The organism is Anoxybacillus sp. B2M1 (assembly GCF_001634265.1).
GTDB classification, from domain to species: Bacteria; Bacillota; Bacilli; order Bacillales; family Anoxybacillaceae; genus Anoxybacteroides; species Anoxybacteroides rupiense.
Genome location: NZ_CP015435.1, coordinates 1,094,040 through 2,016,785 on the forward strand (window position 1 = coordinate 1,094,040; position 922,746 = coordinate 2,016,785).

Annotated in this window: 883 protein-coding genes, 1 tRNA gene, 31 pseudogenes, 9 riboswitches and 3 other annotated features (2 of these 927 running past the window's edge); of the genes and pseudogenes, 180 read left to right on the forward strand and 735 right to left on the reverse strand. The window is 41.8% G+C overall.

Annotated features, from left to right (window positions below; genetic code table 11):
* Window positions 1–105 carry the 5' end (the start) of a hypothetical protein gene (locus GFC28_RS05220; protein ID WP_044745266.1) on the reverse strand. It extends 156 nt beyond the left edge of the window, so the window shows 105 of its 261 coding nt (coding positions 1–105); it begins with the start codon at window positions 103–105; the stop codon falls past the left edge of the window.
* 116 nt (window positions 106–221) lie between these two features.
* On the opposite strand from GFC28_RS05220, the gene GFC28_RS05225 reads away from it, so the two are divergent.
* Window positions 222–353: a small acid-soluble spore protein P gene (locus GFC28_RS05225; RefSeq protein ID WP_063504932.1), complete on the forward strand. Its 132-nt coding sequence runs from the start codon at window positions 222–224 to the stop codon at window positions 351–353.
* A 415-nt stretch (window positions 354–768) separates the two neighbouring features.
* Here GFC28_RS05225 and GFC28_RS05230 read toward each other — a convergent pair whose 3' ends face one another.
* The gene (locus GFC28_RS05230; protein ID WP_044745267.1) at window positions 769–1,425 is read right to left on the reverse strand and encodes a cell wall hydrolase; all 657 of its coding nucleotides are present in this window, start codon (window positions 1,423–1,425) and stop codon (window positions 769–771) included.
* 258 nt (window positions 1,426–1,683) lie between these two features.
* Between GFC28_RS05230 and GFC28_RS05235 the strand changes: the two genes are divergently transcribed.
* Window positions 1,684–2,112 carry a DUF2621 domain-containing protein gene (locus GFC28_RS05235; RefSeq protein WP_044745268.1) on the forward strand — a complete coding sequence of 143 codons (429 nt, stop codon included), beginning with the start codon at window positions 1,684–1,686 and terminating at the stop codon, window positions 2,110–2,112.
* A gap of 39 nt (window positions 2,113–2,151) precedes the next feature.
* On the opposite strand, the gene GFC28_RS05240 is transcribed toward GFC28_RS05235, so the two are convergent.
* The 3 genes from GFC28_RS05240 to GFC28_RS05250 form a co-directional block, all read right to left on the reverse strand.
* Window positions 2,152–2,646, reverse strand: coding sequence for a CcdC family protein (locus tag GFC28_RS05240; RefSeq protein WP_369815497.1), 495 nt, complete (start codon window positions 2,644–2,646; stop codon window positions 2,152–2,154).
* Between the two features lie 233 nt (window positions 2,647–2,879).
* On the reverse strand, window positions 2,880–3,239 hold the full coding sequence (locus GFC28_RS05245; protein WP_044745270.1) for a response regulator: 360 nt from the start codon (window positions 3,237–3,239) through the stop codon (window positions 2,880–2,882).
* A gap of 188 nt (window positions 3,240–3,427) precedes the next feature.
* Window positions 3,428–4,135, reverse strand: a complete 708-nt coding sequence (locus tag GFC28_RS05250; protein WP_044745271.1) for a cytochrome c biogenesis CcdA family protein — start codon at window positions 4,133–4,135, stop codon at window positions 3,428–3,430.
* 166 nt (window positions 4,136–4,301) lie between these two features.
* On the opposite strand from GFC28_RS05250, the gene GFC28_RS05255 reads away from it, so the two are divergent.
* Complete coding sequence (locus GFC28_RS05255; RefSeq protein ID WP_044745272.1) at window positions 4,302–4,481, forward strand: aspartyl-phosphate phosphatase Spo0E family protein; 180 nt, start codon at window positions 4,302–4,304, stop codon at window positions 4,479–4,481.
* 212 nt (window positions 4,482–4,693) lie between these two features.
* Here GFC28_RS05255 and GFC28_RS05260 read toward each other — a convergent pair whose 3' ends face one another.
* From GFC28_RS05260 to yneA, 6 genes are all read right to left on the reverse strand, one after another.
* Window positions 4,694–4,906 (reverse strand): YneF family protein, encoded by a 213-nt coding sequence (locus tag GFC28_RS05260; RefSeq protein ID WP_044745273.1) that lies wholly within the window; start codon window positions 4,904–4,906, stop codon window positions 4,694–4,696.
* A 512-nt stretch (window positions 4,907–5,418) separates the two neighbouring features.
* Window positions 5,419–5,853: a sporulation inhibitor of replication protein SirA gene (gene sirA / locus GFC28_RS05265; protein WP_044745274.1), complete on the reverse strand. Its 435-nt coding sequence runs from the start codon at window positions 5,851–5,853 to the stop codon at window positions 5,419–5,421.
* Window positions 5,854–6,007: 154 nt separating this feature from the next.
* Window positions 6,008–8,014, reverse strand: coding sequence for a transketolase (tkt, locus tag GFC28_RS05270; protein ID WP_044745275.1), 2,007 nt, complete (start codon window positions 8,012–8,014; stop codon window positions 6,008–6,010).
* A 123-nt stretch (window positions 8,015–8,137) separates the two neighbouring features.
* Window positions 8,138–8,368, reverse strand: a complete 231-nt coding sequence (locus tag GFC28_RS05275) for a DUF896 domain-containing protein (RefSeq protein WP_044745276.1) — start codon at window positions 8,366–8,368, stop codon at window positions 8,138–8,140.
* 67 nt (window positions 8,369–8,435) lie between these two features.
* Window positions 8,436–9,086 carry a YneB family resolvase-like protein gene (locus tag GFC28_RS05280; protein ID WP_044745277.1) on the reverse strand — a complete coding sequence of 217 codons (651 nt, stop codon included), beginning with the start codon at window positions 9,084–9,086 and terminating at the stop codon, window positions 8,436–8,438.
* Between the two features lie 16 nt (window positions 9,087–9,102).
* Complete coding sequence (gene yneA / locus GFC28_RS05285) at window positions 9,103–9,402, reverse strand: cell division suppressor protein YneA (protein ID WP_044745278.1); 300 nt, start codon at window positions 9,400–9,402, stop codon at window positions 9,103–9,105.
* Between the two features lie 148 nt (window positions 9,403–9,550).
* On the opposite strand from yneA, the gene lexA reads away from it, so the two are divergent.
* On the forward strand, window positions 9,551–10,174 hold the full coding sequence (gene lexA, locus GFC28_RS05290) for a transcriptional repressor LexA (protein WP_044745279.1): 624 nt from the start codon (window positions 9,551–9,553) through the stop codon (window positions 10,172–10,174).
* A gap of 1,038 nt (window positions 10,175–11,212) precedes the next feature.
* On the opposite strand, the gene GFC28_RS05295 is transcribed toward lexA, so the two are convergent.
* The 9 genes from GFC28_RS05295 to GFC28_RS20230 form a co-directional block, all read right to left on the reverse strand.
* The gene (locus GFC28_RS05295; protein ID WP_044745280.1) at window positions 11,213–11,575 is read right to left on the reverse strand and encodes an NAD(P)/FAD-dependent oxidoreductase; all 363 of its coding nucleotides are present in this window, start codon (window positions 11,573–11,575) and stop codon (window positions 11,213–11,215) included.
* A 449-nt stretch (window positions 11,576–12,024) separates the two neighbouring features.
* Window positions 12,025–12,603: a DUF6944 family repetitive protein gene (locus tag GFC28_RS05300; RefSeq protein ID WP_044745281.1), complete on the reverse strand. Its 579-nt coding sequence runs from the start codon at window positions 12,601–12,603 to the stop codon at window positions 12,025–12,027.
* Window positions 12,604–14,634: 2,031 nt separating this feature from the next.
* The gene (locus GFC28_RS05310) at window positions 14,635–15,012 is read right to left on the reverse strand and encodes a hypothetical protein (RefSeq protein ID WP_044745282.1); all 378 of its coding nucleotides are present in this window, start codon (window positions 15,010–15,012) and stop codon (window positions 14,635–14,637) included.
* Between the two features lie 249 nt (window positions 15,013–15,261).
* Complete coding sequence (locus tag GFC28_RS05315; RefSeq protein WP_044745283.1) at window positions 15,262–15,633, reverse strand: hypothetical protein; 372 nt, start codon at window positions 15,631–15,633, stop codon at window positions 15,262–15,264.
* Window positions 15,634–16,490: 857 nt separating this feature from the next.
* Window positions 16,491–16,769, reverse strand: a complete 279-nt coding sequence (locus tag GFC28_RS05325; RefSeq protein ID WP_044745285.1) for a glucosaminidase domain-containing protein — start codon at window positions 16,767–16,769, stop codon at window positions 16,491–16,493.
* 71 nt (window positions 16,770–16,840) lie between these two features.
* Window positions 16,841–17,332 (reverse strand): hypothetical protein, encoded by a 492-nt coding sequence (locus GFC28_RS05330; protein WP_066329397.1) that lies wholly within the window; start codon window positions 17,330–17,332, stop codon window positions 16,841–16,843.
* A 182-nt stretch (window positions 17,333–17,514) separates the two neighbouring features.
* The gene (locus GFC28_RS05335) at window positions 17,515–17,943 is read right to left on the reverse strand and encodes a DUF6173 family protein (protein WP_221211951.1); all 429 of its coding nucleotides are present in this window, start codon (window positions 17,941–17,943) and stop codon (window positions 17,515–17,517) included.
* A 120-nt stretch (window positions 17,944–18,063) separates the two neighbouring features.
* Window positions 18,064–18,507 carry an ASCH domain-containing protein gene (locus GFC28_RS05340; protein WP_044745287.1) on the reverse strand — a complete coding sequence of 148 codons (444 nt, stop codon included), beginning with the start codon at window positions 18,505–18,507 and terminating at the stop codon, window positions 18,064–18,066.
* A 441-nt stretch (window positions 18,508–18,948) separates the two neighbouring features.
* Window positions 18,949–19,737, reverse strand: coding sequence for a M23 family metallopeptidase (locus GFC28_RS20230; RefSeq protein ID WP_052661011.1), 789 nt, complete (start codon window positions 19,735–19,737; stop codon window positions 18,949–18,951).
* A gap of 285 nt (window positions 19,738–20,022) precedes the next feature.
* Here GFC28_RS20230 and GFC28_RS18725 point away from each other — a divergent pair.
* Both GFC28_RS18725 and GFC28_RS05355 read left to right on the forward strand, forming a co-directional pair.
* A pseudogene (locus tag GFC28_RS18725) lies at window positions 20,023–20,596 on the forward strand (transposase).
* A gap of 134 nt (window positions 20,597–20,730) precedes the next feature.
* On the forward strand, window positions 20,731–21,165 hold the full coding sequence (locus GFC28_RS05355; RefSeq protein WP_044745289.1) for an HIT family protein: 435 nt from the start codon (window positions 20,731–20,733) through the stop codon (window positions 21,163–21,165).
* Between the two features lie 172 nt (window positions 21,166–21,337).
* On the opposite strand, the gene glnA is transcribed toward GFC28_RS05355, so the two are convergent.
* From glnA to hflX, 5 genes are all read right to left on the reverse strand, one after another.
* Window positions 21,338–22,672 (reverse strand): type I glutamate--ammonia ligase, encoded by a 1,335-nt coding sequence (gene glnA / locus GFC28_RS05360; protein ID WP_044745290.1) that lies wholly within the window; start codon window positions 22,670–22,672, stop codon window positions 21,338–21,340.
* Between the two features lie 48 nt (window positions 22,673–22,720).
* Window positions 22,721–23,128 (reverse strand): MerR family transcriptional regulator, encoded by a 408-nt coding sequence (locus tag GFC28_RS05365; protein WP_044745291.1) that lies wholly within the window; start codon window positions 23,126–23,128, stop codon window positions 22,721–22,723.
* Between the two features lie 77 nt (window positions 23,129–23,205).
* Complete coding sequence (locus GFC28_RS05370) at window positions 23,206–24,474, reverse strand: methionine gamma-lyase family protein (RefSeq protein ID WP_044745292.1); 1,269 nt, start codon at window positions 24,472–24,474, stop codon at window positions 23,206–23,208.
* A gap of 28 nt (window positions 24,475–24,502) precedes the next feature.
* Window positions 24,503–24,631 carry a hypothetical protein gene (locus GFC28_RS19955; RefSeq protein WP_255357495.1) on the reverse strand — a complete coding sequence of 43 codons (129 nt, stop codon included), beginning with the start codon at window positions 24,629–24,631 and terminating at the stop codon, window positions 24,503–24,505.
* 107 nt (window positions 24,632–24,738) lie between these two features.
* Entirely contained in the window at window positions 24,739–26,004 is a 1,266-nt protein-coding gene (gene hflX, locus GFC28_RS05375) for a GTPase HflX (protein ID WP_221211952.1), read from the reverse strand.
* A 747-nt stretch (window positions 26,005–26,751) separates the two neighbouring features.
* Between hflX and GFC28_RS05380 the strand changes: the two genes are divergently transcribed.
* Window positions 26,752–27,363 (forward strand): trimeric intracellular cation channel family protein, encoded by a 612-nt coding sequence (locus tag GFC28_RS05380; RefSeq protein WP_044745293.1) that lies wholly within the window; start codon window positions 26,752–26,754, stop codon window positions 27,361–27,363.
* Window positions 27,364–27,407: 44 nt separating this feature from the next.
* Here the strand turns inward: GFC28_RS05380 and GFC28_RS05385 are convergent, their stop codons facing one another.
* The 15 genes from GFC28_RS05385 to GFC28_RS05455 all read right to left on the reverse strand — a co-directional run bounded on the left by GFC28_RS05385 (window position 27,408) and on the right by GFC28_RS05455 (window position 45,669).
* Entirely contained in the window at window positions 27,408–28,562 is a 1,155-nt protein-coding gene (locus GFC28_RS05385; RefSeq protein ID WP_044745294.1) for a thiolase family protein, read from the reverse strand.
* A gap of 16 nt (window positions 28,563–28,578) precedes the next feature.
* On the reverse strand, window positions 28,579–29,430 hold the full coding sequence (locus GFC28_RS05390) for a 3-hydroxyacyl-CoA dehydrogenase family protein (RefSeq protein WP_044745295.1): 852 nt from the start codon (window positions 29,428–29,430) through the stop codon (window positions 28,579–28,581).
* Between the two features lie 11 nt (window positions 29,431–29,441).
* The gene (locus GFC28_RS05395) at window positions 29,442–31,052 is read right to left on the reverse strand and encodes a long-chain fatty acid--CoA ligase (protein ID WP_044745296.1); all 1,611 of its coding nucleotides are present in this window, start codon (window positions 31,050–31,052) and stop codon (window positions 29,442–29,444) included.
* A 6-nt stretch (window positions 31,053–31,058) separates the two neighbouring features.
* Window positions 31,059–32,141, reverse strand: coding sequence for a CaiB/BaiF CoA transferase family protein (locus GFC28_RS05400; protein ID WP_044745297.1), 1,083 nt, complete (start codon window positions 32,139–32,141; stop codon window positions 31,059–31,061).
* An 18-nt stretch (window positions 32,142–32,159) separates the two neighbouring features.
* Entirely contained in the window at window positions 32,160–33,308 is a 1,149-nt protein-coding gene (locus GFC28_RS05405) for an acyl-CoA dehydrogenase family protein (RefSeq protein ID WP_044745298.1), read from the reverse strand.
* 12 nt (window positions 33,309–33,320) lie between these two features.
* Window positions 33,321–34,880, reverse strand: coding sequence for a fatty acid--CoA ligase (locus GFC28_RS05410; RefSeq protein WP_044745299.1), 1,560 nt, complete (start codon window positions 34,878–34,880; stop codon window positions 33,321–33,323).
* A 117-nt stretch (window positions 34,881–34,997) separates the two neighbouring features.
* Window positions 34,998–35,930, reverse strand: coding sequence for a stage V sporulation protein K (spoVK, locus tag GFC28_RS05415; RefSeq protein WP_044745300.1), 933 nt, complete (start codon window positions 35,928–35,930; stop codon window positions 34,998–35,000).
* A gap of 585 nt (window positions 35,931–36,515) precedes the next feature.
* Window positions 36,516–36,740, reverse strand: coding sequence for an RNA chaperone Hfq (hfq, locus tag GFC28_RS05420; protein WP_044745301.1), 225 nt, complete (start codon window positions 36,738–36,740; stop codon window positions 36,516–36,518).
* 33 nt (window positions 36,741–36,773) lie between these two features.
* Window positions 36,774–37,721: a tRNA (adenosine(37)-N6)-dimethylallyltransferase MiaA gene (miaA, locus tag GFC28_RS05425; protein ID WP_044745316.1), complete on the reverse strand. Its 948-nt coding sequence runs from the start codon at window positions 37,719–37,721 to the stop codon at window positions 36,774–36,776.
* Window positions 37,722–37,995: 274 nt separating this feature from the next.
* Window positions 37,996–39,684 carry a methyl-accepting chemotaxis protein gene (locus tag GFC28_RS05430; RefSeq protein WP_172798678.1) on the reverse strand — a complete coding sequence of 563 codons (1,689 nt, stop codon included), beginning with the start codon at window positions 39,682–39,684 and terminating at the stop codon, window positions 37,996–37,998.
* A gap of 127 nt (window positions 39,685–39,811) precedes the next feature.
* Window positions 39,812–41,164: an MDR family MFS transporter gene (locus GFC28_RS05435; protein WP_044745303.1), complete on the reverse strand. Its 1,353-nt coding sequence runs from the start codon at window positions 41,162–41,164 to the stop codon at window positions 39,812–39,814.
* 896 nt (window positions 41,165–42,060) lie between these two features.
* Complete coding sequence (locus GFC28_RS05440) at window positions 42,061–43,590, reverse strand: MDR family MFS transporter (protein WP_044745304.1); 1,530 nt, start codon at window positions 43,588–43,590, stop codon at window positions 42,061–42,063.
* Window positions 43,591–43,604: 14 nt separating this feature from the next.
* Window positions 43,605–44,318, reverse strand: a complete 714-nt coding sequence (locus tag GFC28_RS05445) for a polymer-forming cytoskeletal protein (protein ID WP_231883434.1) — start codon at window positions 44,316–44,318, stop codon at window positions 43,605–43,607.
* A gap of 11 nt (window positions 44,319–44,329) precedes the next feature.
* On the reverse strand, window positions 44,330–45,034 hold the full coding sequence (locus GFC28_RS05450) for a polymer-forming cytoskeletal protein (RefSeq protein WP_044745306.1): 705 nt from the start codon (window positions 45,032–45,034) through the stop codon (window positions 44,330–44,332).
* Window positions 45,016–45,669, reverse strand: coding sequence for a YhbD family protein (locus GFC28_RS05455; RefSeq protein WP_044745307.1), 654 nt, complete (start codon window positions 45,667–45,669; stop codon window positions 45,016–45,018). Before GFC28_RS05455 ends, GFC28_RS05450 begins: the two co-directional genes overlap by 19 nt.
* A gap of 414 nt (window positions 45,670–46,083) precedes the next feature.
* Here GFC28_RS05455 and GFC28_RS05460 point away from each other — a divergent pair, with 414 nt between their 5' ends.
* Window positions 46,084–46,797: a polysaccharide deacetylase family protein gene (locus GFC28_RS05460; protein WP_044745308.1), complete on the forward strand. Its 714-nt coding sequence runs from the start codon at window positions 46,084–46,086 to the stop codon at window positions 46,795–46,797.
* Window positions 46,798–46,899: 102 nt separating this feature from the next.
* Here GFC28_RS05460 and GFC28_RS05465 read toward each other — a convergent pair whose 3' ends face one another.
* The 4 genes from GFC28_RS05465 to GFC28_RS05480 form a co-directional block, all read right to left on the reverse strand.
* Window positions 46,900–47,535: an FMN-dependent NADH-azoreductase gene (locus GFC28_RS05465; RefSeq protein WP_044745309.1), complete on the reverse strand. Its 636-nt coding sequence runs from the start codon at window positions 47,533–47,535 to the stop codon at window positions 46,900–46,902.
* Between the two features lie 297 nt (window positions 47,536–47,832).
* The gene (locus tag GFC28_RS05470; protein WP_052661012.1) at window positions 47,833–48,156 is read right to left on the reverse strand and encodes a hypothetical protein; all 324 of its coding nucleotides are present in this window, start codon (window positions 48,154–48,156) and stop codon (window positions 47,833–47,835) included.
* A gap of 51 nt (window positions 48,157–48,207) precedes the next feature.
* The gene (locus GFC28_RS05475; RefSeq protein WP_044745310.1) at window positions 48,208–48,423 is read right to left on the reverse strand and encodes a copper resistance CopC family protein; all 216 of its coding nucleotides are present in this window, start codon (window positions 48,421–48,423) and stop codon (window positions 48,208–48,210) included.
* A gap of 353 nt (window positions 48,424–48,776) precedes the next feature.
* Window positions 48,777–49,673, reverse strand: coding sequence for a YitT family protein (locus tag GFC28_RS05480; protein WP_221211955.1), 897 nt, complete (start codon window positions 49,671–49,673; stop codon window positions 48,777–48,779).
* A gap of 630 nt (window positions 49,674–50,303) precedes the next feature.
* On the opposite strand from GFC28_RS05480, the gene GFC28_RS18730 reads away from it, so the two are divergent.
* Entirely contained in the window at window positions 50,304–50,402 is a 99-nt protein-coding gene (locus GFC28_RS18730; protein ID WP_231734597.1) for a YjcZ family sporulation protein, read from the forward strand.
* Between the two features lie 398 nt (window positions 50,403–50,800).
* Here GFC28_RS18730 and GFC28_RS05485 read toward each other — a convergent pair whose 3' ends face one another.
* Window positions 50,801–51,136: a L,D-transpeptidase gene (locus tag GFC28_RS05485; RefSeq protein WP_044745311.1), complete on the reverse strand. Its 336-nt coding sequence runs from the start codon at window positions 51,134–51,136 to the stop codon at window positions 50,801–50,803.
* A gap of 710 nt (window positions 51,137–51,846) precedes the next feature.
* On the opposite strand from GFC28_RS05485, the gene GFC28_RS05490 reads away from it, so the two are divergent.
* Window positions 51,847–52,371, forward strand: a complete 525-nt coding sequence (locus GFC28_RS05490; protein WP_044745312.1) for a tropomyosin — start codon at window positions 51,847–51,849, stop codon at window positions 52,369–52,371.
* A gap of 523 nt (window positions 52,372–52,894) precedes the next feature.
* Here GFC28_RS05490 and GFC28_RS05495 read toward each other — a convergent pair.
* From GFC28_RS05495 to GFC28_RS05515, 5 genes are all read right to left on the reverse strand, one after another.
* Window positions 52,895–53,266 carry a hypothetical protein gene (locus GFC28_RS05495; RefSeq protein WP_052661013.1) on the reverse strand — a complete coding sequence of 124 codons (372 nt, stop codon included), beginning with the start codon at window positions 53,264–53,266 and terminating at the stop codon, window positions 52,895–52,897.
* A gap of 421 nt (window positions 53,267–53,687) precedes the next feature.
* On the reverse strand, window positions 53,688–53,918 hold the full coding sequence (locus GFC28_RS05500; protein WP_442854561.1) for a TetR/AcrR family transcriptional regulator: 231 nt from the start codon (window positions 53,916–53,918) through the stop codon (window positions 53,688–53,690).
* Between the two features lie 12 nt (window positions 53,919–53,930).
* On the reverse strand, window positions 53,931–54,728 hold the full coding sequence (locus tag GFC28_RS05505) for an ABC transporter permease subunit (RefSeq protein WP_044742054.1): 798 nt from the start codon (window positions 54,726–54,728) through the stop codon (window positions 53,931–53,933).
* A 13-nt stretch (window positions 54,729–54,741) separates the two neighbouring features.
* A complete protein-coding gene (locus GFC28_RS05510) occupies window positions 54,742–55,617 on the reverse strand; it encodes an ABC transporter ATP-binding protein (RefSeq protein WP_044742053.1) in 876 nt (291 codons plus the stop codon).
* Between the two features lie 419 nt (window positions 55,618–56,036).
* A complete protein-coding gene (locus tag GFC28_RS05515) occupies window positions 56,037–56,759 on the reverse strand; it encodes a CAP domain-containing protein (RefSeq protein ID WP_044742052.1) in 723 nt (240 codons plus the stop codon).
* A gap of 1,122 nt (window positions 56,760–57,881) precedes the next feature.
* Between GFC28_RS05515 and GFC28_RS05520 the strand changes: the two are divergent.
* Both GFC28_RS05520 and GFC28_RS05525 read left to right on the forward strand, forming a co-directional pair.
* Window positions 57,882–58,460 (forward strand): annotated as a pseudogene (locus GFC28_RS05520) (cupin domain-containing protein); the annotation flags it as partial.
* Window positions 58,461–58,472: 12 nt separating this feature from the next.
* Window positions 58,473–59,150 carry a cupin domain-containing protein gene (locus GFC28_RS05525; RefSeq protein ID WP_044746056.1) on the forward strand — a complete coding sequence of 226 codons (678 nt, stop codon included), beginning with the start codon at window positions 58,473–58,475 and terminating at the stop codon, window positions 59,148–59,150.
* A 24-nt stretch (window positions 59,151–59,174) separates the two neighbouring features.
* On the opposite strand, the gene GFC28_RS19960 is transcribed toward GFC28_RS05525, so the two are convergent.
* From GFC28_RS19960 to GFC28_RS06185, 133 genes and pseudogenes are all read right to left on the reverse strand, one after another.
* Window positions 59,175–59,309 carry a hypothetical protein gene (locus tag GFC28_RS19960; protein WP_255357494.1) on the reverse strand — a complete coding sequence of 45 codons (135 nt, stop codon included), beginning with the start codon at window positions 59,307–59,309 and terminating at the stop codon, window positions 59,175–59,177.
* A gap of 108 nt (window positions 59,310–59,417) precedes the next feature.
* Window positions 59,418–60,317, reverse strand: a complete 900-nt coding sequence (murQ, locus tag GFC28_RS05530) for an N-acetylmuramic acid 6-phosphate etherase (protein WP_044746057.1) — start codon at window positions 60,315–60,317, stop codon at window positions 59,418–59,420.
* Between the two features lie 62 nt (window positions 60,318–60,379).
* Complete coding sequence (locus GFC28_RS05535) at window positions 60,380–61,453, reverse strand: DUF871 domain-containing protein (protein ID WP_044746058.1); 1,074 nt, start codon at window positions 61,451–61,453, stop codon at window positions 60,380–60,382.
* A 157-nt stretch (window positions 61,454–61,610) separates the two neighbouring features.
* Window positions 61,611–63,008 carry a PTS transporter subunit EIIC gene (locus GFC28_RS05540; RefSeq protein ID WP_044746059.1) on the reverse strand — a complete coding sequence of 466 codons (1,398 nt, stop codon included), beginning with the start codon at window positions 63,006–63,008 and terminating at the stop codon, window positions 61,611–61,613.
* A gap of 78 nt (window positions 63,009–63,086) precedes the next feature.
* Window positions 63,087–63,923 carry a MurR/RpiR family transcriptional regulator gene (locus GFC28_RS05545; RefSeq protein WP_082063814.1) on the reverse strand — a complete coding sequence of 279 codons (837 nt, stop codon included), beginning with the start codon at window positions 63,921–63,923 and terminating at the stop codon, window positions 63,087–63,089.
* 210 nt (window positions 63,924–64,133) lie between these two features.
* Entirely contained in the window at window positions 64,134–65,981 is a 1,848-nt protein-coding gene (gene mutL, locus GFC28_RS05550; protein ID WP_044746061.1) for a DNA mismatch repair endonuclease MutL, read from the reverse strand.
* A 14-nt stretch (window positions 65,982–65,995) separates the two neighbouring features.
* Window positions 65,996–68,560, reverse strand: coding sequence for a DNA mismatch repair protein MutS (gene mutS, locus GFC28_RS05555; RefSeq protein WP_044746062.1), 2,565 nt, complete (start codon window positions 68,558–68,560; stop codon window positions 65,996–65,998).
* 83 nt (window positions 68,561–68,643) lie between these two features.
* A complete protein-coding gene (locus tag GFC28_RS05560) occupies window positions 68,644–69,186 on the reverse strand; it encodes an outer spore coat protein CotE (protein ID WP_044746063.1) in 543 nt (180 codons plus the stop codon).
* Window positions 69,187–69,526: 340 nt separating this feature from the next.
* Complete coding sequence (locus GFC28_RS05565; RefSeq protein WP_044746064.1) at window positions 69,527–69,955, reverse strand: YlbF/YmcA family competence regulator; 429 nt, start codon at window positions 69,953–69,955, stop codon at window positions 69,527–69,529.
* Window position 69,956: 1 nt separating this feature from the next.
* The gene (gene miaB, locus GFC28_RS05570; RefSeq protein WP_044746065.1) at window positions 69,957–71,528 is read right to left on the reverse strand and encodes a tRNA (N6-isopentenyl adenosine(37)-C2)-methylthiotransferase MiaB; all 1,572 of its coding nucleotides are present in this window, start codon (window positions 71,526–71,528) and stop codon (window positions 69,957–69,959) included.
* 183 nt (window positions 71,529–71,711) lie between these two features.
* Window positions 71,712–72,578: a 2-oxoacid:ferredoxin oxidoreductase subunit beta gene (locus GFC28_RS05575; RefSeq protein WP_044746066.1), complete on the reverse strand. Its 867-nt coding sequence runs from the start codon at window positions 72,576–72,578 to the stop codon at window positions 71,712–71,714.
* Between the two features lie 2 nt (window positions 72,579–72,580).
* Window positions 72,581–74,317 (reverse strand): 2-oxoacid:acceptor oxidoreductase subunit alpha, encoded by a 1,737-nt coding sequence (locus GFC28_RS05580; RefSeq protein WP_044746067.1) that lies wholly within the window; start codon window positions 74,315–74,317, stop codon window positions 72,581–72,583.
* Window positions 74,318–74,923: 606 nt separating this feature from the next.
* Window positions 74,924–75,847 (reverse strand): dipeptidase, encoded by a 924-nt coding sequence (locus tag GFC28_RS05585; RefSeq protein WP_044746068.1) that lies wholly within the window; start codon window positions 75,845–75,847, stop codon window positions 74,924–74,926.
* Between the two features lie 72 nt (window positions 75,848–75,919).
* Window positions 75,920–76,180 carry a stage V sporulation protein SpoVS gene (gene spoVS, locus GFC28_RS05590; protein ID WP_027408762.1) on the reverse strand — a complete coding sequence of 87 codons (261 nt, stop codon included), beginning with the start codon at window positions 76,178–76,180 and terminating at the stop codon, window positions 75,920–75,922.
* A gap of 131 nt (window positions 76,181–76,311) precedes the next feature.
* Window positions 76,312–77,106, reverse strand: a complete 795-nt coding sequence (locus tag GFC28_RS05595) for a TIGR00282 family metallophosphoesterase (protein WP_044746069.1) — start codon at window positions 77,104–77,106, stop codon at window positions 76,312–76,314.
* Between the two features lie 85 nt (window positions 77,107–77,191).
* Window positions 77,192–78,751: a ribonuclease Y gene (rny, locus tag GFC28_RS05600; RefSeq protein ID WP_044746070.1), complete on the reverse strand. Its 1,560-nt coding sequence runs from the start codon at window positions 78,749–78,751 to the stop codon at window positions 77,192–77,194.
* Window positions 78,752–79,597: 846 nt separating this feature from the next.
* Entirely contained in the window at window positions 79,598–80,041 is a 444-nt protein-coding gene (locus GFC28_RS05605) for a recombinase RecA family protein (RefSeq protein WP_369815494.1), read from the reverse strand.
* Window positions 80,042–80,381: 340 nt separating this feature from the next.
* Window positions 80,382–81,002: pseudogene (recA, locus tag GFC28_RS05610) on the reverse strand (recombinase RecA); the annotation flags it as partial.
* Window positions 81,003–81,220: 218 nt separating this feature from the next.
* Entirely contained in the window at window positions 81,221–82,465 is a 1,245-nt protein-coding gene (locus tag GFC28_RS05615) for a competence/damage-inducible protein A (RefSeq protein WP_044746071.1), read from the reverse strand.
* 24 nt (window positions 82,466–82,489) lie between these two features.
* Window positions 82,490–83,068 carry a CDP-diacylglycerol--glycerol-3-phosphate 3-phosphatidyltransferase gene (gene pgsA / locus GFC28_RS05620; protein ID WP_044746072.1) on the reverse strand — a complete coding sequence of 193 codons (579 nt, stop codon included), beginning with the start codon at window positions 83,066–83,068 and terminating at the stop codon, window positions 82,490–82,492.
* Between the two features lie 36 nt (window positions 83,069–83,104).
* Complete coding sequence (locus tag GFC28_RS05625; RefSeq protein ID WP_044746200.1) at window positions 83,105–84,004, reverse strand: helix-turn-helix domain-containing protein; 900 nt, start codon at window positions 84,002–84,004, stop codon at window positions 83,105–83,107.
* Window positions 84,005–84,027: 23 nt separating this feature from the next.
* Complete coding sequence (locus GFC28_RS05630) at window positions 84,028–84,819, reverse strand: DUF3388 domain-containing protein (protein WP_044746073.1); 792 nt, start codon at window positions 84,817–84,819, stop codon at window positions 84,028–84,030.
* 145 nt (window positions 84,820–84,964) lie between these two features.
* On the reverse strand, window positions 84,965–85,213 hold the full coding sequence (locus GFC28_RS05635) for a DUF3243 domain-containing protein (RefSeq protein ID WP_044746074.1): 249 nt from the start codon (window positions 85,211–85,213) through the stop codon (window positions 84,965–84,967).
* A 68-nt stretch (window positions 85,214–85,281) separates the two neighbouring features.
* A complete protein-coding gene (ymfI, locus tag GFC28_RS05640; RefSeq protein WP_044746075.1) occupies window positions 85,282–85,998 on the reverse strand; it encodes an elongation factor P 5-aminopentanone reductase in 717 nt (238 codons plus the stop codon).
* 51 nt (window positions 85,999–86,049) lie between these two features.
* Window positions 86,050–87,336 carry an EF-P 5-aminopentanol modification-associated protein YfmH gene (yfmH, locus tag GFC28_RS05645; RefSeq protein ID WP_044746076.1) on the reverse strand — a complete coding sequence of 429 codons (1,287 nt, stop codon included), beginning with the start codon at window positions 87,334–87,336 and terminating at the stop codon, window positions 86,050–86,052.
* Window positions 87,336–88,616 carry an EF-P 5-aminopentanol modification-associated protein YfmF gene (yfmF, locus tag GFC28_RS05650; protein ID WP_044746077.1) on the reverse strand — a complete coding sequence of 427 codons (1,281 nt, stop codon included), beginning with the start codon at window positions 88,614–88,616 and terminating at the stop codon, window positions 87,336–87,338. The genes yfmH and yfmF overlap by 1 nt, the downstream gene beginning before the upstream one ends.
* 146 nt (window positions 88,617–88,762) lie before the next feature.
* Window positions 88,763–89,722 (reverse strand): ABC transporter permease, encoded by a 960-nt coding sequence (locus GFC28_RS05655; RefSeq protein ID WP_044746078.1) that lies wholly within the window; start codon window positions 89,720–89,722, stop codon window positions 88,763–88,765.
* Entirely contained in the window at window positions 89,723–90,769 is a 1,047-nt protein-coding gene (locus GFC28_RS05660) for an ABC transporter permease (protein ID WP_044746079.1), read from the reverse strand.
* Window positions 90,766–92,295 carry an ABC transporter ATP-binding protein gene (locus tag GFC28_RS05665; protein ID WP_044746080.1) on the reverse strand — a complete coding sequence of 510 codons (1,530 nt, stop codon included), beginning with the start codon at window positions 92,293–92,295 and terminating at the stop codon, window positions 90,766–90,768. The genes GFC28_RS05660 and GFC28_RS05665 overlap by 4 nt, the downstream gene beginning before the upstream one ends.
* A gap of 139 nt (window positions 92,296–92,434) precedes the next feature.
* The gene (locus GFC28_RS05670; RefSeq protein ID WP_044746081.1) at window positions 92,435–93,520 is read right to left on the reverse strand and encodes a BMP family lipoprotein; all 1,086 of its coding nucleotides are present in this window, start codon (window positions 93,518–93,520) and stop codon (window positions 92,435–92,437) included.
* Between the two features lie 88 nt (window positions 93,521–93,608).
* Window positions 93,609–94,340: a GntR family transcriptional regulator gene (locus GFC28_RS05675; protein WP_044746082.1), complete on the reverse strand. Its 732-nt coding sequence runs from the start codon at window positions 94,338–94,340 to the stop codon at window positions 93,609–93,611.
* Between the two features lie 212 nt (window positions 94,341–94,552).
* On the reverse strand, window positions 94,553–96,865 hold the full coding sequence (locus GFC28_RS05680) for a DNA translocase FtsK (RefSeq protein ID WP_044746083.1): 2,313 nt from the start codon (window positions 96,863–96,865) through the stop codon (window positions 94,553–94,555).
* A 103-nt stretch (window positions 96,866–96,968) separates the two neighbouring features.
* Entirely contained in the window at window positions 96,969–97,190 is a 222-nt protein-coding gene (locus GFC28_RS05685; RefSeq protein WP_044746084.1) for a YlzJ-like family protein, read from the reverse strand.
* Window positions 97,187–97,924 (reverse strand): ClpP family protease, encoded by a 738-nt coding sequence (locus GFC28_RS05690; protein ID WP_044746085.1) that lies wholly within the window; start codon window positions 97,922–97,924, stop codon window positions 97,187–97,189. Before GFC28_RS05690 ends, GFC28_RS05685 begins: the two co-directional genes overlap by 4 nt.
* 116 nt (window positions 97,925–98,040) lie before the next feature.
* Window positions 98,041–99,705 carry a ribonuclease J gene (locus GFC28_RS05695; RefSeq protein WP_369818738.1) on the reverse strand — a complete coding sequence of 555 codons (1,665 nt, stop codon included), beginning with the start codon at window positions 99,703–99,705 and terminating at the stop codon, window positions 98,041–98,043.
* A 208-nt stretch (window positions 99,706–99,913) separates the two neighbouring features.
* Window positions 99,914–100,786, reverse strand: coding sequence for a 4-hydroxy-tetrahydrodipicolinate synthase (dapA, locus tag GFC28_RS05700; protein ID WP_044746087.1), 873 nt, complete (start codon window positions 100,784–100,786; stop codon window positions 99,914–99,916).
* Between the two features lie 5 nt (window positions 100,787–100,791).
* Window positions 100,792–102,036, reverse strand: coding sequence for an aspartate kinase (dapG, locus tag GFC28_RS05705; RefSeq protein WP_044746088.1), 1,245 nt, complete (start codon window positions 102,034–102,036; stop codon window positions 100,792–100,794).
* Between the two features lie 27 nt (window positions 102,037–102,063).
* The gene (asd, locus tag GFC28_RS05710; RefSeq protein WP_044746089.1) at window positions 102,064–103,110 is read right to left on the reverse strand and encodes an aspartate-semialdehyde dehydrogenase; all 1,047 of its coding nucleotides are present in this window, start codon (window positions 103,108–103,110) and stop codon (window positions 102,064–102,066) included.
* A gap of 129 nt (window positions 103,111–103,239) precedes the next feature.
* A complete protein-coding gene (locus GFC28_RS05715) occupies window positions 103,240–103,839 on the reverse strand; it encodes a dipicolinate synthase subunit B (protein WP_044746090.1) in 600 nt (199 codons plus the stop codon).
* Window positions 103,840–104,742: a dipicolinic acid synthetase subunit A gene (dpaA, locus tag GFC28_RS05720; protein ID WP_044746091.1), complete on the reverse strand. Its 903-nt coding sequence runs from the start codon at window positions 104,740–104,742 to the stop codon at window positions 103,840–103,842. It abuts the gene before it with no gap.
* A gap of 467 nt (window positions 104,743–105,209) precedes the next feature.
* Window positions 105,210–105,452 (reverse strand): YlmC/YmxH family sporulation protein, encoded by a 243-nt coding sequence (locus tag GFC28_RS05725; protein WP_044746092.1) that lies wholly within the window; start codon window positions 105,450–105,452, stop codon window positions 105,210–105,212.
* A gap of 90 nt (window positions 105,453–105,542) precedes the next feature.
* A complete protein-coding gene (locus tag GFC28_RS05730; protein WP_044746093.1) occupies window positions 105,543–106,784 on the reverse strand; it encodes a M16 family metallopeptidase in 1,242 nt (413 codons plus the stop codon).
* A 13-nt stretch (window positions 106,785–106,797) separates the two neighbouring features.
* A complete protein-coding gene (locus GFC28_RS05735) occupies window positions 106,798–107,667 on the reverse strand; it encodes a polysaccharide deacetylase family protein (RefSeq protein WP_156487513.1) in 870 nt (289 codons plus the stop codon).
* A gap of 186 nt (window positions 107,668–107,853) precedes the next feature.
* A complete protein-coding gene (gene pnp, locus GFC28_RS05740) occupies window positions 107,854–109,965 on the reverse strand; it encodes a polyribonucleotide nucleotidyltransferase (protein ID WP_044746095.1) in 2,112 nt (703 codons plus the stop codon).
* A 132-nt stretch (window positions 109,966–110,097) separates the two neighbouring features.
* Window positions 110,098–110,367, reverse strand: coding sequence for a 30S ribosomal protein S15 (gene rpsO / locus GFC28_RS05745; protein ID WP_044746096.1), 270 nt, complete (start codon window positions 110,365–110,367; stop codon window positions 110,098–110,100).
* A gap of 90 nt (window positions 110,368–110,457) precedes the next feature.
* A complete protein-coding gene (ribF, locus tag GFC28_RS05750) occupies window positions 110,458–111,441 on the reverse strand; it encodes a bifunctional riboflavin kinase/FAD synthetase (protein ID WP_044746097.1) in 984 nt (327 codons plus the stop codon).
* Between the two features lie 35 nt (window positions 111,442–111,476).
* Window positions 111,477–112,385: a tRNA pseudouridine(55) synthase TruB gene (gene truB, locus GFC28_RS05755; protein WP_044746098.1), complete on the reverse strand. Its 909-nt coding sequence runs from the start codon at window positions 112,383–112,385 to the stop codon at window positions 111,477–111,479.
* A gap of 55 nt (window positions 112,386–112,440) precedes the next feature.
* The gene (rbfA, locus tag GFC28_RS05760; protein ID WP_044746099.1) at window positions 112,441–112,797 is read right to left on the reverse strand and encodes a 30S ribosome-binding factor RbfA; all 357 of its coding nucleotides are present in this window, start codon (window positions 112,795–112,797) and stop codon (window positions 112,441–112,443) included.
* 14 nt (window positions 112,798–112,811) lie between these two features.
* Entirely contained in the window at window positions 112,812–113,090 is a 279-nt protein-coding gene (locus GFC28_RS05765; RefSeq protein ID WP_044746100.1) for a DUF503 domain-containing protein, read from the reverse strand.
* A complete protein-coding gene (gene infB, locus GFC28_RS05770) occupies window positions 113,087–115,261 on the reverse strand; it encodes a translation initiation factor IF-2 (protein WP_044746101.1) in 2,175 nt (724 codons plus the stop codon). Before infB ends, GFC28_RS05765 begins: the two co-directional genes overlap by 4 nt.
* A gap of 4 nt (window positions 115,262–115,265) precedes the next feature.
* On the reverse strand, window positions 115,266–115,583 hold the full coding sequence (locus GFC28_RS05775; protein WP_044746102.1) for a YlxQ family RNA-binding protein: 318 nt from the start codon (window positions 115,581–115,583) through the stop codon (window positions 115,266–115,268).
* A complete protein-coding gene (rnpM, locus tag GFC28_RS05780; protein ID WP_044746103.1) occupies window positions 115,573–115,863 on the reverse strand; it encodes an RNase P modulator RnpM in 291 nt (96 codons plus the stop codon). Before rnpM ends, GFC28_RS05775 begins: the two co-directional genes overlap by 11 nt.
* Window positions 115,864–115,876: 13 nt before the next feature.
* A complete protein-coding gene (nusA, locus tag GFC28_RS05785) occupies window positions 115,877–117,022 on the reverse strand; it encodes a transcription termination factor NusA (protein ID WP_044746104.1) in 1,146 nt (381 codons plus the stop codon).
* Window positions 117,023–117,056: 34 nt separating this feature from the next.
* Window positions 117,057–117,530, reverse strand: a complete 474-nt coding sequence (gene rimP / locus GFC28_RS05790) for a ribosome maturation factor RimP (RefSeq protein WP_044746105.1) — start codon at window positions 117,528–117,530, stop codon at window positions 117,057–117,059.
* Between the two features lie 177 nt (window positions 117,531–117,707).
* On the reverse strand, window positions 117,708–122,015 hold the full coding sequence (locus tag GFC28_RS05795; protein ID WP_044746106.1) for a PolC-type DNA polymerase III: 4,308 nt from the start codon (window positions 122,013–122,015) through the stop codon (window positions 117,708–117,710).
* A gap of 98 nt (window positions 122,016–122,113) precedes the next feature.
* Window positions 122,114–123,814, reverse strand: a complete 1,701-nt coding sequence (locus tag GFC28_RS05800; RefSeq protein WP_044746107.1) for a proline--tRNA ligase — start codon at window positions 123,812–123,814, stop codon at window positions 122,114–122,116.
* A gap of 24 nt (window positions 123,815–123,838) precedes the next feature.
* On the reverse strand, window positions 123,839–125,107 hold the full coding sequence (gene rseP / locus GFC28_RS05805) for an RIP metalloprotease RseP (protein WP_044746108.1): 1,269 nt from the start codon (window positions 125,105–125,107) through the stop codon (window positions 123,839–123,841).
* 15 nt (window positions 125,108–125,122) lie between these two features.
* Entirely contained in the window at window positions 125,123–126,271 is a 1,149-nt protein-coding gene (dxr, locus tag GFC28_RS05810) for a 1-deoxy-D-xylulose-5-phosphate reductoisomerase (protein ID WP_044746201.1), read from the reverse strand.
* Window positions 126,272–126,290: 19 nt separating this feature from the next.
* Window positions 126,291–127,076, reverse strand: coding sequence for a phosphatidate cytidylyltransferase (locus tag GFC28_RS05815; RefSeq protein ID WP_044746109.1), 786 nt, complete (start codon window positions 127,074–127,076; stop codon window positions 126,291–126,293).
* A 5-nt stretch (window positions 127,077–127,081) separates the two neighbouring features.
* Complete coding sequence (locus GFC28_RS05820; RefSeq protein ID WP_044746110.1) at window positions 127,082–127,855, reverse strand: undecaprenyl pyrophosphate synthase; 774 nt, start codon at window positions 127,853–127,855, stop codon at window positions 127,082–127,084.
* A 158-nt stretch (window positions 127,856–128,013) separates the two neighbouring features.
* On the reverse strand, window positions 128,014–128,571 hold the full coding sequence (frr, locus tag GFC28_RS05825; protein WP_044746111.1) for a ribosome recycling factor: 558 nt from the start codon (window positions 128,569–128,571) through the stop codon (window positions 128,014–128,016).
* Between the two features lie 2 nt (window positions 128,572–128,573).
* Window positions 128,574–129,296, reverse strand: coding sequence for a UMP kinase (pyrH, locus tag GFC28_RS05830; protein ID WP_044746112.1), 723 nt, complete (start codon window positions 129,294–129,296; stop codon window positions 128,574–128,576).
* A gap of 71 nt (window positions 129,297–129,367) precedes the next feature.
* Complete coding sequence (gene tsf, locus GFC28_RS05835) at window positions 129,368–130,249, reverse strand: translation elongation factor Ts (protein WP_044746113.1); 882 nt, start codon at window positions 130,247–130,249, stop codon at window positions 129,368–129,370.
* A gap of 177 nt (window positions 130,250–130,426) precedes the next feature.
* Entirely contained in the window at window positions 130,427–131,134 is a 708-nt protein-coding gene (rpsB, locus tag GFC28_RS05840) for a 30S ribosomal protein S2 (RefSeq protein WP_044746114.1), read from the reverse strand.
* Window positions 131,135–131,289: 155 nt separating this feature from the next.
* Window positions 131,290–131,790 carry a hypothetical protein gene (locus GFC28_RS05845; RefSeq protein ID WP_044746115.1) on the reverse strand — a complete coding sequence of 167 codons (501 nt, stop codon included), beginning with the start codon at window positions 131,788–131,790 and terminating at the stop codon, window positions 131,290–131,292.
* A 9-nt stretch (window positions 131,791–131,799) separates the two neighbouring features.
* Complete coding sequence (locus GFC28_RS05850) at window positions 131,800–132,060, reverse strand: hypothetical protein (RefSeq protein ID WP_044746116.1); 261 nt, start codon at window positions 132,058–132,060, stop codon at window positions 131,800–131,802.
* Window positions 132,061–132,426: 366 nt separating this feature from the next.
* Window positions 132,427–133,191 (reverse strand): FliA/WhiG family RNA polymerase sigma factor, encoded by a 765-nt coding sequence (locus tag GFC28_RS05855; protein ID WP_044746117.1) that lies wholly within the window; start codon window positions 133,189–133,191, stop codon window positions 132,427–132,429.
* Window positions 133,192–133,238: 47 nt separating this feature from the next.
* Window positions 133,239–133,559: a hypothetical protein gene (locus tag GFC28_RS05860; protein ID WP_044746118.1), complete on the reverse strand. Its 321-nt coding sequence runs from the start codon at window positions 133,557–133,559 to the stop codon at window positions 133,239–133,241.
* A complete protein-coding gene (locus GFC28_RS05865; RefSeq protein ID WP_044746119.1) occupies window positions 133,560–134,060 on the reverse strand; it encodes a chemotaxis protein CheD in 501 nt (166 codons plus the stop codon).
* Complete coding sequence (locus GFC28_RS05870) at window positions 134,057–134,689, reverse strand: chemotaxis protein CheC (protein ID WP_044746120.1); 633 nt, start codon at window positions 134,687–134,689, stop codon at window positions 134,057–134,059. Before GFC28_RS05870 ends, GFC28_RS05865 begins: the two co-directional genes overlap by 4 nt.
* Window positions 134,690–134,712: 23 nt before the next feature.
* Window positions 134,713–135,168 carry a chemotaxis protein CheW gene (locus GFC28_RS05875; RefSeq protein ID WP_044746121.1) on the reverse strand — a complete coding sequence of 152 codons (456 nt, stop codon included), beginning with the start codon at window positions 135,166–135,168 and terminating at the stop codon, window positions 134,713–134,715.
* Window positions 135,169–135,213: 45 nt separating this feature from the next.
* Window positions 135,214–137,250 carry a chemotaxis protein CheA gene (locus GFC28_RS05880; RefSeq protein WP_044746122.1) on the reverse strand — a complete coding sequence of 679 codons (2,037 nt, stop codon included), beginning with the start codon at window positions 137,248–137,250 and terminating at the stop codon, window positions 135,214–135,216.
* A 4-nt stretch (window positions 137,251–137,254) separates the two neighbouring features.
* A complete protein-coding gene (locus GFC28_RS05885; RefSeq protein WP_044746123.1) occupies window positions 137,255–138,340 on the reverse strand; it encodes a protein-glutamate methylesterase/protein-glutamine glutaminase in 1,086 nt (361 codons plus the stop codon).
* 7 nt (window positions 138,341–138,347) lie between these two features.
* Window positions 138,348–139,217, reverse strand: a complete 870-nt coding sequence (locus GFC28_RS05890; RefSeq protein ID WP_044746124.1) for a MinD/ParA family protein — start codon at window positions 139,215–139,217, stop codon at window positions 138,348–138,350.
* Window positions 139,214–140,350, reverse strand: coding sequence for a flagellar biosynthesis GTPase FlhF (gene flhF, locus GFC28_RS05895; protein ID WP_044746125.1), 1,137 nt, complete (start codon window positions 140,348–140,350; stop codon window positions 139,214–139,216). Before flhF ends, GFC28_RS05890 begins: the two co-directional genes overlap by 4 nt.
* On the reverse strand, window positions 140,347–142,386 hold the full coding sequence (gene flhA, locus GFC28_RS05900) for a flagellar biosynthesis protein FlhA (RefSeq protein WP_044746126.1): 2,040 nt from the start codon (window positions 142,384–142,386) through the stop codon (window positions 140,347–140,349). Before flhA ends, flhF begins: the two co-directional genes overlap by 4 nt.
* Before the next feature lie 36 nt (window positions 142,387–142,422).
* Window positions 142,423–143,505: a flagellar biosynthesis protein FlhB gene (flhB, locus tag GFC28_RS19220; RefSeq protein WP_044746127.1), complete on the reverse strand. Its 1,083-nt coding sequence runs from the start codon at window positions 143,503–143,505 to the stop codon at window positions 142,423–142,425.
* Window positions 143,506–144,279 (reverse strand): flagellar biosynthetic protein FliR, encoded by a 774-nt coding sequence (fliR, locus tag GFC28_RS19225; protein WP_044746128.1) that lies wholly within the window; start codon window positions 144,277–144,279, stop codon window positions 143,506–143,508.
* 5 nt (window positions 144,280–144,284) lie between these two features.
* Complete coding sequence (gene fliQ / locus GFC28_RS05915; RefSeq protein ID WP_044746129.1) at window positions 144,285–144,554, reverse strand: flagellar biosynthesis protein FliQ; 270 nt, start codon at window positions 144,552–144,554, stop codon at window positions 144,285–144,287.
* Between the two features lie 21 nt (window positions 144,555–144,575).
* On the reverse strand, window positions 144,576–145,241 hold the full coding sequence (gene fliP, locus GFC28_RS05920; protein WP_044746130.1) for a flagellar type III secretion system pore protein FliP: 666 nt from the start codon (window positions 145,239–145,241) through the stop codon (window positions 144,576–144,578).
* Entirely contained in the window at window positions 145,234–145,911 is a 678-nt protein-coding gene (gene fliZ, locus GFC28_RS05925; protein WP_044746131.1) for a flagella biosynthesis regulatory protein FliZ, read from the reverse strand. Before fliZ ends, fliP begins: the two co-directional genes overlap by 8 nt.
* Before the next feature lie 20 nt (window positions 145,912–145,931).
* Window positions 145,932–146,291: a chemotaxis protein CheY gene (locus GFC28_RS05930; RefSeq protein ID WP_044746132.1), complete on the reverse strand. Its 360-nt coding sequence runs from the start codon at window positions 146,289–146,291 to the stop codon at window positions 145,932–145,934.
* Window positions 146,292–146,312: 21 nt separating this feature from the next.
* The gene (gene fliY, locus GFC28_RS05935; RefSeq protein WP_044746133.1) at window positions 146,313–147,524 is read right to left on the reverse strand and encodes a flagellar motor switch phosphatase FliY; all 1,212 of its coding nucleotides are present in this window, start codon (window positions 147,522–147,524) and stop codon (window positions 146,313–146,315) included.
* Entirely contained in the window at window positions 147,514–148,515 is a 1,002-nt protein-coding gene (gene fliM / locus GFC28_RS05940) for a flagellar motor switch protein FliM (RefSeq protein ID WP_044746134.1), read from the reverse strand. The genes fliY and fliM overlap by 11 nt, the downstream gene beginning before the upstream one ends.
* A gap of 22 nt (window positions 148,516–148,537) precedes the next feature.
* Window positions 148,538–148,960 (reverse strand): flagellar basal body-associated protein FliL, encoded by a 423-nt coding sequence (gene fliL / locus GFC28_RS05945; RefSeq protein WP_044746135.1) that lies wholly within the window; start codon window positions 148,958–148,960, stop codon window positions 148,538–148,540.
* Window positions 148,953–149,174, reverse strand: a complete 222-nt coding sequence (locus tag GFC28_RS05950; RefSeq protein ID WP_044746136.1) for a flagellar FlbD family protein — start codon at window positions 149,172–149,174, stop codon at window positions 148,953–148,955. Before GFC28_RS05950 ends, fliL begins: the two co-directional genes overlap by 8 nt.
* Window positions 149,175–149,218: 44 nt before the next feature.
* Complete coding sequence (gene flgG / locus GFC28_RS05955; protein ID WP_044746137.1) at window positions 149,219–150,016, reverse strand: flagellar basal body rod protein FlgG; 798 nt, start codon at window positions 150,014–150,016, stop codon at window positions 149,219–149,221.
* A gap of 31 nt (window positions 150,017–150,047) precedes the next feature.
* On the reverse strand, window positions 150,048–150,491 hold the full coding sequence (flgD, locus tag GFC28_RS05960; protein WP_044746138.1) for a flagellar hook assembly protein FlgD: 444 nt from the start codon (window positions 150,489–150,491) through the stop codon (window positions 150,048–150,050).
* A 12-nt stretch (window positions 150,492–150,503) separates the two neighbouring features.
* Entirely contained in the window at window positions 150,504–151,763 is a 1,260-nt protein-coding gene (locus tag GFC28_RS05965; protein WP_044746139.1) for a flagellar hook-length control protein FliK, read from the reverse strand.
* Window positions 151,764–151,779: 16 nt separating this feature from the next.
* Window positions 151,780–152,397, reverse strand: a complete 618-nt coding sequence (locus GFC28_RS05970) for a MotE family protein (protein ID WP_044746140.1) — start codon at window positions 152,395–152,397, stop codon at window positions 151,780–151,782.
* Between the two features lie 8 nt (window positions 152,398–152,405).
* Window positions 152,406–152,849, reverse strand: a complete 444-nt coding sequence (gene fliJ / locus GFC28_RS05975; RefSeq protein ID WP_044746141.1) for a flagellar export protein FliJ — start codon at window positions 152,847–152,849, stop codon at window positions 152,406–152,408.
* A gap of 7 nt (window positions 152,850–152,856) precedes the next feature.
* Window positions 152,857–154,173, reverse strand: coding sequence for a flagellar protein export ATPase FliI (gene fliI, locus GFC28_RS05980; RefSeq protein ID WP_044746142.1), 1,317 nt, complete (start codon window positions 154,171–154,173; stop codon window positions 152,857–152,859).
* A 4-nt stretch (window positions 154,174–154,177) separates the two neighbouring features.
* Complete coding sequence (gene fliH / locus GFC28_RS05985; RefSeq protein WP_044746143.1) at window positions 154,178–154,948, reverse strand: flagellar assembly protein FliH; 771 nt, start codon at window positions 154,946–154,948, stop codon at window positions 154,178–154,180.
* Entirely contained in the window at window positions 154,932–155,951 is a 1,020-nt protein-coding gene (gene fliG / locus GFC28_RS05990; RefSeq protein ID WP_044746144.1) for a flagellar motor switch protein FliG, read from the reverse strand. The genes fliH and fliG overlap by 17 nt, the downstream gene beginning before the upstream one ends.
* Before the next feature lie 11 nt (window positions 155,952–155,962).
* Window positions 155,963–157,549, reverse strand: coding sequence for a flagellar basal-body MS-ring/collar protein FliF (fliF, locus tag GFC28_RS05995; protein ID WP_044746145.1), 1,587 nt, complete (start codon window positions 157,547–157,549; stop codon window positions 155,963–155,965).
* Between the two features lie 56 nt (window positions 157,550–157,605).
* On the reverse strand, window positions 157,606–157,899 hold the full coding sequence (gene fliE / locus GFC28_RS06000; protein WP_044746146.1) for a flagellar hook-basal body complex protein FliE: 294 nt from the start codon (window positions 157,897–157,899) through the stop codon (window positions 157,606–157,608).
* A gap of 13 nt (window positions 157,900–157,912) precedes the next feature.
* Window positions 157,913–158,365, reverse strand: coding sequence for a flagellar basal body rod protein FlgC (gene flgC / locus GFC28_RS06005; protein WP_044746147.1), 453 nt, complete (start codon window positions 158,363–158,365; stop codon window positions 157,913–157,915).
* A gap of 3 nt (window positions 158,366–158,368) precedes the next feature.
* Complete coding sequence (gene flgB / locus GFC28_RS06010) at window positions 158,369–158,761, reverse strand: flagellar basal body rod protein FlgB (RefSeq protein ID WP_044746148.1); 393 nt, start codon at window positions 158,759–158,761, stop codon at window positions 158,369–158,371.
* A 385-nt stretch (window positions 158,762–159,146) separates the two neighbouring features.
* Window positions 159,147–159,926, reverse strand: coding sequence for a GTP-sensing pleiotropic transcriptional regulator CodY (gene codY / locus GFC28_RS06015; RefSeq protein ID WP_044746149.1), 780 nt, complete (start codon window positions 159,924–159,926; stop codon window positions 159,147–159,149).
* 27 nt (window positions 159,927–159,953) lie between these two features.
* A complete protein-coding gene (gene hslU / locus GFC28_RS06020) occupies window positions 159,954–161,345 on the reverse strand; it encodes an ATP-dependent protease ATPase subunit HslU (RefSeq protein ID WP_369815491.1) in 1,392 nt (463 codons plus the stop codon).
* A 15-nt stretch (window positions 161,346–161,360) separates the two neighbouring features.
* Window positions 161,361–161,903: an ATP-dependent protease subunit HslV gene (gene hslV, locus GFC28_RS06025; protein WP_044746151.1), complete on the reverse strand. Its 543-nt coding sequence runs from the start codon at window positions 161,901–161,903 to the stop codon at window positions 161,361–161,363.
* 22 nt (window positions 161,904–161,925) lie between these two features.
* Complete coding sequence (xerC, locus tag GFC28_RS06030) at window positions 161,926–162,828, reverse strand: tyrosine recombinase XerC (RefSeq protein WP_044746152.1); 903 nt, start codon at window positions 162,826–162,828, stop codon at window positions 161,926–161,928.
* A gap of 56 nt (window positions 162,829–162,884) precedes the next feature.
* Window positions 162,885–164,180 carry an FADH(2)-oxidizing methylenetetrahydrofolate--tRNA-(uracil(54)-C(5))-methyltransferase TrmFO gene (gene trmFO / locus GFC28_RS06035; RefSeq protein ID WP_044746153.1) on the reverse strand — a complete coding sequence of 432 codons (1,296 nt, stop codon included), beginning with the start codon at window positions 164,178–164,180 and terminating at the stop codon, window positions 162,885–162,887.
* Window positions 164,181–164,238: 58 nt separating this feature from the next.
* Window positions 164,239–166,314 carry a type I DNA topoisomerase gene (gene topA, locus GFC28_RS06040; RefSeq protein ID WP_044746154.1) on the reverse strand — a complete coding sequence of 692 codons (2,076 nt, stop codon included), beginning with the start codon at window positions 166,312–166,314 and terminating at the stop codon, window positions 164,239–164,241.
* 90 nt (window positions 166,315–166,404) lie between these two features.
* A complete protein-coding gene (dprA, locus tag GFC28_RS06045) occupies window positions 166,405–167,298 on the reverse strand; it encodes a DNA-processing protein DprA (RefSeq protein WP_044746155.1) in 894 nt (297 codons plus the stop codon).
* 742 nt (window positions 167,299–168,040) lie between these two features.
* Window positions 168,041–168,943: a succinate--CoA ligase subunit alpha gene (sucD, locus tag GFC28_RS06050; RefSeq protein WP_044746156.1), complete on the reverse strand. Its 903-nt coding sequence runs from the start codon at window positions 168,941–168,943 to the stop codon at window positions 168,041–168,043.
* A 17-nt stretch (window positions 168,944–168,960) separates the two neighbouring features.
* Window positions 168,961–170,121: an ADP-forming succinate--CoA ligase subunit beta gene (gene sucC, locus GFC28_RS06055; RefSeq protein ID WP_044746157.1), complete on the reverse strand. Its 1,161-nt coding sequence runs from the start codon at window positions 170,119–170,121 to the stop codon at window positions 168,961–168,963.
* Window positions 170,122–170,263: 142 nt separating this feature from the next.
* The gene (locus GFC28_RS06060) at window positions 170,264–170,542 is read right to left on the reverse strand and encodes an EscU/YscU/HrcU family type III secretion system export apparatus switch protein (RefSeq protein ID WP_044746158.1); all 279 of its coding nucleotides are present in this window, start codon (window positions 170,540–170,542) and stop codon (window positions 170,264–170,266) included.
* Window positions 170,539–172,206 (reverse strand): flagellar hook-length control protein FliK, encoded by a 1,668-nt coding sequence (gene fliK / locus GFC28_RS06065; RefSeq protein WP_044746159.1) that lies wholly within the window; start codon window positions 172,204–172,206, stop codon window positions 170,539–170,541. Before fliK ends, GFC28_RS06060 begins: the two co-directional genes overlap by 4 nt.
* 37 nt (window positions 172,207–172,243) lie before the next feature.
* A complete protein-coding gene (locus GFC28_RS06070; RefSeq protein ID WP_044746160.1) occupies window positions 172,244–173,017 on the reverse strand; it encodes a ribonuclease HII in 774 nt (257 codons plus the stop codon).
* 250 nt (window positions 173,018–173,267) lie between these two features.
* Window positions 173,268–174,122 carry a ribosome biogenesis GTPase YlqF gene (gene ylqF, locus GFC28_RS06075; protein WP_172798641.1) on the reverse strand — a complete coding sequence of 285 codons (855 nt, stop codon included), beginning with the start codon at window positions 174,120–174,122 and terminating at the stop codon, window positions 173,268–173,270.
* Window positions 174,123–174,126: 4 nt separating this feature from the next.
* Window positions 174,127–174,681, reverse strand: coding sequence for a signal peptidase I (gene lepB, locus GFC28_RS06080; protein ID WP_044746162.1), 555 nt, complete (start codon window positions 174,679–174,681; stop codon window positions 174,127–174,129).
* Between the two features lie 132 nt (window positions 174,682–174,813).
* Window positions 174,814–175,158, reverse strand: coding sequence for a 50S ribosomal protein L19 (gene rplS / locus GFC28_RS06085; protein WP_044746163.1), 345 nt, complete (start codon window positions 175,156–175,158; stop codon window positions 174,814–174,816).
* Between the two features lie 133 nt (window positions 175,159–175,291).
* On the reverse strand, window positions 175,292–176,026 hold the full coding sequence (gene trmD / locus GFC28_RS06090) for a tRNA (guanosine(37)-N1)-methyltransferase TrmD (protein ID WP_044746164.1): 735 nt from the start codon (window positions 176,024–176,026) through the stop codon (window positions 175,292–175,294).
* Entirely contained in the window at window positions 176,026–176,544 is a 519-nt protein-coding gene (rimM, locus tag GFC28_RS06095; protein WP_044746165.1) for a ribosome maturation factor RimM, read from the reverse strand. Before rimM ends, trmD begins: the two co-directional genes overlap by 1 nt.
* A gap of 19 nt (window positions 176,545–176,563) precedes the next feature.
* Window positions 176,564–176,950, reverse strand: a complete 387-nt coding sequence (locus GFC28_RS06100; RefSeq protein ID WP_044746166.1) for a YlqD family protein — start codon at window positions 176,948–176,950, stop codon at window positions 176,564–176,566.
* Window positions 176,951–177,111: 161 nt separating this feature from the next.
* Window positions 177,112–177,348: a KH domain-containing protein gene (locus GFC28_RS06105; RefSeq protein ID WP_044746167.1), complete on the reverse strand. Its 237-nt coding sequence runs from the start codon at window positions 177,346–177,348 to the stop codon at window positions 177,112–177,114.
* 15 nt (window positions 177,349–177,363) lie between these two features.
* Window positions 177,364–177,636: a 30S ribosomal protein S16 gene (rpsP, locus tag GFC28_RS06110; protein ID WP_044746168.1), complete on the reverse strand. Its 273-nt coding sequence runs from the start codon at window positions 177,634–177,636 to the stop codon at window positions 177,364–177,366.
* Between the two features lie 92 nt (window positions 177,637–177,728).
* Window positions 177,729–179,069 (reverse strand): signal recognition particle protein, encoded by a 1,341-nt coding sequence (ffh, locus tag GFC28_RS06115; RefSeq protein ID WP_044746169.1) that lies wholly within the window; start codon window positions 179,067–179,069, stop codon window positions 177,729–177,731.
* 13 nt (window positions 179,070–179,082) lie between these two features.
* A complete protein-coding gene (locus GFC28_RS06120; protein WP_044746170.1) occupies window positions 179,083–179,415 on the reverse strand; it encodes a putative DNA-binding protein in 333 nt (110 codons plus the stop codon).
* Between the two features lie 354 nt (window positions 179,416–179,769).
* Window positions 179,770–180,750, reverse strand: a complete 981-nt coding sequence (gene ftsY / locus GFC28_RS06125) for a signal recognition particle-docking protein FtsY (protein ID WP_044746171.1) — start codon at window positions 180,748–180,750, stop codon at window positions 179,770–179,772.
* Between the two features lie 22 nt (window positions 180,751–180,772).
* Entirely contained in the window at window positions 180,773–184,336 is a 3,564-nt protein-coding gene (gene smc, locus GFC28_RS06130; RefSeq protein ID WP_044746172.1) for a chromosome segregation protein SMC, read from the reverse strand.
* 270 nt (window positions 184,337–184,606) lie between these two features.
* Window positions 184,607–185,350, reverse strand: a complete 744-nt coding sequence (gene rnc / locus GFC28_RS06135) for a ribonuclease III (RefSeq protein WP_044746173.1) — start codon at window positions 185,348–185,350, stop codon at window positions 184,607–184,609.
* A gap of 106 nt (window positions 185,351–185,456) precedes the next feature.
* Window positions 185,457–185,690, reverse strand: a complete 234-nt coding sequence (acpP, locus tag GFC28_RS06140; RefSeq protein WP_027408166.1) for an acyl carrier protein — start codon at window positions 185,688–185,690, stop codon at window positions 185,457–185,459.
* A gap of 68 nt (window positions 185,691–185,758) precedes the next feature.
* Entirely contained in the window at window positions 185,759–186,499 is a 741-nt protein-coding gene (gene fabG, locus GFC28_RS06145) for a 3-oxoacyl-[acyl-carrier-protein] reductase (RefSeq protein WP_044746174.1), read from the reverse strand.
* A 2-nt stretch (window positions 186,500–186,501) separates the two neighbouring features.
* Complete coding sequence (fabD, locus tag GFC28_RS06150) at window positions 186,502–187,443, reverse strand: ACP S-malonyltransferase (RefSeq protein ID WP_044746175.1); 942 nt, start codon at window positions 187,441–187,443, stop codon at window positions 186,502–186,504.
* 15 nt (window positions 187,444–187,458) lie between these two features.
* On the reverse strand, window positions 187,459–188,448 hold the full coding sequence (plsX, locus tag GFC28_RS06155; protein ID WP_044746176.1) for a phosphate acyltransferase PlsX: 990 nt from the start codon (window positions 188,446–188,448) through the stop codon (window positions 187,459–187,461).
* Window positions 188,432–189,028 (reverse strand): transcription factor FapR, encoded by a 597-nt coding sequence (gene fapR / locus GFC28_RS06160; protein ID WP_044746177.1) that lies wholly within the window; start codon window positions 189,026–189,028, stop codon window positions 188,432–188,434. The genes plsX and fapR overlap by 17 nt, the downstream gene beginning before the upstream one ends.
* 92 nt (window positions 189,029–189,120) lie before the next feature.
* The gene (recG, locus tag GFC28_RS06165; RefSeq protein WP_044746178.1) at window positions 189,121–191,169 is read right to left on the reverse strand and encodes an ATP-dependent DNA helicase RecG; all 2,049 of its coding nucleotides are present in this window, start codon (window positions 191,167–191,169) and stop codon (window positions 189,121–189,123) included.
* Window positions 191,162–192,049: an L-serine ammonia-lyase, iron-sulfur-dependent, subunit alpha gene (gene sdaAA / locus GFC28_RS06170; protein ID WP_044746179.1), complete on the reverse strand. Its 888-nt coding sequence runs from the start codon at window positions 192,047–192,049 to the stop codon at window positions 191,162–191,164. Before sdaAA ends, recG begins: the two co-directional genes overlap by 8 nt.
* A gap of 38 nt (window positions 192,050–192,087) precedes the next feature.
* Window positions 192,088–192,750: an L-serine ammonia-lyase, iron-sulfur-dependent subunit beta gene (gene sdaAB / locus GFC28_RS06175; protein ID WP_044746180.1), complete on the reverse strand. Its 663-nt coding sequence runs from the start codon at window positions 192,748–192,750 to the stop codon at window positions 192,088–192,090.
* A gap of 66 nt (window positions 192,751–192,816) precedes the next feature.
* On the reverse strand, window positions 192,817–194,487 hold the full coding sequence (locus GFC28_RS06180) for a DAK2 domain-containing protein (RefSeq protein ID WP_044746181.1): 1,671 nt from the start codon (window positions 194,485–194,487) through the stop codon (window positions 192,817–192,819).
* A gap of 22 nt (window positions 194,488–194,509) precedes the next feature.
* Complete coding sequence (locus GFC28_RS06185; RefSeq protein ID WP_044746182.1) at window positions 194,510–194,872, reverse strand: Asp23/Gls24 family envelope stress response protein; 363 nt, start codon at window positions 194,870–194,872, stop codon at window positions 194,510–194,512.
* A gap of 243 nt (window positions 194,873–195,115) precedes the next feature.
* Between GFC28_RS06185 and rpmB the strand changes: the two genes are divergently transcribed.
* A complete protein-coding gene (gene rpmB, locus GFC28_RS06190) occupies window positions 195,116–195,301 on the forward strand; it encodes a 50S ribosomal protein L28 (RefSeq protein ID WP_044746183.1) in 186 nt (61 codons plus the stop codon).
* Between the two features lie 74 nt (window positions 195,302–195,375).
* Here the strand turns inward: rpmB and spoVM are convergent, their stop codons facing one another.
* From spoVM to GFC28_RS06275, 17 genes are all read right to left on the reverse strand, one after another.
* Entirely contained in the window at window positions 195,376–195,456 is an 81-nt protein-coding gene (spoVM, locus tag GFC28_RS06195) for a stage V sporulation protein SpoVM (protein WP_003394991.1), read from the reverse strand.
* Between the two features lie 78 nt (window positions 195,457–195,534).
* Window positions 195,535–196,182, reverse strand: coding sequence for a thiamine diphosphokinase (locus GFC28_RS06200; RefSeq protein WP_044746184.1), 648 nt, complete (start codon window positions 196,180–196,182; stop codon window positions 195,535–195,537).
* A gap of 62 nt (window positions 196,183–196,244) precedes the next feature.
* Window positions 196,245–196,892, reverse strand: coding sequence for a ribulose-phosphate 3-epimerase (gene rpe, locus GFC28_RS06205; RefSeq protein ID WP_044746185.1), 648 nt, complete (start codon window positions 196,890–196,892; stop codon window positions 196,245–196,247).
* Window positions 196,892–197,776 (reverse strand): ribosome small subunit-dependent GTPase A, encoded by an 885-nt coding sequence (gene rsgA, locus GFC28_RS06210; protein ID WP_044746186.1) that lies wholly within the window; start codon window positions 197,774–197,776, stop codon window positions 196,892–196,894. The genes rpe and rsgA overlap by 1 nt, the downstream gene beginning before the upstream one ends.
* A 4-nt stretch (window positions 197,777–197,780) precedes the next feature.
* Entirely contained in the window at window positions 197,781–199,736 is a 1,956-nt protein-coding gene (pknB, locus tag GFC28_RS06215) for a Stk1 family PASTA domain-containing Ser/Thr kinase (RefSeq protein ID WP_044746187.1), read from the reverse strand.
* Between the two features lie 6 nt (window positions 199,737–199,742).
* Entirely contained in the window at window positions 199,743–200,492 is a 750-nt protein-coding gene (locus GFC28_RS06220) for a Stp1/IreP family PP2C-type Ser/Thr phosphatase (RefSeq protein WP_044746188.1), read from the reverse strand.
* Window positions 200,493–200,496: 4 nt separating this feature from the next.
* Window positions 200,497–201,591, reverse strand: coding sequence for a dual-specificity RNA methyltransferase RlmN (gene rlmN / locus GFC28_RS06225; protein ID WP_044746189.1), 1,095 nt, complete (start codon window positions 201,589–201,591; stop codon window positions 200,497–200,499).
* A 5-nt stretch (window positions 201,592–201,596) separates the two neighbouring features.
* Entirely contained in the window at window positions 201,597–202,940 is a 1,344-nt protein-coding gene (gene rsmB / locus GFC28_RS06230; protein WP_044746190.1) for a 16S rRNA (cytosine(967)-C(5))-methyltransferase RsmB, read from the reverse strand.
* A complete protein-coding gene (gene fmt, locus GFC28_RS06235; protein WP_044746202.1) occupies window positions 202,930–203,886 on the reverse strand; it encodes a methionyl-tRNA formyltransferase in 957 nt (318 codons plus the stop codon). Before fmt ends, rsmB begins: the two co-directional genes overlap by 11 nt.
* 12 nt (window positions 203,887–203,898) lie before the next feature.
* The gene (gene def / locus GFC28_RS06240) at window positions 203,899–204,372 is read right to left on the reverse strand and encodes a peptide deformylase (protein WP_044746203.1); all 474 of its coding nucleotides are present in this window, start codon (window positions 204,370–204,372) and stop codon (window positions 203,899–203,901) included.
* Window positions 204,373–204,388: 16 nt separating this feature from the next.
* Window positions 204,389–206,800, reverse strand: a complete 2,412-nt coding sequence (gene priA / locus GFC28_RS06245; protein ID WP_044746191.1) for a primosomal protein N' — start codon at window positions 206,798–206,800, stop codon at window positions 204,389–204,391.
* On the reverse strand, window positions 206,797–207,999 hold the full coding sequence (gene coaBC, locus GFC28_RS06250; protein ID WP_044746192.1) for a bifunctional phosphopantothenoylcysteine decarboxylase/phosphopantothenate--cysteine ligase CoaBC: 1,203 nt from the start codon (window positions 207,997–207,999) through the stop codon (window positions 206,797–206,799). The genes priA and coaBC overlap by 4 nt, the downstream gene beginning before the upstream one ends.
* A 62-nt stretch (window positions 208,000–208,061) precedes the next feature.
* Window positions 208,062–208,259 (reverse strand): DNA-directed RNA polymerase subunit omega, encoded by a 198-nt coding sequence (rpoZ, locus tag GFC28_RS06255; protein WP_044746193.1) that lies wholly within the window; start codon window positions 208,257–208,259, stop codon window positions 208,062–208,064.
* A 3-nt stretch (window positions 208,260–208,262) separates the two neighbouring features.
* The gene (gene gmk / locus GFC28_RS06260) at window positions 208,263–208,877 is read right to left on the reverse strand and encodes a guanylate kinase (protein WP_044746194.1); all 615 of its coding nucleotides are present in this window, start codon (window positions 208,875–208,877) and stop codon (window positions 208,263–208,265) included.
* A gap of 14 nt (window positions 208,878–208,891) precedes the next feature.
* Window positions 208,892–209,155, reverse strand: a complete 264-nt coding sequence (remA, locus tag GFC28_RS06265; RefSeq protein ID WP_044746195.1) for an extracellular matrix/biofilm regulator RemA — start codon at window positions 209,153–209,155, stop codon at window positions 208,892–208,894.
* 55 nt (window positions 209,156–209,210) lie between these two features.
* Window positions 209,211–210,086 carry a YicC/YloC family endoribonuclease gene (locus GFC28_RS06270; protein ID WP_044746196.1) on the reverse strand — a complete coding sequence of 292 codons (876 nt, stop codon included), beginning with the start codon at window positions 210,084–210,086 and terminating at the stop codon, window positions 209,211–209,213.
* 70 nt (window positions 210,087–210,156) lie between these two features.
* Window positions 210,157–212,847 (reverse strand): calcium-translocating P-type ATPase, SERCA-type, encoded by a 2,691-nt coding sequence (locus GFC28_RS06275; RefSeq protein ID WP_044746197.1) that lies wholly within the window; start codon window positions 212,845–212,847, stop codon window positions 210,157–210,159.
* Window positions 212,848–212,951: 104 nt separating this feature from the next.
* Here GFC28_RS06275 and GFC28_RS06280 point away from each other — a divergent pair, with 104 nt between their 5' ends.
* A complete protein-coding gene (locus GFC28_RS06280) occupies window positions 212,952–214,664 on the forward strand; it encodes an Rqc2 family fibronectin-binding protein (RefSeq protein WP_044746198.1) in 1,713 nt (570 codons plus the stop codon).
* 652 nt (window positions 214,665–215,316) lie between these two features.
* Window positions 215,317–216,390: a hypothetical protein gene (locus GFC28_RS06285; protein WP_066329394.1), complete on the forward strand. Its 1,074-nt coding sequence runs from the start codon at window positions 215,317–215,319 to the stop codon at window positions 216,388–216,390.
* Window positions 216,391–216,479: 89 nt separating this feature from the next.
* Here GFC28_RS06285 and GFC28_RS18740 read toward each other — a convergent pair.
* From GFC28_RS18740 to GFC28_RS06515, 47 genes and pseudogenes are all read right to left on the reverse strand, one after another.
* Window positions 216,480–216,641 (reverse strand): annotated as a pseudogene (locus GFC28_RS18740) (Uma2 family endonuclease); the annotation flags it as partial.
* A gap of 50 nt (window positions 216,642–216,691) precedes the next feature.
* Entirely contained in the window at window positions 216,692–217,315 is a 624-nt protein-coding gene (pyrE, locus tag GFC28_RS06290; protein WP_044746564.1) for an orotate phosphoribosyltransferase, read from the reverse strand.
* Window positions 217,312–218,031, reverse strand: a complete 720-nt coding sequence (gene pyrF, locus GFC28_RS06295; RefSeq protein WP_044746565.1) for an orotidine-5'-phosphate decarboxylase — start codon at window positions 218,029–218,031, stop codon at window positions 217,312–217,314. The genes pyrE and pyrF overlap by 4 nt, the downstream gene beginning before the upstream one ends.
* Complete coding sequence (locus GFC28_RS06300) at window positions 218,003–218,944, reverse strand: dihydroorotate dehydrogenase (protein ID WP_044746566.1); 942 nt, start codon at window positions 218,942–218,944, stop codon at window positions 218,003–218,005. The genes pyrF and GFC28_RS06300 overlap by 29 nt, the downstream gene beginning before the upstream one ends.
* On the reverse strand, window positions 218,941–219,711 hold the full coding sequence (locus GFC28_RS06305) for a dihydroorotate dehydrogenase electron transfer subunit (RefSeq protein ID WP_044746567.1): 771 nt from the start codon (window positions 219,709–219,711) through the stop codon (window positions 218,941–218,943). Before GFC28_RS06305 ends, GFC28_RS06300 begins: the two co-directional genes overlap by 4 nt.
* Complete coding sequence (carB, locus tag GFC28_RS06310) at window positions 219,708–222,905, reverse strand: carbamoyl-phosphate synthase large subunit (protein ID WP_044746568.1); 3,198 nt, start codon at window positions 222,903–222,905, stop codon at window positions 219,708–219,710. The genes GFC28_RS06305 and carB overlap by 4 nt, the downstream gene beginning before the upstream one ends.
* Entirely contained in the window at window positions 222,898–223,992 is a 1,095-nt protein-coding gene (locus GFC28_RS06315) for a carbamoyl phosphate synthase small subunit (protein ID WP_044746569.1), read from the reverse strand. Before GFC28_RS06315 ends, carB begins: the two co-directional genes overlap by 8 nt.
* Complete coding sequence (locus GFC28_RS06320) at window positions 223,989–225,275, reverse strand: dihydroorotase (protein WP_044746570.1); 1,287 nt, start codon at window positions 225,273–225,275, stop codon at window positions 223,989–223,991. The genes GFC28_RS06315 and GFC28_RS06320 overlap by 4 nt, the downstream gene beginning before the upstream one ends.
* Window positions 225,241–226,173, reverse strand: coding sequence for an aspartate carbamoyltransferase catalytic subunit (locus GFC28_RS06325; protein ID WP_044746571.1), 933 nt, complete (start codon window positions 226,171–226,173; stop codon window positions 225,241–225,243). The genes GFC28_RS06320 and GFC28_RS06325 overlap by 35 nt, the downstream gene beginning before the upstream one ends.
* Before the next feature lie 171 nt (window positions 226,174–226,344).
* Window positions 226,345–227,646 (reverse strand): solute carrier family 23 protein, encoded by a 1,302-nt coding sequence (locus GFC28_RS06330; protein WP_044746572.1) that lies wholly within the window; start codon window positions 227,644–227,646, stop codon window positions 226,345–226,347.
* Window positions 227,647–227,795: 149 nt separating this feature from the next.
* Window positions 227,796–228,338 (reverse strand): bifunctional pyr operon transcriptional regulator/uracil phosphoribosyltransferase PyrR, encoded by a 543-nt coding sequence (pyrR, locus tag GFC28_RS06335; RefSeq protein WP_044746573.1) that lies wholly within the window; start codon window positions 228,336–228,338, stop codon window positions 227,796–227,798.
* A 158-nt stretch (window positions 228,339–228,496) separates the two neighbouring features.
* Window positions 228,497–229,408, reverse strand: a complete 912-nt coding sequence (locus tag GFC28_RS06340; RefSeq protein WP_044746574.1) for an RluA family pseudouridine synthase — start codon at window positions 229,406–229,408, stop codon at window positions 228,497–228,499.
* The gene (lspA, locus tag GFC28_RS06345; protein ID WP_156487514.1) at window positions 229,408–229,872 is read right to left on the reverse strand and encodes a signal peptidase II; all 465 of its coding nucleotides are present in this window, start codon (window positions 229,870–229,872) and stop codon (window positions 229,408–229,410) included. Before lspA ends, GFC28_RS06340 begins: the two co-directional genes overlap by 1 nt.
* A 441-nt stretch (window positions 229,873–230,313) precedes the next feature.
* Window positions 230,314–233,088: an isoleucine--tRNA ligase gene (ileS, locus tag GFC28_RS06350; protein WP_044746575.1), complete on the reverse strand. Its 2,775-nt coding sequence runs from the start codon at window positions 233,086–233,088 to the stop codon at window positions 230,314–230,316.
* 50 nt (window positions 233,089–233,138) lie between these two features.
* Window positions 233,139–233,356, reverse strand: a binding site (T-box leader).
* Window positions 233,357–233,829: 473 nt separating this feature from the next.
* Window positions 233,830–234,342 carry a DivIVA domain-containing protein gene (locus tag GFC28_RS06355; protein WP_139788078.1) on the reverse strand — a complete coding sequence of 171 codons (513 nt, stop codon included), beginning with the start codon at window positions 234,340–234,342 and terminating at the stop codon, window positions 233,830–233,832.
* Window positions 234,343–234,659: 317 nt separating this feature from the next.
* Window positions 234,660–235,433 carry a YlmH family RNA-binding protein gene (locus GFC28_RS06360; protein WP_044746762.1) on the reverse strand — a complete coding sequence of 258 codons (774 nt, stop codon included), beginning with the start codon at window positions 235,431–235,433 and terminating at the stop codon, window positions 234,660–234,662.
* 47 nt (window positions 235,434–235,480) lie between these two features.
* Window positions 235,481–235,750, reverse strand: coding sequence for a YggT family protein (locus GFC28_RS06365; RefSeq protein ID WP_044746577.1), 270 nt, complete (start codon window positions 235,748–235,750; stop codon window positions 235,481–235,483).
* Between the two features lie 3 nt (window positions 235,751–235,753).
* Window positions 235,754–236,185, reverse strand: coding sequence for a cell division protein SepF (locus GFC28_RS06370; protein ID WP_044746578.1), 432 nt, complete (start codon window positions 236,183–236,185; stop codon window positions 235,754–235,756).
* Window positions 236,186–236,199: 14 nt separating this feature from the next.
* On the reverse strand, window positions 236,200–236,880 hold the full coding sequence (locus GFC28_RS06375; RefSeq protein ID WP_044746579.1) for a YggS family pyridoxal phosphate-dependent enzyme: 681 nt from the start codon (window positions 236,878–236,880) through the stop codon (window positions 236,200–236,202).
* 3 nt (window positions 236,881–236,883) lie between these two features.
* Window positions 236,884–237,696 carry a peptidoglycan editing factor PgeF gene (gene pgeF, locus GFC28_RS06380; protein WP_044746580.1) on the reverse strand — a complete coding sequence of 271 codons (813 nt, stop codon included), beginning with the start codon at window positions 237,694–237,696 and terminating at the stop codon, window positions 236,884–236,886.
* 77 nt (window positions 237,697–237,773) lie between these two features.
* A complete protein-coding gene (locus GFC28_RS06385; protein ID WP_044746581.1) occupies window positions 237,774–238,016 on the reverse strand; it encodes a YlmC/YmxH family sporulation protein in 243 nt (80 codons plus the stop codon).
* Window positions 238,017–238,600: 584 nt separating this feature from the next.
* Complete coding sequence (gene sigG / locus GFC28_RS06390) at window positions 238,601–239,380, reverse strand: RNA polymerase sporulation sigma factor SigG (protein ID WP_044746582.1); 780 nt, start codon at window positions 239,378–239,380, stop codon at window positions 238,601–238,603.
* Between the two features lie 103 nt (window positions 239,381–239,483).
* Window positions 239,484–240,203 (reverse strand): RNA polymerase sporulation sigma factor SigE, encoded by a 720-nt coding sequence (gene sigE, locus GFC28_RS06395; RefSeq protein ID WP_044746583.1) that lies wholly within the window; start codon window positions 240,201–240,203, stop codon window positions 239,484–239,486.
* 52 nt (window positions 240,204–240,255) lie between these two features.
* Window positions 240,256–241,182, reverse strand: a complete 927-nt coding sequence (gene spoIIGA / locus GFC28_RS06400) for a sigma-E processing peptidase SpoIIGA (protein WP_044746584.1) — start codon at window positions 241,180–241,182, stop codon at window positions 240,256–240,258.
* Between the two features lie 380 nt (window positions 241,183–241,562).
* Window positions 241,563–242,699, reverse strand: coding sequence for a cell division protein FtsZ (gene ftsZ, locus GFC28_RS06405; protein ID WP_044746585.1), 1,137 nt, complete (start codon window positions 242,697–242,699; stop codon window positions 241,563–241,565).
* Window positions 242,700–242,725: 26 nt separating this feature from the next.
* Window positions 242,726–244,003: a cell division protein FtsA gene (gene ftsA / locus GFC28_RS06410; protein ID WP_044746586.1), complete on the reverse strand. Its 1,278-nt coding sequence runs from the start codon at window positions 244,001–244,003 to the stop codon at window positions 242,726–242,728.
* Between the two features lie 114 nt (window positions 244,004–244,117).
* Window positions 244,118–244,471 carry a small basic family protein gene (locus GFC28_RS06415; protein ID WP_044746587.1) on the reverse strand — a complete coding sequence of 118 codons (354 nt, stop codon included), beginning with the start codon at window positions 244,469–244,471 and terminating at the stop codon, window positions 244,118–244,120.
* A 1-nt stretch (window position 244,472) separates the two neighbouring features.
* Window positions 244,473–245,192, reverse strand: a complete 720-nt coding sequence (locus GFC28_RS06420) for a DUF881 domain-containing protein (protein WP_044746588.1) — start codon at window positions 245,190–245,192, stop codon at window positions 244,473–244,475.
* 24 nt (window positions 245,193–245,216) lie between these two features.
* Window positions 245,217–245,924, reverse strand: coding sequence for a DUF881 domain-containing protein (locus GFC28_RS06425; RefSeq protein WP_044746763.1), 708 nt, complete (start codon window positions 245,922–245,924; stop codon window positions 245,217–245,219).
* Complete coding sequence (locus GFC28_RS06430; RefSeq protein WP_044746589.1) at window positions 245,905–246,744, reverse strand: cell division protein FtsQ/DivIB; 840 nt, start codon at window positions 246,742–246,744, stop codon at window positions 245,905–245,907. The genes GFC28_RS06425 and GFC28_RS06430 overlap by 20 nt, the downstream gene beginning before the upstream one ends.
* A 77-nt stretch (window positions 246,745–246,821) precedes the next feature.
* A complete protein-coding gene (gene murB, locus GFC28_RS06435) occupies window positions 246,822–247,733 on the reverse strand; it encodes a UDP-N-acetylmuramate dehydrogenase (RefSeq protein WP_044746590.1) in 912 nt (303 codons plus the stop codon).
* Between the two features lie 146 nt (window positions 247,734–247,879).
* Complete coding sequence (gene spoVE, locus GFC28_RS06440) at window positions 247,880–248,980, reverse strand: stage V sporulation protein E (RefSeq protein WP_044746591.1); 1,101 nt, start codon at window positions 248,978–248,980, stop codon at window positions 247,880–247,882.
* A 38-nt stretch (window positions 248,981–249,018) separates the two neighbouring features.
* On the reverse strand, window positions 249,019–250,374 hold the full coding sequence (gene murD / locus GFC28_RS06445; RefSeq protein WP_044746592.1) for a UDP-N-acetylmuramoyl-L-alanine--D-glutamate ligase: 1,356 nt from the start codon (window positions 250,372–250,374) through the stop codon (window positions 249,019–249,021).
* Window positions 250,375–251,349, reverse strand: coding sequence for a phospho-N-acetylmuramoyl-pentapeptide-transferase (gene mraY / locus GFC28_RS06450; RefSeq protein WP_044746593.1), 975 nt, complete (start codon window positions 251,347–251,349; stop codon window positions 250,375–250,377). It lies immediately after the preceding gene.
* A complete protein-coding gene (locus GFC28_RS06455; RefSeq protein ID WP_044746594.1) occupies window positions 251,343–251,807 on the reverse strand; it encodes a hypothetical protein in 465 nt (154 codons plus the stop codon). Before GFC28_RS06455 ends, mraY begins: the two co-directional genes overlap by 7 nt.
* Window positions 251,807–253,273, reverse strand: coding sequence for a UDP-N-acetylmuramoyl-L-alanyl-D-glutamate--2,6-diaminopimelate ligase (locus GFC28_RS06460; RefSeq protein WP_044746595.1), 1,467 nt, complete (start codon window positions 253,271–253,273; stop codon window positions 251,807–251,809). Before GFC28_RS06460 ends, GFC28_RS06455 begins: the two co-directional genes overlap by 1 nt.
* A 261-nt stretch (window positions 253,274–253,534) precedes the next feature.
* Window positions 253,535–255,463, reverse strand: a complete 1,929-nt coding sequence (locus GFC28_RS06465; RefSeq protein WP_044746596.1) for a stage V sporulation protein D — start codon at window positions 255,461–255,463, stop codon at window positions 253,535–253,537.
* Between the two features lie 149 nt (window positions 255,464–255,612).
* Window positions 255,613–257,826, reverse strand: a complete 2,214-nt coding sequence (locus tag GFC28_RS06470; protein WP_044746597.1) for a penicillin-binding protein — start codon at window positions 257,824–257,826, stop codon at window positions 255,613–255,615.
* 6 nt (window positions 257,827–257,832) lie between these two features.
* Window positions 257,833–258,192 carry a cell division protein FtsL gene (gene ftsL, locus GFC28_RS06475; RefSeq protein ID WP_044746598.1) on the reverse strand — a complete coding sequence of 120 codons (360 nt, stop codon included), beginning with the start codon at window positions 258,190–258,192 and terminating at the stop codon, window positions 257,833–257,835.
* Between the two features lie 29 nt (window positions 258,193–258,221).
* On the reverse strand, window positions 258,222–259,154 hold the full coding sequence (gene rsmH, locus GFC28_RS06480; protein WP_044746599.1) for a 16S rRNA (cytosine(1402)-N(4))-methyltransferase RsmH: 933 nt from the start codon (window positions 259,152–259,154) through the stop codon (window positions 258,222–258,224).
* A gap of 263 nt (window positions 259,155–259,417) precedes the next feature.
* Window positions 259,418–261,046, reverse strand: coding sequence for a bacillithiol biosynthesis cysteine-adding enzyme BshC (bshC, locus tag GFC28_RS06485; protein ID WP_044746600.1), 1,629 nt, complete (start codon window positions 261,044–261,046; stop codon window positions 259,418–259,420).
* Between the two features lie 157 nt (window positions 261,047–261,203).
* Window positions 261,204–261,590: a DUF3397 domain-containing protein gene (locus tag GFC28_RS06490; protein ID WP_044746601.1), complete on the reverse strand. Its 387-nt coding sequence runs from the start codon at window positions 261,588–261,590 to the stop codon at window positions 261,204–261,206.
* Window positions 261,583–262,479, reverse strand: a complete 897-nt coding sequence (locus GFC28_RS06495; RefSeq protein WP_044746602.1) for a 2-dehydropantoate 2-reductase — start codon at window positions 262,477–262,479, stop codon at window positions 261,583–261,585. The genes GFC28_RS06490 and GFC28_RS06495 overlap by 8 nt, the downstream gene beginning before the upstream one ends.
* Before the next feature lie 106 nt (window positions 262,480–262,585).
* Window positions 262,586–263,179 (reverse strand): RsfA family transcriptional regulator, encoded by a 594-nt coding sequence (locus GFC28_RS06500; RefSeq protein ID WP_044746603.1) that lies wholly within the window; start codon window positions 263,177–263,179, stop codon window positions 262,586–262,588.
* A gap of 68 nt (window positions 263,180–263,247) precedes the next feature.
* Window positions 263,248–264,015 (reverse strand): enoyl-CoA hydratase/isomerase family protein, encoded by a 768-nt coding sequence (locus GFC28_RS06505; protein WP_139788079.1) that lies wholly within the window; start codon window positions 264,013–264,015, stop codon window positions 263,248–263,250.
* Window positions 264,016–264,272: 257 nt separating this feature from the next.
* Complete coding sequence (gene rpmF, locus GFC28_RS06510; RefSeq protein WP_044746604.1) at window positions 264,273–264,446, reverse strand: 50S ribosomal protein L32; 174 nt, start codon at window positions 264,444–264,446, stop codon at window positions 264,273–264,275.
* Between the two features lie 65 nt (window positions 264,447–264,511).
* Window positions 264,512–265,027, reverse strand: coding sequence for a YceD family protein (locus GFC28_RS06515; RefSeq protein ID WP_044746605.1), 516 nt, complete (start codon window positions 265,025–265,027; stop codon window positions 264,512–264,514).
* A gap of 147 nt (window positions 265,028–265,174) precedes the next feature.
* Between GFC28_RS06515 and GFC28_RS06520 the strand changes: the two genes are divergently transcribed.
* Window positions 265,175–266,392, forward strand: coding sequence for a nucleotidyltransferase (locus GFC28_RS06520; protein WP_044746606.1), 1,218 nt, complete (start codon window positions 265,175–265,177; stop codon window positions 266,390–266,392).
* Here the strand turns inward: GFC28_RS06520 and GFC28_RS06525 are convergent.
* The 5 genes from GFC28_RS06525 to GFC28_RS06545 form a co-directional block, all read right to left on the reverse strand.
* On the reverse strand, window positions 266,371–267,390 hold the full coding sequence (locus GFC28_RS06525) for a SepM family pheromone-processing serine protease (RefSeq protein WP_044746607.1): 1,020 nt from the start codon (window positions 267,388–267,390) through the stop codon (window positions 266,371–266,373). The two genes, GFC28_RS06520 and GFC28_RS06525, sit on opposite strands and share 22 nt — an antisense overlap.
* Window positions 267,387–268,175, reverse strand: a complete 789-nt coding sequence (locus GFC28_RS06530; protein WP_044746608.1) for a patatin-like phospholipase family protein — start codon at window positions 268,173–268,175, stop codon at window positions 267,387–267,389. The genes GFC28_RS06525 and GFC28_RS06530 overlap by 4 nt, the downstream gene beginning before the upstream one ends.
* A gap of 811 nt (window positions 268,176–268,986) precedes the next feature.
* Entirely contained in the window at window positions 268,987–269,484 is a 498-nt protein-coding gene (gene coaD / locus GFC28_RS06535) for a pantetheine-phosphate adenylyltransferase (protein WP_044746609.1), read from the reverse strand.
* A gap of 5 nt (window positions 269,485–269,489) precedes the next feature.
* Window positions 269,490–270,053 (reverse strand): 16S rRNA (guanine(966)-N(2))-methyltransferase RsmD, encoded by a 564-nt coding sequence (gene rsmD / locus GFC28_RS06540; RefSeq protein WP_044746610.1) that lies wholly within the window; start codon window positions 270,051–270,053, stop codon window positions 269,490–269,492.
* Window positions 270,054–270,429: 376 nt separating this feature from the next.
* A complete protein-coding gene (locus GFC28_RS06545; protein WP_044746611.1) occupies window positions 270,430–271,827 on the reverse strand; it encodes a stalk domain-containing protein in 1,398 nt (465 codons plus the stop codon).
* A gap of 162 nt (window positions 271,828–271,989) precedes the next feature.
* Here GFC28_RS06545 and GFC28_RS06550 point away from each other — a divergent pair, with 162 nt between their 5' ends.
* A complete protein-coding gene (locus tag GFC28_RS06550; RefSeq protein WP_044746612.1) occupies window positions 271,990–272,379 on the forward strand; it encodes a DUF7147 family protein in 390 nt (129 codons plus the stop codon).
* A 51-nt stretch (window positions 272,380–272,430) separates the two neighbouring features.
* Here the strand turns inward: GFC28_RS06550 and GFC28_RS06555 are convergent, their stop codons facing one another.
* The 8 genes from GFC28_RS06555 to GFC28_RS06590 all read right to left on the reverse strand — a co-directional run bounded on the left by GFC28_RS06555 (window position 272,431) and on the right by GFC28_RS06590 (window position 277,097).
* Complete coding sequence (locus tag GFC28_RS06555; RefSeq protein WP_044746613.1) at window positions 272,431–272,718, reverse strand: YlbG family protein; 288 nt, start codon at window positions 272,716–272,718, stop codon at window positions 272,431–272,433.
* Between the two features lie 23 nt (window positions 272,719–272,741).
* Entirely contained in the window at window positions 272,742–273,191 is a 450-nt protein-coding gene (locus GFC28_RS06560; RefSeq protein ID WP_044746614.1) for a YlbF/YmcA family competence regulator, read from the reverse strand.
* Between the two features lie 104 nt (window positions 273,192–273,295).
* Entirely contained in the window at window positions 273,296–273,697 is a 402-nt protein-coding gene (locus GFC28_RS06565; RefSeq protein ID WP_052661048.1) for a hypothetical protein, read from the reverse strand.
* 37 nt (window positions 273,698–273,734) lie between these two features.
* Window positions 273,735–273,968, reverse strand: a complete 234-nt coding sequence (locus tag GFC28_RS06570; protein WP_044746615.1) for a YlbE-like family protein — start codon at window positions 273,966–273,968, stop codon at window positions 273,735–273,737.
* Between the two features lie 12 nt (window positions 273,969–273,980).
* Window positions 273,981–274,370, reverse strand: a complete 390-nt coding sequence (locus tag GFC28_RS06575) for a YlbD family protein (RefSeq protein WP_044746616.1) — start codon at window positions 274,368–274,370, stop codon at window positions 273,981–273,983.
* Window positions 274,371–274,952: 582 nt separating this feature from the next.
* Window positions 274,953–275,978 carry a CAP domain-containing protein gene (locus tag GFC28_RS06580; protein ID WP_044746617.1) on the reverse strand — a complete coding sequence of 342 codons (1,026 nt, stop codon included), beginning with the start codon at window positions 275,976–275,978 and terminating at the stop codon, window positions 274,953–274,955.
* Between the two features lie 94 nt (window positions 275,979–276,072).
* Window positions 276,073–276,498, reverse strand: coding sequence for a CBS domain-containing protein (locus GFC28_RS06585; protein ID WP_044746618.1), 426 nt, complete (start codon window positions 276,496–276,498; stop codon window positions 276,073–276,075).
* A 128-nt stretch (window positions 276,499–276,626) separates the two neighbouring features.
* Window positions 276,627–277,097, reverse strand: coding sequence for a LysM peptidoglycan-binding domain-containing protein (locus GFC28_RS06590; RefSeq protein ID WP_052661049.1), 471 nt, complete (start codon window positions 277,095–277,097; stop codon window positions 276,627–276,629).
* 210 nt (window positions 277,098–277,307) lie between these two features.
* Between GFC28_RS06590 and GFC28_RS06595 the strand changes: the two genes are divergently transcribed.
* Window positions 277,308–277,667 carry a YugN family protein gene (locus GFC28_RS06595; RefSeq protein WP_044746619.1) on the forward strand — a complete coding sequence of 120 codons (360 nt, stop codon included), beginning with the start codon at window positions 277,308–277,310 and terminating at the stop codon, window positions 277,665–277,667.
* Window positions 277,668–277,677: 10 nt separating this feature from the next.
* Here GFC28_RS06595 and GFC28_RS06600 read toward each other — a convergent pair whose 3' ends face one another.
* The 8 genes from GFC28_RS06600 to cyoE all read right to left on the reverse strand — a co-directional run bounded on the left by GFC28_RS06600 (window position 277,678) and on the right by cyoE (window position 285,115).
* Window positions 277,678–277,989, reverse strand: a complete 312-nt coding sequence (locus GFC28_RS06600) for a hypothetical protein (protein WP_044746620.1) — start codon at window positions 277,987–277,989, stop codon at window positions 277,678–277,680.
* Between the two features lie 696 nt (window positions 277,990–278,685).
* Window positions 278,686–279,153, reverse strand: coding sequence for a DUF420 domain-containing protein (locus GFC28_RS06605; RefSeq protein WP_044746621.1), 468 nt, complete (start codon window positions 279,151–279,153; stop codon window positions 278,686–278,688).
* Window positions 279,154–279,177: 24 nt separating this feature from the next.
* Window positions 279,178–280,083, reverse strand: a complete 906-nt coding sequence (ctaG, locus tag GFC28_RS06610; protein ID WP_044746622.1) for a cytochrome c oxidase assembly factor CtaG — start codon at window positions 280,081–280,083, stop codon at window positions 279,178–279,180.
* Window positions 280,084–280,193: 110 nt separating this feature from the next.
* On the reverse strand, window positions 280,194–280,526 hold the full coding sequence (ctaF, locus tag GFC28_RS06615) for a cytochrome c oxidase subunit IVB (protein WP_044746623.1): 333 nt from the start codon (window positions 280,524–280,526) through the stop codon (window positions 280,194–280,196).
* A 4-nt stretch (window positions 280,527–280,530) separates the two neighbouring features.
* Complete coding sequence (gene ctaE, locus GFC28_RS06620; RefSeq protein WP_044746624.1) at window positions 280,531–281,151, reverse strand: cytochrome c oxidase subunit III; 621 nt, start codon at window positions 281,149–281,151, stop codon at window positions 280,531–280,533.
* On the reverse strand, window positions 281,151–283,007 hold the full coding sequence (ctaD, locus tag GFC28_RS06625; RefSeq protein ID WP_044746625.1) for a cytochrome c oxidase subunit I: 1,857 nt from the start codon (window positions 283,005–283,007) through the stop codon (window positions 281,151–281,153). The genes ctaE and ctaD overlap by 1 nt, the downstream gene beginning before the upstream one ends.
* Before the next feature lie 37 nt (window positions 283,008–283,044).
* Entirely contained in the window at window positions 283,045–284,112 is a 1,068-nt protein-coding gene (gene coxB, locus GFC28_RS06630; RefSeq protein ID WP_044746626.1) for a cytochrome c oxidase subunit II, read from the reverse strand.
* A gap of 85 nt (window positions 284,113–284,197) precedes the next feature.
* The gene (cyoE, locus tag GFC28_RS06635; RefSeq protein ID WP_044746627.1) at window positions 284,198–285,115 is read right to left on the reverse strand and encodes a heme o synthase; all 918 of its coding nucleotides are present in this window, start codon (window positions 285,113–285,115) and stop codon (window positions 284,198–284,200) included.
* 427 nt (window positions 285,116–285,542) lie between these two features.
* Here cyoE and GFC28_RS06640 point away from each other — a divergent pair, with 427 nt between their 5' ends.
* Entirely contained in the window at window positions 285,543–286,508 is a 966-nt protein-coding gene (locus GFC28_RS06640; protein WP_044746628.1) for a COX15/CtaA family protein, read from the forward strand.
* A 12-nt stretch (window positions 286,509–286,520) separates the two neighbouring features.
* Here GFC28_RS06640 and pyc read toward each other — a convergent pair whose 3' ends face one another.
* From pyc to GFC28_RS06655, 3 genes are all read right to left on the reverse strand, one after another.
* Entirely contained in the window at window positions 286,521–289,964 is a 3,444-nt protein-coding gene (pyc, locus tag GFC28_RS06645; protein WP_044746629.1) for a pyruvate carboxylase, read from the reverse strand.
* A gap of 65 nt (window positions 289,965–290,029) precedes the next feature.
* On the reverse strand, window positions 290,030–291,250 hold the full coding sequence (locus GFC28_RS06650) for an FtsW/RodA/SpoVE family cell cycle protein (RefSeq protein WP_044746630.1): 1,221 nt from the start codon (window positions 291,248–291,250) through the stop codon (window positions 290,030–290,032).
* Window positions 291,251–291,378: 128 nt separating this feature from the next.
* Window positions 291,379–291,666 carry an Fpa/YlaN family protein gene (locus GFC28_RS06655; protein ID WP_044746631.1) on the reverse strand — a complete coding sequence of 96 codons (288 nt, stop codon included), beginning with the start codon at window positions 291,664–291,666 and terminating at the stop codon, window positions 291,379–291,381.
* 157 nt (window positions 291,667–291,823) lie between these two features.
* Between GFC28_RS06655 and GFC28_RS06660 the strand changes: the two genes are divergently transcribed.
* On the forward strand, window positions 291,824–292,318 hold the full coding sequence (locus GFC28_RS06660; protein ID WP_044746632.1) for a hypothetical protein: 495 nt from the start codon (window positions 291,824–291,826) through the stop codon (window positions 292,316–292,318).
* A gap of 351 nt (window positions 292,319–292,669) precedes the next feature.
* On the opposite strand, the gene GFC28_RS06665 is transcribed toward GFC28_RS06660, so the two are convergent.
* On the reverse strand, window positions 292,670–294,001 hold the full coding sequence (locus GFC28_RS06665) for a PhoH family protein (RefSeq protein ID WP_139788082.1): 1,332 nt from the start codon (window positions 293,999–294,001) through the stop codon (window positions 292,670–292,672).
* 133 nt (window positions 294,002–294,134) lie between these two features.
* On the opposite strand from GFC28_RS06665, the gene GFC28_RS06670 reads away from it, so the two are divergent.
* On the forward strand, window positions 294,135–294,731 hold the full coding sequence (locus GFC28_RS06670) for a YhcN/YlaJ family sporulation lipoprotein (protein ID WP_044746767.1): 597 nt from the start codon (window positions 294,135–294,137) through the stop codon (window positions 294,729–294,731).
* A 29-nt stretch (window positions 294,732–294,760) separates the two neighbouring features.
* On the opposite strand, the gene GFC28_RS06675 is transcribed toward GFC28_RS06670, so the two are convergent.
* Entirely contained in the window at window positions 294,761–295,216 is a 456-nt protein-coding gene (locus tag GFC28_RS06675) for a pyridoxamine 5'-phosphate oxidase family protein (RefSeq protein ID WP_044746633.1), read from the reverse strand.
* Between the two features lie 200 nt (window positions 295,217–295,416).
* Here GFC28_RS06675 and GFC28_RS06680 point away from each other — a divergent pair, with 200 nt between their 5' ends.
* A complete protein-coding gene (locus tag GFC28_RS06680; protein WP_066401576.1) occupies window positions 295,417–295,617 on the forward strand; it encodes a YlaI family protein in 201 nt (66 codons plus the stop codon).
* Window positions 295,618–295,861: 244 nt separating this feature from the next.
* On the opposite strand, the gene GFC28_RS06685 is transcribed toward GFC28_RS06680, so the two are convergent.
* The 3 genes from GFC28_RS06685 to typA are packed head-to-tail and all read right to left on the reverse strand — an operon-like array spanning window position 295,862 to window position 298,344.
* The gene (locus tag GFC28_RS06685) at window positions 295,862–296,155 is read right to left on the reverse strand and encodes a hypothetical protein (RefSeq protein ID WP_044746635.1); all 294 of its coding nucleotides are present in this window, start codon (window positions 296,153–296,155) and stop codon (window positions 295,862–295,864) included.
* A gap of 13 nt (window positions 296,156–296,168) precedes the next feature.
* Window positions 296,169–296,486 (reverse strand): YlaH-like family protein, encoded by a 318-nt coding sequence (locus GFC28_RS06690; RefSeq protein WP_044746636.1) that lies wholly within the window; start codon window positions 296,484–296,486, stop codon window positions 296,169–296,171.
* Between the two features lie 16 nt (window positions 296,487–296,502).
* Window positions 296,503–298,344 (reverse strand): translational GTPase TypA, encoded by a 1,842-nt coding sequence (gene typA / locus GFC28_RS06695; protein ID WP_044746637.1) that lies wholly within the window; start codon window positions 298,342–298,344, stop codon window positions 296,503–296,505.
* Between the two features lie 119 nt (window positions 298,345–298,463).
* Here typA and GFC28_RS06700 point away from each other — a divergent pair, with 119 nt between their 5' ends.
* On the forward strand, window positions 298,464–298,649 hold the full coding sequence (locus tag GFC28_RS06700; RefSeq protein WP_044746638.1) for a DUF5325 family protein: 186 nt from the start codon (window positions 298,464–298,466) through the stop codon (window positions 298,647–298,649).
* Between the two features lie 29 nt (window positions 298,650–298,678).
* On the opposite strand, the gene GFC28_RS06705 is transcribed toward GFC28_RS06700, so the two are convergent.
* From GFC28_RS06705 to GFC28_RS06720, 4 genes are all read right to left on the reverse strand, one after another.
* Complete coding sequence (locus GFC28_RS06705) at window positions 298,679–299,473, reverse strand: inositol monophosphatase family protein (protein WP_044746639.1); 795 nt, start codon at window positions 299,471–299,473, stop codon at window positions 298,679–298,681.
* 130 nt (window positions 299,474–299,603) lie between these two features.
* Window positions 299,604–299,792, reverse strand: coding sequence for a hypothetical protein (locus tag GFC28_RS06710; protein WP_044746640.1), 189 nt, complete (start codon window positions 299,790–299,792; stop codon window positions 299,604–299,606).
* A gap of 124 nt (window positions 299,793–299,916) precedes the next feature.
* Window positions 299,917–300,195, reverse strand: a complete 279-nt coding sequence (locus GFC28_RS06715; RefSeq protein WP_044746768.1) for a UPF0223 family protein — start codon at window positions 300,193–300,195, stop codon at window positions 299,917–299,919.
* Between the two features lie 20 nt (window positions 300,196–300,215).
* Window positions 300,216–301,175: an NAD(P)H-dependent flavin oxidoreductase gene (locus tag GFC28_RS06720; RefSeq protein ID WP_044746641.1), complete on the reverse strand. Its 960-nt coding sequence runs from the start codon at window positions 301,173–301,175 to the stop codon at window positions 300,216–300,218.
* A gap of 476 nt (window positions 301,176–301,651) precedes the next feature.
* Between GFC28_RS06720 and GFC28_RS06725 the strand changes: the two genes are divergently transcribed.
* A complete protein-coding gene (locus GFC28_RS06725; RefSeq protein ID WP_044746769.1) occupies window positions 301,652–303,121 on the forward strand; it encodes an aminotransferase class I/II-fold pyridoxal phosphate-dependent enzyme in 1,470 nt (489 codons plus the stop codon).
* 259 nt (window positions 303,122–303,380) lie between these two features.
* Here GFC28_RS06725 and GFC28_RS06730 read toward each other — a convergent pair whose 3' ends face one another.
* Together GFC28_RS06730 and GFC28_RS06735 are read right to left on the reverse strand one after the other, a co-directional pair.
* Window positions 303,381–303,503 carry a GapA-binding peptide SR1P gene (locus GFC28_RS06730; RefSeq protein WP_044746642.1) on the reverse strand — a complete coding sequence of 41 codons (123 nt, stop codon included), beginning with the start codon at window positions 303,501–303,503 and terminating at the stop codon, window positions 303,381–303,383.
* Between the two features lie 150 nt (window positions 303,504–303,653).
* Window positions 303,654–303,956, reverse strand: coding sequence for a DUF3055 domain-containing protein (locus tag GFC28_RS06735; RefSeq protein ID WP_044746643.1), 303 nt, complete (start codon window positions 303,954–303,956; stop codon window positions 303,654–303,656).
* Window positions 303,957–304,068: 112 nt separating this feature from the next.
* Here GFC28_RS06735 and GFC28_RS06740 point away from each other — a divergent pair, with 112 nt between their 5' ends.
* The gene (locus tag GFC28_RS06740; protein ID WP_044746644.1) at window positions 304,069–304,488 is read left to right on the forward strand and encodes a DUF1885 family protein; all 420 of its coding nucleotides are present in this window, start codon (window positions 304,069–304,071) and stop codon (window positions 304,486–304,488) included.
* A gap of 578 nt (window positions 304,489–305,066) precedes the next feature.
* Here GFC28_RS06740 and GFC28_RS06745 read toward each other — a convergent pair.
* From GFC28_RS06745 to GFC28_RS06770, 6 genes are all read right to left on the reverse strand, one after another.
* Window positions 305,067–305,303: a hypothetical protein gene (locus tag GFC28_RS06745; RefSeq protein ID WP_044746645.1), complete on the reverse strand. Its 237-nt coding sequence runs from the start codon at window positions 305,301–305,303 to the stop codon at window positions 305,067–305,069.
* Window positions 305,304–305,417: 114 nt separating this feature from the next.
* Window positions 305,418–306,827, reverse strand: coding sequence for a dihydrolipoyl dehydrogenase (gene lpdA, locus GFC28_RS06750; protein ID WP_044746646.1), 1,410 nt, complete (start codon window positions 306,825–306,827; stop codon window positions 305,418–305,420).
* 4 nt (window positions 306,828–306,831) lie between these two features.
* On the reverse strand, window positions 306,832–308,130 hold the full coding sequence (locus GFC28_RS06755) for a dihydrolipoamide acetyltransferase family protein (RefSeq protein WP_044746647.1): 1,299 nt from the start codon (window positions 308,128–308,130) through the stop codon (window positions 306,832–306,834).
* A gap of 61 nt (window positions 308,131–308,191) precedes the next feature.
* Window positions 308,192–309,169, reverse strand: coding sequence for a pyruvate dehydrogenase complex E1 component subunit beta (gene pdhB / locus GFC28_RS06760; RefSeq protein ID WP_044746648.1), 978 nt, complete (start codon window positions 309,167–309,169; stop codon window positions 308,192–308,194).
* Window positions 309,170–309,172: 3 nt separating this feature from the next.
* On the reverse strand, window positions 309,173–310,282 hold the full coding sequence (gene pdhA, locus GFC28_RS06765; protein WP_044746649.1) for a pyruvate dehydrogenase (acetyl-transferring) E1 component subunit alpha: 1,110 nt from the start codon (window positions 310,280–310,282) through the stop codon (window positions 309,173–309,175).
* Window positions 310,283–310,656: 374 nt separating this feature from the next.
* A complete protein-coding gene (locus tag GFC28_RS06770; protein ID WP_044746650.1) occupies window positions 310,657–311,292 on the reverse strand; it encodes a YkyA family protein in 636 nt (211 codons plus the stop codon).
* A 447-nt stretch (window positions 311,293–311,739) separates the two neighbouring features.
* On the opposite strand from GFC28_RS06770, the gene def (GFC28_RS06775) reads away from it, so the two are divergent.
* Window positions 311,740–312,294: a peptide deformylase gene (def, locus tag GFC28_RS06775; protein WP_044746651.1), complete on the forward strand. Its 555-nt coding sequence runs from the start codon at window positions 311,740–311,742 to the stop codon at window positions 312,292–312,294.
* A 32-nt stretch (window positions 312,295–312,326) separates the two neighbouring features.
* Here the strand turns inward: def (GFC28_RS06775) and GFC28_RS06780 are convergent, their stop codons facing one another.
* The gene (locus tag GFC28_RS06780; RefSeq protein WP_044746770.1) at window positions 312,327–313,100 is read right to left on the reverse strand and encodes a Cof-type HAD-IIB family hydrolase; all 774 of its coding nucleotides are present in this window, start codon (window positions 313,098–313,100) and stop codon (window positions 312,327–312,329) included.
* A 478-nt stretch (window positions 313,101–313,578) separates the two neighbouring features.
* Here GFC28_RS06780 and GFC28_RS06785 point away from each other — a divergent pair, with 478 nt between their 5' ends.
* Together GFC28_RS06785 and rnjA are read left to right on the forward strand one after the other, a co-directional pair.
* Window positions 313,579–313,788: a DNA-dependent RNA polymerase subunit epsilon gene (locus GFC28_RS06785; protein WP_044746652.1), complete on the forward strand. Its 210-nt coding sequence runs from the start codon at window positions 313,579–313,581 to the stop codon at window positions 313,786–313,788.
* A 3-nt stretch (window positions 313,789–313,791) separates the two neighbouring features.
* Window positions 313,792–315,459, forward strand: a complete 1,668-nt coding sequence (rnjA, locus tag GFC28_RS06790; RefSeq protein WP_044746771.1) for a ribonuclease J1 — start codon at window positions 313,792–313,794, stop codon at window positions 315,457–315,459.
* A 242-nt stretch (window positions 315,460–315,701) separates the two neighbouring features.
* Here the strand turns inward: rnjA and GFC28_RS06795 are convergent, their stop codons facing one another.
* From GFC28_RS06795 to GFC28_RS06825, 7 genes and pseudogenes are all read right to left on the reverse strand, one after another.
* Entirely contained in the window at window positions 315,702–316,367 is a 666-nt protein-coding gene (locus GFC28_RS06795; protein WP_236631808.1) for a potassium channel family protein, read from the reverse strand.
* 111 nt (window positions 316,368–316,478) lie between these two features.
* Window positions 316,479–316,922 (reverse strand): annotated as a pseudogene (locus tag GFC28_RS06800) (TlpA family protein disulfide reductase).
* 54 nt (window positions 316,923–316,976) lie between these two features.
* Entirely contained in the window at window positions 316,977–317,519 is a 543-nt protein-coding gene (locus GFC28_RS06805) for a peroxiredoxin (protein ID WP_044746654.1), read from the reverse strand.
* A 598-nt stretch (window positions 317,520–318,117) separates the two neighbouring features.
* Window positions 318,118–318,360: a YkuS family protein gene (locus GFC28_RS06810; protein WP_044746772.1), complete on the reverse strand. Its 243-nt coding sequence runs from the start codon at window positions 318,358–318,360 to the stop codon at window positions 318,118–318,120.
* 58 nt (window positions 318,361–318,418) lie between these two features.
* Window positions 318,419–319,543, reverse strand: coding sequence for an N-acetyldiaminopimelate deacetylase (locus GFC28_RS06815; protein WP_044746655.1), 1,125 nt, complete (start codon window positions 319,541–319,543; stop codon window positions 318,419–318,421).
* Between the two features lie 121 nt (window positions 319,544–319,664).
* On the reverse strand, window positions 319,665–320,375 hold the full coding sequence (gene dapD / locus GFC28_RS06820; protein WP_044746656.1) for a 2,3,4,5-tetrahydropyridine-2,6-dicarboxylate N-acetyltransferase: 711 nt from the start codon (window positions 320,373–320,375) through the stop codon (window positions 319,665–319,667).
* Window positions 320,376–320,446: 71 nt separating this feature from the next.
* The gene (locus GFC28_RS06825; RefSeq protein WP_044746657.1) at window positions 320,447–321,310 is read right to left on the reverse strand and encodes a transcriptional regulator CcpC; all 864 of its coding nucleotides are present in this window, start codon (window positions 321,308–321,310) and stop codon (window positions 320,447–320,449) included.
* A gap of 127 nt (window positions 321,311–321,437) precedes the next feature.
* On the opposite strand from GFC28_RS06825, the gene GFC28_RS06830 reads away from it, so the two are divergent.
* Entirely contained in the window at window positions 321,438–322,169 is a 732-nt protein-coding gene (locus GFC28_RS06830) for a sulfite exporter TauE/SafE family protein (protein WP_044746658.1), read from the forward strand.
* Between the two features lie 14 nt (window positions 322,170–322,183).
* Here GFC28_RS06830 and cbpB read toward each other — a convergent pair whose 3' ends face one another.
* From cbpB to GFC28_RS06855, 6 genes are all read right to left on the reverse strand, one after another.
* On the reverse strand, window positions 322,184–322,636 hold the full coding sequence (gene cbpB, locus GFC28_RS06835; RefSeq protein ID WP_044746773.1) for a cyclic-di-AMP-binding protein CbpB: 453 nt from the start codon (window positions 322,634–322,636) through the stop codon (window positions 322,184–322,186).
* An 84-nt stretch (window positions 322,637–322,720) separates the two neighbouring features.
* On the reverse strand, window positions 322,721–322,921 hold the full coding sequence (gene abbA, locus GFC28_RS06840) for an antirepressor AbbA (protein WP_044746659.1): 201 nt from the start codon (window positions 322,919–322,921) through the stop codon (window positions 322,721–322,723).
* 96 nt (window positions 322,922–323,017) lie between these two features.
* The gene (locus tag GFC28_RS19475) at window positions 323,018–323,167 is read right to left on the reverse strand and encodes a hypothetical protein (RefSeq protein ID WP_172798642.1); all 150 of its coding nucleotides are present in this window, start codon (window positions 323,165–323,167) and stop codon (window positions 323,018–323,020) included.
* Window positions 323,168–323,176: 9 nt separating this feature from the next.
* Window positions 323,177–323,425, reverse strand: a complete 249-nt coding sequence (locus GFC28_RS06845; RefSeq protein WP_044746660.1) for a YkuJ family protein — start codon at window positions 323,423–323,425, stop codon at window positions 323,177–323,179.
* A gap of 184 nt (window positions 323,426–323,609) precedes the next feature.
* Window positions 323,610–323,843, reverse strand: a complete 234-nt coding sequence (locus tag GFC28_RS06850; protein ID WP_044746661.1) for a hypothetical protein — start codon at window positions 323,841–323,843, stop codon at window positions 323,610–323,612.
* 54 nt (window positions 323,844–323,897) lie between these two features.
* Window positions 323,898–325,115, reverse strand: coding sequence for an EAL domain-containing protein (locus tag GFC28_RS06855; RefSeq protein ID WP_044746662.1), 1,218 nt, complete (start codon window positions 325,113–325,115; stop codon window positions 323,898–323,900).
* A 512-nt stretch (window positions 325,116–325,627) separates the two neighbouring features.
* Here GFC28_RS06855 and GFC28_RS06860 point away from each other — a divergent pair.
* Window positions 325,628–326,368 carry a C39 family peptidase gene (locus GFC28_RS06860; RefSeq protein ID WP_044746663.1) on the forward strand — a complete coding sequence of 247 codons (741 nt, stop codon included), beginning with the start codon at window positions 325,628–325,630 and terminating at the stop codon, window positions 326,366–326,368.
* 19 nt (window positions 326,369–326,387) lie between these two features.
* Here GFC28_RS06860 and fadH read toward each other — a convergent pair whose 3' ends face one another.
* Complete coding sequence (gene fadH, locus GFC28_RS06865; protein WP_044746664.1) at window positions 326,388–327,152, reverse strand: 2,4-dienoyl-CoA reductase; 765 nt, start codon at window positions 327,150–327,152, stop codon at window positions 326,388–326,390.
* A 290-nt stretch (window positions 327,153–327,442) separates the two neighbouring features.
* On the opposite strand from fadH, the gene GFC28_RS06870 reads away from it, so the two are divergent.
* Window positions 327,443–328,330 (forward strand): metallophosphoesterase, encoded by an 888-nt coding sequence (locus tag GFC28_RS06870; RefSeq protein ID WP_044746665.1) that lies wholly within the window; start codon window positions 327,443–327,445, stop codon window positions 328,328–328,330.
* 93 nt (window positions 328,331–328,423) lie between these two features.
* Here GFC28_RS06870 and GFC28_RS06875 read toward each other — a convergent pair whose 3' ends face one another.
* Both GFC28_RS06875 and GFC28_RS06880 read right to left on the reverse strand, forming a co-directional pair.
* Entirely contained in the window at window positions 328,424–330,505 is a 2,082-nt protein-coding gene (locus tag GFC28_RS06875; RefSeq protein ID WP_044746666.1) for an RNA degradosome polyphosphate kinase, read from the reverse strand.
* Window positions 330,506–330,519: 14 nt separating this feature from the next.
* Window positions 330,520–332,049 carry a Ppx/GppA family phosphatase gene (locus GFC28_RS06880; protein WP_044746667.1) on the reverse strand — a complete coding sequence of 510 codons (1,530 nt, stop codon included), beginning with the start codon at window positions 332,047–332,049 and terminating at the stop codon, window positions 330,520–330,522.
* A 110-nt stretch (window positions 332,050–332,159) separates the two neighbouring features.
* Here GFC28_RS06880 and GFC28_RS06885 point away from each other — a divergent pair, with 110 nt between their 5' ends.
* Complete coding sequence (locus GFC28_RS06885) at window positions 332,160–332,597, forward strand: YkyB family protein (RefSeq protein ID WP_044746668.1); 438 nt, start codon at window positions 332,160–332,162, stop codon at window positions 332,595–332,597.
* 539 nt (window positions 332,598–333,136) lie between these two features.
* Here GFC28_RS06885 and GFC28_RS06890 read toward each other — a convergent pair.
* From GFC28_RS06890 to corA, 6 genes are all read right to left on the reverse strand, one after another.
* Window positions 333,137–334,042 carry a chemotaxis protein gene (locus tag GFC28_RS06890; RefSeq protein ID WP_044746669.1) on the reverse strand — a complete coding sequence of 302 codons (906 nt, stop codon included), beginning with the start codon at window positions 334,040–334,042 and terminating at the stop codon, window positions 333,137–333,139.
* Between the two features lie 126 nt (window positions 334,043–334,168).
* Entirely contained in the window at window positions 334,169–334,819 is a 651-nt protein-coding gene (locus tag GFC28_RS06895) for a glycoside hydrolase domain-containing protein (RefSeq protein WP_044746670.1), read from the reverse strand.
* A gap of 264 nt (window positions 334,820–335,083) precedes the next feature.
* Window positions 335,084–336,334, reverse strand: a complete 1,251-nt coding sequence (locus GFC28_RS06900; RefSeq protein WP_044746671.1) for an ATP-binding protein — start codon at window positions 336,332–336,334, stop codon at window positions 335,084–335,086.
* A 125-nt stretch (window positions 336,335–336,459) separates the two neighbouring features.
* Window positions 336,460–337,686 (reverse strand): PLL family lectin, encoded by a 1,227-nt coding sequence (locus GFC28_RS06905; RefSeq protein WP_044746672.1) that lies wholly within the window; start codon window positions 337,684–337,686, stop codon window positions 336,460–336,462.
* A 240-nt stretch (window positions 337,687–337,926) separates the two neighbouring features.
* A complete protein-coding gene (locus GFC28_RS06910; RefSeq protein WP_044746673.1) occupies window positions 337,927–338,481 on the reverse strand; it encodes a TIGR00725 family protein in 555 nt (184 codons plus the stop codon).
* Between the two features lie 17 nt (window positions 338,482–338,498).
* Entirely contained in the window at window positions 338,499–339,464 is a 966-nt protein-coding gene (corA, locus tag GFC28_RS06915; protein ID WP_044746674.1) for a magnesium/cobalt transporter CorA, read from the reverse strand.
* Window positions 339,465–340,151: 687 nt separating this feature from the next.
* Between corA and GFC28_RS06920 the strand changes: the two genes are divergently transcribed.
* Together GFC28_RS06920 and GFC28_RS06925 are read left to right on the forward strand one after the other, a co-directional pair.
* Window positions 340,152–340,379, forward strand: coding sequence for an IDEAL domain-containing protein (locus tag GFC28_RS06920; RefSeq protein ID WP_044746675.1), 228 nt, complete (start codon window positions 340,152–340,154; stop codon window positions 340,377–340,379).
* Window positions 340,380–340,547: 168 nt separating this feature from the next.
* Window positions 340,548–341,699 (forward strand): aminotransferase A, encoded by a 1,152-nt coding sequence (locus GFC28_RS06925; RefSeq protein ID WP_044746676.1) that lies wholly within the window; start codon window positions 340,548–340,550, stop codon window positions 341,697–341,699.
* 153 nt (window positions 341,700–341,852) lie between these two features.
* Here the strand turns inward: GFC28_RS06925 and GFC28_RS06930 are convergent, their stop codons facing one another.
* The 4 genes from GFC28_RS06930 to GFC28_RS06945 form a co-directional block, all read right to left on the reverse strand.
* On the reverse strand, window positions 341,853–342,719 hold the full coding sequence (locus GFC28_RS06930) for an NAD(P)-dependent oxidoreductase (RefSeq protein ID WP_044746677.1): 867 nt from the start codon (window positions 342,717–342,719) through the stop codon (window positions 341,853–341,855).
* Window positions 342,720–342,764: 45 nt separating this feature from the next.
* Entirely contained in the window at window positions 342,765–342,980 is a 216-nt protein-coding gene (locus tag GFC28_RS06935; protein WP_369818737.1) for a TM2 domain-containing protein, read from the reverse strand.
* 74 nt (window positions 342,981–343,054) lie between these two features.
* Window positions 343,055–343,840, reverse strand: coding sequence for an SDR family oxidoreductase (locus tag GFC28_RS06940; protein WP_044746679.1), 786 nt, complete (start codon window positions 343,838–343,840; stop codon window positions 343,055–343,057).
* Window positions 343,841–343,945: 105 nt separating this feature from the next.
* Window positions 343,946–345,919, reverse strand: a complete 1,974-nt coding sequence (locus GFC28_RS06945) for a methyl-accepting chemotaxis protein (RefSeq protein ID WP_044746680.1) — start codon at window positions 345,917–345,919, stop codon at window positions 343,946–343,948.
* Between the two features lie 416 nt (window positions 345,920–346,335).
* Between GFC28_RS06945 and GFC28_RS06950 the strand changes: the two genes are divergently transcribed.
* Window positions 346,336–346,533, forward strand: a complete 198-nt coding sequence (locus tag GFC28_RS06950) for a hypothetical protein (RefSeq protein ID WP_044746681.1) — start codon at window positions 346,336–346,338, stop codon at window positions 346,531–346,533.
* A gap of 19 nt (window positions 346,534–346,552) precedes the next feature.
* Here the strand turns inward: GFC28_RS06950 and ptsP are convergent, their stop codons facing one another.
* From ptsP to glcT, 4 genes are all read right to left on the reverse strand, one after another.
* Window positions 346,553–348,274: a phosphoenolpyruvate--protein phosphotransferase gene (gene ptsP, locus GFC28_RS06955; RefSeq protein ID WP_044746682.1), complete on the reverse strand. Its 1,722-nt coding sequence runs from the start codon at window positions 348,272–348,274 to the stop codon at window positions 346,553–346,555.
* Window positions 348,274–348,540, reverse strand: a complete 267-nt coding sequence (locus tag GFC28_RS06960; protein WP_044746683.1) for a phosphocarrier protein HPr — start codon at window positions 348,538–348,540, stop codon at window positions 348,274–348,276. Before GFC28_RS06960 ends, ptsP begins: the two co-directional genes overlap by 1 nt.
* A 104-nt stretch (window positions 348,541–348,644) precedes the next feature.
* Window positions 348,645–350,669, reverse strand: a complete 2,025-nt coding sequence (gene ptsG, locus GFC28_RS06965) for a glucose-specific PTS transporter subunit IIBC (protein WP_044746684.1) — start codon at window positions 350,667–350,669, stop codon at window positions 348,645–348,647.
* A gap of 245 nt (window positions 350,670–350,914) precedes the next feature.
* Window positions 350,915–351,760 carry a glucose PTS transporter transcription antiterminator GlcT gene (gene glcT / locus GFC28_RS06970; protein ID WP_044746685.1) on the reverse strand — a complete coding sequence of 282 codons (846 nt, stop codon included), beginning with the start codon at window positions 351,758–351,760 and terminating at the stop codon, window positions 350,915–350,917.
* Between the two features lie 274 nt (window positions 351,761–352,034).
* Between glcT and GFC28_RS06975 the strand changes: the two genes are divergently transcribed.
* Window positions 352,035–352,484 carry a staygreen family protein gene (locus GFC28_RS06975; protein WP_044746686.1) on the forward strand — a complete coding sequence of 150 codons (450 nt, stop codon included), beginning with the start codon at window positions 352,035–352,037 and terminating at the stop codon, window positions 352,482–352,484.
* A 463-nt stretch (window positions 352,485–352,947) separates the two neighbouring features.
* The gene (locus GFC28_RS06980; protein WP_044746687.1) at window positions 352,948–353,712 is read left to right on the forward strand and encodes an alpha/beta fold hydrolase; all 765 of its coding nucleotides are present in this window, start codon (window positions 352,948–352,950) and stop codon (window positions 353,710–353,712) included.
* Window positions 353,713–354,105: 393 nt separating this feature from the next.
* Here the strand turns inward: GFC28_RS06980 and GFC28_RS06985 are convergent, their stop codons facing one another.
* The 6 genes from GFC28_RS06985 to GFC28_RS07010 form a co-directional block, all read right to left on the reverse strand.
* Window positions 354,106–355,251 (reverse strand): cation:proton antiporter, encoded by a 1,146-nt coding sequence (locus tag GFC28_RS06985; RefSeq protein ID WP_044746688.1) that lies wholly within the window; start codon window positions 355,249–355,251, stop codon window positions 354,106–354,108.
* A gap of 369 nt (window positions 355,252–355,620) precedes the next feature.
* Entirely contained in the window at window positions 355,621–355,890 is a 270-nt protein-coding gene (locus GFC28_RS06990; protein ID WP_044746689.1) for a hypothetical protein, read from the reverse strand.
* A gap of 109 nt (window positions 355,891–355,999) precedes the next feature.
* Window positions 356,000–358,411, reverse strand: coding sequence for a bifunctional diguanylate cyclase/phosphodiesterase (locus GFC28_RS06995; RefSeq protein WP_044746774.1), 2,412 nt, complete (start codon window positions 358,409–358,411; stop codon window positions 356,000–356,002).
* A gap of 136 nt (window positions 358,412–358,547) precedes the next feature.
* A complete protein-coding gene (locus tag GFC28_RS07000) occupies window positions 358,548–358,685 on the reverse strand; it encodes a YvrJ family protein (RefSeq protein ID WP_369818760.1) in 138 nt (45 codons plus the stop codon).
* Window positions 358,686–358,871: 186 nt separating this feature from the next.
* Window positions 358,872–359,090 carry a DUF2922 domain-containing protein gene (locus tag GFC28_RS07005; RefSeq protein WP_044746691.1) on the reverse strand — a complete coding sequence of 73 codons (219 nt, stop codon included), beginning with the start codon at window positions 359,088–359,090 and terminating at the stop codon, window positions 358,872–358,874.
* Window positions 359,059–359,322, reverse strand: a complete 264-nt coding sequence (locus GFC28_RS07010; protein ID WP_044746692.1) for a DUF1659 domain-containing protein — start codon at window positions 359,320–359,322, stop codon at window positions 359,059–359,061. The genes GFC28_RS07005 and GFC28_RS07010 overlap by 32 nt, the downstream gene beginning before the upstream one ends.
* Before the next feature lie 559 nt (window positions 359,323–359,881).
* Between GFC28_RS07010 and GFC28_RS07015 the strand changes: the two are divergent.
* Window positions 359,882–360,517 (forward strand): annotated as a pseudogene (locus GFC28_RS07015) (nitroreductase family protein).
* A gap of 111 nt (window positions 360,518–360,628) precedes the next feature.
* Here GFC28_RS07015 and GFC28_RS07020 read toward each other — a convergent pair.
* Both GFC28_RS07020 and GFC28_RS07025 read right to left on the reverse strand, forming a co-directional pair.
* Entirely contained in the window at window positions 360,629–361,906 is a 1,278-nt protein-coding gene (locus GFC28_RS07020) for an ATP-binding protein (protein WP_156487515.1), read from the reverse strand.
* Window positions 361,907–362,002: 96 nt separating this feature from the next.
* Window positions 362,003–362,248: a YueH family protein gene (locus GFC28_RS07025; RefSeq protein ID WP_044746693.1), complete on the reverse strand. Its 246-nt coding sequence runs from the start codon at window positions 362,246–362,248 to the stop codon at window positions 362,003–362,005.
* Between the two features lie 167 nt (window positions 362,249–362,415).
* Between GFC28_RS07025 and GFC28_RS19480 the strand changes: the two genes are divergently transcribed.
* Window positions 362,416–362,556: a hypothetical protein gene (locus GFC28_RS19480; RefSeq protein ID WP_172798643.1), complete on the forward strand. Its 141-nt coding sequence runs from the start codon at window positions 362,416–362,418 to the stop codon at window positions 362,554–362,556.
* Between the two features lie 44 nt (window positions 362,557–362,600).
* On the opposite strand, the gene GFC28_RS07030 is transcribed toward GFC28_RS19480, so the two are convergent.
* Window positions 362,601–363,071, reverse strand: coding sequence for a hypothetical protein (locus GFC28_RS07030; protein WP_044746694.1), 471 nt, complete (start codon window positions 363,069–363,071; stop codon window positions 362,601–362,603).
* Between the two features lie 166 nt (window positions 363,072–363,237).
* Here GFC28_RS07030 and GFC28_RS07035 point away from each other — a divergent pair, with 166 nt between their 5' ends.
* Window positions 363,238–363,432 carry a hypothetical protein gene (locus GFC28_RS07035; RefSeq protein ID WP_044746695.1) on the forward strand — a complete coding sequence of 65 codons (195 nt, stop codon included), beginning with the start codon at window positions 363,238–363,240 and terminating at the stop codon, window positions 363,430–363,432.
* Window positions 363,433–363,467: 35 nt separating this feature from the next.
* Here GFC28_RS07035 and GFC28_RS07040 read toward each other — a convergent pair whose 3' ends face one another.
* Entirely contained in the window at window positions 363,468–363,944 is a 477-nt protein-coding gene (locus GFC28_RS07040) for a sigma-70 family RNA polymerase sigma factor (protein ID WP_044746696.1), read from the reverse strand.
* A gap of 615 nt (window positions 363,945–364,559) precedes the next feature.
* Here GFC28_RS07040 and GFC28_RS07045 point away from each other — a divergent pair.
* Window positions 364,560–365,147: a cell wall hydrolase gene (locus GFC28_RS07045; protein ID WP_044746697.1), complete on the forward strand. Its 588-nt coding sequence runs from the start codon at window positions 364,560–364,562 to the stop codon at window positions 365,145–365,147.
* Window positions 365,148–365,250: 103 nt separating this feature from the next.
* Window positions 365,251–365,430, forward strand: a complete 180-nt coding sequence (locus tag GFC28_RS07050; RefSeq protein WP_044746698.1) for a YkvS family protein — start codon at window positions 365,251–365,253, stop codon at window positions 365,428–365,430.
* Between the two features lie 27 nt (window positions 365,431–365,457).
* Here GFC28_RS07050 and GFC28_RS07055 read toward each other — a convergent pair whose 3' ends face one another.
* The 9 genes and pseudogenes from GFC28_RS07055 to GFC28_RS07090 form a co-directional block, all read right to left on the reverse strand.
* Window positions 365,458–366,117 (reverse strand): oxidoreductase, encoded by a 660-nt coding sequence (locus GFC28_RS07055; protein ID WP_139788169.1) that lies wholly within the window; start codon window positions 366,115–366,117, stop codon window positions 365,458–365,460.
* Window positions 366,118–366,494: 377 nt separating this feature from the next.
* Window positions 366,495–366,824, reverse strand: a pseudogene (gene queF / locus GFC28_RS07060) (preQ(1) synthase); the annotation flags it as partial.
* 597 nt (window positions 366,825–367,421) lie between these two features.
* Window positions 367,422–367,589, reverse strand: a pseudogene (locus GFC28_RS18745) (preQ(1) synthase); the annotation flags it as partial.
* 25 nt (window positions 367,590–367,614) lie between these two features.
* Window positions 367,615–368,346 (reverse strand): 7-carboxy-7-deazaguanine synthase QueE, encoded by a 732-nt coding sequence (gene queE / locus GFC28_RS07065; protein WP_044746700.1) that lies wholly within the window; start codon window positions 368,344–368,346, stop codon window positions 367,615–367,617.
* Complete coding sequence (gene queD / locus GFC28_RS07070; RefSeq protein WP_044746701.1) at window positions 368,346–368,783, reverse strand: 6-carboxytetrahydropterin synthase QueD; 438 nt, start codon at window positions 368,781–368,783, stop codon at window positions 368,346–368,348. The genes queE and queD overlap by 1 nt, the downstream gene beginning before the upstream one ends.
* Entirely contained in the window at window positions 368,780–369,445 is a 666-nt protein-coding gene (gene queC, locus GFC28_RS07075; RefSeq protein ID WP_044746776.1) for a 7-cyano-7-deazaguanine synthase QueC, read from the reverse strand. Before queC ends, queD begins: the two co-directional genes overlap by 4 nt.
* A gap of 80 nt (window positions 369,446–369,525) precedes the next feature.
* Window positions 369,526–369,570: riboswitch (PreQ1 riboswitch) on the reverse strand.
* 68 nt (window positions 369,571–369,638) lie between these two features.
* Window positions 369,639–370,748: a GerAB/ArcD/ProY family transporter gene (locus GFC28_RS07080; RefSeq protein ID WP_044746702.1), complete on the reverse strand. Its 1,110-nt coding sequence runs from the start codon at window positions 370,746–370,748 to the stop codon at window positions 369,639–369,641.
* Between the two features lie 23 nt (window positions 370,749–370,771).
* Complete coding sequence (locus tag GFC28_RS07085; protein WP_044746703.1) at window positions 370,772–371,851, reverse strand: Ger(x)C family spore germination protein; 1,080 nt, start codon at window positions 371,849–371,851, stop codon at window positions 370,772–370,774.
* 14 nt (window positions 371,852–371,865) lie between these two features.
* Entirely contained in the window at window positions 371,866–373,380 is a 1,515-nt protein-coding gene (locus GFC28_RS07090; RefSeq protein WP_044746704.1) for a spore germination protein, read from the reverse strand.
* Between the two features lie 152 nt (window positions 373,381–373,532).
* Between GFC28_RS07090 and GFC28_RS07095 the strand changes: the two genes are divergently transcribed.
* A complete protein-coding gene (locus tag GFC28_RS07095) occupies window positions 373,533–375,149 on the forward strand; it encodes a methyl-accepting chemotaxis protein (RefSeq protein ID WP_044746705.1) in 1,617 nt (538 codons plus the stop codon).
* A gap of 155 nt (window positions 375,150–375,304) precedes the next feature.
* Here the strand turns inward: GFC28_RS07095 and GFC28_RS07100 are convergent, their stop codons facing one another.
* The gene (locus GFC28_RS07100; protein ID WP_044746706.1) at window positions 375,305–376,333 is read right to left on the reverse strand and encodes a YkvI family membrane protein; all 1,029 of its coding nucleotides are present in this window, start codon (window positions 376,331–376,333) and stop codon (window positions 375,305–375,307) included.
* Between the two features lie 322 nt (window positions 376,334–376,655).
* Entirely contained in the window at window positions 376,656–377,390 is a 735-nt protein-coding gene (locus tag GFC28_RS07105; protein ID WP_044746707.1) for a FixH family protein, read from the reverse strand.
* Between the two features lie 202 nt (window positions 377,391–377,592).
* Here GFC28_RS07105 and GFC28_RS07110 point away from each other — a divergent pair, with 202 nt between their 5' ends.
* Window positions 377,593–379,737 (forward strand): ATP-dependent Clp protease ATP-binding subunit, encoded by a 2,145-nt coding sequence (locus GFC28_RS07110; protein WP_044746708.1) that lies wholly within the window; start codon window positions 377,593–377,595, stop codon window positions 379,735–379,737.
* Window positions 379,738–379,831: 94 nt separating this feature from the next.
* On the opposite strand, the gene GFC28_RS07115 is transcribed toward GFC28_RS07110, so the two are convergent.
* The 10 genes from GFC28_RS07115 to GFC28_RS07160 all read right to left on the reverse strand — a co-directional run bounded on the left by GFC28_RS07115 (window position 379,832) and on the right by GFC28_RS07160 (window position 390,888).
* Window positions 379,832–380,248, reverse strand: a complete 417-nt coding sequence (locus tag GFC28_RS07115) for a PaaI family thioesterase (protein WP_231734594.1) — start codon at window positions 380,246–380,248, stop codon at window positions 379,832–379,834.
* 407 nt (window positions 380,249–380,655) lie between these two features.
* Window positions 380,656–381,840: an ABC transporter substrate-binding protein gene (locus GFC28_RS07120; protein WP_231883432.1), complete on the reverse strand. Its 1,185-nt coding sequence runs from the start codon at window positions 381,838–381,840 to the stop codon at window positions 380,656–380,658.
* 22 nt (window positions 381,841–381,862) lie between these two features.
* Complete coding sequence (locus GFC28_RS07125) at window positions 381,863–382,603, reverse strand: ABC transporter ATP-binding protein (protein ID WP_044746709.1); 741 nt, start codon at window positions 382,601–382,603, stop codon at window positions 381,863–381,865.
* Entirely contained in the window at window positions 382,603–383,385 is a 783-nt protein-coding gene (locus GFC28_RS07130; RefSeq protein ID WP_044746710.1) for an ABC transporter ATP-binding protein, read from the reverse strand. Before GFC28_RS07130 ends, GFC28_RS07125 begins: the two co-directional genes overlap by 1 nt.
* A 14-nt stretch (window positions 383,386–383,399) precedes the next feature.
* Window positions 383,400–384,425 (reverse strand): branched-chain amino acid ABC transporter permease, encoded by a 1,026-nt coding sequence (locus GFC28_RS07135; protein ID WP_052661054.1) that lies wholly within the window; start codon window positions 384,423–384,425, stop codon window positions 383,400–383,402.
* Between the two features lie 4 nt (window positions 384,426–384,429).
* Window positions 384,430–385,308, reverse strand: coding sequence for a branched-chain amino acid ABC transporter permease (locus tag GFC28_RS07140; RefSeq protein WP_044746711.1), 879 nt, complete (start codon window positions 385,306–385,308; stop codon window positions 384,430–384,432).
* A gap of 1,016 nt (window positions 385,309–386,324) precedes the next feature.
* Window positions 386,325–386,984 carry a TetR/AcrR family transcriptional regulator gene (locus GFC28_RS07145; RefSeq protein ID WP_044746712.1) on the reverse strand — a complete coding sequence of 220 codons (660 nt, stop codon included), beginning with the start codon at window positions 386,982–386,984 and terminating at the stop codon, window positions 386,325–386,327.
* Window positions 386,985–386,997: 13 nt separating this feature from the next.
* Window positions 386,998–388,026: an ABC transporter permease gene (locus tag GFC28_RS07150; protein WP_044746713.1), complete on the reverse strand. Its 1,029-nt coding sequence runs from the start codon at window positions 388,024–388,026 to the stop codon at window positions 386,998–387,000.
* Complete coding sequence (locus GFC28_RS07155) at window positions 388,023–388,751, reverse strand: ABC transporter ATP-binding protein (RefSeq protein WP_044746714.1); 729 nt, start codon at window positions 388,749–388,751, stop codon at window positions 388,023–388,025. Before GFC28_RS07155 ends, GFC28_RS07150 begins: the two co-directional genes overlap by 4 nt.
* A 442-nt stretch (window positions 388,752–389,193) precedes the next feature.
* Window positions 389,194–390,888, reverse strand: a complete 1,695-nt coding sequence (locus GFC28_RS07160; protein ID WP_044746780.1) for a M3 family oligoendopeptidase — start codon at window positions 390,886–390,888, stop codon at window positions 389,194–389,196.
* A gap of 160 nt (window positions 390,889–391,048) precedes the next feature.
* Window positions 391,049–391,232, forward strand: a riboswitch (Lysine riboswitch).
* 92 nt (window positions 391,233–391,324) lie between these two features.
* On the opposite strand from GFC28_RS07160, the gene GFC28_RS07165 reads away from it, so the two are divergent.
* Entirely contained in the window at window positions 391,325–392,752 is a 1,428-nt protein-coding gene (locus GFC28_RS07165) for an amino acid permease (protein ID WP_044746715.1), read from the forward strand.
* 143 nt (window positions 392,753–392,895) lie between these two features.
* On the opposite strand, the gene GFC28_RS07170 is transcribed toward GFC28_RS07165, so the two are convergent.
* From GFC28_RS07170 to GFC28_RS07195, 6 genes are all read right to left on the reverse strand, one after another.
* Window positions 392,896–393,339 (reverse strand): MarR family winged helix-turn-helix transcriptional regulator, encoded by a 444-nt coding sequence (locus tag GFC28_RS07170; RefSeq protein WP_044746716.1) that lies wholly within the window; start codon window positions 393,337–393,339, stop codon window positions 392,896–392,898.
* Window positions 393,340–393,542: 203 nt separating this feature from the next.
* On the reverse strand, window positions 393,543–394,085 hold the full coding sequence (locus GFC28_RS07175; protein ID WP_044746717.1) for a 1,2-dihydroxy-3-keto-5-methylthiopentene dioxygenase: 543 nt from the start codon (window positions 394,083–394,085) through the stop codon (window positions 393,543–393,545).
* 29 nt (window positions 394,086–394,114) lie between these two features.
* Window positions 394,115–394,747 (reverse strand): methylthioribulose 1-phosphate dehydratase, encoded by a 633-nt coding sequence (locus GFC28_RS07180; protein ID WP_044746718.1) that lies wholly within the window; start codon window positions 394,745–394,747, stop codon window positions 394,115–394,117.
* Window positions 394,744–395,403, reverse strand: coding sequence for a 2-hydroxy-3-keto-5-methylthiopentenyl-1-phosphate phosphatase (locus tag GFC28_RS07185; protein ID WP_044746719.1), 660 nt, complete (start codon window positions 395,401–395,403; stop codon window positions 394,744–394,746). The genes GFC28_RS07180 and GFC28_RS07185 overlap by 4 nt, the downstream gene beginning before the upstream one ends.
* Window positions 395,400–396,638 (reverse strand): 2,3-diketo-5-methylthiopentyl-1-phosphate enolase, encoded by a 1,239-nt coding sequence (mtnW, locus tag GFC28_RS07190; RefSeq protein ID WP_044746720.1) that lies wholly within the window; start codon window positions 396,636–396,638, stop codon window positions 395,400–395,402. Before mtnW ends, GFC28_RS07185 begins: the two co-directional genes overlap by 4 nt.
* 61 nt (window positions 396,639–396,699) lie before the next feature.
* A riboswitch (SAM riboswitch) is annotated at window positions 396,700–396,807 on the reverse strand.
* Between the two features lie 81 nt (window positions 396,808–396,888).
* Window positions 396,889–398,079 carry a pyridoxal phosphate-dependent aminotransferase gene (locus GFC28_RS07195; protein ID WP_044746721.1) on the reverse strand — a complete coding sequence of 397 codons (1,191 nt, stop codon included), beginning with the start codon at window positions 398,077–398,079 and terminating at the stop codon, window positions 396,889–396,891.
* Window positions 398,080–398,174: 95 nt separating this feature from the next.
* On the opposite strand from GFC28_RS07195, the gene GFC28_RS07200 reads away from it, so the two are divergent.
* From GFC28_RS07200 to GFC28_RS07230, 7 genes are all read left to right on the forward strand, one after another.
* Entirely contained in the window at window positions 398,175–398,990 is an 816-nt protein-coding gene (locus GFC28_RS07200; protein ID WP_044746722.1) for a carbon-nitrogen family hydrolase, read from the forward strand.
* 89 nt (window positions 398,991–399,079) lie between these two features.
* A riboswitch (SAM riboswitch) is annotated at window positions 399,080–399,187 on the forward strand.
* Window positions 399,188–399,279: 92 nt separating this feature from the next.
* The gene (gene mtnK / locus GFC28_RS07205) at window positions 399,280–400,473 is read left to right on the forward strand and encodes an S-methyl-5-thioribose kinase (RefSeq protein ID WP_044746781.1); all 1,194 of its coding nucleotides are present in this window, start codon (window positions 399,280–399,282) and stop codon (window positions 400,471–400,473) included.
* A gap of 17 nt (window positions 400,474–400,490) precedes the next feature.
* On the forward strand, window positions 400,491–401,552 hold the full coding sequence (mtnA, locus tag GFC28_RS07210; protein ID WP_044746723.1) for an S-methyl-5-thioribose-1-phosphate isomerase: 1,062 nt from the start codon (window positions 400,491–400,493) through the stop codon (window positions 401,550–401,552).
* Complete coding sequence (locus tag GFC28_RS07215; RefSeq protein WP_044746724.1) at window positions 401,549–402,700, forward strand: sugar ABC transporter substrate-binding protein; 1,152 nt, start codon at window positions 401,549–401,551, stop codon at window positions 402,698–402,700. Before mtnA ends, GFC28_RS07215 begins: the two co-directional genes overlap by 4 nt.
* Window positions 402,697–404,244, forward strand: a complete 1,548-nt coding sequence (locus tag GFC28_RS07220) for a sugar ABC transporter ATP-binding protein (protein WP_044746725.1) — start codon at window positions 402,697–402,699, stop codon at window positions 404,242–404,244. Before GFC28_RS07215 ends, GFC28_RS07220 begins: the two co-directional genes overlap by 4 nt.
* On the forward strand, window positions 404,192–405,199 hold the full coding sequence (locus tag GFC28_RS07225; RefSeq protein WP_044746726.1) for an ABC transporter permease: 1,008 nt from the start codon (window positions 404,192–404,194) through the stop codon (window positions 405,197–405,199). Before GFC28_RS07220 ends, GFC28_RS07225 begins: the two co-directional genes overlap by 53 nt.
* A gap of 85 nt (window positions 405,200–405,284) precedes the next feature.
* Window positions 405,285–405,740, forward strand: coding sequence for a chemotaxis protein CheX (locus GFC28_RS07230; protein ID WP_044746727.1), 456 nt, complete (start codon window positions 405,285–405,287; stop codon window positions 405,738–405,740).
* Between the two features lie 34 nt (window positions 405,741–405,774).
* Here the strand turns inward: GFC28_RS07230 and GFC28_RS07235 are convergent, their stop codons facing one another.
* Complete coding sequence (locus GFC28_RS07235; RefSeq protein ID WP_044746728.1) at window positions 405,775–406,272, reverse strand: methylated-DNA--[protein]-cysteine S-methyltransferase; 498 nt, start codon at window positions 406,270–406,272, stop codon at window positions 405,775–405,777.
* Window positions 406,247–408,487 carry a PAS domain S-box protein gene (locus tag GFC28_RS07240; RefSeq protein ID WP_044746729.1) on the reverse strand — a complete coding sequence of 747 codons (2,241 nt, stop codon included), beginning with the start codon at window positions 408,485–408,487 and terminating at the stop codon, window positions 406,247–406,249. The genes GFC28_RS07235 and GFC28_RS07240 overlap by 26 nt, the downstream gene beginning before the upstream one ends.
* 342 nt (window positions 408,488–408,829) lie before the next feature.
* On the opposite strand from GFC28_RS07240, the gene GFC28_RS07245 reads away from it, so the two are divergent.
* On the forward strand, window positions 408,830–410,599 hold the full coding sequence (locus GFC28_RS07245) for a B12-binding domain-containing radical SAM protein (RefSeq protein WP_044746730.1): 1,770 nt from the start codon (window positions 408,830–408,832) through the stop codon (window positions 410,597–410,599).
* A 10-nt stretch (window positions 410,600–410,609) separates the two neighbouring features.
* Here the strand turns inward: GFC28_RS07245 and GFC28_RS19485 are convergent, their stop codons facing one another.
* Window positions 410,610–410,747 (reverse strand): hypothetical protein, encoded by a 138-nt coding sequence (locus GFC28_RS19485; RefSeq protein WP_172798644.1) that lies wholly within the window; start codon window positions 410,745–410,747, stop codon window positions 410,610–410,612.
* A 165-nt stretch (window positions 410,748–410,912) separates the two neighbouring features.
* Window positions 410,913–411,047, reverse strand: coding sequence for a hypothetical protein (locus GFC28_RS19965; protein ID WP_255357493.1), 135 nt, complete (start codon window positions 411,045–411,047; stop codon window positions 410,913–410,915).
* A 94-nt stretch (window positions 411,048–411,141) separates the two neighbouring features.
* On the opposite strand from GFC28_RS19965, the gene GFC28_RS07250 reads away from it, so the two are divergent.
* Complete coding sequence (locus tag GFC28_RS07250; protein WP_044746731.1) at window positions 411,142–411,486, forward strand: DUF3905 domain-containing protein; 345 nt, start codon at window positions 411,142–411,144, stop codon at window positions 411,484–411,486.
* Window positions 411,487–411,758: 272 nt separating this feature from the next.
* On the opposite strand, the gene GFC28_RS07255 is transcribed toward GFC28_RS07250, so the two are convergent.
* From GFC28_RS07255 to GFC28_RS07290, 7 genes are all read right to left on the reverse strand, one after another.
* Window positions 411,759–412,895 (reverse strand): zinc-dependent alcohol dehydrogenase, encoded by a 1,137-nt coding sequence (locus tag GFC28_RS07255; protein WP_044746782.1) that lies wholly within the window; start codon window positions 412,893–412,895, stop codon window positions 411,759–411,761.
* Window positions 412,895–414,157: a bacillibactin exporter BcbE gene (locus GFC28_RS07260; RefSeq protein WP_044746732.1), complete on the reverse strand. Its 1,263-nt coding sequence runs from the start codon at window positions 414,155–414,157 to the stop codon at window positions 412,895–412,897. Before GFC28_RS07260 ends, GFC28_RS07255 begins: the two co-directional genes overlap by 1 nt.
* 835 nt (window positions 414,158–414,992) lie before the next feature.
* On the reverse strand, window positions 414,993–415,820 hold the full coding sequence (locus tag GFC28_RS07270) for a carbohydrate ABC transporter permease (protein WP_044746734.1): 828 nt from the start codon (window positions 415,818–415,820) through the stop codon (window positions 414,993–414,995).
* Between the two features lie 14 nt (window positions 415,821–415,834).
* Window positions 415,835–416,722: a carbohydrate ABC transporter permease gene (locus GFC28_RS07275; RefSeq protein ID WP_231883431.1), complete on the reverse strand. Its 888-nt coding sequence runs from the start codon at window positions 416,720–416,722 to the stop codon at window positions 415,835–415,837.
* Window positions 416,723–416,846: 124 nt separating this feature from the next.
* Window positions 416,847–418,118: an ABC transporter substrate-binding protein gene (locus tag GFC28_RS07280; RefSeq protein ID WP_044746736.1), complete on the reverse strand. Its 1,272-nt coding sequence runs from the start codon at window positions 418,116–418,118 to the stop codon at window positions 416,847–416,849.
* Between the two features lie 60 nt (window positions 418,119–418,178).
* On the reverse strand, window positions 418,179–420,281 hold the full coding sequence (locus GFC28_RS07285; protein WP_044746737.1) for an amylo-alpha-1,6-glucosidase: 2,103 nt from the start codon (window positions 420,279–420,281) through the stop codon (window positions 418,179–418,181).
* A gap of 155 nt (window positions 420,282–420,436) precedes the next feature.
* The gene (locus GFC28_RS07290) at window positions 420,437–421,453 is read right to left on the reverse strand and encodes a LacI family DNA-binding transcriptional regulator (protein WP_044746783.1); all 1,017 of its coding nucleotides are present in this window, start codon (window positions 421,451–421,453) and stop codon (window positions 420,437–420,439) included.
* A gap of 305 nt (window positions 421,454–421,758) precedes the next feature.
* Between GFC28_RS07290 and GFC28_RS07295 the strand changes: the two genes are divergently transcribed.
* Window positions 421,759–421,965, forward strand: a complete 207-nt coding sequence (locus GFC28_RS07295) for an alpha/beta-type small acid-soluble spore protein (protein ID WP_044746738.1) — start codon at window positions 421,759–421,761, stop codon at window positions 421,963–421,965.
* Window positions 421,966–422,203: 238 nt separating this feature from the next.
* Here the strand turns inward: GFC28_RS07295 and GFC28_RS07300 are convergent, their stop codons facing one another.
* Complete coding sequence (locus tag GFC28_RS07300) at window positions 422,204–422,710, reverse strand: ferritin (protein ID WP_044746739.1); 507 nt, start codon at window positions 422,708–422,710, stop codon at window positions 422,204–422,206.
* Window positions 422,711–422,830: 120 nt separating this feature from the next.
* On the reverse strand, window positions 422,831–424,246 hold the full coding sequence (locus GFC28_RS07305) for a branched-chain amino acid transporter BcaP (protein ID WP_044746740.1): 1,416 nt from the start codon (window positions 424,244–424,246) through the stop codon (window positions 422,831–422,833).
* Between the two features lie 391 nt (window positions 424,247–424,637).
* On the opposite strand from GFC28_RS07305, the gene GFC28_RS07310 reads away from it, so the two are divergent.
* Both GFC28_RS07310 and GFC28_RS07315 read left to right on the forward strand, forming a co-directional pair.
* Complete coding sequence (locus GFC28_RS07310; protein ID WP_369818758.1) at window positions 424,638–424,979, forward strand: DUF485 domain-containing protein; 342 nt, start codon at window positions 424,638–424,640, stop codon at window positions 424,977–424,979.
* Window positions 424,976–426,514: a solute symporter family protein gene (locus GFC28_RS07315; protein WP_044746742.1), complete on the forward strand. Its 1,539-nt coding sequence runs from the start codon at window positions 424,976–424,978 to the stop codon at window positions 426,512–426,514. Before GFC28_RS07310 ends, GFC28_RS07315 begins: the two co-directional genes overlap by 4 nt.
* A 54-nt stretch (window positions 426,515–426,568) precedes the next feature.
* Here the strand turns inward: GFC28_RS07315 and GFC28_RS07320 are convergent, their stop codons facing one another.
* The 6 genes from GFC28_RS07320 to GFC28_RS07345 all read right to left on the reverse strand — a co-directional run bounded on the left by GFC28_RS07320 (window position 426,569) and on the right by GFC28_RS07345 (window position 431,507).
* Window positions 426,569–427,048 carry a hypothetical protein gene (locus tag GFC28_RS07320; RefSeq protein WP_156487516.1) on the reverse strand — a complete coding sequence of 160 codons (480 nt, stop codon included), beginning with the start codon at window positions 427,046–427,048 and terminating at the stop codon, window positions 426,569–426,571.
* 80 nt (window positions 427,049–427,128) lie between these two features.
* Complete coding sequence (menC, locus tag GFC28_RS07325; RefSeq protein ID WP_044746744.1) at window positions 427,129–428,238, reverse strand: o-succinylbenzoate synthase; 1,110 nt, start codon at window positions 428,236–428,238, stop codon at window positions 427,129–427,131.
* Entirely contained in the window at window positions 428,235–429,086 is an 852-nt protein-coding gene (locus GFC28_RS07330) for a GNAT family N-acetyltransferase (protein ID WP_044746745.1), read from the reverse strand. Before GFC28_RS07330 ends, menC begins: the two co-directional genes overlap by 4 nt.
* Window positions 429,061–430,227, reverse strand: a complete 1,167-nt coding sequence (locus GFC28_RS07335) for a M20 peptidase aminoacylase family protein (protein WP_044746746.1) — start codon at window positions 430,225–430,227, stop codon at window positions 429,061–429,063. The genes GFC28_RS07330 and GFC28_RS07335 overlap by 26 nt, the downstream gene beginning before the upstream one ends.
* 93 nt (window positions 430,228–430,320) lie before the next feature.
* Window positions 430,321–430,752, reverse strand: a complete 432-nt coding sequence (locus GFC28_RS07340; protein ID WP_044746747.1) for a threonine/serine exporter family protein — start codon at window positions 430,750–430,752, stop codon at window positions 430,321–430,323.
* Window positions 430,753–430,763: 11 nt separating this feature from the next.
* Window positions 430,764–431,507, reverse strand: coding sequence for a threonine/serine exporter family protein (locus GFC28_RS07345; protein ID WP_044746748.1), 744 nt, complete (start codon window positions 431,505–431,507; stop codon window positions 430,764–430,766).
* A gap of 1,605 nt (window positions 431,508–433,112) precedes the next feature.
* Here GFC28_RS07345 and GFC28_RS07350 point away from each other — a divergent pair.
* Window positions 433,113–433,613: a cation:proton antiporter regulatory subunit gene (locus tag GFC28_RS07350; protein ID WP_044746749.1), complete on the forward strand. Its 501-nt coding sequence runs from the start codon at window positions 433,113–433,115 to the stop codon at window positions 433,611–433,613.
* Between the two features lie 9 nt (window positions 433,614–433,622).
* The gene (locus tag GFC28_RS07355; protein WP_044746750.1) at window positions 433,623–434,849 is read left to right on the forward strand and encodes a cation:proton antiporter; all 1,227 of its coding nucleotides are present in this window, start codon (window positions 433,623–433,625) and stop codon (window positions 434,847–434,849) included.
* Between the two features lie 564 nt (window positions 434,850–435,413).
* Here the strand turns inward: GFC28_RS07355 and GFC28_RS07360 are convergent.
* From GFC28_RS07360 to GFC28_RS07495, 27 genes are all read right to left on the reverse strand, one after another.
* A complete protein-coding gene (locus GFC28_RS07360; RefSeq protein WP_044746751.1) occupies window positions 435,414–436,178 on the reverse strand; it encodes an IclR family transcriptional regulator in 765 nt (254 codons plus the stop codon).
* A 66-nt stretch (window positions 436,179–436,244) separates the two neighbouring features.
* Window positions 436,245–437,027: a fumarylacetoacetate hydrolase family protein gene (locus tag GFC28_RS07365; protein WP_044746752.1), complete on the reverse strand. Its 783-nt coding sequence runs from the start codon at window positions 437,025–437,027 to the stop codon at window positions 436,245–436,247.
* 366 nt (window positions 437,028–437,393) lie between these two features.
* On the reverse strand, window positions 437,394–439,574 hold the full coding sequence (locus GFC28_RS07370; RefSeq protein ID WP_044746753.1) for a malate synthase G: 2,181 nt from the start codon (window positions 439,572–439,574) through the stop codon (window positions 437,394–437,396).
* 154 nt (window positions 439,575–439,728) lie between these two features.
* Entirely contained in the window at window positions 439,729–441,174 is a 1,446-nt protein-coding gene (locus GFC28_RS07375) for an FAD-binding oxidoreductase (RefSeq protein WP_044746754.1), read from the reverse strand.
* Window positions 441,165–442,532, reverse strand: coding sequence for a (Fe-S)-binding protein (locus GFC28_RS07380; protein ID WP_044746755.1), 1,368 nt, complete (start codon window positions 442,530–442,532; stop codon window positions 441,165–441,167). The genes GFC28_RS07375 and GFC28_RS07380 overlap by 10 nt, the downstream gene beginning before the upstream one ends.
* 1 nt (window position 442,533) lies before the next feature.
* Window positions 442,534–443,859: an FAD-binding oxidoreductase gene (locus GFC28_RS07385; protein WP_044746756.1), complete on the reverse strand. Its 1,326-nt coding sequence runs from the start codon at window positions 443,857–443,859 to the stop codon at window positions 442,534–442,536.
* A gap of 323 nt (window positions 443,860–444,182) precedes the next feature.
* The gene (locus GFC28_RS07390; RefSeq protein ID WP_335340436.1) at window positions 444,183–445,070 is read right to left on the reverse strand and encodes a diacylglycerol/lipid kinase family protein; all 888 of its coding nucleotides are present in this window, start codon (window positions 445,068–445,070) and stop codon (window positions 444,183–444,185) included.
* Between the two features lie 220 nt (window positions 445,071–445,290).
* Window positions 445,291–445,443, reverse strand: a complete 153-nt coding sequence (locus GFC28_RS19230; RefSeq protein WP_156487517.1) for a hypothetical protein — start codon at window positions 445,441–445,443, stop codon at window positions 445,291–445,293.
* 31 nt (window positions 445,444–445,474) lie between these two features.
* Window positions 445,475–445,771, reverse strand: coding sequence for a hypothetical protein (locus GFC28_RS07395; protein WP_044746785.1), 297 nt, complete (start codon window positions 445,769–445,771; stop codon window positions 445,475–445,477).
* A gap of 97 nt (window positions 445,772–445,868) precedes the next feature.
* Window positions 445,869–445,974: riboswitch (SAM riboswitch) on the reverse strand.
* Between the two features lie 142 nt (window positions 445,975–446,116).
* Window positions 446,117–447,040, reverse strand: coding sequence for an AraC family transcriptional regulator (locus GFC28_RS18750; protein ID WP_082063873.1), 924 nt, complete (start codon window positions 447,038–447,040; stop codon window positions 446,117–446,119).
* 39 nt (window positions 447,041–447,079) lie between these two features.
* Window positions 447,080–447,307: a hypothetical protein gene (locus GFC28_RS07405; RefSeq protein WP_044746757.1), complete on the reverse strand. Its 228-nt coding sequence runs from the start codon at window positions 447,305–447,307 to the stop codon at window positions 447,080–447,082.
* A 429-nt stretch (window positions 447,308–447,736) separates the two neighbouring features.
* Complete coding sequence (locus tag GFC28_RS07410; RefSeq protein ID WP_044746758.1) at window positions 447,737–448,201, reverse strand: hypothetical protein; 465 nt, start codon at window positions 448,199–448,201, stop codon at window positions 447,737–447,739.
* Between the two features lie 126 nt (window positions 448,202–448,327).
* Window positions 448,328–448,861, reverse strand: a complete 534-nt coding sequence (locus GFC28_RS07415; protein ID WP_052661050.1) for an RHS repeat-associated core domain-containing protein — start codon at window positions 448,859–448,861, stop codon at window positions 448,328–448,330.
* A gap of 675 nt (window positions 448,862–449,536) precedes the next feature.
* Window positions 449,537–450,748: an RHS repeat domain-containing protein gene (locus GFC28_RS19585; protein WP_066329390.1), complete on the reverse strand. Its 1,212-nt coding sequence runs from the start codon at window positions 450,746–450,748 to the stop codon at window positions 449,537–449,539.
* A 294-nt stretch (window positions 450,749–451,042) separates the two neighbouring features.
* Complete coding sequence (locus tag GFC28_RS07430; protein ID WP_044741992.1) at window positions 451,043–451,501, reverse strand: hypothetical protein; 459 nt, start codon at window positions 451,499–451,501, stop codon at window positions 451,043–451,045.
* A 28-nt stretch (window positions 451,502–451,529) separates the two neighbouring features.
* Complete coding sequence (locus GFC28_RS07435) at window positions 451,530–452,282, reverse strand: RHS repeat-associated core domain-containing protein (RefSeq protein ID WP_066329386.1); 753 nt, start codon at window positions 452,280–452,282, stop codon at window positions 451,530–451,532.
* 104 nt (window positions 452,283–452,386) lie between these two features.
* Window positions 452,387–452,779, reverse strand: a complete 393-nt coding sequence (locus tag GFC28_RS07440; protein ID WP_044741807.1) for a hypothetical protein — start codon at window positions 452,777–452,779, stop codon at window positions 452,387–452,389.
* Window positions 452,780–452,795: 16 nt separating this feature from the next.
* Window positions 452,796–453,569, reverse strand: a complete 774-nt coding sequence (locus GFC28_RS19590; protein ID WP_231883429.1) for an RHS repeat-associated core domain-containing protein — start codon at window positions 453,567–453,569, stop codon at window positions 452,796–452,798.
* Between the two features lie 184 nt (window positions 453,570–453,753).
* The gene (locus GFC28_RS07450) at window positions 453,754–454,038 is read right to left on the reverse strand and encodes a hypothetical protein (protein WP_066329382.1); all 285 of its coding nucleotides are present in this window, start codon (window positions 454,036–454,038) and stop codon (window positions 453,754–453,756) included.
* A 646-nt stretch (window positions 454,039–454,684) separates the two neighbouring features.
* Complete coding sequence (locus GFC28_RS07455; RefSeq protein ID WP_044741995.1) at window positions 454,685–454,978, reverse strand: hypothetical protein; 294 nt, start codon at window positions 454,976–454,978, stop codon at window positions 454,685–454,687.
* 284 nt (window positions 454,979–455,262) lie between these two features.
* On the reverse strand, window positions 455,263–455,877 hold the full coding sequence (locus tag GFC28_RS07460) for a hypothetical protein (RefSeq protein ID WP_044741994.1): 615 nt from the start codon (window positions 455,875–455,877) through the stop codon (window positions 455,263–455,265).
* A gap of 6 nt (window positions 455,878–455,883) precedes the next feature.
* Window positions 455,884–456,570, reverse strand: coding sequence for an RHS repeat-associated core domain-containing protein (locus GFC28_RS07465; protein WP_066329378.1), 687 nt, complete (start codon window positions 456,568–456,570; stop codon window positions 455,884–455,886).
* A 695-nt stretch (window positions 456,571–457,265) separates the two neighbouring features.
* A complete protein-coding gene (locus GFC28_RS07475) occupies window positions 457,266–457,454 on the reverse strand; it encodes a hypothetical protein (protein WP_156487518.1) in 189 nt (62 codons plus the stop codon).
* 278 nt (window positions 457,455–457,732) lie between these two features.
* Window positions 457,733–458,179, reverse strand: coding sequence for a hypothetical protein (locus GFC28_RS07480; RefSeq protein ID WP_044743687.1), 447 nt, complete (start codon window positions 458,177–458,179; stop codon window positions 457,733–457,735).
* Window positions 458,180–458,228: 49 nt separating this feature from the next.
* Complete coding sequence (locus tag GFC28_RS07485; RefSeq protein ID WP_066329376.1) at window positions 458,229–464,069, reverse strand: DNRLRE domain-containing protein; 5,841 nt, start codon at window positions 464,067–464,069, stop codon at window positions 458,229–458,231.
* A 427-nt stretch (window positions 464,070–464,496) separates the two neighbouring features.
* Window positions 464,497–466,239 carry a methyl-accepting chemotaxis protein gene (locus GFC28_RS07490; protein WP_044742117.1) on the reverse strand — a complete coding sequence of 581 codons (1,743 nt, stop codon included), beginning with the start codon at window positions 466,237–466,239 and terminating at the stop codon, window positions 464,497–464,499.
* 276 nt (window positions 466,240–466,515) lie between these two features.
* Complete coding sequence (locus GFC28_RS07495) at window positions 466,516–468,414, reverse strand: protoglobin domain-containing protein (protein WP_044742116.1); 1,899 nt, start codon at window positions 468,412–468,414, stop codon at window positions 466,516–466,518.
* Window positions 468,415–468,658: 244 nt separating this feature from the next.
* On the opposite strand from GFC28_RS07495, the gene GFC28_RS07500 reads away from it, so the two are divergent.
* The 5 genes from GFC28_RS07500 to GFC28_RS07520 all read left to right on the forward strand — a co-directional run bounded on the left by GFC28_RS07500 (window position 468,659) and on the right by GFC28_RS07520 (window position 472,324).
* The gene (locus GFC28_RS07500) at window positions 468,659–469,009 is read left to right on the forward strand and encodes a lmo0954 family membrane protein (RefSeq protein WP_044742115.1); all 351 of its coding nucleotides are present in this window, start codon (window positions 468,659–468,661) and stop codon (window positions 469,007–469,009) included.
* A gap of 18 nt (window positions 469,010–469,027) precedes the next feature.
* On the forward strand, window positions 469,028–469,663 hold the full coding sequence (locus tag GFC28_RS07505) for a PspA/IM30 family protein (RefSeq protein ID WP_044742114.1): 636 nt from the start codon (window positions 469,028–469,030) through the stop codon (window positions 469,661–469,663).
* A gap of 252 nt (window positions 469,664–469,915) precedes the next feature.
* Window positions 469,916–470,650: a cell wall-active antibiotics response protein LiaF gene (liaF, locus tag GFC28_RS07510; protein WP_044742113.1), complete on the forward strand. Its 735-nt coding sequence runs from the start codon at window positions 469,916–469,918 to the stop codon at window positions 470,648–470,650.
* Window positions 470,647–471,699, forward strand: a complete 1,053-nt coding sequence (locus tag GFC28_RS07515; RefSeq protein WP_156487519.1) for a sensor histidine kinase — start codon at window positions 470,647–470,649, stop codon at window positions 471,697–471,699. The genes liaF and GFC28_RS07515 overlap by 4 nt, the downstream gene beginning before the upstream one ends.
* On the forward strand, window positions 471,692–472,324 hold the full coding sequence (locus tag GFC28_RS07520; RefSeq protein WP_044742112.1) for a response regulator: 633 nt from the start codon (window positions 471,692–471,694) through the stop codon (window positions 472,322–472,324). Before GFC28_RS07515 ends, GFC28_RS07520 begins: the two co-directional genes overlap by 8 nt.
* A 164-nt stretch (window positions 472,325–472,488) precedes the next feature.
* On the opposite strand, the gene GFC28_RS07525 is transcribed toward GFC28_RS07520, so the two are convergent.
* The 3 genes from GFC28_RS07525 to GFC28_RS07535 form a co-directional block, all read right to left on the reverse strand.
* Window positions 472,489–473,127, reverse strand: coding sequence for an SGNH/GDSL hydrolase family protein (locus tag GFC28_RS07525; protein ID WP_044742111.1), 639 nt, complete (start codon window positions 473,125–473,127; stop codon window positions 472,489–472,491).
* Between the two features lie 112 nt (window positions 473,128–473,239).
* Window positions 473,240–474,085 (reverse strand): aldo/keto reductase, encoded by an 846-nt coding sequence (locus GFC28_RS07530; RefSeq protein WP_044742110.1) that lies wholly within the window; start codon window positions 474,083–474,085, stop codon window positions 473,240–473,242.
* Window positions 474,086–474,132: 47 nt separating this feature from the next.
* A complete protein-coding gene (locus GFC28_RS07535; protein WP_044742109.1) occupies window positions 474,133–475,365 on the reverse strand; it encodes an MFS transporter in 1,233 nt (410 codons plus the stop codon).
* 166 nt (window positions 475,366–475,531) lie between these two features.
* Here GFC28_RS07535 and GFC28_RS07540 point away from each other — a divergent pair, with 166 nt between their 5' ends.
* Window positions 475,532–475,903: a winged helix-turn-helix transcriptional regulator gene (locus tag GFC28_RS07540; protein ID WP_044742108.1), complete on the forward strand. Its 372-nt coding sequence runs from the start codon at window positions 475,532–475,534 to the stop codon at window positions 475,901–475,903.
* Window positions 475,904–475,965: 62 nt separating this feature from the next.
* Here the strand turns inward: GFC28_RS07540 and GFC28_RS07545 are convergent, their stop codons facing one another.
* From GFC28_RS07545 to GFC28_RS07555, 3 genes are read right to left on the reverse strand one after another with little or no spacing between them, the layout of a single operon-like run.
* Window positions 475,966–477,393, reverse strand: coding sequence for an NAD-dependent malic enzyme (locus GFC28_RS07545; RefSeq protein WP_044742107.1), 1,428 nt, complete (start codon window positions 477,391–477,393; stop codon window positions 475,966–475,968).
* Window positions 477,394–477,419: 26 nt separating this feature from the next.
* Window positions 477,420–478,838, reverse strand: a complete 1,419-nt coding sequence (aspA, locus tag GFC28_RS07550) for an aspartate ammonia-lyase (RefSeq protein ID WP_044742123.1) — start codon at window positions 478,836–478,838, stop codon at window positions 477,420–477,422.
* A 1-nt stretch (window position 478,839) separates the two neighbouring features.
* A complete protein-coding gene (locus tag GFC28_RS07555; RefSeq protein WP_044742106.1) occupies window positions 478,840–479,853 on the reverse strand; it encodes an asparaginase in 1,014 nt (337 codons plus the stop codon).
* Window positions 479,854–480,073: 220 nt separating this feature from the next.
* Here GFC28_RS07555 and GFC28_RS07560 point away from each other — a divergent pair, with 220 nt between their 5' ends.
* A complete protein-coding gene (locus tag GFC28_RS07560; protein WP_044742105.1) occupies window positions 480,074–480,439 on the forward strand; it encodes a helix-turn-helix domain-containing protein in 366 nt (121 codons plus the stop codon).
* 335 nt (window positions 480,440–480,774) lie between these two features.
* Here GFC28_RS07560 and GFC28_RS07565 read toward each other — a convergent pair whose 3' ends face one another.
* The 3 genes from GFC28_RS07565 to fosB form a co-directional block, all read right to left on the reverse strand.
* Window positions 480,775–481,710: an LCP family protein gene (locus tag GFC28_RS07565; protein WP_044742122.1), complete on the reverse strand. Its 936-nt coding sequence runs from the start codon at window positions 481,708–481,710 to the stop codon at window positions 480,775–480,777.
* 455 nt (window positions 481,711–482,165) lie between these two features.
* Complete coding sequence (locus GFC28_RS07570; RefSeq protein WP_080859957.1) at window positions 482,166–483,425, reverse strand: MFS transporter; 1,260 nt, start codon at window positions 483,423–483,425, stop codon at window positions 482,166–482,168.
* A gap of 60 nt (window positions 483,426–483,485) precedes the next feature.
* Window positions 483,486–483,727 (reverse strand) — a binding site (T-box leader).
* A gap of 3 nt (window positions 483,728–483,730) precedes the next feature.
* Complete coding sequence (fosB, locus tag GFC28_RS07575; protein WP_044742103.1) at window positions 483,731–484,153, reverse strand: metallothiol transferase FosB; 423 nt, start codon at window positions 484,151–484,153, stop codon at window positions 483,731–483,733.
* Window positions 484,154–484,863: 710 nt separating this feature from the next.
* On the opposite strand from fosB, the gene GFC28_RS07580 reads away from it, so the two are divergent.
* The gene (locus tag GFC28_RS07580; protein WP_044742102.1) at window positions 484,864–485,817 is read left to right on the forward strand and encodes a carbon-nitrogen hydrolase family protein; all 954 of its coding nucleotides are present in this window, start codon (window positions 484,864–484,866) and stop codon (window positions 485,815–485,817) included.
* A gap of 334 nt (window positions 485,818–486,151) precedes the next feature.
* Here the strand turns inward: GFC28_RS07580 and pdxR are convergent, their stop codons facing one another.
* From pdxR to hpaI, 16 genes are all read right to left on the reverse strand, one after another.
* Window positions 486,152–487,597, reverse strand: a complete 1,446-nt coding sequence (gene pdxR, locus GFC28_RS07585) for a MocR-like pyridoxine biosynthesis transcription factor PdxR (protein WP_044742101.1) — start codon at window positions 487,595–487,597, stop codon at window positions 486,152–486,154.
* Between the two features lie 144 nt (window positions 487,598–487,741).
* Window positions 487,742–487,936 carry a hypothetical protein gene (locus GFC28_RS07590; protein ID WP_044742100.1) on the reverse strand — a complete coding sequence of 65 codons (195 nt, stop codon included), beginning with the start codon at window positions 487,934–487,936 and terminating at the stop codon, window positions 487,742–487,744.
* Window positions 487,937–488,280: 344 nt separating this feature from the next.
* The gene (locus GFC28_RS07600) at window positions 488,281–488,766 is read right to left on the reverse strand and encodes a YfmQ family protein (RefSeq protein WP_044742098.1); all 486 of its coding nucleotides are present in this window, start codon (window positions 488,764–488,766) and stop codon (window positions 488,281–488,283) included.
* Window positions 488,767–489,224: 458 nt separating this feature from the next.
* Entirely contained in the window at window positions 489,225–490,730 is a 1,506-nt protein-coding gene (locus tag GFC28_RS07605; protein ID WP_044742097.1) for a malate:quinone oxidoreductase, read from the reverse strand.
* Window positions 490,731–491,329: 599 nt separating this feature from the next.
* Window positions 491,330–491,716 (reverse strand): 5-carboxymethyl-2-hydroxymuconate Delta-isomerase, encoded by a 387-nt coding sequence (locus GFC28_RS07610; protein ID WP_044742096.1) that lies wholly within the window; start codon window positions 491,714–491,716, stop codon window positions 491,330–491,332.
* A gap of 240 nt (window positions 491,717–491,956) precedes the next feature.
* On the reverse strand, window positions 491,957–492,700 hold the full coding sequence (locus GFC28_RS07615) for a fumarylacetoacetate hydrolase family protein (protein WP_044742094.1): 744 nt from the start codon (window positions 492,698–492,700) through the stop codon (window positions 491,957–491,959).
* Window positions 492,697–493,494, reverse strand: coding sequence for a fumarylacetoacetate hydrolase family protein (locus tag GFC28_RS07620; protein WP_044742093.1), 798 nt, complete (start codon window positions 493,492–493,494; stop codon window positions 492,697–492,699). Before GFC28_RS07620 ends, GFC28_RS07615 begins: the two co-directional genes overlap by 4 nt.
* Before the next feature lie 317 nt (window positions 493,495–493,811).
* Window positions 493,812–495,368: a solute symporter family protein gene (locus tag GFC28_RS07625; RefSeq protein WP_044742092.1), complete on the reverse strand. Its 1,557-nt coding sequence runs from the start codon at window positions 495,366–495,368 to the stop codon at window positions 493,812–493,814.
* Between the two features lie 2 nt (window positions 495,369–495,370).
* Window positions 495,371–495,715: a DUF485 domain-containing protein gene (locus GFC28_RS07630; protein WP_231734655.1), complete on the reverse strand. Its 345-nt coding sequence runs from the start codon at window positions 495,713–495,715 to the stop codon at window positions 495,371–495,373.
* 27 nt (window positions 495,716–495,742) lie between these two features.
* Entirely contained in the window at window positions 495,743–495,901 is a 159-nt protein-coding gene (locus tag GFC28_RS19235) for a hypothetical protein (RefSeq protein ID WP_156450541.1), read from the reverse strand.
* A gap of 102 nt (window positions 495,902–496,003) precedes the next feature.
* Window positions 496,004–496,900 carry a cytidyltransferase gene (locus GFC28_RS07635; protein WP_044742091.1) on the reverse strand — a complete coding sequence of 299 codons (897 nt, stop codon included), beginning with the start codon at window positions 496,898–496,900 and terminating at the stop codon, window positions 496,004–496,006.
* Between the two features lie 154 nt (window positions 496,901–497,054).
* Window positions 497,055–497,519, reverse strand: coding sequence for a flavin reductase family protein (locus tag GFC28_RS07640; RefSeq protein WP_044742090.1), 465 nt, complete (start codon window positions 497,517–497,519; stop codon window positions 497,055–497,057).
* Between the two features lie 43 nt (window positions 497,520–497,562).
* On the reverse strand, window positions 497,563–498,546 hold the full coding sequence (gene hpaD, locus GFC28_RS07645; protein ID WP_044742089.1) for a 3,4-dihydroxyphenylacetate 2,3-dioxygenase: 984 nt from the start codon (window positions 498,544–498,546) through the stop codon (window positions 497,563–497,565).
* Between the two features lie 316 nt (window positions 498,547–498,862).
* On the reverse strand, window positions 498,863–500,335 hold the full coding sequence (gene hpaB, locus GFC28_RS07650; protein ID WP_044742088.1) for a 4-hydroxyphenylacetate 3-monooxygenase, oxygenase component: 1,473 nt from the start codon (window positions 500,333–500,335) through the stop codon (window positions 498,863–498,865).
* 68 nt (window positions 500,336–500,403) lie between these two features.
* Complete coding sequence (gene hpaE, locus GFC28_RS07655; protein WP_044742087.1) at window positions 500,404–501,924, reverse strand: 5-carboxymethyl-2-hydroxymuconate semialdehyde dehydrogenase; 1,521 nt, start codon at window positions 501,922–501,924, stop codon at window positions 500,404–500,406.
* A 54-nt stretch (window positions 501,925–501,978) separates the two neighbouring features.
* Window positions 501,979–502,908, reverse strand: a complete 930-nt coding sequence (gene hpaI / locus GFC28_RS07660) for a 2,4-dihydroxyhept-2-ene-1,7-dioic acid aldolase (protein ID WP_044742086.1) — start codon at window positions 502,906–502,908, stop codon at window positions 501,979–501,981.
* 158 nt (window positions 502,909–503,066) lie between these two features.
* On the opposite strand from hpaI, the gene GFC28_RS07665 reads away from it, so the two are divergent.
* Window positions 503,067–503,960 (forward strand): LysR family transcriptional regulator, encoded by an 894-nt coding sequence (locus GFC28_RS07665; protein WP_044742085.1) that lies wholly within the window; start codon window positions 503,067–503,069, stop codon window positions 503,958–503,960.
* A gap of 345 nt (window positions 503,961–504,305) precedes the next feature.
* On the opposite strand, the gene GFC28_RS07670 is transcribed toward GFC28_RS07665, so the two are convergent.
* A complete protein-coding gene (locus GFC28_RS07670; RefSeq protein ID WP_044742084.1) occupies window positions 504,306–505,355 on the reverse strand; it encodes a hypothetical protein in 1,050 nt (349 codons plus the stop codon).
* 369 nt (window positions 505,356–505,724) lie between these two features.
* On the opposite strand from GFC28_RS07670, the gene GFC28_RS07675 reads away from it, so the two are divergent.
* Complete coding sequence (locus tag GFC28_RS07675) at window positions 505,725–506,129, forward strand: (deoxy)nucleoside triphosphate pyrophosphohydrolase (protein WP_044742083.1); 405 nt, start codon at window positions 505,725–505,727, stop codon at window positions 506,127–506,129.
* Between the two features lie 121 nt (window positions 506,130–506,250).
* Here the strand turns inward: GFC28_RS07675 and GFC28_RS07680 are convergent, their stop codons facing one another.
* From GFC28_RS07680 to GFC28_RS19240, 5 genes are all read right to left on the reverse strand, one after another.
* Window positions 506,251–506,661 carry a hypothetical protein gene (locus GFC28_RS07680; RefSeq protein ID WP_044742082.1) on the reverse strand — a complete coding sequence of 137 codons (411 nt, stop codon included), beginning with the start codon at window positions 506,659–506,661 and terminating at the stop codon, window positions 506,251–506,253.
* A 12-nt stretch (window positions 506,662–506,673) separates the two neighbouring features.
* Window positions 506,674–507,603, reverse strand: a complete 930-nt coding sequence (gene glsA / locus GFC28_RS07685) for a glutaminase A (protein WP_044742120.1) — start codon at window positions 507,601–507,603, stop codon at window positions 506,674–506,676.
* A 207-nt stretch (window positions 507,604–507,810) separates the two neighbouring features.
* Window positions 507,811–508,125 (reverse strand): hypothetical protein, encoded by a 315-nt coding sequence (locus GFC28_RS19725; RefSeq protein ID WP_231883427.1) that lies wholly within the window; start codon window positions 508,123–508,125, stop codon window positions 507,811–507,813.
* Window positions 508,067–508,318: a hypothetical protein gene (locus tag GFC28_RS19730; RefSeq protein ID WP_231883426.1), complete on the reverse strand. Its 252-nt coding sequence runs from the start codon at window positions 508,316–508,318 to the stop codon at window positions 508,067–508,069. The genes GFC28_RS19725 and GFC28_RS19730 overlap by 59 nt, the downstream gene beginning before the upstream one ends.
* An 826-nt stretch (window positions 508,319–509,144) precedes the next feature.
* On the reverse strand, window positions 509,145–509,327 hold the full coding sequence (locus GFC28_RS19240; RefSeq protein ID WP_156487520.1) for a hypothetical protein: 183 nt from the start codon (window positions 509,325–509,327) through the stop codon (window positions 509,145–509,147).
* 213 nt (window positions 509,328–509,540) lie between these two features.
* Between GFC28_RS19240 and GFC28_RS07695 the strand changes: the two genes are divergently transcribed.
* From GFC28_RS07695 to GFC28_RS07715, 5 genes are all read left to right on the forward strand, one after another.
* On the forward strand, window positions 509,541–510,737 hold the full coding sequence (locus tag GFC28_RS07695) for an iron-containing alcohol dehydrogenase (RefSeq protein WP_044742081.1): 1,197 nt from the start codon (window positions 509,541–509,543) through the stop codon (window positions 510,735–510,737).
* A gap of 394 nt (window positions 510,738–511,131) precedes the next feature.
* A complete protein-coding gene (locus GFC28_RS07700) occupies window positions 511,132–512,145 on the forward strand; it encodes an iron-siderophore ABC transporter substrate-binding protein (protein WP_080860822.1) in 1,014 nt (337 codons plus the stop codon).
* Window positions 512,138–513,178: a FecCD family ABC transporter permease gene (locus GFC28_RS07705; protein ID WP_044742079.1), complete on the forward strand. Its 1,041-nt coding sequence runs from the start codon at window positions 512,138–512,140 to the stop codon at window positions 513,176–513,178. Before GFC28_RS07700 ends, GFC28_RS07705 begins: the two co-directional genes overlap by 8 nt.
* Before the next feature lie 23 nt (window positions 513,179–513,201).
* Complete coding sequence (locus tag GFC28_RS07710; RefSeq protein WP_369824142.1) at window positions 513,202–514,206, forward strand: FecCD family ABC transporter permease; 1,005 nt, start codon at window positions 513,202–513,204, stop codon at window positions 514,204–514,206.
* A complete protein-coding gene (locus GFC28_RS07715; RefSeq protein WP_044742077.1) occupies window positions 514,207–515,013 on the forward strand; it encodes an ABC transporter ATP-binding protein in 807 nt (268 codons plus the stop codon).
* A 560-nt stretch (window positions 515,014–515,573) separates the two neighbouring features.
* Here GFC28_RS07715 and GFC28_RS07720 read toward each other — a convergent pair.
* The 5 genes from GFC28_RS07720 to GFC28_RS07740 all read right to left on the reverse strand — a co-directional run bounded on the left by GFC28_RS07720 (window position 515,574) and on the right by GFC28_RS07740 (window position 520,201).
* Window positions 515,574–516,344 (reverse strand): DUF817 domain-containing protein, encoded by a 771-nt coding sequence (locus tag GFC28_RS07720; RefSeq protein ID WP_044742119.1) that lies wholly within the window; start codon window positions 516,342–516,344, stop codon window positions 515,574–515,576.
* 133 nt (window positions 516,345–516,477) lie between these two features.
* A complete protein-coding gene (locus tag GFC28_RS07725) occupies window positions 516,478–516,699 on the reverse strand; it encodes a helix-turn-helix domain-containing protein (RefSeq protein ID WP_044742076.1) in 222 nt (73 codons plus the stop codon).
* A 10-nt stretch (window positions 516,700–516,709) separates the two neighbouring features.
* The gene (locus tag GFC28_RS07730; RefSeq protein ID WP_044742075.1) at window positions 516,710–517,189 is read right to left on the reverse strand and encodes a DUF2975 domain-containing protein; all 480 of its coding nucleotides are present in this window, start codon (window positions 517,187–517,189) and stop codon (window positions 516,710–516,712) included.
* 268 nt (window positions 517,190–517,457) lie between these two features.
* Window positions 517,458–519,095, reverse strand: a complete 1,638-nt coding sequence (locus GFC28_RS07735) for a nucleoside recognition domain-containing protein (protein WP_044742074.1) — start codon at window positions 519,093–519,095, stop codon at window positions 517,458–517,460.
* The gene (locus tag GFC28_RS07740; protein ID WP_044742073.1) at window positions 519,089–520,201 is read right to left on the reverse strand and encodes an NAD(P)/FAD-dependent oxidoreductase; all 1,113 of its coding nucleotides are present in this window, start codon (window positions 520,199–520,201) and stop codon (window positions 519,089–519,091) included. Before GFC28_RS07740 ends, GFC28_RS07735 begins: the two co-directional genes overlap by 7 nt.
* 515 nt (window positions 520,202–520,716) lie before the next feature.
* Here GFC28_RS07740 and GFC28_RS07745 point away from each other — a divergent pair.
* A pseudogene (locus tag GFC28_RS07745) lies at window positions 520,717–521,337 on the forward strand (IS256 family transposase); the annotation flags it as partial.
* A 343-nt stretch (window positions 521,338–521,680) separates the two neighbouring features.
* On the opposite strand, the gene GFC28_RS07750 reads toward GFC28_RS07745, so the two are convergent.
* Complete coding sequence (locus GFC28_RS07750; RefSeq protein ID WP_044741682.1) at window positions 521,681–522,157, reverse strand: GNAT family N-acetyltransferase; 477 nt, start codon at window positions 522,155–522,157, stop codon at window positions 521,681–521,683.
* Between the two features lie 403 nt (window positions 522,158–522,560).
* Between GFC28_RS07750 and GFC28_RS19735 the strand changes: the two genes are divergently transcribed.
* The 5 genes from GFC28_RS19735 to GFC28_RS18760 all read left to right on the forward strand — a co-directional run bounded on the left by GFC28_RS19735 (window position 522,561) and on the right by GFC28_RS18760 (window position 525,973).
* Entirely contained in the window at window positions 522,561–523,163 is a 603-nt protein-coding gene (locus tag GFC28_RS19735; protein ID WP_231734653.1) for a hypothetical protein, read from the forward strand.
* A 56-nt stretch (window positions 523,164–523,219) separates the two neighbouring features.
* Window positions 523,220–523,723 (forward strand): SagB/ThcOx family dehydrogenase, encoded by a 504-nt coding sequence (locus GFC28_RS19740; RefSeq protein WP_052660899.1) that lies wholly within the window; start codon window positions 523,220–523,222, stop codon window positions 523,721–523,723.
* Window positions 523,724–523,735: 12 nt separating this feature from the next.
* Complete coding sequence (locus tag GFC28_RS07765; protein WP_044741680.1) at window positions 523,736–525,007, forward strand: MFS transporter; 1,272 nt, start codon at window positions 523,736–523,738, stop codon at window positions 525,005–525,007.
* A 152-nt stretch (window positions 525,008–525,159) separates the two neighbouring features.
* Window positions 525,160–525,552, forward strand: coding sequence for a DCC1-like thiol-disulfide oxidoreductase family protein (locus tag GFC28_RS07770; protein ID WP_044741679.1), 393 nt, complete (start codon window positions 525,160–525,162; stop codon window positions 525,550–525,552).
* A complete protein-coding gene (locus tag GFC28_RS18760; RefSeq protein ID WP_082063418.1) occupies window positions 525,521–525,973 on the forward strand; it encodes a VanZ family protein in 453 nt (150 codons plus the stop codon). Before GFC28_RS07770 ends, GFC28_RS18760 begins: the two co-directional genes overlap by 32 nt.
* A 300-nt stretch (window positions 525,974–526,273) precedes the next feature.
* On the opposite strand, the gene fumC is transcribed toward GFC28_RS18760, so the two are convergent.
* Window positions 526,274–527,662: a class II fumarate hydratase gene (gene fumC, locus GFC28_RS07780; protein ID WP_044741677.1), complete on the reverse strand. Its 1,389-nt coding sequence runs from the start codon at window positions 527,660–527,662 to the stop codon at window positions 526,274–526,276.
* Window positions 527,663–527,814: 152 nt separating this feature from the next.
* Between fumC and GFC28_RS07785 the strand changes: the two are divergent.
* Window positions 527,815–528,323, forward strand: a pseudogene (locus GFC28_RS07785) (alpha/beta hydrolase); the annotation flags it as partial.
* Window positions 528,324–528,393: 70 nt separating this feature from the next.
* Here GFC28_RS07785 and GFC28_RS07790 read toward each other — a convergent pair.
* From GFC28_RS07790 to GFC28_RS07875, 16 genes are all read right to left on the reverse strand, one after another.
* Complete coding sequence (locus GFC28_RS07790; RefSeq protein WP_369815560.1) at window positions 528,394–529,254, reverse strand: fructosamine kinase family protein; 861 nt, start codon at window positions 529,252–529,254, stop codon at window positions 528,394–528,396.
* A gap of 28 nt (window positions 529,255–529,282) precedes the next feature.
* Entirely contained in the window at window positions 529,283–529,828 is a 546-nt protein-coding gene (locus GFC28_RS07795; RefSeq protein ID WP_044741675.1) for a hypothetical protein, read from the reverse strand.
* Between the two features lie 725 nt (window positions 529,829–530,553).
* Entirely contained in the window at window positions 530,554–531,885 is a 1,332-nt protein-coding gene (locus GFC28_RS07805) for a PTS galactitol transporter subunit IIC (protein ID WP_044741674.1), read from the reverse strand.
* 21 nt (window positions 531,886–531,906) lie between these two features.
* Window positions 531,907–532,182: a PTS sugar transporter subunit IIB gene (locus GFC28_RS07810; RefSeq protein WP_044741673.1), complete on the reverse strand. Its 276-nt coding sequence runs from the start codon at window positions 532,180–532,182 to the stop codon at window positions 531,907–531,909.
* 36 nt (window positions 532,183–532,218) lie between these two features.
* Entirely contained in the window at window positions 532,219–532,686 is a 468-nt protein-coding gene (locus GFC28_RS07815; protein ID WP_044741672.1) for a PTS sugar transporter subunit IIA, read from the reverse strand.
* 952 nt (window positions 532,687–533,638) lie between these two features.
* Complete coding sequence (locus GFC28_RS07825) at window positions 533,639–534,586, reverse strand: sugar-binding transcriptional regulator (RefSeq protein ID WP_044741671.1); 948 nt, start codon at window positions 534,584–534,586, stop codon at window positions 533,639–533,641.
* A gap of 302 nt (window positions 534,587–534,888) precedes the next feature.
* The gene (lpdA, locus tag GFC28_RS07830) at window positions 534,889–536,271 is read right to left on the reverse strand and encodes a dihydrolipoyl dehydrogenase (protein WP_044741670.1); all 1,383 of its coding nucleotides are present in this window, start codon (window positions 536,269–536,271) and stop codon (window positions 534,889–534,891) included.
* 14 nt (window positions 536,272–536,285) lie between these two features.
* Window positions 536,286–537,623, reverse strand: a complete 1,338-nt coding sequence (locus GFC28_RS07835; protein ID WP_044741669.1) for a dihydrolipoamide acetyltransferase family protein — start codon at window positions 537,621–537,623, stop codon at window positions 536,286–536,288.
* 17 nt (window positions 537,624–537,640) lie between these two features.
* Entirely contained in the window at window positions 537,641–538,624 is a 984-nt protein-coding gene (locus tag GFC28_RS07840; RefSeq protein ID WP_044741668.1) for an alpha-ketoacid dehydrogenase subunit beta, read from the reverse strand.
* Window positions 538,625–538,639: 15 nt separating this feature from the next.
* The gene (pdhA, locus tag GFC28_RS07845; RefSeq protein ID WP_044741667.1) at window positions 538,640–539,620 is read right to left on the reverse strand and encodes a pyruvate dehydrogenase (acetyl-transferring) E1 component subunit alpha; all 981 of its coding nucleotides are present in this window, start codon (window positions 539,618–539,620) and stop codon (window positions 538,640–538,642) included.
* Between the two features lie 298 nt (window positions 539,621–539,918).
* Window positions 539,919–540,848, reverse strand: a complete 930-nt coding sequence (locus tag GFC28_RS07850) for a sugar-binding transcriptional regulator (RefSeq protein ID WP_231883425.1) — start codon at window positions 540,846–540,848, stop codon at window positions 539,919–539,921.
* A 62-nt stretch (window positions 540,849–540,910) separates the two neighbouring features.
* The gene (locus tag GFC28_RS07855) at window positions 540,911–541,270 is read right to left on the reverse strand and encodes a PTS glucitol/sorbitol transporter subunit IIA (protein WP_044741666.1); all 360 of its coding nucleotides are present in this window, start codon (window positions 541,268–541,270) and stop codon (window positions 540,911–540,913) included.
* A gap of 20 nt (window positions 541,271–541,290) precedes the next feature.
* Window positions 541,291–542,322 (reverse strand): PTS glucitol/sorbitol transporter subunit IIB, encoded by a 1,032-nt coding sequence (srlE, locus tag GFC28_RS07860; RefSeq protein WP_044741665.1) that lies wholly within the window; start codon window positions 542,320–542,322, stop codon window positions 541,291–541,293.
* Window positions 542,323–542,372: 50 nt separating this feature from the next.
* Entirely contained in the window at window positions 542,373–542,900 is a 528-nt protein-coding gene (gene srlA, locus GFC28_RS07865) for a PTS glucitol/sorbitol transporter subunit IIC (RefSeq protein ID WP_044741664.1), read from the reverse strand.
* Between the two features lie 25 nt (window positions 542,901–542,925).
* On the reverse strand, window positions 542,926–543,351 hold the full coding sequence (locus GFC28_RS07870) for a transcriptional regulator GutM (protein WP_231883424.1): 426 nt from the start codon (window positions 543,349–543,351) through the stop codon (window positions 542,926–542,928).
* A 36-nt stretch (window positions 543,352–543,387) separates the two neighbouring features.
* Window positions 543,388–544,635 carry an NAD(P)H-dependent oxidoreductase gene (locus GFC28_RS07875; protein WP_044741663.1) on the reverse strand — a complete coding sequence of 416 codons (1,248 nt, stop codon included), beginning with the start codon at window positions 544,633–544,635 and terminating at the stop codon, window positions 543,388–543,390.
* 320 nt (window positions 544,636–544,955) lie between these two features.
* On the opposite strand from GFC28_RS07875, the gene GFC28_RS07880 reads away from it, so the two are divergent.
* The gene (locus GFC28_RS07880; RefSeq protein ID WP_044741662.1) at window positions 544,956–545,303 is read left to right on the forward strand and encodes a hypothetical protein; all 348 of its coding nucleotides are present in this window, start codon (window positions 544,956–544,958) and stop codon (window positions 545,301–545,303) included.
* A 593-nt stretch (window positions 545,304–545,896) separates the two neighbouring features.
* Here GFC28_RS07880 and GFC28_RS07890 read toward each other — a convergent pair.
* From GFC28_RS07890 to GFC28_RS19745, 16 genes and pseudogenes are all read right to left on the reverse strand, one after another.
* On the reverse strand, window positions 545,897–546,646 hold the full coding sequence (locus GFC28_RS07890) for an HNH endonuclease (RefSeq protein ID WP_044741660.1): 750 nt from the start codon (window positions 546,644–546,646) through the stop codon (window positions 545,897–545,899).
* Window positions 546,647–546,733: 87 nt separating this feature from the next.
* A complete protein-coding gene (locus tag GFC28_RS19245) occupies window positions 546,734–546,883 on the reverse strand; it encodes a hypothetical protein (protein ID WP_156450539.1) in 150 nt (49 codons plus the stop codon).
* A gap of 279 nt (window positions 546,884–547,162) precedes the next feature.
* Window positions 547,163–547,285, reverse strand: a complete 123-nt coding sequence (locus GFC28_RS07895; protein WP_159719482.1) for a transposase — start codon at window positions 547,283–547,285, stop codon at window positions 547,163–547,165.
* A gap of 458 nt (window positions 547,286–547,743) precedes the next feature.
* Complete coding sequence (locus GFC28_RS07900) at window positions 547,744–548,490, reverse strand: SIS domain-containing protein (RefSeq protein WP_044746811.1); 747 nt, start codon at window positions 548,488–548,490, stop codon at window positions 547,744–547,746.
* Complete coding sequence (locus GFC28_RS07905) at window positions 548,487–549,212, reverse strand: KDGP aldolase (protein ID WP_044746812.1); 726 nt, start codon at window positions 549,210–549,212, stop codon at window positions 548,487–548,489. The genes GFC28_RS07900 and GFC28_RS07905 overlap by 4 nt, the downstream gene beginning before the upstream one ends.
* Entirely contained in the window at window positions 549,199–549,930 is a 732-nt protein-coding gene (locus GFC28_RS07910; RefSeq protein ID WP_044746813.1) for a creatininase family protein, read from the reverse strand. Before GFC28_RS07910 ends, GFC28_RS07905 begins: the two co-directional genes overlap by 14 nt.
* A gap of 20 nt (window positions 549,931–549,950) precedes the next feature.
* Window positions 549,951–550,334, reverse strand: a pseudogene (locus GFC28_RS07915) (phosphotriesterase family protein); the annotation flags it as partial.
* A 389-nt stretch (window positions 550,335–550,723) separates the two neighbouring features.
* Entirely contained in the window at window positions 550,724–552,010 is a 1,287-nt protein-coding gene (locus tag GFC28_RS07920; protein WP_066329493.1) for an IS110 family RNA-guided transposase, read from the reverse strand.
* A 105-nt stretch (window positions 552,011–552,115) separates the two neighbouring features.
* Window positions 552,116–552,730, reverse strand: a pseudogene (locus tag GFC28_RS07925) (phosphotriesterase family protein); the annotation flags it as partial.
* A gap of 134 nt (window positions 552,731–552,864) precedes the next feature.
* On the reverse strand, window positions 552,865–554,163 hold the full coding sequence (locus GFC28_RS07930) for a PTS ascorbate transporter subunit IIC (RefSeq protein WP_044741698.1): 1,299 nt from the start codon (window positions 554,161–554,163) through the stop codon (window positions 552,865–552,867).
* A gap of 27 nt (window positions 554,164–554,190) precedes the next feature.
* A complete protein-coding gene (locus tag GFC28_RS07935; RefSeq protein ID WP_044741702.1) occupies window positions 554,191–554,454 on the reverse strand; it encodes a PTS sugar transporter subunit IIB in 264 nt (87 codons plus the stop codon).
* A gap of 26 nt (window positions 554,455–554,480) precedes the next feature.
* Window positions 554,481–554,912 (reverse strand): PTS sugar transporter subunit IIA, encoded by a 432-nt coding sequence (locus GFC28_RS07940; RefSeq protein ID WP_044741697.1) that lies wholly within the window; start codon window positions 554,910–554,912, stop codon window positions 554,481–554,483.
* 26 nt (window positions 554,913–554,938) lie between these two features.
* A complete protein-coding gene (locus tag GFC28_RS07945) occupies window positions 554,939–557,044 on the reverse strand; it encodes a BglG family transcription antiterminator (RefSeq protein WP_044741696.1) in 2,106 nt (701 codons plus the stop codon).
* A 187-nt stretch (window positions 557,045–557,231) separates the two neighbouring features.
* Window positions 557,232–557,453 carry a hypothetical protein gene (locus GFC28_RS07950; protein ID WP_044741701.1) on the reverse strand — a complete coding sequence of 74 codons (222 nt, stop codon included), beginning with the start codon at window positions 557,451–557,453 and terminating at the stop codon, window positions 557,232–557,234.
* A 106-nt stretch (window positions 557,454–557,559) separates the two neighbouring features.
* A pseudogene (locus tag GFC28_RS07955) lies at window positions 557,560–557,892 on the reverse strand (pre-toxin TG domain-containing protein); the annotation flags it as partial.
* 602 nt (window positions 557,893–558,494) lie between these two features.
* A pseudogene (locus tag GFC28_RS19745) lies at window positions 558,495–558,839 on the reverse strand (MerR family transcriptional regulator).
* Window positions 558,840–558,947: 108 nt separating this feature from the next.
* On the opposite strand from GFC28_RS19745, the gene GFC28_RS07965 reads away from it, so the two are divergent.
* The gene (locus tag GFC28_RS07965) at window positions 558,948–559,847 is read left to right on the forward strand and encodes an aldo/keto reductase (RefSeq protein ID WP_044741695.1); all 900 of its coding nucleotides are present in this window, start codon (window positions 558,948–558,950) and stop codon (window positions 559,845–559,847) included.
* Between the two features lie 262 nt (window positions 559,848–560,109).
* Window positions 560,110–560,514, forward strand: coding sequence for a (deoxy)nucleoside triphosphate pyrophosphohydrolase (locus GFC28_RS07970; protein WP_044741694.1), 405 nt, complete (start codon window positions 560,110–560,112; stop codon window positions 560,512–560,514).
* Here GFC28_RS07970 and GFC28_RS07975 read toward each other — a convergent pair.
* The 3 genes from GFC28_RS07975 to GFC28_RS07985 form a co-directional block, all read right to left on the reverse strand.
* Window positions 560,491–563,646, reverse strand: a complete 3,156-nt coding sequence (locus tag GFC28_RS07975) for a DUF3427 domain-containing protein (RefSeq protein WP_044741693.1) — start codon at window positions 563,644–563,646, stop codon at window positions 560,491–560,493. The two genes, GFC28_RS07970 and GFC28_RS07975, sit on opposite strands and share 24 nt — an antisense overlap.
* 202 nt (window positions 563,647–563,848) lie before the next feature.
* Complete coding sequence (locus GFC28_RS07980) at window positions 563,849–565,795, reverse strand: DUF2075 domain-containing protein (RefSeq protein WP_044741692.1); 1,947 nt, start codon at window positions 565,793–565,795, stop codon at window positions 563,849–563,851.
* A 61-nt stretch (window positions 565,796–565,856) separates the two neighbouring features.
* Window positions 565,857–566,189 carry a nucleotide pyrophosphohydrolase gene (locus tag GFC28_RS07985; protein WP_044741691.1) on the reverse strand — a complete coding sequence of 111 codons (333 nt, stop codon included), beginning with the start codon at window positions 566,187–566,189 and terminating at the stop codon, window positions 565,857–565,859.
* 292 nt (window positions 566,190–566,481) lie between these two features.
* On the opposite strand from GFC28_RS07985, the pseudogene GFC28_RS20235 reads away from it, so the two are divergent.
* The 4 genes and pseudogenes from GFC28_RS20235 to GFC28_RS19970 all read left to right on the forward strand — a co-directional run bounded on the left by GFC28_RS20235 (window position 566,482) and on the right by GFC28_RS19970 (window position 568,779).
* Window positions 566,482–567,375: pseudogene (locus GFC28_RS20235) on the forward strand (transposase).
* A gap of 226 nt (window positions 567,376–567,601) precedes the next feature.
* Window positions 567,602–568,093, forward strand: a complete 492-nt coding sequence (locus GFC28_RS07995) for a hypothetical protein (protein WP_052660901.1) — start codon at window positions 567,602–567,604, stop codon at window positions 568,091–568,093.
* A 98-nt stretch (window positions 568,094–568,191) separates the two neighbouring features.
* Window positions 568,192–568,410 (forward strand): tyrosine-type recombinase/integrase, encoded by a 219-nt coding sequence (locus GFC28_RS20240; protein ID WP_066329647.1) that lies wholly within the window; start codon window positions 568,192–568,194, stop codon window positions 568,408–568,410.
* A gap of 153 nt (window positions 568,411–568,563) precedes the next feature.
* The gene (locus GFC28_RS19970; RefSeq protein WP_172798645.1) at window positions 568,564–568,779 is read left to right on the forward strand and encodes a tyrosine-type recombinase/integrase; all 216 of its coding nucleotides are present in this window, start codon (window positions 568,564–568,566) and stop codon (window positions 568,777–568,779) included.
* A gap of 361 nt (window positions 568,780–569,140) precedes the next feature.
* On the opposite strand, the gene GFC28_RS08005 is transcribed toward GFC28_RS19970, so the two are convergent.
* The 7 genes from GFC28_RS08005 to asnB (GFC28_RS08040) all read right to left on the reverse strand — a co-directional run bounded on the left by GFC28_RS08005 (window position 569,141) and on the right by asnB (GFC28_RS08040) (window position 577,796).
* A complete protein-coding gene (locus tag GFC28_RS08005; RefSeq protein WP_042407523.1) occupies window positions 569,141–569,335 on the reverse strand; it encodes a helix-turn-helix domain-containing protein in 195 nt (64 codons plus the stop codon).
* Between the two features lie 372 nt (window positions 569,336–569,707).
* Window positions 569,708–570,097 carry a hypothetical protein gene (locus GFC28_RS08010; RefSeq protein ID WP_042407524.1) on the reverse strand — a complete coding sequence of 130 codons (390 nt, stop codon included), beginning with the start codon at window positions 570,095–570,097 and terminating at the stop codon, window positions 569,708–569,710.
* Between the two features lie 162 nt (window positions 570,098–570,259).
* Window positions 570,260–572,140 carry a hypothetical protein gene (locus tag GFC28_RS08015; RefSeq protein ID WP_044741690.1) on the reverse strand — a complete coding sequence of 627 codons (1,881 nt, stop codon included), beginning with the start codon at window positions 572,138–572,140 and terminating at the stop codon, window positions 570,260–570,262.
* A gap of 266 nt (window positions 572,141–572,406) precedes the next feature.
* Window positions 572,407–573,942, reverse strand: a complete 1,536-nt coding sequence (locus GFC28_RS08020; RefSeq protein WP_042411600.1) for a serine/threonine-protein kinase — start codon at window positions 573,940–573,942, stop codon at window positions 572,407–572,409.
* A 383-nt stretch (window positions 573,943–574,325) separates the two neighbouring features.
* Entirely contained in the window at window positions 574,326–574,691 is a 366-nt protein-coding gene (locus GFC28_RS08025; RefSeq protein ID WP_042411602.1) for a hypothetical protein, read from the reverse strand.
* 273 nt (window positions 574,692–574,964) lie between these two features.
* Entirely contained in the window at window positions 574,965–575,189 is a 225-nt protein-coding gene (locus GFC28_RS08030; protein WP_042411605.1) for a hypothetical protein, read from the reverse strand.
* Window positions 575,190–575,897: 708 nt separating this feature from the next.
* Window positions 575,898–577,796: an asparagine synthase (glutamine-hydrolyzing) gene (asnB, locus tag GFC28_RS08040; protein ID WP_042411608.1), complete on the reverse strand. Its 1,899-nt coding sequence runs from the start codon at window positions 577,794–577,796 to the stop codon at window positions 575,898–575,900.
* 400 nt (window positions 577,797–578,196) lie between these two features.
* Between asnB (GFC28_RS08040) and GFC28_RS08045 the strand changes: the two genes are divergently transcribed.
* From GFC28_RS08045 to istB, 4 genes are all read left to right on the forward strand, one after another.
* The gene (locus GFC28_RS08045) at window positions 578,197–579,069 is read left to right on the forward strand and encodes a C39 family peptidase (RefSeq protein ID WP_042411611.1); all 873 of its coding nucleotides are present in this window, start codon (window positions 578,197–578,199) and stop codon (window positions 579,067–579,069) included.
* A 192-nt stretch (window positions 579,070–579,261) separates the two neighbouring features.
* The gene (locus tag GFC28_RS08050) at window positions 579,262–580,845 is read left to right on the forward strand and encodes a multicopper oxidase family protein (RefSeq protein ID WP_044741689.1); all 1,584 of its coding nucleotides are present in this window, start codon (window positions 579,262–579,264) and stop codon (window positions 580,843–580,845) included.
* A gap of 969 nt (window positions 580,846–581,814) precedes the next feature.
* Window positions 581,815–583,077, forward strand: coding sequence for an IS21 family transposase (gene istA / locus GFC28_RS08060; protein WP_066329642.1), 1,263 nt, complete (start codon window positions 581,815–581,817; stop codon window positions 583,075–583,077).
* Complete coding sequence (gene istB / locus GFC28_RS08065; RefSeq protein WP_066329639.1) at window positions 583,074–583,838, forward strand: IS21-like element helper ATPase IstB; 765 nt, start codon at window positions 583,074–583,076, stop codon at window positions 583,836–583,838. Before istA ends, istB begins: the two co-directional genes overlap by 4 nt.
* A 641-nt stretch (window positions 583,839–584,479) precedes the next feature.
* On the opposite strand, the gene GFC28_RS08070 is transcribed toward istB, so the two are convergent.
* From GFC28_RS08070 to GFC28_RS08200, 27 genes and pseudogenes are all read right to left on the reverse strand, one after another.
* Complete coding sequence (locus tag GFC28_RS08070; RefSeq protein WP_042411620.1) at window positions 584,480–585,193, reverse strand: cytochrome c biogenesis CcdA family protein; 714 nt, start codon at window positions 585,191–585,193, stop codon at window positions 584,480–584,482.
* 42 nt (window positions 585,194–585,235) lie between these two features.
* Entirely contained in the window at window positions 585,236–585,763 is a 528-nt protein-coding gene (gene resA, locus GFC28_RS08075) for a thiol-disulfide oxidoreductase ResA (protein WP_231883423.1), read from the reverse strand.
* Window positions 585,764–585,791: 28 nt separating this feature from the next.
* A complete protein-coding gene (gene ccsB / locus GFC28_RS08080; protein ID WP_042411624.1) occupies window positions 585,792–586,985 on the reverse strand; it encodes a c-type cytochrome biogenesis protein CcsB in 1,194 nt (397 codons plus the stop codon).
* Window positions 586,982–588,601: a cytochrome c biogenesis protein ResB gene (gene resB, locus GFC28_RS08085; RefSeq protein ID WP_042411627.1), complete on the reverse strand. Its 1,620-nt coding sequence runs from the start codon at window positions 588,599–588,601 to the stop codon at window positions 586,982–586,984. The genes ccsB and resB overlap by 4 nt, the downstream gene beginning before the upstream one ends.
* Window positions 588,602–588,752: 151 nt before the next feature.
* Window positions 588,753–589,001 (reverse strand): DUF2933 domain-containing protein, encoded by a 249-nt coding sequence (locus GFC28_RS08090; RefSeq protein WP_042411630.1) that lies wholly within the window; start codon window positions 588,999–589,001, stop codon window positions 588,753–588,755.
* Window positions 589,002–589,214: 213 nt separating this feature from the next.
* Entirely contained in the window at window positions 589,215–589,427 is a 213-nt protein-coding gene (locus GFC28_RS08095) for a hypothetical protein (protein WP_042411632.1), read from the reverse strand.
* Between the two features lie 150 nt (window positions 589,428–589,577).
* Window positions 589,578–589,769: an SHOCT domain-containing protein gene (locus GFC28_RS08100; protein ID WP_042411636.1), complete on the reverse strand. Its 192-nt coding sequence runs from the start codon at window positions 589,767–589,769 to the stop codon at window positions 589,578–589,580.
* Window positions 589,769–590,965 (reverse strand): F510_1955 family glycosylhydrolase, encoded by a 1,197-nt coding sequence (locus tag GFC28_RS08105; protein WP_052510056.1) that lies wholly within the window; start codon window positions 590,963–590,965, stop codon window positions 589,769–589,771. The genes GFC28_RS08100 and GFC28_RS08105 overlap by 1 nt, the downstream gene beginning before the upstream one ends.
* A 2-nt stretch (window positions 590,966–590,967) precedes the next feature.
* Window positions 590,968–591,168: a hypothetical protein gene (locus tag GFC28_RS08110; RefSeq protein ID WP_042411639.1), complete on the reverse strand. Its 201-nt coding sequence runs from the start codon at window positions 591,166–591,168 to the stop codon at window positions 590,968–590,970.
* Entirely contained in the window at window positions 591,165–592,571 is a 1,407-nt protein-coding gene (locus tag GFC28_RS08115; RefSeq protein WP_042411641.1) for a sensor histidine kinase, read from the reverse strand. The genes GFC28_RS08110 and GFC28_RS08115 overlap by 4 nt, the downstream gene beginning before the upstream one ends.
* A complete protein-coding gene (locus GFC28_RS08120) occupies window positions 592,568–593,272 on the reverse strand; it encodes a response regulator transcription factor (RefSeq protein WP_042411642.1) in 705 nt (234 codons plus the stop codon). Before GFC28_RS08120 ends, GFC28_RS08115 begins: the two co-directional genes overlap by 4 nt.
* Window positions 593,273–593,732: 460 nt before the next feature.
* Window positions 593,733–595,019 (reverse strand): IS110 family RNA-guided transposase, encoded by a 1,287-nt coding sequence (locus GFC28_RS08125; RefSeq protein WP_066329493.1) that lies wholly within the window; start codon window positions 595,017–595,019, stop codon window positions 593,733–593,735.
* Window positions 595,020–595,136: 117 nt separating this feature from the next.
* A pseudogene (locus GFC28_RS20245) lies at window positions 595,137–595,666 on the reverse strand (cytochrome c oxidase assembly protein).
* 611 nt (window positions 595,667–596,277) lie between these two features.
* Entirely contained in the window at window positions 596,278–596,481 is a 204-nt protein-coding gene (gene copZ, locus GFC28_RS08135; RefSeq protein ID WP_042411645.1) for a copper chaperone CopZ, read from the reverse strand.
* Window positions 596,482–596,512: 31 nt separating this feature from the next.
* Window positions 596,513–598,909 carry a heavy metal translocating P-type ATPase gene (locus tag GFC28_RS08140; protein ID WP_042411647.1) on the reverse strand — a complete coding sequence of 799 codons (2,397 nt, stop codon included), beginning with the start codon at window positions 598,907–598,909 and terminating at the stop codon, window positions 596,513–596,515.
* Between the two features lie 16 nt (window positions 598,910–598,925).
* A complete protein-coding gene (locus GFC28_RS08145; protein ID WP_042411649.1) occupies window positions 598,926–599,237 on the reverse strand; it encodes a metal-sensing transcriptional repressor in 312 nt (103 codons plus the stop codon).
* A 468-nt stretch (window positions 599,238–599,705) separates the two neighbouring features.
* On the reverse strand, window positions 599,706–600,623 hold the full coding sequence (locus GFC28_RS08150) for a hypothetical protein (RefSeq protein ID WP_044741956.1): 918 nt from the start codon (window positions 600,621–600,623) through the stop codon (window positions 599,706–599,708).
* 320 nt (window positions 600,624–600,943) lie between these two features.
* A complete protein-coding gene (gene merA / locus GFC28_RS08160) occupies window positions 600,944–602,593 on the reverse strand; it encodes a mercury(II) reductase (protein ID WP_044741957.1) in 1,650 nt (549 codons plus the stop codon).
* A gap of 349 nt (window positions 602,594–602,942) precedes the next feature.
* Window positions 602,943–603,341, reverse strand: a complete 399-nt coding sequence (merR, locus tag GFC28_RS08165; RefSeq protein WP_035067772.1) for a mercury resistance transcriptional regulator MerR — start codon at window positions 603,339–603,341, stop codon at window positions 602,943–602,945.
* A gap of 448 nt (window positions 603,342–603,789) precedes the next feature.
* Window positions 603,790–604,029 (reverse strand): annotated as a pseudogene (locus GFC28_RS08170) (arsenical pump-driving ATPase); the annotation flags it as partial.
* A gap of 27 nt (window positions 604,030–604,056) precedes the next feature.
* Entirely contained in the window at window positions 604,057–604,929 is an 873-nt protein-coding gene (locus GFC28_RS08175; RefSeq protein ID WP_042411721.1) for a MerR family transcriptional regulator, read from the reverse strand.
* 289 nt (window positions 604,930–605,218) lie between these two features.
* Window positions 605,219–607,357 (reverse strand): heavy metal translocating P-type ATPase, encoded by a 2,139-nt coding sequence (locus tag GFC28_RS08180; protein ID WP_066329636.1) that lies wholly within the window; start codon window positions 607,355–607,357, stop codon window positions 605,219–605,221.
* Window positions 607,350–607,718, reverse strand: coding sequence for an ArsR/SmtB family transcription factor (locus GFC28_RS08185; RefSeq protein ID WP_063193539.1), 369 nt, complete (start codon window positions 607,716–607,718; stop codon window positions 607,350–607,352). The genes GFC28_RS08180 and GFC28_RS08185 overlap by 8 nt, the downstream gene beginning before the upstream one ends.
* A gap of 224 nt (window positions 607,719–607,942) precedes the next feature.
* A complete protein-coding gene (locus GFC28_RS08190; protein WP_172798646.1) occupies window positions 607,943–609,295 on the reverse strand; it encodes an Nramp family divalent metal transporter in 1,353 nt (450 codons plus the stop codon).
* A 236-nt stretch (window positions 609,296–609,531) separates the two neighbouring features.
* Window positions 609,532–610,478: pseudogene (locus GFC28_RS08195) on the reverse strand (cation diffusion facilitator family transporter).
* A gap of 14 nt (window positions 610,479–610,492) precedes the next feature.
* Window positions 610,493–610,647 (reverse strand): annotated as a pseudogene (locus GFC28_RS18790) (ArsR/SmtB family transcription factor); the annotation flags it as partial.
* A 113-nt stretch (window positions 610,648–610,760) separates the two neighbouring features.
* On the reverse strand, window positions 610,761–611,612 hold the full coding sequence (locus tag GFC28_RS08200; RefSeq protein ID WP_042411712.1) for a hypothetical protein: 852 nt from the start codon (window positions 611,610–611,612) through the stop codon (window positions 610,761–610,763).
* 1,772 nt (window positions 611,613–613,384) lie between these two features.
* Here GFC28_RS08200 and GFC28_RS08205 point away from each other — a divergent pair.
* Window positions 613,385–614,671 carry an IS110 family RNA-guided transposase gene (locus GFC28_RS08205; protein WP_066329493.1) on the forward strand — a complete coding sequence of 429 codons (1,287 nt, stop codon included), beginning with the start codon at window positions 613,385–613,387 and terminating at the stop codon, window positions 614,669–614,671.
* 402 nt (window positions 614,672–615,073) lie between these two features.
* Window positions 615,074–615,745, forward strand: coding sequence for a class I SAM-dependent methyltransferase (locus GFC28_RS08210; protein WP_042411710.1), 672 nt, complete (start codon window positions 615,074–615,076; stop codon window positions 615,743–615,745).
* A gap of 144 nt (window positions 615,746–615,889) precedes the next feature.
* Here the strand turns inward: GFC28_RS08210 and lgt are convergent, their stop codons facing one another.
* Together lgt and GFC28_RS20250 are read right to left on the reverse strand one after the other, a co-directional pair.
* Window positions 615,890–616,696, reverse strand: a complete 807-nt coding sequence (lgt, locus tag GFC28_RS08215; RefSeq protein ID WP_042411707.1) for a prolipoprotein diacylglyceryl transferase — start codon at window positions 616,694–616,696, stop codon at window positions 615,890–615,892.
* Window positions 616,675–616,845 carry an Lmo0850 family protein gene (locus tag GFC28_RS20250; protein ID WP_369492354.1) on the reverse strand — a complete coding sequence of 57 codons (171 nt, stop codon included), beginning with the start codon at window positions 616,843–616,845 and terminating at the stop codon, window positions 616,675–616,677. The genes lgt and GFC28_RS20250 overlap by 22 nt, the downstream gene beginning before the upstream one ends.
* A gap of 465 nt (window positions 616,846–617,310) precedes the next feature.
* Here GFC28_RS20250 and GFC28_RS08220 point away from each other — a divergent pair.
* Window positions 617,311–617,736 (forward strand): annotated as a pseudogene (locus tag GFC28_RS08220) (urease accessory protein UreH domain-containing protein); the annotation flags it as partial.
* A gap of 158 nt (window positions 617,737–617,894) precedes the next feature.
* On the opposite strand, the gene GFC28_RS19975 reads toward GFC28_RS08220, so the two are convergent.
* The 4 genes and pseudogenes from GFC28_RS19975 to GFC28_RS20255 all read right to left on the reverse strand — a co-directional run.
* On the reverse strand, window positions 617,895–618,029 hold the full coding sequence (locus tag GFC28_RS19975) for a hypothetical protein (RefSeq protein WP_255212297.1): 135 nt from the start codon (window positions 618,027–618,029) through the stop codon (window positions 617,895–617,897).
* Between the two features lie 108 nt (window positions 618,030–618,137).
* Entirely contained in the window at window positions 618,138–619,379 is a 1,242-nt protein-coding gene (locus GFC28_RS18800) for a peroxiredoxin family protein (protein WP_081804214.1), read from the reverse strand.
* 168 nt (window positions 619,380–619,547) lie between these two features.
* Window positions 619,548–619,883, reverse strand: a complete 336-nt coding sequence (gene spoIIP / locus GFC28_RS18805) for a stage II sporulation protein P (protein ID WP_081804213.1) — start codon at window positions 619,881–619,883, stop codon at window positions 619,548–619,550.
* 9 nt (window positions 619,884–619,892) lie between these two features.
* Window positions 619,893–620,036: pseudogene (locus GFC28_RS20255) on the reverse strand (stage II sporulation protein P); the annotation flags it as partial.
* 89 nt (window positions 620,037–620,125) lie between these two features.
* Here GFC28_RS20255 and GFC28_RS08240 point away from each other — a divergent pair.
* Window positions 620,126–621,309 (forward strand): IS3 family transposase gene (locus GFC28_RS08240; protein WP_197478853.1). Its coding sequence is split into 2 segments (ribosomal slippage): window positions 620,126–620,381 and window positions 620,381–621,309, totalling 1,185 coding nucleotides; the frame shifts between segments, so codons are not numbered across the junction.
* Window positions 621,310–621,425: 116 nt separating this feature from the next.
* Here the strand turns inward: GFC28_RS08240 and GFC28_RS08245 are convergent.
* The 10 genes and pseudogenes from GFC28_RS08245 to GFC28_RS19760 all read right to left on the reverse strand — a co-directional run.
* Window positions 621,426–621,953 carry a stage II sporulation protein P gene (locus tag GFC28_RS08245; protein ID WP_052660984.1) on the reverse strand — a complete coding sequence of 176 codons (528 nt, stop codon included), beginning with the start codon at window positions 621,951–621,953 and terminating at the stop codon, window positions 621,426–621,428.
* 533 nt (window positions 621,954–622,486) lie between these two features.
* On the reverse strand, window positions 622,487–622,681 hold the full coding sequence (locus GFC28_RS08250; RefSeq protein WP_141103885.1) for an SHOCT domain-containing protein: 195 nt from the start codon (window positions 622,679–622,681) through the stop codon (window positions 622,487–622,489).
* Between the two features lie 29 nt (window positions 622,682–622,710).
* Window positions 622,711–623,442 (reverse strand): urease accessory protein UreH domain-containing protein, encoded by a 732-nt coding sequence (locus GFC28_RS08255; protein ID WP_042411700.1) that lies wholly within the window; start codon window positions 623,440–623,442, stop codon window positions 622,711–622,713.
* Window positions 623,443–623,558: 116 nt separating this feature from the next.
* On the reverse strand, window positions 623,559–624,536 hold the full coding sequence (locus GFC28_RS08260) for a F510_1955 family glycosylhydrolase (RefSeq protein ID WP_042411697.1): 978 nt from the start codon (window positions 624,534–624,536) through the stop codon (window positions 623,559–623,561).
* 106 nt (window positions 624,537–624,642) lie between these two features.
* Complete coding sequence (locus tag GFC28_RS08265; RefSeq protein ID WP_042411695.1) at window positions 624,643–625,224, reverse strand: TVP38/TMEM64 family protein; 582 nt, start codon at window positions 625,222–625,224, stop codon at window positions 624,643–624,645.
* Between the two features lie 376 nt (window positions 625,225–625,600).
* Window positions 625,601–626,296 carry a C40 family peptidase gene (locus GFC28_RS08270; protein ID WP_042411693.1) on the reverse strand — a complete coding sequence of 232 codons (696 nt, stop codon included), beginning with the start codon at window positions 626,294–626,296 and terminating at the stop codon, window positions 625,601–625,603.
* A gap of 416 nt (window positions 626,297–626,712) precedes the next feature.
* Window positions 626,713–627,204, reverse strand: coding sequence for a hypothetical protein (locus GFC28_RS19755; protein ID WP_231883421.1), 492 nt, complete (start codon window positions 627,202–627,204; stop codon window positions 626,713–626,715).
* 12 nt (window positions 627,205–627,216) lie between these two features.
* Window positions 627,217–627,888 carry a response regulator transcription factor gene (locus GFC28_RS08280; RefSeq protein ID WP_042411692.1) on the reverse strand — a complete coding sequence of 224 codons (672 nt, stop codon included), beginning with the start codon at window positions 627,886–627,888 and terminating at the stop codon, window positions 627,217–627,219.
* A 7-nt stretch (window positions 627,889–627,895) separates the two neighbouring features.
* Complete coding sequence (locus tag GFC28_RS08285; protein ID WP_042411690.1) at window positions 627,896–629,266, reverse strand: sensor histidine kinase; 1,371 nt, start codon at window positions 629,264–629,266, stop codon at window positions 627,896–627,898.
* Between the two features lie 481 nt (window positions 629,267–629,747).
* Window positions 629,748–629,879 (reverse strand): annotated as a pseudogene (locus GFC28_RS19760) (ArsR family transcriptional regulator); the annotation flags it as partial.
* 166 nt (window positions 629,880–630,045) lie between these two features.
* Between GFC28_RS19760 and GFC28_RS08290 the strand changes: the two are divergent.
* The 3 genes and pseudogenes from GFC28_RS08290 to GFC28_RS20260 all read left to right on the forward strand — a co-directional run bounded on the left by GFC28_RS08290 (window position 630,046) and on the right by GFC28_RS20260 (window position 633,207).
* A complete protein-coding gene (locus GFC28_RS08290; RefSeq protein WP_231883488.1) occupies window positions 630,046–631,452 on the forward strand; it encodes an amino acid permease in 1,407 nt (468 codons plus the stop codon).
* Window positions 631,453–631,521: 69 nt separating this feature from the next.
* Window positions 631,522–631,641, forward strand: a pseudogene (locus GFC28_RS19765) (DDE-type integrase/transposase/recombinase); the annotation flags it as partial.
* Window positions 631,642–632,129: 488 nt separating this feature from the next.
* Window positions 632,130–633,207, forward strand: a pseudogene (locus GFC28_RS20260) (YVTN family beta-propeller repeat protein).
* Between the two features lie 124 nt (window positions 633,208–633,331).
* Here GFC28_RS20260 and GFC28_RS08300 read toward each other — a convergent pair.
* From GFC28_RS08300 to GFC28_RS08340, 9 genes and pseudogenes are all read right to left on the reverse strand, one after another.
* Window positions 633,332–633,844, reverse strand: a complete 513-nt coding sequence (locus tag GFC28_RS08300) for a QcrA and Rieske domain-containing protein (RefSeq protein ID WP_042412420.1) — start codon at window positions 633,842–633,844, stop codon at window positions 633,332–633,334.
* A 788-nt stretch (window positions 633,845–634,632) separates the two neighbouring features.
* A complete protein-coding gene (locus tag GFC28_RS08305) occupies window positions 634,633–635,931 on the reverse strand; it encodes a cell wall-binding repeat-containing protein (RefSeq protein WP_369818787.1) in 1,299 nt (432 codons plus the stop codon).
* Between the two features lie 147 nt (window positions 635,932–636,078).
* A pseudogene (locus tag GFC28_RS08310) lies at window positions 636,079–636,468 on the reverse strand (DUF302 domain-containing protein).
* Between the two features lie 117 nt (window positions 636,469–636,585).
* Window positions 636,586–637,530 carry a plastocyanin/azurin family copper-binding protein gene (locus tag GFC28_RS08315; protein WP_042412237.1) on the reverse strand — a complete coding sequence of 315 codons (945 nt, stop codon included), beginning with the start codon at window positions 637,528–637,530 and terminating at the stop codon, window positions 636,586–636,588.
* Between the two features lie 358 nt (window positions 637,531–637,888).
* A complete protein-coding gene (locus GFC28_RS08320; protein ID WP_043968591.1) occupies window positions 637,889–638,230 on the reverse strand; it encodes a hypothetical protein in 342 nt (113 codons plus the stop codon).
* A gap of 727 nt (window positions 638,231–638,957) precedes the next feature.
* Window positions 638,958–639,143, reverse strand: a pseudogene (locus GFC28_RS19780) (ArsR/SmtB family transcription factor); the annotation flags it as partial.
* 490 nt (window positions 639,144–639,633) lie between these two features.
* Window positions 639,634–640,380 (reverse strand): amino acid ABC transporter ATP-binding protein, encoded by a 747-nt coding sequence (locus tag GFC28_RS08330; protein WP_042412228.1) that lies wholly within the window; start codon window positions 640,378–640,380, stop codon window positions 639,634–639,636.
* A 15-nt stretch (window positions 640,381–640,395) separates the two neighbouring features.
* Window positions 640,396–641,055, reverse strand: a complete 660-nt coding sequence (locus GFC28_RS08335) for an amino acid ABC transporter permease (RefSeq protein WP_042412226.1) — start codon at window positions 641,053–641,055, stop codon at window positions 640,396–640,398.
* A gap of 73 nt (window positions 641,056–641,128) precedes the next feature.
* The gene (locus GFC28_RS08340) at window positions 641,129–641,905 is read right to left on the reverse strand and encodes an amino acid ABC transporter substrate-binding protein (protein ID WP_042412223.1); all 777 of its coding nucleotides are present in this window, start codon (window positions 641,903–641,905) and stop codon (window positions 641,129–641,131) included.
* A gap of 537 nt (window positions 641,906–642,442) precedes the next feature.
* On the opposite strand from GFC28_RS08340, the gene GFC28_RS08345 reads away from it, so the two are divergent.
* The 4 genes and pseudogenes from GFC28_RS08345 to GFC28_RS19260 form a co-directional block, all read left to right on the forward strand.
* Complete coding sequence (locus tag GFC28_RS08345) at window positions 642,443–643,141, forward strand: transposase (RefSeq protein WP_231883418.1); 699 nt, start codon at window positions 642,443–642,445, stop codon at window positions 643,139–643,141.
* A 25-nt stretch (window positions 643,142–643,166) separates the two neighbouring features.
* Window positions 643,167–644,187 (forward strand): annotated as a pseudogene (locus GFC28_RS08350) (IS1595 family transposase).
* A 288-nt stretch (window positions 644,188–644,475) separates the two neighbouring features.
* Window positions 644,476–644,721 (forward strand): annotated as a pseudogene (locus tag GFC28_RS18820) (ISNCY family transposase); the annotation flags it as partial.
* Window positions 644,722–644,740: 19 nt separating this feature from the next.
* Window positions 644,741–644,836 (forward strand): annotated as a pseudogene (locus tag GFC28_RS19260) (IS6 family transposase); the annotation flags it as partial.
* Between the two features lie 249 nt (window positions 644,837–645,085).
* On the opposite strand, the gene GFC28_RS08360 reads toward GFC28_RS19260, so the two are convergent.
* The 9 genes from GFC28_RS08360 to GFC28_RS08405 form a co-directional block, all read right to left on the reverse strand.
* Window positions 645,086–645,520 carry a hypothetical protein gene (locus tag GFC28_RS08360; protein ID WP_042412221.1) on the reverse strand — a complete coding sequence of 145 codons (435 nt, stop codon included), beginning with the start codon at window positions 645,518–645,520 and terminating at the stop codon, window positions 645,086–645,088.
* 180 nt (window positions 645,521–645,700) lie between these two features.
* A complete protein-coding gene (locus GFC28_RS08365; RefSeq protein WP_066329618.1) occupies window positions 645,701–646,162 on the reverse strand; it encodes a putative iron-sulfur cluster-binding metallochaperone in 462 nt (153 codons plus the stop codon).
* A gap of 213 nt (window positions 646,163–646,375) precedes the next feature.
* On the reverse strand, window positions 646,376–646,822 hold the full coding sequence (locus GFC28_RS08370) for a hypothetical protein (protein WP_042412194.1): 447 nt from the start codon (window positions 646,820–646,822) through the stop codon (window positions 646,376–646,378).
* Between the two features lie 664 nt (window positions 646,823–647,486).
* Window positions 647,487–647,753 carry a hypothetical protein gene (locus tag GFC28_RS08380; RefSeq protein ID WP_042412198.1) on the reverse strand — a complete coding sequence of 89 codons (267 nt, stop codon included), beginning with the start codon at window positions 647,751–647,753 and terminating at the stop codon, window positions 647,487–647,489.
* 81 nt (window positions 647,754–647,834) lie between these two features.
* The gene (locus tag GFC28_RS08385) at window positions 647,835–648,878 is read right to left on the reverse strand and encodes a ParA family protein (RefSeq protein WP_042412200.1); all 1,044 of its coding nucleotides are present in this window, start codon (window positions 648,876–648,878) and stop codon (window positions 647,835–647,837) included.
* A 785-nt stretch (window positions 648,879–649,663) separates the two neighbouring features.
* On the reverse strand, window positions 649,664–649,894 hold the full coding sequence (locus GFC28_RS08390; protein ID WP_042412202.1) for a hypothetical protein: 231 nt from the start codon (window positions 649,892–649,894) through the stop codon (window positions 649,664–649,666).
* A gap of 12 nt (window positions 649,895–649,906) precedes the next feature.
* A complete protein-coding gene (locus GFC28_RS08395) occupies window positions 649,907–650,122 on the reverse strand; it encodes a hypothetical protein (protein ID WP_042412206.1) in 216 nt (71 codons plus the stop codon).
* Between the two features lie 225 nt (window positions 650,123–650,347).
* Window positions 650,348–650,659, reverse strand: a complete 312-nt coding sequence (locus tag GFC28_RS08400; protein ID WP_042412217.1) for a hypothetical protein — start codon at window positions 650,657–650,659, stop codon at window positions 650,348–650,350.
* Window positions 650,660–651,399: 740 nt separating this feature from the next.
* The gene (locus tag GFC28_RS08405; protein WP_042412208.1) at window positions 651,400–654,075 is read right to left on the reverse strand and encodes a hypothetical protein; all 2,676 of its coding nucleotides are present in this window, start codon (window positions 654,073–654,075) and stop codon (window positions 651,400–651,402) included.
* Between the two features lie 445 nt (window positions 654,076–654,520).
* Between GFC28_RS08405 and GFC28_RS08410 the strand changes: the two genes are divergently transcribed.
* Window positions 654,521–655,342: a tyrosine-type recombinase/integrase gene (locus tag GFC28_RS08410; RefSeq protein WP_042412212.1), complete on the forward strand. Its 822-nt coding sequence runs from the start codon at window positions 654,521–654,523 to the stop codon at window positions 655,340–655,342.
* Between the two features lie 85 nt (window positions 655,343–655,427).
* On the opposite strand, the gene GFC28_RS08415 is transcribed toward GFC28_RS08410, so the two are convergent.
* The 5 genes and pseudogenes from GFC28_RS08415 to GFC28_RS08430 all read right to left on the reverse strand — a co-directional run bounded on the left by GFC28_RS08415 (window position 655,428) and on the right by GFC28_RS08430 (window position 659,224).
* The gene (locus tag GFC28_RS08415; RefSeq protein ID WP_044744197.1) at window positions 655,428–656,543 is read right to left on the reverse strand and encodes an SH3 domain-containing protein; all 1,116 of its coding nucleotides are present in this window, start codon (window positions 656,541–656,543) and stop codon (window positions 655,428–655,430) included.
* 71 nt (window positions 656,544–656,614) lie between these two features.
* Window positions 656,615–656,833 (reverse strand): annotated as a pseudogene (locus GFC28_RS18825) (type I restriction enzyme endonuclease domain-containing protein); the annotation flags it as partial.
* A gap of 167 nt (window positions 656,834–657,000) precedes the next feature.
* A complete protein-coding gene (locus GFC28_RS08420; RefSeq protein WP_042412333.1) occupies window positions 657,001–657,681 on the reverse strand; it encodes a hypothetical protein in 681 nt (226 codons plus the stop codon).
* A 277-nt stretch (window positions 657,682–657,958) separates the two neighbouring features.
* On the reverse strand, window positions 657,959–658,924 hold the full coding sequence (locus GFC28_RS08425) for a hypothetical protein (RefSeq protein ID WP_052510073.1): 966 nt from the start codon (window positions 658,922–658,924) through the stop codon (window positions 657,959–657,961).
* Between the two features lie 39 nt (window positions 658,925–658,963).
* Window positions 658,964–659,224, reverse strand: a complete 261-nt coding sequence (locus GFC28_RS08430) for a hypothetical protein (protein ID WP_042412337.1) — start codon at window positions 659,222–659,224, stop codon at window positions 658,964–658,966.
* A gap of 205 nt (window positions 659,225–659,429) precedes the next feature.
* Between GFC28_RS08430 and GFC28_RS08435 the strand changes: the two genes are divergently transcribed.
* Complete coding sequence (locus GFC28_RS08435) at window positions 659,430–660,530, forward strand: tyrosine-type recombinase/integrase (protein WP_042412340.1); 1,101 nt, start codon at window positions 659,430–659,432, stop codon at window positions 660,528–660,530.
* A gap of 117 nt (window positions 660,531–660,647) precedes the next feature.
* Here GFC28_RS08435 and GFC28_RS08440 read toward each other — a convergent pair.
* Window positions 660,648–660,720: transfer RNA gene (locus GFC28_RS08440), tRNA-Val, on the reverse strand.
* Window positions 660,721–660,939: 219 nt separating this feature from the next.
* On the opposite strand from GFC28_RS08440, the gene GFC28_RS08445 reads away from it, so the two are divergent.
* Window positions 660,940–661,476 carry an HD domain-containing protein gene (locus GFC28_RS08445; RefSeq protein WP_044744196.1) on the forward strand — a complete coding sequence of 179 codons (537 nt, stop codon included), beginning with the start codon at window positions 660,940–660,942 and terminating at the stop codon, window positions 661,474–661,476.
* 137 nt (window positions 661,477–661,613) lie between these two features.
* Here the strand turns inward: GFC28_RS08445 and GFC28_RS08450 are convergent, their stop codons facing one another.
* Window positions 661,614–662,669 carry a polysaccharide pyruvyl transferase family protein gene (locus GFC28_RS08450; RefSeq protein WP_044744195.1) on the reverse strand — a complete coding sequence of 352 codons (1,056 nt, stop codon included), beginning with the start codon at window positions 662,667–662,669 and terminating at the stop codon, window positions 661,614–661,616.
* Between the two features lie 324 nt (window positions 662,670–662,993).
* On the opposite strand from GFC28_RS08450, the gene GFC28_RS08455 reads away from it, so the two are divergent.
* Entirely contained in the window at window positions 662,994–663,896 is a 903-nt protein-coding gene (locus GFC28_RS08455; RefSeq protein ID WP_044744194.1) for a LysR family transcriptional regulator, read from the forward strand.
* Between the two features lie 100 nt (window positions 663,897–663,996).
* Here the strand turns inward: GFC28_RS08455 and GFC28_RS08460 are convergent, their stop codons facing one another.
* From GFC28_RS08460 to GFC28_RS08490, 6 genes are all read right to left on the reverse strand, one after another.
* The gene (locus GFC28_RS08460) at window positions 663,997–665,004 is read right to left on the reverse strand and encodes a YeiH family protein (protein ID WP_044744202.1); all 1,008 of its coding nucleotides are present in this window, start codon (window positions 665,002–665,004) and stop codon (window positions 663,997–663,999) included.
* Between the two features lie 332 nt (window positions 665,005–665,336).
* Window positions 665,337–666,518, reverse strand: coding sequence for a cystathionine beta-lyase (gene metC / locus GFC28_RS08465; RefSeq protein WP_044744192.1), 1,182 nt, complete (start codon window positions 666,516–666,518; stop codon window positions 665,337–665,339).
* 4 nt (window positions 666,519–666,522) lie between these two features.
* Entirely contained in the window at window positions 666,523–667,626 is a 1,104-nt protein-coding gene (locus GFC28_RS08470; RefSeq protein WP_044744191.1) for a methionine biosynthesis PLP-dependent protein, read from the reverse strand.
* Between the two features lie 79 nt (window positions 667,627–667,705).
* Window positions 667,706–667,813, reverse strand: a riboswitch (SAM riboswitch).
* A gap of 71 nt (window positions 667,814–667,884) precedes the next feature.
* Window positions 667,885–668,661 carry a 3-hydroxybutyrate dehydrogenase gene (locus GFC28_RS08475; protein WP_044744190.1) on the reverse strand — a complete coding sequence of 259 codons (777 nt, stop codon included), beginning with the start codon at window positions 668,659–668,661 and terminating at the stop codon, window positions 667,885–667,887.
* 17 nt (window positions 668,662–668,678) lie between these two features.
* Window positions 668,679–669,998, reverse strand: coding sequence for a GntP family permease (locus GFC28_RS08480; RefSeq protein WP_044744189.1), 1,320 nt, complete (start codon window positions 669,996–669,998; stop codon window positions 668,679–668,681).
* 453 nt (window positions 669,999–670,451) lie between these two features.
* The gene (locus GFC28_RS08490) at window positions 670,452–671,804 is read right to left on the reverse strand and encodes a sigma-54 interaction domain-containing protein (RefSeq protein WP_082063703.1); all 1,353 of its coding nucleotides are present in this window, start codon (window positions 671,802–671,804) and stop codon (window positions 670,452–670,454) included.
* A gap of 350 nt (window positions 671,805–672,154) precedes the next feature.
* Between GFC28_RS08490 and GFC28_RS08495 the strand changes: the two genes are divergently transcribed.
* From GFC28_RS08495 to GFC28_RS08505, 3 genes are all read left to right on the forward strand, one after another.
* The gene (locus GFC28_RS08495; protein WP_044744186.1) at window positions 672,155–672,883 is read left to right on the forward strand and encodes an alpha/beta hydrolase; all 729 of its coding nucleotides are present in this window, start codon (window positions 672,155–672,157) and stop codon (window positions 672,881–672,883) included.
* Window positions 672,884–672,957: 74 nt separating this feature from the next.
* Window positions 672,958–673,476 carry a YjcG family protein gene (locus GFC28_RS08500; RefSeq protein WP_044744185.1) on the forward strand — a complete coding sequence of 173 codons (519 nt, stop codon included), beginning with the start codon at window positions 672,958–672,960 and terminating at the stop codon, window positions 673,474–673,476.
* Window position 673,477: 1 nt separating this feature from the next.
* The gene (locus tag GFC28_RS08505; RefSeq protein WP_044744184.1) at window positions 673,478–673,909 is read left to right on the forward strand and encodes a GNAT family N-acetyltransferase; all 432 of its coding nucleotides are present in this window, start codon (window positions 673,478–673,480) and stop codon (window positions 673,907–673,909) included.
* A gap of 207 nt (window positions 673,910–674,116) precedes the next feature.
* On the opposite strand, the gene GFC28_RS08510 is transcribed toward GFC28_RS08505, so the two are convergent.
* Both GFC28_RS08510 and GFC28_RS08515 read right to left on the reverse strand, forming a co-directional pair.
* Window positions 674,117–675,028, reverse strand: coding sequence for an MBL fold metallo-hydrolase (locus tag GFC28_RS08510; RefSeq protein ID WP_044744183.1), 912 nt, complete (start codon window positions 675,026–675,028; stop codon window positions 674,117–674,119).
* Between the two features lie 14 nt (window positions 675,029–675,042).
* A complete protein-coding gene (locus GFC28_RS08515) occupies window positions 675,043–675,285 on the reverse strand; it encodes a hypothetical protein (RefSeq protein WP_044744182.1) in 243 nt (80 codons plus the stop codon).
* A 119-nt stretch (window positions 675,286–675,404) separates the two neighbouring features.
* Between GFC28_RS08515 and GFC28_RS08520 the strand changes: the two genes are divergently transcribed.
* Complete coding sequence (locus tag GFC28_RS08520; protein WP_044744181.1) at window positions 675,405–677,612, forward strand: UvrD-helicase domain-containing protein; 2,208 nt, start codon at window positions 675,405–675,407, stop codon at window positions 677,610–677,612.
* Window positions 677,613–677,626: 14 nt separating this feature from the next.
* On the opposite strand, the gene GFC28_RS08525 is transcribed toward GFC28_RS08520, so the two are convergent.
* From GFC28_RS08525 to GFC28_RS08530, 3 genes are all read right to left on the reverse strand, one after another.
* Window positions 677,627–677,887 (reverse strand): sporulation-specific transcription regulator SpoVIF, encoded by a 261-nt coding sequence (locus GFC28_RS08525; RefSeq protein ID WP_044744180.1) that lies wholly within the window; start codon window positions 677,885–677,887, stop codon window positions 677,627–677,629.
* Window positions 677,888–678,001: 114 nt separating this feature from the next.
* Window positions 678,002–678,139 carry a YjcZ family sporulation protein gene (locus GFC28_RS18830; RefSeq protein WP_080860649.1) on the reverse strand — a complete coding sequence of 46 codons (138 nt, stop codon included), beginning with the start codon at window positions 678,137–678,139 and terminating at the stop codon, window positions 678,002–678,004.
* A gap of 67 nt (window positions 678,140–678,206) precedes the next feature.
* Window positions 678,207–678,446 carry a hypothetical protein gene (locus tag GFC28_RS08530; protein ID WP_044744179.1) on the reverse strand — a complete coding sequence of 80 codons (240 nt, stop codon included), beginning with the start codon at window positions 678,444–678,446 and terminating at the stop codon, window positions 678,207–678,209.
* 408 nt (window positions 678,447–678,854) lie between these two features.
* Between GFC28_RS08530 and GFC28_RS08535 the strand changes: the two genes are divergently transcribed.
* Window positions 678,855–679,199: a thioredoxin family protein gene (locus GFC28_RS08535; RefSeq protein ID WP_304440073.1), complete on the forward strand. Its 345-nt coding sequence runs from the start codon at window positions 678,855–678,857 to the stop codon at window positions 679,197–679,199.
* Window positions 679,200–679,351: 152 nt separating this feature from the next.
* On the opposite strand, the gene GFC28_RS19505 is transcribed toward GFC28_RS08535, so the two are convergent.
* The 11 genes from GFC28_RS19505 to GFC28_RS08585 all read right to left on the reverse strand — a co-directional run bounded on the left by GFC28_RS19505 (window position 679,352) and on the right by GFC28_RS08585 (window position 684,626).
* The gene (locus tag GFC28_RS19505; protein WP_172798647.1) at window positions 679,352–679,519 is read right to left on the reverse strand and encodes a hypothetical protein; all 168 of its coding nucleotides are present in this window, start codon (window positions 679,517–679,519) and stop codon (window positions 679,352–679,354) included.
* Window positions 679,520–679,534: 15 nt separating this feature from the next.
* Complete coding sequence (locus tag GFC28_RS08540) at window positions 679,535–680,395, reverse strand: DUF421 domain-containing protein (protein WP_044744177.1); 861 nt, start codon at window positions 680,393–680,395, stop codon at window positions 679,535–679,537.
* 12 nt (window positions 680,396–680,407) lie between these two features.
* Window positions 680,408–680,614: a DUF1657 domain-containing protein gene (locus GFC28_RS08545; RefSeq protein ID WP_044744176.1), complete on the reverse strand. Its 207-nt coding sequence runs from the start codon at window positions 680,612–680,614 to the stop codon at window positions 680,408–680,410.
* An 11-nt stretch (window positions 680,615–680,625) separates the two neighbouring features.
* Window positions 680,626–680,982, reverse strand: coding sequence for a stage V sporulation protein AE (gene spoVAE / locus GFC28_RS08550; RefSeq protein WP_044744175.1), 357 nt, complete (start codon window positions 680,980–680,982; stop codon window positions 680,626–680,628).
* Window positions 680,979–681,998 (reverse strand): stage V sporulation protein AD, encoded by a 1,020-nt coding sequence (gene spoVAD / locus GFC28_RS08555; protein WP_044744174.1) that lies wholly within the window; start codon window positions 681,996–681,998, stop codon window positions 680,979–680,981. The genes spoVAE and spoVAD overlap by 4 nt, the downstream gene beginning before the upstream one ends.
* Window positions 681,995–682,477 (reverse strand): stage V sporulation protein AC, encoded by a 483-nt coding sequence (gene spoVAC / locus GFC28_RS08560; protein WP_044744173.1) that lies wholly within the window; start codon window positions 682,475–682,477, stop codon window positions 681,995–681,997. Before spoVAC ends, spoVAD begins: the two co-directional genes overlap by 4 nt.
* Before the next feature lie 18 nt (window positions 682,478–682,495).
* Window positions 682,496–682,966 (reverse strand): YhcN/YlaJ family sporulation lipoprotein, encoded by a 471-nt coding sequence (locus GFC28_RS08565; RefSeq protein WP_082063701.1) that lies wholly within the window; start codon window positions 682,964–682,966, stop codon window positions 682,496–682,498.
* 120 nt (window positions 682,967–683,086) lie between these two features.
* Window positions 683,087–683,290, reverse strand: coding sequence for a DUF1657 domain-containing protein (locus GFC28_RS08570; protein ID WP_044744172.1), 204 nt, complete (start codon window positions 683,288–683,290; stop codon window positions 683,087–683,089).
* A 120-nt stretch (window positions 683,291–683,410) separates the two neighbouring features.
* Window positions 683,411–683,614 (reverse strand): phage holin family protein, encoded by a 204-nt coding sequence (locus GFC28_RS08575; protein WP_044744171.1) that lies wholly within the window; start codon window positions 683,612–683,614, stop codon window positions 683,411–683,413.
* A 30-nt stretch (window positions 683,615–683,644) separates the two neighbouring features.
* Window positions 683,645–683,863 carry a hypothetical protein gene (locus GFC28_RS08580; protein ID WP_044744170.1) on the reverse strand — a complete coding sequence of 73 codons (219 nt, stop codon included), beginning with the start codon at window positions 683,861–683,863 and terminating at the stop codon, window positions 683,645–683,647.
* A gap of 310 nt (window positions 683,864–684,173) precedes the next feature.
* On the reverse strand, window positions 684,174–684,626 hold the full coding sequence (locus GFC28_RS08585) for a GAS domain-containing protein (RefSeq protein ID WP_052660983.1): 453 nt from the start codon (window positions 684,624–684,626) through the stop codon (window positions 684,174–684,176).
* A 202-nt stretch (window positions 684,627–684,828) separates the two neighbouring features.
* Here GFC28_RS08585 and GFC28_RS08590 point away from each other — a divergent pair, with 202 nt between their 5' ends.
* The 6 genes from GFC28_RS08590 to GFC28_RS08615 all read left to right on the forward strand — a co-directional run bounded on the left by GFC28_RS08590 (window position 684,829) and on the right by GFC28_RS08615 (window position 691,035).
* Window positions 684,829–685,545 (forward strand): BMQ_0737 family morphogenetic spore coat protein, encoded by a 717-nt coding sequence (locus tag GFC28_RS08590; protein ID WP_044744169.1) that lies wholly within the window; start codon window positions 684,829–684,831, stop codon window positions 685,543–685,545.
* Window positions 685,546–685,863: 318 nt separating this feature from the next.
* Window positions 685,864–686,649, forward strand: coding sequence for a hypothetical protein (locus GFC28_RS08595; protein WP_044744168.1), 786 nt, complete (start codon window positions 685,864–685,866; stop codon window positions 686,647–686,649).
* A 163-nt stretch (window positions 686,650–686,812) separates the two neighbouring features.
* On the forward strand, window positions 686,813–687,136 hold the full coding sequence (locus GFC28_RS08600) for a hypothetical protein (protein ID WP_052660982.1): 324 nt from the start codon (window positions 686,813–686,815) through the stop codon (window positions 687,134–687,136).
* A 517-nt stretch (window positions 687,137–687,653) separates the two neighbouring features.
* Window positions 687,654–688,943, forward strand: a complete 1,290-nt coding sequence (locus GFC28_RS08605) for a UDP-glucose dehydrogenase family protein (protein WP_044744167.1) — start codon at window positions 687,654–687,656, stop codon at window positions 688,941–688,943.
* Window positions 688,940–689,896, forward strand: coding sequence for an NAD-dependent epimerase/dehydratase family protein (locus tag GFC28_RS08610; protein WP_044744166.1), 957 nt, complete (start codon window positions 688,940–688,942; stop codon window positions 689,894–689,896). Before GFC28_RS08605 ends, GFC28_RS08610 begins: the two co-directional genes overlap by 4 nt.
* Entirely contained in the window at window positions 689,893–691,035 is a 1,143-nt protein-coding gene (locus GFC28_RS08615) for a glycosyltransferase family 4 protein (protein WP_044744165.1), read from the forward strand. The genes GFC28_RS08610 and GFC28_RS08615 overlap by 4 nt, the downstream gene beginning before the upstream one ends.
* A gap of 497 nt (window positions 691,036–691,532) precedes the next feature.
* On the opposite strand, the gene GFC28_RS08620 is transcribed toward GFC28_RS08615, so the two are convergent.
* From GFC28_RS08620 to fabI, 4 genes are all read right to left on the reverse strand, one after another.
* On the reverse strand, window positions 691,533–693,062 hold the full coding sequence (locus GFC28_RS08620) for a glycosyltransferase family 4 protein (RefSeq protein ID WP_082063792.1): 1,530 nt from the start codon (window positions 693,060–693,062) through the stop codon (window positions 691,533–691,535).
* Complete coding sequence (locus tag GFC28_RS08625) at window positions 693,059–694,159, reverse strand: CotS family spore coat protein (protein ID WP_044745757.1); 1,101 nt, start codon at window positions 694,157–694,159, stop codon at window positions 693,059–693,061. The genes GFC28_RS08620 and GFC28_RS08625 overlap by 4 nt, the downstream gene beginning before the upstream one ends.
* Window positions 694,160–694,863: 704 nt before the next feature.
* Window positions 694,864–695,262 carry a CotO family spore coat protein gene (locus GFC28_RS08630; protein WP_044745756.1) on the reverse strand — a complete coding sequence of 133 codons (399 nt, stop codon included), beginning with the start codon at window positions 695,260–695,262 and terminating at the stop codon, window positions 694,864–694,866.
* Window positions 695,263–695,876: 614 nt separating this feature from the next.
* Complete coding sequence (gene fabI, locus GFC28_RS08640; protein ID WP_044745754.1) at window positions 695,877–696,653, reverse strand: enoyl-ACP reductase FabI; 777 nt, start codon at window positions 696,651–696,653, stop codon at window positions 695,877–695,879.
* Window positions 696,654–696,876: 223 nt separating this feature from the next.
* On the opposite strand from fabI, the gene GFC28_RS08645 reads away from it, so the two are divergent.
* A complete protein-coding gene (locus GFC28_RS08645) occupies window positions 696,877–698,052 on the forward strand; it encodes an FtsW/RodA/SpoVE family cell cycle protein (protein WP_044745753.1) in 1,176 nt (391 codons plus the stop codon).
* A 442-nt stretch (window positions 698,053–698,494) separates the two neighbouring features.
* Window positions 698,495–699,232, forward strand: a complete 738-nt coding sequence (prpE, locus tag GFC28_RS08650) for a bis(5'-nucleosyl)-tetraphosphatase PrpE (protein WP_044745752.1) — start codon at window positions 698,495–698,497, stop codon at window positions 699,230–699,232.
* Between the two features lie 9 nt (window positions 699,233–699,241).
* On the opposite strand, the gene GFC28_RS08655 is transcribed toward prpE, so the two are convergent.
* From GFC28_RS08655 to GFC28_RS08670, 4 genes are read right to left on the reverse strand one after another with little or no spacing between them, the layout of a single operon-like run.
* A complete protein-coding gene (locus GFC28_RS08655) occupies window positions 699,242–700,147 on the reverse strand; it encodes an RluA family pseudouridine synthase (protein ID WP_044745751.1) in 906 nt (301 codons plus the stop codon).
* Window positions 700,148–700,173: 26 nt separating this feature from the next.
* Window positions 700,174–700,968, reverse strand: a complete 795-nt coding sequence (locus tag GFC28_RS08660; RefSeq protein ID WP_156487572.1) for an NAD kinase — start codon at window positions 700,966–700,968, stop codon at window positions 700,174–700,176.
* A 17-nt stretch (window positions 700,969–700,985) separates the two neighbouring features.
* Window positions 700,986–701,624 carry a GTP diphosphokinase gene (locus GFC28_RS08665; protein WP_044745749.1) on the reverse strand — a complete coding sequence of 213 codons (639 nt, stop codon included), beginning with the start codon at window positions 701,622–701,624 and terminating at the stop codon, window positions 700,986–700,988.
* Between the two features lie 17 nt (window positions 701,625–701,641).
* The gene (locus GFC28_RS08670; protein WP_044745748.1) at window positions 701,642–702,016 is read right to left on the reverse strand and encodes a UPF0738 family protein; all 375 of its coding nucleotides are present in this window, start codon (window positions 702,014–702,016) and stop codon (window positions 701,642–701,644) included.
* Window positions 702,017–702,150: 134 nt separating this feature from the next.
* Here GFC28_RS08670 and GFC28_RS08675 point away from each other — a divergent pair, with 134 nt between their 5' ends.
* From GFC28_RS08675 to GFC28_RS08695, 5 genes are all read left to right on the forward strand, one after another.
* On the forward strand, window positions 702,151–702,741 hold the full coding sequence (locus GFC28_RS08675; RefSeq protein ID WP_044745747.1) for a CYTH domain-containing protein: 591 nt from the start codon (window positions 702,151–702,153) through the stop codon (window positions 702,739–702,741).
* Entirely contained in the window at window positions 702,738–703,358 is a 621-nt protein-coding gene (locus GFC28_RS08680) for a lytic transglycosylase domain-containing protein (protein ID WP_044745746.1), read from the forward strand. The genes GFC28_RS08675 and GFC28_RS08680 overlap by 4 nt, the downstream gene beginning before the upstream one ends.
* Window positions 703,359–703,459: 101 nt before the next feature.
* Window positions 703,460–703,870: a globin domain-containing protein gene (locus GFC28_RS08685; protein ID WP_044745745.1), complete on the forward strand. Its 411-nt coding sequence runs from the start codon at window positions 703,460–703,462 to the stop codon at window positions 703,868–703,870.
* The gene (locus GFC28_RS08690; RefSeq protein ID WP_044745744.1) at window positions 703,863–704,750 is read left to right on the forward strand and encodes a ClpXP adapter SpxH family protein; all 888 of its coding nucleotides are present in this window, start codon (window positions 703,863–703,865) and stop codon (window positions 704,748–704,750) included. The genes GFC28_RS08685 and GFC28_RS08690 overlap by 8 nt, the downstream gene beginning before the upstream one ends.
* 286 nt (window positions 704,751–705,036) lie before the next feature.
* Window positions 705,037–705,228: a hypothetical protein gene (locus GFC28_RS08695; protein ID WP_044745743.1), complete on the forward strand. Its 192-nt coding sequence runs from the start codon at window positions 705,037–705,039 to the stop codon at window positions 705,226–705,228.
* Between the two features lie 20 nt (window positions 705,229–705,248).
* Here GFC28_RS08695 and pepF read toward each other — a convergent pair whose 3' ends face one another.
* The 4 genes from pepF to mecA all read right to left on the reverse strand — a co-directional run bounded on the left by pepF (window position 705,249) and on the right by mecA (window position 710,861).
* Window positions 705,249–707,063 carry an oligoendopeptidase F gene (gene pepF / locus GFC28_RS08700; RefSeq protein WP_044745742.1) on the reverse strand — a complete coding sequence of 605 codons (1,815 nt, stop codon included), beginning with the start codon at window positions 707,061–707,063 and terminating at the stop codon, window positions 705,249–705,251.
* A 55-nt stretch (window positions 707,064–707,118) separates the two neighbouring features.
* Window positions 707,119–708,333, reverse strand: coding sequence for a competence protein CoiA (locus GFC28_RS08705; RefSeq protein WP_044745768.1), 1,215 nt, complete (start codon window positions 708,331–708,333; stop codon window positions 707,119–707,121).
* A gap of 278 nt (window positions 708,334–708,611) precedes the next feature.
* Window positions 708,612–710,123, reverse strand: a complete 1,512-nt coding sequence (gene cls / locus GFC28_RS08710; RefSeq protein ID WP_044745741.1) for a cardiolipin synthase — start codon at window positions 710,121–710,123, stop codon at window positions 708,612–708,614.
* A 66-nt stretch (window positions 710,124–710,189) separates the two neighbouring features.
* Complete coding sequence (mecA, locus tag GFC28_RS08715; RefSeq protein WP_044745740.1) at window positions 710,190–710,861, reverse strand: adaptor protein MecA; 672 nt, start codon at window positions 710,859–710,861, stop codon at window positions 710,190–710,192.
* Window positions 710,862–711,056: 195 nt separating this feature from the next.
* On the opposite strand from mecA, the gene GFC28_RS08720 reads away from it, so the two are divergent.
* Window positions 711,057–711,725, forward strand: a complete 669-nt coding sequence (locus GFC28_RS08720) for a TerC family protein (protein ID WP_044745739.1) — start codon at window positions 711,057–711,059, stop codon at window positions 711,723–711,725.
* A 49-nt stretch (window positions 711,726–711,774) separates the two neighbouring features.
* Here GFC28_RS08720 and spxA read toward each other — a convergent pair whose 3' ends face one another.
* Window positions 711,775–712,173: a transcriptional regulator SpxA gene (spxA, locus tag GFC28_RS08725; RefSeq protein WP_044745738.1), complete on the reverse strand. Its 399-nt coding sequence runs from the start codon at window positions 712,171–712,173 to the stop codon at window positions 711,775–711,777.
* Window positions 712,174–712,568: 395 nt separating this feature from the next.
* Here spxA and GFC28_RS08730 point away from each other — a divergent pair, with 395 nt between their 5' ends.
* Window positions 712,569–712,760: a hypothetical protein gene (locus GFC28_RS08730; RefSeq protein ID WP_044745737.1), complete on the forward strand. Its 192-nt coding sequence runs from the start codon at window positions 712,569–712,571 to the stop codon at window positions 712,758–712,760.
* 285 nt (window positions 712,761–713,045) lie between these two features.
* On the opposite strand, the gene GFC28_RS08735 is transcribed toward GFC28_RS08730, so the two are convergent.
* The 5 genes from GFC28_RS08735 to GFC28_RS08755 form a co-directional block, all read right to left on the reverse strand.
* A complete protein-coding gene (locus tag GFC28_RS08735) occupies window positions 713,046–713,984 on the reverse strand; it encodes an ABC transporter ATP-binding protein (RefSeq protein WP_044745736.1) in 939 nt (312 codons plus the stop codon).
* A 1-nt stretch (window position 713,985) separates the two neighbouring features.
* Window positions 713,986–715,053, reverse strand: coding sequence for an ABC transporter ATP-binding protein (locus GFC28_RS08740; protein WP_044745735.1), 1,068 nt, complete (start codon window positions 715,051–715,053; stop codon window positions 713,986–713,988).
* An 11-nt stretch (window positions 715,054–715,064) separates the two neighbouring features.
* Window positions 715,065–715,982, reverse strand: coding sequence for an ABC transporter permease (locus GFC28_RS08745; RefSeq protein ID WP_044745734.1), 918 nt, complete (start codon window positions 715,980–715,982; stop codon window positions 715,065–715,067).
* 2 nt (window positions 715,983–715,984) lie between these two features.
* Window positions 715,985–716,920 (reverse strand): ABC transporter permease, encoded by a 936-nt coding sequence (locus tag GFC28_RS08750; protein WP_044745733.1) that lies wholly within the window; start codon window positions 716,918–716,920, stop codon window positions 715,985–715,987.
* 90 nt (window positions 716,921–717,010) lie between these two features.
* Window positions 717,011–718,651 (reverse strand): peptide ABC transporter substrate-binding protein, encoded by a 1,641-nt coding sequence (locus tag GFC28_RS08755; RefSeq protein ID WP_044745732.1) that lies wholly within the window; start codon window positions 718,649–718,651, stop codon window positions 717,011–717,013.
* Window positions 718,652–719,176: 525 nt separating this feature from the next.
* Window positions 719,177–719,413: a binding site (T-box leader), on the forward strand.
* Window positions 719,414–719,477: 64 nt separating this feature from the next.
* Here GFC28_RS08755 and trpS point away from each other — a divergent pair.
* Window positions 719,478–720,467, forward strand: coding sequence for a tryptophan--tRNA ligase (trpS, locus tag GFC28_RS08760; RefSeq protein ID WP_044745731.1), 990 nt, complete (start codon window positions 719,478–719,480; stop codon window positions 720,465–720,467).
* 55 nt (window positions 720,468–720,522) lie between these two features.
* On the opposite strand, the gene GFC28_RS08765 is transcribed toward trpS, so the two are convergent.
* From GFC28_RS08765 to GFC28_RS08785, 5 genes are all read right to left on the reverse strand, one after another.
* On the reverse strand, window positions 720,523–721,263 hold the full coding sequence (locus GFC28_RS08765) for a YjbA family protein (protein ID WP_044745730.1): 741 nt from the start codon (window positions 721,261–721,263) through the stop codon (window positions 720,523–720,525).
* 85 nt (window positions 721,264–721,348) lie between these two features.
* A complete protein-coding gene (locus GFC28_RS08770) occupies window positions 721,349–721,549 on the reverse strand; it encodes a YuzI family membrane protein (RefSeq protein ID WP_044745729.1) in 201 nt (66 codons plus the stop codon).
* An 84-nt stretch (window positions 721,550–721,633) separates the two neighbouring features.
* Window positions 721,634–722,401: a DUF2268 domain-containing putative Zn-dependent protease gene (locus tag GFC28_RS08775; protein ID WP_044745728.1), complete on the reverse strand. Its 768-nt coding sequence runs from the start codon at window positions 722,399–722,401 to the stop codon at window positions 721,634–721,636.
* A gap of 102 nt (window positions 722,402–722,503) precedes the next feature.
* Window positions 722,504–723,745 (reverse strand): beta-ketoacyl-ACP synthase II, encoded by a 1,242-nt coding sequence (gene fabF / locus GFC28_RS08780; protein WP_044745727.1) that lies wholly within the window; start codon window positions 723,743–723,745, stop codon window positions 722,504–722,506.
* 49 nt (window positions 723,746–723,794) lie between these two features.
* Window positions 723,795–724,727 carry a beta-ketoacyl-ACP synthase III gene (locus GFC28_RS08785; RefSeq protein WP_044745726.1) on the reverse strand — a complete coding sequence of 311 codons (933 nt, stop codon included), beginning with the start codon at window positions 724,725–724,727 and terminating at the stop codon, window positions 723,795–723,797.
* 165 nt (window positions 724,728–724,892) lie between these two features.
* Here GFC28_RS08785 and GFC28_RS08790 point away from each other — a divergent pair, with 165 nt between their 5' ends.
* Window positions 724,893–725,129, forward strand: coding sequence for a hypothetical protein (locus tag GFC28_RS08790; protein ID WP_044745725.1), 237 nt, complete (start codon window positions 724,893–724,895; stop codon window positions 725,127–725,129).
* Window positions 725,130–725,199: 70 nt separating this feature from the next.
* Here the strand turns inward: GFC28_RS08790 and GFC28_RS08795 are convergent, their stop codons facing one another.
* Window positions 725,200–725,478, reverse strand: a complete 279-nt coding sequence (locus GFC28_RS08795) for a hypothetical protein (protein ID WP_044745724.1) — start codon at window positions 725,476–725,478, stop codon at window positions 725,200–725,202.
* Window positions 725,479–725,517: 39 nt separating this feature from the next.
* Window positions 725,518–726,246: an alpha/beta fold hydrolase gene (locus GFC28_RS08800; protein ID WP_044745723.1), complete on the reverse strand. Its 729-nt coding sequence runs from the start codon at window positions 726,244–726,246 to the stop codon at window positions 725,518–725,520.
* A gap of 318 nt (window positions 726,247–726,564) precedes the next feature.
* Between GFC28_RS08800 and GFC28_RS08805 the strand changes: the two genes are divergently transcribed.
* The gene (locus tag GFC28_RS08805) at window positions 726,565–726,756 is read left to right on the forward strand and encodes a YjzD family protein (protein ID WP_044745722.1); all 192 of its coding nucleotides are present in this window, start codon (window positions 726,565–726,567) and stop codon (window positions 726,754–726,756) included.
* A gap of 241 nt (window positions 726,757–726,997) precedes the next feature.
* On the opposite strand, the gene clpB is transcribed toward GFC28_RS08805, so the two are convergent.
* The 16 genes from clpB to yjfP form a co-directional block, all read right to left on the reverse strand.
* Window positions 726,998–729,604: an ATP-dependent chaperone ClpB gene (gene clpB / locus GFC28_RS08810; protein ID WP_044745721.1), complete on the reverse strand. Its 2,607-nt coding sequence runs from the start codon at window positions 729,602–729,604 to the stop codon at window positions 726,998–727,000.
* A gap of 281 nt (window positions 729,605–729,885) precedes the next feature.
* Window positions 729,886–730,065, reverse strand: coding sequence for a YjzC family protein (locus tag GFC28_RS08815; RefSeq protein ID WP_044745720.1), 180 nt, complete (start codon window positions 730,063–730,065; stop codon window positions 729,886–729,888).
* Between the two features lie 116 nt (window positions 730,066–730,181).
* Window positions 730,182–731,129: an ornithine carbamoyltransferase gene (gene argF, locus GFC28_RS08820; RefSeq protein WP_044745719.1), complete on the reverse strand. Its 948-nt coding sequence runs from the start codon at window positions 731,127–731,129 to the stop codon at window positions 730,182–730,184.
* Entirely contained in the window at window positions 731,126–734,251 is a 3,126-nt protein-coding gene (locus GFC28_RS08825; protein WP_044745718.1) for a carbamoyl-phosphate synthase (glutamine-hydrolyzing) large subunit, read from the reverse strand. The genes argF and GFC28_RS08825 overlap by 4 nt, the downstream gene beginning before the upstream one ends.
* Window positions 734,244–735,311, reverse strand: coding sequence for a carbamoyl phosphate synthase small subunit (locus tag GFC28_RS08830; RefSeq protein ID WP_044745717.1), 1,068 nt, complete (start codon window positions 735,309–735,311; stop codon window positions 734,244–734,246). Before GFC28_RS08830 ends, GFC28_RS08825 begins: the two co-directional genes overlap by 8 nt.
* Window positions 735,312–735,386: 75 nt before the next feature.
* Window positions 735,387–736,544 (reverse strand): acetylornithine transaminase, encoded by a 1,158-nt coding sequence (locus GFC28_RS08835; RefSeq protein ID WP_044745716.1) that lies wholly within the window; start codon window positions 736,542–736,544, stop codon window positions 735,387–735,389.
* Window positions 736,544–737,317 (reverse strand): acetylglutamate kinase, encoded by a 774-nt coding sequence (gene argB, locus GFC28_RS08840; protein ID WP_044745715.1) that lies wholly within the window; start codon window positions 737,315–737,317, stop codon window positions 736,544–736,546. The genes GFC28_RS08835 and argB overlap by 1 nt, the downstream gene beginning before the upstream one ends.
* A gap of 19 nt (window positions 737,318–737,336) precedes the next feature.
* Entirely contained in the window at window positions 737,337–738,566 is a 1,230-nt protein-coding gene (gene argJ, locus GFC28_RS08845) for a bifunctional ornithine acetyltransferase/N-acetylglutamate synthase (RefSeq protein ID WP_044745714.1), read from the reverse strand.
* A 17-nt stretch (window positions 738,567–738,583) separates the two neighbouring features.
* Complete coding sequence (argC, locus tag GFC28_RS08850) at window positions 738,584–739,621, reverse strand: N-acetyl-gamma-glutamyl-phosphate reductase (protein WP_044745713.1); 1,038 nt, start codon at window positions 739,619–739,621, stop codon at window positions 738,584–738,586.
* Window positions 739,622–739,877: 256 nt separating this feature from the next.
* A complete protein-coding gene (gene moaD, locus GFC28_RS08855) occupies window positions 739,878–740,108 on the reverse strand; it encodes a molybdopterin converting factor subunit 1 (RefSeq protein ID WP_044745712.1) in 231 nt (76 codons plus the stop codon).
* On the reverse strand, window positions 740,105–740,575 hold the full coding sequence (locus GFC28_RS08860; RefSeq protein ID WP_044745711.1) for a molybdenum cofactor biosynthesis protein MoaE: 471 nt from the start codon (window positions 740,573–740,575) through the stop codon (window positions 740,105–740,107). The genes moaD and GFC28_RS08860 overlap by 4 nt, the downstream gene beginning before the upstream one ends.
* A complete protein-coding gene (gene mobB / locus GFC28_RS08865; RefSeq protein ID WP_044745710.1) occupies window positions 740,572–741,081 on the reverse strand; it encodes a molybdopterin-guanine dinucleotide biosynthesis protein B in 510 nt (169 codons plus the stop codon). Before mobB ends, GFC28_RS08860 begins: the two co-directional genes overlap by 4 nt.
* Window positions 741,078–742,337, reverse strand: a complete 1,260-nt coding sequence (locus tag GFC28_RS08870) for a molybdopterin molybdotransferase MoeA (RefSeq protein ID WP_044745709.1) — start codon at window positions 742,335–742,337, stop codon at window positions 741,078–741,080. The genes mobB and GFC28_RS08870 overlap by 4 nt, the downstream gene beginning before the upstream one ends.
* A gap of 481 nt (window positions 742,338–742,818) precedes the next feature.
* On the reverse strand, window positions 742,819–743,841 hold the full coding sequence (gene moaA / locus GFC28_RS08875; protein ID WP_044745767.1) for a GTP 3',8-cyclase MoaA: 1,023 nt from the start codon (window positions 743,839–743,841) through the stop codon (window positions 742,819–742,821).
* A 375-nt stretch (window positions 743,842–744,216) separates the two neighbouring features.
* Complete coding sequence (gene mobA / locus GFC28_RS08880) at window positions 744,217–744,810, reverse strand: molybdenum cofactor guanylyltransferase (protein WP_231883416.1); 594 nt, start codon at window positions 744,808–744,810, stop codon at window positions 744,217–744,219.
* 719 nt (window positions 744,811–745,529) lie between these two features.
* Entirely contained in the window at window positions 745,530–746,291 is a 762-nt protein-coding gene (yjfP, locus tag GFC28_RS08890) for an esterase (protein WP_044745707.1), read from the reverse strand.
* 139 nt (window positions 746,292–746,430) lie between these two features.
* Between yjfP and GFC28_RS08895 the strand changes: the two genes are divergently transcribed.
* The 3 genes from GFC28_RS08895 to GFC28_RS18835 all read left to right on the forward strand — a co-directional run bounded on the left by GFC28_RS08895 (window position 746,431) and on the right by GFC28_RS18835 (window position 747,651).
* Window positions 746,431–747,237, forward strand: coding sequence for a Cof-type HAD-IIB family hydrolase (locus GFC28_RS08895; protein WP_044745706.1), 807 nt, complete (start codon window positions 746,431–746,433; stop codon window positions 747,235–747,237).
* A gap of 85 nt (window positions 747,238–747,322) precedes the next feature.
* Window positions 747,323–747,475 (forward strand): hypothetical protein, encoded by a 153-nt coding sequence (locus tag GFC28_RS19510; RefSeq protein WP_172798648.1) that lies wholly within the window; start codon window positions 747,323–747,325, stop codon window positions 747,473–747,475.
* Window positions 747,476–747,477: 2 nt separating this feature from the next.
* Window positions 747,478–747,651 carry a DUF3813 domain-containing protein gene (locus tag GFC28_RS18835; RefSeq protein ID WP_082063790.1) on the forward strand — a complete coding sequence of 58 codons (174 nt, stop codon included), beginning with the start codon at window positions 747,478–747,480 and terminating at the stop codon, window positions 747,649–747,651.
* Between the two features lie 227 nt (window positions 747,652–747,878).
* Here the strand turns inward: GFC28_RS18835 and GFC28_RS19980 are convergent, their stop codons facing one another.
* Entirely contained in the window at window positions 747,879–748,004 is a 126-nt protein-coding gene (locus GFC28_RS19980) for a hypothetical protein (RefSeq protein WP_255363051.1), read from the reverse strand.
* Between the two features lie 104 nt (window positions 748,005–748,108).
* Here GFC28_RS19980 and GFC28_RS08900 point away from each other — a divergent pair, with 104 nt between their 5' ends.
* The 7 genes from GFC28_RS08900 to GFC28_RS08925 all read left to right on the forward strand — a co-directional run bounded on the left by GFC28_RS08900 (window position 748,109) and on the right by GFC28_RS08925 (window position 754,994).
* Window positions 748,109–748,972: a DegV family protein gene (locus tag GFC28_RS08900; RefSeq protein ID WP_044745705.1), complete on the forward strand. Its 864-nt coding sequence runs from the start codon at window positions 748,109–748,111 to the stop codon at window positions 748,970–748,972.
* A gap of 62 nt (window positions 748,973–749,034) precedes the next feature.
* Window positions 749,035–749,166 carry a DUF3941 domain-containing protein gene (locus GFC28_RS18840; RefSeq protein WP_082063788.1) on the forward strand — a complete coding sequence of 44 codons (132 nt, stop codon included), beginning with the start codon at window positions 749,035–749,037 and terminating at the stop codon, window positions 749,164–749,166.
* A 701-nt stretch (window positions 749,167–749,867) separates the two neighbouring features.
* On the forward strand, window positions 749,868–750,533 hold the full coding sequence (locus tag GFC28_RS08905) for a response regulator transcription factor (protein ID WP_044745704.1): 666 nt from the start codon (window positions 749,868–749,870) through the stop codon (window positions 750,531–750,533).
* Between the two features lie 9 nt (window positions 750,534–750,542).
* Complete coding sequence (locus GFC28_RS08910; RefSeq protein ID WP_044745703.1) at window positions 750,543–751,667, forward strand: sensor histidine kinase; 1,125 nt, start codon at window positions 750,543–750,545, stop codon at window positions 751,665–751,667.
* Window positions 751,668–751,767: 100 nt separating this feature from the next.
* Complete coding sequence (locus tag GFC28_RS08915) at window positions 751,768–752,706, forward strand: ABC transporter ATP-binding protein (RefSeq protein WP_044745702.1); 939 nt, start codon at window positions 751,768–751,770, stop codon at window positions 752,704–752,706.
* 19 nt (window positions 752,707–752,725) lie between these two features.
* Window positions 752,726–753,847 (forward strand): ABC transporter permease, encoded by a 1,122-nt coding sequence (locus tag GFC28_RS08920; RefSeq protein ID WP_044745701.1) that lies wholly within the window; start codon window positions 752,726–752,728, stop codon window positions 753,845–753,847.
* A 1-nt stretch (window position 753,848) separates the two neighbouring features.
* A complete protein-coding gene (locus GFC28_RS08925; protein WP_044745700.1) occupies window positions 753,849–754,994 on the forward strand; it encodes an ABC transporter permease in 1,146 nt (381 codons plus the stop codon).
* Between the two features lie 93 nt (window positions 754,995–755,087).
* Here the strand turns inward: GFC28_RS08925 and GFC28_RS08930 are convergent, their stop codons facing one another.
* The 3 genes from GFC28_RS08930 to GFC28_RS08940 all read right to left on the reverse strand — a co-directional run bounded on the left by GFC28_RS08930 (window position 755,088) and on the right by GFC28_RS08940 (window position 758,701).
* Window positions 755,088–756,740, reverse strand: a complete 1,653-nt coding sequence (locus GFC28_RS08930) for a methyl-accepting chemotaxis protein (protein ID WP_044745699.1) — start codon at window positions 756,738–756,740, stop codon at window positions 755,088–755,090.
* A gap of 14 nt (window positions 756,741–756,754) precedes the next feature.
* A complete protein-coding gene (locus tag GFC28_RS08935) occupies window positions 756,755–757,732 on the reverse strand; it encodes a BMP family lipoprotein (protein ID WP_044745698.1) in 978 nt (325 codons plus the stop codon).
* 102 nt (window positions 757,733–757,834) lie between these two features.
* Window positions 757,835–758,701: a CvfB family protein gene (locus GFC28_RS08940; RefSeq protein WP_156450514.1), complete on the reverse strand. Its 867-nt coding sequence runs from the start codon at window positions 758,699–758,701 to the stop codon at window positions 757,835–757,837.
* A gap of 84 nt (window positions 758,702–758,785) precedes the next feature.
* Between GFC28_RS08940 and GFC28_RS08945 the strand changes: the two genes are divergently transcribed.
* The 4 genes from GFC28_RS08945 to GFC28_RS08960 all read left to right on the forward strand — a co-directional run bounded on the left by GFC28_RS08945 (window position 758,786) and on the right by GFC28_RS08960 (window position 766,030).
* Entirely contained in the window at window positions 758,786–759,277 is a 492-nt protein-coding gene (locus GFC28_RS08945) for a YajQ family cyclic di-GMP-binding protein (protein WP_044745697.1), read from the forward strand.
* 228 nt (window positions 759,278–759,505) lie between these two features.
* A riboswitch (SAM riboswitch) is annotated at window positions 759,506–759,609 on the forward strand.
* Between the two features lie 74 nt (window positions 759,610–759,683).
* Window positions 759,684–761,537, forward strand: coding sequence for a bifunctional homocysteine S-methyltransferase/methylenetetrahydrofolate reductase (locus tag GFC28_RS08950; protein ID WP_044745696.1), 1,854 nt, complete (start codon window positions 759,684–759,686; stop codon window positions 761,535–761,537).
* Window positions 761,530–764,937, forward strand: coding sequence for a methionine synthase (metH, locus tag GFC28_RS08955; protein ID WP_044745695.1), 3,408 nt, complete (start codon window positions 761,530–761,532; stop codon window positions 764,935–764,937). Before GFC28_RS08950 ends, metH begins: the two co-directional genes overlap by 8 nt.
* 229 nt (window positions 764,938–765,166) lie before the next feature.
* Complete coding sequence (locus GFC28_RS08960; protein ID WP_044745694.1) at window positions 765,167–766,030, forward strand: SDR family oxidoreductase; 864 nt, start codon at window positions 765,167–765,169, stop codon at window positions 766,028–766,030.
* Window positions 766,031–766,276: 246 nt separating this feature from the next.
* Here the strand turns inward: GFC28_RS08960 and GFC28_RS19265 are convergent, their stop codons facing one another.
* From GFC28_RS19265 to GFC28_RS08990, 7 genes are all read right to left on the reverse strand, one after another.
* The gene (locus tag GFC28_RS19265) at window positions 766,277–766,414 is read right to left on the reverse strand and encodes a hypothetical protein (RefSeq protein ID WP_156487522.1); all 138 of its coding nucleotides are present in this window, start codon (window positions 766,412–766,414) and stop codon (window positions 766,277–766,279) included.
* Window positions 766,411–767,439: a LacI family DNA-binding transcriptional regulator gene (locus GFC28_RS08965; RefSeq protein WP_044745693.1), complete on the reverse strand. Its 1,029-nt coding sequence runs from the start codon at window positions 767,437–767,439 to the stop codon at window positions 766,411–766,413. Before GFC28_RS08965 ends, GFC28_RS19265 begins: the two co-directional genes overlap by 4 nt.
* 24 nt (window positions 767,440–767,463) lie before the next feature.
* On the reverse strand, window positions 767,464–769,827 hold the full coding sequence (locus tag GFC28_RS08970) for a glycoside hydrolase family 31 protein (RefSeq protein WP_156487523.1): 2,364 nt from the start codon (window positions 769,825–769,827) through the stop codon (window positions 767,464–767,466).
* A 12-nt stretch (window positions 769,828–769,839) separates the two neighbouring features.
* Window positions 769,840–771,372: an alpha-amylase family glycosyl hydrolase gene (locus GFC28_RS08975; RefSeq protein ID WP_044745692.1), complete on the reverse strand. Its 1,533-nt coding sequence runs from the start codon at window positions 771,370–771,372 to the stop codon at window positions 769,840–769,842.
* Window positions 771,373–771,471: 99 nt separating this feature from the next.
* Window positions 771,472–772,314, reverse strand: a complete 843-nt coding sequence (locus GFC28_RS08980; protein ID WP_044745691.1) for a sugar ABC transporter permease — start codon at window positions 772,312–772,314, stop codon at window positions 771,472–771,474.
* A gap of 1 nt (window position 772,315) precedes the next feature.
* Complete coding sequence (locus GFC28_RS08985; RefSeq protein ID WP_044745690.1) at window positions 772,316–773,599, reverse strand: carbohydrate ABC transporter permease; 1,284 nt, start codon at window positions 773,597–773,599, stop codon at window positions 772,316–772,318.
* 514 nt (window positions 773,600–774,113) lie between these two features.
* On the reverse strand, window positions 774,114–775,409 hold the full coding sequence (locus GFC28_RS08990) for an extracellular solute-binding protein (protein ID WP_044745689.1): 1,296 nt from the start codon (window positions 775,407–775,409) through the stop codon (window positions 774,114–774,116).
* A gap of 318 nt (window positions 775,410–775,727) precedes the next feature.
* On the opposite strand from GFC28_RS08990, the gene GFC28_RS08995 reads away from it, so the two are divergent.
* Window positions 775,728–777,500: an alpha-glycosidase gene (locus GFC28_RS08995; RefSeq protein ID WP_044745688.1), complete on the forward strand. Its 1,773-nt coding sequence runs from the start codon at window positions 775,728–775,730 to the stop codon at window positions 777,498–777,500.
* 24 nt (window positions 777,501–777,524) lie between these two features.
* Here GFC28_RS08995 and GFC28_RS09000 read toward each other — a convergent pair whose 3' ends face one another.
* Window positions 777,525–778,388 (reverse strand): AraC family transcriptional regulator, encoded by an 864-nt coding sequence (locus tag GFC28_RS09000; protein WP_044745687.1) that lies wholly within the window; start codon window positions 778,386–778,388, stop codon window positions 777,525–777,527.
* 301 nt (window positions 778,389–778,689) lie between these two features.
* On the opposite strand from GFC28_RS09000, the gene GFC28_RS09005 reads away from it, so the two are divergent.
* Entirely contained in the window at window positions 778,690–780,045 is a 1,356-nt protein-coding gene (locus tag GFC28_RS09005; protein ID WP_369818786.1) for an MATE family efflux transporter, read from the forward strand.
* Window positions 780,046–780,095: 50 nt separating this feature from the next.
* Here the strand turns inward: GFC28_RS09005 and asnB (GFC28_RS09010) are convergent, their stop codons facing one another.
* The gene (gene asnB, locus GFC28_RS09010) at window positions 780,096–781,943 is read right to left on the reverse strand and encodes an asparagine synthase (glutamine-hydrolyzing) (protein WP_044745685.1); all 1,848 of its coding nucleotides are present in this window, start codon (window positions 781,941–781,943) and stop codon (window positions 780,096–780,098) included.
* Between the two features lie 322 nt (window positions 781,944–782,265).
* Here asnB (GFC28_RS09010) and GFC28_RS09015 point away from each other — a divergent pair, with 322 nt between their 5' ends.
* Complete coding sequence (locus tag GFC28_RS09015) at window positions 782,266–782,814, forward strand: DUF2777 family protein (RefSeq protein ID WP_044745684.1); 549 nt, start codon at window positions 782,266–782,268, stop codon at window positions 782,812–782,814.
* 59 nt (window positions 782,815–782,873) lie between these two features.
* On the opposite strand, the gene GFC28_RS09020 is transcribed toward GFC28_RS09015, so the two are convergent.
* Window positions 782,874–783,230, reverse strand: coding sequence for a YisL family protein (locus GFC28_RS09020; protein WP_044745683.1), 357 nt, complete (start codon window positions 783,228–783,230; stop codon window positions 782,874–782,876).
* A 390-nt stretch (window positions 783,231–783,620) separates the two neighbouring features.
* Between GFC28_RS09020 and GFC28_RS09025 the strand changes: the two genes are divergently transcribed.
* A complete protein-coding gene (locus tag GFC28_RS09025) occupies window positions 783,621–784,814 on the forward strand; it encodes an ornithine--oxo-acid transaminase (RefSeq protein ID WP_044745682.1) in 1,194 nt (397 codons plus the stop codon).
* A gap of 309 nt (window positions 784,815–785,123) precedes the next feature.
* On the opposite strand, the gene GFC28_RS09035 is transcribed toward GFC28_RS09025, so the two are convergent.
* Window positions 785,124–786,026 (reverse strand): fumarylacetoacetate hydrolase family protein, encoded by a 903-nt coding sequence (locus GFC28_RS09035; RefSeq protein WP_044745680.1) that lies wholly within the window; start codon window positions 786,024–786,026, stop codon window positions 785,124–785,126.
* A 198-nt stretch (window positions 786,027–786,224) separates the two neighbouring features.
* On the opposite strand from GFC28_RS09035, the gene GFC28_RS09040 reads away from it, so the two are divergent.
* Window positions 786,225–786,416 (forward strand): aspartyl-phosphate phosphatase Spo0E family protein, encoded by a 192-nt coding sequence (locus GFC28_RS09040; protein ID WP_044745679.1) that lies wholly within the window; start codon window positions 786,225–786,227, stop codon window positions 786,414–786,416.
* 53 nt (window positions 786,417–786,469) lie between these two features.
* Here the strand turns inward: GFC28_RS09040 and GFC28_RS09045 are convergent, their stop codons facing one another.
* The 3 genes from GFC28_RS09045 to GFC28_RS09055 form a co-directional block, all read right to left on the reverse strand.
* On the reverse strand, window positions 786,470–787,651 hold the full coding sequence (locus GFC28_RS09045; RefSeq protein WP_044745678.1) for a DUF418 domain-containing protein: 1,182 nt from the start codon (window positions 787,649–787,651) through the stop codon (window positions 786,470–786,472).
* 108 nt (window positions 787,652–787,759) lie between these two features.
* Window positions 787,760–789,352 (reverse strand): long-chain-fatty-acid--CoA ligase, encoded by a 1,593-nt coding sequence (locus tag GFC28_RS09050; RefSeq protein WP_044745677.1) that lies wholly within the window; start codon window positions 789,350–789,352, stop codon window positions 787,760–787,762.
* 233 nt (window positions 789,353–789,585) lie between these two features.
* Complete coding sequence (locus GFC28_RS09055) at window positions 789,586–789,810, reverse strand: spore germination protein (RefSeq protein ID WP_044745676.1); 225 nt, start codon at window positions 789,808–789,810, stop codon at window positions 789,586–789,588.
* A 145-nt stretch (window positions 789,811–789,955) separates the two neighbouring features.
* On the opposite strand from GFC28_RS09055, the gene GFC28_RS09060 reads away from it, so the two are divergent.
* The 7 genes from GFC28_RS09060 (at window position 789,956) to GFC28_RS09090 (ending at window position 792,250) form a co-directional block, all read left to right on the forward strand.
* On the forward strand, window positions 789,956–790,180 hold the full coding sequence (locus GFC28_RS09060) for a spore germination protein (RefSeq protein WP_044745675.1): 225 nt from the start codon (window positions 789,956–789,958) through the stop codon (window positions 790,178–790,180).
* 65 nt (window positions 790,181–790,245) lie between these two features.
* A complete protein-coding gene (locus GFC28_RS09065; RefSeq protein ID WP_044745674.1) occupies window positions 790,246–790,467 on the forward strand; it encodes a spore germination protein in 222 nt (73 codons plus the stop codon).
* A gap of 12 nt (window positions 790,468–790,479) precedes the next feature.
* Window positions 790,480–790,737: a spore germination protein GerPB gene (locus GFC28_RS09070; RefSeq protein WP_044745673.1), complete on the forward strand. Its 258-nt coding sequence runs from the start codon at window positions 790,480–790,482 to the stop codon at window positions 790,735–790,737.
* A gap of 48 nt (window positions 790,738–790,785) precedes the next feature.
* A complete protein-coding gene (locus GFC28_RS09075; protein ID WP_044745672.1) occupies window positions 790,786–791,394 on the forward strand; it encodes a spore germination protein GerPC in 609 nt (202 codons plus the stop codon).
* Entirely contained in the window at window positions 791,391–791,573 is a 183-nt protein-coding gene (locus tag GFC28_RS09080; RefSeq protein ID WP_044745671.1) for a hypothetical protein, read from the forward strand. Before GFC28_RS09075 ends, GFC28_RS09080 begins: the two co-directional genes overlap by 4 nt.
* A 33-nt stretch (window positions 791,574–791,606) precedes the next feature.
* Complete coding sequence (locus GFC28_RS09085) at window positions 791,607–792,026, forward strand: spore germination protein GerPE (protein ID WP_044745670.1); 420 nt, start codon at window positions 791,607–791,609, stop codon at window positions 792,024–792,026.
* A 2-nt stretch (window positions 792,027–792,028) separates the two neighbouring features.
* Entirely contained in the window at window positions 792,029–792,250 is a 222-nt protein-coding gene (locus GFC28_RS09090) for a spore germination protein (protein ID WP_044745669.1), read from the forward strand.
* A gap of 314 nt (window positions 792,251–792,564) precedes the next feature.
* Here the strand turns inward: GFC28_RS09090 and GFC28_RS09095 are convergent, their stop codons facing one another.
* The 10 genes from GFC28_RS09095 to GFC28_RS09140 form a co-directional block, all read right to left on the reverse strand.
* Window positions 792,565–795,945: an SbcC/MukB-like Walker B domain-containing protein gene (locus GFC28_RS09095; protein ID WP_044745668.1), complete on the reverse strand. Its 3,381-nt coding sequence runs from the start codon at window positions 795,943–795,945 to the stop codon at window positions 792,565–792,567.
* Complete coding sequence (locus GFC28_RS09100) at window positions 795,942–797,117, reverse strand: exonuclease SbcCD subunit D (RefSeq protein ID WP_044745667.1); 1,176 nt, start codon at window positions 797,115–797,117, stop codon at window positions 795,942–795,944. The genes GFC28_RS09095 and GFC28_RS09100 overlap by 4 nt, the downstream gene beginning before the upstream one ends.
* 11 nt (window positions 797,118–797,128) lie before the next feature.
* Complete coding sequence (gene addA / locus GFC28_RS09105) at window positions 797,129–800,863, reverse strand: helicase-exonuclease AddAB subunit AddA (protein ID WP_044745666.1); 3,735 nt, start codon at window positions 800,861–800,863, stop codon at window positions 797,129–797,131.
* A 12-nt stretch (window positions 800,864–800,875) separates the two neighbouring features.
* A complete protein-coding gene (addB, locus tag GFC28_RS09110; RefSeq protein WP_044745665.1) occupies window positions 800,876–804,349 on the reverse strand; it encodes a helicase-exonuclease AddAB subunit AddB in 3,474 nt (1,157 codons plus the stop codon).
* A 139-nt stretch (window positions 804,350–804,488) separates the two neighbouring features.
* Window positions 804,489–805,025 (reverse strand): signal peptidase I, encoded by a 537-nt coding sequence (lepB, locus tag GFC28_RS09115; RefSeq protein WP_044745664.1) that lies wholly within the window; start codon window positions 805,023–805,025, stop codon window positions 804,489–804,491.
* A 17-nt stretch (window positions 805,026–805,042) separates the two neighbouring features.
* Window positions 805,043–805,660: a TVP38/TMEM64 family protein gene (locus GFC28_RS09120; RefSeq protein WP_044745663.1), complete on the reverse strand. Its 618-nt coding sequence runs from the start codon at window positions 805,658–805,660 to the stop codon at window positions 805,043–805,045.
* A gap of 420 nt (window positions 805,661–806,080) precedes the next feature.
* Complete coding sequence (locus GFC28_RS09125) at window positions 806,081–806,620, reverse strand: competence protein ComK (protein WP_044745662.1); 540 nt, start codon at window positions 806,618–806,620, stop codon at window positions 806,081–806,083.
* Window positions 806,621–806,732: 112 nt separating this feature from the next.
* A complete protein-coding gene (locus GFC28_RS09130) occupies window positions 806,733–806,933 on the reverse strand; it encodes a hypothetical protein (RefSeq protein ID WP_044745661.1) in 201 nt (66 codons plus the stop codon).
* A 341-nt stretch (window positions 806,934–807,274) separates the two neighbouring features.
* Complete coding sequence (gene aceA / locus GFC28_RS09135) at window positions 807,275–808,558, reverse strand: isocitrate lyase (RefSeq protein WP_044745660.1); 1,284 nt, start codon at window positions 808,556–808,558, stop codon at window positions 807,275–807,277.
* 874 nt (window positions 808,559–809,432) lie between these two features.
* Entirely contained in the window at window positions 809,433–810,701 is a 1,269-nt protein-coding gene (locus GFC28_RS09140) for a M48 family metallopeptidase (RefSeq protein WP_044745659.1), read from the reverse strand.
* Between the two features lie 145 nt (window positions 810,702–810,846).
* Between GFC28_RS09140 and GFC28_RS09145 the strand changes: the two genes are divergently transcribed.
* The gene (locus GFC28_RS09145) at window positions 810,847–811,437 is read left to right on the forward strand and encodes an SCO family protein (RefSeq protein ID WP_044745658.1); all 591 of its coding nucleotides are present in this window, start codon (window positions 810,847–810,849) and stop codon (window positions 811,435–811,437) included.
* Window positions 811,438–811,466: 29 nt separating this feature from the next.
* On the opposite strand, the gene GFC28_RS09150 is transcribed toward GFC28_RS09145, so the two are convergent.
* The 4 genes from GFC28_RS09150 to GFC28_RS09165 all read right to left on the reverse strand — a co-directional run bounded on the left by GFC28_RS09150 (window position 811,467) and on the right by GFC28_RS09165 (window position 815,296).
* Window positions 811,467–811,769, reverse strand: a complete 303-nt coding sequence (locus GFC28_RS09150; RefSeq protein WP_044745657.1) for an AzlD domain-containing protein — start codon at window positions 811,767–811,769, stop codon at window positions 811,467–811,469.
* Complete coding sequence (locus GFC28_RS09155; protein ID WP_044745656.1) at window positions 811,759–812,481, reverse strand: AzlC family ABC transporter permease; 723 nt, start codon at window positions 812,479–812,481, stop codon at window positions 811,759–811,761. Before GFC28_RS09155 ends, GFC28_RS09150 begins: the two co-directional genes overlap by 11 nt.
* 150 nt (window positions 812,482–812,631) lie before the next feature.
* On the reverse strand, window positions 812,632–814,170 hold the full coding sequence (locus tag GFC28_RS09160) for a fatty acid--CoA ligase family protein (protein ID WP_044745655.1): 1,539 nt from the start codon (window positions 814,168–814,170) through the stop codon (window positions 812,632–812,634).
* Window positions 814,171–814,561: 391 nt separating this feature from the next.
* Window positions 814,562–815,296 (reverse strand): MBL fold metallo-hydrolase, encoded by a 735-nt coding sequence (locus tag GFC28_RS09165; protein ID WP_044745654.1) that lies wholly within the window; start codon window positions 815,294–815,296, stop codon window positions 814,562–814,564.
* Window positions 815,297–815,448: 152 nt separating this feature from the next.
* Between GFC28_RS09165 and yhfH the strand changes: the two genes are divergently transcribed.
* A complete protein-coding gene (gene yhfH / locus GFC28_RS18845) occupies window positions 815,449–815,586 on the forward strand; it encodes a protein YhfH (RefSeq protein WP_080860509.1) in 138 nt (45 codons plus the stop codon).
* Between the two features lie 38 nt (window positions 815,587–815,624).
* Here the strand turns inward: yhfH and GFC28_RS09170 are convergent, their stop codons facing one another.
* The 14 genes from GFC28_RS09170 to GFC28_RS09235 form a co-directional block, all read right to left on the reverse strand.
* Window positions 815,625–816,452, reverse strand: a complete 828-nt coding sequence (locus tag GFC28_RS09170; protein ID WP_044745653.1) for a carbohydrate ABC transporter permease — start codon at window positions 816,450–816,452, stop codon at window positions 815,625–815,627.
* Window positions 816,453–816,467: 15 nt separating this feature from the next.
* Window positions 816,468–817,769, reverse strand: coding sequence for an ABC transporter permease subunit (locus tag GFC28_RS09175; protein ID WP_044745652.1), 1,302 nt, complete (start codon window positions 817,767–817,769; stop codon window positions 816,468–816,470).
* Window positions 817,770–817,858: 89 nt separating this feature from the next.
* Window positions 817,859–819,166: an ABC transporter substrate-binding protein gene (locus GFC28_RS09180; protein ID WP_044745651.1), complete on the reverse strand. Its 1,308-nt coding sequence runs from the start codon at window positions 819,164–819,166 to the stop codon at window positions 817,859–817,861.
* Between the two features lie 60 nt (window positions 819,167–819,226).
* Window positions 819,227–820,243: a LacI family DNA-binding transcriptional regulator gene (locus tag GFC28_RS09185; protein ID WP_044745650.1), complete on the reverse strand. Its 1,017-nt coding sequence runs from the start codon at window positions 820,241–820,243 to the stop codon at window positions 819,227–819,229.
* 136 nt (window positions 820,244–820,379) lie between these two features.
* Complete coding sequence (locus tag GFC28_RS09190) at window positions 820,380–822,782, reverse strand: YhgE/Pip domain-containing protein (protein ID WP_044745649.1); 2,403 nt, start codon at window positions 822,780–822,782, stop codon at window positions 820,380–820,382.
* Window positions 822,783–822,853: 71 nt separating this feature from the next.
* Window positions 822,854–823,426, reverse strand: a complete 573-nt coding sequence (locus tag GFC28_RS09195) for a TetR/AcrR family transcriptional regulator (RefSeq protein ID WP_044745648.1) — start codon at window positions 823,424–823,426, stop codon at window positions 822,854–822,856.
* Between the two features lie 97 nt (window positions 823,427–823,523).
* Window positions 823,524–824,954, reverse strand: coding sequence for a protoporphyrinogen oxidase (gene hemY / locus GFC28_RS09200; protein ID WP_044745647.1), 1,431 nt, complete (start codon window positions 824,952–824,954; stop codon window positions 823,524–823,526).
* Window positions 824,955–824,971: 17 nt separating this feature from the next.
* Window positions 824,972–825,907 carry a ferrochelatase gene (gene hemH, locus GFC28_RS09205; RefSeq protein WP_044745646.1) on the reverse strand — a complete coding sequence of 312 codons (936 nt, stop codon included), beginning with the start codon at window positions 825,905–825,907 and terminating at the stop codon, window positions 824,972–824,974.
* Window positions 825,908–825,917: 10 nt separating this feature from the next.
* The gene (gene hemE, locus GFC28_RS09210) at window positions 825,918–826,967 is read right to left on the reverse strand and encodes a uroporphyrinogen decarboxylase (RefSeq protein WP_044745763.1); all 1,050 of its coding nucleotides are present in this window, start codon (window positions 826,965–826,967) and stop codon (window positions 825,918–825,920) included.
* A 140-nt stretch (window positions 826,968–827,107) separates the two neighbouring features.
* The gene (locus tag GFC28_RS09215) at window positions 827,108–828,283 is read right to left on the reverse strand and encodes a M20 family metallopeptidase (protein WP_044745645.1); all 1,176 of its coding nucleotides are present in this window, start codon (window positions 828,281–828,283) and stop codon (window positions 827,108–827,110) included.
* Window positions 828,284–828,429: 146 nt separating this feature from the next.
* On the reverse strand, window positions 828,430–829,824 hold the full coding sequence (locus tag GFC28_RS09220; RefSeq protein ID WP_044745644.1) for a hypothetical protein: 1,395 nt from the start codon (window positions 829,822–829,824) through the stop codon (window positions 828,430–828,432).
* Window positions 829,825–829,987: 163 nt separating this feature from the next.
* The gene (locus GFC28_RS09225; RefSeq protein WP_044745643.1) at window positions 829,988–830,491 is read right to left on the reverse strand and encodes an antibiotic biosynthesis monooxygenase family protein; all 504 of its coding nucleotides are present in this window, start codon (window positions 830,489–830,491) and stop codon (window positions 829,988–829,990) included.
* Complete coding sequence (locus GFC28_RS09230) at window positions 830,488–831,696, reverse strand: ABC transporter permease (protein ID WP_044745642.1); 1,209 nt, start codon at window positions 831,694–831,696, stop codon at window positions 830,488–830,490. The genes GFC28_RS09225 and GFC28_RS09230 overlap by 4 nt, the downstream gene beginning before the upstream one ends.
* Window positions 831,689–832,432: an ABC transporter ATP-binding protein gene (locus GFC28_RS09235; RefSeq protein WP_304439438.1), complete on the reverse strand. Its 744-nt coding sequence runs from the start codon at window positions 832,430–832,432 to the stop codon at window positions 831,689–831,691. The genes GFC28_RS09230 and GFC28_RS09235 overlap by 8 nt, the downstream gene beginning before the upstream one ends.
* Window positions 832,433–832,921: 489 nt before the next feature.
* On the opposite strand from GFC28_RS09235, the gene GFC28_RS09240 reads away from it, so the two are divergent.
* Entirely contained in the window at window positions 832,922–833,344 is a 423-nt protein-coding gene (locus GFC28_RS09240; RefSeq protein ID WP_044745640.1) for an HIT family protein, read from the forward strand.
* A 33-nt stretch (window positions 833,345–833,377) separates the two neighbouring features.
* On the opposite strand, the gene GFC28_RS09245 is transcribed toward GFC28_RS09240, so the two are convergent.
* A complete protein-coding gene (locus tag GFC28_RS09245) occupies window positions 833,378–834,211 on the reverse strand; it encodes a peptidylprolyl isomerase (protein WP_044745639.1) in 834 nt (277 codons plus the stop codon).
* Window positions 834,212–834,592: 381 nt separating this feature from the next.
* Between GFC28_RS09245 and GFC28_RS19270 the strand changes: the two genes are divergently transcribed.
* A complete protein-coding gene (locus GFC28_RS19270) occupies window positions 834,593–834,685 on the forward strand; it encodes a YjcZ family sporulation protein (RefSeq protein WP_063504933.1) in 93 nt (30 codons plus the stop codon).
* 42 nt (window positions 834,686–834,727) lie between these two features.
* On the opposite strand, the gene GFC28_RS09255 is transcribed toward GFC28_RS19270, so the two are convergent.
* Window positions 834,728–834,907, reverse strand: coding sequence for a hypothetical protein (locus tag GFC28_RS09255; RefSeq protein ID WP_044745638.1), 180 nt, complete (start codon window positions 834,905–834,907; stop codon window positions 834,728–834,730).
* 537 nt (window positions 834,908–835,444) lie between these two features.
* On the opposite strand from GFC28_RS09255, the gene GFC28_RS09265 reads away from it, so the two are divergent.
* Window positions 835,445–835,783: a YhaI family protein gene (locus GFC28_RS09265; protein WP_044745637.1), complete on the forward strand. Its 339-nt coding sequence runs from the start codon at window positions 835,445–835,447 to the stop codon at window positions 835,781–835,783.
* On the opposite strand, the gene GFC28_RS09270 is transcribed toward GFC28_RS09265, so the two are convergent.
* The 7 genes from GFC28_RS09270 to GFC28_RS09305 all read right to left on the reverse strand — a co-directional run bounded on the left by GFC28_RS09270 (window position 835,778) and on the right by GFC28_RS09305 (window position 842,431).
* On the reverse strand, window positions 835,778–836,374 hold the full coding sequence (locus GFC28_RS09270) for an HTH-type transcriptional regulator Hpr (protein WP_172798649.1): 597 nt from the start codon (window positions 836,372–836,374) through the stop codon (window positions 835,778–835,780). The two genes, GFC28_RS09265 and GFC28_RS09270, sit on opposite strands and share 6 nt — an antisense overlap.
* Window positions 836,375–836,767: 393 nt before the next feature.
* Window positions 836,768–837,292, reverse strand: coding sequence for a tryptophan transporter (locus GFC28_RS09280; RefSeq protein WP_044745634.1), 525 nt, complete (start codon window positions 837,290–837,292; stop codon window positions 836,768–836,770).
* Window positions 837,293–837,406: 114 nt separating this feature from the next.
* A complete protein-coding gene (serC, locus tag GFC28_RS09285; protein ID WP_044745633.1) occupies window positions 837,407–838,489 on the reverse strand; it encodes a 3-phosphoserine/phosphohydroxythreonine transaminase in 1,083 nt (360 codons plus the stop codon).
* Between the two features lie 496 nt (window positions 838,490–838,985).
* A complete protein-coding gene (locus GFC28_RS09290; RefSeq protein ID WP_044745632.1) occupies window positions 838,986–839,168 on the reverse strand; it encodes a sporulation YhaL family protein in 183 nt (60 codons plus the stop codon).
* Window positions 839,169–839,266: 98 nt separating this feature from the next.
* Window positions 839,267–840,211 carry a 3'-5' exoribonuclease YhaM gene (yhaM, locus tag GFC28_RS09295; protein ID WP_044745631.1) on the reverse strand — a complete coding sequence of 315 codons (945 nt, stop codon included), beginning with the start codon at window positions 840,209–840,211 and terminating at the stop codon, window positions 839,267–839,269.
* A gap of 89 nt (window positions 840,212–840,300) precedes the next feature.
* Complete coding sequence (locus tag GFC28_RS09300) at window positions 840,301–841,539, reverse strand: ABC transporter permease (RefSeq protein ID WP_044745630.1); 1,239 nt, start codon at window positions 841,537–841,539, stop codon at window positions 840,301–840,303.
* Window positions 841,532–842,431 (reverse strand): ABC transporter ATP-binding protein, encoded by a 900-nt coding sequence (locus GFC28_RS09305; RefSeq protein ID WP_044745629.1) that lies wholly within the window; start codon window positions 842,429–842,431, stop codon window positions 841,532–841,534. Before GFC28_RS09305 ends, GFC28_RS09300 begins: the two co-directional genes overlap by 8 nt.
* A 153-nt stretch (window positions 842,432–842,584) precedes the next feature.
* Here GFC28_RS09305 and GFC28_RS09310 point away from each other — a divergent pair, with 153 nt between their 5' ends.
* Window positions 842,585–842,770 (forward strand): YhzD family protein, encoded by a 186-nt coding sequence (locus GFC28_RS09310; RefSeq protein ID WP_044745628.1) that lies wholly within the window; start codon window positions 842,585–842,587, stop codon window positions 842,768–842,770.
* Between the two features lie 293 nt (window positions 842,771–843,063).
* Here the strand turns inward: GFC28_RS09310 and GFC28_RS09315 are convergent, their stop codons facing one another.
* From GFC28_RS09315 to GFC28_RS09335, 5 genes are all read right to left on the reverse strand, one after another.
* Window positions 843,064–844,575, reverse strand: a complete 1,512-nt coding sequence (locus GFC28_RS09315) for a coproporphyrinogen III oxidase (RefSeq protein WP_231883415.1) — start codon at window positions 844,573–844,575, stop codon at window positions 843,064–843,066.
* A 106-nt stretch (window positions 844,576–844,681) separates the two neighbouring features.
* Window positions 844,682–845,548: a Cof-type HAD-IIB family hydrolase gene (locus GFC28_RS09320; protein ID WP_044745627.1), complete on the reverse strand. Its 867-nt coding sequence runs from the start codon at window positions 845,546–845,548 to the stop codon at window positions 844,682–844,684.
* A gap of 92 nt (window positions 845,549–845,640) precedes the next feature.
* Window positions 845,641–845,994, reverse strand: coding sequence for a YlbF/YmcA family competence regulator (locus GFC28_RS09325; protein ID WP_044745626.1), 354 nt, complete (start codon window positions 845,992–845,994; stop codon window positions 845,641–845,643).
* Between the two features lie 262 nt (window positions 845,995–846,256).
* On the reverse strand, window positions 846,257–847,390 hold the full coding sequence (locus tag GFC28_RS09330) for a DUF445 domain-containing protein (protein ID WP_044745625.1): 1,134 nt from the start codon (window positions 847,388–847,390) through the stop codon (window positions 846,257–846,259).
* 121 nt (window positions 847,391–847,511) lie between these two features.
* Window positions 847,512–847,922: a hypothetical protein gene (locus GFC28_RS09335; protein WP_044745624.1), complete on the reverse strand. Its 411-nt coding sequence runs from the start codon at window positions 847,920–847,922 to the stop codon at window positions 847,512–847,514.
* A 100-nt stretch (window positions 847,923–848,022) separates the two neighbouring features.
* Here GFC28_RS09335 and GFC28_RS09340 point away from each other — a divergent pair, with 100 nt between their 5' ends.
* The 3 genes from GFC28_RS09340 (at window position 848,023) to GFC28_RS09350 (ending at window position 850,687) form a co-directional block, all read left to right on the forward strand.
* The gene (locus GFC28_RS09340) at window positions 848,023–848,202 is read left to right on the forward strand and encodes a hypothetical protein (protein ID WP_044745623.1); all 180 of its coding nucleotides are present in this window, start codon (window positions 848,023–848,025) and stop codon (window positions 848,200–848,202) included.
* Between the two features lie 355 nt (window positions 848,203–848,557).
* Entirely contained in the window at window positions 848,558–849,463 is a 906-nt protein-coding gene (locus tag GFC28_RS09345; RefSeq protein WP_044745622.1) for a PucR family transcriptional regulator, read from the forward strand.
* A 114-nt stretch (window positions 849,464–849,577) separates the two neighbouring features.
* Window positions 849,578–850,687, forward strand: a complete 1,110-nt coding sequence (locus tag GFC28_RS09350; RefSeq protein ID WP_044745621.1) for an ABC transporter ATP-binding protein — start codon at window positions 849,578–849,580, stop codon at window positions 850,685–850,687.
* A 320-nt stretch (window positions 850,688–851,007) separates the two neighbouring features.
* Here GFC28_RS09350 and GFC28_RS09355 read toward each other — a convergent pair whose 3' ends face one another.
* On the reverse strand, window positions 851,008–851,250 hold the full coding sequence (locus tag GFC28_RS09355) for a hypothetical protein (RefSeq protein WP_044745620.1): 243 nt from the start codon (window positions 851,248–851,250) through the stop codon (window positions 851,008–851,010).
* A gap of 526 nt (window positions 851,251–851,776) precedes the next feature.
* On the opposite strand from GFC28_RS09355, the gene GFC28_RS09360 reads away from it, so the two are divergent.
* Entirely contained in the window at window positions 851,777–851,983 is a 207-nt protein-coding gene (locus tag GFC28_RS09360) for an alpha/beta-type small acid-soluble spore protein (protein WP_044745619.1), read from the forward strand.
* A gap of 55 nt (window positions 851,984–852,038) precedes the next feature.
* Here GFC28_RS09360 and GFC28_RS09365 read toward each other — a convergent pair whose 3' ends face one another.
* The 13 genes from GFC28_RS09365 to tenA all read right to left on the reverse strand — a co-directional run bounded on the left by GFC28_RS09365 (window position 852,039) and on the right by tenA (window position 863,821).
* Window positions 852,039–852,773, reverse strand: a complete 735-nt coding sequence (locus GFC28_RS09365) for an amino acid ABC transporter ATP-binding protein (protein ID WP_044745761.1) — start codon at window positions 852,771–852,773, stop codon at window positions 852,039–852,041.
* A gap of 14 nt (window positions 852,774–852,787) precedes the next feature.
* Entirely contained in the window at window positions 852,788–853,498 is a 711-nt protein-coding gene (locus tag GFC28_RS09370; RefSeq protein ID WP_044745618.1) for an amino acid ABC transporter permease, read from the reverse strand.
* Window positions 853,476–854,306: an amino acid ABC transporter substrate-binding protein gene (locus tag GFC28_RS09375; protein WP_044745617.1), complete on the reverse strand. Its 831-nt coding sequence runs from the start codon at window positions 854,304–854,306 to the stop codon at window positions 853,476–853,478. Before GFC28_RS09375 ends, GFC28_RS09370 begins: the two co-directional genes overlap by 23 nt.
* 341 nt (window positions 854,307–854,647) lie before the next feature.
* Window positions 854,648–855,913 (reverse strand): hemolysin family protein, encoded by a 1,266-nt coding sequence (locus tag GFC28_RS09380; protein ID WP_044745616.1) that lies wholly within the window; start codon window positions 855,911–855,913, stop codon window positions 854,648–854,650.
* A gap of 573 nt (window positions 855,914–856,486) precedes the next feature.
* Window positions 856,487–857,512, reverse strand: a complete 1,026-nt coding sequence (locus tag GFC28_RS09385; protein ID WP_044745615.1) for a thiazole biosynthesis adenylyltransferase ThiF — start codon at window positions 857,510–857,512, stop codon at window positions 856,487–856,489.
* Window positions 857,509–858,276, reverse strand: coding sequence for a thiazole synthase (locus GFC28_RS09390; RefSeq protein WP_044745760.1), 768 nt, complete (start codon window positions 858,274–858,276; stop codon window positions 857,509–857,511). The genes GFC28_RS09385 and GFC28_RS09390 overlap by 4 nt, the downstream gene beginning before the upstream one ends.
* 2 nt (window positions 858,277–858,278) lie before the next feature.
* Window positions 858,279–858,482 (reverse strand): sulfur carrier protein ThiS, encoded by a 204-nt coding sequence (gene thiS, locus GFC28_RS09395; RefSeq protein ID WP_044745614.1) that lies wholly within the window; start codon window positions 858,480–858,482, stop codon window positions 858,279–858,281.
* 12 nt (window positions 858,483–858,494) lie between these two features.
* Window positions 858,495–859,631 carry a glycine oxidase ThiO gene (thiO, locus tag GFC28_RS09400; RefSeq protein WP_044745613.1) on the reverse strand — a complete coding sequence of 379 codons (1,137 nt, stop codon included), beginning with the start codon at window positions 859,629–859,631 and terminating at the stop codon, window positions 858,495–858,497.
* 15 nt (window positions 859,632–859,646) lie between these two features.
* Window positions 859,647–860,276 carry a thiazole tautomerase TenI gene (tenI, locus tag GFC28_RS09405; protein WP_044745612.1) on the reverse strand — a complete coding sequence of 210 codons (630 nt, stop codon included), beginning with the start codon at window positions 860,274–860,276 and terminating at the stop codon, window positions 859,647–859,649.
* Window positions 860,277–860,288: 12 nt separating this feature from the next.
* The gene (locus GFC28_RS09410) at window positions 860,289–861,074 is read right to left on the reverse strand and encodes an energy-coupling factor transporter transmembrane component T family protein (RefSeq protein ID WP_044745611.1); all 786 of its coding nucleotides are present in this window, start codon (window positions 861,072–861,074) and stop codon (window positions 860,289–860,291) included.
* Complete coding sequence (locus tag GFC28_RS09415) at window positions 861,049–862,539, reverse strand: ABC transporter ATP-binding protein (RefSeq protein WP_044745610.1); 1,491 nt, start codon at window positions 862,537–862,539, stop codon at window positions 861,049–861,051. Before GFC28_RS09415 ends, GFC28_RS09410 begins: the two co-directional genes overlap by 26 nt.
* Window positions 862,540–862,551: 12 nt before the next feature.
* Window positions 862,552–863,139: an ECF transporter S component gene (locus GFC28_RS09420; protein WP_044745759.1), complete on the reverse strand. Its 588-nt coding sequence runs from the start codon at window positions 863,137–863,139 to the stop codon at window positions 862,552–862,554.
* Window positions 863,108–863,821, reverse strand: coding sequence for a thiaminase II (tenA, locus tag GFC28_RS09425; protein ID WP_044745609.1), 714 nt, complete (start codon window positions 863,819–863,821; stop codon window positions 863,108–863,110). Before tenA ends, GFC28_RS09420 begins: the two co-directional genes overlap by 32 nt.
* Window positions 863,822–863,924: 103 nt before the next feature.
* Window positions 863,925–864,032: riboswitch (TPP riboswitch) on the reverse strand.
* Window positions 864,033–864,174: 142 nt separating this feature from the next.
* On the opposite strand from tenA, the gene GFC28_RS09430 reads away from it, so the two are divergent.
* Window positions 864,175–865,359 (forward strand): class I SAM-dependent rRNA methyltransferase, encoded by a 1,185-nt coding sequence (locus tag GFC28_RS09430; RefSeq protein ID WP_044745608.1) that lies wholly within the window; start codon window positions 864,175–864,177, stop codon window positions 865,357–865,359.
* Window positions 865,360–865,386: 27 nt separating this feature from the next.
* Here the strand turns inward: GFC28_RS09430 and GFC28_RS09435 are convergent, their stop codons facing one another.
* The 5 genes from GFC28_RS09435 to GFC28_RS09455 form a co-directional block, all read right to left on the reverse strand.
* Window positions 865,387–865,914 (reverse strand): YfiT family bacillithiol transferase, encoded by a 528-nt coding sequence (locus GFC28_RS09435; protein WP_044745607.1) that lies wholly within the window; start codon window positions 865,912–865,914, stop codon window positions 865,387–865,389.
* A gap of 338 nt (window positions 865,915–866,252) precedes the next feature.
* On the reverse strand, window positions 866,253–867,920 hold the full coding sequence (locus GFC28_RS09440; protein WP_044745606.1) for a glycoside hydrolase family 13 protein: 1,668 nt from the start codon (window positions 867,918–867,920) through the stop codon (window positions 866,253–866,255).
* 519 nt (window positions 867,921–868,439) lie between these two features.
* On the reverse strand, window positions 868,440–869,357 hold the full coding sequence (locus GFC28_RS09445; protein ID WP_044745605.1) for a ketopantoate reductase family protein: 918 nt from the start codon (window positions 869,355–869,357) through the stop codon (window positions 868,440–868,442).
* A 157-nt stretch (window positions 869,358–869,514) separates the two neighbouring features.
* Window positions 869,515–869,718 carry a YbdD/YjiX family protein gene (locus GFC28_RS09450; protein WP_044745604.1) on the reverse strand — a complete coding sequence of 68 codons (204 nt, stop codon included), beginning with the start codon at window positions 869,716–869,718 and terminating at the stop codon, window positions 869,515–869,517.
* Window positions 869,711–871,789 carry a carbon starvation CstA family protein gene (locus GFC28_RS09455; protein ID WP_044745603.1) on the reverse strand — a complete coding sequence of 693 codons (2,079 nt, stop codon included), beginning with the start codon at window positions 871,787–871,789 and terminating at the stop codon, window positions 869,711–869,713. The genes GFC28_RS09450 and GFC28_RS09455 overlap by 8 nt, the downstream gene beginning before the upstream one ends.
* Window positions 871,790–872,108: 319 nt before the next feature.
* Here GFC28_RS09455 and GFC28_RS09460 point away from each other — a divergent pair, with 319 nt between their 5' ends.
* From GFC28_RS09460 to GFC28_RS09475, 4 genes are all read left to right on the forward strand, one after another.
* Window positions 872,109–872,570, forward strand: a complete 462-nt coding sequence (locus GFC28_RS09460; protein WP_044745602.1) for a hypothetical protein — start codon at window positions 872,109–872,111, stop codon at window positions 872,568–872,570.
* Between the two features lie 145 nt (window positions 872,571–872,715).
* Window positions 872,716–872,912, forward strand: a riboswitch (cobalamin riboswitch).
* A gap of 125 nt (window positions 872,913–873,037) precedes the next feature.
* Entirely contained in the window at window positions 873,038–875,278 is a 2,241-nt protein-coding gene (locus GFC28_RS09465) for a ribonucleoside-diphosphate reductase subunit alpha (protein WP_044745601.1), read from the forward strand.
* Between the two features lie 17 nt (window positions 875,279–875,295).
* The gene (locus tag GFC28_RS09470; protein ID WP_044745600.1) at window positions 875,296–876,336 is read left to right on the forward strand and encodes a ribonucleotide-diphosphate reductase subunit beta; all 1,041 of its coding nucleotides are present in this window, start codon (window positions 875,296–875,298) and stop codon (window positions 876,334–876,336) included.
* Entirely contained in the window at window positions 876,317–876,541 is a 225-nt protein-coding gene (locus tag GFC28_RS09475; RefSeq protein WP_044745599.1) for a hypothetical protein, read from the forward strand. Before GFC28_RS09470 ends, GFC28_RS09475 begins: the two co-directional genes overlap by 20 nt.
* A gap of 9 nt (window positions 876,542–876,550) precedes the next feature.
* On the opposite strand, the gene GFC28_RS09480 is transcribed toward GFC28_RS09475, so the two are convergent.
* From GFC28_RS09480 to GFC28_RS09560, 17 genes are all read right to left on the reverse strand, one after another.
* On the reverse strand, window positions 876,551–877,240 hold the full coding sequence (locus GFC28_RS09480) for a TerC family protein (RefSeq protein WP_044745598.1): 690 nt from the start codon (window positions 877,238–877,240) through the stop codon (window positions 876,551–876,553).
* Window positions 877,241–877,258: 18 nt separating this feature from the next.
* On the reverse strand, window positions 877,259–877,531 hold the full coding sequence (locus tag GFC28_RS09485; RefSeq protein ID WP_044745597.1) for a YkvA family protein: 273 nt from the start codon (window positions 877,529–877,531) through the stop codon (window positions 877,259–877,261).
* Between the two features lie 240 nt (window positions 877,532–877,771).
* Window positions 877,772–878,233, reverse strand: coding sequence for a flavodoxin (locus GFC28_RS09490; RefSeq protein WP_044745596.1), 462 nt, complete (start codon window positions 878,231–878,233; stop codon window positions 877,772–877,774).
* Window positions 878,234–878,518: 285 nt separating this feature from the next.
* The gene (locus GFC28_RS09495; RefSeq protein ID WP_044745595.1) at window positions 878,519–879,382 is read right to left on the reverse strand and encodes a VOC family protein; all 864 of its coding nucleotides are present in this window, start codon (window positions 879,380–879,382) and stop codon (window positions 878,519–878,521) included.
* 284 nt (window positions 879,383–879,666) lie between these two features.
* Window positions 879,667–880,449, reverse strand: a complete 783-nt coding sequence (locus GFC28_RS09500) for a sulfite exporter TauE/SafE family protein (RefSeq protein WP_044745594.1) — start codon at window positions 880,447–880,449, stop codon at window positions 879,667–879,669.
* A 67-nt stretch (window positions 880,450–880,516) separates the two neighbouring features.
* The gene (locus tag GFC28_RS09505) at window positions 880,517–881,647 is read right to left on the reverse strand and encodes an MBL fold metallo-hydrolase (protein WP_082063786.1); all 1,131 of its coding nucleotides are present in this window, start codon (window positions 881,645–881,647) and stop codon (window positions 880,517–880,519) included.
* Between the two features lie 50 nt (window positions 881,648–881,697).
* On the reverse strand, window positions 881,698–882,267 hold the full coding sequence (locus tag GFC28_RS09510) for a sulfurtransferase TusA family protein (RefSeq protein ID WP_044745592.1): 570 nt from the start codon (window positions 882,265–882,267) through the stop codon (window positions 881,698–881,700).
* Between the two features lie 17 nt (window positions 882,268–882,284).
* Entirely contained in the window at window positions 882,285–882,581 is a 297-nt protein-coding gene (locus GFC28_RS09515; protein WP_044745758.1) for a rhodanese-like domain-containing protein, read from the reverse strand.
* Between the two features lie 19 nt (window positions 882,582–882,600).
* The gene (locus tag GFC28_RS09520; RefSeq protein ID WP_044745591.1) at window positions 882,601–882,966 is read right to left on the reverse strand and encodes a rhodanese-like domain-containing protein; all 366 of its coding nucleotides are present in this window, start codon (window positions 882,964–882,966) and stop codon (window positions 882,601–882,603) included.
* Window positions 882,967–882,976: 10 nt separating this feature from the next.
* Window positions 882,977–883,459 carry a DsrE/DsrF/DrsH-like family protein gene (locus tag GFC28_RS09525; RefSeq protein ID WP_044745590.1) on the reverse strand — a complete coding sequence of 161 codons (483 nt, stop codon included), beginning with the start codon at window positions 883,457–883,459 and terminating at the stop codon, window positions 882,977–882,979.
* Between the two features lie 57 nt (window positions 883,460–883,516).
* Complete coding sequence (locus GFC28_RS09530; RefSeq protein ID WP_044745589.1) at window positions 883,517–883,744, reverse strand: sulfurtransferase TusA family protein; 228 nt, start codon at window positions 883,742–883,744, stop codon at window positions 883,517–883,519.
* A gap of 104 nt (window positions 883,745–883,848) precedes the next feature.
* The gene (locus GFC28_RS09535; protein WP_044745588.1) at window positions 883,849–884,109 is read right to left on the reverse strand and encodes a metal-sensitive transcriptional regulator; all 261 of its coding nucleotides are present in this window, start codon (window positions 884,107–884,109) and stop codon (window positions 883,849–883,851) included.
* A gap of 201 nt (window positions 884,110–884,310) precedes the next feature.
* Window positions 884,311–884,547, reverse strand: a complete 237-nt coding sequence (locus GFC28_RS09540; protein ID WP_044745587.1) for a glutaredoxin family protein — start codon at window positions 884,545–884,547, stop codon at window positions 884,311–884,313.
* A gap of 535 nt (window positions 884,548–885,082) precedes the next feature.
* Window positions 885,083–885,457, reverse strand: a complete 375-nt coding sequence (locus tag GFC28_RS09545) for a YidH family protein (RefSeq protein WP_044745586.1) — start codon at window positions 885,455–885,457, stop codon at window positions 885,083–885,085.
* 427 nt (window positions 885,458–885,884) lie between these two features.
* Window positions 885,885–887,303: a SpoVR family protein gene (locus GFC28_RS09550; protein ID WP_044745585.1), complete on the reverse strand. Its 1,419-nt coding sequence runs from the start codon at window positions 887,301–887,303 to the stop codon at window positions 885,885–885,887.
* A gap of 121 nt (window positions 887,304–887,424) precedes the next feature.
* Window positions 887,425–888,249 carry a hypothetical protein gene (locus tag GFC28_RS09555; protein ID WP_044745584.1) on the reverse strand — a complete coding sequence of 275 codons (825 nt, stop codon included), beginning with the start codon at window positions 888,247–888,249 and terminating at the stop codon, window positions 887,425–887,427.
* A 205-nt stretch (window positions 888,250–888,454) separates the two neighbouring features.
* Window positions 888,455–888,634 carry a small acid-soluble spore protein H gene (locus tag GFC28_RS09560; protein ID WP_044745583.1) on the reverse strand — a complete coding sequence of 60 codons (180 nt, stop codon included), beginning with the start codon at window positions 888,632–888,634 and terminating at the stop codon, window positions 888,455–888,457.
* 246 nt (window positions 888,635–888,880) lie between these two features.
* On the opposite strand from GFC28_RS09560, the gene GFC28_RS09565 reads away from it, so the two are divergent.
* Together GFC28_RS09565 and GFC28_RS09570 are read left to right on the forward strand one after the other, a co-directional pair.
* Window positions 888,881–889,342, forward strand: coding sequence for a ferritin-like domain-containing protein (locus GFC28_RS09565; RefSeq protein WP_044745582.1), 462 nt, complete (start codon window positions 888,881–888,883; stop codon window positions 889,340–889,342).
* Window positions 889,343–889,797: 455 nt separating this feature from the next.
* Window positions 889,798–890,406: a DedA family protein gene (locus tag GFC28_RS09570; protein WP_044745581.1), complete on the forward strand. Its 609-nt coding sequence runs from the start codon at window positions 889,798–889,800 to the stop codon at window positions 890,404–890,406.
* An 81-nt stretch (window positions 890,407–890,487) separates the two neighbouring features.
* Here GFC28_RS09570 and GFC28_RS09575 read toward each other — a convergent pair whose 3' ends face one another.
* A complete protein-coding gene (locus GFC28_RS09575) occupies window positions 890,488–890,727 on the reverse strand; it encodes a hypothetical protein (protein ID WP_044745580.1) in 240 nt (79 codons plus the stop codon).
* Between the two features lie 182 nt (window positions 890,728–890,909).
* On the opposite strand from GFC28_RS09575, the gene GFC28_RS09580 reads away from it, so the two are divergent.
* Window positions 890,910–891,173 carry a YhdB family protein gene (locus tag GFC28_RS09580; protein ID WP_044745579.1) on the forward strand — a complete coding sequence of 88 codons (264 nt, stop codon included), beginning with the start codon at window positions 890,910–890,912 and terminating at the stop codon, window positions 891,171–891,173.
* A 202-nt stretch (window positions 891,174–891,375) separates the two neighbouring features.
* Here the strand turns inward: GFC28_RS09580 and GFC28_RS09585 are convergent, their stop codons facing one another.
* The 8 genes from GFC28_RS09585 to GFC28_RS09620 form a co-directional block, all read right to left on the reverse strand.
* Complete coding sequence (locus GFC28_RS09585) at window positions 891,376–892,590, reverse strand: MFS transporter (RefSeq protein ID WP_044745578.1); 1,215 nt, start codon at window positions 892,588–892,590, stop codon at window positions 891,376–891,378.
* Window positions 892,583–893,113 (reverse strand): NADPH-dependent FMN reductase, encoded by a 531-nt coding sequence (locus GFC28_RS09590; protein ID WP_044745577.1) that lies wholly within the window; start codon window positions 893,111–893,113, stop codon window positions 892,583–892,585. The genes GFC28_RS09585 and GFC28_RS09590 overlap by 8 nt, the downstream gene beginning before the upstream one ends.
* 113 nt (window positions 893,114–893,226) lie before the next feature.
* A complete protein-coding gene (locus tag GFC28_RS09595; RefSeq protein WP_044745576.1) occupies window positions 893,227–893,865 on the reverse strand; it encodes a response regulator in 639 nt (212 codons plus the stop codon).
* Window positions 893,862–894,998 carry a GAF domain-containing sensor histidine kinase gene (locus GFC28_RS09600; protein WP_044745575.1) on the reverse strand — a complete coding sequence of 379 codons (1,137 nt, stop codon included), beginning with the start codon at window positions 894,996–894,998 and terminating at the stop codon, window positions 893,862–893,864. The genes GFC28_RS09595 and GFC28_RS09600 overlap by 4 nt, the downstream gene beginning before the upstream one ends.
* 448 nt (window positions 894,999–895,446) lie before the next feature.
* Window positions 895,447–896,169, reverse strand: coding sequence for an SDR family oxidoreductase (locus tag GFC28_RS09605; RefSeq protein WP_044745574.1), 723 nt, complete (start codon window positions 896,167–896,169; stop codon window positions 895,447–895,449).
* Window positions 896,170–896,225: 56 nt separating this feature from the next.
* Entirely contained in the window at window positions 896,226–897,974 is a 1,749-nt protein-coding gene (locus GFC28_RS09610; protein ID WP_044745573.1) for a phospho-sugar mutase, read from the reverse strand.
* Between the two features lie 131 nt (window positions 897,975–898,105).
* Entirely contained in the window at window positions 898,106–898,546 is a 441-nt protein-coding gene (locus GFC28_RS09615; RefSeq protein WP_044745572.1) for a CBS domain-containing protein, read from the reverse strand.
* A 349-nt stretch (window positions 898,547–898,895) separates the two neighbouring features.
* Window positions 898,896–900,578, reverse strand: coding sequence for a glycoside hydrolase family 13 protein (locus GFC28_RS09620; RefSeq protein WP_044745571.1), 1,683 nt, complete (start codon window positions 900,576–900,578; stop codon window positions 898,896–898,898).
* Window positions 900,579–900,979: 401 nt separating this feature from the next.
* Between GFC28_RS09620 and GFC28_RS09625 the strand changes: the two genes are divergently transcribed.
* Both GFC28_RS09625 and GFC28_RS09630 read left to right on the forward strand, forming a co-directional pair.
* A complete protein-coding gene (locus GFC28_RS09625; RefSeq protein WP_044745569.1) occupies window positions 900,980–901,420 on the forward strand; it encodes a disulfide formation protein C in 441 nt (146 codons plus the stop codon).
* Window positions 901,417–901,881, forward strand: coding sequence for a thioredoxin family protein (locus GFC28_RS09630; protein ID WP_044745568.1), 465 nt, complete (start codon window positions 901,417–901,419; stop codon window positions 901,879–901,881). Before GFC28_RS09625 ends, GFC28_RS09630 begins: the two co-directional genes overlap by 4 nt.
* A 28-nt stretch (window positions 901,882–901,909) precedes the next feature.
* Here the strand turns inward: GFC28_RS09630 and GFC28_RS09635 are convergent, their stop codons facing one another.
* On the reverse strand, window positions 901,910–902,293 hold the full coding sequence (locus GFC28_RS09635) for a DUF5365 family protein (RefSeq protein ID WP_335340439.1): 384 nt from the start codon (window positions 902,291–902,293) through the stop codon (window positions 901,910–901,912).
* Between the two features lie 393 nt (window positions 902,294–902,686).
* Between GFC28_RS09635 and GFC28_RS09640 the strand changes: the two genes are divergently transcribed.
* Window positions 902,687–903,610, forward strand: a complete 924-nt coding sequence (locus tag GFC28_RS09640) for an RluA family pseudouridine synthase (protein ID WP_044745566.1) — start codon at window positions 902,687–902,689, stop codon at window positions 903,608–903,610.
* 164 nt (window positions 903,611–903,774) lie between these two features.
* Here GFC28_RS09640 and GFC28_RS09645 read toward each other — a convergent pair whose 3' ends face one another.
* From GFC28_RS09645 to GFC28_RS09685, 10 genes are all read right to left on the reverse strand, one after another.
* Window positions 903,775–905,121, reverse strand: coding sequence for a hemolysin family protein (locus tag GFC28_RS09645; RefSeq protein ID WP_044745565.1), 1,347 nt, complete (start codon window positions 905,119–905,121; stop codon window positions 903,775–903,777).
* 59 nt (window positions 905,122–905,180) lie between these two features.
* Complete coding sequence (locus tag GFC28_RS09650) at window positions 905,181–905,870, reverse strand: zinc metallopeptidase (RefSeq protein WP_044745564.1); 690 nt, start codon at window positions 905,868–905,870, stop codon at window positions 905,181–905,183.
* A 438-nt stretch (window positions 905,871–906,308) separates the two neighbouring features.
* On the reverse strand, window positions 906,309–906,452 hold the full coding sequence (locus tag GFC28_RS19275; RefSeq protein ID WP_156487525.1) for a hypothetical protein: 144 nt from the start codon (window positions 906,450–906,452) through the stop codon (window positions 906,309–906,311).
* Between the two features lie 107 nt (window positions 906,453–906,559).
* Complete coding sequence (locus tag GFC28_RS09655; RefSeq protein WP_044745563.1) at window positions 906,560–907,678, reverse strand: RNA-guided endonuclease TnpB family protein; 1,119 nt, start codon at window positions 907,676–907,678, stop codon at window positions 906,560–906,562.
* Window positions 907,679–907,689: 11 nt separating this feature from the next.
* Window positions 907,690–908,088: an IS200/IS605 family transposase gene (gene tnpA / locus GFC28_RS09660; protein WP_044745562.1), complete on the reverse strand. Its 399-nt coding sequence runs from the start codon at window positions 908,086–908,088 to the stop codon at window positions 907,690–907,692.
* A gap of 320 nt (window positions 908,089–908,408) precedes the next feature.
* Window positions 908,409–909,236: an aldo/keto reductase gene (locus GFC28_RS09665; protein ID WP_044745561.1), complete on the reverse strand. Its 828-nt coding sequence runs from the start codon at window positions 909,234–909,236 to the stop codon at window positions 908,409–908,411.
* A 144-nt stretch (window positions 909,237–909,380) separates the two neighbouring features.
* The gene (gene wrbA, locus GFC28_RS09670; protein ID WP_044745560.1) at window positions 909,381–909,995 is read right to left on the reverse strand and encodes an NAD(P)H:quinone oxidoreductase; all 615 of its coding nucleotides are present in this window, start codon (window positions 909,993–909,995) and stop codon (window positions 909,381–909,383) included.
* 400 nt (window positions 909,996–910,395) lie between these two features.
* Complete coding sequence (locus GFC28_RS09675; protein WP_044745223.1) at window positions 910,396–911,100, reverse strand: pirin family protein; 705 nt, start codon at window positions 911,098–911,100, stop codon at window positions 910,396–910,398.
* 355 nt (window positions 911,101–911,455) lie between these two features.
* On the reverse strand, window positions 911,456–912,718 hold the full coding sequence (locus GFC28_RS09680; protein ID WP_044745222.1) for a dicarboxylate/amino acid:cation symporter: 1,263 nt from the start codon (window positions 912,716–912,718) through the stop codon (window positions 911,456–911,458).
* Window positions 912,719–912,870: 152 nt separating this feature from the next.
* The gene (locus tag GFC28_RS09685) at window positions 912,871–913,902 is read right to left on the reverse strand and encodes a TRAP transporter substrate-binding protein (RefSeq protein WP_044745221.1); all 1,032 of its coding nucleotides are present in this window, start codon (window positions 913,900–913,902) and stop codon (window positions 912,871–912,873) included.
* Between the two features lie 242 nt (window positions 913,903–914,144).
* Between GFC28_RS09685 and GFC28_RS09690 the strand changes: the two genes are divergently transcribed.
* The 3 genes from GFC28_RS09690 to GFC28_RS09700 all read left to right on the forward strand — a co-directional run bounded on the left by GFC28_RS09690 (window position 914,145) and on the right by GFC28_RS09700 (window position 917,791).
* On the forward strand, window positions 914,145–915,722 hold the full coding sequence (locus GFC28_RS09690) for an ATP-binding protein (protein WP_044745220.1): 1,578 nt from the start codon (window positions 914,145–914,147) through the stop codon (window positions 915,720–915,722).
* A 19-nt stretch (window positions 915,723–915,741) separates the two neighbouring features.
* On the forward strand, window positions 915,742–916,413 hold the full coding sequence (locus GFC28_RS09695) for a response regulator (RefSeq protein WP_044745219.1): 672 nt from the start codon (window positions 915,742–915,744) through the stop codon (window positions 916,411–916,413).
* 652 nt (window positions 916,414–917,065) lie between these two features.
* Entirely contained in the window at window positions 917,066–917,791 is a 726-nt protein-coding gene (locus GFC28_RS09700) for a hypothetical protein (RefSeq protein WP_044745218.1), read from the forward strand.
* Window positions 917,792–917,839: 48 nt separating this feature from the next.
* Here the strand turns inward: GFC28_RS09700 and GFC28_RS09705 are convergent.
* The 6 genes and pseudogenes from GFC28_RS09705 to yhbH form a co-directional block, all read right to left on the reverse strand.
* Window positions 917,840–918,190: pseudogene (locus GFC28_RS09705) on the reverse strand (sensor histidine kinase); the annotation flags it as partial.
* Window positions 918,177–919,283, reverse strand: a complete 1,107-nt coding sequence (locus tag GFC28_RS09710; protein WP_304439426.1) for an ABC transporter permease — start codon at window positions 919,281–919,283, stop codon at window positions 918,177–918,179. The pseudogene GFC28_RS09705 and the gene GFC28_RS09710, both read right to left, overlap by 14 nt.
* On the reverse strand, window positions 919,261–919,971 hold the full coding sequence (locus GFC28_RS09715) for an ABC transporter ATP-binding protein (protein ID WP_044745215.1): 711 nt from the start codon (window positions 919,969–919,971) through the stop codon (window positions 919,261–919,263). The genes GFC28_RS09710 and GFC28_RS09715 overlap by 23 nt, the downstream gene beginning before the upstream one ends.
* 4 nt (window positions 919,972–919,975) lie before the next feature.
* Window positions 919,976–920,857, reverse strand: coding sequence for an efflux RND transporter periplasmic adaptor subunit (locus GFC28_RS09720; RefSeq protein ID WP_052661010.1), 882 nt, complete (start codon window positions 920,855–920,857; stop codon window positions 919,976–919,978).
* Window positions 920,858–921,292: 435 nt separating this feature from the next.
* Window positions 921,293–921,847 (reverse strand): signal peptidase I, encoded by a 555-nt coding sequence (gene lepB / locus GFC28_RS09725; RefSeq protein ID WP_044745214.1) that lies wholly within the window; start codon window positions 921,845–921,847, stop codon window positions 921,293–921,295.
* Between the two features lie 453 nt (window positions 921,848–922,300).
* Window positions 922,301–922,746 carry the end of a sporulation protein YhbH gene (gene yhbH / locus GFC28_RS09730; protein ID WP_044745213.1) on the reverse strand. 715 nt of this gene lie beyond the right edge of the window, so the window shows 446 of its 1,161 coding nt (coding positions 716–1,161); the start codon falls outside the window, past its right edge; it ends in the stop codon at window positions 922,301–922,303.

A 922,746-nucleotide genomic window follows, 5' to 3' on the forward strand; every position in this document is an offset into this window, starting at 1 on the left:
GTAATCGGCCTGATCGCGAACTAAATGGTCATACCATTCCTTCGCTTCCATCGTCCCTTGTTCAGCGGCTTGAAACGCTTGTTGTTTATCTTTATGATACGGCATGTTCTTCCTCCTTCCACTGCATTGCACATTTATATCGTGTCAAATATTCAAAAATTTATACGGTGAATAAATAAAAAAAACCCTGTTATCCTAATCAATAAAAGGAGGTTATTTTTATGAGCAAAGACACAGCAAAAAACGGCCGCAATAACGAACAGTCGGGACAACCCAAACCGCTGGACGGCTCCAAAAAAGTCAAAAACCGCAATCATACGCGGCAAAAGCATAACGCTGGACATGATATGTAATGCAACAAAATAGACAGAAAAAAGGGGCAACTGCCCAAGGCTTCCCCTCCCAAAAATCTAAAAGCTATCGTTTTTAATAGCTTTTAGATTTTTTTATTTATTTGGTTTACAAATAATAATCGCCATTCACTTTGTTAAAATGTGTGTGAACATATAAAAGAAAATATGATTGTTAGTCAGTTCTACTTCTGGGAATCTATCTTTTTGGAGCGCATTGCGGATAGATTTAAAAAAGCCCCTAACGTATCGCACAAGTTCATATGTCGAAAGTTGAAATGGGATTTATATAGGTTCATTTATTACTTTGATATCGATAAAGCTGAAAGCATGTTTGCATCATGAACAAAGGCCTCTTTTCAGCCTGTTAACAAACTCAACCAGCTGAAAGAGGCCTTCTTCTATCAATATTTTTGGCTTATCTTGCAAATACGTGATGACCGATCCGGATGGTAACAGGCCTTGAAAGCATCCAGCGGTCTTTTGTAATAGCCGGATTATAAAAATACAACGAATGGCGCCGATCGCTTGGGAATAATGCTACCGCGCGATCCACCGCATCGTAGTCTTGTTTTGTTGGACGGATTTTTGTCAGCTTTCCTGTTTTGACAGGAACAAACGCATAGCCTGTTTTCGTTTTTTGATAAATCACGCCCTTTATCGTGTTAGGAAACGCCGGATCTTTGACCCGGTTCAGAATCACAAGCGCAACCTCTACTTTTCCTGCGAACGGTTCACTAGATCCTGTTTCCGCTTGAACAAGTTGCGCTAAAAGCGTTCTTTCCTCTGCGGTAATTTTCCATTTCGCTGCTGACGAAGCGGTTGTCGTTTTTTTCGCTGTTGCTATGACAGGCACTTTCAATGTTTCTCCGACCAAAATGCGGTCTGTTGTTTTTTTATTTAGCGTCTTTAACGTTGAAACACTCGTTTTGTATTTTTGAGCGATTTTATAAAACGAATCTCCTTTTTGCACTTTATAGTATGTATATGTGGTTGCTGCACTACTTTTATGTGGCGTAAACGCTACAACCATACAGCCAACTACTGCGAGTATTGCTAAAATCCTTTTAATCATGATGGCCTCCTCATAGTCGCTTTTTGGTTTTCCCGTTCGCATTTACTAGATTAGCATGTTTCAAGTGTGCTGACACTGGGCGACGTTTCCATTCCAGCTCATGAAATGTTCTCCATCTGTTGATATATAAAGGACGAGCTTATTTTTTTACAGTTGTATTACAGTTTCGTAACAGCGCTTATAACAGCGTTCTTGCCAAATATTCTTCTTTTAGAGATAATGTTTGATAGATCATGAAGGCTGTATTGAGGTGAAAACATGCTAACAGGCTGGTTTCTTTGGTTTATTTTATTCTGGGTGGTCTTTTTGCTTACGATGATGTCGATTGGCGGCTTTTTTATGTTCCGTAAATTTTTAAAGCGCCTGCCAAAAGCAGACGGAAAATCAGAGCTCGATTGGCAGGAATACTACATTGAGCAGACCCGGCATTTGTGGGGAGAGGAAGAAAAAGCGCTGCTTGAGGACTTAGTGAAGCCCGTTCCCGAGTTATTTCGCGATGTCGCTCGCCAGAAAATCGCAGGTAAAATCGGCGAATTAGCACTTCAAGAGCAAGCTTCACGCATTACAAAAGATCTTGTTATCCGCGGTTACATTATCGCTACACCAAAACGTGATCATAAATTTTTAGTCAAAGCTTTAAACGAAAAGCAAATCGATTTGGCGCCATATGCTCATTTACTTGAGTAAATCCGACACAACAAAAAAGATGGGGAGTCCCCATCTTTTTTATTGTGTCGACCAAAGAGTCGGATTATTGTTTAATTGCTTCTCTAGACGTTTATAAGAAACATACATCGCCGCTCGCCACGGAACGATCATCGCAAATGCCAATAAATAAAACATGCCGCTCAGCTGATGATAATCAATCGTTCTGCCTAAATAGACCTTTAAACCAAGACGAATGATAATAAGACCAACTAAAATCCAAACAAATGACTTGGACCGCTTTAAGTAAATATGGTGATCGCGAATTTCGAACTTGGATGTTTTAATTAAAAAAACCGAGAAACAGGCACCTAAAACAATGGCTTCCATCAGTTCCCCTTTTGTCACGCGAAACAGTGGATCTAAAAACATGAGCGAGCCGGTGCTCATAAAAAGCGGCGGTAGAATAATTTTTTTGGCATTTGTCGGTTTTTTCGATGCCTTCATACGAACAAACAAAATGAGTAGCGCCATTATAATCGCGATAATTGTGCTTAAAATTGCCAAGCAAATCATCCTTTGCTATAAGATTTTACTGCTTTCCTTTATTTCATTATAGACTTCTATAAGCAAGAAGATTCAGCAGCAACAAAAACACGCAAATAGAGCATGCCCAGAAGCCGCTCTAAAATTAGTGTCACCGTCATCACTACTGAACACGCAGCAATATGCTTTAAATCAACACACAGCCTACGTTCCATTATTTAGGTGTCTATTTACACACTTTAAATTTCCAAAATCCACCTATTTTACATTAAAGCACGGGCAATCGCTTCCATCACACGGCTTTCATCAAACGGCTTCACAATAAAATCGATCGCTCCTGCCTCGATTGCTTCAACCACCATTTTTTGCTGTCCCATCGCCGAACACATAATAACTTTCGCTTTCGGGTCTATTTGTTTGATCGTTTTGATCGCTTCAATGCCATTCATTACAGGCATTGTAATATCTAACGTTACGATGTCTGGCTTTAATGCTTGATACAGCTCGATCGCTTCTTTTCCGTTTTCTCCTTCTCCTACTACTTCACAATTCGCTTTTTTTAAAATATTTGACAATGTCATTCTCATAAATTTCGCATCATCGACAATCAACACTTTTGCCATAATAATCCCCCTATTAGCCAGAAAAATAATATGCGCGATCATGGGTCGACAATAATCCTATGCAACAATGTAACGAATTTGCGGAAGAATTTCAACTTAAATATAGTGACAATCTATGATTCCTTTTGACAGAAAACATCCCATCACCTACGCTTTGTTTAGAAATGGGAGACTCCTTTTCGATAGCGCTAAAATCCCGTAAAACCTCCAAAAATACTGGTCGTGTAGATAATGATTTTCGTCATCCAGTCAAAAAACAGCAAAATCCCCATTATAATCATCACATATCCGCCTGCTTTCATAATTTTCATATGATAGCGGCGAATCCATTGCATTTTCCCAATAAAAAACGATAAAAGAAAAAACGGAACGGCAAAGCCTAGAGAATAAGCTGTCATATAAACCACTCCTGATCCTGGATTTGTCGCTGCTAAAGCAATCACTGACATTAAAATCGGGCCTGTGCACGGCGACCACCCTGCTGCGAAAGCCATGCCAATCAATATCGATCCCGCATACCCTGACGGACGATTGCGAAAGGAAATGCGATGATCTCTCATCAAAAAGCCTGGCTTAAATACACCGATGATCACAAATCCAAAGAAAATAATTAAAATGGCGCCGACTTGCCGAATAAAATCTTGATATTGTTTAAACAGTTCGCCAATTAGTGAAGTGCCAAATCCAATGGAAACAAAAATAAGAGAAAAACCAAGCAAAAAAAACAGCGTATGCAACAAGCTCCTCTTTTGCAGCATCGCATTCTCCGCTTGCAGTTCCGCGACCGAAATGCCGGTAATATAAGATAAAAATGCCGGATATAACGGCAGACAGCATGGAGAAATGAACGATAAAAATCCTGCTCCAAACGCTAAAAAAAGATTTACGTCTGTCATCAATTTCAACCCCACAAGTTCTATTTTTTCTTTAATTTTACCAAAAAATAAATCTTAATGGTGATGTATGAATTTAAAAAAAACCGACTTTTTTCTTTTGAATTAATTGCCAGAATAGTATACAATACCTATATAACTTTGTACAACAGAAAGGACTTGTTCTCCCGTGTCAAAACAAGAGATGCTTCGGCTCATTGAAAAGAAAAGAAATGAACTGATTGAAATGGTTGCCAAAAGTGGATTAAACGCAGCGATTACCATTCAAATCAGCCAAGAATTGGACTTGCTTTTGAACCAATATAATGAATACGTATACAAGAAACAGAAACGCCTCTCTTCTCAGTAAAAAAAACGATGAGGCGTTTTCTCACTATGAAACATTCCGTTTGTTGCAGAGTAACGGACCACTTGTATAGACAAGCTTTCGTTCGCTGCGCTACTAACGACGTTCAGGCGTCTCCCCTTCTTAAAAGCTCATTCGATCTAACTCCTGCTTTGTTAGCTTTTACACCGTTTAGCGCAAATAAAAAGACACTCCGCGGAGTGCCTGTCCCATGTTTATTTAAGCTGGTTGTTCATCGCTTTCATCATTTGGTTGATTTTCTTTTGCGACGGTGTCATTCCCATCTGCATCATCATCATTCGAATCATTTGCTCATTAATTGGCGGGTTTTTCTTTAAATAGTTCATCATCGTTTTACGGGCAATGAAAAATCCTAGCGCTGTTCCAGCGATAAGCGCTAGAATGCCAACGAGAATCGTTGTCCACATACTGCTTTTTCCTCCTTCATGTTGTCTATCTAACAGTGTACTAAACAATGAGCTATTATACAATATTTTCCCTTAAAAATCTTTTATTCACGCACAATTCCGTCGATCAGAAAGAACAATAAATACAGTTTGCTACAGAAGAGCAGATCAAGAAGACGATCTTGATCGAACTGAGTGAATCTTCCAATTTTTTCACGCTGGAGCGTGATCGATATAAGTCACCAACTTATCTCCTACCGTCGAAAAAATGGGAATCTGCTTTTGACTATATATGTTCCATCTTTTCACTGAATCTCTATCATTGGTAAATGGATCGAAGGCTAAATGAATCACTGCTGGTGCATCAACATTGGTCCACAAGTGGACGACGCTCGATCACGCGAATACGAACGAAAAGCAAGTCCAAAGACTTGCCTTCCTATTGCCAGTCCATGTGATTTTTTCTCCCAAGATCCAACGCCCTTTTTTCACATAGACACGCTATCCCAAATCATTATTTTTATTTCCATCTTTTAGGCAAATTTTCTGTTTTCTAATTCTGCTTTGAGCCATTGATAGTGGCTAAACTCGCTGTCAATCGCTAGAAAAGCGGATGATATCATAGCTAATGACTGGAAAATACGATTGGTTAAATCATAGCAATCGCTAATGAGGAGTAAGCGGCGCTTTTGGACAATGACAAGTGCCTCTTCATTCGTTTGATCATGTTTAAACATTAGCATATTTCGTTCCAAGTTTCTCTCAACTTGTCCAGAAAAATGCTCTTTTATTCCTAACTCTACACGTGAAAACGAAATGCGTTCTGTAATAAATTCAACTTGTTTATGGCAAACACTTTTAAAAGGGGCCTTTTGATATTCCCGAAGCAGCTCGACGATTTTTTCTGGACGATGATAGTAATCTTTCACTACATCGTCTCGAAACAAATAAATCCAATAGCGCGTCACATTTCGTCCTCCATTCTTTTCTTCTTTTTACCTATTATAGAAAAACAGAAGAGAGAAACGTGTCTATTGGCGCAAAAATTCTTCACTATTTTTGTCGAAACAAAAGAAAAAGCTACCTTTCGCTAATAAAAGGCAGCTTTTTCACCTTACTTCATTATGGATGCAAAAGCTTCTTCACGCGCTCGATTACATGCTCCACTGTGAACCCATACTCTTTCATAATCTGTTCGCCTGGAGCAGAAGCGCCGAAGCGATCGATTGCTAAAATGTCTCCTTCATCTCCCGTATAGCGCTCCCACCCGAATGAAGCCGCCATTTCAATCGCTAGACGCTTTTTCAAAGCAGACGGCAAAACTTGCTCTTTATATTCTTCCGGCTGCTGTTCAAAACGATCCCAAGATGGCATGCTAATAACCGAAACATAAATACCCTCAGAAGCCAACGCTTTTTGCGCTTCAACAGCTAAACTCACTTCTGAACCGGAAGCAAGCAACAAGGCCTGCGGTTCTCCATTCGTTGCTTCTGATACGACATATGCACCTTTTTTCACCCCTTCATATGCGCGCTCTGCCGTGGTTGCAAGCGTCGGGAGGTTTTGTCTTGTCAACACAAGCGCTGTTGGGCGATCCGTTGATTCCAGTGCTAAGCGCCAGGCGGCCGCGGTTTCGTTCGCATCTGCTGGGCGAATTAACGATAAATTCGGCATTGCCCGCAATGAAGGAAGCTGCTCAATCGGCTCATGAGTCGGTCCGTCTTCACCGACCGCAATACTGTCGTGCGTAAACACATAGGTGACTGGTAAGCCCATTAATGCAGCAAGACGGATAGCTGGACGCAAATAATCAGAAAACACAAAGAATGTACCGCCAAATACTTTTACTCCCCCATGAAGCGCCATTCCATTCAATGCCGCTCCCATGGCAAATTCACGAACCCCGAACCAAATGTTTCGCCCTTCATAGCTTTCCGGCATAAAGTTGCCTGTTCCTTTAATCAGCGTTTTATTCGATCCCGCAAGATCCGCAGAACCGCCAATAAACTGTGGAACAGCTTTCGCAATCGCATTTAACACCTCTCCTGAGGATGCGCGTGTAGCTATGTTCTTGCCTTCTGGGTAAACAGGCAGCTGCTCTTCCCATCCTTCAGGGAGCTGCTCATCGATCGCCAGCTTCAATTGGTTCGCTAAATCTGGATACGCTTTTTGGTAAGCGGCAAGCAATTCATTCCACTCCGCTTCTTTTTGTGCTCCCGCTTCTTGAACAACTTGACGGAAGTGGGCATATACTTCTTCCGGTACATAAAAATCTTCGGCAAACGTCCATTTATAAGCCTCTTTTGTTAGTTTTAGCTCATCTGCGCCAAGCGGAGCGCCGTGAACATCAGAAGTGCCCGCCTTATTTGGCGATCCATAGCCGATTGTCGTTTTCACTTCAATGAGCGTTGGGCGATTGACATCTGCTCTTGCTGCTTCAAGTGCTTTCGCCACTTCCTCGATATCGTTTCCATCCTCAACGCGCAAATATTGCCATCCATATGCCTCAAAGCGCTGTGCGACATTTTCCGAGAAGGAAAGCTGCAGCTCTCCATCGAGCGAAATGTCATTCGAATCATAAAGAACGATGAGACGGCCAAGTTTCAAATGACCAGCTAATGAAGCTGCTTCAGAGGCAACCCCTTCCATCAAGTCTCCATCGCCGCAAATGGCATATGTGTAATGGTTAATAATCTCAAAATGATCTCGATTGTATGTAGTCGCTAAATGACGTTCTGCCATTGCCATACCGACAGCCATCGCAATCCCTTGACCAAGCGGACCTGTTGTTGCTTCTACTCCAGGTGTATGACCGTACTCTGGATGTCCGGGTGTTTTGCTCCCCCATTGGCGAAACTGTTTGATATCTTCCATTGATACGTCATAGCCACTTAAATGAAGCAAGCTATATAAAAGCATAGAGCCATGACCCGCAGATAGCACAAAACGGTCGCGGTTAAACCATTTTGGATTGCTTGGATTATGATTCATGAATTTGGTCCAAAGCGTATAGGCCATCGGCGCAGCGCCCATCGGCATGCCTGGATGCCCGGAATTCGCTTTTTCAATTGCATCAATCGACAACGTTCGGATTGTCGTGATGGCCAATTGATCAATCGTTTGTGCCATTTTTTGCTCATCCTTTCGTTTCGTAGCGTTTTATCCATTTCTATCATATAGAAAGTAAGAAAAAATGTACAACGTTTCTTCAAAAAATCAAGAATCTTTGACTGATGAGAATGCTTCCTTCTCTTAATGCAACCGATTTTTTTGACTTTCCTTCAATTTTTTGGGCGTCACATCTTTTCCATTTGGATCAATAATTTTTACAGAATGCAGAGTATCCGTTACCGCTTGGCGAAATGCTTGAAGATACTCCTTGCGAAGCTGCTCTTGCTCTTTTTTCTCCGCTTCTGTCAACCCGCTTGTCTTTGCCTTTTTCGCTAATTCATTAATGCGAGCGATTTTTTGTTTTGAGATCATCGTTTCATTCCACCTATTTCGAAAAATATTATGCCCCCATCTTACTAGAGAAATGGATCCTTGACAACTATGTTGACTGACTTTTCCGCTCATATTCCTGATAGCGGCGATGGACAGTCGCTTTCGACACATCATATCCAAATCCGCGCAAAGTCGCCGCAATTTCAGCAAAGGTCAGTCCGTTCCTGCGCAGACGGATAATCTCTTCAATTGGTAGCTCAAGGCGATCTCTTCCGGCATGTTCACCTATATTTTTCAAATTTCGTTCTGGCCGATATCCACGTTCAACGGCTTTTTGCATCCCGCGCTTGATTTTTAAGTTATGTATTTTGCGCTGATACTCCTCTACGATGCTGAGGATACTTAGTACCATGGAATCAGCTTCTGATAGCTGTAGTTCTCCATGATGGCACACCGTATACAGCTTGGCTCCTTCTTTTTGAATACAATGCAATAAGGCAATTCTTGCATTTCCTCGTCCAAGCCTCGTTTCATCTTGGATGAGAACGGCTTCGATTTTATCCTCTTTCAGCGCTTCTAAAAGCTCCAGTATCCCGTCTCGCTCAATCTCATAACCGCTTGCCCGCTCTTCAATGACCTTAACGACTTGAAAACGATATGTTTCGGCGAGCTGCTCAAGCTCCTCCTTCTGCCGTTGCAGTGATGTTTCTTGTTCCTCTTTGTTTGTGCTCACCCGACAATAAATAATCGCTTTCATTCCATCATCTCCATTATTATTTACTGACGACTAGCTTCTTTTCTGCCTTTGATTTTAACACGGGAATCACTAGCTTTTCACCCGCAGCAATTTTTTCATTTGGCAAATGGTTTACATTCATTACCCATTCAATAAATTCTTTCGTTGAAAGCTGATGTGAAGATCTGTATTCATTGGCTATTCCCCAAAGCGTATCTCCGGATTCTACCGTAATTTTTAAATATTTCTCCTTTTGAATCGGATGGCTCGCATACACGAAACCCGATAGTAGCATAAACACCAAGCATGAAAACACGAGATAATGAGTAACTTTCATCTTCTCCCACCTCTTAGAATGTTTGTTCGCTTTTTTACCTATTATATTAAGAACATTCGTTTGCGTCAACCATTTTCTCGAACTTATGTTTGTTTTTTTGTTCTCCTCGTGTTATAATAAAAAAAACGATGGGTAAGAGGTGTGAAACATGACCAAACTGTCGAAACGCCAACAGCAAATTCTCGATTTCATCAAAAAAGAAGTAAAAACTAAAGGGTATCCTCCTTCCGTTCGTGAGATTGGCGAAGCGGTTGGACTTGCCTCTAGCTCAACGGTGCATGGACATTTAGCTCGGCTTGAAAGCAAAGGATACATCCGCCGTGATCCAACTAAACCTCGCGCGATTGAAATATTAGATCCGGATTTTGCCTCATTCATGCGGCCGAGCAATGTGATCAATGTTCCGGTCATCGGAAAGGTAACGGCAGGGCAACCAATAACCGCTATCGAAAATGTGGAGGACTATTTTCCGCTCCCAGAACGCTTCGTTTCTGCAGAGGACCATGTTTTTATGCTTGAAATAATGGGCGATAGTATGATTGAGGCAGGCATTTTAGACGGAGATTTTGTCATTGTTCGTCAGCAGCAGTCAGCTAATAACGGAGATATTGTCGTTGCTATGACGGAAGAAAACGAAGCAACCGTCAAGCGCTTTTTTAAAGAACAAGGCCACATTCGCCTACAGCCAGAAAACCCTCATATGGAGCCTATTATCGTCAACGATGTTACGATTCTCGGGAAAGTGATCGGCGTATATCGCATGATTCAATAACAAACAAGGGTAGATAAAGTGAAATTCACCTTATCTACCCTTGTTTTAAGTAGCGATCATTATTCGATCATTGTTAAAATCCGCTAGGTTCTCTTATTTGTCTATATGGATGGAAGCGACATCATTTTGTGCAATTCATTTGAGCGGTACATTTTTGCCCATTTTAAGACGGATGCTGCATAAAGACAGGAACGAACAGCAAATCATTTCTCTACATCATAATCCGTATCGTTCTTGACAGATAAAATGATAGTGACTAACGTTGTAACTGTAGAGACTACAGCTGCTATGACCGAGGCAAGTCACGGACTTGTCTCGAACCGGCGAAAAACAAATTCTGCTTTTGAATGGGGCGTCTATTCCATCTTTTCGTTGGATTTCGATCATTCGCAAATGGACCCAATGCCGAAACCATTCAGCACTTATATACAGGATGAATCGTAATTCCTTTAAACCTCATCGAACTTCTTTCCTAGTTTTTCTCTTTAAATGAGACTATTCCCTTAGGGTATATGGCTAATAATCTAAATTCAAGGAAAGCATTTCTTTTTCTTGTTCTTTTTTGATTCCTCATCACCATAATCATGCGAATCCATATCTCTGCATATCATTTACATAACATCAAAAAAGGAGGGCATCAGGCCATGTTATCTATTGAATTTTTCGCATGGACACTATCTGCTATCTTAGGAATCGGATTTATTATTTCTCTTATAGCTGTATCCAGAAAACCGAAAAACATGACTGAGATGGAGCGACAAAGGCCTGAACCCAAGAACACAGAACCATAAAATAGAGTTTGTTCAGACCTTCATCGCGCGGATACATGACGAGAAGAAAGAGAAGGCAAGCCTGTGGACTTGCCTTCTAACCGTGGTACAGATACTATTGGTTCAATCGTTAAGTTTTATTTATATCGTGCTTTGCCGACAGGATGAAAACTACAGACCGAAATCAAGTCTATGAATCATCATCGCTTTTTTTCAGTAGAATGTCCTATTATTATTCTATTGTTTTGTTTCATTTCTTATTTTACCATCATTGATTTTTAAGTAATTGATCAATGTAGTTTTTTATCTCTTCTATCTTCTGATCGGTAACTTTTTTAATTTCTTCTGTTTTTTGATTTAAAGACTGTTGATAATCTTGATTGAGCTTTTCATTTAAGTATTTTTTAGTTTCATCTTGCAATCGCTGGATTTCAGACTGTGTTACATTGGATAGATCATTTTTTATTTTCATGTCTTTTTCTGACAAGTATTGATTGATTTCTTGCTGGTACTCTTTTTTCGCTGCTTCCGCTGCATCGCTCATATGGTAGACTACCGCACCACTAAGTCCACCACTAACAAAAAACAAAACGATTGTTATAAACAAAACTCTAAGAGGTATCTTTTTCATATAAATCAACCTCCTTTTTTTTATTATCTCATATTCCGCGCTCATTTTTTAGTGTTTTATCCGAATATTCATTATTTTTTATGATCGTACTATCTGTGTAATTTTCTTCCTATGATGTTTTGCTGTGCATTAAGAAAAGCACCTTCTTCTCCAAAGCTGAATCTCATGGAGTGTCTTTGGAAATGGTGAAAAGCACCGTCAGCCGTTGCCAATCATTTTCACAATGACGTACACAAAGCTATTGATTAGCCAGTCGATAGCTTCATTCTTAAAGTATATTGAATGTCGCAATGACGATGTTTTACAGCTGTATCGCTTGAGAAATCGAATGATAAGTTCATTTGATTTCGTAAACAATCATCAAACTTCATAGTCATCACCCCAATGAATAAAATAAAAAGCATCCAATTATTTGGATGCCTAACATATAAAATTACAACTAAAAAATCTTATTCATTAATGTTAAGATGTATTTCCTCAGATTCCTCCTGGATTTGTCCAATAAGGGATAGAACAGAACCTGTAGCTTGTATCCAACTTCCTGCAACTCCAATCAGGTCTGACTCTGAGTTATTTTCATTCAATGACTGAATGCCACTTATGGCCTGCAAGGAATTCCCGATGCCTTGCAACAGACTTCCAGAGATATTCTCTAATCTCCCGTCTTCTGTACGATCAAAAAATTCATCAGAAAGACCTACGAAACTCCCTAATGCTTGCATCCACAGCCCAGTAATCATAAGCTTTTGTTCGATTTTTTCACCCCAAGCGTCACCCACCAGCATTCCTGTAATAACGGTTGAGTTCCCTGTGGCTTGGATTTCATTCCCCATTTTTTCAAACGAAGCCGTACCTTGTCCGTCAGCAGATAATGCACTTCCTAAAGCCTGTAACACATTACCTACTAGCCGCAATTGATAACCTAGATTTTTGTTCAAATGAAATTGAGGAGTATTGCCGATGGCTGCTTGTATAGTCCCGATTGCCGAAAGAGAATATCCGACTATTTCCTTCCACTGCTTATTCATTTGCTATCTAATCCAACTCCTATTGATACAATTATTGTATTCTGATTCTGCTATTTGGTTCATTTAGTAAAAGAAAAAACGCCCCCCAAACGGGTGACGCAATTCAGACAACCTACTCACTGATTAGGTAGCACTTACACGACAAAAAACAACGAAAAAGCATTTATATGTATCATCAATTTTTGTGGGCGCTCTTTATCAATGATTAAATTGATTGCTTTTATCCACAATATAAAAACCCCTCAACGCGTAGAGGATCGAGGGATTGGAGGGATTAATAAAGGATCATGTATTGATCGCGTTCCCACGGATGGACCTCTGTGCGGAATATAAGTTATAGCAGTAAAGCAAATTCAAATTAGAGTGATAATCGCATTATATCAACGATTTTAAAAAATAACACTTCAAAATGAATCGACATTTATTAACTAAAATCGGACAATTATCGGGCGGATTGGGGCTATGCCCCTTTCTTCCCTCACACCCTCTGGTTCAACTATATACCCTATACACTTTTTGCCTATGCTTTTCTCCCTTCTTCCTCACAGCGTCATTGAACTCGAAAATTTTTTATTACGTATGTTATAATCCAAAAAACACACGGAGTATACACAAACAAAAATAAATTATAGACGATTTCTGAATCCCTCATATCCATTATTTTATCTACCCCAAACCTGATTCCCCAATATATGATTACGATAATAAAATAGACGATGGCATGGAGGACAAATGATATAGCAAGCTTGATTTGTTCTTTGTAATGCATAGTCTATAAATAAAGAGAGCGGTATACCGAATAAAACAACTAACGGAAGTATGTACACTATAGAATAGAGCAGGGAACTGACAAGAACTTTTAATAGTCCTTCTAAAATATTTAATTCCTTTGATACCGTTACACCTTTGGACTCAATTACATAATATAAAGAGCCTGAATTAATTGAAGTTAGTATACCTGATACCACTTTTATCTTTATATCCCTAAACAATGAAATCCTCCTTATCTTACAGTTTAGTAGTGATATTTTACCATTAAAATTTGACTAATTCGCATGAAGAAGGATATAAATTCAGGAAACTACTTTGGGCCGTTCTCCATAGCTTAAAGAATCAGCGGCCATGCCAGAAAAACAAAGTCTAAATCCTCTTTCTCTAAGGTGTCTGATTGCTGCAAGCGTTATGTGATGACTTTTAAAGTTGTTTTACCTCTCATTTGTTTGAACGCTTCCGAAATTCTGCTTTCAATTTCTTTGGGATCGATATTTACTTTTGAAATGACCTTCCTCATTACTAACCCCCTCTCATCTCTTTTTACCTACACATTACCTTATATAGAACACTTGATTAAAAAATAACCCCCACACCAAGCAGGGAAGGCAGATTCAACAAACTACTTAATTATAGGGGCGGTATTTTTTCCGAAGTTCTTTCAATTCCTTTTCAAGTTGTCCAATATCACTCCGAAAAATAACTTATCTTCTTCGGAACGATTCTTCCTGATTCTATAAGTTGGCTTAAACGTTGATAAGTCACACCCAATATTTCCAAAGTTTCAGCAACTCCGAGGACTTCACTTTTTATGAAGCCCTCGACTTCTTTTCGATTTTTGAACATTCCATCATTTATCTCCCTTGAAATTCATCTTGTATTTGATTGGAATTAAGATAAGCCAGAGCGCTATAATCACCAATATGATCCATCTCAAAACGGTCATTTCTTCAAAAAAAAGATTATCTTTATCAACAATAGAGAACAAGAAGTGAACAAAATAACAGAGAAAGCCCCCTTCCAACGAGGACGAGAGGATTGATAGTAGCATTTCTGATGGATGACGGTGTTGATGATGTCGAGAAATACTTTTTCGTCAGGCTGAACCGGATTGGAACACAAGGGACAACGCAGTCGGCCGACACGAACATGGAATCACCTCCTCGATAGGTAAGATACAACCCCTGATTATTGAAAAAACAATAAAAAAAGAAGGCGTTCATGCATGACGAAATGAACGCCTTTTCCAGTTTTTCTTGATTATAATCCGTAAGCTTTATATCCTAAACTTTGATTGATGTTTCGATTAATTCGTTGTACAACAGGTGATTTTTGATGCCCATTTGGATCTAGTATTCCTAATTCACCAGCTCTTTTTAATGCTTGAATAAGAAGTTCACTGTTTCCGTTACTGCGAAGTCGACGTTCTTCTTCTGCTGACATGTGTATCACATTATCTGGATTAATGGGTTCCGTTGCATTTTCCATCATATCTCTAAAACCTTTGCCATCTAAAATAATCAAATTATCTTTTTCCTCTAATACATGTCCCTTATATCCATAAAGAGATCGAAGCATCCAAAGTTGACGATTAGAATTAAAATTTGCCATCTGTTCTTGGTTTAATCCACTCAACATTATTCTCACTCCTTTTCTATTTTATTGATGTGGAATGTTAATAAAAGCGGTCATAGTATTCCAAGGATAATTCATTGAAGTAGATTGACAACGATATTCAACAGAAGAAGCACTAGGGATTTTCACATTAGAATCAAAATATACAACATGGTAAAAACCATCTACAATCGTATCACCTTCAAAATCAATAGTTGATGTTTCTATAAGATAAGTTGGATCGTTATAAGTTATTTGTTCTGCACCTAACCATTAGAAACAATGCCCATATCCTATTTCTACAACTCCAACTCCAGTGATTCCTCTAACAGGTGCAGAGGTTAATTCATTATTAATATATTGGATTTGTGGCGTTGTAGTTTCAAGATCCCATCCTACTTGATCAATATATAATGCTGTAACCGGTGGCGCAGATCCTGTTATTGAATTTGTTGTAGCCATCTCTTTACGAATTTCAGAGACTTCTTCTTGGGTTACAGGATTTATTACCCAATCAGGATGTTCTTTTTTGAGATTTTCAATAAAAATAGAAGAGTTTTCTCCAATTGGAGTTGCTGCTTCAGTAGTATTAACAACTACCAAGCTCAAACATAAAGTAAAGAATGCCAGTATAAATTTTTTCATCTTTTACTCTTCCTTCTTTTTTAAGAAATAAAGTGGAATAAACTCCTATACTATTTATCGACTTCATTATGAAAATTTTTATAATTTTAACCAAAAAATTCCCCGATTGCAGAATATAAAAACAAGAACAAATGTACGGTTCTATACAAAAAAACTGTCAAACAGCAAGGAACGGCTTCAATCCCTCATAGGTAAGATAAAAACATCCGAGTGATCGGGTGCTTTTTTATTTGGAGGAGGAAGCTTCAATCCCTCATAGGTAAGATAAAAACAGTGTTTGGTTTGTTGCCATACGTGTAGACCCCCTGCTTCAATCCCTCATAGGTAAGATAAAAACGCGAATACGCCGCCAAATTCCTTCATCATCGCCTTTGAGCTTCAATCCCTCATAGGTAAGATAAAAACGAAATCAAAGCGGAAAGTACCGTATATCCCGAAGACGCGCTTCAATCCCTCATAGGTAAGATAAAAACCCCAACATCCATGATTCAATCAGCATTTGGAAAATGGATACAATGCTATTATAAACTTATCTAAAAACTCTAGCAACCTCTTCTTTCCTTTACCATTGCAGGATTGTTGACTAATAAGAAAATGTCGTCGATCCCCCGGGATTTTTGCACGATTGGAGGTCGACGACATTTTACACGTAACTTTTGGCCGATCAAAATCAGATCAGGATTTTTAACTTTATTTAATTGTACCAACTGTTGCACGGTTGTTCCGTACTTCTTTGCAATTTTAGTCAGGGTGTCGTCCTTCTTGACGACGTAATACTCAGCTTTTTCTGTTTTAACAGGCATTTTTAAAATTTGTCCGGCTAGAATTAAGTTAGTCGATTTATATTTATTCCGATCCTAAAAAACACTATATTGTATAGAGCTTCGCCAAGTCTTCTTCCAGAATGCTGCGTCTGTCTGATATGCTTTGCCTCCTTGATACTCCGCTGTTTTCATCGTGATCGATTGTCCATTATATGTGCCCTTTATCCCGAACAAATTCTTTCCCTTTTGAGCTAGTCCACTTTGGCCAAACTTGCTTTCTAAACAGGCTTGCGCGATCACGAGCGATGCAAGGATGTTGTATTTTTCTTGAATTCTTTGTGCATACGACGCGATTTCCTGAATGAACTCCATTCGATCATCTCCTTTTGCAAAAATAAAAAACGCATTTTAAAAATGCGTTTTTAAAGAAAGGTATTTACAGATCATTCATCGACAAAGTGCGTCGTGTTAAAATAGACGTCCAGATCATGTATCGTTTGATGAATTTCATTAAAAATCGGATCGCCTTTTTTCGCCTTACTTTGAATGGCTTGATCCACTAATTTAATTGCTCTATCTAATTCAGCTTTCTTTTCTCCATTGTTATCGTATTTAATTTCACTTAAATTCTTTTTCATTTCGTTTAAAATAGACTTATAATCCTCAGCACTAAGAGGCTTTCCGCCGTTGTTGACTTTGGATTTGTCTACAAAAATAGACGCATTCAGATGAGCAAAATAAAGATTGAAATTAGACTCATATTTAGGATAAGTATTGGGATCCACGCCCCGTTGTAATACTTCTGGCTTTATAGCTTCCATTTGACTTTTAGGTTCAGATTCCGTATTTTTAGCAGGTGTCTTATTGAGTACGAAAAATCCGCTTCCTAAGACCACAATCAGCAGTAATCCAAAAACCACAAAAAGTTTTCTCAACGGCAGACCCCTCTTTATAATATGAATTTTATTAGTTTTACATACTATAGCAAATTTCATATTTTACCTCAATGAAAAATAAAGGACACCAAAAAACGGCGCACTCTATATCTTCCCGCTGTCTTTCCACTCAAGTAGAATTTTTTTACAGGTGTTTGATGTTTGAAATCCCCTGATATATGTTACTCATTTTCATCTAAGTTAAATCCAATGCGTCTTGGTGGACCACTTTCATCCATTTTTGGCAATGCCATTAACAAAAAGTTTATTTGTGATACATGCTGTATTAGCTCTACACGCGCGCCATTCTGTAATCTGCCTTGAAACGTGATTAGACTAGGATTACAATAACCTATACTTTCAATATGAAATTGCAATGTTTGCCCAAATGAAACCAGTCTTATCCCAACTTCATGTTCTTCGTCTAAATCTCCTTCAAAATCATTAATCATTTCGATTAATCTTTTATAGAACTCACTTGCTAAATTAGGGTTAGTAAGTGCAACGTCGGAAAAATTCAGCTTTGGTGGTTCAATAACGTTTTTCGAAAAACCAGCAGCCCGCGTTGAAAATCCGATTGATTTTGAGGATTCAAAAGCATCTTTTCTCATGCGTAATCCCCCCTTTGCCTACTTAATTCGACAAAGAGAGAGAGCTTCCTTCACACTCTAAATAAAAAGCACCCGATTATTCGGCTGCTTTAAATCAATTCCTTTTTTAAATTAACTTCTTTATTTTGGATACACTTTTTCAAACCGTTCACATACAACTAACATAGTTGGTGAAAATTCCATATCGTATTCTTTTAATGATTTGGTAAAAAACTTTTCGTGTGCATTCCACCAAGAACGATAATCACCTTCGCCTTCCGCTAAAGCAAATTCCTCTGTCACCTCATTCATCGGAACAACTTCAACGGATTGAATTTGAATGACTGCGACTGGCTCTTCCTGACCATTTAAAACAATATAATATTCACCAACTTTAGGTATAGCTTCTTTTTCTAACTCATAAAACACGAAACCGGAAGTTGTCGCAGTTTTCTTTCCTCTAACAACTAAATCGGCTAACCAATCAGCAGAAGCTCCAAATTGAAAGGCATCTTTATATTCAATCCCCTCCTGATGAGTTGCTATACAAAAATCATTCCAGAATTGTTGTACTCTATTATTCATCCATGATCCATCCTTTAACATAAAATTCTTTCTTTGATTTCACTCCTCCACGAAAGTTTAATTTGATGTTTTCGCAAAATAAAAAGCACCACAAGAGTTCTTTTTAAATTTATGATGACATGATATTCTCAATCTTCCCAAACACTCCATAAATATATCCGCATAGCAGGCAGTATACTTCATTCAGCCTTTTATCGCCTTTTTTATCTCTTCTCACACTATTGCTTGATACAATATTTTCAATCCCACCTGTACCACAACTAGGACATGCAGGTCGATCATTCCCATCCTCTCCATTTAGAATCATTCGATAACAAAAGATACATTCCTACATGATTGGATGATTAATTGTCGGCAAAAAACAACTTTTTATACCATTTATCTCAATTAGGTACCCATTTTTTATCAAATAAAAAAGCACCCCGAAGGATGCTTTATCGATTATGGATAAATACGTTTTAGTTCATCTAATCTCCATTTACTTGGAGTTTCATATTTGATATAACCATCCATTTTTGTAATCCAATGATCAGAGCCAACATTATATTGTCCACCATACAGATCATCATATCCATAAACTCGATAAACTTCTCCAGGATTTAAGACGCGAACAAAAGTCAGCTTATCATTAGCATCGCGTTTCCAAAGATTAATAGGTTTTAAGACTGTAATTCTACCAATCTGACCTTTTTTCATTAAGTCCCCATCCCAACATATAGGGGAAGTAGTTTCATCTGGTAATAAAGGAATTGGATCTGTTGAATTTGATTTTGAGCTATTCCATTCTGGATTGTGGATTTCAAAATGCAAGTGTTGGCCATCTGCATCTCCTGTGTCACCCATATATCCAATTTGCTGTCCAGGGGAAACCACATCTCCAGCTTTTACACTAAAACTTTTTAGATGAGCATAAACCGTTTCAGCTGTTCCACCACGATGTTTAATAAAGACAACATTTCCATAAGAACTAGAATAATAGGCCCTTGATACAATACCAGCATATGCGGCGTAAACAGGTACATCTCCTGATTTAGCAATATCTATACCATGGTGGAAACTACCATTTCTCCAGCCATAATATGATGATATTGTACCTTGGGTGGGCATTTTATAAGGTTGGCAAGTAAAATCATCAGCTTTTGCAGGCCTTTCATAAGGTGAGAAAAGAGTTAGTCCCAAAATACTGACTAAAGATAATGCTAAAATTTTTTTAAAAAAAGCTTTTTTCATATTATCCTCCTAATAAGTTTATTCATGTATACATTACTAAAACTATCAAATTTCTATAATTTTTGTCAACATATTACTATATTTTCCCTATTAAAATTTTATTTTGATCAACCACATAAAAAGAAAATACTTTCTATAATGTTGAATATTTCTAATAAATCTGATTAAAAAACGCCATCCAAGGGACTATAAAATATTTTGTGTAAATAGATAAATAGAAAAGGAAGACCTTTTCTTGTAGAATTGAGTTACCACACAACCACTCACAGAAAAGAGTCCTTCCCTATGAATCATTTTACAACAGATTTAGTTCAAGCTCTAGATCACGAAGCAAGACACAACAGAAATTTTCCGTATCCATCTGGAAAAAGCAATAAATCAGCTGCTGGAAACGGAGTTAACGGCCTTCCTCGATTACGAAAAGTATGATCGTGCAGGATTCCATTCAGGTAATTCTCGTAATGGGAACGATACATGTACACTCCATACGGAATACGGCGATTTACACCTCCACATTTCTCGCGATCGTAATGGAGATTTTAAGCAGCAGGCCGTATCTCCCTACAAACGATCTAACGACACGTTAGAATCTTTTGTTATTCACATATTCCAAAAAGGCGTAACCATGGCTGAAATCGCTGATCTGATCGAGAAAAACTCTACTAATCTTATTGAATCCTTTAACAAGCAGATCAAGAAATACACCAAGCGGAAAGAGCAATTTCCTCACGAAGAAGCACTAGAAAAGTTCTTAGTTTCACAGTTTGAAGACTACAACCAGCGCTTTGCCACACGCTGTCACATTGGCTTTGATCAAGCCCGCACAGAACTGCAAGCCATGTTTAAAAGCAACACGTAAGTTAATTTCTACAAGCAAAGGATATTCTTATTTACATAAAATTCTTAACGCTAGCAACGTTTTGTATAGGAGTGTTATTTTTTGTGAGTTGTGAAAAAATTGTTAGAAAGAGAGGAACACTTGGTAAAGTGTAAATGAGTAAAATGAAAAAATGTGTATTCTGCGAAATCGTTAATGGTACGTCTCCCTGCTATGAGGTTTATAAAGATGATTATGTAACAGCATTTCTTGATATCAATCCGGTAAGTATTGGTCATACCTTAATCGTCACCAATAAACATATCGAGAGGCTTGATGATATAAAAGACAATCAAATCGCTAATGCTTTAATGAATTCCTTGATAATAGTGTCAAAAAAATTAATTAAATCGAGTATTTGCGAAGACTTTACAGTACTTCAAGATAACGGATATTGGGCGCAGCAAGATATTAAACATATTCATTTTCATATTATACCTAGACACAAAGATGAGAAGATTGTCTTGAAATTAGAGACTGATTTTGTTGCAGCGGAGAATAAAAACCTACTCAAGACGTGGGAGAAAATCAAATTGCATGAGAGGTTATGAGATTAAAATTAGAGCGATAACCGCATTATATCAACGATTTTAAAAAACAACACTTCAAAGTGAATCGACATTTATTAACTAAAATCGGGCAGCTGATAAAACGCATATTCACAATCGAAAAATGCCCGATATAAAAACCCCTCAACACCTAGAGGGTCAAGGGGTTTTACGATTAATAAAGGGCCATGTATTGATCGCGTTCCCACGGATGGACTTGTGTGCGGAACATATCCCATTCAATTTCCTTCGCTTCGACGAAATGTTCAAATAAATGCTTTCCTAGCGCATAAATCATCACTTCATCGGATTTTAAATTTTGCAGTGCTTCAGCTAATGTGGACGGCAAATCAACGATTCCTTCTTCAAGGCGCTCCTCTTTTGTCATGATGTAAATATTGCGATCAACTGGATCTGGAGGAGTTAATTTGTTTTTAATTCCGTCTAAGCCAGCCGCAAGCAGCACAGCCATTGCTAAATATGGGTTAGCTGCAGGGTCGACACTGCGAACCTCAATCCGTGTGCTCATGCCGCGGGAAGCAGGGATGCGGATCAGCGGGCTGCGATTGCGCGCAGACCAAGCCACATAGCATGGCGCTTCATATCCAGGCACAAGACGTTTATAAGAATTCACCGTCGGATTTGTCACAGCTGTAAAATTCGGTGCATGCTTTAATACACCAGCGATAAACTGACGGGCAACCTCACTCAATTGTAAATCGCCATTTGGGTCAAAAAACGCATTCTCATTGTGTTTGAACAATGACAAGTTGCAATGCATTCCTGATCCGTTCACGCCAAAGAGCGGTTTTGGCATAAATGTCGCATGCAAGCCATGCTTGCGAGCCACTGTTTTCACCACAAGTTTAAATGTTTGGATATCGTCGCACGCCTTTACCGCGTTAGCATATTTAAAATCAATTTCATGCTGACCAGGTGCTACTTCATGGTGGGAGGCTTCGATTTCAAATCCCATTTCTTCAAGCTCAAGCACAATATCGCGGCGACAATTCTCCCCTAAGTCTGTCGGCGCCAAGTCAAAGTAGCCACCATTATCGTTTAATTCAAGTGTCGGATTTCCTTTGTTATCAAGCTTAAATAGGAAGAATTCTGGCTCGGGACCAAGGTTAAAAGCCGTAAAGCCTAACGCTTCCATTTCCTTTAACATGCGTTTTAAATTATAACGAGGGCATCCTTCAAACGGCGTACCATCTGGATTGTAAATATCACAAATGAAACGAGCCACTTTCCCTTTTTCTGCTGTCCATGGGAAAATCACAAATGTATCCAAGTCCGGATACAAATACATATCAGATTCCTCAATGCGAACAAATCCTTCAATGGACGAACCATCAAACATAATCTTGTTATCTAGCGCTTTTTGTAGCTGGCTAATTGGAATTTCTACGTTTTTGATGGTTCCTAATATATCCGTAAATTGCAAACGGATATACTTGACATTTTCCTCTTGGACAATGCGGATGATATCTTCTTTTGTATATTTCGCCATGCCAAATCCTCCCTATTATTCTTTATATAAAGCATAAAATAAACTAACTTAATGAAAAAAGCGGGCAATGTCGCCTTGGCGAAGCGATGCGCGATTAAAGCGTCCAGCTTGCATAAGCTCTGCTCTCAACATTTTTCGCAGTTCTTCATCTGACAATTGTTGCTTAACAACCTTTTCCACTTTCTCTCCCGCCGGCTCACGGTTCGCTTCAGACTGACGCGCTGCAAAAATCTGCTTGATTCCAGCCAGATTTACCCCTTGGTCAATCAAATCTTTTATTTCAAGAAGTCGGTCGATGTCATTAAAAGAAAAAAGACGCCGATTTCCTTCCGTTCTTGCAGGAGAAACAAGTCCATGTTCCTCATAATAGCGGATTTGACGAGCAGACAACTCTGTTAATTGCATGACAATGCCGATTGGAAACAACGGCATAGAACGTCGAATGTTGCTACTCATGTCAAACGCCTCCTTTAATCATATATTTTTATTTTATTACAATGTCAGGTAATATGTCAATACAATGTTATATTTTCTCACAAAGAAATCAAACCTTTTTCTATCAGGTGATCAAGTGCTGTACAAATCGCAATTTTTACGTGGGAGTACGTTAATCCTCCTTGTACATAGGCTACATATGGAGGACGAAGCGGACCATCTGCTGTCAGTTCAATACTTGCTCCTTGAACAAATGTTCCAGCTGCCATAATCACATCATCCTCATACCCAGGCATATAATTTGGATATGGCATAAAATGAGAATTGATCGGTGAGGCAAATTGAATAGCTTGGCAAAATGCAACCATTTTCTTTGGGTCATCAAACTGCACCGATTGAATAAGATCTGTACGCTTTGCATCCCATGCTGGATATGTATTCATGCCGACACGCTCAAGCATCGCAGCCGTAAATATCGCTCCCTTCAGTGCTTGCCCGACAATATGCGGCGCCAAGAAAAAGCCCTGATACATTTCCTGCAGGCTATAAAGAGAAGCGCCCGCTTCTGCACCAATACCAGGAGAGGTCATTCGGTAAGAGCACATTTCTATATATTCTTTTTTGCCGACAAGATATCCTCCCGTTTTCGCCAGCCCCCCTCCTGGATTTTTTATAAGAGAACCAGCAATAAGATCGGCGCCCACGTGGCAAGGCTCCCTTTCTTCGACGAATTCTCCGTAGCAATTATCAACAAATACAACTACATCTCGTTTTATCGATCTGACAAGACGGATCATTTCTTCAATCTCAGCAATCGTAAAGGAAGGACGAGGATCATACCCTTTTGAGCGCTGTATCCCAATCATCTTCGTACGCTCATGAATAGCGTTTTTCACAGCCTCAACATCTATTTTCCCCTCTGCGGTCAAAGGAACGCTTCGATAACGGATATGGAATTCTTTTAGCGATCCGCTGCCGTCTCCACGAATGCCGACAATTTCCTCAAGCGTATCATATGGCTTTCCCGTAATGTAGAGCAGCTCATCTCCAGGGCGAAGGATCCCAAATAACGCAATCGAGATAGCATGTGTTCCAGAAATAATGTGCGGCCGAACAAGCCCCGCTTCTCCGCCAAACACATCTGCATACACCTTTTCAAGTGTGTCGCGCCCGATATCATCGTATCCATATCCCGTTGTAGGAATAAAATGAGCGTCGCTGACTTGATGGCGCCGAAAGCTTTCGAGAACACGATACTGGTTATAATCGATTCGCTGCTCGATTTCTTTATGCATTGGAGCTATGCGCTCCTCTACTTCTTGAACAAGTACTGCAATTTCTTTGCCGTATTTTAAATGCTGAAACATAAAACAAACCCTTTCTATGCTGAATTTCTCAATGGTCTATGATATTCTTATCGCTTTTCCTATTTTGCGCCAAGGTCTGCGGAAAGCCCTTTGACCCGTGCCATTCGCCCATTGAAAGCCCCATTTGAAGCCAGTCGGCAAAGAGCACGAAAGCCATGCTTTTCCACCTAATTTCCCAATAAGAACGTTCGGAGACATTGCGGAAAAAGCGCACTGGGGCCAACCTGTCCGAAACTAGCCCCATTGCTCAATTCCGTATACATGCTAGAGTTGCGCAGTTTTAAGCTGTGGATACAGCGGGTGTTCTGGCAAAATAAACCCTTGGCATTCGTACATTTCTTTCTCCTCATGGTAATGCAATGTTTGTAAAATGGTTTCTGTCTTTAATTGGGCAAGCAATTTTCCATCACACGCCGACACTGACACATCATAAGGCTCCATTGCTTCAATCATTGCTGTTTCAATAAATTGACGAAGCTGTTGCAGATCGGTTTCATTTAAAGCACTAATAAAAATCGAATCTGTTCTCGAGCTTGGGATAAAATTCTTATCAGCAAGATCTCTCTTATTATAAATCGTGACAATTGGAATAGCTGACACCTCAAGATCTTGGAGCAAATCGTAAACCGTCTGTTCATGCTGAACATAATCCAAATTTGAAGAATCAACGACATGCAAAATCAAATCAGCCTCTTTCACTTCTTCCAACGTCGATCGAAAAGCAGCCACAAGAGTTGTCGGCAAGTCTTGAATAAAACCGACCGTATCGGTCAATAACGCTGTATAGCCGCTTGGTAAGATGAATTTTCGTGTCAGAGGATCTAACGTAGCAAACAGTAAATTTTCTTCAAATGAATCAGCGTTGGTCAAACGGTTAAATAGCGTTGATTTTCCTGCATTAGTGTAGCCAACAAGCGCGATTTGAAATGTCCTGTTTTTCTTACGGCGTTCACGATAACGCACGCGATGTTCCACTACCCATTTTAGCTGATTTTTAATCTCATCAACGCGGCGACGGATATGACGACGGTCGGTTTCTAGCTTCGTTTCTCCCGGTCCCCTTGTGCCAATTCCGCCGCCTAGACGAGAAAGCTGTACACCCTGCCCGCTTAAACGCGGCAATAAATATTGCAACTGGGCAAGTTCGACTTGCAGCTTTCCTTCCTTCGAGCGAGCTCGCTGCGCGAATATGTCTAAAATCAACTGGGTACGGTCAATTACTCTTGCTTCCAACAGCTTAGAAAGATTCCGGGCTTGGCTTGGCGATAGCTCATCATTGAAAATAATTACATCTGGCTCAAGCTGTTCCACAAGTCGAGCAAGCTCCTCAACTTTTCCTTTTCCGATATATGTCGCTGGATGGACCGCTTCCCGCTTTTGTGAAAGCTGCAAGATCACCTCTCCGTGCGCTGTATGAACAAGCGAAGCAAGCTCCTCCATCGAATATGAAAACCGATCATCATCTTCATCGGCAAGCTGGCAACCAACAATGATGACTCTTTCTCGATCGCTTTTTTGAATCTCCTGCAATATGCTCCCCTCTTTCTGAGCAACGGCTGGTCATTACTTTTTCTTAGATCTTTTATGACGAACCATGCCGTCGCTTTTTTTAACTTATAAACTTGATCATGTTGTCTTTGGCTTTGCTGATTTTTCATCCTTAAAACACTCTCATTATATTGTTTATATCCGTTCAAGCCAACTTTCACACAGCCCTTAGGCGATTTCGGCTGCTTATATTTCTACTATAATGTTTTGTCCCCCATCTACTCAAGAAATGACATGATGGCACCTTAAAGATGGAACGACGGATCCAGAAAAGAAAAGGCTCCATTGTTTTGGGCAACCAGAGGTACACTTTGACTTCCCCTTTGCTCCTCACGCGTGACAGAATCCTGATCATCCAAAAATGACGGAACTTCATATCCATACAAATATTAACACGTTAGGTTACATTTATATAGTCCTTTATCACTTGTTCATAAAAACGATGGAAACAGACTGGGAAAATCGGGACGTCAAATGGACATAGGGTGATTAGAAGCCGTTTATGGATATTGCTTCATTAGATATGACGAAGGATACAAATTCTCAGCGATAGAAATTTATCTTATGGTAGAATACCATATACAAGCTTTTTTCTTATGTTTTTGTCATGAAATCATATCTCATTCTCAAAATCCCCTTATAGGAAACGGCCAAAAAATGATGATTGATTTTCTTATCTATTCCGCCTAAAATGTTTACCGTAATACGATGAAGAAAGGGATTTGCCGTATGACCTGGGAAATATTGAGTATTATCGGTACGGTTGCTTTTGCCATTAGTGGCGCTATTGTCGCTATGGAAGAGGAGTATGACATTTTGGGCGTCTATATTCTCGGAATTGTGACTGCCTTTGGCGGTGGAGCGATTCGCAATTTGCTGATCGGTGTTCCTGTATCAGCACTATGGGATCAAGGCATGCTGTTTCATATAGCCCTCTTTGCTATGACCGTTATTTATCTGTTCCCGCAAAAAATGCTGCCCCACTGGCAAAGATGGGGGAATTTTTTTGATGCGCTCGGATTATCTGCATTTGCCATTCAAGGAGCTTTATATGCAGCCAAAATGGGGCATCCGCTGAGCGCTGTCATTGTAGCCGCTGTTTTAACAGGCAGTGGAGGCGGGATCATTAGGGATTTGCTAGCCGGGCGAAAACCGCTCGTGCTTCGTGCCGAAATTTATGCTGTTTGGGCTATTTTAGCGGGATTAGCCGTTGGAATTGGGGCAGCTCACTCTCCTATTCGATTATATATTCTCTTTATGATCGTTGCCGCCCTTCGTATTCTATCATATACATATAATTGGAAGCTGCCGAATAAATCATTAAAAGCAAAAGCATCATAAAAAGGGGATGGCCCAAAACACTAACGCGTTTTGGGCCATCCCCTTTATGCATTCCATCGCTCAATAATCGAAGCAGTGGCCATCCCATGTCCAATACAAATCGTCAACAAACCATATCTCTTCTGTCTGCGTTCAAGCTCATGAACAAGAGAGGTCATCAGTTTAACTCCAGTTGCGCCAAGCGGATGACCGAGGGCAATCGCTCCTCCATTGACATTTACCTTCGAAAGCGGGATGCCGATTTCCTTTTGCCATGCTAGCACAACAGGTGCAAACGCTTCATTAATCTCGACCAGATCCATATCATCAATGGTAAGACCCGCTTTTTGCAAGACTTTTTTCGTTGCTGGAATCACCCCATCCAGCATATATGTGGGATCAGAGCCAACAACGGTTTGCGCGATGATTCTTGCCTTCGGCACAATTCCGAGGCGGCAGGCGGTCCCTGCGTCCATTAATAGCGCAGCAGCTGCTCCATCACTCATTTGACTTGCATTTCCGGCTGTAATTTTTCCTTTTTGCTTGAATACCGGTTTCAATAAAGCCAGCGCCTCCAGCGATGTATCTTGCCGCGGCCCTTCATCTTTTATAACAACGATCTCGTTTCCTTCTTGGTCCCGCCCGTGCACAGGTACAATTTCTTGGGCAAATACCCCCTTTTCTTGTGCCTGAAGCGCCCGACGATGGCTCTCATATGCATAGGCATCAAGCTCCTCGCGTGTAAGCCCATATTTTTCAGCGATGAGCTCTGCAGAAATGCCTTGATGCACAAATTCATATTTTCCATGCAAGGATGGTGGAATGGTCTGGTCGTTTCCGTCGCTTAAAATCGGAACTTTTGTCATACTTTCCACTCCTGCAGCAATCGTAATCTCCATATCCCCTGAACGAATTTCTTGAGCAGCGAAATGAATGGCCTGCTGGCCCGATCCGCACATCCGGTTAATTTGTACAGCGGGCACTTCGACAGGAAAGCCTGCTTCCAGTGCCGCCAGCCGCCCGATATTATACCCCTGCTCACCAATAGGAGTCACACATCCCATAACAATATCCTCAACGAGAGGCTTGTCAATTCCCGCACGATCGACTACTTCAGCAAGCACCGCGGCGGCAAGATGAACAGGATGAACCTCACGAAATACTCCATTACGCTTGCCGACAGGCGTGCGCACTGCTTCGACAATTACCACTTCTCGCACAACATTTTCCCTTCTTTCATTCGTAATATGTGTAAAATCCCTTTCCTGTTTTTCTACCTAAATGACCTGCTTCAACAAGCTTTCGAAGTATTTGCGGCGGGCGAAAGCGATCTCCATATGCCTCTGTCATGTTTTCACTGACAAATAGCATGGTATCCAAGCCGACTAAGTCAGCAAGCTCGAGTGGTCCCATCGGATAATTTAGGCCGAGACAAATCGCTTTATCAATATGTTCTGCGGAAGCGACTCCCTCCTCATACATCCGGATGCATTCAATCATATGAGCAGCAATGGCTCGTGTAGTGACAAACCCCTGCCTGTCTTCCACTACTACCGTTTCTTTTCCAATCTCTTGAGACAATTGCTCAATGATTCGAATCGTTTTCTCAGATGTAGGGACTCCTTTCACGATTTCAATCAGCTTCATCACCGGCGCAGGATTGAACCAATGCATGCCGATTACCTGGCTCGGCCGTTGCGTGGCTGAAGCAATCGCCGTCACACTTAACTCAGAGGTATTCGTGGCCAACACGGCTTCCTGCTTCGCATAGCGATCCAGTTGTTTAAACACCTCTTTTTTTAGTGCTAGCTGCTCTGGAACCGCTTCGATCACCACATCCACATCCTTTACAGCCGTTTGTAGATTCGTGCCTGTCTGAATTCGATTCAGCACATCCTCCACCTGCTGCTCACTCCATTTACCAGACTTCACAAATCGCGCTAGACTTTTGCGAATCGAATCTCTTCCTTTCTCAAGAGCGGAGTCGGAAATATCGTATAAATATACAGTTTTCCCACCCATGGCCAGCGACTGAGCAATTCCGCTTCCCATTAAACCGGAGCCGATAACCGCAACGGATTGCAACATGCCCTTCCCTCCTAATTTGTATTGGTAAAATAACTACGCAGCTGCTCGCGCAATTTCGTTTTCAAAAATTTCCCGACACTTGTTTTGGGAATTTCATCGACAAACACGATTTCATCTGGAAGCCACCATTTAGCAAACTGCGGACGCAAAAAATCGTACAGTTCATCTTTTGTGACTGTTTTCCCTTCTTTGACAACCACGCAGGCAACCGGACGTTCCTGCCATTCTGGATGAGGCACGGCGACCACGGCTGCTTCAAATACGGCCTCATGGGCCATTAAGGCATTCTCTAAATCTACCGAAGAAATCCATTCCCCACCGCTTTTGATGACATCTTTCGTACGGTCGACAATCTTAATAAAGCCTTCTTCATCAACCGTTACGACATCTCCTGTATAAAGCCAGCCATCGCGAAACGATTCCTTGCTTCGTTCATCATGATAATACTCGCTAGCAATCCACGGTCCACGCAAACATAGCTCCCCCATTTCTGTTCCGTTCCATGATACATCACCGTCCTTGCCAATCACCTTCATTTCGACTCCAGGAACGAGAAAGCCTTGCTTAGCCCGAATATCCAGTTTCTCATTTTTAGATAAATGCTGCTGATAGCTTTTGAGACGAGAAAGCACGACAAGCGGGCTTGTTTCTGTCATACCATATGCATGGACAAACGGAATCCCTCTTTCTTCAAAAGCGCGAATCAGACCTTTTGGAGCTGCCGCCCCTCCGCATAAAATACGCTTCACACTACTTAAATCATAGTCTTCTTTCTCCAACTCCTTTAGCAAGCCAAGCCACACCGTCGGCACTCCGGCAGCAAGAGTCACTTTTTCCACTTCCATCAGTTCCGCTAAAATTTTCGGAGTAAAGGCTGCACCAGGCATCACAAGCGTTGTTCCAAACCACACGGCAGCAAATGGAAGTCCCCACGCATTCACATGAAACATCGGCACCACCGGCATGGCTACATCGGTTTCGGATAAACCAGCGCTATCGGCAAGCCCCAGCGCCATACTATGCAGCACTGTCGCGCGATGCGAGTAAACAACCCCCTTCGGCCATCCCGTCGTTGCCGAGGTGTAACATATGCCCGAAGGACTATTTTCATCCATATTTTTAAGAAAGGCAAAATGAGCCTCTCCTTTTTGCAGCAGATTTTCATAATGATAGACAGGGGACAAAGACGTCTCTGGCACGCTGTCCTCTTCTGTCATCACAATAAAGGCTTGAACATTAGGAATCTCGTTTTTTATGTTTTCAATGACCGGAAGAAAATCTTCATCAATCAGCAGCACACGGTCATTTGCATGATTAATAATATAGGCAATATGCTCTGGAGACAGCCGAATGTTAATCGTATGCAGCACAGCTCCAATTCCCGGAATAGCGAAATACGCCTCCAAATGCCGATGATGATTCCAAGCAAGCGTACCGACGCGATCCCCTATTTCCACGCCTAGCTGTTTTAGAGCGCTTGCAAGCCTTCGCGTCCTTTCACCGATTTCTCTATAGGTATGGCGAACAATACCAGATTTCATCCGGGAAATAACCTGCTTTTTTGGAAAAAGTGCTTCCGCTCTCTCCAGCATCGTCGCGATATTTAATGGCACATTCATCATCGTTCATCACTCTCCTATTGAATAAATGAAATCCTGCTTGTGCTCATTGATTTTTGGTGCATGTGACCGCTTTTTGAGCAACTCGCGATCATAGCAAGTCGCCACTTCTATTCGATCCTCCTCTATATGAATCATTTTTCGATACCGTTCGCTCGAAAATAAGATTTTTGCTTCATCTGTTTCGAAAACAGGAGTAAGGCAACAATCAATCTGCATACTAAACTCCGCCCATTGCTCTAGTGTTTTCGATTGGAACAGCTGCTTGATCTCCCGAAAGATGACGTTATCATCATTCGCCGGAGAGATATGGTGCTCGCACCATTCAGGGTGACCTACAGCCGAACAGAAATTTTTCCAAAAGTTCGGTTCAAGGGCGGCTAACGACACGTATCTCCCATCTTTTGTTTCGTACAAATAATACGAAACAATGATACCTGCAAGCAGCTGAATGCCATTTTTGCTTTTCGTTTTGTGTTCCTGCACAAAATGGTTAGTCATCAATGAAAGTAGTCCGTCCACTAGCGAAAGATCGAGATATCTCCCTTTTCCTGTCCGCTCACGTGCATATAAAGCAGCTATCATTTGCTCAACAGCATGAAGGCTGCCAATGAAATCCGCCATCGTAATCGTCGGATGGACAGGGCGTCCTTGAGAATCCTTTAGCTGAGCTAATACACCGGTAAGCGCCATATAGTTCAAATCATGGCTTCCTAATAAAGAAGCAGGGCTATTCTGCCCATAGCCACTAATGGAGCAATAAATAATGGCAGGATTTATTTGGCTGATCTCATCGTAGCCCAAACCGAGTCTTTTCATAACGCCAGGGCGAAAGCTTTCAATGATCACGTCAGCCTCTTTTATTAACGATTTTGCAATCCGCACATCCTCCTCCAGCTTTAAATTGAGAGAAATGCTTTGCTTGCCGGCATTATTGGCTGCAAATATACATTCATCAGCCAGCTCGCGCATCTTATCGCCCGTTGGCGGTTCGATCTTCACTACTTCTGCTCCTAAATCGGCCAAGCGAAGGCTGGCAAATGGACCAGGAAGATAATGGGAAAAATCAATAACTTTTACTCCTTCTAGCAAATGATGTTCCTCCTTTTTCTATGAAAGGGTCAGATTTTTAGCAATGATCCTTTTCATCATTTCATTTGTTCCCGCGTAAATCGCACTGACTGGAATGTCACGATATCGCCGCGCAATCTCGTATTCTTCCATATAGCCATAGCCTCCATGCAGCTGCATTCCTTCTGCCGCTATTCGCTTGGCCATATCAGTAATCCACCATTTCGCCATCGAGACATATGTGACCACATCCCTTCCGTCGATATGCTGTTCGATGACATGATCAAGAAAGGTCCGACCCAAAGCAATTTCGGTTGCCATCTCAGCCAGTCGAAACTGGATTGTTTGAAATTGACTGATCGCTCGTCCAAATGCCTTTCTGTTTTTAACATATTCTTTGGTCAGCTCAAACATTCTTTCCGCTGCTGTTTGCGCAGCAATCGCCACAATCAAGCGTTCCTGCTGCAGCTTTTCCATTAAGTAATAAAAACCGTGTCCTTCTTTGCCGAGCAAATTGGCTGCTGGAACTTTTGCATCGCTAAAAAAGAGCTCCGCTGTATCCTGTGCACGCAGTCCCACTTTCTCCAGTTTTCTGCCCCGGGTAAATCCAGGCGTACCTCGTTCCACAGCCAATAAGCTTATTCCTTTATAAGGCAGCACGGCTTGCGGATCGGTTTTGCAAACAACGATGACTAAGTCGGCATGAATGCCATTCGTGATAAACGTCTTCTGTCCATTGACAACATAGTAATCGCCATGTTTGATCGCCGTTGTTGAAATATCCGCTAAATCAGATCCTGCCCCCGGTTCGGTCATCGCAATGGCCGTAATCATTTCTCCTGTTAAGCACTTTGGCAACCATTTTTTCTTTTGTTCCTCTGTTCCATAAGATTCAATATATGGAATGACAATGTCATTATGCAGGCCAATCCCAATCAGACTTGATCCTATTTTTTCTAATTCTTCATTAATGACCACAGAATAACCGAAATCAGCGGATAAGCCGCCGTACTTCTCATCAATCCACGGACAAAGAAAACCGTTATCACCCATTTTCTCCCAAAAACCACGCGGAATGAGGCCTTGTTTTTCCCAATCTAAGTAATAGGGCGCCGCTTCTTTTTCCAAAAATTTTCTAAAGGAGCTGCGAAAAATGCGATGCTCTTCACGCAAATAGCTTGCTGCCATCTTCTCATCTCCCTATGATTTTGCTGATTGGTTCATTTGTTCGCGAAGTAAAAATTTTTGGATTTTGCCGCTTGCATTTCTCGGCAGTGCATCAACAAAATAGTAGGCGCGCGGTCGTTTGTATGGAGCTAGCTGGTCGCTGTTTTTGCAAAATCGCTCAAGCTCCTCTGCTGTTAAATTGGGATCTTTTTTAACAATAAAAGCCACAACCTTTTCTCCCCACTTTTCATCCGGCTCCCCAAGCACAGCAACATCCAGCACCCCTTTATGCTCATAGAGCACATCCTCGACTTCGCGCGGGTAAACGTTTTCACCGCCGCTGATCACCATATCATCTACGCGATCTGCCACATATAAATATCCATCCTCATCCATATACCCTAAATCCCCCGAATGGTACCAGCCTTTATACATCGCTTTTTCTGTTGCTTCTTCGCGGTTGTAATAGCCCATCATCATGCACGGGCCTTTCACGATAATCTCGCCAACCTGCCCTGGAGACAGCACGTGATCGGGGTCGGACGGACCATCTTCTTTCGGCTGCACAATGCGAATTTCATGGTTTAAGCAAGCACGACCAACTGATCCAGCCCTCGTTAGTTGCTCATCCTCTAGCAAAAACGTTACGGCCGGTCCCATTTCTGTCATTCCATACGCTTGAATCAGATCAATTCCCAATCTTTCTTTGCACTCCTTCACAAGCACAGGAGCCATTGGGGCGGCACCATATAAGCCCATGCGAAAAGAGGATAAATGATAGGCGCTTATATTCTCCTGAAGAATCATGTTCCACATGGTCGGTGCAGCAAATAGAGAAGTAATCCGCTCTTTTTCAATGACCTCAAGCACTTGCTTTGGATCAAAATGATGAATAATGACATTCGTGGCTCCCGCATGCACGCGCGGCAAAAAGCAGCAATGTAATTCAGCGCAATGAAACATGGGAGCAGCAACAAGTCCCCGGTCGGTTTCACGAATGCGCATAATCGAGTTACAAATCAAGCTCTGCTCAACCATCTCGCGATGCCGGTGCATAACGCCTTTTGGTCTTCCCGTCGTTCCACTCGTATACATAATGGCGTAAAGATCATTTTCTGATACATCGCTGCGAGGAGGTTGTGATGAAGCAATATTCACTTGTTCCCAGTAATTCATCGCATAGGGTGGTGTATCGTTATCAATATAACAGAAGGAAATATGAGGAAATTCATGGTGAATATGTGATATTTGCGGTTCTACGGCCTTTTCAAACAAAACAATTTTCGGAGCTGCATCCGCTAAAATGTAAGCGATTTCTTTCGGGCTCAAACGAAAATTGACCGGATTGAAGACGGCCCCAATTTGGGCGCATGCAAAAAATGCCGTTGCTAATTCGCTAGTGTTTAACAATATGGTGGAAACACGATCTCCTTTTTTTACTCCCATACCTATGAAGGCATTAGCAAGACGGCTGACTTCGTCTGCCCACTGTTTATACGTATAGCGAATTCCTCTTCTTATATCGACAAGCGCTTCTTTTTTTGGAAATTTCCTTACCGTTTGTAAAAATACTTCGCCAATCGTAATAGACATTCTTCTCCTCCTCTTTTATTAAAATATTAAGACAATTAATAATCTTATGTATTCTTTTTGTGTAATAAAACTCCTGCCTCCCTGCAAAAAAATAAGGAAGCTGCTGCTTCCGCTTGATTAAGAACCGATGATTAAATCACGATCACGAATCAACGTTAACTCTTTTTTATCATAACGCCCTTCATATAATAAACGAACAGCTTGTTTGCGAATCGCCTTCTCAATTAAATTACGAATGTAGCGGCCATTGCTGAATTTTCGTTCCTTCTTTGTGTGAAGAAGCTCTTCAATATGATAATACAGCTTTCGTTCTGCTTCGAACGTAAATTCATATTCTCTCTCTCGCAGCATTTGTTTGGCAATATGGATTAATTCGTCTACCGTGTAATCAGGAAACTCAATCATAAGTGGAAAGCGGGAAGGGAGACCGGGGTTCAAGGATAGAAAATAATCCATCTCCGCCGGATAACCAGCCAAAATGACGACTAAATCTTCACAATAATCCTCCATGCCTTTTACAAGCGTATCAATCGCTTCTTTTCCAAAATCCTTTTCTCCCCCGCGTGCCAACGAATACGCCTCATCAATAAATAAAATACCGCCTCGCGCCTTTTTAATTAAATCACGTGTTTTATTGGCTGTGTGCCCAATATACTCGCCGACTAAATCCGCTCGTTCTGCTTCGATAAAATGCCCTTTTGACAACACGTTCATTTCAAAAAATAATTTTCCTAACAGGCGAGCGACTGTTGTTTTTCCCGTTCCCGGATTGCCTTTAAAAATCATGTGAAGTGCCTGCTTATTCGATTTCAGTCCCTGATCTTTGCGCCTTTTGTTAATATATAGCCATGCATAAATTTCTTTGACAATTTTTTTGACATTTTCCAAGCCGATCAATTGGTCAAGCTCTGTTTGGATGCTTCTTAATATCGCATGTTGCTCGTAATCAATTCCTTCGATGCGTTCCTCTTTCACTAAATGATTCGTATTTTTAGAGTTTAATACAATGTTAATTTGTCCTTTCGCCTTATTCATCGTTACTTCTGACAACGGTTGTCACCTCGCTTTATCCCTTTCGCTTGATGAATAGTGGTATTGTTTTTTCCAGTATACGTTTAGCGACATTTATTTGTGACAAATGCCTATCATCCGATGCACTTCTCCCTTTACCCCTCTATTTGCTCCATGATGTGGCCCCATTTCATTCGAATTTAACGTTTGCTCTCTTCATCGTTTATGTGGAATTCGTCTCTTTAGACAGCCAGGATGTCTAAACAAACCGTTTTCAGATTTACTCATAAGTCTCGTAAAACCGATCGTTGTTTATCCCCTGTCAAACATTCGCGCAATAAAGGAAAAATTCTGTTTCTCTGGCCGTTCAAAAATGCGTCACCTACCTTTCCAGAAGCTGATTGGTTCAATCTTTCATTTGTATTTATATTGTTTTCGTAAAAAATCAAATAAATGCTCACCAGCAGGCAAGCTTTCATTGCTCTAAAGGTGCAGAAGCATCGCCTTTTATCATGTGTAAACGAGCACTGCATTCCCATAGCTATTATAGTATATTCATCTCCCCGCCTTTTTACGAAACAAAATCGCCCGCATGTGTCGTGCGGGCGATTTTTTGTTGCTTGTTTATTGGATATCAAGCTGAACATTTTTTTCAGGTGCAAATGTAGAAATCGCATGCTTGTAAATGAGTTGCTGCTTCCCCTGCACCTCTAAAAGCACAGTGAAGTTGTCAAAGCCTCTCACCAAGCCGCGAAGTTGAAATCCATTCAATAAAAATACGGTTACCTGTGTGCCATCTTTGCGCAATTGATTTAAAAATTGGTCTTGAATGTTAATCGATGTTTTCATGAACTGGCCTCCTCTTTTTCTCTCTACCTATTTTTATATATTCGTCTTTTGTTGAAGCTTTCCTTCTATGTATCGCAAAATTTCATCGCGTTTCTCGGTAAATCGAGATAAATCTGTCATATCAAACCAGCGTACAGGCATCTTATTACGAAACCATGTGAGCTGACGTTTAGCATAGCGACGTGAATTTTGTTTGAGCTGTTCAACGGCTTCAGCAAATGAAAGCTCGCCATCTAAATATGCATAAATTTCTTTATAGCCAATAGCCTGAATCGATTGGCAGTTGCGCAAGCCGCGCTCATACAAGGTTTTAACCTCATCGAGCAGCCCTTGGGCCACCATTTGATCGACGCGTTCGTTAATGCGACGATATAATTGCTCCCTTTCCATTGTTAAACCAATAATCGCCGCTTGATAAAGAAGCTCATGGGTTTGCGTTTGCTGCCATTCCGCCATTGTTTTTCCGGTGCATCGATAAATTTCAAGCGCACGAATGACACGGCGCAGATTGTGAGGGTGAATGCGTCCAGCGCTTTCTGGATCGATCCTCTTTAATTCTTCATATAACGCCTCCGCTCCTTTTTCCTTCGCCATATGCCGCAGATCTTCTCGATATGCTGGATCGGAAGGAGCGTCAGAAAAACGATAATCATAGATAACCGATTGAATATAAAGCCCGGTCCCGCCAACAATCATCGGCAATTTGCCTCTGTCAGTAATTTCTTGAATCAACGGTCGAACGAGCTGTTGAAATTCGGCGACAGAAAATGGCTCGGCTGGGTCTTTAATGTCTATTAAATGGTGCGGGATTCCGTCCATTTCTTGCTTAGTAATTTTAGCTGTGCCAATATCCATTCCTTTATAAATTTGCATCGAGTCACCGCTAATAATTTCTGCATTGAGCCGTTTAGCCAGTTCAATGCTCATTTTTGTTTTCCCCACAGCGGTTGGCCCGATTAATACAACAAGCTTCTCTCCCACGGACATCACTACCTTCTGTGTCATTATGCCACATTGTTTTATTATATCCAAGCGAAGGAAATTTTATCACGTTTTGCAGGAAGAAAAAAGAGTTTCATTGCTTCTTTTCACAAGACAAACGAAAACGGAAGGATGTGAGCTTCCTCTCCCGCCTTCACTCCGTTTAGAGATGGGAGACTTCTCGGTGGATGTGTTAACAATAGGGTCCTCATATAATCGTTATTTCAAGATGAACAAAGGGATCTCGCCGCCATGCAAGATCCCATGCTGTACGCTATGATATTCTAAACTTTCGAATCATTTCCTGTAAATCTTCGGCCATCGTTGATAATGCTGTAGCAGAAGCAGAGATTTCCTGCATAGAAGCAAGCTGCTCCTCAGCGGCTGCAGACACTTCCTGTGTTCCCGAAGCCGATGTTTCGGCTAGCTTATTCATTTGCTGTATCGATTGGACAATTTGCTCCGCACCAGCAGACATTTGCTGAACAGATGCAGACACCTCTTGAATATTGCCCGCTACCTCCTGCACGGCATCTTTGATTTGTTTGAACGATAGCCCAGCGGCCCGAATCACATCGATTCCATTGCCCGTTTCTGCTGTTGCTTTTTCCATTGACTGGACAGCAGCATTTGTTTCTTGTTGAATTCCCGCAATCAATGCTGAAATCTGCTGGGCAGATTGTGCCGATTGTTCTGCAAGCTTTCGAACCTCGTCAGCCACTACAGCAAAACCGCGCCCTTGTTCTCCTGCTCTTGCTGCTTCAATCGCTGCATTGAGCGCTAACAAATTCGTTTGTTCAGCAATTCCGGTAATCACTTCAATAATTTGGCCGATCTGCGTTGAACGTTCCCCTAATCCTTTAATGACATTAGCTAAACTCGTGACCGTTTCGTTTATCGAATTCATTTGCTCAACAGCCGTTCGAACCGTGTCACTGCCTTCCAATGCCCGCTGAGAGGCATCTCCGGCAATTTCGGCTACATTTTGTGCGCGCTGTGCTACATGATGAATGCCATTAGACATTTCTTGAACGGTTTCAAGTGTTTCTTCAACACCTTGCACTTGTTTTTCCGCACCTAATGCCACCTCTTGCATCGTTGCCGTAATTTGCTCAGTCGCTTTGCTCGTTTGCTCCGCGCTTGCTGTTAGTTGTTCCGATGATGCGGCTACCTGTTCAGCATTGCTCGCTACTTGCTGAATCACCTCTCGTAGATTTCCCGCCATTTCGTTAAAAGAGGCGGCTAATTCACCAATTTCATCTTTATTTTTCACGAGAATTTTATCCCCTGCAAGATCTCCCGAAGCGATTCGCTTTGCCGCCTGCGATAGCGCAGTAACAGGGCGTGAAATCATCTGGCTAATAGAAAAGGCTACCCCAACGCTAACAAGCACAGCAATCGCTCCATAAATCATCATCCACATTTGCGCAGAATCCGATTTTGCAGAAGTGGAACGGCTAGCTTGATCTAATAAGCGCTGCTCGAATTGAACCAATTTTTCCGCCGCTTCATCAAACTGCTGGGAAAGCTCTCTGCCTTTTGTGGCAACTAACTCTGTATACTGCTCGACATCATTTTGTTGCTTGAGCTGTATTAGCTGTTTGCCGAATTGATAGTAGTCTTCCTCCAGTTGATTTAGCTGTGACAGCAGCTCCTTCGCTTCCGCTTGAGTTATCAGTTTAGCTACGTCGCTGCTTAGTTCGCCATACTCTTCATGCGCTTTTTCAAAATTTGTGGAAGATGTGCTATCTCCGGTAATTAAATAGCCGCGTGCGCTCGTTTGCTCTTTCTTTGCCGCGACCTCCATTTGCTGAACGAGCGATAAAGCTTGCACTTTTTCATTCAATAGATTCGTATACGTTTGATCAATGTCTCTCAATTCATAATAGGCAATTCCAACAATGATGGCTAAAATGGCCAACACAGCTGTAAAGCCAGCAAACAATTTTTTTCTAACGGTCATTTTCAATGATAAAAGCCCCCTTTTTCTCCATCCGCTTTACCACTATAACAAATGATGGAAAAACGATGGTTCCTCTGTCATACTCACTTTTTCTATCGGATTCTATGAGCAGAAGTTTTATATGAATCTACACCATTTTTCCTTCTTTTATTTCATTGAACGGCTCATGCTGCACTTCTTCCCGTATGAAAAAGGAGGTAAGAAGGGCAACAATACTACCGGCAAAACCGAATAAAAACAGATCATGAATCCCTGTCATAAAATGAGCGGCTTTCGTTAATAGCGCTCCCATCACCGTTACCCCAATAGCTGTTCCGATATTACGGCAAAACATAAAAAATGAAGTCGCAATTCCTTTTTCATGCGCATCCGTCAGCTGTTGGGAACCAATCACTCCGACTGTTGTCATAAGACCAAAGGACAGTCCTTGAATAAACATAGCGAAAAATACATAAAAAAAGCCATGCTGTTCATTCAACAGCGCAAGTAGTCCTCCGCTTGCCACAAGCAAAATATTGCCAATAATAAGCAGACGACGATAACCATATCGTAAAATCCATTTTCCTGCCGGAACAGCTGCCAGCATCCAGCCAATGGATGTCCCGAGCAATGCGACACCGCTCATAAAAACGGTTTGATGAGCTATTTGCTGCAAAAATAATGGAATATAGCTTGATGTTCCAAATAGAGCGACACAGCTGATAAAGCCATTAATATTCATCCATTTTAATGTTTGATGGCGAACTAATGTTAATGGAACGAGCGGTGAAGTTTGCTTCTTCTCATACCAATAAAAAACAATAAGCAATAATACCCCTCCAGCAGCATACAAAAACTGCCCGCTGTTCACAACTGTCACAAGTAAAAGAGAGCTGATCGCCAGCGCAAATAAAACCGCACCGATATAATCGACAGCCGCTTTCTTCGGTTCATATACTTCTTTATATGGGATCAACGTCAATAATGAAAGCAAAGAAACAGGAATATTGACATAAAAGATCCAACGCCATGACAAATACTCCACAAATAAGGAGCCAAGCAGCGGTGCAAGTACAGCGGAAATTCCCCACATGGCTGTAAAAAACGCTTGAATTTTCCCTCGTTTTTCGACTGGAAACAAATCTCCAGCAATAATGGCTGGAAACGGCATCATAAATCCTGCGCCAATTCCTTGAATAGCACGAAATAGAACAAGCTGAATCATATTCTGCGACATTCCGCACAAAAGTGATCCGGCAAGAAAAAGAACAATTCCAAAGCTAAACACTTTCTTTCTACCAAAAATATCTGACAGCCTTCCTGCTATAGGAGAAAGAACCGTCGTTGTAATCATATAAGAGGCAAATGACCACGCATAAAGTGAAAAGCCGCCAAGTTCTTTAGAAATAATCGGCATCGTTGTATTCATAATCGTCGTGTCCATAGATGCTACTAGCATAGCTAAAACGATGCTAATCATTACAGATGTCCTACTACTCATGTATATCCCCCTTTTTTAAATACTCATGCCATCTATCTATATACAAGAAGATTGAACGTATAGCTGATTAGCAAGAATCAGCGATCTTTTTCGACTGTCGAAATCAAACAGTCCCTTCATTGAAGACACGAAATTGTGGACACGCCAAGTTGCCTCTATATCCTGCCATTCCATGAATCTAGCATGTCATCGCCCCTCCTCTTTTTGAACGAGAAGCGAATGCGCTCGTATACTGACGCTCACCCCCTTTTTCTTCTTAAAAATTCAGCATTCCTCTGTTCATTACACACTTTTTCGCTGCAGCCGCTTCAGCATTTTGTGCACACATAATTTTTGAAGAATACTTTTTATTTTACATGATTCCATTGTTTTTCTAAAAAAAAATGCTCTGTTTTTTTATCTTTTGCTTTTCCTAAGAAATTATCAAATCTATATTGATGAAACAAACATAATAAAAATACCGGCAAGCTTTTCAGCTGCCGGTATGAAGCGATATGCTGCCCTAATCATTTATCGATTTTTTAAAGATGATCTCCTCATCACCCAAACACACCCAACCGATATAAAGCGAAAGGGGGCAGTCATCTAACAAAGCTTCCCTTCTATTTCGTCTATCCTGAAAGTCCCCATTGATCAATGGAGAATATCAACGAATTCATTTCATTCTACAAAGTTGATCAAATTGTTCTATGTCCCAAAGAGACCGTGAAGAAAATTTCACGCCAAGCTGCTGATCCTCCCCCACCTCCACTCTATTAAAAGGCGGGAGACCTCTCGGTGGATTATGTTCAACTAAATAGATTTCCAATATTCACGAGCCAAAAAAGAGGCTCATGGCATCCTGCTCACCAGTCTAAAGCGGAGGCATTCCCTTTTCTTATAAAATTAAAACAACCCTAAACCTTTTGTGTCGGCTGCGTTTTTTTCGGATAAGCGAGCAGCAACCGTTCCTTTGTCATCAAAAAAACAAACAATAAGGTAAGAGCCGCCGGAATCAAGCTCCACATAAACGTATGAGCAATGGAAGAAGCCAATATTGTTGTCATTTGATCAAGCAGATCTTCTGGAATATGTGCTCGCGCTTCCGGTGAAAGAATCGCACGCGGATCATGAATGTTCGCTGTTGCCGCTCCATATGCAGTGCCTTTAAACAGCGGCGCTAGCTGTTCTTTAAAAACATTTCGTTGAATAATCCCGAATATCGTGATTCCTATTGTCATTCCCAACGAACGTACAAAAGAGTTAGTAGAGCTTGCCGCACCTCGTTCGGCTTCCGAAAAATGGTGAATCGCGGCCATTCCTAGGACTGAAAAAGAAGCCCCAACCCCTAATCCTACAATAATCATATACCATGTCACGGTAAGCCGGGATGTATCAGAGGTAATGGTCGTTAATAAAAGCATGCCGATAACAAATACCGTAGTAAACAAAATCATCACATTGCGGTAGCTTGTTTTGCTTGCCAAAAATCCGCCTAATTGGGCTGACACTGTCGTCGCCAGCATCATCGGCAATAAGATCAACCCTGAATTAGTCGCTGATCCCCCTGTAACACCTTGTATAAAAATCGGAATATAAACGGTGGCAACAATAAAGGTAGCGCCTGAGAAAAGGCCGACAAGATTCGCTGTCGCGAACAAACGGCGGCGAAACATGTGATAAGAAACAATCGGGTCCTTCGCTTTTGTTTCGACATATAGAAATAACAAAAACAACACAAAAAATCCGGCAAATAACCCAATAATTTTGACAGAATTCCAGTCATACTGATTACCGCCTAGCTCTAACGCAAACATTAAGCAGACGATGGCCGGTACAAGCGTCATCACACCAAGCCAATCAATCGTTTGCTTTTCATGCTTCGGAGATTCATGATAAAACAAGACGATGAATAAAAACGCTAAAAGACCTAAAGGAATGTTGATATAGAACACCCAGCGCCAATTTAAATAATCCGTAATATACGCTCCAAAGAGCGGCCCGAATATGCTTGATAAACCGAAGACAGCTCCAAAAAGCCCACCCATTTTCCCCCGTTTTTCCGGCGGAAAAATATCAAACATAATCGTAAAAGCAATCGGAACTAAAGCTCCTCCCCCAATTCCTTGAATCGCACGAAAAATACTAAGCTGAACAATATCTTGCGCCACTCCGCATAGCATAGAGCCAAGCAAAAAGACAACGATACCGAAAATAAAAAACCGCTTCCTTCCATACATATCCGACAGCTTTCCGAAAATCGGCATACCTGCCATTTCTGTCACCATATAAGCAGATGTCACCCATACAAATTGTTCAATTCCGCCTAAATCAGCCACGATTGTTGCCATAGCGGTGGCAACAATCGTGTTATCCATGGATGCAACAAAAATCCCGAGCAGTAATCCCGCTACTACCCAACCGATTCTCGCATCGTTTCTTCCCATACCGATTCTCCTTTTTATATTTTTCTTTTCTCTTTTACAACGGCTCGTTCGCTTTGCTGCAAGCTTGTTTGATATTCGATCAGTTCAATATCGCAGCCCGGGCCGATGATAATACGGTCTCCTCTGACAATTTGGGCACTCGTATGCTCTAAATAAATCTCATCTCCCTCGACGATTTCGGTCATGAGCCTTGCTGACGTGTTCGCCATCCCTTTAAAAAGGTTCATCACGTTCCATTTGCTTCGTTTCACGTGGATCGTTTTTCCACCAATTTCCGAAATGCGGCTATCCGCAAAATAAAGGGAGAGGTCGACTCGCTCTGCATTTAATGTATTAGCAATTTGTACAACCCCTTTAACCGAAAACGATTCCGTTTCACAATCACCGGAAACATTCATCTCTCCATACCCGTGAATCGCTCCGCCTTTAATATTCCCTTGAATATTCGCAGCCCCGCGAAGACGCATGTCATCAACATTGGTATTTCCGCGAATGTCCGCCTGCCCAAATAGCTTGATTGTTTTCACATGGACGTTTCCTCTTATATTCGCCTGTCCAAAAATGTTTAGCCATTCGGCTGTCATATTTCCACTCACATCCACGTTCCCAAATACTTTCCATTTCGCACATTGTACATCGCCGCTAATTGTCGCATCACCACGAATGGTCACATTACGAAAGGTTCCTCCTGATGTCAAAGCAGAACCATTGACTGTCAAGTTTCTCATGACTTTCCTCCTCATACTTTTTGAGATGTTCCTACTTTCGCTCCTTTATCACATTCAAAGCTACTTTGATATTCCACCCGTTCAATCTCACACCCAGGGCCGACGGTTACTTTGTTTCCTCTCACAACTTTGGCATTGGTATGTTCTAAATAAATTTCATCGCCTTCAATCATTTCAGCTGTTAAGCCGACATGAAAAAATAGTTTTTTCAAAAATGGAACTCCTGGTTGCCGAACCTCAATCGTTTCCCCGCCAATTTCCTTCACTTGACAATGACCATACAGCTTCACTTGAATGTTTCCCGCGTTCAATAATCCACCAATGGTAAAGCTGCCCCGTGCATCAAATGTTTCGGCAGCGCAATCCCCTGCGACATCTGTTTCTCCATGGATATACACCTCTTCGGCATTCAACGTTCCTTTTACGCTCCCGTTTCCATGAAAGCGAATCACTTTACACTCTATGTTCCCGCCAACACTAGCATTTCCGCTAATTTTTACCTGTTCAGCATGCAGCGCCCCCGTCATATGAACCCTTCCGGATACATGAGCCATTTCCGCTTTCACATTTCCTTCGATGGTGGCATTTCCTTGAATGCTCAAATCGTTGCAATCCACATCACCAAAAAGCTTTCCACTTCCTGAAACCTTGACCATATTGTATATTCCACCCGAAGCATGGCCGACGCCAGCAATCACTAAATCTTTTCGCTCCATTTATCCATCCCCTCCGTCACCTTTATTTTTAACTCCTCTATACAGCTAGGCACATGTAAACGGGCCACCACCTTGGCTCCGTCCTCAAAATATAGCTCGTTTCCATTTGTAGAGAGCAGGCATGTTGAAATGCCCATTTTTCGCACGATGAGCAGTTCACAGCTTTTTCCTTGAATTTTTTTGTAATGGCGCTCAAATACATCAAATACGCTTTTTCCTTCTCCCAAACTCATTTCGCCTGTCTGCAACAGCCGATCAAATACGTACAATTGAAGAAGTTGGTCAAACGAAAATACATGCTGCTCGCCCTTTTGTTCAATATAAAAATGAAGCGCTAATTCCGAAACAATGTTACGTTCTATAATATCATTTTTATGAAGGGCAATGGTAGTCGGATTCGGTGAAAACATACTTGCCAATTCATCAAGTGATAAATCATCTTTCATTTGTTTAATTTTTTCAATTCTTGCCAATATCTTTTCTTTTGGGAAAAATGTTTCCTGTCCCGTAAATGTTGACTTTCGAATAAACCATTCTTCAGGAATTAATTTTTTGCGCTTCCATCTATATAACTGTCCGTATGAAATATTTGTGAGTTCCAGCAATTCCTTTTTCGAAATCAACTCTTGCTCCACACTCAAGCACCTCCTTCGTTATCATATCATTAATGTAACATAACAATGTTACGTTGTAAATAAAAATCATTTTTATGATCATGATTAGAGCAATAAACAGGCCATTAAACCGATGAAACGTCATCTTTCCCCTTCATCTCGGGATATTTTTAACGGTTGAGTGAGCGAACGGCCATTTGCTTCAAAGACTGACAAGTGAAGCCGAAAGCGATATTTTCCTTTGCCTCACATGAGGACGTAACCTCTCCCTCAGAAATCCATTTATTTCTCTTGAACTGCCTTTTACACAAAAGAAGCATTCATTTCTTTAATCTCGGCATATGCATGAAATGTAGCTTGTATTAATAAGTGCGGACTGATAAAATGTCCAAGAACAAGCCATTTGACTAATTAAATAAAAGAGGATGACAATCAATGGTCAAAAAACGGATGATTACATATGGAATCATTTGTCTCATCTCAATATGCCTTTTATTAGCTGGTCTATATAAGCTAATGAATTCAAGAACATATCAGCTGTTTGGAGATCTCATCAGCCATGTCGATACGACAAAAAAGGTAGTGGCACTCACCTTCGATGATGGACCTACGGAAAATGTGGAAAAGATATTGCCCCTTTTAGAGCAATATCACGCAAAAGCCACTTTTTTCGTCATCGGAAACGAATTAAAGAAACACTTAGAGCTTGGCAAAAAAATGGTGGCGGCGGGACATCAGCTTGGAAATCATACTTATTCTCATCAACGTATGGTTTTTAAGTCTTCTTCTTTTATTCAAAAAGAAATTGAACAAACAAACGATTGGATTCGCAAAACCGGATACAAAGGAGAAATCGATTTTCGTCCTCCAAACGGGAAAAAACTCATCGGGCTGCCCTATTATTTAAAAGAGCAGCATATCCAAACGGTGATGTGGAATCTTGAGCCTGACACATACTACTCTTCGGTTTCCGATAAAGTAAATTATGTCAACCAGCACGTAAAGCCGGGATCCATTATTTTACTGCATCCAATGTACGATGATACAGATCATGAGCTGCAAACCATTAAAGGTATATTAGCCTCTTTATCCAAGCAAGGCTATCAGTTTGTCACGGTAAATGAGCTGCAAAACTTGGAAAATCAATAATGCACGTTATGCTCAATTAACACTCCAGGTATGAAATACGATTGGCAAAGCATTGATTGCACACGAAAAAAGAGCCGACCATTCCTGACCGGCTCTTTTTAATTAAAATGTTTGAGCTAAATCTTTTGCCCGTGCCATGGCATTTTCTTTAATCTCTTGTGCTTTATCAGGCATCGCAGCGTGTCCTTCGACAAACAACCCTTCAAAGGATGGAATGCCAAAAAATTGCATGATGACGCTTAAATAACGATGCCCCATTTCCAATTGAGCAGCTGGGCCTTCTGAATAAATACCACCGCTCGCCTGAATATGTAGCGCTTTTTTATCTGTTAATAACCCAACCGGGCCTTGCTCTGTGTATTTAAAGGTTTTGCCTGCCATCGCAACAGCATCAATATATGCTTTCATCACCGGAGGGAATGAGAAATTCCAGAACGGTGTGACAAACACATATTTATCAGCGGAAATAAATTGCTCGCATAGCTCTGAAAGACGCCCTACTTTCGTTTTTTCTTCTGCAGAAAGCTCGCTAAAATCTGTTCCTGTTCTTAATTTATCCCAACCGTTCAATACATCTCCATCAATTTGCGGAATGTATTCTTTATAAAGGTCAATATGAACGACTTCATGATCAGGATTAGCTTCCTTGTAAGCCTCAACAAACGCCTTTCCAGCTGCCATGCTGTAAGATTGTGTGTGGTCATAAGGATGGGCTGTAATGTACAAGACTTTTGCCATATTCATTCTTTCCTTTCTTGTTGTAAATTTTGTTTGGTTATAAATTTCGAATCAATACATTTTTGATTCGAAGTAATCTTATTAAATTTTAAATAGGATTTCAAATGATTTGCTCACAATATTTTAGTATAACGAAAAATTCATTTTTCACTCGATGAACGATCATTTTTTCAGGAGTTTGAGAAAAACATTGTTGATGACCCTTTCTCGCTTCCCTTTCACGCCAACAAAATAACACCCTATCAATCGCGATAAAAAAGCACCTTGGATAAAGGTGCTTTTTGACTGGATTTTATCCTATTTTCTCTTTTTCAAAAACGCAGCAACGGAAAGAATGAGAGCAAGAATCGAGACAATCAGGGTAGCTGTTTGCACACTGTTTGCTTCCGCTTTTTTGTTCTCTGTCTCTTCTTTGTCACTTTCTTTTTTTGTCTCTGCAACAGCTTGCTGGCCATGATAAGAGCTGTGGCTGTCTGAAGCTGCGGCTGATTGACTGATTTCAGTTACAGAATGAGGGGGTTGTGAGCTTTCATCGCCCGTCCATTCGACAACAGAGCCATCTTTATAGTATTGATAAGCATCCCAAGCTAATATTCCTTCCTGTTCTGGGTTTTTAGCCATAAAATCAAATTACTGAAACTCTCCTGGCAAAAGGCCCTCATCCGTACCTGGTTAATGTAATCGATTGATCAGTTTCAAAGAGTAAAAATGGTCTTGAATTTCTTCATTAAACTCGATGCGAATCATACTCGGAGCGCGAGCCAATGTTTCATTTTCTGACGGCGTGGAGCGAACAATATAAGCATGGGCAAATGAGCGGCCAGGGAATAGGCTGAGCAGGAATATACCGACCGCTCCCCATAGCAGTACTTTGTGCAAACGAAGCAACGATTTCCCTCCTTGTGACTGTACTTTCCGTTTTTCTGATCGATCACGTTTGGCTATGTCTAGCTGTATCCGCTTTAATCAAAGCCCCCATGTCGGACAAACTCTCCTTTTTCGCCCGGAGAAGTTCGATATGTATTTATATTAGATAAACACTGTGAAAAAAGTGTGGAGGATATATAACCTTATTTCACATGATATCCGCTATGAGAGCAAAAAAATAAACCCGTATATACGGGTGAAACTAGCCATTGATTCGCCTTTCATCCTCTCGCCTAAACGTTGAGTAACAAGCTTGTTCACTTCAGCAGCCGTCTTTATCAACGGCTGCTGAACCAACTACAAACAAGTATGGATTAATGAATGTCCCGTTTCTTAAAACGTCCGCCGCGCACTTCAGCAATGTCGGCAATCGCCAAGAAAGCATTGGGATCATTTTCTTCAACAATTTCTTTCAGCTTTGCCTCCTCAAGTCGTGTAATCACACAAAACACTACTTTTTTATCATCTCCGGAAAATGCGCCTTCCCCGCTCAAATAGGTAACACCGCGCCCAAGTCGATTCATGATGGCGCTGCCGATCATTTCCGAATTATCACTAATAATCCAGGCTGATTTCGACTCATCTAATCCTTTAATCACGACATCAATGGTTTTAAAAGCAATAACATAGGCTAAAATCGAGTACATCGCGCGATCCCAAGTATATACGAATCCAGCCGTACCAAGGATAAAAATATTAAAAAACATAATAATTTCGCCAACGGAAAAAGGAATCTTTTTATTGATCAGTATCGCCAATATTTCCGTGCCATCTAACGCACCGCCACAGCGAATAACAAGTCCTACTCCCATGCCTAAAATCATGCCGCCGAAAATCGTGGCCAACAAAATATCTTCTGTAAAAGCAGGAACAGGGTGAAACAAAGAGGTAAAAACAGATAAAACAGCAATTCCAAATAATGTGGAAATAGCAAAGGTTTTACCGATTTGCTTATATCCCATAAAAAAGAATGGAAGGTTTAAAAAGAAAATGAAAATACCGAGGCGATAACCTGTAATGTGGGAAAGCATAATGGAAATGCCTGTTATGCCTCCATCGATGACTTTATTGGGAACTAAAAAGATCTCAAGTCCCACAGCCATTGCAACAGCGCCAATAAAAATGCCGATTGCCCTTTTAAGGATTTTTGTTTTAGATAATTGCTGATGTTGAACTGATACTTTAGCTGATTGTGATAAGATTTCTGACAAAATTACTCCCCCTTATTCTTGATAAACAGCGCTCATGATCCAATGCCTCCTAAATAAAATTGTTTGGTTTTGCTAAATGATAGCATACATATAGATAAAATGGGATTGCTTCATTATATAAGTGAAAATATAGCCTACGCTAAGAGAAGGGGCAAATCGGCAAGCTGGCCATCTCTTTCTCACATTAGATCACTCGCACGTTAGTTCTTCTTCGTTTTTATTATATCAAAAAACGATGAATATGACGCATATCATGCACTGTGGTATTCTCTCCCTATGCTGACGGACGTCAAGAGTTGGGGGCTCGGGTTATCCCTGTTAGATACAACTTGATTCATCCACATTTATTCCTTGTATGGCAGGTGATGCCCCTCTTTCGGTGATTAGGTGGTGAAAAACTTTCTCCACAGAACCATAAACGCGCTATGCAGGTATTTGTCCCACGAATACGTGACGAAAGACTTTTTTGAGTATAGAAATTTTTCTACATACTTCTTTCGTTCCATTTTTCAGTTGGATTGATGATAGTTTTTATTCATCAAATTTCAATAAAATCCATGTTTGTCCAAAACATGATACAAACTTTTTTCATACACTAATAGTATCCTTCGGATGAAAGGGGGAAATTCCATGTCTCAATACGGCGGATCTTATAATAATGGCTTTGTGTTAATCGTAGTATTGTTTATCTTATTAATTATCGTTGGTGCATCGTTAATTAACTATTAATAGCCCGTTTTCACCTTCTCTTTCATTGCCGCTGGGAGTTCCGTCCAAACGGAACTCCCTTTCTTTTCATATCCCCCTCTTCTCTCCATTCGAATAATGGGAAGAAAGTTTTCTTTCACATCATCTTAACAATAAAAGTCCAAAAAATGGATAGCTAATTTTAACATGTTTTTACAGGTGTGTTGATGATCCAATAAAAACTAATTGATATTGCTTGGTTCCTAGCTAGATCACTCCATGTTTTTAGTAAAATAATGGCTCATCAACACTTGTGATGTTTTGATCCTGTCATTTTGCCTGAGCCTCTCCAAAAAAGAAGACAAACCACATAAAATAAAACAACCTGAAACATCTCTGTGTTTTTTGCTTTATCAGCGTTATATAGCAAAGCAGGCTTCTCACTTATGAATATGGACAGGTGTTCCGATTGGCACAAGTGCAGCTAACTCCACCACATCTTGATTATGCATACGAATGCAGCCATGGGATACATTTTTTCCTATAGAGGAAGGGTTATTCGTTCCGTGTATTCCATAGTGTGGCTTCGAGAGTCCCATCCACATAGCCCCGAAAGCGCCTCCAGGATGACGTTGTTTATTAATGATCGTATACGTTCCTGAAGGGGTTGGTGTCAACATTTTACCAACAGCAATGGGATACACCTTAATGAGCCGCTGTCCATCGTAAAGCTTTAATTGATGTTTACTTGTCGAGACATCAATCCAACGCGCCATCCAACCATCTCCAGATAAAAACTTGAATTTTGTATCAGTGTATGAGTTTTTTTATTTTTTGACATTCATGAACCTCGCCCATCTCCCCTCCGTTAAGAGAGAGGGGTTTTTTACCACTCAATCCAAGAAGTTTCAGCGCAAAAGAAAGTGGCTTCTCCTGCTTGATAGGAGGATCGGAAAAGCCTTCTGGGCCGATTCGGTAAGCAAAAAGGGGAACGTTTTTTGGTGATCAAGCAATCGAACAATCCGAAATCACTTTTTGAAGACCTAAAAGTTTGTTATGACGAATAACCTGTGGCGCTTGATCCAATCCATTCACTTATGTATGATCCTCGCGCCGTATACAGACAATGAAAGAAATGGTATCTATCAAAACTCACAGTCAAAAGTGGATTATTACGTAGTCACAGGCAACGAATATTGAGGAGGCGAGCCATATTCATCATCCTTGCATACCATGTCCAATGAGCGCTTCGGGTAACGAATCGTAAAAAATTTCCTTGTCGTGAAAGCGATCGCAATAGACAAACAGACTCTTCAACACGTTCATTCATTGCTTTTGAATCTCTCTATCGTTCCATAGTTTTTCTCCTACATCAACACAGAAGTATGCTGACTGAATACTGCACTTGATCCATGAATCCATACTTGTCAGAACCGTCTCATTCGAATAGAATAAAGACAAAGTGATTTTGGAAAGGAGTGAAAAAATGGAACAAAAGCTTGACCTCATTTTAGAAAAAATGACGTCGATTGACAATGAGCTAAAAAATGTCCATGATCGATTAGATGATATCGGAACACAATTAAAACAGATAGATGACCGATTGAACCGAGTTGAAAAGCGGCTGGATCAAGTGGAAACACGGTTAGATCAAGTTGAAGCAAGATTAAGTCATGTTGAAGAACGATTAGATCAAGTTGAAACAAGATTAAGTCATGTTGAAGAGCGATTAGATCAAGTTGAAACAAGATTAAGTCATGTTGAAGAGCGATTAGATCAAGTTGAGACAAGATTAAGTCATGTTGAAGAGCGATTAGATCAAGTTGAGACACGCTTAAGCCGTGTTGAAGAGCGATTAGATCGAGTTGAACAGGAACAAAAATTAATGAAGCAAGCTGTAATGGAAACAAACGAAGAAGTGAAAAACCTCCAAGAAAGCTTTAAATCTGTCTACGAAATCATCGGCGAACATGACGTTTCCATCCGTACGTTAAGAAAAAAAATCATGTAATTTACATCTCCTTCAAAAGTAAGAACCTCACCTCTTTTTTCATACTTCAACATGATGTTACATTTTCTGGTATCCCTACATAGTATTTAATTTATTACATGCAATTTGACATGGTAACATTTTCCGTTTGTCCATGGTCAGTTAGTTGAAAGCAGCGGCTTCCTAAAGAAAGCAGCGTTGTTCCAATGTTCACCACGCGGATGCATGGTGAAAAGGCAAGCCTGTGGACTTGCCTTCCAACCCTATTTTTTACATTAATTTCGATAAATTATAAACCTCCCTCCACCTCCACTTCGCTTAGAGGTGAGGAACTTCTCGGTGGATGGTGTGAAATTAGTAAATAACATGCTCTTTAGTGAATAAAGGCCATTATTTCATCATAGCTGCTGTTCTTTTCTATAGCCATGTAACAAGCCCTAATCTTTTTTATGGAAAGAGATCCTCGACAGTCGATCCAGAGATGTTATCTACACGCTGAAAATCGCGCTCGGAGCAACGAAAACCAGTGGAAAAAGGGTAAGGTTTATCCTGGTTTATAAATTCCATATTTTATAATTTCGAGATATTCATTCAGTTCTTTGATGGAGGAATCCATGATATGAGCGATGTCGATTGGTTTATTTTTATATAGAGTTAAGTATTTCGTAGCTAGCTGTTCACTAATAAGCATCGTTATTTTTACTACGGTATCGACGGAAATATCCTCTCGCAGTTTTTCCGTTTGGATCAAGTCTTTCATATAAACACGCTCCAACATAAAGCCTTCCTGATACGTTTCGTAGTGTTCCTTTATGATCTCTTCCATTTCCTTTTTTACAGCAACAGGCGGATGAGTGAGCGCGTTCATAGCAAAATACGCTTCTTGAAGATACTTCTCTATCACTTTACGTTTCAATAGGACTATTTCTTTCACTTGTTCAAAAAAATCATCAGCCTGAACTTGTTTGAAGGCTTCTGTTACTTCTTTCGTAAGCAGATCCTTTACATAATGGACTAAATAAAGGTATAAGTTTTTCTTGCTTGTGAACTACTCACCACTTAGCTAAAGCTTGAAGTGGGAGCTTCTCAGTTCCACGACGAAAGCCGCCTTTCGTCTCCCTGAGCGTGACTTCGGGTCGTTCCAACCCTAGATGTCCGACAATTCGGAGTTCTTTTGTACCTTGGATATTTTACGCATGGAAGGATCCGCTTGGTTTTCGCATTTTATTTTCTCCATGCAACCTCCTATATCCAGTTATGAAAGAACGACATAGGTTTATTTTACCACAGGGTCAGACAATTGAACAGGCAAAAGCCTGTCCTTGTCCGAAGTCGATTCATCTCCCACTTTCATCAAGCTTCGCAAGATTTAGAAGTGGGAGACTTCTCGACTGAAGAATGTTAAAATAATGAAACAGAAGTCCTTTGGAAATTCCCGCCCGTCTCGTAATAACATCTGTGGAAGCTTTTTCATAGCCATTCTTCACAAATTCCTCAATAGCCACCTTGATAATCAAAGCTCTTTTTTCCTGTGGCTGCTTTTCAAATGCTGAATACAATTTAAACACCTCAATGTTTTATCAAACTGCCATATCCTTCTTTCTATATACCATAAAGGAAACGAATAAACTAATGAAAATAACAGCGGCCATGATAAACATATAAAGAGGCTCCAGTTGATGATCACGAATAATTTGGGCAGCGTCTACATATTTAAACGGACTGAAATATTTTAAAATCTCTAAGTCCTCCGAAATCCCTGCCATCACATTCATAAAATAAGCCGCTAGGACAATTCCTAGTGAAATGGAAAGAATACTCCTTGTTTTTTTCAACATGGATGACAACATAAACGCGACAGCAGCAAATGTCAAATGAAGCAAAATGGTGGCAACGATTAGTAGGCTAAAGATGCCTGCCGGAACTTCCGGATCATCTGCAAATTGAAACCCGATCATACTTATGATTGTTATGACTCCGTTAAAGATCAAAATATTGACGAAAACAGCCAAAAGTTTTTCGGTCACAATTCGGTTTCTTGTAACCGGCTTTGACAGCAAAAATTCGATCGTCTTTTCATTTTCTTCCTTCGCTAGGATATTAGAGGCAAGAATAGCCGTATATATGCTTCCTAAAAGAGTCGTCATCATATAAATTTCGATCCCGTAAAACCCCATCAGATCTCCTAGGCTTAATTCATTCATTCCCAACGCTTTTTTCATAGGCTCCGGATAAGCCTCTAGCAGCTTGTTCATTTCATTTTGCTGTTCAGCAAATTGCGGATAAATGCTTAACGTCAATAAAATGAGGCCACTAAGGACGACGCTCCAAATCATCAACGACTTGAAATTTCGTTTCAGTTCCCTTTTAAAAATCATATCGCTCCCTCCCTTACTTCTCATAGTAATGGATAAATACTTCTTCAAGAGACGGCTCTTCAATCAGCAAGTTTTGAATCGGCATCGTATTCAGCTGATGGAGAAGCGCCTTTATATCCCCGCTGTAAAGCAGCTTCATTTCACTGCCGTTGATTTCTTTTTTCGCGATTCCTTCGAGATTGAAGTCCATCGCATTCGCTTGTTCAAATGTAATGGTAATCTTTTTTAAATTGTTTTTCGTAAGATGTTCAATCGTTTCGACTTTCACAAGCTGCCCTTCCTTAATAATAGCGACCCGGTCACACATCTTTTGCACTTCAGAAAGAATATGAGAGGAAAAAATAATGGTTGCTTCCTTTTCTCTTTCCTCTTTAAGAAGTTCAAAAAAGGTGTTTTGCATAAGCGGATCGAGTCCGCCTGTCGGTTCATCCAAGATCAAAAGTTTTGGCTCATGCAAAAGTGCTTGGACAATCCCTACTTTTTTCCGATTACCAAAGGAAAGATCCTCCATTTTTTTATGGAGATCAAGATCGAGTCTTTCTGCCAGTTCTTTCATTCTTTTTGGGTTGAATGTTTTGTAAAAGCCTGCGGAGTATTTTAATAAATCAACCACTTTCATATCATCGTAAAAATGAACTTCAGATGGCAGGTAACCCACCTTTTGTCTAATTTCTTTTGATTGTTTCACAATATCTTTCCCGAAAATTGTCGCACTCCCGCTGGTCGGATAGAGGAAATTTAAAAGCGTTCGAATGGTTGTGCTCTTACCTGCTCCATTCGGTCCAATAAATCCAAAAATTTCCCCTTTTTCAATGGAAAAGGTTAAGTTGATAATTCCCCTGTTCTTCTTATACATTTTGGTCAAATGTTTGACATCTACAATGTTCATTCTTCCGCCTCCTTTAGGTGGCTTTGCACAGATTGACTGGTTAGTCAATACCATTATATAGAAAATTGACTGGTGAGTCCATTTGTTTTTTAAATTTTAAAAACGAATGGGTTGAAAACCGTTCGATATGAAAAACTGCACATCATTCATCTTTATTAAAAATTTCATTGTTTTTATCTTACTCTAATCCAAATGCTTCGTTGTTTCCTATCCAATTTCTCTCAGTAAAAAATACATAATCTACCCTGTTGTCCCTCATTCAGCTCACTACCACTTTTCTTAGTTTAGAAAATTGCACACACAAAAATACCCAGTGCCTCGAATAGGCACTGGGTGCAATGAATATATGACTTGCCGGCTACGTACGGCAAAGAAATGAAGAATCATACTGCTCTTTATTAAGGACGTATCCACACACCTTATTTTTTGATAAATTGCTGTGTCCAGATATATCCATTTTCTTCAAAGCCGACACCGATATGAGTGTAATTTTTATTTAAAATATTGGCACGATGCCCTTCACTGTTCATCCAAGCTGTTACAACTTCCTGAGGGGTACGCTGACCTTTCGCAATATTTTCCCCAGCTGCTGTATAAGAGATACCGAATTTTTTCATCATATCAAATGGAGAACCATATGTTGGGCTAGTATGTGAAAAATAATTATTGACTGCCATATCTCTTGATTTTTCACGTGCCACTTTGCTTAGTGCTAAATCCACTTGTAAAGGCGGTAGCCCATATTTTGCTCGCTCTTTATTGGTTAAATCGACTACTTGCTGTTCATATGCCTTTAATCCCGTTTCCGTCGTTTTAGTATTTTGATTTTGTGTCGATTTGGTATTTTGATTTTGTGTCGACGGAGTTGCAGAAGTATTTTGCCCAGAAGCTGCTGGTTTTTTAACAGTTGTCTGCTGTGGTGCATTCACTTTTGTCTTCTCTGTTTTATATAAGGTGAATGGAATTTTCCCTTGAAGCCATTTTTCAATTTCTTGAAAGTTAGATACTTGAACAGTATATTTAACTTCTTTCCCGTTAGCTGCTGGACATGGAGTCATCCCAGCCGCCTCCGTCTTCGCCGTAAACGTTGCTCCTGCAATCGCTAAAGATGCAGCAAGTGAAAGTACGATTTTTTTATTCATCGTTTCTCCTCCTTCAATCTCATCTCTTGCGTGCATCTTCATAATAACATAGACTTTTTGTAATATTTATGGATAAATAAGGGAACTAAAAATCTCCAGCTTCATTTTCCAAAAAAACCCGATGCTTTCATAAAAAAAATCTTGGATCATTCATGAAACAACAGGGGTTTCAAAAAAATATCTTTCATTCCTATAAAAACCTTCTATACCTAATTCATGATCACTTTTTATTATTTTCCGTAAAAATAAGTCTTGACAATATTTTTTGAAGAAGATGTTCGTTAACATTTTTTACATGCTTATTACAACGATCCCTTTTATTTTACAATTTTTTTACTGTTAAAATATAGGGAGGTCTATGATATGCAACGGTGATCGATATCACTCGATCCCTCCACATTCGTCCCCATGTGACCAGATAAAGCTTCACTTCCAACCGTGAATTTTTACAGATACCGTTCGTCTATATATAGCATGGACCATCAGTCAACGGATTCGATCTCGCACACGAGTATCTCTATTTATTTACTTGAGATATTCCATTTCATTTTTTCATGATCTAAGAGCGAGCTTCTTGTGTTTATTCCACCAACTTTTCAAAAACGAGCAGCCATCCAAGCACACCAAACAAGCTACGGCTGCATAACATGCCTATACAGTCTGAACACCAAATCAAAGAGGGAATCACTATTATGGCTTCGTCAGTTGATTATACGTCTCCATCTGCTCAATACGCCTTTGATGTCAACCAAAGTCCATTGTGTGAACTACTCACCACTTAGCTAAAGCTTGAAGTGGGAGCTTCTCAGTTCCACGACGAAAGCCGCCTTTCGTCTCCCTGAGCGTGACTTCGGGTCGTTCCAACCCTAGATGTCCGACAATTCGGAGTTCTTTTGTACCTTGGATATTTTACGCATGGAAGGATCCGCTTGGTTTTCGCATTTTATTTTCTCCATGCAACCTCCTATATCCAGTTATGAAAGAACGACATAGGTTTATTTTACCACAGGGTCAGACAATTGAACAGGCAAAAGCCTGTCCTTGTCCGAAGTCGATTCATCTCCCACTTTCATCAAGCTTCGCAAGATTTAGAAGTGGAAGACTTCTCGACTGAAGAATGTTAAATCGGACCAAAACAATTATATTAATGTGCTAGGCATCAAGCAATTAAATACATTAGAAAATATTTCGCTTCTTGATATTTTTCTCAGCACCGATCATGTAGTAGAACCGCACTATCATCAAAACGCAGCCGAATTAGTTTATTGCATTTCTGGCGCTGTCACCATTTCCATTCTGAATCCATTTACAAAAAAAGTTCTTAGCTACTCGATTACTCCCGGACAGGTGGTCAACATTCCTCAAGGATGGTGGCATTATGAAATCGCTACAGTAGACCGCACTCATCTTCTCGCTATTTTTAATGCATCCACTCCAGAAGTGATTCTCGGTTCCGACATTCTAAAACTTACTCCTTCCTATATGATGGCCCATACCTATTGTATGGACGAAAATCAATGGAAACAGACCATTGCACCTGTTCAACCATCCACCTATATCGGCCCATATAAAAATTGCCATCGTGGGACAGCAAACCAATCTCATCCCTATCCTTACCAGCAGCCGTACCAGCATCAGCCAATCTCTTATATTCCCCAATATCCGTCGTACTTAAGAGAAAATGGCTCTTCTCGACAATAGGAGGAATCGTTTATGAGAAAATCCGGATTTGTTCCCAACAACACAACTATCAAAAAAACAAGTGGCACTCCCAATCTTTTTTTCGACTCAAGAGATAACATCTTTTTTCAACGAAATGATGAAAATATTGCCTATGAGGTCACCTCGACACAAATACCAGCAATGGTAGGAGGAGCTTTTGTCGATCTCTATCTCACAAAGGGACATATTCGCGAACCGCATTGGCATCCGAATGCGTGGGAACTGGATGTAGTTGTTTCCGGCGAAGCACTGATTTCGATTGTCAATCCTGATACAAATAAGCTCCATCATTATAAAGCGAAGGCGGGTCAAGTTGTCTTTATTCCAATGGCTTGGTGGCATTGGATCAGGCCAGCGTCAGAAAAAGTACATCTTCATCTCTTTTTTAACAATGATCAATTCGAAACAGCAGAAGGCTCCGATACGCTACGTCTCACGCCACCTGAAGTTTTCAAGCTGGCTTACGGGCTTGATGTCAATCAAATCGCCGATGCTCTTTCGCCAATTAAAGAATCCGTCGTTATCGGTCCTCCTTCGGAAAGCCATTCGTTAAACAAAGATAGTCTTTCTTCCAGTCGAGACCGCTTCGTTCCAAGGAAGGCGAAACAAAAACAATGGAGCGAGCAAGAAATATCCATCCAGATCAATGACAAGGAAATTCGCTTCTAAAATAACAACGTATCAGAAGTCTTTTCATCCTATTGAATAAATCATCATTTTAAATGGATCATACAGAAACGTATCTTTTTCATATTTGCGTTTTTGATATAGCAAGCGGTCCGAATTCTTGCCGTCCACTCCTAAAAAGCAAGCCGACTCCTGCTCCAATGAGTGAAACATCCTTGACGTTTCTTTCAAAGCCTCATTCGTTTCATTTTTAATAAAAAACTCCCGCCTTTCTATCGGCAGGAGAGAGTAATGATACGATCAGCGTTTTCATTTCAGCTGCGATTGAATCGCGCTGCGCAAATGACCGTTATGACGGCGAAGCACATGAAATACTTCCTCACCCGTCAAACCGGTCATCAGCGCTAAAATCGCCGCTTTGGCAGATTGATACGTTTTGAGTGCTTGCTCTGCCTCTTCTTCGCTTACATCGGCGATTTCGATAATCATATTCTTAGCCCGCATCAACAGCTTTTCATTCGTTGGAACGACATCGACCATGAGATTGCTGTATACTTTACCGCTGCGAACCATGGCAGCGGTCGTAATCATATTTAAAACAAGCTTTTGTGCGGTACCCGCTTTCAGTCTTGTCGATCCTGCTACTACCTCTGGACCTGTTAAAACGACAATTGGATAATCCGCTATCTTCTCCATTTCCGAATTTTTCGTGCAAGTGATAGCCGCCACCGTAGCTCCGACAGATTTGGCATATTTCATCGCTGCCAATGTATAAGGAGTTCTTCCGCTGGCGGCAATTCCAATGACGACATCCTTTTGATTGACATGAATTTGCTTCATATCTTCTATAGCCTGCTCAATGTTATCTTCTGCTCCTTCCAAAGCAGACTGCAAAGCTTTTTCGCCTCCAGCAATCACACCGATTACCTGCTCCTTTGGAACACCATAAGTCGGTGGACATTCTGATGCATCCAGCACTCCTAAACGCCCGCTTGTACCGGCCCCGACATAGATAAGGCGTCCGCCGCTACCGAATGCTGCGACGACCCGATCGATCACTTCCGCAATGACAGGCAAAACCCGCTCCACAGCTTTTGGAACAGATTGGTCTTCTTTATTCATTTGTCTTATAATCTCTAGACTAGATAACGTATCGATATCCAGCGTATGGACGTTTCTTTTTTCTGTGTCAATTTGCCGAAGGTTCATGATGCCATCTTCCTTTCTGATCCAACCCTTTCATCATGTTAAATAAACAAACACATCCATATTCATGAAACTGATGACTGTACGATTATGCGAAACTTTTGACCTGGACCAATGCATTCTAGAAGCGGAATATCTTCATCTACCACCTTTGCTACTACATTGACTCTCGCATCCTTCGGCAAGCTTCGTTTCGTAATTTGCAGCTCGCCTGCATATCTGTTGTATAAATCATTGTCAATCGTAACAGAGCCTTTTGTGCGACTGATCACAGATGACGGCATAATCTTCATGCCATTCTTTTGTGCATAAAGTCTAGACTCTTGCGATCGAATCACATCCCTGGCCAGATCTAACCGATTCGTATGAGTGCCTTCAACAAGCAAACGCAGGGTTTCATCGTCTTGATTCTTCATCACACATCTAAGTGGAACGATTTTTTCGGCTAATGATGCCAGTAACGATAATGTGCAGTCTTTAGCCGAAATATCACCAATCAATACGTGATCGACATGATATTGAAATAACAGTTCGGCACACGCAAGATGTGGTGCTTGCTTCCGGTGCTTCTCCAATGTCGGCAGTCCTGCATATAGGGGGGCTCTCAGCTTATGATCGCCAGGAATAAATGCTGTTGTCGCAATACCGTATTGCTGAAACATTTGATTGCGCGCAACGAAAAAACGAACATCAAGGCCCGTTTCCGGCCTTGGATAAAAATTGTGCCAAGCCTCAACATTTTGAATGTTTAACCCTAAGCCGATCCATCTCTTCAGCATGTCTTCATTGACCGTGCTAGCATTTAAGCCAATTTTCATTTGCTTTGACCATTCTACGATTTCTTGATCATTGTAACCATCATCTAAGCGAAGCCCTGTCACGCCCCATGCAACAAGCTCTGTTGGCTGATCCATGTTCAAATATGCCAACGATTGAGAAGATACATCAGCAAATAATAACATATTATATTGTTTGGCGAGCATCCCTAGTCGCTTTAACCGCTCTCTATACACAGCCGGATCATCTTCAGGAATATGAAGCGAAGTAAAAATGGATTGGAATTGATAGGATTGAGCCTTCGCCACAAGCGGTTCCATATGACGTGGATCATTGCCTAAATATACAGAAATCCCAAGCATGCTTCCACCTCTTCTAAACGATACAAGCGGTCTCAAAATGGGCGAATTTCCTGATCGCACTGCTTCAGCATTGGAGACCGCTTTGAATCTGCTTCGTTAAAATTTCTATTGGCTAAACGGAATAAAGGAGAGGTTCCTTCATCAGCGGAACTTATGATTAGTTAAGTGTTGCATTCGTCTGTCCGCTTTTTCCAAGATCCCTTGTCATGGCCTCATTAAATCCAAATAAATAAGTAAAAATAAAGCCGAATAAATAAGCAATCAACAGACCGATGAGATAGTAGACGATTTGCTGGGCATGAACTAAAAAGGCCAATGGCAAACCAGATACGCCGATAGCAATCGTTGCTACATGAAAATAAGCTTGAAAAGCGCCTCCTACCGCTGCACCTAAACAAGCGGTAACAAACGGTCTTCCTAAAGGTAATGTAACGCCAAAAATAAGCGGTTCGCCAATTCCTAAAATGCCGACAGGAAGTCCCCCTTTAATAATTTTGCGAAGCTGAGCATTCTTTGTTTTAAAATAAATCGCAAATGCAGCTCCTACCTGACCGGCACCCCCCATGGCCAATATCGGCAACAAAGGATCGTCGCCGATGGAGTGAATCAGCTCCATATGCACAGGCGTCAGCCCTTGATGAAGACCGGTAACGACTAAAGGAAGGAATGTTCCAGCCAGAATGATTCCTGATAAAATGCCACCAGCGTCAATTAAACTGACTAATCCTTTCGTAATCAAATCGGAAATCCAACCTCCAACAGGCTGAAGAACGATGAGAGTAGCGATCCCCGTGATGAGGACAGAAATAGTCGGTGTTACAATCATATCGATAGAGGTAGGGACAAAGCGACGAATTTTCTTTTCTATCCAAACCATGAAAACAGCTGCAAGCATCACCCCGATTAATCCTCCGCGTCCAGGCACCAGCTTTTCGCCAAAAAGCGTGAGATCCGCAAGCGCCGGATTAATAATTAAAATGCCGGCAATACCGCCAAGAGCAGGAGTTCCGCCAAACTCTCTCGCCGTATTTATACCGACAAAAATGCCAAGATAGCTAAAGAGCCCCCAGCCGATAAAATTTAAAATCGAGATGATGGCTGAATCTGGATCGGCTCCTGCGCGAATAATGACATTCGTGATTCCAGCGATTAAACCTGAAGCAACAATTGCTGGAATAAGCGGAATGAAAATGCTTGAGATTTTTCGCAAAAATAGCTTAAATGGCGTTGCGTTTTTTAGCTTTAAGTCGGCTTTTGTCTGTTCGGCAAGATGAGCCCATTCATTGGCACTCAATGATTGAATATCTGTTCCCCTTTGCTTGGCGATTTCCTCGGCCACTTTTGTCACAATTCCTGGTCCTAAAATGATTTGTAGTGTTTCTTGCTCAACTACACCAAGTACACCATCAATGTTTTTCAATCCATCGATATCCACTTGACTGTGATCCACAGGCGTGATTCTTAATCGTGTCATGCAATGAGATAGACGATCAATGTTTTGATAGCCGCTAAGCTTTTCGACAATTTCCTTTGCTAGCCGTTCATATTTCTCCATTATTTTTCCCCCTTGTTCTTCATCCCTAAACCAAGAACAACCCGTCAAAAAGAGAAATTGGCGTTTGTGAATGTGCAGTTATTGATCGCTTCGCTTCAATCGTTTGACCGCTTCCCGCGTCCGGTCTAGCGCGGCAATACTTTCTTCATAAGCTCGGCTGACAATGCCGACATAGAGAATATCAACCACATTAAGCTGAGAAATTCTTGAGCTCATAGCTCCGCTGCGGATGCTTTTTTCCAATGAGCTTGTATATAGCGAAATATCAGCTAGTTTAGACACTGGATTCACTCCAAATTTTGTTAAAGAAATAACGGTTGCTCCGTTTGTTTTCGCCAATGCTAATGCTTGAATAATTCCTTCCGTTTGTCCAGAATAAGAAATACCAAAGGCAACATCAGCTTCGGTCAAATTAGCGCTCATCATTCCTTGTGTATCATAGTCAAATGCAGCTTCACACCAGCGATTGATCCTTGTTAGCTTTTGCTTTAAATCTTGAGCGATCACCGCTGAAGCCCCTATGCCATATACAGCAATTTTACGTGCTTGGCTTAAAGCATGAACGGCTTTTTCTACAGCATCTATCGATAAAACCGACAATGTATCTTGAATGGATTGAATATTGTTGTTCCACACAGAAGCGATGATAGAGGCCATTGAACCATCAATCGGGATTTCTTGATAAGATCCGCTTTGCTCATTTTGTTTTGCCAAATCGACAGCAATTTTTAGCTTTAGTTCACGAAAGCCCTTACAATTCAACGTTCGTGCCAAACGAATAATCGTTGCTTCACTCACATTCGCTTGCTCTGACAGCTTTTGGATCGAAAGATGGACCACCTCCTCAGCATGCGTTAAAATATACTCGGCTGCCTTTCGTTCTGCTGGCTTTAACGAATCAAGCGCCTCCTGAATGCTAATGAAGCCTCCTTTTAATTTGTTTTCCTCCCTTCACACTTATGTATACTCCGCATCTGAAACTTTATTGCAAAATTCCATGGTTTTTCTGAATTGTTATTTCATATTTTTTCATGCCACCTATCTTCCACAAGGTCGCATGTTCCATGTGATCAAACGCCAAACAAAAAGCGCAGCTCCTATGATAAGGAGGCTGCGCGGATGGGGTTACATGACGCGCTTAAACATTTTTTCAAGTTCATAGGTAGAAAAATGAATCATGATGGGCCTTCCATGCGGACAAGTGAATGGATCCGTTGTTTTGCGCAACGATTCCAGCAGCGCGAACATTTCTTCATCGCGCAAATGCTGGTTCGCTTTAATCGACTGTTTGCAGCTCATCAGGATGGCCGCTTCCTCGCGCAATTGTTTAAGATCCACTTTTTTCATGGCGAGCACTTGCTGAATCATCTCTTCAATAATTTCTGTTTCTTTTCCTTCCGGAAACCAAGCGGGATGCTCACGCACTATAAAGGTATGGTGGCCAAACGGCTCAAGAAAGATCCCGCAGCTTGCTAATTCTTCTCGGTGTGCCTCGATTAATACATATTCATTGGCGGCATATTGCAGTGTGAGCGGCACAAGCAATGTTTGCACCTCATTCGTTACATGCGCCACCTTTTCACGAAAATATTCGTACTTAATTCGTTCTTGAGCAGCGTGCTGATCAATTAAATATAAACCATTCTCGTTTTGCGCTAAAATATAAGTTCCATGCAGCTGGCCGATCGGATAAAGAGGCGGAATTCTTTCGACAGACTGCTCTTTTACACTACCTTCCACCGGCATGTCCGCTGCTGATTCCATAGGCTTCTCTATATCCCTTTGGTTCTCTTCTATCCATGCAGCCTTTGAACGTTCGATGGACGGCGCTTCCTCGCGAACGGTTGACCATTCACGGCGCGTCTCTTCTTGACCAATCGTTTCGGCAGGTGCTTCCGCCGTTTTGTCAACCGTATGCTGAAATACAAAAGAAGCTTGCTCATTTCTTGGTTTTTCCGGCCGCTTCACGATCACTTCTGGAATCAGCGTTCGCGATTGGAAGGCTTGGCGAATCGCGGATTCTACCAATTGATTTAATTCAGCCTCTTTACTAAAGCGCACCTCCAGTTTGGCAGGATGAACATTCACATCCACTAACATTGGGTCCATCTCAATCGCAAGCAAAACAATGGGATAGCGGCCGATCGGCAGCAATGTATGGTATCCTGACTCAATGGCTTTCATTAATGGAATATTGCGCACATATCGTCCATTCACAATCAAAGAGATATAGTTCCGCGAAGCGCGCGTCACTTCCGGTAACGAAATGTAGCCTTTCACAGTAAAATCTAATGATTCCGCCTGAATGGAAATCATTTTTTTCGCTATATCCATTCCATAAATGGCGGCGAGCACGTGACGGACATCGCCGTTTCCGCTCGTATAAAGCAATTGCTTGTCATGATGGCGCAAGCGAAACGAAACATCAGGATGAGCCAGCGCCAGACGATTCACAATATCCGTGATATGTCCAAGCTCTGTATGAATGGTTTTCATATATTTTAATCGTGCCGGTGTATTGAAAAACAAATGCGATACGGTAATTTCCGTTCCTTTTCGGCTATTTGTGCGCTCATGTTTGACAAGCTGGCCCCCTTTAAGCATAATGAGCGTCCCTGGTCCATTACCTGTGCTTGTTTTCATCTCCACCTCCGATACGGAAGCGATACTTGGAAGCGCCTCGCCGCGAAAACCGAGTGTGCGAATGCGAAATAAATCATGTTCATCTTTAATTTTGCTTGTCGCATGGCGTTCAAAAGCAAGCAAACAATCCTCCTCTTCCATGCCATCTCCGTTGTCAATGAGACGGATTTTCGCAAGCCCAGCTTCCTCCAAATCAATTTCAATCACTGTACTGTTGGCATCCAACGCATTTTCAACAAGCTCCTTGACGACAGAAGCAGGACGTTCTACCACTTCGCCGGCTGCAATTTTATTGGAAAGATGATCATCGAGCTTGCGAATTTTTCCCATGACCTTATCCCTCGCTATCTAAGCATTTTTTGTATCTCATATAATTGATTAAGCGCTTGAAGCGGCGTCATATCCAGTAAATTCAACGATTCAAGCAAACGAATCACTTCTTTTTCTTTTTTAGACAACGATGCATCCTTTGATTTCGCTGGCGCTTCTTCAGCAAATAAACTTAATTGCTCAAATGGCTTTGTTTTTTCTTGTCCCGGCTGCTCTAGCTCCGCTAAAATTTCTTTTGCACGCTGAATTAATTCAGCTGGAAGTTCTGCTAATTCCGCGACGTGAATGCCATAGCTTTGATCAGCTGGGCCGTCTTCGATTTTGTGAAGAAATACGACTTTTCCATCCTCTTCAATGGCTCTAACATGGACATTTTTTAATCGTGGAAGCGCTTGTTCTAATACCGTCAATTCGTGATAATGTGTACTAAACAGCGTTTTCGCCCCAATTTTATGATGAACATACTCGATAATCGCCTGTGCCAATGCCATGCCATCATAAGTGGAAGTGCCCCGCCCGATTTCGTCAAATAAAATTAAGCTGTTTTGCGTTGCATGGACAATCGCGTTGCGTGCTTCTAACATTTCAACCATAAACGTACTTTGCCCAGATACAAGGTCATCAGCCGCTCCGATTCGGGTAAATACTTGATCAAAAATCGGCAACACCGCTTGATCCGCGGGTACAAAACAACCGATTTGCGCCATAATCGCTGTGAGCGCCACTTGACGCATGTAGGTGCTTTTCCCCGACATATTAGGGCCTGTAATAAGCAAAAGCTCACGCTCACGATTCATCATACAATCGTTTGGAACGTACGTTTGTGATCCTAGCACCTTTTCGACGACAGGATGGCGTCCAGCCTGAATCCATAGCTCACGCTCATGAGAAAAGCGCGGCCTTACATAATGACGCTCTTCACTTACTGTAGCAAACGACTGCAGCACATCAAGCTGGCTGATCATTTTGGCCAGCATTTGCAAGCGAGGAATAAACTGTTTAACCTGTTCCCGAATTTGTACAAACAGCTCATATTCTAACTCCATGCTTTTTTCTTCCGCTTCTAAAATGAGCGCTTCTTTCTCCTTTAATTCCTGAGTGACAAATCGCTCTGCATTGGCTAGCGTTTGCTTTCGTTCATAACGTCCTTCCGGCAATAAATGAAGGTTGGCCTTCGTCACTTCGATATAGTATCCGAACACGCGATTATAGCCGATTTTCAGCGACTTAATGCCCGTGATCTCGCGCTCTTTGCTTTCCAGCTGGGCAATCCATGTCTTGCCATTGCGGCTGGCATCTCGAAAGCGATCCAATGTTTCATTATAACCGTCTTTAATGATATTCCCTTCCTTAACCGATAGCGGCGGCTGCTCCTGAATCGCTCGCTCCAACAGCTCCACAAGCTCAAAGCAAGGGTCAAGACGTTCAGCCAGCTGCTCCGCCTCTTGATGGTTTAAACGTTGAACCACTTCCTTTAAAGCAGGAATTTGCTGCAATGATTTTTTGAGCTGAACAAAGTCACGAGCGTTGACATTGCCATAGGCGACACGTCCAGCAAGCCGCTCTAAGTCATAAACCTCGCGCAGCAGCGTGCGCAGTTCTTGGCGTTCAAAATATTGCTGAAGCAATGTTTCCACAATGCTAAATCGCCATTCAATCACTTCGCGATCCAACAAAGGACGATCAAGCCACTGCTTTAATAAACGGCCGCCCATGGCTGTCACTGTTTCGTCCAAAAGCCAGAGCAGTGAGCCTTTGCGCCCTTTTGACCGAATCGTTTCCGTCAGCTCTAGATTGCGCTTCGAATACACATCCATTTTCATGTATTGATCGACCTGATAGACTTGAGCCGGCTGCAAATGATCCAAACTCCGTTTTTGTGTCCGCACAATATAATGGACGAGCCGGGCAAACGTCATTTTCAGCTTGTCCTGCTCCAAAGCTGCCGCAACGGTAAAAAATGCTTCTGGGAGTACCGTGTTTTCTTCCTCAGACACGGTCATATCGTAACGCTCTTTCAATAACTGGCGCAACGTTTCTGGAAAATCTGGTGAAATAACGATTTCCTTCGCACCAATCGCATAGAGCTCATTCATCACCTCTTCCCACGAGTGAAGCAGTGTCACTCTGTTTTCTCCTGTCGATAAATCCATATAAGCCAATCCGTATGTTCCATCTTGAAAAGCCGATACAGTTGCCAAATAATTGTTCTCTTTCTCAAGCAGCCGCTTTCCTTCCATCACCGTTCCCGGCGTAATTAACTGAACGACCTCGCGGCGAACGACTCCTTTAGCTGTCTTCGGATCTTCCACTTGTTCGCAAATGGCAACTTTATAACCTTTTTCAATGAGTTGCTCGATATATCCTTGCGCCGAATGATAGGGGACACCGCACATTGGAATCCGTTCTTCTGCTCCACCGTCGCGGCTTGTCAGCGTGATCTCTAATTCTTGAGCCGCCTTCACCGCATCCTCAAAAAACATTTCATAAAAATCCCCTAAACGAAAAAATAAAAAGGCATCTGGATATTGTGCCTTGATCTGTAAGTATTGCTGTATCATCGGTGTGTATGTAGCCATTGCTCTCCTCCAACCGTTACGATTTCACGCTTTTTATTATAACAAGGGATAAAAGAAAAAACTAGGAAAATCGCTTTCCTAGCTTACTCGTCATCCCCAATTAGAACATCTGGGGTTAAGTCTTCTAATTCATCATCTACATCATAATCAAAATCTTCTTCACTGCCATAGCCATCTGGATGAATCGCCACCCATACTTTTGTTTCTCCGATCACCTCTGCCACAAATTCTCTTTCCGCCTGCACTACAATCTTGTTGCCATTGGCAGAAATCGTGCATTCTAAGCAATTTGGCTGCTGGACCACACGAACAATGATGTCGCTATCATCACTGATCACTTCATCGTCATTGCGATATTTTAATTTTACAATATCTGTATAAGAAACTGTTTCATTCACTACCTCTGTTTTTGTGTTGTTATGATACGAATACCACACATTAATGTCATAGCGTCCATGAATTTCAATGGTTCGGCCGTTTTTCTTTGCTTCATAGCGATGGTTAATAATCCAGCATCCTAAAATACTTGACGGATGATTTGGCGCAGCAAGCGTATGTGTCGACTGTGAAAATTTGCGCCCTTTTCCGACGACTGATTTTGTAATAATTTCTCTGTATTCAGACATACGAGCAAACCCTCCTCAAATAAATCTTCAATTCATCCTATGCATCTTTGCGCCTAATGTGCACATAAAGTTATCAATAAATCCGTATAGTTCATTGTATGCGGGGTTGCTCGAATATGTGCCTATTTTTTCAAATCACAATAACTTACCTATTTAATTACAGATATGCCAATGTTTCTCTCCAAATGAGCAGAGCGAGGAGCCGATTTCGACACATAGAGTACGATAAGCATGGTGTCTTTCTCTCACTATATAGAAAAAAGAGACTCTTTTTGAACTGAGCCCCCCAAAGTTAGACAAAACGATTGGAGTGCGGTTCATTTTAGAGCCTCCTTTTTGCTTAATGGCAGCCGTAGCTACGATTTCTCATTTGCGCTCCTGTCTCTCCGCTGAGCAAATCGCCACCAGTGGAAGTAATAATTTCATCAGCCACTGTTTTAGAAATGGTAGAAGCGACTAGCTGAAGAAGATCATTCACTTCCAGTTGGGATTGCTGAAACTCATCAACAATCGGAATTTGAGAAAGCTGTTCGTAAATGCCATCAATCTCTGCCTCTACTTTTTTTAACGCTTCATGTTTGCCATAATGACGAAGGTTGACAGCCTGCTTTTGCAGCGATTTCATTTGCTGAATCATCGTGCGCACTTTTTCGTTTTGGTTAATTTTTTCTTCCGCGCGCTTGAAAAAATCAACTTCTTCTGTCTCGGCGATCATTTTCGCTAACTCTTTCGCCTGAGCTAAAATGTCGTCTCTTGTATATTTTGCCATCCTATTTCACCTCAATCGCTTCTTCTACCATTTCACCATCTAATGTCCACGTTTTGGCCTTGGTAATCCGCACTTTGACAAGCTGGCCAATTGCTGATTTTGGACCTTTAAAGTTGACAAGCTTATTTTTGCGGGTATAACCTGCAAGGACATCAGGGTTATTTTTGCTTTCACCTTCTACTAATACTTCGACAACCTGCCCTTCATATTCCTTCAATTTCTTCGCAGAAATTTCATTGACGAGAGCATTCAAACGCTGCAAGCGCTCTTTTTTCACTTCCATCGGCACATTGTCCTGCATTTTAGCGGCCGGTGTACCTTCGCGAGGTGAATAAATAAACGTATAGGCGGAGTCAAATTCAACTTCACGATATAGAGATAGCGTTTCCTCAAACTGTTCATCGGTTTCATTCGGGAAGCCAACGATAATATCTGTTGTCAACGCTACATCCGGAATGGCTGCTTTAATTTTGCGCACAAGCTCTAAATATTGCTCTCTTGTATATTTGCGGGCCATCATTTTTAGCACAGCCGAACTTCCAGATTGCACAGGCAAATGAATATGTTCCACTAAATTGCCGCCTTTCGCAAGCACCTCGATTAGATGGTCATCAAAATCGCGCGGATGGCTCGTCGTAAAGCGAATACGAGCGATATCGATTTTGCGAAGCTCATCCATTAAATCGCCAAGGCCGTACTTCATGTCCGTAAAGTCTTTCCCGTAAGCATTGACGTTTTGGCCAAGCAGTGTGATCTCTTTATACCCTTGCGCTGCCAGATGGCGCACTTCCTGAATAATATCGGCTGGACGGCGGCTGCGCTCTTTTCCGCGCGTATATGGGACGATGCAGTACGTACAAAACTTATCACAGCCATACATAATATTGACCCATGCCTTAATATTTCCTTTGCGTACTTTCGGCAGGTTTTCAATTACGTCCCCTTCTTTGGACCATACTTCTACAACCATTTCTTTTGACATATACGCTTCATGCAAAATATGAGGCAAACGATGAATATTATGTGTGCCGAAAATCATATCAACATATTGGTATTGCTTTAAAATTTTATTAACGACCGACTCTTCCTGTGACATACAGCCACATACACCGAGAAGCAAATCAGGATTGTTTTGCTTTAACGGCTTTAAATGGCCGATTTCTCCAAACACCTTATTTTCAGCATTTTCGCGAATCGCACATGTATTTAATAAAATGACATTAGCATCTTCTGGACGGTCTGTCGCTTCGTATCCAAGCGCCATAAAAATACCGGCCATCACTTCTGTATCATGCTCATTCATTTGACAGCCGTATGTGCGAATGTAAAACTTACGACCATTCCCCATGCCGCGAAACTCTTCCGGAATCGCAAAATCTTCATGATACTTCACTTCTTCTTTTCCGCGTCTTTTGGCCTCTTTTAAGCTTGGCGGAATAAAAACAGTAGAAAAATATTTTTCATAATCCTTGCTTGTTTTTTTCTTCAATTCATCCAAAGCGGATTTTTTGTCCGTTGGATGATCTGCCGTTTGAATATGATTGGTTTGCTCAAGACGTTGTTTTTCGTTCATAACGATCTCCTTTCTACTCTATCTGTGCCATATTACACACTATCATAGTATATAATTTGTCGCAAAGTTAAACAATAGCGTGATGAAACCTTTCCTGTTTTCTTGTCTGGCCACATGCCAGACTATTTATCATAACAAAAAACTCCTAAACAGGCAACCGCCCGTCTAGGAGCTTATGATTCGTTACATAAACTCAGCCACTAATTCATCGAATTTTTCTCTGCTCAATTGAAGGTTTGCATGGACAAGCGGTGTTTCGCTATAACCATGAATTAAATCTTGATACGATTTTTGTTCTTTATTTTGATAAATAAGACCTGTTACCAAGCCTTTATGTTTCATTAATGTTTGCATAGCCATTGTACGGTCAGACGGGTCATATCCGTCAATTGTGCTTAAATTCGTTAAATGCTCTTTAAACCAGTCATATGTGTTGACTTTATTGTAGGTCACGCACGGGCTGAATACGTTAATTAAGGAGAAGCCTTTATGTTTAATCGCTTCCTCGATTAAGTGAGTCAATTCCTTCAAATCGCTGGAAAAGCTCTGGGCAACAAATGTAGCTCCTGCACTTAGCGCCATTTCCATGATGGATAAAGCAGGCTCAACTGAACCTTGCGGCGTGCTTTTTGTTTTAAAGCCGACATCGCTCCGCGGCGATGTTTGACCTTTCGTTAACCCATAAATTTGGTTATCCATCACAATGTACGTAATATCGATATTGCGCCGGATGGCATGAATCGTATGTCCCATACCGATCGCAAAGCCGTCACCATCTCCTCCAGCTGCAATTACGGTTAAATCGCGATTGGCCATTTTAACGCCTTGAGCGATTGGCAGCGCCCGTCCATGAATGCCATGGAAGCCATAGGAATGAATATAGCCAGAAATCCGTCCCGAACAGCCAATTCCGGAAATAACAGCCAATTGGTGCGGCTCTAGGCCAACGTTGGCTGCAGCACGCTGAATCGCCGCTTGCACAGAGAAATCGCCACATCCTGGACACCAGTTCGGTTTCACATCATTACGAAAGTCCTTAAATGTCGCCATGATTATAACAACTCCTTGCTTTTTGTGTAAACTTCATTTGGCAAAAACGGATTGCCATCATATTTTAAGATGCTTGAGATTTTTTCAGCATGTCCGACATTCATTTTTAACAGATTGGCAAGCTGGCCTGTTGCATTATGCTCAACGACAATCACTTTTTTCGCTTTTTGTACAAGCGGAAGCATTTCATCTGTCGGAAACGGATGAATGAGACGAACATGGGCATGGTTAACCTTCAAACCATCCCGCTCAAGCCGCTCCATCGCTTCTTCAATCGCTCCGCGCGTCGAGTTAAAGCCAACCAGCAAGACATCTGCTTCCTCATGTTTCGCATTTTTATGAACTGGTGTTTGAAATTTGAGCTGCTTTAATTTCCGTAAGCGCTTGTCCATTTGTGCGTTACGGTTAGAAGCCACTTCAGACGGTTTTCCTGTTTCGGCGTGCTCCACCCCAGTTACGTGATGAATGCCGTTTATCATTCCAGGAAGTACGCGTGGGGAAATGCCATCGTCTGTGATTTCATAGCGTTTAAAATTCTCTTTATTTGCCAAAGGCGGGAGCTCGTCCGCTACAAGTTTACCGCGGCGAATTTGGATTTTTTCATACTCTAGCGGTTCCACCGTCTGCTTTCCTAAAGAAAGCTGCAAATCAGATAAGACAATGACAGGGCATTGATACTCTTCCGCTAAATTAAAGGCCTCCACCATATCATAAAAAGCTTCTTGAACAGTGCTTGGCGCCATAACGATTTTCGGAATTTCTCCGTGCGTTCCATAAATCATCGCCATTAAATCTGACTGCTCTTGTTTTGTCGGCAACCCCGTACTTGGACCTCCGCGCTGCGTATCGACAATGACTAATGGTGTTTCGGTAATGCCGGAAAGCCCAATGGCTTCCATCATTAATGAAAGACCAGGACCAGCTGAAGCTGTTAATGTTCTCACACCAGCATAGTTCGCACCAATGGCCATCGTACATGCTGCGATTTCGTCCTCTGTTTGAATGACTGTGCCGCCTAATGCTGGAAGCTTCTTAATTAAGTATTCCATAATTTCCGATGCCGGAGTAATTGGGTAAGCGGCCATAAAGCGAGCACCACCAGCAAGCGCACCGAGCGCAATAGCATCATTGCCAATCATATACATCCGCTTTTTGCCGTCTGCTTGGTCCAGCTTCATCAATTGGAGGTTTTCCCCAAGCTGTTCTTTCATAAATTGAGCTCCTGCCCGGATTGCCTCCATATTTTTTTCAACTACTTGCTGTCCTTTGCGACCAAAAATTCCCTCTACTACTTCTTGGAATACATTTATATCAAGACCGAGAACCGCGCTGGAAGCGCCGACGGCCACCATGTTTTTCATGAGAGAGGTCCCTAGGTTAGTCGCTATGTCTGTAAATGGCACAGCATACAGCGTGACATGAGATCCTTCTGGAATGACTGGATTAAACTTCGCATCTGCAATCACAACGCCGCCATCGCGAAGTTCGTGAAAATTAAAATCAATACTCTCCTGATCAAAAGCTACCAATATATCAAGATCGTCAGCAACGGAACGAACTTGGGTCGTGCTTACTCTAATCTTATTATTAGTATGTCCCCCTTTAATCCGCGAAGAAAAATGGCGATAACCGTATAAGTAATAACCTAAACGGTTCAATGCAATAGAAAATATTTCGCCTGTACTCTCGATCCCTTCCCCTTGTTGTCCTCCAACTTTCCACGAAAGCTGACTAACCATTTCTTACACCCCTTTAGCTTCCATCGATTATAGCATGTACATTGCTATCCATAAGTGTAGCACTTTTCAAATGAAATCACTACCATTTCAGCTTGTGATTTTTTCAAAAAATTTAGCATACATCTTATACTAAACGATTACATTCTAGACCCATCGAAAAAAAAATGCAACCCTTTCTCTGAAAATTTGTCCCCTTCTTCTCATGATGCAATCGATTCACAAAAAAGCTTGATGAAGCAGTCTATTCGGCTTATCAACGAGAACAAGCCTCTTATGTAGAATCTAAGTGTTTTAAGCGATCCAACAGATAGGAATGAATCGACCGCTCCTCTTCATAAACATCATCCGATATAGAGGTAACTTGATATGTTAACATTTGCGACAATATGGAACATCGTTGCATCTTTCTTTTAACGGTGTAACCTAGTGTAAGGATATCAATCCAATTTAGTGTGTTAGCATTTCACGTTGTATTTTATAGGGTTCTCGGTCATAGAGCGATGCCATCCAATCATTCACGAACGAAGGGCAAGGCGCCGAGGCGAAACGTTTGATCCCCCGCGCCCTCTAAATGTGAAACAACCGTTTTTTCATTTATTATGACAGCTATTGCGGCAAATGCTCATAAAAATTGCGGAAAAGAAAGTGTTCCACATCTGTTTCAGAATAGCGCTTTTGCAGCTCGTTAATTAAATTTTCATAACCTCTCGCATTCTCCAATCCCGCCGCTGTTGTTTCGATGCCGTCGAAATCAGAACCAAAGCCGACATGGCGCGAACCGCCAAGCGAGCAAACGTGCTCAAGATGGCGGAGAACATCCAAAACAGCAGCCTGCTCTGCGTTTTCAGATAAAAAATATGGAACAAAGCTGAGACCGATCATACCATTTTTGCGAATGAGCGCTTGAATTTGTTCATCACGCAAATTTCGCGGATGTGGACACAAAAGGTAAGCATTCGAATGAGAAGCAATTGGAAATTGAGCGATCTCCATCACATCCCAAAACGCTTTTTCCGATAAATGAGAAACATCTGTCCATCGTTTCATTTCATTTAATTGTTGAATGACTTCTTTTCCAAACTGAGTTAAACCAGCTCCCCGTTTTTCCCATGCCCCATCGGCAACAGCATTAGCCCAGTTCCATGTTAATCCAACTGACATCACACCAAGTCGCAAAAGGGTTTTTAGTTTGACAAGATTTGCTCCAATCGCCTCGCAGCCTTCAAGCGTAAGCATCGCTCCGATCTCATCATCTGCCAACGCCGAGATGTCCGCCTTGGACTGAACAAATTTCACATTTGGAAAACGGGCAACAATCTTTTCAAAAAACAAGTCCACCATTTCCAGCGCAGCAGTAAAACGAATTTCTTCTGGCACACGCTCAGGAACATAGATCGCAAAGCATTGCACCTTGCTGTTTATATTCATTAATGATTGCAGTGTTACATGGAGTTCTTTGCTATCATAAAATGATAAAGTCCGGTTGAGCCACAGCTTCATCAGAACATCACAATGTGCATCAAAAATCATCTGTAACCCTCCCAGAAGCAAAATAAAAATAACCTGTTTGAGAGCAAACAGGTTATGATATGATTGGACCCATCAGCGAGGTTCGACGATCAATTTAATCGCTGTGCGCTCTTCGCCATCAATGATTATGTCTGTGAATGCAGGAATACAAATAAGGTCTACTCCACTCGGTGCCACAAATCCTCGTGCGATCGCTACGGCCTTAACGGCTTGGTTTAATGCACCTGCGCCAATCGCTTGGATTTCGGCAGCTCCGCGTTCACGCAATACTCCAGCAAGTGCACCAGCTACAGAGTTAGGGTTCGATTTTGCTGAAACTTTTAATATTTCCATTCCTGGTTCCTCCTTAATTTCCACATAAGTTCATTCGTTATAAATTTCGTTCCATTTTTACTATATTCACTGTTTTCTCAAGTATTCCTGCTAGAATCAAAAATATTTTTTTAAAATTCTCAAAACAACTATTATTCAAAATAAGGGTGATCGTCGTTGATCATAACCCGTTCAATCGCTTTGGCTTTTCCCGTTTTCGGTTCGATATGAATCAATACAGCATTCAGCTGACTTCTTCCTTCAGGCACTTCAAATCGGACAGGAAGAGAGGTCAAAAACTTCCGCAACACAGCTTCACGATCTACTCCTAAAATACCGTCGTATAAGCCCGTCATGCCAACATCTGTCATATATGCTGTTCCTCGCGGAAGAATACGAGCATCAGCTGTTTGAACATGTGTGTGCGTACCTACTACTGCTGAAACACGGCCATCTAAATACCAGCCCATCGCTTGTTTTTCGCTTGTAGCCTCAGCATGAAAGTCTACGAAAATCATTGGCGTTCGCTGCAACGCTTCTGCAATTAATTCATCCGCCTTTTTAAAAGGACAATCAATGGCCGGTAAAAACGTTCGTCCTTGCAAGTTAATGATAGCCACCTCTCCATGCTCTGTCTGTACGTATACAAGTCCCTTCCCTGGGGTCCCTTCCGGAAAATTAGCAGGACGAACAAGCGATTTCGCCTCATCTATAAACTCAAAAATATCGCGGTTATCCCATGCATGATTTCCAAGTGTAATCACATGAGCCCCCTGATCAAGAAAGCTGCGATATATTTTTCCGGTAATTCCTTTTCCTCCTGCTGCATTTTCTCCGTTGACAATAATGGCACTCGGCTTATGCTTTGCTTTTAATTTCGGAAGATATTGTTCGACCATTTTTCTTCCTGGTGATCCCACGACGTCTCCAATAAACAACAGTTTCATCTTATAACCCTTTCTAATATTAGAAGTCTCACTAGTTCAAGTTTGTCATAAAACCAAAAAAAAATAAAGTGGCAATACCGCCACTTTATTTTGCATATTCCACCGCTCTTGTCTCACGAATAACGGTAATTTTTATATGTCCTGGATAATCAAGCTCTTCTTCAATCTGTTTGCGAATGTCGCGAGCTAAACGATGCGCCTCAAGATCATCAATGGCATCTGGTTTCACCATAATCCGCACTTCGCGTCCTGCCTGAATCGCATAGGATTTTTCAACTCCTTCATACGATTCAGCAATTTCCTCAAGCTTTTCGAGACGGCGTATATAATTTTCCAACGTCTCACTTCTCGCTCCAGGCCTTGCTGCAGACAATGCATCTGCCGCCGCCACTAAAACGGCGATAATGGAAGTTGGTTCCGTATCGCCATGGTGGGAAGCGATACTATTAATTACCACCGGATGTTCTTTATATTTCGTTGCCAGTTCAACCCCAATTTCAACATGGCTTCCTTCCACTTCATGATCGATAGCTTTTCCAATATCATGGAGCAAACCGGCTCTCCTTGCAAGCATCTCATCCTCGCCCAGTTCAGCAGCCATCAGCCCGGCTAGAAAAGCCACCTCCATCGAGTGTTTCAACACGTTTTGGCCGTAGCTTGTCCGGAACTTAAGACGACCTAAAATTTTGATTAAGTCTGGATGCAGCCCATGAACACCCACTTCAAATGTCGTTTGTTCCCCGACTTCGCGAATGTGTTCATCCACTTCACGTCTCGCCTTTTCCACCATTTCTTCAATTCGCGCCGGATGAATGCGGCCATCTTGAACAAGCTTATCCAAAGCAAGTCTGGCCGTTTCTCGGCGAATCGGATCAAACCCTGATAAGATGACCGCTTCTGGCGTATCATCAATAATTAAATCAATCCCTGTCAATGTTTCGAGCGTGCGAATATTGCGCCCTTCACGGCCAATAATCCGACCTTTCATCTCGTCGTTTGGCAGGTTTACAACAGATACAGTCGTTTCTGCCACATGGTCAGCTGCACAGCGCTGAATTGCAAGCGATAAAATTTCTTTAGCCTTCTTATCTGCTTCTTCTTTCGCGCGCATCTCGGCCTCTTTAATCATGACAGCAATTTCATGGGATAGCTCTTTCTCAACACGCTCTAAAATAATCTGGCGTGCTTCTTCACGCGTTAGGCTAGAAATACGCTCCAATTCGGCCTGTTCCTTGTTCACGAGTTCTTCCACTTTGCTTTCCATCTCTTCAATATGCTGTTGTCTTTGGTTAAGAGTGTCTTCTTTTTTCTCTAAAAGCGTCTCGCGTTTGTTCAGCATTTCATCCTTGCGGTCGAGATTCTCTTCCTTTTGCAGCAAGCGGTTTTCCTGTCTTTGTAATTCACTGCGACGATCACGAATCTCGCGCTCAGCCTCTGTTCGAAGTTTATGAATCTCATCCTTCGCCTCAAGAAGCGCTTCTTTTTTCAACGCATCCGCTTCACGTTTTGCTTCTTCAAGAATTTGGTTCGCAGCTACTTGTGCGCCGCCAATTTTCGCCTCAGCAATCGATTTACGAACAAAAAAGCCAACAACTGCACCAACGATTAGACCAAGCAAAGCGGAGATGATTGTACTGACCCCCATCCTTTTCACCTCCTCTTGCTATAAACTGGTTTGCTGTTTCATGAATGTCGGCGTGTACATTGTTACAAATTCAACATACAGCGCAAAGGCTTTTTCAGCTTGTCTGATCAAATGCATTTCCGACAAAAGGCCTTCAGCTATAAATTTTCATGATCCACTCATGCTTTGTCCGCCCTATTCAGCATGTCCCCCTCTTGGAGAGAAAGTGCGGACTTCTACATTTTTCTTGTAAAATATACATGTTAATTTTAAAGGTGGTAACATTTGTTGTCAAGATAATAAGCATCGCAATATGACAGAATGTTTCAAAAACTAATTGGAATACGATAAAATGGAAGTAAATTTCCTGCCATCTGGATATTCGATCCGCACAAGATCATTTTTCGTTTGAATATAATGTGTGACATTCGCGCAATAGGGTAACTTGCTCTTACTTCAAACATTTTGCGCATGGACTGTGGGAAAATGTGTAATAATCATCATGCTATGTTGACATGTCAACATTTGTATCGATATCAAGTTTGAACGGTTGTTCAACAATTGAGTGAAGTGATTGAGCAACACGGCTTCACAGAATCATGGACGGACTATAAAGGCGGCACGGTTCGGCTCTTCGTCATGCAAATGGCGCCATCAACAGGCAAGTTACAGAACTCTTCCAATCGCAGGTGTTTATAAACCCTCATCGGTTCCATCTTTATAAAGATTCGACTGTTATCAGAGAATAATGCTTAATAGAGACTGCTTGAATAAGACATTTTGGCTCTCGTATCGTACGTTATGTACTTGGCATCATTGTCCTAAAAAATGAAAAAGCCGTGGCTATCAAACCACGGCCCTTTTTGGCTATTCGTCCAAAAAGCCTAGTTCTTCTTGCTGATCCACCGAAGCGCTACCGTTGCCGCCAAGCTCATCCACACCGTAATGCTGGCGAATTTCTTGAGCGATCTCCTCCATGATGTGCGGATTTTCTTTCAAAAATTGTTTCGCATTTTCTCGACCTTGGCCAAGACGCTCGTCCTTGTAAGAATACCAAGAACCGCTTTTTTGGATAATATCAAGTTCTGAGGCCATGTCGATAATTTCTCCCTCACGCGAAATCCCTTCTCCATACATAATATCCACATCTGCTGTCTTGAATGGAGGAGCCACTTTGTTTTTTACCACTTTAATTTTTGTCTTATTACCGACCATATCATTTCCTTGTTTAATCTGCTCAGCACGGCGCACTTCTAGACGCACAGACGCATAGAATTTCAACGCGCGACCACCAGGGGTTGTTTCTGGCAATACCTATAGATTTACCATTTCTATAGCTTGGACTATCTCTTCATCTCCGCATAGGAGAGCCTTGCGCTTCCAGCAGTAGCCTATCCTCTGCTGTACCCTACTTCGAACCGTTGTTCTTTTCGGTAGTCTCTACACCTTCCTTACGAATGGTAAGGCTTGGCACGGTATTACCCCATTAAAAATTGGAGGGCTCCACCGTTAGCACGAGAAACTTTCTCGCACACCCCTAGGCAATCGGGTTCACAAGGTTTTTTTCTTGCTATCGCTAGCAAGGGAAACCCAGAATAGCAGCAGCTTAATCTCTAGATGATGCATAAAAAGGCAAAGATTAAGCAGCGATCGTTTGTTGATTTCCGAACATAACCCCTACTTTTTCACGGATTTGGTTAATAAAAATGGCGATCGTTTTAGATTTATTGATCGCTCCCGATAGCTTACGAAGCGCTTGAGACATAAGGCGCGCCTGCAATCCGACATGGGCGTCTCCCATATCTCCTTCAATCTCTGCTTTTGGCACAAGCGCCGCAACCGAGTCAATGACAACAATATCTACTGCACCACTTCTGACAAGAGCTTCCGCAATTTCAAGCGCTTGCTCCCCTGTATCTGGCTGAGAAAGTAACAGTTCATCAATGTTGACTCCTAGCTTCTGTGCATAAACAGGATCAAGAGCGTGCTCCGCGTCGATGAAGGCTGCCTGACCGCCCAGTTTTTGCACTTCCGCGATGGCATGAAGGGCTACTGTTGTTTTACCTGAAGATTCCGGCCCATAAATTTCAATGATCCGGCCGCGCGGATACCCTCCGACACCTAACGCGATGTCCAATGCTAAAGACCCGCTTGAGACGGTGGAAATTTGCCGATCCGTCTGTTCTCCTAGCTTCATAATCGATCCTTTACCAAACTGCTTTTCAATTTGCTTTAGCGCCTGTTCTAAGGCTGCTTGACGATCTTGGTTCACTCGTCATTCCTCCTTATGCATTACCTATCTAATAATATAACGTTTTTTTGCTGCTTTGCCAAGAAAAAAATCGAACGTTCATTCGTTTTCTTTTTATTTTTGCTGGTAAACAGGGAAAGTAGAGGAGAAGAATAAATGAATTTCCGCTGTAAGAAATAAGTGGGGACATTATCAAAAAATTTAAAGGAAAACGGAAGCCATAAAAACTGACAGCTGTGTCATAAGAAAGCTGTCAGTTTTTTTAAAATAGCGAAACAACCATATTTGATGGTACGCGTGCGAATCGTTTCACGGTCTCCGCTTAACAATAATGCATGCACTTCCGTTTCTTGTCCGCTGATCGATATTCCTACGTACACCGTTCCGACCGGCTTTCCTTCTAGAGGATCAGGCCCTGCCACTCCTGTAAAACTAATGCCAATATCCGCTTTGCAAAAGGAACGGACATGCTCCGCTAGCAACTTCGCGCATGGTTCACTCACCGCTCCGTCTGTTGCCAGCACAGAAGCAGGGACAGAAAGAACTTGCTCCTTTATTTCGTTTGTATAGCAAACAACCCCTCCTTTTACTATTTGAGAAGCTCCAGAAATAGCCGTCAGCTCGGCAGTAAACCGACCGCCTGTTAAGCTCTCAGCAGCCGCCACTGTTTTATTTTGCTCCTTTAGCCGCTCGACTAGCTTTGAAAACAACGTATCGTTGTCATATCCATACACATATTGACCGACGCGGCGGGCAATGGCGGCTTCCGTCTCATCAAGCAGTTTTTTTGCTTCCAAAGATGATTCATGTTTGGCTGTCAAACGTAATGTGACCTCTCCATCACCTGCAAGTGGCGCAATCGTCGGATTGGATTGCTGGTCAATTAAATCGGCAATTTCTGTTTCCAACTGAGATTCGCCAATGCCAAAAAAACGCAATACTCTTGATTCAATGCGCTCATGACGCTCCAGCTTGCTCATAAGAAAGGGGCGGCCATATTGAATAAACATAGGCCTCATTTCTTTTGGAGGGCCAGGCAAAAGCATGTAGGTAATCGACGCAATCGTCAGAGCCATGCCTGGAGCCATTCCGTAGTCATTTTTCAACACTTCTGCTCCTTGTAATACAAGCGCCTGCTTTTTATTATTTTCCGTCATCGTTCGCTTGGTTCGTTTGAAATACTCCTCAATTGATCGAAGCGCTTCCTGATCCATCACAAGCTCCCGCTGCAAGAGATGAGCGATCGTTTCCTTCGTCAGATCATCTTTTGTCGGTCCAAGCCCACCTGTAAAAATAATCAGATTGGCCCTTTTTTGGGCTGTTTTGACCGCCGCTTCGAGCCTCGTTGCATTGTCGCCGACAACGGTATGAAAATAAACATTAATCCCTAATTCAGCAAGCTGCTGCGATAAAAACTGAGCGTTTGTATTCGCAATTTGCCCCAATAGCAGCTCTGAGCCGACCGCAATAATTTCAGCGTTCAATGGCCGCTTCCCCTTTCCTTTTGGTTATTTGGAATGTAAAAAAGCATGCTTGTTTTTCAAAAAATAGTCCCAGCCAGACCAAATCGTAAAGATGACCGCTACCCAAAGAGCTAAATCGGCAAACGGAAAAGAAATAAACGCAAATGGCCAATTATGGAGGAGAAGTGCGGCGATCGCGACAATTTGTGTCCATGTTTTAATTTTCCCAAGCATGTTGGCCGCCACCACTTCTCCTTCTCCTGCCAACACAAGACGAAGTCCTGTAACCGCGAACTCTCGACTAATAATGACGATCACCATCCAAGATGGCGCATAATTCAAATCCACTAACACAATCAAAGCTGCGGAAACGAGCAGCTTATCCGCAAGAGGGTCTAAAAATTTTCCCAAATTCGTTACAAGCTGATATTTACGGGCATAGTAGCCATCAATCCAGTCCGTAGCTGATGCGATAATGAAAATGACCGCACCGACCAAATGGGTTACAGGCAGCGAATAGGCTCCTGCTTCAATGTTCCCCCATCGAAAAGGAACGAGCATCACAATCAAAAAGAGAGGAATGAGCATAATGCGTGCTATCGTAATTTTATTCGGTAAATTCACAATCCATACCTCCGCTGCTGAACATGCAAAAGCCATCTACGACATAGATGACTCAGGCTTTTTCAATATCAGTTTAATTTTTTGGTATACCTCTTCTTTCGGATCAATCGGATAAGTCACCGATTGTCCGTTCACCTTCATGTCTACATCTAATGTCCGACCGATTTTTACTAAAACCTCCGATTCCGACGTTAGATCAAACGTTTGGGTTTGTCCATTTGTCAAGTTCCCTTGGAAAAAGCTGTGGCCCTTTCCGTTGAATACTCCGATCCAAGAAGCTCCCTTCGATGTGAGCTCAAGCTTTAGCTCGTTGGCGGTCACCTCGATGGTAGACGTATTCCCCGTCTTTTCTATCACATGGAAAATAGGAGCAGAAGTGGATTCGTTCGAATCATCCTTGTCTGCTTCTTTCTGTGTCTTTTCTTTTGCAGCTTTGCTGCTTTTCTTTTCTTTTTCCACTGCTTTTTCCAGCGGTGAATTTTTAGGACGTTCGACTTCTGTCGCTTCGCTGGTCATTGGTTGCTGCTGTTCTGCTTTTTGACCGCCGCGCTGCAAGAAAATCCACAGCACGACTGCCACTGCCACAATAACAGCCGCGATAAGCAGTTTTGGAAGCATGGACAGCCACTTGTCATGCTTCATCGAAACCTGCTGCCTGCTTTTTACGCGAGAAAGCTGCTCTGAAAATTCTTCCTGCTGCGACGAAGGGATTTCATGCTCGTATTCATGAAAAAGCTCCTCGGGATCCAGCCCTACTGCCTCAGCATATTGCTTAATAAATGCCCGAACATAAAAATTGCCTGGCATAATCGCATAGTTTCCTTCTTCAATGCCAAGTAAGTAACGTTTTTGGATTTTCGTGATGTCCTGTAATTCGTCTAAACTAATTTTTTTCGCTTCTCTCGCCTCTTTTAATCGTTTACCTAATTCCGTCAACGATAACACCTTCCACCTTTTTCTTAAAAATCAAATTCAGAAAAACCGTCGTGGGAAAACAGCGTCTGCTGATCCACAACATCGTATGTAATCTCCTCGGATGGATCATTCCGCAATTCAATAATATAGTCAAAATCATCAAGCGAATACTCCGTATGGCGAACAAAAATATCTGGATGCTCAACAACCTTTGTCGCTTCCAGCCGCATCAGCTCGCGTATAAGCTGCCAATGCCGCTCATTAGCTCGGCGGGTCGATACGATGCCATCCATGATAAAAATGTTGTTTTCACTGTATTCATCTTCAATAAGCTGGCTGCGAACCGTTTGCTTAATCAATGTTGATGACACGAACAGCCACCGCTTATTGGCGCACACGCTCGCCGCAACAATCGACTCTGTTTTTCCAACGCGCGGCATGCCGCGAATACCAATCAGCTTATGGCCTTTTTCCTTAAAAATTTCAGCCATAAAATCAACAAGCAAGCCAAGCTCATTACGCACAAACCGAAACGTCTTTTTGTCATCTACATCGCGTTGGATATAGCGCCCATGCCTTACCGCTAGACGATCAAGCAGCCTTGGCTGCCGCAGCTTAATAATCGTGATATTGTCCATCGTCCGCAAAATAGAGGAAAGCCGCTCAATTTGCTCGTTATTCCGACAGCGAAGAAGCATGCCGCGCCGTGAATCATCAACACCATTAATTGTAACGATATTAATGGACAGCATTCCTAAAAGAGATGCGATGTCTCCTAGCAGCCCCGGACGATTAATATGAATTTCATATTCTAAATACCATTCTTGTTTTTCCATCGCATTTCCTCCCCTCGCGCTTAAGGAGACACATGTATGATGTGATAAATTCATACTACTATAATATCAATATGAAACGCAATAGAAAAGGAAATCAAATACAACCATTTCATTTATTCATGAAAAAAGAGAGGAAAGCCCTCTCTTAGTGTCTCTGTACTAATTTCACCATCATATTAGCAATCGCATGCTGTTCTTGCTCATCAGCTACGCTCCATAAATCGGAAAGAAGGCGCTCTTCAGGATTTTTCGGATCGATTTGCTTCGCTAAATAATCGCCAATCTGATAAGCAACATCCGAAATCACTTCTTGACCAAGTCCTTGATGCTTTGCTTGCTCAAGGCGTTCGCCTAAGAAATCTTTCCATTGTTCGAAGTTATCGAGTACAGACATGTTTGTTTCCTCCTCCTATTCAGTTTCACCAATAGTTTATCTATTTGACGTAAAAATATACTTACGTGTTAGCAATACCATCCTCCATTTACACTAATCACTTGCCCTGTAATATAGGAGGCGTCTTCCGAGAGTAAAAAAGAAACGGTTTTCGCTACTTCACTTGGCATTCCAATTCTTCCAAGCGGAATTTCCTCTTCTAATTCCTTTATCTCTGTTTCGCTAAATGGCTCAAGCATGTCTGTACGAATCGCCCCTGGAGCAACAGCATTTACGCGAATGCCGCTTGGCGCCAATTCTTTTGCCAGCGCTTTAACAAACGCGTTCTGTCCCCCCTTAACCATTGAATAAACCACTTCACACGAAGCACCTGTCAATCCCCATATGGATGAAATGATAATAATATTTCCATGTTTTTTCTTAATCATCGGCGGAAGCAATTTTTTCGTTAATAGAACAGGGCTTGTCACATGAAGCTGTACCATTCTTTGTACAAGCTCATCACTCATATCCGTTATTAGCCCGTAGTAGCTGATACCGCAATTATGGATCATAACATCGAGCGGGCGGTCAATTTGAGCAAGTAGCGTCTGCACGCCATCCTGCCGAGAAAGATCTGCTTGCACCGCAGCAGTATAAACGTTAGACAACTGCTGTTGCAGGGCTTGAACGTTTTCATAATGTCGGTGATAATGCAAAAAAAGCCCGTACCCTTTAGCAGCTAATTCTTGAGCAATACTCGCGCCAATGCCACCGCTCGCTCCCGTAATAAGTGCATATTTCATCAAGATCCCCCTAAAAAAGCATCCTTTTGTGCAAAAGGATGCTTTTTTGCTTTATTCTTTCGGAACAACCTGGCAAACCGCCAACTGCTTCTGATGAAAGCATTCGTTAGCGACTTTCATTATATCATGAATCGTCAATGATTCCAGTACCGGCACGACTTCAAATAGACTCATCTCATGAAAGGCATATCGCGTAAATTGGTTGGCGATATATTCTGGAGAGTTCAAAGAGCGTAAAAACGCGCCGATCTTTTTCTTTTTCACCCGTTCTAAATCCTCTTGCGCTAACGGCGAGTCCTGAAATGTTAAAATCACCTGCTTAATTTCCGTAGCTAATTTCTCAGGATCATTTGTATCACCGCCAATAACGGCAAAACCGAACTGTTCTTCCTCCGTATAGTCGTAAGCAAACGTTTCATCAATTAACCCTTGCTGGTATAATCGCTCATAATGCTGTGAGCTTTTTCCGAATAAATAATCAAGCAGGACATTCATCGCTAGCTCATGTTTTAATTTTTCCTTCCCTTTTTGCTTGACGGCTTTTGCCTTAATGCCGACCAAGCATTTACTCGTTTGAACATGCATTGGAAGCACATGCTTTTCCTTGGCCACTTCCTCTGGCTCTTGATAGTGAAATCGTTGAATTTCAGATGCTTTTGGAAATGATTTTTTTGCTTGATTACGGCGAATTTGCTCCATCATCGCTTTCTCATCGACTGGTCCGGCAATAAACAGCAGCATGTTGCTTGGATGATAAAATGTTTCATAGCACTCATATAACAAGTCTTTTGTGATATCAGCGATTGATTCCACTGTTCCAGCAATATCGATTTTGACCGGATGCTGCTGGTACATGCTTTCAATCAATCCAAAATAGACACGCCAATCCGGGTTATCGTCATACATGCGAATTTCTTGGCCGATAATTCCTTTTTCTTTTTCAACCGTTTGCTCAGAAAAATAAGGAGTTTGAACGAAATCCATCAGCGTTTCTAAATTTTTCTCAACATTTGCCGTGCTTGAAAATAAATAAGCGGTTCTGGTAAACGATGTAAACGCATTGGCTGAAGCCCCTTGTTTACTGAATTGCTGAAACACATCGCCGTCTTCCTTCTCAAACAGCTTATGCTCAAGAAAGTGGGCGATCCCGTCCGGCACGCGCTTCATCTCTGTTGTGCCAAGCGGGACGAATTGATTATCCACTGATCCATATTTAGTCGTAAATGTTGCGTATGTTTTATTAAAGGATTTTTTTGGTAAAATGTATACATCTAAGCCATTGGGCATTTTTTCATAATAAAGCTGCTCCTGTAGCTGTTCATACACAATCTTTTCCATTACTTTTCCCCCTCCATTCCGGTAAGGAAGTAAATCGTATCAAGCTCAATCTGATTAGCAACACGAACGATATCTTCGCGCTGTACCTTTTCGGTTCCAGAAAGCCACTCGTCAATAGGCCGTTTTCGTTCTGAAACCACGTTATGATAGAGCACTTCTACCATCCCTCTTGGCGTATCAAGCGTCTCAAGCAGCTGGTTGCGAATGACCGCCTTTGTTTGCTCGATTTCGTTGTCGCTAAATTCCCCTTGCTTCATCGCGTTCATTTGCTCATGAATGATTTGCATCGCTTTTTCATAATTGGCTGGCTCAATTCCTGACATCACCATCAAAAGCCCTTTATGACTCTCCAACCGAGAAGCAGCATAATAAGCAAGACTCGCTTTTTCGCGAACATTAATAAAGAGCTTGGAGTGCGAAAACCCCCCGAATATGCCGTTAAATACCTGTAAGGCATAATAGTCATCATCGTCATACGTAATCTGGGTCCGATAGCCGATGTTCAGTTTTCCTTGCTTGATATCCTGCTTTTCTACAACTTCATGGACATTTGCCACTTTTTTCGGCTCGACATGCGGTTTCTCGGCTGTTCTCGGAAGCTGTCCAGGAAGCTGAAGATGCTGTTGAACCGCTTCAAGCGCACTGGTTTCCTCAATGTCCCCGATAATGTATAGGTCTACCTCATCTTCTTGTAACGCCTTTTTGTAATAAGTAAATAATGTGTCTGGCGTAATGGCCTCCACATCTTCGAGTTGGCCATGAGACGGCAACGCATACGGTTCATTTTTGCACATTTCCTCCACTAGCCGCAAATTGGCATAGCGCATTTTATCATCATAGGCAGATTGAATCCGCTGCTTTAACGCCCGTTTCTCTTGTTCAACAATCTGCGAAACAAAGCGCCCATTTTCTAACGCTGGGTGCAGGATGATTTCACTTAAAAGTTGAATCGCCTTATTCAAGAGAGGAGAGGCGTCTTTTAAAAATTTTTCATTCGCCACATCGAGCCGGATCGTGATAATATGAAATTCTCCTTTTTTTGTCAAATCGACATTGAGCATGGCTCCATATAGCTCATCTAAATAAGTTCTAAGCGTTTTCATGCTTGGATGCGTCTTTGTGCCGCTTTGCAGCACATATGGCAAAAGAGCGCGCAATGTTACCGTTTCTTTAGATAAAGGGGCTTTCATCTTCCAAACGAGCGTGCTTGTTTTATATTTATCCGTTTGAACGAAATGCGTGCGGAAGCCTTGAGTAGTGATCGTATTTTCACGGATCAAAAAAACTCCTCCTCTTCATTTGTATTTTTTGCGAATCATTCTAGCTTATTTTTCCTTATCACCAATATACATTTTTGCCAAAATAAAATGCAAATAACAAACAAAAAAAGAACTCGATCGAATCCATCGAGTTCTTCTAAATAGGATTATCGCTTCCCTTTTACATACGGTGTGCCGAGCGCTTTTGGAGCATCGGCGCGGCCGATAAATCCCGTTAAAGCTAAAATAGTTAATACATATGGGGCAATGAGCAAATAAACCGTTGGCACGTTCTTTAAGAACGGGATGGTTTGTCCCACAATACTTAAGCTTTGGGCCAAGCCGAAAAACAACGCAGCCCCCATCGCACCAAGCGGATGCCACTTACCAAAAATCATCGCGGCAAGCGCCATAAAACCGTGTCCAGAAATGGTGGCATGGCTAAAATCACGGGAAATAATTGTCGCATAGACGGCACCGCCAAGTCCGCCGAGCGCACCGCTGATCATGACGGCAATATAACGCATTTTCGCGACGTTGATTCCCATTGTATCTGCTGCCATTGGATGTTCGCCGACAGAGCGAAGGCGAAGGCCAAACGGTGTTTTAAATAAAATATACCAGACAACAAAAGCGAGGACGATTGCGATATAGGACGGAATATATCCGTTTGAGAAAAATAACGGGCCAATAATCGGAATATGGCTTAACACGGGAATATCAATTTTATCAAATCCCACTTGAATTTGGTCGGTTTGACCTTTCCCGTATATTTTTTTTACTAAAAACAGAGATAAGCCCACTGCCAAAAAGTTAATCGCCACACCGCTCACGACTTGGTCAGCACGAAACGTAATGGATGCGACAGCGTGAAGCAACGAAAAGATGGCACCCACAATCATCGCTACAATAAGCGCCAGCCAAGGAGTAAGCTCGCCGAACGAATCGGCAAAGGTCAAGTTGAAGACAATCCCCGTAAATGCTCCAATTACCATCAAGCCTTCCAATCCGATATTAACAACACCGGAACGTTCGCTGAATACACCGCCAAGCGCAGTGAAAATAAGTGGAGCGGCAAAGAAAAGCGCCGAAGGAATAATAATTTGTAACATTTCGTAAACGCCCACTTATTTTCCCTCCTTTTTAAAACGAGATAATAATAGACGAATAAGATAGCTAGATGCTACGAAGAAAATAATTAACGCGATGACAATATCGACAAGCTCTGTAGGTACATCCGCACTTGACGGCATTTCGAGCGCTCCTACCTTCAGTGCCCCAAATAAAAGCGCAGATAAAATAATTCCGAACGCGTTATTGCTTCCAATTAACGCAACCGCGATCCCATCGAAACCGATGCCGGTAAAGCCTGCTTTTACAGAGATATTTCCGAACGTGCCGAGCCCTTCCATCGCTCCAGCAACTCCGGCAAACGCACCGGAAATGACCATTGATAAAATAATGTTGCGCGGAACATTCATTCCTGCGTATTGAGAAGCATGCTGGTTAAAGCCGACAGCACGCAATTCATATCCTTTTGCTGTTTTTTCAAGCAAAAACCACATGATAATTGCACCGATTAAGGAAATAATAATTCCATAGTGCAACGTTGAATAATCAGTAATGGATTGAAGAAATTCTGATTGCAATGATGCCGATGGATGAACGGTCTCTGATTTAAATCCTTTATCAGAAAGCACAGAACGAATAATGGCATTCGTTACATGCAAAGCGATATAGTTCATCATAATCGTGATAATGACTTCATGCACTTTAAAACGCGCCTTTAAAAACCCGGGGATGAACGCCCATAGCGCTCCCGCCGCTGCCGCTGCCAAAATTGCCAGCGGTAAATGAATCACTTTTGGCAAATCGAGCGAAACCCCTACCCATACTGAAGCAAGCCAGCCAACAATCAGTTGTCCCTCTACTCCAATATTAAAAAGTCCTGTGCGGAAAGCAAAGGCTACCGCTAAACCTGCAAGGATATAAGGGGTGGTTTGACGAATCGTTTCCCCAATATAATAGCTGTCGCCAAACGATCCATATAAAAGGGCTGAATATCCCGCAATAGGATTATACCCGCTTACAAGCATGACAATGGATCCGGCGATCACTCCAAGCAATACAGCAAATACTGGAATAAGAAATTTCGTTAGACGACTTGAATTCATGAAGAAACACCTGCTTCCTTCTGTTTACTGCCTGCCATTAGCAAACCGAGCTCTTGCTCTGTCGTTTCCTTCGGATCGACAATGGCAACGATTTTTCCTTCGTAAATCACAGCAATGCGATCACTGACATTCATGACTTCATCTAATTCAAAAGAAACAAGCAGCACCGCTTTCCCTTGATCCCGTTGCTCAATCAAGCGTTTATGAATAAACTCAATCGCTCCGACATCCAGTCCGCGTGTTGGTTGTGCAGCAATCAACAGCTCCGGATTGCGATCCACTTCGCGGCCGATGATAGCCTTTTGCTGGTTACCGCCAGATAAAGCGCGAGCTGGCGTATATTCGTCTGGTGTACGCACATCGAACTCGGCAATCAATTGGCGTGCTTTGTCATAAATCGCCTTAAAGTTTAAGACACCATTCTTGGAATACGGCTTTTTGTAATAGGTTTGCAATACCATATTTTCGCCAATCGGAAAATCAAGAACGAGCCCATGCTTATGCCGGTCTTGTGGAATATGTCCTACCCCAGCTTCTGTAATTTTACGCGGGGAAAGATTGAAGATATCTTGTCCATTTAAAAGAATGGATCCGGATTCCGCTTTCAGAAGACCTGTAATGGCTTCGATAAGCTCGGTTTGTCCATTGCCATCCACTCCGGCAATGCCGACAATTTCCCCCGCACGAACAGTTAAATTCAAATGGTCAACGACGGTGACTCCCCGAGCATCTTTTACGACGAGATCCTTGATTTCTAGCACTTCTTTGCTAGGCTGTGCCGGTTTTTTATCGGTTTTAAACTGCACTTCACGGCCTACCATCAGCGCGGCGAGTTCATTTGGATTCGTATCGGCAACATTGAGTGTATCAATGCCTTTTCCGCGGCGAATGACCGTCACGCGATCGCATACTTCCATAATTTCTTTTAATTTGTGCGTGATTAAAATAATCGATTTCCCTTCGCGGACGAGTGCTTTCATAATTTGAATGAGCTCTTGAATTTCCTGCGGTGTTAAAACAGCAGTCGGTTCGTCAAAAATAAGAATTTCCGCACCGCGATATAACGTTTTTAAAATTTCTACGCGCTGCTGCATTCCGACAGAAATATCAGCGATTTTCGCCGTTGGATCAACCGCTAATCCATAGCGCTCCGACAGCTCGCGCACTTGCTGCTCCGCATGCTTGATATCAATTTTTCCACCCTTTGTCGGTTCGCTTCCTAGAATAATATTTTCTGTTACCGTAAATGTATCGACAAGCATAAAATGCTGATGCACCATTCCGATGCCAAGATCGTTAGCGACATTTGGATTCGCGATTTTAACAGATTGCCCCTTTACTCGGATTTCTCCGCCGTCTGGCTGATACAGCCCAAACAGCACGTTCATCAGCGTCGATTTTCCAGCGCCGTTCTCTCCAAGCAAAGCATGGATTTCGCCTTTTTTTAATTGGAGAGTAATATTGTCGTTAGCGACGAAGTTTCCAAATACCTTTCGGATATTTAACATTTCAATTACGTATTCCAAACAAATTCACTCCTCTTAAATGAGCATGTTAAAATCATTAAATAAAAAGCTACAAATTTTTGTTTGTAACTTTTTATTTAATGATTTTGGGCGAATAAAAAGGCTAGTAAGCACTAGCCTTTTTATTCAATTTAACCTCTTATTTTAAGCTTGCTTCAAATTTTTTGTATTCGTCGCGAGTAGACGGCACTTTAACTTCGCCATTAATGATTTTTTGCTTCCATTCATCAACGGCCTTTAACACTTCCGGCTTGATGTTATCTTGAGTTGGCGCGATTCCTACTCCATTTTCAGGCAAACCATACTCAAGCGTTTTGCCGCCTGGGAATTGGCCTTCTTTCGCTTTTTTCGCTACATCGTATACCGCAACATCAACGCGCTTAACCATCGATGTCAATGTCACATTGTACGTTTTTCCGCCTACTGTGACTTCACCTTCTGGAGCCTGGTCTTTGTCAACCCCGATGACCCAAAGCTCACGGTTTGGATCTTTTGTTTTTAAGTCTTTTGCTTCAGAGAAGACACCATTACCTGTTGCGCCTGCTGCGTGGTAAACGACGTCAATGCCAGAAGCATACATGCTAGATGCGATCGCTTTTCCTTTATCCGCTTGGTCAAATGCTCCAGCGTATTGCACTTCTACCTTCGCATTTGGGTTTACAGACTTGACGCCTGCAAGGAATCCGCTTTCAAACTTCTCAATTAATGGGATTTCCATACCACCAACAAAACCGATTTTATTGGTTTTTGTTGTCAATCCAGCGACAACTCCTACAAGGAACGATCCTTCATGCTCTTTGAAGGTAATGCTCGCTACATTTGGCTTGTCCACTGTGCTGTCTACGATCGCAAAATGATTTTTTGGCTTTTGCTCAGCGATTTTCGTAATCGCATCTGTCATTAAATAACCAATTCCATAGATTAAATCGTAGTCACTTCTAACAAGCTTGTTTAAATTTGTGGCATAGTCGGTATCGTTTTGCGATTGCAAATAATCGTAACCATCCTTGCCTTTTTTCATGCCATTTTCTTCACCAAATTTTTGCAATCCTTCCCAAGCAGATTGGTTAAACGATTTGTCGTCAATTCCGCCGACATCCGTTACCATTGCTACTGTAAAGCTGTCTTTCTTTTCTCCTGCGTTCTCATCGTTTCCACAGCCGCTAAGCAGCGTGCCGGCCGCAAGGACAAGAGAAAGAGCAAGACCCATGCGTTTTTTCTTCATCACTTTTACCCCCTAGTAAAAATAGTAACTAAAACCCCTTTATATTATCCAATAGATGTCGATGTTCTATGTATGAAATGTCACCCCCTTAAAAATGAACCCGTTTTCGCAGCACATGAAAGCTGAATTTATCAGATTTGAAATAGTTAATGGAATACAAAATGGGTTCATCGTTTTTATCAAAATGCATTTGCTTTAAAACAAGCAAAGCTGTTTCCGGATCACATTGCAACGTTGGCGACACCTTTTCATGATAACCGACCGGTTCAATATGCGCTACAGCATAGGCAATATCATGATTCGTTTGACTTTGTAAATTTTCAAACAATGATTCGTGTTCGTAAGAAATTCCCTTCGGCAAGTATTTACAAGGAATTTTGTCAACACAGTACACGACTGGCTCACCGTCAGCTGTCCGTACCCGTTCCACAAGCAAAATTTCTTCAGAAGGCGAACATTGAAACCGACGTACATCTTCCTCTGTCGGACTTTGAACAGAAGAGGAAAGAAAAATCGTGCCCGGTTTTCGGCCGGCTTGTTTAATCATATCCGTTACACTGCTTAGCTGTTCAATGCCGGAGGTGAACATCGGCTTTGCATTCACAAATGTGCCGACTCCGTGTCTGCGGATAATGACGTTTTCTTCCTCTAAAATTCGAAGCGCTTCACGCAATGTAGCTCGGCTAACTCCGAGTTGCTTCGACAGCTCAAACTCTGATGGGAGCTTTTGCTTTTCCTTGTAAACGCCTGTTTCAATATCTTGTTTGATACGATCAATGACTTGCAAATATAGATGGCGATTATCAGATTTAATCGACATTCGAAAAGCCTCCACTCAATAGTTTGCAGATATCAGACCTCTGACGTAAGACAAATTAACCTAATCGACATTACTATAACACTTTTTCGCTCATAAATAAATAGGGAATAAAAATTTTGTCGAAAAAAGCAAATATCATTAACGTAAGCGTTTTCAATATGACATGATAATTCAAGCAAATCATTTAAGATTTGCTTGAATTATCCATTATGCTACGATGTTTTCGCGTTTTCTTTTGCCACGAGAACAGCGCGCGGCTTACTTCCTTCGTAAGGGCCGACAACTCCTCTTGCTTCCATCGCATCAATCAATCTGGCAGCACGGTTGTATCCGATGCGGAAGCGGCGCTGCAGCATGGAAACAGAAGCGCTTTGCATTTCCACAACAAGCTGGACCGCTTCCTCGTAAAGCTCGTCGTCAAAATCGGCTTCTTCCTCTACCTTGTCATCCGGAATCATTTCCTCTTGATATTGCGCTTTTTGCTGTGAAACGACAAACTGCACAATCGCCTCGACTTCTTCATCTGATACAAAAGCGCCTTGTACGCGAATCGGCTTAGCGGCTCCCATTGGCAAAAACAGCATGTCACCTCGGCCTAGCAGCTTCTCCGCTCCTCCCATATCTAAAATCGTGCGCGAATCCGTTTGCGAAGAAACACTAAAGGCAATTCGCGATGGGATGTTCGCCTTAATGACTCCTGTAATGACATCTACAGAAGGACGCTGGGTAGCGATAATTAAATGGATGCCAGCCGCTCGGGCCATTTGCGCAAGCCGTGTAATCGAGTCTTCCACATCGGATGAAGCGACCATCATTAAATCGGCCAGCTCATCAACAATCACCACGATATATGGAAGCAGCGGTTGCTTGGCACTCGATTGTTGATTATACCGCTGAATATACTCGTTATATCCCTCAATATTTCTCATTCCCGTATGCGAAAACAGCTCGTATCGTCGCTCCATTTCGCTCACCACTTTTTTTAATGCTTGTGACGCTTTTTTCGGATCTGTCACAACGGGAGCTAATAAATGCGGGATGCCGTTATATACACTAAGCTCCACCATTTTCGGATCAATCATCATCATTTTGACTTCATGCGGCTTAGCACGCATCAACAGACTGGTAATCATTCCGTTAATACAGACGCTTTTTCCGCTTCCTGTTGCCCCAGCGACTAACAGATGAGGCATTTTGTTAAGCTCTGCCACGATGGCTTCCCCTGAGATATCTCTTCCCAAGCCAATGACAAGCTTAGCATCAGGCTTGTAATTCTCGGTGGCTTCCAATACTTCCCGCAATGAAACAGTGGCTATTTCTTCATTGGGCACCTCGATGCCGATCGCTGATTTTCCGGGAATCGGCGCTTCAATGCGAATGTCCTTTGCAGCGAGGGCAAGAGCCAAGTCGTCGCTTAAGTTGACAATTTTGCTCACTTTCACACCGACATCAGGATATACTTCATACTTTGTAACAGCGGGACCAAGATGAACCTGCGTGACTTTCGCTTTGACTCCAAAGCTCTGAAAAGTCTTTTCAAGCTTCCGAGCATTTGCATAAATATTGTCATGATCTTTTGCTTGATTTGCCGGCTTCGGAAGCCGAAGAAGCTCAAGCGGCGGCAATTGATAATCGACATTTTCCATTTCCGTAAACGACATAGGAGGATTCTGTTCTTCCTCGTCATCCTCTTCTTGCTCAATCGGATCTGCAGTCTGTTCATTTGCTCTTACTGCACTAAAATCAGAAATAATGGGGGGCAATGATATTTCCTCTTCCTCATCAGCCGCTTGTTCCCTCTCTTCTTCCTTTGTTTGATATGTATCTGAACTGGCCGTATCCGATCTCCGTCTCGTTTTTGTTCTTTTTTTCCAGCTGCCTTTGATATCGATGATAAACTCGTTCCATTGCTCGCGCACAAAGGAAACGATCCAAGCAATGACTTTTCCGACCGTTTCATTCAGCGATTTTCCGCTAATTAAAAGCGCACCAGCCACGAAAAGAATCAGGCATATCCATTTTGTGCCGAGCTCATCAAACAATTGGTAGCTTGCAGCGAACAAAAGCGCACCTACCATCCCGCCCCCTAAATCTGGATAGGAGGATGCCCCCTTCATTTCCTGCCAAAAAAGCTCCCATGTCGTGCGGATAATGCTAGGATCTTGAAACTTTCCTTGCCGAGACAATAAATGAAACATCGTTTGATGGCTTAGCAATAAAAGAGCAGCAGCCATCGTATAAACGCCGAGCAGCCAGCGGTTAACAAGCGGAGGCCACATACGCTTCCAAATGACATAGATAGAAGCTAAAAGCAAGCCGAGCAATAGGAGGATATGCCACTCACCAAGAAAAAAGCGGGCAAACGATACAAGCGTCTGACCTACTAATCCAAGCCGCGCCATTCCAATAACGGATAGAGCAAGCATAAGCAATCCTGTCAGTTCAAAACGAAAAGTTGTTTTCCATGTTTGGTTTTTTGCTTGTTTTTTTGTTTGTTTTTTTTGCTGACGCTTACGTTTTGCCATATTTACTCACTCCGATACAAAACTGGAAATGTCGAAAAAAGCAGCCAAGACTGGCTGCTTTTTTCGCTTGTATTTATTATATCATGCTTAGATCTAGAATTCATTAAGTTTCGAACGACGAAGGAAATCTCGCGCCAGGTGCATATTTTTGCTGCAAAAAATCAGCAGGATTTGTGCTTAAATTGCGGACAATCTGCCATTCCTTTGTTTCTGTTTCCTCCACAAGAAATGGAATGCCGTCATAATAAATCACTTTTTGCTTCGTGTACTCGCTGCTCTCTGTTTGAAAAATGAGATGCTCCGGCATCATCGTATATAAGATCATTGCAGCATCGTCCCCTCTGATTTTTTCGCATCAATCATTTCGCGCAGCTTTTTCATTGCTTGAGCTACGCCGCCTACCTCATCAATTAATCCATATTGTACGGCGTCCGGGCCCACCACATTTGTACCGATGTCACGTGTTAAGTTTCCTTTGGAAAACATAAGCTCTTTAAATTTTTCTTCGGTAATTTTTGAATGCTTTGTCACAAAACGAACCACTCGTTCCTGCATTTTATCTAAGTATTCAAATGTTTGTGGTACACCAATGACAAGCCCTGTTAAGCGAATCGGATGAATCGTCATCGTTGCCGTCTCGGTGATGAATGAATAATGACACGAAACAGCGATCGGCACCCCGATGGAGTGTCCTCCTCCTAAAACAATCGAAACAGTCGGCTTAGACAGTGATGCAAGCATTTCAGCAATGGCTAGCCCCGCTTCTACATCGCCACCAACCGTATTTAACACCACAAGCAGGCCTTCGATATTTGGATTTTGCTCAATGGCTACAATTTGTGGTATGACATGCTCATATTTTGTTGCTTTATTTTGCGGAGGAAGCTGGATATGCCCCTCAATCTGCCCAACAATCGTTAAACAATGTATATTGGTATCCTGAGTCATTTGCGGTACATTCGTTTGGCCAAGCTGTTGAATATTTTCCGCAACCTGTTCATTTTTTTCACGATTTGAATCGGATTCTGACTCAAATGCTATGTATCGCTCCTTCTCCATCAGCATGCTCCTTTCTTATCATCATACCATTAGTATGTTCTATCTATTAAATAAAAATGCCGATGGAAGGATTCTCCTCCCATCGGCAGCAACATTCGACTTTGAGCATGATTGCATTAAATTTCCATAATAATGGGTAAAATCATTGGCTTGCGTTTTGTTTTTTCGAATAAATATTGGCTGAGCGCCTCGCGCATGCCCATTTTTAATGAAGACCACTCAATCACATAATCTTGCAGGCATTTATTTACAATATTCGTTACCATTTTTGTCGCTTCATCCAGCAGCGTTTCTGATTCCCTCACATATACGAAGCCGCGAGAGATAATTTCAGGTCCAGCCACAATTTTTTTCGCTTCTTTGCTTAATGTTACGACGACAATTAAAATGCCGTCTTGGGAAAGAAGACGGCGATCGCGCAAGACAATGTTGCCAACATCCCCAATTCCTAAGCCGTCGATTAAGACGTTTCCGCACGGAACTTTGCCGCCAAAGCGCGCTTGACCATTACGGAATTCAACGACCTCCCCTTTATCAATTAAGAATGTTCGTTCTTCGGAAATACCGACAGCTTTAGCTAGATTAGCGTGAGCTTTCTGCATGCGATATTCTCCGTGAACAGGAATAAAATAGCTTGGTTTCATTAAATTGAGCATCAGTTTGAGCTCTTCCTGGCACCCATGGCCGGATACATGCACATTTTTATAGACCACATGCGCTCCTGCACGATATAAGGCATCAATTGTCTTTAAGTGCAGCAGCTCATGCCCCGGCATTGGCGAAGCAGCAACAATAACCGTATCTCCTTCCTTGATGCTTACATGCTTATGTGTTTGCTTCGCCATTCGCACAAGAGCCCCCATGTGCTCTCCTCGCCCGCCTGTCGTCAAAATGACAAGCTCACGATCTTCGTATTGTTGGAGATCATGAATAGAAATGATCGTTTTTTCTGGAAGCTGCAGGTAGCCTAAGCGGACTGCTACATCCATCACTTTATGTATGTTCTTTCCAACAATCGCTACCTTTCTTCCGTGTTTTTTAGCCGCGTTCAGCACCTGCTGTATTCTTGTAATGTTGGACACATAGCAGGCAGCAATCACTCTTCCCCTTGCATTATAAACAACATCTGATATCGCTTCAGCAACACTCATATCAGATCCGGTATATCCCGGCTTTTCCGCATTCGTGCTGTCCGATAAAAGACACAAAACTCCTTTCTCGCCTATTTGCGCCATTTTCCCTAAATCGGCGTGGTTGGCCCCATACGGAGTTTGATCAAATTTGAAATCTCCGGTATATACGATCGCTCCTTGCGACGTATGGAAGCTAATTCCAACAGAATCTGGAATGCTATGAATCGTCCGAAAGAATGTGACGATCGTTTTGTCAAAAGCAATTTCGGAATCAGAACGAATTTCGATTAATGGAGCGCTAGCGCTTATTCCTTGCTCTTTTAGCTTCTCCTCCACTAATCCAAGCGTCAATTTCGTTCCATATACAGGAGCTGTAATTTTTTTCAACACGTAGGCAATAGCGCCAATGTGCTCTTCATGACCATGTGTTAAAAAGATCCCCTTAATCTGCTCTTTTCGCTCAACAAGATAGGAAATATCGGGAATGACCTTGTCAATCCCAAGCATTTCATCCTCTGGAAACATTAAGCCTGCATCAACCATAAAAATATCTTCATCCAATTCGATAATATACATATTTTTCCCGATTTCTCCTACTCCTCCAAGGGAAAATATGCGTATCTTTTCTACTTTTGTCCTCAATGGCACGTCCTCCTAATGTCAAACTAACCCGCTCAAAGTCACTTGACATTATTATAACTGATGGCAGATTTTAAATACAAGCTAATTTGTTCGTCACCATTCATGGGAATAAAAACGGCCAATCCGCCCATACAGCGAATTGGCCACTTTACTCTGAATGCATCTTCCCCACCTACACTCTGTTTAAAGACGGGAAGTTTCTTAAGTAGATATATTAAATATTCTGGAGCAAGCCCATCAGTTCGTTCCGCTCTTGCTCTGTTAATGGAACAAGCGGCAGGCGGACAGAACCGACATCCAGACCTTTCAGCTGCAGCGCCGTTTTAACTGGAACAGGGCTTGGCGCCGCGAATAGCCCTTTCATAATTGGAAGCAACGTTTGATGCAGCTTGGCTGCCTTGCTATGGTCACCAGCTTCGAATGCCGAAATCATTTGCTGCATTTCATGACCAATAACATGAGAGGCAACAGACACGACACCAGCACCTCCAATGGCCATCACCGGAAGCGTCAGTCCATCATCACCGCTATACAGCAAAAACTCTTCCTTTGTACGTGCCATAACCTCAGCCATCGCATCAAGGTTGCCACTTGCATCCTTAAGAGCCACAACATTTGGAATCTCTGCTAACCGAACAAGCGTATCAACCGAAATATTCACAACGGAACGACCTGGAATGTTATATACCATGATAGGCAGGCTCGTGCTTTCCGCGATCGCTTTAAAATGCTGGTAAAGTCCCTCTTGATTCGGCTTATTATAATATGGAGCCACAATCATAATGGCGTCGACACCAACCGCTTCAGCTTTTCTTGTCAACTCAATGGATGCGCGCGTATTATTGCTTCCTGTTCCTGCAATGACGGGAACACGGCCATTGACCACAGAAACAACATGGCGGAATAGGGCGACTTTCTCCTCTGTTGTCAGCGTCGGAGATTCCCCTGTCGTCCCTGCCACAACAAGAGAATCGGTGCCATTTTCAAGCAAGTATTGAATCAACTGAGTCGTTTTATCAAAGTCAATGTTTCCTTTACGATCAAATGGTGTCACCATCGCTGTGACAATTTTCCCAAACGAAACCAATATTTTCACTCCTCATCATCATATTTCATCGGTTCGGCTTCCGAAAGATGAAAAGCGTCATGAAGCGCATTAACGGCTTTCTTTAAATCTTCTTCCTTAACCAACACCCAAATCGTTGTATGGCTGTCAGCCGATTGCAAAATTTGAATTCCTTTTTCAGAAAGGGCGGTCACAATCTTCGCTGTAACCCCAGGCACCCCAGCGATTCCTGCACCAACGGTCGACACCTTTGCGCACCCTCTTGTTACAGAAGGTTCATAGCCAATCTTCCGCAATGCTGAAATCGCGCGATCGGTCATGTCACCAGCTACTGTGTATACCACGCCATTCGGTGATATATTAATAAAATCGACGCTAATTCCTTCGTTTGCCATTGCACTAAACACATCAGACTGGAGCTCATAATGCCCTTCTTTTGCTTGCACCTTGATTTGTGTCACGTTCGCAACATGAGCGATTCCCGTTACAAGACGCTCTCTAACATCGCTTCCTTTATTCGGCTTTACGCTGGATGTAACAAGCGTTCCTAAAGAATCTGAATAGGTTGAGCGCACCCGCAGAGGAACTTTCGCCTGCATGGCAATCTCCACGGCGCGAGGGTGAATGACTTTCGCCCCTTGATAGGCCATATTGCAAATTTCTGTATATGTGACAATATCAAGCGGACGAGCGTTTTCCACGATGCGTGGATCAGCTGTCATCACTCCTTCGACATCGGTAAAAATATCAACCCATTCAGCATTAAGGGCCGCTCCTAAGGCCGCAGCTGATGTATCGCTGCCGCCGCGGCCAAGCGTTGTTATGTCGCCGTCTTTGGTAGCTCCTTGAAAGCCGGCAACAACGGCGACATCATATTCTTCTAAAGCCTTCAACAGGCGGTCACAACGCATTTCAATAATTTTGGCATTTGTATAATCATGATTTGTACAGAACCCTGCCTGAGCCCCTGTAAAAGCAGTGGCTTTGATGCCGTGCTTGTTAAGCAGGTTGGTAAAGACGACGCTAGAAATGATCTCTCCGCAAGCCATCAGCAAATCCTGCTCGCGCTTATTGACATGTGTATGGCTGCCATCAATTAAGCTTAGCAGCGTATCGGTTGCATATGGCTCTCCTTTTCGCCCCATCGCCGACACGACAACCACTACCTTGTATCCTTCGTCAAGGGCTCTTACAATATGCTTGCGCGCCCAGTCACGCCCATGTTCATCGCGAACCGATGTGCCACCAAACTTTTGTACAATAATTTTCATGTTAACACCTCGATGCTTCTCCGCTCTTTATTTAACAAGTCCTAGCTTTAAGAGGCTTTCTGCAATTTGGACGGAATTCCACGCCGCACCCTTTAATAAATTATCAGATACGATCCATAAGTGGAAGCCATGATCGCGGTCTAAGTCTTTGCGAATGCGTCCGACAAACACTTCGCTTTTGCCTTCGCAATCCGCCGGCATCGGATACAACTGCTCGCTTGGATCATCCTGCAAAACGATACCCGGAGCCTCTTTAAGCACATGCTTGATCTCTTCAGCGCTGACGGCGTCTTTTTCCACTTCGATATAAACAGACTCAGAGTGTCCTGTTATCACTGGAATACGCACGCATGTTGCAGCTACCTCCAGTTCAGGCATATGCATGATTTTTTTCGTTTCATTTATCATTTTTATTTCCTCAAACGTAAAGCCGTTGTCTTGAAATTTATCAATCTGCGGAATCGCGTTAAATGCCATTTGATAATGCTTGCGATCTGATTTTACAGGCAGAATTTCCGGTGTAAATGAGGCCCCCTCAAGAATCGCTTTCGCTTGTGACTTTAATTCCGTGATCGCTTGTGCTCCTGCACCAGAAACAGCTTGATAGGTAGAGACGATGACTTTTTTAAGCCCAAACGCTTGACGGATTGGCTCAAGCGCCACCACCATTTGAATCGTCGAGCAATTTGGATTGGCGATAATGCCATTATGCCATTTTAGATCTTCTTCATTTACTTCCGGCACAACAAGCGGCACATTCTCATCCATGCGGAATGCGCTTGTATTATCGACGACAATAGCACCGCGCTTCACAGCTTCTGGAGCGAGGGCCTTTGACACCGCACCACCAGCGCTGAACAATGCGATATCAACTGTTTCAAAGCTTTCCGGTTTTGCCGCTTGCACTTCAATTTCCTGACCTTTAAACATGACTTTTTTTCCTGCCGAACGTTCCGATGATAACAGCGTTAATGTACCAATCGGGAAATTTCGTTTTTCTAATGTTTGAATCATTTGTTGGCCCACTGCGCCAGTAGCTCCGACCACTGCTACATGCAAATTTTTTTGTTCCATTCATTCATTCTCCTTCCAACTAGTCAATAAGCTGCATCCATTTCGATAGTTTTTATTTTAACATATTCATCTTTAAAGGAGAGAAACTTTTTATTTATATGCATAAATTTTCTTTTTATTGATTATTTATTAATCTGCATCACGATATTTTTCAATGATCACTGGCTGTAGCTGTTTTCCTTCAAGTGCAGCAACCACTGTATCACGCAACAGCGACATTTTAGCCACCATCGAATTCGGCTTCGTATATGGTGCATCTTGGCCAAATGGAATAAAATAGATGTTTTTGGCTGCCATAAGTCGCATTAAATTGACTCCATTTAATCCTAGGGCATCATTCGTTGAAATCCCCACTACAACCGGACGATGATTCCTCATTGTTGCCTTGGCGGCCATCAACACGGGAGAATCCGTCAATGCATTAGCGAGCTTGCTCATAGAGTTGCCTGTTAACGGGGCAATGACCATACAATCAAGAGGAATTTTGGGGCCGAGTGGCTCCGCTTTAACAATGGTATCAATCACTTTGTTCCCTGTTATTTCTTCTAGCTTTTTTACCCACTCCTCCCCTTCTCCGAATCTTGTATCTGTTGTTTTCACCGTGTAAGTAATAATGGGCAACACTTCTGCCCCTTCTTTTACAAGTTTTTCAATTTCCGGTATGACAGCATCATATGTGCAATGAGAGCCCGTTAAACCAAAGCCGATGCGCTTTCCTTTTACACTCATTTATTTTTTCTCCTTTCGTTTCGTTAAATCATTTAATAATAGCTGTGATAAAACATTCGCCAGAATTTGTCCTGCCGTTTTCGGGGCGACTACACCTGGCAATCCCGGTGCCAATAACGCCTTAATTCCTCGTTTTTCAGCATAACGAAAATCCGTTCCCCCAGGCTTTGAGGCTAAATCGACAATGAGTGTATGGGCGGGCATTTTCGATATGACACTGGCGGTCACAATCATTGTCGGAATCGTGTTAATGCATATATCGATATCCTGCACTGCCTTTTCAATATCTTGCAACTGGAACGGTTCAAACCCCATTTCACTTATTCGTGCCAGATGCTCGCTTCGTCGTGCGCCTACTTTCACTTTCGCTCCTAATGCAGCGAATGTGCGGGCAACGGTCATGCCAACTCTCCCCAATCCTAAAACGGCGACGCGTGAACCGTGAATCGTAAAATCTGTATGCTGAATCACAATCATAATCGTCCCTTCAGCGGTGGGAATGGAATTGTAAATCGCCACATCATCCCGCTCAAACAACTGCACATACTTTCGCTGAGTTGCTTCCATCAGTTCATCTAAGTAGCTATTACTGATTCCGGTATAAACGGTACAATGTTTCGGGGTTTGTAAGAGAAGCTCCTCTGTAATAAAAATCGGTTCATTCGAAAAAATGGTATTGACTTTTCCATCTAAACCTGTGCCATGAACAGGCAAAATGATTGCATCTAAATCAGAAACATCGATTTCATCAATCGACGTTTTCGTAGCACCAGTAAAGCTATGGGCAAGCTGATCAAAGCCAATAAGGGATAATTTTGCATCCAATTCTGTTAATTTGCGAATCACTTCTAGCTGCCTCGCATCTCCGCCAATGACAGCTACGTGCATCCCTGTCAGCATCATGCATTTTCACCTTCTTTATAAAAACTCATATTGATTGACAATGCCTCTTTCACATCTTATGTAAAAGATAAAAATAGGTGAATAGAGCAAATAATAAAGGAGCATGGCGAGAATTCGCCCTGCTCCTTTTCGTCATTTTCCATTTAACAGCGTAATCCAGTGTAGCTTATAATCAATTCCATTGGTTGTGTCAACAATTCCTCGCAAATGAGCAGGTAAAGAGTCCGCGATGACGGCCAGTGCACGATCATGATGTAACATGACTAATACAAGTTACGGACTTGTTTTCAGCCGTCAAAAAAGGCCCTTGCTCTTGAGGCTAGTGGATTTCTATCATTGGCAAATAAATCTTATGCCTAAATCATGAATCATTTATATATAGTGGTGTTTCTTCTCATTGATTGAACTATTTTCGTTTTTTATTGATGCCGATTTTTTATCCGAACCTCTATAAATCGTCATGCACATCATGATTCATCGGGAAAATCAATGATAATCATGTCTGTGCCAATTTTTCTAATATAGTTCCAAGGAACCCGAATCTCATTGCCTTCTTTTCGAAATCCAAACCACTTTCCTGTTGGAATTAATAACGCTTGAATGTGCCCTGTTTGCTCATTAATTTCAAGATCTGTCTGCCCAAGCACCCCTAATCGTTCCGCCCTTCTGACATCGACAATTTCCTTTCCGCTTAGCTCGCTTAGCCTCATTGCCTATGCACTCCTTTTTCATGCCTTTTTATCATTGTAAGTTGTCATTCATAAAAAAATGCCTGCAATTGATTGTTGCAGGCATTTTTATTAGTTTTGCAGCGCCGCTGGCAGTTGTCCGCTTGGGCTGATTAACGCCACTGCATAATCTTCGCTGAAAATTTTCTGTGCCATCTCATTAACATCATCTGCGCTGACTTGATTAATCTCCTCAATAATTTCATCAAGCGAGCGATGGCGGCCAAGGAGAAGTTCGTTTTTACCATTGCGGCTCATTCGGCTGTTTGTGCTTTCCAAGCTAAGCATTAAGCTTCCTTTCATTTGCTCTTTGCTATTTTGCAACTCCTTTGCCGTAATTCCATCTTCTTTCAGCTTCCGAACCGTCTCTTGAATCGTTTCAAAAAGAACATCTAATTGGCTGCTTCCCGTTCCGCCATAAATCGCTAAAAGCCCGCCGTCTTCGTAGGAAGAGTGGTAGGAGAAAACAGAATAGGCCAAGCCGCGCTGTTCACGCACTTCTTGGAAGAGGCGGCTGCTCATGCTCCCCCCTAAAATATTATTAAGAATAATTAAGCTATAAATATCAGAATGGCCAATTGGCAAGCCATTAAACCCGATGCATAAGTGAGCCTGCTCCGTCTCCTTTTGGCGAGCTAATTTCTGCGGATGGAACGTCGGCACAAGTGGACGTTCAGTGCGCTGCTTCGCTGTAAACGTACCGAAATATGCTTCGATTTCTTGGATAAAGCTCTCTTTCACATTTCCTGCTACAGAAATAACGATTCTGTCAGGAGTATAGTAATCGGCCATGTACTTGCGCAAGGAATCGCCTGTAAATGCGCGCAAGGCTTGTTCCGTTCCTAAAATCGGATAGCCAAGCGGATGAGAAGCATAGCATGCTTTGCTTAATAAATCATGTACTATATCATCTGGCGTGTCTTCATACATTTTAATTTCCTCAAGCACGACATTCCGCTCTTTTTGCAGCTCTTCGTCGACAAAAGTGGAATGGAAAAACATATCAGCAAGCATATCAAGGGCAAACTGAGCATGCTCATCTAAGACCTTTGCGTAATAGCACGTATACTCTTTTGAAGTAAATGCGTTGACCTGTCCCCCAATGCTGTCAAACGCTTCAGCAATTTCCCGCGCTGTGTGCGTTTTGGTCCCTTTAAAAAACATATGTTCTAAAAAATGGGAAATCCCATTGCTTTGTTCACATTCATTGCGAGAGCCCGTTCCAATCCATATGCCAATCGCAACTGAACGCACTGTTGGAATTTGTTCTAGTACAATACGTACCCCATTTTGGCATGTGTACTTGTTAATCAAATCAGCGTTCCTCCTATTTTTGTACAATTCTTTTTTCATCTAGCAGCATTGATACGTTACCAATTTCATATTTTTGTTTAATGGCTTTAATGAGCGGTTCTAAGGCCTCTGCTGTTGATAATGTTGGATGCATTAAAATGATGGCGCCAGGATGAAGTTTAGATGTTACCCGTTCCACTATAACAGATGGCGATGGTTTTTGCCAATCAATTGTATCAACACTCCACATAATGGTTCCCATCTTTAAATCGTGGGCAATTTTTACGACATCATCTCGATAACTTCCGCTTGGAGGAGCAAACCATTTGCATTTTACCCCTGTCGTTGCTTCTATAACCTCGTTTGTTTTTTTCAGCTCTCGGCGAATCGCCTCATTGCTCATAGTTTTTAAATCAGGATGGCTATACGAATGATTGCCGATCTCCTGACCCGCATCTGCAATCATTTTTGCCATATCCGGATAATTTTTTACCCAACGCCCTTCAAGAAAAAAGGTCGCCTGAACGTTATATTTTTTCAAAACCCCCAGCATTTTAGGGATATATTCATTTCCCCATGCGACATTCACCAAGAAGGTAACCATCGGTTTTTCTGGATGGCCGCGATAAATAGCTTCAGGCGGTAAATCCTTTAAGTGTACCTTAGGAGAAATTTGTTCGTATACAAGCTTGCGTTTGTCGAAAGTACCATCCTTTTTCATGTTCTGATAAGAAGCTTCCACATTCACTTTTAACCCATTATACCCAGGAATCGCCTTCCAGACTCGATCAATTACAGCATCTTGCGGAGGGATTTCATACCGCTTTGCCTTCGTTTGAATTTCCATATAAAGCTTATCCCGCATTTTTGCTACTTCTGTGCTACCTGCTTTTAACGAATTCATATATTGATTGACAGACGGCTGGCTGGCAATGCCCCACGCAAATAAAAAAGCAGCTATCAGCCAAACTACGTAGCGCTTATCAATCGCTCATCCCCCCCTCTTTTTTTATTACAAATATGTCGAGAGAGGACAAGATAGAACTGATTATAAACAACAAAGAAGCCTGAGGCTGGTCCTGAGGCTCCCTTATTGATTCTGCTTCTCCTTTTGTTCACGTAATACCGCTTTTCTCGACAAGTTGACCCTGCCTTGCTTATCGATTTCTGTAACCTTCACTAAAACTTCATCGCCGATGGAGACGACATCTTCTACTTTGCCAACGCGTTCCTCAGCCAGCTCAGAAATATGGACAAGACCGTCTTTGCCGCTAAATAATTCGACGAATGCACCAAATTTTTCAATGCGTTTCACTTTTCCTAAATAAATTTGTCCCACTTCTACTTCGCGCACGATATCCTCAATAATTTTCTTCGCTTTCTGATTCATTTCTTCGTTCACTGAAGAAATAAAGATGGTTCCGTCTTGTTCAATATCGATCTTAACTCCTGTTTCTTCGATAATTTTATTAATTTGCTTGCCGCTTGGTCCAATGACATCGCGGATTTTATCAGGATTGATCTGCATGGTTAAAATTTTTGGTGCATATTTAGAAAGCTCTTTTCTTGGCTCGCTGATGGTTTGCATCATATGTTTTAAAATGTCCATGCGGCCTTTTTTCGCCTGTTGTAAGGCTTCTTCTAAAATTTCACGCGATAATCCTTTAATTTTAATATCCATTTGCAGAGCGGTTACACCTTTTTCCGTTCCCGCCACTTTGAAGTCCATATCGCCAAGATGGTCTTCCATACCTTGGATATCTGTTAAAATGGTATAATGATCGCCGCTTTTGACAAGTCCCATCGCAATACCTGCCACTGGCGCTTTAATCGGTACCCCTGCATCCATCATTGCCAATGTGCTAGCACAAATACTGGCTTGAGAGGTAGAACCGTTCGATTCCAAGACCTCTGAAACAAGGCGAATCGTATATGGAAACTCTTTTTCAGACGGGATCACTGGCTCTAACGCCCGTTCTCCTAAAGCTCCATGTCCGATTTCACGGCGCCCCGGACTGCGTATCGCTCCCGTTTCCCCGACAGAAAATGGCGGAAAATTATAGTGATGCATAAATCGTTTGGTCTCTTCAATGCCGAGCCCGTCTAAAATTTGCACATCGCCAAGCGCGCCTAAAGTGCAAACACTTAACGCCTGTGTTTGTCCACGCGTAAACAGTCCCGAACCATGCGTGCGAGGCAAGAGCCCTACTGCTGAAGAAAGCGGGCGAATTTCATCAATTTTCCGGCCATCCGGACGAATTTTTTCTTCTGTAATGAGACGGCGTACTTCTTCTTTAACAAGCTTATGTAAAATTTCATTGGCTTGTTTTAATGTTTCTTCATCGGCCTCTTGCTCTTCATATTTGGCAATTACTCCCGCCTTTACTTCATCAATTGCTGCTTCGCGGGCAAGTTTTTCCGGAACCTGAACAGCCCGTTTAATTTCCGCCTCGGCAAGCGCGCGGATATCGGCCTCCAGCTGGGAATCTAGCTCATATAAGGCAACTTCCATTTTTTCTTTGCCGATTTGTGCCGTAATCTCTTCTTGAAAAGCAATCAGCCGTTTAATTTCTTCATGGCCGAACATGATCGCTTCCAGCATCACTTCTTCCGGAACCTCGTCAGCTCCCGCTTCAACCATGTTAATCGCATCTTTTGTTCCAGCCACAACAAGGTGAATGTCACTTTTTTCTGTTTGTTCAACAGACGGATTAATTACAAAGTTTCCATCGACACGACCAACCGTGACGCCGGCAATCGGTCCTTCAAACGGAATATCCGAAACCATCAACGCCAGCGAAGATCCAAACATGGCAGCCATTTCTGGAGAGCAGTCTTGATCAACGCTCATCACCATTGAGACAATTTGCACTTCGTTACGAAACCCTTCCGCAAATAACGGGCGAATCGGACGATCGATCAGCCTGCTTGCCAAAATCGCTTTTTCGCTTGGGCGACCTTCACGCTTAATAAATCCTCCCGGAATTTTTCCGACTGCGTAGAGGCGTTCTTCATAATTCACGGTTAACGGAAAGAAGTCTACACTTTTTGCTTCTTTCGATGCGGTCGCTGTGCTTAATACGACGGTATCACCGTAACGAACAAGCACAGCACCGTTTGCTTGTTTTGCTAATTGACCTATTTCCACGACAAGCGGCCGTCCCGCCCAATCTATGGAAAATACGTGTTTTTCTTGCTCCATACAGATGAGTACTCCTCTCTATGTACAAATCAAAATAAATGATTCCTCTTTAATAGTATGAACGAATAACTATCCCGTTATCAACAACCTTTATATAACTAGCAAAAAAGCGGGAATGCTCCCGCTTTTTCCTTATCGACGTAATCCAAGTTTGTTAATTAGTTCACGATAACGCGTAACATCTTTATTACGTAAATACGTAAGCAGGTTACGGCGCTTACCGACCATTTTCAACAGTCCGCGACGTGAATGATGGTCTTTTTTATGAACGCGTAAATGTTCATTCAAGTTGTTGATTTGCTCAGTAAGGATAGCAATTTGTACCTCTGGAGAACCAGTGTCTGTTTCATGAATTTTGTACTGGGTAATAATTTCATTTTTGCGCTCTTGCGTTAATGCCATCCTTGTTCACCTCCTCATTATGAAACCCCAATTACCTAGCAAGCGCCGGTGATACGCTCTGCCAAGCAATGGTTATTTTACATACCTTTATTAGAATACATCTTTTCGCGGTAAAATGCAAGTATTTTCCTTGATTTTTCGAAAATAATCTTCCGCTCTTTCCTTATCTCGTTCGATTTGTTCTACTAATTGTTCCACACTTGCAAATTTTTGCTCACTCCGCAGCCGCTTATGCCACTCAATGGTGACTGTTTCTCCATAAATCTCTCTGGAAAAATGAAAAATGTGGACTTCGATGCTAGGCCTTCCTTGGCGGTCACGATGGAACGTTGGTTTGTATCCTACATTGCAAACCCCTGCAAATGTTTCGTTTCCTATCCTCACTTTCACCGCATAAACCCCTAGCGCCGGCAAAAGATAATCATCTTCCGGTTCAATGTTTGCGGTTGGAAAACCAATCGTTCTTCCCCGCTTTTCGCCATCAATCACCGTTCCTTCGATCGTATAAAAACGGCCAAGCAGTTCAGGAAGCTGCTGAACTTCTCCGTCTTTTAAAAGGCGGCGAATATAGGTGGAGCTAATCTTTTCCCCGTTTCGGGTTAGCTTTGGAATCACTGTATGGGCAAATTGCTCCCGAGAATGAAAAGGGATCGTCTCCATCGTCCCTTTTCCCAGCCGTCCATACGTAAAATCGAAGCCTGCTACGACATGTTTCACGTGAAAATCAATAATGTACTCGTCAACAAATTGCTGTGGAAGCAGTTCAGCAAATGAAGGTGTAAATTCTACGATGTATAAATAATCTACACCTAGACGGGCCATTTGCCGTTCTTTTTCCTTCAAGGGAGTAATCAGCTGTACGTGCTGCTCTTTTTTTCCTAGCACGATGGAGGGATGCGGATGGAACGTCATCACAGCACTTTTATATCCGTTTTCCGCCGCTAAATGAACAGCCGTTCGAATGACCTCTTGGTGCCCAAGATGAACACCATCAAAATAACCTAAAGCCATCACCGTTGGCGGAAAATCTTCTCTTTTTTGATAATGGGGATATGTGATGAATCGTGTTTCCATGCTTGTTCTTCACCTTCTGCCTTTCGCTCTCTTGCTCAGTGAAACACTTTGAGCGGTTTAATCATTTGCGGTTTAGCCGGATGCTTGCAGTAAAGGGCGAGCGCTTGATTTTGCTCGTCTACCATAAGCACTGGCTCATCTATCGATTGCAGCCTGTCGGGAAGCGGTAAAACCGCACCGTTTTTTACTTTCTCTGCTACTTTATCATTAATTTGATATTTCGGCAAATGAAAAAGCGCTTTTTCGATAGGCAACAGCAGTTTATCGATACGTCCAGCGGCTAGTTGCTTTTCAATTTCCGCAAATGTCACACATTGTTCTAATAAAAATGGTCCGGAAGCAACCCGCACTAAATGGGACATGTGAGCCGGATATCCGAGCCGTTCCCCGATCATTACGGCCAGCGTACGGACATACGTTCCTTTGCTGCATGTGACACGGAAACGAAACGAAACCGCATCTCCGGAAAATGTATCTTTTTCGTCCAATAAGACAAGTTCGTGAATGGTGATAATGCGTGTCGGCCGCTCCACTTCCATTCCCGCCCGCGCATATTCGTACAATTTTTTCCCGTTTACCTTCACAGCGGAATACATGGGCGGCGTTTGCTCAATCGTTCCTGTCAGCTGTTGAAAAACATCTTCAATTTCCGGACGACGAATCAGACGATCCACTTTTTTGACAGCTATGATTTCACCAGAAGCATCCTCTGTTGTCGTCGCTGTCCCTAACGTAACTTCTCCCTCATATGTTTTTTGATCCGCAGTCAAAAATTCGGCAATTCTTGTTGCTTTGCCGATGCAAATAGGCAGCACGCCAGACACATCCGGATCTAGCGTACCTGTATGTCCTACCTTTTTAACCTGCAAAAGTCGGCGAATCCGAAAAACACAATCGTGTGATGTCATTCCCGCTGGTTTATGTAATAAAAGCACCCCGTCCATTTTTGCCACCTCTTTTTTGCACATAATGAAAATGGATAGACCGCGCGTCTATCCATTATTTCTCATCGTTATTTTCTTGAGAAATTTCCCGAATTAACGATTCAATGCGGTTGCCATAATCGATTGATTCGTCAATTTCAAAATAAATTTCCGGTGTTTTCCGCAAACGAATGCGCTGGCCGATTTCCGAGCGAATAAAGCCCTTTGCTTTCGCTAGCCCTTTTAGCGTATTTTGGCGCTGCTCTTCATCGCCAAGCACGCTAATATATACCTTAGCCTGCTGTAAATCGCCCGTCACGCGCACATCTGTTACGGTTACAAAACCGATGCGCGGATCTTTAAGTTTGCGACCGATAATATCGCTCAACTCTTTTTTCATTTGTTCACCAATACGCGTAGCCCGCAAACTCATTTTTATCACCTCGACTAAAGCCAATCAAATGTTGTAACCGTCCGTTCAATTTCCGGAAATGAATCGATCAATTGCAGCGCGAAACGAAGCTCTCTTTCAGTTGCGGATCGGTCAGCTGTAATCGCTACAATCCCAAGCTTCGTTCGCTGCCATAAATCTTGGTAATCGATTTCGGCTACTGATATATTATACTTTTGCTTGAGCCGTGTGATTATTCGTTGCAACACGGCTCTTTTTTCTTTTAGTGATTGGGCATCGTAAATGACGCACTCGCATTGGAGGTAACCAATCATTTCCGTTCGACTTCCTGCATCACATAGGCTTCGATAACATCGCCTTCTTTTATGTCGTTGAAGTTTTTAATGGTAACCCCGCACTCATATCCTTGTGCAACTTCTTTCACATCATCTTTGAAGCGCTTAAGCGTATCAATTTGCCCTTCGTATACGACAACGCCTTGACGAATGAGACGAACGCTGCTATCGCGCGTGATTTTGCCGTCCGTGACATAACATCCTGCAATCGTCCCCACTTTTGATACTTTGAACGTTTGACGAACTTCCGCTTGACCGATGACTTTTTCTTCATATTCCGGATCAAGCATTCCTTTCATCGCTGCTTCAATCTCTTCGATTACTTTGTAAATAATGCGGTGCAAGCGAATATCCACTTTTTCCGATTCCGCTACCCGTTTTGCATTTGCATCAGGACGAACGTTAAAGCCAATCACGATAGCATTGGACGCCGAAGCAAGCATAATATCATATTCCGTAACGGCCCCAACGCCTGAATGAATGATTTTCACGCGAACGCCTTCGATGTCAATTTTTTGCAACGCAGCCACTAACGCTTCAACAGATCCTTGAACATCTGCTTTTACAATGATATTGAGCTCTTTCATTTCTCCTTGCTTGATTTTCTCAAACAAATCATCTAAGCTGACGCGGGTTTTAGAGCTTCGTTGTTCAAGTAATTGTTTTTGCGCCCTTGCTTCTCCCACTTGTCGCGCTTTTTTCTCATCTTCAAATACCATAAAGCGATCGCCCGCTTGCGGCACTTCATTTAATCCTGTAATCTCCACTGGAGTGGAAGGACCTGCCTCCTTTACACGGCGGCCGACATCATTGGTCATCGCCCGTACACGTCCATATGTGTTTCCGACCACAATCGGATCGCCAATATGCAGCGTACCTGTTTGCACGAGCAACGTGGCAACAGGACCTCTTCCTTTATCAAGCTTAGCCTCAACCACTGTTCCGATCGCCCGGCGTTTTGGATTTGCTTTTAGCTCCTCCATTTCGCTAACAAGCAAAATCATTTCCAATAAATTATCGATTCCTTCGCCAGTTAAAGCAGACAGCTTACAATAAATTGTATCGCCGCCCCATTCTTCCGGCACAAGATTGTATTCCACCAGCTCCTGCATGACGCGATCTGGATTAGCCGTCGGCTTGTCGACTTTATTAACCGCTACGATGATTGGCACGTTTGCCGCTTTCGCGTGGTTAATCGCTTCGACCGTTTGCGGCATCACGCCATCGTCTGCAGCTACGACAAGAATAACGATGTCTGTCACTTGCGCTCCCCGTGCGCGCATCGTCGTAAAGGCTTCGTGGCCAGGAGTATCTAGAAACGTAATCTTTTTATTATTGACGAGCACTTGGTATGCTCCGATATGCTGCGTAATGCCGCCCGCTTCCTGCTCTGTTACTTTTGAGTTGCGAATCGAATCAAGAAGCGTCGTTTTTCCATGGTCAACGTGCCCCATAATCGTCACGACCGGCGGACGTTCTACTAGATCAGCTGGATCGTCGACAATTTCCAATGATTCAAAATCCGTTTCGTCAATCACAATTTTCTCTTCAACTTCTACACCGTAATCGGAACAAATTAATTCGATCGCATCTTTATCTAGGTCTTGGTTAATAGTTGCCATAATTCCAAGCATAAACAGCTTTTTAATGATTTCTGACGGCTCTCTTCCTAGCTTTTTCGCTAATTCAGCAACGGTTAAAGAACCTTCAAATGTAATTTTTTGCGGAAGCTCTTTTTCTTTTTTCTTTTGCACCTCTTGTTGAGGAGCTTCATAGCTTTTTTGTTTTTTATTTTTTTTATGTGTAAACACCTTTTTCTCCTGTTGCTGGCTTTGTAAATCATGCTTTTTGCTTTCTTTGTTTTTCACGACTGCCTTTTTAATTGGCACTTTCTTTGCCACGGCTTCTTCGTCATCAAAATCGCGAATGATCCCTTTTGGCTTCACCGCTACATTTTGCGTTTCTTTTGCCGCGTTTTTTTGTTTTTCTTCATTTTTCTTATACGTATGGTTCAATTTTTCAACCACTTCTGGCTCCAGTGTAGCCATATGATTGGAAACTTCAATATTCATTTCTTTCAATTTATGAATGATGTCTTTGCTAGAAACGTTATTTTGTTTTGCGTACTCATATACACGCATTTTAGACATAGATTCACCCCCACAATGATACGTCGAACATCGTCATTAACTTTTTTGCAAACCCTTCGTCGATGACGGCGACGACTACACGAGCGTCCTTGCCAATCGCCCTTCCAAGCTCATAGCGATCAGTCGCTTGGCATAAAGGAACCTCATATGATGTGCATTTGTCTTGAATTTTTTTTCTTGTATTAGCGGCAGCATCTTCTGATAAAATGACAAGTTTTGCTCTTCCGCTACGAATCTCTTTGACAACCAGCTCTTCGCCAGAAACAATTTTACGAGCTCGGTTTGCTAATCCAAGCAATGATGTCCATTGTTTATTGCCCATTCTTTGCTTCATTCTCCCTTTCTGCTAGTTCAAGCAGCTCATCATACAAAGACTCCGCAATTTCTGCTTTCAAATGATGGGCTAAAACATTTTTCTTTTTCGCAAGCAAAATGCATTCCTTTTCCAACGTGATATAGGCTCCCCGTCCCGCTTTTTTGCCGGTCGGGTCAATGGAAACGTCCCCTTCCTTTGAGCGGACAATGCGAATCATTTGTTTTTTTGGCTTCATTTCTCCAGTCACAATACATTTGCGCATCGGAATTTTTTTTTGAACCGCCATATTTGCTCACCTCTCACTCGATTTCTTCTTTTGGTAAATCGAATGTTTGGTCATGCTCATCTTCATTATTTAACGGTGTGTCAAAAGAATCAAGCGAACGGTTCGGAACATATGCGATCCCTAACTGCTCTGCTTCTGATTCGCTTTTAATGTCGATTTTCCAATTCGTCAATTTAGCGGCTAAACGAGCGTTTTGCCCACGCTTGCCGATTGCCAAAGACAGCTGATAATCAGGGACAATAACAGTTGTTGCCCGTTCTTCTTCATTGACGATGACACTAAGCACTTTGGCTGGGCTTAACGCATTAGCCACAAATTCTACTGGATCTTCAGACCAGCGGACAATATCAATTTTTTCACCTTTAAGCTCGTCGACTACCGCTTGGACACGCTGTCCTTTTGGTCCCACGCATGCTCCAACAGGATCGACTTCTGGCTGATCAGAATGCACGGAAATTTTAGAACGGTCCCCCGCTTCTCTAGCGATTGATTTGATCTCAACCGTTCCGTCATAAATTTCTGGCACTTCAAGCTCAAACAAGCGCTTAAGAAGGCCCGGGTGTGTGCGAGATACAAAAATTTGCGGCCCTTTTGTTGTTTTTTCAACTTTTGTAATATATACCTTTAAACGGTCGTGAGGACGGTAAGTTTCATTTGGCATTTGCTCGCTTGCTGGAAGCAATGCTTCAACCTTCCCTAAGCTCACATAAGCAAAGCGAGGATCCACACGCTGAACAATTCCAGTCATAATATCTTCTTCACGATCCATAAACTCGGAATAGATCACTCCGCGCTCTGCTTCGCGTACCCGCTGCGTTACGACTTGCTTCGCTGTTTGGGCAGCGATGCGGCCAAAATCCTTTGGCGTCACTTCTATTTCGACAATATCTCCAACTTGGTAGTTCGGGTTAATGCTTCGCGCTTCATCGATGGAAATTTCTAAACGAGAATCATATACTTCCTCTACGACCTCTTTGCGTGCAAACACTCGAATAGATCCTGTATCCATATTAAAATCGACGCGCACATTTTGCGCCTGTCCGAAGTTGCGCTTATATGCGGAAATAATCGCCGCTTCAATCGCTTCGACTAACACTTCTTGGCTAATGCCTTTTTCTTTTACAAGAGCCGCCAAAGCATCCAATAGTTGCGTATTCATGAAACGAAAATCCCCCTTTACATTTAGCTGCACATTAGAAAAAGATGACGGCAAGCCTTGCGTTGGCAATTTTTTCATACGGGATATCGATCGTTTTTGTCCGCGTCTTTTGTTTCACCGTTATGGTGGCTGTCTCGCCATCAAAAGCAGTAAGTTCGCCTTCGAATTCCTTTTCTCCTTCAATCGGTTCATATGTTTTTATATAGACATTTTTTCCGACAGCCTTCGCAAAATCAGCGGTTTTTTTTAACGGACGTTCCGCTCCCGGAGATGACACTTCCAGGAAATAATTGTATGGAATCGGGTCAACCTCGTCTAGTTTTTCGCTCAGTTTCTCACTAACGATCCCGCATTGTTCAATATCAATTCCCTGTTCTGAATCAATAAACACACGCAAAAACCAATTTTTCCCCTCTTTTACGTACTCAATATCCACTAATTCGAGGTTCATGTCGTTAAGAATTGGTGTTACTAATTCTCCCACCACTTCTGTAACTTTTTTGCTCATTTTGTCCCTCCTAAACCGAAAAATCCTTCACTTGCCGTCCTAAGAACGCCATTCGCTTTATCGACAGGAAGCTATAATCAATACGAAAGAGTGGGTTTCCCCACTCTTTTCTTACCTCTTATCTTTGCCATTTCCCCTAAAACTATAACATATTGGAAAATGTTTTGCAACCGATGACTAGAATAAGGAAAGTTGGTTATGGTCAGGCAAAGAGTCGAGACAGCCGCGGCTCTCTAAATATTCAAGAATCGTTTTCGATACTTTTCCGCGTTGCTGTAAATCTTCTTTTGAGAGAAATTCGCCCTCTTCCCGAGCTCGCACAATACTCAAGGCCACGTTGGTACCAAGACCTGGGATCGTATTAAATGGCGGGACTAGCGAGTTTCCATCAATGACAAATTCAGCTGCTTGCGAACGATACAGATCAATGTTTTGAAATGAAAAACCGCGCTCACACATTTCCAAAGCAATTTCTAGTACAGTCAGCAAGCTTTTTTCTTTAGCAGATGCATCGAGACCTTTCGCATTAATTTCCTCAATACGCTTGCGAATGGCAGCAGAACCTTTGACCATGACATCAAGATCGAAATCCTCTGCGCGGACTGTAAAATACGATGCATAATAGAGCAGCGGATGATGGACTTTAAAATAGGCAATCCTTACCGCCATTAGCACGTATGCAGCAGCATGCGCCTTCGGAAACATGTATTTGATTTTTTTGCACGATTCGATATACCATTCTGGCACATCGTGCTTACGCATTTCTTCTTCAAATTCTGGCGTTAATCCTTTTCCTTTGCGGACGGATTCCATAATTTTGAACGCTAGCGACGGCTCCAGCCCTCGATAAATCAAATAAACCATAATGTCATCACGGCAGCCAATCACTTCTGATAGCGTACAGATGCCATTATGAATCAATTCTTGCGCATTACCAAGCCAAACATCTGTCCCATGAGACAGCCCCGATATTTGAACGAGCTCAGAGAATGTTTTTGGTTTCGTCTCCTCAAGCATTTGCCGTACAAAACGGGTGCCGAATTCCGGAATGCCTAATGTTCCGACGTTGCACATAATTTGCTCCGGTGTCACTCCAAGCGATTCTGTTCCGCTAAAAATTTTCATGACTTCCGGATCGTCCGTTGGAATCGTTTTGGGATCAATGCCGCTTAAATCTTGAAGCATCCGAATCACGGTCGGATCATCGTGCCCGAGAATATCGAGTTTTAATAAGTTATCATGGATAGAGTGAAAGTCAAAATGTGTAGTCCGCCACTCCGAGCTTGTATCATCAGCCGGATACTGTATCGGAGTAAAGTCATAAATATCCATATAGTCAGGAACAACGATAATTCCGCCCGGATGCTGTCCTGTTGTACGCTTCACCCCTGTGCATCCCGCAGCAAGCCGATCCACCTCAGCGCCCCTTAGCGTTAAATTACGATCGCTTGCATATCCTTTGACAAATCCGTAAGCTGTTTTATCTGCCACCGTACCAATCGTTCCCGCGCGATATACATTATCCTCTCCAAACAGCACTTTTGTATAGTTGTGGGCGCGCGGCTGATACTCACCGGAAAAATTCAAATCGATGTCCGGAACTTTATCCCCTTTAAATCCAAGGAATGTTTCAAACGGGATGTCATGTCCGTCCTTTTTGTACTTCGCTCCACATTTCGGACAGTCTTTATCCGGCAAATCAAATCCGGATCCAACGGAACCGTCATTAAAAAACTCTGAGTGCTTGCAGCTTGGACAAACATAATGAGGCGGGAGCGGATTCACTTCTGTAATTTCTGTCATCGTCGCTACAAACGATGAGCCGACTGACCCGCGTGAGCCAACAAGGTAGCCGTCATCTAGAGATTTTTTTACAAGCTTATGAGAAATTAAATAAATAACCGCAAAGCCATGGCCAATAATACTTTTTAATTCTTTTTCCAGCCGCTGCTCGACAATCTCCGGCAGTGGATCTCCATATATGTCTTTCGCCCGGCGATAGCTCATTTCACGAATTTCTTCCTCTGCTCCCTCAATCCGCGGCGTATAAAGCTGGTCCTTAATCGGCTTTACTTCTTCAACAGAGTCGGCGATTTTTTGTGTATTGGTTACGACGATCTCTTTGGCTTTCTCTTCTCCTAAAAACGAAAAGCACTCGAGCATTTCGTTCGTCGTTCGAAAATATACGTCCGGCAATTCGTGACGATTAAGCGGATTCGCCCCAGCTTGCGAGTGAATTAATATTTTGCGGTAAATTTTATCTTCCGGATTCAAGTAATGGACATTTCCTGTAGCCACAACCGGTATGTTCAGCTTCTCCCCTAACGCGACCACTTTGCTAATGACCTCTCGAAGCATCGCCTCATCTTTGACATAATCCATTTCGATCAAAGGTTTATAGACCTCTGGCGGGTGAACCTCAAGAAAATCATAGAATTTTGCGATTTCCTCGACTTCCTCTGGAGCTTTTTGGATCATATTGTCAAACACTTCGCCTTTGTCGCAGCCAGATCCTACTAAAATACCTTCGCGATACTTCTGCAAAACCGAACGCGGAATGCGAGGAACACGATAAAAATACTGGATATGCGCCAGCGAAACAAGCTTAAATAAGTTTTTTAATCCCACATCATTTTGCGCCAAGAGCGTAACATGAAATGGGCGCGACCGCTGATAAGAAGTTTCCTGTTTTGAATGCAAATTCAGCTCATCATGATAAACAATGCCTTTGTTACGGGCATCCTTCAGCATTTTCATCAGCAAATGACCCGTCGCTTCAGCGTCGTAAATGGCACGGTGATGCTGTGTCAATTCGATATCGAATTTTTTACAAAGTGTGTTTAAACGGTGATTTTTTAGCTCCGGATATAAAAAGCGGGCCAGCTCCAGTGTGTCAATAACCGGATTGGTTACCTTTTGCAATCCAATTTTGCTCAATCCAACATTTAAAAAACCAATATCAAAACTCGCGTTGTGCGCAACAAGGACGCTGTCTCCCATCCATTCATGAAACTGGCGCAGCACCTCTCCCGCATCAGGAGCGTCCTTTACCATATCATCTGTAATGCCGGTCAGTTCAATCGTTGTTACAGATAGTGGATGGTGAGGGTTCGCAAATGAAGTAAAACGGTCAATAATTTCTCCATCTCTCACCTTTACAGCTGCCAGCTCAATAATGGTATTATAAACGGCCGACAGTCCTGTCGTTTCGACGTCAAATACAACAAACGTATCCTCCAATAGCGGCCGATGCGCTTCATTATAGGCAATCGGCACTCCATCATCGACAATGTTGGCCTCCACCCCGTACAGCACTTTCATTCCGTGCTTTTTCGCAGCGCTATAAGCTTCTGGAAACGACTGAACAACCGCATGATCAGTGACGGCAATCGCAGGATGTCCCCACTTTTTCGCTTGCTCAATCAGTTTCGATACAGATGTGACGGCATCCATTTGGCTCATCGGTGTATGAAGATGGAGTTCAACCCGCTTTTCTCCCTCGTTGGCTGTGTCTTTCCGTTCATTTGGCTTTATCTCATTGACATCATTGGCCAATAATACGAGATCGCGTACAAACGTATCGTTTTGTACACTGCCCCTTACTTTGACCCACATTCCTTTTTTCACTTTTCCCATTACACTAGCATCTTCTTTATCTCGCGAAAACATTTTAACAAGAATAGAGTTGGTATAGTCCGTCATTTTAAATGTCAACAAGGAACGGCCGCTTTTTAGCTCCTTTACTTCCGCATCAAATATATATCCCTGCACCACAACACGACGTTCTTCTTCCGTAATGCTGTCAAGGGTGCGTACCTCTTCCTCCTTGATGGAGTAACCAAGCACAAGCGGTCCAGAGCTTTCAGGAGCCGTCTCAGCCGGTGCTTCTTTCTTAGCTGTCATTTCTGTTAATGCCGCTAAGGCTCTTGCCTCATCTTCCTGCTGCTTTTGCGCCAAAAATTGCTCATACTCGCTTTCCGATTGCTTGATGTCCGTCTCGAGCTGCAAAAACGGAAAACCAAACGATTGATATACTTCTGCGATTTTAGCAGCAAATCGGCGCTTCAATGCAATCGCTTCTGCATCATTGTGAGCTGTAACATATAATTTGTTTCCAGTCACAGACGGAAGCTGCTCGTGCAGTAAAGCAAGAAGCGGCGAAGAGATGCCTTGCAACTGCTCTAAGCAAGTGGACCAATATCCTTGAACATCTTCAGGAGCAAACTGAGAGTCTAGCGTTTGAATCGTATGTTTAACATGGGCAATATGTTGAAATGTCTGAACGAGTTTTGCGCTGAATAGCTGATAAACTTGGTGGGGCAAAATTTTCGGCAGCAAGAAATAAAAATGCCAGCACTTGTTTCCTTTTTCTACAACAAGCTTTTGAATCCCTGCCCCCGAAAAATAGGGAACCATCTCGTCAGCCGTCAAGTCAAGTTGCTGCAATAATACTTGAAACCGTTCTTTTTGTTCGTTCGTTAACATGACGCCGATCGTTTCTCCTCTCTTGTTCAATGAAAGTGAATAGCAGAAGGGCTGCCCTACCGACAGGAATCAGCCCCAACATTCTACAACTACAATCCTTATTGTAAAAGACGTTTCATTGTTTCAATTAATTCCGTAACAGGCACTTCCATTGATTCTCCTGTTTGGCGGACCTTCACTTCCACGACTCCTTCACCTGCACGCTTACCGACAGTCACACGAACAGGAATGCCGATCAAATCACTATCGGCAAATTTCACGCCTGGTCGCTCTTGGCGATCATCATAAAGCACCTCAAAACCGACCTGTCCCAATTTTTCGTACCACTCATCTGCAAGCTGACGCTGCTCCTCGTTTTTCAAGTTGACCGGGATTAAATGAATGTGGAACGGAGCAACAGAGGCTGGCCAAACAAGACCGTTTTCATCGCCAAATTGCTCAGCAATAGCTGAAAGCAAGCGGGAAACACCAATGCCATAGCAGCCCATGAGCATCGTTTGCGTACGTCCATTCTCATCAAGGTAAGTAGCGTTCATTGCTTCACTATAACGAGTCCCTAATTTAAAAACATGGCCAACTTCAATTCCCTGGGCAAATCGGATCGTTCCTTTTCCATCTGGGGAAGGATCTCCTTCTTGAATAAAGCGCAAGTCGGCGTATTGTGAAACAGTAAAATCGCGGCCAGGATTCACTCCTGTATAATGATAGCCGTCTTCATTTGCGCCGCATATACCGTTGACAATCGCCTCAACCGCATAATCGGCAATGACTGTGACTGATGCATCTACAGCAATCGGTCCGAGCGATCCGATTGGACAATTCATTACCGCCTTTGTTTCCTCAGGAGAGGCCAGCTCTACTACAGAGGCTTCCAGCAGATTTTTCACTTTGACATCATTGGCCTCATGGTCGCCTCGAACAAGCACAAGCACATATTTTTCATCGACTTTGAAAAGCAAGGATTTAATGCATTTTTCCGGAGCTACCTGCAAAAATGCTGCTACTTCTTCAATTGTTTTTTGCTCTGGAGTATGCACTTTTGTCAATTCTTTCAGCGGTTCTGTGCTTTTTTCGTACGTAGCAACAACTGGTGCCATTTCAATATTGGCAGCAAAATCCGAAGCATCTGAATAAGCTATTGTGTCTTCCCCAATATCAGACAACACCATAAACTCATGCGTATCTTTTCCGCCAATCGCTCCTGAATCAGCAATTACCGCGCGGAAATTTAAGCCGCAGCGCCGGAAAATATTCGAATAAGCTTCATACATTTTGTTGTATACTTCATCCAAGCTTTCTTTAGAAGTGTGGAAAGAATAAGCATCCTTCATAATGAACTCGCGACCGCGCAGCAAACCAAATCGTGGGCGCTTCTCATCGCGGAATTTGGTTTGAATTTGATAGAGTGTTAAAGGAAGTTTCTTATATGTTTTTACTTCATCGCGCACCAGCGCTGTAATCACTTCCTCATGAGTTGGTCCAAGCGCAAAATCCCGTTCATGTCGATCTTTTAGCCGCATCAGCTCCGGCCCATAAGAATACCAGCGGCCTGACTCCTGCCAAAGCTCAGCCTGTTGAAGAGCAGGCATCAATAATTCAATTGCCCCCGCCCGGTTCATTTCCTTGCGAATAATCGCTTCTACCTTTTGCAGCACGCGCCGGCCAAGCGGCAAAAAGGTATATACTCCGCTTGAGCTTTGGCGTATAAACCCCGCCCGCAGCAAAAGCTGGTGGCTTTTCACTTCTGCATCTGCTGGAACTTCGCGTAGCGTTGGAATAAACGATTGACTTTGTTTCATCTCATTGCACCTCTTCATTTGATATTACAGGAAAAATTTTTGAATATCATTCCATGTGACAACTAGCATTAAAAGCATTAAAAGCGCAAAACCGATAAAGTGTACCATTCCTTCTTTTTGCCGATCAATCGGTTTGCCGCGCAATCCTTCAATTGCAAAAAATAGAAGTCGGCCGCCATCAAGGGCCGGAAGCGGCAATAAATTAACAATCCCAAGGTTAATACTTAAAATGGCGCCCCATTTCATCAAGTAATAAATCCCTGATTGTGCCACTTTATTGGTCGATACAGCAATGCCAACCGGTCCAGATAGCATATCAAGAGAAAATTCTCCTGTTATAAGGTGTCCTAAACCAACCACAATTTGCTTTGTCCAATAATAGGTTTCTAATGCTCCTTGCTTGAAAGAGCCGATCATCGATTTTTCCATTGGACTGTAAACACCTATCAACCCAATGGTCTGTCCTTCGACCGTCTGTGCCTTCGGTGTGACAGGCACATCAAACACTTGATCGCCGCGTTTAATTTTAAATACAAGCTTCTCCTGCGGATGAGCGCGAATCGTTTCCACTACTTGCGTCCAAGTTGTCACAGGCGTGTCATCGATCGAAAGCACGACATCTCCTTGCTTCAGCCCTGCTTGACGGGCTGCCCCATCTTTTGTCAATTCCCCCATAATCGGTTTATCAATGGGGTATCCTTGCAAAAGACCGATCAGTACAAACACAATAAACGCCAATACAAAGTTCGCCAACGGTCCCGCCACAATCGCTAAGGCTCGCTGTCCTAGTGTTTTGGAAGCAAATTGGCGATGATATGGGGCAATTTGAATTTCTTGGTGGTCCATAACAAAAAAGGCTGGTTCAGCTACGGGAAAACGAACGAGCCGTTCCCCGGCCTCATCCTCATAGCCGGCAATATACATCTCACGTTCCAGATCCGCTTGCTCGACCTCAATGATTTTAGCGTTTGGATATTCATCTTTATGGTTGACAATAATTTTCTGCACATGTCCTTCATGATTGAATTCAAGACCGACAAGCTGTCCCGGCTTGACCTCTACCATTTCCGGATCTTCCCCGGCCATGCGCACGAATCCTCCAAGCGGAAGTAAACGAATGGTGTATACGGTTTCCTTTCGTTTAAACGAAAATACTTTAGGACCAAATCCAATGGCAAATTCACGGCACAAGATTCCTGCACGCTTCGCAAAAATCAAATGTCCAAGCTCATGGAAAAAAACAAGCGCACCAAAGATGACAACAAATGCAACCACTGTTTGTAATGTATTCAAATTTTCAACCACCCTTTAAGTTAATAGTGACTGGATATAGCGCCGCGTTTCGCGGTCTACCTCGCGGATCTCATCAAGTGACGGATTCTTAATCACCTCATGTTTCTCAAGCGCCTTTTCCACCATATCTTCTATCATTAAAAAGCGGATACGCCCGCTCAAAAAAGCAGCAACTGCTTCTTCGTTAGCAGCGTTTAATACGGTCGGCAAGGAGCCTCCTGCTCGTCCTGCCTCGTAAGCAAATTGTAAACAACGATAGCGCTCGAAATCGATCTGTTGAAAATGCAGTGTTCCGATGTCCGCCAAATTTAGCTTCCTAGCATCTGGCAGCCTGAAGCGATCTGGATACGTAAGCGCATATTGAATCGGTACGCGCATATCCGGTGTGCCAAGCTGCGCGATGACGCTGCTATCATGGAATTGGACGAGGGAATGGACGATGCTTTCCCTATGTAACAAAACATCAATTTGTTCATATGGCAATCCGAATAACCAATGGGCTTCAATCACTTCAAGTCCTTTATTCATCATCGTTGCCGAATCAATCGTAATTTTGGCCCCCATTGACCAATTTGGATGGCGCAGCGCATCCTCCACTGTCACATGGTGGAGCTGTTCGCGCGTACGGTCCCGGAAGCTGCCTCCTGAAGCTGTTAAAATAAGTTTTTCGACATTTTTGTGCTTTTCTCCTTGCAAGCATTGAAAAATCGCAGAATGCTCGCTGTCAACTGGAAGCAACGCAACATTGTAGTTTTGCGCGGCTTCGGTAACAATGTGCCCCGCCGTGACCAATGTCTCTTTATTCGCCAAAGCAATGGTTTTACGCGCTTCGATTGCTTTTAATGTCGGAATCAGCCCGATGCTTCCCATCAATGCATTGACAACGATCGTAGCCTTCGAGTAGGTTGCTGCCTCAACGAGTCCGTCGTCTCCAAAAATAATTTTAACAGATCCATGAAATTCACGATAAAGGGCATCGTAGACAGCAGAGTCGGCAACCGCCACAAGCTCAGGATGAAACTCTTCAATAATGGCCCGGGCTGCTTCGTGATTTTTCCCTATGGACATCGCCACAAGGCAAAACTGATCCGGATGGGAACGAATCACATCAAGCGTTTGCATACCGATGGATCCGCTTGCTCCTAATAAGCTAATATACTTCAACATCTTCACTCCTAACCTTTTACAACACCATACTCATAAACAAATGCAAAATTGGCAACATAAACAATAAACTATCAAATCGGTCTAAAATACCGCCATGTCCCGGCAAAATATTACCGGAATCTTTCACGTTATAATGCCGCTTAAATGCTGACTCTACTAAATCGCCCAGTTGTCCAACAATCGACAGAACCACCGTCATCACAAGCAGCCATGGGATACTTGCAAAAAAATGAGTGCACAGCTGGTAGACGATGGCCACAACAAGCGCACAAATCGTGCCGCCAATGGAGCCTTCTATCGTTTTATTCGGGCTGATTTCCGGCCAAAGCTTCCGTTTTCCAAACGCCCGGCCAGTAAAATAGGCGCCGGTATCCGTTGCCCAAATGATGAATAAGGCATAAAACATATAATGCAATCCGGCTAAGCGAGTCTCCATAAAATAATAAAAACCAAAGCCGACGTATAATGTAGCAAGCAGCGAAAAAGCTGCATCATCAAACGTGAAGCGATTTTTTGTCGTGACTGTGTAGATGAGCACGAAAAGAACCGCAAGCAGCAACAGCTCCATTTTTTCGAGATGAACATTGTCAAGCCATGAGCGGCGCAAAAGCAGTCCCCATAATAAAAGAAAGCTCACAACAGACTCAGGTGAAAAAAGCTGCACACGCTTCATGCGCAAAAGCTCAAACAGCCCAATCGTTGCTAATACATATGTTACTATTATAAACGGAATTCCGCCAAAAATAACGATTGGCAAAAAAAGAGCGGCGGCTATAACTCCTGTAATCACTCTCTGCTTCATCTTGTTTAAATTCCTCCAAACCGGCGACCACGCTTTTGAAATTCCGCAATCGCTTCTAATAAATGCTGTTCTGTAAAATCTGGCCAAAGTACATCAGTAAACCAAAACTCGGTATAAGCAAGCTGCCAAAGCATAAAGTTGCTTAACCGAATTTCTCCGCTTGTACGAATCAGCAAATCAGGATCTTTTAAATTTCTAGTCATTAAATAAGAAGCCACTACTTCTTCATCGATTTGCTCCGCAGATAAATGCCCTTGCTGCACCTGCTTTGCGATTTCTTTTACCGCGTGCGTAATTTCAGCGCGGCTGCCGTAATTTAATGCAAAATTTAAAATAAGACCTGTATTATGCTTCGTGTCTTCCACCGCTTTTTTAACAGCGGTCTGCGTATGCTCCGGAAGCTGATTGCAGTCCCCGATAACACGAACGGTTACGTTCTCTTCAATTAATTCTGGCAAAAAGGTGGTTAGAAACTGCTCGGGAAGCTTCATTAAATAGTCAACCTCGCTTTTGGGTCGCTTCCAGTTTTCAGTGGAGAACGCATAAAGTGTTAATACTTTAATTCCCAGTTCATTGGCAAAGCGAGTAATTTTGCGAACAACCTGCATCCCTTCATAATGTCCCGCCGCCCGCGGTAATGCCCGTTTTTTCGCCCAGCGGCCATTGCCATCCATAATGATAGCAACATGCTCAGGAACCGGCTGCTGCAAAATATTTTCTTTTGTATACTCAATCGAAAAATTCGATTGCTCTTTATGTTTCCAAATCTTATTAAACATCCTAGTCCTCCGCTTTTTCGATATTTTCACCATACTATGAGGCTAGTGTAATCAAGAAACAAAACATTCGTCAAACATGTACCTCATTTCGCTTTTTCATTATAGCAAAAAAACCCTCTTTGCACATAGAGGGTTTTTTGCATCAGCCAGCAAGAAGATTATACTTCCATTACTTCTTTTTCTTTTTCCTTTGTCAGAGCTTCGATTTTAGCGATATGCTCGTCGGTTATTTTTTGAATATCGTCTGTATAGCCACGCAATTCGTCTTCCGTAATGTCGCCGTTTTTCTCTAGCTTTTTCAAGTCATCGTTTGCATCGCGGCGAATATTACGAACGGCTACTTTCGCATCTTCTGAATATTTCTTGACAACCTTGACAAGCTCGCGGCGGCGCTCTTCTGTTAACGGCGGAATCGTAATGCGGATGACCGAGCCGTCATTGGATGGAGTTAATCCTAAATCAGAAGCCAAAATAGATTTTTCAATATCTTTTAAGATCGATTTGTCGTATGGTTGAATAACAAGCAAACGCGCTTCTGGGACCGTGATGCCCGCCAATTGATTGATCGGCGTCGATACCCCGTAGTAATCGACTGTAATTTTTTCAAGCAGCCCTGGATTCGCTCTTCCTGCGCGAATTCCGGCTAATTCGCGGCTAAAAGCCTGGACGGCTTTATCCATTTTTTCTTTTGTTGTTGTTAATACTTGCTTTGCCATGTTTATTTCCCCCTTACAATTGTTCCTATATTTTCGCCAAGAACAACGCGTTTTATATTGCCTTCCTCCATAATCGAAAATACAATTAACGGAATATCGTTATCCATACATAAAGAGGAAGCTGTTGAATCCATGACGCCTAGTCCTTGTTTAATGACATCAAGATATGAAAGCTGGTCATATTTCACTGCATTTTGATCGATTTTGGGATCAGCGTTGTAAACGCCGTCTACATTATTTTTCGCCATTAAAATAACGTCTGCTTCAATTTCTGCGGCACGAAGCGCAGCCGTTGTATCAGTGGAAAAATAAGGATTGCCGGTGCCAGCAGCAAAAATGACGACACGTTTTTTCTCAAGGTGGCGAATCGCTCTTCTTCTTATGTATGGTTCCGCGACTTGACGCATTTCGATGGATGTCTGTACGCGCGTTTCCACCCCGAGATGCTCAAGGCTATCCTGAAGCGCCAGCGAATTCATGACGGTTGCAAGCATGCCCATATAATCAGCAGTAGCCCGATCCATCCCCATTTCGCTGCCAATTTTTCCGCGCCAAATATTTCCTCCCCCAACTACAACAGCCACTTCCACACCTAGCTCTGCGATTTCTTTCACTTGCTTGGCAATGGATTTAATAATCGCGGGATTGATTCCAAATCCTTGATCCCCCGCTAAAGCTTCGCCGCTTAACTTCAGCACAACACGTTTATACTTTGGATTGCTCATGTTACTCCTCCGTGTAAGCTAATCTTTAAAAATAGGGAACACCTGTTGTGTTCCCTATTCCGCTTCGCTCATTACTTTCTAACTTGGTTCATTACTTCTTCAGCGAAGTTATCCTGGCGTTTTTCGATTCCTTCGCCTACTTCATAACGAACGAAGCTTTTTACTGTCGCACCATTTGTTTCAACAAATTGACGAACTTTCATATCTGGATTTTTTACAAACGATTGCTCTAGCAAGCAAATGTCTTCATAAAATTTATTTAAACGGCCCTCTACCATTTTTTCTACAATATTTTCTGGTTTTCCTTCGTTAAGAGCTTGTTGCTTTAATACTTCGCGCTCACGGTTAATTTCTTCCTGAGACACTTGATCGCGAGATACATATTTTGGATTAAGCGCTGCAATATGCATAGCTACATCTTTTGCAATCGTCTCATCTGTTGTTCCTTCTAGCACCGTCAATACGCCGATGCGTCCACCCATGTGAAGGTAAGCTCCAAACGCTGCATTGTCTCCTTTTTCAACAATTTCAAAGCGACGAAGCGTTAGTTTTTCACCGATTTTGGCAATAGCGGCATTAATATGCTCTTCTACAGTTGTACCGTTATCCATTGTTTGCTGAAGCGCTGCTTCTACTGTTGCTGGCTTGTGCGTTAATAGATGAGCAGCAAGCTCTTTTACAAGCACTTTGAACCCTTCGTTTTTCGCTACGAAGTCAGTTTCAGAGTTTACTTCCAAAATAACAGCTGTATTGCCTTGCACTTCAATAAGTGTTGTTCCTTCCGCAGCAATTCGGTCCGCTTTTTTAGCTGCTTTCGCAATTCCTTTTTCGCGAAGCCAGTCAATTGCTTTCTCCATATCTCCGTTTGTTTCTGTGAGCGCTTTTTTACAATCCATCATGCCTGCGCCCGTTTTTTCACGTAACTCTTTTACCATTTGAGCTGTAATTGCCATAAGAATCATGTCCTCCTTCTAGTGTATACGCATATATGTAAACAAAATTCGCAGCGCAAATTTTGTTTGCTCCCGCCCTTTTTAGTATAGCCAAACAAGGGAGAATTTCTGTCTCAAAAAAAGGTGATAAAAGGCACTTCCCCTCTTATCACCTTTCCAAACTTTTTTGAAGCCTGTTTATTCAGCGGCTACAACAGCTTCTTCGCCTTGTTTTGCTTCTAAAATAGCGTCTGCAATTTTTGCTGTGAGAAGTTTTACGGCACGGATCGCATCGTCGTTTGCCGGAATGACATAGTCAATTTCATCTGGATCGCAGTTTGTATCAACAATACCAACGATCGGGATATTTAATTTGCGCGCTTCTGCAACCGCGATGCGCTCTTTGCGAGGATCGATAACAAATAACGCATCTGGAAGCTGCTTCATTTCTTTAATACCGCCTAAAAATTTCTCTAAACGCTCTAGCTCTTTTTTCAAGCCAATCACTTCTTTTTTAGGCAATACATCAAATGTTCCGTCTTCTGCCATTTTTTCAATCTCTTTCAAGCGTTTAATCCGTTTTTGAATGGTTTCAAAGTTCGTTAATGTACCGCCTAACCAGCGCTGATTTACATAGAACATACCAGAACGTTCTGCTTCTTCTTTAACAGAGTCCTGTGCTTGCTTCTTTGTACCTACAAAAAGAACTTTTCCGCCATTTGCTGCTAATTCTCTAACAAAGTTGTAAGCTTCCTCAACTTTTTTTACTGTTTTTTGCAAATCGATAATATAAATGCCGTTGCGCTCAGTGAAGATATATTTTTTCATTTTAGGGTTCCAACGGCGCGTTTGATGTCCAAAATGAACACCTGCTTCAAGCAATTGTTTCATTGAAATCACTGACATTGATCTTTTCCTCCTGTAAATGGTTTCTTTCCTCCGCCTATTTCATCCTTAAGCAAGACTGAGACATCAGCACCATTGCTTAAATCCATAAGCGTGTGTATTCACACCATGTAAAAATATATCACAATTAAAAACGACAATCAAGCTGTATTTCGCTACATTTGCCGAAATTTGAGCAGCAGTTCAATTTCTGTTTTTCCTTTATTTAACAATTTTGCGATTTCTTCAATCGTTTTTCCTTCTTTTTGCAGCTGTTCTGCCTGTTCTGCAATAGAGGAAGGAGGGGATGGAACTTCCTTTTGCTGCTGGTTCGTTTCGCTGATTTCTATTCTGTCTTTGATAGTGTCAACCTGCTCCATCGGCGGCAGCCACTCATCATCCTTTACTGGAGCAGAATGCTGTTTAGGAGCAGGCGATGGCTTCGTTTGCACACTGTCGCGGCTTCTCATCCTTTGCGACAACGCTTGCAAAAAGCGTTCATTTTCCTCTTTCCATTCCAACAAATAAGCTGAAATCGTCTCTTCCATCTCTTGAATAAGCTGTGATTGCTTTTTTTCAACCTCTTTTACCTTTGACAGCTGCAAATACAATAAAATGATGATAAAAAGAGAGAGAGCATGCAAGGCAAAGCTTACAGTCAATAAAAATGCGATCATTGAATTCTTCTACCCCATTAAATCGATATTTTTTCCTTTATATGGATGAACTTGTTTATGCTGTATCCCATGCTTTTCCTTTTCCCAACGGGCGCTTTGGGTGGTCTGTTTGCTTGTCACCTGCCGTTTCGCGCGTTCTTGCCGCTTCTGCATAGCTGCTGCTAATTGCGCTTGAGCAAGCCCAGATTGCTGCTGAAGCTGTTCTTGGATCTTTCCGATTTCGTTCATTCTCGGAAGTGCTACTTGCAATTCTACTAATTTCAAACTCATGCTTTCACTTCCTTTGCACAGACCGATTTTCTGGCATCATTAGCAATGAACCTTGTCTGTTTTTGAAGACGTTTGTCAGTCTGGGGAAACTCAGACGAAAGAAAGAGCGATCATATAAAGAGGAAACCGCTATCGAAAGGCTCGTCTCTGCTATGATCTAACCAAATCGTCCTGTATTCCCTCCACACATCCTTATGGCAAACTGCTTTCATTCCTTATTTTTGTCACCGCCGACAAACAGACAGCTTGTCGGTTTGACCTTATCTATATTGGTTCAAGCACGCTAAATTGCCCGAAAACCCATCTGCATGTTTTAGATGATGAAAACAGCTTTCACCAACGGCGCTCAACTGGCTGATGAGTTCATTATAACACTTGTGTTAATATTTTTCGCAGTTTAAAAATCGCTTTTGAATGTATTTGTGAAATCCGCGATGTCGATAATCCCATAATTTGCCCAATTTCGGTCAAGGTTAACTCCTCTTTATAAAACAAGCTGATCACAAGCTGTTCTTTTTCGTTTAGCTGCTTAATAACAGCAGCAAGCTGCTCATACATTTCTTGTCTTAGAACCGCCTCTTCGGGCGACGACGTTTTTTCATCACGCAGCGTTAGCGGGCTGTTTTCTTCTTCTTCGTTTTCCTTCGACCAATCATCAAGAGATAAAATATTAGCAAAAAACCCCTCATTCATGACTGAACATACTTCTTCTTCAGTCATGCCTAGTTCATCTGCGACTTCTTTGGCAGTCACTGTCCGCATATGCCGCTGCTCCATTTTCGCAATGGCGGCTTCAATTTTTTTCGCCTTTTCTCTTGTGCTGCGAGGGAGCCAGTCTTCCTTCCGCAATCCGTCTAAAATGGCGCCGCGAATTCGAAACGAAGCATACGTATCAAATTTTAAGTCGCGAGAAGGATCAAATCTTTCAAGCGCGTCGTAAAGCCCCATTAATCCAAAGCTGATTAAATCTTGTTTGTTTACAGTTTTGGGCAATGATACAGCAATTCGTTGTACTTGATAATACACAAGCGGCATGTATCTTTGTACAAGCTCATCTCCCGCTTGTGGATCACGCTTATCAATCCAATTGTCCCAATAATTTTGCTCCTTGCGCGCTGAGGCGTTTGTCATGATACTCCTCCCCGTTCATCCTGAAACTGCTTGATGGCATATGTTCATTAACCGTCTTTTTCGTCATGGAGCATATGCCGAATGTAAGCGGCAACCTGCTGTGCTTCTTCTTTTGTAAGTCCTTCCGTTAATGGTTGCAGCTCGTTGGCATCCAGCGAATGTGAAGGCTTTTTCTTTGCTTGGACCGATTCTCTACTAATATAGGCAAACATCCATTGAAACACATAGCCGCTCACAAAGAAGGCGATAAAAGAGACCGCGCTGCGTAAAAGCGTCGTAGCTATTGTATGGGCAGGAAACGATAAGAAAAACACCAACATAAATCCAGCTGTTCCGAATAATACCCGACCCGTCAATGCACGAACCATCTATATTTCTTTTACTCCTTGGTTAACTGTGCGAATAAATAAAAGACCTGTTTGCGGATTAAATTCAATCGTTCTTCCGCTGTTTCCTCCCACATCTTCGGCCACGATCGGAATATGGAAGCGTTGCAGCTGCTGCTTGACCGCTTCAACATTTCTTGGTCCAATCCTCATCATGTCCGTATTGGCTGAATGAAACTGAAACATTTGTGCTCCGCCAGCCATTTTCGCTTTAAGGGCGCTTTTTCTGCCGCCCGCTTTTACAACAAGCGATATAAGCGCTTCTATTGCCGTATCTGCGTATTTGGCTACATTTAGGCTTTCCGACCTTGCCAGCGATGAACTAGGCAGCATCACATGCGCCAATCCAGCAACTCCTTTCATCAAATCAAAAACGACAACACCAACGCAAGACCCTAATCCAGATGTACGAATAAGATAAGGCACCTGAACGACATTCATATCAGCAATCCCTACTTTTATGACGTTCACAATTTCATTCATGACAGTTCGACACCTAGTGAACGAAAAATAGGGGTAAATGAATCAGGATCAGGAAGAAGAAAGAAATGGCCATTCACGCTATCTTGCGGCTGGTGTTCTTCATGAACGGCTGTATCAATCACGATTGCATAATCGCCAACCCGTGACAGCTCCAGCAGCCCGTATTGCAAAATCGCTCCGATCATATCAATGGTCAGTGCCGGCACTGACGGATACAGCTTTAAATGGGTGAAATCAGCTAAAGCAGAAAGATACGACCCTGCTAATATATTTCCTAATTCTTGCAAAGCAGATAGGCCAAGATCGGACTGTGGCGAGGCAAACGAAAATTGGTGATCACCCGTCATTTGCTTTATAAATTGTTCCGCTTGCGGCAACGATAAAACAAAAAACATATTTCCCGGCGCTTCGCCTTCAATTCTTAGAAAAACAGCAGCTACAACCTGTTCCGCTCCCCCGACTAAGTCCATCATTTCATCAAATGAGACAACCTGAACATTCGGCACCTTCATTTCAATTTTTTTATTTAACAGCTTGGAGAGTGCCGTAGCTGCATTTCCAGCGCCAATATTGCCTATTTCTCGCAAAATATCCATATGATCCGCATTCAAGCGATTGACATTTGACATGGTTAAACGTCCCCTCTATCTATTTACGCTAAAACTGATTTTTCGGCATCCAGTACTTTTTCTAAGTTTAATAAAATTAATAATCTCTTGCCAACCTTCGCCACTCCGTTAATATAATCAGCTTCTATGGCTTCAATTACTTCTGGAGGGGGCTCGATGCTCTTGACTGGTATATCCAACACATCGTTTGCAGCATCCACGATCAGACCGACCTCAATTTCGCCAAGCGCAACGATAATCACTCGGGTCTGCTCATTAAACGATTGTGATTCAATACCAAACCGCTCTCGCAAATCAATAATCGGAGTCACAACCCCACGTAAATTAATCACTCCTTTTACAAACTTAGGAGTTCTTGGAACGCGAGTAATATGCTGAACTTTTTCAATCGAACGAACCTGCTGTACAGGAATTGCGTATTCTTCATCCTTCAATTGAAAAACAATCACTTTTAATTCCGTTTCCCGAACTTCCACCATTTTCTCCATTCCTCCTTAGGACCATGCGGCATCTCTATAACAGATCTATTTGATCAATGCATTGCAATCAATAATTAATGCAACCTGTCCATCTCCCAAGATGGTAGCGCCTGAAATGGCAAACACGGATGTTAAATAATTGCCAAGCGACTTTAAAACGACCTCTTGCTGACCGATAAATGAATCCACCACAAGACCTGCCATTTTTTCTCCTTTGCGCACAATAACGACGGAAAGAAAATCCTCTTCTTCTTTCACAGCAGGCACTTCAAACACATCTTTTAAGAATAAGAGCGGGACAACTTTTCCGCGGAAATCAATCACCTTTTGATGATGCGCATGCAAAACATCTTCTTTTTTAATAATCGCTGTTTCAATAATCGAAGAAAGCGGAATCGCATATTTTTCATGCTGAATTTCTACCAGCATGACAGAAATAATCGATAATGTTAAAGGCAGTTGAATGGAGAAAATCGAGCCGCTGCCTTCTTCGGAATCAATGGTTACAGATCCGCCAAGCGATTCGATTGTGTTTTTAACAACATCAAGACCGACGCCGCGTCCTGAAATATCGGAAATTTTATCCGCCGTGGAAAAGCCAGATGCAAAGATAAGCTCACATATTTGTTTATCTGTTAAATTGGCGACATTTTGCTTAGAAATAACTCCCTTATTGATCGCCTTTTGCAATACTTTTTCGCGATTGATGCCAGCTCCATCATCCTCAATTTCAATAAACACATGATTTCCGCTATGATACGCTTTCAGCTTCACGGTGCCTTCCTCCGGCTTGCCTTTGGCACGGCGCACCTCTGGCATTTCGATGCCATGATCAATCGCATTGCGCAGCAAATGGACAAGCGGATCGCCAATTTCATCAATAACGGTGCGGTCTAATTCTGTTTCCGCTCCGATAATCTCCAAGTTGATTTTTTTACCTAAATCGCGCGCCAATTGCCGAACCATGCGCGGGAAACGATTGAAGACCGTTTCGACCGGAACCATGCGCATATTCAAAATAATATTTTGTAAATCGCTTGAAATGCGCGACATTCTTTCTACTGTTTCGTGGAGCTCTGGGTGGTTCAGTTCACGAGAAATTTGCTCCAATCTCCCTCTGTCAATGACTAGCTCTTCGAATAAATTCATGAGAATATCCAAGCGCTCAATGTTGACTCGGATCGTTTTATTGGCCGCCGCCTGCTTATACGCTGTTTCCTTTTCTTTTTGCTCCGTTTTTTCAACAGTCACAGCCACCTCTTCTGATTCCTGTGCGGCTACCACTTCTGTCTCTTTAGGAACCGCCTCCTGAGCCGACTTGAATTGATCGACATCAATCGCATGAACAACTACTTCTTCTATCTCAGACACTTTCATAATCCGCTCATAGATTTGCTCTGTCGGTTCCTTCGTAACAACCGTAACGATAAATTCTTGGTCAAACTGCTCTTCCTCTAGCTGCTCGACAGGAGGATTCGATTTGATAACTTCTCCCGCTTGATTGAGCACTTCAAATACCATGAACACGCGCGCCGCCTTTAGCAAACAATCCGCGCGCAACTTGACGCGAATTTCATATGCATAAAATCCTTGTTCTTTCGATTGCTGAAGAATGTTGTATTCAAATTCTCCATAGGTTTGAACGAGAGCTGGAGCGGTATTCACAGCTTCCTGTTTTGTTTCAGAAGCAAAGGATGGCACTTCCCCTTTTTCAATTTGTTTGAGCTGCTGTACAACTTCATGGACATCCCGCTTTCCATCCCCTCCTTCCGCAATGGAATTCACCATTGCCTCTAAATCATCAACAGCTGAAAAAACAACATCAAGCAAATCCGCTGTCACGACAATCTTATGGTTGCGAATTCCATCAAGCACATTTTCCATTTGGTGGGTTAAATTCGCTAAATCTTCAAACCCCATTGTTGCCGACATTCCCTTAAGAGTATGGGCAGAACGGAAAATTTCATTGACAATTGAAAGATCTTCCGGATTTTTTTCCAGCTCTAATAGCTGTTCATTAATCGTTTGCAAATGCTCTTTGCTTTCATCGATAAAAATCTCTAAATATTGACTCATATCCATGGCTCTACACCCCTTGCCTGCCTACATATTTCATAATGGTTTCGGCAATTTCTTCTAACGGAACAACATCGTCGACTAAACGGGTGGAAATAGCAGATTTAGGCATCCCAAACACCACTGCTGTATCCTCTGATTCAGCAATCGCTTTTGTATGTCCAACGGCTTTCAATTGCTTTAATCCTGCCGTTCCGTCAGACCCCATTCCTGTCATGATCACAGCAATTTTTTCATACTCACTTAACATGCTAACGGATTCAAATAACACATCAACCGAAGGACGGTGCCCATTTCTCGGTGGAGAATCATCAATATGAGCGACAAGTCCTTTGCCTGATGACACGACTGAAAAATGCGCGCCACCTGGAGCAATATAGGCCACTCCTTGCTTGAGCACTTCCTGATGCTCCGCTTCTTTGACAGAGATGGCGCAAAGCGAGTTAAGCCGCTGAGCAAGCGATTTTGTAAATCCTTTTGGCATATGCTGAACAATGACAATCGGTGCCTCAATATGAGCTGGAAGTTGTGTCAGCACCTGCTGTAAGGCTCGCGGTCCCCCTGTCGATGTACCGATACAGATGATTTTTTTCCTATGATTTTGCGATGATGTCTTTATATCCATTTTACTATACGAACTTTGTTGGAAACTAGCGATTATTGGAATAATCTCTTGATTTTTCATTCCGTGCAAATTAGCACGGCTGGCGAGGATCACTTTTTCAATTATTTGCTCTTTTACTTTATAAAGATCGAGAGAGATATGGCCAGACGGCTTTGTAACAAAATCAACAGCACCGTAGTGCATAGCAGCAATCGTGCTTTCAGCTCCTTCTTTTGTCGTACTTGACAGCATGACAACAGGAAGCGGGTGATGTTTCATGATTTGCTGTAACGCCTCAAGTCCATTCATGATTGGCATTTCAACATCTAAAGTCACAACATCTGGTTTTAATGATTGAATTTTTTGAAGCGCATCTTGACCATTTCTCGCCACACCAACGACCTCTATTTGTGAATGTTCCGACAAAAAGTCCGCAATGACCTTTCTCATAAAGGCGGAGTCATCGACAACTAGTACCTTGATTTTCTCCATAAACTCTCTACCTTTCTAAAAAAAGTTGTCTAAGCTTGGCAAAAAAGCTTGCTGGGCGAGAAACGCTCGATTCGTCAGCCGTCTGGTCAGATAAATAACGATCTGTAAGCTCCACCATTGCACGGCTTATTTTGGTGGAAGGATCCAATAACAAAAAAGGGGTTTGTCTTGCTACCGCTTTAGAAACGATACGGTCTTCCGGCAACACTCCCAAGCCCGTCACCTCTCTCCTGAGAAAACGCTTCATCGCATTTTTTAGGCGTTGCAGTGTTTCTCGGCCTTCCTGGTCTGTCTGGGCACGATTAACAACTAAGTAAAACGGAATTTCTTTTTCTTGTAAATGAATATATTTCATGGCTGCATAAGCGTCAGTAATGGAAGTCGGCTCAGGTGTTGTAATGACAAAAATCTCATGAACCGCCATCAGCAGCTGTAAGCGATCCTCCGAAATCCCCGCCCCCATGTCAAAAATGAAATAATCGTACTGCTCGGAAACCAGCTGGAGCTGTTCTATAAAATAAGCCGTTTTCTCTTGATCCATTGTAAAAATTTTGGTTAAACCCGTTCCTCCAGCAATAAATGATAGATTGCCTGGTCCTTTTTTAATAAGCTCTTCAATCGAAACATGGCGTTCAAATAAATCAATAATCGTTGTGGAAGTGGATTGTCCAAGTAAAATATCAATATTCCCCATACCGATGTCCATATCGAACAACAGCACATGAAATCCACGCTTCGATAGAGTAAGAGCAAAATTTAATGAAAAGTTTGATTTTCCAACGCCGCCTTTTCCGCTCACTACAGCAATTGCTTTCATCGCTTTTTTTTGATTCATATGATTCAACAATCGGCGTAAGCTTTCTGCCTGATCTCTCATGATGACTCGACCCCAAGCAACATATTGACAATTTTTTCAGGCGATGCTTCAATAATGTCGTCTGGGACGTTTTGACCATTTGTCAAGTAGGCAGCCCCAATTTGATAATCTGTCATTAAATTATACATCGCCCCGTAGTGACTTGTTTCGTCCAGTTTTGTAAAAATAAAACGATGGATTTTAATAAGCGAAAATTGCTCGCAAATTTCTTTCATGTCCGTCCATTTTCCTGTTAGCGAGAGGACAAGATATGTTTCCATTTCTTCATCAAAATCCATCACCTCTTGCAAATCCTGGACGTATTGGCGATTTCTAAAATTACGCCCCGCTGTATCGATCAATACGAGATCATATGAAGCAAATTTATTTTTCGCCTTCCGAAAATCTTCCATGTTATAACAAACCTCAAGCGGCACGTTTAAAATTTTGGCATATGTTTTTAATTGATCGATCGCCGCAATACGATAGGTATCAGTCGTAATAAAGGCTACTTTCTTATGGTGCTTCAACACGCCATTGGCAGCGATCTTCGCTAATGTCGTTGTTTTCCCGACACCAGTCGGCCCCACTACATTTACATATTTCCGCTGAAAAGAGAGACCCCCGAATGATAGATGCTCAAGTTTGTTCTGTAGAATTTCCTTCACCCATATCATCGCTTGCTTTTTTGTAGCTGTTTCACGATGCAAATACCATTTTTCAACGGCTTCAGCCATGATCTCTTGCCGAAGCGCACTGGATAACTCCTGCTGAGCTAGCCTTTCATTTACTTCATTTAACGGCTGCGGATACACCGCGAAATGAGTGGTGACATTTGTTGATAACTGCCTCAGCATTTCCTTCATTTCATTTAGCTCATGCAGTAACGCGCCATCCTGAGTTTTTGTTTCCATCGATTTAAACGCTCCAGAGTTCAGTTGAACGTGCTTGTGCTTTTTTTCATTTCCAGCCAATCGGACTGGTTTCGGATCAACGGCTGCGATCACCTCGATGTTTTTTTTGGTAAACAGCCCGAAAAATCCTCCCTTATGAACTACCTTCGAATTTAAAATGACGGCATCCTTCCCTAACTCTGCCCGAATCATTTTCATCGCTTCCGGCATTGATGGAGCAATAAATTTTTTGACCTTCATTCAATATCCACCACCCCAACACTTTGGACTTCTACATTTGCCTCTAATTCATTATAGGACAACACTGGAATATGGGGAAAATATCGCTCAGTCAATTGACGTACATACATTCGGACAGCAGGGGAACAAAGTAAGATTGGCGTCTGACTCGTAAAAGCATGCTGTTCGAATTGAACCCCTATCGCTTCTATAATGGCTTGTGACAAAGATGGATCAAGCGATAAGTAATTTCCGTGCTCCGTTTGATGCACTCCTTCAGCAATGGCCTTTTCTACTTTTCCTGACACCGTAATGACTTTTAAAGGTTCTCCTTGTACGACATACTGGCTCGTAATTTGTCGTGCCAGCGCTTGACGCACATATTCCGTTAATAAATCGGCATCGCTTGTCATTCTCCCAAAATCAGCCAATGTTTCAAAAATCACAGGCAAATTGCGAATCGACACCTTTTCCCGCAGCAGCTTTGCTAATACTTTTTGTACATCTCCAACGGAAAGAGGAGTCGGTGTTACTTCCTCGACTAAAATAGGATACGATTCCTTTAGATGATCGATAAGCTGTTTCGTTTCCTGTCTTCCAAGCAGCTCATGCGCATGTGCTTTCAACACCTCTGTTATATGAGTGGAAACAACAGACGGCGGATCAACAACCGTATAGCCAAACATCTCCGCTTGTTCTTTCATTTCCTCGGAAATCCATTTTGCTGGCAAACCAAATGCAGGTTCAATTGTATCAATCCCTTGCACAGAATCATCCTCGACCCCAGGGCTCATAGCCAAATAATGATCGAGCAACAGTTCGCCTTTAGCGACTTCATCGCCTTTTATTTTTAGACGATATTCATTCGGCTGCAGCTGGATATTATCACGAATCCGCACAACAGGGATGACAAGGCCTAGCTCTAATGCCAGTTGTCGCCGAATCATGACAATGCGGTCAAGCAAATCCCCGCCCTGGCTCGCATCGGCTAACGGAATGAGCGCATAGCCAAATTCGAATTCAATGGGATCAACACTTAATAAATTGACCACGCTTTCCGGACTCTTCATTTGATCGATTTCCACTTCTTCCGCTTGCTCTCCCATCGCCGCTTCTTGCTCCTTTTCCACTTTTGTGGAGAAGCGATAGCCGCCAAGAGCGAGCAGGCCAGCAATAGGAATGGTTAACACATCGTTAATCGGAGTAAACAAGCCGAGTAAAAAAATCGTTCCAGCAGTCACATACAGCATTTTTGGAAAGGCAAATAGCTGCTTCATAACATCCGCGCCAAGATTGCTATCTGATGCTGCTCTTGTTACAACAATGCCGGTCGCAGTAGAAATAAGAAGGGCGGGAATCTGACTGACAATACCGTCTCCAACTGTTAGTAATGTATAGCGATGTGCTGCTTCTGATACATCTAACCCTTGCTGTACAACACCAACAACCATACCAAATAACATATTAATAATAACAATGATAATACCAGCGATCGCATCGCCCTTGACAAACTTACTCGCTCCATCCATTGCTCCATAAAAATCGGCTTCTTGTGCTACCTTTTCGCGACGTTGACGCGCTTCCTGTTCAGAAATCATTCCGGCATTAAGATCGGCATCAATGCTCATTTGCTTTCCGGGCATGGCATCCAGAGTAAAGCGGGCTGCTACCTCTGAAACACGCTCTGCCCCCTTCGTAATCACGATGAACTGAATAATAATTAAAATTAAAAATACAACAAAGCCAACAACAACGTTTCCGCCCACGACAAACGTTCCGAATGTTTCAACAACACCGCCGGCCTCGCCTTTACTTAGAATCGAACGGGTCGTCGATACGTTTAATCCTAAACGAAATAGCGTAAGCAGCAAGAGCAACGACGGAAAAATAGAAAACTGCAGCGGCTCGCGCATATTCATTGAAGTAAGGAGGACGAGCAAAGCAAGAGAAATATTAATCATAATTAACAGGCTCAGAAGCCACGTTTGCAGCGGAATAATGAGCATAGCTACAATCAGGACAACCATTAATAATACAGACAAGTCTCTTGCTGACATAATCTTTCGCTCCTTGGATACTTAAATAACAATCTCTTAAATCTTCCGTTTTAAACGATATACATATGCTAATATTTCGGCAACAGCCTTAAAAAATGGTTCAGGAATCACATCGCCAATCTCCGTCTGACTATACAGCGCTCGAGCTAACGGCCGATTCTCTATGGTTACGACATCATGCTCTTTCGCTAGTTGTTTGATCTTCAGCGCAAGATGATCGACGCCCTTGGCAACGACAACGGGAGCATCCATTTTCCCATCCTCATATTTTAAGGCAACAGCATAATGGGTAGGATTGGTAATGACTACGTCCGCTTTTGGCACTTCTTGCATCATTCGCTTCATCGCCATTTCCCGTTGTTTTTGCTTTATTTTAGATTTAATAAGGGGGTCCCCTTCGGTCTTCTTAAACTCATCTTTCACTTCTTGCTTTGACATCCGGATGTTTTTTTCAAAATCAAACCGCTGGTACAAATAATCCAAAAAGGCAAGAAACAAAAGAGCAGCCGATGCGTAAAGCCCCATGCGCACAGCCAAACTAGCTAACGAGCTTAATGTCGTTTCCAGCGATTTAGTAGTCAGCAGCAAAATTTGGTCAAGCTTCAACCATAAAACAAAAAAGGTCACAAAACCGACAATGGCGATTTTTAAAATGGATTTTAACAGCTCTACAATTGAGCGCAATGACAGCATTCGCTTAAAGCCTTGAATGGGGTCTAGCTTGCTCAGCTTCATTTGCAGCGGCTCTGCGGTAAATAAAAAGCCCACCTGCAAAAAATTCCCTAAAAATGCTCCAGCCAACGCTACTAAAAAAATCGGCGCCATAATCCCGGCCAAATTTTTTACTATCGAAAAAAACAGCGCTTGAATGGAGCTTACCGTCACATCTTCCAACATATAGTGCTGAAGCGAATTACGAAAAAGACGCAAAAACGCTTCTTTGTACAGTTCCCCTGAGAATAGCAGAATAACGAACACAAGCAACAGCACAATGGCCGTATTCACATCTGCACTTTTGGCTACTTGGCCTTTTTGCCGAACTTCTTGACGCTTGCGAGGCGTCGCTTTCTCTGTTTTTTCCTCAGCAAAAAACTGCAAATCTAAGCGCAAGCTGCTCATTTACCTGCCCCCTACTAGCTTCATTAAGTCACGCATGGCAACAAACATGGCGTCAAACAAATGCTGGGCAGCGACAAACAAAGCGGTCATCGTGACCATTAACAGAAGAAAGCTCACAATGATCTTCACAGGCAATCCAACGACAAAAATATTAAGCTGAGGTACAGCTCTTGCCACAATTCCTAACGCAATATCCACTAAAAACAAGCAGCCAACGATAGGAGCCGACATTTGAAAAGCAATAATAAACATTTCACTGAATATTTTCAAAATGTACTCCGCGACGTTTCCTTGATCGAATGCAAATGTGTATTGAATCGGAATCCACTGGTAGCTATAAAACACACCATCTAGCAAAACATGATGGCCATTTAATGCTAGCAGCAACAACAGCGCAAAGGTGTACAAATATTGCCCGGTTAATGGGCTTTGCGCTCCTGTTTGCGGGTCAATAACGTTGGCAATGGCAAATCCCATTTGAAAATCGATCAAGCCACCTACAATTTGAATCGCCGACATCATCATATAAGCGGCCAAACCGATAAAAAGGCCAACGGCTACTTCCTTTAAAACAAGCAGTACATACATTTCATCTAGCGCAATCGGCTCTTTTTTCATTCCTAAGAACATTAGCCAGCTGATAAAGAAGGATAAGCCGATTTTATGCACATTAGGAATCGTTCGGTACGAAAATAGCGGCAATGTCGTAAAAAAAGCAGCCACACGGGCAAATATCAGTAAAAATAATGGAAAATAAGACAATACCTGATCCATATTTATCAGCCTATAAATCTTGTTAAATTATTAAAGATGTCATATGCATAGGAAACTAAACGTGACAGCATCCATGGTCCGAAAAAAACAAGACCGAGCAGCACCGCGACAATTTTGGGGACAAATGCAAGAGTCTGCTCTTGAATTTGCGTTGTTGCTTGGAAAATGCTGATGAAAAGTCCAACGGCAAGCGCAAGCAGCAAAAGCGGGCCGCAAACCACTAAAATCATGTATACTCCTCGTTCAGCAAGTTGAATGACGACATTTGCATTCATATTCGCTCACCTACTTTATTTTTAGAAGCTTTCCAATAATGACTTCACCACTAAATACCAGCCATCAACAAGAACAAACAATAAAATTTTAAACGGCAGTGAAATCATCACCGGTGGAAGCATCATCATCCCCATCGACATCAGCACGCTTGCCACGACCATATCAATCACTAAAAATGGAATAAAAATCATAAATCCCATCTGGAAGGCCGTTTTTATTTCACTGATCGCAAACGCAGGCACAAGAGTTGTTAATGGAATATCTTGAACATTTTTCGGTTTGGATGCACCGCTATATGATAAAAATAATGCCAAATCCTTTTGCCGCGTATGCTCGCTCATAAACTCTTTAATCGGCACAGAAGCCCGTTCATATGCTTGCTCTAAATTGATTTTTTGCGCAAACAGCGGCTGAAGCGCTTGATCGTTTACTTGCTTAAACGTCGGCGCCATAATAAAAAAGGTCAAAAAGAGCGCCAATCCAAGCAACACCTGATTGGGCGGCATTTGTTGCGTCCCCAGCGAAGTGCGGACAAACGATAAAACAATGATAATGCGGGTAAAGCATGTCATCATGATTAAAATGCCCGGGGCAATCGACAGCACCGTCAGCAATAACAAAAGTTTGACAGACATTGAGACGTTTTCAGGAGCAACTTGATTAAAAAACTGCATAAATTCATTCATCGGACGTTGTTCCCTTCTGTTCAATCTGCTTTAACAGCTTTTGGCGTTCACGAGCCACTTCTTGCATTTGTTTAGCAAATAACTCACGAAACGATGATTCCCCGGAAGGAGAAGATTCTTTTTTTCTTATCAGACGATTCCACAGCTGAAAAATCTTCGCGTTTGGCTCCAGCAATTGCTGCAATGATTGATTGTGTAGAGATAATAGCTCCTTGATTTCTTTTTCATCCTCAATCTCCTGCAATAGCTGAACAGATTCTCCAACCCCGACCACTAAAATGCGTTTGCCAATTTTTATCACTTGCACTGAACGATTGGTGCCAACGCTTGTTCCGCCAAGATTCTCAATTAAACCGCCACGGCTGGATAGTAAACGCCCGCGCTGATTCATAAATCGCAATAGCCCATAAATAAGCAAAAGAACAAATAGTGTAGCAAAAATGAGCTTAAACACATCCCATACCGTAATAGGGGATGCTGCCGCTGCTTGCGATGATGGTTTGCCTGCGCCGCTCGATTCGGCAGGCTGCTTGTCCTCTTGACATTTTTCCGGATGCTCCAAGCATTGCTTCACAGTCGGAGATTGCTCCGCAAATACAGGCGCTCCTGTTTGCGAAGCAATCATAGCAGTAAACCATACAAACAATAACATGACTCGAACTCGAAACAAATTCGTTCCACCTCTTGCGCTTAGCCCAGCGTTTTATTAATGGCTTCAATGACGCGATCCGCTTGGAACGGCTTGACGATAAAGTCTTTAGCACCAGCTTGAATGGCATCAATGACCATCGCTTGTTGTCCCATAGCCGAGCACATAATCACTTTCGCATTGCCGTCAATTTTTTTAATTTCCTTCAATGCTGTAATTCCGTCCATTTCTGGCATCGTGATATCCATTGTCACAAGATCTGGGCGCGTTTCTTTGTACTTTTCTACCGCTTGAAGTCCGTCTGCCGCTTCCGCTACCACCTCGTGTCCATTTTTCGTTAAAATATCTTTAATCATCATTCTCATAAATGCTGCATCATCTACAATTAATATTTTGGCCATTTCCAACTACCTCCTACATTATCATCTTAAATTTTTTAAGCGGTCACTTTGACTAATGATATCTGTCACGCGTACGCCAAAATTCTCATCAATAACAACGACCTCACCCTTGGCGATGAGTTTGTTATTGACTAGTATATCTACCGGCTCGCCTGCCAGCTTATCCAGCTCAATAATGGATCCGGAGGAAAGATTTAAAATATCTTGTACCGACCGCTTCGTCCGGCCTAGCTCGACGGTGACTTGCAGCGGGATATCAAGAAGCATGTTTAAATTCCGCGCTTCGGCTTCTGCCAACGGCGCTGGCTCAAAGCTTGCGAAATCAGCAGGCTGAACCTGACGCTGTCCAGCCGATGCATATGTGCCAAAATGGTTGGGCGCATACGCTGCCGGCTGTGCCGCATGCGGATAAGGCTGAGCGATCTCTGGTTGAGCCGATGCAGCCGGCTGATCATATGCAGATCCTGGCAGTTGAGAAGATCCCGCAGCTGATGGTGACACAACGCTGCTGGCCGGAGCTGTTTTCGTCTCGATTTTATCGGATACCGACTCACTGGAGCTAGACATTTGCAATAAATTTTGCACTAACTCCTTAGCAAAATCAATCGGTAATAGCTGCATAATATTTGAATCAATTAACGTTCCTATTTTCAAACGGAACGATACCTTCACTAGAACGCTTTCTGGCGGTAAATACTCAAGCCCCTCTCCCTCTTTAATATCTAGCAAATGAAGGCTTGGTGGAGAAATATCTACTTTTTTCCCAAAAATCGTGGACATAGAGGTGGCCGCTGACCCCATCATTTGATTCATCGCTTCCTGCACAGCACTTAATTGGATTTCTCCTAATAAATCCATCGGGTTTTGCCCGTTTCCGCCTAGCATAAGATCCGCAATAATCGCCGCATCTGATTGCTTAATGACAAGCAAATTCGTTCCTAAAAAACCCTCTGTATAATTGACTTGAATCGCCACGTACGGATGCGGAAATTCATTTTCGACATCCTCGCGATGAATGATGGACACGTTGGGTGTCGTAATTTCCACCTTTTGATTTAATAAAACGGAAAGAGCCGTTGCAGAGCTGCCAAACGAGATATTCCCAATTTCCCCCAAAGCGTCTTGTTCCATTGTTGAGAGTACCTCATCAATCGTTGGAGAGTCATTGGCTCCATCCGCTCCGCGCAACAAGGCATCAATTTCATCTTGGGATAACATATCATCACTCATCATTGTTGTCTTCTCCCCCTTTCAATGTATCTAACACTTGCACTGCCAATCGCTTGTTGACTTTTCCTGGCTGACCGATAAATTTCGGAACATCCCCGATTTTAATGATTAAAGGCTGCTGGATCATTTGATCTAATTGAATCACATCCCCAACATCAAGCTGCAAAAATTCCTGGATTGTAATCATCGCCTTCCCTAGCTCAGCAATGACCGGGATTTTGGCGATTTTAATTCCTTGCTCAAGCGATGTTACCTCTTCAGGCACTCTGTCTTTTTTTTGCGTCTGCATCCAATAATGCACAGACAGGCGAGGAATAATGGGCTCAAGCACAACATGTGGAATACAAATATTGATCATTCCGCTCGTTTCAGCAATTTGCGTATTAAGTGAAATCACCACCACTGTTTCATTCGGCGAAACCATTTGCAAAAATTGAGGATTCACCTCAAACTCCGCTAAAATCGGATCGATCTCGATAATGGATTCCCATGCATCCCGCAAATGACTGAACGCTTTTTCGAACAAATTAGACATAATCCGCATTTCAATCTCTGTCAAATTGTCCACTTTATTAATACTTGTCCCGCGTCCCCCCATGACACGATCAAGCATGGCGTAAGCAACATTTGGATTGACTTCCATGACGATATGCCCGTCTAGCGGCGGCACCTCAAAAACGTTTAAAATCGTCATTTTAGGAATGGAACGAATAAATTCTTCATATGGAATTTGATCGGCTGATGCCACCGAAATTTGTACATATGTCCGCAGCTGAGCGGAAAAAAAGGTGGTTAATAATCTTGCAAAATTTTCATGAATGCGCGTAAGGCTACGTATTTGATCTTTGGAGAAGCGAAGGGCGCGTTTAAAGTCGTATACTTTTACCCGTTTGTCCTCTTCTTCTTTTTTTAGCTCCTCTGCATCCATTTCTCCCGTTGATAGCGCCGCCAAAAGGGCATCGATTTCACTTTGTGATAGTACTTCGCCAGACACTGTTTTCACCTCCTAGCCCAAGTTATTGGAGGATGAAGGAAGTAATATAAACTTGCTCCACTTTTCCATCTTGCATAATTTGATTGATTTTCTCTTTTAATCGAGCCTTCAAATGGGTTTTTCCTTGCTCTCCGTTAAAATCCGCCGGTTTCATTTGCGATAGCTGTTCAATAATGATATCTTTCATTTGGAAATCTCGCTTCTCCGCCTCTGCTTTTGCGTCTTCATTGTTCATTTGAATTTTAAAGGAGATTTTAATAAAGCTTCCATCTGCTAGATTGGTTGTAATTTCCGGTACGTCGACAGAGCTTTCTAAAATTTCATCTGCTGTCGGCGCCGTTTGTTGTTTATCGCCTGTAAATTTAAAGATGATGACTAAAGCCACAGCGGCGACTAACGTAATCGTCACCAATATCATCAATGTCACTTTCCATAGCTTACTCATGGTCCTGCCCCTCCACATTTTTAGAAACCCCTAAAATCGAAATTTGCTGATAAAATTCTTTTACCAGCTCTACTACCTCTTTTTCCGACTCACGGACAACAAATTTTTTACCATTCGTCAGCGTAATCGTTGTATCCGGAAAAGCTTCGATTTGTTCTATGTATATCGCATTTAAGGTAAACGATTTTCCATTCAGCCGCGTTAATGTGATCATATGTATTGGGGCACTAGACAGAGCCTAGTGCCCTCCCCCCTTAATTATTTCTTTAGATTGACAAGCTCTTGCAAAATCTCATCCGATGTTGTAATAATGCGTGTATTCGCTTGAAATCCGCGCTGCGCGACAATCATTTCCGTAAACTCTTCCGATAGATCGACATTGGACATTTCAAGCGCACCAGGAACAATTTTGCCTGCTCCGCCTACTCCCGGAGAAGTTAACGTCTCCGCACCAGAGTTCGTTGTTGAGCGGAAAAGATTGTCTCCAACCTTCTCTAATCCATCGTTATTTGCAAATTTCGCTAATTCAATTCGACCAGCAACCTGCAAAGTTCCTGTGTTATCGACGTAGTTTACTGTGCCATCTGAACCAATACTAAGACTTTGCGCTGTTGTTGGGATTTGAATGCGAGTGTTACCATTGCCGAGCAAGTAACGTCCATCAGCGCTAACAATATAGCCTTGAGAATCAAGATAAAAATTTCCTGCTCTTGTGTATAGTCTGTTATTTCCAGAGTTATCACCTAAAACAAAGAATCCATCTCCTGAAATGGCCAAATCAAGCACACGAGCAGTAGGTTGCAAACTTCCTTGCGTCTGAACAGTATCAATTGCCGCAAGCTGCGCCCCTAATCCGACTTGTTTTGGATTCACCCCGCCGTTGTTCGCTGTTGGAGCACTTGCACCCGCGATTTGTTGACTAACTAAATCTTTAAAAATGGTACGGCCCTTCTTAAACCCATACGTATTCACATTCGCAATATTGTTTCCGATCACATCTAATTTCACTTGGAAGTTTTTCATTCCGCTAATTCCAGAATACATTGAACGAAGCATATAATCCCTCTCCCTTGTTCAGATTTATCCATTATGGAGTTTCTACTTTGATAATTTGCTTGTTGGAAATCTCCTGACCATTATCAAGCTCTAAAAAGATTTCATTGTTTCTTTGGGAAACTGATTTCACCATACCGCTCGCTAGATTTTCCGACGTATCGGCCTCATCGCTCGTATCCATCCAATACACTTTTTTGCCTATCATTTCACTATAAAGCAAAATCGCGTTATCGCTTTGCATTTGCATAAATCCTTGCATGGCAGCTGCCAGATTCGTGATTTGCTCCAGCGTGGAGAAATTGGCCATTTGCGCAATAAACTCTTTATCCTCCATTGGATTTAATGGATCTTGATTTTGCAGTTGAACCAGCAAAATTTTTAAAAAATCGTCTTTGCCAAGAACACTGTCTCCCGTCTGCCGCTCCGGAGGCGTATAATTGCTTAACAATAAGTTGGGATCAATGGTATTTGCCATCTTTGACCGCTCCTATGCTTCAATATTTAACAATTCATGAAGAAAAGACTCCTGAAATGGAAGCTCCTTGTCTTGCTCAAACGGCTGGCGCTGTTCTTGATCAGGTTGTCCCTCTCTGTTTCGCTCGTGCTGACTGAATGATTGTTCATAAGAAGGCAACGGTGAGTGTGCGCGCACATCAAATTGCTCGATTGTAATGTGCTGAGCTGGTATCACATGAGCCATTTGCTGGATGTTTGCTTCCATTAGTTCTTTTGCCGAACGGCTTGAGGCGATGATTTTCGCCATCATCTGTCCGTTTTCCTGAACAAGCTTTACTGTCAACGTTCCTAAATGTTCTGGATGAAGGCGAATCACAAGCTGTGATTGTCCATTTCCTAAATTGGTGAATTTACTCGATTTTATAATACTTGTAAATTGCCGGATTAGTTGCTCGCTGCTACCATTAGCCGAGGTGTTCTCAGACAGTGAAATGACCGGCTCTGTATTTTGCGAAAACAGCGTTGGTTGAGCCTGATTGAAAAACGGCTGAGCCATTGTTTGAACATCCCCCTGCTTGTGATTCGCGGCTTTCGTTAACTGAGCCAGCGAATCCGGGTGATATCCGGCAGTCGAGCTGAAGGCTGAAGAAAAGCTGCTAGGTGGAAAGGTCAGCTGATGTGGATAGCTCCCGTTTCGATAGGTGTTGACAGCTGCGGCTGCTCCTCCATTGAAAAGCGCCGAAAAACGGCCATTCCGAGGATCACTGCTCGCTTGCTGAGCCTTTTTGTTTTGCAAGAAATTTACCAATGTTTCTACATTGATCATTGGTCCCAACTCATCGCGATTTGGCTGCAATGACAGCCATTCCTCCAATAACGATATTGGCTCTGCGCCCTGCGCGCTATTGTTCTGCATCCATGTCATTTGTTCTGAGAGCATTTGTTTTATCCATGCAGCCGTTTGCGGAACGCTGGATGGCTGAAGAGAAGCTGGGTTTGTTTCAAACTGCTCATGCAACGTCTGCTGCATATCAGCCGGCAGCAGCAGCAAGAGCAAATCCACCCATTTGGTCAACAGATCGTCTTGGTGTTCATTTCGTTCTATATGGTCTTTTGTTGCCACCTCATTTGCTTTCATGCTGGAATCTGCAGAATCAAACGTCGCCGATTGAAGCAGCTGCTGAAATAAACTTCCTTCTTGTGTTTGTCCTTTTGCGTTCAACGTTTGTGCCTGATCCCCAGAAACCGAAGAAGACGGAAAAAGCGATTGAGTATAAGTGCCAATTCTCATGATCTCCCCTCCTTTCCTAATTATTAGCCGCTTGGGCTGCTTTCGTTAGTAGCGCCGTATATTTAGCTGCTTCTTCCGGAGACATTTTTTCCAGAATAGCGGCGGCCTTCTCGCTGCCTAATATCGCAAGAATGTTAAGCGCCTCCTGATCCGACATTTTCGGAATGATGGCAGCGGCATTTTTCGGTGACATTTCTCCATACATTTGAGCAACATCTTGAACAGTGAGTTTTTTTGCTTCGGTTGTTGGTGATGTGTCGGTCTGCTGCTGGGATTCCAGTTGGGCATTTAACCGTTCAATTTCTTTCTTTAGTGCTTCAATTTCACTCTGTTTATTTTTGACTTCGGTTTCAAGCTTTTTCACTTGTGCCGTTTTTTCTTCGAGCGTAGCTTGCTGCTCCAACATATTCTCCTTTAAAGCCTGCTCAGATGATGGCTGCTTGCTACCGACTAACTGTGAAATCCCTGGAAGATCAGCACCGTACTTTTTGGAGATGTCAAACACATTCACTCCTGCAATCGTGGTAATAATCAGTGCCAATGTGATTGTAAACAATAACGGGATGATGATGACAAACAAGAACCATTGCAGCTTGCTTACTTTTTCCTCTTTTTCCATTTCTTGCTCCTTCATCGTCTCACCTAATTTCTGCGATTCACAAATTGTTGAATGGAGATTTCATCCATCCAGTGATTTTCCATAGTTTGAATAGCTTGAAGCACAGCTGCTATATGCTTGTCTTTCATTTTTTCATATTTTTTTACTTCAATATTCGCTTCAGCTAACTTTGTTTGCTTGAGAAACATTTGCTCACGCGTTTCGATCACAAGCTGCTGATAATGAGAAATGGTGCGCTCCAAATTCATGACAAATTGCCGAAAATGACGAATGTCTTGAATGGGCAATCCATTTTTTAATTTTTGCTTGTACATTTCCTCGTAATCTTCTTTTTGCTTCAGAAAATGGTACAGCTTTTCCGCTGCTTCTTCAAAGCGCTTCACCGCTTCGTTATATTCTCCTAGCGCTCTCTCTTTTTCTTTTTCTCTAATGGTCAATATTTTTTCAAATTTAAACACATGCTCCATGTTTTATTCACCCCGAATGTACAAGCTGAAGCAGTTCTTGAATGCTCTCTTCTTTTGTCAATTTTTCGTGAGTATCTTGTTTTAAAAATGCAAGCAGCTTTGGATAGTAGCGAATGGCTTCGTCAATGTCTTTAGAAGAACCTCTTTTATACGCACCGATATTAATTAAATCTTCCGCGTTTATATAGGTTGAAAGAAGATGACGGAATCGTTCAGCTGCCGCTTTATGCTCTGGCCCAATAATATAATTCATGACACGGCTGATGCTTTTCAAAACATTAATAGCTGGATACTGACCTTTATTCGCCAAGCTTCTCTCAAGAACAAAATGCCCATCTAAAATTCCTCGGACCGTATCAGCAATCGGTTCATTCATATCGTCACCATCTACTAAAACCGTATAAAAAGCCGTAATGGTTCCGTGTTCATTTGTTCCTGTCCGTTCCAGCAATTTGGGCAAAATGGCAAAAACAGAAGGAGTATAGCCCTTGGTTGTCGGCGGCTCACCGATCGCTAGTCCCACTTCCCGCTGCGCCATGGCCACACGTGTCACGGAATCCATCATCAGCATGACATTCATTCCCCTATTGCGAAAATATTCGGCAATAGCCGTTGCGGTATAGGCGCCTTTAATTCTCATAAGCGCAGGCTGATCTGATGTCGCAACCACCACAACGGAACGAGCCAAGCCTTCAGGGCCGAGATCTCGTTCGATAAACTCCCGCACTTCACGTCCCCGTTCGCCAATAAGCGCAATCACATTTAGGTCTGCGTTTGTGTTGCGGGCAATCATCCCAAGAAGTGTACTCTTGCCTACTCCTGAACCAGCAAATATGCCCACACGCTGTCCTTTTCCTACTGTCAGCAAGCTATCGATCAATCTGACTCCTACTTCCACCGGTTCATCAATCGGCGGTCTTGACAGCGGATTAGGCGGCTCCTGCTCAATCGAAATGGAGCGCAGCCCTTTAGGGAGAAGGCTACCATCAAGGGGCTGGCCAAGCGAATCAAGAACCTTGCCGATTAGATCCATTCCCGCTTTTATTTGCAGCGGCTGGCCTGTCGCTTCCACTATGCATCCCGGCGAAATATCTTGAACGGTTGAAAAAGGCATTAAAAGCACATGCTGTTCGCGAAATCCTACCACCTCAGCAGCAATCTTCTGCTTCTTTCTTCCTCCGCCCACATGAATAAAGCAAACATCGCCAATGGAGCTTTCAGGACCTTTTGATTCAATCATTAATCCAATCACGCGCGTTACTTTACCAAATCGCTTATACGAATCAATGGTTTCGATCTCTTGAAAAAGAGCTGGCCAATTCAAAAAATTACTCCTCCTCAAGCCACTTAAGCAGCTTTTGTTTGATTTGTTGCAATTGAGTGTCAACACTTGCATCAATGCGGCCAAAAGGCGTTTCAATCATGCAGCCGCCCTCTGCTAACCGTTCGTCAGGATAAATAAAAATGTCTACTGGCTGACTAAAAATCGCCCTTAATTCATCCTTTTGCTGAACAAGTGTTTGATAATGCAATGGATGAACATATAGCTTCACTTCTGATTGTTCCCTAACCTCCTTGATCGCTCTTTGCACAAGATGAAGGAAGGAATCGTGATTTTCCGCCAGCTTTTCCCCCAATATTCGCTCCGCTACCTTTAAGCCGATCAACAAGATGGTTTCTTTTGATGATTCAATTTGTTCATAAAACTGTTGGTTGGTTGTTTGCACGATGTTTCTTGCTTCTTTCATTAATTCTTGAAAAGCATGAAGCGCTTCATTTTTTCCTTGACTATATCCGGCTTCATATCCTTCTTGTTGCGCTGCCGCCATAAGCCGCTGTTTTTCGGCCAACCAATTTTCCTTCTCTTGCCATATGTTTTCTTTCAAAGACTGGCAATATTGTTCTGCTTCTTGCTTCATCAGCTTCGCTTCTTCCTTTGCTTGCTCAATGATGAACTGAGCGTGAGCATGTCCATCTATTTCTTGCGAAACGGCTGAGGCTGCTGGCTGCGGAAAATAATGCTTCACTTCAATTACTTTTTTGCTGCCATGGGACGTTGTTGTAAAAGGAGCTTTGATCACATTAGACAATAATATCATCTCCTCCGCCGCGCGCTACAACGATTTCTCCAGCTTCTTCAAGACGGCGAATGACCGCAACAATACGCGATTGTGCTTCCTCCACATCGCGGAGGCGAACCGGTCCCATAAACTCCATCTCCTCTTTGAAGGTTTCCGCCATACGCGTCGACATATTGCGAAAGACGATTTCTTTCACTTCATCACTTGAAACTTTCAGTGCCAGCATTAAATCATTGTTATCAACTTCACGAATGACACGCTGAATCGCACGGTTATCAAGGGTAACAATATCTTCGAAGACAAACATTCGTTTCTTGATTTCTTCTGCAAGCTCTGGATCTTGAATTTCAAGCGCATCTAAAATCGTTCTTTCCGTGCTTCGGTCTACACCGTTTAAAACTTCCACCACCGCTTCAATGCCGCCTGTTTGCGTGTAATCTTGGACAACGGTCGTTGAAAGCTTCCGTTCTAAAATTTGCTCAACTTCGTTGATCACCTCAGGCGACGTACTGTCCATCAGCGCAATTCGGCGCGCGATATCCGCCTGCATTTCCTGCGGCAGCGACGACAGAATCTGGCCAGCTTGCGCCGGATCTAAATAGGAAAGCACAAGAGCGATCGTCTGTGGATGTTCATTTTGAATAAAGTTCAATAGCTGAGCCGGATCGGCTTTGCGAGCAAAGTCAAACGGCCGCACCATTAAAGCGGATGTTAAACGGTTAATAATATTCAGCGCTTTTTCCGAGCCAAGCGCTTTTTCAAGTACTTCTTTCGCGTAAGCAATGCCGCCTTGAGCAATATAATCCTGCGCTAAAGCAATTTGATGAAACTCCTCCAGCACTTCCTCTTTTTCTTGCGTCGCTACTTGGCGAACATTAGAAATCTCAAGTGTGAGCTTTTCAATTTCTTCCTCCGATAAATGCTTATAGACAGATGCTGATACATCTGGTCCAAGAGAAATGAGGAGTATGGCAGCTTTCTGTTTGCCTGTTAATTCTCCTTTTCTCTCTTTTTTGGCCATCTTCATTCCTCCTAGTCCTCAGCCAACCACGTTCTTAGCAATTGAGCAAATTCATCCGGCTTCTCTCTTGCCAATTTTTCAAGCTGCTTGCGTCGAATTGTCACTTCTGTTTCCCGTTCCTCCGTCACATCAGGAAGATCGGATAAAGGAGGCTGTTCAATAAAGTCTTCCTCTTCTTCCTCCACCCTTTTCCGTCTGCGCAGCAAGAAGTAAATCAGTAAGCCGATAATAGCAGCAGCACCAATTCCCCCTGCAATATACGCCCATGTCGGAATGGTTGGCTGCGGCTGTGCAAAATCGGTTTTCCCATTAAATTTTTGCACAGATACGACGATGCGGTTTTGGATATCTTGATCGCTTAACGTTTGACCATCCTGCTTATCAATCGAAGTTCGAACGATCGTACCTAAAATCTTCTGAATATCATCAATGGTTTGCTGCGATAAAGAGTTAGGATTTTGGGGATTTGGTGGTTCCACCATCACTTGGATCCCTAAATCTCTTACTTTGTATGGACTTTCAACAATATTCTTTTTAATTCTGTTTACTTCATTATTGATCGTTTCTTCTGTTTTTTCATAATCGCCATTTGAGCCGTCAGTTGCTGCTTGATAGCCTGGAATGTCATTTTCACCGGCCCCGGCCACTCCTCCCGGCTGAGCACCTTGTCCAGAATAAGTTTCTCTAATCCGCTGCACACTGACAGCAATTCCTTCATTGTTTTGCTCATCAACCGGGGTCACTAAATTTTCCTCACGGTTCTCCTGCGTAAAATCAACATCCGCTGTAACCGATACAACCACTTTGTCTTGTCCCATCATCGTGCCTAACATTTGTTGGACTTGTCGCTGGATATCGCGTTCAATTTGCTTTTTGATTTCGTTTTGCTGCGTAAACGCCGTAGCTGTCGAATTTTCTTCATTATTTTTTAGATCAAAATACTGAAAATATTGATTCATCATGACGATATTATCAGTAGGAAGATTCGGAACACTTTTTGACACGAGATGATAGAGCGCTCTAACTTGCTCATCTGTAAATTTGTATCCTGGCTTTGTTTTAAGAACGACTGAAGCGGACGCCTCTCCTTGATCCTCTGACGCAAATACGGATTGCTGGGGAAGATTAATCATGACTTTGGCATCCTCGACCCCGTCAATATTTTTAATTAGATTAGCCAATTCTGTTTGCATCGCTTTGAGTTTTACTACATTAAATTCGTTATCTGTCATCCCAAAGCTTGCATTTTTTCCAAAAAAGGAGTAGTCGATGCTTCCACTATCTGGAATCCCTTCGGCCGCTAATTCCACCTTCAGTGTATCCGCCATTTTCTCCGGCACTTCAATCGTGGTTCCGTTATCGGTCACTTGGGAATCGATTCCCTTTTGATCGAGCGTCGCTTTAATTTGTCCAGCTTCCTGCGGCGAAAGGTTGCTGTATAATGGTACAAAGCTCGTTCTTGTGGCAAAAAATGACGCAACCCCAATAATGACAAGAAAAAGAAGAAGAGCACCCAGCGCCATGGCTTTTTGAGCCTTCGTTCTCCCCCTCCAAAACGATGTGAATCGGTTGAGCCATTCTTTCACTCTTTCATTCATACATAATATTCCCCCGATTATTGCGATAATAAATTGCCAGTTTGTTAGCGCGTTGATTATACTTGCATTCTCATCATTTCTTGATATGCCTCAACAGCTTTATTTCGGACTTCCACTGCTAACTGCAAAGAAATGCCAGCTTTTTGAGCAGCGATCATGACTTGATGCAGATCAACGTTTTCTCCTTTAACTAGCTTATCGGTTAGTTGGTCGGCTGCAACCTGCTGGTCGTTTACCTGCTGAATCGCATCTTTCAAAAAGTTAGCAAACGATTTTTGTACATCCGCTGCCTTTATAGACGAAGAGGGCGCTGCAGTCGAAAAAAAGCTGTTTTGTATTCCGTTAATCATTTTTTACTCCCCTTTATTTTCCGATTTCTAAAGCCTTGACTAACATGCCTTTTGTTGCATTGAACACTGTCACATTGGCTTCATAAGAACGGGTTGCGCTCATTAAGTCTACCATTTCTTTTAGAGGATCGACATTTGGAAGCTGTACATATCCATCTTGGTTAGCATCCGGATTGGTCGGGTCGTAAACAAGCTTAAAAGGCGTTTCATCTTCGACGATTTTGGCGACTCTTACTCCCCCTCCAACCGACGCCTGTCCATCTATTGCCTTTTGAAGATAAGAAGAAAAACCGCCTTCATTCGGCTCCAATACGACCATCTTGCGTCGATATGGCTGCCATTGTCCGTCGACAAATTGGGCACGCGTTGTATCCACATTCGCCATATTGGAGGAAATGACATCCATCCGCAAACGCTGCGCCGTTAAGGCAGAAGCCGTGGTATTTAGGCTTTGAAAAATGGACATACATTACTTCCCTCCTTTAATAACCGTTTTTAAAGAATTGAACTTCCCATTTAATCTCTCGATCAATGCGTTGTAATAAATTTGATTTTCCGCTAATTCCGACATTTCTCTATCTACATCGACACTGTTTCCATTATGATTGTATACCATATCACTTCTTGTCGTCACTAAAAAATTGCCAGTATTTTTACTAGCAAATGCAAAATGCTTCGGATTCGTTCGATAAGCTTCAAACGAAGACATAGCTTGATCTAGTTCGGTTTTAAAACGAACCTCCTTTGCTTTGTAATTTGGCGTATCGGCATTCGCAATGTTATTGGCAATCACCTTTTGCTTTAGCGACGCATAGTCCAATCCTTGCTCTAAGCGCGCAAATGTTTGCGAAAAGATTTCCAAGCGTAATCCCCTCTTTTTTTCTTTTTTCGACAATATTTGATATTCTATATTTTAAAATAACGCCTAAATGATGTATAGCCGGAATATTGTACTATTTTTTCATAGGAATTGATATTAGCTTGTATCGTTATTAAACATACGCACAATAGCGTAAATGCCTCTTTCCTTTCTTTTCCTCTCTATAGATTCGGATTGAAAAATCGACATAAGCTAAACATGAATGTTGACTAAAAAACATGGAAGCGATGTTGTTCAATCGTCCGTTTGATCCTTACCTGCTCATTTGAAGAAGAAATATAGTTGCATTGGATTGCACTTCCGAAGCAAAATGGTTAGCTTCGTTCGAGATAGATAAAAAAGAGCTGCCAAAAAAGCAGCTCTTGCATTAGTTTGTTTTTAATTTTTCAAGCTCTGTTAAAAACTTATCGTTTAATACTTTAATATACGTTCCTTTCATACCAAGAGAACGAGATTCAATGACGCCTGCACTCTCAAGCTTGCGAAGCGCGTTGACAATGACCGAACGCGTAATGCCCACTCGGTCAGCGATTTTGCTGGCAACAAGCAGCCCCTCTGTTCCTTCTAACTCTTCAAAAATGTGCTCGATTGCCTCAAGCTCACTGTATGATAACGAGCTGATCGCCATTTGTACAACCGCTTTGCTTCTTGCTTCTTCTTCAATTTCTTCTGCTTTTTCACGCAAGATTTCCATACCAACGACAGTAGCTCCATATTCAGCCAAGATGAGATCATCATCCTCAAATTGGCGGTCAAGTCTGGACAAAATCAGCGTGCCCAGGCGTTCTCCACCCCCATTAATCGGCACAATCGTCGTTAACCCAGTTTTAAATAAATCTCGGTTTTCTACTGGAAACGCCGTATATTCGCTGTTAATATCCAAATTAGGAGAGGTCTCCGTAATATTGAACAGACTATTGGTATATTCTTCTGGGAATTGGCGATCCTCAAGCATTTTTTTCATCCGCTCATTTTCAATCGATTGCTTAATCGCAAAACCTAATAGCTTCCCACGGCGGCTGACGACAAAAATATTGGCTTCAATCACTTCGCAAAGAGTTTCTGCCATCTCTTTAAAGTTTACAGGCTTTCCGGCTGCTTTCTGTAGCATCGCATTAATCGTTCGTGTTTTCTGTAACAAATTCATGATCTATATCCTCCTATTCAAATTCATTTACAAAATAAATTCGCTTAAGTCTTTATTTTTTACAATATTACCTAATTTTTGTTCAACATATTGCGGTGTAATTACCACTTTTTCCAGTGCAATATCAGGCGCTTCAAATGATAGATCCTCAAGCAGCTTCTCCAGAATTGTATGAAGCCGTCTTGCCCCGATATTGTCTGTTGTTTGATTGACTTCAAACGCCACTTCAGCAATCTTACGAATAGCATCGTCAGAAAATTCAAGTTGTATACCTTCTGTAGCAAGAAGAGCCATATATTGTTTAATCAGAGCATTGTCAGGCTCAATAAGAATCTTCACAAAATCATCTACCGTCAACTTGGATAGTTCTACCCGAATCGGGAAGCGCCCTTGCAACTCAGGAATCAAATCGGACGGCTTCGACATATGAAACGCTCCAGCAGCAATGAACAAAACATAGTCTGTTTTGACAGGACCATATTTTGTCATCACCGTTGAGCCTTCTACGATCGGTAAAATGTCGCGCTGCACCCCTTCACGCGATACATCGGCTGAAGAAGCGCTCTGGCCCTTTCTGGCAATTTTGTCGATTTCATCAATAAAAATAATACCAGACTGTTCTGCCAGCTGCACTGCCTCTTGTGTCACTTCATCCATATCGATCAGCTTTTGCGCTTCTTCATTGGTTAACACTTTTCGTGCTTCGCTTACCTTCAATTTTCGTTTTTTGAGCCGTTTTGGCATCAAACTGCTTAAAGCATCCTGCATATTCATGCCCATCTGCTCAATGCCGGCCCCTTGCAAAAAATCAAAAACAGTCGTTTGCTGCTCTTCGATTTCCACCGTCACCAATTCGTCCTCAAGCTCACCATTGGCAAGCTGGGCAGCTACCTGTTTCCGTTTTTGCTCGATATGTTGGTCATCTTGGCCGTAAGTCGTCGAATCCTGCTGTGATGTTTGGCCGCCAAATAGCATCTCAAGCGGATTTTTGATCGTCTGCTTCGGTTTTCCGGGAACTAAAAGCTCGATGAGACGTTTATTGGCTTGCTGCTCAGCGCGATCTTTCACTTCATACATTTTCCGCTCTTTCACTAAGCGAACAGATGTTTCAACAAGATCTCTCACCATAGACTCAACATCGCGTCCAACATAGCCAACCTCTGTAAACTTCGTTGCTTCCACTTTGACAAACGGCGCCCCGACAAGCTTAGCGATTCTTCTCGCAATCTCGGTTTTCCCTACTCCTGTCGGACCGATCATCAATATATTTTTAGGTACGATCTCATCGCGCAGCTTTTCATCAAGCAAACTGCGCCGATAGCGATTTCTTAGTGCAACCGCGACTGCTTTTTTCGCTTCTTTTTGACCGACAATAAATTGATCCAGCTTTTCTACAATTTGTCGAGGTGTTAAGTTCATCATTTCTCCCCCTCGCTACAGTTCTTCCACAATAATGTGGCTATTGGTATACACGCAAATATCAGAAGCCATTTCTAAAGCGGCTTTGGCAATTTCCTTAGCCGTCATTTGTCCGCCCGCGTATTGCTTTAAGGCCCGACCGGCAGCAAGCGCGTAGTTTCCTCCTGAACCAATCGCTAAAACGCCATCATCCGGTTCGATCACTTCACCTGTTCCTGATACTAGAAGCAAATGGCGTTCGTCCATCACAATCAGCATCGCTTCCAGTCTTCTCAATACTTTATCGCTGCGCCATTCCTTCGCCAGTTCAACCGCCGCACGTTGCAAGTTCCCATTAAACTCTTCTAATTTCCCTTCGAACATTTCAAACAATGTGAACGCATCCGCAACGGAACCAGCAAATCCCGCTAATACTTTTCCGTGAAAAAGCTTCCGAACTTTTTTAGCTGTATGTTTCATGACCACCGCATTCCCAAAAGTCACTTGGCCATCTCCAGCCATGGCGCAGGCGCCGTTATGTTGAATCGCAAAAATTGTTGTAGCATGGAATTGCTCCATATAAACCCTCCTTTATGGAAGTCTAAGCACGCGGATGCGTGTGCAAATAAACGTGGCGGAGACGATCTTTCGTCACGTGCGTGTATACCTGCGTCGATGAAAGATGCGCATGTCCCAATAGCTCTTGAACGGTGCGCATATCCGCCCCTTCGTTAAGCAAATGGGTGGCAAATGTATGTCTGAATACGTGCGGGCTTACCTTTTGCGTTAATGCAGCCTTCTCCACAACTTCGTTCAAAATATAACGCACCCCTCGAGGTGTTAAAGGACTTCCCCGAAAGTTTAAAAACAAAGAATGATTCACTGTTTTGCTTTTGGCTAAAAGCTCATTCCGCCCTTTTTGTACATACCGTTCCAGCGCTTGCTTCGCAAAACTACCGAATGGCACATAGCGCTGTTTGTTCCCTTTCCCGTAAATCAAAATGGTTGCAAGGGAAAAATCAATATCAGACAAGTGAATGTGACAACATTCACTAATACGGATGCCCGTCGCATAAAGCAGTTCAATTAACGCTTGATTTCGCTGACCAATCGCTGTATTTAAATCATTGACATGAAATAAGGCTTCTAATTCCTGTTCATATAAAAAACGGGGGATTTTTTGCTCTTTTTTCGGCAATGATGCGAGAGCAAACGGATTTTCCGTTACTTTCTTTTCCCTCATTAAAAATTTATAAAAACTTCGTAAGCTCGAAATCTTTCGGGAAATTGAACGGCTCAGCAGTTGTTCGGCATGCAGCTTCGTCAAATATAATCGAACATCGCTGTACGTTACCTCATCTAAACGTTCCAGCGCCTGTTCATGCATAAACTCGAAAAACTGCTCAATATCGCGTGTATAGCACGCAATAGTATATTGTGAATAGTTTTTTTCGATTTGTAAATATTCTACGAATAATTGTAACGAAATTTTCAAATTTTCCATTCTTAACACCTCACAAGGGCTACTAAATATTAACATAGATTTAGCAGCCCTTGCAATTATTTTTTTATAAAATTCTGAATAGTGTCCAATGCTCGCTTAGCATACTCTTCATTGCGGCGCTTTTTATCTTTAATCATTTCTTCAAGAGGGGCAAACAGGCCGAAATTCGCGTTCATTGGCTGAAAATGCTTCGGATTTGTCGACGTAATATAGTGAGCCATGCTGCCAATCGCTGTTTCGGGCGGGAAAACGATCAGCTCCTGGCCGAGCACAAGGCGCGCCGCGTTGATGCCTGCTACCAATCCGGAGGCGGCCGACTCTACATATCCTTCGACTCCCGTCATTTGTCCAGCAAAAAATAAATCCTCTCTCTCCTTCAATTGATAAGTCGGACGGAGAAGTTTTGGCGAGTTGATAAACGTATTGCGATGCATCACTCCATAGCGGACAATTTCCGCATTTTCAAGCCCTGGAATTAAACGGAATACTTCCTTTTGTGCTCCCCATTTCAAATGAGTTTGAAAACCAACGATATTGTATAACGTTCCTGCTGCATCGTCTTGGCGAAGCTGAACTACCGCAAACGGTCTTTTTCCTGTGCGCGGATCTTCGAGGCCGACCGGTTTCATCGGACCAAATAGCAGCGTTTTCTTTCCGCGTTTCGCCATGACTTCAATCGGCATGCATCCTTCAAAATAAATTTCTTTTTCAAATTCCTTTAACGGCGCTGTTTCTGCTGAAATAAGCGCTTCATAAAAGCGGTCAAATTCTTCCTCCGTCATCGGGCAATTCAAATAGGCGGCTTCCCCTTTATCATAGCGAGATTTTCTATACACCTTTTCCATATCGATGCTTTCTTTTTCAACAATAGGGGCGGCGGCATCATAAAAATACAAATACTCTTCTCCCGTCAGCTCTTTTAATTTTTCAGATAATGTAGGAGACGTAAGAGGTCCTGTGGCAATAATCGTTGGCCCAGTCGGGATGTCTGTCACTTCCTCACGGATGACCGTTACATTTGGATGGTTTTGAACGAAATCGGTGACACGGGCCGCAAATTCATGCCGATCCACCGCCAGTGCTCCTCCAGCAGGCACAGAGCACTCATCTGCCGCTTTGATGATGACCGAATTGAGCATTCTCATCTCTTCTTTGAGCACGCCAACGGCATTCGTTAACGAATTGGCGCGCAGTGAATTGCTGCAAACCAGCTCAGCGAATTTATCCGTATGATGGGCTGGCGTTTGTTTCACAGGACGCATTTCGTATAAACGGACATGAATGTTGCGGGTCGCAAGCTGCCACGCGGCTTCGCTTCCTGCTAATCCTGCACCAATAACATTGACAATCATGCTTCATTTCCTCCTTCGTTACGCATAAAAACGGTGAGGACTGACGGTCGCCCACCGATCATGCTTGCGGTTTCTCTTGGTAGTCACATTGATTACATTGAACTTGTATGCCTTTTTTTAATTTTTTCTCTACTAGTAACCCTTCACATTTTGGACAAGGACGCGCAAGCGGTTTATCCCACGACATAAAATCACAGGCTGGAAACTGATCGCATCCATAAAATATTCGCCTTTTCTTGCTGTTTCGTTCAACAAGATTTCCTTCGCCGCATTGCGGACATTTTACACCGATTTCTTTCACGATCGGCTTTGTATGACGACAATCCGGAAAATTGGAGCAGGCAATAAACTTGCCGAATCTTCCCATCTTATAAACCATCGGGCTTCCGCATTCTTCACAATCAATCCCAGCCGGTTCATCCTTGATTTCGACTTCCTTCATCTCTTTTTCCGCAATTTGCAAGCTTTTTTCGAATCCGCTGTAAAATTCATCAATCACTTGAATCCATTGAATTTTCCCCTCTTCAATCTCATCTAAGCTTTTTTCCATTTTTGCTGTAAATTCGACGTCTAAAATCTCTGGGAAAAACTCTAAAATTAATTCCAAGACAATTTCACCAAGCTCCGTTGGCACAAATCGTTTATTTTCCAGCACAACATAATTGCGCTTTTGAATCGTGTCCAAGGTTGGAGCATAAGTCGACGGGCGACCGATTCCAAGCTCTTCCAGTGTTTTGACTAATCTAGCTTCCGTATAGCGCGGAGGCGGCTGTGTAAAATGTTGCTTCGGTTCTATGTCCTTTCCAATCACTTTTTCTCCTTCTTGAAGGTCAGGAAGTAAACGATCTTGCTCATCCGTCTGGTCATCTGTCCCCTCCACGTATACTTTCATAAATCCAGCAAATTTTACTTTGGAGCCGCTAGCGCGGAAAATCACTCCCCCGTTTTCTAAATCGACACTCATCGTGTCCAAAAGCGCAGGAGCCATTTGACTGGCGACAAATCGTTCCCAAATCAGTTTATAAAGCCGAAATTGATCGCGGCTCAAATATGGCTTTACCGAGCTAGGATCGCGAAATACAGATGTAGGGCGAATCGCTTCGTGAGCATCTTGAGCTGCTGTATTTTTCTTTTCTTTTCGCTTTTCTTGTGCTACGTACTCTGCACCAAATGCTTTTTCAATATACGAAAGCGCTTCATTTTGCGCTGACTCAGAGACACGTGTTGAGTCCGTGCGCATGTATGTAATTAAACCGACCGTTCCTTCGCTTCCAAGATCAATCCCTTCATAGAGCTGCTGAGCGAGCATCATCGTCTTTTTGGTGCGGAAATTCAGCTTACGCGCCGCTTCTTGTTGCAGAGATGAGGTCGTAAATGGCGGCACCGGGTTTCGCTTCCGCTCCTTTTTCGTTACCGATTTCACCGTAAAATATTGGCCTTTAAGGCGTTCTAAAACGAGCTTGACATCCTTTTCCTGTTTTAAATCGAGTTTTTGTCCATCCAATCCATAAAAAAACGCCGTAAACACTTCATTTTGCTTCACAAATTCCGCTTGAATGGACCAATATTCCTCAGGCTGAAATTCTTTAATTTCTTTTTCGCGATCAATGATCAACCGCAAAGCAACGGACTGCACTCTTCCCGCGCTTAGTCCCTTTTTTACTTTTTTCCAAAGCAACGGGCTAATATTATAGCCTACAAGTCTGTCAAGAACACGTCGAGCTTGCTGGGCATCCACCAAATGCATATTGATCGCCCGAGGATGCTGGAAGGATTCACGGATCGCATCCTTTGTAATCTCATTAAAGACCACACGGCAATCGGAATGAATATCAAGATCGAGCATATGGGCTAAATGCCAAGCGATCGCTTCTCCTTCACGGTCCGGGTCAGCCGCTAAAAAGACTTTTTTCGCTTTTTTAGCCGCTGTTTTCAAATCTTTAATGACTGGCCCCTTGCCGCGAATGGTAATATATTTTGGCTCATAATTATTTTTTATGTCAACGCCCATTTGGCTTTTCGGCAAATCGCGAATATGTCCCATCGAGGCTTTTACTTTATACTTTTTTCCTAAATATCGTTCAATCGTCTTTGCTTTTGCTGGTGATTCAACAATGACGAGATAATCTGACATACCGTTTCCTCCCTTAAGAGGTTATATTTAAAATCTTCATTATTATTAATGATTCTTATGACATTTGTCAAACAAGATGTAAAAAAATTTTTATTTTAATGGAAAAATAGCGGAGAATTCCTCCATAATATCCCACGCAGACCGAACAAGCTTTGCGCCCATCTGAATCAATTGATTGGTTCCATCTGCCTGCTCAAGAAAAATGGAGCCCGGCACCGCAAACACCTCTCTTCCCGCTTCCAAGGCAAGGGAAGCAGTAATGAGTGAACCGCTTTTCTCTTTTGCTTGAACGACAACCGTTCCAAGCGACAAGCCGCTAATAATCCGATTTCGCAGCGGAAATTGCCATTTTTGCGGCTTTGTGTGCGGCGGATATTCTGAAACCACTAAATGTTCATTCATTAGCTTTTCTGCCAGTGAGCGATTTTGTTTGGGATAAATATGCTCGACTCCTCCAGCAATGACGGCAATCGTTTTTCCCCCGGATTGGACAGCCGTTTGATGCGCAGCTGCATCAATTCCTAAAGCAAGGCCGCTGACAATCGTCCAGTCATGCTGAATCAACGGCGGCACTAAAAGGCGCAGAGCACGAATCCCTTCCTCGGTCGGCTTTCTCGTTCCAACCATACTGATCATTTTACAAGATGAAAGCCATTCAATATTCCCTTTGGCATATAACACCCAAGGCGGGGCAAAGATGTGTTTGAGCCACTTCGGATAAATGTCATCAAAAACCGTAACGATATGAATATTGTTGTCCCTATATGTTTTTATCATACTTTGCATATCAATGGAATGTAAATCTTGGAAAAACAAAGAATATTGTTCGGGAGAAATCGACATAAAGGAAGCAAGAGTTGAATAAGAGAGTGAAAAAATGGAAGAAAGCGATGGATCTTGTTGCAAGAGGCGATGAATCGTTTTCCAGCCTGCACCACGACAATGATGAAGATGAATCAGACGTTCACGAAGCGAGGTATACATTTCATCTCTCCTCTCTTAAAATCCTTTCAAATTCAGCTACATCAGACACATATACAGAAACACATGACCACAAATTCTCTTCTTCTGGAACAAGAACACCGCTTGACCAGCGATTTATATAGAACTGAGCTCACCTGTCAGCCTTTCTTTTTAGCGGCGCCATCCGGTCTAGCTGATTTGAATTCTATCAATCCAATCGGAGGTGTCCATCAGTATCTATGACGGTCAAAGACCGTCGAAAAAAATAGGATTCTGCCTCTGAATAGACTCATGGTTCCGTCTTTTCATTCGATCTCTATCCAATTGTGTTGATGGGCTAATCCCTCATAAAACTGGCAATATCATGATTGGGGAAACGCATGCGAATCGTAAATGGTGACAGGAGAAAAGCAAACGATCTTGATGGGGACACACCTAGTTTGATCCATGATGTAGGACAGAGGTCAATCATGGAGGCGATTTCTTCATTGGCACAAATAACATAGCGATTTTTCAAGTTATCTATTTGAGCTGCAACTTGGCATATCAACCGCTTCACTTTTTCGCTGAAACAACGGCTTGATTTCGACTGTCGAATGACTGAGAACAATCACACATGTTGAATTTTCGTTTACCCATTTATGCCCCTTGTCAAAAAACCGCTCTCACACAATAAAGGACGGCAGTTATCCTTTGTATGCAAAAAACCATCCCGCACTGAGCGGACGGCGCTCTTGTATGCGGGACGGTTGCTCCTTATTGATTAATGTGTTTTACATTTTTCATAAAGCCCTTGCTCTTTTAACACGGCAATTAATGTTTCGCCGATCACAGCAGGAGTATCCGCTACTTTAATGCCGCATTCATTCATTTTCTTAATTTTTTCTGCAGCTGTCCCTTTGCCGCCAGAAATGATCGCACCAGCATGGCCCATACGTTTTCCAGGAGGTGCTGTTTGACCGCCAATGAAGCCGACTACCGGCTTTTTCATGTTCGCTTTGACCCACTCAGCCGCTTCTTCTTCTGCTGTACCGCCGATTTCACCAATCATAATGACTGCATATGTTTCTTCATCTTCATTAAATGCTTTTAAGACATCGATAAAGTTTGTACCGTTGACAGGGTCGCCACCGATACCAACTGCTGTAGATTGCCCAATTCCTGCTTGCGTCAACTGATGTACCGCTTCGTATGTTAATGTACCAGAACGAGATACGATACCGACATGGCCCTTTTTATGGATGTAGCCAGGCATAATGCCGATTTTGCACTCTTCTGGTGTGATCACGCCAGGGCAGTTCGGTCCGATCAAACGCGTTTTCTTTCCTTCCATGTAGCGCTTCACTTTGACCATATCAAGCACAGGAATGCCTTCTGTAATGCAGACAACAAGATCTAATTCCGCATCAACTGCTTCCATAATCGCTTCCGCAGCAAATGCAGGCGGAACATAAACAACAGAGGCATTTGCTCCTGTTTTTGCAACCGCTTCAGAAACCGTATTAAATACCGGAACTCCTTCGACTTCTGTACCGCCTTTTCCTGGCGTTACACCGCCAACAATTTTCGTTCCGTATTCAAGCATTTGCTTCGTATGGAATAATCCTTGCGATCCTGTAATCCCTTGAACAATGACTTTTGTATCTTTGTTAACAAAAACGCTCATTCTTCTCCCTCGCCTTCTTAACGTACTAATTCCACGATTTTTTGTGCGCCGTCTGCCATCGATTCAGCAGCTGTAATGTTTAAGCCAGACTCCTCTAAAATTTTCTTCCCTAGTTCAACGTTGGTGCCTTCTAAACGAACAACAAGCGGAAGCTCCAAGCCGACTTGTTTCGTTGCTTCAACAATTCCAGTTGCAATGACATCACATTTCATAATACCGCCGAAAATGTTAACAAAAATGCCTTTTACTTTCGGGTCAGACAAGATGATTTTGAACGCTTCTGTTACTTTTTCCGTTGTCGCGCCGCCGCCGACATCTAAGAAGTTCGCCGGTTCGCCGCCGTAGTATTTAATGATATCCATTGTTGCCATCGCAAGGCCAGCACCGTTCACCATGCAGCCGATGTTGCCATCAAGCGCAATGTAGTTCAAATCAAATTTAGATGCTTCCACTTCTTTTGGATCTTCTTCGTCCAAGTCGCGGTATTCAAGCACATCTTTATGGCGATAGAGCGCGTTGGAATCAAAATTTAACTTCGCGTCAAGCGCCATGACTTTGCCGTCGCCCGTGACGACAAGCGGGTTGATTTCGGCGATCGAGCAATCTTTTTCCACGAATACTTGGTATAAGCCCATCATAAATTTGACTGCTTGATTGATCAGCTCTTTCGGAATGTTGATGTTAAATGCCAAGCGACGCGCTTGAAACGCTTGCAAACCTACCGCAGGATCAACATACTCTTTAAAAATTTTCTCCGGTGTTTTTGCGGCTACTTCTTCAATCTCTGTACCGCCTTCTTCAGAGCCCATCAGCACAACGCGAGAAGTTGCACGATCAACAACAAGGCCGATATAATACTCTTTCTTGATATCGCATCCTTCCTCAATTAAAAGGCGCTTGACTTCTTTTCCTTCAGGTCCGGTTTGATGAGTGACAAGCACTTTTCCTAGCAGTTCGCTTGCATATGTACGAACTTCCTCTAAGCTTTTCGCTACTTTTACCCCTCCGGCTTTTCCGCGGCCGCCAGCGTGGATTTGCGCTTTTACGACACAAACAGAGGTTCCTAATTCTTTAGCCGCTTCGACTGCTTCTTCAACAGAGAATGCTACGCGCCCGTTTGGCACGGCAACTCCGTAGCTTCTGAGGATCTCTTTGCCTTGATACTCATGAATATTCATATCCCATCCTCCTATGTATAAAAATAAAAGTACTAGCGCTTTCATTGTATAATGTTACTTTCCATATTGTCTACCATTTCGACACAAAATCAGAAAAATCCTCTCTGACAAAAGGCTGCTTTGCTGTTGAGCAAAGCAGCCTTTAATCATGTGCATCTAATTGGCGATCCATTTGATAGACAAAAGCAAACAGCTCTGCAACGACTTGATATAGCTGTTCAGGAATGGCTTCATTAATCTCTAGTTCGCTTAACAACTCGACAAGCGATGGATCTTTTTGAATCGGAATGCTATGCTCTTTGGCCGTCGCAATTAAATTTTCTGCTACCTTTCCTTTTCCTTTAGCAATAACGGTAGGAGCTGATTGCTCATGAGGACGATACGTCAATGCAACCGCTTGTTTCATTTTTTCTTCTTTCATACTCGATAATCCACCCCTGAATGGCTCATCAAAATACGCGAGAACAGCCAATCATTTTTCTGCTGCTGCTCGGCTGCCGCTACCTTTATTCCTGACAACACATATCCGCATGCCTCTAATCGTTCCTTTAATAACGGCTGCATTCGAGACACCAGCTGCTCGATTTGTGGTGTATGATTCCATAAGGTTACATGAAGAATACTGTTTTGAATGCGAACATCTACTATGGTTTCCTTCAGCCGCTCTAATTGCAAATAAAACAAGATATGACAATAGTGCGGATCAATTTCTCCATTTCTCTTTTTTCTTCCCTGCCAGCGCACGATCACATCCGTTACGTGATCTGCGAAGCGGAGCGGAAACTGCCAAAACAACTGCTGAATCGGTCCTTGTGATTGAGAAAGGAGCTGCTGCCCTGTCAAGCGATGAATCAGCGCTTCAAGCTGTTCCTTTAAAGCAGGGAGCTGTACTTCGTCGTACACGCGCAGCAGAAGCGGTTTTAGCTCGTCAAAATGGCCGGGAGAATCAGCTTTCATCCATTTTTTTAATTCCGCTTCATAATTCAGCCCGAGCCATTGCCCGATCTTTTTCATATGGTGAGCAATCATCACAGAAGCCGCTTCATCGTCCAAAGATAACAGCGGCTGGTCCGGTAGCTCCCCTTTTAAATAAGCTTCATAAAAATCCGAAAGCCGAGAAGGTAGCTCTCCACCGTTGAGAGCGGTCATAAAAGCGCGCACCTGCTCGCTTGCTTTGCTTCGATTTGTTTGCCAATCGTGCTGCAGTTGTGCAATCCAATCAGAAAGCTGCTTCTTTGCATCATGCTCCTCAAGAACGGCAGACGACAGCGGAAGGGAAAATGTCTTGCCGTGAATTTGAATTTGCTTGGCAAACCAACTCCATGAATTTTCTGTTACTTCCTGCGGCCATCCTCCTACTTTTTGTAAAGCTCGATATGCCTCCCGGTCTCCCTGCTGAATCCAATCTTTTAGCAAAGAAAAGAGGGTTTGATCGATATCGTCCATCCGGCTTGTCATGCGCTGCAGTGTTGTTAATAGCGTACGAATGGCGTCCGGTTTTTGGTCATCTGGCATGGAGGCGAGCAAATCTTGCAGTTTTAGCAGCTGATTTGATAATAAATCGGGCTGTTGAACCGCTTTTATCGCTTGAAAGACGTCTTCGGTGAGCGGAAGCTGGTTTGTGTACATCCATTGAATGGCCCGTAAATTCATTTCTGTCTCTTTTGTTGCTATAAGCCATTTGGTTGCTTGAAGCACCTCTTCTTTCACAACAGGGAGCTGCTTTTGCAACAAAAAACGGAGAAGCGGTTGAGCCTCACGCGGAAGCCCCCAGCTTTTTGTCAAATGGAATACGGCGTGATTGATTCCTGCTTCATCGCCTGCTGTCTCTGATTTTGCAATGAGCTGTAAACGAATGGTTTCATGTTCAGCTAAGAGCTGAAACCAGTAACGTCCTCCTTCTGATAATGGCGTCTGCATCTCCGCCAGAACCGTTTCCTGTCCGATTTTTACGAGCGCGCGCTGCGGATCATTGATTTTTTCCACACTCCCATATATGACCTGGCCGCTGCGAAACGGCAGCGATTTTGCTGATTCCATGCGATGAAATTTTCCCCATCCATCCGTCTGCCGAATCGATGTCATTTTGCTCCTCCCCCTTGCTTGATGTGCCTGTGGGACATCAGTTCTGCTTAAGCGCCTCTTTCACTGGCGCGAAGGAACGTCGATGCTCGTTCATAATTCCGTATGTGCGAATGGCTTGCAAATGCTGCTCCGTTCCGTACCCCATATGCTTTTCAAATCCATATTGCGGGTATTTAGCGCCAAGCTCTTTCATGATGCGATCGCGCGTCACTTTGGCCATTACGGAGCCTGCAGCAATTGAAATGCTGGCAGCATCTCCTTTAATGAGGCTTCGCTGCGGAATAGCCAATGGTAGTTCCATTGCATCAATCAGCAAATATTGCGGTTCTGGAGCAAGCATCTTGACCGCCTGTATCATCGCTTTTTTCGTTGCCTGATAAATATTCAGCTCATCGATTTCCGCTGCGGAAACAATCCCAATTCCGACAGAAATAGCATGGCGCTGAATATGGTCAAACAAATGTTCGCGCTTTGTTTCTGACAGCTTTTTAGAGTCATTTAATCCCGGCAAATAAAAATCCTTTGGCAAAATAACAGCTGCAGCTACAACTGGACCCGCTAATGGACCGCGCCCCACCTCATCAATGCCAGCAATATACGAAATTCCTTGGCGATAGAGCTGTTGCTCATGCTGTGACATCTTTTCCCAAAGCTGACGTTCTTTTTCTGCTGCTTGTTTTCGCTTGTGCCAGCGAGCAATAAGCTTTTGGACGCTAACCCGCTCGTCGTTCATAAATTCCTGCAACAACGGATGCTGAGCGTCGTCAATCGTTTGCAATAGCTGTTCGATCTCCTTTGCTGTACGCTTCATGTCATGATTCGTTCCTTTCTCTTATATCTTTTATATCGGCGCGCTTTCTAAAAAATAAAGCCTGTTTTTAGGCTTTTAAACTGTTGATTCGCTCTTTCCCCCTGCGTAACTTGCTTCGTTCATCCGCGCTGCTTCTTGTTTGACAAGGGGATTCAAAACAGTCCGAGGTAAAGAAAGGGGGGGCCTAAAATGATTGTAGACAAAGTTCATTTTGACTTTGTCTACAATCTGACATCCTGTTTTTCGAACGTTATGGTTTTTCAAAGCTGAGACGTCCTAGCTTTTCTGTACGGACATCACGCAGAACAAGCTCTGCTACTTTATCGTAATCGATGGCTCCACCGGCCATTAAACAACCGCGGCGTTTACCAATTTCATCAAATAGCTCAACGATATCTTCGGGAATTTCTTGAAGAGAATAGCGCTCTTTTAAACGATCTGGATAATGTTGTTTTAAAAAGCGAAGGGCATAAACCGCCACGTCCTGCAAATTTAAAATCGCATCTTTAATCGCTCCTGTCGCAGCGAGCTTTAGCCCTACCTCCTCCTCTTCAAACTTCGGCCACAAAATTCCCGGAGTATCTAACAGCTCCATTTCTTTTCCAACCTTAATCCATTGTTGTGCTTTGGTCACGCCTGGCTTGTCCCCTGTTTTGGCGATATGTTTGCCAGCTAGCCGATTGATGAGGGTTGATTTTCCGACATTGGGAATGCCGACAATGAGCGCGCGCATCGGTCGCGGGTTTTTAATTCCCTTGGCTGCCATTTTAGCAAATTTATCTTTCAGCATATTTTTAGCTGCAGCCACAATTTGTTTGGTTCCTTTTCCGCCTTGAGAGTCAATGGCTAACGCATGCAAGGCTTGTTGTTCAAAATAGGAAATCCACTGTGCAGTAATGGCTTCATCCGCCATATCTGCCTTGTTTAACAAAACGATGCGCGGTTTATTCGCTAAAATCTCATCAATCATCGGATTTCTTGAAGATAAAGGGATTCTCGCATCCACTAATTCAAAAACGATGTCAATTAATTTTAGTTTTTCCTGCACTTCGCGTTTCGCTTTTGCCATATGGCCCGGAAACCACTGGATTGTCATTGCTTCCACCTACTTACTTAATAATACGGGCATCAGAAAGCGGCCAATATACAAGATTGGTTTTTCCCACTACCTTTTCCATCGGAATAAAGCCGATGTGACGGCTATCTTTGCTGAAGCGGCGGTTATCGCCCATCACAAACAAATAACCTTTTGGCACGGTTGCTTGCCCTCCTGGAATGTCCTCCAACGTAAACGGCTCTGTTAATGGCCCATCAATCACTTGTTTTTTATATTGGTCTAAGTACGGTTCTTTATAAGGCTTTCCGTTTACATACAATGTATCATCTTTATATTCGATGCGATCACCAGGCAAGCCGATGACCCGCTTAATATAATCTTTCCCCTCTTCAGCATGAAAAACGATAATGTCAAAACGGTGCGGTTCACCAATTTTATAAGACAGCTTATTAACAATCATGCGATCACGATCGTGAAGAGTCGGCATCATGGATTGGCCGTCAACGACAATCGGGGCAAAAATGAAATAGCGAATGCCTCCGGCCAACAACACCGCAATCACGATCGCTTTTAACCATTCCCATGTCTCACTTTTTTGTTTTGCCATTCTTTCTCCCACCTACGTCTAATTTGATTAGAAAAAAGGAGCTTGAACCCCAAGCTCCTTGTTTCATCATTTACATGTTCATGTTGTACGCTTCGACCCGCTGCCGTTCGGTCGGCGAATACGGCGGACCACCTAGCGGATTTCCTTGATGCGTGCAGCTTTACCGCGAAGTTGACGCAAGTAGTAAAGTTTCGCACGACGCACTTTACCGCGGCGAACAACTTCAAGCTTCGCAATTTTTGGCGTATGAACTGGGAACGTGCGCTCTACACCTACACCGTACGAAACCTTACGAACAGTGAATGTTTCGCTCACGCCAGCACCGCGACGCTTGATCACAACGCCTTCAAACACCTGAATACGCTCACGGTTTCCTTCGATAACCTTTACGTGAACGCGCACTGTGTCACCAGGGCGAAACTCAGGCATGTCTGTACGTAATTGTTCTTTTGTGATTTCTTGGATTAAATGATGCATCATCTTCAACTCCTTCCAACAGATGCTCATACCAATGCTTTTCCATCATTGCAGCGGAACATCGTTTTAAACGACTTAAGCAGACTTAAGTCACAAAGATTATACTAGCATAAAGGGGTATTGTATGCAATAGTTACCGTTCGTTTTTTTGAAATTCCTCCAACCACTTTTTTTGCTGTTCCGTTAATTCGCATGTTTCAAGCAGATCCGGACGGCGCAAAAAAGTACGGCGCAGCGATTCTTTTTGCCTCCACTCCTCAATTAAGCGGTGATTGCCTGATAACAGGACCTCTGGCACCTTGAAGCCGCGGAAATCGGCGGGGCGTGTATAATGAGGATGCTCTAGCAAGCCTGAGCTGTATGAATCGTGTACAGAGGAAGCTTCGTTTCCTAAGACTCCCGGCAACAGGCGGACCACACTGTCGACGATGACCATTGCCCCTAGTTCTCCTCCTGTTAAGACGAAGTCGCCAAGCGAAATTTCATCGGTTACTAAATGCTCACGAATCCGTTCATCATATCCTTCATAATGCCCACAAATGAAAATTAAGTGAGATTCCTTGGCCAGCTCTTCCGCTTTTCGTTGCGTATATCGTTCGCCTTGCGGACAGAGCAAAATAATGCGCGCGTTTGGCGAATGCTGCGTCAAATGAGCAACGGCATCGAAAATCGGCTGCGGCTTTAATACCATTCCTGCACCGCCCCCATACGGATAATCATCCACCGTCTGGTGCTTATTATCAGCAAATTCACGGAAATTCACCACATTAATAGCCACTGCTCGCTTTTCCTGCGCTTTTTTTAAAATCGATTCATTAAACACGCCTGCAAACATATTTGGGAACAATGTTAAAATATCAATTTTCATTATTCAAGCAATCCTTCCATCGGACGAATCGTAATTTTCTTTTCTTCAGGATTGACGCGGATGACGACATCATCAATGTACGGAATCAGCGCATCTTTCTCATTTTTCCGCTTGACTACCCATACATCATTGGCACCAGGAGTCAATATTTCCTTGACGATGCCAATCGTTTCACCTTCTTCTGTGATCACGGTGCAGCCAATAATTTCATGGAAATAATACTCTCCCTCTCCCAACTGGCCAAGCTGGCTCTCAGGGACTTTCAAAGCCGCTCCCTTAAATTTTTCTACAAGATTGATGTTATCATATCCCTCAAAAGACAATAAATCAAACGATTTATGGACGCGATGGCTTTTCACCTTCACTTCGATCGGTTCCGATGAGTGGTTCATAAAAACGTAGAGAAGGTTGCCAATTTTATAGCGTTCTTCGGCAAAATCCGTTTTGGAAACGACTCGCACCTCGCCGCGAATACCATGTGTATTGACAATTGTCCCTACATGAAACCATTTTGTCATGTTTGATCCTCACCTCTTTTCAACGAATTTCTTTTACAATTCCATCTTCGATCACGATCGTTCGTTTCACGGCCACATCTTCCCAGCGGTCTCCTACGTTCACTTCAATTAACGCTTGCACTTCCCGCTCTTTCAATTCGCTCCCTAACGGAAGAATTTGCAATTGTTCGATTTGGAAATCAAGAAGCTTAATTTTTTCTAATCTCTCATTTAGTTCTTTGATAAAATATTGCTTTAATGCATGAGACGGTTGCTTTGTGCTCTTTTCAAGCCGCTTTTGCTCAAAACGCAGCTGATCACACTCCTGCTGGAGCTGCCGCTTTCTTTTCAGGAATCGATCATACAGCTCTTTTTTGCTTTTATCCGTTAAAATTTGCTTGATTTCGACGGTCTGAATAATTTTCATAGCCCCACCCCTAAAGCGGTAATCAAACAAGGGAGCACTCCTGTCTCTAAGGACAGAGCGCACCAGCTTTGAAAAAGAGGCTTCCTCTCGAGGCGATGAAAGCCTAGGTCATCCAAATATGGATGCTTCCTTATTATATAAAAAAAGGGGAGGATTTGTCCTCACCCTTTATCTTTAATTTGCACGATCACGCGCTTTGGCTGATCGGACGCAGCAGCGTACACGACCGTCCGAATGGCATGAATCGTGCGGCCCTGCTTTCCAATCACCTTTCCGATGTCTTCTTCGTGCACCGATAAAACATAGGTAACCGTATTTTCATGCGAAGACTCCGTTACCACTACATCTTCAGGATAATCGACAAGCGCCCGTACAATCGTCTCAATTAACGCTTTCATCTACGATCACGGCCATTACTTGCCGTATTTTAAATGATGGAATTTCTCTAAAATTCCTTGCTTAGAAAAAAGATTGCGAACTGTGTCAGATGGTTTCGCGCCGTTTTGTAGCCATTTTAACGCCAACTCTTCATTGATTTTTACTTCAGCTGGCTCTGCAACCGGGTTGTATGTGCCGATTGTTTCAATAAAACGGCCGTCGCGCGGTGAGCGAGAGTCCGCTACTACAATACGATAAAAAGGTGATTTTTTCGCACCCATGCGTTTTAAACGAATTTTTACTGCCATTTTTCTAGCACCTCCGTAAATAGTTCACACAAGATAGTATATTAGCAATAATCATCTAGTTTGTAAAGTTTTTTTTCTTAACACATTATCCCCTACATAAAAGGGAATTTAAACCCTTTTTTCTTTCCTTTTGGCATGGTTGTCATCATTTTCATCATTTTTTTCATTTCATCAAACTGCTTAAGCAAGCGGTTAACTTCCTGAACGGATGTACCGCTTCCTTTTGCAATCCGCTTTTTGCGGCTTGCATTAATGATTTCAGGATTGATTTTTTCTTCTTTTGTCATCGAACGAATAATCGCTTCCACGCGGCCAATTTGCTTGTCGTCAATTTGAATATTGTTTAATCCTTTAATTTTATTAGCTCCTGGAAGCATTTTTAAAATTTCGTCAAGCGGCCCCATTTTGCGCACTTGACCAAGCTGTTCAAGAAAATCATCGAATGTGAAGGACATTGTGCGCATTTTTTGCTCAAGCTCTTTCGCTTTCTCTTCATCAACAGCGGCCTGGGCTTTTTCAATGAGCGTCAGCACATCACCCATTCCTAAAATACGCGAAGCCATTCTTTCAGGATGAAACGGTTCCAGCGCATCCATTTTCTCGCCCATCCCGACAAATTTAATCGGCGTGTCTGTTACAGCTTTAATGGACAATGCGGCACCGCCGCGCGTATCGCCATCAAGCTTCGTTAAAATAACCCCTGTTAAGCCGAGCTGTTCATTGAAGCTTTGCGCAACATTCACCGCATCCTGTCCCGTCATCGCATCAACGACTAGAAAAATCTCATCCGGATTTGTCAATTCTTTAATTTGCTTTAATTCATCCATGAGCGTCTCGTCAATGTGAAGCCGGCCGGCTGTGTCGATTAGAACATAGTCATGATGTTCTTCCTTCGCTTTGGCAATTGCCTGTTTGGCGATTTCGACCGGGCTTACTTGATCACCGAGCGCAAATACTGGCATATTCAGCTGCTTACCGAGTGTTTCAAGCTGCTTAATCGCTGCAGGGCGATAAATATCAGCCGCAACTAAAAGCGGCTTGCGGTTGTACTTCTTGCGCAACAGATTTGCAAGCTTGCCCGTTGTTGTCGTCTTTCCGGCTCCCTGTAAGCCAACCATCATAATCACCGTCGGCGGGCGGCTGGCGACCGCAATTTTACTTTGCTCTCCTCCCATTAGCGCGGTTAATTCTTCTTTCACCACTTTAATAACCTGCTGGCCCGGAGTTAAGCTTTTTAAGACTTCCTGTCCAACAGCACGCTCGCTGACACGCTTGACAAAATCCTTGACAACTTTAAAGTTGACATCCGCTTCTAACAAAGCAAGCCGAACTTCTCGCATCATCTCTTTAACATCGGCTTCTGTTACCTTTCCTTTGCCGCGGATTTTGTTCATGACACTTTGCAGACGGTCGGCTAATCCTTCAAATGCCATCCATTACCGCCTCCTACTCTAATTTCTCTAACGCTTCGATCATCTGAAGCAGCTCTCGGTCATCGGCATACTGCTGCAAGGTCCGCTGCTTTAGCTGCTTAATCAGCTTTTGCCGGTCCTGAAATTTTTGAAACAGCAGCAGTTTTTCCTCGTATTCCTCGAGCATCGCTTCCGTTCGTTTAATGTTATCATAAACCGCTTGACGGCTTACTTCATACTCTTCTGCAATTTCGCCGAGGGAGTAATCATCTAAATAATAAAGTGACATGTAGCTCCGCTGTTTCGGAGTTAACAACGATTGATAAAAATCGTATAGATAATTCATTCTCGTTGTTTTTTCAAGCACGAGACTCCCTCCTCGCTTGTTAAGTAAAATACCTTTACAAATGATTAGTTTAGCGTCTTTTCACAGCGGTGTCAAGTGTTGAGCTTTCAGCTTGTTTCATTTCTTTGCTTGAGTAATAAAATAGGCTCAAAATCGCTTTTTGTAAAAATCCAACAGTCCGTTGTAAAAGTTCGCCGGTCCCAACGATTGTTGTTGTCTAGTATAAACAGAGCTTTGTATTTGCAAAGATAGCGCCTTTCTTGTTTTTGTATATAGGGGCCACTTGACATACTAAGTGTTTGTCGCAGACACTGTGGGTTCCTTCTTGATAAAAAAAGATGTCTCAAAGTCTTGTTGAGACATCCTTTTGCTCTTTTACTCTTCTACCAAGTTGGCAAACAAACCGTATACGTATTGTTCCGGATCAAATTCCTGTAAGTCATCCATCTTTTCGCCAAGGCCGACAAGCTTGACCGGGATGTCCAACTCGTTGCGGATTGCTAAGACAATCCCTCCCTTCGCTGTTCCATCCAATTTCGTCAGCACAATGCCTGTCACGTTTGTTGCTTCTTTAAAAATTTTCGCTTGGCTCATTGCGTTTTGTCCGGTTGTCGCATCTAAAACAAGCAATACTTCATGCGGCGCCCCCGGAATTTCTCGTTCAATGACACGTTTTACTTTTTCAAGCTCTTTCATTAAGTTCACTTTATTTTGCAAGCGTCCTGCTGTATCACATAGCAAAACATTGACTTTGCGCGCTTTAGCTGCTTGAATGGCATCATACATGACAGCGGCTGGATCGGAGCCAGCGGATTGCTTGATTACTTCAACCCCGACTCGTTCTCCCCATACTTCTAGCTGCTCAATCGCCCCAGCGCGGAACGTATCCCCCGCTGCCAGCATGACGGTTTTCCCTTCTGATTTTAACTTATGCGCCAATTTGCCAATCGTCGTCGTTTTTCCGACACCGTTGACGCCGACAAACAAAATGACCGTTAAGCCATCTGGCTGCATATTCAGTGTGGCCAATTCATCATGGCCCCCGCGATAAATATCGACAAGCTTTTCCGAAATAACAGCTTGCATTTCTTTCGTCTCTTGAATGTTCCGCCGCTTTACCTCCATTTTCAACTCATCAATTAACTCCATGACGGTTGTAACGCCAACATCGGCGGAAATTAAAATTTCCTCTAATTCTTCAAAAAACTCTTCATCCACTTTTCGATAACGGGCAATTAAATCATTGACCCGTCCCGTGAAAGAATCGCGTGTTTTTGAAAGACCTTGCTTAAATTTCTCTGTGACTGCATCTGTTTGTTGGGTAATTTTCTCTTTTAGCCTCTTAAAAAAACTCATCGTTTTAATCACCTTTCCTGCCTTACGATTTCACAAGTTGTTTAGAATCTTCTAAGCGGACAGATACGAGCCTTGACACCCCTGATTCTTGCATCGTGACGCCATAAAGCACGTCCGCCTCCTCCATCGTTCCTTTGCGATGGGTGATAACGATAAATTGGGTTTGACTGCTAAATCGTTTCAAATACAGAGCATAACGATGGACATTGGCTTCGTCAAGAGCGGCTTCCACCTCATCCAGAACGCAAAACGGCACCGGCCGTACTTTTAAGATGGAAAACAATAGCGCAATCGCCGTTAGCGCTCGCTCGCCGCCAGACAATAGGCTTAAATTTTGCAATTTTTTCCCTGGTGGTTGTGCGACGATTTCCACCCCTGTATTTAATAGATCATTCGAATCTGTAAGTTGCAGATCCGCGCGCCCTCCGCCGAACAGCTGCTGGAATACATCACCAAAATGCGAGCGAATCTGTTGGAATGTCGTCAAGAAGCGCTTTTTCATCTCTTGATCCATCTCGTCAATCACTTGATGCAGCGTTTCCTTTGCATGCTGCAAGTCACTTTTTTGTTCTGTTAAAAATTGATAGCGCTCCGATACGCGGTCATACTCATCAATAGCGCCTAAATTTACCGTTCCAAGTTCATCAATCGCCCGCTTAATGAGCTTCACTTTTTTCCGAGCAGCCTCCGCTTCCATTTGCAGCGGATATTTTTCTTTCGCCGCTTCAAACGTAAGCATATATTCTTCGCGCAAGCGGCTAAGCAAGTTTTCAAGCTCCACATCAAGACGATTTAATTTGACTTCTTCATCTTTAATAATCTCTGTTAATTGTTTATATTGTCGTTTTTTCTCTTTTAGCTCGCGCTCACTATTTTCGAGCATTTCTTGATATTGAAGTCTTTGTTCACGTCGGCTAGCGATGAGCTCAAGCGTTTCTTGTTTGTCTTGCACTTTTTGTTGACGCAACTGATCCAGCTGCTCCTCTCCAGAAACATTGGAATTCATTTCGTCTGTAAGTGTCAGTAAATCTTCTTTTGCCGCTTGAAGCTGCTTCTCTGTTTCCTCTTGCTCAAGGGTCAGCTGCGCGATCTTCTCCTGAATATGCTTCAACAGCTGCTGCTTTTCAGCAACCGCTACTTTCTGCTCCGTAATCGCAGCTTGCAACGCTTCTTTCGAGCTTTGCTCATCCTGCTTTTGCAGCGTAAGATGCTGCATTTGCTCGTCAATTTCAGCAAGCTTGGCTTCCATTTGGTAGAGCTTTTGTTCCACCGTTGTGATTTTTTCGCGCAGCTGCCTCATTTCCTGCTCGTCATGCGCTTTTTCTTCATCATATAAAGCCAAGCGTTCGCTCGTATTCTTTTCCTGCCACTCTACTTCGCGCCAAGCACTTTTTATTTCCTGCAAAGCAAAGCGTCTTTCCTCTATTTGCTTCCGCAGCTCCGCCATTTCTGCCTCGCGCTGGGCCGCTTCCTTTTTTTTCGACTGTACAAATAATTCAAGCTGCTCTGTTTTTGCTTCCATGTCTCGGAGCTTATCCGTGATCGTTTCTAGCTCTCGGTTTCTGCTAAGTAAAGAATTGGTTTTCTTAGCTACGCCCCCTCCAGTCATCGCTCCCCCAGGGCTAACAACATCTCCTTCAAGGGTGACAAGACGATAACGATAATGAAGAAGCCGAGCTAGCTCATTCGCTCCCTTTAAATTTGTCGTCACAATCACATGGCCAAGCAGATGGGCCAGTACCGTTTGATAGATGGAATCATAGGAAACCAGTTCGTTTGCTACGCCAACAAAAGCTGGATGATTTTTGACAATGGCCAGCTGTTCAGATGGAAGTTGTTTAGGCTGGAGGACGTTCATCGGCAAAAAAGTCGCTCGTCCATATGAATGCTTTTTTAAATAGTGAATGGCTGCGCGTGCCGCTTCTTCGTCAGCAACCACAATATGCTGCATCGCTCCTCCGAGCGCAATCTCTATCGCCGTTTCATATTTGCTGGATACATGAATAAGCTCGACAACGGCTCCGTGAATTCCCAAAAGCTGTTCACGCGCCTTTAAAATTTCCTTAACTCCTTGAAAAAATCCAGCATAATCATGCTGCATTTCCTCCAGCATTTCTTTTCTTGATTTGGTCTGCTGTAAATATTGATAAGCTTGATAAAGCATTGATTCCTTCTGCTCAATTTCTTGTTTCAGCTCGGCAAGCTGAGCGCTTTTTTGCTGAAGCTGTGTTTCCTGCTCCTTCAGCTTTCGCTCCGTTTGCTGACATTTGCTTTCCAAAGCGATATATTGTTCTTTTATACGATTTCGCTCTGCTAAATGCTTTTCGTTCTCTTTCGTTAGCACACTCTGCTTTTTTTCCAATTTTTCAAGCAAAGCCTGCAAATGAGTGCGCTCATTTTTTAACGAAGCTTGTTCATGAACAAGCTCAATATAATCGCTTTTTAACCTTTCCATTTGCTCTTCAACACTGATATCATAGGAGGCAAAAGCACGCTGCTTTTCCTTCAGCTCCGTTTGAAGCGCATGAAGCTCTTCGCGTATGCGGGTTAGCTGCTCCCTCTCCTTTTCCAGAGTTGAGCATAGCTTTCCGCTTTTTTCAGAAAGGGAGGAGATCGTCTCTTCAAGCTGCTTTTGATACTGTGCCGCATTTTTTTTTCGTTCTTTTAATACTTCCTTTCGCCCTTCAAGCTTTTCCAGTTCTTCACTTACAACAAGCAACACTTGCTGAAGACCGTCAATCGATTCATCAAGTGCGGTCATTTGGTCACGCAGCTGCTCCACTGTTGCTTCTTCCTTTTGCAACGCCGCTGATAAGGCCATTTCCTTTTGCTGGTGGTCTGTCAGCTGATCGCGCAAATGATTCCATTGGCGATGCAGCTCTTCAATTTCATGGGCAATCAGCGCCACTTCAAACGTTTCCAGCTCGTTTCGTTTTTCAAGATAGTCCTGGGCAATAGAAGCTTGGATTTTCAACGGTTCCAGCTGACTTTCTAGCTCATGTAAAATATCATTGACGCGATGTAAATTTTCTTGTGTCTCATTCAGCTTATGCTCCGCTTTCTTCTTACGAATTTTATATTTGAGCACCCCTGCCGCTTCTTCAAAAATCGTCCGTCTTTCCTCCGGTTTGCTGCTTAAAATTTCTTCGATTCGCCCCTGTCCAATAATTGAAAAGGCTTCTTTTCCCAATCCTGAATCCATAAATAGATCAATAATATCTTTTAAACGGCATGGCTGCTGATTAATAAGAAATTCACTTTCTCCTGAGCGATAGACGCGTCTCGTGACACTTACTTCCTGATAATCAAGCGGCAAAAACCCATCTTCATTATCGAGTGTCAAAGTAACCTCAGCAATATTTAGCGGCCTGCGTGAGTCGCTTCCCGCAAAAATAATATCTTCCATTTTCGCACCGCGAAGCGACTTGGCTGACTGTTCGCCTAATACCCAGCGAATGGCATCCGTAATATTGCTCTTTCCGCTGCCATTTGGGCCGACAACAGCCGTCACACCCGGCACAAATTCGATCGAGACCCGATCGGCAAATGATTTAAATCCAACAATATCTAATCGTTTGAGGAACATCCGTACCCCGCCTCGCTATCTTTCATCTAAATCTTCATTATTGTATCATAACTACTTGCTCAAACCTATATAGAACTTTTTCTTCAATTTTGCAAATGTAAAGCAGAAAAAGCTTAAAAACACGAAGCTGCTATCTAAATGGAACGGGCGATGTTTGTATTTCCACTTTCCTATCTAGACTAAAGCATCGCTTGTCTGTATGTCATTAGAGAAGAAAAAGGGCCGACTATTTTCGAATGAGCCAACCCTTTTTTCACAGCACTGTTTTTCTTATTCCTGTTTCGGCGTTTTTAGCTTTTGCAGCGCCATTTGTGCAGCTTTTTGCTCCGCTTCCTTTTTCGATCTTCCAGCACCAACTCCAAGCTCTTCACCATTTAAAGAAACGCGAGAAACAAACTCTTTGTTATGCGCAGGTCCTTTTTCTTGCAAAATGGCATATTCGATAACGCCACTACCATCCCGCTGAACAAGTTCCTGCAGCTGGCTTTTATAATCCATCACATGAGAAAAAGCACCTTCATTGATCTTCGGAAAAATGGTTTGCTCCAAAAACCGAATGACCGCATCAATTCCTTGATCTAAGTAAAGAGCACCGATAAACGCCTCAAATACATCTGCTAGAAGCGATGGCCGCATTCGCCCGCCGGTGATCTCCTCTCCTTTGCCGAGCAAAACAAGCTGGCCGAATGAAAGGTCATTTGCAAATTTTACAAGAGATGGCTCACATACAATCGCTGCACGCAGTTTCGTTAATTCACCTTCCGTCATATTTGGAAAATGACGAAAGAGATATTGAGAAACGGTCAGTTCCAGTACAGCATCTCCTAAAAACTCAAGACGCTCATTATCCTCATGCGGTCGTTTGCGATGCTCATTCACATACGATGAATGGGTAAAAGCCTGAATTAGCAGCTTTTCATCCAGAAAAAATATGCCGATTTTCTCCTGCAACTGTTTAAATTTTATTCGTTTTTTTTCGCTCATGCGCTGCTCTTTATCTTTCTGCTTCGACATAAATAAGGACCTCCGGGACTTCATTCAATCAAAGTATTCGGCAATTCATCAAAAGCATAGAAAGCCCCGTTAGAGCAACGGGACTTTTCTGCATTATATCGTTTACTTACATGCGACTTTTTATGTAGTTCACAGCATCTCCTACTGTGACAATTTTTTCTGCTTCCTCATCGGAAATTTCCATATCAAACTCGTCTTCTAGTTCCATGACAAGTTCAACCACATCTAATGAATCAGCACCTAAATCATCTTTGAAAGAAGCTTCAAGTGTTACTTGAGACTCCTCCACGCCTAAGCGGTCAACGATGATTTTCGTTACGCGCTCTAATACATCTGCCACGACAATTCACCTCCTCTCATGATTATAGTAAATTTATCGGCAAAATACTAGCGGATAATCCAGATTCGTTACATGACCATTCCGCCATCGACATGAATCGTCTGTCCGGTCATATAGCTCGCTGCATCCGATGCCAAAAATGCGACCACATTGGCAATGTCCTCTGGATTGCCGAAACGGGCAAGTGGAATTTGCTTTAACATTTCTGTCCGAATCTCTTCATTCAAACGATCTGTCATATCCGTCGCAATAAATCCCGGAGCAATAGCGTTTACCGTGATGCTGCGGCTTGCCAATTCCTTAGCGGCTGTCTTCGTTAAGCCGATCACACCTGCCTTAGCAGCTACGTAATTGGCTTGCCCTGGATTCCCCATTACACCAACCACTGAAGCGATATTAATAATGCGGCCATAACGCTGCTTAAGCATTGGACGTGTAACCGCCTTTATACAGTTAAACACGCCTTTTAAGTTAATATTGATGACATCATCCCACTCTTCTTCTTTCATACGCATGAGCAAATTGTCACGGGTAATTCCGGCGTTATTGACTAAAATATCCACGCGGCCATAGCGATCGATCACCTCTTTCACCATTTGCTCAACCGCTTCTGTATTCGACACATCCGCTTGAATTGCCAGTGCTTCGCCACCAAGACGGTAAATCTCATCCACTACTTCCTTTGCTTTCGCTTCGCTTCCGGCATAATTGACAGCTACCTTCGCTCCTTGACGGGCAAATTCTAAAGCAATCGCTCTTCCAATTCCGCGCGATGCCCCGGTTATAAGCGCTACTTTTCCTTGCAACATGTTTATTCTCCTTTCAACGCTGCGATTGTCGCTTCAAAAGAAGCCGTATCGTTTACCGCATAAACGCGCACATCGCGATGAATTTTCTTCACAAGACCTGATAATACTTTTCCTGGCCCAATTTCTACAAACGTATCGACACCGAACTCAATCATCGTTCTTACGGACTCCTCCCAACGAACAGGAGAATAAAGCTGCTCAATTAAAAGCGTTTGAATCATTTCTTTTTCAGTCATTGGCTTCGCTGTTACGTTCGCGATGACAGGCACATTCGCGTCATGAATTGCTACTTCGTTTAGCACTTTTGCCAATTTTTCAGCCGCTGGCTTCATAAGCGATGAATGAAAAGGACCGCTTACTTCAAGAGGGATAACACGTTTGGCACCTTTTTCTTTCGCAAGCTGTGCTGCTCGCTCTACTCCTTCTTTCGATCCAGAAATAACAATCTGCCCTGGACAATTCAAGTTAGCAAGCTGAACATGCTTGCCTTCTTCAGTAATCTGCTTCGTAATGGCTGCAAGTTCATTCGCTTCCATCCCAAGAACAGCAGCCATCGTTCCTTCACCGGCAGGTACCGCTTCCTCCATAAACTCTCCTCTTTTTCGGACAGCATACACTGCGTCTGTAAATGACATCGCTCCTGCTGCCACAAGCGCCGTGTACTCTCCTAAACTATGTCCAGCAACGTAGTCAGGCGTTAGACCGGCCTCTTTTACTTTTTCAAACAGCGCAATGCTCGTTGTTAATAAAGCAGGCTGCGCATTATATGTAAGCGTCAATGTTTGCTGCGGTCCTTCAAAAATAATCGTAGAAAGGGAAAGACCCAGACGTTCATCAGCCTGTTGAAAAATGGAAGCTGCTTTTGCATCCGTTTCTGTTAATTCTTTTCCCATCCCTACTGTTTGCGAGCCTTGACCCGGGAAAATAAAAGCTAGTTTTCCCATCTATCATTCCCTCCTTTATGAGTGAATATGTTCCATTTCCTGCTTAATCGTGCCAATCATATCCGTAATCACCATTTCGCGCGTCTGACGAATGGCGTGGAAAATCGCTGTCGCATCAGAGGAACCATGCGCTTTCACGACAGGAGCATTCAATCCAAACAAAGCAGCACCACCATACTCAGAATAATCCATCTTGCGCTTCATTTCTAAAAGCTTCGGTTTCAGCACAGCAGCTGCCAGTTTGCTAGAAAAGCTGCTCGTCAACCCCTTTTTTAACATCGAAAATACAGAAAGAGCCGTACCTTCAATCGTTTTTAGCGCGACATTTCCGGTAAAACCATCCGTTACCACCACATCAGCCACTCCTTGAAGCAAATCCCTCGCTTCAACATTTCCAATGAAATTCACATTCGCCTCTTGCAGCAGAAGAAAAGCGCGTTTAGTCAAATCATTTCCTTTTTGGTCTTCCGTTCCTACATTTAATAGACCGATGCGAGGTTTCGCAATTCCCCTTGCCTTTTTAGCGTAAACAGAGCCCATTAGCGCGTATTGCACCAGATGTTCAGGACGTGCATCGACGTTTGCGCCGACATCTAAAAATACAAATCCTTCGCCCCCTAGCGTTGGCAGCGTTGGTGCTAATGCTGGACGCTCAATCCCTTCGATTCTTCCGACAATAAATAGGCCAGCAGCCATCAATGCTCCTGTATTTCCCGCTGAAACGCAGGCATCGGCACGACCTTGTTTCACTTCTTCTGCCATTAATACCAAGGATGATTGTTTTTTTCGTCTGACGGCTCGAACCGGCTCATCCGTTGCTTCAATTACTTCATCGGTATGTACAATGTCAATGCGGTCAGCAGCGGGAAGATAGGAGCGAATTTGCTGCTCGTTGCCAAAGAGAATGATTTCTATGTCCTGAAAATGCTGAACTGCTTTCGCAGCCCCAAGCACAATTTCTTTTGGGGCATGATCTCCCCCCATGGCATCAATCGCTATTCTCATCATCTACTCCATCCTTTTTTGCGATGTTTGATCGATACATTTCAAATTCTCCTGAAAACACAAGCTCTTGTCCAACATAACTATTCACTTCGACCATCGTTCTTCCATTTTCATTGATTCCTTTTACTTTTGCCTTTGCCACGACCCGTTCATTTTCTTTCACTTGACGCGTAAATCGAATATTCGCTTTAGCAGTCAAGGCTAGTTCATCATTAATCACGGCAACCGCCAGTGAATTGGCCTGCGCAAACAAATGGTGTCCGCGTGCAATGCGATTCCGTCTAAACACATGCTCAGCCTTGACATCAAAAATAGAGATCGCACTTTTATCTAGAGCAATATCAATAATTTCGCCGACGACTTCTTCAATCGGCAGTGATTTTACCTTATCGGCAAATGATTTCTCGGCAACATGCTTAATTCGTTCGCGCAATTCAGGGATGGATAGCTCTAGTCGGTCTAAACGAATTGTTTGAATGCTGACAGAAAATTGTTCGGCCAATTCTTCATCTGTAATAAATGGATTTTTTTCAATCGTTTCTTTCAGCATCCGCTGCCGCTCCCGCTTTGTTTTTCGCATGATGCATACACCGTCCAATTTTATGACTAGGTACTAATAGTAGTATATAATTAAAAAAAACAGATTGCAAGACTAAGTTTGCAATCTGTTTTTTAATCTAGTTTTTCACCGCTTAATGCACCGGATTCTTCTAAATAAAGGCGTAGCCAATGATACGCCTCGTCGTGCCAAAATGCATGAGATTCAATTAATTTAGCCGCATCACTTCGCGCTACTTCAAGTACTCGATAATCATGCACGACATCGCCAAGCTTAAAATCTGGCAGTCCGCTCTGCTTTGTTCCAAAAAAATCACCGGGACCTCGCAGCTGCAAATCTTTTTCTGACAACACAAAGCCGTCATTCGTTTCTGTCATAATCCGCATTCGCTCTTTTCCGGTTTCTGATTTAGGATCGGCTAACAAAATGCAGTACGATTGTTCATTGCCACGGCCTACACGTCCTCTTAGCTGATGAAGCTGCGCCAGACCAAACCGTTCAGCATCGTAAATCAGCATGACCGTCGCGTTTGGAACATTGACTCCGACCTCCACAACCGTTGTCGAAACTAAAATATGCACCTCGTTTTGGCTGAAGGCTTTCATGACTTCATCTTTCTCTTCAGAAGAGAGGCGGCCATGCATGAGGCCGATTCGATATTTTCCCCGATAATAATGGACAAGCATGCTATGGACGTCAATCGCATTTTGCACATCAAGCTTCTCCGATTCCTCAATGAGCGGGCAGATGACATAGGCTTGCCTGCCTTTTTGCACTTCTTTCTCTATAAAATCAAGAACGCGCTCAAGCATGTTATGTTTTACCCAATATGTTTCAATTTTTTTGCGTCCCGCGGGCATTTCATCAATAATCGAAACATCCATTTCACCGAAAGCTGTAATCGCCAACGTCCGCGGAATGGGAGTCGCGGTCATAAACAAAACATCCGGGGATTCTCCTTTTTCACGCAAAATCCGGCGTTGCTCTACGCCGAAGCGATGCTGCTCATCGGTAATAACGAGCCCTAGTTTATGAAAATTGACTTCATCCTGAATGAGTGCATGTGTGCCAATGACGATATCAATTTGGCCTGCAGCAAGATTGGTAAGCAGTTCTTTTCTCCTCTTTCCTTTTACCGAGCTTGTCAGCAGCTCAACCGACACCTCAGCAGACGCCAGCAGCTGCTTCAGTGAGTGTGCGTGCTGCTCTGCCAAAATTTCGGTTGGCACCATCAGCGCCCCCTGATATCCCGATAAAACGGTGGCATATAAAGCAATCGCAGCGACGACTGTTTTTCCCGAACCTACATCTCCTTGCAACAGTCGATTCATTCGATGCGGGGATCTCATATCTTTCATAATCTCTTGGATGACCCGCTTTTGTGCATGGGTCAATGAGAATGGAAGCTGCTGAATGAATTGCTCCAGCTTTTCCATCGAAAAACGATGGGAAATGCCACGCGAATGTTCACGCTGAATTTTGCGCAAAACATGAATTTTTAATTGAAATAATAAAAATTCTTCGTATACAAGCCGGCGACGTGCTTGCTTCAGCTCTTCGTGAGAGCGAGGAAAATGAATGGCTGAAATCGCCGCATGTTTTGAGATCAAGCGATAGGTTTGACGAATAGAAGCGGGTAGCGGATCATGTATCGCTCCCCCATATTGCTCAAGAGCCAGTTTGATAAATCTGCGGATTCCTTTAACCGTCAAGGCTCCTCGCGCAGAATATACCGGTTCTAGCTCACATGCCTCCGATTGCGTTCCTATCTTTATTTCAACAGCGGTAATCGTTTGGCGATGCTGATCCCATTTTCCAATGACAGTGACTGTTTCATTGATGCTGAGCCTGTTTTTCAGATAGGGACGATTAAAGCACACGATGTTAATCAGATAGCGATCAACAAGCAATCGGAATGTCAGACGAGATTTTTTGCGGGAATAATGCATAAGAGAAGGCTCACTATGAACCTTCCCTTGTACGGTTACCTTCTCATCATGCTTGACATCTGCAAGGTCGCGTATTTCATAATCCTCGTAGCGAAACGGAAAATACATCAACAAATCTTCAATCGTCTCAATTCCCATATCCCGCAGCGCTTCGCTTGTTTCTTCTCCAATTCCTTTAATTTGTGTGACTGGTTGTTGCAATTCTTTATTCACGGTGATTGGTAGGAACGCCGAAAATTTTCGCCGCTAGTGCGCGTCCTGTCGGCGTCGCCGCTAACCCCCCTTGTGCAGTTTCTTTGAGTGCCGTTGGCATCGTTTCCCCGATGCGATACATCGCATCAATGACCTCGTCGCAAGGAATGCGGCTTTTAATGCCGGCCAGCGCCATATCCGCTGCTACCATCGCGTTTGCCGCTCCCATGGCATTTCGTTTAACGCAAGGCACCTCGACTAATCCAGCTACTGGATCACATACTAATCCTAACATATTTTTTAACGCAATGGCCATTGCTTCTGCTGCTTGGCTTGGCGTACCGCCCGCCATTTCTACGAGAGCTGCCGCCGCCATTCCTGTTGCGGATCCCACCTCAGCTTGGCAGCCCCCTGCGGCTCCGGAAATCGAAGCGTTGTTGGCGACCACAAAACCAAATGCTCCTGCCGTAAATAAATATTCAATCATTTCTTCACGGGTTGGATGCAGTTTTTCCTTCACTGCAAATAGTGTTCCTGGAACCACCCCTGCCGATCCAGCTGTTGGAGTAGCACAGATGGTTCCCATGGCAGCATTCACTTCATTCGTTGCCACTGCTTTGCTAACAGCATCTAGAATCGTTTCTCCTGACAAAAAACGGCCCTGCTTAATATAATTTTGCAACAGTACGGCATCGCCGCCTGTCAATCCAGAATAGGAAGAAACACCGGCTAGACCTTTCATGACCGCCTGCTCCATTACCTGCAAATTGCGGTCCATTTGGCTGAAAATTTCTTCTCTACTTTTTCCTGTTATTTCAATTTCTTGCCGGATCATAACTTCAGCAATTTTAATGTTCTGACTCTCGGCTAGCTGTACTAATTCTGCAACATTCCGAAACATCTAAGATGCCTCCTTTATATACGAAAACGCTTTCTTTGTTATTCGACAATTTTGGTTACTTGAATAATATGGGGAAGCTGTGAAAGCTCCTCAATTACTGCAGGATCAATCGGCTGGTCGACTTCAATGGTCATTAACGCTTCCTTCCCTTTTTCTTTTCGAGAAACTTCCATATGTCCAATATTAATAGCATATTTCGCCAACACATTTGCCACAGAAGCAATTGTTCCATAACGGTCGTTATGAACAACAAGAATGGCAGGGTGATGGCCTGACAATTTCAGCTCGAATCCGTTCAATTCTGTAATTTCGATTTTTCCGCCGCCAATGGAAATGCCGACAAGCTCTAGTTCCCCTTGTTCATCACCGATTCGAACTCTAGCTGTATTCGGATGAGTTGGGACGGCATCTTCCTCATAAAACACAATTTCCATTCCTTCTTGTCTTGCAATGTCAAGCGATGATTTAATTCGCTCATCAAATGTATCAAAATCTAACAGTCCGCCAACAATGGCTACATCTGTCCCATGGCCTTTGTATGTTTGCGCAAATGAGCCATAGAATGAAATATGGGCCCACTTTGGCTGTCTTCCGAATAAGCTTCGTGCTACTCTTCCGATTCTTGCCGCTCCTGCCGTATGAGAGCTTGACGGCCCAATCATAATTGGCCCAATAATATCAAATACGCTTTTATACTTCATGCTGCCTCTCTCCCTTGAATACCCAATAAAATAGAAGGGGATCCCCCCTTCTGTTATTCTAACATATTATTCGACTGAAAAGATAAATGGATACAATGGTTGTTTTCCATTATGAGCTTCTACTTCAATATCTGTATATGTGGCTTCAATGTAATCAACCAGTTCTTGAACCTCTTCTTCTGTTGCTTCTTCACCGTACAAAATGGTTAAAATTTCTGCATCCTCACTTAAAAGCTCATCTAACAGCTTTTTAGCCGCTTGTAGCTTATCCTTTTCTGACACAGCAATTTTTCCGTCAGCAATCCCCATATAATCTCCTTTAGCAATCTCAATACCATCAATCGCTGTATCGCGCACCGCGAACGTTACTTGTCCTGTTCTTACTTGAGATAGCGCTGCCGCCATCGCTTTCTCATTTTGTTCTGGAGACGCGGATGGATTGAACGCTAAAAGCGCCGATAGACCTTGGGGGATTGTTTTAGTTGGAACCACAATGACACGATTGCCCACTACAGAAGCCGCCTGCTCTGCAGCCATAATAATATTTTTATTATTTGGCAACACAAACACCGTTTCAGCATAAACGCTTTCAATAGCAGTGACGATATCCTCCGTGCTCGGATTCATCGTTTGTCCACCTTCAATGACAGCATGCGCTCCGATGCTTTTGAATAAATCGGCAATGCCGTCTCCCATTGAAATCGCAATGATTCCGTATGGTTGCTTTTGCCTTGCAGTCTTAGGAACTGCTGATGCTGCTTCATTCACAATATGAGCGTGCTGTTCACGCATATTTTCAATTTTTATATTTAACAGGCTCCCATAACGCTGTCCGTAAGTGAGCACTTCTCCAGGATGTTCGGCATGGATGTGGACTTTTACAAGCTCATCGTCAGCAACAACTAATAACGAATCACCAAACTGGCTTAATTCTTTTCGGAATGTCTCCTCGGAAAATGGAGATTGGCGAAGCTTTTCCTCTTCAAATCGAACCATAAATTCCGTACAATAACCAAACTCAATTTCATCTGTGTGAATGTGGCTTTGTGCGCTTTTATGATGTTCTGTATTGATAAGTTCCTGCATCGAGAGGCTCGCTGCTTTTAATCCCTCGACATTTTCTCCCTTTAAACCGGCCAAAAATCCTTCATACACATAGACAAGACCTTGCCCGCCGCTATCAACGACGCCAACCTCTTTTAAAACTGGAAGAAGATCAGGAGTACGCTGCAGCGATGCTTTTGCTTCTTTCACTGCTTCTTCCATCACTATCACAATGTCCGTCTGTTTTTTTGCTACAGCAACAGCACGTTTAGCCGCATCTTTTGCCACCGTTAAAATGGTACCTTCAACCGGCTTCATCACCGCTTTATAGGCTGTCGTCACTCCTGCCTCCAGCGCAGCCGCAAATTCCATGCTGTTAATGGTTAAAGCCCCTTCAATGGCCTTTGCAAAACCGCGGAATAGCTGCGATAAAATCACACCCGAGTTTCCGCGCGCGCCCATTAATAACCCTTTGGCAAGAGCGCCTGCCACATTTCCAATATGATCAGAAATGTGATTTTTCACTTCTTTAGCCCCAGATGTCATCGATAGATTCATGTTAGTACCTGTATCGCCATCTGGGACAGGAAAGACGTTCAGCGCATCCACAGACTTCGCATTGTTGGATAAATGCTGCGCTCCTTGTAACACCATGTCCGCAAAACGTCTTCCATCTAACGTCCGGATTGCCACCGATAAATTCCTCCTTACAGTCCTATAAGTTCGTAACGCGAACTCCTTGAATATAAATATTAATTGATTTCACAGCAAGTCCTAGTGTCTTGTCTAACGTGTACTTCACTTTCGTTTGCACATTATGAGCCACTTCTGAAATCTTGATTCCATAGCTGACGATGATGTACATATCAATATGTACTTCTCCATCCTCTTCACGTACAATGACGCCTTTTGAAAAATTCTCCTTGCGCAAAATTTCTGAAAGCCCGTCTTTAATTTGATTTTTTGACGCCATTCCGACAATTCCATAGCAATCTACAGCTGCTCCACCCGCGATCGTAGCAATGACATCATTTGAAATTTCAATGCGTCCATACGTTGTTTGCATTTCAATGGACATATCGGTTCCCCCTTCGGAAATGTTCGCATAGCTACAGCCATTTTACTACAACAGCCTTCATTTTAAAAGTCCATCGTCCACTAGTATTATTTAGCCTAAAATCAAAATAGATGTCAAGGAGATTTTCTTGAAAGGCAGTGGATGGACTATTGCAATCTGCTATTTTGTATGATAAATTATAGTAGTATTTTGGGTATACGCAGTCCATGACTGAATTTGTTTGGCAAGTAAGGAGGGAAAAAAATGGCGAAATGCTTTGCAACTGGAAAGAAAAAATCTTTCGGAAACTCTCGTTCACATGCGATGAATGCGAATAAACGTACATGGAAAGCAAATCTACAAAAAGTGCGCATTTTAGTAGACGGCAAGCCAAAGCGTGTATGGGTTTCTGCGCGTGCGCTTAAATCAGGTAAAATCGAACGCGCATAATCCGGCATGCGTCTGGCGTCTTAAAAGAAAAACGGAGTTTTTTCCAAAAAAAAAGCACCAGTACTGGTGCTTTTTTATCCTTTTTTAAACGAATTCAACATCGCCCGGACAATTCCGCCAAGAAACTTTGGCAGCTTAATTGTATAAAACTTCATTCCGATCCCTCCCAAACTATCGTGACGAGCTTTGCCTCATTTCCTTATTAAGTATATTCGACTCATGAAAAATAGTACCTAAAAGGCCTCTTCTAAATCTTTGCTTCTTACCATCATTAATATGCCTTCCGAAAAAGAAAAAGTACCAAAAGATTGGATGAGTTCATTACTAATACATAGTGTAGAGCCAAGCTGAATATGACAATTTTCTAACGGATATTTAAAGCCTTTTAAAGTAATGCCTTTTACTTCATAGGAAATCGGAATGAATGAAATATAATGGTGCCCATCTTTTTCAACAGAATAAGTCCCAGGCAAATGAATGGTCACAACATTTTGCTTATCGACGATTTCCATGGGTTGAGCGATATATTTTGCTAAAAGCTGAATATTCCCAAGCAAATGATCAATTCTTCCTCCGGTCGCTCCAAAAATGCGAATCCGATCGGCTTGTTGCTCTGCCACCCAATCTAAAGCAATTTCCATATCTGTTTTATCTTTCTCCGATGGCCATATATCCAAATCTTTCAGCATCGTCTGTATATATTCTAGCTCCTGCTTGCTGATGGAATCAAAATCACCGAATGCCTTAGTAGGACGAATACCTGCTTGCAATAATGTCAATACTCCTCTGTCTACGCCAATCCATTGAATTTCCTGCTGCTTGTATGGCTGAAATGACGGGAGAAATTCTTTAGGACCTCCCCCTACAATATGAATTAACACCTGTTCCTCTTCCTTTCTATACGCTTTTAACAAAAACGGAAGGTATGCAACCTTCCGTTTTATTAGTGGCCTCGAATCGCTTGAATAGCCGCTTTTCGGTCGATTTCACCGTAAATCGCCGATCCAGCGACAAGTACGTTCGCCCCCGCTTCCACGCAAAGCTGAGCAGTCTTGCGATTCACCCCGCCATCCACTTCAATCTCAAGCTGTAATCCCCGTTCTTTTGCCATTTGCGCAACTTGACGAATTTTAGGCAATACAGAAGAAATAAATTTTTGTCCTCCAAACCCTGGATTGACCGTCATGAGCAGTACTAAATCGATATCATCTAAAATAGACTCAATCATTGCTACTGGAGTGTGGGGATTTAAAACCACTCCTGCTTTTACCCCCAATTCTTTAATCATATGAATGGTACGGTGCAAATGCGGACAAGCTTCTACATGCACAGATAAAATGTCAGCTCCCGCCTTTGCAAAAGCCGGAATATAACGATCCGGGTGTTCAATCATCAAATGGACATCCAAAGGCAATGTGGTAATGGGCCGAATCGCCTCCACAATCAGTGGACCAATCGTGATATTTGGCACAAAATGGCCATCCATGACATCAACATGAATATAATCGGCCCCACCTTGCTCAACATCTCGAATGTCGTCTCCGAGCTTTGCGAAATCTGCCGATAAAATGGAAGGCGCAATTTTAATCATCAGTAGTACCTCGTCTTTCTTTCCTTAATTTCCTCCATGAAATGGCGATAGTGATTATAGCGATAGACCGGAATATCTCCTGCTTCCAATGCGCTTTTTACCGCGCATTTTGGTTCTGTCATATGGGTGCAGCCGCGGAATTTGCATTCATGACTGCGTTGGCGAAACTCCGGAAAACAAAGCGGTAACTGTTCCTCTTCAATATCCTGAAACTCTAATGCACTAAAGCCAGGTGTATCCGCCACAAGCCCGTCGCCAATTTCGATCAATTCAACATGTCTTGTCGTATGTTTTCCGCGACCTAAATGAAATGAAATATCATTCGTTTTCAGCTGTAAATCTGGACGAAGCGCATTTAAAAGTGATGACTTTCCCACACCAGACTGGCCCGCAAAGACAGAAATCTTTCCTTCTAAATAAGGAAGCAGTTGCTCAAGACCAGCTTTTGTGACGATCGATGTTTCGATGACATCGTACCCGATGCGGCGATAATCGCTGATGTACCCTTGCACAATCGGCTTTGTCTTCTCATTAAGTAAATCCATTTTATTAACGACAATAATCGGACGAATGTCCTTCGCCTCAATGAGCACAAGAAAACGATCCAGAAGCATCGTACTAAAATCTGGCTCCACCGCGGAAAATACAAGAATCGCTTGATCGACGTTAGCGATTGGGGGACGGATCAGTTCGTTTTTTCGTTCACATACTTCCATAATATATCCATCTGTTTTGCTTTCAGCTTGAAAAATAACATAATCACCGACAAGAGGAGTAATCTTTTGCTTACGAAATACCCCTCTTCCTCGACATTGAATGATTTCTCCATCGCTTAACACATAATAAAATCCGCTTAATGCTTTCATAATTTTTCCTTCTGCCATAGCTTCACCCCTTTGGATAAGGAATGGTTCCTTCCTGTTTTACAATATTATTAACAATGACACGATAGTATCCTTGGCCATTATAAGGAATAACAAATTCAACCGTTTCTTTAACTGGTGCTGTAAGGCGATACGTTTTATACGGCTTCGTCATGTCATGGTTGACATCTTGAATATAGAGCTGAGCCTCTACCGTTTGTCCCGGCTCCTCCGCATCATATGGAATTTCAATTTCCTTTACAACTGTCTTGTTCGGTAACGGTTCTTTTCCCTGCGAAATCACAACAGTAACGGTATCACCTTTTTGCAGTTCTGTATTGGCGCCCGGTGTTTGCGAAATCACGATTCCTTGCGGGACTTGATCAGAATATTCATGCTTCACTACAACATTAAGCTGCTGCTCTTGCGCATAATCACGCACGCTTTTTTCTGTATATCCCGTCAAATCTTTTAGCACAATTTTGGGCACCCCTACACTAATGGTAAATTCCACTTCTGTTTCCTCTGGAACGACCTGTTCACCTGGAGAAGGAAATTGTTCAAGAATGGTGCCAACCGGTTTATCGCTATAACGTTCAATGCGCTTCACCGCTAAATAATGTTCATCCTTCAATTGCTGCTCTACTGTCTCAATATCTTCGCCAACGTAATCTCCAAACTCGATTTTCTTTTTCCCGATGCTTTTATAAATCGTGATCTCTGTTCCTTCTTTGACCACTCGTCCTGCTTCTGGCTTTGTCCGAATGACATTTCCTTCGGCAATATCATCGCTTTCCATGTCAATCGTATCTTTAATTTCAAAGCCTAAGGAAGAAAGTTTTTCTACTGCTTCATCATAATTTTTGTTCGTTACATCCGGAACCGTCACATCCTTTGGAAAGAAGAGCGTCGGTCCCCATATGGCGGCACTGACCCCAGCCGCAATTAGGAATAAAAAAAGAGCAATCATCCAGCCAAGCCATTTTCTTTTCCGCTTTTTCTTCGCTTCAGCATCAGGCAGCTGCTTGTCTTCTTCCTTTTTCTCTTTCGCTTCCTCCCGTATAATGGTTTGCTTGGTCAACTCATGATCCTTCACAATAGGAATGGCCTTTGTCGGTTCATCATCATCCGGAAGCGTAAACTTTTTTTCGTTCACCCGTTCTGGATCAAGGGCTGTGCGAATATCTTCATTCATCTCCTGTACCGATTGATAACGATAAAACGGATCTTTTGCTGTTGCTTTTAAAATAATATTTTCTACACTTTGTGGGATAGAAGGATTCCAAGCTTTTGGCGAAGGAGTTTCTGTCTGCAAATGTTTCAATATAATGGATACTGCTGACTCCCCTGAAAAAGGCAAATGGCCTGTAAGCAATTCAAACATGACAATTCCGAGCGAATAAATATCAGATTTCTCGGTCGCAATCCCTCCTCGTGCCTGTTCCGGAGATAAATAATGAATCGAACCGAGCACGGAATTCGTTTGGGTAATCGTCGTCGAGCTTAATGCAACAGCAATACCGAAATCAGTAATTTTTACTTTTCCTTCTTCGTCAATCAAAATATTTTGCGGCTTAATATCACGATGAATAATGCCATTGGCATGGGCGTGTGTGATCGCTGACGTGAGTTGCTCCATAATATCCAATGCCTTGGCAACGTGCAATGGAGCATGCTGCTGGATATATTGCTTAAGTGTAAAACCGCGCACATATTCCATCACAATGTAATAAATTCCTTCGTCCTCACCCACATCATAAATGCTAACAATATTTTCATGATTCAAACTTGTCGCTGCCTGGGCCTCACGGCGAAATCGTTTAATAAACTGTTCATCATTTGAAAAATCAAAACGCAAAATTTTAATGGCTACTTCGCGCTCCAGAATCATATCTCTCGCGACATAAACATTCGCCATTCCTCCGCCGCCAAGCAAACTTATGATCTTATAGCGCCCATTTAACCGTTTACCAATGAGCATGTGTGATCACCTACTTTCACATTCCGATGAAAATTCAACAATTACTAACGTAATATTGTCCTCTCCACCATGCTCATTCGCTAAATGAACTAGCGCTTGCGCTTTCTCTTCAAGCGATTGTTCCGATGTTAAAATGTCCATCATCGACTGTTCAGACACCTTGTTAGACAAACCGTCTGAGCATAAAAGCAGTCGATCGCGCTCCTCCACTTCAATCGTCTTAATATCTAATTTGACGCTCTTTTCGGTCCCAAGCGCGCGCAATAACACATTTTTGCGCGGATGATGCTCTGCATCCTCTTTAGAAATCTGCCCTGTTTTCACCAATTCATTAACAAGAGAATGATCTTCTGTGATTTGCTGGAATCCATGTTGGTTGAACAAATAACAGCGGCTATCGCCGATATGGCCGATTGTCACAAACTGATCCGTGCAAATCGCACTGACAATCGTAGTCCCCATTCCTTGGCATTCTATATGGCGCAGTGAATGGTCAAACAGCAAGCGGTTGATGCTTGCAACCTGTTCTTTTAACCACCGCTCGGCGATTTCTGGTGATGTAATGTTTTCGGTTTCTTCCCACTGCTTTTTTAAATAGGAAATCGTCATTTCGCTTGCTACATCACCAGCACGATGACCTCCCATGCCATCTGCGACCATCGCTAAGTAGTGGCCGTCTTTATTTTTAAAAATACCGCCGCAGTCTTCGTTATGAGGACGAATTTTGCCAACGTCGGTTTGAAAAACGACTTTCATGGTTTCACCTCGTTTCCTCTTTTCGCTCCTTCGCGCGAAGCTGTCCGCATGCGGCATCGATGTCATGTCCTTGTTCGCGGCGAATCGTGACATTAATTCCATGTTGCTTTAGCGTGCGCTCAAAGGCAAAAATTTGCTCGCGTGGTGTTCGCACATAATTTCGTTCCGGCACATAATTGACTGGAATTAAGTTCACATGGCATTTAAGACCTTTGAGCAGCTCTGCCAATTGTTTGGCATGCTCTATTTGATCGTTCACTCCACCAAACAGTCCGTATTCGAATGTTACTCTCCTTCCTGTTTTTTCAACGTAATAGCGAACGGCTTCCATTAGTTTAGGAAGCGGATAGGCTTTATTAATCGGCATGAGTTTTGTACGCAATTCGGTCGTTGGTGCATGCAAAGAGATCGCAAAATTAATTTGCGTCCCCTCGTCGGCAAATTGATAGATTTTCGGAATAATGCCGCTTGTTGATACGGTAATGTGGCGTGCGCCGATGTGCAATCCTTTCGCATGATTCACAATGTGTAAAAACTTAATCAATGCATCGTAATTATCAAATGGCTCACCTATTCCCATTACGACAATGCTGCTCACTCGCTCCGCATATTCATCAAGTGCTTTTTGAACTTTTACGACTTGCGCCACAATTTCTCCTGCTTCTAAATGACGCTTTAGACCACCGAGTGTAGAGGCACAAAAGGTACAGCCAATACGGCAGCCTACCTGTGTTGTGACACAAATGGAGTTCCCATAATCATGGCGCATTAACACCGTTTCAATTGAAAAGCCGTCGTGAAGCTCAAATAAAAACTTGATCGTTCCATCCTTTGAGGTTTGCTGAACAAGCGTTTTTAAGGTTGTCATCGTAAAATGGGCTGCGAGCTTTTCTCGCAACACTTTTGGCAGGTTAGTCATATCCTCAAAGGAGGTGACTCGCTTTTGATAAAGCCATTCATAAACTTGCGTCGCGCGAAATGGCTTTTCTCCCTGCTCTACCATCCATTCTCGCAGTTCCTCCAATGTGAAAGAATAGATGGATGGCTGAGACGCATCGGCTGCTCGTTGATGGCTCGTTTGAATTTCTGCTTTTCTCAATGAAGTTACACCTTCTTTCGTAATGATGCGATAAAAAATCCATCTGAATCAAAATAGTGAGGCAGCAAGCGCAATTGCCCATTTGCTACATAGGGACGCACCTTTTCTGGCAATCTTTCCGAAAGCGTATCATCGACGGTAAACTCGGGATGAAGACGCAAAAACTCAGCCACTACCTCCTCATTCTCATCGTGGTCAATCGTACATGTGCTATAAACGATCGTTCCACCTCGTTTTAACAGCGGAGCCACTTCCCTTAAAATAGCCAATTGCAAACGAGCAAGCTCCCGAAGATCCTTCTCATTTTTGGCATATTTAATATCCGGCTTGCGCCGTATCACTCCAAATCCCGAACAAGGGGCATCTACTAAAATTTTATCAAACGATTCACGAGCAAAATGCTGCGAAGCTTGCCGGCTGTCTAATACATATGCAGCAATGTTGGGCAGATGAAGACGCTCAGCTTGCTGCTTAATCAATTTTACTTTGTGCTCATGAACATCTAGCGAAATAACTTGTCCCGTCCGTTTCATAAGCTCTGCGATGTGTGTCGACTTTCCTCCTGGAGCCGCACAACTATCCAGCACTCGTTCATGTTCGCTAGGATGGAGCGCTCTGGCCACAAGCATCGAGCTTTCATCCTGAATGGTCATATACCCGTTTTGGAAAACTTTCGTATTCACCAAGTTTCCTTTTTTCGCTCGAATCGCTTCTTCTGCCAATTCTCCCCGTTCGACTTCCGTTCCTTCTTCTTCCAACATGGCAATCACTTCATCAACGGTCGCCAATACGGTGTTGACTCGCGCTGTTTGCTTTGGTGCGGTTAAATTAGCCATGCACATTTTTTCGGTTTCTTGAAGGCCATATTGTGATGCCCAGCGTTTGACAAGCCAATACGGATGGCTCGTTTTCACGGCTAGTCGTTCAGCATCATCTTGAATTTCATCGACAGAAGGAACACCATCCCGCTGAACGGCACGCAAAACGCCATTGACCATCGACGAAATGCCACGGTGGCCGCGTTTTTTAGCAATTTCAACCGCTTCGAAAATAACGGCTCGATCAGGAATACGATCTAAATATAGCATTTGATAGAGCGATAAGCGAAGCAGCATCCGCACCCATTTTTGCAGCTTATGTGATTTTTTAATAAATGGCTGCAAATAGTAATCGAGCGTATCACGCCTTTGAACCGTTCCATATACAAGTTCTGTCAATAAACCGGTATCTCTTTCCGGCAACCTTGTGGAACGGATCGTTTGATTGAGCAATAGGTTGCTATAGGCTTCCTTTTCATCAATAGCTAAAAGTACATCTAAGGCAACTTCTCTTACATTTTTATGTTTCATTTTCATCTCCTAGCTTCGTTCCGATTGCTATCGCTGCCCCGGCGCCGCGCAAAAATTGTTCAGCGCTCATCCGCTTTTTCCCAGCCGGCTGCAATTCGGTAATTTTAATGGCGATATCATTGCCAGTGGCTACGATAATGCCGTCGTTCACCACTTCCATGATCGTCCCTGGCTGTGTTTGTGAAGAAGCGCGAATTTTTTCTGAACGCCAGATTTTCCAAACTTGCCCTTGATACATGGTATAAGCCACGGGCCAAGGATTTAAACCGCGGATATGATTATAAATTTCTTCTCCTGTACGGGTCCAGTCAATTTTTTCTTGTTCACGCTTAATATTATAAGCAAATGTCGCCTTTTCTTCATCCTGGCGGATTGGTCTAATTTTTCCTTGAAGTAAAAGCGGAATAGTATCGGATAGCAGCTTGGCTCCGGCCATACTTAATTTGTCGTGGAGGGTGCCCACGGTGTCGTCTTCCGTAATCGGGACTTCTACCTGTGTTAAAATATCGCCTGCATCAAGCTTTTCTGCCATATACATAATGGTTATTCCCGTTTTTGTTTTTCCCTGTAAAATCGCATAATGGATTGGCGCACCTCCGCGCAATTCCGGCAACAGAGACGCATGAACGTTGATGCAGCCATATGGAGGCGCCTCCAGCAGCTCCTTCGGCAAAATCTGACCAAAGGCTGCAGTGACAATTAAATCCGGCTTAAATGCTAACACCCTTTCATATTGTTCCTTCTCACGAATTTTAGTCGGTTGCCAAACAGGAATCCCATGCTTTTCTGCTTCGACTTTGACTGGCGGCGGTGTCAGCTCCCTTTTCCGTCCCTTTGGTTTGTCCGGCTGTGTAACAACCCCAACAACATCGTATCCATCATGAATTAACTGCCGCAATACCGGAACAGAAAAATCCGGAGTCCCCATAAAAACGATTCTTACCATATGATCCATCATCTACCCTTCTAATTCTTCCTCTTCATAATAACGAATGACCTTGGACGTAAATAAAACACCGTTTAAATGGTCAATCTCATGCTGTAAAGCGCGGGCTAAAAAACCGGTCGCTTCAAGAGTATATGCGCGCCCGCGGCGATCTTGCGCCCGAACTTTCACGTAATCCGCTCGTTTCACTTCTCCGAATAGCCCAGGAAAGCTTAAGCAGCCCTCAGGTCCGATTTGCTCGCCTCTCTGCTCAAGAATCACAGGATTTATGAGCTCAATTCTTCCATGCTCATCTCCGACATCTACAACGGCGATTTGCTGGGCGATGCCCACCTGCGGAGCCGCTAATCCGACACCGTCTGCTTCCAGCATCGTTTCATACATATCATTCAGTAATTTTACAAGTTTGCGGTCAAACTCTATGACTTTTTCACAAACGGTTTCTAACACTTCTGCTGGATATGTGACAATATTTAACTTAGCCAATGCAATTTCCTCCATTTTACATCATCATATACGGGTTTGTGTCGATCGTAATCAACAGTTCTCCTTGTGACATTTCCTGCTGATAACGGTCGACCACATTCTTTAGTATTTTAGTAAAATTAGCCTCTCGCTTGTATTTTATCATGCATTGATAGCGATATCTATCATGGAGACGAGCAATAGGGGAAGCAACCGGGCCAAGAATGATGGCCTCTTTCGATAACTGCGCACGTAAATAACCCGCAATTTTCTCTGTAACCGAAACCGCTTTTATTAATTCGGGATGAGAAACGGTAATAAGCGTTAAATAATAAAACGGCGGATAACCGTGAAACCTGCGGAGTGCCATTTCTTTCTGATAAAAAGCTTCATAATCGTGACAAGCAGCTAGTTCAATGCTATAATGCTCCGGCGTATACGTTTGAATGACGACCTCTCCCGGCAATTCGTGCCGCCCTGCTCGTCCGCTGACCTGCGTCAGCAACTGAAATGTTTTTTCGCAAGCTCGAAAATCTGGAAGATGGAGCATCGTATCAGCACTCAACACTCCCACAAGCGTCACCTTTGGAAAATCGAGCCCTTTAGCAATCATTTGTGTTCCAAGCAAAATATCTGCCTTTCCTGCGCCAAACTCCGACAATATCCGCTCATGAGCCCCTTTGCGGCTCGTCGTATCAACATCCATGCGAATGACTCGGGCTTGTGGAAGCAGTTTAGTCAATTCTTCCTCCACTTTTTGCGTGCCTGTGCCAAAGAAACGGATATGCTCGCTGCCGCATGACGGACAGCTGTAAGCAAGCGGTTCCTCATGTCCACAATAATGGCATTTCAAACGCTGCTGCACACGATGATAAGTAAGCGAAATATCACAGTGCGCACAGCGGATGACATGACCGCAGTCTCGACACATCACAAAGGTTGAGTATCCGCGACGATTTAAAAACAACACAGATTGCTCACCTTTATCAAGACGTTCTCGCAATTTTTCAAATAACGTCCGCGAAAACATCGAGCGGTTTCCACTCCGCAACTCCTCACGCATATCAATGATGGACACAGCAGGCAGACCATTTTCGCTCATTCTTTTGGTTAAAGTAAGAAGCTGATAAACTCCTTTTTTGGCGCGAGCAAATGATTCAAGAGACGGAGTAGCGCTGCCCAGCACAACGGGACATTGATGAAAGCGCGCCCGGTAAATAGCCACATCACGTGCATGATAGCGCGGTGTTTCTTCCTGTTTATAACTCGATTCATGTTCCTCGTCAATGATAATCATACCTAAATTTTCAAATGGGGCAAAAATAGCAGAACGCGCTCCAACCACAAGCTTGACTTCTTTGCGATGAATTTTGCGCCATTCATCATACTTTTCACCAATCGATAATCCGCTATGAAGCACGGCCACCTGCGAGCCAAATCTCCCTTTAAATCGCTCAACCATTTGTGGCGTGAGTGAAATTTCTGGAACGAGTACAATGGCTTCCTTCCCTTGCTTTAATACGGCCTCAATCGCTTGCATGTATACTTCTGTTTTTCCGCTCCCTGTCACACCATAAAGCAAAAAGACTTGATGCTCATTCTCCTTGATGCTGTTAACGATCGGCTCGAGCGCTTGCTGCTGCTCCTCCGTTAACATAAGCGGTTGAGTGGCTGCAAAATGGTGCTGTCCATAGGGATCGCGATAAGCTTCAACCTCGTATTCGCAAATGATTCCTTTTTGAATTAATGTTTTTACTGAGGCGTGCGAGGCACCGCTTCGCTCGAGCACCTCCTTTAATGGCAAGTGCTCATTGAAAAGCAGCAGCTCTAACAATTGCTTTTGCTTAACAGCATTGGCCGGAAGTGATTCAATCGCCTTCTTTCGCTGCTCTTCTGGCACGGAAAAAGCAACGTATTTGATCGTTTTCTTCGCTGCTTTGTCCTTGAGATGATAAATAACCTCCAAATAGCCGTTTTGAACGTCCTTTTGTAAGCGAGATAACACATTGGTATTCTCAAGCTCTTTCCACGAAACCGCAGAGCGGTTAGAAAAGAAAGGCTGGACATTTGGATGCAAACGATCGCGATATTTTTCATCTACAAGGCGTATCTCTTTTTCATACTTCGCTTTCATCGCAGCCGGAAGCATCGCTTGGTAAGCGGAAATAGCAAAGCAGAGCGTCGTTTCGGTTAAGTATTGGCCCAAACGCAACAGTTCTTCATTCAATACGGGAGCCACATCTAAAATGGCTTCAATCGCTTTTAATGACTTGACATCAGAATAAGTCTTAATATCTACTACAAATCCTTGTAGCCGTCGCGTTCCAAACGGAACAACGACTCGCATGCCAATTTGCAGGACATCCTCCCATTTCTCCGGTATTTGATAGTCAAACGGCCGGTCTGTTTGCCGTGAAGGCACATCAACGATAACTGCTGCAATTTTCATCCAATCGCCTCGGCAATCTCTTTTAAAATTTCTTCAGCTACTTTCTTTTTCGTTAGCAACGGAAGCTTCGTAATGGATCCATCCCGTTTAAAAATTGTGACAATATTCGTGTCGCTGGCGAATCCCGCTCCCTTTTGGGCAACATTGTTAGCGACAATCATATCCAAATTTTTCCCTTTCAGTTTTTGAAGAGCGTACTCTTCCACTTGCTCTGTTTCCGCAGCAAATCCGACTAAAAACTGCTCTGTCTTTTGCTCTCCAAGCGCTTTTAAAATATCAATCGTTCTTTCCAGTTCAATCACAAGATCGCCAGGCTTTTTCTTCATTTTTTCGTTAAATACATATTTGGGGCGGTAGTCGGCGACAGCAGCTGATTTAATAACAATATGAGCAGAAGAAAATCTTTTGATCACTTCTTCGTACATTTCTTGCGCAGACTCAATTCGGATTGTTTCTACATTGCGAGGTGATGGCAGATTGGTAGGCCCGGAAATGAGCGTCACCTCTGCCCCTAGCTCTGCCGCTGTTTCCGCAATGGCATATCCCATTTTCCCTGTCGACCGATTGCTGAAAAATCGGACAGGATCTATTTTTTCACGCGTCGGTCCTGCCGTCACAAGCACTTTCTTGCCCTTCAATAATAGAGATGAAGGAGAGGAAGAAAAATATTGTTCAATCAATGTGACAATATTTTCTGGTTCTTCTAGTCTTCCTTTTCCAACGTAACCGCAAGCCAAATGGCCTTCGGATGGTTCGATAAACTGGTAGCCAAAACGGGCAAGCCTTTCCATATTCTCACAGACAGTCGGATGTTCATACATATGGACATTCATAGCAGGGGCAAGCCACACAGGCGCCCTTGTGGCCAAAAGCGTCGTTGTGATCATATTATCCGCTATTCCATTCGCTAGCTTCCCAATGGTATTGGCTGTCGCCGGAGCTACTAATACAAGATCAGCCCAATCTGCTAAATCGATATGCGCTATTACTTCAGCGTGTTTCTCTTCAAATGTATCGACATAAACATCATGGCGTGACAATGCTTGAAACGTTAACGGCGTTACAAATTTGCACGCTGCCTCGCTCATCATCACTTTCACATTGGCTCCACGCTGTGTTAATCGGCTCGTTAATGCGGCTGCCTTATACACAGCAATTCCACCCGTCACACATAATAAAATATTTTTTTGTTCAATCATTTTTTGGAGCTCCCCTTTCACTTTTGTAAAAAAATAACAACCTAAAACCTAGGTTGTTATTTTTACTCTTCTTTTACAAGTTCAATATGGCCTGCCGCAATTTCTTCTAACGCTTTTCCAACGAATTTTTTTGATACAGGCTTTTCAATTGTAAGATCGTCTTTTTCCTGCAGTTGGCGCGCCCGTTTTGCAGCAACGCTCACAAGCGTGTATTTGGAATCTAGTTTTTCCATTAAAAGATCAATGGAAGGATAAAGCATCGTTTATTCCACCTCCAACATTTTTTTATACCGTTGTGCCACGCGCTCGCGCTTGCAATGTTCAGCTGTGACAATGGCTTTAATGCGCTCGCACGCTAATTCGACCCGGTCATTTTCTACGACATAGTCATAGGCATCCATCATTTCTAATTCTTCTCTTGCCGCTTTCATGCGGTCGTTAATCAGCTCTTCTGTTTCAGTTCCTCTAGTAACAATTCGATTTTTTAGCTCACTTAAGCTTGGCGGGGCAAGAAAAATAAACAATCCTTCCGGAAATGCCTTGCGTACTTGCAGCGCTCCCTGCACCTCGATTTCAAGAAAGACATCTTTGCCTTCCTGCAGCGTCTTCTCAACGTAATCAATCGGCGTACCATAATAGTTGCCGACATATTCAGCCCACTCAAGCAGCTTATGGTCGCGAATCATTTGCTCGAACTCTTCGCGTGTTGTAAAAAAGTAGTCAATCCCGTCTACTTCTCCCTCACGCGGCTTTCGCGTCGTCACGGAAATCGAATAATGCAAATTAATATCCGCTTGCGAGAATAACGCCTTGCGCACCGTCCCTTTTCCAACGCCGGATGGTCCTGATAATACGATTAATAACCCTCTTTCGCTCATAAAAATATAGAAACCTACCCTTCCTCTGATAAATCTTCACGCTCATATAATCGATGTGCCACGGTTTCTGGCTGCACCGATGATAAAACAACATGATCGCTATCCATGATAATGACCGCTCGGGTTCTTCTGCCATGAGTGGCATCCACAAGCTTGCCGCACTCTCTCGCATCTTGAACAATCCGCTTAATCGGAGCGGAATCGGGATTAACAATCGATATGATTCGAGAGGCTGAAACCATATTTCCGTAGCCGATATTGACAAGTTTAACTCCCACCGAACTCCACCTACCATAAAAATTATTGTTGCCGCAACCTAGCCATTATAAACGATTACTCTATATTTTGTACCTGCTCTTTTACTTTTTCAAGTGCGCTCTTCATTTCAACAACTTGTACAGCAATGCGGCTATCATTAGCTTTTGAACCAATCGTATTTACTTCACGATTGAGCTCTTGAATTAAAAAATCCAGCTTTCGCCCGATCGGTTCTTGATGATGCAATGTTTGGACAAACTGCTCAATATGGCTACGAATTCGTTTGAGCTCTTCATTAATATCCGTTTTTTCCGCGAAAATGGCGACTTCCGTTAAAAGGCGAGCCTCATCTACGTCTCCCTGCACCAATTCCTTCATGCGTTTCGTCAATCGCTCCCGATATTGCTCAATAGCTTCAGGAGCAAGATGCTGCACATTTTGTACACATTGTTTAAGCGTCGCCAATTGCTCCTGTACATCGGAAAGCAATGCCTTCCCCTCTTTTTCACGCATCGTTTTCAGCTGCTGAGCCGCTTCATTGACAGCCGATATGAGCAGGTGTTCCATCTCTTCATTGCCTGCTCCTTCTTCAATGATCTCAGCTACTCCTTCAAGCTGGAATAAATGCGATAAAGTAATAGAATCATGAAGTGAGAAACGATGATTGGCTTCTTTTAGTTGTTCGTAATAATCGCTCATCAGCTGCCAATCGACTTGGAGCTTGCGATTTGTCCATCCTTCTCCTTCAATGGCGATAAAAACTTCTACTCTTCCTCTGTGTACATACTGCGAAATCACTTTTTTTATTTTATCTTCAAAGATAAATAGTTGTCTAGGCATGCGAACAGAAATTTCACAAAAGCGATGATTCACAGATTTTACTTCGACTGTTACTCCCATTGAACCATTTGTTGTTTTGCTTCTTCCAAAGCCTGTCATGCTGTATACCATACTATCACACCCATTATGTTAACATACAAAAAGAAAAGGTCATAGAGAAACTTCTCTATCACCTTGCATATTATAACATATTTGTTCGTGATTTTCTTGTTAAAAACGACCCAGCAAACAAAAATGTCGGCAGCGCCGCGAGCCCAACGATTAAAATCCAATCAAGCAGCTCAACTGAAACCGTATGGAACACACGTTGCAGCGGAGGATAATAAATGACCACAAGCACCAGCAATAGGGAGAGCAATACAGCCCAAACCAGATACATATTTCCGAGAGGGTTGCGGTCAAAAATGGATCGTTCACAGCGACAATCAAACACGTGAATAAGTTGAGCCATCACCAATGTCGCAAACGCCACTGTTTGCGCATACGCCAAATTATTCCCGCTTCGTTCATAAACCGTCATAAAAGCGGCCAGTGTTACAATTCCAATAATCACCCCGCGGCTCACGATTTTCCAGCCAAGCCCTCTAGAAAACACTCCTTCTTTTGGATGCCTTGGTCTCCGTCTCATGACATTTTCTTCAGCACGATCCAGCCCTAAGGCCATAGCTGGCAGCCCATCTGTCACTAAATTTACCCATAAAATTTGAATGGGTACAAGCGGAAGTGGCAGTGCTAACAGCATGGCAAACAGCATCACTAAAATTTCACCAACATTCGATGCAAGCAAGTAGCGAATGAATTTGCGAATGTTCTCATAAATGTTTCTTCCCTCATGAATGGCCGATTGAATGGTCGCGAAGTTGTCATCTAATAATACAAGAGCTGCCGCTTCCTTCGCTACATCCGTACCGGATTTCCCCATCGCTACCCCGATATCTGCTGCCTTAATCGCGGGAGCGTCATTCACTCCGTCTCCGGTCATAGCAACCACATGTCCTCTTCTCTGTAAAGCTTTCACAATTTTTAGTTTATGCTCCGGCGACACGCGCGCAAACACATAAATGTCATCGACGACTTCTTCAAGCTCATCAACCGAAAGCCGAGATAATGTTGGACCATCCATGATCTTTCCATTTGGTGGCAAAATACCGAGCTGTTTCGCAATCGCTTTTGCTGTCAACAAATGATCTCCCGTAATCATCACCGTTTTAATGCCCGCCTCTTTACACTGCTGTACGGCTTTCTTTACTTCCGGACGCGGTGGATCAATCATTCCTTGAATCCCCATCAACGTCAAGCCTTTTTCTGCTTCTTTTTCTGATGGAATCTGTTCCTTTGCAGTTAGCGGACGGTAGGCTACAGCAATCGTACGCAACGCCTTACCGGCCATTGCATGGATGACATGATGCACCGTTTTTCGCCAGTCCGCTGTCATCGGTTGTGTGCGTCCGTTCCACCATATATGTCCGCTAATTTCAAGAAGTACATCGGGAGCCCCTTTCGTAATAATCCATCTTCTCCCTGATTTATCCTTCACAATGACTGTCATCATTTTTCGTTCCGAATCGAACGGAAATTCCTGCTCAACCGTAAACTCTGATTCTAGCTGTGCTTTTGTTAATCCTGCCTTTGCTGCTGCCACAAGCAGCGCGCCCTCCGTCGGATCCCCGTCGATATACCGTCGATGTTCCTTTTCCTTAATTTGCGAGCTATTGCAAAGGGTGCTAAATGTCAGCAACTGCTGCAGTACCGCTTCTTTTTTGATATTGATAGGCCGTTCATTTTCATAAAATTCTCCTTTCAGTTCAAGCCCCGTTCCGCTGACTGTCCACATCCTTCCGCTCGCCCATATGTTTGTTACTGTCATCATGTTTTCTGTCATTGTTCCTGTTTTATCAGAGCAAATGACAGATGCACAACCCAACGTTTCTACAGCAGGGAGCTTCCGAACGATCGCGTTTTTCTTAATCATCCGCTGCACACCAAGCGCCAAGGCAATGGTCACAATAGCAGGAAGCCCTTCCGGAATAGCGGCAACCGCCAGTGACACTCCCGCTAAAAACATTTCATACAGTTCATGACCTTGAATAACGCCGACAACGACAACTAAAACGGTAAGCAGCAGAGCAACAATAATCAAAATCTTACCGAGCTGCTCTAATTTTCGCTGCAATGGAGTCGTGACCGTCTCCGCCTCTTGTAGCAGGTTCGCAATTTGCCCCATCGCGGTTTTCATTCCTGTGGCAATCACAACTCCCACTCCGCTTCCTCTCGTTACAAGAGTACCCATGAAAGCCATATTATGCAAATCACCAATTGCGGTGTTTTCATTTGCAAGCGGTGTTGCCAATTTTGCAGTCGGCACCGACTCCCCTGTTAATGCCGATTCTTCAATTTCTAAACCCTTTGCATCAATTAACCTTACATCGGCACCGATACGATCACCACTGGTAAATTTAATGACATCGCCAACAACAAGCTCTTGAGAATGGATTTTCATCCATTCTCCGTCGCGTAATACAGTCGCTTGCGGAGCAGATAGCTGCTTGAGAGCTTCCAATGATTTTTCAGCGCGTCGTTCTTGAAAAAAGCCCAAAAAGGCATTCATCATCACAATTACAATAATTGCGATCGCATCAACATACTCTCCGAGAAAACCGGAAATAATCGTGGCTGCCAGTAGCACAAGAACCATAAAATCGCGAAATTGATTCAAAAATACAATGAGAGCCGATTGCTTTTTCGCCTCTTTTAGTTCATTATAGCCAAACCGCTTAAGCCGTTTTTTTGCTTCTTCCGTTGTTAAACCTTTAGCAAGATCGGTATGTGCCTCCTTTGCTACATCATTTGGCGCGAGCGTATGCCATTGCATCCTTACTCCTCCTCCCTTGTCGCTTTTCTATGAAAGCTTATTCAGACATGTCCAAAAAAATGATATGATAATTGCAGAAATAAAAAATGAGAAAGGTGTTTCATATGGCTTTTGACGGAATATTTACATATGCTATGACGAACGAATTAAAGAAAATGCTTGAAGGAGGACGAATCACAAAAATTTACCAACCTTTTCAGCACGAGCTGTTGCTTTACATCCGCTCCCATGGGCGAAATTACAAATTGCTGCTATCGGCACATCCTAGCTATGCACGTGTTCACCTTACAAATGAAGGATATGACAACCCTGCTGAACCGTCGATGTTTTGCATGCTTTTACGCAAGCATTTAGAAGGGAACGTCATTGAATCGATTCGGCAAATGGATTTTGATCGGGTGATCATGATTGAAGTAAAGGGACGGAATGAAATGGGCGATCTCTCCATTAAGCAGTTAATGATAGAGATTATGGGACGGCATAGTAACATCATCTTGATCGATAAAGAAACAAATAGGATCATTGACAGCATTAAGCATCTATCGCCGGCTATCAACCGCTATCGCACGGTGCTTCCCGGCCAGCCATACGTAGCGCCACCGTCACACGGTAAACTCAATCCGCTGAAAACCACTGAAGAAATGGTCATGAAAACACTTGATTTTCACGCTGGAAAGCTGCCAGAGCAGCTTGTCGCTTCCTTTTCCGGCCTCTCGCCTCTGTTTGCCAATGAGGTGGCTTTCCGCGCAGGGCTCGCCAATCGCTCCACTTTGCCAAAAAGCTTTATATCGCTTATGGAAGAAGTAAAGAGCGGGCGTTTTTCTCCTTGTATATATACAAATGGACAAAAGGAATGGTTTTACGTTCTGCCACTTATGCATTTACAGGCGGAAGCAAAGCCGTTCGCCACGCTCGGAGAAATGCTTGACCGCTTCTATTTTGGCAAGGCTGAGCGCGACCGCGTCAAACAACAGGCACACGATTTAGAACGGTTTGTCGCCAATGAAAAGGCGAAAAATGAGAAAAAGCTTTTGAAATTGGAACAAACATTAGAAGAAGCAAAACAAGCCGAGCAATATCGGCTTTACGGGGAGCTGTTAACCGCCTATCTGTACGCAGTCAAACGAGGGATGAAAGAAATCGAGGTCATCAACTATTACGATGCAAACGGGGAAACCGTCATGATTCCGCTTGATGCACAAAAGTCACCGTCAGAAAATGCACAAAGCTATTTTCAAAAATATCAAAAGGCGAAAAATGCTATTCACATCGTTCAAGAGCAAATCGAACAGACAAACAAAGAAATCGTTTATTTTGATACGCTATTGCAGCAGCTCGACACCGCCGCACCGAAAGATATCGAAGAAATTCGTGATGAGCTGATCGAGCAAGGCTATTTACGAGCAAAAGCCACGAAACAAAAAAAACAAAAGCCGCGCACGATTGAACTCGAACGTTACGTAGCAAGTGATGGCACGGAAATTCTCGTTGGTAAAAACAATAAACAAAACGACTACTTGACGAACAAACTCGCACACAAAGATGAAATTTGGTTGCATACAAAAGACATTCCCGGCTCCCATGTCGTCATTCGCAGCAAAAATCCGTCCCAACAAACAATTGCGGAAGCCGCTAACCTTGCTGCCTATTTCAGCAAAGCGCGGCAATCAAGCTCCGTGCCTGTCGATTTCACGCGGATCCGCTATGTCAAAAAACCAAATGGAGCAAAGCCTGGCTTTGTGATCTATGAAAACCAACAAACCATATACGTCACGCCGGATGAGGAATTGGTAATTCAAATGAAAAAAACCGTCTGATGAACAGACGGTTTGAACTCAAATTACAGGGAACTTTTGCTTTATTGGAATCTTGGTATGAAAAAGGAATGGCTTGCATAAAGCAGACTTGTGAACGAATCGCCACTTTGCTAGCGCTTCGAAGTGGGAGCTTCTCAGTTCCACAACGAAAGCTACCTTTCGTCTCCCTGAGCGTTACTTCGGGTCATCCCCACCCTAGATGTCCGACGATTCGGAGTTCTTTTGTACCTTGGATATTTTATGCATGGAAGTCTCGGCTCGGTTTTCGCATTTGATTTCTCCATGCAACCCCCTCATATCCTGTTCACAAAGAACCTGATATACACGTATTCTATCATGCGTTTTGGCTAACGCCAACCGGCATTCATCTCCCGTCTACTCACGGGGCTGTGCCCTTCACGTTCCTTGAGGCGGGAGACTTCTTTCGGAAATTACGTTAAACAGGCAAAAGCCTGTCCTTGCCCGAAGTCAATTCGTCTCCCACTTTCATCAAGCTGCACAAGACTTAGAAATGGGGGACTTCTCAACTGGATAAAGTTAAACAAGTTTCATGTTTTTTTATCTACTGAGAAGTCTTCTAAAATTGATAGAGAACATCAATAAAAGGATGCTATAATAATCTCGTAATCAAAAAAGGAGGTGAAAAAATGAAATGGATCAGATATTGAGTAGGATTTTTGACGAGCTGTCATTTTTGCGTCATCATATGGCGACGAAAGAGGACATGGCTGCTATGGAGAAGCGGATCGAGCGTGTGGAGCAAACCATGGCGACAAAAGACGATCTGACTGCCATGAACAAACGGATCGAGCGTGTGGAGCAAACCATGGCGACAAAAGACGATCTGACTGCCATGAACAAACGGATCGAGCGTGTGGAGCAAACCATGGCGACAAAAGACGATCTGACTGCCATGAACAAACGGATCGAGCGTGTGGAGCAAACCATGGTAACAAAAGACGATCTGACTGCCATGAACAAACGGATCGAGCGTGTGGAGCAAACCATGGCGACAAAAGACGATCTGACTGTCATCGACAAGCGCTTTGATCGGGTTGAACATGCCATGGCGACGAAAGAGGATGTCGCTGCAATGGACAAGCGGATCCAGCAAATTGAGGAAACAATGGCCACTAAAGACGATCTCACCAGCATTGAACAGCGCATGGCCACTAAAGACGATCTCACCAGCATTGAACAGCGCATGGCTACTAAAGACAATCTCACCAGCATCGAGCAGCGCATGGCCACTAAAGACGATCTCACCAGCATCGAGCAGCGCATGGCTACCAAAGACGATCTCACCAGCATCGAGCAGCGCATGGCCACTAAAGACGATCTCACCAGCATTGAACAGCGCATGGCTACTAAAGACGATCTCACCAGCATCGAGCAGCACATGGCTACTAAAGACGATCTTACCAGCATCGAGCAGCGCATGGCCACCAAAGACGATATGGCTGCTATGGAGAAACGGATCGAGCATATTGAACAAACAATGGCCACAAAAGAAGATATAAAAGATATTCCGTTTATCAAACAAGCCGTGCTGGAGATGCAGGAAACGGTTAAAGAAATTCCAACGATAAAGCAAACGCTCGCCGAAGCGTTGCAAAAGCTGGATGATGTTATCGCTTCACAAGCACGCCAAGAGCTTGTTCTCCAATCGCTTGCCTTTCGCTCGCTTGAGCACGAAAATGCCATTCGCGCATTAAAAGCAAAGTAACTCCTCTCGTAAATACAACGATTATTCCTCTTTTGACAAGATATCATTTCCCTCAAATAAACAGCAACCGCCAATTGGCGGTTGTTTCTTTGTAAATCGATGCGCAAGTCAGGAAAACACGCAGACTGCACCGTTCCTGTCTGCACTTGAATATCCGCTTGCTCATATAGCTCTTCTTCATTCAAAGCATAGACCGTCACAGCCTCTTTCATCGGATTGACAATCCAATACTCTTTCACACCATAAGCCATAATAAAAAAAGAGCGCGAATGATCGTATCATTCGCACTCCACATATATGTTTATTTCCCCCATGCCTCCGGCTGTTTTCGCCAATCGCGCAGCGTCGCGAGATCTTGTTCGTCCACAACGCCGAGCTCCACCGCCGTTTCAATGAGGCTGTCATAATCCGTCAACGTATGCACTTGTACATCGCTTTCCATAAACGCTTGCTTTCCTTTTTCCAAGCCGTATGTAAAAATAGCAACAACGCCTAATACATCACATCCGGCTTCTTTTAAGGCACCAACAGCAGTTAACGAGCTGCCGCCCGTAGAAATTAAATCTTCAACAACAACGACTTTTTGTCTCCTCTCTACTTTCCCTTCAATTTGTTTTCCTCTTCCATGTGCTTTTGCTTGGCTACGCACATAACACATCGGTAACCCAAGACGCTCGCTCGTCCATGCCGCATGCGGAATGCCGGCAGTCGCTGTTCCCGCAATAACCTCCACATCTGGAAAATGCGCGCGAATGAGCTGGGCCAATCCATCTGCGATTATGCTTCTCACATGTGGATAAGCAAGTGTCAGGCGGTTGTCGCAATAAATCGGTGATTTCAACCCGGATGACCATATAAACGGTTCGTTTGGCTGTAACGAAACTGCGCCAATTTGCAGCAAATGTGTGGCAATTTCTTTGTTCATGATGATTCCTCCTGATTCCATTCTTGTTTAAGGCGCTCATACGCCGCATGCGGATCAGCAGCTCGGGTGATGCTGCGGCCAACAACAACGAAGCTTGAACCGAACTTTCGAGCTTCTTTTGGTGTGACAACACGCACTTGATCGTTCGCTTCCTCATCAGCAAAGCGGATGCCAGGAGTCACGGTTAAAAATGAGGCTCTGCAGTGTTCACGGATCAGCGGTACCTCCTTTGCGGAACAAACAACGCCGTCCAAGCCACTTTCTTGGGCAAGCAAAGCGTAGTGAAGCACTGTTTCCGCCATCGTCCGTGAAATCCAAAGCTCGCGTTGCATCATTTGTTCACTCGTACTCGTCAGTTGTGTGACCGCTATACAAGCTGGACGAGGCGCTCCGCTTGGCGTCCCCGCTTCCAATCCTTCTAATGCTGCTTTCATCATGCTGGTCCCACCAGCAGCATGAACATTCACTAAGTCTATCCCAAGGCGGGCGAGCCCCTTCATCGCTTGCTTCACCGTATTTGGGATATCGTGAAGCTTTAAATCTAAAAAAATGCGGTGTCCTTGCTTTTTTAAAGCGGTGATGATGTCAGGCCCTTCTTGATAATACAGTTCCATCCCAACTTTTACAAAAAGCGGCTCACGGACAAATGGACGCAAAAACGCTTCGACTTCTTCGCGCGATTGAAAATCAAGTGCCACAATAAACGGTTGGTCCACCTTTGTTCCAGCTCCTTCCGATACATTGAGAAATATGGTCAAATCCGAGCTCGTCAAGTAATACCGGCAGCTCAGCCACAATAGTTGGACAAACAAACGGATCGACAAAATTTGCCGTTCCGATCGCAACAGCGCTGGCGCCGGCGTAGAAAAATTCCAGAGCATCTTCAGTCGTTGCAATTCCGCCCATGCCGATAATCGGAATGGATACCGCTTGGCTTACTTCATAAATCATGCGGATCGCGATCGGCTTAATCGCAGGACCAGAAAGTCCCCCTGTACGGTTAGCCAAAATCGGGGCAGCTGTTTTTATATCGATTCGCATGCCAAGGAGCGTATTAATCATGGTCAGACCATCTGCTCCCGCCGCTTCAATCGCCTTGGCCATTTCCACAATGTTCGTCACATTCGGCGACAGCTTTACATAGACAGGGACGACGGATACTTGCTTAACGAGGCGAGTGAGCTCAGCGGCTACTTCTGGTACGGTTCCAAACGCAATGCCACCTTTTTTTACATTTGGACATGAGATATTGAGCTCAAGAGCATGAACATTCGGCGCTTGCGAAATCCGCTTGGCGACTTCCACATAATCCTCCATTGTCGAGCCGGCGATATTGGCAATAATCGGTACATCGTATTGCGCGAGCCATGAAAGTTCTTCCTCGATCACTTTTTCTAATCCTGGATTTTGCAGTCCAATCGCATTGAGCATGCCGCTTGGCGTTTCCGCAACCCTTGGGGTTGGATTGCCAAAACGCGGTTCACGTGTTGTTGCTTTGATCATAATGGCCCCTAATTGGCTTAAATCATAAAGCTTAGCGTATTCCCGCCCGAATCCAAAACATCCAGAAGCCGGCATAACCGGATTCTTTAAGGAAAGCCCCGGCAATTCCACCGCTAAACGGCTCATAGCACCACCTCCCCGACTTTAAATACAGGACCATCGCTACAAACTTTTTTGTAGGCTGTTTCATTGTTAGGAACGCGGCAAACGCAGGCAAAACAAGCGCCGATGCCGCAGCCCATCCGCTCTTCCAATGAAAGATACACCTCTTTATCCGGAAACTTCTGCTCAAGCGCTTTTAGCATCGGCTTTGGACCGCACGCATACAGCACGTCGAACGAAAGCCCGCGTCCGCCGATCACATCGGTCACAAATCCTTTCGTTCCGTATGAACCGTCAGCAGTAGCAATGTAGATTTCACCGAGCGAAGCAAACTCTCGCTCATAAAAAATAACATCTTGTGTTTGAAAGCCAAGTATACTCGTCACAGTTACCCCTTTTTTTACAAGCTGCTTAGCCAGTTCATAGAGGGGAGGAACACCAATACCGCCCCCAACAAGAAGCGCACGCTGTCCCGCTCGAACGGCTTCAAGCGGAAAGCCGTTTCCAAGCGGACCGAGCACATCAATGACCTCTCCTTTTTTCTTTTCCGAAAGGAGCGCCGTACCCGCTCCTTCTTTTCGATAAATAATGGTACACTCACTTGCTTCTTTATTAATGTCGCAAAGGCTAAGCGGACGGCGCAATAGCGGATCTGTGCGCTCTCCTACTTTGACATGGACAAATTGCCCTGCTTCATTCATCTCTTGAACAAGTGTTCCAGCTAGGATTAACTGATAAATGTTTCGGGCAATCGGTTCATGATAAACAATGGTCATTTTTTCCACTTTCATGCATGCACCTTCTTTTCCGACATCGCAGTCATCGCAAACGTCATCGACTCCATCACCTGTAGCATGGCTTTTGCCGTATCAAGCGATGTTAAACATGGAATTCCGTTTTCCACCGCTTCACGGCGAATTCGAAATCCGTCACTTTCCGGCTGCTTCCCTTTCGTTAACGTATTAATGACCACTTGTGCTTTTCCTTGACGGATAATATCTAAAATATTGGGGGATTCCGAATGAATTTTGTTCACAATGGTTACCGGAATATGGGCGGCCCGCAACGCTTCAGCTGTACCATTTGTGGCAAGAAGCTGATAGCCAATATGATGAAAGCGGCGAGCTACTTCAATCGCTTCAGCTTTATCTTTATCAGCCACCGTAAGCAACACCGCGCCATATGGACGAATATGAATGCCAGAGGCTAAAAGTCCTTTATATAACGCTTTTTCAAATGTTACATCCTTTCCGATGACTTCGCCCGTTGATTTCATTTCCGGGCCAAGCGAAATATCAACATTTCGCAGTTTAGCAAATGAGAAGACGGGAGCTTTAACATATACCCCTTCACTTGCTTGTTTCAATCCTGTTTGATACCCAAGCTCAACAAGCGTTTCTCCTAAAATGACTTTAGTGGCGATGTTGGCCATCGGCACATTTGTAATTTTACTTAAAAACGGAACCGTTCGACTGGAACGTGGATTGACTTCTAGCACATATATTTCATTTTGGTACATGACAAACTGGATGTTGAGCAGTCCGACAATGCGCAATCCCTTCGCCAGTTTAATTGTATAATCCACGATTTTTTGTTGAATCTCATCTGTCAATGTTTGCGGTGGATAGACCGCAATCGAATCGCCGGAATGGACACCCGCTCGCTCGATATGCTCCATAATGCCTGGAATGAATACCGTTTCTCCATCGGAAATGGCATCGACTTCAATTTCTTTTCCGATTAAATACCGATCTATTAGCACGGGATGCTGCGGATTGACTTTGACTGCATGTTCCATATAGTATAAAAGCTCCGCCTCTTTATAGACGATCTCCATCGCTCGGCCACCGAGCACATACGATGGGCGAACAAGCACCGGATAGCCGATTTCAGCTGCGATCCGCACCGATTCTTCAACCGAATAAGCGGTTTTTCCTTTCGGCTGCGGAATGCCTAAGTGCGACAGTGTTTGTTCAAATTTATCGCGATTTTCTGCGCGGTCTAAATCCTCCAATGAGGTGCCAAGAATCCGGACACCGCGCGCTGCTAATTCGGCAGCTAAATTGATGGCGGTTTGCCCGCCGAATTGCACAATGACACCAATCGGCTGTTCTAGATCGATGACATGCATCACATCTTCGATCGTTAGCGGTTCAAAATAGAGCTTGTCTGAAACGCTAAAATCTGTCGATACGGTCTCCGGATTATTGTTAATAATAATCGCCTCATACCCTGCTTCTTTAATAGCCCAGACAGAATGAACGGTCGCATAATCGAATTCGATGCCTTGCCCAATGCGGATCGGGCCCGATCCCAACACAACGACGCTTTCCTTCTGCGTCACCACCGATTCATTTTCTTCTTCATAGGTTCCATAATAATACGGCGTTTCTGACATAAATTCAGCGGCACACGTATCAACCATTTTGTAAACAGGGACAATCCCCACTTGTTTTCTTAATTGGTATACATCTCGTTCATTCATATTCCAAAATTCTGAGATGGCTGCATCAGAAAACCCCATTTGCTTTGCCTTTCGCAGCACATCCAAATCTCCAACATGCTCGCGTACCATCGTTTCATAATGAACAATGCGGGCAATCTTGTGTAAAAAAAAGCGGTCAATTCGGCTCCATTCATGAATTTGCTCGATATCTATACCGCGGCGAATAGCCTCCGCTATATAGAAAAGGCGCTCGTCCCCCGCTTTGCGGATGCGTTTTTCAATCAATTCATCGTCAGCATGGCGAGCCTCTTTAATTTCTAAATGATGGACGTTTGTCTCAAGTGAGCGCACAGCTTTCAGCAGCGATTCTTCAAATGTTCGGCCGATTGCCATGACCTCTCCCGTCGCTTTCATTTGCGTGCCAAGGTGACGGTTCGCGGATTCAAACTTATCAAATGGAAAACGCGGAATTTTCGTCACCACATAATCGAGAGCCGGTTCAAAGCAGGCGTATGTTTGACCTGTTACTGGATTCATGATCTCATCTAACGTTAAACCGACAGCAATTTTGGCTGCTAGCTTTGCAATCGGATAACCGGTTGCCTTAGACGCCAGCGCAGATGAGCGACTTACGCGCGGATTTACTTCGATGACATAGTAATGGAAACTGTGAGGATCAAGTGCCAATTGAACATTGCAGCCTCCTTCAATGCCCAGAGCGCGAATAATGCGCAAGGAAGCGTTGCGCAACAATTGATACTCTCGATCGCTTAACGTTTGGCTTGGAGCAACGACAAGTGAGTCCCCTGTATGAATGCCTACTGGATCGATATTTTCCATATTGCATACGACAATTGCGTGATCTTGAGCATCACGCATCACTTCATATTCAATTTCTTTATAGCCGGCAATGCTTTTTTCTAACAAGCATTGATGAACCGGACTCATTTTTAAACCGCTAGAAACAATGTCAATCAGCTCTGCTTCGTTTGTACAAATGCCGCCGCCTGTCCCGCCAAGCGTAAAAGCGGGGCGAACGATAACCGGATAGCCGATTTTTTCAACAAATGCATAAGCTTCGTCTAAACTATGGATAATGTCGCTTTCTGGAACTGGCTCTCCTAACTCCTTCATTAACGCTCGGAACAATTCGCGGTCTTCAGCTTTCTGAATGGCCTCCAGCTTTGTTCCAAGAATTTCGACCCCACATTCTTCTAAAACGCCTGCTTCCGCAAGCTCCACAGCTAAGTTTAAACCCGTCTGTCCCCCAAGCGTCGGCAAGATCGCATCTGGACGCTCTTTGCGGATGATGCGGGAAACAAACTCCAGCGTCAATGGTTCCATATACACTTTGTCAGCAATCTCTGTATCTGTCATAATCGTGGCAGGATTGGAGTTGACTAAAATGACTTTGTATCCTTCTTCTTTTAGGGCTAAACACGCCTGTGTTCCAGCATAGTCAAACTCCGCTGCCTGTCCGATGACAATGGGACCAGAGCCGATCACTAAAATCGTTTCGATATCTTGACGTTTAGGCATGAACGATCTCCCTTTCCTTTTTAAATTGTTCAATCATGGCAATAAACTCATCAAACAAATGATTGGCATCCTCTGGGCCTGGAGAGGCTTCTGGATGATATTGCACAGTAAATGCCGGATAATCCAAATGGCGCAGCCCCTCAATCGTTCCGTCATTTAATGCCACGTGCGTTACTTCTAAACGTGTTTGCTTTAATGATGATGCCATGACCGTATAGCCGTGATTTTGCGAGGTAATAGCCACCTTTCCTGTTGCAAGATGCTTCACAGGATGGTTCGAGCCACGGTGACCGAACTTCATTTTTTCGGTATCGGCCCCGCAGGCAAGCGCGAACAGCTGATGTCCAAGACAAATACCGAAAAGTGGAACGCGGCCAAGAATACCACGAATCATCTCAATAGCTTCTGGAACGTTTTTTGGATCGCCAGGACCATTTGAAAGCATCACCCCGTCGGGATGAAGGTTTAGCACATCCTGAGAGGTTGCATGATAAGGAAGAACAATGACATCACAATTCCGCTTGTTTAATTCCCGTAAAATTCCATGTTTCATTCCAAAGTCAAGCAAAACAACACGATGTCCCCGCCCTGGGCTCGGATATGCGCTTTTCGTAGAAACCCGCTTCACTTGATCGGTCGGCAGCTTTGTTTTCTTCAAATCGCTTACGATCTCGGCAACACTGACATCTAAATCACAAATCATTCCTTTTAATGTTCCGTGCTGGCGAATCATGCGAGTGAGCTTTCTTGTATCGATTCCAGCAAGACCAGGAATATTTTTTTCTTTCAAATATTCATCAATCGTGATCTCACTTCGCCAATTAGAAGGAGTGCGGCATACTTCCTTGACAATCAGCCCATGAATATGCGGTTCAATCGCTTCAAAATCATCACGATTAATGCCATAATTACCGATCAAAGGGTAGGTCATCGTGACAAACTGACCACAATAGGAAGGGTCTGATAAAATCTCTTGATAGCCTGTCATTCCTGTATTAAACACGACCTCCCCCATTTTTTGTGCTGTACTTCCAAACGCTTCTCCAATAAAAAATGTACCGTCTTCTAAAATAAGCTGTCGTTTCATTCCTCTCTCCCTTTCTGCCATACAAGTTTTCCGTTCACAAACGTCATCGTTGGCCAACCTTTACATATCCAACCAGCAAATGGGGTATTTTTACCTTTTGACACAAACGTATCTGGATCAATTGGATGCTCTGTTTGCAAATCAATAACCGTCAAATCCGCTTTTGCGCCGACCGCTAATTTTCCTTGCCGGAGTCCAAACGCTTCTGCTGGCTTTTTGGTCAGCCAATCAATCAATTGCTTTAACGTACAAATGTGGGGTTCAACTAAATTTGTATAGAGCAGTGGAAAAGCTGTCTCAAGTCCAACAATTCCAAATGGAGCCAGCTCCATGTCTTCTCGCTTTTCTTCCTCCGTATGCGGGGCATGGTCAGTTGCGATAAAATCGATCGTCCCATCAAGCAGTCCCTCGATCAATGCAGCGCGATCTTCTTTGCTTCTTAACGGAGGATTCATTTTAAAATTGGCATCCAGCTCCGGAATATCTTCATCGCAAAGCAGGAGATGATGCGGCGTCACTTCGGCCGTCACGCGAATACCAGCACGTTTGGCCTCACGCACCACACGGACAGATTCCTTTGTGCTGATGTGGCAAACATGATAATGGCATCCAGCCGCTTCAGCCAATAAAACATCGCGAGCAATATGAACGGATTCGGCAATCGCTGGGATGCCCGAGAGTTCGTATTTTCGTGCGAACTCCCCATCATGAACACAGCCCTTATATGTAAGTGTTTCCTCTTCGCAATGGGCAACAATAGCCATATCTAGAGCAGCTGCTTCCTTCATGGCTTCATACATCATGCGCGCATTCTGCACACCTACTCCATCATCCGTAAAAGCGAAAGCCCCAGATGCCTTTAACGCTGCAAAATCAGTCCGTTCCTTCCCAAGCTGGCGAATCGTGATCGAAGCATATGGAAGGACGTTCACATAGGCTGTTTGGCGAATGCGTTCTTGAAGCCATTCCATTTGTTCCTTTGTATCAGGAACCGGACGAGTATTCGGCATGGCCGCAATCGTTGTAAAGCCTCCTTTCGCCGCTGCTAACGAACCCGATGCGATCGTTTCCTTATGCTCACCGCCCGGCTCACGCAAATGGACATGCAAATCGATAAAACCTGGAGCGAGCAGCTGGCCGCCGACATCTACCTGTTCATCCCCTTCTCCTGCATCAATGCGAGGTGCGATCTCTGTAATGACATCCCCAACCATTTTCACCTCTGTCGCCACAAGCTCTCCTTCTTCGTTAAGCAAACGAGCATTTTTTAAAATAACCGCCATGCTTGATTCCTCCTTCACAAGTTTCCACAGCTCTTTTTAATACCGCCATGCGCACATAAACGCCGTTTTCCATTTGCTTAAAAATACGCGACCGTTCGCATTCGACAAGCTCGCTAGCAATTTCAACGCCGCGATTGACAGGAGCGGGATGCAAAATGATGCTGCGCGTTTTCATTTTTTGCGACCGTTCGACTGTTAATCCGTATTGTTGATGGTACTGTTCTTTCGTCAGCCCCATCTTCTCTCCATGACGTTCGTGCTGAATCCGAAGCAGCATGATGACATCCGCCTCTTTTACAGCCACATCCAAATCAACATAAGTGCCATAACCATTTCGTTCATCCTTCCATTCCTCCGGACTTGAAAAAAGGACAGTCGCACCCAGTCTTGTCAATATTTCAGCATTCGAGCGAGCGACGCGGCTATGGCGAATATCCCCGACAATCGCAACAGTGATCCCTTGAAACGTTCCAAATTCTTGCTGGATGGTCATCAAATCTAACAATGATTGGGTCGGGTGATGGCCACATCCATCCCCTGCATTGATGATTGGAATGTGAATCGAATGGCGGAGTGTTTCAAAATAGCGGTCCTCTGGATGGCGAATGACGACCGTCTGCACGCCAATCGACTCCAGCGTACGGATCGTGTCATATAACGTCTCTCCTTTTTGAACGCTTGACATTTCTGCATCGAATGGTACGACATGGAGTCCTAGTCTTCTTTCTGCTACTTCAAAGCTACATTTTGTTCTTGTGCTCGGTTCAAAAAACAAGTTCGCCACAAAAAACGGTTTTGAACTGGCAAAGCTGGCTCCCTGTCGAAACCTTTCTGCTTCATGAAGCAGATTTTGTATATCATCGAGCGACAATTCCGATAAGGTAAGCAAATGGCTCATTTTATTCCCTCCTGTTTTATAAAAAAAGCACCCTGCCTTACTCGACAGGGTGCTACAGTTTTGGGCGCAAAAAGGTAGGCAGAAAGAAAGCCCATATGATGACTTTCATTTCTTTTTTGCGCGAACAGCAACACCCTTTTAAGTCTCACAGGACTTAATTAAAAGGCGGCACTACGCGACATGATCTTTATTTTCTTCAAGTTCAAACATATTTTCATTTATTTCTGGGCGTCCAGGCAAAAGCAAGTTCAAAATAACACCGCTGATAGCTGCTAATGCCATTCCTTGAATTTGGAAATTCTCAGACACTTTTAAGATGGCTCCGCCAATTCCAATCACCAAGATGACAGAGGAAATCACTAAGTTTCGTTTATCTCCAAAGTCAATTTTGCTATCGACGAGCATGCGCAACCCAGACGATGCGATAATTCCAAACAGCAGGATCGAAACTCCGCCCATAACCGGGGTTGGGATCGTGCTGATTAAAGCGGTCACCTTTCCGATAAATCCAAAGATAATGGCGAACGCCGCTGCGCCAGCCAGCACATACACGCTATACACTCGTGTGATGGCAAGCACACCAATATTTTCTCCATAGGTCGTTTTTGGCGGTCCGCCAATTAAGGCAGAAATCATCGTCGCTGTTCCATCGCCCAAAATCGAGCGATGCAATCCAGGCTTTTTAATGTAATCTTGTCCAACCACTTTACTTAATACAAGTTGATGGCCAATATGTTCAGACAATGTGACAAGCGCTACCGGAACCATCAGCAAAATAATCTTTCCCGTTACATGCACAGGATAATCAACAAAAGGAATCAAGAAATCTGGCATTTCAAGCCATTTAGCTTTAGCAATCGGAGACAAATCCACTACTCCTACTGCTAGAGAATACACATATCCAACCACAATCCCGATAAGAATTGGCACTAAACTAAGCAAACCGCGCAAATAGACGGAACAAATAATGGTTGCCGCAAGCGTCACAAGCGCTACAGAAAAATAAGTGAGATTATATTTTCCATCTGGACCGTTCATTGCCATGCCAACGGCTGTATTCGCAAGGCCGAGGCCGATGACAATAATCACAGGACCGACAACAATTGGAGGCAATAATTTCATAATCCAACGATAGCCGGCTCTTTTAATGACTAAAGCGACAATTCCATAGACAGCACCGGCTAAGAAGCTGCCAACCATCGCTGCTCCAGGACCTCCTGCCGCTTTTGCTGCAATAATCGGTGAGATAAAGGCAAAGGAGGAGCCGAGATAGGCCGGAACTTGCCATTTTGTAATCATTAAAAATGCGAGTGTTCCGAGACCGCTGGAAATGAGAGCCATTGAAGGGTTTAAACCGACAAGATAAGGCACTAAAATGGTCGCGCCAAACATGGCAAACAAATGTTGAAGACTAAGGGTCAACCATTGAAGTGGCGAAGGTCTATCTTTAATTCCCAATACAGGCTTATTCATTGTTTTCAATCTCCTTCCGACTATGATTGAGTCATAAAAAAACCCTCTTTGCCCGGATGATGCAAAGAGGGTGCAATCGTTGCCTAAAAAATCGGCAGACCAATTTGACCCCCTTTGTCAGTCTCTCAGGACTGCCTTTAAAAGGGCGGTTACACGTTCTCATGAATGGTGACTTGATCCACTTGATCCACTTCTTTTAATTCTACTACAATAATTTCTGAACTCGAGGTCGGCACATTTTTGCCAACAAAATCTGCGCGGATCGGCAGTTCACGGTGACCGCGGTCAATCAGCACAGCCAGCTGGATTTGCGCCGGACGCCCGAAATCAATGATGGCATCCATTGCCGCACGCACCGTCCGTCCCGTAAATAAGACGTCATCTACAAGCACAACCTTTTGGTTTGTCACATCAAACGAAATATTAGATCCTTTTACAAGCGGTTCCTTATCGCCTGTTTTTACCGTTAAATCATCGCGATATAGCGTAATATCAAGCTCTCCGACAGGCATCGTCGCGCCTTCGATCTGTTCAATTCGCTCCGCCAGCCGCTTGGCTAAGTAAATGCCGCGCGTTTTAATGCCGACAAGCACACAGTTTTCAATTCCTTTATTCCGCTCAATAATCTCGTGAGCAATGCGCGTCAGGGCCCGGCGAATCGCCTGTTCATCCATCACTACTGCCTTTTGCATTTTTTCACCTCCGCAAAAAACCCTCCCACCGATCGGTGAGAGGGCAGAAAACAACCACATTTGCTGTATTTAGATCCGGCTCCTTCTCAGCCTCACGGGACTGATTTTAAAGGACTACTATTCACTTAGCTTTATTGTAAAAGCGGATAAAGCTTTTGTCAACGATTATTTCTAAGCATGTCCAAAGCCTCGACAAATTCATGCGGAAGCGGTGCTTCGAATTCTAAATACTCTCCTGTCCGTGGATGAGTAAATCCAAGCACACCCGCATGCAGTGCCTGTCCATTGATCGGTAGCGTTTTTTTAGGTCCATATTTCGGATCTCCGGCAAGCGGATAACCAATATATTTCATATGGACGCGAATCTGATGCGTTCTTCCCGTTTCTAGTTGACATTCAATAAACGTAAAATTAGAAAATCTCTCTAGAACACGAAAATGCGTCACCGCTTCCTTTCCATTCTCCACAACAGCCATGCTTTGACGATCGTGTTGATCGCGGCCGATCGGAGCATCGACCGTACCGTAATCATGAGGAATGACTCCGTGAACGATGGCTTTATATTTACGCGTGACGGTTTTATGAACAAGCTGATTGACCAGTGCTTCATGCGCCATATCATTTTTTGCTACCATAAGCAAACCAGATGTGTCTTTATCAATCCGATGAACGATTCCTGGGCGAAGTATGCCGTTAATGCCTGATAAATCCTTGCAATGAGCAAGCAAACCGTTAACCAGCGTCCCCCTCATATGACCTGGTGCTGGATGGACAACCATTCCTCTCGGTTTGTTTACAACCAAAACATCGGCATCTTCATAATAAATGTCTAATGACATCTCTTCCGGCTCTACATCCAGTGGTTCTGGCTCTGGAAGTTCCACCGTTACTTCATCCCCGACAGAACATTTATAATTCGCTTTTATTTTCGTTCCATTAACGGTCACAAGCCCATCTTTGATCCATTGCTGAACCTGTGAGCGAGACCATTCGCCATTTAAAGCAGCAATGACTTTATCAATTCGTTCGCGGTCATGCGCTTCCTCAATCTGAAACTGTATTACATCCATTACTGATTCTCCTTTTTCTTCGCTCCGCCAATAAAGGTTTGTAAAAAGACAAGGGCTACCCCGATGCATAAGGCGGAATCCGCAATGTTAAAAATCGGGAAATTATAAGTAAAAATATATGTATGAATAAAATCCACAACCTCTTTGCGAACTAATCGATCAATAAAATTGCCGATCGCTCCGCCGAGCATAAAGCCAAGAGCGACACCAAACAGGCGCTCTTCGCGCGGCAGACGCTGAATATAGAACACTAACCCTATCACAACAATGACTGTAATTAAATAAAATAGCCAAAATTGACCTTCTAAAATCCCCCACGCCGCGCCACGATTTCGATGGGACGTAATATAAAGCACATTTGGAATCACTGAAATGCTTTCTCCTATTTGCATGCGTGTAGCCACGAGCCACTTTGTAAACTGGTCAATGATAATGACAATCAGGGCGATCAAATAATTAAACACGCAACTCCCTCCACAACTTGACATATGTACTTTATGAATTGTAGCATAACCGACAAACGATAGACAATGCATGCTTAGACGATTTGGCATATGTCCAAAACCTGACAGCCTCGCACGCACTGCCCTTCTCTTACACACAATTGAGTGAGCCTTCTCTCTTTCCATTTTCACAATGTAGGGGAACCAGATCAATCAATATATCAAAACCCCCGATCCAATGAATCAATATGACAGGCGGACAACCGTCATAAAATCGAATCGGCTTTTGAATAAGCGACATGTTTCATCTTTTCACTAAATCCCGATCATTCGCAAATGGAGTCAATGCCCGAATTACGAAGCACTTATATATACGCCGTTTAACAGCGAAAGGCTTCGCAAACAGGGCATCAGCTAAAAAGGCTGCCTGTGACGGCAGCCTTTTTGCTGTAACGTGACCTCTTATGCTTGGCTATATTCTTTAACAATTTGCGCGCAGCGTGGGCATAAAGTCGGATGCTCTTTATCTTGGCCGACTTCTGGTGTGACAACCCAGCAGCGCTCGCAAGTGTCTCCTTTTGCCTGTTGGACGACAATCGCCATGCTCGCAAATTTTTGTGCTTCTGCTGGCGCTTCTGCATAATCTCCTGCCACCGTAAATCCAGAAACGATAAATAACTGCTTCAAGCTTTCCGCGATGGAATCAAGCAGCTGCTTTGTTTCCGGAGTTGGATAAACCATTAAGCTAGCTGTCAATGACTTACCAATCACTTTTTCATTTCGTGCGATCTCTAATGCTTTTAGAACATCATCGCGCACACTCATAAACGCATCCCATTTTTTTAGCAGCTGATCGGCTCCTTCCAGCTCTTGCACTTCCGGCATATCAACAAGCTGGACGCTCTCTTCCTTTTCTTTTCGATTCGGAATATGCCCCCATACCTCATCGGCTGTATGCGGTAAAATTGGAGCCATAAGCTTCGTTAAGGCGACGAGCGTCTCATACAGAACCGTTTGAATAGAGCGGCGTTCTTGATGATCAGCTGTTTCAATATAAAGAACATCTTTTGAAAAATCGAGATAGAACGCACTCAAATCTACTGTACAGAAATTATTGATATCGTGATAAATGGTAGCAAATTCATATGTTTCATATGAATGCTTTACCTTTTGGATTAATTGATTTAATTTCACCAGCATATAGCGGTCCACTTCGCGCAGCTTTGCCAATGGGACCGCATGAATTTGCGGATCAAAATCAAATAAGTTGCCAAGCAAGAAACGGAATGTATTGCGAATTTTTCGATATACTTCCGCTACTTGTTTTAAAATGTTATCAGAAATACGCACATCTGCCTGATAATCAACCGAAGCAACCCAAAGCCGCAGGATATCGGCTCCTAATTGTTCCATGACCTTCGCTGGAACGACGACATTTCCAAGTGACTTACTCATCTTGCGTCCTTCCCCGTCAAGCACAAAGCCATGGCTTAATACGGCTTTATATGGTGCTTTTCCCGTCACAGCAACAGCTGTGGAAAGCGAAGAGTTAAACCAGCCGCGATATTGGTCAGATCCTTCCAGATAAAGGTCCGCTGGGCGCTGCAGATCATCACGTTCCTCTAAAACAGCTTGATGTGATGAGCCTGAATCAAACCACACATCCATAATGTCTGTCTCTTTTGTAAAAATGCCATTCGGGCTTGATGGATGAGTAAAGCCTTCTGGAAGCAAATCTTTTGCTTCTCTCTCAAACCAGATGTTTGAACCATATTGTCTAAATAGGTTGGATACGTGTTCAATCGTTTCATCCGTGATGATTGGCTCACCGTCCTCTGCATAAAAGACCGGAATCGGTACTCCCCATGCGCGTTGTCGCGAGATACACCAGTCGCCTCGGTCACGAACCATGTTATATAAACGCGTTTCTCCCCAAGCAGGGATCCATTTAGTCTCTTGAACAGCTTTTAGTAATTCATCGCGAATTTGATCAATGGAAGCAAACCATTGTGCTGTTGCCCGGAAAATGGTCGGTTGCTTTGTTCTCCAATCGTGTGGGTATGAGTGCGTAATAAACTGCAGTTTTAATAATGCACCCGTTTCTTTTAACTTTTCTGTCACAGCTTTGTTGGCATCATCGTAGAACAATCCTGCAAATCCCGGGGCTTCTTCTGTCATATAGCCTCGTTCATCAACCGGACAAAGCACGCCGAGATGATATTTTTGTCCGATGAGGAAATCATCCTCCCCATGTCCCGGCGCTGTATGGACGCATCCTGTTCCTGCATCGGTTGTAACATGTTCACCGCAAACGACGAGTGAATCACGTTCATAAAACGGATGCTTCGCTACGACGTACTCAAGCTCGTTTCCTTTCAGTGTTTTGATCACCTCCGCTTCCTCCCAGCCAATTTCTTTTTTGACCGAAGGGAGAAGAGCAGAAGCAACCACATATTTTTCATCATTTACTCGAACAACGCTATATTCTAAGTTCGGATGGACGGCAATTCCTAAGTTAGCAGGAATCGTCCAAGGGGTCGTTGTCCAAATGATAATTTTCTCGTCACCTTCAAGAACGCCTTTTCCATCTTTAACAGGGAAAGCCACATAAATAGATGGAGAGCGTTTATCTTTATATTCAATCTCTGCTTCAGCTAATGCTGATTCGCTGGATGGAGACCAGTATACAGGCTTTAGGCCTTTATAAATGAGCCCTTTTTTCGCCATCTCGCCAAATACTTTGATTTGCTGAGCTTCATATTCCGGCTTTAATGTGACATATGGATTGTTCCAATCACCGCGAACCCCGAGACGCTTAAATTGCTGACGCTGACTGTCAATTTGTTCATAAGCATACTCTTCACAAAGTTTACGGAAGTCCGCAACACTCATTGTCTTGCGGTTGACACCTTTATTTTTTGTCAAAGCTGTTTCAATTGGCAACCCATGTGTATCCCAACCAGGAACATATGGAGCGCAGTAACCGCTCATTGATTTATAGCGAACGATAAAATCTTTGAGAATTTTATTGAGCGCATGCCCCATATGGATATCGCCATTTGCATACGGAGGGCCATCATGCAGCACAAATAGCGGACGTCCTTTCGTGCGCTCCTGAACTTTTCGGTAGATATCCATCTCTTCCCATTTTGTTTGCATTTGCGGTTCGCGCCGCGGGAGATTTCCACGCATTGGAAAATCTGTTTGCGGCATCAATAATGTATCTTTATAGTCCATCTCCACATTCCTCCATCTTCATCATCAAATATAAAAAGCCGCTCTCTCCCAAAAGGGACGAGAACGGCCTCGCGGTACCACCCTTATTGGCTATGTATGATAGCCCTCTTTACATTCGTAACGGGAATGACGCGCCATCGCTTACTCACAAATTCAGCGTGGGAACTCCAGGGTGATCTTCACTCTTTCGCTTATGCCGGGCTTCCACCGTCCCCAGCTCGCTACAATAAGCATATGAAAGAGCTACTGTCCCTTTCATCGTTGATCACAATATTGTATCTTATACTTGAATGGTCATCCATTCATACGCCTTCATTCAGCTGCACAGCTGGTGAACTACTCACCACTTAGCTAACGCTTGAAGTGGGAGCTTCTCAGTTCTACGACGAAAGAACCTTTCGTCTCCCTGAGCGTTACTTCGGGTCGTTCCAACCCTAGTCGGGGTTCTTTCGTGCCTTGGATATTTTACGCATGGAAGGCTTTGCTTGGTTTTCGCATGGGATTTTCTCCATGCCCCCCTAATATCCCGTTCACAAAGAACATGATATACATTTATTCTATCATGCGTTTTGGCTGACGCCCACCAAAATTCATCTCCCGCCTACTCACGGGGCTATGCCCTTCACGTTCCTTGAGGAGGGAGACTTCTTTCGGAAATCCGTTAAAAAGCACATTTGATCCTCTTTATAGATACACATGGTCAATAGTTATTTTGATTATATGCGAAAAGGACAAAATCCGTCAAGATTGGCTCAATTTTTCATGTTCTTCCACTTCAATTTCCTTGACCTCATACTCCATTAAATGGTCCCAATCTCCGTTGTTCAACATTTCAAGCTGGGCTTCCACGAGCATGCGAAAGCGCGTACGGAACACTTTGGATTGACGTTTAAGCTCTTCGATCTCCTGTGCAATCTTCCGCGATTTTGCAAGCGCTTCGCTAATGATGCGATCAGCGTTTTTTTCGGCTTCTTTGATGATAAGCTTAGCCTCTTTTTGCGCATTTCGCTTCACTTCTTCCGCCGTTTCCTGGGCAATCAAAATAGATTTATTAAGCGTTTCTTCAATATTCGTAAAGTAATTAAGCTTTTCCGTTAATTCAGATACCTTTTCCTCGAGCTGCTTTTTTTCACGAATAATCATTTCATAGTCTTTAATGACTTGATCTAAAAACTCGTTTACTTCGTTTTCATCATACCCGCGGAATCCTTTGCTGAATTCTTTATTATGAATATCTAATGGCGTTAAAGGCACGAATGCCACCTCCGTCTGCATAATTCCTTATATTTACTCGCAGTGCTAGATCCAATCGATTCACTTATGATGTGATGTATACTAGATGAACGAACGGTACCTATCAAATCTCACGACCAGAAGGCAAGTTGATTCCTTGCCTCGATTACGCTTGGCGTGATCGCGCCGACCGTCGAAAGCGGATCATCGCCTGCTCACACAGGAACAAATGTTGAGCGATCGAGTGATATCGATCATCGTTGCATGTAATGTCCAACTAGCACCACAGGTTATATTTCATTTTCGACACATTTCGGCGATTTCCTGCAATTGCTTCATTATTTTTGCATTCCCACTTGAATGCGCCATCGTTCTTTTTTTGTTTTTCCATCGATTGCAATCATTTTAAGACGTCCGAATCCACGGGCAGACAAAACATCGCCTTCCCTGCATTCCCAATGCGCTTGATCCACTGTTTTCCAATTCACCTTTACAAGACCGTTTTCAATGAGCGATTGAATTTTTTGTCTGGATACACCAAAGGCCTGCGCTAATATAGCATCGAGCCGCAGCGATGAAGCCGTTATAGATGCTTCCTTCCACTGTTCTTCTAAAGCAATGATTTGGGTGAATGGTTTTTCCTTAAGAGAAATTTTCGTGCCCCCGATCATATGCAAATGAAGGCGAACATAGTCAGCGATTTCCGATGCGGCAATAAATTGAAGATCGCCGTTTTTCATTAAAATATCGCCGAATTTCCCTCGCTTTAATCCAAGAGACATCAGGGATCCAAGCACTTGCCGATGCTCCAGCGATACAAACTTGCTCGGATAGCCTATGGAAAATAGAGTAAGCGCAAAATCCTCCTCCCCCGACTGAAAGTATGGGGGATATAAAAGGCCTCTTTTTCTTTCAGTAAATGGCGCTCCTCCAAAAAAAGACAGCTTCACATCTTCATCGCTTCCAATCACCATCCGAACGATTTCTTGTTCGCGCGGATCAAGAAAATCGGTTAGCTTTGGACAATAGTGATTTTTGACAAACTCTTTCCATTCCAGCACTTGATCGATAAAATGATGCTCTTCTTTGCGGAAATGCTGATATAAATTCATCATCCTGACACCTTCTCATAAAGAAGGGAACCCTTATGATGGATTCCCTACACTAAATGTAGCATATTAAACAGAGCATGCAAGCCTCTCGTTGCAAAATTTAACACTAAAAACGCAGCAATAGGCGAGATATCAATCATTCCAATAGGTGGAATAATGCGGCGAAACGGTTCTAAATATGGCTCGCAAATCGTCGCTAAAAGCCGGCCGATCTTTGTATCGCGAGCATTTGGAAACCACGACATTAAAATGTACACAATTAATGCGTACGAATAGATATCGATGAGCGTTGTTAAAAACCAAAGCAAGCTATACATAAACTACCACCTTTTCATCGATGTTTCATCTTCAGAAACAGCAGAGATTGAGCCGGTTACATCTACATTGTCAGGGGTGCATAAAAAAATTCTCGTTCCCACCTGCTGAATGTCTCCGCCGATCGCATAAACGGTACCACTTAAAAAATCAACAATTCGCTTCGCTTGGTCATGCTGAATTCGCTGCAAATTAACCACAACAGCGCGACGGTTTTTTAAATGATCAGCAATTTCCTGCGCCTCAGCATAAGCTCTTGGTTCAATCAACACAACCTTGGATGATTTTTGCACGCTTTGTAGGCTGACGATATTTTGCTTCGCCGTTCCTTTCCCGGCAGGTTGAGGATTTAGCTCCTCCTCTTCCTCATATTCTTCTTCATATTCCTCATAATCTTCTTCTAAAAAATAGTCTTTAAATTTCTTTAGTAAACCCATCTCTCTGCACCTCCTTATTGTTCCTTTCCAACAAGCGATGTTCCCAAACGAATAAATGTCGCTCCTTCTTCAATTGCAATCATGTAATCATTGGACATTCCCATTGACAGTTCCGTGCACGGAGCGTTTGGAATCCCCAATGCTTGTACACGCTGTTGCAACAGCTTCAATTGCCGAAAGCATTGACGCAAAAACGGCTCATCATCCGTGTACGGAGCCATTGTCATCAATCCAACAACCTCGATGTTCGAAAAGCTGCGCAATTGTTCGATAAACGGAAGCACTTCGTCCTTAGACAGCCCATGCTTTGTTGCTTCTCCCGAAACATTCACCTGCACAAAGCATTTGACCGGCTGAAGGGCCCGCTTCTCAATTTCACGGGCAAGAGAAAGGCGATCCAGTGAATGGATATAGTCTACTTTATCGATAATAGCTTTTACTTTGCGAGATTGCAATGTTCCAATAAAATGCCAAGTCGCTTTTTGCCCAATGGCTTCATACTTTTGCAGCAGACCATCATCACGGTTTTCTCCTAAATCGGTTATGCCAGCTGTCAGCGCTTCTTTCGCTCGTTCAATGCTCACATACTTTGTTACCGCGATGATTCGGATGGAGGCGGGATCACGATTCACTCGTTTGCATGCTGTTTCAATGTTAGCGCGGATTATGGCTGCGTTGTTGCGAACAGACTCCATGCACTATTCCTCCTTCCTGACGATAAATGCCATCATTCTTCCAGTTTGTCCATTGTCACGTCGATGGGAAAAAAATAAATCCTCGGCACAGCTTGTGCAATAATCGGACACTTGAATATTGGAAGCAAGTACTCCCTCTTTTATAAGCAATAGCCGATTTAGCTCTTTTAAATCAAGAGCATATTGTCCTAGACTGACTTCTCGATAAGGAAGATCTCTTTTTTCCCCTAACGCATTTTGTGCAGCATTCAACACGCGGTCATCTACAATGTAACAGCAGGAACCGATGGCTGGTCCAATCGCTACCATGATTTCCTGAAGCGGAATATGCTCACGCTCGCACCAAAGACGAACCATTTTGCCGGCGATATTTTTTACGGTTCCTTTCCATCCCGCATGGGCAACGCCGACCAGCCCATAATTCGGTGCGGCAAAATAAAGTGGAACACAGTCAGCAAAGCAGAGAGCCAATAATAACTCCGCTTCGTTCGTATACAACCCGTCCGTCTGAGCAAGCGCTGTTTCCATATCCACTGCTCCTTTTCCGGCATCCTGCTTTGTTATTTTGGCAATATGTGAGTCATGCGTTTGCTCGCAGCATATCCATCTTGCTAGCGGAATTTGCAAAAGCTCTGACAGCTTTTGTCGATTGCGTACAACAGCAGGCTGAACATCTCCGACATGCAAACCAAGATTGAAGGTCGCAAACGGCTGCTGGCTGAACCCCCCTTGTTTGGTCGTAAAACCTGCCAGCACGTTCTGCCATTCTGTCAACATCAGCAATTCTTCGCCATCTTGATGAAAAATTTCTGGCATGAGTGTCATCCTCTTTGTAGATTTTTATCACTTTTTTTCCTATTTTATCATAGTTTGCTTATAGATGATAACCTTATTTATTCACTTTCGTTTAAACGGACTAAAATAACGTCGGCTCCGATCTTAACAATATTTTGCCACGGAATGACCGTTTCCGCCTCGCGGCCGAATAACCCGAGCACTTTGCCTGATCCCAAAATAATCAGTGCATTAATTTGTCCTGTCTGTAAGTTGATATCAATATCACCGATATTCCCTAACTTTTTTCCATTTGCGACATTCACAACATCTTTTGTTTGAAACTCAGAAATTTTGATCATATGAGTCCCCCGCTTTCATCATCTCTATAGATTGCCAACTCGGTATGAACAGGCTGATCCGAACCATCCATATTTTTTGATCGTGAAAAAACGGTCATGCTGCTCCTGCCCATCAGCGAAAATTTCTTGTGGTTTTTCTACAAACTTCCTACCATCAAAAAGGCGAACCCTGAAAAAACAAACTTCATCATATATAAATACAACTTAACCCCCATGTAACCAGTGAAGCATGATGCAAAAATAGAGGTCTCAACAGCTTGAGCAGGTGATCATCGGATTTTACCAACAATCGGGCGACTGGTTTTTACACATCCGTTCGCATTTATGCACCGTAAGGACAATAACGGAATCTGCCACGAGTAATTGAAAGATTGGAACTGTTCAATCAAGAAAAGAGAATGGGCAATGTTTCGCAGGTCGGGAGTAAATATAATATTTTGTCTTTGCCGTACGAACGTATAAACCAATGCCCTCACATGAACTCCCCATCCATATAAATGATGAAGCCACATCATACACTATTATATATGATATGATGGCTCCTAGCTTTCCGAAAAAAAGAGCTGTTCTAAAATGAACAGCCCTTATACTTGAATATTTTTATTCATTTGACGAATCGCAGCTTTTTCCAATCTCGATACTTGTGCTTGTGAAATACCGATCTCTTCGGCCACTTCCATTTGCGTTTTTCCTTGGAAAAACCGTTTGCGAATAATCATTTTTTCCCGTTCATTCAAACGGCGCAGCCCTTCTTTTAATGCAATTTCCTCAATCCATTGGCTGTCGCGATTTTTTTCATCGCTTAGTTGATCCATGACATAAATAGGGTCGCCCCCATCATTATAAATCGGTTCAAATAAGGAAACCGGATCTTGAATCGCATCTAAAGCAAATACAACCTCTTCATGAGAAACCCCAAGGACATTGGCGATTTCCTCAGCTGTCGGTTCCTTTAGCGTCTCCCCTATTAATTTTTCACGCACTTGAAGCGCTTTATACGCAATGTCGCGCAACGAACGAGATACGCGAATCGGATTATTGTCGCGTAAATAGCGACGAATTTCCCCAATAATCATCGGAACCGCATACGTTGAAAATCTCACATTTTGACTTAAATCAAAATTATCAATCGATTTCATAAGACCGATGCAACCGACTTGAAACAAATCGTCCACAAACTCTCCACGGTTATTAAAACGCTGAATAACGCTGAGGACAAGACGCAAATTCCCATTCACAAGCTTCTCTCTTGCCTCTAAGTCCCCTTCATGCATCTTTTTAAACAGTTCTCTCATTTCCTCGTTTTTTAGTACCGGAAGCTTTGATGTATCTACACCACAAATTTCTACTTTGTTTCTTGTCAAGTCTTTCCCTCCTATCAGGAGATGCTGTCATTGTTCAGTATCTCCTTAGGAAGAAAAAATATGCACATGTCCCATTAAGGAAAAATGGGACATGTGCAATTTTTTACATCATCTTATTGAATTCCTTGCGCAATCGCTTAATAATTCGCTTTTCGAGACGTGATATGTAAGACTGTGAGATGCCAAGTAAATCGGCTACATCTTTTTGTGTTTTTTCTTCTCCGCCAGAAAGACCAAAGCGAAGCTCCATAATTTGTTTTTCACGATCACTTAACTGACGGAGTGCATTTAATAAAAGATGGCGATCCACATCTGCTTCTAAATCTTTTGTAATCACATCTTCTTCTGTTCCAAGTACGTCAGACAATAACAGCTCGTTTCCATCCCAATCAATGTTCAGCGGCTCGTCAAATGATACTTCTGATCTCACCTTATTATTGCGTCGCAAATACATGAGGATTTCATTTTCAATGCATCGCGAAGCATAAGTGGCTAACTTAATCTTTTTTTCAGGATTAAATGTATTGACCGCTTTAATGAGTCCAATAGTCCCAATGCTAATTAAATCTTCAATATTGATTCCTGTATTTTCAAATTTTCGCGCAATATAAACGACTAAGCGCAGATTTCTTTCAATCAGCAGCGATCGAGCCGTTTCATCCCCTAAGGAAAGCTTTTGCAGCAATTCCTCTTCCTCTTCTTTCGTGAGTGGTGGCGGTAGCGCTTCACTTCCTCCAATATAATAAATTTCATCGGTCTTGATTCCGAGTTTGATCAGCAACTTATACCATAAATGCAGAATTCGAAGTTTCCATCGTTTCATAAAAAATCCCCCTTCTAATTTAGATAAAGATGCGTATGATATAGTAACAACCCTATGAAGCGGTTAACCGTTTGCCCGCTTGAATCATTTTCGGATGCACAATGCATTGATATTCCCCGTCCGTCGATAAGCTTGCTTCATTTAAACCAACCAATCCCTTCGACACTCGAATCCATTGTGCTTCATAGCGAATCATGATTTCATCTGGCTTAATAGCTAATAAAAATCTCTGCTCTTTTCCAATTACACGATAAGGAATGATTCGCAAGCGATTGGACCATTTTTCAAACATGGGATCATTTAACCATTGAAAATCGTCTTGTCGTTTAAATTGCTCAAGGATAAGCGGCGGCAATACATCTTTCATTTCATGGATACAGGTAATCATCACAGGCGTTTTTGTGATGGGATCATACAATTGATTTCCACTGTCAATAAGCCCCTTCAGTGAAAGTGAAACATCATCAAAGATAAGCACAACATCCACAATGCTATCAAAACGTATTTTTTTCTCACGAATTCCGGCAATCCTCAAATGGGAAAACAACCATAAAAGCGGAAAGCCAACCAATACAAATAACCAGCTAACAGGATCTCCCGTTCCAAGCGAGTAGGTGGAGAGCATCCCTGTGGCCACCTGGATCTCATCTTGCAGAAAATAGTGAACAGCAATCATCCCTCCCCCAACCATAAAAGTAGCGAAATAAAACGTAAATAAATTCTCGAAAAAATATCGAAACCGTTTAAAACCAAATGATATCCAAACGATGACCAACGAGAACATTAACTTGCCAATCGGTGTTTGTACATACGAAGAAAACGGTGTAAACATTAAAATCACAAGAAGTGATCCGATGAAAGCCCCTGCAACTATCCTCCACCATACGGCACTTCTTTTCAGGATAATCGCTGTTAACCAGAGCAGCAATCCGTCAAAACAAAAATTTAATAACCAAATAACATCCAAATAAACGGTCAATCAGCTAGCCTCCTTTTACAAGGAACACGACAATCAATCTGAAAATAGTATATAGTACATCTTACTGGAAAGTCTGTCAATTTATGATGGTGAAAAAGTGAATTTTTTGTCAAAGGAAAACGAATAGCAGATCGAGAAAGCGCCGTAGGATTAACTTCATATAGGCATGAACACCTGTCTAAACCTTATTACTTTGTCATAACATAAAAAATTAAGATCTTCCGCCTAATGCCCAAGTGATATTCATATGTTCACAGAAAAGCAAAAAGAGCATGAAACAGTGTTCATGCTCTTTTGTGAAGCTATATTTTGGCTTATTTTCTTTTTGCTTCAATTGAATGGGCAAGAATGAAAAAGAACGTTCCTACCCTTTTGCATTTTTAGCGGCGACGGTTGCGATTGCGCAGAAAAGCAGGGATATCAAGCGGATCTTCCACCTGTGAAGAGCGAAGCGAACCATAGTCTTGCACGGGCTCTTCACGTTTTTCACGCTTAACGGTCGTTGTCGCTTTTGGAGCGGTGCCAAAACCAGCGCGAACCGGACGAGAAGATGATGGTGTTTCGCTTTCATTGAACCCAGTGGCAATGACCGTCACGACAATTTCATCCTTTAAGTTTTCATTAATAACAGAACCGAAGATCATGTTTACTTCCTGATCGGAAGCCGAAGCCACAATATCCGCTGCTTCTTGCACTTCATATAGACTTAAGTTCGTGCCGCCAGTAATATTCATAAGCACTCCTTGCGCTCCGTCAATCGACGTTTCAAGAAGCGGACTTGAGATCGCTTTTTTGGCGGCTTCAGCCGCACGATTTTCACCGCTAGCGATACCGATTCCCATCAAGGCTGAACCTTTATTGGACATAATGGTTTTCACATCGGCAAAGTCAAGGTTAATTAAACCAGGAACGGCAATTAAGTCAGAAATGCCTTGCACCCCTTGCCGGAGCACGTTGTCTGCTTCACGGAACGCTTCAAGCATCGGCGTATTCTTATCCACGATTTCAAGCAGGCGGTCATTTGGAATCACGATAAGGGTGTCGACTGCTTCCTTCATGGCCGCAATTCCATTAGCAGCTTGCATAGCCCGCTTTCTTCCTTCAAATGTGAAAGGACGTGTAACAACGCCAACTGTCAACGCTCCTAGCTCCTTAGCAATTTGGGCGATGACTGGGGCAGCCCCTGTTCCTGTACCGCCCCCCATTCCTGCGGTTACAAATACCATATCGGCTCCTTTTAGAGCTTCTTCAATTTGTTCTTTGCTTTCCTCTGCTGCTTTTTTTCCCACTTCCGGGTTTGCCCCCGCACCTAATCCGCGCGTCAGTTTTGCACCGATTTGCAGCTTAGTAGGAGCTTTCGATAAATTAAGCGCTTGTGCATCGGTGTTGACTGCGATAAACTCTACACCTTGTACGCCATGTTCAATCATCCGATTTACAGCGTTGTTTCCGCCGCCGCCAACACCGATGACCTTAATAGTTGCTAACTGATCAACAGTAGTATCAAACTCCAACATGACAAATCCTCCTAATAATTCGATCTCTACTCAAAGAAATAACCGAAAAACTTTTTCATTTTTTGTCCTAAATTTTCATCTTTACTTTTTTGTTTTGCTTTAGAAGGCTGTTGTTTAGGAAGCCGTTTTTCTGGCGTTTCCACCGTTGCAGCCACCGGAACTCCTCGTCCTTGCAGCTTGGCATGCCGATAAGCAAATTTAATCAATCCTACTCCCGTTGTATACTGCGGATCGCGCACGCCGATATAATCAGGAATCGCGATGCGTACACTATTCCCCAGCATGTCCTGGGCCAGTTCTAAAATTCCCGGCATGTTGGCGACTCCACCTGTCAAAACATAGCCGCCTGGCAAATCGCGAAAGCCTAGCTTACGAGTTTCTTGGAATATAAGCTGAAAAATTTCTTCAAGCCTCGCTTCAATAATATCAGCAACATCAAGCTGAGTAAACTGTTGATGCTGATCCGTGCCGATGATTGGGACACTGAAAATCTCTTCTTCTGAGGCGAGATCATAAAAAGCATGTCCATGTTTAAGCTTAATTTTTTCGGCATCTTCTGTCGAAGTTCTAAGACCGATCGAAATATCTTTTGTAATATGGTCGCCTCCAACAGGAAGAACAGCGGTTGCCCGTAAAAACCCTTGCTCAAAAATAGCGACGGTTGTGGAGCCGCCACCGATGTCTACTAAAGCGACACCCAAATTTTTCTCATCCTTTGATAAGGCAAGCGAACCAGCCGCCAACGGCTGCAAACAAATATCACTTATTTCCAAGCCTGCTCTCTCCACACAACGAAGCAGGTTATGTAATACTGTTTTGGCTCCCGTAATCATCGTTCCTTCCATTTCAAGACGCACCCCGATCATCCCACGAGGATCGCTAATCCCATCAAGACCATCGACTATAAACTGCTTCGGGATGACACCGATGATTTCTCGATCTGGAGGAATCGAGACCACTTGGGCAGAGTCAATGACACGAGCTACATCTTCATCCGTAATTTCCCGGTTTTCACTGGAAACAGCGACAATGCCATGACAATCTTGCAGCTGCACATGGTTGCCGTTGACCCCGACAACGACCCTGTTGATTGTTAACCCAATCATTCGTTCTGCTTGATCAATTGCCCGCTTAATTGAATGTACGGTTTCATCTATATCAACAATGGAACCTTTTTTGAGCCCCTCAGATTTCACATTTCCAACGCCAATGATATTCAATGATTCATTTAGCATTTCTCCAATAATAACCTTAACACTGGATGTACCGATGTCAAGACTAACAACGATTTCATTGCTGTTCATTCTTTGGCACCTCCTTTAACAACTAACATATCGACGAATTGAACAGCTGGCAACAAGTTTTGTTTCATATATTCAACATATCAAGAAGCATTCCCTTTCATTAAAGTGAACTTTTTAGGATTTTTCTCGTTTTTCCATCCATTTTGCGAGCCAAATTCGGCGAATGACAGCGATGTTTTGAAACAATCGAACCCCAAAAGCAAACACAGCTGCTAAATACAAGTCTACACCAAGATAAACACCGAGAAAAGCTAAACTTGCGGCTAAAATAATATTAAAAAAGAAACCTGTAAAAAAAACATTTTCATCATATACATTTTGCAAATGAGCGCGAATGCCGCCAATGAGTGTATCAAAGGATGCGAGAATGGCAATCGATAAATAATTTGCGTATTCAGCAGGAATGCGCCAATCGGTTGAAAATCCTAACACAATCCCAATAATGAAGCCGATGACCGGAAGCCACATGCTATTTTTCCTCCTTTTCGGCTTTTACTGTTTGCATATAGCGAACGCGCCATTGTCCGTTATATTTAGGAATAGAGACTGCTGGCATCGGCTCTGAAACAGTAATTTGCAAATTTTCTGTAACAAAATCATCATAAATGGTGGATACTTTTAGATGATTGTATAGCGTCGTCACATCATCGGAAATCACCTTCACCTGTATTGGCAATGAAGAAATGGATTTCTTTCCAATCTTCGTTACACCGTTTACTTCACGAATTGCCGTTGTATTGGCAAGACGCTCATCAGCAACAGCAATCTCCTTGGCGCCGTACATATTCAACTCATTGATCAGCCTCTTTAACAGCTCTGGAGAAATCGTGTATGTAATAGGCCCCACATAATCTTCCGGATAAAACGGTTCGATTGTCAAAACGACTCCTGGACCCGTCGTCTCCGTCAATCCCGCCTCTTTCCTTAGTTCCTCCACCGTTTCTTGAAGCGTAGCTGCTTGGTTTCCGGCAGGATTTTGCAGGTAATTTTGAATTTTTTCATCATTGCGGCGAATTTCTAGTAAAAGCTGTTGCTCCAGCTGCTGCTCCTTTTTTAAATCTTGACGCAGCTGCCAAATATCCCGCGTATCGCGCACAGCAGGTTGCTTAGTTGTTTGCACCTGAATCGCAAGCATAAACCCGATAATCGCCATAATCACTGTAAAATGAACCAGCTTTTTTCGTACCAACGCGCTTCACCAAACTTTCTATTTTTACTCACGGTTTGTATGAAAAATCGGATCTAGTGTGATATCATCCTTTTGCTGAATATCAACAACAACATGGTCCCCTGTTAATTGATCCTTCACACCTCCGGCAATAGTAAGCGCTGAGGCAAGCACGTTGGAGTCGCCAATCGCAGAAATGGTAAAGGGAGCTGAATGCTGTGTCCCATCTACTTCAATAACAGGACCGGTGCAAACAATATAGGAGCGGTGTGAAATCCGTTGCCCGTTGATGGCAATCGCCTCTGCCCCAGAGATGAGCAGTTCATGCACTACTTTTAATACATGTTGCTCATGAACGATGTAGTTGGTCGCGCTTTGTTCGCTTGGAATATAAGAAGCATCTGAAAGCGTGACTTCAACCCCAGCTCCTCTGACCTTCACTTTTCCGATGTACATCCGCAATTGTTCTGCTTCTGTTGCTAAATCGCTGTATGCCTTTTTTTTATCGGCAAGTGAAGCCTCCATTTTCCGCACTTTTTCCTGCTTGCTCATCAGTTCTGCTTTCAGCTTTTGGTTTTCTTTTTGCGATTGAATCAGCAATTGTCTGTATTCATATTCCTTATTCCATTGCTTATCAGTGATCGTCCGTTTTTCAACACGACTTTTTGTATATTCGTAGGAAAAGGAAAGCATAAACCCTAAAACAAGACAGACCAAGGAAAGGATGACATAATTACCGCGCACTACTTTCATTGTCATCGTCATCCTCCTTTTTTGGTTGATCATAAGCTTTAAAGTAGTTGCTGACCTCTAAATGAATTACACCTTTTACATTCGGATCAAGCTTCTTAACAATCTCAGGATAAAGAAGCATTTTTTCCGCAAAATTTTTGACACTCGCACTTACCTCGAATCCGTCATTCATATAAACGGTAATGTGATAGCGATCTTCATCGCTCGGCGCATAGTGGATTTCAGAAATAGCGCTTAATATGTATGGAGGCAGTTTGGCTAGCTGACCTGCCATGTCTTGAATGTCTTCTCCTCTTTTCCAATCCACTAAAATTGGGGCATCGCTTAATACCGTTTTTGGAGCATTTTTCATTAAAATTTGACCGTTCTCAAGAAGGGGAAAGAACGTCTGTTTATGTTCAATGTAAGCAACCCGTCTGCGTTCTTTTATGTAAAGTACAATTGTATTGGGGAATTTTTTTTGCATTTCTACTTGTTTGATTTCCGGATGCTCTTCAATCGCCTGTTTAATTTTCTCTTCTTTTACTTTCCAAAAGCTTGTCCCATTCGCTAAACCGCTCAGTTGAATAATTTTTTCACTTGAAATATGTTGATTTCCTTTTATTTCAATATGCTTGACATAGCTTAACGGTGATTGAAAATAAACAATACATAAAATAAGCATAAAAAAGAAGACAATGTAAATGGTTAATCGGCGATTGACTTTTTGCCTGCGCCGCTGCTTTAGTTTAGGAACACGTTCTTCGAGAACGACGACTTTACCTTTTTCCAATTTGCTCACCGCTTTCTGACACTTACAAAACAATAAAACAAACGGCATTTGTCTATGCCGTTAGTTTTTGAAGCAAATCTGTTTTTATTATAGCACAATATTGGAAAATAAGGTGATCTAATTTTCTAGGACTTACGACCAATAATCTCCACTTCTGTCTTCATTTCGATGCCGTATAGCTGCTGAATCGTCTTTTTCACATGAGCAATCAAATCCAATACGTCTTGAGCTTTCGCATTCCCGGCATTTACAATAAAGTTTCCATGCTGCTCAGAAATTTTGGCGCCACCGATCGCATATCCTTTTAATCCCGCTTTTTCAATCAACTGGCCCGCATAATGTGGGAGAGGATTCCGAAAAATGCTTCCAGCACACGGATAATCCCACGGTTGCGTCTCGCGGCGGTAGTCTTTATTTTTTTGCATTTTCGCTACAATGCTTTCCCTTTCTCCCTTTTTCAATTCTAATACCGCTGCAATACAAATTCCAGGGCGCTTCTTTTGCAAAACGGAGGTTCGATAAGAAAACTCCATTTCTTCTTTACTTAACCATTCAATCGTTCCATCAGGAAACAAAACCTGTGCCTTTTGCAAAATATGCGACATATCCGAGCCGTGCGCCCCCGCATTCATATAAACAGCACCGCCGACTGAACCAGGAATTCCCCCAGCAAACTCTAAGCCTGATAACCCTTGCCTGCTGACGGTCGTTGCCAATTTAATTAAAGAATAGCCCCCGCCAACGGTTACTTCCTCTTCATGAATGGTCAGCTCAGCAATCCCGTCTCCTAATTTAATGACAACACCTTCAATCCCTTCATCCGCTACAAGCAAGTTAGAGCCACGTCCAATCACTCGCCAATTCACATGATGCTTTCGAATAATTTCCATTACTTTTTTTAGGCTTTCGATGCTGTCTGGCTCTACAAACACATCAGCTGGCCCGCCAATTCGAATCGTTGTGTGGCGGGCAAGCGGCTCCTTTTCTCTCACTTTTCCAATATTCGCTTGAGTGAATTCTTTGATGAGCTGTTCCACGGATTTCCTCCCCTTTCCTGTATTTCTTGTTGTCCTGATGATGGATCATCATGATCTTTTTTCCTGTCCACTACTGTCCACAAACAAAACGAGAGGGGCCGCCTCCCTAAGAAATTAGCTTAGAGAACCTCCCCTTTTCTCGTTCATTAATATCGGGCATGTTTACTGATATTCAACAAAACTCCAATCGCCATCAGCATCAAAGTCAGCGACGAGCCGCCGTAGCTTAAAAATGGCAAGGTAATTCCCGTTACTGGCATCAGTCCTGTTACTACCCCGATATTAATCATCACTTGAATCGCGATCATCGAAATAATTCCGATCGCTAAAAAAGTTCCATATAAATCAGGAGCTCCAAAAGCGATGCGCACTCCTCTCCAAAGGAGCAAGCTAAACAATAACAGCACGAGTGAACCGCCAATAAATCCTAGTTCCTCCGCCAAAATCGCAAAAATAAAATCGGTTTGCGGTTCAGGTAAGTAAAAAAACTTTTGCCTGCTTTGTCCTAGTCCTAACCCTAGCAGTCCACCCGGCCCAATCGCATAGAGCGACTGAATCATTTGAAAGCCGCTGCCAAGCGGATCTTCCCAAGGATTTAAAAAGGAAGTGATTCGTTTGATTCGATAAGGAGCCGATAAAACAAGACCAGCAAAGCCAGCCAAGCCGATCATTCCAAGGCCGACAAAATGGCTGATGCGAGCTCCAGCAACGAAAATCATCGTAATACAAGTACCGACCATCACCGTTCCTGTTCCTAAATCGGGCTGCAACATAATCATGCCAAATGCTGAAAAGACAAGGGCTAAAGCAGGGAGCAATCCTTTTTTAAATAATGTAATCTTTTTTTGATTTTCGGACAAATACTTGGCCAAGAAGGCTGCCATCGCCAGTTTCATAAATTCAGATGGCTGAATGGAAAATGCCCCTACACCAATCCAGCTGCGCGAGCCATTGCGCACTACTCCAACTCCTGGAATCAGCACAAGCACAAGCATCACAAAACAAATAATCAGCAAAACTTTTGACCAGTCACGCCAGACCCAATAATCGACATTCATAATAAAAAACATCGCTGCAATTCCCACACAAGCAAATAACAGCTGGCGCTTAGCAAAGAAAAAAGAATCGTGAAACTTATATTCTGCCCATACAGCGCTGGCACTATAAACCATGATTAGCCCGATTGCTAGCAGCAGAAACGTCAGCAATAGAAGTAAAAAATCAGGCGCAGACTTTTTTTGAGACACTGCCCAACACCTCAGCTTTTATGAACGGTATGTCCTTTCTATTCAAGCTTATGCACTGCGCTTATAAAAATGTCTCCTCTTTGTTCAAAAGTTTTATATTGATCCCAGCTTGCACATGCTGGTGACAACAAAATAATATCGCCAGGCTTCGATATCTCATAAGCAACAGGTACCGCTTTTTCCACATTATCGACATGATAAACCGTTTCTATTCCTGCCTGTTTCGCTACCCGCTCTAACTTTTGTGCCGTTTGTCCAAATAAAATAACGGCTTGAACCTGTTTAAGATAAGGGATCAAGTCATCGAATTCATTGCCGCGATCCAATCCTCCCGCAAGAAGAATGACTCGCTGATCACTAAAAGCAGATAACGCTTTTTGCGTTGCTAATATATTGGTTGCTTTGGAATCATTAAAAAATTTTCTACCGTTCACAGTGCCTACGTATTGGAGGCGGTGCTTCACTCCAGTAAAGGTTGTTAGCACGCGGGCAATGGCCGCGTTATCTGCGCCTACTAGCTTCGCTGCTGCTACAGCCGCTAATATATTTTCTAGATTATGTTTGCCAGGCAACACAATATCTGATAGGGCGATCACTTTTTCACTGTTCCAGTAGACCGCCTGATCTTTCACATAAGCGCCGCTATTTAATGGTTTGGTAGTGGAAAAAAATATGTTCGTTGCGTTCGATGCCTCAGCGAGCTTCATGACCCATTCGTCATCTGCATTCACGACAGCATAATCGCTTTCTGTTTGATTTTTTAGCAAATTTCCTTTCGCTTGTGCGTATGCTTCCTTCGTTCCATGATAATCCAAATGCGCATCAAAAATGTTAAGAAGCACAGCAATGCGGGGACGAAACGCTTCAATCCCCATCAGTTGGAATGAAGACAGCTCAGTGACAACCCAATTGTCTTCATGAGCCGTTTTGGCTACTTCACACGCCACCATTCCGATATTACCCGCAATCAACGGTTTTTGGCAAGCTTCTTTTAGCATTTCGTAAATCAGTGTAGTGGTGGTCGTTTTGCCATTCGAGCCCGTAATGCCGATAAACGGAGCTTCACAAATGGCATAGGCAAGCTCGACTTCTGTTATGATCGGCAGTCCTTTCTCAAGCGCTTTGGCTACCATTGGATTGGTATATGGAATTCCAGGATTTTTCACCACCAAATCAAATGGTTCATCAAGTAGACCAAGCGGATGCCCTCCGCAAATCACACGAATTCCCTTCTCATGTAGCTGCTTTGCTGCTTCGTTTTCATCCAGCGGCTTTTGATCATTAACGGTCACGCTTGCTCCAAGCTCATGAAGCAGCATAGCCGCTGCGAGACCGCTTTTCGCCAAACCAATCACTAACACTCGTTTCCCCTGATACATCGTTACTTGTTTCAATTACATCCACACCTCGATATAGATTCCGAGTATTGCTAGCAATAAGCCAATCGCCCAGAATGTGACAACAACGCGCCACTCAGACCATCCAATGAGCTCGTAATGGTGATGCAACGGACTCATGCGAAATACTCGTTTTCCTGTTGTTTTAAATGAAATCACTTGAATAATCACTGATAATGTTTCAATCACAAACACGCCGCCGATAATCGCAAGCAATAGCTCTAATTTCGTTAATATCGCAACAGTGGCAATCGCTCCTCCTAACGCAAGAGAGCCGGTATCGCCCATAAACACTTTAGCTGGATGGGCATTAAACACAAGAAATCCAAGAACAGCCCCAACGACAGCAACGCTAAAAATAGCTACATCATATTGTTGCTGGTTCCATGCAAGAACCGCATAGGCGCCAAAGGCAATCGCTGCCGTTCCCGACAACAAACCGTCAAGCCCATCCGTTAAATTGACAGCATTTGAGCCAGCCACAAGCATAAAAACAAGAAATACGATATATCCCCATCCTAAATCAAATGATAGATGGGTTCCTGGAATATGTAACGCTGTGGAAAAATTTTGCTGGTGATAAACCATATAAAACACAAAGGCGATCAGGAGCTGCCCTGCTAATTTTTGCTTGCTTGTTAACCCAAGATTCCGCTTCATGACAACTTTAATAAAGTCATCAATAAAGCCAAGCAGTCCATATCCTATGGTAACAAATAAAAGCAAATAGGTCTCGATCGTGATATGGGAAAATTTTTTCGTCATGAAAAACGTTGTAATCACAATCGAGAGCAAAATCATCATTCCGCCCATCGTCGGCGTGCCAGATTTTTTGTGGTGCGTTTTTGGTCCTTCTTCACGTATGCTCTGTCCAAACTTTAATCTTCGTAAAAACGGAATAAAAAAAGGAGATAGCAGCACCGTAATGAAAAAAGCTGTTACAATTGAAAACATCATCACTTGTTCTAACATGACGGCTCACATCCTTCTTTCTCTTGAGCACCGAACCATTTTTGTTTCAGTTGCTGTAATTCATTTATTACCGCTATATCATATGAATGATTTTGTTCAATATGATGCTGCGGAGCGTCAATGGTCAATAAAAATTGCGTTTCTTTATTGTCCGCTTTTTTTAACGGCAAATACATTTCTAATATGGAAGCTAACGCCTTTAACTCAGAAGGGACGAAAAAGATTGGAAACTGATTTGGAATGTAAGACGGCAATGTTCTGCCATTTTTCCAAAGAGAAGCAATCGCCCCTTGCTCAATAGCCACTTTTAGCTCCCATTCTGTTCCTGCTAGCGGAACAAACAGTCCTTTTTCTGCCTTGCAATAAGGATTCGTAAAAACGGTGCGAAATTCAAGCGCATTGTCGACAATTCCTCTTGTTAAAGGAAATAATTGCTTGACCATTTGATAAGTTAGCATCACCTATTCCGCTCCTTAATGGCTTCGCGGGCAACGATGCGGTCATCAAAGTGCAGCACTTGATTTCCAATGATCTGATAGGTCTCATGGCCCTTTCCAGCAATTAAAATGACATCATCCTTTTGCGCGTGTTCTACCGCATAACGAATCGCTGCTTTGCGATCTGCGATTGAGATATATCGCTTGCCCGCAACTCCTTTTTCCATGTCATGTAAAATATCTTCCGGTCGCTCGGAACGGGGATTATCCGATGTAAAAATCGCTGTATCCGCATATTTTACGGCAATTTGAGCCATTAACGGACGCTTGGCACGATCTCGATCCCCGCCGCAGCCGACAACCACATAAATATTCCGTTTAGCGAATTGCCGAATGGTTTTTAACACATTTTCTAAGCTGTCTGGAGTATGTGCATAATCAACAATAACAGTAAAATCTTGCCCTTCATTCACTGTTTCAAAACGCCCCGAAACGCCTGATATTTCTTCTAGCGCCTCAGCAATCGTAGACAGCGAGAGTCCCGAAGCAAGGCAGGCAGAAGCAGCGGCTAATATATTATACACATTAAAACGGCCGATCAGCTTCGTGCAAATTCGCACCGTTTCATCTGGTGTCACTAAATCAAATTTCATTCCGTTTGGCGTCATTTCAATCTGCTTCGCCATAATATCGCTGTCTTGATCAATCCCATACGTAATAACCGTAGCGGCTGTCATATGTTTATAGTATTCAGAAGCTGGATCATCTTGGTTAAGAATCGCAAATTTCGGCCGTTGATGATCAAAACGATTGCCGAGTTGAGCAAATAACAAACCTTTTGCCAAGCGATATTCTTCCATTGTACGATGGTAATCTAAATGATCCTGTGTTAAATTTGTAAACACCGCGATATCATAATCGCATCCGTGAACACGCCCCATATGCAACGCATGCGAAGACACTTCCATGATCGCCGTATCAATCTCTTCCTCCACCATTTGCTTAAACGTTCTTTGTAATACAAGAGCGTCAGGAGTCGTGTTTTTCACATCATAAGTTTTATCGCCAATTTTTATATGCATGGTTCCAATCAAACCTGTTTTCTTTCTCGCCTTTCGAAACACATAATCGATAAGGTGAGTCGTCGTCGTTTTTCCATTTGTGCCTGTCACTCCGATCAGATGTAGCTTATGCGTCGGTTGACCATAAAAAGCATCTGCCAGCACTGCTAACGCTCGTTTGCTGTCGCGGACAAGAATCACAGGTACGGAAACATCAACTTCACGCTCTGCTATAATCGCCACTGCCCCGTTTTCTACAGCTTGCTGGGCAAAATCGTGACCATCAACCGTAAATCCTTTAATACAAATAAACAGAGCACCTTTTGTTACCTTTCGGGAATCCATCTCAATCGATGTTACAGTCGGATTTTCGCCGACATATGTACCTAAATGATGCAAATAAGAAAGCAATGTTCGCAGTTCCATCTTGTTCATTCCTCTCGTTTAAATTCCCTCATAAAGAGAATGGTCAGTCGATTTGGCCAAAAAACGGAAAAGAAGGGAGCACCGATGTCCCTCCCTTGTCCTGTATGCCATCACCATGCTGATATCCAGTTAATCAATGGCAGGCAAAATCGTCATTACGTACGGATCAAAGAATGCAAGCAGCCAGCAAAAACAAATGAATGTTTCGCTGACTCCCTCGCGCAAAAATACCAATCACAAACGATACGCTTATTCACCGGCTCAACGAAGGCTAGATTTCGTGCCCAAATATACGCGAATCGTTGAGCCTTCCTTCACCTTAACCCCCGGCTTCGGTGCTTGATCAATGACGACATCGCCTTCTCCACTAACATCTAATTTTAAATCAAATAGCTGTTGTTGCAAGTCATTTTTTGTCAAACCTGACAAATCTGGAACTTCCACCATTTTTGTATCATTCCAAGCAAGCTCTTTTTCAATTTGTCCTTTCCGCGGTTTTACACCGATTGTACGCAAACTATCTTCCATAATTTTCCCTACAATTGGCGCAGCAACCACTCCACCGAATTGAACCGTTCCCTTTGGATGGTCAACCGCTACATATACAACCAGCTTTGGATCATCGGCCGGAGCAAAGCCAATAAAAGACACAATATAGTTATCTTTCAAATAGTGACCATCTTTCGCCTTTTGCGCTGTTCCCGTTTTGCCGCCTACACGATAGCCTTCCACAAACGCACCTTTTCCCGTTCCTTGAGCAACCACACTTTCCAGTGCATAACGAACTTGTTTCGATGTTTCCTCGGAAATAATCCTTCTTTTTTCCTTCGGAGTATTACGGCTGATCACCTTTCCAGTTTCCGGATCCACCCATTCTTTAGCAATGTAAGGAGTATATAAAATACCGCCATTCACAGCAGCCGAAACAGCAGCCACTTGTTGGATCGGCGTAACTGAAACCCCTTGGCCAAAAGCTGTTGTCGCCTGTTCAACAGGTCCTACATTTTTTAAATCAAATAAAATGCCAGTCCCTTCTCCTTGTAAGTCAATACCTGTCTTTTCTCCAAAGCCGAACGCTTTAATATACTCAAACAACTTCTCTTTTCCTAGTCGCTCACCAAGCTCGACAAAACCCGGGTTGCATGAGTTCTGCACGACCTCTAAAAAGGTTTCAGAGCCGTGTCCCCCTTTTTTCCAGCAGCGCAATGTGGCCCCGGCGACTTTGACATAACCTGGATCGTAAAAGTGATCTTTTAACAGATTCACTTTTTTCTCTTCAAGAGCTGCTGCCAGTGTAATAATCTTGAATGTAGACCCCGGCTCATATGTGCTCCAGACCGGCAAATTGCGATTATAAATTTCCGATGGCACATTGCGATAGTTCGCTGGATCAAACGTAGGACGGCTCGACATCGCTAGCACTTCGCCTGTATTAGGATCCATAACAATCGCAATAATGCCATCTGGATTATATTTCGTTTCAGCGATATCTAATTCTCGTTCTACAATCGTTTGAATACGCGAATCAATCGTTAGCTTTAAATTTAATCCATCCGTTGGCGGCGTATAGTGATCGGCCATATTCGGCATTCTCTTTCCTTTTGCATCCGAATAAAACTCAACAGAGCCCTCTTGGCCTTTTAGTTCTTTATCATAATACAGCTCAAGGCCGGTTAAACCTTGATTATCAATTCCCGTAAAGCCAAGCACATGTGATAAGTAGCTGCCGAATGGATAATACCGCTTCGTATCCTCTGCAATATAAACGCCTTTTAAATTCAATTCTCTAATTTCTTTTGCTTTCTCATTGGAAATTTTTCTTCCTTCAGGAATCCGTTCGATCAATGTTTGTTTTGTCACATGCTTATACGCTTCCTCAACTGGCATATTTAGCGCTTTGGCCAGCTTTTGAGCTGTATCTGATGGATTTTCAACCTGTCTTGGTATCACATAAACAGTTGGAGCGCTCATATTGGTTGCTAGCGGAACGCCATTGCGATCTAAAATCTCTCCACGCTTCGGTTCAAATGGAATATTTCGGCTCCATGAATTTTTGGCTTTTTGCGCCAATGCATCTCCAATGAATAATTGGACATACCCTAAGCGAGTATCAATAATCGCAAAAACCAGCACCCCGACCAGCAACACAATGGCAAGCCGTTTGCGAACCGTAACATTTGAAACACGCATACGATGGGAACCTCCCTTATAATAGGCTCGTTCCACTATATGCTTGTACGTTTATTTATAGAACGCTTGAAAATGATGATATGACACCTTTACTGCACAGGCTGAAAGAGAAGCTATTTGAGCTTCAACTGTCTTAAGCATCATCATTTTTAATCAACTGGCTGCTTTTTCTTTTCGTCCTTCTTCTCTTTTTGCTGGTTGATCCGATCCTTCCATTTGTCCGGTTCAGCTAGCTCAACAATTAAATAGTCATTCGCTTTGACAGCCGTTTTTGGGCGAATGCTTTGTGCAATGACATAACCGCTCCCTTTTATGCTCGGATTGAGCTGCAGCAACTCGGCTGCTTTCATGACATCACGCAATGACCAGCCATTTAAATCTGGCATCGTGGCTGTTCCATCCGTTTTTAAAACGACACGTTCATGAATGATCGTTTCGTCTCCTGCTGAAGGAAGTTGCGCTGCTACTTTTTCTCCATTTCCAATCACGACAGGCTGCAGCCCCTTGGCTTTCAAATCTTGCACAGCTTCATTCACCGGCCAGCCATGATACGACGGAAGTTCTATTCCTTTTTTACTAGAAGTCGTTTTCTCTGTCTCCTCCGAAGCAGGACGGATATTTAAATATTGCAGACTATTTTTCATCACACTGTTAAAAATCATCGAAACAGGTGCGGCTCCTGTTTCTGTATAGGAAAGCTTTGGCTGTTGAACCGCTACATACATTAATAGCTGTGGATCTTCCTTCGGCGCCATTCCTAAGAAAGAGAAAATGTAATTTTCATAGCCTGTCAAATAACCGCCTTTTGGAGATGGAATTTGTGCCGTCCCCGTTTTTCCGGCTACATGGTATCCTTCAATTTGATAAGGACGGCCTGTTCCTTTTTCAGATGTCACAACCGTCTCCAGTATATCTAACACCTTCTCTGAAGTTTCCTTCGTAATCGGCTCTCCGACGACCTCTGGCTTATTTTGCATCACCACTTTTTTCGTATCCGGATCGATAATGCGGTCAACAATATACGGCTTCATCATTTTTCCGTCGTTCGCAATCGCTGTAGCCGCCTGAATTTGCTGGATCGGAGTGATGGATGTCCCCTGTCCAAACGCGGTTGTCAGCTTTTCAATGGGATATCGATACAGAATATTTCCTACTCCTTCTCCCGGTAGGTCAATTCCCGTCTTTTCATGAAAGTGGAAGCGATGCAAATATTGCAAAAAGCGATCCTCTCCCAACTTTTCCTTAACGAGTTTTGCAAAGGCTACGTTTGAAGAGCGCTGAACGCCTTCATTAAACGTAATAACACCCCATCCTACTTTATTATGGTCACGAATCTCATTTTTTCCCACTCGATAAGATCCAGAGCGATAGAGCTCATTCCCGTTATAAACGCCTTCATTAATAGCGGCCGCCAAAGTAAACACCTTCATCGTCGATCCCGGTTCATAAGGATAAGAAATCGCATCGTTTAAGTAGTTGGTAATGTTGCGCTTATTCGGATCAAAGCTTGGTCTTGTTCCCATTGCCAAAACCTCTCCTGTTTTCGGATTAACGACAATGGCAATGATTTTTTTCGGCTTGTATTGCTTTTCGACTTGATTCATGGCGTCTTCTAAAAACGTTTGGATTTTTTGGTCGATTGTTAAATATACCTCATCTCCATTATCCGGAGGAACAATCTTTTCTTTTGTATCCGGCAGCCGAAATCCTTCCTTATCACTTTGATAAAAAACATAACCATCTTTTTCATGCAAATAGCGGTTTAAGCTTTTTTCAATTCCCATTGCTCCTGCTGTTTTGCCCGTATCCTCTTCTTTTTGAGCATAACCGATTACATAAGAGGCGAATGTGCCGTTTGGATAAAATCTTTTCGTATCACGAATGAAGCCGATTCCCGGCAGTTTGAGCGCTTCAATCTTTTTCTTGAGCTCATAACTGATGTTGCGTCCTTGTGCCCCAAACTCTACCTGCTTTGCCTTTTTAGTTAAGATGCTTTTAACTTCGCTGACCTCCATGTGCAACAGCGGGGCTAATTTTTGCGCTGTCCTATCAGGATCCACTACATGTTTTGGATCTTTAGGATCGGTCGTCATCTTTGGATCAAGCACCGCTACAAGAGTATATGAAGGGGTATCTTCCGCCAGCACTTCTCCATTCCGATCCAAAATGGTGCCACGCTTAGCCTCGATGGTCCGCTTCTGTTCATATTTTTGCTCCGCCTTTACTGCCAAGACCTGTCCGTCTGCCTTGCCTGTTGTCTGCAACTGAACGAACCGAAAAAGTAACACAAAAAAGAGCAGGCTAAATATTCCAAACAATAATGCCGCTCCTTTATGCGTATTCTTATGCTTTTTGTAAGCCATCGTCCATCATTCCTGTACAACCTTTACGTTATTTTCGTTTAATGTGAGGCCCAGCTCCTTGGCTTTCTCCAAAATCCGTTCATACGTGCTAAGCTGCTGGACTTCTACATACAAATCATTGTTGCGCTTTTTCTGCTCATCCATTGTCCCTTCAAGTTGCTGAATATGCTTATTGACTTGATAAATCGTGACTTGATTGGAAATGATTTTGACAGACGAATAAAAGGCAAACAGCAAGAACGAGAATAAAACGATTTTCTCACCAAGCGTGAGGCGAAGCTTCAACTTTCGTTTTGGTTTCGTCTGCGGACGGACCGATGAATGCTGTTGTTGCTTCTCTTGAACTTTGACAGCTGTATTACTCACATTTTCCCCTCCTTAAAAATTCTGTCCTTTTATAGCTTCTCTGCAATGCGCAGCTTGGCAGAACGTGCTCGATTGTTTTCCCCTATTTCCTTTTCTGAAGGAATAATAGGCTTTTTGGTGATGATCTTTAATTTTGGACGATATTCTTCTGGAATCAATGGCAATCCGTGAGGGAGCTTGGGCCCTTCACTCGCTTCCTTAAACGCCGTTTTGCAAATGCGGTCTTCTAACGAATGAAAGGTGATCACGCTCACTCGTCCTCCAGGTTTCAACAGATCAATCGCTTGAGTAATCGCTTCTTTAAATGCTTGCAATTCATCATTGACCGCAATACGTATGGCCTGAAAAATTCGTTTGGCCGGGTGTCCTCCGCTTCTTCGGGCTGGCGCAGGAATCGCTTCTTTTATGAGTTCTACCAGTTCCCCGGTCGTCTCAATGGGCTTCTGCTGCCGGAATGCTTCAATTTTTCTGGCGACTTGTTTTGAAAATTTCTCCTCACCATATTGGAAAAAAATATGTACAAGCCGTTCATATGGCCAGTGATTCACAATTTCATATGCAGTGAGCGACTCCTCTCGATTCATCCTCATATCGAGAGGTGCATCATAATGATAGCTAAAGCCGCGTTCTGGCGTATCTAATTGCGGCGAAGATACTCCCAAATCAAATAAAATTCCATCCACTTCGTAAATGCTGTGTTCAGCTAGTTTTTCCGCTAAAAAGCGAAAATTGCTTTTAATAAATACGACCTGCCTCTCATACTGTGCTAATTTTCTTTTGGCATGCTCAATCGCCGTTGTATCTTGGTCAAACGCGAACAGCCTTCCTTGCGTCGAAAGCTGCGAAAGCAAGTATTCGCTATGTCCGCCGCCGCCAAGCGTACAATCGACGTAAATGCCGTCCGGATTGATTCGCAGGCCATCCACTGTTTCTTTTAATAAGACTGTTGTATGCTTAAACACAGCCTCACCACCTTTTTCATGATGTATGCTCTATGTAAGTAGCCGTTTATTTATTATACAACAAAACGAAACAATTTTTTAGGTTTTTTCTGTAAAAATACGTCTATTTCTGCATCTTTTTGTCGTATTCCGTCTAATCCCCCTCCAATCAAAACGATCGTTCGCTTTTCCACCTGATTTTCTTGAATTGTTTTTCTCTGTACTATTCTTGTCCGAAAAAAAAAATCCTGTACAAAACAGGATTTTTCGTTCGACTCTTTCTGTTATAGATATACAATTTTATGCAAACCATTCCATTTATATTTGACATTCATCAGACGTTCGACAAAATCAAATCCGTATTTATTAATGTAATAAAAAATGTTCCAGACTCGCTCTTGTGGTCCTTGATTCGGGAACAGCGACATTTCAATGCGGGCAAATTTGCGCAGTTCCACCTCATATTTTCTCTCAATCGAGCGATGCAATGTTTGGTGAAGAAAATCGATCTGTGATTGAATAAAAGCAGCATTTTTCGCCAATACATCCGTTAAACCGCGATCAATCTCCACCCCTATCTCCCTCAGCGGCCGATGAATTTCTTCAATGCTTTCTTTAGCACGGGCAATCATCTCATCAAGCGGGTATTGGACTTGACGCCCGTACCATTCTGATTTAGCTTGCTCGATCTGTCCTTGCAGCACATCAAACACGGTTATTCCAACTTCACGCAAATCGGTGTCAATCGAACGCTCGACAAGCGTAATATTGAATCTTGGAACAACAGGCGGCATCGCATAGTCAAATAACGAAAACGCTTCCTTTAATTCTGCCCAATACGCAATTTCCCCTGGACCAGCGATAAAGGCGAGGGTTGGAAACAAGAATTCCTGCATAAGCGGTCTCGTTACCACATTATTGCTTAGCTGATGCGGTGAGCGTTTCGCCATTTGCAATAGCTCTTCCTTCTTCCATACGATCTCATTTTTTTTGCTTCGGAAATATTCTCCATTCTCCTCTGCTTCCAGCAACAATCTTTCCTTTCCGTCATAGTAAAAGAGATTGGCTGATCGCGGATGAATATCGAGCGTCTTGCGGTATCCCAATTCTTCCAATCGTTTTTGCTGGTATATGACTGCTTCTGTTACCTCACTGTAGCGCTCAATCAGCGATGCAAAAAATTCACTTTCAACGGCTCTTAGCGATTCATCAGCTGCATTTACGACTACAAGTCCTTCTGAAGCAAATAACCGGAGAACAATCTGGGCAAAGAAGTCCACAAAAGTATTGGCTTGTTCTACACAATTCTCTAAAAAATGGAGCAGTTTATCTGTCGTTTCTGTCTCTCCATACGTTTCTATCACTTGCTGAATCCATTCGATACAGATTTGCCGATCAATCGGCAATTGAGCAACCATTCGCTTTTCCCGCACTGCATGCGGATATGTATGCTTTTTGATTTTTCCTTGATCAACTACATAAACATGATCCACTTCTGCAATATCGTGGTCTTCTCCAGCCATCCAAAACACCGGCACAACCGGAACTCCCAATTGCTCCTCCTGTTCTTTCGCTAGTTGAATAATGGACAGCATTTTATAAATGGTATAAAGCGGACCAGTTAGCAACCCCGTTTGCTGTCCTCCGATGACAACTACGCTAGATGGATTCAACAGTTTTTGAATATTGGCCATCGTCCGTTCACTCGCCTGGAGCGCTTGATGATAAGAAAGCAAATGATCCACCAATCTTTGGCGCGGGTACGTTCGCCTGCTTAGATCGCTCAAGCGCTTTGCAAATACGTCCTCCGCGCGAACGTCGTATGCAAATCCAGCATCCATTGGAAACGTTCCCGCTATGTAATCCGATGCTAGCGACGTCGTCGCTTGTAAAGGAAATTCATATATCTCCATACTTGAAAACTTCCTTTCTTATTTCTTGGTTTTATCAGCACTAAAAATCAAGATATTTCGCTATATCAGGGGATTTGTTTCGTTCTTTTTAAGAAGCGAACACTCATGAGTATAGCATTCTTTTCTCCAAATGAAAAAATATGCGCTCACAGCTATTTTATATGTTGTTGACGATTCTTACCAAAATTCCATATCCAAGCAATCCAAAGTAAGCAAAGAAAAATAATAAAAAGCTAAATCGCCAAAATAAACGAAAAACAGTGGCAATATGTAAGTCCCCTTTTTTCTGCCAATATCCTACTGCAAACAATATATTAATTATAATGAGCAAAATGACCATAGGCCACCAATATGATTTTCCCCAAATGGCTTGAATCAAGAAATGAACCGCAATGATAAAAAAGATCGTTGAGATATTGATCGCTGTATAAAATGACTTTTTCTTTTTTTTGGTTAATTTTCTCGTTACCATATAAACGACAAAAAAAGCAAGCAGTGGCATTGTGACAAAAGCTGCTGCTATATGAGCAACCAAATTACCCATTAAATCCCCTTCCTTCCATCCCTTTTACGGCGTTCATTAAAAATTGGCAAATGGGCGTTTGCACACCTTTTTCTTTACCTTTGGCAATCACATATCCCAAAATCGCTTCAATTTCTGTCATCCGGCCATTTTCGAGATCGCACAGCATCGAGGAACGGTTATTAGCTGTTCGTTCGCATATCCGGACAATCCGCTCCCGCGCTTCGTTCTCATCAGGCAATGACAACGCTAAACATATTTCCGAAAATAGCAATTCCATCATTTTTTTATATTCTTTCGTTTTTACCAATTCTCCATTTGGAACACGTAACATCGCTGTTAGCGGGTTAATGACAGCATTGACAACGAGCTTATTCGTCAGCAACTGCTGCCAATTATGTTCAAATTCGATCGGAAAATCGGAACTAGAAACATCCAACAGTTGCTTTAACGGCCCGGTATCCCCCTGAAATAAAGCAATGGAAATCTTTCCAATTCCCGTATGTTCAACAGTCCGGTCATCCTTTTTAAACGCTCCGTGTTCAACGGTGCCCACGGCAATACACTGTGCTTTAAGCTGAGATAAAAGAGAGACATGCCCCATGCCGTTTTGCAAAAAAACAAAGGCCCCCCCATCTGTCCACTGATTGCACAGCTCGATTGCATGAACCATATCATATTGCTTAACGGTAACAAAGAAAACATCCGCTTGCATCTTTTCATATCCAGCTGCCCATGCACGGATCGGCACGATTCGTTCATCGCCATTCTTTATCATTCGCAAGCCTCGTTCATTAAGAAGATTCGCTTGCGTTTTCCGACGCGTATAAATCGTTACCTCGCATGTGCTCGATAAATAAGCTGCAATTAATAGCCCAATCGCTCCGCCGCCGATAATCCCTATTTTCATCTCGATGTTCCTCGCTTTCCATTCATACACTCCTGCGACTATTTTATCAAATTACGAATCGACCCGTTAATAGAAAAAGCTGATCTCAAAGGATCAGCTTTTTCTATTACTTTTCAATTTTTTCGAGATTGCCATTTCGGTCCATTTGGAACTTTACTTTCGATGTTTGCTCTTCTTCAAGTATCACCATTTTTCTCGCTCTTTCCATAATTCCAATAAACGTTTTGTAATCTTCTTGGACCGCTTTTAATTCTTTTTGCAGACGCTCTTTTTCTAGCTGCAATTTGGTAATCATTTGCTGCAGTTGTTCCATATCTCTTTTTAACGCGCGATTTTCATCCATCACATGCTGATATTGTGCGGAAGATTGTTGATATCTTTGCAAAAAGGCAATGATATCCTGCCATGTCAATTTCGCTGTTTTATCCTCTCCTTGCCCCGCTTCCTTTTGAACGAGCTGCGTACGTTCCTTTTTTACTTCTTTTCTCTGTTTTTTCGCTAGCTCAATGGCTTCTTTATATTGTTTTCTCACATAGGAATTCCAACGAAAACCGCAAGCAGCAGCTGTTCTCGAAAGACGCCTGCCTACTTCCTCAAACGCTTGCAGCTGCGTCCCTCCTTCACGAATATAGCGCAATACTATTTCTGCCAATAATAAATCCTCATCCTGCGTCCATGCATCTTGTCTTACACTCGTCATGGTTCCTTCCCCCTAGTCGCTTTTTTCAATATATGTATGCGACTAGTAGAAAAGATAGAAGAAGAATATTACGATCGATTCAAAAAAGTTCGCACTGCTTCTTCATGTTCATCAGATTCCCAAAGCACGGCACATTGTTCAATTTCCGCAAAAAAACGACCTCGAAACTCTTCTGTTTTCCATTTTTGAACAGCAGCTTGCTTATAGGCGCGAAGAACAGGGGCAGACTGCGCCAAATACGGCTCAAGCAACTTCCGACACTCTTCTTTTATTTCTTTATTTTCCGAAATTAATGAATGAATCCATCCATATTCATGCAATTGCTCAGAAGGCATACGTCTCGCTTTTAATAAAAGATCGAGGGCATGCGTATAAGGAAGCTTTTCGAAGAGCATCGTCGCTCCTCCCCATCCCGTCGTAATTCCTAACGTTCCTTGAATAAAGCCTGCTTTGATTCCTGTCTTTGCATAGCGAAAATCACAGGCCGTTGCAAGTTCACACCCGCCGCCGACAGCTGATCCATTAAGCAAAGCAACTGTCGGTTTAGAAATCGTTAACAAGGAATACAAAATCGCGCCCATTTTTGAAAGCATTTGATACGCTTCTTCCTTTGTATGTAAACGATGGAATTCACTTAAATCCCCGCCCGAACAAAAAGCTTGCTGGCCGGCACCTGTCAGCACCAACACCTTTACTTTATCATTTTCTTCCACAAGGCGAATCGTTTCTTGTAAAGCATCCATCACTTCATAATTAATGGCATTTCGTTTTTCTTGCCGATTAATAGTAAACCAAACGATGCCATCATCATCTCGTTCTAGCAAAACCGCACTCACTTTTCTTCCTCCTTTACTCTCATATTTATGTTAGCCACTTTTTCTTATTTTCCTTCTGCTCTGCACAATAAATCTCTGCCACCTACACTCTGTTTAGGGGTGAGAGAATATAAAAAAGAGGCTCTTGTCACACCATTCCTATGTAACCGCTTAACTTTACGTTTTTCTACAACACCGGCAAAGCAAGCATTTCACAATAGCCACGTGCCCCATGAAAAAACAGGCATAAGGATACCCTTATGCCTGTTTTTTCATGATTATTTGTTCACAACTTCTTTTCCTTTGTAAGTTCCGCAAGACTTGCAGACGCGATGAGCTAATTTCATTTCACCGCAGTTTGGGCATGCAACCATGCCTGGAACTTGCAATTTGAAATGTGTACGGCGCATTCTTTTTTTCGTTTTCGATGTTCTTCTAAAAGGTACAGCCATTCTTTCCACCTCCTTAAACAGGATTTAGAAGTTATGATGAAGGCCGGATCAAGCCGGTTCTTCGCTTATTCTTCCTTTTTATCAAAAAATTTCGCCAATCCAGCTAGACGAGGATCAATTTTGTTTTTAGCCTGCTCCTCAGTAATAACCTCCCAACCAGCTCCGGATTGTGGTGCTCCATCTTGAATGTTTTCCTGCTCTGAAAATATTTGCATGGGAATTTCAAGCAAAATGAGCTCTTTCACAATCGGCAGCAGGTCAACTGCATCTCCTTGAACAAGGTGCGTTTCTTCATCCGGATGAACATCATAGTCGTTTAAAAAAAACGTTTCGGTCGTATGGATCGCAAACGGATAAGAAACATCAACCAACGTCCGGGAGCAAGGCAATACCATTGTCCCTTCAATCGTTAAATGAAAAGTAAACTTAGTAGCACCGATATCTGCCCGTCCTTTCACACGGACAGGGGAAATATCGCGGATCGATGGCTCCATCTGTTTTAAATCGGAAACATCGACCATTTCATCCATGACAAGCCCTTTTGCTTGCAGCTGATGAAGCTGATGAATAGACCATTTCATTAAAATCACCTCAAGGCAACAAAGAAAATTATACGTTTCGTTTCCCTGTTTGTCAATATTTTTTCTTTACAGTATAATGATTGTCAGTTTACATTCAATGTATCACGTTTTGATCAAAAAAACAAAATTTCAAGCGGGGAGGCAAAAATGAAGGCAGTTGGAATCGTCGTGGAATATAATCCGTTTCATAACGGACACTTGTATCATCTCCAAGAAACGAAAAAAAAGACAGGCGCTGATTGTGTCATTGCCGTTATGAGTGGCAACTTTCTGCAAAGAGGAGAACCAGCGCTCGTTTCCAAATGGGCTCGCACATCTATGGCCATCTCAGCTGGTGTCGACCTCGTCATCGAGCTTCCTTATACATTTGCCGTCCAATCAGCAGAACGGTTCGCCACTGGAGCTGTCGCACTGCTTGATGCATTGTATTGCGCCGAGCTTTGTTTTGGGAGCGAAAATGGCGAAATTGAGCCGTTTCTTCAAGCGGTCCAAACGATCAAACGGCAGCCATCACGGTACAACCAATCCATTCAGCAAGCTCTCAAAGAAGGTATGAGCTATCCACAAGCAGTCACATATGCTTGCAGACAGCTTGAGATGAAGGAAATCGATTTAGCTCAACCAAATAATATTCTCGGTTTTTCCTATGTGAAAGCGATTATCGAGCAAAAGAGCGCGATGGTTCCCCAAACGATTCAACGGATCGCTTCCGGATATCACGATGAAGTTTTTTCTCATCCGTGGATCGCCAGTGCAACGAGCTTAAGGAAAGCATTAAATGGAGCGGTTGAAGAGCTTGAACACATTTCGCCCTATATTCCCTTCTCTACCAAAAAGGCTCTTGAGAAATATTATGCAGTATATGGCACATTCCATCGTTGGGAGCCGTATTTTCCGTTTTTGAAGTACCGAATCATGACAAGTGAAGAAAGCGATTTACAAAGCATTGTCGGCGTAGATGAAGGCATTGAGTATCGACTCAAACAGGCCATTACGGAAGCCGAAACATTTGAGCAATTTCTCCATTCTGTCAAAACCAAACGGTATACATGGACTCGTTTACAAAGAATGTGTGTCCATATTCTAACTCATTTTAAAAAAGAGCAAATGAATGGGATCAAAAGCCCCTCTTATATTCGTCTGCTTGGCATGAGTGACAACGGACGCCTCTATTTGCAAATGATAAAAAAACGGCTTTCGCTGCCGCTTGTAACAACCGTATCACGCCTGCAAAAGGATGTGATATACCAGCAAGAAAAAAAAGCGGTAGCTGCTTATACCGCTATTTTTTCCGAGACTACTCGCATTCAAGCACTTAAAGAGGAATATGCGACACCTCCTGTTCATTTCAGCTCTTGCAAATAACGAAGGGCATCAGCAAACGTGTCGACCGGAACAATTTTCATCTTTGTTCCGATTTTTTTTGCCGTTTTGACAGCTTCGCGATAATTCGAGTTTTTCGCTCCCTTCTCGTTCGGAGCAAAGAAAATATCGGCACCAGCTTGATCAGCAGCCACAATTTTTTGCGATATTCCCCCAATAGGGCCAACCTCACCATTCATGTTGATGGTGCCGGTTCCAGCAATCTTATATCCCTTTGTAATATCTTCATCAACAAGCTGATTATAAATTTCTAAAGAAAACATCAGTCCTGCAGACGGCCCGCCAATTTTTTCTGAATCAACGCGAACGGAGGGCTGCGTCGTAATATGATAATCAGTCATTGGCGAGATACCGAGTCCGATTTGCTTTGGTTCTTGCGGAAATGGTGCCAACGCAATCGAGGCTGTCTTTTCTTTTCCATTTCTTTCCCATGTAATCGAAACGGAATCTCCTTTTTTCTTTTGCCGCACATATTGGATTAATTGTTCTGCTGTCCCAATTTCTTTTCCATCTACACGAACAATGCGGTCTCCCACATGCAAAATATGCGCTGCTGGCATTCCATCGACAAGGCTCATGACATAAACACCATTCGGACGATAAGAAACAGGCTTATGGGCATGTTTATAGGCGACAACAATCGCAGATTCTTTTGACTCCTTCATTAAATGGAGCTGTCGAAGGGTATACTCTTCATCCGTTTCCCCTTCTTGCTTGATCTCCTGCAATGGATAAAGCTCGTAATAAGGACGGATATGAGCAAGCAAGTAATAGGCGATATTCGCTCGACCCATTCGCACAGTTGTCAGCATAAAGCTCCCTTGATCCTCATCGCCTTGATCAACATGAACGAGCGGTTCTAATTTTTGGGCTGTACCCGGCATCGTCACATAATACGGAAGCTGCACAAAAATAAAAAGCAGGCTAGCTGCTACCCCAATTAACAGTGAAATAATATAGGCTCTTGCTCTTTTTTTCATTTATGATGTTGCTCCTTCCATTTCGCAATTGCTTCACGGATTCTAGGCATTTGCTTTCGCGCCTCTTCTTCCCCGATTTCAATAATTTCTTCAATATGAGTAAATGCTCGAGAGCTATATTGCTCTACACGCGGACGGATCATAACATCTGAAGCAAATTCACGATGACGGACAAGTTCATCCTGGAGAATATCAATGCTTTGCAAAATGACATCAAAAATCGAGGAGATGGCATCGGTTACCTTTACATGAGAGACATCGACGCCAATCACGACATCTGCTCCCATCGTGCGCGCTACCGAAACTGGAATGCGGTCAATGACGCCCCCATCGACAAGCATCCGACCATCGATGGTTTCAGGAACAAAAATTCCCGGAATCGAAATGCTGGCACGAACAGCATCCGCTACCACGCCGCTTCGAAACACCACTTTTTCGCAGCGCTGAAGATCTGTTGCTACAATGGCAATCGGAATCTGCAGCTCCTCAATTTTTTTCCCTTTTGTTACCAACCAAATAAATTCCTTTATTCTCTTTCCTGCAATAAGCCCCATTTTCGGAATCGTCACATCAATGTAGTCGTTTCTGCGGAAGGCCTTTGCTAATTTGTATAGGCGCTCAACCCCTAATCCGCTCGCATATAACGCCGCGACAAGCGCCCCCATGCTGCTTCCTGCTATGTAATGAATCGGAATCCGCTCTTCCTCCAACACTTTAATAATACCAAGGTGCGCAAAGCCTCTTGCTCCTCCGGAACCTAGCGCTAAGCCAATTCTCGGTTCCATCCCCTTTCCTCCTTTTGGCTCTTCCATCTCTTTCAGCCTCAGCTTCCCCTTGCATATTTAATTTATGTCGATCATACGTAAAAATGCTTTTTATCGCTCATATGTCGAGACCACTTGCTTTGATCACGAAACGATTTCTCCATCGCCATATGCCTCGCTTTACCTCCCGCGGACAGCAGCCAAGCGAGCCGCTCTCTGAACGTCGTTACGCCATACGAAAACTACATCGAGCAACTTGACATGTGAAGGGAATTGGCGTTGCTCCAAGCTTCGCCGCGCATCCGTGTGACAAAAAAGCAAATCATGGGATTCTTCCAACTATGGATTTTTGCAGCTACCGCTCGTTTCATTTTTAAGGTGGTTATATCGTTTCTTTTCGTTTCTATCCATCAAGAATTCTCTATTATTTTACTATGATAAGCGAACAAGAGAAAAGCTATGAGCATTTATATAGAGAAAGTCGCCTCCCTTGTGCCGCTTTCTCAATCGGAACTTATCGATTTCGTCTACTGGCTAAAGCGATTGCATTCGATCATGATCCGTTTTCGGTTTCTATCGATATAGCTGTTAAGCATGACAGGCAACTATGTATAAAGATGAAACCGTACCGTCCACTCAAAGACAGATCACCGTCGGAGGCAAGTCATACTGAATATAGAGCCTTTATCCTTGTATAAGCAGGCTAGCCCCAGACGACCGATCTCCCATCCGTCTTCAAGATTGTATGGACATAGCAGCTTTTTACGGCCATAATAAAGAGGCTGACTGAAGCAAGGACAATTCCTTTTCAGTCAGCTTTCTTTTTACAAGACTATTGCTGCGATAAAAAAGAATGAAATTTTTGGCGAAGCGCTTCTTCGACAATTGGCGGTACCAGTTCAGAAATGTTGCCGTTATATTTTGCCACTTCCTTAACAATGCTTGAGCTTAAAAAAGCATACTGGCTATTCGTCATCATAAAAAAGGTTTCAATATTCTCATCAAGTACGCGGTTCATCGACGTAATTTGCATCTCATACTCAAAATCAGAGACTGCCCGCAGCCCTCTTAAAATAGCGTTAGCCTTCTTCGTACGAGCATAATCAATGAGAAGACCGTTAAAAGATTCGACCATAACATTTTTAAAAGGCTTGACCACTTCTTGCAACAGCTCTATTCTTTCTTCAACCGAAAACAGCGGCTTTTTTGACGAGTTATTCAAAACCGCAACATATACTTGATCAAATACCTTCGCTCCGCGGCGAATAATATCCAAATGTCCATATGTAACCGGATCAAAGCTGCCCGGACAAACAGCAATGCTCGCCATGAAACCTATTCCCCCTTCTGTGTATAAGCATAAATAGAAACAGCGGTAATACCGTAAACTTCGTGCTTTATTCTCACTAAGTTTCCGATTCTGTCAGGAAGCTCAATATCATGCGCATGCTCCGCAACAATAAACCCATTTTTTTCTAAAAGAGAATGCTCATCAATAAAGGAAATGAGCGCCTGCAATTTTTGCTTCTTATAAGGTGGATCAAGAAAAATTAAATGAAATCGCAGCTGACGTTTTATAATCGCTTTTAATGCTCGCTCTGCGTCATTGCGATAAATTTCTGACTGTTCTTTCAACCTGCACGCTTCTACATTTTTGCGAATCGTCTGGACCGCTTTTGCATCATGATCGACAAAAATCATCGAATGCAAACCGCGGCTTAGCGCTTCTATTCCCAATCCGCCGCTTCCTCCGAATAAATCGAGCCCGATTCCTCCTGAAAAATAAGGGCCAACCATATTAAAAATCGCTTCTTTTACTTTATCTGTCGTCGGTCTTGTCGACATGCCTGGAACCGCTTGCAATACTCTCCCCTTACACTTCCCAGAAATTACTCTCATAATGCCTCACCATACTTCAAACATTTCTTTCCCTATCCTATCACAAACGTGCTGATCGTTGCCAGTCGTTTTTATCCCCGCGTTTTTGCAAAAAATAAAATAGGATGTATACAAATTCATTCATTGGTCATACTGATTAATGGCAACGTCCATATGGGTGTTGTTGCCAATCACGGAGAAGACTTACGTTTCCCCATAAGTTCTTCCTCCGGTTTCTCCTCTCCCTTTTCCTTTAGCTTATGCGTTCCTTTTCGATGCGCAGGAACCATTAAGCATAAAAGGCCCTGCAGGAAAACTGCAGGGATTTTTTTATGAGATGAGAATTGCTATATGACTCTTTTTTAAAGAAGCCAAGCGCCATCGGTGAGCGCTTTTCTTATGAGCCATGCACATAAATATTTTGAGAACTTGTCCAAACCTCGATGGAAAACCAGTGCTGAATCATATCTGCACTCATGTATAAAGTACCATTTAAATCATGGATGATGATGGAGGGCATCCCAAATTGATCGTTTTCTTTCATGTAAACAGGTGAATTGACAAAAAAACGCCAACGGTTGCTGCCCTTTTCAATAAATACAGCATCGCCGGACTGAGTAACATGATAGCCAAGTTTCTCCATCACTTCTTTAAACGGCAATAGCAACTCACCGCCTCGCAAAACGGCTTTTCCTTCTTTCAAAACCTTGTCATTGACATATAGATTTCCTTCATTAGTAAACACGAGATCAAGATTTTTTTTGGCTGTTAATAAATCAGCAAAATAAGTCGTCTTCCCTAAATGAGCTTTTGTTAACGCCTTATCCAGCAAAGCCGGAGTCAGTTTTTCTCCTTTATGCTGCAAAATCGTAGCAAGAAACTCTTGTCTCTCTTCTTCCGTTAGATTTTGCTGAAACTGCTGCAGCACCGCTTTTGCCCGAGAGGTGGTCGCTGGCTTCTGAAAGGTGAGGGCTGTCAATAAATCTGCGAGCCACTCGTTCATCAAAGCATTTGGTGCAAAATAAGAAGCATAATAGGCCCGCATATATGGTTCACGAACAGCAGAAAGTGATCCCGATTCCGGTATGACAACTAACACGGAGGATATGTGCTGATCGTTCTGTGGCGATTGTACAATCGTCAAGGATGGGACGTCTGCCCATTTTTGCAGCTTTCCATTCCCCATTGGACGCTTTCCATATACTTCAATGTCACCATCTACTTGCCTTGGCAGCTCAGAAGGATAAAAATAAAGCGGAAATGACAGCAAATTCGCTTGCGACCAAGAGTAAAGGGTGAACGCTTGCTTCTTGATCTTCGCTTCGAGCGGAGCCCCGGCTATCCACATTCCATCTTTCGTCGCATAATCGACAAACTGCACATGAAATTTCTGTGTTTGCTTTGTCACAAACATAACAGACCAATGTTCAAGCCAAATCGTTTTCGATATCGGCAGCGGAATCATGTATTGCATAATCAGCCGTTCATGTTCTTTTCCTTCAATAGACGATGCTCCAGCACTCAAGCTGTTCTGCCTGTTTTCTTTATCTCCGAATCGATATCGAAATTGCTGCGCTTCCTTTGGTACAACGATTTCATACGATTGATTCTTTAGCCCATCAACCGTTTGCGTAATTTCTAGATTCCCCTTCTCATGTCGAATATCAATGGAATGAACCAGCGGTGCGTGATCGTTGACCTGATTACTTTTTTCATAATCTCGCCATTGTATATAAATAGTTCCGCCGCTTATCCCTAAAAAGATCATCATCATTAAAATGGCCGTTCGTACCATGCTGCGATCCCTCATTCAGTTAGTTTCTTACAATATTTACTACACATTAAAGATATCAAAAAAACGCTAGAATTTGTATAAAAATGTCGAAATTTGTTTATCTTTTTTGGAAACAATGGTAAAGTAATAAATTGGAGAAAAACAGGGAAGGGGGAATCCTACATGATTCAGCGATTTATTGAACTTGGAGAAGGGTATTCAGATATTTATGAGCTCATTGAATTAGCCAAAGTCAACCAGCACCGCCTATCGGGGCTTTTTGCCTTTCACACCGTTAAGCATGGACAGCCGGTTACATCCTTAGTCGTTGTGCTTCATCCAACAGATCCAGGCGATTTTCAGCCTTTGTACATTTGCCGCGAAGGCATTCCAAATCCGTCAGTCAAACCAAATAAGCGATACGATCTGTTTGCCGAGTTAGCAAAAGAGCTCAACCTTGAGATTATCCATCTTGAAGTAAAACCATCCACTTTTTTCGCGGAGGTAGAGCTCTATTATCAGCATTTGATTGGCATTATGCGAATGAATCGTTTCATTCCGCCTCTGCAGTAATTACAACGTCAATCAATAAAAAGCGGCTGACTTCAAGTACAAAGTCAGCCGTTATTCGACCGTATAGCCCAGCTTGTAGCTTTGTTCTTTTTCCTTCTCACCGTCTCCTTTTGACTCAAACTCCATCTTCAAAAACGGACGATAGGAAGGTTCCACTTTTTTTACAAATGGCAAAGAAGCGATCTTCTTCATAAGAACATCCGCCTCTTCCATATTGCAGTACAGCACTGCATATTTCAAGCGCTTCGATACATAATGAATGTTGCCAAATTTGCGTAAATGCTTACTATGCTTCAATGAGTATAGCCAAACAATGATTCCTTGACGTTTCCGAAACATACTCTTAATTCCCCTTTGACAGATTACGATCGGCAGCCGCAGCTTCCTCCTGTGCCACATCCGCCTGAACAGCCGGATAAAGCAGTAAAATACGGATTCCCTGTCGGTACTTTCACTTGTTCCGATACAGCTCTTCCAATAAGTACACTCACTTCATCTAACAATTCTTGCAGCTCATTTTCCGCTTTTTTGAATGCGGCAATGCTATCATGAAAGTCTAATTTTCGCTTAATTTCGCGTATTTCCTTCATCACTGTTTGGTAATCTGGATGGTACTTTCCAAAACGCTGTACTTCTTCATAACGCTCTTTGATGGCTACAAACTGCTTAATCAGCTGCTGGGCCACACGGTCATTTTTTAAGCGCTGCCAACAGCTGCGGTAATATTCCGCCGCCGCCGACTGAACAATCATTTTTCCTAACGATTCGGCTTTATTTAAAATCTCGAGCCGTTCGAGCGTTGCAATCACCACTTTGTATAAGCACCTCCATGTTATCATCATATCATGAGAACAGTCTAGAAGAAAAGCAAAGCGCAGAACAAAAAAATAGTCTGACTTACCCGCCAGACCTTCCATTATGGAATATTCACTTCAAATTCGCTTGATACACCATATTTACTTTCATCATCACGAACAAGCTCAAGACGGATCTGATGCTTTCCTGATGGCAGCCCTCTTAAAACAAAAGCAGCTGTAAATACTTCATTTATTTTCTGTCCATTTAAATATACATTAATGTGTCCATTGCCATGAGCTTTGTCACCTTTAGTAAAGGAAAAATGATCGACAACGCATTCAACCAATACATCTTTTCCTCGCATTTCATGCTTAACATGCATCGTCTGAGCTGCTGGGGCTTGCATGGAAACAGCAGCCGAGACCTGCTGCATCGTTTCAGGCTGCGGCTTATGATGAACGCATGCGGTCAAAGCCCCTATCGCCAAAACCATCGCTAGTTGTTTTAGTTGCAAAGACATCACTCCTTTAGGAGTAGTCTTTGCATTTTTTTTTAAATTACTCTTGCATCCCTTGGAACATATTGAACATAAGTGCCGCCATTTCCAGCGAATTAGCTATTTTCTCCACTTTTTGCGGCAATGTTTGTTCATAATATTCTTTCGCTGCTGCTTCGAATGCTGCCACTTGGTTTGGATCACGCGATAATGTTCGGTACCATCGCGGTTGCTCGCGAATAAATGCCTGAAGCATTTTTTTAGAATGAATGTATTGAACAAGTTCTTTTCTCATCAATCGCAACCTCTAATCTTTGCGGAATGAAAACGGATGATGCTCGCGCGAAACCGTTGACGACGGCTGTCTTATTCCTTGTAACTGTCCGATCATACTTTGAATAGCAGAAATGGCTTGTTGAGCACTTGAAATATGCTTCTGCACCTCATTCGGATCCATATTTTTTAACGTAGCTAAAAGTTTATTGATAAATGGATGATGCTCCCCGTCTTCCGCTGCTTGCTTTACTTGCTCCGCTTTGTATTCATTCCAGATCTCATCTTCTTCGCCAAACAAATACCAATCTTCATAAAACTGCTTCCACGTTTTTTTTCCGTTTCTTACTTCTTGAATGATTTTAGGATGCTTTTTTACAAACTGTTTAAACTGTTCCACAGAAGGATGTAGATTCTTTTCCATATCCCTTCTACCTCCCCTTTACTTACCTAACATATACTATTCGACTAAGCGAATATGGCGTGCGCCCATTTTTATCTAATGGAACAGATGGATCTCTCACACCTATCCCCCGTTAAAAGGAGAGCTTCTCGGTGGAGTATGTTCAACATGCGGGCTACGCCATGCTTTTTCTTTTTTGAATTGTTTTGGTTCAAGCGGAAAGGTACTTAGCCTTTTCCTATTGGAGCTTTCTATAAATTTAGATTGAAAAATCGACAGAATGAAAAACGTTTCTAATGAACGGAAAAGAATCCCTGAAAATGGTTTGCGAAGGTTGAAAAAGAAACTGGCCTTTATTAAAATACAACTTTAATTCGCCAACATTTGTCCTCAAATGAGCGAGCCGTGATTTGATTTTGCCGATCGGGCAACCGAATAACGCCGCTTCCTGACCAATTTATTGGTCAGGAAGCGGCTAGTTGTTCGCTCATCAATCATCCGGGACAAGTCGATGACTGGACTCCGACCGTCGCTTCCCTTATAAAAATTAGGGTGACAAAGAAAAAAAGTGAACAGCCATCACTTGCATTATAAAGTCATTGCCTAATTCGTCGAGACTTCCCATGGTTTCAGAAAATCTTGGGTATAATATTGTCCTGACACTCCAACACCAAGATGAGTAAATTGCGGGCTAAGCAGCGTGTCTCGATGGCTTTTGCTGTTGAGCCATCCTTTAACAGCCGCAATTCCATCTATATATTGAGCCGCAATATTCTCACCGGCGATTTGAAACGGGATATGAGCCGCTAACAAGCGTTTTTTTAGATCACCATAAGTCGGAGACTGATGAGAAAAATAATGGTTTTCGTTCATATCCTGGCTATGCGCATAAGCAGCCTCCGCTGCTTTATCGTCCCAACGCAATGGTGCAACCTTATAGCGGCTCCTAATTACATTGGTAATCTCAAAAATTTGCCTTGCATTCGCCGTCTCTACTTGCTTTTGCTCCACTAAAGATAAAGGGCGTGCTGTCGGCAGCTCTCCTCGGTACACTAGTTCATACGGTCGCAGTTTTACCAGTGTTTCCCCATCCATAATTCGAATGCCTGAAATCGTTTCATTAAAATGATCAAGATAAAATTGCACATAGACATCATTTAAACGAACGATGGGCTGGATCGTCATATCTTGTTCCGATAGTTCAAAACGGTATGTTCCCGTACGGAGGGATACTTCCAGCGTTGAAGATACGGGAATCCGCTTAAATAACTGCTGCACAGGCTGACCAATTCGAAAAGGAGAGACATCTACCTGATCACCGCATATAAAGACAGTGACAACGCGGCCATTCAGCACGCCAATTTGTAAATACGTACTCGCTTGCTGGTTGTAAATCCACCATTTGTAGTCATAAGCTGAGGCGTCCACTCGCGTTGGTTGTCCAAACTGCTTTTTTATTTGCTCTTCTGTCTTGCCAATCAAAGACAATGCTCCTGTCATGATGACCGGTTGCTTTTCAAGCTGCTGACTTTCTTTTTGTGATGATGAAGAATTTAACGGAGGGATATGGGTAGGGAAAAAATACAAAAAGCTAATTAATAAGATAAAAAACAGAAAAAACCATTTCACTAGGCAGCCCACCTTCATACAATCTCTTATTGACATTATATCCTGTTTTGTCTCCAAAAAAAACGAAACCCCTTATGAAAAAGGGATTTCGTTTTTAATCGACAATATGTTGCTCTGAAATAGAGGTCAATGCCTGACCAGCACTTTCATCCGAAGCTTCGTTTGTCGCCAAGTCTCCAAGAGAGATAATGCCGATCAGCTTATTATGTTCAACAACCGGCAAGCGACGAATTTGCTGCTTAGCCATTTGCTGTGCTGCCTCTTGAACAGATAGGTCCGGCGATATTGCCATGACATTTCGTGTCATCACTTCGGTGATTTGGCTAGATCCTGGCCGTTTTTCTGCGATCCCGCGAACAACCAGGTCACGGTCGGTCACCATTCCAACAATCTCACCGTTTTCTACTATCGGTATCGCTCCAACATTCAGATCCCGCATTTTTACCGCTGCTTCAAACACGTTATCAAGAGGCGTGCAATAATCCACCTGTGTTGTCATCACTTCACGTACCGTTTTCATGGTTTTCGTCTCCTCCCATTCTCTATTTTGCAATAAACATTTGCATTCAATAATAGCCATACGGGCCGCCCTTTGCATCCCCCACTCCAATCGGTGTATACTCCTTGTCGGAAAGATTAGTCCTAAGACTATCTATCTAAGCGCTGACCTCTTACCAAGTCGAGTATCACCACTGCAGCATTTTCTCCTGCTGATCGATCGCTAATTCCAAAATGATGGATCATCGTAAATGATGATTTACACACATGTGAAAAATAATTTTTATCTCTCATGTCCACCGATTTATATCGTGCGACACGAGCCAATTCCCAATCAGCCTGCAGTGGACGCAAACAGTATTTTGCCCTCTGCTCGTTTGTTAAACGGATCACTTCACTTTCCGTTTGTTTGGCACAATCTAAAACGCAAATATCTCTGGGATCCATAAGCGTCGGGTGAGAAAATGGCGGATTGACAGCCAACTTCAACTTCTCTGACAATCCAACTTTGTAACGAACGGCTATTTTCCACAAACTATCCTCCGGTTGGACCACATAGGTCGTCGTTCCTTGCCCATGAGCGCTAAGTGGTATACTGATAGTAAAAATCAACATACTCATCAGTAAAGATAGCCCGATTTTTCCATGCTTATCTCCCTCCTTTGTCTTTTAGTTTCACCAAAAAAAATAAAAAACGACGAATATCATAAAATTTTTCACACTGTTTCGTCAAAAATAAACTATTGATTGAAAGTTGAACGCTTTCATACTATTATAAATGGAGAAGGATTTTTCCTTTACCGGGAATTGGTGCATAGGAGGGAATATAGAATGAAGTTTGAAAATACAGGAATTGAAAACCAAACAGCTGAATTATCTGATTTAGATGAATTGATGGAAAATCTAGGATTTGTACGTGCAGGACAATGGGATTATGAACGTGTTACATACGATCGCAAATTCGAAATTAAAAACGATGTATACTATCTTCGAGTACAAGGCTATGCAGTTGAAGGAGAAGTTGATTCGCGTTATGCGCTCATCAAATTAATCACTCCGATTCTTGGCAAGCACTATTATCCGCACGGCGTTGAGTATGGGGAAGGAGAAAATTTTCCAACTTCGTTGATTAATCAATGTCAAACCCTTTTAGAAAAACTTAAAAGTGAATTAACAAAAATCAATGCATGAGATCACGATCTCATGCATTTTTTTCTTGATGATCTATTAGACGTTTTACAAAAATATGGACATGCTTGACCTTGAACGGAGTCATTGTTTCGATTTCACGAGCAATTCGCTCCTGCATTTCCTCACACATAGAAATAATGGACGAACTGGTCCGCATCACAGCAGTGATTATAATCGTACAGGCAAAACCTTCATTTAGCAAAATATCAACCGTTGTTTCATCTATGACGATTTCTTGCCGTTCGTGCAAACACATCATCGCAACGGTCATCAATGTCGAATAAGCTGCATTCGGTCGACGCAAGCGAATGGCCCCTTTCATTTTTCATCACCCGAACCTATATGAAGAAATTCATACCTTTTCTAACATCCAAACATGCGACCGATATACCATCGCTGAACACCTCAACATTTGTATGAATAAAAGCCCCGCATGGCTTTCAACTGATTAGGCTTTGATCAATTCCTTCGCGTCGCACAACTTGTCTTCGAGCGCCAAAAACAGCTGCCACCTTCTCACTTTCCGGATCTGATTCATGCCCTCTCAAGTTTTATTTATATATTATAACCATGATGCTAGAGGAATGTTACGCGCAACGATATAGACATAACTTGACATGCCTCCATTTGCATGGAGACGGGGCTCAATAGTCAGGTGAGCGAATCGCGCTGATTCACAAAACCAGCCATGAGCCTGAACACGTTGTCGTTTCATCCTTTGCTACACAATTATCCTTCCATTCCGACCGTAAATTTTGCAGATACCGTTCGTTTCATCTTTTCCGTTGTCTTTATACAGCATGAGAACACTAAAGTGAATCGATTCTACCTGACGCCATGCTTCTATAATGATCAGGAGTGCTAATTAGCCAATCCCCGAAGTTGGCTAACAAATCGGCTTCATGCTTAAGTAAAATAACGGATCTTCAACACTAGTGCTATATGATATTGATATGCTGCCTACCCTCTCTTGTTTCTTCATAAAAGAAAACCCCCTGGCAAATTGCCATAGGGAGCGCTAATATCCTAAAATCGCTTTAATCATGGAGGTGGTTTCCCCACCATGATAGAAGACATAGAGAAGGCAGTAAACGACAACTCCTGTCACTGCCGTAAAAAACCAAATAACACTTGTAATCGGTCCTAACTTTTTATGTTTAATCAAATTGTTTTTCCAGCCCGTTAAAAGTGTGACAATGCCAAAAACAGCACCGACAGTCGCTAGTACGATATGAAAGAAGAGAAAAATGGTATAATAAACTTTTACTGAAGCAGGACCACCAAAGCTTGTGTTCCCGATAAATACAGTTCTCGACAAATAAACTAAAAAAAAGGAAAGTGCGAAAACCGCTGCCCAAAGCATGGTTTTCTTATGCGCTTCGATTCTTTTTTTTCGAATGAGATACCATCCATACGCTACCAGCGCAGCACTAATAACAATGAAGCTTGTACTGATAGTAGGCAAAACCGGCAATGAATGTGTCATATCCTCTCCTCGCTTCGTCTTGAATTATGATTCGGAAGGGTGTGGTGGTACAACTGTTTCTATCGATTCCTTCTCGCGTTCTTTTTGGTACCATTCAATAAACACAAAAAACAGCATAACTCCATACACAATTTCCTGAATGATTTTCATTAAAACACCGCCTAGCTGTTGGTCATGAAGAAGAGACATTGATAGAAACATCTCTGGTCCCGTTAAATGCAAAGATGCCAACGTTGCTTTAGGCACACACAGCTGCAAAGCGTTGAGCCATGCCTGTGGATCGGAAAATGTTCGATAAAGCGGTTCAGCCGCAAAAATAATCAGAGCACATGCAGGTGTCAGCAGCACACCATTAGCAAAAATATACCCAACCTTTTTAACTCCTGAAAGAGTTTGCCAGTCGGTCAACTTGTTCAGCATCGGCCACCACATAAAAAACGCCGCTATAAAAATGAGAGTAGTCACAGCTGAATGATACAGCACATTCGTTTTAACTACATCGAAAATCAATGGCACATGATAAAAAGAAAATAAGCCATTAAACAATACCAAAGAAATAAGCGGTTTTGTAAAAAAGGAAAACAGCTTTTTGATGATGGCAATGTTGAACAATTTTTCATATATCCAATTAGGAACACCTAAAATAAAGCATGGTGGAATAATTAAATATAAAAACGCCATTTGCGTCATATGAACACTAAACATCAAATGACCAAGTAGATCAATAGGAGACCCTTTTATTATATAAAGGAGAGCCATTCCGATTAAAAAATACGTTTTTTGCTTTGCCGATATGGGACCCTCTGTCGTCCATTTTTTTCGCCACGGTCCAACTGCCAACAGATAAAATAAACTGATCAACAATAGCGCGATGAGAAAAAACGGGCTCCACAAAGCCATAAACCCAAACATTTGCAATGATGATAGCATGCTGTCCCCTCCTTACACTATTATACTACACAATTGCCGTTTGTCTATGAACTTTCCGCTATGATATGACACGAAAAAGGAAATCAGCTTGAGCTGATTTCCTTTTTCTATTACCACCAAACAATTGTCATAAAAGCCCAGATTGTAACAAAAGCTACCAATACACCACCATAAAGAAACATGGCTGGAATCTCATGACCTTTATGACTCATATGCATGAAATAGTATAATTGAAACGCTACTTGTACAGCGGCAAGGAGCAAAATAAACGGAACAGAAAACCAGTGTGAAAATTCATCATAACTAACAGCAAAAAACGCCACAAGGGTCAAGGCAATCATTAAAACAAACGCGATCACCTGATGCTTCATTTCAGCAGCATTTTTTTTGCGACGATACGCTAAGTCTACCTTTGGATTGCCTGTATTTGTAGGATTTACCATAAGATCACCCCACCATTCCCATTAAATATACAACGGTAAAAATAAACACCCAGACAACGTCAATAAAGTGCCAATATAAACTCGCTACATAAAATTTTGGCGCGTTGTACAAGTTTAAGCCTCTTTTCGCATTACGGATCATTAATGTCAAAATCCACAACAATCCGAATGCAACGTGGGCACCGTGCGTACCGACTAGCGTATAGAACGCAGAAGCAAAAGCGCTTTTCGTAAACACATGTCCTTCATGAACATATTCATTAAATTCGTAAATTTCAAGCCCTAAGAAACCAGCACCTAAGAGCAATGTAATTCCAAACCAAAGCTGCATCTTTTTAAAATCGAAATTTTTCATATGGTAGATCGCGTACACGCTCGTCAAGCTACTTGTTAATAAAAGCATCGTCGCAACAAACACAAGCGGCATTTTAAACAATTCATCGGCAGATGGACCGCCAGCTGTTTTATCTCTTAGCGCCAAATAAGTGGCAAAGAGGGAGGCGAAGAGAACCGTCTCCCCTCCTAAGAATAGCCAAAAACCTAAAAATTTATTTTTCCCTTCAAGGGTGGCTTTTTCAGGCGATGCAGGAAATGTTTCCGCAGTCAATTTTTCTTCAACATGCATTATGCCTTAACCCCCTTTTCCGTTTCAAGAACCTCTTCCTTATGAATGTGGAAGCCATGATCATCAATAATCGAACGCAAGAACATAGCAATAAATGTAATGAGCAAGCCGCCTATTCCAACAAACAAGCCCCATGAATACTTCGCATGATACATAAAGCCAAATGCCGCAATAAATAAGCCAAGCGAGATCACAAACGGCAAAATTGAAGAATTCGGCATATGAATATCCCCTAAAGGCTCTGCTGGCGTTAACCCTTTCTTACCTTCCATTTTTTCAATCCATAACGCATCTAAACCACGCACAAGCGGCGTTTGAGCAAAGTTATACTCAGGAGGTGGAGAAGCAACAGCCCATTCAAGAGTACGTCCATCTCCCCATGGATCTGCAGACACTTTTTCCCCTTTCACAGATGTAATCACCACATTGATCAAAAGAACGATCGTTGCTACAGCCATGAAAAAGGCCCCAACAGTACTAATAAAGTTGCCTGTTTCTAAGCCCTGCCCCGGTAAATATGTAAAGATACGTCGAGGCATCCCCATCAGTCCTAAGAAATGCTGGATAAAGAATGTTAAATGGAAACCGATAAAGAATAACCAGAATGTAATCTTTCCAAGCGTTTCATTTAACATTTTTCCAAACATTTTTGGCCACCAATAATGAGCACCAGCCAACAAGGCAAAGACAACCCCGCCGACGATGACATAGTGGAAGTGAGCAACGACGAAATAGCTATCGTGATATTGATAGTCTGCCGCAGCTGCCGCGTTCATAACCCCTGTTACTCCTCCCATGACGAAAGACGGGATGAAGGCCACCGCATACATCATTGGTGTCGTAAACTGGACGCTTCCGCCCCACATCGTAAATAGCCAGTTAAAAATTTTAATACCTGTTGGAACAGCAATGGCCATCGTTGCCACAGCAAAAATAGCGTTAGCAATTGGTCCTAAACCGGTTGTAAACATATGGTGTGCCCATACCATGAATCCTAAAAACCCGATGAGTACCGTTGCAAATACCATCGAAGAATATCCGAATAGACGTTTGCGCGAAAATGTCGCAAAAATTTCCGAGAAAATACCGAACGCTGGAAGCACGAGAATATATACCTCTGGATGGCCGAAAATCCAGAATAAATGCTCCCAAATAATCGTATTTCCTCCAGCTGCCGCATTGAAGAAATTACCTCCAAACAAGCGATCCATCATCATTAAAATAAGACCAACTGTTAGTGGAGGAAACGCAAATAAGATGAGTGCAGATGTTACAAATGTCGCCCACGTAAACATCGGCATACGCATATATGTCATTCCAGGCGCTCTCATATTAATAATGGTAACAAGGAAGTTAATACCGCCTATCAAAGTTCCAAGACCAGAAATCTGTAATCCAAGCACATAAAAATCAATACCGTGCCCTGGCGATTCAAGTGATAAAGATGCATATGAAGTCCATCCGGCATCAGGCGCTCCGCCTAAAAACCACGAACAGTTGAGGAACACGCCTCCAAAAAAGAACAACCAAAAGCCTAACGCATTTAAAAACGGAAACGCTACGTCACGAGCGCCGATTTGAATCGGCACCACCGCATTCATCATAGCGAACACAAGCGGCATGGCTGCCAAGAAAATCATCGTTGTACCATGCATCGTTAACACTTCATTATATAAACCGCCAACTAAAAAGTCGTTGTTCGGCTTAGCAAGCTGAATCCGAATAAATAATGCTTCAAGACCACCTACGAGAAAGAAAAAACCACCGGCAATTAAATAAAGGATGGCGATTTTCTTATGGTCGACTGTTGTAAGGTAGTCCCATATTAGGCTCTTTTTGCGAGCTACTGTACTCACGATTTAACCTCCCTTATCGATATTGATCCCCTTTATGTTACTCCACTTTTAAGCCCATTAAATATTTGGTCAGAGCTTCAATCTGTGCGTCTGTTAATTTTCCATATGTACCCGTCATTTTGTTGCCAGGCTTCACACTTTCCGGGTCTTTTAACCATTTTTTCAAGTTCTCTTCATTATGCTCTAAAATGCCAGCAATGCGTTCACGATCGCCGAAATCAGCTAAGTTTGGCGCTGTACGTGCCTGTTCCGGGCGCTTGTCAGCAGGAGTAACAGCATGGCAGGCAATACAGCTCTTATTAAAGATTTCTTCGCCTTCTTTTGCGACTGTGTCTGTTGCAACTGGTTTAGCATTTTTCATTTTTTCTACCCATTGGTCAAACTCTTTTCGCGGAAGTGGTTTCACCTTAAAATCCATTAAAGCATGTGATGGACCGCAAAGCTCGGCACACTTTCCATAGAAAACTCCTTTAGCCTTGTCTGCAGCTTTCTGATCAAACTCCAACCAAAATTGGTTGTTGTTCTCCACGTTTGTATCCAATTTTCCGCCCACGGCAGGAATCCAGAACGAGTGCTTCACATCCGAAGCCTTGAGATTAAAATATACACGTTCATCAGTCGGAACGACTAAATCTTGGCTTGTAATAATCCCATAATCAGGGTATTCGAATTCCCACCAATAAAGATTGGCGCGCACATTGACGACGACAGTATCCTTATCGCGTTTTTCTTTGTTCATCGGCTTTACATCAGAAAGCTTAAATGTCGCCGAAACTGTCGGTACCGCCAAAATAATTAACAAGAGAATCGGAATAACAGTCCAAATAATTTCAAGCTTATGACTTCCTTCTACTTGCTTAGGAATCTTATTCTCTTCACCTTTACGTCGTCTGAAGCGAATCACAACGTAGATGAAGATAATCGTTACAACAACAATAACAAGCACCATAATGGCTGTGCTAAGCAGCATGAGCGAATACTGCATGTCTGCTACTTCGCCGGCTGGCTGAAGCGCTGATAAAAACGGCTTGCCGCAGCCGGCTAACAGAAGCGCCATTACACTAAAAAGAGAAAATAAGCGCCAATTGAGTAGCCATTTCTTCATAGCCTAATCAAACCCCTCTTTCAATATTAGATAAAGTATATGAATTCTTTCTCTAAATAAAAGTAGAAAGAATTATAAACTTGTGTTAGTCGATTGCGCAAATAACCATCGCTACAAATAAGATAGTTAAATAGTTCAAAGAATAAACAAACATCCATTTTGCCCATTTCAAATCATCTTTCATTTTAAATCCATAAAGTCCTAACGCTAGCCATCCTACATTTAGCAATGTAGCAATGATAAGAAATGGAATTCCTAATGAAAACAAATAAAATGGAAGCGGCAGCAAGCAAGCAACCCAAATCACAATTTGGCGCTTGGTCATCGCAAAGCCATGAACAACAGGTAACATGGGAATGCCTGCTGCGCGATATTCCTCGCAGCGCTTCATCGCTAAAGCTAAAAAATGTGGCGGTTGCCATAAAAACATCAATAAGAATAGCACAAAGGGAACAACATGAAAGTGCGGATCGACAGCTGTCCAGCCAATTAAAGGCGGCACAGCGCCAGAAAAGCTTCCAATCACTGTATTTAAGGTGTTGTTCCTTTTTGACCACATTGTATATAGAAATACATAAGTAGCTACACCAATTAAACCAATTACGGCCGCTGCCAATGTCGTCATTAGCAAACTAAGCGTTCCCACAGATGTCAACAAAACGCCTAGCCATAAAACCCGTTTGGGATCCATTGTGCCTTTGACAGTCGGTCTTGTCTTTGTCCGCTCCATCAAATGATCGATATCGCGATCAATAAAGTTATTTAAACTGCAAGCTCCTGCAATGACAAGAGCTGAACCAAATAAAGTAAAAAAGACCGTTTGAAGATTTTCTAAAAAACCTTCTCCTGTAAAATAAAACGCTAACCACAGTCCAGTAAATGCTGTAATTAAATTGGAATTCACGATGCCAATTTTGATGACCGAAAGGAAATCCTTCCAAACAGTAGTGACCTTTATCTCCTCTACCTCTTCACGAACTTGAGTGGCCGCTTCATTTGCCATTATTAATTCCTCCTTACGTTCCCCGTTCCAACTTTAGAAGCGCAGGCAACATGAATACGTTTTCAAGCATTATGCAATATCTTAACGTATTTTAACACATTTTTCACTGTTAATCATTTCTTTATATATTAAATCACATTTTTTTAGCGAATTGTGAATTTTTTTTGAATAATTTGTGTCAAATTTTTGAATGTCATGTCACTTTTTACATCCATCCATTATTATTTCTAACAGACTCACGATGAACATTCAATATTTTTTGCATTCGCTGTTCAATAAGCATTCATTTGTGTTTCGATGCGGCTATGGTGTACAATAGTGTTGCCTGTCGAGATTGCTCTTACTTATCTGCTTTGTGTAGATAAGCATATGCTTTACTAGATTATTGACAAAATCAATATTTTCTAATACAAGTGGGTGAAGAATTTTGCAACGCACTTTAAAATGGTTTGCTACGGCAACAACGATTGCCATGCTATTTGTATTAATCGGGGGGGCATTAGTTACAAAAACAGAATCCGGAATGGGCTGCGGGCGTTCTTGGCCCCTCTGCAACGGCCAACTCATTCCATCGACGATTACTCCGGAGCTAGTCATTGAGCTCAGTCACCGACTAGTGTCTGGTCTTGCCGGGGTCATGGTGCTCGTTCTCTCAGTTTGGACTTGGCGAACAATCGGCCACATTCGCGAAACAAAATTTTTAGCGAGCGTTTCTTTTATCTTTCTTGTTCTTCAAGGACTCATCGGCGCGGCGGCGGTCGTATGGGGACAATCCGCTGCTGTCCTTGCCCTTCATTTCGGCATCTCGCTTATTTCGTTCGCCTCTGTTTTTCTACTTACACTGCTTATTTTTGAGGTCGATAAGAAATTTGACGCCGATTCCTTGATTATTGACCGTAAAATGAAGGTTCATATTTACGGCATTATCGTTTACTGCTATATTGTGGTTTATACAGGAGCGCTCGTACGGCATAAACAAGCAAGTTTAGCTTGCCCAAGCTGGCCGCTTTGCGCCAAAACGCGTCCGTTTCCTGTCCAGCTTCACGAATGGATTCAAATGGGACACCGTTTTGCCGCTGGTTTGATTATTATTTGGATTTTGTTCGCTACGATTCGCGCGATTAGATACCACAAACATCAGCGTGTGGTTTACTGGGGATGGATCGCATCTTTCGTTCTTGTCCTGCTGCAAATGATCACCGGTGCCCTGGTTATTTTTACACAATTAAATTTATACATTGCGCTCGCTCACGCATTTTTTATTTCCTGCTTGTTCGGTGTCCTTAGCTACTTATTGCTTCTGGCAACAAGAAGCAACCGAAACGAGCAACAGCTATCCTTGCATAAGCAATCTGTCATTGGCATAAAAAAACCAGGCGCTAGAACCTCCTAGCGCCTGGTTTTTTTATTTAGTTAATTCAATTAATAAATCTCCTGCCTGAATCGCATCTCCATTTTTTACATAAATATCTTTCACTGTTCCTGAGAATGGTGCTTGTACAGTTGTTTCCATTTTCATTGCCTCTGTTATCATTAAATGATCGCCTTTATTTACCTTTTCGCCTTGCTCCACAAGCACTTTTACAACCGTACCAGGCATTGTCGCTGCAATATGGTTTGGATTGCCTTTATCTGCTTTAATCCGTTCCGCAACGGCAGCTTTGATACTCTCATCGCGTATGACAACCTCGCGCGGCTGACCGTTTAATTCGAAATAAACGATGCGTGTGCCATCCGCCTGCGGCTGTCCGATCGATACAAGCTTCACAATGAGCGTTTTTCCTTTTTCAATTTCCACTTCAATTTCTTCGCCAAGTCTCATTCCGTAAAGGAAGGTTGGCGTATCAAGAACGGAAATATCGCCAAATTTATCAACCGTCTGTGTATACTCTACGAATACTTTTGGATAAAGTGCATAAGCAATCGCATCAAAATCAGTTACTTGTCTTCCTAACATATGGAATAGCTCTTGCTTCATTTTTTCAAAATCCACTGGTTCAAGCAATTCGCCCGGTCTGACAGTAATCGGTTCGCGCCCTTTTAAAATAATGCGTTGTAGCTCTTTTGGAAAGCCACCTGGCATTTGTCCCAAATATCCTTCAAATAACTCAACGACAGAATCAGGAAAATCGAGCATTTCCCCGCGCTCGTAAATATCTTTTTCCGTCAAGTGGTTTTGCACCATATAAAGCGCCATATCTCCTACCACTTTAGAAGAAGGAGTCACTTTCACGATATCGCCAAACAGGTCATTTACACGACGGTACATCTCTTTTACTTCATCCCAACGATCGCCAAGTCCCACCGCTTTCGCTTGCTGCTGCAGATTGCTATATTGACCGCCAGGCATTTCATGTCTGTATACTTCTGTATGCGGAGCGTTCATGCCGCTTTCAAACTCTTGATAAAAGCTGCGCACATCCTCCCAGTAGCGGGATAAGTGCTCCAAGCCTTCAATGTTAACCTCTGGAGCGCGCTCTGTTCCTTCCAGCGCATAATATAGCGTATTCGCGCTCGGCTGCGATGTTAATCCTGCCATTGAGCTAACGGCTACATCGACGATATCAACTCCTGCCTCGATGGCTCTCGCATACATATAAATGCCATTGCCGCTCGTATCATGTGTATGAAGATGGATCGGAATATGAACCGTTTCTTTTAAAGCGGAAATGAGGGCATAAGCAGCTTGCGGTTTTAAAAGCCCCGCCATATCTTTAATCGCCAAAATATGAGCTCCTGCCTGTTCAAGTTCTTTTGCTAGCTCTTTATAATACCCAAGACTATATTTTGGTCGATTCGGATCAAAAATATCTCCGGTATAACAAATGGCAGCCTCAGCGATTTTCCCTGTTTGTCTAACGGCATCAATCGCCACAGTCATTCCTTTGACCCAGTTTAAGCTGTCGAAAATGCGAAAAACATCAATTCCTGCTTGTGCTGATTTTTCAACAAACTCGCGAATGACATTATCCGGATAGTTTTTATAGCCAACTGCATTCGCTGAGCGCAACAGCATTTGAAACAATATGTTCGGAATTCGCTCGCGCAGCTTTAATAGGCGATCCCAAGGATCCTCTTTTAAGAAGCGGTAGGCAACATCAAACGTTGCTCCTCCCCACATTTCAAGCGAAAATAAATGAGGCAATAGATGCGCAGTCGGTTCAGCAATATGGAGTAAATCCGTAGTCCGCACGCGTGTAGCAAGCAACGATTGATGAGCGTCACGGAATGTCGTATCTGTGAGCAGCACTTGATTTTGCTCTTTAATCCAACTGACAAGTCCCTCTGCGCCTCTCTCATCTAAAATTTGCTTTGTGCCATGAGCAAGCGGCTGTAACGGATCAATTTTTGGAATTCGTGGCTTTTCAAAAACCGGTTTCTTTTTCTTTCCAATTCCAGGAAAACCATTCACCGTTACATTTCCGATATAGGTGAGCATTTTGGTTCCCCTGTCTTTTCTTTTCGGGAAGACAAAGAGCTCTGGCGTCGTATCAATAAACGATGTATCGTACTCTCCAGATAAAAACTTTGGATGTTGTACAACGTTTTCCAAGAAAGGGATATTGGTTTTTATTCCGCGAATGCGGAATTCGCGCAAGTTGCGCAACATCTTTCTGGCTGCTTGCTCGAAAGTCAGCGCCCATGTTGATAATTTCACAAGCAAAGAGTCATAATACGGCGTAATGACTGCGCCTTGGAATCCGTTTCCGGCATCCAACCGCACGCCAAAGCCACCGCCTGAACGGTAGGCCATAATTTTTCCCGTATCAGGCATGAAGTTGTTTAGTGGATCCTCCGTCGTCACCCGTGATTGAATGGCATAGCCGTTAATTTGAATATCCTCTTGCTGAGGGATACCGATTTGTTCACTGTGCAATGAATGGCCTTCCGCAATTAAAATTTGCGACTGGACAATATCGACTCCCGTAATCATCTCCGTAATCGTGTGCTCTACCTGAACACGCGGATTTACTTCGATAAAATAAAATTGGTCTCCTGCAACAAGAAATTCGACTGTTCCCGCATTGACATACGCAACATTTTTCATTAGTTTGACCGCCGCTTCACAAATACGTTGGCGAAGCTCGGCCGATAACGAGACGCTCGGAGCGATTTCAACAACCTTTTGATGACGGCGCTGTACCGAACAATCCCTGTCATACAGATGCACAATATTTCCATCGTAGTCCCCTAAAATTTGGACTTCGATATGCTTCGGATTTTCAATTAGCTTCTCAACATATACCTCATCGCTACCAAATGCTGCTTTTGCTTCTGATTTTGCACGTTCATAAGCTTCTTTCACCTCTGCTTTTGAACGCACAATCCGCATGCCGCGGCCGCCTCCGCCCAAAGCAGCTTTAATAATGATTGGGTAGCCATGCTGCTCGCCAAAGCGAACCACTTCTTCCAAGCTATGTACGGGACCATCGCTTCCAGGAATGACCGGAATACCGGCTAATTCTGCTTGACGGCGGGCTTTTACTTTATCACCGAACATATCTAAATGTTCTTCATTCGGTCCAATAAAAACGATTCCTTCCTCTTTGCATCGTTTGGCAAACTGAATGTTTTCCGAAAGGAATCCGTATCCCGGATGAATCGCATCGACATCATGTGCCTTCGCAATTTCAATAATTCCTTCGATATCCAAATAGGCTTCGATCGGCTTTTTGCCTTCTCCAACTAAATAGGCCTCATCTGCTTTATAGCGGTGATAAGAGCCGGCATCCTCTTTTGAGTAAATCGCAACGGTTCGAATGCCTAGCTCATTGCAGGCGCGAAAAACACGAATCGCGATTTCGCCGCGGTTTGCTACTAATACTTTCTGAATTCGACGTGTACTCATTTTTTTGTTCCTCTCCTCCTTTCTAATAAAACTATAACGGTTTTGCAAATTTGTAAATATGCTTTCTAAAAAGTCAGACCTCTTTTTAACGGTTTTTTTGCATGATCAACGTGTTGTCCTTTATGTTTATACTTCGCTTCATATTTAACAAACATCGAAATATTGACCATAATCCCAAGCGATGTCATAAAAAGAATGAGCGCAGACCCTCCGTAGCTTACTAAAGGCAAAGGGACACCTGTGATCGGAATCAAACCTGTTACACCTCCAACATTGATGAACGTTTGAATTCCAATCATCGAAGAAATACCAATAGCAAGCAAGCTGCCAAACGCATCATTGCATTTTCTGGCAATCATGAATCCCTTTAGAACAATAAAAGCTAGCAGCAGCAGAACAAAAGCCACCCCAAATAAACCTAATTCCTCCGCGATCACTGCGATAATAAAATCGGTATGTGACTCAGGCAAATACCCATACTTCTGAATACTTTGCCCTAATCCCAGCCCTTTTAATCCGCCAAGGCCAATCGCCAAATATGAATTCACCAATTGAAATCCCTCATCGTCTGCATACTTAAATGGATTAACAAAGCTATAAAGCCGCGACAACCGTTCTGGAGAAAAAATTTCATCCCAAATAAACGGAAGCGAAACAGGAGCGATCACCGCTGCCACCATCATAAAAAACAGCAGCTGCTTCCACAGCAAACGAAAGCTTAAGCCCGACGATAAAATCACACAAGAAGCAATCAGCAACACAATCATGGCTGTTCCAAAATCGGGCTGAATGGCAATAAGAAAGCAGATCCATAGTGTATAATAAATTGGAAATAACTGTCCTTTAACCGGTTCCGCCAGCTTTTTTTGCTTATTGGCAAATACTGCTGCCAAATAAATAAGCAAGCTTAACTTGACAAGCTCAGCAGGCTGAATGCTAAAGAATCCGAGTTTAAACCAGCTTGTGGCATTATTGGCCGTATGGCCGAGAAATGCCACAGCAATTAAAAGGATCGGAGAAGCAAAAAAAATCCCTTGAATGACTTTTTTCCCCATCCATACCTTATAAGGAACAAGCATCGTGATTAAAAAACAAATTCCTGAGGCAGCCAACCACATTTTTTGCTTTTGAAAAAAGTAATCGCTTGCCACTCCATAACGTGTAACCGCTGCGACCATACTTGAGCTGTATACCATAACCAATCCAAATATCGCCAGCATCCAAACAGCAATGATCAGCGGATAATCATATGATTTAACAATATTCTTAAAGAGTTGTTTATTCATCTTTCCTCTTCCCTACCAAATGTTATACTATACTAAGAAACATTCGTAATAAGATTGCGTTTTCCTTCCAAAAACGCAAAAACTCAAACGATTGCCGCAAATTCAACCGTTTGAGTTCATGTTTATCATTATCGTACGCGTTTTTTTGTAGAAGCTTCATGAAGCATTGAAAGCTCCCGTTCCAATGTATCAAGAATCGCTTTTCCATCCTTTGCATCGACCAGCCCCAACCGAATCGCAAAATCAATTTCACGCGATAAACCAAACATTTGCGTGTCAAGTACTTCTTCGTAAAGAGGGCACTGGGGCATTGTCAAGTTATCCATTTGCACTTGAATGAGCTTAACAATCTTATCCGCGTCTGTTTTAAGAAGCGCGTACGCTTTTTCACGATAATTAATCGTATCGTCCGTCACATCGATCCCTCCGTTCTCCCCTAATCCTTCTATAAATCTTAACGTGAATCGAAAAATTTTGCAAGATGAAAGACTTGTCACAAATGATCGGACATGACAAAATATTCATTTATCATTATACTAAAAACAGTACAAGATGAAAGAGGAGAGAGCAGCTATGGATCGTATTATTCCAATTAAAGGTAAGGTTAAGTTTTCCATAACCTTGGATCCCGGTGTATGGATTTTTGATGACCGCAAAGTGGACTTGCATACTTACTTTTCAGGACAGACAGAAAAAGCCGAAAAAGAGGATGAAATTCAAAAAATATCGGCATACTGGGACCGAGAAATTCAAGAAGGCGCATATTTTCCGCCAACCCTAAAAACAGAAAAGAAATTTGTCAAAGAAAAGATCATTACTGGAACATTCGGAATGCCGCTCGCTCCATTTTTAAGCAATGCCGAAGTGCTAGATGATGCAACAGAGCTAATGATTGTCACCGACAACGGTGAATTCACGATTCCGCTTCAACAAGCTTACCAACTTGTTCTCGGCTTTTCGAAAGATGGAAAGCCTTTAAAAGAAGATGGGCCTGTCCACGTATATTTCGGAGACGGCTCAAACCAGAACACCCCCATCACTCATGTACGTGAGTTGATCATTCAGTGATACCGGCCATCGCAGCTGTCCGTTGCTGACGGACAGCTGCGATGGTAGACAAAGTCCATTTTGAATTTGTCTACCATCCTTTATCCAGCATAAGGACATAAGTGAATGGATTTTAGATTTGTGTTGATGCCCCAGTAAAAACGAAGGGATATCACTCGCTGCTTCCTAGCTTTTCTGCCGAAGCCGGCAAGCCCTTTATGAACAACGAACGCTTTGCGGGCCTTTCCGTTGCCTGCTGGCGTTCCTGTTCGGGAGAAGAGGCAGAAAAAGCTGGGGATTGAACTAGGACAATCAGTAGTTTTTAGTCAAACAATGAATAAGCAGCACTTGTGATTTTATGAAGTATTTATATCATAGTAAATCAGCGGCCAGCTGCGCTAATCCAGAACGTTCCCCTTTGATTAAGCGAACATGACCAGCAATCTTTTGCTCTTTAAATTTTTCCACGACATATGTTAACCCATTGTTGTATTCATCTAAATATGGATGGTCAATTTGCTCTGGATCGCCCATTAAAATAATTTTGCTTTTTTCACCAACGCGCGTAAGGATTGTTTTCACCTCGTGCTTTGTTAGATTTTGCGCTTCATCAATAATAATAAACTGTTCAGGCAAACTGCGGCCGCGTATATACGTGAGTGCTTCCACTTCAATGGAGCTCATGCCGGCTAAAATCGCATCAAGCTCTCCAGGCTTTTTTGTGTTAAATAAATATTCAAGGTTATCAAAAATCGGCTGCATCCACGGCCTCAATTTTTCTTGCTTTTCTCCCGGCAAAAATCCGATATCCTTGCCAACCGGAACAATTGGTCTTGCTACAAGCAGTTTCTTATATGTTCCCAAATCTTCTGTCTGCATCAATCCGGCTGCTAATGCAAGGAGCGTTTTTCCTGTTCCAGCCTTGCCAATAAGAGTGACAAGCGAAACATCCTTGCGCATGAGCAGTTCAAATGCCATCGTTTGCTGAACATTGCGCGGACGAATCCCCCACACATGATCATAATGGAAAAGCAGCTTCTTCACTTTTTTTCCGGAGTGATCAACAATGCCAATAGCCGATGCTGAGCTGCCAAGCGCATCTTTAATAATAATAAACTGGTTTGGATAAAATGGATGGTTGGCGATTTCCGAAAGAACAATTTCGCCCTTTTCATAAAATCGTTTTAAATGGTCCATGCTGATATACAGTTCAAGAAAGCCTGTATAAATGTGATCGATATCAACCACACGATCGCTTAAAAAATCCTCTGCCTGCAATCCAATGGCATCCGCTTTCACGCGAACAAGCGCATCTTTACTTACTAAAATCACTAAACGCCCATTTTCTTTTGTTTGCTCTTCAAGAGATAAATTTTTCGCAACCGCTAAAATACGATTATCATTCGTTTTTTCAACGAAGATTTCTTGCAATTGATGAAAGGAGCGATGATTCAATTCAATACGCAGCACTCCTCCATTATCAAGTAAAATTTTTTCATGCAGCTTTCCATTTTCTCGCAAGCGGTCAATCAGTTTCGATACTTGCCGCGCATTTCTCCCAACCTCATCCATATATCGCTTTTTTGAATCCACTTCTTCTAACACAACAGCAGGAATGACCACTTCATTGTCTTCAAATGAAAAAATGGAGTAAGGATCTTGCAAAAGTACGTTAGTATCAAGTACATATATTTTATTCCCCAAATTTCCACGCCCCCATTTCATGATATTGGTTAAATTTTTTTGGACGGGATTGATGTTATATAGTATGAGCCAATGTATAAAGATAGAAGGTGATTCACAAAATAAAGTTAAAAACATTAGAGGTGCTTAAATGATGAATGCTCGCTCTTTTTTCAGCGTTATCCTTCCTTTTTTTGTTCTGATGGGATGCAGCATGAGTAATGACAAACAAGAAATACCAAATCGCTCCTTTGTTCATGTGAAAAATACAACGAATGAAAAGATTGAAAATAAATCCGGTCAGCAAATTGCCCATCATTTAGCCGATTTAGCAGACCGCGTTCCGAATGTGAATGATGCAACAGCTCTTATCGTCGGAAAATATGCGATTGTAGGGATCGACATTAATGACAATATGGATACTTCACGCGTCGGTACAATTAAGTATTCGGTGGCTGAAGCTTTGCAAAAAGATCCTTACGGAGCCAATTCGATTATTATTGCTGATCCCGATTTATATGCACGATTAAAAAATATCGTCCGCCAAGTCGACGATGGCCGGCCTGTACAAGCTTTTATGAACGAAATTGCTGCTATTGTAGGTCGGGTAATGCCAGAAATTCCAAGCGATTTATTGCAAACGAAAAATCCTTCACCGACTAATACAAATGACTCCGAGTTAAACAAGCAGGAGGAAAAACAGCTCAATCAGCGTCAGGATAAGCAATCGAACCATTACTTAAACAAATAGAGCCTAGCCGAAATTGGCTAAGCTCTTTTTTATGCATTCCGTAGCGCTGTCATCACTTGATTATCCAACTTGGCAGCCGCCTGCGCATCATAGGTTTTTTCATACTTCGGCTCCACCGAGATTTTTGAGCCATAAAACATAACATCGCGCACTTCCACAATATCCAACTCCACTAACGCAAGCTTCAGAGGCACTCCTTCCATTTTCTCGGCTTTAATGCTCGCTCGGCCGCTGATGGCATAAGTCGATTCATTCGCGATAACATTTACAACAACAAGAGGATTTTTCTGGATATTTTTCACAATCCGTGAACGATTATCAACAGCAAAATAAAGGCGCTCTTCGTCCGGCGCGAAAATCCAAGAAATTGAACTCACATTCGGGCCTCCTGTTTCGTGATCGATTGTCGCAAGCGTGACAAATCGTTCCTTTTGCAGTGCTTGAAACAGCGGTTCAATTAGCTTTTTCTCTACTGCATTTGCCATGAAAAATTCCTCCCAAATGTTCATTATGTTTTAATCATACCCATTTTCTCCAAAAAGGAAAAGAGAAATGATATAATGAAAATAAAAGCGCGAAGATAAGCATCGGAATATGGCTTGGATTAAAGCCTCTCTGTTGCGCAACTGCGTTCCCTACCGATGATATGCAAATAAAAGACTGACTTGAACTAACGAGGTGGATGATGAGAGTTAAATGTGTTCTCTGTGAGCAAATGGATACCATTGATGATGAATCCCTGCTTGCCAAACGGCTGCGCAACCGTCCAATTCATACATATATGTGCGAACAATGCCACGAACGGATTGCGGAAAAAACAAAAGCGCGGCTTGCCACAGGAAAATTCCGCATCTATCGTTCATCAGAATCACATGATGAATGGTAAAAAGCACCGGATGCCGGTGCTTTTTTGTTATTTCGCTAAAACAAAAGTTCATGATCGCCTCGCCCTCGACCGTCAAGAAATGCGGATTCTACTTTTGAATGGGCTATATCCAATATGCGCATACGTTGAAGCAGGCTAAAAATGCGGGAAGCATGGCTTACGGCGAAAACCGATCTGTATTTCTATGGCAAACAAATGACGGACGATCCGCTTCCTCTATTCGGATCATATAAAGCGTCAGTTCTCATCTATCCTTAGGATAGTTCGTATATTTTTCGGGCTCGCTTTGAATTTGCTTAAGCATCCCTTCAATGAATTCGACCGGAAACCGTGTGGCTTGCTCTTTTCCACCTTTTTGGTAACTCACAATGTACATTTCTTCTTCTTTTACAAAAGCTACCTTTTCGATTTGAAAGTCAATCTTTAATATATTTTTAAAAAGTTGTGCCGTGTCTTGTGCAGCATGATCTTCAGGCCGGGCATCCGCCACCACTTGAATCGTCAACCAATTGTACAGGGCATCTTGTAATGATTTCATGATTTTACCGCTCCTACTCACCGGCATTCATTTTTTGCTGCTGCGACTGACGCAAGCGAATCTTATAAATAATCAATACAATGGCCGCTATCACCAGTCCTTCAGCAATCGGCAAAAAGACAGCGAAAAATGTTAAAATCGTACAGCCGAGCGCAAGCAGAACATAAATAATGATGTTTTTTAACAAAGGAAGCTGTTTAGCAAAACCAAGACGATAAACAATAGCCGATAAAATAAAAACCGTGATATAAAGAAGCCACATTCCCCGTTCGGGATTGTCATGCACCTGATATAATGAAGCAAAAAAGGAAAGCCGCTCCATCACATTCATCCTTCTCCCCCCCTTTTTATCTTGCTTGCTCGGCTGCTTTCTTTTTCTTGGCCAGCTTCTCCCGTTCGTTTTTATCTAAAATTTTCTTCCGTAAACGAATGGATTTTGGCGTTATTTCACAATATTCATCATCATTTAAGTATTCGAGTGCTTCTTCAAGCGTCATCAGACGCGGTTTTTTCATGGTCACCGTCTGCTCTTTCGTAGATGAACGAATGTTGGTTGCGTGCTTTACTTTGCAGATATTGACGACTAAATCATTCTCGCGCGTATGCTCGCCAACAATCATGCCTTCATACACTTCTGTTCCCGGCTCGACAAAGATCGTTCCCCGATCCTCGACCTGCATAATGCCGTACGATGTCGCTTTACCTGTCTCCATTGAAATCAGGACACCTTGTCTCCGTCCGCCGACCAATCCTTTTTGTACAGGAGCATAATGATCAAATGAGTGATTTAAAATTCCGTATCCTCGAGTTAAGGACATAAATTCGGTTCGATAGCCGATTAAACCGCGAGCCGGAACCATAAAAATCAAACGGACCTGTCCATTTTCGTTATGAATCATATCCGCCATCTCCCCTTTACGCATACCAAGCGATTCTATAATCGCTCCTGTATATTCCTCAGGGATATCAATTTGTACCCGCTCTATTGGCTCAGACAGCGTTCCATCCATTTCCTTCATAATAACCTCTGGCTTCGATACTTGCAATTCAAAGCCTTCCCGCCTCATATTTTCAATTAAAATGGATAGGTGAAGCTCTCCTCTTCCTGAGACAATCCAAGCGTCAGGAGAATCTGTATTTTCTACTCTCAGACTAACGTCTGTTTCCAATTGCATTCGAAGGCGCTCTTCAATTTTTCGGGCCGTGACGTGCTTTCCTTCTCTTCCGGCAAATGGACTATTATTGACTAAAAAAGTCATTTGTAATGTCGGCTCATCAATATGCAGTGCCGGCAACGCCTCCTGATGCTCGACAGGGCAGACCGTCTCTCCTACATTAATATCCTCCATCCCTGATACAGCAATAATATCTCCTGCTTCTGCTTCGGTGATTTCTATTCGTTTTAATCCAATAAAACCGAATAGCTTCGTCACCCGAAACGTCTTCACCGTACCATCGAGCTTCATTAAGGCCACTTGCTGCCCCATTTTAATTGAACCGCGAAACACTCGGCCAATTCCGATTCTTCCTACATAATCATTGTAATCAAGCAACGCTACTTGGAACTGCAAAGGCTCGTTCCGATTATCGATAGGAGCTGGTATGTGTTCAATAATGGTTTCAAACAATACCGACATATCCGCTTCCTGCTTGTCCGGATCAAGGCTGGCAGTTCCATTTAAAGCAGAGGCGTACACAACCGGAAAGTCCAGCTGTTCCTCCGATGCGCCAAGTTCAATGAATAAATCAATGACTTCATCAACCACTTCTTCCGGCCGAGCAAATTCACGGTCGATTTTATTGACAACAACAATCGGTGTCAGCTGCTGTTCGAGCGCCTTTTTCAACACAAAGCGAGTCTGTGGCATGCAGCCTTCATATGCATCGACAACAAGCAGAACACCGTCAACCATGCGCATAATCCGTTCGACTTCTCCGCCAAAATCCGCATGTCCCGGGGTGTCCAAAATATTAATACGTGTATCTTTATAATGAATCGCTGTATTTTTAGCCAAAATAGTAATCCCGCGTTCTCTTTCTAAATCATTACGATCCAATGCCCGTTCCTGCACCTGTTCATTGGCACGGAAGGTTCCTGACTGGCGCAATAGCTGATCCACCAACGTCGTTTTGCCGTGGTCAACATGGGCAATAATAGCAATATTTCGCAAATCTTCTCGCCGTTTCACCTTTTTCACTCCTATGTGTAAATTGCTCGTTTATTATATCATAAAGATCATAGAAAAGCGGAATATTTTCGTGTAGACTAAATAAAGAAGAGAAAAGATAATGAAGAAGGGAGATTTTCATGAAATCATTTCAGCCGATCTTTTTGCTGTTTGCAATCTTAGCAGCTTCCTCCATTATGGCTATTGGCATTTTTATCGCTGAACAAAGCGTGATCGGTATCATTATTTCATTCCTTATCTTTATCATCATCATGGGGACTGGAATTGCTGTGAAAAAACGAAAGCGGCAAAAGGGAACATTATAAACCGGGACAAACAACAGCTTGTCCCGGTTTCATTTCCGGATGTATTGCTGCAAAATCTCACGATGGAGCCCTGGCTTCGATACAAATACAGAACTCGGACCGAGAAGATCCAGCGGTTCACCATCTATATTCGTCACAAGCCCGCCCACCTCTTTAACAATGACAAGACCGCCGGCAAAATCCCATGGCGATAGCCTCATTGTCAAATAGGCATCAAGACGCCCCGCAGCAATATATGCCATTTCTAACGCAGCGGAACCATATGAGCGCGTTCCTCTGACTTCTTGTACAAGCCGGGCCAATTGTTTCGGATCGACTTGTTTATTTTCAATAATCCAAGATGCATTTAAACAAATAATCGCTTCTGGAATGGATACAGGTTGCAACACTGGCAGCGGCTGATCGTTTAAAAAAGCGCCCTTGCCTTTTTGAGCATAATATAGCTCATCATGCACAACATCATACACATATCCAAGCATCCCTATACCATCTGCAAAAATGCCAATGGAAATCGCAAAATTGCGGCGTTGATGAATAAAGTTCATCGTTCCATCGATCGGGTCAATAATCCAAACTATGCCATCAAGCGCGGATATACAATCGCCAAATCCCTCTTCTCCCAAGACGCGATGGGAAGGAAAGGTTTGTCTGATTCGTTCAATAAAAAATTGCTCAACTTCTTTGTCCACATTCGTAACTAAGTCGCTGCGGCTTGATTTCGTTTCAATCGTTAGCGTTTTCCGAAAGGCTTGATGAATGCGTTCACCTGCTTCTTTTATCCATTCCTTGGCGCACTTGTCGATATGCTCCCAATTTGTGCTCATTTTACTCCTCCTAAACAAAAAAATAGTCATAAGCTTGTATGTATGAATATAAATTAGAATAGTGCAATTTGGTATATTCAGCAAGAAAAAACGAACCGCATCGTGCGTGGTTCGCCATATGATTGTCTTTTTATAATTGAAGACGCATAAACTCTTGGCGCAGCCTCTCTAATTTTCTTTTGCATTCCTGTTTTTTTTCTTCATCATTTTCCACCATCGCCTCATAAAGAGTCGCTAATTCATAATCAAGTTCAAGGCGCAATACCGCCATTCGTCTTTCGCCATCCGACCGTTTTAATGAATTGACTGTTTTTTTCATTCACACCAGTCCCCCTTTCTTTTGCCCATTCTCGACCCAAATAACGAAATTTTCTGATAGTTGTTGTTTATATATATTTATGTCAAGAAAGGGGGCTATGCAACAAATTTGTGTATTCGTCTAATTATTTTTCATTTCCTTGAATCCAGTCGCCATTTTTGGCTTCCTTTGCTTTTTTAACCACTTGATAAGACGAATACCCGCTCGCCTTTTCAAACTCATCACAAAGCTTTTTTTCCTCGCTTTTGCTCGGGACAATTTCTTTAAATCGACGGTACAGGCTCATGAATTGTTCCCGCTCTATTCCCCGTTCGTATGCGGTTTCAATCGCTTCAAAAAATTTAATCACATCAATAACCTCTTGCGTTGTCCAATCATAAGAAAATGGGTATGAGTAATCCACGATCTTTTTCACCTCCGCTGTTAGTTTGTCCATTTGTTGCGAATTTGTTCCGCTTCCCGAATCATCCGCTCCAACAGCTCTGCCACATTCGGAACATCATGAATCAGCCCCATTACTTGTCCTGCCCACGCAAACCCCTCACTCGTTTTTCCGTCATAAATAAATCGGCGATTGGCTTCTCCGCTTATGTATGTTTTTAATTGCTCATATGTTCCGCCTTGCTGCTCAATCTGTAAAATTTTTTCCGTCCACTCATTGGCAATGGCCCGTCCAGGAGCGCCTAAGCTGCGTTTAATAACAACTGTATCACTTTCTGATCCCTTAACAAGCATTTCTTTATACAATGGATGGGCGTGGATACATTCTTGTGTCGCAATGAAGCGCGTGCCCATCTCAATCCCTTCTGCACCAAGAGCTAACGCAGCCATGAGCCCTCGGCCATCTCCAATTCCTCCTGAGGCAATCACTGGAATCGATACAGAATCGACGACTTTTGGAATCAATACAAAGGTTCCTATATCATATTTTCCTAAATGGCCGCCTCCTTCTTGCCCAACCACCATCACTGCATCAGCGCCCAATTCTTCCGCTTTGACCGCCTGCCGCACAGCCGCAACAAGCACTAGCTTTTTCACATTCACTCCCTTTAGCTGTTCGAAAAATGGAGCAGGGTTTCCGCCTGTAACCGATATAACCGGTACCTGCTCCTCAATGGCCGCCTCCAGCATGTGCGAAAATGGCCGTCCATGCTGTCCAATCGCAAAATTCACTCCAAATGGCCGATCGGTTTTTTCTTTGACTTTTTTGATCTCAGCGCGCAAAGCATCCGGAGACGGCAGAGACATCGCCGTAATCTGCCCTAAGCCTCCAGCATTAGAAACGGCAGCCGCTAGGTCAGCATAAGCCAAATACGCCAATCCTCCTTGTATAATTGGATACTGAATCCCTAGCAGTTCTGTCACTCTTGTTTTCCAACCCATCTTGTTCCCTCCTCATTTGATAAGGCTGTTCATTCATTGCAGCCAGTTCTTCTCCTTTTTCATCATAGTCCTAGCGACAAAAAGGCATTTGCGGCCCTCCTTTTAGCATGAACGCAAGCCATCACCAGCCTGTCCTGATCGCTAAAGCCTATAAATGCAAAAAGCATTTTTCATATTAAGTATACTATCTTTCTTGATAAGCTGGCGATTTTCCTGTTTATCTGTTTGTTATTTATCAATCACATGCTGAATCGATCATGCCAAGGCGTGACTGACCGTTGACTCTCTAGAGATTTTTAGACTGCATGCATATCACCCTTTACTTATATACATGAGAAAAAACGCCATGATGCAAGCGACAAAAATCCTATAGAAAAAAGGTGGCTGATTTGTCAAAAATGATTCTTTGCAAACAAATAAATAAGTGCTATAATGCATTTGTTTTATTTTTATGCAAAAAGAGGTGTGAGGAAGAATTGTCACAGTATGAAACGCCGTTATTTACCGGACTGCTAGAACATATGAAAAAAAATCCGATCCAATTTCACATTCCCGGCCATAAAAAAGGAGCAGGAATGGATCCTCAATTTCGCCATTTTATCGGCGAAAACGCATTAGCAATTGACTTAATTAATATTGGACCGTTAGATGATTTGCACCAGCCAAAAGGCATCATTAAACACGCCCAAGAATTAGCAGCTGAGGCCTTTGGTGCTGATTATACGTTTTTTTCTGTACAAGGAACAAGCGGGGCAATTATGACAATGGTGATGTCCGTAGCAGGTCCTGGTGATAAAATCATTGTTCCTCGCAATGTGCATAAATCGGTGATGTCCGCGATCGTTTTTTCTGGAGCAACTCCGATTTTCATTCATCCTGAGGTTGATAAAGAGCTTGGCATTTCGCATGGAGTTACACCAGAATCGGTAGAAAGTGCCTTAAGGCAGCATCCTGATGCAAAAGGAGTACTCGTGATAAACCCTACTTATTTTGGCATTGCTGGCGATCTGAAAAAAATTGTGGACATCGCCCACGCTTATCATGTTCCCGTTCTTGTTGATGAGGCGCATGGCGTGCATATTCATTTTCATGAAAGATTGCCGATGTCGGCCATGCAAGCGGGAGCGGATATGGCAGCAACAAGTGTCCACAAGCTCGGCGGCTCGATGACGCAAAGCTCTATTTTAAATGTCCGCGAAGGGCTTGTATCCGCTAAACGTGTTCAAGCGATTTTAAGTATGCTCACGACGACCTCTACGTCCTATTTGCTGCTCGCTTCTTTAGATGTCGCACGCAAACGCTTAGCCACAGAGGGACGAGAGCTTGCTGAAAAAGCCATTCAGCTGGCTGAAATGATCCGGGAGCAAATTAATCAAATTCCTCATTTGTACTGTGTAGGAAAAGAAATTTTAGGCACAACCGCAACATACGATTATGATCCAACCAAATTAATTATTTCTGTTAAAGAGCTTGGGCTAACCGGTTATGACGTCGAAAACTGGCTGCGCCAAATGTATAATATCGAAGTAGAGTTATCTGATTTATACAATATTCTATGTATTATCACACCTGGAGACACGGAGAAGGAAGCAGACATTTTGATAACGGCTCTTCGTCATTTATCAGAGGAGTTTCGCCATCAAGCAGATAAAGGAATCAAACCGAAAGTATTGCTGCCGGATATTCCTTCTCTCGCTTTCACGCCGCGCGACGCGTTTTATTCAGACACAGAAGTCGTACCGTTCGAAAAATCAGCTGGAAGAATTATCGCTGAATTTGTGATGGTTTATCCTCCAGGCATTCCCATTTTTATTCCTGGAGAAATTATTACAGAAGAAAATTTAGCCTACATTAAAAAGAATTTAGAAGTAGGATTACCGGTGCAAGGGCCTGAAGATGATACACTGCAGACATTGCGCGTGATTAAAGAGGTTCAATCCCTATAAAAAGTACCATCTGGTAGACAAAGTAGAGATTTACTTTGTCTACTATTTTTTTAGATCCAGCCGTTTCAATATTTTTCGATATCAAACGGTCTGAAACAACTGACAGGCAATCGATGCAGAATGAAAGCACTTGCCAACAACCTGAGAACACAAGTCGATGGATCAGCCTGTGTTTTTTATAACAAAAAAAACGCATGCTTCTCCCGTTCGCATGCGTTTTCTTTATTTTGAAACCCTTCCCCCATCTTTTGACCGTGACTTATTGGTTGTCATCTATTTTGTCATGTGTGCATTCTGCACATTTTCCATAAAGTGTTGTTACTTTTTCATCTTCAAAATGTCCAATTGTCGAATTGCACGTTTGACAAACGATTGTACCCATCCATACAACTCCTTTATGATGACTTAATGACTGACTGATTTAATAATAATATATCACATTAAAGGTGTCAATGGTTATTTTGTATGTCACATTTTTAAAAAAAGATACAAAAAAAGCAGGCATTGATGCCTGCTTTTTTTCTCTCCTGTTTTAGTAATCATACTCGGGATGCAGCGGTGCTGGTGGAATAAGATCAGAAAAGAAATCAGCCAAATCGGCAGTCTGACTTGCTGTATCAATACGAAAAATATTCTGTAAGTATTCATGATTTTCTACATCTCTTGGATCGAGGAGAGCGGAGCGTCCAGTTTGCATACAAATGACAAGCGGTTTACCAAAAAACAAGTTTGTATACACGATTCCGAAATCATAGCGTGTGTCCTTCGTGGCAAATCCCACAAATTGGACCTTCACTTGTTCGTGTTCGTCATACAACTTATCTACTAAATCCATAAACTCCCCTCCTTTTAAATATACTGAATTTTATTATAATTCAGTATATTTAAAAAATCAATAGAAAATTTTTTCTACTAATGCTAAAATGCGATTAGAGAGGTGATTATTTATGTCAACCCATGCATACATAAAGCTCGTTCCTGCTTCACGGCAAAAGACGGTAACGCTCGAAGAAGTAAAAAAGCTGCTCGATTCATATCAAGAGATGACAAAAAAGACAGGAGAACAATTAGGTTGGGAATATAAAGAAGCTGCTTTTCCGTATGAAATCGTGGAAGTGAACAACGAAAACGGCTCTTGGCTTTATTTAAAAGGAAAAAATGGACGCTACCAAGCCATTTTCATCGGTGTCGGTCAAACGCAGCCAAATGAAACAGAAGCAAGTTCCTTTATTCAAATTACCCTCCCTAACGGAGCCACTCACGGAGACAAAGGAAAGGCCAATGAATTTTGCAAATTTTTAGCCAAAAAGCTTGAAGGAGAACTCCATTTATTTAATGGACGCATCATGTATTTTTATAAACGATAAAATGATAGAGAAAATCCCATTTTAATTTTATGTACAAGGGATGTTGATTATCTAATTGACATCCCTTGATTCTTAGTGCCGTAGTGGGCAAGCGATGTGCTTGCCCACTACGCATGTTTTCTCAAATCAGAATACCAGCTGGCTCGTTCACTTGCGTTCGCTGTTTGAAGACAAAGGCAGAAAAGCCTGCGTTTAGCTAGATAATTTAGTATTTTCATCCACACTTTTATGTTTGTCTCCTATCATTTTGATCCCCCCATTCATTCCACTTCAGACTGGCTTGTCATTGCTTGATCAACAAGTTGTTCACGGGCGGACAAGCGCAGCCAGTGACGCAAAATATAAAAGCGCTTATCAATGAAACGATAGCCAAATAGCGATCGTTTTCTTTATTGATGAAACAGAGCTTCAGCCTCTCCTTTCCTCCAACGGTCCAAAAGGGGAATTCTGCTTTCGAATCAGCTGTATGTCCATCTTCTGTCGTATCTATGATCTGATTAAGAAAGCCTGTAAGTCGGCTAAAAGAACAAGGAAATCAATGGGCTTCTGTCAGAACAACCATTTATATTTACAAACGATCATGCTTCCCAGACAAGCCGCTGACAACTAAAATAAATAATCGCCGTCAGCAAGGTAATCCATATGGCTTTCTTTGTGCGCAATCCCATTTTTCTCGCCAGCAAAAAAGCAAAATACCAAAATATGCAAAGCAACAAACCCCGGAACAGCGGGCGATCGCGGCCAGACAACCATTCAATGAGTGAAAAGCTGCTCCAAATCATCATCTGCGACAAAAAAACAACATATTCTTTCATTGGACGATCCCCTTTTTTCTTTATACCATAACGATATGAAGCAAAAAGAAAAATTAGTCGCAGTCAATAGATAAAAAAAGGACATCCCTTCTGCTGGGATATCCTTTGATGCTTTTACTTAATAATATGAATCGGACTGCCAAGAACAGCTTCAGCTGTTTCCATCGCAATCTCGCCTAATGTTGGATGGGCATGAATCGTCATGGCCACATCTTCCGCCGTCATTCCCGCTTCAATAGCAAGACCAAGCTCAGCAATCATATCAGAGGCATTTGGTCCAACAATTTGCGCACCGATTACAACACCGTCTTCTTTACGCACGACAAGCTTCATAAAGCCATCCGTATCGTTTAATGCGAGCGCTCGTCCGTTTGCTGCAAATGGGAATTTAGCGGTTAGAACTTCAATTCCTTCATTCTTCGCTTGCTGTTCAAAATATCCGACAGAAGCGCACTCAGGATCTGAGAAGACAACAGCAGGAATCGCTAAATAATCGATTTCAGATGGATGTCCCGCAATCGCCTCTGCCGCAATTTTCCCTTCATAGGACGCTTTATGAGCAAGCGGCGGGCCTTGAACGATATCGCCAATCGCATAAATATTTGGAACGCTTGTGCGGCATTGTTTGTCAACCTCAATGAGCCCGCGCTCTGTCATTTTGATGCCTACTTGTTCTAGGCCAAGTTCATCCGTATTCGGACGTCTTCCAACGGTTACAAGCACATAGTCCGCATCGATTGTTTTCGTTTCACCTTTGCTTTCAAATGTAACCGTTACACCGTCTTCCCGTTCCTCAACACCTTTTGCCAACGCATTCGTAAAGATTTCTACACCTTTTTTCTTCAAGCGGCGTTTAACAATGGCGCTCATTGATTTTTCAAAACCGGATAAAATTTCATCTGCACCTTCAAGAATCGTCACTTGTGTGCCAAAGTTCGCATACGCTGTGCCTAATTCTGTTCCGATATATCCACCGCCGATGACAACCATGGATTTTGGAATTTCAGGGAGATTTAATGCCCCTGTTGAATCAAGGACGCGCTTCGAAAATTTGAATGCTGGAAGCTCAATTGGACGAGAGCCTGTCGCAATAATCGCGTTTTTGAATTTATATGTTTGTGCGCTGTTTTCTGTCATCACACGCACCGTGTTAGCATCAACAAAATAAGCCTCGCCGCGGACAATCTCAACCTTATTTCCTTTTAGAAGCCCTTCAACGCCGCCAGTTAATTTTTTTACAACGCTAGCTTTCCATTCTTGCACTTTTGTGAAGTCAACTGTGACATTCTCCGCTTTAATTCCCATGTCCTCTGAATGCTTCGCCGCTTCGTAGCGATGAGCAGCTGAAATTAAAGCCTTGGATGGGATGCATCCTACATTTAAGCAAACACCGCCCAGGTTCGCCTTTTCAACAATTGTTACCTTTTGGCCCAATTGAGCTGCGCGAATGGCAGCAACATATCCACCAGGCCCTGCGCCAACGACAAGAGTTTCTGTTTCGATTGCAAAATCACCGACTACCATTGTTTTACGCCTCCATTAATAATAATTCTGGATCATTTAACAGACGTTTAATATGGTTCAATGCATTTTGTGCTGTTGCTCCGTCAATCATGCGATGGTCAAAGCTTAATGACAAGGCTAATACCGGAGCAATGACAATTTCTCCATCGCGAACGATAGGTTTTTCAGAAATACGGCCAATACCCAAAATCGCTACTTCCGGATGATTAATAACCGGTGTGAACCATTGTCCCCCAGCAGAACCAATATTCGTAATCGTGCAGGACGCGCCTTTCATTTCAGCTGGAAGAAGCTTACCTTCGCGCGCTTTTGTTGCAAGCTCGTTAATTTCTTTGGCAATTGCAAACATTGATTTACGATCCGCATGCTTCACAACAGGAACAAGAAGGCCTTTATCTGTGTCAGCCGCTATGCCAATATTGTAATAATGCTTGTGGACAATTTCTTCTGTCGCATCATCAATCGACGTATTCAGCGTTGGAAATTCACGCAATGCCGATGTTAATGCTTTTACAACATAAGGAAGGAATGTGAGTTTGATTCCTTTCTGTGCTGCAAGATCTTTGAATTTCTTGCGGTGTGCCACCAATTTTGTCACATCTACTTCGTCCATCAATGTGACATGTGGAGCCGTATGCTTAGAGTTAACCATCGCTTTAGCAATTGCGCGACGGATACCGCTCATTTTCTCGCGTGTTTCAGGGAACTCTCCCTCAAGCACAGCTGGTTGTGGTGCTGCTTTTGACGCCGCTTTTTCTTCTGATTGCTCTGCTGGAGCTGTTGAAGAAGCTTCTGCTTTCGGCGTTGCGGCACCTCCCGCTAAAAATGCATCAATATCGCTTTTCAAAATACGACCATTTTTTCCTGTCCCTTGCACAAGACGGATGTCAATTCCTTTTTCCCGAGCGTATTTCCGTACAGATGGCATCGCAATGACGCGGCGATTCGGGTCCGCTTCAGCCGCCGCTGAAGAGGCTTCCTGCGCTGGAGCAGCTTCCTGCTTTGGCTCTTCTGCTGCTTTTGGTTCGTCATGATCCTGTCCCTTAAATTTTAAGTTTTCGTACCCCGGTGCGTCAAATTTAATTAATGTTTGACCAACCGTTGCAACCGTTCCTTCGTCTACTAAAATTTCGAGCACTTTTCCTTTGACAGGAGAAGGGATTTCTACAACCGCTTTATCGTTTTGCACTTCACAAAGCACATCGTCTTCGTTGACTTCATCCCCAGGCTTCACAAACCATTTGACAATCTCGCCTTCATGAATGCCCTCGCCGATATCTGGTAATTTAAATTCAAATGCCACTGTTTGTCGACCTCCTAATTGTTTCCAATGTGCTAGAGGAGGAATTTTCCTCCTCTTTCGCTTAGAAATTCATGACTTTTTTCACCGTTTCGATCACATCTTTGAAGTTTGGCAACCAAACAGGCTCTGCTTGAGAGAATGGATAAACCGTATCTGGAGCTGCTACGCGCAATACCGGAGCCTCTAAGCTTAAAATCGCGCGTTCATTAATTTCTGCTACCACATTCGCAGCAATTCCCGCTTGTTTTTGTGCTTCTTGAACAACAACAGCTCTGCCTGTTTTTTCTACAGATCCGATAATCGTTTCAATATCTAATGGCTGAACGGTGCGCAAATCGATCACTTCTGCAGAAATCCCTTCTTTTTCAAGTTCTGTTGCTGCTTTTAATGATTCATGAACCATTGCGCCGTAAGCAATAATGGATACATCTTTTCCTTCTCGCTTAATATCCGCTTTGCCAATCGGGATGGTGTATTCTCCTTCTGGAACTTCTTGACGGAATGAGCGATATAATTTCATGTGCTCCAAGAAAATAACTGGATCGTTATCACGAATGGCAGAAATCAACAATCCTTTTGCATCATATGGAGTAGAAGGAATAACCACTTTTAATCCAGGCTGCTGTGCTACTAATCCTTCTAAGCTGTCCGCATGCAATTCAGGTGTATGAACGCCGCCGCCGAATGGAGAACGAATCGTAATTGGAGCATGGTAGCGTCCACCTGAACGATAGCGCATACGAGCCATTTGTCCGGAAATGGAATCCATGACCTCATATACGAAGCCAAAAAACTGAATTTCAGGAACCGGACGAAATCCTTCGAGCGCAAGACCGATCGCAAGACCGCCAATTCCAGATTCAGCAAGCGGTGTATCAAATACACGTTCTTCCCCAAATTCCGCTTGCAAGCCTTCTGTCGCGCGGAATACGCCGCCGTTTACTCCAACGTCTTCCCCAAACACCAACACGTTCGGATCGTTTTTTAATTCGATGCGCAATGCATCCGTGATTGCTTGAATCATTGTCATTTGCGCCATGGCCTATTTCGACTCCTTCTCTTTATAAATTTCATATTGTTCTTTTAAATGAAACGGCATCTCTTCATACATGATGCTCATTAAATCCGTTACTTTTTGTTTCGCTGTTTCGTCTGCTTTTTTGATCGCTTCTTTAATATCTTCTTTCGCTTGCTCAATTACGCTGTTTTCTTCAGCTTCGCTCCAAAGACCTTTTTTCTCCAAAAACTTGCGGAAGCGAACGATCGGATCTTTTTTCTCCCACTCGTTTTCAAGTTCTTTTGTGCGGTAACGAGTTGGATCGTCCCCAGCCATTGTATGTGGACCGTAACGGAAGCACAATGTTTCGATCAGCGTTGGACCTTCTCCATTAACCGCGCGCTCACGAGCTTCACGCACAGCTACGTAAACAGCTAATGGATCCATGCCATCCACTTGAATGCCAGGAATACCCGCTGCTGCGGCTTTTTGAGCGATCGTTTTTGCTGCTGATTGCTTTTCTACTGGGGTCGAAATCGCAAAACGGTTGTTTTGCACAACAAAAATAGCAGGGGCTTTAAACGCTCCGGCAAAGTTCATTCCTTCATAAAAATCGCCTTGGGAAGCTCCGCCATCGCCTGTGTATGTAATGGCTACCGCTTTTTTGCCGCGCTTTTTCATTCCTAAAGCAACGCCGGCTGTTTGAATGATTTGCGCTCCGATAATAATTTGTGGCGGCAATACGTTAACGCCTTCAGGAATCTGATTGCCATGAAAATGGCCACGCGAGAATAAAAAGGCTTGATAAAGCGGAAGTCCATGCCAAATCATTTGCGGTACATCACGATAACCAGGCAAAATGAAATCTTCTTTTTCAAGCGCAAATTGGCTTGCAAGCTGGCTTGCTTCTTGACCGGCCGTTGGCGCATAAAATCCTAAGCGTCCTTGGCGGTTTAACGAGATCGAACGTTGATCAAGCACGCGTGTATAAACCATTCGCCGCATTAATTCTTTTAGTTGCTCATCGCTTAAATTCGGCATCGCTGCTTCGTTTACAACTTCGCCTTCTTCGTTTAAGATTTGGAAAGTCGGAAATTGCTCAGCCACTTTTTCGAGCTGCTTCTTCAAATTGAATACGGATGTTTTCGCACCCATTCCATTCACCTCTACCTTTCTTGTATATAAAGTAAAATCAACCATACCAAGCATCTGCAAGCACTTTCATACAGCATTAATTTACCCAAATTCCGCTATAAACAGACAATATTTGCCGGCCGTCTGCACATGATGTGGCAGGATTACGAGAATCAAAAAACTGTATCAATGTTTTCACAAATAAAATTAGTACAATGATTATTTGCAACTTTAAGTTTACACCTTCTTAATCCATCCGTCAATTACTTTGATTTCTCGAATCGCTCCCATACATATATTGTAAACCGAAATAATCTGTTATAATATATAAATGACGTTGTGTTATATTCTGTTATAGTATATTAAGGCATTAAAAAAAGCTGCCTTTTCGACAGCTATTTCCATTCACGATATAATCGCTTCTTTTCTTGATTATACTGTTCCGTATAATCATTAAATTGGTCATTGGCTGAAAGCAGTTCTTTATATGCACGATTAATTTGGTCCGTTTGGTGTTGCAGCTTTTCTAACGTTATATGCTCATCTTCAAGAAGACGATAAAATTCCTTTTCTAGCGCTAACGCTTTATGATAGTGATCATATACTGACTTGTACGCATCGTACCGCTTACCAATAATTTTTATCAAGGAACTCGCCTGTTTTTTCATTGTTTCATCTTGTACATGCGAAAGGCTTTCCTTAACGATGGTTAATTGTTCCTCAGCCTTTTCAATGTTTTTATATTCTTCCTCTATTTGCTTGTTTCTTTTTTCAATAAGCACTTGAGCCTTTCGCGATAATTTGGACACTTCAGAAAATCGTTTCATTCCAAGATCCATGATCTCGTTGTACAGCTTTGTCTGCTCCTGCTCGAGACGAACAAGCTGTTCATGCTCTTTGTTCATTTTGTCCTCGTATTTAGCCATTTTCTCCAACGCATCCATCACTTCTTTTTCAGGTCCCAACACCTTGCACCCTTGCACGAAAACCATCAGACAAAGAATCAGAAAAAATAGTTTAGCTTGCTTCATCTTTCATTCCCTTCTTTCCTGACCCATTTTATCATATGTTTATTTACGATCCACAAATTTGTTTGATAGACTATTATAGATGAAAAACATTTAATTCTTCTATATAATATGGTATTGTTTTCGACGGTGGGGGTCGCTTCATACCCCCGTGAATGGGTCTGAAAGCGGCGTGTTCCGCGTCTTTGTCACGCGAATATGTGGCGAAAACAGGTCCGAAGCTCGCCTCCAATCGTCGATTGTTCACAGATCATTTTTTGATCTTTACAGTTGCACAGATATTATTTCACTAGTGTTGATGGTCCATTATTTTACTTTAAAACAGATGATATGGCTCACCATCCGCTTTTCTACTGAAGCAGAAAAGCGAGGAATTCAGTACTGTTCATTTGTTTTTATTCAATCATCAACACGCTTGATATGATTTCATTATACAAGGAGTGATAAGCGATGATTACCATGAAAGATATTGTTCGCGAAGGCCATCCGGCTTTACGGGCCGTTGCTGAACCAGTTGCTTTGCCTGCTTCTAAGGAAGAGCAGGACCTTTTGCGAAGCATGCTGGAATACTTAAAAATGAGCCAAGATCCAGAGACGGCGGCAAAATATGGACTGCGTCCCGGCGTTGGATTAGCAGCCCCACAAATTAACGTCTTAAAACGAATGATTGCTGTTCATGCCCATGATGAAAAAGGAACGCTATATAGCTATGGTCTGTTTAATCCAAAAATCATAAGCCATTCCGTTCAGCTCTGCTATTTAACAAGCGGAGAAGGATGCTTGTCTGTTGACCGCAACGTTCCCGGATATGTACCGCGTTATGCCCGAATTACGGTTACCGGTACAACCCTTGAAGGCGAAAATATCACTTTGCGCTTAAAAGGATATCCGGCAATTGTCTTCCAGCACGAAATTGACCACTTAAACGGTATCATGTTTTATGATCACATCGATCAAGAAAACCCTTTCAAAGCGCCAGAAAATGCGATTCCGATTGAACGATAAAGCGTAAAAAGAAGGGCGGACCGCCCTTCTTTTTACTTAATCAGCTCGAGCTGCTTCAGTCCGTATAAAATCCCTTCTTCATCCACTCGCTTTGTTACAAAATTAGCCACTTCTTTCACTTTCTCATTGGCATTTCCCATAGCCACACCTGTACCGACAAACTGAAGCATTTCGATATCATTTAGCCCATCGCCAAATGCATAAACATCCTCTTTGTCAATGCCGACTCGTTCGATCAGCCTGCGAATTCCTTCCGCTTTCGAACCACCAAACGGCAATACATCTGTAGATACGTTATGCCAACGCACAAAATGAAACTCAGGATACGATGTGATATAGACATGCTCTTCCTCTGGTTTGCAAAACAAAAGCGCTTGATAAATATCGCGCTGCTCATAGTAAAGCGGATCAAATGGAGGATGAGAAAATTTTAGGCTTTCCATACTTACATGAATATATGGATGTTCTTCAACGCTCGCCCTCATCCTTTCGGCATCCATAAACACAAGCGGATGCCCATTCTCATGAGCACGCTCTTTCAATTCATGCAACTTAGAACGATGCAAAGGATTTTTATAAATGACCTCGTCTTCAAAAACGACATATTGACCATTAAAGCTGACAAAGGAATCGATTCCTAATTTCTTCCGCAAATTTTCAAACATAAAAGGAGCTCTTCCTGTCGCAATCGCTACATACACTCCCGATGTTTTAAGCTTCTGAATAGCTTGCACAGTAGAAGCCGGCAATTCTTTGTTTTCATCAAGCAGTGTGCCATCAATATCAAAAAATACAATTTTCTTCATCGTTTTCTCACCTTTATAAAAAATCATTGCATTTCTTCATCATTACGTTAATGAAAAAAAGCAGGAATGTCAAACAAAAAATCTTCCAGCTTTCACCATGAAAAACCCTTCTTAATCTTCATATACTAAATAAAAAAAGTGGACATTTACTTTCGACAAGAAATGAGTACAATAAAAAGTAGGGAGTGATGAGAGATGTTGAAGAAGCTCAAGAAAAAATTGCTCCAACAATGGAAAGATTTGCTCCGTAAAAAATCAATCGCTTAACCGGACAGCCCTTCTTAAGAACAAAGAAGGGCTTCTTTTAAAATGAAAGACATGAATGAAAGCTCGGAGTTTCGTCAAAGATGATAGAAGTAAAAGGCAGCGCTGCTTGGAACATGTGCCGTGTCCAAAATAAAAAGCATGAAAATCAACTATATTTTATATATAATAAAAAAGTTAGGGAAATTATCGGTTAGTAAGGAGAGGTTTTACAATGATTTTTAAAGTGTTTTATCAAGAAAATCTTGACGAAGTGCCTGTAAGAGAAAAAACAAACACGCTGTATATCGAAGCGGAATCAGAACGGGAAGTACGCCAAAAACTTAAAAATCGCGCAATCAACATTGAATATATTCAGCCTCTTGAGGGCGCTCATTTAGAATATGAAAAACAAAGCCCAAATTTTAATGTACTGGAGATTTAGATGATGAAGTTTTTAAAAGAAAACCAAGTTGGTGTATTTGCGCTCGGCGGATTAGGCGAGATCGGAAAAAATACATATGGCGTACAATTCCAAGACGAAATTATTATCATTGACGCGGGAATTAAGTTCCCGGAAGATGAACTGCTCGGTATTGATTATGTTATTCCTGATTACAGTTATTTAGTCAAAAATGCAGAAAAGATTAAAGGATTATTTATCACTCATGGTCATGAAGACCATATTGGCGGTATCCCCTATTTGCTTCGTCAAGTGAACGTTCCAATATACGGTGGAAAGCTTGCTTTAGGACTCATTCGCAATAAACTAGAAGAGCACGGATTATTAAGCCAAACAAAGCTCATTGAAATTAAAGAGGATGATGTGATCCGTTTCCAAAAGACAGCCGTTACGTTTTTCCGGACCACTCACAGCATTCCGGATAGCTATGGGATTGTCGTAAAAACTCCAGCGGGGCAAATCGTGCATACAGGTGATTTCAAGTTCGATTTCACCCCAGTAGGTGAACCAGCCAATTTAACAAAAATGGCTGAAATCGGAAAAGAAGGTGTTCTATGCTTGCTATCCGACAGCACCAATAGCGAAATTCCACATTTTACAATGTCAGAACGCCGCGTCGGTGAAAGCATCCATGATATTTTCCGCAAAGTTCAAGGCCGGATTATTTTTGCCACATTCGCTTCTAACATCCATCGTTTGCAGCAAGTAACTGAAGCTGCAGTACTTAATAATCGAAAAATCGCTGTATTCGGCCGCAGCATGGAGGCAGCCATTGAGATTGGACAAGGACTTGGCTACATCAAATGTCCAAAGGATACATTTATTGATGCCGGACAAATCAATCGCCTCCCAGCCCATCGCGTCACGATTTTATGTACAGGAAGCCAAGGAGAACCAATGGCAGCATTATCTCGCATCGCCAACGGCACGCATCGGCAAATTCAAATTATTCCTGGGGATACAGTTGTCTTTTCATCCTCCCCAATCCCTGGAAACACGGTCAGCGTGAACCGTACGATTAACATGCTGTATCGAGCCGGTGCCGAAGTGATTCATGGACCGTTAAATGATATCCATACATCCGGTCACGGTGGGCAGGAAGAGCAAAAGTTAATGATTCGTTTAATGAAGCCAAAATATTTTATGCCGATTCACGGAGAATACCGAATGCAAAAAATGCATGCGAAGCTTGCTGTTGACTGCGGGGTTCCTGAAGAGAACTGCTTTATTATGGACAACGGCGAAGTGCTTGGTCTAAGTGCAGAGGAAGCAGGGATCGTCGGTAAAGTTCCGTCCGGATCTGTTTATATTGATGGCAGCGGCATTGGAGACATCGGCAATATCGTGCTTCGCGACCGTCGTATTCTTTCTGAGGAAGGCCTTGTGATTGTCGTTGTCAGCATCAATATGAAAGAATTCAAAATCGCGGCTGGTCCCGATATCATTTCACGCGGTTTTGTTTATATGCGGGAATCTGGCGATTTAATTAGCGATGCTCAAGCATTAATTACAAAACATCTTGAAAAAGTGCTTGAACGGAAAACCAATCAATGGTCAGAAATCAAAAATGAAATCACAGATACTCTTGCGCCGTTTTTGTATGAAAAAACGAAGCGCAAGCCGATGATTTTGCCAATTATTATGGAGATCTAATCAGAAACAGCAAAAAGCAGGGAGAGTCTCCCTGCTTTTTGCTTTCCATATTCCCGGTTTGAAACAACCACTCGGCGAAAAGACAACCTTCTGCTTTTGGATGGACTATACGTTTCAGCCTCTCTTAACATCTAAAAAAGCGCCATAAGCAAGACATGAAGGGCGGCTGAAAAACGAGGAAAATCATTGTCTTATGCCACGTATTGATACAAAACAGCAGCGGTTCGTTTCCTCCTATGCTTTTAGCCGCTCACCACTTTTGCTTCAAAGCGGTCAATATCTTCGTCGGCGCCGATGACAACCAATATGTCCCCTTTTCGAATCATTTCAGAGGCCAACGGAGAAACAATAACTTCATTGCCTCGCTTAATCGCAACAATATTGATCCCATAACGCGCCCGAATATCCAACTCCAGTAATGAATGGCCCTCAAGGCGATGGCTTGCTGCAATTTCAACAATGCTATGAACATCAGAAAGCTCTAAATAATCAAGAACATTATTCGAAATAATGCTGTGTGCAATTCTTTCTCCCATATCGCGCTCTGGATGAACAATTTGGTCGGCTCCGATTTTTTTCAATACTTTTTCATGATAGTCGTTGGTAGCTTTTACGGTAATATTTTGCACCCCAAGCTCTTTTAAAATTAACGTCGTTAAAATACTCGCCTGGATATTGTCGCCGATCGCAACAATCACATGGTCAAAATTGCGAATGCCTAAGCTTTTCAGCACGGCCTCATCAGTTGAATCTCCTACCACAGCATGTGAAGCAATGGAGGCATATTCATTGACGCGATCCTCATCAATATCAATCGCAAGCACTTCCATCCCTTGTTCACTTAATGTACGGCAAATACTGCCGCCAAATCGACCTAATCCAATTACAGCAAACTGCTTTTTTTTCACATGTATTCCTCCAATTTCACATCGCAACATGATCTTCTCTTGTTAATGTAATACGTTATGACAAAAAATGCAAATCAAAAAGGAACGAGCGGTATCGTTCCTTTTGGAGCTTTATTCTGCTTTTTGCTTTTCCTCCAGCACTCGATTGACGCGTTTTTCCAGCATCTTCATTCCGCTTCCACCCGCTTGAAAATGGCGCAGTTTTCCTTCTGCATCGAATACATAGTAAGCAGGAACGTATTGGTTTTCAAATGCATCCGTAATATGGTGTTCATTGTCTACTAAAATCGGCTGTGTCATGCCATGTTCTTCTGACTAGATCAATATCTAAATCTCTTTCCGAGCGTGCATATGTACAGCCACCACATTTAATACATCCTTATAGCGATTGCGAAATTCATTGACTTGCGGCATCGCTTCCTTGCAAACATGGCAGCTTACGGACCAGAAATGAATAAGCGTCGGTTTTTTTCCGATCAAATCCTCGTTTGTAACAGTGCCATTTACATAAGCTGTTGCTCCGTTCAATGTAGGCATTGTCTCACGTAATTTCATCATATCCCTCCTCGTAAACGAAGGTCTAACATGATGTTGTTAGACCTTCTTCGATTATACCTCCAGCGTTTTTTGCCTCGGGTTTGCCGGGCAAAGCTGGCCTGTTTGCAGCGCTTGCAGAACGCGCAATACTTCATCCACATTACGACCGATATCGTTATGATGTGCGACTGCGTATTTTAGCTCTCCCTCTGGATCAATAACGAATAAACCGCAAAGCGCGACTCCTTCCTCCTCAATAAGTACGCCATAGTCACGGGATACTTGATGATTTGTATCCGCTGCTAATGAATACTTAATCTTTCCAAGGCCATTTTCTGTGCGCGACATATTTATCCATGCTTTATGAGAATATACAGAGTCTGTAGAAGCACCAATGACAACTGCATCTAAATCTTCAAATTCTTCATAGCGTTCAGAAATAGCGGTGATTTCTGTTGAACACACGAACGTGAAATCTAATGGATAGAAGAAAAGAACCGTCCATTTATTATTTTTGATATTTTCTTCTAAGCTGACCATGCCAAAATCTCCGTTAGGTAAAACAGCTTTCATTTCAAAACGCGGAGCCTGCTTACCTACCATACGCTCTGCCATATGTATCCCTCCATCATTTTAGATTGAGAAAATATTATATATTTCCTCAATGGTATACCATATATGCGGAAAAATTATACAAAAAGCTATATGGTTATGAAAGATTATATAATAATCGATTCGGAAAAGCTGTTGAGCGACTTCTTAACATCCCTATTCATTCACAACAGACCAAACACTCACGATTCCATGAAAATGTTATGAGCCAAAACACAGATAGCGCGCTGATCAAACTGATCGCCATTATTCTAGTGATTATAATTCGCTCACTATTTTTTCTATATCCATATCATCGTTTTCTAATCGATTGACATGCTTGCATCGTGGACTTTATACATAGATCCCATTAGAAGATTAGGCTTATAGCCCATTCCAAAGCCCCGCTGTTCGTCGTTTGGAGAACAAGTCAACGATTTGTCCCGACCACGCCAAAACATGGCCAAGCGCCAGAATCAATGATCACTAGGTCACTCGGAAACAAATGCTGACACATCAAGTGGTATCTATATGTCACTTGCATGCAAACGATTGAGAGCAGAAAAAGACTAGGAAGGCGCCTAGTCTTTTTTCAAAAGCTGTTGATTTACGAGACGCTTGATTAGCGTAACTTCTCCTCGACTTTTTGGCAAACCTCGTCTGCGGTCAAACCGCTCGCTTCAATAACAGAAGCTGAGGATACAGCATTTTGGATGCCCATCACATTTGAATCCTGGCCAGTCACAACGCAGCAATCGCATCCTTTTGCATCACTTTCCTGTTGAAGTGCAATCACTTCATGACCTCTTTCTTTTAATGCTTGTTGAACATTTGTTAACGATGGTTCTACCCCAATCTTTGCCATCATTCATCCACCTCCTCATTCACATAATGTGCCTTATCGGAGAGGAAAATATGCCATTCTAATTATTTCCTTTCCATCCAATATAAGATGCCAGCAAGGAAATGGCTTGATCAATCGCAAGTTCGTTCGGATTTAACCTTGCATGATGCAACCCGTATTCTGATTCTACACCAAGCCAAAACATAAACCCTGGAATTTCGGCAAGCATATAGCCAAAGTCTTCTCCTGTCATGGCCTCTCGACATTCTATCATGCGAATATCAGAATGCTGCTGCACAAATGTCATGAACTCTTTCGTCAGTTTTTCGTTATTATATACTTGGTAGTACATGGAGCCATAATCAATCGATGCTTCACATTGATAGGCGATTTCCATTCCTTTAACAAGAGATTCAATTCTCTCTTTCACTTTTTTCATAGATTCTGCTGATAGTGTGCGAATCGTTCCTTCTAAACGCGCATTCTCAGCAATTACGTTTTGCACCGTTCCTCCCGAAATTTTCCCGATGGTGATAACAGCGCTGTCAAGTGGGTCAACGTTGCGCGCTACAATTGATTGAAGTTGTGTAACAAGAGCGCAGGCGGCGACGACCATATCATTTGCTAGATGAGGAAATGCCGCATGTCCACCTTTTCCTTTTAAATCAATGAACAGTTCTGATGTATTGGCAAATAGCAATCCTTCTTTTATAGCAATCGTACCAACAGGATATTCCGGTGCTATATGCAGTGCGATAATCATATTTGGCCGCCACTGCTGCATGGGCTCGCTTTGAAGCATCGGCAACGCACCGCCTGGACCTTCTTCGGCTGGCTGAAAAATAAATAATAAATCATCACGAATGGGATGATGCACAAAATGGGTTAATACACCCAAAGCAATACTCATATGAAAATCATGTCCGCAAGCGTGCATTTTTCCTTCATGTTGAGAACGATAAGGAAGTTCTGTTTCTTCATGAATGGGAAGTCCGTCAATATCCGCGCGGTAGGCAATCGTTTTTGTCGGCTGAAGGCCATTGATTTTTACAAAAATACCTGTTTTCCATGTTTGAATTTCCAACCTTTCCTGCGGCAATGACGCAATATAATTTAATAAATATTGCTGAGTTTTAAACTCTTGAAACCCCAATTCAGGAATTTTATGCAAATCACGGCGAATCGATACAAATGGGCTTACCATGCTTTTCTCCTCCTCGTAAAAAAGCGTGGAGCATCTCCACGCTTCGCTTGGCTGTTTCGCCTTAACGGGTATATTGATAGATAGCCTTCTTTTTAATGTTGAAAACGGAACAACACCACTTTTATAGTTGGCGCAATTCTTGCTTAATTTCTGTTTTGGCTTTTGTTTTTTCATCAATTTGTTTAATCACACGAGCTGGTACCCCTGCCACAACAGAATAAGGAGGCACATCATCGATTACCACCGCGCCGGCTGCAACAACTGCGCCTTTTCCAACCGTTACTCCTTCTAAAATAACGGCATTCGCGCCAATCACTACGTCATCCTCTACAATGACCGGCTTCGCTGAAGGCGGTTCAATCACTCCTGCCAATACCGCTCCAGCACCAACATGGCAATTCTTACCTACCGTTGCCCGACCACCAAGCACTGCATTCATATCAATCATCGTTCCTTCGCCAACAACTGCGCCAATGTTAATAACAGCCCCCATCATAATGACCGCATTATCGCCGATCTCAACCTGATCGCGAATAATCGCACCCGGTTCAATGCGAGCTTTAATTCCTTTTAAATCAAGCAATGGAATAGCAGAGTTGCGGCGGTCATTTTCCACAACATAATCTTCAATGCGGTCTTTATTCGCTTCCATCACCGCTTGAATTTCCTGCCATTCACCAAACACGACTCCAGCATTTCCCGTTATAAACGCTTTTGAGCCGGTTCCAAAATCTAATCCTTCAAGATTTCCTTTTATGTATACTTTGACTGGCGTCGCTTTTTTACTATTTTGAATAAACGCAATAATTTCATTTGCATCCATCATTTTCATGTCAGCATCCTCCTTTTATTCTCTTATTCCTTTACTTTAGCAAAACAAAGCCTGCGCTGACAAGCACCAATTCAGTCCATCAGCTCTCGGACCACTTGATAAAACGCTTGTACTTGCGGAAGCTGCCACGCGGTATCTGCACCGATAAGCCACGTATCTCTCTCCATCAATCGCCCCGTTCGATCCTTTAGCGGAATTTTGTTCATAGAATCGTCTAAATCATGAAGCGCTATTTCCGGCAAAATCGCATAGCCGATCCCATGATAAGCCAACTGTTTGCACGTCTCAATTTGATCAACAACCATTGTCCGTTCAGGCAGTGTTTCAAATTGTTCATGCCACCATTGTTGAATATGGAGAAAATAGGTGGAATCGCTTTTAAACTGAATAAACGGTCGATCGGTTTTGGGCAGCTGCTCGAGACCGTTAATTTTTTGATCGATTAAATACAGCCGATCAGCAAACAAAAAATGCTTGATGCCGTTCCAATGGGGAACACCGCGCACGATCCCGATATGAAAATCGTTTTGATACATCCACTCCATAATATTGCTTGTCCATCCTGTAACTAACGCAATTTTGACGTTCGGATATCGCTCGGTAAACCGTTTTAAGATGGATGGAAGCCAGTGCTGGGCAGCAATAGAAACGACTGCTAGCCTTAACGTCCCGCTCGCCCGTCCATCCATTTGCTCGACTTCCTCTTTTACTTGCCCAGTCGCTTGCACGATTTCTTTGGCCAGCTGGACAATTCTCTCTCCAGACGGTGTCAAAATCAGCCCGCGAGGTGTTCGAACGAAAATTTTGGTATTCCAGTCATTTTCAAGCGTCTGCAAACGTTGAGAAAGAGCTGATGGGCTTACATATAATCTTGCCGCTGCTTTGCGCATGTTCAGCTCCTCAGCTAAAATCACAAGCCATTCATATTCAGTCATGCACCCATTGCCTCTTTCTGATAAGTTTTGCTTATCATTCTTGTTTATTTTTATGAAATTTCCTTATACCATTAAATTGTATATGATGATAGTAGAAAATGCTAAACCAAGGAGAGGACGGTTGCATATGGACTATGCCTTATTTATGGTCATCGGGGCATTAACATCGTTTGTCGGAACTCTGGCCGGCGGTGGTGGCTTAATTGGCATGCCTGTCCTGCTTTTAACAGGCGTGCCTGTTCATCAAGCGATCGCCGCCGCTAAATTTTCCAATATGATCAGTTCATTTTCAAGCTTTCTTGTACTTCTTCGCGAAGGAAAAATCGGCTGGAAGCAAACCGCTTTTATCGTTCCGATCAGCTTAGGAGGGGGGATTACAGGCGGATTGCTTGCTTCATCCCTGCCTGAAAAAACCATGACGGCTATCGCCATTGCGTTGTTGACGTTTGCTCTCAGCCTGCAGTTTTTTCGAAAAAAGATGACGCAGCAGCGGTCAGCCGTTTTTTCGAAAAAATTATATGCGCCGCTTTATGGAATTAGCGTCTACGACGGAATGTTCGGTCCAGGTCAAGCCACGTTATTAATGTACACTTATTTGTCAACAGGACTTGACTATTTATCGGCGATCGCCTTTACGCGATTCCAAACGTTTATCAGCTGCTTTGGCGCCTTTGCCACGTATTTGTACGCCGGCCATGTGAACTGGCATATCGCCCCTTTTTTAGCGCTAGGGTCCGTCATTGGTGCACAAGTGTCTGTCAGACTTGCCCAAAAGCTAAAACAAGAACACTTGTCACTCATTTTAAATATCGTCACATTCCTGCTGATTATTCAGCTTGTTTTTAAAATGATCGGGTAAAGCACGCTGAAGCCTCATCCATTATAATGATTGAAGCGCCTCAGCTGCTTGTTCAACCGTTTTAATACTTCGCGTCTTGTAAAAATCCCTTCAAAATAGCCTTGCTCGTTTTCAACACAAACGAAAGGATGATTGACAATCAGCCCGATTCCCTTAATCACATTGTCGTTTAAAGATAAACGTGGAATCTCTTTATTCATCACTTCCTCAACTTTCATTCGCTCCAATCGTTCAAACTCAATTCGCTCTAGTCCCAAAATAGCATCCATAATCATCGTTGTACTGATAAGTCCATGCAGCTTATAAGATATATCAAGTACAGGAATTGCGGAGTATCTAGTTTTTGTTAAAACTAACAAAGCGTGATCCAAGTAATTTCCAACTTGAACATGGGCCACTTTTTCTGAAGGAATTAAAAATTGTGCAATCGTTTTGCCGGTAAATTCTTTGCTATCAAAACTGATCATGCCTATTTCCGCCTTTCGCATATACTTCTTCCCTTTTCAGTTTAACATACTCAGCGGTGTTGGATAAAAAAATAACTATCGCTTTTAAAGCGATAGTTCTTCATGAATTCGATGATACAGCTGTACTAATTTTTGATGACGCGCTTCATCTACATATTTGTAGCCCCTTTCGATATCAGAGAGCTCGCAGCTAATAATTTCAAGTGCATACTGCTGAGTAAAAAGCACATCCAGCAGCAACATCTGCTCATCTAAAGATAATCTTTCCAGCCATTCGTTTCTCATGATTCATCCTCCTTGCCAACATCCATTAGTATATATTCACAAATACGATGAAAAAGTCCAAAAAAAAATAAAAAGCCTTCGCTATTCGAAGACCTTTTATCCTTTACTTGTATAAATGTTGCGCAGCATAAACTGACAAGAAGGACATGTATAAATCACATTTTGATTGGATTGTGCCGTTAATACCTCTTCTAAATAAGCTTGGCTTCGGCATACAGGGCAAATAACAGCCGGCTTTTTTTTCATGATTTCGCCTCACTTTTTTTCATCTAATAACTCAAAAATTTCGATCGCAATCATATCAATATTGTCAAATTGGTAAGTATTTGGCTTCTTCCCTTTCTCATATACCTCTAGCATAAATGTATCGTTTTTCGCTAGGTAGGTGACACTGCATTTTTTTTCTCCATTCACTTCAAAATTTCGCTGCGGCGCCTCGTTGCCACTCGGCTCTTGGTCACGAAGCTGCATAAGCCGTTGAATAATCCCTAGCAGTTGAGACATAAGCTCTTCCTCCTTTATACGAAAAGGGCACTTTATGTATAGTATAGGCCTGATGCTCTCAAAAAAATAAACATATGCCCATGGTTCCCCCATTGATTATATCAGAAAAAACGTGTAAAGTATCCTCTTTCGTCAATCTCCCTCGTCAAAAAGGGCAACCCTTCTAATGGATCGCCCCGCTTGTTTATCCTCTGTTTAAAGCAAGATAAATAATCATGCCTAAAGCCAACAAGCCAGCAAGCACATATGCCAGCAGGACAGGATTGCGAATATACGGATGCTCTTGTATTTTTTCATTCACCGGCGCATCGTATTGTTCCTGCACTTTTTGGCGCCGTCCAAGTGAATACGTATAGAGAAATCCAATAATCGCGATAAGTAATACGATTATTGATAATATAAATGAAGTTTGCGCCATCGTATTTTCACCTCGTGCTTACTTTCCCCCATTTCCCCTATATTTTATTCAATACTAATAATGAGCATCGTGCTCAAATAAATAGCTATAAGATAAATCAATGAACAAGTAGTGGCACTCATCAATCGGATAGGAGTACGTACGAATCGTCTCTCCTGTTTCGATATCTCCGTACAAGTCTGATAAAATGCCCCTTTTACGTGAACGCATACGCACAATATTTTCTAAAAAATATGGACGCCAACTCCAATTCTTCATATAGTACTCCGGCTGCAGTTCCCAAACACGATTCTTTTTGAAAATATTTGCTGATTTTTGAAATCCATCCTCGTCGCACACATAGATGCGAAAGCATACATCGCTCAGCTCAGCAGCTAGACACGAAATGAGTTCATCAAAACTTGCTGTTTTTTTATACTTAGCAAGCAGTGCTGTGATTCTCTGTTGAAACTGTTCGGAAATATTGTATAGTATTTGCAGTTTTTTCTTTTCCAGCTGAATAAATCCGTGGCACTCTTGACGCAAACGGTCTTTTAGAAAATCAGCCGGTAGCAACGCAGACTGCGGTTCAGCCAAATAATACCCTTGATAATAACGGCCGCCATTTTGCCAAGCATATTGCAGCTGAAAAGAGGTTTCAATATCCTCATACAAAAGAGTAGCCCCCATTTTGCGGGCAAGCAAAGAAATCGAATAAAGCACATCCTGATAGGAGTAGCTGCTCGAGGTTTTTCGCAGTTCATGCAAATCCATTTTTAATATATCTGGCGCCAATAGGCTAATGCGCTCAAGATTGCTGCTGTGTTCCCCAATATGATCGAGAGCCACGCGAATCCCGTATGTACGAATATAGGTTAATAAATGACTAAGCTGATTAAAGTCTCCTTTAAAAAACGGCTCGTTAATTTCCAGCACAATACGATCTAAGGACAAGCCCTTCTCTTTATATTGAAACAATAAAGATAAAAATGACTCTGCCCGATCCATCATCAATAAATTAGCATCTTGATTAAGAAAAATAAGCAGCGAATGGTCATCATTCAATAAAAAATGGTCAAGCGCCTTTCTTGTTACGACTTCATCGACTTCTAAGCGAAATTCCTCCGGAATGGCTTCGTCATGAAAAAAAGGGCCTAAGCTTACAATTCCATCCTCAGAGCGATATCTGCCTAATACTTCATAGCCGATGACGCGATGTTCATCAGCGCTAAAGATCGCTTGGTAATACGGGATGACGCGTTGCAAATTAGTTACAATATCTAACGCATCCATGCTGCTCACCTCTTTTTGCACTCGTCATTTTGCATATTATACCACACGATTCCCCTACCTCATAAAGAAAAAAATCGTTGCCATACTATAATCAATGGATGCCGTCCGAACATGCTTTAAGGCATGCGCTCTTCGAACAGTGAACGCTTTTGCGGGCCAATCCCTTTGCTCGCTGGCGCTCCTGTTTAAGGGAAGAGGCAGAAAAGTTTGTTTGTAACTATATCAATACAACTTGATGTCTCAACATGTGTCTCCCATGCCAAAAAGGAATGAGCCGATTTCGACGGCACGGTTTAGCTTGATCGAAGGAGGTCGATGACTTACCTTCCAACCATAAGTTTTCACACATATTGTTCATTCATATTACACAGCATAAAGACAACAAACGAATGGATGTGTTCAATACCAATATATAGGCTCGCATGATAAGGTTTATCATTCGTTTCAGCTTCATATCTGTTTCAGATCATATACTGCTTCAAAGTGAATTTCGATTGGATTAGGTGATGAACATGAACTATCTTTATATGGAAATAGCGTTTTTTATGCTGCTTGGCTGCTCAAATGAAGAGAAAAAAGCAGCACCTCCGTCCCATTTGGCAAAAGAGGCAGAAAACCCTCATTTCCGTTATGAGCCGAAAGCGGTACAAAATCCCGAAAAAGTGATTCTTCATGTACCGTTAATTAAGCAAGTTCCTGAGTTGAAATATGGATGTGAGGTAACAAGCTTAGCCATGGTGCTGCAATATGCAGGAGTCCAAGTAGATAAACTGACCTTAGCCAAACAAATAAAAAAGGATTTAGATCCGAAAATAAGGGATCGACATGGAAACATCATTTCATGGGGAAATCCGGCAGACGGATTTGTTGGAGATATGACTGGAAAATCGAGCGGTTATGCCGTGTTTGATGAACCGATTGTAGAGCTGATGGAAAAATATCTGCCAGAACGTGCCGTTAATTTAACTGGACAACCTTTCACTGAGCTGCTTAGGTACGTTTCCAATGGCCATCCCGTTGTTGTTTGGACAACAGGAGATTATCGCCTTCCAGATCGTTGGGAAAGCTGGAAGCACGGTGGGCAAACGATTCGTACACCGCTCGATTTGCATGTGGTTGTTCTTGTCGGTTTTGATTCAGATTTTGTTTATATCAACGATCCTCTCTGGGGAAAAAAAGCACATCAAGTCAACAAGCAGCAGTTTATTCGTTCATGGATAGCCTTAAAAAAAAGAGCGGTTTCCTATAATTGAAACCGCCTTCTTTTATCAATTAAAACGGATATTGGTTTAGCCATTGCCCCCCATCTATTGTAATGCATTCCCCATTGATGTAAGCGGCTTCATCTGAAAGCAAAAAAGCAGCAAGTCCAGCAATTTCTTCAGGTGTTCCAAGCCGGCCAAGCGGCACACTTGCCAATGTTCGCTTCGCTGCTTCCTCGGATTCCCAAAGCTTTTCCGCTCCTCCTGTTCGTTCAATCGGACCAGGAGCGATTGCATTCACACGAATCCCATATTTTCTGCCCCATTCTACAGCAAGTGTGCGCGTCATCGCTAACACGCCAGCTTTCGCGCACGCCGAATGGATAACGCCAGCACCGGCATTCCACGCATATGTAGCAACCATGTTAATAATGGTGCCTTTTGCTTTTTTATTGATCCAATAATTCCCTATTTCTCGACTGCAATAAAATGTTCCGTTCAGCACAATGTTGATCACGCTATTCCATCCATTAATTGATAGCTTTTCAGCTGGACAAATAAAATTTCCTGCTGCATTATTAATTAATGCGTCAATTTGCCCAAATTCCGCATCCGTGCGCTGAACCATTTCGGCGACGAGTTCAGGTTCACGCACATCCATTTGAATCGGCAACACCATTCCTTCCGCGGTCTCTATTTCCTTTTTTACCTCTTCTAACGCCTCCAATCTCCTTCCTGTGATCACAACACGAGCTCCCTCTTCCACAAACCGCTTGGCCATATATTTTCCCATTCCGCTGGACGCGCCTGTTACAATAATCACTTTTCCCTGCACATTTTCTCCCCCTTAAATTACTGACTGATTATTCATTCATTTTTATTTTACTATAAATATACATAATTTTCTAACATTTTTATTGATCTATATCCATATCGCTTGAAAATAAAACAAACGATTGGGAAACGGTCCGCGTCCGAAAGACAAGTCGGCCGTTTCCACTACTAAAAGCCGATATTTTTTACCTGCAAGAGACAACCAATGAAAAGCTGAGCTTGATCTATTACTTTTCTGTTTTTGATTCTCTATTTATAATATAAATAATGAGGAAAGGACGTAGATAATTCATGAAAACCACGCCACAAATGAACAGAAGAACATTTCTCAAAAAAAGTATTGGCTCCCTGCTCGGAGGCATGTTTATCGCTTCCTTCGGGTATTACTACGCTCGTTTTATCGAACCAAGCCGGCTGACCATCAGTAAACATTCAATTACTCATCCATTAATCCCCAAGAGCTTCGATGGTATGACGATTGTACAATTTAGCGACACACATCTCGGAGATTATTATTCACTCGAGCGGCTGAACCAGCTTGTTAGCCAAATAAACGATATCAAGCCAGATCTGGTTGTTTTTACTGGGGATTTGATCGATGCTCCTAATCAATATCCTCATGCTCATCAAATTATTCCTATCCTTTCCAGAATTCGTGCTCCGTTTGGGAAGTTCTCCATTTACGGAAACCACGATCATGGAGGTTATGGAACGGATTTATACCGAAATATTATGAATCGGGCCGGATTTCGTATGCTTGTGAACGAACATGCGATCATCCAGCTCGTCGATAAAAGCAAAATCGCGATTGCGGGCATGGACGATTTAATGCTTGGCCGCCCGCATTTTGAACAAACCTTTCAACAAATTCCTCCATCTACCTATACCATTTTATTATTGCATGAACCAGATGGAGCCGTTCAAGCAGCGCATTACCCTGTCCATCTGCAGTTATCAGGGCATAGTCACGGCGGCCAGATCCAGCTTCCTTTCATCGGTCCTCTGATCACACCTCCACTGGCCATTCAGTATTATGAAGGATTTTATGAGGTGGGGAAAATGAGGCTTTATGTCAATCGAGGCCTAGGCACAACTCGAATGCCATTGCGCTTTTTAACTCCTCCTGAATTAACAATCTTTACATTAAAGCATCAACCATCGTCGGCGTCGGATGGTTGATGCACTGATTTAAGGTTGAGAATTCAAGCAGTATGGACCATCGTTGCTTCATCATCCTCAACTAGTATCACGGGTTTATCCACCTTCCTCTTTCTATTCTTCATCTTCTTTGACGCGATAGGCTAAATTAAATAGCCACAATTGACTATCAATTTCCCGTTCCCCCTTCGCTTTTTTCACATAATGATACTCACCATACCTATCCTGCTCCCTAGCTTTCACATTATCCGCAAGCAAGATAGACAAAATGTCCACAATTCTTGATTTTAAATGATCGGCTAAAATCGGAAATAAAATTTCCACTCGTTTATCCATGTTACGCGTCATCATATCAGCTGATGATAGAAACACTTTCTCCGCTCCATTATGCTGGAAATAGTAAATTCGGCTATGTTCAAGAAACCGACCAACAATACTGCGGACACGAACGCGATCACTAACTCCCGGGATGCCCGGGCGAAGGCAGCAAATTCCGCGAACAATTAAATCAATATTCACCCCTGCTTGTGAAGCTTCGTACAGCTTCATAATCAGCTCTTTATCTGTCAGCGCATTCATCTTTGCAATAATACGTCCATTTCCGTGTTGACGATGCAGGCGAATCTCCTCATCAATGAGGTGAATAAATTGGCGGCGAATATCGAATGGAGCAACGGATAGATAGTGAAAATGAGGTTTTTCCATATATCCGCTTAAATAGTTGAAAAAATTCGTAGCATCCTCGCCAAATTCACGGTTGGATGTTATGAGACCTAAATCGGTATACAGTTTAGCTGTCGCATCATTATAATTTCCTGTACCTAAATGAATAAAGCGCTCGATTTTCCCATTTCGCTGCCTGACAATCAGGGTGATCTTACTATGTGTTTTTAAATGCGTAATGCCATAAATGACATGACATCCTGATTTCTCCAGTTCTTTGGCCCATTGCACATTATTCTCTTCATCAAAACGAGCTTTTAACTCAACAAGAACCGTTACTTGCTTGCCATTTTCCGCTGCCCGCTTCAAGGCTTCGATAATGGGAGAATCACCGCTGACGCGATACAATGTTTGCTTGATGGCGAGCACCTGCGGATCATCTGCCGCTTCCGATACAAAATCGATGACGGGTTCAAATGATTCATAAGGATGGTGAAGCAAAATATCCTGTTCCGCCGCTTTTTCAAAAATGTCCTCCCCAGAATCCAAATCTCTTGGGGGCTGCGGAATAAGCGCCTCATATACCAAATGCTCTTTATATAAAGATAGTTCTTGATAAAAGCGGTAAAAGAAGGTCAAATCAAGCGGTCCGTCGATTTCATATAGGTCATCATGACCAATTTCTAATTCCTCTAATAAATAATTTAAAATAAATGGATCAAACCCGTCCTTTCTTATTTCCAGACGAACAGCAGCTCCCCATTTTCGTTTTTTTAGCTCTTTTTCAATTTCTTTTAATAAATCGCGCGCACCTTCTTCATGGATCGTCAAATCGGCATTGCGCGTAATGCGAAATGGAGTCACTGAAATCACATCATATCCAGTAAATAACGTTTGAATATGAGCCGTAATGACATCCTCGAGCAACACATATACAAAGCGGTCAGATTCCGATGGGAGACGGATGAAGCGATTTAACACAGAGGGGACCTGAACAATCGTTAATTTTCGTCTTTCCTCCTCTTCTTCAGCATCAAGCACAACTGCTAAATTTAAGCTTTTGTTCAGCAGCATCGGAAACGGACGGTACGCGTCCACGGCCATTGGAGTTAAAACAGGGAAAATCCGTTCAGTAAAATACGCCTGCAAAAACTCCCTCTGCTTTTCCGTCCATTCATCTATAGCTGCCAAGTAAATCTTCTCTGCTTTTAACATGGGCAAAAGCTGTTCATTATAAAACCGATATTGAGCAGCTACTAGCTCATATACTTTTTCGGAAATTTTGTTTAGCTGCTGCTTCGGCGTCAGCCCCGCTTTGTTTTCAGGTTTATTAAATCCCGCCTTTACTTGATCTTTTAAGCCGGCTACACGCACCATAAAAAATTCATCTAAATTCGAACTGAAAATCGCTAAAAATTTTAATCGTTCAAGCAATGGATTTCTCTCATCAAATGCTTCTTGCAACACACGTTTATTGAAAGCAAGCCAGCTTAATTCGCGATTATTATAATAATTTGGATTATTTAGCTCCATCGTGCTTCCCTTCCTTATTCATTTTGCTGAAAATGCAATTCAATCGGGCGTTTGAGTATTTTTTCGATATGTTTTTTATTTTTTTCCGCCTGGTACTCCTCTGCTCGAAAATCTCCGCTACAAATGATGTTCATGATAATGGTGTCGCTCTGCTCAGACCATCTAATTTGCTGAACAATCTTTCGCTTCGTATCGTTTAGGCTATAAGCAAATTTTAAAAGAGCCCCAAGAAAGCGAATGCGCTTTTGTTCTTCTTTCGTAAACCAACTGCTAAACGGAGCAATATACTGTTTAAATAACGGTTTATTTTTGTAAGAAGCCATAAGGGCAAGCTTTACGCGGTCCTTATGCATCAATCCATCAATGGTTCGATTGGCCAATAAATAAAATGTATGCTGACTGCTTGATTCTTCATCAATATACTGCCCTAAATAAAACACCCGTGCAGCCCATTTCATATCCCGCACATCTTCATCTGTCAACGGGTATAATTGAAGCAAACGAATTTGTTCCACCATTTGCGAAAGAAGATGGGACACATATTCCACATCGTCTAAGCGAATATCATAATCCTGTGCCAATTCGAAAAAGCTTTCTTGGAGAACGTTGGGAAATACTCTAGTCCCAAACGGTTGAGTGAATTCTTCATAAAAAATGCCATCGCGCAAGCCTTTTCTGCTCAACACAAACGAAGAAGCTTCTACGACATCATACAGTACACGAAAAACCTCCAATGCAGGAATCATTAAATCCGCACGATCCTTGGATAAACCTTCCAATTTTTGAATGTCTTCAAATGGAAGTGAGGTTAGTAGCTTTCGAACGTCTAGCAGGTGCTTTCGTTTCATTTCGTATTGATGAACACCAGCAAGCGGATATCGGCACATAAGTTGATGAACTTGTACCACATTTCGAGCACTTCCCCCCATAGCAACAATAGGAACATTTCTTTGCAGCAGCCATGGCAAAGAGTGAAATTGCTCTTCTACATATTCGGCAAGAAGCTCTAACTCCTCATCTGTTGGAACGTTACCCGCCACAAACTTTTGCTTTAATGACAAAACTCCGAACGGAAAGCTGTGTAATTCATATAGTTGCCTGTCTTTATAATAAGTGATTTCTGTGCTACCGCCGCCAATATCTATTGTTATCGCTTCAGAAATGGGCGTAGAATTAACGACGGCAAGAAACCCGTAATAGGCTTCCTCCTCTTCAGTAAGTACCCGAATACAAAAATCCGTATTTGCTTCTATCCATTCAGCGATTTCTTTTTGGTTTTTCGCCTGGCGAATCGTAGCGGTAGCCACACATTTGACGCGTTCTAAACGATGATAGCGGGTAATTTCCTGAAAGCTTTGCAGTGTATTTAATAAAAGCGACACGCCCGATTCCGCCAACATCTGGTCTTCTGTTAAATGGCTGCGAAGTCTTGCCACCACTTTTACATTTTCAACTTCACGCAACCGACCGCTTTTTTGCCGTTCATAAATCACTAAACGAATCGTATTTGATCCGATATCAATGATTCCGTACTTTTCTTTCATGCTTGTTCATCCTTACGTTTATTTTTCATTAATCATATCATATGTTGCAAACAAATGTTCATGCTGTATAATAAAAGTACTAGACAAGCCTATTGAAAAGGAGACGAATCATGGAGAGTTTAGAACCAACGATAGATAACTTAGCGAAAGCGATTTTCACTGTTAATCGCCATGCGAAAACAGCATTAAATCCATCTTTTTTATATCTGTTAAAGAAAAAGACGATTGAGAAGCTGATTAGTGAGGGCAAAGCCAAAAAGGTGGGTCTTCATTTCTCGCCGAATCCGCGCAACAGCCAACAGCAATCTGACGTTCTTGTCGCTGTCGGCAACTATTATTTTCATATTCCTCCGACAAAAGAAGACTTCGCAACTCTTCCGCACTTAGGGGCCTTAAATGGCGTTTATCGCAATCCTGTCGCAAAAATGCCGCTGTCGCAAGCCAAATCATTGTTACAGTCATATGCCGGCATCAGTGAAACACCAGCTAACAAACCTTCGCCAAGAACATACCAAAAGCCGGTATTTAAACGGCTCGGTGAACGTTAAGGATGGAATGGAGCCTCTCTCTTTGAAATCTGGTCATTTCAGAATAAGCAAAACGAGACGCGCTTTTGCTCGCGCCGGTTGTCGGGTTTACTCGCCTTCGGCAACCGGCGCTCATTTTTCTATTCTTATTCTTTTCTGTCATTTCGGTTCGTGAACAAGCAAATACACTTTATCATTCAACCGTTTCTCTTACAGCCATCTTTTTTGTCCCTTTCTTTTTTATTTTTCATCAATCCCCTGCTTTTATCCCTTATTCTAATGAAGGCCTCAGCACTTTATCGATCGGTCAGTTGTTCCTTGCAAAAGAGGAATCTTATCTCGTTTGTATCTTTATATGAAATTCATCCTGCTTTTAGACGAGAAGCCCCTTGTTTCCGATCATCGTGAACCATTAAGGCTTTTCATATTTAAAAATAGCATTTACATAAAAAAATGGACAGCCTTTTGCAGAGACTGTCCAACGGTAACAGGAGGCTCAAAACCGCCATTCTATCCAGGACAAGGACAGCAAATGAATCGGTTTTATCTGTCACCACGAATTATAAAATATATTTATCGATTACTTTCACAAGCTCGCCCACTTCTGGTTTGCTGACTTGCGCCGTCGCTCCAACTTTTTCGCCCTTATGACGCAAATCATCGGTAATAAGCGACGAGAAAATGATAACAGGAAGCTTGCTGAGTTTTTCATCCTCGCGGATTCTTTTCGTCAAATGATGTCCATCCATTTGCGGCATTTCAATATCAGTAATCACAAGCTGCACTTCCTGCTCAATGTCTTTCCCTTCTTTCACAATTGCTTGTAAATAATGAAGGGCTGCTTCTCCATCCTCGAAAAATTCAACAAGCACATAACCTGCTTCAGCAAGCGTGTCATGCAACAGTTTACGCAAAAGCGGGGAATCCTCGGCAACCACGATTTTTTTATTCGAGCGTTCCCGTTTTCCAAGTTTTTTCACTTGCTGTACGTTAATCCCTGTTTCCGGGTTAATATCCACCACCATTTTCTCAAAATCAAGCAATAAAATCATTTTGCCTTCAAGCTTAACAACCCCGATTACCTGACCATCAAGTCCTTGATACATTTGGGAAGGCTTTTCGATTTGCCTCCAAGAAATTCGATGAATCCGAGTAACATTATGTACATGGAATACCACTTTTTGCTGATTAAACTCAGCAACAATAAATTTATCTTGCTGAGGCGTTTCCGATGGAGGAAAGCCGAGTGCCTTGGCCATATCAATAACGGGAAGCACCTCTCCCCGCAATTCGATAATTCCTTCTATATTAGGATGAGAATGGGGAACTTTTGTAATGGGGACAGGATTTAAAATTTCTCTTACCTTCATCACATTAATAGCAAATTGGTTTGTACCGATTAAAAATTCGACAATCTCCAATTCATTGGTTCCGCTTTCTAACAAAATCTCCCGTTTTTCATTCATCTTCGATAACGTCCTTCCTCGTATAATGTCCTAATTTTATTATATTTTTTCCTAAGCAAATAAGAAACCTTTTTCTTTATAAATTCCTCTCTAAAAAATAAAGCTGCCTTCTTATCGGCAGCTTTTCTAATATAAAAAATCAAGCAATCGGCGGTCAGCTAGGTTGGTGTCGACAGGACATGCTTCGGCATCCCGTCCGTATTGCCAGGCCCATACATTCGCTTTACAATTTGGCGAAGCCGGAGAATATTTCGGAGCTTTTTGCTCGGATGTCGTTCCGGGTCTCGGTGCTGAACTCCAAATAACGGATTGAACAGCCACTTGGTTATTTTTTTGTACTGCTTCGCAATAAGCTGCAGAGAAATCCCCTTTGGATGGATCTGCATAAAATCCAGGACGATAGCCAGTAGGCTGAAGCGTTTCCACCCAAGCGCGAATCCATGCCTCATCAACAGCAAAAAAATCTTCAATATTGGCAAACAACATTTTATTTTTTGGAATCCCAAGCCGACGCGCATGAAATACTGCATTGCGTGCAACGACTTGTCCGTTGGCATATCCTGTTGCTTGGCGAAAAGCGTTGTAGATCGGCAATATTTTTATACCATAGCTATGTAGCCGAGCTATTTCTTGAGCTGTTAATCCATCAGAGACATTCGGCACCTCTACTAAGTAACGCCCCCAAAATTTTGGATAGCCAAGCTCATTTTTCACGCAATAAAACGATTGATCTGTCACTGTTGCCGCGGAATCAACTCCCCAAACCGTTCTCGCCATAATTTCTCTCATTCCTTTCTCTCTGCACTTTTTTCTATACGAAAAATGCAACGATGGAACGAAGATCTGGAAAATCGACGCTCAAAGGTATATTTGCAGACTGGCATTGGTCACGCACTCGTATAGCGAAGGTCCAAATACTCCCGCTGTCAGACCCATTCATGAATCTATGAAGCCATTCATCGTGTAGCTACCTGACCGTCGAAAAACATCATGAGCTCCGTATAGCTGCTTTATATTATCATATGACTGAGACGGTTTGTCTTATTTCATTAAAGGCAATGTAATCTCTACGCGCGTTCCTTTTCCGGGATGGCTCATATAATGAACGGTTCCTCCCATTTCACGGATTAAGCGATTGGAAATCATGCTCCCTAACCCCGTTCCTTTTGACTTCGTTGTGTAATAGGGAAGACCAATCTTTTTTAACTCCTCCTCTGTCATTCCTTTTCCGTTATCTTCAATCACTACTTTGACAGTCTTTTGCTGCATAAGAGATTGTGTCGTAATAAAGACACTTCCGCTGCCATTATCAATTGCTTCAATCGCATTTTTGATAATATTTAAAAATGATTGCTTTAAATATTGCTCGTCTCCCCAGACGTAACATTTTTCAATATTCTCCCATTCGATAGACACATTGGCAAACGCTCCTAACGGGCGAAGCAAGTCCACACAGTCACGCAGCACTTCACTTAAATCAATCGGCTGCAAGCGAAAATCAGCCGGCTTTGCCAATTTTAAATAATCCGTAATGATTTTATTTGCCCGATCTAGCTCCTCTAGAATAAGGGGAGCAAATTGCTCTAATTGTGAATTTCCAGCATCCTTTTGCAGCAATTGCACAAACCCGCGGACCGTCGTAATCGGATTGCGAATTTCATGAGCAAAGGATGCCGCCATTTCACTGACCATCGTCAGCTTATCCATATATACCATCTCATCAAATTGGCGATTATACACAATTAAGCGTTCAATTAAAACAATAATCAACAGGTAAGTCGCCAAAAACATGGCAAAATACGTACTATAAAATTCCCAATTCAAAAATGAAACCGTTTGAACAATGATCGTAAAATACAAAAGAAAATACAGCATCACAATCATTAATGCATGCCATAATTTATTTTTTGCTTTCCAATAAAAAGGCCGAAATAACCAAGCAGTGATAAACGAAAGAACGGAAACAAGCACTCCGATTCCGGCAAAAGAGCCGCCAATAATCAGACGCGTAATCACCACAATCAATGTGCATATGCCTCCGGCCGGCCAGCCAATATATAGCGTCACAATTAAAATGACGATCATCCGAAAATCAAAATGTGTCTCCCCTAGGGTCTCAATTGGATAAAACATACACAGCATGGCAGCAAACGCAGCAAATAGCCCATAAATGGCTTGCTGCCGCATCGTTAAAGTCAGACGGTCCCGAAAAGGGAAAAATAAATTCGCATTAAATGTTAATGAGAGCAAAATCGTAATATTGACAATGAGAGGCTTAATCATGAAAATCATTCTTGATTTCCCCCGTTCATCGATACATCGCCCATCATTGTATCATACTCTTTTCATTTCTTGAATGAGTTTTACAAAAATAAAAACACGCTTGGCTAGGTAATCATAGCCAGCGTGTTTTTTCGTCATCTTTTCCAACGGTGAAGCAATTCGTTACGCTCTCCACGCGCAAAAACATCGAGACGATTTCCTCCCCATGAAATAGCAGCGGGTTCAGATGTAATACGCCTTCCATCAAGATGAAGAAACTCGCTCCAATGCGCGCCATCCCAATATTTATAAAGAAGTTCATGATTCCCACCGCGCGCAAAAATATCTAAGCGGTTTTTTCCTCTAGATGCCGCTGCTGGGCTCGAAGTAAGAATACCTTTCAGATCTTCCCAATGACTCCAGCGCACGCCGTCCCACCATTTATGCAAAAGTTGCCGCTCTGCTCCTCTCGCAAATACATCAATTCTTTGCTTTCCCCATGAAACAGCTCCGGGAGCGGATGTAATAATGCCGCCCAAGTTTTCCCATTCACTCCAACGCACACCGTCCCACCATTTATGATACAGATGACGATCCTCGCCGCGCACAAACACATCCAGCCGATTGGCTTCCCATGATGCCACCGCAGGAGTTGAGCTTAACACTCCTCCTAAGTCTTCCCATTCACTCCAGCGTACACCGTCCCACCATTTATGCAAAAGCTGCCGTTCTGGCCCGCGACCAAATACATCAATGCGATTTTCCCCCCATGAGACAGCAGCTGGAGAGGAAGTTAATGTACCGGAGAGATTTTCCCAATCGCTCCAACGCACACCGTCCCACCATTTATGGAGCAATTGATGCCTTTCACCTCTTGCAAATACATCCAGCCGATCTCGTCCCCAAGACGCCACAGCCGGTCCTGATGTTAATGTTCCTCCTAAACTTTCCCACGCGCTCCAATCCTGTTCCGGCCTATATCCGATATTCTCTAGCACCAAACGAATGATGGATCTTACGATTTGCTCGATTTCATTTTCCGGAACGCGATACGCCTGCAACACAGTAAACAACCAAGGGGAGTTTCTTCTAGTTAGCTGAAACAGCTGCTCAATCTTTTGATCCATTGTTCCTTCCACATGGTCCTTATGATCTAACGCTGTTTGGACAATGACACGAAACATATAGCGTGATATATTGCGCGGAACATAATATTGTTGCAGCTTCGCATATAGCGACTGCAGCTTCGGACGAATCATGCGCCATATATTCTCCATTTCTTGGTTTCTTTCACTATTTTCCCTGTCATGATAATCGATTAACATTTCAGTAAATCCCGGTACATAGGCAGAAAACATGCCATACGGATCAAGACGGTCCATCCTATCCCCTCCTCTTTGTCAAAGATCCCATCACTTTATCGTATGATGCTGTCCGATTATATAGTCCTTTTTTTGTTGCAAGTACAAAGACTTCGATTAATGTATATAGAATATGGTGGGTGGATAAACAAACATGATGCCACGTGCTATCATTTTGTTTTCATTAGTCATAGGAGCTACTCCTCTTCCAACGGAAATAAAAAGAGGGTGCCCAAACTATTCGTTGGACACCCTCTCTTTTTAATCGCCAATTCTCCCTGTATTTCTTTCGCTATCAAGCGGCTCGGAAATGCGGTTAAAAGCCAGATCCACTGCAGCTTCTGCTGAACTGCAAAACGCAATCTCCACCGTGCGCCGCTCATCCAAATACCCTCCTTCATAGGCCACCTCTTTTATTTTTGTCGCCCATCCACCTGTCGTTTCAATAATAACCACCGGTTTTTGATTCATATATGCCGCTGACAGCTCCCCAAGCGTCCCATTGCCGCCGCGGATCATAATAAGGGCATCCGATGAATGAACGAGCACCATGCTGCGAAAATCAAAATGAAGCCCTGTTGTAATCGGTACATCTAAATAATCATTAGCGACATCTGTGCGATCTCCGGCTAAAATGCCAATCACTAATCCCCCTGCCTGCTTTGCTCCTTTAGAAGCTGCTTCCATGACTCCGCTTCCTCCGCCGGTTAATAGGACCGCCTTTCTTTTCGCAATTTCTTCGCCTACCTGCTCCGCAATTTTTCGTACGCTGTCAGGAATATCCCCTGATTGTCCAATGACTGCAATTCGCTTCATTCGTTGTCTCTCCCGTTTTACCGATTTCCTTTATGAAAACGAAACCATCCTTTTTTCTTAAACAAGAAAAACATGGCTACCGCAATGAGTGCCATTATTCCTAGCACAGCAAAATACCCGTATTTCCAATGCAATTCAGGCATATTGTCAAAATTCATCCCATACACACCGGCAATGAACGTCAACGGCATAAAAATCGTCGTAATCACCGTTAATGTCATCATAATTGTATTCATCCGATTGGAGTTCAATGACAAATAACTATCGCGAATATCAGAAGTAATATCGCGATTCGCCTCAATCATTTCCACCAATTTTAATAAATGATCATAAATATCATGAAAATAAATATGCTGTTCCTTCATTCGCTGTAGCCGATCAGAGTTAATAATCCGATAAAGCAAATCACGCATCGGGACAATGGTTCTTCTTAGTTTGGATAAATCACCGCGAATATCAAATACTTTTTCGAGGATTTCCTGAATGGTATGATCGTTTGTATTTTCATCAAGATCATTTAACATATCTTCCATTCGATACATCGGCGGAAAATAATCGTCTACAAGCTTATCTAAAACATGATACATCACGTGAAATGGTCCTGCTTGAAAATGCTCTTCTGTTTGCAGCCTTTCCCATACTTGATTTATTCCCCATACGGATTGTTTATGAAACGAAACGAGAAAGTTTTGTCCGATAAATAAATCCACTTCTTCCGCTTCCAATGTTTCTTGATTAATAGAGTGCACAACCATAAACAAATACTGATCATAAAAATCCAGCTTCGGTCGTTGAATAAATTCCAAACAGTCCTCAATCGCTAATGGATGAAAATGAAAAAAATCGGCCAACAATTTTGCCTCTTCATCTGTCGGTTCGTGGAAATCGACCCAATACCATGAAACGGAAGGTTTTTTTAAAAATGGCAGTGGTACATCATAGACTACTTCAAAGTCTTTAGTAATCGCACAAGTTCGGATCATCACTCTCCCCCTTCCTTCGACGTCAATGTATCAAAACATAGGCATGTAGATGAACGAACAAAAAACCTTCGCCTCTAGCTTCATTTTTTCACAGGCAGCAAACGCATCGTTCGCTAAAGACATATCTTAATTCTTGGCTTTTCTGCCATAGCCGGCAATCCTCTTGCTAACGACTAGCATGCTATATAGGCGATCAATGATTTTGGCACTGGATCTATCTGTGAAGGATCAAGATCCAACGAGAAGATCGAGCAGATGGCTCATGCAAAAGCCAAATGGCATGTTTTCGACGGTCGGAGACAAGCCGCGGACTTGTCTCCGTCACGCCCCAGCTGCCAAGAACCGAACAACCGTCATACCTGCTCATCAGAATGGGAAATATTAGCACATCAAGCTGTATCCATATCATACCACGAATTTATAGATGGAGCATTGATATAGGACGATTGTGGTTGTTCAATTGGTTCACTCCGCTCGAAAAAGTTTATCTCTCCCCAGCCATCAGCTTTTCAAAAATAATTTTATTCCATTCTCAAGCTGTATTTATCTATATAATACCCGAAAAATAGTCGCTTGTTTGTAAAAATTACTACCTTCGAATTTATCAAAATTTTCTTTACTTTTTTATAAAAAAAGACGATAATATAAAAAAGGGAACATCTTGTTCCCGAATAAGGGGGAGTTTCCATGTACGAAAAACAATTTCCTCACGAAGGGATTATGATGTTTGGGCAACCGGAAGAAAAAAACAGCTACGGACCGCTTGCTGAAATGATTCTGGAACAAGCTATTTTCCTTTATCAAAAAAATAAATTAATGGAAAAGATTGATGAAGCGCTAGCTACCAAAGATCAAGCGCTGTTTTTAGAATTATCCACCCAATATAACGAATTGCTAAAAAAACACAGAGAATAGGCAGGGAGATTTTTCGAAATGATGGAATGCGAAGCCTCACAGCACTATAATCATGAATCGTTTGATTAGGTGAGCCACTTCTTCGTCTTTATACGCAGAAGAAGGCTCACCTTTTATTGTACTTCCGTGATAAAATAAAACAAATGGAGTATGGAAGGAAGGAATACTATGGAGCATCTCATTCATCCGCGTATTAAAAATATTGAAATCTCAGGAATCCGCAAATTTTTTAATATGGTTGCCGATCGTCCAAACCTCATTTCATTAACAATTGGCCAGCCGGATTTTCCGACTCCTGAACATGTGAAAGAAGCTGGGAAACAAGCCATTTCTGATAACTTCACAGTCTATACCCACAATGCAGGCTTGCTTGAAGTGCGTCAAGCGGCTTGCCGTTTTGTCAACGAAAAATATGGCTTGCACTATAATGAAAACGAAGTGATTGTGACGATTGGTGCAAGTCAGGCCATTGACATCGCTTTTCGCACCATTTTGGAGGAAGGAGTCGAGGTGATTTTACCAGGCCCTGTGTATCCCGGTTATGAGCCGATTATTCGCATGTGCGGAGCCAAACCTGTATATGTCGACACCCGCCATAACCAATTTAGGCTTTCCGCCGACTTGATTAAACCGTACATAAATGAACGAACGCGCTGTATCGTTTTGCCGTATCCCTCCAACCCAACTGGTGTAACGTTAGCGCAGCAGGATTTGCTAGAACTGGCTGAACTGTTGAAGGATCGCCCAATTTGGATCTTATCGGATGAAATTTATAGCGAGCTTGTTTATAGCGGCAAACATGCTTCAATTGCCAAATGGCTGCGCAATCAAACGATTGTGATTAACGGATTAAGCAAGTCACATTCAATGACGGGATGGCGAGTGGGGTTTGTCTTCGCCCCAGAGTTTTTAACAAAACATCTGATTAAAGTGCACCAATATAGCGTCTCATGCGCTTCTTCCATTTCGCAAAAAGCCGCTTTAGCCGCCTTGACAGCGGGAAAAGAAGACGCCAACGACATGCGGAAGCTATACGAACAGCGAATGGAATATGCCTACAGCCGGCTTGTTGAGATGGGCTTTCAAGTGGAAAAGCCAACAGGGGCTTTTTACTTATTTCCATCTATTGAACCATTTCATACTTCCTCTTTTGAATTTGCGCTTGATTTAGTGGATAAAGCTGGCGTAGCCGTCGTTCCTGGAAGCGCCTTTTCAGCATATGGAGAAGGATATGTTCGGCTTTCGTATGCCTATTCATTAGAAACGCTAGCAGAGGGGCTGAATCGCATCGAACAGTACGTTCAAAAACATAAAAGGTGAGAGCTTGGGTAGCTTCTCACCTTTTTATCAAGGAGGCAGCTGGTCATGCCATCGACTGGCCTCTGACAGTCGAAAATTTGAAAACGTCTATAAGTTCCCTCTTCTTAGTTGGCACAATAGAGAAGGTGCCATTTTCTTAGTGCTAGAGGGCGTTTATGAATGATCATAGTGCTTGTATAACGCATGCGTTCCGCTGTTCTCCTCACCGCTTGCCGCCAGTTCTTCATACATTTTTTTAGCTAAGCTCAGTCCGGGCAGCTGCAAATTCATTTTTTCTGCCTCTTCCAGCGCAATTTTCATATCCTTAATAAAATGCTTTACATAAAATCCTGGCGCAAAATCCCCCGCCAACATTCTTGGGGCTAATTGGCTCAGTGACCAGCTGCCGGCAGCTCCTTGTGAAATGCTTTCCAACACTTTATAAGGATCAAGACCTGAACGTTTCGCATAAATGAGCGCCTCACAAACACCGATCATATTGGTAGCAATCGCAATTTGGTTACACATTTTCGCATGCTGGCCCGCTCCCGCTTTTCCTTGAAAAACAATGTTTGTTCCTAGCACTTCAAAAATTGGCTTGCACTCATGAAATGCCGCTTCATCGCCCCCAACCATAATGGCAAGCCGTCCTTCTCTGGCACCAACGTCTCCACCAGAAACAGGAGCATCTAGCGCAAATACCTTTCTCTTCTTCGCCTCATCATAAATTTTCTCGGCCAACGACGGAGGAGATGTTGTCATATCAATTAAGTACGTGTTTTCCTTCACATTTTCAATTAATCCGTTTTCGCCAAAATATACGGCTTCTACATCCTGTGGATAGCCCACCATCGTAATAACAACATCCGCCTCGCGGGCAAGCTCGCGAACCGTTTCCTTCCAGACCGCCCCTGCTCTTAATAGCTCCTCTGCTTTCTCCTTCGTGCGCGTGTGCACAAGCAAATCATATCCTGCTTGCAGCAAATTGCGCGCCATACTTTGTCCCATTACACCAAGACCAATAAAGCCGATTGTTTTCATACTCATTCCTCCACATATAAAACACCTTGGCTTGCGGCCAAGGCGCTAATCTTCTAACACGACATTATATTTTCGATTGAACTCTTCATCGGATTTAACGAGATAAACGATTCCCTCAATAAAGCCGATGATGCTTGGAATTCCTGTCCACGAAAATAATAAATAAAGAATGCCTTGGCCAAGCTTTCCTAAATAAAATTTATGAATGCCGAGACCACCTAACAAAATGGCTAAAAGACCTGCAACTACCTTATTTTTCACGATGCCTCTTCCTTTCTCCGCTGGGGTAAGTCCTTTTATTTATATTCACCCAAATGAGAAAGTAGCACCTTTGGTTAAATCGCTTTGACCATCCCCCCATCGACGAGAAACGATTGGCCTGTCATATAGGAATTGGCTGCTGAAAGAAGGAAGGTCACCACATTGGCAAACTCCTCCGGCGTTCCATAGCGGCCAAGCGGAATGGCACTTTTCATCCGCATTTCCATTTCTTCCTTTGTGATTCCAAATTTTTCTGCGTTCATCTGATCTAAAAAAGCCACCCGTTCCGTTGCAATTCTTCCCGGCGCTACGGTATTGATTAAAATGTTATATGGAGCAAATTCAGAAGCCAACGTTTTGGTCAAACCGACAATTCCAGTGCGGAATGTATTTGATAGCAATAAGCCAGGAATGGGCTCTTTGATGGAAGAAGAAGCAATATTGACAATTTTTCCGCCATTTTTCTTTAAATAAGGCAGTGCTTCACGAATGAGGCGAATATAGCTTAGTAAATTTAATTCAAATGCTTGATACCAATCCTCATCCGTAATCGTTTCAAAAGTTCCCGTCGGAGGTCCTCCCGCATTGTTGACAAGCAGTTCAAGAGCTCCATATGTTTCTACCGTTTGGACAACAAGCCGCTGAATTTCTTCTTTTTTCGTTACATCCGCTCGAATGTAAGCAACCCTTCCTTTATGTAACTCACTTAGCTCTTGAGCCACCTCCTTCAGCTTTTCTTCATTGCGGCTCGTAATCATCACATTGGCACCTTCCAGCACCAGCCGCTGGGCAATCGCTTTACCAAGCCCTTGACTAGACGCTACAACAAGCGCTGTTTTTCCCTCTAACTGAAGCTCCACCTTCTTCACTCCTTTTCTTTATTATTACTATACCATTCGGCAAAGCCGCTGAGTTTTCCTCCTTCTCATCATAAAAGCGCACGGGAAATCCATGCGCTTTTATGGTTATGCATCGAATTTTTCGACTAATTTCTTGAGCTGCTGTCCCATCTCACTTAATTTTTCAGCGGACTCTGTGACCGTGCTGAGCGCCTGCAGCTGATCATCGGCTGATGCTGCCACTTCCTCCGCAGAAGCTGCCGCCTGTTGAGCAATAGCGGAAATATTTTGCATCGCTTCAACCACTTGATCCTTACTTTCGTTCATATGCTTCACTTCATCACTAATATGAGAGATGGAGTTTGTCAGTTCTTCCATCATGACGGAAATTTTCATAAAGGATTCGCCTGTCGTATGAACGGCTTGCTGTTGCTCTTCGTTCATATCTTTTGAACGCCCAACGGCTTGCATTGCTAAATCCGCTTGTTGCTGAATCGTCGCGATTGTCTGACGGATCAACTCGGTCGCTTGAGAAGATTGTTCCGCCAATTTGCGAACCTCCTCAGCCACAACCGCAAATCCTTTACCATGTTCGCCTGCTCGTGCTGCTTCAATGCTCGCATTTAACGCAAGCAAATTCGTTTGTGCGGAAATCGCTGTAATCGTTTGAATGACTTCATCAATTCTTTTCATTTTTTCAACGAGATCATCCATTACTTTTTCTACAGACTGCAATTCATTTTTTGCTTCATCTGATTTTAATTGCAGCTCATTTAATTTTTCTAATCCATAATAACTTGCTTCTTTTGTATCATTTGATAAAGTTTGCATTTCTGAAGCGGATTGAGCGACTGCTTCAATTTGACTTGACAGCATGGTTGTTCGTTCGTTGATCGTATCTAGGTCACTCGCCTGTTCAGATGTTCCTTTTGCAATATCATTAATCGCTGTCGCTACTTGCTCGCTTGAAGTCATCGTTTCTTCGGAAACAGCGCTTAAATGATCGGCAGATTGAGCGAGCTCAGCAACTGACTGATTCACTTGATGAATGAGTGCCCGCATTTCATGAACCATATGGTTAAAATGAGAAGCCAGCTGCCCGATTTCATCTTTTGCTTTTACTTTCACTTGAACCGTTAAATCTCCCTCTGCTACCCTCTCTACTTGCTCTTGCAAGTAGACGATTGGTTTGACAATGGAGCGAGCCATCAAATAAATGACAATCATTCCGATAAGTACTGCGATAATCGTAATCATGAGCATTTGTGCTGCAATTGAATTACTGACCGCAAATAAATCTTTTTCTTTATATACCGCTCCAACTTTCCAGCCCAGCTCAGGAATAGTTGTAAAATAAAGCATTCTCTTTTCGCCGTCTCTCGTATACTCATACACGCCGCTATCACGGTCAAGCATGTATTTCACAGTGGCGTCGTTTGCCATATTCTTTCCTTTGTATTGAGGATGGACGATAGCAATACCTGTTTGATCAAATAAAAACGGATAGCCTTTGTATCCTACATCCATTTTATTCACAATTTTTGTAACGGCATCAAGTGACAAGTCCATCCCGATGACACCAACTACTTGTGCACCGTCTTTCACCGCCTTGGCAAGAGTCACCACATACTTTCCTGTAACCGTATCTACATATGGATCCGTCCAGGCAACCTCATCAGGATGCTCGATTGCTTTTTTATACCACGGACGGGAAGTCGGATCAAAGCCAGCCGGAAGGTCCACTTTCGGCGTCGTATACATCTTTTTCCCTTCAGTTCCAATATAAACAAGCTGTGTATTGCTATGAATCTTTAAAAACGTTTGAAATTCCTTTTCAACTGTCGGCGATTCTTGGTTGTCTTTCGCCATTTGGACTATCGCCGGCGATTCGCTAAATTGCTTCATACTATTCACTTCACTTGTAAAGCTTGATTGAATATCGTCAATCAGCTGCTCAACAAGCGCATGCCCGCGGCTGCTGACATCCTTGCGAATCATCTGCTTTGTTTCTACGACCCCGACAATTTGTGTAACGGCTAAAGAAACGACCATTAGTAAAGCTATTAAGACAATCAGTTTTGTTCTTAATGTTTTGAACACTTCGCTTTTTCTCCCCTTTGTCAAAATTCATCCTATTTTGTCGAGTTGCCATTTCCATTATAAAACCATGGTCTATAGCCGTCTATAGTAGCATATTCTCAATCATAGCAAAATGAATGAAAAACTTTTTTGCTATCGCATTTATCATGGTAAAAATTCCAATTGTTGACGATCCATGATTTTACTAAAAATATGGAATCATATAGCTAGACACAAGCTTTTCGCTTGCCGACTACGGCAGAAAAGCGAGGAATCCAAGCCATGTCAATGAATTTTTATGGGATCATCACAACCCTAAATAAAACATAGACGTGCGATAGAATAAATGACGCCCGTATGTATTTTCATAATACTGCGATGCGCGTTATCTACGCGCCTGTTGTCCGATTCCGTTTAGCAGGGGGAAATATGAGACGATGACCATTATGTCCAGCGCCTTTCAGCGACTCAATATGGACAAAAAAAGATCATGTAGCCAGCAAAATCAAAGCTTTTTGCTTCACTTCGGCCATGCTGTTCGATCAGTGGTTGAAAATGATGGAGAAGGCGCAAAAGCAGCAATCATACTGTATGAATGGAATGGAACCTTCTTTTTAAATCATAAGCGGTGGTAGCTACCACCGCTTATATTTTCTACTCCATATGGAAAGTTTGTTTCACAAATGCCACCACTTCTTCTGCTGTGCTCATGGATAGAATGGCTTCTTTAAAGCTAGCTGCTTCTGTTTTTGAGAGCTTTTTCATTTGTGAACGAGCACGTAAAACCGAAGTTGCGCTCATGCTAAATTCGTCCAGTCCTAAGCCGAGCAAAATTGGAATCGCCAATTCATCTCCTGCCATTTCTCCGCACATTCCTGCCCATTTTCCTTCTTTATGAGCGGCTTCGATCACATGATGAACAAGGCGCAAAATAGCTGGATTATACGGCTGATAAAGGTAAGAAACCCGTTCGTTCATACGATCAGCCGCCATCGTATACTGAATTAAATCATTTGTTCCAATACTAAAGAAATCGACTTCCTTGGCAAATTGATCGGCAAGCACCGCGGCCGCAGGAATCTCCACCATCATTCCAATCTCAATCTCTTCAGCTACTGGAATTCCTTCATGTTGAAGCTTCTCTTTTTCTTCTAAAAGGATGGCCTTTGCTTGCCGGAACTCTTCCAGTGTTGCAATCATCGGAAACATAATTTTTAAGTTTCCATACACACTTGCGCGCAGCAGCGCACGAAGCTGAGTTCGGAACATGTCCTGCATTTCAAGGCACAGACGGATCGCTCGGAACCCTAGAAACGGATTCATTTCTTTTGGAAGATCTAAATACGGCAATTCTTTGTCGCCGCCAATATCAAGCGTACGAACAACGACCGGTTTGCCTTGCATTTGTTCCAGTACTACTTTATATGCTTCGAACTGCTCCTCTTCTGTCGGCAGCTCAGAGCGGCCCATATATAAAAACTCTGTACGATATAAGCCAATTCCTTCTGCACCGTTGGCTAGCACACCTTTAACATCTTCTGGCGTACCAATATTTGCAGCTAATTCAACATGATGGCCATCGCTTGTCACCGTCGACTCGTGAACAAGCTTCGCCCACCCCGCTTTTTGCTTCTCAAAGCGCTCCCGCTTTTCTTCATAATGAGCGAGCACATCACTCGATGGATTCACAACAACTTGTCCATCCAGTCCATCAATAATGACCACATCGCCATTTTGGATTTCCGCTGTGGCACATTTCGTTCCCACCACTGCTGGAATTTCAAGAGAACGAGCCATAATCGCCGAGTGAGAGGTTCGGCCGCCGATATCAGTAGCAAATCCTTTTACATATTGGCGATTGAGCTGTGCTGTATCAGAAGGTGTCAAATCTTCGGCAATGATGATCACTTCTTCGGAAATCAGGCTCGGATTGGAAATCGCAATCCCGAGCAAATGAGCAAGCACTCGCTTCGCGACATCGCGAATATCAGCTGCCCGCTCTTTCATGTACTCATTATCCATCGATTCAAACATCGCAACAAACATGGACGTTGTTTCATTCCATGCGTACTCTGCATTGACTTTTTCCGCTTTAATTTTATCCTTTACCGGATTTAATAGTTCCGGATCACTTAACACAAGAAGATGCGCAGAAAAAATGGCAGCTTTGTCGTCCCCTAATTCGCGTAATGCATGGGCCTGAATTTGCTCAAGTTCGCCTTTGGCTTTGACAATAGCTGCTTCAAAACGTTCAATTTCAGCCTGTGGGTCCGTAATGTCATATTTTTCAACAGTAAAATTAGGGGTTTCTAAGCGGTATGCCTTAGCAATGGCAATACCGCTTGATGCAGCAATCCCTGTAATATTCTTAGACATTATTGTGCAAGACCCTCTTTTGCCAATGTATCTGTTAATGCTGCTAACGCTTCTGCTGCATCTGAACCCTCAGCTGTAATTTTAATTTGAGCACCTTGTGGAACACCTAGCGACATAACACCCATAATGGATTTCAAATTCACTGTTTTCCCGTTGTACTCTAAGTTAATGTCGCTGTTAAATTTGCTCGCTGCTTGAACAAGTAAAGTAGCAGGACGAGCATGAATACCAGATTCAGCAGTTACTTTAAATACTTTTTCAGCCATTTAAACCATTCTCCTTTAACAATATATTTTTTTGTCATCATAACAAACATATCTGCTCTTATTCAACAGAAAAGAAATTTGTCGATCGTTGTATCCCCTTTTGGTTATTCGATGACAGCTACTTTGTGCTCACCTTTTGTTACTGTCGTTTCTGTCTCTAAGCGAATCTGCTCGTTCGCTTTTAAGTTTGTAAAAATAATCGGTGTAATGATGGAAGGAGCATTATTTTCTACATATTGCAAATCTACTTTTAAAATCGGCTGTCCTTTTTTCACTTCGTCTCCTTGCGAAACAAGTGCTTCAAAGCCTTGTCCGTTCAATTTTACGGTATCAATACCAAAGTGAATTAAAATTTCTCTGCCGTTCTTCGATTCAATCCCAATCGCATGCTTCGTCGGGAACACATTGATAATTTTTCCATCAACAGGAGAAACTACCGTTCCATCTGTTGGCATGATGGCAAAACCATCCCCCATCATTTTTTGTGAAAACACTTGGTCTGGCACCTCTGACAACGGAAGTACTTCACCTGTTAGCGGAGCGATAATTTCGTCTGTACTCGCACTCGCTGCGACTTGAGCACTTGCTGTTTTTGGCTCTTCTTTCACACGAACCGGCGTGCGCCCTTCCATAATATCCTTAATTTGCCCTTTTAAGATGTCGGATTTCGGTCCAAAAATCGCTTGTACATTATTTCCTACTTCAAGTACACCAGCTGCACCTAACGTTTTTAACCGTTCTTTATCGACATGTTGAATATCATGAACTGATACACGTAAACGAGTGATGCATGCATCTAAATGTTCGATATTTTCTTTGCCGCCAAGCGCTGCTAAAATCTCGTACGGCAAATCTCCTGCGCTTGCTGCTTCGCCCGCTTTTTCTTCCGTCACTTTTTCACGTCCCGGAGTCGCTAAATTCCATTTGCGAATCGCAAAACGGAAGCCGAAATAGTAAATAACGGCAAATACAAGACCTACTGGAATCACAAGCCACCAGGCTGTTCGGTTTGGCAGCACTCCAAATAGCAAATAGTCAATGACACCACCGGAGAACGTCATTCCGATTTTCACATGCAATATATGCATAATCATAAACGATAATCCGGCAAAAATGGTATGGATCGCAAATAGTGCCGGTGCGACAAACAAGAACGAAAACTCAATTGGTTCGGTAATTCCTGTTAAAAACGATGTAAGTGCTGCAGATGCCATAATTCCGGCAACGACCTTTTTGTTTTCAGGGCGGGCCTCATGATAAATAGCCAGTGCAGCGGCAGGAAGACCAAACATCATAAATGGGAATTTCCCTGTCATAAATGTTCCGGCCGTTAAATCGACTCCATCTTTTAGTTGAGCAAAGAAGATTTTTTGGTCACCATGAACAACTTCTCCAGCCTTGTTGACATACTCACCAAATTCATACCAGAATGGCGAATAGAAAATATGATGCAAGCCAAATGGAATAAGCGCGCGTTCAATCACGCCAAAAATAAAGGCTGCCAGCGTTTTATTCGCATCAATCATATTATGTGAGAATGAATTCAAGCCATGCTGGATAGGTGGCCATACCCATGTCATCACAATTCCCAAAAGAACAGCAGACGCTGCTGTGATAATGGGTACAAATCGCTTGCCGGCAAAAAATCCTAAATATTGCGGCAGCTCGATATTGAAAAACTTATTGTACATATACGCTGCTAAAATACCGACGATAATACCGCCAAATACCCCTGTTTGCAATGTTGGAATCCCTAAAATATTCGCAAACGACGGATCTGTGCCGATTTTATCAGCCGTGACGCCCAATATGACGCTCATCGTTTTGTTCATAATTAAGTAGCCGACAATCGCAGCAAGGCCCGCAACACCTTCGCCTCCGGCTAACCCGATCGCTACCCCAACTGCAAAGAGCAAAGAAAGGTTGTCAAACACCGCACCTCCTGATTGCTCCATGACTTTGGCCACAAGAACGACCCAGTCTGCCTTAAGTGCAGGAATTTTGTCTGTTAGCGCCGTATTCTGTAAAGCGTTACCAAAAGCAAGCAAAATACCTGCAGCCGGCAAAATCGCTACGGGAAGCATTAACGCTTTTCCGACTTTTTGCAGCGTTCCAAACGCTTTTTTCATAATGTAATCCCCCTTCTCATTCTAAATTGGCAGCAAACATTTTTTCTCTTTATAGTCATCTCACCAAATGCCTGATATTTGTAAGCACTTGCAAAGGATGAAAAAACAAAAGGCATGAGCAAAGAAAAACAAAATTGAACATGAATAGCAACAGGATAGAAAAACAACCATCCATAATTGCTTGTTCCATTTTGTCTTCTTTACTCATGCCTGATCGAATCAGTAACACGTAAAGATGTAGACAATTATTTACTTTTTTTTGCAAGCCTTTGCAAATGCATCGTTAAATAGACTGCTTCTGCATCGTCCACAGGCATCTGCAACGTTTGCTGCATGATTTTTACTAGCTTCCATGCAGCATTATAACATATCGGATATTCTTCTTTCAAGATTTTCGACAACTTTTTTGGTTCTTCGACACGCTCACCTTTTTTAATTCGTTCGATCGCATACCGTAAATGCTGAATAAATCGCAAATAATAAATACTTTCACGGTCGATGGCAATATGAAGCTGTTCTTCTACAATGGAAATCAGTTGAGCAATTAATTGTGAGTGCTTATTTACTTCCGAAAGACTTTGATGCGAAATCCCACTATGGATATGTAAAGCAATAAATCCCTTCTCTCCTTCAGGAAATTGCACGTGCAGCTTTTCTGTTAACATGTCAACGACTTCTCCGGCAATTTCATACTCTAAAGGATATAAGCTTTTTGTTTCAATCAAAAATGGATTTTTCAGATCAAGTCCTTGCTGAATGCGCTTAATCGCAAAAGAAATATGATCGGTCAGAGCAACGTGGATATGCTCATTCAATGGCGCATTGACCCGATTTTTGATGTGCTGCATCACTTCATTCATGACACCGATGAATTCTTCGTCAAGGCTGGGAAGCAACTTTTTATATTGCTCCTGCTCACGTTCATTTTTCAAGATAAACCATTTTTCGACCGCGTTTTGCTCAATGAAATCTCCCTTTTTCTTGCCGAAGCCGATCCCTTTTCCTAACAAAACCACTTCATCATACTCTTCGTGCGAAGCAACCAATACGTTATTATTCAATACTTTTTCAATCCGAAAGGACTTTCCCACAAAAGCCCAGCTCCTTTGATTTAGACGTTTACAATACTATCATCTTACGCAACGATTTACCATTCGTCAATAATCGACTTTTTTCGAAGCGAGCTTTTTTGCTGTCAAAACATACAATATAACCAAACTATACAAATCCCATTTAATAAGTAGAGATCGAGCAACAGCCAGCTTCAGAAAGAGCAATGGACCGGTCTTTCAAGTCACCCCCAATCGTCGAAAAACAATCGTTAAAAAGCTAAGCCTCATTTATAGACAAAAAGGAGACAGAATGATGAATCAGATAAATCCTAAAAAACTTCACGTGCAATGGGAAAACAACGCACGTCTGCACATTCCACCTAATACAAGAAAATACACGTTAATCCATTCTGACGACACTGATGATCTTTATTTGTACATTGGGTCATCATTTGCTTTCGAACATCTTCATCCGACGCGCGATGAAGTATTAGCTGAGTGGAAACGAGTGAAGCAAACACTCATTTTATTCCTCTATGTATACGTAGGAAACAAAAATAGCGGAAAAGAAACGAATGAGCAAAGAAAACAAGTTTTCCAAAAAAATTTGCCGCTTGCGCTTGAAGCCATTCGTCATGGAGACCAACAGCTGTTTCAAGCGTATCCATCTTTAGATTTTAGTCCTATTCTTGTTCATTTTACATCAGAATATCCCGATTTAAATGTGACAGAGGATTACGGATCTCCTTATCTGTATAAATAATCGATTCCCTGAAAGTGAAGGCTGATATTTCTTTCCCTTCGATCCATACTATTGAAATGAACATGTCATCCATTACCCATGGTGCTAGTTGCGCATGATCGCTTGAGCGCTCAATATTTCCTCTCCTATATGTACAGGGGATGAGCCGCTTTCGGCGATCAGGCAACTGAACCACACCGCTTCCAGATAAATTCAAATGGCTTATTGATCGCCGCGTGCTCGCTTAGGCTGGCCGAGACAAGTCGATGGTTTGCCTCCTGACCGTGAGGTTTGAATCAATACGGTTCATTCATCATATGGATTACCGCGCGAGAACGATCAGTGAAACCGATTGGATCTGGCGCCACGCGTATCCATTATGTCATGGGAAAATGGAAAATATAAGGCTTAGCAAAGCTTTTTCAACAGCGACGATAAAAATAGGATAAAGCACAAACCTTTCAATGAATGGAGGACCTTATACATGCCATACATGACGATAGATAATGATATTCGCCTATATTATACGGATGCAGGAGAAGGGAAAGCCCTGGTGTTTATTCACCCGCCAGGAATGGGAAGCAACGTTTTTGCTAAGCAACAAGCGTTGACAGCCAACTTTCGCGTTGTCACCTATGATATGAGAGGAAACGGAAAAAGCAGCGCTTCAAACAAACCAATAACGATTTCTTTGCTTACGGAAGATCTTCATCAATTGCTTCGCTCTCTCCAAATTGAACGAGCGATTATTTGCAGTTACTCAAGTGGAGGCTCTGTTGCGCAAGCTTTTGCGCTTCGCTATCCAGAACAAACGGAAGCGATCGTATTAATCGGCGGGTTCCCCGAAGTACGCACATTATGGCTATATTTCGAATTTTTATTAGGCATTTGCACAGCGAAAATCGGAGCCATTTCGTTACTTGCTAAAGTATTAGGAACCGCTCACGGAAAAAGCCAAGACGAAAAAAAAGCAATCGAACGATATGCGCGGCTCGCCAATCAAAAGGATTTATTCGGTATGTATAAAACGATGCTGCATGATCGTAACACAGAGCATTTAGAAAAACTAACGGTTCCTCTGTTGATCATATACGGCAATCGCGATTATTATCTCCATGCTTATGAAACCATTTTTAAAGCATACGTCCCTCATGCTCGCGCCATCTATATTGATAAAGCTAGACATCAAATTCCAACACGGCATGCTGATGAACTGAATGCCATTTTAACATCATATTTTTTACCGTAAGACGAGCGATATAGGCACCGCTTCATGCTTCCACCTTTGTTCCCAAGTGGGAGTTTCAACAATTAGACGACCAAACAACACCACTTCCAGACAGTTTCATTTGTCTGGGAAGTGGCTGATTGTTCGGCGCTTAGTGACTATTTGGCAAAAAATAGAGATTTGCATTTGAGTCGACGATCAATCCAATCTTGTCATGATGCCTATCCATAAGCCAGCATAAGCAAGGCATGGAAGTCATCGACGAAAAAACGATTGGTTTAGGTTGGAAAATATATCTGCTAGTCAAAAAACAAAAAGCCCGTTTCAATAACCAGTCTCAGGTTGTAGACAAAGTCAATATTGACTTTGTCTACAATCATTTTCATTTCCTTCATCGATTGTGAGGGCTGCACGTCAGACTGGTTGAGAAATCGAGCCGCGCTTAAAAATCATTTTTAATAGCGGAGGAGTCACTAATGTCGTTATAAGGACGACAACAATCAGAACAGCAAATAAATCAGCCGTTAATAAATTAGATTCCAAACCGATACCAGCAATAATCAGTGCTACTTCGCCACGCGAAACCATTCCGGCTCCAACCGCCAATGAGCTTCTCCATTCAAATCCAGCTAATTTCGCTCCAAATGCAGCACCAACTAATTTTGTCAAAATAGCTAGTACGCTTAAGCCGATAATCAACCAAAGATGCTGGCCAACATTGGAAAACTCTACAGCAACACCAATCGAAGTAAAAAAGACTGGCACGAAAATCGAGTAGCTAATGGTTTCTACCTTATGAAAAATTTCTTCTTTATAATCGGTAAAACTGATCCCTAGTCCAGCTATATAAGCCCCGATAATCGCAGCAACTCCTGTCGCTTCTGCCAAATATGCGAACGAAAAGCAAATGATTAATCCCGCGGAAATAAGAGCTTCATCAACACGAAGCGGTGCAAAAAATCGCAATACAACCGGAACAACTTTCCATGCCAGTAAAATGGCAACCGCAAAGAAGACCACTTTCTTAACGATCACAGCACCAAGCTGGACGTCTCCCCCAGCTAGACTCATCAAAAACGCTAATGCGATAATGACAAGAATATCATCAATGACAGCCGCTCCTAAAATGGCCGTCCCCTCTTTTGATTTTAATTGGTTCATCTCTTTTAACGCCTGCACGGAAATACTGACGCTTGTAGCTGACAACAATAGCCCTAGAAAGACCGCTTGTATTGTTGAGAGCTCAAGAGCAATTCCTGCCATATATCCCAGCAATAGCGGTACCACGATTCCAAGTACCCCAACATAGGTAGCCGCTTTTCCCGTTCGTTTAAGCTGGTCTACATCGGTCTCAAGCCCCGCAATAAACATTAACAATATAACACCAATTTGGCTGACTTCTTTTAAAATTTCTGTGTCATTGATTAATCCTAATACCGTTGGTCCAAGAATTATACCGATCAGCAATTTTCCCAGCACTGCTGGTTGGCCAAGTCGTGCGCTAATATCCCCCGCTATCTTTGATGCAAACAAAATAGCTGCCAACTGTAAAATAAACATTTTTCACTCCCCTTATTCAAACGTTCAAACAGGACTATATACGATTAGTGTGCGTCAAAGGTTTCAGCTTCACTAAACAACATGTCCATTCCTTTTGATTTTTCCCGGCTCACCCTATCATAAAAACATTTAGCAAACGAGGAAAACACAACTAAACGAAGACAAAAATTGAACCAAGTCGTTCATAAACGGACGGGTGAAGCCAATAACGGAAAAACGCAGTGCTTATCAACCGCCTGAACGCATATCGAAATGATTGATGCGCTTTTCCGTTTTTCATCACATCGCTACTTATACTCTCTTACAGTCCAATCATGGGCAGCTCTGTGTACACGATAACCCAATACGACAAGAATGATGTCACCTCATCTATAACAAGGACCTTTTTATTAAGCCTGGATTTAAAAAACCATGAAGTTTAATCAGGGAGAAAACTAGAAATGATTTGTGGAGAGGAAAATGAAATGAATAACGGTTAAGCCGGTTAGAAAAAGAAACAGCATATTTTTTATTATTTAAAAAAATAACAAATCTATGTAACAGCGGTCCAAACGACGCCGCTTCCAGCCCATAAACAGGGCTGGAAAGCGGTTCGTTATCGGCTGCTTGACCATCGTCGAAAACGACAAGAACGGCCATTAAGCAATCTCACTATCAATCAAATGGCTTGTCTATTAGTAACAACAGAAACTCCTTCATGACAACAGATACAGGCTAAAATATTAGGAAAAAACCGGCATCATAAGCATCATCCGCGCCATGGCTTCATTAATTCTTGTACCTTCCCCAGTGTATCCAACAGTTGTTCGAATGGAACCGGAGCACTGAAATAATATCCCTGTATTTCCTCACAGCCTTTTTCAAGCAGAAAACGAACTTGCTCTGCTGTTTCGACCCCTTCCGCCGTGACAAATAAATTTAATTTGTGTGCAAGTAAAATAATGGCCTCTACAATTTCCTCGCTTTTTCGCCCTTCGCTAATACTCCGGATAAAGGAACGATCGATTTTTACAGCATCAATCGGAAACCGGTTCAAATAATTTAATGAAGAGTAGCTCACTCCAAAATCATCAATCGCAATCGTGATACCAAGCTGTTTAAACTTCTGCAAAATCGCGATTACTTCCGAAGGCTCTTTCATAATAGCAGTTTCCGTAATTTCAAATATAAATGAAGTCGGATTCATGTTCTCCTCTGCCAAAATCCTGCATACTACTTCTTCCAAGTCTTTATTTTGGAACTGTCGGGCTGATAAATTGACGGCCATTTTTAGATGGGGAAATCCCGCTTTCTCCAACCGCTTTAAATCGCGGCACGCCTGGCGCAGCACCCATTTCCCAATTTCATCAATTCTGTTTGTTTCCTCCGCAATCGGAATAAACTCCGCCGGACTGACCATTCCGAGTTGCGGGTGCTTCCAACGAATCAACGATTCGACACTAAGAGTGCCGCTTACAACATTCACTTTCGGTTGATAATACAAAGAAAATTCCCCATTTTCGATCGCCTGCTGCAAATCATTCTCAAGGCGCACCTTTTTGGCAAAAATATCGCGCATATGAGGATCATACTCAACAATGCGATTCGTCCCATTCATTTTCGCATAATAAACAGCTTTATGAGCATTGCTAAGGAGCGTTTCAACCGATCGCTCGGCATCAGCTGCGTAGCTTACACCGATATTCGTCGTAATATTCAGCTTTTCCCCGGCAATAAAATATGGCTCCTGTAAGCAGGCGTCAAGCTTGCTAAGCAGCTGTCTCAATTCATCCTTTTGATCATAAACAAAGGCAACCACGAACTCGTCTTCACTAATTCTTGCTAAAAACGTCCGTTCAGATTCAAATTCCTTCAAGCGATTGGCAACCTTCCGCAACAATTCATCCCCGTTTAAATATCCAAGAAAATCGTTAATGAATTTAAAGCGGTGAATATCAATCAATAAAACCGCCACATTTTTATAAGCGAGCATAAACTCCTTTAGCTTTTCACTTAAATAATTCCGATTGGCTAATCCTGTAAGTGAATCATATTGCACCATAAATGCAAGTTCTTTTTCTTTGCTTTTTTGCTCTGATAAGTCGTGGATCACAAGAAATCGCGCCTTCTTCCGATAATATGGAATCGTCATTTCGTTCACTTTCACGACTTTTTCTTCTCCATTCAAGGAGGTCATGATCCATTCGTCTCTATCGCTATCTGCCTTTTTAAGAAAATCGTTTATTTTTTTTCCTTTTACCTCGCTGACCTGTTTGGCGTTTACCATTTTTAATCCAGCGGGATTCATATAAGTGATAATCCCGTTGACTTGAATCATGACCGTATCAGGCAGGAATTCTACCACTTTACGATATAGCTCCTCGCTTCGCCTTAGCTGCTTCTGAACTTCGACTAAGTCCGTCACGTTCTTAATAATGGATAAACCAGCTATCACGTCGCCGTTTTTGCCAAAAAGCGGCGTAACATTTACTGATACATATACTTTCTTTCCGTTTTTATTCGCAAGCGATAATGGAAGAGAAGTTAAACTTTTCCCTGCTTGAAGCTGTCGTAAGCTTTTTTCTAGTTCCAATCGGTATTCTGGTAAAAACTGTGCAATATCTTTTTCCAGAAGCTCATCCTGCTTCCAGCCTACTAATTGCTCCAATTCACGATTGACGCGTAAAATGCGCCCGCTTAAATCGAACATAATAAATGCATCGTGAGAATGTGTAAACAATGAATGAAAAAGCTGATAAATTTCGTCATATTGCTCCTCTTTACGCATCAGCTCTGTGACATCCCGCGTCAATGAAAGTATATAGGACACCGCACCCGTTTCATCAACAATTGGAATCAGTGTTGATTCGGCCGTGCGTTTCTCATTCGTGACATTCATCCGATCGCGGTAAGTCACAACACCCTTTGTTTCAACTACTTTACGATATCGAGAATTTAGATGATCAGCGACCGACTTTGGATAAATATCGTCGATGCATTTTCCCATATCTTCTTCGGCCAAACTGGCTAAATGAAGCGCTTTAGGACTTACATGAACATAGCGAAATCGAGGACCTTCTTCTACTTTCATCAGAAAGACAATATCAAACAGCTGATCCATTACAGTAAACCATAACTGTTCATCCGCTAATAGCTTTTCAACAAATTGATTATGTTTCATCTTCTCCATTCCTTTATGTTAATCTCACGCTGCAATCCCCTCTCATTATTATATTTCGGCAAAAAATCGCCTGTTTTAATATGAGCCAAAATAAAAACCTGATCCCCCTATGCGAGGATCAGGTTTTTATTTTACATTATTCAGCACGAAAGCCAGCTAGCTGTTCAGATAAACGTTGAATGGATTCAATAACACCATCCAATTTAGCCTCGATTCGATGAAGCAGATAAAGAGTGACAACGACAGGAAAGCCAACGTCGGAAATAAGGGACATATACGCATCCACATGAATCTCTCCATTTGATATAGAATCATGTTTAAATAATAGGCCGGTCGCTTTATAAGCCGACCGGCCATTTCGCATGTTTTTCTCCTCAAATGATCTTGAGAATATTGGGTAGAGAGGCAAGTGATACGGTATGAAAGCGTTGATCAACATTGGGCGGACTTGCCTATCCGATTATGGTAACGCTATCTCCTCTTCATTGCGCTGCAGCAATCTCGCACCCTTTTTTCCCACAAGGTCCCCTCCGCTTGAAGTGAAAATATTGGCCGCGATAATCGTATCCATAACAGAAGATATGTGCTGCGCATTGACCGGCTCAATAGGACGGTCAATCACAATCCGGAACACATTCCCTTGCTGGTTAATAAATTGTAGCTCCAACGACTTTTCCATCTCTCATCCCTCCTTCATTTGTAATCAAATGCAGATCGCTGCGCTCGACCTGAACAAGCGGATCGCTTTGCAAAGAAGCAAGTGCTTGAGAAACAGCAAGAAGCTGCTCTGGAGATGCTGTTACTTTTATATTGTTTAATTGTCTCCGTCTATAAATAGGTTTGCCTGCTTCATCAACACCCGCTTCAAATACTAAACGCAGCTGCGACTGCTGAATGATGGATTGTGCCATCCCCCGTTCACCTCCTTTCATCTCTACTATCGCATCAACGAGAAAAAAGGATAGGTGGAACATGCATTTTTTGTTTTCGGCCATCTAAAAAAAGAGGCGCTTCTTTCCGAGCAGCTATAAATTCAAACTTCTACATGAGTTCAACTAAATTCTTACCACAGTCGTGTGGATGCTCCAATAAAAACCAATTGACATTGTTTGATTCCTAGCTCAATCATTCCATATTTTTAGTAAAATAATGGCTCATCCATACTTGTGTTCTTACTACGTAAAAATCCATTAGATAGATTGACATTCCGCTTATTAGTATGGGGACGCTTTGGATCATGTTGAAAAATCAAGTTGGATTTATGTAAAAAGCGAAAATTATATGCATTTTAGTGGGGGCATATATTCGAATAAGCCTCTCCCACTTCGTTAAGAAAGGGAAGACTTATCAGGGATGATATTAAAATATTTGACAAATACAAATAGTAATTTTATGATAGGATTGTTTATATTACTTACCAAAAGTTAGTTAATTTCTTTTTTTAACAATCAGATGTAGGAGGGTATACCAATGGCAACGCAAACATCAACAACGAAAGATTTTTTGACCGTAATAAATGAGCGTCAATCCGTCCGCAAATATGATCCAAGCTTCCCTATCAGCAAAGAGGAACTAAAAGAAATTCTTGAACTAACAGGTAAAGCACCATCCGCGTGGAATTTACAACAATGGCATTTCTTAGTCTTTCATGGTGAAGAGGCTCAGAAACGCCTTCTGCCTATCGCTTATAATCAGCAGCAAATTGTTGATGCTTCTGCCGTTATTGCTGTACTTGGGGATCTTGAAGCCAATCGCAATACTGACAGCGTATACGATCCATTAGTCGAAGCTGGACATATGACGAAGGAAATCAAAGAAACGCTAGCAAAACAGATTGCTGGTGCTTATGAAAATAAACAATATGCACGGGATGCTGCTTTCACAAATGCTTCGCTTGCGGCTATGCAGCTTATGCTTGTTGCGACTGCAAAAGGATAGAGCACTTGTCCAATTGGCGGCTTCGATGCTGAAAAATTCATGAAGGAATTTCAAGTTTCCGAGCGCTATATTCCAGTAATGCTGGTTACGATTGGAAAAAGCACAGCCCCAGCTCACCGCTCCACTCGTCTTCCAGTTGATGTAACAACAACTTGGATTGAAAAATAAAACAGCAGCTGGGTTAGAACCTTTCATTTGATAAATATTGTTTAAAGATCAAAAAATGGCCGTCCGTAACGAAGAATGGGAGCATCTACCCACAATCTAAGAGGCTGATCGTTAACGATCAGCCTCTTTTTTCTCTTGGTATAAGGGCAACAGCAAATGGACCGTCGTTCCTTTTCCAAGTTCGCTCTCGATTCGCAGCGTTCCTTTGTGCTCCTGAACGATTTTCATGCTTGTTGTCAAGCCAAGTCCCATTCCTTTTTCCTTTAATGTAAAAAATGGTTCGCCGATTTTTTTCAGACGATCTTTCGCAATGCCCACACCCGTATCAGCAATGGTGACGTGTACATTCTCGCCTTCTTCCTGTATATGCAAACGCAGCCTTCCTCCTTGAGGCATTGCTTCAATTGCATTTTTCACAATATTAATTAAAACTTGAATCATTTGGTTTTTATCACCGTGAACTTGTGCATGCGGCGCTGTATTTTCGATGGAAATATCCACATTGTTTAACACCGCTTCATGGCTAATTAAATGAATAACGTAACCGGTCGCGTCGCTCAGCAAAAAGGGCTTATAGCAGTGGCTTTGCGGCTTTGCAAGCACAAGCAACTCGCTTACAATTTGATCGATTCTCTCAAGTTCATTAAGTACAATTTCTATATACCATTCATTCGTTTTCTTCGCCTCTTTCATCATCTGCATAAATCCTTTGATAGAAGTGAGCGGATTGCGAATTTCATGGGCGATTCCCGCCGCCAATTCGCCAACAACCGATAGCTTTTCTTTTTTCAGCAATAACGTTTCTGCTAATTTTTGCTGCGTAATATCACGCCCGATCGTCAGTAACCCTTTCCGTTCTCCATTTTCGTGAAAGAGCGGCACTTTAATGACATCAAAAGTCTTAAATTCCCCATTTGTGGTCATGAACGACTCTTCCGTCCTCGTCATCATTCCCTTTTTCCATGTTTCTTCATCCGTCTGCGCACAATATCGAAACGTTTCTTTAAAAAATGGCACCATTTCGCCAAGATCAAGATCTGTTTTTCCTATATAATCCACATTTTCTAAATTATATAATTTCCTTCCAAAATCATTCACACGCAGCCAGCGGCCCTTACTGTCTTTAAAGCAAACAAAGTCAGGCATCGAATTAATCAATGTCGACAATTGCTGCTCTTCTTCTACTGTTTTCTTCAATTGTTCGGCCTTTTTAATCATTTGATGAAGAAATACGGCAGATAAAACGACGAAAAGCCCGCCTTTTCCAATATTCACGATCATTTGCATGGAGTGATCGAAACGAAGAAGCTGCATGAACAAGTCCGTTACAATAATCCAAACGATACTAAATATTAAATAAATAACCACGGCTTTTTGCTTTATAAACACTTTTGCATCGAACCCCTAACCTATAATCATAACGTAAAAGCGGCGAAGCTATGAAGCTCCACCGCCCTGTCTGGTTCTGCGGTACAACTGTATTATTTACATTTCACGGACCCAATATAAAAGCTTGTCCACTAATAGTTCTGCTTGTGCTCCCTCCACTTTCTTCGAAAGCGATGAAAGCAGTTTACTTCGCAACAATTCTGTTTCCTCTTCATAGCGAATCAAAAACGACCATTCCATATGAGGAATCGCAACAACAATGTGCTCTTCTTTTTTATTTTCATAAATGTAAACATTGGCCGTTTCCCGTTCATTTAGTATATTGGCCTTTCTTATTTTCACGCTGCCACCTCTTCAACAGCTGTTGATGATATTTTTATTTTATCAAAATGTTTCCAAACGTTCAAATATAAAATTGCCGAACACGAAATATATAGAATTTTCAGAAATAGTTGACTAATACTATTAAAAATGTGAAAATAGAAAAAAGCAATAAGGAAGTGATCTGAATGGCAATTAGTAAAATTATCAAAAATGCACTTATGTCTTATATTACGGTGCTATTTATTCTCGCCTTGCTTCCTGCTTATTTAGTAACAAACGATATTAGCTTAATCAGCGGAATCATCGAATCCATGAACACACGATAAATAGTTAAAAGACCGCCACAATTGTGCAGCGGTCTTTTTTTGCTTTATCGATATGGATAGTATGGTGCTCCGCAGCAGCCTGAACTTGAAGGAAAGCCACCCATTGGTCCGGTCGTTCCCCCCATCGGATACGGCATTCCCATCATCGGCGCACTTTGCATGCCTGGCATTGGCTGCATATTAGGCATTGGCGCCGCATTCGGAGATACGATTGATCCCACTTCGACATGCCCAGGATTAACAAATGGATAAGATCCTCCCATCCATTGATCTGTTCCGCACCATGTCGGCATTGGTTGACAACCGCATGAAGGAATGTATGCATGTTCAACTGGCATCGGCATTTGGGATACAGGCATTACTTGTGTTGGAGGCATCGTCGGAAAAGCCGGCGCATTATTGGTTGGCATCATCGGAAAAGCTGGCGCATTATTATCATGACGAAATGCATCCTCGACATCATAATCATTATCATAAAAACCAGAATAATTCTCATATGGGTTCCAATTACTCATTTCTCTCTTCCTTCCTTTTATTTGTTTAGTATGGGTACGTTCGATGATACATACCCATCATATTGTATGAATGAACAAGTAAAGGGTGTTTGCCCGAAAGGAAAATGGGTATTTATCCTACCAAAACCTCTCCAGCTGCGTTACAATATCCTTCGGAGGTGGAGATATGGACGAAAAGCTTGCAGCAAAATTGCTGGATGATTTGCGAGATCGAAACATTTCCGAGCTGCTTGTCAAAAAAGAGGACTTTTTGCTATTTCGCAAAATCCTTGTCAATCGCAGCGATTTTAAGCATTTCCGCGGCATTGCCCAGCATGGTGGAGACGTTATCTACCATTACTTAGAACATCCGCGCAGTTAATCGCCCTCCGTCTATGGATACCGGGGGGCGACTGACTATTCCCATCGTTGCTTGCGCAATTTTTTAAGCGCCTCAACCCGCCATTGCTTCACCGTTCCAACTGCCACTCCTTCCTCTTCAGCAATTGCTTTTAATGATTTCCCTTCGATAATGTAACCAATCAGCCATTTTTTTTGCCGTTCTGTCAATGATTTGAGCGCCTGCTCCACTATTCCCTCCTTATAAATTGTTCGATCGTCAAACAGTATATGGATCAACCCATCCGTCAAGGTGCATTCCCTTTTTTTTCGATGACACTGTCGACGCAAATGGGAAACCATGGCCCAATATACTTTTTTGTACACAAAGGACGAAAAGCTGCCCTTTTCCTTCTCAAATTGGCACGAAGCTTCCCATAACGCAATTAAGCCAATTTGGTAATATTCATCCCATTCTTTTGTGACATGCAGTTTTTTTATCATACTAATAATCATTGGACGATATGTTTTTTCTAATTTTGCAAAGGACGACATCCTCTTCTACAAAACCCTTTCCCAAAAGCGCGCTTTCGTAAATTCCGCGGTACTATAACAATACAAAGCTTCGTCCCTTTCGTCGAACCGATAAATTCGGAAAAAAGGAAACAAACCCTATAGAAAATACCCGCATCAATGTAAGAAATCAAACATTTAGCTTGGCGTTGATCAGAAAATAAGGCATTTCTCCAAATTCATATGATGGCAGATGATGAACAAACGGTATTTGTCAAAACTCACAGACGGAAGGCAAGTCGGTAACTTGTCTCAGGCTAAAGCGTGACTGAGAACCGCACAACCGCCCCTTTTAGACAAACGAATTGATCGGTCGTCCGATCGTCATACCCGCCCACTAAAAAAGGAACATGTTGACACATTCCATCCTCTTTATATCGCTACACGAGATTACACCACTAAATTGAAAAGGCGGAATGACGCACTCATTTCTATGCAGAGAGAACAGATCAACTGAACTTGACCGTGAAAATATTTCCAAAGTTGCTATTTAAGCTGTTATATCAACGAAAAACAGATGTTTCCAACATTTAGATAATGACCAAAATAAAAATCCTTGTTAGTCTAGTAGCGAGCGAACAACAAGGAGGTAATTTTATGAAAAAGCTTAAACATTTCACTTTAGCAGCTGCATGCTTTTCTGCATTGTTGTTTGCGAAAGATGCTCAGGCTCAAACCGTTTATACCGTTCAAACCGGGGATACTCTTTGGAAAATCTCAAAGCAACATAGTGTTTCACTTGTCCAGTTAAAAAATATAAATAAAAAAGAAAACGACTGGCTGTTCCCAGGAGAAAGGCTGCTCATTCCTCCAACCATTTCAGCCAGTGACAAAGATTTATTAGCGCGCCTTGTCCATGCTGAAGCAAAAGGCGAACCATTCGCAGGAAAAGTAGCGGTAGCCACAGTCGTATTAAATCGAGTAGACCATCCTGATTTCCCGAATACCATTAAGGATGTCATTTATGAGCGTTCAGGCGGCTATTATGCATTTACTCCTGTACAAAACGGAACGATTCGTGAACCAGCAGATCGCGAATCCTACCTTGCCGTTGAAGAAGCCCTAGCTTTTCGCGGTTTAGGATCTGGCTCCTTATTTTTCTATAATCCAAAAACGGCGAAAAGCAGTTGGCTGCGCTCGAAGCAAGTAACCGTTGTTATCGGCAATCACGTATTTGCCAAGTAAGATGGCTTAAGGCCATCTTTTTTCAAAATTAGGAACAAAGGGTCTTTACTTATAAAAGAAAATGAGGCAAACTATAACAAATACATGAAAAAGGAGAATGTATATGGTGCAAAAAGCAGAGATAGGCAATATTATCGAGTTTAAAAACGGCTTGCGCGGTATTGTCGAAAAGGTGAATGAAAACTCTGTCATCGTTGATTTAACATACATGGAAAACTATAAAGAATTAGACTTACAAGAACGGACGGTTGTAAACCATAAAAACTATAAAATCATCGAATAAAAAAGCCGGCCGCAGATGGCCGGTTTTTTACGAAATATGGGCGACTTGATCCGATTCATAAATATGCGTTCCTTTCGGGCAAGATCTTGCTGCCTGGAACATTGCCAAAGCCATTTTCTTGGCCTCAACGGGCTTGTATTTGCGCCATTTTCCAATAAACAGAAATGGCATGTGGCTTAAAAGCCACTCCGCTGCCTTTTCTGACAACCGAAATTCCTGACGATCGCCAAGCAGCAAAGACGGGCGAAAAATGTGCAATGATTGAATCGCGAGCCGTTGCAAAGCTTCTTCCGTTTCCCCTTTAACACGATTATAAAAAAACGGAGATTGCGGATCAGCGCCGACAGATGAAATAGTCAGAAAGCTCTTGACGTGGCATTTTTCCGCTAACGCCGCAGCCCGCAGCGTATATTCATAATCCACTTGAATAAAATTCTGCTTCGTTTTGGCTTTTTTCATCGTTGTTCCGAGACAACTAAACACATCATCCACACAAAAATAGCGTTCGTACTTCTCCAAGCTTTTAAAATCAATGACCACTTGTTCCAGCTTGTGATGCTCAATCGGTAATTCTCGACGCACTAGAATCGTCACATGCTGATAATCATCGGATTGGAGAAGCAGCATTAAAAGCTCGCTTCCGATTAACCCGCTCGCTCCGATTAATAGAGCCGTCCTGTCTCCCAAGACTAAACCCCCCAAATAAAAAAATCAATTGTCATTATATATAAGTTTCCGAAAAAAAACTACTACTTTTTTTAAAACCAACCTATAATTTGGTCTATAGCGATTGGAATGGAACAATCGACATAATGAAAAGCAAAAACGGTTTAAGTTGGGCAATGAATATTCGGGCGCCACGATCGCCAGCTATCCAAACGAGGATCAGGCCCATATTTGACATGTTGATTATCCAATGAAAACGAATGAACAGGACTGGGGCTCTCTCGTTTCTAGCATAGTTGACAAGCAAATAGTATGCCAACTGGATGCTGGCCGTACGCTCTTAGGCATTTCGCTGCGCAAAATAAAACCTCCTCGTTTGGAGGCGAGGAGGCTTTAGCTTAGCGATTGTCTATTTTCTCTGGATACAAATCATGATTCATTAAGCGATACTCGGCCATTTTTTCATATTTTGTTCCGGGACGTCCCCAATTGCAGTACGGGTCAATCGAAATGCCGCCGCGCGGCGTAAATTTTCCCCATACTTCAATATAACGTGGATCCATAGCTTCGATTAAATCATTCATAATAATGTTCACACAATCCTCATGGAAATCCCCATGGTTGCGGAAACTAAATAAATAAAGCTTCAACGACTTACTTTCCACACATTTTTTATCAGGGATATAACTAATGTAGATAGTGGCGAAGTCTGGTTGCCCAGTTTTCGGCAGCTACTTAAAAAAGTAGGTGGACTATATCTTATTCTTATCCGACTGCGATATCCGATAAGAACCCTTGCGCTTCCACCGTGATCGTCAAACTCACGATGTACTCTACTCTCTTCCTTCATCACTACTCTTCAGTCGCTTCATGATGAAGTGATTTCGATAGTCTCTGCACCTTCCCTAAAAAGAATATGGTTTAACCCGTGGTGCTTGTTGAGCATAGCGCACAACTAACTATCTGGCTGCTTCAGCATTGTCCCCGTTGTGGATAGATGGTGCGTCGGTCACGCTTTGGCGTGACTGGGGCAAGTCACTAGCTTGCTTTCCTGCATGTCCGTTTGCTTATCATGGATACAGCACAGGGACAACCAATCAACCGATGGGATCTGACCCCACGAGTAAGCATGGTTTGCTTTTTAGGGCTTGGCTCAGGATTGGAGAAACAGGGAGAAACTTCACATACAAGTGACGTTTTTTCATCAACTATAAAAGTCTTTTATCGGCTGATGATATTGCCTGCAAAATCGTTTTCCCCTATTCTCTTCCCCTGAATTCACAAGGTTTAATCGACAGTGTCACCACTGAAGTGTGCCCTCATTGACACAAGCTTGTAAATTCTGGGCAATTAAACTTCACAAAATAGTCGCGGTCTGGATGTTTGTTATCAAATACTTCTAATATTTCTGGACTATATTCAAATAAATATTTGGTTCCTTGATTGCCAAGGAGAGTGACACCTTGTAATTCTTCTTCTTTTCTTCCTGACATCATCCATGCTCCTTTCGTTTGTTCATTAAACTCCTCGCTTATTGCCCCAAAGAAGCGTATGCAGCTGCGGCAGCACGCGGACATCGTTCATTTCTGGATCATACGCAACTCTTTCTACTAGCCATCGCAGCTGATTGAGCAATTTTGTGCGCAGCATCGCCTCGTCCATTCCTGCTACATCGTCGTTGCCCACTTGCAAATAAAAAGGAATGTGGCGATAACGCTGGTGCACATGTTTCGCATAAGCAAAATCCCGTTCATCAAAAACGACTACTTTTAAACTCATATGAACGGTACGCCCGTTGGCCGTTAGCTTATCCATTATTTCATCCAATATCGCAAAATGGGTTTTCATTCCTGAGCTTGGCGGTTTTGGCGATATCGTTAAATCATCGATTTCATAAAACCAATCTTGCCAACGGCTTCCTTGTGTTTCCAATGCTACACGGATCCCTTTTGCTTTTAATAGCCGAACGAGCTCGCCAAGCGATTTAAGTAAAGCGGGATTCCCTCCAGAAATCGTCACATGGCTAAAACAGTCACGCCCTATTTCGGCAAGCCTTTGCCAAATTTCTTCAGCTGTCATTTGTTGAATTTCTTCCTTTGCTGTTCCGTCCCATGTAAAAGCGGAGTCACACCAGCGGCATGAATAATCGCAGCCAGCGGTTCGGACAAACATTGTCTTTTGGCCAATGACCATTCCTTCTCCTTGAATCGTTGGCCCAAAAATTTCAAGTACGGGAATCGTCTTTCCCATTATCGGTCACCCGCTTTCGAGCGGTACACAACATAGCTTGTCGGAGTCTCACGCACAAATACTTGCAAACATTTTGGCTTGTGAGGCAATGCATCCAAATAATCTTGTACCACTTCGTATATTTTTCGTGCGACAACCTCTGTCGTCGGGAAATGTTCACTATTTTTAGAATCGAACCAATCTTGATGATCATTTAAAAGCGTATGATCGAGCTTGCCGTGAATGAGCTGTTTCAATTTTTGAAAATTCACTAAAAAGCCCGTCTCATCAAGTTCATCCCCAGCTACCGTAATGTTGACGACGTACGTGTGGCCATGAATATGGGCACATTTTCCCGCCAGCTGATGCGGAATAAAATGAGCAGCAGCGATATGCATATCCTTATTCAGTTCATAACAATAATCATGAAATACTTGCGGATAAAGCTGATGCATCATCGCTGCTCCACCCCGGCTTTTGCTTGCAAATATTGCTCCAATCCTCGCTTGCGCAACACACAAGCCGGGCATTCTCCGCATCCATCAGCCATGATCCCGTTATAGCATGTGAGTGTTTTCGTTTGTACGAATTCCAACGCTCCTAATTCATCAGCAAGCTGCCATGTTTCTGCTTTATTAAGCCACATAAGCGGCGTATGAATAACAAATTGGTAATCCATCGCCAAATTTAATGTCACGTTAAGTGATTTGATAAAAACATCTCGGCAATCTGGATATCCGCTAAAATCCGTTTCACACACACCTGTTACTAAGTGACGCGCGCCTTTTTGTTTGGCGAGTACGGCCGCGAACGACAAAAATAATAAATTCCGGCCATCAACAAAAGTAGAGGGAAGCTCTCCTTCTTGATGTTCAATCGCCATATCACTTCGCGTCAGCGCGTTCGGCGCCAATTGGTTCAACAAAGACATATTAAGCACCGTATGCTGGATACCAAGCTCCCGTGCAATGTCAGAAGCGACTTCAATTTCCAGGCGATGCCGCTGATGATAATCAAAGGTAACCGCCTCTACTTCAGCAAACTGCCGTAAGGCCCAAAACAGGCAAGTTGTACTGTCTTGCCCCCCGCTGAATACAACGACAGCTTTTTCCTTCTTCATTTCGTTTCGCTCTCCTTTCTTTATTTCAAGAAGAAAGAGCATTCTAAAACAAAAAAGCCATACCCCCCCTAAGGATATAGCCTTCCCTAGTTTTTTATAGAGGGTTGTTCTAGAACCTCTCCCGCACCGATCCGACATTCGGGCGGATTTCTTCTATCCATCATTTTTTCCTTCCATACTATATCACATTTCTTTATTTTGCACTAGTTTTAGATTTAAACAACTTGGCTATTGACACATAGATCCATAAAAACGGAATATAGGCCACCAGCACATAAAAACCAACGGTTGAGACTAAATTACTAAATTGATCGATCTGAGCCCGCTTAGTGAAAAAAAACGAGGAAATAAATAGCAAAAGTAAAATAATCGGCAATGAGATGCGTTGCTTTAACGAAATAATTTGTTTTAATCCGCGTGTGACCGACCAAACAGCTAAGCAAATAATCGGAAAAATAACCATGACATAAGTTGAAATGACAATATACTCCATCCGTTCAATAAATGGAATTTCCGGGATTTTTGCTAGTGTCAATGTTGGCCATATAATATGCCGAATTTGCTCTTCATTATAAAAAACGATAGCAATACAAACCACTATTAAATAAAGAAAGGTGGTGAATGCGTTGCCCCATTGCGCCCATTTATGTGATTGAGGAGCATTTTTTACAAACGAATAATACATCAGGATCATTTCAAAGCCGAGATAATCAAGCGTCGACGCTTTGGCCCCCTTGATCACCTCAAGCACAGAATGGTCAAAGATCGGCAAAAAATTGCGATAATGAGCATATTCAAGCGGAAATACTAGCATAGGAACAATGATAAGAAGAGGGATCATAACTCCCCAAAAGCATAAGCCGACTACAACTCTGAATCCACCGGAAACCGTATAATACGTTAGCACTAAAATGATGAGACAGAACTGCCATGCTCCCATCAACGGAAATACCCACACCTGAATAATTTCCGTATAGATCCGCATCACAATTAAAGCGAACGAAAAAAAGTAAGCGAGCAGGACTACATTTACCATATTTCCGATCCATTTGCCAAAGTATTGTACATTCACTTGAATGACATCTTTATTCTCCCCGGCCGATTTAAAAATTTTATAAATCATCCATATCAAAATATGAATGATCGTTCCAGCGATGATGACGCTCATCCATCCATCATGTCCCGTCTCTTCATTGAGAAGATTGGGAAGGCTCAAAATTCCTACTCCTATTTGCGCGCAATGAATCGTAAAAAATACAAAAAACGGAGAAATATGAAAGCGTTCATGCTCTGTCTGCTGCATGACACTCCCCCTTTCCAATGCAATCACTCACCAATACCTGTTTGAACAATGTCAACTTTTACATGCGGGCGAATTTGCAAGTGTCGATATTGCTTATAAAAGGCTTCTTCATCCCAATGTCTCGTCTTGCTCCGCACAAAATCACCAATTCCGAGCGGATCGACACCTTTCTTTTGGAAGAATGAAAGCAAATTCTTAATATCTTGGTTAAGCTTCTTTTCCATCTGCTCGCTCACCTTCTGGAAGGAACGCTGTCCAGAAAGGTCAAGCCACATTGGATAATCGCGAATAGAGGCACGAATGCGAAGATGAATATCGATCACTGGAGAGCTGCCTTTTTTCAGTGAATAATGACTATGGGCAAACAAATTTTCTAATAAAACTCGCCCCTTTTTTTCATTTTGTGAAATTGGCAGCTGATAAACACCATTTTTGGTTTCATCCAATAACAGCTTAACAAGAAACGATTTCCGTAAATCAATTCTCCCAACATAATGGCCATATTTGAATAAAGCCAGCCCCTCCAGCTTTACGGTATCTCCCTTTTTTTCTAAATAGGGCAAAAATGGATCGCGTCCTTTGCCGAAGTAATTGTATAAAAAAATGTGCAAATTCGTCTTCGGCAAATTCATTTCACGAATATTTTGTTCAATGAGATTGGATAAATAGAGCGTATCGCTCAATGTCGTTTCAGCGGTGATGCGCAGCAGTTCTTCCGCATCGCCTTTGGCGACCGCCAGCTGCAAATGACTCCCCACCTTGTTGTTCCTTGCTAAGCTATGAACGATTTCGGCAATGCCTTGCTTAGCAAACTGTTGTCCAAAAAGCACAAGCCGTATTTGCCCTTCTTCAATCGGCAAGGCTGATTTCGACGAAAGCCGCGGAATTAAATCATACGTCGTCGATGATTCCGTCGTTAAAATGTCCGGCTTCGTCATCGGTCCTTGCTTAAATGTCGGATAGATGGCTGTCCCTGTGTATTTGCCATTTTTCACATCATACCCCATCGCATGAATAATTTGAATTTGGTCAACGATGCGGGAGCTTTTACATCCAGAAAGCACTAAGAGAGCGACCAACATGAAATAGAGAGCTCGTTTCATCAGCATCTCCTCTTCTACTCATCAATATCTTTTTTCTTCTTCGCTTTTTTTGGATCATATCTCCATAATGTCAAAGGCCGTAAATAACTTGGACGTTTTACGGTCAAATGATAAGGAGAACGAATAAAGCTGTCTGCAAAATCTTTAACCCGAAACGGATATAGAGGAACGAGATAAGGACTTCCGAACGACTGTAGCTTACCTAAATGAATCAGAAGCAAACAGGCGGCGAAAACAATGCCGATTCCTCCCCAGCAGGCAGCAAATAAAATAATCGGAAACCGAATAAACCGAATCGTATTCGACATTTTATAAATTGGCGTCGTGAACGAAGCAAGGGCGCCTAATGCGACGATAATCAACAAAATATTACTTGTAAGCGCCGCTTCCACGGACGCCTGCCCAATGACAATACCGCCGACAATCCCCAGGGTCTGGGCTACTTTTGTAGGCAGGCGCGCCCCAGCTTCACGCAAAAGCTCAATCGTAATTTCCAGAAACAACACTTCTAATATCGGCGGAAAAGGAACGTTGGAACGAGAAAAAATAATCGGACCCAGCAGATCCTTCGGAAGCATTTCATAATGATAGGTTAAAACCGCTACATAAATGGGGGATGCCAAAATCGAAAACATGACTCCGATCATTCGAATCAAGCGAAAAAATGAACCAAGAAGCCACGGCAAATAATAATCTTCCGGAGAGGTAAAAAAATCAAATAACGTCGAAGGCCCTGTGATGACATATGGAGAGCCATCGGAAAAAATCGCAACCCTTCCTTCAATTAACGCATATACGATTTTGTCCACCCGTTCACTTGATACAAATGAAGGAAAAGGAGATGAAGAATTGTCTGATAATATTTGTTCAAATAGCGATGTGTCAAACATAATATCAAACTCGATTTCACTTACTCTCTGCACAACAGTCTGTAATGTTTGTTCATTAACAATTCCATCAATATAAGCAATAACGACTTTCGTTTGTGACATCGAACCGATCGTTAATTCCCGAAAGACAAGATGAGGAGTCACAATTTGGCGGCGCAATAAATGTAAATTAGTTCCAATATTCTCGACAAATCCTACTTTTGGACCGACCACGCTAAACTCATTTTCCGAATCATTATTTGGCCGTAATCCTAGATTTTCGCTGGCCAAATTAACAAGGGCGCAGTGGTCCGCGACTCCTTTCAGCTGAATCATCGCAAATCCCTTTAGCAGCTTTGCTTCAATCATCTCAACATCTGCCGTCACCTCGATTCGCTGTACAGGGATAATTTGCTGCAAGTCTTCGAGAGCAAGAGAAGCATAAGACGATAAATCCCGCTGCAACCGGCAAATCACCTGCTGTTGCAAGAGCTTCGGATCAATCAATGAATCAAAATAAGAAATGCAAAAATGATATCCGTTTGTCTGGAATTCAACCGTAGCAAAGTCGCTCGATTGCTTAAAAATTTGCAATAATTGCGGCAGCGTTTTTACTTGTTGCTGCTTATCGTTTTTAAACATAAATGAAAAAATAGACATGGTCATCCCCTCAAGCCTTCATTAATCAAACAAGCATTTATTTGCTAGTCTCCCTTGATTTTGTTGTTTTATGCATAGACATCCTTTTTCCTAGGTTGATAAATCTAAATTTTCAGTATATATTGAAAGAAATAAGAACGGAGGGGGACATAATGAATCGACTACTCAAAAAGAAAGAGGCACAAGATGCACTGAAAAAAGTTGTTCAAGTGGCTGAACAAATTCAGCAAAAAATAGACAAAACCAAGCCTTTTGAACAGCAAATTGATCGCATTCGCTCATTTCTTGATGAACAGCTGCAGCATGATGAATATTTTGTTATCGTTGATGAAACAGGCTATGCCATTGTCCACACGAATCGGCTGCGCGAAGGCCGAACGTTTTCTGATGAAGTTGGCCAAAAAGCTGCTCAAACAACCGAACCGCTTCTGCAAGCGTACAAGCGTGATACCGGTGAGCTGCTCATCGATGCAAGTTGCCCTCTATACATAGACAGCACAGGCAAGCGATTAAATTTGCGAATGGGCAGATTATCTTATCAGCCTACTTTGCAAATTCAATTAGCATGTCTATCGGCCATTCCGGCCACCATCAGCTTTTTTATCGCTCAACTGCTCTCTTTATCGCCATTATTCATTTGTAGCTTAACGATCGTAATCAGCCTTATTCTCCATACCTTCCTTTATCGAGCGATCATCAAAGAATGCCGCCACTGGTACTATGTCACTCGCACCGTTTCGTCAGGAAATCTTGACGTGCAAGTACAGACAGTTCAAAAACGAACGATATTTCATCAAATTGGGTATGAGCTTAACAAAATGATTCTAGGTATGCGCACGATTTTAGCAGAATTAGCCAAAGCTACCCAAACCGTAAGCAAAGTAGGCGAGCAGCAAACAAATGAAACGAGACGCCTTTCAGAGTCGTTTGACGAAATTGCCGCTGCGATGGAAACATTCCGCGAAGGGGCAAAGCAGCAAACCGCATCAGTAGGACATGCCAATCAATTTGTCACTAAAATGCTTGAAGAAGTATGGGATATGCAAAAAGAGTTTGAAAGCGTTGTTAACCATGCGAGAGAAGTAACGGAATCGATGCGCGAAGGAAGCCGCTTGCTTGAATTGACAAAAGAGCAAATGGATGGGATGCAGCATGATATGCAAGAGACGGCTTCGCTCATCTACTCCGCTTCTCAAGAAGCCAATCAAGCCGTGGGAATTGTTTCGGCCATTACAGCGATTGCCAAGCAAACAAATTTGCTTGCGCTAAATGCTTCGATTGAAGCATCAAGAGCTGGAGAAGCTGGAAAAGGATTTGCCATTGTCGCTCAAGAAGTCAGAAAGCTGGCGGAAAACACTAACACCTTTTCCGCACAAATTTTATCTTCGTTGCAAGATATGAGGCATTTGCTAGATCGTGCAGTGGAAGCGGTTCAGCAAAACGGGCAAACCGCTGCCACCACTATGCATTCCTTTTTAAAAACAAATGAAGCGATGAAATCATTTTTGCAAGTTTTTTCACAAATGAATGACCTGCTGCTGCGTAGCCGAAATCATGTGGAGCAGATTACGAACCATGGTGATGAATTAAAACAAACGATCGAAGAAGTGCATAGCATTGCTAAAGATTTTACCAATATGGTTCATGAAACAACTTCAGGATTGGAACAGCAAACCATTGCCATTCATGAACTGGCCAAGGATGCCGCTGTTTTATCCACCTCTGTTCAACAGCTGCAACAAATCGTCACCCGCTTCCAGCATGCCTAGTTTATACTAACCGTTTGTCGAACGCTTCACGGCTAAAAACGCCCATTATCTGAGCTGAGCGAATCGCACAAATGCCCTATCTTTTTTTAAAACCAAAAGGCTTGGCTGCACCGCCAAGCCTTTCATTTTTTTGAAAAGCAGATTTTTGCCGCATCCTATTTTTGCGTCTGAGGAATTTTGCGAAACAAAAGCAAAACAAGAAACAAAAGACTGATATATCCAAACAAAGGATATAAGAATGAGAGCAAAGATCCGTAGCGAAATGAACTGATCGTATACAAAATCAAAAACAAAATCGCCAAAAACAACGTCGAGGAGAATGCCTGAAACTGTCGCTGCAGCCCAAATACTCCCCCAATGATGGACGTAAAAATCTCGCCATAAATAACGAATAAATACAACCAATAAAAATACATAAAAAACGTGCGAACAATTTCAGCCATAGGAATTTCATAACGCAATACATGCGGAAAAGACAGCAAAACAAAGTGGCTGCTCAATAAAATGCTCGTTAGCAATATCCCGCCAAGCAGCGCTCCCCACTTGACCACTCGATCGTCCTCTGCTTCAGAGGCGAGCGGAACAAGAACCGGCTGCGCCATCGCTAAATTAAAGGCCGCATAGGAAAGAGGCGAGAAAAAAGCACTCCAAGAGGAAGGAGAGGAGCTAGAAGGACCGCACCATTCTCCCCCAAGCAGTAATTTCCCTAAAAGCACAAAGCTAAATAGGATCATCATCGGAACAACGAACACATTCACGGCAAATAAGCCTTTCGCATCATAAAGCATCACGGCAAACACAAGAACGATCGTTGCCAGCATCCCTAGAGGCTTCGGCAATCCGAGCTGCTCCTCAAATAACGCTCCTGCTCCTGATAGCATCACAGAAGTCACGCCAACAATCATGATCGTCATAATGAACGTAACGAATGTGCTGGCCGTTTTGCCAAACAAATAATCATTCAATTGCTTGTACGAGGAAGCACGCAGCGCTCTCGCCATCATCATCATCCGCATTCCTAGCCATGCAAACAGCCAACCGCTAACCAAAACTCCCATCGTTCCAATTTTTCCGTATTGTGTAAAAAAAGCAATAATCTCTTTTCCTGTCGCAAATCCTGCTCCAACGACAGTTCCTACGTATACAGCGGCAATCTGCCAAGCTGCCAGCCATCTTTTAATCATTTTCTTCCCCCTGTCTCTCTTCCCTAGCTTATCGTGGTAATCCATTATTTATTGAAAATACAAGCTCACGAGGCTGAGCACCGAGCTTTTCTCCCCTCTCCTCAATCAAAGCTTCGAGCCCAGCAATCCAGCCGTTAGCCATCGCCCTAAACGCTATCTCCATTTCGATTGCAGGCTGCTTATAAGCAATGGCAGAACAGTGTGGAATGAGCCGTCGATTTGGTTTGATCAGTTCGCTAATATGCTTGGTTATATATATGAAAAAAAGGACAAAGAAAGACGAAAAGAAAATAGAAAAAAGGAAGCCTTTGGGGCTTCCTTTCTATTGAACCATCACTTGCTTTACTTGATGTTCATGCAATTCGTTCGTTTCGACATGCACTTTAACTGAAAACGTTCCCTTTTCTTTAAATACTGTTTTCGCCTGGTATTTTCCACTGCCTTGTTCATTCGCATCGATAAACTCATGCTTCATCTGGTCCTTCCAGATTTCAAAACGAACTTTTGCCGCCGTAAGTGGCTGGTCATTATACACAATATCGGCAACAATTGGTTCCTCCTTGTTGACTGTAAACATCTGTGGATGCAACGTTACAGCCACACCAGCAGCATCGTCATGGTGCGAATGGTCAGAACCGCTTTCTTCATGCTCCGATGCGGAACCAGCATTGTCACCTACAATCACATCTGTTTTGGGCATATTATGCATATTGCGAGCTGTAACATGGGCCACAATGGAATATGTTCCTGCCTCGGTAAATGTTTTTTCAATAGCGTATTTTCCGTTTCCTTTGCTCTTGGCTGAAATCATTTCATGCTGGTCGTTTCCCTGCTTCCAAATTTCGAACTTCACCTCATCCGCGTCGTTCACTTTTTCCTTTCCATATGTAACAATACAAGCGATTTCTGTTTTTTTCTGAAGCTCAATTGGCGACTTCACATCTATTTTTACATTTAAAATGGCAGGTTCATCAGCCGATTGATCTTTCGTTTGGCCACATGCCGAAATCAATAACACCACCATCATGGCAAGCATCAAGCGAATATAAACTTTCATCTTCACGTTCCCCCTCTTTCTTCTCTCATTGTCCACTATATCACACCTCTTTCTAGCTACAAATCATTGTTCACATTTTTTTCAAAAACATTTCACCAATCGCACAAAAAATTTATAAAAACCTCTTGAAAGTCAAAAAAGGTCAAATTATAATAAAGTTAAAGTCAAATATAGTCAAAGTCAAAAAAGGAGGTTATGCCTCATGCTTTGCCAATTATGTCATCAACACAAAGCAACCGTATTCGTTCAGATGCAAATTAATCATGAAAAAAAGCAGCTGCAGCTTTGTCATGAGTGCTATACAAAACAAAAACAAGAATTGACCATTCCAATGAATTTTGAATTCGGAACATTTCCATCCATTCCGCTAGATTCGTTCTTTTCAGGAAACCTGGCGGCCGATTCAGCATTCTCTTCTTCGGCAAATCCAATACCAATGACGCCATCGCACAGAGGCGGCGGCTTTTTAGATCAATTTGGTCGCAATTTAACCCAGCTAGCAAAGGCGGGATTGATCGATCCAGTCATTGGCCGCGACCAAGAAATTGAACGAGTCATTGAAATTTTAAACCGGCGCAATAAAAACAATCCTGTGCTGATTGGAGAGCCGGGTGTCGGAAAAACAGCGATCGTCGAAGGATTAGCCTTAAAAATTGCGGAAGGACGCGTTCCAGAAAAACTGTTAAACAAAGAAGTATATTTGCTTGATGTCGCTTCTCTCGTAGCCAATACTGGCATTCGCGGACAATTTGAGGAGCGAATGAAGCAGCTCATTGCCGAACTGCAACGGCGAAAAAATATTATTCTTTTTATCGATGAGATTCATTTGCTAGTCGGAGCCGGCTCTGCTGAAGGCTCCATGGATGCAGGCAATATTCTGAAGCCAGCTCTTGCCCGCGGCGAACTTCAGATCGTTGGAGCAACGACATTAAAAGAATATCGACAAATTGAAAAAGATGCTGCTCTTGAACGTCGCTTCCAGCCTGTTATTGTTCATGAGCCAACAGTGGACGAAGCCATCCATATTTTAAAAGGAATTCAAGAAAAATATGAACAATTCCATCGCGTAAAATATACGGATGAAGCGATTCAAGCGTGTGCAGCTTTATCGCACCGCTACATTCAAGACCGCTTTTTGCCGGATAAAGCCATTGATTTATTAGATGAGGCTGGCTCAAAAGCCAATTTACGCATTGCTGCAACAGATGAAAAAAATATTCAACAACGATTGGCCTTTTTAGCGAAGGAAAAAGAAAAAGCAGCGGCGGAAGAAAATTATGAACGCGCCGCTCAATTGCGGGCTGAAGAGCTCCGATTAGAAAAGCAGCTGCAAAACCAGCAAGCTGATGAAACACCGATTGTTGATGTTGCTGATATTCAGCAATTAATCGAAGAAAAAACGGGCATCCCTGTCGGCAAGCTCCAAGCTGACGAAAAAACAAAAATGAAGCAGTTGGAAGAAAACTTAGCGAAAAAGATCATTGGACAAGAAGAAGCGGTGAAAAAAGTGGCTAAAGCGATCCGCCGCAGCCGGGCTGGACTAAAAGCGAAAAACCGGCCAATTGGCTCCTTCCTCTTCGTCGGCCCAACAGGAGTCGGTAAAACAGAGCTGACAAAGACGCTGGCAGAGGAGCTATTTGGTTCAAAAGACGCCATGATTCGTTTAGATATGAGCGAATATATGGAAAAGCATTCTGTATCGAAATTAATCGGTTCACCTCCTGGCTACGTTGGACACGAAGAAGCGGGACAGCTAACAGAAAAGGTGCGCCGCAATCCTTATAGCATGATCTTGCTTGATGAAATTGAAAAAGCCCATCCTGATGTGCAACACATCTTTTTGCAAATCTTAGAGGACGGGCGTTTAACAGATAGCCAAGGCCGCACAGTTAGCTTTAAGGATACCGTTATTATTATGACAAGCAACGCCGGTGTTACCGATAAAAAAATTACAGTCGGCTTTGAAAAAGAAAATCGCGTTGGCCAAACAAGCATTCTCGACTCTCTAAGCGCGTACTTCAAACCGGAGTTTTTAAATCGCTTGGATGCCATTATTGAATTTAAAGCGCTGCAAAAAGAGCACATGCTACAAATTGTTGAGTTAATGCTTGCTGAGCTGCAAACAACCTTAAAAGATGAGGGCATTCAGCTTGAAGTATCGCAGGAAGCGAAGGAAAAGCTTGCTGAAATCGGCTACCATCCTTCATTCGGAGCTCGTCCGTTACGCCGGGCCATTCAAGAGCATATCGAAGATCAAGTGGCTGACTTACTTCTTGATCAGGATAAAGTGAAAAAAATTCAAATTACAGTTGAAAACGAGCACATCGTCGCCCGATCAATAAATTAAAGAAGAGGCTGTCTCAAAAGGGCATTCAAACATCCTTTTTGAGACTAGTCTCTATTTTTTATTTCTCTGTGGAATCCAGGATTTCTCTTTCATTTTATTGTGTAGGAACAGAAACAACTGTTCCTTTCTTCCTATAAACCATCCCTTCGGCGAGAGCAATAATCTCCTCATTATCATTCAAAACAACAATCCGGTATAATCCGAGACGATGTGGGTCCGTTTCTTCCTGTGCAACGGCTATCAGCTTTTCGCCCACGACGCTCGCTTTAATGTAATGCATGGTCATCGTAATTCCAACAGCGATTTGATTATGGGAATTGCTGGCGCAGGCAAAGGCTATATCCGCTAAAGAAAAAATCGCACCACCATTTGTGCTTCCATTAAAATTCAACAAATGGTCTTTAATTTCCATTGAAACTTGCGCATATCCTTGTCTAACTTCATCAATAGAAACACCTAAATATCGAGCGAAAGGGTCTTCCTTCATCTTCTTTATAAGTTCTTCCATCATTTTTTATTCACCCCGCTAATTATAATAGATGAAACTTACCCTTTTAACCTTTATATCTTCAATATGAAGCTCGTGTCGTTTTTGTATCCTAACAACGAACCGCTTCCAGACCCATTTATTAGTCTGAAAGCGGTGTCGTTCGAGCTTTTATCACGTGAATCCATAGCTAAAGGCAGATCCACAGCTTTCTCTCATTTAGCAACTTTTCAAAGACCATTCAGTAAATCTTCACATTTCATTTATAATTTCAATTAAATTCCTGAATATCAGAAATATAGTTACGCATACGCTCCTTGTCTCCTCTTTCATCCCCATTAAACACGGATTCAAGCATAGCACTTATTGGTCCTTACTATATATCATCTAACTCCATGTTTTACATCACAATAATAAAATTATTCGCTTTCTTAATTCTCAAGCAGCGTCCATTTTCCATCTTTGACAACAGCCATAACCATGCTATCGGAAGTTAAGCCATTGTGATCATCTGGAGAAAAAGTAAACATGCCTGTTGCCCCAACCCAATTCTTCACTTTGTTTTCTAAGAAATCACGAATAGACTCGCGATCATTGGCACCGGAACGCAATGCCTCAATGACAAGCATTATATTATCATGCCCATATGCTCCAAAGTTGGTTGGTTCATTCCCATATTTTTCAACATATGCTTTGTGGAAAGATGTGATCACTTCGTACTGAGCATCATCTTTAGGAATTTGCTCAGGAAACAATAGCTTTCCTGTGGGAATAACAACGCCTTCCGCTGCATCCTTCGCTAAATTAATGAAATTTTGATTTGCTATACCATGGCTTCCGATCATCGGTATTGCCATATTCAACTTCTTCATATTACTAGCAATCACCGCAGGACCTGGGTTTGTTCCCCAAACTACAACCGCCTGCGCTCCTGAACTTTTAATACGCGTCAGCTGTGCACTCATATCTGGATCTTGAGTGTTATAGCTTTCTTTTTCTGTAATTTCAATATCGTATTTTGAAGCCAATTTTTCCAATTGCTCTAATCCGCTAGTTCCAAATGAATTTGAATCTGTTAGCGTACCAATTCGGTTAATGCCTTGTTTGTTAAGGTACTCATAAATTCTTTGAACAGCATGAACATCGGAATGCGGTGTTTTAAAGACCCATTTAGATTCCTGTACAGGGTCGATAATATGAACACTTGCTCCTGCTGAAATCATGGGAACTTGATTCTGCATAGCAATTCCTTTCATCGCCAAGCTTTCGCCACTTCCAGACGATCCTAAAACCACTAGCGCCTGTTCATCATGAACAAGACGATTCATCTCTTGAGTCGCTTTTTCCTGATTTGATTCATCATCTGCTAAAATTAAGCGGATAGGCACCCCGTTAATTCCACCTTCAGCATTGATTTTATCAACGATTAATTGTGTTGCATTCCATTCCGGCTCGCCAAGAGGGCTATTGGGTCCTGTTTTAGAATAAATGGCCCCTATCACATATTCAGAAGCTTTTTTATTTCCTTGACCGCTATTCTCCTCTTTGCTGCTACATGCAGCAATAAAAAGAAACACAGACAAAACGAATATGAGCAAAAACCTTTTTTTCATCATTCTCTCTCCCCCTATCAATTTTTTATGAGATCGCTTGGCCTAAATAAGCTTCTTTAACTTCCTTATCGTTTAACAATTCTTGTGATATTCCTGATTTTACAATTTTGCCATGCGAAATAACGTATCCGCGATCGGCTATTTTTAATGATGCAACAACGTTTTGTTCAATCAGCAATACAGTGGTTCCAAACTCCTTTTTCAGTTCTCTAATCAGCCGAAGAACCTCTGCTGCGACAATTGGCGCTAATCCTAAAGTTGGCTCATCTAACAGAAGCAGTCGCGGCTTAGACATAAAGCCTCTAGCAATCGCTAACATTTGTTGTTGTCCCCCTGATAACGTACCAGCTAATTGTAATTGTCTCTCTTTTAAAATAGGGAACAACGCAAAAACTTTTTCTAAGTTTTCCTCCATTTCTTTTCGTCCTGATTTTCGATAATGATGAAAGGCACCTAAATGCAAATTATCCAATACAGACAGAGTAGTAAAAATTTGCCGGTGCTCAGGAACATGAATCAAATGCTTTCTGACAATCTTTTCGGCAGTTAGTGAGGTGATGTCTTCACCGTAAAAATAAATTTTTCCGCCAGCTGGTGTCAGCAACCCTGAAATCGTTTGTAGCAATGTTGTCTTGCCCGCTCCGTTAGCACCGATTAAAGCCACAATCTCTCCTTCATTCACTGTCAAAGATACTTCGTCTAATGCTCTAATGGGGCCATAATTCACTGATACCTTTTGAATATCAATAACCGACTGTTGTTCCATCACGCTCCCTCCCCTGCTTTTTCCTCTATATCAGCTCCCAAGTAGGCACTGATAACATCCTCATTATTTTGAATTTCCTTTGGTGTCCCTTCAGCAATTTTGCTTCCTTGATCAAGAACGATAATTTTATCGCATATCCTCATCACTAGATCCATGTCGTGCTCAACGACAAAAACGGTTATACCCTTCTCTTTGATTTGTTGGATTAATCTTGCCATCTCCTTTGTCTCTTTATGATTTAATCCTGCCGCAATTTCATCAAGCAATAACAGCTTTGGTTTTGTTGCCAATGCCCTAGCAAGCTCTAAAAGTCGAAGAGCCCCTAGTGGAAGGCTGCTCGACATTTGATCATATAGTCCTTCGAGCCCTACAAATTTCAAATATTCCATAGCTGTTTCGTATAAAATTTGTTCTTCTTTTCTCGTTCTCGGAGAAAAGAAAGCGGCAGAAAGCATGCTGCTTCTTGTATGAATGTGGAGCCCAACCATCACATTCTCAATAACTGTCATGTTTTTGAAAATTTTAATATTTTGAAATGTACGGGCAATCCCTAAACGGCTTACCTCGTAATTAGGAAGCTTCTCGATATTTTTCCCTTCAAAAACAATTTCTCCTATTGTTGGAGGGAATACCGCAGAAACCATATTAAACATCGTACTTTTCCCTGCGCCATTTGGACCAATGAGCCCTACAATTTGTCCTTGCTCGATAGAAAAGCTAACATCTTTATTAGCCACTACCCCTCCAAATTTTTTTGTCACATTTCGCACTTCTAACAACATCTCTGCCTCCCCCTTTAGTAAGAACCTTTAGAACGGCGGTACAATAATGCTGATAAACCATGCGGGATAAAAATGATTACACATACTAAAATCAATCCATAAATCACTTGTTCAAAATCACTTGTAATAAAAGTAAATTGCTCTCCAAGATTATGAACGACAACACTAATAAAAGTAATAAAAATGGCGCCACCGACCGCTCCCCATATACTCCCGCTACCTCCAAGAACAACCATTGTCAAAAAAATGATCGAAGCGTCTAGTGAAAATGAGCTTGGTGAAATACTGTAGCTCATATGAGCGAATAGCCATCCAGCCAATCCCGCTAGCATAGCGCTCAATATAAAAATTTGCATTTTATACTTTCCTGTTTCTACCCCCACTGAACTTGATGCAATTTCGCTGTCATGAATGGAACGGAGCACTCGTCCAACATGTGAATGGACGATATTTAAGGACAGCATCACAACAAGTGATACAATTCCCCAAACGAAATAATAATAGGATACGCCTTGACTTAATGTATAACCAAATAAACTCATGGATGGGATGCCGTAAAAGCCAGAAGCTCCTTTTGTTACTTCCCGCCATTCTAAAAGAAGTACGTGCACAATGATGCCAAACGCTAATGTTGCCATGGCTAAGTAATATCCGCTTAACCTTGACATAGTGTAACCCATTATAAAAGCTAACAGGGCTGGCAGAAGAATAGAGATGAGCAGGCTAAGCCATGGAGACCACCCGTAAGTTGTTGTTAGTATGGCGGTTGCATAAGAGCCTACACCATAAAAAGCAGCTTGCCCTAACGATATTTGGCCTGCATATCCCATCAATAAAGCTAACCCAATGGCAATAATGGAATAGATCCCGGCAAATGTTGCTTTTGTTAAATAAAAAGATTCATTGACCAATATCGGAAATAGGAGCACCAATGCTAAAAATCCGCAAAAACGGATCCAGTTTGTTTGTTGAACCCCTTTCAAATTTCCCTTTTTTCGAAACCTAGATAACGATAACCGTGAGCTTGTTTGTTCCTTCATGCGATCATAATCCCCCTTTTCCAACACTTTTTTCTCCTAAAATACCGCTTGGTCGAATTAATAAAATGACTAGAATGCAAGTAAAAACAATCGCATCTTTTAAACCGGAGCTGATATATCCAGAACTGAATGATTCTAAAAACCCGATCACTAATCCGCCGAGTACCGCTCCAGGAGCACTGCCAAGCCCGCCTAAAATAATAGCCGAAAAGCCTTTTATGCCTAACATAATTCCCATATCGTAAGCGGGGAACATAATCGGCGCAACTGCCAGTCCAGCCAGCGCTCCTAATATTGCACTTAACACAAACGAAAAGGAAGACATTTTTCGTGGGTTGATTCCCATTAGTCTAGCTGCTATAGGATTGACTGAACAGGCTTGAAACGCTTTTCCGACAAGGGTTTTATTCATTAATAAATACAGTGCAAGGACAACAGCTAGCATGATTATGATGATCCAAATACTTTGCGGGGTGATCGCAGCTCCTCCTACATTAATCGATTCATTTGCAGTAAAAGGTTCAATCCGAACCGGATTTTTCCCCCATATTATCCCAGCCATTCCTCGGATAAAAATTGAAATACCAATCGTTAAAATGATTAAGCTTAAAGGATCTGCTCCTTTCGCTTTACTGAGAATCGTCACTTCCATCCCCCAGCCTATCACCATCACTATGGCAATGGTAAAAAAGAACGCAACCCAATATGGCAAACCACGGCTGACAAGGGTAAACATGATCATTCCACCAAGCATAACAAACTCACCCTGGGCAAGATTAATCACTTTTGTAACGCTGTAGATCGTCACAAAACCAAGAGCCACAATTGCATAAATACTTCCTATGGTTGCCCCTGTTATGAAAAACTGTAAAAAATTCTCCATATCAAATTCCCCCTTTTACATTTATTACATTTTTTTATATTACGTTTTTTTATCGTCATCTATTTTTTAGAAAATGTTAGCGTTTTCAATCATTAATGTCAAGAATTTTTAGAAAATTACATTAAAATAATTATACTATTTTTACGTTGTTAAAGTTGTTTGTTTTTATAAAAATGATAAAACAAAAAATTTTCGAATGGTGAAAAATAATCGACAAATAATGACGGTCTAAGACTTCATTTCTATGTTTTTTAGCTAGCATCCTTCAATACAATAGATTATTAATATAACGTTTTTATATAATACGTTTAATAAACGTGATTTTTAAAAAACAATAATGAATATCAGTGGAAAGAGAGAGGTGATAAAAGAATTATCCTAGTAATATTGAGGTAACACAAAAGAAGAACTTCAATTAAAACATTTGTGTAGGACATTCACAAAATTAACCATTTATTAATAAAAATCCACCCTTCTTGGAATTTATGGTTCCAAAAGGGTGGATGAAATTCAAATGTTATAATAGAAAAATACATCACTACAGAATAAGCGAATTCCCCGCTTTTCCCTCTCTAAAACAGCTGAACTTTCCTTTTCTACCATCTCGGTCTTGTCAATGAAAGGATAAACACGAGGTAAAAAATGATAAGCAATCTTTTATCTTAAAACCTCTCCTCGTTCTCCTTCTTAAATTGTGGATGATCGTCGGGTTACAATACTAGTTTCCCTGCTATTGATGCCCCCAACATATTCCCCTTTCCTTTATTACGCCAAGTCATGCGCGTTGATGATCTGAGCTGCAAACCCAGCTTAAGCTTTTTATAGCACATCCCTGAACAAGTATTCGATGTAGTAGAAAAATTTGAAATTAATCGTCCGCTTTTTATCAACAGCCATGTAGAAACGAAGCGAATAAAAACGGCGCACATCTGCAGAAGAAGGGAGTTCATTCTTTATAGCAATATATCTTTATACAGTGTTTTATTAAGATAAAGAAGAGACTGATGCCAACACCATCAGCCTTCCTTCTTTAATCCATGCATAAGCATTTGGATGGTGCGCTCCATTTCCTGCTCATCATCCCATTGGAGGTTCGGTAGCAGGATGAAGCGAGTGAGCAAAAAGCCGACGATCGTTGTAATCGTCATCCGAATAATCGTATTCGCCGGCAAATCAGCAAGCTCTCCCTTCTGCTGAAAATGATCAATAACTCGCTTAAATTTCCCATAGATATTCTCCATAAATACCGTTTGAATTTGCTCTTTAATATCTGAATGAAATGCAGTTTCCTGCCAAAAAATCCGAATCATCGGCAAATATTTTTTCACGAATTCATAACGGTTGTTCATCAGCGCTCTAATAAAGTCTTCATAGCTTGAATATTGGCTTTCAAATACTTCTTTAACAAATTCTTTCGCTAAAAACGGGGCCGCAATTTTCATAATGGTTGGCGTCACAATCGCCATCAGCAGTTCTTTTTTCGTTTTATAATGGCGGAAAATCGTTCCTTCCGCAACGCCCGCTCGCTTGGCGATTTCGCTTGTTGACGTTGCAGCATACCCTTTTTCTGCAAACATTTCAATCGCCGCTTCTAAAATTTTTGCTTGCTTATCACTTAGCTTTACTTCCTCATCATTTATTTTCAAGAGCTCCTGCAGCCATTGCTCATCATTCATGTTCATTTGCTCCTTACAATTTTCGATATTTCTTTAACGCTATTACATTTAATATCATAAATAACAAAGAAAATCCAAGCAAAACATATACGTCTATGGCAATCTCGTTCCAACCATTGCCGCGAATCATAATCTCCCTTAATGCGTCCGCTCCGTATGTCAATGGCATGATCACACTGAATGAGCGGAGCCACTGTGCCATTGTTTCCAAATTAAACAATCCAGAGAAGAAAATTTGCGGCACAACGATAAGCGGAATAAATTGAATCATTTGAAGCTCATTGTTCGCAAACGCTGATAATAATGTCCCAAGCGTTAGCGCCGTCATCGATAGCAAAAAAGTAATCAGCAGCACATACAAAAACGACCCTTCCATCATCATATCAAGCACATGAATCGCAAACCACGAAATCAAGCTGGCTTGAAATGTGGTGAAAATGCCAAAACCGATCACATAACCAACCACAATCTCCCATCGTTTTAACGGCGTTGCCAACAGACGCTCTAATGTTCCTCTCGTCCGTTCTCGTAAAAAAGAAACGCCAGCGATTAAAAAGACAAAAAAGAAAATAAAAAAGCCAATCAGCACAGGGCCAAAGTTATCAAATAACGCCATCTCTTCTGATCCGTGCAAATAGATGGTGTCAAGCTTCATCGTTTTTGTCTGCGGAGTTAGCTGTTGAAGCGTTTTTTGCACAGACATCAGCACAGCTTTGTTAGCCGTCGGATCGCTTCCCTCCAATGTCATTTGCGGCATTCCTTCTTTCATTTCAATAAAAGCGTCAATTTGTTGCTTGTTTAACTGAGCTTTCGCTGTCTGTTTGTCCATCCACTTGATATGAGCATCATTTTTTTGCAGCTTTTCAGCAAGCGCCACAGGGACGGCTTGATCCACTGCAATCGTTGGTTTATATTCTTCACCATTAAAGACTAAATTCATTAAAAATAGGACAAACATCGGCGCTAAAATCATGAGTCCAAGCGTCCGCTTATCACGAAAAAATTGACGGATAATTCGAATCACAATCGCGCGTACTCTCATTGATGCGCACCTCCAAAATATAAAAATGCCTGTTCAATCGTCTCGGAATGGGTCTTTTCTTTTAATTCATTCGGACTTCCTACAGCAATCAAGCGCCCGTCACGAATCATCGCCAGCCTTTGACATTTCTCCGCTTCATCCATGACGTGAGTCGTTACCACAATCGTTGTTCCTTGCTGGCGAATGCGCTCAAGTTCTGCCCAAATCGATTGGCGAAGCACAGGATCGATTCCTACTGTCGGCTCATCTAAAATTAACACTTCTGGTTCGTGCAACAAAGAAGCAGCCAAAGACAACCGTCGTTTCATTCCTCCTGAATAATGGTGCACCGTTTTTTTCAAATGCTCTGTTAAATGGACAAGCTCCGCCACTTCTTCAATGCGCTCCTTTTGCCTTTTTCCCCTCAATCCATAAATAGCGGAAAAAAATTGCAGGTTTTCAAGCGCTGTCAATTCTTCGTATAATGCATCTGATTGCGCCATAAATCCGATGCGCTTCATCGCTTGTAAATGAGGCATTTTGACATCAAACACATGAATCGTGCCTTCCGTTGCTTGATCAATTCCCGCGATTAATTTCACTAAAGTCGTTTTCCCCGCTCCTGATGGACCTAGCATTCCAAAAATTTCTCCCCTCTCCACAGCAAGGGCAATGCCATCAAGAACTTTCTTTTTTCCAAATACTCTCGACACATGCTCAACACAAATGCACGGTTTCGCTACCATCTTTATTCCTCCATCTCACCAAAAATGAGTGATTACTCACTTCATTATAACTTGCTCTCGAATAAAAATAAAGTGAGTACTCACTCATCAAATAAAAATTTTTAGAGACTTTATTCTCGACCGTTGAACCTCATGGCCGAAAACAGCCCCTTTCTCCGCTACAATAACGATTCCAGTCCCTCCATCCGCAACAGATTTCTTTAAGAACTTTGCTACCAATGTTGATCGTCTCTTCTCCGACCATCGTTCCGCCTAAACGTTCGTGGCTTTGCGAATGTTCCTCATCTTTCTCTCCTTTTCTTCATATCCTATTCCCTTTGCATTTCTACATAAACTCGACAAAAAAAGGAAGAAAACCTACAACGGTCGATTCCTATCCTCTATAGAAAAAAGCTGGCCAAAAAAAGCTAGCCAGCCTTCCAATCAAGCAAATCGGTCATTTTTATAGTTGTTGATCGTTGACGCTGTCCAGCCACTGCTCAATTTCTCCAATCACGGATTGGACGCAGCCATCTGCAAATGGCGATTTTAAATGAGCCACTTGTATAAGTTCAGTAAATGACTTGCTTCCTCCCTCGCGGCAAAGCGTCAAATAATTGCGCCACGCTTCCTGATAATTTTCTCTTGAACGCTTCCAAAACTGAAATGCGCACATTTGCGCAAGCGTATAGTCAATATAATAAAAAGCCGTTGTATAAATATGGCTTTGACGTTGCCAAAAACCGCCGCGCTCCAAATAATCATGGCCATCGTAATCCCTTGTTGGCATGTATTTTCGTTCGATTTCCCGCCATTTTCTCTTCCGTTCCGCTGGTGTTGCCTCCGGATTTTCATAAACGAAGTGCTGGAATTCATCAACCGCCACCCCGTATGGCAGAAACAGCACAGCCGAGCTTAAATGATGAAATTGATATTTTTTCGTATCTTCTTTAAAGAACAGCTCCATCCATGGCCATGTGAAAAACTCCATGCTCATGGAATGGATTTCACACGCCTCTAACGTCGGCCAATTATACTCTGGAATTTCGTAATGGCGGCTTTCATACACTTGAAAAGCGTGGCCCGCTTCATGGGTGAGAACATCAATATCGCCGGACGTGCCAGTAAAATTCGCAAAAATAAAGGGCGCTTTATATTCTTCTATATATGTGCAGTAACCACCGCTTGCTTTCCCTTTTTTGGCCAAAAGATCCATCCATTCATTTTCAATCATAAACCGGAAAAACTCGCCTGTTTCTGGTGACAGCTCTTCATACATTTTTCGGCCGTTTTCGATAATCCACTTTGCATCCCCTTTTGGCGTCGGATTGCCCGTCGGGAATGAAAATGCTTCATCGTAATATTTCAGCTTCTCGACGCCAATTCTTTTCCTCTGGCGTTCATACAGCTTTTCTGCTAACGGCACAATATAAGCTTTCACCTGCTCACGGAATCGCGCAACCATTTCAGCATCATAATCGGTCCGTCCCAACCTTGCATATCCAAGTTCAATAAAGTTGTTAAACCCTAGTTTTTTTGCAATGCTTGTACGCACTTTGACAAGCTGATCGTAAATATCGTCAAATTGTTCCTCATGCGTTTCAAAAAAGGCAAACCGCGCTTCATTTGCCCGCTTCCGCATTTGCCGATCAGGCGACTCCACAAACGGCTGCAGCTGTGCCAACGTGTATTCTTGTCCTTCAAATAAAATTTTTGCGGAGGCTACCAGTTTTGTATACTCGCTTGCTAGCTTATTTTCTAACTGTAAATCCGCGACAATCTCAGGAGAAAACGTTTTAAGCTCTGTTTCCGCAAGTGCAAATAACTGTTTTCCCCAGCGTTTTTCGAGCTCCGAACGAAATCGGGAGGCGACGAGCGCCTCATAATATTCGTTGACAAGGCCTTTGACAATCGGATCCACCTCATCGAAAAAATCTTGCTCCTGCTTATAAAAGTCATCATTTGTATCAACCGTATGGCGAATATAGCAAATTTGCGCCATCGTGCTAAATTCGTTGCGCAGTTTATTAATTTGCTTCATCGCTTCATCCTGCTCTTCCGCATGCTGCGCCTGTTGAAACGCCCGCAATGCCGCTTGAAATTCTGTCTTTAGTTTTTCCATGTCAGGGCGCTTATATAGAAACTCGGAAAACTTCAAATCCATCCCTTCCTTTTCCTCAAAAATTTCTAACCTTAGTTATATTCCACTTGTTTGCTAAAAATTCCTGTTCATGCTTCAGATAAAAGCATATTGACGAATATTGTCGAATCGTGTATGATTATCAAGGTAATTGAATATTTTTTCTTCTCGTCAACTTAGATGAGATAGAGGTTGCAATGGATAAAAGTAGTTTGAATGAGGGACAGAGGAACCGATGACTTCAAATGAAAGGATTCATTGCCGAAGTTTGCAGCGTACTCTGGCGCCGCAAGCTGGGCCTGCATTCGAATAGAGTCAGGACTGCCATCGCTTAATGGAAGCGATGGAGCGCTATCTACATTAAGTTAGATGCGGATGTCACATGCACCCGTTGAAAACTTAAGGGTGTATTTTTTTTGATAAATGGACAAATCAGAAAGGAGTAGGGGTTATCTTGCAGCAAAATAAACTAGGTCTCTGGGTATTAACGGCGCTTGTCGTTGGGAATATGGTTGGATCAGGAATTTTTATGCTTCCTCGTTCACTTTCAGAAGCCGCGAGCCCTTTAGGGGTCATTTTAGCTTGGCTATTAACAGGTGGTGGAGTGCTAATGACCGCTCTTGTCTTTGGCAATTTAGCGATTCGCAAGCCTGAGTTAAATGGCGGGCCGCAAATTTACGCGAAGGAATTGTTTCCAAAGAGATCAAACGCCTCGGTTTTATCGGGATTTATGTCTTCCTGGGGCTATTGGATTGGAAATTTTGCTGGAAACGTGGCCATTATTACGACATTTACGAGTTATTTATCCACATTCTTTCCGATTTTAACAAGCAAACAAACCGTATTTATGGTAGGCGCTACACCGATCAAACTCGGCAACCTCCTTACCTTTATGGTTTGTACCGCTCTATTATGGGGAATGCACTTTATTATTTTGCGCGGCATCGAGGGAGCCGGAAAACTAAATTTCATAGCCACTTCGGCAAAGGTACTCGGCTTCTTTTTATTTATTGCCATTAGCTTATTTGCATTTGATAAAAGCAACATCGGCTCTGTCGTCGCTCCGCGTTACGATGAAGCAGGCCATGCCGTTAGCCTGTTCGGACAAGTGACCGGCGCGGCCGTTGCGACGTTATGGGCATTTGTCGGAGTGGAATCTGCGATTGTGTTCGCTTCACGTGCACGCAAGCAAGCAGATGTCAAACGGGCGACCATTCTTGGTTTGCTGATTGCTCTCATCATTTACATTGGCATAAGTGTGCTTGTAATGGGCTTGCTGCCGCAAAAACAGTTGATTCATTCAGAGAAGCCTTTAGTGGATGCGATTCAAACCATTTTAGGCCCCAGCGGCGCATACATCTTAGCTGGACTTGGCCTCATCAGCCTTCTTGGCTCGACGCTCGGCTGGGTGTTATTAAGCGCGGAAGTTCCGTATCAAGCCGCGAAGCAAGGATTATTTATCCCTGCCTTCTTAAAAGAAAACAAAAAAGGAATGCCGAAATTCGCTTTAATTTTGTCAAATGGATTAGCGCAACTTTTCATTTTCTCAACGATCTCTCATTCGATGTCAGCCGCATTTGATTTTGTCATTTATATTGCGACACTCGCTTATCTCGTTCCTTACTTTATCGCTTCTGTCTTTCAGCTCAAACTCACATGGACAGGAGAGACATATGAAACCAATACAAAACAGCGAATCACAGATGGAGTCATTGCAGCACTGGCCACTATTTATTCCATCTGGGTCATTATCGCGGGAACATCTGACATCAAAACCTTTATGCTTGGCGTTGCGTTGCTCGCAAGCGGCATCATTTTTTATCCGCTTGTGAAAAAAGCAGTAGATAAAGAAGAAAACGCGAAAAAAAGACTGTCAGCTTGATCCAAAAAAGAGGGGTTTCTCCCTCTCTTTTCTTTTATCTATAGTCCCTCCTCTCTCTTTATCAAAAAAGAACGCGCGCCCGCCACCCATTATAAAAAAGCGCCAGCGAATCTTTGATCCGCTGGCGCTTTCACCATCTGTACTTATTGCTGTTTCGCACCGTATCCCATTTTTTTCAATAATTCAATAACCTGTTCTTTCTCTTCAGTCGTTAATCCGGAAAGTGTTTCATGGATCGTTTGTTCATGCTCCGGAAATACCTTTTCAATAAAAGCTTTTCCTTTATCCGTAATCGAAGCATAGGTTACACGGCGATCCTTTTCACATGCTTTGCGCATAATCAGCCCTTTTTGCTCTAATTTATCGACAACATATGTGATGCTGCCGCTTGCCAGTAAAATTTTCCCGCCAATTTGCTGCAATGGCTGATCCCCCTTATGATATAGCAATTCCAACACAGCAAACTCCGTAGGGTTCACGCCGAACGACTGAATGGATTTATTTACTTGATCATTAACAGCACGGTACGCTCTTGACAGCACAATAAATAGCTTTAATGATTGCAAAATTTCCTCTCTATCCGCCACTTGTCATCAAATCCTTTATCGGTCGAATTCGAAGCCATTGTAGCGAAAAATCCTCTCTTTGTCAATGAAACGCCCCGATCTACGCCGTCCATTCTGCACGTTCTTCTGCCATTCGTTTCAGTGCTGGAAAACCTCTCGGCGAATCGATTCGATTCCATCCATCAAAAAGCGCAAGAATCGCTTAAGATTCCTGCGCTTTTTGGTTATTGAACAGCTTCTTCTTTTTCCTCATAAGGATGGGCAACCCAGCCAGATGGATCAATAAACAAACGAACAGCTACCACTTGGCGGTCTTCCATTAATGTGAAGAAATGCGGATTTCCTTCTGGAACGGAAATAACATCGCCAGCTTCCAGCTGCACTTCAAAATATCCTGTTTGTTCGTCGCCTTTAATAATGAAAATGCCGTGGCCCGCGACGATGGCGCGTACTTCATCCTCCGTATGGATATGCACTTGTTCAAATTTCTTCAATAATTCCTCTAAATTCGGAGTAGCATCTGATAAAGCGACAACATCCCACGCTTTATAGCCTCTTCTTGCTGCTAAATTCTCAATATCATCTTTAAAAATCGCTAAAATTTCCTCTTTTTCCTCGTCACTCAAAACAAACGTTTCTTTTAAGTGACTTGGCAGCTTGCTAACCTCCCAATGTTCATACAGAACGCCTTGCTTTTCTAAAAAGCTCCCTACATTCTCATGACCTTTGATCCATTCACCCGTGTTTTTAATTTTAATAACTGCCATTTTTCATCCCTCCATTGTCATTTTAAAATCTATGAAGTGAATACTTTGTGACCTTTTAGCATAAGCAGCTTAACATGATAGCTAAACAAAAACTCGCACGCTTCTAAAAACTTTTTCGCTTCAAAAGAGCTCCTTCCCCATACGGTAATACCGTGGTTGCGAATCAGCACCGCTCCGCTATCTGCCGAGACGTGCTGCGAAAACTCAGAGGCAAGCGTCGGAATGTGCGCATGATTCCGAATAATCGGAATGCGGAAAACCGCATCTTCCTCCCAAAGACCAAACGCTTTAATCATTTCTTGGCCGGTAAAAATGACTTCCCCATCATCCCCATACAGTTCAGAGACGACATTATTATCAATCGTATGAACATGAAGCACGCAGCTAGCGTTCGTTTTATTATAAATTTCCACATGCAGCAAGGTCTCAGCCGATGGCTTTAAATGGGTCGGCTCAGCCGGATTGCCCAAAGCGTCGACAAGAAGAAAATCATCATTTGTTTGCTTTCGTTTATCTTTTCCGCTGGCTGTAACGAAAAAGGTCAGCGGCTGATCAGCCACCTTGATCGATAGATTCCCGCTTGTTCCCAAAAACCAATCGCGGGAAGCCAGTTCTGCTTTGACATCAGCAAGCTCTGCCCATTTCTTCAATAAATCACTCATGCGCTCACCTCCATCCTTTTCAAAGATTCCATGACATCATAGAACGTCGTAAACGGCGTATGAGCAAGGTCCAGCTCCGCACATTTTTGCAACAGAAAATCACGGGCAATCACGTGATCGGCAAGCTGGGCGACCGCTAAATCCGTAACGGAATCACCGATGACGATCTTCGTTGCATCTGGTGTTGCTAGCTTTCTTAGCAACGACGGCTTGCAGCAGCCGCAACCATTACGGCAATGGTCATCACACGCATACGGCCATGTAATGCGAATCGTTTCCCCGCTAAAATCCGAACCATTGCAAAAAATCGCGTCTTTTCCAATAAGTCCTTCTAAAAGCGGATAAACGAAAAAATCGATTCCGCCGCTAACGACATAGAGCGGAATGCCTCGCTCCTTTGTAAAGGAGACAAATTCACGAAAACCATCGCGAATTTGGGCAGTCCCTAAAATAAAATTCGTAATCTCTTCTTTTAGCCGGGAAGGAAGAAGCGAAAACATCGCTCCGACGCCATCTTGAACAGAGCAGCGTTGCGCGAGCACATCCTCTTTGATGCTTTCCCATTGCGGCGGAGCAAATTGCTTCATAATCGCTATAATGTTGTCATTATTCGTAATCGTGCCATCGAAATCACAAAAAATAATCGGTTTCGTCATACTTTCACCTCTTGAGTGCCCCATAAAGCCATTGCTTTTTGCAATGAATGGTTTTCCTTTGCCGCCTCACTTAAAGGCTTTCCGGCTAATACTGCCGCGATTGCGGCGCTAAATGCCTTCCCGCCTCCTGCCGCTCCCTCTGGGTGTCCATGCACCCCGCCTCCTGCATTAATGACGCTGTCGATGCCAAAATCGCGGATAAGAAGCGGAACCAGCCCTGGATGAATGCCGGCAGACGGAACAGGAAGCGTCTGTAAAAATACATCTTCCTTCGTTAATTCATAGGCAATGCCATTTGCTTCTTCCTTGGCCAAAGCGACGTTTCCATATGGAGACGGGAACAAGGAAAAATCGGCCCCTGCCATGCGAACGAGCTTGCCAAGCAACAAAGGATGGCTTACACCGTAAAATTCCGACGGGGTCAACGCCCCGCTAAACGCCGGATGCGCCATAATCGGAATGGAAATCTCCTCATCCTCCCGCAATCCTTGCAATACATCCAGCCCGTACGCGAACACGTTGAACAGCAGCAAATCGGCGCCAAGCTCCGCCGCTCGCTTCGCTTTCTCTTTTAACTCAAACGTTTTTCCCGAAAGATTCACCGCATAAAGCGTTCTATGCCCTGTCTCTTCATATACGTGTTGCAAGACTTTTTTTCCTTCCGCAATTCGCTTTTCGAATGGTGCCTGTTCATTTTCAAATAAAATTTCATCATCCTTGACAAGATCTACTCCTCCAAGCGCCTGCTGTCTCAGCTGCTTGGATAAATAGGACAAATCGCGCCCGATCACACCTTTAAAAATGCTCATTAACAGCGGGCGGCCATAAACATCCAGCTTTGCGCGAATTCCCTTAATGCCGAAGCGAGGACCGGGAAATGCTTTCTTTAGATCATCAGAAAACTCTAAATCGATCAGCTTAATCGCGCCATCTAATGACAATTTCCCAAACACCGTCGTCAAAACAGCGGGCAAATCGGCGCTGAAGTTGGCACTTGGGTAAGCGATCTTGACCATTCCCCGCTTCAAACGTTTTCCGAAATATTGATTGGCACGTTCGCTTTCTTCAAACGGTTGCACATGCACAACCGTTCCTTTATGTTTACGCAGTTGTTCTTTTTCCAAAAACGGCAATTCGGTCCATGAACCGATCGTTAAGCCAAGCGCGATTTTCTCTGCCTTCTTCTCCAAATCAGCCTCATCATAAAGCAGATACGTGGCGATGACTTGGCTCATTCTCATCCCTCCAATTCCAATAAAAAACCTCTTCCATAAGAAGAGGCTTTGGTTTCAACTCTTCTTATCTCTCAGCATAATGCTGCAAGAATTAGCACCGTGCTTAACGTTGGTTAAGTCGGTTGCCGGGCTTCATTGGGCTCGTCCCTCCACCTGCTCTTGATAAGAATGACAGCTTCTATTCATTTTTTTGAAATTTTCGTTTTGCAAATTTAATTCGAATTATGACAGGGATCATGCAGATTGTCAATTATTTTTTTACCGCTTGCTGAAAAAGATCGAGCTTAGCGATGCGCCGTGCCGCTTCTGTCAAACGTTCTTCGCTTGTCAACAGCCCGACGCGCACATATCCTTCCCCGTGCTCGCCAAATCCAATCCCAGGCGCCACCACAACATGCGCCTGCTCAAGCAATAAATCAGCAAAGCGTTCCGAAGTCCAGCCCTTTGGTACCGGCAGCCAAGCAAAAAAGGAGCCGGCTGGAGCACTTACGTTCCAACCAATTTCCTGTAAAGCTCCAATGAACGCATTGCGCCGTGATTCATACAACGCTACCAACTCCGTCACGCATTGCTGTGACTCAAGCAGCGCAACCGCTGCCGCTTCCTGAATCGCACCAAACAAGCTGACATATAAGTGGTCTTGCAAAAGATTGATCGCAGCAATCACACTTTCATTGCCAATCGCCAAACCTATGCGCCAGCCAGCCATATTATACGTTTTGGAAAATGTATAAATTTCAATACCGACATCCTTGGCTCCTTCCGTCTGCAAAAAGCTGATCGGTTTTTGCCCGTCAAATCCAATCGCACCATAAGCAAAGTCATGGACAACGCAAATTCCATGCTTTTGTGCAAATGAAACGGTCTCTGCAAAAAACGAGTCTGTCGCTACAGCCCCCGTCGGGTTATTTGGATAATTTAAAAACATCAGCTTGGCTTTCTCCACCACCTTTTCATCCAATTGACGATAATCAGGCAAAAAGCCGTTTTCGCTATAAAGCGGCATCATTTCCATTTTCGCACGCGCTAATGCCACTCCCGACCAATAATCAGGGTATCCCGGATCCGGAACAAGCACAACATCGCCCGGATTTAATAAGCACTGCGGGATTTCCACAAGCCCTGCCTTTCCGCCGAATAAGACAGCTACCTCTCGCTCAGGATCAACCGTAACGCCATATTCGCGCTGATAGAAAGCAGCGACCGCCTCTTTTAAAAACGAATAGCCACGAAACGGAGAATACTTATGGTATTTTGGATTAGCCGCCGCTTTTTGCAGCGCTTCTACGATATGCGGAGGCGTCGGTTGATCAGGATTGCCTTGGCCAAGATTAATCACATCATGTCCTTGAGCCACCACTTTTCCTACTTTGTCGACAAGCGAAGCAAAAAACTGCTTCGGAAGGCTTTGCAACAACTCGGATTGGACAAATGATTTCAATTGCTTCACCTACTCAAAAAATTCTTGAAATTCTAGTCAAACATCATATATCGTAAAAATTAAATTGTAAAGACATTTTTTTGAGGTGAACGATTATGACATTGAAAATTGCTTGTCTTCAGCTCGATATTGCTTTCGGAAATCCTGCGGAAAATAAACGCCGCGTTCAACAAGAGATCGAAAAAGTTTGTCAAAGTTCTGTTGACGTCATCGTCCTTCCTGAACTATGGACAACCGGATACGATCTCGCACGCCTTGACGACATTGCTGATGAGAATGGCGCTGATACAAAATCGTTTATTAGCAAGCTCGCCCGCCTGCACAACGTCTGTATTGTTGCTGGCTCCATTGCCAAAAAAACCGCTGCCGGCATCACCAATACCATGTACATCGTCAATCGAGACGGCAACATTGTAGGAGAATATAGCAAACTCCATCTCTTTCAGCTCATGGATGAGCATTTGTATTTACAATCCGGTGAATCGAGCGGCTTATTTACCTTGGAGCAAACGTTGTGCGCGGGAGTCATTTGCTATGACATTCGTTTCCCTGAATGGATTCGCGCCCATACAACCCAAGGCGCAGAGTTATTGTTTGTGGTCGCCGAATGGCCACAGCCCCGCCTTGAACATTGGCGCACCCTTTTGCAAGCGCGCGCGATTGAAAATCAATGCTATGTAATCGCCTGCAATCGTGCTGGAAAAGATCCGAACAATCAATTTGCTGGCCATTCACTTGTCATTGATCCATGGGGAGTCATCCTCGCCGAAGCCGATGAAAATCCATGCTCTCTTATGGCCGAAATCCAGCTGTCAAAAGTGAAAGAAGTTCGAAAGCAAATTCCTATTTTCCAAGACCGCCGACCGGAGCACTATATTTCGGCCGAAAAAAATTTTCAAAAAAACAGTTGACAAAACTGGCAAATCGAATGTATGATTCGAATCAAGCGAATTGAAAAAAGTTTTGCATTGTTAAAAATATTCGAATAAAACCGAACAAACTCTTATCAAGAGCAGGTGGAGGGACGAGCCCGATGAAGCCCGGCAACCGACTTAACCAACGTTAAGCACGGTGCTAATTCTTGCAGCAACACGCTGAGAGATAAGAGGGGAGAAGCCGACTTCAAACCTCTTTCGAAAAGCGAAAGAGGTTTTTTTCATTGTTTCATTGATTGAGTGAATGATAAGGAGGGTACAAATGATGACACATTCTAAACAATCCGTCTATGAGCCTTTAACGGAATCGGGAGCGGTTGCACTTGCTGCTCGATTAGGCTTATTTCCGGAAGGAACACCATTCATTTGCCAAGAAATTGGCGATGGTAACTTAAATCTTGTGTTCCATGTATTCGATCCCCAAACAAAGAAAGGAGTCATTATTAAACAAGCGCTACCATATGCAAAAGTGGTCGGTGAAAGCTGGCCGCTTACGCTTAAGCGGGCTGTCATTGAAAGCCATGCGTTGCGCACGTTTGCCGACTACGTTCCGCAATACGTGCCAAAGGTATACTACTCAGATGAGTCATTAGCGATTACCGTGATGGAGGATTTATCGCATCTGCAAATTGCACGAAAAGGATTCATTGCTGGAAAAACATATCCGCTTCTTTCCCAGCACATTGGCGAGTTTATCGCTAAAACGTTATTTTACACATCGGACTTTGGCATGAACCAGCAGCAGAAAAAACAGCTGCAGCAAAATTTCATCAATCCAGAGTTATGTAAAATTACCGAAGATCTCGTCTTTACTGATCCGTTTTTCGACCATGAAACGAATAATTTTGAAGAGGAGTTGCGCCGTGACGTAGAGGCTCTTTGGAATGACGGTGCGCTTCATCTTGAAGTAGCAAAACTCAAGCGGAAATTTTTAACGGAAGCCGATGCGCTCATTCATGGGGATTTACATACTGGAAGCATTTTTGCAAGCGACACAGAAACAAAAGTCATTGATCCTGAGTTTGCGTTTTACGGCCCATTCGGGTTTGATATCGGCCAATTTTTTGCCAATTTACTCCTAAATGCGTTGTCCCGTTCTGAACATGAGCCGCTATTGGCTCACATCGAAAAAACATGGAATGTATTTACGCACACGTTTGCTGCCCTTTGGGAACAGCACAATGTAGAACCGTATGCAAAAACCGAAGGATTGTTGCAAGACGTGCTGCAGCAAACGCTCATCGATGCGGTCGGCTTTGCTGGTTGCGAAGTCATCCGGCGCACGATCGGCTTAGCCCATGTCGCCGATCTTGACGGAATCGAAGATCAACCTACGCGCATCCATGCCAAACAGCTTGCCCTTCAGCTCGGGCGACAACTGATTTTACATCGCCAGACGATCCATGAAGTGCAACAAATACGTTCTTTGTTCTTTCAAACATTTGCTGCCACTCATTAAACGAAAGGAAGAAGAATATGGATTCATTGCTCTCCATTCCGCGTTCTGTTGAATGGAATCACACACATTTGACCATTTTAAATCAGCAAAAGCTACCAAATAAGACTGAATATTTAGAATTAAAAGATATCCAATCCGTGTGGGAGGCAATTGCCACATTGAAGGTTCGCGGTGCACCAGCGATTGGCATCACAGCTGCATACGGCCTTGCATTAGCGGCACAAAGCTATCAAACGAATTCTCTCGAAGATTTTCGCAACCTTCTGAAAAAGGATCGTGATTATTTGGCAAGTGCCAGACCGACAGCCGTCAATTTATTTTGGGCGCTCGACCGCTTGATGGCCAGCATTGCAAACGTTTCGTCTGTCGCCGATGCCAAAAAAGCATTGGTTCATGAGGCAGTCCGTATTCAAAGTGAAGATGAGAACACATGTCGCTCCATCGGTGAACATGCCCTTTCTCTTTTTCAAGAGGGAGATCGCATTTTAACCATCTGCAATGCTGGATCAATCGCTACTTCTCGGTATGGTACCGCGCTTGCTCCCTTTTATTTGGCGAAAGAACAAGGAATTCGTCTGCATGTCTATGCTTGCGAAACAAGACCCATTTTGCAAGGCGCGCGGCTGACGACATGGGAGCTCATGCAAGCAGGCGTTGATGTAACGCTGATCACTGATAATATGGCAGCACAAACTATAAAGACAAAAGATATTACAGCTGTCATCGTCGGTGCTGACCGCATTGCCGCAAACGGAGATACCGCCAATAAAATCGGTACATTTGGCTTGGCATTGCTCGCTAAAGCATTCAACATTCCTTTCTATGTAGCGGCTCCCCTGTCCACTATTGATTTATCGACTAAGACAGGGGCAGATATTCCGATTGAAGAGCGTCCGGCTGAAGAAATAACCGAGCTGGCAGGAACACGAATCGCTCCTCCTGGAGTAAAAGTATACAATCCTGCTTTTGATGTGACGCCTCACGAGCTGATTACAGCTATTATTACTGAAAAAGGAATCATAAGCGGCCATTATGAAAGCGTGCTGACGGCTTTGTTTAAGGAGGAAATCAAGCGATGAAAAAACGACAAACATTTTGGTTGGCAATCCTATTATTATTCGGCATCATGCTCGGAGGCTGCACCAATGAACAAGATGCTGTAAGCTCTAAACCAGCGGCCAAACAGGAAAACACGGAAAAGCAGGCGACAAACAATACAGCCAATGAATCCGCTTCCGCTGAGCAGGCAGCTATTCCAAGTCAATTAAAAAAGCCCATTAAAATTGCGGCCATTATGCAATTTTCGATCGGTACCTTCTCCTCTCAATATATTGCTGGCGTAAAAGATCAAGTGCAGAAATTTGGTGGAGAAGTACAAGTTTACAATGCTGATAACGATTTAACGAAAATGGCTTCATACGTAGAAACTGCAATCACGCAAAATGTCGATGCCATCCTTTTGGACCACGGACGAGCCGACGCATTAAAAGGGCCTGTTGAAAAAGCGGTGGCCAAAGGCATTCCTGTCGTCGCTTTTGACAACGACTTAAATATTCCCGGCGTAACCGTCATTGACCAAGATGACTATAGCCTTGCTTGGAAAACATTAAAAACATTAGCAGAAGATTTAAATGGCGAAGGAAAAATGGTTACCATCTGGGTCGGTGGTTTTACACCAATGGAACGGCGTTATGTCATTTATGACGCATTTAAAAAACGGTATCCAAACATTAAAGAAATTGCCAAATTCGGCAATGCCAGCTCTAATACAGCATTAGACACACAAACGCAAATGGAAGCGATTTTGAAAAAATACCCGAACAAAGGCGATATCGATGCTGTATTCGCTACATGGGACGAATTTGCGAAAGGAGCCACACGAGCCATTCAACAGGCGGGCCGTACCGAAATCAAAGTATACGGCATTGATTTAAGCGATGAAGATTTGCAAATGATTCAGCAGCCAGACAGTCCATGGGTAGCAACAACCGCGACTGACCCTGCCGAAGTCGGCCGAGTCCAAGTACGGTTTGCTTATCAAAAAATTGCAGGTGAGAAAACGCCAAGCATTTATTCTCTCGAGCCACATCTGGTGAAAAAGACAGACTTGCCTAATCAGCAAGTAACAATGGGAGATTTGCATCAATACATTACGGTCTGGGGTCAATCCAACGTCGCCCTCTCTCCATGGATGAAAACATTAGAAGAACAGGGGAAAACAAAATGAGCGGGCTTGTCATGAACAATATTTATAAATCGTTCGATCGCGTGACCGTATTAAATGGCGTGAATTTCCATGTGAAAAAAGGGGAAATTCACGCCCTTTTAGGAATGAATGGAGCCGGAAAAAGTACATTAATGAAAATTTTAGCTGGAGATCTTCAACCCAATGAGGGAACCATCACGATCGACGGCACAGACGTCAACTTTCCAAATCCGGCGGCCGCCAAGAAGGCCGGCATTGGCTTAGTGGTTCAAGAAGTCGACACAGCGCTATTCCCCTTTTTAACAGTCTATGAAAATATTGTGGCTGATGATTTGGTCCATGCCGCCCACCATCCATTCCTTTCATGGAAAAAGCAAAAGCAGCGGGCAGCCCAAGTATTGCAGCAAATCGGGCTATCGCTTCCGCTTGATAAACGGATTCACGAGTGTACGCTGCATGAAAAACAGCTTATTGTACTAGCGAAAGTGCTTTTCTCTTCCGCCCGTTACATTATTCTGGATGAACCGACAGCCGCCTTAAGCGAAGTAGAAACAAAACGCCTTTTTTCGATTATGAAACAATTAAAAAATCAAGGCGTTTCCTTTATCTATATTTCTCATAAGCTCAAAGAGGTGAAGGAAATTTGCGATCAGGTAACCATCCTGCGCGATGGTTCCGTCGTCCATCAAGGTGATGCTGCCCAGCTGTCAATCGAAGAGATGATTTATCATATGGTTGGACGGACTCAGCAACGAAAAGAAAGAGAGCGACGCACATACGGCGAGGACATCCTTTTTGAAGTCAAGCAATTGCAAATTCCGAAAACAAACACGAGGATTGACCTGCAAATTCGCAAAGGGGAAATTGTCGGAATTGCCGGATTGGTGGGGGCAGGAAAAACAGAGCTAGCCGAAAGCCTGTTTGCCCATACGAAAACAACCGGGGAATGGTTGATTCATGGAAAGCGTCATACGTTTTCTTCACCAAAAGAAGCGATTGCTGCCGGCATGTGCTTTATTCCTGAAGAACGGCGAAAGCAAGGACTCTTTATGAGCGAAACGACTCGCACCAATTTAACCGTCCGTTTACTATCATCACTAGCAAAATGGCAATGGATTTCTAGAAAACAGGAGAAAGAAAGGGCTCAGCAGCTCATCGATACACTCCATATCCAGCCTTCCTCCCAGCAAGCCATCGTCAAGCAACTAAGCGGCGGCAATCAGCAAAAAATTGTCATTGGCAAATGGCTGCAAACAGGCGGCGAGGTTTTTATTTTTGATGAACCAACAAAAGGCATTGATGTGAGCGCAAAAGCAGAGGTGTTTGCGATTATTCGCTCCCTGGCCGAGCAAGGGAAAGCCGTTCTATATTTAACAAACGAATTTCAAGAGCTGCTCGATATCGCTGATACAATCTATGTCATGGTTGATGGACAGCTTGTACAGCGTTTTACGGCAGAAGAAGCAACATATGAACAACTAATCTATTACAGCAGCGGAGGTGGCGAAGAAAATGGCACAAGTACAAACAACAACGCTTTCAACCGTAAAGCGATCTCCTCTTAATTTTCTATATAAACACGGAACATTGCTTGCCATTCTAGTTGTCATTGCTTATTTCAGCATGACGCTTGATCGTTTTTTGACGTATGAAAATTTTAGTGATATTTTGCGGTCCATTTCGATTGTAACACTCGTAGCCATTGGCATTACATTTTCTCTTATTGTCGATGGCTTTGATTTATCCGTCGGTTCAACGGTCAGTCTCGCCACAATCGCGAGTGCAGCTTCTCTCGTTTTATATCGACAAGAAATTTTGGTCACTCTTCTCGTTCCGCTTTTATTAGGAATAGCAGTGGGCCTATTAAATTCGTTGCTCATTGTCAAACTAAAGCTCCCTGATCTTCTGGCAACACTGGCAACCATGTATGCCATCAATGGGGTGCATCTGACTTATACAAAAGGGTTTTCCATCTACAATGACATGCCCCTTCCAGACGGAGGAACGGCACCGGGAAAGTTTATTCCCTCCTTTTTATTTATCGGTCAAGGAGAAATAGGCGGCATTCCATTCTCTGTATTACTCATGTTATTCATTGTGGCCGCTTCCCATGTTTTTCTGACCTATACAAAGCCTGGCCGTTTATTCTACATGACAGGAGAAAATCGGGAAGCTGCCCGACTTTCGGGAATTCCAGTCCACCGCTATCGAACATATGCATATGTCATTAGCGGTTTTTTCGCAGCACTTGGCGGTATCGTCCTTGCCTCGCGAATCGGAACCGGACAAGTTTCTGCCGGAGCCTCCTTTTTAATGGACGGAGTGGCCGCTGCCTATATCGGCTTTTCCGTATTCGGCGCAGGGAAACCAAACGTTATCGGCACTTTATTCGGATCCATTTTAATTGGTGTACTTTTAAACGGTTTAACCATGATGAATGTCCCATACTATGCCCAAGATATTATTAAGGGAGCGATTTTAGTAGGGGCATTAGCGCTCTCACATCTCCAAAAGAAATAGGAATGTTTCCCCATCGGCTTATATGAAAATTTGTGATATGATAAAATTACTAGCGCATTTGTCTTATGAACGGGGGAACAAGCGGATGACGACAGCAACAACTCTTACTCATTTATTAAACAGTGCCATTCATTCGATCAAAACGGTAATTCCAACGGGGGTTGAGATTGAAAAACCGGCTTTGTACCATGCTAGTTCAATCCGCTCATCTTTATCCGTGCTGATTGGAATGACTGGACAAATTCATGGGCAGTTAGTCATCGCAGGAACGAATGATCTTTTTGCGCAAATCAGTCAACTCATGTATGGAATGATGCTAGAGGGAGAAATGCTCGAATCATTTACATGCGAGTTAGGAAACATGATCGCTGGCCAATTGGCGACACATGCATCGAGCCAGCAAATGATGATGGACATCACTCCTCCCACTTTGCTTGTAGGAGAAGCGAATGTAAAAGGGTTTCAAAAAGCGATTGTTGTTCCTGTCAATATTGTAGAAAAAGGAACATTAAATATGATTGTCACTCTCCATCATGAATAAAAAAAACTAGAAGCGATTTTTGCTTCTAGTTTTTTTATTCTCTAGCATAGCTTTGCTCTAAGTTTAACAGCTTTTCTTTTATATCTGTTCGACTTCCCGCATAGCCGGTTAATGAGCGATTCTTGCCAATGACGCGGTGACACGGAACTACAATGGCAAGCTCATTAGAACGGTTCGCCTGGCCGACCGCCCTTACCGCTTTCGGATTTCCAATTTTCTCAGCAATCTCGCTATAGCTTACCGTTTCGCCATATGGAATCTCGCAAAGCGCTTGCCATACCTTTTCTTGAAACGGTGTACCCTTCCATTTCAATGGAAGCTGAAATCTTTTCCGCTTTCCTCGGAAATATTCATCCATTTGTTCAAGTGCCGTTTGCAGCAACTCAGAATCGCTTTTCACCATTTCGTGGTTGCTGCTCAATTCTTCCCAGTCGTCAGCAAATAGCTCGATTTTCACAATGGCTTCCCCGTCTGAGACAATATACAAATCTCCTAGCTCTTTGGAGCTATAAACATTGTATTCTAACTTCATGATCTCCCTCTTTTTCTGTTCTTTCAATCGGCAACGTAATATGGAAAGTCGTGCCTGTCCCCACTTCGCTTTCCACATCAATTTTTCCTTGATGCTCCTCAATAATTTTATAGCTAACCATCAGCCCAAGTCCAGTCCCACGTTCCTTAGTCGTATAAAACGGTTCACCTAGCTTTTTTATTTTGTCCTGAGGAATACCGCATCCTTGATCCTTGACGGAAACGCGAATCGATTGGCGATCCACTCTTTGAATGCGCACCTGTATTTCTCCGCCTTTTGGCATCACTTCAATGGCATTTTTTAAGATATTGATAAATACTTGCTTAAGCTGATTCGGTTCGCAGTAAATATACGGCAAATCTTCGGCAAAGTCAGGGATAATTTGCACATTATGCATCATCGCCTGAGCGCTAATTAAATCAATTGTATCTTTCATAATTTTGCAAACATCATTTTGCTGGTATTGAATGGCTTGCGGTTTTGCGAGCACAAGAAACTCGGTAATAATGGACTCAATTCTCTTTAACTCAGACATAATCACATCAAAGTACATGGAGTAATCTTCGCTAATGCTGCCTTGCAACAACTGAATAAATCCTTTTAATGCTGTCATTGGATTACGAATCTCATGAGCAATTCCTGCTGCCAGCTCACCCACCACATTAAGCGTATCTGATTTACGAAGCTGCCACTCCAGTTCTTTTCTCTCAGTCACATCCCGCAGCATCATCATACCAACATTAGGAATAATTTCCCTTTTTAATGAAATTTCAACTGTTCGTTGCTCTCCCTTATTTGTTAACAGAGTCATTTCTGCATAAGCTTTGCCAAATTGCTCGCACTGCTTAATCAATTTATAAAACACCTTCTGCTCTTTTTCCGGGACCCAGTGGACAAACGGCTCATGAATTAATTGCTGCTTTGTTGCTTGAAAAATTTCGCAAGCGATTGGGTTCGCATCCAAAATACGATACCCCTCTCCCCAAAGCAGAATGCCATTCATCGAGTGATCAAAAATGCTGCGAAATTTTTGTTCGCTCTCTTGCAGTTCTTTTTCCATTTTGCGTCTTTCGGTGACGTTGCGGAAAATAGCCAAATGGAAGCCGTCAATAACTCCCTGCTTCATCGTAAACTCAAGCTGCTTATCCTCTCCATTCGGCATATGAAAGGTTAGTTCATCGCGAATTTCGCCCGTTTTCCGGAAAAGCTCAAACACATGGTGTGCCTTTTCGTCGCGATAGTCAATAAAATCAAGCAAATTTCTTCTTATGAGCAAATTGAGCGGCAGCTCGAACGTTCGGCTTGCAGCAGGATTGGCATTGACAATGTGTCCATAGTCGTTCCAAATTAAAATCGCCTCATGCGCTTGTTCAAACATCGCACGGAATCGCTCTTCGCTTTTTTGGAGCTTAATCTCCATATTTTTCTTTTCCGTGACATCGCGCATAATCGCCATATAAAATCCGCTATATACATTTGATGTCATGGTTAATTCAAACATTTTGACCGTTCCGTCAAACCGGATAAACGACAGTTCTCCCTTCGCCGTTCCTTTTTCTTTTAGTTCAACTAAAAGCTGAACAAAATCGTCTTTGCATTCTGGTGCAACGAATTGCTGGAAGGACAAATTCAGCAGCTTGGCTTTTTCTAAATTTAAGCTCATGCAAAAAGCGGGGTTTACATCAATAAACCGCCCGAATTCATCGAAAATGATAATGCTGTCTACTGCGCGATTAAATACATCCTTAAATAAAAACTCGTTGATGATTCGTTCTCGTTCCAGCGCTTTTCGCGCCGAAATATCACGCATAATGGCTAAATCAAAGTGGTTGAATGCATCTTTTTTCATCGAAAATTCAATGTGTTTGATCTTCCCGTTCGCTAGCTTAATCAGCAATTCATCGCTAAAGGAGCCAAACTTATGTAACATGGATTGCTGAAATGCTAAAATGTCTGGGGGAACCAAATCAAGAAACAAGGTAAACGATTTCCCCACCAGTTCTCCCTTGTCCATTTCAAACAGCTGACACGCTGCCTCATTCACCTCTACAAACTCACCGTTTTTATTAAAAATCACGATCGCATCTAGTGATCTTTCAAAAATAATGGAATACCCGCATAGCTGTTCTCTCAGGCGTCTATTTTCTTCTTCTAACGACCTGACGTTAATCATTAAATCTTCTTCTTCCCGATGAGAAAGGCTGTTATTCACCATTAGCACCTCTCCTTCTCCCATAACGGCATAATATTCAATTATATTCGCTATAAAAAAGGGTACTCCTTCCATTGTTTTCGAAAAAATTCCTATTAATATTCAATAAAAGGGATATTTTGTTTTTAACTGTCAAGTTGCGCTGATATTTGCTTTTTTCTTTTATCACCAATATATGCTGCTTTTGTTTTTTTCATTTATCTTTTGACAAAACTGTGGTATATTAGAGTGTTGTTTTGAGACTTAAACGCTGATCTATTGAAATTCTTATTGATTAATGAACAGTCGCGATAGGCTAAGCTGTAAGCATTGCTTAGAATGTTGTGAATAAAGGAGTTTTTGCCTATGAATATCATCTGTGCGACATTAAATGCTAAGTATATCCATACAAATTTAGCGATTCGCTACTTAAAAGCATATGCTGAACCAGAGTTTACCATCCAGCTTGCGGAATATACCATTAAAGATCCGGCGATGAATATTGTGACAGATCTTTATCGAAAAAAACCGGATATTATCGGTTTTAGCTGTTATATTTGGAATATTGAAGAAACCATTAAAGTCGTGAAAATGCTGAAAAAAATTGATCCTACCATTACGATTGTCGTCGGCGGACCTGAAGTATCGTATGATGTCCGCGAGTGGCTCGAAACCGTTCCCGAATTTGATTTTATCGTCATCGGGGAAGGGGAAGAAACGTTTAAACAATTTCTGGCGCAAATGAATGGAGAGCGCGATTTTAATCAGGTACACGGACTCGCCTTTCGTCAAGAAGGACGAATCGTCATCAATCCTCAACGAAACAAAATCCGTTTAGCGGAAATGCCTTCTCCTTTCCGTTTTCCGGAGGACATTCCGCATTTATCCAAGCGCATTACTTATATTGAGACAAGCAGGGGCTGTCCATTCAGCTGTCAGTTTTGTTTATCGTCCATTGAAGTAGGTGTTCGCTATTTTGACAAGGAAAAAGTGAAAGAAGATATTCGCTATTTAATGAAGCATGGGGCGCGCACGATTAAATTTGTCGATCGGACCTTTAATATAAGCCGCAGCTATGCGATGGACATGTTTCAATTTCTTATTGAGGAGCATGTTCCCGGAACCGTGTTTCAATTTGAAATTACAGCTGACATTATGCGTCCAGAAGTCATTGAGTTTTTAAATCAACATGCGCCGCCGGGTCTTTTTCGATTTGAAATCGGCGTTCAGTCAACCAATGACGAAGTAAATAAGCTCGTGATGAGAAAACAAAATTTCGCCAAGCTCACTCGCACAGTAACGATGGTAAAAGAGGGAGGAAAAATTGCCCAGCATCTCGATTTAATCGCTGGATTGCCTGAGGAAGATTACACCTCCTTCCGAAATACATTTAATGATGTGTTCGCGCTTCGTCCAGAAGAGCTGCAGTTAGGATTTTTAAAAATGCTGCGCGGCACCGGATTGCGCCTGCGCGCTGCTGAATACGGATATGTATTTATGGATCACGCACCATATGAAGTATTACAAAATCATGTTTTGTCATTTGCTGAAATCATCCGCATCAAGCAAGTAGAAGATGTATTAGAAAAATATTGGAATGCCCATCGGATGGATGAAACAATCGAATACTTAGTCACCCATACGTTTTCTACACCTTTTGATTTCTTTCAAGAGTTTGGGACCTATTGGGATGAACAAGGCTGGGGACGCATCGGCCATCAGCTCGAAGATTTATTCCGTCGTCTTCATCAATTTTTGCAGGAAAAAGCCTGTGAAGATCTTTCGGTGGTTGAAGCATTGATGAAGTATGATTATTTGCGCAACCAGAAGCATAAGCCGCGGAAGCCTTGGTGGGAGGAAAAAACAGACAAAGAACGGCGCGCTGCTCTTTATCGCTCTCTTCTTGAACAGCCGTCCATTTTAGGAGAAGCTTTTATGTCTCTCCATTTAGACGAAAAAGATTTATTTAAGCATACGATTATGGAATTGGTTTCAATCGATATTGGACATTACTTGGAAACAAAAGAAATCCATTACACTCCGACCGTGATGATTGCTTATTTTGATCCAATTAAGCTGCAAACGATGATTTTCTCCGCTCCATTGTCATTATTTTCATCGACATTAAAAAAGTAGGGAACTTTCCCTACTTTTTCTTTTTTGACTTCTTCATTTCTTCCATTAGCGCCAGTATTTGCTGTGCATTGAAATCTCCTGTTTCAAAGGCAAACTCCTCTTGATTGCGATTGTCCATACGGCTATGTTCTTGGTTTTTCTTGTTCATTCGCCTTGCATTCCTTTTTTCGAATTGCGGTTAGCCCCGCGAATCATCGGTTCATCGCTTGCGTATTACGCAATAGCTTCCGATTCGGGCAAGCTTTCCGTTGGGGTTTTGTTATTGTTTTTGGCTGCATTTTCCTTGACTTTTCGTTTCATCCTTAGGCCTCCATTATTTTTTCTTATGCTTGTATGCAATAAGGACAATCTCTTCTCCTGTTTCCTCCCGCAGCGATTTTTCAAGCTGCTGTAATTTCTTCAATGAATCGTCCCGCAAATGGGCTACAGGAAAGGCAGTATTGTTCATGACACATCCCTTTTTTTCTTTACTTTTCGTAAAAGCTGTTTGTTTTATTCATAATATTTTGCGACGGGTTCAAACTATAATAGAGGTGAAAAATATGGACAAAGACAGCAAATTAGAATCACCCATTTTAGATGAAACGCTTCCTCATCAAATTCATGCCCCTTCTTTTAAAGGAACAGGCATTCAAATGAAACCGCCATTTGTGAATCAATATGGAGTCATTATCGGCGACAGCAAATACAATTCCCCTCATTCTCCGTTGAATCAATGGAGCGATGAAGTGGATCCAAGCGTCATGTCCGGAGAGGAATGGGTGCATCCAACCAATGATATCGGTTGGAATACACCGGAAAACCGCGAGCTACTGGAAGCAAAAAAGCGGCCGCAATCCGTTCCGTTCATGCATCCAAGCATTGACACAAGCTATGGACAAGATTGACCTTTTCTTTAATTAAGCAGGAGCTCCTTATCATTGATTGGAGATCTTTCTAAGTGGTAGACAAAGTTAAAATAGACTTTGTCTACTCTCATTTTAAAGATCGTGAATTCATTGCCATTTTCCCTCATGAGGCAAGGAACGAAGCCGAATGCGAACCAAGAAAAGTGCTTGCCAACACCCACCTCCACTCCGTTAAGAGGTCGGAGACTTGTCGGTGGATCATGTAAAAAGGATCTCCTCTATTGCTTGGAGATCCTTTTTTATTTTAGTCATCATGGTTTGAGTACGACTTTAATGCAGCCATCCTTCTTTTCATCAAAAATTTCATACGCGTGCGCCGCATCCTTTAAAGGCAAACGGTGGGTAATAATGTCGGTAGGGTCGAATTTTTCTTCCACAATCCACTGATATAAAGTCGGAAGATAGTGAATCACAGGTGCTTGTCCCATCTTTAAAGTAACATTGCGGGCAAATAAATCCCCAAGCGGAAACTGATTATAGCGCGAGCCATAGACCCCTACTAGCTGAATGGTGCCGCCTTTGCGAACCGCTTGTGTAGCAATGACAATGGCTCCCATCGCTCCCCCTTGCAGCTTTAATGCAGATTCAACCATCTCAAGCACCGTCTTTTTGCCATCTAAACCGACACAGTCAATCACGATATCCGCTCCGCCGCCTGTGATTTCTCTTATATATTCTCCCACATTTTCATATTCAGTAAAATTAATGGTCTCCACCCGATTCACATTTCGTGCATGCTCCAAGCGATAGCCGATGTAATCAACCGCAATCACTCGTTTGGCTCCTTTTAGCCAAGCAAATTTTTGCGTCAACAGTCCGACAGGGCCGCAGCCGAGAACAACTACCGTATCCCCGTCCTTTACTCCGGCTTCATCAACACCCCAAAAGGCTGTAGGAATAATATCGGATAAAAATAACAGCTTTTCATCCTCAAGTTCACAATCTTGCGGGACAACAAAAGAGGTAAAATTAGCGAATGGAACGCGCAAATATTCCGCTTGTCCCCCTGCGTAACCGCCGAACGTTTCAGAATAGCCAAAATAAGCGCCAGCATCTCCATGTTGATTCGATGTATCGCATTGGCTTTCTAATCCATGACGGCAATACCAGCATTGGCCGCAGGCAATCGTAAATGGCACAATGACTCGATCCCCTTTTTTTACCTTCGTTACTCCTGGACCGACTTCCTCTACAATGCCCATCGGTTCATGACCGATGACAAAATCATGCGGCATATTCGGAATCATTCCATGGATAAGATGCAGATCAGAGCCGCAAATAGCCGTGCTTGTAATTCGTACGATCATATCATCATCCTTGACAATAGACGGATCAGGTACATTTTTCACTTGTACGTTTTTAATGCCTTGATAAGTAACCGCTTGCATCATGCGTTTTCTCCTTTCTTTGATGGTTTTATTCCTGCCACAATCACCACACTGGCCAGCACGCATAAACCAGCTAATACGTAAAACATCATATCCGTTGATTTCTTCATTAATAGGGCAACGACTGGCGGGCCTGAAGCCACGCCGATAAAGCGCATCGAGCTATAAATCGAAGTGATGGTTCCTCGTTCTTTTTTCTCAATTCCTTCGGTAATGAGCGCATCTAGACAAGGTAAGGCAACACCAATCCCAATGCCGCTTAAAAAGAAAATGGTTAATTGAAGCCAAATATTTTCAAAAAAACTTAATAAAAATGTAGCGATGGCTAGGAGCGATACCCCAGCAAAGGTAAGCCACTTCATCAATAATTTGTTCTTTTCAATTTTCTTTCCGGTAAGAAATGAAGCGATGCAAAGCGCCCCAAGCGGCAAAGCAAGCGCAAATCCTTTTTTTACCCCGTCCATATGATGACGGCTCTCAAGCATACTCGATAAAAAGAATAAGACGCCAAATAAAGCAAACATTAAAATTCCGCCGATCATAAAAATGGCATAAAGCCAACGACCTTCCCTCTGAAAAATTCCTTTCATCTCATGTAAAAATTGTTTGAACGGCATAGGTTCTTGAGACTTGCGCGGAGTTTTAATAAAAAATAGCATAAGCGCAATAGAAATCGCACAAAAAATCGGAAATGAAAAAAAAGGGAAAAACCAACTAAACCCAGCAAGAAAAGCACCTAATATCGGGCTCAATACTTTCCCAAATGTATTCGCTGTCTCAATCGTCCCTAAACAGCTGCTCATTTCGCTTTCATTTTTATACAGATCGCCAACAAGGGGCAAAACGATCGGAGCTGCTCCAGCTGCCCCTGCACCTTGAAGCATTCGACCGATTAAAATAAACATATACGAATGATCCATTTTCCAGGCGGCCCATCCGGAAACAAGGCCACCAATCGCCGCTAAAATTAAACTTGGAATGATGACTTTCTTCCGTCCAATACGATCGCTTAAATATCCAGCAATCGGTATTAAAATAATAGCCACGATGGAGTACACGGTAATAATCATGCTTGATTGAAAGGATGAAATCGCCAATTCTCGCTCCATAGTCGGCAAAACAGGAATTAACATCGAATTCCCTAATGTCATGACTAAGGGAATCGATGACAAGGATATAATAGCCAGTTTTTTTCCTTTTGACTCTTCTCCTTCTCTTTTCACATTTTTATCTTGTTGAGACAACTGCTCTATCCATTCCATATAACATTCCTACCTTACATTAATATATAAATGATTAGCTCATATGAACGCGTTTTTTGCATTTTTATTCGTTCGAGTTCGATGATTGGAAATGCTGTATATAAACTTAGGCACTCCCGTCATCCTCTCCACCTCTTTTCAGCATGATGGAGCAAAGATTATCCACTTCTTTTCTCATGGTGAATGGCCTTATTGTGTGGCAAAACCTCGTAGTTCTGTTATAAAAACAGCGGACAATAACAATGAGAAGTATTTCTTTCTATAGCCTGCCTTTTAGGAAATGTACCAGCTTAATGATGGATATAGACGCCCCTAAGGCGATCCTGTTGATCCTTCCCCGTTCTAGGCATGACAAAAAGCCAAACAAGGCTGCCCCCACTCATAGATCTGTACAGCGATTCGTTAGTTCATCATTCAATAGCCGGAAAAACAACAGATACATACCAATGCTAAACGGCATCTATGGTGAAGCTATAGTAAAGGAAGAAGTTGATTTTCTCAAAGCTTTCATCATTCGTACGTCCTTTATTCCCCCTTTATGCGCTAAATGGATTCATACACGTTTAGCATCTCCTTCAATTATCATGACATTCTGTAAATTTTTTCAAAACAAAAAAGCTGATCTTATTAAAGAAGATTTTTCGATACATGTATAGAATGGAACATCTGTGAAGCTTTCTATACACGTCATCGATGACATTTCTTCTTTCTTAAGATCAGCATTTCAATCTATGCGCTCAGGCGGGTTAATTATCCAATATTCCTCGCTTTTCTGTTGAAGTTTAGCGATATCATTCTGTTTTTTAAGTAAAATAATGGAAAATCAATGTGTGCGCTATTTTCCACCTGTAAATGATATTCCTTTGATGAAATAACGATTAAAAAAGATATAAATGAGAAGCACGGGCAAGGTGAACACCATGGATGCTGACATAATATAATTCCAATAGCTAATATACTGTCCTTTAAAGCTGTTTAAGCCAAGCGGCAAGGTAAACATTGCTGGATCAGAAAGAATAATAAGCGGACGCATAAAATCATTCCATGACCCCATAAACACAAAAATGGCTTGTGCCGCTAAAGCGGGCCTCGCTAACGGAAGCACGATCCGAAAAAAGGTTCCAATCCGGCTAAGGCCGTCCAATGCCGCCGCTTCTTCCAATTCCTTTGGAAAATTAATAAAAAACTGGCGCATCATAAAAATAAAGGTAGCATTCATCATCGTCGGGACGATCATCCCTTGATACGAGTTGAGCCATCCAAACCACTTTAAGATAAGGTAATTGGGAATCAGCGTCACCTGTGCAGGAATCATTAATACGGCTAAAATAATCACAAAAAGAGGCTTTTTGCCCGGAAATCGCAACCGCGCGAGCGCATAGCCCGCCATTGAATTAAACAACAAATTCAAAACGGTAACGGCTGCCGCAACAATCACGCTGTTAAGCAGCCATCGCGGAAACATTTCCTGTTCAACAAAAATTTGCCGATAATTCTCAAGCGTAAACTGTTTAGGAATAAAAGAAACCGTTCCACTTACAATTTCCTCAAGCGTTTTAAACGAAGAAGAAAGCGCCCATAAAAACGGAAGCATCGTCGCTACAGCATAAAGCACAAGAATAATGTATAACAATCCTTTGGCTATCCCGATTTTTTTCTTCATCGCACCCATCTCCTTTAGTAAAGAGACTCCTCTTTTGAAAATTTTCGCTGCAACCATGTCGCCATCAAAATAATGAGCGCTAAAATAAAGGCGAGCGCTGCAGCATATCCCATCGTCCCTAATGTTTTAAACGCATATTGATAAATGAGAAGCACAATGGTGAGTGTCGAATTATCTGGACCTCCTGAACCCGCTGAAAAAATATAGGATTGATCGAACAATTGAAACGTGCCAATAAGTCCCATAATAACGACAAACGAGGTCACCGGACGCAAATAGGGCACCGTCACATACCAAAATTTTTGCAAAGCGTTAGCTCCATCCAACTCAGCTGCTTCATAAAGCGAATCAGGAATATCTTGCAGCGCTGCCAAATAAATGACCATAAAATACGGAGCGGTCGACCAAATATTCATCGCCATAATGGCGCTCAGTGCCACTTTCGGATCTCCAAGCCAATTGTAGGTTGGAAGCCCGATCGCTGCCAACACATGATTAATTAAGCCGTTTTGATTATACATCCACATAAAAATGAGCGTTAAGACCGCCGAAGAAGTTAGTGTCGGCAAAAAATAAATAATGCGAAACCACTTTTGTCCTTTTAACCCTGCGTTTAACGTAGCTGCTAATATAAGAGCAAGCACGGTTTGACAAGGCACTACAATGATGACGTACTTAACGGTATTCCATAGGGCAATTTTCGCACGCAAATCCCCACCCATTCTTTTAAAGTTGTCAATCCCGACAAATTCAAAGGAAGTGGCACCAAGCAACTGCACTTTATGGAATGAGAGAAAAACGATAAACAAAATCGGGCCGATAATAAATAACAGCAGTACAAACAGTGTTGGTGAAAGCAGGGCATAGGCGGCGCCCGCTTCTCGCCACGCTTTTTTTCTCATATTCATTCCTCTCCTTAAATGAAGGAAATTCCGTTGACTTTTCCCCTAAACGCTATTCTTTTTATCACGATCTTATATAACGCAGGTAGCTGATAGAAGAAAGCTCTTCTATCAGCTACCTCCTTTATTCGTTTCCTTTAATTTCTTTATTAGCGGTTTCTTGAGCTTCTTTTAAAGCCTCTTTCAAAGAGCGGTCGCCTAAAAATGCACTGACAAATTGGTTATTAAAGTTGTTCATAATAATTGGCAGGTTCGTCCCGTTTTGCCACACGGTTGCATAAGAAGCTCCTGCCACTATTGGCGCGCGCAATGGATCTTTGTCAAATCCAAGCTCAGCAGCGACAGATTTGCGTGATGGAAGCTCTAATCCTTTACTTGTCCATATTTTCATTCCTTCTTTTCCGGTTAAAAAGGAAAGTAATTCCCATGCTGCTTCTTTATTCTTCGCGTCTTTGTTCATAACATAGGCCACTGTATATGCCATCGTCGCTTTCTTTCCATCCAATGTTGGCACTTCAGCTGTTCCGTACTCTAAGTTCGGGAAGGTTTCATCTAAAAATGGGATAGCCCAGTTTCCTTCAATCACCATTGCTGCTTTTCCTTGTCCAAACATTTCACTGCCTGAACTCGCTCCCACTTCTTTAGGCTCTGCTGTCGATCGGTCTTTAAGATGCATATCCACAATTGGTTGAAGCGCTTCCACTACTTTTGAATCGGCAAAGCTTGCTTTATTATCAGTGACTACCTTTCCGCCTTTTGATTCTGCGAGGTAGTAAAGGCGAGCTAATTCCGGCATCACTCCAAATCCATATACGTCCTTCCCCTTTGTTAATTTTTTCGCAGCTTCCCTTAATTCATCCCATGTTTGTGGTACTTCCACACCAGCTTCATCTAGCATTTTTTTGTTATAAAATAAGGCGAGTGTTGAATATCCTTTTGGAAACCCATAAATTTTTCCATCCTTTCCTTTGAACGCATCAAGCAACGGCTTTTCAAAATCGTTTATATCAAAATCATTGGTTACATAAGAATCAAGTGGCTCTAGCACTCCCGTTTCAATTAAAGCAGGGGCTTCAAAAGCATCAAGATAAAAAACATCCGGCCCTTCTCCACCCACAAGACGTGTTTTAATCACATCCATATATTGATCTGAAATCACTTCATATTTCACCTTAATATTTGGATGGGTTTTTTCAAATTCATCTAGCGTCTGCTGAAGCAGCTTTTGCTCTGCTGGATTTCCTCCCCATCCAGCAAGCGTTACTTCCACTTTCCCATTGTTGTTTGTGCTTTCTTTGCCGCTTCCAGCCTTTTCATTGCCGCTGCTGCACCCTGATAAAGCGCTTCCAACTAATAATGAAGTCATCGCAATGGTGGCTAATTTTTTCCCCTTCATGTTTAAAAACCCCTTTCTTAAATAAAATGATCATATCTACAAGGAAGAGAAGACTCTTCCTTATGTAGAAACAAAAACAAGATCGTAGCCGGTTGTATTTTCATGAACGTAAACGTTCATTTTTCCTTGCTCCCGCACCACCGTTATGGACAGCTGTCCATCGCCAATCGCCATATTGCTTATTTTTAAAAAATTCATCGAATCCAGCAAAGTTGGTGATAGTCGAATTTCTTTTGTTAAGCTATTTGGAAACAAGCCAAGCAATGCTTGAATAAAGACAAGCGGAGTTCCTGCCGCCCAAGCTTGCGGCGAACAAGCCACGGGGTATTTCACAGGCTTGCCAAATGATTTGTCATAACCGCAAAACAATTCCGGCAAACGATCATATTCAAAATGTTTAGCCGCCTCGATCAGCCCGCTCATAATCAATGCTGCTGCGTCTCGCCGCCCCAATTTGCTCAATCCGAGTAAAATGATACTGTTATCATGAGGCCAGATGCTTCCATCATGGTAGCTCATCGGATTATATCCCGTTTCTCCTTTCGCCATTGTGCGAATTCCGTAACCAGAAAACATTTTCGGAGACAGGAGCATGCGGACAACGGCGTCTGCCCGATCTTGATTAAGCATATCGGCAAACAAAACGTGTCCCGGATTCGAAGTAATGGTGCCAACCTGCTGTTTCTGCTCATCTAACGCCATAGCATAAAACTCGACATCCTCCATCCAAAACTGCTCGTCAAATTTGTCTTTTAATGCCTTCGCCTGTTGGCGAAGTTTTTCGGCACGTTCTCCCTCATTCAATTTTTCAAAAATATCAGCAAGCCCTTTTTTCGCTTGATAAACATATCCTTGTACTTCTGCGAGAGCAATAGGAGATTTTGCGTATTCGCCGTTGCGATGCACAATAGAGTCACCGGAGTCTTTCCATCCCTGGTTGGCAATTCCTTTGCTTGATTCTTGATGATATTCAACAAACAAGTCGCCATCGCGATCGCCGTATTGATCGATCCAAGCGAGGGCAGCATCAACATTTTCTTTTAATTGGTCAACAATGGCCAAATCTCCCGTCCATTTCACATATTCTGTTAATAACACAAGAAATAACGGGGTGGCATCAATCGTTCCATAATACGGCGTAAACGGAATTTGATTGGTGTTGGCCAACTCGCCAAACCGAATCTCATGCATAATTTTTCCCGGTTGTTCATCACGCCATGGATCAAGCTTTGTTCCTTGATAACGAGCCATAGTCAAAAGAGTGCCTTTGGCAATTTCCGGATTAAAAGCAAGCAACTGTAGCGCCGCAATTAAACTATCGCGTCCAAAAGGAACCCCGAACCAAGGCAATCCTGCCACCGGAAACGGTCCGTATCCTAAATCGGTCAACAACACCCGCACATCGTTAATACCACGATGAACAAGACGTTGCAGCGGTTCGTAATCGGTCTCTATTTCTGTAATTTTTTCCTGCCATTGTTGATAAGACCACTTTAAGCGCCGCAGCGCCTCATCTGGATGAAGGACCTCGTTGGCCGCTTCTTGACCGATTTGCGGCTGCACAATAAATGTTACGGTTTCTTCAGCCGCAGGCTGGAGAGAAAAACGAAATGCGATGTCTCCATGCTCAAAAGCGGCCTTTTCTTGACGATCCCAACTAATTTTGGTGGTTCGTGTAAGCTCGTCTTCCCCCTCATAGTGGAACATAAGCGAGCGTTCTCCGACTGTTTGGCCTGTACGTGTCCCCACTTTTCCTGTTTGGAATCCGCGCACTAGAAACATGTCAGCAAAATCAACATCAACCTGGATGTTCAAATCGAAGGTCACTGGCTTTGGATAGTAATTTTTTAATTTCACGACTTCATAAAGAACATTTTCATAAATAAATCGTTTCCTTTCTATTTCGATCGACTCGCGCCATAAAATCAATTCTCCACCTTTCTCCATATGCGGATTTGTGAGCAGAATCGTCGCTGCATAGTTTTCCGCTGCATCGGACGAAAGCAGCACAGGCTCTTCGCCATTGATTCGCAAATCCCATTTGCTCAAAAAACGCGTATCTTTTATGTACAATCCTAGACCGTACGGATGATTTTCTGGGATATTCCCTTTTTGATCCGTTAACAGAAATAGCTCATTCTCTTTAATCACTCGATATTCCATTCACTGATGCCTCCTCTTGCTTGAAAGCGTTTTGGAGATCCATACGCCAAATCCGAAACGTTTTGGTTTTCGTTTCCAAAACGTTTCGGATCATCAACTAAAAAAAAGCAACCTATTCCAAAACGTTTTCAATTTTCACCTTTTAAAAACCACTTCTACTCGTGGTTTTTAAAAGTCGATTCGCGTACTTTTAATTCTGTCTCTAACACTTTAATATGGGAGGTTGCTTTTCCCTCCAGCATCTCAATCAACAGCTTAGCTGCTTCATATCCCATCGCAAATTGATTTTGAGCCACCGTCGATAACGGCGGGGTCGTATAGGACGCCAAAATAATATCATCATATCCTACTACCGCTACATCTTCAGGAATGCGCTTTCCAAGTTTTTTAATCGCCTTCATGGCTCCCAGCGCCATTAAGTCACTTGCACAAAAAAACGCTGTAATTTCCGGATAGCAAGTCAATAACCGCAACGCTTCCTGCTCCGCTTTTTCTTCCTTGAAGGCTCCATCCGCCACTAGCTGCTCGCGAAAAGGCACTTCTGCTTCCAGCAACGCTTCACGAAATCCTCTCAGCCTTTGTTCGCTAACAAATGCGTATTCATAGCCATTAATCATCGCAATGTCGCGATGACCGAGCGCAAGCAAATGGCGAACGGCTTTTTTTGCCCCAAGAACATTATCGGTTGTCACATATCCAACCGTCTCCGATTCGATCGGAATATCAATAAGCACGCAAGGAATGTCGCTCTCTACGACTTCCTGCAAATACGGATCATCAATGCGGATTCCTTGCAAAATCGCTCCGTCTACGCGCCGCTCGCGGCAAAGCTGCGTATACGTTTTTTCGCGCTGCTTCGTCGATGTCGTGCTGAATAAAACCATATCATAATCTACTTCGCTTACGTATTGATTGACACCTGATAAAATTTCAAATGTAAAGTTGTCCTTTGCGCTTTCGCGCGTCAATCCTGAAACGAGCAAACCAATCGTTTTGGATTTATTCATCACGAGACCCCGGGCAAGCGTATTCGGACTGTAGTTGAGCTGTTTAGCAATTTCAATAATTTTTTGTCGTGTCTTTTCATTTACGTCAGAGTAGCCGTTCAGGGCTCTTGAGACAGTCGTAATCGAAACCCCGGCCGCTTTGGCAATATCTTTAATCGTCGTCACCATTCTTCCTCCAAAACGTTTCGGATTGCTTTCTGATTGCATTTTATCTTAACTTCTAACAGATTGCAATAAAAAAATAAACGAAGCAAACAAAATATCTGAATTTTGCTTCCTCTCCTTGACTCATCATCTTTGTATCACCATTGGCGTAATGCTCAAACGAACATACAAAGCATCAACCGAGTCATTGAACAATGGCTCATTGCCAAAAAATTGCCGCTGCCTCTGTAATTGCCATTATAAATTATTTCTCACGCCACATACTAACATTGCAAGACCATTTATCACATTAGGAGGAGAAAAAGATGGCTCGAAACAGCAACAAACTACTCGTACCTGGAATTGAACAAGCACTTGATCAGATAAAATATGAAATCGCTCAGGAATTTGGCGTACAGCTTGGCTCAGACACAGCATCTCGCGCAAACGGTTCTGTCGGCGGAGAAATTACAAAACGTTTAATAGCACAGGCTCAAAGCCAACTTGCTGGATCTTTCCAACCAACTAAATAAAAATGGCTGATTATAAATGAAGAGGCTATTCCTTTTGAATAGCCTCTCAGTCTGTTCCTACACACTTCCCGTCACCGACCTCGCCCACGAATGGCTTTCGCTCCGATTCGTATCTTCGCTTGGCTGCAGTCCTTGACAACCAAACGTTTTCATTTTGAAATGAAAAAATCAAAAAAATAGGTGCTTAAAATGGCGATAGACAAAGTCCATTTTGACTTTGTCTATCGCCTCTTTTGATTTACTGTTGTTCTGGGGTAAATGTCCGCTTCGCTAACTCACTATCGAGCATAAACATGGCATTGTCGTCGTTTTGAATGCGAACAAGTTTTTGAATCATCGTATCAAACATCGATTCTTCTTCCACTTGCTCATCAATAAACCATTTTAAAAAGTTAATGGTCGCATGCTCCCGTTCATCCCACGCGATATCCGACAAGCGGTAAATTCGTTTCGTCACTTCTTTTTCATGAGCAAGCGCCTTTTCAAAGCAATCCAACACAGAGGCAAACTCATTATTTGGCGAATCGAATCCTGTTATCGTTGCACGTAAGCCTAACGCATTAATAAAGTTGTAAAATTTCATGGCATGGAACCGCTCTTCCTCGGCTTGAACAAGAAAGAAGTGAGCAAATCCATCCAAGCTTTCTGACGAACAGTATGCTGCCATCGCCATGTAAGCATGTGCAGAAAAGAACTCAAAGTTCATCTGCTCATTTAACCCTTGCAAAAGCTCTTCACTAAGCATCTGTTTTCACCCCGCTTCATTCATAGTATGTCCATTATAGCAAAAAACAGAAAAGGAATGCACCTTTGCTCAAAAAAGACCTTTGCATTCTTTAGCAAAGGTCTTTCCAACATCATAACATTAGCTTACTTTTTCATTTGCCTCAGCCGGTCCGTTCAATGTACTATGTCTGCGGCCATATGCAAAATAAATGACAAGACCGATGAGTAACCATAATCCAAAACCAATCCATGTAGTGGCTGGAAGCTGAAGCACTAAATATCCGCAGAAAGCAACAGCCAACAACGGAATCCAAGGAACTAATGGCGTTTTAAACGCACGTTTTAAATCAGGCTGTGTTCTACGCAACACGAGCACTCCGACTGAAACGGTAATGAAAGCAAAAAGCGTTCCAATATTGGTTAGCTCTGCTAATTTATTTAAAGGCACTACTCCTGCAAAGAAAGCAACCATTAGACCTGTCAACCATGTATTCACATATGGTACTTGTTTTCGTTGACTAACACGTGAAAATACTTTTGGTAACAAACCGTCACGGCTGATTGCATAGAATAAGCGTGTTTGTCCATACATCATAACGAGCAATACCGTAGTAATACCAGTAATCGCTCCAAGTGAGATGAAGCCGGCTACCCAATCTTGATGAATATAATTTAACGCAAAAGCAACTGGGTTTTTGACATTCAATTGGTCATAAGGGACAATACCTGTCAATACGAGTGACACCACGATGTATAAAGCTGTACATATTAGCAATGAAGCAATAATTCCGATCGGCATATCGCGCTGCGGATTTCTTACTTCCTCCGCTGCTGTTGAAACCGCATCAAAACCAATGTAAGCAAAGAATACAGTTGCCGCACCCGTCGCTACGCCTGAAAAGCCATATGGCATAAATGGAGTCCAGTTATCCGGCTTAACATACCATGCACCCACAGCAAGGAACAAAAGAACAACGGCAACTTTAATGACAACCATGACAGCATTAAAGCGCGCAGACTCTTTCACACCGCGTGTAAGCAATAATACAATTAAAAGAACAATTACAATCGCAGGCAAATCAATAAAGGTCCCTTTTGCTGGATCGTATGCGCTTGTTAGCGCTTTCGGAAGTTCAATGCCAAAACCTGCAAGCAATCCTTGGAAATAACCGGACCAGCCAGCTGCTACTGCTGAAGAAGCGACCCCATATTCCAAAATGAGATCCCAACCTAAAATCCAAGCAATCAACTCACCAAAGGCCGCATAACTGTAAGTGTACGCACTTCCCGATACAGGAACCGTTGAGGCGAACTCTGCATAACAAAGAGCTGCAAATACGCAAGCAAGACCCGAAAGAATAAAGGAAATGACAAGTGCCGGACCCGCGTGTTCAGCAGCTGCAACCCCAGTCAATACGAAAATCCCTGTACCGATGATGGCTCCGACTCCAAGCATCGTTAAGTCAAAGGCGCTTAAAGATTTTTTTAGGGACGCCCCTTTCCCTCCTGCTTCTTTCAGAAGGACATCAATCGATTTCTTTCTGAATAAACTCATTGTTTGTCTCTCCTTGTCGTTTTCTGTAGAATTTTGCAGAAGTACACGTGAAACATTGTATACTATTCAATATTTTTTGTAAAGTTGAAAAATGAAAAAAGAGTGAGATTATTTTTTATATATAGACAAAAAATTTAGAATTTTTCAACTTATTCCTATCACTAAGCATTCTTTTACAATATTATTGTTATTGTTCAATAGCGTTCCTCATTTTTCTAATAAATAATCTTCCAAAATAATGAATTTTTTTCAATTCCCAATTTACAAACTTTTCTGATAAATATATAATAAATTTGTGAAAAAAATGTGAACACATAGGGAAAGGAGGGAAGTTTATACATTTTTCTCATCTAAAATAAAAAAAGATTATGAGGAGGGGCAAAACATGGAAATGCAAAAAACCGTTTCACAGCAAGACCACACGTTTACAGATTACAGTCAAATTGTCCAATCTGCTTCATTTCAGCAGCTTATGCAGGCCAAAAAAAGATTTATTTTACCGTTTTCTTTATTCTTTATGATTTTTTACTTTTCTTTGCCGATTTTAACATCATACTCTAAAGTGCTTAATACCCCCGCCATCGGTTCTATCAGCTGGGCTTGGCTCTTTGCTTTTGCTCAATTTATTATGACGTGGGCTCTATGCACGCTCTATTCCAAACGGGCAGCCAAATTTGACGAAATGGTAGAAAAGATTAAAAATGAGGTCAAAGAAAGGAGCCACAAATCATGAACGGCTTAGCTTTTTTCCTTTTTCTTGTTATTGTCGGCTTAACTCTTATCATTACCTATTTTGCTTCCAAACGAACCAAAACAACAAGCGATTTTTACACGGCGGACAGCACCCTTACCGGCTGGCAAAACGGCTGGGCGATCGCCGGGGATTACATGTCAGCCGCCTCATTTTTAGGAATTGCCGGAATGATTGCATTGACCGGATTTGATGGATTTTTTTACAGCATTGGCTTTCTCGTGGCGTATCTTGTTGTTCTTTATATTGTAGCCGAACCTCTTCGCAACTTGGGGAAATATACGATGGCTGATATGATTGCCGCCCGATTTGACGAAAAAAAAGTCCGCGGAGTAGCGGCTCTTAATACGATTACCATTTCCATCTTCTATATGATTGCCCAGCTTGTTGGGGCAGGGGCGCTCATTAAGCTTTTATTGGGAATTGATTATGTGTATTCCGTTCTCATTGTCGGTGTGCTCATGACCGTCTATGTGGTATTCGGGGGAATGACAGCTACAAGCTGGGTGCAAATTGTCAAGGCTGTACTGCTTATGGCTGGAACGTTTATTATTTCCATTATCGTATTCGCCAAGTTCGACTTTAGCGTTGTGAAAATGTTCAATGAAGTGAAAACAGCCACTCCACTTGGTGAAGCATTTTTAAATCCTGGAAACAAATTTAAAGACCCGCTTGATACACTCTCTCTAAATTTAGCTCTCATCTTAGGTACAGCTGGACTTCCGCACATCTTAATTCGCTTCTTTACAGTAAAAGATGCTCCAACCGCTCGAAAATCAGTTGTGTACGCGACATGGATCATTGGCCTATTTTATGTGATGACCATTTTCTTAGGGTTTGGAGCAGCTGCATTTGTCGGCTATGACAAAATTGTGGCTGCAAACGCGGCAGGAAACATGGCCGCTCCTTTGCTAGCAGAAGCGCTTGGCGGAGATTTCTTATTCGCTCTCGTTTCAGCCGTTGCATTTGCTACCATCTTAGCCGTTGTCGCAGGGCTTGTGCTATCGGCCGCCTCCGCATTTGCGCACGATTTTTACAGCCATATCATCCGGCATGCCCAAGCAACAGAAAAAGAACAAATGGTGGCAGCCCGCTGGGCATCAATCGGGGTTTCTGTTCTGTCCATTCTTTTAGCATTATTTGCTCAAAAGATGAATGTGGCATTTCTTGTTTCATTAGCCTTTGCTGTCGCTGCCAGCGCTAATTTGCCCATTATTTTGCTCACGATTTTTTGGAAACGCTTTAATACAACAGGTGCCATAACGGGTATGCTCGTTGGACTAATTAGCTCACTTCTGCTTGTCATCATGAGTCCGAACGTTTGGTCACCGGAGCCAGGAGCCGCTATTCTTGTCGGCGAACCGCTCTTTAAACTTGCAAATCCAGGAATCGTCTCCATTCCGTTAGGATTTATCGCCGCTTTTGTCGGAACGCTCTTATCATCGAAGAAAGCAGATGAGAAGAAATTTAATGAAATTCTCGTGAAAGCGAATACAGGGATAAAAGAGCTAACCTGATCAGACAGTGAAACAGGCTGAACTCGGGACATATTTCGCGAGCTCAGCCTGTTCTTATAACAAACGAATCCGTAAAATAAGCGGAATTCGAAAATGATAACCATTGATATTATCCGTGATCATAACCATGCCTTGATACGTCCCTGATATCGTCAGAAGCGGCAAAAAGGTGATTTGCAATGGAATGGAAGCCGTCTCATTTGGCTGAATAGTGAGATGATGAGGAACACTGACAATATAATTCGTACCAACAAGCGATAAAAATGGCGGTGATACATTTTCAATGGCGAGCGAAACATCCGCTTGGCTTTTTGTTTTATTCATAATCGTAAAAGAATGCAAAATGGTGGTATGGAAATTTGTAATCCCGGAAAGGCTTCCCACATCGAGTGACAACGTGGCATTTTGTCCGGTGGATACATACTGATGACGGTCCGTGGGCTGTCTTGTGTCGGTGCTATTTAATAAATCATAAAAAAAGAAACCGTTGCCTGTTGCGAGCTGTCCTTGAGCTGAATTTGCCTCTGTCCACACCGCCTTCGCCTCCAACGGCAAAAGCAAAAGAGCAAACAATAAAAAGCCGGTCCCTGATAAGGACCGGCTCCTGGAATCAATTAAGCGTCATATATTTTTTTAAATACCGTGTAACGGTCCACTTGCTGGCGATTCACTTCATACCCGATTCCTGCCCTTTGAGGCACATGAATCACCCCGTTATGTACGGTCACCTCCGGGTCAATAATGTCCCTTTCCCAATAATAAGAAGAGGCCGCTGTATCGCCAGGCATCACAAAGTTTTCAAGTGTTGTCAGCGCGATGTTGTGGGCTCTGCCCACTCCCGATTCAAGCATTCCTCCGCACCAAACGGGAATGCCATGCTGTTGACATAGATCATGAATAAGCTTCGCTTCTGTCAACCCGCCTACACGGCCAATTTTAATATTAATGATTTTGCAGCTTCCAAGCTGAATCGCTTTTTTTGCATCCTCCCACGAATGAATGCTTTCATCAAGGCAAATGGGTGTATGCAATTTGGCTTGCAGCGTTGCGTGATCAACAATGTCATCAGCGGCGAGCGGCTGCTCAATCATCATCAGCTGAAACTCGTCAAGCGCCTGCAAACGTTCAGCATCCTCTAATGAATAAGCGGAATTCGCATCAGCCATAAGCGGCAAATCAGGAAAACGGCGGCGAACTTCACGGACGACCTCAACATCCCAGCCCGGTTTAATTTTCATTTTGATGCGCCGATATCCTTCGCCAGAATAGCGCTCAATAATGCGCAACAAATCATCCACGCTTTTTTGAATCCCAATGCTGATGCCTACTTCAATTTCCTTCTTTTTTCCCCCAAGCGCTTCACTTAATGAGAGTTCGCTTTTTCTTGCATAAAGATCCCATACTGCTCCTTCAATCGCTGACTTCGCCATATGATTTTTTCGAATCGCCGCAAAGCGCTGGCGCAACTCATTCGGATGTTCCATCGGCTTTTGCAGCACAAGAGGCAACAAAAAATCCTCCAGCATATGCCAATTCGTTTTCACCGTTTCTTCATTATACCATGGAGAATGAAATGCCACTGACTCTCCCCATCCCGATACGCCATCTTCATCAATCGCTTCCACTAAAATAAACTCCTTCTTTGTAAAAGCACCGAAACTTGTAACAAACGGTGATTTCAATTCCATTTCCATATGCCGCAAAATAACTTGTTTGATTTTCATTCGTCGCTTCTCCTCTCATCTAAAGCTAACTTTTGGCGCTTCACTAATACGTAATACTGAACAGGCTCGCCTTCACGACGTAAAATATGCGCCACTGCCCATCCTTGATGAAATAAGGGAACAAATACCTCTCGTGTTTTATAACGCCAATCCAAGGCCAATTCATCATCTTTCTCTTTCAGCCTCTGGAAATAAAGCGGGATAGGAACAAAAAGCACGGATGGCTGCTCAAGGCGTTCTCGAATGTCCACTGGAAAAACAGCTTCCGGCATCCCGTCCTTTCTCTCGCGCCAATGAAGTGCTGCCGCTCCTTCAGAACCGCAGATTTGCGAAAACATATGATGCCTCTCGGTTAAATGCGAACTTAAAATTTTCCACTCAACCCAAAAACGGTCAGACGGAAGATTGCGATTGAGAGCATCGTCCATTTCTCCATAGCAGTTTTCAATATAATCGGAACAAACAGCGCCAAGCTTAGCAATATTTAAATAGCCGTTGCGGCTCTCAAGCGGATCATAAGTCCATCGAATCGTCCGGTATCCAAGCCTTTTCGCTTCTTCCGCCTGCTTCATCTTGAGCATATAGCCGATTCCATGATTGCGAAATGATTCATCAATACCCAGCATATGGGAGCATAAATAGATTTCTTCTCCTTGATATCCAGGAAAGCTATACACAAATCCGACAAGTTTCTCCTCCACATACGCTCCAATAATAATGCCGCCGTTTTTAGCTACGGTCAATGTTTGGTGAAGCGGGGTAGGGGTTGCTTTCCAAACATGCTGCTCCAGCTGCGCCATTTTTTTCAGCTCTTCAATCGTGCTAATTTTTCTTAACGAAATGTTCAACGTCTTTCTCCCCCTGTGTTGCTTGTTGGAATGTTTCGATAATCGCTCTTGCTAATATCTCGATGCCAATTAGCAAATCTTCGCGGCGAAACGTCATCGCTGGATGATGCAGACCTGGCGTCAGATCGCAGCCAAGACCGAGCATGGTTGTTTTCAATGTTGGCTTCAGCACGGAATAAAAATGGAAGTCCTCTCCACCAGATGTCACCACAGGAGGAGCGCATTTCTCCCTTCCGATCGTTTGGATAATGGCGCGTTCCATGATCGATTGCGCTTCTTGATGAACTTGGGCAGCCACAATGCGAACCCCTTGATCCAAGTGAATATCCGCTCCATAGATAAGGGAGATTCCATTTGCCACATGGTGAAGCCGTTCGAGCAGCCGCTCCATCGCCTCATTCGTCTGCGCCCGTAAATCAAGGGTAAATGCTGCGTAATCAGGAATGACATTGGCACTTTTTTCTCCGGCATGAAAGCGCGTCATTTTTATTGACGCGGGTACTTGCGGGTCCATGTGAATATGGCTTAATTCTTGCACGAGCGCGCTTCCTACCTCGATCACATTGACACCTAAATGAGGCCTTGCAGCATGGGCAGCGACTCCTCTAATCTCTCCTTCTATCATTTGCGCAGCTCCATGCAAAATGGCCGGAGAAGCATAGCCGCTTTTCAGCTCTTGAATGGGGCGCAAGTGAACGCCGTATAAAAACTCAACCTCATCGACTACTCCTTTCTCCAGCATTTTCAAAGCACCTTTCCCCTTTTCCTCCGCCGGCTGAAAAAGAAGCTTCAATTTTCCTGGAGGACGATAGCCGATGCGGTTAAACAGCTTCGCCACTCCAAGCACCATCGTCATATGAGCGTCATGCCCGCAAGCATGATTCGCCTGCCACACTCCGTCAATTTCTTGCCAAAGCGCGTCCATATCTGCTCGCAAGGCTACTGTCAATGAACCGGTTCCTATTTCTCCGACCACTCCCGTGCAATCGGAAAATGTCTGAACGCGATATCCTTCTTGCAGTAGCTGCTGCCGCAAAAATTCCGTCGTTTTTACTTCTTCCCAACTAATTTCTGGATGTCGATGAAGATGATGAAACACCTCAAATATTTCCTGCTGTATACTCTCGATTGCGTTTTTCATTTTTCCTCTCCCCACTGCATTGGTTCAGCTATTGCAAACATCTTATAATATTCAAAAAAATGTTTCAATAAAATTCATAAAAAAAACGAACTTCTATCTTGAAGTTCGTTTTTTCATTAATTGATTCGCCACTTCTGAAAAAACAATCCCCATCGCAATGGCTCCCGAAATCATAAATGCCTTGGCAGCGAGTTGGATCGCCATGCTATAGTCGTTCATCACCACATACCGCATCGCTTCATACGCCATGCCTCCTGGGACAAGCGGAATAATGCCAGAAATACTAAACACGGTAATGGGCGTTTTGTACATTCTAGCAAACAGTTGGCTCACCACGGCAATGAAAAACGCAGAAACGAATGTGGCAAATACCGGATCCGTCTTATATTCAACAAACGAAATATAAATAAACCAGCCAATCATCCCGACAAAACCGCAATGTCCCAGCAGTTTTTTCGGAACATTAAACATCAAACCAAATGCGGCGGATGCAATTAAACTTGTAACAAGCTGTTCAATCATCATGCTTTTCTCTCCTAATACATCGTCAAAATCACAGCAATGCCGGTGCCGATGGCAAATGCGGTTAAAAAGGCTTCCGCTCCTTTTGATAACCCCGCCACTAAATGTCCGGCCATTAAATCACGCACCGCATTGGTAATCAGCACTCCCGGCACTAGCGGCATCACCGAGCCGATAATAATTTTATCAAGACTTGTTCCCAAGCCAAGAGAGACAAGCGATACGGCAACAATCCCGGCCAGAAACGATGCAAAAAACTCAGCAAAAAAACGAATTTTTACAAGTCGATGAACATAATCCAATCCGCAGAAGCCAATCCCCCCTGAGACCAACGCCGGCAAAAAATCGTGCCATTTTCCTTGAAACATAATGACAAAACAGCCGCTCGCCACCGCAGCTGCCGCTACTTGTGCCCAAAAAGGGTAGGCAAGATGCTGTCGTTCTAATTTTTTTAACCTTTCATAGGCTGCTTCGAGCGAAAGCTGGCCGCTGCTTATTTGCCGGGAAATATCATTAACCATTGCCACCTTCTGCAGATCGGTGGATCGCTCCACAATGCGAATCAGCTTTGTCGGTCCCGCTCCATCCATCGAAAAAATAATTCCCGTCGGCGTCACATAGCTATGAGAATGCGTCATGCCAAACGAAGCGGCCATTCTCATCATCGTATCCTCCACCCGATAGGTTTCCGCCCCGCTTTGAAGCATAATTTTTCCCGCCAACAAGCAAACTTCGGCTACTTCATTTGATCGCTCCATAAAACAACTCCTTTATCCTCTAAACTCTATTGAGATATTATCGAAAAAACACGCTTTCGACAACTGCCCGCTCGCTATTTATTAATCTCACACCATCAGACATTCAAACCATAATCCGTTCCCTTTTTAAATATTATAGTAGTGCGAATGGTACGATATATAGGCATGAACCATTTGTATTTGAATTTCTAAGCCAAACAAAAGATTTCAAAGCTTTTCTAAATATAACATGAGTTAATTTAATGTATTGCTCTGCTATCAATACACGAATCCTTCTTCATTTATAAATGCGATTGATGATTTCGGTATTCGATCAATGGCAAACACTTACCTTTTTTGGCAAAAAGACCGTTCAACTCCATAGCCTCGCAAATAGGCAGCTGTCAAGTTTACATCTATCTCATTAAGTATAATGCCTCATGAGCACTATGGATTATATTCCTATAATCCCCATTTAGATACTGCAATGTATTTGCATGTCACGCATGATATAGTATATAATGTGGGTGGACATATGGATTAAGGGGAACATTAGTATATGATGACGAAGCTTCCAAATAAGCTGACTTTATCTTGAAAAATCAATGAAACATTCGGAGCAAGCCAATGCTTCCCTGATTCTTGGTGGCGTTGTTGCTTTTGTAAATGATGGGTACACAAAGTTTTTAAGATGCTGTTTCTATGACAAACCATGACAAAAAATCAAGATCCATAGCCATCTTATTTCCCATCCTCTTTATCAAAATCCATTCCTTTCTCTTTTAGAGCAATGATTTTAAAAAGCTCTCTCTTTTCACAGCCAAGTAGCCTGTGCTAAAAATCACATCCATATATGATGTATGATCGCCTCAATCATTGGTTGAATCACATAAACTCTCTCTTGAGATATTCATTATAGTCAATATAGAAAACTGAGATACATCATCTCCATAGTTTAGCGGATTCTTAAGCATGACACACTTATACACATCTTCTCCCGATGATTGAGCCAAGGGCTACTCTTCAACAAGTTAAAAACAGCTGCCTGATCATAGGGATGCCACGATAATATGTCACAAGTGTTGATTATTCGTTGCTTAACTTAAACTGACTTAACACCCGTTTTTCTATCTCTTTCCTTGAATGAGAATGTCAGCGGGCCCATCTATTTGTCCACAAAGCATTTGTTGTTTGAAAAGGGCATAACTGTCAACACCATCGCTTGCTGGCTATGGCAGAAAAGCGAGAAATCAAACGGTACCAATAAGGTTTTATTGGATTATCAACACGCCTGATCATATTTTCTGCTCCTATCCCTAGGGATGAAATGGACCCGATAAAGCGAGCTCTCTTTCCATCCATTTTCATCACCTAGGCCAAGAATACTGGAATGATGCTGCAAAGATGTCTAATTCTCATGAGAAATTAGTACATCCCCTATCTTCCAATCCTTTAGGTTTTTCTCTCCTGTCAGCTGAGGATTGAATAGTTTTCTCCTTATCATGCCGTTGATTTTGGACATGTTTGAAAACCTTAAGACCAAGATGGAAATCATCTAAAATCATTTGGAACTAATTTTCCCTTATTCCATTTAAGAAATCATTTAATAAAAAGGAGTGTTATTTGATGCGTATTAGAGAAAGCGAGCTTCCCGGCATTGGGTATAAGTTTGAGATTATTACAAAAAATCAAGATAAGCTTGTGATCGTTATTCACGATGATGGACGAAGAGAAATCTACCATTTTGACTCTGATAATCATGAAGAAGTTCTTAGTACAGCTACATTCGATGACGTTGAAGCTAGACAAATCGCTGGCATTTTAGGCGGCATGGCCTATAAACCGAAAGCATTAGAAAGTGTCGATTTTGCCTTTGATGACTTAATTATCGAATGGTATCAAGTAGAACCTGGCGCACCCGTTATTAATAAAACGATCGGGGAAGTAGATATCAGAAACAATTTTGGCGTAACTGTTATCGCCATTAAGAAAAAGAAGACGAAAAAAACGATCAATCCTGGTCCTGATACCGTCATTGAGGCCGGTGATACTTTAGTCGTTTCCGGAGAACGGAGCCAATTAAAAGAACTCATTAATAACTTATTAACCAATAGAGGAAAGGAGTGACCGATATAGATGGATCATCTAGTACTCCAAGTCGGTACAGCGCTTGTTCTTGTTTCCATTGCCTCGCTTATTGCCCATAAACTTAATTTTTCAATTATCCCTTTCCTGATCGTTTTAGGCATGCTAGTTGGCCCGCATGCCCCAACAATCGGGATCATCGATCTCACCTTTATTGAAAGTCAGGAGATTATTCAATTTTTAGGAAGAATCGGCGTTTTGTTTTTGCTTTTTTACTTAGGATTGGAATTCTCGGTTGGCAAACTAATAAAGTCTGGCCGCAACATTGTAGTAGGCGGGAGCCTCTATGTAAGCATCAATTTTATTTTAGGGATTCTTTATGGATGGATCGCCGGGATGCCGTGGATGGAAACACTGATTATCGCTGGACTTGTCAGTGTCTCTTCCAGCGCCATCGTTGCAAAAGTTCTGGTGGATTTAAAGAGGACAGCCAATCCAGAAACAGAGTTAATCTTAGGAATTATCTTGTTTGACGATATCTTCCTTGCTTTATTTTTAACGACTATGTCAGGAGTTTTATTGGCTGGTTCCACTTCTGTCTTTGGAATCGTTACCTCAGTCCTTATCTCTGTCGGTTACATGCTGTTGTTTTTTCTCATTGCCCGAAAAGGTGCTCCTCTTTTAAACAAATGGTTAAACATTAAATCTGACGAGATTTTCATCATTGTTATATTTGCCACCTTATTTTTCATTGCCGGCTTTTCTGAAACGCTTCATGTTGCTGAAGCAATTGGTGCTTTACTGCTAGGGCTGGTTTTTTCCGAAACAGATCATCGCGATCGGATTGAACACATGGTTGTTCCGTTTCGAGATTTCTTTGGAGCCATTTTCTTTTTCAGCTTTGGATTAAGCATTGATCCATCTACACTAACAAATGCGATCTGGTTAGCATTAGGCGCTGCTTTCCTTACGATTGCCGGAAACTTTGTAGCTGGAATGATCGCAGGAAGAAGAGCCGGGCTGTCTCATAAAGCCTCCACTAATATTGGCTTAACGATTATCGCCCGCGGAGAGTTTTCCATCATTGTTGCGAACTTAGGAATTTCGGCAGGTCTAAACCCCGTGTTGACTCCTTTTACCGCCCTTTATGTTCTAATTTTGGCGATCGCTGGACCACTGTTGGCAAAAGAAAGCAAAAAGATTTACCAGTTTTTAAATCAATTTTTCAAATGGAGTCATACCCCTGAAAGAAAAAAAATAAACGTTCCCGGTGAATAAAGTGAATCGTATGAATCTAAAAAATAAAAAATCGATTAGACCTTCATTTATATAAAAATTTTAACGATTGTTAACTAAAACCTTGTGATTCTATTCACTAAAAATCCCACTATTTCACTTTGTTTAGTGATATTTCAAGAAAAAACGGTTTGGTTTGCTCATTCTTATTTTGTTAAAACTCTACGATTCTTCGCTTATCTCAAATATGATCCCTCTTCGCGCGGAAATGCCTATCGAATTGAATGGATGGCGAGAAATAAGAGCATCATGCCTCTTAGTTCAAAAAGGTGTCGGCGGGCTATGAAACTGCCCGCCGATCATTTTGTTATCTTTTTCTATAAAATATGTTATTAAATTCCGATCCAACTCACTTGTTCAAATCGGATGGATAATCCATTCATTATCAGCACATGGACTTGGACATGAACATGCTCCTTATAAAACAAGCTAGCCTCCTCTCTCCGAACAACCGAGACGTTTTTTCTCTTTCAACATAGATTCGCGCTTTTATTCACGTGCAACAAAAAAGCCCGATATCTTCCAGTAAGATACCGAGCACTGTTTCTATACATATCCCAACCTTGCGGAAATTTGTTTGCCAATTTGCTGCATTCTTCCTTGCAGCTGTTTGATCCGCTCATCGGTCATTCGTATCGTCGGACCAGAAAGGCTGACAGCGGCAACGACCTTTCCCCCATACTCAAAAATCGGTACGGCAATACAGCGAATCCCGTATTCGTTTTCCTCTAAGTCGAGAGCATAGCCCTTTTGTTTGACTTGAGCGAGTTCTTGCAAAAAGGCATTTTGATCGGTTATCGTTTGATCCGTATGTCTTGGCAATCCTTTGCGCTCTAAAATATCAAGGACAACATTTGTTGGCAAATGGGCTAAGATCGCTTTCCCCACTGCCGTGCAATGCATTGGGGCTCTTCTGCCGACTTTTGAATGCATGCGCAGCGTTTCCGTTCCTTCTAACTTTTCGATGTAAATGACTTCTCCTTGGTCATATACGACAAGATGAATGACCTCATTTGTTTCCTTTTCTAATTCCTGCAAATATGGCTTGGCCTCTTTTCGTAAATCGATTGATTCAAGCAACTTCGAGCTCAGCTCTAAAAATTTATAGCCAAGTTTGTAACGGCTTGTTTCTTCATCTTGCTCTATATATCCATATTGAACCAGTGTGGATAAGATTCGATATACAGAGCTTTTGTTAATATCCATCTGTTTAGCAATTTCTGTAACGCCTAAGCCATCCTTTTCCGAACAGACAATATCGATAATGTCTAATGCCCGGCTCACAGACTTGACCATATTTTCTCTTTCCATGCTCTCTCACCTCTGTCACAACACATAATAATTCATTATACCATTGATTTCCGGGCATTTAAGCGGTTACTGACCGGCTTGAACACTTTCTTGTGCCGCAACAAATGGATTGCGAAGCGTTCCAATCTCTGCAATCTCACATTCAATCAGATCCCCTGGCTTAACAAATTCGGCCCCTACTGGACTTCCCGTTAAAATCACATCTCCTGGCTTCAGCGTCATAATATTCGATAGATAGGAAATCATTTTACAGATTGAAATTACCATAAGTTCCGTCGGACTATTTTGTTTTTCAACACCGTTCAATCTTGCCTTTACACTCACCTTGAAAGGATTGAGCTCCGTTTCAATGACTGGACCTAATGGGGTAAACGTATCAAATGCTTTGCCGAGCGTCCAATGGCCGTCTTGATGAAAAAATTGCGGTGCCGTTACATCGTTCCCAACGGTATAGCCGAACACATAATTCAATACATCTGATTCTGGAATATGTTTCGCTTCTTTTCCAATCACCACCGCCAATTCTGATTCAAACTTCACGTGGTCGATTCCTTTTGGAATGATAATTTCTTCTTCAGGCCCGATCACCGATGAAGTGGGCTTAAAGAAAAACACCGGAATTTCCGGCAGCACATCCGGAATCTCTTGTTTTTGCGAGACGTAATTGGCACCGATTCCGATGATTTGATTCGGCTCTAACGGAGCAAGAAGCTTGACCTCATGCCCGGAAAAGGTTTTTTCTGTATACTCCCATTTTCCAAACATATCCCCTTGAATTTCTCTGATCCTACCATCTGTTACGATACCTGTGTACCTTTCTCCGTTCGCTATAAATCTAGCAAATTTCATCCCTTTTCTCCTCTCGTCCAATCTGTCATCCGCTCTTGAAAGAGTCCTGTGACTTGCCTTTTCGCCAATCAACTGTGTGATAAAAGAGCTAAATCACACCTTTTTCCAACCTGTTTTTATGAAAAGAATGCCTGACTCTTGAACGATTCTGAAAATCATTCAGCCATGATTCAGCAATGAGCCATTTTCCTGCTGCCGCTGATAGCACATTATATAGTGACAAACAACTCCCGATTGGCCATCCATTGGCGGCGGCTTCTGCAACGTTTAAATCAGGACAACTTCCCCACCCTTGTTCACTGTATCACGTAGATGAAAGGGCATCCTAAATAAATAGAATGCCCTCATTGTTCCTTGTATGATCTCCTACTGTTTTACCGCAAACTTCGCCTTGGCTTCTAAGCGGCGGCGATGCAAAATTGGTTCCGTGTAACCGTTCGGCTGCTCATAGCCTTTGAAAATAAGGTCGCAGGCCGCTTGGAAGGCGACAGAATGATCATAGTCTTCCGCCATTGGCCGATAAGCAGGATCTCCAGCGTTTTGCTCATCGACGACCTTCGCCATACGTTTTAATGTCTCGAGCACTTGTTCTTTCGTGCAAATTCCGTGATGAAGCCAGTTGGCGATATGCTGACTTGAAATTCTTAAGGTCGCCCGGTCTTCCATCAGCCCGATGTTATGAATATCAGGAACTTTCGAGCAGCCAATTCCTTGTTCGACCCAGCGGACAACATATCCAAGAATACCTTGAGTGTTATTATCTAGTTCTTGTTGAATTTCTTCCGGAGCCCAGTTAGGATCGACGGCCACTGGAATTTGTAAAATATCGTCACGGAAATCTTTCAACTCTTTGCTTAATTCATTTTGTGCCTTGGTTACATTGATTTGGTGATAGTGTAGAGCATGCAAGACCGCTGCCGTTGGAGAAGGTACCCACGCTGTATTGGCGCCTGCCTGAAGCTGACTGCCTTTTTGCTTCAGCATTTCCGCCATCATATCCGGCATGGCCCACATTCCTTTACCGATTTGCGCCCGACCTTGCAAACCAGCAGCAAGCCCAATGCTTACATTTGATTTCTCATAAGCTTGCAGCCATGCTGATGTTTTCATATCGTTTTTGCGAATCATCGGCCCCGCTTCCATTGAAGTATGGATTTCATCCCCCGTACGATCTAAGAAACCAGTATTAATAAACACGATGCGGTCTCTTACTTGATAAATGCAGTTTTTCAAGTTCAGCGTTGTGCGGCGTTCCTCGTCCATGACACCAATTTTGATGGTATTTCGCTCGAGGCCCAGCATATCTTCCACACGGTCAAATAATTCATTCGCAAAAGCCACTTCTTCTGAACCGTGCATTTTCGGCTTCACAATGTAGATCGAACCCTTTGCGGAATTTTTATAGCGGCCATTGCCTAACAGAGAATGTTTCGCAATTAAACTAGTCACAACCGCATCCAAAATCCCTTCATAAATTTCCTGGCCATTCGGATCTAATACGGTATTATTCGTCATCAGATGGCCAACATTGCGAATGAACATGAGCGAACGTCCCCGCAATACCAATTCTTCTCCATTTGGCTTTGTGTAAATCCGGTCAGGATGGAGCGTGCGCGTTATCGTTTGATTGCCTTTTGCAAATGTGGCTGTCAAATCTCCTTTCATTAAACCTAATAAATTGCGGTATACAAGGACTTTGTCCTCCGCATCGACGGCGGCAACAGAATCTTCTCCGTCCATAATCGTCGTCAACGCTGCTTCCAATAAAATATCTTTCACACCCGCCGCATCGGTTTTGCCGACAGGATGATGGCGATCGATTTGGATTTCAATATGCAAGCCGTTATTTTTCAGCAAGATAGCCGATGGCTCTTCCGGATCTCCTTGATAGCCGACCCATTTTTCCTCATCTTGAAGGTTTGTCGTCTTGCCATCCTTGGTGAAAACAGATAATTTTCCATCAAGGACCGCGTACTTGACGGCATCTTTATGGGAGTAACCGTTTAACGGCGCCGCTTCATCGAGGAATTGCTTAGCATAGGCAATCACTTTCTCGCCGCGGACAGGATTGTAATGAGCGCCACGTTCCGCGCCGTCCTCTTCACTGATTACATCCGTTCCGTAAAGAGCGTCATAGAGACTCCCCCAGCGCGCGTTCGCTGCGTTCAGCGCATAACGGGCGTTGCTGACAGGGACAACTAGCTGTGGTCCAGCCTGTAGAGCGATTTCATCATCTACTCCTTCAGTTGTGATTTGAAAATCTTCTACTTCTGGTTCTAAATAGCCAATTTCCTCTAAAAATGATTTATATTGATGAAAATCAAAATTTTCTCTATGCTGGCGATGCCATTCATGAAGTTTTTCTTGAATTTCATCACGCCGGGCAAGCAACTCTTTATTTTTCGGCGTCAAATCGTTTACTAACCTTTCTAAATCCGCCCAAAACTGTTCGTTTTCAACTCCGCTTTCGGGCAAAACCTCTTGGTTGATAAACTCATAGAAAAGGCGGGCAACTTGAAGATTTCCTACTTTTACATAGTCTTGCATACAACCACTTCCCCCATTTCATCCTCATCGATTTTTTAAAAGTACTTCCTTCCTCATACAGAGAGTTTCTGTTTGTTATTACGAAACATCGTTTCTTAATTTATTAAAAAAATAATAGCATAAAGTTGCAGGTGCTTCAATAATTTTCAAAAAATTATTTCATTTTCTCATTTCTTTTCACTTCGACACAACGCCCTGGTGTCGGAAATAACTTTCCAGCATTTAATAAGTTTTTCGGATTGAATACGTCACGAATATTGGTTTGTGCGGCAATTTCTTCGTCGCTGAAAATGAAACGCATTTCTTCTCGTTTTTCAATGCCCACTCCATGCTCGCCGGTGATCGATCCGCCAGCATCGGCACAAGCTTGCAGACATTCGCTTCCAGCCGCCAATGCCATTTCTGTTTCCCCTGGTTTCCTCGAATCAAAAAGGACAAGCGGATGAAGATTTCCGTCCCCAGCATGGAAAATATTCGCGATTCGCAATCCATATTTTTCGCTTATTTGTCTGATTCGTTCTAGCACTTCCGGCAGCTTGCTCCGCGGAATCACCCCGTCTTGCACTAAGTAGTCCGGAGAAATCGCTCCCATCGCCCCAAATCCCGTTTTTCGATTCGCCCACCATCTTTCCCGTTCCTTCTCATCTTGGGCTACTTTCACTTCACGAACATTTCGGCTTCGGCATACCTTTAATATTTCTTGAATCTGTTCATCGATGCCAGCAGAAATACCATCTACTTCAATAAGCAAAAGCGCTTCAATATCTTTCGGATGCCCTACTGGAAACGCCGCTGCTTCCACCCCCTCAATCGCTGTTTTATCCATCATTTCAAGGGCAGCGGGAACAATTCCGGCGGAAATGATATCAGACACGGCTTGGCTGGCATCGGAAACTTTATCAAAATACGCCAGCACCGTTTGTTTCGCTTCAGGATTTTTTAAAATGCGAACGGTGATTTTCGTTACAATTCCTAACGTGCCTTCCGATCCTGTCAATATTCCAAGCAAATCATATCCAGGCGGATCAAGAACTCCGTTTGTGCTTATTTCAATCATTTCCCCATTTGGCAAAACAACTTCCAGCCCCAAAATATGGTTTGTCGTCACGCCATATTTTAAGCAGTGGGCTCCCCCGGCATTTTCAGCAACGTTCCCACCGATCGTACAACAATATTGGCTTGATGGATCAGGAGCATAATAATAGCCTTTATCAGCAATCGAATGGGTCAGCTTCAGATTTATAAAGCCCGGCTCGACCACCGCACGTCGATTTTCGAGGTCGACCGATACGAGCCGCTTCATTTTGGTTAAGCTAATGATCACCTCGCCATTTAACGGAATCGCTCCACCGCTTAATCCCGTTCCTGCACCGCGGGCAAGAAAGGGCAAATCATGCTCATGGCAATATTTCACAATCTGCGCGACTTCCTCTGCGCTATTGGGAAACACGACTGCCTTCGGTAAATGGCGATGAATCGTAAAACCATCACAGTCATATGCAAGCAAATCTTCTTTTTTATAGAGAATCGCTGAAGTACCAACGATTTTCGCAAGATTTTCGATATGTGTATCCTTTATTTGCCCACCTTTTATCGCCATGATTCTCCCACCTTTTGTTGATCCTCTTTTTGGTATGCCCAATCAAGCAGCTGAACGGTATGCACAATTTTTTGGTTTCTTCCGTATTTCAGCACTCCCATCGCCATTTGCAGCATACAGCCGGGATTCCCCATCGAAATCATTTCGACCTCTTCAGGAACATGCTCCATTTTACTTTTTAGGACAGCTCCTGCCATTTCCGGATGAGTGATATTGTAAATGCCGGCACTTCCACAGCAACGGTCGGCATTCGGCATATGCACCATTTCCACCCCGGGAATGCTAAGAAGAATGTCGCGCGGCTCCCGGCGGATCCCTTGGCCATGCGCTAAATGGCATGCATCATGATACGTAATCCTTGTTTTGATTTCTGCTTTTGGCTTTTCATACCCTGTATCATAAAGATATTTAGAAATATCTTGTACCTTCGCAGCAAACCGTTCTGCTTTTTCGCGCCACTCCTGATCTTCACGGAATAATTCTGGATATTCTTTCAACATGCAGCCGCAGCCTGCCGCATTCACAATGACTGTATCAGCATCTTTAAACGCTTCGATATTCCGCTTCGCCAGCTTTCTTCCTGTTTCACGGTCGCCGGCGTGAACATGCAGCGCTCCACAACACGTTTGATTTTGTGGGATTGTCACATTATTTCCATTACGGGTTAATACACGAATCGTCGCTTCATTTATATCACTGAACATCACATCCATGACGCATCCAGTTAAAAGGGCAACCGTCCGCTTCGTTTCCCCTTTTGCTTGAATCATGCCCGCCTGTTTGTATTTTTGGCGAACCGGCTGCTTGGCTTCTGGTAAAATCGCTTCCATTTCCGCTAAATGCTCCGGCATCATATGAATCAGCCGCGTCTTACGCGCCATCTTTTGCAACCCGCTCTTTTGGTAAAACTTCAACAACCTCCCTAATAAATGCAAGCGATTCGCATGCGGAAATACTCCCTCAAGAAAAAATTTGCTTACCGCTCCTTTCCATCCGGTCAATGGCATCGCTTGACGAATTTGCCCGCGCGCCTCTTCGATCAGCCCTCCGACATCAACATCAGCAGGACAAGCGGTCGTACACGCGCGGCAATCAAGACAAGCAAAAACCGGATCGGCAAACGCTTCATTCACTTCCAGCTTTCCTTCGGCAACCGATTTAATCAGATGGACGCGTCCGCGCGGAGAATGCTGTTCTTGCCCCGTTTGTTCATAAGTTGGACAGGATTCCAAGCACATGCCGCAATGAACACAATCGGCCCATTTGCTTTCATCAGGAGGGTCATTCCAAAGATAATTCCCCAAGCTCGCCGCTGTACATGCCGGTGCTTGTTTTACATCGTTCTCTCTTACACTCACATTATATCCCTCCTACAAATCGTCCATGATTAAGAGTAGAATGGGGATCTATTTTTGTTTTAATACCTTCTAATAGGAAGAAATAAGACGGTTTTTCACCCCAAACCTCTACTTTTTGCCGAAGCGCCAACGGCAAATGTTTCACAATCACGTATCCGCCAAGCGGGATCACAAACTGACGAAGCCGCTCAATGGCAGCAACAATCTCTTCGCCCGTCCCTTTGATATATATTTGACATAGTCCATGCCCAAGACCGCCATGCGCCTCAACAGCTATATTCATAGCGTCTTGTAAAATATGGCTTGCTTTTATGACTTGAAGAGCATCGAGATTGACAACGCCGATTTTCAAAGCAGCCTCTATTTCGTTGCTGCTTCCGCTTTCCCTCCCATTCGGAGCGATGGTGTAAAATTGTCTCCAAAATGCTCGCGCTTCTTTTAATGGTAAAATCGTTATGTTTGTTTTGGCTGGCTGAATGCGCTTGACAAAATTCTCCTGGTAATGGACAGCGCTTTCGACATCTTCAAAGCTGATCGCTACTGTATAAGCATGATTTCCTGTTAACCGCTCCGATAAAGAAGGGCTTAACAATTCCAGGGATGTCGGTTCCATCAGCGAATCTAGCAATTCCACAGCAAAAGCGCGTATTTCTTCCATCTTTCCTTCTTGAAAGGATAATAGAATAAGGCTTTCATATTTCGGAAGCGGGCGAAGCTTCAACGTTACTTCCGATATCACTCCGAGCGTCCCCATAGAACCGATAAACAGCTTATTCATATCATAGCCAGCCACATTTTTAACCACTTTGCCGCCCGAGCGGATAATCGTTCCATTCGGGTAAACAATTCTCATTCCAATGACGCTGTCGCGAGCAGAACCATAACGAAATCGTTTCGGACCGCTGTCGTTCGCTGCAATCACTCCACCAATCGTGGCATATTCTGGCCATATCGGATCTAACGCGATCGTTTGGTTATATTCGGCTAAATATTCCTGCAAAGATTGAAATGGTGTCCCGGCTTTAACCGTTAATGTCATGTCACCAACGTTATGCTCGACAACTCCTTTATATTCCGCCAGTAAAAGCAAAAGATCGGCGACTTCCGTTCCCCCGCCAAATCCTCTCTTCGTTCCGCCGCCGGCAATCGTTACTTTTTTTCCATGGTTGTCTGCATACATTAAAACATTGGAAATCTCCTCTTCCGACTGCGGACAAACGGTGATCCGACCGCTATTTCCCAGCGGATGTCCCACATCTTCTTCTACTTGAACGTGGCTGTCGCGCAAAATCGCCTTTAATTCTGATAAAAATTCTGTGGCGAGCAATCCTCACACCCCTTATTGTTTTGTAATAAGAAACATCGTTTCTATAATTTCGTGCAACGAATCCTTTAAGCATGATCATTGAAATGTATACTACTTACCATTTATTTAATCACTTTTTCCACTATTTTTCAATTAATTTTTAGAATTTATAAAATAGTATAAATATATCATTAGTGCTGATGATCTATTATGCTACTAAAAACAGAATGATCTTCCTGCTTCTTCTCTCGAACAAGAAACGCCAGTGAACCTATTCATTTGCCCACAAAGCGTTCCTTAGATGAAAATAAATGGCTTGAACAGCTTTTTTACCTGCGGGAGGGTCACATAATTAGCAACGCCTCCTTCTGAATCGTTACATTCACTGGAGTTTTCGTGAGAATCTCGCCATCGCTTTGGACAATTATCGGCGGTTCAGCGATAATTTCTACCTGTTTTCCTTTGATCATGGTGACACTTGGATGTGAAACATGCTTTCCTTTATACGCTTTTGGAAACGTGCGTAACAGCTCCCATTTTGTGACGCTATGTACGATACAAATGTCAAAAAGTCCGTCATAGTAACAAGCATCCGGACATATTTTAATCCCTCCGCCGTAATTCGGAGTATTAGCAATGGCAATGAACCATACATTTGAAAAAAATTGAACCTCCCCGTCAATTTTTAATTGAATGCGGACGGGACGATATTGGAATAAAGCATGCAAAACGCTCAATCCATAGGAAAGATCGCCTAACCTAACGAGATTTAATAAATCTTTATATTTAGCGGCATTGTTGATCTCCGCCACTTTGCCGTCAAATCCGATTCCCGTCACAGTCATGCAGTATTCTTCGCCAATTTTTCCAACGTCCATTTTTCTTTTCTTTCCTTTTAAAATACGTTCCAACGCCCTTTTATAGTCCATCGGTATATCAAGAGCCCTTGCTAAATCATTTCCTGACCCTGCCGGAATAATCCCTAAAGGTATATTCGAATGAATGAGCCCGTTTGCCACATCATGGATTGTGCCATCGCCGCCAACGGCGACAACCGCATTGCATGCTTCAGAAGAAAACTCCTTCACTATTTCTACCGCATGTTTTGGACGTTCTGTAAAACGAACTTGATAATTTACCTGCTTCTCTTGAAGCAGCTTTTCAACCTTTTTCCAAACTTTCAGCCCTTTTCCGTTTCCCGAGATTTTATTAACAACAAAATAATAGATCATATCGATCGTTCCCTCTAATCAAAGATCGTAACATGAAAATCCCAAACAAGGTCCCGCTTTACATCGGGACGCTTGTTTTTCTCTTTTTACTTTACCAATTTGAGAATTCCGGCCATTTGCTGCTCGTGCCGAAGAAAAAATAAAGGCCCTACCGTTTTTCCTCATGAACGGTACTCTAAGCGATGGCAACCGTCCTTTTTTCTTGTTTCATTCCCTCTCGCTAAGGTAAGGTTTCGAAGGGATCAATGAGCATAGCGACATGCCATTTAGGAGACAAGAACCGCCCATTTCGCTGAGTCAATCTCATTCCGCTGACATTCGTTTCCATGTCTTTTCCTCGAATACCAGCATGCTCATCTATTTCGACTTCCATAGCTCCCTCTCCTTTTTCTTTTCTAACGTTTTTAATCAATCTGCCCGACCGGCAGCCCTTGCTCTCTTAGCTCCCGCCAAATGTAACGATCGAGCGCATAGGGCTCTTCTGCTTTGAACACTTCCACTTCCGCCAACGTAAGTAACAGTTGAAACGGTTTTCCAAATGCTTGCCCATACAATAGAAAAAAGTTCGTATGGTGATCAATGTAAAAAATCGCTGTAGAATCCCATTGACGAAGCTGACGTTTTACACCGCTGGCAACATGTAAAGCGAATGAAGCAGCTTTCATATGGCACGCCATGTACCTGCGGATCGTTTCGCTCATCAGTCTCGCCCCTTTCTCAATAAGGATGGTCACAAACGGCTCTGCCAAAATAAAAAGCTCTTTCCGCCATGAATGACGCGAAAAGAGCTTGAAGCCGTCCTTATCATTCAAAGCGAAGCGCTTTGCGGGTAGGAGCACCTTGCGTCAAGCGCAGGTTGCTGTGAAGTCATTGAGCCCGATCTCTCGTTCACTCTTGATAAGACTTATTCAGTTATTCCTATGCTACCATTATTTTATGGAAATGACAACCATTTTTTAATTTCCAAAAAAAGGATGAACAACATCAAAATGACAAGGACTTCTTCATTACGATCGACCATCGTCGCCAGATCATTCGTCCTATTCCTAGCCCCCGCTAGATGATCCCCTTTCTTTTATAGGGACATATAAATGAACTTTACACTTTCCTTCCGGATCTGTTTCTGGATTATTCATACAAAATTCCAGGCACGGCCTATCATCCGCATCATACTCACTATTTGGCAACCACTGTCCAAATAAACTTTGATACGCAATCGCTAATTTATCAATCGTATCGTAAAACTGATATAAGGCATATAATCCGCCAGGTATTGTTTTATATTGAATATCGGGATCTTCATCTCCCTTGAAACCGGTCGGCAGCGTCACACACGCATCATAGCGGCAAGCAAATTCTTCTACAACAAGTGGATCATCCAATGAGATGCCAATAAAATCGTGCTCTGGCGGATACAATCCGTTTCGGTTTGCCCATTCGTTTAATTGATTCCATGCATAATACGTTTCTAAATAACTACCCACATGCCTAACAAAAGCCACTTCATAGTCAGGAAGCTCTTTAATCGTTATATTCATGCTCCATATTCTCCTTAATAAATGATGGTTAGCGTAAGTATAACGGATCGGAGCAGACCATTCTTCTTGATTCTTGCTTATATCTAATGAAATATTGCGATTTTGATGTTTTTTTCTTACGTCACTGGGAACCATGTGAAAATGTTGTTTAAAAGCAGCATTAAAATTTGAAACGGAGCCAAAACCACAGAGATTGGAGATTTCCAAGATAGATTTAGTCGTTTCAGTTAAGTAATACACCGACTTTTGCAGACGAATTTTTTTCACATAAGACATCGGTGTCATTCCAACAATCGAAGTGAAGATACGATTAAAATGATATTTCGAAAAATGGGAAACGTTGGCTAATGTATCAAGATGAATAGGCTCGTCATAATGATCATGAATATACTTGACGGCTCTTTCAATTCTTTCATAATAATCCCTTCTCATTTCATTGCCTCCTAATATTCGCTGAACCCTACTCTTTTGCTAATAGTATCGCATGGGAGCTATCACGATTTTCCCTCGTTCTTCAGCGGCAACTCTAACACCATTATGTTTGTAAATAATTCTAATTGCACCGTTTCTAATGACTGTTCTTGAAGTGCCGTTCTTCATTACATCTTCAACAACATTTGTCGGAATCCCTCCCGTTTGATGCCCTCTTGCATATCCTATTGGCTGTCCAGTCACTGCCGCATTTTCCGAAACCGACAACACTTTGCCCCATGGATCCTAGCTGTAATTCGCAACCGTCGTGCCGTTTTCGTCGACAATGCCGACGACGTCGCCGCGGTAGTTGGTGACGTAGTAGAACGGATCGCCGTTTTGGTTCGTCACCGTATTTGGTTTCCTGTTCGCCCACGTAAACGCCCATACGGTTTGGCGGTTGTTCAATTTTTCGTACGATTAGTTCTCTTTGGTTTGATTGATAACAGTGTCAACTTGACAATTGGCAACCGCTGCATCATACCAAGATGCTTTTTCTTTCAAGCTCCTAAAAGCCTTTCTAACAGGAATGCTCTTTGTATCGAACTAGATTTTCTGCAATGTGAAATGGGTGACAAACGAATGTCTGTCACCCATTAGTTTTTCCATCCCTCTAACTATTGATAAATAACTATAGAACATCTTTTTCGATACGAATTAATATTTAAATGTTATCATCTTTTTTGATTCAAATTGAATAAAAATTAGTTGATTCAATTTGTTGAAATTAAATGTTATTCCCTCCATTCTGTCCTTTGGTAATAATATCTCCATTTCATCAAAAAAATCAGCAATAAAATAAACATTAGTATACTCTATTTCATTCAACAAATAGAATATATCTAAGTTGAACTCAAAATCTTCAATCACAGCTATTTTCATATTTTTTTTTATAATACATTTGTATTTTTTTAACTCTTTATTTAAAGATGATAACGAAAAATAGGGGATTATTAGTTTTTTTCCCTGAATAACAGAACTGACATCGTCAAAAGAAATCGTATCATCAAAGGTAATTTCCTCTACAATAAATGGAAGTTTATTAACATTTATACCTGTTGAAAATTCTACATAAGGATTCTCATCTAATTGTGTTAATAAAAATGTTTTAATATGTTTCAATAAAAATCTCCCCTTAAAAAATAAATTCTGAAATGAATATATATCTAGGATTATTTTTAGCAAAAGGCTTAATCTTTAGTTCGTCAGGTACAAACGATTTAAATATATAATGAGTCTCGCTTCCTCCTAAATGCATATGCAGTATAGGGATATGTCTAGTGTGCTTACCTTTATACTTCCAGTACCTTTAAAGATATTTAAACCATGGTAGTCAATAGAGAGTATACGCTTCCTATTTGCCATTATTTTAAGAATATATCCTCCTTTTAAATTAGATTGTACTTCTAAGCCTAACTGGTCTAGAGCTTTTTTTATATATTTTTGCCTTGTAAAGCTTCTTATTTTTTCTACAACTATCCTTAGGTTTTTAGGATTTCTAACAGCCTGCTTTATAGCAAACTTTGCAATCTCTTTGACTACCCAAGGTAATTCGCCATCTGGATCAACATATATCACCGGGTTATTATTCGCATAAGTATGTCCATTTTGAGTGATAGGATTATCCAAATCCCCCGGATACGGATCTCTCGAAAGAAACCTCGCCGTCTCCGGATCGTAATACCGCGCTTGCAAGTAGTACAGCTTCGTTTCCCTATCATAATAATATCCTGCATACCCTAGCAGCTGTCCAGCAACAGCTGTGTCTTCGGAAACAGACAAAGCTTTACCCTAGGGATCATAGGGATAATTGCGACAGTCAGGCCATCTTCATCAAAAATTCGAACTACATCACCACAGTAGCTCGCAAATGCATAGAGTTAGTTATCGAATTTTTATCTCTTCTAACTGTTCATACATAGGATTTTTATTAACATCCATTTTACGGTAAACATTATATTTATTGGGACACCTTAACAAAAATATATTTTCATACACGGCATTATCCATAGCCACTGATAATCAAATAGTTTCTTCGTTTCCTGTATAAAAAAGCCCTCCCTTTCATTCGGTTATCTCGATGTATAAAAATAAAAAACTTTTCGAGCACCAAATTATTGAGAAGGCTAATAAGGTTATTCCAATGTAATGTACCCCATTACTAAAGCGGATAATAGGCAAGCAACAATAAATACAATATTTTTTTGTATATTAGAAACTGTATAATTTTTTTTTCCTATAAAATCTATGATACGGAGTATTAATAAGAATATTATAATCTTAAAAAATAATGTGATTTTTCCTATAACACTAATATCATAAAATTTTTGGGAAGTTAGAGCCATGTTGTAAAATAACCAAAAGAAAATACATAAAACTACGAAGTAACATATGAGCAATTTAACGAGTCTTCTCATAATGATAATAACCCTCAACCTCAAAATGATCCAATATTGATTATTTACGATATTTATTGTAACTTACAATAGTATAACCAGTAAATAACGCAAGATCGGTCCACCAAAAACTAAGTGTAGTGATTCTCCGTAAAACAACTTTTGTCCCTATTTTTCTTGCTTGCTTCTTCACTATGTTAAGAATTTGATTTTTATACCCTCTTCCAATTAGTATTTTATTAAGGGCCTCTCTAAACACAGTATTTATAGCTTTTCCTGCTTTATACCCTTTTGCTATCTCTGTTGCAATTTTATAAATTTTATCAGCAATTGCTACACTCCCAGCCACAATTTTATCCGCAGTCGCCCAATCAAAATATGAAGCAAGCCAACCTTTTAAGCCGTACTTTAATGCATATTTTATTCTATCAATAGAAATAGCAAACTTCCCATCCGGATCCACCAGCATCACCGGATTGTCATCCGCATACGTATACGCATTTTGAGTGACCGGATTGTCTTTGTCTCCCGGATCTCGATCTCTTGAGATAAACCTCGCCGTCTCTGGATCGTAATACCTTGCCTGTAGGTAGTACAGCTTCGTTTCTCTATCATAATAGTATCCTGCATACCCTAGCGGTTGTCCAGCCACGGCCGCATTTTCCGAAACCGAAAGCACTTTTCCCCATGGATCATAGCTGTAATTCGCGACCGTCGCTCCATTTTCATCGACCATCCGCACGACATCGCCGCGGTAGTTCGTCACATAGTAGAACGTGTTACCGTTTTGGTTTGTGACCGTGTTTGGCTTGCCACTCGCCCATGTGAACGCCCATACGGTTTGGCGGTTGTCGTTCGTAATGCGGATTAAGTTCGTGCCGTCATAGTGATAATGGTACGTGACACCATTGACCGTTTTCGTTTCTCTCAGTCCATCTGGGCGATACGTGAAGCTGGCGACCTCGTTGCCGTTTACGTCTTTGACTGAAAGCAGGCGTCCTTCTCCGTCCCATGTGTATTGGTAACGGTCGTCCTTAAGGAGGTTCCCGGTGTCATCATATGTGAACCCTTCGATTTCATTGGCCGCATTAAACGTCAGCGTCTTGCCGTGCGGATTTTTCAAGTTCCCGGACGCGTCATAGTCGTATTGAACCGTGTTGCCTTGATACGTCCATGACTTCAAACGGTTGGCGAAATCGTACGTATATGAATCCGCACCATCAAAGCACGTTACGATATTTCCATCCACATCGTATATATAGCGAAGATCCAACGCATCTTCTATACCGACAACATGCTAACTCGTTAATCTTCCTGCGTCACGATTATTTGAAAAAATCAGCTTAAAATAATGTGCTAATTTACAATTATACGTTTCAATCTGGCTCGCTACATTGTGTATATATCCAATTTCTTCTTTAAATTTATAAAAAAGCCTTAAGAAGGAGCAAATGTGCTCTCTTAAGGCAATTTCATATGATTGCAAAGCAGCTATCTTTTAATCTAGCAAGTTGCCTAGCGATTAGTTAATGACTAGATCCACTAAAACTAATTCGACTAGATAGCACTACTTTATTTGTTTTACAAAAATATTATTATTAGGAAAATGCAACAATATGGTTGAACCTGAGGCAAATAATATTTCAAAAGACAAAGTACTTTCATCTACATCAAGAAGTTCCTCATATCCCCAATCATCAAATCCTGTATCATCAGATGTACCATTATGATTAATAAATATTTTTTTTACATTTTCAACTTTTATTTTCCATATCTCTATTTCATTGGTAACGACCATTTCAACTTTTATTTTCCATTTTCTGAAATCATATCCTTCTTGAATCACTTTCAATTCGTTAAGAGTATAGTCATGAAATCCTTTTTCAACGAGAATTTTATACGCTTCATCAGATATTCTTTTTTTTAAAAATTTTACCCTCTCATAATAGGCTTTATCGTTCCTTAGCCATTGCTTCTCTGCCTCCGGGGATTGATCGCCCCAGAGCTCAAAAGTGTAATATTTCACCACATATTCCTCCTTGCTGATGTAATTTTTATGGTATAACCAAGTTGGCTGGCAAAGTCGGCCATAATGGTGGCAATAGAGAAGGCGCCATCCTTACTCCTCTATATACAATATACCCTGCACCAGCTGCTGCACCAACTTTTGCTGCTTTTTTGGCAGCATCCTTTGCTTTTTTTTCTTTTTGTTTTTTTTCATATTTTTTAGCGTTTGCATCCCAGTCCCATTTTGTTTTTTGCTTTAACACCTTTTTAACCCATTTAGGTGGCTCACCACTACTATTTTTATGCTTATCGTGAATAGAGCCGTCTGCATTTTGAGAATAATGCTGGCCTTTTGGTCCATAAAGGTGTACATGTTTTTGAGTACTGCCTTTCGCACTATCAATTCTTGCCTTCCAGCCTTGCCCCAAATCATACCATTTATTACTATAACCATTGGGATCAGTGTACATAACTGGATTATTTTCTGTGTAAATATACGCATTTTGTGAAAGTGGATTATCTAAATCTCCCGGATCTGGATCTCTCGAAAGAAACCTCGCCGTCTCTGGATCGTAATACCTTGCCTGTAGGTAGTACAGCTTCGTTTCCCTATCATAATAATATCCTGCATACCCTATCGGTTGTCCAGCCACGGCCGCATTTTCCGAAACTGACAACACTTTGCCCCACGGGTCATAGCTGTAATTCGCGACCGTCGCTCCGTTCTCATCAACAATGCGGACGACATCGCCGCGATAGTTGGTGACATAATAGAACGGATCGTCGTTTTGGTCCGTCACCGTATTTGGTTTCCTGTTCGCCCATACCGTTTAGTCGTTGTCGCCATCATATCTTCAAAACAAATATGGTGGTTATCATCGCGATAACCACCAAAAAATTCAATCTAATTATACATTTCTTTTTTTATCTTTAGAAATAATTCTATCTCTTCTGGCTCTTGCTCACTTAATCCATCAAAATGCTTCTCAGAATGCACTAATTCATCATACCCCCAGATTGCAGAAATCCCTTCCTCGTCATATCCATAAAACTTGTAATACCATGTTTCAGGTATTTTATTTTCAATAACTTCAAATAATTCTGCCGGATACCAATAAGGAGTTTCGTAATCGTCAAATAAAAGATATCTTAACCCATCTTCATAAAATAATATTCCATAGACATTATAATCTCTATTAACTTCTATTCCGTTATAGGTGGTTTTTTGATTATAACCTTCTCTTACCTTTCTTGGACTAAATAAATAGCCATCATCTGTAATACATCTAACCTTCAAACATTATTCACTCCTATCACTTAAATTTAAAGTCATCAAATTTTCCCGTTTTGATATTGTAATTAAAGTGAATATTGATATTTCCTTTGGAAGTCTTAATAATTCTTTGCATTTTTACCCATCCTTCTGAACCCAGCCATCTTTTATCATTCATTTTACTTCTTGGAACTACCTCCCTAGCTCCAGCAAGTGGATTTGATAATACTTCCTTCATGGCTAACTGTTCTTCAAGGCTGTTAGGGGTTGTTCTTCCTGTTGAACCTCTACCTAATGATTTCTTTTTTAGTAGACTATTGAGGTTTCCAGTACCCTTACGTAAAACCTTCTTTGCTACTTTCCCTACCGCTTTTTTAACTAAACTCTTTGCTACTGCCCCGCTGACCATAACATATGTGAGAGCACCTGCAACAGTCCGATACAATGTGGTTAATCCACGATTTCCATCCGGATCCACCAGCATCACCGGATTGTCATTCGCATACGTATACGCATTTTGAGTGATCGGATCGTCTTTGTCTCCCGGATCTCGATCTCTTGAGATAAACCTCGCCGTCTCCGGATCGTAATACCGCGCTTGCAAGTAGTACAGCTTCGTTTCCCAATCATAATAATATCCTGCATATCCTAGCGGTTGTCCAGCCACGGCCGCATTTTCCGAAACTGACAACACTTTGCCCCACGGGTCATAGCTGTAATTCGCGACCGTCGCTCCATTTTCATCGACCATCCGCACGACATCGCCGTGATAGTTCGTGACGTAGTAGAATGTATCGCCATTCGCATTTGTCACCGTATTCGATTTCGTCCATGTAAATGCCCATATTCCCAAACTTTCTTTTCAATGTTTCATAATCAAACATGTAAGTAAGTGCATCTACAGACATATAAAAAGCCTTAGACCGGGTAAATTCAGAGCTAAGGCAATTTACTAGTTGAAAATAAATATGTTTAGCCTAATTCTAATCCTGCTTACACTATTCTTTGTGTGTTTTATACTTTAAATATTTAGTAATAAAAGAAGGAATGTCTTCTACTTCTTCCATCCAAAAGCCAAAGCAAGCTGTTGCTTCACCATCAACGGTCGTAATATTAGACGTGACATCATCAGAGAGATAATAAAGAATCCCTCCATTTTTGTCACAAACTTGCCATTCCCCCCATGGTGTCCAATTACACTCTTCATCATACTCCTTATCCGTGTTAAGGATTAGATAAATTCCTTGAACAAATTTGTATTCAAATAGCTTACCTTTATACATAGTTTTTCTTTTAAAGACAAACCCTCATTTTTCTATATACTCAATAAATTCTTTCTCAATCCGTTTAAATTCACCATGACTAACTTGATTATTTTTTAACATTCTTCAGTCGAGAAGTCTCCCACTTCTAAATCTTGCGAAGCTTGATGAAAGTGGGAGATGAATCGACTTCGGACAAGGACAGGCTTTTGCCTGTTCAATTGTCTGACCCTGTGGTAAAATAAACCTATGTCGTTCTTTCATAACTGGATATAGGAGGTTGCATGGAGAAAATAAAATGCGAAAACCAAGCGGATCCTTCCATGCGTAAAATATCCAAGGTACAAAAGAACTCCGAATTGTCGGACATCTAGGGTTGGAACGACCCGAAGTCACGCTCAGGGAGACGAAAGGCGGCTTTCGTCGTGGAACTGAGAAGCTCCCACTTCAAGCTTTAGCTAAGTGGTGAGTAGTTCACGCGTGTAACCAACTCTTTTTTATAACGGCTCCCCTTTTATTCCCACGCTTTACTCAATAATTTGATGGCAAACATAAAAATTTATGCTAAATATTATACATTTTAACTGACTAAAGGTTTTCCTTACTCAATCAACAATCCTCTATGCAACTAGTACAGTTTAATTACACCTTTTTTTTCCAAAATTCCCTATAGGAAAGCAGTAATTATCTTTCCTGCCTGTTTATAATATACAACCTTAATAACACATGCATATCCTTTATAGAATACAGGTGCAAACCGATAAGCTCGATTTTTATACGTTGCATCATGAAACTCTGGCAAATAACTTGCATTAGCAATCTCTAATATCTTATTTTTAATAACCCCCTCACTCCAAACATTGGTTGGAAAAAGGTTTCCTTTACCCTCTTTCATAGGGTAATTTGGAAAATGTCTTTCTTTAATATGCTGCCATCGTTCTTTAGATAAAGTCTTGGGCACTTTTTTCGTTGGCCTCTACTGTTTTCCTGTTTCATAGGCCCAAATGATAAAATTCTTAATCGCTTCTGCACCAGCATATGCTGCCATTGCAGCCAATGTTGCAGTTACTGCAAGAGGTGTTTATTGCAAAATATACTTAGTGAGTGGCTAAATTCTTGAAAAAGACTAATAAGCTGATAACTAAAACCAAAAAACTTAGTCCCTCTCAATGGGGACTAAGCCTAAATTGCATGTTGAATTAATCTTTTAGACAATCCATCCTCTAAAAGGTTAACTCCATTTCCTCAACTATATGACTCAATGACTTCAACCACTTCAACATATCTGGGTAACTCTTTTATAAATCCACTACTATCCAAATATCTTGCCTCATTTGTAATTAATTCAAAGAACAAACCATCATACCCTATCCAAATATAGGAGGTGGGACTTGTAAAATCAAACTTCGGTATAGCTACTTGTTCGGGAAAAGTCCACTTACGCAGATCAAAGTTTAAGTTACTGGTAAATGTGATGTAATAAGGAAGCGTTGCAATCGCGAAATTATATGTTTGATCTACTACTGTCCGAAGTTCTTCTATATTTTGAGCTTTTACTTTAAAAATAGGAGAGAAGTTCTTTTTCTTATTTTCTATCTGACCCAATTTCAAAATTTGAAAATCTACCCCATGGAATTTAAGATCTTCATCAAAGTCATCAAATGCTTCAAAATAAATATATGTCGGAAATTCATTTTTTAATGTTAAAAAATTGATTAATAGATCCCTAATATTTTCAATGCTGCTGTCATCTTCATTGTAGAGAGAAACTCGATAAACTCGCTCATTGCCCACCTCATTTACGAGCTCATAATGAATATTCGGTTCAGGTTTCATCACTTCAATGCTAATTGCAACCATAGTTTATCACCACACTAGCCTATAGGAATAATTTTCTTCATACAAAGTATATCCACTCGGAATAGACCATCTAAATACGTAATGCACTTTAGGATCATTCATATGGTAATGCCATACTTTTATATTTTTCACTTTTCCTTTCTGTCCTATCTTCCTAAGAGGAATCTTATCGTGATAATCAAGGCTGAAGACTCGCTTATTCCCGTTCTTTTTATCTAAAATGACAACAACAGCACTCGAACTTGAAGTAATTCTATAGCGATCTGTTAAGTTTTTAAATAGTTTCAAAGCAAAATTTCTTATCTTTGTCCCTACATATTGAATAGCTTTAGCACCATATTTCCTAATTAAAGGGGTTGCAAACCTTAGTATAGTACCAACTAAAGCAGCAAAAACCGGATTGTTACCATCTGGATCAACATATATCACCGGGTTATTATTCGCATAAGTATATCCATTTTGAGTGATAGGATTATCCAAATCCCCCGGATACGGATCTCTCGAAAGAAACCTCGCCGTCTCTGGATCGTAATACCTTGCCTGTAGGTAGTACAGCTTCGTTTCCCTATCATAATAGTATCCTGCATATCCTAGCGGTTGTCCAGCCACGGCCGCATTTTCCGAAACTGACAACACTTTGCCCCACGGATCGTAGCTGTAATTCGCGACCGTCGCACCATTTCCATCGACCATCCGCACGACATCGCCGCAGTAGTTCGTGACGTAGTAGAATGTATCGCCATTCGCATTCGTCACCGTATTTGGCTTGCCATTCGCCCATGTGAACGCCCATACGGTTTGGCCGTTGTCGTTCGTGATACGGATTAAGTCCGGGCCATCATAACTATATTCCTCAACCTAGCCTAAATAAAAAACCTCAAGATTTATCAAAACTCTTGAGGCAAATCTTTATTGGTTTATTGTTCCGTGTTGTTAAAATTTTTTGAACTCATAGGTATACGTTATAACTTTTCCTCTGTATAGAGAATCAACACATTGTGTTCATCATCACTATTTTCATTGATTATCATGAATCTATCATATCCAATGGATATATCTCGGGAAACTAGCTTGATTAATTCAATATTTCTATATAGTTCCCCAACTTGTTTAAGCTTTATTTTCTGAAATAACTCCCTTGTAGAAAAGTTTTGTGTGCAAAAAATGAAAAGCAAGTCATTGGTAGGGAGACCAAAAAAATTTTCTTGAACTCATTAATATCTATCGTTTTGTCTATTTTTCTTAAGAGAAGGTGTTTCTGGGGGTGATCAAGTTCTTCCCACCCATTTTCTTTAAATTTCTTTAAAGTTAGCAATTTTGCAATTTTCCCCTCATAATCTGATTCTAGATAGTCTTTAATGTTAGTGAATACATAAACTATTTTCTTCTTAATTTATTAGGTGATTAAAAAGTTCCGAACCGTGTTCCACAAAATCAATCATATATCTATTTTTATCCTTGAGGAAATCATGTAAATCTTGAAATTTGTTTAGGAATAAAGATAGCTTCTCCCCTTCATATCCATAGATGAAATGACGATCACCAATTACTAGAGGCTCTTGTTTTTCGATAAACATTTCTTCTGCCTCCATTATATAAATACAGTTCGGGATGTTAACGTTTGTGTCTCTTTCTGAAAATAATTGACCTTTCATTGATCTACGAAAGGGCGTCCCCTGCTTCCAAAAGGGATTTGTGGAGCGATTGATAGTTAGGTCTGCGTCACCACTTGAAGTGGCGCAGACCTAGCCAAATGCTTATCCCAAACAGTTGAATAGTCAGCGAAAAGCTTTTTGGAGAGCGATATGTTAACCCTTTTAGTTGCATTTATATATTATATCAATTGCACCGTCTATTAATGGTTTTCTAGATATATATACAACAATTCTTGACCATCAGGTGTTTTCAATAATAATTTTCTATATTTACTTAGAATATCACCTATAAGCTTATCATCACACCCAATGCCCAATTTCCTTCCCTCAAATTCCTTTGGCAAAAAGAGAAGATAGAGACCCGCTAAAGTATCCCAAAAATCTTTAATAACAATTGCATTTGCCCTATTTACTCGTTGTTCATTTAAATAAAAAATGCCAGGGTTACTCGGAACTTGTTCGAACCACACAAGCTTTACATCATCGTCTGTTTTAAAAAGTTTTTTGATCGACTCCAACAATTCAACTAATTTACTTTCTTCGGGAGATTCACACGGAAACTCTTTCCATATGATTAAACGTGCTTGATCCCTTATATCTCGTGAAAGTTCAAATAAATCGAGTAACCCTTCCCAAGAGTTCTCCATAAAACCCCCCCTTTCTATAAAAACCATTATAAAAATATCAGATAAATTTCTAGTCCTTGGTCCATAAAACTACGCGTTTATCACCCACATGATAATGTAGCTCCCACTTTCCGCGTTCATAGTGATATTCTAATCTAAAAACCGGCTTGCTAACACCTTTTTTTATAATAGCAATCTGAAATTTAAAACTTTTTGAGTTTGGACCACTAACTCTAATACTATATTTCTTAGCCTCACCTCTTACTTTTTTTAGCCATGGCTTTAAAACTGTATAAGCCGCCAAAGCAACTCTAGGTCCAATTCTTGTAGCGACCTGTCTAATAATTTGTACGGCAGCTGCTATAAGAACAGGATTGTTTCCATCTGGATCAACATACATCACAGGATTATCATTCGTATACGTGTATCCATTTTGTGTTAATGGATTATCTTTATCTCCAGGATACGCATCCCTCGAAATAAACCTCGCCGTCTCCGGATCGTAATACCTTGCCTGTAGGTAGTACAGCTTCGTTTCTCTATCATAATAGTATCCTGCATACCCTAGCGGTTGTCCAGCCACGGCCGCATTTTCCGAAACCGAAAGTACTTTTCCCCATGGATCATAGCTATAATTCGCGACCGTCGTTCCATTTTCATCGACAATGCTGACGACATCGCCGCGGTAGTTCGTCACATAGTAGAACGTGTTACCGTTTTGGTTTGTGACCGTGTTTGGCTTGCCATTCGCCCATGTGAACGCCCATACGGTTTGGCCGTTGTCGTTCGTAATGCGGATTAAGTCCGAGCCGTCATAGTGATAATGGTACGTCACGCCATTGACCGTTTTCGTTTCTCTCAGTCCATCTGGGCGATACGTGAAGCTGACGACCGTGTTGCCGTTTACGTCTTTGACTGAAAGCAGGCGTCCTTCTCCGTCCCATGTGTATTGGTAGCGGTCGTCCTCGAGAAGATTGCCGGCGTCATCATATGTGAACCCTTCGATTTCGTTGGCCGCATTAAACGTCAACGTCTTGCCGTGCGGATTTTTCAAGTTCCCGGACGCGTCATAGTCGTATTGAACCGTATTGCCTTGATACGTCCATGACTTCAAACGGTTGGCGAAATCGTACGTGTACGTATGTGTATGGGTGCCGTCGAAGTAGCTAACAATGTTGTCATCGGCGTCGTATCCGTACACCAGTTTAAGCAAGTCATTGCCGATGATCTGCTGGGTTTGTAAATTTCCCGAATCATCATACGATTGATGCACGGTCGTATTCGCCCATTTGATTCGAGCAGGCTGTCCGCTTTCATTATAGTAGAATTCCGTTTTTTGACCTGTTGACGCGGTCAAAGATGTCAGCCGCCGTAAAATATCATATCCAAACGAAGTCGTGTATGTCGCTCCCCCAACCGTTTCCTTGTAGGACGTCCGCATCCCATTCGTCAAACTGCCGGCCGTATTGTCATACACATTCTCCACTGTATATCCGCCTGGTTCTTGTGCCGTTTGTAACCGACTGTTTTCGTCATAACTAAAGGAATAGGTTTTTCCGTCTGCGAGCGTAATCGCTTTGACGTTTCCTGTACGGTCATAGCTGTACGTATACGCCTTTTGCCCATTGATCCATTTTTCCTGCAGCTGGTTTTTTCGGTCATAGATCAAGCCAATTGAAGAAAGTGCCGTCGCACCTTTTCCTTTTTCAATAAGCTTGACATTCCCTGCCTCATCATAATCATAACGGATAAACTTGCCTAACGGATCGGTTTCTACATTTATCTGATTAATCGCATTATATTCAAACGATGTCACATACCCGCGCGGGTCGATTCGTTTTTTCACATTTCCTTGTGCATCATACTCATAGGATGTGGTAATGTTGTTCGGGTCCGTATCAGAACTTGCGACCAATGTAACGCTTTTGAGACGATCTAAATAATCGTATTGGTAGTTGGTCTTTTTTCCGCTTGGAAGAATCGATGCCGTCTGATTTCCGTTGGCATCATAATTGTATGATGTTGTACGGCCTAATTCATCTGTTTCCGTTTGGACCAAGCTGCCGTCGCTCGTATAGGTTTGGGACGCCGTTGCAGCACGTTCTTCCACCTTCATATTATCAAAATAAACCGTTCCTGTCTGATTTTCATACATAGCATAAACTTTCATTTGCGTAAAATCGACATCCGCGCGCACGGTCTTCTTTACAAATTGCCATTGGTTGCTGAGACGTTCGGATGAATCAAATGGAATATCCACAGCGGTGGAAGTGCCATCAAGCTTTACAAAACGAAGCCGCAATCCAAAAAACCCACCGGAAGCATTGGCCCCAGTTGTGTAGGCCCAACCAGAAATGGTGATCGGCGTTCCTTTTGTTCCTGAAACCTCTACATATTGTCCCACATATCGAGACGTATTCGCTGCACCATTGATTTTCAGAGAATAGCTGCCGCGCCGAACCCTTTCTGTCGTTCTTCCATCATTCGCTCCAAGGCTGTTTAGCTCCCATGTATCGGCTACAGTGCCTGTTCCCCATTCAAAGCCGGCGTTTTCATTGCTGTAATAATCATCAAGAATCGCGCCATATAAAAACTGTACGGCATCAAAATAGACGGTGCCAGCCCCTTTAAACAGCAAATCGACACGAACATACGCTGTATTTGCGGGGAGCTGAACGTAATCAGACAGACGCGTCCAATCATTCGTTCCCGTTAATGCTGAAGAAAGAAACACAATGGATTGTCCTGAGCTATCCTTGATATTTTGCTGGCTGGCATCGAGCGGATAAATTCGGAATTGGGCGCCGGTTCCAGTTACACTTTGCGTTTTGACATATCCTGCGATCGTGTAATTTTTATCTCCTTCATCTGCTTGAACGGGGATGATCTGCGAATAGTAGCCGCCGCTTTCGCTGCCAGTCAGCGTGATTTTAGCCGAATACTTGCCAGCGGCATGATCGCTGCTTCGAGCGTACTGCCCAGCCGTATACCTTCTCCAATTTAATGGGTAACCGCTGGTGTCAACGTACTCAAAACTCGAGTTTGGCAAACGATTATGAGTGACTCGTGTCGGCGATGCCGTACTAAGCACATTTCCGAACCGATCATACGTATTGTAGTCAGTCAATACATAGTTATTAGTAGAAAAAATTAAATTGCTTTGCTCATCATACACATATTGACCATAAGAGCCGTTGCTAAATTGCTCCTTGATCAGATTTGCTTTGTCATCATAATCATTTGTTACTTGCAAATTGTTTGGCGATGAAGCTTCTTTAAGATTTCCTTTCTCATCATATTGAGCCTGATGCGTTACGGAAGGATCTGGATCACCTGTATTTTTATTAGGCTCCATCACTTTTACTATTCGGTTCTTTTCCCATTCATAGATGGTCGTTGCCGGAGCAGTTCCTTGATAGTCTTCGGTAATTTGTGTCACATTGACGGTCGCTTTATTTTGATCAGAATTATTTTTATAATACGTTTTATTGCCTCGCGCATCGGTAAAAATAGTTTCCGTGGCACTCGGGTACGATAGTTCTGAGTAAATAGTAGTAGAGCGAGGGTCAATAAGCTTCGTTACCCGATTGGATGAGTCGTATTGAATTTCGCCTCGGTTTCCGTTCGCGTCTGTAATGCCAATAAGCTGATGATTGGCATTGTAATCAAAAGCAATGGTTTTCTTTTCTGTTCGATTATAGCCGTAAATAATATTGGTTAAGCGATTGGTACCGTTAACTGTTTCATAGGTAAGCACCATCTGCGTACCACGAAAATCAACCACTTTTTCCAGCAATCCGTTAGCGTTATAGCTCAATGAAACTTCTCGTGTTGGCGGTTCGTTTTTATACTGTTCTTTTATTTTTATGACACGATTGGAACTTCCATCAAATTCATAAATAATCGCATTTCCTTTTTCATCCACAATTTTCGTGTTTCTTCCTGACTGATCAAAGTACAAGGTCGTTTCATCTGGACGCTTGATGTAGTATCCATTGGCATCGCTTGTTAACTCTAAATACGTCCCTTCTGGTGCTGAATACGTATCAGACGTATCATGTTGCTGCTTCGCAAAGTGATAGCGAGTTCCTTTATCATCCCGATATTCAATAATAGATTTATCTGGATTAATATAAAGGCTTTGTTGGGCGCTAAACATCCAACCTTTTCCATAAGATCCGGAATAGTTAGAACGGCTGTTATACACTAAATTTAAATGAAATGCATCCGTCTTTCCCGGTAATGATAGAAGGTTAATCTCATATACCATATTTCCGTTGATCACATTCACAACGGCGGTTCCTTCTCCTTGGAATAAATCAGGTGTGTACGTCCAATAATCGGTGATCCCAAGCAGTTCTTTAGGACGAAAGCTGACCACAAGCTTCGGTTTACCAAATGGCGAACCATCCGGATTTACCCACTCTGTTGCACGGAAATATTTGGTTTTAGCAGTTCCTTCTTGACTATCCGCATACTTGACGAGTATCCCGTTATTGGATTGCGTGCCATCATACCAACTCTTCACTAAGTTCGATACATTAAAGTACACATATCCTGTACTTGTCGAACTTTGGGAGTCTTCAGCTGTCGCCAAGAAGCTTGGTTGGGAAGCCCAGGTGACCGTCGTCGTATTATAAGAGCTTGTCACTCGATGAAGATAAATCGGAACATTTGCATTTGAAGTGTATTGATAAAGACCAACGGAAGCTCCTGCGACCTCTCCATTTGGGATAACAGGAAGGGTCCATTTTAATAAAGAACGCGTCTTCCCTATTGTTTGGTCATATCCGACCAATAATTTATCAGTGTTATGATAGCCAGTGGAAGATCCGCTCGCAATGTACGTATCCTGCGCTTGGAACACGTCGATCCAAGGGTCAATGACGACGGGATATACGCGATTCGGATCTTTTAAATACGCTTCATCTGCTGTGACAGTGAGAATAAATCCATCGTCGACAGGTGTCACCTCTTGGGTGACTTGTTCTGACACGTTTCCTTCTTTTGATGAATCGTACATGTATGGGCGCTGGATATAAAATAAAAATTCTCCTGTTTTGGCGTCTGTGAATTCGATGATACCAGACGCTTGCTTCTCAGCCTTTAGCCCTTGAGCTTTAATATGAAATGTAAAACGGTTATTGCCTTGATAGGAATCGAGAATAATATTTTCCTTAACCTTTGTTCCGTCTAAAGTATAATCAAAAGTCACTCCAGGATAGATCTGCTTATATTGGATGCGATCCTTTTGGAGTGTTCCCGCTACATCCTTGATTCCCCTGAATACTTTTGTTGCTGAAGCGTCATCATCCGATAGCTCTACCGCCACTTGATGGCCAGCGATTTCATACGTAAACAATCTTGCTCGGCGATTTTGTTTCGGTTTTTTAGAAAATTTCACCTTAAATTGATTCGCTTTGTTTTCGAATTCCTGCTGTGAGTTTTCAACCAGTGTGTTATCAATATCTACCCATTGGCCGTTTTTCTTAAAGTGAATCGGCTCTGCAAATACTTCTGCGGTATACGTTCCATCCGAATTTTCATAGACCTTCGCTGTTTCCGTCCGGAGAGCTGGGATTTCCTTTTCTTTCGGATAAGGATCATTGGCAGAGACGATATTTTGGTTATCATTCGAAAAGCTTGGAGACCCTGCTTCTGACGTTTCATTAGCAGCATCAGAAGCAGGGATGGAATCCCCCTGTTCGACGTTTGCGGAAGGAGACGACGAAGACCCTTCATTATTGGAAATTGGCGCTTCACCATTCTCTGGAGCTTCTGTCGGAGAAGCGTTCACTGCTGGAGGCGCATTCTCCTCCGCTTGAACAAAAGGAGCAAGCGTTGAAAACATCATTGTAAAAGCAAGCAAATAAGAAATAAATGAATACCACTTAGACTTCCTTTTCCTCATCTGTTGTCACCTCATTCGTTGCTAAACTGAAAAAAATAAAGAAAAAAATCAATGATCAAACAATCAGCCGAATCCCCTCCTTTTTCATCTAAATTTGGGACAATATCATTTTAATCACTTGTACAGAAAAGGAGAATAGGGGAAATTAAATCTATTTTCGTTTATTTTAAGAAAATAGCCCTATATATGGATCTACATACTAAAGATCTCCACTACATTTTCTTAAAATATCGTATCAACTCAAAGACAATAAAAAACAAAACCCTGTTCTATCCCCATACAACGTACCGCGATTGGCTAGAGGCAGCTGTTCAACAAAACTAATAAAAGCCCCCAACCCAAGCTTTAGGCTTGAGTCGGGGGCTAATGGCCATTTTGTTGGGCGCAAGTGCGTGATTCCAAGGAAAGGGCGAGGGTTTCGCTAAATTTATCCTCGGAATTGGCGGATCTGTTCATGCAGCTCATCCGATACCCCATGAATGCGGCGCGCCATCTCGCTAAGTTGCTTAGCAAGCTGCCCTTGATGCTCGACCGATTGGACCATGGTGCTGATCGAGCCGCTGACTTCCCTTGCGGCTGACAACGTGTGCTCTACGGCGGCGGCAATTTCTTCTGTTCCTGCCGACATCTGCTGAGCAATGGCGGATAATTCTTGAACTTCATCTGTGTTTTTCTGCACGTTTGTTACGATGTTGGCAAAAATCGAACGAATTTCCGCCACTTGGCCGCGGCCTGCGTTTGCTTCCTGTTCCCCTTGCTCCATCTGCTGAACGGCTTGTTCGGTGGTTATGCGGAAGCGGTCCATCATCTTTCCGATTGTATCAACGGAGCTTTTTGAATGCTCAGCCAGCTTTCGAACTTCATTGGCCACCACCGCAAATCCGCGGCCGCTTTCTCCAGCACGGGCCGCCTCAATGCTCGCATTCAACGCTAAAAGATTCGTTTGCTCGGAAATACCGCGAATCACATCAAGAATATGGCTGATTTCATCTGTTCCTTCCGATAATTGTTGAATGCAGTTCGCGGTTTCCTTGATTTTGGCATACATGCTTTCCATTTGCTGCATCGCTTGATCAACATGACGATCCCCTGTTTGAACATCGCGATTCATTTCTTCAGCCGATTCAGCAAGCAAAGAGGAAGAGTGAGCGACGCGCTGGATGCCAGTCGCCATTTCTTGAATCGCCGCATTGGATTCCCTCATGCTTTCAAGCTGCTGCTGTGAATAAGAATGAACAATGCCGGCTGTTTTGACCATTTTTTCATTTTGCTCTTCCGTAAAAGCAGCATGCGATTGCAGTTCGCTGGACGCTTGCACCATCCAATCATTGCTATGCTTGATTTTGTCAATCAGAAGAGACATTTGGTCCACCATCGTTTTAAATGAGCGAATTAAAGCAAACAATTCATCGTTTCCTTTGTCCCTAAGCTGGAGGATCTTCTGGTGCGCTTCTCCCAGTTTTCCTGCTGCCATCTGCTCCGATGCAGCTGTTAATAGAGTGAGCGGCCGGAAGCGGCGGCGCAAATATAGGAAGATTCCTGCGCTAATCAGAATCGCCACCATAGCAGACCCGAGAAGAAACGGCCCGCGGATTTGTTCCTTCACCGCAGACATGGTTTGCTCCACATAGTTTGCAGGCAAATCAACACCAAGCACTCCAATCATCTTGCCGTTATGCATAATCGGCGCAAATGCTGATAAATAATCCCCATACTGTTGATCATGGACGATATCCGTATAATCTGTTTTTCCATTTAACGCTCCATCAATGTCTTTTAACGTTGTGGAAGAAGTAGAATCGCCTATGGCCGATGCCACCTCGGAGCCTGGCGGTTGACCGTCAATCATGATGGAGAGTTTTTGTCCATCGACGCGCAACGTATATACGTACAATGCGCCGATTTTTTCCCGAATATCATTCAATTGCTCTCTTAACTGCCAATATGTATCATTCTCGGCTGGCTGCTGCAAAAATGACGCATATTTCTCTGTATCCAGCATGCCGGCAATATTTTTTGCTTGTTCAGCAGCATAGCTCCCTACTGTGCGTTTCGACGCCTGCTGGACAATATACGAAAATACGAAAGCATTCACTAATGTAAGTGCGACAAACGTGCCAGCCATCCATAATGAAAGTCGAGTCGCCAAGCTTCGTTTGATTTGCGGCATTGTGTCATCCCCTTTAAGCTAATCTATGATGAAAATCACCTTTATCATAACAAATGTCGAATATTGTTGAATAGTAGAGGAAGGCACAATAAATTTTTTCCATATGAAAGACGGAAAACATCGTATTGGTAAAGGACTTTGATGAAAAAACACGTCCACAAATGCGCCTTCCGCCGATCGTCCAACAGCTTCACCCTATGATGAAAATAAGGCAAACACCTGCGGCATAGCTTTGCTCAAAAAGCAATAAAGCGAACAACATGCATGCTGTTCGCTTTATTGCAAGCGTTCTCTCGCGATTAAAAATTCATTCCACATCGCCAAAAATAAATCGATCAGCTTCGGATCAAACTGCTTTCCGCGGCCATCCAATAAAATTTCCTTCACTTTTTCAGGCGGAAACGCATCCTTATAAATTCGTTTCGATAACAAAGCATCAAACACATCCACAATGGCCACAATTCGCCCTTCCAGCGGAATGTCTTCTTCCTTTAAACCGTTTGGGTATCCTTCGCCATTCCACCATTCATGATGCGTACGGGCGATGTTGGCCGCCATTTGAATCACCGGCAAGTCCAAATTGGCCAAAATCTGATGTCCAATTAAAACATGCGTTTTCATTGATTCCCATTCTTCCTTCGTCAACTTGCCGGGTTTATTTAAAATATAGTCGGGGATGCCCACCTTGCCAATATCATGAAATTTCGCAGCAATTTCGATCTGGGAAACAAATTGTTCATCGCAGCCAGCTAAACGAGCGAGCATGCCTGACAGCCTGCCAATCCGATGAACATGGTTCTTCGTATCGTCATCGCGATACTCCGCCAATTGCAGCAGCCGCTCCAGCGTGTCAAACATGACTTTCGATTCTTTTGTCACATCCTGAATCACCAAAAGCGCACGCGAAAGCTCAAAAATTTTGGTTTGCGGCAAAGAGCGGATTTTATAATAACTAGTCCCTTGGTCGTTGCGAAGTGTCACAAGCAGCGGCTCATCTGTCTGCTCCAGAATAGGGCAGCCTGAGCAAGGAACGGTTCGATTGTGCAGCAGCTCGTAGCATCTTCGGCCAATCGGATTTTCTTCATGAATTCCAAGCGTGCGCAAGAGGCGCCGCATTTTATCATCAATCCATGTCAGCCTTCCAAAATCAATCGTGCTAATCTCATAAGCATAAATATCAAGAAAATCAAAATCGCGCAAAAATAAATAGGGACGAATAATTTCACTCATAATCGCCAATGTAAACTTGGAAAATCGTTCAAAGGAATGAATATATTGGACAATATGCCGATCATGCAAATACTCCTTTGTCAGAAATACTTTTTTCAGCGCTTCGCATACCGATTCAGCCGCAATATGGAACAAGCTTTCCGGATATCCCCGTTCAATGATCAGGCGGCTCCAATCCCGAATAATTAGAAAATACGATTCAAGGTCTTCATACACCTTTTCTTGAAAAAATTGCAGCAAAAAATTGCGAATATACACTAAATACTTATCTTTCGCGATAAAGCTGTAATAAGGCTCGCTCCCTAAGCGATAGGTAAAGGCATGATCAAACTGGTCGATAATGCTGTCAATGCAAAAAGAAATATAGCCGCTAAACTGCTCCAAATGCTTCAAGTCTGTTTTGGTAAACCCGTTCATTTGCCGTAGCCGCTCCAGCTCCCAGCGCAGCGGATGAGCAGCTTTGTCCACTTCCGAAGCCTTGTATGCTTCAAGCGTCAGCTGCATATCGAATGAAAAAATCGCCTGGATCGTCAGCAAAATGGTTGTCGCTTGTTCTGGAAGCACCTGTGAAATATATTTGTATAAAATATCAGCATAGCGAGTATATGTAGCTAAATACCAAGATAAACTAAGCCCGATTCGCGAATGGACTTGTCCGATCGTGTAGCGCTTCTGAATATAGCCATCATCAATGGTCGCCTCAAAGCATTCGCGCAAATATCGCCTTTGTGTTTCTTTTAATCTCTCAAACGTCGAATGCTGCTGAATCAGCTCGCGCAAAACTTCTAGCTTTTTGATTTCATCGTACAGCTCATTCACCACCGGTTCGACGAGATCAAATAGGATATTTCGATATTCATATACATATTGCAGCTTTTCCTCCGTCACTCCTGTATAGTATAACTGCTTCATTCTCTCTTTATCTGTCGTTCGTATTCTTTGCATGTTATAAAATCCCCCCGGATTCCAAAAAATCCCCCTATAGATGATTATAATATACTTTTCCTTTAAAAGGTTTTTAATTTATTCTGAATTTTTTCTGCATGCTCATAAATTTGCTTTCTTTCATTCAACAACAGCGACCGTATATCAAAATACATCTCAGGTCTTAGCCAAAAATATAACTCTGGAGCATGATGGAAAAAGAAAAAGAAAGCTAAGATAAAGACAAGAAAGGAGGAGATGAACCATGTTGAGAAAAATCGGGCTGCTGCTAGCTGGAGGAATTGCGGCCATTGTCCTGTTCGCCAACGTAGGACCGCTCGTCGGCTTCGCGCTCAGTCTTGTCATTCTTTATTACACGTTCAAACAATTTTTAAAAGCAAAATCGGCAGGTTCAAAGATTGGCTGGGCGCTGCTTGGCCTGATCGCCTTATCCATCAGTGTGGCGAATGCCCCAGCCATCGCTGCCATTGTCGCAGCATATGTTCTGTATGTTGTTTATAAAAACTGGAACAAGTCTTCGCATACACCGAAAGAAACAGAAGATCCATTTGCGAATTTTGAAAAACAATGGAATGAACTGCAAAAAAATTATTAATCAAGGGAGTGAAGAAATATGAGTTTATTTTCTCGCATAAAAAATGTGATTGCTGCTGATCTCCATGAGCTGCTTGATGAAAAAGAAAAGAAAAATCCGATTGCGATGTTAAATCAATATTTGCGCCAATGCGAACAAGAAACAGAAAAGGTTCGTCAGTTCATTGAACGTCAGTACTTATTAAAAGAAGAATTTTTGCGTGAGTACCATCATGCCAAGCAGTTGGCGGATAAGCGCCAAAAGCAAGCGGAAATCGCTTCTAAAGCCGGGGAAACAGAATTATTTGAATTTGCCGCTCAAGAGCATACACAATATGAAGAGCGAGCTGCGCAGTTAAAGCATTCCTATGAAAACGTGCAGCAACATTTAATGGAGCTTGAAAAAAAATATGAAGAAATGAAGCATAAACTAAAGGATATGCATATTAGACGGATGGAATTAATGGGCCGGGAAAACCTCGCGCATGCCCACTATCGCATCAATCAAGTTCTAGATGCAAATCGCTATTCGAGCAAGTCCGTCCCCGTGTTTTCGGACATTGAATCATACTTAGAGCGCTTGGAGCAGCAAGTCCATTCATCCTATTACCGAAATACGATTGATGCGCGAATCGCACAATTGGAAAAACAGCTTGAAACGGAAAACAACCACTAATGGAATGGCAGCGGGACTCCTTGCAAAAAATAAAGGACAGTCCGGAAAAAAAGTGGTATGCTAAAGGGCGTAGGCAGCTGCGCCTTTTCGCTTTTTTCCATTGTTCCCTTTACATCTTTACATGGAAGCGAAGGAGCATGCGGCCGCTTTTCTGCCTAGTACCGGCATAGACGAGCAATCTCTTTCCAGAAACAAAACCGTCTATTTGCGTATCCATTCTTTACTATTTCTTGAGATAAAGGTGGGGAGCCTATGCTTAACCATCGTAAAAAAACCGATTATATAAGCTGGACCATCTTAATTGGTGTGCTCCTTTTAGCCATTGAAATTTCTTTTTTTCATCAAGGGCTTATTTTTTCTCTTCTTGTATCAGGAGCATTTATATATATAGGAAGAAAAAAGTGGCACAGCATGATTGGAAAAATTTTATTTTGTCTTGGTATCATCCATCTTGTTTTTAATGTGTTTACAATGATGACTGCTCGATTTTTTCTATTGGCCATTTTACTCTATGTTCTAATTCAGTTTTTCCAATCGAAACGCCAGCCGGCTTTGCTGCAGCCTAAAATACAGCCGGCCGATCGAACAGTCCAAACGGAAATTCTTGAGCGAAAGCCTTTATTGCAAAATTTGTTATTTGGCCGTCAAAAGACACCTGAGCAAGCATATGAATGGAACGATGTGAATATCCAAGTAGGACTAGGAGATACCGTGATTGATTTAAGCTATGCGGTGCTTCCAAAAGGCGAAGCAGTGATTTCCATACGCCATTGGATCGGAAATGTCCAAATTTTTGTGCCTTATGAACTCGAAATCAGCATCGTCCACTCCGCGGTTGTTGGTTCCACTCTCATTTTAGATAAGGAAAAGGAGCAAATGTTTAACCAAACATTGGTCTGGCAAACAACAGCTTATGAGACAGCAGAGCAAAAGCTTAAAATCATCACCTCGATGATGGTCGGAAATTTAGAGGTGAAGCGGATATGAACATGATGCTGCGGCAGTTTGCACTTTTTATTTTAGTGGCGCTTGTTGTTTTGTTTCTTCTGCTTTTCTCTTGTTTCACGTTGTTTCCATTAGGAGACTGGTCCATATTATGGAAAACCAAAATCATGAATTTGCCATTTATCGTTTTTGCACCTACTGTTGTCATTTTGATCGGAGCTGCCTTCGGAATTGTTTCTAACCTATGGTGGCGACAGCAGCTGCAAACGATCGCCAACGCCCTTCAACAAATCGAACAAGGCTCATTGATGCAATTGGAAGTCAAGCAGCCAACGGAAGATTTTCAGGAAATTTGGGAACGCCTCCAAAAAATTCATCATCAATGGATCGAACAAACCAAACGCTCACAAAAAATGGCGACAGCAAAAGCTGAACAGCAAGAGCGGCTTATTCAAGATATTATTTCCCAAGAAAGAAATCGGCTTGCGCGCGAGCTGCACGATTCCGTCAGCCAGCAGCTCTTTGCCGCTTCGATGATGATGTCGGCGATTATGGAAGAAAAAGAGCGGTCCGATAACCATGAAACCAAGCAGCTGAAACTGATCGAGCAAATGATTCACCAATCGCAATTGGAAATGAGAGCGCTGCTGCTTCATTTGCGTCCTGTCCAACTTAAGGGCAAATCACTGCAAGAAGGAATGGAGGAGCTTTTGCTGGAATTATCGCAAAAAACGCCGATGCAGATCAAATGGAAAATAGAAGATGCACCTTTAGATAAAGGAGTAGAAGACCATTTATTTCGTATTTTGCAGGAATCTGTTTCCAATACGCTTCGCCACGCGAAAGCTTCGACTCTGGAGGTGCTGTTAATTCAGCGGGATCATTTTGCTATTTTGCGTGTGGTTGATGACGGAATTGGATTTGATGTCCATGCAAATCATTCTAAAAGCGGTTCATACGGCTTGCAAAACATGTATGAACGAGCGGCTGAAATCGGCGGAACGCTCAAAATTATCAGCTTAAAAAATAAAGGGACAAGACTTGAAGTAAAAGTACCGATAGTGGCACAGGAGGATCAACGCCATGATTAGAGTGTTATTGATTGACGACCATGAAATGGTGCGAATCGGAGTTTCTGCTTATTTATCATCTCAACCTGACATGACGGTAGTCGGCGAAGCAGAAAACGGAAAAAAAGGAGTGGAACTAGCGCTTCAGCTTCGCCCGGATGTCGTTTTAATGGACTTGGTGATGCAGCCAATGGATGGGATTGAAGCGACAAAAGAAATCATGTCCGCATGGCCGGAGGCAAAAATTATTATCGTCACTAGCTTTCTAGATGACGATAAGGTCTATCCGGCGCTAGAAGCGGGAGCGGCAAGCTATATGCTGAAAACCTCGAAAGCGAGCGAAATTGCCAATGCCATCCGCTCTACTTTCCACGGCCAGTCGGTATTGGAGCCGGAGGTAGCCGGAAAAATGATGAAGAAAATGCGGCAAAAAGAAACGCTGCTGCCTCACGAAGAGCTGACGAACCGCGAAATGGAGATCCTTTTATTGATCGCCCAAGGCAAGTCTAACCAAGAAATCGCCGAAGAGCTATTTATTTCATTGAAAACCGTCAAAGTCCACGTCAGCAGCATTCTCGCCAAACTGGGAGTACAAGATCGGACACAAGCGGTTATCTATGCTTTTAAACATTCACTCGTCAAATAAACGACATGGCACTTTACAGCCTTTAAACCAACTGAACAATCCGGCCTATCCGGCGCACTTTTTGCCACGATACGGGAAAATAGAATAAAAATGCTTACATTCGCTTGTTTTGCTGGGAATGTTAAAGCAAATGCCAATGTGGAGCGCGAAACACATTTCGTGAGCTATTTCTGTCGCCGATCGCGATCAAACGCCGTAAGCCATGTTCGCGCCATCAACATATTGCCAAGCGAATTCATATGAACTCCATCTGTCGTCAGCCGATAGCGAGATGATGGACGTGCTTGCAAATAAGCAAGAAATGCTTGATGAGTAGGCACAAGCGTTCCATGAAACGTATGCGCTACTTTACGCACAATGTTCACATAAGGCTTCAGCTTTCGATTGCCTTCTGAATGAATCGCCTCGCCAATAATCGTCGGTTCCATCAAGATCAGATGCGCATAGGTTTTGGCTTTCGTTTGCCAAGCTAACTCCATATAGATTTCCTCAAATTGCTTAGGATACACCTGTTCCTTCTCGGGATGATCGAGCTGGCGCCACACATCGTTGATACCGATGGAAATCGAAACAAAAGATGGTTGCAATGCAATGACATCTCTCTCCCAACGCGCCAATAGATCAGGAATGCGGTTGCCGCTCACTCCCCGATTGACAACGGCTAACGGCTGCTGCGGGTCATCTGTCAGCAAATAATCGCGAATCAGTCGGACATACCCGTAACCCATTTGCTCGGGATCTTTCCTTCTGCCCGCTTCTGTTATACTGTCGCCGATAAAAACAATGCTTCCTTTCTCGTTCATTGTTCTCGCCCCTCCTTGGCTCCTCCAAACATCATGACATATCTTCTCAATGGGTCGATATCGATTGTATGAACCTCCCCCCGTTTAGAGGGGGAGCTTCTTGGTGGATGTGTTAAAAATCAAAGTTATCCGGATCTGGACCTACGCGGCGATTTTGATTTAAGCGATCGATTTGTTCCACCTCTTCTTTTGTCAGAGCAAAATCAAATATGGAGGCATTTTCCATCATCCGCTGCTCTTTAGTTGTTTTTGGAATGGTTACCACTCCTTTTTGCAAATCCCAGCGCAAAATAATTTGCGCAACCGTCTTATTATGATGCTTCGCGATCTCTTGTAAAACAGGATGATTAAGCAATTGTCCTTGCATTAATGGCGACCACGCTTCTAATTGAATGCTGTGCTCTTCGCAAAAAGCCTGAAGCTTTTGTTGTGTTAGACGCGGATGATACTCTACTTGGTTCACCATCGGCTTGATTTCTGCTTCCTTCATCAGCTCCTCAAGATGATGAATATGAAAATTGCTCACACCGATAGCCCGTACTTTCCCCGCCTTGTAAAGCGTCTCTAATGCTTTCCATGCTTCTTTATATTTTTCTGCTACAGGCCAATGAATCAAGTATAAATCGAGATACTCTAAACCTAATTTATTCAGGCTCGCTTCGTACGCTGCTAGCGTTGCGTCATATCCTAAATCCGTGTTCCACACTTTTGACGTCACAAATAATTCTTCACGTGAAACTCCGGTCTCTTGCAATGCTTCGCGAATCCCCTGGCCTACTCCTTGTTCATTTTCATAAATCGCCGCGGTATCAATACTGCGATAGCCGTGGCGAATGGCTGCTTTAACAGCCTGAACAAGCTCCGGCCCATCTTCCACCTTAAATACTCCAAGCCCAAGCCATGGCATTTGGACCCCATTCGCTAAAATCGTTGTGTCGGCTAAGTGTTTGGCCGTCATTCAACTCATCTCCTTTATTTCTTTTGATTGGTCTTGCATCACACTACTTATCGCATAAGGCATTCGCGATGATCCATCATCTCGTTTTCCGCTCTGTGCATCTTTTGATCTTTCTTCTCAAGTGCCAAGCTCCAGCTTGTTAAAAGGACCGCTCCTAGCACCATCAATCCACCGACCCAAGCGGTATGAATCAGCCCCATTGATTCGGTGACAATGCCGCCTAGGTAGGAACCAATCGCAATTCCCGCGTTAAATGCGGCAATGTTAATCGCTGAAGCAACATCGACTGCGCTCGGCACAAAACGCTCAGCAAGCATCACTACATATACTTGCAATCCTGACACGCTCATAAAACCAAGCAGTCCCATTAAGATGATCGTCATAAGCCCAACCACCTTAAATGGAGCTGTAAAGGTTAAAATAAAAAGCACAATAGCTTGCACAATGAACATATAAAATAAAGCGCTAATCGGATTTTGATTAGATAGCTTTCCTCCCGCTACATTACCGATCGCAATCGCTACCCCATAAACAAGCAAAATCACCGTAACCGTTTTTTCACTAAATCCCGTGACGTTCTGCAAAAGCGGAGATAAGTACGTAAAAGCAACAAAAGTGCCTCCGTATCCTAAAGCTGTAATAATGAACAGCAGCAACAAACGTCCATTAGTGATTAACCGAAACTGATCACGAAACGTAGTGCGGGCACCTTTTCGCAAATTCGCTGGAACGAGAATGCTGTTGGCAATGAACGCAATAACCCCTACAGCAACAATAAAAAGAAAGGCAAACCTCCAGCCAAATTGCTGTCCAATAAATGTACCGAACGGCACTCCTGTGATCGTAGCGACCGTCAGACCGGAAAACATAATGGAAATCGCGCTAGCCCGTCGGTGTTCCGCTACTAAACTTGCGGCGATGGTTGACCCGATCGACATAAATACGCCATGTGAAAACGCAGAAAGCACACGAGCTATAAGTAAAACCGTTATACTATCGGCACGAGCCGCAATGCTGTTACCGATGATAAAGACAACCATAATCGAAAGCAACAAAGCTTTGCGTGACATACTGGACGTTAAAGATGTAAGAATAGGAGCGCCGAAAGTAACCCCTAAAGCGTACAAGGAAACCGTCAGCCCGGCGACTGAAACGGAAACGTGCAAGTCGCGCGAAATGAGCGGCAGTAACCCTACACTGATAAATTCTGTCGTCCCGATCGCAAAGGCACTTACAGCTAATGCGATCAATGCTAATGTATTTCGTTTACTTTCGTTCATCGCCTTTCCTCCCCATTGCTTGGTTGTAAAAAATATAGCAAAAGCCAGCTGGCAAATGTTATTATGGAGCATATAAGCTATAAAAAAAAGTACGTACTTTAAAGTACTATAGATACTTTAAAGTGCTATAGATACTTTTTAATAACTATTGAAGAGGAGGAAAAACATGCAAAAAAAGAAATATAATATTCCCGTCGAAGCGACACTAGAAGTAATAGGTGGAAAATGGAAATGCGTTATTCTTTGCCACCTGACACACGGCAAAAAACGCACCTGTGAATTGAAACGTTTGATGCCAGGAATCACGCAAAAAATGCTAACGCAGCAATTGAGAGAGTTAGAAGAAGATGGGATTATCAATCGCATTGTTTATAATCAAGTCCCCCCGAAAGTGGAATACGAACTAAGTGAATACGGGTGGAGCTTAAAAGAAATTTTAGATTCTTTATGCGGATGGGGAGAAAAGCATATTGTCAAAGTATACGGAGATAAATTTTCCGTTTTAGAAGAAAGTGTTTTAAATGAAAAATTAAAATAACGTTGTTGATTTGGGAAACTAAAAACGTCGAAGCCCTAGTAAACGGGACTTCGACGTTGTTTTTATTCAGCCTTAAACATGATATCCTCTTTGCGGGCCACTCCTGTACGATAAGCAGCTTTAATAACCGCCTCTCTCACTTTCTCAGCCACTTTGCTGTTAAATACACTTGGAATGATATACGTTTCATTTAGCTCTTCTTCTGTCACAACAGAGGCAATGGCTTCAGCTGCCGCCAGCTTCATCTCTTCGTTAATTTCAATCGCTCGGCAATCAAGAGCGCCTCGGAAAATCCCCGGGAAGCAAAGCACGTTGTTGATTTGATTCGGATAATCGGATCTGCCTGTAGCCATAACCCGTACATACGGCTCTGCCAGCTCCGGATCAATTTCCGGAATAGGATTAGCCATCGCAAACACAATCGGATCTTGCGCCATTTTTTGCACATCTTCGATTTGTAAAATTCCCGGAGCAGATACCCCGATAAACACATCCGCCCCCTCAATCACATCTGAAAGCGTGCCGCTGACATTTTCCGGATTCGTTAGCTGTGCATATTCATTCCAATAAGGGTTGTCATATTCCACCCCGCGGTGAATAGCACCATGACGATCAACACCGATAATATTTTTGACGCCGGCCGCTAGTAAAATTTTCGTGCAGGCGATGCCGGCCGCGCCAATTCCGGTTAAGACCACTTTAATATTTTCCAGCTTTTTATCTACAATTTTCAGCGCATTTAAAAGACCGGCAAGCAATACCACGGCCGTTCCATGCTGGTCATCATGAAATACTGGAATATCCAGCTCTTGCTTTAATCGTTCTTCAATTTCAAAGCAACGAGGAGCAGAAATATCTTCAAGATTAATGCCGCCAAATGCCGGGGCAATGGCTTTAACAATTTGAATAATCTCTTCAGTATCCTTTGTATCTAAGCAAATCGGAAAAGCATCGACATCAGCTAACTGCTTAAACAGCATCGCTTTTCCTTCCATGACAGGCATCGCTGCATACGGTCCGATATCCCCGAGTCCCAGCACAGCTGTCCCATCAGAGACAACCGCCACTGTATTGCGCTTAATGGTTAGCGAGTAGGCTTTGCTTGGATCATCGGCAATCGCACTGCACACGCGAGCCACTCCTGGCGTATAAACACGCGATAGATCATCGCGAGTTTTAATCGGAATTTTGGATTTCGTTTCAATTTTCCCGCCAATATGCATCAGGAACGTGCGATCCGATACATTGATGAGTTTGACCCCATGCGTTTTTCTCAATGTGTCTGTCACTAAGTCGGCGTGCTTAGTATCAAACACACTGACCGTAATATCGCGCACCGTATGCGTTTTCGTCGAGGAAATGACATCGATTCCAACAATGTCTCCACCCGCTTGTCCTATTGCTGTCGCAATGTCACCAAAAGAGACCAAATTTTTTGCAAACTGAATACGGATTGTAATATGCATGCTTGCACCACTTGGTATTGCCATATGTATCTGCCTTTCTGTTTTATTTTTTAATCATTTTTTTGCCCTGCAATTCCAGGACGAGTCATCGCATAAGGATCCAGTATTTCGTTTAACTGCTGTTCCGTTAATAAATGATAAGATAAGCATAGCTCACGGACAGATTTGCCTGTAAGATAAGCTTCACGCGCAATGTGCGAGGCTGTTTCATACCCAACATAAGGGTTTATAGCCGTAATGATTCCCACACTTTTTTCTACTTTCGTTTTTAAATTCGCTTCATTTGCTTCAATTCCTGCTAAACAATAGTCAGTAAATACACGAAATGTATTATCCATAATATGAATGGATTGCAGCAAATTAAAAACGAGTACGGGCTCCATCACATTTAATTCTAGCTGTCCCGCTTCAGATGCCAAGCAAATGGTGTGATCGTTCCCAATCACTTGAAATGCCACTTGATTGATCACTTCTGCCATGACCGGATTGACTTTGCCAGGCATGATGGAGGAACCAGGCTGGCGGGCCGGCAATGTAATTTCATTAAAGCCCGTTCTTGGACCAGATGCCATGAGACGCAGATCATTCGCAATTTTTGACATATTAATCATGCACACTTTTAGCGCCGATGACACCTCGGTATAAGCATCTGTATTTTGCGTTCCATCAACGAGATGCTCAACACGTACTAGCGGAAGCTCGCTAATCGTTGCTAAATGCCTAATCACGCGATCAATGTAACGCGGATTAGCATTTAATCCGGTTCCTACTGCCGTTGCCCCCATATTGATTTCATATAAATGCTGACGCGATTGCTGTATTCTTTTTATATCCCGCTCCAACACACGGCTATAGGCTTCAAATTCTTGGCCAAGGCGAATGGGAACAGCGTCTTGCAAATGCGTCCGCCCCATTTTAATCACACGATCAAACTGCCGCGCCTTCTCAACAAATACAGCGTGCATGTTCTCCATCGTCGTCAGCAGCTTTTCCAGCATCTTTAACACGGCAATATGAATGGCGGTCGGAAAAGCATCGTTCGTCGACTGGGACATATTGACATGATTATTCGGGCTGATGACTTGATAGTTTCCTTTCCGTTCGCCGAGCAATTCAAGCGCCCGATTGGCGATGACTTCATTCGCGTTCATATTAATCGATGTTCCGGCCCCGCCTTGAATCGGATCCACGATAAATTGGTCATGCCACTTTCCAGCGATAATTTCTTGCGCGGCTTCGGCAATCGCTTGGCCTATCCGTGGACTGAGCTGTCCGATTTCCATATTCGCTTGTGCCGCCGCCATTTTCACGATCGCTATTGCTTCAATTAAGGACGGATGAATTCGATATCCGGTAATCGGAAAATTTTCTACCGCGCGCATCGTTTGAATGCCATAGTATGCATGCTCTGGAATTTCCTTTTCCCCAAGAAAGTCTTTTTCCATTCGCACTGCTTTTGTTTTAATCATTTTATAAATCCCAGCTTTCATCAAATTTTGGCGTAATATCTCCCGCAATCGGTGTTTCCATTATTTTTTTGATTTCAAGCAGATGATTGGTTTTCCCTAATACCCACATTAGCTTTGGCACAATAGCCTCTGTATTCATATCTCCAGATAGAATAACGGTGTTTTGCGCCACTTTGCGTCCCACCTCATACAACGTCAAATCTTCTCCCTCTTCTAAACATTGCGTGGTAATGACAACGGCCATGCCGTCATCAATGAGCTCCTTAATTTTGGGAAGCAAGTTCCTTTCCTGAAACGGCACCCCACCATTTCCAAAGCTTTCGATAATCACTCCTCGATACAGCGGTTTAATATAATCAAAGATTTCTGGCTTCGTACCAGGATGTAGCTTTAAGAGAAACACATCCGGACAAAGCGACGGCTCAAATATTAGTTCCCCAGCTGCTTCCGAGCGAAGCTCATATTGATAATCGACTTGATCATGATGGATATAAGCGATATACGGATGATTAATACTTTCAAAAGCATCGTAGCTTTTTGTTCGCATTTTGACCGCTCTTGTGCCAAGAATCACTCTTCCATCAAACACGATAAATACGCCGCCAACTTCTTCACAAGCAAACCGAACGGCATCGGATAAATTTTTTTTCGCATCCGTTCGCTCAAAGCTAATCGGAACTTGGGAGCCAGTAAGAACAACAGGTTTGTCCAAATTTTGCAGCATATAAGATAAAGCCGAAGCTGTATAAGCCATCGTATCTGTTCCATGCGTAATAACAAACCCGTCATAGCGATGATAGTTTTCATAAATGGCTTCGGCGATTTTTACCCAATACTCTGGCTGCATATTTGTGCTGTCGATGTTCATCAGTATTTGGCTGTCCAAGCGATAATTAGGGCTATGTTTTGGCACATACCCTGTAAGTTCTTCAGCTGTTAATGCCGGTGAGAGTCCTTCTTCTCCTTTTACGGAGGCAATTGTGCCGCCTGTCGCGATTAAAAGAATCTTTTTCATCATTGACACCTCTGTGAAAAGCGATAATCGAACGAAAAGGTGATTTTCTATTGAATAACCTGTTGTGTTTTATGGGTCATTTAGTGTACATTATAATTAAGTTGTTCGCGAATCGCGAATATACGATTCCATTATATTCATTTCCTATGAAAATAACAAGAGTTTTTATTCGTTTCGCGAACTTTTTATAGTGGGAGAAAAAGAGGGAGGGAGCAGGACGATGATATCAAAACGGCTATCAGAATTAAGAAAAAAGAAAAAATGGCCTTTGCAATATATTGCCGATCAATTAAATATCGCTAAAAGTACCTATGCTGGCTATGAATCCGGCTACCGCCAGCCTTCATTAGAAGCAGTTAAAGAATTGGCTCAATTATTTGAAACATCTACCGACTATTTGCTTGGAGCCGCGGATAGCCCTGAAAAGCCCGATTTCCATACCATCGAGTTAACGGAAACAGCCATGTTGGCCCATATTTGCTTTACCATTGATGGAAAGCCTTTAACAGCGGATGACCTTAACCAAATGATTGCCTTTATTCGTGTCAAAAGAGAAATGGACAGCACTCAACCCCATCATCAATGAACCTTCCCACCTACACTCCGTTACGAGGTGGGAGACTTCTCGATGGATGATGTTAAATACGGAATGTTTCCGACTGATCTGCGCCAGAAAAATCCCGGTAAATTGAACAAAAAGGCAAGTCCATCTCCATAGACTTGCCTCTGATCGCCGACGTTCCAGAAATTATTTGTACAATCTATTTTGAAAATGCTTTGCTCCCCCTATGCGTTTTTCGTCATGGAAGTCTATATCAAACTAGCGGCCAAACATGTTCTGCGCTGTATTTATAATTTTTGCTGGCAAACGGGTGCCTTATTCCGTCTTTAGCAGCTTATGAACCATACAATCGAGCATGCTTACTTTAGGAATTCCTTTAACGCTTGCCTATTTTTCGCAAGATCCATTTCTAGCACGGCCCCTGCTTGAGGATAGGTGGCATCTCGAAATGATCCATCAATAGGAATTCGAAAGAAGCTAATATCCTTCTGGTCGCTTCCGGGAAATGTAGCTAATAGGGGCAGTACTTCTTTATACCCTACGTTCGTTAATATATATGGCCGGATGGTACCGACTACACTCGGCAGCTTCGCGATCCCCCGCACACTGATAAATTCGTCCATCACACGCTTCACTACCTCTTGCTGTCTCCGCACTCTGCCAAAGTCGCTTTCAGCATCTTTTCTGAATCTCACATACCCAAGCAATTCGTTTCCATGAAGTCTTTGAACACCTGGATGCAGCGTGACGCCTATTCCTTTCGACATCTCTTTTTCAACATTGATTTCAATTCCTTCAGGAAAAGCTACATCAATTGCTTTAGTGAATCCTTTAAAATCTACTAAAGCAAAATAGGCAATATCTACATCAAAATTTTCTTTAATCGTCTTCCGTAATAATTCAGGACCTCCATAAGCATAGGCGGCATTGATTTTATTTTTCCCATACCCCGGTATATCCACATAGGAATCCCGCATAATGGAGGCGATTTTCGCTTGCTTGGTCTTTCGATTATACTGAGCAATCATAATCGTATCCGCTCGCGCTTTCTCGTTTCCTCTCGCATCAACGCCAAGCAGTAAAACGTTCATACGCTCCTTATCCTTTACGCCTTGAAATTCTACCTTTTCATGCGGCAAAAAAGAGTCATTTTGCGAGTTTTTCAAGCCTTTACGGTATTCGACGACCGCATATAACAATGCCGTCAAAATGAGCACGATCAAAATAAGCAGAATCACGAACCACTTTTTTCTTTTTCGTTTTTTTATTTTTCGATCCCTTCTGCTACTTTCCATCATGGAACACGACCTCACTATGTAAGTTTTTAACTAAAACCTTCGAATTAGCTCTCCATGCCAACAACCATCCAATATTGACAGCATTTATTCATACTTCATCTATTAAGAACAAATTACCAAACGATGATGAAAAAAACAATTAAAATTTGCCAAACTATATTTACCCTATTGATAAATACAGAATATTTGTCCTTCAAATGAACAGATGATGATCGGGTGACGACAGCATACGATCGAACACGCCGCTTTATAGAACCATAAGAGGAGTTTGAAAACATTTTCGCCACTTGTCTATTTGGTAAAGACCCGTATTTTCATTTTTCTTGTAAGTTTCCACGTACAATAGGCATTGCTCATTTTCTCTAAAATGACGTGCTACAACTTGATAGCCCTTCCTTCTTAATTATAAGGAATCGTTCTATATAAGCCTATATTGTCAGCCAAAGATCTCCTCATGCTTGTGAATCTTCTATTGTCTCTGTGATAATAGATGAGTAATATTTTTTCTTTGCTGGCAATAAGGCGAGTGCACATAAAATCGAAGTAACGAGTAGCATCAAGAATGCGCCGATCATGACGACAGACTGAATAGAGGCAAGCTGCGCCATCATTCCAAAAACAGCAGTTGTGATGACGAGGAATATCGCTTCAATGAATCCATATATGCTTCCCACTCTTCCCATTACGGAAACAGGTATGTTATTTTGATAAAAGGTATAAAATCCGGTATTGGCAAAGGATAAAGAGACGGAAAGAATAAAGAACCCCAAAGCAGCGATAGAAAAAGAGCTTGAACAAGCATAGATCATATAGCCAATCGCTACATGGAAGGCACCAAAGCCGATTAACCAAGACGTCGCTAATTTTCGCGAAAATATGGCATTCACAATCGCTCCCAACGCAACACCTCCTCCAGCTACACTCACTAAAAAGCCATACTCACTTTCTGATAAAGCAAGCACTTCTTTCGCAAAGGCAGCTTCCAATGAATCAACGGCTGTCGCGATTACCATCATGCAGCTAAATAAAAAATAAATAAGCGTGATATAAACGTAACGATAACTAAAATTCATCACCAGCTTCCAATCGTTTTTCAGCAGCTGGAAAGAGCCTTTGTGATCGGCTGGATGACTTACCAGCTGTGTTTCAACATTCGGAAGCAACAAGGTGATCGCCCCTGAGAAGAGTAGAGCCAATGAATTAATATAAAGGGCCAATACAGGCGTTCCGACTAAAAATAGAGCACCTGCAACCGCTGGCCCGATCAGAAAACCGCCGGAGTCCATTAAACTTCGCAATGAATTAAAGCGCTGCCTTTGCTCCGGAGGAGTTAGCTGGGTGATATAAGTCATCGATACCGGTCCAAATACCGCACTTGCTATACAGATGAAAAAAACAATAAAATAAATAGCCCCAATCGAAGAACAAAAAGGCAGGATGGCAATTAGTACAGCCCTTATCACATCTAGCATGATCATAAGATTCCGTTTATTGAATCGATCTATCACACTCCCGGACCAAGCGTTCGTAAGTAAGGCCGCTAAAGGCTTGAGCATATACAGGATAGATACCGCAAAAGGGGAATCAGTCATATTGAGAACCAATAAATTCAAGGAAATTAAATAAATCCAATCGCCCACATTGGAAATTCCGATTCGAAGCAAAAGTAAAAGGTGATATTGCCAAGCCTCGAATGGATTTTTACCTCTCACTTCCAAGCTCCTCCTTTTATCCAATAAGCTAAATAAAAAATTCGCCCCAAGACACTAGGTCTTGGGGACGAATTTTCATTCGCGATGCCACCCCATTTTATTAATATGTCACCATATTAAACTCAGTAGGTACACGAATACCTTAGCTCTATAACAGGCGCCACCTGTCACACGATCCCCTTTTTTTCGGTTCCCGTGCGATGCTCCAAGGCTTGCTTCAATAAACCATTCTTACTCCTTCCCAGCTACCGGAGCTCTCTGAAAAGAATGAATTTATTTACTCTCCTCTTCATCGCATGATGATATTAAGTAAAAAACTGCATATGATGTTTCTCGCTTTTGTAATAAGCCAACCGATCATTCAAACTGCCGGTGTGAAATTCGAACTTGTGCCCGTCAGGATCCGTAAAATAAACAGAGCGCTTGTCTCTTTCATCTCTTTCTCTGCTTGGAATTATGGCCACATCTAGCTCTTTCAGCCTTTGAACAAGATCATCGAAGTCTTCTTCTTTGACGGAAAAAGCGATATGAGTATATGAGTGCCGGATTTCGTTTCGCGGAATATCTTTTTGGACATTCAGAGCAAGCCACATTCCATTTAGATCAAAATAGGCTAAATTTCGTCCTTTGATCAATAGCTTTGCACCGAATACTTGCTGGTAAAAGCGAACGGATTTTTCTAAATCGGATACAGAGAACGTTAGGTGATTAATGCTTCCAATCGGCAAGTGGATCTTCCTCTCCGTTTCGTTTTGACATTGATTATGACGATTCATGCTGAGTAAAATGACTGGGGAGTAGATACAGAGTAGCTTTTGTCAAGAGGCAAAATAGAATCGATACATCTTCACTGTTTTCTTATCGTGGAACCCTAAATCGGGCCGTTATCATGATGATCATTTCTCATATTCTGCATATGGGCTTCCATATAGGCCTGTTCTGACCATGAAACGTGCTTGGTATTTTCTTCAGGGTTCAAATCATGGATGCCTTTTCTTTTATACGCCCAATCAACCAAAAAGCAAAAGCCCTCCGATCCCAATCAACCACCACATGCTCTTTTCCTCTCCTTTCGTATAAGATCATAACCAGTATAGACCACGTATTTTACTAATCTGTATGCATTATACCACATAAAGAAATTATTTTACATAAATTCCAAAATTATAGTCAAATTCTTGCTTTTGTCCTTTATTTTCATTTGATTTATATATAGTGACCGTTAGTCGTCCGATGACCGAAAAACAACATACACTCCAACCTAAGACAGAAACGGCAGCGCCAAAAAGCTGCGTTGATCGATAGAACCATCCTCGCCCAATTGTGTTAAGGGAAAATGGATGGGACATTATAGATTCTATTGGCTGGGCACAAAGCATAGATTTTCCATTATCATAACAATGATAGACTTATTCTACTGAAAAGAGGAGGATTTCTCATGGTTCAGCAACATCATGTGCGAGTAGCGGTTGTGCAAACAGCTTCTGTCATTATGGATCGAAAAGCGAGCACCGAAAAAGCCATTTCGTTCATACAGCAAGCAGGGGAAAAAGGAGCGAACATCGTTGTATTCCCTGAAGCGTTTATTCCAGCCTATCCAAGGGGACTCAGCTTCGGGACAACTGTCGGGAGCCGTTCACCAGAAGGGCGGAAGGATTGGCTTCGTTATTGGGAAAACTCCGTTCCTGTTTCTAGCGAAACTACTGAGAAATTAGGAGAAGCAGCACGCAAAGCCGGGGTGTATCTCGTTATTGGCGTCATTGAGAGAGACAATGAATCTAGCAAGGGCACTTTATATTGCTCCGTATTATTCTTTGGACCAGACGGAAAATTGCTGGGAAAGCACCGCAAGCTCAAACCCACTGGTTCAGAACGATTCATTTGGGGAGAAGGAGACGGAAGCACTCTTCCCGTTTTTGATACACCTTATGGCAAAATAGGGGCGTTAATTTGCTGGGAAAATTACATGCCGCTGGCCCGAGTAGCGATGTATGCGAAAGGAATTCAAATTTATATCGCTCCGACAGCAGACTCCAGAGAGCTATGGCAATCTACGATTCGGCATATCGCCGCAGAAGGCAGATGTTTCGTTTTATCTTGCAACCAATATGTGACCAAGGACATGTATCCTACTGATCTAACTTGCTACGATGATTTATCCTCTTCTCCAGAGGAAATGTGTTTAGGAGGCAGTGCGATCGTTGGACCTTTAGGTGAATATATAAAGGGACCTGTTTTTGGCAAAGAAGAGATGCTTATCGCAGATCTTGATTTGCGAGATATTGCTTACAGTCAATTTGACTTTGATGTAGTAGGCCATTATTCAAGGCCGGATGTTTTCCAGCTCCTAGTAAATGAGGAGAAACAAGAGAGCGTAAAATGGAAAAAGTAAGTAGAAGCAAGAAGCCCCAAAAGCATTGGTCTAGCGTTCGCTTTTGGGGCAAACCAAAAAAAGAAACAGGTTTAACGCTCATCTTATCATGTTGTCCAACCGCTATCATGAGACGCTTCTGCACAATGAACTTCTTAAGCTTTTTCACAAAATCATGAAACTTTCAGTTATCTTAATATGTCTTTACTCGATCTTGGTCGCTCAATCCATTGATCAAGGTTCTTCCCAAAAGCTGGGGCGCCCCCATTTTCTCATTCTATCTTCCTTCAACAAAAACCCGATTCACTACTTTGAAAATAGTGGGGCCTGCATCCCAAAGGCAGAAATGATTCGATTACTTTAGAACCGACTGAATGCTTTTAAACGCCTCTGCAAATCGGGAAACTCCCTCCCGGATGAGGCGTGACTCTTCTCGTCCAAACGTAAAGCGTACATATCCTTTTTTTGAACCTAAAATGCTTCCCGGAACGAACGCCACTCCTCTTTTCATTGCTTCCTCAAGTAAATGATGCTCATTCATCGGGCGATTTAGTTTGCACCATAGATGGATTCCTCCTTTTGGGATAAAAAAATCCACTTGGCTGCCCAATTGGTCGGCAAGGCTGGAAATCAGCACATCTCTTTGTTGTTCTAATTTCTTTTGCAGCATCGCTATATGTGTATGAAAATGTGAGGACGCTAAAAATTCATTGGCGATCCACTGCGGAAAAATGCTATGTCCAAAATCCACTTGCTGTTTCGCATCGGCTAGTCGCTGAATCACCTTCGGCGGGCCAATCACCCATCCAATTCGCAATCCCGATGCGGCAATTTTGGATAGAGAACTAATATACAAGATATTCCCCGCATCATCCATCGATTTTAAAGGGGGATGGATTCTTCCATCAAAGGTCGTTAAACTATAAGGATCGTCTTCAATGATGGGGATACCGAATTCAGCCGATAGCTCCAGCACTTTTTTTCGGCGCTCTAAAGAAAGGACCGTTCCTGTAGGGTTATGGTGTTCAGGGTTTAAAAAAACCATGCGAATTCGATGCTTCTTGTGCAAGGACAGAAGATCGTCAGGATTCATGCCGTGCTTGTCTACAGGCAAAAAATACGTTCTTAGCCCGGCAGACTGAAAAACAGGGAGAGAAAAACAGTAGGACGGATCCTCAATGGCAACCGCATCTCCTGGCTTTAATAAACATTGAACAATCAAATAAAGAGCTTGTTGCGCTCCCGATGTAATGAGAATAGAAGAAGAGCTCGTCTCAATATTTTTGTACTCTCTCATATGAGAAGCAATAGTTTCCCGCAACACTTCATTTCCTTGGGGATGGTCATAGCCGAGATGTCCAGTAAACAGCTGTTCAGCAAAAATTTTCTTAAATTGTTCAGCTGGGAACAAGCTTGGCGTCAATTCGCCGCTTGCTAAATTAATTAAATCATTTTTTTGTGTTTCCGTGCGAATTCGCTGCACTAGCGGAAGATTAGGCAAAAAAGAGCCATCCTCGACATACCGTCCCCAATTGGGGATGCGTTTATGCGATATTCCCCATATATCCGTACTCACTCGTGTGCCGCTTCCCTTTTTACGCTCGACTATTCCGAGAGACTCCAGCCATTCATAAGCTGCAGAAACAGTGCTTCGATTCACCTGCAATTCGTTTGCAAGAGCACGTTCGGAAGGCAGCAAACGGTCCGGCGGGAATATTCCCGATGAAATTCCTTGTTCAATATAATCGGCAATCTGCTTATAAATCGGTTTCTTATCCGCACGATTCGGTTTCCAATCCATCTTAACCCATCCTTACCGTTTTTTTATTGGCTGGCTACTTTCATGAAGTTGATGATTCCAGCCATGTTGAAGAGATCCCTCGCTTGCTCCAATCCGATGATAAAAAATTTCCACCGTCTAACGACAGCTAGGCCGCTAGTCAAGCTATAAAGCAACAAATGCATACCAGACCAGCCCGATAAGAAGTCCCAAAATTAGGATCACATAGATAATCGTCAAATTCCCGATATTCCGCTTAATCGATTTCCCATAGTTCGTCTCCACCGTTCTTGCCACTAATATGGTTCCTATAAGGGAGACCACTCCTATCAGCAAAACAAGCATAATGGCAAATTTCATCGATTTTCTCCTTCCTAAGTTCATCAAAATGAAACGAATATTTATTCATACGGTGTTACCGTGACACTTACGCCCCATTCTAACTTGACGTTACCATTTTGTAGATATCGAGTTCAACACTTCACAAAGTCAGCAACAACGGCGCCGAAAGCGTTGTTGCTCCGGCCTTTGTCATGCGGACAAACCACTTGCTTTCCTTTTTCCATCTTTACAGTTTGGTGACAATACAAGAATAAGTGAATCCATTTAATCTGACAACGAATGAACAGCCGCCTTTTTCCCTGCTTTCCATTTCGTTTATGAAGCTGACCAAATTCGTTAGCCACGAGCATCTGTCTTCTTTTTCATTCGCCACTAGCACAAACATGAGGATTTTCAGATCCAAAAATATCCGTTGCGAGCCGCTGTGCATAACGAACTAAATTTCCCGGAAAAAGACGATACGCCAGCATTTTTTTCTTATACTGTTTGATAACCTCCACGCGGTCGTTGTAGCAATAAATGAATAGTCTTACATCTTTTTTAGAACTTTTCGTATCAACGATAATCAACGTTCCGCTATCTGTCGGATGCAAATAGCTCTGTTCCGTGCCCGGCCATATATAATGCCGTTCTTTAAACGAGGCGTCATTAAAGTAACGGATTATTTTTGCCTTTTCTTCCCCCTCCAGTCTCTGATTAGCCATCGTCACAATGCTATTCTCCTGATTGAGTTTTGAATGAATTTGAAATTTATCGGTCATCCACTCAACAACCCCAGAGGGAAGAGAAGTGATCACTATTTTTAATAAACTTCCCATGACGATACAAAGCAATACAGTCCATGACATTTTACATCATCTCCGTTTCATGCTTTTTATAGTTCCATCATAACGCACATGGATCAATTATGAACCAGCCACTTCCCCTAAAAATAAGCCATCCACTTTGGCATGGAGCCGCCTCAGCCAACACCTCATCACGCCGCCATCTATCATCCGAAAATATTCATAGGCTATATGCGTTGTGCCATTCTTTTTTTAAATTTAGGAATAAAATAGACCGCTTCATTTCAACTTTACATAGAAAAAGCCCGAACCATATCATTTCCAACCCATTCAATGAGCTGTTAAAAGCGATATGGTTCGAGCATCCGACCGTCTCATGTGCTGCATTCCGTCTATATCAGCAGCGACAAAAAGGGCTGATCCAAACATGGGCCCTAGCGATGTTCAACCAGCCCTATATACGAATCAATCATCATAACAAACGATATTCTTAAAACCGTTTCTTATTCTTATCGTTCACTTTAGGCCATGGGAAGCGGCATGCCCTCGCTTAAACCAAGCGTTCTTGCAGCTGAAGCATGAATTTCGCGCAGAAGGCCTGGGTTTTTCATAAGTGACACACCGTAGGAAGGAATCATTTCTTTAATTTTCGGCTCCCACTCTGTCATGCGTTCAGGGAAGCATCTTGTGATCACTTCGAGCATGACGTGTACAGCGGTAGAAGCTCCCGGGGATGCGCCAAGCAACGCTGCGATCGAACCATCAGCAGCACTTACCACTTCCGTTCCAAACTGAAGCGTTCCTTTTCCGCCAGCCTCCGTATCTTTGATCACTTGCACACGTTGACCCGCTACAATTAAATCCCAATCCTCGCTTCTGGCACTCGGAACAAATTCCCGCAGCTCTTCCATGCGCTGCTCTTTCGATAGCATCACTTGCTGAATCAAGTAATTCGTCAGCGACATGTTCTTAACACCAGCCGCCAGCATCGTTAAGAGATTATGCGGCTTTACAGAAGTAATTAAATCAAGCATGGAGCCGTTTTTCAAAAACTTTGGCGAGAAGCCGGCAAACGGCCCGAATAGCAGCGATTTTTTATTGTCAATAAACCGCGTATCAAGATGCGGAACCGACATCGGAGGCGCTCCCACCTTCGCTTTACCGTAAACCTTGGCATGATGTTGCTCTACAACATCAGGATTATTGCACACCATAAATATTCCGCTTACCGGAAATCCGCCAATTCCCTTTCCTTCAGGAATACCGGATTTTTGCAGCAAATGCAAGCTGCCTCCTCCAGCTCCAATAAAGACAAATTTTGCGACATGTCGCTCGACCGTACCGCTATCGAGGTTTCGGACTTTCAATTCCCATGAGCCGTCGCTAGTTCGTTTCATATCATCAACATGATGTTTGTATCTTATATCCACATGTTTGCGTTTCAAGTGGTCAAACAGCATGCGTGTTAACGCACCAAAGTTGACATCGGTCCCTGATTCGATTCTTGTGGCCGCTATAGGTTCATTGAGCGTCCGATCCTTCATAATGAGCGGAACCCATTCCTGCAATTTTTTCGGATCATCAGAAAATTCCATTCCCTCAAACAAAGGGTTGCTAGCCAGCGCTTCAAAACGTTTTTTCAAAAACGCGACATTTTTTTCCCCTTGCACTAAACTCATATGAGGCAATGGCATAATAAAATCCTGCGGATGATCAATCAGCTTGCTTTTGACAAGATAAGACCAAAACTGCAACGAAACATTAAACTGTTCGTTAATTTTGATCGCTTTGCTAATATCGATCGATCCATCCGGTTTTTCGACCGTATAATTAAGCTCGCACAGTGCGGCATGTCCCGTTCCGGCATTATTCCATTCATTAGAGCTCTCATCCCCTGCATCTGCGAGCCTCTCAAATACTGTAATTTCCCAGTCTGGTGCTAATTCCTTTAACAACGTTCCCAACGTCGCACTCATAATTCCAGCACCAATTAAAATCACATCTGTTCTCATCCGATTGTTGCTCATCTTTACCATCCTTATACCCTAAGATTTAAAGAAAACCTGTAAGCGCTCCCCTTAGGCGCTCCAACAAACTAGACGATAACCTAGCCTAGCTGATCCACCTTTTCTGAATGAGATATCATGATTAATTATAGTATAGCATTATTATTTATAAATTTAAAATATTTTCTATAATATTACAGTCATTAATGAAATCATTTATGACATCCTCATCCATTTGTTCAATAAGATGGGCACATATATCTGAATGAAAAAATCAAAAAACGCATAAATATACATAGGTAACAAAACCGTTGCTGATTCGTTTTTCCGCGCTAACATAGCCCCTCCGAAAAGTCTCTCGCCTCTCAGCGAAGTGCAGGTGCAACGGTTCATGCAATTCGGTGTTGGCATTGTCGCTTATACAATGAAAATGAAATGAATTATTTTCTATAAAAAACCCATCAGGCTATTGCATTTCTCAATATCCAAAAAACAAACGTAACAGAACTTTTCGGATATGTTAAAACCACATTTTCTGCTCATTTATTATTTGAACCACACTGCATAAAAAAATACGGATGCTTTGCATCCGCTCTCGCTTAATGAACAAATCTCCCACACTACGTTCTAAAACGTTTATGAATATTGTTATGCTTATAGGTGCCCGTTTCGCTGAATTCCACTAATTCCAGAGACAATGCTAAGTAACGTTTGGCGAATTCGGCCGCAAAATGATCCTTTATTACCTCAAAAAGCTGATCACAGGTTTCTTTTTTTTCCTTCTCAGACCGCCCGGCGCCAATTTTTAAAGTCACATGAACAAACGCATCGTCCTCAGCTCCATCCGCAATCCGGTAATGATGAAGCTCAACGGCCCGCGAACGAATACCTCCAATCGGGAAAATATCGCTTTTAGAGATCAGAACTTGATTCACTTTTTCCAATAAATCAGAAATATGAATCGTCTCCTTCAGATTGTCTGTATATTCAATAATCAGATGTGGCATGATTTCTCCTCTCTTTCTATCACTTGAAAATGAGGCAAAGCCTTTTTTGGATAGCCAAGATCGAAAACCTGTCATACGTGCAAGCACGCTCCAAAAGCTGAATGACTAGCAGCTTTTTAGGATCAACGAATCGGTCTTTCGAGCACTCCGAACATCTGAACCCCAGCCAAAACTTCATCGTTCCTTTGCTCTTTATAAAAATGATTACCACGAGAACGATAAGCAACATCAGCAGCCGCTTTATTCGTCAGCTATAATGGTGTTCATAAGTCGGCCAATTCCTTCGATCTCAGCGACCACTTCGTCACCTACAGCTGTATTGGCTAGCCCTTCAGGAGTTCCGGTTAAAATCACATCATCCTTGTTCAATGTCATAAAACTGCTTAAATACTCAATAAGAGCAGGGATGTCAAAAATCATATCCCTTGTCGTCCCATGTTGTGTCAGCTTGCCATTGACATATGTTTTTAACGTTAAATTCATCGGATCGGCTATGTCTTTAGCATCTACCAGCCATGGTCCAATCGGCGTGCATGTATCCCGGCTTTTCACCCTTAAATTAGGGCGATAATAATTCTCTAAGTAATCGCGAATCGCATAGTCGTTGGCAATGGTATAACCCGCTATATAGTCATATGCTTCTTCTCGTTTCACTCTACGAGCTGGACGGCCAATCACGACCGCCAGTTCACATTCATAGTGCATGTTGACAACATCCTTGGGACGCCGCGTCTGTGCACGATGACCAACAAACGTATTGGGGCCTTTCAAAAAAACAAGCGGTTCTGTCGGCGCTTGAAATGACAGCTCCTTCGCATGATCGGCATAATTAAGCCCAAGGGCAAACACTGTACGAGGCTGCACAGGCGGCAGCCAAACCACTTCATGTTCAGCAACGATACGGCCATCTTCCAGCTTCATACAGCCATTCTCTTCAACGGCATGATGAATGGCTCCGGCATACGCGATTCGTGCTCGCTTCATAATAGTTGCCCCCCTGCTAATTCATCCTCATGAATAATCGTATTCTCCAAACTGCCAATCCCGTCAATTCCAATGCGAACATGATCTCCTGCCTTTGCGACCGGCGCTCCTTCCGGCACTCCTACTAACAGCGTGTCACCAGCATATAAGGTCATAAAATCCGTAACATCAGCAATAAGCCTGCTCACAGATCGAATGAGATTGGCTGTCGTATTTTCCTGTCGCAACTCCCCATTAATCCATACACGCACTCCCAATGCATCCGGATCGGGTACTTCATCCTGTTCAACGATCCAAGGGCCGACTGGGCAAAAACCGTCACGAGCCTTTTGCTTGATGGCCGGACGATAAAAACTTTGATGCGGAATGCTCACATCATTCACGATCGTATAACCCGCTACAAATTCAAGCGCTTGTTCCTCGTTCACACGAGTTGCCGTACGGCCCATCACAACTCCGAGCGCCGCGCCGATTTCAAGCTCTCTGGCATCAGCCGGCAATGGAATGGGCATTCCATAACCAATGACTGTATTTCTCGGTTTAATATATAAAACAGGAGCTTTTGGTTCTCCATGATAAGGAGCTTCATATACAGTCTCTCCCAAAGCGGCAAGCGCTCCTTTATAATTGAACAGCGTTCCGTATACAGCACCTGATATAGGAGCATCCCACATCAGCTGATCTACCCGATAATGCCTTCCTTGCAATTCAATCCTATTCTCGTCCAAGTTAGCGACCGCTTCCCTCTCTTGCAGGATGCCGCGGAATTTCACCCTGACTTTGACTTTACTCATATCCCTCGCTCCTTGTTTTATTTTTCTATAAGAAAGTTGAGCTTACATAGCCAACGCAAAAACAGAATCCTATTTTTTCGTCGCGCTTAAACCGAACAACCGGCTGTTTCATTTGTCAATGAACAGGGTTGCTCGGTCGTCCGACCGCCGCAATCGTCTCCTCGTTTTTAGGATAAGGCCGGAAATGCATCCATTCACCAACAAGGGAGCCTTATAGAAAATGTCATCATGACCATCGTTTCAATAGTGATAAAACCTTGTATTCATCTTTACGCAGGTTAAAGATACCTCTTACTGATTGTACAAATGGTCTCTCCTTACACTCCATGATGACTAACTCCTTTTATGTCGCTCCCTGTATTTGATTTAACTAATATTTCCTCGAAATTGCCGTTCTGCTCTTTTCTCGCTGAAAAGACTGTGCCAAGATAGGCTCCTAAAAAGCCAAGAGGAATCGATACAATTCCTGGTGACGCTAATGGGAAAATCGGTTCGCCAACGAAAAGAGCCTTCCCTTGTTCAGGACTCCACACATTGGGACTTAATGCAACAAGGAGAATCGTTCCAATCAATCCTACGAGCATCCCTGTAATCGCGCCTGTTATGTTAAAACGCCTCCAATAAACGGTATACAAAATAACAGGCAAATTCGAGCTGGCTGCTACTGTTAATGCTAAAGAAGCTAAAAACGCCACATTCATTTTTTGGACGAATAAAGCTAAGATAATAGAAAGGACTGTAATTCCGATCGATGCGAACCTTGCCATGCGAATTTGTTCTTTCTCTGTCGCCTTCCCTCCTTTGACAATTTCGTTATAAAAGTCATGTGAAAATGCTGTAGCGCCTGTTATCACAATTCCTGCCACAACCGCTAAAATCGTGGCGAATGCTACCGCTGAGACCACAGCAAATAGCAGATCTCCCCCTAATATTTTAGCGAGCAACGGCGCGGCCATATTCCCGGCTGGATTAGCAGCCACAATGTCTTGCGCCCCTACAAATTTAGCGGCCGCAAATCCTAAAAAGATCACCATCACATAAAACAAACCGATAATCCAAATGGAATAAACGACAGATTTTCTTGCTACCTTCGCATTTGGAACGGTTAAAAAGCGACTAAGAACGTGCGGAAGCCCAGCCGTGCCCAATATTAGGCCAAGCGTTAACGAAAAAGCATCAAGACCGTTCGCATATTTCGCCCCCGGAGCTAAATAGGCTTCCTTAAGAGGCGTGGCTGTCTGCATCTCCTCAAATACTCGCAAAAAGTTAAAATCAAATTTCGCCATCACCATCACAAAAATGACAAATGTGCTGCCTAACAACAGGAAAGCTTTCGTAATCTGCACCCAGCTTGTGGCCGTCATTCCTCCAAAAATCACGTAAATTAGCATGACAAGACCTACTAACACAACGGATATTTCATAACGAATATTCAATAAAAGCTTAAAAAGATCACCCGCTGCCACCAGTTGGGCCAGCATATAAAAGATAGAAATCGTTAGCGCATTAAAGGCTGTGACCCCGCGAACTTTTCTCGCTTGAAAACGCTCTACAATCATATCTGCCAATGTATATTTCCCAAGATTTCGCAGAGGTTCAGCTACTAAAAGCAGAACCACTAAATAAGAAACAAGCGCTCCATACATTAAAAAGATCCCATCATAGCCGACGAGGGAAATGGCGCCAATCAACCCTAAAAATGAAGAGGCCGACATAAAATCCCCTGCAATAGCAAAACCATTTTGCCAGCCTGTTAACCCCCCGCCTGCCGTATAAAAAGAACTTGCACTATTTGTTTTTTGGGAAGCATAGTAAGTAATGAGAAGCGTGACGGCAACGATGAGAGTAAAAAGGGTCACAACTTTTACATCCATGTTCATCTTTCCCCCTCTTCTTGATGATGCAGCAGCACTTGGTCCGCCATGTCATCAAATTCAGCCGCTTTTTTTACATACAAGTGGCAGATGATCCATGTCATCACAAATTGAGCAAAAACGAATATCCAAGCCCATGAAATAGCGCCTATGGCAGGCTTTTTTAAGATGTTAGTGTAGAATGCCAAAATGGGGAGCAAAAGAGAGAAGATAAGAAAAAATAGGGTTACATAAATGGTAAAGCGCTTCTTTACAGCTAAAAGCTGTTTGAATTTCTCCGATGCAGCAAGCTCCTTATAATGGAGCTGTTGATGGTTAACAACGACCCGTTCATTTTGTCCCATCATATCACCAATCCTCCACTTTTTTGTCGTTCATTTTTTACGTCCGACTCGTTTCCGTTCTGCCATCTCTTCAAACGCAGATGAACTCTTTTCCAAACAGCTTTCCTTTACTCTGCTATATGGCATGCGAGAGGTTTCGTGATTTTGCTTATATACCATTTTCTGAAACAAGCTATTTTTCGTATCCATTCCTGCGTCCCCTATTGCAAATGATGGACTTGTTCCATTATTTTCAGAGGACGGAACTGATTGGTTAAGACCTTTTTCAATCCAATCTTCATCAAGACAGGACTAAATAATTCTTCGCTCTCCCTCCATATATTGATAGATGTCGTGATCCTCTTTTGCTTTGCGCAAAGAGAATTGAAGCCATTTTACCTTAACCCGTTTCTCATACGTGTTGATGAGGCAATTTGTCAGCTGAACTAAAAGGAATGATTGATTACCATTGCTAGAAATTTGCTGGCAAATCCCCTTATATCGTTGCCCATCTATTTCCACATAAACTTTATATATACCGGGCGTTGGCAGCATATATTCTTCATCTACTAGAATATGAAGAAATTGATTATTTTTATAATAGATCGACGCTTTTTTGACTTTCCCTCTTATTTCGTAGAAGTCACCAAGATAACTAGGAATCAAGGCTACGTTCCCAACAGACAGCAGATTGCGGATAGCAGTAGAACTGATTTTTTCCTGCTCGCGTTTGATCGGATGGATCACTGTTACTTGAAACTTTCCGTCCCCTTCATTTTTCAAAGTGGCCATCGTTCCTTTGCCTTTATATCCGTAATGATAATCAAATCCGGCTACGACATGCTTACAACGAAGGCCTACGATATATTGGACGACGAAATCTTTCGGCCGGAGACGCGCAAATTCAGGAGTAAAATGGACCACGAATAATTTTTCCACCCCCATCTCTCGAAACCGTTCTTCCTTTATCGGCAAAGGAGTTAAATACTTTCTCGGCTCTTCATTTGCTTGGATAATATCTTTAGGATGAGGATAAAAGGTCATAACGCCAAAGGAGAGCTGCTTTTGCTTCGCCGCTGCTTTGGCAGCCTCTAGAACTTCTTTATGTCCAAGATGAACGCCGTCGAAAAAGCCAAGCGCCAAAACACAAGGCCTCATTTGAGCTGTGACGGATGCGGAAATCGGATGCCGGATATAAACGGTTTCCATCGCTACACCTCCCTGTTCTCCAGATCAACCTTAATTTTTTTAACGCCCTGTCGTTTTTCAGCGTTCTCGAACAATACCGCTTCCAGATCTCACCATTCGTCTAAAGAAGCGGTTGGTTGTTCGAGTAAAAGCCATCCTCCTGCTACATGCGATTTTATATATTTGCAATTTTTCCATACTTTCCGGCAAAAAAGGTTAGCGGCGTCCCTTCCCCCACAACCACATCGATGACTTCCCCGATAAATAACGTGTGGTCTCCCGCCAGCTGCTTGCTATAAACATGGCAGACAATATTGGCCAAAGCACCATTTAAAATAGGAATACCATGTAGCCACTCAAATGTTACCTCGCGCTTTTTCTGTATTTGTCCTGCAAACTGCATGGATAATTCCTTCTGATCTTCAGACAAGATATTGACAGCGAATGCGTCTGACTGATTCAATTTTTCTAGCATTTTCGCTTTTTCCCCAATCGAAATGAGCACTAATCGAGGGTTAAGAGAAACCGACATAAATGCATTGGCTGTCATTCCATGAACGTCCCTATCTACTGCCGTTGTGATTACCGTTACTCCTGTCGCGAATTTTCCCATTGCATTTCTAAATGTCCGATCATCCACTGCTCATCCCCCCTTCGTTCTGTTTGATCCCATGGACAAGCAGCTATAGGATAAATTCTGGTTTAATTTTTTCTAAAGTCGCTTTGGAGACAGGAATCGGTTCTCCTGTATCAATGTCTAAAAACGGAAACGTTTCGTTAAACCAGCTTTCTGGAGCTTTATGCCCCCAAAATGTTTGACGTCTCGGGTCATCTAACTCCCAACGAATCGGAATAAAATCGGGATCACTTGTCAAGTAGTCCCCGTTGTAAAGCTCAATTCGATAACCATCCGGATCTCTTAAATAAAGGAAAAAGGCATTGGAAAGTCCGTGGCGCCCTGGTCCTCTCTCAATACTTTCTGCATAGCCGATAGAAGCCAGTATATCGCAACAATGGATTAATGCTAATGGATCTGGCAGCCAAAAGCCGATATGATGAAGGCGCGGACCTTCTCCGTTCATAAAAGCTTGATCGTGTACCCCTTGTTTTCGGTGGAGCCATGCTGCCCAAATCCGCTCTTTCTCTGTCACGGTGTACTCAGAGCAAGCAAATCCTAATTCTTTCATAAAAAAGTCATAGGCTTTTTCTACATCAGGAACCATGCAGTTTACATGGTCAATGCGCTGGATTCTCGCCCCTTTATACTGATCATAACGTTGAAGCATCCGCTCCACCCGATCCATTTTGCAGAAAAACTCCAATGGCATCCCGGATACATCATGGACATGCAATGCTCTGCCGATCGCATATTGCGTTCCTTCTTCCAACCATTTCGTTTTCAAGCCTTTTGCTTGAAATAACGCGGCTAATTTATCTAAATCGGCTTCTGACGCCACTTTATATCCAAGGGCATGAACACCAAGTTGATCTGATTTTTTTAACACTAAGCTATGATGCGTATGCTCTTCTAATCCTCTTAAATAAATATGTTCTCCGTCACACTCTGTTTCAACAAAACCTAAAGCGTTTACATAAAAATCTCTCGAACGATCTAAATCCGTGACGTTAATCACTACTCTCGCAATGCGGATAATATTAAATTCCATCCTACCAACTCCCCCACTTATTGAATGTGGTAATACCTTCACTACACTTTTCGACGGTCGGACAACCGACCACCCTCGCCTATTGACACCTGTAAGCGATTGGTTGTTTGGGACTCGGCCATACTTTGACGTACCCAGCCACTTTTGCCAACCGTCGAGACTTATAGAAATTCTTCTTGAATGGGCTGTACTTTTCCTTAGTCGTATCTATATAGGCTTCCCGTGATTTCTTGCTAGCTTTCATGATCTAGTTGCGGCAACTCGTCAATAGATGATGAACTGAAAAACCATCTCACAACCCTCTATCGCAAAGAATTTAATTATTTTGAATCATCTGTTCTGAACGGTCGAGAAACTCTTTCACACGATCTACATATTCTTGCTTATCATAGCCGTTATATAAAGCACTCGCCATTCTGACAGGATCGCCAAAGAAAAAGCGCTCATATAAGGTTTGTCTTGTGCCGAATGCACTCATACAAACATCCCAAGCAAGACGGTACAATTTCACACGATGGTAAGCTTCTCCATTAGCCGCTTGCAAATACTTATCTAAATCTGGGCGAATGTCTGACTTAAAATCTGCTTCTGACGGAATAGCCATTAAACCGCTAGCACCTAATAGCTGCATAATTTCACTAAATCGAGGGTAAATCTTTGGATAATAATTGCGAGCAATATTTAGTGGCGTAAAATCAGGCGTCATAATCCCCCATTTATCTATTTTTGCGTTCGCTTCCGCTGCTGTCATGTAGGCTTTCATCGTTTCTAACGCGATAATCACCTCGGACATTTTTTCTTGGACATGCTGGAACTGTCCGATGTTGATCGTTTCCACCATTAGCTGTAAAATTCCTAACACAAATTCCGTTTTCACAATGTTTTTAGCGACTACTTGATGCGTCATATGAACAACGGCATTGCTTTCGTTGTACGCCTGGTTGCAAACGCTTACATCACCAAGTGCAAATACGCGGTTCCACGGCACCACCACATCATCAAAAACAACAACCGTATCCATTTCTTCAAAGCGTGATCCCAGCGGGTGGTCAAAGTGGGATTTTCCGTAATCGAATGATTCACGGCAAATAAATTTTAACCCGGGGGTGTTATTGGGAATTGCAAATGCATAAGCATATGGGTTTTCTTCTTCGGATTGTTTTAATAGAGTCGAAGGAAATACCATAATTTCATCTGTAATTCCCCCTTGCGTTGCAAGCAAACGCGCTCCGCGAATCACCACTCCTTCCGATGTTTTCTTCACAATCCGAGCGGCAATATAAGGATCTGGCAGCTGTGCGGCATTGACCGCCCGATTGACTTGAGGCTGAATGAGCGTATGAGTGAGAGAAATATCATTTTCTCTGCAATACTCGTAATATTCTTCCATATTTTTAGCGTAAAACGGATCTTGTTTCCCAAACATTTTGGCAGCTGCGCCGTAAGCCATGATGCCAACGTTAAGATAGTCTGGAGAACGTCCCATCATTCCTCCATTATATTTGGCCCATTCTTGCATCATCTTGCGGCGCATCACAAGATCTTCTTTTGTTCTTGGCTGGATAAATGAAGTCCCTACACGTTCTCCTGTTGTTGGCGATACATATGTCATATAATCTCGCTTGGCGGGATCATGTTGCATATCATACATCTCTGCTTGCGTTTTCATGACTCCTTTAAAAGCAGGATGCTCAGAAATCTTTCCTCTTACTTGTTCGCCATTAATCCAGACAACTGCCTGCGCCTCATTTACTCTCTCAATATATTGTTTTCCTGTTTTAGCTGGCATCTCACTCTCTCCTTTGGAAATTCCCTTCATCACCGATCCATTGTTATTCTATCTGCTTCTTTGATTCTCTATTTCTTTTTTCCAAATTGAGGTATATGGTGATTCCCAATTGCTACATGAATCACTTTCGGCTCCGTGTAAAATTCGAAAATGGCATAATGTCCGCCTTCTCGGCCAATTCCGCTATCTTTCGTACCGCCAAACGGAATGCGAAGATCTCTTACATTTTGAGCATTAATCCATAGCATTCCGGCATCGACCGCATGTGCCACACGATGCGCTTTTTTAATATCGTTTGTCCAGACGTAGCCTGCAAGTCCATATCTTACATCGTTGGCCATTGCAATCACTTCTTCCTCTGTCTCAAATTCAATAACGGCCATCACAGGGCCAAATATTTCTTCTTGGCATACTCTCATTTCATTTTTGGCATTTAATAATAAGGTTGGCGGGACAAAGTTCCCTTCCCTTAATTCCTCAGGCACGCTCCCTTGTACCACCTCACATCCTTCTTCTTTTGCCAGTTCGATGTAGCTCTGCACTTTATTAAAATGGGCTTTTTCAATTAAAGGTCCCAGCTGTGTAGCAGGATCTAAAGGATCTCCTATTTTGATGTTGGCTACACGCTCTTTTAATGCTTCTACAAATTGAGGCTTAATGTTTTTATGAAGAAAAACGCGAGAGTTTGCGGTACAGCGTTCACCGTTGAACGAGAAAATTCCCCATACGGCGGCATCAAGCGCCCTCTCTAAATCAGCATCTTCAAATACAATGAATGGCGATTTTCCACCAAGCTCCATCGATACTTTTTTTAATGTATCCGCTGAATTTTTCATAATGATCGAGCCTGTTGTAGTTTCACCTGTAAAAGAAATCGCTTTCACATCTGGATGCGCAACAAGAGCGGCTCCTGCCGTTTCTCCAAAACCATGGACGACATTAAATACCCCCTCTGGAAGACCGGCTTTATGAATCACTTCGGCCAGTTTATTAGCTGTTAACGGTGAAAGCTCTGCGGGCTTCAATACGACTGTATTGCCTGTTGCTAATGCCGGTGCGACTTTCCACGTTTCCAGCATGAAAGGAGCATTCCACGGTGTAATCAGTCCAATCACGCCAAGCGGCTTGTAAATGGTATAGTTGATGAATTCTTTATCAACCAGGTAGGACTCGCCGTGCAATTTGGCTTGAACCATTCTTGCATAAAAGCGGAAGTTTTCCGCAGCCCGTGCTGTCATCTTTTTCGTTTGACTTATCGGAAGTCCCGTATCCAGCGCTTCTAAAAAGGCAATTTCCTCAATTTCTTCATCAATCAGATCAGCGATACGATTTATATACTTCATTCGCGCTTCCACTTTCATCGTTCCCCACGGGCCATGCTCAAACGCTCTTTTCGCTGCCATCACCGCTTCATTTACATCCTCCTGGCGGCCTTCTGCTACACGGTTGATCACTTCATTTGTAAAAGGATTGATGTTATCAAAGCTGGTTCCTGACCGGCCCTCTACAAATTTCCCGTTTATATAGTGCTGGACATCGTCTACTTGCTTATGAGCCGATTTTTGAACGGCTATTCCTTGATTCTCCATCTTTTTTCACATCCCTTTACCCTATTTTTTATGATGTTATGGAAAAGGACCGTCTCATGAGTTCGATGAAACTTCCTCCGGCAAATCTACGTATCTCTTGAGAACTTCGCGGATTTCATCTTGCAAAGCCTGTGTCGGTAAGTCCATTGGCAGACGAAGAACCGGTTTAATTTTCCCCATCATGCCTAATGCCGCCTTTACAGGAGCGGGATTCGTGTCTTTAAAGAGCACATCATTTAATGGCATTAACTCATAATGAAGCTCCAATGCGCGTTGGACGTTGCCTGCATTCCAAGCATTGTACATTTCGGCTACCTTCTTCGGCTCGACATTAGCTGTGGCGCTTATATATCCCGCCCCGCCAATCGCCAACATTGGATAGCATAACAGTTCAATGCCTGAATAAAGGAGAAAATCTCTTCCGCATTCCAGCAACACTCGGTTTACATGTTCAAAATCCTTGTTAGACTCCTTCACCCCGATAATGTTTGGACAATCTTCCCGCAATTTCGCAAGTGTTTTCACTTCAAGATTGACCGCTGTTCTTCCTGGAATATTGTAGACAATAATCGGAATATCCACAGAATCAGCTACCGCTTTAAAGTGTTTATAAAGGGCATGCTGAGATGGTTTATTATAATATGGAACAATTACTAATGCCGCATCGGCGCCAATTTCTTGCGCTATCTTTGTTAAATAAAGCGTTTCAGCATGATTAGTCGAACCTGTACCCGGTACGAAAGGAACGCGACCGTTCACCGCTTTAACCGCTGCTTTCATCACTTGTACGCGCTCTTCAAGCGTCAATGAACTCGGCTCCCCCGTTGTTCCCGTTACAGAAATCGCATGGCTACCGCTCTCAATATGCCAGTTGATCAATTGCTCCAGCGTTTCAAAATCAATCGAACCATCCTCGTTAAACGGGGTTATAATCGGAGCAATGGAACCTCGCAATTTTTTCTTAACCGCTTCCAAATTTCCCATCTTCTCGCTCTCCCTCGTTTCTTTTAGTTAGAAAATTTCATTTTATCTGAAATATCTTACAAATCAAATGTATCATGTGTTAATCTATATGAAAAATACTAAAAAAATTAATGCTCTATACAAAAAAAATATACTTAATGGAAAGGATGGAGACTGTAATGGATATTAAGCAGCTTCGTTATTTTTCAACCATTGCGGAGGAAGGACAGATTACTCGAGCAGCCAAAAAGCTCCATATGGCCCAGCCTCCGCTAAGCTACCAATTGAAATCTCTCGAAGATGAGCTAGGCGTTCTTTTGATGGAAAGGAACGGAAAAAATATGGAGCTGACAGAAGCCGGGGAAATTTTGTATAGACGAGCAAAAGAGCTGCTGCATCAACTTGATGATACCATTACAGAAGTAAAAGAAGTGGGGCAAGGCATTAAGGGAATCTTATCGATCGGATCCGTCAAAACATGCTTTGCTTACATACCGGAACGCATTCGGCAGTTTCGTGAACAATATCCAAAGGTTCGTTTTCGGTTATATGAGGGAGATTCATTCCGTCTGGCGCAGAATTTACGAAACCGCGAAATCGAACTTGCCATCGTCCGCCTCCCTTTAGACCTGCATGACTTTTCGCTGCTTATGTTGCCCGCGGATCATTTTGTCGTGATCTCATCGAAACACTGGCCTGTCAGCCCAAAGATGCGAATCCAGGAACTCAAGCATATTCCATTAATCCTATTACACCGAGTTAGCGGTGTCGGCCTTTATGAGCTCGTGATCGATACATGTCGAAAGCATGGATTTGAACCGAATGTTGTTTGTCAAGGCCCTGATGCCGCCATGCTCCTCTCTCTTGCAAGAGCAGGAGTAGGAGTGGCGCTGCTTCCGAAGTCGACATTATGCTCCTTCCCTTTAACCGATTTAAAAATTAGTGAAATTGAAGATTGCAAGATTGAATCAGAATCTGCCGTGATTTGGCTTAAAAACCGCCGTCTGTCAAAAGCAGCTCGCCAATTCCTCCAAACCTTTGAGTATGAATATATGGCACCAGTCTTTGAGTAACTTGGAGGCAGCAGTTGTAATATGCGCTGAAAAGTGATGGCTTTTTTGTTTAATAGAGGACGAACACCCCCGCTTCACAGAACCAAAGCGGGGGTGTTCATGACCTTCATCACGCATTCACATGACGAAAAGGCAAGTGTGTGCACTTGCCTTTCAGCCGTGTTTTTACGGGCATCGTTCGTTCAATTCTTCAAATGACTGAAGTTGACCTTTTCCCTATTAGATAACCCCTGAACTCCAAATAAAGAGTCATCAACTTTTTATGGGAACAGCTTTTGTTCGAGGAAAAAAGTTCTTTTTTTATACTGGCTGATTTTAGCTTCATTCAAACAGATAGCCAAAGTTTTATTTTTGCACAGACTTAACTATGCTACTATTTTCACCAACTTTAAGTTTCTTAACTATTTTACCATTTTTCATAAATTGTAATGTTCCGTTTTGAGGATTAGACACTAAAAATCCTTTTAATTGTTTGTTGTAGTCAAAATAGGCTGGATTCTTTATAGGTAAAAATGATTCACCAAAATCTTTTTTATTAATTATTGTTAAAAATTTTCCTTTCATGTCCATATCCGTATAATTATTAATATAGAATTTATTCCCCACGCTAATTATTTTTTGCGGGAAAGGCTTAGACAATTTCTTCTCATAAATGATTTTCCCATTATTCAAATCGATAACCATAAACCTATTTGTATATTTTTCAGGATCTTTCACCCACTCAGGCCGTGGTCCGTAAGAAAAACCTGTAAAAACACAGTACATTTTGTTATCTTCAATTACAAAATCACTTGGAGGTAATTCAAGATGATCTTGAATAACAGGATGAAATGAAAGGGATGCATCATTAGTTTGTATTCTATATACATTACTGTGCTGGCTCATGCTCCCCCCAGAATTTATAGAAATGAAAATTTCATCTTTATAATGTTTAATTGTATTAACCATTCCTTTGGTAAACATCAATTTTTCTATTTTCCCATTAGACAAATTAACAATAAAAAAAGGCATTCCCTCTCTAAATATTTCAGATGAAGCAATATAAGCTTTTTGCTTCACGACCACAAAGGCCGCTGGTATATGTGGCAGTTTTATTTTTCTTTCAATATAACCATTCGAAAGATTCATGATGAGCATCGAGGGTTTAGTTCCCGTATACGTACCATCCTCTAAAGCATAAACACGATTTCCGTCTATAGAAAAACTTTGAAATTTGTTTTTATTATTAATTTCTTTCACTATATTCATCTTCTTATCAAGAAAAATCAACTTACTATCTCCATCGGCAAGTGCGACAAAAGTTGGATATCTTGCGTGGTTTATTTCTTTCGATTTTTCACATCCGAAAATAAAACAGCAACAAATAAAATACGCAAAAATGACAAATTTCCTCATATACAAGTCTCCTTGTAAATCAGTGTTCATCTGAAACAAGACCAACTAAACATTAGGATAAGATCAAAAGTGTGGATAATCCATTATTTTACTAAAAATATGGAATGATTGAGCTAGACACAAGCAATGTCAATTGGTTTTAGTTTTTTTACCAAAACACCATAATTTCTTTGCATGAAAACGAATCTATGCGACACACATTGGACTAGTATCCAGACAAATAGATTGTCCCGCTCTTATATCATACCAAAATTTATCACTCAAAGATTCTTCAGCGTTTTTCCAGAAATCAAAAAAACAACTAAGCTTTGCATCGAATATTTTGTGATAAAATAAAGTAAAAATGCGAACAAAAAGGAGAATAACATCATGAAAAAGACCGTTCTTGTCATCGGCGCCGTTATTGAAGATGAGCAAAATCGTATTTTGTGTGCTCTTCGTTCTCCTCAAATGACATTACCGAATGTATGGGAATTCCCTGGCGGCAAGATGGAAGAAGGAGAGAAGCCAGAAGAAACATTATCAAGAGAAATTTTCGAAGAATTAGGCTGCACAATTAAAGTAGATGAAAAAATGGAAGAAGTGCATTATGAATATCCAGATGTGATCGTCCATTTGCTTACGTATAAAGCAAAAATTGCGGAAGGGGAGCCAAAGGCGAAAGAGCATGCAGAATTAAAATGGGTGCCGCTTCAAGATCTAACATCCCTTGAATGGGCACCTGCTGATGTTCCTACAGTAAAAGCGCTACTAACGAATGCTCTCAATGCTTAGATACACGGCCTCTAAGCGCCAAAAAGCCCGCATAGAAGATTTCTCTTCCATCCGGGCTAAGCGAAGAAAGCTGTTTTCAAAAATCATGTTACTGGCCTTTGAAAACAGCTTCTTTCATCCCTTACACTTCCACCGTCTTTCCTTCCTCCACAATATGGTAGAGCAAATGGACCAAATGGTGAATCGGACCGTATGCTTCCTCTTTATCGCCTTCTCCGGCCATCTCTTCCTCATCGGCGAATTCAAGATCATTTAAGTATAGGGCCATAAATTCATAAAAATCTTTCATCTCAAAGCTATAGCATGCGCTCGCTTCTTCTTGGTCTTCTTCATATTGAAGCATCAAATAGGATACATTTCCTTTTGTGTCTTCGGCATCAAAAAAGACAAAGTAGCCGATGTTCGTATCCAAGTCGAACAAATGGCGCGTCCCGCCTTCAGTTACCTCATTGAACTCGCCTTCGTTCAATTTGCCGACTTTCATCGTTTCCATATCATCTTCGCGGTGAAACTGCACCATAAATGTTTTCATGTTTGTCTCCTCCTAGAAAATACTTAGTGAATATGTTTTTGACAGCAGCTCAAGCAATTTCATTCCCGTTAAGCTATTTCCCTTATCGTCGAGCGCTGGACCGAAAATGCCGATTCCACACCGTTTAGGAACAGCCGCGAGAATACCGCCTGAAACACCGCTTTTCGCGGGAATGCCAATTTTAATCGCAAACTCCCCTGAAGCGTTGTACATACCGCACGTCACCATAAACGTTTTGCAGATACGGGCGACATCAGGCGGCATGAGCGGTTCACCCGATTGCGGGTCTCGCCCATCAAGCGCCAATACAAGGCCGATATGCGCCAAATCGATGCACGTCATCTCAATGGCACACTGCTTCGTATACAAATCCATTAGTTCTTCAACATCTTCATCGATAATACCATGCTGCTTCAGGAAATAGCAAAGCGAACGATTTAAAAAGGCGGTCGCAAACTCAGATTGAGCCACTTCTTTCGAGTAGGAAATGCTTTCATTGCCGGCGAGGCGGCGGACGAATGCCAACAGCCGGACAAGCCGTTCCTCGACCGAACCGCCGCGGATCATATGCGTCACCGCCAGCGCTCCAGCGTTAATCATCGGATTAAGCGGTTTGGCTGGCTGCATGTCTTCAAGCTTGGCGATTGAGTGAAACGGGTCTCCCGTCGGCTCCATGCCGACTTTGCGGAATACTTTCTCTTCGCCGCAGTCAATCAAGACAAGCGCAAGCGCAATAATTTTCGAAATGCTTTGCAATGTCACTTTGACTGTTACATCGCCAGCATCGATCACCTGACCATCCGGCATATAGATGGCGATCGACAATTCATTCGGATTCGCTTTTCCCAGCGCGGGGATATAATCGGCCACCTTTCCATCGCGGGCGTACGGCTTCGCTTCTTCGACAAAACGGACAAGCTCTTCTTTTTTATACACAAGCATCACCGTTTGTTAGTATCGTCCATTTTTTCAGCATATATGACCCTTTGTTTATCGCTCATTGATCTTTTTCTCTAATGATTCGCTCTAAGGATTTCTGTTTGATTTTTCAATTTCTAAGGCGCAAAATAATCATTAACAAAAAAGTGCCGAATGAATGACCATTGAACCGCGCTTTTTATGTTGGCACACTCACAGTTACTAATTTGTTTATTTCGGTTGAAGTTTTTTCTTTCTCCAAGGTTTTAAATATGAAATAATAAAAATAAAAACGGTGACGGCCACTTGAAAATATACCGCGTATTGCCTTATTTCATGATTTTGAAGAAAAGCCGGATTGCTTAAAGCTAGTTCCTTTTGCGTTTCCAATAATTCCATATTGGCAATCATCAAACGGTCGACGACAAAAATGCCAACAACGGTTTGGATCATATAAAGACCAAATTTGACGCCGACCCAGCGATGCTTAAAAAATCCCCAATGGGTGAAAAATCCGTAAATAAAGCCTACTAAACAAAGTTCCAACCGCTCCCCATCTGACTACATGATCACTTATCGTCACCATGTTTTTATAACCGTGGTAGGCTTCATCATATTTTGTAAAATCAATCCAGAAATTCAATGCTACCGAGCTCAAAATGCCGCCAAAAAACAAAACCACTAAAAAAACATGGATGATTTTCAGCCATTTCATGCCATTAGGTCCTATTTTCTTCAATATTCCGTCCCCCTCTTTATCGCTTGTATGTTACGCGTTTTTTACACCGATCAAAAACCTTCTCTATCTTCGCACTATTCATCATTATAACGGGGGAAAAATAATGGCAATACAATATGGGCCGCGTTTTTCATTCTCCCTACTTCTGAAGGCTTATTTCTTATAACAGCAACAACGATAGTTGATGTGAAATGTTTGGACACAAAAAAGCAATCACGGGAAGATGATAACGTGTTTGGCAAGGGGCTTCTGCATGTATAAGTTCTGTTGCAAAAATTCTTATATGACGAATGAGAGAGAAACGATATGAAACAGAAATTTTTCCCACCCTTATTATTTTTCTTAATATAAAGCGGGTCAGAAGGTCCAGACTTTACTGGCATTGTTGCTTATAAATCAAGACGGTTGTCGCAAAGTTTGTTATTTTTTCAAGAAATCTCCCGCCTCTTAACGAAATGCAGGTGGGAGAGGCTCAGCAAGTAAAATACGCCATAAAATGATTTTCATTCTCTGAATTACGATAAAATAACACAAATGAAAAGAGGATTGTTTATGAAAGTTTTCTCTGTTTTGTTCATGATTTTAGGAGTTATTTTAACGCTTTTAGGTATATTACCTTTTATATTGAAATATCCGTTTAACAACAGTCCTAATTCAGGTCCAGCAAATATTTAGGAACTAATCCTTATGATTTCATATGACGTCAAGGGATGGTATTTAATGATTGGCATTGGTTTATTGTTATTATCCTCGTTTTTCAAACAAAGGGAAAATTAAAGTTTTAAATCATTTTTAAATAAACACCTTAATTCTATTTGCACAAATATTACCATTCTCCTGCTTCTTTCAAGATTCCACTCCATAAACTTTTTACTCTAGCAAAATAGATCAACGCTTTGACAGCCGGGCGACCGAACCAGCCGACTTCTAAACAAATGAACTTGTTTAGAAGCAGCTCGTTGTTCGGCACTTGGAACATTTTGGAATAACCGAGACACGTCATTAACACTTCTCCATCCACCCTGAACTTTCGGCTAAAAAATGAGGAAAGCAGTGGGCTTTTTTTGGAACATTCATCTGTATTTATATAGATCGTTATGATCTGAAACACTTGTCTGTCTATATATCATATCGGGCACTAAAGGATCTTATGGTAATTGCATTTAATAATTGGCATACGTCTTGCGTATTTATATGGTGAAAAAAGAAAGGAGTGTACCAAATGAGAGATTATGCCTTGTTTCAAACACCCCAAACCATATCCTATGGATGCAATGCCTTTCAAACAGTAGGCAAAGAAGCAGCATTAAGAGGCAGAAAAGCTTTAGTAATAAGCGACAAAATTATGGAGAGCTTAGGGAATATTGAAAAACTTCAACATGAGCTTTTAAAAGAAGAAATTGTAAGCGTTGTCTATTCAGGTGTGGATTCAGAACCAAATGATGGTTACGTGGAAGAAGCATTACATCTTCTTCAAGAAGAAAAGTGCGATTTAGTGATTTCGCTAGGTGGAGGAAGTTGTATTGATACAGCCAAAGCCGTTGCTGTGGTTGCAACAAATGGTGGTTATATTGGCGATTATATGGGAAGAAAAAAAGTCGCAGGAAATCCATCCATCCCGCACATTGCCATTCCAACAACAGCCGGAACCGGATCGGAAGCTACGGATGTAACAGTCATAACCAATACTGCTAATGATGTAAAAATGATGATCAAACAACCTGCCTTCATGCCTGACGTCGCCATTGTCGACCCACTCTTCACTTTATCTTCTCCTAAAGCTGTCACGGCCGCCACTGGAATTGATGCTTTAAGTCATGCTGTTGAAGCTTACATTTCTAAACGTTCTCATCCAATGACAGACGTTCTAGCACTTTCTGCAATGGAATTAATCGTGAAACACTTAAAAGAGGCATATGAGGACGGAAACAATATTGAAGCAAGAGAAGGAATGGCGCTGGGAGCATTACAGGCAGGTATGGCCTTTACCAATTCTTCTGTTTGTCTAGTGCACGGTATGTCAAGGCCAATTGGTGCGCTGTTCCATGTCCCGCATGGAATTTCAAATGCGATGCTACTACCGGCCGTTTTAGAGTTTAGTTACGAAGCTTGTACCGATCGCTTAGCTGTATTAGGAACATATTTTGATCCAACAGCAAAAACCCTTTCCAACGATGAAGCAGCAAAAATCGCCGTTCGTTCTGTAAAAAAGCTTTGCCTAGATTTAAATATTCCTAATTTAAAAAATTGGGGCATTGATCAACATGATTTTGAAAACGCTATCGAAAAAATGGCGACTGATGCGCTTGCCAGCGGAAGTCCACAAAACAACCCTAGAGTGCCATCAAAAGAAGAAATAAAAGAGCTTTACAAAGTTTGTTACAATTACGATTTTTCTACGGAAAATTCTTCACTATGAACCTCCTCCCCTCCGTTAAGAGGGGGGCTTTTTTCAGAGGAGTGTTAAAAATATAAGATGGCGCTCATTCATTATTGACAACTGATTTCTAAAAACATAGAATGAGATTGGGAATCATTATCATATGTTGGTGGACAAAAAGCATTTATTTTCTTGCTGTCCATCTCATAGATTGTGATCAAGATAGGAGGTAGACACAGATTGGCCGTTGTGAAAAATGATAGGCAAAACGCCTGCTAGTAGCAAATGTGTGGAAACAAATCATTTGTCAAGGTTTTTTCTTTCTATTTAATAGGATTTGCCTATCATAAATCTATAAAAATAAAAAGGGGGCTATAAATTGATTGCAAAACAAAACTTCTCATTTAAACTACTTGTTATTTTGACAGCGCTCATGATCGCATTAGTTGGTTGTTCGAGCAGTTCTCCTTCTACCTCCAAATCAAATGAAGAGAAATCGACAAATACTAAAACAGCCACTGGTGACGACACAAAATATCCGATCGAGATCAAACATGCTTTTGGTACAACGGTGATAAAAAGCAAACCGAAACGAGTCGTTACGATCCAATGGGGGAATCAAGATATTCCACTCGCTCTTGGTGTGATTCCTGTAGGATTCTCGGCGGCAAACTTTGGCGTCCAAGATGATAGCGGTCTTCTACCTTGGACTGCGAAAAAGCTCAAAGAACTCGGTGAAACGAAACCAAATGTGTTCCACGATACAGACGGATTGGATTTTGAAGCGATTTCCGACGCAAAACCCGATGTCATTCTGGCTGCTTACTCCGGTATAACAAAGGAAGACTACGATATGCTCAGCCAGATTGCTCCGGTCGTTGCTTATCCGGAAGCACCATGGGCCACTCCATGGCGTGACCAAATTCTCATGAATGCAGCAGGAATGGGCATGAAAACAGAAGGCGAGAAACTGGTCAAGGATATGGAAAAATTGATCCAAGAAAAATTAAGCAACTATCCGCAAATTAAAGGCAAGAAATTTGTATGGGCTAATTTTTCGGCTGATGATTTGTCGAAACTCCATATCTATACGCCGGTAGACACCCGCGTGGCCTTTCTACATGAGTTTGGATTGGAATACCCTGAAAGTGTAAAGAAACTTATTAAAGATCCTAAAAGTTTTTACTTGGATTTAAGTGCCGAGAACGCCGAGGCTCTTAACGACGTGGATATCATCGTCGGATATGGCAACGAAGAATTATACAATGCCCTCAAAGCGGATCCTGTGCTTGGCAAAATTCCAGCGATCCAGAGAGGTTCTGTCGCGTTCATCGACAGCAGCACACCTTTGGTTGCAGCTGCCACTCCGACTCCGCTTTCCATAGAATATACGATTGATGATTATTTAGAATTAATTGGAGGAGCCGCTAGCAAAGTAAATGAATAGTTTTTTTGCTACTCATGACAAACGAATCCGTTTACATACGCCGAAAAACTTTACAATGATTTTGGCGATTTGTATTCTCTTGCTCGGCGTGTGTATCCTTGCTTCCCTGGCCTTGGGTTCCCGATTAGTGAGCCTTCAAGAATTAGTAGACGGTTTGTTTCACCCTGATGTTGATTCTTATGGAGCCAACGTGGTTCGCAAGCGAATTTCGCGAACGATTTTCGGTTTGTTTTGCGGAGCAGCGCTTGGGGTTTCCGGAGCGCTTATGCAATCTGTCACGCGAAATCCCATTGCGGACCCGAGCATTTTGGGTGTGAACACGGGCGCCGCTTTGTTTGTTGTTTGCGGGATCGCGTTTTTGCATATCAATGCAGCCAACCAATATATTTGGCTAGCTTTAGCTGGAGCGGTGATAACAGCAAGTCTCGTATTCGGCATTGGTTCCATGGGACAAGGAGGGGCTACTCCCCTCAAGTTGATCTTGGCGGGAGCCGCTACAAGCGCGGCTCTCTCTTCCCTCGTCGTCATGATCATACTTCCGCGCTCTTATGCCATGGACCAATTTAGGTTTTGGCAGGTCGGAAGTGTTGGATCAGGGACTTGGAGCGCTATCGCCATCTTTATCCCTTTTCTTATCGTCGGGATATTGATCGCTATGATAACGGCTCCGGCCCTTAACGCTCTCGTACTTGGAGATGACGTTGCTACCGGACTGGGGGTTCGAACAGAAATCTTGAGACTAGTTGCCGCTCTCGCAAGTGTGATATTGTGCGGGGCAACTACGGCGCTGGCCGGCCCTATCGCCTTCGTCGGGCTCTTATCCACTCATGTTATGCGACTTCTACTTGGCCCTGACTTGCGCTTTGTCATACCGATGTCTGCTATGGCAGGCGCCATTATCTTGACGATATCAGATGTATGTGGCAGGCTCATCGGCAGCCCTGGTGAACTTGAGGTCGGTGTTGTTACTGCATTTATCGGAGCGCCGTTACTCATTCTATTAGCTATAAAATCGAAAGTGAGTTCATTATGATCAAATCATCTGTTGAATTGATTATGGCGGGCAGACGCCAAAGACGTCGCCGATGGATACTTGTTACTGGATTGCTTGCGTCATTGGCGTGTATACTTTGTTGCGCGATGCTGTTGCTTGGGAACACGATTTATCCGGTTACAGAAGTCATCCGGGCGCTTTCAGGCGAGCAGATTCCAGGTGCGTCATTTGCGGTGAATACGATCCGCTTACCGAGAATGCTGGCAGGACTTTTTGCCGGATTTGCTTTCGGTCTTGCTGGCAGCATCTTCCAAACAATGTTGCGCAATCCTCTTGCCAACCCGAATGTCATTGGAATTACTACCGGCTCAAGCGCGGCGGCCGTTTTCTGCATCATCGTGCTTCAAACTAGTGAATCGGTCGTTTCTTTAGCTTCGGTGATGGCTGGTCTTGCCACCGTCATGATAATTTATCTCTTATCTAGCAGAAAGCCCTTTTCAATTGGGCGATTAATCTTGGTTGGAATCGGCATACAAGCGATGCTTGACGCCGCCATATCCTATCTGCTTCTCATTGGCGCACAACAAGACATTCCCGCAGCACTCAGATGGCTGAGCGGGAGCCTCAATGGCTCCCAGATGCATGAGCTTCCGCCACTGATGATAACGGTTTTGATCTGCACTCCTATCATTATCGTATTGGGAAAACAGCTCAGTTTGCTGGAGCTTGGCGAACAAGCGGCGACATCTCTCGGCGTACGTACGAATACAGTCAGAGTCATACTTATTCTAAGTTCAGTCTGTATGCTTGCTGTGGCTACGTCTGTCACCGGACCCATCGCCTTTGTCGCATTTCTTTCGGGACCAATTGCCAAAAGATTGGTTGGATCTGGTTTTTCCAATGCCCTTCCTGCGGGGCTTGTTGGTGTGAATCTTGTTCTCGGAGGAGATCTGATTGGACAGTTTGCTTTTGAAACCCGTTTTCCTGTCGGCGTCATCACTGGCATAGTCGGAGCGCCATATTTGATTTTCTTGCTGATCCGAATGAATCGAAAGGGAAGTTTATAAATGAAACCAGTGCATCTTTTCAAAGTCGAGCAAGTCGTGGCAGGGTACGATCATAAAACCGTTATTCAAGATGTTAGTCTTGTTGTTCCTAGTGGCAAAATAAGTGTGATGATCGGAGCAAATGGCTGTGGGAAATCGACTCTTCTAAAAACGATGGCCAGACTGATCAAGCCTACATCTGGACAGATCATCCTCGACGGAAAACCGATCAGTCAATTTCCACCAAAACAATTGGCTCGAATTTTAGGATTGCTGCCGCAATCTCCTGTCATCCCAGAGGGAATTACGGTTGCAGATCTGGTGGGGCGTGGAAGATTTCCACATCAATCTTGGCTTAGCGGATGGACTAAAAAAGATTATGAAGCTGTTGCAGAAGCCATGGAATTTATGAATATTATCGAGTTCGCCAATCATCCTATTGATGAACTTTCAGGCGGTCAAAGACAGCGCGTCTGGATTGCTATGGCTCTTGCACAACAACCGGACATTTTGCTTCTCGACGAACCAACAACATTCCTAGATATTACCTATCAAATCGAAATTCTCGACTTGCTTACTGACTTAAACCGAAAACATGGAACAACGATTGTCATGGTCCTTCACGACATCAATTTATCTGCACGCTATGCCGATCATATTTTTGCGCTCCACAAGGGCAGGCTTGTGGCCGAAGGGGAGCCATCTAAAGTGCTTACGAGCACATTGATCAAAGAAATCTTCGGCCTCGATTGTACAGTAATCGAAGACCCTCTTTCAGGCTCACCAATGGTGGTGCCGAAAGGTCGACATCATGTTCATGTCCATTAGTAGGCGTTCCCCTGTCTTAAGGGGAACGCCTACTATTGTCTAATACATTCTATCGAGAAGTCTGCCTCCTCTTAACAGAATATGAGCAGAAGAAATTCCATTAACAGCAATCACTACATGAAACAAACAGATTGTCAACATCATAACTTGGAATTGCTTATCTAATTTCCATCAATATAAAAAAGCAAAAACCCTAGTATCATAATAGTTGACTAGAAAAATTACGGTAAGGATTTCCGCTATGCATCATCTATCGAATTAATCCTGCCATTCTCGTCTCTTTGGATTTTCTATGCTCTCTGGATGAAGCTTCATCATTTTCTCGTCAATCGTTCCACTTGACACAACGGCATGTTTAAATAGAAAAATTTCTCCACCACTCTGCACAAATAAACTAGTGAATAGAAGCAATCGGTATGAGACAGCTAAAATTCATATTTTAGCGTAAATGCTAATCTCTCAAGTTACCTCTAAATGTCATAAGAATGAACTTTGATCGTTGGAAAAGGAAAGGATTCGTTTCGATCACATATAATTTCAAGTTTCGCGAGGACAAGCCTCTATTCTGATGGAAGATTTTCCTTCACTTGCTTTAACGTCGCTACGATCAAAAAGCTCACAATCACTAGTAAGAACCAAGAACTCACCTTTCCAAGATGAACAAGACTCCATGCCTCGGCCTGATTTGGATATTGCCAAGCTCCAAAAAACGTTGCGATATTTTCAGCGATCCATATAAAAAATCCGATAAGCACAAAGGAAAGGACGATCGGCATGCGGTAACGAGTGCCGCCAACCTCGTACGTGACCCATGATGGCCAAAAAACGATCATGACAAGTCCTGACAGCCACCAACGAACGTCCATCCAATAATGATGAGTGAAAAAATTCAAATAAATCGCGGCAGCAAGAGGCACAACGACGAAAAACGGCGGCCATTTAACGAGCTCCACCTTCAGCCTCCTCCACGCCTGACAAAGATAGCTCGCTACACTTGCGTACATAAATCCGCTATATAAAGGCACTCCGAAAAATTTAGAATATCCTTCCCCTGGATAAGACCATGAACCCATATGCACCTTGAAAAGTTCAAGAGCAAGGCCGATAAGGTGGAACAATGTGATCACCTTTAGTTCATCCATTGTTTCAAGCCTAGAACGCACCATCCACCACTGCATCAGAAGGCAAATAATGAGCAGCCAGTCATATCGCGGCAGAAAGGGAAGCGGCACGATTTTTGTAAAGGCCAAAGAGGCAAAAATCACAACGGGAAACAAACATGATAGGGCCTGCTCCCAACCGAAACGCACGAGTTGTTTGCATGCTCTCATAATTTGTGCCTTTATCATTTTTTTCTGGGTATCCTTTTGAATGGTTAAATTCATGAGCGACTCCTTTTTGATGAATTTGAATCATCGAAATGCTCCTCTTCCTTTCCACTTCACGTTACATAGTTCTATGAGCCTAATCTTGACTCTCTTCATCACTTCGGTATTCTAAAATATCTCCTGGCTGACATTCTAATGCCTTGCAAATCGCCTCTAAAGTGGAGAAACGAATCGCTTTCGCCTTTCCGTTTTTCAATATGGAGAGATTCGCCATTGTGATCCCAACTTTCTCCGAAAGTTCTGTAACGCTCATTTTTCTTTTCGCCAGCATAACATCAAGATTGATTATAATTGGCATATTGTCCACCTCAGATCGTTAAATCATTTTCTGATTTGATATCGATAGCCGTTTTTAAAAGTTTTTGCAGAACGGCAGCAAAAACGGCAATCACCATTGATGCAAAAGGAACCACCAATCCGATCAAGATGACACCTGGAGCGTCATCTTTCTCCGCAAAGAGATAGAAAAGCGGTAAGACGAGCACATGCAAACTGCTGATGGTGATGGCACAGTATTTGATTTTTTTCAAAGCGATGACAGATAACTCGGAAAAAGCTTCATTTTTGTCAATGTAGCGTAAAAGATTAAAAGCCTGATACAAAGCAAAGTAAAACGGTACCGCGGATGCATAAAAAACAATGAAAACGAGATATTTAATAGAAGCAAATTCCGGAAGCAATTTTGCTGCAACATTCCCTAGCACAGGTACCAAAAAGATGCACAAAGCAAGAACTGGAATCCCTATAAGAATAACAACAATCTTTAAAAAGAGAGTTTCTGGTTTCATAAAAAGCACCTCGCTTATTTATTGTCGATTTAATTTTAATAGATTTTTTATCGTTTTTCAATAAATTATTATCGTTTATTATTATTTTTTTGCTGCAAAAAAATATACTTCTTTGTTCAAAACAGACACAAAAAAGCATTTCTCATTATAGAGAAATGCTCTGCCACTTTTATATCCAAGCCTCCAGCTTCCCTGCGCTTTTTGCTTATTAATCTTTGGACTTCCTTAGATCTTTTATGATTTGCTTCTTCGAATGGCATCCAGTATTTTATTGGAACAACAGCGAAAGCAGCAGGGCGGACGTAAGAGATGTGACCATCTGCTTCCCGGATAATAACAGGGCCTCTTTCACCCCTAATTCCTTTGCAACCGTCCATAAAGTAACCGCGCACGCACTTAAAGTAGAAGCAAGATAAACGCTAAGAAATAATTGAAATGTCGACATCTCCGTTAACAGCAGCTGGTTCCCTTCATTAAACAATAAAATGCCATCTTTACGAATCATCGAAAAAACAAGGCCAACAGCGGCTTCATGCGGCAAATTCAGCCATTGAACAAGCGGCGCAAACACTCCAACCGCTTTTTTCATCCATCCGAACACGTCCATCAATCCAGCAATTAGGCAAATCGTAAAAAAGATTGGCATCGCCTGTGTTAGAAATTGTGAGACCGTTGCACGAACCCGGTATAATACTCCTGACCATGTTGGCAGCTGAATAAATGTCCGATGCGGGCGGATCATCCCTATATGCGCGAATGCCTGCCGATGCCATATTCTCGTATGAAGTGCTCCAACAAGAAAAACAGTAAATAAATACGGCAAAAATAAAGACGGCTTTTGTGCGCTATGAAAAATGGAAATCGTTGCACCAATTTGATAACTGCAAGCCGAACCAAACGAAATAAGAGAAACACACGATTTTCGTGTGCACGCACTGCATAATCTGCTCTGTTGAACGGCCACCACATTGCATCCAAATCCAGTTAATACTGGTATAAGATCTTGGCCATTTAATCCGATTTTTCGCAAATATGGATCAAGGGCATCCATGATCCGATCTTTAATCCCTGTTTCGTCCGTGATCGCCATCATAACACTTAACAAAAACACAACGGGAAACGCCCATAAAAAGGAATACGCTCCCAACGTAAGCAATCCATAATCTCCAACAAGTAACGCTTCAACCAGTCTCCCTTTCCCTTCAAGAGCCTGAATAACTCCAGCTAACGCCGCTTCTAAATACGGCTGTCCCCACTCTGCGATTTTATAGGCGATATAAACCGGAAAGAGAAACATCATCAAAATCGCCGCTACTGAAGCGAGAGGCCCTACGACGGGGCGTTCAAATAAAAGCGAAACAGGCTCTTGTTTAGGCAAACGAAGCGCCTGTAATAGCTTCATATCCTCTTCTGTCCATTTTCTTCCTTGCATAAACGGCGGAAGCGTACCATCATTCTCCTTCCTTCCTTTTGTCAAAAAGATCGGGAATTTGTATTGCTTTTGGGCGTTTTCTAATACTGCTTTCGCTTGTTCATTCATTTTATCTACAAATGTAACGGCAATGGAGACGTCCATTTGATCGATAGAAACAATGGACAATAGTTCTTCTAATTCCTCTTGAAAATGGGTGCCCCGTATAATAAGCATCACATGATGGGCTTTTTCCACTTCTTTTTCCAGTTGCCGCTTGCCAAGCTCATCTCCTCTGCGCAATCCCGGTGTATCGACAATCTCCCATCCATCCAAGCAACGAAGGGGATGGGAACGAATCGTATACGTCGTTCCCTTCACATTGGTTTCTTCACCAATGCCAAACTGCGTCCATCTTGAAAATAACGTTGTCTTTCCAACGGATTCAAGCCCGATGAGCAAAAGCCGTTTTCGTTTCGCTTGTTCGGCTAGCACTCGCATTTCACCTCACAACAAGATAAGTCCGTTAAATACATTTGATTGTTGGCGTAGTGAGTGAATATTTCTTCATCATGAGACAGTCTGAAACGGTCAACCAATTGTTTGGCCACAACAGCAAAACGCTGCCGAAATTTATAAATAAAGCAGAAAATCGCCTGATCGTGAGCAACACTTGGCCCAATTAAAAATAAATTCGGCGTAATGGTCGATTCATCATGAACCGTCAGTTTCGCTTTTCCATTTTCCCCCCATTCAAACAATGAACGAATTTGTTCCGCACCTGAACGAAATCCTGTGGCTAGAATCGGTTGGGGTTGAGTCAGCATTTGCTTGCCATTCGAAAGAAATAGCGTATAACCGTTGTTATCCTTATAAATCTTTTCCACTTTTGTCTTTTCGATAACGGTTAGCCGCTTGGTGCGCTCGGCTATTCGCAAGCGCTCCCATGTATATGGGGCCAGCGACAAACTCGGGTCCGCTTCTTTTTTTCCATTTCGCTCTTGAGCTGAGATCACAGTCACCTCATTGCCATAAGCCACTAAATTCACAGCTGCATCCATCCCGCTTTCATAACCGCCAATGACCACATAGTGACCTTTTTCAAGCTTTCTCCAACTATCAATATATCGGTTATGTAACGCATGTTCCGCCCCCGGGAATGGACGTACATTTGGAAACTGAAATTCCCCCGTCGCCCAAATGACAGCATCTGCTTCATAATCGCCTTCATTTGTTTTTAAAACAAAGCGGTCTCCCCTTTTCTCAACGCTAGTCACATTTACTTCTTCTCGAATCGGCAAATCATAATGTTCAGCCAATAAATCAAGATATAGTGCATAATCTTCGCCGCTTAGCCGCTCTTTTCGCAGTGTGAATGCAGGCGATGTTGTCGGGGAAACAGCATTTAAATCTAATGCGCCAAATCCTTGTCCTGTAAATGACGGAGTAATAAAGCGCATTTCTTTCGGCCATTGCATAAATGACGAACCAATGCGATCACGCTCTAAAATCCCGAAATTCTTAATTCCTAATTGCTTGAATAATATCCCCATTCCAATCCCAGCAGGTCCCGCCCCTATGATTAGAATAAAAGGGTTCATTTCCTCTTCACCTCTCGATAATAGTAATCATTACGTTTTATAAACTATACCACACAAAAAGGAATTTGTGAATTCTATAGAATGGAATACATCAAAACATTGTCGGTATTAATTTCATATTTTTTCACAAACGTTCAATAAGGATTCGTCTGTATAGTCCCCCCCTCCTTGTGCGATTCTTTTAGCGATGATAGACGAATCATCCAAACAGCCCTTTTTATGAAGTTCTTTCTAAAAGCTTCCTTCCCCGTCCAGCATTCATCTTTTCCCATTCCAGACTTCAATATATATACTCCCCAGTTTGTCTTTGCATTTACAAGCGAAGTATGTTTAAATATTATTTAAATCGTAATGATTACTATTTTCGTTTTATTTTCTTATCTTTTAAGAGTGTTATCAAAATCAGGACGGAGAATTTAAAAAAGAATTTTTAATAACGGGGAGGAAAATGACTAATGAATCAAAAAATACCTGTAACTGTTTTAAGCGGCTACTTTTATTTTGCACTAAACAGTCGAGATACGGTAGAAAAAGAGGTCATTTATGTCGTGTTAGGTGTAAACGAAGAAGGGTTTCGTGAAATTCTTGATTTCTTTGTGGGAGGACAGGAAAGCGCCCATGTATGGCAGGAGATTCTTCAACAACTATACAACAGAGGCGTCAAGGAAGTCCTTCTAGGCGTATTCGATGGACTACCGGGTTTAGAGGAAGCCTTTAAGACGGTTTATCCGAAAGCCGATGTGCAGCGTTGTGTCGTTCACAAAGTACGTAATACCTTACATCGTGTTCGGAAAAAAGACCAATTTGAAGTGGCAGAGGGTCTCAAGCTGATTTATTGCGCAACGAATAAGGAGATGGCGTTACAGATGTTTCAACAGTTTGAGTCGAAATGGTCCAGCAAGTATCCGAGAGAAGTTCAATCTTGGGATAATGAGTGGGATGTCCTCCTTACATTTATGGAGTATCCAAGCCGTATTCGAAGTGTGATTTACACGACCCATGCCATTGAACGAACGATCAAAGAGATTCGGAAACGTCTCAAGCCGATGAACAGTTTGAGTAGCTTAGAAGCCGCTGAAAAAGTCGTGTATTTGACCATCCAAGATTTTAATGAGAAATGGGCAGGGCGAAAGTGACGAGGATTTGCTGAAGCACAGGAGGCGCTTCAACGAATGTTTGAAGAACGTTACAATTAACCAAATACCGTAAATGCCAAACCAATAAAATAAGGGGATTCTCCCTTTCTGCACAAAAAACTGAATATTCTGTCATTTTTATAGAGGAAACTAATCCCCTATCCATTCCAAATCCATTTCAGAGATACCCTATCTATGTTGCATTACACAAAATTCTTGACGTTACCTAGTATTATAACTAAATTATACCAAATTTAGCATATTATTAATAATTCCTGAACCCATAAAAAGAAAGCCTTTCTCAAGTGCTAAAGTCTAGTAAAATCGAGATACGAGTTAGTTTTCATTTGCTTCTGAGATATTTTTTCATTTTAATGCTTGTTGGAATATACCCCATCTTGGTATATAACTGATATGCACGTTTGTTGTGCCCGAAAACATGTAACCCGATTGAACTTACATTCATCGAGGCAAGGTCAGTTTCAAATGCAATAAGTGACTGCTTTCCATATCCTTTGCCTTGAAATTCTTCGTATATCTTAATGCTGTATATAAAAGCTGATTTCTCGCCATTATTTTCTTTGACTTCATACCAAATCGTGCCTATTGCGCCTACTACTTCGTGATGCAATGAACACAAAAAATGACCATTCGTATGAATCCCTTTAGATAATAGTTCATTTGTTTCTTTGATCGCTCGTCCAATCGATTCTGATGGTGTCCATCTGCCTTCCTTTACATTTTCTTCGGCATACTCTCTGACTGTCTCTTCGAAGAACCTTTTATATTGTTCTTCGTTCATTCGAACCAAAGTTATCATGGATATTCCTCCTAGATTAATTCCTACCGGCCAAAATAGACTATGGTGTCGGCTTCAAATGCAGATTTACACAGCAATTTAGTGGAAAATTATTACTAACATTAACTTAATATTATCATATTTATAATAATTTTCAAATTTCTAACTTGAATAAATTGCCAATCAAATTTAATATAAACTTAAGCAATGTAAGTAAGTGGAAAAATTGGATGATGAATTAAAAGATAATTCAGTAAAAAATAATACAGTAAAAGAAGAAACATTTATTTTTGAAGAACAGGAAGCACTGATACCTATTATGCACCCGGCCGACTAAGAATTGGCATGAGCGGAACCATCTGAAACTCAATCAGGTGGTTCTTACTTTTATTCTGTTGGGAAATGGTTTGAGAAAATGTCACGATTGAACCGTTATTATTTAGCACCTGATTTAGTCATTACTTATCCTGATGGACAACCGCACTTGCATCTACCTTCTGTAAAACGCACTTTTAAAGTTGATTGGAAGGTATGCGAGATTATCTCCATGTTTTCGAGTGAAGACACAAGCTTACAACCGATTTTTTCAGAATCAATGGTAACAAGTATTGTCGAGCACTTGGTCAAAAATGGAATTCTCATCGAAAAGGAAACAGATTACAATTTGACCATTGAGCAAATCGTAGCGGAATGGCAAGATTGGGATGAATCATCTTGGTTCCTTCATCTACAAACAAAAGATACAAAATTTGAAACCACTGAAGAAGGTAGATTGAAAAATGTTGAAGAATTCAGAAAAAAATCATCTCCTGCACCACAATATTTCAAGTGCAACTGCGCAACATCTAGCATCAAACTACCGACTCCTAGTAAACTTTTAGATCAAACTTTGGTCAATTCTTTTATGAAACGTAGATCCTGTCGACGTTTTTCTGAAGAACCAATTTCACTACAAAACTTAGCCGATGTTCTATTTTACACTGAGGGATTCTTTTCACAAATGACACACACTCCTATGGAATCGTAGTCAAAAAGCCCTCTCCCTCTCCGGGTGGACGACATTCAATAGAGTTATATCCGATTGTGAATGCATGTGAAGGTTTACGAAGCGGTGTGTACCATTACTGTCAAAAACACCACGCTTTACATCTTATTGAGACAGAAGAAGACGTGAAGCCATTTCTATACGATGTCCTATATGGGCAAGATTATTTCCTGAATGCCGCAGTTACAGTTTTTTATACAAGTGTTATAGATCGAATTAAATGGAAATACAAAGGCGCACGCATTTATCGACTTATGCATTATGAAACCGCTCACTACGCGCAAAACTTTTTGTTAGCGGGAACAGCACATAATTTAGGTGTTTTCATGACGGCAGCTTTTAAGGAAAGTTTAGTAGAATCAAAACTCGGTATTGACGGAGTACATGAAGTGGCCATGTATGTAACAGGAGCTGGACAAAAAGATGAAATAGGTCCATATGCTCGCGCCGGCATTGAGCTAAGTGAAAACGTACCGGCAGATTTTAAAATTGTCCTGCCAAAAGCTCTTTCTTCTACAGCTGAGCAAAAGATACTAGGGTAAGGTGGAGATGGCATGAAGTTCCTAGTTTCTCAATATTCGAAAATAAAGAAAGTAGTTCATTCACAACCTTGGAGTGCGCCCTTTCTAGGGGCATTGTTTCTAGATTCGTTCGGATCGGGGTTAACTATGCCATTTTTAGTTCTTTTTTTTCTAAAGACGAGTGGTCTTTCGTTGGAGCAAGTAGGTCAAATGCTATCGATTAGTGCATTGGCTGGATTACTTGCCATACCTGTCTGCGGTATGATAGTGGATCGATTAGGTGCAAAGCCTGCTGCTCTTGCAAGTTTTTGGTTACGAGGAATCGGAACTCTTGGATATTTGATATTCCATAATATTTGGGGATTGACAATCGCAGCGACTATTGTTACCTGGGGACAGCGGGCATGGCCAGTTGTGAACCAAACGATCATCTCACAACTTGTCCCCAGCGAGGATCGAACGATGTGGTTTGGAAGTTCTCGAAGTTTACGGAATTTGGGGAATTCTTTAGGAATGCTCATAGGTACAGGTATCATAGCAATATTTAATACATCGTTTGCTTATGGGACGTTAATATTCATAGATGCATTCAGTTTTCTTATTGCAGCCGTGTTGATTGCAAAAATTCCATTGCGCAACCAATCAATTATAAAAAAAGAACCGATTTCCAAAAAAGTTTGGGCTATTCGTTTTTCATACGACTCAAACTTAATGCGTTTTTTGGTAGCAGTTGCTCCGATGACCTTTATGTACGTCGCTTTAGGTTTCGCAATGCCTGCTTTTATAAAGGAGATAAGTCCAGACCTTAGCTGGATTTCTGGTGTGTTATTTACAGTAAATAGCCTTTCCGTTATTGTCCTTCAGGTTCCGCTGTTGTTTTTTACACATCGCTTGAACGATTTGCAAAAAATAATCGTCGGTTCGGTTGTTTTAGGCTTATCTTATATCATTTTCTTAGGAAGTACATTTTTAGTATCTGCACACTTGAACTTTTTTGTTCCACTTCTTTTCGTCGGAATTCTTCTCTTTAGTTGTGGAGAACAACTTTTTTATCCAGCGTCTGCAACAATTGTGGGGGAAATTGGTCCGGCTGAGAAAAGAGGGAAAAGCATTTCGAGCTATCAGCTTCTCTATGGAATCAGTAACGCGATCGGTCCCTTCATTGTAGGATATTTATTAACAAGAAATATTCCCCTTTCTTGGTCGTTTTTTGTGGTGCTTGCTTTTGTTGGAGTATTCCTACAGTGTATGTTATTACCCAATATAATTGGACAATCGCGTTCTCGTGAATCAACAATATTATAGGTATAACAAATGCTAAAAATAACGAGACGTAAAGCGTGATAAGTGTATTTGAATATTCAAATCCTTTCAAAATTAATTAATTTGATGATTTTGATATCACCCCTTATTATAAACATAAGATTTGAAAATTTTACAAAAAGGAGTAGCATAAGGTGAGTAAAATCTTAGTATTGTATGATAGCTGGTGTCCAATCTGTATGAGAGTTAAAGAAAATATTCATAAGCTGGATTGGTTTAACCTTATTGAACTAAAGAGTATTAGAGAAGAAAATAATCTAAATATACCTATCACTGACCTTGAAAAAGAAATGTATTGTATAAACGTAGAAACAGGAAAAATCACAAAAGGTATTGACGCAATCGCTTCTATTTCAGCAAGACTTCCGTTGATGATCTTATTTTGGTTACCTGTGAATTTGTGGTCGTTCAGGCATTTATGGTCAGAAGAAAAAAGGAGTTTAATTTTTTTAGCATATTGGCAAATATATTTTTGTGAACTACTGTCTGTACGTTATGTTCTTACTCTTTTTCCCTATTTATATTGATCCGAAAGCAATAGATACAAGTCAACCGATCGCTCATAATATTAATATAATTCCCTTCGCTTCGTTAATCGATATGGCCATATTCGCTATCAAACACGGCTATTATATGTCTTTAGTTACAAACATTATGGGAAACACTTTGCTGCTTTTCCCATTGTCCTTTTACTTGACAGTCCTCTGGGATCGGCTTAAAAGCGTGACAACAGCATTTATTTCCTCCATTTCCATTCCTATTTTAATCGAATTGATTCAATTAATTGAAAACATTTTTCAAGGGACTGGAAGAAAAGTAGATATTGATGATGTCATGCTAAATGGAATCGGCTTTTTTATCGGATACCGGATTGCTGTTCAACTTTATTCACCACTTAAAGAGATCCTTTCACAATCGAGTATCCGTTTAAAAAAACATCATTTATAACTTCAGCGATTTACTATGCAAAATTTTGAACCCTATCCGAGCGTTGCAACAAAAGCTGGAATCATTCTGTTTTGTTTTTTGGGGATATGGTGATCATTTTATATTAGCTGATCGCCATTCTAAGCATGGATAAATGGAGCGACTTTTATTATGGAAAATAAAAGCAATAAGTTGATTGAGTTTTTTAGCTTGCTCATGGCCTAAAAAGACCATGAGCGAGCTTTCATAAGTTAAATTGGCGCGAACGCGATAAAATAAGTGAGGCTTGGACTTTTAAGACGTTAGAAAGCTACTTTTTGATCACGCTTTTGGATGAATCATCTCTTCAGGACGAACATATTGATCGAATTGTTCTTCCGTTAGCACTCCTAATTCAATGGCCGCTTGTTTAAGGGACAAGTTATGTTTATGAGCATGTTTGGCAATTTTCGCCGCATTTTCATAGCCAATGTGAGGATTCAAGGCTGTTACTAACATTAAAGACTGATTCAAGTATTCTTGTATCACTTTTTCGTTTGGTTTAATGCCAACGGCGCAATTCGTATTAAAGGAATCCATCGCATCGGCTAACAGACGGACGGATTGCAAGAAATTATAAGCAATGACCGGTTTAAAAACATTTAATTCAAAATTCCCTTGACTTGCGGCAAAACCAATCGCCGCATCATTTCCCATCACTTGAACCGCTACCATGGTGAGTGCTTCACTTTGTGTAGGGTTTACTTTTCCAGGCATGATCGAGCTGCCCGGTTCGTTTTCAGGGATGGTAATTTCCCCGATTCCGCAACGAGGGCCGCTTGCCAACCAACGAACGTCATTTGCGATTTTCATTAAATCGGCAGCTAAAGCTTTTAAAGCACCGTGGGCATAGGTGATTTCATCATGGCTTGTTAAAGCATGGAACTTATTGATTGACGAAGTGAACGTTTCTTTTGTATAAGCCGAAATCTCTTCGGCAACCATCTCGCCAAACTTTGGATGAGCATTAATTCCTGTTCCTACAGCCGTTCCCCCAACCGCCAAGGCTTTCATCTTTTCAGTAGATTCCATAATCATCTCTTTGGAACGCTGCAGCATATATGCCCAGCCGCTAATTTCTTGCCCGAGTGTAAGCGGGGTGGCATCTTGGAGATGAGTACGACCGATTTTTACAATATGTTGAAACTCTTTTTCTTTCGCAACGAACGTTGTATGTAAGCGCTCTAATGCCGGAAGCAAAGTGTCTTTGATCGCAAGGACACTCGCAATATGCATGGCTGTCGGAAAGGTATCGTTTGAGCTTTGGCTCATGTTGACATGGTCATTCGGATGAATCTTTTCATCCATTCCTTGTTCTTTTAACCAGGCATTTCCGCGATTCGCTACCACTTCATTCACGTTCATATTCGACTGCGTTCCACTACCGGTTTGCCAAACGACAAGCGGAAAATGGTCATTTAATTTCCCAGCTAAAATTTCATCGCAAGCAAAAACGATCGCCTCTTTTCTAGGTTTGCTTAGTTTTCCTAGTTTTTCATTAACGATGGCGGCACTTCTCTTTAGCACGGCGAAAGCGCGAATTAATTCGATTGGCATTTTTTCTGTTCCAATTTTAAAATTATTCTTACTTCTTTGTGTTTGGGCTCCCCACCATTTATCCGCTGGAACTTTCACTTCACCCATTGTGTCTCTTTCTATCCGATATTCCATCGATCGAATTCCTCCCATATATTGATGATTTCTATGTTTACTATAAAGGAAATGAGCCTCTGGTTTCAAATGATTAAGATGTAGCTTACAAAACAATTTGACAAATAGGGAATAATCCGTCAATATTACTCTGAATTTGAGATATTTTAATTAACGAACAAGCTCTCCTGCCATTAGCTGAGCATATCGATCCACAAGCGAACATACTCAGTGTTCGAGGAAATGTTTTAGAAAACGGAATGCCGCGATTTTTTAAGCGCTTGGCGGAAGGAGTTTTTGATGAGGCCGATTTGATTAAGCGGACGAAAGAACGAAACGACTTTTTAGATGAAGCAGAGGCAAACTATCAATTGAACCGCGGAAATATCGTGGCATTTGGATATTCCAACGGAGCTAATATAGCAGGAAGTTTATTGTTTCATTTTAAAGGGACTTTAAAAGGGGTCTTGCTGCATCATCCAATGATGCCAAGAAGAGGAAACAAACTTCCTGATTTAACCGGTACGTCCGTATTTATTGCCGCGGGTGTGAATAATCCGCTCTGCCTCCGGTCAGAAACGGAGGAACTAGAAGGCAAAGTCCAAGGTAACCATTCATTGGATGAACACCGGCCCATCAGCTTACATGGCAAGAAGTCCGGCAGGCTGCTGAATGGGTATAAACATACGGTTAAGCAATAAATAAGAAAGGTAGAATGAAATCGTTGACGAAATGTTGTTAGGTGAACACGGTTAAACATAACGGTTAACGATTCTTTCTACCGCATTTACATAGCTTTTTCCAAACAAATTGAGATGAACAAGCAGATAAAATAATTGATAAAGTTCTTTACGATCTTCATAATCTTTGGATAAAGGATTTACTTCTTGATAAGCATGATAAAAGCCGGCTGGAAACCCGCCAAATAATTCGGTAAAGGCGAGCTCAAATTCATCATGTCCATAAAAAACAGAAGGATCGATGAGATACGGTTCGCCATTTTCCCCCGCCATCCAATTTCCGCTCCATAAATCTCCATGAAGCAAAGAGGCTTTTGGTTTTTCTGGTATCCATTGCTCTAACTCTTGCATCAGCTTATTTAACTTTTTGAAAATGGAAAGGGGTAACAATCCCTTTTCTTCAGCAAGACGAATTTGAGGTTGCAGCCTGCATGTTCGATAATAATCGATCCATGAATCCAACCATTGATTCGGTTGCGGCAGCTTTCCAATGTAACCATTGTTCGCAAAACCAAATTTTTCTCCTGTATGGTTGTGCATGAGGGCGAGCAGATTTCCAAGTTTTTCGGCGGCTTGTTCAGTTTTCTTCCCGGATATCCATTCTAAAATTAAACAGCCAATTTCGCCATCTTCATAAACATGAAACACGTTTGGAACAGAAATCGTCTTCGTTAAACGAATCGTATCTAATCCGCTTTTTTCAGAATGGAAAAAGCGTGGAGGCGGCGCTGCTTGAATTTTTATGAAATAGGAGCCGGAAGCTGTCCGAATGTAAAAAGATTCATTGATATCGCCGCCATAAACTTGTTTCCATGTAACGATTTCGCTTGTATCGAAATACGTTTGGATGGCTTTGGATAACATAGAATGCATATGGACCATATCCTTTGCTATTCACGATTTATCCTTCTTCAGGCTTTTTTCTTGGAAAGATAAAATAGGAGATCGAGATGAGAAAATCGACGATGAGCACAATTGTCCAAACTTTTGCAATTTGAACGAGGGCAGCCGTTCGTTCGATATCGTCAATCAACCAATCAATTATTCCTATCATACCACAACCGATCATATAAGATAAAACATGCCGAATCCAGCCTTTAAAATAATGCTTTGCATAGTCGAGACCGTAACGCTTCACTGGTTTTGGCCCTGTTTTTGCCACGTAATATTGAAATCGCTCATCCGCCCAGCGTACCATGCTTTTCCCGAAAGCGATCGAAACGCCAATGTATACGGCAGCCAAACCGTGGGCAATGGTGGCTGTTGCTCCACGATATAAATCAAAACTCGTAGCGATAAGTAAAACGAGATCGACGATAGGTGACATCGCTAATAGATAGATTCCTAGCTTTTGTTGCTTAAAAACATATCTTGCAAATAGGCCAGCAATAATGAATACCCAAAATCCGATTTCACAGGCAATAATGAACCATGCGATCCAATTCATCTGTTTCTCCTTTTTAATACAATCGTACTAAAAAAGTACAGATTAAGCAAATGGTTTGAAGACCATGACAGGAAGCCTTCTCCATTTTCATAAAAAAACGTTTGGAACACATGAACCAACAAATGTCCGAAGAACGCGATAAAAAACGAGATCGACTGCTCCATCAACATACATTCGGAATCAATAGCCTTTTTGATGAAGAAGAAAAGGTGATCTCTAGAAGAGAAAATGAGCGCTTACATGCAGAACATCTATTTATTGCAGCTTCCTCACCTTCACCCCGTTAAGAGGCGGGAGAGTTCTCGGCAGATGAGGCTACAATCATTTGAAAAGAAACCAATATTAAATTGAGAGAGTGGATTACAGAGGGTTTACTGATAAAAGGCATAAAAAAATAACTTCCCCCCAAGAATGTTGCTCACTGTCACTTTTGAAATGGGGTACAGAAAGTTTTTCCACCCCACATCATCCGTTCAGCACATATGTCTTTCAATCCATTGTCCGTCTGCTTATAGGTTCCTTCGCTATCCATTCATTTGTTATCATATGTAACTGCTTTTTGATAAGCTGTTGCAAAACGTTCTATGCTGATTGTTTTTTAATTAAGCAACAACACAGAAACCGCCAAGACATTCCGCAAAAAAACTTCAACTTCGAAACTGAATCGTTTGGAAGTTGAAGCTGCATGTTTTCGTTTGCTGTAAGAAGCAAAGGATGAACCCCATTTATGATTCGTTTGTTTTATTGGGCCTTTTATTGATGTAATAAGCGGTTGCTAGAGCAATTAATGCAATGATAATCAAGCCAATGTACCCTAACTTTGCCCCGAATAAGAAGATCGCAGTCGTTGGAACCGCCCCGTCAACAAGCGAGGATATGGAGTTCGTTCCTTCTGGGAAAGAAAAACCTACATTTTTGGCTGCTTGTGTGAAAAGAGGGGAAATATAGGTTGCTAGCAATAAACCAAACCCTAATGCAATCGTGCTTGCTACCACGGTTCGAATAACATTTCCCCGGAAAATCGGAACCATCATACTGACAATGAATGGGATCGTTGCCAAGTCACCGAATGGCAATACTTTGTTGCCAGGTACAATAATGGCTAGTAATAAGACAATCGGCACCATGATCAAAGATGAGGCGATTGCTGCTGGATGTCCTACTGCCAAAGCACTGTCCATCCCTATGAATACTTCGCGGCCAGGAAATTTTGATTTTACAAATTCGCTGGCAGATTCTGAAACGGGCGCAAGTCCCTCCATTAAAATGGAGACCATCCGCGGTAAAAGAAGCATAACAGCTGCAGTCGATACTCCTAAATTCAACACTTCTTTTGCATTCCATCCTGCTAAAATACCGATAATAAGACCTAATATCAGCCCTAATACTGTCGATTCACCTAAAATTCCTAATCTTTTTTGAATCGATTCAGGATCAGCTTTTAAATTTTTAAACCCGGGAATCATGTTGAAGAGCTTTTCTAAAGGCCAAGCAAACAAAATATACGGTGTAGACGTTCCATGGGGAAAAGAAATGTTTGGATAGCCATAAAATTTCTCTACATGTTTTTGTGACATATCAGCAAGGACTAAGAGGACAATGGCATGTACAGAGGCGGTTACAATTCCCATCGCAAAGCTGTCGGTCATAATGCTGACGAGCGCACCTGTGAAGGCAATATGCCATAAATTCCACAAATCAATATTCAGCGTTTTTGTCAAGCCTACAATGAGTAAAATGAAATTGACAATTAATCCGATAGGGATTGCCAAGGCACCTACAGTTGATCCGAAGGCAATGGCCGAAGTAGCTGGCCAACCCACGTCAATAATACTTAAATCAATCCCTAGCCTTTCAACCATATCTTTTGCGGCAGGTCCTAAATTATCCACGAGCAAGCCGATAATTAAATTCACACCGATAAAACCAATTCCGACGGTTAAACCTGCCCGAAAGGCACGCCCCGGTTTCATTTTTAAAACAAGACCGAATAAAAAAATGATGACAGGCAATACGACTGTAGGGCCTAAATCAACAATCTTTTGGATGAAATCCATATACTCCCATCCCCTCATTGATTATTTTAATGCTTCTAATATATCGTTAAATACCTTTTCCTTTCCTATTCCTGTTAGTAAAGGAACGGCATTAACAACCTTTGTTTTAATGCTTGGCGGAACAACGGTTGTCGATATGATGACATCATAATCATTTCCGGTTGATAAAATATCCGAAACTTTTGATTGATAAAGCTGAACATCGATTTGTTTTTCTGCAAAAAATTCCTTTAGCTTATTGATCACCATTGTTGATGTTGCAACTCCAGTTCCACAAATGACAAGCACCTTTTTCATTTTTATTCCTCCCTTAATCATCAATATTTTCTATTTTCAAAATATTTCAGTTTCTAAATAGGCAGCGATTTCTTTCTCGTTTTTCATGTCTTTTAAAACAAGCAATTTTTCTTCTTTTTGAAAAAATTCCATTAAACGTTGCAGGAGTTCGATTTGTTTTTTGCCATCGTTCATCGCAAGCATCAAAATAATAGATACATGTACTTTATCATCAGGACTTCCCATTACAGAGAACTCTACAGGTTTCTTTAAGATGGCAACTCCTATGCCCGTTCGAGCAACATGGTAAGCATCTGTGTGCGGAATGGCAACACCGATTGAAACTAATGGCAATCCAGTCGGAAATTCGGCTTCCCTTTCTAAAACAGCATGCTTAAAGGTATCCTTAACAAAACCTTGTTTATATAAAGCATCCGAGAGTTGAGAAAGAATGTCATGTTGATCATACGCTTCGACATTTAACAACACACAATTTTCGTGAATGATTTTTTCAATCGAATTCATGAACCTTCCCCCTAGTTAGGTTGAAACACAATCGCGCAAAAAATGATAATTCTGACTTTTTACATTTGTTCTATTTAGTTAATTTTGTTTTAATTATATTTGTAATCGCTTTCTCGTGTCAATACATAAAACCAAATTCACGGTTGAAATGTAAAAAAAACGATAGATTCGTATGTTGGTTGCATCTGTTACATCGAACAGCTTTTTGCTGATATCAATAGGACTCGCTTGTTTCGCTTCGCTATCATAAATTTCATAAGGGCAATAGCTCTTTTCCTCACGACAGAATGCCAGTCTGATCGCCAAATTTTTGATGCCTTTTGAATAGAAATAGGCGATCGCTCTTGAACATGGAGATGACAACTCTTTTTAAGCAAGCTGCTACGTACGATCGTTTTCCATAATACACCATAATCACCTAAAAGCTTTGTCGTAAAGCCGAAACACTAATGGAAAGGCTTGTTTCATCATATGAACCATGAGCCAACAGGTAGATGTCTCAGACGAACGAATGAACCATATGCGAGCAATGGAAGCCGCCTCCTTCGATCATGAGATCAAGCGTATCAGCGCTCAAGAAGGTCTTTATTTAGGCTTGACCATTGAGACAACGGAACATCCCCTATTGCCTTTTCCTACAGAAGAATGGTTTCATCCCACAGATTTTGGCTCATTGTCGCCCAATGCTTCGGATAAAAACTGAGCGGATGAAGCCCCCGTTAGCGTTCCAGCCATTCCTTCATCGATGATACGGTTGTGATCCCTCATCATCCATGTTGAGTAATAGAGTCTCGGTCCTTCTATCTGTAAAAACTTGGTGAATCATTAGTAAGCTGAAGCCTGATACATGAACCTCCTCAATCGTTTGGTCAAATCTCTACTTTATGAAGGTTTTTTTGTAAATGTATATTAATGAATGGACCCAAGTAAAAATCGTTTTCCATGAAATTTTTCACCAATTTTCAACAATCGCTGCAGCAGTCTGCTCATCAATAATTAAAACATTGATGAAGCCTCCGTTCAGTGCTCCTTTTATACTTTCAAGTTTATGAATTCCTTCAACAACCGCTATCACTCGGTTCACCTTTTTTAATTCGCTTAAGGAAACGCCAATCACTTTATTGGTGAATGAATTGATAATGACATTACCAGATTCATCAAAAAATCGAAATCCGATATCACCCACGACACCCAGCTTACGCAAATAGTGCAGATCATCATCCTTCAAGTAACCTAGCTTACGCAAGGTGGAGGATTTATGCGGATTGCCGATTCCAATGATGGCAACATCGATATTCCGACCTTCTTCAAGCACAGCTTCGATATCTGGCATGGATAACAATCTTTCCCTTAATTCTTCTGTCTCAACAATGGCTGGAGCATATAAATAAAGACAGGTACAGCTCATTTTTTTAGCCAATTCGTGGGCAAGCTGGTTCGCATGAATTTCAACGAATTTTCTTCCCATCCCTCCTTCAAGCGGAATAATTTTTAACTCTTCTTTGCGAATATACGGAAATTCTTTCACTAGTTCTGCAAGCGTCGTTCCCCACGAAATCCCTAACCTTTTCACCGACTTTAAATTTTTAGAGAGATAATAAGCGCCCGCACGCGCTACAGCCCGCTTCACCATATCAGGTGTCAATCCTACTGTCGGTACGACAACCGCATCCTTCAATCCGTAATGCTTCTCCAATTTTTGCTCCAATTCAACGGTATGGGCACTTTCATCTTTAATAAATATTTCTACGATTCCTACTTCTTTCGCACGCTGCAGCATTTTGGAAATAATCGGTCTTGACACTCCTATTTTTTTCGCGATTTGTTCTTGCGTCCACCCTTCCATATAATACAATGTAGCCACTTTAACAAGCTGCCTTCTTTCTTCCCACTCTAACATTTCCTCACCTCTTCTTTTTTCATACCATTTCAGGTGTGTTGATGACCCATAAAAAACCCGTTGACATTGCTTGATTCCTAGCTCAATCATTCCACATTTTTCATAAAATAATGGATTATCAACACTTGCGATGTCATTTGATCTATCTGATTACTTACATAATTCTATAATAAACATATCATCAGATGAATAAAAAGCTTTTATATTCCATTTACTTTTTTAAAAGCAAAAAAATAAGAGCTTATTTACATTTTGTTCGATTCATAGAACAATTGTAAATAATCCCTTTTTACACCACACTATTATTTTTTACTTTTATCTATAATGTTTTTTGCGATGTCAAAAAACGATTCAGAAATCGTTGGATGCGGGTGAATCATACGGGCCATTTCTTCGACCGTGCCTTCTAGAAATATGAAAGAAGACGCTTCGGAAATCATTTCCGTTACGTGAGGGCCGACCATAGTGACGCCGATGATTTCTCCATATTTCATGTCATAGACGATTTTGACAAATCCTGATGTGTCGCCGGAAATCAACGCTTTCCCATTTCCGGCAAGATCGAATGTTTCCGTCTTCACCGCAAGCCCTTTCCGTTTCGCCTCTTCTTCCGTCCATCCGACGCTGGCCACTTCCGGAAGCGTAAAAATGCATCTAGGAACCACTTTTTCATCCATTTTCCGCTCGTATCCTGCTGCGTTCGAAGCAGCAACGATCCCTTCCATATAGGCTGCATGCGCCAGCTGGTATCCCCCTATGACATCGCCGACAGCATAAATGTTGGAAGCGCTCGTTTCCATTTTTTCATTTACTTGAATAAAAGGTCCGTTTTGCTCCAGTTTTAACCCCTGAACCGCAGATAAATTAGGCTTCCTGCCAACGCTTACTAAAAGCGCCTCTCCTTCGACCAACACGGATTCGCCTTTTTCATTGAGACATTCCGTCATGATTTTGTCTCCATTTTTTTGCACACGTGTCACTTTCGCATTTGTTAACATTCGTACTCCTTTTTTTTGCAGCGATTGAGCAAGCGCTTTGGAGGCGTCCGCATCTTCGGTCGGGATCATCCGTCCAGCCATTTCAATAATGGTCACTCGTGTTTTAAAACGAGAAAAAACCGTCGCCAGCTCCACGCCAATCACGCCGCCGCCAATAATGGTGAGGGAGCTTGGGATGTTGTCGATTTCAAAAATGGTATCGCTTGTATAAAAAGAAACATCGTTTAGCCCGGCGATCGGAGGAATGGAGGGAGATGAGCCAGTCGCCACAATGATTTTATCCGCTTGAACACGTTCCTCTTTTTGATCTGCAATCAATTGAACCGTATTTCCTTCTTCTAAAAAGCCTTCTGCCTGATATACGTCAATTTTTCCTTGCCTTAACAAAAGCGCAATCCCTTGGCGGAGACGGGAGATGACGTCATCTTTCCGCTTTTTCATCTTGTCTAAGGAAATCGTGAGGTTGCCCGTTTGAATGCCCCATTCTTTGGACAACTCAATGGATTCTATAATTTCAGCGTTTTTCAACCATGTTTTAGAAGGAATGCAGCCTCTATTTAAACAGGTGCCGCCTAAAAACTCCTTTTCCACTAGCATGACTTTTTTTCCAAGACGAGCAGCATGACGAGCCGCCATATAGCCTCCCGGACCGCCGCCGATGACCGCGATATCATACGATTGTGCCAAATGGAACCTCCTCCTTATAAAATCATTTCATACGGGTTTTCGAGAATGCGTTTGACTTCAGCTAAAAATTCCGCCGCGGGCGCGCCATCGATGACACGATGATCAAAAGACAAGCTGACGGTCATGATTGGGCGGATGGCGATTTCCCCATTGACAACCACAGGTTTTTCTTGGGTTCTGCCTACGCCTAAAATCGCGATTTCCGGCTGATTAATAATCGGGGTGAATGCATCAATCGGATACATGCCTAAATTGCTAATCGTAAAAGTAGAGCCTTTCAGCTCATCGGGCCGGAGTTTTTGTTCCCTCGCGCGCTTGCTTAAATCTTTTGCTTCCGCGCAAATGGCCGCCAGCCCTTTCTGTTCCACTTGTTTAATGACCGGCACTATTAAACCGTCTTTGACCGCAACGGCTACTCCAACATTGACATTCTTTTTATAAATGATTTCATCATGCTCCAAATGGACGTTTACTTCAGGGAAGCGTGATAAAGCCGTACCAACCGCTTTGATGAGAATGTCCGTATACGTTAAACGAAATCCTGTTTGTGTTTCGACAGTCGGAAGGAGGGCTATTCTCATTTCGATCGCTTTTGTCATATCCACATCGCTGGTTAATGTAACGTGGGGAGCGGTAAAGGCGCTTTGTACCATGCGGTCGGCCACCACTTTCCGCAATCCAGATAGCTTCTTCCGGACTTCATGCTGCTCCTGCTTTTGTCCTGACGCTTGAGCTGGAATAGCATGGATCACATCCCGGCTCATCACCTTGCCGCCTGCTCCTGATCCTTGAAGCGTCTTCCAATCGATATTCTCACGTTCGGCCATTTTTCTTGCCAGCGGCGATGCTTTTGGCTGTTCCTTTTCCGTTTCTAAATATTGCTGCACATCTTTCAGGTGGATGCGGCCTTTGGGACCGCTTCCCGAAATCGTTGGCAAATCGACTCCCGCTTCTTTGGCTAAGCGTCTGGCGGCAGGTGTGGCTCGTACCTTTCCATTCTCATTGCTTTTCCCTTCGACAGCGTCCTCGCTTATTGCAGACGGTTCCGTCTTTTGACCAGATGGTTCGGTTGCTCCTTCTGATAAAATCGGCGGCTCTTCAGGAACAGCCTCCCCTCGTTCGCCGATATAACCAATCACTTGATTGACCGGGACTTGATCATCGGCTTGGAAATATTTTTTCAACAGGATTCCTCTGTCATAGGCCTCCACTTCGATATTGATTTTATCGGTCATAATTTCAAAGAGCGGTTCGCCGATATCAACAGGTTCACCTTCTTCTTTCAACCATTGAAGGAGTGTGCCGACTTCCATCGTACTGCTCAGCTTCGGCATAAAAATTTCTTTGGCCATCGGTTCTTCCCCCCTTTTTATTTAAATTGGACCGTTTCTTTTACGGCTTTGATAATATCTGGTACTTGCGGGACAGCCGCTTTTTCTAAATTCGGGTTATAAGGAATCGGAACAGGCAGCCCGCCAAGCCGTTTAATAGGGGCGTCGAGATAATCGAAAGCCTCGCTCTCTGCAATGATGCTTGCGATTTCACCGCCATATCCTCCACGTTTGACCGCTTCGTGGACAACGACCACTCGTCCTGTCTTTTTCACCGATTCGACGATCGTCTCTTCATCAAGCGGGACAAGTGTTCTCGGATCGACAATTTCGACGTCAATCCCTTCCTTTTCAAGCTCTTTTGCCGCTTCTAATGCCTTATGCACCATCATCGCTGTGGCAACAATGGTTACGTCCTTTCCTTCCCGTTTCATGTCTGCTTTTCCTAATGGAATGGAGTATGGTTCTTCTGGAACGTGGCTTTTCATTTTGTAAAGGAGCTTATGTTCGTAGAAAATCACGGGATTATCATCATCAATCGCCGCCTTCAACAATCCTTTGGCATCATAAGCGGTTGACGGCTGTACGACCTTTAGCCCGGGAATATGAGCCATCCATGCTTCTAGGCTTTGGGAATGTTGGGCAGCTGCGCCTGTACCTGATCCAGCAGGAGTTCTTACCACCATCGGAACCTTCCCTTTTCCTCCGTACATGTATCGGAGTTTGGCCGCTTGGTTCACAAGCTGATCCATCGCGATCGTGATAAAATCGGAAAATTGCAGCTCCAAAATCGGCCGCATCCCTGTCAACGCTGATCCGACGGCCGCACCGGCAATAGCTGCTTCCGAAATCGGCGTATTTCTCACACGTTCCGGTCCAAATTCTTCAATCATTCCTCGCGTAACACCAAATGCGCCGCCGTAAACCCCGATATCCTCTCCTAATAAATAAACATCTTGATTTTTTCTCATTTCCTGACTCATCGCTTCGCGAACGGCTTCTAAATACGTGATCTCTCGCATCGCTTTTCTCCCCCTTTACGCATAAACGTCTTCCAACAATGTATCGAGCGACGGTTCTGGACTTTTTTCGGCAAACGCGACAGCGTCTTCAATTTCCCGGAACGCTTCTTCGCGCAGCTGTTCGGCCTTTTCTTCTGTTAATACTCCTTTTTCCATCAAGTACTCTTTGAATCTTTTGATCGGATCTTTTTTTCTCCATTCTTGTTCTTCTTCGCGAGTGCGATATTTTTTGGCGTCGCTTTTGGAGTGGCCCTTCCATCGATAGGTTTTGGCTTCAATCAGTACAGGCCCCTTTCCTGATCTGGCATATTCAACCGCTTCATAAACGGCATTCATCACTTCCAGCATGTCATTTCCGTCGATGACCTTGCCGGGAATGCCGTAAGCCTGTGCCCGATCGGCGATATGTTCAATATTGAACATATCTTTGACAGACCCGCTCATTCCATATTGATTGTTCTCGCATATGAACACAACGGGAAGATCCCAAATGGAAGCAAGGTTTAGGGATTCATGGAAGCTTCCTTCATTGGCTGCACCATCTCCGAAAAAGCACAAGACAACATAGCCTTCGTTTTTCATCCTGGAAGTTAATGCCGCGCCGACGGCCAACGGGATGCCGCCGCCGACAATTCCGTTTGCGCCAAGGTTTCCTTTTTCCACGTCGGCAATGTGCATAGAGCCGCCTTTTCCTTTACAGTATCCGGTCACTTTGCCAAACAGTTCGGCCATCATTTTATCGACGGATGCCCCTTTCGCAATGCAATGACCGTGGCCTCGATGCGTGCTCGTAATTTTATCTTTCTCTTGCAAAACCGCAATGGATCCAGCTGCCGTCGCTTCTTGTCCGACGCAAAGGTGTGTCGTTCCATGAATCATCCCCTTAGCAAAAAATTGGTCCACCTTCTCATCAAAATATCGAATGAGCCACATTTGTTTATACAATTCAACTAATTTTTCATCTGTTATAAATGCTGGAAGTGCATGATTGCTCATTTTTACACTCTCCCTTTACATTTGTTCTTTATATTTACTTTTGTAATAAATATAAAGTTTTTTCTGAAAATAGTCAAGGAATATCTACGTGAGTTTTACTAGAAATTTCAAAATAGAAAACGTATTTGAGCTTGTTTTTTCGCGCTGAAAAAATCAGGAGATCTGTTATCATATTTCGTGCAAAAAAAAAAAGCGGCTGTCATGTTTGCAGTTACGACAGCACAGCTACTGAGCAAAGATGAAAAGCATATAAAACTGATGTGTTGGACACCCTCGTGTTTTACACAGAGGATACGTTTTAGGACCCGAGCATTTCTGCTGTTTTTTCATCTGTGATCAGCACATTGATTAATTTCCCATTTAAAACGGCTTTAATGGCTTCGACTTTTTCCACCCCCGCTGCTACTCCGATCACAAACGGGATTTTTTTTAATTTTTTAATGTCGAAAGAAATAATTTTATCATTCCAGCTATTCGAAGGAGCATTTCCATTTTCATCGATAAATTTATAGCAAATATCACCGACCGCATCGAGTTCATTAAAATATTGCCGATACTTTTTGCCAATCTCTGATCTCGTAATGGTGGAGTGTTTAGGTGAACCGCCGATTCCCACAAGGATGATATCCGCTTTTTCAGCAAGTTCAAAAACACTTTGTATCGATGATTGGGACATAAACAATTCCTTATCTTTTTTACTGTCGGCTATTACCGGAGCATGAAGGAATTTATAATGGGCTTTTAATTTTTCGGCAAACATAGAAACAAGAACATTGGCATGGATATCTACCCGTTCATCTCCCATGCCTCCTACGATCGGAACAAAGGTGGTAGAGGCATAAGGGAGCTTGGCTGACAGCTGCTTTGCTACGGAGAGCAAGGTGGTGCCAGAAGAAACTCCGACAATTTGCCCATTTTTCAAGATCCTTAATAAATAACGGCTTGCATATGTTCCAATACTGTCTAAATCTGTGCCATTTCCCAGGTTAGGAACGCAAATGACCTCCCGAAGCCCATACTTTTTCTCAATCCTTGCTTCTATATTCATAAAAGGATGGTGTGAGCCGTCATGAATTTTTATTTCCACAATTCCTGCTTCTCTCGCCTTTGATAAATATTTTGAGATTAATGATCGACTTACACCGAACACTTTGGCGATTTCTGATTGGGTCGCTCCTTCCAAGTAATACATATGGGATATTTTCACAAGCAGCCTTCTATCTTCCAACAGTCCCCCTTCTTTCTATCAAAAATTAGACTGTATTTTGTTATAATCAACGAAAGAATTGGTTATTTCTCAAAGCGAATTTCTTTCCCGACTTCGAGCGATGGGAAGGCGAAAGGCTCAACAAAAACCGCTCCAGGAAGCACATGTTCATTCGGCTCGGAGAAATAGATAGAAATATGGCCCAGTTCTTTTAAATTTTTGTTTGCTGCTGATCCGACCGCCGTGATGGAATATTCTTGATCGTTCCAAATGATTTTCCCGCCTTCAATTAGAGGCTCATCTGGCACTTCACCGGCAAATTCGTGAATAACCGATATCTCTCTTAGCTCTGGAGGAGCGTGAAGTCCAAAGAGAATTAATAGGTTTTCTTCTTTAAATGATGAGACGAGTGCACCGATTTCACGAATAATGGTTTTTGACATCTTTTATCCTCCTTGAATGATTAATACATGCCAATGCTTGCGGCATATGCGATTAAAACGGCAAGAACTCCCGTGATTAAGCGGCTGTACAAGACCGCTGGCACGCCGTATTGAATCGTTTCCGGCTTTGCTTCGCCAAGAGACAGACCGACAGGGACAAAATCCGCACCCACCTGGCCATTAATAGCGAATAGAGCCGGCAAAGCAAACTGCGGCGGAATATGGCCTGCTGCAATTTGGCTTCCAATTAACACCCCAACGACTTGCGCAATCACCGCTCCGGGACCTAATACCGGCGACAGAATCGGAATGGTACATACGATAACAATGATGATCAATCCCCATAAAGAACTGGCGAGAGGAGAAAGAGTATTGGCAATCACATCACCGATTCCCGTATAATTGATGATGCCGATTAACATACTGACAAAAGCCATAAATGGAATAATATTTTTAATCAGCATATCAACAGAATCGCGGCCCGCCTGATAAAAAGTGCCGGTTACTTTTCCTATTCCCCTTGAAAACCTCATAAATAGATTTTCATTATGCTCACGGGATTCTTTTTTCACTTGTTCATATTGAGAGCGAAAGGCTTCCTTATCCTTCACATCGAATGCCGGTCTTTCTTCCAAGTTTTCTGCTCCCAAAGCATCCGCCTGAACCGCTTGTTCTTCTGCTTCATCCGCTCGATAAATGTCCTTCACGGTAACGCCTGATACAAAAATATCTTCTGTAATGTGTTTCGCTAACGGACCAGAAGGAGAAGACGGAAGAATATCAACGGTCGGGATTCTTTTCATTGGATACAGGCCGATTCTCGCTGTTCCGCCGCAATCAATCACCACGCACATCATTTCATCTTCTGGAACGGAATGTTTAAAGCCGTCTATCGCTTCCGTGCCAGTTAACTCTGCTATTCTCGCTGCTACAGGATGGATGCCGCCGCCCGTAATCGATACAACTTTTTGTTTTTTTCCTTGCGGCTCAATGCGCAAGCCTTTTCCCCAGCCGCCTGAACCTTTGGCAACAAAAACAGCTTGTTTTGACATCATTTCTCCTCCTCTTAAACATTTGAATTCGCTTTCATCTTTGCCCTATGTTAAGATTTTGCTTCCATTCTGCGCGCCAAGAATTTGGTAATATATTCGGTAATGATTCCCCGCAATAAAATGACAACAATCCCTACGAGAAAATAGCGGACAGCAAGTTCTGACATCGAATAGCCGGCCTCTTTGATCCCATTGGCAATTCCTAAATAGACAAATAGCTCGCCTGCGTTCGCATATGGGAATAGCGCTGTTACCGGATGAACGAATGATACGGCAGAATCATAAAACGCCGGTTTTTGTTTTTCTGGCAAAAATCGTCCGAACGTATAACACATCGGGTTTGTTAATAGCAATACGGACAATATCGGCATGACCGTATATCTTAACAGCATATACTTTGAGGCAAATTGGATCGCTCGATTGACCCGCTCTTCCCCAATAAATTTAATAACGGCATAAGTGAATGTAAGTAAAACAATTAAAGTCGGGATAATTCCTGTAAACATTCCCATAAACGTTTCTCCGCCGGCCTGAAACATTCCGATAAAATGTTCACCAATCCATTTTAACCATTCCATCTTTCACTTCTCCTTTCCGGGCATTTTATATGGAAAGCTTTTTCTTAGAAATGGAAACCATCGCGTTTTCGGCTGCCATTGACAAAGCCGCCAAAAATGAAGGAACTTGCTTCTTCCTTCCTCCAGCCTTTTCTGCGCATTCATGATGATCATCCAAAATTTTCGCTACATGATGCCCAATGTATTTTTCATATTTTTTAAACTTCGAAAAAACGGAAACCCCTTTGAGAATATAGCAATCTTCTATCACATAATCGTTGTTCACCACAATCATAGCCACAGCGCCGGGACTCAATTTTCGTCTGTTCATGCCAGAGTACAAAAAATAGCCTTCTTTGCCTTTATAACGGCTTACAATTTTGCCGACATATTTTTGATAATGTCTGACTTGTATGATCGTTGCCACATATTGAATCAGCAAAATCATCGATAAAATGATGGCAAGCTTCAAAAAGAATCACCTCCTTTGCGCTTGACACATGCATTTTTAGTTTGAAAACAAACGATCTTGTAGAGCTCTTAATTTCCAAACAGTGGTGGATGGATCTAACTCGACATCATCCAATGTTAAAAATTGGCCTTGTCTAATAGGGCGTTTGGCGATAATTTTTCCGCTGATTAAACCGATGGGGATGTGCGAATCTTTCTTCATCTCTTGATGAGTTTCAAGCACGCCTCTTACCGAGTAGCCGCCAATGCCATCAATGGCTTCCCCTGCCTGGATATCGCGCTTGGCGACAGCGACTGTTTCTGAAACGGGCGCGCCTAATGGATGAATCGACGTATCGTGATGCAATACGGCTTTGGCAATGGTGATCGGAGTTTCTAAACTTGCGAGATGATAAGGCCGGTAAAGAACGTAATGGGGACCTTTGCCAACTTTCAAATACCTTAATTCGGCATCCACAGGTTCTAATTCGCTTTTCACGATGACAAATACGCCCGGTGCTAACCCTTTTACATATTCAACGACTCCGAATTGGTTTAAAACACCGCCGTTTTCTTGTAAATTCAGCTTGTCGGCAACCGTTTCCAAATGGGCCTCCACGCCATGCATCCCAATTTTATCTGGAATAAGGCCTGTAGCGTTGCTTAACAAATTCATTTCCGCCATCGTTTTTGTGCCGTCCTGGAACGCCGCAAGCATATGGGCGCTCATCCGTTTTTGAAGAGCTTCTTCCTTGCACGTATCCGGATTGGCGTTTGGAATAAACGGGTTGTTTTTCCCTTTTCCAGCAATCAGTACTTCAAAGCCCATCGTCTTCGCAAACTCATACAGTTCAAGCGTGGCTGCCGGCTCATCTCCCGCCGATCCTGTATAAACCAACCCAGCTGACGTAAACCAATTGTGCATGATAGAACCAATTGTAATATCTACTTCGACGTTAAGCAGTACTAAATGTTTTCTCGATCTCAATGCTTCCAGCGAAATATTGGCGCCGACTTCAGGAATCCCTGTCGCATCGACAATCACTTCCACTTCATCCGATTGAATGACTTTGCGGTAATCACTGCTGACAAGAACAGGATGTTTTTTCGTTACTTTCGATTGATAATAGCTGCTGGCTCTTTCTGCTGCCTCCATATTGACATCGCAAATTCCTCTAACCTCCATGCCAGGTATGCGCGAGATTTGCGAAATCAGCCCAAATCCCATTTGACCTGCGCCAACCACCCCTACTTTAATCGGCTGACCGTCACGTTCCCGTGCAAGCAATTCTTGATAAACGGACATGTTTCCAGCTCCTTCAAAGCGTTTTTTAACGTATGTGCACGCATCCTTAACATTTGTTACAGTATATAACATTTGTTAATAGATTGTTATCATCATTATATCCTAGTTGTTCAAAAAGTCAATAAATTCTTAAAATTATTTTTCAAACTTTTTATACTTTGAAATGCCTATTGAAATTTGGTTATAATGATTTCAATCCTCGAGGGGTTTTTATCAATTGTGATTGTCGGAAACATTTTACAGAAGGAAAAAAAGCCAGACTTGAATAATATACTTAATATAGAGAAGGATTTGATCCTTCATAAAAAGAGGTGAAGAACGTGGAAATTAAAGAAATAGAAGCGGTGTTGTTTTGCATTCATTGCAACGAAGAGCAAGACCACGTCATTACTTACATTAACGATAAAATCTCAAAGATTGAATGTGTTCACTGCCATCACTCCGTTGAAATAAAGATTGATTTATTACATGAATTTTATCATGAGGTATATGAAAAAATTGTTCATAAACCGGCAGAGATCACAGAGGAATATCGAAGCGACCTCAGTAAATTTTTGCTTTCTCTTCCTGTCCGAATCATAAAAAAGCCTTACAGCATTTATAAATATATGAAGCAAACAAGAGATGTTTTTAAAGCCTTTAAAGAGCAGCAGAAGCGAGAAAAGTAGCTTGTTCAATCTTCATCTCCCTCTTTCCTGCTGACCTTCTCGATAAAAAAAAAGCGAAATTTCCTGCAAGGTAAAGGTATTCTCCACGGTTACCAAACAGGAAATTTCGCATTTGTCTAACAACTGTATTTAGTAGATACGATTAAATACAAGCAGAGTGTTAAACAGCACCATTCGAATGGTGACAGGCGCTGAAACAATCTGTTGGTTGAATTGATCAATATATTTTGTGATAAAAAAAGTTTGTAAAAAATGCAAATATCAATCCGAGTGGAAACGAAAAAATAACAGACCAACCGTTGACTTTTCCGGTTTCTGCACTTATTTTTATAGCTTCTTTATATCCATATGCAAAATGGAAAACAGATAAAACATAAGTAATAATGAAGAAAGCAAAATCCATTTCTATCCCCTCCAGCTTTTGTCTTCCCTAAATTTCATATATTCACGCTTGTCCATTTTTAATACAAAAAATAAATAGTATGAATGCATCAACATCCTGTTTTTAATTGTATCTAGATACATCGTGTCTTTTTAGTTGGGGGAAACTATTGTTTTACATCATCATATTTCAACTTAGAGAAAGACCATATTTATCTTAACGAACGAGTCGAAATCATGCGTCTTAATTCTTCAATCGAAACATTCGCTTTATGCAACATGGCGTGGCAATTCGGACATACCGGCCGTAAATCTTCAAAAGGATTAACTTTGTACTCTTCATTGATTTCACTTAGTGGTTTGAGATGATGAACTTCGATAAAGTGTTTACCGATCCTTCCATAGAACTCCTCAAAATCAAAGTCACAAACCGAACATCGGTATCCATACTTTGATAAACACAACTGTCTTGCTTTCGCATTCCGTTCATAGCGATTGACGGCTACTAATTTTTTACTGCCTTCATATAATTCCACATGGTCCAATTCCTGTTCTTCTGGCATCAGAAACATTTTCTTCTGCTCCGTTTCTTCCTCAAACTCATAAAGACGGACCGCTTCTTTTAATTCAGGTCTCACTTGCCAAAAGCATTGATTCCGATATTCTTCTCCTAAAAAGGGAATATGCCACCATCGAATCGTACCATCTTCTCTTTGCGGAAACGTTATCCCTGGCAATCGTTTGCGTATCCTCCTTCCAAGACGACCCAATTGAGAATTAAATCCCCGATGGTCTACTCTGTTTAAAAGTTTTGCTACTTGTCTGCCTGTCGCTTTTGAATCCTTTTGTTTATAAACCGTCAAGATGAGCACTATATCTTCTGTGCGAAAAACTTCCGGGTCTTTCAACAATTGAAGCCACTGATGAACGGAAATATCAAGCGGATCATTATATACCTTCATTCTTTTCTCCCCTCTCTCTAGAAAACAAACGACAGGCTTGCTAGCGACTTCCCCATCTCCTAAATGAAGGCTTGTCCTCACCTTCTCCTACATATGGTAACCAATTCCTTCATAAAGCTTCTGCAAGATTTCTTCTTGATACCCGGCTTTTTTTATTTTTCGCATTTTCTCTTTGATCGGCTGCAATTCTTCAAGCGTAACCGTCTCTAGTTTCTCTACCCGGTCAAGCGACAGCAAAACAAGGCATAATCCAATAGATCTTGAAAATCTTGAATACCCATGTAACCGACGGGAAAAATTGAACCGTTTTCTCTAAATAAGAGTGAACACTTTTCTGGAAATTCCAGCGTAATCCCTATCACTTGACATGGAGCCTCTGCGTACAAGATATTTCCTAAAAAGCGAGCAACAACAAGAATCAGCCGCATGAAACGAGGCTATCATGTACGCCACTCCATGTAAAGTGCACGCTTCTAAACTGTTCAATTTAATCAGTCGAATTCTGTTCAGTTTTATTTAGCGGTCACAGTTGTAAGCCAATCCTAACTCTTTTGCCACTTGGGCGATGGACTTGTCCCCCTCCAAGCATAAATCAACGGCTTGAATCTTGTATTCTTGATCAAATGTTCTCTTTTTCATGATTGGACACCTCGAACCGATTGTCATTAAGTTGATTATCATCTCTCTGTTCTCCGTGTCCAATTTTTAGACTCACATCATTTTTATACAAATAGAAACTGAGAAATTAAAAATTCCGTAATTATTTATCGACATAGCTTCGTGAAGGATCCTAATGGATGGAGGAAGTAAAAAGGTAGAATCTGAATGACTGATAAGTTTTCTTAATAAAAACACTCAACAAAAAACTGATTCAAAAAGTTTATAAAGACCATTTTGAATCAGCCGGTTATTAAAAGTTAACGGAACGATTATAGAATATAAAAAAATTCATGAAATATTATCTAAATACTCCGATCTAAATACAAACTTTTCTAATGAAACATAGATTAAGTACTTTACAGGAAATTATGTGACTCCTTACCTTAATAAAATTTTATATCAATTTGTACAGTTAGGAGTAAAAGCCGGAAAATTCTTTAACCTAATCCTTTTGTCAATAGAGGAATTCTTTCTTTATATTTATTAATGAGTAACTGATTGTGTTCATCTGCCCCCTCTATATTTCCGCTTAGAAAAACAGGTGGAGTGAAACCTTCTTTCGCCATAATCACAATTGCCTCAGCAAAAATGCCATTCAAAATAACGGCTCCTGAAACTGTAGATGTTGGCGAGAACGGTATAGCCACCTTTTCATGTTTTAATATAGCGTCTCCGATTACGGAATGATTATCAATCACTAGGTCTCCCACTTCATATAACCTCTTTCCACTTTCATGTCTTGAAGGTTGACTGTTCGAGTACTCCATAGAAGTTATAATAATCACAAAGGCTCCCTTTTCTCTTGCATGGAGTGCAACGTCAATTGGAACGGCATTTCTTCCGGATGTGGAAAGGACAATAAATACATCTCCTGATCGAATGTCTTGTCTGCTCATAAATGTATGTGCATAATTGTTTTTACGTTCTAGCATCGATGAAAGAACTGCTCCTTCATGAAGCATTAAAGGCTCATGAAAAATGGGTTTAATCGGTACAAGTCCGCCCGCTCGATAAAACACTTCTTCCGTTAAAATATGGGAGTGTCCACACCCAAATAATTGAACAATTCCTCCGTGTTTTATAGCTTCTGCCACTTTTTCCGCTGCCTTTTTCATCGAATCTGTCTCTTCATTTTTTATTTTTTGCAACAAATGTTCAATTTTCTGAAAATATTGAGCGATCATAATGTTCCCCCTTTTAACAACGTCAATAGATCCCTAACTTTTTCATGATTCGTTTTACCAGGTTCTACTAATAAATCTCCAAAAATATGGGGCATAAATAATTCAATATGGGTCTGTTGGATGGCTTTAAACATTATTGGTACGTGTTCAATTTTAATACCACCTGCCGGCTCAATCCCACGAATACCTCTTTTCACTGCTTCTTTTGCAATAAAGACAAGTTCTTCCAAATGAGTTAACCCCTTTACCGGCATCACTTTGATTGAATCAATATTAAGAGCTGCTGCTAAATCTAAGCACGATTCAACATCAACTGTAGCTCCAGTGGACAATCTCACTTTACCGATTGTACCAGTTGGCACTACTAAGGCATTAATCATTGGTTTGACATTATTCGCCTCTAAATATCCTTTGGCGTAGCTAGCTGTTTCATACGGTTGATTAATATGCTCGGATTTTGCCTCAACTGCCATTTGGACAACACGTTTCCACTCTTGGAAGTTTCCACCGCCTCCAAGACCAATACTAACTACAGGAACAGCTTTTTTTAATTCGCGTAATTTCGCCACACCCTCATCTATAGTAGAATAGTCTGCTGCTGCAATTCCTGGAACGATATATCCTTCTCCAGCATCATAAATTGCTTTTGCATTTTCTTCACCACTTGCCAATACATTGATTAATAATTGATCCCTAAATTTTTTCATTTTAAGCAATTTCATCTTTTGCACTCCTTAACATTGCTGCCATTTTTTCAATGGCAGCTTCAACAATTTTCTCTCCCTTTTCTTTTGTGGCAAGAGTTGCATCTCCAAGAACAGCAGTATTGGTAAATTTCTGCCAAGGAGTTGGTGTGAAATCAGCACTTTCCGGTATATTTGGGATGTCGCAGATGGCCTTATCCATATTCGTGTGTTCTTCAGCTAAATAAAGCATGATTGATGTTTCGACTTCACAAGCATGAAAATAAGTGAAATGGACGGATTTAGTTTCTCTTACATCTTTTAAAATTGTATTCATCCCAGGATAAAAGAAATAAAAAACTTTAAAATCCTGAAATCGATCATAAAGAACTCGTGCAGCATCTTTTAAAGCCGGTTGATTCCCTAAATGACCATTTACGATCGCCCAAATTCGAAAACCTTGTTTATATAAACTTGTTCCTATATCAACGAGGACTGAAATTAAAGATTCATTTGAAATATTTATGCTCCCAGGAAAGTCTCGTAAACTCCATACTTGTCCATAAGGTAAAGTAGGGAGAACAAATGCATGAACCTTTTCAGCAAGCTTTTCTGATAACCGTTCAGCTAAAATATTATCTGTCGATAGAGGCAGGTGTGGACCGTGAGCCTCAATAGCTCCAATTGGCAATATGGCTATTTTCCTTTCCTGAATTTTATGTTTCACTTCAAAAGAGTTTTCATATTCAAATTTCATCTAGTTCACCTGCATTTAACTCATTTTTTAAATGCAAAACATTTTGCCGGATTTTCCACAAAGAAACGATGAACTAATTTTTCACCGTCAAAACCGGCTTTGTTCGCTTCATCAATAAATCTCGGCACCCATTTAGCGATAATATACTCTAAACCTAATCCGTCATCATAATGTTTGTAATAAGTCTTTCTTGCTGTATCTCCACTAACTAAAATTTGTCCCTCATATCCTTTACGAACTAATTCTAAAATACAATGAATCCTCGTACTTTCTGGTGCATACTTAATTTTTGCTATTCCATCAAAGCAAAGAAAAGCTCCTGTCTTTGCGATTTGCTCATGATAATACGGATCGGGATTTCGATCCATATGACCAAAGCTGACGTATGATAAATCAACACCCTCCCTCTATAAAATATTGATTTACTCGTTTTTTCTTTAAATTTCTTTGATTTTTATAAGCATCGACGTTTCGTAGACATCAGGAATAAGGATATAAATTCAATATTTATAAATTTTTGGATAGGTAGGGTGTAGGGGAACAAACTCCATCATCCTATTTTTTTGAAAATGGAGGACTTTTCCCTATGATCGCACCAATGGATCTCCACTCGTCTCATGGCGGTGTACCCTCCCATGTCTCACGGAGTCCTTTCGCTCCTACATTCCTTCGTTCAACCTATCCATGAGGTGGAGGTCGGTTTATGCTCACTTGCTGGGTCTATGCCCGTATGGTGTGATAACGACCGACTTCTCCGTGCTTCTGATGTCTACCTTCAATACGTGTTTTCAGGTTAAGCGACTTCCTGTAATGTCTTTAAGTGTGGAATATCTTGCATCATTTTCTCTTCACTGAACGGAATTTGACGTCGACCAATCGTGAACAAGATTCGAATAAGTTTACTGCATAATGCCACAAGAGACTGCTTACCGGTTAATGGGTTATCCGGCCGTGTGCGATAGTATTCATGTAAGGCTTTAAAGGCTCTGTTTTTCGCTGATAGGGGCATCACCACCCGGAATAAGAGGGCGCGCAGTCGTTTTCGGCCTCGTTTACTAATCGTCGTTTTTCCTCGATGTTTCCCTGATTCATTCTTTTTTAAGTTCAGCCCCGCCAGTTTGATGATTTGGCGTGGATGCTGATACTGGTGGAGGCTACCCACTTCCGCGAAAAAGCCCACAACCGTCATTTCTCCGATGCCTTTGATCTCGCTCATCTCTTTGGCGCCCGGAATCGTTTGAACCATTTCACTTAATTGCTTTTCCAGTTCGTCTAGACGATGGGTTAAATACTCGTATTTCTCGAGTAAATAACGTAATTCTTCCTTGGCCATTTGAGTGCCCGTTTGAAGCCCGATAGAGGATTGGGCTGCCTCTTTCAATTGTTCGATTCGCTTCCTTCCAACGGCTCGTTTGACGACTTTCTTGACTTCCAAAAGAAGCTGTTCGCATGGAATCTTTGCGATTTCTTTTGGAAGATATCCCAATTTTAAAAGTTGCAGCGCTGCTTTTCCGGTCCAATCTTTAAACACCGTAAGAAACTCCGGAAAATAGCGATCCAGCCAATTGTGTACTTGGGCTTGAACCGCATATAGATCCTGTGTCATCATATCATGAAGTTTCATGCCTTCACGTAATTCTGCGTAGATTCCCTTTGGAAGAATCGGGATGGAATATCGTCCATCCTTGACGAGTTGGGCTATGACTTTTGCGTCTTTCACGTCATTTTTCGTAGGAGAGTTGTCATCCAGCTCTTTACTTCGTTTCACATGCATCGGATTCACGGTAACACATCGGATGTCATAAGCTTGTAAGAAGTAAGCAAGATTTAGCCAATAGTGTCCCGTTGGCTCCATTCCTACGATGACATCTCTTTTTTCATGTTGATTCATCAAGGTGTGTACCCAATTTAAAAACGTTTGAAACCCTGTTCTTGAGTTTTCAAATACAACGGCCTTCGATAGATCGAATCCCCGGTGATCTTGAGCTCTTGCCACGTGTTTGTGTTTTGCGATATCAACGCCAATGATTAATGTTTGTTCAGTGATTTGTCTAATTTTCGAATTTCGGTTATAATTCATATTAGGTCCTCCTTGGTTTATTAGTTAGGGGTCAAGGCCTTGACACCCTGTATCATACCAAGGGGACTTTTTTTGTTTCAAATCTCATTTTTCCTCATTACAGGAATGCTCACTCTTTAATATTTCAATTTGCTCTAATGCCATCGTGCCCACTTCTGTATGTGAGTGAACAGGAGCTTTCGTTTCATGATGAGCTCGCGCAACAGCACGTATTGTTTTTTCTTCTAAAGGAGTAATGCGATTATAGCCTGTTCCAAACTTCACTTGTCCTCCTTTATAAGAAGTTCCTTCCAATCCTTCTTCAATTTCTTTTACAACAAATTCTGTTAACTCATTAATCGATGAATGGTCAATCCATTGTGCATAAGTATCAAAAGGTCCTATTACTTTTCTTACTTTTTCTTCTATTTTCGCATCCCATAAAAAGCTTTTATTAAACCCAGCTGTTCCAATAATAAAAATTCCGGCTTCTTTCCCTATTTCTGCAACTGCCTCTACATCTCGACCATAATCAACTGCAGTTGCATCTACAATTGTTTGTCCACCGTGTTTTTTAAAATCTAACACATCTTTTAGGGAAGCCTCTTTATTATCTAATAATAAGTCATTCTCTCCTTTTTCAACCCAATACGGAGGACGACAAACAATATGTTCATGAGAATAGGTAAATCCAAGCTGTTCCGGTTTTATATCACCAAAAAATGTTCGGATGAAAGACATGCTAGACACCTCTTTTTTCATTTTTTATCCTAATTGGAAATGTCTACGCTTGTGCGGGAAATATATAATTAAGGCCAAGCTTTCCCAATGTGGAAGACTCCTAACCTAATATATTCCAAAAACTTATTCAATCATTAGAAAAATAAACCTGATAGAAGACGAATAATCGGCCCTAAAATAAACATGTCAGAGTCTGCAGCCCACATTGCTGTGTCAGGAACAGTACTTGCGATTAAGTTTCTTACCATGAAATATTGTCCCCAAGCAACTACCGTTGCCGTAATAAATCCACCGATTAAGGCACCACGTACACCACCTGTCGCATTACCAAACACTCCGGCTGTAGCTCCATGGAAAAATAAAACGATCATGGTAGGTACAAAGATGTAAGCAACTGTATTTCCTAACACAACCAACCATAATAATGCCCCGACAAACGCACCAACAAATCCTAAAATAACAGCATTTGGAGCAAACGGGAACACAACCGGACAGTCTAATGCAGGTTTTGCACCTGGGACTAATTTGGTTGCAATACCGTTGAAAGCAGGTACAATTTCACCAATGAACATCCTTACCCCCATCAACACAACTGCAATACCACCCGCAAATGTAAATGATTGAATAATTGAATATACGATAAAGTCTTGTCCACCTGTACTTCCTATTAATTCTTTGGCCCCGGGGGTTGTTTTTAACGAAACGACAATGGCCCCAATAAGAAATAGAATTCCCATAGTCAGCGCCGTAATAACGTTTGAATCTCTTAAAAACTCGAGGCCTTTAGGCAATTTTATTTTTTCTGAATCGTTTTCCTTATTTCCTAAATATTTACCTGCAATAGCTGCCAAAAGTGATACAGATGCAGAAGTATGTCCTAGAGCAATGTTATCATTCCCCGTTATTTTCCTCATGAACGGCTGCGTCAGTGTAGGTTGGAGGGTCCAATAAAGCCCCATTATAATTGACAAAAATGTGACCAATCCCCAAAATGACAATTTGTCTCCCACTGTATGAACAACAACTCCTGCAAAAATCGTTGTTGTCCAGAACATCATATGGCCCGTTAAATAAATATACTTAAAAGGTGTCATTCGAGCTAAAAGTACGTTGATCAGAAATCCTAATGTCATGGCCAATGTTACAGCGCTACCAAACTTCGCATTGAAAACATCTTGCCCCATAAAGTTTGATAATGCTTCAGCTTCTAAGTTAAACACTTCTTTCCACATTGGTTCAAATACGTTCAGTGCCCCGACAATAATCCCTGATCCAGCACTAATGATCAGAAATCCAATAATTGCTTTAAATGTACCGCTGATTACTTGACTGGCTGTTTTCTTTTGAAGCAATAAACCGATTAAAACGATAATTCCTAATAAAATTGCCGGTGTCCCGAAAAAGTTATCGGCTAACCAATACAAAAATTCCATGCTTACTCCTCCCCCCTAAAATAGGTTTTATAAATTTTCTTTTAAAGCTGAACGAATTTCGTCCATATCAAAATAGTTATTTACTATAATGACCTTAGAGGATGTTCCTTTTAATGATTGAGCTAGTTCATTACTAGTAATAATGATGTCCGGGTTCAGACTGGAAGCTGAGGATACATCCGTATTATCCACATCAGCTGTAATCCCCATTCCCCTTAATACCGTTTCGACATTCATTCGCAATATTAAACTTGTTCCTTGACCTAAACCACAAACGCATAAAATTTTCATCGTCGCCCAACTCTCCTTTTGATCCATTAATTTAATAATGATTTTATTTCTTCGTAATCTCTTGCATATTTTAACTTTTCTAGATTGTCTGCATTGCCTAGAACCTTCATTAACATTTTTAAAACGTTTAAATGTTCATCGCTGTTTGAAGCCCCTAACGCAAACACTAGCTTCACCGGATCATTTCCGGTGCTTCCAAATGAAACAGGCTCCTTTAGTTGAATCAAAGAAACACTTGCTTCTTTTACTCCATCTTCCGGACGAGCGTGCGGAATTGCAATATTAGGGGCTATCACAAAGTACGGGCCATTTTTTTGAAACGAGCGAATCATCGCATCGATATAAGATTGCGTGATATATCCTTTGTCACTCAATAAATGCCCGGCTTTTTTTATTGCTTCTTCCGGAGTAGATACTTCTACATTAAGTGCTACAATGTCTCTCTCTAAAAATTTCATATCCAATCTCCTTTAGTTCCCAACTTTTATGATGTCGATAAGATTTGAAGCACACTTTCTTTTGTTTTACATTCCATTAATTCCACTACTGTTTTTCGTGAAGAAAGCAATTCTGATAATTGCGATAGAGCTCTTAAATGGAGTTGGTTATCAATAGAAGACAAAACAAATAATAAACGGACTTGATGGTTTTCTTTACTTGAGAACGATACAGGTTTTTGTAATATTAGTAGACTCATTCCAAGTTTTAGTGCACCATCCTCCGGTTTCCCATGCGGGAGCGCGACATTTGGTACAACAACATTATATGGGCCCAATTTTTTAACATATTGGATCATTGCATGAACATAAGATGGTTGAATCACTTTATCCTGCAATAGCGGATGAGCTGCCTTCCTTATAGCATCTTCCCAATCATTTACTTCATTCAAAAATGTTACATATTGACCCTTTAAAATATCTAATAAATTTGGACCTTCCCCCTTTTCTTTAGTCATGATTGGTTGATGTAAGTATTCTTTTAATGCGAGTTTTAACGATTTTTCATCTTGTATACTAGAATATTGTTTAATGATGCCCATTATAGAATCAACGGAAACTCGAAAAGCACTTTGTTCAGTCCCCGTTAATGCATGGACCTTTTTAATTAATCTTTCTTTGTCCTTATCATTTAAGATCGGATTTACAATAAAAGTCGGATGTTTCGCCTCCTTAATCGGGACTGTTGATACTATAAAGTCTACATTCGAATATGACCTGTTCTCATATTCTCTTGCAGAAATAATGTCTATAAAATCAACGGTTGAAAATAGTCCATCTAATTGATGTTTTAAAATGGTTGAAGTTCCAATACCGCTTGGACAAACTATGATTGCTTTTTTTCTTTTTTCCGGTTGTAGCCCTTCTTTTTTCAACCAACCTCCAAAGTGGATTGCTATAAGAGCAATCTCATCATCATGAACCGATTCACCTACAAGCGTTTCAAAATGATGAATAACTTTTTTTGTAATTAAATACACATCTTTATATTTTCGTTTAATTTGATCTGCTAATGGATTTTCAGCCTTTAATCCATATTTAATTCGATAGAAAGCAGGTTTTAAATGTAACACAAGATTGGCTTCAACTTCTTTTTTATTTGAGAACGATACACAGGCAAATGCTTGAAAATCAGTAACCATTTTCTCAGCAACAAGCTTTAATGTTCTTGTTTCATCATCTTCATTTGCTTGAGCTGAATATTGCACTTTTGCACTTAACAAGTGGGTTGCTAAGTAGTAAACTTCATCTTCAGGTAATAAAACGTGATAAATCTGTTCTAACTTTTTGCTAGCTATTTTCGCTGCTTGAAATTCTTTCGTTTGATTAATAATCTCTTTTTCTATTGGATCCATCGATATTTCTTTCCCTTGAACAATTCTTTTACCGAATAACCAAAACCTTAAAACTAAGCTATTTAATGTATCATCTGCAAATTGTATATTTAACTCCTGTTCACATTCATTCAATATCGTTTGAATCTGTATGAGTTCTTGGAAAAGAATCGTTTGCTTTTGTCTTTCTTCGGAAAAAAGTGCCCGGGTATTCGATAAAAATGTATGCCAATCAAGCGGCTCCGGTATAAGTTTTGATAGGTAGTAAACAATCGCTTTTCGTTTATCGCCTTCACTCCCTTGAACTATATATCCTTCCCCACGCTTTGAAAGTAATTGAAGAGAAGACAGCTCCAGTTCTTTTTTTAGCTTCTTCAAGTCATCAATCGTAGTATTTCTACTTACTCTTATTAACTCTGATAAATCCTCAAGGAATAAAGGTCTGTCTCTTGTTAATAAGTAAATTGCTAACCAAGCTAAGCGTTCATTAGCAGAATATTCATATTCCCATTTGTCAGCAACCTCCAGTTTTTTAGCAATTTTTTCCCGTTCACCTTCCGGGATATAATAGCCTTTTCCCCTAAAATATTGAACAATTTCTAGGCCATTCGATTTCAGCCAATCATTAATTTTATCCAGGTCGTAGTAAACGGTCCTACGAGATATGCGGAATTTTTTAGTGATCTCCTCAACGGTAATACTGCTATCCCGCCAAATTAACTCTGATAAAATCGCTTTACTTCTTTTATCCAAATACATCATTTTGCCCTCCCTGCACTCTAGTGCATCACATTGGATGGCTAGTATTGATTAATGCTATAGTAAACAAAATTAGTAATAAATATAAGAACAAATCTCTCACACTATAACTGTGCAATGTTGGACTTTCTATTCTAGATAGTCCAATACGTCCCTCAATCTTTGTGCTTGGCTTTCTCGTAAAATACTATCCTAACGCATTTTTTCCTCCACCTGCTTTGCCAGAACGATATAAAATTATATCCTCTTCAAGCTTTATAACATTATACATTCCGCTTCTAAAGGTGGATGCAGCCCAAGAATTGACTTCCGCTAACGGCCCTGAATTTTCAACCATATTATAAACATATTGTTTTTTGTCTATGTTCTCAGCTGTATCATCTATTGTCTTTTCTGTAACCCGGTTCACCGAAAAATCCATTACGTTTGAGTGCCCTTTTGTAGCATCTTGTATCGTTTTCCCGAAAATGGATCCAACTCCGGCATACGCTGGCTGCCGTGAAACGGAGGCGACACTTTCCACACAACCGCTGTAAGTCGTACCAGTCAAGAAGCTCCAAGCTGAATTCCTTCATGTTGTCGGCAATCGTTTGGTCCGCTTGGCGCATCGCCGCGGCGGTGCGATACAACAGTTCTTCAGCTTCGTTCAATTTGTCTTCATAACGCCGCAACCAATGAACGAGTTCGTCCCGCAGCGCTTCCATGGCCGGCGTGCTGACTCCAGGGAGGTCCATGGCAAGAGAAGAAAGCTCCCGCGACAGCGTCGTCCGCGCCCTTTCGCACGCGTCTTCCGCATCAGGAATGTGCTTTGCGATTGTTTCCAGCTCTTCAGGCTTCAGACGGATCATCGCCCGCACTGCTCCCTCATCGTTACAATGTTCCGATTCGTTCGGCCAACTTGTCCATCCGAAAGCACCTCTATCCCCCAGTTTCTTGTATGCACCTCGTCCGACACGCTCGACATTTTGGTTCACTCCTCCATTTATTCTCTTTATAAATGGTAACATAAGTAAAAATAGTATAATTTTTATACCATTTTTCATAAGATGATTCGTGATATGTACCTATTTTTTACACAAAAGACTGTTACCCTTTGCTGTATGAACTGAAACGAGTGAAGGATCATTCCTTGGGAGGAGCCAATGTGAACCCATAACGTTGCCGACAATAAGTGGACAAGCGATAGAAAGCGGCTTGCTTATGTTGGAACATCCATCTGTACTTCTATACATCTCTCATTTCTACTCGGGATGTAGTAATCAATCCTCTAAACGGTCTTCAATTTTTCTAAATATCTGACATCCTATCATTATTTTCACAGACGATAAGCGGTTCTATTGACGCATAGTCCTTACTCTAATATCGAATACTCAAGCACCATTACAATTTAAACAGACTCGGATATTTTCTTTTTTTCAGTTCCGCTTCGGTTCCAGCTTTGCACGCAGCTTCATCGTAATCGGCCTTGAAATGGATATGTTCGAGATGTTGTTGCAGTTTTGCGATTTTTAATTCCACATTCTTCTTGCGAGCGAGAACCATTTTGCCTTCTCTCTTCTAACGTACAGTCGCCCAATGCGCAAAGGGCGACAAATTTTTTAATATCCTTAATCGACATATCGGTATCTTTTAAGCATGTAATCACGACCATCCATTCGAGGTCATCTTCCATATACATTCGCGCACCCGATGGATTCCTTTGTATTTTCAGCAATCATTGTTCAGTCTCATAGTATCGTAGTGTCGATGATGGCAATCCTGTGATCTCGGAAACTTCTTTGATTGTGTAATGCATAAAAATCCCCCACAAAAAATATTGTCTTAAAGTATCCTTTAAGGATTAAAGTGATTATATCAAAGTCCATACATATTCAAACAGAGGAGGATATGATGATGAAACAGATTGATCCGGGAAAATCGGGATGAGATTGTATTAGGCTGCATGAGAATTGGCAACATGAATGTGCAGGAGCTATCCAGCTACATCGATCATGCGTTGGAAGAAGGAATTACCCTTTTTGACCATGCGGATATTTATGGGAAAGGATACTGCGAAGAACTTTTTGGCCAAGTGTTAGCTTCAAGACTTGGACTTCGTGACAATATACAAATTCAAAGCAAATGCTCGATTCGAGATGGCTATTACGACCTTTCGAAAGAGCATATTCTCACATCAGTCGATAGAATGTTGCGACGGTTGCGGACGGGTTATTTAAATCTGTTGATTCTGCATAGACCGGATACATTAATGGAACCGAAAGAAGTGGCCGAGGCGTTTGATGTTTTGCAAGCAAGCGGCAAAGTTCACCATTTTGGCGTCAGCAACTCCAACAGCCTGCAAATACAGTTATTGAAATCATGCGTGAAACAGCCGCTTCTTGTCAATCAACTGCAATTCAGTATTATGCATTCCGGCATGGTAAACAGCGGCATTCAAACCAATACATTATTTGAAGGATCCATCGACCGTGACAGCAGCATCCTCGCATATTGTCAGTTCAAACATATCACCATTCAAGCTTGGTCACCATTCCAATACGGCTTCTTTGAAGGAGTTTTTATCGATAACAACCAATTCCCGGAATTAAACCGTGTACTAGCACGCATCGCTGAAGAAAAAGGCGTAAGCAAATCCACCATTGCCGTTGCTTGGATTTTGCGACACCCTTCCAAAATGCAGACAATCGTCGAAACGACTAATGTGGAACGTTTAAAAGAGATTTGCCAAGCGAGCAAAAAAGTAGAGTTAACAAGAGCGGAATGGTATGAAATCTATCACGCAGCGGGCAATCGATTGCCGTAATGAGGATTGGGTTGGAGTGGGGAAGCGGTAATAGATATGTATAAATCTCCATTTAGAAAAATAATGAATATCAAAGAAGGCTATGTACTAAATGTACGTAGTCTCCTAATTGTATTATGTCAGCGAAATAGACACGTTAAACAGAAAGAAGATAGAGGAGCTACTTTACTCTAGTCAATGTCATAAGCATAAAGAAACACCTACGAAAAAGAATTTTTATGATAAAATGAAGTAAAAATGTTAACAAAAGGAGAGCAATGTGATGAAAAAGACAGTTCGTGTCGTCGGTGCAGTTATTTACGATGAACAAGATCGCATTTTGTGTGCCCTTCGTTCTCCCCATATGGCACTTCCTGATTTATGGGAATTTCCTGGTGGGAAAATAGAAGAAGGAGAGAAGCCTGAAGAAACGTTAGTAAGGGAAATTCGCGAAGAATTAGGATGCACTATTAAAGTATATGAAAAAATTGAGGAGGTGCATCATGAGTATCCGAATGTTATTGTGAATTTACTTACATACAAAGCAAAAATTATTGAAGGAGAACCAAAAGCGAAAGAGCATGCAGAATTAAAATGGGTGCCAACTCAAGATTTGAGATCGCTTGAATGGGCACCCGCCGATATTCCGACAGTAGACGCGTTATTAGCGAATAAAATCAATGTATAAATCTTCTGGCACGGGATGATGCAAACGCCACATAATACTCATCGGCTTATCTCCATAACTGGATACATAATCGACTTCTCCGAGATAAGTAAATGGTAGCGTCATTCCGTGCATTTCTTCAAACTTTCGGACAAATAAATGAATATGAATTCCCCTATTTTTGTGGTGAATATAATTTTTCCCTACAGAAGAATCATGGGATGTTTGATTTTGGCTTTGCCAATGAAAATGTTTTTGATCGATAAAGTAATCTTTATAATGAAGGTGTTCCTCTACTTTTTGCGATTTATTCAAATTAACAAATAGTAAGTAATGATTTCCCACTTTGCTTACTCCCTCTCTCCACGCTCCTTCCTTCACACCGGCTTCAAATAAGAAAATCAAATCATTTCTCGTGTAATTTTGATATAGCGCAAGCTTTTCCCCTTGGGCAAAAAATCTCTCTGGCCGGTATGTTCGCCTGAATTCAGTTAATCCATAATCGAACCGATCCTTTATATACTGATAAAACTTATCATTTTGTGTCAATACAAGAACTTCACTATTTAGTACAAATTGATGATTGTCAACAACTTGCCCGAATGACCATTTTTGCTTTTTGTACGGTGCTGCTAATCGGTACATTGATTGCATAATCAACGTTTCATGTTTATCTAATTGAATGTCTACAGCGAATCTTTTTTTCAATTGCTTTGCCACGTCTTTGCAAGAAACTATTTTTTGTAAGAAAGCCAATTCCAAAATAATAAAATCGTAAGGCCACTTGATTGGCAATTGATTTTCTAATCTCTCTACGCATTCACACATCAATGGGTTATTTAAAATTTGCTTATCCAAATCGGTGAGATCATTCATTTTCTCTTTCGTTTTCACCCATGAGTGGTATTTATAAATAAAAAATGTCAAGCTTGGTGATTGTTCGGAGTATAAAAAATCCAATATTTCCGGTGAGCGACCGAGTTCGTTTTTAAATTGTTGATACAGCATTTTCAACATATCTGCCGAGTTCATTTTAATAGATTCAATACGGTCTAAAATTTCTTTTTGCGTAATTGGATCTAAATCAACGTACGATCCGGCTGGTAAATCGGCAAATTCATGGGTGACTGCAATGCGAAGAGAATCTTTGTCAAATGCTTTACGATTGATGTTTCCTGCCAATGCGAGCGGAACCATAAATGACTTTTGATAGTTTCCGATAAAATCTAAAATTGTAACAAACTCTTTTCCTTCCACTTTTCTTAACCCTCGTCCTAACTGTTGAATAAACACAGTTGATGATTCCGTTGGTCGTAGGAAAAGCAGAAGGTTGAGTTTTGGAATATCGATTCCTTCATTGAAGATATTGACGGTAAATATTAATTGTAGCGGATCATCGGGATCTTCTAGCCGCTTAATGACTCGTTGACGGTGTTCTGCATTATGCTCACCAGTCAGATATGTAGTGCAATATCCACGCTTATTGAATTCCTCGCTCATATACTTCGCGTGCTCAACATTCGCGCAAAAACCAAGTCCAATCATTGAATCGCCGTCGTAGCCGTATGTGCGAATCATTTCAATAATAAAATCTGTTCGCTCATGATTTTTTAAAGCCCGCACTAAGATGTCATCATCGAAAACTCCATTTTTTAATGGAATTTTGCTGTAATCAACTGTACGATCAGAAACTCCAAAATAATGGAACGGCGCAAGCAGGTTCGCTTCCAATGCTTCTCTCAAACGCATTTCGTATACGACATTATGGTCACAAATCGCTAGAACATCTCTGCCATCCATTCTCTCAGGAGTCGCTGTTAAGCCTAACAAAAACTTCGGTTGGAAGTAGGCAATTATTTTTTGATATGTAGGTGCCTCGGCATGATGAAATTCATCGATGATTATATACTCGAATTCATCTTGTTCAAAGCACTGCAACGTTTCGTTCTTATGAAGAGATTGAACAGTGCTGAATAAATAAGGCTTGCTAAATTCTTTAGCCGTTCCAGTAATTTTGCCGAACATGTCATCGATACCCACTACGTCTTTAAAAATTTCAATGGCGCTATCCAATAGCTCTTCTCGATGCGCAATAAACAGAAGTTTCTTGGGATTATAATTTTTCACATCGAAAGCAGCCAAGTAGGTCTTTCCGGTCCCTGTTGCAGCGATAATTACTCCTTTGTCATTCCCAGACTTTCTTGTGTGTTCAAGATTTTTTAACGCTTTCTTTTGCATGTCATTCGGTTCAATAGTTGGCTTCAAAGTATAACTTTTGGGCTGCTCAGCGACAAATAAAGTCTTTTCCGTTTTTTCTTTCCCTGCATTTCGTTTTTTGTAACTTTCGATAAATTCATTAGTAAGAGGGATGGCTTCTGTGTCATTCCATATGTTTTCAAATATTTGCTTCGCTTGTTCATAGATCGGTAGGAAGCTATTATCCGGGATCTTCACATTTAGTTCATGGCCATTGATTAGTGCTGAATGAGAGAGATTGGACGAACCAATAATGACAGTGTTTAAACCAGAGTCTCGCCGGAACATATATGCTTTTGTATGGAACGATTGATGCTGGGTATCAATCACTTTCACCTGCACATTTGAAAACTGCATTAGCTTTTCAAGCGCCTTCGCCTCTGTAATTCCTAAATAGGTAGAAGTAATAATACGAACCGGAATTCCCCTATGTTGAAGCTCCAACAGTGGGCGAATAATCAATTGAAGCCCCGACATCCGAATAAAACTAACCATAAAATCGACAGAATCAGCTGTCAACATTTCATATTTAAGGGTTTTAAAGAAATTTTTCATTGAGTGCTTGTCATTGTGTAGCAAATTTAATCTCGACAGAAAAAAGTCTTCCATAACCGGCACTTCTCTATGAGAGTGGTTATACGTAATCATTGATAAAGGTAAAGAAAATTCTTCTCCATTGCCCCCCTCTACTAATCTAGAAATGTGTTCCGTGAGCTGGACGATCTCATCAAAACGGTTTTCGTCAACTAGACTCTTAAATTTATTAGCTAGCTGCTTAGCTGCATGAAGAACAAGAACTTCTATATATTCTTTAGGAGCTAAGCGCTGCACGAAGTTCGCATCAGGATATTCTTTAGTTACAAGTTGTAATTCCTCGAAAAAACCTTTATTTTGCATGCAATCACCTGGCTTGCTTCCCTAGATTTAAATCGTTATCCTAATTCCTGACTGAAATTATAAAGCTTGCTTAAATATAAAATCATCCTGACCATTTTTCTCTGACCCACATCGTTTATCATGATTCTCCTCAACCATTTGAACGCAAAATTCTTTTTTCGTATCTTTTATAGATTTTTCGTATTAGAGAACCGTTTTAAATTTAATATTCTTCCCCCTTCTCCGCTATCATGAAAAGCTGTTTAGAAAATTCATTTTCGTTGTAATGGTGCTCAATATCTTTTAGCCGTTTTCGTAAATACTTCTCTAACTCCTTATTTGTACAGTAAACAAAACAACCTTTTTGTCCCCGTGTTAGCAACGTACGATACGTATTTCGAATGATTTCATCTGCGATTTGCAAGGCTTCCTCTGGTTTTTCCTTCACTATTTTTTTCAACCCTTTTAACGATTGATCTGTTTTAGCTCGTTTCGTATAGTCTGTTTGAACATATCCATCCTTGTAAATTAAATCATCCCCAATAATAACCCCTACATAATCAAATTCGAGTCCTTGACACGTATGAATACAACCTGCTTCACTTACAGAATTCTCATCAATAGCCCATGTTTCGGAATTTCCAAGATTCCAGCTCATACTGAAATGATGCTCGGAAATAACGATATCATGGACGTTCGGATTATTTTTTCCGTCTTTAATCCAATCCCAACAATATCCTGCTACGATACGGGATTTATTGTTTACTTTATTTAATTTTTCTATTTCATTGCGTAATTCGTTTGGGTCTGAATAGATCCGGAAGTCATAGTTACTATCAAAATAGTTGGCGTTGGCTGTTTCACGAATTTGTAACACATCGTCGATCCAAGCTAAATATCCATCAGATCCGTTGCAACGAAACTGGGATTCGAGAATTGCTTTCGTAACCTTCGCTCCATATCCTTTTGCAAATTCTTCAATCATTTGAATGCTGCCAATATCCTTCAATGTCACCCGCTGTCGTTCATCAATGAAGAAGATGGATAATTTCGATGCGTTAATAATTTCTTTCACTTGATTTTCACCAAGATTTTGAAACATTCCCGATTTTTCATTTAAGCGATGCGCTTCATCAACGATCAGAGCATCGAACTCATTCGAAGGTGCATTAACATAACTGCCTGAGCCAGTAAACAAATTATCAATATGTCCCTTTCGGAAATCTTGTTTTAATTTTTGCGCATATACTTTCCTTGGTGCAGCATTTTTCGTGACATACTGACAAACTAGATTTCGATTCGTCAACTCTACAAGTAAATTAATGGCTATCACGGATTTGCCGGTTCCAGGACCACCTTCCACAATCAACACTTGTTTTTGATTCGTTCTAACCGCTTCGTTCGCCAGTTGAAGCGCTGTTTCATATACCACTTTTTGATCATCAATCATAATAAACTCTCGGTTGCCTTTTAACATGTTGTTTAATGAGTCCTGTAGCGATTTTGACGGTCGAATGCGCCCCTTTTCGATTTTGTAAAGATTCTCTTTATTATCACCATATTTGATATACCGTTTAATAAAAGAACGCAATTTAGCTGCGTCCCCTTTTAAGAATAAAGGAGCTTGATCGATATAATATTGATATACAGAATCCGTTAAAGGATCTCTGTCGCTTGCCTCTATATAATTATGTAAATATGCACATGGATAAAGTTGAATATCGTCATTTTGCGCATTTTCATTATAGTCTTTAATTAACGAGGCGTAGGACCATGCTTGATACGAAGGATGGGGTGTCTCAATAATATGACGATTAATAACCGTTTTTACAACGGCTTCTTTCTCTTCTACTTTTTCCACTTGTTCCCACTGTTTTAATTCAATAATAATGACAGATCGGTTATTATTCTGATCAGTTCCGGAAATCAGAAAATCGACTCGTTTAGAGGTATGCGGGATTTTAAACTCAATCGCTATACCTGCATTATTTGGAATCTCCCCATCGTTTAACACGCGGTACAAATATTGCATTGAATTATCCCAGGCACGAACTTCTTGCTTATTAACACGGCCAATTTTCTCTTCAAAATTATTGCAAATATGATGGACTAATTGATCATCAAACACATCTTTTAAAAACTCTTCCTTTGTTGCTTCGTAGACGATCATGTTTCTCTCACCTTTTATATTATCGAGATTTTGGAATACGATCTGTTAAATACTGCTTTTACTATTCAAGTTCATTATATTTCTTGCTTGACCCAAACACCTTCTCTACCGGATATTTTTGTTCGTTCTTCTCCAATTTACGAAGAATTGCCTCTTCCACATCAATCCCTAATTCATGGGCAAGTTGGAGTGCATAAATCATCACGTCCGCAATTTCATCTTTGATATTTTCCAAATTAACGTGCACAGCCTCCTCACTGCTTTTCCATTGAAAATTTTCTAATAACTCCGCGGCCTCTAAACTTAGTGAAATCGCTAAATCTTTTGGGTTATGAAATTTTTTCCAATTACGGGCATCACGAAACTCAATGATTTTTTGTTGTAAGTGTTTCAAATCATTCACCACCAAATAATCGTTACTACAACCTTCTTTAAAATTTTAACAAAAAAATACTATTTGCTGCTACATTTCCAGAACAAAAGAAAATATCTAATTTATACATCTATATAATACATGTGATCTTTACACTTAAAATAACCGGCAATCAATTTCAATGTATCTAAGCAAATAGAAAAAAACGTGTTGCAAAGCGTACAATGAATGTATAAATGCACATAAAAAATCCACCACCTTAGAAATCATATACAGTGACCAAAACCAGTTACCAAGGGGTGTAGGCACAATCATGATTTCCAATTTAAACAAAGAACAGTCATGGTCTTATGAAATGAATCCACTTTTAGCATCCTTATTTCGATAGATCGACTCTCTGTCGTTGCTGGAGACACCATATGTACCAGGAAGACCGATGATGTCGAAAAAATCTTGATTGAAATGTTTCTTTTTGAAAACCTATTTTTCTATTGATTCCTTGTGAAAATTAGTACGCATTCTGTAGCGTTTTCGCTGTTTTCAACGGGCTTGTGAGCTTAATGAAGTCCTACATTTGTCTACGTTTTCCCTTCTTTTGCGACAAAGTAGTTTCGAGAACAAGGATTTTACGTTTTTCATGCCCAACTTCTCAAAGATTTAGAAGTCCGGTATCCTCCAAGTCGTCCTTATTGATAATACGGCACTCCGAAGCAGTCTTTACGATTCTCAAGAGAGGTGGGGAATTTCGACACGATATAACTGGTTTGAAAAATATAAATTACACCTTTGTACCACCACAGAAGGAATCGTCTGATCCCATGTCTTGACGATGACGAATCGCAATGATGCAACTATTGTGCTCGAATTATTTCCATTTTTCGGAGATAGGAAGGTGGAGTTTGCCCTTGAAGATGCAGCCTATGACAGTGAAAAAGTCCGCCAGCCCGCTGAGTAGACCGGGATTTTTTTGTGTCGCCTATCAACCCTCGAAATAGTAATCAACGAAAAGATGCGTATGTATGGTCGGGTGATTCCTTCGTTTTTGAAAACTGAATTCGGAAAGTGGTTGTTTCGTTCCCGCAACGCGATTGAGCAAGTCTTTAATCAGCTGAAGAATAAAGGACTAGAGCAACCACGTTTGTACGGGTTTCATCGGCATTTACTACATATACAATTATGCATCCTTATGCGCCATTTTGAGTTTTGACTCTAGTTTTGCAACACCATCAAGGTATTAAATTAAAAATCATGTTACAAAAAGTAATAAAAGACTGGTTTTATTAGTTTCGATAAATAGTTGGTAGTTATTATGAACATCCATTTCATTATTTGGTGGTCAACTAAGATTTTTAACAGAACAAAAATTTAATGAAACATCTTCCATCATGGTTCGTATTGAAATACTAGAAAATAATCAACTTAGGAGGATAAAAGTGAGTAGAGACTCACAGCAAAATACAAGTTTAGATTCTATAGCAAGCGGCATTGGTTTTTCTTTTTCCTTAATAGTTATAGCTATTTTTATTTATTTCTCACCTGATTATCTTGGTTCAGAGGTCATCTCTTTGATCATGAGTTCCTTAATGATGGCTTTTGGTATTATAGGGTTAGGGATAGAGTTAAACAAGTTAAACAATGAAAAAAAGTTTGGTTTCGATGACCTTGGTATTGGCTTAGGATTAATAATTTTTTGGGCAATTCTACATTATTTCTTCCCAATAATTTGGTTGAACTGGGTCTTGTTGTTTGTTCTTTTCATTGGTTTTTACGGTATAGGAGTAGGCATTGTTAAACTTGTGCAGAATATTATTGAAAGTAGTTCTGGAAGACAATTAGCAATTAAAATCTCTGTTGGCATTGTTCAAATTGCTGCAACTGCTGCAACAATATATGAGATATTAAAAACCTTTAATCTTCTACCATAGGCATAGGAGCAAATTAAAATATATTACCATTTATCCCCTTCAGAATGTGATCCTTGAACCAGATTAATCTAGGAACATAAATCTACGGCTTCAGGTACATGCTAAAAACTTCATTTCTTAAAGTTGCAAAATCCAGTCCTTACTATACCGCTTTCTTTCTTGCAGTCATGACTGGAATGCGACAAGGAGAAATACTTGGTCTTCGTTGGAAAGATATCGACTTTGAAAATGAACGTCTTTATGTAAAGCAAACATTAACACAAAACAATTTAAAGATAGGGCTAAAAGTAAAGCGGGTAATCGCTCAATCGGTTTAGATACTTACACCATAGCAGTTCTTAAACAACACAGAAAAAAGTTGTCGCAACTAAGCTCAAGTGTGGGACTGTCTACAATGACTTTGACCTTGTTGTCTGTAGTTCTAAGGGTAACCAATCAACCCGAGAAACTTACTAAGAACATTCAATAACTTGGTTACGAAAGCCAATCTACCTAAAATTCGATTTCATGATTTAAGACATACACACGCAAGTTTAATGCTACAACAAGGTGAAAACATTAAATTAATATCGGAGCGGTTGGGTCACAGTAATGTGAAAATTACGTTGGATATCTATTCACATGTTTTACCTAACATGCAAAAAGATGCGTCTAACCGTCTTGCAATCCAACTATTTAATAGCTAGACCACTGAATCTGTGAGCAAACTTGTGACCAACGAAATGAGCAAGATTTTTCCTATAAAAATGAAAAAGCCCGAAACCCTTGGTACACAAGGACTTCAAGCTTCTCGATTAGATGATTCCGACTGGGCTCGAACCAGCGACCTCTACCCTGTCAAGGTGGAATTTATTATTTATACATAATTTTAATTAGTTTTATCTAACCTTAAAAAACCTTATTAAATCAATATTTTATTGATACTCATAGAAATTAAATTCTTATTTAATTATATCCTTTTTTATCTTTTTTCACCTATTCCTCCGCCAAAATCCACACCAAATCCTCCAAATTAATACGAAAAGCAATAAAAAACGAGGCTGTACATCATCCAGCCTCGTTTGTACCATTTAACCATTTAAGAAACACAGTTTTGCTTACTCTTAATTGTCTTCCGATTTTAACAACATGAAACTGTCCACTATTGAGTAATTCATATGCATTTGTTATACCAATTTGCAGGATCTCCTTGATGTCTTCTGCAGTTAAAGTAATTGGTAATTCATCTTCGTTTTTATACATACAATCTACCTCCATTCGGAGGTCAGACGTATTTTAATTAGTGTTTTAAATAAAGTGTTCTAACCGATGTTTCCAGTAAAGGGTGTTGATTAGTGCTTTGAATTAAAGTGTTTTGATTGGTTTTCTTATTGCTGACCTTTTTCGTTTTTTTACAAATATTAATTATTTATAAAAATCTTACTATATAACTATAATTTTGTAAAGATCCAAAATAATAAAGAAGGAATTTTTTGTTCCTCTTTTGACTTACGCTAATGCAGTTTCAATTATATTTTTAGCACTATTGTTTACATATTATCTTCGTTTAGTCCGTTATAAGAAACAACTTCCCAAACAGGCTCTTGTTTTTCTGCAACAAAATAGCCATTCAATTCAACGACTCGCCCTTTTGCCCATGGAGATTTTCTCTATGTCTATCCAAGAAAATGTTGAATTTATTTCATATTCAACTTCATGGATAAACGCTAAATAATAGAGAGCATTTATTTTATATTCTTCAATACTCCTCCGCACTTTTTCAATGTCACTTAGAAATGGTTTGTCTGATAAATCATATTTATATTTCATTTCAACCACTGCAATGATTTCGTCTACGTCGTTTTTCAAATGGCCATTTTCCCCCGGATTTTCATTCAGTTTGACAACAACCAAATCTGCACGCAATCCCATATAATAAAATTCTGTATATATCCTTAAATGATTATTCAATAAGTAATGATCGCCCAATCGTCTTCTCAAGTGATAATAAAAAGCATTTTTCAATGAATCCTCTTTCAGCAAACTATACTGCAAATAATTAATCTTTTTTAATAATCTTCTAACCAAAACTTTTTATAGCACTATCGACTTCTTTGTAAATTTTTTCGCTAAACACCGTCTCACCCGGATCATCAAAAAATTTAAGTTTGCAGTAAAAGCAACTCTTTACTCCAACCTTTGAATATTGCTTCGAATCCTCTGAATTCTTAATGCAGCAGGAGAAACACCGCCTATTTTCGCATAAATCCGATCTTCGATATCCTCAATTCTTTCCCCAAGCAACGCCTTTAAAATTATTCCTACAAAAGAGGTGGTTAGTGGCGGAACAGTTAATCCGGTAGGTAATAAAGCAAATTCTAAACCTAAACCTAGTATATCAATTTTTTCTTGAATAAGACGACCACAGGATTTATTCCATTTACGAATTTCATTATTAACAACTTCTACTTGTTCAAGCAATTTCTCATACGAACCACTAGACTGGTTGACTATTTCTGTGATAATGTTCCTTAATTTCTTCACCTCAGAATCATTCAAAACATCTATATAATCAAGAATCGATACATTTTCTGGACATATTATTTTTAAATTCTTTAATACAACGCCCATTTCATCGATTTTAGGAACCAACAAATTTGTATCTGAACCAGCATGTAAATGGGATACTAAATTTAAAATTTTTTCATTACGAACAATGCTAGGATAAAATACTGCTCCAAGCGCTCTTGCTATTGACAATTGCGTGCTGTACATATGCGATTCTATAAATATTGTATCGGATACTTCTGAAGACAATTTATTTCTCAAATATGAAATTAATGATTGTACGGCTCCTCCAGCAGTTATACTTCCGGCAGCAATATGTCCTTCATTCATAAACCATGCTTCTCCAGCCTCAGCAACTTGTATGTGGATATCAGTTGTTTCTGTTAATGCGTTTACTAGTAAAGTTTGAGTTGGATTTTTTTCTAACAGTTTTTTATTAATCAAAGATACGTTATAACTCACTTCTGCAGCAACTTGTGGGTTCTCCCTAAACGTTTTCCAAAATGGGAATTGATTTGCTAAGGTAAGGATAGTCAAACCATCTAATTGACGAGGTAATATAACATTTATGTCCTTATCCTCTAAAAATTTTCTAACTGTAGATGGCTTGTATTTATGCAAAGGATTTTTGAAAATGGGTATAAGTTTACCTTTTCTAGCCAATGCAAGAACTAAATCTATAGGTAAAGAATTTAATGCCTTATAAGAATTATTTTTATCCGGTAAAATGGGATAAAACACTTTAGAATATAGTGTTAAAAGAATTGAAAGTTGTTGTTCTGTAATAAAGGGATCGACATAAATTGTTCCACCTTTAGGTAACCTATTATCGATAATAGATGTGTATTTGATTTCACCGTTTATTAATTTACCTAACGTATCACCGAAACGCTCTTCATCACGCTTAGCAATATCTCTTATATGATCATCCTCATAATCCAAAACATCAAAGCGACTAGTTTGAATAAAAAAATTTTTTCTTCTTTCTTCAATAGAGTCTAACATCTTTTCCTCAAATTTATAAACCGATATAGACATATCAGAAGGAAATAACTCTTTTAATATAGATTTTGCTTTTTCAATCATCTCCTTGTCTGCTTCAAAGTTTTTATCAGCAATATATACGTGAATAACTCCACCACTTACAGTTATTAAGTCAAAATAAACACAGTTAGGAATACAACTTTTTACTAAAAATTCTATATCAGAATGAGTAGCAGAAAATATGTGCGCTCTTCTTATATGCTCAGGCAGTTCATATAAACCTTTATTTGGAAAAGGACTATTACAAAAAGGCTCAATGATTACTTGTATTCCTAAAGGTCTGTTTTTTTCTACCACTTGTCTGGCTAAATCAATGATTTCCTTCGTAGCATTACCGTTCTCATCTCCAATAAATAATGTAATTCTTCCTAAACCATTTTCGATTGAATTAATTTTCTTTATTCCGGGAACTCTAAAAAACACTGCTCTTTCAATTTGGTACCGATATAGACTCATAATTCCCTCCAACAATGTTTTTTATTATAGTCCACTAATTTCTTACAATATTTTACTATATAAAGTTACTTCTGTAAAAATATACTCCAACTTCTAAACTGTTTTTGGCGATTGTACCAAATATTTTAGTAAAAAATAACCACTGAATAATTTCCAGTGGTCTGTGATTAGTCTCTTTTCCCGTATTAAAAAACGCGTGCAATTAATGTATTACTGATTATGATGAACTACTACCGTTTATCAAAAGTTATTTAGTGTTTAGGCTGTTAATTATACATTACGATAAACTCTTGAAATTTCTCAATATTTAAGGGAAGAACTTCTGTGTTATAAATATGCAGTGCATATATTAATGGAATTTCTTTTTCAAGTTCATTAAATTCAAATGGAAACGGCTCTGGTCTTCTCACTCTGCCAAAACCACTATTTGTATTGATTAGCATAACCCACTCGCCATATATATCTTCTTTATTCTCTACAAGCAGAATATTAAACCCTGTATTATCCGGGCTTTTTAAATATCCCCAAGCCAGTATTTTCTTATTATCTCTAAGTACAGGTCTTACAACTTTTTTATGAGTTATTCCCCTGTCAAATTGTGATGGCACCTCTCGGATAAAATCATTGTCAAATAATGCTTTTAATTGGATTGTTAGTGTTTTGCCTGAGACAAGGTGGATCTTAGTATATATCTCACTTGAATCCATCGAGTTCAGCGGTGTCATTGTTATTTGTCCGCCAGTATATCTTCTGTTAAACTCTTCAATAAATTCTTTAATAGGATTGTAAATATCATTGGCGTATTGATAGTTAATCATTTTTAAGTAGTTCTTTCTCTCTTGCCTCTCTTTCTCCTGCTTTAATTGTTCTTCCCGAATTGAGATATCCTTACTTAAACGAATATTAATCATATTTTCAATGATTTTAGAGTTTTCAGTGGGTGGTTCATTATCAATAAGCAAGTCATTTCTAATTTCCTGCCAACTTTTATATCTCTTTGCAGTACTTTTTTCTATCATTTTCATAATTACTTGTGTCATTGTAGTAGTTAAAGCAGGATTTATTGATTTAGGCGATGGCGGATTAGTAAAATAATGAGCGTTTCTCCAATCCTGAACATCTGCGTGATGCGGCAGATTAAAAGGATGCTGTAAGGTGGCTAGTTCATAAAATATAATACCCATTGAGTAAATATCCATTTGTATAGTGTTCTTCTCCAGTTTCCATCCTTCTGGTGCCATATATCTAATATGGCCGAACCCTTTAAAAGTCATTTGCCTAGTTCCATCATGAACTATTTTGGATAAACCGAAATCCGATATCTTTACTATTCCGTTATGCAGCAAGATATTATCCGGCTTAATATCTCTATGAATTAAAATACTATTGATATGCTCCATGCCATTAATTAACTGGTGAAAATAGTCAAGCAAATCCTTATTAGAAATAAATTCATTCTTTCGGATTGCAGTCTTTATTACCTGCTGAAGAGTTCCTCCGTTAGCATATTCCATTATAATGTATGGAGGCAATTCAGAATATTTGCTTCCATCATGAACAAAAACATAATTCACTGCATTTTCATGCGAAACCTTCATAGCCATGACGCTCTCATTTTGAAAACTCAGAAGTTGCTCGCTGTTCGGGAAATTAGACGGCAAAGTTTTTAATGCCCAAATACTTTTATCAGATTCTTTTTCGATTTTATAAACATATCCAAAACTCCCATTTCCAATAGGCTCTAATACTTTATAACTATTTTCTTCCCCATCAAATACAACAGAATTCGGTTGTATTAACAAATATATTCCCCTCCCTAACGAAATTACCGTTATCTGTATAGTAAATATTATAAACTGAAATATAAAATTCTACATTATCAGATACATAAACAAAATAAAGAAGTCAAGCGATTCCATTAATAAAATAGGAAAATTGCCCCATTCCTCCCCCCTAAACTAATCATCTATATTTTATTGAGTTTCGTGCTTTTTCTCTTATCTCCTGCATCCCTTTCGAATGAGAAAAGAGGCTATAATTAAACCTCTCTTCTCCCCACGAAAAGATGAAGATGAAAAAGTAGCAAAAAGTGTAAATGATGTTTAAGTATAACGCTGTTTATATACCTTGTTAGGACTATTCTGGAAAAATTCCACTTGTGAGTATATCTTTATTAAATTATTTGTTAGTTACGGCTAATTGCCATCAAATAATTACTCATGATGTAATGAAACACTTTTTCCTGCAATATATAGTTCTGTTTAATGTCTGGAAAACTTAATTTGTAGTAGTTATACTTTGGAGTCTTCACAATTTCATAAGTGACATCTTGTTTAAACAGGTCAATCAACATCGGAATTTCTTCTATGTAAAAATTCTTGTTAATCTGCATGTATTCAAAATAAGGCAAGACACAGTGTAAAACGGTTCCGTTTTCTGTTTTAAGTACTAAAGAAACCTGTTTATACGGCTCAATCTCAACAGCACTTTTCAAAACAGAATCTTTATACAGAAAATTGATTTCAATTAATTCTTCTACTGTGTATTTCATGTCCGTTCCCTCCCTTCTTACATTATTTCATCTCTTACCTTTATGTTTATAATCACCTGTATTTATTGCAAAAGTCTTATATAATACCGTTATGAATAAAATAGAGAACAGTTAAGCTTAAAAAGCCTACTGTTCCCCTCCCTATACCTTAATCCGTATGTCATTTCAGCAAATCGCGGATGTAATACAAAATGATCAAAGTGATTAAACTAATCAAAAACTTAATCCCACTTTTATCGTTTTCCTTCTGCTTCATCCATGTTCACCCTCTGCTCAAATCATTAAAAACGAATAAATGACTGCCCCAAAAATCGACAGTAAAATTACAATTCCAATAACATATTTCACGTATCTGTAAACCTTCGTTTGGGAAAAATTTTTAAAGCAAAGATGAATGGCTAAATCAGCGAATGCGACGATGATTATAAAAACAAACAGCAACAAACAAAAATCTGAGGCCTTTTCTGCCCATGCAATTAACGACTGTATTTCTGACATGAGAACTCCTCCTTTTTTATCTTACGTTATTTTGCTCTCTTACTAAGCATCATTTAAATTTCAAGGGGTTCAATCCTGCTTTTTTATTGAACATGCGATGTGGTTACGGAATCAATTTATAATTATTGATAATTATTGAATATGCAAATATAAAAACACGGAGCCAAAGCCCCGTGTTTAAATAAATATTGTCAGGTAGTAACTACATTTACTGTCAATTAATTATTAATACACCAATTTATGTATATTAAACATGTAATAATGTTTTATGTAATAAAAAATCATTTTTTATTTTGTTTTTTATACTCTGCATATATCTTGGTTAACTCCTGTAATACTGTCAAACCATTCTCTCCCCGAATTTTTTGTTAATAATACGCTATCTCATCGGGGACTAACGTATTACCTCCAAAAGGAAAAATAAAGGCGCTCTTTGAACTCTCAGTTAAATATTTCGTTATCGACTTATCATAAACTGGATTCGTTGTTTCTATCAAGTTTAAATCGAGTCTTTCTGGTTTAATTCCTCCTGAAATAATCAATACTTCAAAACCATCTACCTTTTCTACTTTCCGCTTTGGATGGTCTAGAAAATAATTAAACACATCATTTAATGTAAACTCATATCCATCAAATAGAAAAGCACCCAAAGCTGAATTTTTAGAAGCTTGGGTGCAAATAGAAGACAGGCAACGAAAATCAGTCAAATTAGATTAATAGCGACAGCTTGTCTTTTCTATATATATTTGTAAAATCGTATTTCTTTTCCATGTATACTTGATGCCAAATCATAAAAGCAAGGACGGTCCAGATTTTTCGGCTATGGTCTGCTTTATTTTTGCAATGTTCGTCTAGTAAACGATACAATACATCTTTATTAAATAAATGATCGGTTGCGCTTTCTTTTATAATGTTTTTCGCCCAATCATGCATTTCATTTTTTAACCAATGACGAATTGGCACCGGAAATCCTAATTTTTTGCGATTTAAAACATGATCTGGAACAATTCCTTTTGCTGCTTTTCGTAGAATATATTTCGTCGTTTTGTTTGTCGTTTTCATTTCCGGAGCAATTTTGGCGGCTACTTCAAATACCTTTTTATCTAAAAATGGAACCCTCAACTCTAATGAATGGGCCATCGTCATTTTGTCGGCTTTTAATAAAATATCGCCTCGCAGCCATGTATGAATATCAATATATTGCATCCGGTTTACAGGAGGATAATGAGTTGTTTCTCTATAAAAAGGAGCTGTAATATATGTATATTCTAATCCCCTCTTATATCCTTTTAGCAGTTCTTGTTTTTCTGTCTCGCTATACATTTTCGCATTGCCGATATATCGTTCTTCCATTGGTGTTGTACCGCGCTCAATAAAGCTTTTTCCTTTTATTCCTTCCGGGAGTAGCCCTGCAATCACTCTCAAAGCTGATTTAACCGTACTTGGCATTCGCTCAAAAAGTTCCAATGACTGTGGCTCACGATAAATGTTGTAACCGCCAAATAACTCGTCAGCTCCCTCACCGGAAAGAACGACCGTTACATGCTTTCTTGCTTCCCGGGCAACAAAATAAAGCGGTACTGCCGCAGGATCGGCAAGTGGATCATCCATATGCCACATAATTTTCGGTAATTCCGCCATATATTCCTCTGGTGAAATGACATAGCTAATATTCTCAACGCCCAGCTTTTCCGCTGTTTCTTTTGCCACATCAATTTCACTGAAGCCTTCCCGCTCAAAGCCGACAGAAAATGTCTTGATATTAGGATTGAATTGTTTAGCAATTGCTGCAATGAAGGATGAATCAATTCCTCCTGATAAAAACGAACCTACCGGCACATCGCTGCGCATATGCACTTGCACGGAATCGAACAGCGCGTTGCGAATTTCTTTGACAAGTTCATCTTCTGATTTGATGATAGGTTGGAATTGGGCTTTCCAATAGCGATGAATGGTTAATTTTTCACCGATTTTTTTCTTAATATAATGACCCGGTTCTAACTTTTTAATACCAACAGACATCGTCATCGGTTCAGGTACATATTGGAATGTTAAATAATGCTGCAGTGAATCATAGTCTAATAAATCATTTTTAAGAGCGAGCAAAATACTTTTCTTCTCGGAAGCAAAAAACGTACGGTCGCCCTGTTCCATGTAGAAAAATGGTTTTATGCCAAACGGGTCACGTGCCGCAAAAATCGTTCTCTCTTGTTTGTCCCAGATGACGAAAGCAAACATACCTCGAAGCTTTTCTACAGCTTTTTCTTTTTCAGCACTATAAAGAGCAATAATGACTTCTGTATCGGAATGAGTAGTAAATTTATATCCCTTTGCAAGCAATTCTTCTCTCAATTCCACATAGTTGTAGATTTCCCCATTAAATATGATCCAATATCGTTCATTTTCATAGGACAATGGCTGGTGCCCTGTCTCAAGATCAATAATACTCAAGCGTCGAAATCCAAAATTCACGTATTCATCAAAAAAATAACCACCATCGTCAGGACCGCGATGAGTAATGATATCATTCATTTCTTGAAACGTTTCTTTCCATTTTTCATCGACGATTCTTGGATGATCATGAATACAACCAATAAAACCGCACATGATATTGCTATTCCCCCACTTTATCAAATTTAAATTTTATAGATTGTATCAAGACTTGGGTTAGCAAAATATAATATTTTGATCTTATTTAAATTTAACAAACTCTATTTTTATACCATCTATAGGTTCCTGTAATGAACTTTTAACATAAATTATTCCTCCTGAAACCTGTTACGATATTCTCATACTAGAAACATATCAACACAAAAATTAGTAGCTTTTCACTCAATGATATTCTCATTCCTCAAACACAAACATATTAAAACAATAAAATGTGGAGAAATTATGGATTTTTTAGAGATTGTTACAATAATTACATGATAAGAATCATCTCCATTGTTTCTGCAAATTTAGTTGATAATATAAAAACAGCAAGTTTAACAAAGGAGTTGCAACTGTCATGTTAGGGATTATACTTTTTTTAGCCTTTATGATTGTTTCACTTTCTATTTTTCTTTTACGAAAGCCAACCAATGAGAAGTTATATAAACTAGCAATAGGATCCTATATCGCTTTTTTCCTATTGTTTTTAACTCTATTTTTCCATTATGTAAATTCTGAAAATATGGTCGACGCTATAAACAATCTAGTACAGAAAACATCATATAAAAATAAAGTTGAAGCGAGAAATCCATCATCTAGACATTCAAAAGAACAAATCCCGGTTAAATCAGCTCTCATTGATGCCCCCCTTTTCTCGCAACTCCCAGAACTACCAAGGGGGTGCGAGGTAACAAGTCTGGCAATGCTTTTGAATCACGCGGGAATCAATGTAGACAAGATGACACTAGCGAAGCAAATAAAGAAAAATCCAACCCCTTATCGAATACATAATGGAAAAGTATTTTATGGACATCCAAATGAAGGGTTTGTTGGTGACATGTATACAATAAAGAAACCGGGATATGGTGTCTATCATAAACCTATAAAAGAATTAGCCGAGATTTATTTACCAAACCAAATCGTTGATTTAACAGGACAATCATTTGAAGAAATATATAAGTATTTGTCTGAAGGTACCCCAGTTTGGGTTATTACCAACACAACCTTTCGTATACTTCCTCCGTCTGAATTTATTGAATGGCAGACCCCGCAAGGCCCTATAAAAATAACATACCGGGAGCATTCCGTGTTAATCACCGGATATGATGAGAAATATATTTATTTTAATGACCCATTGACAGGTACGAAAAATAAAAAAGCACCTAAGTCTGAATTTATTCAAGCTTGGATACAAATGGGCAAACAAGCTATTACCTATAACCGCAATTAACCGGTTATAGATAGTGGCTTATCTTTTTTATTTCAAAATGTAATTTGACTCCTATTAATGTCAAACAATAATTTAATCTTCGAACTACTTCGTGTGAAAAAAATATAATTTTTCTCCATAAATTTTGCACATTTATTCTTTATGATGATATCAGTAGTGATTCAGATTACATGTTTACGGAGGGATGTATGCATGAAGAAATTATTGTTTGGAACCATCTTAGCAGGAGTCGTTGCTATCGGTACAGCCTGCTCAAATAATACTTCGCACAGTTCCATGCAAGGACACGATATGTCAAACATGAATATGAAGGAAGAAAACACCGCACAGGACTCCAGTAAGAAACTGCCTTTGGCAACAAACACAGAAGTTTTATCCGGTAAAGAGATTAATCTTACTGCTAAGGAAGCATTATTACAAATAAATGATAAAGTAAAACTTCCGGTCTACACGTACAATGGATCTGTTCCCGGTGCACAAATCCGTATTAAACAAGGGGACAGAGTGAAAATCAATTTTAAAAATGAATTACCGGAACCGACGACCATTCATTGGCACGGCTACCCTGTTCCGAATAGTCAAGATGGAGTTCCGGGTGTCACGATGAACGCAATTAAACCGGGGGAAACCTTTACGTATGAATTTACAGCTACTGTACCGGGAACGTATTTTTATCATTCCCATCAAGAAAGCGCGAAACAAGTGGACAAGGGATTATACGGTACATTAATTGTAGAGCCTAAGAATGAGGAAAAAGTAGATCGAGATTATACACTTGTGTTAGATGAATGGATGAGCAATCCAGATGAAGGAAATATGGATATGAGTGGTATGGATCATAGTAATATGGGACATGGAAATAGCTCTGATGACCAACATATGGATATGAGCAGCATGGGCCATGATATGAGTATGTATGATATTTTCACGATTAACGGGAAAAGCGGTTCCGCTGTCAAACCTTTAAAAGTGAAGAAAGGCGAAAAGGTGCGGCTTCGCCTTATAAACGCAGGATACATGTCCCACAAACTCCACCTGCATGGTCATGAGTTTAAAATTGTCACAACAGACGGGCAGCCGTTAAAAGCTCCGCAGCCAATCAAAGACGAACTTTTAAATATTGCTCCGGGTGAACGTTATGATATTGAATTTATCGCCAATAATCCGGGTGAATGGTTATTAGAATGTCACGGTAACATGAAAGGTACCGATGGCATGAAAGTGAAAATTCAATACGAAGGCCAGACAAACAATACGGACAAAGCAAACGCAAAAGAGGATCTCCGTATCGTTGATATTACAAAATACGGAAAACATGAATTAGGTCAATTTACATTAGACCAAAAATATGATGTAGAGTACACAATGGATTTAGGAACAGCCATGGGCAAAGATGGCATGGTCTACACGATTAATGGGAAAACGTATCCTGAAACAGCACCCGTAAATGTGAAGAAAGGAGATCTAGTAAAAGTAAAATTGGTGAACAATTCACCGAAAGATTTACATCCTATGCATTTACACGGACATTTCTTCCAAGTATTAAGTAAAAATGGTAAGCCAATTACAGGCTCCCCATTGATTAAGGATACCTTGAATTTAAAACCGGGTGAAGAATATGTAGTCGCATTTAAAGCAGATAATCCGGGAAATTGGATGTTCCATTGCCATGACTTGCACCATGCTTCAGCCGGAATGGTCACAGAAGTAAAATATAAAGATTACAAATCTGACTATATACCAAACTCTAATGACACAACAAATAAACCTGAATAACAATGTGAACTAACCCCAAAAAGTGGATGTTTAAAAAATCCCTGGAGTTATTTCCTATAGAAGGAAATAACTCCCTTTTCTTTTTCTTTAGTGTTTATTTTTGCTTGTCACTTAGTGGCTTGACATAGAGTCTCCTTAAGAATAGTTACCTCGCCAGTAAGCCAAGTGCTGTTTCAACTCCTCCTTCTTAACCAGTACATGTCATACCTTCAACTTGTAAATGATATTACGTTTTTGACATTTAATTTCCTCCTTCCAAACAATAGTTTTTACACGAAAAAAATAAAGAATAAATTCAAACTTACTAGAAAAACCAAAACAATAGATACCCAATTTCTTACATAGTTGAAACATCTTTGGTCTTTTAATTGTTGGTCTATTTCAAATCCGTATACTAGCAGACTCATGATTAAAATTGGAGTTACTATTGTTACTGAGAATAAAATTGGCATTAAAAAGCTATTTACACTTTTATAAAAATAAAATGGTAAGAATTTTGACACTGCAGAGATTATTGGATCGAAGAGGAATGACGTCAAAAATCCGAGACTTAAACTCATCATCTTAAATTTAAATGAAAATAACAAAAATAAAATATACACCATGACTATAGCACTGACAACCTTACCTATGATTTGGATAAATGACAGTAACCAGAGATCTCCAAATTTTGTCGCCCAAAATATCATCACGAATAACCCAATTGTTTTCCCCAGAACGAGATAACATAGTTCTCTTATCCAATTTTGATGAAATTGTTTAAAAAGGTAACAAATAAACAAAATGTTTATATAAATTTGGCTTGGTGTAAATAAAGCCAATAGACCTAAGTATATTGTTTTTAATATCCTCGTTTGGCTTTCATGATGTAATCACCGGTGATAAAATCCCCAATAACAGCGGTTTAAAATTCCCCAAAAATAACAGATAATCGTTTCGAAACAACATCTTAAATGGAGTGGAGAAACGATGCTGAAGGTAGGGGAGTTTTTTATGATTCGAGAGTTATATCAGAAAGGCTGGACTCAAACAGCGATTGCCAAAGAAACAGGTTTTGATCGGAAAACCATTCGTAAGTATCTAAAGGGGGACAAGCTTCCAGAGCGTAAAGTCAGTGAGAAAAAAAGAAAAAGCAAACTAGATCCTTATAAAAGCTATCTTCTTCAACGAATACAAGAAGGTACGACGAATTGTGTTGTTCTCCTTGAGGAGATCCAAGCGATGGGATACACTGGCAAGATGACGATATTAAGAGATTTTGTTCGACCGTATCGAGAACAGCCAAAGAAACAAGCTACCTTACGGTATGAAACACCACCAGGCAAACAAGCTCAAATGGACTGGGCCTATGTGGGAAAGTACTTGGTGGATGGTCAATATCAAGATATTTATGCTTTCGTGATGGTACTTGGTTATTCCCGAATGAAGTATGTGGAGTTTACGACCAATATGAATGTAGAAACATTAATGAAATGTCATATGAACGCATTTGCTTACTTTAACGGCATTCCTGAACAGATTCTTTATGACAATATGAAAACCGTTGTTCTGAAACATAGTCCCATCGAAATTCGATTTAACCGGACGTTCGAGGATTTTCTAGCGTATTACGGTATTGTTCCAAAAGCATGTCGGCCGAAACGTCCACAAACAAAGGGAAAAGTAGAAAGAGTGGTAAAGTATTTGAAAGATAATTTCTTTCAGCGAAAACACGAACCTACTCTCTATGCATTAAATGAAGCTGTTCGTACATGGCTGGATCAAGTGGCCAATCGAAAGCCGAATCAAACGACGAATGAACCGCCAATTCAACGTTTGGAACAGGAACAGAAGTTCCTTCAAGCATGGGGAGTCAAACCATTATTCCCGACATGTCGCTGGGAGACACGAGAGGTAAGTCGAGATTGTTTTGTTTCATACAGAGGAAAAAAATATTCCGTTCCGTATCGCTATGCAGGACAGGTTGTAAAAGTGAAAGAAACTCTCGACCATCATATCGAGATTTATGATGAACAGGAGTGTATTGCCAAACATCCGATTTTGACAGGAAAAGCAACTGCTCATATTCAAATGGAACATTATGAGGGCTTACATACAAAAGAAAAAGGACAGAGAAGAAAAGGCGTTCAAGGTTTGGCGACCAACGACCTTTCTTCTTCTGCCCCATCTCCTAAAGTAGAACAACGCCCTCTCGCTGCTTACGCAGCATTGGAAGAAGGTGAGACTGTATGATGAACGAGCTGTTAATCGAACGCTTAAAAAAGCTTGGTTGGCACCACACAGCCCACCAACTAGATAGTTTATTAGAAGACGCTTCTAGAGATAATGTATCATATTCTGAGTTTCTAAACACTATTGTTTTACAAGAAATTGAATATCAAGAGTCTCAACAACTAGAAAAGCGAATGAAACGAGCCAAATTACCTTCTATCAAAACGATTCATGACTTTGATTTTTCCTTTCAACCGAGTATCAGTGAAAAGAGAGTCAAAGAAACGCTGACCTGTCGGTTTATTGCCAACGGGGAAAATCGAATCTTACTAGGCCCACCGGGTGTTGGAAAAACGCATTTAGCGATTTCCTTTGCGGTGGAAGCTATCACTCAAGGGTATACCGCTTTATTTTTAACCGCAGACGATGTAGTGGCTGAATGCCGAAAGGCAAACGAAAAAGGGACTCTCCAGCGATTAGTGAATCGTTGGAGTCGTCCAGATGTACTCATTATGGATGAGGTCGGTTACTTTCCTTTTGATGAGCTAACGGCGAATGTCTTTTTTCAGGTCGTATCGAAACGATATGAACAAGGCTCTATGATCCTCACATCGAATAAATCCTATCTCGAATGGGGGAAAGTATTCGGTGATGATGTACTAGCGACAGCGATTTTAGATCGCCTATTACATCACGCCATTACCTTTAATATCAAAGGTGATTCTTATCGTCTACGAGAAAAGAAAAAAGCAGGAGTTTATCCTGCCCAGTTGCCTAATTAAACGTTCATAATGGGGAATTTCATTTCGTTGAAATTGGGGAATTTTAAATCGTTATTGACACATGATAATGACTCCAAAAAAACTCGTGAATATTTAATAAGAATACATCTACAAATTGGTTGTATAATTCCATATAATACTCCTCACAAAATTAATGTGTTTCAAATTTTTCCTTTGATAATATTCACTTTATGTTGCCTATTGTCCACATCTTTGTTTTCTGCAACTAAAAATTTAAGCGAAATGCAATGAAAAAGTTTAGCACCATAGTTCCATAAAAGTAAATATAATCCATATACCAATATAATTATCTTACTCTATAAGGCTTGACATGGAGTCTCTGCGTGCATGGATTCTTTTGCGAAGGCTGCAGCACAAAAGGAGTTCGCAGAGACAACCAGCCTACCATGCACGCCACTCCATGTAAAGCCGTGTCTCTGAATTATATTTTGTGAGAAAACTGACCTGTTTTGTTTCCAATTTAGTGCTTAATTTTTTATCTTGCATTTTCCTAAAGTTTTATTTTGCATTAAACACGTCTTTAAATTTGTAAGCAACATGTTATTCACAATAAATAACCAACCATACCCATCATTAGAAAAAAGTGTTTTAGCTTTTCCCCTCCTGAAAACTTAATATTACTAAAAACCGGTGAAACCCCCATAAAATCTGTTGATAAGAAATGATGTTAACTTTGTCATCCAATCAAAAAACAAGAATATTCCCATAAAAACCATAATGTAACCACTGACTTTTAAAATCGTCCGGTTATATTTTTTAATCCAATGTAATTTTCCAATAAAAAACGCCATAGTAAAAAAAGGAATTGAAAAACCAAGTGAATACATTATCATATAAAACAGTGCTTGATTGGGATTTGTTACAGCTAAAGCGATTACGGAAGCCAAAATCGGGCCTGTGCATGGTGTCCAACCGGCAGCAAATCCAATTCCAATGAGACTTGATCCAAAGTAACCTGTTGGGCGATTCCGAAACGAAAACATCTTCCTATCTTTCATAAGAACAGATGGTTTAAATACACCGATGGTCATCAGGCCGAAGAAAATGATTAAAATGGAACCTATTTGCCTTATTAAATCATCGTATTTTAAAAAGAAGGATCCTATAACGGACGTAGAAAAACCAATCACGATAAAAATCACTGTAAAACCAAGCAAGAAGAAAGCTGTATGTAAAAGTGCCCTCTTCTGCAATAATCCATTATTTTCTTTTATTTCTTCAACCGAAATACCCGTAATATAAGATAAAAATGCGGGATAAAGCGGAAGACAACATGGTGAAATAAACGATAAAACTCCTGCACCAAATGATAAAATCGCATTAACCTCTGTCATGATATCAGCTCCTTTAATAACAAAAAGGGAGCTCCCTCCCTATCATGGCATAATTTGAGTCATATATTTCTCTATATCTTCTTCAGTTAGACTGGCTGTGATTCGATCAACTACTTTTCCATTTTTGTCAATTAGAAATGTAACTGGGATTGGCCCCACACCATATAAATCAATGACTTCTTCTTTCTCATCTAGCAAAATTGGAAAAGTCAGACCATAACGTTTTACAAACTTTTCTACTGTTAATTTTGGTTCACCTACATCAACTGCTAAAATCGTAACTCCTTTGTCTTTAAATTTCTCATACTGATTTTGCATATAAGGCATCTCTTCTTTACAAGGCGGACAATAGGTGGCCCAAAAATTTAAAAACACACCTTGTCCTCGATAATCACTTAATCTTACCGTTTTTCCATCAAGAGTTTGTAATTGAAAATCCGGGGCTTGGTCGCCACGAGAGACCATTCCATTGTCATTGTTAAAAATACTTGAATATAGTACATAAATGATCGTAGCAACAAATCCAATTAAAATCCCAATTCGCACGATAAGTCTTCTTTTTTTAGCCAAAACGAAAAACACTCCTTTACAAATTCTTTTAAGCATATGAATGCAATCCAGCAATGACAAGATTTACGACAATTAAATTAAACATTATGATGACAAAACCTATCACAGACAGCCAAGCAGACTTTTCTCCTTCCCAACCTTTTGATAATCGGAGATGGAGATATGCTGCATAGAAAAGAAAAGTGATTAATGCCCAGACTTCTTTTGGATCCCATCCCCAAAACCTTGTCCATGCTTCTTGTGCCCATATCATTGCAAATATTAACGCACCTAATGTAAATACCGGAAAACCAATAATTACTGAACGATAACTGATTTCATCTACTAATTCCGGACGAATATTTTTTAAGTATGGTTGAATCTTTGCCCCAATTCTTTTTTGGAATAAAAGTCGCAACATTATATATAACACGAGTCCCATTAATAATGACCAAATCAATGAATTTAGTTTTCTTGGTGCATTGACCCCATTCATCCATGAAGGAGCTTCTACAATTGGTTTAAAAGAATGAGAACTCTTCACGATTTCCCCGTCAGGAGGCCCTACTATGGCTGGCATATGATAAACAAGCTCTTGTTCTTGTTGTGTTTCATTTACCCATGAAAATGTTGTTTCAAAATTCATGGCATTAAAAATATAAGAAACAATGGCGAAAGCTAATGTACTTAATATAGAATAAATCACAAATTCAATCCAAAAGGTTTTTTTGCTGCTCTTCGTTTGGTCAACAACTCGCAATAAGTAAATAAAACCTGCTACAAAACTAATGGTCAAAATTCCTTCTCCTAATGCTGCTGTTGTCACATGAATTTTCAGCCAATAACTTTGTAAAGCTGGCACTAATGGCGATGCCTCTTTTGGAAATACACTGGCATAGGCAATAACCGTCATCGCAGTAGGAAGTGCAAATAGTCCAATGATGTTTGTTTTATAAATTAAATAGATTATTAAATACCCCAAAACGATCATCATGCCTAAAAATGTAGTAAACTCAAACATATTGCTTACTGGTACATGAGAAATGGCAATCCAGCGAGTAATAAAATAACCGATTTGCAATAAAAAACCTAAAGCAGCAACAATGATTGAAATACGTTCCCATTTTTTGATTTTCAAAGAAGCTTTCTTTTGTTTTGACGCGAAAGATCCCCATGCTAGAATGGTTGCTATAAAATAAGCAAAAAATGAACTAGCTAAAAGATTACTGCTCACATTAATCATGCTACCTCTCCTTTATGCTCTTTTTGATCCTGAGGCTTGGTTAAATCTGTATCTTTAATTACATAATCAATCTCTTTTTTAAGTCCATACCAGTTTTTGTTTGTATGTGCTGCCATCCAAATTTCATTTCCGACGATTTGCACCCAGATTCTTCGATGGTTCCAATACATACCTTGAACAAGACCAATCATAAAAATTAAGCCGCCGAATGCTATGACTCCTAAGGTGCGGTCTTTTCTTACAGTTAAAGCAGTAACATTACGTACATCCAATTTTGTAAACGTCATTTTAAATTTGTTTTCACCGAATGGCTCCAAATTTTGTCGAATAGCAACAAAACTGATTTCTCCATCCTTTGTTTTAGGGGTGTACATTTTAAATACAAATGCAGGGTTATTTGGAATTTTGGATTTTGTTGTTGGACCTTTATCGCCAAATTCAAAATCAGGAAAATATTCGAGAATTTCCACTTTATACCCATTTCCTAAATTGTAAGTAGATTTTGGATTCAATAAATCAACTTCTATTTCTCCAAAGGTTTTTCCGGTCTCTTTTTCCTCCAACTTAAAATACATTTTATGAAACTCATTCAACTTGTAACTTGTTTGATAAAGAGCAAATCCATCGAATTTTAAAGGATGATTGACCTTAATCGATTGTTGTTTAAGTTTAACTAGTTTAGGTTCAGCACCAGCAATTCCTACATTTTTGTTTTCATAAAGGATAGCATCAGTCTGATAGTTTTTTGGAATTCCATTACCGACTTTTTTTATTATTTCTTGAAACTTTTTATCATCTTGATCATAAGTCTCTAATATGAATCTTTCACTTTTTAAATAGTATTTTCTGTCTGTACCAGGGATTGCTTCTGTTTCTCCATCACGAATCCAGAGAACTTCATCCACGTACATTCCTGGGAAAAATCTTAACATCGCGCCAATTAATACAATCACCAGACCAAGATGATTAACATACGGTCCCCATCTGGAAAAACGTCCTTTTTCCGCGAGAATATTTCCGTTTTCTTTACGTATCTGATAATGTTTTTCTTTTAATTTCTGCTCAACTTGTTTTATCGTTTCGTGAGGATTTGGAACTCGTGATATTCCAAAGATTCTTTGACGTTTTAAAAAGCTTGTATGCCTTGTAACACTCTGTTTTTTTAAAGCCCGATATAGGGGAACAACCCGATCTAAACTTGCAATAATTAAGGATAAACCCATTGATGCAAGCAAAAGCATATACCACCAAGAGCCATACAGATTATGGAATCCTAATGTGTAGAAAATATATCCAACTACCCCATACTGTTCTTTATAATATTGTGCTGGATATACATTAGGTGGAATATACATTTCCTGTGGCAATATTGTACCAATAGCTGACGCAATAAGAGTTAACACGATAATCCAAATTCCAACTTTTACAGACGAGAAGAAGTTCCAAATTTTATCAATTATTGTTGTTTGATATGTTTTCGATCTCCTTGCAACCCCTTCATATCGCATATCCAGAAGTTTCTGTTCTGTTTCTTCATGAAACGGTTTGCCGCACGATTCGCATAATTCCGTTCCAATAGGGTTTTTATGCCCACATTCACATTCTATCAATTGCAATTTCCTCACCTTTCTATAAATACTTTTCCATTGCCTTATGGAATTATAGAAGAAAAATTTGAAGAAAATATGAAGAAGACCAAAAAATTATAAATTTACTAGTATTTTATAAAATAAAAAAAAGCAACCAAATTTGGTTGCCTTTTTCGCATTATGTAGTATGTTTTGTCTTAGACAATATAATGACATTGGAATCATCAGTTTGTTTAAGGAGTTCGATTTCTTCCATTAATTTCATATTTTGTTCTTGTAAATTTTTCACTTGCATCTTCAATGATTTCAGTTCATTCAATTGATTTGTTGATTGAGTTGTGTGACAGTCCTTTTTCCCTCGTGTAAACATCCCTTTCATACAGAATAACATCATTAAAGGACATAATAAGTATATCAACCATTCCATATTTCCTGATCCCCTTTCATATAAATTGAAACCTCTTTCAGTAGGAGATCTCCTTCCTTTATATTACAAGTTCGTCCACGAATGAGGTTCTTTCGGTCGGTAATTCCTCGTTCGAAGATGCTTGAGGCTGTCCTACCGCCCATTAGAACAGGGCAACTTCGGTAAAAAGCCCTTCAAAAAAGAAGAACTTTTATCAATTTTTACACGATGGTTTTATTCAGCTTTATTATAAGATTCCATGAATTCTCCGCATGCCTTCATCATTTTTTGTCCTTGAGGAGAATTCATCGCTTCCATCATCTTCATCATACCGTTTCCATTCATCATGTTCGTCATACTATCTGACTTTTCCGCATAAGAAAACTGTCCGACTACTAACAATGCTGCCAGCGCAAATGAAGAAACAAATGCAATTTTCTTTTTCATTTATGATCCCCTCCCTTCGTTTTAAAACCATTATAGACAATAAATTTGATGAAAATATGGAGATTTGTCTATTCTCTAACATGTCTCATGCTATCTTACAAATGTACTTGGAACTTTTGGGAGAAAATATAAAGACGACTCATCAATCTTTCAATAGCCGTTTTTTCTCTTCATATTCATTTGCATCAATTCTCCACGAGCAAGTCGCTCTTTGAGAATATTCAATGCATGATTTGATTTATTTTCAAATGGTTTCATGATTAACAAGATCATACAATATATTGCAAATCCAATAATGATGATCCAAAATAACATATTTAACATCATACCCATGTTCATCATCATGACTTCCCCTCATTAGTAGTTGTTTGACTATTCATCCCTTTTCCCTGTTTTGCTATTTGTATCCAATTTCCACCATGATTATCCGTTAAATAAATGTCTTTTTCAAACGTTGTGAAAACGATTTGCTTTTCATTGTTTGGATTTACCGCAATGTATCCAATAGCATTATCCTCACTTAAAGTTGGAATAGGGATGTTTTTTTTCTCTCCGGATTCAAGATTAATTTCCATCAAAGAAGGCTTATCAGTAATAACTCCGGCAAGAAGTTTTCCCTCTTTTGTAAAGGAAACGGATGTGACTGGAGTATTTTTTGCAATGTTATCAAAAGAATTACCATAATCCTTAGATAAATAAACCCCTCGATTTGTACTGATCACAACCATATTTTCTTTCTCTGGATGAACAGCAATAGCTGATGGTTGCCCTTCTAGTCCTTTCATATCGCTTTTCGTCCACGTTTTTGTTTCGTCTAACGAGTAGTACAATCCAGCGTCATCCATTCTTGAATTCCGTTCTGGGTTTAAAACATAAATGGCATGAGAATAATATCCAACCCCCATTCCGTGAAAGTCAACCTCCCCATATAAATCAAGCGTTTGTAGGTTTTTCCCCATATCTGTACTTTTCACTACACCGAATGGATTTTTCATAGAAGAACCCGGAGCTGGATGTCCACTGCTGTAAAACCCGTTATCAACCATAGAGAATCCCATATAATCATGTTTTTCTCCTTCTGGAATTTTCCACTTACCGTTTTTATAGACCTTCAATCCATCATGCGCCGGTACATAAATTTCAGTCCCATCATTCGTAAAACCTAACCCGTGAATATGCATAAAATCAATGTCCTCTTCTTCTCCTGTCCCATTTGTTAATGCAAATACTCCAGAAACAGCTAAGGCTAGTAAAGCTAAAACTGATACCCATCGGCTTAATTTTAACCATCTTTGCAGCTTGTCCCGTTTTAAGCGTCCTTCTTGTTTTTTCACATTAACAGTTTTTAATTGATTTCTGATTAGGAAAAATAAAATGATTCCTAACCCCAACAAAATCGACGACACAATAAAGCTATAATTTAACAAAGTAGCGGTCAACATCTCCCGTTGGTGTTCTTCTTCAGTACCATGCGCGAATACACCAACCGGAATCATAAATAATGCTGAGATCAAAAAAGTAAAAAGTTTTAACTTCAATCCTATTCTCCCCTTTTCTTATAAAGTAAAAGATAGAAAATTCCCGCAAGAAGAATGGGAACTCCCATCCATAGACAAATTTGAACAAACGTTTTCATATATACCCTTAATTCCGGCCGGAACATGAACGAACCGGACATCGTCAAACATAACAATCCAGCCATGATCAACAAAACAGGCACAATGATTTCAAATTTTTTCATTGGGCATCCCCCTTATAAATCGGGAATGTAAGTTCAAAGCTTGTCCCTCTTCCCACTTCACTACTTACATGTATAGTCCCATTTTGCAGTTTCACAAGTTGTTTGACGATTGCCAGTCCAAGCCCGGTACCCCCGAATTCTCTTGATCTTGATTTTTCCACACGATAAAATCGTTCAAATAAAAATGGAAGATCTTCTTTCGGTATCCCTATCCCCGTATCTTCAATCAAAATCTTTACTTTGTCTTGATCATAAGACAATTCTATTTTTATAAACCCTTTTTCTGTATAACGAATGGCGTTTTCGATTAAATTAATGACAATTTGCTCCATTCTTAAACCATCCGCATAAATACTCGGCAATTGATAAATTTTATGAAAATATAACTGTAACCCTTTCTCCTTTGCTTTCACTTTTGTTTTTAATACGGCATTTTCAATCACTTCAATCAGATCAATTTCCTCCAAATGTAATGGTAACTTTCCTTCCTCCATCTTTGCCAGTTCAAACAAGTCATTGACTAGCTTGGACATTCTATTGGCTTCTTGCTCGATAATTTGTATATACATTTCTTTTTCATCCTCTGTTTGATACTGTTGGTTTTTTAATGCTCTCGCATACCCTTCTAAATACGTAAGAGGAGTCCGCAATTCATGGGAAATGTTTGCAAAAAATTCCCGCTGGTTTGACCGGTACCTGTATAATTCAACGGCTAAATCATTAATCGCCTTGGCTAGGGAGCCAATTTCGTCTTTTGTTTCAACCAAAACTTTTGTATTTAAATCACCTTCAGCCATTTTGCGGGTTGCTCTTTCCATTTCTAAAAGTGGATTGGCTAACTTGCGTGATACAATAAAGGTAAAGCCAAGGGCTAAAAGAATGGCACCAATGCCAGCCCAAACAATTAAATTCCTTATTAGATGAATTGATTGATGTATCTCATCGATGGAAGCCAATACAAAAATTCCGCCGATAAAGCGATTTTGTGCAAAAATAGGTCTTCCAACGCTTAGAAAACGTTTATCTAAGATTTCATCGTAATATTCCTTTTCAATGACGGAATTTCTCCTTAAAAGAGAAATGTCATTTGCATCGATTCTTTCTCCTTTCGATAAGCTTGGGATCCCAGAGTTTGCAACGACGATGCCTTGTTCGTCTACGATTACAATTTCCTGATCTATCATATCGGCAAGTAATTCAAACATACGGAGGATATTTTTATCCTCTAACGATGTGATGGAATTCGCATAACGATTGGATAAATCGTAAATTTGATCTTTCATTTTACTGTAATAAAAGCCAGAAAATATTTCATTGATAATAAAACCAAGTGGAAGCAAAATGGTTAACACAATGACTAGAATACTTGCCCCTAATTTTACAACGATACTATTCCATTTCATTGGTCTTCTTCAGGAGCTTGGAATTTATAGCCCATTCCCCAAACCGTTTTAATCGGATTAAAGGAAAGCCCGTTTTTTCTAAACTTTTCCCTTATATTTTTCACATGGGTATCAACTGTACGAATATCTAAAACGTCATGAACTCCCCATACCCGATCTAGTAACATATCCCTTGTAAATATCGTTTTTGGGTTTAACACTAATAGCAAGAGAATATCAAATTCTTTTGGTGTCAATTCTAATGGACGATCGTTTACAAAAACTTGTCTTTCATTTTGATCGATTTTTAAATCTGCAATCTTAATGATTCCTTCCGTTTGAATAGGATTGGAAGAAGCAGCTGAACGTCTTATTAGTGCTTTAACCCTTGCCACTAATTCTTCGGGTTCAAAAGGCTTTACAAGATAATCATCGGCTCCAACATCAAATCCTTGTACTTTATCTTTTACATCACCACGTGCCGTAAGCATAAGGATGGGCACTTGACTCATTTCCCTTATCTTTTTGCATACCTCCCATCCATCCATATCGGGCATCATGATGTCTAAAATCACTACGTCGATTCTTCCTTTTGTCAATAAGGTTAATGCTTCTTGTCCACTTGCCGCTTCAGTTAAGTGAAAATATGGAGAAAGATTGATTTTTAGTAAATGCCTCATGTTCCATTCATCATCAACGATTAATACTCTTTCTTTCTTCATCCTTATATCACAATCCCTGTTTATAATTTGTTAATAAATGATCCGGTCAATTGTTTGTCCTTTAACCTCTCCCTCTATAAAATATTGATTTACTCGTTTTTTCTTTAAATTTCTTTGATTTTTATAAGCATCGACGTTTCGTAGACATCAGGAATAAGGATATAAATTCAATATTTATAAATTTTTGGATAGGTAGGGTGTAGGGGAACAAACTCCATCATCCTATTTTTTTGAAAATGGAGGACTTTTCCCTATGATCGCACCAATGGATCTCCACTCGTCTCATGGCGGTGTACCCTCCCATGTCTCACGGAGTCCTTTCGCTCCTACATTCCTTCGTTCAACCTATCCATGAGGTGGAGGTCGGTTTATGCTCACTTGCTGGGTCTATGCCCGTATGGTGTGATAACGACCGACTTCTCCGTGCTTCTGATGTCTACCTTCAATACGTGTTTTCAGGTTAAGCGACTTCCTGTAATGTCTTTAAGTGTGGAATATCTTGCATCATTTTCTCTTCACTGAACGGAATTTGACGTCGACCAATCGTGAACAAGATTCGAATAAGTTTACTGCATAATGCCACAAGAGACTGCTTACCGGTTAATGGGTTATCCGGCCGTGTGCGATAGTATTCATGTAAGGCTTTAAAGGCTCTGTTTTTCGCTGATAGGGGCATCACCACCCGGAATAAGAGGGCGCGCAGTCGTTTTCGGCCTCGTTTACTAATCGTCGTTTTTCCTCGATGTTTCCCTGATTCATTCTTTTTTAAGTTCAGCCCCGCCAGTTTGATGATTTGGCGTGGATGCTGATACTGGTGGAGGCTACCCACTTCCGCGAAAAAGCCCACAACCGTCATTTCTCCGATGCCTTTGATCTCGCTCATCTCTTTGGCGCCCGGAATCGTTTGAACCATTTCACTTAATTGCTTTTCCAGTTCGTCTAGACGATGGGTTAAATACTCGTATTTCTCGAGTAAATAACGTAATTCTTCCTTGGCCATTTGAGTGCCCGTTTGAAGCCCGATAGAGGATTGGGCTGCCTCTTTCAATTGTTCGATTCGCTTCCTTCCAACGGCTCGTTTGACGACTTTCTTGACTTCCAAAAGAAGCTGTTCGCATGGAATCTTTGCGATTTCTTTTGGAAGATATCCCAATTTTAAAAGTTGCAGCGCTGCTTTTCCGGTCCAATCTTTAAACACCGTAAGAAACTCCGGAAAATAGCGATCCAGCCAATTGTGTACTTGGGCTTGAACCGCATATAGATCCTGTGTCATCATATCATGAAGTTTCATGCCTTCACGTAATTCTGCGTAGATTCCCTTTGGAAGAATCGGGATGGAATATCGTCCATCCTTGACGAGTTGGGCTATGACTTTTGCGTCTTTCACGTCATTTTTCGTAGGAGAGTTGTCATCCAGCTCTTTACTTCGTTTCACATGCATCGGATTCACGGTAACACATCGGATGTCATAAGCTTGTAAGAAGTAAGCAAGATTTAGCCAATAGTGTCCCGTTGGCTCCATTCCTACGATGACATCTCTTTTTTCATGTTGATTCATCAAGGTGTGTACCCAATTTAAAAACGTTTGAAACCCTGTTCTTGAGTTTTCAAATACAACGGCCTTCGATAGATCGAATCCCCGGTGATCTTGAGCTCTTGCCACGTGTTTGTGTTTTGCGATATCAACGCCAATGATTAATGTTTGTTCAGTGATTTGTCTAATTTTCGAATTTCGGTTATAATTCATATTAGGTCCTCCTTGGTTTATTAGTTAGGGGTCAAGGCCTTGACACCCTGTATCATACCAAGGGGACTTTTTTTGTTTCAAATCTCATTTTTCCTCATTACAGGAATGCTCATTTTTTCAGTTAAAGAAAACACATTCAATCATCGTCCCATATACGATTTCTTGAACCACTTTCATGATAACTCCACCTGCTTGTTGATCCACAAGCGGTGAAAGTGTTTTAAACAATTGTGGTGCGTCGTAATAGACGGTATAAAACGGTTCATTCGCAAAAATAATTAAGGCACAAGCTGTAGTCAGTAACATTCCTGATGTAAAATATAGTAAATTTTTTGGATATTTGATAAACAATCTAATTCCTTAGTGACCGGAATTAAAGGGATCCACATGAACAATGCGGAGATGGTTAATATAATATGGGTTAAGTTATGCAAGATATTATGTGAAACGATTGTATTAAATATGAATGGGACTTGATAAAACGAAAACAACACATTAAATAAAAGTAACGGGATCAACGGATATTTTAAAAAATTGATCCATTTGTATCTTAATCCTAAATGAAGAATTGATACCATCATTCGATTTGGCAAACCTAACAGCAGTAAAGGTGGTAAAACTATATAAATTAACAATTGTTCCAACATATGAGCGCAAAAAATGATCTCCTAAGTAATGTAAAAGGCTATCCCCAACAAAAACGCAAATAAAACTGGTGTTCCTTCGAAACGATGAGCCGTATCATAAAAGGCTGACTCAAAATATTAATAATTTGATTAAAGAAGTCGTACACCTTCTATCACTATTTTTCGTTGATTTTTACAATGATTAATCTTATTAAAAAATTTTGAAGAAAATATGGAGATAGATGCTGATATTATATTCTTTTGTGTGTATACATTTCTTTGCTACCGATTGTATCCTCAACAAACGCTTTATGAACTTGTTGAAAATCTTAAAATATAGAAATAGTTAGACAAAAAACGAAAGTACAAACAACATAAATCTTTATTCAAGGATTCTTCACAACTCTTCTCTTCGATTTCGCAACATTCGAACACGTACTTTCGACTACCATCTTGATTCCACAAAGAAAAAATCTACATTCCATAGGAAATTTCGAATTTTAAAGCCCGGTGGAGAAGTTCATATAGCAGATTTGGTATAAGCAATTAAGTTGCCCTTCCCACACTATAAAAAAGACCCCCTCCAATTCTACTTGGAGGGGATCATATCAGGGAGTATAAATCCATGTATGTTACTTCACATCGTAACCTTGCTCTTCAATCGCTTCTTTGAGTTTTTCTACACTTACCTTTGTTTCATCATAATCTACATCCACAGTGCCTTCTTGTAAATGTACTTCTACATTTCTTACCCCGTCTAACTTTTTAAGAGCGTTTGTCACCGCCATTTTGCAGTGTCCGCAAGTCATTCCTTCTACTTGTAATGTAATCGCCATTTTTTATTCCTCCTTCATTTATTTTCATTTTTTATATTTTCACGCGTTTCAAACGAAGCGCGTTGGTCACAACTGATACAGAACTGAATGCCATTGCCGCTCCGGCAATCCAAGGCTCCAATAATCCAGCAGCGGCTACAGGAATGCCAATGGTATTATAGAACAAAGCCCAGAACAGGTTTTGTCGAATGTTTTTCATTGTTTTACGGCTTAACTCAATCGCTCTCGGGATATGAGCTAAATCTCCGCCGACCAAGGTAACATCGGCCGTTTCGATGGCGACATCCGCTCCTGTGCCGATGGCCATGCCAATATCCGCTTTCGCAAGAGCTGGAGCGTCATTAATTCCATCACCGACCATCGCCACTCGTTTTCCTTGTTTTTGCAGTTCTTCAACGATATTCGCTTTTTCTTCAGGAAGTACTTCTGCATAGACGCGATCCACATCCACTTGCTTTGCAATGGCTTCCGCTGTACGTTTGTTGTCTCCCGTTACCATGTACACTTCGATACCCATTTGTTTTAATGTTTGAATCGCTTCTTTGGAGCTTTCTTTTACCGTATCCGCGACAGCGATGATGCCGGCAAGCTGCCCATCAATGGCAACTAGCATGGCAGTTTTTCCTTGTTTTTCAAGTTCTATCATTTTATCTTCATGCATGGCAATCTCTACAGAGCGTTCCTTCATAAGTTTTCGCGTTCCAACAAGGACATTTTTGCCATCAATGACAGCTTCAATTCCATGACCGGTAATGGCGGAGAAATGCTCCAGTGGCTTAACCAAAATCGATCGTTTCTTCCCATATTCCACAATGGCATGAGCCAACGGATGTTCCGAAGCACTCTCGGCAGAAACGGCATAATCGAGCATGTCTTCACGGAACTTAAGTACATCGGTTACTTCTGGTTTTCCTTTTGTCACTGTTCCTGTTTTATCCAGTAATACTGCATTGATTTTATGCGTTCCCTCTAGGTACTCACCTCCTTTAAAGAGGATCCCCTTTTCTGCACCTTTGCCTGTACCGACCATAATGGATGTCGGTGTGGCAAGACCAAGCGCACAAGGACACGCAATGACAAGAACCGCGATGGCCACCTCAAGCGCCTTCGGTAAGTCGCCTGGCGCCACAAAGAAGTACCATGTAATGAATGCAATGACAGCAATTCCTACAACAATTGGTACGAAAATACCTGAAATGACATCAGCCATACGCTGAATAGGCGCTTTAGAGCCTTGTGCCTCTTCTACGATTTTAATGATATTGGCAAGTGCGGTATCTTTCCCAACCTTTTCTGCCCGAATGGTGAGTACACCATTTTTATTAATGGTTGCTCCGATGACAGAATCGCCTTCCTTCTTATCAACCGGAATGGATTCACCGGTAATCATTGATTCATCCACGGAGGATACTCCGGCGATGACCGTTCCGTCTACCGGGATTTTTTCTCCTGGCTTGACGAGAATGGTATCACCAATCACTACTTCCTCGAGCGGAACTTTTATTTCTTCCCCATCGCGGATGACAGTAGCTTCTTTTGCCTGCAGGCTCAACAGTTTAGAGATGGCTTCTGTTGTTCTTCCTTTCGCTACTGATTCAAAGTATTTTCCGACAAGTACAAGCGTAATCAGCACAGCACTCGTTTCAAAATACAATCTTGGCATATATTCGGGATTTCCTAATGTTTTGAAAGCTTCGTACAAGCTGTAAAAGTAAGCTGCCGATGTTCCAAGCGCCACTAGTACATCCATGTTCGCACTCTTGTTTCGTAATGCCCGGTACGCCCCTACATAGAAGGGACCGCCGATGTAGAACTGAACGGGTGTCGCCAAAAGAAGCTGGAACCACGGATTCATCAACATGTGCGGCATCGGTAAGCCTATATCAAACGGCATATGAGCAATCATCGTATAAAGCAAAGGCAGTGATAAGATAATAGAAATGGCAAGCTGCCGTTGTTTTTGTTTAAGCAGCTCTTCTCTCCGCCCCACATGATCTTGTTCTTCGTTTCGTATCTGCCCCTTGTACCCAAGCTTTTTGATTTTCTCTAAAATATCTTCTACAGATGCAATGCCTTCATTGTATTCTACAACGGCACTGTTTGTCGCCAAGTTTACAGTAGCGCTCGTAACACCTTCCATACGATTTAACCCTTTTTCAATCCGTGTCGCACATGCCGCGCATGTCATCCCTTCAATATCTAGCGTCACTTTTTCTGTCGCGACACCATACCCCAAATTCTCAATTTTCGTTTGGATATCGGCTACACTTTGTTTCGATGGATCATATTTAATCGTTGCTTTTTCCATGGCTAAATTGACATTGGCTTCTACTCCATCCATCTTGTTCAACGCTTTCTCTATACGATTGGAGCAAGCGGCGCATGTCATGCCGGTCACTCTAAGTGTAACGAGCTTTTGCTCACTCATAAAGCATTCCTCTCCTTTACTTTGAGAATTGCTTAATCACATCCATCAATTCCCGGATGGATTCTTCTCCGCTGCCTTCGCGGATCGCCTTGGAAACGCAATGATTGGCATGGCGTTCCAGCAAATTCAACCCGACTTTGTTTAACGCAGCTTGAATCGCGGAAATTTGCACTAAAATATCAATACAGTACCGATTGTCCTCGACCATCTTTTGTACCCCGCGTACTTGCCCTTCAATACGCTTCAAGCGCTTGACGATGCTTTCGATCTCTTCTTCGGTTCGCGGAACCATTTTGGCATTTATATTGTCATCTTCATATTGATTCATTGCTACCACCTCATTTGTTTATAACAGTTGTCTTCTAATACATTATACCGGTATTGGGTATAAAATGCAAATGATATCTTACTTAATGTATGATTTTCTATGTGTAATTTTTTATTCCTATTTTGAATCAGAGTAACGTACATCTATTCAATTATTTTCTGTTTAAATCTGTATCGATACAAAAGGAACTCGTTCTTTAAAGTAACGGGTTCTGTACAAAATAACAGTCAAATTATCAACATAAATTACAATTATTTTTTATTGAATAATTTTTGATTAAATTTATATAAATTCAATAGGTTTTAACGCTAATAGAAAGGCTATCGGTGGTTTTCCGTTCCGATAGCCTAAAACATGACGTTTAACTTTATAACCTAGTCACCAAATCTTTTTATGCGGATAAACGAGATGCCTACGAAGAATAGAAAATAGGTCCTCTCTTCGAGTACATGAATTCTTTTATCTCCTTTACATTTGCATTACCTTTCTACTTCGCTTCATCTCCATCTTTTTATATGCTAACACCGAAGTAAACAAGAATACACATGTAATCAACGAACCTAGCGGCAACATGGCTACGATATGATCAGGAAAGACAAACGGGAGCAGTGGAAAGGCGTACACAGCCGGGACACGGATGCCAACAATACGTAACAGAATAAGCATTAAAATCATATCTAACAGGGTGGCCAATATCCACGAATCAATAGCAAAGTACAACAGCGTTCCGACAGTCGCAGATATGGTCAATACAAGCCCTTGTTTAAAAGCCATTTTTCCGTTGTACATCGGCTTCTGAAGTGACTCATACACAACAACGAGAATCGGCGGGATCACTGCCAGTGGGTAGCCAGCGAGCCAGCATAAACCCATCCACACGAAAATCAGCACTAAGAATACCAGCATGTACTTGTACTGTATCTTCACTTTCTTTTCAAGTCCTTTATTCAATCCAAATTTGAGAACTCCAAGCATCAATATAAAGGTAAAAATAAAAACGGATATAATAAATGACCATTCATTTGCATTTGTCACCACTGGCAGTAAGCCCGTTGCAATGGACGGTCCCAAATTTGATTGAATGATACGTAAAAAGAGCATTAAAAGTATAAGGGTAAGGCTTACTTTTCCTAAATAAGAAATGTGTAGTTGATTCACTGCGAAACCGATCACTGCCGTGATGGACGGCGCAAGAAAAATTTTCGATGGTTGCCTGATCCATCCTGCTTCTCGGTACACCCACATGGCAATCGCCATTGCCGCAACTTCCGGCAAAATAATTTCGTGATCTTTCAACATCACCGAAGCCGTAATCATCGCGATAATGAATGTAATGCTAATGATATATGAAATCATCGTTACTTTCTTTGAAACAGTTGAATCCATGTTTATATACTCCTTTTGTTCATATGATTTCCATCATACTGTTTCGATTCTAATAGAAATCGACAATGATGCTAATGAAAATGTTTTAATTTGGAGTGTTTATCAAGTAAACGTCTCTCCAATCAGTTGGAGAGCTTCTGTTCCCATAAAAAATTCCCTTCCAATTTTCCATCTTCCCTCCTTGTCCTTGATTGGGGAATTTGATGGTACATTCTATTCTAACCAAGGAATCGGTTCGTATCTCTTTTTCTGCTTCATTGTAAATTTGCTCAAGTACAGTTAGAATAATCAAAAATCCTATATGTTTATGAAAAGGAGCTTTAACTAGCACAACAAGATAATTTTTTAACATCTTTATCAAATGTTAAGGCAACCAATTTCAATCCCTCTGCCATCGTTAAATATGGTGCAAGGCATTCCCGCAAATCTTCCACCGTTAGACCAAATTTTACAGCTAATGTGGCTGCATAAATCACATCACCAGCATTTTCGGCAACAATATGAACACCTAGCACTTTTAATGTTTTTGCATCAGCAACAAGTTTAAATACACCTGTCGTTTCGCGATTCACAAGCGCTCTTGGAACTGCATCAAGTGGTAAAACAGAAGTTCTCACCTCGTATCCTCTTTCTTTAGCTTGCTCCTCAGTTAATCCTACCGTAGCAATCGATGGACTAGTAAATATAACAGCCGGAACAGTATCAAGATTTACTTTTCTCTCCAAGCCACCGATTGCATTATCGGCAGCAATTCCACCTTGGTATGCAGCAACATAAACAAATTGCGGTCCCATTGTTACATCTCCGGCAGCATAAATTCTAGGATTGGAGGTTCGTAAATAGTCATCAACTTTAACTTCACCGCGAGAACCCACTTCTACGTTTGCAGCTTGAAGATTTAGTGCTTCCGTATTTGGCTTGCGCCCCGTAGCTACAAGTAGCTGCTCAGCTTCAATGATTTTCTTTTCACCATGAACAGTAACATGAATTTGTTTCATATCTCCATTCTGTTCTACACGCTCAAATGTAGCACCGGTAATAACATGAATGCCTTGTTCTGTTAATGCTTTTTCTACAGCTTCTGAAATTTCAGGATCATATTCTTTAAGAATTCTTTGGCTACGCTGCATTAACGTTACTTCCACTCCTAAATGGTGAAAGAGCTGACCTAACTCCAATCCGATGTATCCTGAACCAATAACAGCAAGACTTTTTGGCAGTTCTTTAAGCTCTAACAAAGAAGTGCTTGTTAAGTAGTCAACATCTTTTAATCCCGGAATATTAGGAATCAATGGGGAAGCTCCTGTTGCGATTAAAAAGCGTTTAGCTGTTATTTTATTCCCGTTTACTTCTATTGTTTTTTCATTGACAAATTTTGCTTCTCCCTGTATTAGTTCAAACCCATATTCATCAATTAAATCAACATACTTTTGCTGACGTAATTCTCTCACCAGTTCATCTTTTTGTTCCATTAGTTTTTTCAAATCTACCGAACCAGCTGAAGTATTTAAACCAAGGAATGGATTGTTTTTTGCTAAATGATTGATTTCTCCAGAACGTAGCAGTGTTTTTGATGGAACACATCCAATGTTTACACAAGTCCCACCGATGGTACCACGCTCAATCATCGCCACTTTTGCCCCATATTCCACTGCTTTAATAGCAGCAGAAAAAGCTCCTCCCCCAGAACCAATGACAATAAAGTCATAATCATAATCACCTTCATCATCACCAACAACGGAGCTTTTTTGTTGATGAATAACTTCAGCTTCACCTGCCTTATAATTAACCTTATTCACAGCTTCTTTGGCTTTCTCGATACCTATATGTTCTGGCAATTCGAAAACAGCTTCTCCACGGCGAAAATTTACATCTACATTTTTAGCTCCTATGCTGTTTAGAGCTGTTTCAACGCGCCTTTCACACCCAGTACATGTCATACCTTCCACTTGTAAACGATATTTACGAATTGACAAATGAAACACCTCCTATTGTTTAACACCATATCCTAATTCTAAGACGGTATTTTTTTAAGTTTTTACATCTGTTTTTGAAGCATCAAACACAACTTTAGCTGTTCCTTGGGAACCTTCTGTAATGGTTACTTCCACTGTTTTTACACCTTCTACACGTTCAAGAGCACTTTTGACAACACAGGACAACTTGAACAATCCATTTCAGTAATGGTAAAGGTAGCACTTTTAGTATTATTTCCATTCGCTGTAGTTTCTACATTATTTTCGTTACTACAAGTCGTAATAATGTAACAAGTGTTCCGATCACTATAAATGTCTTATTTTTCATTGATATCTCATTTCTTTAATCATCAATCAGAGATTCAATAATTGGACATTCATGTAGTTGCTCTTCATTCGGACAGCTTTCTTTTAATTTATTCAACATATTTTCGATACGCTTTAAATCTTTAATTCGTTGTTGAACCTCACCTATTTTTTGAGAAACAAAGCTATACATATCCGCACATCGAACCTCATCCTTATCAACAACACCAAGTAATTTATGAATTTCACTTAGAGAAAACCCTAGTTCCTGCATACGTTTAATAAAACCAATGCGCTTCACAGTCTCTTCCGAGTACATTCGATACCCTGAATCTGTTCGTGAAGTTTCTTTGATTAAGCCTTTTCTCTCGTAATATCTAATGGTTTCTTTATTAACGTTACATTTGTCAGCCAGTTCACCAATACGATATTTCATCTTATCACCCCTAGATAAAGTATAAACCCTGTACCATAGTACAGGGTCAAATGAATTTCGAAGTTTTTATAGCTTATTAAAATCTACTTTCGTTAATTTATGTTTAAACAACTTTTTTGTCCTCATTACTTTGGTCTATTAGCAATTCAACTTTTTAACAACATTGATTTAAGCCTAATAAGACGAATTGAACGCCTTTTCCCGTTTCTTCCACATCAAGTGTAACTCTCTCGATGATAGAAGCCACTTTCTCATCCATCGCTACCCGAATACCATTAATAATCTCCAACCGATCTGTGGTTTGCAGAATAAAGACAAACTCCTTCTTTACCGTGTTTCTTTAAAATATCTTGTAGTGCTTGTTTCGCTTGATCAGTAATCACCATATTTCTCTTCCCCTTTTCTTAATTGATCGTTAGTCGCTATGCTTTTGGAAACAAACGTTTTAATGTTTCTTTCGTTTCGATGTATCAAGGTTGGTTAACAAGTTGGTAAATTCATCGAAAGCAGCAATTTCTACTGTACAAGCCCCCGACAATTGTTCCTCCATTGAGGCAACAACAGAATCCGGTAACTTTTTGCGATAGGGACCCACAACTTTTTCTCGATAGGCTTTGATTGTTGCTTCCGGATCTAGATTGCAAGCAAACAAATTTTGTTTCAGTTCGTTTGTTAACTCCATTTCAAATCTTTATTTGTTTAAAAAGAAAAAAGATTAACGACTCGAGTCGTTAGCTAACACTGTTTCGTCAACTGAATTCAGGACTTGTTCTAATTTTGTTCGGATAGCGTTTTTGAGCATGGATCTTAAACTTTTTTTATACTTCTTCTTAGTCAATGGACAACGATATTCTTCATCATCAATAATCTCATTTCTTAACTCCTCATTTTCATTGAAAAACAACGGATATATTTCGTTGGTTAGTTCATTTTCTTGCTGTATTAAGTTTACTGTTTCACTTTTGTATTCATTGATCACTTCTCTAACAATCGTTTTAAAATCTTCAACAGACATCTCTTTCTTTAATTTGCACTCCATTGTTTTTAGTGTTTCATTACTACTTTCTTGTTGATTTTTCTTTTCTAATTCTTGATACATCTCATCTATTTGCTCATATAAACCGATTAAAAAAGCATTTTCTTCTTCCAGCTTTTGAATTTTAACCGTTAATTCAGTGATTTGCTCGTAAACCAAGTTCAACTCATCCTGCATGTTAATGAGTTGATTTTCTAATTGCTTCTTCTCCTCCATGAGCTGTTTAATTAATTCTTCCGAGTGAGTGCTATCACCTTTAACTTCTTCAGAATCCAATTTATTATGCTTTTCACGATGGTCATTCGCCAACATTGAAAAAGAGTTTTCTACATACCATTCATAAACTCCCATTACTTCAGGCAAACCTGGTCTCTGTTCTTCAATAAACTCGAATAAATCATCGTGATAAATTCGCCAACCCTCCTTTCGATTTGCCGAACGTTCTGCTTTAATCTTTCCTTCTCTGATCCAACGAGTAACCATTTGAATTGAGTCAGTAATGTAATATTCCTGAAGTATTTTTAGTGCTTGGTGAACATTATATACTTCCATCTCCTTCTCCCCCGCTCAAAATTATTTAAAATAAAAATATGTTGGTAATGTTATACCTATGACATTACCTAAGTAATTTTAGGAAAATAAGAAATGCTTGGCTTTAAGCGCCAAGCATTTTTATTAAAATCCCATTTAATTAATTAAGATCTCTAAAATTTAGGTCATTGTTTTGTTAGTTTTGACTGTTTTTAATCAGGACTTTGTTAAATTTCAATGTTGATTTTTAAACCACACAAAAAGACCGAAATAAATTCGGTCTTTTTGTGTGTCTTCTTCAACTATTGCATTATTCTTTCACATTTAGCAATCGCATGCTGTTTAATGTTACGATTAATGTTGCTCCCATATCGGCAAATATCGCTAACCATAGCGTTAACCAACCAGGCACAATTAACAGTAATGACAATGCCTTAATCCCTAAAGAGAAAGTAATGTTTTGCTTAATAATCGCTAAAGCTTTGCGGCTCAATTTAATCGTATATGGCAATTTGCTTAAATCATCAGACATTAAGACAATATCGGCTGTTTCTAGGGCTGTATCGGTTCCAGCACCACCCATTGCCACACCAACGGTTGAAGCTGCAAGAGCTGGTGCATCGTTCACACCATCTCCAACCATCGCCACGCTTTGATGCTTGTCACGAAGCTCTTTGATGAAATTCAGTTTATCTTCTGGAAGTAAATCGGCTTTAATATCGGAAACGCCGACTTGTTTTCCGATGGCTTCGGCTGTTCTTTGGTTATCCCCTGTCAACATTACCGTTTTTTCAATACCGACTTGATGAAGTTTTCGAATAACCTCTTTGGATGATTCTCTTATTTCGTCTGCCACGGCAATTAACGCCAGAATTTCTTTTTCCGTTCCTAACGCCATGACCGTTTTCCCTTGTGTTTGAAGGGTTGTAATTTGTTCTTTTATTTCTGATTGGATGCCATTTGGAAGAAGTTCTTCAAAAAGACCTGGACTTCCGACATAATACATTTCGTTGTTTACTTTGGCTTTGACCCCTTTACCTGTAATGGATTGGAATTCTTCAACAGATAAATCATTAAAATTCAATCCATCTTCTTCTGCTTTTCTTATAATGGCGGAAGCAAGTGGATGTTGTGAGCCTTTTTCAATGGCTGCTGTAATGGTCATTAGTTCATTTTCATTGCCATTATAAGTGACCACATCGGTGACGGAAGGAACACCTTTTGTTAATGTTCCTGTTTTATCAAAAGCAATCACTTTTAAGTTTCCTGCTTCCTCTAAATAAATACCACCTTTAATTAACACACCGTTTTTCGCTGCATTTCCAATGGCAGTTACAATCGAAACAGGCGTGGAAATAACCAACGCACACGGACAACCAACCACTAATACAGCTAGACCTCGATAAATCCATTCGCTCCAATCAGCACCCATAAATAATGGCGGAATAACGGCTAGTAAAAGAGCAAAAATGATAATGGCTGGTGTATAGTATTTGGCAAAACGATCTACAAACGCTTGAGAAGGTGCTCGTTCTGCTTGAGCTTCTTCCACTAAATGGATGATTTTCGAAAGAGTTGTATCTTCCACTCGTTTTGTAACTTTTACTTCCAATAACCCTTCTTCATTCAATGTTCCTGCAAAGACTTCATCACCGACTGTTTTGGTTACTGGAACACTTTCTCCCGTAATGGCAGCCTGATTTAGCGTAGATGTACCCTTGATGACGATTCCATCCATCGCTAATTTCTGACCAGGCTTTACGATCATAATATCCCCGACTTGAATATCGTCAACAGGGACCATCATTTCTTCATTTCCGCGACGAATTAATGCTTCTTTTGGAGCAATATCCATCAACGATTCAATGGATTGACGAGCTTTATCCATGGAATAACGCTCTAAGGCTTCGCTAATGGCGAATAGAATAACAACCGTTGCACCTTCTCCCCATTCACCAATCGCTGCAGCTCCTAAAATCGCCACTGTCATCAGCGTATTCATATCAAAATTCAATCGAACTAGGTTTTTGAAACCTTTTATAAATAACGAATATCCACCGATTAAAATTGCTGCAGCATATCCAATTGTCGCAAAGATATGCTCTTCTCCGTATTGCTTCCCTAAAAACCAACTGATCACAAGCAAAACGGCGGAAATATACACTTTAATGTTCTCTTTTTGCTTCCAAAAAGGTTCACGCTTGACTGCTTTTTCTTTATCTTCCCGAACCTTTAAGTTTTCAAAAGCTCCTGCTTTTTCTAATTCTTCGATGGTTGTTGTACCCCAAACGGTAATTTTAGATGCTCCAAAGTTTACTTTAGCATCTTGAACACCTGGCAATGATTTTACATTATTTTCAAACTTTGCCGCACAGTTTGCACAAGTAAATCCTTGAACACGGTAGGTTTTCGCTTCTGATTTAGATAATTTTGCTTGTTGTTCAGACACGGACTTTCACCTCTTTCTCATGTACTAACGCAATCATGATTAACTGCTTAATATGGTCATCATCCAGCGAATAAAATGCTAGCTTTCCTTCTTTTCGATACTTTACAATCCCTTGTTTATAAAGGGTCCGTAAATGATGGGAAGTGGTTGCAACAGAAGCCCCAATGATATTGGCAATATCACATACACATAACTCTTCATCTTGGCAAAGTGAATAGGCAATTTTTGCCCTATTTTCATCTGCCAGTGCTTTAAACAACAGGACAACACTGGATATATCTTCTTTTTGCAATTCCCCTTGTATTCGATTGACTTTTTCTTCGTCATAACAATAAATTTCACATGTATCTTTCTTACTCATTAATTATCCCCCTTTCATATTCAAATTTCCGTTTGAATATATTATACCTCATTCCTTTTATTATTCAAATATTTATTTGAATGAAAAATAAAAAAGAATTGGATTTAAAAAAATCAACCTAATATTTACCAGGTTATTCATTTAATTAGCTACATCAAAAAATTCTATTAGATAAAAACAATAAACCTCATTATCCGCAAAAAGATAATGAGGTTTATTATTCCTTAACCAAAGAATGTTTGGAACAATAAATATGCGTTTAAGCTGATAATCACAACCGCTACCATCCAAGCAAGAACTTTCAACCATAATGGATTTGCGAACTCACCCATTTTCTTTTTATCGCTAGTGAATTGAACGAGAGGCACTACCGCAAAAGAGAGCTGTAAAGAAAGAATCACTTGGCTCAAAATAAGTAATTGAGCCGTTCCGCTTTCGCCATAAAGAGCAGTTACAACAACGGCTGGGACAATGGCAATCAATCGAGTTATCAGTCTTCTTAACCAAGCAGGAAGGCGAATATTTAGAAAACCTTCCATCACAATTTGACCAGCTAAGGTTCCCGTTAATGTGGAGTTTTGACCAGAAGCCAACAAAGCAACTCCAAATAAAATACTTCCAAGTGTTGTTCCAAGCAGTGGAGAGAGCAAGTGATAAGCATCTTCAATCTCCGCAACATCTTTCATTCCTGCTTTATGGAACGTAGCAGAAGAAACAATAAGGATCGCTGCATTAATAAATAAAGCGAAGAATAGGGCAATCGTTGAATCCCAAGTAGCATATTTGATCGCTTGTCGTTTACCCGAGCTGGTTTGTTCGTATTGACGTGTCTGCACAATGGAAGAATGCAGATAAAGATTATGAGGCATTACGGTTGCACCTAAAATCCCGATTGCAATATAGAGCATGGATGGATTGTTAATAATCTCTTTGCTTGGAACAAATCCCTTCAATATGCCACCTACATCTGGTTTAGAAAGAAAGATTTCAGTCGCAAAGCAAGCACCAATGGTTAGAATTAAAACAATCACCAACGTTTCAATATAACGAAAACCTTTATTCTGTAAGAGTAATACGACCAGTACATCCAGAGCTGTTATAATAACGCCGTATATTAACGGAATGCCAAATAATAAATTCAACGCAATTGCCGAACCGATCACTTCCGCCAGATCACAAGCTGCGATTGCCAACTCGCATAAAACCCATAAGATCATTGCTACAGGCTTGCTGTAATGGTCACGACAAGCTTGTGCTAAATCCCTTCCCGTTACAATTCCCAACTTGCCAGCCAATGCTTGAAGCAATATTGCCATTAAATTGGAAAGCAAAATAACGGAAAGTAACGTGTATCCGAACTGGGAACCTCCCGCGATATCAGTCGCCCAGTTTCCCGGGTCCATATACCCCACGGCAACTAAGTATCCTGGTCCAGCAAACGCTAGAAACTTTTTCATCCAAGAACCCGTCTTTGGTATACGTAAACTTCTATATACTTCGGGTAACGTTGGTTGCGTCCGTTTATTTCTCCAACCTTCTTCCACTGTTAACGGCATTTTTTTTATATTTTCACCCATGATGATCACCTCATGATTGGTTTTCACTAAATATTTTGCATTAAGGAAACTTTTTGGGTAAAAAATTGCTCCTACACTTAGAATTAGATATATGTAAGAGCAAAGAAAATGTTGCCTAAATAAATTGTACATCAGAAACTTTTTTAGTCAATGGAAACTTTTATCGTTTGTTAGTTTAAGTTCGCTAAAATATTAAACAAGGTACTGACCTTGCTCTATATTGGTCATATTTTTCGTTAGACTTTCATGTCCCCGTGATGAATTTGAGAGGTTTCAATTTGAATGGTTGTATGCAGAATCTTAAATTTTTCCTCAATCATGTGAATGGCATCTTGTAAAACCTTTTGGCTGTCTTGATGATCTTCAATCAAAATATGGCAACTTAATGAATCCAACCCTGATGTAATCGTCCAAATATGGAGGTCGTGAACGTCAATCACTCCTTCAATACTTTCTAAGGCTTTTTTCACTTCATTTTGGTCAATGTTAATTGGCGTTCCTTCCATCAAAATGTGAACCGTATGTTTAATCACTCCCCAGGCACCTTTCAAAATTAATAAAGCAACCAAAACGGAAATAATGGGGTCAGCTACATACCAACCAAAGATCCACATGACAAGCCCAGCGACGATAGCGCCTACGGAACCCAAAGCGTCACCGATCACATGAAGATAGGCGCTACGAAGATTGACATTATTTTTCACATCCCCTTTTTTCATTAACGCCCAGGCACTTAAAAGATTGGCAAACAGACCAATGGAAGCAATCAGCATCATAGAGCCGCTAGCTACGGTTGGTGGGTTGTAAAAACGCTGAATAGCTTCCCATACGATAAACCCAGCGATAACAAACAAGGTAACTCCATTAAACAAAGCGGCTAAGATTTCAAAACGATAAAAGCCATACGTTTTATTGGGCGAAGCTGGTTTGGCGGCAAACCAAATAATAACTAAGCTAAGAACAAGTGAACTGGCATCACTAAGCATATGACCAGAGTCAGAAAGAGGGCTAGGCTGTTTGTGATTAAACCTCCGAAAAACTCTAATAACATAATTCCAGCGGTAATGAGAAGTGCAATCGTAAGCCCTTTTTTATTACTTTCTCTTCCGTGATCGTGATGGTGTCCGTGGTGATGGTGGTGACCATGGTGGTCGTGAGAATGATGGTGGTGATGATGATGCATGATAAAACGCCTCCTTAATGATGTTCAGCATGGTCAATGGCTTGTTTTAATAATGAATAACGTGTTCGTCATCGCAGGAGTAAAACAGTGTTTTTCCTTCACGGCGATACTTAACCAGTCTCATATTTCGTAACATACTAAGCTGATGAGAAACGGCTGATTGAGACAATTGAGTTCATCCATCGTCCCCCTTGTACTAAGTTGTCTTTACTTTATATACAAACCAATAAAACATGCCTTAACAAAACAAAAAATCCTCCGCCGTGGGAGGATTTTTTGTTTTTATGAAACTTTGACTACGAAAGGAACGGTAATAACCTTACCTTCGTGTTGGAACTGACCCCAAATTTTATAGATTCCACTCTTAGGGAACTTGGTCATAAATTTAGCGTCTGGTCCTTTTGCCTTTTCGTCCATTGGATGTACGTGTAAGTATTCCTCTGTGTCCTCACTGATGATGACAACGTGTCCAATAGCACCTAAGTATGGTTGTAAATTAGTAATCGGTCGACCTGTCTTGTGGTCTTTAATGTTAAAATTCAATGTAACATCTTTTCCGGCTTTGAGTTCGTCAAAAGATAATGTAATTTCCTTGCCATCGACAACTTTAGTTAAATTTTCATCTGGTTTGAGTGGAGTTGTTTGTGCTTTTTCTCCCATAACCGTAACAGTGTGATTTTTTACAACTTTTGATGCCCCTTTTGGAACATAATCGGCATATAATTTATATTCTCCTCCAGCAGGAAAGTTTAAGGCAGTCGTGAACAGTCCGTCACCTTTGTATTCAGGGTGTAAATGATCAAAATAAGATAAATCTTTACTTACTACAATTAGATGCATTAGCTTTTCGTGCTGAATATCAAATTTTTCAATAGGTTTCCCTTCTTTATCATTAATTTGAATTGTTAAATCAACCGTTTCATTGCTTTTTGGAGTTTCTTTTGAAAACTTCCAAACAACCTGTGTAGTGACATCTGGGGACTGGTTCGTTTCGTTATTCATTCCTTCGTGATTTTCACCTTGTTGCATATTTTTGTGATTCATATGTTGATTTTCATTTGTATTGTCGGATTTGCCGCATCCACTTGCAATCAATAAAGCGGAGATCAGAGCTATTAGCATTATTTTTTTCATATTGATACTTCACCCTTTCTAGATTAAGAATTTGTGAAACAAGATTTGACTTTCTAAACATATTGCAAAAATGGACACATCAGATTTCATCCTTGAAGTCATGTTCATTCCTTCTTTTCACTGCACTTAATTTTTCTTTTCGCTGTTTAAGCAAGTATAGATCCACATCCTGAATAGCATCAACCATTTGAACCACAGCTAATCCTCCAAACTCCTCAAAAAATCCATAAGCTACGGATTTTGTTTGCTCAGATAAAAATGCTCTTTGGTTTGAACGTATTTAAAGTAAGCAATTCCTCTTCTCGTTTCTTTATGTAAATATCCTTTATCAACACAGTCATAACAGCATTAAAAGAAATTGGTTTTTCATTGTTGATATGCTGTGGGACTTCCCTAATGGTAACTTTCCCCTGATGCCCAGATATAATTCATTATTTTTGCTTTAAGCTCCAAAGAAACGATTCAATCCCCTCTTCATTGATTTTCCATTGTTTCTCATCCTTTCTACGCATTAACCACACATATGGTGTTCACTACATATTGTGGTGTAAAAATGAAAAAAGTCAAATTTGATGCAGCTAAACATTTTCATGGCTATTAGCGCTCTACAGTTGTATTTCAAGGATTTAGATTTTATTAATATTTGATGTCGCTTTAATTATCCTTTGAATATATGTACGCAAATAAACTCTACAATCTATGACCACATAAATCAGCAATTAGCTTGACCAGCCCCAATAGCAAGTAATTTACCTTTGCATGAAAATCACCACTCAGAAATTCACCGCGTTTTAAAATCAGGTGATATATGGTGGAGGATTTAGATAAGGACGCCCCTTATTTTTTAAGATATATTTCAAATTTGACCATCCACCAGAGAATTTTACTTAGAAAGAATTGATTGATCATCTTGAACGGGCTGGATCTAATGTATTGGACCAAAAAAGAATTTTGACAGCTTTCTCTGTATAAAACAATAAATTTATTTAATACCAACCTTTCGTGAACTGGTATTTTTATGCTTGATTTTTAGGTTAATGCCTTGGTGACAGGATATTCGCACAATGAATACTTTATCAGCGTAGGATATTTAGAGGAGAGATGATAATGGATTCACAATGATGATGTCGCCAAGCACACATAAAACTCTCCAAGATTGTCCAACTATGTGTGAAAAGACATTCGATATATTGTTAAATCGCCAAGATGTTTATTTCAGAAATAATCAACTGAAATTCCTTCTTGAAAAGCTGATTCTTTCTTGCTTAGCGTAGAAAAAACGACTTTTCGTTTTCAATATATGTCTTTAGCGTATGTTTTTTGTTGGTACTACCCTAAAAAGGAAAGATAAATCCACGTTTATCCTTTTACTTTGTTTGGATTCCAATTAAATTTTCTCTTTCCCTTTGTGATACATTAAGATACTGATATCACACTACTGATTAACATTACTTTCTCTTGAATTGTTTTTATTTTCCATAATTTCTTCATAATTTGTTCTTATAATAACAATTGTTCATATTTTATCTAGTTATCTAGGTGAATGATGAAACAACCGATTGTGAAAGAACGAAAAAGAAAATCACGTTTCTGTTCCGTATAATATCTTGTTTTGGAGTAATCAGTATCATTGTGCTTATCGTTTATCTATTTAAATAAGTGAGCATTCCTGTAATGAGGAAAAATGAGATTTGAAACAAAAAAAGTCCCCTTGGTATGATACAGGGTGTCAAGGCCTTGACCCCTAACTAATAAACCAAGGAGGACCTAATATGAATTATAACCGAAATTCGAAAATTAGACAAATCACTGAACAAACATTAATCATTGGCGTTGATATCGCAAAACACAAACACGTGGCAAGAGCTCAAGATCACCGGGGATTCGATCTATCGAAGGCCGTTGTATTTGAAAACTCAAGAACAGGGTTTCAAACGTTTTTAAATTGGGTACACACCTTGATGAATCAACATGAAAAAAGAGATGTCATCGTAGGAATGGAGCCAACGGGACACTATTGGCTAAATCTTGCTTACTTCTTACAAGCTTATGACATCCGATGTGTTACCGTGAATCCGATGCATGTGAAACGAAGTAAAGAGCTGGATGACAACTCTCCTACGAAAAATGACGTGAAAGACGCAAAAGTCATAGCCCAACTCGTCAAGGATGGACGATATTCCATCCCGATTCTTCCAAAGGGAATCTACGCAGAATTACGTGAAGGCATGAAACTTCATGATATGATGACACAGGATCTATATGCGGTTCAAGCCCAAGTACACAATTGGCTGGATCGCTATTTTCCGGAGTTTCTTACGGTGTTTAAAGATTGGACCGGAAAAGCAGCGCTGCAACTTTTAAAATTGGGATATCTTCCAAAAGAAATCGCAAAGATTCCATGCGAACAGCTTCTTTTGGAAGTCAAGAAAGTCGTCAAACGAGCCGTTGGAAGGAAGCGAATCGAACAATTGAAAGAGGCAGCCCAATCCTCTATCGGGCTTCAAACGGGCACTCAAATGGCCAAGGAAGAATTACGTTATTTACTCGAGAAATACGAGTATTTAACCCATCGTCTAGACGAACTGGAAAAGCAATTAAGTGAAATGGTTCAAACGATTCCGGGCGCCAAAGAGATGAGCGAGATCAAAGGCATCGGAGAAATGACGGTTGTGGGCTTTTTCGCGGAAGTGGGTAGCCTCCACCAGTATCAGCATCCACGCCAAATCATCAAACTGGCGGGGCTGAACTTAAAAAAGAATGAATCAGGGAAACATCGAGGAAAAACGACGATTAGTAAACGAGGCCGAAAACGACTGCGCGCCCTCTTATTCCGGGTGGTGATGCCCCTATCAGCGAAAAACAGAGCCTTTAAAGCCTTACATGAATACTATCGCACACGGCCGGATAACCCATTAACCGGTAAGCAGTCTCTTGTGGCATTATGCAGTAAACTTATTCGAATCTTGTTCACGATTGGTCGACGTCAAATTCCGTTCAGTGAAGAGAAAATGATGCAAGATATTCCACACTTAAAGACATTACAGGAAGTCGCTTAACCTGAAAACACGTATTGAAGGTAGACATCAGAAGCACGGAGAAGTCGGTCGTTATCACACCATACGGGCATAGACCCAGCAAGTGAGCATAAACCGACCTCCACCTCATGGATAGGTTGAACGAAGGAATGTAGGAGCGAAAGGACTCCGTGAGACATGGGAGGGTACACCGCCATGAGACGAGTGGAGATCCATTGGTGCGATCATAGGGAAAAGTCCTCCATTTTCAAAAAAATAGGATGATGGAGTTTGTTCCCCTACACCCTACCTATCCAAAAATTTATAAATATTGAATTTATATCCTTATTCCTGATGTCTACGAAACGTCGATGCTTATAAAAATCAAAGAAATTTAAAGAAAAAACGAGTAAATCAATATTTTATAGAGGGAGGTGAAATTTAATGAATAACGATAAATCTTTTAAACGAGCTTTGCGTTTTGAATGGCTGACTTCCTTTTATGATTTCATCATAAAATGGACTACGAGAGAAAACACATTTAAAACTGCTCTTATTGAGCAGGCTTTGCTTCGACCTAACCATGAGATTCTTGATATTGGCTGCGGAACTGGAACTCTTCTTTTGCAAATTAGCAAGTTATATCCTCAAACAACTCTTTACGGGCTTGATGCAGATCCTTCAATTATAGAAATAGCCAGACAAAAAAACGATAGTACAAACAATATAACCTTTATTCAAGGTTTCTCTACAGCTCTTCCCTTCGATTCCGATACATTCGATCGCATACTTTCAACTCTTTTCTTCCACCATCTTGATTCAACAGAGAAGGAAGCTACATTCCATGAGATATTTCGGGTTTTAAAACCCGGTGGAGAAGTTCATATAGCAGATTATGGGCCACCCTCTAACCTTTTTATGAGAGCAGCCTTTCTGCCAATTCAATTGTTAGATGGCTTTGAGAGTACAAATGGAAATATACAAGGGCAAATTGAAAGATATATGAAAGGGGCAGGGTTCGAAAAAATTCATAAACATAAAAGTTTTGATACCTTATTCGGCACTATTTCGTTATACTCCGCCACTAAACCCATCAATCTAAAAATTATAAATTAAAACATAGTGTGTTAGCGGCAAGAGCAAGTATTTGTTTAGCTTATCACAGACAGGATTTTTGGCTACAAGTTTTTTATTAATTAGATACACAGGATTAAAAAGAGGCTATCGATCTTTTTTCGATAGCCTAAAAAACAGTTTAATCTAATCTTTATACCTAGCCGTCAAACCTTTTCTAGTTCGTCTGTATAATATAAGAACTGTGCTTGTAATCACTAAAACAACAGATAAAACTTGAGCCATTTTTAAATTGTCTGTTAGCATTAAACTATCTGTTCTCATCCCTTCAATAAAGAATCTACCAATCGAATACCATATAACATAAGTCAAGAATACTTCTCCACGTTTTAAGTTTAAACGTTGTAATATCAATAAAATCAGAAACCCTATCAAGTCCCATAGAGACTCATACAAAAATGTTGGATGATAATAACTTCCTTCAATGTACATTTGATTAATGATAAAATCGGGTAGGTGAAGGCTTTCTAAAAACTCTCTTGAAACGGGTCCTCCATGTGCTTCCTGATTCATAAAGTTTCCCCAACGTCCAATTGCTTGCCCCAGTATAATGCTTGGTGCTGCGATATCTGCCAATTTCCAAAAACTCAAATTCTTTTTCTTTGCAAAAACGACAGTTGTGACAATAGCACCTATTAAAGCCCCGTGAATGGCGATTCCGCCTTTCCATATAGCTATAATCTCATTGGGGTGTTGCGAATAATACGACCAATTAAAGATGACATAATAAATTCTGGCACATATCAAAGCTATAGGGACAGCCCATAATACAAGGTCGGTAAATACCTCTTTTTGTAATCCCCTTTTTACTGCTTCATTAGTAGCAATATACAATCCTAATAAGAGCCCTGTACCAATAATAATTCCGTACCAATGAATACTTAAAGGACCTAATTCCAGTGCAATTGGATTTAGAGGTTTAATGGTTTCCATTTACTTACTAAAGTCTCCTTTCCATTCTTTTTCTCTGAATTTTCTAACATATAAGCTAATATAGCTAATCTTGATTTCGTAATTTCTGCTGGTATGCCTCTCGCTCTAAGACGATTTACGATTTGAAAAACTTGCTTTTCCTTGTTCATTCTATTCTAACCCCATTGACAAAATTATTTACTAATATATTGAGTTTAGCGGCTAAATGATTGATTTAATTCCTGTACTTCTTCTGTTAGACTTTTGACTCTTACAGTTTTCATACAATCCTCCTGAATCAATAGTTCTTAATAATTCGATGAATGTATTTTAATAAATAAATTTGCAGAAGTTATGTAGAAGAAGTAACAAAATAATAAAAATGACTCATTTTACTTAATCGGTTTACCTCAAGTGTCAAGAAAACGTTCAGTGTATATCAATATATGAACTAGTTGAATACGTACAAGCAGCGTTGTACGAGAAAATAATTAAAGTACAATTAGATATAACAAAAAACGTCAGTTTATTAAGTCGGCTCATCTTGTCAACAAAGTCGACAAGCTGTTTTATTATGAAGGCAGGACGAAGGAGAAATGGAGGGAAAGAACGATGCTTCTGCCACACCATGAACTTTCATTATCTTTTTCGGTCTAGTAATTTTAGGTGTATTTTCACCTTCCTTTATGATGAAGGATAAGCGGTTCTTCTTTCGCAACAAGCCCTCCGGTTATTTTGGTTCTATTTTAATTGGAATAGGATTTGCCGCAGGCTGGACTCCTTGTACCGGCCCAATTCTTGTATCAGTTATAGCGTTGGCAGCTACCAAACCAAGTGCAGCAATTTTATACATGTTCGCCTATGTATTAGGTTTTGCCGTTCCTTTTTTCATTATGTCATTTTTTATCGGCAAGCTAAATTGGATAAAAAGGTATAATTCTGTCATCGTAAAAGTCGGAGGATTTCTTATGATTGTCACGGGGATTCTGCTGTTTTTTGATTTGATGACAAAAATCGTTACCTTTTTTACAGGTTTGTTTGGTGGATTCACAGGTTTTTAGGCGTTTATCATCCGAAAATAGGAATACCCAATTATTACAGTTCTGATACAAAAATAATTTATTAGAAACACAGAACAACAACTACAGATAATAGCTCCTTTTATTCCCTAAGTAAACTTGGATACTCGAAAGTATGATTTCCTCATTTATTACTTAGATTAGCCGACTGTTAGGGGGATTTTTTTATGAAAAAATTCAAACTCTTTTATAATAGTTTTAAAGCTCCATTGCACATCTAAATCCGGCTGGACTGCCCTCACTTTTCTTACTTCTATTAATTTTTCCCATAACAAAAACACCCCTCCTGAGTTAACAGTAAGGAATATTCCTTTTACTGTATACTCAGAAGGGACAATATCATTAACCTGATATAATCAGGTGTAGAAAAAGATTTTTAGTTTTTATTTAATACTAGAGATGAAGTTGTCCATAGTTTCATAAGACATAGGACCTACATGTTTCTCTCTGATAATTCCATTTTTATCAATGATATACGAAGTGGGAATTGTTATTATACCGTATAGATTTCCAATCTTTCCTTGCTTATCAAGCAGAATGTTAAACGTCATGCCTTTATCCCTCACAAAATCCTTCACTGTATCAGGACTGCTTTCGCTATTCGTTAAATTGACTGCCAAAATCTCTACATTGTTATTTTTATTGTTTTCATAGAACTTTTGCATTTCGGGAATTTCAGCTCTACAAGGAGGACACCAAGTAGCCCAAAAATTCAATATAACCGTCTTTCCACGCAAATCAGACAACTTCACTTTATTTCCTGTAATTGAAAGTAATTCAAAATCTGGAGCAAATTGTCCTTTATTAGTCCCGATTTTGCCAGAATCTAATGAGGTAGACATAACTGTTTTAGGGGATTCTATTCTCCCTGTTTCATGTTGATTGGTAAGCATAGGGGTTATGGCAAGACTTAAAAATATACCGCCTAAAATTATATTATTTGTTGTATTTCTCCATCCCTTTTCCTCGTCCTTAGTGGCCTCTTCTCTTCCTTGCCTCTCTGACCAGTATAAAATACATAAAAAGATAATAATTAAAGAGACATATAACAATACTTCTTTTGATATTATCTCAGCGTATACAAAATTGTTTTTATATAGGGCTATTTCAAATTGAATTAAATGAAACCATATGAGAAGTTGTAACAAAGTTTTTTGGGTGTTGATTCGTGAGGCTGCTATAAAAAAACAAACAGCTACTATTGCTTGCAAAATGATGAGATGATTCTGAGGATCTTCCATTACGCGGATCCATACAAACGTACTAAAATACCCCAAATACGCAGGAACGGCCGCACGTGTGTAAGAAACCAAAGAAATATTCTGTTTTTTGATAGATAACCAAGTAGAGATCGTGATGAAAATAATCCCTATACCAATTCCAACATATCCCCCGTTAAAATAAATTATAGTCATAGGATTTTGTAAAACTGAATTAGGGTGTAAAACGACATAGCTAAATTTCCAAATTAGTACTCCATTAATAAAACTATTAAAAATTAAATCCATGATGTTTCGTTCTATTTTTAATATCCTAATACCATAATAAAACATCACATAGCTAATTAATAAGCCGCTTATTAGTAAAAGATTTTCACCTTGAACTATAATACTACCAAATTGCAATACGCATCTCTCCCCAATTTCATGTGATTTATTTATTATAAATAAAAAATATGAATTTTTTATGGAGAAACATATTAAAATTTCTTAGCTAGTTGTTCTAAAGACTGAAGCTTGTCAACTTTGTCATCAAAGTGAAAGTGTCGAATCCTCGACACTTTATTTTTTATATTATTTAGGAGTATTCGATACCTTCGTAGCATCCCAATAATATTGACTTAAAACTTCTCCCAATGCATCTGCCGTTCTATATAACTCATCCATCGTATTTTCAATGCCCCCTATTTCGATAATGACAGAATTAGGAGATAAATCTTGGTTATAAACTCCATTTCCTGAATGGCTATCCTTTTCAATAATTCCTCTTGACAATCCCGGATAAGATTTTTCTATTTCAGTGTTAATCTTTTGTGCAAAAGCTAAATTTTCCTCATAATTTTTATTTTCCTTACCTACAATAAAAAATAATCTAGCGTACGTTTTTCCGTTTATAGTTACTGTTGTTATTTTTCTTGGCTATGAATCACGATGGATATCCAAAAAGTAGCTAAGATCCCTATTAGACCTTTTCGCAGATGCAACAATTTCTCTGGAGATTTCGTAAGAGCTAGAATAATCTAAATTTCTTTTCTTTAACATGGCTACAATGTCCGTTGTATCTACTTCTACTCCTTGATGTTAGTCTAGATTATAGACACAACGAATAGAGAAATGTATAGTAAATCTATCAATCATAGGGAGTGTCTATAATGGCTAGACGTTTTGATAAAGAATTCAAAATACATGCAGTAAAATTAGTGGTCGAGCAAGGAAAGGCGGTCGCTCAAACCGCAAGACAACTCGATATTTCGCCAAAAACTCTTCATAAATGGGTCGCAGATTATAAAAAAGATGCCGAACATAGTTTTGTCGGAAGCGGAAACCTTAAACCAGAAGATCAAGAAAAGCGCGAACTACAAAAACGCATCCGTGACCTTGAAGAGGAAAACGCGATCTTAAAAAAGGCCATGAGCATCTTCGCCAAAAACCAGAAGTAATCTATGAATTCATTCATACGCATAGAAAGGAGTTTCGTGTGGCGAAGATGTGCGAAGTCCTAGGTGTTTCAAGAAGTGGATACTATGCATGGACCAAACGGCCGGAAAGCCAACAAAAGAAAAGACAAGAAGCGTTGAAAAAGCAAATCAAAAAGATTCATATCGAGTCAAGAGAAACGTATGGCAGTCCAAAAATCACAAAAATCCTTCAGAAGCAAGGGGTTGAGGTATCTCAAAAAACGGTCGCCAGAATCATGAAAGATGGGGACATTCGTTCAAAAACAAAGAAAAAATATAAGGCAACCACGAACTCAAAGCATCATTTGCCTGTGTATCCCAACTTATTGAATCAGCAGTTTGAAGCAGATGAGCCGAATCAAGTATGGGTGGCGGATATCACTTATATTTGGACGAAAGAAGGCTGGTTGTATTTAGCATCCATCATGGATTTGTTTTCTCGTAAAATTGTAGGTTGGTATCTTTCCGAGCGTATGACAAAGGAGTTAGTGATCAAAGCATTCAACCGGGCCATCCATCAGCGAAATCCTCAACCTGGTCTGATTCACCATTCGGACCAAGGGAGCCAGTATGCATCGAATGAATACCAAGCCATGTTGAGGCAATACGGAATCCAGACGAGCATGAGTCGAAAGGAAAACTGTTATGACAACGCATGTGCCGAATCGTTTCACTGCATCCTTAAAAAGGAACTCATTTTCCACGAAACCTTTACGACAAGGGAAGAAGCGAAACAACGGATTTTTGAATACATGGAGTGTTTTTATAATGCCGAGCGAATTCATTCCGCTAATGAGTACATGTCCCCGATGGAGTATGAGAAGATGCATCAGCAAGGCAAAAAGCAGCAACGCTTCTCTCCACAAGTCACGATATAAGGGGCATATCTTTCCTCTTGAGAAGGGGAAGGGTTTACCAAACCGTTCTCCTTCTCAAGAGGCCACTAAACGAAGTGCGGTAGTAGGGTTTTAAAATTTTTCTCGATTTTACGTGTCTATTTTCTTGACATAATACCACCTATCCCCCTATTTCTAAGAGCTTCTACTAATCGTTTACCTACCATTGTGATATTAATTTTTGAGTGATGGTATGTTTTTTCGTTACCCGTACCCTTTAGATAGGGCAAAAAAGATTCACGGCTATGTGAATGATAAATAAACATTACATTCCGGTTCCCAGTGTCATTTTTCAATGGTGGTGGTTTTACCATATTTTCTGTTTGATTTATTTCTTCTTCTAATTTCTTCAGATTTTGTTCACTAATTTCTCTCTCTTTTAATAAAACCTCAATCGGAGGTGATGATTCGATTGTTAAATTTGTATAGTCTGTTCCTTCTCCTGCCACAATTATTTTCGAATCGAAACTTGAAAACCCCGGTAAAACATTCCTAAAAAATGAGCGAGGATCACTCAAGCTTAAATTAATGGTATTTTCAAACAGCAGTTTTGAAAAATTAGACTTTTTTATGTCACCTTTGATTCCCCGATTAAAATAATGATTTTTCATCTCCAATATGTACATAAATGAGACGGACTCCACTTTCCATGAAAGGTCCCTTAAATACTCAGAAACTAAAAACTTCTTAAAAAAATAGCAATAATCATATTTAAAATAAACACACTGACTATTAACGTAATTAGAAAACTGTAAAAGAATGCAGTTGTATTTTTCGGCGAAGACTGTCTTCTCATTCTTACTCTCCCTTCTAAATTCTATTATTAATATCTATGAATGAAATCTAGTAAATAGAATAAAGAACTAAGATTTTTAAAAATGATGACCCATGAAAAAATTTATTTAGGAGATAACCTTCTTTTGTCTCCATAGTTCGTTCAATATCGCTTTTACAGAAGTGTTTATAACAGGAGAAAAAACTAACGAAGGAGACATGAAATATAAGAGATTATTATGTTCAGAAAAGCTAAAAAAAACAAAAGAAGTTGTTGACAATACTCTTATCAACAACTTCCTTCATCTATATAAAATTGAAATAGGGGGAGACAATTGTAAATCACATTTCTGATGCTTGATACAATAAAAGAGGCTAGATTTTACTATAGCTTTTTGGATAGTTGTTCAAATTCGTCTAAAGTGATCTCTCCTTTGGCTAATCGCACTTTTAATATTTCCATCGGAGATAACTCTTCTTTGCGGTCATTGATAAAACGATGTAAGAGATAAAAACCAATGGCGATTAATACAACCCAGAATAACATCATCCCAATCATCATGGCCAAATCTCCAAACATCACCGTTCACTTTCCTCCTTTTCCTAATTTTAAAACCAATAAGTGATGGTGTCTAATATGCCAAGTAAGATCATCACGATTCCAGCTGCTTTCTGAACGAACCTTCCTGCTTGCTTTCCTTTTTTCATTAGAGTGCCGCTAAATCCTAAGTACCAAAGGATGAGGATGAATAAAATAACAGGCACAGAGGTTCCGATGGCAAAGATACTCGGTAATAACACTCCATAAGACGTTGAGTATACCAGAGGCATTAGAGTAACAAAAAATAGCACAAACATGGTTGGACAAAAAGCTAATGAAAAGCCGAAACCCATTAAAAAGGAGCCTATTTTTCCTTTCTTTAAAAATCTCTCAGGGATTTTGAACAAGGTTACGTTCCAATACATTTTAAAAAGCCCTAACAAGTATAAACCTACAAGAATGAGAATGGGACCGATCAGCTTTCTCAACCACGGAAAATATAATGTTAGTGTACTTTGAATCTCTTTCCCCATCAGCCAAACGATGAAACCTAAACCGGAAAAAGCAATGATTTTCCCCAAAATAAATAGGAGCAACTCTTTCCACGCAATCCCTTTTTGCAAGGACTGATTACTGTACAACGTGATCGCTCCCAAGTTGCCAGTGAGTTGACATGGAGCCATCGCTCCTACAATGCCAAGAACAAAAGCTGACAAAATGGGAATAGCTGTCGTGCTATTTGCAATATTGAGAAACGGTTGGCTTAGAAGGTTGCTTATTTGGCTCAAGAACGAATACACCCTTCTTCTCACCTTCTTCTCTATCTGATGTCTATATTGTAGCAATGAATTTTGCAGAATTTATGGAGTGGTATATTTTTAAGTAAGCAAAAAGACATGCCCTCGCATGTCTTTTATTAAAAAATTTTCCCTTTCGATGCTAGTCTTGTCCAGCTTTCACCGTTATTTTTTGTCATGAAAATATCCCCGTTCATGGTGGCGATCACAATTTCCTTCTCATTTGTCGGATTAGAGGCCATATACATGATATGGTCTTTTTCATCGAGTTTAGGAACAGAAAGAACTTCCTCCTGTTTTGAATCTAACGATTGTTTTATAAGTATAGGCTTATTATTCTCTACAGCAGCAAATAAAATGGATTTTTCTTGGAAGACGAAAGTCGTCGTATTGATCTTTCGAGTAAAGCGTTCAAACGTATTTCCATTATCTTTGGAGACAAAAATTCCTTCAGGCGTACTAATTCCGACCATATTTTCGTCCGTTGGGTGGGCAGCAATCGTTCCTGCAACAGTTTGCGGCAGGCCGTTTAATTGACTTTGTAACCACGTTTTGCCATCGTCTTTACTGTAGAATAACCCTTGTCCGAGCGTTTTATTTGCTTCTTGGTTCACGACATAAATCGTATGGCTTTTATAGCCAACTGTCATATAATGAAAATCAGATTCTTTATAAAATCCTAGATTCATCAACGTTTGTCCATTATCCAAACTTTTTACAAGACCAAGAGGATTTCCTAAAGATGAACCTTCTTCTGGATGCCCCGATGAATAAAATCCATCGTCTGTGGCAGAAAAGCCCATATAATCATGTTTATACGAAGTCGTTTCATACCACTTATTATTTTGGTAAACAAGTAAACCTTCATGTGTAGCAAAGTAAATCGCATTTTGGTTGCCTGCATAACCGATTCCATGTAAATGTTCGAACTTTCCTTCTTTCTTTTCTTTAAAGAAAGGATTATTTGTAACAGATATGTTGGATTTTGCTTGTTCTCTGCTATTGATAAAGGTCTGCTCTTTTTCATTGGATGATGAACAAGCGCTTAGAAGAAGAATAGCCGATGTAATCATCATAGCTTTCGTCATTTTTTTCATTGCTGATACTCCTTTTTGTGTATTGAGTAAACATAGTAATTTTATAGCAGAAAAATTTGCAGAATTTATGGAGTTTGTTTCTTTGAATATGATATTTTGTTGCTCTTCATAAATCCCTTTCAATTTTGTTCATTTGAGCCTTTTTTCGATTGATTTTCTTCCAAGTAAAAAGGAATAAACAAACAGACAAAAATGTTAATATTACTTTCCCTTGCCATGTCCAATTCATCAATTGATAAACCGAATAGGCTTCTAAAAGTAATGCCGGTATTTTCCCTATTGAGCTAGCAATCATAAAGATAAGCAAGGAGGTTTTTCCTATCGCTGCAACAAAGGTAACTACTCCTGACGGAACAAAAGGAAGAAGCCGCAAAGACAGAACAAGAAAAAAGGCTTCTAAACCTTTTGCTTCAAGCAAACGTCTGACTTTCGGGTGAGCAAATAACTTGGATTCAGAAAGCTTCCTGAATCCTTTACGATATAAAAGAAAGGAGATAATGGCTCCGATTGCTTCCCCTGCAAAAGATAAAAAGGTGCCTTTCCAAAACCCGAATACGGCCAAGTTGGCAGCCGTTAGAAAAACGCTTGGTACAAATCCTAAAACACTGATCATAATATTTATAACGATACTAATGAGGTAAGCAACATTTTCATATGTGCTGAGCAGTGTAATGATTTGCTCTTTCATCCTCTTCTCACCTTATGCCTCCCATATTATATCCTACCCCCAAACGGTTTGCAGAAATTGATCGATTGGAAACCTAAATTTGTCTCATCTTTTCCCTAATATTTTTTACATAAGAGTCTATATTGTACGTTCTTTTCTCCTTGTTTATGCCTTTGGACGATTTATAAAAGAGAAGTAATTTTTATTTTATAAATTAAATTTGCAGAATTTATGGATTTCAATAGTTTGCCGCTCGCTTCCTTCAGATTCCGCGTCACCACGGATACCCTTGCGTTAAGCTAACTGCTACTTCTGTCTTAGCAGCTCGGGACTTTCACCCTATAGATTACTCTCATGCCGGGCACACAAACAAAAAGGGAGCAATTCCTTCGCTCCCTTAATTCACAATTATTCTTTTTGCACCTAGATAGCGCTTAGACCAATATGTATTCTTCATAGAACTAATGCTAACTCCTTTAGAAGAAGAACTATGGATAAACTCATTATTTCCAATATAAATTCCTGCATGAGAAGCTCCAGGCTTATAAGTTTCAAAAAACACTAAATCTCCTACTTGAGGAGAAGAAACTTTCACACCTTTAGCATAGATGCCAGCAACCGTTCTTGGTAAGCTAATTCCAACACTCTCCTTGAATACATAATTCAAAAAGCCACTACAATCGAATCCTTTAGGTGTACTTCCTCCCCATACATACGGGACATTCAAATATTTTTTAGCATTTTGAACCAGCCTTGTTGGGTTATAAGATGAAACTCCTTCCACTTGCGTAGTTTTAGTCTTAGCGTTTTTTATGCCTAATGCTTTGAATGTACTAGGACCTACAATTCCATCAGCAGTTAAGCCCTTTGATTTCTGAAACTTTATAACAGCACTTTTGGTAATAGGACCAAAATATGTAGTAGTTGTTTTATATGTAAAGTAACCTTTATTTTTTAATATTTGTTGTAATTCTTTAACATCTTGGTGTGTCATTCCAATTTTTAATGTTTGATCCCCAAGAGCCGCACTACTTACGATTGGACTACTCAATAAAACACCTGCCATTGCAAAAGATGCTACTAACCTTTTCAATCCTGTTTTCCCCCTATAACTCTTTTCGTATTTTTGAGCAAATTCTATCATGTTAAAATAACATTAATGTTTCGATGGATTTACAGTTTAATTACAAAATTGTGCAGAATGTGTGAAAAGCCGACAAAAAAATACATAAAATACCGTCAATTTATTACATAAAAAGACATAAAGCTTGCGGTTAAATCAATTTTAATTGCAAAAAATATCAATCATTATATTAAGAGAGATTTATAATTAAAGAAGATAAGGGGAATGCCTTTAGCTTCCCCCTCTATATCTAATAGGATTCTCTTTTTACTTTGTTTAACCATTGATCATCGTAAACTAAATCTAAATAACGATCACCACGGTCTGGAAAGATGGTAACGATGTTCGTTTCTTTTGTCAATGAAGGTATTAGTTTTTTAATAGCACTAACAACAGATCCCGAGGATCCTCCCGAAAATATCCCTTCCTTCTGTTTTGAATCTAATGATTGTTTGATAAGTACAGGCGTCCGTTGGGTGGGCAGCAATCGTTCCTGCAGCAGTTTGCGGCAGGCCGTTTAATTGACTTTGTAACCACGTTTTTCCATCATCTTTACTGTAAAATCCCCCTTGTCCTAGTGTTTTATTTTCTTCTTGGTTCACCACATAAATCGTATGACCTTTATAGCCAACTGTCATATAATGAAAATCAGATTCTTTATAAAATCCTAGATTCATCAATGAGACAATGGCTTTGAATGCTTGCCCTGCAAAAGATAAAAAGGTGCCTTTCCAAAACCCGAACACAGCCAAATTGGCAGCCGTGAGAAAAACGCTTGGTACAAGTCCTAAAATACTAATTATAATATTTATCACAATGCTGATGAGATAAGCAGCATTTTCATAGGTGTTGAGTAGTGCAATGATTTGCTCTTTCATCCTCTTCTTGCCTTATGCCTCCCATTTATATCCTACCCCCCAAACAGTTTGCAGAAATTGATCGATCGGAAAACCAACTTGTCTAAGCTTTTCTCTAATATTTTTTACATGAGAGTCTATTGTACGCTCTTCTGTATTTGCGTTATAGCCCCATAATGACACGATGATTTGTTCTCTACTAAACACTCTGTTTGGGTGCTTCAAAAACAGACCCAATATGGCAAACTCTTTCGGCGTTAGAAAAATCGGTTTGTTTTGATAGTGGACTTTATGTTCGTCTTCATCCCACACTAAACCTTGAAACTCCATTTTCGAATGTTTTCCTACTGAACGGCGTAGTACAGCCTCGATGCGCGCCAGCAGTTCGGATTCGTCAAACGGCTTCGTAATATAGTCATCTGCTCCGATTTTCAGTCCTTGGACGATATCCGTTGTTTGATCTCGGGCCGTTACCATGATGATCGGGACGTTAGAAAATTCCCGAATTCGCTTGCACGTTTCCCAACCATCCATCTCTGGCATCATAATATCCAGCAAAACTAAATCCACTTTGTTATTTTCTAAGTACTGTATCGCAGCTAAACCGGACTCACACTTTACGCAATGATATCCTTTAGGCGAAAGATAAAGATCAAGTAAATCTAACATTCGTTTTTCATCGTCAACCAGTAAAATCGTGTACATGCTATGCTCATCCCTCCGGCAAGGTAATGATCATGTTTGTTCCTTTTCCATATTCACTTGCGGCGTAAATCGATCCTCCGTGCGCTTCCACAATTTCCTTGACGATGGCTAGTCCTAATCCTGTTCCGCCGCTGTTTCTTGATCTTGATTTATCCACTCGGTAAAACCGCTCAAAAATATGCGGCAAATCCTCTTCAGGGATCCCTCTGCCTTCGTCTGAAACGATCATCACAATGTTGTTTTTCTCCGCTCTTGCATCAATAGAGACGGTAGAGCCTTGATCTGAATATTTTAAAGCATTGTCTAACAGATTTATCATCACTTGCTCAAAACGTTTTTGGTCTATATGGACGGTAATGTTTCCATCGCAGTAATATACAAGAGACATTTTTTTAGCTTGAAACGCAGGATGCATTTTGTCATGCAATTTTTTTAAGAAAGAACATAAGTTTGTAGGTTCCTTATGGATTTGAAAGGAATGTTGATCCATCTTCGCTAATTCAAAAAGATCCTTCACCAATTTTTGCATATGTTCTGCTTCTTCGTAGATAATGGACAAATATCGATTTCTCTCTTCTTCCTCCATGTTTGGTCTCCTAGCTATATCCGCATACCCTTTTACATAAGTGAGCGGGGTGCGAAGTTCATGAGAAATACTGGCGAGAAATTCATTTCTTTCTTTTTTTAAGTATTCTAAATCCCTCGCCAATGTTTGAATGGCTTTCCCTAATTCCGTCAATTCGTCCCCCCCTTTTACTTGCAAACGAACAGAAAAATCACCTTTGCTCAATTTTTCGGTCGCTTGTTTCATGCGAATGAGAGGAATGGTAATGATTCTTGACAAGAAAGCAATCGTAATAATCGTTAAAAATACGGAAAGAATTCCAACCATAAGGAAATGATGCTTTAACTTATAAATCATGTTTTGAATAGAATCCGTATTTTGAAACATATAGACATACCCTTTGATCTTGCCGTCAATCCGAATCGGGCTTACTGTCGAAATATACGACTCTCTTTGCCAATTTTTTTGTACAATCATACCATCATGGGGAATGTTTTTATTTGCTTTTTTTATTACTCTTTTAGCAAATGGTAAAATATGATCTGAAAAATACAGTATCTTCCCCTTGTCATTGGTAATAACGACGTCCGTCTCCGCCTCAGATTCCATCATCGTGACATGCTCTAACGTAGAAGGGTTATAACTTTTTTCTAACACATCGCGATGATTATTCCCCCTTGCCAACAGCTGTTCAAATTCCTCATTAATTCTAGAATGAACCAGAGTAACATATAAAGACGCAAATAAAACCGTCTCTATTCCTAATACGAATACAAAAAATAATAGTCCCAATTTAAACGAAATTTTTCTCATTTTTGGTCCCTTCCTTATTCAGCCCAATTCAATTAATTTCTATATAGTTTAGAAAAGCTGTTTTTTGATCTTTTTTTCGTTTATTCGGAGCGATTAAGTCAAACTTCTCTGAATGACATATTGGTATTAAAACTAAATCGTTGAGACTTAAAACTCTGGAATAAATATCTGTATGTATGTTCTCCTTGTTTATGGCTTTGGACGATTTATAAAGGAGAAGTAATTTTTATTTTATAAACTAAATTTGCAGAATTTATGGATTTCAATGGATTGTAACTGTCAGGAACGATTTCACTTTTATTGTGAAATTTATCACAACGAATCCGTATTCTTACTGCTATCATAGCCATAGATTCAATAGAAAGGAAAATATTTTATGCATAAAGCCATGATTACCATGTTCACCTTTTATAAATTTTCTACCTTAAAACTGAATTACTTACTTATAGTAGACAGCTTTTTTACATAACTTTCAAGACGCCTAATGCCCTCCGTGTCCTTTACCTGTCGCTAGAATAATTTCAAGTTTTTCATCAATAATTCCTTGCGTTTGATAAGAAATTGAGTTTACTCTTTCTGATAAGAATCCATGATTATGATTATATGGACCTAAAAATATAGTAACATTTTTCGGTATCATGGATATTTTTGTTAATTCAACTCTTTTTGGTATAAATTCTAGGAAATCAAAATTAAAAAATATGTCGAAAAAAGTAGAAACATGATATAATACCAAAATGTCTGGCATTTTGAACTAAGTTATATAAGAGAGAGGAGACATCATGAATTTACTTCAAAAAAAGTCAATTACTCACTTGTTAAGTCAAAAGAAAACATTGCAGAAAACATTAGGTGCCTATGATTTAATATTGCTTGGTATCGGAGCGATTGTTGGAATCGGGATTCTTGTGTTGACAGGTGTCGCAGCAGCAAATGATGCAGGTCCTTCGATTATCTTTTCGTTCATGCTGGCGGCATTGGTGTGTGGATTTGTAGCGTTTTGCTATGCAGAAGTAGCATCGGCTCTTCCTGTTTCCGGCGGTGTCTATACGTATGCGTATGTAACAATTGGGGAAGTAGTTGCGTATTTAATAGGATGGATGCAACTTTTAATTTATGTTTTGTCCGTTGCAGCAGTGGCAAATGGATGGTCTGCTTATTTTCGCTCATTGTTAGAAGGATTTCATTTGCATATCCCGAAAATGCTAAGTGCAGTGCCCCAGCAAGGCGGAATGGTGAACTTGCCGGCTGTCTGCATTATTTTACTGATGACATGGATGCTGTCAAAAGGTGTGCAAGAAAGTAAGAAAGTGAATAATACGATGGTAGCCATCAAACTATCCGTCATTTTATTATTTATAATTGTCGGAATATTCTATGTTCGACCGGAAAATTGGGATCCATTCATACCATTTGGGTGGAAAGGAGTTCTCGCAGGAACTGCTACAGTGTTCTTTGCATTTTTAGGGTTTGATGCAGTTGCAACTGCGGCAGAAGAAGTGAAAAAACCGCAGCGTGATTTGCCAATTGGCATTATCGTTTCTTTATTCGTGTGCACTCTTTTATACGTTATTGTTAGCTTAGTCTTAACAGGAATGGTTCCATATCATTTATTAAATGTTTCCGACGCGATGGCATTTGCGCTTCATGCAGTCGGACAAAATTTGGTTGCAGGGGTTATATCAGTTGGAGCAATTGCTGGCATTACAACAGTTATATTTGTTTATCTTTACGCAACAGTGCGCGTTCTGTTCTCTATGAGTCGCGATCGTTTACTGCCAAAACCGTTCTCAGTAGTCCATTCACACTCTCAAGCGCCTGTTTTTTCGACATGGATTGCAGGATTTACTGGAGCGGCAATTGCTGGATTTATTGATTTGAGGGCATTGTCCAACTTAGTCAATATTGGCGCTTTGTTAACCTTTGTGATGGTGGCCTTATCCGTTATTGTACTGCGCAAAACACATCCAAATCTGCAAAGAGGGTTTAAGGCCCCGCTTGTTCCATATCTTCCAATATTGACAATTGCGTGTTGTATCTTCTTAATGACTCGTCTTGCGCTTGAAACGTGGTTGTATTTCAGCATTTGGATGATTATAGGTTTAAGTATTTATTTTATCTATAAAATGAAGCGTCAAAAAGATTCACACCAAGAGCAAAAATATATGATGAAAAAAGCAAACTAGAAAAGCAGGATAATCATAAGTTATAAATAGGATTCTGGTACAAAAAATTTCTGCAACTGGACATACTGATACTATCTATCAATTGTAAGAGATAAACAAGCAGCCAAGCGCTTTTTCAAGAAAGCCTTGGCTGTTTCTCATATTTGTAAACCTAGTGTCATCACAGTCGATAAGCATCTGGCTTACCCTGACTTACAAATACAAAAAATATCATAATTTAAACGAAATTTTTCTCACTTTTGTCCCTTTCTTATCAGCTCATTCTCCTCCATATAATAACAAAATATGTATGAAAAACAAAGATTCCTTAAAGTCGTTTCTGAATGTATTGTTTTCTATATCAATTACCTCTATAACACCGTTTCGGATAGTACGGAATGCTTTTAACCTTTGGGCATTATCTATAAAACCAAGTTTGATAAACTGATTCCATGTCCAATCGATACTCTTGAATCATTCTTTCGAATTTCGTCCCCACAATAGTTCCACCTTCTTATTGAATAAATAAATTAAAATAATTTTTATTTTACAAGATAAATTTGCATAATTTATGGATTTCAATAAATTGTAACTGTTAGGAACCATTTCATTTTTATTGTGAAATTCGTCACAGCAAGTCAATATTTTTGTTACTATCATGTTTTTAGATTAAATTCAGTAAAAAGGAGAAATATTTCATGCGTAAAGTTATCATCACGGTAACCTTATTATCATTATTTATATTTGCTCTAACAGGTTGCGGGGTTACGTCTCAAAAAAATGATGCTACTTCAGGGGAGAGTGAACAAAATAAGCAGTCTGAAACTACTACAAAAGAACAAAGTAAAGAACACGAAGCGAAAAAATATTATTTTACTGCTAATGAAGGCGGAAGTATTTCAAAAATTGATTTAAAAACGAATAAAGTTGTCTCAACAATCAAAGTAGACGGTGCCGTTCACAATGTCCAAGTCTCTCCTGACGGAAAAATTCTCGGTGCTACTTTAGTTCCGGAAATGCAACACGGAAATGATCACTCCATGGAGATGAAAGGAATGGCGGTATTTATAATACAGAAACAGACGAATTAATTAAGAAAGTGAAAGTCGAGAATCATCCAGTTCATATCGTTTTCACTGAAAATGGAAAGTACGCTCTCGTAGCCAATAATGAAGATAATAACGTTTCTGTGATTGATATGGCGAGTTACTCGGTAACCCAAACAATTCCAACTAGAAAAGGACCTCATGGGTTCCGTATCTCAAAGGATAGTAAATACGCGTATATCGCCAACATGGGAGAAGACAGTGTAAGCGTTCTTAATTTAGAAACAATGAAAGAAGAAAAGAAAATGAAAGTAGGATCTACTCCTGTTACAACAGGCATTACTTCAGACGGTAAAACGTTAGTCGTAACGTTAAATGCAGAGAATTCGCTTACCATTGTTGACTTAGCAAGCGGCAAAGTGAACAAAGTTCCTGTCGGTCAAGGACCGGCTCAAGTGTACATGGATTCCGACGATACGTTTGCCTATGTAGCCAATCAAGAGACAAAAGATGCACTATCTCATTCCGTAAGCAAAATAAACATAAAAGCAAAAAAAGTAGTTGCCGCGATTGAAACAGGCAAAGGGGCACACGGAGTAGTCACAAGTCCGGATCATAAATATGTTTTCGTCACCAATATGTGTTTAAAAACACGGTTAGTGTCATTGCCAAAGAACAAAACAAAGTAATAAAAACGGTTCAAGTAGGTGAAATCAGCGTCATGCCATAAATAGAAAAAAAACAGCAGGTTGAGTTTTCAAGCCTGCTGTCTTCTCTATTTACTGAATATGAAAAAAGGATTTTCTTCCGATTTTCGTTTTTATTGTGGCATCATCCCATTAAATCACCAGTTTTTAGTCTTTTTTATTTTCCCTTTTTATCGGACTTAGCACAGCAATATAAACATTGCCATCCTGAATGTAAGAGTCAAATATATCTAACGGTCTTGGTGGCGGTCCCCCTACATTGATACCATATTCATCATATTGCCCTCCGTGGCATGAGCAAGAAAAGCGGATACCCTTTTTTTGCATTTCTAATTCAGCATCTCCTATTATACAGCCTAGATGGGTACAAACTGGGGACATAATTAACAAAGAGTTATCTTCTTTATTTTTATTGATATACACAAATCCCTCGATTTCCTGCTCAGTCCATGCATCTTTTATTTTTACTTTATATGGCACCTTTTTCGGAAATTCTCCCTTTTCTAACTCGCTTAAAGGCCCCAGATTGGCCATGGATCTTGTATCGATATTTTTCTTATCGTTACTACAAGCAGCTAGCCCTATGGGCAATACCGAAACAGCAAATAATCCAGCTGCTCCTTTTAACGATCTGCTAAGAAAATCTCTCCTATTCAACATAAAGCTTCCCTCCTTATCATCTTTAAGAATAGAGATATTTCCACCTTTTCTTAATCTGCGTCAAACTTCCAGTCCATCAATCCCAAGCATTGCTTTAGATTTCAAAATAAATTCTTTTTCCGGCAACCTACAATATGATATGATTACTTATATGTCCTTCTTGTTTCATCGTTTATTGGTTCATTCTGTCATGATTCATCATATGTTCCATCATTTTATCTCCATTACTTTGACACTGTTCATACATTTTTCATAATAATTGTTTCTCTGAGAAATATGGATGCATTTGTTTCATCATTGGTAACATTTGTTCCCAATCATTATTATCATTTTTATTTGCCGCAAAAACAGCTGTAGCTTACACAAAAGCTGAAACAAGTACAAACAAACCTGAAATAAGTTTTTTCATTTTCTACACCTTCATCCTTTTACGGTTTTAGAATAAAGGAAAAGTATGGAGAAAGTATGGAGAAAGTGTGGGTAAAAATTCGCAAAATTTTGTCGTAGATTTATTATATGGAAATTTGATGTTTTCAAAAATCGATTAGAATTCTAATGGCTCTGTCATCATAATCATACTTTGTTGCTTACATGTTTCTTAAACAACGTGAATCATTGCAAATTAGCTTGTAAAAGTTGTATGTGATGATATGCGAATAATTCAAAAACCTTTGATGTTGGTTGAATGCCATATGTTTGCATCGTCATATTAATACCACGAGTTTCAAAAATAAAAAAACAGCTTGCTCGGCTTGCAAGCTGTTTTGCGTATATAGATTTACGTGCTTCTAATGTCCTACATGTCCTTCTCCGGTTGCGGGAACAATTTCGAGCTTTTCATCGATGATTCCTTGTGTTTGATAAGAGATGGAACGGAATGTACCAGATAAAAATGCGTGGTTATACGGTCCTACTGTTGGATCATCCGTAAAAGTTGGTTTTAAACGAGCTAAAAATTCATATACGTCCTTTGTTAGTGCTCCATTCTCTAGCCATATTAAAGGTGCGTGTTTTCCTAGATGAGAAAATGGCGCAGCCGCAATCGCTAGTTCAGGGGTTTTCGTTGAAATAAATGATACACCATGCCCCGGATTATTTAGTCCCCATCCAAATTTTGTTTTTTCATCTTTGTAGGTAGCAAAAGAAACGGATTGTTGCACCGGTGTATCGCCCGCTATTCGGACAACGGTGCCAAATGATTTTAATTCGTTTTCCACTTTTTTAGAGATTACTGATTCGGGACCTAAAAGATATATATTTGCTTTTCCTTTTCTTTGCTGTAACGCCTCTTTGGTTGGTTGTGGAATGTCATTTGCCGTAACATACAGTAACGGTTCTTCCATGTGGGCAATCCAATTGGCAGCTGTAAGAGTGTACAATTTCGCCTTATCTTCCAAAGAACCAATAATCACACTTTGCGGAGTCTTACCAGCAATGTCGCTGTAAAATTGGTCAATTTCTTTCGCAAACGCAGCTGGATCTATTTCACTAATTTGTTTCATCTTAAAATTCTTTAATTTATCTAGTTCGCTTTTCTTGAGATTTCCCATCACCATGATTTGCGTACCGTTAGCTGTACCTAAAGGTTGAAGACGATTTATTTCCTTTAAAACGGCATCCGGTATTTTTTGATCTTTTGTAAATAAAACAGGACCGTTGTTCGGATGATGAATTAAGTCTACACTTGCCAATGCCATTTGCCAGTTTTCAACAGGCACTAAAATAATTCCGCCGGGCTGGTTTTCTTTATGAGTGGCAGGCCAAACCATTTGTGAAACCATGACGGATAATTTGATGGGATCATCTGTGTTTATACGGGTAACGTTTTTCGTCGCTGTTATCATGATGTTTTGGTTCGCTAAACGGTTGAAAGAACTTGGTGGCTTCGCGAACTCCATTTCATTTGTTTTGTTATCTTTGTCTTTATCATTGGAGGACATATCCATATCTTCATGATTCATATTTGCATGATCCATTTCTTTCGAATCATGATCCATCTGATTATGGTCATTGTTTTGATTGTTACATCCGGTAATGATAAAGACAGGTAGCACGGCTACTAGGACTCCCCTAAGTAATTTACCGATCATGTGTAATCCTCCCTGAAAGAATCTTTTCTTTTTATATTTATCCCCATTCGTTATTACTTTTAAGCTTTTCCCAAATTCCATAATAAAAGGCTTTTTATCAAAAGATTTAAACAATGTTATTTTCGGTTTATTTTTAGCAGCTATTTATCTGCATTCATCGATACAGGATATCAACCTTTTTTCAATGTCCCCCGCTAAGTTTTTCAGTTCTTCATGATTCATCATGCTGATCAACGTGGTTGGTTTTGGCATACCTATTTTTGTTGTTTCATTCTCTTTATACACTACGATTTTGCATGACAGAAAATAACCTGCTAATAAGTTTTCAGAAAGCACACGCGCTGCTTCTTGCGGATTACATATTTCCAAAATCACAAATGGTATTTGAGAAAGTTAAACCCTTTTTCCTGCAGCTTTTCCGTTACATTAAATTCATTCCCACAAAACTCCGAACCCTTCTCTTTTTAAACTTTCTTCCAACATATTTATTGTTTCATTCATTTCCTTTTGTGCTTCAATCGTATAATGAAACACCTTCATTCAACCACCCTTCTCCAACATATTGCATGTTATTTCACTTAGTTGTATGTAAAACTAAACAATAATATAAATAAAAAAGCCGAGCATTGTCTCGGCATCCACTTCACTTTGTTAAGAAACTTCAACGAATCCAACCATACCAGATTCTTTATGTCTAGGAACCGTACAATAAAATCGAAAAACACCGCTTTCGACCGGTATGAACCTGATTTCGGCTGTTTTTCCCGGCAAAGAATGAATATGGACTGTTTGATTTTTTGAATGATTCCCATGATGACTTTGTTGTAAAAGAGATACTTTCATATTTTCGAATTCGATATCATGTTCAACTTCACCGCTATTTTTGAGAATTAAGGTTACTGGTTGCCCTACGGTAAGTTTGAAATCTTTAGGGAAGTAAGCAAATTCGGTTGCTTCAATGACTACTTTTTTCGTCTTTGTACTGAAATTCAACGGAGAGCCAGACAGCTTATTATTAGTCATAGAGTGGCTCATATGGGAATTTTTTATGGACACGTTATGACCTTGATCGAGCGTATTATTTAAATGATTATATGTGTAGAAAAACAGCAGAAAGACGATTGATAATAACAATGGATTATGGAATATTTTGTTGATGAAAGATAAACGGTTAAAACCGGTTTCTTGTTGAAGCATGTACAAAACAATACCAATCATCCCAACAAATATGACGAGCATTACACGAATCATTGAATTTTGGTGTTGCGGCGAAATCATTTCTCCTAACATCGCTCCCATCATTCCGCCCATTATTCCTGACAAAACGCCATCTATGATGGCCATGACACTAATCGGCAGCCCGGTCAAAAAACCGGCTAAAAACCCAAAACCCATTCCTAAAACGGTTGAGAAAAAGAGGTTACCGCTATACAAAATCCCGGCCAGCAAGCCATCTGTTAGCCCGACCAACATTCCTAAAGCCATCGCCACCATCATTCCGACCATACATGTGATTTTCTTTCTTTTTATGAATACGAAAACAATAACAATCAAAGATAAAATCGTTACAATGATTCCGGTTAATAAAATCGACAATGAACGATCCCTCCCTGTAAGTTTTTATTTGTACACATATATGTGGGCAAGCGGTTAGTTAGTCCTTTTTAAATTTATTAAATTAATTCATATGGATAAACGTAATGTCTGGAACAATAGCAGGACTTATAATCCTTTATGTAATGAGGTTATTTTTCAAAATTTTCTTAATTATATTTCCGTCAATCTTGGAAATTTATCAAAAATAAACAAGGAGTGCCAACGAATAATTATCAAGACCTAAATTATAAAAAGCCTTAAAAAATAAAGGAGAACACATATTACACATGACTAATATGTGTTCTCCCTTTTTCTTTTTAATTAAACTCAAACACCCGTTAGCTCAATAAGATTATCGTTACATGGAAGTTATGGCTAACATAAGAAACATCAGACCAGCCAAAGAAACACTTAAAAGAATGCTTAAAACAGACGTAATTAAGTTATTTTTAAAATCCCTTATCCCAAAAATAAGACCACTTAAAACTGCCCCCCACCATAAAAGATGAGCGATTACTTTCGGAAAACTTGCTAATACTTCTGTAAAAAATAATGTAAATAAAAGTAATTGAAAAACAAGAGAGATGAGTATACCCCAACTTGGTTTATTGAGAATGTTCTTGTTTTTAATGCTCAAAGTAATACCAACAGTACAAGCAATAAAAACAAGTATCATTACAAATGTCATAATTAAACCCATCATAAGTCCTCTCCAATACTTTTTATATTTATTTTACATTAAAATTACCAACTACCTCCTTTAAAAACCAAAATTTGATATAATGTAGTCCATGTATCTAACAACCTATAAAAATCCCTTTCAGACTTTGTTTCGAAGGAATTTCTTATTCACATAACTTATAGATTATAAAAGATGAAATAGAAGTACGGCAACAATTTATTCTATTTCGGACCACTACGGTAGAATGCCTTGCGTACCAAGCAATTCGGTAAATAAAAGACAGCAGTTTAAGCGTAATTACTGTACCGAAGATTATTTCGGTTAAAATAAATCATCTTATGACCCCATATTTTATGAATCGTTGCTGTACCCCATCTTCATCGTTTCATCTATTGTTTAATAATCAATATCTTCATCATGATTAAATGCAATTCCCGCAGAAAAGAACGCAGAAAAGAATGTAATTTTCCTACTTTGTAATTTATCTCGAGACACCTCATAAATTTAACCTTAAATGTCTAAACATGCAACCAACATCCAACATTCGATCGTATGAAGATCCATGACCTGGAAGAGGCTCAAACACAGTAACATTATGTATGTCGTTATCATGAAAGCTTGTTATTCCATTCCTGTTATTAAGCTTGACTACATCAATACTATAAACATGATGATTCGAACCATATAAATCAATCTGTGTAATTTCACAGTCTATTGCTTCGAAATATAGGTATAGAGACTTAGCATATGTATTCTGTAAATGTTGTGAAGTGTTAGCAACACTCATTTTTGTTTCTTTTGCCAATCTTTCCACTGATTTTGGGCCCTGTGCTAGTAAGTCTAACAACTCGATTCTTTTTGGACTGGATAATGTCTTTCCAATACGCGCAAACTGTTCATAAACGAAATCTTTAAACTCTCTCGGATTCAATTTTTCATCCCCATCTAAAAACAAATTTAACTATTCAATTGATTAATTGAATTCTATCGCAAAAAATTTTTTGTAAATAAATTGTTAAAAGATTTGCCTTATTTTATATTCAAATTCCTAGTCTTCGCCATAAAAAATCCCTCCCAGATAGACTCCTAAGAACATCATATCAACTGTTCTCTTTTTTACTGTCTATCTGTAGGGGATAATCCATTCCATGGAAGCACTCTGCTTATATTTGCAGAGTGCTTTTTAATTAAAACAAGACTATGGATGTGCTAAAAGTACGTTTTGTTTGTTAATTAGTTAATAATTATACCTTTTAAGTAGTAAGGTGTTAATAAGTGAAATACATGATCTATTAGGTATCAACCTATCAGAGAAAGGTGTAGATACGATCAGCTTTAGTATCGAAGTCTTTAGAATTGCAAAATCTGATTTCCCTATGAAACGTATATCACTCTATACATTTGATAGACTGCGTCCCGGATTATTTCAAACTGCGTTTCAAGAAGGCTTTCGTTCGTTCAAACTTTGGGTTAGTAAACAACTCAGTCGGATGACCGGATTCGATGATTTCCCCGTTGTCCATGAAAATGACTCGGTTTGCAACCTCCTTGGCGAACCCCATCTCATGTGTCACCACAATCATAGTCATGTGCTCTTCAGCCAGCTGCTTCATTACTTGCAGTACTTCGCCGGTCAACTCCGGGTCCAAAGCGGAAGTAGGCTCATCAAACAGCAGGATTTCAGGGTTCATCATAAGCGCCCGAGCAATGGCTACTCTTTGTTTTTGACCGCCCGAAAGTTTTCCTGGGTAAGCTGTAGCCCAATCAGAGAGTCCTATTTTTTCTAGGAGCTCTTTGCTTCGTCGTTCGATTTCTGCATTTAACTCCTTCTTTACTAACCTAGGCGCGAGCTCCAGATTTTCTTTAACCGTGAGGTGAGGGAAGAGATTAAAATGCTGGAAAACCATTCCCATCTTAGAGGTGATCCGCTTGATCTCCTGCGGTTTTGAGTAGATTCCGTCCCTCACCAAATATTCCCCGGATATACAGATGCTTCCTCCGTCTATTTCTTCAAGATGGATCAGACTGCGGAGCATTGTACTTTTCCCAGAGCCAGAGGGTCCGATCACAGCAACTACATCGTTTTTATTTACATCAAATGTAATTTGTTTTAATACATCCAATTTGCCATATGATTTTTTGAGGTTGGATACTTCAATAAGAGCCACATTCACTACTCCTTCTTAGTCAAATTTGAACCGTTGTTCTAGCCACTTAAAGAGAACAGTTAATAAGAGCGTTAGGATCAGATAAATGATACCTGCGATGAAGAAAGGCACGATTGTAAAATCACGGTTCACAACAGTCTGTGCATAGTGTAATAATTCCGGTACAGCAACAGCATAGAGCAGTGCGGTATCCTTAACCAGTGTAACTGATTCGTTAGCAACGGCAGGAAGTGCGATGCGGAACATTTGTGGAAGTATGATTCGCGTCATCGTCTGCCATTTATTCAAACCAAGGACTTGGGCGGCCTCATATTGACCTTTATCAATAGCCATCAGACCGCCGCGGAAGATCTCGGCAAAATATGCAGCATAGTTCAAAGTAAATCCCAAACATGCTGCGACAAAGCGGTCTAGTACCAAATAATCTCCGATCACAGGGAGCATAGGTAGTCCAAAACATATAAATAGCAGCTGTAGCAGCAATGGGGTACCGCGCATCACATATATATAGATCTGCGCAAACCAGGATACAGGCTTGAAGCTGCTTCTTACAGCAAGTGTTAGTACGAAGCCCAGCGGAATTGACAACACAATGGCGATCAAAAACAAGAGGACTGTCATCTGCGCCCCTTCTAGCATTGGCTTAAGTATTGAAATGAAATAATTTATGGACATGAAAGAATTCCTCCAAAAACAAAACAGGGTTTCTCACGGAAATCCTGTTTTGTTAATATTATTTCGGTCTATTTTACTTTAATACCTTATCTTCGCCAAACCACTTTTTAGAGATTTCGGCGGCGGTACCGTCCTCATTCAGCTCATCGAGAGCTTTTTGAAGTTTCTTGAGTAGTTCCTCATTACCTTTTCTAACGCCTATTCCATATTCTTCTTGTGCAAGGGATTCATCGAGTAGTTTATAGGTATTTTTCTCTTTAGACATGTAATATTTAATTAAAACTTCATCAATAACTACTGCATCAACACGGCCCAGCTTTAGATCCTTCAATGCCAGAACATTGTCGGCATACTCCGTAACCGTCTTGATCTTGGATTTAATCGGATTTTTATTCAACGCATCGGCTGCAGAAGATAGAGATTGAAGGCCAACCACTTTGCCTTCTAAATCATCAAGTTTGTTAATGTTTGAATTAGCCAGGGTGACAACAACCTGTGCATTTTTCATATAAGGCTTTGTGAAAAGAACCTTCTTTTTACGCTCCTCAGTGATGGTGTACCCGTTCCAAATAAGATCAATCCGTCCACTGCTTAACTCAGATTCTTTTGTTTTCCAGTCGATAGGTTGAAATTTAACCTTTACTCCCATTTTTTCGGCAGCTGCCTTGGCGTAGTCAATGTCAAACCCTACGATTTCATTATTCTCATCCCGGAATCCCATGGGTGCAAATTTATCGTCTATGCCAATCACCAGCGTGTTGTCTTTTTCTTTTTCCTCCGATTTGGAACATCCTATAAGGAGCGAGAATACCGCTGCCATGGTCAGAATAATAGTTGCTATACGTTTCATACTTTGTAGATAACCTCCTTTAACTAATTATCATTTTGCTTTAGTCGTTAAAATATTAATATTTTTAATAATCTTTGGTTAATCTCTTGCATGTCCAATAAGTTTGAATGCCCTCGCTGCCAGTCACCACTAAACCAACAGCAAATGCATCTGCAACAAGAGTTAGGACAACATTTACATGAAATAAGCTCAATACAAGAATGACTAAAATTCTATGATGACTGCCTCTATGAAGATATCCCTCCCGTATACGCTTTAATTCGATAATATATTAGAGTAATAAATTATCGTAAGATGAAAATAACACAACATAAAAATGAATGTCAACGGAATTTTTTAGCACATTATCATACTAAAGCATTTGCTAATTATCTTGTTATATGATGATGAAGGGGATTGGTGAGAAACATGGTTTTCTATAATATGAACGTGTTGCAAAACACATAATGGATGCATAAAAGCACGCAAAAAATCCACCCATCTTGGAAATCATATACAGTGACCAAAAATACTTCATTCCAAGGGGTGGACACTATCATGATTTCCAATATTGTAATCAAACATGCACTGTCTAGCGAAATCGATCCTCTTTTACAGGCTTTATTTCAATACATTGACCAACTTTCTTTACCTGAAACACCTTATGTGACAGGTCAACCACTGATTTCAAAAAAGTCATTGTTAAAGTGTTTCTTTTTGAAAACTTATTTTTCTATTAACTCTTTACGTCAGTTAGTGGACATACTGGATCGATTTGGCTACTTCCGGCGGATTTGTGGGTTTAATGAGGTTCCTCATCTTTCTACGTTTTCGCGGGCAGGGAAATGGTTTCGAGAACAAGGTTTTTCCGTTTTTAACTCCCAACTTCTCAAAGACTTAGGTGTTCGGTGTCCAAATGTCGTCATCATTGACAGTACGGCACTCCGAAGCAGTTTCTACGATTCTCAAGCTAGATGGGGAATTTTCACTCGGTATAAATGGTTCAAAGGCTATAAGTTGCATCTTTGTACAACTAGGGAAGGAATCATCCTCTCTCATGCTTTCGCAACAGCGAATCAACATGATGCGTCTGTTGCACTTGAGTTATTTCCATCTTTAAAGAAATGGAAGATTGAGTTTGCCTTGGGAGATGCCGCCTATGATAGTGAAAATGTTCGTAACATGGCTGAAGAAACTGGGATCTTTTTTATTGGCTATTTTCGCATAAATTGTTGCTATATAGAACATAATGTATAAAAAGAATGTAGAAAAGGGGTTCCGTATGGCAATGGCTTGGTACGATGTTTACAAAGACTTTTATACACTTCCGAAGAAAGAACAGTTAGAACTGTTTAGAGCCATTAAACAAAACTTATTTCCAAAGCCAAAAGGCGACATTCCAAAATGGTTGGAGAAATTCGGGAAACTCGTTTTTCTAAAGGATTAGCGTGTGTTCATTGTGGAAGTATGTCTATGAAACGTAATGGAAAATATCGTTCTCGTCAACGCTATCTCTGTAAGGGTTGCGGGAAGTCATTCAATGATATGACAGGTAGCCCATTGTCAGGAACAAGATACCCTCACAAGTGGTTGAAATACTTTGAAATGATGATTGAAGGTTATACATTGCCAAAGATATCCAAAGTACTTGATATTCACATTTCAACTGCGTTTTATTGGAGACATAAAATTCTTAACGTTATTCGTTCGCTTGGTCATTCAACACTAAAAGGGATAGTGGAAAGTGATGAGACATACTTTTTAGAAAGTGAAAAAGGCAAGAAGTTCATCGCTCACAGAAAGGCTCGTAAACGTGGCGGTGTAGCAAAAAAAAACGTGGTATTTCTAAAGAACAAATTTGTGTGGTGGTTGCACACGATAGAAACGGACAAATCCTTTCCCAAATGGCAGGAAGAGGTCGTATTACGGCTATGGAAATTGATGGGGTGTTAGGAAAACATATCGACACCTCTGCTTTGCTATGCACAGATACAGCAACAAACTATAAAAAATTTGCTACGATGAAGGGACTACAACACGAAGCCATTAATGTTCGTAAAGGTATCTATACAAAGAAAGGAATTTACCATATTCAGCACGTCAATGGATATCACACTTGCTTGAAAAAGTGGATAAACAGGTTTCAAGGTGTAGAAACAAAATACCTTGATAACTACTTGTTTTGGCATCTTTTTCTTGAATTGAATAAGAAAATGCCGTTTCAAGAACGTGTGAAGGAAATGCTTCTCTCATCTTGTCGAAAGGTAAACTTTACTACCGTTCAACATCTAAGTGAAGCATAACTTTTATTATTTTTTTGTACGGTCAATTTTGTTGTTTATTATTAACCCAATGATTGTCATGATAAAAAACATGAAGGATAGTGACATTAAAAGAACGACAAGCCCTATTCCTTTCTGCTTAAACATGTAATGGTTAAATGCGAGTATTCCCATAGCAATTGCATTAATAAAAATTGATAATAGCCATATTGGATGGATTTTTTCTTATCCATTATTCTACACACCTCCACTCTGTTATTCTACAAAATGGTATTCAACCTCTTTAGCAACAATCTTTTAGAAAACAGACTTTTTATTTCACCGATTAACCCACGAAATAGTGAGGAGCGAAAAGATTCCTATGGTCGGGTCATGCCTTCATTTTTGAAAACAGAATTAGGAAAGTGGATGTTCCGTTTCCGTAACACGATTGAACAGACATTTAATCAGTTAAAGAATGACGGATTAGAACAACCGCGTTGGTATGGGTTTCATCGCTATTTACTGCATGTACAGTTATGCATTATTATGCATAATTTTGAGTTTTTACTCTAGTTTTACAACACCATCTAGTATGGGAAACCAACATTTATTCAAATAGAAACATTATCAGCCTGAAGTCATCCTTCTTACAGTGAGATGGTACCCATGGTACAACTTAAGTTTTCGTGTGAAGTCTGCCCAAAATCGAAAAGATTCATTATAAACTGTTTCACATCGCATCATAATCCGTAAGCTAGCAGGAAATTCATGTCTTAGTTTTTTATGAATCGTCTTCGCACCAGAACCGTGTTATGTATTATCCATCATAAATAAAAGGTACAGCTTTATAGCTGTACACATTATGTTTAAATGATGCAATGATTTTCAAATTATTACGCATATATCACTAATTTATGTCGGAATCATTTTTTATTTTTTATAAACATAAATAATTATTTTTTCTGTAATTTTTAAAAACCTTTACCTGATCCTCTAAAAGTTTTTGTGTTTCTTCATCTAATTGAACATCACTTAAATTTATTATTGAGATATCTATATGCTCAAGTTGAAAAAAATTTAGTTTTTCTTCAAAAATATCAACATCATAATCAAAATCTACACAATTATCGAAATCGTTGGTGATCAGAAGTTTTATTGCTCGATTATTATTGATTTCTTTCCATAACATTATTCCTTCCCTTTCTAGAAGAATGGGACTTCTTCTCTCAAAATCAAATACATCTTTAAACACCTTTACAATTTCAATATTGTTCATAAAACAATATTTTTCTATTCTTTTTAAAGTATCTTCTTCGTATGTAGGATTTACTTGTTCTTTTCCATAGGTAATGTAAACAACTGCCTTTTTCATTTAAATCACTCCCCTTTTTTATGTTTGAATATAGATTAACATAAATTTTAAAAGACCGGATAAGTATGAAATGACATTTTTAATAAACAACATAAGTATTTTTCGATAAAAGAAAAAAGTACGGCTGTAAAAAGTTCTTTTCTTTTACAAAAATTCTTTATTTTCGTTCAAAAAAATTGATTAGGATAGTTTATTGATATAACTTGTAACATTTCCCAAACAGCAACTACCTTGAGGGTTGTTTACCTCACACCCACACCGGTTTTCTTTTATATTTTCACGAATATGGTTCACAGGTTTAGAACCAAGTCCTTTTTTTACATATTCCTCAATCTTCTCTTTTGTCCAACCAAAACAATAGCAAATAGGTACTGTTGAAGAGTCATCCTTTTGATACACAGGAACCTTGATTTCTGATAAAAGATACGTTTTTTTACCCGCATCAAAATAGACAACATCACAATCCCTTGATGAACAAAAATAATGAGTTAAACCTGCATTCAAAGAGTCTAATCTTGTTGGTTTTAGCATTGATTTTAACGTAATTAATTTCACTTTTTTTCCTTTTGATTTACAAGAGGGACATATTGCAGAATCGCTATTTTCAAAAATTTGTTCTTTTGCATTGCAACAATCAGCCAAGTTTTAACCCCCCTTCTCCAACGTGCCAATATAGAAATTATATCATTTTTCTTCAACTATCCTGCCTCGTTGAACAAGAAAATCAACATAGTTCTTTAACAGACACCCTTGCCAATAATAATTGGCACATTGATGAATGAAATAACAGCAAAAGTTTCCACAATTATTTCAGGGTAGAGCCTTTAAATAAGACACATATCACCCAATCACCAACTAGCGTTTAATAGAAATCTTGATTTCCTTTTCATTCAAAATATCAATCATCTGACTAAGGGTCAATTCCCATATAAACGCGCCCATGAAAAAGAAGAAAGGGATAAAAACAGAAGAAAAAACATTTCGTTGGTGGAAAAATATCAGAATGCCACCAACTATGCAAACAATCATCACTGCTGTAAGCATGGCATAAGTAAAGATTACCGGTATCTTCTCTTTCCCATCTTGTATAACAATAATTTCGTATGTTGGAATATACATTCGCTTATAAATGACAGCACCTCCGAACATTGTCATATACGCAATAATTGCATATAACCAAAAACCGTACGGAAAATAATCTAGACATAATTTAGCAGCGATCAAGATTAAGAATGTCATCAAAACGAAGTTATACGTATAAAAGATGCGTCTCTCTCGCTTTTTAGGCAAAATTCTTTCCATAGCAATCATTCCTCCCACGAATTCTTAATCGATTAAAATGATTATATCTCGATCGGGAGCAAAAAACAGGACCTAATTTGTATGATTATTCATATTTTAAAAAATAATGATTTTAGCTAAAGATAAAACAGCAAGGATTGTCTCCTTGCCGTTTTATGATATTCCTTCTCAATCTGGACAATCTGCATCATTTTCATACAAATCTTCACATAACATAACGATCTCCACTATCTTTTTTGAGTCCAAAATGTATTCGGATAGAATCGGCATCATGTTTTGAATTAAATGCATAAAATTGTTATACATGCCGCAAAAGCATAAAATATTAAATTCCGCCACTTCAGATGTGTTGTGACCGATAAAACTTTTCTGTAAACGTGTGATGTACATAAAGTACACGTACTTGCTGTCTGTATGTTTTATCCATGCGAAACGATTATGCCTAGCAATTACAATAATATAATCATCGTGTCTAAACTTAATAAAACTTTTTTCCCTTAACCCTTGTTGTTTTTCCCTATTTGACATGAGCATGCTCAATCCTTTCATTCGTTAAATAATTTCACATATATAATTATTTAACGAACATACATTCCCTTCTTTTTCATACAAAAAAAGCAATCCAAAATAGGCTCCCCTATCCGAATTGCTTTTACCCCTATTTCTACTCCTCCAAAAAATGAATTGACTCATTTAACTCATCGATATCATCAGATCGAAAATTTAATTCGTTTAACTCCAAAAGATATTTTTTGGCATCAGACAGATCATTCAGCACTTTGCTTTGAATGATTTCAAATTCTCCTCCTCGATCAGACATCTCTACTACGGCAGCATAATACGTTTTATCGATGTTTGTAAATTTGAATACCGTATATTTAAAGCAACATTGGAATATAAGCAAATCGTATTCAAGCAAAATTTTAACCATAAAAATCCCCCTCCTTTCCACTCATCTGATTCAAAATAGGAGAGGGATTCCCTTGTTTTTTCAATAAAAAAGTACACACTTCTAAGAAGTCAATCTAATAATCTTATGTGCCAACTGCGTAAATGTATATCTAAATTCATCTCTTGAATTAATACTGTTAGATAAAACTTTTCCTGACTGTTCAATTTGTTCTTCAGACAAGGCAAAGACAGGAACATTATACTTTTGCGACTGAGCAATCAGCCCATTAAAATCTGAGATATTTATTAGATTGTAAGGCTCCACATCTTCTCTGATTGGACCGAACCTTTCTTCTTCAATCAGCATGCCATGTTCCCTCAAAGTTGGCACTAGATTCGTAGCAACATTACGATTAATCTTATCGATCCATGATTGAAACGCCCTTGCAGGAACACCGTTTTTCGGTCTGTATCGTTGAAGTATTGTACCAATAAACTTTGGAAGCGTATCAGGAAAACGATATTCCGCATTTTGAAAAATGGAATGTCTTCTAATATTGTCATATGTATTTTTCCATTCAGGAAGAACTCTGGTTAGTGAATTGATGGCCATATTGCAAAAATAATCGGGACTGCAAGGAACGATAAAATAATCGCTTTGCATTAACAAATTAGCATTCGTTGCGGATACACTTGGGCTCATATCAATTAACACATAATCAAAACCGTATTCCTGAGAAGTAATGTTAATCAAGTAATTAATTGCCCCCGGAATATTCTGAGCCATTCTTAAACTACCTGTTAGCTCCTGTGCAACCCCCATAGATATATCAAATTCAGCAAATCCAATATGTCCGGGCAGTAAATACAAGCCTTCTCTGTTAGGAAACTCAAAACATTTGGCTGGTTCTAACCTTCTAGGCAATCCTCCAAATACCGGATCAAGCGATGTTTTTATATTGTCAATCCCACTATGATTATAAAACTCCTCTATATCCTCAGTTCCAGCCAAACTAAGACATAAACCAGTTAAATTGCATTGGGAATCTGCGTCTATCATTAAGACCCTTTTTCCCATTTCAGACAAGATCCATCCCAAATGAAACGTAGTAGTAGTCTTACTTACTCCACCTTTGTTATTAAACAATGAGATAATTTTTGCCATAACAACATCGCTCCCCAAAAACAATATCATTCAAGAATTATTAGCAAAAATTCGCCCCGTTTGTTAAAATTCCTTCAGATAATGACAAAATTTTTATAAAACCTTATCGAATGCACGCTTGAAATTTGTTTTGCCTAACTTCGACTACCTCCTTTAACCTGTGTTAAAAGAGTATAGCGAAATTCGCCATTTTAGGCGATATAAGCCGTTTTAAAGCCAAAATGATTTTATGCTGCTATTAATCTATTTTCTCCTAATTTATTCGTTTTTTATCTCATTTCTTCGGACTAATTTACCTATGTAGGAGACACATGTATGAAAAAAATCATTTTTTTCATCTTCTTTATGAAAAAAATTTATTGTAAATGATGATTATGTTTTGTTATTAACCACTTATAATGAATATTATTGAATCTTATCAATACTAATCATTATGAATTATGAATATTCATATTCATTATTAATAAACGATAATTAACATGAATATTTACAATTTTAACCACTATATGCAATTTGAACAAAATTCAAGCGATTAGCATGGGTAGTTTTCATCGGTTAGAATTTGCAACATGTGCATGAATTGACGTATAATAATGACCTTATTTTAAGCGCATGATTCTTATTGTTATTAACTTCTTGTTCCTATATTAGCAAGAAGGATTATGCTATAAGGAAGTTTGATGAAACGCGTACTTCATAAAAATAAGGAGGGAAACACCCTCCTTCCATTTATCAACATTCTTCACTTCTTGACTATTCATATAATAATTAAACCTTAAATCGCTTTAGTTAGTAAGATCAAAAATCAATTTCTCTAATACGCTTCTATACTTCTCTTCTATATGACCAATCTCTTGTTCACTGAAATATGTACGCGACTTATCTTCCTTTAATTGAGATAAGACATGTTCTAGATATTCACCTAGTTCATCTATAGTACATATTCCTTCAACAATACAACTCTCAATTATAGAATACCCCAACCAACCAATTCCTCTAGCGATTTGTTCCCCCAAATTTTCTCTGCCTTAAAAAAACCAACGGAATTCATCGTTTGCCTCATTAAGCCCTACAGCATAGCAATCTGGAAAATCTTCGTGACCATACAGCGATACACCTAAATACAGCCCATTTTTAAATTTTACACCAACAGTAAATAACGGTTCTAATCCCCAAAAGATAACTAATTCTTTGAAATCTTCCATCTGTTTATCATTTTCTGATACACCAACCGCATTTAACATACGCATCATCCTCCTCTTTTCTAAAGCACTGTCCCATTCCTCCATTTCTATGAATTCATCTTTGATATGTATTTTAGAAAATGTGTTATTTTTTAATTCTAAAACTTTTTGTTTTGCCGAAAATCGTTGTATGTTATGTATTACATGTATATTATGAATGTACAGGGCGTTTGTTTTAGTCTTTATATTTAGCAGAAATCATATGTTTTGTCTTACCTCTTCTTATCACCCTTCTTGAATCACATCACCAAAATACTTTTCAATCGCTTCAATTTTGTCATGTTCTTCAAGCCATTCATACGCTTCATCTTTACTTAACAAAATAATCGTTTCAATCCCCCACGTTAGGTTCCCCTCTGACTCACTGTATTTCGTTAATGGACCTCCTTGAGCATGCAAGAAAAACTGACCAGACTTCGTTATATATAAATCTTCATAAACATGTCTGAAGTCACTGCTCGGAAGACCATTACTGTACTCCGCAACAAGCGTTGCTTTTTCTGTATCATACACTTTTTTGTTGATAATTTTTTTCATTAACACCATCTCCTTTTCTTTTTTTAAAAACACTAATTTTTCAGATATTTCACCTCCTGTTAAATCAAATTATTTTGGTAATATAATTGTTACCGTGCTATACTTCTCCTAATTCACCTCCTCAAAAACTATTCATCGAAATTTTTGTTCGATGTAATTAAGAGTATAAAACACATTAATAATTAGCGCAATCTATTAATTTAATAGGCTTTGTGACGATTTCGTAGATAAAAACATTTATTTCCAATATTAATATATTAATAAAATTTTTCTATAGATTCTTTGTGACTTTCAACTTCCAATTATTAAGCAATTTTATTATTTTTTATCTACAAAAAATTATGTCTATTTCGTAGATAAAAACAAAATTCAGAAAATAAAAACTTTTTTCGTAGATAAAAATTTTGTTTTTAAGTGCTGTAAATTCTTTCTGAATGACCTGTTTGGTTGGGTCACTATGTCCATACGTAAAAAGACCTTCAGTATCTTTTAACTGAAGGTCTTCTGCACAGTTTTTGTAATCGGAAAATACAAGGAATCAAATGTGTAGTGAGCGGATTTGCAAATTAAGGAGATGATTATGTAGTGTTAAATGGTGTTGTATGAAGTGGGATATGAAGTGTTTCGTAGTTAAAACTTTAAGCAGGTGAAGTGATTATGTATGATGAATAGTAATATGTAATGTAATATTATTTGAAAGTGGCCTCCGTGCCGATCAGTAACTCCATTTTTTCTAAAACTTAGGAATGCAATAAATTTTGTATGTCTCGTTGAGATAAATGGATAAAACGAGCACCTTGCACCGGAAGATTGCTTAAAACTAATACTTTTGCATCTTCCCTAAGTGTTCGCGCTCTGCCTATCGCTTGAATCAATTGACTCTCAACCAAATAAAATTGTATTTCCTGTAATATCTCATTATTTTCATACGTATTAAAGAAAAATCTGAATCCGTTTCGTTGAACTTGCTGGTACTCCATTTTGCTATCATTCAGCCCAAGTTTATAGCCTAACGCAGCCGAGTAAAGTAAATATGCAATCGGATTAACATGAGGCGTTCCTAGCACCGTGATGTTCTGTCCTTTGAGAGAATCGATTCCTTCCGTATTTCCGAACGTAGGAGTCGCTTTATCTTGTTCCATAAATCCTTTGTAGGTAATGATGGTGCTGTTAGGATTATAGATGTCTATTAACTTTTTTGCCAAGTTCAAAAGTTCTTCGTTCTCTTTTATCGCATAGCGGCTAAAACTTTTGATGGGAATTTGCACAATTTCCCCTTTTGATTCCGTCAATCCAACATCACGGTATTTAACTTCTGGTCCAAACATCATTTTAGCAATCGTTTCGCTGATAGTAGCGCTAAGAATAATCACTTTCTTTTTAGGCAACTGATGGCGCTGAATGAAATAGATGAATTCATTTCCGTTTGGTCCTTTCGTTTTTACGAAATATGAGCAATTTAAGAACCCTAAAATATCGGACTTTATCGCGTTATCTTCGACAATAATCTTTTCTACCTCGTTGGCATTCGGCAGCAAGTAGGCTGCTCTCTCTTGAACGAGGTCGGTCGGTGCATTTAAGACCATATTTTGAATCGTTAAAATAGCCGCCCTATTTTCTTCGTTTTGCATGAATTTAGAGCACACAAGCGTGAAATCTAAAACACTCATTTTTGACACAGGTAACAGGCTCGGTATAATATCCTCGTCAATAACTAATGTACCGTTCGCATCCTCTTTTGTAAATAAACTCCGTTGATGCGTAGTCAAAATGACTTTGTTTCGCGCTTTATGCACATTTTCAAGTTCTTCAAGATAGTTTCGAATCTCTTCATTTTGCCGAGCCATTTTCTTTAAGAAAGCATTCACTGCTTTATACGCTCCGTTATTGTATAGACGTTCAATTTTTTCTGTGAATTCAATGTCTAAATCCGGCAGTTGCGGCACTTTTACGTGTTTGCAGCCTAAACGATTCAATCGCTCTGAAACTTCTTCCTTTAGCCGATGGGTGGGTAATGCAATCGTAAACGTATGAGTTTGAGCCGCATTGACATACAACTGAGTTTTCCCAATTCCTGTGGGGGCTTTAATCACAAATACGCCATTTTCTTCAGAATTTAATGCTTCATGAAAATACTGCTTCAATTTCCTTTCTGCCTCACTTAATGGTTGAAAATTCGGTTTTTGAGTCACTTGAATTCTTCCTCTGAACAACTTCCCTTGCTCAATCATGTTGAGTGCATGTTCACACTCATCAGCAAAAGGACAGTACGAATCACATCTACTTGGAGCATAATTTGACTTCTGTATTTGATTAATCATGACCTTCCATTCTATTTTCTTTTGCGCGTATTCTGGTCTGCTGTTAAGAATCTGTTCGATTCTCGTTTTACCGCCTTTTACTCTCAATAAATTAGTCATAACCCCAAACATCTCGTTGTGATACAACCAATAATCACCATGCATGGATTCTCGATAAAGTTTGCAGTTCTCCTCTAGTTTCTCAAACGGAAAATCTCTAATCTGCGCAAACCCCTCTTTCACTTTATCAATTTGGAAACAATAATCTTTAAGCAATTCCCCTTCTTCTTTCGAACCCAATTTTCTATGATATTCCTCAGTGTTTTCTTTAGAAAACTTAATCATATAGGAACCATGACTAATTTTCGGGCGTTCTCTATTAAATATAATAGGATTGGTGCGCTTTTTAGTCATTGAAATAAACAAATTATCCTCTGGTGTTATTTCATCATCGTCATCAATCAACTTATAATTTGGATAACCGTTGATTAAATCAATCCCAACAATGCGACAGTAACGTTCCATATCCCGTGATGGGTTAGAGCCTGCTTTTATGTGCAATATAACGGCATTTAATAAATCCGGAACGCTTATGACGTTGTCATACGCTTCATAGACCAGTTCTTTCCCTCCAAACAATAGTCTTGAAGCATCCTTTGTTTGGACATCTGCCTCTGGAAAAAGTGTCATTAACGAACGTTGTATCAACTCTCGCACTCGGATATCATGAACTTCTTCATTTACCAAGAAAACCATTCTAAATTTTTCATGATCCGGTGTAGAACGAAATGTTGTATAAATAAAATTCGGCATGATATGGTATTGCTCACATCTCTTTACAGCATCAGCAATTGACAAACCTTCATCGATATCAAGAGCAAAAACCTGTTGGCTAAGCCAAAAAGCATTTTTTCTAATCCCATCTCTAAAAACAGCAGGTGCAAAACTTCTTCCATTTGGAGTCACAACGGCCTTCGCAAATTCTTGCATCGTTACTTCTGTCGGTAAACTAGCGATACGATTAGAAATAATCGCTACTTCCCATTTTTCAGGCTTTCGATGAAAACGCTGTGAATCAAGACTAATTTTCACTTTTGGCAATGTTTCTTTTAGCATATGACATTCCCCCTTTTTCTTAAAAAGGGAGAGTTACAATGCTATGATTAGTCTTTTAATTACATGTTTTTAATTGTATTATGAGAACTCCCCTTTCCTGTTTTTAAAGTCGGCCCAGCAAAAGATATTTTGCCATATCATTGGACCGTGTCTTGATTTTAATTGAAATTAGAATTATCAGTCAATATTCAAAGGAAATATTTCATAACATATTTGTCAACAATAGTTTTTTCAAGGAAATCATTTATGAATACCGAATTATGAACATATAGAGTATAACTTTACTAAAGAAAGGAGATGAAATTGCGTAGATTTTTGTCATAGAATTAGCATTCTACGCCATTCTAGACTCATTTTTCATGGTTTTATGCTCTTTTTTTAGCCATTAACAAAAGAAAATTTTGTCGTAGAATTATTTATCCTAATTTTTCTGGGAGAGTGGAATATGATACAGGAGTTTGCCCAAGAAGCATTGAGAGGAAAGTCAAAAGAGACCATTAAAACGTATTGTCACGCTTTAGAACAGTTTTCAAAGTGGTTAGAAGGTGCTGGAACAGATTTACAACATTACTCGCGCATGGACGTTCAACAGTACATTGATTTTTTGGCTAGTCGTGGGAAAAGTGCGGCTACGATTAATAAAATTTGGAATGCTATAAAAAAATTCAGCATTTGGGCGAACAAAGAACAAACTATTGAAGACATCTCTGTCGTAAAGCCGAGAAACATATTGCATGAGGCTCCGAAGGCTCTCGAAAGAAATGAGGTTAATCGCCTACTTCGAGAAATTGATCGAACGGGAAACCTTAGAGATATGGCAATTGCACAACTACTCATTAATACTGGTATAAGACTCAGCGAATTAGTTGCTTTAGAAAAAACAGATGTTGTCATATCCGAACGCAAAGGAGAAGTAATTATTAGAAAGGGAAAAGGAGCGAAAGAACGGAAGATTCCATTAAACTCTGAAACCCGGCGGGCAATTACAAAATACCTAGAACAGCGCACTGATGATAATTCTGCTCTTTTCTTATCAAACAGAAATAAACGAATTTCCCCTCGAACGGTTCAGCACATATTCCAAAAATACGGGGTTAATGTTCATGCCCTTCGTCATACTTTTATTACCAGATTGGTAAGAAACGGCGAAGATATTAGCATTATTCAAGCCCTTAGCGGCCACTCCTCAGCCGATATGGTGTTGCGTTACTCTGCTCCAACTGATGAGGACAAGATGAAGGCAGTAAGTAATCTATGGATAAAATAGAAAATCCCCAGTTGATGAAGCCTACGCTTCATTAACTGGGACCATTTTTTATATGAAGATAAGCACAATTAAATTCCTTATAATGTTACTTTGTCAATTTTTCCAAATATCTTGTTAGCACCCACCCTTTTACTACTTCCCCATCTTCCTTTTGATAAGCAACGAAAGTCCAATTTTTTCTTTTTTCTATCACCCGTACAACTTGTCCAAAATGTAATGTATCGATCGCCTTTGTATTCTTCTTATTAGTTTGGCGAACAGTTAATTGGCTCGTTGAGACCATACGGAATGGCTTTAATTCTTCAAATGTATACTCTTTGTTTTTATACTCCTTACGTACTTGTTTCAAAATAGTGTTTTTATGCTTCATGACTTCTTGGTAAAATGCTTTTTGATTTGTTTCAAAGAAAGGTTGTAAATATCCTGAAAGTATATTAGTCAAAATGGGAATAATAATTAATAAAACAAAGGCTTTAATTTTTGGAGTTTTTCCCAACTTGTCTAAACGTTCAATTATATTATTCAACATTGAAATAATTGTGTTCTGCTTTTCCAAAACCCCTTGACGCTCTAATACTCCTAAAACCACTTCTTCAATTTCATCTTTCTTGACAATTTCACCATCCAAAACCCAATTTTCGTTCTCGTCTTGCTCAATAACAGTGAGTTCTGTGTTTCGAAGCAATTCCTCAATCTTTGGAAAATTTATTTTTTGCAATTCTTTAAATTGAACCTGCCATTGTTCTAATGCTTTTATCGTCGGTGACAGGTTAATCTTATATGATTCTAATGTTTGATTAATTGTCCTTTGGAGTTCTGCAATCGGACTATTTATACTATTGTAAATCTTGGTAAATGACAAACCCAGTTGTCTGGATGCATTCAAAGCCGCTTGCATAGAGTCAGTTATCCTATACATTTGACTGATCCGATTATTACTTAACGCTTTGGTTAATTCTAATGATGCAGCAATGGAGCGCGCATGTACTTGTGTTGTCTTCAACTGTGAGCCTATTCTATTAAATGCTCTCGAAAGTTCAGATTGATACATGCTTAAATCAAATTTCTTTCTTAAATTTAAATCTAAGTTGTTTATCCTCATTACTTTCGATTGATATCCAAATATCTTTTCTAATTGTGACATCCTCTCTGATTCCCTTGTAAGAATTTTAGTAATCGCTCTATCCATTCCTGCCTGCATCTGCCTCATCTACCCTTCATAACCATTTATACAAAAACAGATGCCCCTATAAGAGACATCTGTTCTAGTTGTTACGCATTCACTGACCAGTCTTTATATTGCTGTTCGGCTTGTTCCATGAGTTTGTTTGTTAAGAATTGTAATTGCTGCGCCGTAATTTTCTCTTTCATGAGTACTTGCTTGACGGCTAATTTCACTTTAGCGTAGACATCTCGACGGTGAGGACTCGTCCAGTCTACGGCTAATTGTTTCTTTAATGCTTTGACAACCTTATGGATTAAATTAGAAACCTAAAAATAAAATGGATACATTTCTTTCCAAAACAAGAGTGGCTCTAAGAGATAGACCCTCTTGTTTTTCTTTTAAGTGTTTTAATTTTTTAGCATCTAGAACAAAATCAGTCCTCCGTATCACTATTATTTGTGATATGGTTCGCTAAATTTAGTAAGTATAAATATTATTTTGATAAAAACGGATCATTTTCAAAATTTCCGGTTACTAAATTGCGTAATTCCATTAAGTTATCGGCAAAAGTAAATTTTTCTTTATTTTTTGATACAGATACCGAGTGTTGTTCAGCGTAATACACTGTTTCTAAATAATAACCTCCATTTTTTTCATCTTCTAAAACGAAATCATTTTCCATTAAATAGTTTAAATGTTGACTATTTAACCATAAATAATCATGTATTGTAATGTCACTATATTCACTCAAATCCATTTTATAACCTTCTATTTTACCGTAAAAGTAACAATTCCAATCAGTCCACTCCACTGGGTCATAAAAATATGAATTATATGTTTTTACACCACTTACATAATATAAAATTAGTACTGAATCACTTTTTTTAATTAGATTATTAAAGTCCTCTTTCTTAATATAGAAACGTACTACCGTTTCTTTATTTGGATTCTCTGACGGAGGTAAGATCACTCTGCTTTTTACTTGAATATAAAAATCTTTTTGAGGCTCTTCTTCCTTATACGTTTGTATCATTTTATTTGTAACGTGAATATCAAAACCAAAATCAATTGGTAATTTGTATGCCTCAAAACCAAGTAAAAAAAACTTACTAATTACTTGATATTCAATACCCATCCCCAGATAATACCTATATTTTTCTGTGTTAAACCCCATATAATATCACCTGATTAATATATTTTCGGCATTATTATACTTCATTCGAAAGCGTAATAATTATATTTTGGTCTAAAATATCTATGTTAAGTACAGATTGATTTTCCGACACATGCAAACCGTTTCGATCATTCTTTCAGTCGACTCAAACATTTTGATTATGTCGATTTTTCAGTGTGAACTTATATAGATGTCTGCTTTAATTATAAAATATTTGTTTTTGGTAATAAACGGTAATAGAATCAATTTTATTGCAGTTGTTTTCTCTTTGAAAAACTTATTCTTCTTCAAAGTTTAAAAGGTATGTGTCATCGATTATATAAGGTAGTGGCTTTTTTATCTCACTAGCAGATTTACCGTCAGAATATAAATTAACTACAATAATGTAAATTTCTTTGTCCCCTAATTTTACTGATTTTATTGGGCTATCGTCATTTTTTTCGAAAGATAAATCTCTTTTATCCAGATTATATATTAAAAGATAACCCGTAGGCTTACCGTAATCTATTGCATAACGGTATGCTTGTACCAATCCTTTTCTGATGTATGCCTTATCATAACCTTTTTCTAAATTAAATAGTTTCACCTCTAGAACCATTGGATCATTGGTTTCAATTAAACCAACTAAATCAGAACGTCCGCTAGGTGAATGTGGTGTTGAAAATGGATAATCAATTCCTTGGTTATGCAAATACTCCTGTAAGTCTAAGGTTAAATTTTCTTCACCGCGTTTTGTATCACTTTCATAAATAGAGAAAAGTCTATCTTTATGAAACCATTCAGTACGGTGCTTATACCTTAATAATAAGTATAAAATTGTACTACCATCTTCAATTTGTTCACAGATATATTCATATAAAGGTTTGAAATATTGTTGTGCAATCACGCGACAACGATCATCAATACTTCTGCTTGGTGTGATATTTAAGAAAAGGGTGTCTAAAACACTTAACTTATTTTCTGAAAAAAGTTTCATTAACGAGTAACATAAAGCAATTTTTTGAATATAGTCGTTCGGATACTCTATAAAGCGTCTATGTCTTCTTTCGTCACCTTTTAAATAGGATTCAATGTCAAAATTTAGTTTTTCTATCTCATGAATAATGGCACTAAGTAAAGAATTGGATTTTATAAAATCTAGAAAAATCTTAATTTCTGAATAGAAATTTTCTTCCCGTGCATATAACACACTATTGGCTCTATTACTCAATTTGAATTTTATATTTTCTAAAACTGGATTCATCTTATTTTTCACCCCACTGAACTATCCTTTGTGATATTGTTACCAGTCATTTTGTCTTATTCTCTTATCCATCAATATTGCAAACAAATAGGACGGAGCCTGCAAGTGCTGTACAGGTACAGTATTTTCTAATGGTACATATTTCAGCGCTTCTTTAAAGGTGTTTTTTGATATTGAGCGATTAGTTCTGCTCAACTCAATAGTATTTCCCTTAACTTTGTACGTAAACTCTCCTCCACGGATTTGCTTAAAAACTTGCCCTTCACATCCCTTGATTCGTTCCCATACGGTTTCAATCATCCTATCCCCCCTACTAACAAAAAGTTTAAAAATATGTTGAGTTCATACTTTAATTATAACCTAATACCCAATTTCAGGAAATTTCAAACAAAAATATGAGCGTTCCATATACTCTCTGAGAATGCCAATGGTTGATAAAAAGTCCCCTCCATACCTCTACCTTTTTCTGCTAAAATAATTCTATACGCTTTAAGGGGGTTTTGTTATGCCAGTGTATAAAGATCACTCCATAAAGAAAAGAGAAAGTTGGTATTATGAATTTGTTTATAAGAAAAAAAGATACAAAAAAAGAGGTTTTGCTAGAAGAACTGATGCAGAAGCAGCGGAGAGACAGAAAAGATACGAATTGCAGCAAGGAATATCCATTCAAGAGTCAAAAATTACTGTAAAAGACTACTTTAAAGAGTGGTTGAGCAGAAGGCATAATCTTTCTCAAAATACGAAAAAACTTTATAAAACCTTTCTTAACAATCATTTAAATTTTTTTGAAAATGTACAACTAAACGATGTTACTCCTTTAATGGTTCAACGATTTATTGATAGCCTTCATCAGAGATATTCCAGCGGTTATGTAAAAAGAATTTACAGCATACTACGGAAAGGATTAAATGATGCTGTTAATTTGGAATTGATTCGACGAAATGTCGCCGATCAGATTGAAAAACCGCGTGAACAGAGAGAAAAACCAATTGAGGTATTTACAGTTGAAGAATTAAAAGAATTTATTAAGATAGCGGAAAAGACAACTCGCTATGCCATTGCCTTTAAAATTCTGGCTCATACCGGAATGCGGCGCGGAGAATTACTCGCTTTAACGTGGGACGATATTGATTTTGAAAGAAAAACAATCAGAATAAATAAAACACTTCTTAAACATCAACGAACGATTCAACACTCTACAAAAACGAAGCAATCTACAAGAGTCATTGCTATTAGCAACTATCTTGTGGAGGAATTGAAAAAACATAAACAAATACAAGAAATTGAAAAAGCAGAGAACGAAAACTATGAGGACAACAACTTAGTTATTTGCACAGTAAACGGAACAAGTGTGTATGTAGATAACTTAACACGGGCATTCCGAAATACTTATAAAAAGATGAAATTAGAAAAGGATATTACATTGCACTCATTAAGGCATACACATGCAACTTTGCTGTTACAACAAAATGTTCATATGAAGGTCGTTTCGGAACGGTTAGGACATGCGAGTATCAAAATGACAATGGATACTTACTCTCATTTGCTTCCAAGCATACAAGAAACAGCAGCCGAAAAATTCGAGCAATTGTTTGAGGAGGAATAAAGTTTTAAATCAATCACTCCAAAAATCACACCAAGTCACCAAAAACACCAAAAATAACGAATGACAACAGAAATAAAAAATCCCTTGAAGCCTTGTGGCTCAAGGGATTTCGCTCGATGATTCCGACTGGGCTCGAACCAGCGACCTCCACCCTGTCAAGGTAGCGCTCTCCCAGCTGAGCTACGGAATCGTATGTTGTTGCAGTGCTCTATCGAACACATATCTTATTATATAAACGCGCATGGGGTTTGTCAAATATTTTTTTAAAAAAATGGATAGGGCATTTTGGTGGAGTGGTTGTGTGAGGTTTTTTGACATGCTTTCGCATCAATCCGTGATATCTTCCCATTGCCGTTATTTTGTGGGATGTGTTATGATAGGAAGAAATATTTCGGACGGAGGGAAGCTTATGAGATACGTCACGTTAACAGACGTGTTTGTCCATCCGGTTGCGCAAAAGTATTTGAAGCGGTCTGGCATCGCTCATGCGATTGCTACGGCGTATCATGCGTATCGCCTCGCTATTCAGCATGGCGTCAACGCTGACTTGGCGACGAAGGCCGGGCTGCTGCACGATATGGGCCACTATGAGTGGTACTCCAACGGAACATGGGATTACGAACAATATAAACAAAACGATATACATGCGATCAAAGGTGCCGAGCGTGCCCATAAACTGCTCATTCGCTTGGGCGAGCATCCGCAAAATGCCAAGGAGATCGCTTTGGCGATTCTACTGCATACCGATTCTTATTTGCCTGAAGGCGAATTTAAACGCAAACCGCTGCAGACCATTATCAAGCTGGCGGATGAGGCGGATGAAGAACCAGGCGGCAAGCACCATTACCGGCAAATCGATGATGCGCTCGCATTGAAAAAAATTAAGCAGCTTGATGAACTTGTCAATCGCCAGCTGCAAAAGGAACGTCTTGATGATATCATCTAATAGGATTTTTTATTCGGAATCTGCCTAAACAGCCTTTCCCCGCTCCGGCGCAAGGAAAGGCTGTTTGTGTTTGCTGCCCTTTTCAACAAGCCGGCACAGCCATCGAACCGCGAGTGATTTTGTTTTTTCACTCGGATTCAGAAAAACAGCTCCTTTTGAAAAGGCTCCATAAGCAGCGGCCGGTAAAAGCTTCTGTAATCGCTATACTGATGGACGATGTGCTGACGGTTTCGGTTCACTAGCTCCAGCTTTTGCAAAAGCTCCTCTTCCAATTCTACCGCATCGGTCGATACGACATATCGCTCCAAACCGAGCGAAGCGGCACAATCAAATACTTTAAAGCGATAACCGAGCAGCACCGGCGGCACGCTGGCAGCCAATGAAAGCAAATTGGCATGCAACTTTAAATTAATCGTGGCCGAAAAACGGGATAAAAGCCGAATCAGCTGTTTTTCTGAATAGAGCTTTTGATCCCAAACAACGCGGTACGGGCAGCTGATTTTATCATAAAGCCGCTTGCACGCTGCCCGATCATTGTCCCAAACAGCGTAAATATAAATATGATATCCTTGCCTCATCAGCTTTTTTGCTACTTTGGCTAAAGCATTTTCAACCATTTCTTCATTTTGGCCGAATAGTCGATTATAAGTGGTTCCCCAATTAATGCCAATGATTTTTTCGTCGTTTCGTTTTTGGCGAGGGCGTTTCGTTTTCAATAGCAGAGCCGGATCGCTGACGGTATAGATATGGTCATGATCGGCAGCTAACGCTTCAAGCAGTTTTTGGCTCAGCGGTCCGCGAATCCCGGCAAAAGCAGCTGCGGCCATCGCATGCTTAAGCACAAATGAATCTTGCGAAGAAAAATATTTTGTAAGATCGGGCAGCTCGTTGGCGAGCAAAAGATCGACATCTCGCTTGTCAATTCCATCGATTCCGCTTCCCCACACTAACACCTTTTTTTCCATCTGCGTCGCTTGTTGTAAAATTTGCATATATTCAGGCTTTATCAGCGATCCCCCGCCCAGCACAACCACATCATAAGGAGCGATCTGTTCGGCGCACACGAGCGGCAGAGAAAAAGCGATTTTTTCATATTGGCCGTATTTCTTGCTAAAACGCTGAAACAAGCGCCATGACAATTCGTCTCCTAAATTTCGAAAGCCTACCCATCCCAAATACAACACCTTCGTCATAGCAACACTCCTTATAGCGACAGCCTTGACCGATCCGCTTTTCTATTCGTTTCTTTGTAAATGTATATTCCAACCAGCTTTATCGACAGTCTCCCTTTTCGTGAAACAACCGCTTTTTTTATCTTCTTTTTGCGGGTGATGGCATCGATTCATCAGCTAAGGAGGAAATTATAGGCATGAAGGACAAAAACGGATTTTCTCCATGTATAGCATATTAAGGAGGATTTCTAGTGGTGAACCTTCCAGGGAAAGTAAGCGGATGATAAACAAGCCAAATCATGATAAGATGAAGCATAAAGCGGGATACGGATAGGAGGAACTCAAGTGGACCCATTATTGCAGGTGTTTGTCAAAGTCGCTGAAAAACAAAATTTCACTCGCGCTGCGGAGGAGCTGCACATGACACAGCCAGCAGTAAGCCAGCACATTCAGGCATTAGAGCGCCTCGCAGGAACAAAGCTGATCGAGCGAAAAAATAGGTATGTAAAGCTGAATAAAGCGGGACAGATTGTCTATCATCATGCTAAAGAAATATTGGGGCTTTATACCCGCATGAACCATTTGCTTGATGACTTAATGAACCGGGCGAGCGGCACGCTCGCGATCGGTGCCAGCTACACTTACGGCGAATATATTCTTCCCCATCTGATAGCACAATTGCGTGCACAATATCCGGACATTCAACCGACCATCACTATTGGCAATTCTCATGAAATCACGGAATTAGTAAGCAATCATCAATTAGATATCGGCATTATCGAAATGGAGATTGAACCGAAAGATGTCTATATCGAGCCATTTGCCGAGGACGAAATGTTCATCATCGCCTCCGCCCATCATCCGTGCGCTCAAAAGCAAACGGCGACAATGGAGGAGCTTTGCCGCGAGACATGGATCATTCGCGAAAAAGGATCAGGCACGCGCAAAGCAACCGATCAGCTATTTGCAAAATCCTACTGTTATCCACGCCAGCTCATGGAGTTTGGCAGTACCCAGTTAATCAAAGAAGCGGTAGAAGCAGGGTTGGGAATTACCTTTCTTTCACAATGGACGGTGAGAAAGGAATTGGCGCTTGGTTCTTTGCGGCAAATCCATATAGATGATGCACCTTTTGTGCGCCAATTCTCCTTTATTACGCAAAAGACGCCGTTTTACACAAAAGCGATGGAAGTGTTTATCGATATTTTGCGGGAGCAGGGCGCAACCAAAAGCTTTTTGGGCGGGTGATCAGAAGGACATCCCGCCCATTCCTTCGAACGAAAAAATATGGAGCGGCTGCTTGCCAATCCGCTCCGCTATAAGCTCCATCCTCTGAACTATATATGGGCTAAACGACAAAAAAAGAGAGGAAGGATAGCAAAATCGATGTGATACATATTGCAACCAACGGGCGCAACGCTTTTGTCCGCAGATCGCGAAGGCTGACATTTAAGCCGAGGCCTACCATCGCCGCTGTCAGCATAAAAGAAGTCAAAGAAGAGAGGCTGTTCAAAAGCGGCTTCGGGATAGAAACGACGCTGCCAAATAAGCTCAACAGCATAAAACCGAGTAAAAACCAAGGAAATTCGATTTTCTTTTCCTTCGTGTCAGCGTTCTTCTTTTTTCGCTTCATCCAATACATACATAACAAGCTGAGCGGTAGAAGCAATAGAACCCTCCCCAGCTTCGCCAGCAATGCAAAAGCTAATGCATCCTGTCCGGCCGCCGCACCGGCTAGCGCCACATGCGCCATTTCGTGCAAGCTGATTCCGCACCAAATTCCGTAATGCTTATGAGAAACGGGCAGAAATGGCTGAATGAATGTATAAGCCAATGAAAAAACCGTCCCAACCAGCGCAATGATTCCTACCGATATCGCCGTATCTTCTTCCTTCGCCTCTACAATCGGAGCCACAGCGGCAATCGCAGCGGCCCCGCACACCCCTGTTCCAATTCCAAGCAACAGCGATAAAGAAGCGTTCGCTTTGACGATTTTGCCGAGTGACATCATCATCCAAATGGAAAAAACGATGACGGCCGCATCGCGAAGAAGAAGCCCTAAACCTTGATGAATGACAACAGCCATATTCAGCTTGAAGCCAAACAAAATGATCGCCATCCTTAATAAGTGTTTGGCGGCAAATTGAATTCCAGACCGAAGCGCTTCCGGATAGCCAAAAAAGTGACGATACATAACGGCCAGCACAATCGCACAGGCGAGCGGCCCTAAATGCTCCAAGCCGGGAATGGATGCGAACGCAAAGCCGAGCGCCGCAAACAAAAAAGAAAAGGCAACTCCTCCTATCCATCTCCAAGCCAAACGGCGATCCGAAGACGGTTGCTTGAAAACAGCCATGATGTCGTTTTTCATTGATGCTTCACCTCTTTTTATAATGGATCGTCCAGATCGCTGACCAATGGTCCTCTTCAGCATATCCCGGTTTCTTTCATAAGTGAAATAATAATTTTCAATAAATACCATAAGTAAATTTTATAACAATCGTCATCTGCGCTTGTCTCCGGTCGGGACAACGATGGGTCGTCTGCCGAATAATAAAAAATAGACCTTCCTTCATGCAACAGCACATGTTTAGAAAGGTCTATTTTCCACAGGCGGTGGTCCATATTCAATTGAAAGAGGCTATCTTCTAGCATGCTCTTATCCTAAGAAAAAGCGGACGTTGGCTTTTAGAATGATGGAGCCAAGCTTTCTTTCGCGCTGACATAGGACAATCCTCGTTCAAAGTCGGCAATCAAGTCTTCTGCGGCCTCCAATCCGACACTTAAACGCAGCAAGCCATCTGTAATTCCTCTTTGTTCTCTTTCCTCTTTTGGCATCGCCGCATGCGACATTTTAGCCGGATACGATAAGATCGATTCGACCGCTCCTAAGCTGACGGCAAACACCGGAATTTGGACATGCTTGACAAACGTACGGACGGCCGCTTCATCTGCTAAGCGAAACGAAAGCACCGCGCCAAATCCCTCTGCTTGGTACCGTTGTACCGAATGTCCCGGATGATAAGAAAGTCCTGGATAGTACACTTCCTCTACCTTTGGGTGCTTCGCTAAAAACGAAGCGATTTTCAGCGCCGATTGGCTTGATTGCTGTAAACGGACGTGAAGGGTTTTTAAGCCGCGCAGAACGAGCCAAGCATCTTGCACTCCCAATATGGCGCCAAAGGCATTTTGCAGCTTATACAGCCGCTCGGCCAGCCCGCGATCTTTGACAACCGCTAACCCGGCCACCACATCGCTATGTCCTGATAAAAATTTTGTCGCGCTATGCAACACAACATCGACGCCGAGCTCAAGCGGCCGCTGCAATGCCGGAGTCATAAACGTATTGTCTAAAAAGGTTAAACAACCGTTCGCTTTTGCCAGCTTCACAATGCCGCGAATATCCGTAATTTTTAATAGCGGGTTGGAAGGGGTTTCTACATAAATCACTTTTGTATTTGGCCGGATGTGGGAAGCGACTGCATGCAAATCCGTCATATCGACAAACGTGTACTCGATGCCAAAACGGCTTAATACTTCGGTAATCATTCGGTACGTTCCGCCGTATACATCTTCGGTCACGAGCACATGATCCCCTTTGGAAAGCAACAAAAACGCGGTCGAAATCGCCGCCATTCCCGAAGAGAAGGCAAAGCCGCGGATTCCTCCTTCCAGCTCCGCTATCGTCTCTTCAAGCGCCTCGCGCGTCGGATTTCCAGATCGGCTATAATCATACTTTCCAAACACATCAAAATCCGCTTGATGGAACGTCGAAGCGTGCTGAATGGGCACGCTGACCGCTCCTGTCTGCTCATCCACTTTCCATTTGTTATGCAATAAGTTGGTTTGAAATGAAAATGATTTTTCCATTGCGCTACACCTCTTTCATATTTTCCAAGGCCTGCGACAAATCAGCGATTAAATCCTCCACATGCTCAATGCCTACAGAAAAGCGCAATAAGCGGTTGCATACCCCATTGGCAATCCGAATCTCTTCAGGGATATCGGCATGCGTTTGCGTCGCCGGGTATGTAATAAAACTTTCAACTCCTCCTAAGCTTTCAGCGAATGTAATGACGTTTAAGCTTTGCAAAAAGCGGTTGACCCACCGCTCTTCACGCAGGCGAAAGGACAGCATGCCTCCTCTTCTTGGATACAGCACATCCGTGACCGCTTCGTGTGATGCCAAAAATTCGCTGATTCTCCGCGCATTTTCTTCATGTTGCCTCATTCGCAGCGCCAGTGTTTTCATGCCGCGAATCAACAGCCATGAATCAAATGGCGACAGGACCGCGCCGATTGCGTTGTGATACTCGGCCAGCCGTTGACAAAGAGGCTCACCCTTTGCGACGACGAGACCAGCGAGCACATCATTATGACCTCCTAAATATTTTGTTGCGCTATGGATGACGAGATCCGCTCCGTGGCGAATCGGCTGCTGGATCACAGGCGTATAAAACGTATTATCCACAATCAAAAGCAGCCCGTGGCGTTTGGCCAGTTTCGCCACCTCGTCGATGTCTGTCTCCTGCATAAGCGGGTTTGTCGGCGTTTCTAAAAAAATCGCCTTTGTGTTTTTCGAAATCGATTTCTCCACTAATTGTATGTCGCGAAAGTCAACATAATGAAACGCTAAGCCGTACTTTCTCCAGCCTCTTTCAAATAGCCGATACGTTCCTCCATATAAATCGGCAGACACTAAAAATTCATCACCGCTTTCAAACAGGGAAAGCACCGTCTGAATCGCCGCCATTCCCGAACTGAATGCATACCCTTGATCTCCTCCCTCCAGTTTAGCAATGGCTTCTTCTACAATTTTGCGCGTCGGGTTTCCGGTACGGATGTAATCAAATCCTGTTGATTGACCAATTCCCTCATGGCGATAAGCGGTGGAAAAATAGACAGGCGGATTGACGGTTCCTGTCAGCTTCTCGCTTCTGTTGCCAATCTGCGCCAGTAAGGTTTCTACTTTTTCCATCCTTTTTTCTCCTTCCTTTCCTCCAATAAAAAAAGCCTTCTTTAAGAAGAAGACTTTTACAGATCAACAAAAGCGCTTCTTCTTATCTTTCGAATTGAAACCAATTCGCTGGATTTAGCACCTGACCGATATCGGCTGGTTGCTGAAGCTTCACTGGGCCAGTTCCCTCCGCTTCTCTTGATAAGAATGAACGACGATATGGAATTTTCTGATTTTCTATCAATTTACATGATTTTCTGATAATTTGCAAGCTTTTTTTTACTGCGCGGTATATCCTCCATCGATCACAACGGCCTGCCCGGTAATTCCCTTTGCTTTTTCGCTTGCTAAAAAGAGCGCATAATCGGCCACTTCTTTCGTTGACAGCAGGCGCTGCTGCGGCACAAGCGGATAAATGACTTCCTCTAATACATGCTCAAGCGGCACGCGGCGTGTTGCGGCCAAATCGGCCAGCTGGTTGCGTACAAGCGGCGTATCGACATATCCCGGGCATAAAGCGTTCACTGTAATACCATGAGCGGCTCCTTCTAGAGCAGCTACTTTGGTTAGGCCAATGACCCCATGTTTCGCGCTATTATACGCCGCTTTGCCGGCAAAGCCGACCAAACCGTTAATCGAGGCCATATTGATAATCCGGCCATAACGCTGCTGCTTCATGATGGGAAATACATGCTTTATCGCCAAAAACGGCGCAATAAGCATGACGCGAATCAGTTTTTCAAACGATTCGGAAGGAAATTCTTCAATCGGCGCCACATGCTGCAGCCCAGCGTTATTCACTAAAATGTCAATCCGGCCATAACGAGAAACAGTTTGAGCCAACATTTGTTTGATTTCCTCTTCTTTTGTTACATCACACTTCAGTCCCCATGCATCCCAGCCTTGTGCACATAACGATTCGGCTGCTTTTTGGACAGCCCTTTCATTGATATCACTAAGAACGACTTTCGTGCCATGCTCAGCAAAGCATTTGGCGATTTCAAAGCCGATTCCTTGCGCCGCTCCTGTTATGAACAATACTTGATCGTCTACCATTTTTCATTCCTCCTCGTTCATATCCCTAGTCCTAATGAGAAAAGAATAATCGCAAGAATCGTCCCAAGAGCAGGTACAATAACCGTTAAAGCCCCAACCGCGCCATATGCCTCGCGGTGCGTTTCACCGCAAATCGCTCGAATCGTTGTCACGACATAGCCATTATGCGGCAAAGAATCCAAAGCTCCTGACGAAATCGCGACCACCCGATGCAGCGCTTCAGGATGGACTCCCATATCCAAATAATGCGGAGCGAGCAACGGAAGAGCAATAGCCTGACCTCCTGATGACGAGCCGGTTAGGCCAGCGATGACACTGACAGCAATAGCGCTGCCAATTAATGGACTGCCTGGAATACTGGTAATCGCGTGCACGGCATCCGTAAACGCTGGAACGGCTTTCGCCACACCGCCAAAACCGACGACGGCCGCCGTATTTCCAAGCGCGATCAATGCGCCTAAAGTTCCCTCAGAAACAGCCCCGCTAAAGTTTTGGAAATAGCGGCGATTGAGAGCATATACCGCAATGACTCCGCCAAGAAGCGCCACGATTAATGCCGATTGCTGCAACGAATGATGGAAAACAAAAGCAATTACCAACACGACAAGAAGCGGAATAAACCCCAAAATAGGAGGCGGCAATTCCCTTGTACCGTCCAGTGGATCTCCCTCTCTTGCTACAAATTTCTCTCCTTTTGCAACCGCTTTCATCACCATGCGCTTTAACCACCAATACCCGAAAATCGCCATGAAAATGGAGACAATGATGCTAACTTCCCAACCTGCATACGGCGATGTTTTTAAATACTCAATGGGAATCCAGTTTTGAATTTCCGGCGAACCAGCTGATGTCATCGAAAACGTCACGGACCCAAACGCTAATGCCCCCGGAATAAAACGCCGCGGCAAATTCGCTTGTTTAAATAAACTGACAGCCATCGGATAAACGGAAAACGCTACGACAAATAGGCTGACACCGCCGTATGTCAGTACGGCGCAGGCAATTACAACCGCCAAAACCGTTCGCTTCATGCCAAGCTTTGCGACAATCCATTGTGCTACACTTTCTGCCGCTCCGCTATCCTCCATGACTTTTCCAAAAATGGCGCCAAGTAAAAACATTAAATACCACGATTGAATAAAGCTGGAAAATCCTGCCATATAATTTCCGACAAAGCTGGCCTCCCCCTCGCCAACCTGCTGCGGGAAAAGGGCCAATCCGCCCAGCACCGCCACTAAAAGGGCGCATAACGGCGCGGCAATAAATAAATTCATCCCTCTCATGGTCAAATAAATTAATAAAGCCAATCCCCCAATGAGACCGATCATACTCCACATTTCCTCAGCACCCCCTATGTTTGTCTCCAACACAACAGCGGTCAACGACTTACAGTTTCACGCAGAAAAAGGTAAAAGCGATGCGTTTCCTCATTGACATTTCGGCACCAATTGACCTCGCCTTCTTTTCTCCCCTCCTTTTTAGAGTGATTCATTTGTTTTTTATTGCAAAAAATATGCCAATAAAAAGGAATGAAACGAAAACCGTTTGATTGTCCTCCTGTCCTTTCCATTCCGTTCCTCTGGAAGCTCTTTCATCAGCATTTGAATCACGGCAATTAGAAAAGCGCCCGCCGAGGAGGCTATGGCCGCCGCAGTGCGGGACGGAGCGACTGAGCCGATGGCGCTTGCAGTTAAACAGCACCTTACTTGAAAAGGACAAGATATACATCCCAATATGACGAAAAGATTCCGCTTTCCCGGAATGATTTCCGAAAAAGTGGAATCTTTACATTATGATAAACCGTATTTTTTGATTTTTTCATACATGGCTGATTTGCTGATGCCCAGTTCTTTCGCGGCTTTTTGTTTATCACGGCCGCAGCGCTGCAGGCTTTGTTGAATCGCTGCTTTTTCTGTTTCCTCCAGCAGTTCTTTTAGTGTTTTTCCTTTCATTTGATAAGATGAATTCGCTTTCAAATATTCCGGAAGGGCATCCACTGTAATCGTTTCGCCATTGGCAAAATGAACCGCCACCTCCATGACATTTTCTAATTCACGAATATTCCCCGGCCACACATGCTGTCGCAGCAGCTTCATGACCTCTGCGCTGATTGCATTCACTCTTTTCCCTGATCGCTTGGCGATTTTTTTCATAAAATGATAAGCGAGCATTTCGATATCCCCTGGCCGTTCGCGCAGGGGCGGAATCACAAATGGAATCACATTAATTCGATAATAAAGATCTTCGCGAAATCGTTTTTCCTCTACCATTTTTTCTAATGGGCGATTGGTAGCGGCAATGATTCGGACATCGACAGATACCGTCTTTATCGAGCCGATCGGCTCCATTTCTTTTTCCTGCAGCACACGCAGCAGCTTGACTTGCATATGCAATGGCAAATCGCCAATTTCGTCAAGAAAAATGGTGCCGCCGTCAGCGAGCTGAAATTTGCCTTTCTTTCCGCCCTTTTTGGCGCCTGTGAAGGCTCCTTCCTCATAACCAAATAACTCGGATTCCAATAAATGCTCGGGAATGGCGCCGCAATTGACTTTAACAAACGGTTTTTGGCTTCTGCTGCTGAGCTGATGGATGCTGTGAGCGAACAATTCTTTGCCGGTGCCGCTTTCCCCGCGGATGAGCACAGAAATATCGCTATCAGCAATTCGTTTGACTTTTTCCTTTAATTCTTCCATTTGCTTTGAACACGATATTAAATCCGTCAGCGTATATTTCGCTCCATTGTTTTCCGTCCATTCTTGAAAATAGGTTTGCAGCTGCAACAATAAACTTTTAATATGGCTATTCATCCGCTTCCATTCATTTGTATCTCGAAAAATGACCGTACCCACCGCGCCAATAACCCTTCCGTCCACCACGATGGGAATGCGGTTCGCAATCATATAATTTCCCTTAATGTAGTGCAAATCAGCGATCTCTTCTTTCCCTGTCTTGACTACAATATGCATTCGCGTATTTTCAATGACCTCTGTCACATGCTTTCCGATTACCTCTTCTTGTTTCCTCTCCAAAAATTCACAATAATTTTTATTCATATAAATAATGTTCCCTTTCTCATCTACCACAACAATCCATTCATAAGCGTTATTAATGACCGCCTCTAAAATTTGATGCTGAAAAATCACATTCTCCACCTGTCGCTCCCCCTTCCGTCCCCATAAAACCGCTTTTGTAATCATAAGTTTGACAAAGACAGCCAAACACCTTCTCGATCGCTCTCACTTGACGTATTCACACTCAAATGAGCAGGTAAGCGATCCACATAATCGATGGAACTGTCAGTATCCTGTTGTTCGAGCGCATTTTTTGGGGGACAAAAGCCGGAGCAACGCCGCTTTCAGACCATTCGATTGCTGAATTCCCTATCGATCCCATTGTGAAGCGGCCACTATATAAATGCTTGAGCATGACATACTTTGTCGAAAATATGTTACAATATTGATGAACCTTTATTTTATGATGGAGGATGCAAGCAATGATGATACAAAAAGGAGTAGTCAATGAACAAACGATTTACAGCCGGGAACTCGATGAGGAAGTAAAACTGTTGATTTATGTGCCAAGCACCTTTTCTCCACTTTATAAATATTCTCTTTTAATCGCCCAAGATGGAAAAGATTATTTCATGTTTGGAAAAGTCGGGCGCGTGATTGAGAAACTGATGGAGGAACAAAAAATTGACCGTACGATCGTCGTCGGCATTCCATATAAAGATGTCCATGACCGCTACGAAAAATATCATCCAAACGGCAAACAGCATGCCGCTTATCTGAAATTTTTAACGACGGAGCTTGTGCCTTATTTAGATCAAGAGTTTCCTACCTATCAAATGGGAATGGGCCGCGCCTTAATCGGCGATTCCTTAGGTGGAACCGTTTCGCTGCTAGCTGGTCTTACATATCCGCATACGTTTGGAAAAATCGCGATGCAATCACCGTACATCAATGAAGCGATCATCAAGAAAATGGAGCATTTTTCTGATCCGCATCTGCTTCATGTCTATCACTCCATCGGCAGCGAGGAAACAGCGGTAAAAACGACAAACGGCAACATTGAAGATTTTGTGACACCGAATCGGCAGGCACATGATCTTTTTGTCCGAAAAGGTTTTTCTTATCAATACGAGGAATTTGCAGGCGATCATGCGTGGACGTATTGGCAGCCTGATCTTCCGAAAGCGCTTGAACATATTCTCTCTCTTTAGCGCAATGTTACACTATAATATTTTTCAAAATTTTGTTATAATTAAATAATACCGCAATATAGGGAGGGATTGAGTTGAAATACGGGATTGCTCTTTTTCCATCAAAACAGATACAGGATTTTGCGAATTCATACCGAAAACGCTATGATAGCCATTACGCACTCATTCCGCCGCATATCACGCTGAAAAACGTATTCGAAGCGGACGACATTCAAGCGCAAACGATTATTAAAACGCTTCGCCAAATTGCTGCGGAAACCGATGTAATTCCGTTAAAAATTACAAAATTCAGCTCGTTTTATCCGGTGAACAACGTCATTTATTTAAAAGTGGAGCCAAACGAGACGCTTCAGGAGCTTTATAAAAAATTGCACAGCGGTGTTCTTACAGACCAATCTGATTATACGTTTGTCCCGCATATTACGATTGGCCGCAATTTATCGGACGCTGAGTATTTTGATGTATTTGGGCGGCTTAAAATGCAAACGGTGCATTTTGAAGAAACAGCCGATCGCTTCCATTTGCTTTATCAGCTGGAGGATGGCGCTTGGACTGTGTATGAAACCTTCCTGCTTGGAAAGGACCGAGAATAGCATGGAAGTGGCATTCGGCAGAAAAGACGATCAAGAGCTGTACAGCGACGCTCTTTTTGTGCGGAGAAAAGTATTTATTGAGGAGCAGGGCGTTCCTGAAGAAGAAGAAATCGATTTTTTTGAAGAAGACTCCGTGCATTTCGTTCTTTACGCACAAAACCAGCCGGTGGGAGCGGGAAGGCTCCGCATGATCGGGGATGGCATCGGCAAAATGGAGCGCATTTGCATTTTGCCCCATTATCGCAACAAAGGAGCCGGTCGCCTGATTATGGAGCGCATCGAGAAATTTGCCAGAGAAAGCGGTTTACGGCAGGCGAAATTGAATGCGCAAACACACGCTGAACCTTTTTATCAAAAGCTCGGCTATGAAACCGTTTCCGGCGTGTTTATGGATGCAGGCATTCCGCATGTGACGATGATAAAAACACTCTAGGACCGTATATCATACGGTCCTTCAAACTGCGTCAGTCCGCTTATGAACGCTTTCATTCGCTTCTCGTCTTCGCTCGTCTACGTTCCTTGTCTGCCAATCATTTTCAAGCGAGTCCGATGTGAAACCATCACCATCAATAAAGGATATAAAAATGGTTGTAGACAACGTCAACATGGACGTTGTCTACAACCATTGGGACCGTAATCATCATACGGTCCTTTTTTCATAAGGCGCAATCCACAATGCATGCCGCTGAATGGAAAGCACAGCTTTTTCATCCTTGACCAGCTTTAACAAGTAGCCGGTTATAGCGGTGCGATATAGCACCCATGAAGAAAGGCGGCTTGTCTCGATCTCCCAGCGCGTACACATTTCGCGAACCAATTGTTCATGGCTCAATCCGTCTGGCGCGTTTTTGATCACATCCTCCATGCTTTCGAGTACGCGCTGATGCCAAGCGATATTCTGGCGAATTAGCTCCTCAGCATCTTCTTCATAGGCCCCATGCCCAGGAACGGCGCGCTTTACAGGCCATTCAAGCAAACATTTAAGGGTTTGCAGCGTTTGATCGGCATCCACAAGATAAGGGATTTTATGCTTTTGTAATGTTTCTCGTCCAAAAAAGGCATCGCCCGCATACAGCACATCGTGAATCTGATAGCCCAGCTGATAATAGCTATGTCCTGGCAAAGCGATGCTGTTGATTTGGATGCCTTGAATGTCCCATACTCCTTCGCTCACTACCTCATCAATCCGGATCGCTTCTCCTTCCAAAAACTTATTTCGCATATCCAGCGTCGGCCAATTTCCTTGAAACAAATAGATCGGTTCAAGCACTGGATTGCGCAAAATCGCTTCTTCTAAAACAGGAGCCATCGTATAAATGTTTCGCTTGTTTTGCAAATACGCTGCTCCTCCGTAATGATCCGCATGAGCATGAGTGATAAGAAGGTGAGTAAGCGGCAGACGTTCCTGATCCAATTGATTCAATACCTTTCTCATCGCTCCTTGATCAAGCCCCGCATCAATCAAAATTCCTACCTCTCCATCGCAAACATAGCCAATGTTCACAGCTCCTTGAAAATAATAGCAATGATGGTTAATACGAATCAGCTTCATGAAACTCCTCCAGCTTAAATGGATTGATTCAACCGTTGTCCTTTACCTGTCAGCTCTGCTTCAAACCGAGCAGCGGCTGTTTGTTTTTCTTTGTCGGGACGCCTAGATCGAGAACGCTGATAAGTAGCCGCGTTGTTTTGCTCCGCTATTCGGCTACATGCTGTAATCGGAAATGCCGCCGGCACCCCCGAATGCGTTCGTCCAGGTCGATTCGCATAATTAAAAAAGGAATCATATGGAAACCCCACTGTATACATATTGGATTCCTCCTTTTTATTTAAATTCGCTCCTTCACAAACAAATCCTTTTTTTCTCATCTTATGTTTTGTTAAGATAAACATTGACGTTCGCAAAAGACAAAAAGGAGCTTTCGATAATGGATAAAGCAGTTTATAAAGGAAAAACGCTGCGGCTTGCGTCACTGCCCAGAGAAAAATATGAAGCGTTATATGAGGCCGCCTTGCGCGGACAGATTACCTGTACGATATGCGGCGATCCAGTTCAACTATATTTAGGCATTCAACAACAGCCACATTTTTACCATGAGGAGAGACACGTTTGCTCCCCTTCCTCTGCAATCAAACCATTCGAACATCCAGAATGGCGAAAACCGCTCGCTTATCAGGCTGCGTCACCTTTTTTGAAAACCCAACCAATCCCAAGCGAGCAGCAGGCGCCGGCCATTGCATCGCTTTCTTTAGACGCCTCCCAGCTGCAAGCGGTGCAAACAATTGAAGGACCGCTGCTTGTATTAGCGGGAGCCGGGAGCGGAAAAACACGTGTACTAACAGCACGAACAGCTTATATGATCGGGGAGCGAAACATCCCTCCTTCTGCGATCATGCTTGTAACATTTACGGCAAAAGCAGCAAATGAAATGAAAGCGCGGCTTCTTACATATCAAAATATGAATCAAGCAATCTTATCCCGGCTTGTAGCTGGCACATTTCACAGCATTTTTTACCGCATGCTTGTCCATTTCCATCCACAGCGCTGGCATTCGAGCCGTCTGCTAAAATGGGAATGGCAGAAGGAACAAATGATAAAAGAAGCGGGACGCGAGCTTGATTTAGATGAACGCGAATTTGCCTATGATCAAGCGCTACAACAAATCTCTTATTGGAAAAACACACTTGCCACTGTGGAACGTGTTCGAAGCAGCGGCCAATGGGAAGAGCGAGTTCTTTATTTGTATAAACGCTACGAGGAGATGAAGCGGGAACGAGGATTATTCGACTTCGATGATATGCTGTTAGGGTGCTACGAAATGCTAACGGAGCAGCCTTCTTTGCTTGCGCGCTACCAGGATCGGTTTCGCTATTTCTTAATCGATGAATTTCAAGATATTAACCGCGTGCAATACGACATTATCAATATGCTATGTGCTCATACGAGAAATCTTTGCGCCGTCGGCGACGATGACCAAGCGATTTATTCATTTCGCGGTTCTGATCCCTCGTTCATTTTAGAATTTGATCGTCACTATCCTGAAGCGAAAGTCGTTGCCCTTACTGAAAATTATCGTTCATCCCATCATATCGTAGAAGTCGCCAACACTGTCATTTCGCGAAATCGCTTCCGACGCAGCAAACAAATGAGGGCGCAATTTGCCGATGATGAACCCGTGCTTTTCTTTTTTCCGTATGATGAAGAAGAAGAGGCGACAATGGTAGTGGAGGATATTACAGAACGGCTTCAGCATGGAGCTAAACCTAGCGATTTTGCCATCCTCTATCGTACTCATACCACATCGCGTGCGCTTTTTGAACGTCTCGTGCAGGCCAAACTTCCTTTTGTTGTGGAGCAGGACGGCGAATCTTTTTATCAACGCCGCTTTGTTCGTTATTTACTTGCTTATTTGCGGCTTAGTCTGGATCCCAATCACGAAGAAGCCATCAACGATCTGCTTGTGTCTCTCTTTTTAAAGCAGTCGCTTCTTCAAGAAATAAAGGCCGTAAGCATTCTTGAAGATTGTTCGCTTTTGAAGGCTTTAACAAGCTTATCGTCGATTTATCCATTTCAAAGAAAAAAATTAAAAAACATTTTTCCTTTCTTCAAAAGCTTAGCGAAGTTGAAGCCAATTGAGGCGATTGAGATGATTGAGACGGAAATGGGATTTTCAGAGTTTCTTAAAAAACGAGGAAATGAAGGCAATGTGATTGAAAAGGGGAGCGATGATATTCGGGATGTAAAGGTAGTAGCCAAAAAGTTTAAAACCGTTCCCGCGTTTCTCAAACATGTGGACACGATGATGGAAGCTGCCAGACAGCTGTCCAAGCAAAAGACAGCCCCAAACGCCATTCAGCTCTCGACGATTCATCGGGCCAAAGGATTGGAATATCCGTATGTATACGTGTTGGGAGCAGTGGAAGGAAGTATTCCACATGACTATGCCATGGAAGCAAATCGCAATGGAGACCCGCTTCCCTTAGAAGAAGAGCGACGTCTCCTATACGTTGCGATTACAAGAGCGAAACGTTCACTTCATCTATCTGTTCCAGCACATAGACGAATGAAAACCGCTCAGCCATCACGCTTTTTAAAAGAATTGGTTCGGCAAACGACCGAGGGAGCTCCCGTATAGAGACTCCCTCCTCGTTACTTTTTGTTGTTGTTCAGCATATTCGCAATGGTATTAAAATCTAGTTGTTTACCGTTTTTGGTGATCATCTTCACAATTTGGTCTTCTAATTCTTTCGGCACTTTTCGATTAGCGATTTGCGCTACTCGCTTTACAACCCCGCGCACTGTTTGCTCATCTTTAAAGTTTGCGTTTTGTAATGAATTAGCCAGTTCAAATATATCTTTCATATTCACGCCTGTTTTCTTTTCAACGTTTTTAAAAAATTGGTTATCCATCTTTCCATCCTCCCTTTTACTATTACATCGTATGAAAAAACGAATAAGAAGTGCATCCATTCAAAGAAAAAGTACGAGCTGCTCTTTTCTCAACCAGCCCGTACCTTCGGTTCATTAACCTACAAACGCCGCACCCACGATAATTAACAAAATAAACAACACGACGATTAACACGAATGTAGAACCGTAACCATAACCGCCGCCGCCGTAGCCATAACCACCATAACCACCGTATCCACAATATCCAAACATTGCGTTGCACCTCCTTGCATGTTGGTAGTTCTATCGTATGCAGGAATGACGAAAACGGTATGGGCGCTTATGATTTAAAATTCCGGAAAATTCGCTCCATTTGTTTTCCTTTTTTCCCAAACCAGCTATTGATATAGCCGATATTTCCTTCAATATCTTTTAAAAATTGGCCGTTCATTTTTTCAATTTCCTTTATTTTTTGTTCAAATTCCTGTCCCCACTTTTCAAATCGTTTAATAAATTGGTCATGTCCTTCATGCTTAGATTTGGCGATATCCCGCAATGCTTTTTCAAATTTTTCGCTCATCCCTTCACCGCCTTTCTATCAGATTATTTATGCAAAAAGCCAAACAATGTGCGCGATAAATTCGGAAGATTAAAAAATTGGCATAAAAGTAAGGATGTTTTGAGAGCGGAAAGAAGCACTGACTTGCCTTCGGTTGTGGGAAAAACGGGGATTCTTCTTTTGAAATGATAATAGGTTCAATTTTCTGTTTGTTGAGCATGACGCATAAGTAGTGTGGATACCTCTCCATATTTATAAACCTGCCTATCATCATAATAGGCTATATGGACTCCAATAGGGTCAAGCAATGTCAATGGGTTTTTATTGGATCATCAACACATCTGTTATATTATCAACACTTGTGATAAGACCTATCGATTCTTTTTTACGAACAAAATATGATAAAGTAGAAGCGGATGAATTCAACATGTGAATAAGGAGGAATTTCGGTTGAAAGAGTTGCAAACCATTGATCAATTCCAAGAGGTCATTTCCGGGGAACAGCCGGTTATTGTCAAATTTTATACAACATGGTGTCCTGATTGTGTGCGCATGGATATGTTCATCGCTGATATTGTCAATGAATATTCACAATACGATTGGTTTCAAATCAATCGTGATCATGTGCCAGAGCTGGCTGAAAAATACCAGGTAATGGGCATTCCTAGCTTGCTTGTGTTTCAAAAAGGCGAAAAAACGGCTCATCTTCACAGCGCTAATGCTAAAACGCCTGAGGAAGTAAAAGAATTTTTACGATCCGTTTTCTCTAAATAAAGCGGAATAAGCCAGTGGAATTCATTCGTTTTCCCTCGCTCTTTCCGAGACCGCACGCATTATGCAACTACATCGCCAAAAAATAGCGTTTCGATCTACTTAAAAAGGGTGTCCCGAGGTTTTGCTAAATCGGGCACCCTTTTTACAAGATCCTAGTAGTCAATCTCTTCATACTCCTTTGGATGAGGCGTCACATGCTCGTCGTTGTATGTCCATTTAATGTCGATTTCTTCATCGGTCGTATAAGCGGGCTGTTCCGTCTCTTTTTTCTTTAACGATATTTTTATATCCTCATCTGTTGTTGTCACTTTTTTCTTCATTCAGGCCACTCCCTTTTAATTTTTTAATAACGGCTCTACTTTTGCCAACAGATTACGAATTTTTTCCGCATTTTTCTGATACATCGCCTTCGCTTCCTCTGCTTTTGTCTCTAAAGCAAAGATCTCAAAATCTGCCTCGACCTTTTTCAGAGCCGCCAGTAGCAGTTGCTTTTCTGACGCTTCCGGTATTTGAATTTTATCATCATATAAATCGACGGTTAGCTGGCCGTATGAATCCACTTGGGCAATAAAAACATTTTCCAACGTTACCCCTTGCTTCTCTAACTCCATTTGGAGCCATCTGCGATTTAATCCGGCAGTTGAGAGCGGTTCGTCTAGAATTTTTCCATCCATAATCACCGTCTGCGGCTCTTTTTCGTTTGGAGCATTTGGAAAGACATCGCCAACCGCTAGAGGCTGTTTTTCCCTTTTCAATAAAACGTTTAAATCTCCATTCGGTTCTAATACGGCAAATTCGACGTCCGCCAAACGAAATACGTCTTTTTTTCGCAGCTGCTCCATCAATTCATCAATCGTGTATTTTTCCTTTTTCAAGTTATCTTCTAATACTTTTCCGTTTTTAATGAAAACCGTTGAATTCCCTTCGACAAAATTGCGGAACTTTTTATTTTTCAATGAAATATACGAGACGGCAACAGGAACTAAAGACCATATTAAAATGCTGGGGATTCCTTCCCTTAGATTAATACTGAGGTCGACCGACATAGCTGCCGCAATATCGCCGACCGTAATCCCGACAATATATTCAAAAAAAGACAGCTTCGATAATTGTTTTTTTCCTAACATTCTTGTAATGATAAACAATCCGATCAAAATGGAAGCGGATCGTATCGATGCTTCTAACCATATTGGCATTGATCATGCTCCTTACTTTCCATGATATTGTGGTTCTTCTCGCTCTAATTGGCTAATGCGCTGCTTTAAATCAGCAATGATTTCCTCCGTTTTCATCATCGCCTCATGAAATGTTCGCTGCGCCTGTTCATCCCTTGAAGAAAGAGCGAATTGCTGAAAAGAAGCGCGAATACTTTTTAGGCTGGCCAAGCTTTGCTTAACTTGTGAAGCAACAGTCATAGCTTTCCTCCTTATCCTTTTGGGCGAAACAATAACGCGCCAATAAATCCAAAGACGATCGCGGCTGAAATTCCTGCGCTTGTGACCTCGAACATGCCCGTTAATACACCAATAATGCCGTGCTGTTCCCCTTCTTGAAGCGCTCCATGAACGAGAGCATTCCCAAAGCTTGTAATCGGAATGGTGGCGCCAGCTCCGGCAAAATCAATTAATGGCTCATATAAGCCAAAGCCATCCAAAACCGCACCAGCGACTACAAGAATGCTTAGTGTATGAGCTGGGGTCAGCTTAAACACATCCATCATAATTTGACCAATCACACAAATGATCCCACCAACCACAAACGCCCAAAAAAACATTCCCATCATTCTTCATCCCCTCCTCCATATTCAATCGCGACTGCATGCGCGATACATGGAATCGTTTCACCTTGCTGAAACGATAACGGCGATAATAAGGCTCCTGTTGCTACGACGAGGATTCTTTTCAATTCTCCTCGCTTCATGCGATTGAGCAAATGTCCATATACAACAGCTGCCGAGCACCCCGCACCGCTCGCTCCCGATAATACGGGCTGACCTTCACGATAAATCAGCAAGCCGCAATCTTGGTATTTTTCTTCATCAAGATTCAATCCATGCTCCCGCAATAAATCGAGCGACACTTCCCTTCCAATTTTTCCTAAGTCTCCAGTTACAATTAAGTCGTAATCCGAGCTGTCCATTTGCATATCGCGCAGATGCGCTTCAATCGTATCAACGGCAGCGGGCGCCATCGCTCCTCCCATGTTAAACGGATCCGTTAATCCCATATCCACCACGCGGCCCATTGTCGCAGCAACGATACGAGGTCCTGCTCCGCTGCTGCTGATTAGCGCTGCCCCGGCCCCTGTTACCGTCCATTGAGCCGTCGGCGGTTTTTGTCCGCCGTATTCAGTAGGGTAGCGAAATTGCTTTTCTACTGCTGTATTATGGCTTGACGCGCCCGTTAAAACATATTGCGCTCCGCCATGATTCACAATAAAGGCTCCAAGCGCAAGCCCTTCCATTGAAGTAGAGCAGGCTCCAAACACGCCAATATAAGGGGCGCCGATTGTTTTGGCCGCAAAGTTGGACGGTGTCATTTGGTTAATGAGATCACCGGCAATGATAAATTGTATATGTTCTTTTGTAATGTTGCCTTTTTCCATAGCTTTAAAAAAGGCTTCTTCCAGCAGCACTTTATGAGCCTTCTCGTATGATTCTTCCCCGAGCCAAAGGTCTTCATGCAGCAAATCAAAATCATCGGCAATGCGTCCGTTTGCTTCAAATGGCCCTCCGACTGCCGCTGCGGCCACAATGGCAGGCTTGTTCTCAAATATCCAGGTGCGATGTCCTTTCATCATCCGAGCCCACCCCATTTCACGGCAATCGTTTTAATTAAGGCAATGACAAAAGCAGCAAAGGTGCCAAATAAAATGACAGAACCCGCCAGCTTAAACATGTTGGAGCCGACTCCTAAAACAAATCCTTCTGTCCGATGTTCAATCGCTGCGGAAATGACGGCATTTCCAAATCCCGTTACCGGTACGGCTGTTCCAGCTCCAGCGAATTGAGCGATTCGGTCATAAATACCAAATCCAGTTAAAATCATCGACAAAAAGACCATCGTTGCCACGGTCGGATTGCCGACTGTTTGTTCAGTAAAATCAAAAAAATACATATAAAAATAAGAAACGGCCTGGCCGATTACACAAATCAACCCGCCTACGAAAAAAGCGCGAATACAATTTTTCAACACTGGACGCTTCGTTTCCCGTTCTTTTGCAAATGCTTGATAATCCTGCTGTACCGCCGTTAAATTTTTCCGTTTCTCATCTGCCATCTCGTTCACCCCTTTGGATTATGTGGTCTCTTCGCTCAGTTTCTTTAGTTTTTCGATTTCTTCATTCAGCTTGCGTTCTCCCATTCGCGTTTTTTGCAGCTGCTTTTTCAGCTCGTTCGTCTTCCAAAACAGCTTTAAATCGCTGGAGATTACGACTTGATGCTGTGGAAATCGTTCTTTCAGCTGCTTCTGCACCTCTTTTTCGATTTGTTTTTTATGAAAACGCTCCATGTGTTTGACTTGATAAGCAAGGAACAGTTTATTTTTCGTATTGACGGCCACTGCATCGCGAATCGCTTGTTTTTGCTTGATATCGTTCACCGCTTGTTGAGCGGCAGACTGGTCCATCGTTGCTGAATGCGCTGTTCCATCCGTATTTAATCGAATCATATTTTTTCCTTGGAGCGATTGGTCCTTCACTTCTGGCTCTCTTGCGCAACCAACGACAAAGAGGCTGCAAATCAGTAATAATGTCACCTTTTTCATCATTCTTCATCAACCCATTCATCTATGTATTTCGTTTGAAAAAAGGTTGGTGCTTAACCAACCTTTTAATCCTTGCAGGCGTGCTAACCTTTGTTGCGGAAACAAAAAACGCCTGCCACAGCTTTATTGATTATATTGCGGCTCTTCTTTTTGGATCTCTTGAACACGGGCGTTCACTAAATCAACAATGGCTTGCGTTTGTTGAGCTGCTTGCTGATAAAGCTGTTTTGCCGCTTTATTCTCGGTTTGAAGTGCAAATGTTTCGAAGCTTGCTTGAGCTGATTTTAATCCGGCAAGCGTTTGCTTTACTTGAGATGCTACTGTCACGTTCACAACCTCCTAAAAATTTTGATTACACTGTTAGAATGGGTTTTTGTAACAAAAATATAACTTCCATTTTTTTCTGAAATAAAAAACTGCCTCTTTACTATAGAGGCAGGATGTTGTTCATTCTTTTTTATCGGTTTTATCCAAATAACCACGCCCAATTGACGGATTATTGATGATTCCGGCTACAACCAAAATTCCTAGCAACGTTTCATACAGCTGTTCGTATTTTCCTAAATCAAGATCCACTCCGAATGTTTGCAACGCCAGTAAAATAAACGAACCAAGTGCTACCCAAAGCCCATAGTTTTTAAATCGTTCCATTTCTCCTCAGCTCCATTTTCACTTATTCCATTAAAACCATGAAAAAGGTCTTCTGTTTTCGTCTCCATCATTCTCTTCTGAATGATGGTCTTTATGCGTTTCCTCTGCTTCCATCTCGCCACTCTCTACATGGCGCGGCGGTGAGAGCCACGGATCGTGGATGCGGCCCTTTGGAGAAATAATGACATCATCAGCGTGGATAATTAATTTATCAACGTGGATGACACGAGGCTTTTTATTTTCGGACATCTTCGCTTCCTCCCTTGTAATTTAAGCTTTTTGCATTGTTAGACTATGCAACTGTCACGCTTATGGTATAGGCGTTTTTCATAAAAAAGGATGATCTTTCCGATAATCCTTGCAGCTTCGTTCATTTTTTTCTAATCGTCTTTCCACATCCGCATCCACCAGATTTTTTTCCTTTAGATGATGAGTGGATCGAATAGGATTTCGACCCATTGATAACAATCGGCTTTTTCCCTTTCATCGCTCTATGACCTCCAAGTGTTGGGTTGTTACTATTCTATGAAGGCAGCAGAGCGTTGGTACCAGGCAAACTTTATTTTTCTTCCGTTCCTTCACTAAAGGAAAAAGGAGCTGAAGATGGAGGAGAATCATTTTTTTCCTTTCTTTTGATAATCGCATTTTGTTGTCGCAGCGTGTGGAAAAACCAATTCTCTCCTTCCTCTGTTGGAAAATGGATTTTGAATTGTGCTAAACGCCGTTCCAGCTCTTCTTTTTCTTGCTGAAGTTTCGTTAACTCTTCGTACCGTTTTTCACTTTGCCAAGCAAGCTCTTTTAAAATGATATTTTCAGCCACCACTTCTTCTATTTGCTTTGTTAACTCTCTTACTTTAGCTTCTGCCCTTTCCAGTTCCTCTGTGAGTCGTTTATTTTCCAGCTTGAGCGCGTTAGAATCGTTTCGCTGCGCTTCATATTGCGCCAGTTTGGACTGCAAATCCGCCATTTTTTGCTTCAATACCATAACATCCTCTTGTGGTTTTGAGTTCACCGCTATTCTCCTCCTTAAAAAATCATGTGATTCTAATACATACAAATTCAACCCGTTCTCCTTTTAGACCAAAAAAATGAAATTTCCGCTTTTATCACGGCACATTTACCCAGCTTTTTCATAGTATACAGTAGTCGTAACCTCCGCTACGATTTATTTCATTCATTACAGCGGAGAAAACTTTAAATAGGAGGAAAGAGTTATGAGTCACTCTCATCATAAAGAAAAAGTATGTATTAAAACTCGCAAAGTGTATGACTGGGTTACTCGCCAGGTCGATGTGCCGCTAAGAAGCTTTAACGATGATGAATTAGAAGCCGTCTTTCCAGAAGATCGCTGCCCGCGACATCATAAAAACATTTGTGATTTCTTGGCTTCCAATGATTTGAACGCTCAAGATTTCATGATCCGCTGCTTCTTATCCGACGAGGATGGAAATCGAATCGATCCTGTAGTGGATAACGATGCGCTTATCTGCCAAGAAATCATCCAATCCAATGGCCGGCAGCCTGTCAATGTTACTCTGCCATCTGGGGATCAAGTCACATTGCAAAAAGTGAAAGTGCTTGTGAAAGGGCACGTTGTTGTACAAATTTTAAATGCGAACGGACATATTGTCGGCGAGTCAGCCCCTATTCCGTTTGCTACTGCCCAAACCTTTATTTTATGCGCTCCTGAAGGAACATCGCTTGACTGCCATATTTCCTTCTTCGAATGCGATGCCAGCTTGATCTGCACAAACAACTTTTCACAATTAGATGTTTCCATCACATTGTGCTTAGAAGTGCAAATTGAAGCGGATGTGAAAATTGAGGTAGAAGGTCGTTTTTGCAGACCACGTGAAGAAATTTTGGAAGCAACACTTTGCCCTACTGATAACTTCCCGCCTCAATGTCCTGAAGTATTCCCAAGTCATTAAATCTCTTTGCGAGTTAGGCTGTTGCTCCATACAACAGCCTTTTTTATTTGCAGATTCACAGCAAGAAAAACAGGGAGAATGTTTGGATCCACGATCATATAAGGTGAAGCTTCCCCTTTTGATTTTTATAAGACTTTAAGCAAGCCAGCCTTGGAAACATCCTTGTGGCATTCTATTACAACTTATACAGTCGTATTCATTTTCTTTTTTCATATATATATATCAAGAGTACAAATGAATCCATTATGACGGATTCGAAATGCCTGTCGAACCAAGGACTCGTTTGACGTATTCAGCCTGTTAAGGAGGGTGGAGATCATGGGACAAAACCCCCCGAACCACCAAATTCAATTGCAGCAAAAAATTATCCATTACCGTTCAGAAATTGCTAAATATGAAACTCAGTTAAAAGCGCTCGAAACAGAGCTGCAAAAAGAAAGACTCCGCAATGAATATTTGCTCGACAAGCTTCATTTGACTGAAACGACGCATATTGAGCCTTACGAAAAAAAGATCGCTCAGCTCGAACAGCAAATGTTATCGTACGAGGTAGCCCTTGAAGAGGCTGAACGGCAAATTCAGCATCTAAAGCAATTGAAGTATACCGAACATGAAGAAAAAACGGTTCCTGCGGTGACGAAAGCCCAAGCCTTTTTTGCCTACTCGCTCCTTCTTCCTGAAACAAGCGAAGAAGAAATCATTGTCATTGGCGATTTTGTTATTCAAAATATTGGAAATGAACCACTAAGTAATTTGATTGTTTGCATCCGCTCTTCCCCAAAAAGAGCAGGTGAACTTAGCGGTAAAATCGCAACGAAGCCTCTTCCGGCTGACTCTCATGCTTCTGACGCAGCGAATGAAACCATGTTGGAATGGACATTTGCCTACGAGGATTGGAAAGAGAAAATCAAAGAGGGAGAATACTGGCTGAAGCCGACCCATATGAAAAAGCTGATGCCAAATGAAGAACTGCGCTTTTCCCACTTCGAAATGAGAATTAACCAAATAGAAGATATCCGCTCCGTTGTCGTAAACGGCTTCGTTTACTGCAATGAAATACCGCGCGGGCTGGCGTCATTAAATCATATTATTATTAACCTATGATCCCCTCTGTTTTCCATCAACAGAGGGGCTTTTTATTTAAGTTCTCTTTTCATCTCGAATATCAGAGCAAGCCGCATTAGGCGTTGGTCTAAACCGTTTTTCCCTTTCAGTCATATAATGTCACTAGCTATTTTTACTATCGTCTACAAGGGAGTGACAGAGCATGTATCGGGTATTCATTCATCCGCAGCTATTAAAGAAAAAAACAAAGAAAAGCCACGCAGTCTCACCAGTCGCCAATGAAGCAAAGCAGCAATTAGTCGGCTTGCCACCAGGAACAGAGCTTAACGTTCATACTGCTGGCCAAACCTATTATAACGCCCTCTTCCAGTCATTTAACGAACAGACGGAAGAAGTTTCCTTATTAATCGATCCATTTTATAAGGACGGCGGCCAGATTATATGTGTTAAAAGCAGCGACATCCTTTCTCTTGATTTTCCTGTTTCGGAAAATAAGAGTCATTTCGCGGACAAAGAAGACGAATAATTGTATGCAGCCAGGTGGTAAACCTGGTTTTTTATTTGCTGTTATAATGGCAATTTTTCTTATAAAATAGGCTTTTGCCATATTTCCGATAAAGAATGTCCTCACATACACTATCACAAATAGTGCTCATCCTGCCCATTCGCACTTGGATCCGTGATTTTCTAATTCAATCATCACCCGTCACAACTAGCTTACGCTTTCATTGGCACATATTCACTCAGCAAAAGCAAGGCCTCGTCATCAAGGAAACGCTCAAGCACAAGCGATGACGGTTTTATATATGCTTGATCAAACGTTATTAAAAAACGGCCTCATACTAACGCAAAGATGCAGCAACTATCGAAAAAGAAAGTGATTGATGTTTTTGACCATCAGCAATAAGAATACAATTCGCCTCCATCACATATGTGCATGACGAAATAACAAGTCGATGACTTGCCCTCATCCCACTAACCAAACATCAATTTCTCGATTGTGGCTCCAAACAGATTCATTTGTTAAAAAAGGGGTGTTTCTAATGAATGTATGCATTGTCGGAACTGGATACGTCGGATTAACAACAGCGGCGGTTTTAGCTGAACTCGGCCACCAAGTATGCTGTGTCGATCAAAACCATGACAAAATCGAGCAGCTAAACCGCGGATATATTCCGATTTATGAACCCAATCTAAAAGAAATAATAGAGAAAAATCGCGGTCGTCTCACTTTTACAAACGGCCTTGATCTAGGCATCAAACACGCTTCTATAGTTATCATTTGTGTCGGTACTCCTTCTTTAACAGACGGACGGACGGATTTAACCTACATCCAATCAGCCATTGACCATTTAGCGCTCCATATCGACTCCTATAAAACGATTATTATTAAAAGCACGGTGCCTCCTGGAACAACCGAACAGCTCTATATCCAATTATTGGAGAAAGGAGTGCCGAACCATTTATTTTCTATTGCTGCAAATCCTGAATTTTTAAGGGAAGGCTCAGCCATCTTCGATATGCTGCACGCGGACAAAATTGTCATTGGACTCCGTCCGGATGACCAGCGATCGCTCCCGATTATGAAAAGCTTATATGCCGGGATCTCTTGTCCATATGTGATTACAAGCCTCACAGGGGCAGAAATGATTAAATACGCTTCTAATGCCTTTTTGGCGACAAAAATTTCTTTCATAAATGAAATGGCACGCATCTGTGACGCCGTCGGCGCGAATATACACGATGTCGCCAAAGGCATTGGATATGATCCGCGGATTGGCCCCCATTTTTTGCAAGCAGGACTTGGGTACGGCGGATCATGTTTTCCGAAAGATGTAAAATCACTCGAGCAAGTTGCTCATTCCCAAAAGATTACCCCTCATCTTTTACAAGCGGTTCAGCTAATTAATGATTCTCAAGTGGATCTTTACATTCAAAAGCTGCAACAAGCAGTCAACCATTTATCTGATCAAACCATTGCGGTTCTAGGAATCGCTTTTAAGCCCAATACCGACGATACTCGCCACTCTCCTGCAGAACACCTTATTCGAAAGCTTAGCGAAGCCGGCTGCATCGTCCGTGCCTATGATCCGAAAGCGAAGCTAGATAGCAGCCATCAGCCAAACGTAACGCAAACCGATACCCTCCAAGAAGCAGTTGAAGGCGCAGATATCTTAATCATCGCCACTGATTGGCAAGAGTTTCAGCAATTAAATTGGCGAGAAATAAAAGCGCAAATGAACGGCCCCATTGTGCTTGACGCAAGAAATTGCCTCAGACGTCAAGACATTGAACAATGGGGACTACAATATATAGGAGTTGGTTGTGGATGAAAATCGTGGTCACGGGAGCGGCAGGCTTTATCGGCTCTCATTTATGCGAAAAATTATTAGAAGACGAGCAAAACATTGTCATAGGCATTGATGGCTTTATCGGCCCTACTCCCATCCATCTAAAATCCTTTAACATGGACTCGCTTTGTTCGCATCCAAGGTTTACGATGCTTGCCCAAGACCTTTTCATGATTGATTTAGAGGCTCTCTTAAAAGATGTAGACATCATTTATCATTTAGCAGGGATGCCAGGTGTTCGCACAAGCTGGGGAAAGGAGTTTGAAGCATACATTCTTCATAATATTTCTTCGACTCAACGGCTGCTGGAAGCATGTAAAAATTCGCCTATCAAGCAATTTATTTATGCTTCCACCTCCTCGGTATATGGAGAAAAAACCGGAAAGCTCTCAGAAACAGCAGAGACGGCCCCTCTTTCTCCCTATGGTATTACAAAATTAACAGGAGAGCATTTATGTCGCGTATATCATACCTCATTCGGAATTCCGACCGTTGTTTTACGCTACTTTACTGTTTATGGTCCGAGGCAGCGTCCTGATATGTCATTTCATCGCTTTATTAAACAATTGTTAACGAAGCAACCGATCACGATTTTCGGCGATGGAATGCAATCGCGTGATTTTACTTACATTTCTGATTGTATAGCAGGAACCATTTCAGTCTTGGGCAAACGCCATATCATTGGCAAAACATTTAATATCGGGGGAAAAGAAAAAGCATCCATTAATGAAGTCATTGATTTGCTTGAAGAATTGACAGGAATAAAGGCCGACAGACATTACTTCCCTTCAGCGCTTGGCGAACCCAAACATACTTGGGCCGATCTTTCAATGGCAGAACAAGATTTGCATTATTCCCCAAAAATAACGCTAAAAGAAGGATTAAGACGTGAAATCGAGTATATTCGTTCCATCTATCAGGTGGACCTGCCATGAATATCGCTTACATTTGTACAGAAAAGCTGCCTTCCCCTGCCATAAAAGGGGGAGCGATTCAGCTTATGATCGACGGAATCGCTCCGTTTATATCACAAACAAACAAGCTTACGATTTTTTCCATTACCGATCCGCTTTTACCTGTAAGAGAATGTAGAAATGGAATCGAGTATATTCGTTTTCCGAAAGAAACATATGAGCATGATGTGGCCGCCGAACTAGCGAAACATTCATTTGATGTGATTCATGTATTTAATCGTCCAGCCCATATAGCCAAATATAAAGAAGCCGCCAAACAAAGCTCATTTGTTCTCAGCCTTCATAACGATATGTTTTCTCCACTCAAACTATGTAAAGAAAAAGCGGAGCAAGCTTTGCAGAGCAGCACACTCATTACCGCAGTTAGCGAATATATCAAACAAACAGTGATTAGGAGATATCATATCCCGGAGCAAAAAATTCGTGTTGCTTATTCAGGGGTCGATTTAGAAAAATATGTCCCTATCTGGACAGAGGAAGGCGAGCGCATTCGCCGCCAGCTTCGCCAAACATTCGGCATTGATGATCAAAAGGTAATCGTGTTCATCGGAAGGTTAAGCAAAACAAAAGGGCCGCACTTGCTTATTCAATGTATGCCTGATCTCCTTTTGCGTCATCCGGATGCACGATTGGTCATTGTCGGCGGAAAATGGTTTAGCGAAAACACGTGGGATGATTACGTAAGCATGCTTCATCGCTTGTCTGCTCCGCTTAAAAACCATATTATATTTACAAACTATATTCCCTCTGAACAAATTCCTCGCATGTTTTTAATCGGTGATGTATTTGTTTGCAGTTCACAATGGCATGAACCGCTTGCGCGTGTCCATTATGAAGCAATGGCAGCAGGAATCCCGATTATTACCACCAATCGCGGCGGAAATCCGGAAATTATCCGTCATCTGGAAAACGGATTTGTCATCAATCATTATCACGACGCCACTGCTTTTTCAAAAGCGATTGATTATATGTTCACTCATCCGGAAAAAGCACAAGAAATGGCGCGCATCGGCAGGGAGGAGGTGGAAAGACAGTTTCAATTTCGGCATGTCGCCCAGCGCTTTGCGGCGATATATGAAGAAGCGTTGACAAACCATTGACTTCATTAGCGAATGCTTCTCTTTTAACATTCTTCAGTCGAGAAGTCTTCCACTTCTAAATCTTGCGAAGCTTGATGAAAGTGGGAGATGAATCGACTTCGGACAAGGACAGGCTTTTGCCTGTTCAATTGTCTGACCCTGTGGTAAAATAAACCTATGTCGTTCTTTCATAACTGGATATAGGAGGTTGCATGGAGAAAATAAAATGCGAAAACCAAGCTGATCCTTCCATGCGTAAAATATCCAAGGTACAAAAGAACTCCGAATTGTCGGACATCTAGGGTTGGAACGACCCGAAGTCACGCTCAGGGAGACGAAAGGCGGCTTTCGTCGTGGAACTGAGAAGCTCCCACTTCAAGCTTTAGCTAAGTGGTGAGTAGTTCACTAATCCATCAAAAAGCCACCCGCCTCTTAACAGAGTGTAAATAGGAAAGATTCGTCTTGCCTCATGAAATCATCAAGAAAGGATGCCCCTCATCGGAGCATCCTTTCTCTTTTCATTTGCCAATGATAAAAGCGCGAAACGGTTTGTCATTGCTTCCTTTCCCTTTCCTGCGAGGAAATACAGGAAGCTCATAAGAAGAGGACGATAACACTAAAGATTTGTGATTCGCAGCAGCCGGCGAATTAGGTTGTTTTTCTTCAAGCGTTTTCTTCCTTTTCGGTTCGCTTGCACTTACATGCTCACCAGCTGAGTTTTGTTCTTGCTTTGCTGGACGGTCCGCTTGTAACGTTCCTTTCCGCTTTCTTCCCTTTTCTTTCCTTTTGTTCTTCTGTTCAGTTTTGCTTTCCTCTTGATTTAAGTCTGCTTCCTCCAGTTCAACCGCTGTAGGTTGTTGCAGCGGCTCAACTGCATATTCTTGGTGCGTTTGTTCGTGCTCTGCTTGCTGCGCATGGGTCCAAACATCAAGCAACTCAGAAGCCACCCGATTCCATTCATAGCGAGAAACCGCTAATTCTCTTCCTTTTTCCCCCATTTTCTTCATAAGCGATCGATCTGATATAATTTGCGCAATTTGAGCAACAAACTCGTTCGGATCTTCCGGATTTTCTACAACAAGACCGTTTTCTCTTGGCACGATCACTTCGGAATTGCCTCCTCGAGCAGTCGTTACAATTGGAAGGCCAGCAGCCATCGCTTCATAATGCACTCGAGCCAAGGGCTCCTGCCATTGGGATGTACAAACAAAGAGATCAGCAGCCGCAAACCAATTTTGAATTTCATCTGGAGCAACAAAGCCGGTTGTGACAACGGGCACTGGAAGTCTTTTTGCCAATGCGCGTACATAAGCAATATAATCATTTATATCATTTTGGCTAAACCATCTGCTTCCAATGATCACTAAGGCAAGATCTTTAAATTTTTTTGCTAGCTCTGGAAGCGCCCTCACTAATTGATCGACCCCTTTATTGCGAGAGAGTCTTCCGGCAAATAAAATCACCGTTTTATTTTCCAAGCCGTTAGCTCGGCGGATTTCCTGGCGTATTTTCTGCATTTTCGGATGGTGGCCTGGTAAAAACCGATTCGTATCCACCCCGGAATAAATTGTGCGCACCTTGGCAGCCGCTTGTGGGTAAAGGTCGCTAATTACATTTCCAACATAATCGCTGACCGTAACAATATTGGATACTTCTTGTATAACGTTCTCTGCTTCTTGAGGATCCATTTTTTCAGGATGAAACATATCGTTATGCATGCTTAGTGTAATTTTCGCTAACGGAGCTGCCTGCCTGACAGAAAGGACAAGACGCGGGCGGTTAAAAATATGGATCAGATCAAATGGATGTGCTTCAATGTAGCGAACAACACTTTCCCGATAAATCTCAAACACTTTTCCCGGAACTCGCACATAATGAATGCCGTCCAGCGTTTCTTCATCCGGCAGAGATGGATCGCTCACGCCTAATACCGTAATATCATGCTCTTTTTTTAAAAACGGAAGAATTCCCTCAATATAAGTTTGGATCGCTCCGCCTAATACTGGGGGAACAGGAAGTTTTTCCGTGCAAATCATTAAAACTTTCATTCGTATCCCCCTTTTTCCCAATCATGTTGAATCTCTTCTAAAACAGGCCATTTCGATTGATCCGTATCAACAATCGTTTGGATCAGCTGGGTCGTTTCTTCGTTTAGAAATAGTTCCGGCTCATATACAACTTCTTTTATATTTTTATAAAATTCATTCGGCATGGACAAATCAATCATTAAAATTTCATATAGCTCAGCCGAGATTGGATTTGCTTCATGGTATGATCGGATCATTTCCCTCACCCATTGCGCATCCCAGCGATATAAGTCAGCCATTGTGCCGCTAATCAGCTTTCTTAAATCACGAATTGGGAGATCAAAAGCAACACCGTCCAAGTCAATAATCCACATTCCTTCGGCTCCCATTTGACCATTGGACCAGCCATAGTCCTGATGGACAAGCCCCCAATACTCGTTTCCCTTCGCCGCCAGCTCAAAATAATGAGATTGATTTAGTCTGTCAAATCCTCTTTTTGCCTGCTCTTTAAACTCGTCGACAGTATTTAATAAATGCGGACTCGCCGGCATCTCTTGATAAGCCGTAGCAATGGTCCGAAACCATTCCATTTTTTCAATCATTTTTTTATAGCTTTTCGGCCACTTATGCAGTCTGGAAGCGACTTCTGCCTGCTGTGGCGGAACGTAGCCTTTGCTTAAGTGATGAAACTCGCCAAGAGCGTAGCATAGCTGCTTTGCTCCTTCTAAATCTTTAGAAACGGGCGCCAGTGGTTCAATCCACTCAGCCACAAACCATAACTTTCCCCCCGCTTCCACATAATTTTGTCCATCCTTTGTCTGGATAATGGCTGGCACCCTTGCTTTCTTCACATTCACTAAATACTCTTGGGCGCCTAAACTAAACAAGCTTCTAGTCGGTCGGCGATGCAATAACTTTAGGCTTTTGGGTCCTGATTTTGTCTCTAGCTTCCAAATCGCTCCCCCTTTATCCGGCTTTGTCGTCACAACCTGACGGCTCTGTACAGACAAATCGTAGCTTTGCAGCACCTCTTGCGCTATTTGCTCGATATAATCAGGTACATAAAATTCATGATCTAGTTCACTGACCACCCACGGCCCGATTCCACTCTTCTCCACACTATCCCTCCTCTTGCCATATAAAGCGATTCACATCATTAACTGAATGAAGACAGCCTTTATAAACGATTCTCCTGCATTTGTTGCAAAAGTGTCTCCATTCTTTGAATAAAAACCCAGCGTTCCATGGAACATGCTCATGCACTAGATAGAAGCCTCCTCTTTTCATATGGAGCATATGCTGTTGTCCAACGGCCGAATGTCCAAGACCCCTTGCTTTCAGACTGATATTTCGCTAAACTGTTCGTTGTCCGGTTCGTAGTTACCGATTTTTGTGCTGAAGAAGAGTCTATGACCGTCAAGACCATCCGGCTGCTTTTTTCTCGAACCTGTTCGCTTGACCTTCAAAATGGCAGTTATTATAGAAACCCGTATAATGGATGACGCTCTCTCTTTTCCTTTTTGTCTTCATGTCCTAAACTCCTATTCTCGATCTTTTCACTTTATTGAGCCAGCGAATGAGAGAGGCCACTCAGAAACAGAGGATCACCTCTTTTGACAGCGATGAGGCATCCGCCTGAAACCTACTATAAGGTATGCCGCCTTAGGAATAAGGTATAGACAAATATAACAAAGGGAAACATTTTTTCCTCTGAGCAGCCGTTACCGCTCTCTCTTTAACAAAGGAACGCAAGCTCTTCTTTATAAAAAATGCCCCTATCAGCCGTTAAGCTGACAGAGGCGATTTCTTCGCAATTTTCATCTTATGCATCTTTGCTAAACCCGATTAAGGTTACAGAATCAATTTGGTTAAATGGAATGGTAAATTTGTTTCCTCGGTCCGTTTGAAATTTCACATGACCGTTTCGATACTCCAAAATAAAGCCTTTATATTCCCCTTTTCTCGTAACAAGGTGGCATTTGATCCGTGACATGTGGTTAGGTAGCTTCACAAGAAATTGAATTTGCTCTTCCAATGTCATTTCTTGAAATTGCTTCTGTTTTCCTTGTTTCTGCGCATCCTCCCCCCATTCTGCTATTCCTGTCTGCTGAGATGATCGAGGCTTTTTGGCTTGAAAGGACTGCTGCATATATGAAACCTTTGGTTCTAAATTTGGTTGGACAATATAGAGAAGCGGCTCGTTCGGAACGCTTTGTTTCATCGGCTTTCCCCCTTTATTCAAAATGTTCTACAACATAATGTATGCTTTCTCTAGGCAAAAGTACACTCGCAAACAAGAAATGCCCGAGCGTGACAAAGCAGATTTCATAAAATAAAAAATGACCAAACTGCTTGTTTGGTTCTATCACTGCCATTTGTGATGTGAATATTGGAGTTTGAACCTTTTCTGCGGTTGGGTGGACGAACGACACCGCTTCCCAGAATGTCATGGAGATCTTCTGTCGTCCATTGCTTTCCTTGTTACGTTTATCAAAAAAAGAAGCAGCCCGCGGATATCCCCCACAGACTGCTTTGGATTTCCTATGCGATTGCCTTCTTGCAGCATCCATCGTTTCGATGGCAGATGGACTTTCTCATATACCCCATCTTTCGTCGTTTTTTCATCAATTTATAAGCTTGTTGCTATGGGGCTATGGATCCATAATATAAGAGGACAGGACGCCGAACAACTAGCCACTTTCAGACAAATGAATTTGTCTGGAAGCGGTATTGTTCGACCGCCCGACCGTTGAAATCCTCACTCAGGAACAAAGGGTGGAGGCATCCGTATCTATATATGCCGCTCCATCCCGTTTTTTTGAAAAAGCCATGATATTAACGGGCCAAAATATGATAGCCGGAATCGACATGAATGCATTCGCCGGTAACACCGCGAGACAAATCGCTGAACAAGAACAGCGCCGCATCTCCTACTTCCTCTTGTGTTGTTGTCCGGCGAAGCGGGGCTTTCTCTTCGATTTCTTTTAAAATAGAGTTGAAATCGCTGACCCCTTTTGCTGATAATGTGCGAATCGGCCCAGCAGAGATCGCGTTGACACGAATACCGTATGGGCCTAAATCGTTCGCTAAATATTTGACACTCGCATCTAATGAAGCTTTGGCAACACCCATGATATTATAGTTTTGTACAACGCGCTCGCCGCCAAGATACGTCAACGTAACAATGCTTCCGCCTTCAGTCATAAGCGCTTTTGCTTCTCTTGCGACAGCCGTTAATGAATAAGCGCTAATATTATGCGCTAACAAAAATCCTTCACGGCTTACATTCATGTATTCGCCGCTTAAATCTTCTTTGTTGGCAAATGCAATGCAATGCGCTACTCCGTGGATGACACCCACTTTTTCTTTGATGTCTGCAAAGCATTTGACAATGTCCTCATCATTTGTCACATCGCAAGGAAGCAACAAAGCGGTCTCATCTTCAAGCGTTTCAACTAATTTGCGCACTTCCGCCTCAAAACGCTCTCCCGCATAGGTAAAAATCAGCCGGGCGCCTGCTGCGTGAAGCGAACGGGCAATTCCCCACGCAATGCTTCGTTTATTCGCCACTCCCATCACGACATATGTGCGACCTTTTAATGATAACGTCATTCGCCATCCTCCTAATGATCATAGCTTGTATTTTTATTATTTGTTATTAGTACCAAGTATTAATTTCATTATAACAAAAAAAATAGCTCGACAAAATAATAATTTTCTCGAAAAAAAAGAATCGACAAATTTTTTCCGCTTGATTTACGCACTTCCCTTTGCAAAAATAATAGAATTAGCTAATATGGATATGGTAAGTTTTTAACACGGAGTTGAAAAAACGATGGAACAAGATAAATTATCGCAATCAAAGTTAGATTATAATTTGTTGTTTGTGCTATTTTTAATGGCGATTGTCAGCGCGATTGCCATCCAGAGCGCAGAACCGTCGCTCCCTGAAAAGCTGCAATCGGTAAATTTTTCATTGAAGCAGCTGCAGTGGTATGTCATCGGAGCCTTTGTCATTGCGGCTACGCTGATTATTGACTATGACCGCCTCTTTCACTTAGCTTGGTACCTGTACGGATTTGGAATGCTGCTTCTGCTCGGTCTTGAGCTCAATGTTCCCGGAACGGTGACCCTCAAAGGAGCAACAAGCTGGTACCACATCCCTGGTGCCGGTAACTTTCAGCCGTCCGAATTAATGAAAATTTTTATGATTATTGTCATAAGCCGTATTATTATGAATCATCGCGAAAAATATCCGGAACCAACGGTAAAGGAGGATTTTCAACTACTAGGGAAAACCCTCCTCGCCACCGCGCCGCCTTTATTTCTGCTTATTAGACAGCCAGACTTAGGCATGTCGATGGTGTTTATGGCGATTGTCGCCTCCCTTGTGCTCGTATCGGGCATTCGCTGGCGCATTATTTTGGGGATTATTTTTAGCGGCCTCTCTATTGCCGGCATTCTCATTTTTATTTTCTTTCAATTTCCTGATTTTTTCCATAAATATATTTTGAAAGATTATCAATTAGATCGCTTTTACGGCTGGCTTGCTCCATATGAATACTCCAATGAGCAAGGGTTTCAGCTCATTCGCTCTCTTCTTGCGATCGGATCAGGAGAAATGTACGGAAAAGGGTTTGGAAATTTGGATGTATATTTGCCGGAAGCGCACACGGATTTCATTTTTGGCATTATCGCTGAGCAGTTTGGGTTCATTGGCGCAAGCATTGTGATCTCGCTCTTTTTCCTGCTTGTATACCGGATGGTTCACATTGCTCTTGAAAGCCATGATTTATATGGCAGTTATTTATGCACAGGGGTCATCGGCATGATTACGTTTCAAGTCTTTCAGAATATTGGCATGACCATCGGATTGCTGCCGATTACAGGATTGCCGCTTCCATTTATCAGCTATGGAGGAAGCTCGCTGGCCACTTACATGCTGGCCATTGGCATCGTCTTAAACGTGCGTTCCCGCACGAAAAAATTTATGTTTTCGTCCGAAGAATAACCTTGATGGGGTAGACAAAGTCCTCTTTGACTTTGTCTACTGTCATTTTAAGCACCCATTCCTTGTGTTTTTTCACCTTATCCTATTTTCAACATGCTTAAGACGCACCCTCACAGGCGGATGAGCGAGGCAAGCGACACAGCATGGATCAATCTGCTAAAGTCGCAAGCTTGCGGCTTCTTTGTTTATTCCCTGCCAAAAGGTCATACAATATAAAAGGTGTCACTGAACAGGTTTGCATCTAGAAATCGGATCATTTTGGACGGCCAGATCATCGAATAACCAACCGCCTTACAAACTCGCCCATTAGCCTGAAAGCGATGCTGTTTAATCCCTTTTCGCGCGGGACATGACAAAACAAATCTGCCGATTGTCTCCGGCCGTCGCTCATGCAGAAACCATTGGCTTTAACTCATGATTGAAATGGAAAGAAGGGGAACGGATGAAAATCGATATTATCGGAGATATTCATGGTTGTTACACGGAGCTAGTTGCTCTGACAAAAAAGCTAGGATATGAGTGGATAAACGGCATGCCGATTCACCCGAGGGGAAGAAAGCTGGGATTTGTCGGCGATTTGACCGATCGCGGACCACAATCTTTACAAACCATCGAAACCGTATTTTCACTTGTGAAAAGTGGGCTGGCTCATTATGTCCCCGGAAATCATTGCAATAAGCTGTACCGCTTTTTCCTCGGACGAAACGTACAAATCACGCACGGCTTAGAAACGACCGTAGCTGAATATGTCGCGCTCCCTTTAAGCGAACAGAACCTGATGAAGAAAAAGTTTATTTGGCTTTACGAGCATGCCCCTTTATATGCTCGCCTCGACAACAATCGTTTGGTTATCGCTCACGCCGGCATTCGTCAAGATGATATTGGCAAGTACAATCAAAAGGTCAAAACATTTGTGTTATACGGAGATATCACTGGGGAAACGAATCCGGACGGAACACCGCTTCGCCGAGATTGGGCCAAATATTATAATGGAGACGCATGGATCGTCTATGGTCATACTCCTGTTAGAAAGCCGCGCATCCTCAATCGAACAGCAAATATTGATACAGGATGCGTATTCGGAGGAGCGCTAACAGCATTGCGCTATCCAGAAATCGAAACGGTTTCCGTTCCCTCTACTTTGCCGTATATTCCAGAAAAATTTAAAGAATTCAACTAAAAGAGGGCGCTACTGTGCAGCAGCGCCCTCTTCAATCAACCGGTTCATATCATGGGGAAGCGGACAACGAAACCGCTTCATTTGCTGGTGAAACGGATGAAAAAAAGACAGCTCCGTGCTATGCAGCGCTTGGCGATTTATTTTTTCGCGGCTCCCTCCATATAATTCATCGCCTAAAAGCGGATGACCTAAATAAGCCAGATGAACACGAATTTGATGGGTTCGTCCTGTTTCAAGCTCCAATGATACATGCGTATAATGCCGGAAGCGCCGCAAAACATGAAAATGTGTGATCGCCCGTTGTCCGTCTTCACGGACCTCCCTCTCAATCATACTGTCTCCTTTTCGGCCAATCGGCGCAGTGATCGTTCCTCTCTCATCTTCCACTACGTTATGGCAAAGAGCTTCATATTTTCGCTTTACATACCCTTTCTTCTGCAATTCGGACAATAAGTGGTGGACATGGCGGTGCTTGGCCACAAGCACCAGGCCTGAAGTATCACGGTCCAGCCGCGTCACAATGTGCACCGTCGAAGATAGATTTTGTTTGTCGTAATGATGCAGTAAAGCGTTCGCCAACGTGCCTCTTGGATGTTCACGAGATGGGATGGTTGGCATGTAAGGCGGCTTATTAACCACTAACAAATATTCATCCTCATACACCACATCAAGGGATAGAGGTTCTGCTATCATATCTGCACTTCGTTCTTCTGGAGGAAAACGCACAACCAATGTCTCACCGCACCGAAGGAGATGACGGACAGTGACAGGGTTTCCATCAACTTCAATAGCGCCGCCATGAAACTTAATATCGGTTAATGCAGTCCGCGAAATGTGTTGTTCTTTCAAAAAATCACGAACAAGCGTTCTGTCGTTTTGCTCTGTAATCGTCCATTGCAATGAAAAGTACGTCAATGCTGTTTACCCTTTCTTTCACATGTTTAGTCGGCAATAAATGAATCGCGGACCCGTTTCCAAAAAGGAAACGGACGAAAACGCGCAAAGCGAACCTTTTCATCGGCTACACGGCATTGAATGGATTTTACCTCTTTATGAAGCAGCGATAGATGGTCAATCGAAATTTGAAAATCGCTGTGATTGACCGGCTTCAACATACATGTATGGTGCGCTGGCAAAACAAGCGGCGAACCAATCGTCCGGAACACACGATTGTTAATGGATGCCATTTCCGCCAATTGAATCGCTTCCAGCGATGGATGCAAAATGGCTCCTCCTAACGCTTTATTATATGCCGTACTTCCAGTCGGGGTCGAAATGCAAAGCCCATCTCCACGAAACGTTTCAAAAAGGTCACCTTTTATTTCTACATCCATAACAAGCGTTCCCGTGACACTTTTTACCGTGCATTCATTCAGCGCCAAATATCTTGCCTCCCGCCCGCCATTAACGTAACGGATAATCACCTCAAGCAATGGGTATTCGACCACTTGATAAGGAGTTTTCGCAATGGCAATCACAAGTTTTTCAATTTCTTCAGGCACCCAATCTGCGTAAAAGCCTAAGTGGCCTGTATGCACGCCAACAAATGCCGTTTTATCAAGGCGGCGGCAGTACCGATGAAATGCATAAAGCAGCGTCCCATCACCGCCAACGGAAATGACAATGTCGGGCTGATTTTCATCATATTCAAGTCCAAAATCCAACAAGTAGCTTTTCATTTTTTGTGTTAGCGCATTAGATATGGCATCTCCTTTAGAGGTGATGGCAAATTTCATATCCTCTTGTTTTTTCTTCATCGTTCTTCCCCTTTTGCTTCTTGTTTTCGAGAAAACGCTGCTTGCGCCTCCTGAATCTCAAACCGGATTTTCGACATTTCCTCGTCCAACAAATAAGCAGCCTCCGCTGTGCGTTGCAGACGTGCTTTAATCTCTTCCGGAAAACGCCCGCTATATTTATAATTTAAAGAATGCTCAATTGTTGCCCAAAAATTCATGGCCAACGTTCGAATCTGAATTTCTACCAAAATCTTCTTTTCCCCGTAGATCATTTGTACAGGATAGCGAACAACAACGTGGTAAGAGCGGTAGCCGCTTTCTTTTTTTTGTGTGACATAATCACGCTCCTCCACGATTTCAAAATCGTTACGCTGCCGCAGCAGCTCCACTACGATTTTTATGTCATCCACAAATTGACACATCATTCTCAGTCCGGCAATATCCTGCATTTCCTCTTCCAGCTTATCGAGAGGGATATTTTTCTTTTGGGCTTTATCAAGAATGCTCGCGATCGGCTTGACTCTTCCAGTCACAAATTCAATCGGTGAAGGAACGCCTTGCATTTCAAATTGTGTCCGCATTCCTTTTAATTTCACTTTTAACTCTTCTACTGCTTGTTTATAAGGGGCGAGAAATAAGTCCCAATGCTTTACCATATAACCACCACCAAGCATTATGTAAGAAATACGTCTTTTACGGCCTTCTCCATCTCTTCACCATAGTTTGCATTTCCTTCAATATTTTCAACTAAATAAGCCAATTCTTCCTGGAAACCAGGCAATTCCATTTTGGCAGCACCGCATTGGAGAAAAACAGAAAGCGGCTGGTGCAATGCCTGTTTTACTTCCGGCCAGACTGGCTGGGGAATGGCTATATAGATAAATTCATCCCCCGCTTCCATTATATAAATAAATGATAAAAGATCAGAATCCACAAGCATATAGCGTTTTGGCGCTGCATTCTCCAGCGAAAACGGCGGTTCTTCAGCCAACAGCCATAGTTGTTCATTGCGTTTTTCTACTTGTTGAATCATTATCTTTTTCCTCATCATACCGTCTCCTTCCACTGCAACAATCCAATCCAACTTTTATTTTACCATAATACACCTATGCACAATAAACCATTGATATTCGGTTTGAAACATTTCATAATAAGGATAAGAATACAAGGAGACGAAAGCAGATGAAACAAGAAATCGAAATGGAGTTTAAAAGCTTGCTAACGCAAGAAGAGTTCAATCGCCTTAAGCATTCTTTTTTCATTAGGGATGACCAGTTTGTTTATCAGGAAAATCATTATTTTGACACGCCGGAATTTTCCTTAAAAGGACAAGGAGCGGCATTGCGCATTCGGGTCAAAAACGATACATATACACTGACGTTAAAGCAAACAGTCGAACAAGGATTGTTGGAAACTCATGAAGCACTTACAAAAGAAAAAGCGCAGTCCATATTAAGCAATCCGGCGATGATGGAAGGAGAAATGAAAAGCCTTTTAAAAGACATGGGGATAGCAGCAGAACAATTGCAGCATTTCGGAACACTCGCAACCCACCGGGCGCAAGTTCCTTATGAAGGCGGAATGCTTGTATTGGATCATAGCTGTTATTTGCAAACAGAGGATTACGAGCTGGAATACGAAGTCAATGACTGGGAACAAGGAAAAAACAGCTTCGAGAAATTGCTCGCCTCCTTCCGTATTCCCTATCGTCCAAGTGCAAACAAGATCAAACGTCTCTATGCTAAAAAATATGGAGTTGAGGATCAATCATGAACATTCAACAAATCAAAATGTGGATGGAGCTTCAAGCGTTGCGTTCATTTTCTACCAACACTTCAACTACAGCTGATCCTTTCACAGAAATGGGAACGCCGTTTCAAGCGTTGTTGTCCCAAGTGCTTGAGCAGACAGAATCAAAGCAGACGCAAACAGAGGAGACTTCCTTGAAATCTCTGACCGCTCTGCCGCTCCGCACGCTAGCAGTTGCTCCAGCCAATCAAGCCGCTCCTTCAAACAGCCGTATAGAGGAAATCATTCAACAAACCGCTGAAAAATATGGTGTGGAGCCTAAACTGATTCGTGCGGTTATTCGTCAAGAATCCGGGTTCCGTCCTGATGCGAAAAGCCATGCTGGCGCCGCCGGGCTTATGCAGTTAATGCCGAGCACAGCGAAAATGCTTGGGGTAGCTGATGTATTCGATCCCGTTCAAAATATAGAAGGAGGAACAAAGTATTTACGTCAGCTATTAGACCGTTACAATGGCAATCTTGAGCTTGCCCTCGCCGCTTATAATGCAGGACCGGGGAACGTTGACAAATACGGAGGAGTTCCTCCATTTCGCGAAACAAGGTCGTATGTACAAAAAGTACTAAACATATACTATTCGTAAAAAATCCTAGAGTGCGACCGCTAAGTCGCTTTGTTTGAGATATATGGACTTCATTGTTAAAATAGCAATACATGATATTTGTTTTAAAGGAGTTATCAATGATGGCGGAACACTCGAGAACACCGTATGAATCGATTGGCGGGGAACCAATGATTGCAAAGCTCGTTGATGCGTTTTACAGCCGTGTTGCTAAACATCCTGACTTACAACCTATTTTCCCGGCTGATTTAACGGAAACAGCCAGAAAACAAAAACAATTTTTAACCCAATATTTAGGAGGTCCGCCCCTCTATACAGAAGAACACGGCCATCCAATGCTTCGAGCCCGCCATTTGCCGTTTGAAATCACTCCGACTCGGGCCAAAGCATGGCTGGCCTGTATGAGAGAAGCGATGGACGAAGTCGGCTTATCCGGACAAGTGCGTGAAGAGTTTTATCATCGCCTTGTACTGACTGCTCACCATATGATTAACACTCCAGAACAAGATAGAGAGGAGCATTCCTTTGAATGAAAAGGTAGCTGGCATCGTATCCAACTTTCCATTCGCTTTTCAGCATTGTAGTGGTGAGAAAAAGCCTTTGGAAATTTATTTATTTATCGATCCTCTTTGTCCGGAATGCTGGGCGCTTGAGCCCATTATCAAAAAGCTTTTCATTGAATATGGACGATTTTTTACCTTGAAGCATGTGCTAAGCGGAAGACTGGCAACATTGAACATCTGTAAAAAGCAAAAATTTGAAGTGATTGCTCATACGTGGGAACGCACGGCCAGCCGCTCCGGCATGTCTTGTGATGGAAGCCTATGGTTTGAAAACCCTATAGACACTCCCTATTCCGCTTCGATTGCCATTAAAGCGGCGGAACTACAAGGAAAACGGGCGGGTATGCGCTTTTTGCGCAAGCTCCAAGAACTCCTGTTTTTAGAAAAACAAAATATTGCTGATATTAATGTTTTGTTGGAGTGTGCGAAAAATGTCGAGCTGGATGTTAATGAATTTATGAAGGACCTTCATTCTAACAGTGCCGCGAAAGCATTTCAATGCGACTTAAAAATTACATCAGAAATGGATGTCCAAGAAGTTCCGACACTCGTCTTTTTTAACGAAAATATTGAAGAAGAGGGCATTAAAATTTCTGGATGCTATCCATATAGCATTTATGTGGAGTTGATTCATGAAATGCTGGGATTCTGTCCAGAGCCATCACCGCCCCCCCCACTTGAAGCCTTTTTAAACCATTTTAGATTTGTTGCCACAAAAGAAATCGCCGTTGTGTATGATCTTGATATACAAGAGGTCGAAAAGGAAATGAAAAAGCTGCAACTCAAGCAAAAAATTGAAAAAGTTCCCGTAAAGTACGGAACTTTTTGGAGGTATCTTTCGACCAAATAATTTCCTTTTACACATAAAAAGACAAAAGACCCAGCGCAGGCCGGGTCTTTTGTCTTTTTATTGTCATTAAGACAACAAAGGGGATGGGAGAAAATTTTCACGGTCAAACAAAGGGGTATAAGGTTATTTGTGATTTTATTCACGTAATTATCATATCAGTGATCGTTTTTTTTGACAACTGTTTTGTTTATTTGTTCACGATTTTGTCATAAATCCTTAAGCAAGGCATGTTAAGCCGGACCATCATCATACAATGAATATAAAACAGCTAGAAATGGAGGGAACAATGAAACGAATCACGCTCATTTTTTGGATGTTGATAGTGTTGATTGCCTTTCTTTTGAATTTATTCGGCTTAATGCACGTCATGCCTTTATTCATTACGATGCCGCTTTTGTTTCTTTCGATTTTATTCGCATTATGGACATTTAACAACCGCAACCGTTTTAAAGGATTTCAAAAAAAACGAATGTGGTAATCCCCACATTCGTTTTTTATCTACGACAGCAGTTGTTCCATCTCTTCCAGTTTTTGCTCGAACACTTGGCACGCTTCCTCGATTGGCTTAGCTGTCGCCATATCCACTCCAGCCTTCTTCAGCACCTCAATCGGATAATCAGAGCTGCCGGCTTTTAAAAACTCAACGTACCGTTGAACAGCCGGCTCTCCTTCTTCTAAAATTTGCTTGCTCAACGCTGTAGCCGCACTAAAGCCTGTCGCATATTGATATACATAATAATTGTAGTAAAAATGCGGAATTCGCGCCCATTCTAAACCGATTTCCTCATCAACAACCACATCGCTTCCAAAATATTTTTTATTGAGCTCATAATACATAGATGTCAGTGATTCGGCTGTTAACGCTTCTCCCTGTTGGGCTTTTACATGAACCATATGCTCAAACTCAGCAAACATCGTTTGCCGAAATACAGTGCCGCGAAAACCTTCCAAATAATGATTGAGCAAATACAACCGCTTGTCTTCCTCTTCAATCGTTTTTAGCAAATAATCATTGAGCAATGCTTCATTGCATGTCGAAGCGACTTCCGCCACGAAAATCGAGTAGCTGCCATATGGATATGGCTGCGTTTTCCGCGTATAATAGCTGTGGACAGAATGGCCAAACTCATGGGCAAGCGTAAATAAATTATTGACATTATCCTGCCAGTTCAGCAAAATATATGGATTGGTTCCATAAGCTCCTGAAGAATAAGCTCCACTTCTTTTTCCTGCATTTTCACGCACGTCGACCCAACGATTTTCCAGTCCTTCTTTCACGATGCTTACATATTCTTCGCCAAGTGGAGCTAGTCCTTTTAGTAGATACTGCTTTGCTTCTTCATATGTCACTTCCATTTTTACATTTTTCACCAGAGGAGTATACAAATCGTACATATGAAGTTCCTCAATCCCTAGAGCTTTTTTGCGCAATCGAACATATCGGTGCAGCAAATCCAAATTTTTATTTACAGTCTCCACAAGATTATCATAAACGCTCTCCGGAATATTATTGCTGCTTAAAGCCGCTTGACGCGCAGATTGATACTGGCGCACGCGGGCAAAAAAGTTATCTTTTTTCACTGCGCCACTAAGCGTGCTGGCAAAAGTGTTTTTATATTTTCCGTATGTTTTATACACAGCTTTAAACGCATCACGGCGAACGCGGCGATCTTCACTTTCAAGAAAGCGTATGTAACGTCCGTGCGTCACTTCAACTTCTTCCCCATTTTCGTCAATAATGGTCGGGAATTTTAAATCGGCGTTATTTAGCATCCCAAATGTATTGCTTGATGAGGCCATCACCTCCGCCGCTTGAGCAAGCAACGCCTCTTCTTTTGCGCTCAGCACATGCGGCCGCTGTCGGTTAATTTCATCTAAAGCATGTTCATAAAGCTTAAGTTCCTCTTTTTCCTTAAGAAATGACTTCACTTTCGCCTCATCAATCGCCAAAATTTCTGGCACGATAAAAGCCATTGCGCTTGATGCTTCGCTGTAAAGCCCCTTAATCCGATCATTTAAGCTTTGGTAAAAAGAGTTGGTGGTATCTTGGTCGTAGCGCATATGCGCATACGTATACAGCTTGTCAAGACGCAGCGACAAATGATCCTGATATTGCAGCGCCTCATAGAAAACATCGGCGGATTCTCCTAGACGCCCTTGATAATCAGCGAGCTGGGGCAGCATTTTTTTGACTTCTTGAAATTCTTGCTCCCATGCCTCATCGCTTGGAAAAATATCTTCAAGCCGCCACGTTTCCTCGATAGGAATTTCATTGCGCTTTGGCAATGATTTTACCGCTTGCTTTTCAGTCATATGCAAATTGTCCTCCTTTATCAAACATTACATTATAGTAGTATTCTCTTTCTTTTTAAAATTCCCTCCAATCATTATATGACAGCGACGTTCTTTTTATTTGCTCAAGCAATGAGCGATCATTGGCCAGTGCTTCTTCTATCGTCGCCGGAAACGTCCAGTTTTGGATGCGCTGAACGGACTTTTTGGTCATCCATCGAACATAGCCGAGCTGTTCCAGCCGCTGGATATACTCATATATCGCCCTTGTGTAAGGGTATGCTTGTGCCAATGGAAGCGCACGTACAAATAGCTTGCGTTCTGCAATTTTTTTCTTTATCCAGTTATAAATCTCCGCAAGCGAATACGTTCGGTTGGAACTGTTTATAAAAAGTAAAATATAGGTCTGCCAAATAAATGGAGGACTTTCAAATAAATAGCCAAATTGCAGCGGCCACCCTGCTTCACAAGGAAATAAAGATGGAGGGTGGTGCAAATAGAAATCCGCACAGACTGCCCTCGTCACCGTGGAAGGATAGAACGTAAAGGTTTGGCGCCATTTTGTTTTTTGCATGAGCCATGTTCGCCAAAAGGAGGACGGCAACGAAATTTGCGGATAAGTAAAAAAATCATGGATACGAACATGATCAAGCTTTTGAATGATGGGAACAGAAAAAGCATGATAGATCGAAAAAGGAACGAGATGAACGAGGCGGATCAGCTTCTTTGTCTGAGGACAGTAATAGAAAAGCAAGGGTTGCGGGGAAATGGAGGACACGTACTGTGTGAATAGCCATTGAAACCTAGAAAGCTTAAAATGAAAAGCGGATAGTCGTTGAAGCTGGTGTGCTCCCAATATCCAAATGGGCTGCATACCCGTTTTTTTGTAGCCATTATTGCGCTTTTGAAATTGTGCTTCGCTTATGACCGAGCATTGATATTCGAACACATACGGCCGGCCTTGGATGTTCACATAAAGATCTGGACGCTGTTGAATCGTAAGAAAGTAGGGCTCTAGCTGAACATCGGGTGCTTGTTTTTGCAGCCACGTAAACAAATCCCGTTTTCCAGAAGCATGATACGACGATTCTGCCTCATGCTCAAACGGACATTTCGTTTCTCTTTTATGGGCAAAATGTGGCAGCTTCTTTGTACCCAGCTTTAGAATCACCTCTTTTTGGCATCCGGGACAAACAAAAGTTTCTTCTTCCTTCAGTCGCTTGAGCTTTTGCCGCGTCCAGCCATCCAATAGAGAAATCGTTTGGCCATTTGAACGTTGTGCAACCAGCAAAAAAAACACTCCTTTCATCACCGCTTATTCTTTATAGCATTCGTTCCGTTTGGCGTAAATTCCTGCTAGCTGCCGAATATAAAACAAGGACAAGAGCGCCAAGAAGATCGTGAACCAAACGCGCTTGATCCTGCGCGGATAGCTGTAACTCGAGCCGCTGGTGCTTGAAACTAGATACGCCTTACTTCTTGAAAAAAGGACAAGAGATCCATTCTGATATAACAAAAACCTGAGCCATCACGCTCAGGCTGTTCCATAAACCTTTTGGATAGAAATCGCTAAAGAAGCGGAGAAAGCAAGCGGCAAATCGATTCGACCACACGGGTGGCCAAGCGCCTCTTTTTAAATGTTTCATAATCAATGGGATCGGAATCATTCAAATCATTTAAAAAATCAGCTACAAGCGTTTTTGTGCTTTCTGTATGATATAAGAAAGCATTCACTTCAAAATTCAGATGAAAGCTACGCATATCCATATTGGCTGTCCCAATCGAGGCAAGCTCCCCATCGACAATAATAATTTTGCTATGTAAAAAGCCTTTGCGATATTCGTAAATTTTCACTCCAGCCTCCAATAATTCTGGAAAATAGGAACGTGAAGCATAAAACACTATTTTTTTATCAGGCCGTTTGGGTGCCAAAATGCGAACATCAATGCCGCTTAATGCCGCCACTTTTAGCGCTTCGAAAATGTCCTCGTCTGGTATAAAGTAAGGAGACGCAATCCAAATCGATTTTTTCGCCGATACGATCATGGCGAAAAATAAATGCTTGATAACCTCCCATTCTTGATCGGGTCCGCCAGAAATAAGCTGGATGCCGCCCTTCTCACTGTTCGGAATGAGGGTCGGCGATAAATAATTTAATGTTAATAAGGTTTCCCCGGTCATATAGTACCAATCCTGCAAAAAAATAAGCTGGAGTGTTCTTACGGCTTCTCCGCGAATCCATAAATGCGTATCGCGCCAAAAGCCAAAGTATTCGTTTTTGCCCAAATACTCATCTCCAATATTTAACCCGCCAACAAATCCCACTGTTCCATCAATGACAATAATTTTACGATGATTGCGGAAGTTAATTTTATTATTTAAAAAAGGAAGACGGACAGGGGAAAACGGAACCATTTCCACTCCAGCATCACAAAGCTCTTGAATGTACGCTTTCGATAACTTCCAGCTTCCAACAGCGTCATATAGAAAACGGACATGTATCCCTTTTTGTGCTTTTTCAATCAAGATGTTCTTCAACCTTTGTCCAACGTCATCATGGCGGACAATATAATATTCTAAATGAATATGATGATTCGCTTTCTCAAGCTCTGCAAAAATAGTGGAAAACGTTGCTTCTCCATTCGTTAATATTTTCGTTTCCGTCGCCAAAGAAACAGGGCTTTTGCCAAGACGGTGGGCAAGCCGGAGAAGCGGCAGCTGGTGCTCTTCGATATGCTTCATCTGCTCGATGTTAAAATCGCGCTGCCCCTCAAATTTTAGAAACATTTGTTCATCCAGCATCGCCTTCTTTTTAAATAACCGCTGTTTTCGATAGCTTTGACCGAATAGGATATAAAAGAAAAAGCCGATGAGCGGAAAACTTCCAAGCACGACCAGCCACGTTAGCGTCTGAGCTGGCCGCCGATTTTCCAAGGAAATGACAAAGGCGATAAAAATAACGGAACAGGTCGTCAAAATACTGAGCGATCCAAGAAGCCAGCCTTCCCAATAGTCTTTTGTAAAAAATAAAAGTACGCTTAGCAGAAGTAAAAAAATGAACACTTGCAACGTATTTCGCAATGAATTTCACCCTATCCGTTTGTTGTTCTCGAAGAAAAAGCCGATTTCAACAGCTGAAATCGGCTTTTACTTTAACGGAAAATGTTTAGCCAGCGTAGCCAATGCATTGCTATGAATAATTTCTTTTCCGTATTCCTCTAATCGATAAATGGTTAGTTGAGAATCGATCCCGTATTCTAATAAGATGCTTAACCAATTGTCGATTTCGTGTTCTGTATAGTTTTCATCAAATTCAACAAATAAGTAGTAGCGGCCTTCGAATTGAAACAGGCTGTTTTTCACATTTGTAAAATCAGCGCGATGAGCAAGCGCAATCAAGTCTTCGATATCTTTAAAAGAGATCGTAAAATGAAGCACTTCTTCTTCCTCGTCTTCTGTCAGCCCACCGCTATCCTGCTGCACATGAAAATGGTGGTCAAGAAGCTCCTCCATTTTTTCGTCCATCGGAAGCAATTTTTCTTCAGGAAGCGGAAGCTCTAATTTGCTTCCATCCTTGGACAGCTGCGCTTTTGTCACTAGCACCTCTAATCCTTTATCAAGCGCTTGCACTTGGATCCAAAGCGGCCCTTCAAGCGAAAAATCTCCTTCGTTATGGACTTCATCCATCATTTCCCAAAACAATTCTTCGCTTCGTTCGCGGTTATACCAAATTTCTTCGCGGTCAAAGCCGCGTTCTTCTATATCAACATAAGAGATATAAAACTTCACCGTATGCTCATTAATGCGTTCCATTTCCATTTGTCAACTCTCCCTTCTCCAAGACTGAGTTTGAAGGGACTTTTTTACCCCCGAAAGGCGATGCCTTGTACTTCTATTTTATGATAAAAACCTTCAGAAGGGAAATAAAAAAACCCCCATTTTTCAAAAAATAGTGATGAAATGAAACATGTCCTACTATAATGATGATGAAAGAAAAGGAGATGAGGAACATAAATGATAAGCGAATATATAACTTCGATTCTTCTCATCATCGGTATTGATGTCATTCTTGGCGGAGATAACGCAGTTGTCATTGCTTTAGCGAGCAGAAAGTTACCGGAGCAGAAACGAAATACAGCCATTGTGCTTGGAACCACGTTAGCCATTGCCGTTCGCATCGTTTTAACAGCGGCGGTCGTCATATTGCTAAAGATTCCGTTTTTGCAGTTTGTAGGCGGATGCATGCTGCTTTGGATTTCTCTCAAACTGTTAATTCAAAAAAACGAAACACCTACGCACATTGAATCAGCAACCTCGCTCTGGAAAGCAGTACAAACCATCGTTGCAGCAGATGTGGTGATGGGATTAGATAATGTTATTGCCATCGCCGGTGCAGCGGATGGCCGTGCTTCTCTTGTCGTCTTTGGATTTCTTTTTTCTGTTCCGATTATCATTTTAGGCAGCAAAATTATACTTTATTCAATGGAGCGATATCCTTTTTTAATTTACATTGGAGCAGCCATTTTAGCGTATACAGCTGGGAAAATGATCTTAGGAGAACAACGAATCCAACATATTGACGAAGTTGTTTCTCTTCGCCCTTTTTTCCCATTTGCCGCCGCTATGTTCATCATCTGTGCCGGCTGGCTGATCAATCGGAAAAATGACCGCTCTTGGACATAAGAACAAGATGATAAAAAACTTCTACATGGAGCAACCATGTAGAAGTTTTTTACTGATTAACGAGCCGTTGAGCTTCACGCAACTGATAAGCTCGCACCTTGCGCGGCAAGAAGCGGCGAATTTCATCCTCGTTATACCCAACTTGAAGACGTTTTTCATCAATGATAATCGGTCTTCTTAAAATCCCCGGATATTTTTGGATAATCTCATATAAATCTTGGAGCGGCAATGACTCGAGATTTATATTTAATTTTTGGAAAATTTTTGATCTAGTAGAGATAATTTCATCTGTCCCCGTTTCTGTCATGCGAAGAATTTCTTTAATTTCATCGATTGACAGCGGTTCAGAAAAAATATTTCGTTCAACATACGGAATATCATGTTGCTCTAGCCACGCTTTTGCTTTGCGGCAAGAGGTGCAGCTAGGTGATGTATACAATGTAACCATAATTGTTACTCACTCTCCTTTAACAGGATAAATAGTCCTGCTTACATATGAGCCAGTCAGCTTGTTTTCTGCTCATATTTAGATGAAAATGGATTTCATATTGTATATTATACAATAAAATTCCTAAGAACGGTATAGTTTTTCAAAGTCCCCCCATTTTCTTCATCCCGCTTCCCATATTCTCTAAAATCCTCTACAATATAAAGAAAGGAAAATAACAACGGCCATCCATGACCTCAAAAACGAAACCATGCGACCGTCTTCGCTTTTTATCGGCTGATTCGATGATAAAGTGAAGCAGTCGAAGCGTTTACTTGAACGAACATCCCTGTTTCGGCATCTTGCTTATTTCCATTGTTGGCCATTCTATAAGCAGGTAAGGGGAGGAAGGGCATATGACCCAATATTTTATCGATTTCGTGATTGTCGGCGTCCTCATCATTGGAATGACGGCGCTAATGGGGGTTTTTGCCAACGGGGTTGGCGAATATGTATTTGGCGGCTCCAGACGATTGGAGCACATTCAAAAAACAGCCAAAACACAAGAAGGCTGGAATCGCGTTGGCGGCAAAAAAATCTCGGGATAATGCTCAAGAAGATGGTAGACAAAGTCAACATGGACTTTGTCTACCATCATTTTAAGCATCCCTCCATTCATGGTGACGTTTCTTACATCAGAATGGCTTGAAAACGTTCGGAAGACAAGAAACGCTGCCGAATCAAGACATTCATGAGCAGAGCCAGTGATGCAGCATGAAGGGTCGCCAACAGTCTATGTTTTTTTATTTTTAGAATAGTCAAATGAATCAAAATGTTTTATAATCATTCATATCCATTCCATTTATTAAAAAAAGATCTCTCGAAACGAGAGATCAACTATGCATGGCTTTATATTTTTTGTATTCTTCCTCCGAGCATAATACAAAATGGCCCGGCGTAATTTCACGAAATTCGAGACTTTCTCCATCTTTATATTGGTGCTGTGATGGATCATAAATCGCTCTCCTGCGCACTCGTTCTGTTTCCGGATCCGGCAGCGGAATCGCGGATAATAATGCTTTTGTATAAGGATGAATCGGGTTGCGATACAGCTCTTCCGCCTCTGCCAATTCAACCATTTTTCCAAAATACATGACACCGATGCGATCGCTAATATATTTCACCATCGACAAATCATGGGCAATAAATAAGTAAGTCAGTCCTTTTTCGCGCTGTAGTCTCTTCATTAAGTTCACAACCTGCGCTTGGATCGAAACATCTAAGGCAGAAATCGGTTCATCGGCAATAATAAATTCCGGCTCAACCGCTAAAGCGCGGGCAATTCCGATCCGTTGCCGCTGACCGCCGGAAAATTCATGCGGATATCGATTCGCATGCTCTCGATTTAAGCCAACCGTCTCGAGGAGCTCGTATACCCGTTTCATTCGTTCCTCTTTTGTTTTTGCAAGACCGTGAATATCGATGCCCTCAGCAATGATGTCCGCAACGGTCATGCGCGGATTCAGCGACGCGTATGGATCTTGGAAAATCATTTGCATTTTTCGCTTTAACATTTTTAATTCTTTAGGCGATTTTTTGCCGTGAACGCTCACGCCATTCAGCAGCACCTCGCCGCTCGTTGCTTGATATAAGCCAATAATCGTCCTTCCTGTCGTCGATTTCCCGCATCCAGATTCTCCCACAAGACCAAGCGTTTCTCCTTTATAAATATCGAACGTTATACCGTCTACTGCTTTGATCACTTGTCCATGCCCGACGTTAAAATGCTGCTTAAGATTTTTGATTTCGATCAGTTTTTGCTTTTCTGCCATTTTACTCACTCTCCTTTACAATAACAGGTTGAGGGTAATTGGAGGAGAGCTTGCGCAAACGTTTTTTCACCGCTTCAGGCGGCTCTACTTTTGGCGCGTCCGGATGAAGCAGCCATGTCGCTGCATAGTGCGTATCCGAAATCTGAAACAGCGGCGGCTCCAACTCAAAGTCGATTTTCATCGCATATGGATTGCGCGGCGCAAATGCATCGCCTTTTGGCGGGTTTGTCAAATCTGGCGGCGTTCCTGGGATGGCCGCTAATTCCGATTTATCATCGCTATCTAAGCTCGGCATCGACGCCAATAATCCCCATGTATAAGGATGCTTCGGGTCATAGAAGACTTCATCCACCGTTCCCATTTCTACGATTTTTCCTGCGTACATGACGGCCACACGATCCGCTACATTAGCAACGACCCCTAAATCATGAGTAATAAAGATAATCGACGTATTGGTTTTCTTCTGCAGCTCTTTCATCAGCTCTAAAATTTGCGCCTGAATCGTTACATCCAACGCTGTCGTTGGTTCATCGGCAATCAATAGCTTCGGATTGGAGGCCAAGGCTACAGCAATCATCGCCCGCTGTCTCATTCCCCCGGAAAATTCGTGCGGATATTGGGTCACGCGTTTTTCCGGCATCGGAATCCCAACAAGACGCAACAATTCAATCGCCCGCTCCTTTGCAGCCGATTTGTCCATTTTCAAATGTTTCGTTAACACTTCCATGATCTGATGTCCGACCTTCATGGTTGGATTCAACGATGTCATTGGATCTTGAAAGATCATCCCGATATCTTTTCCGCGAATCGCTTCCATTTCCTTGTCTGTTTTCTTAACAAGATCCTCTCCATCAAAAAGAATTTGTCCATTTTTGATTCTGCCCGGCGGTGTTGGAATAAGGCGCATAATGGTTTGGGAAGTCACGCTTTTTCCGGATCCTGATTCCCCTACAATCGCCAGCGTTTCCCCTCTGTTTAAGTGAAAGCTAACACCGCGCACAGCCTGAACTTCTCCGCCATATGTTTGAAACGAAACCTCTAAGTTTTTTACTTCTAACAGCTTCTCCATGTCTTCACCCCTTACTTACGCAATCTCGGATCTAGCGCATCGCGCAAACCGTCCCCTACTACGTTAAATGCAAAAATCGTTAAGCAAATAAAAGTAGCTGGGAAAAATAACCGCCATGGATAGTATTGCATGGCTTGTACTCCATCAGAAGCCATCGTCCCCCAACTCGCTAAAGGCTGCGGCACGCCAAGACCTAAATAACTTAAAAATGCTTCTGTAAAAATCGCAGATGGAATCGATAAGGTTAATGTGACAAGAATCGGGCCCATCGCGTTTGGAATTAAATGCTTAAACATAATCCGCGATGTGCTTGCACCTAGCGTTTGCGATGCAAGTACATATTCTTGGCTTTTCAGCTGAAGCACTTGCCCGCGAACGATGCGCGCCATATTGATCCATCCGGTAATCGTCATCGCTAAAATCATGGTACCTAGTCCTTGGCCTAAAACAACCATTAAGATAATCACGAGCAACAAATAAGGAACGGCCCATAAAATATCGGCAATCCGCATCATCACTTCGTCCGTTCTGCCACCGCGAAGCCCGGAAATACCGCCCCACAGCACCCCAATCAATAAGTCAATAAGCGCTGCGGCTAAACCAATGAACAAAGAAATTCTAGCACCATACCATGTACGCGCGAATACATCCCGACCTAAATCATCTGTGCCAAACCAGTGCTTAGAAGATGGAGGCTGGTTTGTATTCATTAAGTCGTTTGTCGCATAGTCGTATTTCGTCATGTGTGGTCCAAAAATCGCCATAAAGACTAAGAGTACAAGCAAAACTAGGCCAAACATCGCTAATTTATTTTTGCGAAAGCGAATCGCAACATCCTTCCAATAAGAAAGGCTCGGTCTCGATATTTTTTCCGCTTCGCCCAGCTCTGCTGCCGCTGGCTGAAACATCTCTTTTGGAATTTGTTGCATGATTACTCTCCTTTCTTTCCACCGGCTAGCTTAATTCGAGGATCAATGAAGCCGTACGCAATATCCACAAGCAGGACAGATGCCAGCAGTAAAATGCTGTAAAACACCGTAACTCCCATAATCACGGTATAATCACGATTCGAAATGCTCAATACAAAATGGCTTCCCAATCCAGGAATACCAAAGATTTTTTCAATGACAAAGCTTCCCGTTAAAATCCCTGCGGACAATGGTCCCAAATAGGTGACAACAGGCAATAAAGCGTTGCGAATGGCGTGTTTTACCGTAATTTGTCCTCTTGAAAGCCCTTTTGCCTTCGCTGTGCGAATATAATCATTGCTTAATACCTCCAGCATGCTGGAACGAGTCAGGCGAGCAATGAACGCCATCGGTGTCGCCGCAAGCGCAAGCGCCGGCAAAACCGTGTGCTGCAATGACTCCCATCGGGCCACCGGGAACAAATGCAGCTTAATCGCTAAAAAGTATTGCAAAACAGAGGCCATAATAAAGCTCGGAACCGATATTCCGAGAACGGCAAAAACCATCGCTCCGTAATCCTGCCATTTATTATGATTCAGCGCAGCAATAATCCCTAACAAAATCCCGATACTTACTGCTATCAGCAAAGCTTCCATTCCAAGAAAAAAAGAAACCGGAAAGCCGTCGCTAATGAGATCGTTCACTGTTTGTCCTTTATATTTAAAGGACGGACCGAAATCCCATTTCGCAACAGAAACTAAATAGTCAAAATATTGACTGTACCAAGGGCGATCCAGCCCATAGTATTCATTTAAGTTTTTTTCAATTTCAGGAGGCAACTTTTTCTCCCCAGAGAAAGGTCCACCTGGCGCAGCTCTCATTAAAAAGAACGTCGCTGTAATAATTAAAAAGAGTGATAGCAACATATAGAGCAAACGTCTGCCTATATACCGCAACATATTCAAACACCTCCATTTTTTTGTAATTTGGCTTCATCGTGAAATGAAGGTATACGGGACAGTTCCCATATACCTTCACTCATTCACACCTTATTCAAAATATGCCCATTTGAATTGAACATCGCCAAGGCCTGATACTTCCACGCCTTTTAGGTTGTCTTTTTGCACCCAAGTATTTGTGTAGAAGTAGATTGGCGCGATTGGAAGCTCATCCATTAAAATTTGTTCTGCATCTTTGAGCATTTGCTTACGTTTTTCTGGATCAGCCTCTTTTTGTGAATCGATTAGCAATTGTTTGAACTTCGGATTTTCCCAATTTGTATCGTTGTTACCGCCCTCTTTATCACGGTATAGCTCCAGGAAGTTGATTGGATCGTTAAAGTCTCCTAACCAACCCATGCGGCCAATTTGATAATCGCCAGAATGCAATTTGTCAATGTATACGTTCCATTCTGCATTTTCCAGCTTCACATTAATGCCTAGATTTTTCTTCCACATGTCTTGAATGGCCTGAGCAATTTTAGCGTGAGCGTCGTCCGTATTATAGGACAGAGTGATTGGCGGCAAATCTTTTACATCCTTTAAGCCAAGCTCTTGAAGACCTTTTTGTAAATACTCTTTTGCTTTTTCGACATCGTTATCTTTGAAATATCCCTTTTCATTTTCAGGGAACATCGTTGGCGGCACAGCAGCCATCGCTGGAATTTGCTCGCCTTTTGTCACGTTTTCTACAATCGCTTTGCGGTCGATCGCATATGTGAATGCCTTGCGGATATTCACATTGTTGAATGGTGGTTTTTCCGTATTAAATTTGTACCAATACGTACCTGCGATTGGCTGAACGTGCAATTTACCTTCTTTCTTTAACTGCGGCAAAGAGTCTGTCGGCAATTGGCCAGTAGGCATTCCTGCCCAATCTAGCTCTCCGTTGTTAAACATGGAAAGCTCCGTATTGGTGTCATTGACCATCGCCATGTCGATTTTCTCAAGCTTGACGTTTTTCGCATCCCAATAGGATTCATTCTTTTCAAGAACGATTTTGCTGTTATGCTCCCAAGTGACCATTTTGAACGGACCGTTTGAAGTGTAATCAGGCCCTGCGTTTTTATACCAGTCTGGTTTTTGTTGAGCCACTTTGCTGTTCACTGGATAATACGTATAGAACGCTGTTAATTCTAAAAAGTAAGGGGTTGGAGCTTCAAGAGTCACTTGCAGTGTTTTCTCGTCAAGTGCTTTTACGCCAACGTCCTCAGCCTTCGCCTTTCCTTCATTATAGGCTTGGCCATTTTTAATATAGTAAAGCTGATAAGCGTATTGTGATTCATTCTTTGGATCAAGCGCCCATTTCCAAGCATATTCGAAGTCTTGCGCTGTCACTGGGTCACCGTTTGTCCATTTTGCGTCGCGCAGCTTGAATGTGTAAGTCGTTAAATCATCGGAAACCTCGTAGCTTTCTGCAGCAGCTAATTCAGGTTTGCCGTCTTTAATGGTTGTCAACCCTTCGAATGTTTGGCGCAACACGTTACCAGAAACAGAGTCATTCGCCAAACCAGGATGTAGAGAAAACGGCTCAGTCTTAATGTTCACACGCAGCTCTTGCGGAACATCTGATTTTTTGCCTCCTGCTTTATCATCGCTGGCGTCATCTTTTTTGCTGAATCCGCCACAAGCAGCAAGGAAGAGACTAAGCACTAGCATTAAGCTGAACAAAAGAGATAGTCTTTTCTTCAATGAATTTCCCCCCTAGTAAAAAATTTTTATAGTCAAAAGTCCTACGTAAAAGCGCAGAACTTTTGGTACCCTAGTTGCATCTTGAGCCGGTATGTACAAGAGCCTAGATCCATCACTCTGGATGGAAAAATTTTATCTGCTCTACTACAGATCGAAAATATTAATATACTTAAAAAAGAAATCATTCTATATTTTTGTTTTTTCTGAATTTTCCATTTGTTAAAATTGTTTTTTTAACTTTATTTTTCAGCTAATTAGCATTTTATAGTTTTTTTTGATAAATGTAAATAAAAAAAATTACAAAATCACAAAAAAAAACTGAAAAAACAACAAATTAAAGCGTTTACATTTTCATTTTTTTAAATTTATCCTTTCATTACACTAGCAATTTATCACTTTAATTTAGGAAAGAGAATTTTTTGAAAATAATTTTTTCAATAAGCTTGATATAATAATACAGAAATAGGAAAATCGACGGTTATTTCTTGCACAAATGTTCTTCATGCATTAGAATAAAGAAAAAAACAGCATGCGATGAGAAAGAAGAGTACATGTTGTGATGCCTTCAGAGAGCTTGTGGTTGGTGGGAACAAGCGGCTAGCAATATGGAATGGGCTTTCGAGCATCTGGGCTGAACTGGAGAGTAGGCTCAGACGTCTGCCTTGCGTTACAGAGGCGCCATGCATGACACAGCATGGATCAGAGTGATTGCACGTTTCTGTGCAATAACTAGGGTGGCAACGCGGTCCTATCGTCCCTAATTTTCGCTAAGGGGAGATAGGGCCTTTATTTATGAGCAAATAATGGAAAAGGAGTGGTCTATCTCATGAAAACCATTTTTTCTGGCATCCAGCCAAGCGGAGTTCTCACCCTTGGAAACTATATTGGTGCCATGCGGCAGTTTGTTGAGCTGCAACACGAATATCAATGCTATTTTTGTATCGTCGATCAGCACGCGATTACCGTGCCGCAAGATCCAAAACAGCTGCGTCAAAATATCCGCAGCTTGGCGGCCTTCTATTTAGCGGTCGGCATTGATCCGAACACAGCCACTTTATTTGTGCAATCAGAAGTTCCTGCTCACGCGCAGGCCGGATGGATTTTACAGTGTCTTTCCTATATCGGGGAGCTTGAACGGATGACGCAATTTAAAGATAAATCGGCGGGAAAAGAGGCAGTGAGCGCGGGTCTATTAACATACCCGCCGTTAATGGCGGCTGATATTCTTCTTTATAAAACAGACATCGTTCCTGTTGGCGAAGATCAAAAGCAGCACATTGAATTAACTCGCGACTTAGCGGAGCGCTTCAATAAACGATACGGGGAAATTTTCACCATCCCTGAAGCGCGCATCCCAAAAGTCGGAGCGCGAATTATGTCATTGGCCGATCCATTGAAAAAAATGAGTAAATCGGATCCAAATCAAAAATCATATATTACGCTGTTAGATGATGCCAAAGCCATTGAAAAGAAAATTAAGAGCGCTGTAACCGATTCTGAAGGAACGATCCGCTACGACAAGGAAACGAAGCCTGGTGTTACTAACTTATTGAATATTTATTCCATTTTAGCAAATAAAACGATCGAACAATTAGAACAGCAATATGCCGGAAAAGGCTATGGAGAATTTAAAAGCGATTTAGCTCAAGTGATTATGGATGCCCTCGCTCCGGTTCAAGAGAAATATTATCATTTAATGGAAAGCAGCTCTCTTGATGACATCCTTGATAAAGGGGCAGAGAAAGCGAACCAAGTAGCAAACGAAATGCTCAAAAAAATGGAACATGCGATAGGATTAGGACGAAATCGAGGGTAACAACAAAGCAAAAAAAGGCAAGCCGCAACATCGGCTTGCTTTTTATTCAACCTCTTTAGTTAACCCGCGGCTCTTGCTCCATTTCCCACAGCTTTTCAAAAAATGGCTGTCCTTTAATCATTTTTTCGCATAGTTGAACGTGCTTTTCCGACCAATCGTATTTTGTTTCCTCATATAGCTGCTGCCATGCTTCTTCAAATGACATTTGCTGAATTAAAGGATATTTATGCGGCGCCCATTCCGTGTACCAATAGCGAATTTCTGCTACATTTTTCGTTGAATAAAGCTGATCCATCGCCATAAACAAAAGCTGTTTGAGTTGGCGCTCCTTCCGTGTCAGTCCGTTCATCAGCTCCGGAGCAGGCGATAAAATATGATATTCTTTTTCATATGAAGGAAGCGGATAGGCTTCTTCTTGCTGGTCCGCGACCATTTCATAGACAAGCTGCTCTTGTCTTGGAATCAGCCGACTTTTGCGAATTGGAATGCTCGAACCGATCGTGTCAATCGCTAATATTCCTTTTCCATCCGTTACAACGAAACAATAATCAAGCTGAAGACGTTCATGGTTTTTCCGCACATATGCTTTTTGATAAACATCTTCTAAAAGTGGCTTAGGTATCTCCGACAAACTATTTTCTATATAATCAAACAAACGGGAAGATACCTTTAAAAGCGGAACTTGATCGAGCAATTCGACTTGGTCATCCTTTCTCCATTCATGAAAGTGACAGACGTTATACCCATTTTCCTCGCCTTCAAACCAATTCACCCAAATATCATGAAGATATAACATAAGATACCCCTCACTTCAAAAGCTATTTGTCCATCATTATAGGCAGAGGGGGATTATTTTATTCCACAGCAGCCTTTTTTATCCATTATTCTTGATCCGGAAAGTATAGACTGAACCACATGACAATCATGCCGATTGGAAGTAAATAGCACTCCATTCTCGTGCTAATCAATTGAAAGTAATCGATCCACCCTCGCTCCGGTGTGATGAGATTTAAATAAGCAATGGATGTAACCCCCCCTATAACTGAAAAACCAAAGCCGAGCAAATAAATGAATACGCGCATCGCTTTCCTCCATCGCCTTGTCCATCTTATTTCTACATATATGTGCAAGCGGCATTGTTCATGACTATGACCTTAAGACGATTGCTAAAATTGCGCGAGCTGCAGAATGCGCTCTGCAGGCATTTCCATCAGCTTAAAAAAGTCGTGCTCTTTTTGCAAGGCGGCACATATGATTCCGTAGCCTACCGCATATCCAAGCATCTCAGGATATAGACCGCGGCCATATAAAAGGCGGTCGTATAATCGATGTGACGGAAAAATCATTTGATAGCGGTCAAGATATTGCTTCCAAAAATGGCGCAATTCATCGTCTGAATAGTATGATGTCCATTTGGCTTGATATTCTTTTCCCACGTCTTGCCCGACTGCTTGTTCTGCCAAGCCCTCTAAAATCACGGCGTCAAGCAGCGGATATTCCTTTTTCGGTTGCTTTGCTAGGCGGCAAACGTGATTGTATTCATGAGTCAATACGGCCTCTATTTCTTTCCATGAATGCTGCGGCAACAAAAATAAAAACAATTTATCAGCGTAGGCGAGACCGCCTTTACTATTAAAATCTCGAGCCATCTTTCTGTTATGTTCATTTGCCGGAAAAATAAAAACAGGTACATCCGGGCCGTTCCAGCGCTTTTGTAATCGATGATAGATCCTTTCCGTTCGCTCCCATAGCTGCTTTCGCTTCATGGTTTCTGTTATCTTTTTCGCTTCCTCCGATAACGAATGCATTCCGTGATGAATAAGATGAACATAAATATGCCGAGCGTTGCCCCCTTGAAAATAATCGGTTAGCCGTTCGCATAGCTGCAGCGGCTGTTCCGTAGCGAGCCATTCGTCGGTATGAATAACCGGCATTTCTCGCTTCCCCCTTTCTCTTCCTTATTTCCTATCGTATGATGGAGCAGAAAAAGGGGTGAAAAAAAGGCGATCCCGCTTTTTATGAGATCGCCTTGTTGATTATTCCGTATATTTTCTGAAAATAAGAGTGGCATTATGTCCGCCAAAGCCAAGCGAGTTGCTTAAAACAGCGTTTACTTCCTGTTTTCTCGCCACATTTGGCACATAATCAAGATCGCACTCTGGATCCGGTGTTTCATAATGAATCGTTGGCGGAATCACTCCATCGATCATTGTCAAGATGGAGAACATTGCTTCAACCGCGCCTGCGGCACCCAATAAATGGCCGGTCATCGACTTGGTTGAGCTGATTGCCAATTTATAAGCATGATCGCCAAAGACCTCTTTTATCGCCATTGTTTCATATTTATCGTTATATTCGGTGCTTGTTCCATGAGCGTTAATATAACCGATTTCTTCTGGCTTCATTCCGGCATCAGCGAGCGCTTGGCGCATCGCCCGCACACCGCCTTCCCCGCCTGGTGCAGGAGCTGTAATGTGATAAGCATCTCCCGTTGATCCATAGCCAACGATTTCCGCATAAATACGAGCGCCCCGCTTGCGTGCATGTTCTAATTCTTCGAGCACGAGAATAGCAGCACCCTCTCCGATCACAAACCCATCACGGTTTTTATCGAATGGCCGGCTTGCTTTGTCCGGATCAGGATTTGTTGATAAAGCCGTATTCGCGCAAAATCCGGCTAATGCCATTTTCGTAATCGGCGCTTCGGTTCCTCCTGTCACCATCACATCCGCATCACCGCGTTGAATGACTTTAAACGCATCGCCAATCGAATTCGCGCCCGTTGCGCATGCTGTAACTGTACAAGAGTTGATTCCTTTTGCTCCTAATATAATCGATACTTGCCCTGCCGCCATATCAGGAATCATCATCGGTACAAAAAATGGGCTTACACGGCGATAACCGCGCTGTTGAAAAATTTCAAACTGCTGCTCGAATGTTTCCATTCCGCCGATTCCTGAGCCAATCCATACGCCCACTCGCTCGGCATTTTCTTCATTGATTGTTAAATTGGCATCTTTTACAGCCATAAGTGCAGATGCTACCGCATATTGAGTAAAGCGGTCCATTTTACGCGCTTCACGTTTATCCATATAAAGTTCCGGATTAAAATCCTTTACCTCTGCCGCAACTTTTGCCGGATAATCATCTGGATTGACACGAGTCAGCGGACCCACGCCATTTTCGCCTGCTATTATACGTTCCCATGTTGTTTCCACATCATTACCAAGCGGAGTCACTGCTCCCAAACCTGTGACAACGACTCTTCTCTTTTCCATCCTTTTTGCCTCTCTTTCCGTTTGTAGTCAAAGAGCTTTCATCGTTATTTTAGCGTCCCCATCTTAAGGCGATCGCTCCCCATGTTAAACCGCCCCCAAAACCAACCATAATGATTAGATCATCGTCTTTGATTTTTCCAGCCTCTAGTTCTTCGACAATCGAAATTGGAATAGAAGCAGCGGACGTATTGCCATATTTTCTGACGGTTGCTGACATTTTATCCTCCGGCAGCTCCAAGCGCTGTCTAGCTGCTTCAACAATACGAATATTGGCTTGATGCGGAACTAAAAAATCCACATCCTGTTTAGACAATCCTGCTTTTTCGAGTACGTGAATGCATGATTCCCCCATTTGACGAACCGCAAATTTGAACACCTCTCGACCATTCATAACAACATATTCGTCTTGATATAGGTGTTTTCCTCCTGTTCCGTCAGCTCCTAATTCAAAGGATACAATACCGCGTCCTTCGGAAACGGGTCCCATCACGACAGCACCTGCCCCATCACCAAATAAAACAGCCGTATTGCGGTCCTCCCAATTTACGATTTTCGATAATTTTTCCGCTCCTATCACTAATATATATCGATATGTTCCGCTTTCAATAAATTGCTTTGCTGTAACCATTCCATACATGAAGCCAGCGCAGGCTGCACTAATATCTAGGGCTGCTGCTTTTGTCGCCCCCAATCTTTCTTGCAGCATGCAAGCAACTGACGGAAATGGACGATCCGGCGTTACTGTAGCCACTAAAATTAAATCAAGTTCCGCAGCTGAGATCCGGGCGTTCTCAAGAGCCTTCACAGCAGCAAAATAAGCCATATCTGACGTGTCAATATCATCAGCGGCAATTCTTCTCTCTTCAATTCCCGTTCTAGTCCGAATCCATTCATCAGACGTATCCATCATTTTTTCCAAATCGAGGTTGGTGACTACCTTTTCCGGCAAATACCGGCCGATTCCGATAATACCTGCATTCATGCAGAACATCTCCTTTATTGTTATATAACCAATTACTATTACTTGGTACTAATTTTATCGAAGTTTTCATAATCACGCAATATAAATGTTTGGTCCATGTCATCTGTCTAATCATTTCTACTTTTCTGAACATAAATTGCTTATAAGGAGAAAGGGGGATCTCATGTGGAAGAAGAAAAACAAACGACCCATCAGCTAAATGACCGTTTTTCTCGTCTAATGTTTGGAGACTTTCCATTTCGTCAAGAAAAACAAACAAACGTAGCAGAAACATCCTCTTCCCAGCAGGGGGTTGATTTTCTACAGCTTATGCAGGACATTGATACACTTGTCTCCTCGTTCCATCAACTCAAACCATTCATGAAAACGTTTACTTCTTTTACGGATTTATTAAAAAAATAAATAACGTAGATCGAAACGAACCGATTGTGCGGTTCCTATTTTTTCCACACGAATACATGGCAAAGGTAAGTCACCAGATCTCTCCGGCCGTTGCTCTTCCAGAAACCACAGGTGTGTTGATGATCCAATAAAACCAATTGACATTACTTGATTTCTCGCTTTTCTGCCGTAGTCGGCAAGCCATATTTTTAGTAAAAGAATGGATTATTACCGTTTGTGCAGAAGCCATGTTTTCATCTTCAAATAGCATGAATAGTGGGAAAGTAGAGCGCATTTTTAGAAAAGCTTCTGTAAAGCATGCTTCACCAGCCTCCTTATCTAACTCGTTGCGTGGATCCTTCTGCTGCAAAAACTCCTCTATCGTTCCTAAGAGCGATAGAGGAGCTCATCATAATCGATTATACTTTTCATAGAATTGGTGAATGGCTCTGGCAAACCGATATCGTTTTTCCGGTAAATGATACAAAACTTCCACAGGCAGCTTTTTTTCTTTTGCTATTTCTGCATACTTACGGCAGTGAAGGGAAGAAGGATAAGGCGTTACTCCGGATAGCTGCCATATTTTCGTCGGTACATGGGAAAAAGTCAGAGAAGAACAAGGAATCACATCATACACTTTAGTCTTGTCTACTCTATAGGCATCGGCGATATCGTTTACTAGACGTTTGTAGAAAAATTTGTTTTCCTTTTCGTATTCCAGTTGTGCTCGCAAATTTAGACATGGACTAAACATCGCCACCGCCCGAATTTGTGGAGATATTTCCTCCATCAGTCGCAAGGCGGCAAGCGCCCCCATTCCTTCGGCTAAAAGATAAATACGATGATTAAGAATTTCACTTTTTAATACATAGTAGATCAGTTGTTTCGCCAACCGAAGCGCCTGATCACTTCCCCAATGCCGCCCGTACAAATGGGAAGAAAAAATGGTGTATCCATATTGAAGCAGATCATCTAGCAGTTGCCGTCTTCCTTCGTGCTCGGTCCAGAAGCTTGCATTTTCTGTTACATAATGATTGACATCTCCAAGAAGAAGAACGCCAAACCCATTTGGGCGCTCCGGTACATGGATGATGCACCATTGATCATCTAATTGGAAAAAACGCTGCTGAATCGTCATATTATTTCACCTTTACTTTCCCAGGTGTGTTGTCGATGAATCAATATCATTTAGAAATTGATTACCTTTATTGCTTTTCTGCCGCCCTTCGAACAATAATCGTTATGCGCAGAAAAGCGAATCATCATCCTCTCCTGATCACTTATACCACGATGAAGCCACTGTTTGTTGCCTCCTCCAAAGCATAGCGGTACATTAGAAATATATGTGAACACTTCAAAGATGGAAAGGGTATCAGCCTAAAAAGAAGAACATTTTCCATGAAAGCGATTTGTGATAAGATAGATAAAGAAAGCAAGAAATGTTGAGGTGAAAATCATGAGATTTTTTTGGACGCTCTTTTGGACATTCTTGCTAGCACAAATGGCTACATATGTCATTAGTTCCATGCAAGGAAGTTCTTATCAATTTTCAACAGGCGCTTTTTTAGGAGTGGCTATGACGATTTTTGTCATCATCATTGGCAGCTTGCTTCCTAATGATCCTGTTGGCCATCATGACCATCATTAAAAAGCAGAATCTAGCTCTTAGTGCGCTGCACAAAAGGAGGCTGTCTAAAAAGACAGCCTCCTTTTGTCAATACTCTCTGCCATTACAACTTGATGCGCGAGCATTTGCCCACCATTGAGCAGGTGATATCCGATTTCGCCGGCACGCTTTGACGTGACCGAACGCTTACTTTCAACGGACGACACCTATTCCAAATTATGGTATACAACTTTCATTCATATTACTCTGCGGTCAAAAATAGTTACATTTCGCTTTCAGCATTCGTCTTGATCACGATTTGCTCGTTCTCATAGTCCACGACAATCCGGCTGTGATCCTTCACCCGTCCCGCCACGATTTCTTTGGCCAGAGGCGTTTCAATCCGCTTCTGCATAAATCTCTTTAATGGACGCGCTCCATAGACAGGATCAAAACCTGCTTGCGCGATATACTCTTTCGCACGCTCTGACAGCGTTACAGAAATATGGCGATCCGCAAGGCGTGTGCCCAGTTCTCCCGCAAACTTGTCCACAATTCCCTTTAACTCTTTTATCGTCAGCGGCTTAAATAGAACGATATCATCAATGCGATTTAAAAATTCCGGCCGGAAGTGCATTCGCAATTGCTGCATCACTTGACTGCGAGCTTCTTCGCCAATTTCGCCATTTTCTTGCCCTGCTTCCAGTAGTGTGTGTGAACCGATATTCGATGTTAAAATAATGACGGTATTTTTAAAGTCCACCGTTCTTCCTTGTGAGTCCGTAATGCGGCCGTCGTCAAGCGCTTGTAATAAAATATTAAACACTTCCGGATGCGCTTTTTCCACTTCATCAAGCAAAATAACCGAATACGGCTTGCGACGCACCGCTTCTGTCAGCTGTCCGCCTTCTTCATAACCGACATATCCGGGAGGCGCGCCAATCAGCCGCGATACCGCGTGCTTTTCCATGTACTCCGACATATCAATCCGAACCATCTGTTCTTCGCTATCAAAAAGCGCTTGCGCCAACGCCTTGGCCAGCTCCGTTTTCCCTACCCCTGTCGGCCCTAGAAATAGAAAGGATCCAATCGGTCGGCGCGGATCTTTAATACCGGCGCGCGCCCGCAACACAGCATCTGCCACCAACTCTACCGCTTCGTCTTGACCGATGACGCGTTGATGCAATAGCTCCTGCAAGCGCAACAGCTTTTCCCGTTCCCCTTCTACTAGCTTCGTTAATGGGATGCCGGTCCATCTTGAGACGATTTCGGCAATTTCTTCTTCCGTCACCTCTTCCCGCAAAAGCCGCCCTTCTTTTTCTGTTCGGCTCGCATCTTGTTCAAGTTGCTTTAATTGCTTTTCCAGTTCCGGAATGCGTCCATGGCGCAGCTCAGCTGCTTTATTTAAATCATAAGCATTTTCAGCCTCTTCTAGCTCTCGTTTTGCTCTTTCCAGTTCCTCACGAACACCGCGTATTTGCTGAATCGCTTCTTTTTCCTGTTGCCATTTCGCTTTCATGCTATTGGCTTTTTCTTTTAAATTGGCTAGCTCCTGTTTGAGAGCTTCCAGACGTTCCCGGCTCGCTTCATCCTCTTCCTTGCGCAACGCGGCTTCTTCAATCTCAAGCTGCATCACACGACGCATCACCTCATCTAATTCTGATGGCATTGAATCAATTTCTGTGCGAATCATGGCACACGCTTCATCAACAAGATCAATGGCTTTATCAGGAAGAAAACGTTCAGAAATATAGCGATCTGATAATACCGCAGCGGTAACGAGCGCGCGGTCATGAATATTCACGCCATGATGAATCTCAAACCGTTCCTTTAAACCACGCAAGATAGAAATCGTATCTTCCACGCTCGGCTCTTCCACAAGCACCTGCTGAAACCGTCGCTCTAAAGCCGGGTCCTTTTCGATATATTGTCGATATTCATCCAAAGTGGTAGCGCCAATGCAGCGCAATTCCCCGCGAGCGAGCATCGGCTTTAACATGTTTCCTGCATCAATAGCCCCCTCGGCTTTTCCAGCACCGACAATCGTATGCAACTCGTCAATAAATAAAATGATCTTTCCTTCGCTTTTTTTTATTTCATTTAATACAGCTTTTAAGCGCTCTTCAAATTCCCCGCGAAATTTCGCTCCTGCGATTAAAGAGCTCATATCTAAAGCAAAAATGATTTTATCTTTTAAGCCTTCCGGTACGTCCTTCCGAACAATCCGTTGAGCAAGCCCTTCGACAATCGCTGTTTTTCCCACTCCCGGTTCGCCAATAAGCACTGGATTATTTTTGGTTTTACGCGATAAAATGCGGATCACACGGCGAATTTCACTGTCGCGGCCGATGACAGGGTCAATTTTTCCGGCGCGCGCCTCTTCCACTAAATCGCGGCCATATTTTTTTAATACCTCATATGTAGCTTCTGGATTTGCACTTGTCACGCGCTGATTCCCCCTTATTTCTTTTAATACTTGTAAAAGTCTCGAACGATTTAATTCGTACTTTTGCAGCAGCTGCCCGATCTCATTTTTTTCATTGGTTAACGCCAAAAGCAAATGTTCTACAGAGGTATACTCATCCTTCATCTGTTTTGCTTCCTGTTCAGCGTTGGTGAGCAACCGTTCCAAACGAGGCGCCATGTAGACAATTTCTTCCGCCCCCATCACTTCAGGTTTTCTTTTTAAAAATGAACGGAGATCTACAGCCATTTTGTTAATATTGATATGTAGAAGAGAGAGCATGCGTTTGGCCAGCCCTTCTTCCTGCTCCAACAACGCCAGCAAAAGATGATCGATATCCATCATTTGATGATGATACGTTTTGGCGATGGATTGAGCAGAGATCAGCGCCTCCTGCATCTTTTCTGTTAGCTTGTTCATATCCATGACATTCACCTGTCTTTTGACTTTTTTTGACCTTTATATATATTATACCCTTGTCCCACAGGAAAAGCCATTCCCACGGTGAGAATGGCTCAGTCTATTATCCTGCGTCACAGCGTCTCGTTCGTCTGCACGGTAACGTCTTCGTTCGGTTCTCTTCTTTCTCTGCCCAGCGTTTTTAAGACATTTTGAAGTGGAAACAACTGAAATGAGTAACGCCTCAAAATAATGGTAGACAAAGAAAAAATCGGCTTTGTCTACCATATCAACGGCTGCATCGATCGTTATGGTTTGCGCATATAAGTCCAATGGCGATTATGATTGGACGTTTCTGGGAATGTATCTCCCGCTTTGAGCTTCACTTTTTTAGGATTTTTCACGTTATCTCCTGTTTCTCCGATTTCAATATATACACCATTGTTGGGCGCTTTGTCCCCTGGTCCAAAATGACGTCTTTGGCCCATGCTCATCCCCTCCTTCAAGCAGCGTACACGCTTATCATCTCCCCTCTTTTTATCATTCACTCATGCAAATCGTGGAATGATTTGCAAAAAAACACCGGAGTAACCTCCGGTGTTTTTCAGCATGATAATAACGATAGCAAAATGGCTTTTTGGACATGGAGACGATTTCCCGCTTGCTCAAATACATAAGAATGGTCGCTGTCAATGACGCCAGCTGTCACTTCTTCGTCGCGATGAGCAGGCAAACAATGCAAAAACATATAATCTGGCTTAGCCTGCTTCACTAGCTGTTCGTTGACTTGAAACGGCTGGAACACTGCCAGCCGCTGCTGGCTTTCCTGTTCTTGTCCCATGCTCGTCCATACATCCGTATAAATGACATCAGCATGTTTCACCGCTTCTTGTGGAGAATGGGTCACGACCATTTGTGATCCTGTTTGTTTGGCTACTTCGATTGCAGCCTTGACATATTGTTCTTTCGGTTCATAGCCTATCGGGCATGCAATCGTACAATCCATCCCTACTTTGGCAGCGGCGATCATTAATCCATGGGCAACATTATTGCCATCTCCGACATATACTAGCTTCAGTCCCTTTAGCTGTTTTTTCGTTTCATAAATGGTTAGTAAATCAGCCAGTGCTTGACATGGATGATCGTCATCTGTCAATCCGTTAATAACGGGCACCGTTGCGTACTGTGCAAGCTCTTCGATTTTGCTATGGGCGAATGTGCGAATCATAATCGCATCTACATATTGCGATAATACTCTTGCCGTATCAGCAATGGTTTCCCCGCGGCCAATTTGCAAATCATGGCTGTTTAAATAAAGCGCATGTCCGCCTAACTGTGTCATCCCCACTTCAAAGGATACTCTCGTCCGCGTAGATGGCTTTTCGAAAATCATCGCCAATGTTTTCCCTGTTAATGGTGTATAGGCTTGACCTGCCAGCTGCTTTTGTTTCAACTCACTTGCTAACGTTAGTAAATCATGGATCTCCTCAGAAGAAAAATCGATTAATGTTAATAAATCCTTTCCTTTTAATGAATGGATTGTCGCATTCATCCTATCACCGCTTCCTCTGTTTGTTTTTTTAATTTAAGCCATTCCTGAATCGAAAGAACGGAAAAATCGTCAGAATCAAGCGCCTGCAAAAACAGCTTGCACGTTTCCACTTCCGTAAAGGCCAGCAGCTGCCGTGACAAAGCAAGCATCCGTTGTTCCGCAGCTTGTTGATCGTTTTTGAAATTAAAAAAGGCTAATGCTTCTTTTCGCTTTACCCATTCAGAAAATGGAATGTGGCTCACAAGCTTGATTCGCTTATTCTTCATTGCTTCTACGAGCGCTTGTATTTGCTCTATTTCTGCATCCACATAAACCTCGAAAGCATCTGCTTTTTTTGTCAAATAAGAATGGAACGCTTTGCCGGCTGCCTCCGCTGCTGTATGAGCAATGCTAATTCCTTCGCCTGTCGATTTCATTTCCGGCCCGACAAGCGGATCGACTCCAGGCAGCTTATGCATTGAAAAAACGGGATATTTCAAAACAATGTAGGGCATATCGCTGAAGCTGTTTGTCACAAAATCATTTGCCTCATCTAAGCATTTCCCAAGCAATAATTTTGTCGCAATTTGCGCAAGTGGGATTCCCGTCGTCTTGCTGACAATCGGCACCGTTCGGCTCGCGCGAGGGTTGACTTCCAGCACATACACCTCGCCATTTGCGATGACAAATTGAATATTCATTAAACCTTTGAATTGAAGCTTTTGCACAATTTTTTCAGCAAATGTTTTTATCTTGGCTTTTTCATACTCTGACAGCGTTTGTGCTGGCAGCCACGCATAGCTATCACCTGAATGAACGCCCGCTTTTTCAACATGCTCAATAATGGTTGGAATCCGTACGCTCTTTCCATCGGCTACCACATCGACTTCTGCTTCTTTTCCTTCCAAATACGCATCAATCAATACGGGATACGTCAAAGTGGCCGCTTGCTGCAACAATTGCTGTTCATTTTGTACAATAAACATGCCTTTGCCGCCGATCACATACGACGGGCGAAGCAACACCGGATAACCGATCTTTTCCGCTTTTTCCACCAACTCATTTTCATTTTCGGCTATTACACCAGGCACGTGTGGAATCGCTAATTCCTCTAAAAGCTGATAAAAACGATCACGATCCTCCAGCTGGTCAATGACATCGTATGAGGCGCCTAAAATGGTCACACCTGCCTCTTCCAGTTCTTTTACTAGATTAATCGCTGTCTGTCCCCCGAATTGGACAACCACTTTTTGAATTTGTTCTGCCTCAATCACATTAAGCACATCTTCTAACACGAGCGGTTCGAAATAAAGACGATCCGCCACTGCAAAATCGGTGCTAACGGTTTCTGGATTATTGTTAATTAAGACGGTTTCGTATCCTTCTTTCTGAAGAGCATAGACGCTATGAACGGAGCTGTAGTCAAATTCAATTCCTTGGCCGATTCGAATCGGCCCCGCTCCGATAATAAGAACTTTTTCTTTATCGCTTGCTTTTCGTTCATCCGCACCAAAATAAGTGGAGTAATAGTAATCCGTTTCCGAGTGGAATTCCGCTGCACACGTATCTACCATTTTATAAGCTGGAATAATGCCAAGCTGCTTCCGCTTGCGGCGAATTTCCGCTTCCTTTACATTCCAAATACTCGCTAAAAAAGCATCAGAAAAGCCTTTTTCTTTCAATAAGCGAAGCATTGCGGCATCAATATGAGCAAAATGGGCGGCTTTCGCTTGTTGCTCAAGCATAATAAGCTGATAAAAACTATTTAAAAAAAAGCGGTCGATTTTGGTTAGTTGATAGATCGTTTCGATCCCTTCGCCGCGTCTGAACAATTCTAAAATTGCAAAAAAGCGGCGATCATCTTGATAAATTAATAGCTCTTTTAATTCATCATTCGTCTTGGTGGACATCTCCGGCAAAAACAATCCGTTATTAGCCCCCTCCAATGAACGGACAGCCTTTTGCAGGGCGCGCTCCAAATTGCGGTCAATCGCCATCACTTCCCCCGTCGCTTTCATTTGCGTTCCTAGGCGGCGGTCGCCGCTTGGAAATTTATCAAATGGCAAACGCGGAAATTTGACAACAACATAATCAAGCGCTGGTTCAAAGCTGGCAAATGTATTTTTCGTAACAGGATTTAGTAATTCCGCTAATGTATAGCCGACAGCCAATTTGGCAGCAATGCGCGCAATCGGATATCCGGTCGCTTTGGATGCCAAAGCGGAGGAACGGCTAACGCGCGGATTCACCTCGATTAAATAATAATTTTTGCTAAACGGATCGAGCGCGAATTGAATGTTGCATCCGCCAATAATTCCGAGCGCTGAAATAATTTTTACTGCCGATGAGCGCAGCATATGATATTCTTCATCCGTTAAGGTTTGGGATGGGGCCACAACAATGGAGTCACCCGTATGAACTCCAACAGGATCGATGTTTTCCATGTTGCAAACTGTAATGCAAGTATCGGTATCGTCGCGCATCACTTCATATTCGATTTCTTTGTATCCTGCCACACTGCGCTCCACCAAACATTGGGTAATGGGACTTTCCGCCAATCCCTTTTCAACGAGGGATACAAATTGCTCCATAGTTTCCGCAATTCCTCCGCCGCTTCCCCCTAATGTATAGGCTGGACGGATAATGATCGGGAAGCCGATCTTTTCAGCAAAAGCAACTGCGTCCGCTACATTCGTAATAATTTCACTTTCTGGCACCGGCTCGTTTAACTCATACATTAACTGGCGGAACGCTTCCCGATCCTCTCCTTTTTGGATCGCTTCAATCGGTGTTCCAAGCAATCGCACGCCATATTTCGTTAAAACTCCTGCTTCATGGAGCTGAAACGCTAAGTTTAATCCCGTCTGTCCTCCAAAGGTCGCCAACAAGCCATCAGGCCGTTCTTTCGCGATAATGCTCTCCAAGCTATCGACTGTCAATGGCTCAAAATAAACAGCATCTGCATGAACATCGTCAGTCATAATCGTAGCCGGATTGTTATTGACTAGAATGACGCGATAGCCTTCTTCCTTTAAAGCGATGCATGCTTGCGTACCAGAATAGTCAAACTCCGCCGCTTGACCAATCACAATCGGTCCAGATCCGATGATTAAAATCGATTGAAGTGATGGATCTTTAGGCATATACTTTCTCTCCTTTGTTCACTGCTTGCAAAAATTCAGCAAAAATATGTTCTGTATCATTTGGTCCGGGATGTGCCTCCGGGTGATACTGAACCGATAAAATCGGTTTGTATCGGTGAACCATTCCTTCTACCGAATCGTCGTTCACATTGATAAAGCGAATATCAAACGGCGTAGCGGCCAAACTTTCTTTATTGACCACATAACTATGGTTTTGCGAAGTCATGAACACCTTTTTCTTCTGCAAATCATAAACGGGCTGGTTGGCTCCGCGATGTCCAAAGCGGAGCTTCTCTGTGTTGGCTCCGTATGATAATGCGACGAGCTGGTGTCCTAAACAAATCGCAAGCGTCGGATAATGGTCAATCATCATTCGGATATTCGGCAAATATTTTGCCAGCTGCTTCGGATCTCCCGGGCCATTGGATAAAACGATCCCGTCGGGCTGCAATGCTTCAATAGCGGAAAATGGCGTATGATAAGGAACGACGGTTACTTGGCATCCTCTTGTTACCAGAGATTGCACTATCGATTTCTTATAGCCAAAATCGACGAGTACAATATGCGTATCGCCGTTTCCATATACGGACATTTGCTCAGTGGATACACTTGCAACAGGAAAGCGATTTTCCTTGAGTGCGCCAATCTCCGATTCTCCTGGAGCAATCCACCCCATCATCGTTCCTTTATTGCGAATCTCTTTTACCAGCGCCCGCGTATCCACATGGGTTAATAGCGGAATCTTCCATTGCTGCAAGTATTCTTTTAAACTATATTTCGCTTCATAATGGTATCCTTGCTGACTTGCCTCATATACAATCACCGCCTGCACATGCGGTTTTTTACTTTCGAAATCGGCTTCATTAATTCCATAATTTCCAATCAGTGGATACGTGAACACAATGATTTGGTTTTTATATGAAGGATCTGTCAGCACTTCCTGATAGCCGGTCATTCCTGTATAAAAGACGACTTCTCCTTGAATTTCCCCGTTTTCTCCCGGCACTTCAAGAACTCCGGCAAATGTCTTTCCATTTGCTAAATGCAAACAAGCGTTCATCGCAGACACCTCATTATCGAATTTTTATTACAAAATAAGAATTTTTATGCATTCACTATAAAAAAAATTCCGCTCCTAGGAAATAGCCACATATTCGTTTAGCAACACTTCTTTCAAGATGGCAACAGCCCTATCCAGTTCTTCTTTCGTTACAATCAGCGGCGGCACTAAACGAATCACATTCGCGCCAGCGGGCAGTACAAGCAATCCTTTTTCATGGATAAGCGGAATCAGCTTTGCCACGTCCGTCTCGCATTCGATTCCTATTAATAAGCCGAGGCCGCGCACTTCTCGCACATGTCCGACTCCGGCTAAAGCCGTGCGAAGCTGTTCTAAGAAATAATGTCCTTTTTCTGCTACGCTTTGTAAAAAGTCATCTTGGAAAATCACTTGTAGGGTGGCTTTCGCCGCCGCCATTGCTAACGGATTTCCGCCAAATGTGGAGCCGTGAGTTCCCGCTGTAAACGCATCTCGCAAAAAGGCCTTGCCAATCATCGCTCCGACCGGAAAGCCGCTTCCTAATCCCTTGGCTGTCGTAATAATATCTGGTTCAATCGAAAAATGCTGATAGGCAAACGCCTTCCCGGTCCGTCCGATTCCCGTCTGCACCTCATCAACGATCAGCAATGCTCCATATTGTCGACACAACTGAACAGTTTTTTGTAAAAATGATTCATTGATTTGTCTTACTCCGCCTTCGCCTTGCACGATTTCCAGCATCACAGCCGCCACTTGTTCACTCATTTCCTTTTCCAGCACCTCTATGTCATTAAACGGAAGGTGAACAAACTCCGGTAAAAGCGGTCCAAAGCCCTTATGAACTTTTTCTTGTCCTGTTGCCGACATCGTAGCAAACGTCCGGCCATGAAACGACTGCTGAAAAGAAATCACTTTTGCCCGTCCTGTATACTTTCTTGCCAGCTTTAACGCCGCTTCATTTGCTTCCGCACCGCTATTGCAGAAAAACACATAATCCCCGCAGCTATGCCCGACAAGCAGCTGAGCCACTTCTTCCTGCAATGGATTTATAAATAAATTAGAAGTATGCCACACCTTATTTAGCTGAGCTTCCAATGCTTCTTGCACTTGTGGTGGACGATGCCCTAAATTGCAAACCGCAATTCCAGCCACAAAATCTAAATATTGCTTGCCATCTGTAGCGACAACCGTCGTTCCTTGCGCCGATTCCACACATAGATCCCAACGATTATACGTCGGAAATAACGCTCCCATTAGCAAACCCCCGCTTCCTTTTGAATGCTCGTTCCATGTAATTTTCCTTCTGAATAAAATGAGTGCTTCCCGCTTACAATCATCACCTCAGGCAGAGAATCCGACAAAGCGCTTAGCGCCGCTTTGACCTTCGGGATCATCCCTCCTGAAATAATTCCGTCCTCTATCATTTTTTCAATTTCTTCTGCTGTTGCATACTCCACAAGTGAACCGTTGTGCAGCACTCCTGGAACATCGGTCACAAAAATGAGCTGTTGGGCTCGCAATGCTTGGGCGATAGCACCAGCGGCCGTATCGGCGTTAATGTTATATTTTTGTCCGTTCTGATCGCATCCGATCGGCGCGATCACCGGGATATAACGAACACGAAGAAAATGGGCTAAAAATGATGCGTTAACGCGGGTGACGGTTCCCACATACCCTAGCCGTTCAAGATCAAGCGGAGCCGCTTCAAGCAACCGGCCATCCACGCCGGACACCCCGGCACCAGGCAAATGGTATTGCCAAAGCAGCGAAACAAGCTGTTTATTTACTTTTCCGGCTAAGACCATTTCAACGACATCCAATCCTTCTTTTGTCGTTTTCCGCAATCCATTCACAAACTCGCTTTCAATCGCCAGCTGCTTTAACATTTGCCCAATTTCCGGCCCTCCTCCATGAACGATGACAATATTTTTTCCTTGGGCATGCAACGCTTGCAAGCTTTGAAAAAATGATGAAGATAATTCGTTAAGAACGCTTCCTCCGCATTTAATGACAATCGTTCCCTCCATTTTCCTCTTCCTCCCATCATCATGTACGATAGCTTGCGTTAATTTTCACGTAATCATAAGTTAAATCGCATCCCCATGCGACTCCTGTACCATTTCCAAGATGCAGGTCAACATGAATCATAATTTCATGATTTTGCAAATAAGCCGTTGCTTCCTCTTCAGAAAACGGTTGGGGTTCGCTTGCTTTTAGCATGACAATATCCCCTAATGTAATATCGACGCAGTCAGGGTTGACGGTTGCATCCGCGTAACCGATCGCGCCGATAATTCTTCCCCAATTGGCATCCGCTCCATAAACCGCCGTTTTGACAAGATTAGAGCCGACGATTTGTTTGGCGATACGCTTGGCATCGTCATCCGTCACAGCCCCTGATACGCGAACCTCAATCAGCTTAGTCGCTCCTTCTCCATCTTTGGCAATTTGTTTCGCCAAATCCTCGCATGTTTTCTTTAATGCATCGTAAAATTTATTCCATTCTGGATGGCGCGGCGTTAATTCGGTTGTTTCAGCAAGGCCGCTCGCCATGACGACCACCATATCATTTGTAGACGTATCGCCATCGACCGTGATCTGATTAAACGATAGATCAGTAATGGAACGAAGCGCCTCCTGCAAAACGGACGAGGAAATATTAGCATCTGTTGTAATAAAAGCGAGCATCGTCGCCATATTAGGATGAATCATTCCTGATCCTTTGGCAGCCCCTCCGATTGTCACGGTTTTCCCCTCAATCGTCGTTTGATAACAGGCTTGCTTCATGACTGTATCGGTCGTTAAAATGGCGGTTTGAAACGCATGTGCGCTTTCCTCTGTAACGCTCGGCTGCAATTTTTTTATGCCTTCGCGAATTTTTTCCATCGGCAAAAACTCCCCAATGACTCCCGTAGAAGCGACCGCTACGTAGTGCGAAGGCAGCCCGAATTGCAGAGCGCAAAGCTCCCGCATTTCATAGGCGTCCTTTAATCCCTGCTCTCCTGTACACGCATTGGCGCATGCGCTATTGACGACGATCGCCTGCAATTTTTGCTCAACCGCGATGCTCTCTTGCGTAACTTTCAGCGGAGCAGCTTGAAAATGGCTTTGAGTATAAACGGCTGCGCAAGAGGCAGGCACATCGCAAACAATTACTCCAAGATCTTTTTTTATATATCGCAAACCAGCGTGTACACCTGCTGCCTTAAATCCCTTTGGGGTAACAACGGTCCCATTGGCAACGCAGTAAATTTCATGCTCCTGTTTCGTTACCATTTTGCTTCTTCTCCTTCCTATGGATAAATAGGGGCAACCTTCAATCCTTCTGACTCGTTCCATCCCATCATCACATTAAAGTTTTGAACAGCCTGGCCCGCGGCCCCTTTCACTAAATTGTCGATGACAGAAACAACAGTGATTCTTCCTGTTCTTTCATCATAAGCGATGCCGATATCGCAATAGTTTGAGCCGTACACTTCTTTTGTCGCTGGAAATTGTCCGGAGTTTCGGACGCGGACAAAATGAGCCGTTTCATAACTTGTTTTATATAAATCTAGCAATGTCTCAAGCGACAGCTCTACTTTCGCTTGAGCATAAATCGTCGCCATAATTCCCCTCGTCATCGGGATTAAATGGGTGCTAAACGTAATCGGCTGAATGTGTTCGTTCCAAAGCTTCAGCATTTGCTCAATTTCCGGGATATGCTGATGCTCATTTACTTTATAAATTTTCACATTTTCATTAATTTCGGAAAAATGCGTATTTAATGACGCTTTTCTTCCGGCTCCTGATACCCCTGATTTAGCATCCACAATAATCGATTGTTCTTCAATAAGCCCATTCTGCACAAGTGGCGCCAATCCAAGCAGCGTCGCTGTCGGGTAGCATCCCGGATTCGCAAGCAGCTGAGCCTTTCGGATCTCTGTTCGATTCCATTCGGAAAGTCCATACACAGCTTTCTGCAAATATGAATGCTCCGCAGCTGGCCGCTTATACCATTTCTCATATACGGTGCCATCTTTCAAACGAAAATCGCCAGAGAGATCAATCACTTTTATTCCTTTCTCAATTAGCAATGGGGCCAGCTCGCTGGACACTCCAGGAGGCGTTGCAAAAAAGACAACATCATTGGCTGCAGCGATTTGTTCAATCGCCATTTTTCTTAAAACATTCCCTCTGTTTTCGCCCGTATGCGGAAAACTTTGCGATAACGCCATGCCATCCTGCGATGAAGAATAGAGATGGCAACGTTCAACATGAGGATGGTGCTGGAGAAATCTCAGCAATTCCACACCGCTGTATCCTGTTGCGCCAATGATTGCAATATTCATAGTTGTCCTCCTCGAACAATGATATTCATGTAGTTATCATTATAATACTGCATAAAAATAAAATCAAACGTATATTTATTTTTATTTGTATTTTCTAACAAAATCGCAAACAAGCAGGCTTCTATCTAAAGAACAAAATGAGAGATCCAACTTATTGTGTTAATATTTGTTTGGATATGGGGACATTCTTCCCCCGTCCTTCTCCTTCCATTATATAAAAAGGCGTTCAAGGTCTCCCTTGAACGCCTTTCAATCTTTATCCTCCGCTAACCGGTGGAATAAAAGCAATTACATCGCCCGGCTGCAACCGTTGATTCTCCTGGGCATACTCTTCATTCACCGCAACCATCACATTTTGCAAATTCACCCCATATTTCACTTCTATCTGTCGTTTTAATTGCTCAATTGTGATCGGTTCGTACGCTATGCTCATTTGTCCATTCCCAACCGCTTCTTTTAAAGAGGCGAAAAAAAGCAGCGTGATCACGTCAGATCCTCCTCCTTCGGCTTTCCATCTGGATATTCCTTCGTTTCAAGCTGGTTTCCAACCCATTGTGTGCCATCCTCCCAATATTCTTTTTTCCAGATCGGCACGATTTGTTTTATTCTTTCGATCGCGTATTGATTGGCCTCATAGGCATCCTTTCGATGCGGCGTCGACACGGCAATCACAACGGCCACATCGGAAATGTCGAGCTTGCCGATTCGATGGGTAATCGCGGTTTTGGCTTCCGGCCAACGTTCCTTAATTTCTTGAGCGATGCGTTCGAGCATTTTTTCTGCCATCGTGGTATAGGCTTCATATTGTAAAAATAGCGTGCGTTTTCCATTTGTAAATTCTCTTACGGTCCCGACAAAAACGGCAACCGCTCCCGCCTCAGGGCGAACGACCTTTCGCACCACGTCTTCAATCAAAATCGGCTGATCAGTAACCATAAATAATGTCTCATTCATCTCGCTTTTTCCACCTCATTCATAACCCATTGCAAATAGGTCTGTTCATCATCAAGAGAAAACAGAGGATACGGTATATCGAAAGGGACAAAATCCTTCTGCCAGGCAATGACACCGATAATATTTTGCAAATGGCCAAGCTGCTCCCAATCCGAAGGTGTTCGAATCATTATGATTTTAGGGTATGGTTCGTCTTTATATCCTTCGATAAGGACAAAGTCGAGAGAAAAAAGAGAATACATGTGTAAAATCTTTGATAACGTCCACTCTGGATGAATCGCATGCAACTGCAGCATTCCGCCTCCTTCTACCGCTGCCGCCAGCGCTCCTGCCCGCAGATGGCGGTTTGAATCGGTTGACGTCTGTCCCGTCTCCGGCAGCCCCCCATGGCCATGATGCTTCACTGCTCCCACTTTATATCCTGCTTGTACTGCCAGTTGAATCCATTTCTCTATCAGTGTCGTTTTTCCGCTATTTTTATAGCCGACCACTTGCCAAACCTTCATTGGGCGCTTCCCTCTTCGCTATCGAGCAGCCAAACATCCACAAGATCCCCCTTGACAAAGCCGCGAGTGCCTCCTGGAAGTACAGTCAGCGCATTGGCTTTAGCAAGAGAGGTCACAATATTCGATTTATCCATCCCAACCGGCGAAGCATAAAGCTGCCCTCCTTGAGCACTTACATAGCTTCTAACAAAACGAGTAAACGGATTAGGCTTCGTGAAATCCTCTAATAGGATGGCTTTCGTCTTGTATAAATGCGGAGTGGATGAATATAGCATTGTACGCACAACAGGGCGAACGAACAGTTCATATCCGACATAGCACGCTGACGGATTGCCCGACAATCCAAACAGCAGCTTGCCGTCCAATTGGGCTACCGTCGTTACGCTTCCCGGACGCATAGCTACTTTATTAAATAACACTTCGGCGCCGAGCCGCTCATAAATCACCGGTAAATAATCATAATCGCCGACGGACACTCCTCCTGTTGTAATCAGAAAATCCACATCAGGAAGCGCCTGTTCGATCGCGGCAAGACATTGATCTGGATCATCCGGCAATTTTCCTAAATCAACGGGAGTGGCTCCGCTGCGAAGCACTTGCGCCTGAATCATATACGCATTGCTATTGCGGATTTTCCCAGGAACAAGCGGCTCTGATACATCCAATAATTCATTCCCTGTTGCGGCAATCCCAATTTTCGGTTTTTGAGCCACTTTGACCTCTGAATAGCCAAACGTAGCCAATAACGCCTGCACGCCAGGATTGATGAATGTTCCCTTCTCCGCTAGTACTTCTCCTTTTTTAACATCCTCTCCTTGGAACGAAATGTTATCCCCTGAACGAAATGGACGCTTAATCGATATATATGTCTTTCCATTTCGTTCATATTGCTTAGCTAGCTCTAGCATCACTACCGCGTCGCAGCCATCAGGAATGGGCGCGCCTGTCATAATTCGCACCGCTTGAAATGCAGCTACTGCTTTTGCGGCCACTTGCCCCGCTCCGATCGTTTCAATTACTTCCAGCTCAACAGGATGATCGAGGCTGGCAAGTGCCGAATCGGCCGCTCGAATGGCAAATCCATCATATGGAGAGCGGTCAAACGGCGGAACGTCATGATCCGCATAAAGATCTTCCGCTAAATATCTCCCGTACGCCTCCGTGAGCGGAACCCTTTCTTTTTCTCCTTCTCTTGCATAAAGCATCACTTTTTGAATCGCTTCCGCTACAGGAATTGGATTTCTTTTTTCTAACATCATCGATCCCCCTTACTTATTCCGTACACAATAAAATGGGTATCGCTGTTTCATGTAACAGCGCTGGTCCATCTTCTGTTTTTTTATTGTATTTATATTTAGATGCTCAAAGCGATACAGCCAAACCGCAGAAATAAAATAGGAAACAGCGCTCCGTCTTGCTAACGCGCCACATCGTATATTCTTTTAACAAAATGAATGAAAAACCTTCTATACTCTCTTATATACAAGCCGCTTGAAGACCCAAGAAATCATCTTCCCTTCCGACCGTGGATTTTGTAACAGCTCCCATCCCATATTCGAGCGAATCTGACACAATAAGTGTATGTTTATCTGATTCTATCATGTCTCATAAAGATTCTGCACGCTTTCCTTACTTTTGTACAGATGATATTCTTCCTCTTCTTTCAATCAAATAAAAAAGACCAATCTGTTGAATTGGTCCTTCACGATCATGTCTCTCACTTTTTTTACTAAAAATCTATCCGCCGATATAGGACATCTCAATTTTTTTCCGTTCTTGATTTGCTTGCAGGGCACGCTCATCTGAATAGCGATCCGTTCTGTTTGTCCATGTCTCCATTACCAGCTGCTTTAACGCTTTCTTACCAGCCCCTTGACGAAGCAATGTCTTTAATGACGTTCCATTTGCGGCAAACAAACAAGTATACAATACTCCGTCCGCCGATACCCGCGCTCTTGTGCAACTGCTGCAGAATGATTGGGTGACCGAAGAAATAAATCCTACCTCTATATTCGTTCCAACGTAACGATATCGGCTCGCCACTTCCCCAAAATAGGCCCGTTCGATCGGCTCAAGCGGATGCCATTGTTCAATTTGTTCATATATTTCTTTTTTCGTCATGACTTGTGACAGATTCCAGCCATTTGATGTCCCGACATCCATAAATTCAATAAACCGCAAAGGAATTCCTTCTGCTTTGAAATGCTTGGCCATTGGCACGACTTGGGAATCATTCCATCCTTTTTTTACAACCATATTTACCTTCACAAGCAGCCCCGCCTCTTTTGCCGCGGTGATTCCTTTCAAAACAGGCTGAACGCCAACACCAACACCGTTCATTTTTTTAAAAATTTCATCCTCTATTGCATCCAAACTGACATTGACTCTCCCAAGCCCTGCGTCCTTTAATCGATTCGCCATTTTCACTAAATGAACTCCGTTGGTAGTTAAAGCGATATCACCGATACCTGGAATATTGGCCAATCGTTCAATCAACAGCGGCAAATCTTTCCGCAGCAGCGGCTCGCCGCCTGTAATGCGGATTTTTTCTACTCCTAACTCAGCAAAGGTTTCTGCAACCAGCACCATTTCATCCATCGTCAGCAACTCGTCTTCCTGCAAAAAGCGAAAATGAGGACCAAAAATTTCAGCCGGCATGCAATAAATACAACGGAAATTGCATTGATCGATTACAGAAATACGCAAATCACGCAGCGGCCGGTCCCATCGATCAACGACTATCGGCTTATTTCGGTTCATGGTGCCTCCTCTTTTCATCATAAAATATTTTCTTAACCGCATGTTCAAATCGAATGAACATGTTTTAATGATCAATCATGTTTATGAACCTCCCACTCCTCCTCTCCATTAAGAGATGGGAGACTTCTCGGCGGATGATGTTAAACCACAAGCGCTTGCCGGCTGTGTTTGTAAAAGCGGATGTTACATGAAAGTATACCATAAATCGATAAATTCAGCCGTGAAAAAAACATCGATCCTTCATCTTCATCATCCAACATGCTCAGACAAAAAATAAAGCTTTGCATGATGTGTCGATCCTAACACCATGCTATGATTGCACACTTACAGCTCAGTTTCCTTACTTGTGATGCTCTCCCCTTTCGAACGTTGTTCTCATTCTGCTGCAATGTCGGCATATTCATCTAAGTCATTCACATTCCGAAATACGATCTCTTCTGCCCCAAAATCTTGTTCATTGACATAGCGAACGGAGCAATGTTCAAATAGCGATCTCATTCTGTTGTCGCCGTGCTGCAGCATATGTTCTATCCACTTCATTGTCCGGCGATGGTAAGCGCCAACCAATGGTTGCAGCCGGCCAAAATGTGTGGAGACCACAATATCAAATGCACAATCAACATATGATACCATCCTGCCAACTGTGTCGCTTTGCATATAGGGCATGTCACAAGGAAGCACAAATATCCAGTCTGCTTCTGTTTGTTTCATAACCGTATAGATTCCGGCAAGCGGTCCTTGACCGCGATACCGCTCTTCATCCATCACTACCTTCTCGTTTGTCACCATTCGCTCAAAACGTGCGACAAGATCGGGATGGCTGACAATATACACCTCTTTCACAAAAGGATGCAGCGCATCGACAGCGATTTGAAAAAAATACTGATTCTTTCGTTTGGCAAACGCCTTAGGGCTGCCAAAGCGGCGCGATTGACCTCCAGCCAAGACCGCTCCGATCATCCGTTCCACCGTCTATCCCCCGCTTTGTCTGATCATACAGATCCGTTTTGATATAATCCCATTTACTCCATCATTTTAAGTCGACTTTCATGTTTAGTAAAAATATGGAATATATAGCCAATTCAAAAGCAAGATTTCTCATTTTTTGGACGGTTGGAGGCAAATCAAGGAGCTTCCAGCGACCATCTATTTTCCATAGACCGTTCGTCTCAGCTTCATGTGACTTTTTATATATAAATTTTCCGGTCATTAGCTCATAAAACGAACCCCCTTTATATTATAATAGATTATATATACACGAAAACTGCTAGACCCATTCGATGAAGCACTGCCTATCCAAATGCTTCAAAAATTTTTAATGATCATGAAAGGGGAATGGCCCTTGGAAGAGTTCGTCGGCTTTTGCTCAAAGTGCGGCAAACCGATTCATTGCTTGTCAGGATTTTTAAACGGTGTCATCAGCGAGGAACAAGAAATGCTCTATTGCTTTGAATGCTACCAGAAAAAAAGCGAAACATACAAAAAAAGTAAATATATAAGCGAATGAAGGGGCCTGGTCTTCGGCCCCTCTGTTTATGATATGGAAACTTTCTTTCGTCTGTCTTCTGGTCGCAATCAAACAAAAAACCGTGCTTGACGCAGCTGAACACCTCTACCCCCCAAACGATTCATGGACCATGTCCAGCGAGAAATCTCCCGGCTTGAAATGACGTGTAGGTGAGAGAGACTCATACATGCTGAACGAACCAATCAACTGTTTGCAAAAACGCAGCTCTTGTCACTTTATGTCCCGCCTCATCATCAGAAATAAATTTCAGCTTCCCGTTCTCATAAAAAGGTTTTATTTGTTGATAAAACTCATATGTATAATGATAAGGTACCACTGAATCTCGCTGCCCGTGCCACATCATGAGCGGACGGCCGCGCAATTTCTCCGGCTGAAGCGAAAGATCGTACGGAGCCAGCCGCTGCCGCTCGTTTTCCAGCTGCTGATCTGTCAACGGAATCTTGCGTTTCATATTTTTCACCATTTCGATTTGAGTATCAAAAAACGCTTGATAATACGGACTACCCATTAAGGAAACAGCGGCTTTAATCCAGGGATACACAGCAAGCGAGCCAAATGTCACGATTCCTCCCATTGAGGTACCGGCGACGCCAATGCGCTCTTCCTGTACAAGACCACCAGAACAGAGCTCATTTTTTATCTGTTCTATATCGCCAATCGTCCGCAGAACAATATTCCAAAAGGATAATCGCAGCTGCTCGTCTGTGAGGCGTTGTGCTCTTTCTCCATGGTAAAGCGCATCTGGCAAAATGACCCGATATCCCGCCTCAGCCAGCAAATAACCAAAATGAAGATTGTGCTCTTTTGCGCTCGTAAATCCGTGCACAAATAGAATAAGGGGCAGCTTTTCTTGCTGAGCCTCTTGCTTGACCACATGCAATACAGGAATGTCGGCAATCGCTTCATTTCTAATGACAATCATAGCCACTTAGACTCCTTTACACTTTTTCTCTTCCTTTAGTGTAACATGTAGACAAAAATTTTGGAAAAGAGTTACACTATCTGTGTAAGCTCTTTATCCATTTATGCCAAATCCAAAAACTATGTACAAAGGAGCTATTATGGAACGATATTTAATTGCGTTAGATTTAGACGGTACATTGTTAAAAGATGACAAAACGATCTCTCCGCTAACTAAACAGGTTATTTTCCGTGCGAAAGAAGCTGGTCATATCGTTGTCATAGCAACTGGCAGACCTTATCGCGCTAGCAAAATGTATTATGAAGAGCTTCATTTAACAACACCCATTGTCAATTTTAACGGGGCCTTTGTGCATCATCCAAGAAACGACTCATGGGGAATACGCCACTCTCCGCTTAATCTGGAAACCATTAAAGAAATTATTGAAGTGAGCGAAACATATCACATCAAAAACATTTTAGCGGAAGTCATGGATGATGTGTATTTTCATGACCACGATGAAAAGCTGTTGGATCTCGTGAAATTGGGCAATCCCAAAATCGAAATTGGTGATTTGCGGAACATGTTAAAAGCTGATCCAACAAGCGTTCTTATTCATACAGATGAACAGCATGCCGATGAACTGCAACGTTATTTATCCACCGTTCATGCCAATGTGCTTCATCATCGCCGTTGGGCTGCTCCTTGGCATATTATTGAAATTGTTCGTACGGGTGTTCATAAAGCATTCGGATTGCAGCAAGTTTGCAACTATTTTCAAATCCCTCAAGAACGCGTCATCGCTTTTGGGGATGAAGACAACGATCTTGAAATGATTCAATGGGCAGGATATGGCATCGCGATGGGAAATGCCATTGAACCATTAAAACAAATCGCCAATGATGTGACAAAAACCAATGAGGAAGACGGCATCGCTGTTTATTTAAAATCGCTGTTAAAGCTGTAACGAATTGCCTTACTATCATTCCCCCAACACGGTTACAATATAAACGACGCAGCGATGCGTCTTGACTTTCAAGGGGGAATGCGTCTTGGGTAAACGAAATAAATCAAAGCGGTTTATTCAGCAAAGCACGGATGCTGTGGAAAAACATGATGAGAGAATCCCTTATCATATGACATATGCGGAAGCCGAAGAGCGAAAAGCAAAAGAAGCGATCGAAACTTCCCTTGGAGGATACTAACTGTGGGGAACCGTTTATTTCAAGAAGCTCAGAAAGCCGTTATGACTGCAAAGGAAACAACAGAGGAACAAACGGTTGAAAAAGCGAAAAACGCTTTATCTTCTGCTTATACTCATTCGAATTTGGCAGAAAAAAGACAGCTGCGGCAACTGCAGAATGAATTAAACGATTTATAATCATTTTAAAGAAGCCGCGGGTTGATCCGCGGCTTCAACAAGTTATAGGCAAACTCTCGATCCTCTAAAAAACAGCGACATAAATGCCATGCTAAAAATTGTACAGCGCAAATAATTTTCCTATTTTTTTCATCCTAAAATGTCCACAGAAATATTCAGCAGGAATAAGAGCAATTCTGTCGAAAGAATATTGAAGAAGTATAATCTTCCACAAGCTTTGAAGCAAGCTAAGCAACATCAACAAAACCGCTCGCATAAACGTGGGCCGGAATCAAAAACAGATTCGTCGTTACCGCATTCAGCAGCGCACCCATTAACACGATCACCAATTTTTTTACCTGCATTCCAATCATCATATCACTCCATATCAGAAAAGAGAAATTGTATTTTTGTTGTTAACTCGTTACACTTATAAGGACGAAATCATTTTTTATTTTATAGTGAGAAGGTGAACACAATGTCGATTCATATTATAGCGGATAGCGGTTGTGATTTGCCCTATTCTTTTTTGCAGGAGCGCCATATTTATTTGCTCCCTCTTATCGTTCATTTAAGCGGCCGCGACTATGAGGATGCCGTCACCATCGATCCAAAGCAGGTGTATGAGGCGATGCGCAAGGGGGAAGTGGCAAAAACATCCCAAGCAAGCCCACAAAAAATAAAGGAAGTATTTTCCGAGCTGGCTAAAGACGGACGCCCTGCCCTTTATATCGCTTTCTCCTCAGAGTTGTCAGGTACATATCAAACCGCCATGATGATGCGCGAAGAAGTGTTGGAGCAATATCCTGATTTTCAATTAACGATTATTGATTCCAGGTGCGCATCGCTCGGCTTAGGGCTTGTGGTCATGAAAGCAAGTGAGCTCGCACAAAAAGGAATGTCTTATGAGCAGCTATGTGAAACAATCGCTGCTTATTGCAGCCGCATGGAGCACATCTTTACGGTTGACAACTTAGAATTTTTAGCGCGCGGCGGGCGAATCAGCAAGGCATCAGCTGTTGTCGGAGGACTTTTAAGCATCAAGCCGCTCTTGCACGTAGAAAACGGCAAGCTTATTCCGCTTGAAAAGATTCGCGGACGCAAAAAAGTGCTAAAGCGAATGCTTGAGTTGATGGAAGAGCGCGGAAGTGATTTGCAAAAGCAGCTTATCGGCATAAGCCACGGCGATGACGAGGAAACCGCATTAGAACTTAAGCAACAAATTGAAGCCAAATTCGGCTGTACCCGCTTTTATATTTCCCAAATTGGAGGAGCCATCGGCTCACATTCGGGTCCTGGGACACTTGCCCTCTTTTTCTTAAACGAATATATTGAAGCATAAAACATTCTCTTGTTGCTCACACTATCGCTAGACAACCTCTAAAAAAGGAGGGAAGGCTTCATATGGCTCATACAAGCGATAACGATAAAAAAGCACGAGACAATAACGCCAAACAGCATGAGAAAAATATGCTTCGCGAAAAAAATCGACAAGCGGGAAAAAATGAATACTCGAAAAAAACCGATCATTTGTAAAAAAGCATGTTGTAGACAAAGTTCATGTTGACTTTGTCTACAACTATTTTCATATCCTTTATTGATGGTGACGGTCTCACGAAAACGCTTGGCAGACAAGAAACGCAACCGAGTGGAGGCCATGAACAGAACAAAAACGTTCATGAGCAGACGAACGACGAGGCCCGTGACACAGGATGAAACCGCTTGGCAACGTCTGAGGGGCTTGCACAGCAAGCTCTTTTTTTTATGTGTTTTTCAGCTGAAGCTTTTGTATAATAAAAAAGCAAGAAGGACACATTTTCTATCGAATGAAACAGAGCCGTTCTAAAAAGACAACGTTTTTTTACAAAAGTGCTCCCAATCTCCATGCTAAAAAATACAAACGTCAAAATATGGGGCTTCATTAATAAAAAATAAAGGCACAAGGAGGACCAGCTCCTGCCTCTTGGTACCCATTTTCCCATGAGAACTTATACGATCACACCGAAAAGAAATAGGATTAGGCGTGTTGAAAATCCAATAAAAACCTATTAATTCCTCGCTTTTCTATCGTAGTCAGCAAGCCGTTTGCTGGCCGACTGAAGATTTTTAGCATGCCCTTCTCGAACAACGTCACGTTCTTGTTCGAGGAAAGAAGCAGAGTGCTGCCCTGTCATTCTATATTTTTTCGTAAAATATATGGAGTAGAACCTAAATATAGAGAAAGGATATGAATATCCATGAAAGAGTCCGTTACGCAAACGCCCCAAACAATCAAAGTCATCATTGCGGATGATAATTCATTTGTTCGCGAAGGGATGCGAATTATATTAAGTACCTATGATGAGTTTGACGTATTAGCAACCGTCAACGACGGCCAAGAAGCTGTTGAATACTGCCAAAAATTTTCTGTCGATATTGCGCTACTGGACGTGCGCATGCCGAATATGAATGGAGTCGAAGCAACCAAACTCATATGCGAGCAAACAAACACAAAACCTCTGATCCTCACCACTTTCGATGATGACGAATACATTTTGGACGCCATCCGCAACGGCGCAAAAGGGTATTTTTTAAAAAATACGGATCCTGAACGGATACGAGAAGCGATTAAAGCTGTATACAATGGAAATACCATTATGCAAGATGTGATTATGGAAAAAATCAAATTAAATTTAACAAACGACAAAGAACCTGAGCCAAAAATTGATAAAATGCTTTTCACAGATCGGGAAATGGAAATCATGGCGTGCATTGCTAAGGGGCTTTCAAATAAAGAAATTGCGAAGCAGCTTTTTATATCGGAAGGAACGATCGCCAATTATATTACTTCGATTTTAGATAAAACCGGATTGCAGCATCGCACACAAATCGCCATTTATTATTTGACAGGAAAAATTTATTGAGGGATCGCAATGGAGCTTTTACTGATTTTAAATAAATTCATTTTATGGTGCTATATCTGCCTTTGCTATTTATATTCAGATCATATCAATGCGGCTTGGTTTGTGTTTACTTCGCTCGCTTATCTCTCCATTAATATGAGCATTTATCTTTTTAAAAAAACACAACTTAAATACAGTGGCATATGGCTATCCATGATTCTTATTTTAGCTGCGAGTTTTCCAGTTGATCCTTTCTTTATGTTGCTTTTGCCAATGAATCTATACGAATTTTTTTCCATTTACATCAATAAAAAATGGGTGCTATTGATTTTACTGATGCTTCCGCTTGCCGTGATTTCTCACAGCCTGCACCCTGCCTATTTTCTTGCAGCGTCCTTTCATTTCATGAGCGTAACGATCACTGAACAGTACGTACAAAGAGCCGCAAAATTAGAAAGCGCCCTTGACACCATGAGAAAAGATATTCACCGATTAACCAAAAGCTTAAATGATTATTATGAATATATGAGACAGTCACAATATACGCTGCAATTAGAAGAACGCAATCGGCTCGCTCAACAGCTTCACGATCAAATCGGGCATGCTATGACTGGCGCTCTGATCCAAATGGAAGCGGCCAAGCGTTTACTTGATACGAACAGCTATAAAGCGAAGGAATTACTGCAAAACGCCATCCACATTTCAAAAGATGGCATCGAAAACATCCGAACGACATTAAAGCATATAAAGCCTCGTTCTGAGCAAATGGGCGTGAACCGAGTGAAATTATTCATCGAAGAGATGGCCGCACAGCACCATATGCACATCCCATTGGTATGCAAAGGTGATTTGGAGATCATCACTCCCATTCAATGGAAAATTATTTATGAAAACATGACCGAAGCATTGACTAATGCCATGAAATATGCCAACGCCACCGTTATTTCTATCGAGATACACGTACTAAATACGCTTATTAAAATGGAAGTCAAGGATAATGGAAAAGGAGCAGATAAAATCAAAAAAGGCCTTGGCATCATCGGCATGGAAGAACGGGCCGCTTCCGTCAATGGCACGGTCATTGTCGATGGTACAAACGGCTTTTCCGTCACCACTCTTCTTCCTATCCCAAAACATGAACCAGTTCAGACGTAACATATGAATATTCTCATGTTAAAGAAATGAACTCATGCACTTATATGAGTTCATTTTCTTTTTTATACTGAAAACATACTGAAAATAAAGAGGTGAGATCATGAACATTTTAGAAATAAAAAACGTAACAAAAAAATTTGGTGATTTTATCGCCGTTGATAATATGTCCTTAACCGTAGCAGAGGGGGAAATATTTGGATTTCTGGGGACAAACGGAGCTGGAAAAAGCACGACCATCAACATGATCTCTGGGCTTTTGCGTGCCAATTCTGGAGAAATTAAAATCCTTGGCAAAGATATACACAAGCACAGCCGATTTGCCAAAAAAAATATCGGTATCGTTCCACAAGACATCGCGATTTATGAAGATTTGACAACATACGAAAATGTTAAATTTTTCGCAGGTCTCTATGGACTGCGCGGTACCCAACTTCATGAGCAAGTTGAAGAAGCATTAGAGTTTGTCGGGTTAAGCGATAAACATAAAAGCTATCCGAAAAGCTTCTCCGGCGGAATGAAAAGACGATTAAACATTGCTTGCGCGATCGCCCACCGGCCAAAGCTCATCATTATGGATGAACCAACAGTAGGAATCGATCCGCAATCAAGAAATTATATTTTAAACTCTGTAAAAAAATTGAATGAAATGGGATGTACGATTATTTATACAAGCCACTATATGGAGGAAGTTGAAGAAATTTGCTCTCGTATTGCGATTATCGATCACGGCAAAATCATCGCTGAAGGAACAAAAGAGCAGCTCAAAGCCATTATTACCAATACAAAAGATGTTTGGATTGAAATCAAACCGATGGAAACGATCAATTTAAATAAAATCGAAGCCATTAGCGGCGTAAAAGCTGTCCAAATGGAGGAAAACCTAATGAAAGTCAGTTCGGATGTCAGTGTCAACAACTTAAACGACATCATTCAATGCCTCATTAACGACAAAGTAGAAATCCGTTCACTTAAAGAGCAATCGCCAAATTTGGAAACTGTGTTTCTGACTTTAACCGGAAGAAGTTTAAGAGATCATTAATGCAAAGGAGGGATGTTTTTTGAATATCATTCGTATTGCGTTCAAAGAAATAAAAAGCGATTTTCGCGATAGCCGAACACTTGTTTTTATGCTGGCATTCCCGATTGTATTAATGCTCATACTAGGAACGGCTTTATCTAATACCTTTAATACTTCCACTTCTGTTGGCGAGATCCATGTGTTATATAAAGATCAAACATCCGGAGAATTTTCAAGCTATGTTCGTCAGTTTATGAAGGAAGCCAAAAAATCCGATCTTCATTTTAAACGAATCTCTGGCCAGCTTAATGCAAAAAAAGAGGTACAGCAAGGCTATTATGATGGATATATGACAATCACCAATGAACAAATCCAGCTATATGTGAACGATACAAACTCGATCAAAGGGAGCATTATTCAAGGAATGGCTGCCGCATTTGCCGATCAATATAACATCGCCACAGCCGTCGCAAAAGTAAAACCCGAGCAAGTACAGCTGTTAATGAACAACAAAGTACAAAATGATTATATAAAAGAAACGTCTCTGCATTCGAAAAGACAGCCAGGCGCGATGGACTATTATGCGATTGCTATGACAACAATGATCGCCCTTTATGGAGCCTTGCCAGCCAGTTATTTAATTCGGAGAGAAAGAACACGCAAAACGGCAGATCGATTATTGGCAACACCGATCCATAAATTTGAAATTTTTATTGGAAAAATATTCGGAAACATAGTTGTGAATTTTCTTTGCGTCGCCATTGTCATTACGTTCAGTAAATTCGTCTTTAAAGCCTATTGGGGACATCATCTTGCTCTAGTATATCTTGTCGTATTTACAGAAGTATTATTCGCGATTAGCTTTGGTCTTGGGATCAGCTATATCGCAAGAACAGAAGGAGCAGCCAGAATGATTCTTATGGTTGTTATACAGCTAGCGTCTTTCTTGGGCGGAGCGTATTTCAAAATAGAAGCTACAGGCCCAATGGAAAAATTGATAACGAACCTCTCCCCTCTCACATGGGTGAATACAGCTCTTACAAAAATCATTTATTTGAACGATGTATCAGCTGGTTCTTTCGCCATGCTGTTAAATGTCGGATTAGCAGCGTTGTTTTTGCTGATCGCTGGGACAGCGTTCACAAGACAGGAGGGATTATAATATGCAAGATGTGATATGGTTGGTGAGACATACATTAAAAAAGACGTTTAGTAATAAAAAAAATATTTTATTGTATTTTGGCACGCCGCTCATCGGCATTATCATATCCCTGCTTGTCTACAGCGGTTCTAACGGAAAAAATGTACACATCGGTATTGTCAATAACGACCCTCATTATATTACGAATGATACGATCCATTTTATCAAAGGGTTAGAACATCTTTCGGTAACGAACATTAAGGAATCAGAAATAGACGATCAAATCACATCCGGCAAGCTCGATTGCGTGCTTGTTTTTCATCAAGGCTTTTCTAAAAGTGTCCAGCAAGGACACCCCGACCATCTGCAAATTGTTTCGATTCATGGATCGGAAATTACCGGTTTCATCAAATCGTATCTATATCACTACATCAATAATATTAGTGCGCTCGGAAAAATAGCTAACGGGGATGAACGCACATTTTTGCAAATGTACGAACGCTACCAGCAATCGCCGTTTCGGACATCGGTCCATCCGCTAAAAGATACATCGAAAAATATCGGCATGACTTATCAGACTGTCGGATATTTGCTGATGATTATGCTTTTTTCAGCGGGCAGTTTAGCGGAAATGATCGTGAAAGAAAAAGAGAATCGAACATACTTCCGATTATTATCCGCTCCTATTAATGGAAAAAGATACGTATTGTCGAATATCATCGTCAACATGATTGTGATGACTGGCCAGATTATCCTTACATTAGTGATAATGGATCGAGTATTTCACATAAAAACAAATATTGCTTTTTGGCAAATGGCCGTTGTTCTGATGTTATTTTCACTAGTAGCCATCGGCATCGCTTTTATAACGGTCGCTTTTGCAAACAGCTCTGCTTCAGCAGGAGCGATGCAAAACTTGATCGTTGTTCCTACCTGCATGCTTTCAGGTTGTTTTTGGCCGGCGGATATTATGCCTACTTTTGTACAAAAAATAGCTAATTTTCTGCCGCAACGCTGGGCGTTAGATGCGCTATTAAAATTGCAGCAAGGACATTCCTTTGGAGGCTTATATTTGAATCTGCTCATTATTCTCACGTTCGCACTGATCTTTTTCCTCATCTCGGCCTATAAGTTTGGAAGAAATAACAACGTTAATAATTTTGTATAATAGGTTTCTTCAATGTACTAGAGACAACCTCCCGCCCCTAAAACAAAAGTTCTCCACCTAAAAAACGTGGAGAACTTTTATTTGATGATAAATTTACTTCATGCGGAACTTTGTCATCACTGTATGCAATTCATCCGTCAATTGACGCAGCACTGCCACTTTTCCTACCATTTTTTCAAAAGCGACGAGCTGTTCAGACATCGAAGCAGCAATTTCCTCGCTGCCGGCCGCCGATTGCTCTACAACCGCGCTAATGCTTTCCACATTTTGCAGCACGCTCTCGCCCAATTTTTTAGAGGCAGCCACATCTGCTACGAGCTCCTGAATATCAGCTGATATCCCCATCACCTTGCTTTCAATTTCACGAAAAGCTTCTGCTGTTGCTTCCGTTGACCGAGATTGCTGTTCAGCAATTTTCACTCCTTGCGTAACCGCAGACGAAACAGAAGCGACCCCTTGCTTAATGTGAGAAACAGTAGCGAAAATTTGCTTCGTTGCTTGCGCAGACTGCTCGGCAAGCTTGCGCACTTCTTCTGCCACGACCGCAAATCCTCTTCCCGCTTCTCCTGCACGGGCTGCTTCAATAGCCGCATTTAACGCAAGCAAGTTCGTTTGCTCCGCCATTTCCGATACAGCTTTTGCCATTTGTTCAATATCCGCTGCATGGCTAATAAACTCTTGTGTTTCCCTCTCGATCAGCGCTGTCGCTTCAGCATTATCGCGGATCAATTTCATTTGTTCCCCAATCGCCTTTTGTCCAGTGCGAATCGCCTCTACTGCGACTTCGCTATACTGAGCCGTTTGTTTCGTCCGTTCAGCGGTTTGTGCAAACGTATCGTCCATTTTTTCGACAAGCAATACCGCTTGCTGCAGTTCTTCGGAAATACTTTGAGCGCCGGCTGATAGCTCATTCGTAGATAAAGCAACCTGTTGGTTAATTTCTGTGAGCATTTTATTTTCTTGTTCAATCTCTTTAGCAAATGTTTCAACACGCCGGCTTGCGGAATCTACGGAATGTAGCAGCCGCTGCAGCTCATGGACCATTTGGCTGAATGAAGTGTTGAGCTCGCCGATTTCATCATGATGTTTATAGGAAACAGGCTCAACAAGCAAATGGCCGCTAGCTATTTCTTTCGCGTTGGCCGCTAGATGCTCAAGAGGTTTAGTAATAGAACGTGTGAGCCGTAAACTGCTTGCGCCAGCCAATCCGAGAAGCACCATACTTCCAATGATTGCCGTACACACCACAAAGCGGATTTGCGCTTGCATCTCTTGCTGTAATTGTTCATAAAAATCATTTGCAGCCAACTTTAAACCATATATATCATTCATAGCCCCTTCGATTCGCATCGCCTGCCGTCTGGCCTCAGACGCATCAAGAGTGTTCAAAGCTTCAATGGATTGCTCATGTACATTGGAAAATTTGGTCGTTGCTTTTTCCAATAAAGCTTGAAAATGGTTTTGCTTTAACATCTTCTTCAGCTTACGAATGAGCTGCTCTGTTTGCTGAACTTGTTCAATGGCCCCCTGCTTATTTCCTTCTGTCATATTGTAGGCAAAGTTATTTAAGCTTTGCTTCGTTGATTTCATGCTCGCTTCTAGCTCCTGAACAGTCAGAAGCACGGGCACAATATCTTTGTTGGTCGCTTGAATCGACAGCATATTGACAATAATAAATCCCATCATGCCGATCGAAAGCAAAATCGAAATCGTGGCATGAAGCCATAGCTTTTTCCGAACCGTCATCGCTATCCCCTTTTCTATTCCTTCGTTGTTACTTCACCATTTTCAATTTTTTGCTTCCATTGTTCGATCAATTTTTGTTGCGGCTCGCTCCATGCCATCACGCGAATCGGCGCAAGTCCGACGCCATTTTCCTTAAGGCCCAGTTGAACCGTCCCTTGTGGCATTTCGCCTTTTTGCACATATTGCTGTAAAATCGTAAACAGCGCCACATCCACATTTTTCACCATTGATGTGACAACCGCCTTTTCCGCATAAAAATATTGGTCGCTGTCAACGCCAATGGCATACTTTCCTTGCGCCTCCGCTTCCTTTAACGCTCCCACGCCCGTAAATCCAGCGGCCGTATATACGACGTCGCAGCCGCCTTTAAACATTTCTCCCGCAAGCTTGGCGCCAAGCTGATCATTTCCAAAATCCCCGGCATACACCACGCTCACAGAAGCTGAAGGCTTTAAGGCATGAACCCCTTTTTCAAAGCCGTCGGCAAATTTGTGGATAAGCGGTACATCGTCTCCGCCAATAAAGCCAACCTGATTCGTTTTGGTCGCTAACGCCGCGACTACTCCGGCTAAAAAGCTTCCTTCATCTTCCTTAAACGTAATCGAAGTCACGTTTTTCAAATTGGACACAGCATCCACTAGAATAAAAGGCTGCTTTGGATATTGCTTCGCTACTTTTTCCAAATCCTCTTGCACCATGAATCCGAGGCCGATGACAATATCATTTCCCTCTTCGACCAATTCTTTTAGCCCTTGCTCATACGTTTTCGTATCCTGCAATTCGCGATAATCGAACACAATGCCAAGCTCGTTGCGCGCTTTCATCAATCCATTGAAAGCAGAATCACTAAACGATTGATCTCCAAGTCCGACGTCAGACAACATAATACCGACTTTTACTCTTTCTTTTGTTGTGGCCGTTTCCTGCGCTGAACATCCTGAAAAAAGGCACACGACCACCATCATAACAATGATAAGACGTAGTTGCTTCATCGATTTATCCCCTTATGCTGTAATCTATCCACTATTTTTATCGGCGATATAGGAGATCTTTTTAGCCCTGCACAAAAAAAGCGGAGTATTGTACCCCCGCTTCTATTCTTCCTTATGCTTGATATAAGTCCAGCCATTTTCTTGATAAATCCTATCTTCTTTCATAAGCCGTCCCAATGCTCTTTTAAACGCGGCTTTACTCATTTGAAAGCGCGCTTGAATATCCTCTGCATTGCTTTTATCATGATAGGGCATGGCCCCTCCTCTGCTTTCAAGGTAACGATAAATCATTCCTGCATCTTCGTCGATGCTTTCGTGCTTGCGCGGCAGCAACGACACATTCATTGTACCGTCTTCTTTGACAGCGATGACACGCCCTTCGACCACTTCGCCAAGACGCGGTTCTCTCCTGCGTTGAGATTCGTGGATAAAACCGATATAACCCACATCTGAGATCATAGACGCTCCAGCTTTGATCACACGATATATGCGACCGCGCACATTTTGATTAAAGACGGACTCCGAAGCTTTCGTAGCAAGCTGCCGGATTGTTTCCTCATCCGCCAAGTTAGCCAACAAGCGCCCTTTCCGATCTGTCTTTAACGAACAATATAACTGATCCCCTCGCTGCGGCCATAGTGACAAAAGCGGAGGCAAATCATCGCTAGACACAAGCACATCTTTTGATATGCCAATGTCAACAAAAACACCGAGCTTTGGAACAACATCAACCACCTCCACCCAATGATATGTATCCTTTGTTATTTTGGGTGATTTCATTGTAGCGCTCAACCGTCCTTGATGGTCGTGATATAAAAAGACATGGACCTCTTCTCCGATTGCAAGTGGACGGTCTATCTCCGCTTGATGAAGCAACACTTCTTCCTGACCGCTCGCTAAAAACCAGCCAAACGGAACCTCCCGCTTTACAGTTAATGTTCTTATTTCTCCTGGTATAAGTTGTTTCATGGATGCATCTTCCTTTTTATTGTTTATCATGCTACATTTTACTATAATAAGAACGAAATGACCAAATTTTACTGGAGGTAATATATGTCGAAAGAAAGCTCATTTGATATCGTATCCAAAGTAGATTTATCTGAAGTTACTAACGCCATTCATATCGCCATGAAGGAGATTCAAAACCGCTACGATTTCAAGGGAAGCAAAAGTGACATTTCCTTAGAAAAAGACGAACTGATCCTCGTTTCCGACGATGAATTCAAACTTGAGCAATTGAAAGATGTATTAATCGGCAAACTGATTAAGCGCGGGGTCTCTATCAAAAATATTCAATACGGAAAAATAGAACCAGCCTCAGGAGGAACGGTCCGTCAACGTGCCAGCCTTGTTCAAGGCATTGACAAAGAGCATGCGAAAAAAATTAATACGATTATTAAAAACACAGGCTTAAAAGTAAAAAGCCAAGTTCAAGAAGATCAAATCCGCGTCAGCGGCAAAAGCAAAGATGATCTGCAAAAAGTGATCACAGCGATCCGTGAAGCTGATTTGCCGATTGATGTACAATTTGTCAACTATCGATAGGGGTTTGTGCGCTTCGTCTTAACAGCCTAATTCCTCCGAATTAGGCTGTTTTTATAACCAAAATGCGAACTATAGATTTCCCGGCGTAAGTCCACAAACTTTGCCTGATCGTCGCCTTTTGAGCACTGATCCGTTCCATCTAAAAAATAATCAAAATTTGCAGTTGAATATTTTCTAAAAATTATTTAAATTATAAATAACGCATTGATTGAAAATTGCATACCATTTTTCTTATCAAGAGAGAGGGAGGGACTGGCCCTGTGAACTCTCAGCAACCTGACCGTATGTCAAGGTGCTAATTCCAGACAGGCTTGATGCTTGGAAGATAAGAAGGAGCAACCCGAAGTCTTCTTCTTATTTTTAGAAGGCTTTTTTTATTTTTTAAGAAGACGAAGGAGTGATACGCATGGGATTTTTAGAAGAATTGCAGAAACGAATCATCATCGCCGATGGGGCGATGGGAACTTTATTATACTCCCATGGAATTGACCGATGTTTTGAAGAATTGAATCTCTCCAAACCAGAAGATATTATCCATATTCATGAAGCTTATCTTGACGCTGGCGCAGAAGTCATTCAAACCAATACATATGGCGCAAACTATATGAAGCTAGCACGCTATGGATTGGAGGACGATGTAAAAGAAATCAACCGCGCAGCTGTAAAGCTAGCGAAACAAGCGGCCTCAGGCCGTGCCTATGTTCTTGGAACCATCGGCGGTCTTCGCACATTCAAGAAAAGCGCCATCACTCTTGAAGAAGTGAAACGGACGTTTCGGGAGCAGTTGTACGTGCTTTTGCACGAAGAAGTAGATGGAATTCTGCTTGAAACCTATTACGACTTAGAGGAGCTTCAAACGGTGCTCGCTATCGCCCGGAAAGAAACAACATTACCGATTATCGCCCATGTGACCCTTCACGATGTTGGCGTGCTGCAAGACGGAACTCCGCTCAGCGATGCGCTTTCCCAATTGGAGCAATTGGGGGCCGATGTAGTTGGATTAAACTGCCATCTTGGTCCGTATCATATGATTCGTTCTCTTGAAGCCGTGCCGCTTCCTAGCACAGCATTCCTTTCTGCTTATCCGAATGCTAGCCTTCCGGATTATCGCGACGGCCGCCTTGTTTATGAAACGAACGCTGAATATTTTAAGGAAACGGCTCTCTCCTTTCGCGAACAAGGCGTCCGCTTGATCGGCGGCTGCTGCGGAACGACGCCTAAACATATTGCGGCGATGGCACAAGCCTTGATTGATCGCACGCCCATTCAAACGAAACAAGTAAAACAGCAGCAAGCAACCATCTCGATTCCATCAGCAGAGCCAAAATCTGAACCGCCTTTAGAAGACATCGTAAAAAAACGGCGGTCGGTCATTGTTGAATTAGATCCGCCGAAAAAGCTGGGCATCGGAAAATTTTTGGAAGGAGCGAAAGCACTAAAAGAAACGAATATTGATGCCCTAACGCTGGCTGATAATTCTTTAGCTACTCCGCGCATCAGCAATGTCGCGCTCGGAACTCTTATTAAGCAACAGCTAGGCATCCGTCCGCTGATCCACATTACATGCCGCGACCGCAATCTGATTGGTCTGCAATCTCATTTAATGGGACTGCATACACTTGGCATTACGGATGTACTTGCTGTCACCGGAGATCCATCCAAAATCGGCGAATTTCCTGGCGCAACATCTGTGTATGATTTGTCATCATTTGATTTAATTCAGCTGATTCGCCAATTTAATGAAGGGATTTCCTACTCCGGTCAGCCGCTTGGGCAAAAAACCAACTTCTCTATCGCTGCGGCCTTCAATCCGAATGTCCGTTATTTAGATAAAGCGGTGCAGCGGCTTGAGAAAAAGATTCAGTGCGGCGCCCACTACTTTATTTCGCAGCCGCTCTATTCCGAACAAAAAATCGAAGAGGTATACGAGGCAACGAAACATCTTGAAGCGCCGATTTATATCGGCATTATGCCGCTTACAAGCGCACGTAACGCCGACTTTCTGCATCACGAAGTACCGGGAATCACGTTATCGGACGATATTCGTTCCCGAATGGCGGCTTGCGCCCATGATCCGATTCAATCGGCAAGAGAAGGAATTGCCATCGCCAAATCGCTCATCGATGCGGCTTTTGATTTATTTCGCGGCATTTATTTAATTACGCCGTTTTTGCGCTATGAAATGACAGTCGAGCTCGTTCGCTATATTCAAGAAAAAGAACGTTCGATTTCAGAAAGGAAGGTACTTCATCATGGCTAGCCAACTGTATGATCAGCTGAAAAAGAAAATTTTAGTAATGGATGGAGCAATGGGAACGATGATTCAAAGCGCCGAGCTTACGGCTGCTGATTTTGGCGGCGAATCATACGAAGGATGCAATGAATATTTATCGGTGACCTCCCCTCATGTCATTGCACAGATTCACGAAGCCTATCTTGAAGCGGGAGCCGATATCATTGAAACCAATACGTTCGGTGCTACCAGCATAGTGTTAGACGAATATGGGCTTGGCCATATGGCGCTTGAATTAAATATAGAAGCAGCCAAACTGGCTAAGCGGGCGGCCGAACGCCATTCCACTTCAAGCTGGCCGCGGTTTGTCGCCGGTTCGATGGGTCCAACAACGAAAACCCTTTCTGTTACCGGGGGGACAACATTTGTCCAACTTGTAGCCGCCTATGAAGAGCAAGCGCGCGGCCTATTAATCGGCGGCGTCGATCTTCTGCTTTTAGAAACGTGTCAAGATACACTTAACGTAAAAGCGGGTTTTATCGGCATTTCACAAGCATTTCAAAAGACAGGAAAAATTGTTCCGCTTATGATATCCGGGACGATTGAACCGATGGGAACGACGCTGGCGGGACAAACAATTGAATCGTTTTTTATTTCCGTCCGCCATATGAAGCCATTTGCCATTGGGCTCAACTGTGCAACTGGGCCGGAGTTTATGACTGATCACTTGCGTTCTCTTTCTCAACTAGCCGATACAGCCGTCAGCTGTTATCCAAACGCCGGGCTCCCGGATGAAGAAGGGCATTATCACGAAACACCGGATATGTTAGCCAAAAAAATCCGCCGCTTTGCTGAGAAAGGCTGGCTCAATATCGTCGGCGGCTGCTGTGGCACAACGCCGTCTCATATTCGCGCTATCGCTGAAGCGGTTCGCGATGTCGCTCCGCGCACGATTCCAACCTCATTCTCCGTTCATGCTGTTTCAGGAATCGAGCCACTTATTTACGATGAAACGATGCGCCCGCTTTTTGTCGGCGAACGAACAAACGTCATCGGCTCTCGCAAATTTAAACGTTTGATTGCGGAAGGAAAATATGAAGAAGCAGCGGAAATTGCTCGAACGCAAGTAAAAAACGGCGCTCATGTCATCGATATCTGCCTTGCAGATCCGGATCGCGACGAAAAGGAAGATATGGAACAATTTATCCAGCAAGTCGTTCGAAAGGTAAAGGTGCCGCTCGTGATTGATTCAACGGATGAAAAAGTGATTGAGTGCGCCCTTTCCTATTCGCAAGGAAAAGCGATTATTAATTCCATTAACCTCGAAGACGGAGAGGAGCGTTTCGAAAAAATTGTTCCTTTCATTCATCGCTATGGAGCGGCCGTTGTTGTTGGCACGATTGATGAACAAGGAATGGCCATTGCCGCTGAACGAAAGCTTGAAATCGCTTTGCGTTCTTACGATTTGCTTGTCAATAAATACGGCATACCGCCACATGACATTATTTTTGATCCGCTCGTTTTTCCAGTCGGCACCGGCGACGAACAATATATTGGCGCCGCGAAAGAAACGATTGAGGGCATCCGGCTCATTAAAGAACAGCTGCCACATTGTCCAACCATACTCGGTATCAGCAATGTCTCATTCGGATTGCCGCCAGTTGGCAGGGAAATTTTAAATTCTGTTTTCTTATATCATTGTACGCAAGCCGGCCTTGATTACGCGATTGTTAATACGGAAAAGCTTGAGCGCTTTGCTTCCATTCCAGCGGAGGAAGTGCAATTGGCTGAGGCGCTCCTCTTTCATACGAATGATGAAACTTTAAACACCTTTATTCAGTTTTACCGGGGCAAAACGAAAGAAACGAAAAAAACGAATACTCATTTATCGCTCGAGGAACGGCTCGCCTCCTATGTCGTCGAAGGAACAAAAGAGGGATTGCTTGAGGATTTAGAGTTGGCCTTGCAAACATATAACAACCCTCTCGATATTATCAATGGTCCGCTTATGACCGGTATGGATGAAGTAGGCCGGCTGTTCAATGACAACCAGCTCATTGTCGCTGAAGTCCTGCAAAGTGCTGAGGTGATGAAAGCAGCGGTCGCCTTTTTGGAGCCTTATATGGAAAAAACCGAAACCAGTCTAAAAGGAAAAGTGATGCTTGCTACCGTCAAAGGGGATGTGCATGACATCGGCAAAAATTTAGTGGACATTATTTTGAGCAACAACGGCTATCACGTGGTGGATCTAGGCATTAAAGTCACTTCCCAGCAGCTGATTGAAGCCATAAAAGCCGAAAAACCCGACATTATTGGCTTGTCGGGGCTGCTCGTCAAATCAGCCCAACAAATGGTGCTAACCGCTCAAGATTTAAAACAAGCCGGCATTTCCTTGCCTATTCTTGTCGGTGGAGCAGCATTATCGCGAAAATTTACCGAAAATAAAATCGCTCCAGAGTACGACGGAATCGTGCTTTATGCAAAAGACGCCATGGACGGTCTCTCCCTTGCCAACCGCCTGCAGCAAAACGAGGTTGAATATAAACGAAAGGAACAAAGCTTTACGGTATCAGCGTCATCATCGCAAACGGCTACCCTTGTTCGGTCCAATGTATCCATCCATGTTCCAGTATATGTTCCGGCAGATCTAGAGCGTCATGTCCTAAAAGATATCCCGCTCGCTCACATTGAGCCGTATATGAACTGGCAAATGCTGCTCGGACATCACCTTGGCTTGAAAGGAAAAGTGAAAAAGTTATTAGCGGAACAAAATGAAAAAGCTGTTTTTCTCAAACAATTGATAGAGGATCTTCTCTCTGCCGCCAAACAGCAACAGTGGTTAAAGCCAGCGGCTGTCTATCAATTTTTTCCCGCTCAAAGCGATGGAAACCGTATTTATATTTACTCGCCGAAAGATGCAAAAACCATGATCGAAACATTCGAGTTTCCACGGCAGCGCCAGTCACCTTATCTTTGTTTGGCTGATTATATCAAGCCGGTGGAAAGCGGGCAGCTTGATTATGTAGGATTATTTGCCGTGACCGCTGGAACAGGCATCCGTGAGCTAGCTCAAGAGTGGAAAAAAAGCGGCGAATTTTTAAAAAGCCATGCAATTCAAGCGCTGGCGCTTGAAGTAGCAGAAGGGCTGGCTGAACGGATCCATCAAGTCATGCGCGACCGTTGGGGATTTCCAGACGATCCTGATTTCACAATGGAGGAACGGTTCGCCGCCAAATATCAAGGACAACGCTTTTCTTTTGGCTATCCGGCATGCCCAAACCTAGAAGACCAAGAAAAACTGTTCCATCTTTTGCATCCGGAAGAGATCGGGATTGATCTAACGGAGGAATTTATGATGGAACCCGAAGCCTCTGTATCTGCCATCGTTTTTGCTCATCCAGAAGCGAAATACTTTAATGTATTGTAAAAAAGCTGGCGAATGCCAGCTTTTTTGTTTCGTCTGATCGAATGTCACCAGTCACGTCCTTCTTTTATCATCATTTTTTCAGGGATGCCTCACTTCCGGGATAAATGTTGATCCATCAAGCTGTATGTATACAGTAAAATAATGGATAAACGGCTTTCGTGATATTTTCGCTTGATTCTCCCATACTAAACAATGACTGAACATGATGATTAAGGGAGGAATGATCAAGATGGTCACAAAGCAGCAAATGACCTTGCCGCCACAGCATCAATATCAGCAGCCGGGATTACAATCCGTGATGCAGCCCGAGCCCGTCTCCGAGGATCCTGCCTATCGAGGAAGCGGCAAGCTTCAAGGAAAGATCGCCTTAATTAGCGGCGGAGACAGCGGAATCGGCCGAGCGGTTGCCATTTATTTTGCGAAAGAGGGCGCGGATGTCGCCATTATTTATTTGAACGAACACCAAGATGCAGAAGAAACCAAGCGGCAGGTTGAAGAAGAGGGGCGCCAATGCCTGTTGATTGCCGGAGATGTGGGAGATGAGCATTTTTGTATCGAAGCTGTCAAGCAAGTCATCGCTGCATTTGGAAAGCTAGATATTCTTGTCAATAACGCAGCTGAACAACATCCTCAAGACAGCCTGCTGCACATCACCTCAGAGCAGCTAGAAAAAACGTTTCGCACGAATGTGTTTGGCTACTTTTATTTAGCGAAAGCGGCACTTCCTTATTTAAAAGAAGGCAGCTCCATTATTAACACCTCATCCATTACAGCTTATGAGGGCAATGAGCAGCTGCTCGATTATTCGGCAACAAAAGGAGCGATCGCGACATTTACACGCTCGTTAGCTAAATCTTTGGTACAAAAAGGAATTCGCGTCAACGGTGTCGCCCCCGGACCGATTTGGACGCCCCTCATTCCATCAACCTTTTCAAGCGAGCAAGTAGCTGCATTCGGTTCGAATACGCCGATGAAACGACCTGGACAGCCTGAGGAAGTAGCGCCAAGCTATGTGTTTCTCGCCAGCGATGACGCCTCCTATATAACAGGGCAAATGATTCATGTGAATGGCGGAAAAATCGTGAACGGGTAAATGTAATGAAATTGAACATTTATTGTTAATTTTATTTACAGTAAACTTGATTTATCATGTATGATCCAATTATGATTATTACGTACAGTGTTTGCTGTCAGCCTTTTGCACAAACCAAAAGGTGACCCCTCTCTTCCCTTTGATAGACTTGCAACGATATGTTGCAAGTTTTTTGTTTATATACGAATCACCCATTCTTCTTATGAGCAAAAAAGCGCCTGAATTTTGTCCGCTCGCAAGCCTCTCTTATTCGATTTTCGTCTTCGCTTGACTGCGTTCCTTGTCGGCCGAGCGCAAGCCAGCCTGGTGCGGAAACGGAGAATGCTTGACAATGATGGCCGACAAAGCCGAAATGGACTTTGTCGGCCATCTAACTTTTTTCATTTCGTTTGATCGTCATCGCAGGAAAATCGTTTCATAAGCTGGTGCGGAATAATAATTCGCTTGACCGGCTCATTTGGATTCGCAATTTTTTCGATCAAACTTTTCGCCGCTTCATATCCAAGCTGAAAAATATGAATATCGACTGATGTTAATGGAGGCCGTGAGAGCTCCGCTAACAGCGTATTATTAAAGCTGACAATGGATATATCCTCAGGAACGCGAACGTTCATCTCGTCCAACGTATTCAAAACCCCAAGCGCCATCAAATCATCCGCCACCACTAACGCTGTCGGCGGTTCACGTAACGACAGCAGCTCTTTCATCGCTTCTTGTCCGCCTTCTTTTAAAAATTCTTCATGCATAATATACTCTTGGCGGTACGGCAGCCCGGCTTCTTTAAGCGCCGCTTCATATCCTAGCAGCCGATCGACTGTCACTAAATAGCTGATATTGCCGCCGACAAATGCTATTCGCTTATGCCCAAGCTCAACTAAATATTGAGTCGCTTCTTTTGCCGCGCGATAGTTATCATTATCGACATGAGTAATTTGTTCTGCCATCTGGTGAGGCTTTCCAATGACAACAAATGGGAAGCGGTTCTTCTGCAAATATTTCATCAGTTTATCATTCGTTCTAGAGTAAAGCAAAATAACACCGTCAACCCGCCGCCCCTGCAGCATTTCGATCACACCTTCATAAATCTCGCTTTCCTTTTCGCCTGTCGACATTTGCAAAGCATATTTTTTCTCATGTGCTGCTTTGCTAATTCCGCGAATCACCTCAGGAAAAAACGGATTTTGCAGCGCTTGGTCAGTTGAGCTCGGCATCACGATTCCAATCACCTGCGACGATTGATTCGCCAAGCTCCGGGCAATAAAATTGGGATGATAACCAAGCTCTTTCATCGCTTCTCGCACTTTTCTCTTTGTTTTTTCACTAATGCGCGGACTATCTGCAATGACTCTTGAAACAGTGGAGGGAGCCACATTCGCTCGTTTTGCAACATCTTTAATGGTGACGTTCATTTCACATCCCTCCTTCTCCATCCCTCAATTGTGGTCGATCCATAAGATGTTCTGCTTATCATCCCATCTACCATGTTGCTCGTTTCCATCGACGATCACAGTCGTCTGTGCCGTTCCTCCATGAATCGCAAATGACAGCTTCCAGTCTGGCCGGTACTCCCCTTCCGTTTTCGTGTCAATCCGAACAATATTCTCATCATACCTTATATTCAAATGCAAACGGAAATAAATTCCTTTCTCATAAGCAAACGTTTGTCCATCATCATCATATATCGTATATGCGGTTTTTCCATCACACTTTTTATATAAGCGCACGATGCGCTGTTCATCCGGCATATCAGTAGAACGTCTTGCATTGGCAAGCGCAATGGCTGAGCCTTGCTTCACAAAAATTGGGAGTTTGTCTAATTCCGCATGAACCAGATGGTATTGACCTCCCTCCCAAACGGTATCTGTCCAATAATCGATCCATTTCCCTCTCGGCAAATATACAGCTCGATAAGCGGTGTTAGGCGTCATAATCGGAGCAACCAACACATTGTCACCAAGCAAAAATTCATCATAAAGATTATACGTATGAGGATCATCCGGATACTCAAAAAGCAAAGGTCGCATGACAGGAGCACCTGTCTCATGAGCTTCTGCAAAAAGCGTGTATAAATACGGCAACCATTCGTAGCGCATCTGGATATATTGTTTGATAATTCGCTCATACTTTTCACCAAACGCCCACGGTTCTTGCCGGCGGAATCCGATCGCACAATGATTGCGAAAATATGGAGTAAACGCCCCCACCTGCGTCCAACGTGCTAAAAGCTCCCCGTTCGTATCGTGAGCAAACCCGCCAACATCCGCTCCGCAAAACGCTACTCCTGATAATCCTAAATTCATGCACATTGGCAACGACATTTGCAAATGCTCCCAAAAGCTGCGATTATCTCCCGTCCATACAGCTGCATAGCGTTGGATACCTGAGAAACCGGCACGCGTTAACAAGAACGGACGCTTTCCGTTCAACAGCTTTTTCATGCCAGTGTATGTCGCTTCTCCCATCATCAATCCGTAAAGGTTATGAAGTTCACGATGCGTTTTCGGATTTCCATCGTTATCATGCATCACAGTAATATCCATCGTTTTTGTTTCATTAAACACAGACGGTTCGTTCATATCGTTCCAAATACCTTCGATGCCTAAATCAGCATAAAACCGATGCTTGTCGCCCCACCAGCTTCGCGCTTGTTCATTTGTGAAATCCGGAAACGCGCTTTTTCCTGGCCAGACCTCCCCAATGAAAAGATTTCCCTCCATGTATTTGCAAAAATAATCGTCCCTTACTCCTTCTTGATAAATGGCGTATTCAGGATCCACCTTTACCCCAGGATCTACAATCGGAACAACACGAACCCCTTCCTGTTTCAAATCGGCAATCAGCTGCTTCGGATTCGGAAAGCGGTTTCTATCAAATGTAAACACACGATAGCCATCCATATAATGGATATCTAAATACACCGCATCAAGCGGAATATCTTTTTCTATAAACGTCTGCACCAGTTCTCTTACTTCCTGCTCCGTTTCATAGCTATAGCGCGATTGATGATAGCCGAGCGCCCATTTAGGAGGAATCGGCATTTTTCCTGTCAGATTCGTATATTGCTTCAATACATCGCGCGGAGTCGGACCGGCAAATACATAATAATCAATCGGTCCGCCCTCCGCCGCGAAGCAATATTCATCTTCGAACGTTTGAAAATCAAATATGGTCCGATACGTATTGTCAAAAAACAAACCGTGTGCCCATCCATTCCGCAACGTCATAAAATACGGATGAGACTGATAAAGAGGGTCCGTTTCCGGATTATGCGGCGCATACACATCTGTATTCCACATGGTCCATTTTTCACCGCGCTTATTCAGAAATCCGGTTTTTTCACCGAGCCCATAAAAATGGTCGGCCTGATCCATTCCTTTATAACAGTAAACATCACCTTCATAAGTGAAGGCCATCCCTCTCGCTTCCTCCCCTACAAGCAAACGGCCCGCTTGATCATAAATCTGCACACGAAAGGGCCGTTTTTTCACTACCACTTTCATTTGTGGTGAAGCCAGCTCTACCTGTTCCTCTGTTTCATGCACATCCACTTTTACCTTTTTTGGCCGCATGACGACGGCACGGCTTGTTTTCATGCTCGTTTCGCCAAAAGGATTAAAAGCGACGCGGACGATAGGATGATCATAAAACTGAACGTTCACTACACCTGCATCACACCGGAAGAAAAGCACTTCATCTTTACAGAAGAAAGCCAGCATGTTTCCGATATCGATTACATCCCGTTTACGCCGTTTTCCCTCTCGATCCGGCAAAATAGCAAAGCTTGTATCTTCCAGCATCTTTTCTCCCTCCTACCTAGACCGTTTGGCACGCTTTTTCGCATAGTATAAAAACAATCCAAACAAGACATAAACAGCAATGAGCGCAGCGATAAATGGAATATTCAGACCCGTCTTTTTGGCAAGCACGTAAATTTCTGCTGTTTCCCTATCCGAAATCAAGTTATACCCGTTTTTGCTGCTTCGCACTAAATCGCCAGATAACAGTCCTCTCAACTCTTTTCCAGGGGCAAGCTGAGCGTTTGTTAAATGGACTTTTTGCGTTTTGTTTGTATTATTTATCGCGATGACAGCTGTTTCTCCCTTATATGTTCGTTTAAAAACAGCCATTCCCTTCTTTTCGTACAAGAGAGTAAAATCCCCCCGCCGCAAAGAAGGTAATTGCCCGCGCAGTTCTCCTAATTTTTTTATATAGTTCACCACTTCATCATCGGTGCGGAAATTCATAAGGCGATGATTATCAGGAGCCTTTCCTCCGTCTAACACAATTTCTGTTCCGTAATAGATAATAGGAACGCCTGGCGCTGAAAATAAATAAGCTAGACTAAGCTTCATTCTTGTTATCGGATTTTGCTTGTTTTCTAAAGCAAGCCTTGTGAATCGAACAGTTCTGTCATTGTCCAAAAACGTACCTAACAAATAAGGATGATCATAATAAGAGACATTGTTCTTCCAAACACGATAAAGCGGCGCAAGCGATTGATTCACATTGCTCAATACCTTTGACGCTTCATTATAAAAAGGATAATCAAGAAAACCATCGATTCCATCCTTCTCATAATCGGCTATATAACGCGGATCATTGCTGTCTATTCCTCCAAGCAGATAAAAGTCTTTCTTTACTGCTTTGACTTCATTTGCAAACTCCTGCCAAAACGATTTAGGCACATGTCCAGCGTCATCAAGATAATAACCATCAATATCCGTTTCTTTTATCCACCATTTAGCAGCATCAATCAAATAACGTTTCACTTCCGGATTTTCTTGCGCAAGATCTGGCAACCCATTTAACCAGCCGGTCTCTATTTGCCGCGGATTATTCCAGTCTGAAATCTCCCTTTTCTCATGATACCAATCTTTTTTCGCCGGATCGTTTACCCACGGATGGCGAGATGACGTATGATTCGTCACAAAATCCAAAATCACCTTCATATGACGCTTATGCGCTTCTTTCACCAATGTTTTTAAATCGCTGAGCGTTCCAAAACGCGGATCGACTTTATAAAAATCCGTAACCTTCTTTCCTTGATAATCCCCTGGCTCCGTTTGAAAAATCGGCGTCAGTCGAATCGCTGTAAATCCCATGCTTTGAATATAATCCAGTTTAGCTGTAATTCCCTTTAAATCCCCTCCGAAATAGGCGCGAGGATCTTTGACATTGACACCTTGGTCGTTTGTCGAATCCAAATTGTTAAATCGGTCAACCATCATAAAGTAGACGGTTTCGTCTTGCCATGTCCGCTTTTCATTTGTGTCTGCCTGTGCAGGAATGGCAAATGAAAGTAAAAAAAGAAGCGCTAAACTAGAAGCAAATGCTCGTTTCAACCTTCCCACTCCCTATCTATTTCGAGTCTACTTACTGTTTTAATATAGCTCGAAATAGCATGAAAGGAAAGAACTTGAACGGTTCTTTCCCCCTCTTTCTTATCCTTTTGTTCCGCCAGCTGTCAATCCCGATACAAAATATTTTTGGAACGAAAGGAACAGGATCGCAATCGGCAGAGCGATCAGCACAGAACCAGCAGCAAACGTTGTAAATTCACTTCCAAATTGCTTTGCGACCAAATCATACAGCCCAACAGCCAGCGTATACTTTTCTTTGCTGCGAAGCAGAACGCTGGCCAAAATAAAATCGGCAAACGGTCCCGTAAAAGTAAATAGCGCCACAACCGCAATGATCGGTTTAGCCAACGGCATAATAATTTGCCAAAAAATGCGCAGATGTCCGGCACCGTCGATTCTCGCAGATTCATCAAGCTCTCTCGGAATCGTATCTAAATAACCTTTCATCAACCAAGTGTTCATCGGGATAAATCCGCCTACATAAACAAGAATCAGCCCTAAATGCGTATCAATTAATTTTGTGAGCAGCCCTAAAACATAAATAGCAATTAATGCGGCGAAGTTCGGAATCATTTGCAAAATCAAGAAGGTGATTAAACCATTTTTCCTTCCGATAAAACGGTAGCGGGAAAATGAATAGGCCGTCAAACTTACGAGAATAACAGAAAAAACCATCGTGAGTGTAGAGATTTTTAAAGAGTTCCAGTACCAGCGCAAATAATCGCTTTGATCAGGGTCGAACAGCTCTTTATAATGAGCGAGCGTTGCATTCTCTGGGATCATCTTCGACCCCGACAAGCTCTGCCCGGGATTAAACGAAGAGCCAATAACCCAAAGAAGCGGATACACAATAATGGCGGCGACCACTAAAATCACGATATACGACAAGGTTAAACGAATGATTTTTCGTCTTTTCATGCCCATTTCACATCATATCCTCTTCTTTAAATGATCTCGTTCTTCTAAACTGCCATAAAGCAACGGAGACAACAACAAGCGATAAAAGCAAGGTTACAGCCGCGGCTTTGGAATATTGTGCCGACGTCATCGTCAGACGATAGATCCAAGAGATTAAAATATCGGTCGCACCGGCGTTTTGGCCCGAGACCGCCGGCCCTCCGCCATTAAACAAGTAAATAATGTTAAAGTTATTAAAATTAAACGTATACTGCGTAATTAAAATAGGGGCGACTGTATAAAGAACGAGAGGAAGCGTGATTTTGGTGAATTTTTGCCATGCTGTAGCTCCATCTACCGTTGCCGCTTCATACAATTCACTTGGAATCGATTGCAACACACCCGTTGTCATCGCAAAAATGAATGGAAAACCAAGCCATGTTTGAATGAAAATCAGCGCCACCTTTGTCCAAAATGGGTTTGTCATCCAATCAATAGCCGGAAGCCCCAAGGAGGCTAAAATGGTTTGATTGACCGCGCCAAAAGATTCATTAAACATGCCCGCAAAAATCAAAATAGTCACAAACGCCGGAACGGCCCAAGGCAAAATAAAAATAGTTCGGATAATCGCTTTTCCTTTTAAATCTTTTTGATTGACGAGAATCGCTAGGAAAATGCCAAGAGCAATTTGCAAGGTAGTCGCACCAAACGTCCAAATAATCGTCCATGCCAATACGTTAATAAACGTTTTCCGCCAAAGGTCAAGCTTCACTAAGTCAACAAAGTTTTGCAAGCCAACCCAATCGACTAATTTAGCTGGCGGCGTATGATACAAATCGTAGTTTGTAAACGCAAGCAGCACAACGAAAATAATCGGAAAAACAACGACAAAAATGAGCAAAATAAATCCCGGCGAGATCATTAAATAAGGAAATCCGCTATCGACAAGCGTTTGATATTGTTCACGCAGCGAGTTGATTTTTAAGCCAAGGTCGCGTTTTTGTCCATTTCTATACGCATCCTGCAAATTAAACGCATAAAACCCGAGGCCAAATACGAGCACAATCGCCGCTAAAATCCCTTCCACCAACAAAAAAATGGAATGATCGCGCGGGATTACTTCACCAAGCGTCACTAATCCCCACAAACCGATATCCAATAAATCATGAAAGACAATAAAAAAAGAAGCCGTTAATACAAGAAAGAAAATACCTTTCGTATATTGGCGGTTGTATAGCTGTCCAAGTCCCGGAATAATCGATAAACCAAGCGCAATCTTCCGATGACGAGATTGATAGATAGTCGACTCCACATAAGCCCCTCCTTTCCAACATATCACCACTCACAACCAGTTCATATTTGAGAATGTTAGATTCATCGCCTGCAAATATCAGTTCAGCATCCAATCCTTTTCTATCATCAAAAGTTCTATCGGCCATAAAAGCATAGTTCGGCAAATGCGCTAGGCGTGTGAAAACGTGAAAGCCATCCATACTATAAACGCCCGTGCAAAACATGGAGCCAAGCAGAAGCAAGGAACCTTTTCACTTTCCTGTTTGATCGGCAAATGGGTTTTTCTTGATGCATCAATATGGACCCCTAAAGCGGGCCGATCACTACCGATTTCGATAGTCGGTCGACCGAACAGCATCGCTTCCAGACAAATGAATTTGTCTGGAAGTAGCTGATTGTTCGGTTCCTGGTCACGTTTTGGCGTGACTGAGACAAGGCAGCGACTTTCCTTCGATCACCGATTTTCCACCAATCATTTGTTTCATCTTCAAGTTGTCTTATCGCCGATCCCGTAAAAGAGAGGCGCTCCCTTTTTACTCGCCTGAATGATTCGTTTCGATATTGGTTTGAATGGTTTTCACCGCTTCATCTAATGCTTTCTTCGGTTTTATCTTTTGGTTCGCCACTAATTGCAGAGCGGTTGCCATCGGGCCCCATACTTCAGACATTTCCGGAATATTCGGCATCGGAACCGCGTATTGGGATTGAATCGCCACAGCCTTGGCCCCTTCATCTTCTGCAATAAGCGGATCATCAACGAGAGCTTTAACCGGCGGAATCTCTTTTGTTAATTCAAAGCGCTTTTTCGCACTTTCTTCATTCGTTAAAAACTCAATTAATTTCGTCGCCCATTCTGGGTTTTTGGAAAAAGCAGACACATGCCATCCTTTTACGCCCATAAACGTTTTCACATGTTCTCCGTTTGGTAGTGTTGGCATCGGTGCAACTCCAATTTCAATTCCCGCATCACGCATTCCTTGAAATGCCCATGGTCCATTCATGACAGAGGCTACCTTTCCTTCATTAAACAGGCCATCCATCGTCGAACCGCCATTTTCACCGATAATTCCTTTCGGGAATAATTCTTTATACCATTTTTGGATGTATTCAGCTCCCTTTACTGCCCCATCGTTATTTAAACCGAGATTTTTCGGATCCAATGTGCCGTTATCCTCTTTAAATACATAGCCGCCCATGCCGGCAATCACACCGTGTGCAAAATAAAAGTTATCCCAAAGAGCTAAAAATCCGTATTTGTCTCCTTTTGTAAATCCCTTCGCAAATTGATACAGCTCATCCATCGTTTCCGGCGCTTTATCCATCAGCTTTTTATTATAGATAAATACCGGGGTTTCTACGGCCTTTGGCAGCCCATAAAGCTTTCCTTTATAGGTCTCCGCTTTGATAGAGGATTCTGTAAACTGCTCTAATACGGATGGATCAACGTTGATTTCACGAATGAGCCCTTCCGTTACAAGCTGGCCGATCTGGTCATGAGGCACTGTAATCACATCAGGACCTGTGCCTGCCGGGCCATCTAAACGCAATTGTTCCCGTTGCTTTGTCGCCATCTCTACTTCTTTATACTCGACTTTAATCCCATATTTTTCTTCAAACGCTTTAATGGCTGGCTCAAGCGCTACTCCCCGCTTGACATCTTCCCAAACAACAAGCTTATCTGGCTTAGGAGGCATGCTGTTTTCTGATGTTTCCGTTTGCTTATTCCCTTCATTTGGATTCGTCTTCGTTGTTTCCCCATCAGGTCCGCACCCTGCCAACACCCCTGTCGTCAATGCGAGCGAGGAAAAAAGAGATACCATCCTTTTCATTCCGATCCCTCCTGTTTATTTACAAAAAATGAAAATAGCAAGCGTTTTCATAATAATCAATTAGGAAAACGGTTGCACAAATTATCACTTTTATTATACAATCATTTTGAATTTTGACAACTCTTTTTTACATCTTTTACAATTGGTTTAGCGATTGATTGACTTTTTATATAGTGATCAATTACTCTTAAAACATACGGAATGAATACGTTTCCTTTTTGTTTGGCAAAATAACAAACAAGCTAGCATATTCATCTTGTCACTGTGTAACCAAATGGCAATCGCTTGCACTTAATCTTTTTTAAAGGAGCTGATTCCATGTTCAAAGAAGCCATTTATCATCGTCCAAAAGACAACTTTGCTTATGCATATGACGAGCAAACACTACATATACGATTGCGGACAAAAAAAAATGACGTCGAGCATGTCCGCCTTATTTACGGCGATCCATACGAATGGGAAAACGGCCATTGGCAGGTAAGCTATCAATCTATGCAAAAAAGCGGAACAGATGAACTGTTTGATTATTGGTTTATCGCCTTAACTCCTCCATATCGTCGCCTCCGTTACGGTTTCGAACTGACAAGCAACAACGAGCAAATCGTTTATACAGAAAAAGGATTTTACAGAACGGCACCGATGGATGATACCGCTTATTATTTTTGTTTTCCTTTTTTAAACAAAATCGATGTGTTCCAAGCACCCGAGTGGGTAAAAGATACCATTTGGTATCAAATTTTCCCAGAGCGCTTTGCCAATGGCAATGAAGCATTGAATCCTGCTGGAACATTGCCGTGGGGAAGCGCTGATCCTACGCCGACCAGCTTTTTCGGTGGAGATTTTGAGGGCATTATTCAGAAACTGGATCATCTCGTTGATCTAGGAGTTAATGGAATTTATTTCACGCCTATCTTTAAAGCATCATCCAATCATAAATATGATACGATCGATTATTTTGAAATTGATCCGCAATTTGGAGATAAACAGACATTTAAAAGGCTTGTGGAGCTTTGCCATCAAAAAGGCATTCGCGTCATGCTTGATGCGGTTTTTAATCATAGCGGTTACGAATTTCCTCCATTTCAAGACGTGCTGAAATATGGAGAAAATTCTAAGTATAAACATTGGTTTCATATTCGCGAATTCCCACTGCAAACCGTGCCGCGTCCAAACTATGATACATTTGCTTTTACTCCGAATATGCCAAAGCTGAATACAGAAAACCAAGAGGTGAAAAACTATTTATTAGATGTGGCGACTTATTGGATTCGTGAATTTGATATTGATGGCTGGCGCTTAGATGTCGCTAATGAGGTCGATCATCAATTTTGGCGCGAGTTTCGCCAAGCGGTGAAAACGATCAAACCAGACGCCTATATTCTTGGAGAAATTTGGCATGATGCTATGCCTTGGCTGCGCGGCGACCAATTCGACGCTGTGATGAATTATCCTTTTACAAATGGGACCCTTCGTTTCTTTGCTCAACATGAGATTCGCGCTTCACAATTTGTCGGAATGATGACACATGTGCTCCATTCCTATCCAACGAATGTAAATGAAGTAGCATTTAATTTACTCGGCAGTCACGATACGCCTCGTCTGCTGACTCTCTGCAAAGAGGATGTGCGGAAAGCAAAGCTCTCGTTTTTATTCCAGCTCTCTTTTACAGGAACACCTTGCATCTATTATGGCGATGAAATTGGAATAACAGGCGATCAAGACCCAGGCTGCCGCAAATGCATGATATGGGATGAACATCAGCAAAATCGCGAGCTTTTTAGACATGTCCAAAAGCTTATTGCATTGCGCAAGGCTTATAAGGCATTTGGAAATCGCGGAAATCTTCATTTTATCGATGCAAATGATGAAACGAATCATTTGATCTATATGAAAACATGCGAAGAAGAAGCGATCATTTTCCTCGTGAACAATAACGAACAAGAAATAGAGATCACCTTGCCTCTCTCTCTAAAAGGAAAGCTGCTCACGAATTTATGGACAAATGAGCAGTTTGCAGCTGAGGCTGACACATTAAAGTCGACACTTCCACCATACGGATTTTTCATCTATAAAATCGAAGATTGGTTATAAAGCGAGGAAGCATCTCCTCGCTTTTCATATGCGGTAAACGATGCGGCGGTACTCTGTTGGCGTCACTCCCTCCACTTTTTTAAACAAGCGGGAAAAGTAAGCGGCATCTTCAATTCCTACCCGCTTGGCGATGGAATCAATCGTATCGTTCGTTTCTGCCAGCTGCTTTTTCGCCTGAGCTATCCGATAGTAATGCAAATATTGCATGACGCTCATTCCCATCGTTTTTTGCATGCAGCGCGTGATATAGTCTGGATGAAAGCGCAACGATCGAGCTAATTTTTTCATCTCAAAAGGCTCACGATAGTGCTTATGGATATATTGAACAGCTTCGGCACATACTTTTTCTGATGCCGTTGGAATGTCCAATGCTTGTTTCTGAAGCTGCACGAGAAACTCCGCGAAATAAATCTGCTGTTTAAGCGCACGATCAGGAGAGCTATCGTGCTCTAAATGAACCACTTGTTCCAGCAATTGCTCCATTCTTTCTTTTTGCTTCATTACCCCAAACTGCGGCAAGTAAAATTGATATTGTGCTGCCTCTACATATGATGCTTCTCGTTCCATTACATCATGCCAAGTGATTTCTCCTTTGGGAAGGATCTCATAATGTTGCTCCATGGTGAAATGAAGCCAGACAAACAAGGTATCTTCCACACATGGGCGATAACCATAATGTCCGCGTTGCGGTATCAGAATCATATAGGTTCCTTCTTTTACTTCAAATAGCTGATCTTCCTCTGCCATAAATAAGCAGCCTCGCTTTACATACAGCAAATCAAATACTGAAAAAGTTCGCTTGAAGTGTTTTTTTCCTTGCACAAACATCGCCTCTCCTCCCTTAATAAAGGTCGGAAAAGGCGGACACCTAAAGGCAATATGCCGCATAATCAATCTCCTCTTTATGTCGGAAATATACAAATCGAATCGTGTTGCTCCCTTTTATTATGCCGTAAAATCGATACACTGAATATAGCTTTTATTTATAAAAAAATCGGCATCAATCAAAATCGAAAACGTTTCAATCAATGAAAGAACTAAATAAAAATGATTGATATATACCAGGATCAAATGGCGTTTATTTAAGTTTGATGCGTCCACATTTTTTGTCCTCAAACGAGCCGATAATCACCGATTTCGACGGCCGGGCAATCGACTGCCGTCGCTTTCAGCTATAAAGGAGGGAATGATTATGTCTAATCATAAACGCTTGTCATTATTCGCACTGACTTGGCCGATTTTTATCGAAACGCTTCTGTATATGTTGATGGGCAGTGCTGATACACTCATGCTCAGCCACTATTCTGATCAGGCCGTCGCCGCTGTTGGCGTCGCGAACCAAATTATTTTTCTTGTTATCGTCATGTTCGATTTTGTGGCAATGGGGACTGCTATTTTAGTCGCTCAATATATCGGCGCAAAAGATGTCAAAAATACGAGAGAAGTTGCCCTTGCTTCCATAAGCGCTAACTTTTTCTTTAGTTTTTTTCTTAGTGCCATTCTCCTGTTATTTGGAAAGCAACTATTATATGCCATGAAGCTGCCTGATGAACTTTTAGATGAAGCCTATTCTTATTTAGCCATCGTTGGCGGTTTTTTATTTGTTCAGGCTCTTATGATGACGGCTGGGGCCATTTTAAAAAGCCATGGGTATACTCGCGACACGATGTATATTACCGTCGGCATGAACATCCTTCATATCATCGGAAATTACATTTCTATTTTCGGGCCATTTGGTCTTCCGGTTTTAGGGGTCAAAGGAGTCGCCATTTCTACCACCATTAGTCGAATCATCGCATTAATCGCTATCTTTTTCCTTTTGGCCAAGCGAACGAACTTGATTCCGTCGCTATCACGCTTCGTCTATTTGCCTATGCATCACATTCGTAGCTTGCTGAAAATCGGCATCCCTGCTGCCGGAGAAAATTTGGCCTACAATACAGCGCAAATGGTGATCACATACTTTATTACATGGATGGGAACTGAAGCGCTAACAGCAAAAATCTATACGCAAAATTTGATCATGTTTGTTTTTCTGTTTGGCATTGCCGTCGGCCAAGGTACGCAAATTCTCGTCGGTTATTTCGTTGGAGCCAAGCAATATGAGCAAGCATACGCGCGCTGCTTAAAAAGTTTGTATAGCGCCATCTCCATTTCTATTGCTATGGCTTTTACATGCTATCTATTGGCTGAACCCCTGCTCTCATTTTTTACACATAACAAAGAGATCATCGAAATGGGAAAAACGCTGTTATTGCTAACTATTTTACTTGAACCGGGCCGTTCATTTAATCTAGTGATTATTAGTTCGCTCCGGGCAGCGGGCGATGTGCAGTTTCCTGTTTACATGGGAATTGCATCGATGTGGGGAGTAAGCGTCGCACTTTCCTATATTCTTGGCATTTATTTTGGTTTGGGGCTCATCGGTATTTGGATTTCTTTTATTGCTGATGAATGGCTGCGTGGACTATTCATGCTATGGCGCTGGCGATCAAAGGCTTGGTGCCATAAATCCCTTGTCCAATTCCCCGTGGGAACGACATGATAAAAAGCAAAGGAGAAGCTTGGTAAACAAAAGCTTCTCCTTTTTCTTTTTTAATCTTTAATTTGAATGGAGTAATGCTCGAACCAAGTATGAACTTGGCACAAATAAGCAAGCAGCTGCGGGCCTGTCATCAGCTGGCCAAACCAAGGCGTTTGAAATGATTTCCCCCCTGTTTCCACCATTTCTTTTAGCTTTTCAGCTTCAAAAAATTCATACAGTGCAGAGGATCGCTCTTTTAATATTTCTTTCAGTCTCGCTTTGACTAATTCTGTATAAAGAGGATGATGTGTTTTCGGATAAGGGCTTTTCTTGCGATATAGCACTTCTTCTGGCAAAATTCCTTCAAGCGCTCGACGCAATATTCCTTTTTCTCGATTTCCGTACATTTTCATTTCCCATGGAATGTTCCATACATATTCTACTAAACGGTGATCGGCAAATGGCACACGCACCTCTAGGCTCGCTCCCATGCTCATTCGGTCTTTGCGATCAAGAAGGGTTGTCATAAACCAAATCATATTTAAATAAAACAGCTCGCGCCGCTTCGCTTCGACGGCACTCTCTCCTTCCAATCTTGGAACCTCTGCGATCGTTTCACGAAATCGCGTTTGCACATACTCATCTAAACGCAATTTTTTCCGCCATTTTTCTTGAAGCAAATCCATTCGTGCCTCCGTGGACCGCATCCAAGGGAATCCATTTCGCGCCAAATCATCTGGGCGATGAAACCAAGGGTATCCGCCAAAAATCTCATCGGCGCACTCTCCTGATAAGCTAACAACAAAGTCTTTCTTAATTTGTTGACAAAACCAAAGCAACGATGAGTCTACATCGGCCATTCCTGGCAAATCACGTACCGTAACGGCCTCTGTTAAATAATCAGCTAAATCCTGCTGCGAGATGACACAACGATGGTGAATCGTCGAAAATGTATTCGACATTTTCTCAATCCAAGGACCATCGGCATTCGGTTGAAAATCATTCGCTGTAAAGTACTGATCATTCCCTTCATAATCAATCGAATACGTATGCAGCGGGCCTTTCCCATCCTTTTCAAACGCATTGGCGGCTATGGCAGTAATGGCGCTTGAGTCCACCCCACCTGATAAAAACGTACAAACAGGTACATCGGATACAAGCTGTCGCGTCACTGCATCAGTCAGTAGAAAACGCACTTTTTCTACCGTCTCTTCAAGCGAATCGGAGTGGACATGGCTTTTTACGTTCCAATAGCGGCGAATGTTGATACCTTCTCGCGAATAGACAAGCATATGGGCTGGACGCAATTCATGAATGCCATTAAATACTCCGTGCCCTGGAGTTCGAGACGGCCCCAATCCAAACACTTCCGCCAATCCTTCGCGGCCGATTTCTGTCTTTACTTCAGGATGTGCCAAAATCGCTTTAATCTCGGAACCAAATAATAAACTGCCTCCAATATGGCGGTAAAAAAGCGGTTTAACTCCTAAGCGATCCCTTGCTAAAAACAATTTTTCATTTTTTCCATCCCAAATGGCGAATGCAAAAATTCCATTAAGATAGTCCACACATGTTTCTTGCCACTCGATATAGGCTGTTAATAATACTTCTGTATCCGAATGGCCTTGAAATGTATAGCCTCTTTTTAAAAGCTCTTTGCGAATTTCTTCGGTATTATACAGTTCGCCATTATAACAAATCGTATAATCACTGCCATGTTTTTGTCTTGTCATCGGCTGTATGCCGCCTGCCGGATCGACGACGACAAGTCGTTTATGTCCAAATGCCACATGCTGGTCTAACCAGTAGTTTGTATCATCTGGACCGCGCTTTGCCAATGCTTCCGTCATTTTTTCAATGGTTGGTTGTGCAGTGCGCATCTCTCGCTGGAAATCCACCCAACCGGTGATCCCACACATATGAATCAATCCTTTCTTTTCTTCAGCGTAAAAACAGGTTGCTTTTTTTCATTATATGCAGCTAAGCGCTAGGCGCTCGTCGCCGCTTTTTTCTTTATCTACTCTGGCGACCGTCTCTCTTGTGCGAAACCAACTCCCTCCGGGTGGAGCGAGTAAACTTTGTCAATCCATCTTTCTCTCTAAAGCTAAGCGTTCTCCGCCGTTTTCCTTTATGGCATGCTTTCATTGTATGCAAATGCAGTGATTTCGATGAATTGTCCAATAGAGTGAATAAATGATGGGCAAATAGGTGAAAACGAAAAAAGAAAGGAGATGAGGAAAATTGACTCTTGAACAAAAATTGGCACAGATTCCCGCCCAACAGCGCGCTTATATACAAGGAGAAATTGAATATGTAAACGGGGAATGGTTTTTTTTTGATGAAGAAGAGGAAGAAGCAGGACTGCTTGCAGAGTGGAGTGATGAGGAAATCGAAATTTTCCGATTCGGCCGCTGGCTTCGCGGATATTATCAACACAATGGAGAAATTCAATTATCTGGAACAAGAGTTTTACTGCAAAAGGGCGAGCTGGTTCGTTTTCGCAAACGATTGCCGTATGCCTATCGCAGCTGGCTCGATGCTCTTCCTGAAAAAACGTTTTTTGGCTTCATTGAATGGCTAAATAAACTGAATTTTTCATTATACGATTGTCTGTATTGCTATAACGGGCTCTTGTTTGAGAAGCGTACAGGCGTCAATTTTATGATTTTTGATAATACAGAGCTGATCGGGAACGTGCAACACTATTATGAGCGAGGCGAAACGAATAAAGATCGCTTTGAAATGACGTTCCATACAGGCAATCGGTTTATTTGCACACAAATCAGCTAAAAAGGGTGTCCACAGTAATTGGGACACCCTTTTCAATATAAGTAATACTTGACTGTCGTTTAGGAAAAAACATGGAATCCTAACGGAAGCTTAAGTCCTAAATATAAAACAAGCACAAAAGCCAGTACAAGCTGAATCCAAGCACTTTGGGCACGCTCTCCCTTTTTGGCGCGGACCGTCACCATCTCCATCGCGACAATGACCCAAAGACCGACAATCGCTTTTACGATATACAGCGCTGAAATCGAATACAAGCTAAACAATAGCATCGCTCCAGTAGCGATAATGAGCAGATAAAACAAGCGCAAAACCATATGGGCGATTTTCGCCTTCGGAGAATGAGCTTTGTACATCGACAAAGAAACAAAAAATAAAATGAAAGCAATCACCCATGTTGTAATGTGTGCATGCGTCATCGAAAATGATCTCCTTTCCAGCATTCGTTTTCTTCATCATAGCATGTTTTTGTAAAAAAACGAAATGGCATGCTTGTCTATAAATAGAATACATATCATCAAAAGATAAGCCGTATAGCCGTTTCCAAAACAGAGCCCCCATTTTTCGACGGTCGAGCGATCGCCGAAGTTGGATCATCACCTGTTCACACGGAAACAAAATGAAGGAATCGAGTTGTATTTATATCGTCATACGCGATGCTCCATCGCGCCATCAGGTAAGAAGCTCTCTTTGCAAGCAAGAAAATGGACAAAGGCCATAAAGTTCCTTCTTTTTCCCAATCTAACAAGCTCGTATAATTTTTGCTATAATATATAATGGAGCGAATATTGCAAATAGGAGGAGCACACATGAGCAAAACAACAGAAATCATTCACTTAACTGAGCAGTTTGGCGCAAACAACTATCATCCGCTGCCAGTCGTTCTTTCTAAAGGAGAAGGCGTATGGGTAGAAGACCCTGAAGGCAATCGTTATATGGATATGTTAAGCGCCTATTCTGCCGTCAACCAAGGACATCGTCATCCGAAAATCATTCAAGCGCTCAAGGAACAGGCAGACCGCATTACCTTAACATCTCGAGCGTTTCATAACGATCAGTTGGGCCCTTGGTATGAAAAAGTAGCCAAATTAACAGGAAAAGACATGGTTTTACCAATGAATACAGGCGCAGAAGCGGTAGAAACAGCCGTGAAAGCTGCGCGCCGCTGGGCGTATGATGTCAAAGGCATCGAAGAAAATAAAGCGGAAATTATCGTTTGCGAAGATAATTTCCACGGACGGACAATGACCGCTGTTTCCATGTCTTCCAACCCTGAGTATCAGCGCGGATTCGGACCGATGCTTCCTGGCATCAAAGTGATCTCATTTGGCGATGTGGAAGCATTAAAGAAAGCGATTACACCAAATACGGCTGCCTTTATCTTTGAACCGATCCAAGGGGAGGCAGGCATTAATATTCCTCCAGAAGGATTTTTAAAAGCCGCCTATGAAGTATGTAAACAACACAACGTATTGTATATTGCCGACGAAATTCAAGCTGGCCTAGGCCGCTCAGGAAAAATGTTTGCATGCGATTGGGAAAATGTTGTGCCGGATATGTACATCCTCGGCAAAGCGCTAGGCGGCGGTGTATTCCCGATTTCTTGCGTAGCCGCCAATCGCGATATTTTAGGCGTTTTCAATCCAGGTTCACACGGTTCGACCTTCGGTGGTAATCCGCTCGCTTGCGCTGTTTCCATCGCAGCCATCGACGTTCTTGTTGAAGAAAAACTAGCAGAACGTTCTTTTGAATTAGGTAATTATTTCCAAGGGGAATTACGTGAAATTCAGCATCCTGATATTAAAGAGGTCCGTGGCCGCGGATTATTTATCGGCGTTGAATTGCATGGGCCTGCCCGTCCATATTGTGAAAAATTGCAGAATGAAGGATTACTATGCAAAGAGACACATGACACTGTCATTCGTTTCGCCCCTCCATTGATCATCACGAAAGAACAGTTGGACTGGGCAATCGAAAAAGTGAAAAAGGTGTTTAATGAATAAAAAACAAAGAGAACAGCAGGGGCTTAATAAGTCGGTTTTCCGGCTTATAGACGCCCCTTTAATGCTTTATAGAGTTGACTTTCTGGACAGACTCTGCAGCCATTTTGACCATCCTTCATGGATTGGGCTGGTTTCACATCAGACTCACTTGAAAGCACTTGGCAGACAAAGGGGCTGTGCTTTAGCGAAGATGCCAATTGGCCAAGGACGTTTAGGGGCTGAGGAGCGAAGCCAGTGATGAAAGACAAAAGCGTTTAAGCAGTCTGACAAGGGCTTTCCGGATGAGGAAAGCCCTCGTTTATGACATTCTTATTCGCCAATTCGATTGCGAAGCGTGCCGATTTTTTCGATGGTGATTTCCACGCTGTCCCCTGATTGCAAAAAACGCGGCGGTTTCATGCCTTTTCCGACTCCGGCCGGCGTTCCTGTCGCAATAATGTCGCCAGGCTCTAACGTCATTCCTTGTGAAATCGTAGAAATAATCGTTTCAACCGAAAAAATAAACTGTTCGGTATTCGCTTTTTGCCGTATTTCCCCATTCACTTTCGTTTCAATATGCAAGCGGTTCGGGTTAGGGATCAGCGACTTGTGTACGATCCATGGCCCCATCGGACAAAACGTATCCAAGCTTTTGCCAAGCAAAAACTGTTGATGGCGCTGCTGTAAATCCCGCGCTGTAATATCGTTGATGATTGTATAACCAAATACATAGTCCAACGCTTCTTCTTCTTTAATGCCTTTTCCTTTTTTGCCGATGACAACCGCTAATTCTCCCTCATAATCTAATTCTTCTGTCACATGGGCATGGCGCAAAACAAGGGACTCATGTCCTGTTACGGTTGTTGGCGCTTTAGAAAACAGCATCAGATGTTTCGGAATGTCATCCGCGCTTCCAATCTCAAGTGCATGATCGACATAGTTTTTCCCGACGCAAAAAATATTTTTGAGAGGGCGCGGAATCGGCGCCAACAGCTGGACGCTTTCAAGTGGATAGACATAATCAGCAGCTCGCTGCTTCTCGCTCCATGTGACAATTTCCTGCACTTTATCGACAAACGCATCACCAAGCGCGATGCACTCAATAAGTGAGTGGGGCAGCGTGGACTCCTCTCCCATGGCCTGCTCCGCCATTTGCAAGTGAATGACTTCATTTTGAGCGCTTAGTACGCCGACAAATGACGTTCCTTGGCGCTTAGCTGTCACAAATTTCATGATCCTTGACCTCCCTTTCTCCCTTTGATTATTCTCTATCTTTTCGTCCAAACCCTCCCAAAAATTTGTAGAAATATAGAATATTATGTCTTTTTTTAGCGAATCTCTTCCCTTCTTTCCCATTCTATGTATAATGATGATATACTATTCGCCATACTAAATTCCTAAAACATCATAATAAAACGTTGGTGAAAAACAATGATCATGTTGATTGAAGAAAAAAGACAACAGATGATTGAGTTAGCTTTAACATATGGTCTAACTGCCAAAGAAACCATTCAGTGCAGCCAGGAGCTCGATGAGTTGTTAAATATTCAATTAAGAGAGGCTCTAGCCTCTAAGCAGCATCATTATTCTCTTTCTAAATCCGCCTATCTTCGCATCGAATAAAAATCTACTGAAAAAGCCGATTCAGTAGATTTTTTATTTTATCATGAATCTCTTTATGTTCTTTTAAACGGCTGCTTCTGCCCATATATGATTGTTCTCCATAGCCATTCTACTGGTCCTGTTCGATAGTGCTTCATCCATCTGTTGCTGATGACCACTTGCAGGCTATAAATGAAAATCGCCAACAGTAATCCGTAAAATGGACGAACCGTTCCATATAATCCAAAGCCATAATGGTAAAACAATAACGTGCACAAAATAGATTGAAATAAATAATTTGTTAGCGACATTTTGCCTACAGCTGCAAAAATGGAAAGAATTTTATTTCCCCATCTCATATCGGAACATAACGCAATGGTGGTCACATAAAAAATAGAAGTTAATGGCCCGCCCAGCATGTTTTGTACATATTCTGTCGCCATATTTCTTTCCGCCCAGTACGGCAAAAGCTTCAAGCTCCAGCCAAACAAAAGAGTGAAAATCCACAGTTTTTTCAATGTTTTTTTATTGGCACAAATAGAGGAAAACCATTGTTGTTTGGCAACATACGCCCCGAACAAAAACATGGGCAAAAGCGAAAGAATAATAAAGATCGTTCCTTCTGCGTTGTTTACATACATCCAGTCGTGCCAACGCTGCTGCAAAATCTCTGCAAATGTACCGTCTCGGTAATGATGAAGAGCCTCGTGAGCCAAGGTTTCGTCAGATGGTGCATCCGAATTTCCAGGCTCTATCCATACTGCAATCCCCAATAAAGCGCTAAGCAGTCCGTTGGGAACGAGCCAAAGCAGCAATGCCCAGACAAAGAGAGAACGCGGGGACGCTCGATGAAACAATAGCATAAACATTCCAGTAAGAGCATAGGAAATTAAAATATCGCCATACCAGATCAGAAAGGCATGGAGACATCCGATTAAAAGCAAGGAAATCATTCTTCTGGCAAAAAGCCGGACAAACGGCCTCTTTTTCATAAGCACTCGTTCACGAAAGATGATGACGCCAAAACCGAATAAAAAAGCAAATAACGGATAGAAGCTAGCTTCAGCAAAAATATCAATCATTTTTTCCGTCAAGCGATCGGAAGCACGGCTCGACCCGCTTCCTTGGCTCAAATACATGATAGGAGAGTTAAAATGGGGCATATTGACTAGAAAAATGCCCAAAATAGCAATCCCCCGCATCATATCGACAGATTGAATACGTTCTGTATCAGAAATAGAATGAAATTCGCTCATTGTCTTACCTCACCATTCACTCATGCCTGCTCATGTCTTCAACAATATAAAAAACAAAGGCCATCTGTCAATGAACAAATGGCCTTTCCTCCCCAAGACATTGCGCGTTTAGTTTACATATCTGTCTGCTTTTCCAATGGACGCCCAATATTCCTTGCGCAAATGCACTTTTTGAATTTTCCCTGATGCCGTTTTCGGAAGCTCATCCACAAATGTCACACCTGTAATGGCTTTAAAATGTGCGAGTCTTTCTCGTGAAAAAGCAATAAGCTCCTGCTCTGTAACCATATGTCCTGGGCGTGTCACGACAAATGCATGTGGCGTTTCTCCCCACTTTTCATGGGGCACAGCAATCACTGCCACCTCCAACACGGATGGATGATCATACAGAACACCTTCCACCTCAATGGAAGAAATATTTTCGCCGCCACTAATAATAATATCTTTTTTTCTATCAACGATATCAATATTTCCATACGAATCAACTGTAGCCATGTCTCCTGTATGAAGCCAGCCGTTTCGGATCGTTTCCATCGTTGCCTCGGGATTTTTCCAATATCCTTTCATTACACCGTTGCTGCGCACAACGACTTCTCCAATCGTTTGACCGTCATGTGGAACGGCTTCACCATGCTCGTTCACCACTTTTACTTCGCAACCGATCATGGCGTGTCCCGCCTTTGCTTTCATCCGGTATTGTTCATGAAGAGGCAAGTCGCTTAGATGCGAGCGGATCGTAGAAACAGTGCTTAGCGGCGACGATTCCGTCATGCCATACACTTGGATAAACTCCCAGCCCAGCTCTTTTTCTACGCGTGTGACAAAGGCCGGCGGCGGTGCGGAACCAGCGATGACAACACGAACGGGATGCTCCATAATAGGAACATGCTGTTCGTAATATTGCAATAATGAATTGAGCACAGTGGGAGCCATATGCATCACATTAACCTGATATTTTTGAATGTATTCAAAAATCAGCTCTGGCGCCGCTTTTCGCAAGCAAATATGCGTCGCTCCATTCGCCGTATAATAAAACGGAGATCCCCACCCATTCACATGGAACATTGGCAGCACATGCAAATAGTTATCGCGATCTGATACGCGCAGGTGATGCATCGTTATTAGTGCATGAAGATAATTATTCCGGTGTGTAAGCATGACCCCTTTCGGATTTCCGGTTGTTCCGCTCGTATACAGAAGGCTGCATACATCATCCTCGTCGATATCAGGGCGCTGGAATGGCGCAGAAGTGAACTGCGTCAGCCATTCATCGTAAGCGATTTCATTCGTTTCCGGATTTTTCCTATGAACAATGATCGCTTCGATGGTTTCAAGCTTGTCCTTAATCGGCAAAATCAAGTGGTACAGCTCTTGATCTACAAACAGCACTTTGCTTTCACTATGATTTAAAATAAACAAATAATCGTCTGGTTTTAAGCGAATGTTTAACGGAACCATGACCGCGCCAAGCTGAAACACCCCATAAAATCCTTCGAGCATTTCAAGCGTATTCGGAGCCAAATACGCCACGCGATCCCCTTTTTTTACCCCCAAATCCCTCAGACCGTGTGACAGTTGATTGACTCTGTCATTTAGCTCGCGATATGTAAGCTCCTTTCCTTCGTCAATCACCCCTATTTTGTCGCCGTATAACGACACCGCTCGGTCCAAAAACTGGGTCAGCAGCAACGGTACTTTCATTTTTCTCTCTCCCCTCCGTGTTTATCTATCTGAAAATTCAATAAAATTATAACACATGGGTGATATAGATGTAACTTACTATTTCACATTTGTATGGATCAATGATCCAGCACATTGCTCTCTAGGCGAAAGCCGACTTCGACATCACATTTTGGCGTGGCCGGCTGCCGATCTCTCCAAAATATCTTCAAACAGCCTTTACATAAGAAAAGCGCTACAGGTTTGTAGCGCTTTTAGTTGTTTCCAATATTGCTAGCGTCCTTCAAGCTTGGATCCAAAGTATTAGTGACACTAAACAATACATTCGTTTGAATAAAATTCCCTACATTATCTCCGCCGCCTCCATGAAAAGCCTTTGCTGTACTTTTTGGCGCAATTTGTAAAACATCTCCTAGATTTACCGTTCCATTTCCGCTAATGCTTGTCACCATGATACCGCCCAAAATCAATGCTGGCATGTCGATCATCCTCTTTTTTTGTATTACTGTTATTTTATGAAGAGCAAACAAAAAACGATAGGGACATCCATCTTATATTCAACACTTTATTTCCACCTCCATATAATGATAAACAGATACCTATGATGAGAAAGGACGTGGTCACATGCCATCTTTTATCGGGGGGCCTATAAAAATCACACATGTCAGCGGCGATGGAACCGTCAATTTTGGCGATGTACTGCAAATCGCGCCAAAAAGCGCCTTAAAATCCAATCAAGGTGCCGGCGGCGGAAATAACGGAGATTTTTTGCAAACCAACACATTTGTCAGCTTTACAAACACATCCGATCCTGACGTTAATGATGCCAATAATGTCGCCAACAATTAAAGAAATTCACATTTTTCTCTATTCGCCCATAACCTATAACGAGAATAAAAAAAGGGTGTATGATGATGCCAGCATTCGTTGGGGTAGTAAAACTTAACAGTATCGGAAGCAGCGGTGTATTTCATATTGGCGACGTTTTTGCGATCAGTCCTTACAGCGTCGCGAAAACATTTGCCGGTGCTGGTTCTTTTAATACAGGAAACGGCTTAAGCATATATAATTATTACAGCAATACAAACACAAATGATGCAGATCTTATGGATGATAGTGTGGTCGGCAACGCATAAAGGAGTGACACGATGAACTTTTATATCAACCAAAGCATCTACATTTATCAATTTAAAATCGGCTCTGTGACCAACTCATCCGTGCTCCAAATCGGCAGCGCTGGGCAAATTCAGGCACTTTCCACATTAAGCAACACAGGCGGATTTACTGGGCCTGCACCTGAAGCCGTCATCTCGGGCCCTACAAGCGAGCCGAGCACTCCATTGGTCCCTCTTCATTCCGCAACTCGCGAAAAAATGACAAAAAAAAGTGATGACAACCATTCATAGCCCATATATTGAAAAGAGAAGGGATCATTGAGAGGATGAGAAGCGACTATGAGCAGCTTGTTTCCATACGACTATTTTATGAAATTGCAGCAATATTTATTATGGCAAACAAACAAGATCCAAACCATCGAAAACCGGCTTGCCATTCTTGAGAAAGAGCTGCATGAAATCAAGCAGCATCCACAAACGATGATTGAACGAATTGAGTATAAATTTGATCAGCTCAAAGTAGAAACATTAGAAGGCACGTTAAATATCGGCCTCACGCCAAATGGCACGGGATCCATTGAAGATTTTGCAGTCGATGCTAAAAAAACGATTATCCCTAAACCGGAGCCGGCTCTATTTGGCAGCATCCAGACCAAAGTCAATGGTTATTTGCAAAATGAATGCATGCAAGTATTACAAGAGCTCGAAGCGAAATACGCCTATCCTTTAGATGATCCGTATCGCCAGTTTATTCTCCAGGATATTCAGCGTCAGGTCGATGAACGGATCCGCTTCTATTTGCAGCAAACCATGAATGGCGGATATGTCCCAGATCAAAAATCATCGGAAAATATAGAGAATATGATATTTATGAAGCTGAAGGAAGACATTGAGCAATCATTAGAAAGCTTTATTAAACATCTTCCAAAGCAAGGAGGAACATCATGAACTATACTGTGATTAACCGTGACGTGCAAGTAGGCGACATTTATCTTACAGCTGTAACGAGCTCTGCTATTTTTCTCATCGGAGATGCAGACGTGATAAATTTATCATCCGCTTTTGACACACCGCCTGAATCATTGATTATTGGCCCTCTCGTCCCGCTTGCTCCAAAAGGATCGTAACACTACAAGCTTAGGGGAAGGTTGTCGGTATTGATGAAGCGCTTATCAATGGTTCAATGGCTCAATAGTAACACCGTCCTTTTGAGCTCGGTGTTGCAAATTGGCGATTCTCGAGAAATTAACGCTCGTTCATACGTTTTAGCTGTCCAAAGGCAATACGAATGGTTTGGCGGGAATGAAGGAGAAGGGGCTTTTCCTGTGTTTACAAGGTCTCTGCCTAAACTTCCCGTATCGGCATATGTGCAAACTCGCCGCTTGAATGAATCACCTGTTCTTTCAGTTCGTTCGATTCACTTAATCGCTGTTTCCACCGCAGCAGTCGTTCATATCGGCTCCACTTCTACGGTTGATGCCGATACGCGCATTAAGCATATTCGGCAACTATCAGAGCCAAAGATTCCTTTCTCTCTTTCGCTTCCACAAGCAGCAATTCGAATAACAAAGGATGGATGAACATGCCAGCAGTTGTTGGTCCAATTAAAATTACAAACGTAAGCAGTGGTGCTGTTTTTCAAGTAGGAGACACCATGTACATCGCACCAAAAACAGCTACCAAAACCCAAGGGGGATCCGGAGGATTTAATACGGGCGATTTTATTTTGACAAATAACGGTATCAGTTTTACCAATTCCCTCGATCCGGATGTATTCGATAACAATGTCGCTGGTAATAACTAAAGTTTTTCCAAAAAATGAACCGCTCCCACCAACACTCCGTTAAGAGTTGAGAGGCTTCTCCGTTAAAAAGCAGCAATGACAGCTACGATCGATGTCACTTATTTGCATGATAAAGGCTGGGTGTTTTCCCACAGCCCGATGATGGAACAACGCCGCTTCACAGAACCAGAACGGGTCTGAAAGCGGCGTTGCTTCAACTTTTGTCACACATCTATGTAATGAAAAGACTAGGGACGGACAAGCCTCCAACTATTCGTTTTTCAGAAATCATAATATGCATCAAGTAGATAAAAACCCCTCTTTTGGCTACTTGACTACATGACTTCTAATTTAACACGCGTGCCCCGGCCAGAAGGCTCAGCAGGTTCGACAATGAGCCGCTTTGGAAGACGGGCGCGCAACTCCTGCACATGGCTGATCACGCCGATCGCCATATCATTCGCCTGCAGCCGTTCTAAAGCAGAAATGACGACATCGAGAAGCTCCCCATCCAGTGTGCCAAACCCTTCATCCAAGAAGAAAAACTGCAGCGGATACTCACCGCGAAGCTGGATTTGTGCCGATAAGGCTAGGGACAATGACAGAGAAGTTAAAAAGGTTTCCCCTCCTGATAACGTCGTTACTGGACGTCGCACTCCTCCATTCGCATCATCCCTGATCATAAATCCTCCCTCTGAATCGACTTCGATGGCATAGCGCTGTCTTGTTAGCTCGCCAAGCCGCTCAGACGCATCACGAGTGACACGGATCAACTGCTCCTCCGCCATAAATTCAACAAAGCTGTTTCCGCGCAACACATTTTGCAGCTCACGATATTGCTGGACTAGCCGTTCCACTGCCATTCGCTGCTGCTCCAGCTCTTGAAAGCGTTTATGCTTTTCAGTCAGCTCCTCTACTCTTGTTTTAGCAGAAGCCACTTGTTTGATTAATTCTGTTGTTTTCTCTTCTTGTTGCCGGAGCATGGAAGCGCTCTGCTGCCATTGTTCTTCACTGATTTCCATGCCATTCATCCGGTCCGTCACCCGCTGCCATTCATTTTGCCATTTCAGCCAGTTTTCACGGAATTGTTGGATACGTTCTGCCATCGCGTTCTTTTCTTCTTGTGTTAATGGAGTTTTACGAATTTCATCAGCGTTTGCAAAAGAGCTCTGCTGCAACATCTCCCTCCATTTATCCTCTGCTTGCTCCAGCCGTTTTTCCCCTTCAGATAGCGCTTGTATCGCAGCCTGTTTTTTTGCTTCTAACAGCTGATATTGTCGCTGCATGCCGTTGTACGATTCATACGCTTCTTCTTCTTGTTTTTGCAACTGAACAAGCTGCTGCTCCACATCCGCCAATCGATGCTCAAGCGGTTGTTCGTCAATAGGAAATGGAAGGGATTGCTCATACTCTTTATATTGTTGCTGTTTCATCTGCTGTAAAAGCAGAGCATCCGCTCGCTGCCGCTGTAGCTGTTGCCATTGTTCTTTTGCTTGTTCACATTCCTCCTGTTTTTGTTCAAGAAATACAACGCTTTTATCAATTCGTTCCTGCAATAATTGTGCTTCTTTTTCATTCGCACGCAATTGGTCCATCATTTGTTCAATCGCTGTAAATGAGAGATCCTCATAGATTGCTAGCCAATTTTGCATGCGTTCGTCCTTCATGCGCTCTCTTTCTTGGTATTTAGCGAGACGCTCTTCTATTTCTTGCTGCAGCGAATGGCGCTGATTGACAATCTCTTGCCGCTGCTTTTCAAGCGTTCGCCGCCTTTCCAGCATCGTATTGATTGCTTCACGGCATTGCAAATAATCCTGCTGTAAAGCTTTTACTTCTGCGGCCAGATCATGGAACTGTACGTCGATAGGAGCATAAGACTCTTCTTCTGCTTCTCTTTTTGCCCTAGACGCATCGCTTAACGCTACTCCCTCTCCATTCTCCTCTTGCATAACCGCTTCAGCTAATTGTTCCAGCTGAATTCTCAGCGACTGGAAGGACGAAGCGAGCGGCTGTGCTCTCTCCAGCTCCTCGTCCCATTTTAACAGCTCCTGCTCGCTCGGCTGCTCGCTAGATGATCGGGCAGGAGACGGGTGATGGAGAGAACCGCACACAGGACAAGGACTTCCTTCTGTTAACGTTGCCGCCAAAGAGGCAACCACATGCTGCAGCCGTGTCTTCTCCGCTATTTTTTGCTTTTGTTTGATCTTATAGATGAGCTTTTCAAGTTGAATTTGTTTTTCACATACACGATGGTAAAGCCTCTCCATTCGCTGAAAATGGGCTGTCCACGCTTTCTTACCCTCTTCCAGTTGCTTTTCATACACACTTTCGCGCTGCACAAGCCGATCATAGCTTTCTTGCTTTTGTCTATACTCCCTCTTGATTTCCTGCAGCGCTTGATCAAGCACCATCACTTCTTTTTTTTCTTCATAAGCCCGATAGATCCGCTCTTTTACTTGCGCAGGGACCTGCTTTTGCCGCCATTGCTCCTTGAGACTTTTTTGCTTGTCCAACGCTCGTTCATAAAGCTGGGAAAGACGTTCAAACGCTTGCTTGGCTTGCTTTTCTTTTGCCATCGTTTCCGAGATCCGCGCCCTAATATCCTTCATTTCTCGCTCCATTTGCTGCATCCGCTCCCACAGCTGCTTGGCTTGCAAAAGCTGTTCTTTCTTCTGCAAAAGCTTCGGCTCCTGCTCATTTTTTTTCGCGCGAATAAAACGGTAAGCTTCAGCTGCCTGTTCATATTGCTGATGAGTAACATGAAGCTGCTGCTCAATGCGCTTCATTTCTCTTTCCCATTCTTCAACCTCTCGCTTTGCTTGTTCATATTGCTGAGCGTAGGGAAGTAAGCGTTCCGCCTCCTCCGCCTTTTGGCGCTTTTGTTCAAGCGTGAGGATTTCCGCCTCCTCCATCCGGCATTTTTCCAACTGCTGTTCGATGTATTTCTTTTCCTTTTGCCATTGCCACAGCTCTTTATCACGTTCATATCGCTCTTTTATTTGAGCCAAATAAAGCTGCTGCTGCTTGAGTTCTTGCTCCAGTTGTTCTAATTGCTGCAGTTGTTCATCCAACGTTTCTTTTGAGGCATTGCCAAGTCCTGCTTGCTCCGCGCAAATGGTTTCTAACTTGGCTGTAGCGTTTATGAATCTCGTTTTTAGCTTTTTGTTCAATTGATCCCCATATTGTTCAAGATTAAAAAGCCGCTGCAGCATTTGCCGACGCTCGACACCCTTTAGCGATAAAAATTCAGCAAATTTCCCTTGCGGCAGCACGACGGCCCGCGTAAAATCCTTCATTTCCAAGCCGAGTAGCTGCTTGATTTGATCGTCGACCTCCCTTGTTTTATCCGCAAGCACGACTCGTTCTGAACCTTCCTCAATCAGACGGCTGATCGCTGTTTTAACACGAAGTCCCTCACTTCTCTTAAAGCTTCGCTCAACGGTATATTTTCTCTTTCCACTGGCACTGGCCAATTCAAAAGTAAAGGAAACGACTAACTCCTGCTCTGCGTGATTCATAATGCCGTTCGTATTGTTGGCCGCGCGCTCAACATTTCCGTAAAGCGCCAATGTCATCGCATCTAAAATGGAGGATTTGCCGCTGCCGGTCGGTCCAAAAATGCCAAAAAGGCCCCCTTCACACAGCTTATCGAATTCGATCACCTGCTTTTCGCGAAAACTATGCAATCCGGCAACCGTTAAACGAATCGGCTTCATGCTTCATCACCATCCTCATCTTCATCAGCAAGCAGTTCGAGGAACATCCGGACAAGCTCTTCCGTCGGCTTGGCTCCTCCTGTCTGCTTTTCATAAAAGCGCTGAAATAGCACTTCAATCGGAGTATGCTCGCGCTCCTCTTGTACAGCCTGTTGCTTGGTTAAAAAATGAGGGCGAATATAGATAAATCCGTCATAGCTTTTACGTAAACGATGAATTTCTTCCAATGTCAATGAATGCTCAACATAAATTTCCAAATCAATCCAAGCATTGCGGTCTTTTCCTTCCTCAAGCCAGCGATAAACCTGTGCCAAGCCTTCGGTCGCTTTCCACTTGGCAAGCGGTCTGCCGCATGACAACGGTAGCTCTGACACATTCGCTTCCTTTTGGGGATGAACATCCACAATCGTGACCGATTTGGTATAGCCCACTTCAGAAAAGCTATAGGCAAGCGGAGAACCCGAATAGCGCGCCGGCATTGCGGCTTGTTTAACGTTTTGCGGCCGATGCAAATGCCCTAGCGCCACATATTGAGCCTGGTCTGGAAAACAATGGGCCGATACCGTATAAGCCCCTCCGACTTCAATTGGCCGCTCCGAATCAGACGGCTCACCTCCCGCCACATATAAATGGCTCATCGCGATATTCACCGTATCGTGCCGAAATTGCTGATTCATCACAGTGAAAATTTCCTTTACCTTTTCATCATATTTTTTTCGTAATAGTTTCTCATCGTTTTCAGCAGCCAACAGCTGGGCTAGCCTTGATTCTGATGGGTATGGAAGCGCGGCTAACAACAACGTTTCCCCGCATGTCGGAATATAGATTTCTTGCCCTCTCATCGTGGGCAAACCAAGCAAGGTGATCGAATGAGAAGCCGCCAGCCGCGAAGCAGCGGCTAAACGCTCCGGGTGGTCGTGATTGCCTGCAATCACGACTACCGGACGCCGTCCGCCATTTGATAGCTTAGCAATCCCTTCATAAAACAACTGTTCTGCGGCTGCTGGCGGATTCACCGAATCAAAAACATCGCCAGCCATCAGCACCGCATCAATTTTTTCTTCTTCAACAATGGAGACCAATTCATCTAAAAACTGCTCTTGTTCTCGCAGCCGGCTTCTTCCTTCTAGTGTTCTCCCTAAATGCCAATCGGCTGTATGCAAAATTCGCAAAGCCTTCCCTCCTACATGGAAACCAATTTTGCCCCGTCAAAAGCATAGATATAGCATTCATCGACGTGCGTTTTCCAGATTCGCTCAATGGCCAAACGATATAGTTCCATTTGTACACGATAGCGTTTTTCAATAAGAGCCGATACATCATCAGCCCACTGAACTCGATCCGTTTTAAAGTCAATAAGGACAAAGCCTTTTTCATCCTGAAATACGCAATCAAAGACGCCCTGAACCAGCACCGTTTCCTCGTCTTCCTTCCATTGTCCATACGTCTCCTTAGCTGGCAACGCTAAGTTAAATGGCACCTCACGTTCAACATACGATGCTTTTTGCAAGCGACGGCCGATATCGGTTTGGAAAAAAGCAAGAATGCTAGCCATATCGATTTCTTTTGCTTGTTCTTCTGTCAACCATTCACCTTGAAGCAGCTTGGCGATCTGCTCACGAATTCTTCCTTCTGTTATATCGCTTTTTAAATCGATATGCTGCATCACTAAATGCATCGCCGTTCCTTTTTCCGCGGAAGAGAGTTGTTTCGCCTGCATAAAACGCGGCCGATCCATGATTCCGGTACGAAACGGCTTAAGAAAAGCTTCATCTCCATAGGCTCCAAACGTTTCACGCTGCTGCTTCAATTCCGATACCGTCTGTTTGGCTCTCGAAGTGGTCGAAAGCGGATAAGGATAAAGCCAATTCATGCGGCGAACGATCTCGGCATGCCATTCGCTCTGAAGCGGCACGCGTTCCCCTTTGCGAAGCTGTTCCGTTATTTGCGTTTCCTGCTGTTCAGCATTTTCTATTTCTCTATCGATTTCAGCAGCAGAAACAGCTTGCACGTTCCATTTCGATCCATGGGCAAAAATATCATTTTCCACCGCGAATCCATCATGCAAACAAGCGGCATCGGCATGCCGGACAAGCGAATAGCCGATCCAGTCTAAATAGCATCTAGCAGAAGCTCGAATATAGTCAGGCAGTAGCCACTCGTTGTGCACACAAACAGACTGCCACCGTTTTTTCTCGTTTTCTAGTTTCTTCACCGTTCCTACTAAAAACAATTTTTCCTTCGCCCGCGTCAAAGCGACATATAGGACGCGCATCTCTTCGGCAAGAAGCTCCAGTTCCTGCTTTCGTTTCAATGCCAGCTGGGCAATGGTCGGATAGCTGACCCGCAGGCGCGGATGAACAAAATGGGCGGCAAATCCCAAATCTTTGTCCATTAAATAACTCTTGCGCAAATCTTGTGTATTAAAATTTTTTCCTAAACCAGCCACAAAGACGATCGGAAACTCAAGCCCCTTGCTCTTGTGAATCGTCATGAGCCGTACAACATCCTCTTGTTCGCTTATAGAACGAGCGGCACCGAAATCATCCTTGCGCTCCTGCATCCGTTCCATGAAACGCAGAAAACGAAAAATGCCGCGAAACGAAGTTTGTTCAAATTGTCGCGCTTTTTCATATAAAAAACGCAAGTTGGCTTGCCGCTGTTTTCCTCCAGGCATCGTACCGACAAAATCATAAAAGCTAGTATCGCGATAGACGCGCCAAATCAATTCTGCTAATGAATGTTGCCGCGCCATCGTACGCCACTCTTGTAGGTGTGCAGCGAAAGACGCGAGTTTTTTTTGAAGCGCTGCTTCTTGATCCGTGGTCGGCCGTTTTTCTAAAAACGCCAAAAACGCTTCGTAAAAAGCTCCTTTCGGTCTTTCAAGACGCAAAAGAGAAAGCTCGTTTTCATCTAATCCAACAATCGGCGAACGAAGAACAGAAGCGAGCGGAATGTCTTGATACGGATTGTCAATGACCTTTAACACCGACAGCATCACTGACACTTCTGTTGCCGTAAAGTATCCCGTCGAAAGCTCCGCGTACACAGGAATGCCTTGCTTGCGAAATTCTTCCATCAATTGCGGCGCCCACGGCATGGAACGCAATAAGACGACAATATCTCGGTACATTACGCGCCTTTCTTGCTTTAGATGACGATCATAGACATAAAAAGGCGTTTCAATCATTTCCTTAATTTTTTGGGCGATCCAGCGAGCCTCAAGCTGAACATTTTCAAGCTCTTGCTGTTCATCCTGCTGCGATTCATTTTCACTTTCCGGCGCATGATCGTTATCTGCTTTATCAATCAACACCAACTCGACAGGCATGCTTTTCTCAGGGTAGTAGCTTGCTCCAAAGCGCAGTTCTGCGTCAGCCTCATACACAATTTCGCCGACAGTCTCCCCCATAATTTGTTTGAAAACAAAGTTCGTCCCATCTAAAACCTCTGGACGGCTGCGGAAATTTTGCGCCAAATCGATGCGAATGCCTCCATTGCCGCCACTGTTTGAAAAACGCTGATACTTCTTGAGAAATAGAAATGGCTCAGCCAAACGAAAGCGGTAAATGGATTGCTTCACGTCTCCCACCATAAACAAATTACCCGCTGCTTCATCATCATGAATCACAAGCTGCAAAATCATTTCCTGCACCATGTTAACGTCTTGGTATTCATCAATCAGCACTTCTGCAAATTGTCCTCGGTAATCAAGCGCGGCATCAGAAGGAAGCAATTGATCGCTTGTCGATGACGGATGCCGTAAAATTTGCAAGCAATAGTGCTCCAAGTCAGAAAAATCGACAATTCCCTTTTCTATTTTCTTGGCCTGCAAACGATCGGCCAGCTCTTTGACAAGATCTACGATCGTTTCAATCACCGGCTTCATCTCTTGCAAATGGTGCAGCCATGTTTCTGGTTTAAAAGAAAAGAGCTCTTCCTTTATTTCCTTGACTTTTTCTTTCGCTTTATCGCGCAAGGATTTCACTTCGCTAACCAACTGCTCATCATATTCTCCATTTTTCGGCTTCCGCTTTGCTGTTGCCCACGTCAATGAATGAATCGCCTCGTGAAGTCGCTGCCATGAATGCTTTTTCGTTTCCTCCAGCCTACGAATTTGTAGGATATCACTCGCAAGCGTATCGCGTAAATAATGAGGACCTGCCGGATGTTCTGCCATCACAAGCGCGCGCTCAATCATCTGTTTAGCCGCCTGCAGCTGAAACTCGATGTATTGCAGCAAATAAGGCGCAAATGGAAGCTCTTCAATTGCCGTATGAGCCGAAACATGATACATGTCCACAAGCCGATCAAGCCACTCCCTCGGATAAGGATGCGAGCGGGCAAATTCATATAAGGAAAGCACAATCGTCTGCAAACCAACATCAGTCCGGTCGCTCGTATAACGGTCAACGACACTTAAAAACATGTCGTTCTCCTTTTTCCCGTATTGTTCTTCAAACAATTCTTCAATGGTTTCCTCTTTGATTAGCTCGATTTCCGTTTCATCAGCAATGCGAAACACAGGGTCTAGATCGATTAAATAATAATATTTGCGAATAACATCTAAGCAAAACGAGTGAATCGTGGAAATGGCTGCTTTTGGCAGCAGGCTGAGCTGTCTGCGCAAATGAAGGGAATGCGGTTCCTTGGCGATCGCTTTTTCGATCCTCTCAGCAATCCGCTGGCGCATTTCAGCCGCCGCTGCATTCGTAAATGTCACCACAAGCAGTCGATCAATATCAATTGGATGCTGCTCATCCAATATTTTTTGAATGATTCGCTCAACAAGAACCGTCGTTTTCCCTGAACCAGCAGCGGCCGCTACAAGCGTATGAGCTCCATTCGTGACAATGGCGCGCCACTGTTCATCTGTCCATTGCTCTCCTTGCGGCTTTGGCGGAAGGATGATGTCCATTGCGATTCCCTCCTATTCTTCCTTCATTTGTTCCATTTTCTTATTCTTTAAGATCCGGTAGCGATCTTGCTCAATCGATTCGTCAAACTGACAGAACGTCCGAAATTCACAATATTGGCAAGCTGTCTCGTTTTTTCGTTTATACGGAGCAATATCGACCACTCCATCGATGATTTGCAATCCAGCCTGCTGAAAAATGGTGCGCACATGCTGACGCAACAAAGCAAAATCAGTCTCTGAAATCACAGATGAGTTTTTGGAAATAGAGCCATCTTTATTGATTTTTACTGGAACAACGGCTGAACCTTTTCCGGCATCAAGCGTTTGGTCCATTAATTTGATCGTTTCGTGGTCATCAAGCAACCAACCGTTCATTTTAAAGCTTTCAAAAATTTTTTGTTCTGCTTCGTCCTCTTTTAGAAGCACATTTTTGCTTTTGATAATCGGGTTATGGATATGAAAATATAGCACACCTGCCGGCAAAGCTTTCGATCCGACCAAATACTCTGCAAATTCAATCACAATATCCAAATAGGCAAGCATTTGCAGGGCAAGCCCATAATAAACTTCTGTAAAATCTAGTTTTTGATTGCTTGACTTATAATCAATAATGCGCAATAAAATGCCTTTTGAGCTTTTGGCTTGGTCAATGCGGTCAATTCGACCGACAAGCTCAAGGACCGTTCCGTCGGCCAACGGAAAAGTCAACGGAGGCAAAGGCCCTTTGTCGCCAAATTGCAGCTCCACCTCCAGTGGGGCAAATCCGCTCATTTTTGCTTGTTCATTCAACACGCTTGCCGTCCTTGACATAATGTGATGCAATTTCCGCTTTACATAATGATAACGATGCGAACTAAGTAAAATTTCTTGCTGGATATACGGAGCGATTTGCTCGACCGCATCATAGGATAATTGTTCACATTGTTCTTTAGAAAGCTGTGCCCAATCTAGATGCTCTGCGCGAATGCGCTCTGTCATCATTTTTAAAGCATGATGAAATAATTGACCAATGTCTGGAGCTTTGAGCCGGAAAACATTGCGTTCTTTTAAGCGCAGCCCGTATGAGGCAAAATGAGCAAATGGACAGCGATTGAATTGCTCCACTCGAGAAACGCTTGCTCTTAATGTCCGTCCGTATAGTTTTCTGCTAATCTCTCTCTTTAATTTTTTCGTTTTGTTTTCATAAAACAGTGCTTGAATGACTCTGTTAGCCCGTTCATTCCAGTCGTTATGACCTGCATAAAGATTATATACATCCCACCAAATGGGCTCGATCGGATATTGCCGTTTCCATGCATGAAGCTGAACGGCAAGAGCTCCAAGCGTTGCTGAATAATTGGTAATGAGTGAGAGCTGTTCCGGAAGCGGCAATGTAAAAGGTTCGCCGCCCCATCTCTTTTCTTGCACATCAGGAAATATTTCTTTTATTCTTTTAATCAGCACAGATGGCAGCAACGTCCTTCCTTCTTCATCGGCAAGCGGATACGTAATATAAAGACGTTCCTTTGGGCTAGCCAACGCCATATAGACCGCAAACGGCTCATCTAGCAGCTGCTGCCGGCTTGTTGGAGCGACATGTACCGAAAAATGATGCAGCAGCTCGCGGTCTTGCTCAGATAATACGCCATCCGCGCTTTTTCGCGAAGGAATCACCCCATCATTCGCACCAATGATAAATATACACTTCATATCGGTTAGACGCGAACGGTCAAAGTGAGCAATCAATACTTGGTCGATCGCTGGCGGTACAAGTGAAAATTCCAGGCTCTCAAGCCCTGTTTCCATCAAAGCGGCAAATGAATGAAGAGGCATCGGCTCTTCCCCTAATATTTCGACATACTGGTCAAGCAGTTCCATGACTGCCCCCCACGCTTGCTCATGGTGCCGGGCTGCCAGCAGCTGCCCTTTTGCCTCAGCTTCATCACGCAGCTTCTCCAGCTTTTTAGGAATCTGCAATTGTTCAAAATATAAATAAAGGGCTTCGCACATATCTCGCCCGTTTTTCGCTTTTTGTAACCGTTTTTGCAACATCAAGAGCGGGGAAGCGACCATTTCTCTCCACACATTTAGCTTTTCTTCGTAGTTTCTTTCTTCGTCTGTTTGCGGCGCCGCGATCTCCTCAAGTCCCTGATAGCGCCGATACACCCAGTGCTGCCTCCATTTCGCTCCATAAATTCCGTGTTCAAGCACGTAATTTTCCAGCTGATCCATTGCTTCTCGCATCGTTTGCACATGGCTCTCTAGCGGAAAAAAGAAATCGGTCTTTACCGCCCGCAACACGGCTTCATACCGCCAGTTTGTCTGAATCACATCCAAGCTTGCACGAATCAGTTCGATAAATGGATGATTTCCCATCGGCTCCTTTTCATCAATAAAGTAAGGAATCTCATAATCAACAAAAACAGTTTGAAATAGATTGCGATAGTCATCAGAATTTCGTACCAATAGAGCGACATCCCGATATCGATACCCTTCCTCGCGCACAAGCCGAATAATTTCTCTAGCAATTCCTTCAATCTCTGCCCGGCGATGTGATGCTTGGCATAATTGAATTTCACCGGCCTCCCCAGCAAAGGGCAAAGAAGGGCGCGTATCATAATGCGCTTCTAAATGGCGAAGCGATAACGACTGATGCCTTACATTCTCTTGACAAAACTTGATCGGTTCAATGAGAACGTTGTTTAAAAGGGCTATATTTCGCAACTCATAGTATGTTTTACCTGTCATGCGAAACAAATGTAGCTCATTCGGCAGCTGTTCATTATAAGGCTCATCCACCGTTAAAGCGACCGTCACGCGCTTAGCGAAACATAACAATTGCTCAAGCACCATATATTCTTGCGGTGTAAAATGGTGAAACCCGTCCACGTAAATTTCCGCGTCTTGTATGTAGCGGGAATGCGGAATTTTTTCAGCCAAAAAGCGCAAGTAATCTTCCGAATCCACATACCGATTCATTAAATCCCGTTCGAATTGGCGATAGATAAGCTGTAAATCCTTTAGCTTGTCCGCTAATACTTTTTCGGCCGAGGTGGCATTTTGGCGCAGCTGCGTTTCTGTTTCCAGCAGTTGCTCCGGTGTAATACAATAACGCTTGCACTCAATAAGCATTTCTTCTAGCTGCTCAATAAAGCCATGCTTATCAGCCGCGCGGGCAAATAAAATCAGCTCATCCTTATGCTTATCAATAATTTTCCTTAGCAGCATGCGCACTCCCGTTTGATTTAAATAATAGCGGCTCATTCCCCCAGTTTCTTGCAGCACGCGAAAGGCCAATCGCGTAAAGCTTAGCACCTGTGCGCGAATCATCCCGTCCAGTCCCGGTGTGCGAATCAACGCATATTCTGATTGAAACGTCATTTGCTCTGGCACAAGATAAAGGATGGGAGAGCCCATCGGCTGCTCCTTCAGCTTCTCACGAATTTCGTTTAAACATGCTGTCGTTTTGCCGGTCCCTGATCTTCCAATCATAAAGCGAAGCGACATGCGATCACCACCTTTATTTTCCATTGCCCTTCTTATTTTAGCACATATGTTCGTTTGTTTAAAAGAGGGAGATCGTGGGAAATCGTCATCTGTCAAAGTAAAAAAGGTATTCATTGAACGCTTGTTTCGATGAATACCTTTAAAACTGAATGCTAATCTCACGAAAAGGCCAGCAGCGCGCATTAACTTTTCCAACAATTCGGTTCATTTTCACATAGCCAAAATGGCGGCTGTCCCAGCTGACTAAACGATTATCGCCTAAGACAAACACATAGCCAGGGGGAACCGTCTTTCTCCCGGTCACTTCTTGAAGCGTAAAATCCCCGGTGAGTTTTCCATTAACCAATTTACGTTTATATCGCTGCAAATACGGTTCTTCTATCGGCTTCCCATTAATGTATAACACATCATTTTTATACATGATGCGATCGCCAGGAAGACCGATAACACGCTTGACATAATCCTTTTGCGTATTGGCATGGAACACGATAATATCAAAACGCTGGATGCTGCCAAATTTCTTCACGATTAAGAAATTGCCGTCCTGCAGCGTGGGCATCATCGATTCTCCTTCAACTACATAGTTAGTAAACAATAAAAACCGCGCCAAAAAAACCAGTGTCAGACTAACCGTCCATATAACCGATCTTCTCCGATAAATTGGCCGTTTGCTCATCACACCGCCCACCCAGCTTAAGAGTCTTTTTTATCTGTTTTTTCCGTCAATGAAAACCTCGCTTCTACTTTCTTCCCTGCATACCATAAAAGGAAAATCGCGATAATGACCGCTACTGTGCGAAGCGGCTGTTTGGCCAAAGCTGCCAAATCATAGCCAATAAAGCTAATCATAAAAATCATCACCATTTTGCCGAGAAGTACGGCTAAAATAAACTGCTGGCGGCTAACGCGGGCTAGTCCAGCCACGACATTGATAATCGCCGATGGTGTAAACGGAAAACAAAACAGTAAAAACAATGGGCCAAATCCGTGGCGCTCCACCCAATCCACCAGTTTTTTCACCTTTTGATGACGACTCAAAAAATGAAAAAACCGTTTCTGGCCTATTTTTCGAGCAAGTAAAAAAACACAAATGGATCCGAGGCAAGCGCCAATCCACGAAATCATAATTCCTTGCCAAAGCCCAAAAGCAGCCGCGTTCGCCATCACAAATACAAACATCGGAAGAATCGGAAAAAACGACTCTAACAGCGTAACGATAACCCCGGGCAGCATCCCAAACGAGCGGTAATGTTCCAGTAATTCTAATACATGCTTTAATGTAAACCAGTGCTTTAATGCTTCGATGTCCATGAATACTCCCCATTTACATTGTTGCTAACAACCTTATTTTACACGGTTACGCGGGGAATATAAATAGAGAGAATTTTAACAACTTCTAAACGAATCATCACTTCTAGAAGTGAGTGTTTCTTGAGTCTCACGACGAAGCCTTTTTCGTCTCCCTCATCGTAACTTCCCGCTGCGTGATGATACATATTCAACCAATCGAAAATTTTGATACGGTATTACGCAAAGACTGAAGCGCTTGGTTTTCGTCTAGATTCTCTCTGCTACCCCAGCTATCCATTAGGCAAAGAACCTTTGTCTCTATAGTAGTACAATAGTTCATGGAATACAATCCATTTCACCTATCCCCACTGCCATTCATCCTGACCGCTGGAATTTTGCCCTTCACGTAATGGAAACTGGGGATTTCTCGAGGTTAAAAATTCATGACAACCAGTCTTTTGTTTGATCCATTCTAAACAAATACTGCATTTTTCGTTCACGCGCTTCCATTCTTTCAGATAGCTTCGTGCGCAGCTGGGCTGTGCGATAAAGTTGATTGACAAACGAATAGTAGGAAATATCAAGGCAAACACTTTTATCGTTTTTAAAATATACGGTTGTTGTGTCGCCGCGAGAGGGTTCGTATTCGAGTACGTGCATATGCGAAATCCATACGCATCGTATATCATTTGGAGATGTTGTAGGAAACACATAAATTTCGTTCAGTGGTTCAATCGCAATGGGAGGCTTGTGGGTAATGCCTATAATTTCTTTTGTTCCTTCTTTTCTGCCTTTTAAGCTCGAGCCGTAGTAATAGCAGCTGCGGGAAATAATCTCAATCGGCTTCATCTTGACGATGTATTCTCCGTCTTCTTCAATGACTTTTGTGTAATGATGGTCATGAAAATGATGAGGCAAAATGACCATTGTGTAGCGGCTCACAATGAAGTCATTTAATACAATAAATTCGTTTACTTTCATTGAAATCGTTCACCTCTCACATCGATTAAAATGACTTGTACATCTTCATCATACCATTTACATCTATATTTTTCTATATTTTCAAAAAAATAAAGAGCGATTAAAAAATCGCTCATGAATAATAAAAAATGGGGTACCTCTCTTCCTCTGCCAAATACTCGTTTGCTTGTTTGATCGCTGTGTGTTCTGCAGTCGAGCTGTCTGCATATCCAGCTTCATCGAAAAACGCTTGATAAAAATGAAAATCGGTGCTTATTCTTACTTCAGAATTGAGCACGGAATCAAGCGGCCATTCCTTTCGGCTATTCTGCATTTGCCAACACCTCCTGATGTTATCATGTTTCATTTTTCGCTAAACATACAAAAGGTTCGCATTGACTGCTGACAAATGCTTTTATCCTGCGTCACAGGCCTCGTACGTCCACTCATGAACGTTTTGGTTCCATTCACGTCTTCACTCAGCTGTGTTCCTTGTCTGCCAAGCGCCTTCAAACGAGTCCGATATGAAACCACGCCATCAATAAAGGATGTTAAAATGGTTGTAGACAAAGTCAATGATGACTTTGTCTACAACTTGAAGGCTCGCATAGACGCGAGCTTTTCTCTCTATTATTTTCTCTATATAATCCCCCGTATTTCCTTACATTTCTATGATTAAGCTGTTGTAAATTGTTCTTCTTCTGTCGATCCCTTAAGTGCCACCGTTGACGATTGTCCCCCAGAAATGACTTGGGATACTTCATCAAAATATCCTGTTCCAACTTCACGCTGATGTCTAGTTGCTGTATAACCGTATTTTTCAGCTGCAAATTCTGCCTGCTGTAATTCAGAATATGCTGCCATACCGCGCTCTTTGTATCCGCGTGCCAATTCAAACATGCTGTAGTTGAGGGCGTGGAATCCTGCCAATGTAACGAATTGAAACTTGTAACCCATTTTTCCAAGCTCCATTTGGAAGTTCGCAATTGTTTCAGCATCCAATTTCTTTTTCCAATTAAAGGATGGAGAGCAGTTATACGCAAGCAGCTTCCCAGGAAACTTCTCATGAATAGCTTCAGCAAAACGGCGTGCTTCTTCCAAATTCGGTTCACTTGTTTCGCACCAAATTAAATCGGCATATGGTGCATATGCTAGGCCGCGAGCAATCGCTTGATCCAATCCTGCTTTTGTACGGTAAAACCCTTCCGGTGTGCGTTCTCCTGTAATAAATTCTTGATCGCGCGGATCAATATCACTTGTAATTAAATCAGCGGCATTTGCATCCGTGCGAGCGATTAGCACCGTTGGAACTCCCATAACATCCGCCGCCAAACGCGCTGCAATTAAATTGCGTACCGCTGTTTGCGTAGGCAATAATACTTTTCCGCCTAAATGACCGCATTTTTTCTCAGAAGAAAGCTGGTCCTCAAAATGTACCGCTGCTGCTCCTGATTCAATCATCGCTTTCATCAATTCAAATACATTCAGCTGCCCGCCAAAGCCCGCTTCCGCATCTGCTACAATCGGCACAAAATAATCGATATCACCGCTTCCTTCTAGATGTTGAATTTGATCCGCCCGCTGTAGCGCTTGATTGATCCGTTTCACGACATGTGGCACGCTGTTGGCAGGATATAAGCTTTGGTCCGGATACATTTGTCCAGCTAAGTTGGCATCAGCCGCTACCTGCCAGCCGCTTAAATAAATCGCCTTTAATCCCGCTTTTACTTGTTGAACAGCTTGATTGCCAGTCAATGCCCCAAGCGCATGCACATAATCCTCTGTATGAAGCAAATTCCAAAGCTTTTCTGCTCCGCGGCGAGCAAGCGTATATTCGATATCGATCGAACCGCGCAATTTGATCACATCTTCTGCAGAATAAGGGCGCTCAATCCCTTTCCATCGTTCCTCCGTGTTCCAGCTTTCTTGCAATTGTCTCACTTTTTCATCACGTGTCATTTTCCCTTCCCCCTCTTTTTTTCAGTAAAATCCTCAAAATGGCCTTCCATTTTCGGCGAATAAAAATATGAACTAAGCCATTTTTGTTAAAGTTGAACCAACTTTTTTATAGAAAGTAAATTTCCATCAAGTGTGAGATGCTTTTCTTCAGAATACCAGCCGCGCGGACGAACCCTTCAGCACAGCCGTCCCTTCCTTCATAAATAGGTTTTTCCTTCTGGAGATTCATAGCGGTGTCTCGTAAATGGATTAGTTCTTTGCTGTCCGTTTTCTTATGTCGGAGAATGAACAGCTTCCAAATCAGCCATAAACCCCTTAGCCCCGGAATAGAGCGCGTCAATCATCATTTGGCGATCTGCCGGCTCCGCAATTTCAATATGCTAGTCTAGCAGATCTTTAGAAATGGGTCTCGCGGTTGCCGATATGAACAGTTTCTTCTGGGGAGTTTAACAATCTTTTCATCATCCATTTCTTGATGCTTTTTCTTTCTTTGCTCAAACAATTGCCTTCTTTTCCAGCCAAAATCGCCCTCTTATTTCTCCATACATTTGGGGAGGCTCATCTGCCAAAATGGTTTCTACCTCTTTTTTATGCGTCCATTTGCATGAAGTCGCGATGTTTTCGTTTCCATATCCCCCACCTTCCTTTTGTTATAATACAAATAATGTTTTTTCTGTTGTTATTATATAACAGAACAACCAAAAAGAAAACTATTTTTTTGAAATTTTTTTAAAAAATAAGCAGAAAGTGAAACACTTTCTGCCTGCAGACAATATCACCGAAAAATTCAAGACTCAGCAAAGAAATCAGTGGATGATGTTTAAAAGAACACAAATTTCATGGAAGGACCAAGCTTTATCCATAAATAGAACTTTCATTTATGCCCATTCTCTGATTTTTGCTGTTCTAAAAACACGATCCTTTCAAAAATGGTCGGATGTGTATAGCGAAAAATTTTCACTAGATATGGTGGGTACACCTCGCTAAGTCCAGCTTTGGCCAGTTTTTGAAATGTGGAAATCCCGGCATCTGCATCTTCTGTTAATTCAACCGCATATTTATCAGCCGCATGCTCTTCATATCTTGACACCATATTAGTCAAAGGCGTAACAGAAAACTGGAGCAGCGACATGATGAGCAAAAGCAGCGGCAAGGAAGCTAATTCTCCCACCGCTTTTATACGCAAATGCTTTCTCCATTTAGCAAGAGCCCAGCTCATCAAGCGGCTGACCATCCATAATCCAAAAAAAGCCAGCACAATGGACCCTGCTATGCCCCAGTATATATGCTTCATTACGTAGTGCCCCATTTCATGGGCCATAATAAACAGTACTTCTTCCTGTTTTAACCGTTCAACCGTTGTATCCCACAACACAATGCGCGCATGGGAACCGATGCCTGTCACATATGCATTCAGTGCATTGGTTTTTTCAGACATATTGACTTCAAATACATGGTCAGCTGGGATATGCGCTTGTTGTGCCAATGATAAAATTTTTGCCTCAAGCGCGTGATTCTTTAGTGGATAAAACTTATTGTATAATGGATCAATGACAACAGGTTGAATAAACATCAAAAAGATGGTCAATGGAATCGATATCAACCAAGCAAAAAACCACCATCTTTTTTCAAAGCGACGAATCAACCCATACAAAACCGTGATGACGAAAAACAGAAGCAGCGTACTGATCAAAAAATCAGTGACTTCATCTCGAAGCCAGCTAGACATGGATTGCGTACTGATTCCATAGGCTCGCGACAAATGATAGCTTGCCAACTCCAATGGCAAGGCGGCGGCTGTGATGATCAGCGACAACCAAAATACATAAAGCACGGTTTGCACCCAAAATGCTTTTGTGGCACGCTGCGCCCATTTCTGCAGCATGTTGGAGATTCCCAGCAGTAAAATCAATAAGTAAACAAACCAATCATAAGGAATAGAGGCAAAATATAAAAAATTTTTCAAATCGGAATACCGCTCGCTCAAATGTTGCTCCCCTGATGTTAAAAAGTTGGATGGATCTGCACTCGTTCCCCGCCATTCGGTCGGAATGGACGCATCAGAAAACCAAAATAAATACAGCGCGATACCTGCACAGTACAACACATAAATCAACACCGACCAATAGATCATTTTTTTCATCAAATTCCCCCTTCGAATGGACAACATTCCTTATCATTAGTCTAGTCTCTTTTGGATGAATTAGAACGTCAGATAAAGTTCAAAATCATTATTCGTTTTTCCTTACTTTTTCATGTATCATGGAAAATAAGGGAGGGTGAAGCTGTTGAAAAAAATATATTGGATGTTCGGCATCTTGCTTGCTGTATGCATTGGTATCGGGATTTTTTATGTTTCCATATACCGACAATGGCAAATGAAGCTGCCAAACAACATAACCATGGAAACGGCATGGGGGGAAGAATATTCGTTTAATAAAATGACACCAAAAATGCGGCTGCTCGAATTTATTTATACAAATTGTCCAGACATTTGTCCAAATACGACATTCGAAATGACGAAGCTGCGTCAAAAATTAGAACAGCAGCATGTATTTCCAAATAAAATCGAGTTTATTACCATCACCATTGATCCGAAGCGCGATACAGCCGCAAAGCTTCAAGCATACGCTAAAACCTTTCACATTTCGCTAAATGACAAAGGATGGATTTTGCTTCGCGGAAGTGAACGCGATACAAAAAAAGTAGCCGACGCCTTTGATTTCCAATATCGCGACCCCGGCAATGGCATGCTCATTCATACAACTCACACATACTTGCTCGATGAAAACAACCGTGTCATTGAGCAATTTGGAATGGGCAAAAAAGGATTTAAATACGAAGAAGTTTACGAAACCATTATGGACAAAATCAAATAAACCACCGATTTATCGGTGGTTTTTCCTTTTTATAGGACGGCATAAACACTTAAAACCAAAACAGAGGCAAGCACTACGATAATGATATTCGCACCAAACCACGCCACGACAACAGCACTGACAAAACCGAGCACGCCGAACCAATGATCCTCGTCAAGCAAAAAAATTCCCGGTACAATTAATGCTCCTAATATCGCGTATGGCACGTTTTTTAATACCCCTTGCAAAAACGGCGGGAGCTTCACTCGATGAAAAACAGCAAGCGGAAGCATGCGCGGAATATACGTAACCATTCCCATTCCAATAATCATCCAAATAATGTCATAACGCATCGTCGCTTTCCTCGCTTTCTTTGGCAAAAGATTGAACGAGTACAGAGGCAAGCAAGGTGGAGATGACAATCGCCCAGCCTTTTGACATATGAAGCCCCAGCAACAAAATAGAATGGAACGCAGCGGCTAAACAAGCAAGCCAAATCACTTTTCGTTGCTTCTTTAAAGTCGGGACAAGCAAGCCGATAAACATGGCGTACAGAGCAACCGACATGCTTTCCTGAAGGCTTTTTGGCAGGCTCTCTCCCACTACATGGCCAACACCTGAGCTTATCACCCAGCTCCCATAAGATACAAAAATTAAGCCAAACATGTAGGAGGCATTCACTTTTCCCGGTTTCATCGCCGCTACGGAAAAGGTTTCATCTGTAATGCCAAACGCATATAACGCCTTTTTCCATAACGATTCCTGCTCCGCTTTTTCATTCAATGCCGCCGCCATCAAAAAGTGACGAATATTTAAAATAAAGGTGGTCAACACAATTTCAAATCCGCCTGTGCCAAGCGTCAACAAGTTTAAAGCGATATACTGCGACGCCCCAGCAAAGACGATCACGCTCATCATCACCGTTTCCCACAGCGTCAATCCTGTTGTTTTCGCCAACAGTCCAAATGTTAAAGCAATCGGCATATACCCGATTGCAATGCTCATCCCCGCTTGCACCCCTTGGCGAAACGAGGACAACGTTCGTGCAGTAAGTGCTGTGTCCATCTTCCTCCTCCTTTCTTTCTTTATTTTCCGTAAATGATTTGCGTTTTTCAATAAAAAAAGTACCGATTGATCGGCACTTTTTTCAGCCAAGCCCATTTACACCGCTTTCTCTTTCTATTTAAATCCATCACCCACGGGCTTGAATGTCGCTTAGCGTGAAGTCAATTGCTCCTTCAATGCCCTTCTTAAAATTTTCCCGGTTGTATTTTTCGGGATTTCGTCTAAAAATTCAACCATGCTTGGCACCTTATACTTGGCAAGATGCTCCCGGCAATATTCGATCAGCTGTTCCTCCGTTAAATCGGCATTCTTAGATACAACAAAGCACTTGACTGCTTCTCCAAAATCGGGATCAGGAATGCCGATGACCGCTGCTTCAACAATGTCCGGATGACTGTACAGCACCTCCTCTACCTCGCGAGGATAAACATTATATCCTCCGACAATAATCATATCTTTTTTGCGATCAACGATATAAAAATATCCTTCCTCATCCATTTTCGCCAAATCTCCGGTGTAAAGCCAGCCGTTGCGAAGTGCATGAGCCGTTTCCTCCGGCATTTTATAATATCCCTTCATCACGTTCGGACCGCGCACAATTAATTCGCCGACTTCTCCGACTGGCACTTCCTCGCCAAATTCGTTCACCACTTTATTTTCCACATGTAAAATGCTGCAGCCAATGGACCCCGGTTTGCGCGGACGATCAAGCGGATTAAAACACGTAACCGGAGAAGCCTCTGACAATCCATATCCTTCTGATACAATCACTTTAAATTTTTGCTCAAAATTTTTAAGCAGCGCCACCGGCATCGAGGCTCCGCCAGAGATGCAAAGCCGCAATGTTTGAAAATCCTCCGCTTTTCCGTGTTCATATTGGTACAAAAAGTTGTACATTGTTGGCACCCCAGCAAAGATCGTCGCTTTCTCCTCTCTGGCAAGCTGAAAGATTTTCGCAGGGCTGAATTTTGGAACAATCAGCACCGTTCCGCCATTCATCAACGGCGCATTGAGCGCAACGGTCAAACAAAAAACATGAAACATCGGCAATGTAGCAATCACGCGATCGCTCTCGTTTATTTTTAAATAATTGGCCGTATCTTGCGCGTTGCTATACAGATTCTTATGTGTCAGCATCGCTCCTTTCGGCTTTCCTGTCGTTCCTGATGTATATAAAATAACCGCTGTATCATCCTCAGCAAGCTGCGGTCCTTGATAATCAGCCACACCAGCCTTTAAGACGTCTGTAAACGATTTCATTTTGCCGGTGAATGAAATAGGCTGATCTTTTCCTTGCGGTGTGTCACATACGATGACATGCTCAATGTTTGGTAAGCGCGCTTCCATTTTCTGAAATAGCGGAACAAGCAAATCTAAGCCTATAACCGCTTTCACATCGCCATTGGTTAAAATATAACCAATTTCATCAGGCGTATAAATCGGATTGACCGGTATGACCGTCGCTCCCGTCCGCAACGCTCCATATAATCCAATAATGAAGTATGGCGAATTTCCAAGCAATAGCGCAATGTGATCCCCTTTGCCAACTCCCATGCTGGCTAGTCCGCTCGCAAACCGCGAGATTCGTTCATGCAATTCTTGATATGTACAGCTTTCTCCTTCAAACACATACGCTTTCTTCTGTGGCAGCTGCTTGGCCACCTCTGCCAATCGCCACGATAAATTCATAAAACCCTCTCCCCTGCTTAATTAATGAATGAATAATCATTCATTTAATAATAAAAAAAATTCTAAATATATTATATTTTATAAAAAAGAGAAGCGCAAGAAAAAAGCCCCGCTCCTCCATTTTATCGATCTGTTTTTTCTTGTTATTCTAATAGCGGCATTCACAAAGATGCTAACCACTATCATTCAATTGTTTTGAAAAACCGTTCAAATGATCCGCTAGATTGTATACGATCATCAACAAGATATATGAATCTAGGCTGTCGAGAAATCTCAACAGCCTAGAAAGCCTGCGTTTTTTTCTTCTATCGCATTCCAAAAGCTAGTCATTATTTACTGCTTGTTTTTCATTTTATGATGGAATCAAAAGGGAGAAAGTTCGTGCGTTTGTTTATCTTTCCCATACAAGCCCTGTCGCTGCAAGCTTTACTGTTCCGGCAAATATCGTTTTTGCTTCCTGAACGAGCTGCGCGTGATCTCCGAAATGCGGCAAATGCGTTAATAACAAGGTTCCTACGTTCGCATCGCGGGCGATGGCTGCCGCTTCTTCACTTGTCATGTGACCAGCTGGAGCCGCGTTTTGTCCCGCATAAAAGTTGCTTTCACAAATGAATAAGTCGGCATTTTGCGAAAATGGCACAAACTCTGGTAAGTAGCTGGAATCCGCCGTATAAACAACCGTGGAGCCTCCCGCTGTGATGCGCATGGCGTAGCAAATCACCGGATGCGCAGTTTTCATAAATTGAATCGCAAACGGTCCGATTTCCAACGGTTTCTCTGGATCGTACGCGACCGCTTTTGTGATCTCTTTGTGAGCGAGGCGCGCAAAACCCAACGAGTCAAATGGATGACCGTAAATAGGCAGTTCTGGCAATGAAAATCCGAGATTTTTCTTAATCAGCCACGCATATTGGAGCGGTCCGATATCGGCCACATGGTCATGGTGATAATGCGACAAGATGACGGCATCTAGCTTTTCCACTGACACATAATTTTGCAATTTTGAAAGCACTCCGCTCCCGCAATCCACTAATAACCGAAATCCATCATATTCCAATAAATATCCAGACGTTGCTTCATTGGCGGCTGGGAACCCGCCCCAATATCCAATGACCGTTACTTTCATCATCACTCACCTCTACATATGTAGTCTTTTTTATATCATACATAATTCTCCAACATTTTTCACGATTGTGGAATTTTGTTTTAAAACAGTTATTGACTTATTGAACACTGTTATAATACAATATAAATAACAAATCAACGGAGGCGATTCCCATGCTAATGAAAATTTCTGAATTTTTCAGAAACCTTCCGCCTAAAAAATGTACAGATTGTGGAAAAGAAATCGAAGAGCAGCATGAATGTTACGGCAATAAATGCAACGACTGTTTAGGCGTGATCCATCATCATTAATAGAAAAAGGATGCTCGCTAGTAAGGAGCATCCTTTTTCTATTCTTTTACAGATCCAGATGTTAATCCAGAGACAATCCGCCGCTGAAATAATAATACCATGATCACGAGCGGAACCGTCACAATCACGGTTGCAGCTGATAGCTCTCCCCATGGAATCGTATATTGTCCTTGGAACATCGCAATTCCAACCGGAACCGTTTTATATTTTTCAGCTGTATTGATCGTCAAAGCAAATAGAAATTCATTCCAAGCAGCAATAAATACAAGAATCGAAGTTGTAAATACCCCCGGTACTGCCAGCGGCAAAATAACTTTAAAATACGTTTGCATCGGCGTAGCTCCGTCCATTTTCGCTGCTTCCTCTAAATCAAATGGGATTTTTCTAAAAAACGTAACAAGCAGCCAAATAGACAATGGTAAAGCAAACGTAGTATACGGAATAATTAAACCTAAATAGCTATTCGTTAAACCAAATTTTTTAACAAACATGTAAATGGGGGAAATCGTCGCAATTTGCGGAAACATTGACACGGCCAAGACCAATCCGAGAATGACGGCCTTTCCTTTAAATTCAAGACGTGCAATGGCATAGGCAGCAAATGCCGCCACAAATACCGTATACACGGTGGTAATGGTCGCAACCACTGTGCTGTTCCACAAATATCGCAGAAATGGATAATTGACAAACACAGAAACGTATGATTCAAAGGTAGGATGGCTCGTAAACCATTGAAACGCATGATCGCCAAACAGCTCGCTCAACGGTTTCACTGAACTAAGTAAAATCCATAAAAATGGAAACATCACAAAAAAGATAAAAACGGCTAAACAAACAAAAAATAATGGTCCAGCTTTTTTAGACATCGTCTCACCCCTCCTTTATTTTTTTGCGCCATCCGAGAGCAAGTCCGCGCCTAATAGTTTAATATAAATCATGGAAATAAGAGCAACACATATAAAGACAATAACGGCTAATGCAGAGCCTTCTCCAAAGTTCGTTTGCGAGAACATCATTTTATAAGCCAAAATGGAAATCGTTTCTGTCGAATTCGCTGGACCTCCGCCTGTCAGCACATAAATGAGATCAAAAACACGGAAGGCATCCAGTGTGCGGAATAGTAACGCAACAAGAATGCTTGACTTCAATAGCGGCAGCGTAATTTTTGTGAACTGCTGCCATTTGGTCGCCCCATCAATGGAGGCTGCTTCATATAAGGAGCTTGGTATGGTCTGTAATCCGGCCAGCAAAAGTAGGGCCATATAAGGAGTTGTCTTCCATACATCAGCAAAAATAACAGCAAACATCGCTCCTACTTCTGTTGTCAATAAATCCCCCATCCGATGAACAATTCCAATATCCTCAAAATATTTCGCGACAATCCCATTCTGTCCATCATATAAAAATTTCCACATTAATGCTGACACAGCTGTCGGGATTGCCCACGGAACAAGAATGGCGGCCCTCACTAATCCGCGGCCAAAGAAGGTTTTGTTAATTAAAAGGGCAATTCCTAATCCCAAGACTAGTTCAATCGCTACAGAAATGATCGTAAAAGAGGTGGTATTCCACAATGCTTTCCATGTACGCGTATCACCAAGGCTGTCCTTGTAATGCTGCCAGCCAATAAAATTCGGTTCCACAACCACTCCCTTTAACCCCTGAGCAAGTCCGACAATTTTATCTGCCTGTTTTAATTTCCCTTCTTCTTTCATTTGAGAAAGTGTTTTGATTACTTCTCGGACGTTATTTTGGAACTGCTGGGCGGCTTCCTCATCAATCTCCACCATTTTAAGCTCATCGCTTGGTGACTCGAAATTATTTAAAGCCTCATCCACTTGATCGTAGCGTTTGGCTACTTCCTGATCTGCGCGAATCGTCTGATCCATTTTTTTCAGCTTTTCCTCGACATCTACCAGCGCTTTCTTCGCGTCAGGATTTGCTTGTGCCATTTCCTGTGTTAAAGAGCTTTTTAAGAATGGATAATTTTGTAAATAACCTTCGAGATCAAGGCTATAATTCAGATGAATGGAAGATTTAGTCGGATCATTTAACCGATAATCAAACAGGCTGTAATAAAATGATTGAATAACCGGCCAAATGGCCACCGCTAAAATAAGCAGCAGCGCTGGAGCAACAAGCGAATATCCTAATATTTGTTCTGCGCGTTTTCCGTTCCTCATGCGGTTCTCCTCCTATGCCATAAAGGATAATTAGCCTTCAGCGCTGAACAAACAGCGATCTGAAGGCTAACCAAATCGTTGAGCAACAATTATTTGTTTAAGGCTGCCTTAATTTCTTTTTCCATGTTTGCAACTGCTTGCTCAACCGTTAATTCTCCGGCAAGAGCTTTTGATACATTGATTTGGATGATTTCTGACACTTCCGGATAGTTTGGCACAACAGGGCGCGGTACCGCTGCATTAAGAGCATTAACGAATCCTTGCTCACCAAAGAATGGATTCGCTTTGAGCACATCCGCATCTTTATACAACTCTGGAAGCGTTGGAGCAAGTCCACCGTAAATAGCGGAAATTTTTTGCCCCTCTGGTCCCGTCATAAACTTTACGAATTCCCAAGCCTCTTTCGGATGTTTCGAATATTTGTTAATGGCTGTCATCCAACCTCCTAAAGTAGCGGCAGATCCTTTATCACCCGCTGGAAGCGGTGCTACGCCAACCTTGCCGACGATTTTCGATTGAGTTTGGTCATTGGCCAGTGCATATTGGTAAGGCCAGTTGCGAATAAACGGGGACTGTCCTTCAATAAACGCCGTATGCGATTCAGGCTCTGTGAATGTCGTAATATTGCTTGGCACGGCATCTGATTTTACAATTTCGACCATTTTCTTCAACCCTTTGATCGCTTCTGGGCTGTTTATAACAACGTTATTATTTTCATCCACGATTTTGCCGCCATAGGAAGCAATAAACTCGACTGCGTTACATACTAATCCTTCATATTGCTTTGCCTGCATTAAATAACCAAACTTGGTGCCTCCTGTTCCTTTTAATTGCTTCGCCATGGCTAATAATTCATCCCATGTTTTTGGCACTTTGTCCTGAGGCACAAGATCGGTACGATAAAAGAGCATTCCAGCATCAATAAATTTCGGTAACGCCCACTGCTTTCCGTTGAAGTTACCGGCCGCTAACGCCCCTTGATTGTACTTGCTGAGATCGATACCATCATTATCAATAAAACGGTCAAGTGGCAGCGTATAGCCCGCCTGAGCAAACTCAGCAGGCCAAACCACATCAAGATCCATCACATCAATTTCCGCTGATTGAGCATTCAGCATCGTTACATATGAGTCGTGCTGCTTGCCTGTATCAGCGGGCATTTCGCGGAACTCTACTTTAATGTTGGGATGAGCCTTTTCAAACGCTTCAATCACCTTTTCCGTCGCTTTCGTAGAATCTTGGCCACGCGCATACACAATGGTTACTTTTTTGTCTGATGAGTCTCCTTTGTTTGTTTCCTTTTGATCAGTCCCCTGATCGCTGTTGCCACTAGAACATGCCGTTAACCCGAATGTAAGCGCTAACAAAGCAGAAGATAGTTTGACCGTTTTTTTCATACGTGTACCCCCCGTATCGTACTAAACAGCTTCAGAAATCGATTTCAAAACCTTGAAGGCTTATAATGTCACCAGTTTATTCGATGATACCGTCGACTCTCTGACGATCAATTCAAGCGGAAATTCATATACTTCACGACATCGATATTTGCGGGAATGAATTTTTTCCACCATTATTTCAAGCGCCTTCTGGGCCATTTGCTCAACCGGCTGGTATACAGTCGTAATCGTCGGCTCTATTAATTCCGTAATTTCTTGATTGTCAAAACCTACTACGGCAAGCTGCTCAGGGATGCTGTAGCCATGCTTATTTGCCTCAGAAATAATTCCAGCGGCTACTTCATCGCTGCCTGTGAATACGGCGGTCGGAGGTTCAGAAAGCGCTATCATTTCATGAAACACGCGCCGGCCGCCCTCGCTGTGAAACACATTGCGGAATGCGTATTGTTCATTAAATTCAATTTTATATTCCGCAAGCGCTTTGCGAAATCCTCTTTCCCGATGGCTGGCGACATTGCTGCGCGCTCCGCCTTGGCAATACGCAATGCGGCGATGGCCTTGTTCAAGCAGATGCTTTGTCGCTATGTAGCCTCCTTCTACTTGATCAAGCATCACGGATGGAACGTTCGCTTGTTCGTCAAACTCATTGCACAGAATGATTGGACCATAGTTTAAAAACGGTTCAATGACGTTCCAATCATTTTGCATAGAGGCTAAAATGACGCCGTCTACTTGTTTCATCTTTAATAAATTCATATAATTTAATTCTTTTTCCGCCGAATATCTCGTCTGGCAAATAATAAGCTGGTAGCCATGCTCAGCAGCAGCAATTTCCATCGACTCTACTAAATGGCTAAAAAACGGATTCATGATTCTTGGAACAAATAATGCAATCACATCTGTTTTCTGACTTCTCAAGCTTCTTGCCGAAGAATTCGGAACATATCCGAGCTGCTCCATCGCTTCGATGACCAATTTCCTTTTATCTTCTGACACATATGGATGATTGTTAATCACTCGTGATACAGTTGTCCGAGAAAGCCCTGCCAGCTTCGCTACATCTTCAATCGTTGGCATCGCTGCATACCCCCTTTCTTGTTGGAGTGCCGCGCCTTTCGCGGTAATGAAATCGTTTTCATATTTGAATTATAATCAACTTTCCAAAAACATTCAACTAGCAATCTCAACATTTTTTAACAAAAGCACCCCGCCGTTACGCCTGAGGTGCTTCTGTCATCTGTTTTGCGGTCTTATGAAATTTCCGTTTATGCCAATATATGAAGTATAAGGCTGTGCTAAATGCACCGAACACTAGATAAATCGCAAGAATAGCCGCGTTTTCCCACATGAAGGAAAAATCTCCGCTGGAAATGACAGATCGGAACCCTTGAATGGAGTATGTCATTGGTAAATAAGCCGTTACATGCTGCAGAGCCTTTGGAACTAATTCAATAGGGAACGTCCCTGCGCTCGCTGACAATTGCAAAATGAGAATGATAATTCCAATAAATCGGCCCGGGTCCTCTAACGTTGTGACAAGAAATTGGATCAATGCCATAAACGCAAAGCTGACAATGATACTAAAAATGATAAATCTCGGGGCGCTTTGTACATGGATTCCTAATCCGATAAGCAGCACCAGATCCGCAAGCAATGCTTGCACTGTCCCAATCAGCATCATCACACCAAATTTGCTAATGAACCAGCTTAATCCAGAACGCGGCACGCCCGCTGGTGAACGTAGCGGAAATACAATAGTCGAAAGAAGCGCTCCTACATATAATCCAAGCGATAAAAGATACGGAGCCATTCCTGTTCCATAGTTCGGCACATGGTGAATGGATTCGGTTTTTAGCTTTACTGGTTCCGCAAACATATGATAAACTTCATTATTTGCTTTAACATTTTTGGATTCTTTTGCCCCGTCTGTAAGCTTTTGCGCAAGTTCTCCCGATCCGTTATCAAGTTTTTCCATACCATTGACTAATTGATTCGATCCATCCGTTAATCGATTCATTCCTGCTAGAAGCTGGGAAGCGCCATTTTCTAACGCTGTCATACCGCCGGCAAGCTGGCTAGATCCGTTGGCTAACTGGCTTGCTCCATCCTTTAAGCGTCCTGAACCATCCGCAAGCTCTTGTAAACCATTGGAGAGCTGATGGCTTCCATTGGCGAGATCAGCCGTTCCCGCTTTCGCTTCTCCCGTTTTTTCTTCTAATACCGCTAAGCCTTGAATCACTTTTCCTTGACCTTCTACAAGAGCGCTCGCTCCTTCTGCCAGCTTCTGTTGACCGTCTATCACTTGCTTAAAGCCTTGGTTGAAGGCATTCTCCCCGCTATAAAGCTGAAGCGCTCCCTCTGCCAGCTGATCGGCTCCAGCTTTTAGTGCCGTGGCGCTAGCAGTGAGCTGGCCGATTCCCTCCGTTGTTCGTTTGCTTCCTTGCCATAAAGGCTGAAGCTGATTTTTTATCGTTTGTAATTTTGCTTTTTCCTCCTCAGTTGGTGCTTGAGCAATCATTCCATCTAACTCGGTTACCACTTGCTCCAGTCCGTTGCTGACTTGCATCGCTCCGTCCTTTGTGCTTTCAGCCCCTTGCTGCCATTGTGACAATGATGCAGAAAGCTCTCCGCTTCCCTCCTTTAACTGTAGAGAGCCATTAGTCAACGATGGCAGTGCTTCTTGTAGTTGTTCCATCCCTGACAGTGATTGCTGAATTCCTTCCAAAAGACTCTTTGTGCCACCTTCTGTTTGCTTCGCTCCATTAAGCAGTTGGGATTGACCTTCATGTATTCTTCCCAATCCGCCATTTAGCTGCTGAAGGCCGTCATTTAAATGCTGGGAACCTTCACTGGCCGATTTCACCCCGTTTTCAAAGGCAGCTGACTTCTCCGCTAAGAAAGTTAAGTTTTGATTGATGGTTTCTGCCCCAGTCTTGGCTGATCCAATCCCTTTCTGAAGCTGGCTGCCTCCTGTTTGTGCAGAATGAAGGCCCTTCTGCAATTGAACGGCCCCGTCCTCCGCAGTTGAAATCCCATTATTTAATTGTTTTGCACCAGCGCTCGCTTCCTGTAATCCTTTCGCCATCTTCTGTACATTTTCAAGCATTGCTTCTGCATAAGTCGCCGTTACCGTGCGGGAGATTTCCTCTTTGATTGCTTCAACCGCTTTATTTCCGATTTGTGCTGATAAAAAGTTCATCCCTTCGTTCGGCTTATAAACAATCTCCATTTGCTTCGGATGTTCATTTTGTAAGGTTGTGGCGTTTTCTGAGAAATTTTCAGGAATCTCGACAACCATATAATACTTGCGCTGCTTTAACCCTTTATTTGCTTCTTGTTGCGACACAAAGTGCCATGCGAACGTGTTTTTTTCTTTGAGCTTTTTCACAAGTTCGTTGCCAATCTCCAGCTTTTCTCCATTTAAGACAGCGCCCTTATCATGATTAACAACAGCAACCGGCAGTTTATCTAACTGCCCATACGGATCCCAAAACGCCCATAAAAACATTCCGCTATACATGAATGGAATAAAGAGTATAGCAATAATCGGAATCAATATTTTTCGATTGGCAGCAATCGACTTAATTTCCTGAAGCAACAATGAAAACTCTTTCATTGTCTCCCTCCTTTTTAGACACCTGACCATTTTGTTCATTCAGTCATATTTTCAAAAAAGAAGAAGGACCATCATTTTGATAATCCTTTGAAAAAATATAGCTCAAATAATTCGGCAATTTTTTCTTTTGAGAGCGGCTCGTGCTTTTTTTCCCATTCAAACACAAGCGCAAGATACATTTTCAGCATTAAAAATGCCGTGATTTCAGCATCACATGGACGAATTTCCCCCTTCTGCATGGCCTCTTCAATTTTATCGCGAATATAGGCAAGAATCGCCTCATCTAGTTTATGCAGCACCTCTTGAACCGTAGGAGTGCCGATATCACGTACTTCCTGCAAAAGCTTAATCGTCAGCTGATGCTGTTTGCGAAACTCTAAAATGCGGTATAGCGCACGATGAACATTTTCAAAAAAGGAACGATTTTCATCAATCGACTGCTCAGCTGCTTCTTTAATTTCAATAATAACGGATGAAATAATTTCTTCGAGCAGGTCTTCTTTGCTATTAAAAAAAGTATAAATCGTTCCCTTTCCGACATTCGCCATCTTTGCCACTTGATCCATCGTCGTCGCCTTATATCCAAACAGCGAAAAAGATTGCGTAGCAGCCTCAATAATTTGCTGCTTTCGATTCACTGACATTTTCCTTCCTCCTGCAAATTGACTAAATGAACATTTCAGTCATATGGTATAAGGAATGTTACCATAGAACAGAGAAAAAGTAAAGAGGTTAACCTTGTTAGTTAACCTCTTTTAGCGCTTCTCTATTCATTTCTAAATAATCCAGTACTTTTTTGACCGCTTCCTCCCCTTGATCAATACAATCGGGCATTCCCAATCCTTCATAAGAACTGCCCGCTAAAAATACGCCCGGAAGGTGTTCAGCCATTTGTGATTTTATGGTCTCGATTCTTTCTTTATGGCCAACCGTATATTGCGGCATCGCTTCCTTCCATCTGGAAACAATCGAAAGTTCTGGATTGCCATTAATGCGCATGATTTTATTTAAGTCATCAAGTACAACCTTGACGATTTCATCATCCGATTGCTCCACGATTGTTTCGTCTCCTGGACGCCCGACATAGCAACGCAATAACGCTTTGTCTGCTGGAGCGGTATGCGGCCATTTTTTATGCGTCCACGTGCAGGCCGTTATCGTATAATCGCTGCGTCGCGATACAACAAAACCTGTTCCGTCTATATCTTGTTCAATCGCTCTCTCTGGAAAAGCAAGCGCTACTGTCGCAACCGAAGTGGACGGAACTGCTTTAAATGGCGCCAAAAACGGATAATCAGAAAGCATGGATGGCACTGTTTGATGCGGAGTGGCAATCACAATGCTATCGGCTTTCCATACATCGCCATTGCTTAAATATAGCGAATAATTCGTATGTTTTCTTTCAATTTTTTCAACGCGAATGCCTTTGAGTACGCTTCCGTGCTCCAATCGTTTTTCAATCTCATCGACTAGTGATTGCAGCCCCGTCGTTAACGTCTGAAAGGCCCCTTTTTTGTTTTTCTGTCCTTCTTGTTTTGGAGTTGTCCGCTTGGTTCCCAGCACAAGGCTTCCATATTTTTGCTCAACATGGAAAAATTGCGGGAATGTTGCCATCAAGCTCATTTGGTCGATATCTCCGGCATAAATTCCTGATAAAAGCGGTTCAATCAAATTCTCTACTACTTCATCTCCAAGTCTTCGGCGAAAAAATTGTCCCAGTGATAAATCTGCGTCTGTTTTGGTCGGCGGCAAAATAAAATCGAATGCCGCCCGCAGCTTTCCAACCGGTGAAAATAACCCTGTTGTCACAAAAGGGCCTATCTTCGTAGGAATTCCCATCACCGCACCGCCAGGGATGGCATATAATTTTCCATTCACTAATATATACGATTTTCCTGTTGCGTTGTGCACGATTTTATCTTGAAGCCCCACTTCATGGACAAGGCGAGACGCGCTTTGCTTTCGCGCTAAAAATGAGTCAGGCCCCCGTTCAATCACAAAACCGTCATGAATGACCGTTTGAATTTTTCCGCCAAGTCGGTGTGTAGCTTCAACCAGCTTACATTCAATCGGTAGCCGCTGTTCTCTAATCGCTTTTTGTAAATAGTAAGCAGCGGCTATTCCGGCAATTCCTCCTCCAATTACAATGACCGTTTTCTTTTCCTCACTCACCGTTTCATCGCCTTCTTTTACATAAGTTTCATATGCTTTAAAACCACTGTTGCTAACGCATCGATAAAGGAAGGATGAGCATTTGGCATTTCTGGACGGTAATAGTTCGCTCCGATTTCCTCCGTCACTTGTTTACATTCAATATCATTATCATAAAGCACTTCTAAATGATCAGCAACAAATCCAACCGGTAGATAAACAAAGGACGTGTAGCCTTTTTCCTGGTGCAGCTGTCTTGTTAAATCTTGCACATCTGGTCCAAGCCATGGCTCTGGCGTATTGCCGGCGCTTTGCCATCCCACTGCATAATGAGTGACTCCGGCTCCTTTGGCAATCATCTCTGCCGTTTCTTGTAACTGACTTGGGTACGGATCGCCTGCAGCTATAATTTTTTCCGGCAAGCTGTGAGCCGATACAATCAACACCGCTTTCTCTCGTTCTTCTTTACTCATTTGGCCATATATTTCTTTTACTTTTTCCACCCAATACTCAATAAATTTCGGTTCTTGATACCAGCTTTCAATCGCATGGATGATTGGACCGTTCAGCTTTTCCGCCTCTGCCTTGGCGCGCGTATTGTACGATTGAATGCTAAAGGTTGAAAAATGCGGTGCGAGCACAAGGCTCACAGCCCCCTCAATCCCATCTTCGTGCATTTTTTTGACCGCATCCTCGACAAACGGTTCAATATGCTTTAAACCTAAATACATGCGAAAGTCGATCTTATCTTGGATTTCATTTAAATGCTGTTCTAACGCTTCAGCCTGCTCTTTCGTAATTTTCGCTAAAGGAGAAATGCCGCCAATGGCTTCATAGCGCTCCTTTAAATCTTGAAGCTGTTCAAGAGGCGGCTTTCGCCCATGGCGAATATGCGTATAATAGCGTTCGATATCCTCTTCTTTATATGGGGTACCATATGCCATAACAAGCAGACCCATTCTCTTTTTCGCCATTTTGAACACCTCATTTTCTATTTTGCGATGTATATTCATGTATAAACGCGGTTAACCGCTTCAGCGTCTCTGGACGAATCTCTGGAAAAATGCCATGTCCTAAATTGAACACATACCCGGATTGCTCCATTCCCTCATCTAAAATTTGTTTAACCCTTGCTTCAATAACTTCCCAAGGCGCAAGCAGCACAGCAGGATCTAGGTTTCCTTGAAGCGCTTTTGTAATTCCTTGAGCTCGCGCCTCTTTAATCGATAAACGCCAATCCACCCCTACGACATCGAGTGGCAAATCGTTCCACTCTTTTGCCAAGTGGCTAGCGCCCACACCAAACATGATGAGCGGAACATTTTCCTCGCGAAGCTCCGAGAAAATCCGTTGCATGGTCGGCTTAATAAAATAACGATAGTCTGGCACATTGACCGCTCCAACCCACGAATCGAAAATTTGAATGGCTTTTGCCCCTGCTTTAATCTGAGCTTTCACGTAGCGAATGGTCATATCGGCCAGCTTGTCCATCAACGCAAACCATGCTTTTGGCTCTGCATACATAAACGCTTTTGTTTTATTGTAATTTTTTGAAGGTCCCCCTTCAATCATGTAGCTTGCTAGTGTAAATGGTGCACCGGCAAAACCGATGAGCGGAACGGTCAGTTGTTCGATCGTTAACAAGCGAATCGTTTCCAACACATAAGGAACATCTTCCTCTGGCTGGATCTCTCCGAGCTTCTCTACATCTTGAAGGGAACGAATCGGATTAGCGATGACCGGACCGATCCCCGCTTTAATATCCACTTCCACTCCGATTGCTGGAAGCGGTGACATAATATCTTTATAAAGAATGGCTGCATCAACCTGATATTGTTCAACAGGCAGCCGAGTGACATAGGCGCACAACTCTGGCTGGTGCGTAATTTCAAACAAAGAGTACTTTTCTTTTAGAGCCCGGTATTCCGGTTGTGAACGTCCTGCCTGTCTCATGTACCATACAGGAACATATTCTGTTTTTTCCCCAAGACAGGCGCGCAAAAATGTATCATTAAATGGTAATTTCGTTGTCATCATCATCCGCCTTCCTTTATGACATTTATGCCGTTACATAAGAAAACTTGGCCACAAGCCAAGTTGTGTACAATTACAACTATACAAGTTTCTCTCTTTAATGTATAGAAAACATCACGAAGTGTCAAAAAATTGACGATTTATTTTGTCAAATAGGATAGAGCAGCTGTTCCAAGCATTTTAGCAGCAATTAACATCGCTCTTTCATCAAAATCAAATCTAGGATGATGATGCGGAAATGGGGAACTAACCTCCTCCGCTTTCGCTCCAGTAAAGAAAAAGGTTCCCCTTACCTTTTGCAAATAGTAGGCAAAATCCTCTCCGCCCATACGCGGCTCCACTTCTTCAATCATCGTAACCTCAGAAACCTGCTTCGCGATGTCTACAATCAGCTTCGTTTCTTCTTCATGATTGACAACTGGCGGATATCCCTTTGTATATGTATACTCATACAAACAATCCGCAGCTAAACAAACGCCTTTTGTAATCCGCTCAATTTCTTTCTCAATCTCATCGCGCACAGCTTCATCAAAGGTGCGCACTGTTCCAATCAGCTTTGCCGTATCGGCAATGATGTTAAAGGCGTTATCTGCGATGAATGATCCAACTGACACGACAGCTGGCTGCAAGGGATTCACACGGCGGCTGACAATTTGCTGCAAAGCAAGCACAAGCTGTGAGGCTACAACGATCGCATCTTTGGTGCGATGCGGTTCCGCACCATGGCCGCCCATCCCTTTGATCGTTATTTCGAATCGGTCAGCAGCAGCCATAATCGGCCCTGTTCGATATTGAATTTTTCCTGTCGGTTCTGTTGCCCATAAATGCGTGCCAAAAATAGCATCCACTCCTTCCAAGCATCCCGCTTCAATCATGGAAATGGCCCCGCCTGGCGCATATTCTTCAGCATGTTGATGAATCAGAACAATCGTTCCAGCTATTTCCTCCCGCATTTCGTGAAGCACTTTACCTAGTACAAGCAATGACGCCGTATGTCCATCATGTCCGCACGCATGCATCACTCCAGGAACTGTTGATTTGTATGGAACATCCTTTTCATCTTGAATAGGCAGCGCATCAAAATCAGCTCGAAGCGCGACCGTTTTCCCCGGTTTTCCCCCGTGAATTTTGGCGACTACTCCATTGCCGCCCACCTGTTCTTGGACAGGAACGTGTAACGCTTTATAATAATCAGCTATGTACTTGGCCGTTTGATATTCTTGAAATGATAGCTCGGGATGCTGGTGCAAATAGCGGCGAATCGACACCATTTCACCATAATAAGCCTCTAGGCGTTCATATAATGGAATATTCATTTTCTCTCCCCCTGTTTTTTTCCTTATTATATCATGATATGACAAAAGCTGCCTCTTTAATCAAAAGGCAGCTGAAATAGATGCAAACGAAAAATCTTCTGAACCCTCATGCCTACATTCCTTTTAGAGGTTTGACAGTGAATAGCTCAAATCAAAAACATCGCAACAATGGTGGTTACGACTAAGCCAATCGTAACAGGCACTAAATTCCGCCGGGCTAGCTCAAATGGATCAACTCCGCAAATCGCGGCAGCTGGAATTAAAGCCCAAGGAACAAGCGTGCCTCCTCCCACCCAAATGGCAGCAATTTGTCCAAGCGCTGTCAGTGTAGCAGCACCTGTGCCGATGGCCGTTGAAAATAAATGCGCAATCGAACCGGCTAATGAAATGCCTGAAAATCCAGAGCCGTCTAATCCTGTAATGGCTCCCACGATTGTTAATGTGACCGCGCTAATTCCCTTATTTAGAGGAACAAGATGAGCTAATGCCACTCCCAAATCATTGACAATCCCATGTGAAGAATTTGGTAAGTACTCACCGATAATCTTCGCAAATCCCGTATCACCAAGATAAAAAAATGCAGCAATCGGAATAACGGCGCCAAATATTTTAAAACCAAATTGAAAGCCTTCAATAAAATAATTCGTAATCTCTTCAAAGCTGTTTTGCTTATGAGCAAACAAAGCGATTAAAATCAAGATAAAAATGGAGGTGCCTCCAACTAAAGCGGTAGCATCTCCTCCTTGCAAATGCAAGTAGGACATAGCCACAACATTGAGTGCAAATAAAAACAAGATCATAAAAGCAAACGCTATTTTCGCTTTTTTGGATAGCAGAGAAGGAGGCTGTTCGGCTTTTGCCGCGGTAACGTTTTCATTAAGAGGTGAGCGTAGCTTCCCATTTTTCATATCACGGCGCAGCAATATAAACGCCGTTACCGTTGTTACGATCCCCATCACTAAAACAAGCGGAACGCTCGCAGCCACCACCTGTGAAACCGGGAGATTGGCGGCATCCGCTGTCAGCTTAGGCGCTCCTTGAATGACAAAATCACTTGATAATGCAATGCCATGTCCAAACAAGTTCATAGCCACCGCTACTCCTAAAGCTGGAAGCCCTGCGCGGATAGCAACAGGCAAAAGGACTGCTCCCATAATCGCTACTGCCGGTGATGGCCAGAAAAACCACGAAATCACCATCATTAAAAGTCCGATCGTCCAATAGGCTCCACCTGGCGTTCGAATCAGCTTAGCAAATGGAGAAACCATCATATCATTGATGCCTGTGGCCGTTAATATTTTGCTCATTGCCACAATAACGGAGATTACCAAAATCGTTGGCAATAGCTCGGTAATCGCATAAATAAAACTGTTAAACACCACGCTAACGGCAGTGCTTAGTGAATGTGTCGCCACCATCCCCAGCAAAAAAATACCGATAATACAAACAAACGATGTATCTTTTCGTGCGACCATAAATCCAATAATCAGCACGATAAACAGCAAATACATCCAGTGTAGCGCTGTTAGCTCCACTCCCATACCTTATTTCCCCTTTCCGTTTTCCCCATCACGATAAACAAGGCGTTTACCTAACGGATGTGCTTACATGATATGAAAAACGGAAAAAGGTGTGACCGCCCCATTTCCTCGGAAATAGTCGAAAAAACAAAAATGCCGCTATAATTTAGCGGCATTTGAAATTTTATTCGATAATGCTATAAGTTGTTACGTAAGAAGGGCGGGGAAAGAGCTTAACTTGCTGTCCTTCTTCTTCTTTCGCTTTTCGTTCGTGATGTGCTTTTTCAAACGCGCGCGAACGCTGCCAATTTTGAAAATGCTCTTTTCCTTCCCACAATGTCATAATGATATACGTATCGTTTGATAAAGGGCGTAATACACGAATAGCGACAAATCCTGGTTCTTTTTCAATTAATCCGGCCCGCTGACTAAAGCGGTATTCAAATAATGGCCTTCCTTCATCTGTCACCGGAATATGATTGAGCACGGCAAATGATCCTCCTAAGTTTCCAACCGCATCAATCACTTCGTAATGACGCGGCTCCTGAAAAACCGTACTGCCATCTGTTTCATGAAAAAGCGCGGCTCCATCTTCTCCTTCAAGCAATAGCATCGTTTCATGAGCATAGCTGTCTTTCAATTTTTGCAAATAATCTCTTGTTCCTGTGGTCACATATATCTTTTTCATCTATTCACCCTCCTGCGCCGATTGAAATAAAAAAACAATAGCCAGTAACTAAAAACCAAACCGATAAACAGCAATAATAGACCATGCACCACATAGCCGAATACAAGCATAAAGAGCGCAAACACGATATTTTGTCCAAGCAAAAGCCAAAACAAAAGCTGAAGCACGGTTTTTTTCTTCAACTGATCAGACAATGGATATAATTTATAAAAAAGATTGGAACGATGGTGCTGCTGAAGCCTTAATAATTGAAATCCAGTGGCATAAAGGAAAAATAAAGCAGCGATTATTTTCCCGTAGATAGGCGGTACAATATAAAGGACAAGGCAGGAAATACAAGTTAACCGTATGTAAAGTCCCAAATAATCTCCTGCTCTTAAAAACGTCCGTAAATATAAATAACGAAACGCCTGCTCTTGACGATACGGGACAAAGGATAAGACAAAATCCATCCATCTACGACGCTTCGCCCGCTCTTTCAAATGAGGAACATCTGTAAAAATGTTAGCTAGCCGATAAAATGATAATTGTGCCTTTTCTTCTTGAAGGATCAGATGTTCCCAGTTCAGCCCTTTTCGCTTCGTTGTCTGCATAAAGTAGAAAGACAAAGCCGCCATAATAAGCAGTAGCATACCCCAAAATAGTATGGATGCGTTTTTTAACAAAAAATACAAAAAGACCATATTAAAAAGCAGTCTTGTTCCATAGCCGAAAGAACGAGCCCCCGTCGTTGCAAAACTTTGCTCTTTCCAACCAATCCACATATTCCATCCCTTTAAGGCTAATAAAATGATCCACAGCAGCCATATCGATAATGCCGAAAACTCGAGATGTAACGGAGCCAGAGCCAAAACAGCTAAAGAAAGCAGAGACGCCTGCATCCCCCAGCTGAATACAAAGGCGCGGCGAAGATAAGGCGTAAGTTTTGCTTCAGCCGGCAATAAAAAGACAAGATCCGCTTCTCTAAAAAAAGTGCGGACAGAGCCGTATGTAAGAAACATCGAAAGAACAACAGCTTCTACCATTGCATAAGGAAAGCTGCTTGTTAACGTTTGTAGCCATCGCTGATAGGCAAACGCACCAGCTCCCAAGCCAATCAACAGCACAAACAACAAATGATCATTAAGCATATACCGCAAATAACGCCTTCGTTCAGAGCCGTAACGAACGAAGCGCTGCTTCCACAGTAAGCGGCTATCAAGCATATTCCTCTTCCTTTGTTAATTCAATATAAATCTCATCTAATGTCGCGGTCGGGAGCTGAAGCTGTTGGCGCAGTTCTTCTAATGTTCCTTTTGCCTTTACCTTGCCATGATGAAGAATGACAAATGCATCGCAATATCTCTCAGCAGTCGCTAAAATGTGGGTTGACATTAAAATACCGGCTCCTTTTTCTTTCATGCTTTGAATCAGCTGAAGCAGCGATTGGATACCAAGCGGGTCAAGGCCGACAAAGGGCTCATCAATAATATAAAGAGACGGCTCAATTAAAAAGGCGCACATAATCATGACTTTTTGCTTCATTCCTTTTGAGAAATGAGCCGGAAACCAAGACAGTTTTTTCTCCATGCGGAACTCTTTTAACAGCAGAGGAAGCCGCTTTTCATATTCCGCTTTTGGCAAGCCATACGCCATCGCCATTAATTCTAAATGCTCTTTTAATGTTAATTCATCGTATAAGATCGGTGTTTCCGGTATGTACGTAAACTGACTGCGATACCATTGTGGATCATCGGCAAACATCTTTCCATTGATCGTAATCGTCCCTTTCCTCGGCTCCATTAATCCAATAATATGCTTAATCGTCGTGCTTTTTCCTGCGCCGTTTAAACCAATCAACCCGACAATTTTGCCGGTGTCTACCGCAAACGAAACATCCTCAAGGACATTTCTGTTCGTATAACCGCCATGTACATGTTTCACTTCTAAAAGCGCCATGATTCGTTTTCCTTTCTTCCTAATTCAATCGCGTTACCGTCATTTTATCAAAAAAACTTGATTTTTTCCAAAAATGAGAAGTATATAAGCGGCTGATTAGGAGATGATAAATAACGAAGAGGGGATGAGGAACCGCTTAAACAGCTATTGATGATCATTGTGGTTTGGTGAATCGTCCAAATTGAAATGAGGTGTTTACAAAAGATAACACCGCTTAAAGCAAAAGAGAAATCTCTTGTAAATGAGGTGTTCGTCGGAGATCATCCAATGATATCCAAGGCTTTTGTTCCTTTGGAAAAAAGATGATCATTATGAACAAAGAAATGTTCATGAAGTAAAAACCCATAAGTAAATGAGGTGTTCATCAAACGCCATTTCATTGAATAAGTCCTTACCCCTTTTCATGATTGACAGGATGTGGCCATTCCGGCTTACATCCTGTTCTTTTTATGGTAAAATGTAATTAAAATCGCGAGAAAGGTGGCCGGTTTTATGAGTGATTGCATTTTTTGCAAAATTATCAATGGCGATATTCCCGCCGCAAAAGTATATGAGGACGAGCATGTGTTAGCCTTTCTTGACATTAGCCAAGTCACAAAAGGGCATACGCTCGTCATTCCAAAAGTACATACAAAAGATATTTTTGAACTTACGTCCGATACGGCAAGCCACGTTTTCCGCGTTGTTCCGAAAATCGCCAACGCCATTAAGCAGCAGCTTGCCCCGGTGGGTCTAAATCTGTTAAACAACAATGGTGAACAGGCTGGACAAACGGTTTTCCATTATCATGTTCACCTTATTCCGCGCTATGGAAAAGGCGATGGATTTGGCGCTGTGTGGAAATCACATGCCAGCGATTATACGTTTGCAGATTTACAAACCATTGCCGAGACGATTCAAAATGGAGTGCAATAATCAAACAGGGAAGCGATCTGCTTCCCTGTTTGATTATTGAATGGCATCTTTAAGATCCTCATCTTCAATTTTCACGTTCGCGTCTTTAATCACTTTCGCTACTTTTGACTCAATCTGTGAAGCGTCAACCTTGCTCTTTTTCACTTCAAATTCGATTTCATCCTTCATTTGTTCGTAGGACGGCTTTTTCTTTTTATCCGTCACTTTAATAATATGATAACCATACTCCGTTTTAATCGGCTGGCTAATTTCCCCAACCTTCAAGGCGTAAGCGGCATCCTCAAACTCCTTCACCATTTTGCCTGTACCAAACCAGCCTAAATCGCCGCCGTTTTGTGCAGAGCCTGTATCCTGCGAATACTCTTTAGCGAGCTTAGCAAAGTCTTCTCCTTTATCCAGCTTCGCCTTAACCTCTTGCGCTGTTTTTTCATCCTTGACTAAAATATGGCTTGCCCGTATTTCCGGCTTGTATTGATCGTAATATTGTTTTAATTCTTTTTCGGTTACTTTGACATCCGCTACCGCTGCTTTTTGGCGCAGCAAGTCCAGCTTCACCATGTCACGGATCGCTTTTTCGCCGTTTTGCTGAACAGCTAAATCATATTGCGTTCCGTACATCTCCTTTAAGTTCTCAATTTGCTTATCAATTTCTTTATCCGTCACTTTATACTTCTTGCTTAACACCTTTTCATACACAAGGTCGCGGATGACTTCTTTACCATACCGCTCTTTCATTGCGTTATAAAATTCTTCCTTCGTAATGTCGCCCGCTTTCGTCTCCGCAATGACTTTTGAATCTCCATTGCTACAAGCAGATAGAGCAAGAACAGAAGCTGCTGCCGCAACAGCAATTGTCCATTTTTTCATCCAATTCACAACTCCTACTATCAAAATTTTTTGCAAAAAACTACAACAATTAATATAACACATTTTCCCATAATACAAAAATGTTTTCCCCTATTCCACCATTGCGATTAAGATTTTTTTTCCTAAAATATAACGATCTTATGATCCTTCTTCTTCAAACAAGAATAGCAGATGAAGGAAAAATCTATATCACAACTAGAGGCGTCAGCATGTGCCTGAAGCAAGCATTTCGACAGCCGTACGACCGAAACAACGCCGCTTTTCCAGAACTGAAAATGAGCGTGAATGAATATAGGGCATGTGCCTATACACACTTTATCGCGGCTGCATAAAATAAACTATCCAAAAACGAGAGCCCCCTTTTTGAAAGGAGGTGTTATAATGGGTGCACCTGTTCCTTACGCTGGTGGATTCGCGTTGATTGTCGTGTTGTTCATTTTATTAATTATTGTCGGGAGTGCATGGTGGTTCTAAATGCCTAATAAAAAAGCTGGCAGTCATGGCTGTCAGCTTTTTTTATGTAAATAACACTTCAAAATAAGAAGAAATAAGTAAAATAGTGATAAGTACATTAATGGTGCGGAACACGACCGGCTGTTTGTCCTCGGGAATTTCTTTTTGAACACAAAGCGTATTAGTAAGCTGATTAATAGAAAATAAAATAATGACAGCAAGGGGTATGAAGTAAATCGTCATGTTTAACTCCCCTCCTATTCCTTACAAAATTACTTTATTTACTTTACAATTTTTTTCTGGATAAATCAATATGTATTTTACCACCTTTAATTTTCCAGCATCAATGAAGAAATGTACCGATGTTTATGTAATCGTTGTCACTCGACCTATTCACATTTACAAAAATATGAAGTTTGCGGCATTTTCCGATGGCCGCACAACCCAACAATGCCGCTTACAGCCAAGTTCATTTACGAGTAAGCAGCTTGTTAACCGACGCTCAGCCATGCTTTGGCGCAGCCGGGCAGATCGGCGACTTGCCTTCCAAGCTTGGATTTTTACGCATACCATTCGCTCATATTGAGCACAAAGACAACAAATGAATGAATTAAATCTGACACGCAAGTGTTGAAGCTCCCCCTTCCTAACTAAATGGAGCTAATAGGAGGAAAAGAATGCTAAAAATTGATGGTTGCCAGACTGTTATGCATACAAAAACTTATAGTTGGTTATTTTCTATTATTTGAATAAAATATATAACAAGGGGGAAGACGACATATGGAAAAACGAATGGCAAAACTTGAGTATCACCGATCACTGCTATTACAAATGGTGGATGAGTCCAAAAATCCTTTTTATTCTCTCGTTATCGCCGCTGATTTGGCAAAAGAAGAAGTAGAAGAAGTTCTTTCCCTTTGTGAAGAATTGAACAAAGAATATGAAAAACAAAAAGCGGAAGGCTTGACGATTTTCACTCCGCTTTTGCTTCATTTTGCCGGCATGCTCCATCCTCGTCTTCCGCTTGAAAAAACTATTGATGCTTTGCTAAAACAACGTTTGTTTGTTCCGCTGATGCAAGAATTTAAAAAGTTGATCGAAACGATTCCTTCCTCATGATTGGCTCGCTACTTCCTTCTCAGCTTCTGGCAACGTCTTTTTTATCAGCTTTCCTTCTTCCTCAATAAAATCTGTTTGAATATTTTCAAACGATTTTTCGAAAATCTCCATGAAATCATCCCCATAAATATTGCGGATAATACACATCATTTCTAAAATTTCTGGAAATTTCCCGTATAGCTCACGCAAAGGCAGCGCTCCATTCAACACAGCATTTTGCTTTGGATCATATGATTCCATCAGCTTCAAAAACACTTGCTCGCCTTTTTCTGTCAACTCAATATATGTGTTGCGTTTATCATCTTGTTTTTTCGAAAAGGACAGCAGTCCTCTTTCTTCTAGCTTTTTGGAAAAGTTAAATGCGGTTGATACGTGCATGACCCCAAATTTTGCGATTTCTGAAATAGAAGCTCCTTTAAAATGATAAGCAATCCATAAAATATGATGTTCATTAATGTTTAGATCGAACGGTTTGATCCACTGCTGCCAATCCTTTTCGATTGATTTCCAAAGCGCTTTGCTTAATTGTGCAATCCGCTGGCTAAACATCATTGCTTCTTTTATGGAATAATGTTGTTCTCCATGTTTCATCGTTCCACCCACTCTTCCCTCACCATTATTATTTTATTCTATTATGCCAGTAAAATAAAAATTAATAAAGATACAAATGTTAGAATTTTTAAATAAAGAATAACACATCTCGAGACTCATAGTTAAAGAACAAGGTACATATAGTGAAACATAGGAGGAGAATATGATGGTTTATATAATGTCCTTTTGTTATATTCTTAGTGTTGTTTTTCTCTGTCTTGCAGCAGCCACATTTTTTTCGCTACATAAGGCCAAAATGTATCCGCCCAAAAGAATATTGCAACAAAGGCTGCTTTTATATATACTTGTCGCTGTTTTTTCTTTTTTGCTGGCCTGGTCGCTGCAGCACTTTTTATAGCAAAACCCGACCTGAAGCGATCGGGTTTTGTTGTTTTACGGTTGTGCCGCCATATTCGTCCGCTTAAAAATGGACGATACAAGCGGATATACGAATAGAATAGCAAGGGTGTTAATCAAGGCTGTTGGCAACACAACCGTAACGAACAAGCTTGAAAAAGCAGCACCTCCAGGCAGGCCGACAACAAGTAGAGCGACTGTCAAAAAAATCGTGCCAGAAACGATCGTTCCTATCGCTGTTAAAACAGCGGCCCCCTTCGTTGTTTGTCCATATTTTTTCATCATAAGCAACAAAGCCAAAAATATAAAGGCTGTCGTTGGTTTATCAAGCAGATTGGGCAATAGTCCCCCTGGAAAGCTTGTCGTAATCCCCGAAATGATGCCGGTTGCCATTCCCAGCAGACCGACTGACTTTTTATCAGGAAACAACAAAATGCCCAAAAACATCATCAGCAGCATCATATCTGGCTTCATGCCAAAAAAGAATCCAGGAATTGCACTGTGCAGCACCGCACCAATCCCCACAAACAGTGCAAGAAAAACTAAAACTTTTGCTTTCATTTTCTCATCTCTCCTCATCTAAGCTTTTCTAACCTTCTCTTCTCTAGTACCTTTTGCCTATTACAAGATTTTTTACATTATACTACTTTATCGCATAAAAGTGAAGAAAAATTTTTAACCAAAATATTTTGGGAACTCCTTCATAAATTGTGCTAACGCTTCACATGCTTCCAAAGGAACCGCATTATAAACAGAAGCGCGGCAGCCGCCAACAGAACGATGTCCCGCCAATCCAACAAATCCGCGTTCTTTTGCTTCAGCCAAAAACTTTTTTGTTACTTCCTCGTTTGGCAATGTAAACGTAATATTCATTAAAGAGCGGCTGTCTTTTTTCGCGTGCGGCGCATAAAACCCATCGCTTTCATCAATTGCGGCATAAATAACCCCTGCTTTTTCTTGGTTGCGTTTTTCAATCACTCCCACTCCTCCCTGCTCTTTGACCCATTCGAGCACGAGCGAAAGCATATAAATCGCAAAGGTCGGCGGCGTATTATATAAAGAATTACTTGTGCTATATGTGCGGTAATCAAGCATGGTCGGCAGATTTTCTGGAATTCTTTCAAGCAAATCGTTGCGGATAATCGCTACTGTCACACCGGACGGCCCTAAATTTTTTTGCGCTCCGGCATAAATGAGAGCAAATTTCGCCACATCGATCTCTCGGCTTAAAATATCGCTCGACATATCGGCAATTAAATCGGTAGCCACATCCGGAAACTCGTTCCATTGCGTTCCAAAAATCGTATTGTTGGATGTGATATGTAAATAAGCGGCCTCTTCGGAAAGCTGAATGCTTTCATTCGCTGGAATGTACGCGTAATTCTCTTCTTTACTCGATGCGGCAATATGCGTTTCTCCTACTTTTTTCGCTTCTTTCAACGCTTTTTCCGACCAAGCCCCCGTTAGCACATAATTGCCCACTCGGCCATCTGTCAGGAAATTCATGGGCACCATCGAAAACTGCAAACTTGCTCCTCCCTGCAAAAAGAGCACATCATGCGTATCGGGAATATTCATAAGCTCTTTTAATAATTGCTTTGCCCGATTATGGACCTCATCATACTCTTTGCTGCGATGGCTTAATTCCATCACCGACATGCCGGTGTCGCGAAAATCAAGCAGTTCCTGCTGTGCACGCTGCAATACAGCAAGCGGAAGCGCTGATGGACCTGCATTAAAGTTGTATGCCCTTTTCATCTGCTAGATTCCCCCTACTTTATTTCTTTACTGAATAACAGTTATTTATTATCCTAACATGAAACCTAAAAAAATAAAGCTTATTTTTTGGAAATTCTAAAAAATAACTTTTGGATCAGATACAAGCGATTTACTGATGGTCCTTGTGCTGTTATAAATATGAGTGATCGCTATTTGTAAATCCCCGTCTCTTGATCGCCGACATATCGGAGCACCATCGGCTTATATGGACCAAATGTTGATGTTGGTACATCAAGACTCCGCGGATAAAAAATAAAATCCTTGTGCCTATCACAAGGATTCAAATGGTTGATAAAGTTCCTTTTTGCTTTGTCTACAACCATTTTATACAATTATCCCCATTCATAGCAGCATTTTTCTTGAAAATACTTGACAGACAAGGAACGCTGCCGAGTGAAGGCGCTAATCGAACATAGCGTTCATAAGCGGACGAACGGATGAAAGCGTTTGGCAACTGTTTGAAGCCTTGTGCCTATCATAAGGATTGCTGCTGCCGGCGCATTTTTTCCTCTCGAATGCGCTGCATATAAATTTCTCCTTCTTTTTCAATGAAGGCTTCATCGATTTCTCTCTCTTTAGCCGCCGTTCTCACCGTCATGTACCCGCTAAACACAATTCCAGCAATGACAATATAAATCCACCATGGCAAAGATAGCACATTCTTCCCCCCTATCTACTCAGCTTGTCTTATTTCCACTATATGATCCAACGATCGTTTTTATGCACAAAAAACAGAAGCGATCTGCTTCCGTTCTGTTATTTTTGAAATGTCGGCTTATAAAATGAACGGTTGTCCAACGCAAAAATCCGTTCGGTAAACTCTCCGGGCTTCACTTTTTCCAATGCGCGATCAATCATATTCATTTTCGCATCTAAATTATCAATATAATGAAGAATCTCTGCCTCTTTCACCATTGGCGGCTTCGGACTCCCCCACTCTGCTTTTCCGTGATGGCTCAGCACCATATGCTGCAGAATGACGACTTCCTCGCCAGCAATTCCAAGATGCTCAGCCGCCTTGCCAATTTCGCCTACCATAATCGAAATATGTCCAAGTAAGTTTCCTTCAAGCGTATAGGTCGTAGAAATAGGCCCTGATAATTCAATCACTTTACCAAGGTCGTGCAAAATGACTCCCGCGTATAGAAGATCCCGATCCAGCGACGGATAAAGGCGAGCGATCGCTTTTGCCAAATCAAGCATCGAAACAACATGATAGGCAAGACCGGAAATAAATTCATGATGGTTTTTCGTAGCTGCCGGATACTCCAAAAATTTGCTTTCATATTTTTTGAGCAAATACCTCGTAATGCGCTGGATATTCGGATTTTTCATTTCAAAAATATACTGTGTGAGCTTCTCCATCATTTCGTCCCGCTTCATTGGCGCAACTTCAAGAAAATCGGCGATCCGTACCGGGTCCGCTTGATTGGCCGGACGAATATTGCGAATTTTAAGCTGTGTACGCCCCCGATAATTGCTAATATCTCCGAATACTTTGACAATGCTTTCCGGCACATACACATTTTCATCTTCTGATGAAGCGTCCCATAGCTTTGCCTCAATTTCGCCTGTTTTATCTTGTAAAATAAGAGTTAAAAACGGCTTCCCGTTACTTGCGATCCCTTTGGCAACAGATTTTATCAACAAATAAACATCGACTTGTTCTCCGACTTCGTAATGAATAATCCCTTTTGCCAAGCCATTCTCCTCCGTTTCCGTATTTGCCTATCGTCTAGTATACCATATCCAGCTTAGGCAAAAAATAAGACCTTGCCTAAAGCAAGATCTTATTTCTTCGTTAGCTCAAGCGCTTTTTTCATATCTTTAAGCGAAGTCGATTTCCCATACATTAAAACGCCGCCACGGTAAATTTTCGATCCTAAAAAAGCAAACAACACAATCGTGCCGATTAACAACACAAGGCTCAGCGCTACTTCCCAGAAAGGGATATTCAGCATGCCGATCCGCAGAAGCATAATCATCGGTGTAAAAAACGGGATAAAGGAAGTCACCGTAATAAACGAAGCTTCAGGAGCATTCAAGCCAAACATGGCAATTAAAAAAGCGGCAATGACGAGCATGGTGACCGGCATAACGACCTGCTGCACTTCTTCCGCACGGCTGACCATAGAGCCAAGAACAGCAAATAACGTGGCATATAAAAAGTAACCGAGCAGGAAAAGGACGACAGCATAAACGAGCGTCGAAACCGGAAGATGTTCAAAGCCTAAAAGCTGCAATAGCTCTTTTCCACTGCTTTTCAAGGAGCTAAAACCAATCGCAAATAAAACCAAAAACTGTGTCAAACTGAGGAGAGCCACTCCAATAATTTTACCGAACATTTGCTGAACAGGAGGAACGCTGGAAATCAGAATTTCCATAATACGTGATGATTTCTCGGTCGAGACCTCTGAAGCGATCATCGATCCATACATAAGCACGAACATATACATGGCAAACACTAAAACATAAACAAGTCCTCTTGCTTGATTCAATTCCTCTTCCGTTTTCGCGTTTTCCTCCAACGCGATTTTTTGGAACGACACCGGCTCATACAGCTGCGTTATTTGCTCCTGCTTTAAGCCGATTTTAGCCGTCGCCATCGCCGTTTTGATTTGCTGAAGCGCTTCTTTTACTTGATCGGATGTATCGCTATCAGCAACCGTCTTCGCATAATATACCGCTTCAGGCAACTGCTTATCATCATAAGCAATTTTTAAAAAGGCTTCCCATTGACCGCTCTCTACCTTTTGCTTCGCCGCTTTCTCCGATCCTTGAAAGAATTCCAGGCTGATCTTTTTGTCGCCGCTTTTTTCAAGCTGCGCCTTCAACGGCTTATACATCTCCTCTGTTTGATCCATCACCGCAATCGTTTTCTTTTCATTTTTGTTAAAAAAGTCAATAATGTGGGTGATATTCGTCACTCCAAGAATGAGCAAAGAGGTAATCGCAGTCGTAATCATAAACGATTTCGATTTCAGTTTTGTGATATACGTATGCCATAGGACAATCCAAAATTTATTCATATGCCGCACCTACTTTTTCAATAAAAATGTCATTCAAAGAAGGTTCCTCTAAAGCAAATTTCCGAATAAACCCTTTGTCGGCAATATGGGCCAGGATGTGTTGGGAAACGTCTTCATCTTCCACCTGCAGATGAATTCCTTCCGCTGTTTGCTTTGCTTTCATGACTCCCGGAAAATGGCGCAGCTCATCAAGCGGAAAATCAGCATGAATAATAATATTTTTTTTGCCAAAGGATCGCTTAATCTCTCTCAGCGCCCCGTGGACTACCGGCTTGCCGCGATGCATAATACACAAATATTCACACAACTCCTCCACATGCTCCATGCGGTGGCTTGAAAATACGATAGTAGTGCCATTATTTTTTAAATCAAGCACCGCCTCTTTCAACAGCTCCACATTCACAGGATCAAGGCCGCTGAACGGTTCGTCCAAAATTAACAGCTTCGGTTGATGCAAAACCGCAGCAATAAATTGAATTTTTTGCTGATTTCCCTTGGACAATTCTTCTACTCTTTTTTCCGCATATTCAGGCACTTTAAAACGGTCGAGCCATTTTTCCATTTCTTGAATGATCGTTTGCTTATCAAGGCCGCGCAGCCTTCCTAAATAAATAAGCTGTTCCCTCACTTTTAATTTTGGATACAGGCCTCGTTCCTCCGGCAAATACCCAATTAAATGGCTTTTAGCGTATGTAATGGCTTCATCGTTCCATTGGACCGCTCCCGACGTTGGCTCAAGCAATCCTAAAATCATGCGGAATGTCGTTGTTTTACCCGCTCCATTTGCGCCAAGAAATCCAAACATCTCCCCTTCCGGAATACTTAACGTAAGGTGATCAACCGCAGTCACATTTCCAAAACGTTTCGTTACCTGCTCGAGTCGTAAGCTCATCGCTACTTCCCCCAATTTTGAAATAAAAGATAAAATTTCCACATTATATTACACGTTTTATGTTATCGAAAAGTTTCACATTTGAGAAGGAAATTTTCAAAAAACAGCAAAATATTTAATGTTCATTCATTATTCAGCAAAGGAGGAGCGATCGTGCCGACATTTATTTTAACTGCTTTTGATAAAAATGGAGAGACCTTATTAAACGAAACATTTGAAGCAGACAATGAAGAAGAAGCTAAAAAAATCGGCGAACAAAAGCTGCGTGAACATAACTGTTACGATAAAACGCATCGTTGCACGACCTCAAGCGGAAAATTGATTTTGTTTCATCGTTAATGACAAAAACCCCGAAACATTCGGGGGTTTTTTCCGTTTCATACCACTGTCCATCGTGTTTATTTGACGTGAATCGTCACCATCCGCCATGACGCGTTCATGTTATGGTTCGACAGCTGGGCCGATCCTATATTCCCGTTTTAACAAATCGCGCGGGCGAACGATACGTTTGTTTTGAAGTGTGTGTCCGGGCCGCAAGCGGACGGTTCTTGCCCCACAGTCGCAAATATAAACAAAAAGCGGGTTTCCGATTTTAACGGATGCCCGCTTTCCGCCATATTTACGCAGAACGTTTAACGAAACAACTCGTCCATCATTTTCAGTTTTTCCTCTGTATAGTGTACAAAGTTTTCATTATATACTTTCGGTTCTTTCGGATTAGCAAAACGGGTAATCGCTCGCGTTTTCGGGTGGACAAATTTGCTTGATGCCCCACATCCGAGACCGATAATCGATTGTTGCTCTTCCATAATCATAATGTTATAAAGGCTTTCTTGTCCCGGAAGCGCATACCCTACATTTTCTAGATTACCGAGAATATTTTTCTGGCGGTACAAATAATAAGGTACATAGCCATGACGCTTTGTCCATGCTTCGGCGTTTTTCATCATTGTCTGAATCTCTTCACGGTCAGCCACTCTGTATTTTTCTTTGTTTTTTGTCATTTCTGACGCCCGTTTAAACGACAAAGTATGGACCGTCAATGACTCAGGCAGCAGCTTTTCTGTTTGCGCAAGTGTGTAGTTAAACTGTTCGATTCCTTCTCCCGGAAGACCGATAATTAAATCCATGTTAATGTTGTTCATCCCCATCTGGCGCGCCAAATGAAATTTTTCCACCGTCTCTTCAACCGTATGATGCCGGCCGATCGCTCTCAGCGTTTCCTGAATATAGGATTGCGGGTTGATGCTGATGCGGTCGATGTTCCACTTTTTAAGCACCTCCAGCTTTTCCGGAGTGATCGTATCCGGTCGTCCTGCTTCTACTGTTATTTCTCGGACGCGTTCCATATTTGGGAACGATTGATACATCTGCTCGTATAATCGATCCATTTCTTCAGCAGTTATACTGGTTGGAGTACCGCCGCCGTAATAAATGGTCGTAATATTGACGCCGCGCTCCTTTAAAAACTGTCCGACTTCTTTTATCTCATAATGGAGACCAGCTAAAAAGGCATCCACCGAGCCTTGGCGTCCATTAATCGCATAGGCTGGAAACGTGCAATACGCACACTTTGTCGGACAGAATGGGATGCCGATATAAATGCTTACTTCATGGGCAAGGTCATATAAATCGGGGACAACGGTTAGTTGCCGATCCACAATTTTTTGCATCAGCTGAATTTTTTCTTCGGTTATTAAATAATCTTCTCGAAGCTGGCGATGCGCTTCCGTTTGTGACAGACCTGACCGCAATTTTTGGTGCAGCAGCTTAATCGGGCGCACTCCGGTTAAAATTCCCCATTGCTGAATCATTCCCGTATATTCTTGAAAAAGTGTGAGATAAACATGAAAAACCGCCTGTTTCCATTGTTTCAGCCGCGCTTTCTCGTCGTGGCACAAACGCAAATCTGTTTGATAATCATGCTTCCATTCATGCCCGCTGGCCGTTTCAATGAGCATCCCGTTCACGATGCCGATTTCTTCTCCATGCAGCGAAAAGGTGACAACTATATCAGCAGCGGAAGAAGCTGGTTCAAATAATAACTCATATTCTTCAAAAAATAATCCTGTTATCACTTCAAGCGGGCGCTTAATTTGTTCCAAGGCATGTAATCCGTAAATTTGAATGCGCAATGATATCACCTTTCTACGTCAAACTTATTTAAGTGTACAGAAGGCCGTTTATGCTCGTCAAGTGACGATTATTTCCGAACATCATAAAAGGCTGAGATTTCATCTCAGCCCCCTTTCATCGCTTCATTTTCAATTTATGCAAAAACTCTGGACGCTGCTGCTTGCGAAAATGCTCTTTAATCATGTAAGCAACCCCGAGCTGTTCGTTAGAACGCGTAATCCAGTCCGCTGCCTTTTTGACCTCAGCAGGCGCATTTCCCATTGCCACTCCTAATCCCGCCGCTTCAATGGCTTGAATGTCATCGATTCCATCACCAATGACAACCATTTCTTTTAATGAAATTCCTAAAACATCCCCAAGTCTTTTGAGTCCATCTAGCTTGGAGACACCGCTTGGCACAATTTCTACTTTTCCATTCGGATGTTCAATCATATCAACCGTTGGAAATTCCTGTCCTAGAAGAGAAGTCACCTCTTTTTTCTCTTTTTCATTGGCAAAATATGCGTCAATTTTAGGAACAGCAATTGGATCATCGCGCAGAACATCACTTAGCGAATCAACAAATTGAGTTGGATAAAAAAACGGATCTCCAGAAGACAGCACGGTTTTTACCACCAATTGCTTCTGAACCTTTTTACGATTTCCAAGCGAGTATCGTTCATGCATAAGCCGAACATTGCATGAATAATTTTCCAAAATTTGCACAATATTAAATGTCCGTTCCTCTGGAATGGTCGCCTCATATAATTTCTCATTTAACGATTTTCCGATGATCGCTCCTTGAAACGTGATAATCATCGTATTTAATTTTAACGATTTCGCTATTTTTCGCGCTGATAGCAAATTTCGCCCGGTCATTAATGTCACATATACTCCTTTTCGTTTGACAAATTCCACTGCTTCCTTTGTTTCCTTTTGCAGACGCCCATTCTGTTTTAAAATCGTCCCATCGATATTAAGAGCAAGTAATTTATAAGACAAAGCAGCTTCCCCCTTTTCATGTTGTCACACTTGCCTATCACATAGCTATGACAAGTAGGATAAAAAAAGAACACTCAATTGAGTGTTCTCCCTTATTCAGCAAATGAGCGATATAATTCTTCAAGCGGTTTCATGATGATTTGGTTCATGTCGGCAATTGTCATGCTCATGCGCTGTTCAAGCGCCATAAGAGTTGATAATTTTTCATTTTGCTGTGTCAGCGCCATTGCTTTTTGTGCTTGTTCCACTTCTTCTGGAGAAATGGCCGCTCCCGTAAACTGCTTTTCGTGTAGCTGCAGCTGCAATTGCCGGAAATGATTAAACATGCGATAGGCAGTTTCATCGCGACGCACCGCTTCATACGCCCGCTTGAGCTGCTGGAAATCCTCGCTCGTGCGAATCGCCTGCTCTAATTGTTGAGCCAGTGTATACAATGAATTGGACATAAAATAGCCTCCTAAAGATAAAAATTACGGTTATTCCTAAACATATGCGCTCCTAAAAAACAATATGACACCAAGTGCTCAAGCGAGCTCCTCAGCCCATATATAACGGATGAATGAGTGGGGCGTCCGATCCCTTGCCGAATGGATGGCAAGAAAATGAAAACATATCACTACTGTTGGGGATTCCATTCATTTGCTAAAAAACAAACTGATAGGGCTTAACGTCAGCTTTTTTGCTTCTTCCTAATATTAACGCGACCTGCTAAAACCACAATCCGACAATCGCTTGAAAGATTCCGATGATTCCTCCCAAGAGCGCTCCTAAATACGTAATCATCTTAAATTCGCGCTGTGAAATTAACAGAATCATTTGCTCAAGACGTTCAACAGGAAATTTTTCCACTTCTTTACGAACAATATCAGCGACTTGCAAGCGTTCGATAAGCGCTTCTACTTGACCAATAATCCATTGCCGCGCTTTCTCTATTGACTTTGGAATCCATTCATTGATAATAGGCTCACGATACATAGCTGCAAGATCTGCTACTTTTTTCTCCCATATTTCATTTTGATAAATGGCTTTTATCACCCAATTGCGCAGCGACTGCTGAATCCGTTCTTTCCCAATAAAAGCTTCCGCCTCTGCAACAGAAGCGGCGGACCATTTGTGCCACTCATCCAATAAAAGCTGGGCTAGCATTTGTCTTGTCCCTTGATGTTTAAGAAATTTAATCACTTCTGGCTGGACTTTGTCAACAAGATTTACATTGCCTAGAAACATTTGCAGCATGTTTCCCAACATGCCGCGACCAATAAAAAATTCGTCAATCATTTGGGCAATCCGTTGTTTTCCATCCTCACTTTGAAAATAGCAGAGCGCCCGATCGGCGATATAATCAGCAAAAGCACTTACCCTTTTCTCTACTTGAACGCGCACCTCAGCTGGCAGGACATCATAAATCCTTTTATTTCTTAAAGGAGCTAGTGAGCTTTCATACGTATCTTCGAGCCATTGTGCTATTTTGGCATCAATCCATTCTTTCGGGGCTCTCATGCCAAGCTGGCGAAGCAGCCCGTCCACTGTTTGCTCGCTGCTCAGCCAACGATCGGCCAACTGTTGTCCCCATTGAATCACACCGTCTATCAGTTCAGCCTCCATCAACTTGCGGCGAATTCCTTCCGCTGTCAACAGATGCTCTACTACCATTTTCCCTAACTGATGCGCCAGTTCTTCACGCCGCTTTGGGATTAACCCTGGTGTAAAAGGAAGGCGTTTTCCATAGACATAAATCGGCTTATACGGACGAAATAGCATTTTTATCGCTAGCGCGTTAGTGACTCCTCCGATAATCGCACCAGCAGCAACCATAAACAGCACATACAAAACGGTTTCCATCTTCCTTCCTCCGCTCTGATGTTTACTTATTTGCCTAATGTCTCATTATATCGTTTGTTCAGTGAAAGCGCAAATATGTGACAACGGAGGAAAAGATGGTCGATCATTTCTTGCACCAGCTTTATATAAGCTGTGCTTGTTCTCTCTCTTTCTGCATCCACTGAAAAAAACAACGGCTATGTTCCAATGAATGCGTTAGCGCTTGCTCTGCCGCATATTTCGGTGCTTTCGCGAGCTGAGTGTACATGCGATAATACAGCATGTTTTTTTCTATCTCATGAAAAAACAAAGCTGCAACCATTTCTTCAACGTGCTGCACAGCTTGACCTTTATCATTTAAGGCTCTTTCATACGGAATTCCTCTTGATACCATAAATAAATATTTCCATATTTCATGCTGTTTTTGTTCTTTCGCGATATATGAAGTCAGCCATGACTGCCATTGTTCATCACATAGTTTCTCTAACAATTGCTCCGCTAATTGCCATGTCACAAATGTAGCGCGAATCGCTTGTTCTAGCATATCCAACATATTTTCCCTCCTACTATGCTTGTCCATTTGCCTTCATATATATGAATGAAGGAGTTTATATATGACAAAATAAACTTAACAAGCAAAGGAGGGTGGGAAGATGGATCACAAGCATCAAAAAGATTCCTGTCACGAAGGACGCGATAAGTATTACATGGACATTGATCGCATGATTAATGAAGGAATGGCAGGAGGTTACGTACATGCGCGCCATGAAGCAACAAATATTGAAGAAGCACATGAGCTAATAGAAGAAGAACCGCCACATGAAATAAGCTAAAAGCAGATGCCGATTTTCCTTTTTACAGGGAAAATCGGTTTTTTTGTATAATAAACAATAGAAGACTGACGGCGAAAATAAGGAATCGGGCCAAGATAAAATCAGAATATGACCACCATAGCTGAGGGATTTTATCATTTCCCTAACACCGCGATATCAGTTCAACTGGCAACTAAAATAGATTTTCTCCGGAGTCTCGACGATCAGATAAGCCTGCTTCATTATCCAAAGACTGAAGCACCATCACTTCCATTCATTCGACTGTGAAATGGTCCATTGTTCCGCCATAGGTCCGTCAAAAAACAATAGGCTCCATCCAAAAGTTAAAACTATGACAAAGAAAGGAAGGCGCACAATGCTCGAACAATTAAAAGCTCATTTTAAAGATGCGCTGCTCATCAATGAACAAACAGAACAAATGGATAAATATGAATGGTTTTATACAAAACAAGGAGATCGAATCGGTATTTTAAAAAAAGCACTAACTGAGCGGGAAAAACAACTGTTGTCCATCTTCTTTATCCCTATGCTCCAGAATCAGCAGCTACTGACAAAAGAGGAGTTCGCTTGGCATTGTTTTGTTATCCAAGGAGATGATACACCGCTTCGCCTTCTTGATAACCACTCTCCTTATTACCGCTTTATTCACTTTCAAACCAAACAAACTGCAATAGATCAAGCGGACTTCCACGAAGCAATAGCCGGTTTGCTTGATGAAACATTTATGATTATTTGGGAAAATGAATATGGGGGAGTGATTATAGAAAAGCGACTCAGCCAGGTGGAAAAGCATCTTCCGTTTCTTGAGATGATCGATACCCTTTCAAGTGATTTTTATGTAACGCTCCATGTATTCATTGGCCAAACACATCCAAATCATCATGAGCTTTATCGCCATTTTCGCCTTGAAAAACAATATTTCAACTGGGCTAAAACATACATTCAAACACAAACCGTTTATACGATTGAAGATATATTGCCGATCGCATTGATTCATCATCATCCAGATTCGGAAACCATTCAACATCTCCGCTCCATCGTTCATAGCATTGATGATGAATTGCTCGAAACCATCAAAGTATTTTTTCAATGCAATTTAAATGTTTCATCAGCTGCCAAAAAACTTTATATGCACCGCAACAGCCTGCAGTACCGCATCGATAAATTTATTGAAAAAACAGGAATCGATATTAAACATTTTAAAGGTGCAGTCGCTGTTTATTTAGCCATCTTAGCAACTGAATCCATAAAGAAACACTAGTTCATCACGCTGCCTAAAATCTGCGCTATTTTTTGTGCACATTGTCCATTTACGCCTTCCGCTATTTTCCGTATGATGAAGAAAAAGTGAAAACGATTTCGCGGAGGGATTCAAATGGCTGAGCTTCGTTTAGAGCATATTTACAAAATCTACGATAATAACGTAACGGCTGTAAAGGATTTTAATCTCCATATCCAAGAAAAAGAATTTATTGTCTTCGTTGGCCCATCAGGATGCGGAAAATCGACGACGCTTCGGATGATTGCTGGTCTTGAGGAAATTTCAAAAGGCGATTTATATATTGACGGCAAGCGCATGAATGACGTAGCTCCAAAAGATCGCGATATTGCCATGGTGTTTCAGAACTATGCGCTTTATCCGCATATGAGCGTTTATGACAATATGGCATTCGGATTAAAATTGCGCAAATTCCCAAAAGCAGAAATTGACCGTCGTGTTCGTGAGGCTGCCCGCATTCTTGGACTGGAACAATATCTTGATCGCAAGCCAAAGGCTCTATCCGGTGGTCAGCGTCAGCGCGTTGCCTTAGGGCGCGCCATTGTCCGCGATGCCAAGGTGTTTTTAATGGACGAGCCGCTTTCTAACCTTGATGCTAAGCTTCGGGTGCAAATGCGCTCAGAAATTGCAAAATTGCACCAACGCCTAGAAACAACTACCATTTATGTAACACACGATCAAACTGAAGCCATGACGATGGCTACCCGCCTTGTTGTCATGAAGGATGGCGTCATTCAGCAAGTAGGCACTCCAAAAGAAGTCTATGAAAAGCCGGAAAACATTTTTGTCGGCGGCTTTATCGGATCGCCGGCCATGAACTTTTTACGAGGAACACTGGAAGATGGCCAATTCGTAACTGGTTCCGTCACGATCGGCATTCCTGAAGGAAAAATGAAAATGCTGCGCGAGCAAGGGTATGTAAATAAAGAGGTCATCTTAGGCATTCGCCCAGAAGATTTCCATGACGAGCCCGTGTTTATTGAAGCTTCACCAACTACAAAAATAATCGCAAACGTCGAGGTGGCGGAATTGCTCGGTGCTGAAACGATGGTTTATTCGCAAATCAACGGCCAGGAGATCGTTGCTCGCATCGACGCTCGTACAGAAATTAAACCAGGTGAACAAATCGAGCTGGCTCTCGATATGAATAAAGCCCATTTCTTTGATATCGAAACGGAACAACGCATACGGTCCAGCAATGAATAACGCCCTTCAACATCTGCCGCATCAATAGGGAATTTAAGCAGTCTTTCAGCCGTCAAATGTTTCAGCCCAATCGGATGATGAATGAAGCGGCTCAGTCGCGGTCATGAGAAACAGGACAGGTATCCAAGGCAAGCCCGTCACTTGTCTCCAGCTATTGAAACCATTCCTCATCATATAGTCAGATGGAAGACAAAGCCCCCATGGACTTTGTCTTCCGTCTTTTTACGCATCATCCATTCATGCACTTCGCTTGACAAACAAGGACAGTGGTACAGAATTCAAATGTTGATTATCAGTCTGCCCTCTTCATGAAGCAGATGTCACTCTTTTATAAAACGGACCTCCTCTATTCGACATTGAGGACAATAAAACAAATGAACACATTCATGATGTTTCAACGTCATTGGATATCCATCCACTTTTTTCATCGTATCAATCTCCATATATGGGCTATAATCATCAAAGTAGTCTGTTATTTTACCGTGATCCTCCAAATCTGTCCCACAGTGGGAACAAAAAAAGATTCGTTCTCTTAATCCATTGCAAAGCGAACAAATATTCATCTGTGCATCCTCCTGTTGAAAAGCTACCTCTTCTCAATATTCCCAAATAAGCATAGATAGATGTACTCGTGCTGCTAGTTAGCCATTGCACGCAACAATGATCGATATCACTTTGATCTCTATATTTCTCCTCTATGTGAACAGAGCATAATTCATGGCATCAGCAAAATGAGCACAAACCCGTGATTTTTTACAAATCCTGTCCATTCATCATATATGTATAGCACGAGGAGCAGCAATCAGTCGATTGGAATTGGCACCATGATGATAAATGTTTTTTGGTCAACTTGACAAAATGCGTGATGATATTTCAAGCTGAATTGATACAAGTGTAAAAATACCAAAAATTACTAAGAATGAATGAAGAATAATAATAAAAAAATGTTTCAAACTACTAGTACTACTTTCACATTCACTACATTGGGGTTCGCCAAGTTGGGCAGCATGCAGCAACAGCATGCGGCGCTGGTGCAAATCCAGCCAACCCACCATTTAAATACTTAAATTAATAAGGAGATGATTTAACATGGCTCGTAACAACAACTCTAATCAAGTACTAGTTTCTGGTGCTCAACAAGCGATTGATCAAATGAAATACGAAATCGCACAAGAATTTGGTGTAAATCTTGGAGCTGAAACAACTTCTCGTGCGAACGGTTCTGTTGGTGGAGAAATTACAAAACGTTTAGTTGCTATGGCACAACAACAACTTGGTGGCCAGTATACTCGATAAAACTGCATATACATGGCAAAAAGCCCCAAGCAATGAATCGCTTGGGGCTTTCTCATTATTCGATAAGCCGCAAAAACTGTTTGGTTCGTTCATGTTGAGGGTTTATAAATAATTGTTCCGGTTTTCCCTGCTCAACAATGCGTCCATGATCCATAAAAATAATTTCATCTGCTACTTCTTTTGCAAACCGCATTTCATGCGTTACAACCACCATTGTCATCCCTTCGGCGGCCAAATCTTTCATCACCTTTAGCACTTCTCCCACCAGTTCAGGATCGAGCGCTGACGTCGGCTCATCAAAAAGCATGACTTCCGGCTCCATCGCAAGTGCCCGAGCGATGCCAACCCGCTGCTGCTGCCCTCCCGATAATTGAAATGGATATTGATCCGCTTGCTGAACCAATCCTACCTTTTTCAGTAAGTCCATGGCTTTTTGGCGCGCTTGTGCTTTCGCTTCCTTTTTCACCGTTACCGGTCCTTCCATTACATTCTCAAGCGCCGTCATATGAGGAAACAGCTGATAGTTTTGAAAAACCATTCCCGTCAATCGCCGGAAAGCATGAATCTCCTGCTTGGCAACGGATTTAGCAAAATCAAGCTCCTTTTCTCCGATCCTAATCTTTCCCTTATCAGGCTTTTCTAGCACATTGAGGCAACGCAGCAAGGTGGTTTTTCCAGATCCAGAAGGTCCGATAATAACAACAACCTTCCCCTTTTGAATCTTCAGATCGATTCCTTTTAGCACCTCAACTTCGCCAAACTGCTTATATAAGCCTTGTACAGAAATCATCATTTCTTATCTCCTTATCGAGCAATGTAACGATTCAAACGTCTTTCGATTCGATCTTGAATGATCGATAATCCAAAGCATATGACCCAATAAATCAAGCCTGCTTCCGTATACACCAGCAAAAACTCGTAGTTAGTCGAGGCAATTTCTTGCGCTTTTCGAAACATTTCTGTTACAAGAATTAAGGAGGCAAGCGATGTATCTTTCACTAAGCTCACAAACGTATTCGAGAGAGGCGGAATCGAGACGCGGGCCGCTTGTGGAAAAATCACACGCCGTAAGACTTGTCCATAGCTCATGCCAATCGAATAAGCAGCTTCCCACTGTCCCTTTGGAATCGATAAAATCGCCGCACGAATAATTTCAGAAGCATAAGCACCGACATTTAATGAGAACCCAATGACAGCTGCTGGAAAAGGATCAATGGTGACCCCTAAATTCGGTAAGCCGTAAAAAATGATAAACAGCTGAACGAGCAAAGGAGTTCCACGAATAGCCGATACATATACTCTGGCCATTCCGTGAAGCAGCTTGATGCCGGAAATGCGAGCAAGCGCCGTAAGAATCGCTAATAACAATCCGATAAAAAATGTAATAATCGTTAACGGAATCGTATTATATAAAGCTCCCTTCACTAGAGGGAGAAGGGAGCTTTGAGCGATTGATGCAAGCCGCTCCAAACGATCATGATCCATCATTATGTTATTTAGATAACTTAGATACATCTTGACCAAACCATTTCTCTGAAATTTTTGCGTATGTTCCGTCCTTCATCATATCTTGTAAAGCTTGGTTAACAGCTTCCACCAATGAATCATTTCCTTTTCGGAACATGAGGCCGCTTTGCGAAGCATCTTTGTGTGTAGCGACAACTTTAATCGGCGCATTCGGCTTTTGTTTTAAGTAATCAAGCACAGACAATCTATCATTAATCGTAACATCTACCCTTTTTGAGCTTAACAATTCCACTGCCTGATTAAAGCCTTCCACTCCGACTATTTCCGCGCCGTATGAACGTGCCAAGTCGGCAAAATTGCTTGTCATGGATTGGGCGGATTTTAATCCTTTGATGTCCTCAAACTTTTTCACTTTGTTGTTATCCTTATGAATCAGTAAAACAGCAGCTGATGTCGTATACGGAATAGAGAAATCGTATTTCTCTTGCCGGTCTGACCGAATGCCCACTTGGTTGGCGATCATATCAAACCGCTTCGCATCTAATCCGGCAAACATCGCATCCCATTGCGTTTCCATAAACACTGGTTTCACACCAAGACGCTTGGCCACCTCTTTCGCAACCTCTACATCAAAACCTGTTAATTCCCCATTTTTGTCATGGAAGGTGAATGGCGGATACGTTCCTTCTGTGCCGATGCGAAGCTCTCCGTCTTCCTTTATTTTTGTCAATAAATCCGTTGAATTTTTTGCTCCATTATTTTTCGCTCCATTATTCGCTTCCTGATTGCCGCATCCGCTTAACAGCAACGCAGCGCTAATGAGCAATAAAGAGCACATAGTAACCAGTTTTTTCATTGATGAACCCCCATTATTCCTATTGGCTTTATAACATATGTCATCATAAAAGAAATAAAAGAAGTTGTCAAATCCATTGTTTTTTGACAAGCTGATGATGAGGAAGAGAAGCTAGCAGACTGCCTTCGGAACGCGTAACAAAGGCTTTCTTTTTAGAATAAATCAGTAAAATATACCATTTATATTACAAATGTTGATGATCTATTTATTATAGCTGCCAATAAAAAAAGAGTGTTCATCACTCTTTTCAGACTGTTGCCAAGCGCTTTCTCGACCGTCTTGATTATGCCTAAAATAGTTGTAGACAAAGTCCAATTGGACTTTGTCTACAACTTACTCCATTACGCATTTTCAGCAATCGGTTCATTTAATGAAACAAGTACCTTGCGGATTCTTCGGTTTTCCACTTGACGAACCGTTAACGTAAGAGGGCCATATTGGAGCGTTTCTCCGACGTTTGGAACGCGCTCAAACATTTCGAATATCCATCCGCCCAGTGTATGAGATAAGCTTTCCGGCTCATCAATCTCCATCAGTTCACAAAACTCATCAAGCGGCAACTCGGCATTTAACTCATAACTGTATTCATCAATTTTATGAACATTTTTTACCGCCTCGTCATGTTCATCCCATATTTCTCCAACAATTTGTTCAATAATATCTTCCAATGTAATCAGACCAGCTGTTCCCCCGAATTCATCCACAACAATGGCCATATGCACTTTACTTTTCTGTAAAGCCGGCAGCAAATCGGAAATTTTCATTGACTCCACAACAAAGAGAGGCTTTCGGAGCAGTTCGCGAATATTCACATCCCTTTGCTGGACAAGCTGGCTAAAAAAATCGCTTTCGGACAGGATACCGATCACATGGTCAATATCTTCCTCGTACACAGGAATGCGCGAATACCGCTCCTCTAAAAAAATATCGCGGATTTTTTCGATCGGCATGCCGGCCTCGACAGCGACCATATCAATGCGGGGCGTAAAAATTTCGCCAACTAAAATATCATTAAAATCAAGCGAACGATGGACAAGCTCCTTTTCTTTATTATCGATAATCCCTTCTTCTTCGCTTAAATCAATCATTTCTTTAATCTCTTCTTCTGTTACAGACGGACCTACGATGCCATGTGTCAACCATTTTGTCAGTTTTCCTTTTAAACGAGCGAACAGCAATGTGATGGGAAATAGCATTTTGATAAACACGTACATCACACTTGAATATTTCAAAGCGACCGATTCAGCGTGTTCTTTTGCAATCGATTTCGGTAATATTTCCCCAAAAATTAACAAAAGAAACATCATCGCGATACCGCTGACCAACAGACCGACATCTTCTCCTAATAAAGGAAACGCCATTTTGGCAGCGATCAAGATAGCGGAGATATCGACAATGTATTTCGCTACAATCACGGTAATTAACACATGGTCTAAATGCTCTGCAATATAGAGAACTCGCTTGCTTCCGTTCCGCTGCTCGTCTGCATCATGCTTAAAGCGCGCTTTATTTATCGAAGAAAACGCCGCTTCTGCTGAAGAAAAAAAGGCTGACAAAACCATCAAAAAAAGAAGTAAAATAAGAAGGCTCAGAGGCAATTCTCCCAAAGAATATTCACACTCCTAAACCGTTTCCTTGTTATTATTATCCATTCTATCTATATGTATTATCATATCAAACTTTTCACAAAATGCCTATAGCCTAAACAGCGCAAAAAACTGCAGTCATACGACTGCAGCTTTACGAATCTAAAATCACAGCGCCAATCACAAAAATCAATGTTAACAGCGAAGCAATATTTAACGTAACCGATAGCTCCTCCATTTTTTTCCCCTCCTTATTCATCAACAAAATCCCCCACCTATAAGGTAGCACTTCCTTTGGAAACAAACGAAATAAAAATCGTACAATTTATTGACAGATTCAAATGGTTCAAACCAGTCCTATGACTCGGCGCTTTTTTATTCCTTGATTGGAACATCACCTTTTAACCTATGTTTAGCCGATCACCGAATGCTTCACAGCGCCACGAAAGCGACTGAAAATCGCATGGTTCAGACCTTTGCTACACATTTGTACTACACCGCAGTTGACCTCTTCTCTCTTTATTTCACCTTCAAGCCGGCTGATTATAGCGCTTTTCCTGCATAAAAAATCCCTCTGAATAATCAGAGGGCGAGTTATCCTAAATAACGATAATAAATCGTTTTGGCTGTTTGAATATCTTTCGTCCCATGAATGAGCGCACGCCCATCCTGAAAGATGACAAAGCGATAGTCTCCAAGAGAAACCGATAGGAGATACGGGTTAGCTTCCGCAACCAATCCTTGTCGCAAAAACAATTGCGCCAGCTCCTGCAAATCATAATCGCGCTTTGTAGCAGGGCGAATTTGCACGGAATCCCGTCCGCATAATACGGCCGTTTTCGTTTGCATTTCATACGATAAATACGGATAAGTCGGATGTTGACCGCAAGATGGACAATGGCTCTTTTTCACTTGATCCACACGAATGGCGGCATATTGATTATTCCAAACATCAAAAGAGACTAACTTCCGGCGAAGTGAGCTTTTATCTCCGACTAATAGCTTCAGCGCTTCTGCCACTTGATAAGCAACGACCATTTGTACGGCTGGGCTGATAATTCCGGCTGTATCACATGTCGGACCGCCCGCAGGCAGCGTTTCAAGCAAGCATTGGAAGCATGGCGTCTCTCCAGGGAGAAACGTGTAACTTAATCCATAACTGCCGACACAGGCTCCATAAATCCAAGGAATGCGATATTTGCATGACACGTCGTTAATGGTCATGCGCGTTTCAAAATTATCGGTCGCATCAATGATGACATCTGGTTTAAGCTCGCTTGCTATTCTTTCCAATTCCTCCGCGTTGGCATCGCCAATGATCGCTTGAATGGAAACGTCCGAATTAATTCGTTCCAGCCTTTGCTTAGCGGCAATCGCCTTCGGAAGACGTTGTTTCGCATCCTCCTCACTATATAATTGCTGGCGCTGCAAATTGCTCCATTCTACATAGTCGCGATCGATCAACGTTAATTGGCCAATGCCTGCCCTTACAAGCGCCTCGGCACTTCCTGTTCCTAATGCTCCCGCTCCAACAATCAGGACATGCTTAGTGGAAATCCTTTGCTGTCCCTCTTTGCCGATAGGGGCAAACAACTGTTGGCGTGAATACCGTTCATTCAAACAACGCTCATTCCTTCCATTGGGCTGCTTGCTGTCGCATACCGTTTCCGCGGAATTCTTCCTGATTCGTAGCCAAGGCGTCCTGCTTCAATGGCCAGCTTCATCGCCTTAGCCATTTTTACCGGATCTGCTGCGCCAGCAACAGCTGTATTTAATAAGACGCCATCGGCTCCCATTTCCATAGCAAGCGCCGCATCCGCTGGGCTGCCAATGCCTGCATCTACGATCACAGGAACTGTTGCTTGCTCAATAATAAAGCTTAAATTGAGGGGGTTAATAATTCCCTGACCTGAACCAATTGGGGATGCTCCTGGCATGATCGCATGGCATCCCATCTCTTGTAATCGTCTTGCCAGCACGACATCATCCGATGTATAAGGCAGTACAATAAACCCTTCCGCTAAGAGCATTTCCGCTGCTTTTAGCGTTTCTACCGGATCAGGAAGCAACGTTTTATCGCAGCCGATCACTTCCACTTTAATCATATCACATAGACCAGAAGCTTTGGCCAATCGGGCAATGCGTACAGCTTCCTCTGCCGTTTTCGCACCTGCTGTATTAGGAAGCAGCTTATATTGGGTTAAATCTAACTGTTCGAGAAAATTAGGCTGGTTGGGCTCAAAAATATTCATCCGCCGTACAGCGAATGTTAAAATTTCAGCTCCCGACACTTCAACTGCTTCTTTTTGGATTGAAAAATTCGGGTATTTTCCTGTCCCTAATAAAAGCCGTGATTGAAATTCATATGGTCCAATTTTTAACATCATCATCCGCCTCCTACAAAATGAACAATTTCAATGCGATCTCTATGACACAAAGATGTTTCAGCATAACTAGGCTTCTCGATAATATCCGCATTTACTTCAACGATGACAATCTTTTGATCTAATTGAAAATGAACAAGTAAATCAGCAACTGTTCGAACATGGTCAGGCACATGAACCATTTCTCCATTAATCAACAATTCCATATTTATTCACCTCTACACTGTGCTTATGGCATCGTGGTGTCTTGTCACAGCAAAAGGAGTGATATCAAGTTCTCCGCTTCCCTTCCCTTCGACAAGATCCGCGATGAGCACCCCTGTAAGCGGGCTTAATAAAATGCCATTCCGATAATGTCCAGAAGCAAGCCAAACATTTTGATAATGAGGGTGCTTTCCTATATAAGGCAAGCCATCTTTTGTTTGCGGTCTGATACCTGCCCATGATTTCTCCAGCTCGGCTCCGCCAATGCTTGGAACGAGCTCTTGGGCTTTTTCAAGCAAGTGAGTGACTCCTTGTACGGTTACTTTTTGATCAAAGGTATGCGGAGTGGAAGTCGCTCCAATTAATATTCTGCCGCCCCTCTTCGGAACAAGATAGCAGCCATTTTTAGCAAATAACGTTGCTTGAATAAGCGGCTTTTCTGTTTTAACAAGCAGACATTCTCCCTTAACAGGATAAATGGAAAGCGAAAGACCCGTCTTTTCGAGAAATAACGCAGACCAAGCCCCGCCAGCCACAACCACAGCGTCTGCTGCAATCACTCCTTGATTGGTGCGGAGTTCATATAAACCTCCCTGCTCTTTTATATCGATGACTTCCGTAAACTCATGCCACTGCGCTCCATATGCCATGGAAGCTTTAGCAAAAGCAAGCGAGAGATGCGGGGCGCTTACTTGTCCGTCTTCAGCGATGTACATAACTCCCTTAAGCGTTGGGTTCACATTCGGTTCAAGACTTGCCAGCTCCGAAGCGGACAGCCATTGAACAGGCTGTCCCATCTTCCTCCAAAACTCATAGTGTTCTTGAAGCGATTTTTGCTCTCCCTCTGTCACGGCTACTTTTAGCATGCCTTTTTGCACATAGCCAATATCGATGCCGGTCAGCTGCTTTAGCTCCTCTGCAACTTGTCCAAACATAGCACGGCTTTTCAAAGCCAATGAAATCAGCGGGCTATCGCTTGCAAATTCCGACTGCGCTCCAAGCATCCCTGCAGCCGCACTGGATGCTTGACTCGCGATTCGCTCCTTTTCCAGTACGACTGTGCGTACATTTCGTTTCGCTAACTGAAACGCGATCGAACCACCAATGACTCCGCCGCCAATAATCGCAACATCATAATGATTATGAGCCATCCTTACCCCTCTCCTTTATTTACATGCCGATCCTTTCGTATCAGGATCACATGCTTGCATAGCATAACGTCTTACCTGAGCCAACGGATCCTTCGCTAAAAACACACCGGACATCACGGCTACTCCGGCAGCACCTGCGCACCATACTTGTGAAACATGATCAGGTTGAATCCCGCCAATAGCGATGACAGGAATGCGAATGGTTGCAGCGATTTCCTGCAGCTCGCTGACTCCTCTTGCCGGTATCCCCGCTTTACATTCTGTCGGAAAAACATGTCCATATATACAATAATCGGCTCCATCCTGCTCCGCTTCGATCCCTTCTTCTAATGAATGAATGGAGCACCCAACAAGAAGCGACGGAAAATGAGCTTTGACCGCTTTTACTGATAAGCTATGATACGCCAGCTGTACTCCTTTTACCCCGCAGGCAACGGCTACATCGACCCGGTCATTTACAATGATCTTTTTGGCTGGCACACCGGCATAAAGTAGAGCCTCAATCCATTTCACCAGCTCTTTTGCTGTTTTGTTTTTTTCTCGTATATGAATCGCATCCACATGCGAATGAATGAGCGAAGAAATGGCAGCAAACTCTTCAAGCGACTGAGTTCCCGTTGAGATGACATGAAGCGCTTTCTTCATCAAAATCCCTCACTAACGCACATCTGTTACTGGAATATACGGCAAAACGATTCCTGTATAGCAAGCAAGGGCCGTTATGCCAATGATGATCAGCAAAAAGATAACATCATATTTGCTAAAGCCAATTTGATAATAAAACGTTCGATTGGTCTGATTAGAAAACCTCTTCGCCTCCATTGCCACCGCAATGCGCTGTGCTCGGCGAATGCTTTGCGATAAAAGCGGAATCGCGTATCGCTTTAGCTTGGTGTTGAGCCCGCGCTCCGCATCCGCTCCACGTACTTTTAAAGCATTACGCACGGTCTGAAATTCCTCCAACATAATCGGCAGCAAGCGAATTCCTGCCAAAAAGCTGTACGCATATTTGGGCTTCAGCTTTAACTGCTGCATCAGCGAATAAAACAAGTAAACAGGACGCGTGGTTAAGGAAAAAAGCAAGCCTAAAAGCGCAAACGATAAAGCGCGAAAACCAAGATGCATTCCCCTTAAAAAGCTTTCTTTCGTAACATGCACAAGTCCCCATTGAAACCAAGTCGTTGTTCCCTCCCCAAACATCGTCATGGAAGAGGCGGTCGAAACAAAAATCACGAAAAAAGGGACAAAGAAAAGCAACAAGTATTTAAGCGGATAACCAGTATAAAGAAAAAACAACAACAAAAAGCCAAACGAAAAATTCATTAATACATTTGGGTTATGCACGAATAACACAGCCACAAATAATGCCAGCATCACGAGCAATTTTAAGCTCGGATTCGTTCGGTGAAGCCATGTTTCACGATAGCTTATATTCCATCTCATGGCTCGCATCCTCCTTGCCTAATTCTTCATCAGCTGTCGTTTTCCTGATGATCGGTTCATCATGAACGAGCTTTCCTTCAGCAATGGTCCATCTTCTTGTGGCAAAATGCTGCACAATTTGTTCATCATGAGTGACCATCATAATCGTTGCTCCTTGCTCCCGGTATGATTCAAGCAATTCTAATAGTGCGAACGTATTTTTGGCATCTTGTCCAAAAGTCGGCTCGTCCAATAAAAACACTTTTTGGCCGCCAATGATGGAGGCCGCAACACTCAAGCGACGCTTCTGCCCCATAGACAGCTGATAGGGGTGCTGATCTCGTTGTTTTTCCAAGTGAAAGGTCGCCAACAGCTGTTCAACCTTTCTAGAAATTTCTTCTTCCGTGCGCTTTTCTAAGCGAAGAGAATAAGCCATCTCTTCCCAGACGGAATGAGTCACAAACTGAAACTCTGGGTTTTGGAAAACAAAAGCCATATGGCGAGCGATTTGTTTCGTTTTTTGCAGCTGTTTGCCATAGAGTTCATATGTGCCCTCGGTTGGAATCAACTTCATGAGCGCATGCAGCAGCGTGCTTTTGCCCGCTCCGTTTTTCCCCGTTATCGCAATCCACTCTCCTTCGCAGACACTTGCTTGGTCGATGTGAATTTTGGCTTCTTTTTTGCGATATCCTTTCATTTCTTTTAGATAAATGATTTCATGATCTGATGCAGAAGCTGGCTGTTCATTTCTCCTCTTTTTTCTATAATCCTCCCAAACTCCCGGATACCAAATTCCTTGTGAAGCAATCACAGATTTATAGGTTTGAAAGATCGAAGCCGCATCGCCGTCCGCGATCATGTCTCCGCTTTCATTAAATAAAATGATGCGGTCCACGAAATCCAGCACATGTTCAATTTTATGTTCGACGACAATCACCGTTTTATCATGAGCAATTTGTTTTACCGTCTTCCAAATTTCTGCGGTTCCCTCTTCATCAATCATCGCTGTCGGCTCATCAAGAAACAGTACATCAGGCTCAAGCGCAAGAACCGAAGCAAGCGCCAGACGTTGCTTCATTCCTCCCGATAGCTCATGAATATTTGTATGTGGCTGGATTGATAATCCAACCATTTGCAGCAATTCACAAATGCGATCATCCATTTGTTCACGGGGCACCCTGATATTTTCTAACGCAAAAGCAATTTCTTCATCCGCAAACGGCATACAAAATTGCGAATCAGGATCTTGAAACACATATCCCCAGTTATCAGGCACCTGAATATGTTTCGCCTTCATAGGAATGTCCACTGAATGCGGAATTAATCCGCAAAGCACTTGCAACAGCGTCGATTTGCCGCATCCAGATGGACCTAACAGCAATACTTTCTCCCCTCTTGAAAAAGAAACTGACAAGTCTTTAAACAGCAAGCCTTCTTTTCCGGGGAATTTGAGCCTCAGCTGGTCAACAAAAGCTACGAGTTCCATTTTCTTCACCCTTTAACGGTCTAGCTGATCATAATCTTCTTTTGATGCGGAACGAACCATTTGTGTCACTCCAGTGGCTTCAAGTGCTTTCACTAAAGAGGAAGCAAACACGCCGGAAATTAAAATCGCGCCAACAAACCGCGCAACAAAGAACAATGTTAAATTCCATGGAGCCAGCGCTTCAATGTATCCTTTATAATAGTCCATAATTAACGAACCAATGGTTGAGCCAATCGCCGCAAGCGACACAACAAACACATCAAATCGCTTATAGCGGAACGCAGCGAAAGCAAGCTCTGCAAACAATCCTTGTACGACACCGTAAATTAATACTTCAAGTCCCCACTCAGAGCCGGTCACAAATTCGCTTGATGAAGCAGCAATTTCCGCCAAAAGGGCAATACCAGGCTTGCGAATAATTAAAAAGGCAACAGTAGCGGCAATGAACCACATTCCATAAATGAGTTGATCAAGATGGAAGCCAAACGGCTTAACAAAATAGTAGAATGGTCCCCATAGCTTATACACAATTCCAAATACAATGGAAATGACAATTGTAATTAAAATATCAGCTAATTTCAATCCCTTGGTTGTCTGCATCCTTTACTTTCTCCTTTCTTTGAATTGGCCATGTTTCTAAACGGTACGCCATTTCCCAAAATGAATATTCGTATTGGCTGCTAATGATAAAATGCTGTTCCATTCGCTTGCGATCCGCTTCCGACACGTTTTCTGCTACCGTATCTAATCGCTGAATTTGTTCTTCCACTAACTGACGGAACCATTCCGATCCATAAGCGGCAATCCATTCTTGATAAATCGGCTCCTGCGGCGTACAATGCTTTAATCTCTCACCAATTTCGTAATAAAGCCAATAGCATGGTAAAATAGCAGCAATCACATCGCCTAAATGACCTTCATACGCTGCCCTGTACAAATGAGAAGTATAGGCGTAAGCCGTCGGTGCCGGAACGAACGAAGCTTTTTCCTCCTCCGTGATTCCAAGCTGCTTTGCAAACTTCTCATGCAAAGATAGTTCCGCTTGCTGAGTATTTTGCGCATGATGCGCCATCCGCGCTGTTGTTGCCAAATCAAACGCTCGTGCAGCTCCAAGCGCTTGTACTCTAGCAAAATGGCTTAAATAATAGGAATCTTGCAAAACATAATAACGAAAGCACGCCAGATCAAGCGCTCCCTCACCAAGCTCCTTGACGAATGGATGATGAAAGCTTGCCTCCCAAATAGCGTCTACCTTTTGACGCAATAACTGTGAAAATGACATGTCAATCCCTCCTTCATTTGGAAACATATCCATGCTTGAATCAATAAAAAACCACTTTCTTTCGCGAGCGCAAAGAAAGTGGTTTACAAACATTGATAAAGCCAGTACGCCACTTCCACTTCCCTACGCTGGCATAATCCAGATCAGGTTCTAAGGGTCTCAAAGGCACACTTTGATCTCAGCCTATCTAAAGGCCCCCCTAGTGGATGATTAGAAGCATGGATATAAAGTTATTTAAATTTATCATATCACTGTTCGTATGATTGTCAAGCCTCCCCTCCTATCATTGCTTCCTGATCGGCAATTCTGTATGATAGAGAAGGCAAATAACTTAATTTAATGGAGTGAAGAATGTGGCAAACGTTTTTTTGAAGCGAAAGCGCAAAAAGCGGCTGGAGCAAGGCCATCCTTGGATTTTTCAAAGTGAAGTAGACTACATTGAAGGTGATTTTGAACCAGGCGATTTTGTGAACGTCTATAACCATCAGCATTACTTTCTCGCAAAGGGGTATATTAATCCTCGCTCACAAATGATTGTGCGCGTCTTAACTCACCATGCAGACGAAGAATTGAACGAAACATTTTTCATGGAAAGGATTCGTCAAGCATGGGCATATCGGGAACGAATGATTCCAGGTGTCCGTTCTTGTCGCGCCATTTATGGTGAAGCCGATTTTTTGCCGGGGCTTATTGTCGATAAATACGAAGATGTACTTGTTGTGCAAATTCTTTCCCTTGGAATGGAAAAGCGAAAAGACTGGATTTTAAAAGGCTTGCTTGAAGTATTTCAACCAAAAGCGATTTATTTGCGCAATGATGTATATGTCCGCGAGCTGGAAGGGCTTGAGCAAGAAAAAGGATTTTGGTACGGCACATGCGATACAGAAGTGATCATTGAAGAAAACGGGGTAAAATACATCGTTGATATTGAAAACGGGCAAAAAACAGGGTTTTTCTTTGACCAACGGCAAAACCGCGCCGCCATTCGCCCGCTCATCGACACGGATACAACCGTTTTGGATTGTTTCACCCATACAGGCTCGTTTATGCTCAATGCTTGTTTATACGGAGCAAAGCATGTCACCGCTGTCGATATTTCCGATCACGCGATTGAGACAGCGAAACGAAACGCAGCACTAAACGGTTTTATGAACGTTGATTTCGTTGTCGCCAATGCGTTCGATTATTTGCGAGAGGCCGTGCACGAAGGAAAGCAGTGGGATGTCGTGATTGTTGATCCCCCGGCATTCGCCAAATCGGCTCACTCTGTTCCAAAGGCCTTGGGCGGATATAAGGACATTAACTTAAACGGTTTAAAATTAGTAAAGGATGGGGGATTTTTTGTTACAGCCAGCTGCTCCTACCATGTCCATGCTGATATGTTTCAAGCAATGGTGGAAGAAGCTGCGTTTGATGCAAAAAAAATTTTGCGCCAAGTCCATTGGAGCGGAGCCGGCTATGATCATCCGAAGCTGCTTGCTGCCGATGAAGGCGATTATTTAAAATTTGCCATCTACGAAGTGCATTCACGCAAATGACGGACATCAAGCACGATGTCCGTCATTTCACCATCCTTTTTTCTGGCGCAATTGTTGAATATGTGCAGTATGATGCTTCCCATGCCAAGCATACATAGCCACAAATGTATATAAATCGATTTTCGTTTTGGTCCCTTCATGATAGAACGTTTTTTGAAAATCTTCTGTTGCCAACGATTCAAGCAGCTGTGTCCAACGTCCATGAACCCCTTCAAGCAAACGCAAAGAAAGCTCGACTGACACCGAACGGGCATCGACCGTTTCGGCCCAAGCATTTTCATCAAATGGTTTAATGGAAGGAGCCGCTTCGGTAAGCGTCCATTTTGTGCGCAAAAACGCATTCATGCTGGCATCCGCCATATGGTGGACCACTTGCGCTACCGTCCAGCCCCCCTCACGATAAGGTGTGTTCAACTGCTCCTCATTGAATCCACTGACAGCTTCACGCATCGCTGTTGGCAATTGACGAGTATCAGCGATCCATTCCTTTATCTTCTCTTCTTGAAACAAAGCTGGCTTTTCAAATTTTCCAATCGGATAGCGAATATCATTCATTTCTTCATCCCTCCCACTTAACCATTCGCCCTATCACTAAGTAAATCCTTATCTATAGTATAGGTCTTCCCCCTCCCCTTTATTTAGAGATGGGAGACTTCTCCGTAGATCTGTTATTGACCATTGAAAAAATAGCGCTTCTTCTTTCCAATCAGCTATCAATTCCATTTTCTATATCAAACATAAATGCAAGCGATGAACAACCAACCGCTTCCAGAGAATTTCGTTCATCTGAAAGCGGTGCTGTTCGGTTGGACGGACTGAAATCGATGATCACCTGCCCACTTTGAGCAAATGTTGACTCATCAAACGATAGATCATTGCATCGGCTCCAAATGTTAAATTTGATTTATATAAACACGCGCTTCGTACGGCCGCAGCTTAAAACGGGTCGCGTTTTTATGCGGCTTGACCTCATAGTTTTGCAGCGCTAAATGGTCTGAAGATAGTTTGATGGCATCATAACGGTAAAGAACCGATTTAGGGCTCAAATTGACAATCACAACCGCTTGTTCATGCCCAAGTGTCCGCGTATAAGCGTAAATCGCTTGATCATTTTCTAAAATCAGATCATACGTGCCGTAAACCAATACTTCATGTTCCTTGCGCAGACGAATCATTTTTTTATAAAAGTGAAAAACCGAATGAGGATCGTTTTGCTGCCTTTTTACATTGATCGTTTTATAGTTTTCATTGACTCCTAACCATGGCGTTCCTGTAGTAAAGCCGGCATGAAGCTCGTCAGACCATTGCATCGGCGTGCGGGAATTATCGCGTCCTTTTTGCCAAATCGACGGCATGATTTCTTCATGTGAACGTCCCTTTTCCCGCTCGATCCGATAAAGGTTTTTAATCGCAATATCACGATATTCATCAATCGATTGAAAACGGACATTGGTCATCCCGATTTCTTGTCCTTGATAAATGAACGGAGTTCCTTGCATGAAAAAGTAGAGCGCCCCCAGCGCCTTGGCACTTTCGTTAAGATATTCCTTATCGTTTCCCCATGTTGAAACAGAGCGAGGCTGATCGTGATTTTCAAGGAACAAAGCATTCCAGCCGCCATTTTCAAGCCCTTTTTGCCATTTCGTCAACACACGCTTCAATTGGCGGACATCCACTTGATGATTGATGGTTTTCTCCCATAATCCCAGATGTTCAAATTGAAAGATCATATTAAAAATGCCTTCTTTTTCTCCTACCCATTCCCCCGCCTGCTCCACCTTTACGCCATTCGCTTCTCCGACAGTCATAATATCGTATTGCGCAAACGTTTGCATTTTCAACTCTTTTAAATATTCCATAATGCCTTCTTGATTCATATGGCCCGCAAAGGAAGGAACGTAATCCAACCCCTTGGGATTCGGCAAGTCTGGCAGCCCAGGCTTTTTCTTAATATGAGAAATCGCATCAACACGAAAACCGTCAATCCCTTTATTCAGCCACCACTTAATCATTTCATACAACGCGCGGCGCACCTCATCATTTTCCCAATTTAAATCAGGCTGCTTCGCCGCGAAAACATGCAAGTAATACTGTTTTGTCAACGGATCATATTCCCAAGCCGATCCGCCAAAAATACTTTCCCAGTTATTCGGCTCTTTTCCATTTTTACCATCGCGCCAAATATACCAATCGCGTTTCGGGCTATCTTTTGCAGAACGTGACTCTACAAACCACGGATGTTCATCGCTTGTGTGATTAATCACCAAATCTAAAATGACTTTCATGCCGCGGTTATGCGCTTGCTGCAACAGTTCGTCAAAATCGTTCATATCTCCAAACTCTTCAGCAATGGCATAATAATCACTTATATCATATCCATTGTCGGCATTTGGCGATGGATAAATCGGACAAATCCATATGATATCGATTCCAAGATCGTGCAAATAATCAAGCTTTGAAAGAATGCCGCGAAGATCCCCGATTCCATCTCCATTGGAATCCATAAAGCTTCGCGGATAAATTTGATACACAACCCCTTCTTTCCACCATGCTTTATTCAAAGTAGTACCTCCTCTATTCATCGACATGCAATATCCTAATTATTAAGTTACATGATCCGCTATCGAGATACAATACACTTTGAGAAAAAAGTAAAAACGCTCCTGAATGATCCCCAATCATAAGCATACTCAAGACGGACAATAGCCTTTTTCGTAGCGCCATCGGATACCAGGATTTTTCACAGGAAGTAACAGCCATCATCAAACAAAGGAATACTTGCCGATGATAAACCGAAAAGCAAATAATCCCACCATTCATAACTTAAAGCCTGTAAAAAACATGGGCGGAGACAAGTCGGTGAACTTGCCTCCGCCGCACCAAAACGCAACCAAGCGGCGAACAACTAGCTGCTTTCAGATTAATTTAGGATGTTTGAAAGCCGTGTTGTTCAATCTCTCGACTGCTCCCTTTTCAATGATTCATTCCGTCCACTGAAACGTTCTGGCTTCTCGCTTCTGTCCATTTTTTCCATTTGAAGCTATCCATATCAAGCAAATCAAACATCGTCCCTTCTCATTCTATCCTCTTTGCCGCTCATATAACTTTAAATGATGATACACAGCTTTAAGCAACGGGGTAGTGATTTGATGCTGCTTCGCTAGTTGAAGCAAATATCCTTGCAAATGATCGACTTCGACCATTTGCCCTTTTTCCATATCGCGCTGCATGGAAGATTTCATTTGCGGCGGCATGCTATTCATTTGCGCCCATTGTTTTTCCTCAATGCCGTCTTCAATTGGGGCCCCGTGCGCTCTCATAATGGCTCCGATTTCTTTCAATAAAGCTAAAAGAATTTCTTGCCCGTATTCTCCTGAGCACACCAGACCCATCGGAACACGGAATAATGTCGTCACACCAGACATCGCTGCAATAAATAAATATTTGTGCCACATATCAGTGACAATTTGTTCACTCAAATCAAATCGTGCATTGCATGATGAAAACAGATCATCAAGTCTTTTCACCCTTTCGGTAATCTCACCTGACCATTCACCGAACTTGACAGTGTGAGTAGGACTTGATTGAATAATCGTTCCATCTTCTGCAAGGGTTGTTTCAATAAAACAAAGTCCTCCCAATACGTTTTCTTTTCCAAACTCCTGCCAAAGCAAGTCCATGTGCGCAATACCATTTAATAGCGGTAAAATAAGCGTTCCTTCTCCTACATATGGCTTGACATCGCGAATGGCTTCAGGCAAATGATACGCTTTGTTAGAAAAAATGACAACATCAAACGGTACTGCTTCCTCTGCGGCAACAAGCAGCTTGGAAGTTAGCTGTGCGTCACCATGGACACTACGAATGACAAGCCCTCGTTTTTCTAATTGCTGTTTTCTTTTTTCGCGAACAAGAAACGTGACATCTACTCCTTTTTCCAGCAGACGACCGCCAAAATAACCGCCGACTGCTCCAGCCCCCACTACTAATATACGCATCTTTGATTCCTCCTTAGCAGATTGGATGAAACGTCCCTAAACCGACAATCCTTCACCGATAAAACAAAATAAAGGCTCCATAAAAAAATCCTATCATGTTCTCTGGCATTTCTAAACAGCAAAGAAAGAGAAAAGGGAGATCAGAATCCCCCTTTTTTCAGCAACACCGAGATACTTTTCCACCTTTGGCGTTATATCTTGCATCTTGTGCCTCGCAAAAAAACTCCTTTCGCGACTTAATCGGTTCTCCCGGGTGATGCGTTTTCATATGTTCAACATAACGTTCATAATTCGGCACCCCAACAAGCAAATCGAAAAATTGCCGCCGATATTTGATCATATTTGCTAGAAGCTTACGCATAATGCTTAACCCCATTTCCATCATCCCGTGGAATATAAGGAGCTTCTTTAAGAGGTGTTGCTTTATTATTCAATACTTTAATCCAAATGTTAATCGACGAAATGAGCACAGCTAAAACGACGAGCATAAAAATGCCGCATAACGCTGCATCTACATAATCATTCATAATAATTTGCCGCATTTGCGCTTCTGTCGTCGCTGGTGCTAAAATATTGCCTTCTTTTAGCGCATTTCTGAATACTTTCGCATGTGATAAAAATCCAATTTTAGCATCCGGATGGAACAATTTTTGAAATCCAGCTGTCATCGTTACAACTAATAGCCACACTGTTGGCACTAACGTTACCCATGCGTATGCCTTTTTCCCCATCTTAAATAAAAGAGTCGTTCCTAATAAAAGGGCGATACCAGCAAGCATTTGGTTGGCAATACCAAACAGCGGCCATAATGTATTGATTCCGCCAAGCGGATCAATGACTCCTTGATAGAGGAAATATCCCCATCCGAGTACACATAAAGCCGTTGCAATAATATTGGCCGGCAATGAATCGGTTTTAGCAAATGGTTTATAAAAATGTCCGATAATATCTTGAATCATGAAGCGGCCAACACGCGTTCCCGCATCAATCGTCGTTAAAATAAATAGCGCTTCAAATAAAATCGCAAAATGGTACCAAAAAGCCATAAATGCTTTTCCACCAATCACTTTTGAAAGGATCACTGCCATCCCAATAGCCAAAGTCGGTGCACCGCCTGTACGCGATAAAATCGTTTGCTCCCCTATATCTTTGGCCAACTCTGTCAATGCGTCTGGGGTAACGACAAATCCCCAAGATGAAACCGTTTGGGCAGCCTGGACTACATCTGTGCCAATAGCAGCTGCTGGACTATTAATCGCAAAATAAACCCCTGGTGTTAGCACGCATGCCGCGACAAGAGCCATTACCGCTACAAACGACTCCATAAGCATCGCCCCATATCCGATTGGGCGGGCATGGCTTTCGAGTTCGATCATTTTTGGCGTCGTTCCGGAAGAAACAAGAGCATGGAATCCAGAAACAGCTCCGCACGCAATGGTGATAAATAAAAACGGGAATAAATTTCCTGAAAATACAGGTCCTGTTCCATCGACGAATTTGGTCACAGCAGGCATTTGCAAATCAGGTGCAACAACAAGAATACCAAGCGCTAGACCAACGATCGTTCCGATTTTAAGAAAAGTGCTTAAATAATCGCGCGGCGCTAGCAATAGCCATACAGGCAACGCTGAAGCCACAAATCCATAAGCAATCATTAAAAGAGCAATTGTCTCCCCTTTAAATGTAAACATATTGGCTAATGTCGGATGTTCAGCCACATGCTGTCCCGCAATAAGGGAAACAATCAGCAGAACAAAACCGATCAATGAAGCTTCCCCTACGCGGCCTGGCCGCAGATAGCGCATGTAAATTCCCATAAAAATCGCAATCGGAATCGTTGCCGCAATGGTAAACGTTCCCCACGGGCTTCCTACAAGCGCTTTCACAACCACCAACGCTAACACGGCTAATAAAATAATCATGATACCTAAAATCCCAAGCATCGCAACAAGCCCTGTGAAGGAGCCCATTTCTTCTTTAATCATTTCACCAAGTGACTTTCCGTTGCGGCGCATTGAAGCAAACAAAATGACAAAATCCTGTACCGCACCTGCTAGTACCACACCGACTACAATCCAAAGCGTGCCCGGCAAATATCCCATCTGTGATGCCAAAATGGGGCCAACAAGCGGGCCAGCTCCTGCAATAGCAGCAAAATGATGTCCGAATAACACCCATTTATTCGTCGGCACATAGTCTTTTCCATCATTCATCACTTCAGCTGGTGTTTTGCGATTATCATCCAGCTCAAATACTTTTCGCGCAATAAATTTGCTATAAAAACGATAAGCCACTGCATATACACACACCGCTGCCACAATGAGCCAAATCGCATTAATCGTTTCACCGCGGTGCAGAGCCAATACCGCAAAGCCAATGGCTCCAATGATCGAAATCAATCCCCAAATCACGATTGATTTAACCGCTTTCAAAATCCTCTCCCCCTTTGCACTAAAAAATTATCCTCTACTCACAGTGATTATACTAACTATTCTGAAAAGTTACCCAAATATTTTCTTAACATGAACAAAACTAGACATAACATGTCAAATTACACACCTAACATGCACCATTTTCAAATTCCCGATCTCAATAGGAACAAAATGTATATTTTCAATAAAATGTAATTATATAAACTGTAAAAAGCGGAAATGATAAAAATAAGGCAGGGCTCTTTTTCTATATACGAGGCGATATAGGATATAGTCGATGATCAACAAATAAAATCCATTAGTAAAGGGTTAAGAAAACGTGAAAGCAATTGAACGGTTGTTATGGAGTATTGCTTTACCAGGATTCGGACAGCTTTTGAATCAAAAGTATTTCAAAGGAACCATCTTTATTTTATTAGAATTTATTGTAAACTCTCAATCCCGATTTAATGAAGCCATTCGCCTGAGCTTTTTGGGAAAAACAATCGAAGCAACCCAAGTCATTGATTTTCAATGGCTTATGTTTTATCCATGTTTGTATTTTTTTGCAATGTGGGATGCTTATAAAGATGCTGACGGTGGTCGCTCTCCTTACGCTTTTCTTCCATTCGTTTTTTCAGCTTATTTTGTCACAGTTGGACTGATGTACTCTTCCCGCGTTACCATCTTCGGCATTTTTTTTGGACCAATTTGGCTGCCAATGCTCTCAGTTATTCCTGGTGTGCTCACCGGTTTACTGATTCGCTCGCTGCTTATTAAATTTCTCCCACTTCAAAAATAAACGCGCCGATCGAGCGCGTTTTTTATTTTTCCACTTCAGAAATATTATAGTTGAATTTTCCATTGATTTATTATATGATGATACCAGCGCAACTAACAAACACAATATATTGTATCGGAGAACAAAAACAAAAACTATATATAGTAGAACAAACCACAAGTAAAGGTGTCCCTTAGGACTTAATAGGGAATCTGGTGTAAATCCAGAACTGCCCCCGCAACTGTATGTGCGGACGAAATGGAAGCTCCACTGTATACGAAAGCTTATACGGCGCGTATACGGGAAGGATCCAAAGTAGGAAGAAGCACAAGTCAGGAGACCTGCCTTGCTTGTTTCGTTTCACATTCTTCGGGGAGGGAGAAGATGAAGCGATGGTTTAAGAAGGGAAGTTTTATTCCTTTTTATACTATCGTTTCATCCACTCAATCCGGAGTGGATTTTTTTATTGGAAAGAGGAGGAGCCGATAATGACGTTTACTTTTCAAACCGTTTCTCAAGAAGAATTGATTGCCTGGATTCATGATCTTACAAATGAATTTCCTCATCTAGACACATCCGAATATATCAAGCGTGTGCTTCGCATGATTCAAAACAAAGACACTGCGTCCTTCGAACAAATGGCAAATGATTGCATTCTTGAGGGACTTTCATATATTAGCGAAGCAGAACCAGACTGGACCTTTGTTTGCGCCCGCATTTATTTACAGAAGCTTTATCACGAAGCAGCTCAAAATCGCGGTTATCATCCAAAAGAACGCTACGGTGATTTTTACGAGCTGGTCGCTTCTCTCGTTTCCAAGGGAGTTTACAACCATTCTTTGCTTGATGATTATGAAAAAGAAGAAATTAAAAAGATTGGAGCGATCATCAATCCAGAAAAAGACAAGCTATTTACCTATATCGGTCTCCGCACGCTTGCAGATCGCTATCTTGCCCGTGATTATGAAAGAAATTTATATGAACTGCCGCAAGAGCGCTTTCTCATCATCGCGATGACATTGATGGCCAAAGAGCCAAAAACGCAGCGACTTGCCTTTATCCGAGAAGCATACTGGGCATTAAGCAATTTATATATGACGGTTGCCACTCCGACTTTAGCCAATGCAGGAAAAAACTATGGTCAGCTATCAAGCTGCTTTATCGATACGATTGATGACAGCTTGCAAGGTATTTACGACAGCAATACCGATATTGCTAACCTTTCCAAGGCAGGAGGCGGCATTGGCGTCTATCTCGGAAAGATTCGCAGCCGCGGCAGCGATATTAAAGGATTTAAAGGGATTTCATCCGGCGTGATTCCATGGATGAAGCAATTGAATAACACCGCTGTCAGCGTCGATCAGCTTGGCCAAAGAAAAGGAGCCATCTCTGTCTACTTAGACGTGTGGCATAAAGATATTTTTGCTTTTTTAGATGCCAAATTAAACAATGGCGATGAACGGATGAGAACACACGATTTATTCACAGGCGTTTGCATCCCTGATTTATTTATGGAGCAAGTAGAAAAACGCGGAGATTGGTATTTATTTGATCCACACGAAATACGACAAATCATGGGATTCAGTCTAGAAGACTTTTATGATGAAGAAAACGGGGACGGCAGTTTTCGTCAAAAATATTGGGAATGCGTTCAAGAAAAGCGCCTTTCAAAAGAGAAAGTTCCAGCTATTGAAATTATGAAAAGCATTATGCGCAGCCAGCTAGAATCAGGCACACCATTTATGTTTTATCGCGATGAAGTGAATCGAAAAAATCCGAACCCCCATCTCGGCATGATTTATTGTAGCAACCTTTGCACTGAAATTGCCCAAAATCAAAGCCCGACCGTGATGGAAAAACAATATGTAAAAGATGGAAAAATCATCATTGAAAAAATCCCTGGCGATTTTGTCGTCTGCAACCTATCGTCGATCAATTTAGCTAAAGCCGTTATGGACGATGTGCTTGAACGGCTCGTTCCTATTCAAATGCGCATGCTTGATAACGTGATTGACTTAAACCAAATCCCTGTTTTGCAGGCACAGTTGACGAATCAAAAATATCGGGCTGTCGGACTAGGCACATTTGGATGGCATCATTTGCTCGCTTTAAAAGGCATTCGCTGGGAATCAGAAGAGGCCGTTCACTATGCGGACGAGCTTTATGAAAAAATTGCTTATCTCACTATTCAAGCAAGCATGGAGCTTGCTCAAGAAAAAGGCAGTTACCCAGCGTTTTCTGGATCTGATTGGCAGACAGGGGCCTATTTCGATAAACGTGGCTACAACACTTCCAAATGGATTCATCTGAAAGAAAACGTAGCTAAACATGGAATGCGCAACGGCTATGTGATGGCGATTGCTCCCAATGCTTCGACATCGATTATTGCCGGCAGTACCGCCAGCATTGATCCGATCTTTTTGAAGATGTATGCCGAAGAAAAAAAAGATTATAAGATTCCAGTTACAGCGCCAGACTTAAACGAAAAAACAACTTGGTACTATAAATCAGCCTATCATATTGACCAGCATTGGAGCATTCAACAAAACGCGATGCGGCAGCGCCATATTGACCAATCGATCTCATTCAATTTTTACGTAATGAACACCATTAAAGCAAAGGATTTATTAGCCCTTCATCTTGCCGCTTGGAAATCCGGTTTAAAAACAACCTATTATGTTCGTTCAACATCAAGCAACATTGAAGAATGTGAATCATGCGCAAGTTAATATAAGGAGGAGTTATGATGACATCTGCTTTAACGAAACGAATCATTATGGACCCTGAAGCGCCCAACCGTTCCACGCGAATCATCAACGGACGATGCTCGAATGTGCTCAATTGGGACGATATTGCCTATCCGTGGGCATATGCTAAATATAAACGAATGCTCGCCAATTTTTGGACACCGTTTGAAATTAATATGTCCCAAGATGTCAAGCAATTTCCATTATTAACCGCACGTGAACAGGATGCTTTTTTAAAAATTATCGGCCTGCTAGCCTTGCTTGACAGCATTCAAACAGATTATGCAGGAAAGGTTGCTGATTACATTACCGACTCAAGCATCAACGCGCTGATGATCATGCTGGCTCAACAGGAGGTCATTCATAACCATTCTTATTCTTACGTGCTTTCTAGCCTCGTTCCAAAACAAAAGCAAGATGAGGTATTTGAATTTTGGCGAAATGAGCCTATATTGCGGAAAAGAAACGATTTTGTCACAAACGGATATAAAGAATTTGCCGAGCAGCCAAATGTAGAAAATTTATTAAAATCCATTGTCTATGATGTCATTTTAGAAGGCTTATTCTTCTATTCCGGCTTTGCTTTCTTTTATAACTTGGCACGCAATCAAAAAATGGTGGCCACAAGCACTATGATTAATTATATTAATCGCGATGAACATATCCATGTCGACTTATTCGCAAAAATATTCCAAGAGGTTCTGCGCGAATATCCAGAATATCGGACAGATGACTTAGCGGCATTTGTTCAGCAAACCTTTATTCAAGCGGCCGAATTAGAAATCGAATGGGCGAGCTTCATGATCGGCCATGATATCGAAGGCATTCATCTTGAGGATTTACATGATTACATTAAATTTTATGCGAATGTCCGCTGCCACCAGCTTGGTTTCGAGCGTCCATTTGAAGGCTATCGGACAAATCCGCTCCGCTGGATTAAAGCCTATGAAGAAGTAGATCTCGGAAAATCTGACTTTTTTGAACAAAAATCGCGACAATATACAAAAGTGAATGTCGATAATGGCTTCGATGAGCTCTAACAAAGCATCCGCCAATCATTCATGGCCGATGAGCCAGCAAACAAAATCCATTAAACATCCTGTCATTTCTATTTCTGCATCAGAAGGACTGAAACGCTTGGCAGACAAGAAACACAGCCGAGCGCAAACACAAATCAAACCAAGGCGTTCACGAATAGACAAAAAAGCCTCCCTGCCGGATCAAAGCGTTTCGGCAACAGTCTAAAGCCGCCAATCAATGATTGGCGGCTTTAGCTTCCCCTTTATTATTTTCTTTTCCCTTTTTGATCATGCCAGCGCAAACGACTCCAGCAACGACAAGCAGCTCAAAACCATATTTAATCACAGGATTAGCAAAGTATCCTTTTAAAAACGGCTCAGCAACAATCATCTTTGAAGCGGTCCACGCAAGAATGGCACCACCGATTGTAATAATGATTGGAAAACGCTCCACCCATTTCAAAATAAGGGTACTGCCCCACACAACGACTGGAATCGAAATGAGCAATCCCAAAACGACTAATAAAAAGCTACCATGCGCGGCTCCTGCTACTGCTAATACGTTGTCTAAGCCCATTAACGCATCAGCGATAATAATGGTTCGAATCGCCTCCCACATGCTTTTCCCTGCCTGCACTTCATGCCCTTTTTCTTCCACTAATAGCTTATAGGCAATCCAGATGAGTAAAACTCCACCGACTAGCAGCAAACCTGGGATTTTTAATAACCATACAACTGCCAGGGTTGCCACGGCGCGAATAACAATCGCTCCAACCGTCCCCCATAGAATCGTTTGCTTTTGTTGCTGTTTTGGCAAATTGCGTGCCGCCAGCCCGATTACAATCGCATTATCTCCAGCTAATACTAAGTCGATAATGATAATAGATAAAAGAGCGGACCAAAACTCCATTGAAAATAACTCCATTTAGCATTTCCTCCTTCATTACACTCCGTATTTACGCTTTAAGTGATGTGGCGATGCTTTTATCATTTTCTGCAAAATCCACATAAAAATTGCCACATCATCAAAAATACCAAAAATACCCAACCAATCAGGGAGCAGATCAAACGGAAAAACAAAGTAGGCAAATATGATCAGCACATATGTCATCTTTTTAGAAAGCGGTATTTCATGAGAACGAAAAAATCCAACTAAAAATGGGATCAAGCGATAAGTGTGAAAAAGCAATCTCGCTTTTTTCCAGGCTTTTCTCATTCTCTTCCTCCTTTCCTCATGTAATGAAAAAAGACCTTTACCGTTATGGTAAAGGCCTTCTATCAAAACAGACCTTTACCATCGTTCGGTAAAGGTCTTGCTAACAACATCACCGTTGCCAACAAAGCCGAGGGTATATGCCACCCTGAACTGACGACTTTGCTGTAAAAGCTACTCCCCTTTTACGCGCATTTTTCCTATATGCTTACACCCTTATAATAGTCGATTAGCTATAGACTGTCAATATGTACTTGGCTCAGTTAGCATTTTTTGGACAAATTGCTTGCCAAACTGTTTGCAACTCTCCCTTTCTTCACTAGTCGGTGCCAATTCAATCTTTAATCCTTCCAGCACAACAGCTGCCCCTAATTCCTGTAATTTTTCCACTAAAATATCAACCGCGGCTCCGTATTTTTCATAGCCGGAATCACACGAGCCAAATACAGCTGCTTTTTTTCCCGATAAATGAATGGAATCCATTTCATCATAAAAATCAAGGAAATCGTCCGGCAGCTCTCCATCTCCCCATGTATATGCTCCCAATAAAATGCCATCATACGCTTCCAGCTCATCTGCGCTCGCATCCAGCACCTCTTTTACCTCCACTTCTATTCCCTCTTCTTGAATTCCTTCTAAGATGGCATTTGCTATTTCCTCTGTATTTCCTGTCATGCTTGTATACACCATGATTACCTTCATCATGACAATCTCCTTTTCTAAAAACGAATGATAATCATTATCAATAATCATTCTATTTGATAAAGATTATCATTGTCAATTGTTTTTTTTTCGGTTCAATGAAAATTCGTTTCCACAAAGTAAGGGGGCTCTATCAATAAATCCATGCTGGTTTTCCGATATTCACTAACCGTTTCGATGATTCTTTCGGTTCATTAAAACGGCTTTCTTATAGCAATTTTTCAACCCGAACGCCTTAACAAAATAAAAAAGCAGGTAGCCCCTGCTTTTTTATTCCTATTTTCAACATCATGCTTTCTGGACTCTTAATTGAATTCGATTTCCAGACGGATCGACTGTCGCTGCTTCTGTTCCTGTCCATTCAACTTTAGCCCCTATTGCTTTCAAGCTTTCAATCGCCTTTTCAAGCTCCTTTTCATGCGGAAAAACGATAGAAAACAAGCGCAAACCAAGCGCGTTTTCCGGCGGTTCCGGAGCTCCTACACCTATCCATGTATTCAATCCAATATGGTGATGGTACCCTCCAGCTGAAACGAATAATGCATGATTGTCCATGCGAATCGTAATATCAAATCCTAAACCTTGGTGATAAAATTGTTCTGCTTCATGCATATGGGCAACATGTAAATGAATATGACCCATTTTCGTTTTTGGCGGCAATCCTGTCCAAGGAGCATGATCTGCCTCTGCTAGCAATCCCTCTACATCAAGTGGCTCGGTCACCCCTTTGTATTCGCCGTTTTCTGCTTTTTCCCATTGCTCTCTTGGCCTATCAGCATAAATTTCAATGCCATTTCCATCTGGATCAGCCAAATACACCGCCTCGCTGAATTGATGATCTGATGCGCCTTGCAGCGGATAGCCTACCTTCAGCAAATGAAGCAGCACACGTGCTAGGATAGAACGATCAGGAACTAAAATGGCAAAATGATATAAGCCCGTCGTTCGCGGCGGTTTCCTTACTGTATCGCTGCTTTCCTCCAATACAATAAGCGGCGTGATCCCGTCAGCTGTTAGCACCGCTAAGTTTCCTTTCTGCTCTAATAGTTGAAGCCCTATCCATTTCGTATAAAAATGAATGGAGCGGTCGAGCTTTGCGACACGTAAATGAACATGGCCAATCTCTACTTTCGGATGAATCGTAGATCTCATGAATGAAGACTCCTTTGATTTATTTTAATTTAATAATATTTAAGTTCGAGATAAATAAGCAAGTGGTTAAATAAAAATATTTTACTTTTTATCATAAATATCAAATAATAATCAATATAAAAAATATAAAAAAAGAAATAAAATGGATATTTATCCATTTTATAAAAAAAGAACGAAGAGGCAATCTCATTGTCCCGTTATAAAGGGAAAATCCTTTTAATTGTTAATACGGCAAGCTGCTGTCATTTACGCTTCAAAGCATCCACCTTATCCAACTGCCTTTTTTACAAAATTTCTCCCCAAATTTTAATAGCTGTTCCTAAAATTAAAACCGCTAAAATGATTTGAAGCGCTTTTGTATTCATCTTTTGCCCTGCTTTTGCCCCCAGCGGAGAGGCGATTATACTTGCTATAACCATAATCAGCGCCGGGATAAAGTCAACTTGTCCTGTCACAATTTTACCAAATGTGGATCCAATCGAAGAAATAAAAGTAATCGCCAACGAAGAAGCGATCGTCATTCTTGTTGGAATCTTGAGCACAACAAGCATAATGGGAACTAGCAAAAACGCACCAGCTGCCCCGACAATGCCTGACCCGATTCCAACCATCAACGCAAGACCCGCTGCAAGCCATTGATGAAAAGTAACCTGATCTAGCGGAACATCATCAATTCCTTTTTTAGGAATAAACATCATCATTGCAGCGAGCGCTGCAAGCACTCCATAAACAAGATTAATGCTTGCGCCTGTCATAAATTTTGAGCCGTATCCACCAATAAAGCTGCCAATTAAAATGCTAACGCCCATATATAGAATAAGCTTTTTATTTAAATAACCACCTTTTCGATAGGCCCATACACCGCCAATGGTGGCAAAAAACACCTGCACCGCACTTACTCCAGATACTTCATGAGCGCTGAACGCGGCCAATCCAAAAAGCGGCGGAAGGTAAAGCAGCATTGGATACTTAATAATCGAACCGCCGATCCCCACCATTCCTGAAATAAAAGAACCGATAAAGCCAATGAGAAAAATAACAATAATAAAATTAAGCGTAATGTCCACTTGATAAATCCCCCTTTATCAAAGAAAGAGAGGGTACTTTATGCGTACCCCCATGCGTTTTTACCGCTTAATGTGTATGGTGTAGCGCGCAGCGATTAGGTCCGATCTCAAGTTCTTGCTGTTGTTCAGCATCCGCTTCCTTTAAACCACGATTAATGGCTACAATTTCCTCGAAGTTTGGCGGTGTTTCATTATTGGCGTTTTGTACTACCATTTCCACAAACTCTTCTTTTGATTGATTCTGCATCATCTCATTGCGGGCACGAATATTCCCAAGTGTATCTCCTACAAAGCCGGCACCATTCATCTCATCATCCAAACTCGCATAATGGCCTGGCAACACCACAACATCATCCGCAATAGCCGCTACTTTTTCGTAAACCGTATCATATAAATCAAGCGCCCATTCCGCGGCTTTTCCTCCTAAATCCGGTCGTCCCAATCCGCCTACGAAAATCGTATCTCCTGAAAAGAGCAGCTTATGATTGACAAAAAACGAAACACTCCCTGGAGTATGTCCCGGTGTTTTCACCGCCAGCACTTCTAATTGAACCTGTTCAAAATCAATCGTGTCGTGCATTTCTAACGGTTCAAAATGATAGACCGCTCCTTCGCTTTTCATTAAATAGTATTTCGCCCCTGTCCGCTCTGCTAGCTCTCTACCTCCAGAAATGTGATCGGCATGCAAATGTGAATCGACAATATGGGTAATATTCACTCCTTCTTCCCTCGCTACATCTTCGTACACATCAATAAAACGAGAAGGATCGACAACTAAAGCTTCTTTTCCAGAAATAACCATATATGACAAACAACCTTTACCGACTCGAATAAATTGATACACCTTCATGTTTTCATCTTCATATACCATCGCTTTATGCAAATGCTCGCTCCATGCTTGCATCCCATCGACAAGTGTAAAGACATTTTGGAATCCAGCCTCCTCAAGCTGTTCTGCTACAAACTCAGATGAACCCCCTTTCGCGCAAACCACGATGACTTCCTGATCTTTTGGAATGCGATCCACTACTGCTTCGATCCCGTCTATTAATTCAAAATAAGGAACGTTTAAATACGCAAAATTTTCCCCTTCAATTTTCCAATCCTTAAAGTCACTTTCGTTGCGAACATCAAAGATAAAGACGTGCTCCTTCTTTAACACTTTACTTGTTAATTCTTTTACAGTCATTTGCTTCATAACCAAAATCCTCCCTTATCGTATGATGAAATCCCCCAAATCCCTCTCGCTTACATCTGTTCCTTCTCTAACGGTCCTGTCCACTGCGACATGCCAGGAACGACATTCCATACATGTAAAAATCCATATTCCATCAGCTTCTGCGCCGCTAGATCGCTGCGGTTTCCTGTTCGACAGATCACATACACATGGCTCTCTTTTGATATTTGGTCCATTTTTTGCTCCAATTCTCCAAGCGGAAGCGAAAGCGCACCCGGAATATGTCCAAATGCATATTCTGCCTGTTCCCGAACATCTAAAACAGTCGTGTTCGCTTCATTTAACCGTGCAAGCAACTCTTCATTCGAAATAATATGAGGAAATTGTGGTTGCTCTTTTTCCTCATTTTCACTTACCTTACGAATATAATGTTTTAGCACGTTCCCCTCTTCCATCGTTCCAATATACTGGTGTCCTGTGCTTTCTGCCCACGCCTTAATATCAGCTTTAGAACCTTTATCTGTAGCTTGAATCTCTAATACTTGCCCCGGCTGTAATTCGTTGATGGCCTTTTTGCTTTTTACAATCGGCATTGGACATGATAGCCCTTTCGCATCAACCATCATGTTTACATGAATCATCTGCTCTCCTCCTCCCATTACTTGACAGGCCCCTCCCATGCCAGCATGCCACCTGTCATGTTTGCTGCCTTATATCCATAGCGTTCTAACAATTGTACAGCTTTTGCACTTCTTCCTCCTGAACGGCAAACCATCACGTATTCTCGATCTTTTGATAACTCGTTCATCCGAAACTCAAGAAGTCCGAGCGGAATATTCAGTACGCCTGGAATGGCCCCCGCTGCTACCTCTTCCATTTCGCGAACATCAATAATATGCAGGCGATGTCCGCTTTCAAGCAGTTGCTCCACTTCTTTTGCTGTTATTTCCTTCATGTTTTTTCCTCCATGCTTTCTAGCGCCATGCATTCATGCCGCCTGTCACATTCGTCACTTGCTGAAATCCTAGCTTCTTTAACAGCTTGCTTGCTTTCGTGCTTCTCATGCCACTTTGGCAAATCACAATCACTTCCTGCTCCTTTGACAGCTCATGAGCACGCTCTTTCAATTCGTGAAGCGGAATATTTTTAAATCCATGAATATGATGAGCGTGAAACTCCAACGGTGTTCGAACGTCAATGTACTGTACTTTTTTATTGCCTAATTCTTTTTTTAAATCAGCCGCATCGATCGTTCGCACATCTCTAGCAGGAAGCAAGCGGCTTGCGAAAAACCATGCGATAAGTAAAAAAAGAATGGTATTGATGACCATTTGCGCCATGCTTCTCACCTTAAATAAATAAATTCACATTTCCTTCTGAAGCATCTGCCAAATAAGCAGCTACCCCAGCAAACTCAACACCTTCAATCAATTCTTCTTGCGTAAGCCCTAGAAGGTCGACGGTCATTTGACAAGCAACAAGTTTGACTCCTTGCTCTTGCGCCATTTCTATCAGCTGCGGAAGAGGCATCGCGTGATGCTTTTTCATAACACTTTTAATAAGCCTTGGTCCAACTCCCGCAAAATTCATTCGGGAAAGTCCCATTTTATCTGCCCCTCGCGGCATCATTTTCGCGAACATCTTTTCTAAAAAGCCCTTCTGAACAGGGATTGCTTCATCTTTTCTAAGCGCGTTGAGCCCCCAGAATGTATGAAAAATGGTGACTTCATGATCATACGCCGCAGCGCCATTGGCGATAATATAGGCCGCCATGGCTTTGTCGTAATCACCGCTGAATAAAACGACCGTCGTTTTTTTCTTGTTATCCGCCATCTAGCTCCTCCTTTTCACAAATACATGTATAGGTATATTTTTTTTATAAAAAAATAATTATGCTTTTTTGATCCAAAATGTAAATACGCCATTTTCCTCTTTCATATCCACCAGCTGATGCCCGCTTGCTTGTGCCCATGCGGCTAAATCTTTTTTCGCACCTTTGTCCGTTGTTTTCACCTCTACTACCTCACCAGAAGCAAGCTGATCGATAGCTTTTTTTGATTTCACGAGAGGCATTGGACATGACAATCCTTTGGCATCAACGACTTTTGCAATATTCATCAGTTAGTTCCTCCTTATTTTCATTTTTACCATTACCCCTATATGTATATTATTACGCTACAAAAAATTTGTCAACTCCTATTTTAAAGAGTTGACACCTTATTTTATCGGCTCTTTACTAACAGCTCTACCGCTTCTTTTACAAGCTGCTCCGTCTGCTCTCCTTTTTCAATATTTTCTCGAATACAATGCTCTAAATTCGTGCTCACAATAACCGCCATAGCTCGGTCGATCGCATTTCTGGCAGCGGCTAGCTGAGAAACCACACTTTTGCAATCTTTTCCTTGCTCCATCATGCCGATCACACCTTTTACTTGTCCCTCGATTCGCTTAAGACGATTTTTGATTTCTTTGCTATAGTCCATTTTGATTCACCTCTTTTTAGCCCTTAATTAGCCTGCTGATCTTCATTTATCTTCAAAAGCATTGCTTTCTTTACATTATAACATGTACATCCTTAATTATATACCTATAAAGGTATATATTCAAGCACTTGCATCGCGTTGCTCCATACATCATCATTTAAGCGGGACAACCGATGAGGCTGTCCCGCTTCTTTGCATGACCTATGGCTGACTAATCAGCGACATAATGGTTTCTGGATCAAAACCTAGTACCCATTTCCCATTGATTTCTGTTTGTGGGACTCCTGTATGTCCTGTTGTCTCCACAAGCCGCTTCGCCGCTATTGGATCAAGTTGGACATTCACTTCTTTAAATGGAACCCCCTGCTCCTGCAAAAAATTTTTGAGCATCACACAATAAGGACATGTCGTCGTCGTATACACGGTTACATGATTCATGTTTTTCCCTCCACCAAATTATTAAAGTAATACGTCTTGCGCAAAATTTAAGAATGTTGTTGTTCCCACAACACCAGTGCCAACAACCAAATACTCTTTTAAGGACCAGCTCATCCATTGTCACTTGATATGCAAGACATTGGATGTCTCATTCTTGTATTGTTCCTTCTCAAAAATAAATACCCATACATGTATATTACCTGTATAGGTATATAGTAAAATAAATATTGTGTGATGTCAATGTTGTTTTCCCTCAGTTATCAACAACAAACTAGGGGCCTGATCTGAAAACAGCAATGTGTCAGCGTATGAACGTCTAAAATCTTATGCACTAAAAGACGGAAATCAGCAACAAATGAATAAGCACAACAATGGACAGATTTCTTTAGCTTTAACAGCTAAATAATAAATGCGGGATCTATTTTTCGCTACAGTATCCCTTTCATAGCCTTCTTTCTAGAAAGCTAACTGCGCCAAACCATACGAGGCCCATCATCCAAAAAATCGGTTACATCCATATAAAAAGGCTCGCTGATTATAAAAGAACAGCAAAAAAATACAGTCCAAACATGGCCACAACTGCAAACATTAAAGTTGATAAAAAGAGAATCAACGGTCTTGATGTCCGAAAGGTTTGTTCATTAATTTGTTTCGCTTTTTGAAAATAGCTGACAGTTGAAAAAATGATGGTGCTGACTCCAGCCAGTACCGACAGTATGCCGATCCATTGCACAGCTGCATTCGGCAACGTATGGAAAGAAGATTTGATATGTAAATTAATGATTAAAAAACCGATACCGGTAATAGCGATCGCCGTTCGAATCCACGCTAAATAGGTTCGTTCGTTTGCCAAATGCTGCTGAATATATTTTGAGTCAATAGTAGCGACTCGTTCTTTCTCCGCTTGCATATTGCGCACCTCCCGCTCTTTCCTGTACTATACATGAGAAAAAAATACGGTTCAATCCTAAGATCATTTTACCAATTTTCGATTGCGTTTTAACGAAAGTTCTCACGGGAATATGACTAGAATCTCGTATATACAATGTCTCTGCACCAGCTCCCTAATATAGATGCATAGATATGAAGCTTGCATTTTTTCACGATCAGATGGCCACACAAAACCGGAAAATGGGCTGAAACAGTACTTTTTAGATTTTTGTCATACACTTAAATAAATAACGAAGGCAAATCTATAACCGCCTCGTCTTCAACCTCGATGTTCCTCATCCCTCCTTCCACAGTGAAGCCTGATTGATATTTTCTCATAAAAATTGCACCCTCATTGCTAGATCGAGCTAACAATTAGGGTGCCCAGCTGCCAGCAGCTTTGTTCATTATATAAACTTCCGATGCACCGTCTTCCCTTCATATGTGAACAGTACCGGTTTATTTTCAACGATTGTTTCCATATGAACGGTTCGGCCCCAAAGCTGATAAATATAAGGAAGCACCTTTTCTAAATATTTAATATCAAGTTCAATTCCTTCATACCAATGCTTTAAATACAATTCGCCATTGCGCATATAATCTCCGTCATTAACGGTAATGTATGGAAATCCCCCATTCACACGAGTACTGACTAGCTGATCGCGAACATGCTCCCAGTCTTTGTCAACAATTTTATAATCCTTGCCTTGTTTTTGGAATAAGTACATATCCTCACGCATCACTAACTCTTTCGTTAAATAGTTGCGGAGAAAGGAAATATCTGAATCAAGCTCGCGCACCTCAAAAATTTTGGCACGCCCTGATCCCGGCTGAACGCCCCTTCTTTTCATCTCCTCTGTTGGATTATTCCATCGTTCTTCGATATCTTCAAATATTTTCAACCCTAAATAATACGGATTTATGCTCGTGCGCGACGGCTGGACAACTCCCGCATTGAGTTTAGCAAACTCAATCGCTTCATCGCTCGTCAAATCCATCTCCCGCAAAATGCGCTGGTGCCAATAGGACGCCCAGCCTTCATTCATAATTTTTGTTTCAAGCTGCGGCCAAAAATAGAGCATTTCTTCCCGCATCATTGTTAAAATATCGCGTTGCCATTCTTCCAGCTCGCGGCTGTATTCTTCAATAAACAAAAGCACATCCTTCTCCGGCTGCGGCGGAATTTTTCGCCGTTTTTTGCGCGGGGGAGCGGCGGGTTTATTTCGTTCATCGAGCAACCATAAATCATCATATGGAGTCGGCTTTACATCCTCTTCCTCTTCTTCAACTTCTGTATCTGCAAGCGTCCACGACAGCTTCGACCGAAGCAGAGATGGATCAATATGCTCCTGAATAGCCAAGACGGCATCTAAAAATTTTTCCACCTCTAATTTTCCATACTGGTGTTCATAATGTTTAATCCGCTCTGCCGTCGCAGCCATGCTTTCGACCATATCTCGTTTTGTGTTGCTAAAGCGGACATTATTTTTGAAAAAGTCGCTATGGGCCAAGACATGAGCGACAATCAATTTATTTTGAATTAATGAATTCGAATCTAACAAAAATGCATAGCACGGATCGGAATTAATAACTAGCTCATAAATTTTACTCAGCCCTAAATCATAATGAAGCTTCATCTTGTAAAATTGTTTCCCAAAGCTCCAGTGAGAAAAACGTGTCGGCATTCCATAGGCGCCAAATGTATAAATAATGTCAGCAGGACAAATCTCATATCGCATCGGATAAAAGTCTAAACCAAAGCCTTCAGCAATCTCCGTAATCTCCGAAATCGCCCGTTCTAGCTCTTTCAACTCGCCTTGCCTCATGCGCATCTCCTCCTTTTTCTCTTATCCTAAATGTATGAGAAAAAAGAGCATTTGATACGTGTAGATCGCTTGTTTATCCACCCAAGCTTTTAGAAACAAGGCATGCCTATAAACTGTCCTCTTATGAAGAAACGCTCACCGTAAACGGAACAGTAATCACCTTTCCTTCGCGTTGAAACTGTGCCCAAACTTGATAAATTCCGTCTTTAGGAAACTGGACCATAAATGAAGCTTCTGATCCTTCGACCTGTTCGTCAATCGGATGCGCGTGCAAATAATCATAGCTTCCTTTGCGGATAATGACAACATGTCCCATGGCACCTAAATATGGCTGTAAATGAATAGGCTTGCCGCTCTTTTCATCTTTTAAACGAAATGTCAATGTCGCCTCTTGTCCAGCTACGAGCTTATCAAAAGACAGCGTAATTTCTTTTCCCTCTGCCACTTTAGTTAAATGCTCGTCCGGTTGAAGCGAAACAGCTTTTGCCTTTTCTCCTTGAACGACAACATCATCATTTTTAACTGTAGGATCTCCCCCTTTTGAAACATAATCAGCATACAGCTGATATTCGCCACCGCTTGGGAACGTGACGGCCGTTGTAAATAAGCCGTTACCTTTATATTTAGGATGCAGATGATCAAAATACGATAAATCGCTGCTTACGATAATCAGATGCATCTGTTTTTCATGCTGAATTTCAAAATCTTGAACGGGATTCCCTTTTTGATCCTGAATTTGTATCGTTAAATGGGCTTGTTCATTGCTTTTCAGAGGCTTTTCCGCAAACTTCCAAACCATTTGCGTAGCCGCATGATTTTCTTTACTCATGTGCTCGTGCATTTCGTTATGAGCCACGCCCTGCTGCTGATCTCCGTGATGCATTTGCTCGCTTTCATGGCTGTTGTTTGATTGGCTGCAGCCACTGGCTGATATAAAAATCGCCATAAGAGTGAAACATATTTTTCTTCCATTTCGTCTAATGAACAGGCCCCATCTTCTCACGCTTTTAAAACTTTAAATTTCTATTCTGGAGTGAGGGCTCTCTTAGACACAAAAACGCTCCCCTCTAAGTAGTCAGATTTTTTATTTTTTAATCTGTCTACCTTAAGGAGAGCGTATCACGAAATATGGTGTTTTTCTAACTTGCTTTTTAATGTTCGTGTAAGCTTGATACGGATACCCGTTGTTTATGATTTGGATTTCCTAACGGATAAACAACCGCCATTTCATTTTGTTCATCTACTTGTTCAATATAAATGCGTTCTCCGTTATAAGTGACGTCGGCCATGATCGGAGATGCAGCAATTTCTCGCGCCCTTCTTACATCCATTGCACTTGTCCTCCCTTTTGAAATTGATAACGATTTTAATATGGGCCATTGTTTCAATGAATATACGTATAAAAATCAACAAAAATACCAGCATAAATAAAGGAATGATCTTCATGACACACAATCTAAGCGGCAAAAAAATAGACAATGAGCCATGTGCAAACATACACAAAATCTGCCGCTCAAAAATACACTCTCCTCTTTCTCCGCGCATATCATGAAGCGAAGAGAAAGGGGGGAAAGCTATTGTACTACTATGATCCATATGCTACTTATTACCGTGAACAGCCTAAAACAGGCAGTATCCGAAAATTAGCAAACGATTTATTAAATGGAATGAAAGGAGAAGCTACTGCTATTCATTTTTATACCCAGCTCATGCAGCTGGCAAAGACAAACGAAGAAAAGTTGTACATCTCTCATGCGTTGAAAGATGAACAAGCGCATTTACAACAATTTGTTCATTTGTACATCTCCTTGTTTGGTGCACAACCTGTTTATCAAGCTGAGTCGAAAACCTTTTCGTCATTTGCTGAAGGATTAAAAATAGCTCGAGAAGACGAATTTGAAGCATATGAACAATATCGAAACACCTATCTTTCGACCCATGATCAGCATATCCGCGATGTGTTCTTTCGCGCAATGACCGATGAAATCGAGCACGCGCTTCGTTTTTCCATCTTAGCCCTTGAGCAAGCAAGAAGCTGATGCTAAAAGCGTCAGCTTCCATCTTACTTATGCCCCCGCCTACACTCTGTTTAGAGAGGGGAGAGTTACGGATGGATCATCCATATATCTGGATATAAGCTGCAATAAAGAAATGGGCGGTTTTGCTCATGGACAAGCCTTATTGATATAGAAGTTCAAGATGTTGGTTCTTTAACGAACAGATAATGACCGATTTTGGCGGACAGGCAACAGCCAAAAAATAGACCCCTCGTTTCTTTTTGTAATCCAATGGTGGATATATCACCTAAAATAGACGAATGACCCTCTCTCACCTATGATCCATTAAGAGGCGGGAGACTTCTTGGTGGAGTATGTTAAACATTCCACTCCACACAAGGAAAAGTTAACATTGTCACTCGTATATTTCTTTTGCTTGTTGAAATCGTTTATAATTGGGAAGGGACAAATTTAAAAATAAAAAGTGCGGTGATGAGATGGAGCAGCATTTACATCATTTTATCGAGCAATTCGGCTACATTGGCATTATGATTGCTTTAGCAGGAGGAGTCATTGGCCTCCCTGTTCCTGATGAAGTACTATTAACATATGTTGGATATAACGTTTTTACAGGTGCCATGTCATATCCAGCAGCACTAGGCTGCAGCTTCATCGGTGCGCTCCTCGGCATCTCAATCAGCTATTACTTAGGCATACGCTTAGGAACCCCGTTTTTGCACAAATTCGGTCCAAAAATGCATATGTCAGAGAAGAGAATTGAGCAAGCAAAAGTTCTCTTCGCTAAAATGGGACCTTTCCTCTTATTTATCGGCTATTTTGTTCCCGGGATTCGGCATGTTTCAGCATTTCTGGCCGGAACGAATGAATACCGTTTTAAAAAATTTGCCGCTTACGCTTATACAGGCGCTTTTTTTTGGGTATTTACCTTTACCACTTTTGGAAGGATATTAGGGAGAGATTGGAGAAATATACGGCATTATATGGAGCATTACAGCCTCTACCTTCTTGGCATCCTCATGATTGGTTTATTGATTGCCGGTTATGTTTACTACCAGCGCATAACAACAAAGGAAAATGCATCATAAAAGCACAAGGGTATCCCGCTTAATATTGGGCACCCTTGTGCTTTTGGCGTGCTATCGTGAAAATCATCTCAGCAGAATCGCTTAAGGCTTCGCTTCTCCTTTTTGAAAGGTGTCGGTTAAAATCCCCATAAATGTTCCAAATCCAAACATAAACATGGACGATCCCATAATCCCTAAGCTAATAATGGTGAGAAAGAAATCTTTATTGTAATTGTTTGCAATGAAGCTTAGTAAAAATAGTGCAAATCCAACGATCAACCCTACTGAAGCCATCATTTTACACATTTGTGTAATCGCTTTCCCTTCGTACCGTGTATTCATATTTATCATCCCCTTTCTTTAAGGATAATATTTTTGTCACAAAATTGCAACATTTCTAACAACTATTTTATACCATTTTCGTTTATAATTATTTTTTACCTCATTGAACAACATTTACACCACAACAAATACGCTGTACATCATAAACTAACAATAGCTCCTCGATGAAGGAGGCATGCACATTGAACACAATGGATTATGATAAAGCGTTATACTACACCCACCGTTCCGAATGGGATCATCTGCTTATTTTAATGGTACGTACACAAGATGATTTGCTTTCCAAAAAAATTGAACATTTTCTTCATGCTTATAATTTTGAGTATGATTATTCTGTCATTCAGCGACGACTCACCTCCTTGCTGCGATACATTGACCATGCTTTAGAGATGAGCGAGAGGGAGTACGATATTGGAGATGAGCCATATATACATTATTCTCCATAAAAACAAGGAAGGGATTTCCCTTCCTTGTTAGCATGTTTTATACCAGATAAAATTACTCGATTTACCGCGCATTTTTGATAAAAAGTTTGCGGCCAAACATGCCGCTTTTAATTTTATTGATCGTTTTATAAAGCGGTGTTGTTTCATCAAAAACGGCCCACACTCCATATTGATGCAAATCTTAGTGTGTGAAGTTCCCTCTCTAAATAGACAGATGATGCTCTTTTTTTACTGGAGAGGAAAACTTTATCACAGCCAAAGTAGAAATGATTAATAAGATGCTTAATATGGCATACGGAAGCAAAATATGCTGAGCCGCAACAGCGCCTGTAAACACACTTAACAATAGAGTCCGGATCATAAATCCTAAAGCGCGGAACAAACTGTCCACTCGACCCATTTTATCATTAGGAATACTTTCCATCATCAATGAACTGCGCGCTACTCTTGCCCCCGCATTGGCAAATGCCGTAAGAACCACAAGTACATAAAAGATCGCCGTCTGTTGACATAAAAGAAACATCGTGATACTAACTGCATAAATACCGACGCTTAAAGCGACACTTCTTTCTATCGCCATGCGTTTCAATAAAATAGGAGTCACCAGTCCAGCTATAGCGGCTCCAATTCCATACACCATACTTTGGATGCCATATACGGAACTGCCTTGCTTCAGCACATCGGCAATATAAATGGGATGAAGATAATTGGTCATCATGACTCCAATAAACGGCATAAATGAAGCGAGAAGGAACCAAAATAACGATGGTCTCTCCTTCATGCAGCGATATCCTTCGAGCATCTTTTCGCGGAACAATGATTGATCCTTGCTCTCAACAAAAGAACGTTTGTACGGAATCAGCCATATGCATAAAAAGGCCAGTACATAGGTCAGTGCATCAAGCGATAAAATCCATGAAAATGGAATATGGTCAATCATTACGCTTGCCGCTCCTCCAGATATGACTGTCGCCAACTGACCTTGAATTTCCATCATTCCATTTAACTGTTTATATTGCTCCTTAACAAATAATTCTTGATTGAAAGCAAACAAGGTTGGATAAATAAGAAAATAATAAAGGGAGCCACTTGCAAACAAAACGGCTAAATGCCAAACTTTATATTCTCCTGCTCTTCCAAGCAAAGCAAAGAGTAACGAGATGGAAAATCCTATTACCTCCCCAGCAAGCAATATTTTCTTCCGAGAAAAACGGTCGATCCACATCCCGATATATGGCGTCAACAAAAACATCATGATCGTTATCGCAGTTGTCATATATCCGAACGCCGTTTCGCCGCCGCTTTTTTGAACGAAAAGCCAAGGAATAGCTGTCATCGTAATCCCTGTTCCAATAGATGACAAGGTATTGGCTAGTAACAAATAGTGCAAGCGGCGATCCCGATAGAGGCTATTCATGATCTATCTTTAGCCATTTGGAGGCCTTCATATAACGAGTCAGAGTCGCTATAATCCCATCAACCTGTTCCGCTGCTGTGGCTGTCAAACTTTTCTCTGCAAAGCTTACCGGATCCAGCACAAGCTGATTAGGAATTGCATTGGCATATACACCACGCATAACCGTTCGCATGTTATTGAGAGCATTTATGCCTCCTTTTCCTCCTCCACCAACAGCAATTAATGCAACTGGTTTATGCTCAAATTCGTTTTTTCCTAAGAAATCAAGCGCATTTTTTAGAGCCCCGCTCATCGCACTATGATACTCCGGAGAACAAAGAACAACACCATCAGCTTGTTGAACGAGCTGACGCAGGCGAATAACAGCCGGTAACAGATTTTGGCTTTCTTCCCCGTTGTATAGCGGCAATGCGGGCTTGCTTAAATCAATTAGCTCAGCTCCATAATTCTTCGCAATATATTCTGCAACGATTCCAGTTCTTCCCATTTGACGCGGACTTCCATTGATTACTACTAGTTTCATGCTCATCTCTCCTTATGATTTTTCCTATTTTTAATATAAGCTACATAAATGATCGCTAACTCCTTCCATAAACTGATTTTCTTTTACGAAAATGGACGGAAAGGATACTACAACTAAAGTCCGAGATGTTTGACAGCGTACAAAGCGGCTTGCGTGCGATCAGCAAGTCCTAGTTTTGCCAAAATATTTGATACATGTGTCTTGACTGTTTTTTCTGTAATCATTAAAGAGGCGGCAATTTCTTTATTACTTTTTCCTTTCGCAATTTCAGCCAATACTTCTTTTTCGCGCTTTGTCAGTTCCTCTGTCTTATGTTCTGTTGCTGGCTCTTGATAATGCAAATGATTCATAACATGCGGAATCACTTTAGTGTGGAGTTCGCTTTCTCCTCTATGTATAGAACGGATAACGGCAACGAGATGATCAGGCTCAATATCCTTTAATTGATAACCAGATGCGCCAGCACGAATAGCTGGAATCACATGGTCTTGATCAGCAAAGCTTGTTAAAATGAGAATCTTCGTCTTTGGAGATCGTTCCTTCATTTTCTTCGTCGCTTCAATTCCATCCATGACCGGCATAACAAGATCCATGATAACAAGATCTGGCTGATGCTCCATAACAAGTTGAACGGCTTCCGCGCCATTTGCCGCCTCTCCAACAACCTCAATGTCTTTTTGAGTTTTTAAAAAAAACACTAACCCTCTTCGTACGATATGATGATCATCGACAATTAACACTTTTATACTCACAATTTCCCCTCCTTCTTTAGTGGGATCGATAATTCAATTGCTGTTCCCTTTCCAATGGAGCTTTTCATACTAAAAACGCCGTTTACTGCTTCTACCCGTTCTTTCATGCTCTTCAATCCCAGCGATAACGTTTCTGCTCCTGTATAATGAAATCCGCACCCTTTATCGCTAATTTTTACAGCCACGCGTTCGTTTTGCACGGACAGCATGATCTCCACTTCGGAAACACCAGCATGCTTTTTACAGTTATTTAACGCTTCTTGTCCGACCCGCCATAAGCATTGTTCGATTTCATTGGGTAAATCAAGCACTCCTTCAATATCAAGCTTTACATTTAATCCAAGCATTTTGCTATAGTTCATCAATGCGCTGGCAACACCATTTTCTAAACCTTGGGGACGAAGCTGCCAAATTAAGGCTCGCATTTCATGAAGCGCCTCTTGTGCTAATGTTTGCATATGCTCTAGCGCTTCTTTTATGTTTTCTTCTGTCGCTATTTCCTTGGCACCGCTCGCTGTCAGCAGCAATGAAAACAGCAATTGGCTGACCGAGTCATGCAAATCGCGCGCCAGTCGATTTCGCTCCGCAAGCAAGGCAAGCTTTTGTTCATTTTCCACAAGCTTTATACGTTTAATAGCCGTTCCGATCTGATAAGCAACTGACTCTAAAAGAGCTAGTTCCTCTTTGGAAAAACGCTGTTTATGAGGAGAAGCAACATTTAAAATCCCAAACTGCTCGTCTCCGGCACGCAAAGGAACGGTCGCATGATGAGTAATTCCGTTTGTTTCTCCTCGATTTTTTACTATTGCTTCTTTTAGCCGTTTGCACTCGATAATATTGACGGCGTTTTTCAGTCTGCCATCCTGATAACGTTCTAAACACCAGCATATCCCTTCACACATCGGTTTTTTATTTTCTCTCATTAAAGCAGGCGGCAATTCATAATCAGCCATTAAAGTATAGGTTCCATCTTCTTCGACCCAAAAAATCCATCCGCATTCCAGTCCTGTAACATCGATTAGCTGTCTTAAAACCGTCGGCAGCATTTCTTGCAAATCATTGGCCTCATTTAATGTTTCAGCGATCGTTTTCATCGTCTGCAATGCTTGAACACGCTTCATCTCTTTTGCCATTTTCTTTCTCCTTTCTGTCAGGATTCAAGCTTCCTCTTATGAATTTCCTGATAACCATTCGCCAAAAGTGAATCCACGCAACGAACGATCAATGACTGGTGGAAAATGAACTTGCCTTCGTTCATATATTCGTGTGACCAAGCTTGAACCATGCTGCCTTCGATGCAAACGTGTGAAATAGCTCATTGTTTTGGTTTAATCGTTGAAAACAAAAATAATATTTATCATTAAAATCCCCATGCTAAAAGATGCGATTCCAGCTGCTATAAAAAAAAGACAATGCCGAAATAGGCATTGGCACAGACTGTTGGACAAACGCTTTCAAGACAGTCTGAGATGGAAGAAAAAGAACTCAATAGAGGCTTAAAATGATTGTAGACAAAGTCAAAATTGACTTTGTCTACAATCTGAAAGCATGCCGAAATAGGGATGGTCCTTTCCTTACCCGCTAAACAACTGGATATGTCTGTATAAACGGATGAAGCACAATCTCATCAATAAGCATATGCTTAGGAGCGCTAGCCATGTAAATCACGGCATTGGCCACATCACGCGCCTGTAGCCATTTTTGCTTTTCCGGTGCTCCTTGCACCGAATTCGCAAAATATGTATCCACCATTCCCGGGTTGATCGTACCAACGCGAATGCCATATTCTCTCACTTCCTGTGCAAGCGAACCAGAAAAACCTTGTACCGCATATTTTGTCGCCGTATAGGCCGCTCCATTAGGGATCGTATAGCGCCCCACATCCGAAGAAATAGTAATAATCGTTCCTGTTCTCCGCTCTTTCATATGAGGAAGAACGGCTTTTGTTCCAATAAATACACCTTGGACATTGACTTCAAAAATCTTTTTCCATTCTTCGAGCGTTGTTTCCTCTATTGGCTTAAAAAATCCGATTCCTGCGTTATTAACTAGGATATCAATTTGTCCAAACTGTTTCAGCGTTTGGGCAACCAATTCACTCATTTGCTGTTCATTTGCTACATCAGCTTGAAATGTTTCCACAAATGGCGCTCCCTGCTCCTTCAGTTCCTTTCCGGTCTGATGAATCGTCTCTGAGCTTCCAACGAGCGCCAGTTTTGCCCCATGCTGAGCCAGTTGAAAAGCAATTTCTTTTCCAATACCGCGTGAAGCACCTGTGACAATCGCTACTTGATCTTTTAACACGGTCAACATCCTTTCCTGTTGCTATATCCTTTTTTTGAACATACGAGACTTCATGCTTAGCGGTTAGCGGATTCATTTAAATAAGCATGCACCTGCTTCATAACAGCTTCAGACAATTCGTGTAAACGCTGTTCACTATCATCCATCGAACGGCCTTTCACTCCAAAATAAACTTTGGCTTTTGGCTCAGTTCCTGACGGGCGCAAGCAAAACCAAGATCCATCCTCCAGATAGTATTTTAACACATTAGATTTGGGCAGCGTAATGGCCGTGACCTCTCCGGTTGCTGTTTCTACGCGCTCACGGGCTTCATAGTCTTCGATCATCACAATTTTCTTTCCAGCGACCTCCGTTGGCTGATGCTGGCGGAAAGAAGCCAACAGAGCTTGAATTTGCTCCGCCCCTTCTTTTCCTTTTAATGTGAGCGATTCCAATCCTTCGCGATAATATCCATACTGCTCAAATAGCTGCATTAAAGCATCATATAAAGACAGCCCTTGCTTTTTATAGAAGGCGCATACTTCAACTGCCAATGCAGCTGCTTGAATCGCGTCTTTATCGCGCGCGAAATCGCCAATTAAGTAACCGTAGCTTTCCTCATAGCCAAACAGAAAAACATATTGCTTTGTCTGTTCATACTCTTTAATTTTTTCCCCAATAAATTTAAAGCCTGTTAACGTATCGACTGTTTCGATTCCAAATGATGCAGCAATATCGCGGCCAAATTCCGATGTCACAATCGTTTTTAAAGCGACTCCGTTTTCAGGAAGGATTCCTTTTTGCTTTTTTTGCGACAAAATATAATGAAGCAGTAAACCGCCTGTTTGATTTCCTGTTAATACAACATATTCACCCGTTTCGTTTTTTACGGCAATCCCAAGCCGATCCGCATCTGGGTCTGTAGCGATGAGCAAATCTGCTTCCATCTCTTTACCGAGTTGAATGGCCCGTTCAAATGCTGCATGCTCCTCTGGGTTTGGAGAAGAAACAGTTGAAAAATTCGGATCGGGAAGCTCCTGCTCTTTTACCACAGCAACGTGCTTATAACCAAACGCTTCAAGAGCGCGGCGCAACGGCTTATTAGCTGTGCCGTGAAGCGGCGTAAAGACCACTTTCACATCAATTTCTTTAGGAAGCTCTGGATTAAGGGAAATTGTCTTTATCTGATCGATATAGGCTTGATCGATCTCTTCTCCAATGATTTGAATAAGTCCTTTTTCTTTTAATACTGCTTCTTCTTCCACATAGAGAGCTAATTCATTTTCCACTTTATTCACATAATGAATCACTTGATCAGCGGCATCGGGCGGAAGCTGTCCACCATCGGGGCCATATACCTTATACCCATTGTATTCTGGCGGGTTATGGCTTGCAGTAATCACAATGCCTGAAAATGCCTTTAAATAGCGCACGGCAAATGAAAGCTCTGGTGTCGGACGGAGCTCATTGAATACGTATGTTTGAATTCCATGTGTAGCCAAAGTTCGCGCCGCTTGCATCGCAAATTCTGGCGATTTATGCCGAGAATCGTAAGCGATAACAACCCCTCTTTTTTTCGCCTCTTCCCCGAACGACTCTATGTATCTTGCTAACCCTTCAGATGCTTTACGAACTGTATATATGTTCATACGATTAACCCCTGGACCAATTTCTCCGCGCATCCCGCCCGTGCCAAATTCCAAATTTTTATAAAAGCAATCCTCCAGCCATTTCTCATCCCTGCTTTTTTGCTGAAGTTCCTGCTTTATCTCTTTTTCTAAATGCTCATAAGTCATCCATTGCTCATACTTACTTTTCCAGTTCATTGCCATATCCCTCCCTGCAAAATTCCCTTACTTTTGTATTCGTCACCATCATACGATATTCCTGTTCTAAAAAAAAGCAAATGTTTATTTAGCACAAAAAGGATGCCCCTTGATTAGAGGCATCCTTTTTGTTATTCTTGTGGCTGGGAAGGCTCAGAAATATTGGTAAGGGCTTGTTCTGCAGCATTGTCATACTGCTGATTAGTCGCAATGTCCCCTAGAGCCACAATCCCGCGAAGCTGGTTGTTTTCAACAATCGGCAAACGGCGAATTTGATGCTGAGCCATCACATTTGCGGCTTCTCCCACGCTCATATTTGGCGTTCCTGTCACAAGGTTCGTTGACATTACTTGGGACACCGGAATGGAAGCGCCTTTTCCATCTGCCGTTGTACGCAATGTAATATCACGGTCTGTAATGATTCCTCTTACTTGACCGTTTTCTACAACCGGAAGAGCGCCAACATTTTTCTGGCTCATAAGCTCGGCGGCTTCTTGAACCGTTTGATTCGGAGAAACTGTCGCTACATTTTTTGTCATAATGCCTTCAACAGTGTTGTTATTCAATGTCATCCTCTCCTTTCATCGATTATTGTCACCACTTTGTTCGGATATATAGATAGAAAATAATGTTTGTACACGTATGCTCATGATCCAATAAACACCAATGAAAAGACTGAATCCCTCGGTTTTTTGTCGCGAACTAAGCATGATTATAGGATATCGTCCTCGAACAACGAATGCTTTGCCAACCAATGAATTTGCCGCTGGCGTTCTTGTTTAGGGAAAAGCCAGAAAGGGTTGTGCTTAACGAGCTCGTATGTTAATAATGGATCATCAACATTTTTAATGTTTGCATATTTTTATCTCGTCATCGTCAAAATAAAAACGGGCGCTGTACATCAGGCCGCCCGTTTTCCTTTTATTGTATTTTATAAACCCGTGCTTCCCATGGACGCAAGCGAATTTCATGAAGATCTTCGCTTTCCACGACAGGATAATTGTGAATAAGCAGCTCTTTTGCAGTATATACAATATCCTCAGGCAGGCGAAAAACGGGGGTCTCGTTCGAAAAGTTCGTGATCACCACCAATTTTTCGTTTCCAAGGGTTCGCGTATAAGCATAAATCAATGGATGGTCTTCTAAAATTAAATGGTACGTTCCATATACAATAACAGGATGCTGCTTGCGGAGCTGTATCAGTTTTTTGTAATAATGAAAAACCGAATCGGGATCTTGAAGTGCCGCTTTTGCATTGATTTCTTTATAATTTGGATTGACCTGAATCCAAGGCGTTCCATCGGTAAAACCAGCGTGTTTGCTATCATCCCATTGCATCGGCGTTCGTGCATTGTCACGCCCTTTATAATAAATTTTTTCAAGCACGGCTTGCGGGTTCTCACCGTACTTTTCAACATATTCTTTATACATATTAAGTGTTTCAATATCGCGGTAGTCTTCGATCGATGAAAAACGGACATTGGTCATTCCAAGTTCTTCCCCTTGATAAATATACGGCGTTCCCTGCATCATATGAAGAAAGGTCGCCAGCATTTTGGCAGACTCCACGCGATATTGCTTATCATCTCCAAAACGGGATACGGCGCGGGGCTGATCGTGGTTATTTAAATAAAGGCTATTCCATCCTTTTCCTTCTAACTCTTTCTGCCATTTTGTCATTGTTTTTTTCAAATCAGCCAATTTCCACGGCCGAATATCCCATTTTCCTCCAGGTCCAGAATCTAAATCAACATGCTCAAATTGAAATACCATATTTAGCTCGCATCGAGCCGGATCGGTATATAAAATTCCTTCTTTTGGAGTCACACCTGGTGTTTCGCCGACCGTCATAATATCGTAATGGGATAACACCTCCCGATTCATTTCCTGCAAAAATTCATGCACACGCGGTCCATTCATAAAATATCGGCTGCCTGATGCATATTTCTTCCCATCGTATACTTCTCCATCCGGCAGTTCGGGCACTTTCGAAATCATATTGATAACATCCATTCGAAAGCCATCAACCCCTTTATCGAGCCAAAACCGCATCATTTCATAAATTTCTTTCCGGACATTTGGATTTTCCCAATTCAAATCTGGCTGCTTTTTTGAAAACAAATGCAAATAATACTCTCCAGTTGCTTCATCATACTCCCATGCCGAACCGCTAAAAAACGACTCCCAATTGTTTGGTTCCTTTCCTTCCTTTCCCACGCGCCAAATATAATAGTCTCGATAGGCATTATCCTTTGATTTCCGCGATTCGATAAACCATGGATGTTCATCCGATGTGTGATTGACCACTAAATCCATCACCAATTTAATACCGCGCTTATGCATTTCTGACACCATTTCTTCCCAATCTTCCATCGTTCCGAATTCATCCATAATATTTCGGTAATCGCTAATATCATATCCATTATCATCATTAGGCGATTGATATACAGGAGATAGCCAAACCACATCAATTCCGAGTTCTTTTAAATAATCAAGCTTAGAAATAATCCCGCGAAGATCGCCAATTCCGTCACCGTCAGCATCCTTAAAGCTGCGCGGATAAATTTGATACACAACCGCCTCTTTCCACCACTTCTTCTCCATTTTCATCACTCCCATCTATGTATATATGAAAACGATTTCATATATATGTATTTTACTACAAGATCCTGCCTGTGCCTACTAATTTTACATTTTTCCTATCCTCCGTTATAATGAAACTATTCAAAATACATAACGGTAGATCCCATCGCATGCACGGCCACACGTGTATATGGAATGCAGCTTGCCATGCTAATTTTCGACGATCGGGCGGCCAAACAATGGCGTTATATGCCCCTGATGAAAGCAAGTCCACACGCTTGCTTCTGGTCGTCCGCTTCTTCTGCCTTTCTGTTTATATGGATAATCCATCATTGGAAGATTCAAGCTTGCCATAGACGGCAAACCGTAATAGGCATCACACACATCGTGCAAAAATTAAAAAAGATAATAGGGAGCATGATATGAGTCGAAAGGAAAAAATGCTAGAAAATTTATTGCTGGGTGCATGGGGAACTGCTCTAATCGCCACATTAGGAAGTCTTTATTTTTCGGAAGTGATGAAATTCATACCGTGTGATCTTTGCTGGTTTCAGCGCATTTTTATGTATCCGCAGGTCATCCTTTTAGGACTAGCAGCTATTCGCAAGGAATATAGCATGGCACGATATAGCTTGGCGCTGTCTGCGATCGGCGGCACGATTTCACTTTACCATTACTTAATCCAAAAAGTGCCTCTATTCCAAGAGCATGCGATTACTTGCGGCCGCATTCCATGTACAGGCCAATACATTAATTGGTTAGGCTTTATCACCATTCCATTTTTAGCGCTCACAGCGTTCTTCATCATTAGTCTACTAAGCACGTTCATCATCCGAACAGTGAAGGAAGGGAATTTCAATTGAAAAAAATCTTGATTTTCGGGACCGTTATCCTCGCTTTATTCTTAGCAATCTCTTGGATCACGTCTTATCAGCAAACTGAAAAAGCAAAAGACAATCCTTATAAAAAAGAAAAGTTAGATCCCGCCACCATTGAACAGCTGGATGATCCAAACTACAAAAACCTCATCCTACCAGATGAGCTTGCTAAAAAGCTCGATAATCATGAAACGGTGACAGTATATTTCTATAGTCCTACTTGCCCACACTGCGAAAAAACAACACCGATCGTCGTTCCACTTGCCAAAAAAATGGGCATTGACTTGAAATTGTTCAATTTGCTTGAGTTTGAAGACGGCTGGGATACGTATCATATCGATGGAACACCGACCATTGTCCATTTTGAAAAGGGCAAAGAGGTAAAGCGAATTGACGGATACCGTGAGGAAAACGTTTTTCGCGATTGGTTCGAATCGATTAAGTAAAAAGGGCTCTCATCAGCAAGAGTCCTTTTTACATGACCCAATCATTTTGCGGCCGCGAATACATGCTAAAAATACGGCGGCGTTTTTTCTGGAACTGGTCAATAGTAAACGGAAAGGATATTCCAAACTTCTCAAGCAACTGAACATTCCGTTCAAATAAATGATGATATCCTTCTTGGATACCATGATGTTCAATGCACTCAATGACTGTAAGGAGCGATTGCAAGGCCGAAATCAATTGGAATGCTTCTTTCATCGTGCCGTTATATCGCAAACCTTCCATAGAGAGAATTTGCAACTGTTCAAATTTTTGAATCTGCTCATCGTCAAAATAACACGGAAATACTTCGCTATAAAAACAATGAATTAAATCGCCGATATGTTCCTCATGCTCTTTTGTCGCTGCATTCACTACCTTCAATGCTACATACCACCTTTTTCTACTACATTCTACTCTTGCATGTTCAGATCGTTCAACGATACTATGAGTGTATCATACATGCTGAATCAATAGTGAAAGAAATTATTTCCACAATGCAAGAATCTCCCATCGGTTTCTTACTGCTATTGTTTCATGACTCTATTAGCGGTAGTGGACGTTACATGCAAAAATGATCGATATAACTCGATCCCTTGGGAGGACGATCCGTTTTTGACGGTCAGGCGACCAAATAAGGAATGTTCTAAAAGCTATATGGTTTGTCCCAATCGCCTAACTCTTGTTGAATTTAGAGCGTAATAGGCCAAAACGGGGCGCACGCTGTTGGCTATCTCTCTGCACTACTTATTTTATAAATGATAGAAAATGAAGGTGAAAAATGTGCTAACAATTCGCAAAGGAGAATGGCTAGAATTTACTGTACCGTCCGACTGGCACGGACAAACGATCGAATCTTTATTAAGGACCATGTGGAATTCACCAAAAAAATGGCTTCATCAACTCCGAATGGAAAAAGGAGTGAGGGTAAACGGAGAAACAGTGTCTTGGCAAACCCGTCTGCAAAAAAACGACCGATTCCAGATATGGGTGTATAAACCTGAGACGTCCGACATTTTACCAAACTATCAGGAGCTTGATATTTTGTGGGAAGACGAGCATCTTATCGTCGTAAATAAGGCTGCTGGAATGGAGGTCCATCCAACCTCTCCCAATCAAACAAACACATTATCCAACATTGTAGCAGCCTATTTTCAAACAAAGGGGATTTTTACAAAGGTTCGGCATATCCATCGCTTGGATCGGGATACATCAGGAGCTATTTTATTTGCCAAACACGCTTTGGCAGGTGCCATATTGGACCGCATGCTGGAACAGCGGCAAATCAAACGAACCTATGTAGCTCTTGTTCATGGAATTTTAAAGAAGAAAAGTGGAAGCATTGACGCACCAATCGGACGGGATCGCCATCATCCGACAAGGCGAAGGGTATCAAAAACCGGCCTGGCCGCTGTAACCCATTATCGGGTTCTCGATACGGACTTTAAAAAGCAAACTTCATTGGTCGAACTTACGTTAGAGACAGGACGCACACATCAAATCCGCGTGCATATGAGCTATATTGGTCATCCTTTAGTCGGCGATCGTTTATATGGGGGAAGCGCCCAACCATTGTCAAGACAGGCGCTTCATGCATTCAAGCTCGATTTCCCGCACCCTTTTACCAATGAATTCATTCGCTGCGTAGCTCCTTGCAATGATAAATGGCTGCCTAATACCCTCTGGTCATAAAACTTGCCTTGCAGACGCTTTTATCATGCACCATTAGTCTCGCTCGGCTGCATTGATCGTCTGCAAGCGTTTTTCAAAAAACAGTTAAGAATCGCCGGATGAAAATAGCTGTAGACAAAGTCAAAATGGACTTTGTCTACAGCTTAGCCTTGTACACTTTGCTATCAATAATGAAATTGGGCCTCTCCATCACCATGTAGCGAATGATCTTCCTCTTGAGCTTCCTTTCTCGTGACTTCAATCGTTTTTACATGATGACCATCCATCTCCAGCACCTTCAACAAGTAATGATCCACCTCGATGCTGTCGCCTTCTTTGATATCATAGTGTTCTGTTAAAATCCAGCCGCCGATCGTATCAACGTCACTATCATCAATTGACAGACCAAATAAATCATTGACCTCGCTAATCAACACTTTTCCATCAACCACTGTATGCAGATCATCAATTTTTTGGATTAACGGAAGCTCATCAACGTCAAACTCATCTTGAATTTCACCAACAATTTCCTCCAAGATATCTTCAACCGTAACAAGTCCTGACGTTCCGCCATATTCGTCCACTAAAATCGCCATGTGAATACGTTCTTTTTGCATTTTTACAAGCAAATCATGAATGGCAATCGATTCAATCACTTGAATGATTGGACGAATATAATCCTTTAGCTCCTTCGTTTGTGAGCGATTAGCGACGAGATCTGTAAATACTTCCTTTACATTAATTAAACCGAGAACGTGATCTTTATCTCCATCAATCACCGGATAACGTGTATACTTTTCTTCTTTAATGATCTCTAGATTTTCTTGAATCGAATGATTGATATCAAGAGCTACAATCTCTTTGCGCGGTACCATGATCTCCTTTGCCACCCGGTCATCAAAACGGAAAATGTTATTCACGTATTTATATTCCGACTGGTTAATTTCCCCGCTTTTATAGCTCTCTGATAAAATAAGCCGCAATTCCTCTTCAGAATGCGCAAGCTCATGCTCTGACGCAGGCTTCAAGCCAAACAAATTGGTTACAAGGCGTGCAGATGTATTCAGTGTCCAAATAAATGGATACATGAGCTTATAAAACAAAATAAGCGGCTTTGCTGTAAATAATGTAATAGCTTCAGCTTTTTGAATTGCGAATGTCTTCGGCGCCAGTTCACCAACAACCACATGCAAAAACGTAATGCTAGCAAAGGCAATAATAAAAGACAAAACATGCGAGAGAGATTCGGATAAATCCAATCCTTCAAACACCGGCAGGAGCATTCGCTCAACAGTCGGCTCCCCTAGCCAACCTAATCCTAACGATGTAATCGTAATCCCAAGCTGGTTAGCTGATAAATACTCATCCAAATTTGAAATAACATTTTTCGCGGCAATCGCACGTTTATTTCCTTCGCTAATCAATTGATCGATTCTTGATGTCCGCACCTTGACGATAGCGAATTCCGAGGCAACGAAAAAGCCGGTAATCGCAATTAATAAAGCCACTATCACTAAATTAAATATGTCCAATTAGTTTCCGCACACGTTGACCGTGTGCGGATTACACCTCCTACAAAACGAATTGTATGTTACTCTTCATCGTTATTGCTTTGGGTAAAGATAAGTATATATTTCAACAGCTCAAGCACCGAAATAAGCGCAGCGGCCACATAAGTCAAAGCGGCTGCCCCCAGCACCTTGTTCACTCCACGCTCCTCTTCACGCTGGATAATTCCTTCAGCAAGCATAAATTTCTTCGCTCTTGAGCTTGCATTAAATTCAACGGGCAGCGTGACGAGCTGAAACGCTACGGCAAAGGAAAAGAAAATAATGCCTAGTCCAATAAGGGAAAGCTGCTTAAAAAGAAATCCCGCTATTAATAAGAACGGAGCGGCTCCAGATGTGAAATTAACAATCGGGAACATGCGGTGGCGAAGCACTAGCGCTCCATATGATTGCTTATGCTGGACAGCATGGCCGACCTCATGCGCTGCCACAGAAACGGCGGCGATGGAACGTCCGTAATATACTGGTTCTGATAGGCGAACAGCACGGGAAATCGGATCATAATGGTCCGTTAATCTTCCTCGAACTGGCTCAACAGGCACATGATAAAGACCATTGCGGTCTAAAATCATTCTGGCCACTTCCGCTCCCGTTAATCCGGAAGAAGCTAATACTCTTGACCATCTTTCAAAGTTTCCCGAAACTTTAAATTGCGCCCACAGAGAAATGCCAAATGCAATCATAATTAAAAAATCCATCGGATGAAAAAACATTCATAAACCCTCCGTTAATGGTCGCATAACATCATGAAAAACATGTTATACTATTTAATATTTTACTGTACCTCGCATTTTTTCGTCAAACAAAGTCCTCTTTACCCTTTAGTATGGAAAAAATGAATACATATACAAATTCCATTTTATTCTTGTCCGCTTTTTCAAGATGATTCGCTCCATCTTTTTTATCATGCTCATAGCTTATTCTCTTCTCCCCTTCAGCCGTGTTTTCGCCATATCAAATTGAGGGAACCTTTCGATCTTTTCGTTTTATTGGATCTCCATGATTCGCAAATGGAGCCAATGCCGAAGTCATGTATATATAGACGTAGCTCTTGTTCTATTTCATCGTTGGGTTTCAGAACAAGAAGCTTCTCCCCCCTATAAAATTAAAAAGGCTTCCATCATGAAGCCTTAAATTGATGATAAACATTTTTATCCTCCATCAATGGCGATCGCTCTTCCGCTTATGAACTTCTTTCGTGCGATTTGCACCTCCCAGCTGCATTCTTTATTTGTGTTTTCAAGCCAGTTTAATGTGGAAGCATCGCTACGAACGGAGGCTAGTGAACTACCCACCACTTATCAACCTTGCAGTTTGATTGAAGTGGGGGCTTCTCGGGTAGTCCTATCTAACGATAGGAAATGGACCGAGCGAACCCTCTTGTTCCAAGAGTTGTTGTTTTTTATGCGAACGCTACTAAGCGTAATCCTTCATTTTTGATATTGATCGCAGAATTGTGATCGCGATCCAATACTAAACCACAAGAACATTGGTACACACGTTCAGATAACGGCATTTCTTTTTCTTTGCCACAACAAGAACACTTTTTTGTCGAAGGAAACCATTTATCGATTTTGATCAGTTGTTTTCCTTGCTCTTTTAGTTTGTATTCTAAGAATCTTGTGAACATCCCCCACCCGTTATCATGAACGCTTTTTCCAAAATGAAGGGCTTGAGACATCCCTTTCATGTCTAAGTCTTCGATGACTACAGCGTCATAAGTGATTGCTAATTCTTTTGACTTGTGATGAAGAAAATTCATGCGTTGGTTTGCTATTTTTTCATGTAATTGAGCCACTTTTAAGCGTTGTTTTTCCCATCGTGAAGAACCTTTCTTTCTACGGGAAAGAATCCGCCCTGCTTTTGCCAGCTTGTCTAAAGCTTGTCGATAGTAACGTGGGTAATTGGCTTTCTCACCCCGTTCACTCTCGACATATAGACCGTCCATGGCAAAATCTAAACCGACCACTTTTTGAATCTTGACAGGTTCCATTTCCTTTTCATATTCGGTCAAAATCGAAATATAGTATTGGCCCGACTTTGTTTTAGAAATGGTGCAAGATTTGATTTTATACTCGGCGGGGATTTCTCGATGTTGCTTCATTTTGATCGGTTTTTTGAACTTGGGCAATTGGATATGACCATTTTCCAACTTAATATTGCCGTTGACCATGTTGGTTGTGTAAGATTGCTTGTGCTTTTTACTTTTGAATTTCGGAAATTCCGTCCGACCTTTGAAAAAGTTTTTATAGGCATTTTGCAGGTTGATTTGCGCGTTTGCCAAAGCTAATGAGTCCACTTCTTTGAGAAACGGAAATTCTTCTTTATATTTGGCGGGTGTTGGCCACTTTTGCTTTTTAAGCCGTTCTTTATCGTTTTTGAATTTTTCATATCGTTCTTTGCGTTCGGCGAGCATTTGATTGTAGACAAACCGCACACAACCAAACGTTTTCTCTAATAACTCTTTCTGTTCTTCATGGGGGTATAGGCGAAACTTGAACGCTTTGTGTTGATGGGTCATATCAAATCAACTCACTTTTTGCCTTGATTCTCAATATACTTCCTTATGACATCTATTGGAGCACCGCCTGTTGTAAGCATACAAAAGCTTCTTGACCAAAACATTTCTTTCCACAGTTTTGTTCTGATATGAGGAAAATTTTTCTTTATCAGTCGAGAACTTGCGCTTTTATAGGCATTGATAAATTTTGATAATTCGGAATTAGGATGGGCTTTGAATAGAACGTGAACATGATCGTTGTCATGATTCCACTCTGTCAACGTAATGTTGTATTTGCTTCCAATCTCAATAAACATATTTTTTGCAAAATCAGATATTTCATCAGTGAATACTTCTCTGCGGTACTTCACGACTAATACAAGATGGTAATGTAACGAGAACACTGAATGATTATTACTATCTAATTTCATTGATATATCAATCCTTTTATCTTTATAAGACTGATTATATCAAAACCTTTGGTTATCGCCAACCGAAATTCATCTCCCGCCTACTCACGGGGCTGTGCCCTTCACGTTCCTTGAGGCGGGAGACTTCTTTCAGAAATTACGTTAAAATGGTTGTAGCCAAAATTCATGTTCACTTTGACTACAACCTGAAAACCTTCTCTTATGACACCTTTTTACAGCAAGCAACCTTTTTTCTCACAGTACGACGTCTTAGAGATGAAAGGATACATGAATCTCTCCCAACTCCACTTTATAAGGTGCGAAACTTCTTAGTGAATATGTTAAAAATTAAAATTATCTGGATCGGGACCGATCCGCTCATTTTTATTGAGGGAATTAATTTTCTCCATGTCCTCTGCCGTTAATTCAAAATCAAAAATGTTTGCATTTTCTTTAATACGATGTGGAGTGACTGATTTTGGAATAGTCACCACTTCGTTTTGCAAATCCCAGCGAAGAATCACTTGTGCCGGTGATTTTCCATATTTCTTTCCGATTTCAATTAAAGTGGAATCATGAAGCAATTCACCTTGCATAAGCGGCGACCAAGCCTCCAACTGAATTCCATGCTGTTTGCAGAAGGATCGAAGCTCTTCTTGAGTAAGGCGCGGATGATACTCCACTTGGTTTACCATCGGCTTAATTTGACAATCCGCAAGCAAATCTTCTAAATGATGAATCTGAAAATTACATACTCCAATAGCGCGCACGCGGCCATCTTTGTATAGCTGTTCAAGCGCACGATACGTATCCTTATACTTCCCCTTTACAGGCCAATGAACCAAATAAAGGTCCACATAATCAAGACCAAGCTTTTGCAAACTGTCCTCAAACGCTTTTAATGTAGTATCATATCCTTGATCTGAATTCCACACTTTTGTAGTAATAAAAAGCTCTTGTCGCGGCACGCCAGATTCCTTTATAGCCTGGCCGACTCCTTGTTCATTTTTATAGACTGCGGCTGTATCAATATGACGGTATCCTACTTCAATCGCTGTTTTCACCGCTTGAACTACTTCCTCGCCATCCTTTACTTTCCAAACACCAAATCCAAGCCACGGCATTTTGACACCATTATGTAAGATCGCTCCATCATGTAAGCTGTTCATTGCTTCTCCTCCTTCCAAATTTTACGTTTTCATTATCGCTTTTTTTGTTTTTCAAAAGCAAAAGATATGCTTGATCAAAAAACCGGCTTCTTATCGCCTTGTGGCGATGTTAGAAGTCGGTTTCATCTGAATCTTATGAATTTTTTATTTTTGTAAACCGTTTTTCACCCATTGGGCGACTTGCACCGTGCGTTTTGCTTGATGTTTGACAGCCGCCTCAGCATCTTCAGCAATATTGCCGTTTTGATCTACTGTTACACTTGTACCATACGGATTTCCTCCGCCAGCAAAAATCGCCGGATCGGTATATCCTGGCGCTGCCACAATGGCTCCCCAATGATACATCGTTGTGTACAATTGCAAAATGGTTTGCTCTTGACCACCATGAGGATTTTGAGCGCTTGACATAGCACTTACCACTTTGTTGACAAGCTTCCCTTGGAACCAAAGCCCCCCTGTTGTGTCTAAAAATTGTTTAAGCTGCCCTGGAACATTGCCAAATCGGGTTGGTGCGCTGAAAATAATCGCATCTGCCCATTCCAAGTCATCTAGCGTGACCGTTGGAACATCTTTTGTTGCTTCCACATGTGCCTTCCAAGCAGGGTTAGATTCAATGGCTGCCGCTGGAGCAAGCTCAGGAACTTTTAATACCTTTACGTCTGCCCCTGCGTCTTTCGCTGCTTCTTCTGCCCATTTCGCTAATTTGTAATTGGTTCCGGTAGAACTGTAATAGATGATCGCTAAGTTGACATTGGTCATATCCATTCTCTCCTTTATAAATATATAATCTCATTCCGCCTTTTAACATTCTTCAGTCGAGAAGTCTCCCACTTCTAAATCTTGCGAAGCTTGATGAAAGTGGGAGATGAATCGACTTCGGACAAGGACAGGCTTTTGCCTGTTCAATTGTCTGACCCTGTGGTAAAATAAACCTATGTCGTTCTTTCATAACTGGATATAGGAGGTTGCATGGAGAAAATAAAATGCGAAAACCAAGCGGATCCTTCCATGCGTAAAATATCCAAGGTACAAAAGAACTCCGAATTGTCGGACATCTAGGGTTGGAACGACCCGAAGTCACGCTCAGGGAGACGAAAGGCGGCTTTCGTCGTGGAACTGAGAAGCTCCCACTTCAAGCTTTAGCTAAGTGGTGAGTAGTTCACGGCAGATCAATGAGCATTACCCGCGTATCGGTCTCAGCGGCTATTTTTAATTGAGGGGTTTGAGCCATTCGTGCAGAATCTCGTTTATATAGATTAACCTCCTCGTTAACCTTCAATTCTCCATCAATCACAAACAGGAAAATGCGACGGCCGCTCTCCTGCTCAAATATGATCTCATTTCCCGCTTCGATATCTGACAAATAGATGGTTAAATCCTGATGAATGTGCGCCACATTAGGAGATTGTGGATTTTTCGCTACAACAGGAAGCCATTGGTTTTTCAATTGGCTTATATCAAAGTCGGTTCTCTCATAAGACGGAGCAAGGCCGTGACGTTCTGGCAAAAACCAAAGCTGCAGCAAATTCACATCCTCTGTCGCTGATGGATTCACCTCAGAATGAACAATTCCAGTTCCAGCCGACATTCGCTGAATGCCGCCAAATGTAGTAATGGCCTCATTGCCTAAACTATCTTTATGCTTCAGCTGACCGCTAAGCACAATCGACACAATCTCCATTTCTTGATGGGGATGTGCACCAAATCCACGAAGTGGTTTGATCACATCATCATTTAATACACGCAAGGGGCCAAAATTTACGTTAGTTGGGTCAAAATACTCAGCAAAAGAAAAACTAAAGTACGTATCTAGCCAACCATGAGTTGCATGATATCTTTCATCTGCCGGATATATTTGAATCAACCTAGCTCACATCCTCTCAAAAATCTCGAAATCGAGATAATAAATTTTGATTTAGTGAATTTTTAATTCGAGATTTATTATACAAAACAATAACTACCATTGTCAACCTATTTTGAATAAAAAAGCATACACTTCCTTTTTTACTTTTTTGTATGAGCATGGAGCCTATATAGTGTAACGACGGCTGAAGGAAAATCTACTTCTTTACCTTCGACCGTCGATTTTTCTGAAGATATTGGTTCATGCTGAACCATGCTCTTTCAAAAGCAATATAGTCAGCATGTCCAATAATTCATTTGCCGAAATCTTGCGCTAGCTATATTCCATGATCTTTTCTGTCATCCTCCACCGTCCATTACTGGGCGATGGTCATCTTTTGATTCATCTCAGGATTGCCCTCAGTATGAAATTCCTTTTCCATTTTTGAAACAACAACTGTAGCTACCCCGTTTCCGATGAGATTCGTGATAGCGCGCGCTTCCGACATAAAGCGATCCACTCCAAGAAGCAATGCAATTCCCTCTACTGGAATCATCGGAAATGCTGTGAGCGTTGCCGCCAGCGTAATAAACCCTGATCCCGTTACTCCTGCCGCTCCTTTCGAAGTCAGCATTAACACACCTAACAATGTGAGTTCTTGCCATATGGTCAGATCAATCCCGTACGCTTGCGCAATAAACATGGCCGCCATGGAAAGATAAATCGATGTTCCATCTAAATTGAAAGAATATCCTGTCGGAACCACAAGACCAACGACCGATTTAGAACAACCATACTTTTCTAGTTTTTCCATCATTTTCGGCAAGGCTGACTCTGAAGAAGATGTCCCGAGCACAAGCAAAATTTCGTCTTTAATGTATGCAATAAATTTAAAAATGCTAAATCGATAAAATTTAGCAATCGCCCCCAGCACAAGCACGATAAATAAAAACATTGTCATATAAACAGATCCCATTAGCTTTCCAAGGGCCACTAAAGAGCTTAATCCAAATGTACCGATCGTATAAGCCATAGCGCCAAAAGCGGCAAGAGGAGATACCTTCATTACCATGTTAACAATACGGAAGAAAATATCAGCTAATCTTTCAAATAAATCTACTACTGGCTTTGCTTTTTCTCCCATTGCCGCTGTCGCTAATCCAAACAGTACAGCAAAGAAAAGAATCGGAAGCAGGTCTCCCTTCGCCATCGCTCCAACCACATTATCAGGAATAATACTTAATAAAAACTCGACAATCCCGTGGTCCGTTGCTTCTGCCTGCTTCGTATACTGGGAAACATCGCCCCCCTTTATCGCGTCTATATTAACTCCTGCACCAGGCTTGATAAGATTGACAACGATGATCCCGATAGCTAAAGCAAACGTCGTCACAATTTCAAAATAAATGAGCGCTTTACCGCCAATTCGTCCTACCTTTTTCAAATCCCCCATGTTTCCAATACCGATGACAACAGTAAAGAAAATAATGGGTGCGATCAGCATTTTAATCAACTTAATAAATCCATCGGCTAGCACCTTTAGCTGCGTTCCAAAATCGGGAAATAAAAAACCTACCAAAATACCAAGCACAATTCCCGTGAGCACTTGAACCGTTAAATTTTTAAAATGAATCCTCATCCTTCTGTCCCCCTCTATTTGATAACGCTTTCATTTATCATCGCCTTTATCTTAACAAACGACAGAAGAGTATGAATATTATGGTAATATTGTTCATTTTGTTCATTTTGTTCTTCAAACCAAATCCATAAAAAATACTGAGCCAATGAGGCTCAGTGCTGAATCTTCCGCAAAAGATCGTTGCCAAATTCTCTCTGAAATTCTTCATATAATGGTCTAAATGACTGTTTCCATTTTTCTCTTTCTGTTTCTGTAAGTTCATAAATATGCATTTGCTGATTTTGTTTCATTCGTTCCAATTCTTCTTGATTTTGTTGTTTAGATTGCTGTAAATTCCATCTCGTTGTCTCCTGCATGGCTTCGGTAATTTTTTCTTGAATATCTTTTGGTAAACTATTCCAGAATCTGCCGTTGACTATAACAGCATAGCCAAGATAGCCATGATTACTGATTGTTAAGTATGGTTGAAATTGATAAAACCCTTTTGAATAAATATTGGAGATCGTATTTTCTTGCCCATCAAATTCATGCTTCTCTAACGATTCATAAACACGGTCAAAAGAAACTACGATCGGATTGGCCCCTAAAACCTGAAACTGTTTGCTAATGACTTCACTCGGCATCACCCGAAACCTTAATCCTGAAAAATCGTTTGGTTCAATCAATAGCCGGCGATTGCTCATCATCTGTTTAAAACCATTGCTCCATAACGCAAGCCCTTTCATCCCTTCGCGGTCAAGCATCGCTAATAATTGCTTTCCGACCTCTCCTGTAAATGTTCTTTCGACATCGCTATAATCTTGAAAAATAAACGGCAAATCCAGAACCTGCCACTCTGGAATCAACTGTGTGACCTTTGACAATGATGGGGCAATCATTTGCACATCACCGCGCAATAAGGCATCGATTTCTTCCCCGTCTGAGTATAAAGATCCATTTGGAAATACTTCTACCTTCACCCGGCCATTTGTCTTCTTCTCCACCAATTGAGCGAATTTCTGCGCTGCTAATCCTTTTGGTGTATTTTCAGCGACAACGTGGCTAAAATAAATCACAATTTGCTTGTTTAACCCTTGCTGTTCATCATCATAAACAAGCTGCTCCGGCTTTTGAATTTGTATCATCCATACGATTACAGCAGCTAAAATAGCCAATAAGCCGGTGATCATCCATTTTCTTCTCATGCTTCTCTCCCGTCACCTGTTTTCTGCTTTGAGAAAATTCTAACATATACAGAGAGAAATGATAAAATAGATAGAAGAAAAGTTTTATGCTTTATGATAGAGACAAAAATGGAGGATCTGTTTTGGGAACCCATCGTTTCAATCTTTCTCCTGTTTTTTCTGCTACCTCTCACGGCCAAAAAACAGAGAGGCAACAGTCAAAACAACTGGCATGCTTTGTCTTTCTCAGAAGGAGTTGACACATGAAAAGACTATCGATCCGTTGGAAAATTACAGCCCTTATCTTTTTTATTGTGAGCTTCTCTTTACTGTTAGGCGGCATTGTGATTGTCGGAAATTTCGTTCACACAAAGGAAGAAGAGCTGAAACAACGCGCTCTTTTAACTGCGCGCACGGTCTCTGAACTTCCAGAGATCAAGCAAAATATAATAGGAACGTCAGCTGCGCGATACTCTATTAATGCTGTAGTGGAACGTTTACGAATCATTCATGGAGCGACCTATATCGTCGTATTAGATCAACATCGCATTCGATTATCCCATCCTGTGCAAGAAATGATCGGCAAGCCGTCATTTGGAAAAGATGAAGGCCCTGCCTTCGCTGAACATACATACACATCTAAAGCTCGCGGTGAAATTGGCACGGTTATTCGCGCATTTGTTCCGATTATGAACAACGATCACCAGCAGATTGGCGTCGTTATCGCCGCTTATCAGCTTCCGAGCATCCTAGAAGCATTATTATCCTTAAAAATAGAAATTTTGCTTACCGCTGGCCTTTCTTTATTGTTTGGGGGAATCGGATCTTGGCTGCTTGCTTCGCATATTAAGCGGCAAATGTTTCAACTGGAGCCGCATGAAATTGCTAAATTGCTTGTTGAGCGAACAGAGACATTTAATGCGATGCATGAAGGGGTTATTGCCATTGATAAAGATGAAAAAATTACGATTTTTAACGACAAAGCGAAACAAATGTTAGGAATTTATGAAGATGTCATTGGCAAACCGATTCGTTTGATCCTTCCCGATACACACTTACCGGAAATCCTGCAAATCAATGAGCCAATCTATAATAAAGAACTGCAAATTCGGCATTTAAATATTTTAAGCAACCGAATTCCTATTAAAGTAAATGGGCAAATTGTCGGAGCAGTCGCTATTTTTCAAGATCAAACAGAAGTCAAAAAGCTGGCGGAGGAATTGACAGGAGTGAAAGCCTTCGTCAGCGCCTTGCGCGTTCAAAATCACGAATATATGAATAAGCTTCATACCATTGCTGGTCTTATTCAGCTCGGCCATAAAGAAAAAGCGCTTGAATACGTATTTAAAATAACTGAAGAACAGGCCGAACTGACTAAATTTTTAAGCCAAAAGATTAAAGATGATAGTATTTCCGGACTGCTGCTTAGCAAAATCCGCCGCGGAAAAGAGCTCGGCATTCAAGTCATCATCGACCGCCATAGTCAGCTCAAAAAACTCCCAAGTGCGTTAGACCATCATGATTTCGTGGTTATACTTGGAAATTTAATCGAAAACGCCTTCGATTCTTTCCAAACGATGATTGAGCGAAAGAAAGAAATTTATATTAGCATTGAACAGAATGATGAACTCTTATGCCTTTCAGTAGAGGATAACGGTTGCGGTATCGATCAGCGCCATCTCCCTTATATTTTTGATGAAGGATTTTCAACAAAGGATAAAAAGAACCGGGGCATCGGCTTATATCTCCTTCAACAAATCGTCAAGAAAGGGAACGGAAAAATCCATGTAGAATCAGAGAGGGGCAAGGGAACCATTTTTACTATTACATTTGACATGTAAGAAAAGGGGAAAATAAAGAATGTACAAAGTGCTATTAATCGAAGATGACCCGATGGTGCAAGAAGTCAATCGACAATTTATTGAGCAAGTTCCGCACTTTAAAGTGATCGGTATATCCTCAAATGGAATCCAAGGAATCGAAATGGTGCGCCGTCTTCATCCTGATTTAGTCATCGTTGATATTTATATGCCGCACCAAGATGGACTGGAAACATTGCAGCAGATTCGAACAGAGGGGCACGCCGTTGATGTCATTGCCATTACCGCTGCCAGCGATATAGAGACGGTAAGACGTGTACTGCAAAACGGCGCATTTGATTATATTATGAAGCCATTCAAATTTGAACGATTAAAACAGGCATTGGAAAACTATCATACTTTTCGACAGAAGCTGACTATTAAAACCACATTAACACAGCAAGAATTGGACGGGCTTTTGCAAATGCCGCAGATCGAAAGAAACGGCGGACTTCCAAAAGGATTGAATGAGATTACACTTCAAAAAATCATCAATTACCTTCAGCAACAGGCAATCCCTGTTTCAGCAGAAGAGGTAGCTGAGGGAGTCGGAATTGCCCGCGTCACTGCCCGGCGTTATTTAGAATATCTAGAAAAGCAACAAAAAGTGCAAATCGATATTCAATATGGCGGAGTCGGCCGGCCTATTAACCGCTATATGTTAAAACATTAGCTTTTCTATATAAGTGATGAATGACTTTAGCAATTGGCCCCATTTGCGAATGATCGAGGCCCCGCGAAAAAAGGGAATAGACGGCCCATCCAAAAGCAGAATTCTATTTTCTTCGATGGTCGGAGACAAATCTACGACTTGCCTTTTCGTCACAAGAAGATAAGATAAAGATCTGAAAGCAGCGCTGCTCGACCGCCCGCGCCCAGACCATCGCAAAACCGGCCAAATTCTATCATACAAATACAATCATGCCATGTAGCTTATGATTGTGATAGAATGATGAATAATCCATCCTTTTCACAGGATTCATTCAAAATCAAGAATATCCATGCTCTGCTTGTGGGAGAACAAGCAACAAAGTAGTTTGATTCTAAATGATTTTCTATCCATTTTTCAGAAAGCGATTAGCGTTAAGGTAATAAGCGTCATTTGAACTTCTATTTTCATCCATTTTCTAGCGCCCCCTCCACCTACACTTCGTTAAGAGATGAGGAGCTTCTCGATGGATGATGTTAAAAGGTTATAGTAAAAAAATAGGCAGAAAGCCTCTATTTCGCATATTGCGGCACATTTTTAGTAAAATAATGGATAATTCGTACTCTTCATATGATATAATAATGATATTCTTCCATTTATTTAAGGAGGGCTTTTTATGAAATCACTATACAAAATATTGACACTGTTTGTAGCAGGAACTGTTCTTCTAGCTGGTTGTGGCACAAAGCAGGAAACTGAAAAAACGGCAACAACTCCAAACGCTAACACTGCCAGCACTCAAGACAACAGTAGCACAGACAACAGCAACAAAGACAGCAGCGTCAGCACGAATAATAACAATTCGACAGATCATCATAACATAGGCACTGACAGCCCGAATACGGACAATGCATCTCAAACAGAGGCCAAACCTCCCACTAAGAAAAAGCTATCTTATACTAAAGATGGAAAAACATATGAAGAAACAGGAAAATTAGAAACAAGTGAAAACCAATCCTTCTCTCTTTATGTTTTAGGGAACTGGAAGCTTGAAGCAGAAGAACCGAATTCTGATGTTCTCCTAAAAGATCGTTCATTTGTCAGAATCCGCCTAGTGCAGCCAGACGACAACGAAACGGACTATGCCAAAATGGTCGAAGATCAAGCCAAGGCAGTGACCTCCGACGCTGTCCAGCAAGAAACCAATAACCTGCAAGGAATGCTTCATCAAGCGGTCTGGTACAAAGCTTATACAAACGATACGGCCGTAAATGTGCTTTGGATCAAAGGAAACGTTCCAATGATTGTTAATATCCAGACACCGCGTAACCAAGAAGTACTGGAACCTATTTTTGCAATGCTAGAGACGATTCAAAAACTGGATACTTCCCAAACGAATTAATTCGCTTGATTTGGCAATGGGAAGGTGGGGGATTTCTCGGTGGATCTGTTAAATTTTTTGATTTTTAGGAAAGGTAATTTCAAAACAGGTCCCTTCACCTAGCTTACTTTTCACTTTCACCTTCCCATAATGCTGGTCGATAATCCATTTCGCAATGGAAAGCCCCAAACCTGCTCCATCTGATGCGGCGCGAGCTTTATCGCTTTGGTAGAAGCGATCAAAAATTTTCGGAATGTCCTCTTCTGCAATACCGATTCCATTATCCTGTACTTTTAGTATAATAGAAGATGCGCTTTGATGGCAGGAAAGATGGATTTTTCCTCCTTCCTTTGTATATTTCATGGCATTATCTAATAAAATCACAATCAGCTGATGAATCCTTTCTCTATCTCCCGCAAATAATTAACGAGAACAAGAATGCAATGAGCACGACAGACACAGAATAGGACACAGATAACTTCAGCGTCACAGAGAGTATTTGGCCAATTCCTAAACCAAGTCCAATGCCGATTATTCCTCCGAAAGCACTTAACACAGCGGCCTCAATTAAAAATTGCAGTAAAATATCTCTCCGTTTGGCACCAATGGCTTTACGAATTCCAATCTCTTTCGTTCGTTCTGAAACGGATACGAGCATAATATTCATAATGCCGATTCCGCCGACTAAAAGTGAAATACCTGCAATTCCTCCAAGCATCATGGTCATCGTATTTGTCACCGAACTCATTGTATCCATTAAATCTTGCTGATTAAAAACACTATAGCTATCTTGATGGTTTGGGAACATGCGCATCAAAGTTCGTTCGATTTCTGCCATTATCCAGTTTAATTGTTCAGCACTTTTTGCTTGAATATACATGGTTTGCACATTGGTATTCTTCGTGATGCGCTGTGCCGTTGAAAGCGGCAGCAAAATAACATCATCGCCGCTTTGTCCCATGGAACCTCCTTTGGATGCAAGCACCCCTACTACTTTAAAAGATATTCCATCCACCTGAATATATTTTCCGACCGGATTTTCCATTCCAAACAGCGTTTGCGCAGTATTAGCTCCTAAAACAGCTATTTTTTGGCGATATTCTGCATCGATATCTGACAAAAAGCGCCCTTGGCTAACTTGAGCCTCTCGCACAGTCTGGTAGGAAGCAGTCGTCCCGATCAACGATACTTGCGTAGCGGTCGTGCCATTTTTAACACTTACACGCCCTGATACAACTGGAGCGATCTCCTTCACCCCGTCCAGTTTACGAAATTTTTCGGTATCTTCTACCGTCAGTTTTACAATATCTAAATTCATCACATTGACCGTTAATAAATTGGTTCCTAATTGATTAATTTGCTCTGCTACAGCTTTACTTGATCCTTGGCCAATCGAAATTAAAACAATGACAGAAGACACGCCAATAATAATTCCGAGCATTGTTAAAAAAGAACGTAGCTTATTGCCGCGAATGCTGCGCATCGCCATTTTAATCGACTGAAGAAGCCTCAATGAAATCACCTCTGCTTTCAAATAAACGACCATCTTGAATACGTACGATGCGCTTCGCCTGTTTGGCCACTTCCCAATCATGGGTAATGATAATAATCGTATGCCCTTGTTCATTTAGTCCTTTCATAATGTTAATAATCTCTTGACTCGTTTTACTATCAAGTGCTCCCGTCGGCTCATCTGCCAGCAAAATAGGAGGATTGCCCACAAGCGCTCGCGCGATTGCCACACGCTGCTGTTGCCCGCCTGATAGTTGGCTTGGCAAATGATGAGCACGTTCTATTAATCCGACTTTTTTAAGGCATTCTTGCGCTATTTGCTGCCTTTCTTTTATTTTCATTCCTCTATACAATAGAGGGAGTTCGACATTTTCCAGCGCAGTTAGGCGCGGCAATAAGAAAAAATTTTGAAAAATAAAACCGATTTTCTCATTTCGAATGGCTGCTAGTTCATTGTCATTCAATCTGGCAATTTCTTTTCCATCAAGAAAATAGCTGCCAGCATCTGGTCGATCCAGGCATCCGATCATATTCATAAAAGTCGACTTTCCTGAACCAGAGGGTCCAACAATCGCCAGGAAATCGCCACTGTGAATCTGCAAAGAAATTCCTTGTAAGGCTTGGACCACCTCACCGCCTAGGCGGTATGTTTTCGTCATATTTTGTATTTCAATAATTGGCTTGGCCATTTGCCTACTCCCCTCCTCGGTAGCTTCTTCCACCCATACCGCCTGCCCCATTCATTCGCGGCATACGGTTCATCATTCCGCCAAACTCCATTCTGTTATTCATATTTGAGCTTGTAACTGCCGTTCTCGGCAATTGAACAATCTCTCCCTCTTCTAATCCTTCAGTGATTTCTACGTAATCTTCATTATTGATCCCTGTTTTTATGATCTGTCGTCTAGTAGCTTCGCCATTTTCCGAAGAAGATGGGTCAGTGACAACAACAAACTTTTGTCCATTGATCGTATTAACAGCTTCAATCGGCACGTATAACACATTATCCTTGCTTTCTACTAAAATACTTGCTTCTGCTGTCATGCCAACCTTCACATTGGTTGATTTATCAAGATGCACTGTCACATCAAATGTTGAAACACCATTAGAGATGGTTCCCTCATTTGCAATAGAGGTCACCTTGCCGCTGTATGTTGTATTGGGAAATGCATTGATTTTCACGCTTGCGGTCTGGCCTGCTTTTATTTTCGGAATATCTAATTCATCGATTTGTACCGTCACTTGTAAATCATCATAATTAGTAAGATGAGCAACAACTTGACCTATTGTTACTCGCTGTCCTGGCTCTACTGCTACTGATGTCACCGTTCCAGCTGCCGGCGCCGTAATTGGATCGCTGCCATCTGTAAAAGTTATCAGCTCTTGCCCTTCTGTCACTTTCTCGCCTTCAGAAACAAGGACTTCGTCTACTTCCTTGTTGGCTTTTGCTTTGAGATCTTCGCTTGTAACAGGCTGGATCGTTCCATTGCCACTTACCTTCACTTCCAACTTTCCTTTTTGCACAGAGGCTGTAGGTGTTTGCGCTACAACAGTATCTTTTTGCCCGTTGACCAAATCCAAACACCTCCGCCAATCACCACAATGGCAACAATGAATATAACTATCCATTTTTTCAATACAGACTCCTCCTTATTGAAACTATTTAAATTGGCTAGTCCTATTATGCAAATCATTTCTTAATTTTTTCTTAATAAAATGGCTTCCTTCTGAGGGAGGAGCTTGAATCTTTCACTTTCCTAGCGTTTCACTAACCCATTCTTTATGTCAGACTGATAAGACAGGAGCGCTTTATCTTACAGGATCCTATTTACACAAAAAAGCATTCGCGGCGATCGCCCGCAAATGCTTAAAACGAAAAACGATGGGAGGGTTATTTATATAAGTTTGAAAATAAAAGAAATGATCTTTAATGAACCGCCCCACTTCCACTCCGTTAAGAAGTGGGAGACTCCTCGATGGATTATGTTAAAAGGTATAAAAACAGTTGCTTTATTTCACTAATCCTGCCTCATCCACTGGCCATATCCGTAATACAGCCTTACCTACAATATCCTTCATTGGCACAAGTCCAAAATAACGGCTATCCTTGCTGACTAAACGGTTATCCCCTAACACAAAAACGTACCCTTTTGGAATGACTTTTTTATTTGTAATTTCCTGCAAAGTAAAATCTCCTGTCACAAGGCCTTCCGTCTCATTTTTCTCCTTCCATGTTTTTAAATATGGTTCATTATAGGCTTTACCATTAATGTATAAAGTATCATGCTTCATTTCAACGGTATCTCCGGGTAAGCCGATAATTCTTTTGATATACTTTTCTTTTGAATCAGGAGCATTGAATACAATGATATCAAAGTGCTTGTATCCCTCCCATTTGCTGAACTTGCTCACGATCAGGCGATTATCATTTTGCAGAGTCGGCAGCATGGACTCCCCTTTCACAATATAAGGAGCAAAAATTAGATTTCTAACTACGACTACAATAATAACGGCAATTCCAACCGCCTTTCCCCATGATACGATCTCTTCTTTCCAATTTGACATGATCCATTCCCTCTCTTTCTTCTCTGCATTTATCCTTTTGTCGTTTCATTCCCCATATTGATCAATCTTTACAGGTCTGGCTTCTGCTGCGAATTCAGGCCACGCCATCTTCTTAAATAAACATCTATGTATGATCATCCTCACTATTCCAATTATTACTATATGAGTTTATCATATCATCGAGAGAGAGGAGCTAGCAACACCTCGATGGCCTGCTTCGTAAGAAAAGGGCAAAACATCCACCTACTGGCGAAGATCGTACAAGCCCCACTGAGGAGAGCTCGAACCAAGCCAAGTTTGGTCCTGCGCCGTCGCTGAATGAAGGAACCGCCGCAATACGGAGAGGAGCGATTCGAGCCGATGGCGCTTGAAGCTAGACAGCGCCTCACTTCTTTTAAAAAAGGCAAGATCATAAATTCTGATATGATAAAAAACCCCTGCATCACGCAAGGGCTATACAAGTGTTTTATTTTCCTCTTTTCTAAAAAATGTGGTCATCGCGTGAAACACATCCGATTTTTGCTTGAGAATATAGTAACGAAATTTCTCATCTTTAATGTTTTTATAAGCAGACATGAGAGTCGAATGTCGATTGTACTGGTTCACCTCTCCATATCCAAACATATTGGACACCTTCATTAATTCATTCACAAGCTTTACACATCGGGCGTTATCGGAGGTGAGATTGTCTCCGTCTGAGAAATGAAACGGATAAATGTTATAGCGCGAAGGTGAATATTTCGTTTCCACCAATTCAAGCGCTTTTCTGTAGGCTGATGAACAAATGGTTCCTCCGCTCTCCCCTTTTGTGAAAAATTCCTCTTCTGTTACCACCTTCGCTTCTGTATGATGAGCGATAAAAGCAATTTCCACCGTTTCATATTTTGTACGCAAAAACC

What these genes read in the sequence shown, in the direction of transcription:
- GFC28_RS05445 (WP_231883434.1), bottom strand. Translation starts at nt 44,318, where the DNA reads ATGAGAAACTTGACAGTCAATGGTTCTGCTTTGACATCAGGAGGAACC.
- GFC28_RS06280 (WP_044746198.1), top strand. Translation starts at nt 212,952, where the DNA reads ATGGCTTTTGACGGAATATTTACATATGCTATGACGAACGAATTAAAG.
- GFC28_RS09255 (WP_044745638.1), bottom strand. Translation starts at nt 834,907, where the DNA reads ATGACGATTTACTTCATACCCCTTGCTGTCATTATTTTATTTTCTATT.
- GFC28_RS05435 (WP_044745303.1), bottom strand. Translation starts at nt 41,164, where the DNA reads ATGAGTAGTAGGACATCTGTAATGATTAGCATCGTTTTAGCTATGCTA.
- GFC28_RS06980 (WP_044746687.1), top strand. Translation starts at nt 352,948, where the DNA reads ATGCCATACATGACGATAGATAATGATATTCGCCTATATTATACGGAT.
- GFC28_RS05880 (WP_044746122.1), bottom strand. Translation starts at nt 137,250, where the DNA reads ATGGATATGAGTCAATATTTAGAGATTTTTATCGATGAAAGCAAAGAG.
- GFC28_RS09365 (WP_044745761.1), bottom strand. Translation starts at nt 852,773, where the DNA reads ATGATTTCTGTACAAGGCTTATATAAGCAGTTTGGCGAAGTTGAGGTG.
- wrbA (WP_044745560.1), bottom strand. Translation starts at nt 909,995, where the DNA reads ATGACCAATGTCAACTTAGCGATCATCTATTACAGTTCTACCGGAACC.
- GFC28_RS05405 (WP_044745298.1), bottom strand. Translation starts at nt 33,308, where the DNA reads ATGGCAGCAAGCTATTTGCGTGAAGAGCATCGCATTTTTCGCAGCTCC.
- GFC28_RS06850 (WP_044746661.1), bottom strand. Translation starts at nt 323,843, where the DNA reads ATGGCGCAAACTTCATTTATATTATCAATAATCGTATTACTTATCGCG.
- GFC28_RS05560 (WP_044746063.1), bottom strand. Translation starts at nt 69,186, where the DNA reads ATGTCTGAATACAGAGAAATTATTACAAAATCAGTCGTCGGAAAAGGG.
- GFC28_RS09220 (WP_044745644.1), bottom strand. Translation starts at nt 829,824, where the DNA reads ATGGGAGTGGAGCTAACAGCGCTACACTGGATGTATTTGCTGTTTATC.
- GFC28_RS08895 (WP_044745706.1), top strand. Translation starts at nt 746,431, where the DNA reads ATGGAACGATATTTAATTGCGTTAGATTTAGACGGTACATTGTTAAAA.
- srlA (WP_044741664.1), bottom strand. Translation starts at nt 542,900, where the DNA reads ATGGAATGGTTAAAATGGATTGGTGAACATTTTATCGGAATGTTTCAG.
- GFC28_RS06525 (WP_044746607.1), bottom strand. Translation starts at nt 267,390, where the DNA reads ATGAAAAAAAGAGCAAGAGCCTATATTATTTCACTGTTAATTGGGGTA.
- pdhB (WP_044746648.1), bottom strand. Translation starts at nt 309,169, where the DNA reads ATGGCGCAAATGACAATGATTCAAGCAATCACGGATGCATTGCGCATC.
- pyc (WP_044746629.1), bottom strand. Translation starts at nt 289,964, where the DNA reads ATGAGTACACGTCGAATTCAGAAAGTATTAGTAGCAAACCGCGGCGAA.
- GFC28_RS05575 (WP_044746066.1), bottom strand. Translation starts at nt 72,578, where the DNA reads ATGGCGACATTTAAGGACTTTCGTAATGATGTGAAACCGAACTGGTGT.
- GFC28_RS07730 (WP_044742075.1), bottom strand. Translation starts at nt 517,189, where the DNA reads ATGAAACCAGAAACTCTCTTTTTAAAGATTGTTGTTATTCTTATAGGG.
- GFC28_RS06805 (WP_044746654.1), bottom strand. Translation starts at nt 317,519, where the DNA reads ATGGCAGAGCGTATGGTAGGTAAGCAGGCTCCGCGTTTTGAAATGAAA.
- GFC28_RS07725 (WP_044742076.1), bottom strand. Translation starts at nt 516,699, where the DNA reads ATGCCAATTATAATCAATCTTGATGTTATGCTGGCGAAAAGAAAAATG.
- GFC28_RS06745 (WP_044746645.1), bottom strand. Translation starts at nt 305,303, where the DNA reads ATGAAAGAATATGTTGTTTTTTTGTCGCAGATGATGATTTGGAGCAGC.
- GFC28_RS06735 (WP_044746643.1), bottom strand. Translation starts at nt 303,956, where the DNA reads ATGGATTTAGTAGATAAGTTGTATGACGAACACGAACAAGTGAAGGTC.
- GFC28_RS08420 (WP_042412333.1), bottom strand. Translation starts at nt 657,681, where the DNA reads ATGGGGTTTAACACAGAAAAATATAGGTATTATCTGGGGATGGGTATT.
- ffh (WP_044746169.1), bottom strand. Translation starts at nt 179,069, where the DNA reads ATGGCATTTGAAGGATTAGCCGACCGTCTGCAAAGTGTCATGAACAAA.
- GFC28_RS09050 (WP_044745677.1), bottom strand. Translation starts at nt 789,352, where the DNA reads ATGAAAGTACCGTTGCTGCTGACCCAGTTTTTGGACCGAGCGGTGTCG.
- GFC28_RS06960 (WP_044746683.1), bottom strand. Translation starts at nt 348,540, where the DNA reads ATGGCTGAAAAAGTATTTAAAGTAACTGCTGAATCTGGTATTCATGCT.
- GFC28_RS19265 (WP_156487522.1), bottom strand. Translation starts at nt 766,414, where the DNA reads ATGAAAAAAGTTAGATGGCCGACAAAGTCCATTTCGGCTTTGTCGGCC.
- fliR (WP_044746128.1), bottom strand. Translation starts at nt 144,279, where the DNA reads ATGGATCAGGTATTGTCTTATTTTCCATTATTTTTACTGATATTTGCC.
- GFC28_RS07230 (WP_044746727.1), top strand. Translation starts at nt 405,285, where the DNA reads ATGACGACAGCAACAACTCTTACTCATTTATTAAACAGTGCCATTCAT.
- GFC28_RS06995 (WP_044746774.1), bottom strand. Translation starts at nt 358,411, where the DNA reads ATGAAACATAATCAATTTGTTGAAAAGCTATTAGCGGATGAACAGTTA.
- GFC28_RS08400 (WP_042412217.1), bottom strand. Translation starts at nt 650,659, where the DNA reads ATGAAAAAAATTATCAACAAAAAAGTGTATGATACAGAAAAAGCAACG.
- GFC28_RS08145 (WP_042411649.1), bottom strand. Translation starts at nt 599,237, where the DNA reads ATGAATCAATATGAAGATGACAATATAAATGCCAAAATGGTTCCGCGA.
- GFC28_RS07000 (WP_369818760.1), bottom strand. Translation starts at nt 358,685, where the DNA reads ATGTCCCTTATTTCCGACGTTGGCTTTCCTGTCGTTGTCACTCTTTAT.
- GFC28_RS07460 (WP_044741994.1), bottom strand. Translation starts at nt 455,877, where the DNA reads ATGGTTGCAATTAGCATTGAAGTGATGAAACCTGAACCGAATATTCAT.
- GFC28_RS09600 (WP_044745575.1), bottom strand. Translation starts at nt 894,998, where the DNA reads ATGGCAAAAGAGATGAAGCGTGTTCAAGCATTGCAGACGATGAAAACG.
- GFC28_RS07135 (WP_052661054.1), bottom strand. Translation starts at nt 384,425, where the DNA reads ATGAAGGAACAAACAAGCTCACGGTTATCGTTATCTAGGTTTCGAAAA.
- GFC28_RS08320 (WP_043968591.1), bottom strand. Translation starts at nt 638,230, where the DNA reads ATGGGTTTAATTATGACATTTGTAATGATACTTGTTTTTATTGCTTGT.
- GFC28_RS07300 (WP_044746739.1), bottom strand. Translation starts at nt 422,710, where the DNA reads ATGCTTAGTGAAGAGCTTTTGCAAGGGTTAAATGAGCAGATGAACTTT.
- GFC28_RS08345 (WP_231883418.1), top strand. Translation starts at nt 642,443, where the DNA reads ATGATTTCCAATATTGTAATCAAACATGCACTGTCTAGCGAAATCGAT.
- GFC28_RS07155 (WP_044746714.1), bottom strand. Translation starts at nt 388,751, where the DNA reads ATGGTAGCGAAACCGTGCATTTGTGTTGAGCATGTGTCGAGAGTATTT.
- GFC28_RS06720 (WP_044746641.1), bottom strand. Translation starts at nt 301,175, where the DNA reads ATGGGTTGGAAAACAAGAGTGACAGAACTGCTAGGGATTCAGTATCCA.
- GFC28_RS07705 (WP_044742079.1), top strand. Translation starts at nt 512,138, where the DNA reads ATGAATAGTTTTTTTGCTACTCATGACAAACGAATCCGTTTACATACG.
- fabI (WP_044745754.1), bottom strand. Translation starts at nt 696,653, where the DNA reads ATGACGTTATCATTAAAAGGTCGCACATATGTCGTGATGGGAGTGGCG.
- GFC28_RS09060 (WP_044745675.1), top strand. Translation starts at nt 789,956, where the DNA reads ATGCCATCTTTTATCGGGGGGCCTATAAAAATCACACATGTCAGCGGC.
- GFC28_RS05685 (WP_044746084.1), bottom strand. Translation starts at nt 97,190, where the DNA reads ATGATCTTATATACGATGATGCCGGAGCATCTCATTTTTCAAACAGAG.
- GFC28_RS09090 (WP_044745669.1), top strand. Translation starts at nt 792,029, where the DNA reads ATGCCAGCAGTTGTTGGTCCAATTAAAATTACAAACGTAAGCAGTGGT.
- GFC28_RS05930 (WP_044746132.1), bottom strand. Translation starts at nt 146,291, where the DNA reads ATGGCCAAAATATTAATTGTAGATGATGCAGCATTTATGAGAATGATG.
- GFC28_RS05490 (WP_044745312.1), top strand. Translation starts at nt 51,847, where the DNA reads ATGGAACAAAAGCTTGACCTCATTTTAGAAAAAATGACGTCGATTGAC.
- ftsY (WP_044746171.1), bottom strand. Translation starts at nt 180,750, where the DNA reads ATGAGTTTTTTTAAGAGGCTAAAAGAGAAAATTACCCAACAAACAGAT.
- GFC28_RS08675 (WP_044745747.1), top strand. Translation starts at nt 702,151, where the DNA reads ATGAAACAAGAAATCGAAATGGAGTTTAAAAGCTTGCTAACGCAAGAA.
- GFC28_RS06875 (WP_044746666.1), bottom strand. Translation starts at nt 330,505, where the DNA reads ATGGAGCTAAATAATCCAAATTATTATAATAATCGCGAATTAAGCTGG.
- GFC28_RS06860 (WP_044746663.1), top strand. Translation starts at nt 325,628, where the DNA reads ATGAACTATCTTTATATGGAAATAGCGTTTTTTATGCTGCTTGGCTGC.
- GFC28_RS07590 (WP_044742100.1), bottom strand. Translation starts at nt 487,936, where the DNA reads ATGAAATTTGCCATTATGCTTGTTTTGCTGATAGGAGTGGTCTCCCTT.
- ccsB (WP_042411624.1), bottom strand. Translation starts at nt 586,985, where the DNA reads ATGATTAATGTGAGCAGTAATCTTTTAGCTAGTTCATTTTTTGCTTAT.
- GFC28_RS06650 (WP_044746630.1), bottom strand. Translation starts at nt 291,250, where the DNA reads ATGAATAAACAACTCTTTAAGAATATTGTTAAATCATATGATTATCCG.
- GFC28_RS07175 (WP_044746717.1), bottom strand. Translation starts at nt 394,085, where the DNA reads ATGGCAGTTATTAAAATTAAAAACACGGGTGAATGGATCAAAGGTCAT.
- GFC28_RS08800 (WP_044745723.1), bottom strand. Translation starts at nt 726,246, where the DNA reads ATGACGATTCAGCAGCGTTTTTTCCAATTAGATGATCAATGGTGCATC.
- dpaA (WP_044746091.1), bottom strand. Translation starts at nt 104,742, where the DNA reads ATGATGCTGACAGGGATGCACGTAGCTGTCATTGGCGGAGATGCGAGG.
- GFC28_RS06430 (WP_044746589.1), bottom strand. Translation starts at nt 246,744, where the DNA reads ATGCCGTTTGTTTTATTGTTTTGTAAGTGTCAGAAAGCGGTGAGCAAA.
- mraY (WP_044746593.1), bottom strand. Translation starts at nt 251,349, where the DNA reads ATGTTAGAACAAGTGATGATGTTTTCAATTGTAACAGCTTTTTTCATT.
- GFC28_RS05870 (WP_044746120.1), bottom strand. Translation starts at nt 134,689, where the DNA reads ATGTCAAATGTCAATCGCTTGAATGCGGATCATATGGATATTTTGCGA.
- GFC28_RS09515 (WP_044745758.1), bottom strand. Translation starts at nt 882,581, where the DNA reads ATGAAGGAAATAACAGCAAAAGAAGTGGAGCAACTGCTTGAAAGCGGA.
- GFC28_RS09540 (WP_044745587.1), bottom strand. Translation starts at nt 884,547, where the DNA reads ATGAATCATGTAACCGTGTATACGACGACGACATGTCCTTATTGTGTG.
- GFC28_RS09535 (WP_044745588.1), bottom strand. Translation starts at nt 884,109, where the DNA reads ATGGACTATAGCAAAGAAATCAAAAATCGTCTTAAGCGAATCGAGGGA.
- pepF (WP_044745742.1), bottom strand. Translation starts at nt 707,063, where the DNA reads ATGACTGAAAAGCAAGCGGTAAAATCATTGCCAAAGCGCAATGAAATT.
- pdhA (WP_044741667.1), bottom strand. Translation starts at nt 539,620, where the DNA reads ATGAGCAATCATGCACTTCCAGCATTTATAACAGATGAAAAATTAGTT.
- GFC28_RS06495 (WP_044746602.1), bottom strand. Translation starts at nt 262,479, where the DNA reads ATGAAAATAGGGATTATCGGCGGCGGAGCGATTGGGCTATTAATTGCA.
- GFC28_RS05230 (WP_044745267.1), bottom strand. Translation starts at nt 1,425, where the DNA reads ATGATTAAAAGGATTTTAGCAATACTCGCAGTAGTTGGCTGTATGGTT.
- GFC28_RS07465 (WP_066329378.1), bottom strand. Translation starts at nt 456,570, where the DNA reads ATGGTCGATGGAAATGGTGCGACGGTCGCGAATTACAGCTACGATCCG.
- rbfA (WP_044746099.1), bottom strand. Translation starts at nt 112,797, where the DNA reads ATGAGTTTGCGGGCTACGCGTATTGGTGAACAAATGAAAAAAGAGTTG.
- rnc (WP_044746173.1), bottom strand. Translation starts at nt 185,350, where the DNA reads ATGTCGAAGCAGAAAGATAAAGAGCAGCGCATGAGCGAAAAAAAACGA.
- lepB (WP_044745214.1), bottom strand. Translation starts at nt 921,847, where the DNA reads ATGTCAAATTGGAAAGAAGAGATCGTATCATGGGGAAAGGCGGTTGGA.
- GFC28_RS07040 (WP_044746696.1), bottom strand. Translation starts at nt 363,944, where the DNA reads ATGTCGTCCTTTGCAAAATTAGAAAAAACATATCGTCCAATGATTATT.
- tenI (WP_044745612.1), bottom strand. Translation starts at nt 860,276, where the DNA reads ATGAAGAAAGCGCTTCATGTCATCTCAACGGGAACTCAGTCGCTTGAA.
- GFC28_RS07485 (WP_066329376.1), bottom strand. Translation starts at nt 464,069, where the DNA reads ATGAGGAAAAGGAAGTCTAAGTGGTATTCATTTATTTCTTATTTGCTT.
- GFC28_RS09610 (WP_044745573.1), bottom strand. Translation starts at nt 897,974, where the DNA reads ATGAACTGGAAAAGTAAGTATGAGCAATGGATGACTTATGAGCATTTA.
- pyrE (WP_044746564.1), bottom strand. Translation starts at nt 217,315, where the DNA reads ATGAACAAAGAAATTGCCACACATTTGCTGCAAATTGGCGCAGTTTCG.
- GFC28_RS06590 (WP_052661049.1), bottom strand. Translation starts at nt 277,097, where the DNA reads ATGAGTATGTTGATTTTTACTATCAGTATACCACTTAGCGCTCATGGG.
- ptsG (WP_044746684.1), bottom strand. Translation starts at nt 350,669, where the DNA reads ATGAAAAAAGCGTTTGGAACGCTGCAAAAAGTCGGAAAAGCGTTAATG.
- GFC28_RS05380 (WP_044745293.1), top strand. Translation starts at nt 26,752, where the DNA reads ATGACCTGGGAAATATTGAGTATTATCGGTACGGTTGCTTTTGCCATT.
- GFC28_RS08610 (WP_044744166.1), top strand. Translation starts at nt 688,940, where the DNA reads ATGAAAATCGTGGTCACGGGAGCGGCAGGCTTTATCGGCTCTCATTTA.
- flgD (WP_044746138.1), bottom strand. Translation starts at nt 150,491, where the DNA reads ATGGCAAATACCATTGATCCCAACTTATTGTTAAGCAATTATACGCCT.
- GFC28_RS07050 (WP_044746698.1), top strand. Translation starts at nt 365,251, where the DNA reads ATGGTGCAAAAAGCAGAGATAGGCAATATTATCGAGTTTAAAAACGGC.
- GFC28_RS08770 (WP_044745729.1), bottom strand. Translation starts at nt 721,549, where the DNA reads ATGCGCGTATTCATTTATTTGCTCGGCTTTGGTTTTTCAGTTATAGGG.
- GFC28_RS08735 (WP_044745736.1), bottom strand. Translation starts at nt 713,984, where the DNA reads ATGGCAGAAAAGCAAAAACTGATCGAAATCAAAAATCTTAAGCAGCAT.
- hpaI (WP_044742086.1), bottom strand. Translation starts at nt 502,908, where the DNA reads ATGGGAAATTTGGAAGCGGTTAAGAAAAAATTGCGAGGTTCCATTGCT.
- GFC28_RS09040 (WP_044745679.1), top strand. Translation starts at nt 786,225, where the DNA reads ATGATCATGTTGATTGAAGAAAAAAGACAACAGATGATTGAGTTAGCT.
- def (WP_044746651.1), top strand. Translation starts at nt 311,740, where the DNA reads ATGATTACCATGAAAGATATTGTTCGCGAAGGCCATCCGGCTTTACGG.
- flhA (WP_044746126.1), bottom strand. Translation starts at nt 142,386, where the DNA reads ATGTCAGCAAGAGACTTGTCTGTATTATTAATGGTTGTCCTGATTGTA.
- GFC28_RS08505 (WP_044744184.1), top strand. Translation starts at nt 673,478, where the DNA reads ATGGAAGTGGCATTCGGCAGAAAAGACGATCAAGAGCTGTACAGCGAC.
- GFC28_RS08435 (WP_042412340.1), top strand. Translation starts at nt 659,430, where the DNA reads ATGCCAGTGTATAAAGATCACTCCATAAAGAAAAGAGAAAGTTGGTAT.
- sucC (WP_044746157.1), bottom strand. Translation starts at nt 170,121, where the DNA reads ATGAATATTCATGAGTATCAAGGCAAAGAGATCCTCAGAAGCTACGGA.
- GFC28_RS06690 (WP_044746636.1), bottom strand. Translation starts at nt 296,486, where the DNA reads ATGAATGTGATGGAGCGGCTTTCCTTTTTTGCTTCATTATATCAGGTG.
- infB (WP_044746101.1), bottom strand. Translation starts at nt 115,261, where the DNA reads ATGTCTAAAATGCGTGTATATGAGTACGCAAAACAAAATAACGTTTCT.
- sucD (WP_044746156.1), bottom strand. Translation starts at nt 168,943, where the DNA reads ATGAGCGTTTTTGTTAACAAAGATACAAAAGTCATTGTTCAAGGGATT.
- merR (WP_035067772.1), bottom strand. Translation starts at nt 603,341, where the DNA reads ATGAAATATCGTATTGGTGAACTGGCTGACAAATGTAACGTTAATAAA.
- GFC28_RS06325 (WP_044746571.1), bottom strand. Translation starts at nt 226,173, where the DNA reads ATGAGCCATTTGCTTACCTTATCGGAATTGTCGCTCGATGATATACAA.
- lexA (WP_044745279.1), top strand. Translation starts at nt 9,551, where the DNA reads ATGACCAAACTGTCGAAACGCCAACAGCAAATTCTCGATTTCATCAAA.
- rpmF (WP_044746604.1), bottom strand. Translation starts at nt 264,446, where the DNA reads ATGGCTGTACCTTTTAGAAGAACATCGAAAACGAAAAAAAGAATGCGC.
- GFC28_RS05815 (WP_044746109.1), bottom strand. Translation starts at nt 127,076, where the DNA reads ATGAAGCAGAGAGTGATTACAGGAGTTATAGCCGCCGCTCTTTTTTTG.
- GFC28_RS05390 (WP_044745295.1), bottom strand. Translation starts at nt 29,430, where the DNA reads ATGTTGCAATCCGTTGCGGTTATCGGCTCCGGTTTAATGGGAAGCGGA.
- asnB (WP_042411608.1), bottom strand. Translation starts at nt 577,796, where the DNA reads ATGTGCGGTTTTATTGGTTGTATTCATGATCATCCAAGAATCGTCGAT.
- GFC28_RS07345 (WP_044746748.1), bottom strand. Translation starts at nt 431,507, where the DNA reads ATGGAGCGATCAAATGAAGTAGCCGAAGTTTGCTTGTTGGCGGGAAAA.
- GFC28_RS06890 (WP_044746669.1), bottom strand. Translation starts at nt 334,042, where the DNA reads ATGAATGAAAAACGGGAGATTTTGTTAGAAAGCGGAACCAATGAATTG.
- rsgA (WP_044746186.1), bottom strand. Translation starts at nt 197,776, where the DNA reads ATGGCAGAAGGAAAAATTATGAAAGCATTAAGCGGATTTTATTATGTG.
- GFC28_RS06575 (WP_044746616.1), bottom strand. Translation starts at nt 274,370, where the DNA reads ATGGAAAAGAATCTACATCCTTCTGTGGAACAGTTTAAACAGTTTGTA.
- GFC28_RS09055 (WP_044745676.1), bottom strand. Translation starts at nt 789,810, where the DNA reads ATGCCAGCATTGATTTTGGGCGGTATCATGGTGACAAGCATTAGCGGA.
- spxA (WP_044745738.1), bottom strand. Translation starts at nt 712,173, where the DNA reads ATGGTTACATTGTATACATCACCTAGCTGCACCTCTTGCCGCAAAGCA.
- pgeF (WP_044746580.1), bottom strand. Translation starts at nt 237,696, where the DNA reads ATGCCAGAAATTTTTCATCAAGATGGCGAAGAATTGCTGATGTTGACA.
- GFC28_RS09485 (WP_044745597.1), bottom strand. Translation starts at nt 877,531, where the DNA reads ATGAGAAAAGCCTGGAAAAAAGCGAGATTGCTTTTTCACACTTATCGC.
- GFC28_RS08410 (WP_042412212.1), top strand. Translation starts at nt 654,521, where the DNA reads ATGATACAGGAGTTTGCCCAAGAAGCATTGAGAGGAAAGTCAAAAGAG.
- GFC28_RS08835 (WP_044745716.1), bottom strand. Translation starts at nt 736,544, where the DNA reads ATGGGAGCGTTATTTCCGACGTATAATCGTTGGGATCTATGTGTGGAA.
- fabF (WP_044745727.1), bottom strand. Translation starts at nt 723,745, where the DNA reads ATGGAAAAGAGAAGAGTCGTTGTCACAGGTTTGGGAGCAGTGACTCCG.
- GFC28_RS07890 (WP_044741660.1), bottom strand. Translation starts at nt 546,646, where the DNA reads ATGAAGGTATATAATGATCCGCTTGATATTTCCGTTCATCAGTGGCTT.
- GFC28_RS06895 (WP_044746670.1), bottom strand. Translation starts at nt 334,819, where the DNA reads ATGGCGAGAACGGTTTGGGGAGTTGATTCCGCGGCAACAGTGACAGAT.
- fliQ (WP_044746129.1), bottom strand. Translation starts at nt 144,554, where the DNA reads ATGAATGCAAATGTCGTCATTCAACTTGCTGAACGAGGAGTATACATG.
- GFC28_RS07665 (WP_044742085.1), top strand. Translation starts at nt 503,067, where the DNA reads ATGGATATTAAGCAGCTTCGTTATTTTTCAACCATTGCGGAGGAAGGA.
- glsA (WP_044742120.1), bottom strand. Translation starts at nt 507,603, where the DNA reads ATGCTTGTGTATAAAAAAGAAGAGCTTGTCCGTTTTGTCGAAGAAGCG.
- rpsB (WP_044746114.1), bottom strand. Translation starts at nt 131,134, where the DNA reads ATGTCAGTGATTTCAATGAAACAATTGCTTGAAGCAGGTGTTCATTTT.
- GFC28_RS05535 (WP_044746058.1), bottom strand. Translation starts at nt 61,453, where the DNA reads ATGCTTGGGATTTCTGTATATTTAGGCAATGATCCACGTCATATGGAA.
- fliF (WP_044746145.1), bottom strand. Translation starts at nt 157,549, where the DNA reads ATGAATGAAAGAGTGAAAGAATGGCTCAACCGATTCACATCGTTTTGG.
- rpsP (WP_044746168.1), bottom strand. Translation starts at nt 177,636, where the DNA reads ATGGCAGTAAAAATTCGTTTAAAACGCATGGGTGCGAAAAAATCACCT.
- GFC28_RS07475 (WP_156487518.1), bottom strand. Translation starts at nt 457,454, where the DNA reads ATGTTTATCGAAAAACAAGAGCCTCTAGTAATTGGTGATCGTCATTTC.
- GFC28_RS08120 (WP_042411642.1), bottom strand. Translation starts at nt 593,272, where the DNA reads ATGAAGAAAGAAAGAGTATTAATCGTTGATGATGAATGGAACATGAGG.
- rimM (WP_044746165.1), bottom strand. Translation starts at nt 176,544, where the DNA reads ATGACAAAATGGTTTCATGTAGGGACAATTGTCAATACACATGGTATT.
- metC (WP_044744192.1), bottom strand. Translation starts at nt 666,518, where the DNA reads ATGGAAAAATCATTTTCATTTCAAACCAACTTATTGCATAACAAATGG.
- GFC28_RS07700 (WP_080860822.1), top strand. Translation starts at nt 511,132, where the DNA reads ATGATCGCATTAGTTGGTTGTTCGAGCAGTTCTCCTTCTACCTCCAAA.
- GFC28_RS09375 (WP_044745617.1), bottom strand. Translation starts at nt 854,306, where the DNA reads ATGAAAAAACTGGTTACTATGTGCTCTTTATTGCTCATTAGCGCTGCG.
- GFC28_RS06490 (WP_044746601.1), bottom strand. Translation starts at nt 261,590, where the DNA reads ATGGGTAATTTGGTTGCTCATATAGCAGCAGCTTTTGTCACAATGCCA.
- mecA (WP_044745740.1), bottom strand. Translation starts at nt 710,861, where the DNA reads ATGGAAATGGAACGCATTAATGAGCATACGGTGAAGTTTTATATCTCT.
- GFC28_RS19965 (WP_255357493.1), bottom strand. Translation starts at nt 411,047, where the DNA reads ATGAACAATACTGCCTTTCCTGTAGCCCATTTGCGGGACGATTCATTG.
- GFC28_RS08695 (WP_044745743.1), top strand. Translation starts at nt 705,037, where the DNA reads ATGAAACGAATCACGCTCATTTTTTGGATGTTGATAGTGTTGATTGCC.
- GFC28_RS08125 (WP_066329493.1), bottom strand. Translation starts at nt 595,019, where the DNA reads ATGAATTATAACCGAAATTCGAAAATTAGACAAATCACTGAACAAACA.
- addB (WP_044745665.1), bottom strand. Translation starts at nt 804,349, where the DNA reads ATGTCGCTTCGCTTTATGATTGGAAGATCAGGGACCGGCAAAACGACA.
- GFC28_RS09470 (WP_044745600.1), top strand. Translation starts at nt 875,296, where the DNA reads ATGACATCTGCTTTAACGAAACGAATCATTATGGACCCTGAAGCGCCC.
- GFC28_RS07220 (WP_044746725.1), top strand. Translation starts at nt 402,697, where the DNA reads ATGAGCGGGCTTGTCATGAACAATATTTATAAATCGTTCGATCGCGTG.
- GFC28_RS08285 (WP_042411690.1), bottom strand. Translation starts at nt 629,266, where the DNA reads ATGAGAAAAATTTCGTTTAAATTGGGACTATTATTTTTTGTATTCGTA.
- GFC28_RS06670 (WP_044746767.1), top strand. Translation starts at nt 294,135, where the DNA reads ATGAATGCTCGCTCTTTTTTCAGCGTTATCCTTCCTTTTTTTGTTCTG.
- GFC28_RS07630 (WP_231734655.1), bottom strand. Translation starts at nt 495,715, where the DNA reads ATGATGGGACAAAATGAACGGGTCGTTGTTAACCATCAACAGCTCCAT.
- GFC28_RS08750 (WP_044745733.1), bottom strand. Translation starts at nt 716,920, where the DNA reads ATGTTGCGGTATATAGGCAGACGTTTGCTCTATATGTTGCTATCACTC.
- menC (WP_044746744.1), bottom strand. Translation starts at nt 428,238, where the DNA reads ATGAAAATCAAACAAGTTATTTTGCGGCATATGGAAATGGAATTGAAA.
- rnpM (WP_044746103.1), bottom strand. Translation starts at nt 115,863, where the DNA reads ATGGCGGTTCAAAAAAAAATTCCGATGCGCAAATGTATTGTGACTGGA.
- GFC28_RS07185 (WP_044746719.1), bottom strand. Translation starts at nt 395,403, where the DNA reads ATGACGAAACCGATTATTTTTTGTGATTTCGATGGCACGATTACGAAT.
- GFC28_RS08905 (WP_044745704.1), top strand. Translation starts at nt 749,868, where the DNA reads ATGAAAGAGTCCGTTACGCAAACGCCCCAAACAATCAAAGTCATCATT.
- GFC28_RS08950 (WP_044745696.1), top strand. Translation starts at nt 759,684, where the DNA reads ATGGGATTTTTAGAAGAATTGCAGAAACGAATCATCATCGCCGATGGG.
- GFC28_RS19270 (WP_063504933.1), top strand. Translation starts at nt 834,593, where the DNA reads ATGGGTGCACCTGTTCCTTACGCTGGTGGATTCGCGTTGATTGTCGTG.
- GFC28_RS19485 (WP_172798644.1), bottom strand. Translation starts at nt 410,747, where the DNA reads ATGAACAAGAAAAACCAAGAACATAGCCGTATGGACAATCGCAATCAA.
- plsX (WP_044746176.1), bottom strand. Translation starts at nt 188,448, where the DNA reads ATGAGAATAGCGATTGATGCCATGGGGGGAGATCATGCCCCAAAAGAA.
- GFC28_RS08100 (WP_042411636.1), bottom strand. Translation starts at nt 589,769, where the DNA reads ATGATGAACATGGGTATGATGTTAAATATGTTATTTTGGATCATCATT.
- GFC28_RS05585 (WP_044746068.1), bottom strand. Translation starts at nt 75,847, where the DNA reads ATGATTTTTGATGCACATTGTGATGTTCTGATGAAGCTGTGGCTCAAC.
- ymfI (WP_044746075.1), bottom strand. Translation starts at nt 85,998, where the DNA reads ATGAAATATGCACTTATTACGGGAGCGAGCGGTGGCATTGGCGCGAGT.
- GFC28_RS06285 (WP_066329394.1), top strand. Translation starts at nt 215,317, where the DNA reads ATGGATCAGATATTGAGTAGGATTTTTGACGAGCTGTCATTTTTGCGT.
- GFC28_RS05850 (WP_044746116.1), bottom strand. Translation starts at nt 132,060, where the DNA reads ATGAGTTTGAAATTAGTAGAATTGCAAGTAGCACTTCCGAGAATGAAC.
- GFC28_RS09650 (WP_044745564.1), bottom strand. Translation starts at nt 905,870, where the DNA reads ATGTTTTTTCATCCGATGGATTTTTTAATTATGATTGCATTTGGCATT.
- GFC28_RS06360 (WP_044746762.1), bottom strand. Translation starts at nt 235,433, where the DNA reads ATGAATTTATATCAGCATTTCCGCAAAGAAGAGCATCATTTTATCGAT.
- GFC28_RS07095 (WP_044746705.1), top strand. Translation starts at nt 373,533, where the DNA reads ATGAATCGACTACTCAAAAAGAAAGAGGCACAAGATGCACTGAAAAAA.
- GFC28_RS08940 (WP_156450514.1), bottom strand. Translation starts at nt 758,701, where the DNA reads ATGAAACAACTTATACCAGGAGAAATAAGAACATTAACTGTAAAGCGG.
- sdaAA (WP_044746179.1), bottom strand. Translation starts at nt 192,049, where the DNA reads ATGTTTCGGAATGTTGCAGAATTAGTACAGCTAGCCGAGAGTCAGAAC.
- GFC28_RS08720 (WP_044745739.1), top strand. Translation starts at nt 711,057, where the DNA reads ATGATAAGCGAATATATAACTTCGATTCTTCTCATCATCGGTATTGAT.
- GFC28_RS07580 (WP_044742102.1), top strand. Translation starts at nt 484,864, where the DNA reads ATGGTTCAGCAACATCATGTGCGAGTAGCGGTTGTGCAAACAGCTTCT.
- GFC28_RS07840 (WP_044741668.1), bottom strand. Translation starts at nt 538,624, where the DNA reads ATGCGAGAGATCACGTATTTAGAAGCCGTTCGCGAAGCGATGAGTCAG.
- GFC28_RS05595 (WP_044746069.1), bottom strand. Translation starts at nt 77,106, where the DNA reads ATGAAACTGTTGTTTATTGGAGACGTCGTGGGATCACCAGGAAGAAAA.
- GFC28_RS06785 (WP_044746652.1), top strand. Translation starts at nt 313,579, where the DNA reads ATGATTTTTAAAGTGTTTTATCAAGAAAATCTTGACGAAGTGCCTGTA.
- GFC28_RS08870 (WP_044745709.1), bottom strand. Translation starts at nt 742,337, where the DNA reads ATGTTAGAAAAAAGAAATCCAATTCCTGTAGCGGAAGCGATTCAAAAA.
- GFC28_RS05765 (WP_044746100.1), bottom strand. Translation starts at nt 113,090, where the DNA reads ATGATTGGTTACCTCCAATGCGAGTGCGTCATTTACGATGCCCAATCA.
- GFC28_RS07750 (WP_044741682.1), bottom strand. Translation starts at nt 522,157, where the DNA reads ATGATAACTTTGGTTCGAATGAACGAAGAACAATATAAAAGGTTCTTC.
- argF (WP_044745719.1), bottom strand. Translation starts at nt 731,129, where the DNA reads ATGAATGCGACAATCCATTCATTAAAAGGAAAGGATTTATTAACATTA.
- GFC28_RS05970 (WP_044746140.1), bottom strand. Translation starts at nt 152,397, where the DNA reads ATGAAGGAGCAAGAAATGGAAAAAGAGGAAAAAGTAAGCAAGCTGCAA.
- hpaB (WP_044742088.1), bottom strand. Translation starts at nt 500,335, where the DNA reads ATGCCAGCTAAAACAGGAAAACAATATATTGAGAGAGTAAATGAGGCG.
- GFC28_RS07010 (WP_044746692.1), bottom strand. Translation starts at nt 359,322, where the DNA reads ATGGCACAATCCATCATTCAGCAGTCGCAGCTGCGTTTAGTATTTGAA.
- yfmH (WP_044746076.1), bottom strand. Translation starts at nt 87,336, where the DNA reads ATGGAAAAGATTGTGTATGAACAGCTACAGGAGCAGCTTTATTATGAA.
- GFC28_RS05430 (WP_172798678.1), bottom strand. Translation starts at nt 39,684, where the DNA reads ATGACCGTTAGAAAAAAATTGTTTGCTGGCTTTACAGCTGTGTTGGCC.
- GFC28_RS08480 (WP_044744189.1), bottom strand. Translation starts at nt 669,998, where the DNA reads ATGTGGAGTATGATCGGTCTCATTGGGGGATTGGCTTTATTAATTTAT.
- spoVS (WP_027408762.1), bottom strand. Translation starts at nt 76,180, where the DNA reads ATGGAAATATTAAAAGTTTCAGCAAAATCGAACCCTAACTCTGTAGCT.
- GFC28_RS07285 (WP_044746737.1), bottom strand. Translation starts at nt 420,281, where the DNA reads ATGGAATATCGAGTGATTAAAGAGAATGAGCTATTTCTGTTAACGGAT.
- GFC28_RS07625 (WP_044742092.1), bottom strand. Translation starts at nt 495,368, where the DNA reads ATGGATGTAAAAGTTGTGACCCTTTTTACTCTCATCGTTGCCGTCACG.
- GFC28_RS05370 (WP_044745292.1), bottom strand. Translation starts at nt 24,474, where the DNA reads ATGTTTCAGCATTTAAAATACGGCAAAGAAATTGCAGTACTTGTTCAA.
- GFC28_RS08340 (WP_042412223.1), bottom strand. Translation starts at nt 641,905, where the DNA reads ATGAAACGTATAGCAACTATTATTCTGACCATGGCAGCGGTATTCTCG.
- lpdA (WP_044746646.1), bottom strand. Translation starts at nt 306,827, where the DNA reads ATGGTAGTCGGTGATTTTGCAATCGAAACAGAAACTCTTGTCGTTGGC.
- GFC28_RS09195 (WP_044745648.1), bottom strand. Translation starts at nt 823,426, where the DNA reads ATGTCAGTGAATCGAAAGCAGCAAATTATTGAGGCTGCTACGCAATCT.
- GFC28_RS09160 (WP_044745655.1), bottom strand. Translation starts at nt 814,170, where the DNA reads ATGAATTTATCGTGGCGATTGGCAGAGGTGGCCAAGCAGCTGCCACAG.
- GFC28_RS08185 (WP_063193539.1), bottom strand. Translation starts at nt 607,718, where the DNA reads ATGAGTAAGAAAGATACATGTGAAATTTATTGTTATGACGAAGAAAAA.
- queE (WP_044746700.1), bottom strand. Translation starts at nt 368,346, where the DNA reads ATGGGAAAGACGATTCCCGTACTTGAAATTTTTGGGCCAACGATTCAA.
- GFC28_RS20240 (WP_066329647.1), top strand. Translation starts at nt 568,192, where the DNA reads ATGCTAAAAACTTCATTTCTTAAAGTTGCAAAATCCAGTCCTTACTAT.
- GFC28_RS08395 (WP_042412206.1), bottom strand. Translation starts at nt 650,122, where the DNA reads ATGTTAAATGCGGTTGGTGTATCAGAAAATGATAAACAGATGGAAGAT.
- coxB (WP_044746626.1), bottom strand. Translation starts at nt 284,112, where the DNA reads ATGAAGAAATGGCTACTCAATTGGCGCTTATTTTCTCTTTTTAGTGTA.
- GFC28_RS08025 (WP_042411602.1), bottom strand. Translation starts at nt 574,691, where the DNA reads ATGAAATACACAGTAGAAGAATTAATTGAAATCAATTTTCTGTATAAA.
- GFC28_RS05860 (WP_044746118.1), bottom strand. Translation starts at nt 133,559, where the DNA reads ATGGTTCGTGCATTGACGGGTCGGGTATTATTCGGAACAGCTGGATTT.
- GFC28_RS06700 (WP_044746638.1), top strand. Translation starts at nt 298,464, where the DNA reads ATGAAATCATTTCAGCCGATCTTTTTGCTGTTTGCAATCTTAGCAGCT.
- GFC28_RS07180 (WP_044746718.1), bottom strand. Translation starts at nt 394,747, where the DNA reads ATGAGTGATTTATTGAAGAAATGGGCAGAGCTTGCTGATGTCAAAGCA.
- GFC28_RS08545 (WP_044744176.1), bottom strand. Translation starts at nt 680,614, where the DNA reads ATGACTGTTGCTTCACAAGTTAAGCAAAGCTTGGCCAGCCTAAAAAGT.
- tkt (WP_044745275.1), bottom strand. Translation starts at nt 8,014, where the DNA reads ATGGCACAAACGATTGATCAATTGGCCATCACGACAATCCGAACGTTG.
- miaB (WP_044746065.1), bottom strand. Translation starts at nt 71,528, where the DNA reads ATGAACGAAAAACAACGTCTTGAGCAAACCAATCATATTCAAACGGCA.
- GFC28_RS05580 (WP_044746067.1), bottom strand. Translation starts at nt 74,317, where the DNA reads ATGGTTAGTCAGCTTTCGTGGAAAGTTGGAGGACAACAAGGGGAAGGG.
- GFC28_RS07080 (WP_044746702.1), bottom strand. Translation starts at nt 370,748, where the DNA reads ATGCAGCAGACAGAGCATGAACGCTTTCATATTTCTCCGTTTTTTGTA.
- GFC28_RS06685 (WP_044746635.1), bottom strand. Translation starts at nt 296,155, where the DNA reads ATGAAATCATTACAAGATGCCCTGTACAATTGGTTGACGATTCAAGTG.
- GFC28_RS08450 (WP_044744195.1), bottom strand. Translation starts at nt 662,669, where the DNA reads ATGACGAAGGTGTTGTATTTGGGATGGGTAGGCTTTCGAAATTTAGGA.
- GFC28_RS07100 (WP_044746706.1), bottom strand. Translation starts at nt 376,333, where the DNA reads ATGATTAAAAGATGGCTGGCAGCTTGGCAGATTGCCGCTGTATACGTA.
- GFC28_RS09390 (WP_044745760.1), bottom strand. Translation starts at nt 858,276, where the DNA reads ATGTTAAAAATTGGACCATATGAATTTCAATCACGGCTTTTATTAGGG.
- GFC28_RS05715 (WP_044746090.1), bottom strand. Translation starts at nt 103,839, where the DNA reads ATGAGTGTAAAAGGAAAGCGCATCGGCTTTGGTTTAACGGGCTCTCAT.
- GFC28_RS19980 (WP_255363051.1), bottom strand. Translation starts at nt 748,004, where the DNA reads ATGATTGGAATGCAGGTAAAAAAATTGGTGATCGTGTTAATGGGTGCG.
- GFC28_RS07600 (WP_044742098.1), bottom strand. Translation starts at nt 488,766, where the DNA reads ATGTCATGGACTGTATTGCTTTGTATCGTCATGGGAAGTTTATTAAAA.
- GFC28_RS06185 (WP_044746182.1), bottom strand. Translation starts at nt 194,872, where the DNA reads ATGTCCATTGAAATGCAAACAACGTATGGACGCATTGAAATTTCAAAT.
- GFC28_RS06550 (WP_044746612.1), top strand. Translation starts at nt 271,990, where the DNA reads ATGATTCAGCGATTTATTGAACTTGGAGAAGGGTATTCAGATATTTAT.
- GFC28_RS08090 (WP_042411630.1), bottom strand. Translation starts at nt 589,001, where the DNA reads ATGGAATGGTTGATATACTTATTATGTCCTTTAATGATGTTATTCTGT.
- GFC28_RS06595 (WP_044746619.1), top strand. Translation starts at nt 277,308, where the DNA reads ATGAAGTTTGAAAATACAGGAATTGAAAACCAAACAGCTGAATTATCT.
- GFC28_RS07145 (WP_044746712.1), bottom strand. Translation starts at nt 386,984, where the DNA reads ATGAATGATGAGCAATGGCTGCAGGAGCTCTTGAAAATAAATGATGAG.
- codY (WP_044746149.1), bottom strand. Translation starts at nt 159,926, where the DNA reads ATGAATTTGTTACAGAAAACACGAACGATTAATGCGATGCTACAGAAA.
- GFC28_RS07110 (WP_044746708.1), top strand. Translation starts at nt 377,593, where the DNA reads ATGCTTTGCCAATTATGTCATCAACACAAAGCAACCGTATTCGTTCAG.
- fumC (WP_044741677.1), bottom strand. Translation starts at nt 527,662, where the DNA reads ATGGAATATCGGATAGAAAGAGACACAATGGGTGAAGTGAAAGTTCCA.
- GFC28_RS07365 (WP_044746752.1), bottom strand. Translation starts at nt 437,027, where the DNA reads ATGAAATTTGCTAGATTTATAGCGAACGGAGAAAGGTACACAGGTATC.
- GFC28_RS07390 (WP_335340436.1), bottom strand. Translation starts at nt 445,070, where the DNA reads ATGATCTATTATTTTGTTGTTAATAAAATCTCGGGAAACGGAAAAGGG.
- GFC28_RS08335 (WP_042412226.1), bottom strand. Translation starts at nt 641,055, where the DNA reads ATGTCCATAAATTATTTCATTTCAATACTTAAGCCAATGCTAGAAGGG.
- addA (WP_044745666.1), bottom strand. Translation starts at nt 800,863, where the DNA reads ATGGACATCATCCTTCCGCCAAAGCCGCAAGGAGAGCAATGGACAGAT.
- truB (WP_044746098.1), bottom strand. Translation starts at nt 112,385, where the DNA reads ATGGACGGGGTGCTTTTATTACATAAACCAGCGGGAATGACATCACAC.
- pyrH (WP_044746112.1), bottom strand. Translation starts at nt 129,296, where the DNA reads ATGAGCAATCCAAAGTATAAACGTGTTGTGCTGAAGTTAAGCGGCGAA.
- GFC28_RS09690 (WP_044745220.1), top strand. Translation starts at nt 914,145, where the DNA reads ATGAAAAGACTATCGATCCGTTGGAAAATTACAGCCCTTATCTTTTTT.
- GFC28_RS05540 (WP_044746059.1), bottom strand. Translation starts at nt 63,008, where the DNA reads ATGGAGAAATATGAACGGCTAGCAAAGGAAATTGTCGAAAAGCTTAGC.
- fliY (WP_044746133.1), bottom strand. Translation starts at nt 147,524, where the DNA reads ATGATGAGTGATGATATGTTATCCCAAGATGAAATTGATGCCTTGTTG.
- GFC28_RS06600 (WP_044746620.1), bottom strand. Translation starts at nt 277,989, where the DNA reads ATGAAAGGGGCCATTCGCTTGCGTCGACCGAATGCAGCTTATTCGACA.
- GFC28_RS05340 (WP_044745287.1), bottom strand. Translation starts at nt 18,507, where the DNA reads ATGAATAATAGAGTACAACAATTCTGGAATGATTTTTGTATAGCAACT.
- GFC28_RS06905 (WP_044746672.1), bottom strand. Translation starts at nt 337,686, where the DNA reads ATGGACCGTCTTGATCCGTATGGCATGTTTTCTGCCTATGTACCGGGA.
- coaBC (WP_044746192.1), bottom strand. Translation starts at nt 207,999, where the DNA reads ATGATTGAACAAAAAAATATTTTATTATGTGTGACGGGTGGAATTGCT.
- frr (WP_044746111.1), bottom strand. Translation starts at nt 128,571, where the DNA reads ATGGCAAAGCAAGTATTAACAACAACAAAAGAAAAAATGGATAAAGCC.
- GFC28_RS07795 (WP_044741675.1), bottom strand. Translation starts at nt 529,828, where the DNA reads ATGAATTGGATCGCATGGTTCATTATTGCCTGTGAAATCGGATTTTGG.
- GFC28_RS07805 (WP_044741674.1), bottom strand. Translation starts at nt 531,885, where the DNA reads ATGGATTTCATCCAAAAGATTGTTGATTTAGGCCCTACAGTCGTATTG.
- GFC28_RS07670 (WP_044742084.1), bottom strand. Translation starts at nt 505,355, where the DNA reads ATGAGGAAATTTGTCATTTTTGCGTATTTTATTTGTTGCTGTTTTATT.
- GFC28_RS09280 (WP_044745634.1), bottom strand. Translation starts at nt 837,292, where the DNA reads ATGAAAGCAAAAGTTTTAGTTTTTCTTGCACTGTTTGTGGGGATTGGT.
- GFC28_RS07560 (WP_044742105.1), top strand. Translation starts at nt 480,074, where the DNA reads ATGATATCAAAACGGCTATCAGAATTAAGAAAAAAGAAAAAATGGCCT.
- GFC28_RS06605 (WP_044746621.1), bottom strand. Translation starts at nt 279,153, where the DNA reads ATGACACATTCATTGCCGGTTTTGCCTACTATCAGTACAAGCTTCATT.
- GFC28_RS05440 (WP_044745304.1), bottom strand. Translation starts at nt 43,590, where the DNA reads ATGGGAAGAAACGATGCGAGAATCGGTTGGGTAGTAGCGGGATTACTG.
- GFC28_RS07555 (WP_044742106.1), bottom strand. Translation starts at nt 479,853, where the DNA reads ATGAAAAAGATTCTTTTAATCGCGACAGGCGGCACAATTGCCTCCGTA.
- ileS (WP_044746575.1), bottom strand. Translation starts at nt 233,088, where the DNA reads ATGGACTATAAAGATACATTATTGATGCCGCAAACAGATTTTCCAATG.
- GFC28_RS07715 (WP_044742077.1), top strand. Translation starts at nt 514,207, where the DNA reads ATGAAACCAGTGCATCTTTTCAAAGTCGAGCAAGTCGTGGCAGGGTAC.
- GFC28_RS08460 (WP_044744202.1), bottom strand. Translation starts at nt 665,004, where the DNA reads ATGGCTGTTTTCAAGCAACCGTCTTCGGATCGCCGTTTGGCTTGGAGA.
- GFC28_RS08070 (WP_042411620.1), bottom strand. Translation starts at nt 585,193, where the DNA reads ATGACAGAGGTTAATGCGATTTTATCATTTGGTGCAGGAGTTTTATCG.
- GFC28_RS08250 (WP_141103885.1), bottom strand. Translation starts at nt 622,681, where the DNA reads ATGTTTGGAGATTTGGCCATGATGATTGGGATGATGTTATTCTGGGTT.
- GFC28_RS05725 (WP_044746092.1), bottom strand. Translation starts at nt 105,452, where the DNA reads ATGAGGCTAAGCGAGCTAAGCGGAAAGGAAATTGTCGATGTCAGAAGG.
- istA (WP_066329642.1), top strand. Translation starts at nt 581,815, where the DNA reads ATGCTGAAGGTAGGGGAGTTTTTTATGATTCGAGAGTTATATCAGAAA.
- GFC28_RS06515 (WP_044746605.1), bottom strand. Translation starts at nt 265,027, where the DNA reads ATGAAATGGTCTATTCATCAGCTTCATCAGCTGCAAGCAAAAGGGCTT.
- ctaG (WP_044746622.1), bottom strand. Translation starts at nt 280,083, where the DNA reads ATGCTATCATCATTGCAAATGTTTGGGTTTATGGCTTTGTGGAGCCCG.
- GFC28_RS06705 (WP_044746639.1), bottom strand. Translation starts at nt 299,473, where the DNA reads ATGAGCACAAATTGGGAGCATATCGACAAGTGCGCCAAGGAATGGATA.
- GFC28_RS09225 (WP_044745643.1), bottom strand. Translation starts at nt 830,491, where the DNA reads ATGAAAAAGATATATGTGACCACAGGAACAAGAGATTATTTGCAAAAA.
- GFC28_RS19480 (WP_172798643.1), top strand. Translation starts at nt 362,416, where the DNA reads ATGGCAATTAGTAAAATTATCAAAAATGCACTTATGTCTTATATTACG.
- fliG (WP_044746144.1), bottom strand. Translation starts at nt 155,951, where the DNA reads ATGGCCAAAAAAGAGAGAAAAGGAGAATTAACAGGCAAACAGAAAGCT.
- GFC28_RS08115 (WP_042411641.1), bottom strand. Translation starts at nt 592,571, where the DNA reads ATGAAATGGAATAGTATCGTTGTAAAATTAGGGGCAAGTATTCTAGTC.
- flhB (WP_044746127.1), bottom strand. Translation starts at nt 143,505, where the DNA reads ATGAGCAGCTTGCGCTTAGATTTGCAGTTTTTTGCTGAGGAAAAAACA.
- GFC28_RS07945 (WP_044741696.1), bottom strand. Translation starts at nt 557,044, where the DNA reads ATGTATTTGGATAAAAGAAGTAAAGCGATTTTATCAGAGTTAATTTGG.
- GFC28_RS08825 (WP_044745718.1), bottom strand. Translation starts at nt 734,251, where the DNA reads ATGCCTAAAGATCCATCACTTCAATCGATTTTAATCATCGGATCTGGA.
- GFC28_RS09335 (WP_044745624.1), bottom strand. Translation starts at nt 847,922, where the DNA reads ATGTTGGATATGCTAGAACAAGCGATTCGCGCTACATTTGTGACATGG.
- GFC28_RS08630 (WP_044745756.1), bottom strand. Translation starts at nt 695,262, where the DNA reads ATGAAACAAAGCGTTCCGAACGAGCCGCTTCTCTATATTGTCCAACCA.
- GFC28_RS06950 (WP_044746681.1), top strand. Translation starts at nt 346,336, where the DNA reads ATGACCATTATGTCCAGCGCCTTTCAGCGACTCAATATGGACAAAAAA.
- flgC (WP_044746147.1), bottom strand. Translation starts at nt 158,365, where the DNA reads ATGTCCATTTTTCAAAGCCTAAATACCACGGCTTCTGCCTTAACGGCG.
- mtnK (WP_044746781.1), top strand. Translation starts at nt 399,280, where the DNA reads ATGACACATTCTAAACAATCCGTCTATGAGCCTTTAACGGAATCGGGA.
- fabD (WP_044746175.1), bottom strand. Translation starts at nt 187,443, where the DNA reads ATGGGAAAACTAGCTTTTATTTTCCCGGGTCAAGGCTCGCAAACAGTA.
- GFC28_RS05820 (WP_044746110.1), bottom strand. Translation starts at nt 127,855, where the DNA reads ATGTTTAATAAGATTTGGAAACATAAAGAGCAATCGAATTTTTCGATT.
- GFC28_RS09585 (WP_044745578.1), bottom strand. Translation starts at nt 892,590, where the DNA reads ATGAATAGCCTCTATCGGGATCGCCGCTTGCACTATTTGTTACTAGCC.
- GFC28_RS07295 (WP_044746738.1), top strand. Translation starts at nt 421,759, where the DNA reads ATGGCTCGAAACAGCAACAAACTACTCGTACCTGGAATTGAACAAGCA.
- GFC28_RS09655 (WP_044745563.1), bottom strand. Translation starts at nt 907,678, where the DNA reads ATGACCCATCAACACAAAGCGTTCAAGTTTCGCCTATACCCCCATGAA.
- flhF (WP_044746125.1), bottom strand. Translation starts at nt 140,350, where the DNA reads ATGAAGGTCAAAAAATTTATTGCTCCATCAATGCCGGAAGCGATGAAA.
- GFC28_RS05335 (WP_221211951.1), bottom strand. Translation starts at nt 17,943, where the DNA reads ATGAGAAAAGATGCTTTTGAATCCTCAAAATCAATCGGATTTTCAACG.
- GFC28_RS05250 (WP_044745271.1), bottom strand. Translation starts at nt 4,135, where the DNA reads ATGACAGACGTAAATCTTTTTTTAGCGTTTGGAGCAGGATTTTTATCG.
- GFC28_RS05865 (WP_044746119.1), bottom strand. Translation starts at nt 134,060, where the DNA reads ATGAATGAAATTGTGAACGTCATAAAAGTAGGGATTGCTGATATGAAT.
- GFC28_RS06675 (WP_044746633.1), bottom strand. Translation starts at nt 295,216, where the DNA reads ATGGCAAATGCAGTAGAGAAAAAGCTAATTGAACCGCTGTTTCAAGCA.
- GFC28_RS08665 (WP_044745749.1), bottom strand. Translation starts at nt 701,624, where the DNA reads ATGGTAAAGCATTGGGACTTATTTCTCGCCCCTTATAAACAAGCAGTA.
- GFC28_RS06300 (WP_044746566.1), bottom strand. Translation starts at nt 218,944, where the DNA reads ATGAGCCGTTTAGCGGTGGAATTGCCGGGGCTTTCCTTAAAGAATCCG.
- rnjA (WP_044746771.1), top strand. Translation starts at nt 313,792, where the DNA reads ATGAAGTTTTTAAAAGAAAACCAAGTTGGTGTATTTGCGCTCGGCGGA.
- GFC28_RS06740 (WP_044746644.1), top strand. Translation starts at nt 304,069, where the DNA reads ATGTCAACCCATGCATACATAAAGCTCGTTCCTGCTTCACGGCAAAAG.
- GFC28_RS05470 (WP_052661012.1), bottom strand. Translation starts at nt 48,156, where the DNA reads ATGGCTAAAAACCCAGAACAGGAAGGAATATTAGCTTGGGATGCTTAT.
- GFC28_RS06885 (WP_044746668.1), top strand. Translation starts at nt 332,160, where the DNA reads ATGGAGAGTTTAGAACCAACGATAGATAACTTAGCGAAAGCGATTTTC.
- GFC28_RS05460 (WP_044745308.1), top strand. Translation starts at nt 46,084, where the DNA reads ATGGTCAAAAAACGGATGATTACATATGGAATCATTTGTCTCATCTCA.
- GFC28_RS08110 (WP_042411639.1), bottom strand. Translation starts at nt 591,168, where the DNA reads ATGAAAAAATTTGAAATCATTGTGCCTGTTTTGTTGATCATGGCTGGA.
- GFC28_RS06060 (WP_044746158.1), bottom strand. Translation starts at nt 170,542, where the DNA reads ATGAAAGAAGAAAAAATGAAACAAGCGGTTGCATTGACGTATCGTCCT.
- GFC28_RS05950 (WP_044746136.1), bottom strand. Translation starts at nt 149,174, where the DNA reads ATGATCACATTAACGCGGCTGAATGGAAAATCGTTTACCTTAAATGCG.
- GFC28_RS08540 (WP_044744177.1), bottom strand. Translation starts at nt 680,395, where the DNA reads ATGCCAATATGGTTAGAAGCATCGATACGATCCGCTTCCATTTTGATC.
- GFC28_RS07200 (WP_044746722.1), top strand. Translation starts at nt 398,175, where the DNA reads ATGACATTGAAAATTGCTTGTCTTCAGCTCGATATTGCTTTCGGAAAT.
- GFC28_RS05395 (WP_044745296.1), bottom strand. Translation starts at nt 31,052, where the DNA reads ATGATGAATGTGCCATTAAATATCGCGACGATGCTGGAGAGAGCGGAA.
- GFC28_RS07895 (WP_159719482.1), bottom strand. Translation starts at nt 547,285, where the DNA reads ATGAAAAAGAGAACATTTGATCAAGAATACAAGATTCAAGCCGTTGAT.
- fliK (WP_044746159.1), bottom strand. Translation starts at nt 172,206, where the DNA reads ATGACATCGATTCGGCAGACGGATGGATGGGGAAAATTTCATCGCATG.
- GFC28_RS08050 (WP_044741689.1), top strand. Translation starts at nt 579,262, where the DNA reads ATGAAGAAATTATTGTTTGGAACCATCTTAGCAGGAGTCGTTGCTATC.
- GFC28_RS19755 (WP_231883421.1), bottom strand. Translation starts at nt 627,204, where the DNA reads ATGAAAGAGCAAATCATTGCACTACTCAACACCTATGAAAATGCTGCT.
- GFC28_RS06500 (WP_044746603.1), bottom strand. Translation starts at nt 263,179, where the DNA reads ATGACGAGTGTAAGACAAGATGCATGGACGCAGGATGAGGATTTATTA.
- GFC28_RS05735 (WP_156487513.1), bottom strand. Translation starts at nt 107,667, where the DNA reads ATGAATTCGTTAAAAGCAGGTAGCACAGAAGTAGCAAAAATGCGGGAT.
- GFC28_RS07530 (WP_044742110.1), bottom strand. Translation starts at nt 474,085, where the DNA reads ATGACGGCCAAACACTTAGCCGACACAACGATTTTAGCGAATGGGGTC.
- GFC28_RS07335 (WP_044746746.1), bottom strand. Translation starts at nt 430,227, where the DNA reads ATGAAAAACGCAATCGAGAGTATACAGCAGGAAATATTTGAGGTGTTT.
- GFC28_RS08370 (WP_042412194.1), bottom strand. Translation starts at nt 646,822, where the DNA reads ATGGAAAGAATTTTGCCTAAAAAGCGAGAGAGACGCATCTTTTATACG.
- GFC28_RS07090 (WP_044746704.1), bottom strand. Translation starts at nt 373,380, where the DNA reads ATGTCTATTTTTTCATTTATGTTTAAAAACGATAAGCAGCAACAAGTA.
- GFC28_RS07855 (WP_044741666.1), bottom strand. Translation starts at nt 541,270, where the DNA reads ATGTCAAAAACCATTATTCGTGAAATCGGTGCACTCGTCTCATCATTT.
- GFC28_RS08200 (WP_042411712.1), bottom strand. Translation starts at nt 611,612, where the DNA reads ATGAAAAAAATAATGCTAATAGCTCTGATCTCCGCTTTATTGATTGCA.
- GFC28_RS09245 (WP_044745639.1), bottom strand. Translation starts at nt 834,211, where the DNA reads ATGAAAAAATGGACAATTGCTGTTGCGGCAGCAGCTTCTGTTCTTGCT.
- GFC28_RS07355 (WP_044746750.1), top strand. Translation starts at nt 433,623, where the DNA reads ATGGATCATCTAGTACTCCAAGTCGGTACAGCGCTTGTTCTTGTTTCC.
- metH (WP_044745695.1), top strand. Translation starts at nt 761,530, where the DNA reads ATGGCTAGCCAACTGTATGATCAGCTGAAAAAGAAAATTTTAGTAATG.
- GFC28_RS05525 (WP_044746056.1), top strand. Translation starts at nt 58,473, where the DNA reads ATGAGAAAATCCGGATTTGTTCCCAACAACACAACTATCAAAAAAACA.
- spoVAC (WP_044744173.1), bottom strand. Translation starts at nt 682,477, where the DNA reads ATGGCAGATGAGAAACGGAAAAATTTAACGGCGGTACAGCAGGATTAT.
- GFC28_RS07680 (WP_044742082.1), bottom strand. Translation starts at nt 506,661, where the DNA reads ATGAAAACATTTATGGTGCAGTTTCACCGCGAAGATGATATGGAAACG.
- GFC28_RS06305 (WP_044746567.1), bottom strand. Translation starts at nt 219,711, where the DNA reads ATGAAAGTGGAAAAAATGACCATTGTTTATCATGAACCGATTGCCCGA.
- GFC28_RS08590 (WP_044744169.1), top strand. Translation starts at nt 684,829, where the DNA reads ATGAGTCACTCTCATCATAAAGAAAAAGTATGTATTAAAACTCGCAAA.
- topA (WP_044746154.1), bottom strand. Translation starts at nt 166,314, where the DNA reads ATGTCAGATTATCTCGTCATTGTTGAATCACCAGCAAAAGCAAAGACG.
- GFC28_RS09465 (WP_044745601.1), top strand. Translation starts at nt 873,038, where the DNA reads ATGACGTTTACTTTTCAAACCGTTTCTCAAGAAGAATTGATTGCCTGG.
- GFC28_RS07360 (WP_044746751.1), bottom strand. Translation starts at nt 436,178, where the DNA reads ATGGAAAGAGAAAATATGGTCAAGTCTGTGAGCCGGGCATTAGACATT.
- GFC28_RS07495 (WP_044742116.1), bottom strand. Translation starts at nt 468,414, where the DNA reads ATGCAAAGAATACGAACGACAGATAAAGAGAGAATGAAGCAGTTATAC.
- GFC28_RS08265 (WP_042411695.1), bottom strand. Translation starts at nt 625,224, where the DNA reads ATGAAAGAGCAAATCATTACACTGCTCAGCACATATGAAAATGTTGCT.
- GFC28_RS20230 (WP_052661011.1), bottom strand. Translation starts at nt 19,737, where the DNA reads ATGAAAAAAGCTTTTTTTAAAAAAATTTTAGCATTATCTTTAGTCAGT.
- GFC28_RS08005 (WP_042407523.1), bottom strand. Translation starts at nt 569,335, where the DNA reads ATGTATAAAAACGAAGATGAATTACCAATTACTTTAACTGCAGAAGAC.
- hfq (WP_044745301.1), bottom strand. Translation starts at nt 36,740, where the DNA reads ATGAAAACATCGATTAACATTCAAGACCAATTTTTAAATCAATTGCGC.
- GFC28_RS08980 (WP_044745691.1), bottom strand. Translation starts at nt 772,314, where the DNA reads ATGGGCATGAAAAGACGAAAAATCATTCGTTTAACCTTGTCGTATATC.
- argB (WP_044745715.1), bottom strand. Translation starts at nt 737,317, where the DNA reads ATGGAGGGAACGATTGTCATTAAATGCGGAGGAAGCGTTCTTAACGAA.
- GFC28_RS08925 (WP_044745700.1), top strand. Translation starts at nt 753,849, where the DNA reads ATGCAAGATGTGATATGGTTGGTGAGACATACATTAAAAAAGACGTTT.
- GFC28_RS08990 (WP_044745689.1), bottom strand. Translation starts at nt 775,409, where the DNA reads ATGAAAAGGATGGTATCTCTTTTTTCCTCGCTCGCATTGACGACAGGG.
- GFC28_RS09435 (WP_044745607.1), bottom strand. Translation starts at nt 865,914, where the DNA reads ATGAATGATATTCGCTATCCGATTGGAAAATTTGAAAAGCCAGCTTTG.
- GFC28_RS05670 (WP_044746081.1), bottom strand. Translation starts at nt 93,520, where the DNA reads ATGAAGAAAAAACGCATGGGTCTTGCTCTTTCTCTTGTCCTTGCGGCC.
- GFC28_RS09170 (WP_044745653.1), bottom strand. Translation starts at nt 816,452, where the DNA reads ATGTCTAAAAAAGCTGGACCATTATTTTTTGTTTGTTTAGCCGTTTTT.
- GFC28_RS06660 (WP_044746632.1), top strand. Translation starts at nt 291,824, where the DNA reads ATGGATCGTATTATTCCAATTAAAGGTAAGGTTAAGTTTTCCATAACC.
- GFC28_RS05515 (WP_044742052.1), bottom strand. Translation starts at nt 56,759, where the DNA reads ATGAATAAAAAAATCGTACTTTCACTTGCTGCATCTTTAGCGATTGCA.
- tsf (WP_044746113.1), bottom strand. Translation starts at nt 130,249, where the DNA reads ATGGCAATTACAGCTCAAATGGTAAAAGAGTTACGTGAAAAAACGGGC.
- GFC28_RS05885 (WP_044746123.1), bottom strand. Translation starts at nt 138,340, where the DNA reads ATGGAGAAAATCAAGGTACTAGTTGTCGATGACTCCGCCTTTATGAGA.
- GFC28_RS08360 (WP_042412221.1), bottom strand. Translation starts at nt 645,520, where the DNA reads ATGAAAAAGGCAGTTGTTTACATTACCTATGGAAAAGAACAAGTAAAT.
- GFC28_RS05465 (WP_044745309.1), bottom strand. Translation starts at nt 47,535, where the DNA reads ATGGCAAAAGTCTTGTACATTACAGCCCATCCTTATGACCACACACAA.
- xerC (WP_044746152.1), bottom strand. Translation starts at nt 162,828, where the DNA reads ATGGAAAATTTGAAAATTTCGTTACAATTATTCGTAGAATATTTACAA.
- GFC28_RS07810 (WP_044741673.1), bottom strand. Translation starts at nt 532,182, where the DNA reads ATGAAAAAGGTGCTTGTCATTTGTGGAACTGGAGTTGCAACATCAACA.
- GFC28_RS08730 (WP_044745737.1), top strand. Translation starts at nt 712,569, where the DNA reads ATGACCCAATATTTTATCGATTTCGTGATTGTCGGCGTCCTCATCATT.
- GFC28_RS07490 (WP_044742117.1), bottom strand. Translation starts at nt 466,239, where the DNA reads ATGCCGCAAATCAAACGAAGCTTGGCGACTCGACTTTCATTATGGATG.
- priA (WP_044746191.1), bottom strand. Translation starts at nt 206,800, where the DNA reads ATGAAAATTGCAGCAGTTATCGTTGATGTGCCTTCACGGCAAACAGAC.
- GFC28_RS08815 (WP_044745720.1), bottom strand. Translation starts at nt 730,065, where the DNA reads ATGGGCCAAAGACGTCATTTTGGACCAGGGGACAAAGCGCCCAACAAT.
- GFC28_RS07565 (WP_044742122.1), bottom strand. Translation starts at nt 481,710, where the DNA reads ATGGAAAGTAGCAGAAGGGATCGAAAAATAAAAAAACGAAAAAGAAAA.
- GFC28_RS09715 (WP_044745215.1), bottom strand. Translation starts at nt 919,971, where the DNA reads ATGGCCAAGCCAATTATTGAAATACAAAATATGACGAAAACATACCGC.
- copZ (WP_042411645.1), bottom strand. Translation starts at nt 596,481, where the DNA reads ATGGCGATTACATTACAAGTAGAAGGAATGACTTGCGGACACTGCAAA.
- pdhA (WP_044746649.1), bottom strand. Translation starts at nt 310,282, where the DNA reads ATGGGTGCGAAAACATCCGTATTCAATTTGAAGAAGCAGCTCGAAAAA.
- GFC28_RS07790 (WP_369815560.1), bottom strand. Translation starts at nt 529,254, where the DNA reads ATGCATTCTATGTTATCCAAAGCCATCCAAACGTATTTCGATACAAGC.
- pdxR (WP_044742101.1), bottom strand. Translation starts at nt 487,597, where the DNA reads ATGGATTGGAAACCGAATCGTGCGGATAAGAAACCGATTTATAAGCAG.
- GFC28_RS08575 (WP_044744171.1), bottom strand. Translation starts at nt 683,614, where the DNA reads ATGGAACGATTTAAAAACTATGGGCTTTGGGTAGCACTTGGTTCGTTT.
- GFC28_RS08580 (WP_044744170.1), bottom strand. Translation starts at nt 683,863, where the DNA reads ATGTCCGAAAATAAAAAGCCTCGTGTCATCCACGTTGATAAATTAATT.
- GFC28_RS07610 (WP_044742096.1), bottom strand. Translation starts at nt 491,716, where the DNA reads ATGCCACATCTGATTATTGAATATACAGACAATCTGAAGGAGACGATT.
- GFC28_RS09265 (WP_044745637.1), top strand. Translation starts at nt 835,445, where the DNA reads ATGGAAAAACGAATGGCAAAACTTGAGTATCACCGATCACTGCTATTA.
- GFC28_RS07450 (WP_066329382.1), bottom strand. Translation starts at nt 454,038, where the DNA reads ATGTATAAAGGTAAGCTATTTGAATACAAATTTGTTCAAGGAATTTAT.
- GFC28_RS08140 (WP_042411647.1), bottom strand. Translation starts at nt 598,909, where the DNA reads ATGAGTGAGCAAAAGCTCGTTACACTTAGAGTGACCGGCATGACATGC.
- GFC28_RS06585 (WP_044746618.1), bottom strand. Translation starts at nt 276,498, where the DNA reads ATGAAAACGGTACGTGAAGTGATGACAACACAGGTGGATTATTGCACG.
- GFC28_RS08190 (WP_172798646.1), bottom strand. Translation starts at nt 609,295, where the DNA reads ATGGGTGAAAATATAAAAAAAATGCCGTTAACAGTGGAAGAAGGTTGG.
- GFC28_RS07305 (WP_044746740.1), bottom strand. Translation starts at nt 424,246, where the DNA reads ATGAGTTTATTCAGAAAGAAATCGATTGATGTCCTTCTGAAAGAAGCA.
- GFC28_RS09570 (WP_044745581.1), top strand. Translation starts at nt 889,798, where the DNA reads ATGGAGCAGCATTTACATCATTTTATCGAGCAATTCGGCTACATTGGC.
- GFC28_RS07480 (WP_044743687.1), bottom strand. Translation starts at nt 458,179, where the DNA reads ATGGAGAACTCTTGGGAAGGGTTACTCGATTTATTTGAACTTTCACGA.
- rpsO (WP_044746096.1), bottom strand. Translation starts at nt 110,367, where the DNA reads ATGGCATTAACGCAAGAGCGCAAAAATGAAATTATTACCCAGTACAAA.
- GFC28_RS19230 (WP_156487517.1), bottom strand. Translation starts at nt 445,443, where the DNA reads ATGGAAGTCGAAATAGATGAGCATGCTGGTATTCGAGGAAAAGACATG.
- fliE (WP_044746146.1), bottom strand. Translation starts at nt 157,899, where the DNA reads ATGATTAACGGAATACAAAACAGCTTTTTTTCGACTGCAGCGCCCTCT.
- lepB (WP_044746162.1), bottom strand. Translation starts at nt 174,681, where the DNA reads ATGGCAAAACAAAAAAGTGAGACATGGGAATGGTTAAAAGCGATCGTG.
- GFC28_RS07520 (WP_044742112.1), top strand. Translation starts at nt 471,692, where the DNA reads ATGATTAGAGTGTTATTGATTGACGACCATGAAATGGTGCGAATCGGA.
- sigE (WP_044746583.1), bottom strand. Translation starts at nt 240,203, where the DNA reads ATGAAACGATGGAAACTTCGAATTCTGCATTTATGGTATAAGTTGCTG.
- GFC28_RS07255 (WP_044746782.1), bottom strand. Translation starts at nt 412,895, where the DNA reads ATGCAAGCGGTTACTTATCAAGGCATTAAAAACGTACAAGTGAAAAAT.
- GFC28_RS05510 (WP_044742053.1), bottom strand. Translation starts at nt 55,617, where the DNA reads ATGAACATTGTAGATGTCAAACATTTGACCAAAATGTATAAGAAGAAC.
- GFC28_RS07905 (WP_044746812.1), bottom strand. Translation starts at nt 549,212, where the DNA reads ATGAAATTGCTTAAAATGAAAAAATTTAGGGATCAATTATTAATCAAT.
- GFC28_RS09410 (WP_044745611.1), bottom strand. Translation starts at nt 861,074, where the DNA reads ATGAGATGGAATATAAGCTATCGTGAAACATGGCTTCACCGAACGAAT.
- GFC28_RS06460 (WP_044746595.1), bottom strand. Translation starts at nt 253,273, where the DNA reads ATGGAACTGCGAACATTGCTTTCTTATTTGCATCATTTAGGTACATAT.
- hpaE (WP_044742087.1), bottom strand. Translation starts at nt 501,924, where the DNA reads ATGGAGAATCAAGGAATAGCCGTTCAAAAATCGGCTCATAAGCAAGTA.
- GFC28_RS05630 (WP_044746073.1), bottom strand. Translation starts at nt 84,819, where the DNA reads ATGGAAAAACAAGAATGGTATTTAGAATATGAAATTCATATTAATCGT.
- mutL (WP_044746061.1), bottom strand. Translation starts at nt 65,981, where the DNA reads ATGGGAAAAATTCGCAAGCTCGATGATCATCTTTCCAATAAAATTGCA.
- GFC28_RS08280 (WP_042411692.1), bottom strand. Translation starts at nt 627,888, where the DNA reads ATGTACACGATTTTACTGGTTGACGATGAAAAACGAATGTTAGATTTA.
- dprA (WP_044746155.1), bottom strand. Translation starts at nt 167,298, where the DNA reads ATGTATACCTCGCTTCGTGAACGTCTGATTCATCTTCATCATTGTCGT.
- GFC28_RS09445 (WP_044745605.1), bottom strand. Translation starts at nt 869,357, where the DNA reads ATGCGTATATTAGTAGTGGGGGCTGGAGCAGTCGGCGGTTATTTTGGC.
- hemE (WP_044745763.1), bottom strand. Translation starts at nt 826,967, where the DNA reads ATGACAACGAAATTACCATTTAATGATACATTTTTGCGCGCCTGTCTT.
- GFC28_RS09510 (WP_044745592.1), bottom strand. Translation starts at nt 882,267, where the DNA reads ATGATTCATGTAAACATGATGGTTGATGCGAAAGGGCTATCATGTCCA.
- ftsA (WP_044746586.1), bottom strand. Translation starts at nt 244,003, where the DNA reads ATGAACAGCAATGAAATCGTTGTTAGTCTTGACATCGGTACATCCAGT.
- GFC28_RS05260 (WP_044745273.1), bottom strand. Translation starts at nt 4,906, where the DNA reads ATGTGGACAACGATTCTCGTTGGCATTCTAGCGCTTATCGCTGGAACA.
- GFC28_RS07395 (WP_044746785.1), bottom strand. Translation starts at nt 445,771, where the DNA reads ATGAGCGAAACGATCCGCAGGTACATGGCGTGCCATATGAAAGCTGCT.
- fliP (WP_044746130.1), bottom strand. Translation starts at nt 145,241, where the DNA reads ATGAATGAATTTATGCAGTTTTTTAATCAAGTTGCTCCTGAAAACGTC.
- GFC28_RS06975 (WP_044746686.1), top strand. Translation starts at nt 352,035, where the DNA reads ATGAATCAGATAAATCCTAAAAAACTTCACGTGCAATGGGAAAACAAC.
- GFC28_RS09450 (WP_044745604.1), bottom strand. Translation starts at nt 869,718, where the DNA reads ATGCGTAAGCTTCTAGCAAATATGATCAAATATCGGCGGCAATTTTTC.
- GFC28_RS07605 (WP_044742097.1), bottom strand. Translation starts at nt 490,730, where the DNA reads ATGAGCAACAATCGGATGAGAACAGATGTGATTTTAATTGGTGCTGGA.
- GFC28_RS07035 (WP_044746695.1), top strand. Translation starts at nt 363,238, where the DNA reads ATGGACGAAAAGCTTGCAGCAAAATTGCTGGATGATTTGCGAGATCGA.
- queC (WP_044746776.1), bottom strand. Translation starts at nt 369,445, where the DNA reads ATGAAGAAGGAAAAAGCTGTCGTTGTATTCAGCGGGGGGCAAGACAGT.
- trpS (WP_044745731.1), top strand. Translation starts at nt 719,478, where the DNA reads ATGAAAACCATTTTTTCTGGCATCCAGCCAAGCGGAGTTCTCACCCTT.
- rny (WP_044746070.1), bottom strand. Translation starts at nt 78,751, where the DNA reads ATGGGGGTCAGTACAATCATCTCCGCTTTGCTTGGTCTAATCGTTGGT.
- GFC28_RS09520 (WP_044745591.1), bottom strand. Translation starts at nt 882,966, where the DNA reads ATGGCGCAAATGGTCATCAATACCATTCTTTTTTTACTTATCGCATGG.
- GFC28_RS19235 (WP_156450541.1), bottom strand. Translation starts at nt 495,901, where the DNA reads ATGGATACGAAAAATAGCTTGTTTCAGAAAATGGTATATAAGCAAAAT.
- GFC28_RS06825 (WP_044746657.1), bottom strand. Translation starts at nt 321,310, where the DNA reads ATGACTGAATATGAATGGCTTGTGATTTTAGCTGAGGAGCTGAACATG.
- GFC28_RS08660 (WP_156487572.1), bottom strand. Translation starts at nt 700,968, where the DNA reads ATGAAATTTGCCATCACCTCTAAAGGAGATGCCATATCTAATGCGCTA.
- GFC28_RS19955 (WP_255357495.1), bottom strand. Translation starts at nt 24,631, where the DNA reads ATGGCTTTCGTGCTCTTTGCCGACTGGCTTCAAATGGGGCTTTCAATG.
- GFC28_RS09340 (WP_044745623.1), top strand. Translation starts at nt 848,023, where the DNA reads ATGGATCACAAGCATCAAAAAGATTCCTGTCACGAAGGACGCGATAAG.
- GFC28_RS08900 (WP_044745705.1), top strand. Translation starts at nt 748,109, where the DNA reads ATGTCGATTCATATTATAGCGGATAGCGGTTGTGATTTGCCCTATTCT.
- GFC28_RS08205 (WP_066329493.1), top strand. Translation starts at nt 613,385, where the DNA reads ATGAATTATAACCGAAATTCGAAAATTAGACAAATCACTGAACAAACA.
- GFC28_RS06910 (WP_044746673.1), bottom strand. Translation starts at nt 338,481, where the DNA reads ATGAAGCGAATTGCAGTCATTGGACAATCAGGGGATATTCCTGACAGC.
- mobB (WP_044745710.1), bottom strand. Translation starts at nt 741,081, where the DNA reads ATGAAGGTTTGGCAAGTGGTCGGCTATAAAAATAGCGGAAAAACGACA.
- GFC28_RS07340 (WP_044746747.1), bottom strand. Translation starts at nt 430,752, where the DNA reads ATGATGATTGAACAGCTTGTTACAAGTTTAATTGCATCCGCCGCATTT.
- GFC28_RS05275 (WP_044745276.1), bottom strand. Translation starts at nt 8,368, where the DNA reads ATGATCTCAAAACAAAAAATCGCTCGCATTAATGAATTAGCGAAAAAG.
- GFC28_RS09120 (WP_044745663.1), bottom strand. Translation starts at nt 805,660, where the DNA reads ATGGACATCGAAGCATTAAAGCACTGGTTTACATTAAAGCATGTATTA.
- GFC28_RS07635 (WP_044742091.1), bottom strand. Translation starts at nt 496,900, where the DNA reads ATGGAAACCGTTTATATCCGGCATCCGATTTCCGCATCCGTCACAGCT.
- trmD (WP_044746164.1), bottom strand. Translation starts at nt 176,026, where the DNA reads ATGAAAATTGATATTTTAACATTGTTCCCAAATATGTTTGCAGGCGTG.
- serC (WP_044745633.1), bottom strand. Translation starts at nt 838,489, where the DNA reads ATGAAAAGGGCATACAACTTTAATGCAGGTCCATCAGCGCTTCCGCTT.
- clpB (WP_044745721.1), bottom strand. Translation starts at nt 729,604, where the DNA reads ATGGATATGAACAAGCTAACAGAAAAGATGCAGGAGGCGCTGATCTCT.
- GFC28_RS07515 (WP_156487519.1), top strand. Translation starts at nt 470,647, where the DNA reads ATGAACATGATGCTGCGGCAGTTTGCACTTTTTATTTTAGTGGCGCTT.
- lgt (WP_042411707.1), bottom strand. Translation starts at nt 616,696, where the DNA reads ATGGAAACCATTAAACCTCTAAATCCAATTGCACTGGAATTAGGTCCT.
- GFC28_RS08475 (WP_044744190.1), bottom strand. Translation starts at nt 668,661, where the DNA reads ATGGTAGACGATCAAGTATTGTTCATAACAGGAGCGGCGCAAGGAATC.
- GFC28_RS07310 (WP_369818758.1), top strand. Translation starts at nt 424,638, where the DNA reads ATGCAAAAAACCGTTTCACAGCAAGACCACACGTTTACAGATTACAGT.
- GFC28_RS08685 (WP_044745745.1), top strand. Translation starts at nt 703,460, where the DNA reads ATGGCGGAACACTCGAGAACACCGTATGAATCGATTGGCGGGGAACCA.
- bshC (WP_044746600.1), bottom strand. Translation starts at nt 261,046, where the DNA reads ATGGAGATATATGAATTTCCTTTACAAGCGACGACGTCGCTAGCATCG.
- pnp (WP_044746095.1), bottom strand. Translation starts at nt 109,965, where the DNA reads ATGGAGCAAGAAAAACACGTATTTTCCATAGATTGGGCGGGACGGCCG.
- GFC28_RS05775 (WP_044746102.1), bottom strand. Translation starts at nt 115,583, where the DNA reads ATGGGCAATAAACAATGGACATCATTGCTTGGATTAGCAAACCGAGCT.
- GFC28_RS08965 (WP_044745693.1), bottom strand. Translation starts at nt 767,439, where the DNA reads ATGAACGTCACCATTAAAGATGTTGCAAAACGAGCGAATGTGGCTCCC.
- rpoZ (WP_044746193.1), bottom strand. Translation starts at nt 208,259, where the DNA reads ATGCTTTATCCTTCCATTGATCTTTTAATGGAAAAACTAGATTCCAAA.
- moaA (WP_044745767.1), bottom strand. Translation starts at nt 743,841, where the DNA reads ATGAACCGAAATAAGCCGATAGTCGTTGATCGATGGGACCGGCCGCTG.
- GFC28_RS07975 (WP_044741693.1), bottom strand. Translation starts at nt 563,646, where the DNA reads ATGCAAAATAAAGGTTTTTTCGAGGAATTACAACTTGTAACTAAAGAA.
- GFC28_RS06340 (WP_044746574.1), bottom strand. Translation starts at nt 229,408, where the DNA reads ATGGATGTAATACAGTTTCAGATTGAGGAAGCGCATGACCGCGAACGA.
- GFC28_RS08300 (WP_042412420.1), bottom strand. Translation starts at nt 633,844, where the DNA reads ATGTTGAATAGGAGAGATTTTCTTAGCAGATCGTTAAAAGGAGCAGCT.
- asnB (WP_044745685.1), bottom strand. Translation starts at nt 781,943, where the DNA reads ATGTGTGGGATCACCGGTTGGGTGGATTTCCAGCGAGAGATGCGCACT.
- GFC28_RS07835 (WP_044741669.1), bottom strand. Translation starts at nt 537,623, where the DNA reads ATGGCCAAAGAAATTTTTATGCCGAAGCTGAGCAGTACGATGGAAGTC.
- GFC28_RS09590 (WP_044745577.1), bottom strand. Translation starts at nt 893,113, where the DNA reads ATGAAACTAGTAGTAATCAATGGAAGTCCGCGTCAAATGGGAAGAACT.
- GFC28_RS06830 (WP_044746658.1), top strand. Translation starts at nt 321,438, where the DNA reads ATGGACTATGCCTTATTTATGGTCATCGGGGCATTAACATCGTTTGTC.
- thiS (WP_044745614.1), bottom strand. Translation starts at nt 858,482, where the DNA reads ATGGAATTGTTGATTAATGGAGAAATGGTTCATGTGCCTGACCATGTT.
- GFC28_RS06330 (WP_044746572.1), bottom strand. Translation starts at nt 227,646, where the DNA reads ATGAATAAGCCTGTATTGGGAATTAAAGATAGACCTTCGCCACTTCAA.
- GFC28_RS06315 (WP_044746569.1), bottom strand. Translation starts at nt 223,992, where the DNA reads ATGAAACGACAGCTTATTTTAGAAGACGGTACATTTTTTATTGGAGAA.
- ptsP (WP_044746682.1), bottom strand. Translation starts at nt 348,274, where the DNA reads ATGTCTAAGAATATTACAGGGATTGCTGCATCAAGCGGTATTGCCATT.
- GFC28_RS05325 (WP_044745285.1), bottom strand. Translation starts at nt 16,769, where the DNA reads ATGGAGTTCATTCAGGAAATCGCGTCGTATGCACAAAGAATTCAAGAA.
- GFC28_RS07740 (WP_044742073.1), bottom strand. Translation starts at nt 520,201, where the DNA reads ATGAACCCTTTTATTCTAATCATAGGGGCGGGACCTGCTGGGATTGGA.
- GFC28_RS07225 (WP_044746726.1), top strand. Translation starts at nt 404,192, where the DNA reads ATGGCACAAGTACAAACAACAACGCTTTCAACCGTAAAGCGATCTCCT.
- GFC28_RS18840 (WP_082063788.1), top strand. Translation starts at nt 749,035, where the DNA reads ATGGCTCATACAAGCGATAACGATAAAAAAGCACGAGACAATAACGCC.
- GFC28_RS09185 (WP_044745650.1), bottom strand. Translation starts at nt 820,243, where the DNA reads ATGCCAACGATTGAAGATGTAGCGAAGCTGGCAGGGCTTTCTCGGACA.
- GFC28_RS08745 (WP_044745734.1), bottom strand. Translation starts at nt 715,982, where the DNA reads ATGCAACAAATTCCAAAAGAGATGTTTCAGCCAGCGGCAGCAGAGCTG.
- GFC28_RS05315 (WP_044745283.1), bottom strand. Translation starts at nt 15,633, where the DNA reads ATGAAAAAATTTATACTGGCATTCTTTACTTTATGTTTGAGCTTGGTA.
- GFC28_RS09165 (WP_044745654.1), bottom strand. Translation starts at nt 815,296, where the DNA reads ATGAAAGTAACGGTCATTGGATATTGGGGCGGGTTCCCAGCCGCCAAT.
- carB (WP_044746568.1), bottom strand. Translation starts at nt 222,905, where the DNA reads ATGCCTAAACGTCAAGATATCGAAACGATTTTAGTGATCGGCTCTGGT.
- GFC28_RS07280 (WP_044746736.1), bottom strand. Translation starts at nt 418,118, where the DNA reads ATGAAGGGGAAAAAATTAGCCACCATTGCGATGACTTCATTATTAGTT.
- GFC28_RS08615 (WP_044744165.1), top strand. Translation starts at nt 689,893, where the DNA reads ATGAATATCGCTTACATTTGTACAGAAAAGCTGCCTTCCCCTGCCATA.
- GFC28_RS06470 (WP_044746597.1), bottom strand. Translation starts at nt 257,826, where the DNA reads ATGGCTTACAAAAAGCATAAGAATACGCATAAAGGAGCGGCATTATTG.
- aspA (WP_044742123.1), bottom strand. Translation starts at nt 478,838, where the DNA reads ATGATTAAAACAAAAGCAGTGCGAATGGAAAAAGACTTTCTTGGGGAA.
- GFC28_RS08565 (WP_082063701.1), bottom strand. Translation starts at nt 682,966, where the DNA reads ATGATGAAAAAGGTGACATTATTACTGATTTGCAGCCTCTTTGTCGTT.
- GFC28_RS09155 (WP_044745656.1), bottom strand. Translation starts at nt 812,481, where the DNA reads ATGGACACAGCACTTACTGCACGAACGTTGTCCTCGTTTCGCCAAGGG.
- ribF (WP_044746097.1), bottom strand. Translation starts at nt 111,441, where the DNA reads ATGGAAACACGATTCATCACATATCCCCATTATCAAAAAAGAGAAGAT.
- murQ (WP_044746057.1), bottom strand. Translation starts at nt 60,317, where the DNA reads ATGAACCTTCGGCAAATTGACACAGAAAAAAGAAACGTCCATACGCTG.
- GFC28_RS06375 (WP_044746579.1), bottom strand. Translation starts at nt 236,880, where the DNA reads ATGGAGTCTGTTCGCAACAACGCAGCCATAATCCGCGCTAACATTGAA.
- GFC28_RS08415 (WP_044744197.1), bottom strand. Translation starts at nt 656,543, where the DNA reads ATGCAGGCAGGAATGGATAGAGCGATTACTAAAATTCTTACAAGGGAA.
- GFC28_RS09240 (WP_044745640.1), top strand. Translation starts at nt 832,922, where the DNA reads ATGAGTGATTGCATTTTTTGCAAAATTATCAATGGCGATATTCCCGCC.
- GFC28_RS09545 (WP_044745586.1), bottom strand. Translation starts at nt 885,457, where the DNA reads ATGCAAGCGGAGAAAGAACGAGTCGCTACTATTGACTCAAAATATATT.
- GFC28_RS06415 (WP_044746587.1), bottom strand. Translation starts at nt 244,471, where the DNA reads ATGTGGCTTCCGGTCATCGGCTTCATTATTGGGATTGTGTTAGGATTT.
- GFC28_RS06985 (WP_044746688.1), bottom strand. Translation starts at nt 355,251, where the DNA reads ATGTTTATTTTACAGTTGGCAGCTATTTTGTTTGCATCAAAGATAGCG.
- GFC28_RS08595 (WP_044744168.1), top strand. Translation starts at nt 685,864, where the DNA reads ATGGGACAAAACCCCCCGAACCACCAAATTCAATTGCAGCAAAAAATT.
- GFC28_RS06275 (WP_044746197.1), bottom strand. Translation starts at nt 212,847, where the DNA reads ATGCAATGGCATACGCTCGCGCCAAATGATGTAGCAAAGGAGGCACAT.
- GFC28_RS05225 (WP_063504932.1), top strand. Translation starts at nt 222, where the DNA reads ATGAGCAAAGACACAGCAAAAAACGGCCGCAATAACGAACAGTCGGGA.
- GFC28_RS07875 (WP_044741663.1), bottom strand. Translation starts at nt 544,635, where the DNA reads ATGTCCGTTTATCAAGAATTGCTTGCACGGGAACGTGACGGTCAGCCG.
- GFC28_RS05365 (WP_044745291.1), bottom strand. Translation starts at nt 23,128, where the DNA reads ATGAGTAGCAACATTCGACGTTCTATGCCGTTGTTTCCAATCGGCATT.
- GFC28_RS09685 (WP_044745221.1), bottom strand. Translation starts at nt 913,902, where the DNA reads ATGAGAAGAAAATGGATGATCACCGGCTTATTGGCTATTTTAGCTGCT.
- GFC28_RS08530 (WP_044744179.1), bottom strand. Translation starts at nt 678,446, where the DNA reads ATGAGCGAAAAATTTGAAAAAGCATTGCGGGATATCGCCAAATCTAAG.
- GFC28_RS07115 (WP_231734594.1), bottom strand. Translation starts at nt 380,248, where the DNA reads ATGATGGAAGAACTTATAAAGAAGATGAAGGAAGACCCTTTCGCTCGA.
- coaD (WP_044746609.1), bottom strand. Translation starts at nt 269,484, where the DNA reads ATGGCGAGCATTGCTGTTTGTCCGGGCAGCTTTGATCCGGTTACATAT.
- GFC28_RS08960 (WP_044745694.1), top strand. Translation starts at nt 765,167, where the DNA reads ATGGTCACAAAGCAGCAAATGACCTTGCCGCCACAGCATCAATATCAG.
- GFC28_RS07930 (WP_044741698.1), bottom strand. Translation starts at nt 554,163, where the DNA reads ATGGAATTTTTGTATTGGTTAGCCGATAACTTTTTCGGGACACCGGCA.
- GFC28_RS07695 (WP_044742081.1), top strand. Translation starts at nt 509,541, where the DNA reads ATGAGAGATTATGCCTTGTTTCAAACACCCCAAACCATATCCTATGGA.
- GFC28_RS05310 (WP_044745282.1), bottom strand. Translation starts at nt 15,012, where the DNA reads ATGTTGAGTGGATTAAACCAAGAACAGATGGCAAATTTTAATTCTAAT.
- GFC28_RS06370 (WP_044746578.1), bottom strand. Translation starts at nt 236,185, where the DNA reads ATGGGTTTACTAAAGAAATTTAAAGACTATTTTTTAGAAGAAGATTAT.
- GFC28_RS08150 (WP_044741956.1), bottom strand. Translation starts at nt 600,623, where the DNA reads ATGGATTCAACTGTTTCAAAGAAAGTAACGATGATTTCATATATCATT.
- GFC28_RS07935 (WP_044741702.1), bottom strand. Translation starts at nt 554,454, where the DNA reads ATGAAAATTTTATGCGTTTGTGGTTTAGGTCAAGGAACAAGTTTAATA.
- GFC28_RS07275 (WP_231883431.1), bottom strand. Translation starts at nt 416,722, where the DNA reads ATGAGAAAAAAAGCGTGGCGAGAAGCGGGCGCCGCCTATGCCCTGCTT.
- GFC28_RS09330 (WP_044745625.1), bottom strand. Translation starts at nt 847,390, where the DNA reads ATGGAAACCGTTTTGTATGTGCTGTTTATGGTTGCTGCTGGTGCGATT.
- hslV (WP_044746151.1), bottom strand. Translation starts at nt 161,903, where the DNA reads ATGGAGCAATTCCATGCTACAACAATTTTTGCGATTCAACATAACGGC.
- GFC28_RS09215 (WP_044745645.1), bottom strand. Translation starts at nt 828,283, where the DNA reads ATGAATATTCCATTATATGAACGCCTAGAGGCTTATTATGGTGAAATG.
- GFC28_RS08425 (WP_052510073.1), bottom strand. Translation starts at nt 658,924, where the DNA reads ATGAATCCAGTTTTAGAAAATATAAAATTCAAATTGAGTAATAGAGCC.
- GFC28_RS07765 (WP_044741680.1), top strand. Translation starts at nt 523,736, where the DNA reads ATGAAGTTCCTAGTTTCTCAATATTCGAAAATAAAGAAAGTAGTTCAT.
- GFC28_RS18730 (WP_231734597.1), top strand. Translation starts at nt 50,304, where the DNA reads ATGTCTCAATACGGCGGATCTTATAATAATGGCTTTGTGTTAATCGTA.
- GFC28_RS06770 (WP_044746650.1), bottom strand. Translation starts at nt 311,292, where the DNA reads ATGAAGCAAGCTAAACTATTTTTTCTGATTCTTTGTCTGATGGTTTTC.
- GFC28_RS09560 (WP_044745583.1), bottom strand. Translation starts at nt 888,634, where the DNA reads ATGGATGTAAGAAGGGCGCGAGAAATTGCTGCATCTCCGATCATGGCC.
- queD (WP_044746701.1), bottom strand. Translation starts at nt 368,783, where the DNA reads ATGATGCATCAGCTTTATCCGCAAGTATTTCATGATTATTGTTATGAA.
- GFC28_RS09525 (WP_044745590.1), bottom strand. Translation starts at nt 883,459, where the DNA reads ATGGCGGATAACAAGAAAAAAACGACGGTCGTTTTATTCAGCGGTGAT.
- GFC28_RS08445 (WP_044744196.1), top strand. Translation starts at nt 660,940, where the DNA reads ATGAGATACGTCACGTTAACAGACGTGTTTGTCCATCCGGTTGCGCAA.
- GFC28_RS09575 (WP_044745580.1), bottom strand. Translation starts at nt 890,727, where the DNA reads ATGAATACACGGTACGAAGGGAAAGCGATTACACAAATGTGTAAAATG.
- GFC28_RS09495 (WP_044745595.1), bottom strand. Translation starts at nt 879,382, where the DNA reads ATGAGATCTACGATTCATCCGAAAGTAGAGATTGGCCATGTTCATTTA.
- istB (WP_066329639.1), top strand. Translation starts at nt 583,074, where the DNA reads ATGATGAACGAGCTGTTAATCGAACGCTTAAAAAAGCTTGGTTGGCAC.
- GFC28_RS07005 (WP_044746691.1), bottom strand. Translation starts at nt 359,090, where the DNA reads ATGGAAAAGTCGTTGGAGCTACAATTTATTAACCAGCAAGGGAATGTG.
- mutS (WP_044746062.1), bottom strand. Translation starts at nt 68,560, where the DNA reads ATGGCTACATACACACCGATGATACAGCAATACTTACAGATCAAGGCA.
- GFC28_RS07615 (WP_044742094.1), bottom strand. Translation starts at nt 492,700, where the DNA reads ATGAAGCGAGCACGAATCGCGTATGCCGGAGCCATTCATCATGCCGTT.
- GFC28_RS07240 (WP_044746729.1), bottom strand. Translation starts at nt 408,487, where the DNA reads ATGGTGAATAACAGCCTTTCTCATCGGGAAGAAGAAGATTTAATGATT.
- GFC28_RS07675 (WP_044742083.1), top strand. Translation starts at nt 505,725, where the DNA reads ATGAAAAAGACCGTTCTTGTCATCGGCGCCGTTATTGAAGATGAGCAA.
- GFC28_RS05240 (WP_369815497.1), bottom strand. Translation starts at nt 2,646, where the DNA reads ATGATTTGCTTGGCAATTTTAAGCACAATTATCGCGATTATAATGGCG.
- GFC28_RS06530 (WP_044746608.1), bottom strand. Translation starts at nt 268,175, where the DNA reads ATGGAACCGAGAATTGGCTTAGCGCTAGGTTCCGGAGGAGCAAGAGGC.
- GFC28_RS05355 (WP_044745289.1), top strand. Translation starts at nt 20,731, where the DNA reads ATGAGTAAAATGAAAAAATGTGTATTCTGCGAAATCGTTAATGGTACG.
- pyrR (WP_044746573.1), bottom strand. Translation starts at nt 228,338, where the DNA reads ATGCAAAAGGCAGTAGTGATGGATGAACAGGCGATTCGCCGGGCCCTG.
- GFC28_RS09130 (WP_044745661.1), bottom strand. Translation starts at nt 806,933, where the DNA reads ATGCAGAATAGCCGAAAGGAATGGCCGCTTGATTCCGTGCTCAATTCT.
- GFC28_RS09350 (WP_044745621.1), top strand. Translation starts at nt 849,578, where the DNA reads ATGGCTGAGCTTCGTTTAGAGCATATTTACAAAATCTACGATAATAAC.
- GFC28_RS06465 (WP_044746596.1), bottom strand. Translation starts at nt 255,463, where the DNA reads ATGCGTGTTTCAAATGTTACGGTTCGCAAACGGCTTGCCATTGTGTTG.
- GFC28_RS09620 (WP_044745571.1), bottom strand. Translation starts at nt 900,578, where the DNA reads ATGGAGAAGAAGTGGTGGAAAGAGGCGGTTGTGTATCAAATTTATCCG.
- GFC28_RS08495 (WP_044744186.1), top strand. Translation starts at nt 672,155, where the DNA reads ATGATGATACAAAAAGGAGTAGTCAATGAACAAACGATTTACAGCCGG.
- GFC28_RS06780 (WP_044746770.1), bottom strand. Translation starts at nt 313,100, where the DNA reads ATGAAGAAAATTGTATTTTTTGATATTGATGGCACACTGCTTGATGAA.
- GFC28_RS08245 (WP_052660984.1), bottom strand. Translation starts at nt 621,953, where the DNA reads ATGTACATATTGGAGATGAAAAATCATTATTTTAATCGGGGAATCAAA.
- GFC28_RS08095 (WP_042411632.1), bottom strand. Translation starts at nt 589,427, where the DNA reads ATGAAAAAGAAAATTGCATTTGTTTCTTCATTTGCGCTGGCAGCATTG.
- GFC28_RS09615 (WP_044745572.1), bottom strand. Translation starts at nt 898,546, where the DNA reads ATGACATTGAATAACAACACTGTTGAAGGCATTATGACAAAAAATGTA.
- GFC28_RS09700 (WP_044745218.1), top strand. Translation starts at nt 917,066, where the DNA reads ATGAAATCACTATACAAAATATTGACACTGTTTGTAGCAGGAACTGTT.
- GFC28_RS06100 (WP_044746166.1), bottom strand. Translation starts at nt 176,950, where the DNA reads ATGAAAATTATTCAGACCGTCGAAATCAAGCAAATTTTAACGGATAAA.
- GFC28_RS09345 (WP_044745622.1), top strand. Translation starts at nt 848,558, where the DNA reads ATGCTCGAACAATTAAAAGCTCATTTTAAAGATGCGCTGCTCATCAAT.
- GFC28_RS05635 (WP_044746074.1), bottom strand. Translation starts at nt 85,213, where the DNA reads ATGTCTGTACTCGATAACTTCGAACAATGGAAAGATTTCTTAGGCGAA.
- GFC28_RS09020 (WP_044745683.1), bottom strand. Translation starts at nt 783,230, where the DNA reads ATGACGCATGCACACATTACAACATGGGTGATTGCTTTCATTTTATTT.
- GFC28_RS08600 (WP_052660982.1), top strand. Translation starts at nt 686,813, where the DNA reads ATGTATCGGGTATTCATTCATCCGCAGCTATTAAAGAAAAAAACAAAG.
- fmt (WP_044746202.1), bottom strand. Translation starts at nt 203,886, where the DNA reads ATGGTAAGAATCGTTTTTATGGGGACTCCGGATTTTTCTGTTCCGGTA.
- GFC28_RS08830 (WP_044745717.1), bottom strand. Translation starts at nt 735,311, where the DNA reads ATGAACGCTTGTTTGCATTTAGCAAATGGAAAGACATTTGCCGGAGTT.
- GFC28_RS05875 (WP_044746121.1), bottom strand. Translation starts at nt 135,168, where the DNA reads ATGGTGGAAGTTCGGGAAACGGAATTAAAAGTGATTGTTTTTCAATTG.
- GFC28_RS07620 (WP_044742093.1), bottom strand. Translation starts at nt 493,494, where the DNA reads ATGAGTAAAGTCAAAGTCAGGGTGAAATTCCGCGGCATCCTGCAAGAG.
- sdaAB (WP_044746180.1), bottom strand. Translation starts at nt 192,750, where the DNA reads ATGAAGTATAAAAGCGTATTTGATATTATTGGGCCAATTATGATTGGG.
- rsmB (WP_044746190.1), bottom strand. Translation starts at nt 202,940, where the DNA reads ATGAAACATAAAAATGTAAGAGAAGTTGCCTTAGATGTACTTTTAGCT.
- GFC28_RS08515 (WP_044744182.1), bottom strand. Translation starts at nt 675,285, where the DNA reads ATGTATACAGTGGGGTTTCCATATGATTCCTTTTTTAATTATGCGAAT.
- GFC28_RS06810 (WP_044746772.1), bottom strand. Translation starts at nt 318,360, where the DNA reads ATGGCAAAGATTGGGGTAGAACCATCGTTAACAAATGTTCAACAAGCA.
- GFC28_RS08645 (WP_044745753.1), top strand. Translation starts at nt 696,877, where the DNA reads ATGGAACAAGATAAATTATCGCAATCAAAGTTAGATTATAATTTGTTG.
- GFC28_RS08670 (WP_044745748.1), bottom strand. Translation starts at nt 702,016, where the DNA reads ATGAGGAAAAAGATAATGATTCAACAAGTAGAAAAACGCAATGAACAA.
- GFC28_RS06900 (WP_044746671.1), bottom strand. Translation starts at nt 336,334, where the DNA reads ATGATTTTCATGATTAAGCCTCTCATTGTCAATATTACGATTTTGCTC.
- GFC28_RS05855 (WP_044746117.1), bottom strand. Translation starts at nt 133,191, where the DNA reads ATGACAAACGCCTCAGCGCGCAAGGAGCAAAATTATTGGGACAATTGG.
- GFC28_RS07030 (WP_044746694.1), bottom strand. Translation starts at nt 363,071, where the DNA reads ATGAGTAATTGGAACCCATATGAGAATTATTCTGGTTTTTATGATAAT.
- GFC28_RS07130 (WP_044746710.1), bottom strand. Translation starts at nt 383,385, where the DNA reads ATGTTGTTAGAAGTGCGAAATGTGACAAAAAAATTTGGAGGGGTAGTG.
- GFC28_RS05680 (WP_044746083.1), bottom strand. Translation starts at nt 96,865, where the DNA reads ATGGCAAAACGTAAGCGTCAGCAAAAAAAACAAACAAAAAAACAAGCA.
- GFC28_RS05660 (WP_044746079.1), bottom strand. Translation starts at nt 90,769, where the DNA reads ATGAATTCAAGTCGTCTAACGAAATTTCTTATTCCAGTATTTGCTGTA.
- GFC28_RS06930 (WP_044746677.1), bottom strand. Translation starts at nt 342,719, where the DNA reads ATGAAAACAATCGGCTTTATTGGTCTTGGTGTAATGGGACAAAGTATG.
- GFC28_RS08470 (WP_044744191.1), bottom strand. Translation starts at nt 667,626, where the DNA reads ATGGAAAAAGTAGAAACCTTACTGGCGCAGATTGGCAACAGAAGCGAG.
- mtnW (WP_044746720.1), bottom strand. Translation starts at nt 396,638, where the DNA reads ATGAGCCAAGTCATCGCCACGTATCTGCTTTATGATGAGGCTGATTTG.
- GFC28_RS09140 (WP_044745659.1), bottom strand. Translation starts at nt 810,701, where the DNA reads ATGAAAAAAATGATCTATTGGTCGGTGTTGATTTATGTGTTGTACTGT.
- GFC28_RS07370 (WP_044746753.1), bottom strand. Translation starts at nt 439,574, where the DNA reads ATGCAAGACTATGTAAAAGTAGGAAATCTTCAAGTTGCCCGCCTTTTC.
- GFC28_RS05890 (WP_044746124.1), bottom strand. Translation starts at nt 139,217, where the DNA reads ATGAGAGATCAGGCAGAAAGCTTACGCCGATTGTTGAATCATATGAAT.
- GFC28_RS05800 (WP_044746107.1), bottom strand. Translation starts at nt 123,814, where the DNA reads ATGAAACAAAGTCAATCGTTTATTCCAACGCTACGCGAAGTTCCAGCA.
- hemH (WP_044745646.1), bottom strand. Translation starts at nt 825,907, where the DNA reads ATGGCGAAAAAGAGAATGGGTCTGCTTGTTATGGCATATGGTACCCCA.
- GFC28_RS05295 (WP_044745280.1), bottom strand. Translation starts at nt 11,575, where the DNA reads ATGAAAAAGATACCTCTTAGAGTTTTGTTTATAACAATCGTTTTGTTT.
- GFC28_RS08915 (WP_044745702.1), top strand. Translation starts at nt 751,768, where the DNA reads ATGAACATTTTAGAAATAAAAAACGTAACAAAAAAATTTGGTGATTTT.
- GFC28_RS08740 (WP_044745735.1), bottom strand. Translation starts at nt 715,053, where the DNA reads ATGGAGAAGCTGTTAGAAGTAAAAAACTTAGAGGTTTCGTTTCAAACA.
- GFC28_RS07315 (WP_044746742.1), top strand. Translation starts at nt 424,976, where the DNA reads ATGAACGGCTTAGCTTTTTTCCTTTTTCTTGTTATTGTCGGCTTAACT.
- GFC28_RS09680 (WP_044745222.1), bottom strand. Translation starts at nt 912,718, where the DNA reads ATGAGGATTCATTTTAAAAATTTAACGGTTCAAGTGCTCACGGGAATT.
- spoVM (WP_003394991.1), bottom strand. Translation starts at nt 195,456, where the DNA reads ATGAAGTTTTATACAATTAAGCTGCCAAAGTTTCTTGGCGGAATTGTC.
- GFC28_RS08385 (WP_042412200.1), bottom strand. Translation starts at nt 648,878, where the DNA reads ATGGCAAAAATTATCTCATTGTTTAATAACAAAGGTGGAGTAAGTAAG.
- GFC28_RS08910 (WP_044745703.1), top strand. Translation starts at nt 750,543, where the DNA reads ATGGAGCTTTTACTGATTTTAAATAAATTCATTTTATGGTGCTATATC.
- GFC28_RS09065 (WP_044745674.1), top strand. Translation starts at nt 790,246, where the DNA reads ATGCCAGCATTCGTTGGGGTAGTAAAACTTAACAGTATCGGAAGCAGC.
- GFC28_RS07540 (WP_044742108.1), top strand. Translation starts at nt 475,532, where the DNA reads ATGCAAAAAAAGAAATATAATATTCCCGTCGAAGCGACACTAGAAGTA.
- GFC28_RS09475 (WP_044745599.1), top strand. Translation starts at nt 876,317, where the DNA reads ATGGCTTCGATGAGCTCTAACAAAGCATCCGCCAATCATTCATGGCCG.
- GFC28_RS08620 (WP_082063792.1), bottom strand. Translation starts at nt 693,062, where the DNA reads ATGAAAGTTTTAATGATTTGCACGGAAAAACTTCCTGTTCCCCCAGTA.
- GFC28_RS06870 (WP_044746665.1), top strand. Translation starts at nt 327,443, where the DNA reads ATGAAAACCACGCCACAAATGAACAGAAGAACATTTCTCAAAAAAAGT.
- GFC28_RS09490 (WP_044745596.1), bottom strand. Translation starts at nt 878,233, where the DNA reads ATGATGAAGGTAATCATGGTGTATACAAGCATGACAGGAAATACAGAG.
- spoVAE (WP_044744175.1), bottom strand. Translation starts at nt 680,982, where the DNA reads ATGATGGGAATGTTTTTTTGGGCGTTTGTGGTTGGTGGGATCATTTGT.
- asd (WP_044746089.1), bottom strand. Translation starts at nt 103,110, where the DNA reads ATGGAACAAAAAAATTTGCATGTAGCAGTGGTCGGAGCTACTGGCGCA.
- GFC28_RS08930 (WP_044745699.1), bottom strand. Translation starts at nt 756,740, where the DNA reads ATGACGGTTCGGAAAAAGCTATGGCTTCATGCCACGATTTCGATTTTG.
- GFC28_RS09190 (WP_044745649.1), bottom strand. Translation starts at nt 822,782, where the DNA reads ATGAAAGAGTTTTCATTGTTGCTTCAGGAAATTAAGTCGATTGCTGCC.
- GFC28_RS07505 (WP_044742114.1), top strand. Translation starts at nt 469,028, where the DNA reads ATGAGTTTATTTTCTCGCATAAAAAATGTGATTGCTGCTGATCTCCAT.
- GFC28_RS09125 (WP_044745662.1), bottom strand. Translation starts at nt 806,620, where the DNA reads ATGAAAGTAAACGAATTTATTGTATTAAATGACTTCATTGTGAGCCGC.
- fliJ (WP_044746141.1), bottom strand. Translation starts at nt 152,849, where the DNA reads ATGGAGCATGTGTTTAAATTTGAAAAAATATTGACCATTAGAGAAAAA.
- GFC28_RS06920 (WP_044746675.1), top strand. Translation starts at nt 340,152, where the DNA reads ATGTACGAAAAACAATTTCCTCACGAAGGGATTATGATGTTTGGGCAA.
- hslU (WP_369815491.1), bottom strand. Translation starts at nt 161,345, where the DNA reads ATGAACTTAACACCTCGACAAATTGTAGAAAAGCTGGATCAATTTATT.
- GFC28_RS05485 (WP_044745311.1), bottom strand. Translation starts at nt 51,136, where the DNA reads ATGGCGCGTTGGATTGATGTCTCGACAAGTAAACATCAATTAAAGCTT.
- GFC28_RS07920 (WP_066329493.1), bottom strand. Translation starts at nt 552,010, where the DNA reads ATGAATTATAACCGAAATTCGAAAATTAGACAAATCACTGAACAAACA.
- GFC28_RS06220 (WP_044746188.1), bottom strand. Translation starts at nt 200,492, where the DNA reads ATGAAAGTCGTTTTTCAAACCGACGTTGGCAAAATTCGTCCTCATAAC.
- fapR (WP_044746177.1), bottom strand. Translation starts at nt 189,028, where the DNA reads ATGCGAAAAACAAAGCGGGAGCGGCAGCGGATGCTGAAAGAAACGATT.
- GFC28_RS07150 (WP_044746713.1), bottom strand. Translation starts at nt 388,026, where the DNA reads ATGAGAGTACGCGCGATTGTGATTCGAATTATCCGTCAATTTTTTCGT.
- GFC28_RS07815 (WP_044741672.1), bottom strand. Translation starts at nt 532,686, where the DNA reads ATGAATTCGATTGAAAAAATCATTCACGAAAATTGTGTGTTGTTAAAT.
- GFC28_RS07140 (WP_044746711.1), bottom strand. Translation starts at nt 385,308, where the DNA reads ATGGAGAATTTTTTACAGTTTTTCATAACAGGGGCAACCATAGGAAGT.
- GFC28_RS09665 (WP_044745561.1), bottom strand. Translation starts at nt 909,236, where the DNA reads ATGAACAGCTTACATGATGGAGCGATCTTACATAATGGTGTCAAAATG.
- fliL (WP_044746135.1), bottom strand. Translation starts at nt 148,960, where the DNA reads ATGAGTAAGCTATGGAAAGTGACATTGATGATATTGGTGACGATTACG.
- cyoE (WP_044746627.1), bottom strand. Translation starts at nt 285,115, where the DNA reads ATGGCAAATGAAGCGGCCACTCAAGTTCGTGAAGAGGTAGAGGAGATA.
- GFC28_RS06385 (WP_044746581.1), bottom strand. Translation starts at nt 238,016, where the DNA reads ATGATCAAAATTTCTGAGTTTCAAACAAAAGATGTTGTGAATGTCGCA.
- GFC28_RS05300 (WP_044745281.1), bottom strand. Translation starts at nt 12,603, where the DNA reads ATGAATAAGCAGTGGAAGGAAATAGTCGGATATTCTCTTTCGGCAATC.
- rpmB (WP_044746183.1), top strand. Translation starts at nt 195,116, where the DNA reads ATGGCGAAATGCTTTGCAACTGGAAAGAAAAAATCTTTCGGAAACTCT.
- yjfP (WP_044745707.1), bottom strand. Translation starts at nt 746,291, where the DNA reads ATGATTGTCATTAGAAATGAAGCGATTGCCGACATTCCTGTATTGCAT.
- GFC28_RS09550 (WP_044745585.1), bottom strand. Translation starts at nt 887,303, where the DNA reads ATGAGGCAAGGCGAGTTGAAAGAGCTAGAACGGGCGATTTCGGAGATT.
- hpaD (WP_044742089.1), bottom strand. Translation starts at nt 498,546, where the DNA reads ATGGAATTTAATATTATCCGCATTGCGAGAGTAGTGATTAACGTCACG.
- lepB (WP_044745664.1), bottom strand. Translation starts at nt 805,025, where the DNA reads ATGAGCAAACGGCCAATTTATCGGAGAAGATCGGTTATATGGACGGTT.
- GFC28_RS06710 (WP_044746640.1), bottom strand. Translation starts at nt 299,792, where the DNA reads ATGAAAAAAACAGTCAATTCATTAAAACGGTCGGATGGCGAAAGACGA.
- tnpA (WP_044745562.1), bottom strand. Translation starts at nt 908,088, where the DNA reads ATGAAATTAGATAGTAATAATCATTCAGTGTTCTCGTTACATTACCAT.
- GFC28_RS07350 (WP_044746749.1), top strand. Translation starts at nt 433,113, where the DNA reads ATGCGTATTAGAGAAAGCGAGCTTCCCGGCATTGGGTATAAGTTTGAG.
- GFC28_RS07215 (WP_044746724.1), top strand. Translation starts at nt 401,549, where the DNA reads ATGAAAAAACGACAAACATTTTGGTTGGCAATCCTATTATTATTCGGC.
- GFC28_RS05965 (WP_044746139.1), bottom strand. Translation starts at nt 151,763, where the DNA reads ATGAGAATTGGCACTTATACTCAATCGCTTTTTCCGTCTTCTTCGGTT.
- GFC28_RS06545 (WP_044746611.1), bottom strand. Translation starts at nt 271,827, where the DNA reads ATGGTACGAACGGCCATTTTAATGATGATGATCTTTTTAGGGATAAGC.
- GFC28_RS08520 (WP_044744181.1), top strand. Translation starts at nt 675,405, where the DNA reads ATGGATAAAGCAGTTTATAAAGGAAAAACGCTGCGGCTTGCGTCACTG.
- GFC28_RS06855 (WP_044746662.1), bottom strand. Translation starts at nt 325,115, where the DNA reads ATGGATGCGTTAGATATTGTAACTAATTTGCAACGCGTCATCCCGTAT.
- GFC28_RS08380 (WP_042412198.1), bottom strand. Translation starts at nt 647,753, where the DNA reads ATGGTTAAAATTTTGCTTGAATACGATTTGCTTATATTCCAATGTTGC.
- GFC28_RS08680 (WP_044745746.1), top strand. Translation starts at nt 702,738, where the DNA reads ATGAACATTCAACAAATCAAAATGTGGATGGAGCTTCAAGCGTTGCGT.
- GFC28_RS08405 (WP_042412208.1), bottom strand. Translation starts at nt 654,075, where the DNA reads ATGCTAAAAGAAACATTGCCAAAAGTGAAAATTAGTCTTGATTCACAG.
- GFC28_RS06365 (WP_044746577.1), bottom strand. Translation starts at nt 235,750, where the DNA reads ATGTATAGCTTGCTTTGGTTTTTAACAACGCTCATCGATATCTATTCG.
- GFC28_RS07535 (WP_044742109.1), bottom strand. Translation starts at nt 475,365, where the DNA reads ATGAACGAAAGTAAACGAAATACATTAGCATTGATCGCATTAGCTGTA.
- GFC28_RS05675 (WP_044746082.1), bottom strand. Translation starts at nt 94,340, where the DNA reads ATGTCGATTAAATCTGATAATCGCCATCTATATTTGCAAGTCATTGAT.
- GFC28_RS09370 (WP_044745618.1), bottom strand. Translation starts at nt 853,498, where the DNA reads ATGTATCTAAGTTATCTAAATAACATAATGATGGATCATGATCGTTTG.
- GFC28_RS09305 (WP_044745629.1), bottom strand. Translation starts at nt 842,431, where the DNA reads ATGAGCTTACGACTCGAGCAGGTAACGAAACGTTTTGGAAATGTGACT.
- rpe (WP_044746185.1), bottom strand. Translation starts at nt 196,892, where the DNA reads ATGATTAAAATTGCGCCTTCCATTTTATCGGCAGATTTCGCAAAGCTC.
- GFC28_RS09505 (WP_082063786.1), bottom strand. Translation starts at nt 881,647, where the DNA reads ATGAAGCAAATGACTGTAAAAGAATTAACAAGTAAAGTGTTAAAGAAG.
- GFC28_RS06555 (WP_044746613.1), bottom strand. Translation starts at nt 272,718, where the DNA reads ATGTTTCGGAAACGTCAAGGAATCATTGTTTGGCTATACTCATTGAAG.
- GFC28_RS05565 (WP_044746064.1), bottom strand. Translation starts at nt 69,955, where the DNA reads ATGGCAAAATATACAAGAGACGACATTTTAGCTCAGGCGAAAGAGTTA.
- trmFO (WP_044746153.1), bottom strand. Translation starts at nt 164,180, where the DNA reads ATGATTGTCAATGTTATTGGTGCAGGATTAGCAGGAAGCGAAGCCGCG.
- dapG (WP_044746088.1), bottom strand. Translation starts at nt 102,036, where the DNA reads ATGAAAATTATTGTACAAAAGTTTGGTGGCACATCGGTTCGCGATGAA.
- GFC28_RS05235 (WP_044745268.1), top strand. Translation starts at nt 1,684, where the DNA reads ATGCTAACAGGCTGGTTTCTTTGGTTTATTTTATTCTGGGTGGTCTTT.
- GFC28_RS07085 (WP_044746703.1), bottom strand. Translation starts at nt 371,851, where the DNA reads ATGAAACGAGCTCTCTATTTCATGTTGGTCGCTCTCTTAGTGCTTTCT.
- srlE (WP_044741665.1), bottom strand. Translation starts at nt 542,322, where the DNA reads ATGTCAAAACAAGCTGTTTTTGTTGCCAAAGGTTCAGGCGGCTGGGGA.
- rimP (WP_044746105.1), bottom strand. Translation starts at nt 117,530, where the DNA reads ATGAGCAAAAAAGTTACAGAAGTGGTGGGAGAATTAGTAACACCAATT.
- ctaF (WP_044746623.1), bottom strand. Translation starts at nt 280,526, where the DNA reads ATGGTAAATCCTACAAATACAGGCAATCCAAAGGTAGACTTAGCGTAT.
- GFC28_RS08935 (WP_044745698.1), bottom strand. Translation starts at nt 757,732, where the DNA reads ATGAAGCAACTACGTCTTATCATTGTTATGATGGTGGTCGTGTGCCTT.
- GFC28_RS07375 (WP_044746754.1), bottom strand. Translation starts at nt 441,174, where the DNA reads ATGGCGATAAAAGGTGGGCAAATAAAGGATACACATATCGAAAATCTT.
- GFC28_RS06455 (WP_044746594.1), bottom strand. Translation starts at nt 251,807, where the DNA reads ATGCTAACTTATCAAATGGTCAAGCAATTATTTCCTTTAACAAGAGGA.
- GFC28_RS18750 (WP_082063873.1), bottom strand. Translation starts at nt 447,040, where the DNA reads ATGAGAAGGGATTATTATGAAAGAATTGAAAGAGCCGTCAAGTATATT.
- GFC28_RS06815 (WP_044746655.1), bottom strand. Translation starts at nt 319,543, where the DNA reads ATGGTAAGCCCATTTGTATCGATTCGCCGTGATTTGCATAAAATTCCT.
- GFC28_RS07250 (WP_044746731.1), top strand. Translation starts at nt 411,142, where the DNA reads ATGGACAAAGACAGCAAATTAGAATCACCCATTTTAGATGAAACGCTT.
- GFC28_RS06105 (WP_044746167.1), bottom strand. Translation starts at nt 177,348, where the DNA reads ATGAAAGCGTTAATTGAGACGATTGTACGGGCGCTTGTCGATTATCCT.
- yhfH (WP_080860509.1), top strand. Translation starts at nt 815,449, where the DNA reads ATGCTAATGAAAATTTCTGAATTTTTCAGAAACCTTCCGCCTAAAAAA.
- GFC28_RS07235 (WP_044746728.1), bottom strand. Translation starts at nt 406,272, where the DNA reads ATGAAGTTAGAATACAATGTTTATAGCTCCAAAGAGCTAGGAGATTTG.
- fabG (WP_044746174.1), bottom strand. Translation starts at nt 186,499, where the DNA reads ATGTTGCAAGGAAAAGTAGCGCTTATAACCGGGGCATCGCGCGGAATT.
- GFC28_RS09530 (WP_044745589.1), bottom strand. Translation starts at nt 883,744, where the DNA reads ATGAATATTGCAAAAGTCGTTGATGCCAAAGGATTGTCATGTCCAATG.
- GFC28_RS09150 (WP_044745657.1), bottom strand. Translation starts at nt 811,769, where the DNA reads ATGCGTTATGACATTATTTGGATGATTATTGGAATGGGAATGGTTACG.
- rplS (WP_044746163.1), bottom strand. Translation starts at nt 175,158, where the DNA reads ATGCATCATTTAATCCAAGAAATCACAAAAGAACAATTACGTACAGAC.
- GFC28_RS09300 (WP_044745630.1), bottom strand. Translation starts at nt 841,539, where the DNA reads ATGAATAAATTTTGGATTGTCCTATGGCATACGTATATCACAAAACTG.
- corA (WP_044746674.1), bottom strand. Translation starts at nt 339,464, where the DNA reads ATGATCCGAACTTGTGCGATTACTAAAGACTTTGAAGTAGTCTATGAT.
- GFC28_RS06845 (WP_044746660.1), bottom strand. Translation starts at nt 323,425, where the DNA reads ATGTCTCAACTGCTAGGGATTATTCAACGGCTTATGCAGCTTCGTGAC.
- GFC28_RS07900 (WP_044746811.1), bottom strand. Translation starts at nt 548,490, where the DNA reads ATGATCGCTCAATATTTTCAGAAAATTGAACATTTGTTGCAAAAAATA.
- GFC28_RS08260 (WP_042411697.1), bottom strand. Translation starts at nt 624,536, where the DNA reads ATGAAAAAAATGACGAAAGCTATGATGATTACATCGGCTATTCTTCTT.
- argJ (WP_044745714.1), bottom strand. Translation starts at nt 738,566, where the DNA reads ATGGTAACGAAACAGGAGCATGAAATTTACTGCGTTGCCAATGGGACC.
- GFC28_RS09075 (WP_044745672.1), top strand. Translation starts at nt 790,786, where the DNA reads ATGAGCAGCTTGTTTCCATACGACTATTTTATGAAATTGCAGCAATAT.
- GFC28_RS06570 (WP_044746615.1), bottom strand. Translation starts at nt 273,968, where the DNA reads ATGAGAAAAGAACTTGTTCAATACATTCATTCTAAAAAAATGCTTCAG.
- GFC28_RS07125 (WP_044746709.1), bottom strand. Translation starts at nt 382,603, where the DNA reads ATGGAACAACAGTCGGTTATTGATATTCAAAAGGTATCAGTGAATTAT.
- GFC28_RS09180 (WP_044745651.1), bottom strand. Translation starts at nt 819,166, where the DNA reads ATGAAAAAAACGGTCAAACTATCTTCTGCTTTGTTAGCGCTTACATTC.
- GFC28_RS06680 (WP_066401576.1), top strand. Translation starts at nt 295,417, where the DNA reads ATGAGAGTTAAATGTGTTCTCTGTGAGCAAATGGATACCATTGATGAT.
- liaF (WP_044742113.1), top strand. Translation starts at nt 469,916, where the DNA reads ATGCTTAACCATCGTAAAAAAACCGATTATATAAGCTGGACCATCTTA.
- GFC28_RS07720 (WP_044742119.1), bottom strand. Translation starts at nt 516,344, where the DNA reads ATGAGAGCATGCAAACAACTCGTGCGTTTCGGTTGGGAGCAGGCCCTA.
- GFC28_RS05450 (WP_044745306.1), bottom strand. Translation starts at nt 45,034, where the DNA reads ATGGAGCGAAAAGATTTAGTGATTGCTGGCGTCGGCCATGCTTCGGGT.
- GFC28_RS07545 (WP_044742107.1), bottom strand. Translation starts at nt 477,393, where the DNA reads ATGGCAATACCAAGTGGTGCAAGCATGCATATTACAATCCGTATTCAG.
- GFC28_RS07710 (WP_369824142.1), top strand. Translation starts at nt 513,202, where the DNA reads ATGGCGGGCAGACGCCAAAGACGTCGCCGATGGATACTTGTTACTGGA.
- flgG (WP_044746137.1), bottom strand. Translation starts at nt 150,016, where the DNA reads ATGCTTCGTTCAATGTATTCTGGAATTAGCGGAATGAAAAACTTCCAA.
- fliH (WP_044746143.1), bottom strand. Translation starts at nt 154,948, where the DNA reads ATGATATTATTGTCTAATGTGATCAAAGCTCCTTTTACAACAACGTCC.
- GFC28_RS07970 (WP_044741694.1), top strand. Translation starts at nt 560,110, where the DNA reads ATGAAAAAGACAGTTCGTGTCGTCGGTGCAGTTATTTACGATGAACAA.
- GFC28_RS08510 (WP_044744183.1), bottom strand. Translation starts at nt 675,028, where the DNA reads ATGAAGCTGATTCGTATTAACCATCATTGCTATTATTTTCAAGGAGCT.
- GFC28_RS06520 (WP_044746606.1), top strand. Translation starts at nt 265,175, where the DNA reads ATGAAGGCAGTTGGAATCGTCGTGGAATATAATCCGTTTCATAACGGA.
- GFC28_RS09085 (WP_044745670.1), top strand. Translation starts at nt 791,607, where the DNA reads ATGAAGCGCTTATCAATGGTTCAATGGCTCAATAGTAACACCGTCCTT.
- glnA (WP_044745290.1), bottom strand. Translation starts at nt 22,672, where the DNA reads ATGGCGAAATATACAAAAGAAGATATCATCCGCATTGTCCAAGAGGAA.
- GFC28_RS09555 (WP_044745584.1), bottom strand. Translation starts at nt 888,249, where the DNA reads ATGGCGATTTTTATATCAGCCAGTGGCTGCAGCCAATCAAACAACAGC.
- GFC28_RS09355 (WP_044745620.1), bottom strand. Translation starts at nt 851,250, where the DNA reads ATGAATATTTGTTCGCTTTGCAATGGATTAAGAGAACGAATCTTTTTT.
- GFC28_RS08210 (WP_042411710.1), top strand. Translation starts at nt 615,074, where the DNA reads ATGAATAACGATAAATCTTTTAAACGAGCTTTGCGTTTTGAATGGCTG.
- GFC28_RS18830 (WP_080860649.1), bottom strand. Translation starts at nt 678,139, where the DNA reads ATGTTTGGATATTGTGGATACGGTGGTTATGGTGGTTATGGCTACGGC.
- GFC28_RS06320 (WP_044746570.1), bottom strand. Translation starts at nt 225,275, where the DNA reads ATGGCGGTTATTTTAAAAAATGCTCGTTTGCTTAACGAAGAAGGAGAG.
- GFC28_RS08775 (WP_044745728.1), bottom strand. Translation starts at nt 722,401, where the DNA reads ATGCCGGTTATTCATACCGACGAATGGCTCGCTACGGAACAGCCGCTG.
- GFC28_RS06565 (WP_052661048.1), bottom strand. Translation starts at nt 273,697, where the DNA reads ATGTCTTTGCAACTAAAACAACTAGCGATGGTTTTGGCGATAGGGGCT.
- rsmD (WP_044746610.1), bottom strand. Translation starts at nt 270,053, where the DNA reads ATGAGAGTAATTTCTGGGAAGTGTAAGGGGAGAGTATTGCAAGCGGTT.
- GFC28_RS09230 (WP_044745642.1), bottom strand. Translation starts at nt 831,696, where the DNA reads ATGCTTGATAGCCGCTTACTGTGGAAGCAGCGCTTCGTTCGTTACGGC.
- GFC28_RS07500 (WP_044742115.1), top strand. Translation starts at nt 468,659, where the DNA reads ATGTTGAGAAAAATCGGGCTGCTGCTAGCTGGAGGAATTGCGGCCATT.
- aceA (WP_044745660.1), bottom strand. Translation starts at nt 808,558, where the DNA reads ATGACACGTGATGAAAAAGTGAGACAATTGCAAGAAAGCTGGAACACG.
- GFC28_RS09080 (WP_044745671.1), top strand. Translation starts at nt 791,391, where the DNA reads ATGAACTATACTGTGATTAACCGTGACGTGCAAGTAGGCGACATTTAT.
- GFC28_RS09025 (WP_044745682.1), top strand. Translation starts at nt 783,621, where the DNA reads ATGAGCAAAACAACAGAAATCATTCACTTAACTGAGCAGTTTGGCGCA.
- GFC28_RS06730 (WP_044746642.1), bottom strand. Translation starts at nt 303,503, where the DNA reads ATGGGTACAATCGTTTGTCAAACGTGCAATTCGACAATTGGACATTTT.
- GFC28_RS05245 (WP_044745270.1), bottom strand. Translation starts at nt 3,239, where the DNA reads ATGGCAAAAGTGTTGATTGTCGATGATGCGAAATTTATGAGAATGACA.
- smc (WP_044746172.1), bottom strand. Translation starts at nt 184,336, where the DNA reads ATGTTCCTCAAACGATTAGATATTGTTGGATTTAAATCATTTGCCGAT.
- GFC28_RS09695 (WP_044745219.1), top strand. Translation starts at nt 915,742, where the DNA reads ATGTACAAAGTGCTATTAATCGAAGATGACCCGATGGTGCAAGAAGTC.
- pknB (WP_044746187.1), bottom strand. Translation starts at nt 199,736, where the DNA reads ATGCTCATTGGTAAACGGTTAAATGGGCGCTATAAGATCATAAGTTTG.
- cbpB (WP_044746773.1), bottom strand. Translation starts at nt 322,636, where the DNA reads ATGATCAGTTTTGATAGCAAAGAATTTACCGGCAAAACGATTGCACAA.
- GFC28_RS06880 (WP_044746667.1), bottom strand. Translation starts at nt 332,049, where the DNA reads ATGAAAGAAAAGTACGGAATCATTGATATCGGATCAAATACGATTCGT.
- dapD (WP_044746656.1), bottom strand. Translation starts at nt 320,375, where the DNA reads ATGAAAATGATGGATGCAAATGAAATTATTGCGTTTATTCAAAATAGT.
- GFC28_RS06070 (WP_044746160.1), bottom strand. Translation starts at nt 173,017, where the DNA reads ATGAAGCGTACAGCAAAGGAGATCGAACAGCTATTGCAAACGATTGAC.
- ctaE (WP_044746624.1), bottom strand. Translation starts at nt 281,151, where the DNA reads ATGCATGTTGAAGAAAAATTGACTGCGGAAACATTTCCTGCATCGCCT.
- GFC28_RS08030 (WP_042411605.1), bottom strand. Translation starts at nt 575,189, where the DNA reads ATGTCAGAAATACAGTCGTTAATTGCATGGGCAGAAAAGGCCTCAGAT.
- GFC28_RS08175 (WP_042411721.1), bottom strand. Translation starts at nt 604,929, where the DNA reads ATGGAAGTATATAATGTTCACCAAGCACTAAAAATACTTCAGGAATAT.
- GFC28_RS07525 (WP_044742111.1), bottom strand. Translation starts at nt 473,127, where the DNA reads ATGAACGAGAAAGGAAGCATTGTTTTTATCGGCGACAGTATAACAGAA.
- GFC28_RS18760 (WP_082063418.1), top strand. Translation starts at nt 525,521, where the DNA reads ATGTTCTTACTCTTTTTCCCTATTTATATTGATCCGAAAGCAATAGAT.
- gmk (WP_044746194.1), bottom strand. Translation starts at nt 208,877, where the DNA reads ATGAGCGAAAGAGGGTTATTAATCGTATTATCAGGACCATCCGGCGTT.
- GFC28_RS05845 (WP_044746115.1), bottom strand. Translation starts at nt 131,790, where the DNA reads ATGATCGCATTTTTATTGACTGTAAGCTTTGCCTTGCATGCTCTCTCT.
- GFC28_RS05795 (WP_044746106.1), bottom strand. Translation starts at nt 122,015, where the DNA reads ATGTTAACGAACGAACAAAAAGAACGGTTTCAAGTATTATTGCAGCAA.
- GFC28_RS19505 (WP_172798647.1), bottom strand. Translation starts at nt 679,519, where the DNA reads ATGAAGAAAAAAGTGACAACAACAGATGAGGATATAAAAATATCGTTA.
- GFC28_RS06425 (WP_044746763.1), bottom strand. Translation starts at nt 245,924, where the DNA reads ATGAAAGTAGTGCGCGGTAATTATGTCATCCTTTCCTTGGTCTGTCTT.
- GFC28_RS07910 (WP_044746813.1), bottom strand. Translation starts at nt 549,930, where the DNA reads ATGAAATTTGAATATGAAAACTCTTTTGAAGTGAAACATAAAATTCAG.
- GFC28_RS09420 (WP_044745759.1), bottom strand. Translation starts at nt 863,139, where the DNA reads ATGCAGACAACCAAGGGATTGAAATTAGCTGATATTTTAATTACAATT.
- GFC28_RS06990 (WP_044746689.1), bottom strand. Translation starts at nt 355,890, where the DNA reads ATGGCCGTTCTTGTCGTTTTCGACGATGGTCAAGCAGCCGATAACGAA.
- GFC28_RS08045 (WP_042411611.1), top strand. Translation starts at nt 578,197, where the DNA reads ATGTTAGGGATTATACTTTTTTTAGCCTTTATGATTGTTTCACTTTCT.
- GFC28_RS07270 (WP_044746734.1), bottom strand. Translation starts at nt 415,820, where the DNA reads ATGAAGAAAAAAATCGGGATAGCCAAAGGATTGTTATACATTATTCTT.
- GFC28_RS09035 (WP_044745680.1), bottom strand. Translation starts at nt 786,026, where the DNA reads ATGAAATTTGTGACAGCTAAGCGCCAAGGAACGTCATTTGTCGGCGTA.
- GFC28_RS09325 (WP_044745626.1), bottom strand. Translation starts at nt 845,994, where the DNA reads ATGTCCAATTCATTGTATACACTGGCTCAACAATTAGAGCAGGCGATT.
- prpE (WP_044745752.1), top strand. Translation starts at nt 698,495, where the DNA reads ATGAAAATCGATATTATCGGAGATATTCATGGTTGTTACACGGAGCTA.
- tenA (WP_044745609.1), bottom strand. Translation starts at nt 863,821, where the DNA reads ATGTCATTTTCACAGTTATTGCGTCAAAAGGTAGACGCTATTTGGGAG.
- GFC28_RS08525 (WP_044744180.1), bottom strand. Translation starts at nt 677,887, where the DNA reads ATGGATAACCAATTTTTTAAAAACGTTGAAAAGAAAACAGGCGTGAAT.
- GFC28_RS08860 (WP_044745711.1), bottom strand. Translation starts at nt 740,575, where the DNA reads ATGAATGAGACATTATTTATGGTTACTGATCAGCCGATTTTGATTGAA.
- spoVAD (WP_044744174.1), bottom strand. Translation starts at nt 681,998, where the DNA reads ATGATGAAAGGACATCGCACCTGGATATTTGAGAACAAGCCTGCCATT.
- GFC28_RS09640 (WP_044745566.1), top strand. Translation starts at nt 902,687, where the DNA reads ATGAAGGTGAAAAATGTGCTAACAATTCGCAAAGGAGAATGGCTAGAA.
- GFC28_RS08945 (WP_044745697.1), top strand. Translation starts at nt 758,786, where the DNA reads ATGTCGAAAGAAAGCTCATTTGATATCGTATCCAAAGTAGATTTATCT.
- GFC28_RS06925 (WP_044746676.1), top strand. Translation starts at nt 340,548, where the DNA reads ATGGAGCATCTCATTCATCCGCGTATTAAAAATATTGAAATCTCAGGA.
- GFC28_RS06270 (WP_044746196.1), bottom strand. Translation starts at nt 210,086, where the DNA reads ATGGTATACAGCATGACAGGCTTTGGAAGAAGCAAAACAACAAATGGT.
- GFC28_RS09000 (WP_044745687.1), bottom strand. Translation starts at nt 778,388, where the DNA reads ATGCGGCATATTGCCTTTAGGTGTCCGCCTTTTCCGACCTTTATTAAG.
- GFC28_RS09095 (WP_044745668.1), bottom strand. Translation starts at nt 795,945, where the DNA reads ATGAAGCCGATTCGTTTAACGGTTGCCGGATTGCATAGTTTTCGCGAA.
- argC (WP_044745713.1), bottom strand. Translation starts at nt 739,621, where the DNA reads ATGAATATTGCAATCATTGGCGCAACAGGATACAGCGGTGTGGAATTG.
- GFC28_RS20250 (WP_369492354.1), bottom strand. Translation starts at nt 616,845, where the DNA reads ATGAACAAGGAAAAGCAAGTTTTTCAAATCGTAAATCGTCTTAGAGCG.
- GFC28_RS09415 (WP_044745610.1), bottom strand. Translation starts at nt 862,539, where the DNA reads ATGGAACTCGTAGCTTTTGTTGACCAGCTGAGGCTCAAATTCCCCGGA.
- ftsZ (WP_044746585.1), bottom strand. Translation starts at nt 242,699, where the DNA reads ATGTTGGAGTTTGATACTACTGTTGATCAGTTAGCAACTATTAAGGTC.
- GFC28_RS07940 (WP_044741697.1), bottom strand. Translation starts at nt 554,912, where the DNA reads ATGAAATTTTTAGAGAGAGACATTGTAGCACTTAATGTAGAAGTATCT.
- GFC28_RS08995 (WP_044745688.1), top strand. Translation starts at nt 775,728, where the DNA reads ATGTTCAAAGAAGCCATTTATCATCGTCCAAAAGACAACTTTGCTTAT.
- GFC28_RS07980 (WP_044741692.1), bottom strand. Translation starts at nt 565,795, where the DNA reads ATGATCGTCTACGAAGCAACAAAGGAAGAGTTTTTAAAAGATGTGTTT.
- GFC28_RS09625 (WP_044745569.1), top strand. Translation starts at nt 900,980, where the DNA reads ATGAGTCGAAAGGAAAAAATGCTAGAAAATTTATTGCTGGGTGCATGG.
- GFC28_RS05505 (WP_044742054.1), bottom strand. Translation starts at nt 54,728, where the DNA reads ATGATTTTTAAAAGGGAACTGAAACGAAATTTCAAGTCGTTGATGATT.
- GFC28_RS07825 (WP_044741671.1), bottom strand. Translation starts at nt 534,586, where the DNA reads ATGTTAGAGTGGGAAGAAAGAAGGCAGCTTGTTAAAGTGGCTACATTG.
- GFC28_RS08765 (WP_044745730.1), bottom strand. Translation starts at nt 721,263, where the DNA reads ATGTTATATCTTCATGATATTTGGGTGAATTGGTTTGAAGGCGAGGAA.
- GFC28_RS09360 (WP_044745619.1), top strand. Translation starts at nt 851,777, where the DNA reads ATGGCTCGTAACAACAACTCTAATCAAGTACTAGTTTCTGGTGCTCAA.
- GFC28_RS08430 (WP_042412337.1), bottom strand. Translation starts at nt 659,224, where the DNA reads ATGATTGAAACCGTATGGGAACGAATCAAGGGATGTGAAGGGCAAGTT.
- GFC28_RS08805 (WP_044745722.1), top strand. Translation starts at nt 726,565, where the DNA reads ATGAGATTTTTTTGGACGCTCTTTTGGACATTCTTGCTAGCACAAATG.
- GFC28_RS07105 (WP_044746707.1), bottom strand. Translation starts at nt 377,390, where the DNA reads ATGAAAGTTTATATTCGCTTGATGCTTGCCATGATGGTGGTGTTATTG.
- abbA (WP_044746659.1), bottom strand. Translation starts at nt 322,921, where the DNA reads ATGAGAAACGAATGGCTGGAAAGATTATCTTTAGATGAGCAGATGTTG.
- GFC28_RS19475 (WP_172798642.1), bottom strand. Translation starts at nt 323,167, where the DNA reads ATGAAAAAAAAGCCGGCTGTTATTTGCCCTGTATGCCGAAGCCAAGCT.
- GFC28_RS05410 (WP_044745299.1), bottom strand. Translation starts at nt 34,880, where the DNA reads ATGTCTATTACGATTGGCGAAGTATTTTTACAAACGGTAAGGAAATTT.
- GFC28_RS08785 (WP_044745726.1), bottom strand. Translation starts at nt 724,727, where the DNA reads ATGAATGCAGGTATTATCGGAATCGGCCGGTATTTGCCGGAAAAGGTA.
- GFC28_RS09045 (WP_044745678.1), bottom strand. Translation starts at nt 787,651, where the DNA reads ATGAGCGAATTTCATTCTATTTCTGATACAGAACGTATTCAATCTGTC.
- GFC28_RS09270 (WP_172798649.1), bottom strand. Translation starts at nt 836,374, where the DNA reads ATGAAACATGGAGAACAACATTATTCCATAAAAGAAGCAATGATGTTT.
- yneA (WP_044745278.1), bottom strand. Translation starts at nt 9,402, where the DNA reads ATGAAAGTTACTCATTATCTCGTGTTTTCATGCTTGGTGTTTATGCTA.
- GFC28_RS08015 (WP_044741690.1), bottom strand. Translation starts at nt 572,140, where the DNA reads ATGAGTCTATATCGGTACCAAATTGAAAGAGCAGTGTTTTTTAGAGTT.
- nusA (WP_044746104.1), bottom strand. Translation starts at nt 117,022, where the DNA reads ATGAATACGCAACTATTGGATGCTTTGGCGGCTCTTGTAAAAGAAAAA.
- GFC28_RS09070 (WP_044745673.1), top strand. Translation starts at nt 790,480, where the DNA reads ATGAACTTTTATATCAACCAAAGCATCTACATTTATCAATTTAAAATC.
- GFC28_RS05690 (WP_044746085.1), bottom strand. Translation starts at nt 97,924, where the DNA reads ATGGAGAAGGAGCGATACATAGCATTTGAGTCAGAATCCGATTCAAAT.
- GFC28_RS08605 (WP_044744167.1), top strand. Translation starts at nt 687,654, where the DNA reads ATGAATGTATGCATTGTCGGAACTGGATACGTCGGATTAACAACAGCG.
- GFC28_RS07045 (WP_044746697.1), top strand. Translation starts at nt 364,560, where the DNA reads ATGAAAAAGCTTAAACATTTCACTTTAGCAGCTGCATGCTTTTCTGCA.
- mtnA (WP_044746723.1), top strand. Translation starts at nt 400,491, where the DNA reads ATGGATTCATTGCTCTCCATTCCGCGTTCTGTTGAATGGAATCACACA.
- GFC28_RS07260 (WP_044746732.1), bottom strand. Translation starts at nt 414,157, where the DNA reads ATGGAATGGATAGAGCAGTTGTCTCAACAAGATAAAAATGTGAAAAGA.
- GFC28_RS07120 (WP_231883432.1), bottom strand. Translation starts at nt 381,840, where the DNA reads ATGATGAAAAAAAGGTTTTTGCTCATATTCGTTTTGTCTGTGTTTCTT.
- GFC28_RS08970 (WP_156487523.1), bottom strand. Translation starts at nt 769,827, where the DNA reads ATGCTGGAAGATACAAGCTTTGCTATTTTGCCGGATCGAGAGGGAAAA.
- GFC28_RS07245 (WP_044746730.1), top strand. Translation starts at nt 408,830, where the DNA reads ATGAATATCATCTGTGCGACATTAAATGCTAAGTATATCCATACAAAT.
- thiO (WP_044745613.1), bottom strand. Translation starts at nt 859,631, where the DNA reads ATGGCTCATAATCATTATGATGTTGCGATTATTGGCGGCGGAGTCATT.
- GFC28_RS05280 (WP_044745277.1), bottom strand. Translation starts at nt 9,086, where the DNA reads ATGAAAGCGATTATTTATTGTCGGGTGAGCACAAACAAAGAGGAACAA.
- GFC28_RS09175 (WP_044745652.1), bottom strand. Translation starts at nt 817,769, where the DNA reads ATGAGGAACGGAAAACGCGCAGAACAAATATTAGGATATTCGCTTGTT.
- GFC28_RS09480 (WP_044745598.1), bottom strand. Translation starts at nt 877,240, where the DNA reads ATGGAGTTATTTTCAATGGAGTTTTGGTCCGCTCTTTTATCTATTATC.